The sequence below is a fragment of the Sphingomonas sp. NIBR02145 genome, assembly GCF_027359115.1.
GTDB classification, from domain to species: Bacteria; Pseudomonadota; Alphaproteobacteria; order Sphingomonadales; family Sphingomonadaceae; genus Sphingomonas; species Sphingomonas kyeonggiensis_A.
Genome location: NZ_CP114791.1, coordinates 1 through 922,746, shown reverse-complemented (window position 1 = coordinate 922,746; position 922,746 = coordinate 1). Strand labels below are relative to the sequence as shown.

The window sequence follows — 922,746 nt, the reverse complement described above, 5'->3', positions numbered from 1 at the left end:
CGGTGAAGCCCTCGCGCAGTGCCTGGGCGGCGATCAGCAGCCGGTCAGGCGAGCGCACGGCGAGCGCCGCCTCGATCTCGACGCGCGGCGCACCGGCCAGCTTGTCGACATTGTTGAAGCCGCTGAGGCCGGTCTCGAGGCCGCGCAGCGCCTTCTGCATCGATTCGTGGATGTTGCGGCCGATCGCCATGACCTCGCCGACCGACTTCATCGCGGTGCCGAGGGTCGCCTCGGCGCCCTTGAACTTCTCGAAGGCGAAGCGCGGAATCTTGGTGACGATATAATCGATCGTCGGCTCGAACGACGCCGGGGTGGCCCCGGTGATGTCGTTGTCGATCTCGTCGAGCGTGTAGCCCACCGCCAGCTTGGCCGCGACCTTGGCGATCGGGAAGCCGGTGGCCTTGGAAGCCAGCGCCGAGGAACGCGACACGCGCGGGTTCATCTCGATGACGATCAGGCGGCCGTCCTTCGGATTCACTGCGAACTGCACGTTCGAACCGCCGGTTTCCACGCCGATTTCCCGGAGAACCGCGATCGATGCATTGCGCATGATCTGGTATTCCTTGTCGGTCAGCGTCAGCGCCGGGGCGACGGTGATCGAGTCACCGGTGTGCGTGCCCATCGCATCGACATTCTCGATGCTGCACACGATGATGGCGTTGTCCTTGCGATCGCGGACAACCTCCATCTCATATTCCTTCCAACCGAGCAGCGATTCCTCGATCAGCACCTCGGTCGTCGGCGACAGGTCGAGGCCCGTCCGCACGATGTTGATGAATTCCTCGCGATTGTACGCGATGCCGCCACCCGAACCGCCCATGGTGAAGCTGGGGCGGATGATCGCCGGCAGGCCGACATGCTCAAGCCCGGCCAGCGCCTCGGCCTCGGTGTGCGCGATATGGCTGCGGGCGCTTTCGAGCCCGATCTTGGTCATCGCGTCCTTGAACTTCAGCCGGTCCTCGGCCTTGTCGATCGCCTCGGCATCGGCGCCGATCATGATGCAGCCGAACTTCTCCAGCGTGCCGTCATTGGCGAGGGCGAGCGCGGTGTTGAGCGCGGTCTGGCCGCCCATCGTGGGGAGCACCGCATCGGGGCGCTCCTTCTCGATGATCTTGGCGACGATCGCCGGGGTGATCGGCTCGACATAGGTGGCATCGGCCAGCTCGGGATCGGTCATGATCGTCGCCGGGTTCGAATTGACCAGGACGATGCGATAGCCCTCTTCCTTGAGCGCCTTGATCGCCTGCGTGCCCGAATAATCGAACTCGCAAGCCTGGCCGATCACGATCGGGCCTGCGCCGATGACGAGGATGGAGGAGATGTCGGTGCGTTTTGGCATGTCAGGCCTTCAAGAACGATCGGATCGGATGCGCAGCGATGCTGCCCTGCGGACACCACGGCGCCGAAGCGTCGTGATGGTGGAAGTGGAGAGCCCTGTCCAAGCTCATCCCCAGAAAAACATCATCAGGCTGTAGAGCAGCGCGACCACGAACACGCCGCCGGCCAGCCAGCCCGAGGTGCCGTCTATGGTCGGCATGTGCCAGCGCCGGACGACCGACTGGTGCATGCGGTCGGCCTGGTTGCGCGCCTTGGCATAGCCGGCCTCGGAAAAGGCGAAGAACAGGCGCCCGGCGCCGGTCTCGCGCTCATGCCGGCCATAGCCCGCCGCTTCCCATGCCCTGGCGCTCGCCTCGGCCTCGCCAAAGCCTTCTTCCCTGGCGAGCGTGGTGAGATCCACGCGCTGTCCGGCAGCGTCGGGGACGCTGTCGACTGCCTCCATGAAGAACCGATCGGCCGAGGTGAGGGCTTTCCCCACCATCACGCCGCCCGGATCATCCCGATGAACCGCTCGAACAGATACAGGCTGTCCTGCGGACCCGGGCTCGCCTCGGGGTGATACTGCACGCTGAACGCAGGGCGATCGGTCAGCTCGATGCCGGCGTTGGAGCCGTCGAACAGCGACACATGCGTCTCGCGGGCGTTCTCGGGAAGCGTCTCGCGCTCGACCGCGAAGCCGTGGTTCATGCTGGTGATCTCCACCGCGCCGTCTTCCAGCCGCTTGACCGGATGGTTGGCGCCGCGATGGCCCTGGAACATCTTGGTAGTCTCGGCGCCGACGGCAAGGCCGAGCAGCTGGTGGCCGAGGCAGATGCCGAACAGCGGCTTGCCCGTCTCGAGCAGCTGGCGGATCACCGGCACGGCATATTCGCCGGTCGCGGCGGGATCGCCCGGGCCGTTCGACAGGAAGAAGCCGTCCGGGTTGAACGCCATGATCTGCTCATAGGTCGCCTGTGCCGGCAGCACGGTCACCTTGGCGCCGGCCTGAACCAGATTGCGGAAGATGTTGCGCTTCGAGCCATAGTCGAGCGCGACGACATGCGGACGCGTGTCCTCCTGGCCGCCTTCATCATAGCCGAAGCCGAGGCGCCAGACGCCGCCTTCCCAGCCATAATGGGTCTCGGCGGTCACCGTGATCGCCAGGTCCATGCCCTCAAGGCCCGGCCAGGCGCGCGCCATCTCGAGCAGCAGCGGAATGTCGAACTTGCCCTCGGCCGAATGCGCGATCACGCCGTTGGGCGCGCCGGCAAGGCGGATGCGGCGAGTCAGCGCGCGGGTGTCGATGCCCGACAGGCCGATGCGGGCATGCTTCTTCATCCAGGCATCGAGATGCTCGGTCGAACGGAAGTTGCTCGGCTCGGTCACGTCCTCGCGGACGATCATGCCCAGCGCATGGGGATCGTCGGCCTCGATATCGTCGGGGTTCGCGCCGACATTGCCGATGTGCGGGAAGGTGAAGTTGATGATCTGGCCCGCGAACGACGGATCAGTCATGATTTCCTGATAGCCGGTCATCGCGGTGTGGAAGCACACTTCGCCGACGGCCTGGCCTTCGGCGCCAAAGCCACGGCCCCAGATCACGTCCCCCGACTCCAAAACCAGAACACCGGTAGCTCCGGCAGGCATGGGCGTAGGCGTGGCGTCGGCCATTGAGGGGTGGCTCTCCATTTGAGGTGCAGCAATGTCGCTAAGTGCCGCCCGCTAGACCCCTACCCCCCTCGCGTCAACCGGTTCGCGGGTCTATTGCGGGTTCAAATTCCGATTCACGAGAGATGAAATGATCCGAGACGATATCAAGGCCGCCCAGATCACCGCAATGAAGGCCGGCGACAAGGAGACCCGCGGTGCCATCAGCCTGATCCAGAGCGCGATCAAGAACCGGGACATCGAGGAGCGTACCAAGTCGGTCCAGATGGACGACGACGCGCTGGTGATCGAGGTGCTGCAGAAGATGGTCAAGCAGCGCCGCGAATCGATCGAGATGTTCGAGAAGGGCGGCCGTCAGGAGCTGGCCGACAACGAGAAGGCCGAGGTCGCGGTGATCGAGCGCTTCCTGCCCGCCCAGATGAGCGATGCGGAGACGACGGCGGCGATCGAGGCGATCAAGGCCGGGCTGGGTGCTGCCGGCATGAAGGACATGGGCCGGGTGATGGCCGAGCTCAAGGCGCGCCACGCGACGACGCTCGACATGAGCAAGGCGAGCGGGCTGGTGAAGGCGGCGCTGAGCTGAGGGCGAGGTAGCCCACATTATCCACACCCCGCCCGGCTTGCGGGTTGGGGCGGCGGGGCGCATTGGGATGGAGTGTCCCTTACCCCCGCCTTTCTCGACGAACTCCGCGCCCGCACCCTGCTGTCCGGGCTGATCGCCAAGACGACCAAGCTCCAGAAGGCGGGACGCGAGTTCCGCGCCTGCTGCCCGTTCCACAACGAGAAGACGCCGAGCTTCTACGTCAACGACGACAAGGGCTTCTACCACTGCTTCGGCTGCGGCGCGCATGGCGACGCGATCCGCTGGATGACCGACCAGCGCGGCCTGCCCTTCATCGATGCGGTGAAGGAACTGGTCCAGGCCGCCGGCATGGAGATGCCCGAGCAGGACCGCCGCAGCGCCGAGAAGGCCGAGCGCGCCAAGGGCCTGCACGAGGCGATGGAGGACGCGGCCAGGTTCTTCGTCGAGAAGCTGGGCAGCATCGAGGGCGCCGAGGCGCGCGCGGTGCTCAAGAAGCGCGGGATCAGCGAGGAGACCGCCCGGACCTTCGGCATCGGCTATTCCCCCGATTCGCGCGGCAAGCTCAAGGAAGCGCTGAAGACCTACGGCGATGCGATGCTGGTCGAGGCCGGCATGCTGATCCAGGTCGAGAAGAAGGATCCGTACGACCGCTTCCGCGGCCGCCTGATGATCCCGATCCGCGACGTGCGCGGCCGCACGATCGCCTTTGGCGGCCGCATCATCGGCGAGGGCGAGCCCAAATATCTCAACTCGCCGGAGACCCCGCTCTTCGACAAGGGCCGCACGCTCTACAATCTCGACCGCGCTCAGGCAGCCGCGCGCAAGTCCGGGCGGATCATCGCGGTCGAGGGCTATATGGACGTGATCGCGCTCGCCCAGGCCGGGTTCGGCGAGGCGGTGGCGCCGCTCGGCACCGCGATGACCGAGCACCAGCTCGAACGGCTCTGGCGAATCGCCGACGTGCCCCTGCTCTGCTTCGACGGCGACTCGGCGGGCCAGAAGGCTGCCCTGCGCGCCGCGCACCGCGCCATGCCGATGCTCGAGCCGGGCCGCAGCCTCGCCTTCGTCACCCTGCCCGACGGGCTCGACCCGGACGACCTCGTCCGCGCCCAGGGCCCGCAGGCGTTCGAGGCGCTGCTCGGCAAGGCCCGGCCGCTGGTCGATCTTCTCTGGGAAAGCGAACTCGCCGCCGAGCCGCTCGACACGCCGGAGCAGCGCGCAGGGCTCAAGCGGCGTCTGGGCGAACTCGCCGGCGGGATCGGCGATCCCAATGTGAAGCACGAATATCTCGCCGAGTTCCGCGAGCGCGCCGACAGGCATTTCGGCCGCGGCCCGCGCAATTTCGAGAGCGGACCCCGGCGCGGCGGCGGTTCGGGCCCTGCCCCGGCCCGCGGCAAGCGGGACAAGCGCGGCAACTGGCTCCCGCCCGAACCGCCGCTCACCCAGCAGACCCGCGCGGTCCAGGCCGGCGGGCTTGACCCGATCCTCTCCAAGGCGGTTCTCGCCGGGTTGATCCGTCATCCGGCCGAAATCGCCCGCCACATGGAAGTCCTCGGCAGTCTTCGCGGCGCATCGGGCGCGCTCGGCAAATTGTTCGAGGCGGTCGTCGATGTCGCGCTCGAAGACCGGCAGCTTGATCAGGGCAAAGTACTCACCATATTGGCGAAGTCCGGTTTCGATCAGATGGCGAGCGAGCTGCTCCGGGCCGATACCCTGCCCTTTTCCTTCACCCGGCCCCAGGCCGAGGAAAGAAAGGCGCGCGAAGACCTGAACGAGGCGATCGCAGTGATGGTGGCACGGCCCGCGGTGGACGCGGCGCTGGCGGAGGCAACGGCAGCGATGCTGGAGCGTTTCGACGATGAGTCGTTCGCGCGGCAGACGGCGTTGCTGCGGGAGCGGCAGGAGCTGGAAACGCGTCTCGCGAATCTGATGCTTGCGGACGAAGAAGATTTCGAGGATTAGGGCGGCGTATAATTGCCGCCATCCAAGTTTCGAGGATTTGAATGGCCAAGGCGAACATGGCGGACGTCACCGACACCGGCGAAGCGGGTGATGCGCCGCTGATCGATCTCAACGAAGGGTCGATCAAGAAGCTCGTCGCGCGAGCCAAAAAGCGCGGTTACATCACCGTAGATCAGCTCAACGAGATGCTTCCGCAGGACCAGATGTCCTCGGAGCAGATCGAGGACGTGATGGCGGCGCTCAACGATATGGGCGTCAACGTCGTCGAGAACGAGGAAGCCGGCGAGGACGCCGAGCCCGAGGACGACAGCCAGGACGAGGCTGATTCGAACGACAGCGGCGACGATTCGGCCCCTGCCTTCGAGACCAAGAAGAAGGAAACCGTAGACCGGACCGACGATCCGGTGCGCATGTACCTGCGCGAGATGGGTGCCGTCGAGCTGCTCAGCCGCGAAGGCGAAATCGCGATCGCGAAGCGCATCGAGGCCGGCCGCGACACGATGATCCTGGGCCTGTGCGAGTCGCCGATCACGTTCAACGCGATCATCGGCTGGTCGAACGCGCTCAACGAAGGCACGATGCAGCTGCGCGAGATCCTCGATCTCGACGCCATGCTCTCCAAGGGTCCGTCGGCCGAGCAGGTCGAAGGCGCCGAGGATGATGATTCGGGCGAGATCAGCGAGAAGACCGCCGGCGCTTCCTTCAAGGAAGAAGAGGAAGTCGAGGAAGTCCAGGACGAGGACGATGAGGACTCGATGACCGAGCGCCGCACGCCGCGGCAGTCGGACGACGAGGAAGAGGACAACACCCTCAGCCTCGCGCAGATGGAAGAGACGCTCAAGCCGCAGGCGCTTGAGAAGTTCGCCAACATCACCTCGATCTACAAGAAATTCTCCAAGATGCAGCTTTCGCGTCTCGACGCGATGGCAGCCGGCGGCGAGCTCGCCGCGTCGGAGGAGAAGAAGTACCAGAAGCTGCGCGAGGAGCTGACCGCCGAAGTCGAGTCGGTCCAGTTCCACCAGCAGAAGATCGAATATCTCGTCGACCAGCTCTACAGCTTCAACCGGCGCCTCACCGCGCTGGGCGGCCAGATGCTGCGCCTTGCCGAGCGCCACAAGGTCAGCCGCAAGGACTTTCTCGATCGCTATGTCGATCACGAGCTGGACGAGCAGTGGCTGCAGTCGGTTCAAGGCATCGACAAGAAGTGGGCGGCGTTCGCGGCCAATGAGGCCGGTTCGGTCGATCGCATCCGCGTCGAGGTCTCGGAGATCTCGCAGTCGACGGGCATGGCGCTCGCCGAGTTCCGCCGCATCGTGAACATGGTGCAGAAGGGCGAGCGCGAGGCACGCATCGCGAAGAAGGAGATGGTCGAGGCCAATCTCCGCCTCGTGATCTCGATCGCCAAGAAGTACACGAACCGCGGCCTGCAGTTCCTGGATCTCATCCAGGAGGGCAATATCGGCCTGATGAAGGCGGTCGATAAGTTCGAATATCGCCGCGGCTACAAGTTCAGCACCTACGCCACCTGGTGGATCCGCCAGGCGATCACCCGCTCGATCGCCGATCAGGCGCGCACGATCCGTATCCCGGTCCACATGATCGAGACGATCAACAAGCTGGTCCGCACCAGCCGCCAGTTCCTGCACGAGCAGGGCCGCGAGCCCACGCCGGAGGAAATGGCCGAGCGCCTGAGCATGCCGCTCGAGAAGGTGCGCAAGGTGATGAAGATCGCCAAGGAGCCGATCTCGCTCGAGACGCCGATCGGCGACGAGGAAGACAGCCACCTGGGTGACTTCATCGAGGACAAGAACGCCGTGATCCCGGTGGATGCCGCGATCCAGGCGAACCTCAAGGAAACGGTCACCCGCGTCCTTGCCTCGCTCACCCCGCGTGAGGAGCGCGTGCTGCGCATGCGCTTCGGCATCGGCATGAACACCGATCACACGCTCGAGGAAGTCGGCCAGCAGTTCTCGGTTACCCGCGAACGCATCCGTCAGATCGAGGCGAAGGCGCTGCGCAAGCTCAAGCACCCGAGCCGCAGCCGCAAGATGCGGTCGTTCCTCGACCAGTAACTACCCGTATCTTCACGGATACTTTCGAAACGCCTCGGAACTTGCTTCCGGGGCGTTTTCGCATTTCAGCCGGAACGGCGCCGGAACATTCGCCTTATCCACAGTAAATTCGCGATTTACCTTGTCTTTACGTGCTTCGGTATATCCCCGGGTTGCAAAACACTGCCCGTCGGCACGGGGCCGGCTGGAGGATGTGGGGGCTTATGCCGTTTGATTCCGTACAAGTTGCGCGATTGGGCGGTGCCTGGGGCTCGATGGGGGCACTCATCGCCTCCGATGGCAGCGCCAATCATCCCTATCTCCAGCGCCTCGCCCGCAACGAGGAGCCGCTGCGCGACCTTTCGGACGCGGCGCATCACATCTGCCTGCTCCACGGCCGCCATCCCGGCGTGATCGATCACGCGCTGGGCCATGCCCGGCTCGGCATCGAGCGCGACTGGCTGGAAGCCGCCGCCGACGCCTTCGTGATCGAGCGCGCCTATCTCGTCCGCATCGTCGCCGCCGCCGGCCCGCTGCCCAGCACCCCGGGCCATGCCGAGACCGAAGCCGCCACCGCGGCGCAGCGCCACGCCGTGGACATGCTCGCCCAGTCGGATCGTGCGGGCTGCGCCGCCGGCGCGTCGATCGCGATGGCGATGGACTGGGCGGTGATCCGCGAGACGCTGGATACCGCCGCCGAGCGCCTGGGCATAGCGCCCCCGCCCTCGCAGCTGCCGCTGGCCGAGGAAACCGTGACCGTGGTCGATACGCTCGTCCGCGAAGGCTCGCTCGAACGCGCCATGCTGTTCGGCGCCCAGCAGCTCTTTGCCCAGCATCGCGGCCTGTGGGATCTGCTTGAGGCCCGCGCCTCGGCCCGCGACAAGCAGTAACTGCCCTCACGCTTCCCGAGAATTCGTCACCCTGAACTTGTTTCAGGGTCCAACTCTCCACGCGCTATATCGCCAGCGGCACCTTGGATGCTGAAATAAGTTCAGCATGACGAGAAGGCTTGCTTCCCGGCCCCGCGGCCCTTTACGAATACGTCATGCGCTTCGAAGGCACCCAGAGCTATGTCGCGACCGAGGACCTGAAGGTCGCGGTCAATGCCGCCGTCACGTTGCGGCGTCCCCTCCTCGTCAAGGGCGAGCCCGGGACCGGCAAGACCGTGCTGGCCTATGAGATCGCCAAGGCCGTTGGCGCCCCGCTGATCGAGTGGAACGTCAAGTCGACGACCAAGGCGCAGCAGGGCCTCTACGAATATGATGCGGTGGCGCGGCTGCGCGACGGCCAGCTCGGCGATCCGCGCGTCCACGAGATCTCCAACTATATCCGCAAGGGCAAGCTGTGGGAGGCGTTCACCGCGCCCCAGCTCCCGGTGCTGCTGATCGACGAGATCGACAAGGCCGACATCGAGTTCCCCAACGACCTCCTCCAGGAGCTCGATCGGATGGAATTCCACGTCTACGAGACGCATGAGACCGTCCGCGCCGCCGAGCGCCCGATCGTGGTCATCACTTCGAACAACGAGAAGGAGCTGCCCGACGCGTTCCTGCGCCGCTGCTTCTTCCATTACATCAAGTTCCCGGACCGCGAGACGATGCAGGCGATCGTCGATGTCCATTTCCCCGGCATCCAGAAGCTGCTGGTCGGCAAGGCGATGGATATCTTCTACGAGATCCGCGAAGTGCCGGGCCTCAAGAAGAAGCCCAGCACCAGCGAGCTGCTCGACTGGCTCAAGCTGCTCCTCCACGAGGAGATGCCGCTCGAAGTGCTGCAGAACAAGGATCCGACCAAGGCGATCCCGCCGCTCCACGGCGCGCTGCTCAAGAACGAGCAGGACGTGATGCTGTTCGAACGGCTCGCCTTCATGGCCCGCCGCCAGCAGGGCAAGGCCTGATGCCGTACACCGGCAGCTGTGCCTGCGGGGCCGTCACCGCGACGATCGCCGGCGAGCCGGTCGCGGTGCGCCAGTGCTGGTGCCGCCAGTGCCAGCGCGTCGCAGCAGGCTCGCCCACGACCAACGCGATCTTCGCGACCGACGATGTCGAGCTGAGCGGCACGCTGACCACCACCAGCTATGTCGCGGAGAGCGGCAACACGCTGACCCAGAGCTTTTGCGGCCTGTGCGGCACGCCGGTGCTGGCGCAGAGCTCGGCGCGCCCGCAGTTCCGCACGATGCGCATCGGCTTCCTCGACCAGCCGCACGGCCTGGCACCCCAGGTCGCGATCTGGACCGACGACGCGCCTGCCTGGGCGCATATCGACCCCGCGCTGGAGAGCTTCGCGCGCCAGCCCCCGGCGCCCGTGGCGCGCCAATAACTCCTTCTCCCCCTGTGGGAGAAGGAAGGGGCCCGCTCGCGCAGCGAATGGGAAGGATGAGGGGGCATCGAGTCTCATTCCCCCTCACCCTTCCGCCGACTTCGTCGGCTCCCTCCCTCTCCCACAAGGGTAGAGGGATCGCAGTTAACCCCTCTTAAACCACCCATGGCTACGGTTCGCTTGGGGGGGACCTTGTATGGGTCCCATGTATGCGTTTGCGTTTTGCGTTCCCTGCCCTTCTCGCCACCGCGCTCTGCGTCGCGGCGCCTGCCGGCGCGCAATCCCTTCTCGAATATGTCGGCGAGTGCGTGCCCTTCGCGCGCCAGGCTTCGGGCATCCAGATCTATGGCGATGCCTGGACCTGGTGGGATCAGGCCAGGGGCCGCTACCAGCGCGGCCAGGTGCCGAAGGTCGGCGCCGTCCTCGCCTTCTCCAAAAGCCCCCAGCTTCGCCTCGGCCATGTCGCCGTGGTCAGCCGCATCGTCGAGAAGCGCGTGCTGATGATCACCCATGCCAACTGGTCGCGCCAGAATGGCGAACGCGGCCATGCCGAGCAGGACGTCACCCTGTTCGACGTCTCCGAGCGCGGCGACTGGAGCCTGGTCAAGGTCTGGTATCGCGACAGGAACGGCCTGGGCAGCTCGATCTACCCGGCGCATGGCTTCATCTACGGCACGCCCGACCGCGATGCGCCCGCCGGCGTGCGCAAGGCCCGCCCCTCCGCCGAGCTGACCTCCCGCCAGCCCGATTATGTCGGCTCGCTGATCGACGCCTACGCCGCGCGCTGAGGGCTCTGGACGCTGGGCGGCGTCCGGTCCTAGAACAGCGTCATGTTCCTCTCCTTCCTCGACGAGCTGCGCGCCGCGGGCATCCCCGCCAGCCTGAAGGAGCATCTGATCCTGCTCGAAGCGCTCGACCGTGACGTGATCGAGCAGACGCCCGAGGCCTTCTACTATCTCGCCCGCGCCACCTTCGTGAAGGACGAGGGGCTGCTCGACCGGTTCGACCAGGTCTTCGCCAAGGTCTTCAAGGGCATCGCCACCAGCTACGGCGTGGCACCCGCCGAGATCCCCGAGGAATGGCTGCGCGCGATCGCCGAGAAATATCTCAGCCCCGAGGAGATGGCCAAGATCCAGTCGCTCGGCTCCTGGGAAGAGATCATGGAGACGCTCAGGAAGCGGCTCGAGGAGCAGCAGGAGCGTCACCAGGGCGGCAGCAAGTGGATCGGCACCGGCGGCACTTCGCCTTACGGCAACGGCGGCTATAATCCCGAGGGCGTCCGCATCGGCGGCGAGGGCAAGCACAAGCGCGCGATCAAGGTGTGGGACCAGCGCGAGTTCCGCAACCTCGACAGCACCCGCGAGCTCGGCACCCGCAACATCAAGGTCGCGCTGCGCCGCCTGCGCCGCTTCGCCCGCGAAGGCGCCGCCGACGAGCTCGACATCGACGCGACGATCGAAGGCACCGCCAAGCAGGGCTGGCTCGATGTCCGCATGCGCCCGGAGCGGCACAATGCGGTGAAGCTGCTGCTGTTCCTCGATGTCGGCGGCTCGATGGATCCCTTCATCAAGCTCTGCGAGGAGCTGTTCTCCGCTGCGACGAGCGAGTTCAAGAACCTCGAGTTCTTCTATTTCCACAACTGCCTGTACGAAGGCGTGTGGAAGGACAATCGCCGCCGCTTCCAGGAGCGCACGCCCACCTGGGACATCCTCCACAAATATGGCCACGACTATAAGCTGATCTTCGTCGGCGATGCCTCGATGAGCGCGTACGAGATCACCCATCCCGGCGGCTCGGTCGAGCATTTCAACGAGGAAGCGGGTGCGGCCTGGATGCAGCGCGCGCTCAACACCTATCCCGCCGCGGTGTGGATCAACCCGATCCCGCGCGAGCAATGGGGCTATACCCAGTCGGTGAAGATCATCCGCGAGCTGATGAGCGAGCGCATGTACCCGCTCACCCTGGGCGGCCTGGACGAGGCGATGCGCGAGCTCAGCCGCAAGCGCTAGGGCTTCTTCTCCTCGCCCGCGTCCTTCGAGTTCTTGACGATCCGCCGCGCGATCTCGCCGGACTGCTTGATCGAATTGACGTCCGCGCGGCTCTTGTAGAGCCCCTGGAGGAAGCCCTGGTCGAGCGCGGTCAGTTCGGGATCGCTGAACGTAGAGCCCTGGTCGAACAGCGTGATGATCGAGTCGACGGCGCTGCCGTCCCGCGGCGGCCGCGCGCCGGCCAGCGTGCGCATCGCCAGATAGTCCGCGATCTGCACCACCGACTTGCCGATCACTGCCTTGTCGTCGATCACCACGATCGACTTCACCGTCACCTGCTGGGTGCCCATAGTGATGGCCGAGGCGCTGAACCGCTCGACATATTTGATGCCGTCGTCATTGCCGCCGACCTGGTTGCCCAGCTCGTCGCGCACCTCGATCGTGCTCCACGCGTGCACCGGGCCGTCGCGCAGCGCCTTGCGCAGATCGACCATCTTGAGGTTGCCGAAGAAGCCCGGGAAGCGCTTGTGCAACGCCTTCACGAAATCATCCGCGTCATGGGCGACCATCAGCGCGATATTGGGCCGGCAGCCGGCCTCGCCCACCGTGGCGCCGGCATCGAGCGCCACAGCCCGCAACCGCGCTTCGATCGCCTTGGCGGCATCGGGGCCGAGCCCGGCCACGATCGGGCAGACCGGTTCGGCGAAGCGGGCAAGCTGGCCTTCCACGCTCGAGCTGATCTGGCGGACGAAGCGCTTGGCCGCCTTGGGCGGCACGCCCTTGGCGCCGACCACGACGATATCGCTGTCGTCCTTCGGCTTTTGCTGCGCCGGCTTGTCCTGGGCAAGCGCCGGACCGGCAAGCAGGGCAAGCGCCAGAAGGGCAATCCGCATCAATGCTGCTTCCCACCAACCATGGTCCTGGAGATACGATAGGCCTGATCCGATCCCTGCTCATAGGGATTTCGCATCCGGTAGAGGCCGGCGAGCAGCCCAATGTCCATGTCGGTGATCTCGGCGGGCGGCGGCGCGACATTGGGATCGAACAGCGACAGGATCGATGCCGAGGCGATCGACCCCTTGGCGGGTGGCCGCGCGCCGACCAGCGTCCGCATCACGACATAGTCGCCCAACTGACGCACCGATTTGCCCAGCGCGACATGGCGGTCCATCACCACCACCGCATTGATCGTCACCGCCTGGGTCTCGCCCTCCATCACCGGCGGATAATCGGGATCGTCATTGCCGGTGGAGAGATGGCCGACCTCGTCACGGGTCACCACCAGGCGCCAGGCATGGATCGGCCCCGCCGCGAAGGCATCGCGCAGGGCATTGTCGTCCAGGTTGGTGAAGGCCGCATTGCCCTGCTTGCGCATCGTCTCGAGCAGCGAATCGGCATTGTCGGCGAACACGATCATCAGGTTCGGCTCGCACTTGTCCTTGCCCATGCGGACCGATGCCGCCGCGCCGACGATCCGCACGCGGTCCTCGATCGCGCCCTTGAACCGCGCCGGCAGGCCCAGCACCAGCGGGCAGACGGGATCGACGAAGCGCGCCAGCTGCCCGTCCTCGGTGTCGAGCACCTGGCGGATATAGCGCTGTGCCTTCTTGATCGGCGGCTGCGCCTTGCCGGTGACGACGATGCCCCCGTCCTGGGCGGGTGGCCTGGGGCTGGTGGCGCCATCCTGCGCGTGCGCAACCGGCACGGCGGCGAAGGCGGAAAGCAGGACAAGCGAATTCAGGCAGCAGCGCATGCGCATAACGATCGATCCCCTCACATTCTTCGGGACCCCGCATGCGCCGTCTTCTTGGAGTCGGTCGACTGCCCGATGGAAACCAAGGCGTATCGCGCCCTGTCGCCGCTGTCCATCGAGCGCGACCGCGATACCGCTAGTTGGGCTTCTTCTCCGCCGCGGCCTTGTCGCGGTCCCGCAGGATCTGGTCCGCGATAGTGCCGATCTGGCTCCCGCTCCTGCCATTGGCCTGCATCTCGTAGACGCCCTTCAGGAAGCTGCGATCGACCTCGGTCAGGCCTTCCGGGGCGTCCCCCTCGGCATCGAAGAGCGAAAGGATCGTGTCGAGCCTGGTGCTCGCCTTTGGCGGCCGCGCACCGGCCAGGGTGCGCATCGCGACATAATCGGCGATCTGCCCCACCGACTTGTTGTCGACCGCATTGGCGTCGAGCACCACCACCGCGCCAAAGGTCGCCTGCTGCGTCGAAAGCGAAATGCGCGAAGGCTGGGCAACGCCGTTGAAGCTGCGCGGCCCATTGCTCTCGAGCGCGCGGCGACCGTCCTGGTCGAGCTCCTCGGCTACCCGCCAGGCGCGCACGGGTCCTTCGTCGAGCGCCGTGCGCTTGTCGTCATAGGCGAGGTCGTCGAAGAAGCCGTGATATTTCTGGCGCAGCTCGGCGATGAACTTGCTGGCATCCGCCGCAACGATCACGAAGATGTTCGGATTGCATTTCTCGTCGCGATCGACCCGCGCGCCTGCTTCGGTGGAAACCTCCATAAACCGCTTGGCGACGGCCTTGGCATAGGCCGGCGGGAGCCCGAGCACGACCGGGCACACCGGATCCTCGAAGCGCGAGAGCTGTTCCTTGGTCGTGGTCATAACCTGACGGACAAAGGTCCGCGTTTCCTTGCGGGGGCCCTGCTTGCGGCCCTCGACGACGATGCCGGAACTATGGCCGCCGGCGGGCGCGTCCTGCGCCTGGGCAGGCATCGCCGCCAGCCCCGCCAGCACGAAAGTCAGGCCCGTAACCATCTTGTGCATCGGTCGCTTCCCCATATTCCGCCGGACCTTCGCCGGGGCGCCGGCGAAAGTCCACGGGGCAACGAAGCCGATTTTACGGGGATCAGAGGCGATCGACCGCCCGGTGCAGGCGCCGAAGGATCGCGCCGTCATTCGCCTGGCCATTGGCCGCTTCACTGGCCAGCGCCATCAGGCGGATCGCGCCGAAGCTCGCCGAAAGGCCCTTGAGCCGCAGTGCCGCCGCGGCCCAGCCATCCGGATTGTCAGCGGATTTCATCGCTTCGAGGCACCGCTGCACCCCGTCGAGAAACGCTTCGCGCAGTTCTGCGATCAGCGCGGGCTCGTCACCCACTGCCGCCGCGAGAGTCGCATCGATTGCACCCGGATCATACGCCATGGTTCAGGGCCATAGCCGAACGAGCGTTAACGCCCCGTTTCCTTGTCGCTGTTGGACCGGCGCCGAAATGTGGTAAATGCGCGTCATGATTGGGGGAAAACCTGCCGAACCGCTGCCCGCGCATAATGACGCGGAAGAGCTGGTCCTGTCCGAAACCGCCGCAGCAGTGGCTGCGCCGGCGGAGCCCGAAGCCTGGTACGAGGCTGCGGAAGAAGAGGACACGCCCCGGCGCGCCGGCTGGGTGCTGCCCGTGCTCGCGATCGTCGCTGTCCTGGGCTGGCTCGGCGCGATGGGCTGGCTGCTCCGCGGCGCCTTTGCCGCCCCCATGGCGCCTGCCGCGCTGGTCCAGCTGATCGCCGCGCTCTGCGTCCCCCCTGCCCTGATCGGCATCCTCTACCTCCTCGCCCTGCGCACGAGCCGGGCCGAGGCCCATCGCTTCGGCGCCACGGCGCGGGCGATGCGCGCCGAGGCGGCAAGCCTGGAGCGCGTGGTCGCCACCCTCTCGCGCAAGATCGAGGAGAACCGCGCCGCGCTTGCCGAGCAGACCAACATCCTGATCGCCATGGGCGAGCGTGCCTCGGAGAAGCTCGAAAGCGCCGCGGGCAGCGCCGCCCAGCATGCCCGCTCGATCGACGCCAGCACCCGCCATTTCGGCGAGGCCACCGCCGATGCCGAGCATCGCGTAGCCGTGGTGCTCTCCTCGCTGCCCAAGGCGCATGAGGAAATGCGTGGCCTGTCCGATCGGGTCGATGCCGCCGGGCTGCTCGCCAGCGAGCGTGCCGCCGCGCTCGATACCCAGCTCTCCGCGCTCGCCGAGCGCGGCCGCGAGGCCGACCAGATCGCCGGGGGCGCCGCCGATCGCCTCGCAGCGCACATCGCCCGCATGGAAGCGACCAGTGAGACCGCCAGTGCCCGGCTCGAACAGGTCACCGGCGAGATGTCGACCCAGGTCGATGCCGTGCTCGATCGCGCCGCCAATGCCGTGGACGAGGCACGCAAGGGCATCGCTACCCAGGGCGAGGCGATCCTCGCCATGCTCTCCGCCAACCAGGCCGCGCTCGACCGCGCGGGCCGCGACAGTGCCGAGGCGATGGGCGCCCGCATGGCGTCGATCGAGGAAGCGATCGGCCGCATCGGCAATCGCCTTTCGGAGGAACAGGGCCGCGGCGACAAGCTGTTCGAGGGGCTGGCGAGCGGCGTCGATCGGCTCGACCGCGCGATGGACGACCTGCATGTCGCGGGCACCGAGCGCACGCGTAACCTTGCCGCCTCGATGAGCGCGCTCCACGGCTCGGTCGAGGCGATGACGATCGCGCTGACCGTCGGCGACGAGACCGCCCAGAAGGTGATCGGCACCTCCGAGGAGCTGCTCACCGCGCTCGATGCCTCCGCCCGTGAGATCGACGAGACCTTGCCCGAGGCACTGGCGCGTCTCGATGCCCGGATCCTGGCGAGCCGCCAGGTCGTTGCCGCCTCCAAGCCCGAGCTGCTCGCGCTGGTCACCGCCGCGGAGAGCACGCACGACGCGATCGAGGCCATCGCCGACGTGGTCGGCCAGCAGCGCGATACGCTCGCCAAGACCCAGGCCTCGCTGCTTGAAACGCTGGCGACCGGCGGCGAGCAGGCCGAGCAGCTCAGCGCGATCGTCGATGAGACCATCGCCACCACCCGCCGCTTCGCCGAAAGCGCCGCGCCGCAGCTGGTCGATGCGCTGCTCAGTGTCCGCGAGACCTCGAGTGCCGCTGCCGGCCATGCCCGCGAGGCGCTGTCGGCCATCGTGCCGCATGCCGAGCGCGCGATCGAGGAAGCCGCGGGCGATGCGCTGCGCCGGGCGGTCGATGCTTCGATCCGCCGCCAGCTCACCGACCTTGCCGAGACGACCGAGGCGGCCGTGGTCGCCGCCACCCGCGCGTCGGAGCGCCTGACCCAGCAGATGGTGGCGCTGGCGGACACCACCGCCCAGGTCGAGGCGCGCATCGCCGAGGGCCGCAAGGAGCGCGAAGAGTCGGACAGCGACAATTTCGCGCGCCGCGTCTCGCTGCTGATCGAGGCGCTCAACTCGGCGTCGATCGACATCACCAAGGCATTTTCGGCCGATGTCACCGACAGCGCCTGGGCCGCCTATCTCAAGGGCGATCGCGGCGTCTTCACGCGCCGTGCGGTGCGCCTGCTCGATCCCTCGGATACCCGCGAAATCCACCGGATCTACGAGGATGACGAGGGTTTCCGCGACAACGTCAACCGCTACATCCACGATTTCGAATCCATGCTCCGCCAGATCCTGGCCCTGCGCGACGGCTCGTCGATGAGCGTGACCCTGCTCTCCTCCGACATGGGCAAGCTGTACGTCGCGCTGGCCCAGGCGATCGAGCGCCTGCGGACCTAGTCACGCCGTTCATGCCACTCCTGTTCCCCGGCGAAGGCCGGGGCCCAGTCTCGACGAACCTGGCGGCGGCGGTCGAACCTCTCGACCTACATGGCAACCGGGCCCCGGCCTTCGCCGGGGAACGGGCTTGGCTGGAGCCCGTCGCTTGTCTTGCAATGTAGGATTTCGCCTGCTTGGCTCTCGCGGTCCGGCGCTTGCTTGCCGCTCTTTGGCCTGTAGGGAAAATAGGATCACGCCCACGCAATATCCTTGCGAGATGCGCTGCGTTCCCGTTGATAAGGTCAAAATTCCGTCGGCGAGAACCCGCTCTTGGCCTGTACTTCGTGTACTTTCGCGAGACGCCAACCGCCGGCTGTAGGAAGCGCTACGAGGCCTTTTCGGGGTGCATATGCGCCCACCAGTCGAGCATCTCGGTGGTCACCCAGCCATTGACGTAATTGAGGTAGAACAGCCCGAACAGGATCGTCGCGACGATCGTGGTGCGCAAGGCAATGCGCCTCACGTTGAACTCATGCGGCGCGCTCGGCGCTTGGCCGGGAACCAGTTCCACGCCTGCCTCCTCGCTCGTCTTCACGCCGAACGGCAGGACGAGGAACACCGAGAAGGCCCAGAACAGGAAATAGATGGCGAGCGCGGACTTCCAGGGCATGGGATGGTGATAGGGCGGCCAATCTGGAAGCGGAAGCCTTCATCGTCATCCCGGCTTTCGCCGGGATGACGGCCAATACCGCTATTGCTCGATGATCAGCACGTCCACCACGGGCTTCTTGCCGGTGAAGCGCACCGCCGCGCGGCGCACCGCGAGCCGCACCGACTCGCGCAGCTTCTCGACATCACCCTTGCCGTCCTTCTTCACGGCTTCGCGCGCAGCGTCGGACGCCTCGGCGATGAAATCCTCGCGGTCTTCCTCCACCGGAATGCCCTGGAGGCGGATCTGCGGCTCGCCGGCGAGCTTGCCGTTGCGGATCGCCACCGCGGCGCTGATCTGGCCGTAGAGCGCCACCCGTCGGCGTTCGTTGATCGTGGTGCCGTCCGCCGGCAGGATGATGTCGCCGTCCAGCACCAGGCGCCCGACCGGCGCCTCGCCGATCTTGGACGGCCCGTCCGGCGCGAGGCGGATGATGTCGCCGTTCACCTGGCGGATCGACTTGGGCACGCCCTGCTCCAGCGCGAAGCGGGCCTGCTCGTACATGTGACGCACCTCGCCATGCACCGGCACGACGATCTCGGGGCGGATCCACTTGTACATCGCCGCCAGCTCGGGGCGACCCGGATGGCCGGATACGTGGATGAAGGCCTGGCGGTCGGTGATCAGCTCGACGCCCTTGGCGGCCAGCGTGTTCATGATCCGCCCGATCGCGATCTCGTTGCCCGGGATCTGGCGCGAGGAGAAGACGACGGTGTCGCCCTCGGTCACCTTGAGGACATGGCTGCCCTCGGCGATGCGGTTGAGTGCGGCGCGGGGCTCGCCCTGCCCGCCCGTGGCGACGATCAGCACCTTGTGCGGCGGCAGGTCCATCGCCGCTTCGAAGTCGATCGTGTCGGGGAAGTCGCGCAGATAGCCGGTCGACTTCGCGACACGCAGGATGCGGTCGAGCGAGCGCCCGGCGACGCAGAGCTCGCGCCCGGTATCGCGGGCCACTTCACCCAGCGTCTGCAGGCGTGCGGCGTTCGAAGCGAAGGTAGTGACCAGCACCCGGCCCTTGGCCGCGCCGATCACCTGATCGAGGCCCTCGCGCACTGCGCCTTCGGAACCCGAGGCCTCGGGGTTGAACACATTGGTGCTGTCGCAGACCAGCGCGAGCACGCCCTTGTCGCCGATCGCGGTCAGTTCCGCCGCAGTCGATGCACCGCCCAGCGCCGGGCTGTCGTCGAGCTTCCAGTCGCCCGTGTGGAAGACGCTGCCGTACGGCGTCTCGATCAGCACGGCATTGCCCTCCGGGATCGAATGGGCGAGCGGGGTGTAGGTGATGCGGAACGGGCCGAGGTTGAACGGACCTTCCTCGTTTACGACGTTGAGCTCGACCTTCTCCTCGATACCTTCTTCCTCGAGCTTGCCGTGGATCAGGCCCGCGGTGAACGGGGTGGCATAGAGCGGCACGCCCAACTCGCCGGCGAGATAGGGCAGCGCGCCGATATGGTCTTCATGGCCATGGGTGAGCACGATGCCCAGCAGATCATCGAGCCGCTCCTCGATGAACTGCAGGTCGGGCAGGATCACGTCGATGCCCGGATAGTTGGCATCGCCAAAGGTGATGCCGCAATCGACCATCAGCCACTTGCCCTGGCAGCCATAGAGATTGACGTTCATGCCGATCTCGCCCGAGCCGCCGAGCGCGAGGAAGAGGAGTTCTTTTTCAGGGGTCACTTGATTTCCTCGGTCAACGGCTGCGTTCCCACAGCATCGCCAACCCTTGAATGGTCAGATCGGGTTCGATCACATCGAATATGGGGGTGTGCTTCTCGAAAAGCACGGCCAGGCCGCCGGTTGCGATAACTTTGACCGGGCGGCCTATCTCGGCCTTCATCCGCGCGACCAGTCCCTCGATCATCGCGACATAGCCCCAATAGATGCCGATATGCATCTGGTCGACGGTGTTGCGGCCGATGACACTGGTTGTGGCCGGCGCGGTGATCGCGATGCGCGGCAGCTTGGCGGCTGCGGTCACCAGCGCGTCGAGCGACAGGTTGATGCCTGGGGCGATGATCCCGCCCTTGTACGCGCCGCGATAGTCGACCACCTCGAAGGTGGTGGCGGTGCCGAAGTCGATGATGATGAGGTCGCCGGGATGGCGGGCATGGCCCGCGATCATGTTGAGCGCGCGGTCCGCACCCAGGCCCTGCGGCTCCTCGACATCGAGCGGGAAGCCCCATTCGGCCTTGCCCTGCCCGGCGATCACCGCGTCGGTCTTGAAGTATTTGCTGCTCAGCACCTGGAGGTTGTGCAGCGCCCGCGGCACCACCGTGCCGATGATCACGCTGGTCACGTCGGCGCGGTCATAGCCCTCAAGGTTGAGGAGCTGGCTGAGCCACACCGCATATTCGTCCGCCGTGCGGCGCGGGTCGGTAGCGATGCGCCAGCGCGCGCGCACTTCCTGGCCCTCCAGCAGGGCGAAGACGACATTGGTGTTGCCGGCGTCGATGGCTAGCAGCATTTCCGGGCCTCTCAGAGCAGGAACACGTCTGCGGCGTGAATGACATGGCTGGTGCCATCGGCCAAGCGCAGGATGAGCGCACCCTCGCCATCAAGGCCACCGAACAGCCCGTCGATGCTCGATCCGTCGGCAAGCCGGGCGGTCAGCGCCGTGTCGATGGGGTGCGCCCGGCCAAGCCAGCGTTCGCGCACGGGGGCGATACCCTCACGCCAGCGGGAAACCCAGCGAGCGAAGCTTTCGGCGAGGGTTTCGGCGAAGATCTGGGGATCAGGCGCCGGGCCAAGCGCGGCAAAACTGGTGGTGGCGCGGTCCAGCCCCTCGGGATGATGCGCCAGATTGACCCCGAAGCCCAGGATCACCGCATCCCCCACCCGCTCGAGCAGGATGCCGGAGAGCTTGGCGCCGTTCACCAGCAGGTCGTTCGGCCATTTGAGCATCGGCTCGACGCCGAACACCCGCGCCGTCTCGTCGAGCGCAACGGCAGCCACCAGCGCCAGCGTCGCAGGGCTGGGCTCCCCCGCCCGCGTCCGCACCAGCGTGGAGACATAGAGATTGCCGAGCGGCGACTGCCAGGCACGGCCTTGTCGGCCCTTGCCCGCGGTCTGCCGCTCGGCTCTCAGCCACAGGCCCTCGCTCGCCCCGCTGCGGGCGAGCTCGGCCATGTCGGCATTGGTGGATCCCGTCTCGGCGACGGTCCGTACGGTGGCGATCAGAACAGCGCCTTCGCAGCGGCGCCGGTCCACACCTCGAGATAGCCGAGCAGCGGCCAGCCCAGCGGCGAGATCACCACCGCCGAGAGCACGAGCAGCGCCCCCTCGATCGGATCGGTGCGGCCCGGGAAGGCCGGCGCCGGCTCGTCGAAGTACATCACCTTGACGACGCGGAGATAGTAATAGGCACCGATCGTCGAGGCCGCGGCAGCAACCGCAGCGAAGACGTACAGGCCCGCATGCACCGCAGCCAGGAACACCTGCAGCTTCGAGAAGAAGCCGAGCAGCGGCGGGATGCCGGCGAGGCTGAACATGAAGATCGCCATCGCCACCGCGAGGCCCGGGCGGGTCCGCGACATGCCGGCCAGGCTGTCGATGGTCTCGACCGGACGGCCCTCCGCATCGCGCATCTGCAGCACGATCAGGAAGCTGCCGACTGTCATCACGACGTAGATCGCCATGTAGTAGAGCACGCTCGACACGCCTGCTTCGCCACCGGCGGCGAGGCCGACCAGCGCGAAGCCGACATTGGCGATCGACGAATAGGCAAGCAGGCGCTTGATGTTGCTCTGGCGGATCGCCGCGACCGAGCCGAAGACGATCGAGGCCAGCGAGGCGAAGATCACGATCTGGCGCCAGTCGGCGATCGCCGGGCCCATCGCATCGATGGCGACGCGGGTGGCAAGCGCTACCGCGGCAACCTTCGGCGCCGAAGCGAAGAAGGCCGTGACCGGGGTCGGCGCGCCTTCGTACACGTCCGGCGTCCACATGTGGAACGGCACCGCCGACATCTTGAAGGCGAGACCGGCGAAGACGAACACCAGGCCGAACAGCAGACCGGTCTTCTGATCACCCGAGGCATAGGCGTCGGCGATGCCCGAGAACAAGGTGGTGCCCGAGAAGCCGTACACCAGGCTGATGCCGTAGAGCAGGATGCCCGAAGCGAGCGCGCCCAGCACGAAATACTTCAGGCCTGCTTCCGCCGAACGCGCGTCGCGGCGCATGAAGCTGGCGAGGATGTACGAAGCAAGGCTCATCAGCTCGAGGCCGACATAGAGCGACATCAGGTCGCCCGCCGAAACCATCATGCCCATGCCGGCGGCCGAGAGCAGGATCAGCACCGGATATTCCGGACGCAGATCGTCACCCGAGGTCTGCTGGAAGAAGCGCGGCGCGATCAGGATCGAGACGCCGGCGGCCAGGAAGATCAGCGCCTTGGAGAAGGCAGCGAACATGTCCGCGCGATAGAGACCGCCAAAGGCTTCGCCCCCGGCCGAAGCCGGGCCGGCCAGCGCGATGCCGGCGCCGATCAGCACGGCGATCGAGGCCCAGCTGACCAGTTTGGTCGACTGGTGGCCGCCCCAGGCCGCCACCAGCATCAGGGCGATGGCCCCCAGGCTGAGCACGAGCTCAGGAAGGGCCATCATCAGTTGCATCGAATAGTTCATCAGTGCGCCTCCCCGTGCGCAGCAGGGGCAGCGGCGTGTTCGCCATGTTCAGCAGCGGCAGGCGCGGGCTTGCCGGCAGTCGGAGCCGAGTCACCGGCAGGAGCGGCACGCTCGAGGCGCGCAACCAGCTTCTCCACGTCGCCGCGCATCGGCTTCATGAAGCTCTCCGGATAGACACCCATCCAGAGGGTCACCGCAGCCAGCGCGCCAAGCATCGCGAACTCGCGCAGGTCGAGGTCCGGCATCGCCTTCACATCGTCCTTGGTCAGGTCGCCAAAGGCGACGCGACGATAGAGGTACAGCATGTACGCGGCGCCCAGGATGATACCGGTGGTGCCGAGCAGCGCGTAGAGCGTCGAGACCTGGTACAGGCCGGCAAGGCTCAGGAACTCGCCGATGAAGTTGCTGGTGCCCGGCAGGCCAACAGAGGCCATGGTGAACAGCAGGAACAGCACGGCGTAGCGCGGCATGTTGATCGCGAGGCCGCCGTAGCGGTCGATCTCGCGGGTGTGCAGGCGATCGTAGATCACGCCGACGCAGAGGAAGAGCGCACCCGAGACCACACCGTGGCCGAGCATCACCATCATCGCGCCCTCGATACCCTGCGCGTTGAGCGCGAACAGGCCGAAGGTCACGATCGCCATGTGGGCGACCGACGAATAGGCGATCAGCTTCTTCATGTCGCTCTGCACGAGCGCGACCAGCGAGGTGTAGACCACTGCCACGGCCGAGAGCGCGAACACCAGCCAGATGAACTGGGCGGACGCTTCCGGGAACATCGGCAGCGAGAAGCGCAGGAAGCCGTATCCGCCGAGCTTCAGCAGCACGCCCGCCAGGATGACCGAACCTGCGGTCGGCGCCTGGACGTGCGCGTCGGGAAGCCAGGTGTGTACTGGCCACATCGGCATCTTCACCGCGAACGAGGCGAAGAAGGCCAGCCATAGCCATGTCTGCACATGCGCCGGGAAGTCATGCTGCATCAGCGCCGGGATCGACGTCGTGCCGGTGGCCAGGATCATGTAGATGATCGCGATCAGCATCAGCAGCGAGCCGAGCAGCGTGTACAGGAAGAACTTGTACGACGCGTAGATGCGGTTGGCGCCGCCCCAGATGCCGATGATCAGGAACATCGGGATCAGGCCGCCTTCGAAGAAGACGTAGAACAGCATCAGGTCCTGCGCCGCGAAGGTGCCGATCATCAGCACCTCGGTGGCGAGGAACGCCGCCATATATTCCGGCACGCGCTTGGTGACCGAGAGCCAGCTCGCCCCGATGCAGATCGGCATCAGGAACACCGAGAGTGCGATCAGCAGCAGCGCGAAGCCATCGATGCCCAGCGCCCAGGCGAACTCGGCCTGGCCGATGCCGAACAGGCGGACATGCTCGACGAACTGCCACTGGGCAGCGCCCTCGCCGGTCTGGAAGTTGGCCCAGAGCAGGATGCCGAGCGCCAGGTCCACGAAGGTGGCGGCGAGCGCCAGCCAGCGTGCGCCCTGCGCGTTGAGGAACAGGCAGGCGACCGCGGCAATCGCGGGCACCGCCAGCATGACGGTTAGGATCGGGAAGCCGCTCATCGCGCGATCACCCAGGTCAGTGCGGCAGTGAGGCCGATCAGCATGATGAAGGCATAGGCGTAGACATATCCGGATTGCAGCTTGGAAGCGCCGACGCTGCCGAGCTGGACGACCGCAGCGGCGCCATTCGGGCCGAACCGGTCGATCGTGGCTTCGTCACCCTTCTTCCAGAACTGGCGACCGATCCGGAAGGCCGGGCGCACGAACAGGAAGTTGTAGAGCTCGTCGAAATACCACTTGTTGAGCGAGAAGAGGTACAGCGGGCGGAACGCCTCGGCGAACTTCGCGGGGAAGCCCGGCGACACGATATACGCGCCATACGCAATGGCCAGGCCGCTCAGCATCGCGATCGTCGCGCTGAGCTTCACCCACACCGGCACCTCGTGCATCGCGTGCATCAGATGCTCGTTGAAGGCGATGGCGCCGTGCCAGTAGGTCTCACCCGCCGTCGGCTCGATGAACGCGCCGTGGAAGATGAAGCCCGCGGCGATCGCGCCGATGGTGAGCACCAGCAGCGGGATCAGCATGACGATCGGGCTCTCATGCGGGTGATAGCCCGCCGTGCCGTCGCCGTGCACGTGATCATGATGATGATCGTCGTGGCCATGCGCATCGTGAGCGTGCGCGTCATGGGCGTCGTGCGCATGATCGTCATGACCATGGCCGTGCGCGTCATGCACTGCGTGCTGGATATGCTCCGAACCGGCCCAGCGCGGCTTGCCATGGAAGGTCAGGAACACCAGGCGCCAGCTATAGAAGCTGGTGAGCAGCGCCACGAACACGCCCACCCAGAACACGCTGGTGTGGCCGGCGGCATAGCTCGCCTCGATGATCGCGTCCTTCGAGTGGAAGCCGGCGAAGCCGAATGCCACCGGGTTGCCGAACAGCGCCGGGATGCCCACGCCGGTGATCGCGAGCGTGCCCGCCATCATCGTCCAGTAGGTGACCGGGATCTTCTTCCACAGGCCGCCATAGAAGCGCATGTCCTGCTCGTGGTGCATCGCATGGATGACCGAGCCGGCGCCGAGGAACAGCAGCGCCTTGAAGAAGGCGTGCGTGAACAGGTGGAACATCGCCGCGCCATAGGCACCGACGCCGGCAGCGAAGAACATGTAACCCAGCTGCGAACAGGTCGAATAGGCGATCACGCGCTTGATGTCGGTCTGCGTCGTGCCGACGGTCGCGGCGAAGAAGCAGGTCGCGGCGCCGACGACGGTGACCACGGTCATCGCAACCGCGCTCTGCTCGAACAGCGGCGACATGCGGCAGACCATGAACACGCCCGCGGTCACCATGGTCGCGGCGTGGATCAGCGCCGACACCGGGGTCGGGCCTTCCATCGCGTCCGGAAGCCAGGTGTGCAGGCCGAGCTGCGCCGACTTGCCCATCGCGCCGACGAACAGCAGCAGGCAGAGCACCGTCACGGTGTCGAAGCGAGCGCCGAGGAAGCCGATGGTCGAGCCGTGCATGTTCGGCGCAGCGGCGAGGATCGTCGGGATGTCGATCGTGCCGAACACCAGGAAGATGCCGAAGATGCCGAGCATGAAGCCCAGGTCGCCGACGCGGTTCACCACGAACGCCTTGATGGCGGCGGCATTCGCGCTCGGCTTGCGGAACCAGAAGCCGATCAGCAGGTAGGACGCGAGACCCACGCCTTCCCAGCCGAAGAACATCTGGACCAGGTTGTTGGCCGTCACGAGCATCAGCATCGCGAAGGTGAAGAGCGAGAGGTACGCGAAGAAGCGCGGCTGATCCGGCTCCTCCGACATATAGCCCCAGCTATAGAGGTGGACGAGCGCCGAGACGCTGGTCACCACCACGAGCATCACCGCGGTCAGGCTGTCGACGCGCAACGCCCAGTCGACCTGCATCGAGCCGCTGAGCATCCAGGTGAAGACCGGGGACACGCTCGGCTCGGCATTGCCGCCGAGATAGCTGATGAAGATCGGCCACGACAGGGCGCACGCCACGAAGAGCGAGCCCGTGGTGACGACCTTGGGGAAGGTCTTGCCGAAGGCCTTGTTCGAAAGCCCGGCAACGGCTGCCGCGAGCAGCGGCAGGAATACGATGAAATAGATCGCCGACATCAGCCCTTCATCCGATTGACGTCTTCGACCGAGATCGTGCCGCGGCCGCGGAAGTAGATAACGAGAATGGCGAGACCGATCGCGGCCTCACCGGCGGCGACGGTCAGCACGAACATCGCGAAGACCTGACCGACCAGGTCGCCGAGCGCGTTCGAGAACGCGACGAGGTTCAGGTTCACGGACAGCAGGATCAGCTCGATCGCCATCAGGATGACGATGAGGTTCTTGCGGTTCATGAAGATGCCGAGCACGCCGAGCGTGAACAGGATCGCGCTGACGACGAGATAGTGCGTAAGGGTGATCACAGCTCGACCCCCTGCCCCACGGGTTGGTTCACGTTGCGGGTCGCGTCCTTGGCGCGGCGTTGGACCTGACGGCTGATCTTCTGCGGCTTGACGTCGGTGCGCGGACGCAGCGTCAGCACGATCGCGCCGATCATCGCGACGAGCAGCACCAGGCCGGCGCCTTCGAACACGAACAGGTAACGGGAATAGAGGAGCTGGCCGATCGCCTCGATGTTGGGCACCTTGGCATCGATCGGCGCGATGCGGCGGCCGAGCTGCAGCGTGCCGGCGCTATAAGCGCCCACCGCGATCAGGATCTCGGCGACCAGCGCGATGGCAAGCGCGAAGCCGATGGCCGCGTACTTCATCACGCCCGCGCGCAGCTCCGCGAAGTCGATGTTGAGCATCATGACCACGAACAGGAACAGCACGGCGACGGCGCCGACATAGACGATGACGAGCAGCATCGCGATGAACTCGGCATTGGCGAGCACCATCAGACCCGCAGCGTTGAAGAACGCCAGGATGAGCCACAGGACGGAATGGACCGGGTTGCGGGACAGGATGGTGAGAGCGCCGGAGACGCACACCACTGCCGCAAACAGGTAAAAGGCTAGAAGCTGGATCACGGAATCTGATGGCCCCTGTAGATTGGCGTGCGCTTAACGATACGGTGCATCGGCGGCAAGGTTCGCGGCGATCGCGCGCTCCCAGCGGTCACCGTTCGCGAGCAGCTTTTCCTTCTGATAGATCAGCTCCTCACGGGTTTCGGTGGCGAACTCGAAGTTCGGCCCTTCGACGATCGCGTCGACCGGGCATGCTTCCTGGCACAGGCCGCAATAGATGCACTTGGTCATGTCGATGTCGTAACGCGTGGTACGGCGGCTGCCGTCCTCGCGCGGCTCGGCCTCGATCGTGATCGCCAGCGCCGGGCAGACCGCTTCGCACAGCTTGCACGCGATGCAGCGCTCTTCGCCATTGGGATAGCGACGCAGCGCATGCTCGCCGCGGAAGCGGGGCGAGAGCGGGTTCTTCTCATAGGGATAGTTGATGGTCGCCTTGGGCTTGAAGAAATACTTCAAGGTCAGGGCGTGCGCCTTCACGAACTCCCAGAGAGTCCAGGTCTTGATGAAATGGGCGACGGTGCTCATGCGGGCACTCCAACCCGGGTCAGCATGAGGTACCCGGAAACGAGGAAGACGAAGAGAAGCGACAGCGGCAGGAAGATCTTCCAGCCCAGGCGCATCAGCTGATCATAACGGTACCTGGGCACCGTGGCCTTGACCCAGCTGAACAGGAAGAAGCCGAAGCTGATCTTGAGCAGCAGCCAGATGATGCCCGGGATCCAGTAGAGGATCGGGAGATCCAGCGGCGGCAGATAACCACCCCAGAACAGCGTCGCGTTCAGCGCGCTCATCAGCAGCACGTTGCCGTACTCGCCCAGCCAGAACAGCGCGAAGGCCATCGACGAATATTCGGTCTGATAGCCCGCGACGAGCTCGCTCTCGGCCTCGGTAAGGTCGAACGGTGCGCGCTGGGTTTCGGCGAGCGACGAGATGAAGAACACCACGGCCATCGGGAACAGCAGCGGGTTCAGCGCATAGAAGTTGAAGATGCCGAGGACATGGCCCTTCTGATGCTCGACGATGTCGGTCATGTTGAAGGAACCGGTCCACAGCACGATCGAGATCAACACGAAGCCGATCGAGACTTCGTAGCTCACCATCTGCGCAGCCGCGCGGATCGCCGAGTAGAACGGGTATTTCGAGTTCGAAGCCCAGCCGGCGAGGATGATGCCGTAGACGCCGAGCGACGAGGCCGCGAGCACGTAGAGCAGGCCGACATTGATGTTGGCCAGCACCACGCCGAACTGGAACGGCACCACCGCCCACACGATCAGCGCGACCGTGAAGGTGATGATCGGGCCGAGCAGGAAGAGCGTCTTGTTGGCGCCCGACGGAATAATCGTTTCCTGCAGGAAGACCTTGAGGCCGTCCGCGAACGACTGGAGCAGGCCGAGCGGGCCGACCACGTTCGGGCCGCGGCGCAGTGCCATGGCCGCCCAGATCTTGCGGTCGACATAGATGACCATCGCCACGGCCAGCATCAGCGGCAGCGCGATGACCAGGATGTCGATCAGCGTGGCGACGAACCACGCCAGGCCGAACGGGAGGCCGAGATAGGTAAACCAGGACGTCATTCTGCGGCCTCTGCGAAGTCTTCGCCGTGGATCAGTTCGGCCGAGCAGCGCTGCATGGTCGGCGAGGCACGGCAGATGGCGTTGGTGAGATAGAAATCGGCGACGGCATAGCCGACCGGGCCCGATGCCTTGGCGGCGAGCTTCGGCGGCGAGAACGCGTAGCCGGCAAGGCCTTCCTGGCCCAGCGCCGGAACTTCGCTCGCCATCTGGGCGCGCAGCTGCTCGAACGTATCGAACGGGAGCGTGTGGCCCAGGCGATCCGAAAGCGCGCGCAGGATCGTCCAGTCCTCACGAGCATCGCCCGGCGCGAACACGGCACGGTCGGCACGCTGCACGCGACCTTCCAGGTTCACATAGGTGCCCGGCTTCTCGGCATAGGTCGCACTCGGCAGGATGACGTCCGCATGATGCGCGCCATTGTCGCCGTGGTGGCCGACATAGACCTTGAAGCTGTCCTTGAAGCCTTCGAAGTTCACTTCGTCGGCGCCGAGGAAGAAGGCGAGCTTCGGCGCGGCGGCAACGATGTCCGCGATACCGCCCTTCTGGGCATAGCCGAGCATCAGCCCGCCCATGCGCGCAGCGGCGGTGTGGACGACGTTGAAGCCGTTCCAGCCATCACGCTGGAAAGCCGAAGCCATGGCGAGCGTGGCGCCCTGCCCTTCCTTGAGCGCGGCCGGGCCGACGATCAGGACAGGCTTCTTCGCTGCGTCGATCGCCTCGGCGGCCGAAGCCGGCAGCTTGGCGAGAAGGCCCAGGTCATTGCCCAGCCATTCGACCTTGTAGGTCAGGTCGGTCTCTTCGCCGATCGCGAAGACCTTCGCACCCTTCTTGATCGCCTTGCGGATGCGCGTGTTGATCAGCGGGGCTTCGAAACGCAGGTTCGAGCCGACCAGCAGGATGGCGTCCGCTTCCTCGATGCCGGCGATGGTCGTGTTGAACGCCACCGAGCCGAGGTTCGACACGTCATAGGACAGGCCGGTCTGGCGCCCTTCGAGCAGGTCCGAACCCAGCGCCTTCACCAGCGACTTGGCGGCGAACATCGTCTCGCAATCGACCAGGTCGCCGGCGATCGCGGCAACACTCGAGCCGGCGCCCTTGGCAGCAGCAGCGATCGCGTCGAACGCTTCGTCCCAGCTCGCTTCAACCAGCTTGCCGTCCTTGCGGACATAGGGCTTGTCGAGGCGGCGGCGAACCAGCGCGTCGACATGATAGCGGGTCTTGTCGTGCGCCCACTCCTCGTTGACGTCCTCGTTGATCCGCGGAAGCACGCGCATCACCTGACGACCACGGCTGTCGAGGCGGATGTTGGTGCCGACCGCGTCCATCACGTCGATCGAGAGGTTCTTCTTCAGCTCCCACGAGCGATACTCGAAGGCGACCGGCTTGTGGGTCAGCGCACCGACCGGGCAGAGGTCGGCGACGTTGCCCGAGAGCTCGCTCTTGAACGCCTTCTCGAGATAGGTCGTGATCTGCATGTTCTCGCCGCGATAGATCGCGCCGATATCCTCCACGCCAGCCACTTCCTCGCCGAAGCGAACGCAGCGGGTGCACTGGATGCAGCGGGTCATGATCGTCTTGATGATCGGACCCATGTACTTCTCGGTCACAGCGCGCTTGTTCTCGGTGTAGCGCGAGTGGCCGCGACCATAGGCGACCGACTGGTCCTGCAGGTCGCACTCGCCGCCCTGATCGCAGATCGGGCAGTCGAGCGGGTGATTGATCAGCAGGAACTCCATCACGCCTTCGCGTGCGGCCTTCACCATCGGCGAGTCCGTGCGGATTTCCTGGTTGTCGGCGGCGGGCAGCGCGCACGAAGCCTGGGGCTTGGGCGGCCCGGGCTTCACCTCGACGAGGCACATGCGGCAATTGCCGGCGATCGACAGGCGCTCATGATAGCAGAAGCGCGGAATTTCCTTGCCCGCGGCCTCGCAGGCCTGGAGCACGGTGGCGCCCGCGGGCACCTCCACTTCAATTCCGTCGACGGTTAGCTTTGGCATCTCAGCTATTTCCCTCGGACGCGGACAAGCCGCCGCGCGCCCTGAACAATGCTTCCGCGATCAGCCCGTGCAGGGTGACGCGATCGAAATTGACCTGGCGGCCATTCGCACAGGTCTGGAGCGTGGGCAGCAGCGCATCCGCGGCCGCGACTTCCTCGGGCGAATGCCACTGAGTGCGGAGCAGGCGATCGGCCGCAACCGGATCCTTCTCAGCGGCGCACTGGACGACCGCATAGGCAGCGTGCGTCGGCTGCTTCAGCCAGTCCGGCTGCGCGGCACCCGAAGCGGGGCCGGCATCGCGGAAGGTGCGCACATACAGCGCCTCGGCAAGCATGCCGCGCAGGTTCACACCCTGCGTGTTCACCTTCTTGCCGCGCGGCACGCACATGCGGGCACTGTCGAACAGGCCCATGAATGCCTTGCCCTCGGCCTCGGAACCGGGCTCGAGCCCGATCACCGCGGCGGCCTGGCGCTTCTCGCTGCGCGCAAGGCAGCCCATCAGCTCGATGGCATTCCGTTCGGCGTCGCGGTTCTTCCGCGCCTCGGCACCACCGTCGCTCTGCGCATGCGCAGGCGCGACCGCGCCGAGGGCACAGCCCGCTGCAAGGATAAAGGCCAGTGCGGCCTTCACTCCGCGGCCTCCTGCATGCCGTTGCCGGCCTGGCGCTCGTTGATGCGGCGCTCGAGCTCGGGGCGGAAGTGCCGGATCAGACCCTGGATCGGCCACGCCGCTGCGTCGCCGAGCGCGCAGATCGTGTGGCCTTCCACCTGCTTGGTCACCTGCTGCAGCGTGTCGATCTCGCTGATATCGGCGTCGCCGGTGCGCAGGCGCTCCATCACGCGCCACATCCAGCCGGTGCCTTCGCGGCACGGCGTGCACTGGCCGCAGCTCTCGTGCTTGTAGAAGTACGACAGGCGGCTGATCGCGCGGACGACGTCGGTCGACTTGTCCATGACGATGATCGCCGCGGTGCCGAGGCCGGAACCGAGGGCGCGCAGGCCGTCGAAGTCCATCGGGCAGTCCATGATCTGCGCTGCCGGAACCAGCGGCACAGAGGAACCACCCGGGATCACCGCGAGCAGATTGTCCCAACCGCCACGGATACCGCCGCAATGCTTCTCGATCAGCTCGCGGAACGGGATCGACATGGCCTCTTCGACCACGCACGGCTTCTCGACATGACCCGAGATCTGGAAGAGCTTGGTGCCGCGGTTGTTCTCGTTGCCGAAGCTGGAGAACCACTCGGGGCCACGGCGAAGGATCGTCGGGACAACCGCAATCGACTCGACGTTGTTCACCGTGGTCGGGCAGCCATAGAGGCCCGCGCCCGCCGGGAACGGCGGCTTCAGGCGAGGCTGGCCCTTCTTGCCTTCGAGGCTCTCGAGCATCGCGGTCTCTTCGCCGCAGATGTACGCGCCGGCACCGCGGTGCACGAACACGTCGAAGTCATAGCCCGACTTGCACGCATTCTTGCCGAGCAGGCCGGCGTCATACGCTTCCTTCACGGCTGCGAAGAGCGTCTCGGCCTCGCGGATATACTCGCCGCGGATGTAGATATAGGCGGCACGGGCACGCATCGCGAAGCCGGCGATCAGCGCGCCTTCGATCAGCTTGTGCGGATCGTGGCGGATGATCTCGCGGTCCTTGCACGAGCCCGGCTCGGACTCGTCGGCGTTGATCACCAGGAAGTTCGGCCGATCCGGGCGCGGTTCCTTGGGCATGAAGCTCCACTTCATGCCGGTCGGGAAGCCCGCGCCGCCGCGGCCACGCAGGCCCGACGCCTTGATCTTGTCGATGATGGCGTCCTGGCCGATCGACATCAGATCCTTGGTCTTGTCCCAATCGCCGCGCTTCTGGGCAGCCGGCAGGTTCCACGGCTGGAAACCGTAGACATTGGTGAAGATGCGGTCCTTATCCGCGAGCATCTATCGACCCTTCCCCACCATGTTCTGAATGAAAATATATGCGAGCACGGCCAGGCCGAGCACGATCGCGATGCCGACCAGCTTGAACGCCAGCTTGAGCGCCCAGCCGAGCACAACGATGCCGCCGATGATCGCGAGGATGACGAAGACGAGGTTCTTGGTCTCCTGCTTCATCACCACTCACCCCGATAATCGTGGTTCGCGGTTTCCATCGCGGCCAGGTTGGTCGGCGCGCCGAGCGGCTCGACCGTGTGGCGGCCGGGCTCCTGCGTACCGGGCTTGGGGCTCTCGCCCCTGGCCAACGCGTCGAGGATCGTCAGCGTGCGATCATAGGTGAGGTCTTCGAAGTTATCGTCGTTGATCTGCACCATCGGCGCCGAGGAGCAATTGCCCATGCACTCGACTTCAGTCAGCGTGAACAGGCCGTCCTCGGTGGTGTGACCCTTCTTGAGGCCACGCGCCTTGCACGCCGCCATCACGTCGTCCGAACCGCGCAGCATGCACGGCGTGGTGCCGCAGACCTGCACGTGGAAGCGGCCGACCGGCACCAGGTTGAACATGGTGTAGAAGGTCGCGACTTCGAACACGCGAATATACGGCATGTCGAGCTGCTTCGCGATGAACTCGATCACCGGGATCGGCAGCCAGCCCTGGGTATTGGTCTCGGCGCCAACCTGGCGCTGGGCGAGATCCAGATACGGGATGGTGCACGACATCTGCCGGCCCGCCGGATAGCGGCCCATGATCTCGCGTGCCTTCTCGGCATTCTCCGGCGTCCACTGGAAATTGCCCCAGCGCGCGCGGACCTCCGCTTCATCGGGGAGTTGGGGTGCGTCAGCCATTAACGAATGAACTCCACGCGATCGACCTTGCCGTCGGCAAAGGAATAGATCGACATAACTTCGAACGGATCGCTCTCGGGCGACCGCGCGACCTTCTCGTGCAGGACGACGGTGTCGCCCAGCGCATAGCTGGTCAGGATCTCGGCGCGGTTCTGCGGGAACTCGGCGAACATCGCCTTCAGTCCCGAGCGCACGCCTTCCTTGCCCTCGCGCAGCACCGCGCCGCGATAGCCCGCCTCGCAGGCACCGTCGGTCATCAGCTCGACATAGGCGTCGGCGTCCTGCGCATTGTAGTGCGCGATCATCTGATGGGTGATCGCAATGCGGTCGGCGCTCACCGGTCGCACTCCCCGAACACGATGTCGAGCGCACCCAGGATGGCGGTAATGTCGGCGAGCATGTGGCCCTTCGACATGAAGTCCATCGCCTGGAGGTGGCTGAATGCGGTCGGGCGGATCTTGCAGCGATACGGCTTGTTGGTGCCGTCCGAGACCAGATACACGCCGAACTCGCCCTTCGGGCTCTCGGTCGCGACATATACTTCGCCGGCAGGCACGTGATAGCCTTCGGTGAAGAGCTTGAAGTGGTGGATCAGCGCTTCCATCGACTGCTTCATCTCACCGCGACGGGGCGGCGCGACCTTGCGATCGAGGGTGAGCACAGGGCCTTCCGGCATCTGCTGGAGGCACTGCTTCATGATGCGCGCGGACTGGTAGACTTCCTCGACGCGGACCATGAACCGATCATAGCAGTCGCCGCGGGTACCGACCGGCACTTCGAAGTCCATGCGGTCGTACACGTCATAGGGCTGCGACTTGCGCAGGTCCCACGGAATGCCCGCGCCGCGGATCATCGGGCCCGAGAAGCCCCAGGCCACCGCGTCCTCGCGGCTCACCACCGCGATGTCGACGTTGCGCTGCAGGAAGATGCGGTTCTCCGCGACCAGGCTGATCGCGTCACCGAACAGGCGCGGCAGGCGCGTGTCGAGCCATTCCGCGATGTCGGTCAGCAGCTTGAGCGGCACGTCCTGACGGACGCCGCCCACGCGGAAATAGTTCGAGTGCATGCGCGCGCCCGAAGCACGCTCGAAGAAGTTCAGGCAGTCCTCGCGGATCTCGAACATCCACAGGTTCGGCGTCATCGCGCCGACGTCCATCACGTGCGAACCGAGGTTCAGCATGTGATTGCAGATGCGGGTCAGCTCGGCGAAGAACACGCGGAGGTACTGGCCGCGCAGCGGAACCTCGAGGTCGAGCAGCTTCTCGACCGCCAGCACATAGCTGTATTCCATGCCCAGCGGCGAGCAGTAATCGAGGCGATCGAAATACGGCAGCGCCTGGGTGTAGGTCTTGTACTCGATCAGCTTCTCGGTGCCGCGGTGAAGCAGACCGACGTGCGGATCGACGCGCTCAATGATCTCGCCGTCCAGCTCGGTCACCAGGCGCAGCACGCCGTGGGCCGCCGGGTGCTGCGGGCCAAAGTTGATCGTGTAGTTCGCGATCTCCGTGTCGCCCTTCTCCGGCTTGCCGCCGTCGATGACGCCTTCGATCTCGTCGAGATAATCAGCCATTACGCTTCACCCTCCGGCGCCTTCTTGACGCGCGGCTTGCGGGGTTTCTTTTCGGCGGGCTCCGGGCCGGCCTCGGGACCCGACTTACCCGCGCCGGTGTCGGCGGTGCTGTCGCTGGTCTTGGGCTTGGTCACCTTTGCCTTGGTCGGCTTGGCCGCCGGAGCCGGCTTGCGGATCTCGTCGGCGGTCAGCGGCGTCGGCGCGCCCTTGGCCTCGGGCTGCGGCGCAGCGGCCGGAGCAGGTGCCGGCGCGGGCTTGGCAGCCGGTGCAGGCGGCGGGGCCGGCGGCGTCGGCGCGACATATTTCTCGTCGCCGGGCAGGATGTACTCGGCGCCTTCCCACGGGCTCATGAAGTCGAAGGTACGGAAGTCCTGGGCCAGCGTGACGGGCTCATAGACCACGCGCTTCGCTTCTTCCGAATAGCGCAGCTCGACGAAGCCGGTCAGCGGGAAGTCCTTGCGCTGCGGATGGCCGACGAAACCATAGTCGGTCAGGATGCGGCGCAGGTCGGTGTTGCCCGAGAAGAGCACGCCGTACATGTCGTACACTTCGCGCTCGAGCCAGCCGGCGACCGGCCAGATGCCCGTGACGGACGGAACCGGCTTATCCTCGTCGGTGATCGCCTTCACCTTGATGCGGTGGTTCCGCGTCAGGCTGAGCAGGCAATAGACCACTTCGAAACGCTCGGCGCGCTCCGGATAGTCGACACCGGCGATTTCCATGAGCTGCTGGAACTCGAGGCCGGGCGTGTCACGCAGCAGCGTCATGCCATCGACCACGCGGGCGCGGTCGAGCGTCAGGTTCACTTCGCCGACCTTGTCCTCGGCGTGCACCAGGATGTCACCGAGCGCGGCCTTGGCCGCGTCGATCACGCCTTCGTTCGACGCATAGCGCGGCGCCACGGTCTTCACGGCGCTCATCGTTCGATCGTCCCGACGCGGCGGATCTTACGCTGCAGCTGCATGATGCCATACAGCAGCGCTTCGGCGGTCGGCGGGCAGCCCGGGACATAGATGTCCACCGGCACGATCCGGTCGCAGCCGCGCACGACGCTGTAGCTGTAGTGGTAATAGCCGCCGCCATTGGCGCAGCTGCCCATCGAGATGACGTACTTCGGCTCCGACATCTGGTCATAGACCTTGCGGAGGGCCGGAGCCATCTTGTTGCACAGCGTGCCGGCGACGATCATCACGTCCGACTGGCGCGGCGATGCGCGCGGTGCAGCACCGAAGCGCTCCATGTCGTAGCGCGGCATGTTGACGTGGATCATCTCGACCGCGCAGCAGGCGAGGCCGAAAGTCATCCACCACAGCGAACCGGTGCGGGCCCACTGGAACAGCTCCTCGGTCGACGTGACCAGGAAGCCCTTGTCGCCGATCTCGGCATTGATGTCGTTCAGGAAGCCGACGTCCGGGAGGGTTCCCGGCGGGGGCGGCGTCGTGGTGAGCTCTACTCCCATTCGAGCGCTCCCTTCTTCCAGGCGTAGACGAGGCCGAGCGTGAGCTCGGCGATGAAGATCATCATCGAGATCCAGGCGGTCCAGCCCAGCGAGAAGACCGAGACGGCCCACGGGTACAGGAACGCAGCTTCGAGATCGAAGATGATGAACAGGATGGCGACGAGGTAGAAGCGCACGTCGAACTGGCTGCGCGAATCCTCGAATGCGGGGAAGCCGCACTCATATTCGCTGAGCTTTGCTTCCGTCGGCTTGTGCGAGCCCGTCAGCCGGCTGACCAGCATGGGCAGGAACACGAAGGCGCTGGAAAGCGCGAGGGCGACCCCGAGGAACAACAGGATCGGCAGATATTGTGACAGGTCGACCAATGGCCTTCTCTTCTCGCGACTGCGGAATCTGACGGGGGCTTTAGGACGATGAGCCGAGTGCGGCAAGGGTTCTAACCCCTGAGAATCACTCGCAATAAGTCCACATGGGGCCCAAACGGAAAAACCCGGCAACGCGGCCGGGTAAATCCTTTGAAATGCGTTATTTTATAGGAGCGCTGCTCAGCGCAGCGCGCTGGCCACCAGCTTGTGCAGCTTCGAATGCAGGACGTCATTGGCGGCGAGATACTGGTTACGCTCGCGCGCCAGGTCCTGGCCACGGTAATCGGTTACGAACCCACCGGCTTCCTTCACCAGCAGCATGCCGGCAGCGACGTCCCAGGGCTTGAGGTCCGATTCCCAGAAGCCGTCGAAACGACCGGCAGCGACCCAGGCGAGATCGAGCGCGGCCGCGCCGAGCCGGCGAATCCCCGCCACTTCCGGCGCGACCGCACCGAAGATGCGGCTCCATTCGGCGAAATTGCCATGGCCCAGGAACGGAATACCCGTCGCGATCAGCGCTTCGTCGAGGTGACGGCGAGCCGAAACGCGAAGGCGCTGGTCCTGCAGCCAGGCGCCGCGGCCCTTTTCCGACCAGAAGCTCTCGTCGGTCAGTGGTTGGTAGATATAGGCGTGCGTCACCTCGGGCTTGCCCTGGGCGCCCCGCGGATCCTCGACCGCGATCGAGATGCAGAAATGCGGGATGCCGTGGAGGAAATTGCTGGTGCCGTCGAGCGGATCGATGATCCAGCGCGGCTTGCCCGGATCGCCGGCGATCTCGCCGCGCTCCTCGACCAGGAAGCCCCAGTCCGGACGCGCCTTCTGCAGCTCCTCGATCAGCGTGTCCTCGGCGCGCTTGTCGGCAATGCTGACGAAGTCGGCAGGGCCCTTGCGGCTGACCTGGAGGTGCTGGACCTCGTTAAAGTCGCGACGCAGGCGCGGGCCGGCCTTGCGGCAGGCGCGCTCCATGACGGTGATGAGGCCGGAATGGGCTACCAAGTCGAATTCCCTACAACAAACTTCCAAACGGCCCGGCGCAGGCGAAGCCTGTGCCGTCGGTCGAGCTCTGCTCGCCGGCCCGGGCCGGCGGATCGGACGGATAGCGTGGCTACCCGCCTCGTCCGCTCGTCCTTAGTCCGCGCGGCGGACGTACGCCTGCTCGTACACATCGACGACGATGCGCGTGCCCGAGGCGATATGCGGCGGGACCATGATGCGCACGCCATTGTCGAGCACGGCCGGCTTGTACGACGACGAGGCCGTCTGACCCTTCACCACCGCATCGGCCTCGACGATCGTCGCTTCGATCGTGTCGGGCAGCTGCACGCTGATGGCTTCCTCGTCATAGAGCTCCATCACCACGTCCATGCCATCCTGCAGGAAGGCGGCCGCGTCGCCGAGCAGGTCGCGCGGCAGCGTGGTCTGGTCGTAGGTTTCCTTGTCCATGAAGACGAGCGTGTCGCCCTCCGGATACAGGAACTGGAAGTCCTTGGTATCGAGGCGCACGCGCTCGACCGTTTCCGCCGAGCGGAAGCGGACGTTGTTCTTGCGGCCGTCGCGAAGGTTCTTGAGCTCGACCTGCATGTACGCACCACCCTTGCCGGGCTGCGTGTGCTGGATCTTCACGGCACGCCAGATGCCGTTTTCATATTCGATGATGTTGCCGGGACGGATGTCCACGCCGCTGATCTTCATGGTCGAGACCTAAGGAACTGAGAAAGAGCTGAGCGCGCGCCTTTAGCCGCGTGCGGCGTCTTCGGCAAGCCATCCCGCGCGGGTGAAAGCCGGGGCCTCGTGCCGCACGCTGTCCCTTTGCGGCGCGAGATACCGGCTTCCTGCCTGTTGACGGACTATCGATCGGCATCCCGCAGCAGCGGATAGGGATTTATGTTCTGGCCCTGCCACCAGCCCTCGCCCGGCTGCATCAGCTTGATCTCGAAATGGAGATGCGGCGCCCCGCCCTGCGCGCTGCCGGTATTACCCACCGTGGCGATCCGGTCGCCCTGGCGTACCGCCTGCCTCTCGGCGACGAGATAGCTGTCGAGATGCGCGTAGTAATGGATCGTCGTTCGGTCTCGCGTGCGGACATAGATCGTGTGCCCGCCATTCACGCTCTCGAAGATCTTCTCGACCGTGCCCGAGGCGGCGGCGAGCACCGGTGTGCCCTGGGGTGCCATGATGTCGATCGCGTGATGCTCGCGGGCACCCCCACCCCGGCTCTGCCCCCAGGTGTCACTGAGCTGGCGCGCCGCGACGCCTTCCACCGGGATGATCAGCGCTACCGGGTCGCCATTGGCTGCAACGGGCTGTGCCGTCGGCTCCACTGCAGCCGATTGCGACACGGGCGCCGATGCTGGCTGGACGGTGATCCGGACCAGCGAGAGGAAAGCCAGCGCAAGCAGCACCAGCAGCGCACCCATCCCCCAGCCGATCCGTTTCGCCCAGACCAGCATCGCCTCTATTCCTGGAATACGGCTTTGGTGCCCGGCTTGACCATCAGCGCGAGCCGGGCCGCATCCCAATTGGTCAGGCGGATGCAGCCATGGCTTTCGGTGCGGCCGATCAGCTGCGGCTCGGGTGTGCCATGGATGCCATAATGCTCCTTCGACAGGTCCAGCCACACCACCCCCACCGGGCCATTGGGTCCCGGCGGCAACATCGCCGGGTCACTGCCCTTCCTCGCGTCCCAGAACAGCTTGGGATTGTAGTGGAACTTGGGGTTGGTGTCCGCCCCATAGATCTTCCACGTGCCGATGGGCAGCGGATCATGTTCGCTGCCCATGGTCGCGTTGAACTGCGCGACCAGGCGATCCTGCTTGTCGAACACCTTGAGCACCTTCTCGCTCTTGTCGACGACGAGATGGTCCGCCTCCGGCACCTTGGCCTCGACGTTGAGCATGGTGAGCGTCGCGCGCCACTCCGGCTTGATGTCCGCCGGATAATCGCGCGATGCGGGCAGCGCATTGGGGAAGACGAACTCCGCCCCGGGTCCGATCGCCCTGCCGCCCGGGTTCAGCTCCACCAGCACCTCCGGCGTGGTGTGGAACATCTCGGCCAGCTTCTCGAGCGGACGGGTGTAACCGAGCGACGGCAGCTTTGCCTGCTTCTCCGGATCCTTCGGGATCGGATTGACGTACGGTCCCTTCAGGGTCTCCGCATCGAGCGTCAGCTTCCGCACGGGCCGCAGCGAGGCATAGGGCGCCAGCGCCTTGAGCGTCGACGTATCCAGCTTGCCGCTGGGCGTCATCCCGCGCGAAGTCTGGAATCCCTTGAGCGCCGCAGTGAGCGATTGCCCATCCCGCCCATCGAGGATGCCCGGCGAAAAGCCGAGATGATCGAGGATCACCTGGGCATGGAGGATGGTATAGTCGATCGGCGGTTTGCCCGAAGTTCCCGCCTGCGCGAGGGCGTTGGGACCGAGCGAGGCACAGGCGAGATAAGCCGACAGCCCAAGGAATTTCCGCACCAAATCAAGCTCCTGCAGACGACGTTCCGCAAGAACAACGGCTGGAACTCCAGGTTGGTTTCGAAAGCACCGTCATCCCGGCTTTCGCCGGGATGACGGAATAGGTCAGCCGGCCAGCACCGCCGCGAACGCCTTCACCGCCGCTTCCTCGTCCCCGCCCCATACGGCGTTGGAAACCGCCAGGAAGTCCGCGCCTGCCTTTACCAGCGGCGCGGCGTTGTCCGGCGTGATCCCGCCGATCGCGACACAGGGCAGCTCGAACAGCGCCGACCACCAGCTCAGGATCACCGGCTCGGGCCGGTGATTGGTTTCCTTGGTCGTGGTCGGATAGAAGGCGCCGAACGCGACATAGTCGGCGCCGGCCTCACCCGCTTCCATCGCCAGGTGGCGGCTGTCATGGCAGGTCACCCCGATCTGCACCTGCGGGCCCAGCACCGCGCGCGCCTCGCGCGGATCGCCGTCGCCCTGCCCCAGATGCACGCCGTCGGCATCCAGTCGCTTCGCCAGGCTGACATCGTCATTGACGATGAACGCCACGTCCGCATCCGCGCAGATCCTGCGCAGCGGCTCGCCGAGACGCGCCGCCTCGTGCTGGTCGACGCCCTTCACCCGCAACTGGAAGGCCGCCACCGGCCCTGCGCCGAGCGCGCGCTTGAGCCGCTCCGGGAATGCCCCCGCCACATCGAGCGGCGAGATCAAATAGAGCTGGCACTTCGGGCGGCGCACGTCGCGCACGAACTGGTCGGCGAAATTCGGGTCGAGCGGCGGCAGGCCATCTTCATCAAGGTCGGTCATTCCGGCTGCCTTAGCGAAACCCGCCTGGCTGCACCACTGTCGATCGAAAGGGCGTGACAGCCCGTCCCGCGCCAAGGCAGGATCACTCCGATCAGCAGGCGAAAAGGGGGATTCGCATGTTCAGCATGTTCAAATGGCCGATCGGGCGCTGCGGCCGCGGCGCGATGTTCCTGTGGCTGGTACTCGGCAGCCTCGGCTTCTCGGCGATCAAGTTCTTCGCCTTCCAGCAGATCGACATCGGCGCGATCCAGTTCGGCTTCCGCTTCGGCGCGCTCACGCATCCGGCGGCCTTCCCGCTCTGGTATGTCGCGCTGGAGGCAGCTTTCGACCTGGCGCTGATCGTCGTCGCCATCGCCCGGCTCCACGACATCGGCAAGCCGGGCTGGTGGCTCCTCGGCTTCGTCGGGCTGGCAGGGCTCGCCGCCTTGCCGGGGTTGAGCATCCTCGTCGTCGTTGCGCTTGTCCTGTGGCTCGCGCTGCTGTTCTGGCCTGGCACCTTCGGTCCCAACGCCTATGGCCCGCACCCGCTCGGCTGGGAATCGCGCGAACACTATGGGCGGCAGATGCGCGAGCTCCGCGAGCATGTCCCGCCGGGCAAGGCCTAGCCGCCGCGCACCATCGCCATCAGGAAGCCGTCCCAGCCCTTGTCGCCCACCGTCTGGATGGCGGTGGCGTCGAGGCGGGGCTCGGCGGAGACCGCATCGAACAGCGCCCGCGTGCCGATCACCCGCGGGTCGGCATTGTCGGGATCGAGGATGTTTCCCTCGCGGATCACATTGTCGACCAGGATCATGCTGCCCGGCCGGGTGAGCGCCAGCGCTGCTTCCAGATAGGCGACATTGCTCGGCTTGTCGGCATCGATGAAGACCAGGTCGAACGGCCCCTCGCCCGCCGCGACCATCGTCGCCAGCGTATCCACCGCGGGCCCGACCCGAACCTCGCAGCGGTCCCCGATCCCGGCCCGTGCAAGATTGACCCGAGCCACCTCGGCATGATGCGGCTCCAGCTCCAGCGTTACCAGTTGCCCGTCCGCAGGTAGTGCCCGCGCGAGCCAGATCGTGGAATAGCCGCCCAGCGTGCCCACTTCGAGGATGCGCCGCGCGCCGGACATCCGCGCGAACAGCTCGAGCATCCTGCCCTGCGCGGCCGACACGTCGATTGGCGGCAGTCCGCCCGCCGCATTGGCCGCGAGCGCGCCCTCCAGCACCGGATCGTTACCCAGCAACTTCCCGGCGATATAGCCGTCCACTGCGGCCCAATCCTGCGTCATCCCCGCTTCCTTCATGCCGATTGCCGTTCCATCCTCGATGGCCCAAAGTCACGCCAATGGGGAGAGGGATGCGCGGATTCTGTCGAAGGGGCGTTCTAGCGAGCTCTTTCGCGCTGGCCGCCTGTGGAACGCCGGCGCCCGTGCCGAAGAAGTACCCGGCCCCAGTCCCCGCGGCGGAGCTGGCCCGCTTGCTCCCCGGGCACCTCATCCGTCTCTCACCCACGGCCCCTTGCGATTCGGGGCCGCTCAGCTTCCCTGCTCCGGGCAAGTTCCTCTGGTACAACGGCTTCGGAAACGCCTCCGGGACCTATCGCATCCTTGATGGCGCAATAGAGCTCGACGGCAAATGGGGCAGAAGACGCGATCAGGTCCGGATCCGCTTCGCCAGGGACACGAAGGGGACGCTTCTCCACGCCTTCCCTCAAAACGAACTGCGCCCGGCCCAGCTCGATCCGATCAACGCCAGCACCCTGGCGACTGGCTGTTACTAGCGCCTAACCCCTTATGCCGGCGCCCGTCACCGGCCGCGTCTCGACATGCGTCTCGAACCCCGCGATCAGCGGCCGTCCCTTGGCGATCGCGTCGCGCACTGCCGGCAGCTTGAGCGAGTCGGCGTGGAACTGCTTCGTCTTCCAAACTTCGGTGATCCAGATGCCGTCGGCATCGCCTAGATCCTCGGCGATCAGATAGGCGATGCAACCCGGCATGTCGGCGGTGCCGCCGCTCAGCAGCGCGACCAGTTCGGCGCGCTTGCCCGGCTGCGCCTTGATCTTGCCGACCATCCCGTAAAGCTCTTCTTCCATCCGGAACTCCCTGGCCAGGGCAGGCGCGCCCAGCATCGCGAGCGCGAAGCCGGCCAAAACGGGTCTGCGGGCAATGGTCATGCGGCCACCCTAGCCGCTTCCAGCGCCGCGATGAAGGCCGCCGGATCGTCGAAGCGGTGCGCCACCGCCCGGATCGCCCTGCGCCGCCGTATGACCGGTTCGTCCAGCTCGACCAGCACATTCGGGTAGGCGATCAGACCGAGATTGAGCGCGTCGCGCCGCTTGATCTCGGCGCCCTCCCAGCTGGTGCGTATCGCGGAGACATGCGCCACCGGAACCTCGACCCCGGCGATATGGCCCGCCCGCAGGACCAGCCGCTCGCCATCCACCAGCACGGGCAAGCGCCGGAACGAGTGGATCGCGCGCACCAGCCACACCACGCCTGCCAGGCTGGCGAGCGTGACGGCCAGCGCAACCCGCCAGTCCCACAGAGCCAGCAGGAAATGGACAACCGCCAGCTCCAGCCCGGCAAGCGCGGCGAACACCCACATCATCGGCGCGAGGCTGCGATGATAGGGGTGTTCGCTCGCGGCCAAGCTTATTGCTCGCCCTTGTAGATGCCGACCAGCTTGTCGAGCATCGCCAGCGCTTCCGCGCGCGGGCGCTGGAAGGTATTGCGCCCGATGATCGAGCCGTTGCCGCCACCGTCACGGATGTCGATCGCGTCCTGGTAGACGGCGTCGGCGCCCTTGGCCGCGCCGCCCGAGAAGACCACGATGCGGCGACCGTTGAAGCAGCTCTTCACGACATGCTTCACCCGGTCGGCCTGGCTCGACCAGTCGGTGCCTTCATACACCTTCTGCGCGTCCTTCTGCTCGATATGCGCGCTCGGCAGCTTCACCTTGATGATGTGCGCGCCGAGCAGCGCCGCGATGTGCGCGGCATAGGCGCCGACGTCGAGCGCCAGCTCGCCGTCCTTGCTCAGCTTGCCGCCGCGCGGGTACGACCAGATCACCGTGGCGATGCCGACCGAAGCCGCTTCGGCGCGCAGTTCCTTGATCTCCTCGATCATCTCGAACACGTCTTCCGAGCCAGGATAGATGGTGAAGCCGATCGCGGCGCAGCCCAGCCGCAGCGCGTCGTCGACGCCGCCGGTCACCGCCTGGTTGTTGCTGGTCGCCCAGCTGTTCGAGCTGTTGACCTTCAGGATCGTCGGGATCTGGCCGGCAAAGGTGTCGGCGCCCGCCTCGATCATGCCCAGCGGCGCGGCATAGGCGGAAAGGCCCGCGTCGATCGCCAGCTGGTAGTGGTAGTGGGGATCATAGGCATCCGGGTTCACCGCGAAGCTGCGCGCAGGGCCATGCTCGAAGCCCTGGTCGACCGGCAGGATGATCAGCTTGCCCGTGCCGCCCAGCTTGCCCTGCATCAGGATGCGGGCGAGGTTCGCCTTCACGCCGGGATTGTCGGATTCATAGTTCGCTAGAATGGCTTTTACGGCCGGCGTGATCGACATCTGTATCCCCTTGCATATCTGGTGTTGGGGAGCCCCTATCGCCCGGATTTGCAGGCGAAAAGCCTGACAACGCTGCCACCGTGCAAGCTTTTCTGCAAGCGGCGATGAGCGGTTCCGATCCCGCGCTTGACGGCGCCGTGGGCCGGAGACAGCATGGCCTCGGCTAGAGGGGGAAAAGCCATGGGGATTTCTGCACTTTGCGCGCGGCTGGCGCTTGCCGCGCTGCCATTCTCGCTGCTCGGGGCCGCACCGGCGCCGGCGCCCATGGTCGCAGCCGTCAAGGTCGGCCAGCCCGCCCCGCCCTTCACGCTCCGGCTGATCCGCGGCGGCAACAAGGTCTCGCTCGACGAGCTCCGCGGCAACGTCATCGTCCTGAACTTCTGGGCAACCTGGTGCGCGCCCTGCCGCAAGGAGCTGCCGACGCTCGATCGCTATTATGAGCTGCGCAAGGATGCCGGGCTGCGCGTCTACGCCGTCGCCACGGAAGATTCGTTGCCGGTCTATCAGCTCAAGAAGCTGTTCGACGTGATGCACATCGATCCGGTGCGCTCGATCAAGGGGCCGTATGACGTGGTGGGGAACGCCGTGCCGACCAACATCATCATCGATCGCAACGGCGTCGTCCGCTACGCCAAGGCCGCGGCGCTAGACCTCGACCGGCTGAACGAACTGCTCGTGCCGCTGCTCAACGAGAAAGTGAAATAGCCCGGGCGGGGACGCCGCAGGGCGCCCCCAGGGCCGGTTTCAGCCTGCCAGCGCGGCGACGCCGGGCAGCTCCTTGCCTTCCATCCATTCGAGGAAGGCGCCGCCCGCGGTCGAGACGAAGGTGAAATCCCCCGAGACGCCGGCCTGGTTGAGCGCCGCCACGGTGTCACCGCCACCGGCGACCGAGACGAGCTGGCCTTCCTTGGTCAGCGCCGCGGCGGTCTTCGCCAGCGACACCGTCGCGGTGTCGAAAGGCGGGGTCTCGAACGCACCGAGCGGGCCGTTCCACACCAGGGTGCGGCAGGTCTTGAGTACGTCGGCAAGCGCTTCCGTAGCCGCCGGGCCGATGTCGAGGATCATCTCATCGGCCGCGACTTCGTGGACGTTGACCGTGCGCAGGCTCGGCGGGTTCGCCGCGAACTCCTTCGCCACCACCACGTCATATGGCAGGTGCACGGTGCAGTTGGCGCGGTCGGCCGCGTCGAGGATTTCCTCGGCGGTGCCGGTCAGGTCGTGCTCGCAGAGCGACTTGCCGACATCGACGCCGCGCGCCGCGAGGAAGGTGTTGGCCATGCCGCCGCCGATGATCAGGTGATCGACCTTCTCGACCAGGTGGCGCAGCACGTCGAGCTTCGACGAGACCTTGGCGCCGCCGACCACCGCCGCGACCGGATGCTCGGGATTGCCGAGCGCCTTGTCGAGCGCGTCGAGCTCGGCTTCCATCTGGCGACCGGCAAAGGCAGGCAGCTTGTGGGCCAGGCCCTCGGTCGAGGCATGGGCGCGGTGCGCAGCCGAGAAGGCGTCGTTGACGTACAGATCGCCCAGCGACGCAAGCGCCGCGATCGTCTCCGGCGCGTTCTTCTCCTCGCCGGCGTCGAAGCGGGTGTTCTCGAGCAGAGCGATATCGCCCTCGCCCATCGCCGCGACTGCTTCGGCCGCGCCATCGGTGTCGATGAAGCGGACTTCGCGGCCGAGCACATGGCTGAACGGCTGGGTGACGAGCGACAGGCTCATCTCCGGATTGCGCTGTCCCTTGGGCCGGCCGAAATGCGCGAGGACGATAACCTTGGCGTCCTTGTCCGCCAGCTCGGCGACGGTCTGCACCGCGGCGCGCAGCCGGGTGTCGTCGGTCACCTGGCCATCGGCCATCGGCACGTTCAGGTCCTCGCGGACCAGCACGCGCTTGCCGGCGATATCGCCCATGTCGTCGAGCGTCTTGAAGGGGCGGGTCATGTTCTTCCTCGCGGTTGGTCGTTGATGCGGGGGGCAAACATGGCCTCCCCTCCCACCGTCACCCTGAACTTGTTTCAGGGTCCAACTCTCCACGAACGATACCGTTTGAGGCGTGTTGGATGCTGAAACAAGTTCAGCATGACGGCAGGTGTTGAGGGCAGTCCTTAGCCCAGCTTCGCCATCGCGGTGGCCGTGTCGACCATGCGGTTCGAGAAGCCCCACTCATTGTCGTACCAGCTGACGACGCGCACCAGCTTGCCGTCGATCACCGCGGTCTCCAGGCTGTCGACGGTCGACGAAGCCGGGGTGTGGACGATGTCGATCGAGACCAGCGGCTCGTCGGAGAAGAGCAGGATGCCCTTGAGCGGGCCTTCTTCCGACGCCGCCTTCAGGATCGCGTTCACTTCCTCGACGCTGGTATCGCGCTTCGGCGTGAAGGTCAGGTCGACAAGGCTGCCGTCCGGAACCGGAACGCGGATCGCCGAGCCGTCCAGCTTGCCCTTCAGCTCCGGCAGCACCTCGCCCACGGCGCGCGCGGCGCCGGTGGTGGTCGGGATGATGCTCATCGCGGCGGCACGGGCGCGGCGCAGGTCCGGGTGGATCTGGTCGAGGATCTTCTGGTCGTTGGTATAGGCGTGGACCGTGGTCATCAGGCCGCGCTCGATGCCGACGGTGTCGTTCAGCACCTTCGCGACCGGCGCCAGGCAGTTGGTGGTGCACGACGCGTTGGAGACGATCGTGTGGCCGGCCTCCAGCTTGTCATGGTTCACGCCGTAGACGACGGTCAGGTCGACATTCTTGCCCGGAGCCGAGATCAGCACCTTCTTGGCGCCGGCGTCGATGTGCTTCTGGGCCGAAGCGCGGTCGGTGAAGAAGCCCGTGCACTCCAGCACCAGCTCCACGCCGTTCTCGGCGTGCGGCAGGTTGGCGGGATCACGCTCCTTGGTCACCTTGATGCGGGTGCCGTCGATGATCAGGTCGTCGCCCTCGGCAGTGACGGTGCCCGGATACTTGCCGTGCACGCTGTCGCGCGAGAAGAGCCACGCATTCGACTTGGCATCGGCCAGGTCGTTGATCGTGACGAGCTCGAGCCCGCTATCCGGACGCTCCAGGATCGCGCGCGCGACCAGTCGACCGATGCGCCCGAACCCGTTGATCGCAACCTTCGTCATGCCTGTTCTCCGTTCAACTTTTCGACGATCTGCGGAACGATGGCTCCCGCAGTGAGCCCGAAATGCTCGTAGAGCTTCAGATAGGGGCCCGAGGCGCCAAATCCATCCACCCCAAAGTTCAATCCATCAATGCCGGTATAGCGCTCCCAGCCCAGCGTCGTGCCGGCCTCGATCGAGACCTTGAGCGCATGCGCCGGCAGCAGGTCGCGCTTGTACTGTGCGTCCTGCGCATCGAAGCGCTCCCAGCACGGCATCGAGACGACGTCGGCGCCGATGCCCTGGGCTTCCAGCTCATCACGCACGGCGACGGCGATCTCGACTTCCGAGCCGCTGGCGATCAGCACCACCTGGCGCGGCGCCTCGGCCTCGCGGATCGCATAGGCACCACGTGCCGAGCGGTTTTCGCCGGCCTCGAGGCGCAGCTGCGGCAGGTTCTGGCGGCTGAGCGCGAGCAGGCCTGGGCCGTCCGCGCGCTGGAGCGCCAGTTCCCAGCACTCGGCGGTCTCGATCACGTCGCACGGGCGATAGACGTCGAGGTTGGGGATCAGGCGCAGGCTGGTCAGGTGCTCCACCGGCTGGTGGGTAGGGCCGTCCTCGCCCAGGCCGATCGAGTCGTGCGTCATCACATAGATCACGCGCGCCTGCTGCAGCGCCGACAGGCGGATCGCCGCGCGGGCATAGTCCGCGAACACCAGGAAGGTGCCGCCATAGGGGATCACGCCGCCATGCAGCGCCATGCCGTTCATCGCCGCCGACATGCCGAACTCGCGGATGCCGTAATAGACATAGCGGCTGGCGTAGTTGTCGGCGTTGAACGCGCCCAGGCCCTTGGTCAGCGTGTTGTTCGAGCCGGTCAGGTCGGCCGAGCCGCCGACCGTGTCGGGGATCTGCGCGTTGATCGCCTCGAGCGCCATTTCGCTCGCCTTGCGCGTCGCAACCTTCTGCGGCGCGTCGATCAGGCCCTGGATATGGTCGGCCATCGTGAACCAGGCCGGCAGCTCGCCGCGCATCCGGCGCTCGAACTCGGCGCGATCCTCATGCGCCGCGAGGCGCTGCTTCCACTCCGCATGCGGCGTTGCACCGCGCTTGCCGGCTTCCAGCCAGGTCTCGCGGATATCGCCCGGGATCTCGAAAGCCGGGTGGTTCCAGCCCAGCGTCACGCGAGCAGCGGCGACTTCGTCGGCGCCCAGCGGCGAGCCGTGCACCTTGGACGAGCCTTGCTTGTTCGGCGCACCGAAGCCGATGATCGTGCGGCACTTGACCAGCGACGGCAGCTCGCTGGCGATCGCCTCGTCGAAGGCGCGGGCGATGTCGGCGGCGTCATGGCCGTCGCACTCGACGACCTGCCAGCCCGATGCGCGGTAGCGCGCCGGGATGTCCTCGCTCGACGAGAGCGACACCGCGCCGTCGATCGTGATCTTGTTATCGTCCCACAGCACGATCAGCTTGCCGAGCTTCAGATGCCCGGCGAGGCCGACCGCCTCATGGTTGATGCCTTCCATCAGGCAGCCGTCGCCGGCGATCACCCAGGTGCGGTGATCGACCAGGTCGTCGCCATAGACGGCGTTGAGGTGGCGCTCGGCGGCGGCGAAGCCCACGGCCATCGCAAGGCCCTGGCCGAGCGGACCGGTGGTGCACTCTACGCCTTCCAGCTCGAAATTCTCCGGGTGGCCGGCGCAGGGGCTGCCGATCTGGCGGAAGTCGCGGATGTCCTGCAGCGTCGGGCGGGCATAGCCGGTCAGGTGCAGCAGCGAATATTGCAGCATCGAGCCATGGCCGGCCGAGAGCACGAAGCGATCACGGTCCGCCCATTTCGGATCGGCCGGGTCGTACTTCAGGTAATTCTGGAACAGCACGGTGGCGACGTCGGCCATGCCCATCGGCATGCCCGGATGCCCCGAATTGGCCGCCTCCACGGCGTCCATCGACAATGCCCGGATGGCATTGGCGCAGTCGGTGAAGCTTGCGGTCACTTGGAGTCCCCTGATGCTGGCGCGGACGCCTTTGGTGCCCTTGCGGGCCCACGTCAACCGCCTCGGCACTGCGAAACCGTGCAGGACTCGAACCGGCGCTGCTTCGCTTCAGCTCGGCGAACCCGTCATGGAACCGGTGCCATTCAGGGGTTGCGAGGTTCGGATGGGGTGCGTAACGCTTGGATATGGCAAGTACGCCCGCCGATCGTATCGAACAGGCCCTCGTCCGCATCGAGAAAGCCGCTGCAGCGCGGGCCTATGCCTGCGAACGCATCACCCAGCGCCACGCCAAGCTGCGGTCCCGCATCGAGGATGCGGTGTCGTCGCTCGACGCGCTGATCGCGCGTGAAACTCAGGCAGACCAGGACTGATGGCCGATATCGATATTTCCGTCGCCGGCCGCAGCTATTCGGTCGCGACCCGCGAAGGCGACGAAGCCCATATCCGCCACCTTGAGTCGATCCTGCAGCGCCACGCCGACACGGCACTACGGGCGTCGGGCGGGCTCAATGCTGAGCGCACTTTGGTCTATCTGTCACTGATCCTCGCCGACCTGCTCGACGAGACCGAGCGCAACCCGCCGGAAGGCGTATCTCCGGTGCTGCTCGAGCGCATCGCCGACCGGCTCGAGGCCGTGGCTGCCGCGCTCGAGGAAGACGCCAGCGAGGCGTAACCCTTCAACCCGCACGGTTCCACGGCGAAAGCCGGGGAAAGAAGTACCTCGTAACCCGTTGCGGACACCCGCCCCGCCCCCTATATCCATAGGCGGCGGGCACTGCCCGGTACGAGCCTTGCAATTATCCCTGAGGCTATTCATCTTCCATGGGGGCTGTCCCTGTGCGGATCCTGGTCCGCGGCACATGGTCCCCACCTGACGTAACGGGCGTCGGAGGATATTCTGGCAAACGGCCATGGCGGTCCCGCCACCGCTCCCCTACACTGTCGGCATGATCGACAAGCTAGCCCTTCGGGCGCAGCTCCGTGCGGAGCGTGACGCCTTCGCCATTGAAGCGAGCGAGGCGATCCTCGCCCCCGAGCATTTCATCGAGCATCTCCAGCCGGGCATGACGGTCGCCACCTATGTCGCGATCGGCAGCGAGGCGGATCCCACCCAGCTCGCCGCCGCGGCCGCCCAGGCTGGCTGCACGCTTGCCCTGCCCTTCGTCGTCGGCCGCGCCGAGCCGCTGCGCTTCCTCGCCTGGCGGATGGGCGAGCCTCTGGTCGATGGTCCCTTCGGCCTGCGCCAGCCCCAGGCAGACAGCCCGGAAGTCGCCCCGGACGTGATCCTCACCCCGCTGGTCGGCTTCGATGCGCGGCTCAATCGACTCGGCCAGGGCGCCGCCCATTATGACCGCGCCTTCGCCCGCTATCCCGATGCCTGGCGCGTCGGCGTGGCCTGGTCGGTCCAGGAAGTGCCTGCCATCCCCAGCGACATCTGGGACGTGCCGCTGAATGCGGTGATTACCGAGAAAGGCATGACGTGGCACGCGGAAGCATAGAGCCGAGCTGGCGCAAGCCCGCCGGCGCGCTGGGCATCGTCGCCTGGGTCTTCGCCTGGGTGATCCTGGTCGCCAGCTTCTCGGGCTGGATCGGCCGGCTGCACATCCTCGCCCAGCTGCCGATCTACGTCGTCACCGGAATCATCTGGATCCTGCCGCTCGGCGGCGTACTCCGCTGGATGGAAACCGGTCGCTGGCGGCGCGCCTGAGCGTCCATCATGCGTTCTATATCAAACGGGAAGAGGTGAGTCGCCGCCATCGGTGGCGGGAGGGGCCATGCGATGCATGGCGCGAGTGACGGGGCTCGAACCCGCGACCTCCGGCGTGACAGGCCGGCGCTCTAACCAACTGAGCTACACCCGCATCTGCGTGTGAGAGAAGACCGCTCCCCGTATCCAATCGTCCGGTCGAAGCACGCACGGGGCGCACCCTGACAGTCAGACCATGGGGAATGGCGCGAGTGACGGGGCTCGAACCCGCGACCTCCGGCGTGACAGGCCGGCGCTCTAACCAACTGAGCTACACCCGCTCTCTCGAAGCGAGGAGGCGGGCACTAGACGCGACTTTTGGGGGTGTCAACCGGATTGGTCGCGACTTTTTCGCTGCAGCGGTCGATTATCCACAGGATCGTTCACCAAGGTGCCGTGCTCGAACAGGAAACCGGCGATATCCGGCTTGCCCGCGGCGTTGACCACGGTCTGGATGATGATGAGCAGCGGCACCGCGAGCAGTGCGCCGGTGGTGCCCCACACCCAGCCCCAGAAGCTCAGCGAGATCAGGATCATGATCGGGCTGATCGTCAGGCGGTGACCGACCACGAGCGGGGTCACGACATTCGCCTCGATCAGGTGGCAGGCGATCATCACGATCGGCGGCACGAACGCCCAGCCCAGGTCCGGGAAGGTCATCAGCCCGCCCATGGCCAGCAGCAGCGCGGCGAATACCGGGCCGAAATAGGGGATATAGTTGAGCAGCGCGACGATGCCGCCCCACATCAGCGGGGTCGGCATGCCGATCGCCCAGAGCACGCCGGCGACGATCAGGCCCAGCGTCATGTTGATCACCGTGATCGTGCCGAGATAGGCCGAGGTATCGTCGACCACGTCCTGGATCACCCGCGCGGTCGCCATCGCGCCGCCAAAGCTCGCCCGGCTGGTGATCGCGTTGCGGCGCAGGCGGGTCCAGCCGGAGAGGAAGAAGTAGATGACGAGGATGGCGAAGAACATCTCGACCAGCGCCGACGGGGCCGAGGTGGCGAACAGGTCGATCAGCGAACGCGGCGGCGTGGCCGCCATCACCTCGGGCTGCTTCATCGGCGCCGAGGCGAAGTTCATCACCGTCTTGTTCACGAACGAATCGAGATTCGCATAGAATTCGATCAGCGGCTTCAGGTTTTCCTGGATTTGCGGGATCTTGGCGGGCAGGTCACGGATCCACTGCCATGCCGGAACGACGATCGATGCCAGCGCGACATTCGCCGCGATCAGGAACAGCAGCACGCAGATGAACGCCGCGATCGGCGCCGGCAGCCGGTGCCGTTCCAGCCATTCGAGCAGCGGCACGAGCGCGATCGCGATCACCAGCGCGGTGGTGAGCGGCAGGAAGAACACCGCGCCCGCCTGCAGTGCGAACGGCAGCGCGAGCACCAGCCCGAGCCCGGCGATCAGCGTCAGCGCGGCCATAAGCCGATCGCGCTTCTGCCCGTCGCCCATGCTCTCCTGGGTGGACGGCCCGAGCAGCGGCGCCCGTGCCGGCCCCGAGGGAAGTCCCTCGTCCATGGGTTCGCCGCCAATGCTGCCCGAACGATCGTCCACTTCTGCCCTTCCCTTTCGCTCCGGTAACCCTAGCGCTTCGCTCGTCTTTCGTCATCCCATGCACGGCATTGTTCCCCGGCGAAAGCCGGAGCCCAGGGTTTCTCTGCTGCTTCCCCGGTGCCCCCGGGGCCCGACTTCCGCGGCGGAATAGCATGCTTCCAACCGTCGAGACCCTCCGCTAGCCTCGCGCGATGGGCGAGAACATCCTGGTCCTCGACGAGGGCACCACTTCCACCCGCGCAATGCTGTTCGCGCCGTCGGGCAAGTGCCTGGGCAGCCACAGCGCCGAGCTCACCCAGCATTATCCGGGGCCCGGCCTGGTCGAGCATGATGCCAATGAGATCTGGAGGCGCACCCTCGAATGCGCCCATGCCATGGTCCGCGAGGCCGGCGGCGCGGACCGGATCGCGGCGATCGGCATCACCAACCAGCGCGAGACGATCGTCTTCTGGGACAAGACGACGGGAGAGCCCCTCGCCCCTGCCATCGTCTGGCAGGACCGCCGCAGCGCCGCGATGTGCCGTGCCTGGCGCGATGCCGGCGAGGAGCCGGGCGTGCAGGCCCGCACCGGCCTGCTGCTCGATCCCTATTTCTCCGGCACCAAGATCGCCTGGGCGATGCACCACTGGCCCCAGCTCAAGGGCGTGGGCAACCGCCTCGCCATTGGCACGATCGAGAGCTGGCTGGTCTGGAAGCTCACCGGCGGCCTCCATATCACCGACGCCACCAATGCCTCGCGCACCCTGCTGATGGGCCTCGGCTCGGGCGGCTGGAGCGACAGCTCGCTGGAGATGTTCTCCACTCCGCGCGATGCGCTGCCCGAGATCGTCGATTGCGCAGGCCGGTTCGGCTCCACGCGCCTCTTCGGCGGCGAGATCCCGATCTGCGGCCTTGCCGGCGACCAGCAGGCCGCGACGATCGGCCAGGCCTGCCTCGAGCGCGGCGACACCAAGGCGACCTATGGCACCGGCGCCTTCGTTCTCACCAATGCCGGCACCGCCCCGCCCTCCTCCAGGAACCGCCTCCTCGCCACCGTGCTGTGGCAGCTCGGCGGGCGGCGCACCTATGCGATCGAAGGCTCGGTGTTCGTCGCCGGCAGCCTGGTCCAGTGGCTGCGCGATTCGGTGCAACTGATCGAAAACGCGCAGGATACCGAGCCGCTGGCACGCTCGGTGAAGGACAATGGCGGCGTCTATCTCGTCCCCGCTTTGTCCGGCCTTGGCGCGCCCTGGTGGGAGCCGGAGGCGCGCGCATCGATCTCCGGCCTCAGCTTCGCCGCTACCCGCGCCCATATCGTCCGGGCCGCGCTGGAAGCGATGGCGCACCAGAGCCACGACCTGAAGACCGCCTTCGCCGCGGACGGTGCCGACTGGTCGCGACTGCGCATCGACGGCGGCATGGTCACCAACGACTGGATCGCCCAGGACCTGGCGGACATCCTCGCCATCCCGGTCGACCGTCCCGACTTTGCCGAGACCACCGCTCTGGGCGCCGCGATGCTGGCGGGCATCGGCTGTGGCATGTTCAGTCGCCTGGAGGACGCCACGAAGATGCGCGGCGCGGGGCTGACATTCGAGCCGAAGCTGGATGCTGAAAGCCGCAAAGCCCGCCTCATGGGGTGGCGCCAGGCCGTCCTCTCCGTCGTCACCCCCGCAAGAGTGGAGTGAGGACGGGGGCACCTACCCCAGGAACAGCTTCACATAGTCTTCCACCGGGCGGCGCAGCAGCGTCTCGTTGACGAAGAACGGGATCGATCCCTTGTCCCACCGCCCAATCCGCACGCCAGCGGCGCGACCGCGCTCGAACGCAGCCTCTGCCGCCGCCTGCGGCATTTCGAGCCGATAGATGTTGGACGCGTCGGGGTTCGCCACGCGCTTGACCTTGCCGCTGTGCTCAAGCGCGGTGAACAGCGTCTCTGCAACGCCGTGCGCCTTGGCGATGCGCTCGGGGAAATGCTGCAGTCCGTCAAGCGCGAGCAAGGCTGGTGCCCAGCCCTGGTAGATCAGCCCGCCATAGAGGTGCCGCCACTCGCGCGCGCTGGCGATCGTCGCCGCCGGTCCCGCCAGCACCGCTCCGAACGGTGCGCCCAGATATTTGTAGAGCGAGACATAGACCGTCTCGAACGGCGCGACATAGGCGGCTCGGTCGATCGAGGGCGGCGCAAGCAGCAATCGCGCGGCATCCAGGTGCATCCGCGTGCCATGCGCCGCCGCGAGCGCCGCGATCTCGGCGATCCGCTTCGACGGGATCAGTCCGCCCTCGAGCCGGCGCACCGGGCTCTCGAGCGAGATCGCCCCCACCTTGAGCGCGTACGGCCCCTTCTCCGCGGCATCGAACGCCGCGACCAGTTCCTCCTGCGTCGGCGTCACCTTCCCCGCGTCCAGCGGCACCAGGTTGATGCCGGCCATGCGCTGCGCCATGTTGCTTTCGTCGCGATAGAGATGGCTGTCCTGCTGGCAGAGCGCATGCGGCGCATCGCCGCACAGCACCCGCAGCGCGACATTGTTGGCCAGCGTGCCGGTGGGGAAGAAGGCACAGGCCTCCTTGCCCAGATGGGCAGCGAACGCCTTTTCCAGCGCCTCGACCACGCCGCCGTTCAGATAGCCGTCGCGCACCGATCCGCTGCCCGCCAGCTCCGCCAGCCGCGCCGACATCGCAACCGGATCGGGCGGCGCGGAATCGCCGACCAGCCAGACGCTGTGCGCATCGACTGGCGGAAAGGCCGGCGCGGACTGCCACCAGCCCGCCGCTCGGGCGAGCTGCGGCATGGTCAGCGCTGCGGCAGTGGCACCGAAAAACGCCCTGCGGTCGATGTGCATCCGTCGGTCTCCCTTTCGGATGCCGAGCTTAGCGCGCGCCGCCCTTTCGGCCAGCGCTATTGCGCCTCAGGCCGCGGCCTCGCCCACGAACAGCTCGCGCAGGTCCTTCTTCAGGATCTTGCCATTGGCGTTGCGCGGCAGGGTGTCCGCCACGAAGCGCACCTGCACCGGCACCTTGAACCCTGCCAGCCGGGCGCGGACGAAGTCCTGCAGCTCCGCCTCGCTCGCATTGGTGCCCGGCGCCAGATGGACTACCGCCACCGGCTCCTCGCCCAGCGTCTTGTGCGGCACGCCGATCAGCGCGGCGTCCATCACGCCGGGGAAGGCGTAGAGCACGTCCTCGACTTCGCTCGAATAGATGTTCTCGCCGCCGCGGATGATGATGTCCTTCGCCCGGTCGACGATATAGAGGAACCCCTCCTCGTCGAGCCGCGCCAGGTCGCCGGTGCGCACCCAGCCGTCGACAAAGGTCTCCGCCGTCGCCTCGGGCTTGTTCCAATAGCCCTTCACGATCATCGGCCCCTTGGCCCAGAGTTCGCCGACTTCGCCAATGGGAAGTTCGCGATCGCCCTCGACGGTCATGATCTTGAGGTCCGCCGTCGCGACCGGCTGGCCGGCGCTGGTCGGGCGGGTCAGGTAATCCTCGCCGCTATGCTGGGTCACCGTCGCCATCGTCTCGGTCATCCCCCAGCCATTGCCGGGGAGCGCGCCGAACTCCTCATAGATGCGCTTGACGAGCTCGGGCGCCGAGGGCGCGCCGCCATAGGAGATCGCCTCCAGGCTGGAGAGGTCGTATTTCTCGCGCGCCGGATGCTCGAGCAGCTGCCAGGCGATCGTCGGCACGCCGCCGGTGAAGGTCACCTTCTCGCGCTCGATGATCGCCATCGCCTTCTCGGCGTCCCAGCGGCGCATGAACACCACTGTCTGCCCCGTGGCGATGCCGCCCATCAGCGCCGCGCTGCACGCGGTGACGTGGAACAGCGGAATGACCAGCAGCCCCACCTTGTGCGGGATCATCGCCGGCGGCATCTCGCCCCGGCGCAGCATCGCCCTGGCCGCGCTGTACCCGCTCGACAGGATGTTGGTGCAGATGTTGCGGTGCGTGCCCAGCGCGCCCTTGGGGTTCCCCGTCGTGCCGCTGGTATAGAAGATCGTCGCGTCGTCCTCGGGCGTCACCGCCACCTGCGGGAAGGGAATATCGGGCAGGCTCGCCCAGTCATGCCGCGTGCCGATCAGTACCTCGAGCCGGCTGGCATTGCCGTCCAGCTCTTCGTCGCAGCGGCTCACCACCACCCGCTCCAGGTCGGGCAGCCGCGCGTAGCAGTCCTTCAGCCGGGCATGCCGCTCGGCATCGACGAACAGCACCTTGGATCCCGAATCCTTCATGCCGTATTCGAGCTCGCCACCCGTCCACCAGGCGTTGAGCGGCACGATGATCGCCCCCAGGCTGGTCGCAGCGAAGAAGATCGTCGGCCATTCGGGCAGGTTGCGCATGGCGAGCGCGACACGGTCGCCCTTCCCCACGCCCATCTCGCTCAGCTTCTGCGCCAGATGGCACACCGCCCGGTAGTTCGCGTCATAGGTGACACGCTCGTCCTCATAGACGGTGAACACCCGGTCGCCATAGAGCCGCGCCAGCTGCGCCAGCACGCCCAGGGTGGGCGGCGCGCCCTTCCACACCCGCGTCGGCACGCCGCGGATTTCCACCTCGTCCATCTCGAAGCGCTGGCCCGGAGCGGTCAGTGCCCCCTTCACCTGCTCCAGCGACATGGCAGGCCAGTTGGGGTCGAGCGGCACGATCGGTTCGGGGGCCAAGGCGATTCTCTCCAAATCTATGTGCGTTATGTTTCTAGAATGTTGGGTTTGGCATCGGATGCCGTACCGTAAACAACGTTAGTGTTGATTCATCGCGCGCTCAAGGCAATAGGGGAAGCGTGTCCTTGAGAAGACGCGAGTCATCGCTTTCGAATGAGAGGTATGCCAGCCGCATGAAGATTGCCAAGCCCGAAAACCACGGTTTCGATGCGGTCCGGCTGGCGCGGATCGATGCCTATGTGAAAGCGCGCTACCTCGACTCGGGCAAGCTGCCCCATGCCCAGATCCTGATCGCCCGGGGCGGCGAGATCGTCCATTTCTCGCATCAGGGTGCCGCCCGCGAAGGCGGCGCGGCCGTCGACCAGACCACGATCTTCCGTATCGCCTCGATGACCAAGCCGGTCACCAGCCTCGCCTTCATGATGCTGGTCGAAGAGGGCAAGGTCGCGCTCGACACGCCCGTCCACCACGTCCTGCCCGAGTTCAAGAATCTCGGCGTGTTCAAGGCGGGTGGCGGCGGCGTGCCCTTCCAGACGATCCCCACCGGCGAGCCGATGCGGATGGTCGACCTGCTCCGCCACACTTCGGGCCTGACCTACAGCTTCCAGAACCGCACCAACATCGATGCCGCCTATCGCGAGGGCAAGATCGAGAACTGGCACGGCAATCTGACGCTCGACGAGTTCGTCGCGGCGCTGGGGCGGATACCGCTCGAATTCTCGCCCGCCACCGAGTGGAACTACTCGGTCTCCACCGACGTGCTCGGCGCCGTGGTCGAGCGTGTCTCCGGCATGGGCCTTGCCGACTTTTTCGAGCAGCGCATCTTCGCGCCGCTTGGCATGCACGACACGGGCTTCACCGTGCCGGCGGAGAAGACCGATCGCCTCGCCGATTGCTGGACGATGGTCCAGGGCAAGGGCCGGGTGATGTACGATCGCGGCGCCGAAAGCGCCTGGTCGAAGCCCCCGCGCCTCGTCTCGGGCGGCGGCGGCCTCGTCTCCACAGCGCTCGACTATCACCGCTTCTGCACCTTCTTCCTGAACAAGGGCGAGCTGAACGGCACAAGGCTGGTCAGCCGCAAGACGGTCGACCTGATGACGGTCAACCAACTGCCCGGCAGCGGCGATCTCGCCAGCCTGTCCAAGTCGCTGTTCAGCGAGACGACCAACGCCGGCACCGGCTTCGGCCTGGGCTTCGCCGTCACCACCGATGTCGCGAAGACGCTGATGCCCGGCTCGGCCGGCGAGTTCTACTGGGGCGGCATGTTCTCGACCGCCTTCTTCATCGATCCCGTCGAGCGCATCTCGATGGTCTTCATGACGCAGCTTTCCCCGTCCATGCTCTACCCGATCCGGCGCGAGCTGAAGACGATGATCTATTCCGCTTTGAACGACTGAACTTATCCGTTGGAGACTAGAATGACCTCCCCCATCACCACCACCCGCCAGGGCGACGTCCTGGTCATCACCTCGGACAATCCGCCGGTGAACGCGCTCGGCGCGGCGGTCCGCCAGGGCATCCAGGCGGGCATCCAGGAAGCGAAGAACGACGACAGCATCAAGGCCGTCGTCATCACCTGCGCGGGCAAGACCTTCTTCGCCGGCGCCGACATCACCGAGTTCGGCAAGCCGATGCAGGAGCCGTCGCTCCCCGTGCTGGTCGATGAGATCGAAGCGCTCGACAAGCCGGTGATCTCGGCCGTGCACGGCACCGCGCTCGGCGGCGGCTGCGAAGTCGCCCTCGCCTCGCACTATCGCATCGCCGTCCCCTCGGCGAAGTTCGGCCTGCCCGAAGTCAAGCTCGGCATCCTGCCCGGTGCCGGCGGCACCCAGCGCATGCCGCGCGTCGCGGGCGTCGAAGTCGCGCTCGAAATGGCGACCAAGGGCGATCCGATCTCGGCCGAGCAGGCCAAGGCCGCCGGTCTGGTCGACCGCCTCGCGACCGAGGGCAATCTCGTCGCCGATGCCCTCGCCTTCGCACAGGAAGTGATCGGCAAGCCGGTCTCGCGCTCCTCCGAGCGCCCGGTCACCGTTGACGCCGCCGTGTTCGAGGCGTTCCGCGCCAAGAACGCCAAGCGCTTCCGCGGCATGGACGCGCCGAACACGATCCTCGACCTGATCGAGCAGACCGCCGGCAAGCCCTATGCCGAGGGCGTCCAGGCCGAGCGCATGGGCTTCATGAAGCTGATCATGGGCACTCAGTCCGCCGCGCTGCGCCACATCTTCTTTGCCGAGCGCAAGGCCGCGAAGATCGACGGTATCGCCGAGGACATTGCTCTCCGCGACATCAAGCGCGTCGGCGTAATCGGCGCCGGCACGATGGGCGGCGGCATCTCGATGAACTTCCTCTCGGCCGGCGTGCCGGTGACCATCGTCGAGATGGCGCAGGAAGCGCTCGATCGCGGCACCGGGGTCATCCGCAAGAATTACGAGGCGACCGCCGCCAAGGGCCGCATGACCGCCGAACAGGTCGAAGGCGCGATGGGCCTGCTCAACCCGACGCTCGATTTCGACGCGCTCGGCGAGTGCGACCTGATCATCGAGGCCGTCTATGAGAATATGGACGTCAAGAAGGACATCTTCGGCAAGCTGGACAAGATCGCCAAGCCGGGTGCCATCCTCGCCTCGAACACCAGCTACCTCAACATCGACGAGATCGCTGCGGCCACCTCGCGTCCGCAGGACGTTCTCGGCCTGCACTTCTTCTCGCCGGCGAACGTGATGAAGCTGCTCGAGATCGTCCGCGGCGCCAAGACCGCCGACGACGTGCTCGCCACTGCCATGGCCGTGTCGAAGAAGATCAAGAAGGTCGCTGTCATCGCCGGCGTCTGCTACGGCTTCATCGGCAACCGCATGCTGATGCCGCGCCAGGTCGAGGCCAACAAGATGCTGCTCGAAGGCGCCACGCCCGAGCAGATCGACAAGGTCCATGTCGCTTTCGGCATGCCGATGGGTCCGTTCCAGATGGCGGATCTCGCTGGCGTCGATATCGGCTGGCACCGCGACCCGAACCGGATCGAGAACATCCGCGACGCGCTCGCTGCCGAGGGTCGCTGGGGCCAGAAGAAGAGCGCCGGCTTCTATGACTATGACGAGAAGCGCACCCCCTCGAACTCGCCGCGCGTCGCCGAGCTGATCGCCGAGTGGCGCGAGAAGCTGGGCGTGCCGCAGCACGAGATCACCGAGGAGGAGATCGTCGTCCGCACGCTCTATACCATGGTCAACGAAGGCGCGCTGATCCTCGCCGAGAAGATGGCCCAGCGCGCGTCGGACATCGATGTCGTCTGGGTGTACGGCTATGGCTGGCCCCCGTACCGCGGCGGCCCGATGTTCTGGGCCGACACCGAGGGTCTCAAGAAGATCGTCGAGGGCCTCGAGAAGTACGGCTTCGAAGTCGCTCCCCTGCTCCGCGAAAAGGCGGAAAAGGGCGAGAAGTTCAACAAGTGAAATGACTTAAATCCTCCCCCGGAGGGGGAGGTGGCAGCCGAAGGCAGACGGAGGGGTAGCGAGCCACAAGTGGCAAAGCCCGCGGAGACTACCCCTCCACCGCTTCGCGGTCCCCCTCCGGGGGAGGATTTGGAGAGGATGAATGGCAGAGGATCTGGAAACCTTCCGCGCCGAAACCCGCGCCTGGCTGGAGGAAAACTGCCCGGCCGAGATGCGCACCCCGCCCAAATCGGAAAAGGAAACCACCTGGGGCGGCCGCAATCCGGAATATGCGCATCCCGACCAGAAGGTCTGGCTTGATCGCATGGCCGCGCGCGGCTGGACCGTGCCCGATTGGCCCAGCGCCTATGGCGGCGGCGGGCTCTCGCCGGCCGAGACCAAGGTCCTCCGCGAGGAGCTGAAGCGCATCAAGGCGCGCAACCCGCTCAACAGCTTCGGCATCTCGATGCTCGGCCCGGCGCTGCTGAAGTACGGCACCGAGGAACAGAAGCTCGAACATCTCCCGAAGATTGCACGCGGCGAAATCCGCTGGTGCCAGGGCTATAGCGAGCCCAATGCCGGCTCCGATCTGGCGGGCCTGCAAACTTCCGCGGATGATGCGGGCGATCATTTCGTCGTCAACGGCCAGAAGGTCTGGACCAGCTATGCCGACAAGGCCGACTGGATCTTCTGCCTCGTCCGCACCGACAAGACCGTCAAGCAGGCGGGCATCAGCTTCCTGCTGTTCGACATGGCCTCGCCCGGCGTCTCGACCAAGCCGATCCTGCTGATCAGCGGCAATTCGCCCTTCTGCGAGACCTTCTTCGACAATGTCGAAGTGCCCAAGGCCAATTTGCTCGGCACCCTCAACAAGGGCTGGGACGTCGCCAAATATCTGCTCGGCCATGAGCGCGAGATGATCTCGGGCTTCGGCCTGGGCGGTGCCGGCAAGGACCCGCTGGTGGAAAGCGCGCGCAAGGGCGTCGATCCGATCCTGCGCGCCCAGATCGCGCTGTTTGAGGTCCGCTCCAAGGCGTTCGCGGCGATGTCCGAGAAGTTCATCGACGAGCTCAAGGCCGGCCAGGCGCACCCTGCCCAGCCCTCGATGATGAAGTACTATGGCACCGAGCTGAACAAGACCCGCCACGAGCTCCAGATGGCCGCCGGCGGCAGCGACGCGCTCGAATGGGAGAGCGCGGACTCGCACCAGGGCGCCGCAGCCCGGTCATGGCTACGCACCAAGGCCAATTCGATCGAGGGCGGCACTAGCGAGATCCAGCTCAACATCATCGCCAAGCGGATTTTGGATTTGCCGAGCTGACCAAATTCCCTCTCCCATTGGGAGAGGGAGGGAGCCGACGCAGTCGGCGGAAGGGTGAGGGTCGCCACAAACGGAAACGCATGTGGAGACCACCCTCACCCAACCCTCTCCCAAAGGGAGAGGGCTTAAGGAAGAGAAGAAATGCCCCTCTACCTCAACGAAGACCAGACCATGCTCCGCGACACCGCGAAGGACTTCGTCGCCGCGGAAGCCCCGGTCAGCCACATGCGCGCGCTGCGCGACGCGAACGACCCCACCGGTTTCAGCCGCGCGCTCTGGAAACAGTTCGCCGAAATGGGCTTCACCGGCATCCTGATCCCGGAAGCGGACGGCGGCCTCGGCCTTGGCCATGTCGAGGCGGGCGTGGTGCTCGAGGAGATCGGCCGCAACCTCTCGCCCTCCCCGTTCCTGGCGACGGCGGTGGCGGCGGTCGAGGCGCTGAAGGGCACCGGCCATGCCGCGCGCTGGTATCCCGGCATCCTCGCTGGCGACACGGTCGCGGCGCTTGCGATCGATGAGACGCCGAAGTTCACAGGTCAGGTTTCGCTCGCCGCCGAGCGCGCGGGCAACGGTTTTCGGCTGTCGGGCGCCAAGCGTTTCGTCGCCCACGCCCATGTCGCCGACCTGATGATCGTCGCCGCGCGAACTTCCGCGGCTGGAGCGTCCAGTTCGGGCGTAACGCTCTTCGTAATCGACCCGAAAACCCCCGGAATCGATGTCCGTACCGAGCGCCTGGCCGACTCCAGCCTAGCTTCCCATGTCACCTTTGCCGATGTCAGTGTCGATTCCGATACAGTCCTGGGCGAAGTCGACCAGGGTGACGGCCCCCTCGGCCGCCTGCTGTCGGCAGGCCGCACCGGCGCCTCGGCCGAGCTGGTCGGCGTCGGCGGCGGGGCGATGGACATGACTGTCAATTACCTCAAGGATCGCAAGCAGTTCGGCGTCGCGATCGGCAGCTTCCAGGCCCTGCAGCACCGGGCCGCCCATCTCTACAGCGAGATGGAAGTCGCCCGCGCCGCCGTGCTCAAGGCCCAGCAGCTGCTCGACGCCGGCCAGGACGCGGCCGAGGCGGTGGCGGTCGCCAAGGCGATGACCGGCCTTGCCACTACGCTGGCCGTGCAGGAAGGTGTCCAGATGCACGGGGGCATCGGCATGACCGACGAGTTCGACATCGGCTTCTTCATGAAGCGCGCCCGCGTGCTGGCCGAGATGTTCGGCGACACCAACTACCACGCCAACGCCCTGGCCGAGGCGTCCGGCTACTGATGGACACCACCCCACCCGAACGCGCCGAAGACCCCCGGGGCCTGGTCGACCAGCTCACTGCCCTGCTCGATGTCGAGCGCATCGATACCGATCTCTACCGCGGCCCCCGCCAGCCCGGCGGGGTCGGCCGCGTCTTCGGCGGCCAGGTCGTGGCGCAGGCGCTCCAGGCCGCGCAGCGCTCGATAGAGGATGACAAGCTCGCCCACTCTCTCCACGCCTATTTCATGCGGCCCGGGGACGAGAACCACCCGATCATCTACCGGGTGGTCCGCGATTTCGAGGGGCGCAGCTTCGCCAATCGCCGGGTCATCGCGATGCAGGGCGGCCAGCCGATCCTCAACATGACCGCGAGCTTCCAGCTTCCAGCCGAGGGCCTGCACCATCAGTTCGACATGCCCGACGTACCCGATCCGGACAGTCTCGTCTCGGAACGCGACCTGCGCGAGGCGATCCGCGACGAGGTGCCGGAGAAATTCCGCCGCTTCTTCCTGCGCGCGCGGCCCATCGAGATCCGCCCGGTCAATCCGCGCAACTGGTTCAAGCCCGTGGCGCAGGAGCCGGTCCAGCACAGCTGGTTCCGCGTCGTCGCCCTCCTGCCCGACGATCCCGCGCTCCACCGCGCGATGCTCACCTACGCCACCGACATGACCCTGCTCGGCACCTGCCTGCTCCCGCACGGGGTAAGCTGGATGACCGGCGGCGTGCAGACCGCCAGCCTCGATCACGCCGTCTGGCTGCACGAGCCGTTCCGCTTCGACGAGTGGCTGCTCTACACCACCGACAGCCCCTGGGCTGGCCATTCGCGCGGCTTCAATCGCGGCCGCATCTACAGCCGCGACGGCCGCCTCGTCGCCAGCGTCACCCAGGAAGGACTGATCCGCGTAAAGGACTAGGAACGCACGGGCTTTCCCCCGCGTTGGCAGGGCAGGACATATCGCGGGGAGCTCGCAGCCATGATGATCGCCACGGTGCTGGCACTGTTTTCACAGGATCTGGCGACGGTCACCGCCGACGCCGCCGATCCGGTCGAGATCGCCAGCAAGCTGGACGTCACCAGCTTTCCGAACTCCACCGGCCCACGCCGCAAGGAAGGGCTGCGCACCCTGGCGGATTACGGGTTCACCAACCCGATCCGCGACGGCAATTCGGCGGTGTTCGAGCTGGCCGACAAGAGCTGGACCTTCCGCGTCAGTCTGCTCGACCGGAGCGACAAGGCGCTGAAGCTCTGCATCCTCGATCGTGCGCTTGGCGGCGGCAGCTATTTCAGCGTCAAGCCGATCGAAGTCGCACCCGGCAAGGACGGCCTCTACCGCGCCACCGGCAATCCGGTCGCCGATCCCAATTGCGCCTGAGCCGCCAGCCGCTAGACCGGCGCAATGGAAACCGCACCGCGCCGCTTCGCCTATGTCACGCTCGACGTGTTCACCGAGACCCGCTTCGGCGGCAATCCGCTCGCGGTGTTCCCCGATGCCGGCGGGCTGAGCGACGCCGAGATGCAGGCGCTGTCGGCGGAGATGAACTATAGCGAGACGACCTTTGTCCTGCCTGCAGCCGATCCGGCACACACCGCCCGGGTCCGCATCTTCAACCGCACCGCCGAGATGCCCTTTGCCGGCCATCCCAATGTCGGCACCGGCTATGTCCTTGCCGGTCTGCGCCCGGAGGCGGGCGACACGCTCCGCTTCGAGGAAATCGCCGGCCTGGTCGAGGTGCGCATCGAACGCGACGCAAGCGGCAGTCCCCTTGGTGCGGAGATCGACGCACCCCAGCCGCTTCAGTTGCTTGGCACGCTGCCCGTCCAAGGCATTGCCGCCTGCCTGAACCTGGATGTCGCTGACCTGGTAACAGCCTCCCACCTGCCAACCCGCGCCACCACCGGCGTCGACTTCGTCTTCGTCGAGGTCACCGAGGAAGCGCTGAGCCTCGCTCAACCGGATATCGCAGCCTATCGCCGCCTCGCCGATACGGAGCGCGACAATGCCGAGCGCCTGTCGATCTTCCTCTATGCCCGCGAGGAACAGCGCATCCGCGCCCGCATGTTCTCCCCGCTCAGCGGCACCTGGGAAGACGCCGCCACCGGCAGCGCCAACGCCACGCTCGGCGCGCTGCTGCTCTCGCTCGGCGAGGCGGAAACCGCGCGCTTCCAGGTGCGACAGGGCGTCGAGATGGGCCGCCCCAGCAACCTGACCGTCATCGCCCGCCGCACCTCCGACGGCATCCGCAGCAGTGTCGCCGGCCGCTGCGTGCCGGTGTTTCGCGGCGAGGTGACGCTTTAGAACGCCGGCTTGCCGAACTCCTGGCGTGTCACCGGATGGCTGGACGAAAGTCCGCCATCCACCACCCAAGCCTGGCCGTTGACATAGCTCGCCTGGTCGGAAGCGAGGAACAGCGCCACCCGCGCGATCTCTTCGGGCTGGCCCGCCCGGCGCAGCGGGTTCAATCGGCCGAGCTTGTCCTCCTTGCCGGTCTCGCGGGCATAGGTGAAGGCACGCTCGGTCATGCCGGTCTCGATCAGCCCCGGGCAGATCGCATTCACGCGCACGCCCGATCCCGCGAACTGCTGCGCCGCGGTCTGGACCAGGTTGATGACACCCGCCTTGCTGGCCGAATAGGCCGGGCCACCGGCACCCGAACGCAGCCCGGCGACGCTGGCGGTGCAAAGGATGGCACCACCGCCGCGCTCGACAATCCGCGGGCCCGCATGCTTGATCGCCAGCGCCGGCCCGATCAGGTTTACGCGAAGCACCTCGGCCCAAAGCTCGGTCGGCGTGTCGAAGATGCCCGTCGCGCCGCCCGAAATGCCGGCATTGGCGTAGAAGATGTCGAGCCCGCCAAAGCTATCGACCGCGGTGGCAACCACCCGCTCGACATCGGCCTCGTCACCGGCATCCATGTGCACCGCGATCATGCCCTCGCGCCCGGCGATCGTCTCCCCGACTGCCTCGCTCAGGTCGGCGGCGACCACCTTGGCGCCTGCATCGGCAAATGCCCGCGCCGTCGCGCGTCCGATCCCCGAGCCAGCCCCGGTAACGATCACAACCTTGCCCGCGAACTGCATCAGATCGTCACTCCTCCGTCGATGACCATCGCCTGGCCCGTCATGAACGCACTCGCCCGGCTGGCGAGATAACCACGGCCCCGGCAATCTCCTCAGGCTCGCCGATCCGCCGCAGCGGCGTGGTCGCGTTGGTTGCCCTCGCCCGCTCGGGATCCTCCCACAGCGCGCGGGCGAAATCGGTCTTGATCAGCCCCGGCGCGATGCAGTTGACCCGCACATTGTCCGGCCCGAACTCCACAGCATAGTTGCGCGCGAGCTGCAGGTCCGCCGCCTTGGAGACATTGTACGCGCCGATCACCGGCGATCCGCGCAAGCCCCCGATCGACGAGATGATCACGATCGATCCCTCGCGCCGCGCGCGCATCTCCGGGGCCACCATCTGGATCAGCCAGTGGTTGGAGAGGATATTGTTGTCGAGGATCTTGCGGAACTGGTCGTCCGCGATGCCCTCGAGCGGCCCGTAATAGGGGTTGGAAGCCGCATTGCAGACCAGCACGTCCACCCGCCCGAACACCCGCCGCGTCTCTTCAACGAGATGCTTGAGCGCTTCCTTGTCCGAAATGCTCGCCGCCACCGCCAGCGCAGTGCCTTCGCCGTGCTTCGCGTTGATCTCGGCCGCGACCGCGTCGCAGGCATCCTGCTTGCGGCTCGAGATCACCACCTTCGCGCCCGCATCCGCCAGCGCCTCGGCCGAAGCCTTGCCGATCCCCCGCGAGGAGCCGGTAACGATCGCTACCTTGCCGGCCAGGTCGAACAATCCGCTCATGCCCCTGCCTCCTGCGCGAAGTGCCAGGCCTGTGCGACCAGTCCAGGCAGCCGCTCCACCGTCGCGGCCGCATTGGCGGAGGAGGCGTTGCCGTCGATCATCCGCTTCTTGATCCCCTGGACGATCCCCGCCAGCCGGAACAGGTTATAGGCGAAATACCAGTTCAGATCGGGCACGCCGTCGCGCCCGGTCGCCGCGCAATAGCGCGCCACCACATCCTCGATCGTCGGGATGCCGGTCTCCGGTCCGGTGAGTCCCTTCACGCCCGATCGCCCCTCGGGCTCGGTCGCCCAGCTCATCAGGAAATAGGAGAAGTCCGCCAGCGGATCGCCAAGCGTCGACAGCTCCCAGTCGAGCACCGCCACGATACGCGGCGCGACGGGCGCGAAGATCATGTTGTCGATACGGAAGTCGCCATGAACGATGCTCGTCCGCGTCTGCTCGGGCACGGTGCGCGGCAGGAACGCGATCAGCTGTTCCATCTCGGGCAGCGCATCGGTCTCGCTTGCCCGATACTGCTTCGTCCAGCGCTCGACCTGGCGGGCGAAATAATTGCCCGGCTTGCCGTAGCTGCCCAGCCCCACCGCCGCATAGTCCACCGAATGCAGCGCCGCGAGCGTATCGATGATCGCATGATAATGCGCCGTCCGCTCCGCCGGCGTCATGCCCGGCAAGCCGCCGTCCCAGAGCGTTCGCCCCTCCACCATCTCCATGATGTAGAAGGGTGCCCCCAGCACCTCGGGATCCTCGCACAGCCCATAGGGCCGCGCGACCGGGAAGCCGGTCGGGTGCAGCGCCGCGATCAGCGCATATTCGCGCTCCACCGCATGGGCCGAGGGCAGGATCGGCCCGAACGGCTTGCGCCTGAGCACATAGGAAGCTCTCTCCGCATCGATCCGATAGGTCGGGTTGCTCTGCCCGCCGGGGAACTTGGTAACCGCGATCGGCCCACCAAAGCCGGCAACGTTCGCCGCCAGCCAGTCCGCCAGCTTCGCTTCGTCGAGGTCGCTCATGCGAACTCGATTACCGATCGCACGCTGTCGCCCTTGCGCAGCTTGTCGAGTGCATCGTTCACATCCTCCAGCCTGATCCGCTCGGCGACCATCGTGTCGAGGTCGAGAAGCCCGTCGAGATACATCTGCACCAGGCGCGGCATGTCGATCGGGAAGCGCGTGCTGCCCAGCAGCGAGCCCTGGATCTTCTTGCCCGTCAGGAAGGTCGGCCCGGGCAGGCTGACATTGCCGCCCGGCGCGATCATCCCGAGGATCGTCGCGGTGCCGCCGCGGCGCAGGATGTTCCAGGCCAGCTCGGCGGTATTCGGCCGCCCGACCGCCTCGATCGCATAATGGACGCCGCCGCCGGTCAGCTTGAGCACGTCCTTGGCCAGCCCCTCGGCCATCGCATCGAGTGCATGGGTTGCGCCCAGCTTGAGCGCCAGCTCGCGCTTCTCGGGCACCGGGTCGATCGCCAGGATCGTCCCCGCCCCGGCGATCTTGGCGGCGTTGATCGCAGCAAGCCCGATCCCGCCCGCGCCGATGATCGCCACGCTCTCGCCGGGCCGCACCCGGCTGTCGTTGAAGATCGCCCCGGCCCCGGTGATCACCGCACAACCGAGCAGCGCCGCGCGGTCCAGAGGCATTTCCCTCGAAATCGCCACACAGGCGTTTTCATGTACCAGCATCTGCTCGGCAAAGGCCGAGAGGTTAAGGAACGGCGCCAGCCCGGTACCATCCTGGAGCGACAGCCGCGGTTCCGCATCGGCCGGGCGCCGGGTCGAGGGATCGATGCACAGCGAGGGCCGCCCGGTAACGCACATCTCGCAGCTGCCGCAGAATACGGTGAAGAAGGTGATGACATGATCGCCGACCTTCAGATGCGCGACATCACTGCCTACCGCCTCGATCACGCCCGCCGCCTCATGCCCCGGCACGGTCGGTACCGGATGCGGGAAGGCGCCATCGACAAAGTGCAGGTCGGACCGGCACACGCCCACCGCCTTGGTGCGGATCAGCACCTCGCGCGGCCCGGGCTTCGATACGCGAACCTCGGTGATCTCGAGCGGCTTGCCCGCTTCGTAGAGAACGGCTGCTTTCATCACTCTCCCATCCCAATTTCCGTCATCCCGGCGAAAGCCGGGATCTCGTGCGGCGCTTTTCCCGCGCCCTCGCCTGAGACCCCGGCTTTCGCCGGGGTGACGATTAACGCGAAACCCCCACATCTCCCGACGAAGCCCGGTCCGCCTTGAAGTCCGCATACTTCCCGAACTCGTTCCGCGCGATCGCCCGGGCGTGAACCTCGTCCGGACCGTCCGCGAGCCGCAGCGTGCGGATGCCGGCCCAGTCATGCGCAAGGTGGAAGTCGCCCGACACACCCGCGCCGCCATGCGCCTGGATCGCGTCGTCGATGATCTGCAGCGCCATCTGCGGCGCCTGCACCTTGATCATCGCGATCTCGAGCTGGGCGGCCTTGTTGCCCGCCTTGTCCATCATGTCCGCCGCCTTCAGGCAGAGCAGCCGCGTCATCTCGATATCGATGCGCGCGCGCGCGATCCGCTGCTCCCACACCGAGTGGTCCGAGAGGCGCTTGCCAAACGCCACGCGGCTGACCAGACGCTTGGCCATCGCCTCGATCGCTTCCTCGGCAACCCCGATGGTGCGCATGCAATGATGGATGCGCCCCGGCCCAAGCCGGCCCTGCGCGATCTCGAACCCGCGTCCTTCGCCCAGCAGCATGTTCTCGATCGGCACGCGAACATTCTCGAGAACCACTTCGCCATGCCCGTGCGGCGCATGATCATACCCGAAAACCGAAAGCATCCGTTCGATCTTCACGCCGGGGGCGTCCATCGGCACCAGGATCATGCTCTGCTGGGCATGCTTGGCGGCACCGGTGTCGGTCTTGCCCATCACGATGGAAACCGCGCAACGCGGGTCTCCCACGCCCGAGCTCCACCACTTGCGCCCATTGATCACATAATGATCGCCGTCGCGCACCATGCTGGTCTGGATGTTGGTCGCATCCGAGCTCGCCACCGCCGGCTCGGTCATCAGAAAGGCGGACCGGATCTCGCCCTGCATCAGCGGCTTGAGCCACTGGTCCTTCTGAGCCCGGGTGCCGTAGCGATGGAGCACCTCCATGTTGCCCGTGTCGGGCGCGGAGCAGTTGAAGCACTCCGACGCCCAGCCCAGCCGCCCCATCTCCTCGGCGCACAGCGCATATTCGAGGTTGGTCAGCTGCGTGCCCTGGAACTCGAAACTGTCGTCGACATGGGACTGGCCCGAATGCGGCGGCATGAAGAAATTCCACAGTCCCGCGGCCTGGGCCTCGGCCTTCACTTCCTCGATCACCGGCAGCACCTTCCAGCGATCGCCCTCCTTCTGCTGGGCGTGATAGTCGCCGTCGCGGGGCCGGATCCTGGTGTCGATAAAGGCCTTCACGCGGTCGCGGAAATAGGTCTCGCGCTCGCTCAGCGTGAAATCCATGGCGCATCCTCTCCGTTTTCTGCTTCACGGATCGGCGTAGAGCATACCGGATATTCGGTAAAGTCGGGCCGGCGCGAAAATCGGCACAACCTCGATTCAAAAAACCGCTTTGGCTAGCCGTCAAATCCGCTAGACTGGTTGCAATGAATGCACCGGGGAAACTAGAAACCGCAAGCGCGACGAAACGCTTCCAGGCCAAGCGGGATGCGATCCTCGCCGCGGCCGCGGACGCCATCAACGAGCAGAGCGCCAAGGGGATGACCTTTGCCGACGTGGCCCGCCGCGTCGGGCTCAACACGACGTCGGTCACCTATTATTTCAAGCGCAAGGAAGACCTTGCCGCCGCCGCCTTCGAACAGACACTCGACCGGCTGGAGGCGATGCTCGACGATGCCGGCAAGGAGCCGACGCCCGAGGCGCGCGTCGCCCGCTATCTCAACATCAACATGGAACGGCTCGCCCGCATCCGCCGAGGCGAGGAACGCGATTTCGCGATCCTCTCGGATCTCCGCGCCATGGAAGATCCGATCAAGCGCGAGCTGCTCGATCGCTGGCGGGGCGTTTTCCGCAAGACCCGCACGCTCTGGGGCCCCGCGACCACGCGCGCGGAGACCGATCTCCACGGTGCCCGCGCGCACGTGTTGCTCGAGAACACCTTCTGGCTGACCGCCTGGTTACCGCGCTACGAGGTGGACGAATATACCCGCGTCGAGGCGCGGCTGATGGACGTGTTCCGCACGGGCATCGCTGGCCCAGGGGAAGCCTGGACCCCGCATATGCTCGACCTTGAGCATGACGAGCCCGAGCCCGGCCGGGAAGCCTTTCTGCTCGCCGCCACGCGCCTGATCAACGAGCTCGGCTATCGCGGCGCCTCGGTCCAGAAGATCGCCAGCGAACTCAACGTCACCAAGGGCAGCTTCTACCACCATCTCGATGCCAAGGACGATCTGGTGATCGCCTGCTACAAGCGCAGCTTCGACATCATCACCGATGCGCAACGCCTGGCCGAGAATGCCGGCGGCACCCATTGGGAGCAGCTCGAAAGCACGATCGCGACTTTGCTCGACTATCAATTCAGCGAACGCGGCCCGTTGCTGCGCACCACCGCGCTCTCCGGCCTGCCGCCCCAGGTCCGCTCGACGATGATCGACCGTTCGAACCGTATCGCCCGCCGCTTCGCCGGCATGCTGTCCGACGGCATCGCCCAGGGCTCGATCCGCGCGATCGACCCGCTGGTCGCCTCGCAGACGCTGATGGCGCTGCAGAACGCCGCCTTCGACATGCGCAAATGGGCCAGCACCATGCCGCGCGAGAAGGCGGTGGCGTATTACGCCTCGACGATCGCCTTCGGCCTGTTCGACGATCGCGTTCTGGCGGGATAGTCGGCTTTCGTCGCATCGCGCTGTCTCCGCGTATCCAGGTCTCTAATCCATCCGAAATGGCTGGAATGGAGAATAAGATGCGGCAGATTCACTTTGTGTTGCTGCTAGCCAGTGCGCTGACGCCTCCCCTTGCTGCCGTTGCGCAGACCACGCAGGCCACGATCGATCCCGCCGCGATCGAAAGAGACAAGCTGCTCGCCCGCGACCTGGCGGCGGCAGTGAACGCGGATGCCCGCGCACGCGCCGAATGGGCCGCGAAATATCATTCGCAAAGGGAGGGAGCCTATAGCCAGAGCGACCTCGCGAAGATGCTCGAGGACATCGCGCGGGTCAGCCGCGGAGTCACGGTGACGGGGAACGATCGCAAGAATGGCTGGCTTCGCATCGATCTGCGCGCCGCGAACGGCAAGAGCGGCAAGCTGCTGCTCGATACCGACGGATCACCGTCGAATGGCGTAACCCGGTTCAACGCCTACGCACGCCCGTCCGCCTACCCCACGCAGCTCATCGCGCAACCGGTTTCCCGCGCAGCGCTGCGCAAGGCGATCGACGACCGGCTGCGCTTCGCTGCGGCGCGCGACGAATTCTCGGGCTCGGTGCTGGTCATGAAGAACGGCGAGTTGATCTACAGCGGCGCCTTCGGCCAGGCGAACAAGAACTTCAACGTTCCCAATACGATGGACACCCGATTCCACACCGGTTCGATGGACAAGATGTTCACCGCCGTACTGATCGGTCAGTTGATCGAGCAGGGCCGGCTGACGCTCGATACGCGTGTCGTCGATGTGCTGCCGGATTATCCCAACGCCGACGCTGCCAAGGCCATTACCATCCGGCATCTGCTAAGCCACCAGTCCGGCGTCGCCTCCTCGTTCGGAGACCCCGAAATCGACCGCTTCCGCCCCTTCGAGCGAGTCAGCGAATTGCTGCCGCGCTTCGCCGCCAAGCCGCTCGATTTCACGCCGGGAACGCAGGCCGGTTATAGTAACGAGGGTTTCATTCTGCTGGGCGCGATCGTCGAGAAATTGACCGGACAGAGCTATTATGATGCGGTACAGAGCCGCGTATTCGATCGCGCCGGCATGAAGAACACGATCTATTATAGGGTCGATGAAATCTCGCCCCTCAGGGCAGAGGGGTATCGCTTCCCGGACTCCGACTTTCTCGGTTTCGGAACGAGAATCGGCAATTCGACTTTCCAGGGTCGCGGCTATCGGGGCAACTCCTGCGGCGGCGCCTATAGCACGGCTGGAGACATGACGCGGTTCCTGCAGGCCCTGCGCGCAGGCAAGCTGCTGTCGCCTGCCATGGCCGAGGAGATGACCGGCCTGCAGAAGGGCTATAACCAATATGGCTATGGCTTCCTGCACCGAAAGATCGGCGACAAGACGGTGCGCGGGCACAACGGTGGCGGTGCCTTTTCCGGCATCAACTCGATGAGCCGGATCGTCTGGGAGACCGGATATACTGTCGTGGCGATGGGCAACTACGATGCGCCGCTGATCGAATGGGTCGGCGACGACATCGTGCATATGGTCGCGGCGCAGTCTTAGGCCTTCCGCACCGCCTTCTTCGGCTTGGGTCGCTTGAACCAGAAGCTCCACACCGCCAGGCTGCCGAGCAGCAGCATCGCCAGCCCCGAGCAGGTCATCACCAGCCGGTAGAGCGGCCCGCCCACCTTGGCGGCGTGCAGCGGATAGGCGCCGTTGAACACCTGCGCGCCCTTGGGCAGCGCCAGCGCATCGATCGAGCCGAGCATGTGTCCGTCCGCGGCGTCGAACCAGATGTTGGAGCGGCCATTTGGCAACCACTCCCCGGCCCGCTTCATCCGCACCAGGATCGGGTCACCCGCCTTACGCGGCAGCGAGAGGATGCGAATCTGTGCATCCGGAAAGCGCGTATAGGACGCGGCGATGATCGCGCGCCAGTCCGGATGCGCGGCCAGCGGCCCGCTCTTCACCTTGGGCGGCTTCATCGCCGCGGCATCGGCCGAGGGCGAAGAGAAGGGCGTGGTGATCAACTGCGCGAACGGCTTGAAGATCATCATCGTGCCGGTCACTGCCGAGAGCAGCAGCAAGGGCGCCATCACGACGCCCAGGTCGCGGTGCTGCATCACGATCATCGGCCGGCTCAGCCGCTTGGGCCAGAGCCGGAACTTGAAGGTCTTGCGCGTCCGCCACCACAGGATCGATCCGGTGATCACGAACAGGATGCCCGCCAGCCCGGCGATCCCGATGATCGTCTCGCCGAAATCGCCAGTGAACAAATGATGGTGCAGGTCGAACAGCCAATGCTCGGGCCGGCTCCACTGGCTATCCCACCGCGTCACGACATTGCCCGCCTGGTCGGCATAGGCGCCGGCGCCCCTGGCCATCCGCACCTGGTGCAGCCCGAGCCCGTCGCTGGCATATGTGATGCCCTGCGCCTTGGGTTCGGCCGCCATCAGCTTCGCGGTGGTCGCCGCGATCACGTTCGGATCGGCCACGCGCACGTCCGCGGCATGCGGCAACGTCCAGCCCAGCCAGCTATCCTCATGGACGAGGATCGCGCCGGTCAGCCCCAATATCGCCAGCACCAGCCCGAGCACGCCGCCTGTCCAGCGGTGGATCAGGTCCACCCATCCCATCACGCCGCGCTGCATCAGAAGCGATAGTCCCAGCTCAGGGTGAAGGTGCGCCCGCGACCCGCATAGAAGACGGTGTTGTCGTTCGGCAGGCGAGTGTCAGAGGCGTAGTCGATGTACATCTTGTCGAACAGGTTGGCGACGCTGAGGCTCAGCCCGCCCAGCTTCGTCTGGTAGCGGACATATGCGTCGGTCAGCACATAGCCGCCAAAGTCGTTCATGTAGAGCTTCTGCGGATGCAGCGGGTTGGCATCGTCGATCGCCCGCGCCTTGCCGTTGAAGTGGCGCGAGAGGTAGAACTGGGCCTGCACACGGGCGCTGAACGGACCCTTCTGATAGTCCGCCGCCAGGTTGACGCGGTCCGGCGAGATGTTGGTGCCGTCGAGATCGGTATCGACCTTGCCGTCCGGCACCGTGTCGGCGTCATAACGGCCGCTCAGATGCGCATAGCCGACGCTCGCCTTGAGCCCCGGCACCGGCAGCTTCACGCCCAGATTGACCTCGAGCCCCTGGATCTCCACCCGTTGGCGCTGCACGTCGAAGATGCCGGCGGCGCGCGCGATCAGCAACTGGCCCTTGTCGCTCGATGACCAGAAATAGGTGACGGAGCCATCGAGCGGCCCGCGCTTCACTTCCACGCCGATCTCGCGGTTGTTCGAGACGATCGGCGAGATGTCGAGATAATTGTCGAGGTCGACGCCGGTCACCCGGATCGCCCGGGTGATGCGGCCGGTGTCGGGCACGGTGAAGCCCTCGGCATAGCTCGCGTAGGCGCGGATGCCGGTAACCGGCTCGACGATCACGCCTCCGTTGAACAGCAGGTCCTCGAACTTCGGCTTGCCGCCGGAGACCGCAACGCCGCCATAGGTCGCCTTGTTCGGCGCGACATAGGTGGTCGAGGCGAGCGTGTGGTAATCGTCGATCTTGATTTCGACGTTCTCGTAGCGCGCGCCGCCTGCCAGGCGCAGCTTGCCACCGAACAGCTTCAGATTGCCCTGCACGAACGGCGCGAGGCTGCGGAAATCGCTGGGCGGCACCCAGACGCGATTGGTCGCGATCAGCCGCTGCTCGGTCTTGTCGACCAGCGCGTCGAAGCCGATGGTCGCGGTCAGCGCCTCGAAGCCCGGCACCGCGCGCTCATAGCTCAGCTTGGCGCCCAGCTTGCGCGAACGGTTCTCGGACTGGTCGAACAGCTTTTCGGTCGGGTCGAGCGTCGGATCCTGGAACGTCGCGATCGGCAGGATCTCTCCGCCGAACGTGTCGTGCGTGCGGTTGAAGAAGATCTGGCCGACGAAATTGCCGCCGCCCAGCGACGTGTCGGTATAGGTCAGGGCTACGCTCTCGGTGCGGCTCGCCGCGGCCTTGCCCGGCGCATCGCCGCGCGTCGCGCTGGTCGGCAGGCCGGTGGCACGGTTGCCCACCACCGCGATATAATCGCCATCACCCTTCAGCTCGAAACGGCTGGCGATCAGGTCGATCCGCCCGGTTTCGCCCACCTGATAGCCAAGTCGCGAAAACAGCGAGACCGTCTTGGAATCCTGCGTTTCGCCCTGGGTCAGGTTCAGGCCGACGCGGCGCCCGTCCCCATCATAGAACACGCCGCGCTTCTCATATGCCGCACCGAAGGTCGCATCGAACCGGCCCGACTTCCACTGCACCAGCCCGGCCGCCTTGCCGCCCAGCCCGTCCTTGCTAAAGTCGTTGTCCGCCGTGCCCTGCAGCAGCACGCGCCCGCTGATCCCTTCGGTCTTCGGCGCACCCACCGTCACCTGGTTGACGATACCGCCGGTGCCGCCAATCCCCTGCAGCGCGTTCGAGCCGTAGATCAGCTCGACCCGATCGACGAAGAAGCCATCGATCGTGAAGCCGTCGCGGCTGCCATCGCGCATCGGGGTCGATTGCGGAATGCCGTTGATCGCATAGAGCGGCGAGCGCCCGCGCAGCGTCTCGCCCGCGCCCGACAGCTTCTGGCGGGTCGGCGAGAAGGACGGGGTCAGGTTCGCCACCGCATCGGTCACCGAGCCCGAGATCGCGATCTGCTGATCGAGCCGCTGCTTGTCGATCACATCGATCGTAAGCGGCAGCGCATTCGGCGGCAGCACCGTGCGTGCGGCGGTGACCACGATCTCTTCGCTATCCTCGGCGTCCTTCTGCGGTTCGGCCTGCTGGGCGAACGCGACGTGCGGCATCGCGACGGTGAGCGCCAGCAACGGCAGGGAAAGCAGCGAGAGGCGCGAACGCACGGACATGATTTTGGGAACCCCCGAATTTGGTGCCGCTCTCAGGCGGAGCAGCTTGATCGGGGGTGCGGCTAGCAGCGCAGAGGTGCTATTGCAAGCTAGTCGCAATATCGTGTGGCTTACCGGCCTTCGTCTCGTGCATATCCGGTCCGACCGCGCCATGCTTGGCTTTGCATCGATGCCGGGGGACCATACGCAATGGCGAGACTCACCCTGATCCTGGGCCCGAAGAACTATTCCTCCTGGTCGATGCGGGCCTGGCTGCTTCTGCGCTGGCTGCAGCTTCCGTTCGACGAGGTCACCATCCCCCTTTACGGCGAGCATAGTCGGGAGTGGTTGCTCCGCTATTCGCCCACCGCCAAGGTCCCGGTGCTCATCGATGACGGTGTGACGATCTGGGACACGCTGGCGATCATCATGCACCTCGCCGATGCCCATCCCCATATCTGGCCCGCGGACCCCGCAAAACGCGCTTATGCCCGCGGCATCTGCGCGGAGATGCATGCCGGCTTCCAGCATCTGCGTAATAGCATGTCGTACAACGCACGCGGGCGCGATCGTCAGGTCGAGATGACCCCCGATCTTGTCGCCGACATCGCTCGCATTCGGGAGATCTGGACAGAGGGCCGCCGCCGCTTTGGCGCAGGCGGGGCCTGGCTGCTCGGCGAATTCGGTGTAGCGGACATCATGTTCGCACCGCCTGCGATCCGCTTCGTCACCTATGGGGTCGCGCTGGACGGGGTCGCGGAGTCCTATTCGCGCCGATTGCTCGGCCACCCGCTGGTGCGCGAATGGCTCACCCTCGGCCAGGCGGACGCGGTAATCCCCGCCTGTGAGCTGGGCGGCACAGGCATCGCCTGAGCCGGCTCGGCCGATTTCAGGCCTGCGCCGCGCGTGTGGTCCGCCGGGCAGTGAACGGCACCAGCAGCAACAACACCGCCAGTATCCAGAACGCGGCTCTGAGCCCGACCGCCTCCGCCACCACGCCGATCCCGGCAGGCCCGGCGAGAATGCCGGCATAGCCAAGCGTCGTGATGGCCCCGATCGCCAGCGCGGGCGGCATTTGCGTCTGCGCCCCGGCGATGCGGAACAGCACGGGCACGATGTTCGATGCGCCCAGCCCGATCAGCAGGAAGCCGCCCAGCGCAATCGGCGCGACTGGCACGCTCAGCAGCACCGCGAAGCCCGCAACCGCAACCAGTCCGCCGCCCAGCAAGGTGCGGTAATCCCCCAGCCGCGCGGTCAGCGCATCTCCGAGCAGCCGCCCGGTGGTCATCGCGATCGCGAACAGGATATAGCCCAGCCCGCCATGGGTCGCGCCCACCAGCCCCATCTGGGTGATGAGCAGGGCGCTCCAGTCGAGCATTGCCCCTTCGGCCAGGAAGGTCGCCATGGCGAGCACGGCCAGCAGCACCACCACGCCATGCGGCCGCACGAACAGTGGCCCCTCTTCGCCCCGCACCGCCGGCAGCAGCCGTGGCCAGGCAATGAGCATCGCTCCCAGCATGATCGCCGCGCACACCAGGCTGCCGGCGAGCGCGCTCACCTTGAGCGACAGGAAAATCGTCATCAGCGCCGCGCCGGCAAAGCCGCCGATGCTGAACAGCGCATGGAATCCGGACATCAGCGGCACGGGCGCCGCCCGCTCCACTTCCACCGCGTGCACGTTCATCGCCACGTCCAGCGAACCCAGCGCCGCGCCGAACAGCAGCAGCGCACCGCCCAGGGTAACCGGGGTCGCCGCGATGGTCAGCAGCGGCAGGATCAGCGCCAGGGCGATGCCGCTCGTCACGATCACCGGCTTGCCGCCATAGCGGGCGCTGATCGGCCCGGTCGCCAGCATCGCCAGGATCGATCCGATGCCGATGCAGAGCAGCAGCAGCCCCAGCATAGCGCTATCGATCTGGAGCCTCTCCTTGGCAAAGGGCACCAGCGGCGCCCAGCAGGAGATTCCGAACCCGGCGACCAGGAACGAAAGGCGCGTGGCCAGCCGCGTGGCCGGGCTATCGGCGGAAGTCGTCATGCCTCGCCCCCTGCTCAGGCCGGATCGGCGATCAGGATGGTACGGCAGCCTGCTGCATCGAGTGCGCCGCGCTGCATGTCGGTCGCGCTTGCCTCCACCACCAGCATGTCGATCTGGCCCAGCCCCGCAACCCGGTACGGCGCTTCACGCTCCAGCTTGTCGTCGGTAACCAGCACTACCGTCCGCTTCGCCCCGGCGATCACCGCGCGCTTGAAGGTGGCGTCGTCCAGCTGGAAAGCCCCCACCCCTTCGTCGGAGGCCGAACAGGCACCGATGAACGCCCGATCGAAGCGCATCTGCATCAGCGCCTGCATCGCCACCGCATCCACGCAGCCGCCGATGATCGGATCGACCTGCCCGCCGAGCACGATCAGTCGCAGGTCCTGCCGCCGCAGCATCGCCGCGGCGATATCCACCGAGTTGGTGGCAATGGTCAGGTCGGCATCCTCCGGCAGGAACTCGACCAGCGCGAGATTGGTGCTGCCGCTGTCGAGGAACAGGAACTCGCCCGGCCGGATCGTCGTCACCGCCGCGCGGGCCAGCGCTCGCTTCCGCCCCTGATCGCCCTCGATCCGCGCGGCCATCGGCACGGCGACCGGCGAGACCGGCAGCGCCCCGCCATAGACGCGCCGGCACTTACCCTCGGCCGCCAGCGCACGCAGGTCGCGCCGAATTGCATCCTCGGAAACTTCGAACTCGGCGGCGAGGGTACCGGCCGACACCGGCTGTCCATTGGCCAGCCGGGCCGCAATCACGTCACGCCGCGCATTGGGGGGATCAACAGTCATGAATCCGCATTATCGTGTATAATCATGCGAGTCAATTCGCACGATCGTGCACGATTCAATGAGCTCGTGGTGCCTCGAACCGCAAACCGCCCCGCGCCTCGACCACGATCGGCCCACGCGGCCTGGCCGGCAGCACTGCCTTCACCCGCCCGAAGATCCGCCGCGCGTCCCCGGCCTTGCGGGTTTGCACGCAGAGATTGGTCTCCCCTTCCCGCCCCCAGCGCCGCGCGTCGATACTCCGCACGCCACGATCGCGCTTGAGCAACGCCTGCACCCGGTCGAAGGCGGGCCGGTCGATTCCCATCGCATAGCTGGCGAACTGCACGCTGACCGCGCATTGCGGCGCGGGGTTGCCCTGTGCATGGGCCGCAGCCGGCAGCGCCAGGATCGTCAGGGCAAGGGCGGGAACCAGCGAACGCATCGAGCATACCTCCAAGGTCGATGCCCCGTCCTCGCGCCCTTCGCCTGAACGCGGTCTGAAAGCCTCAGGGCCTCGCCGCCTCCGCCGCGCAAAGTCCTTTGGGCTGCCAGGCCTGGGTCAGCGTCGTCGGCGGTTTGGCCATATCGTGCAGGATCAGTGCGAAGCCCTTTCGCGGTTCCTTGCCGATCGCCATCAGCAGCATTGGCGGGCCGCCCTGAATGACCAGATTGTTGCCCGGCCCCTTACCGGTCCGCGCGCCCTCCGGCGTCTCCAGGCAGGTGTCGCCGCTGACCGCGAAGAACGCTTCCGGCCCGGAATGGACATGCAGCGGCGCCGTCATCCCCGGCGTGAACACCGAGCGCAGATATTCGGCGGCAAAGCTCGGCGCCGGCTCGACTGGCAGCGGCCCGATATCGGCGACATGCGTGCCGCCCTTTGGCCGCCAGCCTTCGCCTTCGATCGTGAACAGCCACACCGCACCGAATGCCTCGACGACCGTGCCATTGGCCGTCGCCGCCTTGCTCGCCGCCTCGCGGGTCGGGAAGGTGTCGAGATGCCAATAGACCGGTTTCGCCGGCAGGGCCGGCAGCATCTGGTGCACCAGCAGGCAGGCAGGCCCCACGCTTTCCTCGGCACCACAGGTCCGCGCCGTCGCCTGGGCAAAGGCGGGCGTGGCGAACAGGCTCAGGCACAATGGCGTCAGGACGCGCAGCAAACGGATCACGAACACCTCCACATCCGCGAAGGCACGAGGATGTCCATTTTCACCCGCCCCGGCAAGCCACGCCCAAACGGAAACGGGCCCGCAGGTTGCCCCGCGAGCCCGTTCCACACCCCTGCCTTGCAGGATCAGAAGCGCGAGCGCAGCGTGATGCCGTAGGTCCGCGGCTCGGCCAGGAAGGCCGAGAAGATCTGCGAACCACCCGGGAAGCCCGGGGTCGGCGTCGTGCTCACCGCCTGGAACGGCGAGTTGAAGCCAACCTGCATGTAATTGGCCTTGGTCGCGTTCTGCACCCACAGCTCGAGCGCCCATTTCTGGTCCTCGCTGCCGATGCCGATGCGGCCGTTCACCACCACGAAGCTGTCCTGCGTCTTCTGCGGGAACAGGTCCGAGCCGGTGTTGTAGTTGTCGGCCAGGCGGCTATCGACATAGAGCAGGCCGCGCAGCCCACCGCCCAGCGACGGCGTCCAGGCCGCCGAACCGGTCGCCACCAGTTCCGGCGCGTTCGAGAGCAGCTGTCCCGGCAGCAGGCGCAGCGCCGGATCGAGCGGCGCACCCGTCTTCGAGCCCACCAGGTTGTTGGCGTACTTGGTCTTCGCGTAGGTCAGACCGAAGTTGAAGTTGAGCGCACGCACCGGCGACAGGCCCATTTCGATTTCGAAGCCGGTCGAGACCACGCCTGGCTTGGTCTGGCCCGCCGGACAGGCGCCCGTCGTCGCGCTCAGGTCGCGATCGCCGCCGCCCAGGCTCGTCTTGCAGCCATTGATGTTCTGGACGAGATAGACCGTGCCATTGAAGGTGTTCAGCTGGAAGTTGCTGAATTCCTGGCGGAAACCGGCAACGTTCAGGTTGAAGCCCTTCGTCGAGTACTTCATGCCCGCCTCATAGGCGTTCACCGTTTCCTCGTCGAACTGGAGCACATCGGCGTAGTAGCCGGCATTGGCGGTGCTGATCGGGAAGATCGGCAGCGGCTGGGTCGCGCTCGGGTTCTTGAAGGCCGAGCGATCCAGGTTGAAGCCACCCGCCTTGTAGCCGCGCGAGTAGCTCGCATAGATCATCACGTCGTCGCTCGGCTTGTACGACAGGATCGCCGTGCCGGTGAACTTGTCTTCCTTGCGCGTGTCGTTGAGCGTCAGCGCGTTCAGCGCCGAAGACGATCCGCCCTGGCAGCTCAGCGTGATGATGCCACCCGCCAGCGGCGCCAGCGCCGCGACGCCCATATAGGGCAGCAGCGCCGCCTGCTGCGCCGGGCACACCGTGTTGTTGTTGTTGAAGTTGGCATTCAGCTTCTTGGTTTCGTTGGTGTAGCGCGCGCCCAGGGTCAGGTCGAAGCCCTTGGCGATGTGCACGATATTGTGCGTGAAGAAGGCGAAGTTCGAGCTGGTCTGGTCGAAGTTCGCGGTGTCGTCGCCGACATTGCGCACCGTGTCGAGCCGCTGCAGGCCCTGCACCATCGCCGAGCCCGCCGCGCCGAGCGGCCCAAGCGTGTTGCTCAGCACCGCAACGCCGGTCGGCGTCAGGCAGCCGACATTGTTGGGGTTATAGAAGGCGCTGAACGAACCATAGACCACGCGGCAGGCGGCGAAGCGGCCATAGTCGTTGCCGAACTTGAGCTCGCTCTTGGTGTCGAGGTCCTCATGCGCGTAATAGCCGCCGACCAGCCAGTCGAGCTTGCCGCCGAACGCATCGCCGTGGAAGCGCAGTTCCTGGGTGAAGGTCTTGAAGTGGCGGCCGCTCTTCGGGCCGAAATAGAGGATGTCGGCCAGGCCGTAATCGGCATCCGACGCCTGGGTGTTGTCATAGTCGCGATAGGCGGTGATCGAGGTCAGTTCGACGTCGCCCAGGTTCCAGTTCACTTCGCCCGAGAAGCCCCAATCCTTGGTCTTGCCGGTATAGGAACGGTTGGCACTGGTCGCGATGCGGCGCGAATAGGCGTTGTTGTAGCCGGGGAAATACTGCGCGAAGGTCGTTCCAGTGATCCCGGTCAGCACCGTCGCCACCGGCGTGCCCGGCGCGATCAGCCCGGCATTGGTGGAGGAGACATCGGCCGTCGCATAGACGGCGGCGCAGCAATCCTCCTTGCGGTGGCTATAGTCGGCGATCAGGCGGACCGAGATGTCCGAGCTCGGCTGGAACAACAGCTGGCCGCGCACCAGATAGCGGTCGCGATTGTTGATGTCGCGGCCGGTATTGACGTCGTGATAGAAGCCGTCGCGCTTCGAATAGAGACCATCCAGCCGGAACGCGACCTGCTCGGAAAGCGGGCCGGTCACCGCGCCCTGCAGGCGCCACGCATCGTAATTCCCATAGGTCGCCTCGGCCATGCCGCCAAAGGTGAACTCGGGCTGCTTGGTGGTGACGCTCAGCATGCCGGCCGAGGCGTTGCGCCCGCCCAGCGTACCCTGCGGGCCGCGCAGCACTTCGATCCGCTCGATCTCGCCCAGGTCGTTGAGGCCGAGGCCGGTGCGCGAGCGATAGACGCCGTCGATGAAGGTCGCGACCGAGCTTTCGAGGCCCGGATTGTCGCCCACCGTGCCGACGCCGCGGATGCGGGCCGAGGTGTTGGCATCGCTGCCGGTCGAGGAGACGAGCAGCGATGGCGCGACCTGGTTGAGCGCGCGGATGTCGTTGGCGCCGGTGCGCTCGAGCTGCGTGGACGTCACCGCCGAGACGGCGAGCGGAACATCGGCCAGCACCTGGGCGCGGCCCTGGGCAGTGACGACGATCTCATTGGGGTCGGAGACGCCCTGATCCTGGGTAGTTGCGTCCGCCGGCGTTGTCTGGGTGTTCTGGGCAAAGGCCGGGGCAGCAAGCGCAATCGAAAGCGCCGGAACAGCAACGCACGACAAAAGGCGTAACCGCATCATCATCATCTCTCCCACCACGGGCCAGAGCACTTTACGGCTCCATACCCTATCCTCGAATACTGACACTTCCCCGAGGGACGTCAAGCAGAACAAAGGTTGCAAAAGGGGACTGAACTAGCAGTGTTGCGCAAATGTCATATGTTGCAGGGGCGTTTCCGATACCCTTGGCCGAATCGATCTTCGAAAAGTGAATTCGCAGCCCTTATAATTCGTCATCCCCGCCGCTGTTTCCTCAGTACCCGTTCAACCGCGCAAACCGCTCGCGATGCCAGGCCGCGTTCCCCCACTGCGCTTCCAGCACCCGCGCGCGCTTCAGATAGAAGCCCGCATCATGCTCGTCGGTCATGCCGATGCCGCCGTGCAGCTGGATCATCTCGCGGCTCACCAGATGCAGCGTCTCATTCGCCACTGCCTTGGCCAGGCTGACTTCCTGCGCGACATTGGCCCGCCCGCTGTCGATCGCCTCCAGCGCGCCTTCCACGGCGGAGCGGCACAGTTCGAGCTCGGTGAACATCTTCGCCATGCGGTGCTGCAGCGCCTGGAAACTCGCCAGCACCTGGCCGAACTGGACGCGCGTCTTCAGATAGTCATTGGTCTGGGCAAAGGCGCTCTCGGCCATGCCGAGCATCTCCGCCGAAGCCGCCGCCGCCGCGCGGTCCGCGACATGGCCGATCAGTTCGGCACCGCCGCCGAGCACCTCGGCCGGGGCATTGTCGAACGTCACCTGCGCATGGCTGCGGCTATCGGTCAGGTGGCGCGGCGAACGCGTCACCCCGGCATCGCCAGCGACGAGATGGAGCCCGTCGGTCGCCGCCACGACGAACAGCTGCGCGCTGTCGCCGTCGGGCACGAACGCCTTCACGCCGCTCAGCGTGCCGCCGCTCACCGTCGTGGCGATCTTCGAAGGATCGAAGCGCGGCCCTTCGTCGATCGCCAGCGTCGCGACCACTTCGCCCGCCGCGATCCTGGGCAGCCATTCGGCCTTCTGCGCGTCGGATCCGCCCATCAGGATCGCGCTGGTCGCCGCCGCCGTGCTGGCCAGCGGCGTCGCGACCAGGTTGCGGCCCAGTTGCTCGAGCACCAGCCCCAGCGAGACATAGCCCATGCCCGCCCCGCCCTGCGCCTCGGGCACCAGGATGCCGGCCCAGCCCATCTCGGCCTGCGCCCGCCACATGCCCGCGTCATAGCCGGCAGCCGGCGCGGCATTGCGCATCTTGCGGAACGCGCTGACCGGCGCCTCATTGTCCGCCCACTCCCGCGCCATGTCGCGCAGCATCGTCTGTTCTTCGGTCAGGATAGCCATTTTCACCTCGTCATCCCGGCGAAGGCCAGGATCTCGTGCCGCGAGCGCACGCTGATTGGAGAGAGACCCCGGCTTCCGCGGGGGTGACGGCACTATTGATGGTCCAGCATCCCCAGGATGCGCTTGGCGATCACGTTGTTCTGGATCTCGGTCGAGCCGCCATAGATCGACACCGCCTTGCCGAAGAGCCAGCTGCGCACATCCTTCAGCGCATCCTCCTCGAATCCCTCGCCCTCCCAACCAAGGCCGGCCAGCCCGCGGATCTCGATCAGCAGTTCGGAGCGTTCCTGCATGATCCGTGCGCCGACATTCTTCATGATCGAGGTGGCGGCGCTCGGCCCCTGGTTCGACTTCGCCTCCAGCGCGGTGCGGCGCAGCGTCAGCATGAAGCTGCGCAGGTCCATCTCGTGCCGCGCGATCCGCGAGCGCAGGTCCGCATCGGCGATCCGCCCCTCGGCATCGACGCCGACATATTTCTTGGCGATCTGGCCGAGCGACGCGCCCGAGAACATCCGCCCCGCGGTCGATCCGCCGCCCGACAGGCTTGAGCGCTCATGCTGGAGAAGCCGCTTGCCGATCGTCCAGCCCTCGCCTTCCTGCCCAACCCGGTTGCTTTTGGGCACCTTCACGTCGGTGAAGAAGGTCTCGCAGAAGGGCGAGCTACCCGAGATCAGCTGGATCGGCCGCACTTCCACGCCCGGCGCATCCATGTCGCACAGCACGAAGGTGATGCCCTCGTGCTTCTTGGTCTTGTCGGTGCGGACCAGCATGAAGCATTTGTCCGCCCATTGGCCGCCGCTGGTCCAGGTCTTCTGGCCGTTGACGACATAATGATCGCCATGATCCTCGGCGAAGGTCTGCAGCGAGGCGAGGTCCGATCCCGCGCCCGGTTCCGAATAGCCCTGGCACCAGCGCACCAGCCCCTTGGCGATCGCCGGGATATGCTCGCGCTTCTGCTCCTCGGTGCCATATTCGAGCAGGGTCGGGCCGAACATCATCACGCCCATCCCGCCGATCGGGTTCCACGCGCCCGCGCGCTGCATCTCCTCCTGCAGCACCCGCGCCTCGGCCCGGCTAAGCCCGCCGCCGCCATATTCCTTGGGCCAGGTCGGCACGCCCCAGCCCTTCTCGCCCATCGCCGTCTGCCAGGCATCCTCCTCGGGCGAGTTGGTATGCGGCCCCTCGACCGCGGACATCGCATTGTCCTTGCCCTTCAGGCTCGGCGGGAAGTTCGCGGCGATCCACGCGCGCGCCTGGTTGCGGAACGCATCCAGCGGATTCGCCGGCGCATCGATATCGGGGGCCGTGGCCATCACTCTCTCCCGGGATAGTCTTCTTGCTTGTTTCGAATTTGCGGTATGGCTCAGCAACCGTCAAGCCACAACTGTCACCACTCCATTCCGTCATCCCCGCGAAGGCGGGGATCCATTGCCGCCAAACAAAGTGAGACCCACGAAAACCAGCGAAAATGGATTCCCGCCTTCGCGGGAATGACGACGAAAAATGCCGCGCGCCGGCACCAACCTCTGCTAAGCATCCAGCCAAGAGGGGATACCAATGAAGTTCGAACATCGCGCGGTGCCGATCGTGCTCGTCGCCGTGCTTATCGACGTGATCGGCTTCGGCATCGTCATGCCGGTCCTGCCGGCGCTGGTCACCGAGCTCGGCCATGTCGGGCTGGACGACGCCACCCGCATCGCAGGCTGGATGCTCGCCGCCTTCGCCATTGCCGGCTTCTTCGCCGGCCCGGTGCTCGGCAATCTCGGTGACCGGTTCGGCCGCCGCCCGGTCCTCATCCTCTCGATGATCGCCTTCGCGATCGACTATGCGCTGATGGCCGCCGCGCCCAGCCTGGTGTGGCTGTTCGTCGGCCGCGTAATCGCCGGTATTGCGGGCGCCACCTTCGGCCCGGCGAGCGCGGTGATCGCCGACGTCACGCCGCCCGAGAAGCGCAGCGCCGTGTTCGGCCTCGTCGGCGCGGCGTTCGGCGTCGGCTTCATCCTGGGTCCCGCGCTCGGCGGCATCAGCGCGGGCCTCGGGCTGCGCGCGCCCTTCCTGATCGCCGCGATCTGCGCCGCCTTGAATGCGGTCGTCATGTTCTTCTTCCTGCCCGAGACGCTCGCCCAGGAAAACCGCCGCCCGTTCCGCTGGTCCGATGCGCACATCATCGGCGCCTTCCGCCCGCTCTTCCATGCCGGCAATGCCGGCCCGCTGCTGCTCGCCTGGTTCTTCTGGCAGCTCGCCGGCACCGTCTACCCGTCGACCTGGTCCTTCTGGGCGGCGATCCGCTTCGGCTGGGACGCCACCGCGATCGGCTGGTCGCTTGCCTATGTCGGCTTCCTGACGGTGCTGGTCCAGGCGCTGCTCACCGGCCGCGTCATCAAGCGCGTCGGCGAGCGCAACGCCGCGCTGATCGCGCTCGGCTGCGCTTCCTTCACCCTGTTCTCCTACGCCTTCATCCAGCAAGGCTGGCAGGTCTATGCCTTCTTCCTGATCGGCGCGTTTGGCGCCTTCGCCTATCCGGCTCTCAACGGGACGCTGTCGAACATGGTCGGCCCGTCGCACCAGGGCGCACTGCAGGGCGGGGTGTCTAGCATGAACAATGTCGCCGCGATCCTCGGCCCGCTGATCGCCACCCAGGCGCTGGCCGCCGGATCGCATCACGGCTTCGACGGTGCCGCCTTCCTCGTCGCCGGCGCGCTGATGGCGATCGCCGCCCTCATCATCGCGCTGTTCGTCCATATCCGCGCGCCCGAGCCCGAACCCGCGACCGAGTGATTTTTCGAAAATTGCGTATGGCGTTCGCGCGGGTGCTCTTCTAGTCCTGCCGGTAACCGGGAGGATGCATGCGTACCGAGGAAATGCTGGCGGGCGAATTCGCCACGGTCTCCGATCTGATCCGCGGCCATGCCGCCGAGCGGCCGGACAAGCCGGCGATGATCTTTGAAGACAAGTCGATCTCCTATGCGGAACTCGACGCCCTGCTCGATCGCCTCGCCGCCGCGCTCCAGCGCGAAGGCGTCGGCAAGGGCGATGCGGTCGCCATCCTCGCCGCCTCCTCGATCGAATATGGCGCCGCCTTCTTCGCCACCCTGCGCGCCGGCGGCGTCCCCGCGCCGCTCCAGCCCTCGGCCACGCCCGCCCAGCTCGCCGCAATGGTCGCCGACAGTGGCGCCAGGATCCTCTTCCTCGACGAGACCGGCATCAAGGCACTCGGCGATGCACAGGTCACGGCGAAGCCCGTGCGCCTCGAGGCGCTGGACGATTTCCTTGCCCCCGAAGGATCGAAGCCCGCGCCGGTGACCATCGGCCCCGACGACCCCTTCAACATCATCTACAGCTCCGGCACCACCGGCACGCCCAAGGGCATCGTCCAGCCCCAGTCGATGCGCTGGATCCACATCGCCCGCGCGCCCGGCGGCTTCGGCAGCGCGGTGACGATGATCGCCACGCCGCTCTATTCGAACACCACCCTGGTCAGCTTCATCCCGACGATCGCCTGGGGTGGCACCACGGTACTGCTCGGCAAGTTCGACGCGCGTACCTTCGTGACCCAGGCGGCAAAGCACCGCGCGACCCACGCAATGCTCGTCCCCGTCCAGTATCAGCGGATCATGGCGCTCCCCGATTTCGACAGCTTCGACCTGTCGAGCTTCCAGCTCAAGACCTGCACCAGCGCCCCATTCTCCGCCGTGCTCAAGGCCGACATCCTCGCCCGCTGGCCCGGCCTGCTGGTCGAATATTACGGCATGACGGAAGGCGGCGGCACCACGGTTCTGGTCTGCAACGCCAACCCGACCAAGCTCCACACGGTGGGCGTGCCGCTTCCCGGCCAGGATCTCCGCCTGATCGACGAGGACGGCAAGGAAGTCCCCCGTGGGGAGATGGGCGAAGTCGTCGGCCGCTCGGGCGCGATGATGACCGGCTATCACGGCCGCGCCGACGCCACTGCCGATGCCACCTGGCATGACGGCGATGGCAATCGCTACATCCGCCACGGCGATGTCGGCCGCTTCGACGAGGACGGCTTCCTGATCCTGATGGACCGCAAGAAGGACCTCATCATCTCGGGCGGCTTCAACATCTACCCCTCCGACCTCGAGGCGATCCTCATCACCCACCCCCAGGTCACCGACTGCGCGGTGATCGGCGTGCCGTCCGAGCAATGGGGCGAAACCCCGGTCGGCTTCTTCACCGGCCCCGGCGACCCCGCCGAAGTGCTGGCCTGGTTCAACGCGCAGGTCGGCAAGACCCAGCGCCTCGCCGATATCCACAAGCTCGACGAACTGCCCCGCAGCGCGATCGGCAAGGTACTCAAGCGCGAGCTGCGCGACCGGATCGCCGCGTGACCCCGCTCGCCACGATCCTCGCCGAGGCCGTACGCACCGAAACGGGCTTCACTAGCACGGTCCACACCGACTGGATGCAGGGGCGTACGGCATACGGGGGCTTATCCGCCGCGCTCGCGCTCCAGGCGGCGCTCGAGGTCGAGCCCGACCTGCCGCCGCTCCGCTCGGCCCAGGTCGCGTTCATCGGCCCGCTCGCTGGCCCGATCACCGTCACCGCCACGAAGCTGCGCCGCGGCCGCAACGCCGCCTTCCTCCAGTCGGACGTGACGTCGGAAGCCGGCCTCGGCCTGCGCGCCACCTTCGTGTTCATGGCCCCGCTCGCCTCGACCATCGCGCATGACGCGGCGAAGCGTGCGCCGGTAACGCCCCCGCCGGCCGAGGCCGAGCTCTATACCGGCCCCGACGACTTCTTCACCGGCAACTTCAACTTCTTCGACGAGAAGGACGGCACCGGCCCGGCCGAATGGCTCCGCTGGGCCCGGCTGCGCGACCATGCCGGCCTCCACCCCTTTGTCGAGCTGATGGCGATCGGCGACGCCCTTCCCCCCGCCGCCTTCAAGCTGCTCGAGGAGAAACGTACCCCGCTCAGCTCGCTCAACTGGCAGATCAACTTCCAGACCGCCGCGCCCGCCACCACCGACGGCTGGTGGCTGCTCCACGCCAATGCCGACACAGCACGCGACGGCTATTCCACCCAGCGCATGTCGATCTGGAACGCCGCAGGCGAGCCCATCGCCGAGGCCATGCAGGGCGTCGCCATCTTCGGCTGATACAAGTTGCGACAGTTTCCCGCGCGGGTGACAAACCCGTGCGACAGCGTGCCACGAAAAGCGAACCCTGTCGGGGGCTTGGGACCTCCGAGACCAAGGAGTTCGCACCCGATGAAGAAGTTCCTCCTCGTCGCCTTCGCCGCATCGGCCATCACCGCCCCGGCCTTCGCGCAGGATACCCCGCAGCGCGGCGGCGGCATGCTCAGCCGGCTCGACACCAATGGCGACGGCATCGTCACCAAGGAAGAATATAACGCCGGCATCGCCGCGCGCTTCGCCGCGCTCGATACCAACAAGGACGGCAAGGTCAGCGAGGCCGAGCGCGAAGCCGCCGGGCGCGGCGGCGGCATGGGCATGCGCGGCATGACCGGCGACGTCACGCTCGATCAGATGCAGGCCCAGGCCGCCCAGCGCTTCGACCGCATCGACGCCAATCACGACGGCAAGATCGACAAGGCAGAGATGGACGCGATGATGGCCCGCATGCGCGATCGCCAGGGTCCCCCGCCGGGCAGCTCGGGTAACAACTGAGCCAGCCCGGAAACTCGCCCGGGCAGGCACCTTGCCTCCTCGCCTGCCCGGGCACCCCCTCTTGTCTTGCGGCCCGCCCATGACCTACGAACCCGATATGTCGGAAACGCCGCACCTGCTGCTCGTCGAGGATGAGCGCTCGATCCGCGAACCGCTCGCGCAATATCTCACCAAGCAGGGCTTCCGGATCACCCAGTCCGGCGATGCCGAGGGCGCCCGCGCCCGCATGGCCGCCTATGCGATCGACCTGGTGGTGCTCGACATCATGATGCCCGGCGAGGACGGCCTGTCGCTCTGCCGCCATATCCGCGAGACCAGCGACACGCCGGTGATCCTGCTCACCGCCCGCGGCGAGGAGACCGACCGGATCGTCGGCCTCGAGATGGGCGCCGACGATTATGTCGTGAAGCCCTTCTCGCCGCGCGAGCTCGCCGCCCGGATCAAGGTGGTGCTGCGCCGCCTCCAGGCCGGCGGCACCCGCCAGCACGCCCCCGACGCGGGCAGCTTCGCCTTTGCCGGCTGGGTGCTCAAGACCGGCGAGCGCGCGCTCGTGGACCGCGAAGGCGTCTCGGTTCCGCTGTCGACCGGCGAGTACAATCTGCTCCACGCCCTGGTCACCCGCCCCCGCGCGGTGCTCACCCGCGACCAGCTGCTCGATCTCACCCAGGGCCGCGAAGCCGCCGCCTTCGATCGCGCGATCGACAACCAGGTCAGCCGGCTGCGCAAGAAGATCGAGCCCGATCCCCGCAACCCCGCGATCATCAAGACCGTCTGGGGCGGCGGCTACACCCTGGCAGCCGAAGTGACGCGGCTTTGAGGGCTCCCTCTTCTGCTTCCCCGGCGAAAGCCGGGGCCCAGGGTTTCTCTGCCGTGTCGCTCCGTTACCCTGGGCCCCGGCTTTCGCCGGGGAACAAGTAAGGGCATGACAACAGCCGCATGACCCGCCTCTTCCCTCGCTCGCTGACCGGCCAGATCGCCCTCCTCGTCGCGGTCGCGCTGTTCCTTGCCCAGGCGATCAACTTCGGCCTGCTCGTCCGCGAGCGCCAGAATGCCCGTTTCGCCCAGGTCATCGTCCCCACCGTCACCCGGCTGATCGATGCTGCCGAGCGCCTCGGCACCCCGGTGAACCCGCGTCCCGCTCCTCCGCTGCCGCCAGGCCCCGCCGGCCGCCAGGACGGACACGATCGCGACGGTCGGGAACGCCGCCAGACGCGCGGCGGCCGGGTCGATTTCGTCCCCGCCAATCCGATCCCCGCCGAGCTCGGCCGCCGCGCCGATATCGAGCGCGACCTGCGCCGCGGCCTCACCGATGGCGGCGTGCAGGTCGGCCAGGTCATCGCGGTGGTCCGCCCGATCGACGACAGCCGCCCGCTGCTCAAGCGCATGGACCCGGCCCGTGCCGAGCGCCTGCGCCGCCTCGGTGCCGAGCTGATGATCGCGGTCGAGCTGCCCGGCAAGGGCTGGCTGTCGCTCAGCTCGGCCTGGCCCCGTTCCGAGCGCGCGCTGATCTGGCAGCTGCTCGCCCAGACCTTGATCCTCTACATCGTCGTGCTGGTGCCCGTGCTCTGGGCCGGCCACCGTATCGCCCGGCCGCTGCGCAAGCTCGCCGCAGCCGCCAGCGCCTTCCATCCTGGTGAAGACGCCGATCCGGTCGAGGAAAGCGGCCCCAGCGACGTCCGCGCGGTGATCGCCGCGTACAATGCGCTCAGCACCCGCGTGACCGCGATGCTCGACGAAAAGGACCGCATGCTCGGCGCGATCGGGCACGACCTGCGCACGCCACTTGCTGCGCTTCGCGTACGAATCGAGTCGGTAGAGGATGAAGAGGATCGCGCCCGCATGGCGGACACGATCGACGAGATGAACCATACGCTCGACGACATCCTCAGCCTCGCCCGGCTCGGACGTCCGAGCGAACCAGCCACCGATGTTGACTTGTCCGCCCTGATCGACGCCGTCGTCGAGGATTTCCGCGATCTCGATCAGGACGTCACCTTCGAGGAAGCGCCGCGCCTGCGCATGCATCTCCGCCCCACGCTGATGCGCCGCGCGGTGCGCAACCTGATCGAGAATGCGGTGAAATATGGCGGCGGTGCCACAGAGGTCCGCCTGCGCTCGGACGAGCGCCATGTCCGCATCGAAGTCTGCGATCGCGGCCCCGGTATCCCCCCGGAAAAGCTTGAGAAAGTCTTCGATCCCTTCACGCGCCTGGAGGAATCCCGCAATCGCGAGACCGGCGGCGCCGGCCTGGGCCTCGCCCTGGCTCGTGCAATCGTCCGCGACGCAAGCGGCGAGATCGGCCTGGCCAACCGTGAAGGCGGCGGCCTGGTGGCAACGATCACGCTCCCGCGGAGCTAGCCGCAAAAACCTTCGTCACTCTGAACTTGTTTCAGCATCCAACGCTCCACAAAGGATATCCTTGGCGGCTCCTTGGATGCTGAAACAAGTTCAGCATGACGGCGTACTGTATCCACCATCCCCCAAAGCTGACACACGCCCCCAAACACGAAAAAGGCCGGTGCTTTCGCCCCGGCCCTTCGCATCCAAAACGGTGCAAGAAAGTCAGCGTTTAGCCGACGATCTCTTCCGGCTTGAAGAAGAACGCGATCTCGATCGCGGCGTTCTCGTCCGAGTCCGAACCGTGCACCGAGTTCGCCTCGATCGATTCGGCCAGCTCCTTGCGGATGGTGCCGGCATCGGCGTTCGCCGGGTTGGTGGCGCCCATGATGTCGCGGTTGCGCTGCACGGCGTTCTCGCCCTCGAGCACCTGCACCACGACCGGACCCGAGATCATGAACTCGACCAGGTCGTTGAAGAAGGGGCGCTCCTTGTGGACGCCGTAGAAGCCCTCGGCCTGCTCGCGGGTCATCTGGATGCGCTTCGAAGCGACGACGCGCAGGCCGGCCTCCTCCAGCATCTTGGTGACGGCGCCGGTGATGTTGCGGCGGGTGGCATCGGGCTTGATGATCGAAAAGGTCCGGTTCGCGGCCATGGCCGTGCGGCTCCTGCTTTATGGTTGTGGAAAAGTCGCGGCTCCCTAGTCCCGCGTTGCGCCGGATGCAAGCGCGGCGTGCTGTCCTACAGGCGCGCGTTCCGCTATTGTTCTTGCCGACGCTCTTTGAACCGTGAAGAAGATGCGATGTCCTGCGGCTGCGGGATCGCGGGCGCGTACCCATTTTCCGTCACCCCGGCCTTGAGCCGGGGTCCCTCTAGTCTCGATCGCGGAAGGAGCGGGATCCCGGCTCAAGGCCGGGATGACGATGAAATAGAGAGCCGTGCAAGCTTCCGCGTCCAAACCGTCCGCAAGTGCAACACCCCACATGGAGGGAAACAGCCGCAGAACTTTATCAAACCGACCGGCCTCAAGCCGCCGTTACGCACAACCTAAGCAAATATCGGCGTACAGAAGCGTACACTCAGGCCGCTTTCTCCCAGCGCCCCTGCTCGTTCTGCTTCCAGTAGTTGCGCTCCACCCCCTCGCGTCCGGCCAGTCCCTTCCAGGCGGCCCGCGCCTCGGCGATGCGGTCCTCGTCGAAGAAATGGAAGGCCCGGTCGAAGCCCAGCGCCTCCTCGCGCCACACCCCGTCGGCCAGCGCGATGTTGCGCGCGCCATTGGCCGGCGTTTCCGGCTCGCCGGCGATCAGGATCGGCTGGCGGTCATCGTCCGGCCCGCCCGCCTGGCCGTGCGGCAGGAAGCTTTCGGGGGTATAGGTCCATAGCAGCTGGTCCAGCCTGGCCCGCTGGCTCGCCTCGCCGGCGACGATCAACAGCCGCCCGCCGGTCTCGACCACGCGTTCGGCGATCCGGGGCAGCGCACGTTCCAGGGGGAGCTGCGTCAGATGGTAGAAATCGACCTGCATTGGCTCCTGTTAGCGCCTCCGTGCGTTCGGGCCAACGCACGTGACGTTGCGGAGCCGCAACCGCTGCGATAGGGCAAATAATTGCCGCGTGCACGGGAGTGAGAAACAAAGGTGGGAATCGAAGTGACGCGCAAGGCCTTGCTGCTGTCGGCCGCTGTCGGCCTGTGCCTGTCGGCAGAGGCGCGCGCGCAGCAGACGACCGCGCCGGCCCAGACCGCGCCGCAGCCCGCGACTCCGGCGCCGTCACCCGCGCCCACGCCCGCCGCTGGCCCTGACCTGCAGACCCCCGCGGTCGAGCCGCCGCCGCCTTCGCCGAGTGCGCTGCCCGAGGGCGACGACCAGATCCAGTTCACGTCCGACCAGCTCGAATATGACGAGAATCAGGACGTGGTCACCGCTACCGGCGATGTCCGCCTCTATCGCCGCAGCGAGCGGTTGCGCGCCGACAAGGTGACCTGGAACCGCAAGAGCGGGCAGGTCTTCGCCGAGGGCAATGTCGTCGTCGTCAATCCGCAGGGCGATTCGGCCTATGGCGACAAGGTCGAGCTGACCGACACGCTGAAGGAAGGCGTCGTCCAGAACATGCTGGTCGTGCTCGACGCCGGCGGCCGCATCGCCGCGGCGCAGGGCCAGATGCACGAGGATGGCAGCTTCACGGTCGAGAACGCCGCCTACACCCCCTGCTCGGTCACCAATTCGGACGGCTGCCCCAAGGAGCCGAGCTGGAAGATCACCGCCAATCGCGTGGTCTATGAGCCTGCCAAGAAGCGGCTGCGCTACACCGGCGCGCGCATCTCGGTGTTCGGCTTCGCGACGATCCCGCTGCCGGTCTTCTCGCACCCAGTCGGCGGCCAGAGCGCCAGCGGCTTCCTCGCGCCCGATCTTCGCTACAACCGCGCGAACGGCGTGCAGTTCGCGCTGCCCTATTATTTCAGCTTCGCGCCCAATCGCGACCTGACCGTCACTCCGCGCGTCTATTCCAGCGTGCTGCCGATGCTGCAGGCGGATTATCGCGAACTCAACTCGCTCGGCGCCTTCCGGGTCAGCGCCTATGGCACCTATAGCCGCCGCGCCGACGATCTCACCGTGCCGGTCACGCCTACCACCTCGAAGAACGATTTCCGCGGCTATCTCGATGCGGTCGGCAATTTCCAGCTCGATCCGAACTGGAGCGCCAGCGCCTCGATGCGCCTGACCACGGACCGGACCTTCCTGCGCCGGTACGACATCTCGCGCGACGATCGACTGCGTAATAACTTCCGCGTCGAACGCATTGATGCAGATAGCTATTTCTCGATCAACGCCTGGGTCGTGCAGACGCTCCGCGTCGGCGAGCGCCAGGGCCTCCAGCCCTATGCCCTGCCCGAGATCGACTATCGCCGGCGCATGGATGACGGCATCATCGGCGGCCGCTTCGAGTTCCAGGTCAACACGCTGGCGATCGGCCGGTCCGACGGTCAGGATTCGCAGCGCGCCTTCGCCAGTGCCCGCTGGGACCTGCGCCGCCTGACCAACTGGGGCCAGGAAGTCACCCTCACCGCCTATGCCCGCGGCGACGTCTACAATGCTTCGGACACGATGCTGACGACGATCGCCAGCTATCGCGGCGAGGAAGGCTTCCATGGCCGCGGCATCGGTGCGCTGGCGGTGGACGTGAAATGGCCGCTGGTCGGCAGCCTGTTCGGCGGTACGCAGCGCATTACCCCACGTTTCCAGATGGTTGCCTCGCCCAAGATCGCCAATCTCGAGGTGCCGAACGAAGATGCGCGCGCGGTGGACCTGGAGGATTCCAACCTCTTCGCGCTCAATCGCTTCCCCGGCTATGACCGGTTCGAGGATTCGACCCGCTTCACCTGGGGCCTCGACTATGCGCTCTACCTGCCGGGCTTCTCGATCGACGCCAATGTCGGCCAGAGCTATCGCATTTCCTCGCGCCCGACGCTGTTCCCGGATGGGACAGGTCTGAACGCCCGGGTGTCGGACATTGTCGGCCGCACCGTCGTGCGCTTCCGCGATTTTGTCAGCTTCACCCACCGCTACCGGCTCGACAAGGACAGCCTGGCCTTCCGCCGCAACGAAGTCGACATGACGCTCGGTTCGCGCTCCACCTATGCCCAGATCGGCTATCTGCGCCTCAACCGTAACATCAACGCGTCGCTCGAGGACCTGCAGGACCGCGAGGAGCTTCGCCTCGGCGCCCGCATCCAGATCGCGCGTTTCTGGTCGCTTTCGGGCTCGACGCTGGTCGATCTGACCGATCGCAAGGAAGATCCCACCTCGCTCGCCGACGGATTCGAGCCGGTGCGCCACCGCCTGGGCATCACCTATGAGGACGATTGCCTGCGGCTGGGCCTGACCTGGAAGCGCGATTATGCCACCACCGGCGACGCCGCGCGCGGCAACTCCTATCTGTTGACGCTGGCGTTCAAGAATCTGGGGCGCTAGGCTGCGCCGCTAGAGGGGAACCGCCGGTAAGCCTAAGTTCAGGCACAATTGAACATTATGCGCCACTCTCCGGCAGATTTGAGGGTACGGAATCACGTGAACATTGGTGTTAGCAAGGCGATCCGCGCAGGCCGCTTGTCCGTTCTCGCGCTCGTCGTCTCCAGCGTAGCGCCGGGGGTTGTGGCGCAGACGGCACAGACCGCTCCCGCGCCGAAGCCGGCCGCTCCGGCCCCGCAGCAGTCGGCCCCGGCCCCGACCCAGCAGGCAACGCCCGCGCAGCAGGAAGATGCTGCCGCCGCGCTTGCTGCCCAGCTCGATCTTCCGCCCGATCTCAAGCTGTTCGGCAAGGCCGATCCCAACATCCGCAAGCCCACCGCGATCGTGAACAACACGGTGCTCACCGGCACCGATGTGGACCAGCGGCTCAACCTGATCATCGCGCTCAACAAGCTCAACCTGAAGCCGGAAGAGCGCGATCAGTATCGCATGATGATCCTGCGCCAGCTGATCGACGAGACGCTGCAGATCCAGGAGGCCAAGGCCAACGAGATCAATGTCGATCCCAAGGAGATCGACCAGAGCTTCGGCGGCGTCGCCCGCCGCCTGAAGATGACTCCGGAGCAGTTCCGGGTCTTCCTGCGCCAGTCCGGCGCTTCGGAGCGCACGATCCGCAAGCAGATCGAGGGCGAAGTCGCCTGGGGCCGCGTGCTGCGCCGCAAGGTCGACATCAACGTGAGCGACGAGGAGGCCGATGCCATCATCGCCCGCCTCAAGGCCGCGCAGGGCAGCGAAGAATATCACGTCTACGAAATCTACATGAACGCCACGGACGACCGTAAGCAGGAAGTCTATGCGGGCATGCAGCGCATCATCCAGCAGATGAAGGAGGGCGCGCCCTTCGATTATCTCGCCAAGACCTATTCGGAGAGCTCGACCAAGGGTCAGGGCGGCGACCTCGGCTGGGTCCGCCTGGCGCCGGGCATCCTGCCCGACGAGATGGCCAAGGCCGTGGAAGAGATGTCGGCCGGCCAGGTCGCGGGCCCGATCCCGCTGTCGACCGGTTTCTCGATCGTGTACCTGGCGGACAAGCGCAAGATCGGCATGGCCGATCCGCGCGGCGCCAAGCTCTCGCTCCGCCAGATCACCATCACCTTCCCCAAGGGCACGAACGAGGCGCAGGCCCAGGCGCGCGCCGGCCAGTTCGCCCAGGCAACCCAGGCGATCAAGGGCTGCGGTGACGCGGCCAATGTCGCCGCCGCGCAGAATGCGGAAGTGGTGGAGAAGGACGGCGTCGTGATCGGCGACCTGCCGCCCGCGCTGCAGCAGATCATCCTGCCGCTCCAGGTCGGCCAGGTGACCCAGCCCTTCGGCACGATCGAGGACGGCGTCCGCGTGCTCGTGGTCTGCGGTCGCGACGATCCGCCGCCCCCCGGCCTGCCGACCCGCGACCAGATCCAGGACCAGGTTGCCGAGCAGCGCACGAACCTGCGCGCCCAGCGCATGCTTCGCGACATCCGCCGCGACGCGCTGATCGAATATCGCTGAGGTGATCCGGCCGCTCGCCATATCGATGGGCGATTCGGCCGGAGTCGGCCCGGAAATCACCGCCAAGGCATGGAAGGCGCGCGAGCTGCATTCGCTCGCGCCCTTCTTCGCCATTGGGTGTCCCGACGCCGTCGAGAAGGTTTGGGACGGGCCGATCGCCCGGATCACCAATCCCGACCAGGCCGCGGCCGCCTTTGCCGAGGCGCTACCGGTATTGCCTGTCGGCGACACCTGCGCGGTGACGCCCGGGAGCCCCGACGAGGCCAGTGCCAAGGCCGCGCTCCAGTCGCTCGAGCTGGCCGTCGGCCTGTCCAACGCCGGCGCGGCGGGGGGCGTGGTCACCGGTCCGGTCTCCAAGGTCCAGCTCTACAAGATCGGCTTCCGGCATCCCGGCCAGACCGAGTTCGTCGCCGAGCGCTGCGGCATCTCGCCGGAGAATGCGGTGATGATGCTTGCCGGCCCGACGCTGCGCGTGGTGCCGATCACCGTACACGTCGCGATCGCCAGCGTGCCGGGCCTGCTCACCATCGAGCTGGTACTGGCCAAGGCCCGCGCCACGGCGCGCGGTCTGCTGCGCAACTTCGGCATCGAGCGGCCCCGCCTCGCCTTTGCCGGCCTGAACCCGCATGCCGGCGAGAGCGGCGAGATCGGACGGGAGGAGATCGACGTCCTCCGGCCCGCCATCGCCCAGCTGCGCGAGGAAGGCATCGACGCGATCGGCCCCTTCGCCGCCGATGCGATGTTCCATCCCCGCGCCCGCGCCGGCTATGACGCCGCGCTCTGCCCCACGCATGACCAGGCGCTGATCCCGATCAAGACGCTCCATTTCGACGAAGGCGTGAACATCACCCTCGGCCTGCCCATCGTCCGTACTTCGCCAGACCACGGCACCGCGTTCGGCATCGCCGGCAAGGACGAGGCCAATCCCGGCGCGATGATCGCCGCGATCAAGATGGCCGCCAGCGCCGCCCAGCGCAGGGCAGACGCGGCGGCGTGACCGAGCTTCCGCCTCTCCGGGACGTCATCAGCAAATATGGTCTCAGCGCGAGCAAGGCGCTGGGCCAGAATTTCCTGTTCGACCACCAGCTGCTCGCTCGCATCGCCAAGGTGCCGGGCAAGCTCGACGGCGCCGAAGTGTTCGAGGTCGGCCCCGGCCCTGGCGGCCTGACCCGCGCGCTGCTCCAGGGCGGCGCCAGCGTCACCGCGGTGGAGCGCGACCGTCGCTGCATTCCGGCGCTGGAGGAGCTCGGCAGCTTCTTCCCCGGCAAGCTCCGCGTCATCGAGGGCGACGCTCTTGAGGTCGATGCCCCGGCGCTGTTCGAAGGCAAGCCGCACGTCGTCGCCAACCTGCCCTATAATGTCGGCACCGCGCTGCTCGTCGGCTGGCTCTCGGCCGAGTGGGAGCCGTGGTGGGCCAGCCTCACGCTGATGTTCCAGAAGGAAGTGGCCGAGCGCATCGTCGCTGCGGCCGGTACCGACCATTATGGCCGGCTCGCCGTGCTCTCCCAATGGCGCTCCACGCCCAGGATCGCGATGAACGTCCATCGTTCGGCCTTCACGCCGCCGCCCAAGGTGATGTCGGCCGTCGTCCATATCGTCCCCGCCGAAGCGCCCGAGGGCGTGCGGCTCAAGACGCTGGAGAACCTGACCGCCGCCGCCTTCGGCCAGCGCCGCAAGATGCTGCGCCAGAGCCTGAAAGGCGTGCCCGGCGCATTGGAGGCGATGGAAAGCCTGGGCATCGACTCCGCCCGGCGTGCCGAGACGGTGACCGTCGCCGAGTTCGTCGCACTTGCCCGAACGCTGGGCTGAGCGGCCCAAAGTACACGAAGTACACGCCAAGAAGCCGTTTTCGGCGCTGTCCTGATTGTCAAAGAGCGGCCCGGCATCCGCCGGACCGCCCTTTCCAATCAGACGAAATCCTACATTACAAGCCGATCAGGGCTTGGCCGTCGGCGACGCCGCAGGGGCCGGGGCCGGTTCGGCCTGGGCGGTGACCACCGGCGGGCCCTTGGCGATCGCGGCGGAGAGCTGGGCGGCGTCGGCGCAGCCCTTGGCGCAGAGCTTCTCGATCTTGGCGAGGTTCTCCTTGGCCCGCTCCATCGCGCCCTTGGCAACCATCGCCTCGCCCTGCCCACGCAGCGCGGCGGTGTCGTTGGGCTCGAGGCTCAGCGCTTCACGATAGAGGCGGATCGCCTTGCCGGGCAGGTTCACCTTGCGGGCGATATCGGCGAGGACGAGATACGCGTCGCGATTGCGCGGATCGACCGCCAGCGCGCTTTCGAGCACATCGCCGGCACCCTGGACATTGCCGCCGGCGAGCATCGCGCGGCCCTGCTTGACCATTTCCACCGAGCGCGGATCGAGCTGGTCGTCGGCACGCTGCGCCATCAACGACGTGGAAACCGAGAGCAGAAGCAACGCACCGGCCGCCCCAATCGCAGTGAAACGCATCACATTCTCCGAAATCTTGCCGGTCGCTATCATGGCCGCCGCATCCTCGCGACAAAAAAGCCGTCGGTCGAGTCCCTTAGCGGGGTGAAGCGCACGCCCGGGCCACGCGGTGTGCCGGCGCCGAGCGCGAGCGGCTCAACGGTCCAGCCGGGATTGCGCTCCAGGAACGCCTGGGCCTGCCCCGCCCCTTCGGCATCGAGCAGCGAGCAGACGACATGCACCAGCACCCCGCCGGGGCGGACGAGATCGGCGGCGATGTCGAGCAGCGCGCGCTGTGTCGCGACATAACGGTCGAGCCGCTGCGGATTGAGCCGCCAGCGCGCCTCCGGGTTGCGGCGCCAGGTGCCGGTACCCGAACAGGGCGCATCGACCAGCACGACATCGGCGCGGCCGGCCTGGTCGGCCAGCATCGCGCGTTCCTGGTTGGGGTTGAGCAGGCGGGTCTCGACGATGCCCACCCCTGCCCGCTCGGCACGCGGCATCAGCCGGGAGAGCCGGGGGCGATCGATATCGCAGGCCAGGATGCTGCCCTGATTGGCCATCGCCGCCGCCAGCGCCAGCGTCTTGCCGCCGCCGCCGGCGCACAGGTCGATGACATGCTGGCCGCGCTCGACGCCTGCCGCGAGGCTGACGAACTGGCTGCCGGCATCCTGCACCTCGAGCTTGCCGTCCTTGTACGACGGCAATTGCTCGATCGGCGCATCCGAAGGCGCGCGCAGCCCGGCGGGCAGGCACGGCAGCGGCACCGAGCCGGGGATTTCGGCCTGGATGACCGCGGGATCGGCCTTGAGCGTGTTGACCCGGATGTCGAGCGGGGCGCGCTCCAGCAGCGCTTCCTGCTCGTCGCTGTCGAGGCCCGAGGCGGCGAAGGCCTCGGCCAGCCAACGCGGCAGCACGCCGGCTTCGGCGATTGGCTCACCCGGCGCGATCGGCGCGGGGCCATAGGGCGAGCCGTCGAACCATTCGACCATTTCCGGCCGACGCCCGACCAGCGCCAGCATCGCGGCGCGGCCGGTTTCCGGGCGCTCGCCGAGCATGCGGATCGCGTCATAGACCAGCTCGCGGATCGCCCGGCGGTCCTTGGAACCGGCATAGCGACGCTCGGCGAACCACTTGGCGATGATCGTGTCGGCCGATCCACCCTGGTCTCGGGCGGCGGCAGTGATCTTGTCGAGCAGGTCGATGGCGGCCTGGATGCGGGCGGCGGGGTTCATGACGTTAAACCGCCCGGTTGAGCAAAATGTTGAATCTCTTGAGTCTCCACGCGGGTGCGCGGGAGGGCAAGAGTCAGGGAATTCGCGCTCGGCATAGCCGGAGCAGAAGCAGAACATTGCCTACATTGGTAGTGGAAATTGCGGGGGCGGGGCTCAAGCATCTTCACTCATCGTCACCCTGAACTCGTTTCAGGGTCCAACTCTCCACGAGCGATAAAGCCGGGGGCGCCCTGGATGCTGAAACAAGTTCAGCATGACGGAATATGGTGAGGGGAATGGACAAGCGGGCGCCATCCCGCCACAGCCGCGCCAACCCCATCAGGAAGGCAAGCACATGGCGTTCACGGCGAAGATCCTGCTCCTCGGCTCGGGCGAACTCGGCCGCGAGTTCGTGATCTCCGCCAAGCGGCTGGGCGCGCATGTGATCGCCTGCGACGCCTATGAAGGCGCCCCGGCGATGCAGGTCGCCGATGGCTTCGAGGTGTTCTCGATGCTCGACGGCGAGTTGCTGCGCGCCGCGGTGGAGAAGCACCAGCCGGACTATGTCGTCCCCGAGGTCGAGGCGATCCGCACCGAGGTGTTGGCCGAGCTGGAGGCCGAGGGCTTCACCATCGTCCCGTCGGCGCGCGCCACCCAGATGACGATGAACCGCGACGGCATCCGCGAAGTCGCGGCCGTCGAGCTGGGCCTGCGCACGTCGCGCTATCGCTATGCCGAGAGCCTTGAGGAAGTGCTGGCGGGCGCCGGGCACACCGGCCTGCCCTGCGTGATCAAGCCGGTGATGTCGTCCTCGGGCAAGGGCCAGAGCACGGTGCGCGAGGCCGGCGCGCTGGAGGCCGCCTGGGACTATGCGGTCGCCAACATGCGCGGCGACCGCAAGCGGGTGATCGTCGAGGAGTTCGTTGCCTTCGATTACGAGATCACCCTGCTGACGATCCGTACCCGCGACGGCGTGCTGTTCTGCCCGCCGATCGGCCACCGCCAGGAGCGCGGCGACTATCAGGAAAGCTGGCAGCCCGCCGCGATGTCGGCGCAGGCGATTACCGACGCGCAGAAGATGGCGCGCAAGGTGGTCGACGATCTGGGCGGCTATGGCATCTTCGGGGTGGAGTTCTTCGTGAAGGGCGAGGAGGTGATCTTCTCCGAGCTCTCGCCGCGCCCGCACGACACCGGCATGGTGACGCTGATCTCGCAGAACCTCAGCGAGTTCGACCTGCACGCGCGTGCGGTGATGGGCCTGCCGATCCCGGCGATCACGCTGCGCGGGCCCTCGGCTAGCGCGGTGATCCTGGCGGACCGGGCTTCGGAAACCTTATCCTATGCAGGGCTTGCCGAGGCGCTGGCAACCGAGGGCGGCGAAGTGGATGTGCGGATATTCGGCAAGCCGAATTCGCGGCCCTATCGCCGGATGGGGGTGGCGCTGGCGCTTGCCGGGGATACCGATGCGGCGCGGCGGGTGGCGGCGGAGGCGGCGGGCAAGATCCGGATCGGGTATGGCGACTAAGGCCAACCCCTAGACCAAAGCGGCGGGCGCCCGCGCAAACCGGCCGGGCGAGCAACCAAGGCGCTTGCGGAATGCCGTGCTGAAGGCGCTCGCCGATTCATAGCCGATCTCGTCGGCGATGCGATCGAGCGACTTCACCCCCCGGCTAAGCGCATCCTTGGCAATCGCCATGCGCCAGCGGGCGAGATATTCGATCGGTGCGCAGCCCAGTCGTTCACCGAACCGCGCCGAAAAGGCGGACCGCGACATGCCGGCGATCCCGGCGAGCTCCGCGACCGTCCAGCCCGCCCGGACATCGGCGTGGATCGTCTGGAGCACGCGAGCCAGCGCCGGATCGCGCATGCCGTTGAGCAGCCCCGCAGGCATCGCCTGACTGCCGATGCCGCGCCAGCGCAGCGCTTCGACCAGCAGCACCTCGAGCATGCGCTGGACGATCAGCTCCTTGCCGGGTTGATCGCCCCCACATTCCTCGGCAAGCAGCTCGATTAGCCGGCCGAACCGGGTCGCCCTGCCCTCCGTCGCCGGAATATGGATGCGGCCCGGCAGCAGCGCGAGCAGCAAGGGTGCATTGACGCGCTCGAACGCGAAGCTTCCACCAAGCGATACAAAGTCGGGCTCACCCTCCTGCTCGCCGTGCCGGACGGGCTCGGCACTCGGCTCGACTGGGACGCAGGCGATATCGGGCGCACTGCCCAGCGTGAAGGCCGGGGTCGTTGGCAACAGCAGGAAATCGCCCCGTGCCAGCCGGATCGGTTCGCTGCCCTCGAACCTGACCCAGGCCTCACCGGCGAGAACGAGGGTGAAGCCGGGCGCGTCATGCGCGGCATAGCGAACGCCCCATTGCCCGCGCGCCGAGATCGGCTTGGAGACGGCGGCACGCGGCCGGAGCAGGGCAATGATCTCGCTGAGCGGATCCATATTGGACGATCCATAATCAAATAAGGATCATCAATTATATATCGTATCATCCGGCGCGTCTATCTCCTGGTCATCAACATCAAGGGAGACAGGCAATGACCAAGACGATCCTCATCACCGGCACCTCGTCAGGCTATGGAAAGGCGACAGTGGAGCTTTTCCTTTCGCGCGGCTGGAACGTGATAGCGACGATGCGCCGGCCCGAAGCTGCCCGGTTCGCGACGCCAACCGAACGGCTGCGGGTGCTGCCGCTGGACGTCACCGACGAACGGAGCATCGCGACGCTGATCGAGACGGCGGGGCCAGTCGATGTGCTGGTCAACAATGCCGGCGTGGGCGGCGTGGGCGCTTTCGAGGCGATGCCGATGTCGCTGATCCGCCAGCTGATCGAGACCAACACGATCGGCGTGATGGCCATGTGCCATGCGATCATCCCGCAAATGCGCGCACGCCGATCGGGCATGATCGTCAACGTCACCTCGACCGTGACGCTCGGCGCTTTTCCGCTGGCCGCGGCCTATACCGGGTCCAAGCAGGCGATCGAGGGGTTCACCGGCTCGCTCGCCCATGAGCTCGGCCATTTCGGCGTGCAGGTGAAACTGGTCGAGCCGGGCTATGCCCCCACGACGCGGTTCGGCGCGAACGCCATTGTGCCAGTCGAGGATCTGCTCCCTGGCGAATACGCCGATTTCGCGCGACCGATCCTCGAAGCCTTGGCAACGCCGGCGATGACAACCCGGGAAAGCGACGTCGCCGAAGCTGTCTGGGACGCGGCGCACGATATCGCGGGCGCGCTGCACTTCCCCGCCGGAGCGGATGCGGTTGCCCTCGCCAAGGCGCGCTGAGATGCGGGTTCCCGTGCCGGCGCCCCCGCCGGTACGGGAAACGGATCGGCGCGTCCGGTCGCTGCTTTCAGGCCGCCACCGCGCTGCGCCCGAACCGCCCCACAAGCCTCCCCGCCAGCACCAGCGCCACCAGCGCCACGGCTGCCCCGATGATCATGTCCGACAGGTAATGCGTCCCCTCCACCGGCGTCGCCAGCAGCATCGCCAGGGTGAGGAAGGTCAGCGGCCAGCGCAGGTTGCCGCAACGCCAGGCGGTGGCGATGTAGACGACGCCGGACGCGGTGTGGAAGCTCGGGGCCGAGACCAGGCCGCGCAGCTCGTTGAGATTGACCTGTCCGATCTGGTGGGCGCGGAGCGCCGGGATGAGCTGTTCCTGCCAGATCGCGCTGGTCGGCATATAGGGGATCGGGCCCTTCCACAGATAGGTCAGCGGGCCGACGGCGGGCATGAACAGGTACAGGGTCAGGGTTAGGATCGCGGCCAGCCAGAAGCTGGCGAGGAAGCGGTGCGCCTCGCGGCGCTGGCCGCGGATCGCAAAGGCGATGAGCAGCGCGGCCGGGGTCACATAGATGCACTGATAGGCGGCCACGCCGAGCTTCTGCAGGCTGGGATGCGCGACGACCGTCTCGTACCAGGCGAGCCAGTGGAAATGCAGCGCCTCGTCGATCCGCTGGAGCGGGGCATCGGCATAGCCATGCGACAGCGCCGCCAGCGGATAGGTGGCCACCGCGCCGGTGAGCGCCATCGCCATGAACAGCCCGACATTCTCGGTGAGATCGGCCAGGCCCGGTGCCCAGCGCCGGCTGGTGCGGGACAGAGCGGGCCGGACGGCGAAGAGCAGCAGCAGCGCCGCGACATAGGCCAGGTTGGACGGCAGCAGCGGATCGATGCGCAGCCCGGCCTTCCACATCAGCGCCGCGCAGATCGCCATGCTCAGGCCGATCGCACCCCATAGCTGGGCGGGCCGGAAGCCGGCGGCGGATCCCGCGGGTCGGTTGGGCGCTACATCGGGAAGCGGCGGGAAAATGGCGGTGCCTGGCATGAGCCGGGCGCGAACGAAACTTGGCACCGGGCGCAGCGTAGCGAATTACCAAGGCGGCGCAATCGGATAGAAGACAGCCCACCGTCCCGCCCCGGGGCTGGGGCAAAGCGACGCTCTCAGGCGGCCTGACCGCTGCTCCAGCCCTTGCGCAGCTCGCAGACGTGCAGGATGTGGTCGTTGACCCGCTTCATCATGAGATTGGCGCTCAGGCGGTATTCCGGCCAGTTCTCGAGGACGTGGCGCCGCGCCCAGCGCAGGCCGAAATCGTCATAGTCGCGCTGGAGCTGGATGCAGTCGATCTTCAGCGCCCGCGCGTCGCGACGCGCTTCCGCCGAGCCGATACCCTGCTGGGCGGGCTCGTAAATCTCTTCATGGACAAAGCGCTGATAGGCAGCCAGCGCCTCGACCATCTCACGGCGGAGATGGCGCAGCGCATCCAGATCGGCACCCTTCACGGAGTCGGTGATCTGGGTGCGGGCGGTGGCCATGATCTCGATCAGTCGATCATGATGCCGGGTGAGAATATCGAGACGCCGTGACATTGCTTCATAATGGAGCAAATATCTTGCCAGAGCTTTACCGCCCGGCGGGCCGCGCCGCCCGAAGGAGCGACGCAGCCGGCGGTATCACGGCCTATCGCGTCGGGTAGTTCGGCGCCTCGCGGGTGATCGTCACGTCGTGGACGTGGCTCTCGCGCAGGCCGGCATTGGTGATGCGGACGAAACGGGCCTTCTTCTGGAACTCGTCGATGGTCGCGGCACCGACATAGCCCATCGACGCCTTCACGCCGCCGACCAGCTGGTGGATCACGTCCTTGGCCGGGCCCTTGAACGCCACCTGGCCCTCGATGCCTTCCGGCACGAGCTTGAGCTGGTCCTTGACGTCCTGCTGGAAATAGCGGTCGGCCGAGCCGCGCGCCATCGCGCCGACCGAGCCCATGCCGCGGTACGACTTGTAGGCGCGGCCCTGGTAGAGGAAGGTCTCGCCCGGGGCTTCCTCGGTGCCTGCCAGCAGCGAGCCGATCATCGCGGTCGAGGCACCGGCGGCGATCGCCTTGGCGACGTCGCCCGAGGTGCGGATGCCGCCATCGGCGACCACCGGCACGTCATGCTTCGACGCTTCGTTGGCGGCTTCCATCACCGCGGTGAGCTGCGGCACGCCGACGCCGGCGACGACGCGGGTGGTGCAGATCGAGCCCGGGCCGATGCCGACCTTGATGCCGTCCGCGCCCGCGCCGATCAGCGCCTTGGCGGCTTCGGCGGTGGCGATGTTGCCGGCGATGACCTGGACGCGGTTGGAGAGCTTCTTCACGCGCTCGACGGCGCGGCTGACCTCGACATTGTGGCCGTGCGCGGTGTCGATCACGATCAGGTCGACCTCGGCATCGACCAGCGCCTCGGTGCGGGCAAAGCCCTTGTCGCCCACGGTGGTGGCGGCGGCGACGCAGAGGCGGCCGGCAGCGTCCTTGGTGGCGGACGGATAGTTCACCGCCTTCTCGATGTCCTTCACCGTGATCAGGCCGACGCAGCGATAGGCATCGTCGACGACCAGCAGCTTCTCGATGCGGCGCGAATGGAGCAGGCGGCGCGCCTCTTCCGAGCTGACGCCGACGCGGACGGTGGCAAGGTTATCGTGCGTCATCAGCTCGGCAACCGGCTGATCGAGCCGCTCGGCGAAGCGGACGTCACGGTTGGTGAGGATGCCGGCGAGCTTGCCCGACGCCTCGACGATCGGAATGCCGCTGATCCGGTGCTGGGCCATCAGCGCACGGGCCTCGGCCAGGGTGCCGGTGGGTGCCATGGTGATCGGGTTGACGACCATGCCGCTCTCGAAGCGCTTGACCGCGCGGACCGCCTCGACCTGCTCCTCGATGTCGAGATTGCGGTGGAGGACGCCGATGCCGCCGAGCTGCGCCATGACGATCGCCATGTCGGCTTCGGTGACGGTGTCCATCGCCGAGGAGAGGATCGGGATGTTGAGCGAGAGGCCGCGGGTTACCCGCGTACGGGTGTCGGCCATGCTCGGCAGGACTTCGGATTCCCCGGGATAGAGGAGAACGTCATCGAAGGTGAGGCCGAGGGGGATGTCCATGGGGTGCGCCAATGTCCTGATTCGGAAGTTGGCGGCCCATGTAACCGCGAGGGTCGGAAAGCGCTAGGGGGTCGGCGTCATCTTGTCGGTCGCAAAGCAACGCCTGCTCGACCATGACCTGCTGGCGGATGCTGCGCGAAAGCTCGACCGAGGCACGGCAATAGCCCGGCCAGTCGGCAGCGACCTCGCGCAGGCCCCAATTGCCGACATGCACGGTATACTCGATGCGCTTCTCGATGTTCGACTGGCGCAGCGCGGCGATCTGCTGGGCATGGACGCCGGTCGCCTCGCGCTCCAGCGCCTCGCAGAGCCGGTCGACCGTGGTGCGGCGCTCGCCATTCACCTTGGAGATGTAGAGCCGGACGCGCGACAGGCGCAGCTGGTCCAGCGTGGGCTGCGCGAGGAGATGTTCGAGCTCGTCGAGCGCGGCGAGCAGATCGCTGTGAAGCTTGGGCAGTCCGGGCATGTAGCTATAATAGACGCTGCCCGGCCTAGGTGGTCCTACCTAGGCAAGGAAATCATCCGATCCGGCATAATCCATCGCGCGATCGAGCAGCGCGCGGGCCTGATCGACGTGCATCGCCTCGATCATCCGGCCGTCATAGCGCTCGGCCCCGCCCGTAGCGGCGGCAACGAGGGCGCGGGCTTCCGCCAGTTCGGCCTCGCTGGGGCCGAATGCCTGGCCGGCGATGGCGATCTGGTTCGGGTGGATGAGCGACTTGCCGTCATAGCCGAGCGCCCTGCCCTCGCGGCATTCGGCGGCGAGACCCTGGGGATCGTCGAGCTTGTTGAACACGCCGTCGAGCGCCCAGACGCCGGCGGCGCGGGCGGCGAGGACGACGCTTTGCAGGGATACGCCCATCTGCGCACGCCCGCTGGAGGGCGGGAGGCGGAGCGAGGCGGCCAGGTCGTTGGTGCCGATGATGAGCCCGGCCAGGCCCGGTACCGCGGCGATCTCGGCGGCACCCAGCACGCCGCGCGGGGTTTCGATCATCACCAGCAACGGCTTGCCGAGCGCCCTGGCGACCTGCGCGACCTCTTCGGCACTTTCCGCCTTGGGCAGCACCGCGAAGTTGGCGCTGGAGCCCGCAATCGCCGCGACATCCTCGCCATGCTCGGCGGTGTCGATCGCGTTGATCCGGATCGCCGAGAGGCTGGCGGCAAAGCCCTGCCCCACCGCTTCGACCGCCGCGACGCGGGCGCTCACCTTGTCGGCCTGCTTCACCGCATCCTCGAGGTCGAGGATCACCAGATCGGCGCCGAGCCCCCGCGCCTTCTCGATCGCGCGCGGGTTCGAGGCCGGCAGGAACAGGGCGGTGCGCGGTGCGAGACGGGCTGTGGTCATGCCCCCTCTCTATGCTAGCAAGAGGCAAATCGTGAAGGGGGAGTCGGATGCTCGTACTCAATGTTTTCCTGGGCGCGGTCGCCGTGGTCGTCGTGCTCTACCTCTTCTCCAGCGTGACCATCGTCCGCCAGGGCTATCAGTACACGATCGAGCATTTCGGCCGCTTCACCAGCGTCGCCGGGCCGGGCTTCAACTTCTTCCCCGCCTTCTTCTACCGGGTCGGCCGCCGGGTGAACATGATGGAGCAGGTGATCGACATCCCCGGGCAGGAGATCATCACCAAGGACAATGCGATGATCTCCACCGACGGCGTGGTGTTCTTCCAGGTCCTCGACGCGGCCAAGGCGGCCTATGAGGTGAGCGACCTCTACATCGCGCTGCTCAACCTGGTGACGACCAACCTGCGCACCGTGATGGGCGCGATGGACCTGGACGAGACCTTGTCGAAGCGCGACGAGATCAATGCGCGACTGCTCTCGGTAGTCGATCACGCGACGACGCCCTGGGGCGTGAAGATCACCCGCGTCGAGATCAAGGACATCCGCCCGCCGGCCGACATCGTCAACGCCATGGCCCGCCAGATGAAGGCCGAGCGCGAGAAGCGCGCCAACATCCTCGAGGCCGAGGGCAGCCGCGCCGGCGCGATCCTGCGCGCCGAGGGCGAGAAGCAGTCGAAGATCCTCGAGGCCGAGGGCCGGCGCGAAGCCGCCTTCCGCGACGCCGAGGCACGCGAGCGCTCGGCCGAGGCGGAAGCCAAGGCGACCCAGCTGGTGTCCGACGCGATCGAGGCGGGATCGAGCCAGTCGCTCAACTATTTCATCGCGCAGAAATATGTCGAGGCGGTCGGCAAGTTCGCGACCAGCCCCAATGCCAAGACGATCCTGTTCCCGGTCGAGGCGACCCAGTTGATCGGCACGCTGGGCGGGATCGGGGAACTGGCCAAGGATGCGCTGGCTGGTGGCGGTGGCGGCAATGGCGGCGCCCCGCGCCCGCCGGCACCGCCCGCCCCGCCGCGCCCGCGTCCGTTCGAGCCCAAGGAGGGTTGAGATGAACCTGCAGGAGCTGCTCACCGTGAACACCGGCCTCGCCTGGCTGATCCTGGCGGCGCTGCTGGCCATCGCCGAGCTGCTGGCGCCGGGCATCTTCCTGGTGTTCATCGCCGCCGGCGCCGCGATCACCGGCATCGTCACATTGCTGGTGCCGGGCTTCGACCTGGTGTTCGAAGTGTTCCTGTTCGCCGCGGCATCGGCGGCGGCGGTGGCGCTCGGGCGCGGCTGGTATCGCAGCAACCCGGTGCCGAGCGCCGACCCGCTGCTCAACGACCGCGTCGCCCGGCTGGTCGGCCAGGTCGTCACCGTGGTCGAGCCGATCACCGCCGGCCAGGGCCGGGTGAAGGTGGGCGACGGCGAATGGCCGGCCAATGGCCCGGACACCCCCGCCGGCGCGCATGTCCGCATCACCGGCGCCCGCGACGGCTCGCTCGACGTCGAGCCGGCCTGAAGACTTTCGTTTCGAGGAAAATTGCATGGATACCACTCGTCGCCAGTTGCTGCTCGGCGCAGGCTCGACTCTCGCGCTCGCCGGCATGCCCGCCACGGCCCGCGCATTCGCCGCCGGGAATGACGCCCCTGCCCAGGCGCTGCTCGACCGGGTCGCCGAGCAGATGCTGCGCGACTATCCCGAGACGGCGACCACGCTCGGCGTAGACAAGGACAAGCGCGCCAACCTCAAGCACCAGCTGATGGACCGATCGGTGAAGGGTCAGGCGAAGATCGCCGCGAACCTGAAAAAGGCGCTGGCCGACATCGCCAGGCTCGACCTGAACGCGCTGAGCCCGGCGATGCGCACCAATATCGACGTTATCCAGGCGAGCTTCTCCAACGCGCTCAAGGGTTTCGGCTTCGGCTATGGCGATGTCGCGACCGGCAGCTGGCGCAACTCGCCCTATGTGGTGGTGCAGAATGTCGGCGCCTTCCTCGATACCCCGCGCATGCTCGACAGCGACCACCAGATCGCCGTGCCCGAGGATGCCGAGGGCTATCTCGACCGGCTGGAGAGCTATGCCGAGCAGCTGGACGGCGAGACCGAGCGGCTCAAGATCGCCGCCAGCAAGGGCGTGATCGCACCCGACTTCCTGCTCGACAAATGCCTGAAGCAGATCAGGCAGGCGCGCAGCGGCGATCCGGCCGGCTGGGGCGTGGTCACCTCGCTGGCGAACCGCACCGCGGGGATGGACGGTGATTTCGGCGAGCGCGCCTGGCTGCTCGCCAAGGACAAGCTCACCCCGGCCCTGGATCGCCAGATCGCGGAGCTGGAGAAGCATCGCAAGCGCGCGACCAGCGATGCCGGCGTGTGGAAGTTCAGGGACGGCGACGCCTATTACGCCTGGGCGCTGAGCGCCGGCACCACCACGACGATGACGCCCGACGAAGTCCACCAGATGGGCCTCGACCAGCTGGCCAGGATCCAGTCCGAGATGGACGCGATCCTGAAGAAAGAAGGCTATTCTCAGGGCTCGGTCGGCGCGCGGATGGAAGCTTTGGGCAAGGATTCGCGCTTCACCTTCCCCGACAATGACGCCGGCCGTGCCGAGATCATCAAGTTCATGCAGGAGCGCGTGAACGACATTCGCGGGCGGATGCCGCAGGCGTTCCACACGCTGGTGAAGGGCAATCTCGAGGTCCGCCGCCTGCCGCTGGAAGAGGAGCCCGGCGCACCCGGCGCCTATGGCGGCGCGGGCTCGATCGACGGCACCGTGCCGGGCAAGATCTGGCTCAACCTGCGCACTACCGCGCTGCACACGAAGTTCAGCCTGCCCGACCTTGCCTATCATGAGGGCATTCCGGGACATGTCTGGCAGGGCGAATATGCCAACCGGATGCCGCTGATCCGCAGCATCCTGGCGTTCAACGCCTATTCGGAAGGCTGGGCGCTCTACGCCGAGCAGCTGGCCGACGAGCTGGGCGTCTATGCCGAGAACCCGGCGGAGAAGCTCGGCTATCTCCAGTCGCTGGGCTTCCGCGCCTGCCGCCTGGTCGTCGACACCGGGCTGCATGCCAAGCGCTGGAGCCGGCAGAAGGCGATCGAGTGGTTCGTCACCGCCAATGGCTCCTCGGTCGAGGAAGTCTCGGGCGAAGTCGACCGCTATTGCTCGTGGCCGGGCCAGGCCTGCGGCTACAAGGTGGGGCATAGCGAGATCAATCGCCTGCGCGACAAGGCCAAGGGCGCGCTGGGCGACCGCTACGACTTCCGCGCCTTCAACGATGCCGTGGTGCTCGGCGGGAACGTGCCGATGACCGTGCTCGGCCATGTGATCGACCGGCATATCGCGGAGCGTAAGGCCTGACGCTGGGCCTGACCTGGCGCTGGGGCTATGCGCTCGCCGCGCTCCTGCTGTTCGCGGTGGAGGTGGCAATCGCGCTGTTCGTGCGCGATCGCTTCGTGCGGCCCTATCTGGGCGACGTGCTGGCGGTGATCCTGGTCTATTGCGGGCTGCGGGCGGTGCTGCCGCTCCGGTCCCTGCCCGCCGCCCTGAGCGCCTTCGCGATCGGCGCGGCGATCGAGATCGGGCAGGCGGCGCATGTGCTCGACCTGCTCGGGGTGCAGAACCGGGTGATCCGCGTGGTGCTGGGCGGCAGCTTCGAATGGCTCGACTTCCTGGCCTATGCCGCCGGCGCCGGGATCGCACTGGTGGTTGATCGGCGCGTGTTATCCAGATAACACAGCAAGAAACCGGATCGGGGATCGGCAACAGTGGCTTTGCGTCGGGCGCGGCATGAATTCTGGGGCGATGGCCCTGCCTATCGCGCGATCGGCGGCTTCACCTATCACCGCCTCGCCGCCACCGCGCCCGAGCATGAAGTCGAGACGCACACGCATGACGAGGCGCATTTCGTGCTCGTCCTGTCGGGCGGCTACAAATCCTCTGCCAGGGACGCACCGGCGGTGTCGCGCACGCCGCTCCTGGTGTTCAATCCACCCGGCACCACGCACCGCGACCGTTTCCATGAGGGCCAGGGCAGCTTCCTCGCCATCTCGGGTGGTTATGAGCGCGGCGAAGGGACGGCGGTGCGCGTGCTCGATCCCTATGCGATCTGGACCGCGCATGCCGTGGCGGCGCAGTTTGACCGGTCGGCACCCTCCCCGCTCGCCTTTGACGGGCGGGCGCACCAGCTGGTCGCCACGATGCAGCCGCTCTCCTCGGACGAAGCCCGCAACGCCAGCAAGCCGCCGAGCTGGCTGAAGCGCGTGTTCGAGATGACCTTCACCGCCGACGATCCCGAGCTGAGCGTCGCCGACCTCGCCGCCGAGGCGGGCGTGCATCCGGTGCATCTGGCGCGGGTCTTCCGCCGCTATCTCCACTGCACCCCGGGCGAGCATCTGCGCGGGCGGCGGCTCGAGCGCGCGGCGGCGATGCTGGGGAACGGCACCGCCTCGCTGGCGGAAGTCGCCTATGCGACCGGGTTCGTCGACCAGGCGCATCTCAGCCATGCCTTTCGCGACGCCTTTCGCGCCACGCCCTCACGCTGGCGGCGGGAGGTTGCGCGGATACAAGACGGCGGCGCATCGGCATCGCAGAGCGGCTGACGCAACAGATGAAAGCGTTTCGATGCGTAAAGCCCTTTTCTCCGCCCTTATCGCCTGCGCGATGACCCTTCCCACCTCCCTTGCCGCGCAGGACGCGAAGCCGGAGCTTGTCGGCCTGTGGGCGGCGAAGAAGCGCTTCGGCCCCGATGTGCGCGGCACGCTCACCCTGGTGCGTGACGGCGCAAAATGGCGGGCCGAGATCGCCGGGCGCGAGGCGGTGGTCGAGCAGGCGAGCGACACGCTGCGCTTCACCCTGCCCGGTGAGCGCGGCAGCTTTCGCGGGCGGATCGAGGGCACCCGCATCCGCGGCCATTGGGTCCAGCCGCGCATGGCGACCAGCGGCATGCGCTTCTCGACGCCGGTGGTGCTGGAGGCGGCCGGCCCGTCGCAATGGCGCGGCGAGGTGCGGCCGCTCGACGACAGCTTCACGCTCTATCTGAAGGTGGATCGCGAGGCCGACGGGCGGCTCGGCGTGTTCATGCGCAATCCGGACCGCAATGTCGGGCGCAATGTCGACCTCAAGCATATCGAGCTGAAGGACGGGCGCGTCCGGCTGCTCGGCACACCCGGCGGGATGGCCGAGGAAGTCGAGATCGCCACCGGCAGCTTCGATGCGGAGAACAGGCTGCTCTCGATCGTCATCCCCGGGCGCGGCAACACCTATGACTTCGAGCCCGCCGACGCGCTGAGCGACTTCTATCCCCGCCCCGGCCTCACCGCGCCTTATGCCTGGCGCGCGCCGCTGGCGAAGGGCGATGGCTGGCCGGTCTCGACGCTGGCGGCGGAGAAGATCGACCGGGCGGCGATCGAGCGCTTCGTCCAGATGCTGATCGACGAGCCGATCACCTCGGTCCATTCGCAGGAGATCCATGCGGTGCTGGTCGCCCGGCACGGCAGACTGGTGCTCGAGGAATATCTCCACGGCACCGATGGCGATGCGCTGCACGACACGCGCTCGGCGGCGAAGAGCCTGACCTCGGTGCTGGTCGGCGCGGCGATGCAGGACGGTGCGCGGATCGGGCCGGAGACGCCGGTCTATGCGACGCTGGAGAAGGCGCTTCCCGCCGATCTCGATCCGCGCAAGCGGGCGATGACGCTGAGCGACCTGCTCAGCATGGCCTCGGGCTTCCACTGCGACGACCGCGATCCCAAGGCGCCGGGCAATGAGGATGTGATGCAGAGCCAGGACGCGCAGCCGGACTGGTATCGCTATGCGCTCGACCTGCCGATGGTCGCCCAGCCGGGCGGCGAGCGGGTCTATTGCAGCACCAACCCCAATCTCGCCGGCGGCGTGCTCGCCAAGGTGACCGGCGAGCCGATCGAGGACAGTTTCGACCGGCTGATCGCGCGGCCGATGCAATTCGGCCCCTATGCGCTCAACCTGCAGCCGACGGGCGAGGTCTATATGGGCGGCGGCGCGCAGTTCCGGCCACGCGATTTCATGAAGCTCGGCCAGCTGATGCTGAACGGCGGCACCTGGCAGGGCAAGCGCATCCTGAGTGCCGATTGGGTGCAGCGCGCCACCGCGCCGCGCGGTCAGCTGCGCGGGCTGCATTACGGCTATCTCTGGTGGGGGATCGACCTGCCCTGGCAGGGCCAGACGCTGCCGGCCTATTATGCGGCGGGCAATGGTGGCCAGGTGGTGATCGTGGTGCCGAAGCTGGACCTGGTCGTCGCGATCTTCGGCGGCAACTACGGGGACAAGGTGATGTACGTGCCCCAGGAGAAATACACGCCGGAGCATATCCTGCCGGCGGTGCGCTGAGCGCAGGGGCTCGCCGGCGCACGGCGAGCCCCTGCTACGGATCAGCTCTTGCCGCCGAGGAAGCCCGAAGCGAGCCCGCCGAGCTGGCCGAGCACGCCTTCGCCGTCGCCTTTCAGCAGGTTGGCGAAATGGCCGAGCGAGCCTTCGCCGCCGATATGGCCGATGATCTCCTGGAGCTTCTCGACCGGCAGCCCGGTGGCGCCGGCGGCGCCTTCGGCGGTGTCGGTGTCCATCGGATGGAACTTGGCGAGCGCCTGCACCGCCTGCTCGACATGCTCGGGCGAGAGCCCGACCTTTGCCGCGAGATTGGCGATGTCCACATTCTGCGTGACCTGGCCGAGGATGCCGTCGAGGATGCTCATACTATTACCTCCCAATGGGTGATTGGAACGGCATCGTATCTAGCACGCCGACTCGTCCGCGCCCAACGGCAATGGTGCCCGGTCCGGCGGAACGAAGCCGCGGCGCGCCGGGACGGAGAAAAGCAGCTCGCGGCTGTAGAAGCCGAGCGGCCAGTCCCGCCGCCCGACCCGCGAGCGCAGCAGCCCGTTGACCCGCTCGACCAGCCCGGTCTCGCCGGTCTGCGCCAGGAACAGGCGCACCCCGGCGACATAAGCCCGGGTGATCGTGTCGTGATAGCCGCCCTTGTCGTCATTCACCCCGCCCACGCTTTCGTTGAAGCGCGAGATCAGCCCGGCGATCTCGGCATCCACGTCCACATCTGGGCGCTCGGCGATCAGGTAGAGGCAGGCGGCGAGATGCGCCTCATGGGTCCACTCCTCCTTCGCGAGCGAACAGGCGAGCAGTCCTTCGCCGAGATGGATGATCTCGGCGTCGGTGGCGAACAGTCTTGGCGAGAACTCGGTCATCGATCGGGCTCCTATCGCCCGATCGATGACCGGGCCAGTTATGCTGTGGTTACCTGCGGTGCCGCTTCGCGCACCCCTTGATCGACATGATCCGCGAACTGGGCGAAGTTCTCGACGAACTGGTCGACGAGCCGGCCGGCCGTGGCGTCATAGTCGGCCTTGTTCGACCAGGTCGCGCGTGGATCGAGGATCGCGCTGTCCACCCCGTTGACCGCCACCGGCACCATGAACCCGAAATTCGGGTCCTTGCGGAATTCGGCCTGGGCCAGGCTGCCGTCGAGCGCGGCGTTGAGCAGCGCACGCGTCACCTTGATCGGCATGCGCTTGATCCCCGGATCGGTGGCGCGGCCGCCGCTCCAGCCGGTGTTGACCAGCCAGCAATCGACCCCGCCCTTGGCGATCCGCTCCTTGAGCAGATTGCCGTACACTGCCGGATGGCGCGGCATGAAGGCAGCGCCGAAGCAGGTCGAGAAGGTCGCCTCGGGCTCGGTCACGCCGATCTCGGTGCCGGCCACCTTGGCGGTATAGCCCGAGAGGAAGTGGTACATCGCCTGGTCGGGCGTCAGCTTCGCGATCGGCGGCATCACCCCGAAGGCGTCCGCGGTCAGGAAGATGATGTTGCGCGGCACCGGCCCGAGATTGTGCTCGGAGGTGTTGGGGATGAAGTCGATCGGATAGGCGCCGCGGCTGTTCTCGGCCAGGCTGTTATCCGCCAGGTCGAGCGTGCGGCTCGCCTCGTCCATCACGACATTCTCGAGCACCGTGCCGAAGCGCCTGGTGGTCGCGAAGATCTCCGGCTCGGCCTCGGCCGAGAGATTGATCATCTTGGCGTAGCAGCCGCCCTCGAAATTGAAGACGGCGGTGTCGGACCAGCCATGCTCGTCATCGCCGATGAGCGTGCGCGACGCATCGGCCGAGAGTGTGGTCTTGCCGGTGCCCGACAGGCCGAAGAACACCGCGGTGTCGCCTTCAGGTCCGATATTGGCCGAGCAGTGCATCGGCATGATGCCATCGACCGGCAGCAGATAGTTGAGCAGCCCGAAGACGCTCTTCTTCATCTCGCCGGCATAGGCGGTGCCGCCGATCAGGATCAGCTTCTCGGTGAAGTTGACCGCGATCACCGTCTCGCTGCGGGTGCCGTGACGATCGGGATCGGCGCGGAAGCTCGGCAGGTCGATGATCGTGTATTCGGGCACGAACCCGGCCAGCTCGGCGCCCTCGGGACGGACCAGCATCGTGCGGATGAACAAATTGTGCCAGGCCAACTCGTTGATCACGCGGACGTTGACCCGGTGCTCGGGCTGCGAGCCGCCATAGAGGTCCTGGACGAACAGCGTATCGCGATTGGCGACTTCGGCGAGGAAGTCGGCCTTGAGCGCCGCGAAATGGGCCGGGCTCATGTCCTTGTTGACCTTGCCCCACCAAACGCTGTCCTCGGTGGTGGCGTCACGGACGATGAACTTGTCCTTGGCGCTGCGCCCGGTGTGCTTGCCGGTGGTGACGACCAGCGGACCGTCCTTGGCCAGCTTGCCTTCGGCGCGGGACACGGCCTGCTCGACCAGCTGGGCGGTTTCGAGATTCCAGAAAATATCGGCCCCGGTCCCGATGCCCATAGCATCGAGACCGTGGCGCGGCGTGCGCTCAGTCAAATTTGCCTCCGTCTCCAAACACCCTGTGGGTGATCTGCCCAGGCTGTTGCCGCCCGGTGCAATATTATTGCGTGGCCATAAGCCCCTGCCGAAACTAGGGTCAACCCGAGTAAACGTTGTCAGCCGATTGAGCGGCGAAGAAGTTTCGGTTACGCCGTCAAATCAATGGTTCCGAGTGTCGCAAACGCATGACCGCTACGATCGCGCTGGTCGATGATGACCGCAATATCCTCACTTCCGTCTCGATCGCCCTGCAGACCGAGGGCTTCCTGACGCGCGTCTATTCCGACGGTGAGAGCGCGCTGAAGGCGCTGATCGACAATCCGCCCGACCTGGCGGTGCTCGACATCAAGATGCCGAAGATGGACGGGCTCGAGCTGCTGCGGAAGCTGCGCGAGAAGAGCACGATTCCGGTTATCTTCCTGACCAGCAAGGACGACGAGCTCGACGAGGCACTCGGCCTGGCGATGGGCGCGGACGATTACATCGCCAAGCCGTTCAGCCAGCGCCTGCTGATCGCCCGCATCCGCGCGATCCTGCGCCGCACCGAAGCCGCGCAGCCGAGCGCGGAGGGTGGCGAGGAAGTCACCGCCGAGGCGCTGGAGCGCGGCCGGCTGACGATGGACCCGGCGCGCCACCGCGTAACCTGGAACGGCACCAACGTGACGCTGACCGTCACCGAGTTCCTGATCCTCGAGACGCTGGCGCAGCGCCCGGGCATCGTGAAGACCCGCAACCAGCTGATGGATGCCGCCTATCAGGACGACATCTATGTCGACGACCGAACGATCGACAGCCACATCAAGCGCGTCCGCCGCAAATTCCGGCAAGTCGATTCGGAATTCGATGCTATCGAGACGCTCTATGGCGCGGGCTACCGGTTCTCGGACGAATAGGGACGAGCGCGACCTCGCGCTCAAATGGTCCAATCGCGTCAGCCTGACGCCGCGCATCCTCGCGGTGAACATCTTCGCGCTCGCGCTTCTGGGCGGCGGCTTCTCCTACCTCGATTCGTACCGCAGCCGCATCGTCGACAGCCGGGTTGAGCAGGCCGGGCGCGAGGTGCGGCTGATCGCCCAGGCGCTCGCCTCCGCCAAGGACGAGAAGCGCCGCGACCTGCTGGTGCTCAGCCTCGCCCGCGATACCGGCACCCGCATCCGGCTGTTCGACGAGAAGGGCAAGCTGCTTGCCGACAGCAAGGCGCTGGGCCTGCGCAACGTGGTGCTGCGCGATCCGGACAAGGATCCCTGGGGGCTGGAGGCGGCGCGCATCCTCGACGCGGTGATCGACACGGTGGCGGGTGCGGACCGCGCCCCGCTCTATCGCGAGCGCCCGGTCGACCAGGGCCTCGAATGGCCGGACGTGCGCACCGCCATGTCCGCCCATGGCACGCCGGCGACCGTATGGCGCGCGCCCGATCGCACCCCGGTGATCACCGCCGCCGCGCCGATCACCGAGCTCGGCGTGGTGATGACCACGGTGAACGCCCGCGACATCACCCAGACCGTCCGCGCCGAACGCTTCCGGCTCGGCATGGTGCTGCTGTTCGTCTCGGTATTCTCGATCCTGCTCTCGCTGTTCCTGGCGCGGACGATCGTGCGGCCGCTGCGCCTGCTCGCCCGTGCCGCGATCCGTGTGCGGCTGGGGCGCGCGCGCGAAGTGGTGGTCCCGCGCCTGCCCGACCGCAGCGACGAGATCGGCCTGCTCGCCCGCGCGCTTTCCGACATGACCGGCGCGCTGCGCGCCCGGATCGACGCGACCGAAGCCTTTGCGGCGGACGTGACGCACGAGCTGAAGAACCCCCTGGCCTCGCTCCGCTCCGCCGTCGACAGCCTGGCGGCGGTGAAGAAGCAGGAACATCGCGACCAGCTGCTCGAGATCGTCCGCGACGACGTGCTGCGGCTCGACCGGCTGATCACCGATATCTCCGAGGCCTCGCGCCTCGACGCGCAGCTCAGCCGCGCGACCTTCGAGCCGGTGGACATCGGGGCGATGATCCGCGCGCTGCTCGACCAGCGCGAGGCACGCGGCATCCCGAACGGCATCCGCATCGCCTTTGATTGCGCGGCGGGGACCGAGCTTACCATCTTGGGCGAAGGCGCCCGGCTGGAGCGCGTGTTCGAGAATCTGATCGAGAATGCGATCTCCTTCTCGCCGACTGGAGGCCTGATCGCGATCTCCGCCTCGAGCGACGAGGAAGACCTGACTATCCGGGTGGAGGACGAAGGACCCGGCGTGCCCCAGGAAGCGCGTGAGAATATCTTCCGCCGCTTCCACTCGGTGCGCCCCCAGCAGGAGGCCTTTGGCCAGCATTCCGGACTGGGGCTTGCCATCGCCCGTACGATCGTCGAGGGCCACCAGGGGAGCATTTCAGTCGAATCGCGGGAGGATCGATTGAGCGGGGCGCGTTTCGTGGTGCGACTGCCTTTGGCGGGACGCAATTAATGGCAGAGCTGTCTTCTGAATCGATCCTCGCGGCCTGCGTGGCGATCGACGGGCGCGGCGTGCTGATCGAGGCGCGCGAGGATGCGCAGCGCGTCGACCTGCTGCTCCGGCTGCTCGATCGCGGTGCCACGCTGGTGGTCGATCCACGCACGGTCTGTGTGCGCCGGGGCAAGGCGCTCTACGCCACCGTGCCGGTGGGCCTGGGCGGCAAGGTCGAGATTCGCGGCATCGGCCCGGTGGCGATGCCGAACCTCGAGGAAGCGCCTGTCGCGCTGGTCGCGGTGGTGCTGGATGCCTCCCCGCGCCTGCCCGAGGATCGCCGCACCCGACGCATCGCCGGGGTGGACGTGCCGGTGATCGCGCTGGGCCCCAATGAGCCGTCCGCGCCGATCAAGGTGGAATATGCGCTCAAGGCGCTCGCCAAATGAGCAAGGCGCGGCCGAAACAGATATTGCTCGTCACCGGCATGTCCGGCGCCGGCAAGTCGACGGTGCTGCGCACGCTCGAGGACCTGGGCTGGGAGACCGTCGACAATCTCCCGCTGCTGCTGCTCAACCGCCTGCTCGATACCGCACCTGCCGAGGCGGATGACGACCGCCCGCTGGCGATCGGCATCGGCAGCACGACGCGCGGCTTCGATCCCGAAAGCATCGTCCGCCGCATCAAGAAGCTGCGCGAGGAGCATGGCCATGATGTCGGCACGCTCTTCCTCGAATGCGCGGGCGCCGAGCTCGAGCGCCGCTATTCGGAGACGCGCCGCCGCCATCCGCTGGCGCAGGACCGCCCGGCGCAGGACGGCATCGCCCATGAGCGCGAGCTGCTCACGCCGCTGCGCCGCTGGGCGAACCGGCTGATCGACACCACCGATCTCAGCGCGAACGAACTGGCCCAGCAGATTCGCAGGACCTTCTCGGGCGAGGGCCTGGGCGAGACGGTGATCTCCGTCCTATCCTTCGGCTTCGCCCGCGGCCTGCCGCGCGACGCGGACCTGGTGTTCGACATGCGCTTCCTCAGAAACCCGCACTGGGTGCCGGAACTGCGCCCGGGCACCGGCAAGGATGCCGATGTGTCGGCCTATATCGCCGCGGATCCCGCCTATCCGGCATCGATGGAGCAGATCGAGTCGCTGCTGCTTTTGTTGCTCCCGCGTTACCAGGCCGAGGGAAAGGCGTACGTTACGATAGCGTTCGGATGCACGGGGGGCCGTCACCGCTCGGTGCATGTCGCCGAACGGATGGCCGCCCGGTTGCGCGACGCGGGTTTTTCGCCCACGGTGACGCATCGTGATACCAAGACCGCGCCGCAGGACTCGCTGGAGGGGCTACCGGTGACCGTGGCAGGGGGCGGAGTTTGAGATGATCGGTTTGGTGCTCGTGACGCACGGACGACTCGCGGAGGAGTTCGTAGTCGCGATGGAGCATGTAGTCGGGAAGCAGGAGCAGATCGCTTCGATCTGCATCGGCCCCGAGGATGACATGGAAGGTCGCCGCGCGGACATCGCCGCGGCGATCAAGGGCGTCGATTCGGGCCGCGGCGTGATCGTGCTGAGCGATCTGTTCGGTGGCACGCCTTCGAATCTCGCCATCTCGCTGATGGAAGCAGGCAAGGTGGAGGTGATCGCCGGCATCAACCTGCCGATGCTGATTCGCCTGGGCAGCGCGCGCAAGACGATGAAGGTCACCGAAGCGGTGGCCGCGGCGCGCGATGCGGGCCGCAAGTACATCACCGTCGCATCCGAAGTCCTGGGAGAGGCTGCCGCTTGAGTCGCACGATCCGAACCGTCACGATTGAGAACAAGCGCGGCTTGCACGCGCGCGCCAGCATGGCCTTCGTGACGCTTGCCACCGCCCAATCCGTGGAACTCACCGTCGAGAAGGACGGCAACACCGCCTCGGGCACGTCGATCCTCGACCTGATGATGCTCGGCGCCGCCAAGGGCGACACGATCTCGATCAGCGCCGAGGGCGATGGCGCGGACGGCGCGGTGCAGGCGCTGGTCGAGCTCGTCGAAGCGCGGTTCAACGAGGAATAGCCCTGCCCCGCTCAGGGACGGATGCCGGCATCCTCGAAATCCAGCACCACGCTTGACCGCGCGGCGATCGCCGCCCTGGTATCCGCCGCGCCACCCGCATCGCCCAGCTTCAGGCGCGCGATACCGCGGCCATAGGCTGCGTCGACCAGCATCTTGTGCTGCATGTCGCGCATTTCCCGGTTGCCGAGCGCTTCGTTGAAATCCGCCAGCGCTTCCTTGTAGAGGCCCAGCGCCAGTTCGACACGGCCGCGATTGACCAGGGTCCAGCCTTGCCGGCCGGTGCCGTCCACCGCCGCGTTGCAATAGGGCATGGCGTTCTCGACATCGAAACCATAGCGGCCGCGGGCGAAGCACGACATGTTTGCCAGGCTCTTGTCCTCGGGGTGATCGCGGACATTGGCGTCCGCGATCGACAGCATCGCCTCGGGATGCCCGGCGGCGGCGGCAACATAGGCCTTCTGCGTAGCGGCGGAACCGCTTCTCTCCGGATGTTCGCTCGCAAGCGCGTCATAGGCCGCGTCGATCTGCTGGCGGCCCGCTGGCTCGGCGACCACGCGCTTCAACGCCCGCCAGGGCAGGCCGCACAAGCCCTTCTCCCGCTTGATATTGGCGGTCATTTCCTTCGCGCTGGTCTTGTCGCCATTGGGGAATGAACAATCCGGCGCGGCCGCGGCCGCGGCCGAGTACATGAGTAGCATCGCACCGATCATGACTGCCCTTCCCCCTATCTCTCCCCCCAGCATAGGAACGGCCGACGCGGTCGGGCAAGTCATTCGGGTCGTGACTTCGCATCGTTCCTGGCGCAGGGATGCCGCATGCCTCGCGAGATCACTGCCTTTTCCAATCCGCTCATCAAGCGCGTCCGCAACCTTCGCGACAAGAAGCATCGCCGCGAGGAAGGGCTGTTCCTCGCCGAGGGGCTCCGCATCCTCACCGAGGCGCATGAGGCGGGTCGCGTGCCCGAATATCTGTTCTTCTCGAAGGACATGGCCGGCCATGCGCTGGTCCGCACCCTGGTCGCCGCCACCGAGGCCGCGGGCGGCTGGGCGGTCGAGACCAACAACGACATCCTCTCCAAGCTTTCGGGCAAGGACAATCCCGGTGCGGTGGTTGGCGTCTATCCCGATTTCGCCGTCACCCTGGCAGATCTCGATCGCAGCAGGTCGGGCATCTGGCTGGTCGCGGAGCGGCTGCGCGATCCGGGCAACATGGGTACGATCCTGCGCACCGCCGATGCGGTGGGCGCCGGCGGCCTGATCCTGATCGACGATTGCGTCGATCCGTTCTCCGTCGAGGCGGTGCGCGCCAGCATGGGGGCGCTGTTCACCGTGCCGGTGGCGCGGTCGAGCTGGGGCGATTTCCTCGTCTGGCTGCGCAAGGGACCCGGCCAGCTGGTCGGGCTCAGCCTCGATACCGAGCATGACTATCGCGCCCCGGTGTACCAGGCACCGACCTTCCTGCTCACCGGCAACGAGGCGCAGGGCATGCCCGGCTTCATGGCCGAGGCCTGCGACCTGCTGGTGAAGATCCCGATGCTGGGCAAGGCGGACAGCCTGAACGCCGCGATCGCCACCGCCGTCATGGCCTATGAGGTGCTCGGCCAGCAGCGAAGCTGAACGGTCGATAATCGTTACGGCCATGGAGCGTTCAGCCCGGGCCGCGCATTGTGCCTCTCAGAGAGGGAGTGAACCATGCGACTTTCGACCATCGCCGCCGCCAGCCTGATCGCGCTGACCGCCCTGCCCGCCACCGCGCAGGCCCAGGCACAGCCCGACTATCGCGCCAGCGGCACCGAGCCATTCTGGAGCCTGACGATCGGCGCGCGGACGATGCGCTTCGAGGCGCCGGGCCGCCAGCCGGTCAGCGTGGCGACGCCCAGGGTGATCCACGGCTTTGCCGGCGAGATCTGGCAGACCCGCCGGATCAACGTGAACACCAACCATATCAAGTGCTCCGACGGGATGAGCGACCGCTCCTATCCTGATACGGTGACCGTCACGGTTGACGGCCGCACCTACAAGGGCTGCGGCGGCGAGCCGACGGCCTCCGCCGGCACCAGCCTGATCGATGGCAGCTGGCGGATCGAGGCGCTGAACGGCCGCCCGGTGGCGCGTGGCACCAGCCCGACCATCGCATTCGACAATGGCCGCGTCTCGGGCAATGCCAGCTGCAACCGCTTCAACGGCAGCTTCACCTTCGCGCGCGGCCGGCTGACCACCGATCGCGTCGCCAGCACGCGGATGGCCTGTGTCGATCGTGCGCGGAACCAGCAGGAACAGGCCATCCTCGGCCTGCTCGGCGACCGGCTGGTCGTGTCGACCGGCAATCGTGGCGGCAACCGGCTCGTGCTGACCGGCGCCCGTGGCCGGACGATGACGCTGGTTCGCGGCCGACCCTGAACCTTCGCCGCCGATCGCCCGACCCGGCGGTCGGCGGCCTTAGCTCGCCTTCTTCTTCGCCCGCTGCTCGCTGATGTACTGCAGCTCGTCCTTCACCTTCTGGTCGTCGGGCGTAAGCTCCAGGCATTTGCGGAACAACACTTCCGCCTCGTCGAGCCGGCCCAGCTCGATCTGGTCATAGGCCATGCCGAACCAGGCGCGGCGCAACGACTTCTTCTGCCGCTCGCCACTCTCGCGCTTCGCCGCATCGGCGGCACGCGCATAGAGGTCGTAGGAGCGCTGCCATTGCTTCTGCGCCTGATAGGCATAGCCGAGCTCGGAGAGATAATGCGGGTGGAGCGGCGCCATTGTCACCGCACGCTCGAGGAACAGGATCGCGCCGTCCAGCTGGTTGAGGTCGATCATCGCGAACCCCTTGCCCCACAGCGCGATGCACCAGCCGCCATCGACCAGCATCGCGTCCTTGCCGCCCGGCAGGCCGGCATAGGCAGCGGTCTCATAATCCTCGACCTGGCAGAGCTTCTGCTTCTCGCCGCGATACAGGCCCTGATACTCGACGATCAGCGGATTGAGCAGGTCGATCGCCTGTTGCGGCTGGCCGCCCTGGATCAGGCGAACCGCCTGGCCGAGCTTGTCATTGCGTGCCGTCTCGGCCGCATCCTGTGCCAGGGCCGGGCCGACCGGTGCGGCGGCGAGCATGAGTGCGAATGCCAGCTTCATCGAATTCCCCTCCGTTTCGATTCCGCACCAGCCTAGCGGCAATTTCCGGCGCCGCCATAGCCCAGCTTATTCGGCGGCCTCCGCCTCCGGTTCGCCGGCATGGCTGGCGAGCAGCTCGACCGCCGGCACCGCCTCGATCTCGCGCGCGCCGGTTTCCACGTTCAGCTCCTTGAGCTTGCGCGCCGAGACCAGCGCCCGGGTCTCCAGGCTGGTGGCGAAGGTGTTGAAGTTCTTCACCGCGGTATTGAGCCCCGAGCCGACCACGCGCAGGTCGCCCAGCGCCTTGGCGAGGCGATCGTACAGCTCCTTGCCGAGCTCACCGATCTGCCGCGCTTCCTTGGCCAGCTTCTCCTGGCGCCACACCGCCGCGACCGTCCGCGCGATCGCGATCAAATTGGTCGGAGTGGCGAGCAGCACGCGCTTCTCGAAGGCGAAGTCCCACAGCCCGGGATCATATTCTAGCGCGGCGGACAGGAAATGCTCGCCCGGCACGAACATGATGACATAGTCCGGCGCTTCCTCGAACTGGGTCCAGTACGCCTTGTTGCCCAGCCCGTTGATATGCGCCTTCATCGCGGCGGCATGCGCGGCAAGGCCGATGCGGCGCTCTTCCTCGTCCACCGCGCCGAACGCATCCTGATAGGCGTTGAGCGAGACCTTGGCGTCGATCACCAGCGCGCGGCCGCCGGGCACCCGGACGATCGCGTCCGGACGCAGCCGCCCGCCTTCCTCTCCGGCGACGCTCACCTCGGTCTGGAAATCGGTATGCTCGGAGAGGCCACAGGTCTCGAGCACGTTGCGCAGCTGCTGCTCGCCCCAGCGGCCGCGCGACTTGGGGGCGTTGCGCAGCGAATTGACCAGCTTGGCCGCCTCCGCGCTCACCCGCTCCTGCCCGATCCGCATCTGCTCGATCTGGCCCTTGAGGTCGCCGAATGCGTCGCGCCGCTCCGCCTCGACCTTGGCGACGCCCTCCTCATAGCGCTGGAGCCGCTCGTTCACCGGCTGGAGCAGCGCCTTGAGGTTCTGGCCCGAAGTCTGCTCGGACTCCTTGAACCGCTCCTCGGCGCGCTTGAGGAACGCTTCCTGCGTCTCGGTGAGCATCGTGCCCGCCAGCTCGCGGAACTGGCCCGCCATCGCCTCGCGCGCGCCCTTGAACTCGGCGAGCCGCTCCTCGAACGCTTCCGCCTTGGTACGCAGCTCGGTCAGCTGGAGCCGGGCATCGTCGCGCTCGTCGCGCAGCATCTCGGCCTGGGTACGCAGCGCCTCGACATGGCTGGCCCGCTCCTCGGCCGCGGCAAGCTCGGTGATCGCCGCCTTGAACTGCGCCTCGCGCGCGTCGCGTTCGCTGCGCATCTGCGCCGCAGGGCGCCCGCCCAGGAACATGCCGAGCCCGAGCCCGATGACGAGCGCGGCAACCGCGATCACAACCGCCACCAAATCCAAACCCAACCTCCAATATCCAGAAAAGCGTGCCAACACCCGCGGGCACACGGAACATAACTCGAACGATCGCGGGAGGACAGCGCGAATTTGCCTCGCGCAAACAAAAGCCGCGGGCGTTGCCACCCGCGGCTCGATTGCGTTCCTGGTCCTCGGGATCAGGCGGCGGCCTTGCGCGCCTTGTTGAGCTTCTTGAGGATGATGTCGCGCTTCAGGCGCGAGAGGTGATCGATGAAGACGATCCCCTGCAGATGGTCCATCTCGTGCTGGATGCAGGTGGCGAGCAGGCCCTCGAACACCTCGTCATGCGCGGCGCCCTTCTCGTCGAGCCACTTCACGCGGCAGCGCGCGGGGCGCTCGACATCGGCGAACTGCTCGGGGATCGACAGGCAGCCTTCGGTATAGACCGACTGCTCCTCGGCCGGGTCGAGGATCTCGGGGTTGATGAAGACGCGCGGTTCGCGGATCGGCTTGCCTTCCTCGTCCTCGCGCTCCTGGAGGTCCATCACGATCAGGCGCTTGGGCACGCCGACCTGGATCGCCGCAAGGCCGATGCCCGGCGCGTCATACATGGTGTCGAACATGTCCGCGATCAGGTCGCGCAGCTCGTCCGTCACCTCCGCAACGGGTTCGGAAATGAGGCGCAGGCGCGGATCGGGTATCTCGACGATGGGTAGAATTGCCATGCGGGTAATTTAGGCCCGTACGGCTTTTCGGGCAAGAGAGGGGAAAAGCCCTAGGTGCGACTTACCGCCTTTCTGTTCCCCGGCGAAGGCCGGGGCCCAGTATCGACGAACTGCCGATAGCGCGGGAGACTCACGAACTGCGTTGCAACTAGGCCCCGGCCTTCGCCGGGGAACAGCGAAAGCAATGCACCTTCCGCTCTATGCCACCGGCCGCCGCGCCCGCAGCGCCTGGGCCAGCGTGCCCTCATCGAGATAGTCGAGCTCGCCGCCCACCGGCAGGCCATGGGCAAGCTGGGTGACGCGGACCGGATAGGTCTCGATCCGCTCGGCGATATAGTGCGCGGTGGTCTGTCCCTCGAGCGTGGCGTTCATCGCCAGCACGACCTCGTCGATCCCGCCCGCGGCGATGCGCGCGACGAGCCTGTCGATCCCCAGGTCCTCGGGCCGCACCCCCTCCAGCGCCGAGAGGCGGCCGCCCAGCACATGGAAGCGCCCCGGGAACAGCCGCGAGCGATCGAGCGCCCACAGGTCCGCCACTTCCTCGACCACGCAGAGCGAGCGCACGTCGCGGCGCGGATCGGCGCAGATCTGGCAGGGATCGCAGGTATCGACATTGCCGCAGGTGCCGCAGGTGGCGAGATTGCGGCTCACCGCTCCCAGCGCGGAGAGCAGGGGATCGAGCGCCGTCTCGCGCTTCTTGAGCAGATGGAGCACCGCGCGCCGGGCAGAGCGGGGCCCGAGGCCGGGCAGTCGCGACAGGGCCTGGGTGAGCGCTTCGATCTCGGGAGATGCCATGTGGGGGATGTAGCTATCCGGGAACGAAAAGGAAACTGGCCGTCATCCCGGCGAAAGCCGGGATCTCGTGCGGCTCCTTTCCCGCACCTCCGCCTGAGATCCCGGCTTTCGCCGGGATGACGGTTGGGGCTAAGGGCTCCGCATGCGAGTGATTTTCATGGGAACGCCCGAATTTGCCGTGCCGGTGCTCGATGCGCTGGTGGAAGCCGGGCACGACGTCGTGGCGGCTTACAGCCAGCCTCCGCGCGCCGGCGGGCGCCGGGGCAAGGCGCTCACGCCGTCGCCGGTACACGCACGGGCCGAGGAACTGGGGATCGAGGTCCGCACCCCACTGTCGTTCCGCAAGGATCCCGAGGCGCTGCCAGCCCTGCGGGCGCTGGACGCCGATGTCGCGGTGGTCGCCGCCTATGGCCTGATCCTGCCCCAGGCGGTGCTCGACGCGCCGAAGCATGGCTGCCTGAACGTCCATGGCTCGCTGCTGCCAAGATGGCGTGGCGCCGCGCCGATCCAGCGGGCGATCCTTGCCGGCGATGCCGAGACAGGCGTCGGCATCATGCAGATGGAAGCCGGTCTCGATACCGGCCCGGTGCGGCTGGAGGAGCGCACCCCGATCGACGGCAAGACCGCGGGCGAACTCACTGCCGAGCTGAGCGCGATGGGCGCGCGGCTGATGGTCGAAGTGCTGGCCGACCTGGGCGGGCATCCGGCTGTCGCGCAGCCCGAGCAAGGCGTCACCTATGCCTCGAAGATCGACAAGGCCGAGGCACGGCTCGATTTCACCCGGCCGGCGGTAGAGGTCGAGCGACAGGTGCGCGCCTTCAATCCGGCGCCTGGGGCGTTCTTCGAGTTCGCCGACGAGCGCTTCCGGGTCCATGCGGCAGAGATCGTCGAGGATGCGGGCGCACCGGGCGTGCTGCTTGACGAAGCGCTCACCATCGCCTGTGGCGAAGGCGCGATCCGTCCCACCCTCGTCCAGCGGGCCGGACGTGGCGTCATGACGTCACGCGAGCTGCTCAATGGCCTGAAGATCCCCAAGGGCACCCGGCTTTGACGCGGTTCGCGCTGACCGTGGAATTCGACGGCCGGCCCTTCATGGGCTGGCAGCGGCAGGACCACGGACCGAGTGTTCAGCAGGCGATCGAGGATGCCGCCTTCGCGGTCACTGGCGAGCGCGCCTCGGTCCACGCCGCCGGGCGCACCGATGCCGGCGTCCACGGCCTGGGCATGCGCGCGCATATCGATATCGAGAAGCCGATCACCGCCTTCCGGCTGATGGAAGCGCTCAATGCGCGGGTGCGGCCCAACCCGGTGGCGATCCTCGATTGCGTCGAGGTGCCGGCCGACTGGCACGCCCGTTTCTCGTGCGTTGCACGCCATTATGAATACAGAATCTCAACAAGACGGGCGCCGCTCACCTGGGAAAAGGGGCTCGCCTGGCGGGTGATCCCGCCGCTCGATGCCGGGCTGATGGCCGAAGGCGCGGCGCGGTTGATCGGCCGCCACGACTTCACCACCTTCCGTTCCGCCCATTGCCAGGCCGACAGCCCGCTGCGCACGCTCGACCGGCTCGAGGTGGTGGCGGACGGCGAGCGCATCAGCGTCTTCGCCTCAGCGCGCTCGTTCCTGCATCACCAGGTCCGCTCGATGGTCGGCTGCATCGTGCTGGTCGGCCAGGGCCGCTGGACGCCCGACGACATGACCACGGCGCTCGAAGCGCGCGACCGCGCCGCGCTGGGGCTCAACGCACCGTCGGACGGGCTGTTCTTCCTGCGGGCGGATTATCCCTAGCGGCTGAACTTCGCCGCCAGCTCGACATGCGTCGACCAGCGGAACTGGCCAACCGGCTGGATCCAGTCGAGCCGATAGCCACCTTCGCACAACATCTCCGCATCCCGTGCGAACGTATTGGGATTACAGGAAACATAGGCAATTACCGGCGCCCTGGCCTTGGCCATCTCGCCCGCCTGCTCCCGCGCGCCGGCGCGCGGCGGATCGATCACCAGCGCCTCGAACTTGTCCAGATCGGCGGCGGTCACCGGGCGGCGGAACAGGTCGCGGTGGTCGGCGAAGACCATGCGGCGCGCGCTGCCGGCCGCGGCCTTGAGCGACAGGATCGAGTCTCGCGCCGCCTCGGCCGCATAGACTTTCGCCTTGGGGAAGGCGAAGGTGAAGGTGCCAAGCCCTGCGAACAGATCGGCGACCGTGCCGGCATCCCCGGCGATTTCGCGCACCGCCGCGACCAGCGCCGCTTCGCCCTCGGGCGTCGCCTGGAGGAAATTGCCCTGGGGGAACGGCACCGGCACCCCGCCCAGCGTGATGGTGACGGGATCGGGCTCCCAGCGCGCAGTCGGGCCCAGGCCCTCGTCCATCGAAAAGCGCGCGAGCTGGTGGCGATGGGCGAAGGCGGTGATCGCCTCGGCCGCCGCCAGTCCCTCCGCCTCGAGGCCATCGAGCAGCACGTCCACGCCCTGGTCGGCCTTGGCGAGATGGACGTTGATCCGCCGCGAGGTCGGCAGCAGCGCGGCGAGCAGCCCCCGCAGCGGCGCGAGCAGCGCGAACAGCTCGGGATCGAGGACATGGCATTCCGCCAGGTCGATAAGGGTATGGCTGCCCTGCCCGGTGAAGCCGAGCAGCACCTGGCGACCGCGACGCTCGGCATGGAGCGTGGCGCGGCGGCGGGTCCGGGGCGGCGAGAGCGCGGGCGGGCGGATCTCGGTCACCAGCTTGTGCTGCGCGAGCGCACCGGCGATTCGATCGACGATGAACCCGCTCCAGGCGATGTCGTCGAGATGCTGGAGCTGGCAGCCGCCGCATTCCGGGAAGTGCCGGCAGGGCGGCTCCTGGTGGTGCGGCCCGCGGGTGACCGCGCCGTGCGCGTCGACCATGTCGCCTGGGGCGGTGAAAGGCACGAAGCGGCCATCGGCGGTAACGCCCTCGCCGCGCCCCGCGACGCGGAGGACTTCGCTTACAGACATTCGGAGATCGCTTGGGGAAGATGCATCGGCAGCGCATCGGCGATGAAGGCCGGTCCTGCAAGTGCCGCCGCGCGCGCATGGAGCCAGACGGCAGCTTCGGCGGCCTGTTTGTTACCGCCCGCCACCTGCGCCGCGAGCGTGCCGGCGAGCACGTCGCCGGTGCCGGCGGTGGAGAGCCAGGACGAAGCGCGCGACAGCACCCGCACTTCGCCGCGCGGAGTGGCGATCACCGTGTCGGCGCCCTTGTGGATCATGGTCACGCGCGCTTCGGCAGCGGCCATCAGCGTGCGGGTGATCTTGTCGCCCTCGCCTCCCTCGAACATCCGGTCGAACTCGCCCGAATGCGGGGTGAGCCAGGTCGCAGCGGTGCGGCGCTGGAGCCAGGCCGCGGCGGACTTGCCGAGCAGGGTAAGCGCGTCGCCGTCGAGGATCAGCGGGAGATTGGCGTTCAGCGCTGCCTTGAGCAGTCCCTCGGCCCGGCGGTCGCGCCCAAGGCCCGGGCCGACCACCACCGCGCCGATGCGGGTCTCGGTCAGGAAATCGGCGAGATCGTCACCGCTCGCGATGCGCTGGCGGACGAGCGCGTCCGGTCCGCCGCTGGTCTCGCCGGCGCTGGCCAGCACGGTATAGCCCGCCCCGCCTGCCATCGCGGCGTGGGCAGCCAGCCGCGCGGCACCGGGCATGTCGCCCTCGACCACCACGACCAGCCCGCGGCTGTACTTGTGCGCCCGCGCGCCCGGCGCCGCCAGTTGCGGCCGCGATACGCTGCGCCACGGGCTCTCCACCGGAATGCCGATATCGGCAAGCAGCACATGCCCGCAGCGCTCCAGCCCCTTGTCGAGCAGATGCGCCGGCTTGAGCGCGCCCAGCGCCAGCGTCGCGCTGATCCCCCTCGGCACGCCGAGATCGGCACCGGTATCGGTAGCAAGGCCCGAGGGCAGGTCGATCGCAAGGCTGAACCGGGCGGCGGCAACCAGTTCGGCCAGCACCGGCGCGATACCGCGTTCGAGCGGGCGGCTGAGCCCGGTGCCGAACAGCCCGTCGACCAGCACCTGCCGCGGCCGCGCCTGGTAGAGCGAGCCCACCTCCCCGTCCCAGCGGCCATGCATCGCCCGCGCGGCGCCCGTGCCCGGCTCGCCCGAGGCGGCAATGGCGACGTCATGGCCGGCTGCCTTCAACAGGCGCGCGGCGACATAGGCGTCCCCGCCATTATTGCCCGGCCCGGCCAGCACCAGGATCGGCGCCCCCTGCGCGAAGCGGGCGACTTCGCGCGCAACGGCGGCACCCGCGCGCTCCATCACGTCTTCCTGGGGCTCGCGCCGGAACACCGCCTCCTCGGCGGCGCGCATCTGTGCGGCGGTTACGATCGGTGCGCCGGGCGGGATCATTTGCCCGGTTTGGCCCCGCGCACCGTCGCAGGCAAGCGGTAGCGCGCACCGCCGATCGCGACTTCGATCTGGTCGGGCGCGAGGATCGTCACCTCGGCCTTCTCGGCGCCGTCCGCGGCGATCACCCCGCGGCCGTCGGTGGTGACCAGCAGCCGCCGGAACCCGCCGTCCGGGTGGCGCAGCGTGAGGAACAGCCCGTCCTGCGACTGGGTGCGGTCGATCGTGCAGGCATAGGAGAAGCTCTCGGCCCCCGGCGGCGCGCACTCCACGCGGCCCTCGGCCCTTTCCATCTTCTCGGCATGGATCTCGTTGCGGGCCTCGGCGGCCTTGTCGCGGACCTGGGTATTGCAGGCAGTCAGGGAAAGAAGGGCCGCGAGCATGGATGCCCGTCGTGCCCTTCCCCTCTCCCCAGCCCTCTCTCCACCGAGAGGGCGAACTTGATCAGATATCGGCAAAGACATGGGTTTCGGCGCTGGCTCCGGGATGCGTGACCGCCCCCTTATAGGCCGGGCCGACATTTTGCGAGAAGCGCCACAGCGCGCCCGCCTGATAGTCGTTCATCCGCGGCTGCCACTTCGCCCGGCGCGCGGCCAGCACGTCCTCGGGGACGTTCAGATCGACCGTGCCGGCCTCGGCATCGATGCTGATCTCGTCGCCGTCCTCGACCAGCGCGATAGGACCGCCCTCGGCCGCCTCGGGGCCGACATGGCCGATGCAGAAGCCGCGCGTGCCGCCCGAGAAGCGGCCGTCGGTGATCAACGCCACCTTCTCGCCCAGGCCCTGGCCATAGAGCGCCGCGGTGGTCGACAGCATCTCGCGCATGCCGGGACCGCCCTTGGGCCCTTCATAGCGGATGACGACCACGGTGCCTTCCTTGATCGCGTTCGCTTCCACGGCCGCGAAAGCATCTTCCTCACGCTCGAACACCTTGGCGGTGCCAGTGAACTGGAGGCGGTGCATGCCCGCCACCTTCACGATCGCGCCTTCCGGTGCCAGCGAGCCGCGCAGGCCGACCACGCCGCCCGTGGGGGTGATCGGCGTCTTGGCGTCATAGATGACCTTCTGGTCGGGGTTCCAGGTCACTTCCTCGATATTCTCGCCCAGCGACTTGCCGGTCACCGTCAGGCAATCGAGGTGGAGGAAGCCTTCCGCCGCCAGCGTCTTCATCAGCATGTAGATGCCGCCCGCCTCGTGCATGTCGCGCGCGACATAGCGGCCGCCGGGCTTGAGATCGGCGATGTACGGCGTGGTCTTGAAGATCTCGGCGACGTCGAACAGGTCGAAATCGATGCCGCACTCGTTCGCCATCGCCGGCAGGTGCAGCGCGCCGTTGGTCGAGCCGCCGGTCGCCGCGACGATGCGCGCGGCATTCTCGAAGGCTTCGCGGGTGCAGATGTCGCGCGGGCGGATCTGCTTCTCGATCAGTGTCATCACCTGACGGCCCGCCGCAATCGCGATCTCTTCACGCGACTTGTAAGGAGCAGGTGCCATATTGCTGTTTGGCAAGGACAAACCGATAGCCTCGGCCACACAGGCCATGGTGTTCGCCGTGTACTGGCCACCGCACGCGCCATGGCCCGGGCACGCCGCCTTCTCGATCGCGGTGACTTCGGAGAGCGGGCATTTGCCGGCGGCATAGCGGCCGACCACCTCGAACACGTCGATGACGGTGAGGTCGCGCTCCTGATAGCGGCCCGGCAGGATCGAGCCGCCATAGACGAAGATCGACGGCACGTTGAGGCGCAGCATCGCCATCATCATGCCCGGCAGCGACTTGTCGCAGCCCGCGAAGGTGACGAGCGCGTCATAGCAATGCCCGCGCACCGAGAGCTCGACCGAGTCGGCGATGACCTCGCGGCTGACCAGCGAGGACTTCATCCCCTGGTGCCCCATGGCGATGCCGTCGGTCACGGTGATCGTGTTGAAGCGCCGCGGCATGCCGCCCGCCTCGTTCACGCCGATGCGGCACCAGTCGGCCTGCTGGTCGAGCGTGGTGTTGCACGGCGCGCTGTCATTGCCCGCCGAGGCGATGCCGACGAACGGCCGGGCGATCTCCTCCTCGGTGAGGCCCATGGCGTAATAATAGCTGCGGTGCGGGGCGCTCTCGACGCCGACGGAAACGTAGCGGCTGGGGAGCTTGGACTTGTCGAATCGCTTGGTCATGATGCGCAAGCCTATGTCGCCAGAAGGCACTTTTACGCAAGACTATTGCGCAAAGAAATTATCGGGACGCGCAAAGCCTCTTTCGCTCCCCTCCCTGGAAGGGAGAGGAATTAAAGAAGCTGCCCCACCAGTTCCGCCAGCACCCCCGCCCACTCCTCCGCCCCCGCATCCTCCCGGATCAGGTCGTTGCGGATCTCGATCGCGAGCGAGGGAATGCCCTGCCCCTCGCCATGCCGGTTGAGCGTCGCGTTGAGCAGCCGGCCCGAATAGGGCTCGTTGTCGCCGGTGACGAAGCCGCGCGCCCGAAAGAAGTCCACCGCCGGCAATGCGGCACGGGTATCGCGATTGTAGAGCACCCCCACCTGCCACGGCCGATCGGTGCCGCCATGCTCCAGGCAGGGGGTGAAGCTGTGCACCGACAGGATCAGCCGGGGCCGCTGCGCCCGGATCCGGTCGCGGATCAGCCGGTGATAGGGCGCATGGAAACGCGCGATGCGCTCGAAGCGATCGACGGTGTCGTTGCCGGGGATCAGGTGCCCGTCGCTCCGGTGCGGGATCAGGCCGACATGATCGGGCTCGCGGTTGAGGTCGATCACCAGCCGCGAGACATTGGCCAGGATCGCCGGCGCGCCCAGCCTCGCGGCAAGGCTCCGGGCCACCGCGGCGCTGCCGATGTCCACCGCGATATGCTTGTCCATCAGCGCGGGATCCACGCCGAGGTCGATATCCGCCGGCACGGCATTGGAGGCATGATCGCCGAGCAGCAGCACCGGGCCGCTGCCCGGGATGATCTCGGCCACGCTCACCAGACCGGATTCCGCCGCTCGCGGAACGAGGCCAGCCCCTCGGCGAATTCTGCCCCGCCGAACGCGTCCTCGAAGCCCTGGTCGGTCTGCTCCCCGCGCAGCGTCCGCTTGAGCAGCCGGATCGCCTCGGGAGCATTGCCGGCGATCGCGCCCGCCATCGCCGTGGCGATCTCGATCGCCTTGCCGGTCTTCAGCTCGACCAGCCCGATCTTGTGCACTTCGTCCGGGCGCAGCTTGTCGCCGGTGAACAGCAGCAGCGACGCCATGCCCTTGCCCACCTGCGCCTCCAGCCGCGCGACATCCGCGCGCGGATAGCCAAGGCCCAGCCGCGCCGGGGTGATCGCGAATTCGGAGAGCTTGCCGGCGATCCGGATATCGGCGGCGAGGATCAGTGCCACCGCCGCGCCGAAGCAGCCGCCATCGATCGCGGCGATCACCGGCATCGGCAGCGCGGCGATCGCCTCGATCCCCTCGCGCATCGCTTCACGGAACCTGGTGCGCAGCGCCGGATCGCCCTGGAGCTGCTCGAACTCGCGGACATCGGCGCCGGCGGAGAAGATGCCCGCGACATCGGACTTGAGGATCACCGCCCGCGCATCGCCCACGTCGCGCGCGGCGGCGGCCAGCGCCTGCCAGGCGGCGGTGGGCAGCGCGTTCCTGGCCTCGGGACGATTGAGCGCGATCGTGGCGACGGGGCCGTTGCGGGTGAGCTGGATCATGGCCCGGCTGTGCCCGATTGAAGCGGCGCTGTTAAGGGGGCGGAAGTTGGGAGGGATGGGGCGGGCTTGCGCCCGCGCCACCGACAGACGTTCTGCTCCCGGCAGTCGATCCGCTGGGGACTATCTACCGCCCAAACTGCGAAGGACCGGTTCGCGAGGGTGGTTAATCTGTTTCCACCAACTCCGCCCAGAACCAGAACTGATCCACGGCGAAGGCCGGGGCCCGGTCTCGGCGGATTATCGATGGCGCGGGAGCCTCACGAAGTTCGTGGCAACTGGGCCCCGGCCTTCGCCGGGGAACGGCTCTAGGGACCCGCTTTGGGTAATCAGGTGAGGCTGGAAGCCAGCATCCACCAGCCGCGACCCGCCAACGCCGCGCAGGCAGCATCCCGGCTGCCATCGCTGTCGAACAGCGCGAAGCACGTCGCCCCCGACCCCGACATCCGCACCAGCCCCGCCCCCGGCGACGCAGCCAAAGCCTCCAGCACTTCATCGATCACCGGCGCGATTGCCCGCGCCGGCGGCTCCAGGTCATTGCGCCCCTCGCGCGGATCAACCGGTAGCGGCCCGCGGTCGACGCCGTCCCAGCGCCGGAACACCTCGGCAGTGGACACCCCCACCCCCGGATTGACCAGCAGCACCGGCATCCCCGGCAATCCGGCGACCGGCTCGAGCTGCTCGCCCCTGCCCCGCCCGATCGCGCTGCGACCGAACAGGCAGGCAGGCACGTCCGAGCCGAGCCGGTCGGCAATGTCGAACATCTCGTCCACCGCGACCCCGTGCAGCACGCCCAGCGCCCGCAGGGTCGCCGCCGCATCGGCCGAACCGCCGCCGATCCCCGAGGCGACCGGAAGCCGCTTGTCGAGCGCGATCGCATGCGCGCCGCCGCCGAAGCGCTCCCGGAATGCCGAAGCCGCCCGGGTGACGAGGTTGTCGCCCTCCCCGCTCAGCAGCGCGCCGAACGGCCCGGTGATCGTGAAGCGGTCGCTCTCGGCGGGCTCGACCTGCACCACGTCCCCGTCCGCGACGAACGCGAACAACGTCTCCAGCTCGTGATAGCCATCGGGGCGCCGCGCGCGGACGTGCAGCGCCAGGTTGAGCTTGGCCTTGGCGATTTCGGTGACCATCAGTTCAGCCCGTTCGCCAGCTTGCCCTTGATCCGCTCGGCGTCCTCGGCCTCGGCGGCGACTTCCGCCGCCCGCCACGCATAGCGCGCTTCCATCCGGCGGCCGAGCTTCCAGTAAAGGTCGCCCAGATGCTCGTTGGGCGTGGTCCCGCCGGGATCGAGCTGCACCGCCTTCTCCAGCAGCGGCAGCGCCTTTTGCAGGTCGCCATCGGCATAATAGGCGCGGCCGAGCGAATCGATGACTTCGGGATCCTCGGGCTTGAGCTTGCGGGCCCGCTCGAGCAGCGCCTGTGCGCCGGGCAGGTCCACGCCGCGCTCGGCCTGGGCATTGCCGAGCCAGGTCAATGCCTCGGGCTCGTCGGGGGCAAGCTGCACCGCGCGCTGGAGCGCGGGCAATGCCGCGTCCCATTTGCCGGCCCGGTCCAGCGCGGCGCCGTGCAGGTAATTGAGTTCCCAGCCGCCATCGCCGTCGGACTTGCCCAGCGCGCGGCCAAAGGCCTCGGCGGCATCGCCATAGCGCTCCGCCTTGAACAGCAGCTCGCCATAGACGGTGATCTCCTGGGCACTGGCATTGCCCGCCGCCGCCAGCGCCTTGGCCTCGGCCAGCGCCTCGGGCAGGCGGTCGGCCCGGCTCAGCGCCGAGATCCGGCCCGCCGCGGCACCCCGGGCGAAAGGACCGTCGGCGCGGATGCCGGCAAGCGTCTGCAGCGCCAGGTCGGTCGCCCCGCTCTTCGACAGGGCCTCGGCAAGCAGCAGCCGGGCCCGCTCTTCCTGCGGATCGAGCAGCAGCGCGGCGCGGGTGAGCAGGATCGACAGCGGCGCCATCTCCTCGCCGCCCAGATCGCCGGCAAGGTTCAGAAAGGCATGGGCGGCGCCGAACGCGGCATCGGGCTTGCCGGCCTTGGCCTCGCGCTTGCGCCACGCCTTGGTGGCGCCGGCAAAGTCGCCGAACACGCGGTCGGCCTCGCGCTTGCGGCCGGTGCGGAGCAGCGCGATCCCGGCATCGATCCGGACATCTGGGGCATCTTCGGTGCCTCGCGCCGCGGCAAGCGCGAACAGGCCCTGGTCGGGCTTGCCGGTGGCGATCAGCAGCAGCGCGCGGTGGCGATTGGTGAAGCGGGCCGCCAGCGGGTTGCCGCGCGCGGTGTCGAGCAGCGGCAGCGGGTCCTCGCCCCGGTCGATCGCCAGCCATGCCGCGAGCACCGGCACCAGGAAATCGAGCTGCGCCTTCGACATCCGCTCCAGCGCCTTCTCCGCGCCCAGCCGGTCGCGGCCGTGCAATGCCGTGGCGAAGGCGAGGATATCGGTATCGGGGGGCGCTGCCTTGGCGCTTACCAGCGCGGCGGCGGCGCGGTTGGCAAGGGCATAGTCCCCGGCCGCCAGCCCCTGGCGATAGGCGCGCATCGCCAGCACCTTGTCGTCGGGGACTGCCGACAGCGCCCGGGCATAGCCGGGTGCGGCCAGCACCGGCTGCCCCGCCGCATCGGCGGCGCGGGCGCGGGCATAGTCACGCAGGTCGATCTCCGGCACCGCCTGCTGCTGCGCCGCCGCCGGCAGGGCCAGCAGCAGCGCGAGCGCAAAACTACATGTTCGGGTAATTGGGTCCGCCGCCACCTTCGGGCACCACCCAGTTGATGTTCTGGGTAGGATCCTTGATGTCGCACGTCTTGCAGTGGACGCAATTCTGCGCGTTGATCTGGAAGCGCAGATCGTCGCCTTCGCCGACAACTTCATAGACACCCGCCGGACAGTAGCGCTGGGCAGGCTCGGCGTACACCGGAAGATTGTAGCCGATCGGAATTTCCGGGTCTTTCAGCGTAAGATGGACCGGCTGGTCCTCCTCGTGATTGGTGTTCGACAGGAACACCGAGGAGAGCCGGTCGAAGGTCAGCACGCCGTCGGGCTTGGGATAGTCGATCTTGGGCGCCACCGAAGCGTGCCACATGCCCTCGTTATCGGGCTTGTGCTTCATCGTGAACGGCCAGCGGATGCCGAGCAGCTCGCTCCACATCGCCACACCGGCGAGCATCGTGCCCCAGGTGTCGCCGAACTTCTTGACCAAGGGCGCGACGTTGCGGACGCCGCGCAGCTCCTTGTAGACCCAGCTCTTCTCGTACGCCTCGGGGTACGCCGCCAGCTCGTCCGCCTCGCGGCCGGCACCGACCGCGGCGAACGCCGCCTCGGCCGCCATCATGCCGCTCTTCATCGAAGTGTGGGTGCCCTTGATCCGCGGCACGTTGAGGAAGCCCGCCGCGTCGCCGATCAGCGCCGCGCCCGGCGCGACCAGCTTGGGCACCGCCTGCAACCCGCCGTCCGAGATCGCGCGGGCACCATAGGAGACGCGCTTGCCCCCCTTGAGGATCGCCGCGATCTCCGGGTGGGTCTTCCAGCGCTGCATCTCCTGGAAGGGCGAGAGATAGGGGTTCTTGTAGTTGAGCCAGGTGACGAAGCCGAGCGCCACCTGCCCGTCGGCCTGGTGATAGAGGAAGCCGCCGCCGTTGGCGCCGTCGGTCAGCGGCCAGCCCTGGGTGTGGATCACCCGCCCCGGCACATGATTGGCCGGATCGATATCCCACAGCTCCTTGATGCCGATGCCGTAGATCTGCGGCTGGCTGTCCTTGTCGAGCTCGAAATTGCGGATCAGCTGCTTGGTCAGGTGCCCGCGGCAGCCCTCTGCGAAGAAGGTGTACTTGGCATGCAGCTCGAGCCCGGGCTGATAGTCGCCCTTGTGCTCGCCGTCGCGCGCCACGCCCATGTCGCCGGTGGCGACGCCCTTAACCGAGCCATTGTCGTGGTAGAGGATCTCCGCCGCCGCGAAGCCCGGGAAGATCTCGACACCCAGCTCCTCGGCCCTGCCCGCCAGCCAGCGGCACAGATTGCCGAGAGAGCCGGTATAGGTGCCCTTGTTGTGCAGGAACGGCGGGGTGATGAACTCGGGATAGCCCGACTTGCCCTTCTCGCTCAGCACCCAGTGGTGGTTCTCGGTCACCGGCGTGCTGGCCAGCGGGCAGCCATCCTCGCGCCAGCTCGGCAGCAGCTCGTCGAGCGCCTTGGGATCGATCACCGCGCCCGAGAGGATATGGGCGCCCACTTCGGAGCCCTTCTCCAGGATGCACACCGAAAGCTCGCTGCCCGCTTCCGTGGCCAGCTGCTTCAGCCGGATCGCCGCAGAAAGGCCCGCAGGGCCCGCCCCGACGATCACGACGTCATAGGGCATCGACTCCCGTTCGCTCATCATCGCATCCTTCTAATCTTGGTCTGGCACACGCCGCACGCCTGTCTCGTCGCAAGCTGGCAACGTCCTGTCCCTTGGTCGATGAAGGCAGATTGACCCGCCCGTCAAGCCGTGACTCTTAGGAGCGGTGGGAGGCGAATACACAGCAGATTGGGGGCGTACCCTCGCGAGCGCACTCGAATGGTGGCGCGATGCGGGCGTCGAAACCCTTCAGGAGGACGAGGCTCGTGACTGGCTCGCGCGGCCCGCGCCCGTGCAGGCGGCGCAGGCTGCCGTAACGTCGCCCCAGCCCGAGGTCCTGCCCGATACGCTTGCCGCCTTCACCGCCTGGCGCACCGGCGAGACGGTGCCCGAGGCCGGCTGGCTCACCCCGAAAATCGCGCCCGCAGGCCCCGTCAACGCCCCGCTCGTCGTGCTCACCGACATGCCGGAAAGCGACGACCAGGGCGCGCTTCTGGGCGACAGCCCGGCCGGAAAGCTGTTCTCGCGCATGCTCACCGCCGCCGGAGTCGCGCGCGATTCGGTCTATTTCGTCTCACTCGCCGTCGCCCGCCCGCTGGCCGGTCGCATCCCGCCTGACCAGGAGGCGCGGCTGATCGAGATCACCCGCCACCATTTGAAGCTGCTCCAGCCCGCTAAGCTCTTGATTCTGGGTCAAACGGCGAGCCGTGCAGTAGCCGAGACGAATGACGGCCCACCGGCAAATGGTTTAGTGGATGTTAACCATTTTGGCGGACATACACAGGCTGTTGCGAGCCTGCATCCACGCTTCCTGCTGGATCGACCGGCCGCCAAAAGCGAAGCCTGGAAGCATTTGTTGCTGTTGACCCGGGGGAGCCTGTGACCATGCGTATCCTGCTTGCCGCCGCGCTGCTCGCGTCGCCGGCGCTAGCCCACGCCGCCGATGTTTCGGGCGGCGACACTGCAAGCCCCGCCGATGTTTCGGGCGGCGACACTGCGAACCCCGCCGATCTCCCGGCCGGCAGCACCACCTCCAGTTCCACGCCCGCCGAGGACGGCGCCGGCGCCCCTGCCCTGCGCGAAGGCGACGGCATCCCCTCGCAGCTCGACAGCGACCAGAAGGACGGATACCGCAAGGTGTTCGCCGCGATCCGCGCCCAGCGCTGGCAGGACGCGCAGATCCAGCTCGATTCGATGAAGCCGGGCCCGCTCCACGCGATCGCCCGCGCCGAGCTCTACACCGCCAAGAACTCGCCCAAGGTCGAGCTCGCCCCGCTGCTCCAGCTGATCAGCGACGCGCCCGAGCTGCCCCAGGCCGACCAGCTCAGCCGCATGGCGAAGACCCGCGGCGCCCTCTCCACCCCCGCCATTCCCGCCGCCGCCCGCCTCGTCTGGTATGACGGCGCCCCGGTCCGCCAGCGCGCCCGCTCGATCAAGAGCGACACCGCCGCCACCGAGATCGCGCTCGCCATCCAGCCCTATGTGAAGGCCGACCAGGGCCTTGAGGCCGAAGGCGTGGTCAGCCGCTTCGAAGCCGATCTCACGCCCGAGGCCCGGACCGAGTGGCAGCAGAAGGTCGCCTGGATCTATTATGTCGCGGGCGACGACAACAATGCCCGCCGCGTCGCCGCCAAGGCGCAGGACGGCGCGGGCGACTGGGCCCCGCAGGCCGACTGGGTCGCCGGCCTCGCCGCCTGGCGCGAGCAGGACTGCGCCGGCGCCACCGCCGCCTTCGAGCGCGTCGCCACCCGCGCCGCCGATACCGAGCTGCGCTCCGCCGGCCTCTATTGGGGCTCGCGCGCCGAGATGGCGTGCGGCCATCCCGACAAGGTCGAGGTCAAGCTGCGCGCCGCCACCCAATATGGCGAGACTTTCTACGGCCTGCTCGCCAAGTCGGCGCTCGGCATCGAGGATAGACCCGCCAAGGCCGAGAAGTTCGTCGCCGAGGACTGGCGCGCGCTGGAGCGCCGCCCGAACGTCCGCGTCGCCGCCGCCCTGGTCGAGATCGACGAGGATGGCCTGGCCGACGAGGTGCTGCGCTACCAGGCCAAGATCGGCTCGCCGTCCGAGCATGTCGCGCTCACCCGCCTCGCCGGCCGGCTGAGCCTGCCGAGCACCCAGCTCTGGCTCACCCATAACTGCCCCCAGGGCACCCAGCCGCTCACCGCCGCCCGCTATCCGGCGCCGAACTGGACCCCGGCCGGCGGCTGGCGCGTCGACAAGGCTTTGGTCTTCGCCCACACGCTCCAGGAATCGCGCTTCAACTCGGAGATCCGCAGCGCCGCCGGCGCGATGGGCCTGATGCAGGTGAAGACGGGCGCCGCGATCGACATCGGCCGCCGCCACGGCGTCAACTATGCCGCCAGCGACCTGACCAAGCCGTCGGTCAACATGGAGATCGGCCAGTCCTATCTCGAGCAGCTGCGCGACCAGCCCTTCACCGGCGGCCTGCTGCCCAAGGTGATCGCGTCCTACAATGCCGGCCCCACCCCGGTCGCCAACTGGAACGCGCTGATCAAGGACGGCGGCGATCCGCTGCTCTATATCGAGAGCATCCCCTATTGGGAGACGCGCGGCTACGTCATGGTCGTGCTCCGCAACTACTGGATGTACGAGAACCAGGAGGGTCGCAAGTCGAGCAGCCGCGAGGCGCTGGCTCAGGGCATGTGGCCGAAATTCCCCGGCATGCAGGGTCCCGCGGCGGTGAAGCTCAGCGCGCGCAAGCTCGCCTTCCATCAGGACGGCAATGCCAATCGATAACGCGATCGCCTTCCGCCCGGTGCGGATCGCGGTGCTCACGGTTTCCGACACGCGGACCCTGGCCGACGACCGCTCGGGCGACCGCCTGGTCGAGCGCCTCTCCGCCGCCGGCCACATCCTCGCCGCGCGCGAGATCATCACCGACGATGCCGACCGGATCGCCGCCCGGCTCACCGGCTGGATCGACGATCCCCAGGTCGAAGTGATCCTCACTACCGGCGGCACCGGCGTCACCGGCCGCGACGTCACGCCCGAGGCGCTGGCCCGCGTGCAGGAAAAGGAGATCCCGGGCTTCGGCGAGCTGTTCCGCTGGCTCAGCTACCAGTCGATCGGCACCTCGACGATCCAGTCCCGCGCCACCGCCGGCGTCGCCCGCGGCACCTATATCTTCGCCCTGCCCGGCTCGACCGGCGCGGTAACCGACGCCTGGGACGGCATCCTCGCCACCCAGCTCGACATCCGCCACAAGCCCTGCAACTTCGTCGAGCTGCTGCCTCGGCTGGAGGAGCGCTGAGGGGAGAGTCCTCCCCCCACCCACCCCCATCGTCACCCTGAACTTGTTTCAGGGTCCAAGGTGCCTCAGGCGATATCGCTGGAGGAAAATTGGACCCTGAAACAAGTTCAGCATGACAGGAATGGGCATCGGACCACCGCCACGTCCTCCCGGCGAACCTCCGGCGAATACCCTCCCGCTTCCCCGGCGAAAGCCGGGGCCCCAGGGTTTCTCTGCTGTCTCGCTTGCGGCCCTGGGCCCCGGCTTTCGCCGGGGAACCGCAATGCAAGCCGCTCGCGTCACCCGCCACTTCGCCCCTCGCCCCGCTCCCCTCATCCCCCCGCAGGCGAGGATCCAGGGTAGTTCGGGACTCGCATGGAAATCAGCCGCACAGCCACCGGAAAGGTCAGCCCGAGCCCCGCCCGGGGATGACGATGGAATCAGCGCATCCCCGCAGTTCCCCGGCGAAGGCCGGGGCCCAGTCTCGGCGCACTATCGATGGCGCAGGAGCCTCTCGAACTTCGTTGCAACTGGGCCCCGACCTTCGCCGGGGAACGGGAAACCAGGACTGATCCTTCCCCAACCCCTCCGTGCAAGCGACGCGAGCAGGAAGGCCGCGCCGGAGAATTTCGCGCAGCTCTATTTCTTGGGCGCCGCCGGTGGATTCAGCTCCGCCTTGAAGAAGTCCCTCACTTCCTCCAGCTGGTTCGTCCACCACGCCAGGACATCGCTGAAATTGCGCTGGTTGAGCCCGCCGACCATTGCCACGTCATAGGCGAAGCCCAGTTGGCCATCGGCATGGACCGACGCCTGGAGGAAGCGCTTGCCGGCATTCCACTTGTTGGCAAAGGCCGGCGTGTTCTCCGGCGCCTTCGCGAACAGCGCCTCGAAGCGCAGCGAATCGCAATTCACGTGCTGCTTGTCGCAGCCATAGAAGAAGACGTTGAAGCGAAAGACGCCCTGACCCTCGATCATCGGATCGCCGTCCCTGTCGGCGGACATCTTGGGCTTGAAACCCGCCTTCTCCATCGCCGCGAGCACGGTCTGTGGCGCGTTGGCGCAGACCAGGTCCTTGGCGCAAGGGGGCTGGCCTGCCGTCTGCGCCGCGACCGGCATCGTCCAGCCACCGGCCAGCACCGCCGCCGCGATCATCAAATTGCGCATCGATCCCCCCTCGCTGCTCCCATTCCGATCGTTCCGGTCCGGGCCCGCCGCCGCGCACTCGCTGACAGCATGCCCGCGGCAGGACCGCCGCGCGTCGTCACGCGCGGGCAGTCCTTCACTTCTTCTGCGCGAACGCCCCTTCCTCGTCGTCCATGAAGGTGAACAGGTCGCCCGTCATCGACGACCACCAGTCGATCACATCGGCGAAATTGGCATAGGTCGTCTTGCCGATGCTGGTGACGTCCATCCAGGTCGACAGGTCGCCGTCCTTGTCGATCACGATGCGCAGGAAGCGCTTCTTGGCGTTCCAGCGATTGGCCATCTCGACTGAGTACCAGGGCTTCTTCTTGTACCAGGAGAAGAACTGCATCGAAGTGCAGCCCTTGGCCGATTTGCAATCGTAGAACTCGATCGTGAAGGACGAGCCGTTGGCGGCGCTCTGGATGAAGGGGTCGCCGCTGTCGGCATGCGTCTTCAGCTCGGCCTTGTAGCCTTCGCTCTGGAGCAGCTTGGCCACTTCCTCGGGCCGCGAGATGTCGACCAGCCGGTCCGGATCGCCCTTCTGCGCCATCGCCGGCGCCGCCCACAGGCCGGCCGCCAGTGCGGCCGCGATCAACATCCCACGCATACAATCCCCCCTGCGTTGGCGAAGAATGGGGTGCTTCGCCCTGACTTTATCGAGCTACCCTAACACGGCGCAGGCGTTCGGCAATCATTCCGCGTCCGGCTCGTTCACGAACACGCCCAGCCCGTTCCCTGCGGGATCGCGGAAGTGGAAGCGGCGGCCGCCGGGGAAGCTGAAGATCGGCACGACGATCTCGCCGCCCGCCGCCGTCACCGCCTCGAGCGCGGCCTCCAGGTCCTGCACCTCGATGATCGGCAGCAGCTGCTCAATCACATGGTCGGTGCTGCCGTTGATGCCCAGGTCGGTGTCGCCGGTGGTGGTCGCGGCATAGTCCGGGCCGAAGTCGGTGAACTGCCAGTCGAACGCCTTGGCGTAGAAATCGCGGGTGCCGGCGACGTCCTTCGCGGGCAGTTCGAGATAGCTGATCCGTGCCATGAAATCCTCCAATGTTCTTGCTATGTTCTGCTGCCGCGCCTACCTTCTGTCAATGGCAAAGAGTCGGCCGGTGCGCGGCGCCACCCTCAACGAGGCGAGCAGCCGCTTCAACCTCCCCGGGCGCGAGGCGGACGGGGACTGGCTCGACGCGCGCGCGGATCTGGACGACGCCCCGCCCCCGCTGCGCACCACGGTAACGGTCGAGCGGGCGAGGACGATCATCACCCGCAACCAGTCGCCCGACATTTCCTTCGATCGCTCGATCAACCCCTATCGCGGCTGCGAGCATGGCTGCATCTATTGCTTCGCCCGGCCGACCCACGCCTATCTCGACCTGTCGCCGGGGCTGGATTTCGAGAGCCGGCTGTTCGCCAAGCCCGATGCACCCGCGCTGCTGCGCGCCGAGCTCGGCAAGCGCGGCTATGTCTGCCGGCCGATCGCCTTCGGGACCAACACCGATCCCTATCAGCCGATCGAGGCGGAGTGGCGGATCACGCGCGGCTGCATCGAGGTCCTGGCCGAGCATGACCATCCGCTGACGATCACCACCAAGTCCAACCGGGTGACGCGCGACCTCGACATCCTGGCGCCGATGGCGGCGAAGGGGCTGGCGGCGGTGATGGTCTCGGTCACCTCGCTCGATCCCAGGATCGCGATGACCGTCGAGCCGCGCGCGCCGCATCCGGAGAAGCGCCTGCAGGCGGTGCGGCAGCTCGCCGATGCCGGGGTGCCGGTGTTCGTCTCGCTGTCGCCGGTGATCCCGCACGTCACCGACCACGAGCTCGAGCATATCCTGGAGCGGGCGGCGGCGGCGGGGGCGCGGACGGCCTTCTTCCTGCCGGTGCGGCTGCCGCACGAGGTCTCGCCGCTGTTCCGCGCCTGGCTTGATGCGCATTTCCCCGATCGTGCGGGCAAGGTGATGGCGACGATCCAGTCGATCCGCGGCGGCAAGGACAACGACCCCAATTTCCACACCCGCTTCCGCGGCCACGGCCCCTGGGCCGAGCTGCTGCGCACGCGGTTCCGGATGGCGGCGAGGCGCTACGGGCTCGACCAGCAGGTGCTGCGGCTGCGGACCGACCTGTTCAGGCCGCCGAGCGGTCCGCAGGGGGAGCTGTTCTGAGCGCTATTTGCACATCGTATCGAGCGGAAGCAGTTGCGGCGCCTTGGGCAGTTCGAATCCCTTGCCTGTCGCGACCTGCTCAAAATTCTGGGGTTGCGGCGGCAGTGCCGGGTTCATCTCCGCGGCATAATAGGGGTCGCGCTGGGCTTCCTCGATCGACACGAAGCGATAGCCCTTCTCGCGGTACAGGGCGATCAGCCTGGGCATCATGTGCGCATCGAACGCACCCAGGTGCATCAGCAGCACATAGGGCACGTCGCGGCCATACAGTTTCCGGGCCAGCTCGCGCGAGCGATCGGCCTGGACCGATGCGGCGCCGAGCCAGGCATGCTCCATGGCGAGGATCGCATCGCTGTCGCCCTTGGCGATGCAGCGGGGATAGGCGTTGTTATAGGCCCAGTCCGAGAAATCCATTGTCACCGCGGCGACCTTGTAGCCCTTGCCGGCCAGCAGCTTGCGGATGCGGGCGCGGCGTTCCGGATCGGCACTGGCTTCGGACAGGAAGGGATAGCGGAACCAGTGCCAGTCGCTGGTGCCGGCCCTGGCCTTCAGGATCGGCTCGTTCTTCTCGAGCTCGGCGAGGAATTGCTGGTCGGTCAGGTCGTTCAGATTGGCATGGCTCCAGCCATGGTTCCCCAGCGCCAGCCCGGCAGCCCGCCACTTGTCGAGCACCGGCGCGGAGGCGGGCTCGTTGGTGAGCTGGATGCCGTTGAGGAACCCGATGGCCGGCGCCCCACCGGCCTTGAGCGCGGCGATGATCTGCTCGGCAATGCCGATGCGGGTATATCCCTGGGGCAGCGGCGCATGCGCGGTGAGGTCGTCGAAGGTGAAGGCGATCATCGGCGCCGGGGTGGAAGGCGCGGCAGGCACCCTCCCCTTGTCGGTCACCTTGGCCGACAGCAGTGACAGGGGCACCGCATCCGCCATCGCCTGGTATCCGGCGACGGAAGGGTGGAGCCCATCATTGTCATAGGCCTTGAGGAGCTTCGTCGGTGCAGCAGGGTCGCGCATCGCCGCGTCGAAATCGATCACCCCGTCGAAGTTGCCGGGGGTACGGATCCAGGCATTGACCGCGGCACGATCGGCCTCGTTCTGGGCATCGGGGTGATAATAGCCCGAACCGCCATAGGGCGTGATCGTCGCTCCGATCACCTTGATCCCGTGCGCACGGGCCCGCGCGACCATCTGGCGATAGGCGCCGATCATCCCCTCGACCAGCGCGGCATGCGCCTCGGGCGTCGCCGGGGCATCGCGGGTCAGCGTGCCGAGATCGTTGACGCCCTCGAAGATCACGAGATGGGTGACGCCCGGATAGCTGAGCACCTCCCGATCGAACCGCGCCATCGCATTGGGGCCGAGCCCGTCATTGAGCAGCCGGTTGCCGCCGATCCCGGCATTGAGCACCGCCATGTCCGCCAGCGCCGGGTTGGCGCGCAGGCGGAGCTGCAGCGCGTCGGTCCAGCGGGCGTTGCTGTTGGTCGGTACGCCGTACCCGTCGGTAATCGAGTCGCCGAGGATCACCACCGCCGACGCCTTGGGCGAAGCCACCTCGATCGCGCCGATCTGGAACCAGCGATCGACCTTCTTCGCGTCCGCCAGATCGGCGTCACGGCTATGATCGCCGTGCAGATAATAGCTCGTCGCGCGCGCGCCAGGATGCCCTGTCTGCTGCATCGGCGCCTCAGGTAGATAGAGCGTGATCGCAAGATCCGCCCCAGCCTTCACAGGCAAGTCGAAGGGATCGGACCAATAGTCCGCCCCCGCGGGGATGGTGACACTCTTAGCCCCGCCAAAGGTAAGCGAGGCCAGGCTGGCGGCGTCGATCCGCGCCGAGGCGAGGTCAGCGCTCCGCGCTATCGTGGCCGCACCGATCCGCAGCGGCTGGGTGCCATAGGCATTGGTCAGGCGGACACGGAGCTTCTGTCCGGCAATCTGGACGCGGACGATCTGGCGAAGCGTCGCGTCCTTCATATCCTCGGCAGGGAGTGCATTGTTGCCCGGGATCATCTGGGACGTCGCCCATGCCGTTACCCAGCACTCGCCCGGCGGTGCCGCGGCGCCCAGCAACAGGACCAGCGCCGCAAGGCGCGCGATCAGCCCCATATCCCTCTCCCTAATCCATCATTATGATAGCGCTACCATAGCTACCCCATACCAAGGCGCAATGGCGATCTTCTCGGGAACGAGCGGATAAAAAAATGGCCACCGCAATGGGTGGCCTGAGAAGGATAAGACCGGACGGCGGAAAGAGGGATCCAACGCCGCCCGGAGATCCGAAGATCTGAAGGGACAATATCCCTGTTTCGCACACTGACACATTACGGAAACATACAGTAGCCGAAACTACCTAACACGCCGATTGCGCTGCTTCGGCCGCAGGCCTAGGCCATCGCCAGACCACAAGGATACTCCATGCGCGCGCTTGCCTTTGCTTTCGCTCTCACGCTTCCCGCCATCGCCTATGCCCAGGACGCCCAGCCTACCGGCAAGCTGCCGGACACGGTAACGCCCGTCGCCTATCGGCTCGACCTCACCATCATTCCGGAAAAGCCGCGCTTCAGCGGCCATACCGAGATCGATGTGAAGCTGAATAAGGCAGCGCAGACAGTCTGGATGCACGGGCGCAACCTGAACGTCACCAAGGCGGTGGCGCTGGTCGGCGGCCGGGAAGTGCCGTTCACCTTCACTCAGAAGAGCCCCTATGGCCTTGCCCAGATCGATTTCGGCAAGACCGTGCAGCCGGGCAAGATCACGCTGAAGTTCGATTATGACGCGGCGTTCGGCGGTGGCGCCTCGGGGCCCTATCGCATCAACGTGGCAGGCGAGTGGTACAGCTGGACCCAGTTCGAGTCGATCGATGCCCGCGCGGCCTTCCCGGGCTTTGACGAGCCGGGGTTCAAGACACCCTTCACCGTATCGCTCACCACCAAGCCGGGCTTCGTCGCGCTGACCAATGCACCGGAGACGGGCAAGGCAACCAAGGTGGGCGAGCTGGTCAAGCATCGCTTCATCGCCACCAAGCCGCTGCCGACCTATCTGGTCGCCTTCGTCGTCGGCCCGTTCGAGACCGTGGGCACCAAGGTCGCGCCGACGCCCCAGCGCAAGACCCCGCTGCCGCTGCGCATCGTCGGCACCAAGCCCTACAAGGACGAGATGCAGTTCGCGCTCGACAATTCGGGCCCGATCGTCGCGCTGCTGGAGAAGTATTTCGGCCAGCCCTTCCCCTTCCCCAAGCTCGACCAGATCGGCTCGCCGGTGATGCCGGGCGCGATGGAGAATGCGGGCGCCGACATCTATGGCGACGGCATCCTGTTCGTCGACGAGAGCGACGCCACTTCGCGCAAGCAGACCTTCGGCATGGTCGTGGCGCACGAGCTGTCGCACCAGTGGTTCGGCGATCTCGTCACGCCGGCCTGGTGGGACGATATCTGGCTGAACGAGAGCTTCGCCAACTGGATGGGCTACCGGATCGGCAATGAATGGCGCCCGGACCTCGACATCGGCGTCGATGCCATTTCCGAGGGCTTCGACGCGATGGACCTCGATGCGCTCGTCGCCGGCCGGCCGATCCACCAGAAGATCACCAATGACGCCGATATCGACGCGGCGTTCGACCAGATAACCTATGGCAAGGGCGGCCAGGTCGTCGGCATGATCGCCGCCTATATGGGCGACGACAAGTTCAAGGCCGGCGTCCGCCTCCACATGTCGCGCTATAAGTACGGCAATGCCAGCACCGAGCAGTTCTTCGGCTCGCTCGCCGATGCCGCGCATGACCCGCGCGTGCTCGCGTCGCTCAAGAGCTTCGTCGACCAGCAGGGCGTGCCGGTGGTCACCTTCCACCGCCAGAACGGCATCCTCACCGCCAGCCAGCAGCGCTTCGCCTATTTCGGCACCAATGCGCCCGCCGAGCAGTGGATCGTGCCGGTCTGCGTCCGCCAGGGCGAGACCAAGAACTGTACCCTGCTCGACAAGCCGAGCGCGCCGATCGTCGCCAATGGCACCGGCACGCTGGTGCCCAATGCCGGCGGCTGGGGCTATTATCGCTTCGATCTGGACCCGGCGGACTGGGATTCCCTGATCACCGCTGCACCGACGCTGCCGACCGGCGAGGCGCTGGCGCTCGACGACAGCCTTTGGGCCAGCTTCTATGCCGGCAAGGCGAAGACCGCGCAGCTGGTCTCCCTCGCCCGCTCGATGGCCGCCCATCCCAAGACCAAGATGCAGCTCGACAACGGCACCCGCCTCGCCGGCCTGCGCGAGCGCGGGCTGATCGGTGCGGCCGCCCAGCCCGCCTATCGCAAGCTGTTCGTCGACATCTACGGCCCAATGCTCGCCAGGATCGGCTTCGACCCCAAGGCCGGCGCGCATGAGGGCGACAATGCCGACACCGCCGAACTGCGCGAGCAGCTGGTCGGTTTCGTCGCCGACAACGGCCATGACGCAGCGCTGCGCGCGAAGCTGAGCGCTGCCGCCGATGCCTGGCTGGCGGGCGACGCCAAGGCGCTCGACGGCGATTACGCGCCGCTCGCGCTGGCGGTGACGGTGCAGGATCGCGGCGTGCCCTTCGCCAGGACGCTTGCGGAGACGGCACTGGCCGGCAAGACGCCGGGCCTGCGCCAGGCCGCGTTCCGCGCGATCGCCTCCTCGGGCAACGCCGATGTCGCGAAATGGTATTTCACCGAGTTCAACGACGCGCGCTACACCCCGCGCGAGCGGCTGTTCGCGGCGGCGACCTTCATGAACGATGCCGACACCCGCGATGCCGCGCTCGACTATATGCTCGCCCATTTCGACGAGTTCGCGAAGCTCACCGGCGGCGGCGGCATCTTCTCGGGCCGCTCGGCACAGATGTTCAAGTCGCAGTGCAGCCTTGCCGCGGCCGACACGGTCGATGCCAAGCTGCGGGCGGAGGGCGGCAGCACCTTGTCGCTCGATCGCGCGGTCGAAGGCATCCGCAACTGCGCCCGCTTCAAGGACGCGAAGGCGGGTGAAGTCACCGCCGCCTTTGCCGGGATGTAACGATCCAGCCTCCTCCCCGCCCCCCCCGGGGAGGAGGTCAGGACAAGATCAGCCGCCCGTCCTTGCGGGTGAAGGCGACACCCGTCGCTTCGAACAGCCCGGCCAGGAAGGCGGCAGGATCGTCCACGCCCTTGTCGAGATACTCGCGGACCTTTGCGGTCAACGCCGGATCGCTCGCCGCCGCGAAGGCCGCCAGCCAGTCGGCTTGATCGACCTTCCCATCCGCCCGATTGGCATCGATCAGCCCGCGGATCCAGGTGAAGGCATCGGCATTGGGATCGCGCTTCCGCGCCGCCGCTTCCGCCGCGAGCAGCAGCGTCGCTCCGCAGGCATAGTTGGTGCGCATGTCGCCCCGTGCCGAAGCGCCCGACAGCGGCAGTCCGGGGCCATTGTTCTTGATGCAATCGTCGACTTCGCGCTGCAGTTCCCCGCGCGCATCATAGCCGGGCACCAGCTGCTGGAGCGCGCGGATTGCCAGCACATCGGCCGTGCCTTCGGTGATCCAGGCATCGGCGCGGCGCTCATAGCTGACCGTCTGCCCCATCCAGAAATGCGCGCTTTCATGCCCGATGAACCAGCGCAGCCTGGACAGGCCGGCGGGCGAGGAATCCGCCGTCTTCGTCCCGCTGATCCGCATCACCACGGTACCTTCAAGTACGCTGCCGCCATAGGACTGGCCGGGCATGTCCGCGCCGCCCCAGGCAACCAGCGCCATCGGTCGGCCGGAAGCATTGGGGCCGAGACGGTCGCGATACAGCGCGAACAGGCGCGGGGTGAAATCGTTGAGCTCTGTGCGGATCCATGCCGGCAGGCCGGGATCGAGGATGCCGGCGAACGCCGCCGTCTCGATCGGCCGGGCCGGGCCCGAATAGGCATAGGCGCCCGCCCCTTCGAAATCGCCTCGTGCCTGGTCCGGGGTCGTCATGCCCTTGTAGAGCAAAGTCCCTCCCGGATTGGCGATAGCCAGCGTCCCACGCGGGTTCTCGATCTTCAGGTCGTTGAGGTCCGAGGGCAGCACCGCGGCATCGGCCGCCGCCTTGAGCGGCACCAGTCCGTAGTGCGCGTCATAAACCGCGACGCCACCATCCGAGAACAGCAGATAGGGTGTGTAGTCGGCCTTGAGCGACTGGCCGTAGGGCTTGATCCGGATGCGAACGCGCTGCAGCATCCCCTTGCTGGCGGCGAGCACATCGTAATTGCCTTGCCGCTCCAGCTTCACGCCCGGCGTCTCCACCGTCCAGCTGTCGAGCCGCCACGAGGCTCCGTCGAGCTTGGGGAAGGAGCGCAGGAAGAACCAGGCAGATGCCTTGCGACGGAAGCGATAGTCGAGAACCCAGCTGCCATCCTTCTGGCGCGTGAGCGTGGCGTCGAAATCCGCCCTGGCCGCGACGACCGGATGGGAAGCCGGTTTCGCAACCGCAGGGGCCACGAGCGACATCAGGGCGCCCGCCATGCCCAGCAGGATCCTACGCTTCACAAGTCCCTCCACCCTGGTGTGTTATTATTACACCACACCAGATGGAAGGAGTCACCCGAAATCAGGCGGCCGCCAGCTTGAAGTCCTTGTACTGGGCCCGGATCGCGGTCTTGAGCAGCTTTCCGGTGGCGGTGTGCGGCAGGCCCTCGACGAAATGGACCTCGTCGGGCAGCCACCATTTGGCCACCTGGCTCGCGAGATGCGCCTGCACCTGCTCGGCGGTCACGTCGCTGCCCGGCTTGCGGACGACCAGCAGGATCGGCCGCTCCTCCCATTTCGGGTGATAGACCCCGATCGCCGCCGCCTCCGCCACACCCGCGCAGCCGACCGCCGCATTCTCCAGGTCGACAGAGCTGATCCACTCGCCGCCGGACTTGATGACGTCCTTGGCGCGATCGGTGATCTGCATGGTGCCGTCCGGATGCAGCACAGAGACGTCGCCGGTGTCGAACCAGTTATCGGGATCGACCGCGGATTCATCCGCCTTGAAATAGCGCTCGACGATCCACGGACCGCGCACCTGGAGCCGGCCCGAGCTCTTGCCGTCGCGCGGCTGCACATTGCCCTCGTCATCGACCACGCGCAGCTCGACGCCGTACGGCACCTTGCCCTGCTTGCAGACCTGGTCGACCTGCTCCTCGAAGCTGAGATCGTCCCAGTTCCACGAAGGCGCACCCATCGTGCCGATAGGCGAGGTCTCGGTCATGCCCCAGGCGTGATTGACGCGGATGCCCATCTTCATCAGCCGCTCGATCATCGCGCGCGGCGCGGCCGATCCGCCGATGGTCACGATCTTGAGGTGCTTCGGCTCCTCGCCGGTCGCGTCCATATGCTGGAACATCGCGAACCAGACGGTGGGCACGCCGGCGGTGTGGGTCACCTTCTCGCGGTTCATCAGGTCGCACAGCACCAGCGGGTCGTTGACCGCCGAGAAGACGAACTTGATCCCGGCAGCCGCGCCGGCCCAGGGCAGGCCCCAGCCGACCGCGTGGAACATCGGCACGATCGGCATCGCCACGGCCCGCGCCGACAGGTCGAACACGTCGGGCTGCATCTCGGCGATCGCATGGATCACGCTGGAGCGGTGGGTATAGACCACGCCCTTGGGATTGCCGGTTGTGCCACTGGTATAGCAGATCATGCAGGGCTCGCGCTCGTCGCCCTTCACCCAGTCGTAATTGCCGTCCTCGGCCGCGAGCAGCGCCTCGAAGCCGTCCGGCCCGTCGCTGTCGAAGCAGTAATAATGCTCGATCGTCGTCCATTGCGGCTTCAGCTTCTCGACCAAAGGCGCGAAGGCGCGGTCGTAGAACAACACCTTGTCCTCGGCATGGTTGGCGATGAAGGCGAGCTGGTCCTCGAACAGGCGCGGATTGATCGTATGGATCAGCCCGCCCATGCCGGCGGTGCCATACCAGGCGACGAGGTGGCGGCCATGGTTCATCGCCAGCGTGGCGACGCGGTCGCCCCTCTTCACCCCGAGCCGTTCCAGTGCCTGGGCGAGCTTGCGGCTGTCACGGGCGATGCCGGCCCAGGTGGTCCGCGTCTCGCTGCCGTCGGCCCAGCGGGTGACAATCTCCCGCCCCCAATGCTCGCGCGCGGCGTGATCGAGCAGCGTGGTAACGCGCAGCTCGAAATCCTGCATTCCACCCAGCATTCTGGCTCTCCATACCGATTTTTCGATAGCGTAACCTGCGGATGGCGCGGGTGTCGAGAGCGGGGCGTGTAAGGAAGGGTTTCGGGCAATACCCAAAAGCCCTCTCCCTTTGGGAGAGGGTTGGGTGAGGGCAGCCCGTCCGCGAGCGCATCGCTTGAAAGGAGCGCCTGCCCTCATCCTTCCCACCGCCTTTGGCGGCGGGCCCCTCCCTTCTCCCAAAGGGAGAAGGGGTAATGTGCCTAAGCCGCCTCGGCCAGCTTCGCCGCCGCGCTCTTCAGCGTTGCCCAGCGGATGCCAGGGACATTCTCGATCTTCTGGCGCAGTTCGCCATCAAGCCGGAAGTCGCGGCCCAGCACGATATCCGCCGTGCCGCCCGGAATGCCGACATGCACGACGACTTCGCCGCGCCCGCCACGCTGATCGCTGATGATGCCCGCGAGGATCGCAACCGCATGAACATCGTCGATGGTCACGTCGAGCACCAGCCTTGCCGTGTTGGCAAGGCTCTCGATGCTCTGGACGCGCTTGATCGAAACGCGCGGCGTATCTTCGCCGGCGCGCTTGTCGAGCTCCACCGTCAGCACCGCGCAACCGCCTTCGCGGGCGCAGCGCTCGAGATCGGGGACGGCGCTGTCCTCGAAGCAGCTGGCGATGGTCTGGGCCGACTTGTCCGAGATCGACGCCATCACGTAGCGATTGCCGCGCGCCGAGGTGCGGGGACGGCAATCCTCGACCAGCACCGCAAGCGTGGCGCCCACGCGCGTGCCGGGCGGCACGTCCACCTCGTTCAGCGACACGATATCGATCGCGCCGAAAGTCCTGGCGAGGTGCTGGAAACGATCGAGCGGATGCGCCTGGAAATAGAAGCCAAAGGCTTCCCGCTCATACCCGGTCCGGTCGGAGGTCGACCAATAGACATCATCGGCAACGCGGATCTCGTCGCCGGCAGGCTTGGTGAGCATATCGAAGGACGCCTGGAAGCTGTTCCGCTCCCCATGCGAGCGCTGGCAGACCGCCATGATGAGCTCAGCCGCGCCATAGACGCCGGCCCGATTGTCGTTGATCGAATCGAAAGCGCCCGAGGCAGCCAGGGTTTCGAGCTGCCGCTTGTTGATCAGCTGCGGATTGGTGCGCAGCGCGAAGTCGTCGAGCGACTTGTAGACCCCGCGCTCCTCGCGATCGCGCACCAGCTCTTCCATCGCGCCTTCGCCCACGCCCTTGAGCGCGCCCAGCGCATAGCGGACCGCCAGCCCCTCCTCGGTCTTCTCGACGAAGAAATCGGCCTGGCTGCGATTGATGTCGGGTGACAGATAGCTGATCCCGAGCCGCTTCATGTCATCGACGAAGATCGCCAGCTTGTCGGTCTGGTGGATATCGTACGCCATCGACGCGGCGAAGAACTCGTGCGGATGATGCGCCTTGAGCCACGCCGTCTGGTACGCGAGTAGCGCATAGGCAGCTGCGTGCGACTTGTTGAAGCCGTAGCCGGCGAACTTGTCGATCAAGTCGAACAGCTCGTTGGCCTTGGCCGGCTTGATGCCGTTATGCTCGGCGCAGCCCTTCACGAAGGTCTCGCGCTGGGCGTCCATCTCCGCCTTGATCTTCTTGCCCATCGCGCGACGCAGCATGTCTGCGCCACCGAGCGAATAGCCGGCCAGGATCTGGGCGGCCTGCATCACCTGCTCCTGATAGACGAAGATCCCGTAGGTCTCGTTCAGGATCGGCTCGAGCAGGTCGTGCGGATAGATGATCTCCTCGCGCCCGGCCTTGCGGTGGCCGAAGCTCGGGATGTTGTCCATCGGGCCCGGGCGGTAGAGCGACACGAGCGCGATGATGTCGCCGAAGTTCGTCGGACGCACCGCGGTCAGCGTGCGCCGCATGCCTTCCGATTCCAGCTGGAACACGCCCACCGTGTCGCCGCGCTGGAGCAGGTCATAGACTTCGGTATCGTCCCAGGGCAGCGCATCGAGATCCACGTCGAGCCCGCGATCGGCGAGCAGCTCGACCGCCTTCTTGAGCACCGACAGCGTCTTGAGGCCGAGAAAGTCGAACTTCACCAGGCCCGCGCCTTCGACATATTTCATGTCGAACTGAGTCACCGGCATGTCCGAGCGCGGATCGCGGTAGAGCGGGACCAGCTGCGACAGCGGGCGATCGCCGATCACCACGCCGGCGGCGTGCGTCGACGAGTGGCTCGGCAGACCCTCCAGCCGCATCGAGAGATCGACGAGGTACTTGATCTCTTTGTGGTTGTTATACTCGGCCAGGAACTCGCCGACGCCGTTCAGCGTGCGCTCGAGCGTCCAGGGATCCGTCGGGTGGTTCGGGATCTGCTTGGCCAGCCGGTCGATCTGGCCATAGCTCATCTGCAGCACGCGGCCGACGTTCTTGACCACCGCGCGCGCCTTCATCGTACCGAAGGTGATGATCTGCGCGACGTGATCGGCGCCGTATTTCTGCTGGACGTAGCGGATCACTTCGCCACGCCTTGTTTCGCAGAAGTCGATGTCGAAGTCGGGCATCGAGACGCGTTCCGGGTTCAGGAAGCGCTCGAAGAGCAGGCCGAGCTTGAGCGGGTCGAGATCGGTGATGGTCAGCGCCCAGGCGACCGCCGAGCCTGCGCCCGAACCACGGCCCGGCCCCACCGGAATGTCGTGCGCCTTCGCCCATTGGATGAAGTCGGCAACGATCAGGAAATAGCCCGGGAAGCCCATCTGGATGATGATGTCGAGCTCGAACTGGAGCCGTTCGTTATACGCTTTGCGTTCTTCCGGATCGGTGATCCCGGCCTTCTCAAAGCGCTTTTCCAACCCCTGCCAGCTGAGATCGCGCAATGCCTGGGCCTCGCCCTCACGGTCGCCCGCAAGGCTGGGCAGGATCGGCTTGCGCTTGGGCGCGGTACAGGCGCAGCGCTGGGCGATGACGAGCGTATTCGCGATGGCCTCGGGCAGGTCCGAGAACAGGCTCTTCATCTCGTTCGCCGGCTTGATCCAGGCGTCGGGCGAGGAACGCGGGCGATCGTCGGTCGCGATGTATGAGCTGTTGGCGATGCACAGCATCGCATCATGCGCTTCGTGGAAGGTCGGCTCGGCGAAGCAGCTTGGGTTGGTGGCGACCAGCGGCAGGTTCCGGTCATAGGCCAGATCGAGCAGCCTGGGCTCCGCCCTGCCCTCGATCTCGTCCAGGCGCCGGACGATCTCGATATAGAGCCGGTCGCCGAACAGCGACTCGAGTCGGCTGGCATAATAGGCAGCCGCGCTGTCCTGCTGCTCGGCATAGAGCCGCGCCAGCGCACCCTCGCGCCCCGCGGTCAGGCAGATCAGGCCGTCGGTTCGCCCTTCGAGCGCGTCGAAGGGGATATGCGCCTCTTCCTCGAGCGGGCGATCGAGATGCGCCATCGAGACGAGGTCGCACAGGTTGAGATAGCCGGCATCGTCCTGCGCATAGAGCGCCAGCCAGTCGATCGGCGCCGCGACTCCGTCGGGCATGTTCGGGCGTTTGACCGCGAGCAGCGTGCCGATGATCGGCTGGATGCCCGACTTCATCGCCGCATCGCCGAAGCTCATCGAGGCATAGAGGCCGTTGCGATCGGCCACCGCGATCGCCGGAAAACCGAGTTCCTTCGCCCGCTTGGGGATCGCCTTGGGTTCGATCGCGCCCTCCAGCATGGTGAAGGACGAGAAGACCCGAAGCGGAACGAAGCCGGAATGCATCGCCCGATATTAGGGGGCCGCCCTCCGTGGCGCTACCCGTGGGGAGCGTTTTCCACAATTTTCAAGCGTTTGGGCTCAGGATTCTTCCCTACGCGCGGACTCGGACGGGTGCTCTCCTGAATGGAAGCCCGCGCCGGGCTGGTTCAGAACATAGTTAATGGCAGTAAACATTTCGTCGATGGAACAGAACGGTTCATCGGCGGATCAGAATTGGGCGTTATTATGGCAACTATAAGGCAAGCAAAGAAACCCGATGAGGTTTCAGTGACTTACCAGCATGAAAACCCTGTTTTCTGACGAGTCGAAACCCATGAACGCTCTTTACCATGGTAGCGAACTTTGCGAGGTCGATGCGGACGGAAACGTCGCCATCCCGGCCTTTCTCGAAGCCGCCCTCACCCCCGAAACCAGCCCCGAGATCATCGTCGCCAAGCATCAGGGCGACAGCTGCCTGGTCGGCTATGGCCGCGAGCATCTCGCCACCCTTGCCGAGCGCGCCGAGCGCCGCCGGCTGGCGGAGGAAGCCCGGGGCGAGGAAGCCCGCAGCCACTATCACCGCATGCGCGGCACTTTCGGCCTTTCCGAGCGGATGAAGCGCGAAGGCAAGGGCCTTCGCATCCCCGCGGCGATGCGCCATCTCGGCCGCATCGACGATCTGGCGTTGTTCGTCGGCGCCGGAGACAGCTTCGAAATCTGGAACCCCGCGCTCGCGCTCGAAAGTGACGACGAGCATTTCCGCGCCCTGGCCGAGTTCCGGCTGCGGACGCGCGGCACCAAGTCCAAGGGAGTGCATTGAGATGAGTATCCGCTGCAACATGATGGGCCACACCGCCGGCACGACCCATCACCACAACCAGGGCCTCGATTTCGCAACCTGCCACCATTGCGGCTGCGACCTGATCCGCCCGGACGGTGGCGAGTGGAGCGAAGTACCCGAGGGCTTCCAGGTGGTGTGGCGCGAATTCGGCCGGACCGGCGACGCCGCCTCGGTCGCCGAGCGGATGGCCCGCATGGCGCCCCCACCCCGCCGCCGCGAAGCGCGCAACGCTCGCCCCAAGCCGCGCCGTGATGCGCGCGGTCGCCCTTTCTCGGCAGGTTTCGGCATGGTCGGCGCGCTCGCCAATCTCGGCAAGCTGGTCGGCAGCGATGTCGAGGACGACACCACCGGCATCGAGGCCAGCGGCCAGTATGTCATCCGCCTGCCGCACACCGGCACAACCCATTAAGGACCGCGCTTCCGCGTAGCGTACCGGTAGTACGCGCGGTCCCGGACCCGGTGGCGGGGTGCACCTCCTCCCGCCCCGCCACCGGCCTCTCTCATGCGACGTTGGTGCGCAACACCTCCCGTCCCATACCGCGCCTGGCCTTGCGCGCTACCGGATCGGCGGCACCCAGAACTCCGGACAGGCCGGCAAGGCACAGCAGGTAGCCGACAATGGCACTGCCGCCATAGCCGACGAGCGGCGTCGGATAATTGCCCATGGCCGCCGCCAGGATGATTGCCAGCCATACTCCGCCAAATGCCGCTAAGCCGGGATCACGCCGCCACCCCGCGAGCGCCGGCACCAGCAGAAGCGCCGATCCCGCGAGCACCATCATGCCGGCAAGCGGATGGAGGTAGAATGCCGTGAAAAGGATCTGATCGACATAGGGCATCGCCGGCTGGACGTCGGGCTGCAGCATCGCGGCGACAAAGCCGATCATGACCACGGACAATGCCACAAGGACATTTCGCTCGGGCCGGACCAACGCCAGCGCGGCCAGTCCGGCCGCCAGCGCCCCGGCCATGGCACGGTCGGGCTGCAGGGCCAGCGCGAGTGTCGCGGCCACTACGCCGAGGCCGGACAGTCGATCCCGTACGCGCGCAAAGCCGATCACCAGCACCGGGACGAGAATCAGGCTCGGCTGGATGCCCAGCCCTCCGATCGATACCCAGCGTGTCGCCCCGTCATGGGAAACGCCGACCAGAGTGGTCGCAAGGAGCACCAGCCCGAGCGCGAGCACCACGGGGCCGGTGCCCAGCCAGCGAGTCTGCGGCAGATGGGTGACGATCCCGACCGCCAGGAAACCGATCGCCAGCGCCGTCAGATTGCGGAGCGGATACCCAAGCGGCGCCCCGCCGATCATCATATAGCCGATGCCAAGTCCGGTCGCGCCAATCGCGCAGAGCCCTATCAATCGCCTCGCCGTCATCCGCCCCTCTCCCATGTGAACTCGCAACGCTTCGCCAGCAGCGCCCCAGAGGCAACCAAGGGCAAAGCGCAACGCTTCGCCCGACTGCTCAATCTCCGCCGTTTCCCGGCGCATCGCCTCGCCCCAGTGGCTCAGCCGCGCCGGGAGCAGCGCCGCGGCGAGATCGGCCAATGCGGTCGCCAGCGGCCGGATCATGCCCGGTTCTCCGCCAGACCGGGCGCGCCATCGCGCAGCAGTTCGATAGCGAAGGCCCGCCCTTCCGCAGTCAAGCGATAGGCATGACGCGCCGGGCGCCCGGGCTCGCTCGGCGGCTGCCATTGCGCCTCCAGATGTCCTTTCTCCTCCAGCCGGATCAGCAGCGGATAGAGCGTGCCCGATTTGATCCCGGCGGCCCGCCCCAGCGAATAGCCATGCGACCAGTCCGCCCCGGCATCGAGCAGGATGGCGAGGACGTTGCGGGCAGCGGGTGAAAGCGCTCGATTTCGGACCATACGCAATAAATCTACCTAGGTAGATTTAGAGTCAATCCCCCGCCCAATGAAGTTATCCACCGGTTTCTCACGCGTACGCGCACGCGCGCGGGCGGGGTTGGCAGGATGCATCGGCACCGCTAGAGCCGTAGGTCACACTCAAGAACCCGAAAGCGGTGAACACTTTGACCGACGAGACCATCCTCGCCGAAGACCCCTCCGACATCACGCCGATCTCGATCGTCGATGAAATGAAGACGAGCTACCTCGATTACGCGATGAGCGTGATCGTGGCGCGCGCGCTCCCCGACGTTCGCGATGGCCTGAAGCCCGTCCACCGCCGCATCCTCTACGCCGCGCAGGAAGGCGGCTATGTCGCCGGCCGCGCCTATCGCAAGTCGGCCCGCCTGGTCGGTGACGTGATGGGTAAGTACCACCCGCACGGCGACAGCTCGATCTATGACGCAATGGCGCGCATGGCCCAGGACTGGGCGATGCGGGTGCCGCTGATCGACGGCCAGGGCAATTTCGGCTCGATGGATCCCGATCCGCCCGCCGCGATGCGTTACACGGAGGCGCGCCTTGCCAAGGTCGCCTCGGCGCTGCTCGACGATATCGAGAAGGACACGGTCGACTTCGTCCCGAACTATGACGGGTCGGAGAGCGAGCCGGCGGTCCTCCCCGCGCGCTTCCCCAATCTGCTGGTCAACGGTGCCGGCGGCATCGCGGTCGGCATGGCGACCAATATCCCGCCACACAATCTCGGCGAAGTGATCGACGCCTGCCTCGAGCACATCAAGGCGATGCTCGGCCAGCGCGAGGTGCTGACGCTCGAGGAGCTGATGGAAATCGTCCCCGGTCCGGACTTCCCGACCGGCGCGCTGATCCTCGGCCGCACGGGCTGCCGCAACGCCTATTCGACCGGCCGCGGCTCGATCATGGTCCGTTCGCGCCACGAGTTCGAGCAGCGCGGCGATCGCCGCTCGATCGTGCTCACCGAGATCCCGTACCAGCAGGGCAAGAACGCACTGGTCGAGAAGATCGCCGAGGCCGCCAAGGACAAGCGCATCGAAGGCGTGAGCGACATCCGCGACGAATCGTCGCGCGAAGGCGTCCGCATCGTCATCGACCTCAAGCGCGATGCGACCCCCGAGGTCGTCCTCAACCAAGTCTGGCGGAACACCCCTGCCCAGTCGAGCTTCCCGGCCAATATGCTCGCGATCCGCGGCGGCCGCCCGGAACTGCTCAACCTGCAGGACATCATCGAGGCCTTCGTCAAGTTCCGCGAGGAGGTCATCACCCGCCGCTCGAAGTTCGAGCTGGCCAAGGCCCGCGAGCGCGCGCACATCTTGCTCGGCCTGGTGATCGCGGTCACCAACCTCGATGAGGTGGTTAAGATCATCCGCGGTTCGTCGAGCCCGGCGGACGCACGCGACAAGCTGCTCGCACGCGAATGGCCGATCGCGGAGATCGCCCAGTACATCAAGCTGGTCGAGGCAGTCGAAACCGAAGTCACCGGCGACATCTATCGCCTGTCGGACGCTCAGGTCCGCGCGATCCTCGATCTGCGCCTGCATCGCCTGACCGCGCTCGGCCGTGACGAGATCGGCGACGAGCTAAAGGAACTGGCCGACTCGATCGCCGAGCTGCTCGAGATCCTCGGCAACCGCGCCAAGCTCTATGAAGTGATGGTCGAGGAGCTGACCACGGTCCGCGCCCTTTATGCCACCCCGCGCCGCACCGAGATCGCCCCCGCCGCCGACGGCATCGAGGACGAGGACCTGATCGAGCGCGAGGACATGGTCGTCACCGTGACCGTGCAGGGCTATATCAAGCGCACCAGCCTCGACAGCTTCCGTGCGCAGAACCGTGGCGGCAAGGGTCGCGCCGGCATGGCGACCAAGGACGAGGATGCCGTCACCGAGCTGTTCGTCACTTCGACGCACACCCCGGTGCTGTTCTTCTCGACCCTCGGCAAGGTCTATCGCATGAAGGTCTGGAAGCTGCCCGAGGGCGGCCCGGCCACCCGCGGACGGCCGATGATCAACATCCTGCCGCTGGCGGCGGGCGAGACCATCTCCACCGTGCTCCCGCTTCCCGAGGACGAGAGCGAGTGGGCGAACCTCCATGTGATGTTCGCCACCGCCAAGGGCTCGGCACGCCGCAATGCGATGGACGCGTTCAACAACGTGCCCTCGAACGGCAAGATCGCGATGAAGTTCGAAGGCGAGGACGCTGACGATCGCCTGATCGGCGTGGCGCTGCTGGAGGAAGGCGACGACGTGCTGCTCGCCACCCGCCAGGGCCGGGCGATCCGCTTCGCCGCCGATGACGTCCGCGAATTCCAGAGCCGCAACTCCACCGGCGTGCGCGGCATGAAGCTGGCCGAGGGCGACGAGGTCATTTCGCTGTCGATCCTCCACCGCGTCGGCACCACCAGCGAGGAGCGCGAGACCTATCTCCGCTTCGCGCCGTGGAAAGCCGAGAAGGAAGGCCAGCCCGATCTGGCGCCCGAGCGCTTCGACGAGCTCAAGGACCGCGAGCAGTTCATCCTCACCGTCTGCGCCAATGGCTATGGCAAGCTGAGCTCGGCCTATGAGTATCGGCGTACCGGCCGTGGCGGCCAGGGCATCACCAACATCGACAATATCGGCCGTAACGGCCCGGTGGTGGCGAGCTTCCCGGCGAGCAAGGGGCACCAGCTGATGCTGGTCACCGACCAGGCCAAGATGATCCGCATGTCGCTGGGCGACCTGCGCGTGATCGGCCGCGGATCGGCGGGCGTGCGCCTGTTCAACGTGGCGGACAACGAGCATGTCGTTTCCGCCGCGCGGATCGAAGAAAGCGAAGGCGATGCCGAGGCGGAGCTGGGTGACGGCCCGACCATCGGCGAAGCCACGCCGGACGGCACCACGAGCGAGGATCTCGCCCGTGGTCCGGAGGATGGGCAGTAAGACAGCTGGTCCCCGGCGAAAGCCGGGGACGCAGGGACAAGCAGGATATCGCAAAGCAACCCTGGGCCCCGTCTTTCGCCGGGGAGCCGGAAGCACCAGGAGACGCGCCATGCCCGACAACACCGCCTATAAGATCCTCACCGCCGAGCAGATGCACGTCCTGGAGCAGGAGGGTGTGTTCGAGGGTGCGCCGATCGACTTGGCTGACGGCTATATCCACCTCTCCACCGCCGCGCAGGTCGAGGAGACGCTGGACAAGCATTTCGCCGGCCAGACCGGCCTGTGGCTCGCCGCGGTCGATCTCGAAGCTATGGGCGACGCGGTGCAGTGGGAGCCGTCGCGCGGCGGCCAGTTGTTCCCGCACCTCTACGCGCCGCTGCCGCTTGATGTCGTGACGGCCTATAGCCAGGTCGCGTACGAGCCGGACGGCACGCTGCGCCTGCCTGTCACCGGCTAGTCCGCCGGCAGCACCGAGGCGCTCGGCGGCAATAGCGGATACCAAGGAAATACCTCCCTCCGCCTGCTACTCGCAGCCGGTGCCCGGCCGGGCCTGCCACCGAAAAGCCAAGGCGAAATATTATTCCGCTTTGGTGCTTGACGGCTTAGCCACCTACCCGTAATTGCCCGCTTCCGCAGCGCTAACGGCCCCTTCGTCTAGCGGTCAGGACGTCGCCCTCTCACGGCGAAAACACGAGTTCGATTCTCGTAGGGGTCACCAGCGTTTTCAGGCACTTAGCTGCCCTATGGCTGCACGGTCGTGCAACTTACTGCATATTTACTGCAAAACCGTAGCTGGAAATCGGCGGATTTTCACGGATTGTTCCGCACACGCGGCATTGCCTCCTGTCGGTGGAGCGCTAGCGAAAGTCTGATTCGCACCCCAATCTCGGTCACTCAGCGCGGATACGGCGCTTCCCGAAAGCGGACATAGCCTAGACACCTGTGCCGATAGTCGAGGCGAAGGCACGTTCGGCACCGAAGTCGGGCCGGTTCGAGAACAGGAAGCGCGATGCCATGAACACCTGGCCGCTATTTTCACTCTCGACCATCTCGTCGTCGAGCGTCACCGGCGACAGGCAATCGGCGAACTTGCCGAGCTTGCGGGCCGCACCCACGCGCGGATAGCAATAAAGCATCACGCGAGGCGAGATCGCGAAAACTAGGTAGGCGCTCGGCGGCAGCACGATCGAGCGCATCCATTGCCGGTTGTCGGAGCTGCGAAATGATACGGGATTGTCGGAGGTCACGAATGGCGTCGCGCTGTCGTTGCGCGCGAAGATCCAGATCGAGCCCCTGAATCGCTTCGCGAACCGCTCTACGACATCCATGTCCCAGATCAGCTCGGTGTGCAGTTCGCGCGCCTCTCCGGCATCGACCGGTACGCCTCTCTCGATTTCGGCGATCGCCGACAGAAACTCACGCGTGTCGAGCGTGCGCAGCAGTTGGACGGCAAGATAGCGGGCGACGATCCAACGATTGATGCGGGGAATCAGCACTTTCTCGGGCGGCTCCATCTGGGACAGCCATTCGAGCCATTGGCCGGTGATGAGAGAGACCTCGCCCTCCATCTCCGATAGCTGCCTTTCCATGGTGAGCGGGTCGTGGCCGTCCGCTTCGTACTGGGTCAGCCGGTAGAATTGCTTTTCGGCGGCGATCCCGCCCGGCAAGGTCCGGAAGATGCGGTCGCTCTGCTTGTCCCAAACCCAAAGTCGCCCCTGCTCATCGGCGAACCGGCGCAGGTGGAATTGCGGAACATAGTGGTGGAGCTTTGGATCGCTCACCAACGATCTCGGTGATCGCCGAGATCGTGGCGGGGCGCGATTGAAGTGAAGTCTATCGGCACAGGCGCCTCAGACCGGCGAGATGATGACTATCGACCTCCTCCATCATCTCGAGGAGAGCGCTGGCCGCGGCGCGGGTCTCCTCGAGTGTCATAGAAGAGAAGGTGAGGAGGTCGTCCAAGTTGTCGGAATGGGACTCCACCTGCGCGAGTCGCTCTAGGGCGACAAGCTTCACCTGATCCAACGCCGGATAGTCCGCGCATAGCTTCTTCACCTGTTCGGACAGGCCCATGCCCGGGCATTTGAAAGCGAGGAATACATCGAGCACGCGCCGGAGGACATTCGGCATCATATAGCCATGGTCGTAGTAGCCATTCGGGTCAGCGGTGAATTTCAGCACGTGGCTGAAGAGAAAGTGATATTCGGAATCATATTCTCGCAGAAGCCGGGACATCTCTACGATGGTCGAAGAGCGACGCGCCTGGCCCTCCGGTATCGCAACGTCGATGAACAGGAAAGTTGCGGTCGGCTCCTTGTCACCGGGAGGCCGGGCTCGCGCCTTCCAACTCTTCCGGAATTCGTTCAACGCTTGCAAATTGTGGGTAAGGATAAAAAGCTGGCTCACACCTTCCAGCCGGCTTCGCACAAGCGTGCATGCGTAGTTCAAGGCTTTGGTATCGAGACTGGAGACCGGATCGTCGACAACGACAATCATGTCCTTGAGCTGGCGTCCTTCCGCCTCGATCGATGAGAGGAAATAAGCGATGGCGATAGCCGTCTTCTCGCCTTCGCTTGGAATCCCACAAATGGGCTTGCCGTGGCGCAGCAAGACATAACCCTCTTCCGCCGGTTCGATCGTGATCTCGCCATGGCCGAGATAGGAAGCGATCAGCTTATTGATGACGCCTGCCGCAGGCCCATGTTTACGGATTTGCTGACGGAGACCTCTTGCCTCATCCGATAGGCGCTCGAGTTCGGCCGTTGCGTTGACGAGCGTGGTCGCAGCCGTCTCGACTTCACCGGCCAAGGTGGTGAACTCGACGCCACATTCCGCGACGAAGTGCTTCCGAATGGCGACCTCTGCGGCCTCCTTGCGCTTGGCGAAATTATCCGCCGTATCGTTGTGCCTGGCGAAGATTTCGTTTGTCGCGGCAATCGCTTCGGCCAGCAGCATCGCTGCTGATGCGACCTCGGCCTGGGTCGCCAGTTGCGACAGGTCTGCGGGTGCAGCGGGACGCTCTTGTTTGAATGAGAGGACGACCTCCAAGGTGTGAAGATGGCCCCGCACCATTCGTACCGCCGCGACGATCGCCTCTCGCTTCGCTTTGAATTCCACACGAAGATCGGAAGCGAGATCGTCAGATGTCGGCAGCTCGCTGGCGGCTCTCTCTACCGCGCCAATCATGGCCTGGAGACGTTCAACGGTTCGCGCGATGCGCGACACAAACTGATCGACTTGATCGTCGAAAGCCGAGGCCAAAGTGGCGCGCCTTTCCGCTGACAGGGCGTTGCCGCAGAACAGGCAGGATTCCAGAGAATGGGCCGCGTGGAACTCTTGGCCATGTTTCAACCAAAGGAGCATCTCCGGAAAGCGCTTCGCCTCCTCAAGCGCGACCGTGGTAAGCGATTGCCCGCAAATCTCGACGATGAACTGATAGGCTTTGTCGATGGTGGCAGCGTCAAAATCGATCTTCGCTATGCGTGGCTGCGGTTCGTCCAGGCGCCTGATATCTTCCGCCGCCTTGAGTTCCTCCTCCGAGAGCGCGCTGGCGCCTTCATTGTGCCAGGCCTCATAGTCCTTCGAGAAGGCCGGGGCTTCGTACTTTCGACTTCCCAGGTGGAGACGGGAGGCCGTCAGCTTGGCCCGTTCGCGCTTGAAGGTGGCGAAGGCCTTCTCGGCTGCTCGCTCGACGGTCTCGGCCAAAGTCTTCGCCGCGACCTGCTTCGCGGCGTCCTTCTCGACAGCCTCCAAACGCGTCGCCGCCTCAGCCTGGTCCGCGCCAATATAGAAGACCGCGCGTGCGCGTCCGGTGGCCCATTGAAGATTGCGTTCGATATAGTCGCAATTGAACACGAGAATGCGCCGCTCAAGCCCGGACGGTTTAGCAGGGCAGCCGAAGTAGGCACCGTCGTCGAGCGTGACCTCGAACGAGCAGCCTTCTCGTAGCTCGGGTGCCACAGCGCCTGCTTCGAGACTGGTGAAGATACGGGAAAGTGTGCTTTTTCCTGAGCCGTTGAACCCGTAGATCAGATTGTATCGACGAAACTGTAGCGGCGCTGATCGCGCATTGCGGTCAGCGAATATGCCCATTCCCTGCATCGACCGCATGTTTGTAATAATAGCCGACATCGTCCCCCATGCGGCGCATCCTCAGCGCGCCGCGACGATGTTCTTAGCGCGGTCCATTGCTGGATAGCTAGGGTGCTGCGCATATGGAGATCTACAAGAAAGCCCGAAGTGGCTAATTCTGCCACTGGTACGCCTTACGAATATCTGCCTTCATCTCCGGTGGGAGGGGACCATCATGACCGAAACCCGGCTATTCGACCTCAATATCGAGAAGATTTTGGAAGCTTGGGAGAGCGCTCATGCGGTCCGCGAGCTGATTGCCAATGCGATCGATGAGCAGCAGCTGACCGGCACTCGGGACATCGAGGTATTCAAGGACGATGCGGGCGCCTGGATCATCGGCGACTATGGACGCGGTCTCAGATACGAGCATTTCACTCAGAACGAAAATGAGGAGAAGCTACGCAACGCGGGAAAGGTGATCGGGAAGTTCGGGGTTGGCTTGAAGGACGCAATGGCAACGTTGCATCGTAACGGCGTCGAGGTCGAGATTGAGTCCGCTCACGGCGTGATCTCATTGGCCCAGGTCGCGAAGCATGGGTTCGCGGACGTCGTAACGCTTCACGCTGCGGTTCAAACTCCTTCGGATCCCTCTATGCTGGGTACGCTGGTCAGGCTTCGCCGCTTGGACGATGATCAGATGGCAAAGGCGAAAGGCTTCTTTCTGCGCTTCTCCGAGGAGGAGATGCTTGAGGAGACTCGCGTTGGCCAGATTTTGCGCCGCAAGCCGGGGCAGTCGGCACGGATATATGTCGCGGGTCTTCTGGTGGCGGAAGAGGAAGCATTTGCTTTCTCCTACAACATCACTGCGCTTACGGAGCCGATGCGTAAGGCACTAAACCGCGAGCGCACCAATGTCGGTCGTACAGCGTACACCGAGCGTGTGAAGCAGATGCTTCTCAACGCCAGCGGTGGTGAGATCGCGGTGGAGCTGGCCGATCAGTTGGTGGCACTCCAGTCCGGCGCCGGCAGCGATGAGGTCCGTTGGAAGGAGGTCGCCGTCCACGCCGTGCGCATTCTGAGTGGTCGCGGCGACTATCTATTCGTCAGCGCGGAGCAGTTGATCCACAACGCCTCCGCGATCGATCATGCCCGTGCTGACGGCCTGCGGATCATCACCATCCCTGACATCATTCAGTATGAGGTCTCGGGCATGACAGACTTGTCCGGCGCGCCAATCCGCGACTTGGGGCATTATCAGGCGGAATGGAATGACAGCTTCCAGTTCGACTTTGTGGCGGAAGCTGACCTCTCCGTGGCGGAACGCAACGTGTTCTCACGGGCACCCGAAATCGCCGCGCTCTGGGGCGGGATGCCTGAACGGGTGAAGGCAGTTCGGGTCAGCAATCGGATGCGCGTCGATTTCACCACCGGTAGCGATGCGCTCGGTCTATGGGACGGTAGCACCAGCTCGATCGTAATTCGAAGAGACCAGCTCGGATCGATGTCCGACTTTGCCGGAACGCTTTTGCATGAGATCGTGCATGCACGAACCGGCTTCGATGACGTCACGCGCGAGTTTGAATCGGCACTAACCGACGTAATCGGCGAAGCAGCAGCGGCAGCGGTTCTAGGCAATGCCGCGAACACCGACGCATCTGATGGCAATCGCCCAAGGTCGTTTCTGGATGGGTTGCTTGGTAGAAAGTGACGGGCTCCGGCGCAGATCATAATAACGCACACTGCGGCACCTCAGCGGGCTCCCTGGGTGCGGCCTTGATTAGCCGCGCGGGCACACTTGGCTCGGGCCCGAGGGCTGGCGGAGGAAGCCGTTGAGCTCCGAGCGCAGCGGTATCGCTGGGAAAAGCCCGACCTTAAGGAAGCCTCCTACTTCAGCCATCGTGCGATCGATTGATAATCGGGCGCTGGATATCGCCAATCCCAACCTGCCCGAGCCAAGCTGTACGCTAGGTTTGACACAAGCTGCCGCTTGCTCCCGGACGGGGTGGTGAATGTGTCGAATGACCGTCTAGGCGAGCCGTTCGGACCAGAACTTGTCGTAATTATATCGGAGCGCAGGCCAGAACTCGTGCAACTGCCCACCGGCCTTTGGATCGAGATAGTGAGCTGTCCAGGCCGCGCGAGAGAGTGTGGACGCGTCCGCATTCGCCTTTTGCAACATCGCCGCCCGTCGGGCCACGAGCAGCGGCGCATTCAAGTTCAGCCTATTTATGGTCTGGTCCACAGAATCATACCGACCGCGAAGCGACTTGCTTGGAAAGACTTTGCCGGCCAGCGTGTAGCGAAACAGGCCCTCGACATTGGCTTCGAGCGGGCTAACGGTGACTCCATCCTCGAACCAGTTGTCCTTAGCTGCACCACAATGCTGCTGGGTCTCGATGACATCCGTCGCGCGGGGCGGTCTTCCAGATGCTTGGCACGACGCAAGTAGATTGGCCCAGCGATAGGTCTGGCGCGGATATGTTTCCCGTGGACGGAAATGCTCAATGTGGAAATTCCCTCGCGCAACCGTGCCTGCACAGTAGCAGCAGATCTGCCCTTGGTCGGCGGCCAGCCGCGTGCGCACTGTCAACCTCGGCGGGTCGGGAAAGTCATCCCAGGGAGGAATTGACCCGCGCGGTCGCAGCGCCTCGCGCCAGCTGCGAAGCGGGCCGGGTTCCACAGACTTGCGGATTCGCCGCATGCGTATCGCTTACAATGCGCTCAGGACCGAACGGGCGACCACGAGACCCGGGTCTTCCGCGCCGAGCCGCTGCTCCAGATCCTCGAATTTCCCGCGCGCGGCCCGATAGTCCTCCTCATCGATAAGTTCGTAGAGTTCGTCGAGCTTCTCCTCCGCCCATTCAGGGCGCGCGGTCGCGCCCATGAGGCTTTGCAGGATGAGATTGCTGTCCAGACCGTACGACCGATTGGGCTGAACGGCGCGACCGTCCTTGAGTAGAAATGTGGCTTCCGGCTCCACCTCGCTCAGCACTTGGGCCGAGTGTGTGGTCACGATGAACTGGCAATTCGGGAAAGTCTTACGCAACTGCACTACGGCGTTACGCTGCCAGGCCGGATGGAGATGCAGTTCGAGTTCGTCGATAAGGACGATCGCTTCGCCCAGAAGGGCGTTTCGCTTCCCTGGATTGGCTAAAGCGAGGCGGCGTGCGAGGTCACCGACCATAGCGAGCAGACATTTCTCACCATCCGACAATTCGTCAACCCGCAGATCCTGCCCGTTCTTAGTCACAAGCATCCGGAGGGGTTGACGACGCACCCGAAGGTTTTCGAATCCCGGCATCATGCCATGAATTGCCTTGCGCACTGCGGTCAACTGCGGATCGCGTCTGGTTGACCCCTCGGAGCGTGTCTCGTTCTCGACGTCCTCGCGGTCGCGGAACCAGCTGAAAAAGGTTCTGAAGCTTCGCGATCCCTGCAACAGCGCATCTTCAAGGGCCGCATACTGGCTGTGCGGCACCTTCGAGCGAATACGCAGCGGAACGTCGAGCACCGCGCGGTTGACCGAGTAGAGGACGACGAGCGGCAGTGAAGCCTTGTCAGGATTTTCCTCAATCTCCTCGCCAATCTCTGCGGCGAATTCGATCAACGCGCTGGAATTGGTCAAGGGTTTTACCTTGCGCCCTGGTCGCGAGACGCCGAGAGACCAGGTGACGCCGTCAACAGGTCGTCGTCCATCAGGTACGATGGTCGCGACGCAGCGGGCGCTGCGCATACCTTTCCGGATTCGCTCACGATCGAAGGTCCCCGCCGGTCTGCCGGTCCGCACCGCAGCGCTGTACCGCCCGAGCATCGTCGCTATCGCTCCGAGCAAAGTCGATTTGCCGGCACCGTTGATGCCCGCGAACACATTGAAATGGCGGTCGAGCCGAAGCTCGACTTCGCGGATTGCGCCAAGATTCTCGAGGTCGAATTCGCTAAGATACATGCGCGAACTGTAGAGCGCCTCCCCCACCGCGCAAGCTCCCATACCAAGCTAGCCGATCTTCTCGATGGAAAGATAACCTGCCCCCTTGGTAACAAGGATCGCTCAGTGCGATTTTGTGATGGACCTCCCCTCCTGGGCCGCCAGCAGATTGGCAGCTTCAGGTCCGAGGCGTTGAAAAGCGGCCGCAAAAGCACAGCCTTTCAATCGATCCTGAGCGTGATGGGAGCGAGGTTGTCGACTTGCGGTCGCGGATCATGACGCATCGCATATTCCTTCTTTACCCGCTCCCCATTTCTGGGGATTGACCTGAGCAACCTCCGCCCCACCCGCATCGCGCGCGAGCATCCGCCCCACCATTTGGACGAACTCGTCGTAGCGCAGGCGGCCTAGGCGATTGGTCTCGGCATCGAAGGCTGGCTGGTGGGCGGTCAGGGTGAGCTGGATCCGGACGAAGAGCCCGAGCGCTTCGGTCAAATAATCGAGCTTCTGCTCAAGGCGATCGGCGGTCCGGCTCTGCCGATCGAGCCGCGCCCCGAAGCGCTGGTCCAGCTCATGTCCGGCCCGGCGGTCGAACCAGGCATTCAGCGCATCGGTGAGGATGGCCGTCTTCGACGAGCCGGGTTGCTCCGCCACCGCGTCGAGCTTCGCCGAGAGCGCCTCCGGCAGATAGAACTGATGGCGGATCTTGCTGGTCTGCATGGCGAGAGAATGCGCCTTCTCGGCCGTCACGCCGACTGCCCGGATCTACGCGCCGCTACGATATCGCCGCAAAGCTACTCGACCGATGGCCCCGCTCGGCTCCGCCCAAAGGTCCAACTGATCGAGCCGCCGCGATCGATACCGGATACCAGCCGCCCGACCTGTTTCTCCAGAGCCGGGCGCCAGGGCACGAGCGTGAACTCCTTCGACTTCTCGATCACGGCATATCTGGCCGCCCCGACCTGCACAGCCCGGCTGTAGACGCCCTCAACGCGCCCACCTTTATGCTCAACGAACTCGAGCCCAAGCTCACGCGAGAGCTGGCCCGCGACCTGTCGCAACTCCCGTTGACGCAGTTCGCTCAGCAAGCCTGGCTGGAAGTGCACCGCGTCTCCTTCCCGCCATGCGAGCCCTTGTTCGATGAGCCATTGCCGACGGGCGGCCAGCGCATTCCGAACCTCGGCCCCGAACCCCCGCTCAAGCTTCTCGGGTTCCTGGGCAATGTTCTGCTCATCGAGCCACGTCATCCCATGATGGTGCGCGAGCACGTCAAGCGACCGATCGGCCAAAGCTTCGAGCTCGACGGGCCGAGCAGCCGCCGCGTTGCGCGCATAGAGCAGCACACGGTCAAGATGGTCAGGTGTGATCTTCCAACTGCCGTCGGGATGACGTTCGACGCCACCACCGCCGCGCCGGATCGCCTCGAGCCGGCGAACATGCGTTTCGGCGAAGGCAGACGTCGCACCGGGATCGTGCTGGAGATGCGCGTCCACGCTGTAGATGCCACCATTGGCAGCGGCGACCTCGGCAACGGTTCGATCGGCCTCGCGCACCGCCGGCACGACTGGCTTCACCCGCACGATCTCGGGATGATCGACCATCTCCGCGAATGACTGCCTGCCGAGATCGACATAGTGGCTGCGCCCATCGGTCGCAGCGACGATCATGTAGCGGCGATCCTCATGCTCGTCGGACAGGCCGACCTTGATCACCCGCCCGACCAGAGCCTTGCCTTCGCCCGGGTCGTAGATTGCATAGTCCTGCGGCGGCACCTCGGGTGCATGTTGAACCATCGTGCCGTGCATGGTGGCGATGATGTCGCCGCGCTTGCCCATGGCGCGCAGCGTGTCCTCAAGCCCTTCCTCCAGGCGGTAGCGGCCTTTGCCTTCTTCCTTTGCCAGGCCCATGCGGGCGAGCGTGCCGAGACGCGCAGCGCGGAGGCTCTGCTCGACGCCTTCGTGGTGCCAGGCCGAGACCAGACCATCGCCGTCACGCGCCAGCAGCAGCCGGCGGTCGATGCCGGTGAACCGCTCCTGCGTGATCTCGCGCTCACGAGCGACGCGTATCTCGCGATCGGTGCGCGGCCCAAGGTCGAGATTGACCAGCTCAGCCGCGCGCTCGGCGAGACCGCGGGTGATGTATTCGCGGGCAATGATCAGGTCCTTGCCGCGATCATCCTTGCCCCGCACCAGCACATGGCTATGCGGATGCCCGGTGTTGAAGTGATCGACCGCGACCCAGTCGAGGCCGGTCCCCAGATCCTCCTCGATCTGCGCCATCCATCGACGGATCAGCGGCTTGAGGTCGTCATATTGCGCACCGTCCTCAGGTGCGACGATGAACCGGAACTGGTGACGATCCCCCTGCCCTCGCTCCAGGAACGCCTTGCCATCGGCAACATCGCTCTCCGGCCCGTAGAGCGTTCCGCGCTCGCCTTCACGCGTGGTGCCGTCGCGTTGCAGGTAGCGCAGGTGTGCGACGGCCGCCTTCGCGCCCTTGCCCGCAAGCTTCACATATCGTGCCTTCACAATCACCCGGCGCGAGTGACCGCTTGGGAAACGGTCGGACATCCCCAGCACGCGGCCAACGCCGGCGCCGCGCGCGCGGCTGCCGAGGAACCGCGGCTTCCCGCTGCCATTCGCACGAGCTGTTCCGCCGGCCAGGTTGACCGCTTTGCGCACCCGATGCGCGAAGGGTCGCTCCTTGCCGATATGGCCAAGCCAGAGCATGAAATCGTCCTCAGCCATGCCGCATCCTCATCGTGAAAGCGCATGATGAGGGAGCGCGCAGGGGAGCCTTCAAGGGCCTCCAAATGCGATCTCCGGAAAGCCGCAGAAATGCTGGCTCTCCGGCCCTTCCGCCAAGCAAGTGGAGGCATCGCTCAAGCTATGCCTCCACCGAAAACGACGTGCAGACGCCACTTGCGGGGCCTCATGGAGGCATCCGTTTTACCTTGCCTTACCTCTCAGGGCTTCGATCGCGCATGTTCACCGGCAGCTCGCCTGGGCTTGCCTGCAAAAAGGGAGCCTGCATCATGGGCGGATGAGCACCGTCATCCTAGTCGAGCAAGCCCAGCTTTCAGCCATAAAGAACATTAAAACCGCTGGACTGTACCTTTTGCAGAGCCAAGCCGATCTCAGCCTTTATCGGCTCGGCGAGACAAAAAATCTGTCATCCAGAGCCGGTAGCCACGGCAGTTCGGCGCCCAGGTCGGCTTGGAAAAAGGCACCGAATTGGACAGAAATCTACCGACCCTGGAGGTTACTTTGGGCAGCTTCGATACCCGAGGCGACCCACCTCTCGCTCAAAATGTGTGAGCATCATCTGCATGCGGTATTCGCGAGGCGATATGAGTTCGTAGATGACAGCGGCTTTGAGGCGCATCCCGAAGATGGCCCAGATCTAGTCAAAATTGCCAATTCCGAGTTCGTTGCCTTGGAAGAAATTGCGCTTCGGCAGCGTAGGCAGAAGTTTGATAAGGAAGCGCACTACCGGGCTCAGTGGCTACCCAAGGCGTGAGGCGGTCGGTACCAAGGCACGCCGCCGACTATCTGATGCTTCCGCGCTTAACCGCCCGTTTCACTTTCTTTCACTAGCTTTTGCGCATGCCCGCGAAGCTCCAAGACTATCCCGGCATACTCGCGACACCGGCGCAGTTTCATGAGTTAGCCGACGCGTATCGTGATGCCGCGCTCCTGCTCCTCGCAGCAGGGCAACGACGTAAGCCACTCACGCGTGCCCCGTTTCGACTGTCAGCGATTCAGGCCATTGAGTTGTACTTCAATGCCCACCTGCTGGCTCATGGGCACGATCCTGCCCAGATACGAAAGCGCCAGCACGACCTTGGCGCGCGTACCGAACTGGCCGCAGCGGCGGGCCTGAAGCTTCGCCAGAAGACCACCGAGCATCTGAAATCCCTGCACCGAAACCGGGAATATCTTGTGACGAGATACGGGCCTGAACTTGCGTCGCAGACGTCGCAGATCAACCGCCTGACGGCCACTCTGGATGAGGTTTCCAGGAAGGTCGGAGCCTCGTTCCAGAAAGCCGCAGCGGGATCGAATATCGCGAAGAAGTGCGGAGATTGACGTCAGAAGGGCCGCTCGGGCGGCCGCGCTCTACTCGCTGGCTTGAGCCTTCAGCTCAGTCAGGCGCTCTTCGCAGAGCATCGTAACGATGCTGCGAAGCTGCGTGATGGCAGCGGCCAGAGCCTGCAAATCCTCGGCGGTGATCGCGTAGCTGGCGGAATAGCGCGCCTCGACATAAGCGCGCTTGAGGCGCTCGAAGCGCGAACGATCAGCCCTCGTTTCACGGGGCCAAGCCTCGATCAGACGCGGCTCCTTGTCCTCTGCCAGCGAGCGCAGGAATTTGATATTGTGCGAGCGCGGGAAGTAGAGCGTCCGCACCAGCAGGAAGCAGATGTAGAGCCGCTCGGTCGTCTGATGGAGCAGGAAAGCCGCTAGCTTGCTCTTACCGCGCTCGATTGCATCGCTGGCGCTCTGTTCGAAATCGGCAGCGCTTTCATTCCACTCGTCGAAATATTCCCGCGCCATCCGGTACGCATCGGCTGAACTGAGCGGCATCGGCGTACCGAGCGGATGGCATGGAAGCTCGTAGATCGCGACGCCATCGCGAGCGATGTCGGTCCAGAAATACTCACCCCGCTTGAGTGCGGTGTTCACCTCGTTCAGCGAATGCACGATGATATTGACCGGCCGCGCGATGGCCGGATCGCGGGCGATCCGGTCCTCGGCGACGTACCAGTAGTCGGCGATATCGGTGAGGTCTTCGTGGCTGACCACGATCAGCAGATCGAAGTCGGACTGGTATCCGTTCTCCGGCTCATCGACCCAATCGTCGCGCGCATAGCTGCCGAACAGGATGATCTTCAGGACCTTGCCGTTCTTCTTCCAGGGCTGCGATGCGTTGGCGATCGCCTTGCTGAACTCCTCGAGCAGGATCTCGCGCACGCGCATCAGCTCGTGCTGCTGTTGCTCCGGCAGATGATCGATTTCGGTCTTCATGGAAGACACTCCTAACCGGCGTTTCGGTGCGCGCAAACCCAAGCGACATGCACAAACGGCGGGCTCAAGGCCCGCCGTCCGCCATGACGCAGTGATCGATATGGATCAGCGCAAGGCTCAGATTGCGCTCGACTTCGGCGATGGAAATGCCAAGCTCGGCGGCGATCTGAGGGTATTCGAGGTCGCGGTAGCGGGCGGCATCGAACACCGCGCGGGGCAGCGGGGCCATCGTGTCGAGCGCGCTCTGGATGCGCCGAAGCAATTCGGCGACGGGAAGCTCCTGTTCCATAGGTTCGGATCCTACTCAGGGAGCCAGCGCCGCCGAACAGCAGCGCTGGCATGGACAGGAAGGTCACGCGGCCTTGCGGACCGGCTCGACTTCCGGGGTCACGATCTCCGGCTCCGGAGCAATCAGAGATGCAGCCGAAGCCGAGCGATCAGCGGCCCCGACACCACCGCGCGGGGTGCATGCGGACGCCGGGAACCTCAGCCAGCGCGGTACCCAGCCCTCGACCTTGGCCCGCCCGTTCTCGCCGCAGAGACAGTCGCGGATGATGGCTTTGAGCACCTTGCCGGGCTCCTTCGCGTGCGCCTCGGCCACCTGCTCGCCCGCCAGTTCTCCAACCATCGCAAGCAGCACGTCGCGGTCCCGGATCAGATCGAGCAAGGCATCGTCAGCCCGCCAGACCGAGGCCATATCCACCGCCAGATGCACACCCAGCAGGTCCACGATCCCGCTGCGTGCCCACAGCGTCTCGCCCATGACGATGGCGAGGATGGACAGAACCTGCGCGTCATCGAAGGCAAGCAGCCGGACGAACAACGAGGCCAGTTCCCCCTCCCCGCCGGTGATAGTGGGCGTGTCGGCATCGAAGCCGAGCAGCGCCAGCATCTCGCGCCGCCTGGCATCGAACGCCGTCTCGGACACGGAAAGCTCGACGCTCTCGATTACCGCGTTCGCCGAACGCTGCTGCTCAACCTTCACCGACCAGAGCGGCGAGCCCGCGATCATGTGCGCGACCGCCACCCGCAGCGCGACGCCGGGCGCCTCCGCCAGCTTCGCACGCACCGCCGCATGCCGGTGCAGATCGACATAGTCATTGCCCGCAGCGGTAATCTCTGGCCGGTTCGTCTTCTCGGCGACATCATCCGTGGCCGCGCCTTTGGCGAGCTTCCGGGCATCCTTGAGGCTGATATAGCCCTCATGAAAGGCGACATCGCCGCGCGAGCCGATGGCGATATAGACCTTGCCGCCCTTCCGCTTGGCGCGCTTCTCATGCTCGTAGCCACGGAAGAACTGGCCCGGCTCAAGCCTCACGACCTCGCTCCAGCCCGCCGACCGATAGGCCTCGGCGCGCTCCTCGATGGCGGCGTTCTGGGCGGCCCAGAACTGCTCGGCACTGCCGAAATAGCTGTCCTCGCCGAACAGGTCGGCGACGATTTCACCCTCGAACCCGGCCACATCGAACAGCGCGACCTTGGTCGAGATCGACGCCCCGCCGAACAGCCACGCCTTGAGCGCCTGCCCGACGGGCGCCCGCGCTTCCGGATCGTCCACCAGTGCCAGCCATTCGCGCTGCCGCGCCTTGGACGCGAGAGTCAGATGCCGCACCGTGACGGCATCGATCTTCTCGTCGCGGTAGAGCGAGCGGATGCGCGGAAGCAGATTGCCCAGAGCGAGCGAGCGCTTCACCTGCACCTCGGTCAGCCCGAAGGTGATGGCGATATCCTCGGGGCTCCGCCCTTCGCGGACCAGCCGGGTGAAGGTCTCCCAGCGCGTCACCTCGTCCGGGTCCAGCCGGGAGATATTCTCGATAAGAGAGGCTTCCAGCGCCGCCGCGTCGTCCCCGGCTTCCATGATCGCGCAGGGCAGTTCGTCGATGCCCCCGCCCTCCCCGGCCACTGCCAGCGCCGCATGATAGCGCCGCTTGCCCGCCACGATCTCGTAGCTGTCGGGGCTGCCATTGGCCCGCACGATCAGCGGCACCAGCACGCCCCGCGCGCGCACGGACGGGAGGATATTGGTGAGATCCGGAGTCTTCTTCACGCCGCGCATGTTCACGGGCGAGATGCTGAGTTTGGCGATATCGATATGCTTGAGTTCCATCTTTCTGCTCCTCTTCGATCACCGCACCGGCCCCGGAAAAGGGGGGTGGGCGGCAGGAGCGAACCGGCAGTCCCGCTTGAGCGGCGGGCAGCATCCGAAGGACCGGAACGAAGAGGAGGACCTGGGCGAAGCCCAGGTTGCAGCCCGCTGCGGCGGGACTAGAGGGCAGCGACGCCCACCCCCCTTGGCCGCGGCCGGCAGGCAACGCCGGCGCATTCGCGCCGTCCGCAGATCCTCAGCGAAGCGTCCGGCGCCAGAGGCGCCAGCAAACACGCACTCTCGAATCCGGACGGCCGGCGCGGCGGCGTGCGCGCGCAACCGTGGGCCAGCCGCCGCCGTGCCCTCCGGCCGGATCGAGTGTGCCACGCGGAAAAGCAAAGACGCTGCGAACCCTGGTGGCTCCGCAGGAGTCCGCCAGTGCGCGCTCTGCTGAACCGCGTTCAGCTTGCCGGCCCTCGCCGGCTCGCGTTAGTCGATCGTCACCGCGTCAGCGGCCGAGACCCGCAGGGGCTCGGTGGAGCGCAGCGGAATAGAGCGCGGTCGAACCGCAGGCGCGAAACGCTTTCCAAAGCAGATTGCGCCCATGAAGCCAATTTCCGTGAAGCCCAACCAAGTCCCCGCGCAATCGGGAAGTTCGACAGCTATTGTAGGAGCGGCTACATCTTGGCGACGTCATAGGTCCAGCTCTCTCAACGCAATTCGGCTAAGTCGCACAACCCGAGCCATCCACAGATAATTGAGAGCAATTATTCCTTCAACGTGCTTTACCGTGCCATGCCTGCGGCGGCGCAAACGCAAGCGGAGACTCAACTTGGTCGGAATGGATCGCTTTACTGGCAAGCCCCTAGAGCGGGACAAGCATATCCCGCAGTCGATTGATGACATCCTCTCCACGCCTAAGGGGACGCGGATAATGCGTCGGGACTATGGTGCCACCTATTTGAACCAGGACGGGAGCGCTCGAACCGGCCTGCAGGGCGATGACGTCGCAGAAGAAGCAACCGCCTTGTTGGCAGAATATGAGCCTCGAATTCGCGTCTACGGCGTCAGCGCGACCATGATCGGGGGCACGCCCTCCTCGATCACTGTAGAATATGCGGACAACGAAGACACCACTGGTCGGACGCTACGTCATGTGACGGCGTTCTAGCTAGCGCCCCCCGGGAGACAGTCATGAAACCTGCAGCACGTCGCCGGGTCGAACGCGAAATCCGCCAGATTATGCAAAAGGATGGTGAGCGCTGTTCAATGTGCAAAGCGCCACTCGAGCACAATTCGCGCACCTTCGGTGGCACGACCAAGACGGGGGCAAGCGTGCTCACCGGCGAATGCTGCAAGGCTAAAATCGCCACCGTCATTCTTAGCGGGCTGTATATGGATGCACGCATGGATGATTTGGTACGGCACTTCCCAACGGGCGACGGGCGCTCGGGATCGGCGCCGACTGATGTAGAAAAGGCGGTCGCAGCAATTCACAACATCTTTGCTGACCGTCAGGCCGAAGGAGCGGAAGTTGCACGCAGGGCCGGCTTTCCTGCGGGTAAGGCCAAGCTCTTCACGCAAACTACGGCTTGGAAATCAGACGATGCGGCCTGGTTTGAGAACCACCCGACCCGGTCGCATCGACTTCGCCCGCTGATCGGCGACGAGGCTGAAGTGTCTGGTTTCACCCACAGCACTTTGATGCCGCTCCGACACGAAATGCAAATCCTCGTTCGGCAGGTCGAGCCAGGCAAGCGCATGCGATTAAGTTTTGGTCGGAATCTGGACGTTCCAATTCCCGACGATGAGGAAGTCCTACACGCTCTCTTCGATCTGGTGAGCGAAGGCGGAGAGGGCTCTGTAATCTCGGCCGAGGCGATGCGGGCGGCACTCGCCCGCTTCGGCAGCGGCGACCCCGGTCTCCCGTCCTAGTCGCACCCTGAAGAAATCCTGGAGAAGACAGCAACGCGGGAAGATCAAGATCATGGCGTTTCACTCAGCTCGATGCGGGCGAAACCCGCAATAGTTGCTGACAGCCGGACCTTGCGCCCGGCTTTATCTTCGCGCAGATTTTTCAACTGGCACCTTGGGGACGTGCACGAGATTGGCGACGAAACTCAATAATAATGCCGAACCCCAGATCGCAGCTGTAATCCTGCAGCTCGAGCGGGCGTTGTTTCATCTTGCTTCGGCCCAGCAAGAAGACGCCGTCGCTGTCGAGCGCGTCGATGATGTGTCGGTACATCGTGGCGATGCCCCCGAGATCCAGGAGCAGGATAAGCATAGCGTGCAGAAGGGCGGTACCGTCCTCGGCGACCGCAGCAAGGGCCTTTGGCGAACGCTGCAAATCTGGCTTACGCAGATCGAAGAACGTGGAGCTCTCTGCACCAAATATCTTATCGCTACTAACGTAGTCGCCGAGGGGAAGATTGCGTCAGCGCTGCGAGATATGGCGCTTCAGCAGGTCTCTATCGAATCCTTGCTCCAGATCGTGCGAACCGCCGGCAAGGGACGCAGAGGTACGCAAATCCAGGGTTTGATCGATGACGTACTGAGGCGCAGCGACGAGCAGTTGGCCGCATTGTTTTCGCGCATCGAACTCGTCGAACGCGTGGACTGGATGGAGGCGCGCCCGATCGTCGCCAACGGACTCGGAGTGGATCCGGGCGTCGATCAGAATTTCGTCGTGCGAGCCTTGCTCGGTTGGGTCGCCGAGACGCTTGCTGCCTCCTGGAGGAGCGGGCAGCCGGGAGAGATTTCCCGTAAGGCTTGCTTGCTACAGGTGCATGCCATCATACGGCAGTTGGTTCGGCAGCGGCTTTTGCCGCGCCCAGCCAGCGATGTGCCCATCTCCGATGCCGAACGCGCGCACGCTCAGACCCGGGACTTTGTCGCGCGCTTGACCGACGTTCGCGCCGATGACGAGACGGTTTTCGAGGCGATTGAGCATTTTCTGCAGTTTGGCGCCGAACGTCATCGCCTCGCGGCGGAGGGAGATATTCCCCTCCGCGAATGGGGCGACCGAGGTAATAGGCTGAGGCAAAGGTGGCGTGGCGTGGCCCGGCAGACGGCAATCGAGGAAGCGCACCGCCCAGCTCAAGAGCTTGGACTTCTGATATTGGCTCGCACGGCATTTACTCATCTAGAGCCGATCGGGCAGGAACCCTGTCACGAACTCTATATGACATCGGGCCATTATCACCGGTTGGCCGACGACAATCAGATCTGGTGGCTGCCCTCAAGCGAAGGGCCTAACCATGCGGGCTGATCATGAAGAGTTTATCCTCCGCAACGCGGCGTTGACGGCAAGTGCCTGCTGGTCGCTTAGCCGGTCATTCACTGATCGAGGTGATGGCACGCCTCCTCTTCTCATCCACTTCGTTATCGCGGGCGGGCTGCTCTTCCACCGCATGACTGCTTCGAAATTGAGCCGGATGAAATTCGACAGTGGCTTGCTCAAAGCCGTGACCGATCAACCAGAAATAATCGCAGACATGCAGTCCCGCATGGAGAATAATGTTGAGAATATCCTATCCGGCTTGCAGCTAGGCAGCGCCAGCGGCCTACTCGCTCGTGAGGCGACCGCCTATGGGCCTTCATTCCGAGCTCTTGGCACTCTCCTCCCAAAGGACGTTCGGGAAATCGAGGGTCCCGGCGGCGAAGTCTTGGCCGCCGCGAAGCGCCTGGGCTGCTGGTTCGCCGAAGATCCTCTGGCCACTGTCGCCACTCGCCTTCGCGTGGAGTTCTGAATGAAGCTGGAAATTCGCGAACTGATCATCTGGCCGGACAATCCCGCGCTCACCCCGCGCACGCTTGCGTTCGCTACCGATGGTATCAGCGTAATCACTGGCTGGTCTTCAACCGGGAAGTCCGCGATTACCGCCATCATCGACTACGTACTCGGTGCCGGAAAATGCGCGATACCGGTGGGTGTGATCCGCGAGAAAGCGGCATGGTACGGGCTGACGCTCGAGACAGCGATAGGCCCGATCCGCCTTGCGCGGCGGCGACCCGACGGGCGTCAGGTCTCGGATCAATATTGGCTGCAGCAAGGAAGCGACGTTGAGTTGGGCATCGGCGCCCCTCACGCGAACGCGAACACCGACCGGGTGAAGCTCTTGTTCGACGATCTCTCTGGCCTGTCGAACCTGACACTCGATCCAGAGAAGAAATCTTTCGGAGGCCGCGCGAGCTTTCGCGACATGGCGGCGTTCAATTTTTTGCCACAACACATCGTCGCCAATCCGCATACGCTATTTTTCAAAACGGACTCTTCCGAGCATCGCGAGAAACTCAGAAGCGTACTTCCTCTCGCGTTGGGCATCATCACCAACGATGATCTGGTGCGTCGCCACACGCTTCACATGTTGAGGCAAGAGCACCGCCGCCTAGAAGCGGAGCTTCGTATTCGGCGCAATGGCCTCGAAACCTGGCGCGCCAATGCGACGGGGGCATTCTTTCGCGCGCAGGAATTGGGCTTACTTGCCGCGGGGGATCCTCCTGCGAACCTGAGGTCGTTGCTCGAACGGTTGCAGGACATGGTCGACAACACTGAGGCTGTGGGAGGCGCGACCGGGCGTACTGCTGAAGCTACACGTCGCCTCGAAACGCTGAGGGCGCAGGAACAAGCCGCGAGCAGAGCCGTCTCGGACACGAGGCGTCGGCTAAAGCGGCTTCGCAGCCTGCACAGCTCGGCGAGCGCCTATGGAGCAGCGTTACGGGATCAGGCAGGGCGCGTTCAGGGCGCCGGCTGGTTCCGAAAGGCAATCGATAACGAAAGTTGCGTACTTTGCGGGTCGGATTCCGATCCTGCACGCCAAAATCTGGAGGAACTCGGAGAGGCTATTTCGGAACTAGAGACGCTCTCAGTCGGAACGCGGCAAACCTTGCCGATTGTTGATCGCGAGATTGTCGCGCTCGAGAAGAGCGTTATCGAGCAAGAACGTAACCTTATTACCGTTCGGCGTACCCGCCAGGCAGCGGAGGCAGCAGCCGAGGCCGAGCAAGGGCGAGGTCAGACGCTCGAAGCCGTGTACCGGTTCATTGGCAGCACCGAGCAGGCGCTGGCGATGCTTGGCGATGTTGAAGGCGAAACCGGCCTTTCAGCTCAAATCGCCGATCTAGCTGGCCGCATCCGTAGACTCGAAGAGGACCTGAATGAAGGTCAACGCGTCGTTCGCCAGGAGGAAGTGTCCAACAAGATATCGAGCTATGTCGGGCGCTTTGTCGACAGTTTGGCCGTAGGCGGCGCCGAGGGACAGCCGGCCCTGGATTTTAGGGAATTAAATCTTCGATTTGACCGCGAGGGAGCCAATAAGCCGGACTATCTCTGGGAGATTGGCAGCGGCGAGAATTGGATGGCCTATCACCTCGCTACCCTGCTGGCGCTGCACGGTGTGTTTCTGCAGCGTGAGCCATTGAGCCCAGTTCCCACTTTTCTGGTGATCGATCAGCCGACCCAAGTATATTTTCCGAGCGATAGCTTTGACGATGCGATCGCGGCCGGCGTAGAAGCTGACCTGCCCGAGCAGGCAGACGCGGTCGTTGACGATCTCGCGCGTACTAAGCGAATTTTTGCAGCTCTCGCTCGGGCACATAGCAGTTTCGAGGGCAAGTTGCAGATCATAGTGGTGGACCATGCCGACCAGCATGCATGGCAGGAGCACTCGAACATCAAGGAAGTCGCGAATTGGCGAGGAGATAAGGACTACCTCATCCCAAGGGCGTGGCTTACCGACGATTAAGCGCCCCAGCCTTCCCCTCGAAGTTGTGATAGGCGACGGCTCCTTTGTCACCGACGCGGTCCACGTCAGAACCCCGGTCTGCTCTGTTGCTCACAACGTCTGATCGAACGACGAAAATGAAAGGGCGACAGGTTCGCACCTGTCGCCCCGCGTTCACTTCTTTTCTTTCCCGCCCTGCTTAAGGGCGGTGATAACAGCCGCGAGACCAAACAGGATCTCGGCGAAATTATGCCATTCCATCGCATCATCTTTCAGCGATGGGGACGCGCCCCCGGATTGAAGGGGTTTACGTTGCAACGTGCTCATTCGGTGTTTTGAGAGGCCGAACCTCTATTTTCTCTCGGGTTTCGCTGTTCGCTGGCTATCGGGTTTCGCTGTCGGTTTTCGGTTTCGCTGCTGTTCGTGTTCGCGGGTTTCGATTTCGGATTTTCGGGTTCAGATTTTCGCTGGTTCGATTTCGCATTTTCACAAAGGGTGTGGCCACACCCTTACTGGCGTAGTTTGGTTATCACGATCGCGATTTCAAGATCGCCACGATAGAAAACGCGCTTCGGCGTCAGCGCCTTCTGGCAAACATATGTGGCAACCTGGCTATGTTGCCGATATCTTCCGTCCTAAGGACGGAAGATATCGGCAACAGTGTTCCCTGTCAAGCGGGCGCGAGAAAATCCGCAAACACCACGCCGATTGACATTAATGCTAGTGCCCTATACCATATGTCCTTAGGACATATGGTATAGGGCACTGCGTAGACATGGCCGAAAAGCTGCGACCTTTCCAACAGCGCAAACGGATGACGCAGCTCGCCGAGACGCTAGCCCGTACCCTCGCCAGCCAGCCCAAACCCGTGCTATCGAACTACGACCTCTTCCGCGAGCTATGGGTAATTTACCAGTCCGGCACGGCAAAATATCTCCGGGGCGAGACACCGAGCCGCGATGTCTTCCGGCGAACCCGTACGCTGCTGCGCAATGAGGGAATCATTCGCCAGGATCATGATTACAGTTCGCACTGGCGGCTGATGGATAAATCCGATGCACCCGCAGAAGACATAATCTGCTCCGTCGATCCCTTTTGCCACATCGCGCATTTGTCAGCGCTCCAGCGCTGGGGTCTAACTAACCGCCGACCCGACCATTTATTGCTGGTGGAGCCGACGCCGGTGTTGCGGCGAGAAATGGTGCGGGAGTTGATGGAGCGCGATTATGGCGACGCCCTTGAAGACAGCGATCTCGATATCGAAACCGCCAAAGCAGTGAAGCATCCTGACACCGTGCGCGGCCGGCCGATATCGATCGACACTACGAAATTCGCGGGCGATCAAGTCCCGATAAAGGGAAGCCTGTCGCGGATTTCAACGATCGGACAGACTTTCCTCGATACGCTGGACAGCCCAGATTTGAGCGGAGGAATGTCACACGTTCTCGATATCTGGTCCGCTTACGCTTCCACCTATCTCGAAGAGATCATCGAGCGTGTCACACGGGCCGAGAAGCCCATCTGGAAGGTCCGGGCCGGCTATATCCTTGAGGAGCATGTCGGGATTCGGGACCCCCGCATCTCGGCTTGGGCACGCTTCGCGCAACGCGGGTCCAGTCGTGTTCTCGACGCAGGTAGGCCCTTCGCGCCGCAATTCTCGGAAAAGTGGATGCTGTCGCTCAATGCCTGAGGATGTAGAGATCGGGGCTCAGATCGCCGTCGATATCAGCGAATGGATCGAAAAGGCCAAGGCCGATCCCCAAGCCTATCTCGAACGACAGGTCACCGAAATATTTCTCGCCGCGCTGGCGATGACCAAGCCGTTCGCCAATGAGATATTTCTCAAGGGCGGTGTCTTGATGGGCGTGGTCTATGAAAGTCCGCGTCAGACCGGCGACGTCGACTTCACCGCGATCAGCGAACCGAGCAAGGACATGGCCGAGACGCTCAAGGCGGAGCTTAACGCGGCCTTCCCGCGCGCCGCGGCGAAGCTCGGCTATCCCGATCTCATGTGCAACGTCCAGTCGTCGCGCTACGAACCCAGCGCCAAGATGTTCGCCAAGGCGACTGGGCCGCTTCTCGCCTTACGGGTGGGCTATGCCAGAAGAGGGTCCGCCCAGGCGCGTCTCTTCCTGGCCGGGACCGCGTCCGACGTGCTGGACGTGGATATCGCCTTCCGCGAACCGGTGAACGCCATCCAGATCGTCAAACTGGGCACCGAAGGCGTGACCATCCGCGCCTATTCCCTTCTCGACTTGATTGCAGAGAAATTGCGTGCGTTGCTACAGCAGCCTAAGCGCAAGCGTAATCGTCGCCAGGACGTCTATGACGTCGCCTGCCTGCTGCACAAATTCACGCTGGATACTGCGGAAAGAGCGAGCCTTCTCGCGCTGCTCAAGGAAAAATGTCGCGCACGCGATATAGAGCCCGACCGCGAGGCGCTCGGCCAAGACGAAGTGAAAGACAGGGCCAAAAAGGATTGGAATACGCTCGGCCTAGAACTCGAGGAACTGCCGGATTTCGACGCTTGCTTCGAAGTCGTCGACAATTTCTATCGGTCACTGCCATGGGAATGACAGCAGAGGAGCCGGCGTACCTGACCTTCGACTTCTGGCTCACTTTCCCTATGGCCGGCCGCACGCCACCTCGCTCATGGTACTCAGAAACGCCCGGAAAGGTAGAACCGAGACAAGAATGCTGGGGCTTTGGTCGCTATCCCTGATGTAGCGGAACCCGCCCATTTTCAGCCCGCCGTTGACTCCCACAATTAGCTAGGCGGTTTTCTCGGCATCTGCCGGATCGGGACTGGTCGGGTCGATTTGCATGACCTCTACCTGACGAGACGAAGCCCCGCCTGCTTCCTAACAATCCCATAGTCTCCTAAGCCCGCCCGGACAGCATCGCGGACGTAGGACGGGCACAAATGCGCATAGTGCTTGCGCGTAATCCGCTCGTCGGCATGCCCCAGCGCCTCGGCGATCACCGCCATCGGCACGCCTGCCATCGCGAGCCGAGACCCGTAGGTATGCCGAAGAATATGGAACCCCGCAGGCTCCACGCCGGCGGCCTCGCATGTCTCACGCATCGGCCTGATCTGGTGCGACGTGCCGAGTTCCCGATCATGCTGGTTCAGGAAGACGAGCTCGTCAGTCCTCCGCCCCATGCATAACCCACGGAAGAGCTGAATACCCTCATCGCTCAGGTGCACGAAGCGGGGCCGCCCGCTCTTGGTGTCCGGGAACGTCAGCACGCCGCTCATCAGATCGACGTCCCGCACCCGCACGCGGTGGATCTCGGACCAGCGCGCGCCCGTCAGCAGCGCGGCCTGGATCAGCGGCCGGAACCAGTCGGGCGCATGCTCGATCAGCCGGTGGATCTCGGGCCCTGTGAAGTACCGGATCCTGGGAGCGCTGACCTTGGCGTAGGGCTTCACCCGGCGCCAAGCGCTGTCGTCCGCGACCTTGCCCAGCGCGAACGCGCGGTTGAGCGCGGCGCGAAGCGGCGTGAACGCCCGATTGGCGTTCGCCTGCTGGACGCGCACCGCATCGTCGCGAACCGGCCGCTCCTTGCGCACGCCCTTCTTGTTCGCTCGGTAGACCGATCGCCTCGAGGCGATCTTCTCGAGGAACTCGCGCAACCGCTCGGTGGTGAGATCGCTGACCTGCACGTTCTTGAACTCGGGCCGCACGAGCCGGTCGATCACATAGCGAGTCTTGTCGAGCGACTTGCCCGAGAAGTTGGCGATATAGTCGTCGAGCGCGTCCTCGACCGTATAGCGCGGACGCCGCCTGCCGGCGTCGCGATCGAGCGCCTCGAACCAGTCGCGCGCCTTGGCCTGCGCAGCGGCAAAGGTCAGCACGTCGGAGGTCTCGCCATCGAAGGCATCGTCGGCGGCACCGAGCAACAGTTGCTCGCGCTTGCCATCGGCGGTGCGGTACTTCGCAAGCCAGATGCCGCCCTTGGCACCCTTGCGATAGCCGAGCGCCCTGCCCCGCGTCAGCGGGTGCCAATAGGGCGCGTGGCGCCTGGCGAGCAGCGCCCGGGCGCTCCTGCTGTCGAGCCGTTGGTTGCGGACGATACGCGCCATGCCCAGCCTCACCGACTTACTGCAAATTTACTGCAAAACCGTAGCAGAATTGGCCTGGACGCGCTAGGATCGAAATCTCCATAACAGATTGAATTATAACGAATACATACGCATCCGCATGGACGTAGACACCCCCCGTTGCGTGTACTCTCACGGCGAAAACACGAGTTCGATTCTCGTAGGGGTCACCAGCGTTTTCAAGCGCTTAGCTTGAGAAATTCGGTTGCAAAATGCAACACGCCTAATTCTCGTCTATACGCGGACAGAAACTGTCGGGTTACGCCGGATTTGGCCGCGCGATTCGCCTTCTTCGCTGGTCAGGCTACCGGTTCAGGCACCGATGCAGAGGGATCGTTTGCCAAAGCTCTAGCCAGGCGACGAAAGACGACATCTACCTGACCGTCAGCACTCATGTTGCTGATTTCCCTCCGCCAATCAATCGAACCTGCCTCGCGGACTGTTGACAGTGCCCTCGATTGGGGCCCTCGGCGCTAGCTTCCGCAACAGAACGCGACAATGGCGGAATTGCCCTCAGATCAGTTTCATCGGGCGTAGCAACCGCCTTCACCGATGATTGCTTAACGAAAATCACTTCCGCCCGTTTCGCATTCGCGCCGGCCGCGCGTTATTGATCTTGGAGGACGTGCAGCCATTGACCCGACGGGCGCGACAGGAATTGACGGATGACGACCGGCGACTGCGCCGCGCCCTGATCGCTTTCTTCGCGCGTCGGGTCGCGACGCCGGCTGAAGCGGAGGACCTGTCCCAGGAAGTCTTCATCCGCATCGCGCGCGCGCCGCGTGGCGTCGCGCCGATGCCCGATGCCTATATCTTCCGGATCGCCGCCAACCTGCTGCGCGACAAGGGGCGCCGCGACAAGGTGCGCGCCGGCTATCGAGAGGCGCGTGCGCTCGACGATTTTCTCGGGATCGATCCCCTCGATCCGCACCGCGTCGCCGAAGGAAGGGAAGACCTTGCCCGCGTCGCCCGCGCGATCGCGGAATTGCCCGACAAGACCCGAAGGATCTTCACGCTGTACCGCATCGAGTCCATCGACAAGCACAGCATTGCCGAGAGCTTCGGCTTGTCGGTGCGCATGGTCGAGATCCATGTCCAGCGCGCGCTGGTGGTGCTGAGCGCCTCGATCGAGGAACGGCGATGAGCGGACAGGAGGCAAGGAATGCGCGCGAGCGGGCCGCAGCATGGCTGATGCGGCTGCAGGACGGGCCGATGACTCTGGAGGAGGAGCTCGAGCTGGAGCTTTGGCTCGAGGCGGCTCCGCACAACCGCGCGGCGCTGACCGCGCTTGCTCGCGCATGGCGGCTGGCGGGGGAAGCGGCGGACCTGCCCATGCTGGTCTCCGCGCGTGCCGACGCATTGACCGCGCTCAGCAAGGCCAGCCCGCATGCGCCGTCGCCGCATCGCCGCCGCGCCTATTACGCCGTGGCGGCGATCGCCGCCTGCCTGTTGCTGGTCGTCATGGTGGCCATCCATCTCCAGGGCCGCGGCGAGACCTACCGGACTGCGATCGGCGAGCGGCGCATCATCGCGCTAGCCGACGGCTCACGGCTCTCGCTCGATGCCGCGAGCGCGGTCGAGGTTCGTTATGATGGCGAGCGCCGGGCGCTTCGCCTGCTTTCCGGGCGTGCACGGTTCGAAGTCGCCAAGGATCCGCGGCGTCCCTTCACCGTCAGCGCCGGGGACCGCATGGTCGTCGCCACCGGCACGGCGTTCAGCGTCGAGTTGTTGCGCGCGGAGACGCGCGTGGTCCTCTACGAAGGATCAGTCGCGGTGCTGGAGGACGGGCCGGCGAACCAGGCGCCCCGGCATGTGATGCTGCAAGGAAAGGCGTCCGCCCCGGCGGAACGGGCGCTTGTCCCGAACACCGCGCTGGTCATCCCGGCATCGCCCAAGGCGCTTGCCCGGCTCGAAGGGGTGGATGGCGTGCGAAGCGCGTCGTGGGAACAGGGGCAGCTGGTTTTCTCGGACGAACCGCTGGGCGTCGCCATCGAACGGATCAATCGCTATTCCGCGACCAAGCTATCGACCGACGGCCCCGCGACCGCCGCTCTGCCGGTCAGTGGCACTTTCAATGCGGGCGACACCGATGCGTTCGTGGATGGTGTCGCCACGCTCTACGGGCTGCGCCGGCGTCAGGACGGCGACGCGATCCTTCTGGGCCCGGCCAGGCGCTAGCCATTTCGCGATCCGGGGGCTCGTGCGTTTTTCCTCGCAAGGCTCCCGATCATGCGGAGGAGCGGCACAGGGGGAATTTCGATGAAGAACGTGACTGCGCTGCTGGGCGCCGCAACCGCCGTGATCGTGCTGTCCGCGCCGGTGGCCCCAGTCTGGGCACAGGCCCGGACCAGCTATCGGCTCGACATCCCCGCCCAGGACATGGAGTCAGCCCTCAAGGCTCTCGCGGCTGCAACCCGCGAGCAGATCATCTTCCGCAGCGACGTGGTGCGGGGGAAGCGAAGCAATGCCCTGAGCGGGGCCTATACGGCGGAAGGCGCAGTTGCGGCGTTGATCCGCGGTGCGGGGTTGAGCGTCTCGCGAAGCCCGCGCGGCGTGTTCGTGGTGGTGGCCGCGTCGTCCAGCGCGCAGCAGGCAACGTCCGATCCCGAAGAGGCCGCGCCCTCCGGGGAAATCGTCGTCACGGGAACCCATATCGCCGGCGCGCAGGTCGCCTCGCCGCTTGTGCGGATCGAGCAGCGCCAGATGCGCGAGACCGGCCAGCGCGACCTGGGCGACGTGATCCGCAGCCTCCCCAGCAACTATAATGGCGGGCAGAATCCCGGCGCGCGCTTCCAGGCCGGCACGAGCAGCAACACCAATGCCTCCGGATCCTCGGCGCTCAACCTGCGCGGCCTGGGGCCCGACGCCAGCCTGACGCTGCTGAACGGCCGCCGGCTTCCCTATGACGGCACCGCGCAGGGCGTCGATCTGTCGGCCATTCCGCTCGATGCCGTGGCGGAGCTGCAGGTCATGCCCGACGGCGCATCGGCCCTCTACGGCTCGGACGCGGTCGGCGGCGTCGCCAACATCATTCTCAAGCGCGATTTCTCGGGCGCTACGGCCTCGGCCCGGCTGGGCAGCTCGACCGATGGCGGCGGGTTCGAGCAGGAATATGGCGTGGTCGGCGGCGGCCGCTGGGGGAGCGGCGGCGTGCTGGTCGCGCTGCAATATGACCATCAGGACGCGGTGCGATCGGACCAGCGCGACTATACGCGCTATGTCGTCGGCCCGAACACGCTGCTCGATGCGCACAAGCATTTCAGCGGGCTGCTCACCGCGCACCAGGACATCACCGACAGCCTGACCTTCGACATCGACGGGCTCTACAGCTGGCGGCGCAGCGAGGGCGCCGAATATTCCACTGCGGACTTCGCCGCGACGACGCGCTTCAGCAACGAGAACTACTCGATCTCGCCCCGGCTGACCTTGCGCCTGCCGAGCGACTGGTCGGCCTCACTGAGCGCTTCCTATGGAGCCAACAAGACGACGCGCTTCGACGATTATATCGACAAGGTCAGCGGCGAGAATGACGGCGGCAGCAGCATCTACGACAATTACGCCTATGGCGGCGAGCTGGAGGCTGAAGGGCGACTGTTCACCCTGCCCGGCGGCGACGTCCGCCTGGCGGTGGGTGGCGGCTATCGCTTCAACCATCTGCGCGTCTATGCGGCGACCAACGCAGTGCCGACCGGCGACGGGCGCGGCAACTATTATGGCTATGGCGAGCTCTCGGTGCCCCTGGTTTCGCCGCCGAATGCCGTACCGCTGATCAATCGGCTGAGCTTCACCGCAGCGCTTCGCCATGAGGAATATGACCGGTTCGGCGGCGTCACCACGCCGAAGCTCGGCCTGGTCTATGCGCCGGTGCCCGATTTCGATCTCAAGCTCTCCTGGGGGCGCTCGTTCAAGGCACCGACGCTGCGCAACGAGTTTCAGCTGTTCAGCGTCGTGCTACAGCCCTCCTCCTATTATGGCGGCAATTACCCCAGCGGCTCGACCATCCTGTTCACCTCGGGCGGCAATCGCGACCTGAAGCCCGAGCGCGCCCGCACCCTGTCGTCCACGCTCGACCTGCATCCCCGCGCCCTGCCCGGATTGAAGCTCTCCGCGACCTATTTCGACATCGATTATACCGACCGGGTCGTCCAGCCGGTCAGCAACGCCACGCTGAAAGTACTCGACAATCCGGCACTGCAGGAATTCATCGACTATGCGCCGACTCAGGCGCAGCAGGCCGCGGTGATCGCCCGCGATTACAACGGCCTCGGCAACTATACCGGCACGCCCTATAATCCGGCCAAAGTGGTGGCGATCGTTCGCAACCAGCTGGTCAATGCAGCGCGCCAACGCATCCGCGGCGTCGATCTGAACGGCAGCTACCGGATCCCGATCGGCGCGGACGACCTGACGCTCTCCGGCCAGGCGAGCTGGCTGCGCAGCAACCAGCGCAATACCGCCGGCGCGCCGCTCACCCAGCTTGCCGGCACCAACTTCAACCCGCCGCGCTTCCGCGCGCGCGGCGGCGCCACCGGCCATTTCGGGCCGCTCACCGCAGCGCTGTTCGGCAACTATACCGGCCCGATCACCGACCTGAACGTCGCTCCGCCCGTGCAGCGCGGTGACATGACGACGTTCGACCTGTCGCTGATGTGGAAGGCACCGGCCGCCCAGGGCCTGCTCAAGGGTTTCGAGATCGGGCTGTACGTCAACAACCTGACCAATGCGCGGCCGCCCTATCTCGAGCCGTTCGACGACACCACGATCAACTATGACTCGACCAACTATTCGCCGCTCGGCCGCTTCGTCAGCGTCTCGCTGCGCAAGGCGTGGTGAGCGGGATGAAGAACCGCTCGCTCCGCCCCACCCTTCTCGCCAGCCTGGCGCTGACGCTCGCCCCGGCCGCTGCACGCAGCCAGGCAGTCGATCTCGAGATGACCGATCGCATTGTCGACGAAGGCCAGCGGCGCAGCGAAGTGATGAATATCGCCCGTTATCTAAGCGACGAGATCGGAAGCCGCCTCACCAATTCGCCGGGTGCCCGCAAAGCCGAGGCCTGGACCCAGGAACAGTTCCGCGCCTGGCATCTCTCCAATGTCCACAAGGAGGGATTTCTCTTCGGGCGCGGCTGGTGGGCGGAGCGCGTCAGCGTTCGCATGACCGCGCCGCGGCCGCTCGCGCTCACTGCCATTCCGATCAGCTGGACGCCCTCGACCAATGGCGTGATCACCGCGCCGATCGTCTTCGCGCCGATGGCGACCAAAGCCGATTTCGCGCAGTGGCGCGGCAAGCTGGCCGGCAAGGTCGTCCTGATCTCGGGGACCGACGACATTCAGACGCCGCCGGCTGCATCGCGCATTTCGGCGGACGAATTCGCCAGGCTCGCCGTCTACGAACCGCCGAAATTCTCGTCAGATGCCGCCGCCCGGCTGGAAAAATCCTACTTCTTCCCGCGCCAGATGGAGGAATTCCTGAAGGTCGAGGGCGCGCTCGCCTATGCCCGGATCACCAAGCGCGACGGCAAGCTGGTGATGGGCGACGGCTATCGCTTCGCGGCGGGAGATGAGTCCCCGCTCCCCGGCGTCGAGATCGCGGTGGAGGATTATCGCCGGCTCGTGCGGCTCGCGGATGCCGGGCGAGCACCTTCGCTCTCGATCGAGACCGTAGTCCATTACGACGACAGCGATCCCCAAGCCTACAACATTCTCGCCGACATTCCCGGCAGCGACCCCAAGGCCGCCTATGTGATGGCCGGCGCACATCTCGACAGCCCTGCGGCGGCCGACGGCGCGGCGGACAATGGCGCCGGAGTCGCGATGGTGATGGAAGCCGCGCGCATCCTCTCCCGGATGCCGCGTCCGCGCCGGACGATCCGCTTCGCGCTATGGGGTGCCGAGGAACAGGGGATGATCGGCAGCTCGGCCTATGTCGAACAGCATTTCGCGCGGCGTGTGCCGCCCGCCGAGCCCAAGGTCGGGGCCAATGGTACCTTCTGGCTGCATGCGTCGAGCTGGCCAATCGAGAAGCGGCCGGGCTGGGACGAGATGTCAGTCTATTTCAATCTCGACAATGGCTCGGGCAAGATCCGCGGCGTTTACGCCTATCGTAATCTCGCCGCGGTGCCGATCTTCCGCGCGTGGCTCGCGCCGTTCGAAGCGATGGGCGCCAACACGGTCGCCGCCTCGGACAATACCGGGCCCGACAATGAATATATGCAGCTGCTCGGCATTCCCGGTTTCCAGTTCATCCAGGACTGGAACGACTATGGCCGGCAGCACCATACCTCGATGGACACGTTCGATCATCTCGATGCGGAAGACATGCGACAGGCCTCGGTCATCCTGGCCAGCTTCCTCTGGAATGCCGCAAACGCCGACAAGCCTTTCCCGCGCCGTCCGCTTCCCACCGAACCAAAGCACTAGTCCTACGGAATAGATGCAAGCGTTGGGGGCCGCCTCTAGCAGGGCGGCCCTCTCAGTGCCTTCTCTACGTTCGTGCGCAAGCGCTCTCGGACACGTGCCGATGGGAAGCAGCGAAAACGCCTGACGAGTCGGGTATTTCGGACCGGGGGGAATGTTACGACTACCTCACGAATATCCGGCGGAAAGCTCCGTTTCGGTATCGAAATCGATTGCCGAGGGTATTTGGGTAGTTCCTCTATCCGCCCAGCACTCCTCATCTCCGCGCTGGAATTCGCCCGATGACTGCGACGACATCCATCCCGCTTGCCGCCACCCTCTGGGTCTCGCTGGACGGCGACGATGCCGCGCCGGGGAGCCGTTACGCACCGTTACGCACGCTTGCCGCCGCGCATGCCGAGATCCTCCGCTTCGCCGCGCTGGCGCCGCCGGAAAGCAGGGTCACCGTCGTGCTGATGGATGGCACGCACCAGATCGACACGCCCCTCCTGTTCGGCCCAGAGCTATTTGGCCCCGACGGCCTGGCAGTCCGCTTCGTCGCCGGAGGAGATGCCGTACCGGTGATATCGGGCGGCCGCCGCATCGAGGGCTGGACCCTGCATGACAGCGAAAGGGGCATCTACACGGCCAGCGCCCAGGGCCTGCATTCGCGCCAATTCTATGTGAACGGACGCCGCGCCATCCGAGCCCGCACGACCATGGCCGATGGCGGCATCCCCGCCGGCTTCCGGCCCAATCCGATCCTGCCCGCCGAGACGCCGCCCGCCGGCACGCCCTATGTCATCGGCGGCGGGATCGATTTCCTTCCAACCGATCTCAACCCCGCGGGCTGGCGTGATCCCGCGCAATGGCACGACATCGGCCAGATCGAAGCAGTGATCGACACGCAGTGGAAGTCGATGCGCATCCCTCTACGATCACTCACACCACCCGACGGCAGCACTCCCGGCAGGCTCCATATTGCCCAGCCCGGCTGGACCAACGCCAATCTGTTCTTCACCCCGACAACTGCCAATCCCACCGGCGTGCCGGGAATCTGGAGCTTCTGGCAGGTTACCCGGTTCGAGAATGGCTATGCGTTTCTCGACGAGCCCGGCGAGTGGGTGCTGGATACCGAACAGGACCGGATCTTCTACATACCGCTTCCCGGAGAGGACATGGCCGTTGCGGAAGCGATCCTGCCCGCGCTGGAGGTGCTGGTGGATGCCTGCGGCACCGCCGAGCGGCCGGTGACCGGGCTTTCGTTCGAAGGCATCGGCTTTGCCAACGCGACCTGGCTCGAGCCGAGTGGCGATGATGGCTATGTCGCCGACCAGAGCGGCTTCCACCTGCGCGGCAACGGACACCTGCCCAACCTTACCGGGCACGACCCGCATGTCGTCCGCACACCAGGCAATCTGCGCTTCACCCATGCCCATGGCATCCGGTTCGATCGCTGCCGGTTCGAGCACCTGGGTGCCGTAGCGGTAGACTTTGGCACCGGCAGCCAGCGCAACAGCATCACCCGCTGCAGCTTCGACGATATCGCATCGGCGGCGATCCAGGTCGGCGGCATCGACCGCCGCGACTTCGAGCCGAGCCCGGCGGATCACACGCGCGAGAATGTCATAACCGACAACTCCATCCGCCGTACGGGCCGCGACTATGCCGACGCCGCGGCGATCTATCTCGGCTTCACCACCAACAGCAGGATCGCGCACAACAGCATAAGCGAGACGCCCTGGGCTGGCATTGCGCTCGGCTGGGGTTGGGGGCTGCTCGATCCCGGCAGTTTCCCCGGTATCTCCAACGCCGTCTCGGGCATGTGGGGCCTGCCCGCGCCGCGCACGGTCAATTGCGGCAATGTCGTCGCCAACAACCATATCTCGCATTTCCTCGAGAGGCTGTGGGACGGCGGCGCGATTTATTGCTGTGGCTGGCAGGGCAATTCGTTCGAGGATGCGCTGCGGATCGAGGGCAATGTCGCCTGTGACAAGCGGCCCGAAGGCGGCGGCAATGTCGTCTACACCGATGGCGGCAGCCGCTATGTCAAAGTCATCGGCAACGCGCTGTTCGACAACCAGATCGGCCAGGTCGATCTCGGCCCGCCGCCGAGGCCCGGCGATCCGCTTCCCTATATCGCCGGCCCGAGCAAGCTCAACGGCATCCCCTACGGCGGCGATATTGGCGGTTGCCGTACCTATGGCGATATCCATTATTCGGGCAATTACTGGGCGGCCGGCCTGATCCCGATCGAGGAAGCGCTGATCGATGCAGCCGAGCTAGTGATCAGCAAGATCGCAACCGGCAAGGCTGTGGACACCTATTCGCCCCAGGGCTTTTTCGATGTCTGCCCCTATTCGCAGGGCGGCATCTCCTACCCCACCGGTTTAACCTTCGAGGACAATCACAAGCTTCCGCTCGGCCGTGCCTCGGTTCCCGATGCGATCCTGGAGGGGTCGGACATGCGCGGGCACGCGGGTGATTATGTCGCAACCGGCCCCGCGCCGCGTGGCGGCGGCGCCGCTTTTCCCCCGCTCTATCCGGGTCCGAGCTGGAACGTGCCCCGCGTCTCGCTGCCCGGCCTGTTCGGGATGCAGAAGGCATTCGCCCAGGAATGGTGGTATTATGTCGGCATTGCCGAGGATGATGCCGGCCGGCGCTTCGGCCTCCAACTCGAGATTGGCCGCTTCGCCATGGGCAGTATCCAGCTCTGCATGGGGCTGACCGGCATCGGCTGGCGCGACGATGCGGGCGATGACCACTATCTGAGCGGCGAGGGTATCGGCTTCGGCGCAGCGACCGGACGACCAACCCTGGCTTCCGCGGTGATTCCGGCGGTCAGCGACACGGCCTATAGTGCGCATTTCCGGCCGCTGATCGAGGTCCTCGGCCGTTCCGGTGATCTTTCGCGCGACGTGCGCTGGAACCTGCCTTTGATCGGCCCGAGCAAAGGCTGGAAATTCGACTATCTGCAGGGTGCCTCGCAAGGTGCCCCGGTGGGGACGCCGGGATCACGCTATGCGCTCGCGGCGCAGGGCCGCGGTTATGTAGCCGGGGCGGACAAAGCCGTCACCAGACCGGCGAACTATTCGGTCGATCTCACGCTCACCGATCGCCGCGGCACGGTGATGGAGGGGCTATCGGGTTATGTCGGCCCGTCGATGTTCCAGAATGACGATATCGGCCTGAGTTCCTATGAATGCGCGCAGCCGGTGCTCGACATCGCGCGGGGCGGCATCACGCTCGACGATCGCGTCCACAGGATCACCGGGGGTACCCTGTGGCTCGATCGGCAGATGATCGCGAAAACCACAAGCGACGCCGCGCCGGCCGGGGGCGTATCGGCGGCTTTGCGGGGCCAAGCGCCTTCGTCACACGAACTCTATCTCGGGGATTGGATCGCGATAACGCTCGATGACGGGCTGTCGCTGGCGCTTGCGCTGTTCTGGCAGCCATCGAACCCGCAATGGATCACTGGCACACAAGTGGGGCGGCCACCCAAACAGGGCTTCGGAAACCTCTATTTTCCGGTCCATGGCACTGCACCGCACGGCAATGGAGGCCTGGCGCTCACGCCCCGCACCGCGATCGCGGGCGACGATTGGGATTTCGACGTCAATATCCTCGATGCCGATGATCGTGCGAGATCGCCACATTGGAAGTCGCCAGCCTCGGGCAAGACCTACACCACGGCCTGGCGCATCGACTTTGCGCGCCGCGCGCAGCGCCAGGGTCTGCCGCCGGTCCTGTATCTCCACACTGTCAGCGACAATTGCGAGATCATTCCCGCCACCGCGTCGGGAGCCTTTTTCGAAGGCGCCGCATTGGTGTACGGCGACCCCGAACGCCGGCGGCAGATCGGCCAGGCCTTTGTCGAGCAAATGGGATTCAATTGACCGCTCTGCCGGCGGTTCAAGCAGTGAACCCTTATGGCAGGCCAAGAACGCGCGTCATCGTTCGTGCGCCGCCAGTGCGGCATCGCCGCGCGCCATCTTCGGGGACGCGCTCCATCCGGTGTGAACAAGGCATAGTGCCTAAGTTCCCTAGCGCTGGCACTTCTCTCTGACCGATGCCGGCACGACACTCCCGGCTCGCGCCTCGCCAGGCTGCCCACCCGGGTCCGAAGCCTCCCGCCCCTTGAGCCGTTCGAGACGTTTTCGCCGCTTCTCGAAGAACAGATTCCGCCGCGCGGCATAGGGATCTTCGCTCGCTTTCACCCTGGCGAGCTCGTCCTCCTGCTCTGCCCGCCGATCGAGCACGCGATAGACATTGGTACCGATCAGATAGGGTTTGGAGCGAAAAGGCCCACCCAGCGCGATTGGCGAGACCAGCCGGTCGATCGCGCCGCCTACCAGATCCCGCACGGTGGTTGGCCCGATCAAGGGCATGAAAATGAAAGGGCCGTTGCCGACACCATAGACGCCGAGCGTGTCTGAGAAACCATTGGGCCGCCATGGCAGGTTGAACGGGCATCGTTTCGCGATATCGATCACCCCACCCAGCCCTATCGTCGAGTTGAGCGCAAAGCGCCCAAAGGTCTCGGCGGCCTTGCCGGGCTTCAGCTGGAGCAGATAGTTCGCGAAGACCACGGGCTCGCGCAGATTGTTGAGAAAATTGCGGAACCCGCTGCGGACCGGCTTCGGGACGACATGCTTGTAGGCACGCGACGCGGGCGCGGTGATGGCATCATCGACCTTCTGGGTAAGGGCAAAGGAGAGCGCATTGATCTGTTCCAGGGGATCGCCGGGAGTATGCCGATAGCTCCCGCTGACGACGATCTCATTAGCCGCCTCGTCCTGCGATGCCGGAGCGCCCGAGGATGTAGGGGAGGCCAGGATCGCCGGCACCTCCTTAGACGGCACGTCCTGCGGCGGGGCGGCCTGGATGGGCGTGCCGCTGGCGAGAAGCAGTGCTCCGATCGCAGTCGGGACGCTCATGTCTGATTCTCCGCCGCTTCCCGCAAATCCCGCATCGACCGGTCTCCTTGCTGTGTCATGTCGCTGTGACGCCGCAGAAAGGCGCGTCCGCAGTGGGAAGCGCCACGGCGCGGACTAATTTCGGAAAAGGGCCGACAGACGCGCCATGCGGGCGGCAAGCCAGGCGTCGACATAGCCTGCACCGTGGTTGACGCTACCTAGCGCAAGGAGCGCGGCGACGCCGATCCAGAGCAATGCGTGGAGCGTTGCGCCCAGGATCGGAAATTCCGCTGCTGCCTCGACCGCGGCAGCGCTCTTGATATGCAGGACGATCAGCAGAAGCCCCAGAAACAGGCCGGCGGCGCCCGCGCGCCTCTTGGGCGGCGCGGCCAGCGCCATCGCGAATATCGGCAGCAACAGGCAGAAAAAGGCGCTCTCGATCCGACCGGCCATCGCGGCGGAGACGGGCCGTTCCCTCCCCGTCTCCCCACCCATTGCGGCGAGCAGCGCGGCAGACCCGAGCCGGTCCATGCGCTCGACCGCGCCTTTCGGCGGCAGACCGGCCATCCCCGGCACCCGGACATGATAGCGATCGAACAGGATTCTCTGCTCGCGGCCCTCGGGATTGCGCCGGAGCCAATGGCCATCGGCTAAAGTAAGCTCGAAATCCCCGTTCGGGGCGATCGCGACGACTGCCTGGGCCGCGGTGAATATGTCGCTCGCACGCTGGAGCAGGACATTCTCGAGCACACCCGGGCCCGCATCCTCCGCGCGCTCCGCCACCAATGTGATATCGCCGCCCAGCTGGATCGCCTCGCCGGGCAGGAAATGCACACCGTGAAAGCCGCGGGCAATCTCGAGCGAGATCCGGTCGAGCGCGCTTTCCCCCGCCGGCTGAATCTCGAGCCGCACGCCGAGCTGGACCAGCGCGGACAGGAGTGCGAGCGCCATCGGCACCACCATGTAGCGGTGCGGCGGCAGCCCCAGCGTCTCCAGCATCTGCCATTCGCTGCGCTGACTCAGGGTGCGGATCGCCAGCGCGACCGACAGGAAGGTCGCGATCGGGATGGCGATGCCGAGATATTCGGGAACCAGCGTCGCCATGAGCCGTCCAAGCAGCAGCCCCGGGGCATCCGTCCCGGTCACCGCATTCGCCAGGCGAATGGAATTCTCGAGCGAGAGGACCGTGATGATGACCAGGATGATCAGCAGATAGTTCCGCGCGATCGCGTGCGCGACATAGCGATCGAGGATGCGCAGCATCGCTCAGGCGGCGCGGATCGCTGCGGGCCGCAGGCCGGTATAGGCACCGAACAGCTCCAGGAAGTGCTGATCCATGGTCCGCGGCGCCTCGTCCAGCACGCCCGGTACAAGCGCGGCACGGTCTTCGGCAAAGCCCAGGACCGCATCACGCAGCGCCTGGGCGTCGCCGGCGCGGTAGCACCTGCTGGGCGCACGGTCGGCATGATCGGCCGCGCCGCCTCGGTCGGGCACGATCACCGGCAGACCACTCGCCCGCGCCTCGGCGGCGACCATGCAGAAGGTCTCGGCCTCACAGCCATGGACCAGGGCATCGCCGCTCGCCATCAGGCGCGCGAGCGACGCCCGGTCGCCCAAAGCGCCCGGTATCCGGATGTGAGGTGAGCCGCCGGCGCGGGCGCGCAGCCGGCCGCGCAGGCGCCCCTCCCCGATCAGCAGCAGCCCGATCGGACTGCGCGTACCCGCGGACAGCGCCGCGTCGATGACCATGCCCCAGCGCTTCTCGGGCGCGTGGCGACCGATACCCAGCAGCAGCGTGGCGGACGGGCCAAGACCGCATTCGGCGAGCAGCGCCGCGCGATAGGCAGGGTCACGGTGTTGGGCTGAGAAGATGCCAGGCTCAACCCCCATCGGCACGGTGATCACGCCGGGCATCCCGCCATCGCGCAGCCGCGCCGTCAGCCCGGCGCTTGCACCGACGACCAGGTCATAGGCCTGACCCAGCCTGCGCAAATGGCGCCAGAAAAAGTCGAACCCGCGATCGATCGCCTCGATGCTCGCGATCGGGCCGAACCAGCGATAGGGATAGGCGGAGAGCGGGTCGGAATGCATGACGAGGGCGCGCGGCGCCGGACCGTCCCAGCGCGCCACCATCGACGCACTGCTCCAGGGCGAGGACGCCTCGACGAAGTCGGGGTTCCAGCGGGTTAGCGCGCGGTGCAGCGCACGCTCGTCGTCGAAATAGCGATAGCGCTGGTCGAGCGGAAACGGCGGCGAGGCCAGCGTCTCCAATATCGCACCGGGGCCACGCGGGACCACGGCATCGGTCTTGCCCGGCGCGAGCACGATGATCTCATGGCCCAGCGCGGCCGCGGCCGCCAGCTTCCGATCGACATAGGCACGCACCCCGCCGCCCTTCGGGGCGTAGAAGGCGCTGACATCGACGATCCTCATCCGGCGCAGGTCCTGGCGTCGGTGCGACCCGAGGTTGGCTGCCGCAGGACAGGGGTGATTTCGGTTCGGTTCTGCATCGCTGCAGCAAGGACGCCGCCACCGCGCGCGACCGCAGTCCGAGGGCAAGATTTTTGTTTGCAGCCGTAGAAACGCCGGCTTGCCGGATACCGGGACATGGGGCAGACGGCGCCTCCGAAGGAGCCGAGCGATCTCCACACCTGCTTCCGGACTGGCCCAGCTTTACCAGGAACTGCGCGGCGAATTGCTGCGCTTCCTCGTCGCGCGCACGGGCAATCCGGCGGAGGCCGAGGATCTTCTCCAGGAGCTCTGGCTGCGCGTGCGCGACGCGGCCCCCGGCCCCGTCGCCAATGGCCGCGCCTATCTCTACCGGGCCGCCCAGAACCTGGTGCTCGAGCGGCTGCGCGGCGCGCGGCGGCGCGAAGCGCGCGACAAGGACTGGAGCGATACCCAGGCCGATACGGTCGCCGGGGATCGCGTCGATCCGCAGCCCCAGGCATTGGACAGGCTGATCGCGCGCGAGGATCTCGACGCGCTCCGCGCGGCGATTGCCCAGCTGCCCGAAGGTGCGGGACGCGCCTTCCGGTTGCACAAGCTGGAAGGCCTGCCGCATTCCGACGTCGCGGCGCGCCTCGGCATCAGCAGGAGCGGAGTGGAGAAGCATATCGCCGTCGCGATGGCACATCTGCGCCGTACGCTGGGCAACTCGGGTGGGGACAACTGAGGTGATGGCGGTGCCGCGGCATCTCATGCAACAACAGGGATGGCACCGGCACCCGCCGATGCCGGGAATTGGGCGATGAGCGAGGATATCCACGAAGCTGCCGCGCGCTGGCATGGCGCGCAGCAGCATGACGACATGGACTGGGAAGGCTTCACCGCCTGGCTGGAAGCGGACCCGCGCCACCGCCTCGCCTATGACGAGATCGCCCTGCTCGACCTGCAGATCGACGCGGCCCGCGAAACCTTGCAGCCCGCCACGCCTGCCCTCGCCCCCATCTCCCCCCCGCGCCGACTGCCGCGCTGGGCGATCGGGTCCGGAGTCGCCGTCGCTGCCGCCCTGGCGCTGACGGTCGGCATCGGCTTCCGGCAATCGGAACCCGACAAGCCGGCGGTCCGCGAGTTCGCCAGCGCCGCCGGCACCTCGCGCACCGTCCGGCTGGCGGAAGGCGTGACGGCGACGCTCGGCGCCGGCTCGCGGCTCGCGGCAGCCGGGACGGACGGGCACATGCAGCTGACAGGCAGCGCATTCTTCAGCATCCACCACGATCCGAAGCGCAGCGTCATCGTCGATGTGGGCGGCGCCCGGATCCGTGACGTGGGCACTCGGTTCGCGGTCAATTCGGCCGATGGCGTGCTCAGCGTCTCCGTCGAGGAAGGCCGCATCGCACTCCAGCTTCCCGGCCAGACCGTGGAAACGGAGGTCGACGCAGGGCAGGAAGCGCTGGCCCAAGGCGGCAAGGTCGTGCTCCGGCCGGTTCGCATCGCGAGCATCGCCGCCTGGCGGAGCGGGCGCTTCGTCTATGACCAGGCCCCACTTGCACTGGTCGCTGCCGATATCGCCCGCTACACGGGGCAGCCGGTCGCGGTCGCCGGATCGGCAGCGCAGCGCCCCTTCTCCGGCGTGCTCGCACCGGGTGACCGCGCGGCAATGGTTTCCACTCTCACCCAATTGACGGGGCTGCATGCGGAAAGCGATGGTCAGACGATCCGGCTGGTCGATCGTACTGGCGGCTAGCGCCCTGCTGCCGGCGCCCGCCCAGGCGCGGGACGAGAGCTTCGCGATCTCCCTGCCCGCCGGCAACCTGGCCGACACCCTCGAGGCACTCGCGGCGCAGACGGGCATCTCGCTCGTCTATGAGGCGCGCCTGCCGAGCGGGCGCACCCATGCGGCACGCGGGCGGATGCCGGCCCGCGAAGCGCTCGACCGGATATTGCAGGGCACCTCCGTCCGCGCCGTGCGCATCGGCCCGCGCGCCTTCCGGATCGTGGCACGGCCACGCGCGGTGCCGCACGCAGCAATCCGTGCCGAACCCGAGCCTGCCATGCGGCCGGGTGAGGAGATTGTCGTCACAGCTCGCAAGCTGCCCGAGGTACTGTCCTCGATCGCCGGCTCCGTCGCCGTCTACAGCCCGCGCGACCCCGCACGAGGCGACCGCGCCGCAAGCGCGAGCGATGTCGCGCGCACCCTCGAAGGCCTGAGCATCACCGGCGGCGGCCCCGGCCGCGAACGGCCCTTCATCCGCGGCCTGGCCGACAGCCCGTTCAACGGCTTCAGCCAGTCCACGGTCAGCGTGCAGGTAGACGAGGGCCGCGTAACCTATGACGCGGCGGAGCCCGGCCTCTATCTGGCCGATATCGCACAGGTCGAAGTCCTGAAGGGCCCCCAGGGCCCACTCTACGGCACCGGCGCGTTGGGCGGCGTCTACCGGATCGTCACCAACCGGCCGGTAATCGGCTCGACCTCCGGATGGGCCGGCATCGGCGCCCAGGCGGTCGGCTCCGGCGGGCTCGGTGCGAACGCCGAAGCCATGCTCAACCTGCCGCTGGTCGGCGACCTGGCCGCGCTGCGCCTCGTCGGCTACGCGCGCAGCGACGCCGGCTGGATCGACGATGCGGCCGGCCCCGCGAACATCAACCGCACGCGCATCGCCGGCGGGCGCGCGGCGCTGCGCGTTGCCCCCGCGACCGGCTGGACCGTCGACCTGATCGGCGCCTATCAATCGACGCGGACGGCCGACAGCCAATATGTCGACCGCGACTATGAGGACCTGACCCGCGGCATCACCCAGCGCGAGCCGCGCCGCGGCACCTTCGGCCTCGGCCAGGCGATCGTCTCAGGCCCGATCGGTGCCCTCCGCCTCACCGCTGTAACCAGCCATGCCTGGCAGGACCAGCACGACAGTTTCGACGCGAGCGATGCGGCGTCCCAGCTCGGCGTACCGGGGGCGCTACGCTATCATGACGGCCGCGCCTACCGGGTCTTCGACCAGGAAATACGGCTCGGCTCTGCGCCGGGCAGCGCCTTTACCTGGACGGCTGGCGTCTCCTATGTCTCCGCAGCCACGCGCGCGAGCGGGGTGATCGACACGGCGACTGGGATCGTTCCCGACTTTTTCAATCTGCACCGCCGTGTGACCGAGACCGCGCTGTTTGCCGATGGCGTTTATCCGCTCACGCCCCGCCTGAAGCTGGCCATCGGCGCCCGGCTGTTCCGGGCGACGACCGAGGACGAGCGCCAGGAGGAACTCGATGCGCAGACCGTCAGCCATGCAGCCATCGGCCTCACCCCCAGTGCCTCGCTCTCCTATCGCTTCACCGACGACCGGCTGCTCTATGTCCGTGTGGGCACCGCCTTCCGGCCCGGCGGCATCGACCCCAGCAACAGCCGGACGGGCCGCTATGACGGAGACTCGGTCCGCAGTATCGAACTCGGCGGCCGCGCCGCGTTCGCCCGGGGCCGGCTCGATATCGCGCTCGCAGGCTTCCAGACGGCGTGGCGAAGCGTCCAGTCCGACTATCTCGAGGACAATGGCCTGATTGCCACCCGCAATGCCGGAGATGCCGCCATCCTCGGGCTGGAAGGCAGCGTTACCTGGCGCCCCGGCGGCGGATGGCGGCTGCGCGCCGGCTTCACAGCGCAACGCCCCAGGCTTGTGAATGCCGCGGACGGCGTAGACCTGCCCGAGGATCGCCGCCTGCCCGTCGTTCCCGACCTTGCCGGCAATCTCGCGGTCGAACGCCCCGTGCGGCTGCTCGGGCATGCAGTCACCCCCTATGCCGCGTTCAACTATGTGGGTCCGTCGCGGCTCAGCTTCGACGACGGGCTGGATCGCCGCATGGGCGGCTATGGGCTGGCCCGGATCGGGGCGACGGTGACGGCGGGACCGTTCGTCGTGGCGCTCGATCTCGACAATCTGCTCGATACGCGGGCGGACAGCTTCGCCTATGGCAACCCTTTCTCGCTACGCAGCGAGCGGCAGTACACGCCGCTTCGGCCCCGTACCCTCAGCCTCTCCATCCTGCGCGCCTTCTGAAGAAAAATCCGGTCGCCGGACTGCGGTGCCGGCTGTCGGCGGCATCCTGGCAGCGTGACCAGATCCCGACAGACGCCCCGCCGCCTCCTCGCCTCGATCCATGACGTGTCGCCACGCCACGAGGCCGCGGTCGACCGGCTCCTCGAGGAGCTTGCCCTGGCGGGCGTCACGCGCCTTGCCATGCTCGTCGTGCCGGATTTCTGGCGGGAGGCGGAAATTCGTCCCAGTTCCCCCTTTGCGGCGCGCCTTCGCCGCTGGAGCGAGGGCGGGATCGAGATGTTCCTCCATGGCTATAGCCACCGGGACGAGACCGAGCACGCCTCCTGGCAGGACCGGGTCAAGGCCAGCCAGATGACCGCCGGCGAGGGCGAGTTTCTCGGCCTGGATGCGGACGAGGCTGAACTCCGAATCCGGGCCGGCCGGAGGCTCCTCGAGGACATCACCGGACAGCCGATTGCCGGCTTCATCGCGCCCGCCTGGCTCTACGGCGCCGGGACGCACAGCGCGATGAAGACGCTCGGCATCCCACTCGCCGAGGATCATATGCGTGTCTGGGATCCGGCGGGCGGGCGAGTGCTGGTCAACACGCCGGTCCTCACCTGGGCGACCCGCACCCGCGCCCGCATGCTCTCCTCTCTTGCGGTCGCGAGTGTTGCGCGCGTCATCCCCTTGCCGAAGATCGTGCGTATCGGCGTCCATCCCGGCGACGTCACGGTGCCCGCAACCCTTTCGAGCATTCGCCGGACCGTCGGCAAGATCGCCCGGACGCACGTCCCCAGCCACTATCGCGACATGGTCGGAGACCTGGCATGCGCGTCCTGACCTTCCTGCACAGCTTCGAGCTGGGCGGCGTCGAGCGCGTCGCGCTGCGGCTCGTCCGGTATTGGCGCGGACTGGGCGTCGATGCACCGCTCTTTGTCGGGCGCGAGGACGGGCCGCTTCGCACGGAACTGGCGGACGACCTGGCCTATACCGTCGCTCCCCAGCCTCTGATCGGCACCGCCTGGTGGGAGACCTTCTGGATGATCGGCCGGCTGCCCGCCGAGATCCGCCGCACCCGGCCCGATATACTCTTCGTCTCCGGCAGCACCTATACCATCGTCGCCGCCGCCATGGCGCTGCGCTTCGGCAGGCGCTGCCCAGCGATCGTGGTGAAGATCAGCAACGACCTCCCACGCAACGATCTGCCGCCGGTCGCGCGCTTCTTCTGGCGCTTCTGGCTCGGCGTGCAGGCGCGCTTCGGCTGGACCTGGGTCGTCATGGACGAGGCGATCGCCGCGGACCTCCCGCCCGGCATGCGTCCCAGGTTCCGCGTGATCCACGACCCCGCGATCGAGGCGGCTCGGATTTGCTACCCGGCGCCGCGGCAGGCGGGTGGTGCCAGGCGCTTCGTCGCGATCGGACGCCTTACCTCCCAGAAGGACTATGCATTGATGCTGCGCGCTTTCGCGCGCGGCGCACACCCTGACCAGACGCTGACCATCTATGGCGAGGGCCCGGAGCGCGAAACGCTCGAGGCCCTTGCCGCCGCGCTCGGTATCTCGGATCGGGTCGCCTTTCTCGGCCATGTTGCCGATGCCGCCTCCCATCTCGACGGCTTCGACACCTTGTTGCTGTCCTCCCGCTACGAAGGGGTGCCGGCGGTGCTGGTCGAGGCGCTTGCGGCCGGACTTTCGATCATCTCCACCGACAGCGGCTCCGGGGTACGCAGCCTTCTTGGAGACGGGCGCTACGGAAAGATCGTGCCGCGCAACGAAGACGCGCTCGCCACCGCGATTTCCCGGGCCGATGCGGCACCGACGCCCGATGCGACCCGCCTGGCCCATGTGCACCGCTTCACGCTTGAGCATTCCGGCCAGATCTATCTCGACACCTTTGCCGAAGCGGCGCGGCCCTCCGCGCTGGTCGACGCCACCGCCGACCAAGCCGGTGGGCTCGCATGGCCGGTGCCGCCCGCCCGATGAACACGCTCGCTATTCAGACGCCGCCCCTGCCACCCGTCTCCGCCTCCGCTCGGGAGTGGCTGATGACCTTGGCAGGCCTTGGCCTTTCCGCCGCGATCCTGCTCGCGGTCTTCGCTCAGTTGGGCGGGATCGACCCTTCGCACTTCAAGGCAGCACCGGCGAACCCCTGGTTCTGGCTATGCTTTGCCCTGGTCTATGCCGTTGGGCCCATGATGGAATGGCTGATCCTGCGCCGGCTGTGGCAGCTGCGTGCGGACGCCTTGCCGGCACTGTTTCGCAAGCAGGTCGCGAACGAGATCGTCTTTGGCTATTCGGGCGACGCGCAATTCTACCTTTGGGCACGACGGCACCAGCCCCTCCAGGGCTCGGTGTTCGGGACGCTGCGCGATGTCGCGGTGCTCTCGGCGCTGGCCGGCAATCTCGCGACGCTGGTGATGATGGTGCTCAACGCCCCACTGCTCTATCGGGTCGCCGGCGGCACGCTCCTCAACAGCTTCGCCGCCTCGGTCGCGGTCATCATCCTGTCCTCGCTCGTGATCCTCGTCCTGCGGCGTGCAGCGGCACTCCTGACGCTGTCGCGCCGCGATCTCCTAATTACCTTCGGGCTCCACGGCCTGCGGATCCTCCTCAGTCTGGTGCTGACGGCCCTGCTCTGGAAACTGCTGCTGCCAGGCCTGCCGGCGATGATCCTCGTTGCGGTTGCCACGCTGCGCATGATGGTCCATCGCCTCCCCCTAGTGCCGGCCCGCGACGCGCTGCTCGCCCCGCTCGTGCTCTCCTTGCTCGGCTCTGGCTCGGGGCTTGCTGCCGCAACCATGCTCGTCGCGGCGCTGACCCTGGTGACGCATGTCGTGGTCGGTGGGCTCACGGCGGCGGCCTCCTTCCTCCCGGCTCGGCGCGCAGCGCGATGACCCTTGTTCGAGGATGGAGGCCAGGTCTTGCCTGCATCGCCACCATGTTGCTGGCGACCGCGGCGTTCGCCCAGGATCAGGATTTCGCGGCGGCGCGCAGCGCGATGGTGGGACGCATCCGGACGGCGGTCCGGAACGCCGCGCCGAGCGCGGATAACGCGGCGCTGGCGCGCGCACTTACCGCCATTGGCTCGGTCCCGAGGGAAGCCTTTGTGCCCGCAAATCTGAGGGCCGATGCCTATCGGGAGACTCCGCTCCCGATCGGCTATGAGCAGACGATCTCGGACGCCTATATCGTCGCGCTCATGACCGCCGCCGTCGATCCGAAACGGGGCGCCAACGTCCTCGATGTCGGGACGGGGTCGGGCTATCAGGCAGCCGTGCTCGCAAAGATGGCCGATCGGGTAGCCTCGATCGAAATCGTACCGCAGCTCGCCGATACGGCGCGTACGCGGCTGCATGCGCTCGGTTACGCCAATGTCGAGGTTCGCGCGGGCGACGGCTATGCGGGTTGGCCGGAACGGGCGCCCTTCGATGCGATCATCGTCGCGGCCGGCGCCGCGCGCGTGCCCCAGCCCCTCCTGGACCAGCTTAGGGTCGGCGGAAGGCTGGCGATGCCGGTCGGTCTTAGCTGGGCGACCGAGCAGATCCTGATCGTGACGCGCACGGGGCCCGCCAAATATGAGCGATGCTCGCTCGGCTGGTCCATGTTCGTGCCGCTGACCGGACAAGGCAGGCGGCAGGAAAATTCGACAGGGCCGTTCGATAAGATACCATTCTGCTTCGAGGACGAAGTGGCCCATCCGGACTTCCAGGCTACCTCGCCCAAATAGCAGCAGGCAGGCTCGCACGCCGAGATGGACGAATTGTATAGTCAGCGGGACCTGCACCCAACGGCGCTTCGCTAACCCCGCCCGGTCAACAGTCCGGGTCTGCCATGCAACGCGCCTTCCTTCCCTTTCCGTTCATCGCCGCTTCCGCGCTCGCCGCATGCGGTGCCGAATCCCCGGGCGCTTCGCCGGCCAAGGCCGTTCATTCCGAACCGGTCGCGCATGAGGCCGAGCTTCTCAAGCTGACCCTGGCGCCGCAGGCGGAGGCCCGGCTCGGCATCGCGACAGCGCAGGTCGGCGCCGGAAGCGCCCAGTCAAGACGGGAGACCGCGGGAGAAATCGTCGCGCCCGCATCAGGCGGTGGCATGCCGGCCGGGTCCGGGACCAATCTCGGCCAGCTCGGCGCGCAGCAGGTCGCCGCGGACGGCGAGGTCCTGCGAGCCGCGGCACAGACCCGCCTTGCGCAGATCGCCCTCGCGCGTGCCGAGGCACTCGTCCGGGAAGAGGCGGGCAGCGCCCGTGGCCGTGACGAAGCCGCTGCCGCGCTTGCGACCGCCCGCGCCGCCGAGGTGACGGCGCGGCGCCAACGCGCCATGCTCGGGCCGGCCATCGCATCGCTCGACGCCCAGCCGCGCCTCTGGGTACGGGTGATCGTGCCGGCCTCCGACCTGAGCGGCCTCGGCCGCCGTGCGGCGGTGCAGGTCCGACCGCTTGGCGGCCAAGGTTCGCCGCGCATGGCGGTGCCCGTCGATGCGCCGCCTTCGGCCAACGCATTGGGTGCGACCGTCGATCTCTATTACGCGCTCGATAATCGGGACCACGCCTGGCGCGTCGGCCAGCGCGTTGCGGTCTCGCTGCCGATGGCAGCGGGCCCGGTACAGGGACTCTCCATTCCGACGGCAGCGATCCTGCGCGACATCTATGGCGGCGAATGGGTCTATCTGCGGACCGCGCCCCATAGCTATGTCCGCCGACGGGTCGAGATCGCCTCGAGCGACGGCGGCTTCGCTCTTGTGACGCGCGGACTGGCGCATGGCGACCATGTAGTCACCGACGGGGCCGCCGAATTGTTCGGCACCGAATTCGGCGTGGCCCACTGACATGCTCGGCTGGATCGTCCGCAATGCGCTCACCCAGCGGGTACTGGTTCTCGCGCTCTCCGTACTCCTCGTCCTCCTCGGGCTGCGCGCCTCGAGCGATGTGCCGCTCGACGTGTTTCCCGAATTCGCGCCACCAATCGTCGAGATCCAGACCGAAGCACCCGGACTCTCGACGGAGGAGGTCGAGAGCCTGATCACCGTTCCCCTGGAAGTCGCCGTCAATGGCGTGCCGGGACGCACCACGCTGCGCTCCAAATCGGTGCTCGGCCTGTCCTCGGTCGTCATATTGTTCGCGCCTGGGACCGATGTGATCCGCGCGCGCCAGTTGGTCCAGGAACGCGTCGCCCAGGTCCAGGCCCGTCTACCGGCGGCCGCGCGTGCGCCAGTGCTGCTGCCGCCGCTCTCCTCGACCAGCCGGGCGATGAAGATCGGGATCAGTTCGAAGACGCTCGATCAGATGCAGCTGTCGGAGCTCGTCCGCTGGACGATCCGCCCGCGCCTGATGGCCGTGTCCGGCGTGGCCAATGTCGCTTCCTGGGGCCAGCGCGACCGCCAGCTCCAGATCCTGGTCGACCCCGACCGTCTGCGCACCGCCGGCGTAACCCTCGCCGAGTTGCGCGCCGCGGCAGGCGACGCCGTGCCGGTGGGCGGTGGCGGTTTCGTGGATACCCCTACCCAGCGCTTTGCGGTCCAGCAGGTCGGAGCGATCCAGAGCGCCGAGGATCTGTCGCGCACGCTCATCAAGCTTTCGGGCGGTGCGCCCATCCGGATCGGCGATGTGGCACGCGTCACCGAGGATCACGCCGCCCCGATCGGCAATGCGATCATCAACGACGGTCCAGGCATCATGCTGATCGTCGAGAAGCAGCCCACCGCCAACACGCTCGATCTCACAAAGGGTGTCGAAGCCGCGCTCGCCGAGATCAAGCCGGGGTTGAAGGGAGTCGAGGTCGATACCTCGATCTTCCGTCCCGCCACCTTCATCGAGCGCTCGATCGACAACCTCACCCGAGCGCTCGCGATCGGTTGCATCCTCGTGGCCGCAGTGCTGATCCTGTTTACCCGGGACTGGCGCCAGGCAGTGATCAGCCTGGTCGCGATCCCGCTGTCGCTGGTCGGCGCCGGACTGGTGCTGCTTTGGAGCGGCGCCACCATCAACACCATGGTGATCGCCGGGCTGGTGATCGCGCTTGGCGAGGTCGTCGATGATGCGATCATCGATGTCGAGAATATCGCCCGCCGGCTGCGCCTGAACCGCGAGGCCGAGCATCCCCGCCCGGCGCTCGAAGTGGTGTTCGACGCCTCGATCGAAGTGCGCAGCGCAGTGGTGTTCGCCTCGCTGATCGTGATGCTCGTGTTCCTGCCGATCTTCTTCCTCGGCGGCCTCGCCGGCACCTTCTTCCAGCCACTCGCGATCGCCTATATCCTCGCCATCGCCGCCTCACTGCTCGTCGCGCTCACCGTGACCCCCGCGCTCAGCCTGATGCTACTGCCCAAGGCCCCGCTCGGTGAGCATCGCGACACCCGCTTCGTCCGGATTCTGAAGCGCGGCTATGCCGGGCTGCTGCCCCGGCTGACCGATCGCCCGCGCCTCGCGATGAGCGTGGTTGCTGCCGGGCTTGCGATCTCCGCGATCGGCTATGCGAGCTTCAAGGACGAATTCCTTCCGCATTTCCGCGAGACCGATTTCCTGATGCATTGGGTCGAGAAGCCCGGCACGTCGATCGAAGCGATGGACCGCATCACGATCCGCGTCTCGAAGGAGCTGCGCGCGATCCCCGGGGTACGCAATTTCGGCGCGCATATCGGCCGTGCGGAGGCGGCCGACGAAGTGGTCGGACCCAATTTCACCGAGTTGTGGATCAGTCTCGACGAGACGGCGGACTATGACGCCAGCGTCGGCAGGATCCAGGAGGTGATCGATGGCTATCCGGGCCTGTTCCGCGACGTGCTCACCTATCTGCGCGAGCGGATCAAGGAAGTGCTGACCGGCGCCGGTGCCTCGGTGGTCGTGCGGATCTTCGGCCCCGACCAGACCGAGCTGCGTGCCGCCGCCGAGCGGGTGCGCACCAGCGTTGCCGGCATCGACGGCGTCGCCGACCTCAAGGTCGAGCAGCAGGTTCTCGTCCCACAGATCCAGATACGCCCGCTGCCCGTGGAGATGGCTCGGCTAGGCCTGACCGCCGGGGAGGTCCGGCGGCAGGCAGCCACCCTGGTCGCTGCCGAGAAGGTCGGCGAGATCTACCGCGACCAGAAGTCCTTCGAGGTCGCTCTCTGGGGCGAGCCGGCGGTCCGCGACGACCTCCACGCGCTCGCCGGCCTCGCGCTTCAGGCGCCCGATGGTAGCCAGGTTCGGCTCGGCGATGTCGCGGAGATCCGCATCGCTCCAGCGCCCAACGAAGTGAAGCGCGAGAATGGCGAGCGCCGCATCGATGTCACGCTGAACGTGAAGGGGGCCGACCTGGGCTCGGTAGCGCGCGCCGTCGAGCAGAAGGTGGCGGGCCTGCCGTTCGCGCAGGGCTATCATGCCAAGGTGCTCGGCGAATATGCCGCGCTAAAGGAATCCCGCCAGCGGCTCTGGACCACCGGACTGCTCTGCCTGATCGGCGTGCTGCTGCTCGTCTGGCTGGAATTCCGCTCGCTCAGGATCACCGCGCTGGTGGCGGCAAGCCTTCCGTTCGCCCTGGTCGGCGGCATCGTCGCGGTGGCATTGACTGGCGGTACGATGTCGCTCGGCTCCCTGGTGGGCTTCGTGACCGTGCTCGGCATCTCGGCGCGCAACGGGATCATGCTGCTCTCGCATTATGCGCATCTCCGTAGTGTCGAGGGCGAAGCCTTTGGTCCTGCCCTCATCCGCCGCGGCGCCGAGGAGCGGCTCGTCCCGATCCTGATGACCGCCGCCTGTGCGGGCCTCGCGCTGGTACCGCTGATCGTGGCCGGGAACGCGCCGGGGCATGAGATCGAGCACCCGATGGCGATCGTCATCCTTGGCGGGCTGGTCTCCTCGACGCTGCTCAACCTGTTCCTGATGCCCAGCCTCTACGCCCGCTTCGGCGAGCCCCGTGCAGCCAGCCCCTCACCCTCCCCGCAAGGAGCGCTCGCATGATGCGCCGCTTCACCTCTCTCCTGGCGCTGACGGCGGCCGCCTGTGCAGCACCGGGCGCCCAGCCACCCCGCACCATCCCACCCGCGGGCACCGAAGCCCCCTTTGCCGCGCTGCCCTCGGCATCGATCGCGGCGGTGCCCGCCCATTGGTGGCGGCTGTTCGACGATCCCGAGCTGGACCGGCTCGTGACGGCGAGTCTCGCCGCCAACGCCGATCTGCGCCTTGCCTATACCAATCTGGACGCGGCGCGTGCGGCGCTCCGTCAGGCCCGCGCCCAACGCCTGCCCCAGGCGACACTCGAGAGCAGCCTCGGCATCGACAGTCCGGCAGACCAGCCCAGCGCGGCGACGGTTTCCTCCTCCGACTATGACATCGCCGCAACGATCAACTGGGATGCCGATCTGTTCGGTCGGCTGCGCAGCGGTGCGCTTGCCGCCCGGGCGGATGCGGCCGCAGCCGATGCGGCCGCCGACGGCGTCCGGGTCGCGGTCGTGGCCGACACGGTCCTCGCCTATGTCGATCTGTGCGGGGCGAGGCGCGGCGAAGCAGTGGCACGCGAAATCACGGCCGCGCAGGCACGCGCCGTCGAGACCCTGCGCGATCAGCTGCGCGCCGGCGAAGTCTCGCCGCTCGAAGTCACGCAGGCCGAGACCCTGCTTGCCGTCGCCGAGGCGGATGTCCCCGGTTTCGCCGCGCAGCGCGACAACGCACTCTATCGCCTGGCCACCCTCCAGGGGCTCGCTCCCGCAGCGGCGCGTGGCTGGACGCTGACCTGCACCGCCGTGCCCCGCCTGCCTGGCGCGGTACCAATCGGCGACGGCACGGCGCTATTGCTTCGGCGTCCCGATATCCGCGAGGCCGAGCGCAGGCTGGCTGCCGCTGCCGCGCGGGTCGGCGTTGCCCATGCGGAGCTGTATCCCCGGATCAATCTCGGCGGTGCGGCCGGGCTGTTGCGGGGTGACTTCTCGGCCGCGCTCTCGCCGCTGGTCAGCTGGGTGCTTCCCAATGTCCCAGGGCGCGCCAAGCTCGCGCAGGCGCGCGCCACCGAAGCCGGCACGCTGGCGAGTTGGGACATCGCGGTGCTGCGGGCACTGCGCGAAGTCGAGACGGCGCTGGCCGAAATGGACGCCGAGGTTGCACGCAACCGCCGCCTTGCCGATGCCGAAGCGGCAGGCGCGCTCTATGCGCGGCGCAGCGCCGCACGCGTCAGGCTCGGCGACGCCGCCCCGTTGCTCCGCATTGACGCAGAACGCAGTCTCGCCACCGCGCGGCTCGCACGTGCGCGATCGGATCTTCTGGTCGCGCACAACCAGGTGCTTCTGTTCCGGGCGCTGGGTGGCGGTTGGCAAGTCGCCGGCGGGGAGGCACGCTGATGCGTATCCTGATCGTCGAGGATGACCAGGAAACCAGGGACTTCATCGCCCGCGGCCTGAGCGAGGCTGGCCATTCCGTGGCGATTGCCATCGATGGGCGCGACGGGCTGTTCCAGGCGACCGAAGGCAGTTTCGACGTCCTGGTGATCGACCGTATGCTGCCGGTCATCGACGGGCTGTCGGCGATCCGGATGCTGCGTGCCGGCGGCTGTACCATTCCCATTCTCATCCTGACCGCGATGGGCAGCATCGAGGATCGGGTCGAGGGGCTGGAAAGCGGCGCGGACGACTATCTGGTCAAGCCGTTCGCCTTTTCCGAGTTGAGCGCCAGGTTGCTGGCGCTGGGCCGGCGCCTTCCCGCGAGCCTCGCCGAGCCCAATCGCCTCGCCGTCGGGGATATCGAGCTGGATTTCGAGCGCCGTACCGTCCGTCGCGCCGGCCGGCGGATCACCTTGCAGCCGCGCGAGTTCCTCCTGCTCGCCGAGCTCATGCGAAATCCTCACCGGGTCGTCACCCGAACCATGCTGCTCGAGCGGGTCTGGGATCTCGATTTCGAGCCCAAGACGAATATCGTCGAAACCCATCTCAGCCGGCTCCGGGCAAAGCTCAACGCCGGCTTCGAAGAGGACGCGATCGAGACGGTGCGGGGCGCCGGCTATATGATCCGGGGCGGCTGATGCGGCGGACAGGAAATTCCACTTTCGGTCTCGCCTTGCTGGTCAGCCTGGCGCTGACGCTGGGTGCGGTCGCGATCGGTGCAGTCTCCTACGAGGTCACGCACGAGGCGCTGGAGCAGCAACTCGACCATCGGACTGCAACCGAGACCCGCGCCCTGCTCGCCGAGCCCGGCGCGCACCGAACCACGGCAATAGCCACGGGTATCCAGCGGCGCGAAGCGGTCCCCGGTCCGGAGCATCTCGACTATCTGCTGGTCGACGCGCGCGGCCGACATATCGCGGGAAAATTGGCCGCAACTCCGCCCGCCCAGCCAGGCTACTCCGAATTCCTCCGGTACCGGGATGGACGCGTAGGTCAGGCATTGGCCACGCGGCTATCCGATGGTGCGATGCTGATCGTCTCCGCCGATCGGGCAGTACTCGACGAGACGGATCGCCACCTCCTCACGCTCTTCACCTGCGCATTCGGGGCCATGCTGTTACTCGGCTTGGGGGGCGCCTGGACGCTGGGGGCGATCACCCGGGCCCGGTTGCGGAGGATGGACCGCGCAGCCTTGGCGATCATCGGCGGCGATCTGTCCATGCGCATGCCGGTCGACGCATCGGGCAGCGAGTTCGACCGCTTGTCGGCAACGCTGAACCGCATGCTCGACCGGATCGCCGCGCTCATGGCGAATCTTCGCCAGGTTTCCGGCGACGTTGCCCATGACCTGCGCACGCCGCTTACCAGACTGCGCAACCGGCTCGACGAAGCGCTGAACGGCGCGGAAGCGCAGCGCGACGCCGCGATCGAGGCGGCCATCGTCCAGGCCGACGAACTGCTCGAGATATTCGCCGCGCTCCTGCGCATCTCCGAAGTGGAAGGGCTCGGCGTCCGCAAGCAATTCCGCCCGGTGGCGCTGGGCGCGGCCCTTGTGGAATTCGCCGAGACCTATCGCCCCGATGCGGAGGCGAGCGGGCATCTCCTCGACACCGAGATCGACCCGGCAATTAAAGTGCTTGGCGATCGCCGCCTGCTCATCCAGCTCGCCACCAATCTGTTCGACAATGCACTGCGCCACACACCGCCCGGCACCCGTGTTCGGGTGGTGCTGGCCAGCGAGAGCGGTCTCGCCTGGTTGCGGGTGACGGACGACGGCCCGGGAGTCGCGGAGACCGCACGCGACCGGCTCTTCGAGCGGTTCAGTCAGGCCGAGCAGAGTCGATCCTCGGGCGGGCACGGCTTGGGCCTGGCGCTCGTCGCGGCGATCGCCGCGGCCCATCGAGGTGAGGCCAGGCTACTCCCCGGCCCCGGCTTCGGGATCGCGGTGTCGCTCGGACCTATCCTCGATTAGGCTCCTAGTTCTTCGCGCGAAAGCGTCAGGCGAAGCAGTGCCGGCATCGCGATCAGCACGAGCGGATATTGCAGCATCAGCCCCGCGATGATTGCCACTGCCAGGGGCTGTTGGATTCCCGATCCCTGTCCGATCGCGAGCGCGAGCGGCAGCAGCGTGAGGATCGCCGCGAGCGTCGTCATGGTGATCGGCCGCAGCCGGTTGCGGCTCGCCTCGCGTACCGCGGCCAGCGGCGGCATGCGATGGCGCAGTTCCTCGAACTCGGAGACGTAGAATATCGCCATCTCGGTACCGATGCCGATGATCATCGTCATCCCCATCAGCGCCGTGATGTTGAGGTCGAGCCCGGCCAGCCACAGGGCGGTGAACACGGCTGTGGTCGAGAGCAGCGAACAGCCGATTATGATCAGCGGTATCGCGAAGCGGCGATACAGCACCAGAAGCAGGATGAACTCGGCAATGAGCGCCGCGACGAACACCTTGGCGAGGCCGCCAAACGCAATCTGCTGTTGCTGATAGAGACCGCCCATCTCATAGCGCACGCCGGGGGCGAGCACACCGGGCTGGTCGATCGCCCTGGTCACGTCACCCACTGCGGCACCGATACCGCGCCCGGTGATGCGGCCGGTCACCGCTACCATGGGCTCAAGATTCTCGCGGCTGATCTGGGGCTGGCCGCTGACCGGCGCCAGCGTCGCGACGCGCGAGAGCGGAAAGACATGGCCGTCGGATGCGCGGATCGGCACCTGGGCGAGTTGGTCCTGTGTGAGCGTGGTGACGCCCGGTAGCCGTACGCGCACATCCACCGCTTTCGATGGCTGCGGAATGGAGGTCGCCACGACCCCAGTCAGCGCGGAATCGAGGGCCGTCTGGACATCTGCCGGGGTGACGCCCTCATAGCCCGCCCGGATCGGATCGATTTTCACGTCGATCGCGTCTCCCGCCAGTTGCAGACCGCTTTTCACCTCGACCACGCCGGGAATCTTGCCGATCAAAGCGGCGATCTTCTCGGCCTGCGGGCCGAGCGCGGCGGCATCCGAGGAATAGAGCTTCACCTCAATCGGTTGCGGCACCGCCGTGAGGTCGCCGATCAGGTCCTCCATCAGCTGGGCGACCTCGACTTCCACTCCGGGAACCTTGCGCGCGACCTCTTCGGCGACCGCGTTCATCTTCTCCTCGGCGGTCATCGAATGGTTGGGCTTCAGCCGGACGAAATAGTCGCCGTGGTAGCTTTGCCCGAGATCCCCTCCCAGGCCAGTGCCCAGACGCCGCGAGAAGGTCGCAACATCCTTGTCCGCGCGGAGCAGGGCATCGACCTGCGCCATCCTCCGGCTCGACTCGTCGAGGGAGGTCCCCGGCGGCGTGAAATAGTCCATCACGAAGCCGCCCTCGTCGACCTTTGGCATGAACCCGGTCGGCACGTTGGAATAGGCGACATAGCCGAGGATCAAGAGCGGCACCGCGACGACGGCGAGCAGCCAGGGCCGCCGCATCACGCCGTCGAGCGCCTGGTCGTGGTGGCGAGTCATCCAGCCTTCGTGACTGCCATGCGCCGTATCCTTGCCGTCGAACCGGAGCAGGCGCCGGGCGAGCACCGGCACCACGAAAGCGGTCATCGCCCAGGAGATCGCGAGCGCAGCCGCCATGGTGAGCGACAGCGCCTTGGAGAAGGCGCCGGTCACCCCGGTGAGAAAGGACAGCGGCAGGAATACCATCAGCGTTGCGAGGCTAGATCCGGTGAGCGGCGCGAGGAATTCGCGTGCAGCGGGGAGGATCGCGGCCTGACCGGTCTCCGCCCCGGAGGGAGAGCCATCGCCTTGCGCACGGCGGACGATGTGCTCGATCATCACGATTACGTCGTCGATCAGCAGGCCCACTGCTGCGGCGATGCCGCCCAGTGTCATGATGTTAAAGCTCATGCCCGCGATCGACAGCACCAGCACGGTCGCCATGAGCGTCGCGGGAACGACGATCAACGCGACCAGCGTCACCCGCCAGCTGCGCAGGAAGACGAGCAGCACGATGGCGGCCAGCACCAGCCCGATCAGCACCGCGTCGCGCACGCTGCCGAAGGATTGGGTGACGAGCTCGCTCTGGTCGTACCAGTTGAGCAGCTTGACCCCGGGCGGCAGCTTGAACCCGGCAAGCCTGGCCTGGACTTCCTTCGCGATCTGCACGGAATTGCCGTCGGGCTGCTCATAGATGTTGAACAGCACGGCCGGCTTGCCGTCCTCCGACACCCGCAGCCATTGTGGAACGATGCCGTCCTGCACCGTGGCGACGTCACGGACCCGCACCACCCCGCCGGGGCTCGACTTGACCACCACGTCGCCGATCCGCTCGGGCGAGGCGATCGTGTGATCGGCGATCACCAGCGACAGGCGGCCACGATCCTGCACCTGGCCAACCGCGCTCAGCACATTGCCGTTGGAAATCGCGGTCGAGAGATCGCTCATCGCGAGGCCGAAGCTCGCCAGCCGTGCGGGATCGCCGAGCACCTGCACCTCCTGAGTCTCGCCTCCTTGCACATCAACGCGGGCGAGACCCGAGATGCCCGAAAGCAGGGGCGTGATCTGGTAGCGGCCAAGATCCTGGAGCTGGGTCGGGGAATGCTTGTCCGAGATCAGCGCGTACGAGATTATCGGAAAGACCGTGGGGTCCATTCGGCGGACATTGTAGCTCGTGCCCGGAGGCAAGGCCGAGACCGCGCGGGCCATGGCCGCGTCGACTTCCAGCGTGCTTGCCACCATGTCGCGGCCCCAGCCGAAGTCGATCGAGATCTGCGCTGCGCCGCGCGATGTCTCGGAACGCACATTCTGGACGCCGGGGACCGAGCGGAGAACCTGCTCCACAGGGCGGGTGACGATCAGCGCGGTCTGGTCGGCCGGGCGGCTCCCCGCATCGATGTCCACGACGACGCGGGGGAAGGAGACTTGCGGAAACAGCCCGATGGGCAGCGACAGCGCGGCGACGAGCCCGGCAAGCGCCAGCGCGACCGCGATGACGACGAAAGCCCGTGACTGGCTGGCCAGCAGCTTTGAGAAATTCACTTGGCGTCACCCATGCGGACGGCATCGCCGTCTGACAGCTGATAGGCACCATCGACGACCAGGGGCATGCCGCTCGTCATTTGCCCGCTGACCACGTCGCTGTCGGGCGTGGAAACAAGGACTTTCACCGGTACGGCGCGTGCCTTTCCGCCCGTCACCTGAAAGACCATGGCCTTGCCTTCGGCATCCATCGTCACAGCCTTGTGCGGCACGACCCAACCTTGCGCCTGACCTGTCACGATCGCGACACGCACGGCTTCGCCGGTCAGGAAGCTGCCGGCCGGATAGGCTACATCGACATCCACCTGGCGCGTGGTCGCATTCAACATCGCGTCGATGCGCACGACATGGCCGGTCACTGCCGCGCCGCCATCCAGCCGGGAGAGCCGCACCTCCGCCCCGACGCGCACCTGATTGCGTAACGCCGGATCGACGCCGGTGGTGATCACCAGCGACCCGTTTCGCGCGACACTGGCCAGCGCCGCCCCCGGCTGAGTGCGATCGCCCTCGGCCACAGGGACCGCCGCAACCACGCCTGCAAATGGCGCGCGGAAGGTAATGGTACCGGAGCCGGCACCCTCGGCCCGGAGCGCGGCAAGCTGGACGCGCGCATCGGCCAGCGCCTTTTCCGCCTGGGCGAGCTGGTCGCGCGTTGCGAGCTGCTGGGACAGTAATTGGGCGGTGGAATCGCGCTGCGATTGCGCCGCCTTCACCGCATCGGCCGCCTGGGTGTAGGCACCACGCGCGGTCGGCGCGACGGCGAAGATCAGCACGGGCTGGCCGGCCTGTACGGCGACACCCTGGGTGACCAGCAGTTTCACCACCTGGCCCGGCTGCGGCGTGCTGATCGTCTGCTGTCCATTGCCCGAGGGGGCGGCCGATCCATAGGCTTCGATCAGCATCGGCAAGCTGCCCTGACGGGCCTGGGTTACGGTAACCTGCGTCACTGGCGCTGCCTGGTTGCCCGGCTCGCTGGCGCCGCAGCCAGCAAGCGCGACAGCGAGCGCCAGACCCGTAGCGATACGCGCGGCGTTCACTGTGCCGCTCCGTTCGCCCCGGGATCAGGGAAACCGAGGGTATCGACTGCGGGCAGTCCCGCGCCGATCAATGTCTGGATCGCGACCTGGCGGTCGAACAGTGCGAGCTCGAGCGTCATCACTTCCTGTTCCTTGGAAAAACGGCTGCTGAGGAGGTCGACGAACGATCGCTCGTCGAGCGTGCTGGCTGCGAAAGCCTTGCCCGCGCGATCCGCGGCGGCCCGCGCCTCGTCCAGATCGTGGCGGGCCGCGGCGAGCTGAAGCGCGATCTGGTCGCGCTCGCTGAGGAGCGCTCCGACCTCGCCGGTCACAGCGGCGAGCCGAGCGGCATATTCGCGATTGAGCTGCTCGCGGGTCGCCCGGGCGACCGCGATATTGCCCTGGTTACGGTCGAACACGGGCAGGCCGATCTGCACATTGGGCCCGCCGCTGATCACCTTGCTGTTGTCGCTGGAAACCGAAGCGCCGAACACCAAGTCCGGAAATTGCGACAGGATCGCCACGCGCAGTTGTTCGTCCTGCGCGGCATAGCCGGCACGCAGCGCGAGCAGGTCGGGACGGCGCTGGGGCAGCGTCCCCAGCATTGCCCGAACCTCGATCGGATCAAAGGCAGGCAGATCGATTGCGTCGGCAAGCGGCAAGGTCACATCCGGCGCAATGCCGAGCAGCGCGTTGAGCTTGTGCCGGCTGGCAAGCTGGGCCTGACCCTGCTGAAGCATCGCAGCCCGCGCCGCCTGCAGCGCACCGGCGCTGGGCGCCAGGGTCGACAGCGTGGCGTTCCCCGCCTCGAGCGCCTTGCGGTTCGCGCCATAGCGCTTTGCCATCAGTTCGTAGGCCCGCTCGAGCATGGGGCACAGGCGCTCGCCGAGCACGATGTCGCCGGCAAGCTGGCGGGCCTGGCCGGCGACCTGCCATTCCTGCCAGAGCAGATCGGCATGGACCTGGTCGAGGCTGTCCCGGGCGGAACGCCGCTTGGGCTTGAGCACGATCAGCGCCTTGATGTCCTGCGACAGGCCGAGATTCCAGCCCGGCACCGATCCTGCTCCCGAAAGAAGCGGCAGGATCGCCCCGCTGAGGCTCGGATTGGGTAGCACGCCCGCCTGGACGAGCTGGGCCTCGGCGACGCCGGCCTTGGCGCGTGCCGCCAGCAGATCGGGGTTCCGCGTCACCGCCAGGGCGGCCACCGCGCTGACCGTGAGCGGGCGCTTCGGCATATCGGGTATGGCGGCAAGGCTCGGCGCAAGCGGTGCTTCGGTCTGCAGCGGCAGCGGCGCGTAATGCTGACAACCCGCGAGCGGCACGGATAGCGCTAGCAGCAGCGCGGTTCTGGATCGAAGAATTGGGGGCACGAGGCACCTCGGCTGAAGTGGGGGACGCCGCCGCCAAGAGGGCCGGGCGGCGGCGTCCGGACCGAAAGCTGGGATCAGCTTCGGTCAGTCCGGGTTCGGGCCTTCGACGATGTTCTCGAGCACCTTGCCCGTCACCGCATCAACCCCGACCTCATAGGTCTTGCCACCCGCCTTGATGTCGAACGAATAGCGCAGTCCGCTGCCACCCTTCTCCGCCTCGAGTTCGTGATCGGTGACCTTGCCTGCCCGCGCCTTCAGCGCGATCACCTGCGCCTGGGCGAGCGTCAGCTTCGGCTTGGGTGCTTTCTGCGTCGGACTCGCGACGGCCACGAAAGGAAGGCTGGCGGCCAGGCTGGCCAGAAGTGTGAGACGCCCAATCTTGTGCATGATCTTGCTCCAATGCTCCCCCGGCCCTGCCCTTCTACAAGGCGCGCATTGGCTGCGCGTGAGGTGAACATTGGGAATCCCCAACTTGCCCGGGCCGCGCTTCAGGAGTTTAATCGCGTGGCCTCGCCTCGGGCTCTGATAGCTTGGGACCCTGATGGCCTGAGACCCTGATGGATCGTGCCGGTGAAACTTCTGCTGCTTGAAGACGATGCTGAGACGCGAACGCACATCGCACGGCTGCTCCAGGCGGAAGGGCATGTCGTCGATACTGCGAGGACCGGTCCGGACGCGATCTTCCTCGGCACCACCGGCAGCTATGCCGTGCTGATCCTCGACCGGATGGTGCCCGGGGTGGACGGGCTCGGGGTCGTCCGTTCGCTGCGGGCCGCCGGCATCCAGACCCCCGCGCTGTTCCTCACCGCACTGGGGGAAGTCGATGACCGGGTTGCCGGGCTGCAGGCGGGTGCCGACGATTATCTGGTCAAGCCCTTCGCTGCTTCCGAACTCCTTGCCCGGGTCGAGGCACTGGCGCGTCGCGCCCCGGTTGCGGAGGTGGCGACGGTCCTGCGCGCGGCAGATCTCGAGATCGATCTGCTCCGGCGCCAGGTGACGCGCGCCGGCCGGCGCATCGAACTGCAACAGCAGGAATACAAGCTGCTGGAGTATCTCCTGCGCCACGAAGGCAAGATCGTCACGCGCAGCATGCTGCTCGAGAATGTCTGGTCCTTCCATTTCGACCCGGGCTCGAACCTGATCGAGAGCCATATGAGCCGGCTTCGCGCCAAGGTGGACAAGGGCTTCGACCGGGAACTGATCCACACCATTCGCGGCGCTGGCTATCGGCTCGATGCAGACGCCTAGGCTGCTGGTCAGCGGTGCGTTCCGCTTCGCGATCGCCCTTGCCCTGGTCTTCGCGCTCGGAGCCGTGGCCTTGCTTGCCATCGTCGAGCATTCGGTTTCCGCATATGCGGTGGAAGCAGCCGGCGACGGCATCCTCGCCGAGCATGACGTGCTGGTGAGCGAGTTCGAGACCAGCGGCCGCGCCGCACTGGTCTTGGCGATCAACCGACATGCCCGTGCCGTGCGAGAGGACCAGTTCCACTATCTCCTGTTTGATTCCGCCGGCGCGCGCCTTGCCGGCTCGCTTCCCGCAGCGGCGGCCCGCACCGGATGGCACGAATTCCAGGTACTCGATCCGGACCAGGGCGGCTCCGGCAGATCCGTGCCGGTAAGGGCGTTCGGATCGCGCCTTACGGACGGCACACTCCTGGTTGTGGCGAATGACGTCTCCGACCTGCAGGACCTGCGCACCGGCCTGCGGGCATCGACCGTCGCCTTCGGAGTGCTTATATCACTGCTGGCCTTGGCAGGGGGCTGGTGGTCGGCACCCTGTTCCTGCGCAGGCTCGATCAGGTGAACGGCGCGATCGCGCGGATCAATGACGGTCGGCTCAACGAGCGACTGCCGCGTATCGGAATGGGCCCGGAGTTCGATCAGCTATCAGGCAATCTGAACCGGATGCTCGATCGGATCGAAGTGCTGATGGATGGACTCCGCCAGGTATCGAACGACATCGCCCATGATCTGCGCACGCCGCTTACCCGCCTGCGCCAGCGGCTCGAGCGCATGCAGATCGGCACCGATCCGGCACCGATGCCGGAACAGATCGAGGGAGCGATCGCCCAGATCGACGAGATTCTCGGCATTTTCAGCGCCCTGCTCCGGATCGGCGCGATGGAGGCGCGAGGCATCCAGGCAAGCCTGGCCCGCGCGGACCTGAGCGAGATGCTCGAGCGGCTTGCCCAGATCTACGCGCCGGTGATCGAGGATGCGGACCATGTGCTGGAGGACGCCATCGCGCCCGGCATCCATGTACGCGGCGACCTCGAGTTGCTGACCCAGGCCGTGACCAACCTGATCGAGAACGCGATCCATCATACTCCCGCAGGCACGCGCATACGGCTCGAACTGACGCGCGCTGGAAATGACGTCCGGCTGGCGGTTTCCGATACGGGGCCCGGCATCGCCGCCGAGGAGCGCGCGCGCGTGCTCGGCCGCTTCTACCGCATCGACACCAGCCGCAGCACCCCCGGCGCGGGGCTCGGTCTGGCCCTGGTGGATTCGATTGCCAAGCTGCACGGCGCCACGCTCACCCTTTCCGACAATGGCCCAGGCCTGCGGGTAGAGCTGCTATTCGCCCGCGGCTGAGGCGAAGGATTGTTTTTCCCCAATGTTCGGCAAATCCTGAGCGAACCTCAGAGGCGCTATCCTCCGATCCTCGACCGACGGAGAATCCCATGCGCCCGCTGTTCCTCGTACTCGCTTCGCTGCTTTCTACCACCGCCGCCGATGCGCCGAACTATGCCGTGACCGGCAGCATTGCGGGCCCCGATGGCGGTTGGGACTATGCCCGCGTCGATCCGGCTGCCCGCCGCCTTTATGTCGCGCGGGGCGACGGCGTGACTGCGATCGACCTGTCGACCGGCAAGCTCGTCGGCACGATCGGGAGCGCCAGCCGTGGCCATGCCGCGGTTCCGCTGGACGGCGGGCGGTTGCTCGTCACCAGCGGCAATGACGCGACGGTGCGTTTCTTCGACGTGAAGTCAGGCACCACGCTGGCTAGCATCACCGTCGGCAAGAAGCCCGACGCAGCCATCCTGAGCGCCGATGGCCGCACCGCCTTCGTCATGAATGCGGATAGCGGATCGGTGTCAGAGATCGACACCGTCGCGATGAAGGTCACGCGCACCATTCTGGTGAAGCCAGCGCTCGAATATGGCGCGCTGGTCGGCACGACCCTGTATATCAACGACGAGGACGCGAACGAGATCGAGGCGGTCGATACCGTCCGAGGCACCGTCAGCGACCCGATCGCGATGCCGGGCTGCGAGGGGCCGACGGGCCTTGCCTATGACGCCCCCCATGGCCGGCTGATCAGCGCCTGCGCCAATGGCAAGGCGGCGATCGTCGATGTGCATGCCGGGCGCATGACCGCGCTGGTCGATATCGGCGAAGGCGCGGACGCGGTACTGCTCGATCCGGCGCGCCAGCTCGCCTTTATTCCCTGCGGCAAATCGGGCGTGCTCGACATCCTGTCGCTTTCGGATAGTGTGGTGACCCGGACCGGCCGGGTCATTACCGAGCCCGGCGCCCGAACCGGCGCCCTCGATCCGGCCACCGGCACAATCTACCTGCCGACCGCCCGCTTCTCGCCGGCGCCTGCGGGTGAACGCCCATCGGCGATCCCGGGCTCCTTCCACATCCTCGTGGTGAAGCCGCAGCGAGGCTAGCCGCTGCCATCCGGCCACAAGCCGCGCGGTATGGCAAAGTCGGCCGCAACGCCCTTCAGGCGTCGGCCCAGCGGCGTAGGAGATTGTGGTAGACGCCGGTGAGCTCGATCACCGAGCGATCGTCATTGCCCAGCGTCGCCACCAGCCGCTGCACCGCCTGGTCCATCTCGAACAGGATGCGCCGCGCGCCATCGTCACGCACCATCGACTGGATCCAGAAGAAGCTCGCCACCCGCCGCCCGCGCGTGACCGGTTCCACCCGGTGGAGGCTCGATGAGGGATAGAGGATCGCATGCCCCGCAGGCAGCTTGACCGATTGCGCGCCGAACTGCCCCTCGATCAGCAGCTCGCCGCCGTCATAGGCAGCGGGGTCCTCGAGGAACACGGTCATCGACAGGTCGCTGCGGATGCGGAAGTCGGTGCCGCGCTGGATGCGCACCGCATTGTCGACATGCGTGCCGAACTGCTGCCCGCCACCATAGCGGTTGAACAAGGGCGGGAAGACCTTGAGGGGCAGCGCCGCCGCGATGAACAGCGGCGAGCTACCCAAAGCGTCGAGAACCATCGCGCCGGCGCGGCGATGCGCGTCGCTGCCCTCGGGAAGCTGTTCATTGTCCTTCGCAAGTGCAGACTGCGCGCCCGAAGTGGCGTTGCCGTCCACCCATTCCGCAGCGTCGATGATTGCACGCAGCTTGGCCACCTGCGCGGGCGGGAACAGCTCGTGAATGGCGATCAGCATCGGAGCGCCTCCGCAAGCTCGGGCCAGGCCGAACCAAGGAGCCATCCCCGCATCTTTGCGGTGAAGGCGGGGGTCGCCGTCGTCCGGGCTTCGACGATCCAACGCCGCGCTTCGGCAGGCTGCCCCTGGCCGAGCAGCATCCGGGCATGGTTGAACATGCCCCGGAAATCGCCGCCTGCGGCTGCCTGCGCATAGAAGCCGGCGGCCTTGGCCATGTCGCGTTCGACTACCCAGCCATCTTCATGGAAGCTGCCGACATAGTTGATCGCCTTGGCATTGCCCTGCCCCGCCGCCTTCTCGAACCAGGCGAGCGCGGCAGGCCGATCCTCGGCCAAACCTTCACCGAGCGTCAGCGCGGTCGCATAGTTGTACATACCCCAGTCGAGGCCCCGTTCGGCTGCGACACGGAAGCATTCGGCGGCGCGTGTTTTGTCGACGGGAGTACCCCAGCCCAGATCGTAGCAGCGCCCGACCATGTTGAGCGCCATCAGATGGCCCTGCGCCGCCGCCTTGTTGAACCAGGCAAAGCCCTCGCGTGCCTCCCCGGTATCGAGCAGCATCTGCCCCAAGACCGCCTGCGCCTCGGCAACGCCCTGCTCGGCACCCGCCCGAATGAGCGCTGCCCGCTCCTCCGGCGAACCAGAGAGGCGGGCAGCGACCTCGTGGGAGGTAAGGCTGTTGACGTCCTCGCTCAGAACTTCACCCCGAGCGTGGCGAAAGCCGAGCGACCCGGCGCGATCGAGGCATAATGCGCCGTATAGGCCTGCGGGAAATAGACCTTGTCGGTCAGGTTCTGCACGTTGACGCTCACATCGAAATGCTCGTTGATCGTGTAGCCGATACGGGCGTCGAAGCGCCAATATTCGGGCACGGTACGGATCAGCACCTTGGTGGCGGGGTTCACGGTAACGACGCCAGCCGCGTTCTGGGTCGCGGTGCGATTGTCCGCATAGCCGCCGAACACGCGGCTCATGTAGAAGGCACCGCCGCCGATGCTCAGGCCTTTGGTGGGCGTGACGTTCGCCCAGAGGGTGAAGCTGTCCTTGGCGGTCTGGGTCGCCTGGCGGCCATTGTTCACCGACGGGACCAGCACGACCTTGGCCGCCTGTGCGCCGACCGCTGCTGCCGTCAGTGCGGTGAAGCCGCCATCGACGATCTTCGGATCGAGATGGGTGTAGCCGCCGAACACGTTCAGCCATTTGGTGACGTTGCCGTTGAAGCTGAACTCGATGCCGCGGATGCGGCGCTTGCCGATGAACTGCACCGTATTGTCCTCGCCGGTGGCGCGGGCGTTGTCGGTGTCGGTCTGGAACGCGGCGAGCGTCAGCGAGAGCTGATTGTCGAATAGCCCGGCCTTGGCACCAATCTCATAGCTCTTGGTCTTCTCGACCTTGAGGCTGTCGAGCAGCGCGAGGTTCGCCGTCGTGTTCGTCGTCGGCAGCGCATTCGCTTCCTGGCCTTCGCCGAGCAGGCTATTCGGCGGCGTGGCTGCCGTCGCGTAGCTCGCATAGAGGCTGGTGTTGCGGGTCGGCTTGAACACCAGGCCAGCCTGCCAGTTGAAGATATTGTCGGTGCGCTCAAGGCTGAAGCCCTGGCTGCCCGCCGGGATGGCCGGAGTCAGCTTCGAGGTGAAGCGATCGAAGCGTCCGCCCAGGTTCAGGATCAGCGACGGCGCCAGCGTGATCGAGTCGAAGGCATAGGCCGAGAGCGTGTGCGCGTCGTTCTGGATCTCGGTGGTCTGGCCACCCTTTACCACCGGCACCACCGTCGTCCCGGTGTCGCTGTTATAGTTGACCCACGGATCGTTCGGGTTCGGGTTGAACAGGCTGGTGCAGTAGAAGCGTGCGAGCGCCGCCGGCGTGCAACGCGGGCTGATGCCCGACCCACTGGCGGTTACATAGGTGCCGCGCCGCGCCTTCTCCCAGCTGATCTCGAAGCCGGTCGCGAAGCTGTGCTTGATCGAACCAGTCTCAAAGCTGCCGAACAGATCGGTCTGGTTGGTCAACGCCTCGGCATAGCCGTAGCGCGTATTGTTGCGGCGCCAGACCAGGCCGCCCGCCGTGGCCGTGGCTGCGGCGTTGGTGCCATAGACATTGCCCTGCTGGTCGTCGGGCTGGGTGTAGATATAGTTCTGCTCGTTATAGCTGTAGCGGCTGCTGTTGCGCAGCGTGACGCCGCCAAAGTCATGCTCGACGCGCAGGGTCGCCTGATGGGTATAGGCGTCGCGGAAGTCGCGGCTCTTCAGGCCGTAGAAGCTGCTGCGGTCGACATGGCCGGTCACACCCGCGATCGTCTTCACATCGCCCATTGCCGGCTCGGAGTAGATCTCGCCCGTGCCTGGCGCGTTGCCGATCGTGTAGAGATAGGGGATGCCGCTGTCCGGCAGCTCATGCGTCTCGAGATAGTAATAGGACGCGGTCAGTCGGGTGTCGGTGCCAAGTCCGATCGTCACCGAAGGCGCCACGCCCCAGCGACGCTGCCAGATCGCATCGCGACCGGCGAAATCCTGATCATGCCACATCGCCGCGACGCGCACGCCGACGGTGCCGCCCAGATACTGGTTCACGTCGAGCGAGGCGTGCTTGTAGTCGGCCGTGCCGACACTTGCGCTGGCGCGGACGAAGTTGGTCGCCTGCGGGGTCTTGGTGATGATGTTGATCGAGCCGCCGGCGCTGCCGCGGCCGCCCAGCGTCGAATCCGAGCCGCGCACGACCTGGACCTGCTCGATCGCGAAGGTGTCGCGCGCCTGCGCGGCAGTATCGCGGACACCGTCGACAAAGGTCGAGCCTTGGCTGTCGAAGCCACGGATGAAGGGGCGGTCGCCGACCGGGTTGCCGCCCTCGGCAGCACCGAAAGTGATGCCCGGCACCGTGCGCAGCGCGTCCGCGAGCGTGGTCGAGCCGGTCTGGTCGATCACGTCCTTGGGCAGGACGATCACCGAGCGCGGGGTATTCTCCAGTGTCGCAGTCGCCTTGGGGCCCTGCAGCTCGGTGCGGGCGCCGGTGACGATGATCTGCTCGCGATCCTGCGCGCTGCGGTCCTGGCCATCCTTGCTGTCTTTCGCGGGCGCCGGATCGTTCTCGGCTGCATAGGCAGTCGCCGAGGTGGCGATGAACCCCACACAGGCAAGCGCGAGGAAGGACACGCCGGAGCGCGTGGCGGAAACGGTCATAGAAGAAACCCCTTTGCTCAATATCTCGACAGCGGCCTTATGATCTGGCTGTCACTCATGATTCTAAGTCGCATTAGCGATAGAGGCGAAGATTTCGCCGATATTCCAATGGCTTCTAGGAAAGAACGTGATCGAAGCGCGGTGCCAGCCGCGACCGGCCATGCGCGACACGCTCCAGGATGCCGCGCTGCCGCAGCTGGCTCGCATAGGCCGCCGAGATGCCGGCCTCCCGCAACTCGGCGGCGGAAACCGTACCGCGCCCACGAAGGCGCTTGATCACCTCGCCAGCGCATAGCGCTTCGCGCGAAGAGGCTGCCGGCACGCCCACAGCGGCCCGAATTCGCCGGGCGGCAGCGCCGCGCATGGCAATTTCGGTGAGCACTATGGCTTGCGGCATCTGGGTTTCCTGCGACAGCTAATGCGACTTGATCGCAACTAAGTGTCGCCTTTACGCTTCGCGGCCAGCCTGCCAATCGGCAAAGCGCAACATTGGGATATTGTATGGGAATGCCAATGTTATCCCAATGTTGTGGCTCGACGCCCTTCCTGGTGAGGCCGGCAACCCGCCCGGCATCGAGGCTGAAGCGGCACATCCAGCCGGGGAGTATTCGGTCGAACGCAACACCGGCGGTTGGCATCGGGTGCCGGTCCGGCGATAGAGTTCGGAAATGCGTATTCTGATCGTGGAGGATGATCCCGAGACCCGCGCCTTCATTGCGCGTGGACTCACCGAGAGCGGCCATGTCGTCGTGGCGGCGAACGACGGCCGTGACGGGCTTTTCCATGCCACCGACGGCAGCTTCGATGTGCTGATCATCGATCGTATGGTACCGGCACTCGATGGGCTTTCGCTGGTCAGGATGCTGCGCACCGGCAATTGCGCTACGCCCGTCCTGATGCTGACTGCGATGGGCAGCATCGACGACCGTGTCGAGGGACTGGAAGCCGGGGCCGACGACTATCTGGTCAAGCCTTTCGCCTTTTCCGAACTGGCGGCGCGGGTCCAGGCGCTCGCCCGGCGCCCTGTCCTCCAGGCCGATCCGGCGCGGATGACGGTAGGCGACATCGATCTGGACTTCGCGCGTCGCCAGGTGCGCCGCGGTGGACGGAAGGTAACGTTGCAGCCGCGCGAATTCCTGCTGCTGGCCGAGTTGATGCGCCATCCGGGCCGCATCGTGACTCGCACCATGTTGCTGGAGCGGGTCTGGGATCTCGACTTCGAGCCTCGAACCAACATCGTCGAGACCCATCTCAGCCGCCTGCGCACCAAACTCAACGCCGGGTTCGACGAGGACGCCATCGAGACCGTCCGCGGTGCGGGCTATCGGATGCGCGCGGATTGATGCGCTTCGGTCGCTCCACCTTCGGACTTGCGGCGCTGATCAGCATCGTGCTGACGCTCGGCACCCTTGCGATCGGCCGCGCTGCCTATTGGATCACCCATGAGGCGATCGAGCGGGAGCTCGACCATCGGGTCGATACCGAGACGCGCGCGCTTCTTGTCGAGCCGGGCGCAGACCGCGGCGTGGCGATCGGGGCCGCCATCGCGCGGAGACTGGCGGCACCAATCGCCAATGACCTGGACTATCTGCTGGTCGATCGCGCGGGAAAGCGGCTGGCGGGCAATCTGGATCCGAAGACGAAGCTCGTTCCAGGCTATGAGGAATTCTTCCGCGCGCGCGACGGTACCGTCGGTCAGGCAATGACCACCCGCCTGCCCGACGGGACGCTGCTGATCGTCCGGGCAGACCGGGCAGGCCTGCGCGCGATCGATGGCCGCCTGCGCGAGCTGTTCAACTGGTCGATCGGTGCGATGCTGCTTCTCGGCCTGGGTGGCGCCTGGACCCTGGGCGCGCTGACCCGGGCGAGGCTGCGCAGGATGGATCGTACCGCGCTTGCGATCATTGACGGGGATCTGGGCCAGCGCATGCCGGTCAGCGGATCGGGTAACGAGTTCGACCGGCTCGCCACGACGCTGAACCAGATGCTCGACCGTATCGCCGCCCTGATGCTCAACTTGCGCCAGGTCTCGAGCGATATCGCGCATGACCTGCGAACGCCCCTTACCCGGCTGCGCCATCGGCTAGAGGAAGCCGCAGAGGGTGGCGATTCCGATCGGTCGGCCGCCATCCAATCCGCGATCCTCCAGGCCGACGAGATGCTCGACATTTTCTCCGCGCTGCTGCGCATTTCGGAGGTCGAGGGGCTCGGCATACGCAAGCATTTCCGCAGCATCGACCTGAGTGCGACACTCACCGACTTCGCCGAAACCTTTCGTCCGGATGCCGAGCAGCGCGGCCATCTATTCGAGATCGACGTGCAACCAGGCATCACCGTGCGAGGAGACCGGCGCCTGCTGATCCAACTGATATCGAACCTGCTCGACAACGCGCTGCAGCACACTCCGGCCGGCACCCGGATCCGGCTCTCGGCCAGCAGGAACGAGCGGGAGATAAGGCTCGCCGTCAGCGACGACGGTCCTGGCGTGCCCGCGCAGGCTCAGGCGCGCCTGTTCGAACGGTTCAGCCGAGCGGATACCAGCCGTTCCTCGACCGGGCACGGGCTGGGCCTCGCGCTTGTGGCGGCAATCGCGACCGCCCATCATGGGACGGCAAGCCTCGCAACAGGCCCCGACTTCGGCATCGACGTCATCCTTCCGCTGCCCTGACCCGAAGCTGCAACCGCAGGCTGGTTGCTGCCGAAGCGGGTCCGGCCAGCCTTGGTCCACCGACATCGAAGCAACGCTTCCGTGCCGTGAGCAGCAGAATTCGTCGCGTTCATTCGATCCGATACACCGTGTGGACCATGCTCCGGACGAAGCATGGAACCTCGGCATTGAAAGCAGGATCGAGCGCGAAATCGTCTTGTCGGCCCGTCCAAACGCCGTTTGATCCGGCGGCGCGACACCGGGCCCGTCGCGCTGTTCGTCATCCTCGTCGCAGCCACATTGCCGGTAAGGCGCCCTGACGGCATCGATTGTCCGTCCGGGCCTTCAGCAAAGGCTGCTGCAACCCTGCGGACGGGCAAATGACCCCGCCTTGCCCGCAGGAGCCATTGTTCCCAGCCCGGCAAAGGGCGGCGCCGCGTGTGGTTCCGCGGCGCCGCCCTTCCCTTATTCGAACTCGAGAATCGCTGCGTCGACCGCCAGGCTGTCGCCGGGCCCGAAATTGGCGGCCTTCACCACCGCGGCCTTCTCGGCGCGCAGGATGTTCTCCATCTTCATGGCTTCCACCACCGCAAGCGGCTGGCCGGCCTCGACCCTGTCGCCGGGCGACACATGGAGCTGGGTAAGCAGGCCCGGCATCGGCGCGAGCAGGAACTTGCTCATGTCCGGCGGCACCTTCTCGATCATGTGATGCCGAAACTGCGCGATGTGCGGCGGGTAGACTTCGACCAGGTGCGAGGCGCCGTGCGCAGTAAGCTTCCAGGCGGCCCCCTTGCGCACCACCCCGACGCTGAGCGGCGCCCCGTCGACCGTCGCGGAAAGGATCAGATTGTCCGCCTGCCATTCGCCGTCGATCTCGATCGGCTGGCCATCGACGGTGACGTCCTCGTCCACCACGACCGCGAACCGCTCGCCTCCGATCAGTACCACGCGTTCCTCGCCGACATCGACCGGGCCGTTGAGCTGCCCCGAGGTCGCCGCGGCGCGCTCGGCGCGTTCGAGGTCGATCACTGCCGCCAGTGCCGCCAGCTTGCGCTTCAGAGCGTCCGATGCCGGCGCACCGTGGAAGCCCTCCGGATATTCCTCGGCGATGAACCCGGTAGTGATCGCGCCCGAGCGGAAACGCGGATGCTGCATCAGCGCGGAGAGGAAATCTATATTATGGCCGATGCCATCGATCCGGAACCGGTCGAGCGCCGTGACCTGCAAATCGGCAGCCTCATCGCGCGTCTCGCCCCAGGTCACCAGTTTGGCGATCATCGGATCGTAGAACATCGAGATCTCGCTGCCCTCGGTCACGCCGTCGTCAACGCGGACATAGCCGTGGTCGCCGCGCGTGCCAGGCACGCCATAGGGCGTCTCCTCGCTCGCGGGCGGGCGATAGCGCACCAGCCGGCCGGTGCTCGGCAGGAAGCCCCGATAGGGATCTTCGGCATAGACGCGGTTCTCGATCGCCCAGCCGGTCAGCTTGATGTCGTCCTGGGTGAAGGCCAGCTTCTCGCCATAGGCGACGCGGATCATCTGCTCGACCAGATCGAGCCCGGTCACCGCCTCGGTCACCGGATGCTCGACCTGCAGCCGGGTGTTCATTTCGAGGAAGTAGAAGCCCTGCCCGGTCTTGTCGGCACCCGAGACGATCAGCTCGACCGTGCCGGCGCTGAAATAGCCCACCGCGCGCGACAGCGCGACGGCCTGCTCGCCCATCGCCTTGCGCATTTCGGGCGACACGAACGGCGATGGCGCTTCCTCGACCACCTTCTGGTGGCGCCGCTGGATCGAGCATTCGCGCTCGCCGAGATAGACGACGTTGCCATGCTGGTCGCCCAGCACCTGGATCTCGATATGGCGCGGGCTCTCGATGAACTTTTCGATGAACACGCGGTCGTCGCCGAAGCTCGCCAGGCCCTCACGCTTGGTCGCCTCGAAGCCTTCGCGGACATCGGTTTCGCTCCAGGCAAGCCGCATGCCCTTGCCGCCGCCGCCGGCCGAGGCCTTCATCATCACCGGATAGCCGATCTCGTTCGAGATGCGGACGGCATGCTCGGTATCCTCGATCACCCCGACAAAGCCGGGGACGACGTTGACGCCCGCCGCCTTGGCGAGCTTCTTGGACTCGATCTTGTCGCCCATCGCCGCGATGGCCTTGGGCGGCGGCCCGACAAAGGCGATCCCGGCCTCGGCGCAAGCCCTGGCGAAGCTCTCGCGCTCGGAGAGGAAGCCATAGCCGGGATGGATGCAATCGGCCCCGGTCTCCTTGGCGGCCAGCAGGATCAGCTCGGCCTTGAGATAGGACTCCGCCGCCGGCGCCGGCCCGAGCCGCACCGCTTCATCCGCCATCAGCACATGCGGGGCACGGGCATCAGCGTCCGAATAGACCGCCACGGTGGCGATCCCCATCTTCTTGGCGGTGCGCATGACGCGGCATGCGATCTCGCCCCGATTGGCGACCAGGATCTTCTTGAACATCAGTTATTTGGCTCCACGTATTCACGCAGCTGCTTGGTTCGTTCCTGAGTAAGTTCGGTCAGGCAACCGTTGCGCATAAGCGGCCACATCGATCCGCCGATTTCGCGCGGCCCCGTTGTCGCCGCACAATGCGCATCGCGGAACGTGAGCCAGGCACGCTGCGCGACCAAGAGCCTGCCATGCTCCTTCGGATCGCCCAGAACCTCGGTTCCTCCGCGCTTCGCAAACCCCGCTGCCCTGCTCCAGGCCTGGTTCATCGCGATATCCGCGCGCAGGAAGTCCCGGTAGGAACAGATATTCATTTCGGACTGGGTCCTCTGCGTCTCGCAATCGACCCGCCGCACCTTTAGCGATTCCGCAAGCCGGCACTGATCCTGCGCAATGATGCCGACAGCCTTGCCGCAATCCGGCCCTGACGCCACCGCTTGCGCGAGGAAGAGGGCGGCCAGGATCACTCCGCCGCCTCCAGCTCCACCTTCACCTCGGCCTGCATCGGCACCACGCCCAGCCGGGCGAACAGCGCCGAATCCTTGTCGTCGCCGGCATTGCCTGCGGTCAGCAGCTTGTCGCCAGTGAAAATCGAGTTGGCGCCGGCCAGGAAGCACAAAGCCTGGGTCGCGTCGCTCATGCTCTCGCGGCCGGCCGACAGGCGGACCATGCTCTCCGGCATCGTGATCCGCGCCACCGCGATCGTGCGGACGAACTCGATATCGTCGATCTGCGCCAGCGGCGTGTCGGCGAGCATGTTGCCCAGCACCGTGCCCTTGATCGGCACCAGCGCGTTCACCGGCACGCTGCCCGGATGCACCGGCAGCGTCGCCAGCGCATGGATGAAGCCGACCCGGTCCGGCCGGGTCTCGCCCATGCCGACGATGCCGCCGCAGCAGACGTTGATCCCCGCCTCGCGGACATGCTCGAGCGTGTCGAGCCGCTCCTCGAACGTCCGGGTGGTGATCACTTCGGCATAACGCTCGGGCGAGGTGTCGATGTTATGGTTGTAGTAATCGAGCCCGGCATCGGCGAGCATCTGCGCCTGCTTCTCGCTGAGCATGCCCAGCGTCATGCAGGTTTCCATGCCCATCGCGCGGACGCCCTGCACCATCTCGACGATGGCGGGCATGTCGCGATCCTTGGGATTGCGCCAGGCGGCGCCCATGCAGAAGCGCGACGAGCCGTGATCCTTGGCCTGGGCCGCAGCCTGCAGCACCTGGCGCACGTCCATCAGCTTGGTTGCCTTCAGGCCCGTCTCGGCCGAGACCGACTGGCTGCAATAGCCGCAATCCTCCGGGCAGCCGCCGGTCTTGATCGAGAGCAGCGTCGAGAGCTGCACCTCGTTCGGCGCGTGGTTGGCGCGGTGGACCTCGGCTGCGCGGAAGACGAGTTCGGTGAACGGCAGGTCGAACAGCGCGGCGATCTCGTCGCGGGTCCAGTCATTACGGGTCATGGTTGCAGGGTCCGGGTAAAAAGATAAACGAACATGCCGACCCCGACGGAAAGCAGCACGGGTGCGGCGATCCGGCAGAGGTTCAGGCTCTTGTGCACAGGCCTGCGCTGGAAGCGCGCGCGGACGATCTCGCCTGCGCCCGAAAAGGACAGCAGCCCCGCCAGCGCAAGCACCAGCAGCACCGCGATGACCGCATTGGGCGGCAGGTTCTTGCCACCGGATACCAGCGCCAGCACGCCGCCCAGCGAGACGATGCACAGCGAGGTCAGGTGCTTGAAATAGTCGTAGAGCAGGGTCTCGCCGTCGCCGCCTTCCACCAACTCCTCCTCGATTTCGCTCATTCGGCGGCTTCCTCCACAGGGGGCATATTGTGCCCGAGGAGCCTGAGCACTTCTTCGGCGGCTTTGACAAGGTTGGTACCCGGCCCGAAGATCGCCTGCACGCCCGCCTCGCGCAGGAACTCATAGTCCTGCGCCGGGATCACCCCGCCGGCGATCACCTTGATGTCCGCCCTGCCCGCGTCCTGCAATTCGCGGATCAGCTCGGGGATCAAAGTCTTGTGGCCCGCGGCGAGGCTGGAGGCACCGACGACATCGACATCGCTCTCGATCGCCAGCGCCGCGGCTTCCTGCGGGGTCTGGAACAACGGGCCCGGCACCACTTCGAAGCCGAGGTCGCCGAACGCCGAGGAGACGAGGTTCGCGCCCCGGTCATGCCCATCCTGGCCCATCTTGGCGACGAGCATGCGCGGCTTGCGGCCGAGGCGGCGTTCGGTGGCATTCACGCCGTCCTTGAGGCGCTCCCAGGTCACGTCGTCCTGATAGGCACCGCCATAGATGCCCTGCACCGGCGTCGGCTTGGTGGCATAGCGCCCGAAGCCCGCCTCCATCGCCGCGCTGATCTCGCCGAGCGTGGCACGCGCACGCGCTGCCTCGACTGCCAGCGCGAGAAGATTGTCGCCGCCCCGCGCGCCCTCCTGCAGCGCGAACAGCGCCGCCTGGCAGGCGGCTTCGTCACGCGATGCCTTCACCCGCTTGATCCGGGCGATCTGCGCCTCGCGCACGGCGTGGTTGTCGACATCGAGAATGTCGATCGGCTCTTCCTCGGCCTTGCGATACTTGTTGACGCCGACGATCACCTGCTCGCCGCGATCGATCCGCGCCGCGGTCGCCGCCGCCGCCTCCTCGATCATCGCCTTGGGCCAGCCGGCCGCCACGGCCTTGGCCATGCCACCCTCGGCTTCGACGCGCTCGATGATCTCCCAGGCCTTGTCGACCAGCTCCTGGGTCAGGCTCTCGATATAGTAGGAGCCACCCAGCGGATCGACGACATTGCACATGCCGGTCTCCTCCTGGATGACCAGCTGGGTGTTGCGCGCGATGCGGGCCGAGAAGTCGGTCGGCAGCGCGATCGCTTCGTCGAGTGCGTTGGTGTGCAGGCTCTGCGTGCCGCCCAGCATCGCCGCCATCGCTTCGATCGTGGTGCGGATGACGTTGTTGTAGGGGTCCTGCTCGGTCAGCGAGACGCCGCTGGTCTGGCAGTGCGTGCGCAGCATCTTGCTCCGCTCGTCCTGCGCCCCCAGCTTCGTCATCACCCGGTGCCAGAGCACACGAGCTGCCCGCAATTTCGATACTTCCATGAAGAAGTTCATACCGATTGCGAAGAAGAAGCTCAGACGCCCTGCAAACTTGTCGATATCCAGCCCGCTGGCGACACCATACTTCACATATTCCATGCCGTCGGCGATGGTGAAGGCGAGCTCCTGCACCTGCGTCGCCCCGGCTTCCTGCATATGATAGCCGGAGATCGAAATGCTGTTGAATTTCGGCATGTTCGCGCTGGTATATGCGAAAATGTCCGAAATGATCCGCATGCTCGGTTCGGGGGGATAGATATAGGTATTGCGGACCATGAACTCCTTGAGGATGTCGTTCTGGATGGTCCCGTCGAGCAGGCTCCGGTCGACGCCCTGCTCCTCGCCCGCGACGATGAAGAAGGCGAGGATCGGGATCACCGCGCCGTTCATCGTCATGGAAACCGACATCTGATCGAGCGGGATCCCGTCGAACAGGATCTTCATGTCCTCGACACTGTCGATCGCCACGCCCGCCTTGCCGACATCGCCGGTGACGCGCGGATGGTCGCTGTCATAGCCACGGTGGGTGGCGAGATCGAAGGCGACGCTCAGCCCCTTCTGCCCGGCCGCCAGGTTGCGGCGGTAAAAGGCGTTGGATTCCTCCGCGGTCGAGAAGCCGGCGTATTGGCGGATCGTCCAGGGCCGCCCGGCATACATCGACGCGCGCACGCCGCGCGTGAACGGCGCGAAGCCCGGCAGGCCGGGATCGATCCCGGCCACGTCCTCGGCCGTATAGAGCGGCTTGACCTCGATGCCCTCGGGCGTGTGCCAGGTCAGGTCGCGGCCCTTCACTTCCTTCGAAGCGGCGGCAGACCATTGGCCGAGTGTCGGCTTGTCGGTCAAACTCATTCTCCCCTTGTGGGAGAAGGAAGGGGCCCGCTGATGCAATCAGCGGGAAGGATGAGGGGGACGTAGGGAGACACAGCCGCCTCACCCTTCCGCGACTGCGTCGCTCCCTCCCTCTCCCACAAGGGGAGAGGGAATACAGGATCAATGATCACGCGGCGTCTCCATGATCTCGGTCAGCACCCCGCCCATGTCCTTGGGGTGGACGAAGAAGATCGGCGTGCCATGCGCGCCGATGCGCGGCTCGCCGAGCACCTTGGCGCCCTTCGCCTCGAACCAGGCCTTGGCTTCGTGGATGTCGGGCACCTCGTAGCAGAGGTGATGCTGCCCACCCGCCGGGTTCTTCGCCAGAAAGCCGTGGATCGGCGAGCTTTCGCCCAGCGGCTCGATCAGCTCGATCTGGCTGTTCGGCGTATCGACGAAGCACACCTTCACGCCCTGCGCCGGCAGGTCGAACGGTTCGCGGACCACCTCCGCGCCCATCACGTCGCGGTAGAAGGCGATCGACGCTTCGATCGAAGGCGTCGCAACGCCGACATGGTTGAGGCGGCCGAGTTTCATAGTCCGTTTCTCGCAATCAGGCTCAAAGTCGCGAATGAAAACACGCCCATCCCAGCGAAGATCGCGACCAGGATCGCAAACCATAGCCAAAACGACTTGGGCGATCTGGTGCGTTCAATGAAACCGGCCTGAAATCGCACGCGTCCTTCCGCGATTCCTCGCCTGATCTCCCAGCCCGAAACCAGCATGCCACCCAAGGTCAAGGCGAGCAGGAAGCCCATTACAGCGGAATATTGTCATGCTTCTTCCAAGGGTTCTCGAGCTGCTTGTTGCGCAGCTTCCGAAGCCCCAGGGCGATCCGCCGGCGCGTCGAATGCGGCATGATCACTTCGTCCACGAAACCCTTCGATGCCGCAACGAACGGATTGGCGAAGCGTGCCTCATATTCGGCGGTCCGCTCGGCGATCTCCTCCGGCGTACGCCCACGGAAGATGATCTCCACGGCACCCTTGGCGCCCATCACCGCGATCTCGGCAGTCGGCCAGGCATAGTTGAGGTCGCCGCGCAGATGCTTCGAGGCCATCACGTCATAGGCGCCGCCATAGGCCTTGCGCGTGATGACGGTGATCTTGGGCACTGTCGCCTCGGCATAGGCGTAAAGCAGCTTGGCACCGTGCTTGATGATGCCGCTATGCTCCTGGCCGACACCCGGCAGGAAGCCCGGCACATCGACAAAGGTCACGATCGGGATCCCGAACGCGTCGCAGAAGCGCACGAACCGCGCCGCCTTCTTCGAGCTGTTGATGTCGAGGCACCCGGCCAGCACCATCGGCTGGTTGGCGACCACGCCCACCGTGCGCCCCTCGATCCGGCCGAAGCCGATCAGGATGTTGCCGGCATGGCTCGGCTGCAGCTCGAAGAACTCGCCCTCGTCGAGCGTCTTCTTGATGAGCTCGTGCATGTCGTACGGCTGGTTCGCGCTCGGCGGGATCAGACTGTCGAGGCTGGGCTCGAGGCGATCCCAGGGATCGTCGCTCGGCCGCTCGGGCACCTCTTCGCGGTTCGAGGCGGGAAGGAAGTCCACGAAGTCGCGGGCCGCGAGTAGCGCCTCGATATCATTATCGAAGGCCACGTCGGCGACCCCCGACTTCGTGGTATGCGTCACCGCACCACCCAGTTCCTCCTGCGTGACGATCTCGTTTGTAACGGTCTTCACTACATCTGGGCCGGTGACGAACATGTACGATGAATCCTTCACCATGAAGATGAAGTCGGTCATCGCGGGGGAGTAGACCGCGCCGCCGGCGCACGGGCCCATGATCAGGCTCAGCTGCGGCACCACGCCCGATGCCAGCACGTTGCGCTGGAACACCTCGGCGTAGCCACCGAGCGACGCGACACCCTCCTGGATGCGTGCGCCGCCGCTGTCGTTGAGCCCGATCACGGGCGCGCCGACCTTCATCGCCATATCCATGATCTTGCAGATCTTCTGCGCGTGACGTTCGCTGAGCGAACCGCCGAACACGGTGAAGTCCTGGCTGAACACGAAGACGAGGCGGCCGTTGATCGTGCCCGATCCGGTAACGACGCCGTCACCAGGGACGATCTGGTCCTGCATGCCGAAGTCGACGCAGTTGTGCTCGACATACATGTCGAATTCTTCGAACGATCCCTGGTCGAGCAGCACTTCGATCCGCTCACGCGCGGTGAGCTTGCCCTTGGCGTGCTGCGCGTCGATCCGCTTCTGCCCACCGCCCAGGCGGGCGGCAGCGCGGCGGCGTTCCAGTTCCTCGATCGTCGACGACATGCGGTTCCCCTTGGAATTGGCTGCCTCTGCATCGGGACATGCGTCCTTCGCAAATGCAATGTTGCAAAGTTGTATCGTGCGGGTTTGCAGATATACTGCGGACATGCGCAGATCGCTCCGCCTCGCCCTTCTTGCCCCCCTCCCTGCAAGGGAGGGGCTGGGGGTGGGTACTTGCCCGCGATACGGAGGGACCAAGTTCATCGGTGGAAGTATCGCCAGGCCCACACCCACCCCTAACCCCTCCCTTCCAGGGAGGGGGATTTGACGACCTCCCCCCGCCGCCGGGTCTTCGAAGGTTTTCGCCTGCGCGAGCTGCGCAAGCGCGCGGGGATCAGCCAGGCAGCCATGGCCGCGCGGCTCGGCATCTCGGTTTCCTATCTCTCGCAGATCGAGAACAACGACCGGCCGATCACCGATATCGTGCTGGTAGCGCTGTCCCGCGAATTCCCGCTCGAGCCGTTCGGTGACGCCGAGTCCAGCATCTCCCTGCTCCGCACGATCGATGCCGCCACCGATGCCAGCGTCCCCGCCGAGCGGATGGAGGAGAGCGATGTCCGTCGTGGGATCGAGCAACAGCCCCTGCTCGCCCGCCGCATGGTCGCGCTCCACGAAGCCTGGCGCCGCAGCCAGGAACAGCTTCGCGTGCTCGACGACCGCTACGACAGCGGCTCGAGTGATGCAGCCCCGCTCCCCTGGGAGGAGGTACGCGACTGGTTCCAGGCCGAGGGCAACTATATCGACGCCGTCGATCGCTCGGCCGAGACGCTCGCCGGCGACCTCGATCCCGATCGCCCCACCCGGGGACTGGAGGATCGCCTGCGCTGGCACGGCGTGCGCGTGGTCGGCGAGGATGGCGACGGCAGCCAGCTCAGCCGTTTCGATCCGCGGGACCGCACCCTCGCGGTCAACAGCGCGCTTCCGCCAGAGAGCCGTGCCTTCCTGCTTGCGCACCGGCTGGTCCGCTATGAGTTCGAGAACGAGATGCGCCAGGTGGTCGACGACGCGGGCCTGGCCTCGCCCGCTGCTCGAGAACTGCTCAACATCGGCCTGGCCAATTATGCCGCCGGTGCGCTGCTGATGCCCTATGGCGCGTTCAGGGATACCGCGCGCGACGTCCGCCACGACATCGATCGCCTGCGCCAGCGCTTCGGGGTGAGCTTCGAGCAGGCCTGCCACCGGCTCTCGACACTCCAGCGCCCGGGCGCCGCCGGCCTGCCCTTCTTCTTCTGCCGGGTCGACATGGCCGGCAACATCACCAAGCGGCATTCGGCGACGCGCCTGCAATTCGCGGCGCTGGGCGGCGCCTGCCCCCTCTGGGTGGTACATGAGGCAGTGGCGATCCCCGACCGAATCCTGGTCCAGCACGCCGAGATGCCCGACGGCACCCGCTACGTCTCGATGGCGAAGGGTCTGGTGAAGCCTTCGGGCAGCTACGCCCGCCCCTCGCGCCGCTATGCGGTGGCGCTGGGTTGCGAGGAGCTGCACGCGGCCGACTTCGTCTATGCCGACGACCTCAAGCCCGGCGGCGCGGCCACACCGATCGGCGCCAGCTGCCGCATCTGCCCGCGCACCGATTGCGACCAGCGCGCCTTCCCGCCCGCCGCCTCCGCCATCGCCATCGATCCGGACCGGCGCAGCGTGGTGCCTTACGCCTTCCGCTAGGCCTCCCGACGTGGCATACCCGATCCACGAAAAAGCCTTGGGAGAGGTAACATGGCCACCGCGCTGGCAAGCAAAGTAATGACCGAAGCCGAGTGGGAGGCGCGCCAGCAGCTCGCGGCCTGCTACCGGGTGTTCGACATGCTCGGCTGGTCCGAGATGATCTACAACCACATCACGCTGAAGGTGCCGGACGAGGAAGGCGCGTTCCTCATCAATCCGTTCGGGCTGCACTTCTCCGAGGTGAAGGCCTCCAACCTCGTCAAGATCGACATCGACGGCAACAAGCTCGACGACTCACCCTATCCGGTGAACCGCGCCGGCTTCGTCCAGCATTCGCTGTTCCACCGCCACCTGCCCGACGCGCATTGCATCGCGCATACCCACACCACGGCGGGCATGGCGGTCGCCAGCGTCGAGGGCGGCCTGCGTCCGACCAATTTCTACGCCTGCAACTTCTCCGGCCAGATCGCCTATCACGACTTCGAGGGCGTGACCGTGCGTGACGAGGAAGGCGAACGCTTGCTCGCGCATCTCGGCGACAAGCGGGTGATGCTGCTCAAGAACCACGGCATCCTGGTGATGGGCCGCACCGTGCCCGAGGCGTTCATCAAGCACTGGTCGCTCCAGCGCGCCTGCGAGATCCAGATCGCCACCGCCTCGATGGGCGAGCCGCTAGTGGTGCCGGACGAAGTCGTGGCAGTGCACCAGCGCGACCTCCATATGGCGCAGGTTCCCGGCGGCCCGGGCGCGGCGGACTTCGCGGCAATGGTGCGGCTGGTGGACCGGACGGACAAGAGCTGGCGGGAGTAGCGCCTTGGGTGTCGGAGCTAGCCGAAGCGGTAGCCCGACACCGTCCATCCCATCACATGGTCTCGGTAATCGCACACCGCCGGCCCCTCGCCGCCCGCGCCGAGCGCGACCATCAGCGGAAGGAGATGCTCCTCACGCGGATGCGCGAAATGGGCGTGGGGCAGCTTGTCCCAGGCAGCGACACGCTCGGCCCGGCGCGCCGGATCGGCATCGGTCACCGCCGCGGTAAGCGCGTCATCCCATTCGTCGGCGACCGGCGTTACCTGCGGCCCGCGGGCGCGCAGGTTGTGGAAGCTCATGCCCGAGCCGACGATCAGCACGCCTTCATCGCGCAGCGGTGCCAGCGCCTTGCCCAGCGCGATATGGTCGGCGGGATCGAGGTCCTTGCGCAGCGAGAGCTGGACGAGCGGGATGTCCGCCCCCGGCACTGCGACCATCATCGGGATGAACACGCCGTGATCCCAGCCGCGCTCCCGCTCCTCGCCCACCGGGAAACCGGCGCCCTCGAGCAGTTCCTTCACCCGCACCGCGACTTGCGGCGAGCCGGGCGCATCCCAGCGCAGGCGATAGGTGTGCTCCGGGAAGCCATAATAGTCGAACAGCAGGGGCTGGCCGTTGCCGGCATGCACCGTGACCTGCTCCTCCTCCCAATGGCCGGAGATCAGCAGGATCGCCCTGGGCTTCTCCGGGAGCGAGTCGATCAGCCCGGCCAGATAGGCCTGCATCGGCTGCCACATCGGATCCGGAGGACCACCATTGGGGTCCATGAAGAAACAGGGGCCGCCGCCATGGGGCACGAAGAGCGTGGGAAGTGTCATGCACTGGATGTCGCGTGCGCCACGGCCCGGCGCAATGCCGGTTTCGGAAACGGCTGGTTTCCCGCTACACCCCTCCCATGACTCGCTTTACCGTCAACAACCAGCCGGTTGCCTACAAGATGGACCCGCGCACGCCCCTGCTCTGGGCATTGCGCGACGCGTCGAACCTCACCGGCACCAAATATGGCTGCGGCACCGGCGATTGCGGCGCATGCACCGTCGATGTCGATGGCACCGCGCGGCTCGCCTGCGAAGTGACGATCGGCGCGCTTGAAGGCACGTTCGTCACCACGATCGAGGGCCTGTCCAAGGATCGCAGCCATCCGGTGCAACAGGCGCTGATCGCCGCCAACGTGCCCCAATGCGGCTATTGCATCCCGGGCGTGGTGATGGCCGCATCCACCCTGATCCGCGCAAACCGCAATCCCAGCGAGTCGGACATCAAGGAAGCGATCCCCAATATCTGCCGCTGCGGCATTTACCCGCGACTGATGGAAGCGATCCAGAATGCCGCCCGCATCGCCCGTGGCGACGCGCCCGAGCCTGCATCGCCACCCGCCGCTCAGGAGGACCAGCCGGCGGAACCCTGAACTATTTCAGATGCTTTCAATAAGCTGACAGATGAATTCAGAGTCATGTCAGCCACTGGGCTTTAGAGAGTGTTTACCCTCGAAGCCCGGCGTGTGTGCCGGTCCAGCGGAGACACTAGATGAAGAAGACCTTGCTCGCGGCGATCATCGCCGCAACTGCTCTGGTCCCGCCGGCACTGGCGCAGGACCGTGGCCGCCACTGGGGTGGCGGCGACCGCAACGGCGGCAATTCGGGCGCCTCGCAGCCCTCTCAGGATCGTGGCGATCGCGGGAACCGCGGTGATCGTGGTGATCGCGGCGGCAACCGTGGTGGCTGGGGCCAGTCCTCGGCTCCGCAGCAGCAGGCGCAACCCCAACCCCAGCAGCAGCCGCGTCGCGACTGGAATGGCGGCGGCAATGTCGGCAACGGCTGGGGACGTGGGGGCTGGAACCGTGGTGGCGGCCAGCCCGGCGGCCAGCAGGTTTCCCCGCCCCAGGCCCAGCCGCAGCAGCGCTGGGACGGCAATCGCGGCGGCAATGACCGGCGCGACTGGAACCGCGACAATAATCGCGGCGGCCAGTGGGATCGCGGCAACCCGAACTGGAACGATCGCAACCGCGACCGCAACTGGAACAATGATCGCCGCGGCAACGACTGGAACCGCAACAACGATCGCGGCTGGAACGACCGCAACCGCGGCTGGGACAACAATCGCGGCTGGGGCGGCAATCGCGGGAGCTGGAGCAACAGCTGGCGCAACGATCGCCGCTATGACTGGCGCGGCTACCGCACCTCGAACCGCAGCCTCTACCGTCTGCCGCGCTATTATGCGCCGTCGGGCTGGGGCTATGGCTATCGTCGCTTCGGGATCGGCTTCACGCTGAACTCGATCCTGTTCTCGTCGCAATACTGGATCAATGATCCCTATTATTACCGCCTGCCGGACGCGTACGGCCCCTATCGCTGGGTCCGCTACTACAACGACGCCCTTCTGGTCGATGTGGACACCGGCGAAGTGGTCGACGTGATCTACGACATCTTCTGGTAAGCCAGCCCGCATCTTGCCAGACAGAGGAGGCCCGGCCCGCAAGGACCGGGCCTCTTGCTTTTGCAGCCCGCAGGCGCGAATTGGCCGGTGTGAGCAAGCAAGTCGGCAAAGTGTCGGGAACCCCGTCCCCCAATCGCGCGCGCATCGGCCGCGAAGTGGTGGCGAAGCTGGAAGCCAATCCCGCGGTCAAGCGCGCGAAGGTGGAGACCGCGCAGATCTTCACCTATCCCGATTTCCTCAGCGACGCGGACTGCGACATCCTGGTCGGCATGATCGATGAGTCCGCCCGGCCCTCCACGCTGCTCGCGGCGCATGAGGATCCCGAATTCCGCACCAGCAGCTCCACCGATCTCGATCGCTGGGCTGCCGATGTCTGGCGCATCGACGACCACATCGCCAATGTGCTGGGCCTTCCGCCAGCCAATGCCGAAACGCTGCAGGGCCAGCGCTACGCCCCCGGCCAGCAGTTCCGCGCGCATTGCGACTATTTCCACGAAGGCGCGGAATATTGGGAGAAGATGCTCGAATTCGGCGGGCAGCGCACCTGGACCGCGATGATCTACCTCAACGATGTCGAGGAGGGCGGCGCCACCTGGTTTCCGCGCGCCGGCGTCCGCTTCCGCCCGAAAAAGGGGCTGATGCTGATGTGGAACAACATGATGGAAGACGGCACGCCGAACTATGACACGCTGCACGAAGGCATGCGCGTGCTTGAGGGCACCAAATATATCGTGACCAAGTGGTTCCGCGAGAACGCCTGGATCCGCGGCCATGTGCCGACCTACTACGCAGGCGGCGAACAGCGGACTTAAGGTCTAAACTCCCCTCCCTGGAAGGGAGGGGAATAAGAGCTAGACCAGGCCCGCAAACTCCAGCGCGGCGTCCACGGCCTTGCGGCTCGCTTCCCCCGCCGGCGTCATCGGAAGGCGCAGTTCCTCCGGGAAGCCTTGGCGCACGCGGGTCATTGCGTATTTCACCGGGCCGGGCGACGCATCGGTGAACATCGCGATATGCAGCGGATAGAGCCGGTCGTGCAGTTCCAGCGCCAGCGCGTGGTTGCCCGCCGCCCAGGCGGCCTGGAACTCGGCGCAGAGCTTTGGCGCGACATTGGCGGTCACCGAGATGCAGCCCGTGCCGCCCATCGCATTGAACGCCAGCGCCGTCTCGTCATTGCCCGAAAGCTGGATGAAGTCGTGGCCACAGCCTGCACGCTGCTCGGAAACGCGGGCGAGCGCGCCTGTCGCATCCTTCACGCCGATGAACTTGCCCGGAAACGCCTTGACGATCCGCGCCATCGTCGCGGGCTGGATGTCGGTCACGGTGCGGCCCGGCACATTGTAGAGCACGATCGGCAGCTCAGCCTTCTCGGCGATCGCCGCGAAATGCTGGAAGATGCCTTCCTGGCTCGGCCGGTTGTAATAGGGCGGGACCATCAGCACCGCATCGGCGCCGGCATCCTGCGATGCCTTCACATTCTCGATCGCGACCAGCGTGTCGTTCGAACCGGCACCGGCGAGCACCGGCACACGGCCTTTCGCCTGGTCGGCACAGACGCGGACGACTTCGAAATGCTCGTCTTTCGGCATCGTCGCGGCCTCGCCGGTGGTGCCGCACGGCACCAGCCCGGCAGAGCCCTCAGCAATCTGCCATTCAACGAACGCACGATAATCTTCATCCGCGAAGATGCCGCTACGGAACGGCGTCACAAGCGCGGGAATGGAGCCGGAAAACATGGTCTCAAAATCTTCCCTAATTCCCCAATTCGGGGCTGGCAGATAGGAGCGACACGCGTATCATGTCCAGTATGCTTGCTCCGCTGCTCAAAAGTGCGTTGCTGTTCGCGGGCGTTTCCGGGCTCGCCGTCTCGTCGCAGCTCACGCAGGAACAGATCCAGTGGTACAAGGTGGCGCTCGAAGCCGGCGTTCCCCGCGTGCCCCCGCCCTATATCCAGGCCGATCAGCTCGGCGACGCGCTGATCGAATGGAAGCGCTTGCAGCAGTCGGATAACTATCCCTTTTCCGACTATGCCAATTTTCTGCTCATGCATCCCGGCTGGCCCGGTGAGAAAAGTCGCCGCGCCGCTGCCGAGACCGTGCTGGAAAGCGGCACCTGGGCCCCTGGTCTGGTCATCCGCTTCTTCGAGCGCTTCCCGCCGCTGACCGCGGCCGGCCGCATCCGCTATGCCGAAGCGCTCGCGGCCTCCGGCAAGCGCGCCGAGGCCGAGCAGCAGGCACGCCAGGCCTGGCGTCACGGCGTGCTGCGCCCGCGCGACGAAACCGCGCTGCTCGCCGGCTTCTCGGCCGCGCTCACCCCGCCGGATCATGATGCGCGTATGGACCGGCTGCTCTGGGCGGGCTCGCTCAGCGCGGCGCAGCGCCAGCTCGCCTATGTCTCGCCGGCGATGCGTCCGGTCTTCGATGCCCGCATCGCCTTCCGCACCAAGGCGGCGGATGCCGATGTGAAGGGCTCGAACGCGCTTGCGCTCGGCCGCACCAATCCCGGCTTCATCGCCGATCGCGCGATGTGGTTGCGCGATACCGGCCAGAGCCCGGCGATGCGCGCCTATCTCGCCCAGCCGCGCCAGCTCGCTTCCACGCCCGGCGACGCCGAGGAGTGGATGGAAGTGCTGCTTACCGCGGCGCGCGGCGCCCAGTCGGATGGGCAGTTCAGCCTCGCCTATCAGATCGCCAGCCAGGTCGATGACGCGTTCCCGGCGGGCACCGATATCAGCGCCCAGCCGCTCGGCGAGCGCGACGACTATACCAGCCTCACCTGGCTGGCGGGCACCGTGGCGTTCAACAATCTCGGCCGCAGCCGCGACGCGGTCGGCATGTTCGATCGCTATGGCCATGGCTCGAAGACGCCGACAACCCAGTCCAAGGGGTTCTACTGGGCCGGCCGCGCCGCCGAAGCCTCTGGCGACCAGACCGGGGCGACCAGGTTCTACACCCAGGCCGCCGGCTTCCCCGACGTCTTCTATGGCCAGCTCGCCACCGAGCGGCTCGGCAATCCGCTCAAGCGCCCGCCCGATTTCAACGCACGGGTCGGCGATCCGGCGGTGCGCGATGCCTTCTTCAAGAAGGAGACGGTGCGCGCCGCACAGCTGCTCGGCACGATGGGCAATCGCCAGGACCAGGGCCTGTTCATCCGCCAGATCGCCAATGATGCGACTTCGGACAGCGACCATATCCTCGCCGCCGAGCTGAGCCGCGCGATCGGTCGCCCGGACCTGGGCGTGCTGGTCGGCAAGAGCGCGCTGCAGAACGGCCTGTCGGACTATACCGCGGCGGGCTACCCGACCGTGGCGGTGCCGGCATCGCAGCAGGATTACTGGACGATCGTCCACGCCATCGCACGCCAGGAAAGCCAGTTCGATCGCGACGCGGTCAGCCATGCCGGCGCGCGCGGGCTGATGCAGCTGATGCCGGGCACGGCCCGCGAGGTCTCGACCAAGCTGGGCATGAGCTACAGCCCCGGCACGCTCAATTCCGATACCGACTACAACATCCAGCTCGGCTCGACCTATTTCCAGCGGATGTACAATCTCTACGGCAGCTATCCGCTGGCGATCGCGGCCTACAACGCCGGCCCGGGCAATGTGAACAAGTGGATCCGCGCCAATGGCGACCCCCGCCTGCCCGGCGGTGACATTGTCCAGTGGATCGAGCAGATCCCGATCTTCGAGACGAAGAACTACGTCCAGCGCGTGATCGAGAACGCCGTGGTCTACGACCTGCTCAACCCCGAGCGCTCGCGCTCGCGCGGGCCGGCGAACACCAGCTGGTATCTGGGCAAGAACAAGCCGGGCTGATAGTCCGGGCGGACGATGGACCGCCCCAACTACATCACCCCCGCCGGCTATGCGACGCTGCGGGCCGAGTATGAGCAGCTCTTCGCCACCGAGCGCCCCGCCCTGGTCGAGACCATCTCCTGGGCCGCCGGCAACGGCGACCGCTCGGAGAATGGCGACTATATCTACGGCCGCAAGCGCCTGCGCGAGATCGACCGGCGGCTCGGCTGGCTGTCGAAGCGGATGAAGGCGGCCAAGGTCGTCGATCCGGCGCAGCAGGAAGACAAGAGCCGCGCCTATTTCGGCGCCACCGTCACGATCGCCGACGAGGACGACAACCACCGCACCCTCACCCTGGTCGGCGATGACGAGGCCGATGCCGCCAGGGGGCTGGTCGGCTGGAACGCTCCGCTCGCCCGTGCCCTGCGCGGCGCCGGGATCGGCGACCTCCGCCGGGTCAGCCTGCCCGCCGGCGAGCGCGAATATGAAGTGATTGCGATCACTTACCCCTAAGGCGCGACGAGTCGCCGCGCCCAAGGATTCCCTCGAATCTGCAAGTTGATACAAGTGCAGCCAGGCCGAAGGGTTGCGGCCGGGTAAAATAATGAGCTGGGGATATATGACGGCACAGCGTATCTATGTGTCGGGCCGCGTGCAGCGCGTGGGCTATCGCGACTGGGCGGTGCGTACCGCCAAGCTGCTCGGCGTGAAGGGCTGGGTCCGCAATCTCAAGGACGGGCGGGTCGAGTTACTCGCCGAGGGCGATGACGAGGCGCTGACCTCGCTTACCGAAGCCTGTCGCGAAGGGCCGCCCCTGGCGGTCGTCGATCATGTCGAGGCCTTCCAGGCGGCGGAGGACAAGCACGCCAAGGGCTTCACCAAGCGCTTCACGGCCTGAGCCACTTCGGAAACGGATGGTTTCCCGGGCGTCGGTTGACCGTTCGGACATGAAGTGAAACATTTCAGCCTCGAAACGGCTCGCAAGGACGCGCGCCGGTCGAGGAGAAAACCTCATGCCCATTCCCGCAAGCTGGTCCGACAAGCTGCTGAGCGTCCTGCGCATCGTCGCCGGTCTCGGCTTCCTGCAGCATGGCCTTTCCAAGTTCTTCGGCGTGCCCCCCTTCCCCTATCCGCTCAACGGCCTGCTCACCGCAGCCGGCGTGATCGAGCTGGTCGGCGGCGCGCTGCTGCTGATCGGCCTGTTCACCCGTCCGGTGGCGTTCATCGCTTCCGGCATGTGCGCGGTCGGCTATTTCCTCGTCCACGCGCCGCAGGGCTTCTTCCCGGCGGTGAACGGCGGCGAGGCGATCATGCTCTACTGCTTCATCTTCCTGTTCTTCGCGGCCGCCGGCGGCGGTTCGTGGAGCGTGGACGCGCTGACCGCCAAGAAGGGCTGATCCGTCCAGGGCCGGCCGTGCAGGACGATTCCACGGCCGGTGTCCACTTCTCTCCCGGAAGGCGCTATGGACCTCCCATGCGCCTTCCGATGAGTCTCGCCGCTGCCCTGCTCGCCGCCACTGCCGCCCATGCGCAGGACCTGCGCCCGCTCTGCCCGGACCGGCCCGGCCTCGACACGCCCGCCTGCACCGTCGACCAGGGGCATCTGATCGTCGAGAGCGGCCTGGCCGACTGGTCGCTCGACCGCGACGCGAGCCAGCGCACCGACAGTTTCACCTTCGGCGACCTGCTGCTCCGCTACGGCGTCACCTCGAACACCGAAGTCCAGCTCGGCTGGACCGCGCTCGGCACCGTGCGCACCCATGATCGCATCGCCGGCACCGTCACCCACGGTAGCGGCGTGGGCGACACCACCCTCGCCGTCCGCCACAATCTCTCGCATCCCGACGGTTCGGGCTTCGCCGCCGCCATCATGCCCTATGCCAGCCTGCCGACGGGCGGCGCGACGATCGGCGCGGGCGACTGGGGGGCCGGCCTGGTGGTGCCGCTCAGCTACAGCCTGAACGACACGCTGAGCCTCTCGCTTACCCCCGAAGTCGATGCCGCGGTCGACAGCGACCGGCATGGCCGCCATCTCGCCTATGGCAGCGCGGCCGGCATCAGCGCCACGCTGGCAAAGTCGCTGACCAGCGCGCTCGAATTCCAGGCGATCCGCGACGAGGACGCCGCCGGCCACGCCACCCAGGCGCTCGCCAGCCTGTCCTTCGCCTGGCAGCCCCGCTCGAACCTGCAGTTCGACATCGGCGCCGTCGCCGGGCTCAACCATGCCAGCCCGGATGCCGAGCTCTATATGGGGATCGCCCGCCGCTTCTAGGCGGCGAACGATCCCCCGGGTGGATCCTCAGGCAGCCACGCTGTGGAGCTGGACCACCTTGCCGCGCGGCGCGGAAGCCGAAGCACCGTCCCCGGTGCGGAAGCGACCGGCCTGTTCGGCCAGGTTGCCGACTTCCTCGGCCAGGTTGCGCGAGGCAGCCGAAGTCTCTTCGACCATCGCCGCATTCTGCTGGGTCGACTGGTCCATCTCGTTCACCGCGGTGACGATCTGGGTGATCGCGGTCGACTGGGCCTGGTTGTCCGCCGCCATGGCGTCGAGCAGCTTGTGGACCGCGCCCACGCCGCCCGAAATCGCCTCCAGCGCCGTGTCCATGCGCTGCACCGCATCGACCGCCGTGCTGACCTCGTCCTGGGTCAGGGTCAGCTGTTCGCGGGCGCGCTTGGCTTCTTCTTCCGCCCGCATCGCCAGCGCCGAGACCAGGTCGGCGACCACCGCGAAGCCACGACCGGCCTCGCCGGCGCGCCCGGCTTCCACCGCGGCGTTCATCGCGAGCACCCGCGTCTGGAACGCGATCTTGTCGAGGCCCTCGATCACGTCGTCGATGCCGCGGGCGCTTTCGCTGACCCGGCCCATCGCCGTGACTGCCTGCTCGGCGAGCGAGCGGCCATCACCGACCACGCGGATCGCCTCATCGGCGCTGCGCACCGTCTCGTTCGCCGCCCGGGCGGTGCCGCGCAGCCGCTCGTCCATCTGGCTGAGCGCAGCCGAGGTTTCCTCGAGGCTGGCGGCATTGCCTTCGGTCCGTCGCGCCAGGTCTTCCGAAGCCTGGGCGATCTCGTGCGAGCCGGTCTGAATCGCCGCCGCGCCTTCGTTGACCGTGGCGATCAGCGTGCGCAGCGCGGTCAGCGCGCTGTTGAAGTTGGTCTTGAGCGTCGCATAGCTCTCCGGGAAGGCCACGCGGATTTCCTCGGTCAGGTCGCCTTCGGCCAGCGCCGACAGCCCCTGGCTCAGCGCCGTGGTGACGATGCGCTGCGTCTCGGCGGCGGCGGCCGCCGCGTCGCGCTCCTTGGCGATCACCGATTCGAGATAGGCATCGACCGCACGGGCGATATCGCCGATCTCGTCAGCCTGGTCGGTATGCGGCACCTGGGTCGTCCCGCTGGAGCGCGCCATGCCATGGATCACCTCGGCCAGGCCCTTGATCGGCGCCACCACCTTGCGGGTGACCATGTAGAAGGCGCCGCCCAGCACCGCGAGCGCAATCAGGCCCAGCGCGACCACGATGCCGGTGGCGACATTGGCCCAGCCCAGCGCATCGGTGGTCACGTCGCTGGCGATGCTGATCTGCATGGTAACCAGCTTGCCGACGGTATCCGAAACCGGATCGACATCGGTATAGAGTTCGGTGGCGACGAACTTGTCGATCCCTTCGCGATCGCCGGCACGCAGCATCGCTTCCAGCCGGCCGATGCCGTCATTCGCCTTTGCCATGGCGTCTTCGGCCTGCTTGGCCAGCGCTTCCTCGTCGGGCGTCGCATCGGTCGCGGCATAGCGCTTCCAGGCCGCATCGAGATCGGTCTTGCCCTTCTGGATATTCTCCAGTGCCTGCGCGTAGCTGATATTGCCGTTGCGCGCCTTGTGCGCCGCATCGACGATGTGCACCGCATAGCTGTCCGCGACGAGCTTGAGGTCCTTCAGCGGGATCACGCGATCGGCGAGCACGGTGTGCAGCGCCTGGCGGCTGGTCGCCGCGGACCAGGAAAAGCCTGCGATGACGGCGCCGAGCACGACCCCCAACATCACCAGGGCGGAAAGCAGCTTCTGCTTCAGCGTCATGGTTGAACTCCGGAAAATAAGATGTTTCCCGGAATTTATAGGAATTCTTGCGGCCCTGGCTCTGTTGCGAAACATTTCTGAAACGAGAAATCCGGGCCTTCGCCGGTCGTGCAACCTCCAGAAAACCCGTATTTTACGTATTAACGCAACGGCTTGCGCTGGATCACTACCGGCATGCCGTTCGTGTCGTTTTCGAAGCCGGCAATCTGGAATCCGTGACGCAGATTGAGCAGGATCATCGGATTGTTCGCCGCCCGGGTACGGGTCTCGGCGAAGCGATAGCCGAGCATGGCGGCATCCGCATGCTGCCGTCGCATCAGCTCGGAAGCCACGCCCCGCCCCCGCAATTCGGGCACCACGCCGCCCAGCCAGCTGTAGAGCAGCGCATCGCCGCGCCGATAGCTGAGCTTGAACCCCTTCCAGCTGCCATTCTCGATCGCCAGCCAGAGCAGCGGGTCCTCCAGCCGCGCCAGCCGGTCGAGCAGATACCCATCCGTGAAATCGGGGAAGACCGCATGGCACAGATGCAGCAAGGGCGCGGCGGCATCTGCCACCGCGCCCTCGAAGCGTTCATAAGTGATCGGCACGCCGATCAGCGCGTCAGCTTCTTGTAGGCCAGTGCGGTCGGACGATCGGCGGCATCGCCCAGGCGACGGCGCTTGTCTTCCTCATAGGCTTCGAAATTGCCCTCGAACCATTCGACATGGCTGTTGCCTTCGAAGGCGAGGATGTGCGTGGCGAGACGATCGAGGAAGAAGCGATCGTGGCTGATGACCACGGCGCAGCCCGCGAAATTCTCGATAGCCTCTTCCAGCGCGCCCAGCGTTTCGACGTCGAGGTCGTTGGTCGGTTCGTCGAGCAGCAGCACGTTGCCGCCCTTCTTGAGCATCTTGGCGATGTTGACGCGGTTGCGCTCACCGCCCGACAGCTTGCCGACATTCTTCTGCTGGTCGGCGCCCTTGAAGTTGAAGGCACCCACATAGGCACGGGTCGAGGCGTCGTGGCCGTTGACCTTCATGTAATCCAGGCCGTCCGAGATCTCTTCCCAGACATTCTTGGTCGGGTCGAGGTGATCGCGGCTCTGGTCGACATAGCCCAGGCGCACGGTCGAGCCCATCTCGATGGTGCCGGTGTCCGGGGTCTCCTGGCCGGTGATCATCTTGAACAGCGTCGACTTGCCGGCGCCGTTCGGGCCGATCACGCCGACGATGCCGCCGGCGGGCAGCGTGAACGAGAGGTTCTCGAACAGCAGCTTGTCGCCGTACGCCTTGGAGATGTTCTCCACTTCGATCACCTTGCCGCCCAGGCGCTCGGGCACCTGGATGACGATCTGGGCCTTGCCGGGCGCGCGGTTCTGCTGCGCTTCGACCAGCTGGTCGAACTTGGCGATACGCGCCTTCGACTTGGTCTGGCGACCCTTCGGGCCCTGGCGAATCCACTCGAGCTCGTCCTTGATCGCCTTCTGGCGACCGGACTCCTCGCGGTCCTCCTGCTCGAGGCGCTTGGCCTTCTTCTCGAGATAGGTCGAGTAGTTGCCCTCGTACGGGAAGTACTTGCCGCGGTCGATTTCCAGGATCCAGCCGACGACATTGTCCAGGAAGTAGCGGTCGTGGGTGATCATCAGCACCGCGCCGGCATATTCCTTGAGGTGGTTTTCCAGCCACTCGACGCTCTCGGCGTCGAGATGGTTGGTCGGTTCGTCGAGCAGCAGGATCGACGGCTTCTGGATCAGCAGGCGGGTAAGCGCGATGCGGCGCTTTTCACCGCCCGAAAGGTTGGCGACTTCCCAGTCCGACGGCGGGCAGCGCAGCGCTTCCATCGCGATCTCGAGCTGGTTGTCGAGCGTCCAGCCGTCGACCGCGTCGATCTTCTCCTGGAGCGTGCCCATCTCTTCCATCAGGGCGTCGAAATCGGTGTCATCCTTGGGATCGCCCATCTCGGCCGAGATCGCGTTGAAGCGATCGACCATGTCGGCGACTTCGCGGGCGCCGTCCTTGACGTTCTCGAGCACGTTCTTCGTCGGATCGAGCTCGGGCTCCTGCGGCAGGTAGCCGACGGTGATGTTCTCACCCGGCCAGGCCTCGCCCGAGAAGTCCTTGTCGATGCCTGCCATGATCTTCATCAGGGTCGACTTGCCGGCGCCGTTCGGGCCGACGATGCCGATCTTGGCACCCTGGTAGAATTGCAGGTTGATGTTGTTGAGCACCGGCTTGGGAGCGCCGGGGAAGGTCTTGGTCATGTCCTTCATGACGAAGGCGTATTGGGCGGCCACGTGGCGGTCTCCGTTCGCAGGTCTGGATATGCAGGAAGTTTGGCGGCGATGTAGCGAGCGGACGGTCAATTGGCAACGCGGGCGCGTCGGAACGCCCCGCTTGCAATGTAGGATATCCTCTGCTGCCCTCCGGCGGGCAGCGGCGGCACTGATTCAACCGATCCGGTTGCGTGCCGGCCACACGTGTAAACGATTCAAGGGATTCAACGAATTGGTCAACCAGCTGGTTGAATATCGGCCCGTGACGGCATCGGAAATGCCGTGGAAACCGTCGGCGCATTGCCGAATGTTTCGGGGGCGGTTAGCGTCGCCGGCCATGACCAAGCGCACCCTGCTCGCGGCCGTCGCCGCCCTCGCCCTGCCCTTCCCCGCTCTGGCCCAGAGCGCCGCGCACGATCCCGTGGCGCTGCGCGACGCCGCCTTGAGCGACAATCTCGCCTGGGAGATCACCGAGGGGCTTACCACCGAAGTCGGCCAGCGCCTCGCCGCGACCGAGGCCGAGGCGCGGGCGCGTGCCTGGGCGGTGAAGAAGCTCACGGCGCTCGGCTTCAAGAACGTCCATATCGAGACGTACAAGATGCCGCTGTGGGAGCGCGGGATCGAGACCGCCGAAGTGCTGGGCGGCGCCGCGCAGAAGCTCGCCATCGCGGCGCTCGGCAATTCGGGCTCGACGGGTCCGAAGCCGATCGAGGCCGAAGTCGTCGCCTTTGCCACGCTCGCCGATCTCCAGGCGGCGCCTGCCGCGGCGGTGAAGGGCAAGATCGTCTATGTCGGCAATTCGATGACGCCGACGCAGGATGGCTCGCAATACGGCTATTTCGGCGGCGCCCGCCGCGCGGGGCCGAGCATTGCGGCGAGCAAGGGCGCCGCGGCGATCCTGATCCGCTCGATTGGCACCGATTATCATCGGAATCCGCACACCGGCGTGACAAGCTGGGCCGCAGGTGTGAATCCCATCGGCGCCGCCGCCCTCAGCCTCCCGGATTCCGATCAACTCGAGCGGCTGCTCAAGCGCGGGCCGGTGAAACTGCGCGTGCAGATCACCGCGGGCATGAAGGGTGAGGCCGAATCGGGCAACGTCATCGCCGATGTTCCGGGCAGCGATCCTTCGGCCGGGATCATCCTGATCGGCGGCCATCTCGACAGCTGGGATCTCGGCACCGGCGCCATTGACGATGCCTCGGGCGTGGCGATCACCACTGCCGCCGCCAAGCGGATCATGGACGCCGGCCAGCCGAAGCGTACGATCCGGGTCGTCTGGTTCGGCGCGGAGGAACCGGGTGGCTTTGGCGGCGCGGCCTATGCCAAGGCGCATGCGAACGAGCGCCATGTCCTGGCGCAGGAATCGGATTTCGGCGCCGACCGCGTCTGGAAATTCGAGGTAAACCTGCCCGCGGGCGCCAAGCCGATCGCCGATCGCCTCGCCACCGTGCTTGCGCCGCTCGGCATCTCCCGCGGACGCGGCACCGCGCATGGCGGCACCGATGTCGGGCCGGTGATCAATACCGGTGTCGGCGTGGTCGATCTTTCCCAGTCGGGCCTGCGCTATTTCGATTATCACCACACGCCCGACGACACGCTCGACAAGATCGATCCGGTGCAGCTGCGCCAGAATGTGGCAGCCTGGACCGCGATGCTCGCGGTGACCGCCAACGCTCCCGAGGATATCGGCCCGATCCCCAAGGGTGAGGGCGAGTGAGGGAACCGAATGGCGGGCCCACTCATTGATGGCCGCTAACTGGCAAGATTTAGGCAAAAAAATGTCCTAAATTTTGCCAGTGGGTGAATTTGCGATTGACGCAAACGCAACGACCGCTATGCCAACGGTTCGCGACGGCTAATCGGGCCGGATGCGAAACGTTTGAGTTCCTTTAGGAGCACCACATGAAGAAGATCCTCATTGTTGCTGCGACCGCCGGCCTGATGTCGCTCGCGGCTTGCGGTGGCGCCACCACCAACACCACCGCCGAGAACGTCGCTGCGGACGCTGCTGCGAACGCCGCTGCCTATGAGGCCGCTGCCGACAACACCACCAACGCCGCTGCCGAGGCCGTTCTCGAGAACGCCGCGAACGTGGAAGAGAACAAGGCCGACGCCGCCGAGGCGAACGCCCACTGATCTCTGTTCGGCACCCGGCCTCTGGTCGGACCGAGAGATAGAAGGACGCTCCCGCAAGGGGGCGTCCTTTTCCGTTTGGGCCCATCGCGCGCTCCGCTATGCCGGTGCGGATGTGGGGGGAGGATTGAGAATGGGCGCAGTCACGACCAGCTTTGCCGAACAGCCAGCCAGGCCGCAGCGCTGGTGGCAAATGCTCTATGTCCAGGTACTGATCGCCATCGCGGCGGGCGTGCTGGTCGGCGCAATCTGGCCCGCATTCGGCGCATCGCTGGAGTGGCTGGGCATCGCCTTCGTCAACCTGGTCAAGATGATCATCGCGCCGGTCATCTTCCTTACCCTGGTCACCGGCATCGCCGGCGCCCGCGAGCTGGGCTCGCTCGGCCGGGTGGTGATCAAGGCCCTCGCCTATTTCCTGTTCTTCTCCACGCTGGCCCTGATCCTCGGCCTGATCGTCGCCCATCTCGTCCAGCCCGGGGCGAGCATGCATATCGATCCCCACAGCCTGAGCGAGGCCAAGGTGGTTGGCTTCGAGAAGCAAGCGCACGAGACGACGGTCCAGGGCTTCCTGCTCGCAATCATCCCCACCACCCTCGCCTCCGCGCTGACGAGCGGCTCGATCCTGCAGGTATTGTTCGTGGCCATCCTGTTCGGCGTGGCGCTGGCGGGGCTCGGCGAACGCGTCCGCCCGCTGCTCGACCTGCTGGAGCAGCTCGGCACCGTCGTGTTCCGCCTTGTCGCGATCCTGATGCGCGCGGCGCCCGTCGGCGCGTTCGGCGCCATGGCCTTCACCATCGGCAAGCACGGCCTGGGCGCGCTGTGGAACCTCGGCGGCCTGGTCGCGACCTTCTATGCCACCTCGGCGCTGTTCGTGCTCGTCGTCCTGGGCCTTGTCGGCTGGCTGGCGGGCTTCTCGATCCTCAAGCTGCTGCGCTACCTCAAGGCCGAGCTCCTCCTCGTCCTCGGCGCCTCCTCCTCCGAAGCCGCCCTGCCCGCGCTGATCGACAAGCTCGAGCGCGCCGGCTGCGACAAGGAAGTGGTCGGCGTGGTCGTGCCCGCCGGCTATTCGTTCAACCTCGACGGCACCAACATCTACATGACGCTGGCCGCGCTGTTCATCGCCCAGGCCACGGGCGTGCACCTGTCGCTGGGCGAACAGCTGATCCTGCTCGGCACCGCGATGCTCACTTCCAAGGGTGCAGCCGGCGTCACCGGCGCCGGCTTCGCGACGCTGGCGGCGACGCTGATGGTCGTGCCCTCGATCCCCGTGGCAGGCATGGCGCTGATCCTCGGCGTCGACCGCTTCATGAGCGAATGCCGCAGCCTGACCAACTTCATCGGCAACGCCGTGGCGACGATCGTGGTGGCGCGCTGGGAAGGCCGGCTCGACCGCGACGCGCTGCAGCGCGCGCTCGACGGCAAGGCAGACAGCGGTCCGGCGCGGGTCGCAGCCGAAACGGATCCGGACTGAAATCCGGGAAAATGGTCGGGGAGACAGGATTCGAACCTGCGACATCCTGCTCCCAAAGCAGGCGCGCTACCAGACTGCGCCACTCCCCGACGCGGATCGCGGCCCTAGGGCCTTGGGGCCGGGCACGCAAGCAGTTGCTGGTGGGCCCGGCAGGACTTGAACCCGCAACCTAGCCGTTATGAGCGGCCAGCTCTAACCAATTGAGCTACAGGCCCCCAGCAAGACGGCCCTAGCGGAACCTCAGGCCGGCCTGCAAGCCGCCGCGACAATCTCGTCCACAGATGCCGAGCGCACCCCCAGCCTGTCGAGCAGCGCCAGCACTTCGTCCCACCACCGCAGGAACGCCGCCAGATCGGCTTCGGTCCGGACATAAGGCGTATGACCGGGCTCTACCGAGGGAGAATGGAAGGCGAAGTTCAGCAGCCGCAGCCCCTCACCCACCGCGACCCGTATCGCTTCCTTGGCCTCGCCGAGCGGCATGTCCTCGGGCGTCAGCGCGACACGCGAGAGAAGCCCAAGCCGGGACGCTACGCCGATGCCATGCGGCAACCGCCCCAGCCCGCGGTGCAGCGCCGCCCCGCCCCGCCGCATTCGGCCGGTGAACACCGTGGTGAACGGCAGCTCGATCAGCGAACCGATCCGGAAGGCATCATTCGGCACCGCCGAGAAATCAGGACCGCCCTCGTCCGAATAATCATAGGCCGAGCGCATCGAGCTATCGATCCGATAGCCAAGCTCGGCCAGAAGCGCCGGCGTATCCGGCCCGATCCCATAGCGCCCCGCACGATAGACAAGCGGCCGGCGCCCGGCTGCACGTTCCACGGCTTCGGTGAGCGCCACCAGCTTGGCCCGCTGCAGCTCGAGCGGGAGATTGCCGGTGAAGCTGTTGAACCCGTTCACGTCCTCGACATGCGGAGGATTGACCCAGGGATGAAGCTGCGTGCCGATCGCGGAACGCCCGTCACGGATCACTTCGCGCAACACCTCGATCGCGAGCGGCGAGGTCGCGATCGGATAGTCGATCAGATAGGTTAGCGCAGCGCCCGCCGCCGCGAACCGGGCATGCACCGGCGGCAGGGCGGCCATATGGCGCGTGCCATCCGCATCGGCGCTGAGCGGCGCCCCCCAGTCAAACTCTTCCTCGGTGTCGACGAAGATGGTGAAGCGGGTGCCGAAATCGTCCGGCCACTGCACGCGCGCATCCGGAACGGGCGCAGGCACGCGATAGCCGCTGCCCTGCTGGTCCCCGTTCCCCATTTCAGCTCAGATGCGCTTGGCCCACCTGCTCGTTTACGGCGGCCGGAAGCCGCAAAGTCAAGCTTTCCCGGCCGATGACGAGGGCGCCTCCCAGTTCGCGGGAGAGATTGCGGGCGAGCCGCAACGCGAAGCCGGTGCCGAGCAGCGTGATATCCTCGCGCTCGTCATCGATATCGAGCACCGAATCGCCGGGATAATCGGCAAGCGCCTGCGGGCGATCGATCGTGATCGCCACCATGTCCTTGCCCTCGGGCGCAACATGCACGCCGATCCGCTCGCCTTGCCCGCTCGCCGAGACGAGCGTGGCAAGCAGGCGGGCGAGCAACCGCTCCACCGCACGGCGATCCCCCATGACCGAGAGATCCGCGATCGGCAGCGCGACCACCGAGCCGCGCAATTCGGCAAGGGGTGCAAGGTCGTCGACGATCATTGCCAGCACCGGGCGAAGCGCGATCTGGCCCGGCACGAGCGACAGCGCGGCGCTGTCGATACGGGCGGCAAGATCGAGATCGTCGATCGCGCCAAGCAGCTCGCGGGCCTGCGAACGGATCACCTGGGCACGATCGCGATAGGCGTCGCCGACCGGCCCGAGCATCTGGGCCTCGATCATCTCGGCGAAACCGGCGATCGCGTTGGTCGGCGTACGCAGCTCATGGACCAGCTGGCGAAGGGAATCGGCGGGCATTGCCGGGCCGGCAAGCGGACGCAGCGGCTCGGCACGCTCATCGACACGCGGACGGCGCGCCGTGCCGCGATAGCCGGTGAAACGACCGTTGGAGGGATCGAACACCGGGATCGCCGAGATCAGCCAATCCCCCGCGGCATCCGAATCGCCCTCGACCGAGAGGCGGGCATTGGAGAAGCCGGCACGGCGGCGGAAGGCACCGCCGGCAACGCCATCGACACGCGAGCTTTCCGGGCCACCCGGCACGGACTGACTGTCGAGCGACACGCCCACAAGCGGCGCTCGGCTGACACCATCGACCCAACGGATCATGCCCTTGGCGTCGGTCTCGAAACGGAATTCATCGGCAGGACGAAGCGCCGGCAATTCCTGCGGTCCGGCTTCCTCGCGATGGCGCCAGAACGCATCGATCCTCGCGACGACATCGGCGATCTCGAAGGTGCCGTCATCCTCGCCCGCGGCTTCTGCCGCCATCTGCCGCACTTCGGCGACCAGGACATCGCTATGTTCCATCGCCGAACCCTGCGCCCGGCCTTCCAGTGGCGCAATCGCTTCGACGGGAAGCGGTGACTCGTCTGTCCCGGATTGGACCGCACGGACCGGAATCGAGGGCGCTTCTACCGCTTGCGCAGCATCGGCACTCATCGACGGCGCAAGACCGGCAAGCGCAATGAAGGAGAAATCCTCATCCTCGCCGCCCGCGACGACAGGCTCGGGCTCGACCAGCGGTTCAGGCACCTGCTCGGCGACGGGCTCCGGCGCTTCGGCCAGTTCCGCATCGAGGATTTCGACGGCGGCGGGTACTGATTCGGCCGCCTGCGTCGCCTCGGGCAGGCGCGCCAGCAAGGCGGCAAGGGTCGCCTCCTGCGCCGGAAGGCGCTGCGGGGCAGTGGCGCTCCAATAGACAAGGGCCGTGTCTTCGGCCTCGTCCTCGGACGCCTGCTCGGGCTCGGCCACCTGCTCTACAGCGTCCGCAAGAGGCTCGTCGTCGATTTCAGCCGAAGCCGCTTCGGCCGGCGGCCCGTCGACGACCTCGGACCAGTCGATCGCGATCGCGCTGACCGCTTCCTCGACAAGCACAGGCTCCGGATCCGCCGCCACTTCCGGCTCAGGCTCCGGCAACTCGACCGGCACTTCCTTCACCGTCTCGTCCGGCAGCACGAAATCGATCGGCCCGAAACTCTCGAGCGCGCGGCGCACTACCGGGCTCAGGTCACGCCGATTGCGGAGGACCGCGCGCGATGCCGGCGCGAGCTCGGGAAGAAGCTGGATCCATTCGCTGGAATTCATCCGGGCGCTGCGCAGCACCGGCAGCGCGACCTGCAGCTCGTCGAGCGCGAACAGGCGGACGAGCGGCGGCGGGGGATCGGCGAATTCGAGTGCACGCGCACTGGCAGCGCGTACCGGCAAAGGTACCGAGTCGCGGATCGAGCGCAGCACGCTCATCGCGCGATGCCCGGCCACGGCGCGACGGCGACCGATCAGGTCGACGAGCTGTCGCCATGCGGACTGGACGCCATATGGCGTGCTCAGGTCCGAGGCGAGCACCGTCTCCAATGTATCGTCGAAGCGCAACGCGTGCTCACCCTTTACCCGGCACCGCGACGCGGGCCGTAACGATTCCTTAATGCGCCGGCTGCCCGTTCGAAACCGTCCATTTCGGCACGTCGCATTGTGGGACAATTGCGTTGCGGCGTAATAATATTATGTCTAAACGCAACACACGGAAACGAATCAAAAGACAGAAGGAACATAAATGCGATTCGACGATATCGACGTACGGATTCTAGGCCTGCTTCAGGATAATGGCCGGATGACCAATGTCGAGCTTGCCGAACGCGTTGGGCTGACGGCGCCGCCGTGCCTGCGCCGCGTGCGTGCGCTTGAACAACAGGGGGCCATCACCGGCTATCATGCCGCCCTCGATCCGGCTGCACTTGGCTATAATCTCACCGTCTTCGCGATGGTCAGCCTGAAGAGCCAGGCGGAATCGGATCTGCGTGCCTTCGAGCAGATGGTGGCGGACATTCCCGAGGTTCGCGAATGCCATATGCTCAACGGCGAGATCGACTTCATCCTCAAGATCGTCGCGCCCGACCTGCAGAGCTTCCAGCATATCCTGACGACGCGGCTCACCCCGGCGCCGAACGTGGAGCATGTAAAGACTTCGCTGACGATCCGCACCTCCAAGGCCCTGCCCGGCGTGCCGGTCGCCTGATCCGCTGCATCCAGGCGGAGAAAGAAAAAGGGGCGGCCCGAAAGCCGCCCCTTTCCTGTTTCGGGCCCGATGGCCGCGCTCAGCTGAGCGGCGGCGTATCGAGCGAGACCTGCCAGAGCAGCGCGACATTGACGAACGGGCCGGTCTTCACCGCCTGGAACGCCGCCTTCGCCTCTTCCTTGCGGCCGAGGCGCTGGAGCGCGATGCCGCGGTGCAGGTTGATCTCGTTGGTGTCCGCACCGCCCTTGGCGAGCGCCGCGTCATAGAGCTGGAGCGCGCGGGCGTTGTCGCCGGCGGCCAGCAGCGCATCGCCATTGCCCGCGCCGCCCTGCTTGGCGAGCGCGTCGAGCGCCGGGCTGCTCTTCACGCCGGCCTGGGCCGCCGTGTAGGTGCGGTTGCCGTCGGCATCGGTCGCCGGCAGCTTGCCGTTCTTGCGGCCTTCCTCGATCACCGAGATCGCTTCCCAGGGCAGACCCGAGGACTGGGCGGCATAGGCATAGTCGGCATAGTCACCGCGATCGGCGAGCGAGTTGGTGATGCGGCGCAGGCGATACAGATCGATACGCTCGGTCTTGGCGGCGCGGTCGACGCCCTTGGCACCCTGGCCGAGCACTTCGATCGCCCAGCGCCAGTTCTTCACCGTCGGATAGTCCTTCAGGTAATAAGCCAGCCAGTCATAGGTCGCCTCGCGGTTGCCGGTGGCGGTCACCTTCGGGATGGCGAACTGGTACCATGCTTCCGGCGCCTTCTGGCCGGTCGACTTGGCATATTCGATCGCATTGCGCGCTTCCGCGGCGGCTTCGGCGTTCTTGCCGGTGGCCGCGTAGGCGTTGGCCATCATCAGCGGGATATCGACGTTCTTCTCGCCGCCTTCGCGCGCCTTGGTCATGTAGCTGATGACGTCGGCATGCTTCTTCTGCGACGCGGCTGCCTTGCCCATCAGGAAGTTGAGGCGCGCGGCATAGGCGGCCTTGGCTTCCGGGCTGGTGCGCGGGCTGACGCTCAGCGTCTGCAGTGCCGGGATCTGCGCAGCTTCATTGCCGCGGCTCAGCTCGAGCTGAAGGCGCAGCCACGACGAATAATATTTCTCGTCGTCATTCTTCGCGGCGGCTTCGGCGGCGGCGATCTGCGGCTCGGCCGTGGCCCAATCCTTGGCCTTCACCGCAGCCTCGGCGAGGCCGGCGGGCTTGCGGAACTCGTCGCTCACCTTGAGCGCGTTGGGGTCGGCCTTTTTATCATCCTTCTTCTGCGCGGCAGCCGGGGCCACGGTGAGCGCAGTGGTGCCCAGCGACAGCACGGCGGCCAGCGCGAGCTTGGAAGCGAAGTTCATGCGAAACTCTCCTAAACGGGGAAAGAGCGGGGGCTTTCGGGGCACCTCTAGTTGCCCCTCTCGCGCCGTTCAAGCCGATCACCGCAGCCGATGCCGCGTTTGCGATGAACGCGCGTTTAACAGGCTGGCTCCTTCCCGGCACGTAATGAAGTGTTTCGACATGGCCTGCGGGCGTTAACCATCATGTCCGGATATTTTGGTTGATGTGAATTAACCCTGTGGATAAGTTCGCGATCAGTTGGGGTAACCTGTTGCGTTAGAGGGGTAAAACATGGGGTCGCTGTTTCGCGGATGCGCACTTTGCGAGGTCGATGCAGAGGGAAATCTGCTCCTGACCGAAAGCACCGCCCAGGCCCTTGGCCTGCCCGCGACCGACGAGCCCCTGGTCCTTTCCGCGCATGAACGCGATCAATGCCTGGTCGGCTATGCACGCGCCGACCTGCAGGAAATCCGCACCCGTTCGGGCATGGATGCGCGGGTTGGCGACGCGAGCATGCGCCGCATCCTCGGCATCGTCGATGTGGCGCCGCGCAGCGCGCAGGGCCTCACCCTTCCCGCCGCGATGCGCCATCATGGCCGAATCGAGAGCGTCGCGCTGGTCGTCGGCGCCGGCGACCGGTTTGAGATCTGGAATCCCCAGCTTGCGGCCGCCCAGAACGGCTTCAGCGCCGGCGCGTACGCGTTTCCGCCGGTCTCCTTGCGCCACCCGCCGCGCGGCGGCTCGCGTCGGCCCCGCCCGGCACGCTATTGATGCGCTCGCTACGCTGCCGGCTGCTCGAACACGCCGCGATGCCCGGGCGGCTTCGCGACGGAGAGCATGAATTCGCCATGTGCGTCCGTTGCGGCGCGGATCTGCAGCGCCTGCTCGGCGGCGAGGAATGGGCGGAGGTGCCGGCCGGCGAGGCGATCGACTGGCGGCGGCGCGATGTCGGCTCCAGCGCCTCGGCGGTGGCGGCGCGCATGCAGCTACCCCCTGCCCCGCGCCGGCACGCGCCACGCAACGCTATCTCCGCGGAAGGACGCGGTCAGCGCCGCATGCGCCCGCGCCGCAGCGCTTTGCTCGAACTTACCGGCCAATTCGTACTCGACACCATCGTAGATCGAATCCGTCGCCCCGCACCAGCCGCTAGAGAAGCTTCTCGATCTCTGGCCCGATCGCGTCGGGGCTAGTCGTCGGCGCGAAGCGCTCGACCTTCCGGCCTGATCGATCGACCAGGAACTTGGTGAAGTTCCACTTGATCCCCTTGGAGCCTAAAAGGCCCGGGGCGGCTTGCTTTAGGGATTCGAAGAGCGGTGCGGCGTTTTCGCCATTTACGTCTATTTTGGCGTAGACCGGGAAGGTCACGTCGTAAGTGAGCGCGCAGAAGCTCGCTATCTCCGCCGCATCGCCCGGTTCCTGCGCGCGGAACTGGTTGCACGGGAAGGCCAGCACCGAGAAGCCGCGATCCCGGTACTTGCGATACAGCGCCTCGAGCCCCGCATATTGCGGCGTGAAGCCGCATTTGGAGGCCGTGTTGACGATCAGCAATACCTCGCCGGCGTGATCGGCAAGCGTGACCTGCTCCCCATCCGCCCTGGTCACGGGGATATCGGTGATCACGGTCATGCGGGCGCTCCCTCGTAACGGGCCATCAGCAGCTCGATATTGCGGCGAACCCCCGGCCACTCATGCGCGAGGATAGAATAGACCACGCTGTCGCGGTGATGGCCGTTCAGGATCAGATGCCCGCGCAGCACCCCGTCCAGCCGCGCGCCCAGCCGCTCGATCGCGCGGCGCGAGGCGACATTGAGGAAATCGGTGCGGATCTGCACGCAATTGACCTCCAGCACCTCGAAGGCGTGGCGGAGCAGCATGAACTTGGCTTCGGTATTGAGCCCGGTGCGCTGGACCCGCGGCGCATAGAGCGTGCCGCCGATCTCGACCCGGCGATGCCCCTTGCTCATGCGCAGGAAGCGCGTCGCGCCGGCAATCCGCCCCTCACTATCGAGCACCGTGAACGGCAGGCCGCGCCCGGCCGCGACGTCATTGTCGATCCGGTCCATCCACGCATCGATACTCGCATCACTCGGCACCGTGGTGTGGAACAGATGCCGAAGCCCCGCAAAGGCATCGAGCAGCCCCGCGCGATCCTCGCGCACCATCGGCCGCAGCGTGACGTGACGCCCCGCCAGGGTCGGCACTTCCCGCCACGGGTTCATTCGAGATGCCCTTCGTGCAGCCGCACCACCCGGTCCATCCGGGCAGCGAGCCGCTCGTTATGCGTGGCGATCAGCGCGGCCGATCCCTGGGTGCGAACCAGGCTGAGGAACTCGGCGAGCACCTTGTCCGAGGTCAGCTCGTCGAGATTGCCCGTCGGCTCGTCCGCCAGCACCAGCGCCGGCTTGTTGGCGAGCGCGCGGGCAACAGCAACGCGCTGCTGCTCGCCGCCCGAAAGCTGGTTCGGCCGATGGGTAAGCCGATGCCCGAGACCCAATGCGGTGAGCAGCTCCTCCGCCCGCTTGTCGGCATCGGCGCGCAGCGACCCGTGGATCATCTGCGGCAGCACGACATTCTCGAGCGCGTTGAAGTCCGGCAGCAGGTGGTGGAACTGGTAGACGAAGCCGAGGTGATCGCGGCGCACCGCGGTGCGGCCCGGGCTGTCGAGCTGTGCCGCTTCCTTGCCGGCGATGCGGATCGATCCGTCGAACCCGCCTTCGAGCAGGCCGACGGCCTGGAGCAGGGTCGACTTGCCCGAACCCGAAGGGCCGAGCAGCGCGACGATCTCGCCCGGCTGCACGTCGAGATCGACGCCGCGCAGCACTTCGATCGTCTCGCCGCCCTGGCTGAAGCTGCGCTTGAGGCCGCGCGTCTGGAGAACCGGCCCAGCGCCGTTCACGGCGCCCCCTTCAAAGCTACTCATAGCGAAGCACCTGGACAGGATCGGTATTGGCGGCCTTCCAGGCCGGATAGAGCGTGGCGAGGAAACAGAAGACCAGCGCCATCACGCAGATGCCGATCGTCTGGAACGGATCGGTCTTCGCCGGCAGCTCGGTGAGGAAGCGCATCGACGGGTCCCAGATGTTCTGGCCGCTCACCAGCCCGATGAACTTCACCACGGATTCGCGGAAGGTGATGAAGAGGAAGCCGAGCACGCCGCCGGCGGCCACGCCCAGCGCGCCGATCGTCGTGCCGACGGTGACGAAGATCCGCATCAGCCCGCCGCGTGTCGCGCCCATCGTCCGCAGCACCGCGATATCCCGCGTCTTGGCGCGCACCAGCATGATCAGCGAGGAGACGATGTTGAACGCCGCCACCACCAGGATGATCGAGAGAATGGTGAAGGAGACAGTGCGGTCCACCGCCAGCGCCTCGAACAGCTCCGAATTCATCGTCCGCCAGTCGGTGATCTGGCCGACCTGGCTGACCTTGTCGACGAGCGGCTGGAGGATCTCGCCGACCTTGTCCGGGTTGCTGGTCTCCAGCTCGATCATCGAGACGCCATCGCCGAGCAGCAACAGCGTCTGCGCATCCTCGATCGGCATGATCGCGAAGACCTTGTCGTAATCATAGACGCCGACCTCGAAGATCACCGCCACCTTGTACTTCACGATGCGCGGCATCGTGCCGAAGGGCGTAGCGGCGCCGGCGGGATTGAGGATCGATATCTCGCTGCCCACCGTGGCACCCAGCGATTCCGCCAGGCGCGAGCCGATCGCGACCTGCTGGCCGCCCGGCTTCAGGCTCTTGAGCGAGCCGATCACTTCCTTGCCCTTGAGCGTCGGGTTGCTGAGGATCTCCTCCATGCGCATGCCGCGCAGCTGGAGGGCCTCGGCCCGGCCATTATAGGTGGCGAAAAGCGGCTGCTCGATCAGCGGGGTGGCACTGGTGATGCCCGGCGTCTTGCGCGCCTCCTCCAGCACCTCGCGCCAGTTGCGCAGCTGGCCGCCATAGCCCTGAATCACGGCATGGCCGTTCAGCCCGGTGATCTTGTTGAAAAGCTCGGCGCGGAAGCCGTTCATGACGCTCATCACCACGATCAGCGCGGCAACGCCGAGCATGACGGCGACAAGGCTGAACCCGGCGACGACGGCGATGAACGCCTCGCTCCGCCCCGGCAGCAGGTAACGGCGGGCGATCATCCGCTCGTAGCGTGAAATCAATAGCATGGGGGTCTGGTAACTCGCCCGTAAAACAGCTCTGACGCCGATCTAGGGTAGATGGCGGCGAATTCCTACTGCCAACCGACATGTTGCCGATTCAACACAGGGTGACACCAAACTGCGGCTACCCCTTGTAATGCAAGTGACAAAGCCGGTCCGGGAGCCTAGCAAAACTCTTGTCGAAACGCAGGCGAAAGGCCGTGGTTCGGGGAGGCTCCAAGCCCCGCTCGTAGGCAAGTACGAGTGTGTGGGCTGGGCCTGACAAAGGGGGCTGACGAGCATTCGTCACGCAGGCGCCCGGATCGGAAACGGTCCGGGCGTTTGCCGTTTCCGAGCCCCTGGAACCGCACCGGATTCATCGCAACGCCGAAAGCGGACGCCATTCCGCCTGCTGCTCCGGCGTGGGCAGGTTAATGATGTGGTTGACCACGCCCGGGTGCAGCTGCTCGAGGAACTGCAGCCCGGCCGCATCGCGATTGCTCCAGACAACCCGAGCGGCGAGCGGCTTGAAGCCGGGAAGACGGACCACCGTCTCCATCCCCGGCGCAAGCAGAAAGCCTGTCTCGATCCGGCAGCCCAGTCGCGAGATTTCCACCAGTCGCACATCCTGGAAGCAGAAGCGCGATTCCTTCACCGCAATCAGGACGGAAACCGGCCAGCGCATCGCCTCGCGCCGGTCCACACCCTGGGTAATCTTCAATCCTCTACGATCGCCACGCATCATCACGCCCCACGCTCACTCCCCTCACCCAACCAATATCGGCTTGCCGCACCGCACGCCGTTCACCCGCACATCCGCCTGCCCGACATTCACGCCGAGCAGGCCGGTAAGATCGTTCAGAAGCGAATCCAGCGGCGCCGCCGCCCCCTGCAGCACCGTTCCCACCGTCGAGGTCACCAACGAGAGGTTGATGCCGAACCCCGGCGAGCCGACCTGCACATCCAGATCGCGGACCAGCGAGGCGGCGACTCCGCCCGCCAGATCGTTCGTCGATACGGTGCGGGTCTTGCCCGCGGCGATCTCCTGGGCGGTGAAGCTCACCTGTTGCGGGCTGGCCCCGCCCAACTTGATATTCGATTCGCCCGTGACCTCACCCAGCCCGAGCAGCTTGACCAGCGTGGCCCGCCGCGGCGCGACCGGGGTGTTGAAATTGCCAAGCACGGCGGCATCGACGTCGCCGATGGCGACCTGGCCCACCGCCGTGGTGACATTCAGGCTCACCGTGGCGGTGGACGGCGTGGGACAGGAGACGCTGCGAAGCGACGCCTCCGCCGTGGCGAGCTCGACGAACAGCGGCAGGTGCACCTGGGTCGCGGAAAGCAATCCCGATCCGCCCACCTTGGCATCGACATACAGCCGCGACTGCGCGGTATGCAGCTTGACGCTCTGGTCCTTCGCAACGGTGAGCCAGGGCGATTGCGCCGCCCGCTCGCCGATCGCGAGCGTCACCTTCGTCGAGGCAACGCCCGGGAGCCCCGCCGCGAGATCCAGCTCGACCTGGCGCTTGCCGGTCGCGATCTCGAGCATTTCGCGAACCAGCGCATAGCCATCCGCCTTGATCGGACGGGTGGGATCACTCTGCGTCTCGCCGGACAGCGGGCCAAGATTGATGATCTTCGAGAGCTGTACCGTGACCGGCGGAACGCGCGCCGCGATGGCGCGGAGTGCCGTTTGCGCTGCTGAATTGCCGGTTGCGGCGGCCATCGCGGCCAGTGCCTTGGGCAGCGGCACCTGCGTGGCCAGCGTCTCCCCGAAGGTCAGCCCCTGCAGATTGGCCTGGGTGCGCAGCGCATCGGCATAAGCGAGGATATCGATGTCGGCGTTGACCAGCCCCTGCGAGTCCATCGCGGTGAGATTGAGCTCGGTCCCGGCCAGCCCCGACAGGAGTTGCCCCGGCAGCCCGCCGCCGACCGAAGCCAGGCGCGAGCCGATCGAGAAGGAGGCCAGGTCGACACGCGCGGCCAAGGCCGTCACCGATACCCGGGCGGTCGGCCTGCCCGTCAGGAACTTGCCGAAGAACAGCGGCACATCGCGCCCGACGGTGAGGCGCACCGCGTTCCCCCCGCTTCCGGAAGCGACGAAGCGCGCGGCCGGCGCGATGCTGCTGTCGGGCGAATAGGCGCCCTGCTCCAGTTTCTCGATGCTGGCGTCGCCGGCCTGGTTGGCCGCCATTGCCGAGCGCGCGGCGGCGTCCGCGCCCTGGCTGTTCGCCGCGCTCAATGCCGCGGCGTCGGCCACGCCCTGGAGCCGCCGCTTCTCGAGATAGAGCGATCCGGTATCCACGGCGAACGCCGCGGACCCGGCGAGCATCACGAAGCCGCCGGCGAACAACATGGTGATGTTGCCGCGACGATCCGCCGCAAGGGCACGAAGGAACAAGGGCGCGCGCACCGCCAGCCTCACGGCGCCGACAGCGTGACCGTCGCGCTGCGCTCGATCACCTTGCTCGGCGGCGGCACGAGCTTGATCGAAAGCAGCGGGTCATTCGACGCATCGTAGGAAAGGCGCACCGTCACCGTCCTGCCGTCATCGTCGACAAGCGCGTTCATCTGGTCCGGCTTGAGCGCCCCGGTCTTGCGGATATTGGCGTCGAGCGCGGTGCGGACCAGCGCCGCCCGCTCCGTGGGATCCAGGCCGCCAACGGCGGCACGCGCCGCCTCGTTGGCCGCCTGCTGCACGCTATGGGCGCAAAGGAACCAGCCGCCATAGGTGACGATGCCGCTGACCAGCAGAAGCAATATCGGCAGCGAGAAGGCCATCTCGATCGCCGCCGCGCCGCGCCTGTCCGCCCACAACCGCCGGCCGGAACAGGCCGCCCTCGAAGTGGAAAGGAACCAACGCGAGCACATGCGCATCTTTTCGCATGTCGTAGCTTCCAAATTGCTCCCAGGCAGCGAAGCGCGATATTCGGATTTTCAGTAAAGATCGGACATAGCCAAGGAGCGCCAAAAGCACCTGGATTCGAACGATACTCTTGATTTTTCGCTCCATTTTCGACACAGCACGGCTTGATTTACGTTAACGGTGCTTTATTGTCCTCGTAGAAAACACATTGGTCAAAATACGTAATTGCTCGAACTTGTCGCGACCGAGCCGTAACAACTGCCGACGCCCGAAAACATTCGAGAGTTTTCAGTTATGCAACGACCATCGGCCCAGACCGTTTCCTCCGCTGAACTTACCCGCAATTTCGCGTATTGGCAGGACAGGGCCATGCATGGCCCGGTGACCATCACTTATCATGGTCGCCCCCGCTATGTTCTGCTCGCCGCGGAAAGCTGGGATGCCGAACAGGCAGTCGTCGAACGGGACACGACACAGCGTGATCTCGAATACCAGTTCCTCGTGGAGCATATGGACGGCGGCCTGCTCGTGATCGATCCCGAGCTGAAGATCACCGACGCGTCCAGCGCCGCCGCGATGATCCTGGGGCGGGCTCCCGCGGCGCTGGTGGGCATGCCCGTCGCCGATGCGCTGCCCGCGACGACGCATTCCACGTTGCTCTCCAGCCTGCGCCACGTCCTTCGCAGCGGCGAGCAGGCGCAGTTCGAGCTGACGCTCGACGAGGAGAATGGCACGCGGCTGCGCGTGCGCGCCGTGCCCTGGGTGGAAGGCCTCGCCCTGCTCGTCCGGGTCAGCTACGAGGGCGACGAGGAAGCACGGCTCGCCGAGCAGACCGCCCTGGAGAAGGCGCGGGTTGCGCATGGGCGGATCGAAGTGATCCGGCTCACCGTGCGCGGGACGGTGACGATGGTGGAGCCGGAATTCGCCCGGCTGGTCGGCTTGCCGCGGGACCGGATCCTGGGGCTGCGCTTCGTCGATCTGCTGGCGGTACGGGACCGGGCGCTCGCACGCGACGCGATCGAACGGGTGCTCAGCGGCCGCTCCGAGGCCGAGGCCTTCGACACCAGGCTGTTGTGCGGGGGCGCCGAGGAGATCGGCGCGCGCATCTCGATCGCGCCGCTCGCCAGCGGCTATGCGGTGGGCGGCGCCGTGGTGATCGTCACGCTCGACCCGGGGACCGAGGCGGCCTAGGCCTAGTAGCAGGACGGGCGCTTGAGCGCGGCGGTACGCGACACGGCGCGCCTGAACGTATCCACCACCTGATTGGTGAGCTCGTCCGGCCGGCGCGTCATCCCGGTCAGGCGGCCGCAGGACAGGGTGACTCCCGCCCAGGTCACTGCCCAGCCGATGCGCGGGCGCTCGATGCTGTGCCCCTCCAGCGTGACATTGCCGTGGATCTCCGCGGGCGCGCCGTCGTCGATGCGGGTCAGGGCGGCCTGGTTGAGGCGGGTGGCCCAGCCGCCGTCCCCACCCTCGCCCGGCCGCAGATCGATACGCGCCGCACCGGGTCCTCGGCGCAGGCGCGGGTCGGCGGCCTGGTCCTCGGGCTGGACGACGCCCTTCGGGCGGGCGCCCATCGCGGCGGACACCATGTCGCCCACCTGCTTCACGCCCGACACGTCGCTGCGCACCGCCACGCCGAGCAGCACGGCGATCATCCCGAGGATCAGCGCGATGCGGACCAGGTTCGGGATGGTGAGCCGCGACAGCACCAGCACCGAGATGCAGAGCGAGGCGATCAGCGCGATATTGGCATAGCCGCCCGGCGTGAAGGCCGGCGAGTTCACCCAGACCAGCGCGCCGGCGATCTGGCATGCCGCCACCAGCGCGGCCAGAAGGCCTGCGCCACTGAAGCTCGGCATGGTATTCGGCGAAACGCGCATGATCTTCTCAATGTAGAAGATCCTACCATTCGATTCCGGTTAAGACGCGGCAAATCCTCCGGAATGAACAGATAACAAGAAGGGAGGCGGTGCGGGCGCCGCCTCCCTTCCCCAACCTCCCCCGGCCATGGCAGGAGGTCAGTATCGCGAAGATCAGAAGCTCTTGCTGATCGTCAGGCCATAAGTCCTCGGGTCGCCCGGCTGGCCCACGATCAGGCCGGTGCTGCCCGACTGGACCGAGAGCAGCTCGAAATACTGCTTATCGAACACGTTGCGGACCCAGCCATAGATGTTGAGATCCGCGCGCCGCCAGCCGAGGCGGACGTTCGACAGCGAATAGGCGTCGATCCAGGTATAGGCCGAGGGCGACGGGTTGGACGAGAATTTCGAGCGCCAGTTGCCGTCATAGCCGAGATAGACCGTGCCATCCCCGGCCGGCTGGCGGATCTCGCCACCCCAGCTGAGCGACCATTTCGAGATACCCGGCAGCACCTGGCCCGAAATGTCGCAATAGGCGGGGCTGCGGCCGCCCGGCGTACCCGCCGGATCGGTGACGCCGCCCGGCGCGGTCGCGGTACCGCCGGAAAGCTCCGGCGGGCACGGCGCGTTTTTGAAATCGGCGTATTTCGCGTCGGTATAGGCGCCGTTGAAGTAGAAATTGACGTTCTGGGTCGGACGGGCCGAGAGATCCCATTCAAAGCCCTTCACCCGCACCTTGCCGGCATTGGCCAGATAGCCGCGGATCACGTTGATCGCGTTGTTGTTCACCGTCGCCTGATAGTCGCGGATCTCGGTCCAGAAGGCAGCCGTGTTGAAAGTCACCTTGCGATCGAGGAACTGGGTCTTCAGGCCGATCTCGAAGTGATCGACCTTCTCCGGCTTCACCGTCTGGGTCGAGAGATCGACACCCGTGCTGGTCGAATTGAGCGGCAGCCCCGAGAGGTTGATGCCGCCCGACTTGAAGCTGCGCGCATAGGTCGCATAGCCGTGGACGTCCGGCGAGAAGTCGTACGACAGGGTGATGTCGCCCGAGACGTTCCAGTCGCTGAACTTCGGGCTGTAGCGCTGCGGGGCCAGGGTGTTCAGCTGGTCCGCGGTAGCGGTGCCATTTGCGAGCAGCGCGGCGACATTGGCCGCCGTCGCGACGAAATTGTAGCGCGCATTGCTGATGCTGACGACCGACTCGTAGAAGCCGGACTTCTTGTCATAGTTCAGGCGCAGGCCCGGCTGGATGTGGAAGCCGTCCACGGGCTCCCAGTTGAGCTTGCCGAACAGCGCGAAACTGGTGTTGTCGAAATTGATCGTGTTGGTCGAGGTCAGCCCGTTCAGCACCAACGGGTTGCAGGCGGCTGCCGTAGCCGTGGCGCAGCCGGTCGCACCGATCGGAACATTGCCCGGATTGAGCAGCCAGCGGCTTGCCGCCGCCCCCTGGACCTGCGAGCCCTGGGTATCGATCGTCTGGTGGAAGAAGAAGGCGCCGATCGTGTAATCGAGCCGGCCGTCGCCATTGGAGCTGAGGCGCAGTTCCTGGCTGAACTGCTTCTGCTGCGACGGGTTCTGCGAGACGGTAGTGATCGGCAAGCCGATGAAATCGCGATCGTTCTTCGGCTGCCAATCCCAATAGCGCCACGCCGAGACCGAGGTCAGCGTCGCCGGGCCGAGATTCCAGTTGGCGACCAGCGAAGCGCCGCCGATTTCCTGGCGCGAGTTGATCTGGGCATCGAGATCGACCTTGCGATCGAACGGATCGGTACTGGCCGGCGCATAGCCGAACGCGGCTGCCAGCGCCGTATACTGGCGGGAGATCGGCCGCTGGGTAGCGCCGACCCGCGCATAATATTGCACGCAGCACAGCGGGTTCTGGAGGTTCCAGTCGCCCGCCAGGGTGAAATCGAGATCGTCATTCACCTTCCACAGCAGCTGGCCGCGGAAGCTGCTGGTGCGCTGCTTGTGAAGATCCTCGCCGGTGCGGACATTCTCGATCGTCCCCTCGCGGCTGGTGAGCGCGCTAGAGATGCGGATCGCGAGCTTGTCGCTGAGCGGACCCGAGACCGATGCCTTGGCCGAGATCAGGTCGTAATTGCCGACGCTCAGCTCGACCTTGGTCTCCGGCGTGAAGCTGGGCGCGCGAGTGGTGATGTTGATCGCGCCAGCCGTGGTGTTCTTGCCGTAGAGCGTGCCCTGGGGCCCGCGCAGCACTTCCACCCGCTCGACATCGACGAAATCGAAGGTCGAGGCGCCGATACGGCCGATATAGACCTGGTCGAGATAGAAGCCGACGCCCTGCTCGATGCCGTCATTGGTGAGACCGAACGGTGCGCCCAGGCCGCGGATGTTGATCGCGGAATTGCGCGGGTTGCTCGAATAGAACTGCACTGCTGGCAGCGAGGTCTGCAGACGGTTGAGGTTGGTCGCGCCGGTGTTCTCGATGGTCGCGCCGCCGATCACCGAAATCGCGATCGGCACGTCCTGGGCCTTTTCCTCACGCCGGCGGGCCGTGACGACGATCTCGCCGCCATCCTGAGGCTTCGCCTTTTCCTGCTCATCCGCATTGGCGTTGGCGCTGGCGTTGGCAGCGGCGGGCGCCGGATCGTCACGCAGAACTCCGGCAGGTGCCGGAGCCGTACTGGCTAGGAGTAGCAGTGAAAGCGAAGCAAGGCTCATGATTATCCCCTCTGGCCGTGTTGCGCTTAATCTCCACTCAATTGGGGGATATTAGCGAGCAAGGAGATGTTTAGCGATACCTAGCCTGAGTTGGCCGGCGCTTGCGGGGCCCGTTTCGCCGCATCTTGAAAGGCGGAATCTCCGACACAATCTGTATCAAGCGGCGCCGTAACGGGCCGCGAAAACCACGGCGTCGCGGGCATCCGGGCGCCGGCAAGTTCATCAATTCGCTCAAGAATAGAGGTCTTGATATGCGCCAGTTCGATTTCACCCCGTTCCGCCGCTCGACCATCGGGTTCGACCGGCTGTTCGACCTGCTCGAGGCCAGTGCCCGCGCGCAGGCATCCGAGAATTATCCCCCGTTCAACCTCGAGCGCGTTGCCGAGGACCGCTACCGGATCACGATCGCCGTCGCCGGCTTCAAGGCTGACGAGATCGACATCACCGCGCAGCAGAACCTGCTGCTGGTGGCCGGCAAGAAGCGCGAGGAGAACGAGAACAACCAGGGCGCGTACCTGCACCTGGGAATCGCCACCCGCAGCTTCGAGCGGCGCTTCGAGCTGGCCGATTTCGTCCGCGTAGAGAGCGCCGACCTTGCCGACGGCCTGCTGGTGATTGAGCTGGTCCGCGAAGTGCCCGAGGCGATGAAGCCCAAGAAGATCGCGGTGAACGGCGGCTCCGCACCGAGCCCGATCGAGCATCGCGAGGCCGATGCCGCATAACTGACCGACCACGGCTAGCGACGTCTTCCTCCCTTTGGACGTCGCAGCGGGGGGCGCTCGGGCGATGGTCCGGGCGCCCTTTGTGTTTGCGCGGACCTGCCCTCCAGCGGCCTTGAAATGCGAAAGGAGGGAAGGACTTGCGTCCTCCCCTCCCCATATGCTCGCAGTTTCATTATAGGAAAGCCTGCGTGCAAATCGCGTATTTCACGAAAAATATGATTTAAAACGTCGCCCAATCGTCCGACGGGGTGAGCGCGGCGACGGCGGCCGCCGGAAGCGGCTTCACCGGCGAGACATAGCCCGGCGCACCCTTGGCGCGGATGCTGCTCGCCGCCGGCTTGGCGGGGCGGCGCGGCGGGGCCTGGCTGGCACCGATATTGAACGCCGAAGCCTGTTCCGAGAGCAGCTGGACTTCCGAGCTCAGGTTACGCGAGGCGGCCGACGTTTCCTCGACCATCGCGGCATTCTGCTGCGTGGCCTGGTCCATCGTACCGATCGCCACGGCGATCTGCGTGACGGCCGCCGACTGCGCTTCGTTGTCGCTGGCGATATTGGCGAGCAGGTCATGGACCTGGCCGACATCGCCCGAGATATTGGCAAGCGCGCCATCGACCTTTTGCACCATCTCCACCGCGGCGACGATATCGCCCTGGGTTGCGGTGAGCTGGTCGCGGGCACGGCCTGCCTCTTCCTCGGCGCGCATGGCGAGCGCGCTGACGAGATCGGCGACGACCGCGAAACCGCGACCCGCCTCGCCCGCACGCCCCGCCTCCACGGCGGCGTTCATTGCAAGCACGCGCGTCTGGAACGCGATCTTGTCGAGGCCTTCGATGACCGAGTCGATGCCCTTGGCGCTATCAGCGACGCGAGTCATCGCCTGGACAGCGTCATCGGCGATCGAACGGCCATCGCTGACGGTGGAGATCGCCTGATCGGCGCGGGTCAGCGTATTGCCGGCGGCCCTGGCCGTCGCCTTGAGGCGATCGTCCATCTGGCTGATCGCGGCCGACGTCTCCTCCAGCGAAGCGGCGTTGCTCTCGGTACGGCGGGCAAGATCCTCCGACGCCTGGGCGATCTCGCCCGAGCCGGTGCGGATGGTGGCCGCACCTTCGACGACCGAGCCGATCAGCGTGCGCAGTGCAGTGAGCGCCGAGTTGAAGTTGGTCTTCAGGGCAACATAGTCGGAAGCGAACTCGCTGTTGATCTCGGTGGTGAGATCACCCTTCGCCAGGCTTTCCAGCCCGTCGGTGAGCGCGGAGACGACATGCTTCTGCTCGGCGTCGGCGACCAGCTTCGCGGCATCCGCCTTTTCCTTGGCGACCGCGGCATCGCGGAACACCAGCACGGCGCGCGCCATGCCGCCGACTTCGTCCTGGCGATCGGTGCCGGGCACGTCGATCGTGTTCTCGCCGCCGGCGAGCCGGCCCATCAACCCGGTCATCCGCTTGATCGGATGCGCGATCATCGTGGTGAGCAGCCAGCCGAACAGCGCGGCCATGGCGATGCCGAAGGCGCCACCCAGCGTGAGCGCGGTGATCGCAGCTGCACGCGCAGAGGCCTCAACCTTCTGGGTCGCGGCGACGCGCTCGTCCTGCACATCGTTGATCTCGCCAATGATCTTGCGGATCTTGCCGAGCTGCTTGACGCCCGCGAGCTGCTGCGCCTCGCCCTGGGTGGCGGGATTCTTCGCAAGCGCGATCATGTTATCGAGCTTGCCGCGAAGCTCCGCGATCGCGGCGACCAGATTGTCCATACGCGTCTTCTGCTCGGGAACCGCGGTTCCTGCGCGGAACGCGTTGGCCAGTTCCTCGATCTTCTTCCCCGCCTCATCATAGGTCGTGAGGAAGTCGGCGTTGCGCAGGATGACATAGGCGCGGACAGCGCTCTGCTGCTCCAGGATCTGGCCCATGATGTCGCTGACATGCTCCGACATCTCGGACGCACGCTGCTTGTCCTCGGAGGCTGCGCCGACGGTCTGCAGGCTCGAGAAGAGCAGCCAGCCTACGCCGGCGAAGATGCAGACGAGCAGGACGAAGGCCGCCGCGAGCTTGCGCGGTATCGACATATTCTGAATTATCATATTCCCTCCCGACCGGCCCCCGAGAGGACCGGCATCCGAAAAACATTCGGGCAAGACGCGAGAAGCCTGCGAGCGGAGGGCCGGTTCGATCTAATCCCATTTCCGTCATAGGAACCGGGCGGCCGATCGATCCGAAACGGCGTGAAATATTTTTCCGGAACGTGTCCGGCTTGCGACCAAGTCTTTCCGCCGTAGGGGAAATTCGGTTACTTCGGCGTGCCGATCAGCCAAGGCTTCACATAGCCGGTGGGCCTGGCGACGCCGTCCAGGCGGACGGCGCGGAGGATCTGGACGGGCTTGAGGATCATCTGGTCCTTCATCGCATCGCGGCCGCCGCCGGTGGGCATGGCGAGCATGCGCTTGACCACGTCCATGCCGGTGACGACCTTCCCGAACGCCGCAAAGCCGCGATAGCCGGCCTTGGCATCGAGCCCGGGATTGGGCCCGACCATGATCGAGAAGTTGCAGTTCGCTCCGTCCGGGTTGGGGCCATGCGCCATCGAGATCGTCGCGTCGAGATGGCGGATGCCGGTCTGCAGCGTCGATTCCAGCGGCGGCGACGGCAGCATGCGCCGGGCATCGGTGCCGATCCCGCCCTGGACGAAGCCGTGCGCCGGATCCCCCTTGCGCCGGGCGGAGCGGTAGAACTGGGTACCGTCGAGCCGGCCGTCATCGACATAGGCCATGAAATTGGCGACCGTCTTCGGCGCGCGCCTGGCATCGAGCGCGAGGACGATGTTGCCCGCCGAGGTGACCAGGCGGACACGCACCGTGGCGGGCTCCTGCGGGCCGGACGCGGCGGTGAGGAACAAGGCGAGGACGGCAATCAGGATACGCATGCGGCTTCGCTAGTCGATGCCGGCCGCCGAAGGAAAGGTCCTTGTTGCGGCTGCGAAGGCATTTGCGACCGTGCGAGCTTCCGCGAACGAAGCGCTCTAGAGGAGATAGACCACGACATAACGGGCCACGAGGGCGGCCATCACCACTCTCGCCCAGCGATTGTTGGGCACGAACATCGCGGCGAGCATCAGCGCGGCGAGGATGACGGTGAGCGTGAGCGCGAGCGGGCGGAACAGATGCGGCGCGATCTTGGGCAGGCCGGCGTAGAAGCCGAGCTGGCAGATCAGTAGCGCGAGCATCACCCCGATGACGATGCGGCGGACGCGGAAGAAATGCGCGTCGAAGTCCGCCTCCTCCTGCACTTCGCGCGGGAAGACGAGGTGGGCGGCGAGATAATAGGCGCTCGCGAATACGGTGATCGCCATCAGCGCCTTGCCCGAGACGAGGACGAGCTCGCGCACCGTCCAGGCCGCCTGCCAGAAGGAGAGCAGGTCGAGGATCACAAAGGCGCCGAGCAGCGGGGTGAGCCAGCCGATCCGGATCGTCGAGCCGGGACGCAGACGGGCTTCGATCGCCCGGGCGAGGCCGCCGAGCACCTCGGCAAGCGAAAGCCCGAGCAACAGTCCGTAAAGTGCGAAGATGAACTCGAAATCCGACATGCGGCTGTCCCCCTGCCCGGCTGTTAGCGCGAGGGACCGGCAAAAGAAAAGGCCGGGCGTTGCGGCCCGGCCTTCCTGTTCCTGCGGGACTGGGCCTAGACCAGCCGCGACTGCCGCACCGCCGCCTCGATGAAGCTGGCGAACAGCGGATGCGGCTCGAAAGGCTTGGACTTGAGCTCCGGGTGGAACTGCACGCCGACGAACCAGGGATGGTCGGGCCGCTCGACGATCTCGGGCAGCGAGCCGTCGGGCGACATGCCGGAGAAGACCAGGCCGCCCTGCTCCAGCACCGGCTTGTACGCGGTGTTGACCTCGTAGCGGTGACGATGGCGCTCGCTGATCTCGTCCGAGCCGTAGATCGACGAGACGACCGAATTGCCGCCGAGCTTCGCGGTATAGGCACCAAGGCGCATCGTGCCGCCGAGATCGCCGCCCTCTTCCCGCTTCTGCAGGCCCTCAGCGGTCATCCACTCGGTGATCATGCCGACCACCGGCTCCTCGGTCGGGCCGAATTCGGTGGTCGAGGCATTGGCAATGCCGCCGGCGCGGACGCCTTCGATGCAGGCCATCTGCATGCCGAGGCAGATGCCGAAGAAGGGCACGTTGCGCTCGCGGGCGAACTTCACGCCGGCGATCTTGCCCTCGCTGCCGCGCTCGCCGAAGCCACCGGGGACAAGGATGCCGTGCAGCGGCTCGAGCTGCGCGGTGATCTCTTCCTCATTGTCATGCTCGAACAGCTCGGCGTCGAGCCAGCGGATGTTGACCTTCACCCGGTTGGCGATGCCGCCATGGGTGAGCGCCTCGGTGAGCGACTTATAGGCGTCCGGCACGCCCATATACTTGCCGACCACGCCGATCGTGACTTCGCCCTCGGGATTGAGGACGCGGTCCTCGATCTCTTCCCAGCGGGCGAGATCGGGCGAGCCGGCGACGTCGATGCCGAAGGCCTTGAGCACTTCGACGTCGAGACCCTCGGCATGATATTGCAGCGGCACGCCGTAGATGGTCGGCGCGTCGAGCGCGGGAATGACCGACGAGGCGGGCACGTTGCAGAACAGCGCGATCTTGGCGCGGTCGCTCGCCGGCAGCGGCTTTTCGCTGCGGCAGACGATGACGTCGGCATGGACGCCGAGCGAAGCGAGCTCGCGGACGCTGTGCTGGGTCGGCTTGGTCTTCAGCTCACCGGCGGCCGCGATGTACGGCACCAGCGTCAGATGGACGCTGACCGACTGGTTGCGGCCGAGATCGTTGCGAAGTTGGCGGATCGCCTCGACGAAGGGGAGGGATTCGATATCGCCTACGGTGCCGCCGATTTCGCAGAGGACAAAATCGAGATCCTCGGTGTCCGCCTGGGCGAACGCCTTGATCGCGTCGGTCACGTGCGGGATCACCTGGACGGTGGCGCCGAGATAGTCGCCGCGGCGCTCGCGCTCGATGATCGTCTTGTAGATCCGGCCCGACGTGATGTTGTCCGACTGCCGCGAGGCGACACCCGTGAAGCGTTCATAATGCCCGAGATCGAGATCGGTTTCCGCCCCGTCGTCGGTCACATAGACCTCACCATGCTGGTGCGGCGACATCGTGCCGGGATCGACGTTGAGATAGGGATCGAACTTGCGGATGCGGACCCGATAGCCACGCGCCTGGAGCAGAGCCGCGAGGCTCGCTGCCATGAGACCCTTGCCTAGCGAGGAGACCACGCCGCCGGTGATGAAGATATACCGCGCCATGGGAGAAAACGCCTAACGTGAATGGACGCGCGCCGGAAGCGTGCGAATCACGCAACCGGGCACAAATTTATGTGGACAGACCCGGACCAGGCCGGGACCGGCGGATTTACTGGGCCAGCGGAACCGAGCTGTTGCCCTGCGCGGCCGGAGCCGGCGCCGTACCAGTCGGGGCCGAGCTGTTGCCCGGCGCGAAGGGAACCGCACCGCCCGCGGGCGCGCTGGTCGGCAGCGCCTGGGGCGCCGCAGCCGGAGCCGCACGCTGGAGCGAGGCGTCGATCGTCGCGCCGTGGCGATTCGCCGCCAGGAAGGCGAGCAGGATCGACATGGCGATGAACGCGGTCGCGAGAATCGCGGTGGTGCGCGTCAGGAAATCGGCCGCGCTGCGCGCCGACATCAGGCCCGACGGGCTGCCGCTCGAAGTGAGGCCGCCGCCCTCCGACTTCTGCACGAGGATCACGCCGACGAGACCAGCGGCGATGAATGCCTGAACGATGAGCAGGAAGGTGAACATGAAATGTGCGGACCTCTTGGAGAAAGGCGGCACATAGGGGAGCAACCCGCTCCGATCAACCTTCGAGAGGCGTCCACTCATCTCGGTTAATCAACAAAGCTGTAACATTTCGCATCCGGACTGAAACCGGATCGGTTCAGGCGCGTTATGACGTGTGGCCCTGGCGTATCGGGGGCGTAACAACAGAGTAGATGCCGTGAACGCAATGACCGACAGCTCGCTTTCTTCGTGGAAGAACACGCTGATCGACTATGTGCGATCGGGAGAACCGGACCTGACCAACCGGCAGATGGCCCTGCTTATGCTCGTCTATCTGGAACCTGGACCCCATACCGTGCGCGGTTTGGCCCGGGCTTTGAACGTATCCAAGCCCGTTGTAACGCGTGCCTTGAATAGACTGGGCACGCTCGGCTATCTGCGCCGCCAGCGCGACGACACCGACAAGCGGAACATCTTCGTCGCCAAGACCGCGGAAGGGGCAGAGTTTCTTGCAGAATTCGGGCATTTCCTCGCTGGGGGGCACATCGCCGAACCAGTCGCCCGCAGGGCCAGCGCGTAAGCGTTTCGCGCTGAAGGGCCGTTCGGTTCCCATCGATCCCAGGGTCGATGCGGTTCGTCGTGATCTGGCAGACGTGCGTCTGGCGGATCGCGTTTTCGCACCCCATTATGCGGCGCCTATGCCTCGCATGATCGCCTCTGCCGTGCCCCTGCGCGCCGGCCCCAAGCTCGATTCGGATACGCTGGTGGAACTGGCCGCCGGCGAATCGTTCGAAGTGCTGGAATTCGCCGGCGATCACGCCTGGGGCGTGGCACCCGGGCACAATCTGGTCGGCTATGTGCCGGCCACGGTCCTGGAGCGCCCGGCGGCATGACGATTCGCGTGTTCATCGACGGCGCCGTGGGCACCACGGGCCTGGAGATTCGCGAGCGGCTGGATGGCCGCGCGGGGATCGAGCAGATCATCCTGGACGACAAGGACCGCAAGGACGCCGCCAAGCGCGAGGACGCGCTCAATTCGGCGGACTTCGTGATCCTGTGCCTGCCCGACGACGCCGCCCGCGAAGCGGTGGAGATGATCAAGGCCAGCAAGGTCCGCGTGATCGACGCATCGAGCGCGCACCGCGTCGCCGATGGCTGGACCTATGGCTTTCCCGAGCTGGAGCCCGGACAGAGCGCGCAGATCGCCGAGTCGGCGCGCGTCTCCAATCCCGGCTGCTATCCGACCGGCTTCCTCGCACTCGTCCGCCCGCTGATTCGCGCCGGCCTGGTGCCGCACGACCATCCGCTGAGCGTCAACGCGGTCTCGGGCTATTCGGGCGGCGGCAAGAACATGATCGCCGAGTTCGAGGACGCCAAGGGTGCGACCTATACCGAGACGGCGTTCCGCAACTACGGGCTCAACCTTGGCCACAAGCATGTGCCCGAGATGACCAAGCATGCGCGCATCGTGCATCCGCCGATCTTCCAGCCGGCGGTGGTGCGGACCTATCGCGGCATGCTGGTCGAGATCCCCCTGCCCCTCCACGCCTTTACCCGCCGGCCTTCGCTCGACGCGATCGAGAATGCGCTGCGCGAGGCGTACAAGGATTCGCCGATCGTCCGCGTGCTGCCGGGCGACGTCGCGGCGGTGACGATCGAGGAGGACGCAGGCACCGACCGGCTTTCGCTGCGCGTGTTCGGCAATGCCGAGACGGGCCAGGCACGGCTGGTGGCGACGCTCGACAATCTCGGCAAGGGCGCCGCGGGTGCCGCGGTGCAGAACCTCAACATCATGGCCGGGTTCGAACAGACCGAGGGGCTGGTGCTCTGAGGGGCCTGTCCGGTTCTGGATTTTGAAGAGGCCGGGCCCTTGGGTCCGGCCTTTTTCGTTTTCGGCGGCTGGTGCATCTGTTCCCGGCGAAGGCCGGGGCCCAGGGTCATAAGCGACACGGCAGAGAAACCCTGGGCCCCGGCTTTCGCCGGGGAACATGAAGGGTTGGCGGCCCGACAAGTTCGTCATCCCGGCGAAAGCCGGGATCTCATGCCGTAGCGCGGGGAAGGAGCCGCACGAGATCCCGGCTTTCGCCGGGATGACGGTTTTCCGATGCGCGGCGGCGAGCGCACCGCCCGTCCGCGCGCACGATTTCTTTCCTCCCCACCTCGCCGCGAGCAATCTTCCGCCACTCCGCTTGCCGCTGCCACCGGTTACCCTATCTAGAGCGCTCCACCCGGCCTTGATCTTTGCGCGCCATTGGTGTCTCGCGGGCCCGAAACGACGATTAAGAGGCGATCCATGCGACAGCCCGCGGGCAAACTGCTTTTGTTCGGCGCCACCGGCGACCTTTCCCAGCGGATGCTGCTCCCCTCGCTCTACGGCCTGCATGCCGATGGGCTGCTGCCCGACGGCCTGACGATCACCTGCACCGCGCGCTCCGAATATGACGATGCCGGCTTCCGCGGCTTCGCCCGGGAATCGCTCGAGAAATTCCTGCCGGCCGACCGCAAGGATGACAGCGCTGTCGCCAGCTTCCTGGAGCGGGTCTTCTACCAGCGGCTCGATGCCTCGAAGACCGAGGGCTTCGCCGCGCTGGCCGAGAAGCTGGGCGACATCTCGGACGGGCTCGCCATCTTCCTGTCGACCGCGCCTTCGCTGTTCGGCCCGACGATCAAGGGGCTGCAATCGGCCGGGCTGACCGGCGACAATGTCCGCATCGGGCTGGAAAAGCCGCTGGGCGTCGACCTCGCCTCCAGCCGGATCGTCAACGATATCGTTGCCGAAGCCTTCCCCGAGGACCGCACCTTCCGGATCGACCACTATCTCGGCAAGGAGACGGTGCAGAACATCCTGGCGCTGCGCTTCGGCAATTCGCTGTTCGAGCCGGTGTGGAACGCCCAGGGCATCGAGAACGTCCAGATCACCGTTTCCGAGACCGTCGGCCTCGAAGGCCGTGCGGGCTATTATGACGATGTCGGCGCGCTGCGCGACATGGTGCAGAACCACATGCTCCAGCTGCTCGCGCTGATCGCGATGGAGCCCCCTGCCCGCTTCGACGGCACTTCGGTGCGCGACGAGAAGGTGAAGGTGCTGCGCTCGCTCCGCCCGATCGCCGGGGCCGATGTGCCGAACCTGACCGTGACCGGCCAATATGGCGGCGGCGCGGTGAAGGGCGAGATCGTGCGCTCCTACGACACCGACCTGGAGAAGAGCTCGGACACCGAGACCTTCGTCGCGATCAAGGCGCATGTCGACAATTGGCGCTGGCACGGCGTGCCCTTCTACCTGCGCACCGGCAAGCGGCTGGCCGAGCGCCGCAGCGAGATCGTCATCACCTTCAAGCCGGTGCCGCACTCGATCTTCGAGGATCGCGGCGGCGCGCTGAAGCCCAATGTGCTGGTGATCCGCCTGCAGCCCGAGGAATATATCCAGCTGCTGGTGATGGCGAAGGAGCCGGGCCTCGACCGCGACGGCATCCACCTGAAGGAAGTGCCGCTGAACCTCAGCCTCGAGCATGAGTTCGCGGGCAGCCGCCGCCGCATCGCCTATGAGCGGCTGTTCCTCGACCTGATCGAGGGCGACCCCACGCTGTTCGTCCGCCGCGACGAGGTGGAGGCGCAATGGGCGTGGATCGATGCGATCCGCGAAGGCTGGAAGACCGGCAATGTGAAGCCCAAGCCCTATGCCTCGGGCAGCTGGGGCCCGAGCGCCGCGATCGCGCTGACCGAGCGCGACGGGGTGACGTGGAACGAGTAGGATTTTAGGGGACCGTCACCCTGAACTCGTTTCAGGGTCCAACGCGCCACCGGCGACGGTTTCCCGAGTGGAGCCTTGGGTGCTGAAACAAGTTCAGCATGACAGTGATTTTTGGGCCAGGAATACCCACCTGAAACGCAAGGAACGAACATGACGACCGAAATCGAATGGTGGGACTATGAGAGCGCCGACGAGATGGCCGATGCCGTCGCCGGCGATATCGGCTTCATCATCGAGAGCGCGATCGATGCGCGCGGCGCGGCGGTGATCGCGCTGGCCGGGGGCAAGACCCCGCTGCCGATCTACGAGAAGCTCGCCAAGGCCAAGATCGACTGGAAGCGCGTGACGATCATCCCGGGCGACGATCGCATCGTGCCGCTGGGCGATCCGCTGTCGAACGTCACCGCGATCGGCAAGATCTTCATCCCCAAGGGCGCCCGCGTGCTCCCGCTCGTCTCGGACAAGGCACCCGACTACAAGGCGGCGGGCCGCTCGGCCGACGCGCTGCTCCAGGACGTGCACTGGCCGCTCGACCTGTGCCTGCTCGGCGTGGGCGGCGACGGGCACTGCGCCTCGATCTTCCCGGGCCCCGATTACGACGAAGCGCTGAACGGCCCCAAGGAGCGCCGCGCGCTGGGCGTGATGCCCGATCCGCTGCCGCCCGAGGCGCCGGTTGCCCGCGTGACGCTGAGCCGCGCCGCGATCGTCTCGGCCCGCGCGCTGATGATCGCGTTCACCGGCGAGGCGAAGAAGGACGTGCTCGAGGCCGCGATCGAACAGGGGGCCTCGTCGAGCTACCCGGTCGGCCGCGTGCTCGCCGATGTCGAGCTGCCGGTGGATATCCACTGGGCGAACTGAGGCTTGCCTGATCCCCGGTGAATGCCGGGGGCCAGGGTCACAAGCGACGCAGCCGAGAAACCCTGGGCCCCGGCTTCCGCCGGGGAACGGTAGTGTAAATGGAATGAGTATATGACCCTGCACCCCGAAATCGCCGCCGTCACCGACCGGGTGATCGAGCGCTCCAAGGCCAGGCGCCGCGCCTATCTCGCGCTGCTCGATGCCGAGCGCGAATCGGGGAATGACCGGCCCAAGCTGGGCTGCGCCAACCTCGCCCATGCCTATGCCGGCACCGACGAGCAGCGCGAGCAGATGAAGGCCGGGCGCTCGATGAACATCGGCATCGTCAGCGCCTATAACGACCTGCTCTCGGCGCATGCGGTCTATTATCGCTATCCCGAGCAGATGAAGATCTGGGCGCATGAGGCCGGTGCCACCGCGCAGGTGGCGGGCGGCGTGCCGGCGATGTGCGACGGCGTGACGCAGGGCTATCAGGGCATGGAGCTGTCGCTGTTCAGCCGCGACACGATCGCGCTCAGCACCGCGGTCGCCCTCTCGCACCGCACCTTCGAGGGCGCGGCGCTGCTCGGCATCTGCGACAAGATCGTCCCGGGGCTGCTGATGGGCGCGCTGCGCTTCGGCCACCTGCCGATGGTGCTGATCCCGGGCGGGCCGATGAAGTCGGGCCTGGCCAACAAGGAAAAGGCCAAGATCCGCGAGCTCTATGCCGAGGGCAAGGTGAGCCGCGACGAGCTGCTCGACGCCGAGATCGCGGCATACCATTCCAAGGGCACCTGCACCTTCTACGGCACCGCCAATTCGAACCAGATGATGATGGAGGCGATGGGCCTGCACATGCCGGGCGCCGCTTTCGCCAATCCGGGCACCAAGCTGCGCCAGGAGCTGACCCGCGCCGCGGTGCACCGCCTGACCGAGATCGGCTGGAACGGCGACGACTATCGCCCGATCGGGCATGTGGTGGATGAAAAGGCGATCGTGAACGCGGCGATCGTGCTGCTGGCGACCGGCGGCTCGACCAACCACCTGATCCATGTGCCGGCGTTCGCGCGGGCGGCGGGGATCACGATCGACTGGGACGATTTCGACCGGCTCTCGCGGATCGTGCCGCTGCTGACGCGGGTCTATCCGAACGGCTCGGCCGATGTGAACGGCTTCGAGGATGCCGGCGGGCCGAGCTTCGTGATCCGCGAGCTGCTCGGCGCCGGGCTGATGCATGGCGACACGCTGACCGTCGGCAAGGGCGGCATGGCGGACTATGGCCGCAAGCCCGAGATGGCCGGCGACACGCTGGTGTGGACCGAGCATGGCGAGAAGAGCGGCGACGACACCATCGTGCGCACTGCGTCCGATCCCTTCTCGAGCGAGGGCGGCTTCCGCATCCTCAAGGGCAATCTGGGCCGGGCGTGCATCAAGGTCTCGGCGGTCGAGCGCGAGCGCTGGACGATCGAGGCGCCGTGCCGGGTCTTCGCCGACCAGCTCGAGGTGCAGGAAGCGTTCAAGGCCGGCGAGCTGGAGCGCGACGTGATCGTGGTGGTTCGCTTCCAGGGCCCCAAGGCGAACGGCATGCCCGAGCTGCACAAGCTGACGCCGCCGCTGGGCGTGCTGCAGAACCGCGGCTTCAAGGTCGCGCTGGTCACCGACGGGCGGATGTCGGGCGCGAGCGGCAAGGTGCCGTGCGCGATCCATCTCAGCCCCGAAGCGCTGGGCGGCGGCCCGATCGCCAAGCTGCGCGACGGCGATGTGGTGCGGCTCTGCGCCGAGAGCGGCGAGCTGAGCGCGCTGGTCGACGCGGCGGAATGGGAAGCGCGCGAGCATGTCGCCGCGCCGCCGCCGGCGATCGGCACCGGCCGCGAGCTGTTCGCGATGCTGCGCCACCACTGCGACGAAGCCGAAAAGGGCGCGTCGGCGATGCTGGCGGAAGCGGGACTGTAAGACCCGGACCGCACCCCGGCCACGGCCGGGGTGACGGTTATCCTTTACTTCTGCGTCGCACGCGGGAAGAAGGGCCCGGCCGGGTATGGCAACGTTGACAGACCCAGGCGGATGAGAGGATCAGGAGCCCGAATGGAAGTCGTCGCGGTCGATATCGGGGGCACGCATGCCCGCTTTGCCGTTGCCGAAGTAGCGGAGGGCCGCGTCGTCTCGATCAGCGAGCCGGTCACGCAGAAGGTCGCCGAGCACCCCAGCCTGCAGCTCGCCTGGCAGGCCTATGGCGAGGAACTCGGCCGGCCGCTGCCCAAGGCGGCGGCGCTGGCAGTGGCCTCCCCGGTGGGCGGCGAGATCATCAAGCTCACCAACAATCCCTGGATCATCCGCCCCGCGCTGATCCCCGACCGGCTGGGCGCCGACACCTGGACGGTGGTCAACGACTTCGAGGCGATCGGCCACGCCGTCGCGCAGATGGGCGACGAGCATTTCCTGCACCTGTGCGGGCCCGACCAGTCGCTGCCCGACAAGGGCTCGATCACCGTGTGCGGCCCGGGCACCGGCCTGGGCGTCGCGCAGGTGTTCCGTCACCGCGCCGGCTATGACGTGATCGCCACCGAGGGCGGGCATAGCGACTTCGCGCCGCTCGACCCGATCGAGGACGCGCTCGTGAAGCGGCTGCGCAAGATCTACAACCGCGTCTCCAAGGAGCGCGTGGTAGCCGGCCCGGCGATCGTCTCGCTCTACGAGACGCTGGCCGAGCTGGAAGGCAAGCCGGTAAACCGGCTCGACGACAAGGCGATCTGGGGCCTCGCGCTCGAAGGCAAGGACGAGCTGGCGGTGGCCGCGCTCGACCGCTTCTGCCTGAGCCTGGGCGCCGTCGCGGGCGACCTGGCGCTGAGCCACGGCCCCAAGGGCGTGGTGATTGCCGGCGGTCTGGGGTTGCGACTCAAGGACCATCTGTTGCAGTCGGGCTTCGGCCAGCGGTTCATCGCCAAGGGCCGGTTCCAGGGGCTGATGTCTTCCATTCCGGTGAAGCTCATCACGCACCCGCAGCCGGGCCTCTACGGCGCCGCCGCGGCATTCGCGCAGGAGCATGCCCTTTGAATATCGAAGCCATCATGAAGACCGCGCCGGTGATCCCGGTGCTCGTGATCGAAGACGCCGCCACGGCAAGGCCGCTGGCGGAAGCGCTGGTGAAGGGCGGCCTGCGCGTGCTCGAGGTGACCTTGCGCACCGAAGCGGCACTGGAAGCCATCGCCGAGATGAAGAAGGTCGAAGGCGCGATCGTCGGCGCCGGCACGGTGGTCAACACCGACCAGTTCGAGCAGGTGATGAAAGCCGATGCCGAGTTCATCGTCTCGCCGGGCCTGACCGATCGCCTGGGCGACGCGATCACCCGCAGCGGCGTGCCGTACCTGCCTGGCGTCGCCAATGCAGGTGACATCATGCGCGGGCTCGACCTCGGCCTCACCCATTTCAAGTTCTTCCCGGCCGAGACCTCGGGTGGCCTGAAGGCCCTGAAGGCGCTCGCCGCGCCCTTCTACCAGTGCAAGTTCTGCCCGACCGGCGGCATCACGGCGGCGACCGCGCCGGAATGGCTGGGCTTCGACCCGATCCTGTGCGTCGGCGGCTCCTGGGTCACGCCCAAGGGCGCGAGCTACGAGCAGGTCGAGACGCTGGCACGCGAAGCGGCTTCGCTGGGGCGGTAAACAACCGTCATCCCGGCGAAAGCCGGGATCTCAAGCGGCTCTATTCCCGAATGTCGTCGAACAGATCGCGCCATTCGGGATTGGAGCGCTCGATCAAATCGATCTTCCATTCGCGCTTCCATTCCTTGAGCATCTTCTCGCGGCGGATCGCGTCGTCGATTGTGTCGTGGTGCTCTGCGAGGACGAGTAGCGTCAGGTTGTATCTGGCACAGAATTTGGAACCTCTACCTTCGCGGTGTTGCTGGATGCGTTGCGCAAGCGACGCCGCGACTCCGATGTAGAGAACCCCGCGCGACTTGTTGGCCATGATATAGGTCCAGCCGGCCACCGCTCCCCTCCATCGCCTGAGATCCCGGCTTTCGCCGGGATGACGATATCGTAGCTCTGACTGCGTGTCTGGGACGGAATGTCCCATTTCCGTTTTGCGTCGGCATCCCCAGATAGCCGCCATGGAAAAGACCGGCACGCCCTCCCCCCATGCCATCCAAATGCGAGACGAGAAGCGGCGCGCGGCGGCGGAGATGGGGATCGACGATGCGTTCGTCTCCGAGCTGGTCGAGCGCTTCTATGCACGCATCCAGGCCGATCCGGTGTTGGGGCCGGTCTTTGGCGAGCGGATCACGGACTGGGCGCCGCATCTCGCCCAGATGAAGCGTTTCTGGCGCTCGATCCTGTTCAGCAGCGGCGAGTATCTGGGGCGGCCGATGCCGCTGCACCTGGCCATCCCCGGGCTCGACAAGCCGATGTTCGCGCGCTGGCTCGACCTGTTCGGCGCGACGCTGGCCGAGATCGGCGGCGGGGATGCCGCCGAGCATGTCCATGAGCGCGCGCGGATGATCGCGAACAGCTTCCTCAACGGCATCGCCATCCACCATCACGGCAAGATGGGCCTGGGACCTGGCGAAGGGTTCGCCTGAGCCCCGGATCAGGCTCCAGCGTCAGTTCTTGCCCGCCTTCGCCTCCGGACGCGCGGGCGGGCTGCTCGAGGCGGCAGCGCGCAGGGCATCGTCATACCAGGTCGAGAGATCGCGGTGCATCTGCGGCAGCGTTTCCGGGTTCAGATACACCATGTGCCCAGCATCATAATAAGTGAACCGAATGTTCTTCTGGAGCTGCTGGTCGAGCAGCATGTGGCTGACATCGAATTCGGCGCCGTAAAAGGGCGTGGCGAAATCATAATAGCCGTTGATAAACAGCACCTTGAGGTACGGATTGGTGCGCATCGTATAGGCGAGATCAACGGCGCTGTCCGGTGCGAGATGGGTGCCGTCCCCCGGCGCGCGGTGCTTCCAGTCCCATTCGAATCCGGGGCCCCGCGCGCTCATGCGATAGGGCATGTCGGTCTTGTAGCCGAGCACGCGGGCCGCATAGTCCTGGAAGGTCGCGACAAAGGCGCCCGAGACCGCAGTCGACGAGGGATCATCCTCGGGACTGTCGGCATTGGCGTCGGTTACGTTCAGCAGATAGCGCGAATCGAGCCGGCCCACGGCGACACGGCGATCGCGCAGCAGCTCGGTCTGGAAGCGCGGCAGCGTGAGGCGCAGGTCGGCGCGCAGGATATAGGCCTCGCTGATGCCGGTATAAGCGGCCATCTTCGCTGCGACGGCGGCCTTTTCCTCGGGCGAGATCGTCGATCCCTTGGCCAGCGCGGCGGCATAGGCGCCGCTGGTGAAGGCACGGACCTCGTCGAGGAAGGCACGCAGATCGGCCGGGCGGTTCTGCAGACGGTTATGATACCAGGCCGTCGCCGCCATCGTCGGGAACAGCGTCAGGAAATTCTGGTCATAGCCCGGCTGGCGCACGCCATAGTTCATGATCGTCGAGAACTGGACGATGCCGTTGAGGCTGAGGCCCGCCGACTCCAGCTTCGCCGCGACCACCGGGTTGCGCAGCGTGCCATAGCTTTCGCCGAACAGGAATTTGGGCGAGGCCCAGCGGTTGAACTTGCTGGTGTAGCGCAGGATCGCGCGGGCAAAGCCGTCGGCATCCTGATCGACGCCCCAGAAGTCCTTGCCTGTCTTGTCGCCGAGCGGCCGCGACCAGCCTGCGCCGATCGCATCGATGAACACCATGTCGGTCTTGTCGATCAGCGAATCGGGATTGGGGCCGAAGCCATAGGGTGCGGGGCGGATATATTCGGGATTGGCGGTGGTGACGCGCACCGGCGCGAAACTGCCCATGTGCAGCCAGATCGTCGGCGAGCCGGGGCCACCATTGTAGAAATAGGTGACCGGGTGCGCACCCTTGGCGCCGTCACGGGTATAGGCGGTGTAGAAATAGGAAGCGGTCGGCTTGCCCTCGTCATCGCGGATGGTGAGCGTGCCGGCGGTGGCGGTATAGGCGATGTTCTGGCCACCCACAGTCACAGCGCCATGGCTGACCGCGCTGGCTTCCTCGACCGGCGGACGCGCCCATGCCGCCTCGGCCTCGGCCTTCATCTGCTCGCGATAGCCCTGCCCCTTTGCCGCCGGCTGCTCGGCCTTGTCCTGCGCCCAGACGGGAGCGGCAGTGGCGAGCAAAAGGCTAGTCAGGACAAGGCGGCGCATGCGGTGATTTCCCCGGTTTCGTGGCGATTGCGAAACAAGGTTCGCATGGGGTTGCGGGGGAGGCAAGCAGGGTTCCCCAACCCTCTCCCGCCTGCGGGAGAGGGAAAGGCGATCACATCTCCCCGCGCGCGCGGCGGATAGCGTACCACTTCTGGACGTTGGCATTGTGCTGCTCGAGCGTGTCGGCGAACACATGGCCGCCGGTCCCGTCCGCGACGAAGTACAGCGCCGAGGAGGTCGCCGGATCGAGCACCGCGTCGATGCTGGCGCGGCCCGGATTGGTGATCGGACCGATCGGCAGGCCGGTCTTCTCATAAGTGTTGTAGTCGTTCTTCGCGTGCACTTCGGAGAGCAAAGGACGACGGCCGAGCGGCTTGCCCCGGGTGATCGGGTAGATGAAGGTCGGGTCCGCCTGGAGCATCATGTTCTGACGCAGGCGGTTCGAATAGACCGCGGCAACCGTCTTACGCTCCTCGGGCTTGCCGGTTTCCTTCTCGACGATCGCGGCCAGGTTGATCGCCTCTTCGGGGGTGTTGACCGCGATGCCCGGCTTGCGGGCCTCCCAAGCCCTGGCGAGATAGGTCGCCATCGCCTTCTGCATACGATCGAGCACCGACTGGCGGGTGTCGCCGCGATTATAGGCATAGCTGTCCGGCAGCACCGAGCCTTCGGCCGGCACCTGGATCTCACCGCTGAGCTGCGGCGCCTTCATCAGCGCCTCATAGACCAGGATCGAGGGCGTGCCCTCGGGGATCGTCACGAAGCGCTGGAGCGTCTTGCCGCCCTGCATCATCTTGAGGATGTCGGACTGGCTGAGATGCGCCGGCACGCGATATTCGCCCGCCTTGATCGGATCGCTGCTGCCCAGCACCTTGGCAAGGATCAGGAACTGGCGGGCCGAGCCGATCGCCCCGGCCTTTTCCAGCTCGGTCGCCGCGCGCGACAGGCTGGAGCCTTCGGGAATCAGGACCGAGACATTCTGCTTCGAAGGCCCCGCCCCGCCCCAGAGCTGGAGCACGGCCATGCCGAGCGCGACCAGCACCAGGATCGCGACCAGCAGCGCGCAGCCGCCCAGACGCCGCTTGCGAGGCTTTCGGACGGGCTGTGCGGCAGCTGCCGGCGCAGGCGTGTCTTCAGACAGCCTTCATCACCAGGCTGGCATTGGTGCCGCCAAAGCCGAACGAGTTGTTCAGCACGGCCTTCACCTTGCGTTCCTTGGCGACGTGCGGGACGAGATCGACGCCCGCGCAATTCTCGCTCGGATTGTCGAGGTTGAGCGTCGGCGGCACGATCTGGTCGCGCAGCGCCAGGATGCAGAAGATGCTCTCCACCGCGCCGGCACCGCCGAGCAGGTGGCCGATCGCCGACTTGGTCGAGCTCATCGACAGGCCGCCGATCGCGTCACCGAACAGGCGGCGGACCGCACCGAGCTCGAGCTCGTCGCCGAGCGGCGTCGAGGTGCCATGGGCGTTGATGTAATCGATGTCCGACAGCGCCAGGCCCGACTTCTTCACCGCCATCTGCATCGAGCGGAACGCGCCCGAGCCTTCCGGATGCGGCGCGGTGACGTGATAGGCATCGCCCGACAGGCCATAGCCGACCACTTCGCAATAGATCTTCGCGCCGCGCGCCTTGGCGTGCTCATATTCCTCGAGCACGACCACGCCGGCGCCTTCGCCCATGACGAAGCCGTCGCGGCCCTGGTCCCAGGGGCGGCTGGCCTTGGTGGGGTCGTCACGGAAGCCCGTGGAAAGCGCGCGGGCCTGGCCGAAGCCGGCGATGCCGATCGGGCAGACCGTGCTCTCGGCGCCGCCGGCGAGCATGATGTCGGCATCGTCCATCGCGATCATGCGCGCGGCGTCGCCGATCGAGTGGGCGCCGGTCGAGCAGGCGGTGACCACGGCGTGGTTCGGGCCCATCAGGCCGTACTTGATGCTGACCTGACCCGAGATCAGGTTGATCAGGCGGCCATGGACGAAGTGCGGCGAGACGCGCTTCGGGCCCTTTTCGGCGAGCACGAGCGATTCGCTCTCGATGCCCGGCAGGCCGCCGATGCCCGAGCCGATCGAGCAGCCGGCGCGGAATCGGGTCGCCTCGTCCATGTCGAGCAGACCGGCATCCTCGATCGCCTGGCCGGCGGCATCGATGCCGTAGATGATGAAGGGATCGACCTGACGCTGGATCTTGTGATCGACGCGCTTGCCGGGATCGAAGCCATATTCATGGTCCGGACCCTTCACTTCGCAGGCATAGTTGCTCTGGAAATCGGTCGCGTCGAAGCGCGTGATCGTGCCCGCGCCGGACTTGGCGGCGATGATATTCTTCCAGGCAGTCTCGACGTCCGCGCCCAGCGGGGTGACGAGGCCAAGGCCGGTGACGACTACACGGCGCATCCGATTTCTCCGTCAAACTTCATAATATCGCGCATGAAAGCGGCTTAAACGCCTGTTTTCACCGCCAAAACAAAACGGCTCCCCGCCCAACTCTTTTCGAGCCCGGGACGGGGAGCCGCTGGATTCTCAAGCTCGGCCCATAAGGGCACGATCGCCTGGAGGGCGATCAGCCCGCCTGATGCTCGGAGATGTAGGAGACCGCGTCGCCGACGGTGCTGATCTTCTCAGCCGCGTCGTCGGGGATCTCGACACCGAATTCCTCTTCGAACGCCATCACCAGCTCGACGATGTCGAGGCTGTCGGCGCCCAGGTCATCAATGAAGCTCGCCGTCGGCGAAACGTCGCCTGCGTCGACACCGAGGTGATCGACGACGAGCGCAGTCACGCGGGTGGTGATCTCTTCCTGAGTGGCCATGGTCCCTGTTTTCCTTTGTAGCTAGGGGCTCAATATCGTTGGAACGCACCTAGATCGCACATGGTGCCGTTGCAAGAGGGTGCGCGCACCGGCTTCGACGTCAGGCTTCGGAAAACTGCCAGACCGAGTAGCGCACGGTGCTGAGAAACAGGAAATATTTGTTGAGAAGCGCGGCGTTGGCACGCGTCTGCTTCGCTTCGTCGGTGACCGAGGCGATCACCAGCTGCTGCATTTCCTGGTTGGTAAGCGGGCGGTTGCGGGCGTCTTCGGGCAGCGCGTCGAACTGCGATTCCAGCTCGCCGACGTTGAAACCCTGCGCCGAAACGAAGGTTTCCGCGATCGGCAGGCCGAGCTTGGCGAGCGTATAGACCCGGGCGGCTTCCAGCGCCGCATCGGACCATTTGTTCGCGTCCGCGCATTCCTTCGCGGCGATAGAAATGCCGCTGCCCACCGCTGCATCATAGGTAGGGCGCACGGCGACGCCCTCCCCCATGTTGCGCGTGACATCGCCGGAGATCTGCGCCTGGAGCGCGGGCTTCAGCTTGCCGATCACGCAATCGATGGTGGCGAGGTCGGCGGCATGTGCCGGGGCCGCGAAGGCTATGGCCGCAAGGGCCGCGAATCCGAAAATACGCATAGAATTCAAACTCCAGCCCCGGACACGGTTTACAGCATCGCCATGCCGCCGTTCACATGCAAGGTCTGACCGGTGACATAGCCGGCTTCCTTGCTTGCGAGATAGACGACGGCAGCGCCGATATCCTCGCCGGTACCGAGATCGCCCGCCGGAATGCGGGTGAGCAGCGCGGTCTTCTGCGCTTCGGGCAGCACGTCGGTCATCGCCGAGCGGATGAAGCCCGGGGCGACGCAATTCACCGTGATGTTGCGGCTGGCGAGCTCCTGGGCGACCGCCTTGGACATGCCGACCAGGCCGGCCTTGGAGGCAGCATAGTTGGCCTGGCCCGGGTTGCCGGTCGCGCCAACGACGGAGGTGATCGAGATCACCCGGCCGAATCGGGCCTTCATCATCGGCTTGGCGGCAGCGCGGATCAGGCGGAAGGCCGCTTCGAGGTTGACCGAGATCACCTGATCCCACTCCTCGTCCTTCATCCGCATGGTGAGGTTGTCGCGGGTGACGCCGGCATTGTTGACAAGGATATCGAGCTTGCCGAGCGCTTCCACCGCCTGGGGCACCAGCGCATCGACCTGCGCCGCGTCGGACAGGTTGCAGGGCAGCGCGACATGGTCGCCGCCGAGCTCGGCGCGGAACGCCTCGAGCTTCTCGACATTGCTGCCGGACACGGCGAGCCGCGCACCCTGCGCGGCCAGCGCCTTGGCGATCGCCGAGCCGATACCGCCCGAAGCGCCAGTGACGAGTGCGGTCATGCCAGTGAGGTCGAACATTTGATTCTCCTATTCCGCCATCCCGTCGAAAGCCGGGATGACGGCCAAAATTACAGGCTCTTCGCCAGCGCCTCGATGTCGTCCATCGTCACCACGCTGACCGGGGCCGCGTCCGGGGTGATGCGCTTGACCATGCCGCCCAGCACCTTGCCGCCGAACTCGACATAGTCGGTCACGCCCGCCGCGAACATCGCCAGCACCGATTCGCGCCAACGGACCATGCCGGTGACCTGCTCGACGAGCAGCGCGCGGATCGTGTCGGGGTCGGCGACCGGGGCAGCGGTTACATTGGCATAGACCGGCACCAGCGGCGCCTGGAGCGTCACGGCGGCGAGCGCTTCGGCCATCGCATCGGCAGCGGGCTGCATCAGCGGGCAGTGGAAGGGCGCGGAGACCGGCAGGAGCAGCGCGCGCTTGGCGCCCATTTCCTTGGCGATCGGCAGCGCGCGCTCGATCGCCTCGCGGTGGCCCGAGATCACCACCTGCGACGGATCATTGTCGTTGGCGACGGTGCAGACCTGGCTCTCGGCCGCGGCGTCGGCGATCGCCTGGGCCTTCTCGCGGTCTGCGCCGAGAATCGCGGCCATCGCGCCGACACCAACGGGCACCGCCGCCTGCATCGCGTCGCCGCGGATGCGCAGCAGCTTCGCCGTGGTGGCGAGATCGAAGGCACCGGCGGCGCAGAGCGCGGTATATTCGCCGAGGCTGTGGCCGGCGACGAAATCGGCCTTGTCGGCCAGACGAATGCCGCCTTCCTTCTCGAGCACGCGCAGCACCGCGATGGCATTGGCCATGATCGCCGGCTGGGCATTGGCGGTGAGAGTCAGTTCGTCCTCGGGGCCTTCGCTCATCAACTTGAAGAGATTCTGGCCCAGCGCGTCATCGACTTCCTGGAAGACTTCGCGGGCGGTGGCGCTTGCTTCGGCAAGGGCCTTGCCCATGCCGACGGCCTGGCTGCCCTGGCCGGGGAAGATGAAGGCGCGCATGTGTCTCTCCTGTCAGCGGCTGCGTGCGATTGGGGCCGCGCGTTAGGCCTGCACCATCCGCGAGGCAAGCGCCAAGCTGAACGGACCGGACAGGATTGCGAAACATTGCGACCATTTCGCAATGCCGGAGACAAACGTCTGCGACACGCCATCCCCAGATTGCCCTCAACGCCGAAACAACCCGGCGCCAGAAGAACTAAAGAGGAGCGCAATCATGAAGAAGTTCATTCTCGCCGCCGTCGCCATGTCGATGGTCGCCACGCCGGTGCTCGCCGCTGCCCCGCAGCAGCATGGCCGCCCGCCGGCGCACCAGGTGGTCACCAAGAAGAAGGTGGTCGTCACCAAGCAGGCCTATCGCAGCAACTGGCGCAAGGGCGAGCGCTTCGACAGCCGTCAGGCGCGCAACTACCGCCAGATCGACTATCGCAAGTATCGCGGCCTGAAGGCCCCGCCGCGCGGCTATCGCTATGTCCAGTCGGGCAACGACGCGGTGCTGGTCGGAATCACCTCGGGCATCATCGCCGCGGTGATCGCGGGCGCGATCCGCTAAGCAAAACGCCGAAAGCGTTCATGAAACGGCAGGGCCATGCCTGCCGTTTTACATCTGCAACACGAATCCGACTCCTCGTTTCGCTAGCGTTAGTGTTATGGTTAACGCGTTCGACTGGGAGGAGTGCAGGATGTTCCGGGCAACCCTTACGGCCCTTTCCGTGGCCATGCTCATGCCGTTCGCCGCACAGGCCCAGCCGACGCCACGGGACCGCGACGATCCCGCCCTCGCTCCGGATTTCGAAGGCCAGGTCGCCTATTTCGGCAACTATACCGGCAAGACCTCGGTCACCGCAGATCTGCGCCGGCGCGAGCAGACCCCCTGCCCCTATCCCGACCAGCGCTGCTACCAGCAGGTCGTCGGCGGTGGCGTGAAGGTGGTGCTCAGCTTCGATGGCGAGCATATCACCGGCTTCTACTATTCGGTCGGCGGGTTCGAAGGCCCCAATGGACTGCGCGAAGGCACGCTGATCGGCCGGCGCACCCCGGTGGGCTGCGAGCTCTACGAGGCGGACGGCACGATGTGGCAGGCGACGACCTGCGGCAGCAAGGGATTCCAGGGCCAGATCGTCTCGGTGCGCGGCATCCCCAAACAGTCGGAGGTGACCTTTTCCACCGTCGGCATGTTCGTGCGCGACACCGGCTGGATCACCCGGCTGGGCGAGGAAGAGGCCCGCCGCGACCGGCGGATCAACTGGCTGACCCAGAAGCTGGACGGCCCGGGCGGCGCGGAAGGCCGTTTTCGCGCCGCGATCGAACTCGACAGCTATTCGCGCCACTTTCGCGGCATCGACATGGGACGGGTTTCGGAGCCCGTGCAGTCAGGCAAGCGCAAGAAGAACCGCGAATGGTATCTCGACAGCAGCTATAGCCGGCCTGACGGCAGCACCGGGAATATCCGCGGCGTGATCTACAATGAGCGGCTGCGCTGCCTCCAATGGGACGATGATCCCTGCGGCCCGATCCACCCGCCGGCGGATTTTCCCAAGCCGAGGCTCGACGATGACGGCGGCTGGCTTTCGCGAAGCCCGGCCCCGATCGTGCCCAGCGACACGCGCCCCGCGCCGCGGCCACGTGGGAATGGGGATCGCTACTAGGCTTGCCAGCAGCCCCGCCCTGAGCTAAGGGCCCGCCTTCGTTCGAGTGGGGACGCGATTCCCGCTCGCGCGACCATTGAATTGAGACGACAGCCGGAGGGGCGTCACACGGGGTGGCGTCAGCGATCGGCCAACAGTGAGAAAGACGCATGGCTCTTTACGAGCACGTGTTCCTTGCGCGCCAGGATCTGGCACAGGCGCAGGTGGACGCTCTGGCGGAAGCCGCCACCAAGATCATCGAGGACAACAACGGCAAGGTCGTGAAGACCGAGACCTGGGGTCTTCGTTCGCTTGCCTATCGTATCGCGAAGAACCGCAAGGCGCACTACGTGATGCTCGAAATCGACGCCCCGGCGGGTGTCGTCGCCGAGCTCGAGCGCCAGACGCAGATCAACGAAGACGTGATCCGCTACATGACCGTCAAGGTCGATGAGCTGGAGCAGGGTCCGAGCGTGATGATGCGCAAGGGTGACCGCGAGCGTGGCCGTGGCCGTCGCGATCGCGACGAAGCCGGCGGCAACACCGGTTTCGGCGGCGAATAAGGAGATATAGACCATGGCACGCCCGTTTTTCCGCCGCCGCAAGAGCTGCCCCTTCTCCGCGAAGGACGCTCCCCGGATCGATTACAAGGACGTCCGTCTGCTGCAGGGCTTTGTCTCTGAGCGCGGCAAGATCGTCCCGTCGCGCATCACCTCGGTGAGCGCCAAGAAGCAGCGCGAGCTGGCCCAGGCCATCAAGCGCGCCCGTCACCTGGGCCTGCTGCCCTACATCGTTAAGTAAGGGAGGCTCGACCCATGGAAGTCATTCTGCTTGAGCGCGTCGAGAAGCTCGGCGCCATCGGCGACGTGGTGAAGGTCAAGGACGGGTTCGCCCGCAACTACCTGCTCCCGAACAAGAAGGCGCTCCGCTCGAACGCCGCCAACCGCAAGGTCTTCGAGGCCAACCGCGCGCGCATCGAGGCCGACAACGCCGCTCGCCGCACCGACGCCGAGAAGGAAGCCGGCACGTTCAACGACGTGTCCGTCACCCTGATCCGTCAGGCTTCGAACACCGGCCAGCTTTATGGTTCGGTTGCTGTGCGTGACCTGGTCGAAGCGCTTGTCGCCGACGGCCACAAGATCACCAAGTCGCAGGTCGTCCTCGACAAGCCGATCAAGGCGATCGGTGTGTACGAAGTGCGCGTGCAGCTGCACCCGGAAGTGTCTGTGACCGTCAAGGTCAACGTTGCACGTTCGCCGGAAGAGGCCGACATGCAGGCGCAGGGCGTCGACGTGATGGCTCAGATGTTCGAGGAAGGCCGTGACACCACGGGCTTCGTCGAGGATTATGATCCCAACGCCGAGCCGGGCGCGACCGCCGAGGTCCGCGAGGACGCTCCGGCCGCCGACGAAGGCGAGACCGCCGAGGGCTGAGCCCTTCGCAACGGTTAAGTGAAAGGGCCGCTCCGGTATGCCGGGACGGCCCTTTTCTTGTGCGACCCTCCGGGGGAATTGGGGGAGGGATTCGAAACTTCAGGCTATTCGCGGCCGAAACCAAGTAAATCGCGGCTCCCCGCCAGCATCGGGGAGGAAAACCGGCCCGGTCAGGGGCAGGATACACAGGCGCCGATCACCGCCGCGAGCGGGATGAGGGCCAATACCACTGGCAGAACCTTGTTCATCGCAACCCGAACCTTTGTTGTCGCTCGGGGTATGAAACGAGCCCAGTCGAGCAAGGTTGCAGCGCGCGTTAATCTTTTGTTCGGAGACCATTCATCCCGCCCTGCTCTATAGGAGGGCGATGCTGCCGTTCCTGCCCCTCGCTCTGACGCTCGCTACGCCCGCGCCCGCCCCGCTCCAGGCCGGACTGGAGGCTGCGGTGCTCGCCGAGATCAACTTCGCGCGCACCCGCCCCCGCGACTATGCCGAGCGGCTCCGCGAATATCGGAAGTACTTCAAGGGCAAGATCGTCTGGTATCCCGGCAACCCCGACGGGCTGCGCACCGAGGAAGGCGTACGCGCCGTGGACGAGGCGATCCGCTTCCTCGAGCGCCAGGCGCCGCTGGAGCCGATCGCACATGCCCCGCTGCTCGCCCGCGCCGCGCGCGACCATGTCCGCGAACAGGGCCCGCGCGGCGGCACCGGCCATTATTCCGCCGACGGCGCCGATCCGCGCGACCGGGTGCAGAAACGCGGCGGCGGCCCCTATGTGGCGGAAGTCATCACCTATGGCCCGCCCAGTGCCCGCGAGGTGGTCCGCCAGCTGATCGTCGACGACGCCGTGCCGGGGCGCGGGCACCGCAAGACGCTCTACGCCGCCGAGATGCGCTATGCCGGCGTCGCCTGCGGCCCGCATAATGGCTACCGGATGATGTGCGTCGCCGACCTGGGCCGCAAGCCGGACGGCCAGCCCTGACTTCCCCTTTGAAGGATGAGAACGATCTCCCCACCAGCGATGCCATCTGAGGCGCGCTCACCCTCATCCCTCCCACCGCCTTCGGCGGCGGGCCCCTCCCTTCTCCCATCAGGGGAGAAGGGGATCTGCTCCCTAAGGTTAACTCCCGAATATCCGCTTGCCTTCTCAGCCGGTTAAGCGGAATGCGCTACCGGTGACACAACGGACGGGCGCGGGGCCCGGACCGGCTCCGGGGGGAGCTCTACGTGACTGCCAAGGGCCGACTGACCGCCGCGCTGGGCGCGTGCGCCATGTTCTTCGCCGGCGCCACCGCCCAGGCGGGCGAGCGCGCCACCACCGTCTCGCGGCTCGAGCGCGACGTGCTCACCGAGATCAACTATGCCCGCCAGCATCCGCAGGACTATGCCGAGACGCTGCGCGACTATCGCCGCTATTTCGACGGACGCGTGCTGTTCCTGCCCGGCGATCCCAATGGCGTGATCACCAATGAAGGGCTCGACGCGGTGGACGAGGCGATCGACTTCCTCGAGCGCCAGGAGCCCCTGCCCCCGCTCAGCCGCGGCGACCTGCTGGTGCTCGCCGCGCAGGACCATGCCGACGACCAGGGGATGAGCGGCGCGAGCGGCCATGCCTCGCGCAACGGGATGAGCCCGGGCGACCGAGTGAAGCGGCGCGGCGGCGACATCTATGTCGGCGAAGGCATCTGGTACGGCAACGGTGACGCCGGCGCGGTGGTGCGCAGCCTGATCGTCGACGACGGGGTGCGCTCGCGCGGGCACCGGGCGCTGCTGTTCCAGGCGGACTTCCGCTTCGCCGGCGTCGGCTGCGGCACGCATCGCCGCTTCGGCAATATCTGCGTGGTCGATTTCAGCGGCACCGCCGACGGCTCGCCGGTGGTGCCGGGCTGGGCCAAGGCGCGCGGCGGGCAGGTGTTCCGGATGCGGGATACCACCAAGCGCTGAGGGCGCAGCTGCCGACATCCGTGACGCTCCCCGGCGAAAGCCGGGGCCCAGGGTCACGAGCGGAACGGCAGAGAAACCCTGGGCCCCGGCCTTCGCCGGGGAACAAGGTAGATTGCCAGATGCGCCCTTATCGGTGAGGATCGCCGCCGATGGGGTATCTCGTGCTTTTCCTCGCCGGCGCCTTGCTCTGCAACGCGATCCCGCACCTTGCCTCCGGCCTGCGCGGGGAGCCCTTCCCCACTCCCTTTGCCCGTCCGCGCGGCGTGGGGCACTCCTCGCCGCTGATGAACTTCTATTGGGGCACCGCGAACCTGCTGATCGGGATCTCGGCGCTGCTCAGCTACTCGCTGCACGACTATGGCGTATGGCCGGTGATCGCCGGCTGGCTGGTGCTGGGGAGTTACTGCGCGTGGCATTTCGGGAAGGTGCGGCGGTAGGGCGCAATCAATCCGGAGCCGCCCAATTCTGCGGCTCGAAGGGAATTGCACCAGTCGCGGTGAGCGAGGCATGCACGCGATCGGCATAGCGATGGGCGAATGCCTCGCGCTCGCCCCGCGGACGAGCGAAATAGCGATCCCGCAGCATCGAGAAATCCTCGCCCTGTGCCGCCGGCGTCTCCACCTTTTCCAGCCAGTCGAACCAATGCCCGACCTCGTGCGGCACCGTGCGATAGAGCTGGGTGGCTCTTGCCGACTCCGGCGTGACGCGAATGATGTAGCGATTGCCCGACCGTTCGACGCCATGGCCGTCCGCCTCGAGGCGAGCCAGCTCGGCCTGGTCATCCAGCGCCAGCCCGGTTCGCCAAGTGAAGTGACGGCCCTGCTCGATGGCGTCGAGCAGGAGCATGGGGCCGTCCGCGACCACCCTGCCGCGGGCCGTGACGATCTCTCCGAAGTAGAAGAGCCGGCCCCAGCTCGGATTCAGAAGGCTCTGCTTCCGGCTAGGCTGGCGGAAGACGATCGTCCTGATACCCGCCCAATCGGACTGCGGGATACGCTCAAGCAGGCGGATCACATCGCCGATCGTACAAGGATGCAGCCAGTTCGCCCGCAACTCCTCGACAACGAAGCGGATTTCCCCCGATCCGACGCGCCAATGGGTCGCGACATGCGCACCGATCCGCTCGATCGGTGAGATCAGGCGCCCCGGATTGGGCACGACCATGCGGTTGTCCTGCCCATGGCCCTGGCTGGCCGTGCCGATGTTGCGATTCCGGCGCGCTGGGTTGAAGCCCGGCCGCATCACTTCCGCCCGAACAGCTTCTCGATATCGCCATGCGCCAGCTTCACCCAGGTCGGGCGGCCGTGGTTGCACTGGCCGGAATGCGGGGTGACTTCCATCTCGCGGAGCAGCGCGTTCATCTCGGCTACCGAGAGCACCCTGCCCGCGCGCACCGAGCCGTGGCAGGCCATGGTCGCGGCGACATGGTCGAGCTTTTCCTTGAGGCTGAGCGCTTCGTCGAAGCTCGCCAGCTCGTCGGCGAGATCGGTGACCAAGGCGTGGACATCGCCCTTGCCGAGCGCGGCAGGGACGGCGCGCACCAACACGGCGTGCGGGCCGAAGCGCTCGATGTCGAGGCCGAAGTCGGAGAGCTCGCCGGCGCGCGCCTCGAGCCGGTCGCAGCCGGGTTCGTCGAGCTCGACCACTTCGGGGACGAGCAGGCCCTGGCTGGCGACACCGCCTTCGGACATCGCCCGGCGCATCCGCTCGAGGACGAGGCGCTCATGCGCGGCGTGCTGGTCGACCAGGACCAGGCCGTCCTCGGCTTCGGCGACGATATAGGTCTTGGCGACTTGGCCACGCGCGACGCCGAGCGGATGCTGGACGCTTTGCGGCACCGGCGCGATGGCCGGCTCGGCGCGAGCGAGCGGCGGCGGAGCGGCGAAGCTGGGGCGACGATCGGAGACGTAATTCGCTCCTCCATTCGTCACCCCGGCGAAAGCCGGGGTCCCGCTGCCCTGGGGCCAGCTGTCGAAGAAGGAAGTGGTAGAAGAAGCGGGATCCCGGCTTTCGCCGGGATGACCGGGTTGGATGGGTTCCGAAGTCCACATCCCCAGCGCCGCTTCGCTCGGGCGCTGGACGCTGCGGTGGCCCGCCTCGTCGAGCGCGCGGCGCAGGCCCGAGACGATCATGCCGCGCACCAAAGCCGGGTCGCGGAAGCGGACTTCGGTCTTGGCGGGGTGGACGTTGACATCGACCTGGTCGGGCGGGACGTCGAGGAACAGCGCGACCACCGGATGCCGGTCGCGCGCCAGCATCTCGGCATAGGCGCCGCGCAGGGCGCCGATCAGCAGGCGATCCTTCACCGGGCGGCCGTTGACGAAGAGATACTGGTGATCGGCGACGCCGCGATTGAAGGTCGGCAGGCCGGCGACGCCGCCCAGCACCAGCCCTTCGCGCTCGAAATCGATCGCAACGCTGTTCTCCGCCAGCGCCCGGTCGGTCAGGCCGGCGACGCGCTCGGGGCCGCTCTCATTGCCCTGGACATGGAACGCCTTGCGCCCGTCATGCTCGACCGAGAAGGCGATATCGGGCCGCGCCATCGCCAGCCGCTTCATCACATCGAGGCTGGCGGCATATTCGGCGCGCGGCGAGCGCAGGAACTTGCGGCGGGCGGGCACGCGGGCGAACAGGCTCTCGACTCGGATCCGGGTGCCCGGCGGCAGTGCGGCGGGGCCTTCGGAGACGACTTCGCCATTATCGACGATCCGGTGCCACCCCTCGGCGCCGCGCACCCGGCTTTCGAGCGACATGCGCGCGACGCTGGCGATCGAGGGCAACGCCTCGCCCCGGAAACCCAACGTTGTGACCTGATCGATCTCGTCATCGGGCAGCTTGGAGGTGGCGTGCCGCTCCAGCGCGAGCGCCATTTCGGGCGGCGACATGCCGCATCCGTCGTCGGTGACTTCGATCAGATCGGTGCCGCCACCGGATAGCTTGACGGCGATCCGGGTCGCCCCGGCGTCGATGGCGTTTTCGACCAGTTCTTTCAGCGCGCTGGCGGGGCGTTCGACCACTTCGCCTGCAGCAATCCGGTTGACAAGATGTTCGGGTAGACGGCGTATTGACATGGTCGTTGCTCTAGCCCAAGCGACGGCATCCCGCGACCCCAACCGCACCGCACCAGGCCGGATTCTTCAGTCCGTCCCGGAAGGGGCCGGACTAGATTTTTTTGAAGAGCTGCGCGGCGGGCGCCCGCGCCGCAGGACGGAACCATAGATGGCATTTCCCCGCTTGTTCAATTTCATGTCCCACGACATGGCGATCGACCTCGGCACCGCGAACACCGTCGTGTATCTGCGCGGCCGCGGCGTCGTCCTCAACGAGCCGTCGGTGGTGGCGGTCGAGACGCTGAACGGCGTCAAGCGCGTGAAGGCAGTCGGTGACGACGCCAAGCTGATGATGGGCAAGACCCCGGGCAGCATCGAGGCGATCCGCCCGCTGCGCGACGGCGTGATCGCCGACATCGACATCGCCGAGGAAATGATCAAGCACTTCATCCGCAAGGTGCATGGCCAGCGGCGCTTCATGCGCTGGCCGCAGATCGTGATCTGCGTGCCGTCCGGTTCTACTTCTGTTGAAAGGCGCGCGATCCGTGACGCCGCGTCGAACGCCGGCGCCTCGCAGGTGTGGCTGATCGAGGAGCCGATGGCGGCCGCGATCGGCGCCGACATGCCGGTGACCGAGCCGATCGGCTCGATGGTCGTCGACATCGGCGGCGGCACCACCGAAGTCGCGGTGCTCTCGCTGCGCGGCCTCGCCTACTCCACCTCGGTCCGCGTCGGCGGCGACAAGATGGACGAAGCGATCGTCTCGTACGTGCGCCGCAACCATAACCTGCTGATCGGCGAAGCCACGGCCGAGCGCATCAAGCAGGAAGTCGGCATCGCCAAGCCGCCGGCGGACGGCATCGGCCAGACGATCCACATCAAGGGTCGCGACCTGGTCAACGGCGTGCCCAAGGAAATCCAGATCAACCAGGGCCAGATCGCCGAAGCACTGTCCGAGCCCGTCGGCACGATCGTCGAAGGCGTGCGCATCGCGCTCGAGAACACCGCGCCGGAGCTGGCCGCCGACATCGTCGACCAGGGCATCGTGCTCACCGGCGGCGGCGCGCTGCTGCAGGGCATCGACGAAGTGCTGCGCGACGAGACCGGCCTGCCCGTGACGATCGCCGAAGACCCGCTGACCTGCGTCGCGCTGGGCACGGGCCGCGCGCTCGAGGATCCGGTGTTCCGCGGCGTGCTCATCCAAGTCTAAGCGAGGATAAGGGGAGATGGCGCCGCCACGCAACCGGCGCCCGGGTTTTTCGCGGCGGGCGCAATACGGGCTCTTCCTCGGCTATGTGGGCGCGGTCGGCGGCATGCTGATCGGCGTGGCCTTGCTGCTGCTCTCGACGTTCAACCCGCCGGCCTTCGCGGCGGTGCGCGGCTTCTTCTCGGAGATCACCACGCCCGTCGCCAGTGGCCTCACCTGGGTGCGCACCAGCGTGGCCGGGGTGCCCGGCGGCGTCTCCAGCTACTGGAACGTGCGCGGCGAGAACGCGCGGCTGAAGAAGCAGATGGCGGATGACGCGCTGCTGGTCGATCGCGCGCGCACGCTCAACCAGGAGAATCGCCACCTGCGCGAGATGCTCAAGCTGCGCGACGTCTCCACCGATGCGGTGGCGGTGGCGCGGCTGGTGGCGAGCTCGATCGGCAGCACCCGCCGCTATGCCACGCTCAACGCGGGCGGCTGGCAGGGCGTGAAGTCGGGCCAGCCCGTGCGCCAGCCCGACGGGCTGATCGGCCAGGTGGTGGAAACCAGCCCGAACACCGCGCGCGTGCTGCTCATCGTCGATTCGGAGAGCATCGTGCCGGTGCGCCGCACCCGCGACGGCCTGCCCGGCATCGCCACGGGCCGCGGCGACGGACTGCTCGACATTCGCTCGGCCAGCGTGGCGACCATGATCTTCCAGCCGGGGGATACCTTCGTGACATCGGGCACCGGCGGAATCTTCCCGCCGAACATCCCGGTGGCGCGGGTGATCCGCACCGCGCGCGACATTGCGGTGGCAGCACCCTCGGCCAATCCGGACGCGCTTGATTTCGCGCTGGTCCAGCAGACCTTCCTGCCCGAGCCGACGCCTACGCCGAGCGCCTCGCCCAGCGCGAAGCCGGCGGCGCAGAAGAAATAGCGGTGACCGACTATATTCCTCTCGGCCGCAGCGAGAAGATCCCGCGCAGCGTCTGGCTGGCGCCGCTCTCGGTGGTGCTGGGATCGATGACGGTACTGCTGCCGATCATCGCGACCGTGCCCTTCCTGCCGCCGTTCGGGCTGATGATGCTGCTCGGCTGGCGGCTGGTGCGCGGCGATGCGATGAAGGTGTGGATGCCGGTGCCTCTGGGCTTTGTCGACGACATGCTGAGCGGCCAGCCGCTGGGCAGCGCGATGGTGCTGTGGACGCTGGCGATCCTGATGGTCGATGTGCTCGACACGCGGTTGGTGTGGCGCGATTTCTGGCAGGACTGGCTGATCGCATCGGCGGGGATCGGGCTGGTGCTGATCGGCGGGCGGCTGCTGGCGACGCCGTTCAGCGCGCATGTCGATACCGCGCTATTGCTCCAGATTGTCGTCTCGGCGGCACTTTTTCCAGTGATTGCCCGGTTCTGCGCATGGCTCGATCGGGATAAGAAGCGACAATAATGGCCCGGATCACCGAAGCAGCGCAGGCTTACAGTTTCTCCCGCCGCGCGCTGGTGCTCGGCGGGCTTCAGGGCACTGCCGCGCTGGTGCTGGCCGGGCGGATGACCTGGCTCGCCGTGTTCGAGAACGAGCGCTACCGGCTGACCGCCGAGAGCAACCGCGTTCGGCTGACGCTCACCCCGCCGCGCCGCGGGTGGATCGTCGATCGCAACGGCATCCCGATCGCCAACAACCGCACCGCGTTCCGCGTCGACATGATCCCCGACCGGATGGAGGACAAGGAAAAGACGCTGGGCATGCTCCAGCAGATCCTGAGCCTGGGCGAGGAGGAGATGGCGCGGATACGCACCGACCTGAAGCGCGCGTCGGGCTTCCAGCCGGTGCAGGTCTCCGACAAGCTCGACTGGGAGCATTTCGCCGCGGTCAGCGTGCGCGTTCCCGAGATGCCGGGCGTGCAGCCCACCCGCGGCTTCTCGCGCAACTATCCGCTGGCGGCGGGCGTCGCGCATCTGGTCGGCTATGTCGGCACCGCCTCGGCCGAGCAGTACAAGAAGGAAAAGGACCCGCTGCTCGTCGCCCCCGGCTTCAAGCTGGGCAAGGACGGGCTGGAAAAGGTGCTGGAGGACCGCCTGCGCGGCACGCCCGGCGCCAAGCGCGTCGAAGTCACCGCGCATGGCCGGCTGGTCAAGGAACTCGCCACTCGGCCCGACCAGCCCGGCGAGACGGTGAAGCTTACCATCGACGCGCTGCTCCAGGAATATGTCGCGCGGCGGCTGGGCACCAATTCGGGCTCGGCGGTGGTGATCGATGTGAGCAATGGCGACATCCTCGCCATGGTCTCGATGCCGGCATACGACCCCAACAGCTTCTCCGATGGCATCAGCCGCAACGAATGGAAGATGCTGAGCGAGGACGACCACGTCCCCTTGATGAACAAGGTGCTGCAGGGTCTCTATCCGCCGGGCTCCACGGTGAAGCCGATGAACGGCCTGGCGCTGATGCATGCCGGCGTCGATCCCAATGCCCGCGTCGTCTGCTCGGGCGCGATGCGCGTCGGCAATGGCGTGTTCCACTGCCACAAGCGCGGTGGCCATGGCCCGCTCGACCTCAAGCATGCGATCATGCAGAGCTGCGACATCTATTTCTACGAAATGGTGCGCCGCGTGGGCTATGACGCGGTGGCGCCGATGGCTCGCGCCATGGGGCTGGGCCAGAAGTTCGACCTGCCCTTCTCCACCCAGCGCTTCGGCACGGTGCCGGACAGCGCCTGGAAGCTGAAGCGCTACAAGCAGCAATGGACCGTCGCCGATTCGCTCAACGCGTCGATTGGCCAGGGCTATGTGCTGGCCAATCCGCTGCAGCTGGCGGTGATGGCGAGCCGGCTAGCCTCGGGCCGCGAGCTGATCCCGAGGCTGATCGCCGATGCCCCGCGCATCGAGGCCCCTCCCCTTGCCGCCACGCCGGAGCAGCTCGCGATCATCCGCGACGCGATGTTCGGCGTGATCAACGGAGGCGGCACCGGCGGCGCGGCGCGCATGCTGGTCCCCGGCATCTCGCTGGCGGGCAAGACCGGTACCGCCCAGGTGCGCCGCATCACCATGGCCGAGCGCCGCTCGGGCGTGCTCAAGAACGCCTCGCTGCCATTCAAGCTGCGCGACCACGCGCTGCTCGTCTGCTTCGCGCCGGCCGACAATCCCAAATATGCCGCCGGCATCGTGCTCGAGCATAACGGCCACACGATCCGCAATCTCGACACGCCGCAGATCGGCCGCGACATCATGACCTTCCTGTTCGACCGGAAGCGCGCGATGGACTCGCTGCACGCCGAGGAGCCGACCTGGGGTGGCGACTATCGCACCCGGATGGCGGCCCAGTCCGCGGCGTTCAGGGCCGCGCAGAGCGCCCCGCCCCCCGAGGCACCCGAGGACGCGGCGGAGGCAGCGAGCACCGTCGCCTCCGAAGCGGCCAACGCCACGACCAGCAACACCATCGACAGCAGCGCGGCCGAACGCGGCAGCGTGGAGGCAGACTGATGTCCACGCTCCAATCCTCGGGCCTTGGCCCCTCGGGCATCGTCCCCGGCCCGCTTGCCCAGCTCCCCTGGCGGATCATCGGGCTGGTGGTGGCGATCGGCATGTTCGGGCTGGTCGTGCTCTATTCGGCGGCGAGCGGCAGCGTGACGCCCTGGGCGTTCAACCAGGGGCTACGCTTCTTCGTGTTCCTGGCCATGGCGATCGGCATGTCGCGCGTGCCGGAGACCTTCTGGGCGCTGGGCGCCTTCCCCATGTACATCGTCGTCGTGCTGATGCTGGTGGGCGTGGAGCTGCTCGGCGCGGTCGCCGGCGGCAGCCAGCGATGGCTCGACCTGGGCTTCATCCGATTGCAGCCTTCCGAGCTGATGAAACCGGTGATCATCATGGCGATGGCCCGCTTCTACGAGATCCTGCCCGCCGGCGAGATCCGCAAGTTCGGCGCGCTATGGCCCGGCTGCGTGCTGATCGGCATCCCGGCGGCGCTGGTGATGCTGCAGCCCGATCTCGGCACCGCGCTGGCGATCAGCTTCGGCGGCGTCGCGGTGATGTTCCTGGCCGGCCTGCCACTGCGCCTGTTCATCGGCGGCGCGCTGGCGCTGGCGCTGGCGATCCCTTTCGCGGTGAACTTCGTCCTGCACGACTATCAGCGCAACCGCGTGCTGATCTTCCTCAACCCCGAGAGCGACCCGCTGGGCACCGGCTATCATATCAGCCAGTCCAAGGTGGCGATCGGTTCGGGCGGCGTGTTCGGCAAGGGCTTCCTGCAGGGCACGCAGAGCCATCTCGACTATCTGCCCGAGGGGCATACCGACTTCGCGCTGGCGACGATGATGGAGGAATGGGGCCTGATGGGCGGCTTCTTCCTGATCATCGGCTTCAGCATCCTGATCCGCTGGGCGATCGGCGTGAGCATGCGCGCGCAGAGCCGCTTCGCCCGGCTGACCGCCTCCGGCCTTGCCGCGACGATCTTCTTCTACTGCGCGATCAACATGGCGATGGTGATGGGCCTGGCGCCGGTGGTGGGCGTGCCGCTGCCGCTGATCAGCTTCGGTGGCACCGCCGTGATGACCTTCATGATCTGCTTCGGAATCCTGCTTTCGATCGACCGGAACAGCCGCCGCACGCAGCGTTGGTGATTTTTTCAAAATAGGGGGTTTACAAGCCGCGAACCTCGCAGCTAAAGGCCCACCTCCACTGCGGAGGCGCACTCACCAAGGGCGCCGAAACAACCCGGAATGGACGCATAGCTCAGTTGGTAGAGCAGCTGACTCTTAATCAGCGGGTCCTAGGTTCGAGCCCTAGTGCGTCCACCACCTCCTCCTTACCAAATAACGATTTGATGCGGTTGTGAGGTGAGATTTGAATGCAGCCGGGGGCTATGCGTTCCGCGCCTCTAAGCTTCAAATTTGAACGGGTTGTCGCCAGCGAAATGCGGGTTTGCGACACCGCCTAGACGGAAATCCATTTCGATCATGCCGTTCCGGCCAGCCGGGATGGTCAGCTTAGTATCGGCCAACGAGATCGACATGATCGCGGCAAGCGAGGTTCGCTGCCGGCCCACTCGCACGAGAGCGTTATGCGAGAACCTAGCCATGTCGTTAGCGAGGTTCTTCCTGAAACCTGTGGCAAAGAGGACAAGGCCACCGACCCTGTTCCGATTGATTTGCGCCTTTGATCGATCGACGATCTGCTTCACGGCAGATTCGACCATGCCCGGCGGGTCCGCCTCCCCAATAGTTTGAAGCGCTTGCGGAGCTTTCACCTCCAAATAGGTTCGACTGCCCTGAACACCTCGAACGTACAGATCAGGGTTCGGCTCGCCATACCTGTCCTCTAACGCCAAACCGACAATCGAGGCGTTCTGATACATGATAAATGCGGTCGTGAATAACCCGGCTGTGTGCAAGAACGACTTCGGCTTAGCGAAACCTCGCGCGATGAGATTGAAGCGCGGATGGCGCTTCCATCTGCCGTAGATACTGCCGAAGGTGCTTATGTAAATTAGCGCAGAGCAGGTGTCGGCGTCGCGCACATCGAGCACATTCGCCGCCAAGCGATCTCTCAATATCCCAATCGCCCAGGCAAAAGTTAGATCGTGCCGGAACTTTGCGGGTGACCGTTCAACGATCTTTCGTTGGGCCGCGAAATCCCCACCCGTCGTTTCGGCATAAATCTCGACGAGCCGGTCGAGCCCCTTAAAATTAAGCTCGAATGGAATTCCCGCTTCGGCTGGAGTGGTCATTTCGATATTCGCGTTGAACGCCGCACTGCTCGCGATCATCAACCCGGCCCGCTTCGTCACGGTACCGCCGATCAGATACCCACCTTGGTCCGGGAACGTCATTGTTCGGGCCGAAAAGATCTCTCCCAGCTCAATATCAGGCGTGAAGCTGACGTGCTTGCATTGGAAGCACTGGATGCCGACCGCAATGTAATCCTCTGCAAGATAGTGGTCTATCAAAACGTGTCCGCATTGCTCGCATAGAAATGTAAGTCCGCTCTCGGGTTCGCCGCGAAAGACAGGAGCCGCGCTCCCTTGCACAAAACGGACGGTGCTCGACTGCTGATTCGACTCCATTGATCGAATCTAAGGTTTTGACCTGCAGCGAGCGAATCATTCCCTTCACGTTGCGCTACATCGTTGGATGCAAGTCCTTATAGCTTGTAAATGTCCCTCTATCGCAGGCGCTATCCCACGGGCGCGCCAGTGGCACCAAAAGGTTGCAGCAGGCCGGGAGGCCGCCGCGACGCGACAGCCCCCTCCTCTCGATCACAGGTGCAATGGCTTGCTGGCCCTACGAGATTCCGTGCGGCTGAGCCCCCAGCATCAGCCGCACGCCTTCAAAGCCTCAGGCTGAAGCTGGCGCGCACCGACTGGTCGGAAGCGTTCGAACCGAACTGGCCGCCATAGGCGATGCCGAGCGCTGCCCGCGAGGTAAGCGCGACATCGATCCCGGCATCGAGCGCGGCGGCATTGCGCGCGATCGGGGTGCCGGCGACCCGGAAGCTGTCGCCACCGCTCGCGTACTGCATCGCCGATAGCGGCGTCACATCGCCGAACGCATGGCGCCAGCCAAGTGCACCGCGGGCCGTGAACTTCGCGCTGCCCAGCGAGAAGGACGGCGCGGCGCGCAGACCGAGCGTGGTGAAGCTGGTGCCGCTTTCCGCCGAGGCGATCCGGAGCGCCGCCGCCCCGCCCTTCTCCGTGGCACCGTCGGTGCTCAGCCAGACATGGGCGAAATCGGCGAAGGGCTCGAGGCGCGTGGCGCCCAGCTCGATACGATAGGCGAGCTCGCCGAAGGCCTGGGTGGTGCGGGCATCCTGCTCGCCCTTGAGGCCATCCGTGAAGCCTGGGAAGGCGACCAGGCGCGTCGTGTCGAGCTTGTGCCAGCCATGAGACAAGCCGATCCGCACGGCTGCCCCACCCAGGTCCGCGCCGCCATAGATGCCGATCTCATAGCTGTCGCGCGTGCCGGACGAACCATGTGCCCGCGTGTCGAAGCTGGCACGGTCATAGCTGCCGACCAGGCCAAGCCGCGCCTTGCCGAGGACCGTGGCGTCGGCGCCGAGCACGAAGCCGTTGACCGAACGATTGAGGCGGGCGGCGTTGCCGTCGCTTCCCCAATGCCCCCAGGATCCGAAGCCATTGCCCCAGATGGCGAAGCCGGCGTCCGCCGCGCGCAGGCGATCGGCGACCGCGTCGCGCAGGAAGCGGCTGTCTTCGATCAGCGCGGTGCGTGCCGAGGCGTGGACTTCGCCGGAAAGCTGGTCGAACGCGGCGCGGGCCTGCTCGGCCGAGAGATTGGCCACCGCCGCGAAGACCGGACTGTTCCAGCCCAGGCCCTGGGTCGCGGTGCCGGTCGCGACCTGGTTCGGCGTGGCACCGACGCTGGCGAAACTGATGTCGTTGCGCCGCAGCCGCAGATAGACGTTGTTGCCATCATAGCTGAGCGAGGGATCGAGGAAGGCGAGGTTCGAGGTGACGCCGCCGAACCGGCCGGTGCCCGCGATGCCGCCATCAGCGTGGAGGATCAGATAGCTGGTCTCCGGCCGGTAGTTGCCGGCACCGGCAAGCACCGAGACGGTGCCGCCGTTGAGCGTGGCGGTGCCCGTGGCGACGATGCGGTCGGCCAGGCCCGCGGCGTCGGCCTCGACCTCATAGGTCGAGCCGGTGTTGAAGACGATGTTCCCGGCGACGTTCAGCGTACCGATCGAATTGCCCGGCGCGATGGTGCCGGAGACGATGGTGTTGCCCATGGTGCCGGTGCCCTGCAGACGTCCGGCGGCCAGCACGGTTACCGTGCCGCCGAGCTTGCCGTTCACCGCCAGCGTGCCGTTCGCGACGCTGGTCGTCCCGGTATAGCCGCTCGAATCGCCGGTCAGCTCGGTCTTGCCCGAACCCGCCTGTCGGATGCTGCCGGCACCGCTGAGCACGCCGGCGAAGACAAGATTGTTCGAGCGGTTGAAGGCCAGCGTGCCGCCATTGGCGACATTGCCGGTGATCCCGCCGGTCGTGCCGCCATCGCCGAGCTGCAAGGTGGCGCCTGCAGCGATGCTGGTGCCGCCGGTATAGCCGCTGTCCGCGGTGAAGGTGACGCTGCCGCTCAGGATGCGCACCGCTCCGGAGCCCGAGATCATGCCGGCAAAGTTGTTGGAGCTGGAACGGGCAAAGGTCAGCGTGCCGCTGTTGGCGACATTGCCGGTGATCGAGCCGGTGGTGCCGCCATTGCCCAGCTGCAAGGTCGCGCCGGTGGCGATGCTGGTGCCGCCGGTATAGCTGTTGCCGGCGGTGAGAGTGAGGCTGCCGCTCAGGACCTCCACCGCGCCCGAGCCCGTGATCCTCCCCCCCAGAGTGCCGGCATCGGAACGGGCAAAGGCGAGCGTGCCGTCATTGGCCACGGTACCGACGATCGAGCCGGTCGTACCACCATTGCCGATCTGCAGGATCGCACCGGTGGCGATGCTGGTGCCGCCAGTATAGCCGTTGTCGGCGGTGAGTGCGACGCCGCCGCTGAGGATGCGCACCGCGCCGGTGCCGGAGATGATGCCGCCGAAGCCGATCTCGTCCGAACGTCCGAAGGCGAGCGTGCCGTCATTTGCGACATTGCCGGTGATCGAGCCCGTCGTGCTGCCGCTGCCCAGCTGCAGGGTCGCGCCGTTGGCGATGCTGGTGCCGCCGGTATAGCTGTTGTTGGCGGTGAGCCTTATGCTGCCGCTCAGGACCTCCACCGCGCCCGCGCCGGAGATGGTGCCGCCGAAGCTGCTGGCATCGGAGCGCGTGAAGGCGAGCGTGCCGTCATTGGCGACGTTGCCGCCGATCGAGCCGCGGGTGCCGCTGCCGACCCGCAGCGTCGCACCCGCGGCGATGCCGGTGCCGCCGGAATAGCTGCTGTCGGCGGTGAGGGTGACGTCGCCGCTCAGCACGCGCACGGCCCCGGTGCCGGAGATGATGCCGTCAAAGCTGGTCTCATCGGAGCGCGCAAAGGCGAGCGTGCCGTTGTTGACGACATTGTTCGTGATCGAGCCGGTCGTCCCGCCGTTGCCGATCTGCAGCGTGCCGGCCTGGATGGTGGTGCCGCCCGAATAGCTGTTGGTGCCCGTGAGGATCAGCGTCCCCGCCTCGGTCTTGATGAGGGCGCCGGTGCCGGTGATCTCGTTGGCGATCTCGGCGCTGTCGGCGAGCACGCGGATCTCGCTGCCGGCCGGATCGGTGACCAGCTGGCCGCTGCCCTGCAGGACATAGCCCTTGTCGACGAACTGGAGGCCGAGGAACGACTGCGCGCCCGCAACGGTGATCGTGCCGCCGACATAGCCGTCGTCATCCTTGAACACGGCGTAATTGCCCGCCCAGCTCGCCGGGGCGGTGCCGCCCTGGTTGAGCCACTGGGTGTTCGCGGCGTTCCAGGTGCCGTCGCCGCCCTGCCAGTGCTGCAGCGTATCGTCTCCGGGGATCAGCGACGGGCTGATGAACAAATCTACACTGCCGCCGCCGACCTGCAGCTCGTAATTGACGTTGCTGAGCCCGGGCGTGGTGCCGATCACCACGGTGTTGCTGGTGATCTGGTGGGTATAGGTGATCAACCGGTAATAGCCGATCCCCGCCGCACCATCGGCCGGGTTGCCGCTCTGGCTCAGGTTGATCGTGCCGTCGAGCGCGAGGTCGCCGCCCGAGACGACGATCCGGTCGCTGATTCCGAACAAGGCCAGGCCGCCGGGTTGGCCCAGCTCGAAATCGAGATTGGCGCCCGCCGCGACCGTGAGGCCGCCGACGACGTTCAGCGTGCCGATCGAGTTGCCCGGCGCGAGATGGCCACCGCTCTGTACGGTCGTGCGGCCGATGGTGCCGGAGCCGCCGACTGTGGCGCCGGAGGCCACGGTGACGCTCGAGCCGAGCCGACCGTTCACTGTCAGCGTGCCTTCCTCGACAAAAGTCGTACCGGTCAGCCAGGATGAATCCCCGGTCAGCGTGAACCGCCCGCTGCCGGTCTTGTGCAGGTCGCCGGCGTCGAGGAGCGTGCCGGCATAGCTGGCGTTGCCGGTCTGGTTGAAGGTCAGCGAGGCACCGGCCAGGATCTTGGCGTTGCCGGTGAAGTGGTTCGCATCGGCGATCACACCGCCCTGGTTGATCGCCCAGTCGACCGAAGAACTGCCGGTCAGCGTGACCGTGCCGCTGCCCGTTTTGAGCATGGTGCCGGTGCCGGAGATCATGCCGGCATAGCTGCCGTCGAAATTCTGGTTGAACGCCACGACGCTGGTGAGCGGGGCGGAGGTGAAGGTCAGGTTTCCGCCCAGGCTGTTGGTGTCGCCGACCAGGTTGCCGCCGGTGATCCGCCAGTCCTGATTGCCGGTGCCGGTGAGCGTCCAGGTGCTCGACCCCGATTTCTCGTAGGTGTCGAAGCCCAGATAATAGTTGAAGCTGGCAGTGGAGCCGATCTCGGTGACGTCGAAGCCCGAATCGGTGCTGCCACCCAGTGCCAGGACATTGTTGACGCCGCCGGCCTGGACCACGACGCCGCCATCCATATAGGAGCCCGCCCGCAGCTCGAGCCGGTTGTTGTCGCCGAACAGGCCGATCGCAAGGTTGCGCTGCGACGATGCGTTCACGCCGCCACGGATGATGCCCGAATTGATGATCGTGGAGCCGCCACCCGCGGCGCCCACCACGCCCATACCACCCGCACCGACCGCGGTGCCGAACGCATAGCGCGGGCCACCCGCGCCGCCATTGATCTCTCCGGCGTTGATCAGTGTCGCGGCCTGGCCATCCATCAGGCGTACGGCCGCACCGCCGGCGCCGGTATAATGACTGGGGTTGCCGCTATTGTTGTAGCCGCCCCGGCCGCCGGTGATGGTTCCGGTCGCGCTGTTCTGGATCGTGCCGCCCCAGGCCTGCACGCCGTCCCCGGCGCGTCCGCCACGGGAATAGCCATAACCGCCTTCGCCGCCGGCGATCGCCCCTTCGTTGACCACCGTGCCGAGATTGCTGAGCACCGCGGCGCCACCGGTGCCACCGTCGGTAGTGAAGGTGCCGCCCTCGCCGCCAGTCACCTTGTTGCCGTTCCGGATCGTCAGCGTGCCGCCGTCATAGAGGAATATGCCAGCACCCGAGCCGCCATATTCCTGCCCGATGCCGCCGGTGATCGTGCTGAATGCACCGCCCGTGCCGCCATCGACCGTGACGCTGCCGCCATTGAGCAACACCAGCGCTGCGCCGCCGCCGCCGCCGCTGCCCTGGCCCGAACCGCGGCCGCCATTGCCGCCGGTCACGTCATAACCCTGTGTCGTGACCTGGACATTGGCGCCAGTCAGCACGAGCCCCGCGCCACCGCCGCCAGCCGAAGCGCCGGAGCCGGCGCCGGAGCCGCCGTCACCGCCCACATAGTCGATCGAGAAGGCGAAATTGCCGGTGGCCGTGACCAGATTGCCGGCGCCGCCATCGCCGCCCGTCGCCCCGGCGCTACTGCCGCCCGTGCCCCCGCCGCCAGCCGCGATATCGTTGGGTGTGCCGGGCTGGCCACCCGCGGCCCCGCCCGAACTGATGCCGCCAGCCGACGCCGTGCCATCCGGGGTCTGCGCCGCCGAACCGCCGGCGCCCCTGCTGGCGCCGCCGCCGCCGCCGGCGATGCCGCCCTGTCCAATGGTTCGGCCGGTGATCCAGGCGCCGTTGCCGCCGCCCTGGGTGATCCGCTGGGCCTGCGCCATCGACGGCGCCAGGCTGATCGCGAGGGCGAGCGCGCCAAGCGAAGCCGAACCGCGAACCAGACGCGCCGACCGCGCCTTGAGAAACTGATGCTGCATGGCTCACCCCGATGGCGGCCCGTCTCGCCGGGCCGGAATTGCATATTGAAAGTCGGGACCCATGCGCCGCGGTTCCCCGGACCGGCGGCGATGGCCCGTCCGGCGCTTGCCACGGGGGTGCGGCGGCTCACTATGCGATTCCGGCATGAATGCCCGAGGGGCGGGAGATAGGCATTCAGCCCTTCAAGTTCCCCGGCGAAGGCCGGGGCCCAGTCTCGACGCAGTTGGTTGGGCGCGTGAACTTCTCGACCGACATTGCAGCTGGGCCCCGGCCTTCGCCGGGGAACTGAAAGAGCCGAATGCCGGTACGTGCTAGTGCGCGTTCCTGCGCAGCGTATCGGAGGGGCGCTCGCCGAAGCGCAGGCGATAGGCCTGGGCGAAGCGGCCGAGCTCCCAGAAGCCGTAATGCATCGCGACGCTGGTGATCAGCGTGCTCGACGGGTCCGACGCCATCAGAGTCTCGCGCACCCGGTCGAGCCGGCGGTTGCGGGCATAGTGCATCGCGCTCTCGCCCAGGAACTCCTGGCAGGCGAGGTTGAGCGTGCGCTGCGGCACGCCCACAGCCGCGCAGATCGCGCCGAGCGAGAGCATCTCCTCCGGCCGCTCCTCCACCACGCGCTCGAACCGCGTGACGATGTCGCGGTGGCGGCCAAGCGCGGCGCGGTCGGCCCTTACCCGGCCATGGGCAAGGCAGGCGAGCAGGCTGTCGAGGATGGTGCCGGACAGCGCCTTTGCCGGCTGGGGCGCATCGACGATCCACGGCGTGTCGCGGATCACTTCCGCCATGTCTCGCATCAGGTCGGTGAGCCGAGTCAGCGCGGCCTCCGGGGCGTGGAACATCCGGTCGTCGTCGAGCGGCACACCGTGATCGGTGCCGATCAGGTCGGGCGCATGGCCGGCGAGCCGGTCGAACGGCATGGCGACAATGCCGAAGGCCCAGGGCATGCCGTCGGGCGAGCCGGTGACGGTCCGCTCGTCCGGGCGGAAATGGAAGATGCGCCGGCCGAACAGCTTCCGGCCCGAAACCTGGCGGACGATGCCCGGCTCGGTGGCGAACATGAAGGTGTGGACATTCGGGATGGCCGCGGTCTGCGGGATGCCGCGCGCGAACTTGCCGATGCCGATGTTGAGCCCGTCGAAAACCGCGCGGGCCAGCATCGCGTGGAAGTTCGGCCCGGAGCCGCCCAGCGGATTGGGACTGCTCCCCGAGTTGATCCCGCCGATTGCCGATGCCATCGCGTCAGGATCGGAGAAGGTACCGAAATAGCTTCGGGAAGCAGTTTCGGTTCGAGGGGCGAGCGACATCGTTACGGGGGTAGCCCTGTCCGGCGGTCTTGCCAACCGGATGTGGTTTTATCCTTTCGACTGGCCAAGCCAGCTTCTGACCTGGTTGAGGGTTCGCCGTTCCTGATCCGCCTCCATCACAAAAGGCGTCTCGATCCGGGCAGCTGGCGCATGGCTCGCAAGTACCGACGCAGCGTTGCCGATGCCGTAGCCGCCATGGGTGATGAACGGCCGGATTGCGCGCCCACGCAGATCATGCATCTTCAGGAACGATCGGATCGGTGGGGGCACGGTTTCACCCCAGATGGGAAAGCCGAGATACAACTCCCGGCAATCCGCCAGATTTTCGATCTTCGCCGCCAGCACGGGCTCGAAGCCGCTATCCCGCTCCCTTGTCGCCTGCGCGACGTGCTGCTCATAATCCTGGGGATACGGGCGGGCCGGTCGGATCTCGAACAGTCCGCAGCCAAGCTCCCGGTGAAGCGTCTCGGCAATGACGCGCGTGTTGCCCGAGCGTGTGAGATAGGCGACGAGCATCTTGGAACCGGTCATCGCCGCGCCCCCGTCCTTCGCACAGGCGCCCGTGCTGGTAAACGCGAGGACCGCCGGCGCGGCAAGCATCGCGCGACGGGAGAAGGCATCGCCCTTCCCCGTCACGGTCGCATCGGGGCTTCCACCCCAGAAAACGCCTGCACCGCCAGTGGCAGGCGATCGCCCTTGACCGTGATCGCCGTCACCGCCCCGGAAGCGTCCGGGGCGCCGGCGATCTGCGCCGACGCAATAGTCCCCGGCGCAATCAGCGGGGCCATAGCCAGCGCGCCTCCGGCCAGCAAGGCGCGGCGGCCGATCTTCGGTTGCCCGGTCATTCCGCCACCTCCTGCCTTGCAGGTGCCTCGCGGCCGGCCATTGCCATTTGCGCAGGTGCATAGCGCTCGCCGGCGGGCTCGATCCGGGATGCTGCCTCACTGATGTCGCGCAGTTCATCGTCGCCCAACACCACTTCGGCCGCAATATTCTCCTCCAGCCGATGGAGCTTCGTCGTGCCCGGGATCGGGACGACGTACGGGCGCTGCGCCAGCAACCAGGCGAGGGCAATCTGGGCAGGCGTAGCGCTCTTCTCGCAGGCGACGCGCCGCAGCAGATCCACGAATGCCTCGTTCTTCGCCAGCGCGTCCGGCTGGAAGCGCGGCGTCGTTGCGCGGAAATCGCCCTGCGGCAGCGTCTGGTTCGACATGGCGCCGGTCAGGAATCCCTTGCCGAGCGGGCTGTACGGCACGAAACCGATGCCGAGCTCGTCGCAGGCCGCGAGAATGCCGTTGGTCTCCGGCGCACGCCACCACAACGAATATTCGTTCTGGACTGCCGTCACCGGCTGCACCGCATGGGCGCGGCGCAGCGTCTGCGCGCCGGGCTCGGAAAGCCCGAAGTGCTTGACCTTGCCCTCGGCGATCAGATCGCGAACGACGCCCGCGACATCCTCGATCGGCACATTGGGATCGACGCGGTGCTGATAGAGCAGATCGATGGTCTCGATCCCGAGCCGCTGTAGCGAACGGTCCACGATGCCACGGATGGCTTCGGGACGGCTGGAGACGCCGCGGTTCTCGGCTGTTTCCGGATCGATGTCGAAGCCGAACTTGGTGGCGATCACCACCTGATCCCGCACCGGCCGAAGGGCCTCGCCGACCATCACCTCATTGGTGAAGGGACCATAGACTTCTGCCGTGTCGAAGAAGGTGACGCCGCGATCCACGGCCTGGCGGATCAGGGTGACGCCCTCATCCTTGCTCACCCGGGTGGCGTAGCCGAAGTCCAGGCCCATGCAGCCAAATCCGAGTGCCGAGACCTGAAGGCCCTGACCAAGCGTACGTGTCTTCATCGAAATTCTCCGGTTTGTCGGTTTGAAATCAGTTGCGGGCCGTGCACGGCAGCAGCCAGGTGCAAAGCAGGCAGGCCGCCCCGGTGAGCGCCATCACCAGGCCCAGCGGACCCGGCGTTCCATCCGCCAGCAGGCTCACCAGCGCCGAACCCAAGATGCCACCGCCATATTGGAACGCGCCGATAAGCGCGGAGGCGGCTCCGGCCCGCTCGGGAAAGGCATCCAGCGCGCCTGCGATGGAATTGGCCACGATCAGTCCGTTCATGCCGCTGAACAGGATCAGCGGGACGGCCAGGCCGGCGAGCCCACCGAAGCCGGTATAGCCCGCTACCGCCGACGCCAGCCCGGCAATTGCCGCGATCATTGCCCCGGAACGGATGAGACGGTTCATGCCGAGGCGTGGCACCAGCCTGGCATTGAGCATGTTCATCAGCATGATCGCCAGGATCGCCAGGCCGAACAGAAAGCCATAAAGCTGTGGCGAGACGTGGTGGACGCGGATGTATGCGTCGGGCGAACCGGCGATATAGGCGAAGGCACCGGCATAGAAGAAACCGCCCACGCCTGCCGCCGCGAGGATCCGCCGGTCGCCCAGCAGAGCGACATAGCGCGAAAGGGCGTGGCGGACGGCACTGGCGTCCCGCCGTTCGGATGCGAGCGTTTCGGGAACGGTGAACAGCGCCGCCATCGTGATCGCCCCAATGCCGACGAGCAGCCAGAAAATCAGATGCCAGGATCCGATCGACAGCAGCTGGCCACCGATCAACGGCCCGACCAGCGGCGCCACCGCCATGATCGTGATCAGGGTGGAGAGCATCTGCGCCGCCCGGTTGCCGGCGAACAAGTCGCGCACCATCGCGCGGGAAAGAACGACGCCGGCGGAAGCGCCGGTTGCCTGCACCAGCCGCCATGCGATCACTTCCGGCACGCTGGCGGAAAGTGCGCAGCCGGCCGAACCGATCATGAAGAGCGCGATGCCGATCGCGACGGGTATCCGGCGTCCGATCTGGTCGCTAACCGCGCCCCAGAAGAGCTGGCCAAGGCTGAAGCCGACCAGATAGGCGGACACCGTCAGCTCCAGCGCGCCCGGGCCGCTGTGCAGGTCGATCGCCATCGCGGGCATTGCAGGCAGATACAGGTCCGTGGAAATCGAACCGAACGCCATCAGCGTCGCCAGCACCGCCAGTATCCGCAGAGGGTTGCGAGCTGCACTTGCCGCCTCCGACGGGAGACTGATCGACGGGGAGGTGACTTGCATCGTCATGTCGCGGTCCTTCACGAGCAGGACGGTGGGCCACTGCCGCAGCGTTCCTGATCACCGCCCATTTACGCCTTTGGACCCTTGCCGATTAGACAGGCAATGCAACTTGAGCCTATGAATGTCAGTCATGAAACTTTGAGGAACCGGCATGAAACGCGAGGACATGGCGGACCTCACGATGTTCCTGGCAGTCGCCGAGGAAGCGAGCTTCACGGCCGCCGCGAAGAAGCTGGGCATCTCGCAATCCGCGCTCAGCCATACCGTCCGCCGACTTGAAACCCGGCTTGGCCTCAGGCTGCTGACCCGGACCACCCGCAGCGTTGCCCCCACCGAAGCGGGCGAACGCCTCCTCGACACGCTCCGACCGGCCCTGGAGGAAATCGACCAGCGGCTGGCCTCGCTGACCCGGCTGCGTGAACGGCCGGCCGGCACGGTCCGCATCACGACGTCCGAACATGCCGCCGAAACGATCCTCTGGCCCGCGATCGACCGGTTTGCCCTCGCGTATCCGGACATCAACATCGAGCTGAACGTGGAGTCCGGCCTGACCGACATCGTCGCCGGCCGCTTCGATGCCGGCGTCCGCCTCGGCGAAGCGCTCGCCAAGGACATGATCGCGGTCCGCATTGGTCCACAGGTCAGGATGATCGCAGTCGGTGCGCCCGGCTATTTCACCGAGCATGGCATGCCGGCAACACCCCAGGATCTCGCCCAGCATCGCTGCATCAATCTGCGCATGACCAGTGCGGGTGGCATCTATGCCTGGGAGTTCGAGAAGGATGGACGCGAACTGCGCATGAAGGTGGACGGCCAGCTGGTGCTCAACCGGGTTTCGCTGATCCTCAAGGCTGCGGCGGCGGGGCACGGTATCGCGTTCGTCATGGAAGACCGGGCGAATGAAGAACTGCGCTCAGGATCGCTCGTGCGAATACTTGAAGATTGGTGCCCGCCTTTCGACGGCTATTACCTTTACTATCCAAGCCGCCGGCTGGTGTCGCCGGCATTCAGGCTGTTCATCGAAGCTCTTCGCTACCGGCAGCCCTGAGCCCCGCTAGCAAACCCGGCGCCTTCGACCGTGAAGCAGAGGCCGTCGGCAAGCACGAGACAAGAGGGCTCGGCACCCGCTAGCGGTCTCGGCGAACCACCGTCCAATCATGAACCCGCTCAGGATGCTGGACGGGCGTGCAGATCCTCACGACCCGACGCATATCGCAAATAGCGAGAAACCCGAAGATAATTTACAGACAATATTTCGGTTATTACGCAATTTCTACATCAAATTACGTAATTTCTACGTCAACATACTTACTCGCAAGATCACGGCTAGGGATTAACCACGGTATACACTTACAGTTTAAATTAATTCGTCGAGCGCAATTTACCCCTGCGATTTCAGGGGGAAAATTGCTTGCAGGTTACTCGTGTCAGACATGAAAGGGAGCGCAGGGCAGTATTACTGTCTGCGGCAGCCCTTTCTTGTATCTGTACGACGCCCGCCTTCGCGCAGACGCGCGCGGGAACCTGGATCACCAATACCGCGCGCCTTGACTATTCCATGGACGGCGCGCCCGAGCAGGTCAGCTCCAACCTCTCGACGCTGCAAGTCGCAGAATTCATCGGCAGCCGGATCGTCGCGCGCCCGCTGCGCATGGCGGTGGTGCCAGGCCAACTCACACCCCTTCCCTTTACCCTGACCAATATTGGCAACAGCCGCCAGGCCTTCTGCCTCAGCGCCGACTATCCCGACGGCACGGTCGAGGGCTTCGCGATCGATGGCGACAGCGACGGGCTCTACGATCCCGCGCATGACAGGATGCTGCCTGACGGCTGCACCGAAGAACTCGAGCCCGGCCAATCGGTCGACTTCCTCGCGTTCTTCCGCAGCAGGCTGGGCACGGTCCATACGCTGACCCTGATCGCCCATCCCAAGGGCAGCAGCGGCGGGACCATCGGCACAGGCCCCGCCTCCACCGTCGTAACCATCGAGCCGGTGGTGGACGGCGGCGATCCGACGCTCACCAAGAGCCAGTCGGTGCTCGATCCCTGGGGGGGGACCATTCCCGCGCATGGCGCGGTGGTGACCTATACGCTTGTCGCCACTTTCCCCGGCCTCACCGCCAATGCCGCGGTCATCGATCCGATCCCGGCCGGGACGCGCTACCTCCCCGGCACCCTCATGCTCGACGGCACCGCGCTCAGCGACGCCAGCGACGGCGATGCCGGCGGCTTCGACGGCACCGGGATCCGGGTCGCGCTCGGCGATGTGCCAGCGGCCACCACACACAGCATCCAGTTCAAGGTCACCATCCAATGACGAGGAGTTTCACCATGCGCCATGCCTTGTTGCTCGGCAGTCTGTTGCTGACGACTGCCGCCGTCGCCGCGCCCACCGGGCCGGTGAACATCACCACGACCGTACTCGCCGAAACGCGTGCCGATGCCGCCAACGGCATCACCCAGGTCAAGCTGGTGCCGGCCAGGCGCGTCGTGCCCGGCGACCATGTCGTCTACCAGATCAAGGTCACCAACAGCGGCGCAAAGCCCGCCAGCGGCGTGGTGATCGCCAATCCGGTGCCGGCCGGCATGCAATATGCCGGGCCCGCCGCCAATTCCCCCGCGCCCGAAGTGTCGGTCGATGGGAAGAGCTTCGGCCAGCTCGCTTCGCTTCGCATCGCCACCGCCGATGGCCGGGCTCGCCCCGCCACCGCGGCCGATGTGCGCGTGGTGCGCTGGCGGTTGGCCCAGCCGGTGCCCGCCGGCGGTGCGCAGCAAGTCGCATTCCGCGCACTTCTTAAGTGATATTAGTATTTTATCGTCAGTAATTGGGGTATTTTCTCATGAGCATCCATCCTTTGCGGGGGGCATTGTTGGGGGGCAGCGCACTCGCGGCAACGACCCTGGCAGCGCCTGCCTTCGCCCAGTCGCAGACCGCGTCTGGCACCACCGTCAACAACCAGGCCAGCGTCAGCTATGACGTCGGCGGATCGACCCAGTCGGTCTCGTCGAACGTCGCCAGCTTCGTGGTCGACAAGAAAGTGAATCTGGCGGTCGCCGAAGTCGGCGGCGCAGTGACGCAAACGGCGATCGGCGCCACCGCCCAGGTCACGACCTTCACCGTCACCAACCTGACCAACGCGACCCAGGACTTCCGCCTGGATCCGGACCAGCAGAGCGTATCGATCCCGCTGCTCGGCAGCGACAATTTCAATGTCACCAACATGCACGCCTATGTCGATAGCAACGGCAACGGCACCTACGACGCCGGTATCGACACCGCGACCTATATCGACGAGCTCGCGCCGGATGCCTCGGTCACTGTGTTCATCGTCGCCGACATACCGAACACCCCGGGGATCGATACCGCAATCGTCTCGCTCAACGTCGTGGCAGCGACCGGCGGCACGGGCGGCGCGCTCGGCGCTGACCTGATCGCCAGCTCGACGCTCTTGCCGGATTCCGCCGGCACCGTCGAAATCGTCTTCGCCGACGGCTCGGGCGCGCTCGACCTCGCCCGCAACGGCCAGGCCCGCGCGTTCGACGCCTATCACATCTCCACCGCGGTGGTGACGCTGGGCAAGACCTCGCGCGTGATCAGCGATCCGATCAACTTCCTGGTCAACCCGCATGCCATCCCCGGCGCGACGATCGAATATTGCATGACGATCAACAATGCGGGCCCGGGCACGGCGACCAATCTCACTGTGACCGACAATGTGCCGGCGAACACCACCTTCGTGCCGGGCTCGATCCAGGTCGGCACCTCGGCCGGCGGTGGCGGCTGCATCCTGATCGGCACCACCGAGGACGACAACAATACCGGCGCCGACGAGACCGACCTCTATGGCGGTTCGTTCGACGGCACCACGGTGCGGGGCACGATCCCGTCGGTAGCGCCGCTCGGCGCTTACGCCGTCGCGTTCCGAGTCACGATCAACTGATCCGCATAAGTGATTGAAAACCCATGCCGGTGTGCAGCTTTGCGCTGCGCACCGGATCGGGAAGATCAATGAACCCACCGTCTCGTCTCTCGCGCCTGTTCACCGGCGCCCTCGCGCTCGCAGCGCTTGGCTCCGCATTCCTGGGGAATGCGGAGGCGCAGACGATTCGCAATACCGCCACGCTTCAATTTGCCGACGGCTCCGGCACGCGCGCGATCGCATCGAATGAAGTGACGCTGGATCGCCTCAAGAAGCCGACCGTGCTGGGCTTCCGCCAGCTCCCTGCCGGCTATCAGTTCGTCGGCATGAAGTGCGAGACGAGCCCCAGCCTTCAGTTCACGCCCGCCGAAGTGACCGTCGCGCAGCTTGCCGCCGCGCCGCAGCTCCAATCGCATGACGTGCAAAACGCGATGATCGTGACGCTCGAGGCCGAGGCCGAGAATCGCGACCCCGAGACGCGCGAAATCGCCTGGATCACGGCCACGATCGGCACCGCCTCGGTGCGCCTGCCGCTGATGGAAACCGGCGTGGATACCGGCATCTTCGCCGGCGCGGTGCCTGCATCCGGCACTCGTCCCGACCTGGCCGCCTGCAACATCCGCCTGACCGGCATCGGTAAGCTATATGTCAATTTCGACGGCGACGACCTCAGCTTTCCCTCCGACGCCTCGCTGCTGATCGATCCCGAAGGCTATGTGTTCGATTCGCAGACCGGCGCGGTGATCGACGGCGCGACGGTCACGCTGATCGACAACGCCACCGGCAAGCCGGCCGCGATGGTCTATGGCGATGACGGCATCAGTGCCTATCCGAACACCGTGGTCACCGGCACGACCGTCACCGACGCGGGTGGCGGCGTCTACGCCTTCACGCCGGGCAATTTCCGCTTCCCACTGGCGCCCGCGGGCAGCTACCGGCTGCAGGTCACCCCGCCCGCCGGCTACACCGCGCCTTCGGCCCGCACGCCGGCCGAGCTGGCCGATTTCACCGGCCCGCCGGGCAAGTACCGGATCACCGACGCCTCCTATGGCGGCGATTTCCTGCTGGCGGACCCGGAACCCGTGCACATCGACGTGCCGCTCGATCCGCCCGCCCGGGCCGCCGCGACCGCAAAGCTGGTACTGACCAAGACCGCTTCGGTGAACGACGCCAGCGCAGGGGACTTCGTCGCCTATGCGCTCGAGCTCAAGAATGTCGGCGGCGCCACTGCGCAGGCGCCGGTGGTGACGGACGTGCTCCCGCGTGGCCTGCGCTATCGCCCGGGCACGGTCAAGGGCGCCCCTGAACCACAAATATCCAGTGATGGCAGCACGTTGCGATTTACTCTCGCAAGCATTTCTTCAAATAGTGCCCGAACTATATCCTATCTCACCTCAGTTGGGCCCGATACGCCGCAGGGCGTGGCGGTGAACCGCGCCTCGGCAACCGACGGTGCGGCCGCCAGTCCGGAGGCCAGTGCCGCCGTCCGCATCCACGCAGCCCTGTTCACCGACGCCATGACGCTGATCGGACGTATCACCGAGGGAGATTGCCGGAACCCCGACCGGAACCGCAAGGGCGTGGCCGGCGTGCGCGTGCTGCTGGAGGATGGAACCCTCACACTCAGTGATAAGAATGGCCTTTATCACTTTGAAAGTGTCCGCCCGGGCACGCATGTCGTCCAGCTCGACACCGGTGCGCTGCCGTCTGGCTATGCTCCGGTCACCTGCGACCGCGACACGCGCAGTGCCGGCAGCCACGGCACCTCGCGCTTCGTCGAGGGCATGGGCGGCAGCCTGCAGCGCGCCGACTTCCAACTGCGCCGGATCGCCCTGCCCGCCGATGCCGGCCAGGCCGCACAGCCCGCCGTGCTGGATGACGCCACCGCTGCCGGCAGCGGCATCGACTGGCTTGCCGCCGCGCAACCGGGCGCACCTGCCTGGCTGTTCCCCGACGCGAGCCACAATCCGCGCTCGCCGGCACTGCGTATCGTGATCCAGCATGCGCCGGGCCAGGCAGTTGCGCTGACGCTCAATGGCCAGCGGACCGATCCGCTGGCCATTGACGGCAGTGATGAAGATGTCGCGCGCGGCGTCGCCGTCTCGCGCTGGACCGGCCTGCCCCTGATCGAAGGCGACAATCATCTTCAGGCGCGCGTGCTCGATGCCCAGGGCAATCTGGTCGCAACGCTCGAGCGCACCGTCCACTATGCCAACACGCCGGCGCAGCTGACCTATGTCGCCGAACGTTCGCAACTCGCCGCGGATGGCCTTCGCCAGCCCCAGATCGCCGTTCGGGTCACCGATCGCGACGGCAAGCCCGTGCGCGCCGGGGCGATCGTCGCTTTCCGCATCGATCAGCCCTATGCCGCCGCCCAGGCCGATGCCGCCGAACAGACCCGCCAGCTGGCCGGGCTCGACCGGGCCGAGGCGACCGCCCGCGTCACCGGCGACGAAGGCATCGCCCTGCTCGCACTTGCTCCCACTACCCAGGCCGGCACCGCACGCATCGCGGTCACGCTGCAGGGCGCGGACGGCGAGAAGCACGTCACCGAGATCCGCCCCTGGCTCTCCGCGCCGGCACGCGACTGGATGATCGTCGGCTTCGGCAAGGGCACGATCGGCTATCAGACGCTGAGCAAACACAGCAATCCGACGGTCCGCACCCATGACGTCGTCACCGATGGCCAGCTCGCGCTCTATGCCAAGGGCCGGATCAAGGGCAGCTGGCTGCTCACCCTCGCCTATGACAGCGATCGCCGTTTCGATCGCGATCGCGGGCTGCTCGGCAAGATCGATCCGGATCGCTACTACACGGTCTATGGCGACGGCACCGCCCAGGGCTATGACGCCGCCACGCGCGGCAAGCTCTATCTCCGCCTCGAGCACAAGGCGTTCTACGCGCTGTTCGGCGATTTCGAGACCGGCTTCACCGACACCCGCCTCGCCCGCTACAGCCGCACGCTGAACGGCGCCAAGGCCGAGTACGCCAGGGACGGCGCGCACGTCGCCGTGTTCGCCGCCAATATCGACGAGCGCTACGCCCGGGACGAGATCCAGGGCAATGGCCTGTCGGGCCCGTATCGCCTGTCGCAGCAGGATATCGTGCCCAACAGCGACAAGCTGCGGCTCGAGACGCGCAACCGCTATCGCCCCGACCAGGTGCTGGAGAGCATCACGCTGACCCGCCATATCGATTATGACATCGACCCCATCGCCGGCACGATCCGCTTCCGCGAGCCGGTGCTGAGCCGAGACGGCGCGCTCAACCCCGTGTTCATCGTGGTCGATTACGAAACCTATGGCCCGGGCAAGAAGCGCGTCGGCGGAGCGCGCGCATCGGTCACCGCCGCCAACGGCAAGGCCGAGTTCGGCGCCACCATCCTGCATGACGAGACGATCGGCAGCGCCACGGTTGCCGCAATCGATCTCAAGGTCCGCCCGCTCCAGGGCACCGAGATCCGCGCCGAGGCGGCGACCGGCGGCAAGGGCGGGCTCAAGGCCGGCCAGGCCTTCTCGGCGGAGATCGAGCATCACGGCAAGAGCGTCGATCTCCTCGCCTATATGCATCAGCAGGATGCCGGCTTCGGCCTCGGCCAGCAGAATTTCGGCGAAGCCGGCACCCGCAAGATCGGCACCGACGGCCGGCTGCGCATCGGCGAGCGGCTCAGCGCATCGCTCTCCGCCTGGGTGCAGGACGACCTGGTGACTGGTGCCGGCCGTGTCGCCGCCGATGGCCGTATCGAATATCGCCGCGACAATGGCACCGTCTTCGTCGGCGGCCAGTTCGCTTCGGATGTCGGCACGGACGGCAAGCGGCGCGTCTCGCAGCTGTTCACCGTGGGCGCGACCCAGAAACTGTTCGGCGGTGATGTCGAGCTTCAGGGCCAGGGCCAGGTCGCGCTGGGCGGCAAGGATGAGAGCACCGACTTCCCGGCCCGCCAGCAGATCGGCGCCACCTGGAAGATCACCAGGGATATCCGCCTTCTCGGTCTCTACGAGATCGCCAGGGGCGACACCTATACCGCGCACGCCGCACGGCTGGGCTTCGACGTGGCGCCCTGGGCTGGCGCCCGGCTGATGTCGAGCATCAACCAGCAGGCGATGGGCGAGAACGGCACGCGCACCTATGCCCAATATGGCCTCAGCCAGTCACTGCCGGTGAGCAAGCGCTGGACGATCGATGCCACGTTGGATGCCAGCGGCACGCTTTCGGGGCATGTCGATCCTGCTGCGACGATCAGCCCGTTCCAGCCACGCGCCACCGGCGGGGTGCTTGGCCAGGACAGTCGGGATGGCGATTTCGTCGCGGTGACGCTTGGTGCCACCTATCGCGGCAACCGCTGGTCGTGGACCGGCCGCGCCGAATATCGCAATTCGGACCTGAGCCGCCGCGTGGGGATCACCAGCAGCCTGCTGCGCACGCTCGGCGAAGGCAGCACGCTCGCTTCGAGCATCAACGCCTATCGCGTCACCGACAAGAACGGCGCCACCGTCTCCTACGCCACCGCCGACCTTGCCCTCGCCATCCGTCCGGCCGACAGCCGCTGGGCCGTGCTCGAGCGCTTCCAGCTGCGCCACGAACAGGCCGATGCCGGCGTCTCCTCGCGCAACGTGCTGGCGGTACCGACCTTCGCGATCGGCGACCAATCGACGCTCCGCACGGTCAACAACGTCGCGCTCAGCTACCGCACCGGACCTGAGGGTGCATCGCATGGTTTCGAAGCAAGTCTCTATTACGGTGCGAAACTCGTTCGCGGCCGCTATGCCGACGAGACGATCGACGGGTTCATCGACGTGGTCGGCATCGAGGTCCGCAAGGATCTGCGCCGCAATCTCGACATCGGCGTTTCCGCCAGCGTCCAGCACAGCTGGTCGAGCGGCAACGCCACCTTCTCCTATGGCCCGTCGCTCGGCTTCTCGCCGGGCGGCAACACCTGGATCAGCGCGGGCTACAATGCCTCGGGCTATCGCGACCGCGATTTCGAGGATTCGCGCTACACCCGCCAGGGCCCCTATCTCACCATGCGCGTCCGGCTCGACAAGTCCCTGTTCGAGCAGGCCGGCCAGTTATTCGGAGGCAAGTGATGCGGCGCCTTCTCTCCCTGCCCCTCATGCTCCTGATGCTCGTCGCCGCGGTGCCGCTGACGATCACCAAGACGTCGAGCGTGGTCTCGGACCCGACGGGGCAGCTCTTTCCCAAGTCGATCCCCGGCGCGCTGGTCGACTACACGATCACGATCACCAATCCGGCGGCCAATTCGCTGACGACGGTGAAGACGATCGACTTCAAGGACGCGGTGCCCGCCAAGACCAAGCTCTATGTGGCGGACCTGAACGGCAACAACAGTGGCCCGATGGTGTTCACGGGCAGCCTGGTCCCAGGCACCGGGCTCACCTATTCCTTTCTCGGACGCGGGAACATGTCCGACAGCCTGTCCTTCTCGTCGGACAATGGCGCGACCTGGACCTATATCCCCTCGCTCGACGCCGATGGCTGCGACGCGGCGGTCACCAATATCCGCGTCCAGCCGACCGGCAACCAGACGGCGGGCAGCAATTTCACCCTGCGTTTCCGCGTGATGATCAAGTGACCCGCCGCCCCGGTCAGAATGCCAGGCGAAGCCCGCCAACGCCCTTGAGGCTGTAGCTCTTGGCGAAGTCGTGGATCGCGGTGTTGGCGGAGAGCTCGCTGAACAAGGTGACGCGGCCCACCGCCACGCTGCCGCCCAGGCCGAGTTCGCTCCACAGCCGGTCGTTGCTGCGCGCGATCGGCGTGCCCGAGACCTCGGTCACGGTGCCGTCGAGCCACTCGTAGCTGAGGTTGACCACGCCATAGATGTGGCTGCGGTCGTCCTGGCGATCGAGCGAGATTCCCCAGCGCGTCTTCAGGCTGTCGCCGAGGCGCGACGAGATCGTTGCGCCGTTCGGATCGGTGAAGCGATCGAACCCGACGGTCGAATAGGCCATCTGGATCTGCGGCGTCACCGACAGGCTGCCCGACAGCGGCGAGCGCTTGCCGACTTCGACGCTGTAAGCCTGGCCGGTGCCGTTGTTGCTGTCGGCCAGCTTGCCGAGAATGGTCGATTTAAGCTTGCTATCGAACCAGGTGAACTGCGCCCGGCCATCAACATAGAATCCCTGCGGCCCGAACCAGCTAAGCGTCGCACCGACGCTGTAGCCCTGCGTCTTGATGCTGCCGTTGCCGAAAGGCGAAGCGATGTTCGCCCGCGCTTCGCCATAGCCACCGAGCAGGCCGACCACGAGGGTTGCGCCGTCGCTGCGGGTGCTGACGACCTGGTCCGCGCCAAACTCGACCGTCCAGCTGTCGACATTCACGTCGGAAAGGCTGGTCGACTGCACGGCATTGGGGCGCGAGCGGGCGCTTTCCATCCGGCCCCAGATACCCGAAATGCCATCGCTGCCTGCGCTCCAGCGGCGATTACCGACGCGCTCCTGCATCGTACCGATAGTGTTGAGCGTCGCCAGCGTCTGGCCATAGGCTTCGTAGACGGGAACGCCCGGCTGGTAGAGCGGCGTTGCCGGCGGGGCCACCGGGCTCAGCAGGCTCGAGCGAAGATACCAGTCACCATCGGTCGGCGTGGATACACCGTTCTTGTAGAGCCGGTAGCCATAGGCACCGGCGATCAGCGCCGGGGCACCCTCGAAGACATAGTCGCCGTCGAGCGTGAACACGCCGTTCGAGGCTCCCGCGACATCGACGATCTTGATGCCCTCAATAGTAGGTGCGCCCGTACCGCCCACATTGGTAACCTTGACCAATGTGGTGCCCGCAGTAGCGCCACCGACGACGAGCCGGTCAGCCCGCGCGCCGTCGCCGCCAAGCTCGGCTTCGATCTCAAGCGTACCATTGGCGCCGGTGTAGTTGCCGGTAAGGGTAAGCGTACCGACCCCGGAAAGGCCCGGCGCGATCGTACCCGCATTGGTGACCACGCCCACGGTGCCGGTGCCCTCAAGACGCCCGGCCGCATCGATATTGACGGTGCCGCCAAGGACGCCCGTCACCGCCAGCGTGCCCCCCGCTACCCGGGTGGTGCCTGCATAACCGGTGCTGGTGCCGCCCAGAACCAGCGTGCCAGCGCCGGCCTTGGTGAGATTGCCAGTGCCCGAGAGCAGGCCGCTCAGGGTGAAGCTCGTTCCGGTGGCTGTCGAAACGGTGCCAGCGCCCTGGAGGACGAGGTTGCGGGCGCTGGCGAGCGACGCGGTGGTGGCAAGGGTGCCGCCATCGAGAGTGACGCCACCCGCAGCCGCGCCCAGATTGGCATCGCTTGCGATCTGCACGGTTCCGCCGGTGACCAGCGTGCCACCGGTGTAGCTGTTGGTGCCGCCCAGGACGAGCGTGCCCGCATCGGTCTTGACCAACTGGCTCGCGCCGGTGAGCGCGGCATTGATCGTCGCGGTATAGCCCGCGCCCGCGGTGCTGCCGTCGCCGACGCGGATCACCGCCTGGGCACCGGTGAGCAGGATCGCACCGCCGGTAACGGTGTAGCCGCCCACCGTGAACTGCATGCCCGAAGCAGCGGCCTGACCAAGACCGTTGTCGACTGTGACGGTGCCGGCGGTACCGCCGAACACTGCGAAAGCGCCGTTGCTATAGGGTGCGTTGACCGCGCCCGAGGCATCGGCCCAGTTGTCGTTGCCGGTGCTGCCCTGCCAGGTGCCGGTGCCGCCATTGATCGCGCCATTGTTCTTGGGGCCGGCGGCGCCGTCCCAGAAGTTCAGCGTGAGGCCGGCGAAGTTGACCAGATTGACCTGGCCGGCGATCGAAGTCTGCACCGCAACGTTGCTGCCGGCCGGCAGCGCGCCGAGAGTCAGACCATTATCGGTGAGCGCGCCGCCATAGTTGAAGACGCGGTAGACCCCGGCGCTGAACAGGCCGCCGGTAGTCTGGCTTACGTTGATCGTGCCGTCGAGCACCAGGTTGCCGCCGACATTGACCAGATCGTTGAGGGCGCCGCCTGCGACGTTCGCCGAGCCGAACTCATAGCCAAGTGTCGCGCCCTGGGCGATCGACAGGTTGCCGCCGATCGTCAGAGTGCCCGCACCGCCGGCCCCGGGCGCCAGCGTGCCGTTCAAGGTCACGTTGCCGCCGAGCGTGCCGGTACCGCCGAGCGTTGCACCCGCGGCGATGCTGGTAGTGCCGTTCGCCGCGGCATAGTTGCCGTTCACCAGCAACGTACCCTGCACGACCTGAGCGCCACCGGTGAAGCTGCCGGTGCCGCCAAGCACCAGCGTACCCGCACCGGTCTTGCCGAGGCTGCCCGTGCCGCTGATCGCGCCGGTCAAGGCCAGCGTCGTACCCGTATCGGTGGAGAACACGCCCTGCCCGGCAAGGGCAACGGCGCGTGCGGAGCTGATATTGGCGGTGGTGTTGAGCGTGCCGCCATTGAAGCTGAGGCCGCCCGAAGCCGCGCCCAGATTGGCGTCGCTCGCGATCTGCAGCACGCCACCGTTGATCGCGGTGCCGCCGGTATAGGTATTGGTGCCGCCCAGGATGAGCCGGCCGATATCGGCCTTCACCAGCTGGGTGTTGCCGACGATCACCGACTGGATGTCGGCAATGAAACCATTGCCCGCTGCGCTGCCATCGCCGACACGGATCACCGATTGCGGGCCGGTGAGGGTCAGCGCGCCACCCTGGATGACATAGGTTCCGGTGGCCGCGAACTGCAGGCCCGCGGCAGTCACCGCGCCCTGGCTGTTGTCGACAGTCACCGTGCCGGCCGTGCCGGCGAAGATCGCGACCGCACCGTTGTCGAACGCCGAGTTCACCGCGCCACTGACATCGGTCCAGTTGTCGGTGCCAGTCGCCTGCCACACGCCGCTGCCGCCGGCGATCGCGCCATCGAACTTCGGGCCGGCAGCACCGTCCCAGAAGTCGAGCACCGCCGAGCCGGTGTTGACCAGGTTGACCTGGCCCGCGATCGCGGTCTGCACGCTGAGCTCGGCGCCCGCCGGCATCGTCCCGATGGCGAGGCCGTTATCAGTCAGCGTGCCACCATAGTTGGCGATCCGATAGAGACCGATGTCGAACGCGCCGCCCGCGCTCACCGCGACGTTGATCGTGCCATCAAGCACCAGGTTGCCGCCGACATTGACCAGGTCGTTGAGCGGGCTGCCAACCGCATTGGCCGCACCGAACTCATAGGCCAGGGCCGAACCAGCCGACAGGGTCAGCCCGCCATTGATGGTGAGCGTGCCCGGGCTGTTGCCCGGTGCGAGGGTGCCGCCGTCCGCGATCAGAACGTCGCCGCCGAGGATGCCCGAACCGCCCAACGTCGCGCCGCTGCCGATGCTGGTCAGGCCGGTTGCCGCCGACTGGTTGCCATTGACCAGCAGCGTACCGCCGGTGACGCTGGTGGTACCGGTATAGCTGTTCGCGCCCGACAAGGTGACGGTGCCTGTGCCGGATTTCACCAGGCCGCCGCTACCCGAGATCGTGCCGGCGAAGCTGGTGCTATTGGCGGTGCCGAAGCTCAGCACGTTGCCACCGAGCGCAATCGCGCCCGCACCCGACAGGTCGCCGACTACAGTGCCCGGGCCAGTGACGCCGCTGATGTCGAACGCCGCGCCGGTGCTCACCGCCACCGCGCCGCCCGCATAGAGCGCACCATTGCCGATCAGCGCAAGCGTGCCGCCATTGACTGTGGTGCCGCCGGAGTAGCTCTGCGCCGTATAGAAGCGCACCGCGCCGCTCGGCGCCTGGATCACCACGCTGCCGCCCGTGCCGCCGGCGATGCCGCCATCGGCGATGCTGCCGGACCAGTCGCTGAACGAGAGGGTGGCACCGAGCGTCAGTACCTTGGAGCCGAGCGCGATTGTCCCCGCCGCCCCGCTGTTCAGCTGGATAACCCGCGCGCCCGTATTCACCTGGGAGATGTCGAACACGGTGCCCGCGCCGACGATCAGGTTGCCCGCGCCGATCGTACCCGCGCCCGCCAAGGCCAGCGTGCCGGCCGCGATCAGGGTCCGGTTCGAATAGCTGTTCACGCCGGTGAGAGTCAGCGTGCCGGTGCCCAGCTTGTCGAGGAAGTTCCCCGTCATGTTGCCGGCGCCGTTGCCGATCACGCCGCCCAGCGTGACATCGAAGCCTTGGACGTCGATCCGGTTGGAAGTGCCGCTGCCGAGCGTAATCGCACGGTTCGAGGTGAAGGAGGCGCCGGCACGGAGCGTGCCGCCCTGTAGCGCCAGCAGGCCGGTCGTTGCGCCGAGATTCGCGTCGCTCGAGATCTGCAGGATGCTCGAACCCGTGATCGTGGTGCCGCCCGAATAGCTGTTCACACCGTTCAGGATCAGCGTGCCGCCGCCCGACTGAGTGAGCGTGCCGCTGCCCGAGATCGCGCCGTCCAGCGCCAGCGTGCCGGTGCGGTTCACCGCCAGCGCGGCGTTGTTCACGACGTCGCCGGTGATGCTGCCGCCATTGCCGATCTGGAGCGTGCCGCCCTCGATCCGGGTACCGCCCGCATAGCTGTTGGCACCCGTCAGCACGAGCGTACCCAGATCGGTCTTCACGAGCTGGCTTGTGCCAGTCAGAGCACTCGCGATCGTCGCGGTATAGCCCGCGCCCGCGGCAGTGCCGTCCCCAACGCGGATCACCGCCTGCGTCCCGGTGAGCGTCACTGCGTCGCCGGTGATCGCATAGCCGTTGGTGGCGAACTGCATGCCCGAGGCGGTCACCGCACCCTGGCTGTTGTCGACCGTTACCGTTCCCGCATTTGCGGTGAAGATGGCGATCGCGCCGTCCGAGAAACCGGCGTTGAGCGCGCCGCTCAGCTCCGTCCAGTTGTCGTTGCCAGCATGCGCCTGCCAGACGCCGTTACCACCGGCGATCGCGCCGTCGAACTTCGGACCGGCGGCGCCGTCCCAGAAGTTCAGCGTCAGCCCGCCGATATTGACCAGGTTCACCTGGCCCGCGACCGAAGTCTGGGCGAAGGTGTCCGCTCCCGCTGGCTGGGCGCCGATGACGAGCCCGTTGTTGGTGAGTGAGCCCGCATAGTTGAGGATGCGGTAGATACCGACGTCGAAGCTTCCGCCCGTCGAGGTCGCCACGTCGACCGTGCCATCGAGCACCAAATTGCCGCCGACATTGACCAGATCGTTGAGCGGTCCGCCCACGGCATAGGCCTGGCCCAGCTCGAAGGCGAGGTGCGCGCTCGAAGCCAGGTTGAGGTCGCCGCCGATCGTCAGCGTGCCGACGCCGTTCGAACCAGCCGCCAGCGTGCCGGCCAGGTCGACGCCGCCGCCAATGATGCCCGTGCCGCCCAGCCTGCCCGCCGCCGCCACAGTGGTGAGCCCGGTCGCCGCCGACTGGTCGCCGTTGATCAGCAACGTGCCGCCAGTGACGTTAGTGACGCCGCCATAGCTGTTGGCGCCGCTCAGGATCGTCGTACCGGCGGTCTGGTTGAGACTTCCGGTGCCGCTCAGCAGTGCGGCGAAGGTATAAGCCGGATCGGAGTGGTTGAAATTGATCCGCGAAGTCGTGCTGCCCAGGTTGAGCGACCCCGGACCAAACAGGCCCGCCGCGGCCGCCGCCGCACCCTCGGCGCCGCCGATGTTGAGCACGCCGGTGGCCCCGGCATTGTCGGCCAGGGTGAAGGCGCCGCCCACCGCGATGTTGCCGCCTTCGGCAAGGGTGAGCACGCCAGTGCCTGCACCTGTACCGACCGTAAGATCGCCGCTCGTCGTGAAGACGGAGGCCGGGCCCGAGACCAGCAGCGCGGCCGGTCGCGTGGTGGCCGATCCGATCACGGCAGAGGTGAAGCTCGCCGCGCCGCCGTCGAGCAACGAGAAGTCGCCATTGGTCATCGCCAGCGTGCCGGTGCTGGTCCAGTTTGAACCGGTGCCGGTGATCGTGAGCGTGGGAACGGTGACGTTGCCCACCGCCGCGCCTACCAGGTTGGCACCGGCGGAACGCAGCGCGCCGCCGCCACTGATCGTGACGTTCCCGATCGACGTCCCTGCGCTGCTGGCGACGGTCAGCGGGCCGAGCAGGTCGGCCAGCGAGCCGGCGCCGGTGATGTTGAGGTTCGCTGCGGCAGCGGGCGCCGGCGGCCCCGACCGGAGGGCAAGGCCGCCCAGCGTGGTCCGCAGTACGCCGCCATTTTCCACATTGATGGTCGATACGCCGTTGCCGCTGCCCGATACGTTGATGAACCCGGTCGTGAAAGTCGATCCGGTACCGGAGACGGTGAGCGTACCGCCATTGGTGACCCCCGTCTGGTTTGCAGCGGTCACGCTGTTGCCGTTGGCGATGCGAAGCTCACCCTGCTGGATCAGCGCGGAGCCGATCCAGGTGCTGTTGCTGGAGAGATTCAGTTGTCCGGCGCCAAGCTTGCTGAAATTGCCCGAACCGGTGATCGAACCGGCAAAAGTGGAGGCATCCGCGCGATTGAACTGGATATTGGCGTTGTTGACGATGCTACCCGCGATCGTGCCGCTGGTGCCGCCATTGCCGATGAGCAGTGAGCCGGTACCGGTGATCGTGGTGCCGCCGGTGTGCGCGACGTCCCCGGTCAGCGTCACGGTATTGTCGGTGCTGATCGTGAGCGCGCCGCCGCCGCCGACACTGCCGGTCAGCACCCAGTCCGATCCCGCGGTGGTGGTGACCGCCCCCGCCCCCGCCAGCACCACGCCGCGGTTCGACGTCATGTCGCCGGCGACCCGCAGCGTGCCGTTGCTGAAGCTCAGCCCGCCCGCCGCGTCGCCCAGACTGGCGTCGCTCGCCACCTGCAGCACGCCGCCATTGATCGCGGTGCCGCCCGTGTAGCTATTGACGCCGGTCAGCACGAGCGTGCCGAGATCCGTCTTCACCAGCTGGCCCGATCCGCCCAGCGCGCTGGCGATCGTCGCGGTGTAGCCCGCCCCCGCCGCGGTGCCGTCGCCCACCCGGACGATCGATTGCGGCGCGACCAGCCCGATCCCGTCGCCGGTGACCAGATAGCCGCTGCTGGCGAACTGCATGCCCGACGCGTTCACCGCGCCCAGGCCGGCATCGACCGTCACCGTGCCCGGCGCGGCCATGAAGATCGCAAAATTGCCGTCGGTATAGGCGCTGTTGGCCGCGCCGGTATCGAGCGTCCAGTTGTCGTTGCCGCCACCGGCCTGCCACACGCCGTTGCCGCCGGTGATCACGCTGTCGCCGCGCGCGCCGTTGCCGTCCCAGAAATTGAGCGCGGCACCGGCATAATTGACCAGGTTCACCTGCCCGGCGACCGAGGTCTGGGCGACGACGATGCCGCCTGCCGGCACCGTGCCGATATTCAGGCCATTGTCGGTGAGCGATCCGCCATAGCTGAGCACGCGGTAGACACCGACACCGAACTCGCCGCCCGGCGTGACGGTGACGTCGATCGTGCCGTCGAGCGTCAGGTTCCCGCCGACTTGCGTGAGATCGTTGAGCGGGCCGCCGACCACGTCGGAATGGCCGAACTCGTAATCGAGCAGCGAATTGTTCCCGAGGCTGAGATCCCCCGCAATGGTGAGCGTACCCGGGCTGTTGCCGGGGGCCAGGATGCCGTCGGTGACGACGACGTTGCCGCCGATCGTGCCGGCGCCGCCCAGCCGGCCGCCGTTCGACACATTAACCAGGCTGGCCGCATTGCCCAGCGTGCCATTGACGCGAAGCGTGCTGCCGTTGCCAGTGCTGTTCGAGACGTTCACGGTGCCGGCAAAACCGTTGCTGTTGCCGGTCAGGTTGGTGACGCCCTGAACCTGGTTGATCACCCCCGCGCCCGAGATCGCGGCGCTGAACAGATAATCGCTGTCGGTGTGATTGAAGCTGAGGCGCGAGGTGGCGCTGCCCAGGGTGACCGCCGGCGCGGTGAACGCACCCGCCGCGACACCGTTCTCGCCCTCGGCAGCGCCGATGCTGAGGATGCCGGTCGCGGTGCCGGCATCGGCCAGAACCAGCGATCCGGCGAGAGTCACCGAGGCGCCATTGCTGAGGACGAGCTCGCCGGTGCCCGCGCCGCTGCCGATCACCAGATCGCCGCTGGTGGTGGTGAAGCTGGAATTGGCGTCCGAGATGGTGAGCTTCGCCGGCAGCGTCGCCGTTCCGAAGGTGGCAGCGGAGAAGCTCGCCGCGCCGCCCTGGCTCAGCGTGAAGTCGCCATTGCTCATCACCAGCGAACTGGTGCTGATCCAGTTCGATCCGGCGCCCGTGATCGTGGCCGTCGGCACCCCGCGGGTGTTGCCCGTCGCGAAACCGATGGTGCTGGCGCCCGCGGTGCGGAGCGAGCCGCCCGCGCCAATCGTGAGCTTGCCGTTGGTGACGCTCGAGCCGGCGAGCACCAGCCCGCCCGCCACATCGGCCCGCGAGCCCGCCCCATCGACGAGGAGCTCGGCCGTGTTGGTCGAGGCGGCCGAGACCGTGGAGGCCCGCAGCGAGATGTCGCCGGTCGTGGTCGTGAGATGGCCACCATTGGTGACGCTGACCGTCATCGTCCGGTTTAGGTTCGCCGCGCCGGTGATCGCGGTGGTGCTGAAGGCCGAGCCCGCCCCGTCGACGCCGAGAATGGCCGGGACGACCGTGTTGACATTGATCGAGGTGGCGCCGCCGGAGGTGGTCGTTCCGCCCCCAGCGATGAGGAGCTGGCCTCCGGAAATGGTCGTCCCGCTGCCGTAATTGTTCTGGCCGGTGAGCGTGAGCGCCCCGGTGTTCGGCTTGGACAGGCCACCGGTGCCGGTGATCGAACCGGCATAGGTGAAGGCATCCGTCCGGTTGAACGCCAAGGTGCCATTGTCGATGATATCGCCCAGGACCGAACCGGTAGTGCCGCCATTGCCGATGTTCAGCGTGCCGGAAGCGATCGTCGTGACCCCGGTGTAGCTGTTGTCGCCCACCAGGGTGAGTACGCCCACACCCGATTTGACCAGCGCGCCGCCGCCCACCAACTGGCCTATGGTCAGATTGCTGCCGGCAGTAGTGACCTCGAAGCCGCCGCCGCTCGCGCCCCAGTTGAGCGTGCGCGCTATGCTGCCGCTTGCCCCGGTCCACTGGAGCGTACCGCCATCGATCGTTAGCGCGCCGGATACATCCCCGAGCGCGCCGTTCGAGCTTATCGACAGCTTGCCGCCGGTGATCGTCGTGCCGCCGCTATAGGTGTTGGTGTTTGCTACCAGCGTCGTCGTGCCCGATCCGCTCTGGACGATCGATCCGATACCGCTGATGAAGCTGCTCACCGTGTTGGCGGCGCTGCTGTTAAAGACGAGGATGCCGTTGTCGACCAGCTGGCGGAATGCCACGCTCGCGGCGCCTCCGTCGCCGACCTGCAGCGTGCCCTGGTTGATGGTCCAGTCCATCAGCATCGCGTTGGTGCCGGTCAGCGTCCAGGTGCTGGCGCCGTTCTTCTCGAATTTGTCGGAAGTGTCGAAGTTGCGATACTTGCCGGTGGGCGAGACCTGGGAGATGTCGAAGCTCGCATCGGTGGCGCCGCCGAAGCCCAGGACTTCGGTGCCGCTCACGCTGGCGGTCACGTTGCCCTCGATGTTCGAGGTTGCCCATAGCTCGAGGTAGAGGCGGGTGCCGCCATTGGTATCCATGCGGATGGCATCGGTACTGCCGGCGCCCGCCCGGATCGTGCCCGTGTTGATGATCTTGACCGACCAGGCCTGGTTGAAGCTCTGGATCGCAGCGGCGCCGTTGCCACCTTCGATCGTGCCGGCATTGGTGAGCGTCAGCAGCGAGGAGCCGATGCCGCGGATCGCCGCGCCGCCGGTGAAGGCGGGATCGCTGTTCGATCCGCCGCGGATCGTCCCGTTGTTGATGATGAAGGAGGTCTGGCCGATGTTGCGCGAATAGATGGCGAACCCATCGCTGCCGCTCTGCCCGTTCGAACCCTGGATCAGGCTGTTGTTGATCAGCGTGCCGCCAGTGTTGATCGATACGGCCACGCCCGAATTGTCGCCCGTCAGGCTGTGCGCATAGGAGATCGAGTCGCCGGCCGCGATCGTGCCGTTGTTCACGAAGGTCCCGGTGCCGTTCAGGCTGAGGGCGATGCCCGGATCCTGGCCCGCATTGCTGACCGAGTTGCCGCGGATCGTGGCGCTGCTGGTGACGATGCCCGTGCCGGTCAGCGACAAGGCGCCCGAGGTCGCGCCGGCATTGCCGGAGAAATTGCCTGCCAGGACCAGGGTATTGGAGCCCGAGGGCCCAGCGATGAGCATGCCCGGACCGGTATTGGGGCCGGTCAGCACGAAGCCCTGGGTGTCGATCGTGACCAGCTTGTTCGGCAGGGTGAAGGTGGCGGTCGATACGCTGAAGCTGGCACCCAGCACGATCCGGGGATTGGGGTCCGCATTGCCGGCGATGACGGTCAGCGCCGCCTGCAGCTCGGCTTCGCTGGTCACGACATAATCGTCTGCCCAGGCCGCCGAGGGCAGGAACAGCGCCAGGGCAAGCGCCGCGCCGCCCGCACCCGCCAGCAATTTCCGGCGGCGAAACGGAGAAACATTCGTGGCCTTGCGGATCGATCCAGCGGTCGTGAACATCGTTACTCTCCTGACGCTACGCAGACGTGCAAACGCGCCCTCCACGGCAAGCCGGGAAGACTGGGACGATCGTGGGATCGCCCATCACGCAATTCGTTCGAGTGGCACTCGTGACATAGGTGAAACGTTCGATGTCCCGGTGCGGCACAAGGTGTTAACGCAATCTAAATCGACCGCGTTGAGACGCATTTACCCTACGTTTTTCAGGAAAAATCGCTCGATCGGGTGCCTGAGGACCGGCACGATCCGTGCGGTTCGCAGGCCCGGGCACCGGACTGCCCTCTTCTCCCAAGGGCCGTCCCGAAAACGCGGATCGCGTCAATCCGCGACGATTCTGGGCCCGGCAATGCTCCGAATCGAGACGATGCGCGGCAAGCGAAAGTTCGGGCGAAAATAAAGCGAATGATATCAGATCATTGATCTGTGTATTATCGATGTAATACGCAATTACCGACATGTGGAAGACCACAAGTTCTACCTAACGGTTTGTTCACCATCCTTCTGAGCAAGGCGCGATGCCGAGAGTGTCGCGAACCAGAAGGGTGAGGACATGCGCACAAGGACGCATCTGGCATTCGCGGTCTGCATGGGGTGGGTCTCCGCCGCCTCTGCCCAAACAACCGCATATTCCCCCGATTCGGGCCGCACGCCCAATCAGATCGTCCTGTCGATCCCGGTCACGGCCTCAGTCGGCGGCCGATGCGGCTTCGGCACGGGCGGCACGCCGAGCGGCTCCTACAACCAGAATGATTTCGACGTGAACGGGCTGCAGCACGACTTCGCCTTCGTGCTCGATTGCACCGGCCCTTCGCGCGTCGCGGTAGTGTCGCAAAATGGCGGCCTGCTCACCACGGGAACCGCGCCGACCGGCTATACCGTTCGCGCGCCCTATGATGTGAGCCTGCATCTCGTCGCCAATGGCGGCGGGACGACGGCGGACGCCACCTGCGCCGCATCGACGCTGCCCACCGGCTCCACCTGCAGCTTCCTCGGCCCGGCAAGCACCGCGCAGGGGCTGCGCCTTTCCGCCGCATCGACGCTGCAGGCAGGCTCGTACCTGCGCGTATCCGCCCCACCCTATGCCGGCGCATCGGCGCTGGTGAACGGTACCTATTCCGACGTCCTGACGGTGACGCTCAGCGCATCGCCCTGACGGCGACCTGCCGGTTCGGCCCGGCGGCCGGCGCCAGATACCCCGGGCTTCTACCCCAAGTGAAAAATGGCAGCCGCGCCGCTCCGGCCTGACCTGCCCGACTTCAAATAGGAGAGCATTATGAAGAAGCTTCTGTTCACCGCCCTTCTCGCCGGTTCGGCGCTGGCGGCGGTCCCGGCAGCCGCGCAGAGCGTGTCGGGCAATGTCACGGTGACCGGCACGGTCGCCGCCAAGTGCACTTCCGCGGGCGGCCTGAACGGCAGCATCAACCTGGGCGAACTCGCCGTTGCCGACGGCAAGGTCAATCCGACCTTCTCGGCGAATGTGGGTGGCCTGAGCCGGTCGTTCACGGTCACCTGCACGAGTGCCAATCCGCAGATCTCGGTGGATGCCTCGGCACTGGTCAACTCCGCGATCGTGACCCCGACCGCCGGCTATACCAACACGGTGCACTACACCGCGACGATGGTCGCCTCGAAAGCGGCCGGCGGCACGACCTCGGCGATCGACACCTCGAACGTCGCCGGCGCGACCACCGCGCTTGTCGGCGATCACCTGGCCAATGCGCCGAACAACATCGTCCTCACGGTCTCGAACGGCAACACCACCACCGCGACCGACATGCTGGAGGCCGGAAATTACTCGGGTGTGATCGCGCTCACCGTGAGCCCGTCCGCCTGACCCGTGCTGGGCGAGGGAGGCCGCCCCCTCTCCTCCCTCGTCCAGACCTTTCTGCTGGAGAACGACCATGCGCATCTCTTTCCTGCTCGCCGTTCCGGCCGCGCTGGTCGCGACCCCGGCGCTGGCGCAGTCGACTGGCACGGTGAACGTGAACGGATCCGTCGCCGATCGCTGCCTCTTCACCGTCCCCTCCGCGGTCATCGCGCTCGGGGAGATCTCGCAGAGCGGCACCGGCGCGGCTGCCGGCAGGCTCGACACCGCCCGCGTCGACAACCAGTTCCGCGATCTGGTCGGCTGGTGCAACGGCACTGCGGCGACCATGACGGTCGAGGCGCAGCCGCTGCTCAACCTCGACTATGGCGGCCCCGCCATCTCCGGGTTCGACACCCGGGTCGACTATCTCGCCACGGCGGCGGCCAACAGCACCTCGACGACCGACAGTTCGCTGGCAGCGAGCCCGGGTCCGGGCGGCGCCGTCAATGTCGGGCTCTTCTCGGGCAACATCCGGGTGACGCTGTCCCAGTCCTCGACGCCGGGGAGCGGCCTGCTCGTCGCCGGCAATTATGGCGGCCAGGTGATCGTCACCCTCACGCCCAACTTCAGTGGCGGCGGAGACTGATCCCGCCAGGCACCTCACCCGACCGAATTGGGAGGCTAGCATGAACAAGCATATGGTTTTCCGCGCTGCCCTGACCGCCTCGATGGTCATCTGCGCGCCGGCATGGGCCCAGACCACGGGCACCACCTCCAGCGGTACGGTTACGGTGACCGGCACGGTACCCTCGCTCTGCTTCGGCGGGACGCTGACGGGCGGCAGCAACATCGATCTCGGCGTGCTCATCGACACGTCGACCGGATTGCTGCGCACCGACCTGCCGGCGCCGACCCGGACCCTGACCGGGGCGTTCTGCAGCACCCGCAGCGTGATCTCGGTCGAGGCGACGCCGCTATTGTCGCAGAACGCGACGGGCACGCCGCCGGCCGGCTTCTCGCGGACGGTGAACTACCGCGCCGCCGCCAGCGGCTGGACCCCGACATCCGCGGTCTTCACCACGGGCGCCGCCAGCAACCCGGCCGCCTCGCAGAACCGCGCCACCGCGTTCCAGAGCGACATCACCATCACGCTCGACAACTTCCTGACCGGCGGAGGCACCGGGCTGCGGCTCGTCTCCGATCCGCTGTATCGCGGCGCGGTCACGGTGACGCTGTCGGTGGCCGATTGAGGGAGTGCACGACATGCGCAGCCACCCCTTGTTCGCGATCGCGGTCCTGCTCCCGCTCCCCGCCGTCGCGCAGACGATCAGCGAGGTCCGGGCAATGGACGTGACCGGCCAGGTGCCAGGCACCTGCACGCTCGGCGCTCCGCGGCTGGGTGGCGCCCAGGCCAATTTCCGCGGGATCAACGGCAACAGCCTGCCGATCGATCAGCTGGTCGACGGGACGACATTGTCGACCCGCCCGGCATCGGCCGAGATCAGCTTCGACGCGGTCTGCGCGTTCCCGCACCTGCTGCGGGTGGAGAGCCAGAACAACGGGCTCTGGCGCACCAGCGAGCGGGTGGGCAACGCCCCGGAAGGGTTCGGCGACGCGGTTCCCTACCGCGCCACGCTCTACTGGGCATCGCAAACCCTCGCGTTGTTCGCCGATGCCCGGCTGCGCCGCATGGCCGAGACCAGCCTCTTCGTCAGCGAAACCGCGACCGGAACGCTGCAGCTCCGCCTCGAGATCGATGCCGGTGCCACCAATCACCGCGCAAACGCGCCGCTTGTCGCCGGCACCTATGGCGACACGCTGCGCATTACCCTGGAGCCGCAGCAATGAAGAGGATCCTGATCCCCGTCGCGCTGGCAATGCTTCCGGCAGCCGCCCTGGCCCAGAACCAGCCGCAGCCGGTCACCGGCCACCTCGACATCATCGGTGAAGCGCCGGCCGCCTGCCTGATGAAATCCCCCGCAGGCACCAGCGGCACCAATGCCAGCTTCGATCCCGTGTCGTCCGGCACCGGCCGCATCCGGATCGACCAGCTGGCGAGCCTGAACGATGCGACGCCCCTGGCGGCGACGATCCGGGTCGAGCTGCCGGTCATCTGCAACGCGCCCCACCGCATCGTGCTGCGCAGCGGCAATGGCGGGCTGCGGCGGGACGGCGCGGCGGTGGCGAGCGTCGCCCCCTTCCGCCAGCTGCTGCCCTATCGGCTGGGTGTCCGCTGGGGCGCCGACCAGGCCGAGCGCGGCACCGATGACGGCACGCCGATCACCATCGACGCAAGTGGCGCCCGCTCGGGCGACCTTGCGGTCCTTTTCACCCTCGCCAGCGGCGGCGCCCCCCTCGTGGCGGGCAACTACACCGACGAGATCGTCCTGGAGATCCAGGTCGCCGACTGACGCACCCCACGCATTCCGGGAGGAAAACAGATGAAGAAATGGGTCCGTGGTCTCGCTCTTGGTCCGGCACTGGCCGCCGCCATGCTCGCGAGCACTCCGCTGGTACAGGCGGAGACGGTGCAGCCGGTCGTCGTCGATCTGACGCCCACTGGCAGCGGAATGAGCCAGACGATCACGGTGGAGAACACCTTCACCCAGCCGCTTCCGGTGGAGCTGCGCGTCGAGGAACTCACCTTCGACCAGGCCGGACTGCACGGCACGGGCAAGGACTCCGGCGACTTGCTGATCTTCCCGCCCCAGGCGATCATCCAGCCCGGCCAGACCCAGTCCTTCCGCGTGCAATATATCGGCGACCCCGCCCTTGCCCGCAGCAAGCACTATTACGTCACCGTCGCCCAGCTGCCGGTGCAGCTGCCGCAGGGCCAGTCCGCCATCCAGATCCTGTACAACTTCCAGGTGCTGGTCAGCGTGCGGCCCGCCGGCGCGAGGCCCGAGCTCAAGATCGCGAAGAGCGAAGTGGCGCTCGACGAGAAGGGTCAGGCGATCGCCGCGATCACCCTGACCAACGACAGCCCCGCCCATGGCTATCTGTCCAAGGGCCGGCTGCGGATCGTCGAGCGCGATCGCAGCGGCAAGGAAGTGTTCCGTCGCACGCTCGCCGGGCCCGAAATCCAGCAGACCGTAGGCTTCGGCCTGGTCGGCGCAGGACAGACCCGCCGGCTGCTCATCCCCATCCAGCTCCCCACCAGTGAAGGCACGATCGATGCCCAATTCACGCCCGAGGGCTAGGCGCCCCCTGCGCTGGTTCGCCATCGTCCTGATGGCGGGCTGCGCGCCCTTCGCCATCTCGCCGGCCGCTCGCGCCAGCGAGGATGGTCCCAAACAGACGACCCAGGAGCAGGAGCGCCACATCGTCCTGCCCAAGCCCAGCGCCGGCGGTGACGCGCAGGCCAGGATCAACACCACCGGCAAGCCGGTGACGCTGACGGTGGCCGCGAAGGATGGCCCGGTCTATCTCGGTGACATCGTCGTCACCATCCAGCCCGACGACTCGATCGAGTTCTCGTCGCGGCGGCTGATGGACCTGCTCTCCAACGTCCTCGACCCGGACGTGCTGCGCAACCTGCAGGCGAGCTTCGCCGGCAAGGCGGCACTGGGCCCGGAAGCGTTCCAGGCATCCGGCATCCAGCTCCACTATGATCCGCAGCAGCTGGCGATCGTGCTCGACATCGCGAGCGAGCGCCGCGCGACCCGCACGGTGATGGTCAGCCCGCTCGAGCGGGACAAGATCGGTACCTATGTCAAACCCGCCGATTTCAGTGCCTATCTGAACATCCGCGGCAATGTAGATTACCTCTGGAGCGGCGCGGACAAGGGTGTGCAATCGCCGGTGCTGTTCCTCGACGGCGCCATCCGCACCATGGGCGTCGTGCTGGAGAGCCAGGCGGTCTGGCAGCCCGGCAGCAACGCCACCGACTTCCAGAGACTGGGCTCGCGCTTCGTCTATGACGATCCGAAGCGGCTGGTCCGCTGGACCCTGGGCGACCTCCAGCCGGTCACGCGCGGCTTCCAGTCGGTGCCCGATATCGCGGGCGTTTCCGTCTTCCGGTCGTACAGCGTGTTGCAGCCGCAGGAAATCGTGCGGCCGCGCGGCGACCGCAGCTTCCAGCTCACCCGTTCATCGACCGTCGAGGTCTATGTCAATGGCGAGCTCGTGCGACGCCTCCAGCTGGCGCCGGGCACCTACAACCTGCGCGACTTCCCGTTCACCCAGGGCGCGAACGACGTTCGCCTGAACATCCTCGACGATACCGGCCGCAGCGAGGTCCTGCGCTTCAACGTCTTCCTCGACCAGTCGCAGCTTTCGGCCGGGCTGAGTGAATTCGGCCTCTATGCGGGCGTGATGGCGCCGCTCGAGGCGCACGGCCCGCATTATACCAACAAGCCGGCGGTCTCCGCCTTCTTCCGGCACGGCATGAGCGACGCGCTCACCCTGGGTGCCAATATCCAGGCCGATAACCGGGTGGTGATGGGCGGCGTGGAAGCCGTATGGGGCACGTCGCTCGGCACCTTCGCGGGCAGCTTCTCGCTCTCGCATATCGACGGTATCGGCATGGGCCGCGCCGCGCTGGCAACCTTCCAGCGGCTGATCCAGCGCCCCAATGGCCGCTCGGACTCGATCACAATGTTCTTCGAGAGCCGCAGCCGCGACTTCGGGCCGATCGGCACGGTGATTCCGCGCAACCCCTTCGCCTGGGAGGCCGGTGGCGGCTATTCGCACACCTTCACCGACTATATCTATGGCGGCATCGACGGGCGCTACTCGCGCGGACGCGACGGCCAGCGCGACCTCTACACGGCGCGCGCCACCATGGGCTGGCGGATCAACGACCGCCTGACCATGACCGGCGACCTGCGCTACGAGCGCGACAATGTCCGCAAGGGGCTGGGTGGACTGCTCAGCCTGACCCTGCGCCTCGGCCGCTACTCCAACTTCCGCGCCGACTATGACACGCGGACCGAGCGGGCACGCCTGTCGTACAACATGATGCACGGCCAGGGCGTCGGCTCGTACAACATCGCCGCCGATATCGAGCGCGACAAGAATGGCGCGGGCGTCAGCGTAGCCGGCAATTATGTGGGCAACCGCGCCGACCTCGGCTTCAGCCATTTCGGCACGTTCGACGACGATTTCGGCCGCTCCACCGGGCAGCGGACTTCGTTCCGCTTCGGCACCGCGATCGCGCTCGCCGACGGCGCGCTTACGATCGGCCGGCCGATCTATGACAGCTTCGCGGTGGTCAAAGGGCATGAGAGCCTGAAGGGCGCCAATATCCGCGTCGATCCGACCGAGTTCGGCTACACGGCCTCGACCGGTGCGCTGGGCACAGCGCTGCAGCCGAGCCTCAGCTCCTATGCGGAGCGCACGGTCAAGATCGACGCGCCGAACGCGCCCGCTGGATACGACCTTGGCCAGGGTGCCTATCGCCTCTTCCCGCCCTATCGCAGCGGATATCGGCTGGAGGTCGGCTCGGGCTACAATCTGACGGCGATGGGCCGGATGACCGACCGCAACGGCGATCCTGTTTCGCTGGTCACCGGCAAGGCGACCGAGCTGGCGCATCCGGAGCGTGAACCGGTTGTGGTGTTCACCAACCGTGAGGGCCGCTTCGCCGCCACCGGCCTCGCCGCCGGTCGCTGGCGGATCGACATGCTCGATACCGAGAAGAGCAGCTACGTCATTGATATCGCGGAGAAGGCCGAAGGCGTGGTGCGCCTTGGCGAGCTCACGCCTGCAGCGAAGGACGGAACCAAGCCATGAGCAAGATGATACCGCTGCTCGCAGCTGTCTGCGGCGTCCTCGGCATCGCCGGGGCCGCGCCAGCCTGGGCGCAGGGCAAGGGGACCTGCGGTGTATCCGGCCAGGCACTGGCCTCGCCGACGATCACCTACGATCCCTTCTCGCCCACCGGTTTGACGCAAGTGACGATCCCGTTGATCCTGACCCGCTTCGGCACCGGTGCGGCCAAGACCCAGACGGTCAACTTCGTGCTGACCAAGCCGGTGGGTACGCCCAACTACCAGATCCTCTACAATGGCACGAGCATCCTCTACACAGAGGGCAACACCATGGGGCACCCGACGATCAACTCGCAGTCGGCGGGGGAGATCAACTACAATTTCGGTGGCGCCTCGCAGCCCGACCAGTCGACGCCGTTCAACCTGGTCGTCACGGTGCCGGCGAATGTCGATCTCTCGGCGGGCAACCCGATCGACTTCGACATCCTCTATGTCTGCAACGGCACCGGCGGCATGGCCGATGTCACCACGCCGACCAAGCTGTCGAGCGCGATCCACATCAACGTCAATGTGCTGAGCGCGCTGCAGGCCAGCTATGCCGGCCCGGCGCTGGATTTCGGAGAAGTCGGCGACAAGACCGATACCGACGTGACGAACACGCCGATCATCCGCACCGGCTATGTCCGCGTCGCCAGCTCGGGTCCCTATTCCATCAGCGTCACGTCGCAGAATGGCTACAAGCTGACCTTCCCGGGCGGCAACCCGGCGAATGCGACCCAGTCGATGAGCTATTCGGCGACCTTTGTCGGGCAGACGCGCAGCCCGTCCAACACGACGCCGATCAACCAGACCTGCACCCGCGCCGGCCTGGCCGGGTCACCACCGAACCAGGGCATATTACTGCCGGTGAACGTGCGCCTGCTGCAAGGGGGGCAGACGCGAACGCCCGCCCCCAACTATCAGGACATATTGACCGTCACCATCTCCCCGCTGGCCGCGGGTACGCCGGGAACGATCTGCTCGTGATCCAGCCTGGGCTGGATCAGAGCGCCGTGACGCGGATCGACAGCGTGCCGTTGGCCTGGCCGTTCTCGGTGACCAGCGACACCTTGTGCGCTGCGATGCCCGGCTGCGCGGCACCCGAGATGACCGTCGAACCGGCGTCGGAGAGGCGCACGGCAGTGCCGTCGATCATCAGGGTGGCGCCGGCCAGCTCGGGCGAGTGATCGACCGTCACCTGATAGCCATTCGCGCTGTTGCAGAATTCGTGCAGCGTGCCGAGATCGACCTGGTTGCCGTTCGACGCGGCAACCGAATTGTCGAGGTTCGCGCGGCAGACAACCGGCACATAGCCGCTGACCGTCAGCCGGTAGCTGTCCTGCGACGGATCGGCAAAGGCCGCCGGCGTCGCCGCGATCAGCGCGCCGAAAGCGGCCGCTGCGCCAACCCGGCGCACGAAGGAAGAAACGCTGTTGTTGTACTGCATGATGAAGAACTCCCGCCAGAACGGTTCTTTCTCCACCCAAAGCGGTTGATGTCCGGTTAAACCGGGCATCAGTAACCCGACGCATCGGGTGCGTAACGGCGTGGTTCTGCGGGTTTCGGGAGCGGTGTGGCCGGGTTGCTACGCTCTGGGAGCTGCGGCGAGCACGGGCCGCCCCTGGCCCATTCCGGCCGCGAAGGCGATCCGAAGCGCTTCCGACAGGCTGCGCGCATGCAGCTTGGCCATGATGTTGGCGCGATGCACCTCGACGGTGCGGCAGCTTATGCCGAGGTCGAACGCGATCGTCTTGTTGGGCAGCCCCTGCGCCAGCCGCTCGAGCACCTCGCGCTCGCGGCAGCTCAGGATACCGAGCACCACGCCGGCCTCGGCGACCCGGGCACTGATGTCCTTGCCTGCCGTGATCCGGTCGAAAGCCCGGCCGATCGCGTCCAGAAGCGCATCGGTGTCGAAGGGCTTTTCGAGGAAATCGACGGCGCCCGCCTTCATCGCCTTCACCGCCACCGACACGTCGCCATGGCCGGTCAGCACGATGACAGGCATCGTCACGCCGCGCGCGCCGAGCTGCTGCTGCACCTCGATGCCGTCCATTTCAGGCATGCGGATATCAAGCAGGATGCAGCCGGGCTCGACATGGCGAACCTCTTTCAGGAAGGCGATGCCGGACGCCCATACGCGAACCGCATAGCCGGAGGCGCTCAGGAAGAACTTGGCGCCCCGGCGCACGCTTTCTTCGTCATCGATGACATGGACCAACGGTTTGTCGCTCATTCCAGGGACTCCGCATCAGCACGAACAAGGGTGAAATGAAAACGGGCGCCGTCGCCGCTGTCCGGCTCCAGCCAGATGCGTCCGCCATTGGCTTCGACGATCGTCCGGCAGATCGACAGCCCCAGCCCCATTCCACTGCTCTTGGTGCTGTGGAAGGCGCGGAACAGATTCTCGGCGATCCCCGGCGGAACCCCGGGCCCGGTATCGGCGACGGTAACGCGGACGAAGCCGGGATCGTCAGGCGCGGTCGATATGGTGAGCGAGCGCCGGGGCGCCCCGATCATCGCCTCGATGGCATTGCGCATGAGATTGATCAGCACCTGTTGGATCTGGATGCGGTCGACGAGGACGCTGTCCACCGACAGGTCCAGCCGGAAGCTCGCCTCCACGCCCCTTTCCCGCGCGCCGATCAGCGCGAGTTCGGAAGCGTCTTCGACCAGTGCGGAAAGCGCCTCGATCGACTTCTCGACCTCGCCGCGCGCAACGAACTCGCGCAGCCGACGTACGATGCTGCCAGCCCGAAGCGCTTCCTCGAACGCTTCGTCCAGCCCTTCCTCTATCGTCTCCCGGTCCTCGGCATTGCCGTCGCGCAGCATGTTCCGGGCGCCGCGCACGAAGGTGACCACGGCGGTTATCGGCTGGTTCAATTCATGGGCCAGCGTGGATGCCATGGTGCCCATCGCGCTCACGCGTGCGGCATGGACCAGCTCGGAACGCAGCGCCTCGATCCGCTCCTCGTCCGCAACCTTCTCCGTAAGGTCGCGGATGAAACCGATGAAGACCCGGCCGCCCTCGGACGTGGCCTCGCCGACCGACAGGTCCATCGGGAAGGTCGTCCCGTCGTGGCGCTGCCCCAGCACGATCCCGCCGACCCCGATCATCCGGGCCTCGCCCGTCTCGAGATATCGCCGAAGATAGTCGTCGTGCCGATCGCGGTCCGGAGCCGGCATCAGCCGGCTGACATTGGAACCCACGACATCGGCCTCGCACACGCCGAACAGTTTCTCCGCCGCGGCGCTGAACGACAGGATCTTGCCCGTCTCGTTGATCACCACCATCGCATCGGGCACCGCCGCCAGGATGGAACGAAACTGCGCCGCGCTCGCCTGGAGATGCCGTTCCGCCGCGCGTTGCTCGGTCACGTCGCGAACGACCTTCGCAAAGCCCCGCAGCGCACCTTGCTCGTCATAGAGCGGCGTAAGCATGGTGTGGGCGAGGAATTCCGAGCCGTTCTTGCGAACGCACCAGTCCTCCTCCTCCAGGCAACCCTCGGCGCGGGCGCGATCGAGGTCATGCTGCGGCTTGTCGAGCGCCAGGGCCGTGTCGGGGTAGAAGATCGAACAGTGCCTGCCGACGACTTCGCGCTCGCTCCAACCCTTCAGCCGTTCCGCCGCCTTGTTCCAGATCGTTATCCGCCCATCCGGATCGAGCATGTAGATGCCATATCCCTCGGCACCGTCGATCAGCAGGTTCAGCGTCTCCGCCAGGTCATGCGCGCGGTTTGCCCGGCGTTCCGCGACTTGCTCGCTGGCGCGCAACCGCCATTGCAGGCGCATGATATAGGATACGACGAGGATGATGACCGAGCAGGCGAACAGGAAGACGACTCGCTCGAGAATGGCGGCCTCGCCGCTTGCCCAGCCCATCAGGGCAACCGCCGCCACCGATGCGAGGGCGGCTGCCAGCGCGGGCCCCGAGCCGGCAAAGGCACCGGTGACGAGCACCGCGACCGCATAGAGCAGATAATGTCCGTGACCGTTCAGCCAGGGCTCGAGGGCCCAGCGCAGAAGCGTGGCGACTACGACCGAGCCTACCGCCAGACCATAGGCGGCAGCGAGGTCGCGCGCCGATGTGCTTGGGGCACCGGCCACCGCAATCTCCGCCGCTGAAGCGCCCGAGCCACACCCGATAGTGGGTTCCCTCGTTCAGCGGGTCGGATGTCGATAGCACGAAAGAAATTGTTCGGAAATGGTTTGGAAACTATACGGACACATCAAATCCCGCGCCCGATGCCGCGAAATGGGACGCAGTTAGACTATCGGCTCGACGACTCGGGCTAGTTCCTCGAGCAGTACGTCATCGCGAAACGGCTTGGGCAGCACTTCGACGAAACCGGCGGAGATCGCTTCGCTTCGCAGGCTTTCGGAAAAATGCGCGGTGATCAGCACCGCAACGCCGTCCCAACCCCTCTCCTGGAGCGTGCGGAGGGATTCGATACCGTCACAGTAGGGCATCGAATAATCGACCACGAGATGCGTTGCCTCGACCGATACGGGATCGGCGAGCGCGGCGGCGGCGCTGGCGAAGGCGATGACCTGATATCCGGCGCCCTGGAGCATGAGCTGCAGCCCCCGGCGCACCGAGGCATCATCCTCGATCAGGAGCAGCGGCGGCATGTTCTTCTTCCGCGACGACGTCATTACAACCTGCGCCTAGCTAGCGGGTTCGACACTGCAACGGGCTTCGCGCGATTCCCGCGCCCGGTTACCATATCAGCCTTCGGGGAGGTGGCGAACAGGGCAATGCACCAAACCGGTCCCGATACGCCACACGAGCCTAAGGCGAGCACCGAACATATGGCGATTGGTAGTCTTACTTACACGTGCCCCTCCGCCTCGATCCGTCCCGCCCAACCCTCGCGCCGCCGCTTGACAGCGCCAGCCCGCTGGGCTCTTTTCGAGCCATGGGGAACGCGATCTCCCCACGAGGCGTCAGCCGAAGCATCGCGTCCTGTTCCGCAATGAAGGACGCCCCATGCCCACGCCCAACAGCATAGCCGCTGACAAGCTGTCACGCCTGATCGGCACCGCCGCCGCCCCAATGCTCCTCGACCTGCGCGAGGATCGCGGCACCACGCTGATACCCGCCTCCCTTCCCGTCCCCGCCGGCGCGATCGGAGAATGGACCGCCCGCCTGACCGGCCGCGCCGCAATCATCATCGACGAGGACGGCACGCGCACCGCGCCCGGCCTGGCCGCCTGGCTGCGCAGCGACGGGATCGATGCCGAGATTCTGGAAGGCGGTTTCGCCGCCTGGCAGGCCGCCGCCCTGCCCCTGCTCGCGACCGAGCGGCTCCCGGGGCGCGACGCCCAAGGCCGGACACTCTGGGTCACCCGCGCGCGGCCCAAGGTCGACCGCATCGCCTGCCCCTGGCTGATCCGGCGCTTCGTCGACCCCGCCGCACGCTTCCTGTTCGTCGCCCCCGGCGACGTGATCGAGACCGCCCGGCGCTTCGACGCCGCCGCCTTCGACGTGGCGCATGACGAGGTGTTCTGGAGCCATCGCGGCGAGCGCTGCACCTTCGACCTGATGGTCGAGACCTTCGGCCTCACGGCCTTCCCCGCACTCGAACATCTGGCGACGATCGTGCGCGGCGCCGACACCGCCCGGCCCGACATCGTGCCCGAGGCAGCCGGCCTGCTCGCCCTCTCGCTCGGCCTCTCCCGCGTCCATGCCGACGACCTGGAGCAGCTCGAGGCCGGCATGCCGATCTACGACGCGCTCTACCGCTGGTGCCGCGACGCGCGATCGGAAACGCACGACTGGACCTCGCACAAGCCGCGCGCGGTGCAGGCATGAGCGCGGCGGCTCTCGACGGGGCCGCAGCCCCGGCCCGACCTGCTCCCGTCACGCTTGGCCAGGCCTTCTGGGTGTGGCTGCGGATCGCAGCGCTCTCCTTTGGCGGACCGGCCGGGCAGATCGCGGTGATGCACCGCATCCTGGTCGAGGAGAAACGCTGGATCGGCGAGCAGCGATTCCTGCACGCGCTCAACTATTGCATGCTGCTGCCCGGCCCCGAGGCGCAGCAGCTCGCCACCTATATCGGCTGGCTGCTCCACAAGACGAAGGGCGGCGTGATCGCCGGCACGCTTTTCGTGCTGCCGGGCATGGTCTCGATCATGGCGCTGAGCTGGATCTATGTCCTGTACGGCAAGCTCGGCTTCGTCGCGGCGCTGTTCTTCGGATTGAAGGCCGCAGTGCTGGCGGTGGTGCTCCAGGCGGTCGTCCGGATCGGCGGACGGGCGCTGCGCAGCGGCGCGTCACGGGCGCTGGCGGCCGCCGCCTTCGTCCTGATCTTCTTCCTGGGCGTGCCCTTCCCGCTCATCATCCTCGCCGCCGGCCTGATCGGCTGGTGGACCGGGCGCAGCGGTTCGAATGCGTTCAAGGGCGGCGGGCATGGCGGGCCGAAAGGAGGTGCCGTGGTCGCGGATGCCGATACCCTGCTGGGCGAGGAACTGCCGGCGCACGCCCATGCCTCGTGGCGCGAGACGTCGCGGACGGTGGTGACCTGCCTGCTGCTATGGCTGGTGCCGGTCGCCGCGCTGGTGCTGCTGCTCGGGCCGACCAACACCTTCTCCAGCATCGCGATCTTCTTCTCGAAGATGGCGGTGGCGACGTTCGGCGGCGCCTATGCGGTGCTCGCCTATGTCGCGCAGCAGGCAGTGGAGGAATATCACTGGCTCACCCCGGGCGAAATGCTCGACGGGCTCGGTATGGCCGAGACCACGCCGGGGCCGCTGATCATGGTGCTGCAGTTCGTCGGCTTCCTCGGCGCCTATCGCACACCGGGCGTGCTCTCTCCGCTGCTCGCCGGCACGCTGGGCGGGCTGCTCGCGACCTGGGTGACCTTCCTGCCCTGCTTCCTGTGGATCTTCCTGGGGGCGCCCTATATCGAGCGGCTGCGCGGCAACGCGGCCGTATCGGGCGCGCTTTCGGCGATCACGGCGGCGGTGGTGGGCGTGGTGCTCAACCTTGCCATCTGGTTCGCGATCCACACGCTGTTCCGCCAGACGCTGCCGGTCGAGCTTGGGCCGATCCGCTTCGCCGCACCCGTGGCCGCGAGCATCGATCTGTGGGCGCTGGTGCTGGCCGGTGCGGCGATCGTGGGGGTGTTCGTCCTGCGGGCCGGCGTCATCGTGACGCTGGCGGCGACATCGGCGGCGGGCATCGCGCTGCACCTGCTCGGGCTGCTCTGACTTCTGCCCGGAAAATCAAGGACGTCGCGAAAACCCGCACCGCAAACGTGACGCCAAGCCGTCCAAGATGTGCGCGTGGTTCCAATAACTTGAGCGCCGTGCCGGCCATGGGTGCGGCACGGCGCCCTCGACTCACCCCCATATGGCGTATTGACTCCTGTTCGCCGTGGGTAATGGCTCCCTGAAAGGGGGAATTTTCATGGCCAGCAGCATCGAGTCGTCCGGGATCCTGAGCATCGCGGGGCGGAAATCGCGCAAGGGCGTCCGTCCGGGACGCTATCGCAGCGCGACGGCGCTGGCCGGCGGCCTGGCCGCGACCATCCTCCTCGCGGTGCCCGCGATGGCGCAGGATACGCGCGGCGGCGGTGGCGGCCAGGGCAACAGCGCGCCTGGACCAATCGGTGGCACCAGCAGCAGCACCGGCGCGGGCGGTGCCGGCGCGGGCACCAGCGAAAGCTATGAGGGCGCCGCCGGCGGCGGTGCCGGCGTGACCGGCGGAAATGGCGGCAACGCTTCGGATGGCGGCCTGGGTGGCGCAGGCGGCGCCACCGCCGGCGCAGCGGGCGGCGACGGCGTGGGTGGCGGCATCGGCAGCCGCGCGAGCGGCGGCGGCGGCGGCGCGCATGGCGCCTATCTTTCCGGCGCACCAGGCTCGGCCGTGAGCGGCGGCAAGGGCGGCGCGGGCGGCACCTCGAGCGATGGCGACGGCGGCGGCGGCGGTGCGGGCGGCTATGGCGCGGTGGCGACCGGTACCGGCACGATATTCTTCAACTATGCGATCACCGGCGGCAATGGCGGCGATGGCGGCGGCGGCTATTTCTATGGCGGCAGCGGCGGTGATGGCGGCTATGGCCTGGTGTTCACCGGCACCGGCGCCACCGCCTCGATCAGCGGCGCGATCACTGGCGGCAATGGCGGCGTGCGCGGTGGCTTCTCGGCCGCCGGCTGCTGCGCGGTCGGCCAGAACGGTGCGGGCGGAATCGGCCTGGTCGGCAGCGATGTGGCCATTGTCCTTCATGCCACGATCAGTGGCGGCCTCAATGGCAACGGCGTTACGCGCGCGCTTGCGATGCGACTGGGCGGGGTCAACCAGATCGCGCTCGCCAGCGGCTGGGGCCTGGTCGGCGGCATCGAGATCGCCGGGACCAGCCTGGAATTCGTGCAGGGCAACAACCAGACGCTGTCGAACGACATTTCCGGTGTCGGCAAGCTGATCAAGAGCAGCATCGGCAACCTGACGCTGAGCGGCAACAACAGCTATGCCGGCGGCACCGAAATCCGCGGCGGCACGCTGACGATGGGCAATGGCGGCACCACCGGCGTGCTCGGCAGCGGGCTGGTCAGCATTTCCAGCGGCGCCGAGCTGGCCTTCAACCGCTCCGACAACATCACCGTCGCCCACCAGATCACCGGCGACGGCCAGTTGCGCAAGCTCGGCACGAACACGCTGACGCTCGGCAACAGCGGGAACATTTATACGGGCGGGACGATCGTCGACGCCGGCACGCTGGCGCTCAACAACGCCACGGCGGCCGGCACGGGCACGATCTGGCTCCGCGACGGCACCACGCTTCGCAATCTGGTGACGAGCGGCACGCCCTATTACGCCAATGCGATCCGGATCGACGCCGGCGAGAGCGCGACCATCAACGGCAACACAAGCGCCGGCGCCGCTTTCAACGGCGCGGTCACCGGCGGCGGCGACCTGACGATCTCCGGCCTGGTCGCGCTGCTCAACACCAACAGCTACGGCGCCACCACGATCGACAGCAACTCGCAGCTGCGGGTGGGGGTCACGACTTCGGGAACGCTGGGCAGCGGCAACGTCACCAATAACGGCCTGCTGGTATTCGGACGGTCTGACACGGTGACCGTCTCGAACGAAATCAGCGGTTCCGGAGACGTGCGGAAGACCAATGGCGGCACGGCGATCCTGACCGGCGACAACAGCTATCTGGGCACCACCACCATCACCAGTGGCACCCTCCAGGTCGGCGATGGCGGCACCACCGGCTCGCTTGGATCCGGCAATGTCTCCAATTCCGGCAACCTGGTCTTCAACCGGGCCGATGACATCACCGTCGCCAACGCTATCGGCGGCACCGGCACCCTGACCAAGCTGGGCGCCGGCATGCTGACCCTGAGCGGCAACAGCAACTATCTCGGCAACACCACGATCAGCGCGGGCACGCTGCTGCTTGGCAGCGCCAATGCCTTTGGCAACGGCAGCATCCTGCTCGACGGCGGCACGCTCGATGTCGGCGATATCGCCTTCAACCTCGCCCGCCTGGGCAGCGGCAACGGCACAATCGCCGCTTCCGGCACCGGCAGCCTGAATGTCGGTGCCGGCCAGACGGTAACGTTCGGCAGCACGGGCAATTCGATCGACTCCGATGTCATGCTGACGATCGACCCGAGCGGCACGCTGACGCTGCTCGGCAACAACGCACTGACCGGCGGCATCACCCTGGCCGGCCGGCTGGTGATCGGCGAAAGCGGCGCGGCCGGCGGCACCAGCAATACGATCTTCACCGCCGGATCGGTGATCAGCTATGCCGACGGCGTCGACAATGGCACGGCGATCGGGCTCGGCTCCGACACCACCCAGTTCGAAGTACTCGGCGCCGATGTCGCCACCCAGAGCGGCGCGATCTACGAGGACCTGCAGAGCCGCGGCTTCGAGAAGATCGGCGCGGGCACGCTGATCCTGACCGCAGCCAACAGCTATACCGGCACGACCCTGGTCTCCGCCGGCACGCTGGGCCTGGGCGACGACTTCGCGGCGGGCACCGGCTCGATCGAGCTGGCCAGCGGGACCACCCTGCTCAACGCCGGCAGCTGTGGCTGCGGGCTGGCCCTGGCCAATGCCATAAACGTCATCACCACGGCGACGATCGACAGCGGCGGCGGCCAGACCTATCTCGACGGCCCGCTGACCGGCGGCGGTATCCGCTTCGCCGACAGCAACGGCGGCGGCACCATCACCCTGACCGCGGACAACAGCTATGGCGACACCGTGGTGGGCACGCTGGCGACGCTGGTCGTCGGCGAAGGCGGCACCACCGGCACGCTCGGCACCGGCAGCATCACGGTCGAGGACCTGGCTATGCTGGCGTTCGACCGATCGGACACGGTCACGCTGGCGGCGGAGGTTTCGGGCGACGGCCTGATCGGCCAGTTCGGCAGCGGCACGCTGATCCTGACCGGCAACAACAGCAATGCCGGCGGCACGGTGATCCTCAATCCCGACGGCATCCTGCAGGTGGGCGATGGCGGCACCAGCGGCGCGCTGGGCGCCGGCACGGTCTTCAACATGGGCCAGCTGGTGTTCAACCGCTCCGACGACATCACCGTCGCGCAGGAGATCGCCGGCGACGGGCGGATCACCAAGCTGGGCGCGAACACGCTGACGCTGAGCGGCGACAATCTCAACGGCAGCTACGGGCCGTTCGCGGGCACCGTCTCGGTCCAGGGCGGCACGCTGGCGATCACCCAGTTCGCGCTGGGCGCCAGCGAGCTGCTCGAGATCGACAATGGCGCGCAGGTGAAGCTGCTCGAGGACAGCTATGCCGGCAGCATGGCGATCCTCTCGGGCGGCGGCACGATCGATACCGGCGCCTATACGCTCGAGGCGTTCGGCGGCGTCGATTTCCAGGGCGAGCTGACCAAGACCGGCTCGGGCACGCTGCTGCTCGTCGACTTCCCGGAGGAAGGCACCGGCAGCGGCGGGATCAACGTCATCGCCGGCACGCTCGGACTGGGCAGCGACTTCGCGGCGGGCACCGGCACGATCAAGCTGGCCGACGGCACGACGCTGCTGAGCTGCGGCTGCGGACTGCTGACGGTGGGCAATGCGATCCAGGTCGCGCTTGGCGGCACCGCGACGATCAGCGGCGACGGCGGCGACATCGACCTGACCGGCGCGATCAGCGGCGGCGATGTCAGCTTCAGCGCGGGCAGCAGCCCGGGCGCCGCGAGCACCTTCACGCTGACCAACGCGAACAGCTATGGCGCCACCCGGATCGGCGCCAATGTCGAGCTGGTGCTGGCGGGCGGCACGCTGGGCACCGGCGACCTCCTCTTCGACGCGGCGCCTTCGGATCCGGGCTCGCCGGCTAGGGTCCGCTTCGAGAACAGCAGCGACTATGGCTTCGGCGGCAGGATCGTCGGCAGCGGGATCGTCGACATCGATCCGGACGCGGCGGCGAAGGTGACGCTGACCGGCTCGAACAGCGCGGCGGAGAACTTCACCGGGACGCTGAACCTGCTCCAGGGCACGCTGGTGCTGAACGGCGCTATCGGCGACATGGTCGGCAACAGCGCCACGCTCAGCATCGCCGGCGGCACGCTGGGGGGCAGCGGCAGCTTCCATGGCAGCGTGGACATCGACAATGCCGCGCTCAACCCCGGCAACAGCCCGGGCACGCTGGCGATCGCCGGCAATCTGACGCTGGGCGCGGGCACGATCCTCAACTTCGAGCTCGGCGCGCCGGGCACGGTGGGCGGAGCGAGCAACGACCTCGTCACCGTCGGCGGCAATCTGCGGCTCGACGGCACGCTCAACGTCGCCGCCTGGGGCGCGGGCTATGGGCCGGGCTATTACCGGCTGTTCAACTATGGCGGCAGCCTGGACGACCAGGGGCTGGACATCGGCACGATCGCCGGCGGGCTCGCCCCGCAGATCCTGACCAATATCGGCGGTCAGGTGAACATCCGCCTGGGCGGGTCGCAGGCCATCCAGTACTGGGACGGCGCCGACATGGGCTCGACCACCGGCGTGGCGGGCGGCACGGGCAACTGGAAGGGCGCGAACACCAACTGGACCGGCCCGACCGGCTTCGCGATCAACGACGCCTGGCAGGGCCAGGTCGGCATGTTCGGCGGCGCCGCGGGCGGCACGGTCACCGTCTTCGGCAACGCGGATTTCGAGGAACTGCGCTTCGTCACCGACGGCTATGTGCTGCGCCCCTCCGACGCCAGCGCAAGGCTGGGCGTGACCGGCGGCTTCTCGATCATCGACGTCGCGAGCGGGATCACCGCCGATATCGGCGTGGTGATCCAGGGCAATGCGGGCCTCGACAAGACCGGCACCGGCACGCTGACCCTCTCGGCGGCCAACAGCTATGAAGGCGCGACCGATGTCGCGGCGGGCACGCTGCGGCTGGGCGCCAACAACGCGATCGCCCAGAAATCCGCGCTCAACGTCCAGTCGGGCGCGACGCTCGACCTGGCCGGCTTCGACACCAAGTCCGGATCGATCGCCGGCGCGGGCGCGATCCTGCTCGGCGGCGGCCAGCTCGAGACGGGCTACGACAACAGCTCGACCATCTTCAGCGGCACGATGACGGGCGCCGACGGCAGCGAATCCACCCTCATCAAGAATGGCATCGGCACGCTGACCGTAAGCGGCACCGTGGCGCTGGGCAACGGCGGAGGCGCCCTGAAGTCCTTCACCCAGATCAATGCCGGCACACTCCAGATCACCGGCACCGGCAATTTCGGCGTTGACCAGGTCCAGAACCTCGCGACGGTCGAGAACAGCGGCATGATCAATGCCCATGCTACCCTGCAGAACTTCGGCACGGTGACCAATGGCGCCGTCGGAACGATCAACGGTACCACCCAGAATTTCGGCACTGTCGACAATTACGGCACGATGGGTCCGCTGATCTCGCTGGGCGGCACGGCCACCAACTACGCCACCGGCACCATCAACGGCGCGGTGCAGAACTTCGCCAGCTTCACCAGCGCCGGCATCATCAACGGCGACCTCAGCAACTTCGGGACGATGCAGCTCGAAGGCCAGCTGAACGGAGCGCTGCTCAATCTGGGCACCGGCGCCAGCGCAACGCTGACCGCGGCGGTTACCGGCATCACCCGTTACGAGGGCGGGACCAGCGCCACCTTCGACCTCGCCGGCATCGATACCCAGGTCGGCGGCCTTGCCGGCAACGGCGAGATCGACCTCGGCAGCGGCCGCCTGACGGTGGACGGCGGCAACGGCAACTGGAGCTTCGAAGGCGCGATCAACGGCAGCGGCGGTCTGACCAAGACCGGCACCGGCACGCTGACGCTGGGCGGCGCAAGCAACTATGGCGGCACGACGTCGATCAGCGGCGGCACGCTCTCGCTGTCGGGCACGATCGGCAGCGGCGCGATTTCGAACAATGCCACGCTGGACCTCAGCGGGGCGACCGACCGCGTCTTCGCCAACAGCATCACCGGCACCGGCAAGCTGACCAAGAACGACAGCGGCATGGTGACGCTGACGGGCGCCAGCGCCTATGGCGGCGGTACCCAGGTTCTCGGCGGCACGATCGGCTTCAACAACGGCCAGTCGCTCGGCGGCGGCGGCGTCGAACTGTCCGACGGCACCGCGCTGCGCAACGTCCAGGCGGGCGCCGTGACGCTGGCGAATAGCATCGCCATCGTCTCCGGGACCGCGACGCTTGAGGGTGTGGGCGGATCGAGCACGGTACTGGGCGGGCCGATCACCGGCGGCAATGTCAGCTTCGGGGTATCGGGCGCGGGCAGCGCCAGCTTCACGCTGACCGGTACCAACAGCCATGCCGGCACCCAGATCGGCGCAGGCGCCACGGTGAACCTGGCCAGCGGGACGCTCGGCACCGGCAACCTCGTCCTAGCCGACAGCAGCGCGACGATCAACTTCACCAACGGCGCGAACTACAGCTATGCTGGCGTGATCTCGGGCAACGGGCATATCGGCGTTAACACCGCCGGCGGCGCCTCGGTAACTCTCTCCGGCTCGAACGCGGCGGGCAGCGACTTCACCGGCACGGTCTCCGTGGATGCCGGCAAACTGGTGCTCAACGGCGATTTCGGCGACGTGACGGGCAACACCGCCAGCCTGACGCTGAACGGCGGCACGCTGGGCGGCGGCGGCACCTTCCATGGCGACATGACCCTGGGGGCCGCCTCGCTGAATCCCGGTAACAGCCCGGGCACGCTCAGCATCGCCGGCAACCTGACCCTCGGCGCCGGCACCATCCTCAACTTCGAGCTGGGCGAAGCCGGCACCGTGGGCGGCGCCAATAACGACCTGGTCAATGTCGGCGGCAACCTGACGCTCGACGGCACGCTCAACGTCGCGGCGCTGACCGGGTTCGGCGAAGGCTATTACCGACTGTTCAACTATGGCGGCACGCTGACCGACAACGGCCTGCTCTTCGGCGCGCTGCCGGGCGGCTATAGCAGCACGCTGCTCACCAATATCGGCGGCCAGGTAAACATCCTGTTCGCCAGCAGCCCGCAGGCGATCCAATATTGGGATGGCAGCGACCTGACCGGCAGCTCCACCGCGAGCGGAGGCAATGGCGGCGCGGGCGTGTGGAGCAGCACCAACACCAACTGGACCGCGCCGACCGGCTATGGCGTCAACGACAGCTGGCACGGCCAGGTCGCGGTATTCGGCGGCACGGCCGGCGGCGCCGTCACTGTCCAGGGCAGCCAGATCTTCCAGGAACTGCGCTTCACCACCGGCGGCTATACGATCAGCGGCGCGACGGCAGCCGCAGGGCTGGCGACGACCGGTGGCTTCTCGGTGATCGACGTCGCAACCGGGATCGGCGCCACGATCAACGCCACCATCTCCGGTACGGGCGGCCTGACCAAGACAGGCACCGGCACACTCAGCCTGGGCGGCGCAAACAGCTATGCCGGCGTCACCACCGTCTCCGCCGGCACCCTTATGCTGACCGCGGGCGGTTCGCTGGCCGGGGCGGTCCAGAACAATGCGACGTTCAACAACGCCGGCACCGTTGCGGGGGCCGTCACCAATACGGGCACACTGACCAACACCGGCACGCTATCGGGCGCGGTCCAGAACAACACGACGTTCAGCAATAGCGGCACGGTCGCCGGGCTCGTCACCAACGCCGGCACCCTGACCAGCACCGGCACACTCGCCGGTGGGCTGCTCAACAACGGCACCGCGACGCTGACGGGCACGATCGGCACCGGCATCGTCAACAACGGCACGATCAGCCTGAGCGGCGCGACCTCGATCGCGGCGCTGCAGCAGGCCGCCGCGGGCAGCTTCAACCTGGCCGGCTTTGGCACATCGGTCGGCACGCTGACCGGTTCGGGCGCGATCACCCTGGGCAGCAGCACGCTCAGCATCGGCGCGGGCAACGGCAACTCGTCCTTCGCCGGCACGATCGCGGGCGCGGGCAGCCTGGCCAAGACCGGCACCGGCACGCTCGTCCTCACCGGCGCCGCGACGCAGACGGGCGGCACGACGATCTCGGGCGGCACGCTGCAGATCGGCAATGGCGGCACCACCGGCTCGCTTGCCGGCGCGATTACCAACAACGGCGTGCTCGCGATCAGCCGCAGCGACGCGGTGACGCTGGCCAATGTGATGTCGGGCACCGGCGGCTTCGTCCAGGCGGGCAGCGGCACCACCACCCTTACCGGGGCCAACAGCTATAGCGGCGGCACGCTCGTCTCGGCCGGCCGGCTGCGCGGCGATGTCGCCTCGCTCCAGGGCGCGATCCGGATCGACGGCGCGCTCGAGTTCGCCCAGACCGGTGCCGGCACCTATGCCGGCAGCCTGTCCGGCGCGGGGCTGTTCGAGAAGACCGGCACCGGCACGCTGACGCTTACCGGCAACAGCGCGACCTTTAGCGGCGCGAGCAATGTGCTGGCCGGCACGCTGGCGGTGAACGGACTGCTCACCCGCTCGCTCGTCACCGTCTCCAGCGGCGCCACGCTGGTTGGCACCGGCACGGTCGGCGGCATCACGGTGCAGAGCGGCGGCACGCTGGCGCCGGGCAACGGGGTCGGCACGCTCAACGTCGCGGGCAATGTGCTGTTCCAGGCCGGCTCGCTCTTCGCGGCCGAAGTCCAGGCGAGCGGTGCCGACAAGGTGCAGGCGACGGGCACCGCCCAGCTCGGCGGCACGCTGCAGGTGCTCAACCTGGGCGGCAGCTATGCGATCAACAGCACCTATGTGCTGCTCCATGCCGATGCCGGCGTCAGCGGCACCTTCGCGGTGACCAACCTCGCCAGCTTCGGCCTCGCCTATCGGCCGAGGATTATCTACACCGCCAATGAGGTGCAGCTGTTCCTCGCCGCGAACCAGCTTTCCGCAGTGCTCGGCACCGGCGTTCCGCTGACCTATAACCAGGCAAGCGCGATCAGCCGGCTCGATGCCGCGGTCGTCACGGGCGGCTATGATCCGACGGCGCTCAGCGCGCTGTACAGCCTCTCCCCCGCGGCGATCCCCGCCGTGCTCGACCAGCTTTCCGGCGAGATCTACGCCGATGCGACGCGCGCCGCGCTCGAGGACGAGCGGGTAGTGCGTGAGGCGGTGCTGGGACGGCTCGGCGAAGCCGCCGATACCGGGCTCACCGGCACCGGCAGCTGGGGCCAGGTGATCGGCAGCTGGGGTGGCGTCGACAGCGACGGCAATGCCGCCGGCTATGACGTCGATCGCACCGGCATGATGATGGGCATCGACAATGGCGCGGAGACCGACACCGGATCGTGGCGCGCCGGCGTGATGGGCCATTATACCCGCATCACCCTGCCCGCGAATGCGCGCGGCAGCCGGGCGACGATCGATCGCACCGGCGGCGGCGTCTATGCCGGTGTTGCGGTGAACAACTGGCGTATCCGCGCCGGCGCCTCGCTGTCGCTGCTCGACATGAAGGCGCGGCGCGCGATCGCGGTGCCCGGCCTGACCACCAGCGAGCGCGGCAAGGCCCGCGGCGTGATGCTGCAGAGCTTCGCCGAGATCAGCTACCGCATCGATGCGGGCGGGAATGCGTTCGTCGAGCCCTATCTGGCGGGCAGCGCGACGCGGGTGACCTTCGGCCAGTTCGCCGAGAGCAGCGGCCCGGTGGCGCTGCTGGTCCATGACCAGAAGAGCGTGCTTGGCATCGGTGAACTGGGTCTGCGCGGCGAGACGGCGCTGGCGGGCGGCGGCAAGGGCAGCGTCCGGCTGGGCGGCAATATCGGCCTGCGCACCGCCTTCGGGGACCGTGCGCCCGATCCGGCGATCGCGCTGGCGGCTACGCCCAACCTGGCGTTCAACATCCGCTCGGCGGAGATCGATCGCTTCTCGGCGGTGGCGAACCTGAACCTGATCGTCGATGTCAGCGACAAGCTCAGCCTGCGGCTCGGCTATAGCGGCGTGCAGGGAGCGGGCGTGCACGAGCATGGCGGCCGCGCCACGCTGAGCCTCAGCTTCTGAGGCTTGCCGGTTGGCGCCGGCGCGGGACGGTCCCGCGCCGGCGCCAACCGGGTCAGGCGAAGATCGCCTCGAGATCGGAAGGCGCGATGCCTTCCTTGAGCTGGCGCAGCTCGACATAGATGCTGGCCTGCACCGCCACCATCAACATGCTGTAGAGCGCATTCACCGCACCCCCGACCAGGGCGACCAGGAAGAGGTTGCCCGTCGCGGTCATCGCGGCGTTGAGGAAGCTCACCGGGATGCTGAGCACCCAGATCAGGACGAGGACGATCAGCATCGTCAGGAAGATCCGCCAGCGCGAACCGCTGGTCAGCGCGGCGCTGCGGCTGAATGCCTCGAAGACGCCGATCTTCTCCTGGACATAGGCCGGGGTGACGACGCTCCAGACCAGCCAGAGGATGATGCCGGGCACGATCAGCAGCGCGAAGCCGACGATCAGGCCGATGCCCATGAGAATGCCGATGCCGATCATCGGCAGGATCAGGCTGATACCGACCGCCAGGCACGGGCCGAACTGCGGGGTTTCCCCCGACAGGCTCATCACCGTAGCGCGGGTGAGCGAGGCCTGGAGAATCGCATTGGCCACGACGCCGACCAGCATGGCGACCAGGATCGGCGTCCAATAGGCGGACGTGAAGAAATAGGAGCCGTCGACCAGATTGGCGTTCAGGCCGATATTGGTCGCCTGCCAGAAGCCCAGCAGGAATTGCGGAATGCCGGCCAGCACGAGCGCGAGCCCGCAGAACAGCACGATATTCGATCCGATCGTCTCGAACGCGCGCGATATGACCGCGCCGATCTCGAAACGCGCTTCACCAAATTCAGAGTCAGCCATGTTCCCCTCTTTCATCGAAGTGCTTCGACGCCGGAGAAAAGCTGACCAAAAACGGTTCTAAAGTCCAGTGTCGGCGGGCTTTCCTGCGACACAGGCTTCCGGTAGCACTACGAGCGTGGGGGATTCGGCGTGAGCGTACAGGGACCGGCTGCACAGTCCGTCGCCAGGGCGCATGAGGCGCTGCGGGCCCGATCCGATATCCAGTTCGAGATGGCGACTGCCAAGCCGCCCGAGATTCCGCCCTGGATGCGCTGGCTGGGGCGGCAGCTGGCCGAGGTTTCGCCCTATCTGGGCTGGATCCTGCTGGGCGTGCTGCTGCTCCTCCTCGCGATCTTCCTGTTCATGCTGTTCACCACCTTCGTGCGCGGCCGCGCCTCGCGCGATGCCCACGCCGAGACAGCGCATGACGCCGCGAGCTGGCGCCCGACCGAGACGGCGGCCCGCGCGCTGCTGGCAGAGGCCGAGGCACTGGCCGGGCGCGGCAACTATGCGGAAGCGGTCCATCTGCTGCTTCAGCGCAGCCTGGAGGATATCCAGCGGCACCGCCCGCGGCTGCTGCGCCCCGCCCTCACCAGCCGCGAGATCGCCGGATCGGACTGGATGCCCGAGATCGTTCGCCGGGCCTTTGCCGCGATGGCGGCGCCGGTCGAGCGCAGCCTGTTCGGCGGCCGCAGCCTGATACGCAGCGACTGGGAAGAGGCGCGCGCCGCCTATGGCGAGTTCGCGCTGCCAAAGGCCTGGAAATGAGCGCCGACACCACCGCCTCGCCCTTCACGATGCGCACCGTGCTGGTGCTGGTCGCGCTGGGCGTGGTCGGCTTCCTGTCGTTCCTGCTGATGACCGCCTATGGCGAGGACCTGCAGCCGAGCCAGCGCCCGGGCAACCACGCGCTCGCCACTTCGGCGATCGGCTTCTTCGGCGCGGCGGAGCTGGTGCGGCAGGTGCACGGATCGGCGCGCATGGTGCGGCGCGACGGCGATCTCGATACCTCCGACACGCTGGTGATCACGCTGGAGCCGACCACCGATCCGGAAACGGTCGAGAAGCTGATCAAGCGCCGCGCGAGCCAGCCGACGATCCTGGTCCTGCCGAAATGGCTGACCATGCCGCGGCGCGACAAGCCCGCCTGGGTGACGTCCTTCGGCACGATCCCGACCGGGACGGTCTCGCAACAGATCGCGAAGGTCACGAGCGCCAGCATCTCGGAAACCCCGAACGGCCTGCGCACCCTGAGCGGCGCAGGGCTGGAACCGGTGCTCGAGGACAGCGGCGGCAAGGCACTGGTCGTCACCATGAAGGATCAGCCGACGCTGATCGTCGCGGATCCCGACCTGCTCGACAATCAGGGTCTGAAGACCCTGGCCGGGGCGGCACGCGCGATGGAAGTGCTCGACTGGTTCGATGACGGCCAGCGCGGCATCGCCTTCGACCTCACCCTGCACGGCTTCTCCAGCAATCCGAACCTGCTCAAGCTCGCCTTCGAGGCGCCGTTCCTGCCGCTGACCCTGTGCCTGCTGGTCGCCGCGCTGCTCGCCGGCTGGCAAGCGCTGCTGCGCTTCGGCCCCGCCTTGCCCGAACTGCGCGGCGTCGCCTTCGGCAAGCGGGCGATCGCCGAGAACGGCGCGGCGCTGCTCCGCCTCGCGGGCCGCCGCCACCGCACCGGCGACCGCTATGCCGCGCTGATCCGTGACAGCGCCGCCGGCGCCACCGGCGCGCCGCCCAACCTGCCGCCCGAAGCGCTCGACCGCTATCTCGACCGGCTCGACAAGGACGGCGAGCCCTTCACCGCCATGGCCGAACGGGCGAGCCATGCCCAGGACACGCGCGCGCTGCTCGATGCCGCCCGCGCCCTCTATCAATGGAAAAGGACCGTCACGCGTGAACATTGAGGAAGTGAAGGCGCTGGGCGATGCGATCCGCGCCGAAGTGGGCAAGGCCGTGGTCGGGCTCGACGAGGCGGTGGAGCTGATGCTCGTCGCGCTGTTCGCCTCGGGCCATATCCTGCTCGAAGGCCCGCCGGGCACCGCCAAGACCTTCCTCGCCCAGTGCTTCGCCCGCGCGGCGGGGCTCGACTATGGCCGCATCCAGTTCACGCCGGACCTGCTGCCTGGCGACATCCTGGGCTCGAACCTGTTCAACTTCCAGACCAGCCAGTTCACGCTGACCCGCGGCCCGATCTTCACCGAGCTGCTGCTCGCCGACGAGATCAACCGCACCCCGCCCAAGACGCAGGCGGCGCTGCTCGAGGCGATGCAGGAGCGCACCGTCACGATCGACGGGATCGACCACAAGCTCTCCGACCGGTTCATGGTGGTCGCGACGCAAAACCCGATCGAGAGCCAGGGCGTCTATCCGCTGCCCGAGGCACAGCTCGATCGCTTCCTGTTCAAGTTCGAGGTCGGCTATCCCGACCTGGAGCAGGAGCGCAGGATCGTCGCCCAGCAAGGTGCACGTTTCGGCATGCCCAAGCCCGACGAATGGGGCGTGAGCCGGGTCGCCGATCACGCCACGATCAGCGCCGCAGCGGATGCGGTGGCCGGCGCGCGGCTTGCCGATGAAGTGGTCGACTATGTCGTCCGCCTCGTCCGCGCGACCCGCGCGACCGGCGACCTGCAGATCGGCGCCAGCCCACGCGCCGCCGCCACCCTGGCAGCCGCCGCCCGCGCCCATGCCGCGCTCGACGGGCGCGATTTCGTGCTGCCCGACGATGTGAAGAAGCTCGCCCCGGCGGCGCTGCGCCACCGCGTGATCCTCTCCCCCGCCGCCGAGATCGACGGGCGCACCGCCGATGCGATCATCGCCGGCCTGATCGAGCAGGTCGAGGCACCGCGTTGATCCGACCCAGCATCCGCTGCGTGCTGCTGATGGCCGCGGGGGCGCCGCTGGCGCTGCTCGTCGGCGTGTTCGCGCCGCAGTTCTGGTTTGCCGGGCTGGCCTGGGTGCCGATAATCCTCGCCTTCGCCGCGATCGACGCGGCGCTGGCACCGCGCGCACCGTTGCTGAGGACGAGCTGCCCGGGGTCGATCGAGATCGGCGCGCCGCTGATCGTCGAAATCACCGTGGCGGACCGGCCGATCGACGGGCTGGAGCTCGCCGTGGCGACCGGCCCGAAGCTCGCACCGCGCGCCGAAGGTCGCATCCGCCTGGGCAAGCGCGAGAACCACGCCGCGATCGCCTTCCTCCCCGTGCGCCGCGGCACCGACAAGGTCGAGGCGCTGTGGAGCCGCTGGACCGGCCCGTTCGGCATGATCTGGCGCCAGCGCGTCGAGAAGCTCGACCGGACGGTGGTGATAACGCCCGATATCCGCCCGGTGCGCAACTCGGCGCACCTGCTGCTCCGCGATGCCCAGATGGGCGAGATGGCCCGCGTCGATCGCGGCGAAGGCAGCGAGTTCGAGGCGCTGGCCGAGTGGAAATCCGGCATGGAGCGCCGGACGATCGACTGGAACCACAGCGCCCGCCACCTCAAGCTGCTGGCGCGCGAGAACCGGATCGAGCGCAACAACCAGGTCGTCTTCGCGATCGATACCGGCCGAGTGATGTGCGAGCCGATCGACGGCCTGCCCCGCGTCGACCGCGCGATCACCGCCGCGTTGCTCGGCGCCTATGCCGCGCTCAAGCTCGGCGACCGGGTGGCGCTGTTCGGCTTCGACTCCCAACCCCGCGTCGCCTCGGGCGCAGTCTCAGGCACCCGCGCCTTCCCGCTGATGCAGCGCCTCGCCGGGCAGCTCGACTACAGCAGTGTCGAGACCAACTACACGCTCGCCCTTGCCACCCTGGCGGGCGACCTTACCCGGCGTTCGCTGGTGGTGATCTTCACCGAATTCACCGATCCCACCGGCGCCGAGCTGATGATCCGCGCCGCCACCAACCTGCTGCGCGGCCATCTCGTGCTGTTCGTGATCCTCGCCGATGACGAGTTGGAAGACCTGGCCGGTACCGAGCCGGTGGCGATCGACGATGTCTCGCGCGCGGTGATCGCCGCCTCGATGCTGCGCGAACGCCGGATCGTCGCCGCGCGGCTGCGCCATGCCGGCATACATGTGCTGGAGGCGAAGCACGACCAGGTCGGCGCCGCGCTGGTCCGCCAGTATCTCGATTTCAAGCGGAGGAACCTGCTGTGAGCAGCGCCGCATCGAGGCAGTTCGCCAGCGCGCGCTTCCGCGAGGAGCGCACGGTCGACTGGCTGGAGCTGGAGCAGCGCATCCTGGAGATCGAGCGCGGCCGCGCCCGTACCTTGTCGGACGAGGACCTGCTCGAGCTGCCGGTGCTGTATCGCGCCGCCCTCTCCTCGCTTTCGGTCGCGCGCGAGACTTCGCTCGACGCCGATCTGGTCGCCTATCTGGAGGCGCTGTGCGCCCGCGCCTATTTCGTCCTCTACGGCGTCCAGCCACCACTCCGCCGGCGCATCGCCGCCTTCTTCCTCTCGGGCTGGCCGCTGGCGATGCGGTCGATCGCGCGCGAAACGCTGATCGCGGTGCTGATGATGGCCCTGGGCGCGGTCGCCGCCTATTGCCTCGTCGCCAGCGATCCGAGCTGGTACCATTCGATCGTGCCCGAGGGGCTTGCCGGCGGCCGCGGCCCGCAATCGAGCGCGGCCGAGCTGCGCCAGGGCCTGTATGACGGCGGCGGCTCCGGCCTGCTCGGCGCCTTCGCCACCTATCTCTTCACGCACAACGCCCAGATCTCGCTGATGTGCTTCGCGCTCGGCTTCGCGTTCGGCGTGCCGACATTGCTGCTGCTCGTCTATAACGGCTGCATTCTCGGGGCATTCATGGCGGTGTTCGCGTCAAAGGGCCTTGCCCTGCCCCTCTCCGCCTGGCTGGCGATCCATGGCACCACCGAACTGTTCGCCATCGCCATCGCCGGTGCCGCCGGCATCCGCATCGGCATGGCCCTCGCCTTTCCCGGCAAGCTTTCGCGCACCGCCGCCACTGCCAAGGCCGGCCGTACCGCCGCCTTCGCCATGATCGGCGTGGTGCTGATGCTCGCCGTCGCCGGCGTGCTCGAAGGAGTCGGGCGCCAGGTCATCACTTCGGACGTGATCCGCGTCGCGATCGGCGGCACGGCATTGCTCGGCTGGCTCGCCTATTTCTACCTGATCCCCGTGCGCGGCGAGGCGCTGGATGGCTGAGGTTCGCACGGCGTCCGGCAAGGGGCACGACCAGGACAGGAACCGCCGCACCTTCGTCACGCCCGAAGGGGTGGACCTGAAGCTCGACATCGCCACGGTGGGCGAGCGCATCGGCGCGTTCATGATGGATCTGGTGCTGATCGTGCTGACGCTGGTGCTGTTCACCATCGCGCTGCTGTTCATCCTTGCCGGCACCGGCGCCGTGCTCGCCCAGGCGCTGATCATGGTCTGGCTGCTCGGCTTCTTCGCGCTCCGGAACGGCTATTTCGCCGCGTTCGAGCTCGGCCCGCGCGCCGCTACCCCGGGCAAGCGGCTGATGAAGATGCGGGTGGTGTCGCGCGACGGCGCGCGGCTGCGCGGGCATCAGATCGTCGCCCGCAACGCGATGCGCGAGCTGGAGCTGTTCCTGCCGCTCTCCTTCCTCGGCTATCAGAGCGCGCAGGGCATGGCGAGCTTCGCCACCGGCCTGTTCGGGCTGCTCTGGACCGGCATCTTCGCCTTCTTCCCCTTCTTCAACCGCGACCGGCTGCGCGTGGGCGACCTGATCGCCGGCACCTGGGTGGTCCGCATGCCACGCCGGACGCTGAGCAACAGCGTCGCCGCGCGCGTCGTGTCCGAGGAGGCGCGCTACAGCTTCAGCGACGCCCAGCTCAGCGTCTATGGCGAGTTCGAGCTGCAGAAGCTGGAGGAAGTGCTGCGGCGGAACGACGAATATTCGATGATCGTCGTCGCCCGCACGATCCGCGAGCGGCTGGGCATGGAAGATGATGGCGGCGGCGACCACGCCTTCCTCGAGGCCTATTACACCGCGCTGTGCCAGCGGCTGGAACGCGGCATGCTGTTCGGCAAGCGCAAGAAGGACAAGTATCAGCGGTAGGTGGGGAGCTCCCTTACCTCCGTCATGCTGAACTTGTTTCAGCATCCAAACCTCCCCAACCGAAGCCGTCGCCAGTGGAGGGTTGGACCCTGAAACAAGTTCAGGGTGACGAGCATTTGGGTGACTACATCAAACCGCGAACAGCTGCCCCAGATCCCGGAACGCCTTGAACTCCAGCGCATTGCCGGCGGGATCGAAGAAGAACATTGTCGCCTGCTCGCCCGGCTTGCCGACGAAGCGGACATGCGGCTCGATCACGAACTCGGTCCCCGCCGCGCGCAGCCGCTCTGCCAGCGCCTCCCATTCCGCCCAGCCGAGCACCAGCCCGAAATGCGGCACCGGCACGGCATCGCCGTCCACCGCGTTCCGCGCCCTCACCCCGGCTCCTTCAGCCTTGTGGACGACGAGCTGGTGGCCGCGGAAATCGAAGTCGATCCAGTGGCCCGGATCCTCGCGCCCCTGCGGGCAGCCGAGCGTGCCGCCATAGAAGGCGCGCGCCGCCTCGATATCGTCGACGGGAATGGCAAGGTGGAAGAGCGGTGCGGTCATGTGCGCCAGCCTAGGCCGATGCGCGCGCCCGCGCTATGCTCGTCTCCGGGCTATTGGGGGACGGAAAATGGCGGAAAGCCGGATCGAGCGCCACTTCGCGCTGGCCGAGCGCGGCACCACGGTGCGCACCGAAGTGCTGGCGGGCGGCACAACCTTCCTGACCATGGCCTATATCATCGTGGTCAACCCCGCGATCCTCGGCGCGGCGGGCATGCCGGTGGCCGCGGTCGCCGCCGCGACCTGCCTTGCCGCCGGGCTTGCCAGCATCCTCATGGGCCTCACCGCCAATGTGCCGCTCGCACTGGCGCCCGGCATGGGGCTCAACGCCTATTTCGCCTTCACCGTGGTGCAGGGCATGGGCGTGCCCTGGCCGGTCGCGCTGGGTTGCGTGTTCCTGTCCGGCATTGCCTTTCTGCTGCTCACCTTTGCCGGCATCCGCCAACTCATCATCGCCGCGATCCCGCCCCAGCTGTTCGCGGCGGTCGCGGGCGGCATCGGCCTGTTCATCGGCCTGATCGGCCTGAAGAACGCCGGGATCATCGTCACCAGCCCGGCGACTTCGGTGACGCTGGGCGACCTCCATGCCCCCGGCGCGGCGCTCGCATTGTTCGGGCTGGTCCTCACCGCCGGGCTGGCGGCGTGGAAGATACGCGGCGCGATCCTGATCGGCATCGCCGCCACCACGCTGGCCGGATGGGCAACCGGCCAGGTTTCCTTTAAGCCCGAACCCTATGACCTAACCGCGATCGGCCAGGTCGCCTTCCATCTCGACCTTGCCGGCGTGTTCGGCCTGTCGGGCAGCCATGGCCTGGGGCTGTTCGAGATCCTGTTCGTCTTCCTCTTCGTCGATCTTTTCGACAATGTCGGCACGCTGGTCGGCGTCACCCGCCGTGCCGGGCTGATCGACGCGCAGGGCCGCATTCCGCGGCTCAACCGCATATTGTTCACCGATGCCGTGGCGAGTATCGCCGGCAGCCTCGCCGGCACCAGCACCGTCACTTCCTATGTCGAGAGCGCTGCCGGCGTGCAGGCGGGCGGACGCACGGGCCTCACCGCCGTGGTCACGGGCATCCTCTTCCTGCTCGCGATGTTCGTCGCCCCCTGGGCGCAGCTGGTGCCGCTGGCGGCGACCGCGCCTGCGCTGGTGCTGGTCGGCGGGCTGATGATGGCCCCGCTCGCGGACGTGGACTGGGACGATGCCGAAATCGCAATACCGGCCTTCCTCACCGTCGCGATGATCCCCTTCACCTTCTCGATCGCCAACGGGCTGGCCTTCGGGATCACAGCTTATGCGCTCATCCGCCTGATTAGAGGCAAGATTACTGCCGGAGACTGGCTGCTGCTGGTGCTTGCCGGGCTGTTCGTGATCCGCTTCGCCTGGCTGGCGGCCGGCTGACGCTACGTAGTGGAAACCGGTTTCCATGCAGCCGGCGCGGACCTATATCGGCGCACATGACGCTCGCCCTGTTCCGTATCGCCCCCAATGACAGCACCGCCACCGCGCTGCGCGACCTCGAAGCCGGCGAGCAGGCGCTGGGGGTGACGCTCGCCGCCCCGGTGGCCAAGGGTCACAAGGTCGCGGTCAAGCCGATCGCGGCGGGCGAACCCGTGCTCAAGTTCGGCTTCCCGATCGGCGTCGCCACCCGCGACATCGCGCCGGGCGAGCATGTCCACACGCATAATGTCTCGACCGCGCTCAAGGGCAGCGGCGACTATGCCTTCGCGCCCTCCACGCACGACGATTCCGGCTTCGAAGGCCCGGGCTTCCTGGGCTATCGCCGCGCCAATGGCCGGGTCGGCACGCGCAACGAGATCTGGGTGATCCCCACGGTCGGCTGTGTCGGACGGACCGCGCAGAAGATCGCGGAGCGCGCGGCGGTGCTGCACGCCGGCAAGATCGACGGCGTCCACGCGTTCCCGCATCCGTTCGGCTGCTCGCAGCTGGGCGACGACCTGCAGGGCACCCGCGCGATCCTGTCGGCGCTTGCCAACCATCCCAATGCCGGCGGCGTGCTGATCGTCGGGCTCGGCTGCGAGAACAACCAGATCAAGGGGATGCTGGAAGGCATCGACCACCCGAACCTGCGCACCCTCGGCGCTCAGATGGCAAGCGACGAGATCGAGGAAGGCCTGGCGCTGGTCGAGGAACTCGTCGCCGGTGCCCAGGCCGAGCGCACCCCCGCCCCGCTTTCCGAGCTGGTGCTCGGCGTGAAGTGCGGCGGCTCGGACGGTTTCTCGGGCCTCACCGCCAATCCGCTGGTCGGGCGCATGGCCGATGCGGTCACCGGCGCCGGCGGCACCGCGATCCTCACCGAGATCCCCGAGATCTTCGGCGCCGAGCAGCTGCTGATGGCCCGCGCCAGCGACGAAGCGGTATTCGACGGCATCGTCCACCTGGTCAACGACTTCAAAGACTATTTCGTCCGCAACGGCGAGCCGGTCTCCGAGAATCCCTCGCCGGGCAACATCGCCGGCGGCATCACCACGCTCGAGGAGAAGTCGCTGGGCGCGGTGCAGAAGGCGGGGCACGCCATTGTCACCGACGTGATCCCCTATGGCGGGCAGGTCCGCCGCAAGGGGCTAACTCTGCTCGAGGCACCGGGCAACGATGCAGTTTCCTCGACCGCGCTGGCCGCCGCGGGCGCGACCGCGATCCTGTTCACCACCGGCCGCGGCACGCCGCTGGGCTTCCCGGTGCCGACGATCAAGATCGCGTCGAACCATGATCTCGCCACCCGCAAGCCGGGCTGGATCGACTTCGACGCCGGCCAGGTGCTCGAAGACGGCATGGACAGCGCCGCCGACGCGCTGCTCGACACGATCGCCGCGATCGCATCGGGCAAGGAAACCGCCGCCGAGCGCAATGGCGAGCGCGAAATCGCAATCTGGAAGCGCGGCGTAACCCTCTGACCCCACAAGAAATGCCAACGAATTAGCCTCGGACCTTTCGGAACGGGTGAGTCATGACTGTGCGGCCCGCGCATTTCTGTTAACCATATCCTCCGCGACTCAGGGGGGATGACGTGGCGACTATTCTGGCTTCGATCGGCAACCTGGCGACGAGCGCGACCAAGGCCGCCGCCGCCCAGCCGATCAGCGCCGATGCGATCTACTGGCCGGCCTGGATCCTGGTCGGCGGCGTGTTGCTCGCGCTGCTGGCGGTGATCGGCATCCTCACCTCGCTCAAGTCCGCCTTGCTCGCCAAGCCGAAGAAGCGCGACGAGGAATTCACCCGGATGCTGGCCCGGCAGGTGTGGAAGCACACCGCGACGGTCACCGACATCTTCGCCCAGCGCCTGCGCCACCCCCAGCGCGACGTGGTGACGCTGCGCGTGCTGCTCCGCCTGTTGCGCGAGGACATTGCCGGCCCGGTCAATTTCGTCGAGCAGATGCGCCCGCACGCCCCGGCGAGCTGGCCCGATTACGAGCTGTTCGCCGCCTTCAACAACTGGAGCGGCCAGATCGCGGCGATGGAATCGCAGCTCGCCGACATGCAGCAGATGCTGAGCTATCCGGCTGTCCGCGAGCCGGTCGACGCGCACCGCGACGCGATGCTCGTCCATTTCTACGCCACCGAGCAGGTCGCGATGGGCCAGACCGTCTCGACGCTCGGCAACCACGCCATCGCCGTGTGCGAGGCGGCAAAGAAAGTGCTGAAGAAAGAGCCCGGCGGTTTCAAGTTCGGCGGCGCCGGCCACGATCCTGACGAGGAGCACGACCATGGCTGCCCGGCCTGTGGCGGTGGCCCGCACAGCGCCTATGCCGGCGCCAATGCGCGCGATCTGCTGCCGCTGCCCGATCCGCCCGAGAAGCCGAAGAAGAAGGAAGAGCCCAAGCCGGCCGCCGCGCAGCTCAGCTACTGCGTGACGCCGCAGCCCTGCCATGTCTGCACGCCGGTGCCCTGCGCCTGCACGTGCAGCTGCAAATCGGCCCCCGCGACGGCGCATCACTAGGTCGTTTCGGCGGCGGCGAAACCTTGCTGCACTGCGATAAACCGGAGGTGCCCGGCATTGAAGCGTTAACCCTCGTCCCCTAGAGTCCCCCGGGGATTTTGGGGTGGGTTGATGACCGAGTTTCTCGTCTTCGCATATGCAATGCTGGCCATGTTCGTGATCCAGTCGATGGCGCGCAACCATCGCGAGCAGCGTGCCAATTCGCAGGTGGTGACGATGGTCGGCTGGGGCCTGTTCTCGCTCTCCTCGACGCTGGCGGTGCTGCTCGGTGCGGTTGCGCTGGCACTGGCGATGGGCGCCAACATTCCGCTTCCCCAGGGCTTCGAAGCGCCGCTATTCTGAGCGGCATGCCGCTATACGAATTTGCCGGGCGACGCCCGCTTGTCGCCGAGGATGCCTGGGTCGCGCCGAGCGCGGACCTGATCGGCGACGTCCATCTCGCCACGCTCGCCTCGGTCTGGTTCGGCGCCGTGATCCGCGCCGACAACACTCCGATCCTGGTCGGCGCCCGTTCGAACATCCAGGACGGCGCGATGCTCCATTCCGATCCCGGCGCGCCCTGCACCGTGGGGGAGGATGTCACCGTCGGCCATCACGCGATCCTGCACGGCTGCACGATCGGCAGCCGCACGCTGATCGGCATGGGCGCCACCATCCTCAACCGCGCGGTGATCGGCGAGGACTGCCTGGTCGGCGCCGGCGCGCTGGTCACCGAGGGCAAGGAGTTCCCCGCAGGCCACCTGATCGTCGGCAGCCCCGCCAAGGCGATCCGCCCGCTCGACGACATGCAGAAGGCGATGCTCAAGGCCAGCGCCGCGCTCTACGCCGCCAAGCAGCGCGAATATGCCGCCGGATTGAAGCGGATCGACTGAGCCGCTTACCGACAACCGTCACATTGCCGGTCTAGCCCAAGCCCTGGATTCGGTTTCGGGAGGTGCGCGATGGGCTTGTTCGACTGGTTGAAGCGCTTCGCCAAGGCACCCGCCACCGCCGCGGCGGAACTCACCCCGCCCGCACCCGCGCCGGAGCCCGAGAGCGGCTGGCACACCGGCTGCGAGGGCGACACGCTCTGGGTGCTCGATCCCGACGGCAAGCGCCACACGCTGCCGCTGTCGCATCTCCACGCGGTTGCGATCGAGACCAGCGACACCGGCCCGCTGGGCGACGATTTCTGGTGGCTGTTCTACGGCCCGGACGAGGACGTCGCCTTCACCCTGCCCGGCGGCGCGAGCGGCGAAGGCGCGATGGCGGAGAAGATCGCCGCCCTGCCCGACTTCCATCACGACATGTATGCCGCCGCGATCCGCTCGACCGATGTCGATACCTTCGTCGTTTGGCAGCGGCCGTTCGACTAGTTGTCGAGCCGCTTGGTCACCTCATAGCCCGCCTTGTGCAGCGCCATCACCGCGGCCAGCGCCTGGTAATGGCTCTCCTGCCCCGGTTCGTAGAGCTGGCCGCTCTGCTGGCCGGCGGCTTTGATCGCGTCGCGGACGATGACGTAGATTTCGTTGGTGACCATGGCGCTCCCCGGAACATTGCGTGCCGTGGAAATGGGGAGGCTTCGGGCAGGCTTCAATGCGATTCGGTCCGAGTCGGCCCTATCGCTGCACTGCAGCATGCGCGCGCACCCCGCGCTTACGTAGCGTCGCCTGCACCGGGCTGGACGGCCATTCCGGTTTCGCTACAAAACTGATCCATGGCATTGCCTCCGCTCTTCGATCGCCTTCGGCTCCCGGTCATCGGCTCGCCGCTGTTCATCATCTCGGTACCCGAGTTGGTCATCGCCCAGTGCAAGGCGGGGATCGTCGGATCCTTCCCGGCGCTGAACGCCCGGCCGGACACCCGGCTCGACGAGTGGCTGCACCAGATCACCGAGGAACTCGCCGCCTGGGACCGCGACAATCCGGACACGCCGGCCGCGCCCTTCGCGGTCAACCAGATCGTCCACCGCTCCAACCCGCGGCTCGAGCATGACGTCGCCGCCTGCGCCAAGTGGAAGGTGCCGATCGTCATCACCTCGCTCGGCGCCCGGCCCGAACTGAACGACGCGGTGCACAGCTGGGGCGGCATCACCCTGCACGACGTGATCGACGATCGCTTCGCCCACAAGGCCGTGGAAAAGGGCGCGGACGGCCTGATCCTCGTCGCCACCGGCGCCGGCGGCCATGCCGGGCGCCTCAGCCCCTTCGCGCTGGTCCAGGAAGTGCGCGAGTGGTTCGACGGGCCGGTGATCCTGTCCGGCGCGATCGCCAATGGCCGCTCGGTGCTGGCCGCCCAGGCGATGGGCGCCGACCTCGCCTATATCGGCTCGCCCTTCATCGCCACCGACGAGGCCAATGCCCAGCCCGACTACAAGCAGGGCATCGTCGACGGCACCGCCGACGACATCGTCTATTCGAACCTCTTCACCGGCGTGCACGGCAACTACCTCAAGGCGTCGATCGTCAATGCCGGGCTCGATCCCGACAATCTGCCCGAGAGCGATCCGAGCGCGATGAACTTCGGCGGCGCCAAGGCCTGGAAGGACATCTGGGGCTCGGGCCAGGGCATCGGCGCGGTCCATGCGGTCGAGCCGGCGGCGGTGAAGATCGAGCGGATGAAGGCGGAATACGCCGCAGCCAAGGCGGCGCTCTGCGGCTAACCACGTTTTAGTGGCAGTTCCCGGCCTGGACGGTGAAACCCAGCTGTTCCCCGGCGAAGGCCGGGGCCCAGTTGCAATGTCTTCCGAGAGGCTCCAGCGCCATCGATAGTGCGCCGAGACTGGGCCCCGGCCTTCGCCGGGGAACCGAGAAGAAACCAACGCCGCGGTTGCCCCTCCCGCAAGAGGGAGGCGGATTTAGAAAGCCGCCGCCAGCCGGTTCATCATGCTGCGCGCCGGGCTCTCGATCACGACATTCTCGTCGAGCGTCTCGTCGAGTCGGGCGACGCGGCGATACAGGTCGATGCTGGTGGTGATGATCCCCACTGCGTTGGGCGGCATCGCGTCGAGCAGCGCCGCCTCGGTCTCCGGCGCATCGCCCAGCCGGCGCGACGGCATCAGCGCGTCCCCGGGCTGGATCTCGCCGGCGTCGACCGCGCGTTGGGTGAGCAGCCAGGCGATGATGTGCATCAGCCGCGTGGTCACCTTGAGCGATTCGCAGGAGAAGGCGACGCGGTTGAGCGCTTCCAGCGACTCGCGCTCGTCCCGGCCCAGCTCATCGAAATAGCCGCGCGCCTCGTCGGCCAGCAGCATCGCCTCGACATAAAGCGAGTCGATCAGCTTTCGGTGGATCTGCGCGGTGCCCTGTTTCCCCATATGGCAACGCTGCCACAGCCTCGATGGTAACGAAATGCTTAATTTCGCAGTGATTTCGTCCCGATCCGGATCATGGCCGGATCGGGGCCGAATCAGGCGATGATATCGGGGATAAGCTGGTCCTCGAGCTGCACGATTTCATCGCGCAGCATCAGCTTGCGCTTCTTGAGCCGGGCAACCTGAAGCTGGTCGGACGTGCCGGTGGCGAGCAGTGCATCGATTGCCGCATCCAGATCGCGATGCTCGGTCCGCACCGCTTCGAGCCGCCGCACAATCTCTTTCTCGTCCATCGCGAACGCCCCCGTACTCGGATCTCCCTGCACCACGCCGGAAAGCTCCGCAACGGATCATCGCGCTAATTTTGCATATCGTCGATTAGGCAAGATTCACCCGCGACAAAGCTGTGGAAAAGTGATCTATTCACAGGTTCCGGCCACCGATGAAGGAGACTGCTTCCATGCAGAACGCGCATTTCTCGGCACTCTCGGCCAAGCACTCCGTGCTCGACCAGCGAATCGCCGCCGAATCGCAAAGGCCCCAGCCGGACCATCTGGTCCTGGCATCCCTGAAGAAGCAGAAGCTTCGCATCAAGGAAGAGATGGCGCGCCCCTAGGCTGCGCCGCGCAAACAGGGGTGTGGCCAGGCCGCACCCCGACGGCGCGAAAGTCACCAAACAGCAAGACCAGGGCGGAGGCCCGCGCTTTTCGCGCCTTCCGCTCCTCCGTCATTTACGTCCCCTCTCCCGTCATTCCCGCGAAGGCGGGAATCCAGGGTGGCTTGGGATGTCCGATGCATTGAGCGTCCGGTTCGCCGGATATGCCGAAGCGAGCAGCAAGCGTGTTGCTCGGGACTCTGGACCCGCCTTCGCGGGGATGACGACCTGAATGGGAAATCGCGAACAGCGAACGCCGCGGGCGCGACTCAGCGCCGAGTGAAGATCGGCTTCACAAAGGCCGGCGTATGCGTGCCGCCGCCTACCGGCTTGCGCGCCAGCATCGGGTCGATCGGCGTATCAAAGGCAACGCCCACCCGGCCGTCGGTCGCCCAGGCGATGCGGCCGCTCACCCAGCCAACGCCGCGCACCTCGACTTCGACGGTAGCGCCACGCTCGATCGGAAGGGCGTATTCGGCCATCAGCCCGCCCTGGGAAAGGTTGCGGACCCGCACCTGCTCGACCGGCCGCCCCGCCACGCGGAACTGGGCCGCCAGCATCAGGCTGTCACGCGAGCCGCTGCGCTGGCTGGAGAAATCGTCCGCCGACAGCGCCGTCAGGGGATCAAAGGAAAACTGGTCCATCGTGTCGCTCGAAACGCAAGGGGGTTACGCGCGGAGAATACACCCGCAAACCTTGTCGAAAGCGTAAACAAAAGACGAAAATGTGCCCCCACGGCTGTCCCGCGGAGGCACAAAAAAGGAGGCCATAAGCCCCCTGCTATTCTTCCCGCGATACCTTCTCGTTGCGCTCGTGCCGCTCCTGCGCCTCAAGCGTCATCGTCGCGATCGGCCGGGCTTCAAGGCGACCGAGGCTGATCGGCTCGCCGGTCACCTCGCAATAGCCATATTCGCCGTCCTCGATCCGCCGCAGCGCCGCGTCGATCTTGGAGATCAGCTTGCGCTGGCGATCGCGGGTGCGCAGCTCGATCGACCAGTCGGTCTCGCTCGAAGCGCGATCGGTGAGATCGGCCTCGCGCAGGGAATCCGTCTGGAGCTGATTGAGCGTGCCCGCGGCTTCGCGGAAGATATCGTCCTTCCACGCGTTCAGCTTGTCACGGAAATATTCCAGCTGACGCGGGTTCATGAAGGGTTCGTCGTTGCTCGGCCGATAGCCGTTATCGCCGTCATTTGCGGCGGGAGGAACGCGTTTACCCGGTTCGTCGAAGCGATCCAAAACAGTAGCCATCCCCACTCTCCACTCCGGTCCCATTCGGCCCGAGCCGTACGGAGACCGTTTGCCCTGCGCGGCCCTATACTTTCGCGCGAGGACGTTAACAAGCGTGTGGTTGTTTTAATCCACAGGTCTAATACCCCGTAAATGGAAGGAAATTACCGGGGGCTGAACCGGGCGGGAAACGGGCCCGGATTCACCACGAATGTTCACACTTCGCCGCACAGGAAACCTCTCGATCGTACCGAAGTAGAACATTAACCATCACAGAAGAAATCCACCGCCCCAAAATCGACCGCAAATATGGTTAAGCATCACTTACCGCGTTGCACTTAACAGTTTGTTTTGCACTTTTCCGGCATTGAGAGGCGTGAAGCTGCTGACGATCCTGTGGGGAGCGGCACGCCAGCAACAGGAAGAGTGGGGACAATGTCGGTTCGGATGGCCTTGGCTAAACTGTGCGCCTGCACTTGCGGGGGCGCGGTGATTGGCGGCGGTGGCGTCTATGTCACCGAACGCATCCACCAGCCGCGTGTCGTCAAGCAGGTCACCGTCGCGAAGAAGCGAGTCGTCAAGCGCACGGTGGCACGCCCCGTGAAGCGAGTCGTCAAGCGCACGGTCACCACCACCACCCAGGGCCAGCCCCAGGTCGTCGTCGTCACGGCACAGGGCGCTCCGATCCCGACGCCCCCGCCCTATTTCGGCGGCGAGATGCCGGTCGTGTCGTCGAGCAGCAGCGGTTCGTCCTCCGGCGCCGTGATCGGCGGTTCGGGCGGCGGCGGCTTCATGGGCGGCTTCTTCGCCGGTGGATTCTTCGGCGGTTCTTCCTCGTCGGGCAGCTCCGGCGGCTCGAGCGGCATCAATATCGAGATCTCGTCGTCCAACTCGTCCTCGTCGGGCGGCTCGACTTCCACCTCCACCGGTGGCTCGTCGACCTCGACGGGCGGTTCCTCGACCTCGACTTCGACCGGTGGCTCCTCGACCTCCACGTCGAGCGGCCAGGTGAGCTCCACCTCGTCCTCGGGCGAGATCAGCTCGACTTCGTCCAGCTCGACCTCGAGCGGCCAGGTCAGCTCGACCTCCTCGTCGAGCGGCGACGTGTCTTCATCGACCTCGTCGTCGTCCAGCGGCGACGTCTCGTCCTCGACCAGCTCGTCCACCAGCTCTTCGTCGAGCGGTGACGTGTCGAGCTCGTCGTCCAATTCCTCGTCGACCAGCTCGTCCAACTCGTCGTCGACTTCGTCCTCGTCGAACGGTTCCAGCAGCCACTGGAGCAATTCGAGCGGCTGGGGCTCGAGCGGCCATCACGGCTCGAGCAGCTGGGGCGGCAGCAGCAGCTGCGGTCGCGGCTGCGGCGGCAGCAGCTCGGGCGGCCCGGCCCCTGTGCCGGCACCGCCGATGATCCTGCTGTTCGGCGGCGCCGCCGCGGCGCTGGTCGCCCGCAAGCGCTTCGCCAGGAAGAAGCCGGACGACTCGACCGACGCCTGACACGAGAAAACCGTCATCCCCTCGAAAGTCGGGATGACGGAACAGGTTATTCCGCCCGGAGCAGCGCCTGCTCGATCTCCGGGATCGGATGATCGGTCAGGTCCTTGGCAAGCTCGCCGGCCAGCCGGTCGCTCACTTCCTTGTGATAGTGTTTGCGCAGCTCGCCCAGCGTCTTGGGTGGCGCGATGATGATCAGCGACTCGAAGTCCTGGCGAAGCGCCCGCTCCTTGAGCAGCGCGGCGGTGTCGGCGGCGAAGCGGTCTTCTTCCAGCTGGTGGAAATCGACTTCGTCCATGTTGCCGCCGCCCCATTGCGCGCCCGAGGTCCGCGTGCCCATCGCGCCGCCGGCAAGGTCGGTCGCCTGATCGTGATGCGCGGGGTTGTGCTTGTCGACGACCTTCTTCTCGACCTGCAGGTTCGGATATTGCGCGTCGCCCTCGTTCCTCAGGAACAGCATCTTGCGCCCATCCGCCACCACCACGACTGCGTCATGCGGAACCTGCATCTCGATTCTCCTATGGTTTGATATCTCCGTAAACGCCCCCATGCGCGCCAGGGTTGCGCCGCGGCGGGCGCGAAGTCATACGCCCGACATGCACGATATCCGCGCCATCCGAGAGAACCCCGAATCCTTCGACGCCGGCCTCGCCCGCCGCGGGCTGGAACCGCAGTCCGCCGCGCTGCTGGCGCTGGACGAGAAGCGCCGCGCGCTGATCACCGAGGCGCAGGCCGCGCAGACCCGCCGCAACGAGGCATCCAAGGCGATCGGCGCCGCCAAGGCGCGCCGCGACGACCCCATCGACCTGATGGCCGAAGTCGCCGCGCTCAAGGAGCGGATGCCGCAGATCGACGCCGAGGAGAAGGCCGTCGGCGCGGAGCTGACCACCCTGCTCGCTGCGCTCCCCAACCTGCCCTATGCCGATGTGCCCCAGGGCGCCGACGAGGAAGCCAACCAGCTTGTCGCCACCGTCGGCGAACCAACCGCCCTAGCCTTCGAAGCCAAGGAGCATGACGCATTCGGCCCGGCGCTCGGCCTGGACTTCGAGACCGGTGCCAGGCTCTCCGGCACGCGCTTCACCCTGGTCCGTGGTGCAGCCGCCAAGCTCCACCGCGCGCTCGGCCAGTTCATGCTCGATACGCTCGAAGCGCATGGCTATGAGCAGGCGATCCCGCCGCTGCTGGTGCGCGAGGAGACCATGTTCGGTACCGGCCAGCTTCCCAAGTTCGCCGAGGACAGCTTCCAGACCACCGATGGCCGCTGGCTGATCCCCACGGCCGAAGTGAGCCTGACCAACATCGTCCGCGAGCAAATCCTGTCCGAGGAAGAGCTGCCGCTGCGCTTCGCCGCGCTCACCGCCTGCTTCCGCTCGGAAGCCGGCTCGGCGGGCCGCGACACGCGCGGTTTCATCCGCCAGCACCAGTTCGAGAAGTGCGAGATGGTCTCGATCACCACGCCCGAGCAGAGCGAGGCGGAGCATGAGCGCATGACCCAGTGCGCCGAGGGTATCCTCACCGCGCTCGGCCTGCCCTTCCGCCGGATGAAGCTGTGCAGCGGCGACATGGGCTTCACCGCGGCGCGCACCTATGACCTCGAAGTGTGGCTGCCCGGCCAGGCCCGCTACCGCGAGATTTCGTCCTGCTCGACCTGCGGCGATTTCCAGGCGCGCCGGATGAACGCACGCTTCCGTCCGGCCGGCGAGAAGGGCACCCGCTTCGTCCACACGCTCAACGGCTCGGGCCTCGCGGTCGGCCGCACCCTCGTTGCGGTGCTGGAGAACTATCAGCAGGAAGACGGCTCGGTGCGCGTTCCCGACGTGCTCAAGCCCTATCTGGGTGGCCTGGAAGTGTTCGCACCGGCAAACTGAGACACCTCCGCATTCAGACGTACCTGACGCGCGCGGAAATGCGCGCTATGGAGCGTCGGAGTATAGTTAATGCGGGGGTCGTTTCGATGGCGGTAAAGCGGATGGCGCCGGTGGCGCTGCTGTTGCTCGCTGCCTGTATTCCACAGCGCGGCACGGCCTATGAAGAGCCCGGCTACCGCCCCGCCCCGCAGTCGCGCCAGGATCGCTATCCTCAGCCGCAGCAGGAGCGATGGGAGCGTCCCGCGCTCGGCAACGAGCAGGACGTCCGCCGCCTCCCCGCACCGCCGCCCGCCTGGCAGGCGCGCAAGGTCCAGGCGGATTCGCGCGTCATTTCGGGCCGTACCTACACCGTCCAGCCCGGCGACTCGCTCCGCTCGATCTCGGGCAAGACCGGCGCCGGATCGGAAGCGATCGCGCGGGCCAACAACATCCCCTCTCCCTTCGTCATTCGCGTCGGGCAGAAGCTGGTCATCCCGGGGGGCCGCTACCATCTGGTCCGCGACGGCGAGACCGGCATCGCCATTGCAGTGGCGTACGGCGTCGCGTGGTCGCGGATCATCGCGGTCAACGACCTCGAGGAGCCGTATATCCTGCGCACCGGCCAGCGCCTGCTGATCCCGGACGATACGCTGCCTCCGCCGCCCTCGGGCCGCCCCGAGACGATCGAGCAGCGCGCCGCGCGCTTCCACCTCGATCTCGGCGTCGACGACATCGTCACCGGCGGCCAGCCCGCCATTGCCGAGAAGGCCCGCCCCGCCGCGCCGACCGCCTCCTCTGCGCGCGTCCTGTCGCCGACCACCCCGGTCGCCGCCCCGGCGCGCCTCGCCGGCGGCTTCCAATGGCCGCTCCGGGGCAATGTCGTGAAGCGCTTCGGCCCCGGCGCGAGCGGAGAACGCAACGACGGCATCAAGATCGCCACGCCGCTCGACACCCCCGTGCTCGCCTCGGCCGACGGCGTCGTCGCCTATGTCGGCTCGGACATCCCGGCGCTCGGCGGCCTCGTCATCCTGCGCCACGGCGACGGCTGGACGACCGTCTATGGTCATGCCGGCCAGCTGCTCGTCCAGCGCGGGCAGGCGGTGAAGAAGGGCCAGATGATCGCGCTGTCCGGCAATTCGGGCTTCGCCGACCGTCCGGAGCTCCATTTCGAGATCCGCCAGGGCCGCACCCCGGTCGATCCGCTACCGCGCCTCCCGGCCCGCTAAGCTCTCGCCAGCGCTGCGAATCACGCCGGCGGACACCCCGCCCGGCTCCATTCGTCGCGCCCCAGGCCCGAACCAACCTCTCCGGCACGGTGCTTGCGGCATGTGTTCATCTGCGGGACAGCTTCCCCCGAACAGGCATGAGGCAAGCCGGCGGGGGCAGTCAGTTTAGAGGAGGTTGCCTCAATGCGTGTTGTTTCCAAAAAAACCGGGGTTCGCTTCCTGGTCGCCATGCTGGCCATCTCGGCCGCGCCCAGTGCATTCGCGCAGCAGGAACAGAATACCGGCCGTGACGACATCGTCGTCAACGGCGCGGCCCAGGGTCCGATGACCGAGGGTCCCGAGATCAAGGGCGTCATTGCCGCCCGCAGCGGCGATCGCGTCAAGATCGCCACCGCCGATGGCGCCACCACCACCGTCGCGATTACCGAAGCCACCCGGATCAAGACCGGCGGCGGCCTGTTCGGCGGCGGCAACAAGCTCGCGGCCAACCAGCTGCTCAACGGTCTGCCGATCACGGTCAAGACGATGCAGTCGCCCGAGGGCGGCGATCTCGTCGCCAGCCAGATCAGCCTCAAGAAGAACGACCTGCGCACCGCCACGATGATCCAGACCGGCACCTCGCAGCGCTTCGACGAGCAGGCCGCGGCGACCGAGGCCCTGCGCGGCCGCATGGGCGATATCGACAAGTACAACATCAAGAGCACCACCAACGTGCACTTCGATGTGGGCCGTGCCGACATCTCGCCGCAGGACAAGGCGCAGCTCTGCAGCACCGCCAACCAGGCCAACCAGACCGAGAACGCGCTGATGCTGGTGGTCGGCTATACCGACTCGACCGGCGGCGAGGACCTCAACCAGACGCTCAGCGAGAAGCGGGCGGCCAAGGTCATCAACTATCTGCAGCAGGCCTGCGGCTGGAAGCCGTACCGCATGCTGACGCCGACCGGCATGGCCACGGCCGATCCGCTGGCCAGCAACGACACGCCGGAGGGCAAGGCCCAGAACCGTCGCGTCGCGGTGAACATCCTGGTCAGCAAGAGCGTCGACGGCCTCTGAGCCACATTTCGGGGGCGGGCCCGGCTCGCCCCCTTCGGCCGGGAAGTGGTACGCCATTCCCGGCCATATTCGCCATGGCCACGGTCCGATGACCGTGTATGGTCCCGCTGACTGGCCGCTCCCGGCCAGCCAGTGAGAAGGGCCGGATGATCGCGCTTTACGGCACTGCCGCCGATCCGCTGCCGGGTCCGTCCGCCCGCTGATGGCGCTCAAGCCCCCCGCCACGCTCAAGCGCAAGTCGAGCATGCCCGTCTGGGCTTCGATCGGCTGGCGCGTGCTCGCCGTGGTCGGGCTGCTCGCGCTTGCCGTTGGCGTCCATTGGATCGAGCGCGACGGGCTCAAGGACACGGCCGACGGCCATGTCAGCTTCCTCGACATCCTCTATTTCACTTCGATCTCGGTGACGACCACCGGCTATGGCGACATCGTGCCGGTCAGCAATTCGGCGCGGATGTTCGATGCGTTCGTCGTCACCCCTATCCGCGTCTTCGTGGTGCTGCTCTTCCTCGGCACCGCCTATAATTTCGTGCTCAAGCGCACCTGGGACAAATGGCATATGGCAGTGATCCAGCGGAACCTTGCGCGCCACATCATCGTGGCCGGCTATGGCACCACCGGCTCGGAGACGGTCGACGAGCTGATCGCCCGCGGCCGCGATCCCGGCAGCATCGTCGTGATCGACCAGAATGAGGGCAATATCGCCCGCGCGAAGGAATGTGGCTGCATCGTCCTCCAGGCCGACGCCACCCGCGACCAGGTGCTGAACGACGTCCGCATCGCCACTGCCGAGTCGATGATCGTCTGCGCCGGACGCGACGACACCTCGATCCTGATCACCCTCACCGCCCGCCATCTGGCGCCCGCGCTGCCGATCAGCGTGATCGTCCGCAACGAGGACAATGAGCTGCCGGCCCGCGCCGCCGGCGCCACCACCGTGGTCAATCCGGTGAGCTTCGCCGGCCTGTTGCTCGCCAGCTCCTGCCAGGGCCCGCACCTCTCCGACTATCTTATGGATCTCGCCTCGATCCACGGCCAGGTCGAGCTGTCCGAGCGCAAGGTCCGCCCCGAGGAGGTCGGCCACCCGCTCTCCGCGATCGCCACCGGCCTGGGCGTGCAGATCTACCGCGACGACCTGCCCCACAGCCACAAGGCCCCGGAAGCGCAGGCGCTGCTCGCGGGCGACACGATCCTGGAGATCGTGACGCGGTAGGATTGCCGCCCAAATATGCATCCCTCAGTTCCCCGGCGAAGGCCGGGGCCCAGTTTCGGCGAATATGGTGAGGCGCCCGCACCTCTCGAACGACATTGCAACTGGGCCCCGGCCTTCGCCGGGGAACAATTGAAGCAACCAGCCTCAAAGACTCTCCCGAGCTTCGTCGCACTCCTCGCACCCCTCCTCGGCGCCGTGCAGGAATATCAGCGGATCGGCCCTCACCTTCGCCGCCGCGATCCGTACGAGGTCCTCCGCCTCCATCAGCCGCGCCTCGGCATGCCCTACCCGCCCGGCGCGCAACGCCCCCTCCGCGCGCAGCCAGCCGTCCGCCAGCTCGAACTTCTCGCAGCAGCTGTCATTCTCGCCATAATGGACCTCGCGGCCCGCATCATCGATGTAGTGGAAGTCGCTGCGATAGGGCGCCCCGCCGACCAGCTCCGCCAGATGCAGCATCGTGTTGGCATGATGCCCCACCCCAAGCAGCAGCACTTGCCCGCCCGCCTGCCGGACGCGGTCGATCGCGCTTTCCGGCGCCGCCGGCGGCAGCACGAACGGCCCGCCGGTGATCCATTCCGCCTTGGGCCCGCGCGCGGAGACCGCATCGAAATGCGGGCTGCGCACCACCCCCGGCATCCGCCAGAACAGGTCAGCGACGATCCCCAGATCGTCGCGATTGCCGGTGGTCGCCGGGTCGAAGACGGTTTCGTCGTCGCCTGTCGCCGAAGGCATGGCCAGCGTCCCTTCCGGCCCCAGTGCCTCGCACAGCGCCGCGATCAGTCCTTCGGGCCCGCCCTCGACCGGCCGGACCTCGCGGAAGCTCATATGGACAAGCAGCACCCCGCCCTCGCGCACGCCGAGGTCCCGCAGCTGGTCGACCAGCGCCTCTTTCGAAATCGTCTCCATCTTGACCTTGATGCCATCCCGGACAAGGTCGCGCCATGTCGGAAATGCTCTTCGCCCGCCTTCTGCCGATCCTGCTGCTGATCGGCTCCAACGTCTTCATGACGATCGCCTGGTACGGGCATCTCAAGTTCAAGAGCGCGCCGCTGCTGCTCGTGATCCTGGCGAGCTGGAGCATCGCGCTGGTCGAATATTGCCTGGCGGTGCCGGCCAATCGCTGGGGCAGCGCGGTCTATTCGGCGGCGCAGCTCAAGGCGATGCAGGAAGTCATCACCCTCACCGTATTCGTCGGCTTCTCGATCGTCTATCTCGGCCAGAAGATCACGCTGAACCACCTGATCGGCTTCGCGCTGATCGCGGCCGGCGCCTGGTTCATCTTCAAGGCGCCGGCCTGAATCTTCAGCGCGCCGCGTAGAGCAGCGCGAAGGCGGCGGTTGCCGCCACCGCCAGGATCGTCAGCAGAACAATCCTGCGATGGCCACCGTACCGTTCCGACACCGGCATGCCGAACAGCGCGCCAATGCCCTCGATGATCGCTCGCATGTAACTCCCCGTTCGTTCCGTGCTCAGGTCAGCAGCCCGAAAATCGCGCCCATTACCAGGTACATCACGATCCAGTAGCCCGCGTCGATCAGGAACAGCGAGCGCGGCAGGCGCGAGAACAGATAGTTCACCCCCACCGAGGTGGCGATGAAGCCCACCCCGATGATCCCGGCGATCACCAGCGAATGGTGCAACCCAACGTGTGTGTCATAGGTGTTGTAGAGGTGATCGAGCGCGAAGGCGGCGATCAGGTTCAGCACGAAGGTCGTGCCGAAGATCTTGCCCATGTTGGCGCCGGACTTGAGCTCCTCTTCGCTCAGCCCGCGCGCCTTCATCCAGGCCTTGCCGAACAGCGGGCCATACCAGAGCCCGCCGACCACAAAGCCCGCCACCGCCGCGGCGAGGATCGCCAGCCAGTGAATCTGCATCTTGCCTCTCCCCTGTTCAGTTGCAGGGGTGTGAAGCTACGCCTTGATGGGCCCGCTGGCTAGAACCGCCGCTCCAGCAGGACGAGGGTGGAATCGCCCTCCACCGGCCGCGCCTCGAAGCCCATCTCGCGCTCCAGCGAGATCGCCTGGTGGTTCTCGCGGCTCTCGATCGACATCACCGATTTCACGCCGCGGCGCTCGGCCTCATCGGTCAGATAGTCGAGCAGCGACCAGCCGATCCCCTGCGCCTTGCGGTCCGATCGGATCGAGATCGCCACTTCGGCGCTGGTCATCGGCTTGTTGCAGGCCAGCACCGCGCTCGCCACCAGCTCGCCATCGGCAAAGGCCAGGAAGCTGTCGGTCTGCCAGTGATCGACCTGGGTCATCGCCGCGATCTGGGCGTTGGAAAGCTGGTCGCAGGCGGTGAGGAAACGGAAGCGGCGATCGTCGCTGGAAACCGTCTCGAACAGGTCGCGCAGCGCGCCTTCATCCGCCGGGGTGGCGGGGCGAACGTCGAGCGTCACGCCCGAACGCGTGGTGAGTGTCGTCTCTTCCGCAAGCTCGGCAGCCATGGAAACCTCCTCGCAAATACCGGTGCCGCGGATATGGGATGCGGCACGCGATCTTCCATGCCCGCAAGCGGCCGCGCACACCTTGTCGGCGGTCAAACCTGCCCCCGGAAAAGCCCCGGCCTAGCTTTTTCGCCGAAAAAGCCTATGTCGCCCGCCAATCATGGCAACTAAACTTCCCGAGGCGCCCCGCGTGGGCATGGTGTCGCTCGGCTGTCCCAAGAACCTGGTCGACAGCGAACGGATCCTCACCAAGCTGCGCAGCGACGGTTATGCGATGTCCCCCGACTATGCCGGGGCCGACGTCGTGCTGGTCAACACCTGCGGCTTTCTCGACTCGGCGAAGGAAGAATCGCTCGAGGCGATCGGCGAGGCGATCGCGGAGAATGGCCGCGTCATCGTCACCGGCTGCATGGGCAAGGAAGCCGAGGTCATCCGCGCCCGCTTCCCCAACGTGCTGGCCGTCACCGGCGCGCATCAATATGAGGAAGTCGTCGGCGCGGTGCACGACGCGGCGCCGATGCCGCCCTCGCCCTTCGTCAATTTGGTGCCCGATGCTGGCCTGAAGCTCACGCCGCGCCACTACAGCTATCTGAAGATCTCGGAGGGCTGCAACCACCGCTGCTCCTTCTGCATCATTCCGGCGCTGCGCGGCGACCTGGTCAGCCGCCGCCCCGACGCGATCCTGCGCGAGGCGGAGAAGCTGGTCGAGGCGGGGACCAAGGAACTGCTGGTCATCAGCCAGGACACCTCGGCCTATGGTGTCGACATCCGCAAGGAGCCGCGCCCGTGGAAGGGCGGCGAGGTCGTGCCGCACATGACCGATCTGGCGCGCGAGCTCGGCAAGATCGCGCCCTGGGTGCGGCTCCACTATGTCTATCCCTATCCGCATGTCGATCAGGTCATCCCGCTGATGGCCGAGGGGCTGGTGCTCCCCTATCTCGACATCCCGTTCCAGCATGCCTCGCCTTCGGTGCTGCGCGCGATGAAGCGCCCGGCCAACGAAGCCAAGGTGCTCGAGCGGCTGCGCAAGTGGCGCGAGATTGCCCCCGATCTGACCATCCGATCGACCTTCGTGGTCGGTTTTCCCGGCGAGACCGAGGCGGACTTCCAGTATCTGCTGGATTGGCTCGACGAAGCCCAGCTCGATCGTGTCGGCGCATTCCGCTTCGAGCCCGTGGAAGGTGCAGCCGCCAATGATCTGCCCGGCGCGGTGCCGGAAGAGGTCAAGGAAGAGCGCTATGCCCGGATCATGGAGAAGACCGCGGCGATCAGCGCGGCCAAGCTCCAGGCCAAGATCGGCCGCACGCTCGAAGTGATCATCGACGAAGTCGGCGAGGAAGGCGGCGCGACGGGCCGCAGCCAGGCCGACGCGCCGGAGATCGACGGCGAGGTGTTCCTGCGCGACGCCGGCCATCTCAGCCAGGGCGACATCGTCATGGTCGAGATCGAGGATGCCGACGAGCACGATCTCTACGGGGTGCCGCTGGCCTGATCAGCGTCGGGTCGCCCCGCGGGCGGCCCGGCTTCCAACATCGCAGACCAACCGACTCGCGAAAGTACACAAAGTACAGGCCAAGAGCGGTTTTGCCGTGCCCGTTTTCCCGAAAATGCGATGCATCTCGCAAGATTCTTGCCTCCGCGTGATCCTATTTCTCCAACAGCATCAAAGAGCGGCCGGTTTGGACGCCGGCTGCGCAAGCCGAACAGACGAAATCCTACATTGCAAGCAGGGCATGGCGCATGCGCCAAAGCGAAACGTCCGGCGGGGATGACGCCCGCGAAACCCTGGCCTAAGCTCGCGCCATTCCATTCCGGAGGCCCGATGTTCCGTTCCGCCCTCGCCGCCGCCCTTCTGATCGCTACGCCTGCCGCCGCGCAGCAGCTCTCCGCCGATGAAACGGCGAAGGTCGACACCATCGTCGCCGACGCACTGAAATCCTCCGGTGCGCCCTCCGCTTCGGTCGCGATCGTGCGGGACGGCAAGATCGTGTTCGCCAGGGCCTATGGCGACCAGGGGCCGGGCATGAAGGCGACCAGCCCGGCGGCGAAATACCAGATCGCATCGATCTCCAAGCAATTCACCGCCGCCGCGATCCTGCTGCTCGAGGATGCCGGCAAGCTCAGCCTCGACGACAAGGTGTCGAAATGGGTGCCGGACATCACCGACGCCGACCAGATCACCATCCGCCAGCTGCTCAGCCATACCGCCGGCATCCAGGACTATTGGCCGCAGGACTATGACTTTGCCGCCATGTCGAAGCCGGTGACGCCGCAGCAGATCCTCGATCGCTGGGCGAAGAAGCCGCTCGACTTCCGCCCCGGCACGGCCTGGCAATATTCGAACACCGGCTATGTCGTCGCCGGCATGATCATCGAGAAGGCTTCGGGCATGAAGCTGCTCGATTACCTGAAGGCGAAGATATTCAAGCCGCTCGGCATCGATGCGATCGACCAGGACATCGCGGTGGGCAAGGGCTTCCCGCAGGGCAATCACCGTTTCGCGCTCGGCCCGGTCCGCGCCGCCAGGCCTGCTGCGCCGGGCTGGCTCTGGGCGGCTGGCGAGCTTGCCATGTCGGCCAGCGACCTCGCCAAGTGGGACATCGCGCGGATCGACCGCAAGATCCTGAGCCCCGAAGACTGGCAGACCCAGGAGACGCCGGTGCTGCTCGCGGACGGCAGCAATACCCGCTACGGTCTGGGCGTCTCGCTCGGCGGCCGTGACGGCGTTCGCACCGTCGAGCATGGCGGCGAGGCGGTGGGCTTTCTTTCCGATAATTTCGTGATCCCCAAGAAGCGCTTCGCCGTTGTCGCGCTGGTCAATGCCGATTTCGGCGGTGCGCAGGACGCGATCACCGGCGGCATCACCGACCTGCTCCTGCCGGCGGCCCCGCCCCCAAGCCGGCCGATGACGCTCGACGAATATCGCGATTCACTGGCGAGCCTGGTCTTTGGCCAGCTTCGCGCCGGCACGCTCGATCGCGAGAAGCTGACCGAGGATGCCAACTATTATTTCACGCCCCAGGCGACCGAGGACTATCACACGAGCCTGGCCCCGCTCGGTGATCCGGTAAGCTTCACGGCACTCGGCAAGCCGCGGCTACGTGGCGGCTTCGTCAATCGCAACTACAGCATCGCCTTTGCCAATGGGCAGAAGCTGATCGCGATCACCTATGCGGAGCCCGGGATGAACGGGAAGTTCGAACAGTTCCTGATCCAGCCGAGGGACTGATGCGTCTGATCGCCCTCGCCGCCGCCGCGCTGTTCACCGCCACGCCCGCCCCCGACGCGGTGACGGTGCGCCCGGTCGATCCGCTCACCGTGCAGGACGATGACTTCGCCCGGCACCGCGATCCGGCGGAGTGGAAGGGCCTCCACGTCTCCGAACTGACCTTCCGCGAAGAGCGCGCGCCCTGGCGGTTGTGGCGGATCGCCAATGTGAAGCATCCCAGGGGACCGCTGTTCTTCGTCCCCCATGACAATGAGAATGCCGGGTTCGAGGCGGGTCTGGTGGCGCTGCGCAAATATGGCGGCGTGCTGATCGCGGTCGATTCGGGCGTTTCCCCCGGCAATGACGGAGTCCGCTACAACCGGGCAGTGGACTATGGCCGGCCGATCGATCCCAACCGCAACTTCGATACCGCCCTTCCCGGCTATGCCCATAATATCCTGGCCGACCTGGCAAAGGGCGCATGGCCGATCATCGCGCTGCATACCAATGCCAAGGGCTTCGAGACCGGCTCGTCGCGCTGCAACAAGGGCGACCCCGAGGGCAGCGGCGTGATCTCGATCCGCTTCTGCGACGACACGCTCAACCCCAGCCCCTCGGTGTCGAAGACCTATCCGTTCGATGACGACGACACCGTCGCCTTCGCCACCTATCTCGCCCGCAACCAGCCGAGCGACGCATTCTGCCGCGATGCGATGGTAGGCGCGGATTTCAACGTGGTGCAGGAACGCGTGGTGACCAGCGACGGATCGCTGTCCAACTACGCGGTCCTGCACGGCCTATCCTATCTCAACTTCGAGACGCTCGACCGGGGGTTGGACCCGGCCGAGCTCGCGCTTGCCCGCGATCGGCTGAGCTTCATGATCGACCATGCGATCGCGATGTGCGCGCCGAAGGTGAAGGCGGTCGGACGCTAGCCGGCGATCCCGTCGAGCACCTGCACGGCCTCCGCCGGCAGCACCAGATCCCGCACCGCCAGATTCTCGCGCAAATGGCCGAGCGAGGAGGTGCCCGGGATCAGCAGCAGGTTCGGCGAACGCTGGAGCAGCCAGGCGAGCGCGACCTGCATCGGCGTGGCGCCCAGCCCCTTCGCCACCTCGTCGAGCGTGCCCGACTGGATCGGCGAGAAGCCGCCGAGCGGGAAGAAGGGCACATAGGCGATGCCCGCCTCGACCAGCGTCGCCAGCAGCGCCTCGTCCTCGCGGTGGGCGAGGTTGTACTGGTTCTGCACGCAGACCACCGGCGCGATGCCGCGTGCTTCCTCGACCTGCTTAGCCGTCGCGTTGCTCAGGCCCAGGTGGCGGATCAAGCCCTGCTCGCGCAGCCGTGCCAGCCGCTCGAACTGCGGGGCGATCGGGCCTTCGCTCGGGGCGTGGATGTCGCCCATGATGCGCAGGTTGACCACATCGATCGCCTCGAGCCCGAGATTGGCGAGGTTGTCGTGGATCGCTGCCTCGATCTCGTCGGGCGTCCAGGCCGGCAGCCAGGACGCATCGTCGCCGCGCCGCGCGCCGACCTTGGTGACGATCACCAGATCGTCCGGATAGGGGTGCAGCGCCTCGCGGATCACCCGATTGGTGACGTGCGGGCCGTAGAAATCGCTGGTGTCGATATGGTTGACCCCCGAGGCCACTACTTCGCGCAGCACCGCGATCGCCTGGTCATGGTCCCTGGGCGGGCCGAACACGCCGGGGCCGGCAAGCTGCATCGCGCCATAGCCGACACGGTTCACCACGCGGTCGCCAAGCTGATAGGTCATCGGGAAGTCGGTCATCGCTGTTCTCCGTCTGGATGCACAACGTCCATCTAGGCCTTGCGGCATCGCGCGATAATCGGGCACAATCCGCACGGGCTGTGCGGAATTTCGAACAATGGATCTCGACCTCGGCGAATTGAACGCCTTTCTATCCGTCGCCCGGGCCGGCGGCTTCCGCGATGCCGCCCGCGCCACCGGCGCCAGCGCCTCGGGACTCAGCGAGGCGGTGCGGCGGCTCGAGGCGCGGCTGGGCGTGCGCCTGCTCAACCGCACCACCCGCAGCGTCGCGCCAACCGAAGCCGGCGCGCGACTGATCGAACGGCTCGGCCCGGCACTGGGCGAAGTCGCGGCGGCGCTTGACGTGGTCAACATCTTCCGCGACCGGCCGGCCGGCACGCTCAAGCTCAACGTGCCGATCGGTGCGGCGCGGATCGTGCTGCCGGGGATCCTGCCCGGCTTCCTCGCCGCCTATCCCGAGATCCAGGTCGAGATCGTCGCGCAGGACAATTTCGTCGACCTGCTCGCGGCGGGCTGCGACGCCGGCATCCGCTATGACGAGCGGCTGGAGCAGGACATGATCGCGGTGCCGATCGGCCCGCGCGTCCAGCGCTTCGCGGCGGCCGCCTCCCCCGCCTATCTCGCCGCGCACGGCACGCCCGTGCATCCGCGTGACCTGCTGGAGCACCGCTGCCTGCGTGGCCGCTTCGAGAGCGGGCGGCTGATTCCCTGGGAGTTCGAGCGCGACGGCGAGATCCTGGTGGTCGAGCCGCCACCCGCGCTGATCGTCACCGTCGGCAGCGCGATCGACCTGCTGCTCGACGTGGCTGCGTCAGATGGCGGGATCGTCACGCTGTTCGAGGATTGGCTCAAGCCAAGCTTCGCCAGCGGCGCGCTGGTCCCGGTGCTGGAGCCCTGGTGGGAGAGCTTCCCCGGGCCGTTCCTATACTATCCGGGACGGCGGCTAGTGCCGGCGCCGCTGCGGGCGTTCATCGATTATGTGAAGGGGCAGGCCGCCTGACCGTGGCCTAAGTTGCGACGCTCCCAACCCCGCCCACTTCCGCCGTCACCCTGAACTTGTTTCAGGGTCCAACCCTCCACGGGCCGTCTCGCTGGTGGAGGGTTGGACCCTGAAACAAGTTCAGCATGACGAAGCTATTCACGGCAATGCATACGCCACCACCTCGTCCCCCACCGGCGTCTCCATGAAGTGATGCCCGCCGGCGTAGATCACCAGATACTGTTTCCCGTTCGCCTCATAGGTGATCGGGGTCGCCTGGCCGCCGGCGGGGAGCACTGCCTTCCACAAAGTCTTGCCGGTCTTGAGGTCGATCGCGCGGATCAGATTGTCGGTCGCCGCCGCAACGAAGATCAGGCCGCCCGCGGTGACCACCGAGCCGCCATTGTTGGGCGTGCCGATGGTGATCGGCAAATGCGAGGGGATGCCGAACGGCCCGTTGGTCCGCGCTTCGCCGAGCGGGCGGTCCCAGATCGTCTTGCCCGTCGCCATGTCGATCGCGCGGATCCCGCCATAGGGCGGCTGCTTGCAGAGCATGCCGGTGCCCTCCGACTTGGGCCCGTCGAACGGCCAGAACTTGTTGCGCCAGCCGGCATTGACGTCGATCGCATAGGGGGTGTGCGCTTGCGGATCGCCCGCGCCTTCGTTGCCGCCGATCTGGCCGCGCGCCTGGTCACGCGGCGCCCAGCCCTTCTTGTCCGCCTCGGCACGCGGCACGAGCCGCACATAGTTCGGCATGTCGTTATAGTTGGCGACGATCACCCCACGCTGCGGATCGACCGCGACGCCACCCCAATCGGTACCGCCATTGTAGCCGGGATACTCAATCGAACGGCGATCGGCCTCGGGCGGGGTAAAGAAGCCCTTGTAGCTCGCCCGGCGGAACTGGATGCGGCAGATCAGCTGGTCGATCGGCGACATGCCCCACATGTCGCGCTCGGTCAGGTCGGGCTTGCGCAGCGTATGCCAGAGCGAGACGCGCTGGGTGGCGGCGCGCTGCTGGGGCTCGACGCCGCCGCCCGGCACCTTCATCTCGCCCACCGGCGTGAGCGGCTGGCCGGTGCGGCGGTCGAGGATGTAGATGTCGCCCTGCTTGGACGGCAGCACCAGCGCCGGCGCGCCCTTGTAATCGACGAGGGTCGCCTGCGCGCCGAAATCATAGTCCCACACATCGTTGCGGACCGCCTGGAAGCGCCATTTCGGCTTGCCGGTGGTCACGTCGAGGGCGACCAGCGAGGTTGCGTAGAAATTCTCCTCGGGCCGGCGCAGCGATGAGTAATAATCGGCCGCGGCATTGCCCATCGGCAGATAGACCAGCCCGAGTTGCTCGTCGCCGCTCGCCAGCGTCCACATGTTCGGCGTGCCGCGCGCCCATTCCTGGCCGGCCGGCGGGGCGCCGTTCCAGCTCGGGTGCATCATGTCCCAGGCCCAGCGCAGCTTGCCGGTGACCGCGTCGAAGCCCTGGATCACGCCCGAGGGCGCCCACCGGTCCTGCCCGTCGAGCACCTGATGCCCGGTGACCAGCACGCCGCGCACCAGGGTGGGCGGCGAGTTGATCGAGACGAAGCCGTCGGGAACCTTGCCCATGCCCTGCTTGGCATCGACCTGGCCGCCCGTGCCGAAATCAGCGCAGGGCCGCCCATTCTTCGCGTCCACCGCGACGAGGCGGGCGTCGAGCGTGCCCTCGATGATGCGGGTGGCGCAGGCCTGGTTCGTCGGTGCGTTCGGCACCGCATAATAGACCACGCCACGGCAGGCCGCGGTGTAGGGGATCGCCGAATCCGGCACCTTGGGATCGTAGCGCCATTTCTCCATGCCCGTGGCCGCATCGAGCGCCAGCAGGATGTTCTTCGGCGTGCAGATATAGAGGCTGTCGCCCACCTTGAGCGGGGTGTTCTCCGCGCCATAGGTCTTCAGGATCATCTCGGACTTGGGCAGGTCACCCGTATGCGTCAGCCACACCTGCCTGAGCTTCGAGACATTGGCCGGGGTGATCTGGACGAGCGGCGAGTAGCGGCGCGCGCTGGCGGTGCCGCCATAGACGGGCCAGTCGGCGCCGGTCTGCTGGCCCGAGGGATCGAGCATTCCCGCGGTGCCCGGCGCGGGCAGCGCGGCGAGCACCGGGTTGGGCTGGCCGGCGATCGCCACCCAGAAGTTGATGCCGGTCAGCACCAGCGCGACGACCACCCCGCCCAGCGCCAGCCGCCAGCGGCCGGCCGAGCGGGTCAGCGTCGGCAGGATCAGGATCACGGGAATGGCGAGCACAACCGGCGCGATGACGCGCGGCACCTGCGCCCAGGGATTGGCGCCGACTTCCCACCACGCCCACAGGATCGTCGCGACAACGAGCGCGAGATAGATCCAGCCGCCACTCATCCGCCCGCGGATCAGCAACACGCCCGACCAGGTCATCAGCGCGCCGGCGATCAGGTAGTAGAGGGAGCCGCCCAGCGTCATCAGGTACGCGCCGCCTGCAGCGATCGGCAGGCCGATCAGGACGAGCAGCGCACCGACGATGATGGCGGCGATGCTCCAGCGCGGTCGGGGCGCCTCCTCCACCGGCTCGAGATAGGGGATGCGTTCCCCTTCATAGCGGGTGTCGGTCATCGGTCTCTCCCCCGGAGGTGCTTGCGGACCTTCGGGAAACCGGTTGCGAAACGAGACGGTTCCTTCATGAACGAAAATTCATGTGCCGCGAAGGGGCTAGCCCTCGCCGCCCCCATTACCTAGATCAATGCACATGCCTGATCCCAACACGCTCGTTCAGCCCGACAAGGGCCAGTCCGCCCGCACCATCCATGTGATCGACGCCAAGGGTTTCGATGCCTGGCTCAACGCCCAGCCGCCGCGCCACCGCACTGCGGCCGCCGCGCAGAAGCTGGCACCCAGCGCCTATTCGAGCGCGATCCTGCCGGGCGACGGGCCCGAGGACTGGTCGGTGGTGACGGTCGTCGCAAATGCCGAGAAGCTGTCGCCCTGGTGCCTCGCCAAGCTCGCCGAGACGCTGCCCGAGGGCGCGTACCGCGTCGAGGGCGTCGAGCCCGGCAGGGCGATCCATGGCTGGCTCGTCGCCCAGTACAAGTTCGACACCTACAAGAAGGACGAGAAGGCGCCGACCGGCGCGCGCGTGCTGCTGACCACCGATGTCGCGCGGATCGAGGAAGCGGTTCGCATCGCCAATGCCACCTACAAGCTGCGCGACCGGATCAACACCGGCGCCAACGACATGGGCCCGGCCGATCTCGAGGCCGCGGCCGCTGATCTGGTCAAGGCCTATGGCGGCCAGCTCAGCGTCGTGAAGGGCGACGAAGTCGAGAAGGGCTATGGCCTGCTCTGGGCAGTCGGCAAGGCCGCCGGCAAGGGCCGCGAGCCGCGCCTGATCGAGATCGAATGGGGCAATCCCGAGCATCCCAAGGTCGCGATCATCGGCAAGGGCGTCTGCTTCGATTCGGGCGGCCTCGACATCAAGCCGGCCTCGGGCATGCGCCTGATGAAGAAGGACATGGGTGGCGCCGCGCACGCGCTGGCCACCGCCGAGCTCATCATGTCGTCGCGTCTGCCGGTGCGGCTGCACATGCTCGTCCCCGCGGTCGAGAACTCGATCAACGGCGAAGCCACCCGCCCGGGCGACATCATGCGCTCGCGCAAGGGCATCACGGTCGAGAACAGCAACACCGACGCCGAGGGTCGCCTGATCCTGGCGGACGCGCTGACCAAGGCCGAGGAGAAGACCCCCGAGCTGGTGATCGACTATGCCACGCTCACCGGCGCCGCCCGTGTCGCGCTGGGTGCCGACCTCCAGGCGCTGTTCGCCAATGACGACACGCTGGCGAGCGAGTTGATGGCCGCGGCCGAGACCGAAGCGGATCCGATGTGGCGCCTGCCGCTCTACGATCCGTACAAGGAGATGCTGAAGTCCGACGTGGCCGACATGGTCAACGCGGCCGAGGCCCCGTTCGGCGGCGCGCTGACCGCGGCGCTGTTCCTCAAGGAATTCGTGCCCGAGAAGGCGCAGTGGGCGCATCTCGACATCTTCTGCTGGAACGGCAGCCACAAGCCCGGCCGCCCCAAGGGCGCCGAGGCGGTGAGCCTGCGCGCCGTGTGGAAGGTGCTGAAGGACCGCTACGCGAAGTAAGTCTTGGCTTCCCCTCCCTGGAAGGGAGGGGCGCTGCAGGTCGGCCATGCCCCCGGCATGGCCTGAACCGCGTGGGACGCGGTTCACCTGCTGCGGGGTGGGTAGAGGCCTGGCGATACGAATGCCGTGTCGCCGGGCCTCTTCGTATCGCGCGCATCCACCCACCCCCGGCCCGTCCCTTCCAGGGAGGGGAGTAACGTTAGAACACCAGCGTCCGCGCAAAGAACGGCAGCATCTCCGAATAGATGCGCCCGTCTTCGCCCCAGTGGCGCTCGCCCCAGCCGCCGCGATATTCCTCCGCCTCATAGGGCACGCCGAAACTGTCCAGCGTCCGGGTGAAGGCCAGGAGCGAAACGATATGGTCGGGGTTGGAGTCGCCCCGCGCCCAGTCGAACATGAAGCCGCGCAGGCGCTTGAGATTGCCCGCATGCGCCGCGACCTGGCGATCGAGGAAGAAGCTGGCGTTGAGCTTCTCGGTAAGCGCCGGATCGACCGCCAGCCGCCCCTCGGCCAGCCGCGCCGGCGGATCGAAAAACAGCGGCGCGCGCGTGGCGTTGGGCAGATGCGCCTGGAAGATCGAAGTGAAGATCAGCGAGAAGCCGTCGCTGCGCAGGTCCTCGATCCGCCTGGCATCCTGCAACAGTTGCCAATTGGGCCGCGAGAACATCGTCTGCACGCCCGGTCCCATGCCGATCGGGTGCAGCGCATAGACCGCGCCGAAAACTTCCGGATGCCGCATCGCCAGCCGGATCGCGCCGTGCCCGCCCATCCGGTCGCCCGCAATGCCGCGTGAATCCCGCGAGGCCAGCGTCCGGTACCGCCCATCGACCCAGGCGACGAGTTCGCGGCTGACAAGGTCCTCCCAATTCCCGGTCACCGGCGAGTTGACGTACCAGGATCCTCCGACGGGGGTGGTGCAGTCGATCGTCACCACGATAGCCGGCCCGACCACCTTCCTGTCTATCGCCCGGTCGAGCAGCGCCTGCGCACCATTGTTCGCCCAGGGCGCACGGTCGTCCTCGAAGAAACTCGTCAGGTAATAGAGCACCGGGAAACGCCGTGTCGGGTCGGCGGCGTAGCTGTCGGGCAGATAGACGGTGACGCCCCGCGCGCTCGGTAAACCGGCGGCATTGCCGCGAAGGCTGGCGGCGTCGATCGTGCCGCGCTCCAGCGTACTGGCGGCAACCGGCGTGGCGATCAGAGCGAGCAGGCAGGCAAACCAGGCGAGAAGCGGCATCGAACCCTCCCGTGAGCCCGGCGATGCTACGCCAACCCCTTCAGAAAATGGAAGGTGATACGTGCACAACTCTCGGAGAAAAGCCCGAGATGCCTTCCAGTATTCCCGTCACCCTGAACTTGTTTCAGGGCCCAACTCTCCACGAGCGATATCCCGCGCGGCTGCCTGGATGCTGAAACAAGCTCAGCACGAAGAATTGCGCTTTCACGCAAAGCCTCAGGCCGCGACTCCGCCGCCGACCGCCGCGATCCCTTCCACCGGCATCGGATGGCCGAAATGGAAGCCCTGCCCCATCGCGCAGCCGAGCCGGGCCAGCGCCTCGGCGGTTGCCGCATTCTCGATGCCCTCCGCCACCACCGGCAGTTCCAGCGTGTTGGCCAGAGTGACGATCGCCAGCACCAGCCGCATCGCCTGGGGATCGCGGCCCATCGCGGCGACGAAGGAACGGTCGATCTTGAGCCGGTCGAAGGGCAGCATCTGGAGGTGCTGGAGCGAGGAATAGCCGGTGCCGAAATCGTCGAGCGCCAGCTGGATGCCCTGGTTGCGCAGCGAGGCGATCGCGTCCTGCGCACTCCCGGCATCGACGATCAGCGCATTCTCGGTGATCTCCACCGTCAGGCGCCGCGCCGGGAAACGTTCGCGGATCAGCACGCCGAGCAGCTTCTGGCTGAACCACGGATCCTTGAGCTGGGTCGGCGAGACGTTGATCGAGATCGGCACCTGCCAGTCACGCGTCTCGCGGCAGGCACGGCGGAGCAGGCGCAGCATCAGCGTGTCGATCAGCCCGCATTCCTCGGCGATGGGGATGAACTGCTCGGGGCCAATCTCCTCGCCCTCCGCACGCCGCCAGCGCGCGAGCAGCTCATAGCCGACCACTTCGTGGCTCTTGAGGCAGACGATCGCCTGGTAATAGGGCACGAACGCATCGGTCTTCATCGCCTCGCGCATCTCGCGCTCGATCTCGGCACGGCGGCGGATCTCGGCGTCGAGCATCGGCTCGAACGCGCAATGCTGGCTCCGCCCGCTATGCTTGGCCTTGTAGAGCGCGATGTCCGCCTTGCGCATCAGCGTGTCGAGGTCGAGCGCGTCCTGCGGATAGAGCGAGATGCCCACGCTGGCGCCGATATGATGGACCAGCTCCGATCCGGTGAAGGGCTTCATCACCGCGTTGACGATGGCATGGGCAATGCGCCGCGCGCCTTCGCCGTCACCGTCGAGGATCACGGCGAACTCGTCGCCCCCCAGGCGATAGCTCACGCCCTCCTCGCCCACCACGGCGCTGACGCGGGCGGCGACGTCGCGCAGCAGCTGGTCGCCGGCGGGATGGCCGTGCACGTCGTTGATCGACTTGAACCGGTCGAGATCGATGATCAGCAGGCCCAGCGATGCGCCGCTGCCGTCGGGCGCCATCCGCCGCTCGAGCGCCTCGGCGAGCGCACGGCGATTGGGCAGGCCGGTCAGCGGGTCGTGATAGGCGAGCTGGTGCGCCCGCTGCTCGGCACCCTGGGCACGTGCCTGTTCGGCGGCCATGTGCGAGCGCGAGGCGAGCATCTCGACGAAACCCGCATGGCTGGTGCGCATCATCCGCACCGCCACGAAGCTGGCCACCAGGATGTTGAAGCCCAGCCCGCGCAGCGACCAGTCGGGCGACAGAATCAGGCAGAACGTCACCGGCGCGGCACCGCACAGCAGCACCGCCTGGCCGGCGCGCGGCACCGACTGCAGGCAGTAACAACAACTTATCGCACCGATGAAGATGTAGAGCGCGATGCACGCACGGCGCATCAGGTCGCCCTCCGCGTAGAGCAGCAGCCCCCAGCCGCCAAAGGCAAAGCTCAGCGTCGCCGCGACAAGGATCGTGCCGCGCAGATAATTGGGGATCAGCTCCGGCCGCGGAATATCGCCGCGGCGCTTGAGCCAGAACGCGGCGCGCACTGCCGAGAGCACGGCCAGCAGCGCCGGCATGCCCAGGCTCCACCAGGGGCTCACCGTGTCATAGGCCGTGAAGGCGAGGAACGCGGAGTCCGCGAACATCATCAGGTACATCAGCGGCACCTGCCGCCGCAGCGCACGGAACTGCTCGACCAGAATCATCTGATTCCGATCGGCATCGACAGGCCAGGCGGGAAGCGAGAGCCTCGGCATATCCATATATAGCAAGCCAATCCCTGCGGGCGGCAGAAGATTTGCGTAATTTCAGTATATTACCTTAGCCCCGGGGTGGATGCATCCTCTCCGTTCGGCCACCCTCCCGGACTGCGGCCGGCTCTGCTAGAGCGGTGTCATGCAGGCCCGGCACCCGAACCTTACCCTCACCGCCTGCATCCTGGCGTCGAGCCTCGCGTTCATCGACGGATCGGTGACCAATGTCGCGCTGCCCGCGATCGGCGCGGACCTGCATGCCACCCCGGCCGAGCTGCAATGGACGATCAACGCGTACATGCTGCCGCTCTCGGCGCTGCTGCTGATCGGCGGCGCGGCGGGCGATCATTTCGGACGACGCAAGCTGCTGGTGCTCGGCATCGCGCTGTTCACCATCGCCTCGCTCGCCTGCGCCGTCGCCGCCGACCTGACGCTGCTGCTCGCCGCCCGCGCGTTGCAGGGCATCGGCGCGGCGATCCTGCTGCCCAACAGCCTCGCCACGCTGGGCCATGCCTTTACCGGCGAGGCGCGCGGCAAGGCGATCGGCACCTGGGCGGGCGTCGGCGCGATCGCGGGCGCGGTGGGGCCACCGCTCGGCGGCTGGCTGGTCGACATGATCGGCTGGCGCGCGATCTTCTACGTCAACGTGCCGGTGGCACTCGCGGCGATCGGCATCGCGCTCTTCTATGTCGAGGAAAGCGCGGAAGGCGACTTGCCGCTCGACCTGCCCGGCGCCTTCACCGCAACGCTCGCGCTCGGCGCGCTGACCTGGGCGCTGACCCTCTGGTCGAGCCACCACGCGATCGACACCACCGTCGCGATCGGGCTGGCCGCCGGGCTGGCAGCGATCGGCCTGTTCCTCTGGGTCGAGCATCATCGCGGCGACCGTGCGATGATGCCCGTGGCAATGTTCGGCTCGCGCGCCTTTGCCGGACTCACCCTGCTCACCTTCCTGCTCTACGGCGCGCTGGGCGGGGTGCTGCTGCTCCTGCCCTATGTGCTGATCGAGGCGGGCGGCTATTCGGCGCTGCACGCCGGCTTCGCGTTGCTGCCGATGCCGCTCGGCATGGGAATCGCCAGCCGCATCATGGGACGGATCACCGCCCGGGTAGGCCCGCGCTGGCCGCTCACCATCGGGCCGATGATCGTCGCGATCGGCTTCGCGCTGCTCCTGCTGGTCGACGAGGATGCGCCCTATTGGACCTCGGTCTTCCCCGGTGCGCTGGCGATCGCGATCGGCATGGCCAGCGTCGCCGCGCCGCTGACCACCGCGGTGCTCGCCTCGGTCGACGACACGCACACCGGCACCGCCTCGGGCTTCAACAGCGCGATCGCCCGCACCGGCGGCCTGATCGCCACCGCCATCGCCGGCGCGGTGATCGCATCGGCCGGCACGGGACTGGTCAGCGCCTTCCACATGGGCGCGTTGGTCGGGGCCGCCGCCGCCGCGCTGTCGGGCGTCACGGCGTTTCTGACGCTCGGCCGCCAAGCGTCCTGATACCTCTCCCGTTCCCCGGCTTTCACCGGGGAAGCAGGGAGCAAACAGTCACGAAACCGAAGCTGCAGCCTCGATGATCGGCACGAACTTCTCGGCGGTCAGGCTGGCCCCGCCGACCAGCGCGCCATCGACATTGTCGAGCGCCAGGATCTGCGCGGCATTCGCGCCGGTCACCGACCCGCCATAGAGAATCTGGATGCCGTCGGCCTTGGCGTCGCCGATCATCATGCGCAGCTTAGCACGGATGATCGCATGCATCGATGCGATCTCGTCGGCTGTCGGCGTCTTGCCGGTGCCGATCGCCCAGCGCGGCTCATAGGCGACGGTCAGCCAGCTCGGATCGGCATCGTCGGGCAGCGACTTCTCGATCTGCGACTGGACGATTCGCTCGGCGCGGCCGGCGGCACGCTCGGCCTCGAGCTCGCCGCAGCACAGGATCACCTTGAGCCCGTGCCGGTGCGCGGCGGCAGCCTTCATATAGGCGTCGTGGCTGGTCTCGTGCTGGTCGCCGCGACGCTCGCTATGGCCGACGATGGTCAGGGTCGCCCCCTCCTCCACCAGCATCGGTGCCGAGATGCAGCCGGTATGCGCGCCCTTGTCGGCCTCGTGCAGGTCCTGCGCGCCGATCGGCAGACTGCCCGCCACCTGGGCGGCGGGATGGATCAGCGTAAAGGGCAGGCAGAGCGCGGCATCGACCGACGGATTCGCCGCAGCAGCAGAAGCAATCGCCTCGACCTCCGGCAGCTGCGCCCGCAGCCCGTGCATTTTCCAGTTACCCGCCACCAGCTTGCGCCGCATCACCCCAACCTCCAATTTTGTTTATTTCGTTCGCGGATAGCAGGCGGCGGCGTTCGCACAAGCTTGTCGGCTGCGCCGGGCCGCCCTAAAGCACCCGCAAACCATTCCAACGATCGGCACTTCATGCTCAGCTTCTTCCGCAATTTCACCAAGTCGCGCTACGGCCTGATTGCGGTGTTCCTGTTCCTCGGCCTGATCGCCATCGCCTTCGCGGCGGGCGACATCACCGGCATCCGCAACGGTGGTGGCGCAACGAGCAGCACGCTGGCCACGGTGGGCGGCGAGAAGATTTCCGACACCGAAGTGAAGGACCGGATCGAGCGCTTCATCCGCAACCTGCAGCAGCAGGGCCAGACGGTGACGATGGAGCAGTTCCTCGCCCAGGGCGGTCTCGACATCGCGATCGACGAGATGATCAACCAGGCCGCGCTGGTCGAATTCGGCCGCAAGTCGGGCATGTCGGTGTCGAAGAAGCTGATCGACACCGAGATCGCCAGCAACCCGGCCTTCGCCGGCATCGACGGCAAGTTCAGCCAGCAGACCTTCGAGAAGCTGCTCGCCGACAATCGCCTGGCCCCGGCGCTGTTCCGCGACAGCATGATCCGCGAGCGCTACGGCAACTGGCTGGTCAACCGCGCCACCATCGGCACCGACGTGCCGAACGGCGTCGTCGCGCCCTATGCCTCGCTGCTGCTGGAGCGCCGCGCCGGCGTGGTCGGCATGATCAACACCGCCCAGATGGATCCGGGCGCCGATCCGGACGACAAGGCGCTGAACGCCTATTATGTCAGCCACCGCGCCCGCTACCTCGTGCCGCAGCGCCGCGTCGTGCGCTACGCCGTGGTGATGCCGGACCAGATCCGCGCCCAGCAGACCGCGACCGAAGCCGAGATCGCCGATGCCTACAAGAAGGCCGGCGCCCGCTATGCCGCCGCCGAGAAGCGCGGCGTGCGCCAGCTCGTCGTGCTCGACAAGGCGACTGCCGACAAGGTCGCCGCCGAAGTGAAGGGCGGCAAGCCGCTGGCCGACGCCGCGAAGGCCGCCGGCCTCGACGCGACCAATTTCGAAGGCATCGAGGAGCCCGAGCTCGCGCGCCAGACCACTGCCGAGATCGCCAACACCGCCTTTGCCGCTGCGCAGGGCGCGCTGGTCGGCCCGGTCAAGTCGCAGCTCGGCTGGCACATCCTGGTCGTCGAGAAGATCGAGACGATCGCCGCCAAGTCGCTCGCCCAGGCGCATGACGAGCTCGCCTCGGAAGTCACCCAGCGCAAGACCGCGCAGGCGCTGGCCGATCTCCGCCAGAAGATCGAGGACGGCGTCGGCGACGGCAAGAACTTCGCCGAGCTGCTCGGCGATGCCAAGCTGACCGCGCAGGTCACGCCGGCGCTCGCCGCCGGCGGCACCGATCCGGAGAATGAAGCCTATAAGCCCGATCCCGCGATGGTGGCGATCATGCGCAGCGGCTTCACCTTCGAGAACCCGGACGACGACATCCAGATCGCCCAGGTCTCGCCGGAAGGCGGCTTCGCGATCGTCAAGCTCGACCGTATCGTGCCGGCCGCGCCGCGCCCGCTCGCCAGCATTCGCGACAAGGTGAAGACCGACTATCTGGTCGACAAGGCTCTGGAGAAGGCCAAGGTCGCCGCCAATGCCGTGGTCGCCGCGCTCAACAAGGGCGTGCCGATGGACAAGGCGCTTGCGGACGCCGGCGCCAAGGGTCCGCCGCCCAAGCCGTTCGACTTCCAGCGCAAGGACATCGCGGACAAGGAACAGTTCATCAAGATGGCCTTCAGCATGCAGCCGAAAAAGGCGCGCCTGCTCGAAGCGCCCGATCGCAAGGGCTTCTACGTCGTGCTCCTCGACAAGGTGGAGCCGCATGATGCCTCGGGCGATCCGATGGCGATGGCGAACATGCGCAGCGGTCTGCAGCAGCAGATCCCGGCGGAATATGCCCGCGAGTTCATCCGTGCGATCCGCAATGACCTGAAGATCACCCGCAACGAAGCGGCGATCGCCCGCCTCCGCGCGGACCTGACCCGCCAGGGCGTCCGTTAAGGGCGTGCCGCAGGGCATCGAGGGGATCGAAGCCGCCCGCGCGGCGCTGGCCGCAGGACGGCCGGCGCTGCTCTGGCGGCGCCAGATCGCGGATACCGAGACTCCGGTTGCCGCCGCGCTCAAGCTGATCGAGCCGGGCCGCGGCGATTTCCTGCTGGAATCGGTCGAGGGCGGCTCGGTCCGCGGGCGCCACAGCCTGATCGGGCTCGCACCCGACCTGGTCTTCCGCGCCACCGGCAACGAAGCGGCGATCAATCCGGAATGGCTGACCAACCGGGACGCCTTCAAGCCCTGCGCCGAGCCCGCGCTCGACGCGCTGCGCGCGCTCGCCGCGCGCTGCCGCACCGAAGTGCCGCCCGAGCTGCCCAAGGCGCTCGCCTGCCTGGTCGGCTATTTCAGCTATGAGACGGTCGGGCTGGTCGAGAAGCTGCCCCGCCCGCCCGAAAACCCGATCGGCGTGCCGGACATGATGTTCGTTCGCCCGACGGTGGTGCTGGTGTTCGATCGCCTCGCCGATGCGCTCTTCCTCGTCGCGCCGGTCTGGCCGGACGGCGATGTCGACCTGTCGGCCGAGCGGATCGAGACCGTTGCCGCGCAGCTCGCCAGCGCGCCCCTGCCCGCCCCGGTCCGCGCCGAGCCGGAGGAAGTCCAGCTCACCCCGGTGCTGCGCCCGGGCCGCTATGGCGAGATGGTCGCCGCCGCAAAGGAATACATCTCCGCCGGCGACATCTTCCAGGTGGTGCTCGCACAGCGCTTCACCACGCCGTTCGCGCTGCCGCCGTTCGAGCTTTACCGCGCGCTGCGGCGAATCAACCCCTCGCCCTTCCTCTACCATCTCGACCTGCCGGGCTTCGCGCTGACCGGCTCGAGCCCCGAGATCCTGGTGCGGGTGCGCGACAATGAAGTGACCATCCGACCGATCGCCGGCACTCGTCCGCGCGGCAAGACCGCCGCCGAGGACGAGGAGAACCGCGCCAGCCTGCTCGCCGATCCCAAGGAATGCGCGGAGCACCTCATGCTGCTGGATCTCGGCCGCAACGATGTCGGCCGGGTCGCGGACGCGGGCACGGTCAAGGTGACCGACAGCTACACGGTCGAGTTCTACAGCCACGTCATGCACATCGTATCGAACGTGGTCGGCAGGCTGGCACCGGGCAAGGACGCGCTCGACGCGCTGTTCGCCGGCTTCCCGGCGGGCACGGTCAGCGGCGCGCCCAAGGTCCGCGCCTGCGAGATCATCGCCGAGCTCGAGCAGGAGACCCGCGGACCCTACGCGGGCGGCGTCGGCTATTTCTCGCCGGACGGCTCGATGGACAGCTGCATCGTATTGCGCACGGCGCTGGTGAAGGACGGCATGATGCACGTCCAGGCCGGCGCCGGCATCGTCGCCGATTCGGACCCGACTTATGAACAGCGCGAATGCGAGGCCAAGGCCGGCGCGCTGTTCGCGGCGGCACGCGAAGCGGTAAAGCAGGCCGGCGAAGCGGGCTTCGGGCAGTAACCACCTAATTCCTCCCCCCAGCTCGCTGGGGGAGGGGGACCGCCGAAGGCGCTGGAGGGGCGGCGGACGCAGTCCGCCGGTTTCACCGGCGGCCCCTCCACCATCGCTGCGCGATGGTCCCCCTCCCCGAGACAAGCTCGGGGAGGATTTGATTGGCTCAAGGAATCGCGGCGTTCTTGGCCTTCTGCTCCAGCCGTTCCTGGTACCACTGACGGATCGCGGCGCGGGTGCAGCCGGTCTGGCCACCGGTGCCCACCGGCGAGCAGCTGTTCGGCAGCCCGGCGCGGTTCACGTCCTCGACCATCTCGACCCGGTTGGTCCAGGCCTGCGACGCCGCGTCGTTCTTCGGCTGGTTCCGGAATTCCTTGGGGATGCGATAGGGCGATTCGCCGCCATTCGCGCAGACCACGATCTCTTCCTCGCTCTGCGGCTTGGGGCACTGCTCCTGCCCATAGAGCAGCACGCTGCGGACCCGCTTGGGCGGCCCCTGATTGTCCTGCGACGACTGCTTGGCATCCTGCGCGATGGCAGGCGTCGCGAGCAGCGCGGCGGCGGCGAGCAAACGAACGATCATGAACACTCCTTCTGGCGTAACAACGCCCCTCGCCGCTGGACGTGCCGCCGCACTGTGGCAAGCCCAAGGCACGCGCATGGCTTGCCTGAACGCGATTTCATCCTAAGTGGCACGCATGATCCGGCCGATCGCCGTTGCCGGCGCCTTCCTGACGCTGACTGCCTGCGCTTCCAGCGGACGCGTTGATGATGCCTGCCGCAAGATCAGCTTCGAGGGCACCAGCTTCACCGTCTGCCGCGCCGATCCGCAGAAGCATGACGTGCTGCTGGTCGACAAGAGTGCCGACGGCCGCCCGATGCGCGACTTCACCGGCCTCCAGCCGCGCCTCGGCGATCGCTATCCGCGCATCGCCTTCGCAATGAACGCCGGCATGTTCGACGCCGCCGGCCTGCCGATTGGCTATTATGTCGAGGACGGCGCCGAGCAGAAGCCGCTCAACCGTCGCCCCGGCCCGGGCAATTTCCACATGCAGCCCAACGGCGTGTTCTGGGGCGATGCCAAGGGCTGGCACGTCGCCACCACCGATGATTTCGCCGCGAACAAGCCCGATCACGTCCGCTTCGCCACCCAGTCGGGGCCGATGCTGCTGATCAACGGCCAGCTCCATCCGAAGCTGGCGGAGAACGGCACCTCGCTGACCATCCGCAACGCCGTCGGTGTGGGGCTGAACGGCAGCGCCTGGTTCGCGATCAGCAACGAGCCGGTGTCGTTCGGCCGCTTCGCCCGGCTGTTCCGCGACAAGCTCGCCGCGCCCGACGCCCTCTATCTCGACGGCGCCGTCTCGCGGCTCTGGGATCCCGTATCGGATCGCCTCGACGGCGGCGTGCCCATCGGGCCGATTGTCGTGGCGCTCCAGAAGCAGTAGCGCAGGCATCATGATCCTCGTCATCGACAATTACGACAGCTTCACCTGGAACCTCGTCCACTATCTGATGGAGCTGGGCACCGACGTGCAGGTGGTGCGCAACGACGCGCTCACCGCGCGCGACGCCGTTGCCAGCAATGCGCAGGCGTTCCTCATCTCGCCCGGCCCCTGCACTCCCAATGAAGCGGGGATCAGCCTCGACCTCGTCGCTGCCTGCGCCGATCTCGGCAAACCGCTTCTGGGCGTTTGCCTCGGCCACCAGGCGATCGGCCAGCATTTCGGTGGCTCGGTGGTCCGCGGAGGCCTGATGCACGGCAAGACCAGCCCGGTTACGCATGACGGCACCGGCCTGTTCGAATCCCTCCCCTCCCCCTTCACCGCGACCCGCTACCACTCGCTGATCGTCACCGACATTCCGGAGGAGCTGGTGGTCAACGCGACGTCCGACGACGGGCATGTCATGGGCTTCCGGCACAGGGAGCTGCCGATCCACAGCGTGCAGTTCCATCCCGAGAGCATCGCCACCGAGCATGGCCATGCGATGCTGGCCAACTTCCTCAAGCTCGCCGGGATCGAGGCGCACGCGCTCGCCTGAACCTGCAAATATTTGCGACAATTTCGGGCGCGCGGTGACATAGCCACGCGACGTGGCGCCGCCACTGTCTCCACCATGGCCCGATCCCGGGCCCGATGGAGAGTGCAAATGAACCACAAGCTGCAGCTGGTCGCCGCGACGCTGGCCGGCGTGCTCGTCACGGTAGCCGCGGGCGGCATCGCGATGGCGAGCATGGGCCGCGGCCCGATGGGCCCCTTCGCCCGCGCCGATGCCAATGGCGACGGCGTCGTCACCCGCGCCGAATGGGTCGCGGCGGCGAATGCCCGCTTCGACACCTTCGATACCAACCATGACGGCAAGCTGGTCATCGGCGAGATTCCGCCCGCCCCGCGCGGCCATGGCCGCCATCACGGACCGCACGGGTTCGACGGCCCGGAGGATGGGCCGGACGATGCCGCCCCCGCCGCCACACCGGCGCAGGCGCAGCCGGGCAACGCGAACTGAGCCACCGGCTTCCGTCACCCCGAACCTGGTCCGGGGTGGCGGAAGGCCGCTCATCCATCAGTAGGATTTGACGCGGGAGCGCAACGAGCTAGCCTCTCTCCCGTGACCTTCTTCGAGAGCCTCGTCGCGCTGCTCGCGCTGGCGGTCCTGCTGCTGCAGGTCTCGCGACGGACTCCGATTCCCTATCCGACGATGCTCGCCGCCGCCGGCGTGATCGTCGCGACCATTCCGGGCTCGCCCAATATCGCGCTCGACGGGCACACCGCGATGGCATTGTTCATCGCGCCCGTCCTGCTCGACGCCGCCTTCGACTTTCCCCTGGCGGCGATCCGCCGGCTGTGGCGCCCGCTCGTCTCGCTCGCCGTGGTCGCGGTGCTGCTTTCCACCGCCGTGGTCGCCTGGATCGGCTGGGCCTTCGCCGGACTGCCGATCGCCGCCGCGATCGCACTCGGCGCCATCGTCGCCCCGCCCGACGCCGCCGCGGCCACCACCGTCCTCCAGTCCGCCGCGCTGCCCCGCCGCACCGTCCAGGTGCTCACCGGCGAGAGCCTGCTCAACGACGCGACCGCCCTGCTGCTCTTCGGCGCCGCGCTCGCGGTGCAGAGCCATGGCGGGATCGACGCCATGGTCGCCACCCGGCTGAGCCTCGCGGTGCCCGGCGGCATCGCGCTCGGCCTGTTCTGCGGCTGGGCGATGGGCAGGCTGATGCCCTTCGTCCGCGGCTCGTTCGGCGGCAATCTGTTCGAGTTCGTCAACACCTGGATCGCCTGGATCCTCGCCGAGCGGCTCGGCCTCTCCGCCGTGCTCTGCGTCGTCACCTGCGCGATGTACGTCGCCAATTCGCCCAACGTGACGATCAGCGCGCGCAACCGCGTCCAGTCCTTCGCGGTATGGGGCGTCGGCGTCTTCGTCCTCAACGTCGTCGCCTTCCTGCTGATGGGCATGCAGGCGCGCCAGATCGTCGCCGAGATGGAGCCCGATCGCCTGCGCGAGGCCGCGATCTTCGCGGGGCTGGTGGTACTCGGCGTGATCGTCACCCGCATGGCCTGGTCGCTGGCCTATAACGGCATCGTCCGCGCCTTCCCGATGATCCGCGGCAACCTGCCCCCGCCCAGCTTCGCGCAGAGCGTGGTGGTCGGCTGGTGCGGGATGCGCGGGCTGGTGACGCTCGCCACCGCCTTCGCGCTGCCGCACGACTTCCCCCAGCGCGACCTGATCGTGCTCTCCGCCTTCGCCGTGGTGCTGGCGACGCTGGTGCTGCAGGGCCTCACCCTCGCCCCGCTGATCAAGCTGCTCGGCCTGGCCGGCAAGGGCGACGGCGAGGAACTGCTCAACAAGGCGCGCCGCAAGCTCGCCGAAGCCGCGATCGCCGCGCTGGAAGTCGAGCAGGGGAAGGTCGCCGACGAGACCCGCCGCCAGTTCGAGATCGACCGCAACGGCGCCGACAATGTCTGCCCCGAGTTCGACGCGCGCCAGCGCCTCCAGCTCTGCGCCGTCGCCGCCCAGCGCGACAAGCTCGACGAACTGCGCGATACCGATGTGATCGGCCAGGACCTGTACGAGCAGCTCCAGGAAGAGCTCGACTGGCGCGATCTGGCGATCAGCCCCGAGGGGCGGCATTTGATCGAGCAGGGGTGACCCCCTCAACATCAGCCAATCCAGTTCCCAGGCGAAGGCCGGGGACCAGTCTCGGCGCAGTTGGTTGGGTGGTCAAACCTATCGAACGGTATTGCAACTGGGCCCCGGCCTTCGCCGGGGAACATTCAGGAAGGCAAGGTAAAGCAGAATTTGCTCGATTTCCCCGTCTGGGAAAATCATAGAGCCCAAGTGACCAATTTCACCCTCCTCCCCGATCCCGCGTCCCCGCTCGCGCGCGAGTCCGCCGCCCAGGCCTTTGCCGACATCCTCGACGGCAAGGTGGCCGAGCCCGAGATCGAGCGTTTCCTGATCGACCTGTCGGTGCGCGGCGAGACCAGCATCGAGATCGCCGAGGCCGCCCGGGCGATGCGGGCCCGCCTCATCCCGATCTCGGCGCCCGAAGGCGCGATCGACGTCTGCGGCACCGGCGGCGACGGGCATCACACGCTCAACGTATCGACCGCGGTCAGCCTGGTCGTAGCCGCAGCCGGCGTGCCGGTCGCCAAGCATGGCAACCGCGCCGCCTCGTCCAAGTCGGGCGCGGCGGATACGCTCGAGGCGCTGGGGCTCGATCTTGACCGCGCCGGCGCCCGTGCCGAGGAATCGCTCAACGAGCTCGGCATCGCTTTCCTGTTCGCCCAGGCGCACCACCCTTCGCTCGCCCGGATCGGCCCGCTGCGCCGTCGCATCGGCCGCCGGACGATCTTCAACCTGATGGGCCCGCTGGCGAACCCCGCCCATGTCCGCCGCCAGCTGATCGGCATCGCCCGCCCGGATTACGCGCCGATCTATGCCGAGGCGCTCGAGCAGCTCGGCGTCGACAGCGCCGCGATCGTCTCGGGCGAGGAAGGGCTGGACGAGCTCTCCACCGAGCATGCCAGCGTCGTCGTCAGCATCGGCAGCTCGGGCCTGCCCAAGCGCATCACCCCGGAGGATGCCGGCCTCCCCCGCCACCCGCTGGTCGCGATCCGTGGCGGCGGTCCGGAGTATAATGCCCTCGCCCTGCACCGCCTGCTCGAAGGCGAGCATGGCCCCTATCGCGACGCCGTGCTGCTCAACGCCGCTGCCGCGCTCGTCATCGCCGGCGAAGCCAGCGACCTGCGCGCCGGCGCCGAGGAAGCCGCCGAGACGATCGACAAGGGCCTTGCCAAGGCGCTGCTCGCCTGCTGGATCGCCTTCTGATGTCCACGATCCTCGATACCATCATCGCCACCAAGCACGGCGAAGTCGCCACGCGGCGCAAGGCGACCTCGCTGGCCGATCTCCAGGCCCTGGCGCTCACCCGCGCGCCCCCGCGCGGCTTCAAGGCCGCGCTGGACGCAAAGGCAGCCGCCGGCGGCTATGGCCTGATCGCCGAGATCAAGAAGGCCAGCCCGTCCAAGGGGCTGATCCGCGCCGATTTCGATCCTCCGGCCCATGCCCGCGCCTATCAGGCAGGCGGCGCCGCCTGTCTCTCGGTGCTGACCGACCTGGAGTATTTCCAGGGGCATGAGGATTATCTGATCGCCGCCCGCGCAGCCTGCGATCTGCCGGTGATCCGCAAGGACTTCATGGTCGATCCCTGGCAGGCGCTCGAATCGCGCGCGATCGGCGCCGATGCGATCCTGATTATCGTCGCGGCGCTCGAGGACGGCCAGATGGCCGAGATCGAGGACGCGGCCCTCGGCCTCGGCATGGACGTGCTGGTCGAGGTGCACGACGCCGACGAGCTCGAGCGCGCGCTGAAGCTGCGCTCGCGCCTGATTGGGGTGAACAACCGCAACCTCAAGACCTTCGAGGTCGACGTCCAGAAGACCTATGACCTGGTCGGCCAGGCACCCAGGGACTGCACCTTCGTCGCCGAAAGCGGGCTGAACAGCCGCGCCGACCTCGACGCGATGGCCGCGCACGACATCCGCTGCTTCCTCGTCGGCGAGTCCCTGATGCGCCAGGACGATGTCGAGGCGGCGACCCGGGCGCTGGTCGGGTGAGCGACCTCACCCATCTCGACGAGACCGGCGCCGCGCGCATGGTCGATGTCGCGGGCAAGGCCGTCACCGCGCGTGAGGCGGTTGCCAGCGGCCGGATCGAGATGTCGCGCGAAGCCGCCGCCGCGATCCGCGCCGGTGCGGTGAAGAAGGGCGACGTCCTCGCCACCGCGCGCATCGCCGGGATCATGGCCGCCAAGCGCACCGCCGAGCTGATCCCGCTCTGCCATCCGCTGCCGCTGACCAGGGTCGCGGTAGACCTCGCCCCCGACGAAACCGGCGTCACCGTGACGGCCACCGCCGCTACCGAGGCCCAGACCGGGGTCGAGATGGAAGCGCTCACCGCCGTCTCCACTGCGCTGCTCACTCTCTACGACATGGCCAAGGCGCTCGATAAGGGCATGACCATCGGCGAGATCCGCCTGCTCTCCAAGAAGGGCGGCAAGTCGGGCGACTGGGTGGCCTGAGGGGCTTCAAATTCCCCTCCCTGCAAGGGAGGGGTAGGGGTGGGTTAGAAAAGGCCGGGCTCGTTGCCCGGCCTTTTCTTTGTCACCACCGGCTCGCTGGGCTCGCTACGCTCGCAACCCACCCCCGGCCCCTCCCTTGCAGGGAGGGGAGAAAGAAGGGCCGCAGCGAAAAATTCGCGTGACAGCACCCCCACGCCAAGATACTTAGCTTAATACCTAACTATAAGAGGATGCCATGCCGCTCCAGCTCTTCGGCCACCCCTTCTCATCCTACACCTGGAAGGCGCTGATCGCCTTCTACGAGAACGACATCCCCCTCACCTTCCGCAACCTCGAGGAACCGGGCGCCGCGCAGGAGCTCGAGGCCCGCTGGCCGCTCAAGCTCTTCCCCGTCCTCGCCGAGGGCGATCGTACCGTGGTCGAGGCGACCGCGGTGATCGAATATCTCCACGTCCACCATCCGGGCCCGGTCGCGCTGATCCCCGCCGACCCTGATCTCGCCGTGCAGGCGAGGATGCTCGACCGGATCTTCGACAACTACGTCATGGGCATGATGCAGAAGCCCGTGATCGACGCGATGCTGCCCGCGGAACGCCGCGACCCCATCGCACTCGACGAGGCGATGGCCCGGCTCGATACGATCTATGCCTGGCTCGACGCCCATCTCGCCGGCCGGGAATGGGCCGTCGGCGACAGCTTCACCCTTGCCGACTGCGCCGCCGCGCCCTCGCTCTTCTATGCCGACTGGGTCCGCCCGATCCCCGCGGCGCTGGCCAGCCTCCGCGCCTATCGCGCCCGGCTGCTCGCCCGTCCCTCGGTCGTCCGCTGCGTCGAGGATGCCCGCCCCTATCGCCATTATTTCCCGCTCGGCGCGCCCGATCGCGACTGATCGTTTCGGGGGTATATTAGGGATTTCGCAACCCTGCGGCTTAACCCCGCCTTCAGACCCGGCCCCGCACTATCACCGTCGAGCGGGGTCGGGAAAAAACATTTATGCGACAGGGACTTGCGTCCTCCACCATCTTCAGCCTCTCGGGCGAAGCCCCAGGGGCGCAGATGCTTGCGGAGCCGGGCGACCACGCCGCCTTCGATTCCGCCGTGCTGGTCGGCGAGACCACCCGCCTGCCCTGCTCGCTGCGCAAGCTGAGCGCTGCCGGTGCGATGCTCCATCTCGACGATGAGATCGTCGAGTCCGAAGGCCTCCACCTCGCGCTCGCCAACGGCCAGTCGCTGCCGGGCCGCATCGCCTGGACCGAGCAGGGCGCCGCCGGCTTCCTGTTCGAGACGCCGATCGACGTGGTCAGCACGCTCGCCCGCAACCTCGCCTGCCTCCCCGCCGAGCGCCGCAGCGTGCCGCGCGTCGAGCTGCACCAGACGATCTGCGTGCGCCGCGGCAACCAGGTCGAGTTCACCCGCAGCCGCAACCTCTCCCAGGGCGGCTGCGGCTTCGAGACCGACATCGCGCTGCAGGAAGGCGATCCGGTCCAGATCAATTTCGACGGCCTGCGCCCGCTCGACGGCGTGGTGAAATGGTCGCAGGGCAGCTTTGCCGGCGTCGCCTTCGGCGAGGACCTGCCCTGGCAGGTGCTGATGCCCTGGCTGCGCCAGGCCCAGCAGACCCCGTCGCACCACACTCGCATGGCCGTGATCCAGGAGCCGACCGGCCTGATCCCGGACAAGCAGGCGATCCGCCTCGACGTTCCGGCCCGTGTCCGCGAGGGCGTGCGCTGGTGGAACGTCAAGCTGCGCGGGATCACCCCCCAGCTCGTCGAGTTCGAAAGCCGCGCGCCCTTCGCCAATGGCGCCCAGCTGTGGATCTCGCTGCCCAATATCGGCGGCGGCCCGGCCTCGGTGATCGAAACCGACGACCGCCACCGCTTCCTCTGCGAATTCCGCCTGCCGCTCAAGGCCGGGGACCTGCAACGCATCGGGGCCTAGAGGCCCTTTCCCGAAAGCCGGCATTGTCATCCTGCGCGCTGCTTGCGCCAGTGGGATGCCGCGCGCGCCATCGGCGCTGTCCCTGGCGCGCGAGACGCACGCACTCCTCGTGCTAAATAACCAGCTAGGGATTTTATCGAAAGCTTCTGCCGCAAGCAGTTAGGCGGATTTCGCCCGCACTTTGCACCAAAAGGCACAGTGTAACTGCATATCGGTTCCAAAAACTGTTTTGTCTTCTTCCCAATAATGCATGCTTGGCCAACGAGTCGCAGCAAATGATCTGGGCAGGACCGCCAGTATCTGGCGCCTGGCGCAACAAGAACCGGCGGTGATCCTTGGTCGCCAGCCGCCCGGTATTTTGAAATTCACTGACGGATCCTGTCCGACGGATCCCGGGGGGAGAGCGACATGTCGACCAAGATCAGCCGCGCGGATTTTCTGCGATCGCATCCCGATGCCAGCGCATGGGCCGAACTGGACGACGCGACCAACGAGCAGCTGCGGATCACCCCGGGGCCGGTTCGGCTGGACGAAGGCAGCTTCAAGGGCAAGCGCGCGCTGATCCTCGGCGCCGGCGTCGGCGGGCTGACCACCGCCTATGAGCTGCTGGTCCACAAGACCGGCATGGAGGTCACCGTTCTCGAAGCGCAGAACCGCACGGGCGGGCGATGCATGTCGCTGCGCACCGGCGACACGCTGACCGAGGACAAGGACGATGCGCTGTTCGGGTCCGAGCCGGGCGAGACGCAGGTCGTCCGCTTCGAATGGCCGGTCGGCGACGCCGAGCCCTATCTCAACGCCGGCCCCGGCCGCATTCCTTCGGCGCACAAACGGCTGCTCAGCTATCTTCGCGAATTCGGCGTCGCGGTCGAAGTCTATGTGATGAACTCGATGTCGAACCTCGTCCAGATGGACAAGGGCGCGCTACGGGGAAAGCCCCGCGTCTATCGGCAGATCGATCACAATCTGCGCGGCTGGATCGCGCAGCTGGTGCATGAGAACGCGGCCCAGCTTCTCGAGGCGACCAGCCTCGATATCCCCACGAACGAGCGCCGGGGGCTGGCGGCGAAGCTCAAGTCGCTGATGATCAGCTTCGGCGAGCTCGACGAGAACGGCAATTATGCGCCCACCTCGGGCAATCCGGGCTTCGAGAACGCGATCTCGCGCGCCGGCTTCGACGTGCTTCCCGGCGTCGCGGCGGGCGAGATCTCCAAGGCGATCAAGCTCGAGGACCTGCTCAAGTCCGAATATTGGGCGCAGACCCGCTTCTACCAGCCGGTCGATTTCCTGTGGCAGCAGACGATCTTCCAGCCGGTGGGCGGCATGGATCAGGTCCAGCGCGCCTTCGCCCGCCAGGTGGCCACCCTGGGCGGGACGATCCACCTGAACAGCCCGGTGACCTCGATCGCCTGGGACGCGAAGACGAAGGAATTCGTCGTCCAGGTCGCCAGGATCGGCAGCAAGGAGACGATCGAATACCGCGCCGACTATTGCTTCTCGAACATCGCGATCCCGTTCCTCGAGAAGCTGCTGTCGAAGGAATTGCAGGGCGGCGGCGACAAGAGCGGCTTCGACCTGCCGTTCAAGCAGGGGCTCAAGGCGGTCTACGCAGCGCAGGCCCGCCCCCGCATCAACGACAAGGGCGAGTATCAGGACAAGTTCCTCGCCGCGACCACCAAGGTCGGCTGGCAGGGCGATCGCACGCTGTGGCAGGGCAAGCTGATCACCGCCCGGCACACCGGCGACCTCAAGCTCACCACGCTGGTCGCGCCCGATGCCGAGGAAGGCGTCGTGCCGATCTTCGGCGGGATCAGCTGGACCTCGCATGAAATCGTCCAGATCTGGTATCCCTCCACCGCCTATCACGACCGCAAGGGCGTGCTGACCGGCGCCTATAATTTCGGCCAGGTCGCCCATGAATGGGGCCAGATGACGGTCAAGGACCGGCTCGACCTGGCGCGGGAGGGCGCGCGGAAATTCGGCGTGAAGTTCGGCAACGGCCTGCACGACGGCCTCGCGATCGCGTGGCAGAACATGCCCTATATCAAGGGCGGCTGGGCCTATTGGCAGTCGGTCGGCCCCGCGAAGGAAGCCGCCGATCATTTCAACAATCTGAGCCAGGGCACCGGCATCCACGATGCCAGGGGCAAGCTCTCCGATCCGGTGTTCTTCGTCGTCGGCGACCAGCTGTCGTCGCTGCCCGGCTGGCAGGAAGGCGCGATCGCCGCGGCGCTCAACGCGCTCACCCGCATGGCGCGGCCCGACCTCGAGATCCCGCGCCTCGAGAAGCTGCCCGACACCAGGCTGCTGGTCGAAGGCATCTAGCCGCAACCAATCCGATCATCCGGGAAAAGGGGAACAGCGATGGCATTCAGCAAGAAGACGCTCATGGCCCTCAAGGGCGGCGGCCGCGTCATCCGGGCCGCACAGGAGGGCGAAGCCCTTCTCGGCCCGCTCGGCCTGCTGCCGGGCGTGTGGAAGAACGAAGGCGGGCTGGAGGGCCATGGCTGGAACATGATCGCCCTGCCGTTCGAATCCGAACCCGGCTCGATCCTCGATTATCGCCTGCTGATGAACCAGTATAACGAGACGCTCGTCTTCGACCTTGTCGACAAGGGCGTCCCCAATCGCGGGCTGAACGCCCTAGGGAAGCAGGCCGACCAGTCGCTGATGGCGCTCGACTATGAGCAGGTCACCGACCAGATCGCGACGGCGGACTTTCCGCACAGCAATGTCCTCGGGCCGACCAGCCCGCCCGGCAACACCATCCACCACGAGCCCGGCCTGTGGCTCAACATGCTCGACCAGTTCACCGACGGCTTCGACATCGCCCGGCTGTCGACCGTGCCGCACGGCGATGCGGTCCTGGCGCTCGGGCGGAGCGTTCCGCCGATCGATGGCCCGCCGGTCATTCCCGATGTCAGCGGACTGCCGCTCAAGGTGAAGCAGGACCTCGATAGCCGCTATCTCGCACCCTACAGGCACTTCCACGACAACCCGTTCATGGGCCTGTTCGATCCGGTCCACCCCGCCGCGCTGCTCCAGGCCGCCAATCAGGGCGTCGACATCGTCCGCACCACTGTCCTCGACGTCGATACCGAGGCGGAGACCGGCGGGATCCACAACATCCCCTTCGTGGTCAAGCATGCCAACGCATCGTCGATGCGCTCGACCTTCTGGATTCAGGAACTCGCCGAGAAGGATGCCCGGGGCAAGCCGAAGCTGCGCCTGCAATATCTCCAGATCGTGATGATCGATTTCGATCCGCGGACGGCGGGCCTGCCCGGCCGCATCGTGTGGCCGCATATCTCGATCAACACGATGCAGAAGGTCGAGGACACGCCCGAGGAGAAGGTGGAACTGCTGACGGCGTGAGAAGGCGACAGCCAAGGCGCCACAGGGAGCCTCGGCTCATTCTGAACGAGAATGACATGAGCACTGAGCCGTCTAATCCATGTTTAGCTTCAGATCCAACGCCACAGCTGTGCAGATTTTGCAAGGAACCAATCAATACCGGCGCTATATACTGCAAGATTTGTGAGAATTTTCAAACAACCAGCGCCCGCTGGAAAAATGACATTAGCTTCTCTGCATTGATAAGTTCACTTCCATTGTTTGCGCTTATTTATAGCTTTGTTCACGATCGAACCTCTTCAGCCTACTCGAAAGTTAAGGCCCTGCCGATACAATGCAGGATCGATCAGGTAGCGATCGGGTTGACCAACTTGGGCAACCGTCCGGCTGTAGTCGCTGACGGAACCCTACGTCGCACGAGCGCTACTGGGACGAGTGACTGGGCCCTTACCAACCCGGCAAAGGAGGGCGCACAGATAATCGCCCCCTCCAAGCCGCAAATCACATCGTTCGGGATAGGCAGTTCCGCACTAGGGCAACCACCCACGGCGAGTCCCGGGGAAGCCTGCCGCTACACTGTCACATTGGATGTACTGGAGTTCGGCGAAGTGCAACAGCGCAAGGAGAAGCTGACATGCCCCTGTCCCGTTGGCTGACTCTGATCCCGGCACTTGCAGCAATCGCACCTGCGAGGAGTCAAGTTCTACCCACACGACTCAACATCGATTTAGTATACGCACAAAGTACTGACCGGAATCTGGAAGAGCATGTCCGCCAGTGGGTGTTTGCCTTACAGGAAAAGGTTCAGAATATTTTGGCGTGGGATGCCAGCTTGAGATTGGCAGCCGGCGATCGCATTCAGGTAGCCGCAGCACCGCAGGCGAGCTTGCCTTCGGCGAACCTAATTAAGCAACGCTGGGAGCAACGCAACGCCATCCAGATCGTGGTAGGCCATGGCAGCCGCTCGACCAATTTCTCAACCTTCCAAGGAAATATCTTCTTGGGGCGGCTGAACGGGCGTCTACCGATCGCAATCCCGATCAACCAGCATATTGAGGGCGGTTCATACGAAAGGTCGAGCAACTTTGTAATCGTAGTCGCGCTCTACGCACTATCGGTGGATTCGGCGGGCACCCCTTCCACGAGTTGCCGCCTGCTTCAACAGGCTGGACTATTGGCCAACGCCTTACCTCCCACGCTTACGTCTGTAGACGTTGTCAAAGCGGGTATTCAGGCGGACCTGCGGAGCCGCTGCCGAGGGCGGGCATGAAGCGGCTTCGTATCTGTGCCGGGGCGCTGCTGTTAACGCTATTCGGCGGAGCTGCGCCAGCAACGCAACAATTACCGGATGTCACAATCTACCTTCCTCGCTTCGAAGCCGAGGGAACGATTGGCGCGAACGTAACAGCGACGCTCAATCTCGCAGTGTGGCGCACACTTCGCAAAAAACCTTGGCCAAACCCCGTCAACCGCGACTTTGGAAGCGGGCTGGTCATTTGGTCAGACGATGTGCTGCCGGGCAATGCGGCGCGCACCGCGGCATCGACGCTTCGTGAAAATCGCGACCTTGACATGATCCTGTGGGGCAGCGCCCGAGCGGTGGGACCGGACGTTGTCGTTCAGGCTTATCTGCTAACTCGGCAGCTTGAGGACGAGGCAGCGCCACCTCAGGCCCTGTGGAGGGTGTCGCGCGACGGACGAACTCTGTCACTTGGCGCCCCTCGCCAGCTATACGTCATGGGGGCAGTGCCTCTAAGACACGACGTAGTAGCACTATTTAGTACACCAAGCGCCCTCAAGCTCTGCCCAACAAAAACACGCGTTTGCACGGGACCAGAGGTAGGACCAACCATGCGCGCACTGGAACACGATGGACCTTGGACGTCTCTGGTGACACCTGACCGTCGCCGAGGATGGGTTTATCTTTACGATATCGGCACGCAGTCGAATGAGATCGCATCTTTTTCCGGTGCAATGATCTCATATTATCGCGGTGATTATGATCAGGCCGCACGGTTGTTCGCTACAGTGGGGCGCACGACATCGGCAAATGCGGTCGTGCAGCAGGATGCAGCAGCACTACGCGCAGCCTCGCTTTCGCGCAGCGGTCTCCCCGCAGCGCCAGCAATCGATGCTGTGCGGCAGGCCGATCCCTATGCCGTTTATCCGCTGCAAGTAGCGATCATGGATGTGTTGAGCTCCTCCTACCCGAGCCATCGAGCCCGGGCGTTGGCTACTGAATTGCAATCCAAGATCGGGCTATTCGATGTCGACGATCCTTGGCCACGCCGCGCTCTGGCCCTGCTGGAAGCAGCTAAATGAAGGAGGCTAAAACATGATCAGCGTTCCTATGCGAATATTTGCCCTCGCCATGTCGGCTGCCGCGCCCTTGGCACTCGGCACCGCAAAGGCGGAAACCTGTTGGGACAGAGCATCGCTGGCAGACTACGATCCAGTTCTTATCAAGGCGATCCAGCAGCGATTGCGCGACCAAAACCTCTACGCCGGGTCAATCGACGGGAAGGCAGGACCCACAACGCGTGCTGCATTGGCGCGGCTGACCGGCCTTTCGCCGCAATCGGAGTTTCGGTTGGGGTCTGACTTGGTCCACAAAGTCTTCGGTCCTAATTTCACGGGAATCTATCACGACGAAGACCAAGATGCGTTGATTGAACAGCTGGGCCTTAAGCCTGACCCGTCCTATCGCAATCCGTGCAAGGTCCACGTAGTCGAGGAATAACGGAGTTCGGGTCGCCCCATAACAGCGTACAAGGCGCTCCACTGTGACCGAGATGAAGACTGCCTTCGGCCTCACCATCTACTGGCGCACCCCCGCCCGCTTGCCCTAGTCACCAACCATGGCCGCCGCCCTCGTCCCCGTCGCCGAAGCCCAGCAGCGCCTGTTCGTGCGCGCCGCCCCGCTTGCCGAGGAGGAGGTGCCGATCACTTTGGCCGCCGGGCGCTGGGTCGCGCGAGACATTCTCGCCCTCCGCACCCAGCCCGCCTCCGCCCTGTCGGCGATGGACGGCTATGCGATCCGCTTCGCCGACCTGCCCGGCCCGTGGGAGGTGATCGGCGAGAGCGCTGCCGGGCGTGGCTTTGCCGGCGAGGTCTCCCCGGGCCAGGCCGTCCGCATCTTCACCGGTGCGCCGCTGCCGTCCGGTGCCGACACCATACTCGTCCAGGAGGAAGCCGCGCGGGAGGGCGACCGCCTCACCCTTGCCGGCGAAGGCCCGCTGCGCCTTGGCGGCAATGTCCGTGCGCGCGGGCTCGATTTCAGCGAGGGCGATGTATTGCTCCGCGCCGGATCCCGGATCACCTCCGCCGCCCTCGCGCTTGCCGCCCTGGCCGGCCACGCGACCCTGCCCGTCCGCCGCAAGGTCCGGGTTGCGCTGCTCTCCACCGGCGACGAGCTGGTTCCGCCAGGCGCGCCGCTCGGGCCCGACCAGATCCCCGAGACCAACCGGCTGCTGCTCACCGCGATGCTGGCCGATCTTCCGGTCGAGCTGATCGACCTCGGCATCCTGCCCGATCGCCTGGGCGTGCTCGAGGCCGCGTTCCGCGCGCTCGACTGCGATCTGCTCGTCACCACCGGCGGGGCCTCGGTCGGCGATCATGACCTGGTTCGCCCGGCGCTGCTCGCGGCGGGAGCGGAGATCGATTTCTGGAAGATCGCGCTGCGCCCGGGCAAGCCGATGATGGCCGGGCGGCTCGGCGAGGCGATGCTGCTCGGCCTGCCCGGCAATCCGGTGTCGGTGTTCGCCACCGCGACTTTGTTCGTGCGGCCGCTGGTCGCGCATCTGGCGGGGGCCGCCGATCCCTTGCCGCGCAGCCGGTCGGTGCCGCTCGGCGAACCGCTGCCCGCCACGGGCGCGCGCGCTGACTATCTCCGCGCCGAGTTGGTCGAGGGCCGCGCCTTTGCCGCGACGATCCAGGACAGCTCGATGCTGCGCACGCTGGCACGGGCGACGTGCCTGATCGTGCGTCCGGCCGGGGCGCCGGAGGCGAAAACGGGCGACTCGGCGGAAATCCTCGACATCGCTTGACAAGCGCGCGGAACATTGCATAAACGTTCGCAGTCTGTTCCACGCCAGGAGAAACCGGATGCTCACGCGCAAGCAGCACGAGCTCATCTGCTTCATTGCCGATCGGCTTGCCGAGACCGGCGTCTCGCCTTCGTTCGAGGAAATGAAGGAAGCGCTCGATCTCAAGTCGAAGTCGGGGGTGCATCGGTTGATCTCTGCGCTGGAGGAGCGCGAGTTCATTCGCCGCCTGCCGAACCGCGCCCGCGCGCTCGAAGTGCTCCGCATGCCCGAGCGCGGCGATGCGAAGCCGGCCGCTGCGGCCAGGTCCGCCGCCCCCGCGGTGGCCGTTTCGAATCCCTCCCCTGCGGCCCAGATACCAGTTCCCGCGAACGATGTGATCGAGATCCCGCTCCACGGCCGCATCGCCGCGGGTACGCCGATCGAGGCGCTGGAAGGCTCGTCGATGCTCCCGGTTCCGGCGGCCTTGCTCGGCTCGGGCGAGCATTATGCGCTTGAGGTGGCCGGCGATTCGATGGTCGAGGCCGGCATTCTCGACGGCGACTATGCGCTGATCCGCCGTACCGAGACGGCGCGCGACGGCGAGATCGTCGTGGCGCTGATCGACGATGCCGAGGCGACCTTGAAGTATTTCCGCAAGGAAGGCGCGATGATCCGGCTCGATCCGGCCAATCGCGACTATAACGCCCAGCGCTACCGTCCCGATCAGGTCCGCGTGCAGGGCCGGCTGGCCGGCCTGCTGCGCAAGTACTGAGGCTCAGGCCAGGAACTCGTTCCAGGCGACCTTGCCGTCGCCATTGCGGTCGAGTTCCTGGAACGGCGCCACATCGGGCTGCCGGCCGAGGAATCGGAACAGGTTCCAAGCGGCGGCATATTCGGCGGGCGAAAGCGTGCCGTCATGATCGGCATCGAGCAGGTTGAAGCCGGCGCGGAACATCCTGAGCCGGTGCGCCGCGAATTCGGCGAAGCTGACCCTGCCGTCCCGATTGGCATCGGCCTTGGCCAGGGTGAAGTCGGACGCGGAAATGGCAAAGGGCCGCAACCCGCGAATATCGGGCATCGAGGCCCGGCGCAGCGGCAGCGCCATCACCCGATGCTCTCCGCACCGGATTCGCGGCTCGGCGCGCTTCGGACCGAATTCGTCGGGGGTGAGCACTCCGTCATGATTGCGATCGAACGCGGCATAGCTCGGCCGGAAATCCGGTGCGGCAGTCACCGCGACAGGCATGGCCAGCCCGATCGCCCCGATCATCCCTGCGGCGGCCAAGGGGCGACACCAGCGGCGCAACCGGCTTGGCGCAGGCGCGTCGCCGGCGAGATGCGCATCGACATAGCCGCGCACCACATCGCTCGCCGTCCGCCCTTCGGCCCGGCATTGCTCCATGAAGGCGCGCTTCACCGCATGGGGCAGCCGCACTTCGATCGTGTCGCTTTTCTTCGGGTTCCGGATCATGCTCCGAGGAGAACCCGAAGCCCCTGTCAGCGCCAGCGATTTCGTGTCCGGACAGGTGCAAGTCCCTGCTCCGGCACATAGACCGGCTGCACTTTCGGCGGGTCGCGCCAGGGATGCCGCCCTCCGCCACGCACCATCGCCACCCGACCGCTGGCAAAGGCAATCGCCAGCCCGCCGGTCCTGGCCAGCTGCGGCCGATCGAGCTTGAGCCAGCGCGGCGCGCAGCCCGCCGGCAGGCGCCGGTCGCTGATCACCACATCGACCTTGCGACATAGCGTAGTGAATTCGGCCCAGGGCAAGGCATAGCCGCTCCGCGTCGCCGCAACCCGCCACACCCGCGCCCCGGCACGATGCTCGATCAGGCACAAATCGAGGCTGCAAGCAGCCCCCGGCTGGTCGGACAAGGCAACCGGTTCGACATCGCTGCCGCCGGTTTCCGCGAGCATGTCGCGGGTATAGTCACCCGCCCGATCGCGCAGCAGCGCCATGCTGCCATCCGCCATGCGGATCGCGAGGTGCCGTCCGTCGCCGGTCACGATCAGATCCGGCGCCGGCGTGGCGAGCATCCAGCCCAACCCCATGACAAGCGGCACCGCCCCCGCCCAGCGCACGCCCGTCCGCCAAAGGGCCAGCCACAGCCCGCCCGCGACCATCAGCGCAAAGGCGCCGCCCGGCATGGTGGGGAACGCCGCGACCGCGCCCGGCGCGGCAGCCGTGGTCCGTGCTATCCAGAGCAGCAGCTGCAGCGCCTGATCGGTAAGCCACCAGGCCGGCCAGCCCAGCCCCGCCACATCGAGCAGCAGCGCCAGCGCTTCCAGGGGCATGATCACAAAGGTGGTGAGCGGGATCGCGACGATATTGGCGAGCGCGCCGTAAATCCCGGCCTGGTGGAAATGAAACAGCCCGATCGGCATCAGCGCGAGCTCCACCGCCACGCCGGTCAGCAGCAGCGAACCGATACCGCGCAGCAACGCCGCGCCCCGCCCCTCCTCGCGCTTGCCGAACCAGCGGTGCATGAATGGACTCTCGTGCAATGCGACGATCGCCGTCACCGCCGCAAAGCTCAGCTGGAAGCTCGCGCCCGCGAGCGCCTCGGGCCAAAGCAGCAGCACGATCACCGCACCCGCCGCAACCAGCCGCAGCGTGATCGCCTCACGCCCCAGGCTCAGCGCCAGCAGCACCAGCAGGGCGGCGACGCAGGAGCGGATCGTCGGCACTTCCGCGCCCGTGAGCAGCGTATAGCCGATCGCCGCCAGCGCACCTGCCCCCGCCGCAACCAGGGGCAGCCGCCAACGCAGCGCCAGGGTCGGGCTCAGGGCGAGCAACTTGAGCACCAGCAGCATTGCCGCCGCGGTCACCGCGGTCACGTGCAGCCCACTCACCGAAAGCAGGTGCGCAAGCCCCGAGCGTTGCATTGCCTCGACATCGCCCTCCGCGATCGCCCCCTGGTCACCCGTGGCGAGCGCACTGGCGATACCGCCCGCGCTGCCCTCGACTCGCGACTGGATATGCGCCGAAAGCGACGCCCGCAGATCGGCGCCCGCCGCCCGCGCCGGCGTCACAACCTCGACGGGATCGAAGCCCTTTCCGGTAGCGCCAAGTCCAGCGAACCACGCCGTACGCGCAAAATCATAGCCACCTGGTACCGAGGCCTCGGCTGGAGGCATCAGCCGGGCACGCAGCTTCACCACAGCATCCGGCGCCAGGCCGGCAGGCACGTCCCGCGTCTCGAGGTTCACCCGCACCCGCGGCGGCAGGTCTGTGCGGCCCGGCAGCAACGTCACCCGCACCACTTCGCGTGCGGGCATCCGCTCCACCCGCACCACGCGTCCGGTAATCTCCACCACCGCGGGACGCGCCAGCACCGGCGCCGCCACCCGCTCGGCCCGCCACCAGATCAGCGTGCAGCCGGCTGCCATCGCAAGTCCGCCGAGCAGCAATGCGCGCCCCAAACGACCGGGCAGCGCCAATCCCAGCACCGCCACGGCGCAGGAAGCCAGCAGGAAACCGATCCAGCGCGACGTGTCCGGCAGCAGGAACCAGGCGGTGATCCCACCGCCCAGCGCCACCGGCAGCCAGAGCGGCAATTGCGCGCGCTCGGCTTCCAGCCAATGCTCGATTGCAGCTCCAATCTGGCGAAACACTGCCCCTCCCCCCATTTGAAGGGAGGTGAACCCCGTGCTAGGGGCGCCCTCGGTGGCTGAATGGGCCATCGGAAACACAGTTTGGGAGCAAGCTCGGTTGGGCGCAACATCTGATACGGGTGCGAAACAGGTTGTCACGCGGTTCGCGCCGTCGCCTACGGGTTTCCTTCACATCGGCGGTGCGCGCACTGCGCTGTTCAACCTGCTGTTCGCCCGCCACCATGGCGGCAAGTTCCTGCTGCGCATCGAGGATACCGATCGCGCGCGCTCGACCGATCAGGCGATCTCGGCGATCCTGGACGGGATGCGCTGGCTGAATCTCGATTGGGACGGCGAGGAAGTCTATCAGTTCTCTCGCGCCGCGCGGCACGCCGAAGTGGCGCGCGAAATGCTCGCCAATGGCCACGCCTATAAGTGCTTCGCCACCGCCGAGGAACTCGAGGCGATGCGGGCCGAGCAGAAGGCGAACAAGCAGCCGCTGCGCTACGACGGCCGCTGGCGCGACCGTAACGAGAGCGAAGCCCCCGCAGGCGCGCCCTATGTCATCCGCCTCAAGGCGCCACGCGAAGGCGCGGTGACGATCGAGGATCATGTCCAGGGCCCGGTGACCGTCAACAATGCCGAGCTCGACGATCTCGTCCTGCTCCGTTCGGACGGCACGCCGACCTATATGCTCGCGGTGGTGGTCGACGATCACGACATGGGCGTGACCCATGTGATCCGCGGCGACGATCACCTGAACAATGCCTTCCGCCAGCTGCCGATCTATCGCGCGATGGGCTGGGAAGAGCCCGAATACGCGCACATCCCGCTGATCTTCAATCCGGACGGCACCAAGATGTCGAAGCGGAAGAACGCGGTGGCGGTCGACGAGTATCGCGACGCGCTCGGCATCCTGCCCGAGGCGCTGTCCAACTATCTGCTCCGCCTCGGCTGGGGACATGGCGATGACGAGATCATCAGCCGCGAACAGGCGATCGAGTGGTTCGAGCTGTCCGGCGTTGGCCGCAGCCCCTCGCGCTTCGACCTCAAGAAGCTCGAGAGCCTGAACGGCCATTATATCCGCGCGTCTGACGATGCGCGACTGGCCAGCCTGGTTGCCGCGCGACTCGGTTTCGAACTTTCGGAATCGCAGGCCGACCTTCTGCGCCGCAGCATGGCGGCCCTGAAGCCGCGCGCTGCGAATCTCCTCGAACTCTCCGAGGGAGCCGGTTTCCTTTTTCGCACTCGCCCACTGGAATTGGACGAGGGCGCAAAGGCTCTGCTAGAGGGCGACGCGCGGGCTCTTCTGGCTCAGTTGCACACCGCGCTTGACGGCGTGGAAAGCTGGGATACGGAGGCGCTCGAAGCAGCGGTACGCACCGTTGCGGAAGATGCGGGTGTCAAGCTTGGTGCGGCTGCGCAGCCTCTGCGCGCGGCGCTCACCGGGCGACGGACATCTCCGGGCATCTTTGACGTCCTAGCGCTGCTTGGACGCGAAGAGAGCCTGGCTCGCATCGCAGACCAGATGACCGTGCCGGCCTGATCCCAGGCCCGGCCCAAACATAGGACGACGTTTATGAGCGACACCGCGAAGCTGCAGGTTCCGGGGAAGGATGTTGAATATCCGATCCTTTCGGGCAGCGTCGGACCGGACGTCATCGACATCCGCAAGCTCTATGGGCAGACCGGCAAGTTCACCTATGACCCCGGCTTCACTTCGACCGCGTCGTGCGAATCGGGCCTGACCTATATCGATGGCGACGAGGGCATCCTGCTCCATCGCGGCTATCCGATCGGCCAGCTCGCCGAGCATTCGAGCTTCATGGAAGTCAGCTATCTGCTGCTGAACGGCGAACTGCCGAACCAGGAAGAGCTGACCGCGTTCGAGAACACGATCACCCGCCACACCATGCTGCACGAGCAGCTCGCGACCTTCTATCGCGGCTTCCGCCGTGACGCGCACCCGATGGCGGTGATGTGCGGCGTCGCCGGCGCGCTCTCCGCCTTCTACCATGACTCGACCGACATCACCGATCCGAAGCAGCGCATGATCGCGTCGCATCGCCTGATCGCGAAGATGCCGACGATCGCGGCGATGGCCTACAAGTACAGCGTCGGCCAGCCGTTCCTCTATCCGGACAACAAGCTCAGCTACACCGGCAACTTCCTGCGCATGACCTTCGGCGTGCCGGCGGAAGAATATGAGGTGAACCCGGTCATCGAAAAGGCGATGGACCGCATCTTCATCCTCCATGCCGATCACGAGCAGAACGCCTCGACCTCGACCGTGCGCCTCGCCGGTTCCTCGGGTGCCAATCCGTTCGCCTGCATCGCGGCCGGCATCGCCTGCCTGTGGGGCCCGGCGCATGGCGGCGCCAACGAAGCGGCGCTCAACATGCTGCGTGAGATCGGCCGTCCGGAGCGCATCCCCGAGTACATCGCCCGCGCCAAGGACAAGAACGATCCGTTCCGCCTGATGGGCTTCGGTCACCGCGTCTACAAGAACTACGATCCGCGCGCGACTGTGATGCAGAAGACCGTGCGCGAAGTGTTCGATGCGCTCAAGGTCAACGATCCCGTCTTCGAGGTTGCACTGCAGCTCGAGGAAATGGCGCTCAACGATCCGTACTTCATCGAGAAGAAGCTGTTCCCGAACGTCGACTTCTATTCGGGCGTCATCCTCTCGGCGATCGGCTTCCCGACCACGATGTTCACCGCGCTCTTCGCCCTTGCCCGCACCGTGGGCTGGGTCGCGCAGTGGAACGAGATGATCTCGGATCCCGAGCAGAAGATCGGCCGCCCGCGTCAGCTCTACACGGGCCCGACGCAGCGCGACTACGTGCCGGTCGGCCAGCGCTAAGGCAAACCCTTCCCGTCATTCCCGCCAGACAGGCGGGGATGACGGGATACAGGCCCAAAGCCTGTCATGCTGAACTTGTTTCAGCATCCAACTTTCCTCCAGCGATATCGCCCGAGACACCTTGGACCCTGAAACGAGTTCAGGGTGACGATGTGATTTGGCCGGGCGTTTCCCGCCTTCGCCAGCCCCGGAAATTGGGTTAACCATTCCACGCCTCGTTGGAGTCGCCCGAATGCGCCAGAACATCCTGCTCCTGATCGGCATCCTCGGCTTCATTGCCGGCGTGGTGTTCATGCTCCAGGGCCTGGGCGTGCTGCGTGCGCCGAGCTCCAGTCCGATGATCGGCAGCCAGACCTGGGTCGTACGCGGCGGGATCATCGCATTGCTCAGCGCGATCCTGGTGGGCGGCGTCCGCCTCGTCCCCACCCGCGCCGAGCGCAGGGCCGCGCGCCGGGCGGAGCGCGATCTACCTTAACCTCCGCCTACCAACGGGTTCAGCAACGCGACTCGATCGCGACTCTAACGTTCTCTCTTGCGGGAATAGAGAGGAATGGAGAGTTGCAATGAACCTTGCCAAGCTGATCGCCGCGGCCGCGCTTGCCACTGTCGGCATCGCCAGTGCCGCCACGCCGGCCGCCGCCGCGCCGGCACCGACCACCAGCGTGATCGCGCTCGCCGCAGCGGCGCCCGCCGCGCAGGACTGGCGCTACCGCGAGCGCTATCGGGATCGTCACTATGATCGCCGCCATTGGGATCGCGGCCGTCACCGCGGTTGGGATCGTGGTCGCGGCTATGGCTATGACCGCCGCTATTATCACAGCCGCCGCGTCTGCTGGAACGAGTGGCGCCGTGGCCATCGCGTGACGGTCTGCCGTCGCTAACCCGGAATAGTGATGGGGCGTCCGCCGGACCGGCGGGCGCCCTATTGCCGGATCGGCAGGCTGAACACGAAGCGGGCACCCTGCCCCGGCGCGCTGTCGACCATCAGGTCGCCGCCCATCGCCCGGGCAAGCCTGCGGGCAATGTAGAGGCCAAGGCCCGAACCGCCCGGCTCGGTCGGATCGACCCGGCCGAACTTCTCGAAGATCTTCTCCTGGTCCGCCTCGGCGATGCCCTTGCCCTGATCGGCGACGATCACATGGCCGTGGCTGTCGTCGCGCTCGAGCCGGATCCACACCATCGCTCCCGTCGGCGAATAGCGCACCGCATTGCCGATCAGGTTGACCAGCACCTGCAGGGCCCGGCGAAACTCGCCGTGCACGGGCACATGCTCGTCCATCGCCGGCCGGTCGATCCGCACCTCGGCCTGGGCCGCGCGCACCGCGAGCAACCCGGCGGCGCGACGCGCGACATCGGCCAGGTCGATCTCCTCGTCCGCCGTGTCGAAATCGTCGCGCTCGATCGCCTGCAGGTCGACCAGGTCATCGACCAGCCCGAGCAGGTGCCGCCCGGCATTGGCGATGTCGCTGGCATATTCCGCATAGTCGGGCTTGAGCGGCCCCTCGGTCTGCGCGCTGATCGAATCGGCGTTGGCGATGATCTTGCCGAGCGGCCCGCGCAGCGCACGATCGAGCCGCTGGCTGAAGGAATCGGGGAAGCCGCCGAACGGCACCGCGGCGGCCGGTACCGGCGCATCCATCTTGGGCGCGGCGGGACCCACCTGGTCGAGCATATGCGCCGCGCCGACGAACCCGGCAAAGCGCCCGCCCGGATCGGTGCGCGGCGTCGCGGCGAGGCGAACCATCCGCCCCGTCCCGCGCAGTTCGGCCTTCTGCCCGTCGAACCGGCCCTGCGCCGCCACCGCGGTCAGGATCGGCAGTTCGCCGGCCTCGTCCTGCTCCAGCCGGAACAACCGGGTGAGCGGCTGGCCCAGCATGGTCGAGCTGTCGAACCCATAGCGGGCGCCGGCCTCGATCGAGAGGAAGGTGATGCGCAGCGACGCGTCGGTCTCCCACAGCCAGTCGGCCGCCGAACGGAAGAAATCGCCGTCGCGCTCGGGCTCGCTCGCCGGCGCGCGCCAGCCCGGCCGCAGCCGCCAGCCGCTCACTTCGAGCCGCACCCCGCCCTGTTCGGGCTCGGCCCGCACCCAAAGCTCCAGATCGTCCTCGCCATCGGCGGCAATCACATTGCGCGAGATCGCGATGCCCAGCCGCTGCGCGAGACGCGCCAGCGTCGCGATCTGCGGCACCGCCAGCGGGGTACCGATATTGCCGCCGGCGCGCATGTTCAGCTCGAACAGCCGCGCTTCGGCATCGATCAGCCGCCCTTCGGCATCGAGCCGGGCGATCGACAGCGGCAGCGAGGGATCGATGATGTTCACTTCGCCCCTCCCCGCTGGAGAGCGATCAACGCAGCGCGATAATCCGGATCGAGCTTGAGCGGCGCCAGCGCGGCGCGCGCCTCGGCCGGAGCGATCGCGGCGATCGTATCGAGCGTGTCGGCGAATTTCTCGAGGTCGCGGCGCGGATCGGCTTCGCTCAGCGCATAGCCGACCTGGGCCACGCCCTCGCGACCGATATCCAGCGCCCGCAGCGCAAGCCATAGCCGGTCCGCCGCCGGATCCAGCACCAGGTCACGCGCCAGCTCATAGGGCACGCCCATGCCGTGCCCGAGCAGCGCGATGAACAGCACGATCCGCCGGTCCCCCAGCGATTCGACGAGCATGGCCGGGAGCTCGTCCGGCTGGGCATCAATTGCGGCGGCGAAGCGCATCGCGGCGGCTTCGAGCCGATCGCCCTCATCATAGGCGGCAAGGCTGCGCTGCGCCGCGTCGCACAAGACGCGATCGAGCGATTCACTGGCATCGACCACGCGCTCCCGAAGCGCCGCCGCCGTCCACCACACCAGCCGGTGGTGCAGCTCGGCGGGCAGCTCGGTCTGGAATTGTCCCACTTCGGGACTGCCCCGGCGCCGGCTTTCGGCGATCAGCACCGCCATCGCGCTGGCGGCGACGACCCTGTCCGGATGCTGGACGAATCGGTTGATCAGGCTCGGCCGCTCGGGATCGTCCGGCGCGCTCATCGGCAGCGCCGCGCCCAGCATCTCCTGGCGCACCCGCGCGATCAGCTCGCCCATCAGCTCGCCATCACGGAGCAGCCCGGAATTCCACAGTCGTGCGAGCACCGAATTGCCCGGCTCGATCAGCTTGGCGACCAGCAGGGTCTCGCTGCGCCCGGTCAACAACCGTACGGCATGCTCGCGAATCTCGCCTTCCACCGTCTCCACGAGCCCGCGCAACAGCGCGGCCAGGCCTGCGCGGCTATGCTCGTCGAGCCGGGCCTCTTCGGGCAGGAAGAAATCATCAACGGCGACCATCAGACCCTTATAGGCGCGCAACTCCGCAGCCGCCGCACGTGCGAGCAGCTCCCGGGCGCTGACAGCCAGGCCATCGCGCATGTCGATGGGATTCTCCGACATCGACCCCAAGCTAACGGAAATGTCCTTAAGACGAGACTAAGCTTTTTCGCGCGTACCCTCAACTGCCGCAGCGAGCGTGGCGAAGGAATATATCGCAACTGCAGCAAGCCCGATTGTCGCGAATCCGGACAATGCGAAGGGCGAAAAAACCAGCAGGTGCCCCGAGGGGCTCGACCACCAGCGCTTCGGCCGGCTTGGCACGCGTTCGACCAGCCATTGCGCAGCTGCGGCAACCAGCGCGAGCACCGGCGGCGTCGTGCTGCCGCTGGCCGCGAATTCCACCCAGCCACTGAGCAGCACGATCAGGGCGAACAGCGCGAAGATCGCCCATTCGAGCAACCCGGCGCGCTTGTCCTCACCGCGCAGCACCGCCATCGCCGCGCCCGTGGCGAGCGTCGCGGTACCAAGCAGCGCGACGACGCTGCCCGCACCGACCCAGCCCATCGCGGTGCAGACCAGCGAAATCGCCGAAACCACGCCGCCACCGACGCTCACCGCCCAGCCCGGCACGTTCCGCCCCACCAGTTCCGGCAGGACGATACGCGCGGCGCGGGTGAACACCCAGCGATCCGCCCAGTCGGTGCGGCGCTCGGTAAGTGCTGCGAGCACACCGGTGTTGCGCGCAGCCAGCCCCTCGATGCTGCGCTCGACGGCATGGCCGCCCTTCAGCCAGCCCGCGGTCAACCCTACATGCTCGGCGCCCGATTGCGCGGCGACCCGCAGTAGCGCCGACTGGAAATCATAATCCTCGGGCATCTGGGCGATCTGGGTGAGTTGCTCCAGCGAGATGCGCGCGATCCCCGCCCAGCTGTCCCGCATGTCGAGTCGCTCGATCGCGGCGGGCGATGTCGGATCATCGGTGACAAGCAGCGCCTCGCCGCCCGCCTTGGCCATCCGGTCCATCACCGGATCGGTGGTGACCAGCCCGTCAGCCATCACCAGCACCTGCGCGCCGGGCGCGATCTTCTCGGCGGCTTCCTCGGCCGATCGGACGATCTCGATGCGGGGATGGCGCTTGGCGGCGCGATTCACCGCCGCGAGCAACGCCGGGGTCATCTTGCCGACCGCGACCAGCACCTGCTCGGTGCCGGCGCCGAACAGCAGCCGCGCCTGATATTCGAGCAACGTCATGCCGCCGAACGGCAGCGTCGCCATCAAAGTCCCCGGGCGGCCCTCAGCCTCCTCGACCGCAAATATCAGCCCCGCCAACATGATGCGGTGGTTAGGCGGATTGCCGTTGCGAGGCAAATGCCGAGACGGATGCGGTAACACGCCGCGTTTCGGCGGAGCATATGGCACCCCAAGATTACGTCAAATTCATTTTATAATATAACAAAATCATTATCGCATCGTAATTTACAATATTAAGTCACGCATATATTTCATCGCCATTTGCGACGCAAATTCACTTGAACATTCTTAAATCAAATCGCAGCCTATTCACGGATTTGCTTTATCAGAACTTTCGAGTCGCGGCGCACAATCGCCACGCTGGGGCATTTTGCGTCCGAAATGAAGCAAGTCGCCGCATATCAGCGCAAAGTACGGCTTTGTTTTTCGAAAATGGAGATTTGCGATGACCATATCGATCCTTCTCGCCGTCTACGCGTCCAATTCCATGGGGGAAGACGTCACCTCGCAAGTGGCGGCCATGGTTGCCGGCGGCAATGACGACGTTGCCGTGAACAATGGCAGTTTCGGCGATCCCGATTCCGGGGCGACCAAATATTTCCTGGCCTGGTACACCGCCACCGGCCTCAACAGCGGCAACCCCATCGGTCTCGCCGCGGTCGAGAACACAACGGTCGATCTGATCCCCTCGCCCGGCTATCCGGCCTATTATTTCAACACCGCGCCGCAGCCGAGCGTGGCGCAGTCCGCGAACACGCCGTTCCAGGTGAAGCGCGCTATCTATGGCTCGTCCAATAACGGCTTCGACGTGACGGCGATCTGCCAGGCGATCCTGAACCAGGGCGGCCTGATCGTCGATCAGGGCACAACCAACTTCCAGCTCGCGCTCAACAACGAGACCTTTGGCGGCGATCCCGATTACGGGAACTCCAAGTATTTCGCGATGCAATATGAGGTCAACGGCGTCACCGCCTATATCGGCGGCGCGGAAGGCCAGACCCTGTCGCTGGGCCTGATCCCGGCGATCGCAAAGGCGGAACTGGCGGACGCCTGACGGAATTCCGGCGGGTGGTGTTCTCCCTCCCGCCCGCCGGAACCCGTTCGTTCAATAGAGCAGGTGCGGCCGTCGTGCCTCGATCCAGGCAGCCTCGTCGGGCAGCGTCCGCGCGTCGAGATCGCCGGGCTCCGCCGCTGAGTCGTCCACCCATTCGCGCAGGTCAGTGCCGCCGTTGATGACGTCGATCGCCAACTTGTCGAACACATATTCGTACGGGAAATCGCGCCACAGCGGATAATCCCCATAGAGCTTGCGGATCGCCTTGAAGCCCAGCGCCTGCAGCCGCCACGGTCGGAACGCCTGATGGTCATAGGCCGCGCCTTCGGCATGGATGAACACGCCCGAACAAAGCTGCCCCACATGCTTATGGAAAGTCGGTTGGAACCAGAAATCACGCAGCGTGCAGCCCGCCAGCCATTGCGGCGCCAGCGTGTACATGGCGACGATCAGCTTCTTCGCGTCGATATCGGGCGCACCGAACAACTCGAGCGGGCGCGTGGTGCCCCGGCCTTCGGAGAGCAATGTGCCTTCCAGCATCACCGTGCCGGCATAGGCACGCGCCATGTTGACGTTGGCAGCATTGGGGCTGGGATTGATCCAGGGGCGTTCGATCGGCCAGCCGAAGCCGGGCGCGGCGTCGGGCTGCCAGCCTTCCATCTCGATCACCCGATAGTCGACATCGAGGTTGAACTGCCGGATGAACCAATGGCCCATCTCGCCCAGCGTCATGCCGTGGCGCATAGGCATCGGCCCGGCGCCGACGAAGCTCTCCCAGCCTGGAAGCAGCGTCGTGCCCTCCACCGGGCGGCCGGCGGGATTGGGGCGATCGAGCACCCACACGCCCTTGCCATGCTCCGCCGCGGCTTCGAGCACATAGAGCAGCGTGGTGACGAAGGTGTAGATACGGCAACCCACGTCCTGCAGGTCGATCAGGATCGTGTCGAACGTGCCCATCGACTGACCGGTCGGGCGGCGGACCTCGCCATAGAGGCTGAACACCGGCATCCCGTACGTCGGGTCGGTATAGTCCGGCGACTCCATCATATTGTCCTGCAGGTCGCCGCGCACCCCGTGCTGCGGACCGAACACCGCCGAGACATTGAGCCCGGTCGCGACCAGCGCATCGAGCGAGTGCGTCAGATCCTCCGTCACCGAGGCGGGATGGGCGAGCAGCGCGATGCGCTTGCCTTCGAGGGGGCGACGAAGCTCAGGGTCGGCGAGCAGCCGGTCGATGCCGAATTTCATGCGCTGCTGGATGCGGGGAGTTCGAGCATGACGCAAGCCGGATCGTCGCCCGCTCTCATCGGTTTAGCTTGCTATCCTATAGGGAGAGCGCAACTGGCCCTGCCGCCTGCGCTCCGTCAGAAGGCGCTCGCCTGCGCCTGTGCCGGCAATTCCACCACAAATCCCGCCTCGGCATGGAAGTCCGGCTTTCCAGGGCCATGCTCGGAGGACCAATAGGATTTGGTTCCGTCGCATTCCTCGATCACCGCGGTGATCGCCAGCTGCCACGGGCCTTCGAGCGGCAATTCCACCTCCGCCGCCATCACGCCGCCGGACATCCAGGTGCCTCGCGGGCTGCTAACCGGAGCATCGGCCATGCCTTCGCGGTAGCCGGTGAAGCTGTATGCCGCCCAATCGCCCGAGGGCGCGAAATTGAGCTCGAGATACCCCTCGCCCTCCCCGCGCACGAACGCTTCAAAGCAGGTCGACTTCCACAGTTCGTCGCGCCGCGCCGGCGCCTCCGCGGCCGGCGGAAGCACCAGCTGGTCCAGCGGGCCGAAGACGAAATAGCGCAGGCCCAGCAGCTGCGGGGCAAAACGCGTCACCTTCACTTCGATGCGATCGACCGCACTCGGGAAATCGGGATGCGGGTAAAGTGGAACGCGAAGGTGCATGGTGACCTGGTGGCGGTTTGTACGCGCGCGAAGATGCGTTACGGGCCGCGCATGTCCAGTCCTTTCTACCAGTCCCGCACCGGTGTCTTCCTGCTCGCCACGCTTTGCTGCGTGCTCTGGGGCAGCGCCTATCCCGCGATCAAGAACGGCTATGCACTGTTCGGCATCGCCAGGGCGGATACCGCCGCGCAGCTGCTGTTCGCCGGCTATCGCTTCGTCCTGGCGGGTACGATCCTGCTCGCTTTCGCTGCGGCAACCGGCAAGCGGGTTTTTGCCCTGAGCGCCGGCCAGTGGCGCCAGGTAGCGCTGCTCGGCCTCACCCAGACCGGCATCCAGTACGTGTTCTTCTATGTCGGCCTCGCCAACGCGTCGGGCGTGAAGTCGTCGATCATGAACGCCACCGGGGTGTTCTTCAGCGTGGTGATCGCCCATTTCCTCTATGCCGACGACCGGCTGAGCAGCCGCAAGGCGCTGGGCTGCCTGGTCGGATTCCTCGGCGTGGTAGTGGTCAACCTGGGCGGCAACGGCCGTCTCGACTTCGATTTCAGCCTGCTGGGCGAGGGCTTCGTCATCATCGCAGCCTTCGTCCTCGCCGCCGCCTCGATCTATGGCAAGCGCATCTCGCGCGACATGGATCCGCTGGTGATGACCGGCTGGCAGCTCGGCATCGGCGGTCTGATCCTCACTTCGGTCGGCCTTGGCGGTAACGGCCATATCGCCACACCCAGCCTGCCTGCGGCCGCGCTGCTGCTGTATCTGGCGCTGTTGTCCTCGGTCGCCTTCGCGCTGTGGAGCCTGCTGCTCAAGCACAATCCCGTCGGCCTGATCGCCGCGTTCAACTTCCTGATCCCGGTGTTCGGCGTCGCGCTGTCCGCGGTCTTCCTCGGTGAATCGCTGCTCCACTGGAGCTATCTCGCCGCGCTGCTGCTGGTCTGCGCCGGCATCTGGATGGTGACGCGACCACCTGTGCCGAAGCCGGTTGCGGGATGAGGCCGGGTCGCCCCATCCCGCCCCAAGCTCAGCGCAGGCCGCCGCTGGCGGTCAGCTTCTCGCCGGTCAGCCAGCGCGCATCGTCCGAAGCCAGGAACACGGCGATCGCGGCGATGTCGTCCGGATAGCCGACGCGGCCGAGCGGGGTCTGGCCGATGATCGCGTCGAAGAATTCCGAACCGACAAAGCCCGCGGCATGGGTGCCCTCGGTCTCGACCACGCCCGGGTTGATCGCGTTGACGCGGATCTTGCGCGGACCGAGCTCATTGGCGAGCACGCCGGTGATCGCGTCCACCGCGCCCTTGGTGCCCGTGTAGACTGCGGACTCCGCCGGGAAGAGGCTGGTGACCGCTGACGAGATGTTGATCACGCTTGCGCCCTCGCCGAGATGCTTCGCCGCCGCCTGGGTGGTGAGCAGCACGCCGAGCACGTTCACGTCGAAGGTGCGGCGATAGAGTTCCTCGGTCGTCGCATCGAGCGAGGCGAATTCATAGACGCCCGAATTGTTGACCAGCACGTCGAGCCGGCCGAATTCCCTGATCGCGGCATCGACCAGCGCCTGTGCCTGGTCGGCCCTGGCGACATCGGCCTGCACGGCGATCGCCTTGCCACCGGCATCGGTGATGTCCTTCACCACCGCATCCGCGCCGGCCTTGCTCGACGCATAGTTGACCACCACCGCGGCGCCTTCCGCCGCCAGCGACTTGGCGATGCCGGCACCGATGCCCTTGGATGCCCCGGTAACGATCGCGACCTTGTCTGCGAGCTTCGACATGACTGAAATTCTCCATGGGCCGGTCGCCGATATGGCCCCATACTCCCATAGTTCAGAATTTCGGAACTGTTGAACCAAGCTTCAAGAGCCCCTAGATAAAATTCATGCGACCCCTGTTTCACCCTTCGATCGAAGACGTGTCGGTGGAGGCGATCCTCCACGCGCTGTCCGATCCCACGCGCGCGGCGATCTTCGCCCAGGTCGCCGGCCAGGGGTGCGTCCAGGGCTGCTCGACCTTCGCCAGGGTCGGCGATCGCGACATCCCCAAGTCCTCGCTGTCCCAGCATTTCAAGGTGCTGCGCGACGCCGGGCTGATCCATTCGGAGCGCCAGGGCGTCGAGATGCGCAACACGACGCGCTGCGGCGAAGTCGATGCCCGCTTCCCCGGCCTGCTCGCCGCAATTCTCAGCGCGTATGCCGGCAACAAGGACTGCGATACGTCCAAGGCATGACAGGGCCGCTCGGCTCGGCTATGCGGCCCGCATTATGACCGAATTCAAGTCCGATCTGCTCCGCCTGCTCTCCGAACGTGGCTATATCCACCAGGTCACCGACCCGGAGGCGCTCGACGCCCTTGCGACGAAGCAGATCGTCCCCGGCTATATCGGCTTCGACCCGACCGCGCCGTCGCTGCACGTCGGCAGCCTCGTCCAGATCATGCTGCTGCGCCGCCTCCAGCAGGCCGGCCACAAGCCGATCGTGCTGATGGGCGGCGGCACCGGCAAGATCGGCGATCCCTCGTTCAAGGACGAGGCGCGCAAGCTGATGACCGACGAGGTGATCCAGCAGAACGTCGCCTCGATCAAGACCGTGTTCGAGAAATTCCTCACCTTCGGCGACGGCCCCACCGACGCAGTGATGGTCGACAATGCCGAATGGCTCGACAAGCTCGAATACATCCCGTTCCTGCGCGATATCGGCCGGCATTTCTCGGTCAACCGCATGCTCAGCTTCGACTCGGTCAAGCTGCGCCTCGACCGCGAGCAGTCGCTGTCGTTCCTCGAGTTCAACTACATGATCCTCCAGGGCTATGACTTCCTGGAACTGTCGCGCCGCGCCGCGTGCCGCCTGCAGATGGGCGGGTCGGACCAGTGGGGCAACATCGTCAACGGCATCGAGCTCGCCCGCCGCGTCGACGGCACCGAGGTCTACGGCGTCACCACCCCGCTGATCACCACGGCGGACGGCGGCAAGATGGGCAAGACCATGTCGGGCGCCGTCTGGCTCAACGACGACCAGCTCTCGGCCTTCGATTACTGGCAGTTCTGGCGCAACACCGACGACCGCGACGTCGGCCGCTTCCTGCGCCTGTTCACCGACCTGCCGCTCGAAGAGATCGCCCGCCTCGAGGCACTTGAGGGCGCCGGCATCAACGAAGCCAAGAAGGTCCTCGCCAACGAAGCCACCGCCATGTGCCGCGGCCGCGCCGCAGCCGATGAAGCCGCCGAGACCGCCCGCAAGGTGTTCGAGGAAGGCTCGGCCGGCGGTTCGCTCCCGACCTTCGCGGTCGAGGGTACCGGCATCAACGTGGTCGACGCCCTGATCGCGCTCGAGCTCTGCGCCTCCAAGGGCGAGGCCCGCCGCAAGATCGCCGAGGGCGCGATCCGCGTCGACGACCAGGTGGTAAGCGACCCGGCCTATGACATCCCGGTGACGAGCCAGGTCAAGCTCAGCTTCGGCAAGAAGAAGCACGGCCTGCTCGTACCTGCGTAACCTTCCGGATGCTCCGATAAGTCGGTGTTAAGCAGCTTCGTTGCAATGAGATTCACGCGGTAACAGTATCACCGCAACCGTACCTCAAGCGTTTTGTGAGGCGTGGCGTGAGTTTTGGATCGAACCTGGCTTATTCGGAGCCCCGGCGGGAAGGACGCGAAGACGTCTACTACCGCGCGCGCGCGTTCGGTCCCGACGCGAAGCAGCTGAATTTCATCATCGTCAACATCTCGCCGCACGGCCTGATGGCGCGCTGCGAAGACGAGTTCCAGACCGGCGACCGCATCCGCGTGGTCCTGCCGCATGCCGGCACGGTGGTGGCGGAAGTCCGCTGGGCGCTGGGCGGCCGCATTGGCTGCCAGTTCGAGCGCGCGATCGACCTCGCCAGCTATTACGAGCTGATCTCGGTGATGGTGAAAGCGAAGTAGGTTCCCATTCCCCTTCCTTCCAGGGAGGGGAGAATTTACCCCGCCCGCAACAGGCTCACCGCTGCATCCCGCTCGAACAGGTACAGCGCCACCCTCGCCGCCTCCCCGCGCGGCGATCGTAGCGCCCGGTCCTGGTCCTCCAGCAGCCGCGCATCGCCATTCGCCGCCGCGATCAAGGTCGCCAGGCTCTCCGGCGTCGCCAGCCGAAAGGTCTGCTCGCCCGACTGGCGCGTGCCGAGGATCTCGCCCGCGCCGCGCAGCTCGAGGTCGCGCTCGGCGATCAGGAAGCCGTCGGTGGTGTCGCGCATCAGCGCCAATCTCGCCCGCGACGTCTCGCTGAGCTTGTCGCCGCGCAGCAGGATGCAGTGCGACTGCCCCCCGCCCCGCCCGACCCGCCCGCGCAGCTGGTGGAGCTGGGCGAGGCCGAACCGGTCCGCCGCCTCGATCACGATCAGTGTCGCATTGGGGACGTCCACGCCGACCTCGATCACCGTCGTCGCGACCAGCACGCCCAGCTCGCCGCTGGCGAAGCGCGCCATCACCGCGTCCTTCTCCGGTCCCTTCATCCGGCCGTGGACCAGCCCGACCTTGGCGCCGAACTTGGCGGTGAGCGTCGCCGCGCGATGCTCGGCCGCGGCGAGATCGGTCTTCTCGCTTTCCTCGACCAGCGGGCACACCCAATAGGCCTGCTTGCCCGCCTCCAGGTGCCGCCCCAGCCCGGCAACGACCGCGTCCAATTTGTCCTCGGCGATCACCGTGGTCTGGATCGGCTGGCGGCCCGGCGGCATCTCGTCGAGCCGGCTCACATCCATCTCGCCATGCGAAGCGAGCTGCAGCGTGCGCGGGATCGGCGTCGCGGTCATCACCAGCAGATGGGGCGGCACCTGCGCCTTGGCCTGGAGCATCAGCCGCTCGGCCACACCGAAGCGGTGCTGCTCGTCCACCACCACCAGCCCCAGGTCGCGATACGTCACGCCCTGCTGGAAGATCGCATGGGTGCCGACCAGGATGTCGATCTCGCCCGCGGCGAGCCCCATCAGCGTCGCCTCGCGCACCTTGCCCTTGTCGCGCCCGGTCAGGATCGCGATCCGCACATCGAGCCCGGCGAGCATCCGCGACAGATTCTCGTAATGCTGCCGCGCCAGGATCTCGGTCGGCGCCAGCATCGCGCCCTGCGCCCCCGCCTCGGCGGCGATCAGCAGCGCCATCGTCGCGACCAGCGTCTTGCCCGCGCCGACATCGCCCTGGAGCAGGCGAAGCATCGGCTGGCTCTGCGCCATGTCGCCCTCGATCTCGCGGATCGTCCGCGATTGGGCGCCGGTCGGCGTGTACGGCAGCTGGAGCCTGTCGCGCAGCCGCCCGTCCCCCTGCAGCGAGCGCCCGCGCTTGGCTCGTGCCTCGCCGCGCACCAGCATCAATGCGAGCTGGTTGGCGAACACCTCGTCATAGGCGAGCCGCTCGCGCGCCTTGGCGTCGGCCGGATCGGCATGGATGCGGGTCAGCGCTTCCTTCCAGCCCGGCCATTGGTGCCGCTCCTTCAGGCTCGGCTCGATCCATTCGGTCAGGTCGGGCGCGCGCTCGATCGCCTGGGCGGCCATCGCCGCGATACGCTTCGAGGTGATGCCTTCCGAACAGGGATAGACCGCCTCGCGCCCGCCGCCCTCGGCCTCTTCGGGCACGACGACCTCGGGGTGCACGATCTGCAATTCCTGGCCATATTGGTCGAGCCGGCCGGACACCCAGCGCTTCTCGTTGAGCGGCAGCAGCTTCTTCGCCCAGCCCGAATTGCCGCCGAAAAAGACCAGGCTGACGAAATTGCCATGCGTGTCGACCGCCTGCACCCGGGCGGGCGAGCGCGGGCTGCTGCCGAAGCGATAATTGGCTGCGGTCAGCTCGATCGCGATGATCCGGCCGACATCGGACGCCATCAGCTCGTCGCGCGGGATACGGTCGATGAAACCGGTCGGCAGATGGAAGGCGACATCGACCACCCGCGCCAGCCCGAGCCGCTCCAGCGGCTTGGCGAGCGCGGCGCCAATGCCCTTCAGCGCCGTGACTTCGGCGAAAAGCGGATTGAGAATGTCGGGCCGCATTGGCCCCGACCTAATCGCTGCAACGGCGCGCCGCTAGGGGGCGATATGAGCCAGCCGGACATTCGGGATGCAAAGCCCGAACTTGGGTCGGGACCGCATGTTCTTATCGTCATCCCCGCGAAGGCGGGAATCCATTCTGGCGGCCCGAAGTGAGTCCCATTGCCCGCAGCGGCAATGGATCCCCGCCTTCGCGGGGATGACGGGAGCAATTCCGAAGACTCGTGCAGGCTCTATAGCCAGCCTTAAATCCAGAGCTGGTCCCCGGCCTTCGCCGGGCAACCGAAATGGAAAATCTAGCGCCTCAGGCCGCGTTGCGCGCAGGCGCGATCGCCTGGCCGGCCGCCTCGATCGCGGCATGGACTTCGTTGACGGTCGATCCGACCACCACTTCATGCGCGCCGTCGAACGAGAGCACGCCCACATCGTCGCCCGCCATGTTGATCGTCGCTACGGTACGAACCTCGGCGATGTTCACGAGGATCGGATCGCCATTGATCGACTTCAGCATCACGAAACGCATTTGGAACTACCCCTACCCAATGTATCCCCCATCATAGGAAGATCGCCGGCCAATCGGGCTGCAATCGCCCGATAATGGCGCGATTAAGTTGTGGACTGGCGTTTCGCCCCCCACCGACCTATCTGCACATCCCTATTCCCCTCGCCGACTGCGCCGTTTCGCGCTGCCGGCCATTTGCCGTTGAGGACCCGCATGGACCGCGAAATCCGTCTCAAGCGCCTGCACTTCCGCGCATGGCACCGCGGCGTGAAGGAAGCCGACCTGCTGATCGGCGGCTTTTTCGACAAGCATGGCGCCAGCTGGAGCGATGCCGAGATGGACCTGTTCGAGGAACTGCTCGAGGAGCAGGACGTCGACATCATGGCCTGGGCGATGGGCGTCGAGCCAGCGCCCGAACGCTTTGCCGGCACGTTGATGACCGCGCTCAAGGAACTGAACTACGTGCCGATCAGCGAGTAGCCGTCATCCCGGCGAAAGCCGGGATCTCGTGCGGCTCCTTCCCCGCGCCTTCGCCTGAGATCCCGGCTTTCGCCGGGATGACGAACCAAGAGCCAAGATGCCCGACCTCAAGACCATCCTCTCCGCGCAAAAGCCCCTCACTCTCTCGGGCGCTCCCGCCGGCTTCCTTCCCTGGATGCTGGCCGATCTGGCGCGCACCGGGCGGATGGCCGTGTTCGTTGCGCCCGACGAATCCGCGATGCGCGCCGTGGCCGGCACCGCGCCCTATTTCGCGCCCGAGCTTGAGGTCCTGAGCTTCCCCGCCTGGGATTGTCTTCCCTATGACCGCGCCAGCCCAACGCTGCGCGTCATGGCCGAACGCCTCGCCACGCTTCACGCGCTCCAGGGCAAGAGCGACAAGCCCCGCCTGCTCGTCACTACGGTCAACGCCGCCACCCAGCGCACGCTCACGCCCTTCCGCATCCGCCAGCTCGTCGCCCGCCTCGCCCCCGGCGAGCGCATCGGCCTCGACAAGCTTGCAGTACTGCTCCAGGCGAACGGCTATGTCCGCGTCGACACGGTAAACGATTCCGGCGAGTTCGCGGTGCGCGGCGGCCTGGTCGATCTCTTCCCCTCGGGCGCCGAACAGGCCCTGCGCCTCGATTTCTTCGGTGACGAGATCGAATCCGTCCGCACCTTCGACCCCTCGGACCAGCGCACCACCGGGCGGGTCGATGGCTTCACCCTGCTGCCCGCATCCGAAGCCCTGCTCGACGAGGAATCGGTCAAGCGCTTCCGCACCCGGTACCGCGAAAAGTTCGGCGCCACCGCCACCGGCGATCCGCTCTACCAGGCGATCAGCGACGGCCGCCGCCTCGCCGGCATGGAGCATTGGCTGCCGCTGTTCGAGGATCGCCTCGAGACCCTGTTCGAGCATCTCCCCGACGATGCGATCCTGATCCGCGACGCGGGCGATGCCGGCGCCGCCGAAGCCCGGTTCGAAGCAATCGCCGACTATCAGTCGAACCGCGTCCGCGCCCAGTCGGCCGACCCGGGCAGCTATCGCCCGCTCGCAGCCGATGCGCTCTACCTGGTCGCCAGCGAATGGGAGAAGCGCCTTGCCGACTGGCCGGCGCACACCGCCACGCCCTTCCACGAGCCCGAAAGCGCTACCGTCCTCGACTTCAACGTCGATGGCCCGCGCGATTTCGCGCCCGAACGCGCCGCCGGCACCAATGTCTATGAGGCGGTGGTCGAGCACATCGCCAAGCTGCGCAAGGCGGGCAGGAAGCCGATCCTCGCCAGCTATTCGGGCGGCGCCCGCGAGCGCCTGACCGGGCTGCTCGCCGATCACGGGCTCAAGACCGCGCGCAAGGCGGACAGCTGGCATGAGGCGATGGGCATCGCCGACAGCGCCGTCGCAATGATCGTGCTGCCGCTCGATCACGGCTTCGCAGCGCCCGACATGTCGGTACTGACCGAGCAGGATATGCTCGGCGACCGTCTCGTCCGCCGCTCGAAGCGCCGCAAGTCGACCGACGCGTTCCTCAACGAGCTGGCGACGCTCTCGCCGGGCGACCTGGTCGTGCACGTCGATCACGGCATTGGCCGCTATGAGGGGCTCACCCAGATCCCGGTGCAGAAGGCGCCGCACGACTGCGTCGCGCTCACCTATGCCGGCGGCGACAAGCTTTACGTCCCGGTCGAGAATCTCGAGGTCCTGAGCCGCTACGGCGCGGGCGAAGAGGGCGCGACGCTCGACAAGCTGGGCGGCGAGGCGTGGCAACGGCGCAAGAGCCGGATGAAGGAGCGGATCCGCGAGATCGCGGGCGAGCTCATCGCCACCGCGGCCAAGCGCGCCACCCGCCCCGCCGAAGTCGCCGAGCCCGATGCCGGCGGCTACCCCGCATTCGTCGATCGCTTCCCGTACGAGGAGACCGACGACCAGGACCGCGCGATCGGCGACGTGCTCGAGGATCTCGCGGCCGGTCGCCCGATGGACCGCCTGATCGTCGGCGATGTCGGCTTCGGCAAGACCGAGGTCGCGCTGCGCGCCGCCTTTGTTGCGGCAATGGCCGGGATGCAGGTCGCGGTGGTCTGCCCGACCACGTTGCTCGCCCGCCAGCACTTCAACAACTTCACCCAGCGTTTCGAGGGCTTCCCGATCAAGGTCGGCCGCCTCTCGCGCCTGGTCGGCGCCAACGAGATGAAGGCGACCAAGGACGGCGCGGCCGACGGCACGATCGACATCGTCGTCGGCACCCACGCAGTGCTCGCCAAGAATGTCGAGTTCAAGCGCCTCGGCCTGGTCATCGTCGACGAGGAGCAGCGCTTCGGCGTCACCCACAAGGAGCGGCTGAAGGCGATGAAGGCGGACGTCCATGTCCTCACCCTCACCGCCACCCCGATCCCGCGCACCCTGCAGATGGCGATGTCCGGCCTGCGCGAGCTGTCGGTGATCCAGACCCCGCCGGTCGACCGCCTCGCGGTGCGCACCTATGTCATGCCCTGGGACCCGGTCGTCCTGCGCGAGGCGCTGCTCCGCGAGCATTATCGCGGCGGCCAGGCCTATTTCGTCACGCCGCGCATCTCGGACCTGCCCGAGATCGAGGAGTTCCTGCGCAACGACGTCCCCGAGATCTCCTATGTCGTCGCCCACGGCCAGATGACGCCGACCGAGGTCGAGGAGCGCATGTCCGCCTTCTACGACCGCAAATACGACCTGCTCGTCTCGACCACGATCATCGAGTCCGGCATCGACATCCCCTCGGCCAACACCCTCATCATCAACCGCGCCGACAAGTTCGGCCTCGCCCAGCTCTACCAGCTGCGCGGCCGCGTCGGGCGCTCCAAGACCCGCGCCTATGCGTACATGACCACCCCCGCCCAGCGGCTGATGACCGAGGCGGCGGAGAAGCGGCTCAAGGTCCTCTCCGACCTGGAGAGCCTGGGCGCCGGTTTCCAGCTCGCGTCGCACGACCTCGACATCCGCGGTGCCGGCAATCTGCTCGGCGACGAGCAGTCCGGCCATATCAAGGAAGTCGGCTACGAGCTCTACCAGTCGATGCTCGAGGAAGCGATCATGGACGCCAAGGCCGGCGGCCTGCGCGACGAGCGCCCGCGCGACCTGTCGCCCCAGATCACCGTCGACGCGCCGATCATGATCCCGGAGGACTATGTCCCCGACCTCGACCTGCGCATGGGCCTCTATCGCCGCCTCAACGACGTCGAGGACCGCGCCGGCATCGAGGCCTTCGCCGCCGAGCTGATCGACCGCTTCGGCAAGCTGCCCGAGGCGACCGAGAACCTGATCACCCTGATCGAGACCAAGCTCAACGCCAAGAAGGCCTGCATCGCCAAGATCGATGTCGGCCCCAGGGGCGCGCTGGTCAGCTTCCACGACGACAAGTTCCCGAACGTCGAGGGCCTGCTCGCCTATGTCGACAAGCTGGAAGGCACCGCGAAGCTGCGCCCGGACATGAAGCTGGTCATCAACCGCGCCTGGGCCACGCCCCAGGCCCGGCTCAACGGCGCGCTCCAGCTCTCGCGCGGACTCGCCAAGGCCGCCGGCTGAATTTTTGATCCGGATCAATATCCTGCGCGCGGCGGCACCGCCCTTGGGTTCGCTCTCCTAGAATAGGGGGGCATCCCAAGGAGAATCCTCGAAGTGACCGATCATCTCTCGTCCCGTCTCGCGTACATGGAGATGGGACCCGCGCAGCGTGCCACGCTTTCCGCCAACAGCACGCTGATCCGCTCGGTAATCGGCAAGGCCCTTGATCGTTTCTACGCCCGTGTCCGCGCCACCCCGGAGACCGCGCGCTTCTTCTCGAACGCCGATCACATGCGCGGCGCCCAGTCGGCCCAGGAAAAGCACTGGGGCCGCATCATGGACGGCAATTTCGACGAGCAATATTATCAGAGCGTCCGCCGCATCGGCGCCACCCATTCGCGCATCGGGCTCGAGCCGCGCTGGTATGTCGGCGGCTATGCGCTGGTGCTGGAGCACCTGATCGAAGCCACGATGGCGCGCACCCCGCTGTGGCGCCGCCTCGTCAATGCCTTCCGCCCCCGCGCCGCCGCCGCCCTGCCCGCCGCACTTAGCAAGGCCGCGCTGCTCGACATGGAGCTCTCCATCTCGATCTATCTCGAGGAAGAGCAGGTCGCCCGCGAAAAGGCCGTGCAGGCGCTTGACGAGGCGCTGGCCGCGCTTGCCGATGGCGACCTCACCCGCCAGCTCGCCAACATGCCGGCCACCTATGCCTCGCTCGAGCGCAGCTACAACCACACGCTCGCCAAGATGCAGGACATGATCCGCGCGGTCACCGCCGGCTCGCAGCGGATCAACGGCACGATCCACGAGATCGCCCAGGCGTCGGACGACCTCGCCCGCCGCACCCAGGCCAATGCCGCCAGCCTCGAAGAGACCAACGCCGCCGTCTCGCAGATGGACAGCCGCTCGAGCAACACCGCCCGCGCCGCCCAGTCCACCGTCGCCCGCGCCGACCAGGCGATCGCCACCGTCGATGACGGCCGCAGCGTCGCCCATCAGGCGGTCGAGGCGATGAACCGCGTGTCGGAAAGCGCCAAGGGCATCGACACGGTGATCGAGGGTCTCGACAAGATCGCCTTCCAGACCCGCGTCCTCGCGATGAACGCCGCCGTCGAAGCCGGCCGCGCCGGCGAGGCGGGCCGCGGCTTCGCCGTGGTCGCCGACCTGGTCAGCGCGCTCGCGATGCGCGCCGAGGAAGAAGCCGGCCGCGCCCGCGACCAGCTCACCACGACCCAGGCCGAAGTGGTTACCGCGGTGGATGCGGTGATGAAGGTCGATGGCGCGCTCGCCAACATCTCCAGCGATGTCGGCGAAGTCCACGCCCTGCTCGGCACCATGGCGCAGGACAACAAGGCGCAGGCGGTCGCGATCGGCGAAGTCAGCACCGCGATCGGCGCGATGGACCGGGGCACGCAGCAGAACGCCGCGATGGTCGAGGAAACCTCCGCCGCCACCCGCACGCTCGAGCAGGAAGCCGAAACCCTGGCCGAGCTCACCAGCGCCTTCCGCACGGATGCCGCAGCCGCTCCCGCACGCGCGAACGGTCGCCACCCGATCGTCAGCGGCGTGGTGCGCAACCTGCCGGCAGCGGCGGTCTCCGCCCTGCGCGCCCCGAACTGAGACAGGGCAAATCGACCTGTATTTTTGCGTAATTGCGCATGCTGCAACTGCGTTCAGGATGCAGGATGAGATTCTGTCGCTCGGCGTCAGGGCCGAACCTCGGGGGAGGTTTGGCCCCGGTGCGGCTTCTTTGTTTTGAAGCCGACCCGTTTCGGCAGATCTCGTGTTGAACCGATAATCATAAGGCTGCGTATCTGGCCGTGACGGATGTGATTGAATCAGGCGCGCCCCTGAACGGGGCCGCTCGCGAGGAGCTTGGCTTGAGGGAGCCGGACGGTTTCGAGCAACGTCGACTGCTGACCGAAGCGATGGCCCGGCTGTCGCATGCAAGCTCCATTGACGAGCTGGTCACTGTGCTGCGGGATTGCGCGCGCACCATTGCGCGATGCGACGGGGTCACCGTGATCCGTCGCACGGGCAATCGCGTGGCCTATATCGCCGAAGACGCGATGTCCCCGCTCTGGGCAGGCTCGGATTTCCCGATCGAGAATTGCATCTCGGGCCTCGCCATCCTCGAGGCGCGCCCGATCCACATTCCCGACATCTACGAGGATGATCGGGTGCCGGTGGACGCCTATCGCCCCACCTTCGTGCGCAGCATGTCGATGTATCCGATCGGGCTGATGGGCCCGAGCATGGCGATGGGCGCCTATTGGAAGGACGCAGGCGCCGCCGATCCGGCGACCAACGCCCTGCTCGCCAGCCTGGCGCGCTACGCCGGCGTCACCCTCAACCGCGTAACCGAAGGCCGCGGCGCGGACCCGGAGGGATAAATCGCGCCGCCGATCCCGATGGACCGGCCTCCCCTTTCCGCCATCTCCCAAGCCGTTCCCCTCACGCCCCGCTCGTCATTTCCTGTCTTCCGCCATCCCGTCTTCCGGCAGCGCCCCCTCCGCCATTCCCCTTCTTCCGTCATCCCCGCGCAGGCGGGGATCCATTGCCGCTGAAGGCAATGAGTCCCACCCCGGCCAGCCAGAATGGATCCCCGCCTGCGCGGGGATGACGACAAGAATTCGCAAGGATGGGCAATGGACGGCAGAGCCCCCTACCGGATCTCCAGCACTTCCTCTTCCTCGGCCTCCAGCTCCTCCACCGAGAATTTCTCCCGCTCCATGCTGAATCCGCCGGTGGTGCCTTCGTCGAGCCGCCAGCGCCCATTCGCCTCGGTGCCCTGATCGTCGATCTGGCCCTCGTAGAACACCGCATGGTGCCACCGGCCGCGATATTGCTTCACGAACTGGATCAGCCCGCTGCTCCGCCGCCCGGCAACCGATGCGTTGCGGATGCCGCCCTGCCCGTCCGGCTCGCTGATCGATCCGGAGAACACTCCGCCCGCTTCCTCGAGCACGGCGATGAAGCCATTGTCCTGGTCGCCTCCGGTGCTGGCATAGCGGCCATACCAGACGCCGCTCATCTCGCGCGGATCGCTCATGCCCGGCTCACCAGCTGGGCCAGCGCCGGCACGTCCACCGGACCGGCGCACAGATAGCCCTGGAAATACTGGCAGCCTTCCTTGGCGAGCAGGTCGAGCTGCTCGGCCGTCTCCACGCCCTCGGCGACCACCGACAGCCCCAGCGAGCGCGCCATGTCGATCACCCCGCGCACGACCACCCGGTCACGCGCCGATCCCGTGATGTCCTGGCTCAGCTTGCGGTCGATCTTCAGATAGTCGAGCGGCAGCGCCTTGAGATAGGCCAGGCTCGAATAGCCCGTGCCGAAATCGTCGATCGCCACCCGGCATCCCGCCGCGCGCAGCATGGTGAGCAGCCGCGCCGCCTCCCCCAGGTCGGACATGATTCCGCTCTCGGTGATCTCCACCGTCAGCCGGTTGCGCGGGAAGTTGCTCGCATCGATCCGCCCGAGCAGCGCATCGAGGAACCCCGATCGCGCGACATCCCCGGCAGTGACGTTGATCGACAGCCGCAGCTTGCTCAGCGACATCGGCCAGTTGGCCGCCGCCGCCAGCGCCCGGCGCTGGACATGGTCGGACAGGGTCGCGTCGAGCCCGGCACGCTCCGCGGTCGCGAACAGGGTCTCCGCGCCAAGCTCGCCGAATTCCGGGTGGTTCCAGCGCGCCAGCGCCTCCACGCCGATGATCTGCCCGGTCGCGATCGCCACCTGGGGCTGGAACAGCACGCCGATCTCGCTGCGCTCCAGCGCCCGATGCAGGCTGTCGACCAGCACGTCGACCGGCGGTGCCCCCTTTTCCAGCGGCACGTCGCCGAGCAGTGCCTCGCTCGCCCGGCGCAGCATCGCGGCGGCGGTGTCTCCCGCCTGGCTCGCCCCGGTCACCAGCCGCGCCCCCAGCGGGGCGATGTCGCCGCCCGCGACGAAGGGCCGGGCCAGCGCATCCTCCAGCCGCGCCGCCGCGGTGCCGATCCGCGCGGCATCCGCATCGTCGCTGGCGACCAGGAATTCCGAACCGCCGATCCGCGCGACGATCGCGCCCTTGCCCAGCGCCTCGCGCGCCACTTCGCCCACCCGGCGCGAGACGCTGCGCAGCAGCTCGTCGCCCACGGTGCGGCCATAGGCGGTGTTGACCGTCTCGAACCGCGTCAGCCCGATCAGCACGATGCCCACCTTGCCGCCCTCGGCCAGCCGGCGGTCGATCCAGCGGCGGGCGCTGGGCCCGTCGCGCGCGCCGGTCAGCGCGTCGCGCACCGCCGCATTGGCATCGGGCGCCACGCCCAGCGCCTCGACCAGCGCGTGCAGCCGGTTGGTCTGCGCATCATATTGCAGGTGCTGCACCACCCGCCCGACGCCGGCTAGGTCGTGCGCGAACGCGGTGGACGGGGTCTCGGCATTGAGGCGGCGCAGCGCGCTGCGTGCCAGCACCCGGTCGGCAAGATCGAGCTTGGCGAAGAAGCTGCGGGTGCCCGGTGCCTCGGGCAGGCCGAGCAGGCTCGCCAGCGCCGGCGTCACCTGGAGCGAGCGCATGCCCGGATCGAAGCGCCAGCCGAGCGGCTCGGCCGGCCCCTTTTCCTGGCCATGCCAGCCCGAGAGTCGCTCGACATGGCGCTGGGCGAAGCGGATCGCATGCGCCATCGCCGCCGAGGACATTGGGCTCGACAGGAAATGCGTCGCGCCGGCGTCGAAGAAATAGCGCATGTGCACCGTGTCGCTCTGCGACACGAGGATCAGCATCGCCGCGCCATGCGCCTCGATCGTCGGGCCCAGGACCTTCGCGGCGTCGAGCCCCTCGGAAAGCGCGCCGCGCGCGTCGATCACCGCGACGGCGGCGCCGCTGCCCAGGAAGCGGCGCTCCAGCGCGTCCGATCGCCGGGCCGCCACGACCCGCCAGCCGCCTCCCGCCGCTGCCGCCGCGACTTCGTCGCGCTGGCGGAAGCTGAGGACGAACACCGGTGCAGCGTCTGCATTGGCGCCTTCGATGACTGTGAAATCTTCAGACATTCCGCCCTCGATAACGCGAACGCTTGCCCACCGCTATCTTCATGCTTACCTGCCTTTACATGGCAGCCGCGTCCGCCTTGATCGATGCCCATGGCCGCGCGATCCAGTATTTGCGGATTTCGGTGACGGATCGCTGCGATCTGCGTTGCCGCTACTGCATGTCGGAGGACATGCGCTTCCTGCCCCGCAGTGAATTGCTGAGCCTCGATGAGCTGGCGCTGATCGCCGATCGCTTCATTGCCCGCGGCGTGCGCAAGATCCGGCTGACCGGCGGCGAGCCGCTGGTGCGCAGCGACACGATCGAGCTGGTCCGCCGCGTCGGGCGGCATCTCGGCCAGGGGCTGGACGAAGTCACGCTGACGACGAACGGCACGCGGCTGGCGGAGCATGCTGCGGCGCTGCGCGATGCCGGCGTGCGCCGGGTCAATGTGAGTCTCGACAGCCGCGATCCCGAGGTTTTCCGCCATGTCACCCGGCATGGGGACGTGGTGAAGGTATTGGCGGGCATTGCCGCGGCGCAGGATGCCGGGCTTGCGGTCAAGCTCAACATGGTCGCGCTCAAGGGGCTGAACGAGGGCGAGGTCGCGCCGATGCTCGCCTGGGCGGTCGAGCGCGGCATGGACCTCACCCTGATCGAGACGATGCCGCTCGGCCAGATCGACGAGGATCGGGTGGATCGCTTCCTGCCGCTGGGCGGAGTGCTCGCCGATCTGCGCGATCGCTTCGATCTCGTGCCCGATACGCATCGCACCGGCGGCCCCGCCCGCTATTGGCGGGTCGCGGGCTCGGATACGCGACTGGGCCTGATTACCCCGCTCACCGCCAATTTCTGCGACGGCTGCAACCGCGTCCGCCTCGCCACCGACGGAAAGCTCTATATGTGCCTGGGCCACGATGAAGGCGTGGATTTGAAAGCCGCCCTCCGCAGTTCCGAATCCCTCGCCCTGGACGCGGCGATAGATGATTCGCTTCGCCGAAAGCCTGCCCGGCATGATTTCCGCATCGCCGCCGGGGCTGCTCCGGCCACGCGTCGCCACATGAGTGTCACCGGCGGATGAGCCAGTTGCGCGCGCTTTTCGCTTCCCCCACCGAACCCGCCCAGCTCGCCGCGGACGAGTTGCGCGAGGCCTATGAATGGGTGCCGCTGGACCAGGCCGAATCGATCGTCGCCCTGGGTGGCGACGGCTTCATGCTCCAGACCCTCCACACCCTGCTCGAAGGCCGCCGCAACCTGCCGGTGTTCGGCATGAACCTCGGCACGGTCGGCTTCCTGATGAACGACTGGCGCCGTGAAGGGCTGGACGAGCGGCTGGCCCGCGCCAAGCCGTTCAAGGTCAGCCCGCTCAAGATGCACGCGGTCAACACCACAGGTGAGCGATTCGAGCTGCCGGCGATCAACGAAGTCTCGTTCCTGCGCGAGACGCGCCAGACGGCGAAGCTCGAGGTCACGGTCAACGATCGCGTGGTGCTGCCCGAGCTGGTGTGCGACGGCATGCTGATCGCCACGCCTGCGGGCTCGACCGCGTACAACCTCTCGGTCCAGGGACCGATCCTGCCGCTGGGCTCGGGCATGCTGGCGATGACGCCGATCAGCCCCTTCCGTCCCCGGCGCTGGCGCGGGGCCATCCTGCCCGACAAGGCGCGAATCACGATTCGCGTGCTGGAGGCCGACAAGCGCCCGGTCAGCGCGGTCGCGGACCAGCGCGAAGTGCGCGATGTGGCCCGCGTCGATATCGAAATCGACCACCACCGCGACCTCACCTTGCTCTTCGATCCCGAGCATGCGCTCGATGATCGCATTACGATGGAACAATTCGTCGCCTGACCCCTTGCAATCCTCGAAAACCCGCTGCATAGGGCCGCCTCCGCCGCGGTTCACCGCGCGGAAAGATGGTGATCCCTGATAGCTCAGCGGTAGAGCTCTCGACTGTTAATCGAGCGGCCGTAGGTTCGAATCCTACTCAGGGAGCCACCACAAACCCTTCAGAAACAAAGACATTCAGCACCGCAGCGCAATCGCGCATGCGGCTCTTCGCGTTTCCACGCGCCCGAGATCGTTTCCCGACTCCAACGAAAAAGCCCCGCCCGTGAGGGGACGGGCGGGGCTTCAGAGGCCCGGTGGGGGGATGGGCCTCTCGGGGGGTAACTCAGATGAACTCGGGTCCACGCGGCAGGGCGAGAACGAACACGGCGCCCTCCCCCGGCTCGGCAGGTTCGATGGTCAGCGTGCCGTCATGGGCGTCGACGATCGTCTGCGAGATGGCGAGGCCGAGGCCGGTGCCGTCCACCTTGGTGCTGACCATCGGCTCGAACAGATGCTCCTGCACGCCGACGGGAATACCAGGCCCCGTGTCCGCCACGCGGATGCGGACGCGCTCGCCTTCGGTCCAGCTCGAGATCTCGATCTTGCGGACCGGGCTGTTCCACATCGCCTGCGCGGCGTTGAGCAACAGGTTGGAGAGCACCATCTCGATCTGGATGCGATCGGCAAGCACGCAGGTCGATCCCGGATCGAAGCTGCGAACCACCTCGACATCTTCAAGGCACGAAAGCCGGGCGCTGACGGCGTCGAGCATCTCGACCAGGCATTCCGGGCGCACATCGACGCGACCCGTCTTCACGAAGGCGCGCATCCGCAGCACGATGTCCGACGCCCGCGCGGTCTGGGCCGCGGCGTCCTCGATGAAGCCGAGCAGTTCCTCCAGCCCGTGGATGCGCTGGCGGATGACCGAGGCGCAGCCCAGCATATAGTTGCTGGCCGCGGTGAGCGGCTGGGCAAGTTCATGCGCCATTGCCGCTGCCATCGCGCTCATCGCGGTAAGGCGTGCACGTGCGGAAGGATCGCTTGGCGAGCATGGCTCGGGGGGCGAATCATTTGCAGGAAAGCGAACCGAATCGGGCGCTTCAGGCAGCCCATTACCTTCGGCGCCAGCGTTACGCCTGGCGGCCGAAACCCCATCGAACCCCATTTTTTTCTCCGTGCCCCTGGTTTCCTGCCCATGGAAACCGGTGTCCCCGATATTAATACGACAAGCTGCGCCTGACTGCTTTGCATTTCGCGCCAGCTACTTGGCAGTTCACGCCACCAGGCATAGGATTCGCAATGTTCCGGATGCACTCCGGGCATGGGGAGGGTCCTGCATGGCGTCTGCACGTGCGGCCATACTGAGGAACTATGTTTCGGTCGCCCTGGACGTTGGCCTCGATCCTTATCGCATACTTGCCGACACCGGCGTCAGCCCATCACAACTTCGCAATCCTGAGGAAAGACTACCCAGGGGCGCGATCGCCTCGATCCTCGAACGCTCGGCCATCGAGGGGAATTGCCCGCATTTCGCGATGCTTCTCGCCGAACGCCAGGATCTGTCCTCCTTCGGCCCCATAAGCCTGGTGCTGCAGCAGCAGGAAACGCTGGAAGACGCCATCCGCATGCTGGTCCGCTACCAGCACCTGCTCGGCGACCTGCTGACCTTCAATTTCGAGCTCGCCGGCGACAGCGCGCTGGTGCGGACCCAGATCATCAGCAACATCGACTTCGTGCCGCGCCAGGCGCATGAAGCGGTAGGCTCGATCCTGTCGCGCGCCTTCACCGAGATCGGCGGCGAACGGTGGAAGCCGGACTGCCTGCACTTCATGCATGCCGCCCCCCGCTCGCTGGAATTCCATCACCGCATACTGGGCTGTCCGGTGGTCTTCGGGAGCGATGTGAACGGGATCGTCTATAGCCGCGAGGCGCTGCGGGCGCGCAATCCGAGCTACCGCGCCAACCTTGCCGCATACGCCAACAGCTATTTCGAGGCGCAATTCCCTTCGGCCCCGCCACAGAGCCAGACGGACCGCGCCCGCCAGGCGCTCTACCTCCTGCTCGCCTCGGGCAACGCCTCGATCGAGAGCGTGGCGCGCCATCTCAGCGTTTCCCCGCGCACCCTCCAGCGCCGCCTCGAAGCCGAAGGCACCGGGTTCAGCGCGGTGCTGAACGCGGTCCGCAAGGAGCTGGTGGTCCGCCACCTGCTCAACAATGTCCACGCGCTCGCCACCGTCGGCGAGATGCTGGGCTACACGTCGCCGGCCGCGTTCACTCGGTGGTTCAGCTCGGAATTCGGCATGTCGCCCAGCGCGTGGCGACGTTCGAGCAATGACGATCACAAGGATGCCGACCCACCCGAGGAAGACGAGTCCGGGCGGGCCGGCCAACAGGGACTGCCCGCACCCCATCCCCTCTGAGGGCAACCGGCGCGCCCTCCCCTTGCGACTCTCTCGCGCGCCTGCGATGTTCCCGCGATGCGAGACCTCGACACTTTCATCGCCGGCCTGCCCAAGGCGGAACTGCACCTTCACATCGAAGGCAGCCTCGAGCCCGAGCAGATGTTCGCCTTTGCCCAGCGCAACAACGTTGCCATCCCCTTCGCCTCGGTGGAGGAAGTGCGCGCGGCCTACGAATTCTCGAACCTGCAGGACTTCCTCGACATCTATTATGCCGGCGCCGACGTGCTGCGCACCGAGGAGGATTTCCGCGACCTGGCCCTCGCCTATTTCGAGCGCGTCGCGAAGGACGGCGTGGTCCATGCCGAGATCTTCTTCGATCCACAGACCCACACGCACCGCGGCATCCCCTTCGGGGTAGTCGCCAACGGCCTGCTCGCCGGCATGGACGAGGCCGAGAGCCGGCTCGGCATCACCTCGAAGCTGATCCTCTGCTTCCTGCGCCACCTCGACGAGGAAGACGCCTTCAAGACCCTGACCCAGGCCCAGCCCTGGATCGACCGGATCGCCGGCGTGGGCCTCGACTCCTCGGAAGTCGGCCATCCGCCCTCCAAGTTCGAGCGCGTCTTCGCCGCCGCCGCCGCGATGGGCCTCAAGCGCGTCGCCCATGCCGGCGAGGAAGGCCCGCCCGCCTATGTGGAGGAAGCGCTCGACCTTCTCGCGGTTGACCGGCTCGACCATGGCAATCGCAGTCTCGAGGATCCCGCGCTGGTCGCGCGCCTCGCCCGATCGTCGATGACGCTGACGGTATGCCCGCTGTCCAACGTCAAGTTGTGCAACGTCGCTTCGGTCGATGTGCATCCGATCGACCGGATGCTCGAGCTCGGCCTGCGCGCCACGGTCAATTCGGACGACCCGGCCTATTTCGGCGGCTATGTCGCCGACAATTACCGCGCGATCGCGCAGGGCCGCGATCTCAGTCGCCGCGACCTGGTGACGCTGGCGCGCAACTCTTTCCTGGGCTCGTTCCTTTCGGACGACGAAGTCGCCACCCATCTCGCCCGGGTAGACGCCTATGCGGAGGAACACGCTTGAGCATCGTCTTCACCCATTTCACGCACGAGGAGATGGTCGCGGGCATCCACGCCATCGCCGGCGAGGCCGAGGCCTGGAACCCCACCCTTCTGGTCGGCATCGGCCGCGGCGGGCTGACGCCGGCGGTATTCCTGTCGCACCGCATGGGCCTGCCGCTGGTCTCGATCGACTATTCGACCAAGATCGCCCAGTTCGGCGAGGAACTGGTATCGGTGCTCGCCCGGCGGACGCGCGACGGCGACCGGCTGCTGTTCGTCGAGGACATCAACGACAGCGGCAAGACGATCGGCGAGCTTCGCGCCGCACTGGCTGCCGAGGGCGCGATCGCCAGCCGCATCCGCTTCGCCGTGCTGCTCGACAATATCCGCTCGTCGCAGCAGGTCGATTATCGCTCGCGCCGGATCGACCGTTCGGTCGACAAGGACTGGTTCGTCTTCCCCTGGGAGGCGATGGCCCCGCGCGACACGCTGGCGGAAGACGCCATGGAAGTTCCCGAACGACTCGCGTGAGTTGCCCGTGACCGTTCAGGCGCTGTCAATCGTACTTATGGCACGCTCCGTCGCGGACACATCCCTGTCGGCACGCGTTCGTTCCGTCATAGCAGTGACCAGACCTAACCCTCGGAGAGAAGCATGTTGAGAACTCCCAAGCGCCCCCGGATCGCAGCGCTGGCTCTCATCCTCGCCGGCAGCATCTCGCTGTCCGCCTGTATGACCGCGACCCCCTATCAGCCGGCAACGGGCAACGGCACTGCCGCGCGCAACGGCTATTCGGACACCCAGATCGAAAGCAATCGCTTCCGCGTCAGCTTCGCGGGCAACAGCCTGACGGCGCGCGAGACGGTCGAGCGCTACCTGCTCTATCGGGCGGCCGAGCTCACCCTGCAGCAGGGCTTCGACTATTTCGTGCTCGCGGATCGCGACACCGAGAAGAAGACCGACGTCGTCCGTACGCCGGGCGCATGGGGCGGCCCCGGCTGGGGCGGCGGTCCCTGGGGTTATTGGAGCCCGTCGTGGCGCTTCTATCGCGGCCCGCGCTGGGGCTGGCGCAGCTGGGATCCCTTCTATGACGATCCCTTCTGGCGCGATCGCGACTGGGACTATCGCACCGTCACCCAATATGAGGCCATGGCCGAAGTGGTGATGGGCAAGGGCCCGAAGCCGGCCGACAATGTCCGCGCCTTCGACGCGCACGAAGTGGTCAATCGCCTTGGCCCGTCGATCCAGATGCCGACCGCAAAGTAAGCGGGCACGAAAAAACCTCCCGCCTGCGCGGGAGGGACTTTCGAGAGGGAGGGCCGATCAGCCCTCCCTTTTCTTTTGCCTGAAACCGCGCCCGTTCCAACACCGGCAGCAAGGACGACTCGCGAAAATACACGAAGTACACGCCAAGAGCCGGTTTCCGCGGCACCGAAGCTGACATACGTCCCGGAGTCGCCGCGCATCACGCAACTTTCCTGCGCGCGCGTGATCCTATTTTTCCAACGGAATCAAAGAGCCGCCGGCCATGAGACCGGCTGCCCGAGCCGAGCCGACGAACTCCTACATTGCAAGGATCGAACCGGCTCCCTGTCCCGCACTTCGTACCCTGCTTCCCCGGCGAAGGCCGGGGAACGGGGACATCTGAAAGGCCGCTCGTCCCCAGGAATCGTTATCCCCGCGCAGGCGGGGATCCAGGGTTACAGGCGATGCACCCTTGGCTCTGGATCCCGCCTTCGCGGGGATGACGGGATTTTGGAGGGCGGACTCAAGGTCCGCCCCAACCGGATCAGGCCACCTGGCCGTGGCAATGCTTGTACTTGCGGCCCGAGCCGCACGGACACGGCGCGTTGCGGCTGACCAGCCCTTCCCACTGCGCCGGATCCGTACCGAGATCCTCGGGCGACGGCTGGGGAATCCCCAGCTGCGGCAGGCGAGTGGTGACCAGGCCGGCGGCACCGCCGTCATAGTCATAGGTATCGTCGTCGCCGGTCAGCGGATCGATATGCGTGGTCAGGAAGTCGGGCAGCTGCGGCAGCTCGGGAGCCGGCTCCATGCGGAACTGGGCGAAGGCGAGCGTGCGGGTCACGTCCTCGCGGATCTGGCCGAGCATACGCTCGAACATCGCGAACGCTTCGTGCTTGTACTCGTTGATCGGCGTCTTCTGGGCATAGGCACGCAGATGGACGACCTGGCGGAGCGCATCGAGCATCGCGAGATGCTCCTTCCAGTGGTGGTCGAGATTCTGCAGCAGGATCGACTTCTCGATCTGGCTCCAGGTCTCGGGCTCGAGGTCGGCCGCCTTGGCTTCGACCAGCTGGTCGGCCGCGGTGCGGATGCGCTCCTCGACCATTTCCGGCTCGATCTGCGCTTCGTCGCGGATCCACTGATCGACCGGCGCCTCGACATTGAGGGTGCCGACCAGCTTCTCCTTGAGCTCCTCGACCTTCCACTGCTCGGGGTAGGAGCCGTGCGGGCAATATTCGCCGACAATGGCGTTGACCGTTTCCGCGCGCATGTCCGCGACGACGTCACCCACCGTCTCGGCATCCATGATGTCCGCGCGCTGCTCGTAGATCACCTTGCGCTGGTCGTTCATCACGTCATCATATTCGACGACCTGCTTGCGGATGTCGTAGTTGCGCGCCTCGACCTTGCGCTGCGCGGTCTCGATCGCCTTGGACAACCACTTCGAGCCGATCGCCTCGCCATCCTCGATATTGTTGCGCATCATCTTGGCGAACAGCGTGTTCGAACCGAAGATGCGCAGCAGATCGTCGTCAAGGCTGAGGTAGAAGCGCGACAGGCCCGGATCGCCCTGGCGACCCGAGCGGCCACGCAGCTGGTTATCGATGCGGCGGCTCTCATGGCGCTCGGTACCGAGCACGAACAGGCCGCCGGCTTCCTTCACCTTCTGCTTCTCGGCATCGATCTCGGCCTTGATCTGCTGGATCGCCGCTTCCTTGGCGGGGCCTTCCTCCATTTCGGAAAGCTCGTCATGGACGCGGAATTCGAGGTTGCCGCCCAGCTGGATGTCGGTACCGCGGCCGGCCATGTTGGTGGCGATGGTCACCGCACCCAGGCGACCCGCCTGCGCGACGATATGCGCTTCATGCTCGTGCTGGCGGGCGTTGAGCACGCTATGCTCCACGCCTTCCTTCTCCAGGAACTCGGAGAGCATCTCGCTCTTCTCGATCGAGACGGTGCCGACCAGCACCGGCTGGCCCTTGGCGGAGTGCAGCTTGATCTTCTTGGCAATCGCCGCGAACTTCTCGTCGAGCGTCTTGTAGAACTCGTCCTCCTCGTCGACGCGCTGCACCGGCAGGTTGGTCGGGATGGTGACGACGTTCATCTTGTAGATGTCGAAGAACTCCGGCGCCTCGGTCGCCGCGGTGCCGGTCATGCCGCCCAGCTTCGGGTACATGCGGAAATAGTTCTGGAAGGTGATCGAGGCGAGCGTCTGGTTCTCGGGCTCGATGTTGACGCCTTCCTTGGCTTCCACCGCCTGGTGCAGGCCGTCCGACCAGCGGCGGCCATCCATCATGCGGCCGGTGAACTCGTCGATGATGACGACCTTGTCGTCCTTCACGATATAGTCGATGTCGCGCTTGAACATCACGTTCGCGCGCAGCGCCTGGTTCAGGTGGTGGACGACCTGGGTGTTCTCGAAGTCATAGAGATTGGCGCCCTGGAGCAGACCGGCGGCCTCGAGCATGCGCTCGACCTTCTCGGTGCCATCCTCGGTCAGCACGATGGTGCGCTGCTTCTCGTCCTTCTCGTAATCCTCGGGCACGAGCTGCTTCACGACCACGTCCACGCCCATATAGAGCTCGGACTTGTCGTCGGTCGGGCCCGAGATGATCAGCGGCGTGCGCGCCTCGTCGATCAGGATCGAGTCGACTTCATCGACGATCGCGAAGTTGAAAGGGCGCTGCGTCATCGACGCGCGATCATATTTCATGTTGTCGCGGAGGTAGTCGAAGCCGAATTCGTTGTTCGTGCCGTAGGTGATGTCCGCGGCATAGGCCTCGCGGCGCTCATGATCCGACAGGTTCGGAATGATCACGCCGGTGGTGAGCCCGAGGAAACGATAGACGCGCCCCATCCAGTCCGCGTCACGCGAAGCGAGATAGTCGTTGACGGTGACGACGTGCACGCCGTCGCCCGGCAGCGCGTTGAGATAGGTCGCGAGCGTGGCGACCAGGGTCTTGCCCTCGCCGGTGCGCATCTCGGCGATCTCGCCGCGGTGGAGCACGATGCCGCCGACCATCTGCACGTCATAGTGGCGCTGGCCGAGCACGCGCTTGGCCGCCTCGCGCACCGTGGCGAAAGCTTCGGGGAGCAGCGCGTCGAGCTTCTCGCCATTGGCGAGGCGCTCGCGGAACTTCACGGTCTGGTTCGCGAGTTCCTCGTCGCTCATCGCCTGCAGCGCGGGCTCGAAGCCGGCGATCTTCTTGACGATACCGTCGAGCGACTTGACGTAGCGATCGTTCGAGGAACCGAACAGGGTCTTGGCAAAACCGCCGAGCATGGATTTTCCAGTCTATGTCTTAAGGTGGTCGGACGGGCGCGCAGGCAATGCGCCAGCGCCCGTTTGGATGCGGAAACGGAAAAGTGCAGCTCCGCGTTTCAGCGGGCCGCAAAAAAGCTCATTCGAGCCGGCGCTCGAAAGGCAGGTGCGACGCGACAAGCGCGGTCTGCACGGCCGCAAGCGGCCTGGCCTTTTCGGGGCGAAGGAGCGGCACCGCGGGCGCCGGCGCAGCGCGGCGGGCCGGAAGCACCGCAGCCTGAGCCGACTGGGCCGCCTGGACCACCGCGATGCCCTGGACCTGCCGGATTCCACCGCGATCGGCCTGACCGATGCCGGTCAGGCTCGCGAGGAAGGCAGTCAGGAGAAGCAGCAGTTCCAAAGCAATCTCTGTGACGTGACTAGCGCCCGCCAGCCAGGCGGGCGCAACACAGACATAGTGACTGCTATGGCATTCGTCTAACTAAAAGCTCGGCCGGACGTGTCGCCACGCCGCTGCCGGGTCACTCGCCCCATACCGCCCAGGCACAATAGGGCTGATGCGGGAAGCGACGCAGGCGCAGATTGCCGATCCCGACGATCTCATCGAGTGCTCGCGTTTCCCCCGGGAAATGCGGGCAATTGAGCTCGTCGAACACGAGCAGGGAACCACGCGTGAGGCGTGGCAGCACCAGCTCGAGCGCGTCGCGGGTCGGCTTGAACACGTCCATGTCGAATATCGCCATGGAGACGACCGCCTGGGGGTTCTTCTCCAGCCAGTCCGGCAGCGTGGCACTCACATCGCCCTTCACCAGCTCATATTTCTGGATCTGCGGGATCGGCGAGAAGCTCTCATGCAGCGAGAGCAACTCGGCGAGCTGCGCCTCATATCCCTGCGACGTCGAATAATCGCCCGCATTGGAGAAGCCGCCATCCTTGGCGTCGACGCCAACAAAGCCGCTGAACGTGTCGAAGCCGACGATGCGGCGGCTGTGATTGAACGGCTCATACATGCCGCGCAGATTGACGAGCAACGACATGGTCGCGCCCCAGTGCACCCCAAATTCGCAGATCACCCCGGGCACATCGAGGATCTGACGGTAGAGCATGTCCTGATAGAGAATCCGCGAGATTACCTGCCGCTTGAGGAACACCATCGAATGATAGTTCCATTGCGGCCCGAATCCGCCCTCGGCAAAGCGTGCCCTGGCCAGGGCATGGAGCTTCGCGTCGTTATCGGATTCGGTCGCGGCACGCTGCGTGAATTCACCTTCGATTTTCTGAAGCTCGGTATGCATAAATTCTCCCTGCCGCTGCCCCCCAATTGGACTTCCGCACGGAACTGACTTCACGCTACTTCGCCGGAGCTCCCGTGACGAACTCGACCGCGGCCGAGCGCGATTCCGGTGCCTTGCCCTTCTCGACCGGCAAGGTCAGGCTCTGCACCTGCTGGCAGGCAACCTTGTCGATGCCCGGGCTGCCGCTGGACTGCTCGAGCGTGCACGTCAAAACTGTGCCCTTGCTGGTAAAATCGAGATGAACGATCGGCGCCTTGGTATAGGTGGCCGGAAGTTTCTGCACCGTAATCGTCATGATCGGAGCCGGCGCAGCAGTCTGGCCGGCAAGCGCCAGCAGGGTAGCGAAGATCATTTTTCCCTCTCGATTCTCTTAGGTACCGGTCCCTAGGTACCGGCGCATTGGTAACGGGTACTGGACCTTTGTCTACGCGCTCCTTCGTACCTTCGACACACTTAACCGCGATTGGTCAGGGTGCCTTGGGCACATCGACGGAAACCAGCACCATGCGGGTATCCGGCCGCAGTCCGTCCGGACGGGGATCGGGGCGCACAGCCTGCGCCATCGCCTGGTCGCACGCGACCTTGTCGAGCGGGACGCTGCCGCTGCTGACCTCCGCGCGGCATGAATCCGGCTTGCCTTCGGTGGTGAAATGCACGCGCAGCAAGGCGGGGCGCTCATAACCCGTCGGGATCTTCTTGAGGTTCAGCTCAATGCCGAGCGGCTCGGGCTGCATTTCCTTTATGCGCTTGTCGCTGTCGCCGGGGAACTTCCAGGTGAAGCTGCCCTTGTAGATACTGACGATGGCCACGCCGCTTGCATCGCGGGCCGGCTGAAACTTGCTGCGTGCCAGCAGGACCCCGCAGGTGGTCTGATCCAGCTCTATGAAACCCGATGTCGCGGCGACGCGGCAGTCCGTCACCTTGCCGGTGGCATCCACGCGGAGCAGGAAGCCCGTCGTCCCATTGGCGTGCTGGGCAAATGCCTTTGTGGGATAATCGTCATCGCTCAGCCACCGCAGCGGCGTGATCGGCGTCGGTTTCGGCTCGGCGCTCGCCCCCGCGTCCTGCGCGGCGAGCGCCGTCGCCAGGATCACCGACACACTTGCCCCCAAAACCATTGATCTTTCCCCCCGCTTGCCCGAAGCGGTCGGCAACTTAGCAACAGGTTAGCCCATGTCCATCGAACGTTCCCCGCTCGCGCTGCCCTTCCCCGCCCTGCCGGTGATCCCCGGCGTGACCACGCGCGTGGCGCGGGCGCGCTACAAGAACTGGGACCGCTGCGACCTGACCTTTGTCGAGCTGGCGCCGGGCACGGCGGTGGCAGGCGTGCTGACCAGCAGCAAATGCCCGTCGCCGGAGGTGGAATGGTGCCGCAAGGCGCTTCCGCTCGGCACCGCACGGGCGCTTGTGGTCAATGCCGGCAACTCCAACGCCTTCACCGGCAATCGCGGCCGCGCCGCCGTGGAGGCGATCGCCGCCCGCGCCGCCGCGCATCTCGGCTGCCAGCCCTCCGACGTGTTCGTCGCCTCCACCGGCGTGATCGGCGTGCCGCTGCCGATCGACAAGGCCGAGGCCGGGCTCGACAACGCCTTCACCGCCGAGCCGTGCGGCTGGGAGGACGCCGCCGCGACGATCATGACCACCGACACCTTCGCCAAGGGCGCAGTGACCCGCGCGGTGGTGGGCGGCAAGACCGTGCAGCTGGCGGGGATCATCAAGGGATCGGGCATGATCGCGCCGGACATGGCGACGATGCTCGGCTTCATCTTCACCGATGCGGCGGTCGACCCCGCCTTCCTGCAGACCGCACTGAGCGACGCCAATGGCAAGAGCTTCTCGTGCATCACCGTGGACGGCGACACCTCGACCAGCGACACCGTGCTGGCCTTCGCCACCGGCAGCGCGGGCAACGCGGTGCTGGCGAGCGACGAGGATGCGGGCGCCGACGCCTTCCGGGCCGCGCTCAAGGACCTTTGCCACCAGCTGGCGCTGCTCGTCGTGCGCGACGGTGAAGGCGCGCAGAAGCTGATCGAGATCACGGTGGAAGGCGCCGAGAGCGACGCGAGCGCCCACCGCATCGCGATGTCGATCGCCAATTCGCCGCTGGTGAAGACCGCGATCGCCGGCGAGGACGCCAATTGGGGTCGCGTGGTGATGGCCGTGGGCAAGGCGGGCGAGCCTGCCGAGCGCGACAAGCTGGCGATCCGCTTCGGGGCCACCCAGGTGGCCCGCGACGGGCTGGCGGTGGAAGGCTATGACGAGGCGCCGGTTGCCGAGCACCTCAAGGGCCGCGAGATCGAAGTCGGGGTCGAGCTCGGGCTGGGCGAAGGCCGCGCCACCGTGTGGACCTGCGACCTGACGCACGGATACATCTCGATCAACGCGGATTACCGCAGCTGATCGGCGGGCTCCCGGTCCAGCACCTGCCGGACCGGGATGCAATCAGCTCAGAGCTTGCTCTGCACCCACTGCTTGATCGCGCTCTTCGGCATTGCGCCGACCTGGGTCGCGGCCGGCTGGCCGTCCTTGAACAGGATCATCGTGGGGATGCCGCGCACGCCATACTTGGTCGGGGCATCGGGATTCTCGTCGATGTCGATCTTGATGATCTGCACCTGATCGGCCAGCTCCTCGCCGAGTTCCTCGAGCGCGGGGGCGATCATCTTGCAGGGGCCGCACCACTCCGCCCAGAAATCGACGAGCACGGGCTTGCCGGACTCGAGAACGTCGGTTGCGAATGTGGCGTCGGTGGTAGCCTTGGTGGCCATGGAAGAACTCCTGATACGATGTCGGGGTCTAATCTATGATCGACCCGCGCAGGGTCAAGCGCGCAGGGCCAAGCTTTGCTCCGTGGGCACGAAGCCGGGCTTGTGCGCCGCCAGCACCTCCTCGGGCAGCAGATGGAGGACCGGGCCCGCCGCGTAGAGCAACCCGGCCTCGACCCTGCGCCCGGGAAAAATCACCCTGAGCGCAGCGACATAGGCGCCCATCTGGCGGAGGTGATAGGGCGGAATCTCGGCCAGTGTCGCGGGGGCGCGGCGGCCGGTCTTGAAGTCGATCACCCGGACATTCTCCGGCGTGACCACGAGCCGATCGACCGTGCCGGAGACGACCACGCCCTCTCCCACCACGGCCGCGATCGGGGCCTCGCCGAGGGAATCAGGTCCGAAAAGCGCGGCGAGATCGGGGTTCTCGGTGACGCCCAGGGCTGCCGTGACCAGTTCCGCCCTGAGGGCGGCATCGGCCACGCCCCCCGCCCCGGCCAGCCAGCGCTCGGCTGCGGCATGGCGATCCGAAGGGCTAACCGACGGCAATCGCTCGAAAAGCGCATGGAGGAGACGGCCGCGCTCCGCCGCCGCCCTGAGGGCCGGCGTAGGGGGCGGATCGGCGACCGCATCGTCACCCAGCGACGACGGCGCGAGGGGACGCGGCGGGCGGGCTTCCTCGGGGGCCGGGCGGCGGGCCCAGTCGGGGAGCCGCGCCACCTCGGCCGCGACCTCGGCCGGGCGCGGCCTCACCGCCACCGGCGGCTGGGGCTTCAAGCCGCTGAATTCGCGTACTTCTCCCTCGGGCACGCCGAGCGCGTCGAGCGCGGCGGCGCTGGCGGCGTACCAACTCTTTGCCGGGGGCACGCCCTTGGCCATCGGGCCCAAAGCCCCGGCAACGACCAGCTTTTCCTCGGCGCGGGTGGCTGCGACATAGAATAGACGCCAATGTTCACTAAGTTCACGCGCATCGGCGTTTTCGATGACTTCGGCCAGCACGCCGCGCTCAGCGGCGCGGGGCCGGAAGATGGGCAGCTTTCCGGACGCACCAGACGGTTCCCATCCCAGAAAGTCACGCGGGGAGCGCGTGGGATCGACGGTGGCGTCCGCAAGGATGACCAAAGGCGCCTGCAGGCCCTTGGCGCCGTGGGCGGTCATCACCCGTACCGCCGCCTGGGGCTGGGCCGCATCGCGGACGATCTCGACATCGCCGCGATCGAACCAGTCGAGGAATCGCTGCAAGGACGGGGTCGCAACCTTTTCGAAGTTGAGCGTCGCATTGAGCAGTTCTTCGATCGGATCGCGGGCTTCCTCGCCCAACCGGCGCAACAGCTTGCGGCGACCATCCAGCGGACCGGAAAGTAGTTCTTCCAGAAAGCGATAGGGGGTGGCGATGTCAGCGCGTGCGAGGAGTGCATAGAGCGGCGCGAGGCGCTCCTCGGGCTGGGTTCGACGCAGGTGACGCCAGAGTCCGCCACTGGTGCGGACAGAAGCGTCCATTAGCTCCTCCTGAGTCCAGCCGATCAAGGGGGACACGAGCAGGGAGGCGAGCGACAGATCGTCCTCTGGCTGGAGTGCGAAGCGGATCGCGGCGAGCAGGTCCTGCACCGCCAAAGGCGCATTCAGCCGCAGGCGATCGACGCCGGCCACCGGCACGCCCTCGGCATAGAGCCGCGCGACGATCAGCGAGGCCAGCTCGCCGCGGCGCTTGACCAGGATCATCACATCCTCGGGCTGGAGCGGACGACCCTTGCTCTCCAGCATCATGCCGCCCTGCCACCATTCGCGGACCTGCCGCGCGATGCGCCCGGCCAGTTCGCGCGTGGCGTCGCTGACCCATTCCTCCTCGTCCGCCTCGCTGCCGCCCTCGGTGACCGGCGGCCAGAGCGTGACGGTGCCGGGGCCGGGCACTTCGCTGGCATGTTCCTGGCTGTCCGACAGCTCACCCATGCCGGGCGCGGGCAGCGCGCCGAGCGCGGCATCGACGAATTCGAGCACCGGCCGGGTCGAGCGGAAGCTGTGGGTGAGCGACAGCTCCTCGACTTCTCGGGGCTCGGGCTTGTCCTCGTCGAATTCGTAGTCGGGATCGGCCTCGACCCGCGACAGCGCGAGGAAACGCTCGAAGGCGGCGCGGAAGAAAATCGGATCGGTGCCCTGGAAGCCGAAGATCGCCTGCTTGTAGTCGCCGACGGTGAACAGCGTGCGCATCGTCGTGGCGCGGACGCCCTCGCCGACAAAGAACTCGTCGGCGATCGCGCTGACGATTGCCCATTGCTGGGGATTGGTGTCCTGCGCCTCGTCGATCAGGACATGCTCGGTCGCGGTATCGAGCTTGAAGCGCACCCACTCGCCCATGCCCGGCTCGGCGAGCAGCGCGACCGTGCGGTGGATAAGGTCGTTGAAGTCGACCGCGCCGAGGCGGCGCTTCGCCTGGCCATAGGTCTCGGCATAGACGCGGCCGGCCTCCAGCCCGCGGGCGAGCAGGTCCGCGTACGCCGCCTGGGTCTTCATGCCGAGCAGCTGGCTGCAGCTGTCGAACAGCCGCATGGCGTAGTCGGCGTAAGACGGGTCCTGCGGGGCCTGGCCCTTGCCGAACGAGCGCGGCTCGCCCTTGGCGGTGGCCCAGATCGAATGGAGATCGGCGAGGCTGGCGGCGCGGGCCTCCGGGCTCCTGCCGAGCCAGGCTGCGGCGATGTCGGCGCGTTCGAGCCCCCTGCCCGTGCCCCAATCGGCGTTCATCACCGTAATCGCGCGCAGGCTGGCGAGGTCGAAACTGTCATCGGCGCAGCGGCGGGCGATCTCCGCATCCACGTCTCCCAGCGGCAGGCCAAGGGCTTCGCGCAGGAATGGCTGGATCAGGATCGGCAAAGCGGCGAGCGCTTCGCCTTCGCGGGCGCAGGCCTTGAGGAAATCCTCGGCCTTGCCCTCGCCCAGCCGCAGCGACAGCGCGCCGACCGCATCGACGATCCAGCCGCGGCCGTCGCGCTCGGCATCGACCAGCATCTCGGCCAGCGCCTCGCGGGAGAGCACGGCTTCCTCGCGCTGATCGAGCGGACGGAAGCCTGGGACGAGGCCGGCTTCCATCGGGAAGGCGGCGAGCAGCGACTGGCAGAAGCTGTGGATCGTCTGGATACGGATGCCGCCGCCCGGCGCGTCGAGCACCTTGGCGAAGAGCTGGCGGGCCTTTTCGCGGCCCGCAGGCGAGATGTTCTCGCCCAGCGCTTCGAGGTCGGCAGCGAGTTCGGTATCGGAGGCGCGCACCCAGCGGGCGAGCCGGCTGGTGATCCGCTCGGACATCTCCGCCGCGCCCGCCTTGGTGAAGGTGAGGCAGAGGATCGCGCCGGGATTGGTGCCGCCGAGCAGCAGCCGCCAGACGCGCGCGGCGAGCACCTGGGTCTTGCCGGTGCCGGCCGAGGCGGAGAGCCAGATATGTCGGCCGGGATCGCTGGCGGCCTTCTGGTTGCCCTTGAGTTTGTGGAGGGGGCGGACTTCAGACATTTTGCGCCTTCGTCATCGCCACCCCTGCCTCCGCCATCCTTACCCCTAACTCCGTCATCCCCGCGCAGGCGGGGATCCATTCTGGCTGGCTAAGCGGATGGAGCCGAAACGGCAGCGCCAATGGATCCCCGCCTTCGCGGGGATGACGGAATAACGTGCGGGAGTAAGTATGCGCGATCACGCCGCCCTCACTCACGGCCATACCATTCGTCGAGCCGCATCAGCTGGTCATACTCGGCATAGGGCGCATATTCGGGGTGGAGCTTGGCGGTGAAGGGCTCGTCGCCCGTCAGCCACATCCGCACCGCGTCGGCGAAATGGTGCGCGGCGAGGTCGACGAATTCCTCGGCCGGGATCGGCTCCTTCTTCTTCGGATCGACGGGGCTGTCGACATAGCCGAAGCCGCCGGTGCGCGGGGAGCGGGCGAGCGACCAGTACTCAAAGGCACGCGCGATGCCCTCGATGTCGGCAAACCCGCCACGCTCGGCGATCAGGCCGAGCAGACCCAATTGCAGGCTGAACCCGGCGCGGACGGCGCGAGTGCTGGGAGGCTGGCCGGTCTTGTAGTCGATGATCGCGAGGCTGCCATCGGCCAGGCGATCGATGCGATCGAACTTGCCGCGCAGCTTCACCCCTTCGAACTCGATATCGCCGTCGAGCTCGACCGCGAGCACCTTGCGGTCCGGGCTCTCGGCGATCTGGCGGGCGATCCAGTCGATCGCTTCCATCAGGCGCGGCTGCCAGAGCGCGCGCATCATCGGATGGGTGCGCTCATCGACCAGCATCGCCTCGGCGCGGGCACGGAGCCTGGCCGGATCGCAATTATCGAGCTCGAACCATTTCTGAAGAACGTCATGTACTGCCGTGCCCCTCCACGCGGCGCTGGGATCGGCATCGACCGGATCGAGCGGCGCGAGCTTGAGCATGCGGCGGGCGTAAAAGGCATAGGGATCGGCCTTCAACCGATCGACTTCGGTGACCGAGATCGCCTTGGGGCGGGCTTCCACCGCCGGTTGCGGCGCCGGGCGGTCGGCGGGTTCATGGGCGCCGGGATTGTCGATCGCGTGGAGCCAGGCGGCGAGATCGGGCGCGCGATCGAGGCCTCCGGACAGTGCTTCGAGGCGCAGCCAGAAGCGCGAGGCAATCGTCGGCGCGGTGGCGTCGCGACGGGCGCGGGTGAGCAGCACTTCGGGGGCGCCAAGCGCACCGGCAAGATCGTGCGCGGCGAGGCCGATGCGGCGTTCCAGGCCGGGCAGGTCAAGCTCGGCGCGGATGCGCGGGGCGAGCCAGGGGTCGGGCGCGGGCAGACTTGGCCAGACGCCTTCGTTGAGGCCCGACAGGATCATCAGGTCGGCGGTCTGCAGGCGCGCTTCGAGCTGGCCGAGAATGGCGAGGCGCGGATGGCCGCCCTGGGGCGGGCGCACCGCGATGCCGTCCATCAGCGTGCGCAGCATCGGGGCGAGCGTTTCGGGGTCGGCGCGCTGGGGGCCGTCCACCGCTTCGCGTTCGAGATCGTCGAGCAGGGTCGCGGCAGCGCGGCCCTCGGCGCGGCTCCATAGCGCATCGCCGCCCAGCGCCTGGGCGGTTTCGCGCAGCGCCGCGAGCAGCGCGGGGATCGGCTGCGTGCCGGCGCCGAACGCGGCTTCGAGCGGGGCGAGCAACGCCCTGGCGGTGGGCCACCAGGCCTGGGCGGCCTTGCGGATCGGACCGTCCCTGCCCTCCTGCTCCGCCAGATGGCGATCGATGCCGGCGAGGTCCGGCGCGGGGCGCGGGCCGCGCAGGGCACGATCGAGCAGGCGGGCGCCTTCCAGCCATTCCGGCCGGGTCTCGGGCATTACCAGCGGGTGCTTGAGCAGGGTGAGCAGCGGCAGCGGGGCGAAGCGCTGGGCGGCGGCGTCGGCGAGCGCGAGCAGCAAGGTGCCCGGCGGCAGGATCGACAGTGGCTGGCCGGCGGAATCGTCGACGGTGATGCCCCAGCGGGCGCAGTGCGCGGCGACGCGGCGAGCGAGCGCGCGGTCGGGCGTGACCAGCGCGGCGGTGCGCTCGGGGGTCTCCAGCACCTGGCGGAGCGCGAGGGCGATCGCCTGGGCTTCCTCGGCGGGCGTGGCGACTTCGAGGACGCGGACGCCGTCGAGCCGGCGCTCATGCTCGGGGAGCGTGGTCCAGCCATGGGTGAGTTCGGGCGGCTGCATCGCCGAGGCGATCGCCTTGCTGCGCGAGGGCGCGGCGTCATGCTCGCTGGCGAACATCCACGGATCGAACTCGCTGCGGTGGACCGACATCCGCTCCAGCAAGAGTTTCAGGTGGAATTGCGGATGGGTCTCGAGGTTGCGCTTGCGGCGACCGGTGACGGGATCGGGCGCGTGCGGGCCGAGCATGTCCCACTCGGCCTCCGAGATGGCGATGGCGAGATCGGGGAGGACGACCATGCCCTGGGGCAGCCCGGCGACGACGCGCTGGAGCCGGGCGATGGCGGGCGCGCTGGCGGTGATGCCGGCGGCGCAGACAAAGCCCTGCGGCGGATTGGCGGTCCAGCGCTTCGCCACCCTGTCGATCAGCTGGCGGCGGCGATCGGCGAGATCGATGCGGCCGAGCCGGGCGAGTTCGCCGGGCCAGCGCTCGAGGACGATGCGGAACAGGTTGAGCGACTTGTCCCAATGGCTCTGCAGTTCGCCTTCGAACTTGAGGTCGGTAAGGCGGGTGAGCGGGACTTCCTCGATCAGCAGCTGGTCGAGCGTCTCGGCAAGCTCGCCGGCGAGGCGGACGGCTTCGGCGGCGTCGTGGCGGGGTTCGGCCTGCTGGATGAGGCGCGCGAGGATGAGCTGGCGCTGGAGCGGGGTGACCGCGGGAGGCACGGGATCGGGATCGGCGGCGGCATCGAACACCGCTTCGTCGAGCTCGGGATCGCCGACCGCGACGAGGCGGGGCAGCAGCAGGCCGCCGCCGCTGGCGCGGACGAACGCGTCCTGGATCGCCTTCTTGGCGCGGTTGTTGGGGAGCAGGACGAGGCCGCGGGCGAGGCCCATCGGGTCGCTGCCGAAGCGCTGAATCAGCCCGTTCGCCAGCGCATCCGCGAAGGCGCGGTGCGGGGGGATGGTGTAGAGGTGGAGGGCGTCGGGCATGGGTTCGGGAAAGCCTAGAGCATCGCCCTTCTATCGTCATCCCCGCGCAGGCGGGGATCCATTGTCGCTGAAGGCAATGGGACTCATTTCGGTCAGCCAGAATGGATCCCCGCCTGCGCGGGGATGACGGAATGCGTTGAGGGGTCGGGATACGGCCTGAGAGCCCGGCGTTCGCCGGGATGACGGGTTTAGACCGTCGCCAGTATCTCTTCGGCTTCCTTGACCGCGCCGGGGGTGCCGACGTCGAACCACAGGCCCTGGTGGACCGTGCCCCACAACCGCCCCTGCTCCATCGCGCGGTTCCAGAACAAATTGGTCGAGAACGGGCCCTCGGGCCAGTCGCGGATCACGCGGGGGTGGATGATCTGGGCGCCGGCATAGACGAAGGGCGCGAGGCGGCCGGGCTTGCGGCGCTCGGTGATGCGGCCGAGCGGATCGAGGCGGAAATCGCCCATGCCCTTGTGGCTGTATGCGCGCGCCAGGGGCACGAGCAGCAGCAGCGCGTCCATCTTCTCATCATCCCAGGCGGCGGCGAGCGCGTTGAGGGAGCCGATCGGGCCGTCGACCCAGAGCGTGTCGCTGTTCACCGTGAAGAAGGGCTGGTCGCCGAGCATCTCACGGGCCTGGACGATGCCGCCGCCGGTCTCCATCAGCTGGGCGCGCTCGTCCGAGATCTGGACGTCGATGCCGCCGGCGCGGGCCTTGAGGTGCGCCTCGACCTGGTCGGCGAGGTAGTGGACGTTGACCACGGCGCGCTTGATCCCGGCCTCGCGCAGGTGATCCATCGTATGGTCGAGCAGCGGCTTGCCGGCGACTTCGACCAGCGGCTTTGGGCGCGTGACGGTGAGCGGGCGCATGCGCTTGCCGAGGCCGGCGGCCATCACCATTGCGGTCTCGGGCATGGCGACGTCCGGGTTCGGGCGCAGCGAATAGGTGGCGGAGGGTTTCATTGCCCCGGTCTTATGCCTTGGTCAGTGCGAGGGGATCGCCGCGCATGTCGACGGGGATATTGGCTGCGAACCAGTCGGCGACCGGCTTGAGCGCGGGGTGCCGGAGGTCGCGGTTGAGATAGGTCCAGACGCGCGGGCACAGGCCCGGATAGCGCGGCTTGCCGTCGCGCTGCCAAAGGCGAGTGAAGATGCCGACGATCTTGGCGTTCCGCTGCGCGCCGAGCACGTGATAGGCGACATCGAACGCGTAGCCGGCGCCGGTGATGCGCTTGTAGCGATCGAGCATCGCGGTCTCGAGGCTTTCGGGCACGTCACGGCGGGCGTCCTGCAGCAGCGAGACGAGGTCATAGGCGGGATGGCCCGCCAGGGCGTCCTGGAAGTCGAGCAGGCCCAAGGTTTCCGCGCTACCGTCGATCAGCATGAGATTCTCGACATGGTAGTCGCGCAGCACCGTGACAGGCGTGTGACCCGCGAGCACCGGCGCCAGCGCTTCGTCCCAGGCCTTGCGGTATCCGTCGATGTCGACCTCCAGGCCGACCGCGGGGCAATACCATTCGGGGAGCAGGTCCGCCTCGCGGTGATACTCGGCCAGGCTGTAGGGCTTGAGGATGTCCGCGGCCGGATATTCGGCGAGGCGGATGAGCAGGTCGATCGCCTCCTCGTAGAGGCGCAGCTCGCTCTCGGGCGCGGCGTCGACGGTCTCGCGCATCCGGGCGTCGCCGAAATCCTGGATCAGGACCAGGCCCTCGGTCAGGTCCTCGTGGAGGATCTCCGGCGCGGCGAAGCCGTGGCTGGTCAGCCAGCGGGCGATGTTGATGAAGGGGCGCGGATCCTCGTGCGGGGGCGGCGCGTCCATCAGGATCGCGGTGCGGTCATGCTCCACCACCCGGAAATAGCGGCGGAACGAGGCGTCGCCGGCAAGCGGGCGGATCTCGGCTCCGCCCCAACCAGCGGCAACAAGGAAGTCGGGCGCCGCGGCGGGCGGATTCATGTCAGAAACCATCGGTCCTTCCATGCCGCCGGCACCTTCGCTGTCAAGACGCGCGCGCCGTCCGGTGCCACATCGAGGGACAACCACAGCGCATCGTGCCATGCTGCCTCGCCCAGCCGCTCGGGCCATTCGACGATCAGCAGCGAATCATAGCGGGCATCGTCGAGGCCCAGTTCCTCGGCCTCGGATGGATCGTCGAGCCGGTAGAGATCGACATGGAGCACCGGGAAACGGACCTCGGGCGGCTCATAGGGCTGGACGATCGCGAAGCTGGGCGACGGCGCCTCGCCTTCCAGTCCCAGCGCGGCGAGCAGGCCGCGGGCGATGCTGGTCTTGCCGGCGCCGAGCTGGCCGGAAAGCGCGATGACGTCGCCGGGGCGGGCGAGCCCGGCGAGACGGCGGCCGAGTTCGAGCGACTGATCGAGGCTGGAGAGGATCATCGCCGCGGCAGTTCCACGGTTACCAGCGTCCCCTCACCCGGTTCGGAGATCAGCTCGATCCGCCCGCGATGCGCCTCGACGAACTGCTTCGCCAGCGGCAGGCCCAGGCCCAGCGAGCGCTGGCTGCCGCGGGCATTGCCGAACTGGGCGAAGCGATCAAAGGCGGTAGCGACCTGCTCGGGCGTCATGCCCGGACCGTTATCCGATACGATCACGCGGGCGACGCGGCTGTTGCCGTCGAGATGGAGCAGCACCCTGCCCTGCTCCGGCGTCTGCGAGACGGCGTGGCGCAGCAGATGCTCGATCACCTGGCGGACGCGGCGCGCATCGCCGGTGATCGCACCGGCGGTGCCGGCATTCTCGACCACCAGCTCGATATGCTTGGCCTTGGCCAGCGGCGCGATCGCTTCGGCGGCATTCTGCGCGGCGTGCTCGATATCGACCGGCGCCTTCTCAAGTGGCGAACCTTCGCTCTGGGTGAGATCGAGCACTTCGTCGATCATCGTGCCGAGCCGGTCGACCGAGATCAGGATCGCGTCCGAATATTCCTGCCCGCTCTCCGAAAGCGGGCCGGCGAACCCGCCGTTGAGCATCTCGGCAAAGCCCTTGATCGAGGTCAGCGGGGTACGCAGCTCATAGCTCATGTTAGCGAGGAACGAGGTCTTGACCCGGTCCGCCGCTTCCAGCGCTTCGTTGCGGGCGCTGAGCGCGCGCTCGGCGCGGTGATGATCGGTGGTATCGAGCATCGTCACCAGCGCATTGCCGTCGGGCAGCGGCACCGCGGTCACGTCGAAATGGCGGCCATCGGCAAAGGCGATGCTGGAGCCGCGTGACTGGCGCTCCTGCGCGGCGATGCGGATCAGGTCGCCGATGATGTCAGCGCGAGACGCCTTGACCAGCTTCGGCCCAAAGGCGCGGACCAGCTGCGGCACCTGCGGATGGCTGTCGAGGAAGCTGTCCTCAAAGCCCCAGACCTGGCGGAACTTGCGGTTCCACAGCTGGAGCCGCCCCTTGCCGAACACGGCGACCGCTTCGGCAAGGCTCTCCAGCGTGGCGGTGCGCACCTGCTGCATCTCGCCATGCTCGCGCTGCAGCTCGAACTGCTGGGTCTGGTCCTCGAACAGCAGCAGCAGCCCGCCTTCGGGCAGCGGCTGGGCGACGACGCGCATATGGGTGGCACCGAGGCTCCAGGTCTCCTCGACCGCGTCGGGCGACACGAACCAGTGCGCCCGCTCCGCCCGCCAGGCCGGATAGTCGCGCACTTCCGGCAGGCGATTGGCCTCGCGCATGCGATCGAGCACGCGATCGAATTCGGGGCGATCGGCCAGCCACTCGTTGCGGATCGCGAACATCCGGCGGAACGGCTGGTTGGAGAAGATCAGGCTGCGATCGGCACCGAACTGGGCGACGCCGGCCGAGATCCGATCGAGCATCGCACGCTGGGCAGCGGCGAAGCGCTTGAGACCGCCGCGCGCCTGCTCCAGCTCCTCGATATCGACCGCGAAGCCAGCGACGCCACCGGTGGGCAAGGGCATGTCGTGGAGGCGCAGCATCCGGCGCTTGCCGCCGATCGTGGCGGGCATCGCCGCGGTCTGCGGTTCACCGGTGTCGCGGGCGATCGCGGCATTGGCGAGTGGTCCTCCCAGGCCGACGCCCTCGATCAGCTCGAGCCCGCGCTCGACGACATCCTCGGAATCCTTGCCCTCCACGGCCTCGACATAGGCCGAGTTGACCATGAGCAGGCGAAGGTCGCCGCCGCGATACCACATCGGCATCGGTGCAGCCTCGATCAGCGCGGTGAGCGCGTCGAAGGCGGCGCGCAGCCGGGTAGCCTCGCGCTGGAGGCGGTTGATCTCGTCCTGGCTCTCGGTCGCGTCGAGGAACCAGAGCACGACGCCGCCAGGAGCGTTGACGGTCTGCGGCGCGCGCTCACCGATCACCAGCAGCGCACGTTCCGAGCCGAGCGCACGGACGGAAAGGCTGAACGGCTTGCCGGCCTTTTGCGCGGCCGCGACATGCGCGCCGAGGGCATCGGCATCCTCGGGCAGCAGTCCCGTCCCTGCTCCGGTCAGTTCGTCCAGCTCGCGCGGCAGATCCTGGAAGCCAAGCCAGTCCCCCAGCCGCCGCGACAGCTCGAGCCGGCCATCGGCACGCACCAGCATCGCCTGGGCCGGCGAACCGCTGACCAGCGCGGCGAGCCGGGCATTGGCCTCGGCGATCGAGGTCGCGTCGGCACGGGCACGCAGGCCGGCGAACAGCGCCCAGACGCCGCCGATCACCAGCAACGCCAGCGCCGCGCCCGCGAGCACCGCGGCCGATTGCGTGATGTGGATCAAAGCGCGCCGTTCCGGGGGATCATCTCCGTCCCTTAGGACAGTTTGTCGCCAAACGAAAAGGGCCCGGCATGCCGCCGGGCCCTTCCTTTTTTCGCTTCAGGGCGAAGTTGCCGATCAGAACAGGTTCGGCAGCTTCACCTTGGCGCCGACATAGCCGAAGCGGCCGACGGCGTTGACCGGATAGATGCGCGTGCCGAGCTCGGGCATCTGGCCGAACAGGTTGCGCACGCCGCCATAGATCTGGAAGCGCTGGTCGATATCGTAGCTCAGGTAGATATCGTGCTGCCAACGCTGCTTGAGGTACTTGTATTCCTCCGCGACGATGGTCGGATCGCCGGCCATCTGCTGGTTGGTGTAGCGCGAGGTCTTGTCGAACCACAGGATGCCGTAGTTCGCGGTGAACCCGCCCAGCTGCCAGGTGAGATCGGCGTTGACCGTGTACTTCGGGGCATAGGTCTCGCCGCGCGAGTTGGTCACATCGGCGCCCGGGGTGCCGATGAACTCGAGGCGATCGAGATAGTTGCCGACCACGCTCAGGCTGAAGGTGCCGGCATTGTCGGTCTTCAGGCGGTAGTTGAAGTTCACGTCGAGGCCCGCGGTGCGGAACTGCGCCACGTTCTGCGGCACGACGTTGAAGCTGACGATGTTGCCCGCCGCGGCGTTGCCGGTCGCGCCGTTCTGACGGGTGATGCCCGCGCAGAACGGGTTGCTGAGCGTCGGCTGGTCGACGCAGAGCTCGGCGAGCTGCTGCGAGGTGACCTGGTTGATCGCGTTCTTCAGCTTGATGTCATACCAGTCGGCACGCAGCGACAGGCCCGGGATGAAGCTCGGCTGGAGCACCACGCCGGCGGTCCAGGTCGTCGCCTCTTCCTGCTTCAGGTTCGGGTTGCCGCCGGCGAAGCCCGGCAGGTTGGTCGAGCGCGCGTCGGTATAGGTCGCCGGGTTGGCACCCAGCGAGCTCAGCAGCGCCTGGCAGTTCGCCGCGCGATACTGGGTACCGAACTGGATCTCGGCCGGGAGGCACGGATCGGTGATGAACTCGAAGGTCTGCGAATTGCCCGCATAGAGCTCGCCGATGTTCGGCGCGCGCACCGCCTTCGAATAGGTGCCGTTGAAGGTGATGTCGCGCACCGGCGCGAACTTGCCATCAAGCTTCCAGGTGGTGGTGTGGCCGATCGACGAATAGTCGGAGAAGCGCACCGCGCCGCCCACTTCGAGGCGGTGGACGATGGTGTCGGTGAGCAGCGGCACGTTGAGCTCGCCGAACACTTCCTTCACGTCATATTCGCCGCCGTCATTGCTGAGCGAGTTGGCGAAAGTCAGGCCCTGCGCCGCCAGCGGATCGGCGGTGAAGCTGCTCTTTTCCTTGCGATATTCCGCGCCGACCGAGAAGCCGACCTGGCCGCCGCCCGGCATGGTGAACAGACCACCAAGGTCGCCCGACAGATAGGCGGTGGCGACGTGCTGCTGGATGCGGGCGCGATCGAGCGTGTCGGCCTTGATCCAGTTATAGGCCGCCTGGCTGCCGGCGCCCTCGCCGAACAGGTTGAGCGGCACGCACTCGCCCGGACGGAAGGTGGTCGGCGAGAAGACGTCGCGGCTCGCATAGGGCTGGTCGGGCGTCCAGGCCGGGTTGACGTTCACCCGGCAGGTCGGGCCGTTCGCGCCCTGCACCACGTCGATCGCGGCATAGAAGCGGTCGTCGAGGATGTCGTTCAGGTAGCGGCTCGACACGTCGGTGCGGCCATAGGTGTACGACACTTCGTAGTTGAGGTGGCTGCTCAGGTCGCCCCGCACGCCGAACACGCCGCGATAGGTCTCGCGGGTGATGTCCTCACCGCGCTGGCCGAAATCGAAATTGTCGCGGTTCATCAGCACGCCGCCATTGCCGGTGGCGGCGATCAGCGGCCGCAGCGCGGCCGGGATATAGGGGTTATCCTCCGGGATCAGGAGGTAATAGTCGAAGGTCGGCTGGGCGAGCGAATAGCTGTGCGTGCGCGCGTACTTCGCCTCGGCGAAGACCGAGAATGCGGGGCTGACGTCGAAATGCGCGATCGCGTTGACGACATGGCGGCTCACTTCCGGCAGCAGGTCGTTGCCATAGTCGGAGACCAGCGTGCCGCTGCCGCCCTGCTGGAAGGCGGTGCGCACGAACTTGCCCGGATCATAGGGGGTCAGGCCGTTGGCGCCGACGAAATAGTCGGGCAGGCCGTCGAAATCGAGATCGATGCCGCCCTGACGCGCGGTGTCGAAATAGCGGATGTCGTTGAGCGGCACATAGGTGGGCGTGGTGCCGTTCGGGTTGCGATAGAAGCCGACCTGGTTGGTGCCGCTGTAGCGCTGGCGATCGTGCGAATCGAGGCGATCCTCCTCGCCATATTCATAGGCGATGGCGATGTTGCCGCGGCCGTCGGCGAAGTTCTTGCCGGCGGTGATCGAGAACATGCGCTGGCCGGCATCGCCATATTCGGAGATGCCCGCCTGGGCGCGGGCGCTGATGCCCTGGAAGTTCTTCTTCATGATGAAGTTGACGACGCCGCTGACGCCGTCGGCACCGTAGATGGCCGAGGCGCCGCCGGTGAGCACTTCGATGCGCTCGACCAGGTCGTTGGGGATGGTGTTGATATCGACCGACGCGGTGCCCGGCACGCCCGAGACGTGGCGGCGGCCATCGACCAGCACCAGCGTGCGCTGGGTGCCGAGATTGCGCAGGTCGAGCAGGTTGAGGCCGGTATAGCCGATGCCGGCGCGGTCACCCGAGTTGTTGCCCGAAGTCGCCGAGCCCTGCAGCGCCGGATAGCCGGTGAGGAAGTCGGTGAGGTTGGTGGTGCCCGATTCCTGGAGCGTCTGGGCGCCCAGGGTCACGACCGGGTTCGGCGTCTCGAAATCCTGGCGGCGGATACGCGAACCGGTGACGACGATGGCGCCTTCCTGCGGCGCGGCCTGATCGGCCTGTTCCGGAACCGCAGCCTGCGCCTCGGCGGGCGCCGGCGTCTGGTCCGCGGTCTGCGCGGCTGCCGGCGTGGCGATCTGGGCTAGAGCAAGAACGGCGACCGACGCGGTAAAGGACAGGCCGCGCCGGGTGAGCGCACAAGAGCTACGCATGATACATCCCCTTTAATAAACTGACCGTGCGACCTCGGAGCCGATTGTTGCCGGCTTTTGTCCCTGACTTTGCCATGACGCGGAAATGCGGGTTTTGGTTGCCTTGCGACAACAGTTTGTTGCGGCGTGTTGCGAGATTACAACAGTACGGCAGTCGGCCCGCGCCAACGAAAAAGGCCGCGCCTCCCGGGGGGAAGCGCGGCCCTTTCATTCGCCTGACGGCGAAGGATCAGTAGCGATAGTGATCCGGCTTGAACGGACCCTCGACGGTGACGCCGATATAGTCCGCCTGCTTCTGGGTCAGCTTGGTCAGCTTCACGCCGAGCTTGTCGAGATGCAGCGCCGCGACCTTCTCGTCGAGGTGCTTCGGCAGGACGTACACGTCGTTCTTGTACTCGTCCGACTTGGTCCACAGCTCGATCTGGGCGAGGACCTGGTTGGTGAAGGACGACGACATCACGAACGACGGGTGGCCGGTCGCGTTGCCGAGGTTCACCAGACGGCCCTTCGACAGCACGATGATCTTCTTGCCATCCGGGAACTCGACTTCGTCGACCTGCGGCTTGATCTCGGTCCACTTGAAGTTCGCCAGGCCGGCGATCTCGATCTCGCTGTCGAAGTGGCCGATGTTCGAGACGATCGCCATGTTCTTCATCGCGCGCATGTGGTCGACGGTGAGCACGGCTTCGTTGCCGGTGGCGGTGACGAAGATGTCGGCGCGGGTGGCGGCCTCTTCCATCGTCACGACTTCATAGCCCTCCATCGCCGCCTGCAGCGCGCAGATCGGGTCGATCTCGGTGACCAGAACGCGGGCACCGCCGTTGCGGAGCGACGCGGCCGAACCCTTGCCGACGTCACCGAAGCCGGCGACGCAGGCGACCTTGCCGGCGAGCATCACGTCGGTGGCGCGACGGATCGCGTCGACCAGCGATTCCTTGCAGCCATAGAGGTTGTCGAACTTCGACTTGGTGACGCTGTCGTTGACGTTGATCGCCGGGAACGGGAGCTTGCCCTTCTTCGACAGCTCGTACAGGCGGTGCACGCCGGTGGTGGTCTCTTCCGACACGCCCTTGATCGTGGCGACGGTCTTGGTCAGGTAGCCCGGACGCTCGGCAAGGAAGCGCTTCAGCGTGGCGACGAAGATCTCTTCCTCTTCGTTCGACGGGGTGAACAGTTCCTCACCCGCCTCGACGCGCGCGCCCCACAGCGCGAACATGGTGGCGTCGCCACCGTCGTCGAGGATCATGTTGCAGGTCTGGTCCTGGCCCCAGTCGAAGATGCGGATGACGTAATCCCAATATTCTTCGAGCGTCTCGCCCTTGACGGCGAAGACGGGGATGCCGGCCTCGGCGATGGCGGCCGCGGCATGGTCCTGGGTCGAGTAGATGTTGCAGGTCGCCCAGCGCAGCTCGGCGCCGAGTTCCTTGAGGGTCTCGATCAGCACGGCGGTCTGAATCGTCATATGCAGCGAGCCGGTGATGCGCGCGCCCTTGAGCGGCTTCGAAGCACCGAACTCGGCGCGGAGCGCCATCAGGCCCGGCATTTCGGTCTCGGCGATCTCGATTTCCTTGCGGCCAAAGGCGGCAAGCGAGAGGTCCTTGATGACATAGTCCTTGTCGAGCACGGTAGCCACGAGCTGTCTCCAGATGTGAATCGGTTACGCGCCGGGAATCACCGGCGGCGGATGCGGGCGCCCTACAGGCTTCGCCCTGGCCGCGCAATCCCGATATAAAGATATCTTTATATGTCACGGCGAGCCGGTCTTTGTGCGAGGCACAGCGCCATGATAGCCTCGCCTCATGCACTGGCTGTTCCTTCCGCTCGTGACGCTCGCGGCACCCTCCGAACCGGCTCAGCAGCGCTACCCCCTCCCCTGCTTCTACGCCCCGCGCGGCGGCGAGCTCGACACCTTCCCGGACTGCGCGGCGCAGGACGCCGACGGCACGATCCGGCTGGCGCCGGCGCATCGGATGAAGCTCGACCATGACCGGGACGGACTGGCTACCGTCCATGTCGGCAAGAGCTTCCATTATGTCGCCCGCGACGGTCGCAGCGCGCCGGTGATGGCGATGGACAATGGCGCCGATCCCTTCGTCGACGGGCGTGCACGTTCCGAATGGAACGGCAAGATCGGCTATATCGACCGCGCGCTGCACCTGGTGATCGCGCGGCGATACGACGGGGCGATGCCGTTCGAGAAGGGTGTCGCCGAAGTTTGCATCGGATGCACGCTGACCGGGGACGGCGAGCATCACTGGTACACCGGCGGGCGGTGGCTGCGGGTGGACCGGCTTGGGCGGGAACTGGCTGGGAAGCGGTGATTTCCGCTTCCAATCCTCCGTCACCCTGAACTTGTTTCAGGGTCCAACGCGCCTCGAGCGGTATCGCTGGGGTAGAGTTGGATGCTGAAACAAGTTCAGCATGACGGAATAGAGGCTCTCCCGAAACCATCATATAAAGAATTCTTTATATCACCCTTGACGAACCATCCCGACAGGCGGATGCTTAAGCGGTCGAGGTTCTTCCGCCGGGCCAAATCCGGGCGGAAGCTAAGACGGGAAGCCGGTGCGATTCCGGCGCTGCCCCCGCAACTGTAAGCGGCGAGCGGCGGTCCAGCATGTCACTGGGGGCAACCCTGGGAAGACGGATCGTCCGCGCTGACCCGTGAGCCAGGAGACCTGCCTTTGACGCGATAACGTCCACCGGCGGGGTGCCCGGTCTGGCCGCCTGCTTGCCGCGGCCGGGCCTTCCGTCCGTTCGCGGCGCGTGTGCGTGTCCGTGCCGGTCTCCCCCGCCCTTCATCGGGGTATGAAGACCATGACCGTCACTGTTGCCACGCTCGGCTTTCCGCGGATCGGTCCGCGGCGCGAGCTGAAATTCGCTCTGGAGAAATTCTGGAGCGGCAAGTCCACCGAAGCCGAACTGCTAGATTCCGCCGCAGGGCTGCGCGCCGCCGCCTGGGCCCGCCAGGCCGCGATCGGAGTCGACTGGCTGCCGTCGAACGACTTCTCCTTCTACGATCATGTGCTCGACACCAGCCTGATGCTGGGCGCGATCCCGGAGCGCTACGGCGTCGCCGCCGGCACCGCCGACCTCGGCACCTATTTCGCGATGGCGCGCGGCACGACCGGGGAGACTGGCGGCTGCACGCATGGCCATGGCCACACTGCGCAGGAAATGACCAAATGGTTCGACACCAATTATCATTACATGGTGCCCGAGCTGGTCGCCGGGCAGAAGCTCGCCCTCTCCTCCGCCAAAATCGTCGACGAATATCGCGAGGCCAGGGCGCTCGGCTACGAGACGCGGCCGGTGCTGCTCGGGCCGGTCACCTGGCTGAGCCTGGCCAAGGGCCGCGACGTCGATCCTTTCGACTATCTCGACGAAGTGCTCGGCCTTTATTCGGCGGTGCTGACCCAGCTTCAGCATGCCGGTGCCGAATGGGTGCAGATCGACGAGCCGATCCTTGCCACCGACCTCAACGAGCGGCAGCGCGCCGCGATCACCCGCGCTTATGCCAAGCTGCCGCGTCTGGGCCTGAAGATCATGCTCGCCACCTATTTCGGCGCGCTGGAGGATAATCTGACGCTGGCGGTGAACCTGCCGGTGGCCGGGCTGCACCTGGATCTCGTCCGCGCGCCGGACCAGCTCGACAAGATACTGGTCGCCGCGCCCAAGGGGCTGCTGCTCTCGCTCGGCGTGATCGACGGGCGCAACATCTGGCGCGCCGACCTGGAAAGGCTGCTCGACCGGCTGGAGCCGATCGCGGCGACGCGCGACCTGGTGATCGCGCCGTCCTGCTCGCTGCTTCATGTGCCGGTGGACCTGGCGCTGGAGCCGAAGCTCGATGACGAAGTGAAGCAGTGGCTCGCCTTTGCCGTGCAGAAGATCGACGAGCTGGCGACGCTCAAGGATGCGCTCAATGGCGGGCGCGACTGGGTGGCCGCGAAGCTCACCGCATCGGGTGCGGCGGCTGCGGCGCGCAAGGTCTCGCCGCGCATCCACGATCCGAAGGTCGCGGCGCGGATGGCGGCGGTGAGCGCGGCGATGCGCGAGCGGACCTCGCCCTATGCCGCGCGCGCCGTGGTGCAGGCGGAAGTGCTCGACCTGCCGCCCTTCCCGACCACCACGATCGGCTCCTTCCCGCAGACCGCCGAAGTGCGCCACGCCCGCGCCGAGCACAACCGCGGCAATCTCGACAGCGCGGCGTATGAGCGGTTCCTGCGCGAGGAGACCGAGCGGACGATCCGCTGGCAGGAGGAAGCCGGGCTCGACATGCTGGTCCACGGCGAGTTCGAGCGGAACGACATGGTCCAGTATTTCGGCGAGCAGCTCGCCGGCTTCGCCTTCACGGTAAATGGCTGGGTCCAGTCCTATGGCTCGCGCTGCGTGCGGCCGCCGATCCTCTATGGCGATGTCTCGCGGCCCCAGCCGATGACGGTGGAATGGTGGCGCTATGCGCAGTCGCTGACGGACAAGCCGGTGAAGGGCATGCTCACCGGTCCGGTGACGATCCTCAACTGGAGCTTCGTGCGCGACGACCAGCCGCGTTCGGCATCGTGCCAGCAGATCGCGCTGGCGATCCGCGACGAAGTGCTCGACCTGGAAGCGGCTGGCTGCAAGGCGATCCAGATCGACGAAGCGGCGCTGCGCGAGGGCATGCCGCTGCGCCGGCGCGACTGGGATGCCTATCTCGACTGGGCGGTCGATGCCTTCCGCCTGACCGCGGCGGGCGTGGCTGACGCGACGCAGATCCACACCCACATGTGCTATTCGGAGTTCAACGACATCCTGCCGGCGATCGGCGCGATGGATACCGATGTGATCTCGATCGAGACCGCGCGCTCGCAGATGGAGCTGCTCGAGGGCTTCGCCGCCTATCGCTACCCGAGCGCGATCGGGCCGGGCGTGTACGACATCCACGCGCCGCGCGTGCCGACACAGGACGAGATGGTCGAACTGATGAAGCTCGCCCAGGCGCACCTCGCGCCCGAGCAATTGTGGGTGAACCCCGATTGCGGGCTCAAGACCCGCAAATGGGAGGAAGTGAAGCCGGCGATCGACGCGATGGTCGCCGCGGCACGGGCGCTGCGCGTCCGCGTGGCCGAGCCGGCCTGACAATTGGTACCGCCCGGCCGTGGTACGGTCGGGCGGTAACTTCGCCGGAAATGGTGGTACCCCAATTTTTTGGCGGTGACGAAAGCCGCGGGACCGGGCAAATCGTGGCTCGCGTCACAATCCACATTGCGAGTTCACCCATGCTCAGGTTCCTTGCGTCTGCGTTGCTCCTTTCGCTCGCCCCCAGCCTGCCTGCCCTTGCGCAGGACAGCGCCGGCATCATCCGCGATGTCGGCGACCCCGGCGGCGACGCGCGGGCCTGGGCAGCGATGATGCGCAACTATCCCGAGCAGGTGAAGGTCAACTGCTGGAAGCTCGGCTGCATGGTCATCATCAACGAGACCGCGAATTACGACGTGGTCGGCTTCTATGTCGATTCCGCCAGCCCGGGCCGCTCGCCGCGCTGGAGCGACAACCAGATGGGCAATGCGCTGGAGCCGCTGAAGGCGACGCTGCGCTTCAAGAATGGCGGGCCGAAGACCTGCGCGCTGCCGGTACGCTTCGTGCTGCGCCAGCGCGACACGCACGAGAAGATGGACGTCAACACCACCGGCAGCTTCTGCTCGACCCCGCACCAGGACACGGTGGTGCGGATCAAGGTGCTGGAAGGCAAGGTCTATGTCCGCGGCGACGACGAGACGCCGGCGGACCCGACGCACTAGGGCGTCAGGCGGTCCCCGCGCTGTTCGAGAGCAGGCGGGGATCGATGCCGGCGCCGGCAAAGGCGACTGCCCAGCGGTCCTCGGCGTCGATGTCATAGATCAGGTCGGGCGTGCCGGCGGTGTTGAACCAGCCATGGCGCGCCATCTCGCTGTCGAGCTGCCCCTCGCTCCAGCCGGCATAACCGAGCGCGACCAGATATTTGGCGGGGCCGGTGCCCTCGGCGATCGCCCGCAGCACGTCGATCGTGCCCGACAGCGCCCAGCGGCCGTCGACATCGATCGTGTCCTGTCCGCCCCAGTCGGGCGAATGGAGGACGAAGCCGCGACGCGGCTCGACCGGGCCGCCGAAATGCACCGGCGTGTCGGGCGCGTCGCCCGGCTCGATCTCGAACTGCTTGAGCAGGTCATGGAGGGTCAGCCCCTCGATCGTGTCGCCGATGCCGATGCCGAGCGCCCCCTCATCGTCGTGCGCGCACATCGCGATCACCGCGCGTTCGAAGCGCGGATCGCCGATGCCCGGCATGGCGAGGAGGAACTGGCCGGTAAGGAAAGGTGTCGAGTCCATGCCCGATCAACGTAGCCGCACCACTTCGGCTCCGCACGCTTGAAAATCACCCGCCACAAGCCGATGGAGCGGCACGACTCATTTCCAGGAGAGAAGAATGACCATCCAGGTTGGCGACCGCATTCCCAGCGTAACCTTCGTCAAGGTGACCGAGGCTGGCCCCGACCAGATTTCCTCGGACGACTATTTCGCCGGCCGCAAGGTGGCGATCTTCTCTGTACCGGGTGCCTTCACCCCCACCTGCTCGGCCAAGCACCTGCCGGGCTTTGTCGAAAAGGCCGAAGAGATCAAGGCGAAGGGCGTGGACGAGATCGCCTGCACCGCGGTCAACGACGCCTTCGTGATGGGCGCCTGGGGCAAGGCCAGCGGCGTCGAGGGCAAGGTGACGATGCTCGCCGACGGCAATGGCGATTTCCCCAAGGCGCTGGGCCTGACCATGGACGGCTCGAAGTTCGGCATGGGCACGCGCGGACAGCGTTTCTCGATGCTGGTCAATGACGGCGTGGTCGAGCAGCTCAACGTCGAGGCGCCGGGCCAGTTCGAAGTGAGCTCGGCCGAGTATCTTCTCGGCAAGCTGTGAGCCGAGTATCTTCTCGGCAAGCTGTGAGCTGAACACGGCAGCGTAACGGAACCTTGGAAGGCTCGCCGGAGTTGATCTGGCGAGCTTTTCAGAAAGGGACCGACATGGCCGATACCGAAACCGCCAACGCACTTCCCGAGACTGTCGCCGAAGCCAGGGACGAGGCGAAGAGCTTCCTCGCCCAGGCGCAGGAAGCGATCGGCGACGCAGTCGATGCGACCGTCAATGCGGTGAAGGAGCATCCGATCGCCGCGGCCGGCATCGCCGCCGGAGTCGCTGCCGCAGTGGGCGGTGCCGCCTATGCCGCCACCCAGCTGGGCGGCGACAAGGAACCCGCGGCCAAGCCGGCCAAGAAATAAGCCGGAAAAAATTCCTCCCCTATGGGGAGGGCCAGCCTGGGCCGGGGCTTGCCTCGGCCCATGGTCTTGCCAGAGTCATTTTTGGCGCTTAGCCCTGCAAGATGACTCAAGCATCCGACATCGTCGCCGATCTCGAGCGCCTCTACAACGCCTCGGTCGATCGCCTCAAAGCCGCCCTGAACCGCTATATCAGCGAAGGCACGCCGCCGAGCCCGGAAGACCGGACCGACGGCAGCTTCGCCTATCCCGAGCTGCGCGTCACCTATCGCGGCGGCACCGACCGCAACCGCCCCACCCCGCGCCGCTCGTTCGGCCGGCTGGTCGAGGAAGGCGAGTATCGCATCTCGGTCACCCGCCCGGCGATGTTCAGCCGCTACCTGATCGAGCAGCTGACCTTCCTGATCGAGGACTATGACGTCGAGGTCCATGCCGTCACCGGGCGGCAGGAAATCCCCTTCCCCTATGTGCTCGATCCCGGCCACATCGCGGCGATGGACCAGATCTCGGTCACCGAGCTGGGCCGTCACTTCCCGGCGACCGAGCTGGCGCATATCGGCGACGAGATCGCCGACGGGCTGTGGATGTCCTCGGACTCGACTCGGCCGCTCGCGCTGTTCGACGGGCTGCGCACCGATTTCTCGCTCGCCCGCCTGCGCCACTATACCGGCACCCCGGTCGAGCATTTCCAGCAATACATCCTGTTCACCAACTATCACCGCTATGTCGACGAGTTCGTCCGCTGGGCGGTCGACCAGCTCGGTGAGGGCTCGCGCTTCACCGGGGTCTCGGGCGCGGGCGGCCTCCTGGTCGAGGCCGGGGACGATACCGACCGGCTGCTCAACGACACCTCGGCGTGGCGTCGCCACCAGATGCCCGCCTATCACCTGATGGCGAAGGACGGCTCGGGCATCACGCTGGTCAACATCGGCGTCGGCCCGTCCAACGCCAAGACGATCACCGATCATCTCGCGGTGCTGCGCCCCGAGGCCTGGCTGATGATCGGGCATTGCGGCGGCCTGCGCCCGAGCCAGCGGATCGGCGACTATGTCCTCGCCCACGCCTATCTGCGCGACGACCACATCATGGACGACGTGCTGCCGCCGGAGATCCCGATCCCGGCCATCGCCGAAGTCCAGCTCGCCCTCGCCCGCGCCGCCGGTACCATCTCCGGCCAGTCGGGCGACGAGCTCAAGCAGCGGCTGCGCACCGGCACGATCGTCACCACCGACGACCGCAACTGGGAGCTGCGCTACTCGCAATCGGCGCTGCGCTTCTCGCTCAGCCGCGCGGTCGGCATCGACATGGAGAGCGCCACGCTCGCCGCCCAGGGCTATCGCTTCCGCGTGCCCTATGGCACGCTGCTCTGCGTCTCGGACAAGCCGCTCCACGGCGAGCTCAAGCTGCCGGGACAGGCGAACCTGTTCTACGAGCGCGCGATCGCCGAGCACCTCAAGATCGGCATCGAGACCTGCGAGGAGCTGCGCCGCGAAGGCGCCAAGCTCCACTCCCGCAAGCTGCGCGCGTTCAACGAGCCGCCGTTCCGGTAAGGCTGTCCGCCGTCATCCTTCCTTCGGGTAGGATGACGGGACCGGGCGGACAGCTTATCTCGGCGGTGCGTTCAGCCCTGTTGAGGAGAGTCACCATGATCGACCCCGAGGAACAGCCCGAAGCCGAGGCGCCGCACGCGCACCAGTCCGACGGCACCGACAGCTCAGCCGAATGGGACGCGCAGATCGCCGACGAGGGCATGATCCCCGACAGCGACCCGCCGGCCTGAGCCGCCGCCGCGTCACCGGCAAGGGCCGGGGCGCCACCGCGCCGCGATCCGCAGCTAGGGCGTGAGCGCGAACTCCGCCATGACGCTCGCCTCAACCCGCACGAAGCCGGGCTTGGCGGGTTCCGCCCGCAGGCGATAGGGCGGCGCGCTGGCTTCGAGCATGCGCGCGAGCGCCGGCGGCGTCAGCTGCCCCGCCTCATCGATGAGGACGAGGCGAACCGCCTTCAGGCCGAGCGACGCGGCATAGGCATCCGCGTCTGCCCGTGCGGCGGTGACCGCCCGCGTCTTGGCCTGGCGGCGCGCGGCCGCTTCATCGGCAAGCTTGTATTGCTCTGTACCCAGGCTGATCGTCGAAGCGGCGAGCAACCGGCGCAGCTCCGCAAGCTGGTCGGCATTGGCGAGCGTGACGGTATAGCCGCCCGTGGCATTGGGCCGCCGCACGGGTGGCGGCGGCATGGTGATGCGCGGCGTGGTCACGATCGGCGGCGCCAGGCGCGCGCCGGATGAGGATGCCGGCGGCGGCGGTGGCGGCGGGGCCTTTACGGTCGGCACGGTGAGAATGCTCGTCGTCGGCAGGAGAGCCGTCGGCCTCGGCTCCCGGACGAGCGCGCTCGCCGGCAGACCGAGCTTCGCGACCGCACGGGCAAGCGCGTCGTAATTGGCCGCCAGGGCAGCATCCGCCTCGGCCTGGCTCTCGCCGTCCTTCCAGAAGGTGCCGGTGACCACGATCGAGCTGGCCGGCGCTTCATATTGCCCGGTGCCGACGATCCGCACCCGCACTTCCTGCGATGCCGCGGGCTGCACCGCCGCGACGAAAGGCAGCGCCATCAGCGCTGCGAAAACCAGGCGAATCGACATGAACCCCTCCCTGCGATGCGCATAGCCTAGCGCATCGCAGGGGTAGTGGAATGGCCGTATTTCCAGGCTTACCAGCCCTGCGGCTGGCCCTTGTTCTGCTCGTCGAGCCACTTCTTCAGCGGGGCGAAATATTCCGCCATCGCCTTGCCCGACATCTCGCGCGAGCCGGTGAATTCCTGCAGCGCGTCCGGCCAGGGCTTGGACGCGCCCATCGCCAGCATCTTGTCGAGCTTCGCGCCCACTTCCTTGTTGCCGTAGAAGGAACAGCGATGGAGCGGACCCTTCCAGCCGGCCTGGTCGCACGCCGCCTTGTAGAACTGGAACTGGAGCACCCGCGCCAGGAAGTAGCGCGTATAGGGCGTGGTCGCCGGGATGTGGAACTTGGCGCCCGGATCGAAGCGGGTCTCGTCGCGCGCCACCGGCGGCACGATGCCCTGATATTGCAGGCGCAGCTTGTCCCAGCCGGCCTGGTAGCCGTTCGTCGGGATCTGGCCCGAGAACACGCCCCAGCGCCACTTGTCGACCAGCAGGCCGAACGGCAGGAACGCCACCTTGTCCATCGCCTGGCGGAGCAACAGGCCGATGTCCTTGTCCGCGCTCGGCACCTGCGACTTGTCGAGCAGGCCGATCTGGACGAGGTAGTCCGGCGTGATCGACAGTGCGATGAAGTCGCCGATCGCCTCGTGGAAGCCGTCATTCGCGCCGTCGAGGTACAGGGTCGACTGCTTGTTGTAGGCGCGCTGATAATAGTTGTGGCCGAGCTCGTGGTGGATGGTCACGAAGTCGTCGGCATTGACCTTGATGCACATCTTGATGCGCAGGTCGTCGACATTGTCGATGTCCCAGGCCGAGGCATGGCAGACGACTTCGCGGTCCGCCGGCTTCACGAACTGCGAGCGCTCCCAGAAGGTGCCCGGCAGCGGCGCGAAGCCGAGCGACGAGTAGAAGCCCTCGCCGGCCTTCACCATCTTGAGATGGTCATAGCCCTTGGCCTTGAGCAGCTCGCCGACGTCATAGCCGACGCTGCCGGCGCCGGCGGGCGCCACGATGTCATAGATATTGCCCCATTCCTGCGCCCACATGTTGCCGAGCAGGTCGGCGCGGATCGGGCCCTTGGCGGGCTGGACTGCGCTGCCATATTTCTCGTTGAGCTTGCGGCGCACATAGGTGTGCAGCGCGATGTAGAGCGGCTTGAGGTCGTTCCAGATCTTGTCAGTGGTCGCGGCGAAGGCGGCCGGATCCATGTCGTATCCCGAACGCCACATCGCGCCGACATCGTCATAGCCGAGGCCCGTCGCGCCCTTGTTGGCGATGCCGACCAGCTTGGCATAGTCGGGGCGCATCGGGGCGCCGACATTGTCGTTCCAGCTGACCCACATCTCCTTGAGCTTGGCGGGATCGCGCTCCTCGCCCATCGCCGCCTCGATGTCCGATCCGTTGATCGGCTTGCCGTTCAGCGTGCCCTTGCCCGCGCCGTAGATGCCGGTGATCTTGGCCGAGAGGCCGGCCAGCTCCTCCGCCGCGCCCGGAGTGGTCGGCGCCGGCAGCACGATCTTGTTGCGGAGCATCGCGAGCTTGCGGCTGGTATCATAGTCGAGGCCCGGCACATTGGCATACTTGGCCGCGCCCAGCGCGAGATCGACCTGCAGCGAGGTGAGCTTGGCGCCTTCGCGCGCCGTCATCGCCTCGGTGTCCTGGTTGATATAGGTGCTGTAAACCCAGTCGGCGCGCGCGGCGACGACGCCCTGGGCGCCGAGCTTCGCCTCGGCATCGGCGACGAACGCCTTGGCCTCTGCAGCGGTCGGCGTCTTGTCCTGCGCACCTGCTGGCGCGACGACGAGGGCGGCCGCAAGCGCGAGCGCCGAAATACCGGTACGGATCATGGGAAGGCCCCTCTTATATCTGGATGGGGCCGACGATGGAGATGCGTTCCCGGGCGGTCAAGCCGCGAAGAAATCGGCGATCGCGCGCCCCAGCTCCGGCCGGGTGACGGCGCTCATGTGGTTGCCTGGAATCTCGACGAAGGTGGCGTTGGGCAGCAGGTCCGCAAGTTCATGCGCCGAGCCGTTATGATCGTCCTCCACGCCGGCGACGACCAAGGTCTCCTCGGTCAGCCGGGCGAGATGCGCTTCCTGGGTATCGACAAAGGTGTCGAGCACCGGCAGCAGCGCCAGCGGATCGGCCTTGGAGGTCTTGAGGAAAGCTTCGGTCAGCCATTCGCTCGAGCCGCGCTCGAAGGTCCCGAGATTGGTGAGCACGCGGCGGAAATAAGTGCCGGTGCGCGAGGCGGCGGTGAGGCCCGAAAGCCCCATGCCGGCGAGCATCACCTTGCGCGGCGTGGCGCCGCCGTCGACGATCATCCGCACCGTGGTGCGCGCGCCGAGCGAATAGCCGCCCAGGTCATAGTCGGTGAGGCCCAGATGCTCGACCAGCGCCAGGCCGTCACGCGCGGTCACATCCGGCGGATAGCTGGCGGCATCGTGCGGCGCAGCGCTCATCCCGTGCCCGCGCAGATCGGGCATGATCACCCGGAAGCCCTTCTCCGCGAGCCTGGCGGCATGGCCGTACTTGATCCAGTTGATCTCCGCGGTGGAGGCATAGCCGTGGATCAGCACCGCATCGCGCCCCTCGCCCATCACATGCCAGGCAAGCTCGGCGCCGTCGAAGCTGGTGAAGCGATGCGTTTCAATCGGGAAGTCGGCCAACTTTATCCATCCAGCGTTTGACGAGGCTCGGGTTCTCGTCGGTCCGTGATGCCGGCAGGTGGCTCGTGTCAAGCCACGCCCGGTGCCAGCTTTCGCATCCCGAATGCTCGGTGGGGACGAAACCGTCCGGATCGTCGAAGCTGCCGACAGTCAGGTCGAGCCGGTCATGGCCGTGCGCTTCATAGGTCAGCGGCGTGCCGCACTGGTAGCAGAAGCCGCGCCGGGCGATCGGGGAAGACGGGTAGCGCTCGGGCTCGCGCTCCCAGCGGACATCGGCTTTGGCGACATTCTTGAACGCGATCGAGACGCCGCCGGTGGCGCGCTGGCACATGCGGCAATGGCAGAGATAGGCCTCGTCGTCACGCACCGTCACCGAATAGCGCACCCGGCCGCACTGGCAGCCGCCGGTCATTTCCGTCTCCATGGTCCCTCTCCGTTCGTCGTCTCTGTGTCTCTTCGTCCCCACACGACGTCATCCCCGCGCAGGCGGGGATGACGGAAGGATGATTGCAGCCAACGCAATTGCCGCATCGCACAATGCACTCTGGTTGCAGATTGCAATCTATAAGTGTGCTTATTATGTGCGCGCTATGACCGAGAGTCTTGGATTCCTCTTGAGCGATACCGCTCGCCTGTTGCGCCGCCGTTTCGACGAGCGCGCGCGTAGCAGCGGCGCGAGCGTGGCGCAGTGGCGCGCGCTCAAGATCCTCTCGCGCCAGCCCGGCCTCAACCAGGGCCAGTTGGCCGAGCAGCTCGAAGTCGAGCCGATCACCGCGTGCCGGATGGTCGACCGGCTGGAGGAGGCCGGTTTCGTCGAGCGCCGCCGCGATCCCGCCGATCGCCGCGCCTGGCGGATCCACCTCACCGACAAGGCCGATCCGGTGCTCGACGAGCTCCAGGAGCTGGCCGGGGTGATGATCGAAGACGCGCTTCAGGGGTTGAGCTCCGTGCAGCGTGAAGAACTGGTCGGATCGCTCCAGGCGATCCGCGCGAACCTGAGCAACGTTCAAGAGGGCAAAGAGGCCGCAAATGGCTGACGCAGATCCCAAGATCGAGAAGTCCGAAGAGACCAGGATCACCATCCCGACCGAGGGTACGACCGTGCCCGAGGCGCCGGAGGCACCGGCCAAGCCGAAGCGCGGGCTGCTGCGTCCGCTGCTGATGTTCGGCGTGCCGGCGATCCTGCTCGCTATCGTGGGCTATTTCTACTTCACCGGCGGCCACAGCGTGTCGACCGACAATGCCTATGTGCAGCAGGACAAGAGCTCGGTCTCGACCGACGTCGCCGGGCGCATCGTCTATGTCGGGGTGAAGGAGAACCAGGCGGTCAAGGCGGGCGACGTGCTGTTCCGCATCGATCCCGAGCCCTACAAGATCGCGGTGGCCCAGGCCCAGGCCGCGATCGCCGCGGCGCAGGTGCAGCTCAATACCGACCAGGTGAGCTTCCAGGGCAAGGGCGCCGACATCCAGGCGGCGCAGGACGCGATCCAGAACGCCCAGGAGAATTACGACCGGCAGAACGCGCTGATGAAGCAGGGCTTCACGACACGGGCGAACTTCCAGTCGGCCCAGCATGCGCTCGAGCAGGCACGTGCCCAGCTGCAGAATGCCCAGGCCAGTGCCAATGAGGCGCGGGCCAAGATAGCCACTGGCGCCGCGGTGCCGGGCGAGAACCCGCAAATCGCGGCGGCGCGGGTGCAGCTGAGCAAGGCGCTGCTCGACCTGCAGCGCACCACCGTGGTCGCGCCGGTCAGCGGCGTGGTCAGCCAGACCAAGAGCCTCCAGGTGGGCCAGCAGATGATCACCGGCCTCGCGGCGGTGACGATCGTCTCGGACAAGCCGGCATGGGTCGATGCGAACTTCAAGGAGACCGATCTCAACAAGATGCGGGTCGGCCAGTGCGCGATTGTCGGCTTCGATGCCTATCCGGGCCTCGAGCTGCGAGGGCATGTCGAATCCCTCGGCGCAGGCACCGGCAGCGAATTTTCCGTCCTCCCGGCCCAGAATGCCAACGGCAATTGGGTGAAGGTGACGCAGCGCGTGCCGGTACGCATCGCGATCGACGAGAAGAGCCCGCGCGCGCTGATCGCCGGCATCTCGGCCGACGTGAAGGTCGTGTTCAACGGCCCCTGCAAGTAACATGGCGTCGGCAGCCCCCGGCCGCGCCACCAGGGCGGGTGAGGCGTCTCCCTCTACGCCTCCCCGCCCGCAAGCCGCCCCCCCATCGGGGGGCGGCGCAGCACTGCCCGTAAAGTACAAGGGCTTGCTGACCCTCGGCGTCATGATGGCGACGATCATGCAGATCCTCGACACGACAATCGCCAACGTCGCCATCCCGCACATGCAGGCGTCGCTCGGCGCCACGCGCGACACGATCAACTGGGTGCTGACCAGCTATATCGTCGCCTCGGCCATCGCGATCCCGATCACCGGCTGGCTCTCCGACCGGATCGGCTCGCGCAACCTCTTCCTGATCTCCACCGTCGGCTTCGTCATCGCCTCCGCGATGTGCGGCGCGGCGCAGACGCTGGAGGAGATGGTCGCCTTCCGCATCCTGCAGGGCATCACCGCGGCGTTCCTCAACCCGCTGAGCCAGACGGTGATGCTCGACATCAACAAGCCCGAGGACCAGCCCAAGGCGATGTCGATCTGGGGCATGGGCATCATGGTCGGCCCGATCATGGGCCCGCTGATCGGCGGCTATCTTACCGACAATTTCGACTGGCGCTGGGTGTTCTACGTCAACCTGCCGGTGGGCGTGGTGTGCTTCGCGATCCTCTGGTGGCTCCTCCCCTCGCGACCGATCCGCAAGCGCCAGTTCGACGCGTTCGGCTTCTCGCTGCTCGCCATCGCCATCGCCTCGCTCCAGCTGATGCTCGATCGCGGGCAGGACCAGGACTGGTTCTCCTCCACCGAGATCTGGGTCGAGATGCTGGTGTCGATCATCGCCTTCTGGATGTTCTTCGTCCACCTGTTCACCGGCAAGAACCCGATGTTCGAGCGCGAGCTGTGGAAGCATCGCAACCTCGTCACCGGCATCTTCTTCATGATGGTGATCGGCCTGGTGATGATGGCGACGATGGCGCTGCTGCCGCCGATGCTGCAGAGCCTTTACGGCTATTCGGTGTTCGACACCGGCCTGTTGCTGATGCCGCGCGGCGTGGGCGTGGTGATCACGATGTTCGCCGGCGCGCAGCTGATCCAGCGCGGCTGGCTCGATCCGCGCTGGTCCGTTGGCATCGGCCTGGCGATCGCGGCGGTCTCGCTGTGGGAGATGTCGGGCTGGACGATCGAGATGGGCAGCACGCCCTTCATCGTCTCGGGCTTCGTCCAGGGCCTGGGCCTTGGCCTGGTGTTCATGCCGCTGAACGGCCTGGCCTTTGCCGGCCTGCCCCCGCATTTCCGCACCGAGGGATCGAGCCTGCTCAACCTGACCCGCAATATCGGTGCGTCGGTGGGCATCTCGGCGGTGAGCGCGATCCTGGCGCAGAATATCCAGCGCAGCCACCAGTATCTGGGCGAGCACGTCACCGCGACGACCATGAACGGCATGGGCTCGCTGATCCAGGGCATGGGCCAGCAGGGCGCGATGATCACCGGCATGATGGACGCCGAAGTGAACCGCCAGGCGGCGATGATCGCCTATCTCAACGACTTCTGGCTGATGGCGATCGTGACCGCGATCAGCGTGCCGCTGGTGGTGCTGCTGCAGAAGCCGGGCGGGAAAGTGGACAATGATCCGGCTGCGGCGGGGCACTGAGCTCCGCCCGCCGGAAAGGCTGCGGCTTCACATAGGCCAGGCTGCGCCACGCCCATTCGAGCGGGCCGCTGACGAAGTGGCGCATCCATAGATTGGCGAAGGCGACCAGTGCGACGATCCCGATCGTCGAGATCGCCGCCATCTCGGCCCAGCCGAACCGGCCCCACAGGTTGAAACCCCAGGGCGCGAACAGGATGTACATCCCGACGATCTGCTGGAGGAAGTAGAGCGAGAAGGCCATGCGGCCGGGCGCCTTGAACAAGCCCAGCACCGCTGCGCCGCTCCGGCTCTTCACCACCAGATTGACCAGCGCGAGATGGCCGAGGCCGATCGCCATCCGGGCGAACTCGCCGGTGATCCACAAGCTGCGCGGACCGGGCGAGAAGCTGAGCGTCTCGGCCAGCCCGATCCAGCGCGCGGTGAGCCCGAACCCGTAGCCAGCGACCATCAGCCACAGGTAGAAACGCGCGCTCCTGAGGCCCTGGATCACGCCCCATTTCCACAGCGCGACGCCGATCAGCATCGTGCAGAACGCCTCGAGCACATCCCAGACCAGCCATTCGCTGGCGAGATAGCTCCAGTAGCGCCACGCATTCCTGGCATAGGGGAGCCAACCGCCCTGATGCGCCGCATGCTCGCGGGCGACTGCCTGGATATCGGGCGCATGGGTTTCGAGCTTGCGCCATTCGGTCAGCGCCGCTGCGTCGCCCGCCTCGACCTTCTGCACCAGCTCGGTTCGCGCGACATATTCGCGCGCGCCATATTCGGGGATGCCGAGCCCGGTAAACACCGCCCAGCCGAGCCCCAACACAACCAGCGTCTTTGGACCCAACGTGCGGAACGGGAACAGGAACAGCGCGGCGAGCGCGTAGATGTGGAGGATATCGCCCGGCCAGAGCAGCACGAACACGTCGAACAGCCCGAACGCCAGCAGCCACAGGTTCCGGCGATAATAGAGGTCGGCGATCGCGACCGGCCCGTCGGGCTCCATCGCCTTGCGCGCCAACACCATCATGCCCGCGCCGAACAGGAATTCGAGCAGGCACCGCTGGGTGCCGGCGAAGAACAGGTTCACCGCCCACCAGGCATCGCGGTCCGCCGCGCTCCAGCCGATCAGCCGGACATCGGCCGAGAAGGTCCAGACGCTGGCGGCCATGTACGGCACATTGATGTAGAATATGCCGAGGATCGCCAGCCCGCGCAGCATGTCGAGCACATCGATGCGGGCCTTGCCCCGCACCGGCGCCAATCCGGCATTGCCCGTTTCCACCACGCGTTGCGACCCACCCCAGAGAAGGGACCGGTCTAACCTGGATCAGTCAATTCCACGTAAATATCGGGCTTCGTCGTGCGCGGGTCGGCGCCGGTCGAAGCAGCTCGCGAATGCCACCGATCGGCGCTATCATCGCACCCTTATGGAGGGGATGCTTATGTTGGGACGCGGACTTGCCCTGGCTTCGGCCGCACTGCTGCTGGGTGCGGCCGGCGCACCTCGCCCTGCCCCCATCGAGCAGCTCGACGTCGCGCTGCACGAACTCACCCCCAATGGCGGCGACTTCACCCTGGCCACCATCCCGGCCGACGAGCGCGGTGTCTTCGCCCGCGCACGGGTGGACCGCATCGAAGTGGATCCCGACGCACTCGCGCTGGTCGAGGACAAGCAGAGTGCCCGTGCGCTCGCCGCGCTGCTGCTCAGCTATTATGCGATGCCCGATCCTGCCCGCGTGACCACCAGCCCGTCGCGCGTCGGCACCATGGCTGCGGCGGCGGGCGCGATCCTGCTTGGCACCAAGGTGATCGATCCGGTCGACAAGAAGGCCTATCGCGACGACGAGCGCGCCCTTCCCGCCCTGCAGCTCGGCTGGTTCCTGCCGGCGCGCGAAGGCCCGGAGGACGGCGCGATCCGCGCATCGCGGATGGTCGCGATGCTCAACAAGGCCGGCGGCTGCTCGGGCCCGCTCGCCGATGTGCTGGACAGTGCCGAGAAGCTCGGCAACCACGAGGCGACCGACCTCGCCCGGCGCGTGCGCAAGGACCTGGGCCGTTCGATCTACCCGCCCGACTATAGCTGCGGCGGCTGATTTCCGCCGCGACGGCACGCGCAACAAATTATTACACTTGCGTAACTTCGCACCCGCAACATGTAACCGTGTAACCGCCCTATAATGATGGAAATTCCGCTTTTTCCTGCGCCATCCTGGCGTGGCCAAACGAGATTTCCATGCGCGACCGAATTGCCAACCTTCCCCTCGCCACCAAGACCACGATCATCACGATCTCCAGCCTGCTGGTGCTCGCGCTCGCCACTTTCGTACTGAGCGACCGGGTGCTCACCGCCGACGCCGAGCGCGTCGCGGCCGAGCGCCAGGAGACCAACATGCGCGTCGCCTGGAAGGTGCTGAACGACGAAGGCGCCTTCCGCGCCGACGGCACCGATCTCTATGTCGGAGAGCACAAGCTCAACGGCTGGACCCAGCCGGTGGACGAGATCAAGCGGCTGGTCGGCGGCACCGCGACCGTGTTCGCGGGCGACACCCGCATCACCACCAATGTGCTCAAGCCCGATGGCAGCCGCGCGGTCGGCACGCCGCTGGCGGCGGGGCCGGCGAAGGATTCGGTTCTCGGTCAGGGCAAGCCCTATCGCGGCACCGCGGAGATCCTCGGCAAGCAGTTCTTCACCGCTTATGATCCGATCAAGGACGCCAGCGGCAAGGTAGTCGGCGTACTTTATGTCGGCATTCCGCGCAGCGACGTGCTCTCGGCGATCCAGTCGGTCCGCTCGTCGATGGCGATCACCGCGACGCTGATCACGCTGCTGGTCACCGCGATCGGCTTCCTGATCGGCCGCGCGATGTTCCGCCCGCTCGCCCAGATGACCGAGGCGATGGGGCATCTCTCGGCCGGCGACACCGCCGTCACGATCCCGGACCGCCGCAGCGAGGACGAGATCGGCAAGATGGCGCGCGCGCTCGAGCGCTTCCGCGTCGCCGCCAACGACAAGGCCGCGGCCGAGGCCAAGCACCGGCTGGGCGAAATCGAGCGCGAAAAGGCGATGGCGATGCTGGGCGGCGCGCTGGAGCGCGTGGCCGGGGGCGACCTGACCGCGGATGTCGGCAAGGACTTCCCGAGCGACTATGCCGAGCTGGGCGGCAACTATAACGGCGCGCTCTCCAGCCTGCGCGCGCTGATCGGCACGGTGATGGAAAGCACCGGCGCGATCCAGACCGGCTCGATGGAAATCGCCGCCGCGTCGGAGGATCTCGCGCGCCGCACCGAAGGCAATGCCGCGAGCCTGGAAGAGACCTCGGCCGCCGTCACCCAGATGAACCAGCGCCTGCGCGCCACCGCGGATGCCGCGAGCCAGACGGTCACCCGCGCCGATGCGGCGATCGCAGTGGTCGGCTCGGGCCGCGAGACCGCCGATGAGGCAGTGCAGGCGATGAGCCGGGTGAGCGAGAGCGCCAAGGGCATCGACTCGGTTATCGAGGGGCTCGACAAGATCGCGTTCCAGACCCGGGTTCTGGCGATGAACGCGGCCGTCGAGGCGGGCCGTGCCGGCGAGGCGGGCCGCGGTTTCGCGGTGGTTGCCGACCTCGTTTCCGCGCTCGCCATGCGCGCCGAGGAGGAAGCCAAGCGTGCGCGCGACCAGCTGACCGTCACCCAGGCCGAGGTCGAGACTGCCAAGGGCGCCGTAGAGCGCGTCGATGGCGCGCTTTCGGAGATCGTCGACACGGTGGGCGAAGTGCACCAGCTGCTCGGCACGATCGCTTCGGACAACCAGGCCCAGTCGACCGCGATCGGCGAGATCAGCACCGCGATCGGCACGATGGACCAGGCGACCCAGCAGAATGCGGCGATGGTCGAGGAAACCTCGGCGGCGGCGCGGGCGCTGACCGACCAGGTGAGCCGCCTCGATGCGCAGGCCAGCACCTTCCGTATCGAAGATGGCGGGCGCCGCCCGGCCGCGGCTTCGGCTCCGCGCGGGTTCAAGCCGCTGGCGAGCACTCGTCCGGCGCCGGCCAAGCCGATCGGCGATGCCGAGGCCTGGGCGAGCTTCTGATCTCCGGTTCCCCGGCGAAAGCCGGGGGCCAAGAACGGCACGGCAGAGAAACCCTGAGCCCCGGCTTTCGCCGGGGATCCGCTACTCCGCCGCTTCCCGGGGAAACAGCAGCGCCGCGAATTCCGCCATCGGCGCGCTTTCCGGCCATTGCGGGACGTCGTCGGCGATGACGATCCAGGGCTGCTTGCGGCTGGTCCAGATATGCAGGCGCGGGCTGGGCTCGTCGCTGCGGTCGAGCGTGCCTGCACGTACGATCGCCAGGCCCGGCCGGCCGCTGTTCACATTGTAGAGACGCGTGTGGCAGATGCCGCAGGCGAAGTGGCGCGAGATGGCGCCGTTCGAGGTGGGCAGCGTGAAATCCACCACCTCGCCTTCCACGATCGCCAGCGCGGCCTCGCGCACCGGCGCCTGCTCGGCAAAGGCGCTGCCCGAACCCGTCTGGCAGTCGCGGCAATGGCAGCAATAGACGGCCGGCAGGTCGTCCATTGCCAGGGTGTAGCGGACGGCGCCGCAGCGGCAGCCGCCCGCTATCATCCGGTCAGGCCTTCTTGAGGTGACGGCGGCCCAGCAGCTCGGCGATCTGCACCGCGTTGAGCGCGGCGCCCTTGCGGAGATTGTCCGAAACGCACCAGATCGACAGGCCGTTCTCCACCGTCGAATCCTCGCGGACTCGGCTGATGAAGGTGGCATATTCGCCGACGCATTCGATCGGCGTGACGTATCCGCCGTCCTCATGCTTGTCGACGAGCATGATGCCCGGCGCCTCGCGCAGGATGTTCTTGGCCTGCTCGGCCGAGATCTCGTCCTCGAACTCGATGTTGATCGCTTCCGAATGGCCGACGAACACCGGCACGCGCACGCAGGTGGCGGTGACCTTGATCTTCGGATCGAGGATCTTCTTGGTCTCGACGACCATCTTCCACTCTTCCTTGGTCGAGCCGTCGTCCAGGAAGCTGTCGATGTGCGGGATCACGTTGAAGGCGATCTGCTTGGTGAACTTCTTCGGCTCGGCGCTGTCGCCGACGAAGATGTTGCGCGACTGCTCGAACAGCTCGTCCATGCCCGCCTTGCCCGCGCCGGAGACCGACTGGTAGGTCGCGACGACGACGCGCTTGATCTTGGCGGCATCGTGGAGCGGCTTCAACGCCACGACCATCTGCGCGGTCGAGCAGTTCGGGTTGGCGATGATGTTGCGCGCCTTGTAGCCGTCGATCGCTTCCGGATTCACTTCCGGCACGATCAGCGGCACGTCCGGGTCCATGCGGTAGAGCGACGCATTGTCGATCACCGTGCAGCCGGCGGCAGCGAACTTCGGGGCATAGAGCTTCGAGCCCTCCGAGCCAATCGCGAACAGCGCGATATCCCAGCCGGTCGGATCGAAATGCTCGATGTTCTGGACTTTGTAGGTTTTCCCGGTCTCGCCGAAGTCGATAATATCGCCGGTCGAGCGCGACGAGGCCAGCACGGCCAGGTCGTCGATCGGGAATTCCCGCTCGGCCAGGATGTTCAACATTTCGCGCCCGACATTGCCGGTGGCGCCTGCGACGACGACACGGTAGCCCATCACTTACTCCAGGGTGGAAACTGGGGCCGCGCTACGCGCATCCCAGCATATGCGCAAGCAAGCGCTGCTTGTTTCACGCGATGGCTGGGCTTTTTGTCGATTTCACGCAAGACGCGTTTCACGCAACTTTGTTACCGACCCGAAAAGAGTGGAGGGGATGATGCGGCGGATCCTGCTGATCGTGCTGATGGGGCTGAGCCTGGGCAGCTGCGCCTTCAAGGGCGCGCTCAAGCTCGATTGCGCCAATTTCGCCAGCTTCATCCATCCGATCGAGCTGACCCCGCTGGAGCGCCAGATCCGCGCGCTCGACCTGGAGGCGCTGCCGCCGGCGGAGCGCGAGCTGGCCAACCGGCTCGCTTCCGCCGAGCTGGCGCGGCTCGCCGCCGATCCTGCTGCCCCCCCTGCCCCCGAACGGCCGGTGCTGCTGCTCTCCGGCGGCGGGCAATGGGGCGCGTTCGGCGTGGGGCTGATGAACCAGCTGGTCGAGAACCGGCAGTTCCCCGATTTCGGGGTGGTGACCGGGGTGAGTACCGGCGCATTGCAATCGCTGTTCGTCGGCGCCGGGCTGGATCGGCAGGATGACGAGGGTGTGGCGATCCGCGCTGCGCTGACCGCGGCCTATTCGCCGGCGAAGGAAAGCGACATCGTCGATCGCGAGGGGCTGCAGGCGATGGCGGCGATCAACGGCGCGCTGGCCAATCTCAAGCCGCTGCGCCGCCGCTTCGAGCAGCGCATCTGCCCGGCGATCTACGATCCCAAATCGCCCCAGGGGCGCGCCGGGGTGTGCATCGTCAGGACGCTGCGCGACAGCAAGACGCGCAAGGTATTGCTCGGGCTGATCGAAGCCAATTCGGGCGAGTTCGGCTATGTCGATGTGCAGGAGCTGCTCGCGCCCTATGGCAACAGCGATGCGGACCTGGCCAGGGCGACCCAGTGCCTGGCGGGCGCGGCGCTGGCATCGGCGGCAGTGCCGGTCTTCTACCAGCAGGTGCGGGTGGACGGGAAAACCTATTATGACGGCGGCGTGCGCCAGTCGGTGTTCCTCGCCTCGGTGGCGGATGCGCAGCGGGTCGCGAGCGAGATCGTCCGCCGGGAGCGCGCGCGCTTGACCGGACGCCAGCCTGAAGCCGCGCCCGCCAAGCCGGGCGAGATCTATGTCATCCGCAACGGCTCCACCTGGCTGCCGCCCGATCAGGATGTGATGCCGGGCTATCCCGCCGAGATCGACAAGAAGGCCGACGCACTGCGCGCCGCCCAGCGCGGGCAGGCGATCATGGTCAACCAGCTCGAGGTCGGCTCGATCGCCGCGCTGCGGCTCAGCCGGCCGGGCGGCGCGATCTGGTTCGTCAGCGCGGACGGTTATCGCAACTACCGGCCGACCTATGACGGCAGCATCACCTGCGGCCCGCTCAAGGAAGCCAAGCGTGGGGCGATGTTCATCCCCGAATTCATGCGCTGCATGATGGACTATGGCCGCAACCGCGCCACCGGCGGCGAGCCCTGGATCGACCTGTGCCACTATGACGGCACCGAGACGCGGGCGGTGTGCCGGCGTCCGGACGGGACGATGCCGGGCGCGGTGGGGCGGCGCTAGGCTTCCACCGGACTCGCGCGCCGGAGGAAGGGCTGCCAGCGCAGATAGGCCAGACTGCGCCACAGCCATTCGAGCGGGCCGGCGCTGAAGAAACGCAGCCAGAGATTGGCGAGCAGCAGCTGGCCGCCGATCACCAGCAGCACCGTGCCCGCCAGGTCCGACCAGCTCTGCCGCCCCCACAACCCAAGGCCCCAGGGGGCGTAGAGGATGTAGATCCCAATGATCTGCTGCAGGAAATAGAGCGAGAAGGCGGTTCGCCCCGCTGCCTTGAACGGCCCGAAGATCACCCGCCCTACCCCGCTCTTCACCGCCAGGTTGACCAGCGCGACATGTCCGATCGACACCGCCATCCGGGCGAATTCCTGCGTCATCCACAACAGCTTGGGGCCGGGCACATTGGACAGGAATTCGTGGCCCGCAACCACCCGCATGGCCATGCCGGGGATGTAGCAGGCGAGCATCAGCAGCAGGTAGAAGCGCGCGCTGCGCTCGCCCTGGATCACGCCCCATTTCCATAGCGCGATGCCGATCAGCATCATGCAGAACGCCTCGGCCACGCTCTTCAATATCTCGGGCCAGAGGAACATCTGGTAGAAGCCGATCTGCATCCCGGCATAGGCCAGGAAGCTGCCGCCGTGCCCCTTGGCCTCCATCTCGGCGATGCCCTTGATCTCGTCGCCACCGGTGCGCAGCCGCTCGACCTTCTTGCGCCACTCCTCGAGCGCCTTCTTCTCCGCGGGCGTCACCGGCTGATGCGCGGCAAGCTTCCGCTCGGCGACCTGCACCCGCTCGACCAGCGCCGCACGCTCGACATAGCGCAGCGCGCCGGTGCCTGCCGTGTAGAGCGCAAAGCCCAGGCCGAGCACCACCAGCCATTTCGCGCTCAGCCGGCGGAACGGGAAGAGCAGCAGCGCGGCCAGCGCATAGATGTGGAGGATGTCTCCCGCCCAGAGCAGGATGAACAGATCGAAGATGCCGAAGCCGAGCAGCCAGAGGTTGCGCCGCAGATAGAGGTCGGCGACCGCGACTGGTCCATCGGGCGTCATCGCCACCCGGGCGAAGACCATCAGCCCGGCGCCGAACAGCATTTCGAGCAGGCCGCGCTGCGTACCCTCCAGCACCACCTGGATTCCCCACCAGCTCGCCTGGTCTAGCGGGTCCCAGCCGATCAGGCGCGGATCGCGAAACAGCCTGGAAAGCTGCGCCCCCATGAAGGGGATGTTCATGAAGAAGATGCCGAGGATCGCCAGTCCGCGCAGCATGTCGAGCACGTCGATCCGTGCCTTGCCGCTCACCGGCGCGAACGCCGCCCCTGTCGCATCCGTCATCACTCTTCCCCCCGCCGAAGCGAGGGGAAGGATAGGTCAGCAAGATATCTGCGTCGAGTCGCAGATATTGAGCCAAATCGATATTCGGCCCTCCGTCCCATGCCGTCATGCTGAACTTGTTTCAGCACCCAACGTGCCCGAGGCGATACCGCTCGCGGAAAGTTGGACCCTGAAACAAGTTCAGGGTGACGGAGGAGTTGGCTGGACCGGATCCAACTCCTTACCGACGGCCGTTCACCAGAGGCTTACTTCGCCCCGGTCTTGCGATCGAGGAAGTCGAGGATCGTGTTCCAGAGATGGACGCTGATGCCCGGGCCGCCGACGCGGTGGGTGTGGCCGGGGTAGAACATCATCTCGAACGGCACTTCGGCCTTTTGCAGCGTCGCGGCCATCGCGGTGCTGTTCTCGAACACGACATTGTCGTCGGCCATGCCGTGGATCAGCAGCATCGGATCGGCGATCTTCGCCGCCTCGCCGATATTGTCCGACGCCTTGTACGCCTCGGGCACCTTGTTCGGGTCGCCCATATAGCGCTCGGTATAATGGGTGTCGTACAGCTCCCACTTGGTCACCGGCGCGCCGGCGACCCCCGCGGCGAACACGCCCGGCGCCTTTTCCAGCATCTTGAGCGTCATGTAGCCGCCATAGGACCAGCCATAGGTGACCACCTTGCTCGCATCCACATAGGGAAGCGTCTTCAGGTACTTCGCGCCGGCGACCTGGTCCTCGACCTCGACGGTGCCCATCGCGTGCCAGATCTGGCTCTCGAAATCGACGCCGCGATTGGCCGAGCCGCGATTGTCGAGCTGGAACCAGATATAGCCGCGCGACACGAGATACTGCTGGAGCGCGCCGCCCCAGGCCTTGCTCACCGTCTGCGAATGCGGGCCGCCATAGTGCTGGAAGAACACCGGGTATTTCTTGCCCGGCTCGAGCTTGGGCGTGATCATCTCCCAGTTGAGCGTCGAGCCGTCGGCCGCCTTGATCGTGCCGAAGGTCCGCTCGCGATGCTGGGCGAGATAGGCACTATAGGGGTGATCGGCGGCGGTTACCGCGTTCTCGTTGACCCAGGCGATGCGCTTGCCGGTGGCGTCGGCCAGATAGGTCTGGGCGGGCTGTCCGGTGTTCGAGCGCTTGACGATCGCGCGGGTGCCCGAGGGATCCATCGTCGCCTCGTTCCACCAGCCGGCTTCGGTCAGGCGGGTGATCGCCCCGCCCTTCTTGTAGTCGACCGAATAGAGGTGCCGTTCGAGCACGCCGTCCTTGTTGCCGAGGAAGAAGACGCGGCTTTTGGCCTCGTCCACGCCGACGACATCGGGGGTGACTTCCCAATCACCCTTGGTGATCTGGGCGAACTTGCCCTTGGCGAAGCGGTAGAGATGGCCATGACCGTCGCGCTCCGACCACCAGAGCAGGCTGCCGTCGTCGAGCGGGGTCAGCGCGGTGGACAGGTTCACCCAGCTCTTCGCACGCGCCTTCTCGCTGAACAGCACGGTCGATTTGCCGGTGGCGGGATCGACCTGGAGCAGGTCGAGCACGGTCTGCTCGCGATTCTCGCGCTGGACGTAGAGCGTCTTGCCGTCCTTCGACCAGTCGACGCGGGCAAGGTAGATGTCCTTGTCGGTCCCCAGATCGACGCCGACCTTGTGGTCGCCGTTCGGATCCATGACGTAAAGTTCGACATTGGCGTTGGGCGTGCCGGCCTTGGGATAGCGCTGCTGGAAGAGCTGCGTGCCCTCGGCGCCAATCGCGGCGCGGGTAACCACGCCCACCGGCGCCTCGTCGAAACGCTCGACGGCGACATAGCGATCGTTCGGTGCCCACCAATAGCCCTTGAACCGAGCCATTTCTTCCTGCGCGACGAACTCGGCCTCGCCCCAATGGACGGTACCGGCGCCATCCTCGGTGATCGGCTTGGGATTGCCGTTCGCCAGGCCCATCACCACCAGGTTCTGGTCCTGCACGTACGAGACATAACCGCCCGCGGGGCTGATCTCGGCATTGAGCTTGGGACCTGCCTTGGCAGGCAGCTTGGCGACGCTGCCATCGAGTCCGGCGCGGTAAAGTTCGCCGTCCAGCGGCACGAGCACCGACTTCCCGTCGGGCGCCCAGTCATAAGTGACGATACCCTTGGTGCCGGCGATGCGGGCGCGCTCGCGCTGCATCTTCTCGGCCTCGGACATCTCGGCGCCACTGCCGAACTTCTTCGAATCGACCAGCATCCGCCATTCGCCGGTGCGGGTGTCCATCGCCCACAGGTCGAAGCGTTCCTTCTCGTCGGCGCGGTTGCGCAGCAGCGTGAGGAACTTGCCGTCGGGCGAGAGCTTGGCGGCGCGCGGCTGCGGACCGTTCAGATCGGGGCTGGCGAACACGCGTTCGAGCGTGAGGTCCTTGTTCTGCGCCAGCGCTTCATTCGCCATCAGCGGCGCTCCCATCATTGCAAGCCCAACCAAGTATTTCCGCATAAACCCCGATCTCCTTGGGGCCGCGTTATTGCGGGGTACGGGCGCGGGGTAAAGCCGCAGCCCGAAGGAATCTTGCGCTGCCCCGCAACAAAATCACGCGCTCAATCCAGGCCGAGCGCTACCTTGCGCGAGACCAGGATGAAGCGCGGGCCTGCGCCGTTGCGCGCGGCGCGGTCGTCGGGATTGTAGAGCGCACATTTCTTCAGGCTCAGGCAGCCGCAACCGATGCAGCCGTCGAGATCGTCGAGCGTACGCTGGAGCTGGGCGATCTGCACTTCGATCCGCTTGCGAATGCCGCGGCTGATCCGCGCCCAATCCGCACTGGTGGGCGTGCGCCCCTCGGGCAGCTTGCCCAGCTCCTCGGCGATCTGCGGCAAGGTGAGGCCGAGCTGCTGGGCGATCAGCGCGAAGGAGATGCGGCGGATGTCCGATCGCAGGAACCGCCGCTGGTTGCCGCTGGTGCGGATCGGGTGGACGATCCCCTTCCCCTCGTAGAAGCGCACCGCCGACACCGCGATTCCGGTCCGTGCCGCCAGTTCACCGATCGTCAGCAGTTCGTTCCCGCGCACCGAAATTTCCCGCTTGACCTCAACTTAGGTTGAGGTTGTAGCTGCTCGCGGCATGGCATCCAATGAGGAAAGGAAATCCATGTCCCAGCCCTATATCGAGCATGTGAATGTCACCGTGCGCAGTCCCGAGCGCGCCGCGAAATTGCTTGGCGACCTGTTCGACTGGCATGTCCGCTGGGAAGGCCCGGCACGCGACGGCGGGCGCACCATCCATGTCGGCGACGAGCGCACCTATCTCGCGGTCTACACCCCGCCCGAGACGCCCGACCAGGCGATCTTCGAGAAGGGCCGGCCACTCAACCATGTCGGCATCCTGGTCGATGATCTCGACGAAATCGAACGGCGGGTGGTGAAGGCCGGGCTGATCCCGTTCGCCCATGCCGACTATGATCCTGGGCGGCGCTTCTACTTCCTCGACCATGACGGCACCGAATTCGAGATCGTCAGCTACGCGTAAATGTCTGGCTAACCTTCATTTTCGGCAACCCGCGGGCGGTGCGCGGGGTTCTCTTCGCTACCAGTTTACAAGGAGAGCCCGCGTGACCACCAACCATGACGTGTCCAAGCTCGACGACCTGATCGTCACCACCATCGACAGTGTGCGCGGCTATGAACATTCGGCCAAGCACGCCGATGCCGGCCGCTTCGTCCAGTTCTTCGAGGACATGGCCGACGAGCGCCGCCGCGTGATCGACGCGCTGTCCGCCAAAAGCCGCGAACTGGGCGGCACGCCGGCCGAATATGGCTCGACGGCGGCGACGATCCACCGGCGGGTGGAGGATTTCCGCCGCGTGCTCGGAGGCGGAGATGCTGCGATCCTGAGCGAGATCGAGCGTGGCGAGGATTATCTGAAGGAAGAATTCGACCGGGTACTCAAGGACGAGCGCATGTCGCCGGGCGCGATGGGCGTGGTCCGCGAATGCTACACCTCGGTGCTGCGCGGCCACGACACGACGAAGAAGCTTCGCGACCTGCTGCAGGCGGTGGACTAAGCCTCCCCGCCCTGCTTCCGCCGCCGGAACTCGGCGACCTTGGCCTTGTTGCCGCAGCGCTTCATCGAGCACCAGCGGCGCTCGCCGCCGCGCGAAGTATCGAGGAACAGCATCGCGCATCCGTCCGCCTCGCAGCGACGGATGCGCGAGGCCTGATCGCCGCCGAGCAGCAGGGCAGCCTCCCCCGCCAGCGTGGCGAGCAGCGCGGATGCGCCGCCCTGCAACCGCACGCGGCCGTCCTCTCCGATCTGCGGAATAGCGGGCACCCCGGCGGCCGCGACATTGACCTGGGCGATGTCGGCCGGAGTGCCCTCTCCACCAGCCAGCCGCGCGTCGACGATTGCGTGGATCGCCTCGCGAAGTGCTCGCGCCCGCTCCAGATCCCCGGGCGTTGCAGCGAGCGGCGATCCGGCGAAACCCGCCGCGACCAGCCAGCGTGCCAGATCATCGGTCTCGGCGAGCAGCTCGCGCTGCGCCGGCTTCAGACGCCCCGTTACCGTCGCCACCAGATCGAGTGCGGGATGCCCGCCCCGGAAGTGAAAACCGTCGCGCAACTCGCCGTCATGGAATTCCTGCATGCCCATGAAACCCTATTGACAGGTTACGAGCGTCGTCGCAACACACCCTTGTAACCGACTCGACAGGTTACATGGAGGAACGAGAGATGGTGAAACAACTCATCCTCGCCGCCGGCATGGTCGCCGCGGCGGGCAGCGGAGACGCGCGCGTGACAGACGAGGCGCCGAGCCTGGCCGGCACCTGGGTGATGGATTCTGCCTATGAAATCCTCGCCGACGGGCGGCGGGTGACCAATTATGGCGAGCATCCGCTGGGGCTGCTGATCGTCGACTCCGCAGGACGCTACAGCCTGCAGATCTTCCGGCGCGACCGCCCGGCCTTCGCCACCGGCGACAAGGCGCGCGGGACACCCGAGGAGTTCCGCGCCGCAGCGCTGGGATCGAGCACCCATTTCGGCCGCGTCCGCATCGATGCCGCCGCGAAGCAGCTCGTCTTCGATGTCGAGGGCGCTTCCTTCCCGAACTGGGAGGGCCGGCGCCAGGTGCGCGACTATGCGCTGCAGGACAGGCTGCTGCGCTATGCCGTGCCGGCCAGCGCTTCGGGCAACGGGACGACCGCCTATTCCATCTGGCGGCGCGTCCGGGAAGGCGGCGGCGATGGATGATTTCTACGGCCGCGAATGGGTGGAGCATCGACGCGCGCTGTTCGACGCGATCGGCGCGCTTGTCCGCTGGCTATCACGACGCCGGAAATGAAAAAGGGCGCGGTAGCCATCGCCACCGCGCCCTTTTCGTATCCGTGGAAGCCGAAGCTTACTCGGCGGCTGCGACCTCGGTCGGACGCGGATCGCGACGCTCGGCGATACGCGCCGACTTGCCGGTGCGGCCACGCAGGTAATAGAGCTTCGCGCGACGCACGACACCGCGGCGAACCACCTCGATGCTGTCGATGTTCGGCGAATAGAGCGGGAAGACGCGCTCGACGCCCTCACCGAACGAAATCTTGCGGACGGTGAAGCTCGAACCCATGCCCTTGTTGGCACGGGCGATGCACACGCCCTCATAGTTCTGCACGCGGGTGCGCTCGCCTTCGACGACCTTCACGCCGACCTTGAGGGTGTCGCCCGGGCGGAACTCCGGAATCTTCTTCGCCTCGTTGAACTTGGCGATCTGCTCGGCTTCGAGCTTCTGGATCAGGTTCATTTCTTGTCGTCCTGTTTTCGTCGCCGCGCGCCAGAGGGAGGTTGGACCCGAGCGCCCTCGTGGCGCTCCCAAAGGTCCGGCCTCCGTAGCCGTGTGTCGGTCTCGGCACGGCTTCTACGCCAGGCCTCGATCTTCGCATGATCCCCCGATCGCAGCACTTCGGGGATCGTGCGCCCTTCCCATTCAACAGGTCGGGTATATTGCGGATATTCGAGCAGCCCCGTTTCGAAGCTCTCGTCCATGCCGCTGGAAGGCGCGCCCATTACTCCGGGAATGAGGCGAATGCAAGCGTCAAGCATGGTGAGCGCTGCCATCTCGCCGCCGGACAGGATATAGTCGCCGATCGAGACCTGCTCGATCTCGCGCGCTTCGAACAGCCGCTCGTCCATCCCTTCGAACCGGCCGCAGATTACCACTGCGCCAGGGCCCTCTGCGATCTGGCGAACCCGGTCCTGAGTGAGTGGCTTGCCGCGCGGCGTCATGGCGAGGATCGGCCGACCAGGCGCCACGCTGTCGAGCGCGGCGGCGAGCACGTCCACCCGCATCACCATCCCGGCTCCGCCCCCGGCCGGCGTGTCGTCGACCGAGCGATGCTTGTCGGTCGCGAAGTCGCGGATCTGGACGGCTTCCATGCTCCACAGCCCTTCGCGCAGGCCGCGCCCGGCGAGCGATATGCCGAGCGGCCCGGGAAACATCTCGGGGTAAAGCGTTAGAACGGTTGCATTGAAGGTCACAGGGTCCAGTTCTCGATTCTCAACTCGGGAATATCCGCAAAATCACGTTCATTGTTGGTGATCAACGTAAGCCCCCTCGCGATCGCATGTGCAGCGATCAGTCGATCAAAGCTGGCTCGCTTGAATGGCAAGAACGGATAGGTGCCTTTGGCTGCGGCCAGATCGAAGTCAAGGACGGGAACTTGCCTCAGAAATGCATCAAGTACGAAAGGGTGCGGAATTTTTCCATTGGCGCTGCCAAAAGCAAGTTCAGCGCAGGTTATCGCAGAGATAGCCAACTCGCCTTCATCACAGAGGCGCACCCGCTCCTTCAGTCTCGGGTGATCCACACCGAAAAGCAGAATGCAGATGTTCGTATCGAGTAGATATCTCACTTCTGCGACGGCCCTTCCCAGTCAGGATCATCCCAGGGCCTAGGGCTAGCCTCAAATTCTCGTTCCTCACGAGTAAGCGGTTTCAAGCCGGGCAGCATCCCCATCCAGCCCTCGCCCGTAATTTTCCTCTTGGCGTCGGCAGGCTCGACCACGAAGCGGCCGGATTCCGCTCGCACCTTCATTTCCGCGCCCTCTTTCAGGCCAAGCGCTTTGGGCAAACGCAGGGCGAGCGAATTGCCCGATTTGAACACTTTTGCGCGATATTCTTCGCCCATCACGACCTCCTGTATATACAAAGTATATACATACGATTGAGGCGTCAAGGAACTAGCGGTGGGGCCGAGCGCTTGGCCCGACAGCATGGACGATTGCATCATCATCGGCGGTGGCCCTGCCGGCCTCACCGCGGCGATCTATCTGGCGCGGTTCCATCTCGACATCCGGCTGTTCGATTGCGGATCGAGCCGGGCGGCGCAGATCCCCTGCACGCGCAACCATGCCGGGTATCCCGAAGGCATCTCGGGCAAGGAGTTGCTCGCCCGCATGCTGGCGCAGGCGGAGAAATATGGCGCAGTGCGCGAACTTGCCGAAGTCGAAGGACTAAGGCTGATCGAGGGCGGATTCGGCGTGCGCGTCGGCGAGCGGGAGCATGCCGCGCGCACCGTGCTGCTCGCGACCGGCGTGGTGAACAACCGGCCGGACATGCCGAACGAGCTGCACGACACGGCGCTGGCCGGCGGACTGCTGCGCTATTGCCCGATCTGCGACGGCTATGAAGTGACCGACAAGCGGGTCGGCGTGATCGGCACCGGCAGCCACGGCATGGCCGAAGCGCTGTTCCTGCGCGGCTACAGCGCGGACGTGACGCTGATCGCTCCGGAAGCACATGCGCTGTCGGACGAGGAAGTGACGCTGCTCGACGAGGCGGGGATCGCCCGGATCGAGGGGCCATGCGGCGGCTATGCGATCGAAGGCGAGCGGATCGCGCTCGATACGGCCGAGGGACGCAAGGACTTCGACACGATCTACCCCGCGCTGGGATCGGTGATCCGCTCAGGCCTTGCGATCCAGGTCGGCGCGCGGGCGGATGAGAATGGCTGCCTGGAGGTGGACGATCATCAACGCACCAGCGTCCCCGGACTGTTCGCGGCCGGGGACGTGGCACGGGGACTCGACCAGATCAGCCATGCGATGGGTGAGGCCGGCGTCGCCGCCACCACCATCCGCAACCTGCTGGCAGAGCAGAAGCCGATCCGGCGCTAGCTGCCGCACCCGCCGCAGCCGCCACCGCCGCAGCCGCTGCTGCCACCGCCGTCGCCGCCACTGCTGCCACTCCCGCCATCGCCGCCCGAGCTTGCCGCCCGAGCCTGGTGGAAGCCGCCCCAGTCCGAGCCGACCAGCACCACCGTGCCGAACAGCGCCACGCCCAGGTCGGCCTCCCCGCCGGCCGGCGCCCGGCGGAGACGTTCATGGCGTTCGCGCGCCTCGGCCAGGACTTCCTGCCCGGCGCGGGTGCGCCGGTCGAGCGCGGCGAAGCGGATGAAAGCCAGGATCGCCGTGAGGACCAGGAAGAGCGTGAGATAGCCGACCGGCCTGCCCCGCGCCTCGCCGATCAGCAGCTTGGTGTAGCCGAAGCCGAGCAGCAGTAAGTAGGGCAAGGTCTGGAAGAAGCGCAACTGGAGCGCCTCGCCGGTGCCGATCAGCAGCTGGTCGGAAATCAGCCGCTGGCGAATGGCGTCGGCATGCTTGCCGATCGCTCCGGCGACCCGGCCCCAGCTCGAACTGTCGGGCAGCGCCAGCACGCTGCGCTCCACCGGCGTCGAGCCACCGAGATGGCCTGGCGTGTAGTGATCCTTGCCGTCCATCACGAGCTGACGGCTGGCGAGCAGCCGGGCGGCGACGGTCTCGGCAAGGCGGGTGCTGCCGCCGGCCAGAAAGGCGAGATGGTCGGCATCGATGTTGCGCGGGGTGCGGCCCTCGGGCCGGAGCCAGCGCGCTATGGTGAAACCGGCGATGATGGTGACTACCAGCAGGGCGCCATAGAGGATGAGAAACGGCCCGCCGGTAAGGTCGAAGGGTCCGAGCGACATAAAGTCCTAGCTCCTCAGAAAGGCCCATAGGACCAGCAGGAAGAGCGCCGCAAACGCTACCGGCAGCGCGATCCGGAATGGCCTCCGGGGCACGATAAATGCGTCGCGCGGATGCACGCGGCGCGCTTTGTGGTCCTGCAACAGGCGCCGCCCCGCGTCGGGCCACAGATCCGCGGGCGGCGTGCCGAAGACGTGCTCGTAGCTGCGCAGCGTCTCGGCATATTGGGTGAAGTAGCGATGCCCCTCCTCGCGTCCGCCGGCCGTAGGGCCGTGATGGAGTGGGCGGCCGAGCACCTGGGGGCAGAAGCGCTCCCAGTAATCCCGGGTATAGGTGAGGTGCAGGTGCCAGGCCTGGTCGACCTGGTCCGACGGGGTGACCGGATGCTCCGCCGTCACCGCGAGGAAGCAGAAGCGCTTATACTCCTCGATCACCCGTTCCGCCTCGGCAGGGCTCCAGCCATTCTCGCGCGCCAGCCGCTCGGCGAAGCTGAGCGCCGCGTCCTCGGGGCCGATGCTGTAATGGGAAAGCGCCGTCCAGACCGGGTGGTCGGTAGGGGTTCGAGACAGACCGGGGGCCTTGCTCATCTAAATTCCTACTAATATGGTAGGTTTAATTTGTCAAGGCTTCGGCACGGGTGTGAGCTTCAGCGACTGGATCGTGCTCGGCGTGGTCGGCGCGAGCAGGATCGTGCCGTCGAGGATGCCCTTGTCGCACTGCCAGCGGAACGCGCCGGAGAGCCGGCCGGTGGGATGTGGCGGCTCGCCCTTGCCGGTGCAGGCACCGAGCTGCGTACGAAGTGCGGCGAGGTCACTCCGCCAGTCGGCCGCGGAGCGGTCCATCAGGAAGTTCATCGCCAGCGATGATCGGGCAACCGCCACGTCTCCGGCGGCATAGATCGCGCGTGCGGTATCGAGCGCAGCAGCGAGGTCGGGGCTAAGCGGGGTCTCGGAGAAGGCCAGAGCACCGACCTTGTCGAGCCCGAACATCGCGTCCCAGGCGATGCCCGCCGCGCCGGTATAGGTGCGGTTGGTGAAGACGAAGATCCCCACGCCCGCCTCCGGCACCAGCAGCATGTGCGATCCATAGCCGGGATAGCCGCCGCCATGGTGCAGCATCATGCCGAGCTCGCAATCCTGCGAGACCCGCAGGCCCTTGCCATAGGCGGTGCCCTGCATGCAGCCGGTCTTGGCGGTGGCGCCGTAGCGCGGCGTCATCCGCACGAAGTTCAGCCCCTGCGCCAGTTCGCGCACCGTCGCACGCTTTACCGGTCCTGCGTCCGGCCCGTCGCGCGGCGGCCAGGCGGAGAGCAGGAAGGCGATCCACTTGGCATAGTCGTTCGCACTAACCTGCAGCCCACCCATCGGACCGAAGGCGCCGTTGCGCATGGTCGGCTCTTCCGTCCACGCCCCCTTCTCGAAGCGATAGCCGATCGCACGCCGCTCGATCGGCCATTCGCTCACTTCGAAGCCACTGGAAGTCATGCCGAGCGGCTTGAGGATCATGCGCTCGACATAGCTGCGATAGGGCATGCCCGAGACGTTCGCGACGATGTGGCCGAGCAACGCATAGCCGAAGTTCGAATATTCATGTGCCGTATCGGGCACCCGGCTGAAAGGCACACCGGTCTGGAGGAGTCTGGTGAACTCCGCTTCGGGCATCGGCGTCTGGCGATCGCCCCAGGGATCGTCGGTGACGAAGCCGGCGACGTGCGAGAGCAGGTCACGGATCCGGATGCGCGGGCTGTCGCTGGTCGGGTATTTCCAGCCACGCATCTCGGGCACATATTTCTCGGCATAGTCGTCGAGCGAAAGCTTGCCTGCATCGCGCAGCGCCAGGATCGAGAGCGCGGTGAAGGCTTTGGTCATCGACGCGATGCGGAACAGCGTATCGGGCGTGACCGGGCGCCTGGTGACGACGTCCTGCACGCCGAAGCCGCGGACATGGACGAGCTTGCCCTCGGCAACGATGCCATAGACCAGGCCGGGCGTCGGCGTGTCGCGCTGGAAGTTCTCGAACTGGCGGTCGATCGCTTCGAACTGCGGCTGCAACGCAGTGGCTTTCGTCTGCGCCGCCGCGGGTGCCGCCAAGCTACAGAATGCGGCTGCGGTGAGTGCGGTGCCGAACCAGTTCATGTGCTTCCCCCGATATTTGCCGGGACGATAGCTGGCCAACCGGGACGCGTCACTCGTGCGCTTGAGCTACATGTTTCCCTGGCGAAAGCCGGGGAGCTGCCAGGGATTCAGCACATCCGTCCCGTCGCCAGTGCAATCGCCCAGTCTGAGCGCCCTTCCACCTCCGCCTTTCGCGCAGCGGCAAGGTGGTCATAGGCGACCGTGTGAAGGCTGATCGCCTCGCCATCGATCACCGCATAACGCGCCAGCGGATCGCCATTCTCGACGCGGTAGGGCCGCGGATGATCGTCGTCATAGGCCTGCAGCCCGACGCTGCCGGGGTTCAGCACGCGGCGCCCATCGGAAAGCGCGAGCAGGCGCGGGACATGGGTATGGCCGCACAGGGTGAGCAAGGCCCCCTGCCCGCCCAGCCGCGCGGTGAGTTCGGCCTCGCTGGCGACACGCAGCGTCTCACCTTCAAGCGTATCGGTGAGCGGAGACACGTCGCTCGTCGGCGTGCCGTGGCAGAGGAACATGCCATCCAGCGCCAAAGTCTCGGGCAGGTTCGCCATCCAGGCCAGCGCCTCGGGACCCAGCGCCGCCCTGGTAAAGGCATCGGACGCGTTCATTCGCTCGGGCGGATCGGTGAGGACCTGGCGCTCGTGATTGCCGGCGATGGTCGGCCAGTCGCGCGCCATCAGCCAGGCAGCGGTCTCCGCCGGCCAGAGCGGGCCTGACAATATGTCACCCAGGTTGAGGAAGCGTGTGCAGCCGCGGGCCTCGGCATCGGTGACGGTCGCGATCAGGGCCGGCAAGTTGCCGTGAATGTCGGAAAGGACGGCGATCTTCGTCATTCGACGAAGGCGGCGCTCACCACCAGCCGCTCGGCATCCCATTCGGGCACCGCCGCAACGTTCATCGGCACCATGAAGCGCTTGGCCTTGCCATTCTCATCGGCTGGCCGCTCGATCTCGATCACGTCGCCCGCGCCGAAATCGTCGATCGCAACGACCTTGCCCAGCACTTCTCCTGCATCGGAGACGGCAGGGAGGCCCAGTAGGTCGACATGATAATATTCGCCCTCGCCCAGCGGGGGCAGCGCCGAGCGCGGCACGCGCAGCTCGGTGCCACGCAGGGCCTCGGCCGCATTGCGGTCGGCAACCTCTGCGAAGCGCGCGATCGTGCCGTTGGGCCCGCCGCGTACCGATTTGAGCGTCAGCGCACCGCCATTGAACTGGCGGTGCGTAGACAGGTCCTCGGCGAAGACCTTCAGGCGGACCTCGCCCGTCACGCCGTGCGCACCAATGACGACGGCAAGCGTGACGGGCTGATCGCTCGACAAGGCTTATGCCTCTGCCGGCGGGGTCTCTTCGGCGGTCGCCTCGGCGACCTGCTCGGCTTCCGCGGTCGGCTCCTCGGTGGCAGCCTCGACCTCGGCCGCGATCACGGCTTCGGCCTCAGCCTGCGTGTCCTCGGCCGGAGCAGCGGCGGCAGCGGCCTCGGCAGCCTTCGCCTCGGCAGCGGCTTCCTCAGCGGCCTTGATCTTCTCGGCACGCTCCTCAGCGCGCTCGACGGCCTTCTCGCCCGGCTTGCCCTTGTTCGGGTTGCTGCGCGCAGCGCGCTCCTTCAGGCCGGCGGCGTCGAGGAAGCGAGCGACACGATCGGTCGGCTGCGCGCCGACGCCCAGCCAGTACTTGGCGCGCTCACCGTCGAGCACGACGCGCTTGGCATCGTCCTTGGCGAGGAGCGGGTTGTAGGTGCCGATCTTCTCGATGAACTTGCCGTCGCGGGGCGAACGGGCGTCCGCAACGACGATGCGGTAGTACGGACGCTTCTTCGAGCCGCCGCGCGACAGACGCAGGGAAATAGCCATTACAATCTTCCTTCTTCGTATTCGTCAGCCCGGCCACGACCGGATCTGCTTTGGTTGCTGCCCCGCCGCCTGACGGCTGGGCGGGGTAATCACTTCTTCTTGAGCAAATTCTCGAAACCGGGCGGGAGCTGCGGTGCGCCGGGGCCACCAAGGCCCGGAAGCCCGCCGCCGGGGCCATCCAGCTTGCCCATCATGTCGCCCAGCCCGGCGCCACCCAGCGCGTTGCCGATGCCGCCCATGCCGCCGCCGGGGCCACCCTTGCCGAGCATGCCCAGCATGCCCTTCAGGCCGCCCATCTTCTTCAGCCGCTTCATCGCGGTCTGCATTTCCATATGCATCTTCAGGAGTTTGTTGACGTCCTGCACGGTCGTCCCCGAACCCTTGGCGATGCGGATCTTGCGCTTGGCGTTGATCAGGTCCGGCTTGGCGCGCTCCTTCGGCGTCATCGAGGTGATCATCGCGTCCATGCGGATCAGCACCTTGTCGCCGCCGACCTGGTCGACCGCTGCCTGCGCCTTCTTCATGCCCGGCATCATGCCGGCGAGCGCACCCAGGCCGCCCATGCGGCGCATCTGGGCAAGCTGGTTGCGCAGGTCGTTCATGTCGAACTGGCCCTTGGCCAGCCGCGCCGCCATCTTCTCGGCGTCTTCCTCCTGGATCGCAGCCGCCGCCTTCTCGACGAGGCTGACGACGTCGCCCATGCCGAGGATGCGGCCGGCAACGCGCTTGGGATGGAAGGGCTCGAGCGCGTCGAGCTTCTCGCCCATGCCGGCGAACTTGATCGGCTTGCCGGTGACCGCGCGCATCGACAGCGCCGCGCCGCCACGGGCATCGCCGTCCATGCGGGTTAGGATCACGCCGGTGAGCGGCACCTGCTCGGAGAAGCTCGATGCGACGTTCACGGCGTCCTGACCGGTGAGCGAGTCGACGACGAGCAGGATCTCGTTCGGCGTGGCGATGTCCGCCACCGCCTTCATCTCGTCCATCAGCGCCTGGTCGACGTGCAGTCGGCCGGCGGTATCGAGCATCAGGACGTCATAGCCCTGGAGCTTGGCGGCATTGAGCGCACGCCTGGCGATCTCGACCGGCTGCTGGCCGGCGACGATCGGCAGCGTCGATACCTCGGTCTGGGTACCCAGCACCGCGAGCTGCTCCTGCGCGGCCGGACGGTTCACGTCCAGCGACGCCATCATCACCTTCTTGCCCTGGCTCTTGAGCAGCCTGGACAGCTTGGCGGTGGTGGTCGTCTTGCCCGAGCCCTGGAGACCCACGAGCATGATGACGGCGGGCGGAGTGACGGCGATGTTGAGCTCGGCCGTGTCCGGACCGAGCATGTCCACGAGCGTGTCGTGGACGATCTTGACCACCTGCTGGCCCGGCGTGACCGAGCGGAGCACTTCGTGGCCGATCGCCTGTTCGGTCGCCTTCTCGACGAAGTCGCGCGCCACCGGAAGCGCGACATCGGCCTCCAGCAGGGCGATCCGCACTTCGCGCATGGCGGTGCGGACATCGGCTTCGGTCAGCGCGCCACGACCACGCAGGCGATCGAATACGCCACCCAGCCGTTCGCTCAGACTTTCGAACATGAACCCAGACACTCCAATTCCCGACCGCGAATCACCAAACGCAAAACACGCCGGCGGACGAAACCTCGTCGGCCGGCGTCACCCCTTGGGGTGGCAAATGTCTCGCGTTCAAAGAGAACGGTCGCGGCGGCCCCTACCCGATCCGCCCGCGCGAGGCAAGCCCGGGGCACGGGCGCAAAATATTGCACGAAGGTGTCACGGGCTTAACCCGTTCTATACCCTGGCCATGAGAAAACGCCCCGATCACAGTTGGGGATCGTCGCCGGCATGCCGCTGGACTTCGAAGAACAAGCCGTATCGCAAAGCGCCCAGCGCCCGAACCTGCTTTCGGGCGCGATCAGCGTTGCCGCGATCCTTTTGTTCGTCGGCATCGGCAGCGCGGTGCTGTCCAAGACGCTGCAATTCTATTTCGAGGGCGGCGAGCCGGCGGACCGCACGCTGGTCATCGCGCTGCTGCTCAACGTCGCGCTGATCCTGTTCGGCTGGCGTCGCCACAACGAGCTCAGCCAGGAAGTGCTGATCCGCACCGCCGCCGAGGAACGCGCCCAGCAGCTCGCCAATCGCGACCCGCTGACCGGCTTCCTCAACCGCCGCAGCCTCGCCGAGGAAGGCGCGGCGATGTTCGTCCGGGCCCAGCGCCGCCGCAAGGCGATGGCGATGCTGATGCTCGACCTCGATCACTTCAAGACGATCAACGACATGCACGGCCATGCCGTGGGCGACGCGCTGCTCCGCGCCGTCGCCGCCGAAATCGCGCACGTCATGCCGCCGATCGCGCTCACCGCGCGGCTGGGCGGCGACGAGTTCGCCTGCGGCTTCCTGTTCGATCCCACCGAGCCCACCGTCGTCGAGCGCATTGCCGAGCGGCTGGTCAGCCGCATGGCCCAGCCCTTCGAAGCCGAGGGACTGCGCCTGCACATCTCCTGCTCGCTCGGCATCGCCCGCTCCGACTTCGACTGCGCGAGCATCGACGCGCTGATGCGCTCGGCCGACATCGCGATGTATGCGGCCAAGAAATCGGGCCGAAGCCGCTATGCCTGGTTCGATCATTCGATGGAACGCGAGCTCCAGATCCGCAACGAGCTGGAAAATGGCCTGCGCACCGCGATCCCGCGCGGCGAGATCGTCCCCTATTTCGAGCAGCAGATCGACCTCAGCACCAACCGCCTGCACGGCTTCGAGGTGCTGGCGCGCTGGGAGCATCCGCAGCGCGGGCTGATCAGCCCCGAGCTTTTCATCCCGATCGCGGAGGAGACCGGCATGATCGCCGACCTCTCGCTGTCGATCATGCGCCAGGCCTTCCTCGCCGCGCGCGACTGGGATCCCTCGCTCACCCTGTCGATCAACATCTCACCCTGGCAGCTGCGCGACGCCTGGCTGGCGCAGAAGATCATCAAGGTGCTGGCCGAGACCGGCTTCCCGGCGAGCCGGCTGGAAGTGGAGATCACCGAGAGCGCGCTGTTCGACAATCTCGCACTGGCGCAGTCGATCGTCGGCAGCCTCAAGAACCAGGGCGCCCGGCTGGCGCTCGACGATTTCGGCACCGGCTATTCGTCGCTGGCCCACCTGCGCGCGCTGCCCTTCGACCGGATCAAGATCGACAAGAGCTTCATCATCTCGCTCAACTCGAGCGCGGATTCGGCAGCGATCGTCAACGCGATCATCAGCCTGGGCGAGAGCCTGAACCTGCCAATCACCGCCGAGGGCGTGGAAGACGCCGCGATCGAGGAGCGGCTGCGGGCCGCCGGCTGCGCCAAGGCGCAGGGCTGGTATTATGGCAAGCCGCTCTCGGTGAGCGGCGTGCGGCGATTGCTCGCCGAGCGCCGCCTGATCCACCCGGGCAGCGGCTCGGGCACGCCGGAAGCGCCGGATTCGGGGCAGAGGCTGGCGGGCTGAGCCCGGTTAGTCATGCTGAACTTGTTTCAGCATCTAGGGAGCCGCATGGGATAGTGACCGTGGAGCGCTGGACCCTGAAGCACGTTCAGGGTGACGGTTGATATTTTGCGGCGCCCTACCAGCCCGAACCCTCCTCGCTGAGAAACGCCCGCTCTTCCGCGGTCGATTCCCGCCCCAGCACGGCATTCCGGCTGGGAAAGCGCCCGAACCTGGCGATCACCTCCGCATGCTTCTGCGCGAAATCGAGAATGTACGCGTCGCCCAGCGAGCCGAACTTCTCGACGCTCAGCGCCTGCATCGCCGGGTCCTCGGCATGCTCGAGCGGCAGGTAAAGAAACTGGCGCTCCTCCGCCGTCATCGCCACCTCCCAGCCTCGGTTGATCGCCTCCAGCGCCAGCTGCAGGGCCAGCGGATCGGCGGCATAGGCCTCGGCGCTGTCGCGGTGGAGGTTGCGGCTGAACTGGTCGAGCAGGATGATCGCCGCGAGCACGGTTTCGGGATCGTCGCGCCAGCCCGCCGCACCCGATCCCAGCACGAGATCGCGCAACGGGCCGAAGCGCGCCTTGATCTCCGCATCGAGCTTTTCCGAGCGGGCGAAATGCTGCTCGGGCGTTAGCGCGAACCAGAAGCCCGTCACTTCGCGGGCCTTCGCGTGGACATCCAGGGTCGCTGCGCCTAGATCACCGGTCAAATGTCATCCCCTCACGTCATCAGCCTGGGCTGCCGACTCAACCTCGCCGAGAGCGAAACGATCCGCGCGCTGCTGACGGATCGTGACACTGTCGTGATCAACAGTTGCGCGGTGACCAACGAGGCCGTCAAGCAGACGCGCCAGGCGATCCGGCGCGCGCGCCGCGAGCGGCCGGGCGCCGAGCTGGTGGTGACGGGCTGCGCGGCGCAGATCGATCCCCAGGCCTTTGCCGCGATGCCCGAGGTCGACCGGGTGATCGGCAATGCCGAGAAGCTGGATGGCAAAGCCTGGGCCGCCCCCGAGCCGGTGCTGGTGCAGGACATCATGGCGGTGCGGGAGACCGCGCCGCATCTCGCCGCGAGCTTCTCCACCCATGCCCGCGCGTTCGTCGAGGTGCAGAATGGCTGCGACCATCGCTGCACCTTCTGCGCGATCCCCTATGGCCGGGGAAACAGCCGCTCGGTGCCCGCCGGCGCCGTGATCGACCGCGTCGCCCAGCTTGCCGAAAGCCATGCCGAGGTCGTGCTGACCGGCGTGGACCTGACCAGCTACGGCCCCGACCTGCCCGGCACCCCGAGCCTGGGCCAGCTCGTCGAGCGCGTCCTGACGCACGTTCCCGGGCTACAGCGCCTGCGGCTTTCCTCGCTCGACGGGATCGAAGTCGACGACCGGTTGTTTGCCCTGCTCACCGGGGAGCCACGCCTGATGCCGCACGTCCATCTCTCGCTGCAGGCGGGCGACGACATGATCCTGAAGCGCATGAAGCGCCGCCACAGCCGCGCCCAGTCGGTCGCGCTGGCCGAGCGGCTGCGCGCTGCCCGATCGGACATCGCGATCGGCGCCGACCTGATCGCCGGCTTCCCGACCGAAACCGAGGAAATGTTCGAGAACACCCTGGCGCTGGTCGCGGAGTGCAACATCGTCCACGCGCACATCTTCCCCTATTCGCCCCGCGCCGGCACCCCGGCGGCCAGGATGCCGCTTGTCGAGCCCGAAGTGGTGAAGGCCCGCGCCGCCCGCCTGCGCGCCGAAGCCGCACGCGTCAGGGACAATTGGCTGCAAAGCCTGGTAGGCAGCACCCAACAAGTGCTGGTAGAGCGCCCCGGAGAGCGGGGCCATGCCGGCAATTTCGCCGAGGTTCGCCTCGCCCCCCATGAAGTCGGAGAGATTGTGAGCGTCAAGATCGTGGATGTCCGGGACGGGAAGCTGATCGCATGAGCGGCCCCAGCTGGCACGAGCGCCTTCTCGGCGGCTTCCGCAAGACTTCCGACCGGCTGATCGGCAACCTCGCCGGCCTCGGTCTGGCCCGGCTCGACGATGCGACGCTGGACGAGATCGAGGAAGCGCTGATCGCATCGGACCTCGGCCCCGCCACTGCCGCGCGCGTGCGTCAGCGGCTCGCCGACGGCCAGTTCGAGCGCAACATGGAGGAGCTGGGCATCCGCCTCATCGTGGCCGACGAAGTCGCCAAGGCATTGGAGCCGGTCGCGAAGAAGCTGGAGATCGAGGCTTTCCCGCGTCCGCAGGTGATCCTGGTCATCGGCGTCAACGGATCGGGCAAGACCACGACGATCGCCAAGCTTGCCAACCTGCTGATGGAGCAGGATTATTCGGTGATGCTCGCCGCAGGTGACACGTTCCGCGCCGCTGCGATCGGCCAGCTTCGCACCTGGGCGGAGCGGATCGGCGTGCCGATCGTCTCGGGCGCCGAGGGCGGCGATGCCGCCGGCATCGTGTTCGAGGCAGTGAAGAAGGCGACCGAGATCGGCACCGACGTGCTGATCGTCGATACCGCCGGCCGCCTGCAGAACAAGACCGAGCTGATGGACGAGCTGGCCAAAATCCGCCGCGTGCTCGGCCGCCTCAATCCGGCGGCGCCGCACGACGTGGTACTGGTGCTCGATGCCACCACCGGCCAGAACGCGCTCAACCAGATCGAAGTGTTCAAGGAAGTCGCCGGGGTCACCGGGCTGGTGATGACCAAGCTCGACGGCACCGCACGCGGCGGCGTGCTGGTCGCGGCAGCGGAGAAATACGGCCTGCCGATCCATGCGATCGGCGTAGGCGAGAAGGTGGACGATCTGCGTCCGTTCAATGCGCAGGAAGTGGCGCGCATCATCGCGGGCGTGGAGGAGCTTACCAATGGCTGAGAAACAGGCCGCCTCGCCCGGCGTTCGGATGCTGATCGATTACGGCCCGCTCGCGGTGTTCTTCGGCGTCAATGCGATCGCCCAGGGCCCGGTGCTCGCCCGCGTGTTCGCGGCGACCGTAGCATTTATGATCGCGATGGCGGCGGCGATCGCGCTGAGCTGGTGGAAGACCCGTCACGTCTCGCCGATGCTGTGGATCACCGCCGCGTTCGTACTGCTGTTCGGCGGGCTCACCCTCTATTTCCATGACCAGACCTTCATCCAGATCAAGCCAACGATCATCTATGCGATGTTCGCCGTGGTGCTCGGCTACGGCGTGATCGCCGACAAGCCGCTGCTCCAGATGCTGCTCGAACAGGCCTATCCCGGGCTCTCGGCGCGTGGCTGGCGGCTGCTGACGATCAACTGGGCGCTGTTCTTCCTCGCCGCCGCAGTGGTCAACGAAGTCGTTCGCCACTTCGTCAGCTGGGACCAGTGGGTATTCTTCAAGACCTGGATCATGATTCCGGTCACGCTCGTATTCGCGATGCTCAACATCCCGCTGCTGCTCAAGCACGGCCTGCAGCTCGAGAAGCCCGAGGAGGCGCCGATCCCGCCACAGGAGTAAGCGGCGGTGTCGAGCAACCTCTATCGCGCAGTGCGCGCCACCAACTGGCTGCGGCGCCAGGTGCGCACCAATTCGCTGTGGTTCCTTGCGCTCTCGATGCTCGTCGGGATTGGTGCGGGCGCCAGCGCGATCGCGCTCGGCCAGCTCGCCCGCGGCACCCAGCGGCTGTTGTTCGGCCTGGCACAGGGTGAGCATCTGAGCGCCGCCAGTCAGATCGAGCCTTGGCGCCTGGTCTCCCTGCCCGTCGGCGGCGCACTGCTCGGGCTGGTCCTGTGGTTCCTGCGCCGACGCAAGGCGGTCGACATCGTCGAAGCCAATGCGCTGCACGGCGGCCGCATCCCGGCGCGCGACACCGCCACCGTGGTCGGCACGACCCTGCTCTCCAACAGCTTCGGCGCCTCGGTGGGGCTTGAGGCCGCCTATGCCCAGGCAGGCGGTGGCCTCGCCTCGCTGCTCGGCCAGAAGGTGAAGCTGCGCCGTGGCGACCTGCGCACGTTGATGGCCGCCGGCGCGGGCGCGGCGGTGAGCGCGGCATTCGGCGCACCGCTAACCGGCGCCTTCTACGCTTTCGAAGTCGTGCTCGGCGCCTATAGCCCGGCCACGGTTGCCCCGGTGATGCTCGCCGCACTGTCCGCCGCAGTGCTGGCACGAGGGCTTGGCATGACGCCCTATGTGATCGCGGCGGGCGGCATGCATCCGATCGGGACCGCCGACTATATCCTCTACGGCGTGCTGGGCGTACTCTGCGCCGGGCTCGGCATCGTCCTGATGCGACTGGTCTCGCTGGTCGAGCACGCGGTGCATCGCTCGAAGCTGCCGATGCACTGGGCGCCGCTGGTCGGCGGGCTGCTGCTGGTGCCGCTGGCGATGATCTCGCCCCAGGCGCTGTCCGGCGGTCACGGCGCACTCAACCTCAACCTGATGGCCGAAGTGACGATCGCCGGCCTCGCCCTGACGATCCTGCTCAAGATGCTCGCCTCGGCGATATCGCTCGGTTTCGGCTTTCGCGGCGGCCTGTTCTTCGCCTCGCTGTTCCTCGGCTCACTGGTCGGGCGGCTCTACCAGGTGATGCTCGCACAGGTGCCCGGCCTGCACGTGCTGGCGCCCGACGATGCCACCGTGGTCGGCATGGCGGCGCTTGCCGTCGCGGTGGTCGGTGGGCCGATGACCATGTCGCTGCTGGTCCTCGAAGTGACCCATGATTTCAGCATCACCGGCGTCGCGCTCGCCGCCACGCTGATTGCCTCGACCGTGGCGCGCTCGACCTTCGGCTATAATTTCTCCACCTGGCGCCTCCACCTGCGCGGCGAGACGCTGCGCAGCGGCCGCGACGTGGGCTGGATGCGCGCGCTCACCGCCGTCCAGATGATGCGCCGCGACGTGCCGCAGATACCCGCCTATTCGAGCGTCTCCGCCTTTCGCGAGCGCTTCCCGCTCGGCTCGACAACGCGGGTCGTGCTGCTCGACGTGAAGGGCCGCTATGCCGGCATCGTCGAGACCGCCGCCGCCTGGTCGCCCGAAGTCGAACCGGTCGCCGAAATCGGCACCCTCGCCCGCCTGCCCCAGGCGAAGCTGTCACCGGAAATGGGGATCGGTGAGGTACTGGAGATGTTCGACCGCGTCGCGGCGGACGATCTCGCCGTGGTCGATCGCGAAGGCAATGTCATCGGCCTGATCACCGAGCGCCACGCCCGCCGCCGCTATGCCGAGGAACTGGAGCGCTCCCAGCGGGAATTGTACGGCGAGGCCTAGTGCTTGCGCTGCCCGCTGCGCTTGGCGGCAATGTCATTGCGCAGAGCCTCACGCCGCACGAACAGCTCGGCTTCCTCGGAAGGGCTTAGCCCGCCTTCGGCATAGCGCGCCTCCAGCACATCGACCTGCCGAACCTCGCGCTTAAGCTGCCGCGCCTCGCGCCGGGTCAGCTGGTTGCCCTGACGCCCCTTTTGGATGTTGCTGATCATCTGGGCGGTCTCGCCGGTGCGGAAATCGCGGGCCATCGCACCGCCCGATGGGCCCTTCAAGGTCGGCCCGGGCCAGATCTGCGCCGAAGCCGGCGCCGCGACGATCAGCAAGGGGGCAAGGATCAGATAGCGACGCATGAGGCTTCTCCCGTTCCCGACACGATCGACGGCGCAAGTTGAATGCCGGGTGAATGCCCGGGAAACCGTGATAAACCATGTCCTTATCCGTTGCGTTGCCGATACGGCATAGCTCTCGCCAGTAAAGTTCTATGCATATCCATGCATATATCCCTATGCGCGCCGCCATCTTCCACGGATCGGGAACTGAACACCATGCGGTTACTCGCCCTTGGCGTGCTGCTGGCGATGTCGACGCCGGCCGCCGCCCATGCCCAGGACAATTCGCAGCAGATGCGCGACATGGTCGCCCAGATGCGCGCCACCGCGGCACAGATGAAAGGGCAGCTTCCGCCCGAGGACATCGCCGAGATGCTGCGCTCGGCCGACGAGATCGAGAAGGGCATCAAGGACGGCGCCTATGCCGCCCCCGCCCCGGCCGCTCCCGATCTCACCGCCCGTATCGCCGCCGCGCACCAGGGCAAGCTCGACTGGCTGATGGGAGAGCCCGCCTGCGTTGGTTATATGTGGGAGAACTGGCGGACCTTCCGTCTCCAGTCCGGTGATCGCGACGCCCAGCGCGACACGCTCTGCCGCAAGGCCTTCTCGAGCTATGAGGACTATTTCCTCACCACCCGCAACGGCGGCGATCGCGCCCATGCGATGCGGGCGCTGGCCGCGTACGAGAAGGCAGCGCAGGAAGCGGTCGACTTCTTCGAGCGCAAATAGGCCCGCAAACGAAAAGGGGCGCCCGATCGCTCGGACGCCCCTTTCTGAACGCTTGTCGCGAAAGATCAGCTGTCCTGGTCAGCCCGGCCCACGCCGGCGCCGTCGAGGTTCTGCGACACGAAGTCCCAGTTGATGATGTTCGCGGTGATCGTCTCGAGATACTTCGGACGCAGGTTGCGATAGTCGATGTAATAGGCGTGCTCCCACACGTCGATCGTGAGCAGCGGCTTCATGCCCTCATAGACCACCGGCGTATCGGCGTCGTGCAGCGAGGTGACCTTGAGCTGGTCGCCGTCGAGCACCAGCCAGCCCCAGCCGTTCGAGAAGTGCGCGGTCGATTCAGCGACCAGCTTCTTCACGAGCTCGTCGGTCGAACCGTACTGCGAAGCGATCAGCTCGGCGAGCTTGCCGCTCGGCGCGGTCTTCTCGCCGGTCAGGCCCTGCCAGAAGAAGCTGTGGTTCCAGATCTGGGCCGAGTTGTTGAACAGGCCCTTGTCGCCGGTTTCCTTGGCGTGCGCGATCACTTCGCTGAGCTTGCGGCCCTCGAGGCCCTTCTCGGCGATGAAGCCGTTGGTCTTGTCGACATAGGCCTTGTGATGCTTGCCGTGGTGAAACTCGAGCGTCTCGGCCGACATATGCGGCGCCAGCGCGTCCTTGTCGAAGGGAAGCGGGGGAAGTTCGAAGGCCATTTGGTCTCTCCAGGTTCACCAGGGGGTTCACCCGGGCAACGAACCGCCGGGCGATGCGGTCCCTCCCCTAACCCGCAAAATTCATCGCTGTCGCGGAAAAATCGTTGCGTCGCGCAAATGAAAATTTCGATCGGGCGCGATTGGCAGAATTACTATTGCAAACGCTAATCAATAGCTTGATTTTCGTACGTAATATTTATTCCGTCATCCCCGCGAAAGCGGGATCCAGCGTCACACAGGACGTCGCTTTGTTATCCTGAATCCCCGCCTTCGCGGGGATGACGAAGCGGAAATTACCCGCCCACCTGCAGCAGTTCATGCCGCTTCAGCGCGTGGCGCAGCTGGTCATAGGTAAGCCCCAGCGCCTCCGCCGTCGCCCGCTGGTTGAAGCGGTGATCGGCGAGCGCGCGCTGGAGCAGCTCCTTCTCGAACCGCGCCACCCGACCCTTGAAATCGGTTGCGCCCGAAAGTGCCGCGGGCTGCTCCTCGAGCACCACCGGTGCCGCCGCCGCGACAGGCGTTGCAGCACTCGAAGCGCTCCCCTGCATCGTGCGCAGGCGATAGGGCGACTGGAAGGGATCGATCTCGATCGCATCGATCGGGCCGTCCTGCTCCCAGCGATAGACGGCGCGCTCGACGACGTTGCGCAGCTCGCGGACATTGCCGGGCCAGTCGTAATTGGTGAGGATGTCGAGCGCGTGCGGGCCCCAGCCCGGCCAGTCGACCCAGCCGATCTCGCTCGCCATGCGCCGGCCGTAGAAATCCGCCAGCACCTCCACGTCCCCGCCCCGGTGCCGAAGCGGCGGCAGGGTGACCACCTCGAAGCTCAGCCGGTCGAGCAGATCGGCGCGGAAACTACCCTTGTTGACCCGCTCGGGCAGATGCTCGTTGGTCGCCGCCACGATGCGGACATCGACCGTCACCGGCCGCGACGATCCGATCCGGGTGATTTCGCCATATTCAACCGCGCGCAGCAGCCGCTCCTGCGCGCCCATCGACAGCGTGCCCAATTCGTCCAGGAACAAGGTACCGCGATGCGCTTCCTCGAAGCGGCCGATCCGCGCCTTGGTCGCACCGGTAAAGGCACCGGCCTCATGGCCGAACAGCTCGGCCTCGATCAGCGTCTCGGGCAGCGCCGCGCAGTTCATCGTCACCAACGGCTGGTCCCAGCGCGGGGACAGGCGGTGGAGACGCTCGGCGACCAGTTCCTTGCCGGTGCCGCGCTCGCCGATCACCAGCACCGGGCGATCGAGCGCGGCGGCGCGACTGGCACGCTCCAGCGCATCAAGGAATGCCGAGGATTGGCCGATGACCTGGGTTATGCGCTCCATGCCAAATCCTTGGTGTATTTTCCCAACACTTGGCAAGTTAAATCCGCCACCTGAATGCCTTATGAACGGCAAAAACGGCAGATTTCTGCGGTTTTCGGAAATTGGCACGCCCCCTGCAAAGCATATGGCAAGCCCGCTGACGGGCCTGGATAAACACCAAGGTTCAGGGAAACAGGAACATGAACGCCAACGCCGCCTACTACCGCAACGCCTTCTTCTCGGTGGCACTTTCGGTAGCCGCCAGCCTGATCATCATGGTCGGCACGGCCGGCCTGGTGACGGCCTAAGAACAGGGTCTCCCGCTCGCTTCCCCTCGCGAGCGGAAACCTGACGGGAGGGGTCACCCCCTAGACCCCTCCCGCCGGGAAACAGAACACGAAGGAGTAACGACGAAATGGGTATCTTCTCTCGAACCCGCGACATCATTGCCGCCAACGTCACCGACCTGCTCGACAAGGCGGAAGATCCCGCGAAGATGATCCGCATGATCATCCTCGAGATGGAGGAAACGCTGGTCGAGGTCCGCGCTTCCGCGGCCCGCACCATCGCGGACCAGAAGGAAATGCGCCGCCACATCGCCAAGCTCGAAAAGCTCCAGGAGAGCTGGACCGAGAAGGCGGAGCTGGCGCTCTCCAAGGGCCGCGAGGACCTGGCCAAGGCCGCGCTCGTCGAAAAGCAGAAGGCCGCCGACATGTGCGACCAGCTGAACGAGGAGATTGCAGTGCTCGACGAAGCGCTCAAGGCTTCGGAAGAGGACATCAACAAGCTCCAGACCAAGCTGCGCGAGGCCCGCGCCCGCCAGAACTCGATCGTCACGCGGCTGGAAAGCGCCAGCAACCGGGTGCGCCTGCGCGAGATCACCAACGGCTCGCGGGTGCAGGATGCCTTCTCGCGCTTCGATGTCCTCGAGCGCCGGGTAGACTTCGCCGAAGGCCGCGCGGAAGCAGCCGGCCTGGGCGCCGCGCCCAAGACGCTCGACGAGGAAATCGCCGAACTCCGCTCGTCGGAGAAGGTGGATGCCGAGCTCGAGGCCCTGAAGGCCCGCCTCAACAAGGGAGCCTAAGCGATGGAGGAAGTCTTCCTTCCGATCGTCATCGTCGGAATGCTCTTCATCGGGCTCCCCTGGGTGATCATGCACTATATCACCAAGTGGAAGCAGTCCGGGACGATCACCAACGAGGACGAGAAGCTGCTCGACGAGCTGCACTACACTGCACGCCTGCTTGAGGAGCGCCTGCTCACTGTCGAGCGGATCATCGCCGCCGACAACCCCGATTTCCGCCCTGTCCGCGACGCCCGTCCGGAACAGAGCCCCTACGACATCTCGCGGAGGAACTGATCATGTCGAGCCGCACGAAATTCTACCTCGACAAGGCAAATGGCAAGTGGCTGGGCGTCTGCTCGGGGCTGGCCGACTACACCGGGATCGACGTCATCTGGCTTCGCCTCGGCATGGTGCTGGTCACCTTCAGCACCTTCCCGATGGGCCTGATCGCCTACATGCTGATCGCCTGGCTGGCCCCGGCAAAGCCCTACGGGCTCTACCAGGGCCCTGAGGAAGCCAAGTTCTGGCAGGGTGTCCGCTCGAACCCGACGCGCTCGACCGCCGAGGTCCGCTCGAAGTTCCGCGACATCGATCGCCGCCTGGCCGATATCGAGATGTACTATACGAGCCGCAACACCCGGCTCGCCGATGAGATCGACAGCCTGCGCTGAGCCAATCGCCAGGTAAGTCCACAGGGAGGAAGACATGAGGGAGTTGAGTTGGCTGGTACCGGTGCTGATCGTCGCTGCGGTGATGGCATCGGGAGCCTTCAAGACCTGGGTCCGTGCCAAGCATGGCTACCCGCTCGAGGACGAGGAAGGCCGCCGCGGCCGCCGGAGCTTCCGGGGCCAGAGCCGCGAGGACCTGGAGGCCGATCGCAAGATCGCACTCCTCTCGACCGAGAATGAGCGTCTGACCGGCCAGATCAGCCGCCTCGAAGAGCGGATCGCAGTGCTCGAGCGGATCGCTACCGATCCCGCCGAGCGGGTCGCCCGCGAGATCGACAGCCTGCGCTGAGGAGTGACGAGATGAGCTTTCCCTTCGCAGCCTTCGCCCCGGTAGCCCTGATCGTCGGTGCTCTGGTGGTCGCAGGATGGGTGTTCACCACCTGGCTCCGCATCAAGCATGGCTATCCGCTCGACGGGGCCTGGGGCCAGGCGGTCTATCCGAAGAATGACGACGCGGCGATGGAGCGGATCAAGCTCCTGAGCCAGGAGAACGCCCAGCTCCGTGCCGAACTGGGCTCGATCAAGGACCGGCTCGCCAATGTCGAGCGGATCGTGACCGACAGCTCGCACATGCTCGATCGCGAGATCGAGAGCCTGCGCGGGCCGAGCAACTGAGGAGATAGACGATGGAAATCAGCCCCATTCTCATCCCCATCCTGGGTATCCTGTGCGGCATGGTCGCCATCTTCGGCGGCGTCTTCCTCAAGCCCTGGTTCGCGCTGCAGCAGCGCAAGATGGAGCTCGAGGCGCAGATGGTCGCCGAGAAGGCAGCCCAGTACGCCGCCCAGACCGAGAGGCTCGAGCAGCGGGTCCGGGTGCTGGAACGCATCGTCACCGACAAGGGCGTCGATCTCGCCAACGAGATCGAGCAGCTGCGGGATGCCCCCCCGCTGAATTGAAAGTTCCCACGCGGCGCCGACAAGGGCCGCCAGTAAGAGGAAAGTCCGAAATGATTGCCATCGTGATGCTCGCAGTGCTGACGGCACTGTGCGGGGGCGGTATTGTCCTCGCCGAAATGCGGGACCGCCCTGTTCGCCGCGCCGCGCGGCTGGCCAAGGCCAACCAGCAGAACTGATCGATCAAAGCGCGTTTGAAGGAGTAGTGGAATGAACCCGTTCGAGATGGTTGTCGCGATTATCGTGATCGTCACGATCGGCAGCGTGCTCAAGGCGCGCTACGGCATCCACAAGGACAAGGACGGCAACGAGGTCTATCGCGGCAACAATGCCGACGCAGCCTCGGTCGCCGAGAATGCCCGGCTCCGCGACGAGGTCCGTGCGCTCAAGGAGCGCGTCCAGGTCCTCGAGCGCGTGGTTACCGACACCGAAGGCAGCGTCCGTCTCGACCGCGAGATCGAATCGCTGCGCGACAAGAACTGACGTCAGACCAAGGGAGGCATGACGTGACCCAGGATCCGACTCTCTACCTTACCCTCGCCGTCTCCGGTCTCGCCGGGATCGCCATGATCACCACCGCCGGGCTCTCGGGCTGGCGCGGCTGGCTGGCCCTGAAGCGCCAGGAGCTCGATGCCCATCACGGCCCCGAAGTGGCGACGGCAATGCCGACCGCGGCCTCGCGGATCGAGATCGCCGATCTCAAGGAGCGCATCCGCAAGCTCGAAGCGATCGCGGCGGGCGTGGATTTGTGAGCTGCCCCAACGAAGTCCCGTCATGCTGAACTTGTTTCAGCATCCAACTCTCCCCCCGCACATCGCCCATGGAGAGTCGGACCCTGAAACAAGTTCAGGGTGACGGTGGAATAAAGGCGAGGCCACGCTATAGCGCCCTGCATGACCAGCCTCGCCGACCTGCAGGACGAATATGCGTTCCTCGAAGCCGATGACCGCTACCGCCTGTTGATCGATCTGGGCCGCGGACTCGAGGAGATGCCCGAAGCGCTCAAGACCGATGCGACCCTGGTCCGCGGTTGTTCGGCCTCCGTCTGGGTCTATCCCACAAGGCGCGACGACGGCACGCTCCACTTCCTCGCCGATTCCAACGCGGCGATCACCAAGGGCATCATCGCACTGGTGCTGCTTACGGTGCAGGACAAGGCCCCGGCCGAGATCCTGGCAACCGATATCGAAAGCGCCCTCGCCCCGTTCGACCTGAAGAACCAGCTCAGCTCGAATCGCACCCAGGGCATCCCCAACATGATCGCCCTGGTGCGCGAAACCGCGCGGCGCTACGCGGCAGGCTGAGCAATCTTATTCTTCCCCGGCGAAGGCCGGGGCCGTCCTGGACCCCGGCCTTCGCCGGGAAAAGACGAGCCGGACACCAACCCTGCCCCACCTCACCCTTGCAATGTAGGATTTCGCCTGCTGGGCTGGCGCAGCCGGCCCCATGGCCAGCCGCTCTTTGACCCTGTCGGAAGAATAGGATCACGCACGCGCAACAAGGTTGCGAGATGCGCGGCATTCCCGAGAAATTAGGGAGAATAAGCCCGGCTGGAACCCGTTCTTGGCCTGTACTTCGTGTACTTTGGCGAGTAGTCGCCCCTTCGATGTTGGAAGGCTCAGCCGCGCTTGAGGCCCAGTTCCCCGGCCACGCCGTCGAGATCGGCACCCTTTGGCACCAGCAGCCATTCGCCCGGCCCGCCGGCGTCGATCACCGTCACCGCGCCGCGCGGGCAGACGCCCATGCACTTCACCTCGACGATCCCCGCCTCGGCCTTGCGACCCTTCTTCAGGCCGAGATGCTTGCGCAATGCCTTGGCGAGCGATTGCCTGCCTTTCGGCCCGAAGCCGCCGTCCAGCTTCTTCGAGCATTTGGCGCAGACCAGGACGGTATGTTCCCAGTTGGAATGGACGCGAAGCTTGCTCAATCGCCCTTCCAGGTGCGCCGCTCCTCGGCGGCCTTGAGCACGTCGTACGCCGCCTGGATCGCCTGGAAACGCTTGGCGGCCTCGGCATCCCCGGGCTTCACATCGGGATGATTGACCTTGGCGAGCCGGCGCCATGCGAGGCGCACCGCCTCGAAATCGCTATCGACTTCGAGCTCGAGCACTTCCAGGGCGCGGATTTCGTCGCGCGAACGGCTGCCGTCGCCGGGTCCGGCCCAGCCATTGTACTTCGCCTCGGCAAAGCCCGAGGCATCGCGGCGCTCATCGGCTTCGCGCTTGGCGGCTTCCTCGGCGGTCAGGCCCGCGAAATAGTCCCAGTTGCGGTTGTACTCGGCGGCGTGCGTCTCGCAGAAATACCAGCGCTCGCGGCTGTTCGGCGATTTGGGCGCGGGCCGGTCGCCCGGCTGGTCGCAGCCATGGCGATCGCACATCCGCACCTGCACGGCCTCACGCTCGGCGCCATAGGCGCGCCAGCGCGGAAAGCCCCAGTCGGAAGAACGTGTCGATCGTGCCATCCCGCCCAGATAGACACTCGGCCCGCAGGCGCAAGCGGGTGCGCGCCTGGCGCCGTCCCGTAAAATGATGCCAGAGGATCTATAAGCCGGGTTCTGTCCTCGCCTTTCGGCGATGTGCGACCATTCCTCTAGGCGACGGATTGCTCCGCCGCTCCAGCAACCAACCCGGGCGACGGGCCGGAACCAGGCCCATATGCCGCCCCTATTCGGTCTTGCTCCCGGTGGGGTTTACCATGCCGCTTCCGTTACCGGTCGCGCGGTGCGCTCTTGCCGCACCCTTTCACCCTTGCTGGCCCCGAAGGACTTAGCGGTCTGCTCTCTGTGGCACTTTCCCTGGGGTCGCCCCCGCCGGGCATTACCCGGCACCGTGTTTCCGTGGAGCCCGGACTTTCCTCGCGTGCTTGCGCACCCGCGGCCGCCCGATCCTCTGGCGGTGCCCCGTCTAGCGCCGCCGCACGCAACTGCAAGTGTTCAGGCGCCTTCTTCCGGGTCGACGGTGCGCATCGCGGTGCCCCAGGCCATCACTTCCACCTTCCAGGTGACGTTCAGCCCGGACGCCAGTGCGATCTTGCGATAGTCCGATCCCATGCCCACCACATCGTCGGCACCGCGCACCTCCGCGATCCGCCGGACCGCGTCGGTCGCCTCGCTGACGGTCGGAATGTTCACGGACGAGGGCACTTCGCCCTTGGCATCGGCGCGTGCCACGCCGGAAAGATAGGCCTGGACCGGGCCCAGGGATGTCGAACCGATATTGCTCAAGGCGAAAACCTCCGCCTTCCTATAGATCATCCTATACTTGCGGAGTTCCGCATGAATTTAGTGCACGGCTGCGTAACCAAATCCGGCTCAGTCATCGCCCTGCGGCTTGGGCAGGAGCAAGGCGAGCAGGAGACAGCGGCACTCCATGTCGATCTCGCCATCGACCAGCTCGGGACGGAAGCGGCGCTGGAAGGCGGTGACCGCTGCGGTCTCGTCGCTCACGTCATAGCCGAAGCGCTCGAGCGCCATGATGAAGCCGGCATCGGGCCAGCCCGGATCGAGCAGGTTCCTGGTCGGCCGCGGCAGCGCCAGGCGCAGCCGGGCCAGCGCGTGCCAGTTGAACAGCTCGCCCGGATCCTGCTTGCGCGCCGGCGCGACGTCGGAATGGCCGACGACGTTGCCGCGGGTGATCGCGTAGCGTTCCTTGATCTCGGCGACGAGCGGGATCACCGAGCCCATCTGCTCGGCCGAAAAGGGGCGATAGCCATGTTCATGGCCGGGATTGACGATCTCGATGCCGACCGAGGCCGAATTGACGTCGGTGATCCCGCGCCAGTGCGAGCGGCCAGCATGCCAGGCGCGCTTGTCCTCGGGAACCAGCCGGATGATGCTGCCGTCCTCGTCGACCATGTAGTGGGCCGAAACCTTGGCGGCAGGGTCGCGCATCCGCTCCAGTGCGGCCTCGGCGCTTTCCATGCCGGTATAATGCAGCACGATCATCGTGACCGGGAGCGCACGCTCGTCGAAATTCGGCGAAGGCGCATCGAGGAAGACCAGGCCGGTATGCATCGTCGCCGACGCTACCCCTGCTTGGCCATGGCGATCAAGCCGTTGCGAGCAACGTCCCAGGTGCCTCAACCCGCCGATAGAAGCCGCGATACTTCTCGCACGGGGTGAAATGGTCGGTCTGGCCGATCACCGTCTCGCCCGCACCAAGCGCGAGCAGGCCGCCCGGACGGATCGCCGAAGCCAGTGTGTCGAACACCTTGCGCCGCACCGCGACCGAGAAATAGAGCATCACGTTGCGGCACAGGATGATGTCGAAGCATCCCGCCGGCGCCGCATCGAGCGTAAGATTGTGCTGGCGGAACTGCAGCTTGCGGACCAGCTCGGGCTTGGCGACCCAATCGGCGTTCACCGAATCGAACCAGGTCATCATCCGGCGCACCGGCAGGCCGCGCTGGATCTCGAACTGCGAGAAGCGGCCGCTGCGGGCACGCGCCAGCGCCGCCGGCGAAACGTCGGTCGCCACGATCTCCGGATCGGGCATTTCCCGCTCGGAAAAGAGCATGGCGAGGCTCAGCGGCTCCTGCCCGGTCGAGCAGCCGGCGGACCAGATGCGCAGCCGGCGGTGACCGGCCTCGGCCTGCATCGCCTGCGCGGCATCGGCGATCATGTCGAGCACCGCCACGTCGCGGAAGAAGCTGGTTTCCTGGTTGAGCAGCGCATCGACCACCTGGTCGGCCAGCTCCCCGGTCCGCGCCGCGATGAGCTGGGCGACGAGCTCGTCGAGGCTGCCCAGACCGCGTTCCCGCAGGATCGGCTTGAGCGCGGTCTCGATCCGCCAGGTGCGGTTCGCTGCGATCTGCTGGCCGGCGCGCTGCTCGAGCAGCGCCGCGATCATGTTCATCGCGCCTGCCGAGGCGATCGGCGTGCTGCCCGGGATCATGCGCCGCCTCCGCCGCGCGCGATCAGCCGGCCGATCTCGTCCGGCGGCAGGATCGCGCTGACCCGGCCGGCATTGGCGACGGCGCCGGGCATGCCCCACACCACCGAGCTCGCCCTGTCCTGCGCCAGCACCTTGGCACCGGCGTCGATCAGGTCCTTGGCGCCTTCGCAGCCATCGCGGCCCATGCCGCTCAGCACCACGCCGAGCGCGCGGGCGCCGAACACTTCCGCGACGCTCTCGAACATCGGGTCGACCGAGGGCATGCAGCCGCTCGAGGCCTTTTCATGGGTCAGGCGGATCGCCGCGCCATCGGACATGCGGACCACGCGCATATGGGCATCGCCCGGCGCCACGATGATCCGGCCGGGCCGGATGCGCATGCGATCGGTCGCGACCTCACAGGGGCGGCCGCCGAGCACGGCGAGCTGCGTCGCGAAATAGCTCATGAACGAGACGGGCAGATGCTGGGTCACCAGGATCGGCACGCGGAAACTGGCCGGGATCGCGCGGAGCAGCTGGCTGAGCGCGTGGATGCCGCCGGTGGAGGCGCCGATCGCGACCAGGTCGAAATTCTCCGGGGCCTGGACCGGAAACTGGTAATGCGGGTGATGCGCCACTGCGGCCGGCTCGGCATGGCTGTGGTGCGCGGTGCCGGCAAGCGGAAGATGGGCCGGTTCGGGAAGCGACTGCACATGCGCCTCGAGCAGGCGCGAAAGCCGCTCCTCCAGCACTTCGGCGAAGCGGCCGCCGAATGCGCCGATTCCGGGCTTCACCAGCGTGTCCGCCGCGCCCAGCGCCAGCGCCTGCACGGTCACCGCCGCGCCCTGCTCGGCCGCCGAGGAAACGATCAGCACCTTGGCGCCCTTGCCCGCCGCGATCACGTCGGGCAGCGCGGTGATGCCGTCGATGCCCGGCATCTCGATGTCGAGCAGGATGATGTCGACGCTGTTGGTCTTCAGATAGTCGAGCGCGGCCCGCACATCGCTATAGGCGGCGGCAACGCGAAAGCGGCGCGTGCCTTCCACCATGCGCCCCAGCACCGAGCGTGCGACGACCGAGTCATCGACGATCAGCACCTGCGCCGGCCCGGCGGTGGTGCCGCTGAACCCGGTTTCCGCAAGAGTTGCGTGCGCCACCTTGGGCTCCTTGGCTGCGCCGCTTACGCGACGCCGACGATCTGCAGCTTGCTTTCCAGCGTCTCGCGGTCGAACGGCTTCATGACATATTCGTCGGCGCCGGCCTCGATGGCGGCGCGGATATAGGCCATGCCGTTCTCGGTAGTGCAGAACACCACCTTGGGGCGCTGCGGAAGCCCGGAATCCTTGAGCGCGCGCAGGAAGTCCATGCCGCTCATCACGGGCATGTTCCAGTCGAGCAGGATCACGTCCGGCGGGGTCTGGAGGCAGGAGTCCAGCGCCTCGCGGCCATCACCAGCCTCGCGCACTTCGAAGTCGAGCGTTTCCAGGATGTGCCGGGCGACCTTCCGGATCACCTTGGAGTCATCGACTACCAGACAAGTCTTCATTTTCCCCTGTTCCCCGCTTTCAGGTGTCTAGGTTGGGAGTGGACAGTGCACGAAAGATGTGAGTGCGACGTTAATCTTGCGAACTAATTGATCCCGGCATGACCGGGGACGAGGCTGGCGAGATCGATCGCGAGGATCGGTTCGCCGTCGCGCTCGACGATCCCCCGCCCCGCCCCGCGCCAGGCGGGATCGAGCGTGACGCCATGCGCAAGCGGCAGCAGGTCGAACGGCGCGACATCGTCGAGCGCATCGACCAGCATCGCGTAATGATGCCCCTCGACATGGGTGATCACCGCACGGCGCGCCGGGCTGCCGCCCGCCATGCCGAGCGCCGACTGGGTATCGACCACCGTCACCACGCGGCTGCGCAGCGCGGCAAGCCCGCGGACATGCTGCGAGGCACGCGGCACCGCCGTCACCTCGCCGATATCCACCACCGACTCGACCTGTTCGGAGTCGATCGCCACGGCACGCCCGGCAATCTGGGCGATGAGATAGAGATGCGACATCAGCGACCTGCCTTGCCGGAAACCCGGGCTTCGAGCGCGGAAAGCAGTCCCGCCCTGTCATATCTATAGACGCTATCGTCGCCCAGGCCGCCCGAAGCGCGCTTCTTTCTCAGCCGGACAACCGGCGCGGGGCTGCCCATGGCGCCCTGGTTCTCCTCGGTGGAGAGCACCACGGCCGGCGTCTCGCCCGGCGCCAGGCGCAGCGCGACGCGGTATCCCGAGGCTTCCAGCAGCGGCTTCACGAACGATGCCATCCAGCCGTCATTGTCGCCCGAGATCAGGCAAAGCGGCGGCGCATCCTCGACTTCGCGCTCGGCATGCTCGTCGAAGATCCACAGCATGTCGACCAGTTCGATCTGCTCGCCATCGACCAGCACGACGCCGGCGATCGGCCCCGGTTCGCGGGCCGGCGCGATCTCTTCGGGCAGCAGCACGATGTCGGCGGCTTCCTCGATCGCATAGCTGACTTCGTTGGTGCCGTCCTTGAGGCGCAGCACATTGATCCGCCCGAGCCCGTCCAGGTCGCCATGCGCGGCGAGCGGCAGGATGCGCTCGTCGATGGTCACCCGGAATCGGCCGGCGGCGAAGCGGACATTGGCGGCATCGACCTGCTCGACGCGGTCGACCGCCGCGAGCGGCACCGCCCGGCGCACGCCGTCGAGATCGCGGAACAGCAGCGCCGGCAGGCCCTGCGCGACTTCCACTTCTTCCTCTTCCTCGAACAGCTGCTGACTGTCGCGGCTGAAGTCCAGGCTCGCCGCCTTGGCCATGCCGGCGCAATCGAGCAGCAGCATCGGCAGGCCCGAGTCGGGCAAAGTCTGGCCGGCATAGAGGCCGGTGGACATGACGGCGGGCGAGGCCGGCTTGATGACCAGTTCCTCATTGTCGAGCACCGTATCGACGGCGAGCGCATAGCTCCCCTCGCTCACGCTGACGATCGCGAGCATCTGCCCGCCCTCGTCGCGCGCGGTGGTTGCCGGCAGGCCGAGCATGTCGGCGAGATGGATCAGCGGCATGCGGCGCTCGCGCACCGTGGCGACCGGCGATCCGCCGATCGTGTCGACCCGGATCGCATCGCCGCGCTCGGTGACGATCTCCTCGATCGACTGGCGCGGGATCGCGAAGCGCTGGCCATCGACGCCGACTACGATCGTCGAGATGATCGACAGGGTCAGCGGCACATGGATGGCGAGGCGCAGGCCCTTGCCCGGATTGCTGTCGAGCTCGACGCGACCGCCGATCTGCTCGATCGCCGCGCGCACCACGTCCATGCCGACGCCGCGTCCGGAGACTTCGCTCACCACGTCCTTGGACGACAAGCCCGGCTCGAACACCAGGTCGAGCTTCGCCCGGTTCGACAGGCTGCGCAGCTTGGCTTCGTCGCGCCCCTGCGCGACCAGCTTCTGGATCAGCCGCTCGGTATCGATGCCGCGGCCATCGTCCGCGATCTCGATGATGATCTGGTTGCCCGACTGGCGCGCCGAGACCGACAGGCGACCATTCTCGCGCTTGCCGCCGGCGCGGCGCTCGGCCGGCGCCTCGATGCCATGGTCGATCGAATTGCGGATGATGTGGACCAGCGGGTCGCGCATCACTTCGATCATCTCGCGGTCGAGCTCGACGTCCGAGCCCTCGACCTGGAGCATCACCGACTTGCCCAGCCCCGCCGCCGTGTCGCGCACCATGCGCGGCAGCGCGGAGAACAGCGCGTCGATCTTCTGCATGCGCGTGCGGGTCACCGTGTCGCGCATCTCGCCGACGGTGAGCGACAGGCGCTCGAGCGCCGCCTCGATCGCGGGATCGACTTCGCCCTGGCGCAGCCGCCGGGCCAGCTCGTTGCGAGCGAGCACCATATCCGACATGCCGGACATCATCCGGTCGAGCAGGTCGACGTTCAGGCGCACGCTGCGTGCCGGAGCACGGCTGACGATCGGGCCGGCATGGGCGATTTCCTCGGCGCCCTCGGCAAGCGCGGCGATCAGCAGTTCGTCGCCGCTGTCATCCAGCCCGGTGCCCGATTCGATGGCTTCGACCAGCTCGCCGATCCGGTCGACCACCGCGAGCACGGCATTGACCAGCGCGCGATCCGGCGCGCGCTTGCCGTCGCGGACCTGTGCCAGCACGTCCTCGGCGGCATGGCTGAGGCGACCGAGACGCGGCAGGTCGAGGAAGCCGCAGCTCCCCTTCACGGTGTGCACGAAGCGGAAAATGGCGTCGAGGCGTGCGCGATCGGCGGGATGCGCTTCCCACGCGACGATCTCGCCCGAAAGCGCTTCGAGCGTTTCTCGCGTCTCGGCGATGAATTCCTGCAGCAGGTCGTCCATGGGGCCCCGGAAAGCAAATTTGCGGGGGTCTTGTGCGGGATGGGTGGTTAAAAGGGCGTTAGCTGCTCCGACGAAAGACGCCGGCTTGCGCACCGCGATCGTCCATGGAACCCTGTCCTGCATGGACGGTACGCGCGCCTTCAGGAAATCAGCCGGAACATTCGCCAATTGCGAGAAAGCACCCGACTATGCCGAGCTGACTCCGCTGCGGATACCCGCAGGCTGGAGCATCGGCTGGAACCAGCTCCACCGCGACAAGCGCGTGGAGGACGGCGATTTTGGCGGCTCCAGTGTGTTCTACGCCACGAACCCCGGCAGGCGCTTCGTGATCGACGTGGAATTCCGGCCTGAGCATAACCCCGACGGCCATTTCGAGCTAACGGTGCAATATCAACCCTGGCCACGCGATGCACGCGGCAGGCGCCAGAACGATGCCCCTTTCGCGTTCGACGCCAATGCAAAGCTGATGCACAGCATCGAAACGCGCTCCTATGCCGAGTTGATCGAACAGCTCGAAACCTGGCTGGCGCGCTGCACGATCTGGTCGGTCGAGGGCAACTGACTTCGACGAGGCCTAACGGGCTTCGCCACCCGCATAGCTGGCATCGAGCAGCGCCGTGCCGAGGTCGCCGAGCTTCTGATAGTCATAGCTCGCGTTGGTGAGGACGATTACCGTGTGCCCGTCGGCAAGCACGCGGCGCGCGAGCATCCGGAAGCCGCCGTTCGAGCCATCCTCCCACGCCGCCTCGCGGTCCCTCCCCCCGATCTTCTCGATCCGCACCCGGCCACCCAGCGCATAATGCTGGTCGGGCATCAGCGTGGTCGTCAGCGCCTTGCGCGAGGCCGGGCTGAGAAATCTGCCGTCCAGCACCGCGTTCATCAGCACCAGCAGATCGGGCGCGCTGGTATAGAAACCGCCAGCCATCGCCATGAAATCAGGCACCGGGTTGGGCTTGCGCACCGGCTCGGGGACAAGCGCCGCATAGCCCTGCGCCATGCCCCGCACCGCGCCGGAATCGCCGCGATAGACGCCACTGTCCTTCAGCCCCAGCGGCCGGACCAGCAGCTGCTCGACCAGGGCGGCATAGGGCTTGCCGCTGATGCGCTCGGCAACGGCCTTTGCGATCAGCCAGTTGGAGTGCGAATAGTCCCATTCGGTGCCGGGCGCGAAAGCCAGGTCGCCGCTTGCGTAGCGCCGTACGGCCGCCATCTGCTCCATCTCGATGCCGCGCGTGGCGGGATCCTTGCGCGCCGCCTGGATATCGTTGGGCACGCCGCTCGAATGGCTCATCAGCCGCCGGAGCGTCAGCCGGGCACCGGTATCGGCGCGATAGTCGGGCAGGTAGCGGGTTATCGGTGCATCGAGGTCGAGCCTGCCCTGATCGACCAGCTTGAGGATCACGATCGAAGCGACCCATTTGGAAACCGATCCGGTCTCGAACCGCGTATTCGCCAGCATCGGCACACCATTCGCGGCATCCGCCCGGCCGATCCCTTCGACGAAGCGGACCTGCTTGCCGGTGCCGACCAGCGCGACGCCGTTGAAGCCATCACTGGCATCGACCAGGTCATGATAGGATTGCGCGGTACAGGGCGTCGCCAAGCCAAGCGCCAGCACCGTCCCCGCGATCTTCAAGCCCCGCATACGCCACTCCCATGCCCGCGAACCTCGCAAGCATGTCATGGCGATGCGGATCGTTCAACTACAACTGTAGTCGAACATCTCAGGCGACGCGGAAGCTCGCCCCGAACAGCAGCACCTCTGCATCCGGCGGGCTGACCTGGAGCACGCCGCCGCCCTGGGTCACCAGCGCATGGACAAGATAGGCCGCCGCCGCGCGCGGGGTGATCGGCACATCGTCCTTGCCGCCGGCCAGCGCGCTGCGCAGCTCGGGATCGAGCACGATGCGCGGGCCGTCGGCGCGCACCACGATCTCGATATTCCCGTCGACGATCTCGGCGCCGATATCGAGCTGACCGCCGCGGATCAGTGCGTCGCCGCCGATCAGCGACAGGTTCATCAGCACCTTGATCGCCTGCTTGGGGAGGACAGGATCCTCGACCATCCAGCCGACATTGACGCGGTGGTTCTCGCCGAACAGCCCTTCGATCGCCGCCTGCGCCTCGCGCGTATCCACCGTCTCGCCGAAACCACCGGCCGCGCCGAAGGCCAGGCGGAAGAACTTCAGCTTGTTGGCACTCGCCTTGGCGCTCTCGTTGAGTAGTTCCAGGCAGCGCGCGCGCATCTCGGGATCATGCTCGTCGGCGAGCAGCTCCAGCCCATTGTTGAGCGCCCCCACCGGGCTCAGCAAATCGTGGCAGAGCCGCGAGCAGAGCAGGCTGGCGAAGTCGGTCGGGCTGATGTTCAAGATGAAGGCTCCCCGCAAGGTCGAACCTCTTTGGCGCAGGGCGCGCCATGCTGCAAGCGCGTGCCTGACACGCGACCTAGGTCGTAGCTGTACGCACCGCCCGGGTAACGCTACCACCGACGGAAAATAGAATGTGGGAGAGCATATGCGACAGGTCCTGCCCATCCTCGCCGCGCTGCTGGTCGTGCAGCCCCTGCCCGCCCTGGCGCAGGAGAAACCGGCCGCCACGGCGACGTTCCGGATCGACAAGGCGCGCATCGATCGCGCGCTCGCCGATATGGTGGCCAGCGGCCGCGCCACCGGCGTCGAGGCGCTGGTCTGGAAGGATGGGCGCGAAGTCTATTTCGGCGCCACCGGCCTGGCCGATCGCGAGGCGAACCGGCCGTTCAGCCGCGACACGCTGGTGCAGATTTATTCGATGACCAAGCCGGTCACCGGCATCGCTCTGATGCAGCTCTGGGAACAGGGCAGGTTCGGGCTCGACGATCCCCTTTCCCGCTATCTCCCCGAATTCGCGACGATGCTCGTGCAGGACGGCACCGATGCGCAGGGCCAGCCGGTCTGGCGCCCCTCGAAGCGTCCGGTAACCGTCCGCGACGTGCTTCGCCATACGGCTGGCTTCGCCTATGGCGATGGCCCGAGCAACGCGGAGAAGGCCTTTGCCGCCGCCGATCCGCTTGGCCTCGATCATGATCTGGCCGAGTTCGGGCACCGCCTCGCGCACACGCCGCTGATCTTCGAACCCGGCAGCGAATGGCGATATAGTTCGGCAGTCGACGTGCAGGCGCTGCTCGTCGAGAAGCTCTCCGGCCAGAAGTTCGAGGACTATGTCCGCGAGCACATCCTCCAGCCGCTCGGCATCAAGGAAGCGGCCTGGACTCAGCCGATGGAACGGCTCGATCGCTTTGCCGCGACCTATATCCTCGGCGCCGACAAGAAGCTGACGCGCGAAGCGGACTCCATCACCCGCCAGCGCAATTTCCCCAAGCCGGCGATGACCATGGGCGGTGCCGGCATCGTCGCGCCGATCGACGATTACATGCGCTTCGCCCGCATGTTGCTCGGCCAGGGCAGCCTTGACGGCGTGCGCATCCTCAAACCCGCCACCGTGCGGCTGATGGCCACCAACCAGCTCGATCCCCGGATCAAGGAGCGGAGCTGGCTACCCGGAAAGGGCAATGTCGGCTTCGGCTTCGATTTCGCGGTGCGCGTAGGCCAGCCGCTGACGCCTGACGAACAGCGCGGTGCGGTCGGCGAGTTCTTCTGGGACGGCGCGGCCTCCACCCTGTTCTGGGTCGATCCCGCCAACAAGCTGGCGGCCGTGTTCTTCGTCCAGACCAAGCCCTTCCAGGTCTCGCTCCACCGCGACTTCCGCAAGGCAGTCTACGGTGAAGCGTATCTGGGACCGCCCGGAGACTAGCCTAGACGACCCTGCGGCCCGTGAAGAGCTGGATCAGGCCGACCACGATGGCGATCACCAGCAGCAGATGGATGATCCCACCGGCGACGTGGAAGGTGAAGCCCAGCAGCCACAAGACCAGCAGGATGACAACGACGGTCCAAAGCATCGGCACGCTCTCCATTTAGAGTTTTCCCATCAACGGGTTGCGCGAGCGAAACGTTCCAGCGACCTGCGGTTTTTCCGGATTACGCCAGTTTGGCTGCTTCCTGCTATGACGGGCCCGGACGGGCATGGGCCCGGCATCCGGAAGGATCATGGTAGGCAGGGCCGCACAAAGACAGGCTGAGACGTTATCCGGGGGCCGCTGGGCGGCTCTCGGCGCGTCACGCCTGCCCGCCTGGCTCGCCGGGATCAGCTGCCTGATCCTGTCGCTGCCCACGATCGGCTGGCTGCTCGGCATTCCGGTGCTGCGCGGGTTCGGCGATCCGAACTATGCGGTCGCGCCGCTCGTTGCGTTCATCGGCTGCAGCGTGACGCTTGCCACCTTCCTGGTGGTGATCGGCCAGCCCAGGCTGGCGCGGATCGCCCTGATCCCCGCCGGTCTGCTGCTCGGCCTTGCGGTGGTGCAGTATCTGACCGGCGCGTTCGCCCTGGAGCGGCTGTTCTTCTACGACACCGTCTTGCGGATGGGCGTGCGCAACCACGGCGTTCTTCCCGGTGGAACCGCCGCGATGCAGACCGCTGGTGCGCTGGCTGCGCTGGGCGTCACTTCGAACCGGCGCATTCACCAGATCATCGGCGTCATCCTCGCCAGTGCGACGATCGCGCTTACCCTGCTGGCGACCGCCGCATTGCTCGCCGCGGGCGGCGCCACGCCCGGGTTTCTCGGGCGCTCGGCGATCTCGACCATGCTGGCGCTCGCCCCCGCCACCGCGCTGATCCTCTACGCGATGCGCCGCCAGCCCGGCGAGCGAAGCTGGTCGCTGCTGTCGCAGCTGGCGCCCGCGATCATCATCCTCCCGGTCATCCCGTCCCTGCTCGGCTTCGTCACCGTCCAGTCCGGGCTGCTCGGCTTCAATGCGGCGCAGTTCCTGGTTCTCACTCTCGACGTGGTGATCCTCGCCTGGGTGCTGGCCCGCGCGGTCCGCCATTCCGAGGCGCAGAGCCGCGCGCTCGCCATCCGCGAGGCGAAGCTTAGCGCGGTGCTGGCGATGGTGCCCGACGCGGTGGTGCTGATCAACGAAAGCGGCACGATCCTCGATTTCAGCAAGGCAGCCGAGAAGCTGTGGGGCTATTCGGCGGACGAAGTGGTCGGCCAGCCGGTCACCATGCTCGCCCCCGCCGCCAACAGCGTTCGCTACGAAGGCGAGCTCGCCGGCCTGCGCGGACGCGAGCTGCGCCCGGCCGATGCCGAGCCGCTCAGCGCGGTCGGGCTGCGCCGCGACGGATCGACCTTTCCGGTCGAAGTCCGCGCCGGCCGCGTCGAGACCGGGGACGAAGAGTGCCTGACGGTCTTCATCCGCGACATGTCCACCCAGTTCGGCATCGACGACCAGGTCGCCCAGCTCAACGCCGAGCTCGCCCATCTCGCCCGCCAGAGCGCCATGGGCGAGGCCGCCGCCGATCTCGCGCACGAGCTCAACCAGCCGCTCACCGCCGCCGCCAACTATCTCTCCGCCGCCGCGATGGTCGCCAAGGTCAGCGGTACCGAGGGGCCGGGCACCGAACTGGTCGGCAACGCCCGCGAGCAGGTGATGCAGGCCGGCGAGATCATCCGCCGCTTGCGCAGCTTCACCGAGCGCAACGATACCGAGCGCAGCGTCGAGCCGATGCGCCCGCTGATCGAGGACGCGGTGCGACTGGTGCTGGTCGGCTCCGGCCGCCTCGCCGCCCAGATCGACTATCAGGTCGACCCGGACAATCTCAGCGCATTTGTCGATCGCGTCCAGGTCCAGCAGGTCCTGGTCAACCTGCTGCGCAATGCGCTGGAGGCGTTGCGCAAGGCGGGCACCGAGGATCCGCAGATCCGGATCACCGCCCATGCCGCGGACGACCAGATGATCGAGATCGAGTGCCGCGACAATGGCCCCGGGCTGCCGCCGGAGACACTGAACCAGCTCTTCCAGCGCTTCTCGGCCAACAGCACGAGCGAGGGCATGGGCATCGGCCTGTCGATCTCGAAGCGCATCGTCGAGCTGCATGGCGGCGTGTTCGCCGCCGCCAATGATCCGGCGGGCGGCGCGGTGTTCACCTTCACCCTGCCGACGCTCGAGGGCGGCGACACGCCCGAAGGCTAGGCGAAGTCGCGTGCCGACAGGCGGACTTCCCGCCCGGGCACGATCCGCACCGTCCGCGCCTTGCCGCCCAGATGGACCTCGCGCGTTCCGGCAATGGCGCCGCGCAGCCGCGCCTGCTCCAGCTTCCCATTCCGCCAGGAAAGGTCGATCGTGCAGCCACCCCGCGTACGCAGGCCGTTCACCCTGCCCTCGCGCCATGCCCCCGGCAGCGCCGGCAGCAGGTCGATCCGCGCACCGCGGTTCTGCACCAGCATCTCGACGATCCCTGCCGCGCCGCCGAAATTGCCGTCGATCTGGAAGGGCGGATGCGCGTCGAACATGTTGGGATAGGTGCGCTCGGGCCCGAGCAGGAACTTCAGGATCCCGTGCGCATGGTCGCCGTCGCGCAGCCTCGCCCACAGGTTGATCCGCCACGCCGTCGCCCATCCGGTCGCCTTGTCGCCGCGGATCTCGAGGCTGCGTTTCGCCGCCGCCGCGAGTTCGGGCGTGCGCTCCGGATCGATCTGGTAGCTCGGATAGAGCCCGTAGAGGTGCGAGACATGCCGGTGGTGGACATCCTCGGCATCGCCGTCCCAGTCGAACGGCCATTCCTGCAGCTGGCCCTGCCTGCCCACCCGCATCGGCGGCAGCTTGGCCCGGGCCGCCTCGATCTCGCGCACCAGCGCCGCATCGCGCCCGAGCACGCCGGCAGCCGCAACCGTCTGGTCGAACAGGTCCCGCAATATCTGGCTGTCCATCGTCGGCGCGAAGATCAGCGACGAGCCATGGCCATGCCCGTTCTCGGGCGAGAGCGAGGGGTTGGTGACCAGGTGCCCGGTCTCGGCATCGACCTGCAGCGTATCGAGGAAGAACCGGCAGGCCCCCGCCAGGATCGGCCAGATCGACTCCAGATACGCGCGGTCCGGCGCGTACTCGTACCGCTCCCATAGGTGCGTGCAGAGCCACGCCCCGCCCATCGGCCACAGCCCGTATTTTGCCCCGTCGATCGGCGCGGTCGCCCGCCATAGATCGGTATTGTGATGGCATACCCAGCCCCGCGCGCCGTACATGTCGCGTGCCGTCTTCGCCCCCGTCTCGGCGATCTCGCGGACCAGCTGGACCAGCGGCTCCGCGCACTCGGCCAGGTTGGTGGTGTGCGCCGGCCAGTAGTTCATCTCGGTATTGATGTTGATCGTGTACTTGCTGCCCCAGGGCGGGCTCGGCTTGTCGTTCCAGATGCCCTGGAGGTTCGCCGCCTGCGTTCCCGGCCGTGACGAGCAGATCAGCAAATAGCGCGCGTACTGAAAGTAGAGCGCCGCCAGCGCCGGATCGTCGCTGCTCTCGGACTCGCGGATGCGCCGGTCGGTTGGCAGCGCCGCTGCCGGGGTACTGCCCAGGTCGAGCGTCACCCGCTGGAACAGCCGGCGATGCTCGGCCGCCGTCGCCGCGGCGAGCGCGGCAAAGCCCTTGCCCCGCGCCGCCGCGATCTGGCGCGTGGTGATCGCGGTCGGATCGCCGCTGACATCGTCATAGCGCTTGTAGCTGGTCGCCATCGCGATCCGCAGCGTCACGCCATCGGCACCCTCGACCACCAGCGCATCGCCCTCGGCACGCACCCGCCCGCCTCTGGCTTCGACTTCCACCCGCGCCTCGAAGCGCAGCGCGCCCGCGATCGCGCCATGCGGATCATTCTGCCCGCTCAATACCAGCGCGTTCCCGTCGGCCCGCATCGTCCATTTCTTCTCGGGCGAGGTGAAGGAGAGCCGGCAGGAAACCGCGCCCGGCCGGCTGGCACCCAGTTCCACCGCGATCACCTGGTCGACCGGCGAGGCGATCACCCGGCGGCGATAGGTCACGCCGTCGATCGCGAACACCGTCTCGGCCAGCGCCGCGTCGAGGTCGAGGCTGCGCCGATACCCGGTCGCCCGTACCGCATCGAGCCCGGGCATCGCGATCCCCAGGCTGCCGATCGCCTGGTACGCCGCCTGCCGAAGCGGCGTCGCCATCAGCTTCTCGTTCGCAAGCTTCTCCGCCTCGGCGAACCTGCCCTCGAAGATCAGCCGTCGCACCTCGGGCAGCGCCGCCTTCGCCGCCGGATTGACCGGATCATAGGGGCCGCCAGCCCAGAGCGTATCCTCGTTGAGCTGCAGCCGTTCCTCGCCGATCCCGCCGAACACCATTGCGCCGATCCGGCCATTGCCGATCGGCAGCGCCTCGGTCCATTCCCTGGCCGGCTGTTCGTACCAGAGCAGGTTCGCAGCAGCGGCCGCACGCTTCGCCCGGGCCCTCGGAGCGGCCAGCGCGGCCCCCGCGACCGCGAACAGCCCCATCGCCCCGCGCCTGTCGAACGCCCAGTCCCGCATTGCCCTCTCCTGCTCGATTTTGCGGCGATGATACCGCTATCATCGCTATTGGCAACGCAGCGCCGCGCCCGACAAGTTGCGACAATTTCGCCCCCGTTCCGAGAAACCCGCGCGACAGCCTGGGCCTAATCCTTCCTCATCCAGACATCACTGGAGCGGAGAAAAGGCATGATGAAACTGAAATTCGCCGCGCTGCTCGCAGCCAGCGCCCTCACCTTCGGCACCGGCGCCGCGATAGCGGCTCCGCAGGACCGCACCCCGCCCAAGGCGGAACGGCGCGCGCCGCGCCAAAACCCGATGGACCTCAACAAGGACGGCTTCGTCAGCAAGGACGAGTGGATGAAGGCCGCCGCCGCCCGCTTCGAGAAGTTCGACGTCAGCAAGGACGGCAAGCTCTCCCGCGAGGAGATCCGCTTCGGCCGCTTCGAGCAGCATCGCAAGCACGGCCGCGGCCATGGCTTCCACCGCGGCGGTCGCGGCGGCCCTGAGCGCGGCCCGCATGGCGGCCCCGGTTTCGGTCCCGGCCGTGAAGGCCCCGGCGGCCCCGGCCACCACCGCATGGGTCCGCCGCCGCCGCCGCCCGCCGATGCACCCGCTCCGGCAGCGCCTGCACCGGGCAACTGAGCTTGCCTATCCGCCGGCTCGACAGACCTGCTTCCCCGGCGAAAGCCGGGGCCCAGGGTCACAAGCGAGCCGGCAGAGAAACCCTGGGCCCCGGCTTTCGCCGGGGAACGGGATAGCGCGATGGCGGGCTCCCTAAACCAGCTCCACCACCATCATATCGAAGCGTCCGTGGAGCCCACCCCGCTCCACGGCACGCCAGGCGGTGATCGCGTTGAACCCGTCGATGAGCCACAGCTTGCCGTCGGGCGCCGCCATCTCGGCATCGACAAGCGACGGCGTGGGATCGCAGCTCGGATGCGAATGCCAGTACCCAACCAGCCTGGGCCCGCCCGCCCGCTCGGCACGCAGCGCGGCGAACAGGGCTGCGGGGTCTATCTCGAAATGCCGATCCGGCGCTTCGTGAACATTTTCAACAGCTTGAAAGCTATCGATCCGATCTTCGGAACCGAACAGCAGCCCGCACGCTTCGTTCGGCGCCGCATCTGCGGAAATCTGCCGAATACCGATCAGTACATATCTTGAAATCTCGATCCTCATGCCCATCTACGATAAAACATGAATCCGGGGGTTTCCATCATCGAAGCACGCATCGCGGACACAGCCGATGGCTGGCGTCTGGATCGTGCGCTCGCCGACGCCGTGCCGACAATGTCGCGCGAACGGCTGAAGGTGCTGATCTCGTCCGGCGCGGTCACCGGCCCCCAGGGCCTTGTCCGCGATCCGGCGAAGAAGGCGGCCGGCGGGGCGCTGTTCAGCGTCGCGGTGCCTGCCCCCACCCCCGCGCACAACGAGGCGCAGGAGATCCCGCTCAACATCGTCTATGAAGACGAGCACCTGATCGTGATCGACAAGCAGGCCGGGCTGGTCGTTCATCCCGCCGCCGGCAACCTCGACGGGACTTTGGTCAACGCGCTGCTGCATCACTGCCAAGGCTCGCTTTCGGGCATCGGTGGCGAAGCACGCCCCGGGATCGTCCACCGGATCGACAAGGACACGTCGGGCCTGATGGTCGCCGCCAAGCATGACCGGGCGCATGAAGGGCTGGCCCGCCAGTTCAAGGCGCACTCGATCGATCGGCGCTACAAGGCTATCGTGTCGGGGCAGGTCCGTCTGCTGGAAGGCACGGTCGATGCGCCGCTCGCCCGCTCGCCGCACAATCGCAAGAAGGTTGCGATCGTGAAGAACGGCAAGCGCGCGGTCACCCATTGGCGCAAGGTCAGGGACCTGCACGAGGCCGCGCTGGTCGAATGCAGGCTGGAGACGGGCCGTACCCATCAGGTGCGGGTTCACATGGCCTCTTTGGGTCATCCGCTGGTCGGCGATCCGGTGTATGGCAGTGTCCGCAAGGCGCACCGTGAACTTTTGGAAACCCTGAATTTCCGGCGCCAGGCCTTGCACGCGGCTCACCTGGGGTTCATCCACCCCATCAATAGTACCGCTTTGGCGTTCGAAAGCGAAATCCCTGCCGACATGCAGGAACTGTTCGATAACCTCATCGTATGATTTCCGGCGGCACTGGCTTCGGCTATGTGCGCCTTAGTGAAAGGGAGAAATGATCATGGCAAGCGGAAGCAACGTCCCGGCGACGATCCCCGCGCTTGGTGGTGAGCAGAGCCTCAACCGCTATCTGGCCGAGATCAAGAAGTTTCCGATCCTGAGCCCCGAGCAGGAATATATGCTCGCCAAGCGCTTTCAGGAGCATGGCGACACCGATGCCGCGGCCCAGCTGGTCACCTCGCACCTGCGTCTCGTGGCGAAGATCGCCATGGGCTATCGCGGCTATGGCCTGCCCGTCTCCGAGCTGATCTCGGAAGGCAATATCGGCCTGATGCAGGGCGTGAAGAAGTTCGAGCCCGAAAGGGGTTTCCGCCTGGCGACCTATGCCATGTGGTGGATCCGCGCCTCGATCCAGGAATTCATCCTGCGTTCGTGGAGCCTCGTGAAGATGGGCACCACCGCCGCGCAGAAGAAGCTGTTCTTCAACCTGCGCCGGATGAAGGCCAAGCTCGACGCGTTCGAGGACGGCGATCTCAGCCCCGAGCACCTCACCAAGATCGCCACCGATCTCGGCGTCACCGAGGAGGAAGTCACCTCGATGAACCGTCGCATGGCGATGGGCGGCGATACGTCGCTCAACGTGCCGATGCGCGAGGATGGCGAGGGCCAGTGGCAGGATTGGCTCGCTGACGACAGCGCGCTCCAGGACGAGCAGGTTGCCGAGGCACAGGAAGCCGATGTCCGCCACGAGATGCTCGTGTCGGCGATGGAAGACCTCAACGAGCGTGAGCGTCACATCCTTACCGAGCGCCGCCTGACCGACGATCCCAAGACCCTCGAGGAACTCTCGCAGGTCTATGACGTCAGCCGCGAGCGCGTGCGCCAGATCGAGGTGCGCGCGTTCGAGAAGCTGCAGAAGGCGATGATGCGCATCGCCGGCGAGAAGCGCCTGCTCACTGCCTGACGGACGACGTGGGGGATCAGGATCGCGATACCGGCGCGGAGGCTCCGCGCCAGCCTGAGGCGTCGGCGGACATCCCGCCGGCGCCTTCCGCGTCTGCGCCGCGCCCGCGCGACTGGACGCCGCGCGCGACCACGGCCGGGCAGCCGGAGGAACTTGGCGTCTCGCCGATGCCAGACCTGCGCCCGCTCGGCGAAGAACCCGATCCCTTTGCGTCTCGCCGCGAAGAAGCGCCTCGCCCCATTCCGGCGCAGGAAGAAATCAAGCCGCAGCGCCCGCGCAAGCCGCTGCTCCGCCGCATCCTGTTCTGGATCCTCAAGGCGATCCTGCTCTTCATCGCCGTCTCGGTCGGCATGGTGGTGATCTACAAGTTCGTGCCCCCGCCGATCACCTGGACGCAGATCGGCGACATCTTCTCGGGCCACGGGGTCACCAAGCGCTGGATGTCGATCGACCGGATCGATCCGAACATGCCGCGCGCCGCGATCGCCGCCGAGGATGCGCGCTTCTGCTCGCATCACGGGTTCGATTTCACGGCGATCGAGCAGGCCTATGCCCGCAATGCCACCGGCAAGAAGAAGATCCGCGGCGGCTCGACGATCAGCCAGCAAACCGCGAAGAACGTCTTCCTGTTCCAGGGCGGCGGCTATGCCCGCAAGGCGCTCGAGGCGTATTTCACGGTGCTGATCGAGAATATCTGGGGCAAGCGCCGGATCATGGAAGTCTATCTCAACGTCGCGGAGACGGGGATCGGCACCTATGGCGTCAATGCCGGCGCTTTACGCTACTTCAAGCACGACGCTTCGAATCTCTCCCCACGCGAGGCGGCACAAGTCGCTGCGGTGCTGCCATTGCCCAAGAAGCGGGCCGGCATCGATCCGCGCGGCTTCACCCGGCGCTATGGCAATGCGATCACCGCGCGCATCGGCACGGTGCGCGGCGACGGCCTGGACAGCTGCATCCGCTGATGGCGCCGATCCGCATCGCCGCCGCGCTGATCGACGATGGCGCGGGGAATATGCTGCTGGTCCGCAAGGCAGGTACCTCGGCCTATATGCAAGCCGGCGGCAAGATCGAACCGGGCGAAACCCCGCTCGAAGCACTCCGCCGCGAATTGGCCGAGGAGATCGGCCTGGCGATCAGCGAGGCGCGCCCGCTCGGCTGCTTCCAGTCTCCCGCAGCCAACGAGCCCGGCCGCGTGGTCGAGGCGGAGCTGTTCCACCTCACCGCCCCGCACGAGCCGAGCGCCGCGGCGGAAATAGCGGAAGCGCGATGGGTGCCGATCGCCGAGGCCGCGGCCTTGCCCCTCGCCCCGATGACCCGCACCCATGTCCTGCCGATCGCGCTCGGCCTGATCGAACCTTACTGAATCTTGTTGGCGGCGTCCTTGGCGGCGTCGCCCACGTCCTTTGCCGCGCCGCCGACATCCTTGGCCGCCTGGGAGACGGCATCGGTCTTGGCGTTCTCGCGGTTGTTCTGGTTGAACAGATAGACCGCGCCGATCACCACCGCGATCAGCAGCACGAACCCGATCAACAGGCCCGCGCCACTGCCGCGGCGCTCGACGACAACGGTGCTGCCGCCACCCGTCTCGGTAACACGCTCGGCCGTCACGCCATCGGTACGCTCGGTAACTCGTTCCACCATTGCATCCTCCTCGATTATGCCGTCAGCAACCGAGAAAGCCTTGCAATGGTTCCGGAAATCAGAAGGGCAGCTTGAAGCCCGGCGGCAGCGGCAGGCCGGCGGTCATCTTCGACATCGCTTCCTGCGACGCCGCATCTGCCTTGGCACGGGCATCGTTGAAGGCGGCTGCGAGCAAATCCTCGAGCATGCCCTTCTCGGCCGGGTTGAGCAGCGAATCGTCGATGTTCAGGCCGATGATCCGGCCCTTGGCCGATGCCTGAACCTTGACCAGCCCGCCGCCCGAGACACCCTCGACCTCGATATTGTCGAGATCGGCCTGCGCCTTGGTGAGTTCGGCCTGGACGTTCTGCGCCATGGCCATCATCTTTTCGAGATCCATTATACTTCCTAGCTTCCAGTCTTGGCCCAGCCGATCAGCTCGGCATCGGGAAAGGCTTCCATTGCGGCGGCAACCAGCGGCGAGGCGAGTACCGCATCACGCTCGGCCTGCTCGCTCGCCGCCTGCTCCTCGCGGAGCGTCATCGCCTGCGCCGGCACGTCGACACAGGCAAGCTTCCAGTTGGTGCCGGTCAACTCCTTGAGCGCGGCGCCCAGCTCCTTCATGAAATCGAACGGCAGCGGCTTCGCAGCAGCGAACTCGACTTCCATGCCCTCGAAACGCACCGGCCGCAGATAGTCGCGCACCTGGGTGGCAAGCTGGTAGCGCTTCTTCTCCTCCAGATAATCGGCGAGCTGGCCGAGCGAGGTCGGCATGGCCGAGCCGTTTGTACCGGAAGGAGCGGGAGCAGCGCCGCCCGAAATGGTCACGCTGCCGCTGGCGATCTGGCGGGCAAGCTCGCCCGGATCGGGCAGCTGCGAGGCGTGGATGACGCGCAGCAGCGCCATTTCCGCGGCCTCGATCGGCAGCACCGCCCTGGCGACTTCGTCATGCCCGCGCAGCACCAGCTGCCACAGCCGGTGCAGCGCCGGGAAGCTCAGTCCCGCCGCCCAGCGCTCAAGTGACTTCAGCTCCTCGGCCGACTGGCCCGAATTGGCATCGGTGCCGAGCTTGGCGAGCGTCACCGCATGCACGGTCTCCAGCAGCGTGCGCAGCACGGCCTGCGGATCGACACCCAAGTCATACTGGCCGCGCAGCGAAGCCAGTGCGCCCTGCGCGTCGCCCTCCAGCAGCAGTCCGAACAAGGTGCGGATCGCGCCACGATCGGACAGGCCGAGCATCTGGCGCACCGCCTCCGCCTTCACGCCTTCGCCTTCCAGGCCCGCATGGGCGATGGCCTGGTCGAGGATCGACAAGCCGTCGCGCGCCGAACCTTCGGCAGCCCGGGAGATCAGCGCCAGCGCTTCCGGCTCCGCCTCGAAACCTTCGGCCTGAGTCACCTTGGCGAAATGCTCGGCGAGCAGCTCGGCCGGGATGCGGCGCAAGTCGAAGCGCTGGCAGCGCGACAACACCGTCACCGGCACCTTGTTCACCTCGGTGGTGGCGAACAGGAACTTCACATGCGCCGGCGGCTCCTCGAGCGTCTTGAGCAGCGCGTTGAACGCGCTCTTCGACAGCATGTGGACTTCGTCGATGATGTAGATCTTGTAGCGCGCCGAGACCGCCGAATAACGCGACGCCTCGATGATCTCGCGGACGTCGTCGACGCCGGTATGGCTGGCGGCATCCATCTCGATCACGTCGATATGGCGGCCCTCGGCAATCGCGCGGCACGGCTCGCAGACGCCGCACGGGTCGATCGTCGGCCCGCCCTGCCCGTCCGGACCGATGCAGTTGAGCGCCTTGGCGATCAGGCGCGCGGTCGAGGTCTTGCCGACCCCGCGGACCCCAGTGAGCAGGAAGGCGTGCGCCAGCCGGTCGCGCTTGATCGCGTTGCCCAGCGTGGTGACCATCGCATCCTGCCCGATCAGCTCGGAAAAGGTCTGCGGACGGTATTTGCGCGCGAGCACCCGATAGGCGTTGTCACGCGGCTGCGCGGGTTCGTCGAGGCCAAGGAAGGAATCGGACATGCCATCCGTTCCTAGCGTGTTCCAACCGCCACGTCCAAGCCGATGCTCGCCGCAAAGGCGGTTAAAAGAGGCTGTCGATGTGCGGAAAGGTGGGAGCCGGAACGACCCGCAGCGAAATCGTTGTGGCTGCTTCGTTCCCGATCTGACCAGGTTGGCGACGACTACGTCCGCCCGACTCCCGCGGCGCATATGGGCAAGTTCAAGCGGTTAGGCAAGGGCGGGAACGCGGCGCACGTTCCCGCCCCCGTTCAATCAGCGATAATAGCGCACCCGGCGGCACACCCGCTGGCGGTGACCATGGCGCCACACGGTCTTGCAGACGCTGCGATAATAGGAGCGCTTGCGCACGTGATGCGGCCGGTGATGCTGGAAGTCCGGCTGCGCCGCGACCGCGGGAGCGGCCGGCGCGGCGGCGGCACTGGCGGCCGGAATGGCGAGCGTCGCGGCGGCGGCGGCCGCAAGGATCGGAAGAAGCTTCATAGTTTCTCTCTCCTGCTGGCGGGAGAAAACCCGCATGGGCGGAAACCGGAACGATCGTTTCGGTTCCATGTGCGATCCTGAAACAGGACGGATTGCGCCGGGCTGAATGTCTGGCGCATTGCTGGAGTGTGTAAAATCTGGCGACAGGGCCCTGCATGGTCGCTTCCCCGGCCCCGAGATGCTAGCCGGCGCGAATGGACAAGGTGAAAATCCGGCGTTTCGAACCCGCCGACCAGGACGGCGTGGCCACGCTGATCGTATCGATCCAGAATGAGGAGTTCGGGATCGCGATCACCGCCGAGGACCAGCCCGATCTCCAGGAGATCCCCGAATTCTACCAGCGCGACTCAGGCGATTTCTGGGTCGCCGAGACCGCGGACGGCGAAGTGGTCGGCACGATCGCGCTCAGGGACATCGGCGACGGCGCGGGCGCCCTGCGCAAGATGTTCATCCATCCCGAACATCGCGGCGCGCGGGGCCTGGCAAGGGCACTGCTCGATACGCTGCTGGCGCATGCCCGCGCGCTGCAGCTGTCCCGCATCTATCTGGGCACCACCGATCGCTTCCTCGCCGCGCATCGCTTCTACGCCCGAAACGGCTTCGCGCTGATCGACCACACACTGCTGCCGCCCACCTTCCCCCGGATGATGGTGGACACGCGCTTCTACGCGCTGACGCTCTAGCGCCCCTGCATGTCGCGGTGCCCGGTGGGCATCCGCACCACCAGCCCGTCCATCTCCGGCGTGAGCAGGATCTGGCAGGCGAGCCGGCTGGTGCGCACCGCGCCCACTGCGAGATCGAGCATATCCTCTTCCTCTTCGGCGGCACGGGGCAGCCGGGCGAAGTGTTCGGGATCGACGATCACATGGCAGGTCGAGCAGGCCATCTGCCCCTCGCAGGTGCCCTCCAGCGGCTGCCCGTCATTCTGCGCGACCTCGAGCAGGCGGAACCCTTCTTCGGCCTGGACCTCATGGCGGTCGATGCCATCGGCGCTGACAAAGGTGACGCGGATCATGCCGCGCGGCTCTGCGCGCGGGCGGCAGAAACGATCCGGTCGATCGCGCCCATCAACTCGTCCTCGCTGGTGTAGCGGCCATAGCCGATGCGGATGCTCGAGCGCGCCTGTGCATCGCTCAGCCCGATCGCCTGCAGCACATGGCTGGGTCGTCCGGAACCGCTGGCGCAGGCCGAGCCGGCGGAGAAGGCAATATCGCGCAGGTCCGAGATCAGCCGCGCGACGTCGAGACCGTCATGGCGCAGGTTGAGATTGCCCGGATAGCGGTCCTCCTGCGCGCCGTTCAGGATCCAGTCGCCCGCGATCCGGTTGAGCGCCGCGCGATAGAGCTGCTCGGCATGCGCGTGATCGGCGCCGAAACGCTGCTTGGCCACCCGGACCGCCGCGCCGAACCCCGCGCACAGCGCCGGCGACAGCGTCCCCGAGCGGCCCGCGGGCTCCTGCCCACCGCCATGCAGCAGCGGCTCCAGCGTCACACCGTCGCGAATCCACAGCGCACCCACACCCTTGGGGCCGTGGATCTTGTGCGCCGATACCGCGATCAGGTCGCAGCCATCGGGGATCAGTACCCGGCCATAGCCCTGCACCGCGTCGCACAAGAACAGCGCGCCTGCCTGGCGGGCGAGATGCGCCAGTTCCTCGATCGGCTGGATCACGCCGATCTCGTTGTTGACCAGCATCGCGGCGACCAGCCCGACACCCGGCTTGATCGCCGCGCGCGCCGCGGCGAGGTCGACCAGCCCTTCGGGGCCCACGGGCAGCACGGTCGCGTCCCTGCCCTTGCGCGCCTCGGCCGCCACCGTGTCGAGCACCGCGGCATGTTCGGTGGCGATCGTCACGATCCCGCCAGTCGTGCCCTTGATCGCCCAGTTGAGCGCTTCGGTCGCGCCGCTGGTGAAGCTCACCGCCCCGCCCGGCGGCAGCAGCCCGGCGACATCGTCGCGTGCCACTTCCACCGCCGCCTTCGCCGCGCGGCCCGGCGCATGTGCGGAATGCGGATTGGCGAAATTGCCCTCCAGCAGCGGCAGCATCGCGGCCAGTGCCTCGGGGGCGAGCGGCGTGGTCGCCTGATAATCGAGATAGGTCATGCCGCTCTGGTTCTGGCCTCGATCGCGATCTGACGCCAGAGCGTCGTGAAGGCATCGACCTCCGCTTCGGTGGTTCCGCGCCCGAAGCTGACCCGCACCACCTCGCGCAACGCCGGCTCCTCCCAGCCCATCGCGGAGAGCACATGGCTGGGCCGCATGCTGCCCGAGGAACAGGCGCTGCCGGCGGATACCGAGATGCCGGCCATGTCGAAGCGGATCAGCTGCGCGGCGGAGGAGACGCCCGGCATCCGGTACGCGCCGATCAACGGGCTACGCGAAGTGGCGGCACCGACGACTTCGCCGCCCTCCGCCAAGATCGCCGCCTCAAGCCGGGCGCGAAGCGCGGCCATCCGCTCAAGGTCCTCGGGCACCGACACCGCGGCTGCATAGCCGAGTGCGCCGGGAAGGTTCTCGGTCCCGGCGCGATAGCCCTTTTCCTGCCCGCCCATCGGCAGCAGCGTGCCGAAGTCACGGACCAGCAAGGCGCCGATGCCGGGCGGCCCGCCGCGCTTGTGGGCGGAGACCGCGACCAGGTCGGCATGGCGCAGCACCGCCGCCGATGCCCGTACCGGCATCTGCGCCGCGTCGACCAGCAATATCCCGCCCGCAGCGTGCACGATCCCCGCGATCGCCTCGATCGGCTGGATGACGCCGGTCTCGCTGTTGGTCCGCTGCACGCCGACCAGTGCGCGCGGACCTTGGGCCAGCGCCGCCTCCAGCGCATCGAGCCTCAGCACGCCGTTGCCATCCACCGGCAGCACCTGCGCGCCTTCCGAATGGCGCAGCACCGAATCATGCTCGACCGCGCTGATCAGCCGCCGCTCGGCCATCGACCGCGTAAGCGCCATGTGCAGCGATTCGCTCGCGCCGCCGGTGAACACCAGCTCATGCGCCCAGCCATAGGCGGCCGCGACCTCGGCCCGCGCCTTTTCCAGCGCGGCACGGGCAGCCCTGCCTTCGGCATGGGGGGAGCTGGGATTGGCCCAATGGCGCATTCCCGCCTCAACCGCCGCCATTGCCTCGGCCAGCATCGGGGTAGTCGCGGCATGATCCAGATAGATTCGCTCGGCCAAGTTGCTCTCGTAATAATTGCGTAAAGCAGCGCGGTGCCTATATAGCGCCCAACTCACCGCGCTCCACTGCGCGCCTCAAATTCTACAGGGACACGCCTTGCCCGAAGTCATTTTCCCCGGCCCCGAAGGGCGCCTCGAAGGCCGTTTCGCACCCGCGCCCAAGCCGCGCGCGCCGGTCGCCATGATCCTCCACCCGCATCCCAATGCGGGCGGCACGATGAACAACCGCATCGTCCAGGAACTCTACAAGACCTTCCAGCGCCGCGGCTTCGCGACGCTCCGCTTCAATTTCCGCGGGGTCGGCAAGAGCCAGGGCACGTTCGACAACGGCATCGGCGAACTGTCCGACGCCGCCTCGGCGCTCGACTGGGTGCAGAGCTTCCACCCGGAAGCCAGCTCGACCTGGGTCGCCGGCTTCGGCTTCGGCGCCTGGATCGGCATGCAGCTGCTGATGCGCCGCCCGGAGATCCGCGGCTTCATCTCGGTCGCGCCGCCGGCGAACATGTTCGACTTCACCTTCCTCGCTCCCTGCCCGTCCTCGGGCATCATCATCCAGGGCGAGAATGACGAGGTGGTCACGCCGGGCGCGGTCCAGAAGCTGGTCGACAAGCTGCGCACCCAGAAGCACATCACCATCCATCACGACACCATCCCGGGCGCGAACCACTTCTTCGAGCACGAGATGGACGATCTGATGAAGAGCGTGGACAAGTATCTGGACATGCGGCTCGACCCCAATTCGCCGATCCGCTGAGCATTTCACGGGCGCGGGGCTGAGCTCCGCGCCCGGCACCGCGTCAGCGACAGCGCGAAGACCAGTCCGGCCGCCACCGCTCCCACCGCGTACCAGGGAAGCACCGCCGGATCGAAACGGGCGCCGGTAAGCCCGATTCCGAAACCACGCGAATATGCCGCCGGGACCAGCCCCAGCGTGAGCAGCATCGCCGCAAGCGCGCCCAGCGCCGCCCGCAAGCTCAGCTGCCCGATCCGGATACGCGTCGCCAGCCAGAAGCAGAGGATCAGCAGCGCGCCGAGCAGCAGCTTGGCCACCGGCCCGATATCGTCACCCATCTGCCACGTCTTTGCCGGCAGCCGATCCAGCCCATGTCGCTCGAAGGCGATCAACAGTCCCGGCAGGAACACCGCCGTTGCCCAGCCGAACAGCCACGCCGGCCCGCTGCACTTGAGATCGCTCAGCCGCATCTTTGCCCCCTATTTCGCGGGAGGCTAACCTGAAATGCGGCGGCCGTCAGTCCTTCTTGAGGTTCTTCGCTCCGCCCGCGAGGATCGCCGCCGTCGCCTCATGCGCGCCGCGATAGGCTTCCTGGAACTCGGCGCTCCAATATTTGAGCCGATCGAGCGGGATCGGTTCGCCGCTGACGGCGCAGACGACATGGGTGCCCGGACGGATCACGTCGAAATCGGACGCGTCGTAATGGAGTTCGGCGATAGGAGACATGCAGCCCATCTAGGGGCTGATGGCCTGTACGCCAATGCTCAGCGCGCCAGTACCGCGTCGATCCAGCGATCCACCACCGCCGTGGCAGGATAGTTCGGGTCACCAAGCTGCCGATTGATCTGCATATGGCCGCGCAACCCGCGCCCCTCAAAACCCTGCACCGTCACCCGTGCCCCCGCCGCCTTGAGCACACGTCCCAGCGCTTCGGACTGGCGGGTGCCGTCCTCGCGCTGCACATGGAGGATCAGGAAGTCCCGTGCATTGGGTGCCGCGGCCTGCAGCGTCGGCGACAGCGCCCGCTGGCGCGCCGGATCGCTGCCGAACGCCGCCTGATAGGTCTTGCCCATCACCCGCGGCCCCTCGTCCATCTGGCGCCGCACGTCATAGGCGGCGCCGTCGAGCAGCACGACGCCGGCGATCCGGTCGAGCCCCCAGCCCGCCTTTTGCAGGTAACGCGGATCGGTGGCGACCAGCGCCGCGAGATGCGCACCGGCGCTATGTCCCATCACCACCACCCTGCCGGGATCAAAGCCGAGTTCACGGGTATGCTGCACCAGATATGCCAGCCCATCGGCGACATCCTGCGCCTGCTGCTCCACGGTCGCACCGGGCACCAGCCGATAGTTGATGCTGGCGAAGGCGAAGCCGCGCCCGGTGAAATGCGCCACCTTCTCCGCGCCCGTGGCGTTGCCCTTGTCACCGCGCTTCCAGCCGCCGCCATGGATGAACACCACCAGCGGCGCATCTGCCTTCGCACCCTTGTAGAAATCGAGCTTCTGCAGCTCCGCCGCGCCATAGGCGATCTCGCGCGCCGGCACCGATTGCGAAAGCGCGGGCGCAGCGGCGAGCAGTAACAGGGGAAACAGGAAAAGGGACTTTCGCATCGGCCACCTCGGATCGAACCAAATCGACCTGTCTAACGGTGCGCCCCGCGAAACCCTTCGGTCCCGCACGAGATTTCAGGCGCGCAGGATCAGCAGGTTGCCCAGGATCACCAGCGCGCAGACCCACATCAGGATCGCCTTGGTCCGGTCGGCACGGAACTGCCTCCACCCGCCCCATACGAGCAGGCCCATCGCGATCACCGCGATACTCAGCCAGAGTGGTTCGAGCGCCGGGTTCAGCATCAGCGGACGAGCAGCCAGATCACCAGCGCTATCGCCCCGATCACACCGCTGAAAAGCGCGATCATCTTCAGGTCGCCGCGATAGATGATCCGCAGCAGGCCCCAGAGGAAATAGCCGAGCCCGCGCGCGCCGACGCTCATCACATTGGCGATCACGGCGCCGAAGCGGTTGGACACGGGGTCAGTCTTTCCCGGCAAGGACTTGGGCATAGGCATCGGGATCGGCATTGCCGCCGGAAAGGATCACGAGCAAGCCCGGCTTCACATCGACCTTGCCCGCCAGCAATGCCGCCAGTGCCACCGCGCCGCCCGGCTCCACCACCACGCGCAGCTTCGCCGCCGCCCAGCGCTGCGCTGTCCGGATCTCGGCCTCACTAACGGCAAGACCGGTGGCGCCGCGCCGCGACAGCACGTCGAAGGTCAACGGCGAGACGCGCGTGGTCTGCAGCGCGTCACAAGCGGTCGGCGGAGGATTTTCGCCCACCGGTTCGATCCAGCCCGCCTCAAGGCTGCGGGTCATGTCGTCCCAGCCCTCGGGCTCGACCACGATGATCTCGGAATCGGGCAGCGCCAGCGCCAGGCCGGCCGCCAGCCCGCCACCGCCGCACGGCACGATGACATTGGCGGGATCGGGCAGCCGTGCCTCGACAATCTGGGTCATCGCCTCGATGCCGGCACTCCCCTGCCCCTCGATGATCCAGGGATCGTCGAAGCTCGGCACCAGGGTGGCACCCCGCGCATGGGCAAGATGCGCGGCGATCTTCTCGCGGCTCTCGGTCATCCGGTCATAGGAGACCACTTCGGCCCCCATCGCCAGCGTCGCGTCCCGCTTCACCTTCGGCGCGTCGGCCGGCATCACGATCACCGCCGGGATACCCAGCTTCTTCGCCGCCCAGGCGACGCCCTGGGCATGGTTTCCGGAGGAAAAGGCGACCACGCCCTTCTCGCGCGCATCATCATCCAATGCACTCAGTCGATGCCATGCGCCGCGGATCTTGAACGCGCCGATCGGCTGCAGGCACTCAGCCTTGAAGCACACCGGCACGCCCCGAATTTCCTGAACGAACAAAGGGGTTTGCGGCAGGATCCCAGCAACCTTGGCAGCGGCATCCCGGACCCCGGCCCGCGTTGGCTGTCGCACAATCGTCACACTTCACCCCCGCCGTAAAAATCCGGACGCGCGAATCGCTTTACACACCGGACCAACGTCCTTATGTGCCGCTCTCCCGCTGCCCCATGGGACTTCCAACCGCAAGGCAGCAAATGTCAACGATCGCCGTAAGGCACTTGGAGGTCCCTTGAGTTGCACCAGCATCATCGCGCGCTGGGGTTAGCACCCCTTTCGACCGCCGGCATCAACGTCACCGGCATCGACATCGCTAAGCAGGGTCCGGTTCAGCCGGTCACGCTCGTCCGTCCGCATGCTGCGGCACGGGCCGCACGGTTCTTCGTCGAGAAGTTCCCGGGCAAGGCCATGTATGCGGTAAAGGCGAACCCTTCGCCCGAACTGCTGCAGATCCTGTGGGAAAACGGCATCACCACCTATGATGTGGCGTCGATCGGCGAAGTTCGCCTGGTCGCCCGCACGCTGCCCGAAGCCACGCTCTGCTTCATGCATCCGGTCAAGGCCGAGGAAGCGATCGAAGAGGCGTACTTCACCCATGGCGTCCGCACCTTCTCGCTCGACAGCCTTGAGGAGCTGGAGAAGATCGTCCGCGCCACCAGCCGCGACGGCGTGACCGCGAGCGACCTGACGCTCTGCGTGCGCCTGCGCGTCTCGTCGGACCATTCGAAGCTGAGCCTCGCGTCGAAGTTCGGCGCCGGCCCGGGTGAAGCCGCCAAGCTGCTGTTCGAGACCCGCCAGGTCGCCGACGCGCTGGGCATCTGCTTCCATGTCGGGTCGCAGGCGATGTCGCCGGAAGCCTATTCGAACGCGATGGAGCGCGTGCGCCAGGCGATCATCGAGTCGGCGGTCACCGTGGACGTGATCGACGTCGGCGGCGGCTTCCCCTCGGTCTATCCGGGCATGACCCCGCCGCCGCTCGAAGCCTATTTCGAGACGATCCACCGCGCGTTCGAGAGCCTGCCGATCTCCTATTCGGCCGAGCTCTGGGCCGAGCCGGGCCGTGCGCTGTGCGCCGAGTACAGCTCGATCGTGGTGCGCGTGGAGCGTCGCCGCGGGGCGGAGCTGTACATCAACGACGGCGCCTATGGCGCGCTGTTCGACGCCGCGCATATCGACTGGAAGTTCCCGGTCGAGCTGCTGCGCGAACCGGAATCGAACGCCAAGGACGTCGAGTTCAGCTTCTACGGCCCGACCTGCGACGATCTCGATTACATGAAGGGTCCGTTCCTTCTGCCGGCGGATACCCGCGCGGGCGACTATTTCGAGATCGGCATGCTCGGCGCCTATGGCTCGGCGATGCGCACCGCGTTCAACGGCTTCGGCACCGACGCGACCGTTGTCGTGGCGGACGAACCGATGGCCTCGATGTATGTCGAGCTCGCGGAACGCCAGCCGGCGTGGAACGTCGTCAAGCTGTAACGCAACACACGCTACTACCACGTCGCCCCGGCCTTGAGCCGGGGTCCCGCTGCCTTTACAGGCGTCGATAAGCGGGACCCCGGCTCAGGGCCGGGGTGACGAATGCTTTGGGTTTCCGCGTCCCCTTTTCGAAATGACGGCGGCCAAGAAAGATGGGAGCAACCCCATGACGGACACCAACACGCTCAACAAGCAGGCGAGCGCCAACGCCCCGATCAACGACACCCGCAAGGCGGAGCTGCTGTCGAAGCAGGTCAAGCACATCGACATCACGTCGTTCGATGCGCGCCCGATCGTCGATGCGATGGCCGATATGAGCTTCACCAGCCGCGACCTCGGCCGCGCCACCAAGATCTACAACGAGATGCTGGCCGACAAGGACTGCACCGTCGTCCTGGTGATCGCCGGTTCGACCTCGGCCGGCGGCTGCATGGACCTCTATGCGGAGCTGGTGCGCAACAACATGGTCGACGTGATCGTCGCCACCGGCGCCACCATCGTCGACATGGATTTCTTCGAGGGCCTCGGCCACAAGCACTATCAGGCGCTCGAGATCCCCGACGACGACACGCTGCGCTCGCTTTACATCGACCGCATCTACGACACGTACATCGACGAGGAAGCGCTCCAGAACGTCGACCACACGATCTTCGAGATCGCCGAGACGCTCGAGCCCAAGGCCTATTCGAGCCGCGCGTTCATCCGCGAGATGGGCAAGTATCTCGTCGAGAACGGCAAGAAGGACAACAGCCTGGTCAAGCTCGCCTATGAGCATGACGTGCCGATCTTCTGCCCGGCGTTCGTCGACTCGTCGGCCGGCTTCGGCCTGGTCAAGCACCAGGTGGACCGCGCCAAGGAAGGCAAGCCCTACCTGCTGCTCGACGCGATCGCCGACTTCCGCGAGCTGACCGAGATCAAGATCCAGGCGGGCACCACCGGCTTGCTGATGATCGGCGGCGGCGTGCCGAAGAACTTCATCCAGGACACCGTCGTCTGCGCCGAGATTCTCGGCCATGACGATGTCGAGGTGCACAAGTACGCCGTGCAGATCACCGTCGCCGACGTGCGTGACGGCGCCTGCTCGTCCTCGACCCTTCAGGAAGCCGCCTCGTGGGGCAAGGTCAACACCGGCATCGAGCAGATGGTGTTCGCAGAAGCGGGCTCGGTCATGCCGCTGCTGGCGTCGGACGCCTATCACCGCGGCCACTGGCGCGAGCGCGTGAAGCGCGGCTGGGCGAAGCTGTTCGCCTGATCCTTTCCGCGGATCGCAACAAAACAGGGCGGCCGGGACATCCCCGGCCGCCCTTTTTCTTTTGCCGGCGAGCGAAGGGTCGGAAGGCTCAAGCCGCGATCAACCTGTCCCACGCCGGGAATAGTGGAGCCCGTGCCTTGCCAACCAACCGCGCGCTGCAACATGGGGGCATCAATCGGGTTGCAGTCTCATGGTTGACGTATCAGTGAGAGTTGAATGCCCCGTCTGACCGAAGCGACCGCAGCCAAGCGGCGCATGCACATCCTCCAGGCCGCCGCGCACTGCCTTTTCGAACGCGGCCTGCTCGCCACTTCGGTGGATGATGTCTGCGCGCAGGCCGGGATCAGCAAGGGTGCCTTCTACAGCCACTTCCCGAGCCGCGAGGCGCTGATCCACGCAGTGACCGACATGCTCTCCGCCGAGCTTGGCCCGGTGGACGACAGCAGCATAGCCGCGCTCGCCGATTCCGTGTTCGAGCGCCAGATCGCCCCTGCCCTGCCCCCCGCCAACGCCCGTTTCGGCATCGAGATCACGGCCGCCAGCGCCAGTGACCTGGGGCTGCGCGAACGCAACACCGCCAATCTCGAGCGCCTGCGCATGGCGATCGAAACCGCGGTGCACAGCCTGGTCGCCGCCGGCAAGGCGCGCGCCGATGCCGATGCGGAAGCAGTGGGCTGGCTCACCCAGGCGCATGTGATGGGCGTGCTCTGCCGCAACGCCGTCTGGCCCGCGCAGGACGAGGCGGCGCTCCGCCGCGCGACGCACCTGCTGTTCGAAAGCCTGCTCGCTCCGGTTTAGTTGCGTTCCCGGAAGGTTTCCGGCAGCCTCCCCGCACAACGCAGTGGAGGGGACTGCAATGCACAGCGAAATTCTCGTGCCAGTGGTGGCGCTTGTCGCCTGGACCCTGGTGATGCTGGCCTGGATGCTGGTCCTGCGCATCCCCGCGATGAGCAAGGCTGGCGTCGATCTCGGCAAGCTGATCGGCTCCAAGGGCTCGGACGCGGACAAGATCCTGCCCGCCGAAGCGCAGTGGAAGGCCCACAACTACAACCATCTCCACGAGCAGCCGACCCTGTTCTACGCCATCGCGCTCACGCTCGCGCTGCTCGATCGGGGCGAGGGCATCAACCTGTGGCTTGCCTGGGCCTATGTGATCCTTCGCATCGCCCACAGCCTGGTGCAGGCGACCTTCAACAAGGTTTCGACGCGCTTCGCGCTGTTCCTGCTCTCCACCCTGGCGCTGGCGGCGCTGACCCTGCACGCCGGCATCGCGATCGTGATGGATCACTCTGCCCCTACCCCGATCGAGACAACGGCGATGGTGGTGGATCGCTAGGCTTGGCCAGCACCGTCACCCTGAACTTGTTTAAGGGGCAACCTTCCCCGGGCGACACCGTCGCTGGTCGCACCTTGGATGCTGAAACAAGTTCAGCATGACGGGAACAACTAGGCGAATAGCCTACTCAGGCTGCGCTCAAGCATCAGCAACTGCCACAGCGTCCGGCCATGCTCGGCACGGCCTGCCTTATGGTCCGCCGCCAGCCGCTCGATCGCATGCAGGTCGAACCAGCCTGTGCTCTGGAGCAGCTTCGAGCGCCCCAGCGCCGCAGCTTCATCCGCCAGCGCCTTGCGGAACCAGGCGCTGATCGGGGTCACAAAGCCCATCTTGGGCCGGTAGAGCACGTCCTTGGGCAGATAGGGCTCCAGCGCCTTCTTCATCAGCCACTTGCCTTGCCCTGCCCGGATCCGCAGCGATGGCGGCAGCGTCGCCATGAACTGGACCAGCCGATAATCGAGCAAGGGCTCGCGCGCTTCCAGGCTCACCGCCATGCTGGCGCGATCGACCTTGGTCAGGATGTCGCCCGGCAGCCAGTGCTGGATATCGGCATATTGCGCCCGGTCGAGCCCATCGCGCGCCGGCGCCTGGCGCATCGTGTCGGTATACCGCTGTTCGGCGGTATGCCCGGCCAGCGCCTTCTTCATTGCGTCGCTGTAGAGCGCGGCCCGCAGTGCCGGCCCGGTAACACCCACTGCCTTGGGATAGGCCTGCTCGCCATTCTCGGCGAGCGCCAGGAAGGTGGTCTTGGCGCGAAACGGCCGCGGCGCCCAGTCGGCCTTGGGATAGAGCCGCCCCAACGTGCCGAACAGGCTGGTGCGCAGCTCCTGCGGCAGCAGCCCCCGCATCCGCTCCTCAGCCGCGAAGAACTTGTAGCGGCGATACCCCGCCAGCGCCTCGTCCGCTCCATCGCCCGACAGCGCCACGGTCACGCTCTCGCGCGCCAGCTCGCACACCCGGTAGGTCGGCAGCGCCGAGGCATCGGCAAAGGGCTCGTCGAACGCATGGACCAGCGTGTCGATCAGTGCGAAATCGTCCGACGCGACCTTGCGCGCCTGGTGCGCGGTGGCGAAGCGCTCCGCGACCATCTGCGCATAGGCGGTCTCGTCATGGTCGGCCTCGTCGAAGCCGATCGTGCAGGTCTTCACCGCCGTCTTGCTCGCCTCGGCCATCAGCGCGACGACCGCCGAGCTGTCGACGCCGCCCGAGAGGAACGCCCCCAGGGGCACGTCGGCAATCATCCGCGAGCGCACCGCGCTGCGCATCATGTCGAGCAGTTCGGCCTCGAGATCACGGACCTTGCCGGTTGCGCGCTTCGAGAAGTCGATATCCCACCAGCGCTGCGGCGCCAGCACCGGCTTGCCGCGTTCGAGCAGCAGGAAATGCCCGGCGGGCAACTTCTTCACGCCGCTCAGGATCGAGGCGTCGTCGGGCACGTAGCCGAGTCCCAGATAATCCTCGACCGCCTTGAAATCGGGCGTGCGGCGGAACAGCGGATGCGCCAGTAGCCCCTTCAGCTCCGAGGCAAAGGCCACCGCCCCGTCCGACAGCTCTGCGTAGTGGAGCGGCTTCACGCCGAACCGGTCGCGCGCCAGGAACAGGCTCTGCGTCCGGGCGTCGTAGAGCGCGAAGGCAAACATGCCGTTCAGTCGCTCCAGCATCCGCGGCCCCCAGGCGCGCCAGCCGTGCAGCAGCACCTCGGTATCGCTGTCGGTGGCGAAGCGCGCGCCCTTGGCTTCCAGCTCGGCGCGGACCTCCTGGAAATTGTAGATCTCGCCATTGTAGGTGACGACCACGCCCTGGTCCGGCGTCGCCATCGGCTGCACGCCGCCTTCCAGATCGATGATTGCCAGGCGCCGATGCCCCAGCCCCACGCCGGCAGTGACCCACACGCCCGATCCGTCCGGCCCGCGATGCACCAGCGCATCGGTCATCTGCACGATGCGCGCGGGGTCCACAGGCTTGGCCAGCGCGGGATAGTAAAGGCCGGCGATGCCGCACATTCAGCGAAGATTCCTCATTTCACTCCCCTCCCTGGAAGGGAGGGGTCGGGGGTGGGTCCCTGCACACGATACGGTGACGCCATCACGCGGCCGCCGTATCGCCAAGACGCCACCCACCCCTAGCCCCTCCCTTGCAGGGAGGGGAATAGCACGGGTGGAAGCCAAGGAAATCAGCGCGTGCCCGTCATGCGATCGGCCAGCCCCTCCACCGGCCCCATAGCACCCAGGAAATCCTGGATAGCAGCGTGTGCGCCATTCTCACTGCCCTGCTCGGCCGAGAGCAGTACCGCCACGCCGGACTGGTTGCCGCCGAGCAGCTTGGTCTTGAGCGTCTCCAGCTTCACCCGCTTCTCGCTGCCGGTCAGCACGCCGCCGATCCGATACCAGGTGACGACCTCGCGCTCGACGCGCCCCGGCCCGGTCATCCGCAGCGCGGCGCCGCGGCGTACCGGCCCGAGGTCCTCGATCTTCACCCAGCGGTCATTCTCACGGATCGCACCGATGCCAAAACCGACCAGCTCGCGCCCCTCATGCTGGGTCGCATAGACGGCCACCGCCAGATCGACGCTGCGGCCATTGTCGTCGGCATAGCGCCCGATCAGCATGTGATCGGCGCCCGGGAAATTGGGCGACCAGGCCGCGCGTGTCGCCGGCGGCACGCGGTGCCAGCCCGGCACGTCGGGCAAGGCGATCTGCGCGGGCAGCTTCGAGGCGCGCGCGTCGTTGAGGCTCGACCAGCCGAGGAACAGGCTCGCCACCAGCAGTACCAGCACAGCCGCGATCGGCGCATCCACCCGGCGGCTCGGCACCGTCTGCAACTTGGCCGGATCGAACCAGCGCGCATCGGGATCGCGATCGAACCATTTCCAGCCGATCGCCAGGACCGCCGCCATCACCAGCGCGAAGAATACCCAGCCATAGACGATATGGTCGAAGCCGGTCGCCGCCGCCACGGAGGTCCACCATGCCGCATAGATCGTCCCGAAGGCGCGCAGCCCATTGGCAAGGATCGGCACGACGACCGCCGCGACCATGAATGCCGCGCGCTTTCGCCACGAGACGTAGCAGACATTCGCCACCAGCACGCCGAACGCGATCATCGCGATCACGAACTTGGCGCCCGAGCACGCCTCGGCCACTTCGAAATAGCCGTTGGACGTGGTGATCAGCACCCCGTCCACACTCGCCGGGACCCCGAATGCGTGGAGCATCGGCATGATCATCGTGATCGTGATGTCCTGCAACGGCCCTTCCATGAAGTCACCGAACGGCACCAGGAACGCCATGTAGCAAAGCGGGAAAAGCACGGCGCGAGACACGTTCGGCCCCAGCACGCTCACCACCGCCCCCTGCAGCATCAGCACGAGCCCCGCATGACGGAACAGCGCGACGCCCGCGGCATCGCCGACCATCCAGCCGAGCCCGCCGCACGCGACGATTGCCAGCCCGGGCCACCAGCCCTGCGGCACGACTTCGCTTAGCTCCAGCCGGCGCTGCCATACCAGCCAGGCGATCACCGGGGTGATGAACAGGCAATGCCCGAAGGTCGTGTTGGTCCAGTAGATCGTTGCCAGATCGGCGGTGTCGCGGTGGAAGATCGCCAGCAGCGCGACCCATACGGCGCCGAGGATCGCGGCATGCCGCTTCCAGCGCGCGTCGAAGCTGGCTGTGGCGGGCATGGGAGCCTGCGCAGGGATCGCTACATCAGCCATCAGAACCAAACCTCGGCATCGCGACCCCAATCCCGTCATCCCCGCGAAGGCGGGGATCCAGGGTTACTTCGCGCATCGCTTTGGGCTCTGGATCCCCGCCTTCGCGGGGATGACGGAAGAAGGAAATCACGCCGCCCGCCGCGGCTTCTTGGGCACGTCGGTCACGCGGGCCACGCGTTCTTCCTTGGCCGGGCGCAACGGCTGGCCGAGCACTTCGTCGAGCGGGCTCAGCCGCGCTTCCCAGCTGTATCGATCGATCACCCGCTGGCGCGCCGCCTCGCCCAGTTCGGTCGCCTTGCGCCGGTTGGAGAGCAGCCGCGTCACATGTTCGGCCATCTCGCCCACGGTGGCGCCGACCAGGATGGTGCCGCCATGGTCGATGCCGGTCGCGGCGGCCTCGCTGGCCACCACCGGCCGTGCCATCGCCATGCCTTCCAGCACCTTGTTCTGGATGCCCCGCGCCAGCTTGAGCGGCGCCACGACTACCGCCGCCTGCGCCAGCCAGCCGCGCACGTCCGGCACTTCGCCGATCACCGCGACACCCGGATGCTTGCCCAGCGCCTTCACCGCGTCGGTCGGGTTGCGGCCGACGATGATGAAGCGGGCATCGGGATGGACCAGGCGGATATGCGGCAGGATCGTCTCGACGAACCAGGTCACGCCCTCGATGTTCGGGCGATAGTCCATCTGCCCGGTGAAGACGATCGTCGATCCCATCACATCGACGCGCTTGAAGGTCGATGCGGGGTCGAAATACTCGGTGTCGATGCCGTTCTCGAGCACATGGACGCGATCGGCGCCAGTGCGCTGGCGGAACAGCTCCGCCTCCGCCTCGCTGACGAACAGGTTCGCGTCGGCGCGCTGCGCGATCGCCTTCTCATGCGCGAGCAGCATCCGCGCCTCGCGGCCGAGCATCCAGCGCATCGGCCCCTTGGAGCTCTTCGCATAAGCCGCGAACTTCGCCGAATCCATGTCGACGAAATCCATGATCACGCGCTGGCGCGGCCGCGGCGGCAGATACTGCGCCATCTGGCTGGAGAAGACGTAGATCGTGTCAATCCGGTGCCGCTGAAGGATATTCTCCACCGACTGGCGCAGCGCATCATTGTCGAACGCCGTGAGCGACACCGGGCGGTGCTGCATCAGCGCCTGGAAGCCCGCGACCATCTGCGACTTGGCACGCCACACGATCGAGCGGTTGCCCGTATATTTGGTCAGCCCGCCCTTCTGCTTCAGATCGGCAGGATCGTCGGCAAAGGCGATCAGATGCACCCGCTGCTTCGTCGACAGGTATTTGAGGACGTGGAAGCCGCGGATCTTGTCACCACGGTCGGGGGGATAAGGCACGCGGTGTGCCAGGAACAGGATATCGCCCATCAGCCAAGGCCCTTCGCGATCAGCGGACCCGCGCGATTGGCGATCCACAGGGGCAGCTTGCTCCAGACGCGCACCTGCAGCGAATATTTCGGGTTCACCGGGCTCGCGTCGCGCGGCTTGGCGCCCTCGGCGATGCGGTCGTAATAGGTCAGCGGCTTCGGCTCGAAGCCCCAGTTCTTCTTGAACGCCGCCGGGCCGGTCCCGGTCTTCGAACGGCCGAAGTCGAAACGCTGGCAGCCGCGTTCGCGGGCATGGCGCATCAGCTCGAAATACATGCGGTCATTGGCGCGCAGGCCGCGCGCCGCGCGCGTGCCGCCGCCCCAATAGGGGTAGACCGTCCCCTTCCAGTAAAGGTTCAAAACGCTCGACACTGCCACCCCGCCATGGCGGACTATAAGCACGTCCGCCGAATTGCCAAATTCCCGCAAAACCTCGGAAAAAAGACTCCGGGGAAATACGGGCGTGCCGAGGTTGCGGACCGATTCGGCATAGACGGCATAATGAGCGGCGATGTCGTCGGGATTACAGCCGATCGATATCTCCAGATCGTTCTCCAGCGCCTTGCGCACTTCGGCGCGCTGCTTGCGCGGGATGGCGAGCAGCTCGGCATCATCGTCCGCGGCCAGGTCGCGCACGAAACCCAGGTAGCGCGTGTCGTCCACGCTCCATTCCGGCCCGGGCAGCGGCCCGCCGCGCACTTCCATCACCGGGCATTTCCGCTTCTGCGCCAGCATCCAGGCCGCGTCCGCCATCTGCGAGACCAGCCGCGCGTCATGCGTCAGGATGCCTCCGCCCACGCCGAACCCGGCCGAGGCGAGCACCTTGCCGAAGATCGGCGAATAGATTTCGGTCAGCGGCATCACGCCGGCCAGGTCGCCCTTGGCGTTCTCGGCGATCAGATAGTGGCTCTTCTGCCCGCAGCCCCGTGCCACCCCGATGCTCCAGGCAGGCAGATGGAAGGGTGTACCCTCGGGATGATCGTGGACGAACGCACCGATCCGTGCGCGCTCGATCTCGTCGCCCAGGTCGGCGATGCGCAGAGGCACCGGCTTGGCGAGCAAGGGCGCGTTCACTTGGCGCACTCCGCCTTCAGCTTCTCCGCCTCGCGTGCGGCGACTGCGTCCATCCGGCCCCATTCATGCCCCGCGATCAGCGTTTCGAGCTTGCCCGCCATTGCGCCCAACCGGCTGTAGTGGCGCAGCTTCGACTTGAACGGCGCATCCTGCACGCGCGGCTGGCCCGGGTCGATCTCCCAGGGATGAAAGTAGAAGATCGCGGGACGAGCCGCGTCATTGGCGGCGCGCACCGCGCGATAGGTCACTTCGCCGGGCAGCAGCCGGAAGAAGCCGCCGCCGGTGGTCACCTCGCGACCGAAGAAGCTCGCCAGCGTGATCGGCACCTCGATCAGTTCGGCGCCCGGCACCGGCCAGAAGGCGCCGCGCGGCGCATCGTGCCAGCCATAATGGTCATGCTTCACCGGCGCGACGCTCGAAGAATAGGCATAGCCTTCCTCGGCCAGCACCTCGTGGGCCCAGGGCGTGCGGCGATCGATCGAGAAGCTCGGCGCGCGGTATCCGGTCACGCTCGAGCCGCTCGCATCCTCGAGCGCCTTGCGCGCCCGGCCGATATCGGCGCGGAACTGCTCGGGATCGAGGGTGAAGACGCGGGCATGATCCCAGCCATGGCTGGCGACCTCGTGCCCCGCTTCGGCGATGCGGCGGATCAGCGCCGGATAGCGTTCCGCCACCCAGCCCAGCGTGAAGAAAGTCGCCTTGACCCCGCCCGCATCGAACAGCGCCAGCACCTTGTCGGTGTTCGCTTCCACCCGGTGCTCGAGCGAATCCCAGTCGTCGCGCGCGATCGTGTTCTCGAAGGCGCCGACCTGGAACCAGTCCTCGACATCGACCGAGAGCGCGTTGACCACCATCGCGATCAGGCCACGTTCCCGCGCACGGCCGACAGGTCAGGGCGGCGGCCCTGCGCATCGCCCTGCTCGACCCAGTCGACCAGCAGACCCAGCACGCGGCGCAGCGCCTCGTCCTGGTCGCGCAGCTGCACCTCCAGGTCGGTGATCCGGCGCTGGAGCGTGTCGTCGGCAACCGGCGCCACCGGAGCCGGTGCCGTGAAGACCGGGCGCAGCGGCACCGGGTCGGTGGGATGCGGCGGCGGCACCGGCGCACCCATCCCCATCGGCGCGACATCGGTCAGCTCATAGGGTTCCGGCTCAGTCACCGGCGCAACCGGCGGCGGCGCGAACGCCTCGACCGGCGGCGGCGCGAAGGCAGCCGGCGTCGCGATCGGCGCCGGGCGATAGGTGGAGAGCGGCGTATCCTGGTTGAGGTCGGCGATCACCGCCGCCAGCTCGTTCGCGCCGAACGTCTCCATCTCCTCGACCGCACCGAACAGCAGCACGCGGCTGGCGAGCTGGTTGATCCGGCGCGGCGAGCCGCCCGACCAGCGATGGATCGCCGCCACCGCGTCATTGGTGAAGCGCGGCTTGCCGCGCCAGCCGACACAGGACAGGCGGTGGATCAGGTAGGGCTCGACTTCGTCGGCCTGCATCGGATCGAGATGATGCATCGCGATCACGCGCTGGCGCAGCTGCTCGAGCCGCGGATCGCTGAGGGTCACGCGGAACTCCGGCTGGCCGAGCAGGAAGATCTGCAGCAGCGGATAGCCGCCGGCCTGGAAGTTGGAGAGCATGCGCAGCTCCTCCAGGCTCTCGATCGGCAGCGACTGCGCCTCGTCGACCACGACGAGCGTTCGCCGCCCGGTACGCGCCACCGCATGCAGCCCGCGCTCGATCTCGCCCAGCATCTCGGCCTTGTTCAGCCCCGAGCTGTCGATCCCCAGCCCCTGGCAGACGAAGCGCAGCAGGTCCTCGGGGCGCAGCTGGGTCGAGACGATCTTGATGACATTCAGCCGCTCGCGGTCGATCTCACCGAGCAGGTGACCCATCAGCGTGGTCTTGCCCACGCCGGGATCGCCGGTGATCACGACAAAGCCTTCGCCCTGACTCAGCCCATAGCCGAGATAGGCCATCGCCTTGCGGTGCGTCGCCGTGTCGAACCAGAATTTCGGATCGGGGGTCAGCTGGAAGGGCCGGCCGGTCAATCCATAGTGATCGTCGTACATGTTCCCGTCCCGACCCTTAGAAGCCGTAGCGCAGGCCCAGCAGCGCCTGTGCGCTGGCCGAGCTTTCGCCATCCCGCTCGAACCCGAAGATGCCCGTCGAAAGCGTGGCACCGAGTCGTCCGAAGCGATGGGTATAGGCGGCATTCGCTCCCCAACCGTAAATGCCGTCGTTCCCCGGGATGTCGCTGTTGTAATAGCTGCCCAGCACGCTGCCCTGGAGCGAGCCGTTCGCGCCGACATCGGTCGAGGCGAAGAGCTGGCCATAGATGGTCGTGTCGCTGGTGCCGTTGGTGGTGAAGCCGGTGCCGCCGGTCGGCGCGATGAAGTCGCGCTTGGCATAGCCGCCGCCGATGCCGAAGCGGGTGCCGCCACGGCCCATCACCGCCACGCCGGTCACGCCGCGTGCGCGATAGGCGGAGGTGGTGGCGGAAGCGAGCACAGCGTTCATGCAGCCACCTGTCGCCGCGCTGGTCGTCCCGTAGATGCAGCCCTGGAACTGGTTACCGAACGGATCGGTACTGCTCGCGATGCTGGTCGGCAGGTTGGAGAGCCCGCCGTTCAGCTGCTGGCCGAAGGTCTGCACCGTGTCATAGACGCCGATCTGGATGCCGCTGCCCGGGGTCGGCTGGTAGCTGAGCGAGCCGGTATAGCTCATCGAGCCGTAACGCCGGCCCACGCGCGCCTCGAAGAAGGTGCGGCGGCTCGGCTTCCAGATCACGCCGGCATCCCAGAACACGCCGTCCAGGTCATAGGCGATGCGGCGCGGTGAGTTGGGATCGGTGCGGAAGCGCCCTGCCCCGTCGAGCACCGGCTGGCCGGCGCCGTTGAGCAGCGCGTCGCGCTGGCTGATCTTGATCTGCTCGTAGCCGACGCCGCCCGCGAGCGCGAGGCCGCGCATGATCGGCAGCACCACGTCGCCGCGGCCCCACTTCCCTTCGAAGCGCTGGTCGAGCTGGCCGGCGTCCTCGCGCGTGTACGAGCCGCTTACCGTGATGCCGACGGGCAGCACCGTGCCCGACTTCACGCCGACGCTGGCGGTCGCCACATGCACCTTTGAATCGTCATAGTAATCGAGCCGCGGCTGGCCGGCGGCCAATCCGGTCGAACCCGGCGCTTCCACCTTCGTATAGCCGAAGCGGTAGGCACCGTTGACGAACATCGGCCCCAGATGCGTTGCGAGGTTCGGGCCGACATAGGCCGAGAAGACCTGTGCCGAGTTGCTGAAATTGCCGACATTGCTGGTCTGCACGTCACCGCGGACGTCCGAACGGGTGCGCGTGGCGATGCCGCCCGCCTCGATCGACAGGCCCGGCGCCACCGCCGCCTTCACGGTCGCGAGGCCGCTATGCGTGTGATCGTTGTTGAGCTTGTTCTGATAGTCGAACCGGTGCTCGTAGCGATAGCTCACCTGCACCTCGACGCGGCGGGACTGCACCTGCGCATCGATGCCGGCGCCAAGCGTCGAGTAGGTCAGCACGTCGCCGCCGTTCAGATCGGCCGCGACCACCTGGCTCGCTTCGACATAGGGCGTGATCCGGGCGCGCTGGGCGCTCGCCGGCGTGATGGCGGTGGCGGCCAGCAGCGCCGCACCGGTAACGACAAGCCGCTTCACCGGCTTTCCTCCCCATATTCGTAATAGCTGCCAAACCGGCGGCCGCCGGGCTGGAACGAGACGGAATTGAGCACGAGCTGGATATGCTCGCAGGCATCCAGCGTGTTGACAGCCTGGCGCAGGTCGCCCTCGCTGGTCTTGTCCGCGCGCACGACGAGCATCACCTGCCCGACATGCAGCGCCAGCACCGAAGCGGGCGACGCCGCGAGCGCGGGCGGCGAATCGAAGATCACAATGCGGCGCGGATTGGCCTCGGCCAGCCCGTCGATCACCGCACGCGCGCGATCGCTGGCCAGCAGCTCGGTATCGCTGATCGAGCGGGCACCGGCCGGCAGCACCGAAAGCTGCGGCACATCGGTGTCGATGATGCAGTCCTCGACATTGGCCACCGAACCGGCGAGCACATCGAGCAGACCCGGACCGTTCGGCAGGCCAAGCCGCGGCAGCACGTCAGGCTTCGGGAAATCGGCATCGACCAGCAGCACCTCGACGTCACGCTCGGTCGCCATCGAGAGCGCAAGGTTGATCGCGCAGAAGGTCTTGCCCTCGTTCGGCTGGGCCGAGCAGACCAGGATCATCCGGGCGCGGTCGGCGGCCTTGACGGTATCCTTGGCGGCAACGGCGCGCGCGGTGAGCAGCAACTGGCGCTTCACCATGCGGAATTCTTCCGCCAGCGGCGTGATCGGCCCACCGGGGATCAGCATCCCGCCCTGTTCGAGAACGCCCCGATCGATCGGGGCGACGCGATCGCGCGTACGGGCGGTCGAAATCTGCGGCTCGGAGACCGCGCTCTCGGCGATCTCTGCTCCCCGGCGAAGGCCGGGGCCCAGGATCACGGGCGACTCGCTGCTGGGCTCGGGACCCCGGCTTTCGCCGGGGACCGGCTGTGCCTGGGGCACTGGCTCGGGAGCAACAACAACGGGCGCAGCAACCGGCGCAGGCGCAGGCGCCACGACCGGAGCCGGCACAAGAACAGGAGCCTCAACTCGCGGCTGCGGCGCAGGCGCGGGCGATGGAGCCTCTGCACGCGGCGCCTCAACCCGCGGCTTCGGCGCAGCCTTGGAAACCGGTGCGGGTGGCACGTCCTCGATCGGCGCGGGCGCATAATGGAAGCCCTGCGCGGCGCGCTCGAGCAACGATCCCTTCAGGCGGCGGGGCGTATGGTCATTCATCTCAGGCTCCCATGCCCCGCTGAAGGAACTCGACCCCGATCAGCCCGACATAGGCAACGCCGAGCGCCGCGACGCCGCCTGCGAACAGGGTCAGCTTCTTGCGGCGCATCGCGGTCTGCGCCGCGGTCACCACTTCGCCGATCGATCCGATCACCGGCATGCCGCTCGCCTTTTCCAGCTTGGCGGCGGTCGGGAAGGTCGCGGTCAGCTTGCCCAGCGCAAATGCGAAGGCCACGCCCGCGCCCAGCCCGGCGATCAGCACGCCGGTCAGCAACAGCGGACGATTGGGCGAGGTCGGCGCGCGCGGCTGGGTCGGCGGATCGACGACGTTGAACTTGTCGGCATCGGCGACATTCTGCGCCTGGCTCGAAATCTTCATCTGCTCGCGCTGGGCGAGCAGCTGGTCATATTGGGTCTTGAGCACCTGATACTGGCGCTCGATCTCGCCCTGCTCGGCCGCGACGCCCGGCGCTTCCGCCATCTTGGCGCTCAGCGCGTTCAGGTCGCCTTCGATCTGCGCCTTGCGCTGGACGAGCGCGGCAACCGTCGCCTGCTTGTCCGCCCGCATCGACTGCAGGCCGATATAGACCGGATTGGAAGCCCCCGCCGACGCACCACTCACCACCGGCTCGCGCGAAGCGGCGGACTGCGCCGCCGCCAGCTGGTTCTTGAGCGCGATCATGTCCGGATGGCTATCGGTATAGCCCTTGGCCCGCGCATCGGCGATCTGGCCCTGGATCGCCTGCAGCCGCGCCCGCGCCGGCCCCGCGACCGCGCCGCCGCCCGAACCCGCGATGTTCGCCGGCGTGCCCGCCATCTGGGCATTGACCACGTTCAGGCCCGATTGCGCCGCCGCCAGGTCGCCCTGGATCTGCGCCAGCTGCGTCCGCGCGGCCGAGACGCGATCCTCGATCGATCCCGTGCCCGGCAGCGAGCCGAGGAACTTCGCCTGGAAGTCGGCACGCTTGCTGTCCGCGTCCTGCAGCTGCTTCTGCCGCTCGGCGAGCTGCTGGTCCATGAAGTCGAGCGACTGGCTCGACTGGTCGCGATTGTCGGAAAGGTTGGTCTCGACGAAGATGTCGATCAGCTTCTGGGCGATCTGCTTGGCGAGCTTGCCGCTCTGCGTCGTCACCGTGATCTCGAACAGATTGTCCTGCTGCGCGGTCAGCTTGATCGCCGCCTGCAGCCCGGCCACGCGGTCCGCCACGTCGCGGTCGGTCGCCACCGTCCGCGCCAGGTCGGTGCCACGCACCACCTTCTCCAGGTTCACTGCGCTGGTCAGCGTCTGGCGGATCCGGTCAAGGTCCTTCTGCTGGTTGAGCGCGGTCGTCCCGTCGGTCGGGATGATCTGGCGCAGCTGCACGAAGATGCGCGCGCGCGATTCATATTTGTTCGGCATCTGCGACACGACCAGCCAGCCGGCCAGGCAGATGCACCACGCCACCGCCAGCGCAATCCAGCGCCGTTGCCAGACCGCGTGCAGTGCGCCGCGCAGTTCTTCGTAGAGGTTCCCCACCCGCGCTACCTCAGAACATGCTCTTGGGAATGATGATCACGTCGCCCGGTTCGAGCTTGACGTTGGCCTTGATGTCGCCGCCCAGCAGGGCACCAAGGCGCAGCTTGTATTCGGTCTGCTTGCCGGTCTGCCGGTCGTAGCGCACCAGCCGGGCGCGATTGCCCGATGCGAACTCGCTGAGCCCGCCCACCGCGATCATCGCGTCGAGCGCGGTCATGTTGGCGCGATACGGGATCGAGGCCGGCTTCTCGGTCGCACCGACGACGCGGATCTGCTGGCTGTAGGTGCCGTTGAAATTCTCGACGATCACCGAGACGATCGGATCCTTGATATACTCGCTGAGCGCGTATTTCAGGTCGTCGGCGAGCATCGCGGGGGTCTTGCCCACCGCCGGCATGTCGCTGATCAGCGGCACGGTGATCCGGCCGTCGGGGCGCACCTGCACCTTCGAGGACAGCTCGGGGTTGCGCCACACGAATACCTGGAGCTGGTCCATCGGGCCGATGACATATTCCTCGCTCGGCACCTCGCGCTCCGCCACCGCGGCCGCGGGCGGCAGTTCCGGACGGCCCCCGCCGCCGCCGCACGCGGCAAGCGCAGCCGCCATGCCGAGAGCCAGAACAGTCCTGCCGAAACCGATGAAACGCATACCGAGCTCCTTTTCCTGCCGGGCCGAAAGCCGCCGACGTCTCGACAGCAACCCGCGCAGGATCAGGGTCAGCTATGCGCTTGAGAGGTAAATATCGGGTTAGGGGTCGGGCGTGCGCAATCGATTCATCCCGATTGCGCACGCGTTCCGGGGCGGGACAGCGATGCCGGTCGCAGCCAGGTCATCGCCAGTCGCCCCGTGCTGGCGGCTCGCGAGCCTGCCCGGCACCGCCGAATTATCGGGAGGAACCACATGAAGATTCGGCAATCGCTTTTCCACGCATCGCTGGCGATCACCATCGCCGCCTTTGCGGGGCAACCGGCGCATGCCCAGACCGCCACGCCCGGCTTCGGCACCGACAAGCGCGCGCCAAAGGGAACCCCCTTCACGCTGCCGGCCGGCATCGAGCTCGCTGGCCCGCTGTTCCCCGCCGATGACGACGGCAATTGCCCCAGGGCGCGGACGGCAACCGTCGGCAGCGGCCTCATGGTCCGGCGCTGCGTGCCGGTCCGCAACCGCACCGGCGCCCCCGTCACCGTGATTTTCCCCGCCGGCCTGGTCATCGTCAGCGCATCGGAAGGCTTTCAGAACGGCCTGCTGGTCGAGCAGCAGGTACTGAGGATCCCGCCGACCACCAATGGCGGTCCCGGCCGCCTGCTCGACGAGAAGGGTAAGCCGACCGACATCGTCAATATCCCGCTGCACGTCTATTGCCTCAACAAGGACCGCGAAATTCCCGAGGGCGGCGGCCAATATGCGATCGGGCCGGTCAGCCAGCATGCCGGTCTTGCCGAGCTCTACGCCTTCATGGCGGACAAGGATTTCAAAGGCGACGGCCAGCGCGTCGAGGTGCTGCAGGAAGTGGTCTGGGAGGTCATCAGCACCGGACGCTTCACCGCCAAGGATCGCGCCGACCTCCTGCGCGGCTATATCGCCGACGCATAAGAGCCGCGCCGCGGTGTCGCGGAACCAATCGCGCCGGCCGGCGTTGTCGGACCAAGTGTGTTGCTATCACGCAACACCGCGAAAACCCGCTTTTGCCTTCGCCAAGCTTTCCTTTGTACCAATTCCCATCGGATTGGTGTGAATTCTGCTCACCATAAGAAAAGGTGGGCCATCACATGCGTTTCCGTACATCCTCGCTCCTCGCCATCGCCACCACGCTGGCGGTCGCCGCCCCTCCCGCCTTCGCGCAGGACACCACGCCCACCGCGGAACCGCAGGCCGAACCGGCAGCGCCGGCCGAAGACACCCAGATCGTCGTCACCGGCACCCGCGCTCAGGGCCGTTCGCGGCTCGACACCGCCTCGCCGGTCGATGTGCTGAGCGGCACCGCGCTGCGCAACCAGGGTACGACCGAGCTTGGCGCGGCGCTGTCCACCGTCGCGCCCTCGATCGACTTCCCGCGCCCCTCGGCGGTCGACGGCACCGACGCGATCCGCCCCGCCACGCTGCGCGGCCTCTCGCCGGACCAGACGCTCGTCCTGATCAACGGCGTGCGCGCCAATGCCTCGGCACTGCTCAACATCAACGGCTCGGTTGGCCGCGGCTCGGCCGCCGTCGATCTCAACACCATTCCCGCCACCGCGCTCGAGCGGATCGAAGTGCTGCGTGACGGCGCCTCGGCCCAGTACGGCTCGGACGCAATCGCCGGCGTGATCAACGTGCGCCTGCGCGAGGCCCGCTCGGGCGGCGGCGTCACCGCCACCTATGGCTTCTACGCCACCGACATCGACACTGCTCGCGGCAGCCGCTCGGTCACCGGCGAGCCGACCTTCACCGCTTCGGCCTGGCAGGGCCTCGGCTTCGGCAATGACGGCTATGTCACCCTCTCGGGCGAATATACCAAGCGCGAGCCGACCAACCGCGCCGACTTCGATCCGCGCGTCACCCCCACCCGCGTCACCGGCCGCTTCGGCGACCCCGAGGTCGAGCAGTATACCGGCTATATCAACGCCGGCACCGGCATCGGCGACAACTGGAAGCTCTATGGCTGGTTCGGCTATCAGGACCGCGACAGCCGCAGCGCCGCCTTCCCCCGCCTCGCCAGCGCCGCCACCGCGGTCTCGGGCATCTACCCGAACGGCTTCCTGCCGATCATCAACACCAAGTCGACCAACGCCAACGGCGCGCTCGGCCTCAAGGGCGACCTGGCCGGCTGGAACGTCGACCTCAACGTCGCGTACGGCCGCAACAAGATCGCCTATTACACCCGCAACTCCGCGAACTACGCGTACGGCAACGCCTCGCCGACCAACTTCTACGACGGCGCGCTGATCTATGACCAGTGGGTCGCCGGGCTCGACGTGTCGCGCAGCTTCGACGTGTTCCAGTCGCTCAACGTCGCCTTCGGCGTCGAAGGCCGCCGCGAGGGCTTCAAGATCACCCCGGGCGAGCAGGCCTCCTATGGCTACCCGACGGGCGTCACCACCGGCACCCCGGGCGCGCAGGGCTTTGGCGGCTTCTCGCCGGCCAATGCGATCGAGCGCGGCCGCAAGAACGTGTCGGGCTATATCGACCTCGAGGCCCAGGTCACCGACAAGTTCCTGGTCGGCCTCGCCGGCCGCGCCGAGCACTATACCGATTTCGGCGACACCGGCACCGGCAAGGTCTCGCTGCGCTATGACGTCACCCCCTGGTTCGCCCTGCGCGGCACCGCCTCCACCGGCTTCCGCGCGCCGAGCCTTCAGCAGCAATATTTCACCTCGGTCGCCTCGGTGATCCAGAACGGCAACCCGATCCTCACCGGCACCTTCCCGTCGGTCAGCCCGGTCGCCACCGCGCTCGGCGGCCTGCCGCTCGAGCCCGAGCGCTCGACCAACCTGTCGTTCGGCACGGTAATCCGCTCGGGTGGATTCGACCTCACCGTCGATGCCTATCAGATCCGCCTGCGCAACCAGCTCGCGCTGTCGGAGAACATCGCGTCGAGCTTCAGCCCGCAGGTCGCGACTTTGCTCCTGCCCTACAACGTCTCGGCCGCGCGCTTCTTCATCAACGGGCTGCGCTCACGCGTCCGCGGCGTCGATGTCGTCGCGCACTACAAGCTGCGCGCCGACGACGCCGGCACCTTCGACTTCACGATTGCTGGCAACCTCAACCAGACCAAGGTCGATCGCAGCTCGATCCCGACCTCGACCGGCACGGTCAACCCGGCGCCTGTCCTGTTCGCCCGCAGCCGCATCTATTCGATCGAGCAGGGCACGCCGGGCGAGAAGCTCACCGCCACGATCGACTGGTCGCTGGACAAGCTCGCGATCACCGCGCGCGCCAGCCATTATGGCAACGTCATCCAGCCGGGCACCACACCGGCGGCGGACATCTACACCGGCAAGCACACGATCGCCGATCTCGAGCTGCGCTACCAGGCGCTCAAGGGCGCCCAGATCGCGCTCGGCGTGAACAATTTGTTCGACGAATATCCCGACTACACGATCGCCGCGAACAACAGCACCGGCGTGGTCGGCTTCCCCTATTACTCGCCCTTCGGCTTCGGCGGGCGGTACGTTTACGCCCGCATCGGCCTGAGCTGGTAATCGACTGTTTCCCTGCGCTCGGGAGCGGTGGAAACGCCGCTTCCTTTTTTACGGGACCGATTAGTAGCTAGTAATCTAAATACGCTGATGCTGTTTGTCGGCAGGGCGGAATTGAGGAGCCCGGACGCTGCTATGGGGTGTGGTAGCCGACCGAAAAATCATCACTGGTGGCCAATAGGGCTTCAGACCTATTGGGCAGATGCCGAAGGTGATGTTGCGTGGGTTGGCCCCGACGGGGCGTCCGGTCAGAAAAAATTCTACAACAAAAAAATCGGCTACAAAAAGCACGGCCATACGCTGTTTCGCGGGGGCGAATGGGGTGAAACAAATTTCGAGTGCGAATTCGACATTGATAATGAAGTTCATAGAATCATTGAAAAACTTAACAATCTGAGACCTTCAAAGTCAGCGCCATCAGCAGTTCAAAGCCTTCTAAACTCCATCTCAAAAAGAGATCGGACACTGGCTGAGACGTGCGCAATCCACCATATGGAAGAACACGCCAGCAGGGACCTTCTATTGCTGGTCTACTCGCTTCTTATTCGGAGCCCGTCGAACCGCTGGAAGTGGGAAAATTTTCCTGCTCAATTTGGATTGCCGGTGAGCGAGAGCGTTGGGAAAGCAAATATGCGGCAGAGCTATCTGCTCGCAAAAAGGCTTTGTCAAAAAGGAGGCATAACCAATCGCTTCTTTGTAGTTCTCCATTCCGACCACAAACGCTTCGTATGCGGCGATGGTTACCTCGATTGGCTATCCGGTAGCCTACAGATCAATCGTGTTAGCGGGAGAGCGCTTATACCACTCACACCAAATCTATGCGTTTATGTTTGCACTCCAATATCGATGCGAACCAACCGAAACTGCGCCGCCCTTCGGGCTCCACCATGGATGGTCAACAAGGTGAATGAGATCACGCAGATTTATTCGCGAGACCAGCTGTTCTTTTTAGGGAACAAGCCGCGACTAACTGAACATTTCCTCAAGCGCGAATTCTTAGAACATAGCAATTACCGCGTAGACTTGCTGGATCAATTGGATGAGATAGCCCAGCCCAAATCTCGTTGGATGATCTAACCCCCCTACAAATACCGCATCCACCAAGCCCCACTCGCCCGCTTCACTCCGCCGAACCACCGGCACGCGAACCAGCACGGCACCGCAACGACCAACGCCAGCGACCAAAGGCTCGCGACATTGGGCAGCGTCGCCAGCCCATCCACGCCCGTCGCCAGCGCCGCGATCCGGTTGACCGCGTGCAGCAGATACAGATGCAGGATGTAGAAGAACAACGGCGCCGACCCGAACACCGCCAGCATCGCCATCGACCGCACCGGCAGCTTCTCCAGCGCTGCGAGCAGCAGCGCGCCCACGCCCAATGTCAGCAGCAGGAAGTCCGCCGAGGGCGGATATTTGGTCAGGTTGAGGAAACTCATGACCGTGCGCAGCCCGTCGCTGCCCGTCTGCCACGGCGTCGGATCGCCATAGACATTCACCGCCCGCAGCACGACGAAGCCGAGCAGCGCCAGCACCCCGCTCACCACCAGCGCCCGCAGCCGCCAGCCCTGCTCCACGCCCCGCGCGACCCACGGCCCGATGCCATAGCCGAGCGCGATCACCCCGATCCACGGCAGCAGCGGATAGGAGGTCCGCACATCGCCGCCCCAGGGCAGCGGCAGCAGCGTGCGCTCGTGCAGCACCGCCCACAGCACATGCCCGATACCGCCCGGCGCGACATGCACCCCGTCGAGCAGATTATGCCCAAGCACCAGCACTAGCCCCACCGCGATCAGCGCCCAGCGCGGCAGATGCGCCAGCGCCGCCAGCGCCAGCATCGACAGCCCGATCACCCAGATCACCTGCAGGAAGAACCGGTCCGGCAGCAGCTCGAAGCTCCAGGCGAAGCTCACCACCGTCAGTTCGAGCACGACCAGGAACAGCCCGCGCTTCCACAGAAAGTCCGATGCGGCCCGCGCCCCGCCGCGCGGCGCCGCATAGAGCCACGCCCCCACCCCGGTGAGCAGCACGAAGATCGGCGCGCAGAGGTGCGCCGACAGCCGGGTGAAGAACAGCGCCGGCGTGGTCGCCTCCACGTCCATCGGGTCGCTCACCGGCACGTAGCGGAAGAAGAACTCGCGAGTGTGATCGACCAGCATCAGCAGGATCACCAGCCCGCGCAGCGCATCGATCGACACGATCCGCGCGGGCTTCCCGGCTGCATGAGGAAATGTTTCGGCACCAGGCTTCAGGGTTGACAGCATCGGCTTCCTTTCGCCACATGCGATGTTACATCATCACCTGAAAGGCAAGCCCCTTGTTCCGACATCTTCCGGCGGCCGCGCTGCTTTCGCCGCTGCTCTTCTGCACCTTCCCCGCCTTTGCCGAGCCGGAAAAGGAGGAGCCCGCCGTCGAGGGCCAGGAGATTGTCGTGCTCGGCACCCGCCGCACCGGCGCCGATCCCACCCTCTCCTCGGGCCCGGTGACCGAGCGCATGTCGCAGTCGAGCCGCTCGATCGAGCGCGACCTGCTCGTCGCGGCGGGCACCTATCGCCTGTCCGATGCGCTCGAGCTGGTCAGCGGCGTCAGCAACCAGAATAATCGCGGCGGCATGCTCGATAATTTCGCGATCCGCGGCTTTCTCGGCACGCCCGATGGCGGCGCCGAATATTATGTCGACGGCTTCCTCGCCAATCGCGGCATGGGCCCGCCCCGCGATCCGTCCACGGTCGAGCGGATCGAGCTGCTCAAGGGTCCCGCAGGCGCGCTGTTCGGCGACGTGGATCCGGGCGGCCGCGTCAACATCGTCAGCAAGACTCCCGGCTTCACCCCCTCGGCCAGCGCGGTGCTCAGCTATGGCTCGTTCAACACCCGCCGGGTCGAGCTCGACGCCAACCTGCCGATCTCGCGCACCTTTGCCGGCCGCATCGTCGTCGCGGGCGAGGATAGCGATGGCTGGCGCGATCATGTGACGCTGAGCCGCCGCACCGTCGCGCCCTCGCTCACCTGGCGCCCGAGCGACGCGTTCCGCCTCACCTATGTCGGCGAGATCACCCGCTTCGACGCACCCTTCGATCGCGGCGTCCCCGCGCTGAACGGCGATGCCAACGCCCTGCCGCGCAACCGTTTCTACGGCGAGCCGAATGACGGCGTCACCCGCTTCCGCAACGAGCGCCACCAGCTCACCGCGCTCGCCAATCTCGGCGACAGCTGGAGCCTCAACGCCGGCATCGCCTGGCGCACCGGCTCGCTGAAGGGCTTCTCCTCCGATCAGTCGCGCCTGGTCGGCGGCACCACCCTCTGGCGCCAGCGCCGCTCACGCGATTTCGTGGTGGACGATCTCTCCGCCCGCATCGAGCTGTCGGGCCAGGCCGGCGCGCATCGCCTCAGCTTCGGCGCCAAGGGCTATGTCCTCGACTATGCCGAGCGCTGGATGCGTCGTAACCCGACCGCGGCCGCGCCCTATGCGATCGACATCTTCAACCCCGTCTATGGCGGCACTCCGCCGGTGCTGCTCCCCTTCACCAACAATCACGAGAAGCGCTGGTCCGGCACGCTCTATGCGCAGGATATGTGGGATGTGAGCGACAGGCTCACGCTGACCGGCGGCGTCCGCCTCGACGCCTATCGCCAGCGCATCCACAACAACAACACCGGCGCCACCGGCCGCGCGGTCGACCAGCCGGTCAATTTCCGCGCGGGCGCCCGCTACAAGCTCGACGAGCGTTTCGCGCTGCACGCGAACTGGGGCGAAAGCTTCCTGCTGAATTCCGGCACCGATCGCTTCGGCCAGGGCTTCGCGCCCGAGCGCGGCAAGGGCTATGAGCTCGGTGTCACCGGCGCCTGGGCCGGGATCGACGTTGCGGTCACCTGGTTCGATATCCGCAAGCAGGGCATCCTCACCAACGATCCCACCGATCCGAACTTCCTCGCCCCCGTCGGCAACCTGCGCAGCCGCGGGATCGAGGCGGATGCGTCGATCAGGCTCGCCCCGCACTGGCAGATCGTCGCCAACTATGCCTGGACGCATGCCCGCACCGACGACGCCAGCTTCGCCACCGATCGCGTGCTCGACGTGCCCGAGCATGCCGGCACGCTCTTCGTTCTCGGCCGCTTTCAGGATGCCGAGGGCCGCGGCCTCTCGCTCAGCGCCGGCGCCAGCTACATGGGCGACCGCGCCGGCGCGATCGACGGCAGCGGCCTGGTCCTGCCCGACTATGTGAAGGCCAAGGCGGCAGTCGAATATGCCTTCTCGCCGGCGCTCGGCCTGCGCCTGGAGGCCGACAACCTGTTCGACGCCCGCTACGCGCAAAGCTCGTACAGCCCGGTCTGGATCTTCCCCGGCGCGCCGCGCACCGTCCGCGCCTCGTTGCGGATCGCGCTCTGAACACCCTTGCCCCGGGGTGCGCCAGGCACCCCGGGATATGCAGAGCACCGCGCAAATATCTATGCCCGCACGAATTCCCCCACGGCGTCGGATAATGGTATTTCTGAAATTAATCCGAATACAATCCGAAATGGATTTATAATCATCATCAATGACAAAGCACATCAATTCAACTAAACTTGGAGTCACTTCCAAACAACTTGCGAATCCGGTACGTTTTCCTTGCGACTCGACGTCGCTTTATACGGGAGACGGCTTATGGCAATTCCCAAGATACAGCGCGAAGCGCTGACTCTCGAACGACTCCACCTTCTGCTTGATCCGGGCCGGGTCTATTACCGTCCGGTCGTCTTCGACATTCTCGAAAGAGCCAATGCCGCGGAACTCAAGGCGCTGATCACCGGCGCCAAGGAGCTGAAGGCGGAGTACAAGGATCTCGACGGCATCATCCATGCCGCCGAAGGTGTGCTGCGAAAGGCTACCGCCAAGTGACCGGGGCGCGGACAAGCGAAACCCTGCCTGTCCGCTATTCCGGTCTCGACGACATAATGGGCCGCATCCCGGTCAGCGTGGTCTGGGAGATCACGCTGGCTTGTGATCTCGCCTGCCAGCATTGCGGCTCGCGCGCCGGCCGCCGCCGCCGCGACGAGCTCTCCACCGCCGAGGCGCTCGACCTGGTCGAGCAGATCGCCGAACTCGGCGCGCGCAGCGTCGGGCTGATCGGCGGCGAGGCCTATCTCCGCAAGGACTGGCTCCAGATCATCGCCGCGATCCGCGCCGCCGGCATGGAATGCGACCTGCAGACCGGCGGGCGCAACCTCAGCGAGGATCGCGTCGCCCAGGCCGCCGCCGCCGGGCTCAACGCGGTCGGCATCTCGATCGACGGCATCGGCGCCACCCATGATCGCCTGCGCGGCGTGATCGGCTCGTTCGAGATGGCGCTGGCGGCGATGCGCCATGTCCGCGCGCACGGGCTGGAAGTCGGGGTGAACACCCAGATCAACGCCCTCACCCTCGCCCAGTTGCCCGAGCTGATGGACATCATCATCGAAGCCGGCTGCCGCAACTGGCAGCTGGCCATCACCACCGCGATGGGCAATGCCGCCGATCATCCCGACATGCTGCTCCAGCCCTGGCAGATGCTCGAAGTGATGCCCCTGCTCGCGGATCTCGCCGCCAAGGGGCGCGAGCGCGGCCTCTTCCTCCAGCCCGCCAGCAATATCGGCTATTTCGGCCCGCACGAAAGCGCGCTGCGCAACGTCATGAACGAGGAGATCCACTTCCACGGCTGCAACGCCGGCGACACGGTGATGGGGATCGAGGCCGACGGCACGATCAAGTCCTGCCCCGGCCTGCCCAGCCCCTATGCCGGCGGCAATGTCCGCGAGCGCCGCCTGCGCGACATCTGGGAGAATGCCGAGCCGATGGCGTTCAACCGCCGCCGCACGCTCGACGATCTCTGGGGCTATTGCCGGGGCTGCTATTATGCCGAGACCTGCATGGCCGGCTGCACCTGGACCGCGCACGCGCTGATGGGCCGCGCCGGCAACAACCCGATGTGCCACCACCGCGCGCTCGACTTCCAGTCGCGCGGCCTGCGCGAGCGACTGGTCAAGGTGAAGGACGCCGAGGGCCGCTCCTTCGATCATGGCGAGTTCGAGATCGTGGTCGAGGCCCTTGCCGAAGTTCCGGTCCATGCCTGAACCCGGCCGCATCCCGGTGCCGCTGCGCCTCTGCCGCGGCTGCCAGCATTTCGTCCGCATCGAGAACGCCGCCTGCGACTTCTGCGGCGGCGACCTCGCCGCGCTGGAGGCCGCGCACCAGCTGCGCAGCGCCGAGGTGCAGGACATGATCGCCAGGCTGCAGGCGGCCCTCAGCGGCACCGCGTCCGCGCATTGACCTGCCGCCCGGCCGGCCTATCTTCCCCGCCATGCTGCACGATCTCCCCGTGGGCAGGGCCCTGCGCCGCTTCCGCATCCTCAACGGGATCAAGCAGGGTCATGTCGCCGAGCACCTGGCGGTGACCCAGGCCAGCGTGTCGCGCTGGGAAAGCGGCATGCACGAGCCCGAGCCGGCGATGCGCGAACGCATCCTCGCGATGATCGCCGCCAATGCCGGCAATGACGCCGACGCCGCGCTCAAGCGCCTGATCGAGACCTCGCGCGCGCCCGTCCACCTCGTCTGCGACGCCACCCACCGCCTGCTGGCCGCCTCGCCCGCCCGGACCCAGGGCTGGGGAAGCAGCGCCGATGCGTTCCTCAACCGCTCGCTCTGGTCCTTCGCGAGTCCCGAGATCATCGCCGCCGAGGAAAGCCTTGCCGATCGCGGCTGGTATGATCGCCCGTTCCAGCGGCTCGAGTTCCACACCGGCCATAACGACAGCGCGGTGATCGCGGTGCTGCCCAGCCTGATGCGCTGGGAGACGGTGCCGCTCGCCGACGGCCGGATCGGCCGCATCACCACCACGATCGCTTCCGACCCCGTATAATCTATTCGTGGCCATCGCCGGCGCCCGTCCCTAGCAGGGCGGCATGCGTACCCCCTGGCCCCGAATCCTGATCCTCTGGCTGGTCGGCATCCTCGCCGCCGCGCAGCTCGCCAAGATTTCCGCGATCGCGCCGATCCTGCGCGAGGGCTTCCACCTCTCGCTCCCCCAGATCGCCCTGCTGATCTCGCTGCTCGAAGTCGGTGGCGGGCTGTTCGGCTTCGTCGCCGGCCTCGGCCTCGCCCGCTTCGGCATGCGCGCCTTCCTGCTCGCCGGCGGTGCCACCCTCGCCGCCGCCAGCCTTGTCGAGGCGATCGCCCCCGGCCCCGCCCTCCTGTTCGCCGCCCGCGCGGTGGAAGGCGTCGGCTATCTGCTGATGGTCATCGTCTGCCCCACCGCGATCGCCGCCATCGCCACTGACGAGAGCCGCGGCCGCGCGCTCGCCTTGTGGAGCACTTTCGTCCCCGTCGGCCTCGCGCTCGGCAGCGCGGTTACTGCCTCGCTGGTCACGCTGGCGGGCCCGCGCGGGGTGATGCTCGCCTGGGCGGTGGCGCTTGCCGGCATCACCGTGCTGCTCACCCGCTTCCCCCTCCCCGGCGCCAGCGGCAGGCGGATCACCCTGCCCGCCCCCGCCGCCTGGGTCTCCACCTTTGCCTTCGGCCTCTACACACTGTTCGTCTGCGCGCTGCTGATGCTGCTGCCGAGCTTCCTGGTCGAGCGCAGCGGCGCCCCGATCGAGCAGGTCGGGCTGGTCACCGCGCTCGCCTCGCTCGCCGCGCTGCCGGGCTCCGCCGCCGCGATGTGGCTGATGCGCGGCGGGCAGCTCGGCCGCCGGCGGATGATGCTGGTCTCCACCCTCGCCCTGCTCGCCACCCTGCCTTTGGTCTTCTGGCTCTACCAGGCCGGCGGCGCGAGCCTGACCACGAGCGCCATCCTCGCCATCGCCGCCACGCTGGTCAGCGGCCTCGTCCCGCCGCTGATGTTCGCCCGCCTGCCCGCCCAGTCCGGCGCGACCACGCCCGACGATCCCCGCATCGCCGCCGCCAACGGCCTCATCACCCAGTTCGGCGCCGGCGGCGCGCTGCTCGGGCCGCCGCTGGCCGGCATGGTCGTCGCCGTCTGGGGCTGGCCCGCGCTCGGGATCGCGCTGATCGGGCTGGTGCTGGCGATGCTCGCCTGCCTGCTGCTCGCCGAAAGCCTCTGACCCGGTTTGACAAGCCGCACCCCGGCGGCCATCCTCGCAGCATGACCGCTCGCGCACCCATGCTGCGATACCGCGTCCATGCGGGACAGCTCCTGGCAGGCATCTAGCCCCGGGTTCTCCTCAGGCATGTCCCGGGAGGCCCGGGGCCAAGCAGCGCGCCGTCGTTAGGCGCCCCGGCGGCAAGGCCGCCTTTGCCTGGGAGTTCCAGAACATGAGCAAGACCCGCAAGGCGGCCAGCCGGCCGCCGATCGACATGATCGATTCCGAAGCCGAGCGCCTCGCCGGCCTGGCGCTCAGCGTCGCCCGCCGCTTCCCGGCGGTCAGTGCGCTGCTGCTGCGCGAAACCGAGCGCGCCCGCCTGCACAGCGCCGCCGCCATCTCGCCCGACACGGTGACGATGGGCGCCACGGTGGAGTTCGTCGACGACAGCAACGGCAAGCCCCGCACCGTCACCCTGGTCTATCCGCCGGATGCGGACATCGCCCAGGGCCGGATCTCGATCCTCACCCCTGTCGGTGCCGCCCTGATCGGCCTGCGCACCGGCCAGTCGATCCTCTGGCCCGACCGCTATCTCACGGTGCTGGGGGTGCAACAGGCCTGAAAATCCTGCCCTTCCCCCTGGTGGCAGGGGATAGACGAATATCGGGACACCCAAAGGCCGGCCCATTCACCCATCGGTTCCCCGGCGAAAGCCGGGGCCCAGGGTTTCTCTGCCGTGTCGCTTGTGACCCGGGGCCCCGGCTTTCGCCGGGGAACTGCAATTCCGGCCGCAGGCCGGATTGCCTCAGACCAGCATCTCCCCCGCCGCCGGATGGCCCAGGAACGCGCTCGGGCTCGCCGTTGCGCCATAGGCCCCTGACGCGAACACCGCGATCATGTCCCCCACTTCGGCGCGCGGCAGCGCCACGCGGTCCGCCAGCCGGTCGAGCGGGGTGCAGAGCGGCCCCACCACCGTCACCACTTCCTCCGCCGGGTCCTGCATCCGTTGCGCCACCGCGATCGGGTAGTTGCGCCTTACCACCGTGCCGAAATTGCCGGTCGCGGCGAGATGGTGGTTGAGCCCGCCCTCGACGACCAGGAACGTCTCGCCCTGGCTCTCCTTCCGGTCGACCACACGGGCAAGGTACACGCCCGCCTCGCCGACCAGCCACCGACCGAGCTCGATCGCATATTCGCTGTCGAGCCGACCGACCGCGCCCGCCAGCGCCGCGCCGATCGCGCCGACGTCCACCGGCGTATCGCCTGGGAAATAGGGGATGCCGAAACCGCCGCCGAGATTGACCAGGGGCGGCACCGCGCCGATCTCGTCGGCCAGCCGCGCGGCGAGGTCGATCGTCGCCGCCTGGGTCGCGATGATCGCTTCGGTATCGAGTGACTGCGATCCGGCGAAGATGTGCAGCCCGCGCCACTCGGCGCCCTCTCCGCGCAGCTGCCGCACCAGTTCGGGCACGTGCGCGCTTTCGATTCCAAAGGGGGATGCCCGCCCGCCCATCTTCATGCCCGAGCCGCGCAGCTCGAAATCGGGGTTCACCCGCACCGCCAGTCGCGGCGTCACGCCCAGCGCCTTGCCGATCCCCAGGGCACGCTGCCCCTCGGCGATCGACTCCAGGTTGACCGTCACCCCGGCGCGGATCGCCGCTTCCAGCTCCGCATCGCGCTTGCCCGGCCCGGCGAAGCTGATGTGGTTCGCCGCCATGACGTCGAGCGCCCGCCCCATCTCGCCCGCAGAGGCCACGTCCATCCCGTCGACCAGCGGCGCGATCCGCTCGAGCAGCGCCGGGAACGGGTTGGCCTTGATCGCATAATGCACGCCCACCTTCGCGGGCAGCGCCGCCCGCAACAGCGCGATCCGGGCCTCGATTACCGCGAAGTCATAGACATAGGCAGGAGTGGACACATCCAGCCACGGAAGCTGGCGCAGCTCCGCGAATTCGGGCGGGATCGGGCCGAAAGGTTTGGCTGTGATGGTCATACCCTTCCCCTACACGCCTTCGTCATCCCCGCGAAGGCGGGGATCCATTCTGGCTACCCGAATGAGTCTCATTACACTCAGCGGCAATAGATCCCCGCCTCCGCGGGGATGACGGCTGAAGCGTGTAAGGAATGGAGCGCTACCCCAAACTCGCCCGCAGCGCCGTCCGGTCCAGCTTGCCGTTGGCGTTTCTGGGCAGTTCCATACGCCAATCGAAGCGCGCGGGCTGCATGAAGCTCGGCAGGTCGCGCCGAAGCCGGTTGCGCAGCGCCTCTTCCGCGCTGCCGTCGCCGCGTGCGATCACCACGATCGCCTGGCCCAGCCGTTCGTCCGCCACGCCGAACGCCGCCGCCTCCCCGGTCTCCCCGCCGGAGAGCACGGCTTCCTCGATCTCGGTCGGGCTGATCCGGTTGCCGGCGGACTTGATCATCTCGTCATCGCGCCCGACGAAGCGCAGCAGTCCGTCGGCGCCCAGGCGCACCGTGTCGCCGGACCAAACGGCCATGCCGCCACTTTCGGCGTATGAAGGGGCTGGTCTGAAGCGCTGGGCGGTGCGTTCCGGGTCCTGCCAATAGCCCTGGGCGACCAGCGGGCCGGCATGAACCAGCTCGCCCTGCTCGGCCGGCGCCCCGTCCGGTCCCACCACCAGCACTTCGGCGAACGGGATCGCCTTGCCGATCGCGTCCGGATGGCTGTCCACCAGCGCGGGATCGAGATAGGTCGATCGGAACGCCTCGGTCAGCCCGTACATCGGATAGAGGTCGGCCTGAGGGAAACGCGTCCGCAGGTCGCGGATCATCCTGGGGGTAAGCGCACCACCCGAATTGGTTAGGCGCTTGAGTTTAGACGCAGTCTCAACCGGCCACTCGGCTTCGAGCAACTGCACCCAGAGCGGCGGCACGCCGGCGAGCGTGGTGATGTCGAACCGCTCGACCGCCTTGATGACGTCGCGTGCGGTCAGGTAGTCGAGCGGTACGATGCGGGCGCCCGCCGCCCAGGTCGACAGCAACTGGTTCTGTCCGTAATCGAAACTTAGCGGCAGCACGCCGAGAACCCGGTCGTCGGGCGCGATCTCAAGATAATGCGCTACGCTGATGGCACCCAACCATAAATTGGCGTGGCTCAGCATCACGCCCTTGGGCTTTCCGGTCGATCCCGAGGTGTAGAGGATCGCGGCAAGGGCGTCCGTGTCCACATCCGAGGCTGGAAGCGTCCGGTTCGAGGTGAGCGAAGTGTCTTCGACAACCCGGCACTGGTCGCCAACATCGCCCACTTCGAGTGCCTGGAGGCGTATGGTCTGGCTGACCAGCGCCCGCGCCCCCGAATCGGCCAGGATATGCGCCACCTGGGCGCGCTTGAGCACCGGGTTGACCGGCACGTGCACCAGCCCCGCCCTCACCGCCGCCAGCGGCATCAGGCAGGCGGCCCGCGTCTTGGGCAGCCAGGTCGCCACCCGGTCGCCGGGCTCCAGCCCCAAATCGCGCAGGGCCGCGGCCATCTGCCCGACGGCCGCCTCCAGCTCGGCGTAAGTCATTGTCCCGGCTTTGTCTTCCAGGGCAATTGCATCGGGTTTGCCCCGCGATGGCAGGGTGTCGAGCGGCCGGGGAAGCGAGTCGAGGGCGATCACCTATCCACCCTTATACTTGGCAGCGCCCGCGCCAAGCCTTACGGGGGCGAAAAACCGGTCAGGGGAAGATCATTGCAGCCCGATGGGTCGCTCCAAGTCGAAGACACCGTCCGCGCAGTCCTGCGCGACGTACTGGGCCTAAGTGCCGACAGGGTCGCGGAATTCCGTGCGGACACGCCGTTGTTCGGCGCGCTGCCCGAACTCGACTCGCTCGCGGTGGCGGGCGTGCTCACCGAGCTGGAGGACCGGCTCGGCATCCTGATCGAGGATGACGAGGTCGATGGCGAGATGCTCGAGAGCTTCGGCGCCCTAACCCGCTTCGCCTCGGCCAAGGCGCTCGGATGATCGATCGCTACGACTGGGCCGGGGGACAGGAGGCGATGCTTCGCTTCGGTCCGTCGAGCGGCCCGGTCGTGGTCGCGGCGCTGCCGCTGTTCGAGGAAGCCAACCGTACCCGCACCTTCACGGTCACGCTCCTCCGCCTGCTCGCCGAGCGCGGGGTGGCGGGCGCGCTGCCGGACATGCCGGGCCAGGGCGAGAGCCTGATGGCACTGGAAACGCTTGGTTTTCTGCGGATCCAGGAAGCCTTTGGCGGCGTGGTCGATCATATCCTGGACGAGGGCCGCGCGGCCTATGCGCTCGGCGTCCGCAGCGGCGCGCTGCTCGATGCCCATGCCCTTGCCTCGGGTCGCTGGCACCTGGCGCCGCAGGACGGCAGCGACCTCCTGCGCGAGCTCAAGCGCGTCCATGGCAGCCCTTTGCCCGCGTCCGCCGCCCGGGTCGAGATCGCCGGTAATCTGATCTCCGCCGACCTGCTGGCGGAGCTCGAGGGCAAGCAGCCCTTCGCCGAATCGGTCACGCCGCGCCGCGTGGTACGGCTCGAGAGCGATCCCCGGCCCGCCGACCACAAGGTGCCCGGCGCACCGCTCTGGCGCCGCAGCGAGCCGGACAACGACCCCGCACTCGCCGCGCTGCTTGCCGACGATATCGCCGCCTGGGTGCGCGCATGCGAAGGCTGATCTCCTTCCCCTGCGCCGGCGAAACCCTCGCCGCCACGCTCGACGAGGCCCCGGGCAAAACCGGGCTGCTGATCGTCTCGGGCGGCAACGAAATCCGGATCGGCGCGCATCGCGGCATGGCGCTGCTCGCTGCCCGTGTCGCCCAGGCAGGCCATCCGGTGCTCCGCTTCGATCGCCGCGGCATCGGCGATTCGACCGGCGAGAATGGCGGCTATGAAAGCAGCGCGGAGGACATCGCCACCGCCGCCCACGCCCTGCGCACGGCAGGCGCCGAGCGCATCCTGGCGTTCGGCAATTGCGACGCCGCCACCGCCCTCGCCTTCTTCCATGCGGGTGCAGGCATCGACGCGCTGCTGCTCGCCAATCCCTGGGCGATCGAGCCGACCGACGCGCTGCCGCCCGCCGCCGCAATCCGCTCGCACTATGCCGCCAAGCTGCGCGATCCGAGGGAATGGCTGCGCCTGCTGCGCGGTGGTGTGAACATTGCCAAGCTGCTCAAGGGCTTGCGCAAGGCCTCGCAGAAGCCATCCGAAGCGCCGGCCGGGCTGACCGCGCGCCTCGCCGCGACGCTGGGCACGGCCCAGGTGCCGGTGACGATCCTGCTCGCAAAGGGCGACAACACCGCCATCGCCTTTGCCGACGCCTTCAAGGGCGCCGCTTACGAGGCCGCCCGCGCGCGGACAAAGGTGGAGACGCTCGACAGCGACAGCCACAGTTTCGCCAGCGCCGCCGACAAGGCCTGGCTGCTCCAGCGCGTGCTGGAGCGCCTCGCCTAACTTACTCCGCCGCGTGCTGGACGACGGTCTCGAAGTCCGCCTCGGCCAGGAAGCGCTCGGCGTCGAGCGCAGCCATGCAACCCGTGCCGGCAGCGGTGACCGCCTGGCGGTAATGCTTGTCCATCACGTCGCCGCAGGCGAACACGCCGGGCACGCTGGTCTTGGTCGTGCCGGTCTCGACCTTGATGTACCCGTCGTCGTCGAGCTCGATATGACCACGGAACAGCTCGGTCGCCGGGTGGTGGCCGATCGCGACGAAGCCGCCATCGACGTCGATCGTCGACAGCTCGCCGGTCTCCATGTCCTTCAGCTCGATCGCGACCAGTCCCTCGGGCTCGCCGCCGCCGATGAAGCGCTCGACCTTCTTGTTCCAAAGCACGTTGATCCGCTCATTGGCGAACAGGCGCTGCTGCAGGATCTTCTCGGCGCGGAACGAATCGCGGCGGTGGATCACGGTCACGTCATGGCTGTGGTTGGTGAGGTAAAGCGCCTCTTCCACCGCGGTGTTGCCGCCGCCGATCACCGCGACCTTCTTGCCGCGGAAGAAGAAGCCGTCGCAGGTCGCGCAGGCGCTCACGCCCTTGCCCTGGAGCAGCCGCTCCGAATCGAGGCCCAGCCACTTTGCCTGGGCGCCGGTGGCGATCACGAGGACGTCGCCCAGATAGATGGTGCCGCTGTCGCCGACCATGCGGAACGGGCGCTGCGTCACATCGACCTCGACGATCGTGTCCCACATCATCTGCGCGCCGACATGCTCGGCCTGGGCCTGCATCTCCTGCATCAGCCACGGGCCCTGGATCACGTCGCGGAATCCGGGATAATTCTCGACATCGGTGGTGGTCATCAGCTGGCCGCCGGGCTGGATGCCCTGGACCACGATCGGCGCCATGCCCGCACGCGCGCCATAGATGGCGGCGGTGAGGCCGGCGGGGCCGGAACCGAGGATCAGCATGCGAGTCGAATGGGTGGCGGTCATCATGGCTTCCGAAATGGCTGAGCCCCGCATCTAGGGGCTGGGAAAGGCTTGAGGCAACATGGGTGGTGTCACACGGCCAGCAATGGCTGTGGACAACAGCTTTTGCTCGGGTAGCCCAAGCGTTGCTAGCCCGCCACCTCTATCGATCCGATCGCGATGGTCTCGCCCACGGCGGCTCCGGCAACCTCCACCCGACGAAAAACGACGCCGAGATCGGCCAGGTCCAGCCCCTGCGCCTCACGACGGATCACCTCGCCCACCGGCAGCTCGATCCGCGCCATGCCGTCCTCGCTGTGATGCCGCGCCGCCGAGATCTGGAAAGGCCCGATCGAGCCGAGCAGGCATTCGGGCAACGTGCGTCCCTCTCCGTCGAGATCGAGGTACAGGTCGTAATAATAGCCGCCGAGCTGCCCGGCGCCACTGAGCGAGACCTGGTCGAGCACGATCGTCACTTCGTCAGGGACATAGGCAGCGTCGCGCGTCCGGCGCAGCGGTTCGCGCTGGTAGAGGGCACTACCCAGCCAGATGCCGCGATAGGGCACCGGCGCAGGCGCGGCGGCGGCCGGCGGGGGCGCCATCGCCATGGGCGCAGCGTCGGCGGGAGGCGGCGGCACGGCGACCGGCGGCGGGGCCTCCACCGGCACCGCGGTTGGCGCCCCTCGCGCCGGCACCGGCGGACGCGGCACCCGCACCTCGCCCGATCGGATCGCCCCGCCGGCCGCGCCTTCGCGCACCGGCAGCCTGAGATCGGGATAGCGATAGCCGAGCCCGGCTCCGTCGATCGCCACCGCCCGGTCGAGCCCCATCCCATCGGCATAGTCGAAGCGGCCACCCCAATAGGCATCGCCCGCAGCGGGCATGGTCCGCCCCTCCCCGGCCGCCGACCAGCCGCTCCACAGCCGGTCGACATTGGCGTGGTGCACCCAGAAGATCATGTCCGAAGGCGAGAGCATGCTCGCCATCCGCCCGCCGACCAGGTTGTGGACCTTGTTGTGGAACGCCTCGACCTGCGCCTCGAAGCAATCGGCACCGGCGGTACGCTGGAAGCCGATCAGTTCGGGCGCGAAGGCCGCAAAGCCCAGCGCCTGCCCCACTTCGCCGCCGATACGCGGCTCGAACAACGGGTTGGTCGCCGAATTGCCGCTGGTGAACTCCGCGGGCAGGCGCGGGTCGCTGAAATAGTCCCAATAGGGCACCCGCAAGGTCTGCGAGCCGGAGACCTCGCGCAGCGTCGCCTCGAACAGGTGGAGATAGCCACGATGCCAGGCGAGGAAATAGGGCTTGCCGTGCGGGCAGTGGTGCATGTGGACCAGCGGCCAGAAGCTCCAGCTCGCCGGATCGCTCTCGTCGCGATTGGCCTTCATCCGCCGCACGGCCTCCACCAGCCGCGGATAGTCGGGACCACGGCGGAATGCCGCCCAGGGCAGGCGCGGCTGCGTGGGTGCGTCCAGGGCAAAGGCAGGCGCGGCGATGCCCGCCGCAAGCAGCCCGATGATCTCCCGCCGGCTCAGCATCCCCCGATCCCCCGATTCGCAGAGCCGCCATCATGCCCGCCGGCGCGCCAAAGGCGAGTCGGCGCAAGCCTCCCCGAAAGGGTGAGCCCACCGGCGCCCGTGCGGGGGTCGCGAAACCTGCGCGAATCAGCAAGAACATGGTGCCCGGACATCCCCCCGGCCGGGCTCACCCGCAGCGCCCTGCCCCTCCGCGCTGCGACGGGCGGGTGCGCCGGGTCCTCAGCACGACGCGCCCGCCCACGCGGCGCATCGCGACGGCGGACGCAGACAGCTCCACCTGGCGGGAATTCAACGGTGATCCGGGGTAATGATGGTAGCGGAGGAGGGACTTGAACCCCCGACACGCGGATTATGATTCCGCTGCTCTAACCAACTGAGCTACTCCGCCCCAAACAGGGTGTCGCCGAAGCGAGGGGGCCCAATAGGTCCGGCTTCGCCCGAGGTCAAGCGAACATATGCCGGGAATGTGCTTCCCAGGGCCCGCCACGATAATGCCAGCTCGCCAGGCCGGAGATTTCCACCTCGCGCGGCACGAAATCCCGCGCCAATGCGGCCATCACGGCCTTGGCCAGCACCGGCCGGACCTTGTTCTGGATCGTCACATGCGGGCGCCAGCGCCCGGCATCCTGCGGGGTCAGCAGCCCGGCAAAGGCATCGACCAGCCCCTCGCGAATCGCCACCAGCTCCGGCGCCTCGATCCGATAGGCCACGCCCCCGCCCAGCGACATCAACCCGGTCACGCGCGCCCGCGGCGCGCGAACCCCGCGCGTCTCGACCGACAGCCGGTGCTTGAGCTCGTCCGCCACCGAGGGCGGCAGCTGGTGGAACAGCGTCAGGTGCGCGTCGAGCACGTTCCGCTCGGGCGGATAATGCTCGCGGCGCAAGGCGTTGAACCAAGCCTGGTCCTGCCGCCCGAACAGCGCCGTGACGATCAGCGGCGCCGCGCGTTCGGTCAAATCTCGACCTGGCTGCCCAGTTCGACCACGCGATTGGTCGGCAGGCGGAAGAACTCCATCGCGCTTTCGGCGTTGCGCAGCATCCAGGCGAACAGCTTCTCGCGCCAGATCATCATCCCCGGCCGGGCCGAGGGCAACAGCGTCTGGCGGGCGAGGAAGAAGCTGGTCTCCATCATCTTGAACTCGGCGCCACAGGCGTTGACCGACTTGAGCGCCGCCGGAACATCCGCCTCCTGCATGAAGCCATAGGCCAGGATCATGCGGTGGAAGCCCTGCCCCAGGTCCTCGAGCATCATGCGATTCTCGTCGGGGACATAGGGCACGTCCTTGATCTTCACCGTCAGCAGGATGACGCGGTCGTGCAGCACCTTGTTGTGCTTGAGGTTGTGCAGCAGCGCGTGCGGCACGCCCTCGGGCGTCGAGGTCATGAACACCGCGGTGCCCGGCACGCGGGTGGCGGTGGTTGCGGCTGACGTGATGAAGATCTTGATCGGCATCGCGCTCTCGCGCAGCCGGCTGATCATCAGCTGGCGGCCCTTCGACCAGGTGGTCAGCAGGGTGAACACCACGAAGCCGATGAACAGCGGGAACCAGCCGCCATCGGGAACCTTGGTCAGGTTCGCCGCGAAATAGGCCAGGTCGACGGTGAAGAACACCGCGAGCAGCGGGATCGCATAGCGCTTCTTCCACTTCCACAGGCCGAACAGCACCACCGCCAGCAGGCAGTTGTCGATCAGCATCGCGCCGGTAACCGCGATGCCATAGGCCGCCGTGAGGTTCGACGAGGTCTGGAAGGTCAGGACGAGCAGGATCACCATGATCATCAGCGCCCAGTTGATGAGCGGGATGTAGATCTGCCCGGCGGTCGAGGCGCTGGTATGCTCGATGCGCAGGCGCGGCACGAAGCCGAGCTGGATTGCCTGCTGGGTCACCGAGAAGGCACCCGAGATCACCGCCTGCGAGGCGATGACGGCAGCCATCGTCGCCAGGATGACGAGCGGGAATTGCAGCACTTCCGGTGCCAGCTCATAGAACGGGCTGTGCAGCGCCGATGGGTCGCGCATCAGCAGCGCGCCCTGCCCCATGTAATTGAGGATCAGCGCCGGCAGCACGAACCACAGCCAGGAGATGCGGATCGGCTTGCGCCCGAAATGGCCCATGTCCGCATAGAGCGCCTCGGCACCGGTAACCGCCAGCACGACCGAGCCGAGCGCGAGAAAGGCGCGGAACGGATCGGCGGCGAAGAACATCATCGCGTGATGCGGCAGCAGCGCGTTGAGGATCGTCGGCGTCTGCACCAGGCTCAGCGTGCCCAGCGTCGCGATCGTCAGGAAATAGAACAGCATGATCGGGCCGAAAAAGGCGCCGACCCGCGACGTGCCCGTCCGCTGGATCGAGAAGAGCAGCACCAGGATGACCACCGCGATCGGCAGCACAAGCTTGGCGAAGGCGGGCGCGGCGACCGACAGGCCCTCGACGGCGGAGAGCACCGACACCGCCGGCGTGATCATCGAGTCGCCATAGAAGAGCGCGGTGGCGAACACGCCGAGCAGCACGATGCCCTGGGTCCAGCGCTTGGCATTGCCGCTGCTGCGCGAGATCAGCGCGAGCAGCGCCAGGCTGCCGCCCTCACCCTTGTTGTCCGCCCGCATGATGATCGTGACGTATTTCAGCGTCACCACGACCATCATCGACCAGAACATTAGGCTGATGACGCCCATGATGTGCAGCGTGTCGAGGTCGAGCTTGTGGTGCCCCGCGAAGGTCTCGCGGAAGGCGTAGAGCGGGCTGGTGCCGATATCGCCGAAGACGATACCGATCGCGCCGATCGCCAGCTTCCACGTGCCGTCGAGGCTGTGGCCATGCGCAGCATGCGCGTCGAAATGAGCCGGAGCCGACTCGTCGGCTCCTTCTTTCGGGATGTTCACGGGCGCGGGTGTCGCGTCGGAAAGGAAACGGACCTGGTCATGCGACCTGCGTTCTCGATCTTCTAATTGCGGGCGGGCCGTTAGCACGCGCAGCAAAGGCAATCAACGAATGTCGTTACGCAGGGCTCGACGCGCAAGGGGGCCGGCTGGTTCCCGTGCGAAAAGATAGGCCGGTCACCTGGGCGCCGGGGACGCACCCGCGAGTCGCACCAGCGCCTGGAGATCCTGTCCGCCCGGCAGCTTTCCCGATGCGGAGAGCCGCCCTTCCCGGTCGTTCCAGCGCAGCTCGGTCCGGGTCCCCGCGCCCTTGCGATAGGCGTTGGTCACGCCATCATCGTCGAAGAGAGTGAAGGCCCCGTCGCGTCCCGGATAGACGCGGATGCTCTCGAGTGGCTGGCGCGCCGCGGTGTTCGGCACCTGCGCGCCCAGCGGCACGATCGATCCGGCGCGGACGAACAGCGGGATCCGATCGATCGGCGCCGCTGCGGTCACCCACTGGCCGCCGGCATGCTTCTCGTCGGTCCAATAGTCATACCAGTCGGTGCCGGCCGGCAGGTACACGCGGCGCGAGGTCACCCCCTGCTCGGTCACCGGCGCGACTAGGAAGGCCGGGCCGAACATATATTCGTCACCCAGGTTCGCGACATTGGGATCGTCCGGGAAGTCCATGAACAGCCCGCGCATGAACGGCGCGCCGGTCTCATGCGTCCGATATCCGAGCGAATAGAGATAGGGGATCAGCGCGTATCGCAGGCGCAGGAACTTCGCGAGCACCGGCTCGGCCGCCGCGCCATATTCCCAGATCGCCGTTGCCGGGCGCTGGCCGTGGATGCGCAGCGTCGGGGTGAAGACATTATATGCGAACCAGCGGGTGAACAGCTCGGGATAGTCCTTGTAGTCCGCCCCCATCGCCGTGGCGCCGGCGGGATCGAGCAGCACCGGGCGCTCGGCGGCCGGGCCGTTCGGCCACTGCCAGCCGCCGGTATCGCTGCTCCAATAGGCATGGCCGCTCGCCGTGAAGTTCAGCCCCGCCGGCACCTGGCGGCGCAGCGCTTCCCAGGTCGCCTGCACGTCCGACGACCAGAAGATCGCCCCGCTATGCTGAGTGCCGAGATAGGCGGCCCGGGCGAGGATCAGGTTGCGGAAATCCGGCCGGTCGCGCGCCGACCCTTCCGCCACGCTCGATGTGTGCACCAGCGGATAGAGGTTGTGATAGCGGTCACCCGATCCGATCGAATAGAAATTGCCGTCGGGCACCAGGTCGGGTTCGGTCTCGTCGAGCCAGAACCAGTCGAAGCCCTGGCTCGCGATATTGTCACGGATCTTCTCCCAGAACCACGTACGCGCCTCCGGATTGGTGCTGTCGAGCAGCGCCCCCGCCCGGTCCGCGCGCACCGGCAATCCGTCGACCGTGTTGCCGTCCTTGTCCTTCAGCAGCCAGCCCCTGGCGCTCAGCATGTTGAAATAGCGCGATTCCCGCTCGAAGCGCGGCCACACGCTGATGATGCTGTGCATGCCCGCATCATGAAGCTGCTTGTTCATCGCCACGGGGTCCGGGAAGAAGCTCCGATCGATGTCGATCTGCCCCATCCGCGTCCAGTAGAACCAGTCGAGCACCATCACGTCGAGCGGATAGCCGCGGCTGCGATAGCCCTCGGCCACGCCCAGCAGCTCCTTCTGGCTCTCATAGCGCGCCTTGCTCTGGATCAGCCCGAACGCCGCCTTGGGCGGCAGCGGCGTGTCGCCGGTCAGCCGGGCATAGCCGGCATAGATCTCGTCGGTGGTCGCGCCGATGATGACGAAGAAGGAAACCCGCTCGCCCACTTCGGACTGCCAGTGGGTGCTGCCATGCAGCCCGGGCGAGACGATGGTGGCGGAAGGATTGTCCCACACCACCGCATAGCCCTTGTTGGTCACCAGGAACGGGATGCACACCGTCTCGCCCGCGGGCGCGTCGTAATAGTGCCGGCAGTCGATCGTCCGCCCGCGCAGGTCGAGCGGGCCTATGCTCTCCTGGTTCTGGCCGAGCCCGTAATAATGCTCGTCCTGCGGCGCGGCGAAGCTCGCCCCCGCCTTGAACGTCTTCTCGCCGTTGACCGTATGCGGCGCCAGCTCCCAACCGTTCATCTTGGTGAGCAGCCGCCCGTCCGCCGCGCGCACCGACAGCGAGACCCGGGGCAGCGACGGCACGAAATAGCGCTCCATCTGGCTCGGCGCCTTGGGCCAGGGTTGCGGATCGACGGTGAGCGTCAGCGCAGGCGAGGCGAACACATCGCCAGAGCCGTCCGTTTTGTGGGTCCAGCCCTTCGCATCGACCTTGCCCGAGATGCCATGTCCGGGAGCCGCGTCGCTCAGCCCCCGGTCGAGCGAGATCGTCACCCGCACGATGTTCGGCGCATAGGGTTCGACGGCAACGAAGGCGCCGTTGCGCTCGACCGTCGCCAGCGACTGGGCGGCAACGGGAAACGGCGCCAGCACGGTCGCCAAAAGGCCAAGCACACGGACAATTCGCATCGTTCGACTCTCCCTGCCGAGGGCGTTGCGCGAAACGTCCGCCGCCGCAAGCACGGCTAAGGTCGTAGCCCTTGCCGTCACCCCGGGCTTGACCCGGGGGCCCGCTTCTTATGTCTTGGCGCAAACAAAGCGGCTTGAGGAGAGACGCGGTGAAGACCCTTGGCATGACACTCGCACTCACCCTCGCATGTTCGCCTGGCATCGCCGCCGCCCAGACGACCACCGACCCCACCGCCTTCGCCGGCGGCGCGGACGTGCAGGCCCAGACCCGCGCGATGCTCGCCGAGATGAAGCCCGATCAGGGCTTCATGTGGCGCCCGCTGGTCCGCGACGGCGCGCGCGTGGCCGCGATCGAGATCTGGAAGAAGCCGGGCCGCCCCGCCGTCCATCCGGCCGAGGCGGAATATGCGATCGTGCTCGAAGGCGCCGGCACCCTGGTCTCGGGCGGCACCCTCGCCGATCCGACGACCCGCAACCCCGGCCTGGTCGACGGCAGCCGGATCGAAGGCGGCACCACCCGCACGCTCGGCCCGGGCGACGTCATCCTCGTCCCCGCCGGCGTGCCGCACTGGTTCGGGATCACCGGCGAGCGGCTGGTGCTGCTCGGGATCAAGCTGCCCGGCGCGAAATAGCCGCCCCCCCCTGGTTAAGGCATCGCGCGTTGGCGCGAGCCCGCTTTGCGGCCATACAGCCCTCGCCAGCTTACCATGGCGGGAAAACAAAGAGGGAAAACAATGCGCTTGTCCTGTTTCTTCGCACCGATTGCGCTGCTTGCTCCAGCTCTTGCCCATGCCGGCACCTGTGAGGAATCCTTCACCAAGGGTGGCAGCTTCATCAGCGGCCAGAAGTTCGCCGCGTCGGTGACGCTGCCGGGCCTGACGCCCGCCAGCGCGATCGGCCAGATGCGCGGAATCGTCGTCGCCAAGGGCTATGACGTGCTGGCGGTCGAGCCCGAGGACGGCAGCATGCTGATCGAGCAGGCGCAGACCGGCAAGGCCCGCGCCTTCCCAATCACCATCACCGCGACGCCCGACGGCAATGTCCGGATGGAGGCGAAGCTGCGCGCCGGCATGTCGGCCCCGAGCGAGCCCGCCAAGGCCGAGATGTGCGGCATGCTCAACCAGCTCAAGACCGGCAAGGCCGGCACCGCGGCCGCCGGCGCGGGCATGACTGCAGCCGGCAACAAGGCGCCGCTCGAAATGGACGCGCTGTCCATCTCGCACCAGATCTCGAAGGATACCCAGCGCAACGCCGCTGCGATCCCGCTGCGCTACAAGGACAAGACCTTCATCGTCAGCGGCACGGTGAAGTCGATCGACAAGCTGGATGACGCCTATGTCGTCACCTACGACATCCCCGAGCCCTATAACGAAGCGATCCGCCTGCCCGGCACCGCGCCATTCAAGACCGACATCTTCTGCCGGTTGGCAAAGGGCCAGTCCGTGTTCGCGCTGCAGCAAAAGCCCGGCAAGAAGGTCAAGCTCTCGGGCGTCTACGCCAATTTCAACCCCAATTCCCACGCCTTGCTGCTGGAGAATTGCCGCCCGGTGAAGTGATTGCGTACAGGTCCTGGCGAAGGCGACGGTCTTCGCCAGGGCTCAGCCAATGTCTGTCGCGCCGGATTCCACGCATTCGCGCGCGATTCGTTCAGAACCGGAAATATCCGGCTCGCCACCCGAAGACATCCGGCGCCCGAATACGCTCTTCAACGCGCGCCCGGCCTTTCGCAGCAGAGCGTGTACATCCTGGCTGAAGCGCTGGTGATGTTCACCCCAGGCGCGATCATACATCTCATCGATCATGGCTGCCCTCCGGACTTGAAGCTGGCCCGGAAGAGATGCGGATCTTCGGCTGCCGCGTCCAACAAAGGGATCGACACGCCTTATCAACAGGCTTTATCAAGCACCATGCGACGGCTCCCCCCGCTTCCCGCAGTTCGCGCATTCGAAGCGGTCGCGCGAAGGGGTACCTTCACGGCGGCCGCCTCCGAATTGGGGATGACCCAGGCCGCGATCAGCTATCAGATCAAGATACTGGAGGAGCGGGTCGGCGAGCCGCTCTTCGTCCGGCGGGGAAGACGCGCCGAACTGACTGCGGGCGGGGCCCGCGTCGCCGCACGGCTGGCGACCGCTTTCGACGAGATCGAGATGGCGTTCGATGAACTCACCGGCGAGAGCGAGACGGTCTTGCGCATCGCCACGACGGCGAGTTTCGCGAACAACTGGCTGGCGGGGAACATCGGCACCTTCCAGGCCGCGCATCCGGATATCGAGATCGAGCTCGAAGTCAGCGGTACGGTGATCGACCTCGCGGAAGCCCGCATCGACGTCGCCATAAGATCCGGCCGCGGCGACTGGCCGGGGCTGAAATCCGAGCATCTGGCGAAGGTCGACTTCACCCCGATGTGCAGTCCGGCACTGCTCGAGGGGCGCGATCTGCCGCTGGACGCAGGCAAAGCCCTGGAAATGCGGCGGATCAGTCCGCAGGATCGGTGGTGGCCGATATGGTTCCGAAGTGCCGGCGTGGAGATCGGGGACGAGCCCGGGCGCGGCGGCATTCGCATGGACTCCCAGGCGACCGAGGGGCAGGCGGCGCTTGCGGGGCATGGAATCGCGCTGATGACTCCGATGCTATGGCGTCCGGAACTCGCGAGCGGGCGCCTCGTATGTCCTTTCGCCGACATAGCCGATGAAGGCACCGCCTACTGGTTCGTCTATGCCGAAAACCGCAGGCATACGCGCAAGATCGCCAGGTTCCGCGACTGGCTCGTCCCGGCGTTTCGCGCGATGGCCGCCGCCCAGGAAATGCGCGCGATCGAAGGGGCATAGCTGTCTCTCCGCCGAACCGCTTCTTCGGGCGATCACCCGCCTTTATCGCCCGCCGAACAGCGCCTCCGCCTCGCTCCGCGTCGGGATCGCCCGCAGCACGAAGCTCGAGTTGATCGTCACCACCCCGGGCAGCCGTCCGAGATGCTCGCGGTGGAGCCGCTCATAATCGTCCAGGTCACGCGCCAGGATCTTGAGCCGATAATCCTGCCCGCCCGAGACCAGCGCGCACTCCACCACACCGTCGATCTGCGCCACCGCCGCCTCGAACCGCGCCAGGTCTTCCTCCACCTGCGTCCCCAGCGTGATGTCGACCAGCGCGGTGATGCGGAAGCCCAGCCGCCGGTGCCCGAGTCGCGCGCCATAGCCTTGGACGTGCCCTGAGGCCTCCAGCGCCTGGATACGGCGGGTGCAGGCCGACTGTGAAAGTCCCACCTGCACCGCGATAGCGCTCACCGGCGCCCGCGCATCGGCGGCGAGCGACTTGAGGATAGCTGCGTCAATCCTGTCCATCCTGCATGGATAGACGGTTTTCTCGCATGATACAGGGAATTCATGCGCCAACCCTCATCGACTGTCACATCTTTGCAGGGATTTGCCGCGATCCATGCTATATCGTGCGCGCCAACCCAATTCACGGAGAGGCTTCCATGCGCATCGGCGTTCCCAAGGAAATCAAGAATCACGAATATCGTGTCGGCCTGACCCCGGCTTCGGTCGCCGAGCTGGTCCATGCCGGCCACGAAGTGCTGGTCGAGACCAAGGCCGGCATGGGCATCGATTTCGACGACGAGGCCTATACCAAGGTCGGCGCGAAGATCGCCCCGGATGCCGCCGCCGTCTTCGCCGGCTCGGACATGATCGTGAAGGTCAAGGAGCCGCAGGCGCAGGAGATCGCGCTGCTCGAGCCGCGCCATGTGCTGTTCACCTATCTCCACCTCGCCGCCGACAAGCCGCAGGCCGAGGGCCTGATGAAGTCGGGCGCGACCTGCATCGCGTACGAGACCGTCACCTCGAACTCGGGCGCCCTGCCCCTGCTCAAGCCGATGTCGGAAGTCGCCGGCCGCATGTCGGTCCAGGTCGCCTCGCACTATCTCGAGAAAGAACAGGGCGGTCGCGGCGAGCTGCTCGGCGGCGTGCCGGGCGTGGCGCCGTGCAAGGTCGCGATCCTCGGCGGCGGCGTCTCGGGCATCAACGCCGCGCAGATGGCCACCGGCCAGCGCGCCGACGTCACCATCTACGACATCAACAACGAGCGCCTGGCCGAGCTCGACATGCATTTCGGCAGCCAGATCAAGACCGCCTATGCCAGCAAGGCCGCGATCGCCGAAGCGGTGAAGACCTCGCAGGTCGTGATCGGCGCGGTGCTGGTGCCGGGTGCGGCTGCGCCCAAGCTCGTCACCCGCGACATGCTCAAGACGATGATGCGCGGCTCGGTGCTGGTAGACATCGCGATCGACCAGGGCGGCTGCTTCGAGACCAGCCATGCCACCACGCATGACAACCCGGTCTATGAAGTCGATGGCGTGATCCACTATTGCGTCGCCAACATGCCGGGCGCGGTCGCCCGCACTTCGGCTTTCGCGCTCAACAACGCGACGCTGCCGTTCGTGCTCAAGCTGGCGAACCTCGGCGCCGAGGGCGCGATGAAGGCCGACAAGCACCTCGCCAACGGTCTCAATGTCTACAAGGGCAAGATCGCATTCAAGGCCGTCGCCGACGATCTCGACCTCCCCTACGAAGCATGGGCGGGCTGATCAGCCTGCTTGCAACGTAGGATTCCGCATGGTTCGCTGGAGCGGTCGGGACCCGGGTCCCGGCCGCTCTTTGCCTTGTAGGAAAGATAGGATCAGCCGCGCGCAACAATCGTTCGGGATGGATCGCGTTCCCGTAAGGAAGGTCAAATTTGCCGGCCCGAAAACCCGCTCTTGGGCTGTACTTCGTGTACTTTGGCGCGTCGCCCTTCGCAGCAGCGTAGGAAATCAGGGCCTGGCCGGTTGCGGCCCCTGCCGCTGCGCAGCATCCTGCAGGAACATGTCGAGCATCAGCAGCCGCGTCGCGATCTGCTGGCGGTAGCTCGCCTTTTCCGGAGTCAGCGCCAGCGCCTTCTCCCACCAGGGCTTGGCCTCGGCAAAGCGGTTCGCCCGGACCAGCGCCAGGCCGTAGAAGAAAGGCGGTCCGGGATGCTGCGGTGCCAGTTCCAGCGCCTTGTCGAAGGCGAACTGCGCCGCCGGCGACATCTGGTTGCCGTCATATTCCGACAGCGCGCCGCCAAAGCCTGTCCACAGCGCGGCGTCGTTCGGCACCTGACGCACCGCCCCCTGCCACACCATCACCGAGCGCGGCCGGTCGCCCTGGCGCAGCATGCCGTCGGCCAGGTTGGCGTAGCTCCAGGCATAGGTGCCGTATTTGCCGAACATCGCATCGCGCATGTCGATCAGTTCCTGGTCGACCTTGATCGGCTTGGCATCGGCCTCGATCGGATGGCCGGGGAGACCGGGGCTCCCCTGCCAGGCATAGCCCGCGGCCCCGAGCATGATCGCGGTCGCCGGCACGCTCCACAGCTTGCGCGGGTAGCGCAGCAGCACCAGCGCGAGGCCCGCCAGGAGTGCGACCGCGGCAAGCATCAGCCAGCCCATCACGCACCTCCCTTGCGGAACAGCCGCCGCGCGAGCAGCAGCCCGATCACCAGCAGCACCAGCGGCGTGATCCACAGCGGCGCGGTCACCCAGCTGAACGGCGGGTCATAAGTGACATAGTCGCCATAGCGCTGGATCAGATAGCTCCGGATCGCGGCCGGCTGCTCGCCCCTTGCGATCCGCTCGCGGACCAGCGCACGCATGTCCCCGGCCATCTCGGCGTCGCTGTCGGCGATCGACTGGCCCTGGCAGACGAGGCAGCGCAGCGTCTCCATCAGCGCCTTGGCCTGCGCCTCCTGCGCTGCATTGGGCAGCTGGGTATAGGCAAGCCGGGCCGGCGGCAGATTGGAATCCGCCACGGCAGGTCCAGCCGCAAGCAGCAGGAGCGCAAGCGCGGCCCGCCTCACTTCGCCGCCTCCAGCTTGGCGAGGATCGCCGGGATGTCGTCGGCGCGGATGTCGCCGATATGCTGGTCGATGATCCTGCCCTGCGCGTCGATCAGGAAGGTCTCGGGCACCCCCGATGAGCCAAGCGCGATCTGCGCCTTGCCGGTGGGATCATCCCCGATCCGGGCATAGGGATCGCCGTTGCGCGCCAGGAAAGCCTGCACCGCTTCGGGCGTGTCGCGGATGGCGATGGCATCGATCTCCACCCCGGCCTGCCTGAGCTTGAGCAACTGCGGCGCCTCGGCGATGCAGGGAATGCACCAGCTGGCGAAGACGTTGAGCAGCCGCGGCTTGCCCCGCAGCTCGGCGCTGGCAACGCCGGGCCGGTCGGCCAGCAAGGGCTTGAGCGCCAGTTCAGGCACCGCCTTGCCGACCATCGCCGAATGGATGGTGCGGTCGCCCGGCTTGAGCAGGCCACTGGCGACCAGCGCGAAGACCAGCGCGAACAGCGCCAGCGGCGCCCAGATCAGCAGCCGCCTCATGCGTCATTCTCCGCATCGCGCCGCTCGCGACGGACGCGGCCGATCAGCGAGAGCAGCCCGCCCAGGGCGATCAGGAAACCGCCGCCCCAGATCAGCGTGACGAAGGGCTTCCACCACAGCCGCACCTGCCAGCGGCCCTGCCCGTCGCCCGGGCCGATCACGGTGTAGAGCTGGCCGTCGAGCTCGGTGGCGATCGCGGCTTCGTTGGTGGTCGTGGTCGGGTTGGCGAAGAAGCGCTGCTGCGGGAACAGGTCGAACGGTACTGCGCCGGTGCGGGTCGCCTTGAGGTGCGCTTCCAGCGCCGACCAGTTGGGGCCGACTGCCGGCTGCACCTTGACCAGCTCGATCCGGTACGGTCCGACGGTCACGTTCTGGCCGATCGCGATTGCCGCGAGCCTTTCAGTCTTGAAGGCGCCGTCCGCGGCCATGCCGGCAATGCTGACCGCGATGCCGAAATGCGCGACGACCATGCCGTAGATGTGGAGCGGCGTGCGGCGCAGGTTGCGGCGGATCAGCGGGATGACGCTGGCGACGGCGAGCATCGCGGCCAGCCCCAGCGCAAGCGAAGGAAGCCAATGCGCCCCGCCCAGGGCAAAGACGAGTGCGAAGGCCAGCCCGCCGACGCCTACCGGCACCAGCAGCTTGCCGAACAGCGTATTCCACTGGTCCCGCCGCCACTTGAGCAGCGGCCCGGCAGCGGTCGCAGCGACGAGCGCCAGGCCAACCGGCGCCGCTGCCTTTTCAAAGAAAGGCGCCCCGATCGAGAGCTGCACCCCGGCAGCCTGCGCCACCAGCGGATAGAGCGTACCGATGAAGACGACGCCGAGGATCACCGAGAGCAGCAAATTGTTGAGCACCAGCGCGCCCTCGCGGCTGACCAGTTCGAAGGTCGCGCCCTGCTTCACCGTGCCGATCCGCGCCCCGAACAGCGCCAGCGCGCCACCGATGTAGATGCCGAGCAGCGCAAGGATGAAGCCGCCCCGGGTCGGGTCGACGGCAAAGGCGTGGACGCTGATCAGAATTCCGGAACGCACCAGGAAGGTGCCGATCATCGACATGGAAAAGGCCACGACCGCCAGCATCACCGTCCAGGCGCGCAGCCCGTCGCGGGTGGCGAGTACGGTCACCGAATGGAGCAGCGCGGTCGCCGCCAGCCAGGGCATCAGCGAGGCGTTCTCGACCGGATCCCAGAACCACCAGCCGCCCCAGCCGAGCTCGTAATAGGCCCAATAGCTGCCGGCGGTGATGCCGATGGTCAGGAAGATCCAGGCGCCGAGTACCCAGGGCCGCATCGCCCGGGCAAAGGCCGGGCCGACGTCGCGCATCAGCAACGCGCCGACTGCGAAGCTGAAGGCGACCGAGAGGCCGACATAGCCGAGATAGAGGGTCGGCGGATGGAAGGCGAGACCGGGGTCCTGCAGCAGCGGGTTCAGCCCCTGCCCGTCCAGCGGCGCCGGGTCCACGCGGACGAACGGGTTGGAGGCGAAGGCCAGGAAGGCGTAGAAACCGATCGCGATCGCCGCCTGCGCGCCCAGGGTCGCGGCCAGCGTGCCCTGGGGCAGGCGCTTCTCGAACAGCGCCACCCCTGCCCCGGACACCGCGAGCACGGTGACCCAGAGCAGCATCGAGCCTTCATGATTCCCCCAGGCTCCGGCGATCTTGTAGAGCAGCGGCTTCATCGAGTGGCTGTTCTCGATGACCAGCGCGACCGACATGTCCGACACCACGAACAGCGCGATCAGCATGCCGAACGCCACCAGCGCCAGCAGACCCTGGACTACCGCCACACGGCGCAGCGCAGTCATCACCTTGATGCCGGTACCCTGCGCGGCCCCTCGTGCCGCGCCCCAGGCGAGCATCACCTGCATCAGGGCAAAGCCCGTCGCGAGCCACAGGGCGGCAAGACCGGCTTCGGCGATCACTGCTCGAGCGACTTCGTCTCGTGCATGTTGCCCGCCGCCTGGGGCGGCATGTAGCGCTCGTCATGCTTCGCCAGGATGTTGTCGGCGATGAAGCTGCCATCGGGCTGGAACCTGCCTTCGGCGACCACGCCCGACCCTTCCTTGAACAGGTCCGGCGTAACCCCGCGGAACGCCACCGGCACCTTGGCCTGCCCGTCGGTCACCACGAAGCGGATCGAGACCCCATCCGCCTGGCGCTGGATCGACCCCTTCTCGACCATGCCGCCAAGGCGCACATGCTTGTCGAGCGGCAGCGGTTTCCCCTTCACATCAGCGGGCGCATAGAAGAAGGCCGCCTGGTCCTTGAGCGCCGACATCGCCAGCGCGGAGGCGCCGAGGATGGCACCCAGCGCGAGCAGCGCAAGGACGAGCCGCTGGTGCTTGGCCTTCATTCGCGATTGCCCTTGAGCGAATTGGCCGCAGCCTCTGCCCGGCGCATCGCGGCATAGCTGAGCGCGGCCAGCCCCACCGTGCCGAGCAGCACGACGAGATAGGCCGCGGTGATGAACGGCCAATGGTTCATGCCGCCGCCATCCGCCGCAACCGCGCCTCGACCTTCTGGTTCGCCAGGATCGCCCGCATCCGCATCAGCACGACGCCGGCGAAGAACAGGGTGAAGCCCCCCAGCGTGAAGAAAAGCGGCCAGAGCATCGACGGCGCGATCTTGCCCGTTACCACGCTCTCGCCCTGGTGGAGCGTGTTCCACCAGATCACCGAATAATGGACGATCGGCAGCAGCGCGCTGCCTGCCACGCCGAATAGCGCCGGCACCCGTCCGTCACCGGACCGGTCGGCATCCGCCCGGTCGAGCGCGATCCAGGCGATATAGACGAAGAACAGCAGCAGCATCGACGTCAACCGCCCGTCCCACTCCCACCAGGTGCCCCAGGTCGGGCGGCCCCAGATCGACCCGGTGAGCAGGCAGAGCGCCGCAAAGGTCGCTCCCGCCGGTGCGATTGCCCGGGCGGCCACGCTGGCCAGCGGATGGCGCCAGATCAGATAGCTGAGGCAGGCGATCGCCAGCCCGCTCCACCCGCCCATCCCCAACCAGGCGCTGGGGACATGGATATAGAGGATGCGCACGCTTTCCTTCTGCAGCGCATCGGGCGGCGTCAGCATCAGCCCGGCCCAGCAACCGAACGCCACCAGCACCACGCCGAGCCAGAACAGGATCGGCGTGAGCGGGCGCGCGATTCGAAGGAAACGCGCAGGATTGGCGAGGGCATGAAGCGCAGGCACGCGTAACGACTAGCGAGGATCCGGGCGTCGGTCCATCGTGAGAGTTGTCAGGTTCTGTTAGTCCCTGATCCGGCGTCCCGCACGATCAGTATGATGTGGGGCAGCGGCGCAGGGCCATGGTCGGGAATCGCGCCATGCCGGGCTCGACCGGCAGCAGCTTGTCCGGCGCGCCCTGGCCGACCAGGCGCAGGCTGTCTCCCTCGATCCGGAACGCCATCGCCACGTCGGAAGCGGCGTTCGGCGCGTCGGACCGGGCGGCGAGCGCGCTGTCGACTTCGATCACGAACATCACCGTGGACGGATCCGAGGCCTGGCTGACGATACGCCGCACCGGCAGCGAGTTCACCGACTGACCGTTCTGCACGAAATCGATCATGTCCTTCGAGAAACGGAAATAGGTATCCCCGCAATCGGCGGCGGCGCGCGCCCAGCGATGGCCGATAATCCCGTCGGCCGCCTTGCCATTGGTCTGGTTGCAGGAGGAGAGTGCCGATACGGCGAGGAGCAGAAGCACGGATCGCATGGGCGGAACCTTGGATTAACCGACGTTGCCAGCCTCATAACGGCGAGAGTTAATGCACTGCAGCAAGGTGCCCCAGCTTGTCCGGATTGCGGGTGACGTAGATGCCCGTGATCCTGCCGTCCTCGATCGCCAGGGCGGTCGTCTGGAGCACCCCGCCCGGCTCGATCGAGACGAAGCCCGGCAGGCCGTTTATCATGCCGTAACGCACGATCCGCGACATCTCCTTGGCGAAGAAGCGCGCGAGCGAGGTGTAGAGCTTCATATTGTCGTCGAGACCGTGGATCGGGCGCAGGCCGGCATGGACCTTGCCGCCGCCATCCGACCAGGTTGCGACATCGCCGGCGAGCAGCCCACGCAGCGCCCCCATGTCGCCGCTGCGCGAGGCAGCGAAGAAGGCGGCCGCGATCTCCAGCCCCTTCTCCCTGGGCATCTCGTAGCGCGGGCGGGCGGCGCGGACATGGCTGCGGGCACGGCTGGCGAGCTGGCGGGCGGCGGCGGGATCGCGGCCGATCGTCTCGCCGACTTCGTCGAAGCTCACCCCGAACACGTCGTGGAGCAGGAAGGCGGCGCGTTCGAGCGGCGACAGGCGTTCGAGCGCCATCATCAGCGGAAGCGTGACGTCCTCCACCTCGTCCTCCTCCTCGACCACCGGCTCGGGCAGCCAGGGGCCGACATAGGTCTCGCGCCGGACGCGCGCCGATTTGAGCTGGTCGAGGCAGAGCCGCGTCACCACCCGGCGCAGGAACGCCTCGGGCTCGCGGACCTGGTCGCGGTCGGTATCGAGCCAGCGCAGGAACGCGTCCTGCACCACGTCCTCCGCGTCCGCGACCGAGCCGAGCATGCGATAGGCGATGCGCGCCAGCCGCGGACGCAGCGGATCGAAGCTCGCCGCTGCGTCCGCGCCGGTCATGCCGCGGCCACCGCCGGCTTGGCGTCGTAGAACAGGTCGAAGCCGACCGCGAAGCGGTTCCAGCCGTTGATCACGTTGATCATGAGCGTGAGCTGCACCTGTTCCTCCGGCGTGAACTCGAAGGCGAGTTCCTCATAGAGCGCCTGGGGCGCCCGTGCGGTGGATACCAGAGTCATCGCGTCCGTCCATGCCAGCGCAGCGCGCTCGCGCGGGGTGTAGCAGGGCGCTTCGTGCCAGGCGCTGAGCAGATAGATGCGCTGCTCGGTCTCGCCGGCCTTGCGGGCATCGGCGGTGTGCATGTTGAGGCAATTGGCGCAGCCGTTGATCTGCGAGGCGCGGATCTTCACCAGTTCGAGCAGGCTGTGCTCCAGCTTCGGCGCGATCTTGAGCGACATTTCGTACCACGCCTTCATCTCGGCGGGGGCGGCGGTGAAGAGGTCGAGGCGGCCAGTCATCTTGCATCTCCTTGGTTGGATGCAGGCAAGACGAGATGGCCGCGCCGGATGTGACATGGGGGGTGCGATTTTTTCGCGATAACCGAAAATAATCATCGTCATCCCGGCCCTGAGCCGGGATCCCGCTTCTTCTTCACCTGGATTGGGCAGCGGGACCCCGGCTTACGGCCGGGGTGACGAGTGCGGGAGCAAAGCCCTACTTCTCCTTCGGCGCCGCGAACGGATCGGTCACCGCCGGTTGGGTCGGGATCGGCAGGCGGGGCAGCGGCTTGTCCGCGTTCGCCGCGTCGAGCAGGAACGCCGCCAGGATGATCGCTGCCTGGCGCATGTCCGCCGCCTTCAGGTGATCGAAGGTGTCGAGCTGGGTGTGATGCACCCGGCTCTCATAATCGAGCGGGTCCTGGATGAACTGGAACGCCGGGATGCCGACCGCCTGCATGAACTGGTGATCGGTGCCCTCGGTCTTCTGGATCGCCACCGTCGATGCGCCCATCGAAGCGAAGGGCGCCAGCCATTCCCGGAAGATCGGCACTGCCGCCATGTTGTTCTCGGCATAGATGCCGCGAATCTTCCCCGAGCCATTGTCGAGGTTGAAATAGGCGGCCAGTTCCTTGTGACCCGGCAGCGGCGTGATCGGGAAGCGCGTCGCCCAGCTATAATAGAATTCATCCGCGCTCGGCACATGATCCCAGGCCGGGCGCTTGGCGAGGTGCTGCTCGATATAGGCGATCGAGCCGTAGAGGCTCTGCTCTTCGCCCGCCCAGAGCGCGAAGCGGATCGTGCGCTTCGGCTTGATACCGCTGGCGGCGATGATCCGCGCCGCCTCCATCACAACCGCGCTGCCCGCGCCATTGTCCGCGGCACCATCGCCCGCCACCCAGCTGTCGAGATGCGCGCCTGCCATCACATAGCCGGCCTTGGCATCACGGCCCTTGATGTCGGCGATGATGTTGTACGCCTTGGTGTCGCTGTCGTCGAAATGGACATTGCTGTCGATCTCGAGCGTCGGCGCCTTGCCGGTCCAGGCGAGGCGGACAAGGCGACGATAATCCTCGGCGGCCATCTCGATGCCGGGCACCTTGGGCGTCTCGCCGACATGGTGGAGATAGCCTTCGCCATGGATCAGCTTGCCGTCGCTGCGCGAGCGGGTGACGTAAGCGACCGCGCCCTCATCTGCGAGGAACTTGGCGAGCTGGCCCTCGAACTTGGCGCGGGACAGCGACTGATCGAGCTTGCCGGGATCCCAGGTCGGCTCCTCATAGACGTCGAGTTTGGCGAGGTCCTCGTCGCTCAGCCGCTGGAAGGCCGCTTCCTTGGGCTCGGAGCCGGTGCCCGGCGCCGAAGTCAGCACGATCTTGCCGGCCAGCTTGCCCTTCCACTGGGCGAAATCGCCCGGGCTACGCAGCGGGGCGACGATCACCGGTGCGGTGACCGGGCCGTTGGTCGCCGGCGTCCAGGCGATCGGAATGGCGGTGAGCTGGACCGGGCGCGGCGCGACCATGCGGACGCTCGACTTCTCGATCCACCAGCCGCGACCGAAGTCGAAGCCTTCCTTGTGGACATCGGTGAGCCCCCAGCCGGTGAACTTCTCCTGCGTCCATTTCTCCGCCTCGCGCATCGCCGGTGAGTTGGTCATGCGCGGGCCGATCACGTCGGCGAGATATTCGGCGGTGGTCATCACCTCCGAATGGCTGGTGCCCTGGTCGACGAGGACGGCGACGGTCGAGGGATCGATCGACTGGGCGGTGGCCGGCACCGCGATCAGCAGAGCGGCGGTGGCGAGGAGGAAAGTGCGCATGGGGCTCCGCAGAAATGCGAGGGGGATGCGCGACGCTATTGGCCGCGCATCCCCCATGCAAGACTGTGGTGCAATCAGCCCCGGCCGATCAGCCGCTGCGCGATACGATCGGCGACTTCGCTCTCGGGATCGCCGGTGCGGGCGCTCTCGTCCCACACTTCGATCAGGCGATCGGGGATCTTGTCCACGCGAGCCTGCACCTCGGCCATGTTGCCCTGGCCCAGATACTCCAGGCCGACATTGATGATGCCGCCGGCATTGATGACATAATCGGGCGCGTAGAGGATGCCGCGATCGTGGAGACGGTGGCCGTCCTGACGCGTCGCCAGCTGGTTGTTCGCGCCGCCGGCGACCACGGTGGTCCTGAGCGCCGCGATCGACTGTTCGGTGAAGATCGCGCCGAGTGCATTCGGGCTGAGGATGTCGGTTTCGATGCCGAGGATCTCGGAAGCATCGACTGCCTCACCGCCCAGCTCCGCCGCCAGCGCCTTGGCGCGCTCGGCATTGACGTCGGCCAGCACCAGCCTGGCGCCGTCCTTGGCGAGCAGGCGGGCAACGCCGCCGCCTACCGAGCCGACACCCTGGATCGCAACACGCACACCGGCCATCGAATCGGCACCGAGGCCGCGCTTCGCCGCAGCCTTGACGCCCAGATACACGCCGCGCGCCGTTACCGGGCCGGGATCGCCGCCAGCGCCGCCTTCGGCCACCGGCAGGCCCGAGACGTGGCGGGTCTGGGTCGCAACGACCTTCATCCGCTCCTCGGACATGCCGACATCCTCGGCAGTTACATATTTGCCGCCCAGCGATTCGACCGCGCGGCCGAATGCCTGGAGCTGCTCGGTGGTGACGGTTGCGCCCGGCTGGCTCGCCAGGATCACGCCCTTGCCGCCGCCAAGCGGCAGGTTGGCCATCGCGTTCTTGTAGCTCATGCCGCGCGACAGGCGCAGCGCATCGGTGATCGCGGCGCGGTGATCGGCATAATGCCAGAAGCGCACGCCGCCGGCCGCCGGGCCGAGCTTGGACGAATGGACTGCGATGATGGCGCTCAGGCCCGATTCGCGGTCGCTGAACAGATGGACGCCTTCATGGTCGTCGAAATCAGGGAAACCCCAGTCGGTGATCACGCGCTACATTCCTGCGGAGAGTGCCACACGTCTGTGGGCCGCGTGCGGTCACAAGGGGAAGAAATGGGGCGGATGACGGGACTTGAACCCGCGACCCTCGGTACCACAAACCGATGCTCTAACCAACTGAGCTACAACCGCCGTGAAGAAGGCGCGCTTAGCGGGGGTCGATGCGAAGGGCAAGATAATTACGCCAGAAATATTGGCGCTATCCGCGGGAAATTCGCACAGCCTCCTCCGGCGTGGTAATCCCCTCTCGCGCAAGCGCCCGTGCGGCCGATCCGAGATTGGGTGCGCGCAGGAAAGCATGGCGCGCCAGGATCGCTTCGTCGCCGCCATCGTTGATCAGCCGGCGAATCGCGCCATCGGCAACTATCGCCTCGAACACGCCAGTCTGGCCGACAAAGCCGATGCCTTCGCAACTCTCGCAGCCGACCGGGGCGAAGACGATCGCGCCCGAATCGAAGCCGAGCAGTGCCGAAACGGAACCCTGCGCCTGCACCGGGCGGCGGCAATCGGGACAAAGCCGCCGGACCAGCCGCTGGGCAAGCACCGCGGCAACGTTGGACGCCAGACGGAATGGCTCTACCCGCCAGTCGCGCATCCGCCGGATCGCCGAAACCGCGTCCGGCGCGTCGATCGTGGCCAGGACCAGATGCCCGCGCTCGGCCGCCTCGGCCGCGGCGGCTGCAGCCTCCCGCCCCTCCAGGCCATCCAGCGCGATGATGTCGGGATCCTGCTCGATCGCGGCCTGGATCGCGGCGGCACCGGTGCAGCCCTCGATACGGGTAGCCCCTTCCACCGGAAACGTGCCGATCGTCGCGATGTGACGAGGCGAGCCGGAGAAATGCCGGAGCAGTGTCGCAAGGGTCGTGCTGCGGCCCGATCCCGCGAGCCCCGCGACCAGCACCAGCCCGCCCCGCCGCAACGCCGGAAGCAACGCATCGACCAGCACGCGGCTCATGCCGATCGCCTCAAGGGAGCGCTCACGCCGTTCGCCGCCGTCGAGGCGCAGGACGATGCGCTCGCCCTCCCCCTGCTCCAACACCGACGCGCCGTCCATCGCCCGGAAGTCGCGAGCAAGCGAAGGGTCGGCATGATAATGGCGCGCTTCGGTGAGCTGGCCGGCGATGCGCATGCGCACCACGATGGCAGTCGCACCGATTTCGAGGTGGATGTGCGAGGCGCGGCGCCGGCGCCCTTCGGCAATAAGCGCCTCGGCCGCCGAATCGGGATGGGAACCGGAAAAGAGCAACGGCTGCGGCGACGTTCCGGCAACCGGCGCCAGCGCTTCGGCTTCCATGTCCATCGGATTCCTCGTTGCGGTGTGTCATCCGCTAGGCAGATCATGTGACACCTCGCTTGCGATTTTGTGACGGTTTCGGGTCACTCTGGCGCCAGCCCATGGCTTTTGGCAGAACGCCGCCATGCAAAGTGCCGCTTCCCCTCTTCCTGCTCTTGGCTCCGGCTTCCCTCTCGAGCCGATCATCGACCAGATCCTGCGCTGGCCGGGCGTGCAGCGCGTGCCGCACCCCAAGATCCAGATGTTCATCGCCAAGAACTTCCTGGAGCCCGAGCTCTGCCGACAGCTGATGGCGAAGATCGATGCGGAGCGCCGCCCCTCGACCATCGCCGACGCGAATGACGACTATGCCTTCCGCACCAGCGAGACCTGCGACTTCAATTCGGACGATCCGGTGGTGGCCGAGCTGAAGCGGCGGATGACGCTCCTGACCGGACTGGACCCGACGCATGGCGAGCCGATGCAGGGCCAGCGCTACGAGATCGGCCAGGAGTTCAAGGCGCATACCGACTATTTCGAGCCGCAAGGCCGCGACTATCAGAAATATTGCGGCATCGCCGGGCAGCGCACCTGGACGGTGATGCTCTATCTCAACGAAGTCGAGGCCGGCGGCGCGACCCGCTTCAAGGCTGTCGACAAGATCATCCAGCCCGAAACCGGCAAGGTGGTCGCCTGGAGCAATCTCCGCCCCGACGGGACGACCAACCCCTCGACCATCCACCACGCGATGAAGGTCCGAGCGGGCCTGAAATATGTGGTCACGCAATGGTACCGCGAATACCCCTGGGGCTGGTGAACCCAGCCTCGTAGCGGGAACAAGAAAGGGAGCGGCACCGCCAGGCGGGCCGCTCCCTTTTCAGTTGCGCATGCTCGCGATCAGAAGGTGGTCGAGAGCGAGAAGGTGAACGTCGGACCCACCGAATAGTTGTTGTAGATCACGGTGTTCTTGCCCAGCGTCTGGGTTTCCTTGTGCTTCCGGTTCGTGATGTTGCGGGCTTCCAGCTTCAGGTCGAGCTGGCGGCCGGCAATCTTCACGCCCTGGCGCATCACGAAGTCCAGGTTCAGGCCCGGATATTCGTAGATGTCCGGCTGGCCGCTATTGGCCAGACCGCGGCTGGTCACGCGCTTGCTGGCATAGGAAAGAATGAAGGTCTGCTGCGAGAGCGAGGCCTTGTCTTCCATGCCGAACTGGAAGTTGACCAGATGGTCCGACTGTCCGGTAAGCGGCGAGCCGTCCTGGAAATAGTCGGTCGCCAGCGTCGACGACGCCGCGAACATCCGGGTCTGGTCGCCTGCCTTCACCTTCAGCTCCGACTGGGTGTAGGTGTAGTTGGCGATCGCGATCAGGTAGCGCTCGGCGAAGAAGTTCGAGCCCGACCAGTCGGCCAGCGCGAACTTCTTCACGGCTTCGACCTCGGCACCGTACAGGTCAGCGCGCGGTGCGTTGGCGAAGCTGGTGACGAAGTCGCTGCCGGTGATGAAGGTCTCGATCGGATTCTTGATCCGCTTGTAGAAACCCGCGACCGTAAGGCGCTGCTCCGGTGCGAAATACCATTCGTAGCGCGCTTCGGAGTTCACCAGCGTGCTGTCCTGGAGCAGCGGGTTGCCGCGATACTGGCGGTTGCTGTCCGGGTCGAAATAGAATTGGTAGATCAGCTCGCGGAACTGCGGACGGGCAATCGTCTTCGACGAGCTGAGGCGCACCTGCATGTCCGGGCGGAACTGCCAGGTCAGCGTGGCGGCCGGCAGCCAATAGTCGTTGTCGAGATTGGTCGCCGCGGTGCTGCCTGTGGGCGTGTTGAACACCTGGACCGGAACCACCGTTTCCTTCGCCGTCTCGTAGCGGACACCGAAGTCGAGCGAGAGCTCGGGCGAGACCTGCCAGTTTACCTTGCCGTAGCCGGCATGGTTCTTCAGCTCGGCGCGGAAGGCGGGAGCGCCTTCGTTCGTGTCGATCAGCGCGATGTTGTAATAGTCGATGATCGCCGAACCGAGCAGCAGGTCCGGGCGCAGCATGCCGACCGCGGTCGGGAAGCTGCTCGGCGCCGTGAACTGGAAGTCACGCCGCGAACTGGTGCGCTCGGTCTTGAGATAGGCATAGCCGGCGGTCAGCGCGAGATCGGTGACCGGCTTGAACGTGAGGTCGGCACCGGCCGAGTAGAGATTCTCGTTCAGGTCCGAATAGCTGATATGCGCGTCGCCGTTGTTGCCGTTGTTGAGGCGATTGACGAAGTACGCGCCATACAGGTCCGAGGCCACGTTGGTGCGGACATATTCCAGCGTCAGCTCGTTCGGGGCCTTGCGCTTCGAATTGGCATAGCTGCCGCGAAGATCGAGGCTCCACTCGGGGCTGAACTTGAACTCGCCGACCAGCTGGGTGTTGATCAGCTGGCGCTCATACCAGGCGGTATCCTGCTGCATGACGTCGGTGACGGCATTGTTGTTGGTCTTGCCGAGGCCGAGACGCGCACGCTTCAGCGTGTCGTGGATGTAGAGGTTGGTCCAGCGGATCTTGTTGTCGCCATACTCGAGGCCGAGGCCGAGCAGTCCGTTGACCACGATCCGGTTGTCGGTCGAGACGCGACGGAAGTCGTTCTCGAGCGTCGAGAGGTCGCTGTTGAGCGAGGTCTGCTGGATCGCGTCGCGCGTCGTCCACTTGTTGCTGTAGCCACCGGTGGCGATCACGCCGAGCGTCATGTCGTCGCCGATCGGGAAGGACGTGCCGCCCGAGAGCGTCGCCGACCAGTTCGGGCCGATGCGCGACTGGCGCTGGACCAGCGCGTTGTTGGCGTTGATCAGCTGGCCCGCGATCGCCTGGGTGTCGACATTGCCCGAGCTGATCTTCTCGCCGCTGGCGAAGAAGGCCGCGAGCGCCGGAGGCAGATCGCGCGAGCCGTCGTCATAGCCGGTCCAGTCATGGCCGCCACCGGCATGGACATAGCCGACATGGCCGGTGGTCACGAGGTTTGCGCCCACGCCGCCGCTGACGGTGAGGAAGCTTTCCTTCGGCACCGAGTTGGTCGTCAGGTTGATGACGCCGCCGCCGAACTCGCCGGGGAAGTTGGTCGAATAGCTCTTCTGCACCAGCGAGGACGAGACCACGTTGGTCGGGAAGATGTCGAGCGGCACGACGCGCTTGAGCGGCTCGGGGCTGGGCAGCGGCGAACCGTTGAGCAGCGCGAGCGAATAGCGGTCGCCAAGACCGCGGACATAGACATAGCCGTTGCCGACCACGCTCAGGCCGGTGACGCGGCTCAGGGCGCCGGCGATATCGCCTTCGCCGGTGCGGGCGATATCGGCGCTCGACAGCACCGAGACCACCTGCGGGGTATCACGCGCGACGTTGACGCGGCGACCGGTCACGACGATGGCGTCGCCGCCCGGAACCGAGACGTCCGGAGCCTGCTCTTCCTGCGGTGCAGCCTGGTCCTGGGGCACGGCTGCAGCGTCGGACGGGGTGCCGGTGGTGTCCGGCGTCGAAGGCGCTGTCTGCGCATAGACAAGGGAAGGCGCAACAAGCGCAGAAGTGAAAAGGAACAGGCTGGCAAGCCGGAGCGGCTTCGTCATGGTAACCCCCAATCAAATCCTGAAAGGGCGGAGCGTCGCCGATTGGCCACGCCCCGCCCCAGTCTCAGGTCAGGCTAGCCTCAGTTGGTCGGCAGCGAAGTGCAGCGACGGTTGGCGTTCGTCGCATCGTCGAACGCGGCGTAGCCGGAGTTGCAGGTCCACTGCTTGTACCAGTTGTCGTTCGCGTCCTTGACCGCGCCGACATAGGTCGTCGTGTCGAAGAAGCCGGTGGCGTCCACCGTCTTCGGGTCGACCGCGGTGAGCGCCGTCTCGGTCGCACCGTTGATGAACAGGCTGGTCAGCGACGGCGTGAAGGCGTCGTTGTTGCCGTTGGCGCCGGTGCCGAAGAAGGTCGCGACCTGCGTGGCGGTGTAGCTGCCGGTGCCGAGATACTTGGTGGCGTTGCACTGCATCGCGACCGCACGGGCCAGCAGGGTGGCCGCATTGGCGCCGCCCGAACCGTTCATGCGCAGGCACTCGTTCACCGGGCTGATCACCAGGCCGTTGACGAGCTTCAGGTCCGCATTGCCGCGCAGCAGGATCGAAGCCTGGTCATTGGCTTCGTTGTTCGCGCTGGTCTGGCTCTGGATCGCGGTGAAGTTGGCAACCGCGGTCACCTGACGCGGCGTGTCGGCTTCGTTGTTGTTGCTGTCGACTTCCATCAGGGCGTCGCCCTGGCCAGGACGCTGCAGCAGCAGGACGTACTGGAAGAAGCCCTGCAGGCCCGTGTCGATGTCGAGGCTGTCGTCATCGGCGCCGGTGGCGATGTAGTGCTTGAACTTGACGGTGCCGCCGAAGAACTCCGCGCCGTCGTCCGAGCTGTTGTGGCTCTGGACCGAGTCGAGCGTGGTGCCGCTGCCGGTGCCCTCGGTGGTCAGGCCCTGGAGCTCGACGTTCGCACCGAGCACATAACCCGAGTAGCGGATCTGCGTGTACTTGATGCTGCCGGCGTTATAGGTGTCGTCGGTGCCGCCGAAGGTGGCCGGACCGGTGCCCGAGGCGCCTTCCGTCTCACGCTCGCAGGTGCCGGCGCCGGTGGTGCCGGTGTTGCAATCGGTGATCTTGGCGCGGCCCATCAGCACCACACCGCCCCACTGGCCGATCGAGGTGTCGTCGGCGAGGCCGAGCAGGTTGTCGCGGCTGGTGAAGATGATCGGCGCGGTCGCGGTGCCGTTGGCGGCGATCTTGTTGCCGCGGTTGACGGCGAGCCACGAAGTGCCGGTGCCGCCGAACAGGATCACGCCCGGCGCAATCGTCAGCGTCACGTTGGTGTCGGCGGTCAGCTGACCCGAGCCGTTCAGCGTGAAGCCGTTGGCGGTGGTGCAACCGACGGTGGTGCTGGCGCGCGGCGCAGCACTGGTCGGCGCGGTGAAGCCGCCGTCGCAGCCGACGTTCACGCGGTCCTTGAGCTGATAGACCAGGCCAGCGATCTTCGGCAGCGTGACGCTGGCCGACAGGATCGACGGCAGCGTGCAGACGCGCCATTCGCCGGTCGGGCCCTTGATGGTGCCGTCGTTGGTCAGGCCCTTCGGGTCGCCGATGGTCGGGCAGCCGGTGGCCGGGCTCACGAGCGCCGTGGTCGGCGTCGGGGTCGGCGACGGCGTCGGAGCCGGCGGGTTGTTGATGATGACGTTGCCGCCGGTGCCCGGCGAGGCGATGTCGTTCGCGCCGTCGCACGCCGCAAGGGCGGTGCATGCAGCGGCAGTCATCATGATAAGGCTGACGCGTTTGAAGCTGGCCATAGGATCTCCGTTCCGGCGGACGCCGGGTTGCATCGAATTACGGTGCGGGATCGACTCGGCTGTCCCCCGTCGGCCGCAAGGGGGCGCTAGGCGGGGTCTGTTACGCGTTGGCGCGACTTCGAAGAAGGTTTCGAGACACTTGCGTGACTCGATTGTGACAATGTCAGCGTATGGGACGGAAACGGTTCACGGATTGGTGACGATGTTGCCCGATTGCATCACGAGCCGGACATTTTCGAGCGCCGACAAATCCTTGAGCGGATCGCCGGCAACCGCGACCAGATCGGCGATTCGGCCGGGCGCGATGCTGCCGATGCGGTCGGACATCCCCAATATAGCGGCATTGCCGGCGGTAGCGGTCCAGAGCGCGTCATTCCTTGCCATGCCCCAGCCGGCCATCAGTTCGATCTCGCGGGCATTGGCACCGTGCGCGAACACGCCGGTATCGCCGCCCACGCACATCGTCACGCCGGCCTGGAGCGCGGCGGCATAGCTCGCCCGCTTGGCGCGTATCGCCTCCGGTTCGGGGGCCGCGCCGTTCCAGCCGCCATAGCGGGTGATCGCATCGGTGGCGGCGAGCGTCGGGCAGAAGGCGACCTTGTTCGCCTTCATCAGCGCGAAGACCGCGTCCGTCGCGTCATTGCCGTGCTCGATCGTGTCGGCCCCGGCCAGCACGGCGCGCCGCATCCCCTCGGGCGTGCTCGCATGCACCGCGACCTTGCGCCCGGCGTCATGCGCGGCGGCGACCCCGGCCTTGAGCTCTTCGAGGCTGAAGGTGGCGCGGCTCGGCTCGCCCGGCCCCCAGCGATAATCGGCGTAGAACTTCACCCAGTCCGCCCCATGCGCGATCTGGCGACGGACGGCGGCGACGATCCCCTCGCCGCTCACTTCCTCGGCGCCCTGCGGCACGTCGAACGCATAGCCCTTGGGGCCATAGGCGCCGGTGGCGACCAGCGCGCGGCTGGCGATCAGCAGGCGCGGCCCCGGCACGATGCCCTGCTGGATCGCCATCTTGAGCCCGGCATCGGCGTCCCCCGCCCCTTCGGTGCCGAGGTCGCGCACGGTAGTGAAGCCCGCCATCAGCGTCGCGCGCGCATGCGCGACCGCGCGGGCGGTGCGGAGCGCCAGCGGCTCCTTCATCACCTGGTCGTTCCAGCTCGTCTCATTATAGGGATGCAGGAACAGGTGGACGTGAAGGTCGATCAGGCCAGGCAGCAGCGTGGTGCCCGGCAACGCCCGGGTTTCGGCCCCGGCCGGGGCGGTGACGTCGGGACCGACCGCGACGATCCGGCCATCGGCAACCAGCACCTTCCAGCCCTCGTGCACCACCCGGTCGGTCGCGGTGAACACGCGGTCGGGCACCAGCAGCACCGGCACCTTTTGCGCGAGGGCGGTGCCGGGCAGGAGAAGCGCGGCGATGGCGAGCAGGCGGCGAAGCTTGGTCATCGCCGGAGTTTGACAAAGGCGCCTGCCTTAGACCAGCCCGGTTCCATCTCTGCTTTCCGGCGAGAGCCGGGGAACAGGTATCGCTCCGTCTCAATACATCGCCGTCATCGCCACGCCCGCGGCAATCACCACCACGCCGGCGATCTGGCGCAGGCTCAGCTTCTCGCGGAACAGCCGGTGGCCCGCAGCGGCGGCGATCGGCATCTCGATCACCCCCAGCGCCCGTACCGCCGCCGCGGGTGCCAGGTTCAGCGCCAGGAACCAGCCAGACGAGGCCAGCGCGCCGAACAGCCCCGCCCCAAGCGACTGGCGCCAGCCCTTCGCCACCGCGACCAGCGCGGCACGGTCGCGAATGGCGAGGTAGAGGCCCAGCCCGCCCGCCTGCACCGCCTGGACGATCGCGACGCATGCCATCGCCGAGAACCAGGGATGATGCGGCTCGAGCCGGAGCCCGGCATGGCGGAAGGCGTTGAGCGCGAAGCCGAACAACAGGCCCGAGATCACGCCATAGGTGATGCCCAGCACCGGGTGATGGGCGCCTTCGATCTTCTTCGGCCAGACCAGCAGGGCCAGACCCAGCGTCGTCACGGCAACGCCCACCCAGCCGAGCGTGGAGAGGTTGTCGCCGAACACGATCAGCCCGACCGTGGCCGCCAGCGGGACCGAGCTCTGCTGGAGCGCGGTGCCCACTGCGAAGCCGGCATGATGCATGGCGAGCAGCAGCGCGGCGGTGGCGATCACCTGTGCCGCCGCGCCGGTGAGCGCCGGCCACCAGAATTCCCAGCCGAATTGCGGATCGAGATGCGGGCTGAGTGCGAACGCGATCGCGGTGAAGACCAGCGAGAAAGGCAGGCCGAACAGGAAGCGCACCAGCGTCGCACCCCAGGGGCCGGTGTTCGACACCATGCCCCGCTGGAGCGCATTGCGGCCCACCTGAAATCCCGCCGCCGCCACCGTCGCCACTGCCCAGAGCACGCATTTACTCCCGATCGATACCCGAGCCGCGCTTAGGCAGACCCGCGCGAGCCATCAATCCCGCTAATGGCTCCTCCCAGAAATGGTGGTTTGTGCGGTTCCCGGCTCATGGATCATTTCATGCGGCGCAAACCAAGGAGCCCCGGATGAAGTCGATCCACCTCGCCGCCCTCGCCCTGCTCACCACTGCCGCCACCCAGCAGCAGGACGACCCGCTCACCCGCCCGATCGCGCCCGAGGCCGCCGCCAAGTGGATCGGACCGCAGGCGCCGATCCGCGTCCATGGCAAAACCTATCTGGTCGGGTTCGCGGGGATGAACGTCGCGCTGATCGACACCGGCAAGGGGCTGATCCTGATCGACGGCGCGGTGCCGCAGTCGGTCCGCTCGGTCGAGGCGAACCTCAGGAAGCTCGGCTTCCGGATCGAGGACGTGAAGCTGATACTCAGCACCGAGCCGCATTTCGACCATGCCGGCGGCCTCGCCGCGCTGGCCCGCGACAGCGGCGCGACCGTGCTGGCGGGAGCCTGGGCGGTAACCGCGCTCAAGCAGGGCATGAGCACGCCGGACGATCCCCAGGCCGCCTGGCTCGTCCCCTTCCCCGCCGTCTCGCGCGTGCGCGCGGTCAAGGATGGCGAGGTGGTCCGGCTGGGCAATGTCGCCGTCACCGCCCGCGCCACGCCGGGGCATACCCCGGGCAGCATGAGCTGGACCTGGCGCAGCTGCGAAGGCGGTGCATGCAGGACGATAGTGTTCGCCTCGAGCATCAATCCGGTCGCGGCGAACGGCTATCGGTTCACGAAGCACCCCGAGGTCGTCGCCAGCTTCCGCGCCTCCCACGCGAAATTCCGAGCCATGCCCTGCGACATCATGTTCAGCGCCCATCCCGACAATTCGGGCGGGGTCGAGAAGTACGCGCGCTTTGCCAGGAGCGTGCGCCCCAACCCCTATCTCGATCCCGGCGCCTGCCGCACCTATGCCGCCCGCTCCGCAAAGGCATTGGCGGAGCGCCTCGCCGACGAGAAGGCGGGCAAGGCCAAATGATCCGCCACGCGCTCGCGCTCTGGCTGCTCGGCGCGAGCGCACCCGGGTCACTGCTGCACGGGATCGGTGCCGAAGGCAGTGGACCTGCGCTTCTGCGACAGCGGGCACCAACCGGCTTTTGGAGGAAACATGTGTAGAGGCTGTGCAGGCGCTACCCGAAGCTGGCCTGGAACGCCGTCGGCATGAGGGACACATGCGCCTCCAGCGGCGGCCTGAGTTCGAACGCACGCGGCTCGCGAGCGAAGTTCCAGAGGCGAACGAGGCACCATGCATCGCGCCGATCCTGTGAGACCGCCAGCTCGTTGCGCGATATGTGAAAGGGCGTTCGATCCCAGCCGTTGGTCGTCTTCACCTCAATCAGGCGCTCTCGCCCGTCAGGCTCGAAGCTGGCGATATCATAGCCTGCCCCGTCCCCGTCGAGATCGGAGACCCAGCGTATTTGCCGCGCCAGGTCGGTGCGTCCGATTGACGTGAGTGCAGAGCGCTCATGCTCCAGAACCCGCTCTTCGCCTGCCCTGCCCAGTGCCCGATTGCGCGCGTCACGCTCCGCCACGTCGAAGCGGTGCGCAACCGCCTGCATCTTCTCCCACTCGTCCGGAGGTGGCGCGTTGCTAAGCGTGGGAGGTGGACCGATCCAGAGCGCGGGCGCCTCCCGAATAGCGCTGGACGCACCCGATCCAATCCTGGTCGCCGACGCCAGCCAATCGGGATGTCGCGCCAGCCACCGTGCCACGGCGTCGACCAGCGATGTCTGAAAATTGAAGGCGGGCTTGTAGCCGGGGATCCAAGCCTCACCCAAGCCTTTCAGTACCGCGCTAATGTTCTGATGCTTGTATTCGATCGCGCCACGCGGCCGATCGATACGCTGCTGCAACCGGCGATTATGTTCGGCCTTGTTGTACGGGCGGCCAGCCTCATTGTCCGCCAGCATCGCGAAATAGTCCGCGACGATCGCGTCATTCTGCGCGTCGGTCCAATCGCCAGGCCCCATCCAGCCTGGCTAGAATAAACCCCACGCTCTGTCACGCGAGCAGGTGGGGCTCCGCTATCGAAGCCCCACCCTTCTCACCTCACCAGATGCGCACCCGGTCCGCGGGCGCGACATACTGCTTCTGGTCGGGCGTGATCTTCCACGCTTCGTACCAGGCATCGACGTTGCGCAGCGGGTTCACCGCGCGGACCTGGCCCGGCGAGTGCGGGTCGCCGACCAGTTGCTGGCGCAGCGCTTCGGTGCGGAACAACGTGCGCCACACCTGGCCCCAGCCGAGGAAGAAGCGCTGGTCGCCGGTGAAGCCGTCGATCACCTTGGCCTTCTTGCCTCCCAGCGACTGGTGGTAGGCGTCGAGCGCGATCAGAACACCGCCGAGATCGCCGATATTCTCGCCCATCGAGGCGCGGCCGTTGATGTGCACGCCCGGCAGCCCCTCGAAGCTATAGGCCTCATATTGCGCGCCGAAGCGCACTGCCTGGGCTTCGAACTTGGCGGCGTCTTCCGGCGCCCACCAGTCGCGCAGCACGCCGTTGCCGTCGGACTTGCGGCCCTGGTCGTCGAAGCCGTGGCTGATCTCGTGCCCGATCACGCCGCCGATGCCGCCATAGTTGATCGCATCGTCCGCCTGCGGATCGAAGAACGGTGCCTGCAGGATCGCCGCGGGGAAGACGATCTCGTTCTTCACCGAGTTGTAATAGGCGTTCACGGTCTGCGGGGTCATGCCCCATTCGGCCTTGTCGACCGGCCCGCCCAGGCGCTTGCGGCGATAGTCCCATTCGAAGCGGCCGGAACGCTCGGCATTGCCGACCAGGTCGCCTGCTTTCACCTCGAACGCCGAATAATCACGCCATTTGTCGGGATAGCCGATCTTGACCGTGAATCCCTTCAGCTTCGCCTGCGCCTGCTCCTTGGTCGCCGGGCTCATCCAGGCGAGGTTGTTGATGCGACCGGCGAGCGCGACGCGCAGGTTCGCGACCAGCGTGTCCATCTTCGCCTTGGAAGCCGGCGGGAAATAGAGCGCGACATAGTCGCGGCCCACGCCCTCGCCGATTCCGCGCTCGGTGAACGCCACCGCGCGCTTCCAGCGCTCGCGCTGCTGGGGCTGACCGTTCATGAACTTGGAGCGGAACTCGAACTGCGCATCGACGAAGCGCTTCGAGAGCAGCGGCGAGATATCGTCGGTGGTGCGGAAAGCCTGCCAGGCCTTGAGCGTCTCCAGGTCGGTATCCGCGAACACCTTGGCGATCGCCGGGATCGCGGTGTTCTGCGCGACGATCACGCGATCGGCGCTGGACAGGCCCGCGCCGACCCAGAAGGCATCCCAGTCGAATCCCGGCGCCTGCACCTTCAACTCTGCCGGAGTCACCGGATTATAGGTCTTGTCGCGGTCGCGGCTCTGCACGCGCGTCCAGTGCGCCTTGGCGATGCTGGTCTCCAGCGCGACCACCTTGTCGGCCGCCGCCTCTGCATCGGCCCATCCTGCCATGCCGAGCATCTGCGCGACATATTGCTTGTAGCGCGCAACCTGCGGCGCGAACTTGGCGTCGAGATAGAGGTCGCGGTCGCCCAGGCCCAGGCCCGACTGGCGCAGGTAGAGCGCATAGACGTCCGGGTTCTTGGCATCGTCGCTCACGCCCGCGCCGAAGAAGCTGGCCCCGAAGCCGCCGAGCGTGCGGCCCATCAGCCCGCTCATCTCGCCCTTGGACGCAACCGCGCGGATCGCGCCCAGGCGCTCGGTGAGCGGCTGCGCGTCGAGCTTCTCGGCCAGCGCTTCGTCCATGAAGCCGCTATAGAGGATCGCTGCCTTCATCCGGTCCGGATGCGCGCTGTCGGTGGCGCTGTAGCCCGAGATCAGGCTGCGCAGGCGCACTTCGGACAGGTCGCGCAGCACCGCGAAGGCGCCGAAGGACGAACGGTCGGCCGGGATCTGGGTGCGGTCGTTCCAGGCACCGTTGACGAACCGATACCAGTCGTCGCCCGGCTTCACGTTCTTGTCCATGCCGGTCAGGTCGAAGCCCCAGGCGCCATAGCGCGTGGCCCCGCCGTCAGCGGCGGCACCCGCAGCAACGGGCGCGGCGGATTGCTGGCTGAAACCGATCGCAGGCACGGCAAGCGCGGCCATGGCCGATGCGAGCAGCAGATATTTCTTCAATGGAGGTCCCCCGAATTGAGACGTTTAGGCGCGTCTGGGGGCAAGTTGTCACGGCGTGAGGGGCTGCGCAATATCCTTACGCGAAGCCGCAACACTCCGAAACACGGACAAACCAAAAAGCCCGCCGGTCACAGGGACCAACGGGCTTATAATGGTGGGCGCGGTAGGGATTGAACCTACGACCCCACCCGTGTGAAGGGTGTGCTCTACCACTGAGCTACGCGCCCATTGGCCAGGTCCGAAAACCCTTGCGGCCGAAATGGGAAGCGGGCCTTTAGGCGGCACAGCCCCAGCTGTCCAGCCCCCAAACCCGCTTTTGTGCAGTCTTAGTTGACTGCGTCCTTGAGGCCCTTGCCCGCCTTGAACTTGGGCTGGTTCGACGCCTTGATGGTCATCGGCTCGCGCGTACGCGGGTTGCGGCCCGTCGACGCCTTGCGCTTGCTGACCGAGAAGGTGCCAAAGCCGACCAGGCGAACCTCATCGCCCTTCTTGAGCGCGGCCTGGATGGCATCGAACACGGCCTCTACAGCCTTGCTCGCATCGCCCTTACCAAGGCCCGAGGTATCGGCGACCTGTCCGATCAGCTCTTGCTTGTTCATTTCGTGACTTTCCCCCTCATGAAATTCGCACAAATACGTGAGTCGCGGCGGCAGGCCGAGCTATCACGTCAGCACGCCGCCGCCCGGACTGTCAAAACGTTTCGGCCCGCTTTTCCCTCGAAGTGACGAAAAGGTTACGGTCAGCGAACGGCTGGGGTTGCCCTGCATCAATGATGCAGGGGGTCCCCCATTCCGGTGGGAGCAGCCGGTGGCTGGGTGGCCAGTTCATCGGCTTCGGTCCAGTCGATCGGCGTAAGCGGCTCGGTGAGCGCCAGGCGCAGCACCTCGTCGACATGCTTGACCGGCACGATCTCCAGCCCGTCACGGATGTTCTGCGGAATCTCGGCGAGGTCCTTCTGGTTCTCGTCAGGGATCAGCACCGTCTTGATGCCCCCCCGCAGCGCCGCGAGCAGCTTTTCCTTGAGACCGCCGATCGGCAGTACGCGACCGCGCAGCGTGACCTCGCCCGTCATCGCGATGTCCTTGCGCACCGACACGCCGGTGAGCGTCGAGACAATCGCGGTGACCAGGCCGATGCCGGCGGACGGACCGTCCTTCGGCACCGCGCCTTCCGGCAGGTGGACATGGATGTCCTTGCGCTGGAGCAGGCTCGGCTTGATCCCATAGACCGGGCTGCGCGCCTTGACGAAGCTGAATGCGGCCTCGACCGATTCCTTCATCACGTCGCCCAGCTTGCCGGTCGTCTTGATCGCACCCTTGCCGGGCACGGTGACACTCTCGATGGTCAGCAGTTCGCCGCCCACCTCGGTCCAGGCCAGGCCGGTAACCGCACCGATCTGGTTCTCTTCCTCGCCCATATCGTGACGATACTTCTGCACCCCGGCGAACTCGTGGAGGTTCTCCGGCGTGATCGTCACGCTCTCGGCCTTGCCTTCCAGGATCTTGCGCAGGGCCTTGCGGGCGAGCTTGGCGATCTCCCGCTCCAGCGTACGCACGCCCGCCTCGCGGGTGTACTGCTGGATCAGCTTGCGCAGGCCTTCAGGCGTGAGGGTGAACTCACCTTCCTTTAGCCCATGCGCCTCGATCTGCTTCTCGATGAGGTGCCGCTCGGCAATCTCGACCTTCTCGTCCTCGGTATAACCTTCAAGGCGGATGATCTCCATGCGGTCGAGCAGCGGCTGCGGCAGGTTCAGCGAGTTCGCGGTGCACACGAACATCACGTCCGAAAGATCGATGTCGATCTCCAGATAGTGATCGTTGAACTTGTTGTTCTGCTCCGGATCGAGGACCTCGAGCAGCGCCGAGGCGGGATCGCCGCGGAAATCCTGGCCAAGCTTGTCGATCTCGTCGAGCAGGAACAGCGGGTTCGACGTACCGGCCTTCTTCAGGTTGGTGACGATCTTGCCCGGCAGCGAGCCGATATAAGTGCGGCGGTGGCCACGGATCTCGGCCTCGTCGCGCACGCCGCCCAGCGACTGACGGATGAACTCGCGCCCGGTCGCCTTGGCGATGCTCTTGCCCAGCGAGGTCTTGCCGACGCCCGGCGGGCCGACGAGGCACAGGATCGGCCCCTTCAGCTTGTTGGTGCGCGCCTGGACCGCGAGATACTCGACGATCCGGTCCTTGACCTTCTCGAGCGCATAATGGTCCTCGTCAAGCACGCCCTGCGCCTCGGCGATGTCCTTCTTGAGCTTCGACTTCTTGCCCCAGGGCAGGCCCAGCAGCACGTCGAGATAGTTGCGCACCACCGTCGCCTCGGCACTCATCGGCGCCATGGTCTTGAGCTTCTTGAGCTCCGACTGGGCCTTGGTGCGCGCTTCCTTCGACAGCTTGAGAGTTGCGATCTTCTGCGTCAGCTCGGCGACTTCGTCGCCATCGCCTTCCTCGCCCTCATTGCCCAACTCGCGCTGGATCGCCTTGAGCTGTTCGTTGAGGTAATATTCGCGCTGCGTCTTCTCCATCTGGCGCTTCACGCGGCTGCGGATCTTCTTCTCGACCTGCAGCACGCCGAGCTCGCCTTCCATGAAGGCGAACACCATCTCGAGGCGCTTCATCGGATTGGTCTCGACCAGCAGCGACTGCTTGTCGGAAACCTTGACGGCAATGTTGGCGGCAACCGCGTCGGCCAGGCGCGAGGCGTCCTCCAGCTCACCGAGCTGCACGGCGGTCTCGGCCGGCAGCTTGCGGTTGAGCTTGGCGTAGTTCTCGAACTGGTCGACGACCGAACGCATCAGTGCCTGGATCTCGCTACCTTCGACGGCATCGTCGTCGATCGGCGCGACCTCGGCGGTCAGGAAGGCGCCGCCTTCCTGCATGGTAACGAGCGAGCCGCGCTCCTTGCCGGCGACGAGCACGCGCACGGTGCCGTCGGGCAGCTTGAGCAGCTGGAGGACTTCGGCGGAGACGCCGGTATCGTACAGGTCTTCGCGGCCGGGATCATCCTCTGCCGGATCGAGCTGGGCGACGAGGAAGATCTCCTTGTCGTCGGCCATCGCTGCCTCGAGCGCGGCGACCGACTTGTCGCGGCCCACGAACAGCGGCACGATCATGTGCGGGAAGACGACAATGTCCCGAAGGGGAAGAACGGGGTAGGACTGCTTCATGAATACTCCTGAGCCCGTACAGGGCTCCTATCCTCCATTATATGGTGGCCGCGGAGCCCGCATCAATCGGCGAACGCTCTTAGGATGCGGAGTGTTGCTTCCCATTGCGGCACGGGCAAGCATTTTTCCTGCCCCCGACCTGGCCGAACAGGCGATCGAAGCACTGGGCGGACGAAAATTATTGAGCCGCGTCAGGGTGTTAAAGTGGGATGGCCGAGCAACCATCTACACTGGCATGCGGGACAATCCTGTGGAAATCGCGGTCGAGACGAGAGTTACTCCCTTTGGCCAGGCGATTTCCCGTAGCTGGTTGCCCCTGCACGGCTCCTGGACTGCCAGGACGATGACGGTCGAACCGAGCGGCGGGTTCGTGGAACAGGCCGGAAAGCGGACTCCCCTGCCCGCTCCCCAGGCGCTGCACGAGCTGCAGCAATTCGGCATCTACGGCTATCTGCTTCTCGTCGGCGCACGATTGAGCGCCGAAGGTAACGATGTGATCGCACAGAGAGAGGGATTCCCCGATATCCGCTTCACGCTGGGCGCCGACGGCCGCCCTGCTACAGGCACCTATCAGGTCGAGTCTCCCGACGGAGGCCCGACGATCGAAGAGAAGCTGATCTTCGAGGGTCGCGTGCGCTCTCCAAGCAGGATCGCGTGGCCTGCCCGCATCCAGGTGCTGCAAAAAGCATTTGATTTTGATCTCCGGATCGACGCCTTTGACGTCGAACTCGCCTGAAGGAGGCTCTCATCCGTACGTCCCTGTTCCTCGCCGCCTCCACCCTGGCGCTTGTCACCACTTCCGCGGGCGCGCAGACGATCAAGCCCGGCGAGCCGCCGATCACCCCGACCACGCAGGAATCGGGCGGCCCGATAAGCCCGGAACGCGCCGCGCTGCACCTCGACCATGCCGATCTCGCAATCGAGGTGTTTCCCGACAAGCAGCGCATCGAAGGTACCGGCACGCTGACCATCACCAGCGCGATTGCCCAGAAGGCGCTGCAGATCGATCTCGACAAGAACCTGCCGGTCAGCGCGGTGAGCGTGGACGGCAAGGCGCTGACCGCCGCGGACTGGCGCAATCCGGAAGGGCGGCTCACCGTCACCCTGCCCCACTCGCTCAAGGCCGGCGGCAAGGCGGTGGTGAAGATCACCTATGGCGGCACGCCGCACGTCGCCGTGCGCGCGCCCTGGGATGACGGCATGGTCTGGGCGAAGACGCCGGGGGCGGACCGCCAGCCCTGGATCGCAAGCACCGCCGAAGGCTATGGCTGCGACCTGTTCTGGCCCTGCCTCGATTTCCCGCGCGGCGAGCCGGACACGGTCGACCTGCACATCACGGTGCCCAAGGGGCTGAAGGCCGCCGGCAACGGCAAGCTGGTGAAGGTGGACGAGCTTGCCGATGGCCGCTCGACCTGGAACTGGTCCGCGCGCAGCCCCAATCCCTATTCGGTGACACTGCAGATCGCGCCCTACAAGCTGCTCCAGGCGGACTATAAGAGCCGCTTCGGCAATACGATCCCGATGCAATATTGGTATCTTCCGGGCCGCGACGAGAAGGCCAAGAAGCTGTTCGACGAGTTCGCGCCGTCGCTCGACTTCTATGAGAGCGTGATCGGCCCCTATCCCTGGGGTGACGAGAAAGTGGGCGTCGCCGAGACCCCGCATCTCGGCATGGAGCACCAGACGATCAACGCCTACGGCAACAACTACAAGCAATACCCGTCGGGCTTTGACGAGATCTTCCAGCACGAGCTCGGCCATGAATGGTTCGGCAACCAGATGTCGGCCGGCAATTGGGACGATTACTGGCTGCACGAGGGCTTCGCCCAGTACATGCAGCCGCTCTATGGCCGCTGGCGCGAGGGCGAGGCGCGCTATGCGATCATGATGGAGGATTTCCGCCTCTCGATCACCAACCACGCGCCGATCGTCTCGGGCCAGATCCGCACCGAGGAGCAGGTCTATGAAGAGGAGAATGGCGGACCGGGCCAGGACATCTACGTCAAGGGCGCCTGGATCCTCCACACGCTGCGCAACCTGATCGGCGACGACAAGTTCCTCGATGCCACGCGCCTGCTCGTCTATGGCCGGACCGATCCCAAGCCCGGCAATTTCAAGCCGCGCTTCGCGACTACACCCGAGTTCATCGGCTATGTGAAACAGGTGACCGGCCAGGACCTGCAATGGTTCTTCGACGTCTATCTCTACCAGGCCCAACTGCCGAAGCTGGTCGAGCAGCGCCAGGGCGATAGCTTGACGCTCAAGTGGGAAGTGCAGAACAACAAGCCCTTCCCGCTGCCGGTGGAAGTGTCGATCGACGGCAAGGTGAAGAAGGTCGAGATGCCGGGCGGCACCGCGACGCTGACCGTGCCCGCCGGGGCGCATGTCATCGTCGATCCGGATTCGCGCATCCTCAAATATTCGGCCGCGGTCGATGCGTTTCAGCGCTACGCCTATCGGAGGTGATCGATGATCGGACTGGTCCATCCCGAGCCCACCAGTGTCTATGCGGTCGCCATCCTGTCCGGCAGCCTGCTCGTCTGGATCGTGATGCTGCTGATTGCGAAGGCCAGGCGCGGTCCAGCGGGCAGCGAGGTCACCAGCGAACGCGATTCGGGCTCGATGCTGGGCGTAGCGGTACAGGGGCTCGCCTTTTTCGCGGTGGGATTTGGTCCGCTCAAGCTGATCCTCGGGGCGCCGGACGGCCCCGCGATCGCCGAAGTGATCGCGGTATTGCTGCTTGCCGGCGCCGTGCTGGCGCTGTTCTTCGCCTCCTCGCGGGCGATGGGCCGCAACTGGGCGATCGTCGCGCGCACCCGCGACGATCACCAACTCGTGACCTGGGGGCCCTTCGCGGTGATCCGCAACCCGATCTACGTCGCGCTGTTCGCCTGGATCCTCGTCATGGCGCTGGCGCTCGGCCATTGGCGCGGCCTGCTGATCGCGATGCCGCTCTACTGGATCGGGACCTGGATGCGCGTGCGGCGCGAAGAAGCGCTTCTCCGCGCACAGTTCGGCGCCGACTATGACGCCTATGCCGCGCGCGTGAAGCGCTTCGTACCCGGGCTCCTCTGAGCCCGGGGAAGGTTACTCCTCGATCAGCCCGCCATCGGGCCGCAGCACCTTGGCCAGTACGAAGCCGAAGGCGATTTGCCAGGGCACATAGATCTTGAGCAATTGGAGCCAGTCGCCGGGGAAGCCTTGGTTTGCCGTAACGGTCGTCATGTAGAGATAGACGACCAGCGCGCCGAGGCCAGCAAGCAACGCAGTGCCGAACACCGCGAAGATTGCCGTGGCGATCCCCGGCCGGCCAAGTCCGCTGCCCAGCACGAACAGCAGCGCCAACCCGGAGCCGACACCGCCGCCGATCAGGCCGAACCGCATCGGATCGGTCGACAGGCTGACCTGGTTCGCCAATTGGGCGGCCGCCCAATGTGCGAAGGTGAGCCCGACGATCAGCACGGCGATCTTCATCACCAGCTTGTGGCCTCGCCCGGCCCAGACGAGGGGCAAGGTAAGCAACGGCGTGATCCACACCGCTCCGTTGGCGACATTCGCCAAGGTGAGCACGCACAACGCCGCTATGAAGAACAGATGGCCAAGGACGAGCCATTTGAAAGCCGTGCCCGCAGCGGAATCGAGCGCAAGATTGAACGACGAATGATACTCGCGGGGGTCTTCGTCCGCGAGGATTGCAGCATCAGACATAGGACAACTCCTTTATCCGGCTAATACAGCGAGGGTGCGCCTCATCTTGAGTCGCGTCAACAAAAGTCGATCTTGCAGCGCAGCGAAGATCGGGCGACATTCCAGCGCGTTGGAGCCGGCATTTCGGGGGGAAGCGTGGCGGACGAGAAGCTCTGGAATAGCGACCTTGCGCCCACCGGGCCGGAACAGCGCAACTGGGCCTGGTATCACTATGCCGCGCTGTGGATCGGGATGATCGTCGCGGTGCCGGCATGGATGCTCGCAGCCGGGCTCGTCGAGCAAGGCATGTCCGCAGTCCAGGCCGCGCTGACGGTATTGCTCGGCAATGTTGTCGTCCTCATTCCGATGCTGCTGATCGGCCATGCCGGCGCCCGCTACGGCATTCCCTATGCGGTGCTGGTCCGCGCATCGTTCGGCACCGCCGGCGCGCGGCTTCCTGCCCTTGCCCGCGCTCTGGTCGCCTGCGGTTGGTACGGCATCCAGACCTGGATCGGTGGCGAAGCACTGCTCACCCTGCTCGGCGTGGCACTCGGCAGCGACCTTCGCGGCGCTCAGCTACCGCTGCTCGGCATCGGAATCGGCCAGCTGATCGCCTTCCTTGCCTTCTGGTCATTCCAGCTTTTCTTCGTGCGCAAGGGTCTGCTGACCATCCGTCGGCTCGAGACCTGGACGGCACCGGTGAAGATCCTGGTCTGCATCGCTCTGGTCTGGTGGGCCGTGGACGCCGCAGGCGGGCTAGGCCCGATCTTCAACGCACCGTCGGCCTTTGCTCCCGGCGGTGCGAGGCAGGGCCAGTTCTGGACGGTGTTCTGGCCTGCACTCACCGCAATGGTCGGCTATTGGGCAACGCTGGCGCTCAACATTCCGGACTTCACCCGTTTCGCCCGCTCCCAGCGCGACCAGTTGATCGGCCAGTCGATCGGCCTGCCGCCGATGATGGGCCTGATCGCGCTCGCCAGCGTCATCACCACCAGCGCGACCGTGACCATCTATGGCGAAGCGATCTGGGATCCGGTCGCGCTCGCCGGCCGATTCGAGGGGCCCTTGGTGCTGCTCGGCCTCCTGGTGATCAGCATCGACACGATCTCGTGCAACATCGCCGCGAACCTTGTCTCCGCTTCCTACGACTTCTCATCGGTCTGGCCGTCGAAGGTGAACTACCGCGCTGGCGGCATGATCACCGCGACCATTGCGATCCTGATGATGCCCTGGAAGCTCCTTGCCTCCAGCGGCGGCTACATCTTCGTCTGGCTCACCGGCTATTCGGCGCTGCTCGGCCCGATCGCCGGCATCCTCATCGCCGACTATTGGCTGATCCGGCGCACCGAGCTGTTGGTCCCGGATCTCTACCGCACCGACGGCGCCTATCGCTATCGCGGCGGCTGGAACCCGGCGGCATTGATCGCCTTTGCGGCCGGCCTGCTGCCCAACCTGCCCGGTTTCCTGGCCACCGCCGTGCCTTCGATCTTCTCGGCAGGGGCGCTGTGGATGGCGATCTATACCTGGGCCTGGTTCATCGGCCTGGCGATCGCCTTGGTGGTCTACACCCTGTTGATGCGGAAGCAGAGATGAACAGCTGGAGAAAGGGTCGCGGCGCATTGGGCGCACTCGCGCCGCTGATCGGCAGCTGGACCGCACGGCCGGGCGGCCCCGAACCCGCGAGTCAGGCCAATTGCAGCCGCCGCTTCGAGCGAATCTGGAATGGCGCCTTTATCCGGCTCGACGCGCAGTGGAGCGGCATGGGCTGTGAGGAGATGGCGCTGTTCGGCAAGGACAGTGACGGCACCCTTGCCTTCTGGTCGTTCACTTCGGACGGCAAGCGATCACAGGGCAAGCTCGCCGACGCCAGCGATATCCATCCGGAAGCCATCGCCTTCGAAGCGGAGATGCCGGCCGGGCTGGCGCGCTTTGCATATTGGCCCGGCTTGGGGGAGGGATTCGACTTTGCGGTGGAGAGCCGCACGAAACGCGGGTGGAATCGCTTCCTTCTCCACCATTATCACGCCAACTAGGCCCGCCGCCCGAGCCGCATCAGCCAGGCGAGGAAAAACGCCAGACAGGCCTGCCAGGGCAGATGCACGCACTCGAACCAGAAGACGAAGCGCGAGGACTTGAGTTCATATTCGAGCGCATTGGTCAGCTGCAGCCCCTCGGCCATGCCCAATGCCCCCAAGACCGTCAGCGCCGAGATCCCGAACAGGATGATCGCCCGGCTGGCGGCGGTGAACGGCGCCAGGCGCAGCGGCACCAGCAGCACCAGCGCCAGCACGCCGCCGGCAAGGCCACCCACCGCCCCGGTGCCCAGGTCGCGCACCCAGGTCTGGGTGCCCGGCTCGAACGAGTAACTCAGCATCGCATGCCGCCACGCGAGATAGTTGGCCGCGACATGCGCGCAAGTCAGCACCACGGAAAAATAGACCACCCTTCGCACCCAGCCGCGCTGCCGGGCGCTGGCGAACAGATAGGGCATGCCGAACAACGGCGTGAGATACAGGCTGGGCCCGATCACCGGCGCCAGCACGTCCTTGGGATCGGGATAGAGCAGCACCGCGACCGCCAGCGCCACCGCATAGGCCACCGCACCGACCAGCAGCCAGACAAAGGCATGCCAGAAACGAACATTGCGGCGCCGGGCATGCGCGTCCGTGCTGGTCAAAGCGTGCCCCCGATCGCCATCGGGCCGCATGATGGCGCATCGCACAAAGAGTACAAGTTCCCCGGCGAAAGCCGGGGCCCAGGGTTTCTCCGCCGGCTCGCTTGTGACCCTGGGCCCCGGCTTTCGCCGGGGAACGGGAGGGGCAAATAGCAGAAGGCCCTCCCCGCTCTCGCGGAAAGGGCCTTCCAAATTCCAGCCGGAGCTAGCGTGCTACGCTCAGCCCGCCTTTTCCTTCTTGGCATAGACGCGGACCGGCTCCTTGGTGCCGGCGACCACGTCCTTGTCGACCACGACTTCGTCCACCCCGTCCATCGACGGCAGGTCGAACATCGTGTCGAGCAGAATGCCCTCCAGGATCGAGCGGAGGCCGCGTGCGCCGGTCTTGCGCTCGATCGCCTTCTTCGAGACGGCGGTAAGCGCGTCGTCGTTGAAGCCGAGCTTCACGCCCTCCATGTCGAACAGCTTCTGGTACTGCTTGACCAGCGCGTTCTTCGGCTCGGTGAGGATCTTGATCAGCGCCTCGACATCGAGGTCCTCGAGCGTCGCGATGACCGGCAGACGGCCGACGAACTCGGGGATCAGGCCGAACTTGAGGAGATCCTCCGGCTCGACCTGCTTGAGCATCTCGCCCGTGCGGCGCTCATCCGGCGAGGCGACATGCGCGCCGAAGCCGATCGACTTGCCCTGCAGGCGATCGCCGATGATCTTCTCGAGACCCGAAAAGGCACCGCCGCAGATGAACAGGATGTTGGTCGTGTCCACCTGCAGGAATTCCTGCTGCGGGTGCTTGCGGCCGCCCTGCGGCGGAACCGAAGCCGTGGTGCCTTCCATCAGCTTGAGCAGTGCCTGCTGCACGCCCTCGCCCGACACGTCGCGCGTGATCGAGGGGTTCTCGGCCTTGCGGCTGATCTTGTCGATCTCGTCGATGTAGACGATGCCGCGCTGCGCCCGCTCGACATTATAGTCGGAAGCCTGGAGCAGCTTGAGGATGATGTTCTCCACGTCCTCGCCGACATAGCCGGCTTCGGTGAGCGTGGTGGCATCCGCCATGGTGAAGGGCACGTCGAGGATGCGCGCCAGCGTCTGGGCCAGCAGCGTCTTGCCGCAGCCCGTCGGGCCGACGAGCAGGATGTTCGACTTGGAAAGCTCGACGTCCGCGCCCTTGGCGCCGTGGTTCAGCCGCTTGTAGTGGTTGTGCACCGCCACCGACAGCACGCGCTTGGCGCGCTTCTGGCCGATCACATAGTCATCGAGGACGTCGCAGATCTCCTGCGGCGTCGGAACCCCGCCGTCCTTCTTGCTGACGAGCGCGGACTTGGTCTCTTCCCGAATGATATCGTTACAGAGCTCCACGCACTCGTCGCAGATGAACACGGTGGGTCCTGCGATGAGCTTGCGCACTTCGTGCTGCGACTTGCCGCAGAACGAGCAATAGAGCGTGCTCTTCGAGTCTCCGCCGCTAAGCTTGGTCATTCAATTCCATCCTTCGTGCGTCGCGCGCACGTTACGCCACCCGCTATCCTACACGCGGGAGATTATCCGGCAAACTGGAATCTGGCTATTACGCCAGACTCCTTAAGTACCTACTGACGGATCAGGCTGCCGGAGCCTCACCATCCGTCGGCATCGGACGCTTCTCGTAAACCTCGTCGACCAGGCCGAAAGCCTTGGCCTCGTCGGCCTCGAGGAAGGTGTCACGGTCCATCGCACGCTCGATCTCATCGAGCGACTTGCCCGTGTACTTCACGTACAGGTCATTCATCCGGCGCTTGATGCGCAGGATTTCCTTGGCCTGGATCTCGATGTCCGACGCCATGCCCTGCGCACCGCCCGAGGGCTGGTGGATCATGATGCGGGCATTGGTCAGCGCCACGCGCAGGCCCGGCTCACCGGCTGCGAGCAGGAACGAGCCCATCGACGCTGCCTGGCCGATGCAGACCGTGCCGACGCGCGGACGGATATACTGCATGGTGTCGTGGATCGCCATGCCGGCGGTCACCACGCCACCCGGCGAGTTGATGTACATCCAGATGTCCTTCTTCGGGTTCTCGGACTCGAGGAAGAGCAGCTGGGCAGTGATGAGCGAGGCCATATGGTCCTCGACCGGGCCGGTCACGAAAACGATTCGCTCGCGCAGCAGGCGCGAATAGATGTCGAAGCTGCGCTCGCCGCGGCTCGACTGCTCGATGACGATGGGAACGAGACCGCCGGTAACGGGGTCGATGGTCATCTGACCGGAAAGCGGATGCATGGGTGAATGTCTCATTATGTCTGTTTGCCCGCTGCAACATCGGCGCTTGACGAGCGGAGTTCAAGCCTTGGTTATGGTTAGTCTGTGACAAGCGGGTCCGGCACCGGCCAGGGGAGACACGGCATCAGCGGAGACGAAGCAGGAAGCGCGCGCATGACGACGCGTGACGTGGCGACCTGGCTGGTGATGGCGGGGTTGGCGATCCGCCTCGCCTGGCTGGTGCTGGTGCGCGGCCTGCTCGCGCCGTTCGACCTGGGCGAGGCAAGCAGCGCGGTCACCGCCCTTGCGCGCACCGGCACGCTCGCCGACGCCTTCGGACCGGGCACCGGCCCGACCGCGCATCTGATGCCCACGACAATCGTCGGCGCCGCCGCGGTGGAGCATGTGTTCGGCGATTCGGCGGCGGCCAGCCTGATCCTCAGCCTGTGGACGCTCGCCCTGCTCGGCGCGACCTGGCTGCTTGCCCGGAAGCTGTTCGAACGGGCCGGCTGGCAGCCTGCCGCGCTGATCGGCGGGCTTGCGCTGCTCTGCCTGGTGCCCGGCCATATCGTGCAGGAAGCGGCGGACTTCCGTGTCTGGGAAGGCGGGCTCGCCACCCTGCTCGCGCTCGCCAATCTCTGGCTGATCGTCACACTGGACCCGCGCGAGACGATCGCGGGCCAGCCGCTGCTGGTTGGCGCCGCGCTGTCAGCCGCGACCTTCTTCGTCAGCCCCACCACCGGGCTCGCCGTCGATGCCTGCTGGGCGTGGCTCGCGCTGCGCCGCCTGCCCTTCCCACGCGCCCTCGCGTTCGCCGCCACCGCCGCAGCGGCACTGGCGCTGGTCCTCGCGCCCTGGGTGCTGCGCAACGCGCAGGTGATGGGTAGCCCGATCCTGCTGCGCGACAATGTCGGGCTGGAAATGGCGCTCGCCAATTATCCCGGCGCGCTCGATCCCGCCGATCCGCTCGCCGAATCGCAGGCGCGGATGCAGGCGATCCACCCCAACGACAATGAAGCGACCCAGGCGCGGCTGCGCGCCGCCGGCGGGGAAGTCGCCTATTCGCGCGCGCTTGCCCGGGAAACCGGCGCCTGGATTCGCGCCAACCCGCTCGACTTCGCCCGACTGGCGCTGCGGCACTATCGCCAATTCTACTTCCCCGATCGCTGGCAGGGCGCGCTGACCAACTGGGAGGCATTTCCCACGCTGCGGATCGACATGATCCGACTGGTCGCCGCGCTGGGCCTGGCCGGCCTGCTCGGCGGCCTGATCCGGCGCCGGCGCTTCCACGGGCTGTTCGCGCTCTACATCGCGCTCGCCGGCCTGCCCTATGCGCTGGTCCAGCCCGTGCCCCGATACGCCTATGCCGTCTGGCCGCTGCTCGCCTTTCTTGCCGCCGGTCTGCTCGTCGGAATCTTCGCCCGCTTGCAGGCGCGCGGGCGCATACCCATGATGGCGCAATGACGACGCACACGATCCTGGTCACCGGCGGCTCCGGCTTTGTGGGCAGCCATGTCATCCTCCAGCTGCTGGCGGCGGGGCACAATGTCCGCACCACCGTCCGCAACCTCGCCCGCGAGCCGCAGGTCCGCGCCACGCTCGAAAAGGCAGGCGCCGATACCAGCCGCCTCAGCTTCTTCGCCGCCGATCTGGAGAAGGACGAAGGCTGGGCCGAGGCCGTGGCCGGCTGCGACTATGTCCAGCACGTCGCCTCGCCCTTTCCGCAGAGCCAGCCCGAAGACGAGCAGGAGCTGATCCGCCCGGCGGTGGATGGCACCCTCCATGTCCTGCGCGCAGCCCATGCGGCGGGCGTGAAGCGCGTCGTCGTCACCTCCAGCTTCGCCGCGATCGGCTATGGCCATGGCAACCGCTCCGGTGACTATAGCGAAGCGGACTGGACCGATGTGAACGGCCCCGCCGTCCAGCCCTATATGAAATCCAAGACGCTCGCCGAGCGCGCCGCCTGGGACTTCGTCGCGGCCGAGGGCAAGGGGCTGGAGCTGGCGGTGGTCAATCCGGTCGGCATCTTCGGCCCGGCGCTGAACGACGATCTCTCGACCTCGATCTGGCTGGTGAAGTCGATGATCGAGGGCAAGATGCCCGGCCTGCCCGACCTGTGGTTCGGCGTCGTCGATGTCCGCGACGTCGCGAGCCTGCAGATCGAGGCGATGACCCATGCCGATGCTTCGGGCGAGCGCTTCCTCGCAGTCGCCGGACCGGCGATGTCGATTCCGCAGATGGCGGATGTGCTGCGCGCCAACCTAGGCCCTGCCGGTGCCCGCATCACCCGCCGCCGCGTGCCGAGCTGGCTGGTGCGGATCATGGCGATCTTCAACCCGATGGCCCGCGAGGCGGCACCCCGCCTCGGCATCCAGTCCAACGCCAGCAACGCCAAGGCGCGCAAGCTGCTCGGCTGGCAGCCTCGGAGCAACGAGGAGGCGATCCTCGCATCCGCGAAGAGCCTGATCGAGCTGGGGTTGATCCAGTAACCGTCATCCCGGCGAAAGCCGGGATGACGGATCTTATTTCAGCGGCCCGGGCTGCGCCAGATATGCCAGCCGCCGCATCTCGCGCCGCCCCCGCACCACCGTATCGAGAATCAGCCCGGTAAACAGGTTGAGGAACGCCAGGATCATCAGCCCCGTCGCGAGGATCGCAGTCGGGAAACGCGGTACCAGCCCGGTCTCGAACCAGGTGAAAGCGAGCGGAATGCTCATCCCGATCGCCAGCAGCGCGAACAGCGCGGCGATCCAGCCGAAGAACAGCATCGGCCGCTCGATCCGGTAGAGCACCGCGATCGTCTTCAGGATGCGCCAGCCGTCGCGATAGGTGTTGAGCTTCGATTCGGAACCTTCGAGCCGGGCGAAATAGCGGGTCTCGACCTCACCGACGGGCATCTTCAGCTCGAGCGCATGCACGCTGATCTCGGTCTCGATCTCGAAGCCGGCGGAGAGCACCGGGAAGCTCTTCACGAAGCGGCGCGAGAAGACGCGGTAGCCCGAGAAGATATCGGTAAAGCTGCGACCGAACAGGCTGGCGAGGATGCCGGTCATCATCCGGTTGCCCAGCACGTGCCCGCGGCGATACGCCTCCGCCGCCTCGTGGACGCGGGTGCCGACGATCATGTCGAGCCCCTCTTCCGCCACGCGCGCGACCATCGCTGCAGCCGAGGCCGGGTCATAGGTCGCATCGCCATCGGCCATCACATAGATGTCGGCATCGACATCGGCGAACATCCGGCGGACGACATTGCCCTTGCCCTGCATCCGCTCGCTGCGCACCACCGCGCCCGCCGCCCGCGCGACGTCGATCGTCCGGTCGCGGCTGTTGTTGTCATAGACGTAGATGGTCGCCTCCGGCAGCGCCTTGCGGAACCCCTCGATCGTCTGGGCGATCGCGGCTTCTTCATTGTAGCAGGGCAGGAGAACGGCGACTTTGGGCATGGTCATGCGCCAGCCATAAGGCGGAAATGGCTGCGTTTCGACAGCAATTTACGGCGCAAGGAAAAGGCCCCCGCTCCGCGAGGAGCGAGGGCCTGAACTTGTACAAAGCGGAAAGCCTTAGTCGGCCTTCTTCTTCGCCGGAGCCTTCTTGGCGGGCTTGGCTTCAGCCTCGCCCTCGGCCGCTTCGGCCTTCTTGGCCGGTGCCTTCTTGGCGGCCGGCTTCTTGGCCGGCTCGGCCTCGGCTTCCGCAGCCGGCTCGGCGTCGGCTTTCTTGGCCTTGGCCGGCTTCTTCTCGGCCTTCTCGCCTTCGTCGGCCTTCTTCGACTTGCGCGGCTTGTGGTTGTCGTGGTCGTGGGTGTGCGTGCCGGTGTCGAAGCCGTCATCGCTCTCGATCGCGGCTTCCAGCTCCTCGCGGGTCACTTCGCGATCCGAGATCTCGGCCTTGTCAAACAGGAAGTCGACCACCTTGTCCTCGAACAGCGGCGCGCGCAGCTGGGCGGCGGCCATCGGCTCGTTGCGGACATACTGGTAGAAGCGCTCGCGATCGTTCGGGCTGTACTGGGCGGCAGCCTGGGCGATCAGCTGGTTCATCTCGTTCGAGGTGACCTCGACGCCGTTGGCGGTGCCGATCTCCGACAGGAGAAGACCCAGGCGCACGCGGCGCTCGGCGATCTTCACATAGTCCTCGCGCTCGGCGTCCAGCTCGGCCTTGGCAGCGGCCGGATCGGCCTCATGCTCGGCTTCGTGCTGGAGCTGGTGCCAGATCTGGTCGAACTCGGCCTCGACCATCGAGGGCGGAACCTCGAAGTCATGGCCGGCGGCCAGCTGGTCGAGCAGCTTGCGCTTCATATAGGTGCGGGTCAGGCCGCCCAGCTGCTGCTCAAGCTGGCCCTTCAGCAGGCCGGTGAGCTGCTCGAGGCTCTGCAGGCCGAGCGTCTTGGCGAAGTCGTCGTTGATCTCGGTCTCGCCGGCGGTCTTCACCGCGGTGATCTTGAGCGCGAACTGCGCCGGCTTGTCGGCCAGGTCGGCCACGCCATAATCGGCCGGGAAAGTGACGTCGATCGTCTTCTCGTCGCCGGTCTTCACGCCGACGAGCTGGTCCTCGAAGCCCGGGATCAGGCGGCCGGTGCCGATCTCGACCGACATGCCCTCGCCGGTGCCGCCGTCAAAGGCGACGCCGTCGACGGTGCCGACGAAGTCCATGGTCACCTGGTCGCCGGTGGCGGCCTTGTGCTTGGCCGGAGCGTCGGTCCACGCCTTCTGCTGGCCGGCGAGCTGCTTGAGCTGCTCGTTCACTTCCTCGTCGCTGACCGGAACGGTCAGGCGCTCGAGCTTCAGGCCGTCGATCGAAGGAGTCGGGACGTCCGGCAGGACTTCCAGCTCGACCTTGATCTCGGCGTCGCCACCCGGCGCATACTCGCCTTCCAGGCTCACCGACGGCGACACGGCCGGGCGCAGCTTGTTGTCGGCGATCAGCTTCTGCACGCCTTCCTGGATCGAGCTGTTGAGCGCGTCCTGGGCAATCGCCTCGCCATGCATCTTGCGGATCAGGTTGGTCGGCACCTTGCCCGGGCGGAAGCCCGGCATGCGCACCTGCGGAGCAACCCGCTTGACCTCGGCATCGACCTTCTTGTCGATGTCCTTGGCAGTGATCTTGAGCGTGTAGGCGCGCTTCAGGCCCTCGTTCAACGTCTCGACAGTCTGCATTTTTCTCAGGCTTCCAAACTTCAAGAAAAGGAGTCGCGGCGTCCGGTGACGCGGGAAACGAGCGGCGATGCTGGTGCGGGCGAAGGGACTCGAACCCCCACACCTTTCGATACCAGAACCTAAATCTGGCGCGTCTACCAGTTCCGCCACGCCCGCACAGGGCACCGCCGGTCGGCGGGCTCTATAGCAGTCAGGGGCTTCATCGCAAGGGCGCAAGAAACTTCATCGCGACACGAAGCGTTGGTCAGGCGAAACAAGGAGACCGAACGTGCCCGTTGAGCCCCCTGTCCAGCCGACCGTGCCGCCCCCCGAGCAGCCGTCCGCGCCGCAACCGGGCCAGCCGATCAGCCCGCCGCCGGAACTCGATCCCCCGGCGCCGGACATCGACGTGCCCTCGCCCCAGCCGTCCACCCCGACGGTCCCGGCGCCGGGCCAGCCCATCGCATAGAACAAGGAGAGAGAGGATGAACGACAGCAATCGTGACGACCCGCGCTCCGATCTCCAGCAGATCGTCGAGGCGCGCGCCGATGCCGTGAAGCGCGGCGAAGGCGGCAACGGCCATTCGCCGCTGGCGGATGCCGGAGCCTCGGACGGAGTCGGCGGCACCGCCGGAGACGTCAAGAACCAAGACGCGGACGCGCAGTAACGCCCGGGCGCCCATGATAGACAAGCACATGAAAAAGCTCCGGCTGCGCTGCGAAATCGGCGAGCCGGAGGAAGAAGCCCTGCGCGCTGCTCTGATCGGTCCGATCGACTTCGCCGCCGAACAGGTGATCGTGCGCCGTGGCGAGCGGCTCAACAGCTCGATTCTGCTGCTCGACGGCCTGCTCGCGCGGTACAAGGACCTGAGCGACGGCCAGCGCCAGATCACCCACATCCACGTGCCCGGCGATTTCGCCGACCTGCACGGCTACACGCTCGGCTATCTCGATCACAATGTGATGACGCTGACGCCGTGCCGGATCGCGCGCGCGCCCCATGTCCGCGTGCTCGAGCTGACCAATCGCTTCCCCAGCCTCACCCGCGCCTTCTGGTTCTCGACCAACCTCGATGCGAGCATCCACCGCGAATGGGAAGTGTCGCTGGGCCGGCGAAATGCGATCGAGCGCGCGGCGCACCTGCTGTGCGAGCTCCAGTCGCGCCTGCTCGTGGTCGGCGCGGCGGAGGGCAACAGCTTCCGACTGCCGATCACCCAGAACCAGTTCGCCGAATGCCTGGGCCTGACCGGTGTGCATGTGAATCGCGTGCTGCGCGAGCTCCGCGAAGCCGGCCTGGCCGATTTCCGCGGCGGCAAGGTGACCGTCCATGATCGGGGTGCGCTGGAGGGACTCGCCGAGTTCGACGCGCTGTACCTCTATCTCGACAAGCCGGCGAACTAGGCCGGCGAACTAGGGCGCCACCCGCCGTGCAGTGAGGATCTTCACCGGCGCGGCGGGAATCTCGCCCTTGAAATAGCCGCCGGCCAGTGTCGCGGTGGGCGAGTTGGGCGCATCGAAGATCTTGAGGACCACATCCTTGCCATCGACGACATGGGCAAAGGCCGCGAAGCCCAGATTGTCGCCGGGCTTGCTCGGATCGGCATCGAACGAGGGCTGGTCGCCAAGCAGGATGGTGAAGTCGCCCCGCGCGGTCCCCGGCGCGCGGCGCGGGGTCGAAAGCGTGAAATCGGTATGCTTGATGCCGGTAACCGTGGTCGGCTCATGCTTGATCGGCGGCAGCACCTTGCCCGGCGCGCCGTTCACGCCGAACTGCACGAAGCCGAAATGGTCCTGCACCTTCACCACCCGGTAGAAGGGCACGCCATCGAGCCTTTTCTGGTCGACATAGCGCAGGAAATTCCCACCGCTGATCGGCGCGCGGACATTGTCTACCTCGACCGTGATTACCCCGGCACTGGTGGTCAGCGCCACGCGCGGCAGCGGCTTGGCGGGGGTCGCCGACGGCACCGGAACGGGCGCCGGGGCCGGTGCGGTCTGCGCCATGGCCGGAAGCGCCGACAGGGTCAGCAGGCAGGCGGTCAGCGTCCGGATCATGATCCCTCCTGTTTCGTCGCGGCGGCCCGCGGGCAGGCATAGGCCTGTTTGTAGGTCTGCCCCCAGCAGCGGCGCAGGGAGTCGAGCACGCCCAGGTTGAGCGGCCACTGGATGCGCCACGGGCTGCCGTCCGGCATCAGGATCGGCTTGCCCTTGTCGTCGCGCGCCACTTCGTCGAAGTCGGCAGGCCTGGGCGTGGCGGCGAGCTTCGCGCGTGCCGCCTCCAGCCCGTCCTTGTCCCCGCGCAGGAACGCGATGCTGCCATCGACATAGAGCGCCCAGGCACCCCCCTGGTCCCCGCCGGTGCGCTTACGCGCCCGTTGGAACAGCCCGATCGCTGCATCGGTCTCGCCGGCATTGGCGCGCATCTGCCCCTCATGCCAGAAGAGCGTCGAGAGCTCCGCCTTGTGCGCCTCGCGCCAGTCGCGAATCGCCTCGGCCGCCGCATGCTCGCAGCCCCGATTCGCCAGCGCCCGCCAGCCACCGCCCAGGTCCTGGTCGAACCGATCCTCGTCGAGCGCGATCAGTGCCGCGCGGTCATAGCTGCAGTCCGCCGCCTGCGCGGGAGAAAGGAAAAGCAATGCCGAAAGGATCGTGATCATCGCTTTCCCCTTCGCAACCTCAGCCCGCGAGCGCCTTCTTGAGCAACTCGTTGACCACCGCCGGGTTGGCCTTGCCCGCCATCGCCTTCATCGTCTGGCCGACGAAGAAACCGAACAGCGCTTCCTTGCCGCCGCGATACTGCTCGAGCTGGCCGGGGTTCTTGGCGAGGATCTCCGCGATCACCGCCTCGATCGCGCCGGTGTCGCTGGTCTGCTTGAGCCCGCGCTCCTCGACGATCTTCCCCGCCGCATCGCCGGTCTCGAGCATGATCTCGAACACCTGCTTGGCAAGCGGGCCCGACAGCGTGCCGTCGGCGGCCAGCGCCAGCAGCTCGGCGCCCTGCTCCGGGCTCACCGGCGAGGTGTCGAGGTCCTTGTTCAGGCGGTTGAGCGCGCCATACAGGTCCGACAGCAGCCAGTTGGCCGAAGCACGGGCAACTTCCTGCTCGCCCTTCTTCTGGATGCGCGCGCCCTCGGCGAGCAGCGCTTCGAACCAGCGGGCGGTGTCCGCATCGGCGGTCAGCGTTGCGGCGTTATAGGCAGAGAGCCCCAGCGCCTGCTCGTAGCGACGGCGCTTGGCATCGGGCAGCTCGGGCAGGCTGGCGCGGCATTCCTCGAGGAACGCATCGTCCAGCTCAAGCGGCAGCAGGTCAGGATCGGGGAAGTAGCGATAGTCGTGCGCGTCTTCCTTCGAGCGCATCGACCGGGTCTCGCCCTTGTCCGGATCGAACAGGCGGGTTTCCTGGACAATCTTGCCGCCGGCCTCGAGCACCTCGACCTGGCGCCGCGCTTCGATCTCCACCGTCTGCATGACGAAGCGGACCGAGTTGACGTTCTTGGTCTCGGTGCGGGTGCCGAACTCGGCGCCCGGCTTGCGGACCGAGACATTCACGTCGGCGCGCATCGAGCCCTGGTCCATGTTGCCGTCGCACGAACCGACATAGCGCAGGATCGCGCGCAGCTTGCTCAGATAGGCACCGGCCTCCTGCGGCGAGCGCATGTCCGGCTTCGACACGATCTCCATCAGCGCCACGCCGGCGCGGTTGAGATCGACGTACGAGCGCGTCGGATGCTGGTCGTGCATCAGCTTGCCGGCGTCCTGCTCGACATGGATGCGCTCGATGCCGATCGTCTTGACGTTGGCCTCGGGATCCTTGTCGTCCAGGCTGATCTCGATCTGCCCCTCGCCCACCAGCGGGTGGAAGAGCTGGCTGATCTGATAGCCCTGCGGCAGATCGGCGTAGAAATAGTTCTTGCGGTCGAAGCGCGACCATTTGTTGATCACCGCGCCGATCGCCATGCCGGTGCGCACCGCCTGGCGGATGCACTCCTGGTTCGGCGTGGGCAGCATGCCCGGCATCGCCGCGTCGATCAGGCTCACCTGGCTGTTCGGCTCTGCGCCGAACGCAGTGGCCGCGCCCGAGAAGAGCTTGGCGTTGGACGTGACCTGGGCGTGGACTTCGAGGCCAATCACGACCTCCCATTCGCCGGTTTCGCCCTGGATGCGGTACGTGGATTCGCTCATTTACCGACCTTCTCCGCCCGCCGTGGCGAGCGCTTCATTCGCTTGTGCCGGGACCTGAAATCCGGGTCCGGCGCCATATCCCGCCGCTTCCTGCCGAGATCGCCGAACCAGCTGGCGATCTCCTGGATCAGGATGTCGGCGAACCAACTCATCTTACCACCATTGCTCCGGCCGCGCCGTGAACCCGGCGCGCTGCTCGATCGCAAGGCCGGCACCCAGCACGCCCTGCTCGTCGAGCGGCTTGCCGATGATCTGCAGGCCGAGCGGCAGCCCGGCGCTGTCGAGCCCGGCGGGCACGCTCATCGCCGGCAGGCCGGCAAGGCTGGCAGGCACGGTGAACACGTCGTTGAGGTACATCGCCAGCGGATCGGCCGACTTCTCGCCCAGCGCAAACGCCGAGGACGGCGCCGTCGGGGTCAGCAGCAGGTCGCAGACCGTGAACGCATTCTCGAAATCCTGCGCGATCAGCGTGCGCACCTTCGATGCCTGGGTGAAATAGGCGTCGTAGAAGCCCGCCGACAGCACATAGGTGCCAATCAGGATGCGGCGCTGCACTTCGGGGCCGAAGCCCGCCGCGCGGGTCGCCGCGTACATTTCCTGCAGGTTCTGGCCGTCAGCCAGCTCGCGCAGGCCATAGCGCACGCCGTCATAGCGGGCGAGGTTCGACGAAGCCTCGGCCGGCGCGATGATGTAATAGGTCGGCAGCGCGTATTTGGTGTGCGGAAGGCTGACCTCCACCACTTCGGCGCCGGCGTCCTTCACCCAGGCGATGCCCTGGTCCCAGAGCTTCAGGATCTCTTCCGGCGTGCCGTCGAGGCGATATTCCTTGGGAATACCGATCTTCTTGCCCTTGAGGTCGCCCGAAAGCAGCTCTTCCCACTTCGGCACCGGCAGGTTCAGCGAGGTAGAGTCCTTGGGATCGAAACCCACCATGTTCTCGAGCAGGATCGCGCAGTCCTTGACGTCGCGTGCCATCGGCCCGGCCTGGTCCAGCGACGAGGCGAAGGCGACCACGCCCCAGCGCGAGCAGCGGCCATAGGTCGGCTTGATGCCGCTGATGCCGGTGAACGCCGCGGGCTGGCGGATCGAGCCGCCGGTGTCGGTGCCGGTGGCACCCGGCACCAGCCGCGCCGAGATCGCCGCCGAGCTGCCGCCCGACGAGCCGCCGGGCGCCAGCGGGGCATTGTCGCCGCCGCCACGCCGCCAGGGCGAGATCACATTGCCGAAATACGACGTCTCGTTCGACGAGCCCATCGCGAACTGGTCGAGGTTGAGCTTGCCGAGCATGCCGGCGCCCGCGTCCCACAGCTTCTGCGAGACGGTCGATTCATAGACCGGTTTGAAGCCTTCCAGCATGTGGCTGGCGGCGGTGGTCTGCACGCCCTTGGTGGCGAACAGGTCCTTCATGCCGATCGGCACACCGGCGAGCGGCTTGAGCGCCTCGCCCCTGGCCAGCGCCTCATCGGCGGCAGCGGCAGCGGCGAGCGCATGCTCGGGGGTTTCGACGATGAACGCGTTGAGCGCCTTGGCCTTGCTCACCTTGACGATGAAGGCATCGGCCACTTCGCGGGCCGAGAAGGTGCCGGCGCGCACGCCGTCGCGCAGGGCGGCTACGCCCAGATCGGTGATCTCGGTCATTATTCGACCACCTTCGGCACGGTGAAGAACCCGTGCTCGCCCTGCGGCGCGTTCTGCAGCACGGCGTCGCGCTGGTTGCCCTCGGTCACTACGTCCTCGCGGAGGCGCAGCTTGTTGGGGATCACGGCGGTCATCGGCTCGACCGACGAGGTATCGACCTCGCCAAGCTGCTCGATCCAGCCCAGGATGTTGTTGAGTTCGGGCGCGAGGCGCTCGGCATCGGCATCGCTGATCGCGATGCGAGCGAGGCTCGCCACCTTCTTCACGGTTGCGGTATCGACGGACATGGGAGGCGCCTAACAGCCGCGCCCCGCGCCTTCAAGCGCTGGCTTGCGTGGCCCTCGTCCGTGCGGGGTGGTAAAGTGAATTTCCGGTGCTTTATGGTGGCGCCTGCAAGCGCAGTTGCGCCGGGCGAAATCGCGCCCGCCGGGAATGCGATTGCAACAAAACGGCTTTATGCTGCATTGCACAATGGAGAGTGGGGCTTGGCCCGTAAATTCCTCTACGTCATCGTAGGACTTATCGTGCTCGCACTGGCCGCCACCTTCGCCTATCGATTCTGGGGCATCGAACTGCTCCGCCAGGCCATGGTGCCCAGCGCGAACATCGTGCAGCTCTCCGCCCCCGGCGATTACACCAGGCCCGATCTCTGGCTCGCCCGGCCGGACAAGCCCGGCAATCCCGCGCTGTGGACGCCCGAAGGCTTCAAGCCCGCCGAGAACCCGCCCGCCGCGGTGTTCTTCGTCCACCCTACGTCATTCCTCGATCGCTCTGCCTGGAACGCGCCGCTCAACGACATGGCGGCCAATGCCCGCGCCGAGCTGTTCCTGCGCGGCCAGGCGAGCGCCTTCAACGGCGCCGGGCTGGTCTGGGCGCCGCGTTATCGCCAAGCGACCTTCGGCGCCTTCCTCACCAGCAAGGAACAGGCGCATCAGGCGCTCGACTTCGCCTATCGCGACGTGCTGGCGGCGTTCGACCAGTTCCTCAGGGAAGCCGGCAACCGTCCGATCATCCTGGCCGGCCACTCGCAGGGCGCGCTCCACCTCACCCGTCTGCTGGTCGATCGCGTGGCAGGCAAGCCGCTCGCGAAGCGCATCGTCGCGGCCTATGTCGTCGGCTGGCCGGTCTCGATGACCGCGGACCTGCCGAAGCTCGGCCTCCCCGCCTGCTCCGGCCCTGACGAGACCGGCTGCATCCTGTCCTGGCAGAGCTTCTCCGACCCCGCCGACCCTTCGCTGATTCTCGACACCTTCGACCAGAGCAGCGGCTTCACCGGCCAGCCGCGCAAGGGCACGCCGATGCTCTGCATCAACCCGCTCACCGGAAAACCGAACGACAGCGTCGGCGCGGAGGCCAATCTCGGCGGCCTGCTGCCCAGCAAGGACCTGACCAGCGCCGCCCTCCGCAAGAACCTCGTCCCTGCCCGCTGCGAGGGACGCGGCATCCTGATGATCGGCAACACCCCGCCGGACCTCGGCCCCTATGTGCTGCCGGGCAACAACTACCATGTGTTCGACTACAGCCTGTTCTGGGCCAATGTCCGCGCCGATGCCGAGCGGCGGCTCAAGGCCAAGCGCAAGTTCTGGCCGTTCTGATCGGCGCGACGTAGAAGGCCGCGATGATCACCACCGCCTCCGCCGAATTCCGCGCCGCCCTGCCCGCCGGCGGCCGCCTGATCGGCCTCGACGTCGGCACCAAGACGATCGGCACCGCCCTGTGCGACGCCGGCTGGAGCTTCGCGAGCCCCGCCGAGCTCGTCCGCCGCACCAAATTCTCCAAGGACAAGGCCGCCCTCCAGGCGCTGATGAACGCGCAGCAGGTGAAGGGGATGGTGATCGGCCTCCCCCTCAACCTCGACGGCACCGATAGCCCGCGCACCCAGTCCACCCGCGCCTTTGCCCGCAACATGGACGATATCGGCCTGCCGATCCTGCTCTGGGACGAGCGCTGGTCCACCGTCGCGGTCGAGCGCACGCTGATCGAGCAAGATTTCAGCCGCGCCCGCCGCGCCGAGATGATCGACAACATGGCCGCCGCGCACATCCTCCAGGCGGCGATCGACGCGCTGGTGAACGTCTAATCGCCGCTGCCTACGTACTTGCCATCCGGCGTCATCAAATACTGACTGCCTCCGACATAAGTTCCGTCCGGCGCCATCGTGTAGCGGCTACCACCAACATAGGTTCCGTCCGGCGCCATCACGTAGCGATTTCCGCCAACGTAAGTTCCATCAGGCGCCATGGTGTACGACGAGCCACCAACATACCCTCCAAGAGGGGTCATGGTATATTGATTGCCGAAGACGTACCCACCGAGAGGCGTCATTATATATTGCATGGATTCTTCTCCTGCTTGTTTTCGGAGAGTTCCCGAACGCACTTTCCTTGACAAGCCTAGAGCTTGTGAAAACTGTGAACTAACTTACGCGACCTAGCGTCGATCGAACCGGGCGATCAGCGCGTCGAGCGTGCGGCTCCCGCGCTCGCCCTGTGCCCGGGTCTTGTAGGTCACGTCCCCCGCATCGACCGGCTGGAGCTTCCCGCAGAAGCGCCGCACGTCCGCGCCCAGCATCGCGACATCGGCGTCGATCCGCTCCAGCTCCGCCCGCGCCGCCTTGCGCGCCCGGCGCCCCAGCACCTTTTCCAGGCCGAGACGATGCCCGGCAGCCGTCTCGGCAAAGCCCGCCGCCAGTGCTTCCATCTCGCCGACATAGGAAAGCGACACCAGCTGCGCCGGCGCATAGCCCAGCGCATCGTCGCCATGCACCGCATTGGCCCCCACCCGCACCGTCGCCTGGCCCAGATAGAGGCGCGTGAGCCCCGCAAGCGTCCGTCCGGCCAGCTCCGCCAGCGCCGCGGTGTCGGCGAGCAGGGCCGCGTGCCGGGCATCCACCGCCGGCGCATAGACCGCCATTACCCGCCCGAACCGCGCCCCGTCCGCCGCCTGCCGCTCGATCGCCGCCCGTGCGCGGACCAGCCGGTCGAGCGGGGCGGCGCCATTCTCGCGGAAGAATTCGCGCGACAGCGCCAGCACATTCTCCCCGCAATCGCGGTGCGCCTGCAGCGCCGCCAGCGCCAGCATCTGCCGCATCGGCCGCCAGCGCGCCCGCTCGACGCGTGCCAGCCACCAGGGCAGCAGTGCGAGGACGAGCACCAGTCCCAATGCGAAGAAGAAGGCCCCGGCCTGGAACGCCGCCCACCACGCGGGATCGCGCGTCATCCAGCCGAGAAACGAAACCCACCAGCCCTGCACGAACGCTCCCCCCGAAACGATACGCGGGCGCATTCCTATCTGCGATTTGCGGCAGATGCGAGACTCCTTGCGCCACCGCGTCCGGGGGTCTAGGCGACGGCTTTAATGCAAGCCTCAGATCATCGCCCCGCGGCCCAGATACAGGGCCGCGCCGTCTTCCCGCACCGGCACCTCACCGGCATTGCGGGTCTCCAGCCCCATGAGATCATGTTCCTGCTCGACGAAGCGGAACAGTGGATCGAAGCGAACCGCTCGCGCGCCCGCAGCGACCGCCGGCTCGAGGGGCTCACCCAGATCAACGCCTTTTTCGAGAATAGCACCCGCACGCTCCTGTCCTTCGAGATCGCGGGCAAGCGGCTGGGCGCCGATGTGGTCAACATGCACGCGGCGCAGAGTTCGGTGAAGAAGGGCGAGACGCTGATCGACACCGCCGTTACGCTCAACGCGATGCGCGCCGACGTAATCGTGATCCGCCACATGGCCTCGGGCGCGGTGCAACTGATCGCCGACAAGGTCGATTGCCCGGTGCTGAACGCCGGCGACGGCTGGCACGAGCATCCGACCCAGGCGCTGCTCGACGCACTCACCATCCGCCGCCGCCGCGGCTCGGTGGCCGGCCAGCGCGTGGTGATCTGCGGCGACCTGCTCCACAGCCGTGTCGCCCGCTCGAACATGCTGGCGCTGACGTCGCTCGGCGCCGAGGTCCGCGTCGTCGCGCCCTCCACGCTGATGCCCCCGGCGATCGAGGGGCTCTACGTCACGCCGTTCACGGATTTCGACGCCGCGCTGGAAGGCGCCGATGTCGTGATGATGCTGCGCGTCCAGAACGAGCGCATGGCCGGCGGCTTCATCCCGTCGACCCGCGAGTTCCACGCCCGCTACGGCCTCACCCCCGAGCGGCTGGCGCGCGCCAAGCCCGATGCGCTGGTCATGCATCCGGGCCCGATGAACCGCGGCGTCGAGATCGACAGCTCGGTCGCCGACGATCCGGATCGCAGCGCGATCACCGAACAGGTCGAGATGGGCGTGGCGGTCCGCATGGCCTGCCTCGACGTCCTCACCCGGGCCGAACGCGGCGTGGAGGGCTGGGCATGATCTATCCTCAGTTCCATCACAGTTCCCCGGCGAAAGCCGGGCCCCAGGGTTACAAGCGACAGGGCAGAGAAACCCTGGGCCCCGGCTTTCGCCGGGGAACTGAAGGAGTAGTCGCGTGAGCACCGTCTTCAGCAATGTCCGCGTGCTCGGCGGCACCACCAGCTTCGCGTTCTCCGGCGAAACCATCACCACCGATACGACCGGCGCCGAGACCATCGACGGCAAGGGCCTCACCCTCGCCCCGGGCATCATCGATCTCGGCGTGTTCGCGGTCGACCGTGCCGCCTGCCGCGCCGGCGGCATCACCCGGGTCGGGCTGATGCCCGATCAATCGCCGATCCTCGACGATCCCGGCATCATCCGCCGTGCCGCGCTGATGGGGAAGCCGGATCTGTGGGTCCACCCCCTTGCCGCCGCCACGCGGGGGCTCCAGGGCACCGACCTTGCCGAGATGGCGATCAACGCCAGCGCCGGCGCCAAGGCTGTTGCCACCGGCCGCCGCTCGGTCGCGAATGCGGGCGTGATGCGCAAGGTCCTCGCCTATGCCAGGGATTGCGGCCTCACCGTGATCACCCATGCCGAGGACAGCGGCCTCGCGGGCGACGCCGTCGCCACCGAAGGCCTCACCGCCACGCTCCTGGGCCTGGCGGCAGCCCCCGCCATCGCCGAGGCGCTCGCGATCGCCCGCGACACGATGCTCGCCGAGGATACCGGCGCCCGCGTCCATTTCCGCCAGGTCACCACGGCCGCAGGGCTCGACCTGGTCCGCCAGGCCAAGCGCCGCGGCGTCAAGGTCACCTGCGGCGTCACTCCGGCGCACTGGCTGCTGTCGGACATCGCGGTCAGCGACTATCGCACCTATGCCCGCGTCTCGCCGCCGCTGCGCGCCGAAAGCGATCGCCAGGCGGTACTCGCCGCGCTCGCCGACGGCACGATCGACGTGATCGCCTCGGGCCATGACCCACGCGGCCCGGAAGGCAAGCGACTGCCCTTCATCGACGCAGATGAAGGCATGTCCGGCGCCGAGACCCTGCTCGCCCTCTCGCTCGGTCTGGTCCGCGACGGCACGCTGACGATGGAGCGGCTGTTCGAGCTGCTCGCCGCCAATCCGGCGCGCGTCCTGGGTCTCGACGCCGGCACGCTCGAGCCCGGCAAGCCCGCAGACTTCATCCTCTTCGCCCCGGACGCCCCCTGGCTGGTCGATGGCACGAAGATGAAGGCCCGCGCCGGCAACACCCCGTTCGACGGGCTGCCGGTCCAGGGCAAGGTCCACCGCGTGTTCAAGGGCGGGCGGGAGATCGAGTGACGCAATAGCCGTAGACCCCGGCCCTCCCCGTCATCCCGGCGAAAGCCGGGATCTCAGGCGAAGGCGCGGGGCAAGAGCCGCACGAGATCCCGGCGTTCGCCGGGATGACGGTTACGCAGCAACCCTCTCGCCCGCCCCGACAAACGGCGCGATCACCCCCATCGCTCGCTCGACATACAATTCCTTCTCCCCCACCGGCGCGACGTAATGGATCGCCGCCTCGGCATCGGCGAGCGAAGAACCCCGCGCGATCATCCAGCTCGCCAGATATTGCGAGGCCAGGCAGCCGCCAGCAGTCGCGACATTGCCATGCGCCACGAACGGCGCGTCGATCACCTCGACGCCCGCCTCGATCACCCAGGGCTTGGTGGTAAGGTCGGTGCAGGCCGGCAGCGAACCGATCAGCCCGAGCTTCGCGAGCAGCAGCGTGCCCGAGCATTGCGCCCCGATCAGCTGGCGCGCCGGATCAAGCCGGATCCGCGCAAGCATCTCCGCATCCGCCGCGATCTCGCGCGTGCGAAAGCCGCTGCCGATCAGCACCGCATCTGCCTCGGCGGCGAACTCCAACGGCTTCTGCGCGGTGACCGTAACGCCGTTCATCGAGGTGACCTGCCCAGTCGGGCAGGTGATGTGGGCCATCCAGCCCTTGGCCTTCATCCGGTTAAGGATCGCCGCCGCGACGAAGCTGTCGAGCTCGTTGAACCCGTCGAATGTCAGCACTGCGATCTGCACCTGAAGACTCCCGTAAACCTGTCCTCCTGTCCTATCAGGCGGCATACGGTGCAACCATGCATTAATCGCCTCGGCCTAGGCAGCCTGTTATGGCTATTCCTATAAAAACCGCCGCACTGCTCACGGGATCGCTTTTCGCTGCCGGCTGCGCCTCCGGGCAAGCCGACGGCCTCAACCCGAAGAACAAGCTCCACTGCGCGGTCGTGCTGGGCGTCGCCGGCCAGAATGCCGAGCGCACCAATGCCCCCGCAGAGGCGCGGCGCGCGTTCTTCGTCGGCAATTCCTGGTACACGCAGCGCCTGCCCGAGCGCACGCTGGAAACTTCCGAGGCGAAACAGGCACTGGCACTGGCCCGCCAGGATCTCGCCGCCCTCGAGCCGATCGCCAAAGCCTGTATCGACCGCGCCACGCGCGAAGCGGGCTTCAAGGGCTTCCGCCGCCGGATCGGCGCGATGTACGACGAGGCCGACGCCGCGCGGCGGTGATGGGGCTAGGCCAAATACCCTTCGCCCCAGCATTTCTTCTCCGTGAACCCCGCCCTTGTTCGTCATCCCCGCGAAGGCGGGGATCCATTCTGGCTGCCTGAAGAGAGTCTCATTACCCTCGGCGGCAACGGATCCCCGCCTTCGCGGGGATGACGGACGAAACCTACTTCTTCCGCCGCGCCGGCTTCGCCAGATTCGCCGCCACCGCCTCGCGGATCAGCGCCGTCAGCGCCGCTTCGTCGATCGTTTCGCCTTCATGGATGTCGATCGCACGGCGCACATTCCCGTCCAGGCTCGAATTGAACAGACCCGTAGGGTCTTCCAGCGAAGCGCCCTTGGCGAAGGTGAGCTTCACCGCCGCCTTGTAGGTCTCGCCGGTGCAGATAATCCCGGCATGCTCCCACACCGGCACGCCGCGCCATTTCCAGGTCTCCTCCACCTCCGGATCGGCCGCGTGGATGATCGCGCGCACCTTCGCCAGCGTCGCGCCGCGCCAGTCGTCCAGCGCCGCGATGCGGGCGTCGATCTGCTCGACGGCGGTCTTGTCCTCGCTCATGCGTTCCTCGCGAAATAGGGCTTGGCGAACATGTAGAGCCCCGTCGGCAACAGCACCAGCAGCGGCAGCACCGCGAGCAGCCCCAGCCACTGCGCGTTGGCCTGCAGGATCACCGCGATGATGTTCACGACCGCGGCGATGCTGAAAATGAACCCGCTCCAGCGGTGGACCTGGCGTAGCATGGCATATCCTCCCTCGAATACATAACCTTCCGGCTATGCATTTCTCATAACCATCGAGTTATGCATTCGTCAAGCCCAACGAAAAAGGCCGGAGCGTCGCCGCCCCGGCCTTTCCTGTTTCCCGATGGGAGTGGGAAAATTCGTTAGCGTGCGGCGAGGCGCGTGCCCGGCTTCACCCAGGCGGCAGTCGCATCGCCCGCGCCCGCGCGGACGAAGCAGGTCTGGCCGCTCGACTTGATCTGCTGGCACAGCGCGTTGGCACCGCTGCGGTCATAGCCGCCCACCGACAGGCGATAGAAATTGCCCGCCTTGGTCGAGACCTTGGCGCCATAGGGCGTCTGGCCGGCAAGGCCCGGGACGCGATCGTCCATGCGGTTCCACGCATCGCGCGCCACCGCCGGGCTCACATAGGCGCCGAGCTGGACATAGAAATTGCCGCGCGCCGGCTTGGCGGTCGCCGCGCTCTTCTCGATCAGGCGCGGCGCCTTGGCGGCAACGGCGACGCTGGGCGCCGAGGCGCGCACCGCGGCGACGGGAACCGACTGCACCACTTCCGCGCGCGGGCCGAACACGACGCCGGCATTGGTGCCGGCCACCGGATTGGCCTCGGTCACCGCCACGGCCGGGGCCGCTGCTGCAACCGCGGTCGAGACGCCGGCCTCGGCGGCAACCGCCTCGGCATTGGCGGGCACGCCCGGCATATAGGTATCGACCGCTTCAGGCACCGGCGCGGTCTGCACCGGCTGCACCGTCGCGGCGGCGAGCATCACATTCTGCTGCGCCAGCGCCAGGCGCACCGGCTGGCCGAGGTCCTGCACCGGCGTGACGTTGAGCAGCGCGGCGACCTGGTCATAGGCGTTGGTCGGGCGGGCGAAGTTCACCCACTGCATCATCCGCGCGTTGAGCTGGTCCGGCGCGACGTCGACCGACGCGACCTGCTTGGCCTCGGCCCAGCGGCCCGAAAGCGCGAGGGCGAGCGCCAGGTTCTGGCGGGTCTTGGCGGTGGCATCCTCGGCGCGAGCGGCCGGGCCCAGGATCTCGACGGCCTTCACCGGATCGCCGGCCAGCGCATAGGCCAGGCCGCGATCGGCGGCGGGGATCGTGTCCTCATGGCTGTCGAGCATCGCGCGCGCGCCCGGCCAGTCGCCACCGGCGATCTTGGCGAGCACCAGGTTGAGCGCGGCGCGGCCGTCGCCCGGGTTGAGCGTCAGCGTGTCGGCCAGCGCCTGGTTCGCCGAGGCGAAGCGGCCGGCGAGCAGATAGGCCTGGCCGAGCAGCGCGCGATATTCGGCGTTCTGCGGGTCGTTGGCCACCGCGGCCTCGGCATGGGCGACGGCGTCGCCCGCCTTGCGTTTCGCGATAGCCTTGCGCGCGGCCCCGGCTTCCTGCGCGGCCTTCTTGGCGTTGGGCGCGTCGGTCGCGAAGGCCGAGAGCGCGAAGCCCTGGGTCGTAATGCCGGCTGCCAGCGTACCGCCGGCGGCCAGCGCCGAAAGGCCGATCACGAGCTTGCTACGGATCTTCATCATCCAGTCCTTACCGGTTCCCGGCCGGGCCGACCTGACGCGCGAGCGTCTCGACCTCGGTCAGCGATTCGAGAAAGGCGTCGAGCGCCTCGGTCACGATCTGCTGCGCCGAACGGTTGGTTACGGCCGATGCGAGGCGCAGTCGCAAATGCCGGTCATTGTCGAGGCGGAGCGTGAACGCCGCCTTTGATTTCCTGGCCACTTCGCGGGCGAGCCGCTCGGCAGCAGCCGGAGCAAGCGCCGGGGCCTGCGGAGCGGGAGCCGAAGCCACGACCGGAGCCGGCTCGGCAACCTCCTCCACCACCGGCGGCAGTGCGGGCACGCGCGGCCGGGTCACCGGTACCGGTGCGGGCACCGGGGCCGGCTGGCTGAACCGCTCGTCGAGCTGCTCGATCTGGCGCAGCACCTGCGGCTTGGGCGCAGGCATCGGCGCCGGCTCGGGCGCGAACTGCTGCGGCTGGGCGCTCTCGTCGCCCATGTCGTTCCAGCCGAGATCGTCCTGGGCGGTGGCCGGGTTCATCCCGACAAAGCCCTGCGGGCGCATCGCCGGCCGCGCCTGGCCCTTGCGGGCGAGCAGGCTCGAGGAGAGCGAAGCGGTGGGTTTGGGCGTGCCGAACATCAGCTCACCACCCGGCGGCCAAAGCCGCCACCCGGGCGCGACGCGCCGAACTGGTTCACCGCGGCCGGAGTCGCGAACACGGTGCGGCGGAAGTTCTTCTCCAGCCGGTCGTTGATATAGGTCCACAGCGCCTCGACCTCGCCGGCCGAGCGCCCGTTCGGGTCGACTTCCATCACGGTGCGGCCGTCGATCATCGAGGCCGCGAAATCGGTGCGGTGGTGCAGCGTGATCGGCGCGACCGTGCCGTGCTGCGACAGCGCGACGGCGGCCTCGCTGGTGATCCGCGCCTTGGGCGTCGCGGCGTTGACCACGAAGATCAGCGGCTTGCCCGCGCGGTCGCACAGGTCGACCGTGGCGCCCACGGCGCGCAGGTCATGCGGCGACGGGCGGGTCGGAATGACGATGAGCTCGGCCACCGCGATCACGCTCTGGATCGCCATGGTGATCGCCGGCGGGGTATCGATCACCGCCAGCTTGAAACCCTGCTGGCGCAGGATCTCGAGGTCCGAGGCGAGCCGCGCGACCGTGGTCTGCGCGAAAGCCGGAAGATCCGTCTCGCGCTCGTTCCACCAGTCGGCCAGCGAGCCCTGGGGATCGATGTCGATCAGCACGACCGGGCCGCAGCCCGCCCGTTCCGCCTGCACGGCGAGATGGCCCGACAAGGTCGTCTTGCCGGATCCGCCTTTCTGCGATGCCAACGCGAGAACGCGCATGAACCCCCTCGAAATACCAGTTACCCGAGCGTGGGGATGCCATGCGGTCGTCTAAGAATGCGTTAACAGCGTTCCGCCCCGGGATTCTCCGGAGAAGACGGGCTAAGGATTTCTTTCACAAATGATGGTTAACTGCCATTTAGCCATTCATCCGGGGTGGGAGTCGAAGGTCGCATGAAGCTGCTTGGGTTGATCGCTGTTGCCGGGCTGGCACTGGCCGCCCCGCTTGCGCTCGCGCAGGACAATCCGGTGAAGGCGGGCGTGGAGGCCTGGGAGCGCGGCGACTACAAGACCGCCGTCGATCGCTGGCGCGGCCCGGCGATGAAGGGCGATGCCGACGCGCAGTTCAACCTCGGCCAGGCCTATAAGCTCGGTCGCGGGGTCAAGGCCGATCTCAACCAGGCCGAGACCTGGTATGGCAAGGCCGCTGCCCAGGGCCATGAGCAGGCCCAGGCCAGCTATGCCCTCGCCCTGTTCGCCAATGGCAAGCGCGATGCCGCCGCGTCGTGGCTCCAGCGCGCCGCCGGCCGCGGCGATCCCCGCGCCCAGTATGTTCTCGGCACCATGTATTTCAACGGCGACATCGTCCAGAAGGACTGGATCCGCGCCTATGCGCTGGTGACCCGCTCCTCGCAGTCGGGCCTGGCCGAGGCCTCGGGCGCGATCGCGCAGATGGACAAGTACATGACCGTGCAGGACCGCCAGGCCGGCCTCGCCCTCGCACGCAAATATGAGGAAGAGGCCAATCGCGCGCCGCTGCCCGGCGGCAACCCGCCGCCCGTCGAAGTCGCCAGTGCCGCGCCGCCGCGCACCGTCCCGATCCGCACGCCCCCGCGCGCCACGCCCACGCCGGTGCCGGCCCCGGTCCGCACCCAGCCCGTCCCTGCAGCCGCTGCGATCCGCGACGGCGGCTGGCGCCTCCAGCTCGGCGCGTTCGGCGATCCCGGCAATGCCCGCAAGCTGTGGAGCCAGGTCGGCGGCCGCTTCCCCGGCCGCTCGGTCAGCTATGTGAAGGCGGGCAGTCTCACCAAGGTGCTGGTCGGCCCGTTCGCCAGCCGCGCCGAGGCGGCAGGTGCCTGTCGCGGCCTCACCCCCTGCGTGCCGGTCAGCAACTAGCGCCTTCCCATTCTCGTCATCCCGGCCTTGAGCCGGGATCCCGCGAATATTCCCCGTCATCCCCGCGCAGGCGGGGATCCATTCTGGCTGGCTTGGGTGAGACCCACAGTACTCAGTGACAATGGATCCCCGCCTGCGCGGGGATGACGTTGGAGACTTGGGAAACGGCAAACCCGAACTCGCATTGCCGCAAACCCGAACCGCTTCGGTCATATCGCAGTTGCAACAAAAGCCGGATCGTGGCGTTAGGGCGCAATGATCCGCTTCCTCGCGCTCGCGCCTTTGCTCGCCCTCGCCCTTCCCGCCCATGCGCAGGAAGGAGAGAGCAAGCCGCCCAAGCGCTACCGCGTCTCGCTCGGCCCGCAGCTCTCGCCCAATTATCCGGGTTCGGACAAGGTCCAGCTCAGCCCGCTGGTCGATGTCGCGATCGCCCGCGGCGACGATCCCTTCCCCTTCGAGGCAGCGGATGACAGCTTCGGCTTCGCGGCGTTCAAGTCGGGCGGGTTCGAGATCGGCCCCGCCGCCAATTTCCAGGGCTCGCGCCACCGCAAGGAAGCCGGTGCTCAGATCGACGAGGTCGGCACCACGGTCGAGCTGGGCGGCTATGCCCAATATTGGCTGGCCAGATCGCTGCGCCTCCACACCGAGCTGCGCCAGGGCGTCAACGGCCACAAGGGCCTGATCGGCAGCGCCGGCCTCGACTATGTCATGCGTGACGGCGACAAATGGCTGGTCGCGATCGGCCCGCGCGTCACCCTGTCCGACGCGAAATACCGCCGCGCCTATTTCGACGTCACCCCCGCGGTCGCGGCCCGCACCGGCCTGCCGGTCTACCGGGCAGACGGCAGCGCAGTCCATGCGCTCGGCGTGAGCAGCACCGCCACCCGCCAGTTCAGCCGCCACTGGGGCGTCTACGGCTATGCCCGCTACGACCGTCTGACCGGCGACGGCGCGGATTCACCGCTGACGACGAAGCCCTATGGCAGCCGCGACCAGTTCTCCGGTGGCCTGGGCCTGAGCTTCACCTTCGGCAAGGGCGTGCGCTGAGGCGACGCGCGACTTTCCTCTTCGCCCTCTCCCGCTTTCGCCGGGCACAACCTGGCTCCCCTCCCTGAAAGGAGGGGAACTGGGGAGTGTGGAGCCTCAAGCCTCCACCCAGTCCTTCGCCCCAATCCCCTGCGCATACAGCAGCGCGGTCAGGTCGCCATGATCGACCCGCACCCCCGCCGCCGCCGCGACGATCGGCTTGGCGTGGTACGCAACCCCCAGCCCCGCCTCGCGGATCATCGCGAGGTCGTTGGCGCCGTCGCCCACCGCGAGCGTGTCCGGAGCACCAAGTCCCAGCTCGCCGCGCACCGCCAGCAGCGTATCGAGCTTCGTCGCGCTATCGACGATCGGCTTCTCGACCTCGCCCGTCAGCACGCCATCCGCAATCACCAGCCGGTTGGCGATCATCCGGTGAAAACCGATCTCGCTGCCCACCGGCTCGGCGAACCGCGTGAACCCGCCCGACACCAGCACGCAGGTCGCGCCCCGCGCGCGCATCGTCCGAACCAGCGCCTTGGCCCCCGGCATCAACCGCACCCGCTCGGCCAGGCACTGCTCGATCGCGCTTTCCGAAAGCCCCTTCAAAAGGGCCACCCGCGCATCCAGCGCCGCGCCGAAATCGAGTTCGCCGCGCATCGCCCGCTCGGTAACCTCGGCGACCTGCGCCTTGATGCCCGCGAAATCGGCCAGCTCGTCGATGCACTCGACGGTGATCATCGTGGAGTCCATGTCGGCGATCAGCAGCTTCTTCGCGCGCCCCTCGGCCGGCTGCACCGCCACATCGGTGAAGGGGAACGCACCTTCCAAAGCCGCCCGCGCCGCATCAGGATGCACCCTGAATTCCAGGTCCGCTGCGCGGCCCTCATCGATCCAGCGCACGCTTCCGGGTCCGCAATGCACCGAAGCCAGTCGGTCAGTGGCTTCCGAAAGCTGCCCTGCGGCCAGACCATCTGCTATAAGCGTCGCGATGAACATCGGATCCCCTGAACTGCCAATGGTGGCGCTCATCGCAGGGCCGACCGCGAGCGGCAAGTCCGCGCTCGCGCTCGCCCTCGCCGAAAAACACAATGGCGTCGTCATCAACGCGGATTCGATGCAGGTCTATGCCGATCTGCGCGTGCTCACCGCCCGCCCCAGTGTCGAGGAAGAGAAGCGCGCGCCGCACCTGCTGTTCGGCCATGTCGACGGCGCCGAAGCCTATTCGGCCGGGCGCTGGGCGGCGGAGGCGCGGGCCGCGATCCACGAAGCGCATGCAGCCCGCCGCCTCCCCATCCTGGTCGGCGGCACCGGCATGTACATGCGCACCTTGCTCGACGGCATCGCCCCGGTGCCCGAAATCGATTCGCTGATCCGCAGCGAGGTCCGCGCCCTTACCGTCGAACAGGCCCGCGCCGAGCTCATGCGGCTCGATCCCGACGCTGCCACCCGCCTCGGCCCGATCGACACGCTGCGCATCTCGCGCGCGCTCGAAGTCGTGCGCTCCACCGGCAAGCGGCTCGCCGAGTGGCAGGCCGAGCGGCACGGCGGGATCGGCCACGAGATCCGCGTCGCCGCGACCATCCTGCTGCCCGACAAGACCTGGCTCGCCGACCGGATCGATCGCCGCTTCCGCCACATGGTCAATGTCGCCCAGGCGGAGGTCGAGGCGCTGCTCGCCCGCACCGACGTGCCCGACGACGCCCCGGTGCTGCGCGCGATCGGCGTGCGCGAGATCGGCCTGGCGCTCGCCGGCGAGAGTAACCTCGACGAGGCGCATTTCGCTGGCTCCCTCGCCACCCGCCGGTACGCCAAGCGCCAATACACCTGGTTCCGCCGCCAGCCTCCGCCGGAATGGGAGCGCACGGATGAGACACAAACAAACAGACTCGTCGGGCAATTCGAAAGAAAATTGCTATAATTCGGCTTGACGTGTAGTTTTCGTGCGGGTAGCAGCGCCCTTCGGCGGTGTTTCCCGCACCGCAACAAACGGAGGCCGATGTGACGACCGAGAAGAGTGGAGCAGACATCCTGATCGAGACGCTGAGCGATCTCGGTGTGGAAGTCATGTTCGGCTATCCCGGCGGTGCCGTGCTTCCGATCTATGATGCGATCTTCAAGCAGGACCGCATCAAACATATTCTTGTCCGCCATGAGCAGGCGGCGACGCACGCGGCGGAGGGCTATGCCCGCGCCACCGGCAAGCCGGGCGTCGTCCTCGTCACCTCGGGCCCGGGCGCGACCAATGCCGTCACCGGGATCACCGATGCGCTGATGGATTCGATCCCGATGGTCGTCATCACCGGCCAGGTGCCGACGGCGCTGATCGGCACCGATGCCTTCCAGGAAGCGGACACGGTCGGCATCACCCGCCACTGCTCGAAGCATAATTACCTGGTGAAGGATCCCGCCCGGCTCGAGCCGACGATCCGCGAGGCCTTCTATATCGCAACTTCCGGCCGCCCCGGCCCGGTCGTGATCGACATCCCCAAGGACGTCCAGGTCGCCACCGCACGGCGCGGCGAGAATGCGCCGATCTCGCACAAGACCTATCGTCCGCAGACCGAGCCGGACATGGTCTCGATCGAGCGCGCGGTCGATATGCTCGCCGCCGCCGAGCGCCCGATCTTCTACACCGGCGGCGGAATCATCAATTCCGGACCCGAAGCTTCGCGCCTGCTGCGCCAGCTCGCCGATGTAACGGGCGCGCCTGTTACATCGACGCTGATGGGCCTCGGCGCCTTCCCCGCTTCGGACGACAAGTGGCTGGGAATGCTGGGGATGCACGGCACGTACGAGGCCAATCTGGCGATGAACCAGGCCGACCTCATCATCGCCCTGGGCGCCCGTTTCGATGACCGCGTCACCGGCCGTCTGGACGCCTTTTCGCCGAACAGTGCAAAGATCCACGTCGATATTGACCGTTCGAGTATCAACAAGAACGTTCGCGTCGACCTGCCCATCGTGGCGGACGTCGGTTCGGCGATGCGGGCGATGCTCGATACGTGGCACCTTCGCCACCATCCGAAGCCGGACCTGTCCGAATGGTGGAGCCGTATCCATGGCTGGCGCCAGGTCGGCTGCCTCGAGTTCCAGGAGAGCGATCCCCAGACCATCATGCCCCAGCGCGCCATCCGCGCGCTGTGGGAGGCGACCAGGGACCAGTCCCCGATCATCACCACCGAAGTCGGCCAGCACCAGATGTGGGCGGCCCAGCATTTCCACTTCGATGATCCCAACAAGTGGCTGACTTCGGGTGGTTTGGGCACGATGGGCTATGGCCTGCCGGCCGCGATCGGCGCCCAGCTCGGCAACCCCGACCGGCTGGTCATCGACATCGCCGGCGAAGCCTCGATCCAGATGAACATCCAGGAGCTGGCCACCGCGACCCAGTACCGGCTGCCGGTCAAGATCTTCATCCTGAACAACGAATATATGGGCATGGTCCGCCAGTGGCAGGAGCTGACCTACCAGTCGCGCTATTCGGAGAGCTACTCGGACGCCCTCCCGGATTTCGTAAAGCTGGCAGAGGCTTATGGCTGGAAGGGCATCCGCATCGAGACGCGCGACCAGCTCGACGCCGGCATCGCCGAGATGCTCGCCTATGACGGGCCGGTGGTGGTCGATTGCCGCGTGGCCAAGCTCGCCAACTGCTTCCCGATGATCCCGTCGGGTGCCGCCCATACCGAAATGCTGCTCCAGTCGGCCGAAGTCTCGGGCGAGATGGACGATGAAGCCAAGGCACTGGTCTGAACCCATGCATATCAAGGAAGAAGCAGTCGAGCGGCACACGCTCGCGGTCATCGTCGACAACGAGCCGGGCATCCTCGCCCGGATCGCCGGCCTGTTCACCGCGCGGGGCTACAACATCTCCTCGCTCACCGTGTCCGAGATCACCGACGACGACCTGATCAGCCGGATCACCATCGTCACCCACGCCTCGGCGCCGGTGATGGAGCAGATCATCGCCCAGCTCGAGCGGCTGGTGCCGGTGCACAAGGTCACCGACCTCACCGCCTTCGGCCAGCATGTCGAGCGCGAGCTGGCGCTGGTGAAGGTGGCGGGCACCGGCGAGCACCGGATCGAGGCGCTGCGCCTCGCCGAGGTCTATCGGGCCCGGGTGGTCGACGCGACCACCTCCAGCTTCGTCTTCGAAGTGACCGGCGGCACCGAGAAGATCGACAAGTTCGTCGAGCTGATGCGCGACCTCGGCCTAGTCGAGATCGCCCGCACCGGCATCGTCGCGATTGCGAGAGGGGCCGAAGCGGCCTGATCGCGTATAACCATTAACCGTCACCCCGGGCTTGACCCGGGGTCCCGCTTTCTCTCGCAGCGGGCAAACAGAAGCGGGACCCCGGCTCAGCGCCGGGGCGACGAAAAGGAAGAACCAATCATGCGCGTTTACTACGATCGCGACGCCGATCTGAACCTGATCTCGAACAAGAAGATCGCCATCCTCGGCTATGGCTCGCAGGGCCATGCCCATGCGCAGAACCTGCGCGACAGCGGCGTCAAGGAAGTCGCGATCGCGCTGCGCCCGGGTTCGCCCTCGGCCGCCAAGGCGGAAGGCGCCGGCTTCAAGGTGCTGCCGAACAAGGAAGCCGCCGCCTGGGCCGACATCCTGATGATCCTCGCACCCGACGAGCACCAGGCCGCGATCTACGAGAACGACATCAAGGGCAATCTCCGCCCCGGTGCCGCCCTCGCCTTCGCGCACGGCCTGAACATCCACTTCGGCCTGATCGAGGCCCCGTCGGACGTGGACGTGATCATGATCGCGCCCAAGGGTCCCGGCCACACCGTGCGCAGCGAATATGCCCGTGGCGGCGGCGTGCCTTGCCTGATCGCGATCCATCAGGACGCATCGGGCAACGCGCATGACATCGCCCTCGCCTATGCCTCGGGCGTCGGCGGCGGCCGTTCGGGCATCATCGAGACCAATTTCCGCGAGGAATGCGAGACCGACCTGTTCGGTGAGCAGGCCGTGCTCTGCGGCGGCGCCACCGCGCTGGTCCAGGCCGGCTTCGAGACGCTGGTCGAGGCCGGCTACGCGCCCGAAATGGCCTATTTCGAGTGCCTCCACGAGCTCAAGCTGATCGTCGACCTGATGTATGAGGGCGGCATCGCCAACATGCGCTACTCGATCTCGAACACCGCCGAGTACGGCGACATCAAGACCGGCCCGCGCATCATCACCGAAGAGACCAAGAAGGAAATGAAGCGCGTCCTCGCCGACATCCAGTCGGGCCGCTTCGTGAAGGATTTCGTGCTCGACAACCGCGCCGGCCAGCCCGAGCTCAAGGCCAGCCGCATCGCCGCCAAGCGTCACCAGATCGAGCAGGTCGGCAGCGAGCTGCGCGCGATGATGCCGTGGATCGGCGCCAACAAGCTGGTCGATCAGACCAAGAACTAATCGCTTTGCCGAGGTCGGCGGTGCGCGCCGGCCTCGGCCCTTTTCTCCGGTGCCGCAATGCGTGCGGCAATCGCTGCCAGGCAGGCCTGCGTGCTGTCATGGCGGGGCTGGGGCAAGTGGAAGAAATATCCCATGGCGCATCTCCCGAAAGCGTCGGGACAGCGTCTCACCGGCATGGCACCGGCGCCAGTGCGGAACTCCCCGGTTGGGAGGCTTCCGGAACCCGCTTTTAGCTCTCTGTTCACCCTGTTCCCGCGCGCCCCCGCTCCGTTTCGGAAACCATGCGTTGCCGCCTTCGGGATTTTCCCGCCGGGCCGGCATCACCACAAAGCGCGCTCCTTCCCCACAGAGGAGTTTCCATGCGCGTTCTCATTGCCGTTGCTCTGCTTGCCGCCACCCCGATCGCTGCCTTCGCCGCCCAGCAGGCGGTCCAGCTCCCTGGCCAGCCCGACACCGCCCGCATCGCGGCCGGCACCTATGCCGTTGACGGCGGCCACACCCAGGTCAGCTACACCGTAGACCATTTCGGCTTCAGCAAGTTCACCGGCCAGGCCGGCGGCGCCACCGGCACGCTCGCCATCGACCCGAAGAAGCCCGCCGACGCCAAGCTCGACGTGACCATTCCGGCCTCGGGCATCGTCACCACCGTCAAGGCGCTCGACGAGCATCTCGGCACCGCCGACTTCTTCGACACCGCGAAGTATCCGGACATCCGCTTCGTCTCGACCAGCGTGGCCGTTCAGGGCACCAGCGCCAGGATCACCGGCAACCTCACCCTGCACGGCGTCACCCGCCCGGTGGTGCTCGACACGAAGTTCGTCGGCGCCGGCGACAACCCGATGACCAAGAAGCTCAACTTCGGCTTCTCGGCGACCGCGAAGATCAAGCGCAGCGATTTCGGCATGGACAAGTATGTCCCCTTCGTCTCGGACGAAGTCGCGCTCGAGATCAACGCGGCATTCACCGCGCAGTAAGACCTCTTCCGATCCAATCGACTGCTTCCGTGGCGCATGATATACGCGCCACGGGAGCATCTCGATGATCGATGACTATCGAACTGCCATGGCGGCGGCCGCGCAACTGGAGGCCGCGGCCGAGGAATTGCAAGTGCTCACCGTCCGCCTGGACAAGCTGGTGCGCAAGCAGGAGCAGTCCGGCAGCTGGTTCGAGGACGACTGGCCGGACGAGTATCGCATTCGCGGGCACGAAGTGGATGGCCCGCTCGAAGCCGGTGCCAAGCTGTTCAAAAAATATCTGCTCATCTACCCCGCCCAGGAGGACAGCTGGCGCGACGGCGGCAGCTATTGGGGAGAGAATGAGAAGACCAATCGGCCGCTTCTCGAGCAATGCGCGGACAAGGCGAGGATCCTGCGGCTCTGCGCGGCGGCGGTGCGTGGCTGGGCAGGCGCCCTGCCCTCCTCACCTTCGGAATAGTTGAGCCGGCACGCATTCGGCGGCATCATGCTCTCCATTATCGGCGGAGGGGCAATGAGCGAGACGGAAGAAGGTCGGGGCGGCGTCAATCGGGTTGAGGCGTTTTCCGACGGCGTGATCGCCATCATCATCACGATCATGGTGCTCGAGATGAAGGCACCGGAGGAACATGGCCTGGCGCACCTCTGGTCGCTCTGGCCGGTCTTCACGGCCTATGTGCTCAGCTATGCCTATGTCGCGATCTACTGGGTGAACCACCACCGGCTGTTCGCCCATGCTGCCCGCATCACCAACGCGCTGCTCTGGTCGAACATCGCACTGTTGTTCACCCTGTCGCTGGTGCCCTTCGCCACCGCCTATCTCGGCGAGCAGCATTTCAGCCATGATGCGACCCTGGTCTATATGTGCGTGATGATGCTGCCGAGCTTCGCCTATGTGTGGCTCCAGTCAGTGATCCGCCGCACCGGCCGGCAGGACGCGGCGGCACAGGACTATCACCAGCATTCGCTGCGCAAGGGGCTGGTCGCCTCGGCGATCTACGCCAGCGGCATCGCCCTCACCTTCGCCAGCCCCTGGGCAGGCCTCGCCTGCGCCGCGCTGGTCGCGGTGCTGTGGTTCCTCCCCAAGGGCCCGATCGACGCGCTGTTCGGGGGGTAGCACAAGGCGAACCCCAGCCCTTCCCCAGCCTTCGCCGGGGAAAGAATAAGCACCCGACGAAAAGAAAAGGCGCCCCGGTTTCCCGGAGCGCCCCATCCCTGCCCGCAGGCGTCTCGATCAGAAGCCGAAGCGCAGCCGCGCGCCATAGAAGCGCGGATAGCCCGGATAGCCGTTATAGTTGCCGGTCTGCTCCGGCACGGCGAAGCCCGAGATGAAGTAGAAGGTGTTGGTGATGTTCTCGACGAAGATCTCGCCGCGGATCTTGCCGTCATTGGTCTGCAGGCCAATCGCGCCGTTGAGCAGGCCATAGCCCTCGTTGCGGATCGCGGTGCGGCCGCTGGCGGGGTCCGGATTGCTCGACGGAATGTTGACTTCGCTGTTGTAGCGGAAGTCGAGGTGGATCAGGCCCTTCAGGTTGTCCGCAACCCGCGGCTCCCAGGTCACCGCGCCGGTCACCGTGTGCTTCGGCTGGTTCTGGAACTGGCGGCCTTCCTGGCCCTGCAGCGGCGTGCCGGTGAAGTTGTTCGACTTGGCGTACTGCGCATCGATATAGCTGTAGCCGAGCTGGAAGGTCAGGTTGTTCGCCGGACGGATCGACGATTCGACTTCGACGCCCTTCGAGATGCTCTTGTCGACATTCTGGACGACGAAGTTGTTGCCCGAGAAGACCAGCGACTGCAGCCCGTAGAAGTTCATGTAGAACGCCGCGACGTTCAGCGAGAACGCACGGCTCGGGCTCGCCTTGAAGCCGACTTCGAACGCATCGTTGGTCTCCGCGCCGAAGCGCAGGTCACGGCCCTGGGCGCCGTTGCCGCCGAGCAGCACGGAGTCGAAGGTCGCCTGGTCGAGATTGTAGCCGCCCGACTTGTAGCCGTGATCGTAGCTGCCATAGACCATCAGCTTCGGCGAGAACTTGTAGGCCAGCTTGACGGTGCCGGTGATCTCGTCGTCGGTGAAGCTGTCGGTATAGTTGCCGTTGAACTCGCTGTTCACGGCCGGGTTGCAGCTCAGCAGGTACAGGTTGTTGAAGATGCCGAGCTGGCGCAGCAGGTTCGCATAAGCGGTCGCCGCCGGCTGGCCCGCACGCACATTGTTGAAGAAGGTGCAGCTGCCGGTGTTGCTGTTGATCGACGCCGTCATCGTCTTGCGCTCATGATTCCAGCGCGCGCCGAGGGTCAGCGACAGATTGTCGGTTACGTTGACGATGTTGTGCGTGAACAGCGCGATCGCGTCGGTCTTCACGCCGAACACGTCGTTGTTGTTGCCCTGGCCGGGGGTGGCGCCCGGCAGCGGCGAGGCGGCGAGCGCCGCCAGGCCGGGGATCGGCGTGGACGGGAAGCCCGGGATCACGCAGAGCCCGGCCGGTGCTGTGCCCGCCTGGGCGCGGAAGCAGCCGACCAGCGGGGCCAGCGTCGCGCCATAGACGGAGGTCAGCGCCGCCAGCGAGTTCGGCACCGCCGGGTTCAGGAACACCGCGCCCGGCGTCGGCACCGTCGGGCCGAGCGAACCGTAGAACTGTACCTTGCCGCCGAAGGACGGGCCGGCCAGCGCGTTGAACACCGAGTCGACATAGAGGTTGGCGTCGTTGCCGAAGCGCACCGTGTCGGTCAGGTCGTTCTTCTCGTTCAGGTAGAAGCCGCCGACCAGCCAGTCGAGCGCGCCGTTGAAGGCCGAGCCCTGCAGGCGGATTTCCTGGGTGAAGTCCTTGAGCTCGGTGCGGTAATTGTCGCGATAGGCGCGATCGATGCCCGAGAAGTCGATGTCCTGGCTGCGCAGCGCGCGCCAGTCGCGATAGGCGGTGATCGAGGTCAGCTTGACGTCGCCCAGATCCCAGTTGAGCTCGCCCGAGAAGCCCCAGTCCTTCACCTTCTCGCCATAGTTGCGGTTAGGCGATGCGGCCTGGATGCGGTCGCTGGGCGGGCCGGTATAGATGCCGGTGCGGCCCTGCGAGGCGGCGATGCCGTTGATGACCTGCGCCATCGGCCCGCGGACCACCGACACGGTGGCGCAGCAGACTTCGTCGGTCTGGTAATAGTCGGCGATCAGGCGGAAGGTGATGTCGCCCTTGTCGAGCAGCGCCTGGCCGCGCAGCGCCCAGCGATCGACGTCGTTGAAACGGCGGTTGCTGTTGGCGTCCTTGATATAGCCGTCACGCTTCCGGTAGCTGCCATCGAGGCGCAGCGCGAGGGACTCGCTCACCGGTCCGGTGATTGCGCCCTTGACGCCATAGGCGTTGTAGTTGCCGTACGAGCCCTCGACATAGCCGTGCGTCTCGAACTGCGGCAGCGCGGTGTAGATGCTCAGCGCGCCGGCAGAGGTGTTACGGCCGAACAGCGTGCCCTGCGGGCCGCGCAGTACTTCGACGCGCTCCAGCTCGGGCAGTTCGGAGATGGCGACACCGGCACGGGCACGGAACACGCCGTCGATGAACACGCCGACCGCCGGCTCGAAGCCGGGATTGTCGCCGCCGGTGGTGATGCCGCGCAGGTAGATGGTGGTGCCGGTCGCCGAAGACTGGCCGGTCGAGCTCTGGATCGACGGGGCGAGCTGCTCGAGGTCGCGGACATTGTCGACGCCCGAATTCTGCAGTTCCTGCGCGCCGATGGCGGTGATCGCGATCGGCACGTCCTGCACCGTCTCGTTACGGCGGGTCGCCGTCACGATGATCTCGTTCGAGGACTGATATTCCTGGCTGTCGTCCGACGGCGCGGGCGCCGGCGTGGTCTGCTGCTGGGCAAAGGCGGGCGTCGCGAAAAACAGCGTAAGCGCAGTCGCCGCGAGCAAGTCGAGCTTCTTCATCGGGTGCAATCCCCCTCCTCTGGGTGCCGGCCGGCTTGTACCGGTCGCGACGTTGCTTTTATCGGGGACGAAACTAACGCTGCATTTTTGAGCCCGTCAACGGGGATAAGCGTCGGAACTCTGCGGTTTTCGGCCCTTTTTCCCGGGGAGATACAGTTGAGCCACACCCGGTTTCTGCAAGAAGCGCAGATGCCGTAGCGTAAAGGCCGAACGCGGTCAGGAAGAGACGAAAATGGTGCATGATCACGAGGACCCCGAAGACGGCGATATTGTCGCATCGCCGCCCAAGATTCCGGTCCCCGACGAAGTTGCGGACGCGATCCGCACGCTGATCCGCTGGGCCGGCGACGATCCCAGCCGCGAAGGACTGCTCGACACGCCCCAGCGCGTCGCCCGTGCGTGGAAGGAATATTGCGCCGGCTATGACGAGGACCCCGCCCACCATCTGAACAGGGTGTTCGAGGAAGTCGGCGGCTATGACGACATCGTCCTGCTGAACGGCATTCCCTTCCAGTCGCACTGCGAGCACCACATGGCGCCGATTACTGGCAAGGCCTCGATCGCCTATCTGCCCAAGGACCGCGTCGTCGGCATCTCCAAGCTCGCCCGCGTGCTTCACGGCTTCGCCCGCCGGCTGCAGGTCCAGGAGCGGCTCACCGCGCAGGTGGCCGACTGCATCTGGGAGCGGCTCCAGCCCCAGGGCGTCGCGGTGGTGATCGAGGCGACGCATGGCTGCATGACCGCGCGCGGCGTGCGCACCCCCGGCGTCGGCATGGTCACCAGCCGCATGATGGGCGTGTTCCGCGACGATGAGCGCAGCCGCCAGGAAGTGCTCAAGCTGATGGGCTATTGATGCGGATACTGGTTACCGGCGGCGCGAAGCGGATTGGCGCGGGCATAGCCCGCCGGCTCGCCTTGCGCGGCCACCAGGTGGCGATCCACCACCACCACGCTCCTGAGGAAGCCGAAGCCCTGCGCGCCCAGATCGCCGCGGAGGGCGGCTCCGCCTGCGTGGTGACCGGCGAGCTTGCCGAAGCCGCCACCGCCCCCGCCCTGATCGCCGCCGCCCGCGAAGGGCTCGGCGGCCCGGTCGAGGGCCTGGTCAACAACGCCTCGCAATTCGCCTGGGACGCGCTGCCGCTCACCGATTTCGCCCTGCTCGACCAGCATATGCGGGTGAACTGCGGCGCCCCCGTCGCCCTCGCCTCGGCCCTGGCGGCACAGGACGACCTCGACCAGGGCGCGGTGGTAAACCTGCTCGACCAGAAGCTGGCCAACCTCAATCCGGACTTCCTCACCTACACGCTGAGCAAGGCGGCGCTCGCCACCGCGACCGAGCTGCTCGCCCGCGGCCTCGCCCCGCGCATCCGGGTCAACGCGGTGTCGCCCGGTCTTACCCTGCCCAGCCTCGACCAGACCGCACAGGAATTCGCCGAGCATGCCCGGCAGAACCTGCTCCAGCGCCCAGTCGCGCTGGCCGACATCGCCGCCACGGTCGAGATGCTGCTCACGACGCAGAGCATCACCGGGCAGAACATCTTCGTCGATTGCGGCCAGCGCTTCCTGCAGCGCGACGGCGACGTGATGTTCGAAGGCCGGGAGCGCCCCATTGGCTGAGTACACGATCCTGCTCGACGGCCTCGAAGTCGCGATGGGCCTCGGCATCCATCCCGAGGAGCGCGCCGCGCCCCAGCGGGTGACCCTGCACGTCGCAATGACCTGCCGCTACGCCACCCCGCCCGAGGACCGGATCGACGCCGTTGTCGATTACGACTTCCTGCGAGCCGGCATCCGCAAGCTGGTGGAATCGCGCCATTTCGAGCTGCAGGAGACGCTGTGCGACCAGGTCGCCGCGCTGGCGTTCGAGGACCCGCGCGTCGCGAAGGTCAGCGTCCGCTCGATGAAGCTCGACATCTATCCCGACGCCCGCATCGGCTGCGAGATCGTCCGGGAGCGCTGATCAGGCAGCCACCGCCCGGGGCGGCTGCCACACCACCGGCACCAGGCCGAAGGCATGGAACAGCGCGACGCGGTTCCGCCCCTCGCCCTTGGCGCGGTAAAGCGCGACATCGGCACGGATCAGCGCCTCGCCCGGCACTTCGCCCGGCCCGTAATCGGCCACTCCGAAGCTCGCGCTCAGCCTATGATCCGGTGCCATGGCTTCATGCGTGCTGGCATGGAAATGCATCCGCAGCACCTCGGCCAGGCCGGCCGCGTCGTTCGCGCTGTTGCCCGGCAGAAAGATCGCGAACTCCTCGCCGCCCAGCCGTCCGACCTTGAAGCCGGTCGCAGCCAGCACATCGGCGAACAGCCTGATCACCTCATCGCCGACATGATGGCCGTAGCGATCGTTGACCCGCTTGAAATGGTCGATGTCGCAATAGATCACCGCCCCGCCGCGCAGCGGTTCGCGCCGCACCGCCTGCTCGAAGGTCTGGCGATTGAGCACCCCGGTCAAATGGTCACGCTCCGAGCGCAGGCGATATTCGGTGATGATCCCCGCGATGATCTTGGCGAGCAGCAGGAACACCGAAGGCGGGGTCAGCAGCGCCGAGACGAGCAGCAGCCCGCGCTCGAATGCGGTCGGCATGATCTCGGCATAGTGCACGCCGAGCCCGAACAGCGCCGGATAGAGCGGCATGCGCACCAGGAAGAGCGTCGCGATCACCACCATGCAGCCGAGCAGCGCGCGATCGACCCAGCCCTGCGGCCGCCGCGAGAGGTGGACGATCCCGTCGCCCAGCGACAGCGCGCAGGCCAGCTGGAAGGGCATGGTCATCACCACGAAGGGCGCCCGCACCGCGAGCAGCGCCAGCGAGCAGATCACCAGCGCGATGCTCGTGCCGATCACCCGCCAGTGCTGCTTGCCGCCCGTCGAGATGCGCACCGCCTGGCTGAAGCAGAGATAGGCCGGCGGCACGAGCAGGGTCGCGGCGAGCAGCTCGCTCTCGCCATGTTGCGCCAACGAGAGCACCAGCATCTCGGTGGTGCCGCACAGCAGCGCCGCCACCATCCAGGACAGCGCGGACTCGCTCCGCATCCCGATCCGGATCGCGCCGACGAGCAATGCCAGCGTCGCAAAGACGCACGCATGCACCAGTGATAGGCTGACGAACAATCCCGATACCCCCGAGCCCCGAACATGGCCGGAAAGGGGTTAACGAGCCCCTTATCGCCCTCCGTATTTTCCCGCAGCGCCGGCTTTGCGCGCGGCCGGGAAGATCGATATCTGGGGCCCGATACGGATCGGACGCGATCGACCACAGGAGAGTGCAATGACGGCCCCGCTGACCAGCCTCGAACTTCGCTCCACGGTATCGAGCGACGGCAAGCTCACGCTCTCGCTCGAGCCCGTGACGCTGGAAGCTCCCGGCCCCGACGAAGTCATCGTCAAGGTCGAGGCCGCGCCGATCAACCCGTCCGATCTCGGGCTGCTGCTCGGCCCGGCCGACATGGCGACGCTCGCCGCCGGCGGCACGCCGGACCGCCCCACCCTCACCGCCGAGATCCTCGCCGGCCGGATGGGCGCGATGAAGCCGCGGCTCGATCAGTCGATGGCGGTGGGCAATGAAGGCGCCGGCACCGTGGTCGAGGCCGGCACGAACGTCGCCAACCTGCTCGGCAAGAAGGTCGGCATGCTCGGCGGCGCGATGTACGCCCAGTATCGCAAGATCGCCGCGCGCGACTGCATCCCGCTCCCCGAAGGCGCCACCGCCGCCGACGGCGCTTCGATGTTCGTCAATCCGCTCACCGCCCTGTCGATGGTCGAGACGCTGCGGATGGAAGGCCACAAGGCGCTGGTCCACACCGCCGCCGCCTCCAACCTCGGCCAGATGCTCAACCGCGTCTGCATCGCGGACGGCGTGCCGCTGGTGAACATCGTGCGCAGCGAAGCGCAGGCGCAAATCCTGCGCGACATCGGCGCGAAGTATATCGTCGACAGCAGCGCCCCCGATTTCCGCGAGGCGCTCACCGACGCGATCGCCGAGACCGGCGCCACCCTCGCCTTCGACGCGATCGGCGGCGGCAAGATCGTCAATTCGATCCTCCACGCGATGGAAGCGGCCGCCAACCGCACCGCCACCGCCTATAGCCGCTATGGCTCCTCGACCTGGAAGCAGGTCTATATCTACGGCATGCTCGACACCACGCCGACCGAGCTCGATCGCGGCTATGGCCTCGCCTGGGGGATCAGCGGCTTCCTGGTCACGCCGTTCCTGATGAAGCTCGGCCTCGAAGGCACGCTGCGCCTGCGCGCCCGCGTCGCCGCCGAGCTGACCACCACTTTCGCCAGCACCTACACCCAGACGATCTCGCTCGCCGAAGCGCTCGATCCGGCAGTGGTGCAGGCCTATGCGAAGAAGGCCACCGGCGAGAAGTATCTGATCGATCCGAGCCGGTAGGGCGTATCTACGTTCAGGATTGAAGGACTGTCATCGACCTCATTCGACCGTCACCCCGGCCTTGTGCCGGGGTCCACCGGGCGGCGAGGGCAGGATTTAGGGTTCAGGTCCAGTGCGTGTCGCGCCGTGGCCCCCGGCACAAGGCCGGGGTGACGAGGTTTGTGCTCAGGACATCGCTTCTGAACTCGAATGCCGATACAGGTTAAGCAGGGCGCAGCGCCGCGCGGATCCGGCGCTCGATGTCGCGGAAGGTGGCGTTGCGATAGGGGCAGTCTGCACGATTTGCCTTGCGCATCCGCAGCAGTTCGGCGCGCATCCCGCGCCGGTCGCCCTGCACCGCAAGCACCGACGCCTTGGCGGCATGCTGGATCGCCATCACCTGCCGGTCGGGCTCGCCCGACCATAGCCGCCGTGCAGCGCCCTCGGCATCCCCTTCTCCGATCGCCGCGAGATAAGCGTCGCATGAAGCGAGCCACGCGCTGGCGCCATAGTGTACCAGATGGGAGTCGATCAGCGCGCGGGCCCGAGAATAGTCAGGCACTTCCGCATCCAATGCCAGGCCGATCTCAAGACCCGCCAGATATTGCTCGCGCTCCTTCTCGGGAAAGGGAAGGTCGCGCTGCGCGGCGAGAAGCCAGCCGGGCAGGTCGCGGAGCCGCAGGTTGAAGTCGAGCATCGTCCTTGCCCAGACATAGGGCCAGATCGCGTCTTTCTCGGGGTCGCGCCGTGCCATGGCGATGATATGAGCGCCATCGCTCCCGCCCTGCGGAATGAGCGAGATCGCTGCGAACACGCAGGACTGGATGGCGATCGCCAAGCCGAAATTGCTCGCGATCAAGCCGGGCGTATCGACCCCGCGCAGCCACGTCTCCCGAATGATCAGTGCTGTCGCGGCGAGGGCAAGGCTGGCCCCCGGACCGCACGCCAGGATCGTCATCCAGCGCGTGGCACTGCCAGTGGCCAGACTGCGTGGCACGATAACGACATAACCGCCCGCCTCCTTGCCGACGCTACGCGGCAGAAGCGTAAGCGTGCAGCTCGGTCCGTGCCAGCCGACGGGATAGACTTGAAAAGCCAGAATCTGCCAGCCGCATGCAATCGCTGCGACGGCATGGCCGATCTCGTGGATCAAGATACCGAAAAGCCATCCGGCGGCCGTGCACAATATCGGCACCCAGACGGTCGGATGGGTCACAAATGCCTGGCCGTAAAACACGAAGGTGAGAAACGTCCCCGCGATCAGGATCACATTCGAAACCGTGGACCAGCGCAGGATACCGGAGAGCATCCCGCGCCGGTTCCCGATCAGACCCGGTTCGCCGCGCTGAGCACCGCGCGCACCGAAGCGGTGGCGATGTCCGCGTCGATCCCCACGCCGAACACCGTGCGCCCATCGGCGGTGCGGCATTCGACATAGGCGGCGGCCTGCGCATCGGCGCCGTGGCCGATCGCGTGCTCGCTATAGTCGACCACGTCGAGCGCCGGGCCGGTGGTGCCGGCAAGCGCGTCGATCACGCCCGAGATCAGGCCGTTGCCGCGCCCGGAAATCGAACGCGTCTCGCCGTCCACCGCGATGCGGCCGACGAACACGCGCTGCCCGGCGGCGCCGGTCTCCTCATAATCCTCGAGCACGAAGCGGTCCTTCTCGCCCGGCAGATAGGTCTGCTCGAACCGGCCCCAGATGTCCGCGGCGTTGAGCTCGCGGCTGGTCTCGTCGGCAAGCGCCTGCACATGGCGCGAGAAATCGGCCTGCATGCGCTTGGGCAGCTTGAGGCCCTTGTCCTGCTCGAGCACCCAGGCGACGCCGCCCTTGCCCGACTGCGAGTTCACCCGGATCACCGCCTCATAGTCGCGGCCCAGGTCCTTGGGATCGATCGGCAGGTACGGCACGTCCCAGAATTCGTCGTTGCGCGCTTCCTGCGCCGCGAAGCCCTTCTTGATCGCGTCCTGGTGGCTGCCCGAGAAGGCGGTGAACACCAGGTCGCCGGCATAGGGATGGCGCGGGTGGACGGGGATCTGGTTGCAATATTCGACCGTCTGGATCACCTCGTCGATGTTCGAGAAATCCAGGCCCGGATCAACGCCTTGCGTGTACATGTTGAGGGCCAGCGTCACCAGGTCGACATTTCCGGTGCGCTCGCCGTTTCCGAACAGGCAGCCCTCGACACGGTCCGCGCCCGCGAGCAGGCCCAGCTCCGACGCGGCAACACCGGTGCCGCGGTCGTTATGCGTGTGCAGGCTGATGACGACGGTGTCGCGGCTGCGGATGTTGCGGCAGAACCACTCGATCTGGTCGGCATAGATGTTCGGCGTCGCCGCCTCGACCGTCGCCGGCAGGTTGAGGATCAGCGGCTTGTCGGTGGTCGGCCGCAGGATGTCCATCACCGCCTCGCAGACCTCGACCGAGAAATCGAGCTCGGCGGTCGAGAAGGTCTCGGGGCTGTATTCGAAATGCCAGTCGGTGTCGGGCTGCTTGGCGGCCTCGTCGCGCAGCACCTTGGCGCCGGCGATGGCGATCTGCTTGATTTCCTCGCGGCTCATGCCGAACACGATGCGGCGCCAGGCCGGCGAGACGGCGTTGTAGAGGTGGACGATCGCCTTCTTGGCGCCCTTGAGCGACTGGAAGCTGGTCTCGATCAGGTCCTGGCGCGACTGGGTCAGCACCTGGACGATCACGTCGTCGGGGATCTTGTCCTGCTGGACGAGGCCCGAGATGAAGTCGAACTCGGTTGCGCCGGCGCTGGGGAAGCCGACTTCGATCTCCTTCACGCCCACCTTGCAGAGCAGCTCGAAGAAGCGGGTCTTCTTCTCCGCGTCCATCGGGTCGATCAGCGCCTGGTTGCCGTCGCGCATGTCGGTCGACAGCCAGCGGGGCGCCTTGGTGATGGTACGGCTCGGCCATTGGCGGCCGGGCAGGTTTACCTGGGGGAAGGGACGGTACTTGATGGACGGATCGCGCAACATGACAGCTCTCTCTCGGCTGGAGACTTCGATTTCAATTGTGAAGTGCCCTTAGGGGCGTGCACATGTGCGTCCGGCCCCTAAGGGCGGATAAGTCGCAGGCCGAGAAGTGCGCGGGTCATCATGTTGGGCATGCCTTTAGACAAGCCCGCGCCGCCTTGTCCACTCACATTACGTTTGTGACTGCCGTAGCGTCGCTATTGGTGACCGCCTCATCGGCCTCGACCGTGGCCTCCGCCGCATTGACCGCCGCGGCATCGGCCTCGGGCGTCTCGCTGGCCTTGGGGCTCGGCGTGGCGACGATCTCGGCCATGGGTGGCGGATCGGAATAGTTGGTGCCGGTGGTGCCGCTGCCGCCACAGCCTGCCAGAATCAGCAATCCGCCAACCACCAGAACGCGCATCCCGCTCTCCCCTTTTGCCGTGAAAACGCTCCTTAGCATGGCGTTTTGCCCTCTCCTACCGGCGGTTTAACCCGACTTATCCCCAAAATGTCGCTCTCAGGGGGCGTCTCGGCGCATCTGCTCTCTAGACAGACGCGATTTGGCACGATCAAAGGGTTGTCAGGTGAGGAGTAACGCCCTCACCACGGAACATCGTAGGCGCAAAAGGCGGCGGAACGGTTCGCACAAGCCGCTGGCGCAGACGAAGGCATGGCCCGTCAAGGGCAGGAACAGGAGAAGACTTTATGGCCGAGACCAAAGCACGCGGCGGCATCGCCAAGCCGGTGACCCCTTCGCCCGAGCTGGCCAAGATCGTTGGTACTGCGGACCTCCCGCGCAGCGAGATCGTGAGCAAGCTGTGGGAGTACATCAAGAAGAACAACCTGCAGAACCCGGCGAACAAGCGCGAGATCCTCGCTGACGACGTGCTGCGTCCGATCTTCGGCGCCGACAAGGTGACGATGTTCGAGATGAACAAGCACATCGCGAAGCACGTCAAGTAAGCCGGGCCGGGGCGCATGCCCCGCCGCTGAAAGCGCTTGGGGCGGGTTCCGGACGGAGCCCGCCCCTTTGCTTAGGAAGGACTAGAATGGCCGAACGTTTCGAGCGTCACCGCCAGCCCTGGCGCGCCGACGAGATCCAGAAGCTCCACACCCTCGCCAAGAAGGGCATGGCCCTCAAGGCGATCGCGAAGGCGCTCACCCGCAGCGAGGAATCGGTGAAGGAGCGCGCCAAGCTCGACGGGCTGAGCATCGCCAAGCTCCACTAGGGTGCGGGCTGGGGCCGAATCTCGATCCGCAGGATCCGCCCGACATGGGCCCGCTCGCTGCCGCTTTCCTCGAGCTTGAACACCAGCCCGCCGCCGGTGACCACGCTGCGCGCCAGCCCCGGCCAGGGCTCGCCCGCATTGACCGTCGCCCCCGGCAGGCACGTGGCGATCCGCTTCGCCATCGTCTCGTGGGTGATCTCGGGCGGCAGCATGGTCTGGCTGCAGAAATAGCCGTCGCTGCGGAAGCAGCCCCGCAGCAGCTTCGGCGCGAAGTCCGAGCGGTACAGCGCCTGATAGGCCTCCGCGTCCCCCACCGCGGCGGACAGCCGCCGCAGGTCCGCGCAGATCGGATCGTCCTGGACGAAGGGCGCCGCCACCAGCGCCATGCCAAGCAGAAGATGCATCCCCAATCTCCTTTCGTACCCGCAACGTCCCGCACCGCCGCTTGCCGCAGCCTGAACACCTGCTAGGCGCAGCGCATGTATGACGCGATCATCCTGGGAGCCGGCGCCGCGGGGCTGATGTGCGCGCTCACCGCCGGCCAGCGGGGCAAGCGCGTGCTGCTCGTCGATCATGCCGATGCGCCCGGCAAGAAGATCCTCATCTCCGGCGGCGGCCGCTGCAACTTCACCAATATCGGCACCGCGCCCGACCGCTACCTCTCGCAGAACCCGCACTTCATGAAGTCCGCGCTCGGCCGCTACACCGCGCAGGATTTCCTCGACCTGGTCGAGGCGCACCGCATCGCCTGGCACGAAAAGACCCTCGGCCAGCTCTTCTGCGACGGCTCGGCCCGCCAGATCGTCGATATGCTCCTCGACGAGTGCGAGCGCGGCGGCGTCGAGCTCTGGCTCGGCCACGCCCCCCAGGTCGAGCATGCCGACGCCCGCTTCCGCATCACCTGCGGCAAGCGCACCGCCGAGGCGCCCGCGCTGGTGATCGCCACCGGCGGCCCCTCGATCCCCAAGCTCGGCGCCACCAGCTTCGCCTATGACCTCGCCCGCCGCTTCGGCCTCAAGGTGGTCGAGCCCCGCCCCGCCCTCGTGCCCCTCACCCTCAGCGGCGAGGAAGCGCTGTTCCGCGAGCTCTCCGGCGTCTCCACCGAGGTGATCGCCCGCGCCGGCAAGGCGGCCTTCCGCGAAGCCGCGCTGTTCACCCATCGCGGCCTCTCGGGCCCGGCGATCCTCCAGGTCTCCAGCTACTGGCGCCACGGCGAGAGCATCGGCATCGACTTCCTGCCGCAAGCCGAGCCCGGCTGGCTGCTCGCCGCCAAGCGTGCGCGCCCGCGCGTCACCCTGCGCAAGCTGCTCGGCGAAGCCCTGCCCGATCGCCTGGCCGAAGCGCTGGCCGAGAAGCTCGCCCTCGCCACCGAGCTCGCCAACACCCCCGATCGCAAGCTCGACGACGCCGCCCGCCGCCTCGCCGACTGGCGCTTCAGCCCGAACGGCACCGAAGGCTATGCCAAGGCCGAAGTCACCGTCGGCGGGATCAGCACCGCCGAACTCAGTTCGCAGACGATGGAGGCCCGCAAGCTGCCCGGCCTCTACGCGATCGGCGAAGCCGTGGACGTTACGGGGTGGCTGGGCGGCTACAACTTCCAATGGGCCTGGGCGAGCGGCCGCGCGGCCGGTCTGGCACTCGCCCCAACCGCCTGATTTATCACATATTGCGGGTAATTTTGCGCAGTTTCCGTAGCGGAAACCGCCAGTTCGCACCATCGTGGCGGTTTTATTACGGTATTTTCACGTATTGAAATATTCGCCAATGACGAATGTTGCGCCATTGTGTCCTCTACAAAGGGATCATTGCCCGATCGTGCAGACTTTGCACCACGCGGGGACATGGTTCCCGGCTTCGAGCCTTCTGGAACCTTCAGGAGGTCTTTCGATGCATTGGTTTGAAGCCACGGCACCTATTCGTCTCAAGCTCTACGTAGCATTCAGTTCGCTGATCGGCGTGATGACGCTGGTCGCCCTCGTCGCGTTCCTCGCGCCGCTGATGGTCGCGCTGCCGCTGGTCGCGCTGCTGATTGGCGGCGCCGCCATCCAGTGCGTCCGCTACCGCGCCGCGATCGCCAATCCCTATGTCGCCACCGTGGTCCGCATGGAAGCGCTTGCCGCCGGCGACCTCAACAGCCCGATCGAGTTCACCAACTATCAGGATTGCGTCGGCCGCATGACCAAGGCGATGCACACCTTCCGCGACAACGCGGTCGAGCAGCAGCGCCAGGCGGAGGAGCAGTCGATCGCCGTTTCGCATCTCGGCGCCAGCCTCGAGCAGCTGAGCCGCGGCGACCTTACCGCGAACATCGGTGACAGCTTCCCGGCCGGCTATGCCGAGCTCAAGGACCATTTCAACGCCGCGCTGGGCGCGCTGCGCGACCTGATCGGCTCGGTGATGCAGAGCGCCGAGACGATCCAGACCGGCTCGGCCGAGATCGCCTCGGCCTCTGAAGATCTTGCCCGCCGTACCGAGGCGAACGCCTCCAGCCTCGAGCAGACCACTGCCGCGGTCAGCCAGATGGACGGCCGCCTCAAGGCAACCGCCGCCGCCGCGGGCCGCACCGTCGAGCGCGCCGATGGCGCCATCGCCACCGTCTCGGGCGGCCGCGAGATCGCCGAGGAAGCCGTGCAGGCGATGACCCGGGTCAGCGAAAGCGCCAAGGGCATCGACAGCGTCATCGAGGGTCTCGACAAGATCGCCTTCCAGACGCGCGTTCTCGCGATGAACGCTGCGGTCGAAGCCGGCCGCGCCGGCGAGGCGGGCCGCGGCTTCGCGGTCGTCGCCGACCTGGTCAGCGCGCTCGCGATGCGCGCCGAAGAGGAAGCCGGCCGCGCCCGCGATCAGCTTACCGCCACTCAGACCGACATCGTCGCTGCGGTGGAGATGGTCCAGAAGGTCGACGGCGCCTTCGCCAACATCTCGAGCGATGTCGCCGAGGTCCACACCCTGCTCGGCGAGATGGCCAGCGATAACCAGGCGCAGGCCAACGCGATCACCGAGATCAGCCTGGCGATCAACACGATGGACCAGTCGACCCAGCAGAATGCCGCGATGGTCGAGGAATCCTCGGCGGCTGCCCGCAACCTGAGCAGCGAAGTCGATGCGCTCAGCGAGCAGGCCGGCAAGTTCGACGTCGGCGCCCCCACCGTCCGCGCCCGCACCCCGGCCAAGGTCCCGTCGCGCCCGCAAAAGCAGCGCGGCTATGTCTCCCCGGTCAAGCCGCTCGCCGCGGCCCGCCCGGCGGCACCGGCCTCCAGCGACGACTGGGCCAGCTTCTGATTGCGTGGAGATACCACCTTCAGATTCCCCTCCCTGCAAGGGAGGGGTTAGGGGTGGGTTAGGAAAGGCCGGGCTCGATGCCCGGCCTTTTCTTTTATCCCCACCGGTCAGCTGGGCTCGCTACGCTCGCAACCCACCCCCAGCCCCTCCCTTGCAGGGAGGGGAGTGAAAGAAGCCCCCCCCCCTACTCCGCCGCCACCTTCGCCGCCTGCGCGTCGCAGATGTCCGGCAGCCGCACTTCGATCCAGTCGGCCAGCGCGCGGATATGCCCCGCTGCCTCGCGCCCGATCGGCGTCAGGCTGTATTCCACATGCGGCGGCACCACCGGATAGGCGATCCGCTCGACCAGCCCGTCGCCTTCCAGCCATTGCAGCGTTTGCGCCAGCATCCGCTCGCTCACCCCGTCCACCTTGCGGCGCAGCTCGCTGAAGCGGTGCGTGCCGCCTTCCAGCACGATCAGGATCAGCACGCCCCATTGGCTGGAGATGTGCTTCAGCACCTCGCGCGACGGGCAGTTGCGCTCGAGCAATGCGCCACGGCGCACGCGGGTCGAGAAGGGCTCCGGGCTTTTTTCCATACTTACCTGAATGTATGTACTTACGAATAGTAAGCAAGGCCAATATCTGGATGTCCGTCACCCGCCAAGAAGGAACGGACACATGATCATCGCCATCACCGGAGCCACCGGCCAGCTCGGCCGCCTCACTGTCGAGAAGCTCAAGGCAAAGCTGCCCGCCGACCAGATCGTCGCGCTGGTCCGCAGCCCCGAAAAGGCCGCTGATCTCGGCGTCCCCGCCCGCGCCTTCGACTATAACCAGCCCGAGACCCTCGCCGCCGCCCTTGCCGGCATCGACACGCTGCTGCTGATCTCGTCGAGCGAGGTCGGCAAGCGCGAGGCCCAGCACGCCGCCGTGATCGAAGCCGCGAAGCAGGCCGGCGTCGGCCGCATCGTCTACACCAGCCTGCTGCGTGCCGACACGAGCAGGCTCAGCCTGGCGGGCGAGCATCTCTTCACCGAAAAGGCGATCGCTGCCTCGGGCATCCCCTACACCTTCCTGCGCAACGGCTGGTACACCGAGAATTATGCCGCCGGCGTGCAGGGCGCGGTCGCGCACGGCGCGCTGATCGGCGCCGCCGGCCAGGGCCGCATCGCCGCGGCCGCCCGCGCGGACTATGCCGATGCCGCGGTCGCCGTGCTCACCGGCACCGGCCACGAGAACACGATCTACGAGCTGGCCGGCGACACCGCCTTCACCCTGGCCGACCTCGCCGCCGAGATCTCGCGCCAGACCGGCCGCGACATCCCCTTCCACAACCTCGCCCCGGCCGAGTACGCGGCTGCCCTAACCGGCGCCGGCGTCCCCGCCCCCTTCGCCGAGATGCTCGCAGGCTGGGATGTCGAGATCGCCCAGGGCGCGCTGTTCGACGACGGCCGGGTGCTGTCGAAGCTGACCGGCCACCCCACGACCAGCCTGGCGGATGCGGTGAAGGCGCTGATCTAAACCAGATCCTCCCAATCATTCCCCTCCCTGCAAGGGAGGGGCTAGGGGTGGGTTTGAAAATGCCGGGCTCGATGCCCGGCCTTTTCTTCTTTCCATACCGTCGCGCCGAGCTCGCTACGCTCGCCACCCACCCCCAACCCCTCCCTTGCAGGGAGGGGAGCAAGAAAACCCGACGCCACCCCCACTTTTCCCCGCGAAGGCGGGGATCCATTCCGGCTGGCCGGAGCGAGTCTCAACCAGCTCAGCGCCAACGGATCGCCGCCTTCGCGGGGATGACGAAATGATAGCGCAACCAAAAACCCCGCAATCCCGCCATTAAGTTGCGCACCCCCGTCACGCGACGACACAAAGCCACGTCGAGACAAATCAACCCTCTTTTCCCTTGCGATACGGCCTTTGCGAGCCCATGTGCGGGGTCTCATGTCATTTGCCGATCTCCCTGCGCTTCTCGCCGAAGCGCTCGCAGCGCGTGGTTATGCCGCGCCCACCGCCGTCCAGGCCGCCGTCATCGAACCGGAAGCCGCCGGCCGCGACCTCATCGTCTCCGCCCAGACGGGCTCGGGCAAGACCGTGGCCTTCGGCCTCGCCATGCACCCCGAGCTGCTCGGCGAGGATGGCCGCATCATCCCGACGCGGGAGCCGCACGCGCTGATCATCGCCCCCACCCGTGAGCTGGCGCTCCAGGTGAGCCGCGAGCTGATCTGGCTCTATGGCCCCACCGGTGCGCGCATCGCCACCTGCGTCGGCGGCATGGACGCCGCCAAGGAACGCCGCCAGCTCAGCTACGGCGCGCACATCGTCGTCGGCACCCCGGGGCGCCTGCGCGACCATCTCGAGCGCGGCGCGCTCGACCTCACCGCGCTGCGCGCCGTCGTCCTCGACGAGGCCGACGAGATGCTCGACATGGGCTTCCGCGACGATCTCGAGGCGATCCTCGATGGCGCGCCCGACACCCGCCGCACCCTGCTCTTCTCGGCGACCATGCCCAAGCCGATCGTGGCGCTGGCCAAGCGCTACCAGAACGACGCGCTGCGCATCTCGACCGTCGGCGAGGATCGTGGCCACGGCGACATCAGCTATCAGGCGGTCACCGTCAGCCCGTCGGACATCGAGCATGCGGTGATCAACCTGCTGCGCTTCCACGAAGCGGAGACGGCGATCCTGTTCTGCGCGACGCGCGACAATGTCCGCCACCTGCACGCCACGCTGGTCGAGCGCGGCTTCTCCGCCGTGGCGCTGTCGGGCGAGCATAGCCAGAACGAGCGCAACCATGCGCTCCAGGCGCTGCGCGATCAGCGTGCCCGGGTCTGCGTCGCCACCGACGTCGCCGCGCGCGGCATCGACCTGCCGACGCTAACGCTGGTGATCCACGTCGAGCTGCCGCGCGATGCCGAGACGCTCCAGCACCGCTCGGGCCGCACCGGCCGTGCCGGCAAGAAGGGCACTGCGGTGCTCATCGTCCCCTATCAGCGCCGCCGCCGCGTCGAATCGATGCTCAAGGGCGCCCGCATCCCGGTCGAGTGGACCGAGGTGCCGAGCCCCGAGGCGATCCGCGCCCAGGATCGCGAGCGCCTGATCGCCGCGCTGCTCGCTCCCGTCGAGATCGACGAGGAGGATGCCGCCATCGCCGAGCGCCTCCTCGCCGAGCGCACGCCCGCCGAGATCGCCGCCGCGCTCGTCCGCGCGCACCGTGCCGCGATGCCGGCGCCCGAGGAGCTCAGCAGCCAGGGCGATCGCCGCGAGGAGCGCCAGGCCGGGCAGCATCGTCCGGGCTTTGACGACGTCGCCTGGTTCCGCATGGATATCGGTCGCCGCCAGAATGCCGATCCGCGCTGGGTGCTGCCGCTGATCTGCCGTCGCGGGCACATCACCAAGAACGAAGTCGGCGCGATCCGCATCGGGCCGAACGAGACCGCGTTCCAGATCCCGCGCGCGCTGGCGAGCAAGTTCATGGCCGCCGTGGCGCGCACCGCCGAGGGTGACGAGGACGTCCGCATCGAGGCGTCGGATGCGCCGCCGGCACAGGGTGCCCGTCCGCAGCGTAACGGTCCGAACCGTCCTGCCGGCGGTCCGGGTGGCACGGGCGCGCCGCGGCATCAGCCCCGGCCCTATCGCAAGGCGCCGCCGGCCCGGGGCCCCTCGCACCGGTGAGGATCTTCGTCGACGCCGACGCCTGCCCGGTGAAGGACGAGGTCTACAAGGTCGCCTGGCGCCACGAGGTGCCGGTGGTGATCGTGAGCAATTCGTGGCTGCGCGTGCCCCAGCATCCGCTGGTCAGCCGCCAGGTGGTCAGCGACGGCTTCGACGCCGCCGATGACTGGATCGCGGAAGCCGCGGATGCGCGGTCGGTGGTCATCACCTCCGATATCCTGCTGGCGGATCGCGCCTTGAAGGCAGGCGCGAAGGTGCTGGCGCCCAACGGCCGGCCCTTCACGGCGAACTCGATCGGCGCGGCGATAGCCACCCGCGCGATCATGGCGGACCTGCGTGCGGGCGGCGATCAGGTCGGGGGTTCGAATCCCTTCTCTAGCGCGGACCGCTCGAATTTCTTGCAGGCGCTGGACCGTGAGCTGGTCGCGTTGAAGCGACTTACCTAATCTTAGGAGACGTGCAGGCATAGTTCCGCATCGGGGATGAGGGACCTATGCTGAAACTACCGCTGATCGCTCCACAGCCGCCACGGCTGAGTGAAATGGCCGAAGAGCTGCGCGCGCTTGAGGCAAGCGGCTATTTCAGCAACGGCGGCCCCATCGTCCGCGATTTCGAGCGCCGGGCCGTGGCCCAGCTCTTCGGCGGCGAGGGACTGGCCCTGGCAGTCTCGAATGCGACGCTGGGCCTGTTGCTGGCGATCCGCGAGGCCAAAGCCGGCAGATCCGGCCGTTACGCCCTGGTCCCGGCCTTCACCTTCGCCGCCACGGCGCATGCAGCAATCTGGGCGGGGCTCACCCCGATCCTGGTCGACAGCGACCCGAAGGACTGGGCCGCATCAGCAACCGCCATCGAAGCCGAGCTCGCCCGGCACGGCGAGGAAGTGGCGGTAGTCATACCCTACGACACCTTCGGCACCGGCATCGACCTGGGCTATTACGAGGCCCTGTCCGAACACCACAATGTCGGCGTGGTGGTCGATGCCGCCGCCTCGCTCGGCAGCCTCGACGCCATGGGCCGCGGCTTCGGGACCGGCAGCCGTCTCACCTGCGTCTTCTCGATGCACGCCACCAAGACCTTCGCCACGGCGGAAGGCGGGCTGATCTACAGCGCCGATCCGGACCGCATCCAGATCCTGCGCCGCATGCAGAATTTCGGCTTCGGCGCACCGCGAACCGCGACGCAGGAAGGCATCAACGCCAAGCTTCCCGAGCTGCTCGGCCTGATGGCCCGCGCCAAGCTGGGCGAGATCGATGCCGTGGCCGAGCACCGCGCCGCGCTCGACCGCGCCTATCGGGAGCAACTCGGCGACACCGTCACCTTCCAGCGCAGCCATGCCCGCAGGCAGGTCGCGCAGTTCATGCCGATGCTGCTCCCGGCGGGCACAGACCGCGCCGCAGTCATGGCCAGCCTGGCCGAACAGGGTATCGGCTCCGGCCATTATTTCAGCCCGCACATCGGCCAGCAGCCCTATTTCCGCGAAGCCTGCATCACCGGACCGACTCCGGTCGCCGACGATCTCTCCGCTCGCATGCTCTCGCTCCCGGTCACCGACCGGATGAGCGGAAGCGACGTCGCCACCATCTGCGACGCATTGCATGCCGCGCTGCGCAAGCCACGCATCGTCGTGCCGTCCGCGCCCGAGCCCATCCTCAACACCGTGCTGATCGGTGGTGGTCCCGCAGGCGTGGCCTTCCTCATTTCGGCCAGCAAGAAGGGCAAGCTTCGCGAGCTTGGCGCCGGCCTCGCCCTGGTCGAGCGCGGCGATTGCCTCGGCGCCGGCGAGCTGCCCGGCTATGCCATCACGTCGGACAGCACTGCCGAGACCTTCCTCAGTGCGGTAAAGGACAATCCCGAGCCGAGCATCGCCGCGCTGATGGACCACCCCGCCGCCCGCGAGATCGCCGCCTATATCGGCAAGCTCGGCGTGCCGCTGCACCGCACCGGCCCGTTCCTCGAAGCGATGGGCCAGCGCGTCGGCGCTGTTGTGACGGAAGCCGGCGGCCAGGTGCTGACCGGCCATGAGGTCATCGACAGCCGCCGCTGCGCCATCGGCCTGTGGCGCACCCGCATTCGCAATCGCGCCACCGGCGCCGAACGCGAACTGCTGTCCGAGAACATCGTCATCGCCACTGGCGGCTACCAGTCGGCCAGCGACATCGCCGCCGCACCCGTCGCCGGCACGCCGCTCGGCGAACTGGTCGGCGAGCGGCTGATGCTGTGCGACGACATGCTGCGCACCGGCGGCATGGACCGGCTGCGCACCCGCATCGCCGGCAAGCGCGCGCCCAGGATCGCGATCATCGGCGCCTCCACCTCGGCCATCGCCTCCGCCGTCCTGCTGCTCAAGTCCGACATCCCGTTCGGCGCAGAGAGCCTGAGCCTGCTCCACCGCGAGGAGCTCCGCCCCTGGTACCCCTCGGCCGAGACCGCCCGGGAAGACGGCTTCACCGATTTCGGCCCGGACGACATCTGTTCGCTTTCCGGCTTCGTCTATCGCCTAGCCGGCTTCCGGCTCGAGGCGCGCGAGCTGGTCCTGCGCATGCTCCGCATCGGCGGGCGCACGCCCGATCCGCGCGTCCGGCTGCAGCAGATCGCCCGTCCCGACCCGGAGACCAGCCGCATCCTCGCCGAGGCGGACGTTGTCGTCGCCGCGCTCGGCTATCGCCCGCACGCACTGCCGCTGCTCGATGCCGAGGGCCAGCGCATCGCACTCAGCGCCCACGCCCCGGGCCGCCCGCGCCTCGCCGACCAGCTTTGCCGAGTCACCGATGCCGAGGGCCAGCCGATCCCCGGCGCCTATGGCATCGGCCTCGCCGCCGGCTTCGTCCCCGAAGGGCGCCTCGGCGGCGAGAAGAGCTTCAAGGGCAAGGCCAATGGCCTGTGGCAGTGGCAGAACGATGTCGGCCAACTCATCGTCGACCAGCTGCTCGGGCAGAGCGTGAGCCTCGCCGCGTGAACGGACTGCCTGCTCCCACTGTCTCGGTCGTCATGCCCGCCTATAACGGCGCGGCCTGGATCGGCGCGACGATCGACTCCGTCCTCGCCCAGGACTTCAGCGACTGGGAGCTGGTGATCGTCGACGATTGCTCGACCGACGACACGCGCGCCCTGCTCGCCACGCTGACCGACCCGCGCATCACCGTGCTCCATGCCGAGACCAATGGTGGCCCGGTCGTCGCCCGCAATATCGGCTTCGCCGCGGCGCGCGGACGCTACATCGCGGGGCTCGACCAGGACGATCTCTGCAAGCCCGGCCGCTTCGCTACCCAGGTCGGCTATCTCGACGCCAATCCCGGTACCGTGCTGGTCGGCACCGCCGCCGAGTTCCTCGAGAACGGCATTGTCAGCCCCTGGCCCGGCGACCGCCCGCTTACCCCGGCGATGATCGACTGGTTGCTGCTCACCCAGAACCCGCTGGTCTGGTCCACCGTCATGTTCCGCGCCGAGGCCGCGCGGCTGCTCGATCCCTTCGAGCGCCCCCAGGTCCGCTATGCCGAGGACTTCGACCTCTATCACCGGCTCGGCCGCTTCGGGCAGATCGCCCGGCTCGACGAGGCCCAGCTCCTCTATCGCTGCCACCCCGGCGGCGCTTCCAAGCGCTTTGCCGAGATGATGGCGGCCAGCGCCGGCCGGGTGCTGACGGAGCGCTATCTGCCGGTGTTCGGCGACGAGGCAGCTGCGAACGCCGCGCTCGTCGTGCGCTATTTCATGCAGCGCGACCCGGCCCCCGACCTGGAGACGCTGGGCCGGCTGTCGCGCATCCTGGCGGCGCTCCACGCCGACCATGTCGCCCGCACCCCGCTCACCCCGCAGGAGCGGATCGAAGTGGACGGCGAGCATGCCCGGCTCTGGTGGCTGATCGCCCGACCCGCGCTGCGCCAGGGCGCGGTGACGATGCGCCAGGCGATGGGCGTGTTGCCGGAGAGCGTCCACTTGCCCGCCAGCGACCCGGACCGCCTGATCTCGCCGCTGATCGGCCGCGTCCGGGCGATCGGACGCGGGTTCGGCGTGGCGCTCTGAGATCGAAAGTACACGAAGTACAGGCTCAGAACGGCTATCGACGGGAGCTTGCGGGCCGCCACCAAAGGCCGCCCCGGCCCACTCAGCTGGCAGCGGCTGCCTTCGCAAGCGCGAGGTCGGCGACGGCGATGGCGCCAAGCGGCCCCGCCTTGTCGCCCAGCGCAGGCGCCACGATGTACGGCCCGTCGTCCGGCAGCGTCATATAGCCGTTGAGGCTGGCACGGAGCGCCGCTTCGATCCGGCCGAGCAAATGCGACTGGCCGGTCACCACGCCGCCGCCGATCGCGATGCGATACGGCGCGGTGGAAGAGACGATCGCATGGCACATCATGGCCAGCGTGTGGGCGATCGGCGCCCAGACGGGATCATCCTCCGCCACTTCGCCGACCGATCGGCCGCCCAGGCGCAGCTTCAGCGCCGAGCCCGAGGCCAGGCCCTCCACGCAATCATCGTGGAAGCTGCAGAAGCTCGGCAGGTCGTCGCCGGGCAGCCGCGGCACGCGGATATGGCCAAGCTCGCTATGCGCGAAGCCGCGCGTCGGCAGGCCGTGCACGACGAGGCCGACCCCCACGCCGGTGCCCACGGTCACATAGGCGAAGTCGTCCATCCCCCGCGCGCAGCCCCAGGCCATCTCGGCGAGCGCCGCACCGTTCACGTCGGTATCGAACCCGACGGGCACATCGAAGGGCGCCGACAGGATGCCGAGCACGTCGGTGCCCGGCCATGCCGCCTTGGTCGTCGCCAGGATCTGGCCATGGGTGGCGGATTGCGGGTTGATATCGATCGGGCCAAAGGAAGCGATACCGAGCGCGGCAAAGCCGTGCGCCGCATCCCATTCGCGCAGGATCGCGAGGATCGCCGGCAGCGTCTCATCCGGCCGGGTGGTCGGCACGGTGCGCTGGTCGCGAATGTCGTCCGGACCGCTCGCCAGCGTGCAGACGCACTTGGTTCCGCCTAGCTCGATTCCGGCCCGAAGCGTCGACTTTCCATCGGGAATCGTCACGCCGAGAGCGTCCACGCTGCTGCGCACGGACCAGATAGCGACTGCATTCCCCTCTCCCATCAATAACTTGGCACGTATCTATACGAGTCTCTTGTCACGCGCTTCCGCTGCATTAATATTTCAAATTAGATAATTCAATGATCCGGAGAGGGGTCTGCGATGGATAAGGGAGCGAGCACGCTCAATCGATCGGCCGTGGGCGCCGCCAGCCTGGGCGGCCTGTTGTTCGGTTTCGACACGGCGGTGATCGCCGGCGTTACCGACGCCTTGCGGCACAGTTTCCATTTGAGCCCGGCCCAACTGGGCGCGGCCGTGTCCGCCGCACTGGTCGGCACCCTGGTGGGGGCACTGGGCGCGGGACCACCGGGCGACCGCTTCGGCAGCCGCACGATGCTCTACTGGATCGCCGGCGCCTATATCCTCTCGGCGATCGGGTCGGCGGCGGCGGGCGGCCTGGCGATGCTCGTCGCCTTCCGGTTCATCGGCGGGCTCGCGATCGGCGGCTCTTCGGTGCTGGCGCCGGTCTATATCGCCGAGGTCAGCCCGGCCGAGCGGCGCGGGGCACTGGTCGGCCTGTTCCAGCTCAGCATCGTGATCGGCATCCTCGCCGCCTATGTGAGCAACTTCCTGATCGCCCGCGCGATCGACGGTGAGCTCGCCTGGCGCGTGAAGCTGGCCGTGGCGGCGGCCCCGGCCCTGCTCTTCCTGCTGCTGCTCCTGCGCATCCCGCACAGCCCGCGCTGGCTGGCGCAGCGCGGCCGCCTCACCGAGGCGGGCAACGCGATCCGCACGCTGCGGATGGGCGATCCCGAAACGCTCCTCCCCCAGTTCACCGCGGCGGCCATACCGGGCAGCGCCGCCCGGCTCAGCTGGGCGCTCCACCGCCGCCCGATCCTGCTCGCGTTCGCGCTGGCGCTGTTCAACCAGCTGTCGGGCATCAACGCGATCCTCTATTATCTGGGCGATATCTTCGCCGCCGCCGGGTTCAGCGCGGTGTCGGCGGACCTGCAGGCGGTGGCGATCGGCGTCGCCAACCTGCTTGCCACCCTGCTCGGACTGGCGGTGATCGACCGGGTCGGCCGCAAGCTTCTCCTGCTGATCGGCGCGATCGGCACGGCGCTGGCGCTCGCCGCCGTCGCGACGATCTACACGCTGGGCCAGGGACAGATGTTCCTGCTGCCGGCACTGATCGCCTTCATCCTGTTCTTCGCGGTCTCGCAGGGCGCGGTGATCTGGGTCTATCTGTCGGAGATCTTCCCCACCGCGGTGCGCGCCCGCGGCCAGGCGATCGGCAGCGCGACCCATTGGGGAATGAACGCGCTTCTCGCTTTCGGCTTCCCGATCGTCGCGCAATATACGCAGGCCTTGCCTTTCTGGCTGTTCGCCGGTGCAATGCTGGTGCAGTTTGTCATAGTATGGCGATACTTCCCTGAAACGCGCGGCATTTCGCTCGAGCGGCTGGAAGGAACGCTCGAAGGGAAATGAGGGCACGTGATGGAGATGAGCTTGGCATGACAAGCAGTGCCCGCCGCGCCAGGCCGCGCCTTTCCGGTACCAATCTCGAACGTGCCGCCGATCACAACCAGCGCGTGACCCTGCACGCGATCCGCGTGCTCGGGCCGCTGACCCGCGTCGAGCTGGCGCGGATCACCGGGCTCACCGGCCCGGCGATCGCCAACATCACCAAGCGCCTGCTCCAGGACGGGCTGATCGAGGAAGCCGGCCAGCGCCGCGGCGGCCGCGGGCAGCCGCCGACCGCTTTGGTGGTGAAGCGCGACGCCTGCTACTCGATCGGCGTCAACATCGACCGCGATCATATCACCATCGTGCTGGTCGACTTCTCCGGCGAGACGCTGACCCGCACCACCGAGGAGGTCGATTTCGCCCTGCCCGGCCAGGTCCGCGCGCTCTATCGCCGTTCGATCAAGAACATGCTGCGCCGGGCGGATGTCGACGTGGCCAAGGTGGTCGGGCTGGGCGTGGCGATGCCTGACGATCTCGGGCTGGTCGACCTGCCGGGGCGTCCGGCCAACTATGCCGATTGGGAACAGACGGACATCGCCGCGCTGTTCGACGAGCCGTTCAACCTGCCGGTGTTCGTCGAGAACGACGCCGCCGCCGCCGCGATGGGCGAGATGCAGCTCGGCCACGGCCAGAGCAACAACAGCTTCTTCTACATCCTGCTGTCCTCGGGCCTGGGCGGCGGCCTGGTGATCGACGGCACCTATATCCGCGGCGCGGACGGGCGCAGCGGCGAGCTGGGCTTCATGCGCGCGCAGGGCGAGACCGGCGAGCAGATCCAGAGCCTGGTGTCGCTCTCCGGCCTGACCCGCAGCCTCGAGGCGGCGGGGCACAGCCTGGCCGACGCCCGCGGCCGGACGCCCGAGGCATCGGTGCAGCATTGCATCGCCGACTGGACCGAGCGCGCGGCGCATCAGCTGACGGTGCCGCTCGATGCGGTGAACTGCCTGATCAACCCCGCGGTCGTGCTGCTCGGCGGCCGGCTGCCCACCGCGCAGCTCGATGCGCTGGCGGCCCGCACCGACGCGCTGATGCGCGAGCGGGCGCCGCAACTGCCGGCGGTAGCGCCGGTCGCCCGCGCCGCTTTGTCGGAAGACGCGCCCGCCGTGGGTGCCGCGATCCTGCCGTTCAGCCACTTCCTGCTGCCCAAGCCGGGCGCCCTGTGGAAGGCGCAGGGCAGCGCCGATGCGGAGATGGACGGAATCGACGCCTAGGCTGGCCGACGTCCAGATGCGGCGGTTGGTTTAGCTGCTCGCCGGAAGAGTGAGTGGCGATACGCCCTAACCGGTACGCCCGAACGAGGGCGGGCGATCGGCCCTGGCGGTGCCGAAGCTGGACGGCTTGTCGCCCATCTCGAACACAAGCTCACCGCCCTTCGCCAGATCGGTATGGGCGATCCAGTTCTTCGTCCAGGGCTTGCCGTTCCAGCGCACCGACTGAATGTACGGGCGGTCGGCGCCGTTGCCGTTGGCGAGCACGCGTAGCGTCCTGCCGCCGCCCAGATCGACCTCGACGCGGTCGAACAGCGGCGAGCCGAACACATAGAGCGCGCTGACCGGATCGACCGGATAGAAGCCCAGCGCCGAGAAGACGAACCACGCGCTCATCTGGCCGCAATCGTCATTGCCGATCTCGCCGTCGGGATCGTTCCTGTACATCTCGAGGCACAGGCGGCGCACCATCGCCTGGGTCTTCGCCGGGGCACCGGCATAGGCGTAGAGATAGGCGACATGGTGGTTGGGCTCGTTGCCGTGCGCATACTGGCCGACCAGACCCGAGATGTCGGGCGGCGCATTCTCCGGCAGCGTCGAGGGCGCGTTGAACAGCGCGTCGAGCTTCTCGACGAACGCGGCATCGCCGCCGAAATGCGCGATCAGGCCGTGCACGTCATGCTGGTTGAGGAAGGTCGCCTGCCAGCCATTCGCCTCGGTATAGTCGCGGTGCAGCTTGGGATCATGGCCGATCTGGATCGGATCATAGGCCGCCCACCACTTCCCGTCCGAGAATTTCGGCCGGGCAAAGCGCGTCGAGGCATCGAGTACGTTGCGATAGTTGAGGCTGCGCTTGCGCAGCGCCGCGGCATCGTCCTTCGCGCCCGCGGCGTCGGCGAGCACCGCCATCGCCCAGTCGTCATAGGCATATTCCTGGGTCCGGCTGACCGACTCCCAGATCTTGTCAGCGGGGATATAGCCCAGGTCGTAATAATAGCCGCGGCCCAGCGAGCCGTCGCTGTCCTTGAAGGTGCGATCGAAGGCGCGCCGGCGGATGTTGGGCCAGGCGGCGGCGTAATCGGCCTTGATGCCCTTGGCATGCGCCTCGGCCAGTACCGAGACCGAATGCCAGCCGATCATGCAGCCGGTCTCGATCCCCTGGAGCTGCCACACCGGCGGGCCATAGGGGCTCTGCTGCGTCTGGCGGATCAGGTCGCGGGTGAAGGTGGCGGCGCGATCGGGCTGCACCAAAGTGAGCAGCGGATGCAGCGCGCGATAGGTGTCCCACAGCGAATAGGTGCTGAACGAGGCCTCGCCCGCCGGCACCTTATGCACCTGCTGGTCCATCCCGACATAGCGGCCGTCGCGATCGGTGAAGAGCGTCGGCGCGAGAAAGCAGTGATAGAGCGCGCTCGCCAGGATCGTGCGCTGGTCCGCACTGCCGCCCGCCACGCGGACGCGGTCGAGCTCCTTCGCCCAGAGCCGCCGCGCCTTGCTCGCCGCGCCGTCAAAGTCCCAGCCCGGCGCCTCGCCCGCCAGCGCCGCCTTCGCGCCGGCGACATCGACCGCGGAGATGCCCGTCTTGATCTGGATCGGCTCGCCGCCCGCCTCGTCGAAGAAGAACGCGACTTTCAATCGATTGCCCTTGATCGACTGCGCGCCCTTGGGCGCAGGCTTGTTGTCATCGCCGAAGAACTCGACGCGGTCCGGCTTGCGCGACAGCTGCATCGCGAAGTGGATCATCCGCCCCTTGGCCCAGCGGTGCACGCGGCGGCTGCCGGTGAGCATGAAGTTCGCGTCAAGCTGGAGCGAGGCATTGTCGAGCGTGACGCCCTTGTCCCACACGTCGCGGATCATGTGCGCGAAGTCGACCAGGATGTGCCCGGCGCCTGAAGGGAAATGATAGCGGTGCAGGCCGGTGCGTTCGGTCACCGTCAGCTCGGCGAGCACCCCGCTCTCCAGCTTCACCCGGTAATAGCCGGGCTCGGCCGCTTCCTCCGAGAAGCGCTGGCGATAGCCGAGGTCCGGGTTCTCGAGCGTGCCGGGATCGAGCTGCAGCGGCCCGCGCGTCGGCACCGCCAGCACGTCAAGCATGTCGCCGATGCCGGTGCCCGATAGATGGGTGTGCGAGAAGCCCATGATCGAGGTGTCGCTGCGGTGATAGCCCGAACAGGCATCCCAGCGGGCATTGTCGGTATCCGGGCTCAACTGCGCCATGCCGAAGGGCAGCGAGGCACCCGGGAAGGTGTGGCCATGCCCACCGGTGCCGACGAACAGATTGGGTTTGCCGGGCGCGGCGCCCTGGGCGACGGCGGCACGCGGAAGCGCGGAGCCAAGCGCGATGGTGCCGGCCCCGGCGAGCAGCTGGCGGCGATTTGCGGTGAACATGCGGTTCCTGCCCTTCCCTAGAGCTTCTGTGCGAGCAGCGCCGGCTTGCGCCGGGCGATGTCGAGGATGAGGTCGCCGAACAGGCCATTGGCCCAGGCGAACCAGCTCCGCGTGAAGTTGGCGGGATCATCCTTGTGGAAGCTCTCGTGCATGAAGCCGGTGCCGCCGTGCGAGGCCTTGAGCCATTTGAGGCACTGGGCCACCGTCGCGTCATCTTCGTGGATCAGCGCGCGGGTGATCAGCGACATCGGCCAGATCATGTCCATGCCGATATGCGGCCCGCCGATCCCTTCGCCGAACTTGCCCTTGAAGAAATAGGGATTGCGTTCGCTCCAGGCGAGCGCAGCGGTACGGACGTAGAGCGGGTCGCGCTTGTCGGCGGCGCCGAGCAGCGGCAGGCCCGACAGGCTGGGGACGTTGGCGTCGTCCATGAAGATGGCATTGCCATAGCCATCGACTTCGAAGGCCCAGACCTGGCCGCCCTTCCCGTCCGGCATCTTGCCATGCCCGTCGAGTGCCGCCTGGACTTCCGCGGCGAGCGCCAGCGCGTCCTGCGCCGCCGCGGTGTCGCCGCGCGCCTCGTTGTGCACCTGGGCGAGCATCCTGAGCGCGGAGACCGCGAACAGGTTCGACGGGATCAGGAAAGGGAAGACACAGGCATCATCCGAGGGGCGGAAGCCCGAATGGATCAGCCCGACCTTGCGGGTCGGCGCGCCGAAGCCGCCGAACATCAGCGTTTCGGTCGGCGAGGGATCGACGCGCTGGAAATGGTACGGGCCGGGTCCATCCTTGCGCTGCTGCTCGCGGAAGGTCGCCACCGCCCGCGCCGCGCCCTGCGCCCAGAGCGCGTCGAACGGCGTCTTGTCGCGCGTCGCGGTCCAGTAGCTGTGGGCGAGGCGCATCGTATAGGCGAGCGAGTCGATCTCCCATTTCCGCTCGGCGACGCCCGGCTTCATGTCGGTCCTGTCGTTCACCGCCGACAGGTTCGACTTGGCGGTCGGGTCCGGGGTGAAGGCGTTGGCGTAGGAATCGATCAGGATGCAGCGCGCCTGGCGCTGGATCGCGCCCTGGAAGACACGGCGCAGATCGGCGTCCCTGGGCGTCAGATGGACATAGGTCTGGAGCTGGGCCGAGCTGTCGCGCAGCCACATCGCGTCGATGTCGCCGGTGATGACGAAGGTATCGGGCTTGCCGTCCACCGTGCCGAGCCGCACCGTGGTGTCCAGCGTGTTCGGGTAGCAATTCTCGAACAGCCAGGCGAGTTCGGGATCGGCGATCTTCGCCTTCACCGCCTTGATCTCGGCCTCCACCGCTTTGCTGACGAACCCGCGCTGGGCGACCGGCGGCCGCTTCGATACGAATCCCTCCGCCTGCCCGGCCGCCAGCGCCCGCACGGGCAGGGCCGCCGACATCGCCAGCGCGCCTGCCCCCATCATCACCTCACGACGCTTCATCACCCTCTCCCGTTCTTGTTGTTCAGCGCGCCGCCGGTGCGCTCATCGAGAAGGGCGCATTCGACTTGGCCGTGCCCCATTTGGTGTTCGGGTTCGGCCCCATCACGAAGCGCAGCGTGCCGCCGCCCTGCAACTCCTCGCGGGAGAACCAGGGCTTGTCGTGCGCCTTGCCGTTCAGGGTGACCGACTGGATGTAGACGTTCCTGTCGCTGTTGTTGGCGGACTCGATGTTGAGCAGCTTGCCGCCCGGCATGGTCAGGCGGACATTGCGGAACAGCGGGCTGCCGATCGCATATTGCCCCACCGTCGGCGTCACCGGATAGAAGCCGAGCGCCGAGAAGACGTACCAGGCCGAGGTCTGGCCATTGTCCTCGTCGCCCGGATAGCCATCGGGCGCTGCCGAATAGAGCTTCTTCATCACGTCGCGGACATGCGCCTGCGCCTTCCACGGCTGGCCGGCCCAATCGTACAGGTAGATCATGTGCTGGATCGGCTGGTTGCCATGGGCGTACTGGCCCATGTTGACGATCTGCATCTCGCGGATCTCGTGGATCACCTGGCCATAATAGCTGTCGTCGAAGATCGGGCGGGTCGAGAAGATCGAGTCCAGTCGGTCGGTGAACTTCCGGTCGCCGCCCATCAGGTCGATCAGGCCCTGCACGTCCTGCATCACCGACCAGCTGTAATGGAGCGAATTGCCCTCGGTGAAGGCATCGCCCCATTTGTAGGGATTGAACGGCTTGGACCAGCTGCCGTCCTGGTTGCGACCGCGCATCCAGCCGCTCTCCTGGTCGAACAGCTTGCGATAGTTCTGCGCCTGCGCCGTGTATTTCTTCGCGTCCTCGGTCTTGCCCAGTGCGGCGGCGAGCCGGGAGAGCGAGAAGTCGGCGGTGGCATATTCGAGCGTGCGCGCGGCATTCTCGTTGATGCCCACGTCATAGGGGACGTAGCCGAGCTTGTTGTAATATTCGACGCCCTCGCGGCCGACCGCGCCGACGACGTTGCCGCGCTTGTCGCGGGGACGCCCTTCCGAGGTGGTCGCGTTCTTGACCATCGCCTCGTACAGCGTCTCGACGTCGAAGCCGCGCACGCCGTTGAGATAGGCATCGGCGATCAGATTGGCCGAGTTGGAGCCGATCATCACGTCGCGGTGCCCCGGGCTCGCCCATTCGGGCAGCCAGCCGGATTCTTTGTAGGTGTTGACCAGCCCCTGCATGATCTCGCTGTCGCGCTCCGGGTTCATCAGCGCGAACCAGGGGAAGACCGCGCGCCACGTGTCCCAGAAGCCATTGTCGGTGTAGAGGAAGCCGTCGTGCACCTTGCCGTCATAGGGGCTGTAGTGGACGGTCTTTCCGGCGGCATTCACCTCGTGGAACATGCGCGGAAACTGCAGCATGCGGTACATCGCCGAGTAGAAGGTGCGGCGATTGTCGAGGTTCGGATCGCTCACCTGGACCTTGGAGAGTTCCTTCTCCCATTCCGCCCGCGCCTTGGCCTGGGTCTGGTCGAAGCTGTCCTTGCCCAGCTCGCGATCGAGGTTGAGCGCGGCCTGTTCGGGGCTGATGAAGGACGAGGCGACCTTGACGTTGACCTGCTCGCCGGCACGCGTCTTGAAGCTCACCACCGCGCCGACATGATCGCCTTCGCTGGCATTGGCGCCCGAGACCTGGCCGTTGTCGTCCCAGGTGCGGGTGACTTCGAAATCCTTGTCGAACTGGGCGACGAAGTAATTGTGGAAGTTGCTCGGCACGCCGCCGTGATTGTTGCGGACATAGCCGATGATGCGGCGGTTGGCGGCGTCAATCTTCACCATCGAGCCGCCGGCATAGCCGTCGATCAGGATGTGCGCGTCATCCGCCTTGGGGAAGGTGAAGCGGAAACTGGCGGCGCGATTGGTTGGCGTGACCTCCGCGGTCACGTCATAGTCGGCGAGATAGACCTTGTAGCCATAGGCCCGCGCTTCCTCGGCCTTGTGGCTGTACCAGGAAGCGCGCTCGTCTTCCTTGACCTTGAGCGGGCCGGTCTCGGCGAAGAGGCCGAACGCGGCATAGTCGTTCATCCAGGGGCTGGGCTGGTGGGTCTGCTTGATCGCGTTGATCTTGTGCGCGCTGTAGGTGTAGCCCCAGCCGTTGCCCATCTTGCCGGTGACCGGCGTCCAGAAGTTCATGCCCCAGGGCACGGCCACCGCCGGATAGGTGTTGCCATAGGACAGCTCATAGCTGCTGTCGGTGCCCATCAGCGGGTTGATCAGGTCGACCAGCGCAGGCTCCGCCGTCTGCGCCATTGCCGGCGCCATGGTCGTGCCGAGCGCACTGGTGAGCAGCATTGCCGAGATGCAGCACGCGCCGATGAACTTCCTCACAATCCCAATACTCCCCTGCTCGATTTCGTACGTGCTCGTGTCCGTTACCGCGCCTTGAACGGCCGCGGCTTCACGCCTTCATTGGTCATCACCACCGGCTTGATCGAGCCGTCCGCGGTGAATTCCATCCGGTCGATCGCCATCTCGCGATGCTCGCCCTTGTCGTCGCCCAGCGGGCGGCGGTGATAGACGATGTACCAGTCGTCGGTGCCGGGCACGTTGACCACCGAGTGATGGCCCGCGCCGCGCGCGATCTTGAAGTCCTGTTCGAGGATCTTGCCCCTGGGGGTGAACGGCCCGAGCGCGGTCGGCCCAGTGGCATAGGCGACGCTATAGTCGGGGCCGGTCCAGCCGCCCTCCGACCACATCAGGTAATAGACGCCCTTGCGCTTGATCAGGAACGAACCCTCGACATAGCCGGGCGGCGTGATTTCCTTGTAGCTACTGCCGTCCGCGAAAGGGACGACCGAGCGAAGGTCGTCGCTCAGCTGCACCACGTTGCAGTGCTTCCAGCCGCCGTAGAAGAGGTACACCTTCCCGTCGTCGTCGCGGTAGACGAACGGGTCGATCGGCTGCGCGCCATTGTGGAACTTGCCGATCAGCGGCTTGCCCAGCGCGTCCTTGAACGGCCCGCCCGGCTTGTCCGAAACCGCCAGGCCGATGCCGCCGACCTCCGCATCGCTCTGGATGTCGTTGGCGCTGAAGAACATGTAGTAGCGCCCCTTGTGCTCGAGCACGGAGGGCGCCCAGATCGCATAGCCCGCCCAGGCGATGTTCTCGACGTCGAGGACATGGCTGTGCTTGGTCCAGTGGACCAGGTCGGGCGACGAGAAGGCGTTGAAGAAGGTCTGCTGCACATAGGACGGACGCACCGTCTTCTGCTTGCGCAGCTCCGTCTGGTGCGGCGTGAAGCGCCTGGTCACGTCCGGCGCGCCATAGTCGTCGGAATAGGTCGGGTAGATCCAGTATTTGCCGCCGAACACACGGATCTCGGGATCGGCGTACCAGCCCTTCACGATCGGATTCGCCGCCCAGGCGATCCCCGCGGTCATCATGGTGGCAGCGGCGGCGATGATGCCTGCCCGGATCTTGTTCATGCGACCGTCCCCTTATTCCCCCACCCCGAAGTCATGGGCCGCCGGGCCTCAGGGGACCCGACGGCTGCATGATTGTCGTCCTCTCCCCTGCCCCGCCGGAACGGGGGTGGAGGTGGCCCGGGGGGAAAGGGCCACCTCCTGAGTCAGGGGGCTGACTCATTCGATGATCAGAACTTGTATGCCATGCCCAGATAGAAGCGACGGCCCGAATAGACGTTCGAAATGAACCGGTCCTTCGTGTCGTTGCCGAGGTGCTGGCGCTGCTCCGACTTGGTCAGGTTGATGACCGAGCCGGTGATCTGGAAGTTCTTGAAGACGTCGACCGCGGCGTTGAGGTCGACCTGCTCATAGGGATCGTCATAGACGTTCAGGCCGGACGACAGCCCGCGCACCACCTCGCCGCGGCGATTGTACGAAGCGCGCACCAGGATCGGACCGTGCTCGTAGAAGATCGACGCATTGAGCTGGGTCTTGGCGCTGCCCACCAGGGGCGATTCACCAAGCTTCTTCCCGTTCAGCGCGACGTCCGCCATCGAGGTGTCGTTGTAGGTGAAGTTCACCTGCGCGCCGAGGCCGAAGTCCAGCGTGTGCTGGGCATAGACTTCGACACCCTGCGACACGGCGCTCGAGCCATTGGCCTGGGTCGCATATTGCTGGACCGTGACCGTCTGACCGGCAACTTCCTGCGGCAGGTCGATCACGACCGGCACGATGAAGTCCTTCACGTCCTTGCGGAACAGGGTCGCGCCCAGCACCGAGCCACGGTGGAAATACCATTCCACGCCGAAGTCATACTGCCAGGCGTTGAACGGCTTCAGGTCGAAATTGCCGCCATCGCCGAACCAGCCCGGTCGCGCGCCGAACTGGGCACGGTCGAACACGAATGCATCCGAGTTGAAGGTCAGGCCGCGCGAGCCCGCCAGGTCGCCATAGCCCGGCCGTGCGATCACCTTCGACGCCGCCGCACGCAGCAGCAGGTTCGGCGTCACGTCCCACGAGATGTTGAAGCTCGGCAGGAAGTCCGTGTAGGTCTTGCTCTCCGAGTTCGGGCTGAACACGCGGAGCTGGCGCTGCGATTCCGGGATCACCGAGCAGTTGCCGTCCGCGCCCACGGGCTTGTTCGGGTCGAACGCGCCACCCGGTCCGTTGACGCAATACTCGTTCTCGTAGGTGATGCGGTCGGTCGAGGTGCCGTCCTGCTTGGTATTCACCACGCGCAGGCCGATATTGCCGCGAACCGTGCTCGTCTTGAAGTTCAGCTGGCCATAGCCGGCCCAGATGCGCTCGCCGATGTTGTAGACGTTCTGCGGCTCGGGAACGCGGACCGGGCCGCTATAGGTCTTGTTCAGATAGTCGATATAGTTGCGGATGTTGATCGCCGGGAAGGCGCTCGTCTGGAACCCGCCGGCGATGTTGCCGAGCGAGCTCGGGTAGAAGATCTCCGGCAGCGCCAGCGCGCCACCCGGCGTATCCTGGAAGCGCAGGGTGTTGGCGGCGTCCGAATACCATTCGAAGCGACCGGTCTCGCGGTGGATGGCGGCATCGCGCCACTTCGCGCCGACCTGGATCGAGTCGAAGAAGGGCGAGTCGAACTTCCGGGTCAGGTCGACCTGGGCATAACGCTGGGAGAGCGAGCTGTTGGTGAAGCCCGAACCCGTCGAACCCAGGTCGATCTGCGCCACGCCGTTCAGCATGTTCTGGATCACGTTGGGCGAGAAGTTCATCGCGATCGACTGATCGGTGAAGTTCCAGGCGCTGAGCGAGTTGCCGTTGACCGAGCCGTTGCGCGGCTTGGCCTGGGCATAGAACTGGAACGACGGGCCACCGGTCGCCTTGGTCTTGCCGAAGACGAAGTCGACGTTCAGGTGGCCGAGTTCCCAGTTGCCGCGCACTTCATAGGTGTTGGAGACGCTCTTCTCACGGACATAGGTGTCCTGCGGTGCCGGGGTTTCCATCGTGCACATGTTGCCGGGAACGCGGCAGCCGGTGCCTTCGGGCGGAACCTCGAAGGTCGCGCCGGTCAGGACCGTGCCGCTCTTGTCGAACGTCGCGCCGGTGAAGAAATTGCCATAGCCCCATTCGGGGATCTTGATGCTGCTGCGGGTGTAGTCACCGTTCAGCTGGAAGCGAAAATAGTTCGCCGTGATCTCGAGATTGTCGAACGGCTTCATCTGCGCCGTCGCCTGGATGCCCAGGCGCTTGCGCTTCTGCTCCATAATCGTTTCGCTGACCGACTGGGGCGCCCAATAGCCGCTGTAATGCTTGCCGTCGCGCGTGGTGGTGCCGGCGTTGTTGCCGCTGTTCCAATAGTCGATGGCAGAATCATTGGCGAAGGTCTTGCCGTTGACGTCGGTCGCCGGATCGGTGGCCTTATCGTCGGTCCACCAGTGCCAGCTGTCGCCCGAGGCGCTGAGCGAGCGGTTCGTGCGCACCTGGTAGGTGGCGCCGACCAGGAAGCCCAGCGTCTTGTCCTCATTGTGCCAGGAGAGCAGGCCGGAGACGTTCGGCTCGACCTTCTTGGTCACGTCCGAATAGGTGCCTTCGGCGGAGACGGTGCCCGACCAGGGCTTCAGGTCGAACGGCTTGCGCGTGCGGTTGATGATGACGCCGCCAACACCGCCTTCATCGAGGCGCGCTTCAGGCGACTTGTACACTTCCACGCTGCCGATCAGCGTCGAGGGCAGCAGCAGATAGTTGAACGAGCGCGAGGGGTCCCCGCTGTCGGCCGACGCGATGAAGTTGCCGTTGAGCTCGGTCAGCGTCAGGTCGGAACTGAGGCCGCGGATGCTGACCCGGCTGCCTTCGCCGCCGTCACGATCGATGATGACGCCCGGCACGCGCTGCAGCGAGTCTGCCACGTTCTTGTCCGGGAACTTGCCGATGTCCTCGGCCGTGATCACGTCGACAAAGGCGTTGGCCTCGCGCTTCTGGTTGAGGCTCTTCTCGATCGAGCCGCGATAGCCGGTGACGATGATGTCGCCACCCTGGGCACCCGCATCCTGCTGTGCCTGCCCTGCGTCCTGTGCGGACTGGGCGGCATCCTGGGCATGGGCCACACCGCTCATCGTGATCGCGATGCTGGCCGATGCAAGCAGTTGGCATATCAGCCGGTTGCGACCGGCCAATGGCGTGCGTGCACGAAAAGTCATCCCCTATTCCCTCTCCAAGTTCAGGCCAGGCGCTGGCCCGATGTTATGCGCCCTGGGTATTCCCTTGAGGCGCTTCAAAATCAGAATACTAAAATCAATTTGTCAATTGTATCCGGTTGCGGTCGTGGCGTTATCCCGACCAGCTGTTGCGCGTTTGCGCCCTTATGAGCCGCGCTTGCGCTTCCTGGGCGGCGGCACATCCTTCGCCGCCGGCTCCGGCTTGTCCCACAGCGGCGCTGACATCCGGGCGAACGCCTCCGCCGGAGCCTTGGCCACCGCGCGATCATAGGTGAGCAAGCCGTTGATCTCGCCCTCCACATCGGTCGTCTGGGTGTAGACCGACGCACTCAGGCCATTCTCCTTCGCCTGCCGCACCACCTCGTCGAACTTGCGGCGATAGCGGGCGAGATAGTCGTTGGAATCGGTAGTGACCTGGTAGCTCCAACGCTTGTCGTCGCGCCACAGATGCCCCTCGATCGGCCAGCCCACCCCGCCATATTCGCCGAGCACGATGGCGCGGTCGCTTTGGCGTGCCGGCGTGTGCGGCACGTCCTCATAGGTGTGGATGTCGAACACGTCGGAATCGCGGCCCGCCACGTCCAGCCAGCCGCTGTCCGAATTGACCAGCCGGCTCGGGTCCATCCCGCGCACGAACCTGGTGAGCGTGGCGGAGTCATATTGCCCCCACCCCTCGTTGTTGACGACCCACAGGACGATCGAGGGGAAGGCACGCAGGTCGCCGATCATGTGCGACAGCTCGAACTGCTGCTGCGCCATCACCTCGGACGACAATACCGCCTGGCTCTGGCTGGTGCCGGCGAGGAACTGGTCCTCGCCGCCGCCCGAGGGCATGTCCTGCCAGATCAGCATGCCCATGCGATCGGCGTCGTAGTAATAGCGGTCCGGCTCGACCTTGATGTGCTTGCGGACCATGTTGAAGCCCGCCTTCTTCAGAAACTCCAGGTCGTAGCGCATCGCGGTTTCGGAAGGCGGGGTCAGCAGCCCGTCCGGCCACCAGCCCTGGTCGAGCACGCCATTGTGGAAATAGGGCCTGTTGTTGAGCAGCAGCGCCGGCTGGCCATGTACCTTGCCCGGCCCGACCGAGACCTTGCGCATCGCGAAATAGGCCTTGGCGATGTCGCGCGCGGCGCCTTCCACCTGCGCGGCGGCATAGGCCTGCCCCTCGCCCACGGTGAAGCGCGAGTCATAGGCGGCGCGGTCGCGCTCCTTCCGGTCGGCATAGGGATCGCGCACCGTCACCAGCTCGGCAACCAGGTCGTAGAGGAACGGGTCCTCGGGCGACCACAGATGCGCGTCGGGGATGGCGATGCTGGCATGGCGATTGGCGCGGATGATCGTCGAGCCGATCGTCTTGCCCTGCGAGCGCACGCTCAGGCGCACCGCGTCGGTGTCGCTCGCCCAGGCCGAAAGCGCGACATCGACTTCCACCGTGCCGCGATCGATGTCCGGCGTCGCGCGCACATCGGCGATGTGCAGCGCGGGCACCGGCTCGAGCCATACGGTCTGCCATATGCCGCTGACCGGCGTGTACCAGATGCCGTCCGGGTTCAGCAGCTGCTTGCCACGCGGCTGGCTGCCGGCGCTGGTCGGGTCGGCGACCTGCACGACCAGCTCGTTCGCCCCGGGCTTCAGATACGGAGTGATGTCGAAGCCGAAGCGGCTCGACCCGCCCTTGTGCGCACCGACGACCGCGCCGTTCACCCAGACATGCGCCTCGAAATCGACCGCGCCGAAATTGAGCATCACATTCTGCCCGGCCCAGTCGGCGGGCACGGTGAAGCTGCGGCGATACCAGACCCGGTCCTCGGGCTGCACCTTGCGCGCCACGCCCGACAGGCGGGATTCGACGGCGAAGGGCACCAGGATCTTGCCGTCCATCTGGGTCGGCGGCGGCATCGGCGCCGCCGCCCTGGTGATGGCATAGTCCCACTGGCCATTGAGGTTCAGCCACTTCTCGCGCTCAAGCTGCGGGCGCGGATAGCTGCGCCAGGCATTCTCCGGCGTCACATCGCGGCCCCAGCGGGTAATCATCGCACCGCCGGTATAGGTCGCATCCGCGCGGGCAGCCGGCGCCTGCTGGGCCAGTGCCTCGGTCGCGGCACCCGACAGCAACAGGGCGAGCATCATGGTACGCATCGTCAAACTCCTCAGTGCCGACTCAGCGAGGGCGGCGCATCGGCCGGGCTGCTGCCCCAAGCCGGATTGGGCTTCGCGCCCATGGTCAGTTCCAGCACGGCGCCGTTCGCGATGTCGGCGTGGCGGAACCACGGCTTGGTCCAGCTTTTGCCGTTCAGCGTGGCGGACTGGATGTAGAGGTTGGTCGCCGAATTGTTCTTCGCGACGATTTCGAGCGTCTTGCCATTGCCCATCCTGAGCGCGGCGCGATCGAAGATCGGGCTGCCGAGCACATAGACGTCGCTTGCCGGATCGACCGTGTAGAAGCCCAGCGCGCTCAGCACGTACCAGGACGATGTCGCACCCTGGTCGTCCATCCCCGGATAGCCATAGCCGGCGGCGTCGCTGCCATAGAGGTCGCGCAGGATGCGGCGCGACAGCGCCTGGGTCTTCCAGGGCTGGCCGCTCCAGGCATAGAGATAGGGGGCCTGCTGGTCCGGCTGGTTGCCCTGCACATATTGGCCGATCACGCCGGTGCAGTCGCGGCAGATGCCCGTGGGGTTGTAGGGCCTGGTGAAGAATTCATCGAGCTTGGCGTTGAACGCGGCCCGGCCACCCAGCGCGGTGATCAACCCCTGCACGTCCTGCGGCACCAGCCACAGGGTCGACCAGCCCGACGCCTCCTTCATCATGTGGTTGTAATAGGGCTCGGCCGGATCGAAGGGTGTGAACCACTTGCCGTCCTCGGTCCGCCCGCGGACAAAGCCGATCGAGCGGTCGAACACGTTGCGCCAGTTGCCCGCGCGCTTGCGGAACAGCGTGGCATCCTGCGGCTTGCCCAGTCGCTCGGCCATATCGGCGAGCGCGGCGTCGTCCCAGGCATATTCGAGCGTCTTGGCAGCACCCGCCTTGCCGTCCGCATGGGGCGGACTCGGGTTGCGGTCCGGCACCACGTCCGAGATCCAGCCGCGCGCCATATATTCGTCGAGGAAGTGGCGCGGCCCCTTGGGATCCAGCGCATTCTTGCGGAGATACTCGTACGCTGCCGCATAGTCGAACGCGATGCCACGCCGCATCGCGCCGAGATAGAGGAACACCGCATTGTCGCCGTGGAACGAGGTGTTCATGAACCCGCGCTCGCGGGCCATGTCGAGCTCGGACTGCATCACGTCGCGGGTCAGTTCGGGCTCGAGCAGCTCGAGCAGCACGATCTGGTTGCGGCCGGTATCCCAGAAGGGCACCGGGCCGTAGCGGTCATAGCTGGCGACCTGAGTCTTGCCGTTCGTATCGGTGAAATGCTCGCCCTTTCGCGCCACCAGCCGCGGGCTGGCGAAGGACTGGAACAGCGTCGAATAGAACAGCATCCGCTGCTTCTCGGTGCCGCCGCTCACCCGGACGCGGTCGAGGAGCTTCGCCCATTCGGCGCGCGCGGCACCACGGATGCGGTCGAAATTCCAGTCCGGGCTTTCCTGCCGCAGCCGCCGCGTCGCCGCCTCGTAGCTCGGGCCGTACGCGATGCGGACCAGCACCCGCTCGCCGTCGCGCGTGGTGAAATCGGCATAACTGCCGGCGAACGCCCCCTCGATCTGCCGGGCATCGGGCTGCACGTCCTTGTCGCCGATGCCATAGCCGCGGGCATTGCCCGGAGCCTTGCGAAAAGTGCCGAAACGCTTGAAGGGCTTGGAGAATTCCGCGACGAAATAGCGTCCATCGCGCGCATCGTTGTCGTTGCGGTCGCCAATGATGCCGCGCACCGTACGGTCGCCGACCACTTCGACCTGGCCGCCCCGCCCCTGCAGGTTCAGGATCACATGCGCCCGCTCGGTCGCCGGGAAGGTGAACCGCATCAGCGAGGTCGCCTGCGTCGCGGTCAGCTCGACCTTCGTCTTGAAGCTGTCGAGGAACACCGAATAATAGCCCGGCGCCGCGACTTCATGCGCCTTGTCGTACCAGGCCTCGGTATAGACCGGCGGCACCGTCCAGTCGCCGACGATCGGCATCAGCATCGGCGTGGCGCGCGCACCATAGGTAGGGCCGCCGCCACCGGTGAAACCGATCATCGTGGGATTGGTGTAATAGTATGGGGTCGCTACGCCCCAGGGATAGCTCAGCTCGACATTCGAATTGACCGGTGCGGCCTCGACTGCACTGTGCGGCAGGCGCGCACCGGGTGAAGTCAGGCCGGAATAGAGTGGTTCGCCTGCGGGCGGCGCGTTGCCGATGAACTCGGGATTGTCCAGCGGCGCCGTACCCACCAGCGGGTTGGCGATGTCCACGGGGGCCTGCCCCGCATCCGCACGTCCGGAATCCTGCGCCATCCCCGATGACCCGATGGCCAGCAGCGATGCCGCTCCGGCCAATGCGGCGAAACGCGTTACACGGCGATGTACGAGATTGCCGATCGCGCGGCGACGTGCGCGATCCCCGGCCCGCAGAACGGAAGGCCCCATCTATCCTCTCCAAGAGAACGGCATCTCCACCGTTCATTGCGTTCCGCCTTTGCGGCGGTAACGAGTCGGAACTTCGATTAAATAAATCATTTTGTCAAATGAACTCGCGCACTCGAGGCGCAGGCCGACGCGCCCAGTTGTCCGCCTGCGCCAATTCTCCTGATAAATCAGATCGATGCCCCGCGGTGCCTCGACGGACATTTTGCCGCTGGTTTTCGGGTCGGCGAAAATCGGATTTCGACCGCTTCTTGCAGGATCGAATGGCGCGAAGCACTCGTCGCGGAAGGACACGCGCGAGATTCGGCGCGGCCGGCCTGGCCGCAAGCCAAAACGCTCCGTGCCGGCACGCTCCATGGAAGCGCACCGGCACGGATCAACTAGATTGGCAGACCTCTCCCGGCCCTCAATGCGAGCCGGAAGGAAGCAGCCTCACCCGCTCGCGAGTTGCTTGACGGCGTGATCCGCCGCCCGCGCCGTGAGCGCCATGAAGGTCAGCGAGGGGTTCACGCAGGATACGGATGCCATCTGAGCGCCGTCGGTGACGTAGAGATTCTCGGCGTCGTGCGCCTGGCTCCACTTGTTCAGGACCGAGGAACGCGGATCGGCGCCCATACGCGCGCCACCCATCTCGTGGATGGCGTCGCCGGGGACGTGCTCGTCCTCATAGCTCTTGACGTTGGTCAGCCCCGCGGCCTTGAGCATCGCCTCGCCCTGTGTCCGCGCGTCCGCCATCATCCGCAGCTCATTCTCGCGGAAGCGCACGTCGAAGCGCATCAGCGGCACCCCGAAGCGATCGACCTTGTCGGGATGCAGCGAGACGTGATTGTCCTCATAGGGCAGGCATTCGCCGAACGCGCCCATGCCGAACTTCCACCCGCCATATTTGCGCATCCCGTGCTTCATCGACGCGCCGAAGCCCACCGGCGGCGACGGCTCGCGCCGCGCGCTGCCCTGATAGCCATAGCCGCGCTTGAAGCCGACGCCCTCGTCCCCGCCATTGTTGCGGAAGCGGGGAATATAGACCCCGCCGGGCCGCCGGCCATATTCGATGAACTCTTCCATCCCCGGGATGTCGCCATCGATCGACACCCGGAAGATGTGGTCCATCACATATTTGCCGAGCGTCCCGCTGCTGTCGAAATGGCTACGCCCGCTGCCCGCTGGCCGCGAGTTGAGCAGGATCTGGTTCGATGCCATCGCCGAGGCGCAGAGGAAGACCAGCCCGGCATTGACCACTTCCGCCTGCCCGGTCTTCGCGTCGATGAACCGGACCCCGGTGACGCGCTTCTTCGCGGCGTCATATTCGAGGTTGGTCACCACCGCATCGGCACGCAGCGTCAGCCGCCCGGTCGCCCGCGCCGCCGGCAGCGTCACCGCCTGGGTCGAGAAATAGGCGCCGAACGAGCAGCCATTGCCGCATTGGTTGCGGAACTGGCACTTGGTCCGGTTCTGATCGGGCTTGTCCTCGGTCATGTTGGACAGGCGCGTGTTGATCAGCTTGCGCCCCGGAAACTCGCTCTCCAGCCGCTGCTTGAGCCATTTCTCCGCGATGTTCATCGGCATCGGCGGCTGGAATTCGCTGTCCGGCAGATAGGGCAGGTTCTCGCGCGATCCGGACACGCCGATATATTTCTCGACATAGCTGTACCAGGGCGCGAGGTCGTCATAGCGGATCGGCCAGTCGCCATCGATCCCGTCACGCTTGTTCGCCTCGAAATCGGCCGGACTCCAGCGGAAGCTCCACCGCCCCCAGATCAGCGATTTGCCGCCGACCGCACCGGGCCGGATCCAGTAGAATTTGCTGCCTTCGTCAAAGGCATAGGGGTTCAGCCGGTCGTCATTGTAGAAGGCCCGGTTGCTCGGCTGCACATAGCCGTGCTTGGCGATGAAATAGTCGCTGTCGCGCAGGCCCGGCGGCATCATGTTGCGCGCCGGCACCTCGAACGCCGGCTTGCCGTCATAGGTATAGCCTTCCCCGTGCTCCACCATCACGCCCCGGTCGAGCATGAGGACGCGCAGTCCCTTTTCGGTAAGCTCCTTGGCAGCGAACCCGCCGCTTACGCCGGAGCCGATGACGATCGCATCGAACCTGTTGGTCGAAGCCATGTTCTTCCCTCCCGAACCCTGATCAGAAACGCAGCGCGCGCAGCGTCTGGAAGCTGGTGGTGATGTCGGGCAGATAGGGCGCCGGCGCCTGATCATTCTCGACATAGAAATGCTGGACGCCGGCGCTGCCCTTCCGCTTGAAGAGCGCGGCGAAATCGATCGTCCCCTGCCCCACTGCGGTCATGCTGCGATCGGCACGCATGTCCTTCACATGATAGGCATAGAGCCGCTTCGACAGGCGATCGATCAGCGCGCCGGGATCCTCGCCGGCATGCGCCGCCCAGTAGAGATCGAGCTCGACCTTCACGAGCGCCGGATCAGTCTCCTTGAGGAACCGCTCGTACAGGCTGATGCCGCCCGGCTTCGTGGTGAACTCGAAATCATGGTTGTGATAGGCGAAGCCGAGCCCGGCTTTCTTCAGGCCCTTGGCGAAGCGATTGAAGTTCGGCAGCGCCGCACTCCAGCCCTGCTCGGTGCGGTGCTCGTCGGTCATGTAGGGCAGCACCACCGTGCCGGCGCCGAGCGTCTTCGCCATCGCCACCGACTTGTCGAACTGCCCGAGCAGCGCGTCATAGCCGATGTGCAGCGACGGCGACTTTAGGCCGAGCCGGTCCATCGTCCTGCGCAGCAGCGCATGATCCATGGTGTCATAGCCGCCACCGCCGAACTCGACCTCGCGATAGCCGATCCGCGCGACCTGCTCGAGCGTGCCGACCGGGTCCTTCTGGAAGATCTCGCGGACCGTATAGAGCTGGAGGCCGATCGCCTTCAATTGCGCGGCGGATGCCGGTGCGATCGCGAAGTCGGCAAGCGAAAGTGCTGCGACGCCGCCCGCGCCGGCGAGCAGATTCCTGCGGCTGATCATCATGCGGAATACACCTTGTTGACCTGAGAATAGGGAAACGCGCCGTTATACTCGCCCGGCACCGGCAGATATTCGCGCTCCTGCGTGATGCCGATCTCGGACGTGTAGTAGCCGGCCAGAACGAGCTGCCGGAACGCTTCGAAGAACACGCCGCCCGAGGGCAGCTGGCCGTTCATCGCGAGGGTGAGCAGCGCGTCCTGCTGCTCCGCCGTCGCCTGCGCGCCGGACACCTTGTAATCCTGCTGGCTGCGCGCCTCGATCGCGTCGAGCCCGGCGAGGATCGGCACCCGGTCGGTCGGCCGCGCCCAGTCGGCCAGCATCTTCTCGATGAACGCCGGAACGCCTGCCGCGATCGCGCCCGGCGTATCCGTGGTCGGCAGGATGCGCTCGCTGAGCGCGGTCATCAGCGCGCGCTGCGCGGGCGTGAACACCGCCACGCTCGGCGGCCCCTCGCTGATCACCGGGATGTTCGAAGCCTTGCCCGCACCGGCGGCGCGGGCGAGCGGCGCGAAGGTCGCCGCGCCGAACATGGCGACGACCCCGGCAAGCGCGGTTCTCCGGTCGATCACTTCGCGCCTCCCGGCAGGTCCTGCGCGATCGCCGCCTCGGGCAGCGGGCGCACCCAGATGTTGCGGTACGAGACCGGCGAACCGTGATCCTGCAGCTGCAGCGGCGCCGCATCACCATGCGCCTGGTAGCTGGCGACCTTGCGCCAGATCGTCGTGCCGAGCAGCGCCTGGTGGTTCTGCACCACCACGCCGTTCAGGAGCGCAGTGACATAGGCCGGGCGCACCAGCTTGCCGTCCGCCGCGAAGCGCGGCCGCTCGAAGATGATGTCGTAGCTCTGCCACTCGCCGGCCTTGCGCGCGGCATTCACCAGCGGTGGCTTCCAGCCATAGACCGCGCCGACCGTGCCATCGGCATAGGTCGGGTTCTGATAGCCATCGAGGATCTGCACCTCGTAGCGCTGCATGAACCAGACGCCACTGTTGCCGCGATCCTGCGAATTGCCCTTGGGCGGATTGGGCGAGCGAAACTCGAGATGGAGCTGGACGTCGCCGAAGCTCTGCTTCGAGACGAGGTTGCTCTCCTTCGCACCCTCCGCGCGCGCCGGCACCGTCATCACGCCGCCCGCGACCTGCCAGGGCGCCGTCTCGGCCTGCCAGGCATCAGGTGCCAGCACGATCGCGTCGGAAGGCGCGCCGCCCGGTGCCGCCGCCGGCGTGGTCACCGTCGGCGCGGGCCGGTCGGCATCATGGACGAGCCATTTGCCGTCCGGCAGCTGCGGCGTGTCCTTGAAGCCGGGCTTCTCCTGCGCGAAGGCGAATGCGCCCGTGATCGCGATCAAGCCGGCGGCAACGCATCCCGCCATGCGCATGCGCGTCATAGTCCCTCTCCCTGTGTATCGATCTTGCGATAGGCCGCGATCAGCCGGTCCTCGCCGGCCCGGCCCTTCACCGAATTGCCATGCTCCATGCCGATCACGCCGTCATAGCGCCGCGCGCGGAGCCAACGGACGATCGAGGCATAGTTGATCTCGCCCGAGCCCGGCTCGTTGCGGCCCGGATTGTCGCCGAACTGCAGATAACCGATCTCGCTCCAGCACATCTCCAGCGCCGGGATCAGGTTCCCCGACTGGATCTGCTCGTGATAGAGGTCCGCGAGGATCTTCACCGCCGGACTGTTCACCCCGCGCGCGACGGCGAAGCCCTGCGCGATCGTCTGCATGTAGACGCCCGGATGGTTGGTCCGCGTATTCAGCGGCTCCATCACCATCGCGATCCCGTGCGGCGCGACGATGTCGCCGGCCTTGCGCATCACGTCGATGACCCGCGCGGTCTGGATGTCGAGCGGCACCTTCTGATCGAGGAAGCCGGTGACCACCGTCATGCGCGTGGCGTTGAGCCGCTTGGCGACGTCGATCGAGGTGCGGATATCGGCAAGGAACGCCTCGCGCTCGGCATCGTCACTGCCGCCGAGCAGCGGCCGCGACTGCGCCCATTTCGGCATGCTGGCGACGAAGACGCCCATCTTCATGCCGCGCTGGGCGAAGACCTTGGCCATCTTCTCCTGCTCGGCCACCGGGCGACTGCGCGCCTCATTGTCCTCCCAGGCCCTGAAGCCCTGGTCGGCGGCATAGGCGATCTGCTCGAACAGACCGCCGCGGCTGGCGAAGCTGCCCTCGTGCGGCGCATAGCCGAGCGAGAAATAGGCGGCGTTCGAGCCTTGCCCGCCCGTACTTCCGCCCATCGCCATCGCCGAGGATGCAGCACCCACGGCCCCGGCCGCGAGCACCGTCCGGCGGGTGACCGCGCCGGTCACTTGCCGCTCCCGGCCTTCAGGAAGGCGATGATCGCGGCACGCTTGGCCGGATCGGGCATGCCGATCGGCATCCGCGAGCCGGGGACCTTCTTGCCCGGCCCGGCGAGATACTCATCGAGCGTCTTCTCGTCCCAGCGCAGCTTCGAGTTCTTCATCGCCGGCGAATAGTTGAAGCCCGGCGTCGCACCCGCCGTCCGCCCGACCACGCCGTAGAGATTGGGCCCGACGCCGTTCCTGCCGCCCTTTTCCACCGTATGGCAGGCGCGGCAGGCATTGAATGCTGGCGGCGGCGCGGTGGGGGCCGCGGTCTGCGCGACAGTGGGTACGCTGACGAAGAACTGGGCCGCCCCAGCGGCACTCAACGCTCCCAGGCACACGAGAAGCTTCATTCTTTCTCTCCCGGATCAACCATTGTCCATTTCGCGTCCGACGCCGCATTGGCGACGACCGCCTCGATGAAACGCATTGTTCGAAGTCCATCGGCGACGCCGGGAAACCAGCGGTCGCCATCGCCTCGGATCGCAGCGGCAAAGGCACGATAGAGGTTGGCAAAGGCCTCGACATAACCCTCGGGATGACCCGAGGGCGTGCGCAGCAGCGCTGCCGTGCTGTCCTGCAGGCCCGGCCCGCCGGCGCGCACGATCTCCGCCGGCCGGTCGAGCCAGCGCAGGGTCAGCGTGTTCGGCTCCATCTGCGCCCATTCCAGCCCGCCCTGCTCGCCATGGATGCGCAGCTTGAGCCCATTCTCCTCGCCGGCCGCGACCTGGCTCGCCTTGAGCGTGCCGCGCGCACCGCCCGTGAAGCGCAGCAGCGCGCTGACATCGTCGTCGAGCCGGCGGCCCGGCACATGGGTAGTCAGCTCGGCGGACACGGAATCCACCCGCAGCCCCGAGACATGCTCGGCGAGCTGGAAGGCATGCGTGCCGATATCGCCCAGGCAGCCGCCGAGCCCGGCGCGCGCCGGATCGGTGCGCCACTCCGCCTGCTTGTTGCCCTGCTCGTCGATCGGCCGGCTGAGCCAGCCCTGGAGATACTCGACCTGGACCAGCCGGATCGCGCCAAGATCGCCCCGCGCGATCCGCGCCCGCGCCTCCTCGACCAGCGGATAGCCGCTATAGGTGAAGGCGAGCGCGAAATGGCGTCCACTGGCCTTGGCCGCCGCGCCGATCGCCTCGGCCTCCGCGACGCTCATCGCCATCGGCTTCTCGCAGAAGACGTGGAAGCCCGCCTCCAGCGCCGCGATCGCCATCGGGCCATGGAGATGGTTGGGCGTCACGACGGCAACCGCGTCGATCCGCTCGCCCTTGGGCAGCGCCCGTTCGCCCGCCAGCATCGCATCGAACGAGGCATAGACGCGCTGCGGCGCCAGGCCGAGCGCGTCGCCGGTCCGCTGGTTGCGCCCCGCATCGGTGCTGAACGCACCCGCGACGAGCTGCCAGTCGCCGTCGAGCGCCGCCGCCATGCGATGGACCGCGCCGATAAAGGCACCCTCCCCGCCGCCAACCATGCCGAGCCGAAGCGCGTGTCGAACCATGGAACGCCTATTCCCTCAACCGACGAGTTCGAGTTCAGTCCTGCTGCGGCGAAAGCCCCAGCAGCGCACGGATCGCCGCCCGATCGACTCCGCTCGCGGCGAAGTCGTCAAAGGGCCGGTCGGTCACGTGGATGATGTGGTCGCGGATGAACGGGGCGCCCTCGCGCGCGCCGTCCTCGGATCGCTTGAGCGCGCACTCCCATTCGAGCACCGCCCAGCCGCGATAGCCATATTGCGCCAGCTTGCTGAAGATGCCGACGAAATCGACCTGCCCGTCGCCCAGTGAGCGGAAGCGGCCGGCGCGGTTCACCCAGCTCTCATAGCCGCCATAGACGCCGGTGCGCCCGGTCGGGTTGAACTCGGCATCCTTGACGTGGAAGCACGAGATCCGGTCGTGATAGCGGTCGATGAAGTCGAGATAGTCGAGCTGCTGCAGCACATAGTGCGACGGATCGAACAGGATCCGCGCGCGCGGATGATTGTCCACCGCCTCCAGGAACCGCTCCCAGGTCGCGCCGTCATGGATGTCTTCGCCGGGATGGATCTCATAGGCGCAGTCGACGCCCGCTTCCTCGAACACGTCGAGGATCGGGGTCCAGCGCCGGGCGAGCTCGGCAAACGCTTCCTCGACCAGCCCCGCGGGCCGCTGCGGCCAGGGATAGACATAGGGCCAGGCGAGCGCGCCCGAGAAGGTCGCATGCGCATTCAGCCCGAGATTGGCGCTCGCCTTGGCCGCGAGCTTGACCTGCTCGACCGCCCAGGCCTGGCGCTCGGCCGGCTTGCCGTGCAGCTCGGCCGGCGCGAAGCCGTCGAACAGCTGGTCATAGGCCGGATGCACCGCGACGAGCTGGCCCTGCAGGTGCGTCGAAAGCTCGGTCGGCTCGACGCCGAACCTGGCGAGCCTGCCGCGCAGGTCGTCACAATAGGCCTTGCTTTCGGCAGCCAGCTTCAGGTCGATCAGCCGCGGATCGCAGGGGATCTGGACGCCGACATAGCCGAGCCCGCCGGCCCATTCCGCGAGACCATCGAGCGTGTCGAACGGTGCGCTGTCCCCCAGAAACTGGGCGAGGAAGATCGCGGGGCCCTTCATCGCGTTCATGCCGAGGTCTCCGTCCGGCTGTCGTCGCGGAAGAAGAGCTGGAACAGCACCGCGATGACCGCGGCGGCGATTGCCGGATACCACCACATCTGGTGCCAGTCGGCGATGGTCGAAGCCTCGGGCAGCTGCGCGTAGAGCAGCCCGCCGATCTGCGAGCCGAGCAGCATGCCGACGCCGTAGGTGAACAGGGTCAGCATGCCCTGCGCCTGCGCGTTGACGCCCTTGGGCGAGGCGATGGTGCCGGTATAGATCGCACCGGCGACGAAGAAGAAGTCGTAGCACACGCCGTGCAGCGCCACGCCGAGATAGATCGCCCAGAGCGAGCTGCCGCCGTCACCGATCGCGAACAGCGCATAGCGCAGCGCCCAGGCGATCATGCCGACCAGCAGCAGCGGCTTCACGCCGAAGCGGCGATACAGCCAGGGCATGGAGAACATGAACACCAGCTCGGACATCTGCCCGATCGCCATGGTGCCGCCGACATTCTCGATCCCCGCCACGCCGAGATAGGCCGAGGCATAGGCATAGTACATCGCGAGCGGGACCGAGATCAGCGTCGCCGCCAGGATGAAGATCAGATAGGAGCGCTGCCGCATCAGGCCGAACGCCTCGACGCACAGCACCTGGCGAACCAGGCTCTCGTCACGCGGCGCATCGGGCGCGACATTGGGAAGCGTCAGGCTGTACAGGCCGAGCGCGATCGAGACGACCGCGGCGACACGGAAGATCTCGGGGCTGGCCGACAGGCCGACCCAGCCGATGATCAGGCCCGCGACGATCCAGCCGAGCGTGCCGAAGGCGCGAACGAAGGGGAAGCGGTCTGCGCGCTCGCCGAAGCTCTTCAGCGCGATCGTGTTCGCAAGGCCGACGGTCGGCATGTAGAGGATCATGTAGCCGAGCATCACCCAGACGAAGGTGGTGCCATTCTCCGGCGTCACCAGCGCGGGCATCACCAGCAGGATCGCGCCGCCGACCAGATGCAGGATCACCATCAGCGCCCTGGGGCTCAGATAGCGCGTCGCCGCCATGCCGAGCAGGAAGGAACCGGCGATCGAGGCGATCGGACCTACCGAGAAGGCGTTGGCGATGAGGCTGCCGATGCCGACGGTCTGCATGACCAGGCCGAGCGTGACGTTCCACGCCCCCCAGACGAAAAACTGCATGAACATGAGCGCGCTAAGACGCCCCATGAGCAGCCCCGATACCGGGCGCTGCGATGCCGCAAGCGCGTCATTGCCCAAAGTGGCCACGAAGCCCCTCTCCCATTTTTTGCTGCAGTTTTCCTGCTTGTCGGGACTCAGGCTACGCAGGTCAAAAGCCGATGTAAAGGATTACATTACTCGACATGTCGCTGTAACGAGTTACATCAATGTCAATGCCGACCATCATCCAGGTCGCCGCGATGGCGGGCGTCTCCACGGCCACCGTGTCGCGCGTCCTGAGCCACCCGGACCGCGTCGCCGAGCTGACCCGCCTGCGCGTGCTCGAGGTGGTCGAGTCGCTCGGCTACAAGCCGAACGTCGCCGCCCGGACGCTGCGCACGCTCCGCGCCGCCAAGATCCTCGTCACCGTCCCCGACATTTCCAACCCCTTCTTCGCCAGCGTGATCCGCGGCGCGGAGGAAGCGGCGCGCGATGCCGGCTATGCGGTCGTCGTCGGCGACACGCGGCACGATCCTTCGATCGAGGATCAATATGCCGCCATGCTCTCCAGCCGCGAGGTCGACGGCCTGATCTTCCTCGGACACCGCCTGCCGGACAATCTGCGCCCGCTGATGTCGAAGCAGGGCGCCCGCGCACCCGTGGTCAATGGCTGCGAGTACAGCCCCGATATCGGCGTGCCGAGCGTGCATATCGACAATGCCGCCGCCGGCTGCGACGCGCTCGAGCATCTCATCGCGCTCGGGCATCGCGACATCGGCGTCATTACCGGCCCGCATGTCAGCCCGATCAGCCGCGATCGCCTCGCCGGCGCGATGCAGGCGGCGAAGCGCCATGGCCTTGCCGACCGGCTGTGGGTCCGTGTCGGCGACTATTCCGCCCAGTCCGCCGCCGACCATGTGCCGGACCTGATCGCACAGGGCGTGACCGGGCTGTTCTGCTTCAGCGACGAAATGGCGATGGGTGCGATCAGCGCGATCCGCCAGGCCGGCCGCATCTGCCCCGACGACATCTCGGTCGTCGGCTTCGACGATCTGCCGCTCGCCCGCTTCTTCCAGCCCGGCCTCACCACCATCGCCCAGCCGAAGGGGGATATCGGGCAGCAGGCGGTCGAGCTGCTCGTCGACATATTGCGCGGCGACGACAGTCCGGTGAGCCAGATCACCCTGCCCCACGAACTCATCATCCGATCCAGCACCAAGCGGCTCGGCTAGCGGCGCGGGCTATGGGCTTGCGGTCGCCTGCCGGCTGCGCCGCCCCGCCATCGCCGGGATCAGGATCCCCGCCAGGATGATAGCCATCCCGGCAAGGTGATATCCGTGCAGCGCCTCGCCCAGCAGCGGCACCGCCAGCAGCGCGCCGAACAGCGGCTGCAGGCTGATCACCTGCCCCGCCGCGCCCGCACCAAGCTCGCCCACCGCCTTGTTGTACAGGAAATAGGCCACCACCGAGGGCAGCAACGCTACATAGGCATAGGCCCCCAGCACGCGCGGCGTGAAGTGCAGCGGGAAGCTCCGCAGTTCCGCGATCGCGAACGGCAGCATCGCCAGCACGCCGATCGCGAAGGTCAGCGCGAGGAAGCTCAGCGGATCGATCGGAGGCCGCAGGCGCAACAGGGCGGTGTAGAGCGACCAGGCGAGGACGGCGCACAGCACCAGGACGTCGCCGATGTTGAAGCTGAGCGACAGCAGCGCGGCGGGATCGGCCTTGAGGATGATCGTCAGCACCCCGATCGCGGCGATCGAGACGCCGGCGATCTGCGCGGCGCGCGGCCGTGCCTTGAACAACAGCCCGTCGAAACAGAGCACCAGCGCCGGTATCGCCGCCTGGATCAGCAGTCCGTTGGTGGCGGTCGTGTAGCGCAGGCCCGAATAGAGCAGCGCGTTGAATCCGCCGATGCCGATCAGCCCGAGCAGGAGAATCTTCCCCCAGTGCTGCCGCACCACCGGCCAGTCGGCGATCACGCGCCGCCAGGCGAAGGGCGCGACCACCAGCAGGGCACCGGCCCAGCGCCCGAGCGCCAGGGCAAAGGGCGGGATCTCGGCATGGACGGCACGGGCGACCATCGAATTGCCCGCCCAGAGGAGCATCACGAGCGTCAGCATCGCATACAGGGCGCGGACTCGAGCGGGGCTCGGGCGATCCGGAGCGGTACTGGACGGGCGCATGGCCCATCCTCCTATTTCCAGATCCCCGCCCAGGCCACCGCCTTCTCACGCACGCTCCGTGCCCGGCGGCTCACATCCCGTGGTTGCGGGCAAAGCGCTCGAACAATGCCGGCCAGGGATGGTCCCTGCCCGCTTCCTTGAGCGGCAGGCCGTGGCCACCCTTCTCGAAGATGTGCAGTTCGGACGGGATCCTGGCGGCTTGCAGCGCCGCGAACATCGCCAGGCTGTTGCCCGGGCTGACCACCGGATCGTCTGCGGCATGCGCGACCAGGGTCGGCGGCATGTCCGCCGGCAGGCCGTTCTCCGCCGAGAAGCGTGCGATCCGCGCCGGGCTGGCGTCGCTCCCCAGCAGCTCGCGCTTCGAGGCGGCATGCGCCACGGGGTCGGCCATGGTGATCACCGGGAAGAACAGCCCGGCGACGATGGGGCGCGCCGATTGCGCATCGGCATCGTCGACCGGGTCATAGGTCCTGAGCGCCGCGCGGCTGGCGAGCCGGGCAGTGAGATGGCCGCCCGCCGAGAAACCCATCGCCGCGACCCGGGCCGGGTCGATCCGCCACTTGCCCGCCCGCGCCCGGATCAGCCGCATCGCGCGCTGCGCGTCCTGCAGCGACACGTCCGGCCCCGCCGCCCAGCCGTCGCGCGGCAGGCGGTAGAGCAGCTCGAACACGGTGAAGCCCCGCGCGGCGAAGGCACGGGCGATCCCCGATCCCTCGCGTCCCACCGCCACCCGGGCATAGCCACCGCCGGGGACATAGAGGATCGCGCCGCCATTGGGCTGGGCCGCGGGCACGACATTGAGCATCGGCGTCGCGACATGCGGCCAGGCGATGTCGTCGGCCGGCCCATTGACCGAGCGCCGGACCGTCTCGTCGCGCACCGTGAGCCCCTCCCCGCCCGGCGGCGATCCCGGCCAGATCGGAAAGCGCTCGATCGGTGCCGCCGCCACCGCGCCAAGCGGCAATGTCGCGACCAGCGCCGATCCGGCGATCAGGGTTCGGCGAGTGAGATCCACGTCCATTACTTCTGCAGCGCCTTGAAATCGTCGATCCACGCATAGTTGAACGCCGCGCTGCCGTCCGGATTGCGCTTGGCGGAGCGCCGGACGACGACGCTGTTCAGCTGCCAGGCAGCCGCGCCTGGGCTGAGCTTGTCCGCCGGCGCGGCGCCCTGCGTGAACGCGATGGTGGCAACCGCGAGCCGCCCGGTGTCGCGGAAGACCTGCATCTGGTTCGCCACGAAATGCTTGCGGCTCTCCAGCCAGGGGCTCTGCGACAGGAACTCGTCCCACTGCGCCTTGGAGAAGGGCGTCTCCAGCGACGCCTTGACGATCTGCCAGTTCTGCGCGGTCCGCGGCGCGCCATATTTCTCGGCGAACGCCTTGGGGATCGCGCCCTGCATGTTCTCCGTCCAGGTCTTCACCAGCGAGAAGTCGGTGACGACGAACTTCTGCTCGGGGCGCATGCGCGGCAGGATGTATTTCAGATAGGCCTTCGTATCCTCGACTTCGGCGACATGCGTCTGGATCGCCACCCCCTCGATCTCCGGGGTCGCCTTTACGAAGCTCATCCAGCGCTCGACCACCTTGCTCCGCTCGGCCGGCATCTCCAGCCGGCCCAGCGCGCCCATGTAGAGGCGCGTCCGGCAGTTCGCGGCGCAGGTCTTCGCACGGTGTGCGATCACCTGCCGCGCGACCGCCTCGTAATAGGCGTTGAAGCTCTCGTCCCGGTTCTTCTCGGGAACCTCGAGGAAGGGATCGTTGCCGATCACCAGTACATCGACCTTGCCCGTCACCAGCCCCAGCACCGCATCCAGCCGCGCCACGTCCTTCAGATACGCATCGCTCCCCACCTGCGGCGGGATGGTGCCGACATAGCCGAACTTGAGCGACAGCACGGTGCTGTATCCCCGCTCCGAAGCCTCGAGGATCTTGTTGAGCACGCCATTGCTGCCGACGCCGCGGTCGAGCTGCGGCAAGGGCAGCGACATCCGCACCCATTTCGCGCCGGACTTCTCCAGGTCGCGATAGTCGAGCTCGCCGAACTGGTCGTTGTAGCTGGCGCCGAGCGCGCCCTGGGCATGCGCCGCATCGGCGGTGGCGGCGCCCAGCAGCGCGGCGCCGATCATCAGGACCTTCAACATGTTGCCTCCCCCTTTTGCGATGATGTCGATAAGCCGCGCGATCCGCGGTCGGTTATTGCAGCGCCCTGAAATCCTCGATCCAGGCATAGTTGAACGCGGCGCTGCCATCCGGATTGGGCCGGACGGTGCGCGCGGCGAAGACGCTGTTGAGCAGCCAGGGCGTGGTGGCCGGGCCGAAATTGCGGCTCATCGAGCTGCCCTGCCTGAACCCGTAATTGGCGACCGCCAGCCGGCCGGAATTGCGGAAGATCGCCATCTGGTTGCGCAGATAATGCTTCCGACTCTCGAACCACGGGCTCTGTGCCAGGAACGCATCCCATTCCGCCTTGGGGAACGGACTCTCAAGCGCCGCCTTGATCACCTGCCAGTTCTTCGTCTCGCGTGGCAGGTGCCGGGCATCGGCGAAGCCCTGCGGGATCGCCGCCTGCATGTTCTGCTCCCACCAGCGGACGATCGAGAATTCCGTGGCGAGGAACTTCTGGTCGGGGCGCATCCGCGCGACGACATAGTCGACAAAGACCTGCGAGCCCTCGATCGCCGGCAGATGCGGATGGATGTCGACCCCGTCGATCTCCGGCGTCGCCTTGACGAACGCCATCCAGCGCTCGGTCGAGGGCGTCCGGTTGATCTCCAGGTCGAGCCGGTTGAGCGCCCCCATGTACAGCCGCGTCCTGCACGCCCTGGCGCAATGCGCCTTCCGGTACGCGATCGCCCGGTTCGCCATCGCCTCGTAATAGGCGTTGAGGTCGAGGTCGCGGTCCTCGCGACGGCTCTCGATATAGGGCTCGTTGCCGATCACCAGGATATCGACCTTGCCCATCACCAGCGGCAGCACCTGGTCGAGCCACGCCATTTCCCGCGCCATCCCGGCGCTGCCCGGCTTCGGGAAGTCCTGCCGGTTGCGCGGGAACTTCAGCGAGAGGATCGTGCCATAGCCGTGCCTGGCCACGTCGAGGATCGTCCGGACCGCGCCATGCTCTGCGGCCGGGCTCCGCTCCAACTCGGGCATGGTGAGGAACAGCCGGACCCAGTGCGCGCCGGCCTTGTCGAGGTCGCGATAGTCCACGTCCTCGAAATGCTCGTTGTAGTTCGCGCCCAGCGCGCCCTGTGCCTGCGCCGCACCGGTGCTGAGCAGCACCGCGCCGAGCGCAAGCAGCCCCTTGGTCCGGCGGCTCATTTCGCAATGGTCTCCGGCGGCGCGAGATAGGCGGTGGCAAGGCCGCCCAGGTCGAGGATCAGCGAATCGAGCACCACGCCCGGATCGAGCGCATAGATGCGCAGGCGATGCTCGCCCGCCCCCAGCGCCGGCCAGCTGGTGACCGACGTGATCGCATTGCGCTCCACCCCGTCACTCCAGTCGCGCTTGGCATCGGCATCGACCAGCTGGATCGGGCCGCCATCGATCGACACCGCGTAGCGCAGCTTGTTCTCGGCATTGAGCGCGAAGCTCGGCATCAGCGTGGCGCGCAGCTTCGCGTCGCCGGCATGCGTCACCCGGAAGCGATATTCGGCATAGGGCGCCCCGGCCGGATCCGCCGCGCTGGCCAGCGCGACGCTGCTCTGCAGCGCCTGTCCCGATCGCCCAAGCCCCGGCACCGCCTGCCAGCCGAGTCCGCCGACCGGCTGGAGCTTCGCATAACGCCGCGCCGAGAAGGCGATGATGCCATTGTCCTCGACCAGCATGCCCCTGGGCGCCGCGACATTGCGGGCCGAGACCGCGATGCTGCGGCTGGCGCCGGCGGCGGAAATTGTCACGCTGCCGCTAGCGGTCTCGCCGGCCTTGAGCTTGCGCCAGTCGATCGACACCCACAGCCGCTGGTCGCCGCCCGGCTGGTCCTCGCGCTCGATCCGGATCCACGGCGCCGAGGCCGTGGCGGACACGTCGAGCGTACCGGTGCCGGTGTTGAACGCATCGATGAAGTGGCGCGCATCGGTCGCCCGCTCGAACACCGGGAGCCGGTCGGCAGGAGCCGAGGCGGTGCGCCAGCGCTGCACGCGCAGGCTGGCATCCGCGGCATCGGCGGCCCTGGCGGGATGCTCCGCCCAGGCATCGATCGATCCCTCGACCGCGACGCCCAGCCCCGGCGTAGCGGACGGCGTCACCCGGCCGAGCGGCGGCATGTTGAACACCGCCTGCATGCGCGGTTCGTCGCTCATGAAGTGCGACCATTGACCGCCACCCACGGCGTTGTACGCCTCGGTCGCCTGCTTGATCCGCTTATAGGCATCGACCGCGGCATCGGCGTGGAGATTGGCGCTGGCCCGGCCCTGATGCGCGTAGAGGAAGCTGCGATCGGCGTTCAGCATCTTCACGTTCATCATCGCGCTGCCGCGCACCGGATAGAGGACGAGATGGTAGAAGCCGTCGCGCTTCTCCGCCGGCAGCTTCGCGGCGATCGCCTCGGCGCGCTTGTCGAGATCGCGGAACTCGGCGGTGCGCCTGCCCGCCTCGTCGCCATAGGCGACCGGCGAGAACTCGGTCGGCCGCGGCGCGGTCTCGGCGTCGTTCCAGCCCATATGCTCGGGCTTGCGGTCATAGTTGAGCCGGTAGAAATCGCCGAGCAGCGCGGCGATCGCATCGGCCTGTTCGGGCCCGAAATTCCCGGTCGCCCAGCGCTTCAGCCAGCCCTGCTGGCCCAGCTTCGCGGTGCCGTCATAGTCATAGGCCAGGTCGAGGAAATAGTTCAGGCCCTTCTCGCCCGGCTTGATGTCGCCGACATTGAGCACCCAGAGGCGGCGGGAATTGGTGGCATAGGCCTTACCCATCTCCTCGCCGATCAGCGCGGGCGGCGTGGTGTCGAGCCACAGATAGTCGTTGGGCACCCCCCAATAGGAGATGTGGTAATAGACGCCGCCGCCGCCGGGGCGCTGCTGCTCCGCCCTGGTCGAGAGCTGGCGGATATAGCCGTAATTGTCGTCCACCCAGGCGAGGGTGACGTCGTCGGGCACCTTCATGCCCTTGCGGTAGATGTCGAGCACTTCCTTGTAGGGCACGAAGATCTGGGGGACCTTTGTGGGGTCCTGCCCCACTTCGCTGAGCAGGCCGCGCTGGTCGCTCACCACCTTCTCGAGCAGCCGGACGCCGTCGAAGCCCTTGTTCATCTCCGCCGGGCTGTCGTGGATGCCGCGCATGCCGACGGTGTAGACATTCTCATACTGGTGGTTGGCCTTCACCCGGTCACGCCAGTAGTCGAGGATGTTCCTTCCGTTCTTGGCGTAGTTGAATTCGCCGCGCTGCTCGAAATTCCACTCGGCGACATTGTCGCGCAGCATCGGCTCGGCATGGCTGGCGCCCATCACGATCGCATAGCGGTCCGCCATCTCGGCATTGCCCGCGACCTGGTTGAACGCCGAACTGACCTTGTGCATCGCCGGCCACAGGAAATTGGCGCGCAACCGCAACAGCAGTTCGAATACATGCGCATAGGTCGTCGGCCCCATGTCGCCCGTCGGGTCGATCCGGGTCGCCCAGGGGCGGATCGACCAGTCCTCGTCATTGATGAACAGGCCGCGATAGCGGACCGAGGGCGAGCCCTGGACGACCGTGCCGGCATTCAGTCGCACGCTGCTGCGCCGGGCCGGGGTCACATTGGCCCACCACACCCAGGGCGAGACGCCGATCTGCTCGGACAGGCGGAAGATGCCATAGGCGGTGCCGCGCCGGTCCGCCCCGATCACGACCAGCGCGCGATCGACCCCGGGCACCGGCTTGTCGACCAGCGCGATCGTATAGGCCTCGCTCTGGCCCGCCACCTTGTCGACCGCGATGCGCTTGTCGGCGATCAGCCTTTCGATCACCGGCGAGCCGCCGATCGTCCCCGCCAGGATCGCCAGGCGCCCGCTCGGCGCCGCTTCGGAAACCTGCGGCTTCACGCCCGACACACGCTCGACATCGCCGGCAAAGGCACGCGCCGCGATCCCGACCACCGGGGCGTCGCCAGCGCTCACGAAGATCGTCGGCGCCGCGCCCTCCGCGACCAGGTCGAACGATGCGGATGCGGCGGGCGCCTGCTGCGCCAGCGCCTCGGCCGGGGCCAGGCCGGGGACCGTGGCGGCAAGGCTCAGCGCGGCCAGGATGCGGACAAGGGCCAATTCTACTCTCCTGTTCTTATAGTTGTGCGCGGCGTGGCCGGGGTTACTTCAGATACGGACCCTTGGCGTTCCAGCCGATCTCGGTGGCGGCCAGCGTCCAGCTCTTCCCGCGATCGTTGTTGCCCTGGAAGAACAGGAAGGTGCGGTTGCCGAACTGGAAGATGCCGGGATGGCCCGATTCCGAAGCGTTCCAGCTGCCCTTCGGGCCGTTGGCGAGGAACGGCTTGTCGGAAAGCCGCTTCCACTTCACGCCGTCGGTGCTCACCGCGACGCCGATCTGCTGGGGCTCGTTGTTGTAGCCGCCGGCGTAGAACATGTAGAGCTTGCCGCCGCGGCGGATGACGCTCGGCGCCTCGATGCAGTTGCGCTCCCAGGCGAGCTCGGGCTCCAGGATCGACTTGTCGTTGTTGAGGTTGGTGAAGTCGCCCCTTGTGAACTTCGAGCCGATCGGCGCGCTCGCCACCCCGACCTTCTGCACTTTGAATTCGGGATCGCGCGTGGCGTAATAGAGCATCAGCCTGTTGCCCTGGACGAATGCCTCGGCATCGATCGCCCGGCCGACGCTCCACTTGGCGGTGGCGGGATCGGGATGGAAGACCGGGTTGCCGGGATCGCGCTCGAACACGATGCCGTCCGACGACCAGGCATGGTTGATCGCGTCCTTCTCGCGATTGCCATAGGTCTGGTAGAACAGGTGGACCTTCCCGCCGATCACCACAGCGCCCGGCGCCGCGATGCCGTTCGCCTCGACCTGCTGCTTCGGCAGGATCTCGCCCACCTTGGTCCAGGTCTTGAGGTCGCGGCTCTCGGCGATGCCGATCGCCAGCCCCTTGGGGAAGTCCTTCACCCCCACCGGATTCTCGCGCGGCGCGGGCACCGTATAATACATCAGGAAGCGCCCGCCGAAGCGGATGACCGAGGGGTCCTTGGCCCAGGGCGTGCCCAGCCTGCTGGTGTCCGAATAGGTCGCGACGAGCTTCGCCTCCCGAACCGCCGGATCCTGCTTCGGCGCCTGCTGTGAAAGCGCGGCAAATGGCGCCGCCAGCATCGCCGCGAACCCCGCGCCCGCCAGGAAAACATGCACTCGGCGCTTTTCGGTACCCATTCGGTCCCCTCCTTGTTTTGGTCAGGCCAATATAGTAACATTTATCTGACCAATCTACCGAAATCGTGCACCGATCGGATGTCGGGAAAAAGGGGGAGTGCTGGATGCCGCGAAATTTCACCCGGGCGACCAGGCCGTGAACGCCCGCGCGAGCTTCGCGGTCGCCCCGCCGGGCCCTGGCTTCGCGGGGCTGCCAAGGGGCGGCGCGCCCGATCGCCCGCAGCTGGGACACAGCCTCACTTTCGGGCTGCTCCACGCGATCGGCGGGGCGATCGCCGCCGGCGATTATGACGACAAGCCCTTCCCGCCCGAGGCTGAGCTGGCCAGGCATTACGGCACCAGCCTCTCGGTGACGCGCGAAGCGGTGAAGATGCTCACCGCCAAGGGCCTGCTGGCGAGTCGCCCGCGCCTGGGCACGAACGTGCAGCCCCTCTCCTGCTGGAGCCTGCTCGACACCGACGTGCTGCGCTGGCTCCTCCAGCGGCGCCATGCGGCGGACGCGCTGGGCCAGTTCAACCAGCTGCGCGTGGCGATCGAGCCGGCGGCGGCGGAGTTCGCGGCGCGCTTTGCCTGGCCGCGCGGCGTGCAGCGCATCTCCGACGCGCTCGAGCACATGCTGCTCTGCGAACGGCGCGACGAGGATCCGATCGACGCCCGGATCGCCTTTCACGGCGCGGTCCTCCAGGCCGCGCGCAATCCCTTCTACGCCCAGTTCCAGGACGCCGTGGAAGCCGCGCTGCGCATCGCGAACCGGATGCGGCGCAGGGCCGGCGATCCGGCCGACGAACTGGCCGCCTATGCGGCGGTCCGCGGCGCCATCGCCAGCGGCGACTGGGAGCGGGCGCGCGCGGCGATGCACGGCATCGTCACGGGCATTTCCGCCCCCGGCGACATGATCGGCCAATTCGAGTCGACGGGCCCCGCGGCGGGGAGATTCTGAATCTACGCCCGACATGAAGGACTTGCGCCAATTCAGGTCAGGCCTCCGGCTGGATATTGTCAGGCCAATTCTTATATGATAATTCGGATAGATAAGCCCCGAGTAAGAAACTCGGACGATATGGGAGGGGAAAGAATGAATCGTCGCAATAATCGGTTGCTGATCGGCGCGTCCGCGCTCGCGCTTACCGCGCTGCCGGGCATCGCCGTCGCGCAGACCGCGGAGCAGCCCGCGGCCAGCGTCCCGGAAACCGGGCAGGATACCGAGATCGATCCCAACGAGATCATCGTGAGCGGCTTCCGCCGCAGCCTCGAGACCGCGCAGGCGATCAAGAAGGACTCGGACGACATCGTCGATTCGCTCGTCGCCGAGGACATCGGCAAGCTGCCCGATTCCACCGGCGCGGAATCGCTCGCGCGCATCACCGGCGTGCAGGTCGACCGGCTGAACGGCGAGGCCGGCGGCGTCCGCCTTCGCGGCCTGCCCGACATCACCACCACCTATAACGGCCGCGAGATCTTCACCGCCGAGGGCCGCAACGTCGCGCTGCAGGACTTCCCGGCCGCCTCGGTCTCGCGCTTCGACGTGTTCAAGACCGCGGGCGCCAACCTGGTCGAGGCGGGCATCGCCGGCGAGATCGACGTCAAGTCGAACAAGCCGTTCAACTTCAAGGGCAGCCGCATCGTCGGCGGCATCACCGGACTGCACTGGCGCCAGTCGCAGGAGTTCGGCATCGACGCCAACCTGCTGATCAGCAACCGCTGGGAGACCGGCATCGGCGAGATCGGCCTGCTGGTCGAGGGCAGCTACACCGACAACAAGTTCGTCGATTCCTATCGCGACAACAACACCCAGATCCTGCGCCACGCGGCGAACGTCGTGGTCGGCGGCGTCGCGAACTATCCCAATGTCCGTTACCCGACCCGCGTCTCCTTCCAGTATCCGAGCTCGAACCGCTTCCGCCCCTCGGCCTCGGCGGCGCTCCAGTGGCGCCCGAGCCAGAGCCTGGAATTCTACGCCGACTTCCTGTTCCAGGGCTTCCGCGCCGCCGGCGAGTCGAGCGCGCTGCACTTCGACACGGGCAGCAACGCGCCGCTCTACGACGTGACCATGTGCGAGGGCAGCACCGACCTGGTCTGCCAGATGACCATGCGCGGCGCCGGCAACGGCATCACCGGCTACCAGGTCGCCCAGTGGAACAAGACCGACACCTATCAGGGCGGCACCGGCTTCATCTGGAAGGTGCCCGGCGGCGGCCGCATCACCGGCGACGTCGCGCTCACCGATTCGCGAAACTGGAACCGCAACATGCAGTTCAACATCTTCACGAATTCGCTGGGCACCCGCGTCTTCAACTTCGACGACCAGTCGGGCGGCGGCGGCGCCTCGGCCTATGTGACCGACATCAACCTGGCCGATCCCGCCTCGTGGCGCATGCTGAACTTCGCGGAGAACGGCGCGGACAACCATGGCCGCAGCTTCCAGGGGCGGCTCGACGCCGACCTGCCGATCGACTTCGCGATCTTCGACCGGCTCCAGGCCGGCGTCCGCTACAGCAACCGCGACGCCGATTCCTACAATGACCCGGCCGAGAACCGCACGCCGACCCTGGGCGCGACCGATCCGCGCATCCAGTATGTCAACCTGCCGCTCGACTTCGAGATGTCGATGATCGGCTTCCGCGGCGATCCGACCACCCATCCCCGCACCTGGATCACGCCGACCCGGCAGAGCATCATCCACAATGCGGACTATCTCCGCATGCTGGTCGGCCAGCCGGCCGGCTATCCGAAGCTGGACTGGGTCTACAGCGCCAACGAGAAGGCCTATGCCGCCTATCTCCAGACGCACTACAAGTTCCCGATCGGATCGATGGAGCTAGACGGCCAGCTCGGCCTGCGCGTCGTCCGCACCACCAACGACATCAGCGGCACGCTCAAGATCGGCTCCGGCGCCGGCACGCCCTATGCGAAGACCAACGAGTATCTCGACTATCTGCCCAATGTCAGCGCCCGGCTGAAGCTGTCGCGCACGCTGCAGGCGCGCATGTCCTTCACCAAGACGCGCACCCGCCCCGGCTTCGGCTCGCTGAACCCGACGCTGACCGTCAACGCCACCCTGGCCTGCGACAACAGCGTCACCCCGCCGGTGTGCAACTATCGCACCGCGAGCGGCGGCAACCCCGACCTGCAACCGGTCGAATCCACCAATTACGACGCCTCGCTCGAATATTATTTCTCGCGCTCGGGCTCGGCTACCGTCCAGGTGTTCCGCCGCGACATCATCGGCTTCATCAACAACGCCACCGTCTTCCTCAACGACCCCGAGCTCGGCCCGCTGCGCGTCGACCGGCCGGAGAACGGGCAGAAGGGCTATATCCAGGGCATCGAGGCGGGCTTCCGCACCTTCTTCAAGATCCCGTCGCTGCCGCAATGGATGCAGAATTTCGGCGTGCTGGCGAACTACACCTATCTCGACCACGGCTCGGAACTGTCGCCCAGCGCCGCCGCCACGCTTCCCGGCATCCAGCCGCTCAGCGGCGTGTCGTCGCACCTCGCCAACGCGCAGTTCTTCTATGACAGCAAGCCGCTGTCGCTGCGCCTCTCGTACAATTACCGTTCGAGCTTCCAGACCTATGGCGTGGTGACCGATCCGGCGGTGACCACCCAGCTCACCCTGCCCACGGTCGAGAAGGGCCGCGGCACGCTCGACTTCTCGGGCTCGCTCAACCCGACGGACAATGTCTCGCTGAACTTCTCCATCGCGAACCTGCTCGGCTCGCAGCAGCGTACCTACCGTGCGTTCAACGCGAAGGGCGACACCTACGCCGCGCAGGTCCGCTATCTCGAGACCGTCTATCGCATGGGGGTCCGCTTCCGCTTCTGAGAACCGACTCCCCGTCGGTAACTTTGGCGCCGCATGGGGCCTCCTCCATGCGGCGTCCTTTCCAGAAACCCGAACCCCGCCGGAGCCCTGCGCTTCCGGCGCAGCGGACCCGCGCGCCCGGCACGAGAATGAGGTGACCAGACCCAGGTGATTTCAAGGACAGGCGCCAGGCCCCCCGCTCCTGCCGCCCCGATGTGAACAGCGGGAAACAGGAGAGCGATATGATTAGGCGATCACAGAATCAGCACATCCATAAGCGCATGCTCGGCCGCACCACGCGGCTCCTCGCCGGCCTGGCCCTGGTCGGCATGACCACCGTCGTCGCCCAGGCCCAGACCCTGCTCGCCGCGAACTCGCGCTATCCCCGCATCCGCCTGCTCCCCAGCGGAGAGCTCGTCGCGTCGGTCCTCTCGTTCACCGGCGACGATCACATCAAGATCTTCTCGAGCACCGACAGCGGCGCCAGCTTCACCCAGGTCGGCACGATCAACGATCCGGAATTCCAGACGCTGAAGGCAAGCAGCCCCAGCCTGTTCCGCGTGCCGCAGACGATCGGCTCGCTCACTGCCGGCACGCTGATCCTCGGCGTCGTGGTCGATACCCAGAAGACCGCGACCAGCCTCGCCAAGATCAACATCTACAAGAGCACCGACAACGGCCGGAACTGGAGCTTCGTGTCGATCGCCGTCCAGTCGGCCAACAGCCAGGGCCTGTGGGAACCCGATTTCTCGATGGCCACCGACGGTGCGATCGTGATGCACTATGCCGACGAGAGCAGCCCCTGCTGCAGCCAGAAGATCGCCCGCCGCCGCACCTATGACGGCGTCCACTGGATCGACCAGACCAACGACGTCCAGCTTTCCAACAGCAATGCCGACGCCACCTGGCCGCTGCGCCCCGGCATGCCGGTCGTGTCGAACCTGGCCGACGGCACGCGGCTGATGACCTATGAGATCTGCGGCCAGGCCGCGCCGCTCAACTGCGCGAGCTATTACCGCACCTCCACCGATGGCTGGAACTATGGCCCGGTCAACGTGATGGGCACGCGGATGAAGGACTCGCTCGACCGGTTCTTCTCGAACACCCCGGTCAACAAGGTGCTGCCCGACGGCTCGATCCTGTGGATCGGCCAGTATATGCGCGTCGCCGACGGCTCGCCCTCGGGCCTGAACGGCACCGTGATGTTCAAGAGCGCGAGCGGCAATCCGAACGGCCCCTGGACCACGCTGGCCGCACCGGTCACGCTGCCGGCGCCGGTCACCAATGGCTGCGAGGGCTTCTCGCCCGGCCTGCAATGGGTGGGCACCGGCGCGACCTTTGTCGAGCTGCAGACCCGCAACGTGAACGGCGTGTGCAACGTCTATTTCGCGAGCGGCCCGAGCAACTGAGGCTCGCAAATCGGGACCGGCCACCGCCCGCCGGCGGCCGGTCCCCTGTCGCATCCCGATCCATCGCAGGAGGAGCAATCATGCCTGGCCTGACGAACGAGACGCGCGGCCGCCGCTGGATAGGGGGTGCGGCACTTGCACTCCCTGTCGGGGTCGCGCTTGCCTGGATGGCGTGGCCGTCCGCCCCCCCATCCCGCGAAGCCGGGGTGGTGACGATCGCGGCCGGCGCCGCGCAGCCGGCGGCCGCGCCCCTTCCGGCGCCACCCGCCACGAAACGCCCGCCGCTCACCCCGCAGCGCAATTCGGAGCTGGCCGACGCGAACCAGTATCTGGTCACCCGCGAGACCCGGGATCGTGCCTGGGCGAGCCGCAGCGAGACCCGGCTGCTCGCGTTCATGCGCGGCCTCGCCCATGTCGACACCCGCTCGCTCACTGCCCGGTGCACGACCAGCCTGTGCGAAGTCTCGGGCCTGGCGGAGGAGGATTCCGGCGGGTCGATGAACCCGGCCTGGGAAACGCTGGAGCGCGACACCGCCAGCGCCAGCCTCGAGGCCGAGGGGCTGGCGCGCGACGCCACGACCTTCGGCACCGGGCGCGTGCGCGAAGCCTTTGTGGTCTATTTCCGCCGCGTGGTCTCCCCAACATGATTGCGGCCGCCGGCACGGGGATGTCCCGGTGCCGGCGGCCGCGTGCCTCCCCTTGCGGGAACGCGAAGCCTATTTGAACAGCTTGAGCGGGATCGCCTCGCCCATCTTCGTCTCGCCCGCACCATTCGGGTGGAGATTGTCCCCGCCCTGCAGCGCCGCGGCGAGCCGCTTCGGATTGGCCGGGTCGGCGACGACCTTCTCCATGTCGACCACCGCGTCGAACGTTCCCGAGGTGCGGATCCAGTCATTGACCTCGCTCCGCAGCGCCTCGCCCGCCGGGGTCTGGTAGCCCGCGCCCTCGAACGGCAGGATCGTCATGCCGATCACCTTGATGCCATGCGCATGCGCGCGCTGGACGAGCTGGCGGAAGCCAGACTTCAGGTCGTCGGCGCTGACCACCGGGCCATTGTTGCGGCCCGATCCGCCGATGTCGTTGATTCCCTCGAGCACCACGACATGCGTCACGCCCGGCAGCGCCAGCACGTCGCGGTCGAAGCGCGCGAGTGCATTGGGGCCGGCACCGCTCGACAGGATGCGGTTGCCCGAGATCGCCTGGGTCACCACGACATGCGGCATCCCTGCCGCGGCGATCCGCCGGCCGAGCACATCGCCCCAGCGGCACGCCGGCACCGCGTCGTTCGCGCAGCCGGTATTGTCGGTGATCGAGTCGCCATAGGCGACGATCACCGGGCGCTGCTTCGCGCCCAGCACATCGACCTCGGCCAGCAGCGGGCGCGGGCCCGACTGGAGGAGCGGCGTGAAGTCCTTGTCGGTGAAGTCGCCCGACGGCGAGATCGCGGTCTTCGCCCCGCCCGCGCCGTGCACCGTGTCGATATCGACCTTGTCGGGCATGTAGAGCGACACTTCGATCAGGTCGAACGCCTTGACCGGCAATGCCACCGGATCGCTCACCAGCGGCGCGCCGTTGCGCAGCTGGCCCTGGCCCTGCCCGTCAAAGGTGACGCGCACCGGCTTGCCGCCGGCGATCCGCACGCTCGCCGCGCCGATCCGCATCGCCGGGCCATAGTCGTTCGCCAGCCGGATGCGGACCTTGCTGCCCGCCGCGCCGACGCGCACCTGCATGCGCAGCGTGGCATTCTCCACCGAAACGCGCTGGGCGGGCTGGTTCGCCTGCCACATGCTGGCCGTCCAGGCCGGCGTCCAGCCGTCCGGCCCCGGCTGCGCCCCTGCGGGGGCCGCGATCAGGAAAGCGGCAATCAAGGCTCCACGTGACATCCAGTGCATAGGTCCCCTCCAGGCTATTGACGGTTATCATATCCTAATCAGCGCGTTCCCGACGGCACCTTTTGTGGCGCGCCCTCGGGCACAGGCAGGCCGAAATCGGGCCGGCCGTCCGCCGTCCAGCCGAACTTCTGGATGTGCGGTGCACGCTTCAGCGTACACTTCATCCCCGCCGCGGCATTGGCGTGGTAGATGATCCAGTTCTCCTTGCCGTCGGGCGACTTGAAGAAGCCGTTATGGCCGGTTGCGAACACACCATTCCCCTTGTGCAGCACCGGCGTCGGCGACTTGCTCCAGGCCTTGGGATCGAGCGGGTTGGCGCCGGGCGCCGCGCGCAGCAGGCCGAGCGCATAATCGTCGGACCAGCAGGGGCTCGCCGAATAGGTCAGGAACAGGTCGCCCTTGGGCCCCAGCAGGAACTCCGGCCCTTCCAGGATCTGGCGCCCGTCGAGCCGCTCCCAGGGCTGGTCGGGCATGGCGATCACCTGCTCCTTGCCCTTGAGCGTCCAGGGGTTCGCCATCTCGGCGATCGCCAGGCCGCTGTCCGGGCCCAGATAGGGCGAATAGACGAAGTAGCGCTTGCCGCGATATTCGAAGCTGGTGCCGTCGATCCCGGCATGGGCGGTGTTGATCCGCCCTCGGTCGATCCAGGTGCCGCTGAGCGGATCGGACGCTTTGTTCTCCAATGCGAACACGGCCCGGTGGGCGTCGTCGCCGAAGCCGCTCGCGGTGGCGGTATAGTAGAGGAACCAGCTCTTGCCGATACGGTGCAGCTCGGGCGCCCAGATCAGATGGGCGTTCGGCCCCTCCTTGGGCGGCGTCCAGACCTGCTTCTGCTCCGCATGGGCCAGGTCCGCGATGTTCCGCGTCCGGTACAGCGTGATGCCCGTCCGCTGGGTGTGCATGTAATAATAGGTGCCGTCGACCTGGGTGATCCAGGGATCGGGACCCGAAGGGAGCAGCGGATTGGTATAGGTGCCAGCTTCCGCGGCCGGAGCCGTCTGCGCGGATACACTTCCGGAGCCGAGGCACAGGGCAGCGGCGATCACTGCCCCGCTCCAGAGGTCACGCTTCTTCAAGGCTTCTCTCCCATTTATATGAGATGACTTATCATATAATTTAGGGTGCAAAACAAGCCTCGGCGCGCAACCTTTGCCACGGTCCGCGTCTGGTTCAGTCCGCGAGCGCGGCGATGAAGGCGCGGGCGTTGGCGCCCACCTGCTCGGCGGTCATGCCGGGCTTGTACAGCGCCGAGCCGAGCCCGAAGCCCGGGGCTCCGGCGGCCCGCCACGGGGCCATGGTGTCGGGCGCGATGCCGCCCACCGGCAGCACCCGCGCGTCCTTGGGCAGCACCGCCCGCATCGCCTTGAGAACATTGGGGCTCGCTGCCTCGGCGGGGAACAGCTTGAGCGCCGTGGCGCCGGTCTCCAGCGCGGCAAAGGCCTCGCTCATCGTGAAGATGCCGGGCAGCGATACCAGCCCCCGGGCGGCGCTGGCGGCGATGACCTTGAGGTTGGCGTTGGGCGAGATGATCATCGTGCCCCCCGCCGCCTCGACCGCGGCCACCTGCGCCTCGGTCAGCACCGTGCCGGCGCCGATCTGGGCCCGGCCCGCGAAGCGCTTGGCCAGCCGCGCGATGCTGTCGAGCGGCTCGGGCGAGTTCATCGGCACTTCGATCAGGGTAAATCCAGCCGAAACAAGCGCTTCGCCGATCTCCTCGACCTCGTCGGGCTTCACGCCGCGCAGGATGGCGACCAGCGGGCAACGGCTGAAGGCGGCGTCGAAGGCGGCGATATGGCTCACATGATACTCCCGATTGCGATGATGCCGGCCACGAAGGCGGCGTGACTGTCGACCCGCACGGCGCGGCGCCCATGCACCTCGATCGCGGCGGCATAGAGCCCTCCCAGCACGGGGTCGGCGAGGATGTGGACCGTGTCATGCCCCACCCGCTCCAGCCTTGCCGCGACGTCGCTGCCGATCAGCAGCCCGCTGGCGAAGCTCGCCGCGTCGGTGTCCTCGCGCTCGCCCAGCAGCTTGGCCGCGCGGATGCCGAACAGCGAGGCGGCAAGGTCGCGCTTGCGCCCCTCCTCCACCCCGTCGAGGAACGCCTGGCCCAGCGTCACTTCCTCGGTAAGTTGCGAGGAAAGCAGGCCATATTTGCGCAGCATGGCGAACAGCTCGCCGGTCATCGCGGTGGTGAATCCGGCGATCCGCCCGCCTTCCATCAGCGCCCATTTGCAGTGCGTACCCGGCTGGGCGAGCAGCGCGTCGTGCGGCACCAGCCCGGCCGCGACGGCGCCCAGCAGCTGGACTTCCTCGCCCCGCATCACGTCCGCCGGACCCGTCACCGAGACGCCGGGGACGATCGCCGTACGGGCGTCGATCCGCAGCAGGTTTGCCGCCAGATCCTCGACCCCGGCCGGCGCCGGCACATAGGGCGCCGCCTGCCAGCCGATGTTCGACCCGACCATGCCGGCCATAAGCATCGGCAGGTCGCCGAACCGCTCCCGGATGCCCGCCGCCTCGGCCGCGAAGTCGCTGACCGAGGTGACGCCGCGGTCGTCGCGCTCGGTGCGCACGACCTGGCCGCCCTCGACCAGGAAGACGCGCCGGTTGGTCGTCCCCCAGTCGATGGCGAGGAAGGTGCCGGAGAAGCTCACCACCAGACCGAGTACAGCGCGATGAGGATCAGGATCACGCCGATGCCGGCGATGTTGAACACGTTCGGCGTCTTGAAGCTCACGCCCTCCATGGTCACGCGATTGGCGTTGCCGCTACCCTTGAACACCAGGCTGACGACCACTGCCAGCCCCAGGCTGACGAAGAAGACCACCATCATCCGGTTCATGAACGGCATGCCCGTCAGCCCCAGGACATCCTGGAAAGCCGCGACACTGGTACCCACCACGTTCACCGAGATTTGCATGCCAAGGAAGTCATGCGGCGCGGCCCAGTTGACCCACATGAACCAGGACATGAACACCGACATGATCGCCGCGGTAATCGCGCCATTCTCGGTCGCCGGCTTCCAGAACAGGCCGAGCAGGAAGATCACGGTGATGCCGGGCGTGAAGAAGCCGGAGAATTCCTGGATGAACTGGAAGGCCTGGTCCGACTGGCCGATCAGCGGCCGGGCGGCGAGGATCGCGATCACCACAGCGGCGGCCGCGACGATACGGCCGACGAGAACGAGATGCTTCTCCTGCCCGGTCTTGCCCTCGCCATTCTCGCCGCGCGTGTTGATCCCGCGCGCCTTGGCGTAAAGATCCAGCGTGAAGATGGTGCCGATCGAATTGATCTTGGAGGCGGTCGACGCGATGATCGCCGCGACCAGCGCCGCGAAGACCAGGCCGAGCAGGCCCGGCGGCAGCAGCTTGAGCATCGTCGGATAGGCCTCGTCACCCACCGCGAGGTTCGGCGCCAGCATCACCGCGGCGATGCCCGGCAGCACGATGATCACCGGCATCAGCAGCTTGAGGTACGCGGCGAGCGTGATGCCCTTCTGTGCCTCACCCAGGTTCTTCGCGGCCAGCGCGCGCTGGATGATGTACTGGTTGAAGCCCCAATAGCTCAGGTTCGCGATCCACATGCCGCCGACGAGCACGGCGATGCCGGGCAGGTCCTTGTAATAGGGGTTGTCGGGCGAGAGGATCATGTCGAACTTCTCGGGATGCGCGTTCATCAGCGTGCTGAAGCCGGCGACAATGCCCTGCCCGCCACCGATCTGGTCGAGCGTCAGGTACGAGACGATCAGGCCGCCCATCACCAGCAGCGTCACCTGGACGATGTCGGTCAGCGCCACCGCCTTGAGGCCGCCGTAGAGCTGGTAGAGCAGCGCGAACAGGCCCAGCGCGATCAGCGCCGCGTTCTGGTCGATCCCCGCCACCTTGTGCACCGCGATCGAGCCCAGCCAGATGATCGAGGTCAGGTTCACGAACACATAGAGCGCGAGCCAGAACACCGCCATCAGCACCGGCAGCACCTTGCCGTAGCGCTGCTCGAGGAACTGCGGCATCGTGTAGATCTGGTTCTTGAGGAAGATCGGCAGGAAATACTTGCCGACGATCAGCAGCGTGAGCGCCGCCATCCACTCATAGGAAGCGATCGCCAGGCCGATCTTGTAGCCCGAGCCCGCCATGCCGACGATCTGCTCGGCCGAGATGTTCGCCGCGATCAGCGACGCGCCGATCGCCCACCAGGGCAGCGATTTGGAGGCGAGGAAATAGTCGGACGTGTCCTTGGCGTGGCCCGCCTTTTCACGGCTGACCCACTGCGCCAGGCCGAATATGCCGATGGCGTATATGATGACCACGATCAGGTCGATCTGCGACAGGCTCGTCACGCTATCCCTCCCTTAGGTACCGCGCGCTCAAACGGGGCGGTCGAATGGTTCATTTATCTTATTAATTGGGCTTGTCTAGCCACGCGTTTGGGATACAGCTAGAAATCAGAGGGCAAGCGACGACCGTCGCCTCGACAGAAAAGGAATACCCGCGCGTGGCAACGTCTCTATCCAAGTCGTCAGACGAACTCCGTCCGCAGCTTGGCCGCAACCTCACCTATGGCCTGCTCGACCGGCTGGGCCGCGCGATTGTTACCGGCCATTATGAGAACAAGCCCTTCCCGACCGAGGCCGAGCTGACCACCCAGCACGGTGTCAGCCGTTCGGTGACGCGCGAAGCGGTCAAGATGCTCACGGCCAAGGGCCTGCTGAGCGCCCGTCCGCGCCAGGGCACGGTGGTCGAGCCGACCTCGTCCTGGAACCTGTTCGACACCGACGTGCTGCGCTGGCTGCTCGAGCGGCAATTCTCGGTCGAGCTGCTCAAGCAGTTCAACCAGCTGCGCGTCGCGATCGAGCCCGAAGCCGCCGCGCTCGCCGCGCGTTTCGCCAGCAATGCCGATATCGAGGCGATCGGCGAAGGCCTTGCCCGCATGGAAGCCGCCGAGAAGGGCATGGACGACACGCTGGAGGCCGACATCGCCTTCCACGTCTCGATCCTGCGCGCCTCGGGCAACCCCTTCTACGTCCAGTTCCGCGACGTGGTGGGCACGGCGCTGCGCACCTCGATCCGCTTCACCAACCGCGTGAAGGGGCGCACCGCCAATGTCGCGGATCACGGCCGCGTGCTCGAGGCGATCCAGGCACGCGACCCCAATTCCGCGCGCACCGCGATGCGCGCGCTGATTTCCGACGTGCTCGAGCTGATCGACGCCCACGAGAACACGCCGGCCTGATCCTCAGTCCATCCGGATCGGCAGGATCGATCCGTCCTTGCCGAACGTCACCGACGTGATCGCCACCCGGCGCGAGCCGGTATAGGGGCCGTCATGCGGCTGCCCTTCCCAGCGGTGATAGGCGATATACCAGCGCCCGTCTTTGGGATCGCGCAGGAAGGCGTGGTGGCCCGGCCCCTTGTACCTGGCGTCGCTCGCCAGGATCGCCCCGCGATATTTCCACGGCCCCACCGGCGACCTCGCCGTGGCGTAATGGACCGAATAGGTCGTGTCGCGGAAATTGCCCGACGAGTAGGACAGGTAATAGGTGCCCTTGCGCTCGAACATGAACGCGCCTTCGGTGAAGTGCTCTGGCGTCTTCACCTTCACCTCATGGTCGATCGTGACCATGTCGGGCTTGAGCTCCCACACGCGCAGCGTCGCGCCGGCGCTGCCGCCGGCATAGAGGTAGCTCCGGCCCGTCCGCGGATCGGTGAACACCGCCGGATCGATCGCCTCGAAGCCGTGCCCGCCATCGTTCACCAGCGGCTTGCCGCTGTCCTTGCAGGGACCCGCCGGACCTTCGCAGGTCGCCACGCCGATGCGGCTCGGCGTCGGGTTCTGCGGGCCGATCGAGTAGTAGAGATAATAGCGGCCGTTCGCGCGGACCATGTCCGGCGCCCACAGGCGATGCTCGGGCGCCTTGTCGTCGTTGATCCACGGGATCATCGAATGATCGAGAAGGACGGGCCCCTTCTCCCATTTCCGCATGTCGAGCGAATGCCAGGCCACCAGCGTCTTCCCGCCAAAGGTCGGGTAGAGCCAATATTGCCCCTCCGCGACTTCGAAGTCCGGATCGGCGCCGTCGAAGAAGGACGGCGCGTCCTGGGCATGCGCGGGCAGCGCGGCGAGGACGAGCCCCGCCAGCGCCCCGGCAATCCCCCGCCGCATCACTTGGCGATCGGCGTGGCCGGAACCACGCCCTTCGGTGCCGTCGCCATGCGCTTGATCAGATCGACCTCGGCCTGGCGATAGGGCCTGCCGTCGAGATAGAGGATGTCGTGGAACCAGATGGTCGGCTCCTCATAGGTATAGGGCTTCTTCCAGCTGTCCCAGGGCAGCCGCGTCTGCATCTTCCCGTCGACGAAACCCCAATTGTACATCGCGATGTTGAGCCGCTTGGCGATCGGCAGCGAGCCTTCGAAGGTCGAGCCGTTGCCGCGCGCCATATATTCGGTGCACCAGACCGGGCGGCCATAGCTGAGCATCTGCCTCGCCCGCTCCTCGAACTTCTCCGGCCAGCTATAGTCGTGGAAGCTCAGCACGTCGGATTCGGCGATCTGGATCTTCTCGACCGCATCGAGCTTGCTCTGGTCGTCCCAGTGGTTGCCGATCCACACGCCCGAGGTGAGCGGCTGGATCGGATCGGCCGAGCGCGCCGCCGCGAACATCCGCGGCAGCAAGGTCGCGACATATTTCTTCTTGTCGACCGTCGGCTTGTAGTTGCCGCCGCCGCCATTGTTCGGCTCGTTCCAGATGTCCCAGCCGATCACCCGCTCGTCCCTGGCGAAGGTCGTCACCAGGTCCTTCACATAGGCTTCGAGCTTGCCGTACTGCGACACGTCCTTCAGCCGCGCCTCGCCCGGCGACTGGACCGAGCCCGAATTGTGCACGCCCGGGATCGGCGGATGCTGCGGCCCGGCGACCGGGTTCGGATCCCAGCAGCTGTCGAAGAAGATCCACAGGGTCTTGATCTTGTGCTTCGCCGCGATCGTCATGAATTCGTCCATCCGGCGCTTCAGCCCGGCGGCATCGGTTTCCCACAGCAGGTGGTGCAGGTTCACCCGCATCACGTTCATCCCCATCGCCTCGGCCCAGCCGAGCTCCAGGTCGATGCGCTTGGGATCCCAGGTCTCGGCCTGGAACATCTCGAGCTGGTTGATCGCAGTCGCCGGCGTGTAGTTGGCGCCGACCTGCCAGGGCTGCCTGGCGTGCCAGGCATTCGCCTGCGCCGCGGTCCACTGATCGCGGGCAAGCGCCGGCGTCGCCGCCAGCATCGTGCTGGCGACCAGGAAAAGGATAGGCTTCATTGCAGCTCCCCTTGGTTCTGTAGTTTCTTCCGGATTACTTCGTCATCCCCGCGCAGGCGGGGATCCATTGCCGCTGAAGGCAGTGAGACTCACATTGGCGAGCCCGAATGGATCCCCGCCTACGCGGGGATGACGATGAAAATTCAGCGCTTCGCCGCCTGCCCGGTGGTCAGGCGATAGGTCATCACGTTGTGATAGGTCTGGCCCGGCTCCAGCCGGGCACTGGTGAAGCCCTTCTGGTTGGGCGAGTCCGGGAAGAGCTGCGGCTCCATCACGAAGCCGTCACCCTCGCGGTACACCTTCTTGGCCTTGCCGTGCGAAGTGCCGTCCAGGAAGTTGCCCGAATAGAATTGCAGGCCCGGCTGGTTCGACCAGAGCTCGAAGCCGCGGCCCGATGCCGGATCCTGGACCCTGGCCATCAGATGCTGGTCCTTGGTCACTTCGCGGCCGATCACCCAGTTATGGTCGTAGCCGCGCGCCCAGATGATCTGCTGGTCGCTGGCGTCGCGCACCCGGTCGCCGATCGCGCGCGGAGTGCGGAAGTCGAACACCGTGCCGGCCACCGAGCGGAACTCGCCGGTCGGGATCGCGCCGTCGTCCGTCGGCAGATAGGTCTGCGCCGGGATCGTCACGACATGCCCCATCGCGCCGTTCGACGAGCCTTCGCCCGACAGGTTCCAGCAGCCATGGTTGGTCAGGTTGACGATCGTCGTCTTGTCGGTGGTCGCCCGATAGTCGATCGTCAGCTGGTTCTGCTCGTCGAGCGAATAGGTCGCGTCGACGGTCAGCGTGCCGGGATAGCCCATGTCGCCGTCCGGGCTGACATAGCGCAGCGTGACCGAGGCGGTCGGGCCGTCCTTCACCGAAGTGATGGTCCACAACACCTTGTCGAAGCCGGTGGTGCCGCCGTGCAGCGCGTTCTTCCCGTTGTTGATCGGGGTCTGGTAGGTCTGGCCGTCGAGCGTGAACTTGCCCGCCGCCAGGCGGTTGCCGAAGCGGCCGACGATCGGGCCGAAATATTGCGGCTTGGCCAGATACTGTTCGAGATTGTCATAGCCGAGCGCGATATCGGCCTTCTTGCCGTTGCGATCGGGCATGATGAGCGACTGGATCGTCGCGCCCCAGCCGATGATGTTCGCCGAAACGCCCTTGCCGTTGGTCAGCGTCACCGATTCAACCGTGCGCCCGTCGGGCAGCTTGCCGAAGGTGCCGCGCTTGGCGGTCGCCGCCTCGGCATTCGAAACCAACGCACAGGCAAAGGCAGCGCCCAGCAGCAACGCGCTCTTGTTCAGCGTCATCCCTCTTCTCCTCAACCGCGATAGAGTTGGGTCGCCAGGCCGCGGCAGCCGGGATCGACCTCGAACAATGCGCCGCCATGGGGCTCGTCCACCCCATCGCCCGCTGATGTAACGAACATGCGGTCGAGCGCCTCGCCCGCAAAGGTGCAACTGGTGATCTGGCTCGCCGGCAGCGCGATGCTGCGCATCCGCTCGCCTTCGGGCGAGAAGCGCGTGACGCAGCCTGCGCCCCAGCAGCCGACCCACAAACAGCCCTCGGCATCGAAGGTCATGCCGTCGGGATTGCCCCATTCGGGCTGGAACGCGATGAACGGCGTGCGCGGCCCCAGCGACCCGTCGTCGTTGATGTCGAAGCGGAAGATCGTCGCCAGCGCGGTGTCGGTGTGCAGCAGGAAGCTGCCATCGGCGGCGATCGCCGGGCCGTTGGCGATCGTATAGGGCCCGTCAACGCGCGTCACTGTGCCGTCGGTATCGAGCCGGTAGAAGCTTCCGGTCGGATCGCTGCAGTTGATCGACATGGTGCCGGCCCAGATGCGGCCCTGCGCATCGGCCTTGGCATCGTTGATCCGGTTCTCGACCCGGTCCGGCTCGGGATTGGCGAGCAGGCGTGTGGCGCCGGTTTCGGGATTGAAGCGAAGCACGCGGCGCCCCAGCCCGATGACGAACCCGCCCCGCTCGCGCTCGATTGCCCAGCCGAGATAGTCGTCGAACACCCAGGCACTGATCGCACCGGTTCCAAGCGACAGCCGGTTGAGCCGGCGAGAAAGGATGTCCGTCCAGTAGAGCGCATTCTCGCGCGCCGACCAGAGCGGCCCCTCGCCCAGCACATCGCGGCGGTCACGCTCGACGATGCGGACCAGGCTCATCAGTGGCTGTCCCGCGGCACGCCGTATTTCTGGGCGATGCGCTGATACTTCACCGCATTCTCGAACACCGCGCCGCCATCGAACTGGCCGACCAGGCTGCGATGGATTTCCTGCCACGGGGTCTGCGCTTCGGGCACATAATCGATGGCGAGCGCAGCGCGGCGCGCGGCGAGTTCGGCCTCGTCCACCAGCATGTCGGCAGTGCGGTTCTTCAGGTCGATACGGATACGGTCGCCGGTCTTCACCAGTGCCAGGCCACCGCCGACGGCCGCTTCCGGCGCGGCGTTGAGGATCGAAGGCGAGCCGCTGGTGCCCGACTGGCGGCCATCGCCCAGGCAGGGCAGCGCATGCACCCCGGCGCGGATCAGCGCGACCGGCGGGCGCATGTTCACCACTTCGGCGCCGCCCGGATAGCCGACCGGCCCTGCCCCGCGCATGATCAGGATCGAATGGTCATCGGCACCCAGCGCCGGATCGTCGATCCGCCTGTGGTAGTCCTCGGGCCCATCGAACACGATCGCCGTGCCTTCGAACGCATCGGGATTTTCGGGATCGGATAGATAGCGGTTGCGGAACTCCTCGGAGAGCACCGAGAGTTTCATCACCGCATTGTCGAACAGATTGCCCGAAAGCACGGTCAGGCCCGCGGCCTGCTTCAGCGGCGCATCGAGCGGGAAGATCACATCGGCATCTTCCACCGTCGCGGCCCCGACATTCTCCCCGATCGTCTTGCCGTTGACGGTCAGCGCGCTGCCGTCGATCAGCCCGGCGCGGAGCAGCTGCCCCATCACCGCGGGCACGCCACCGGCGCGGTAGAAGTCCTCGCCCAGATACTTGCCCGCCGGCTGCAGGTTCACCAGCAGCGGGATATCGGCGCCATGCTCTTCCCAATCGGCCAGGCTCAGCTCGACGCCGATATGGCGGGCAATCGCGTTGAGGTGGATCGGCGCGTTGGTCGAGCCGCCGATCGCCGAGTTCACCCGGATCGCGTTGAGGAAGGCCTGGCGGGTCAGCACGTCCGAAGGCTTGCGATCGGCATGCACCATTTCGACGATCTGCACGCCGGTATGATAGGCGCATTCGGCGCGGTCGCGGTATGGCGCCGGGATCGCCGCCGAGCCGGGCAGCGACATGCCCAGCGCCTCGGTCAGCGAGTTCATCGTCGTCGCGGTGCCCATGGTGTTGCACCAGCCGGTCGACGGCGCCGAGCTGGCGACCAGCTCGATGAAGCCCTTATAATCGATCTCTCCGGCCGCGAGCATCTCGCGCGCCTTCCACACGATCGTGCCCGAGCCGGTGCGCTCGCCCTTGAACCAGCCGTTGAGCATCGGGCCGACCGACAGCGCGATTGCCGGGATGTTCACCGTGGCGGCGGCCATCAGGCAGGCCGGGGTGGTCTTGTCGCAGCCGATCGTCATGACGACGCCGTCCATCGGATAGCCGAAGATCGCCTCGACCAGGCTGAGATACTGGAGATTGCGGTCGAGCCCCGCGGTCGGGCGCTTGCCGGTTTCCTGGATCGGGTGGGTCGGGAATTCGAGCGCGATGCCGCCGGCGTCGCGGATGCCCTCGCGCACGCGCTTGGCGAGCTCGAGATGGTGGCGGTTGCACGGGGTCAGGTCGCTGCCGGTCTGGGCGATGCCGATGATCGGCCGGCCCGATTGCAGCTCCTCCAGGCTGATGCCGAAGTTCAGGTAACGCTCGACATAGAGCGCGGTCATGTCGGGGTTGGAGGGATCGTCGAACCAGGCGCGCGACCGCAGATTCGGGCGCTCACCCTCGACTTTACCACCGCCGGACATACAAAACCCTCTTCCTGAAAACCGCAGCCGTTCACTGGCGCGTTCGCACGCAACGGCGCACTTGATAGAGCGGATCACGGCGGATAGGAAGCATATATATCGTATAAAAGGGAGTTAGGGGTGGATCGCTTTAGGCTCGGCCTGGTTGGCATTGGGAAAATCGCGCGGGATCAGCATCTTCCGGCCGTCGCCAGGAACGACCGCTTTACACTGGCGGCAATCGCCAGCCGTCATGGCCAGGTCGATGGCGTGCCGAATTATCCCGATACCGCGGCGATGATCGCGGGGACCGAACTCGATGCGGTCTCCTTCTGCACCCCGCCCGAGGGGCGCTACGAGCTGGCGCGGATCGCGATCGAGGCCGGCAAGCATGTGATGCTCGAGAAGCCGCCGGCAGCAACGCTTTCGGAGATCGAGGCGCTGGCCGATTTCGCCCGCTCGCGGAACGTGACGCTGTTCACCAGCTGGCATTCGCGTGAAGCCGCCGGCGTCGGCCCCGCCCGCAACTGGCTGTCGCGCCGCGAGATCAAGGCCGTGCGTATCCACTGGCGCGAGGATATCCGCCGCTGGCACCCGGGCCAGGAATGGATCCTTGCCGCCGGCGGCTTCGGCGTGTTCGATCCGGGCATCAACGCCCTGTCGATCGCCACGGCGATCCTCCCCGCCCCGCTGTTCGTCGAGGCTGCGACGATGGACGTGCCCGCCGGCCGCGCCGGGCCGCTCGCCGCCGAGCTGCAGCTGCGCTGCGGCGGTGCGAAGGGCTATGCCTCGTTCGACTTCCTCCAGACCGGTCCGCAGACCTGGGATATCGAAGTCGATACCGATGCCGGCACGCTCCGCCTGTCGCTGGGCGGCAGCGTGCTCCAGCTGCCGGGCGAGGCCGAGTGCACCGAGCCGGACCAGGAATATCCGCGCCTCTATGCCCGTTTTGCCGAGCTGCTCGCGACCGGCGGCAGCGATGTCGACTTGCGCCCGATGCGCCTCGTGGCGGACGCCTTCCTGCTGGCCGAGCGTCGCGAGACCGAGGCGTTCGCGTTCTAGGCCCTTATCGTCATCCCGGCGAAAGCCGGGATCTCATGCGGCGCTTTCCCCGCACCGCGCCTCCGCTTGCAATGTAGGAATCCCCACCTCAGAAAAGATCAGCGCTCGATCGGGGGCACGCGGATGCTGTCCTCGCCGATCAGGATCGGCACCAGTCCGAAATGGCGGCGCCAGGGCGCGGTCGTGTCGTTGCCGAACATGGTGTACCAGAAATGGCCCCCGGCATCGCGGAAGGCGGTGCCGTGGCCGCCATGCGGTACGGCGAGGCGGCGCTTGGTGTACGGGCCGAACAGCGACTTGGAGGTGCCGTACATCATGTCATAGGTGCCGTCGGTGCGCAGCGGTCCGTTCCATTCGGCGCCGGTCAGGAAATAGGTATCGCCGACTTTTATGAGCCCGTTGCCCTCGTAACCGACATTTTCGCCGTCGGTATCGACCAGCCGCCTCACCGGCCCTTCGAATCCCTCCCGTGTCGCGCCGAGCTTGCCGATTTTGCCACCACCCCAAAGCAGGTAGAAGCCACTCTCGTCCTCGAACGGAAAGGCATCGATACCCTCGACGAAGTAGCTCGAGCGGGTGTTGACGTAAGGACCGATGGCCTTGCCGCTGGTCGATTTGAACAGCCAGGACTTGCCCCCTACCCCGCGCTCCATCACCGAGAAGGCGAGGTAATAGGTCTTGTCCCGGGCCGACCAGTGGATCTCCGGCGCCCAGAGCTCGGCGACATCCTTGAACGTGTAGCCCAGCCCCTTCCAGTCGAAGATCATCTTGGAAGGAGACCAACTCTTCAGGTCGGTGGAGCGATACAGGGTAACCCCACCTTCGGGATACTGGAAGCCGAAGCCCTTCTGCGTCCCGACCAGATAATAGGCCCCATCCCCACCCATCATCACGGAAGGGTCCCGCATCATCTCGGTTGTCACCAACGGCCGCCGATCCGCCACGGCACTATTCTCGGTCAGCACCGAAGCAGCCTGACGGATGCGGCCATCCTCGGCGCGCTCCAGGGGAACAAGGCCGACCTGCTCGCAGAACATCGCGAAATCATCCTCGCAGCGCGGATTGTAGCTGGCGACGAGCCTGCCGTCCCTGGTGCGCACGACATTGCCCTGCCCCGCATGCGGTACGGCGAGCATGCGCTTGCTGAACGGGCCATAGGGCGACGGACCGGTCGCCATGTAGAGATCGTCGGTGGCGGTGCGCATCCGGCCCGTCACTTCGCTGGCGGTGATCACATATTGGTCACCGTCCTTGAACATCGAGGCGCCGGCCTTGCCGACCCGCAACCGCACCGGCCAGTCCTTGCCCGCCGGCGGATCGACCTTGAACAGCGCGGGATCGGGCTTGAGGAAGCGCGGCGCGTCGGCGAGCTTCGAGACGTCGGCGGCCACCTTGGCGATCATGCCGCCGTTCCACAGCAGGTAGCTGGTGCCGTCGGTGTCGATGAAGGACGACACGTCGGCCACGTCACTCACCAGGCACGGGCTCTCGGTGAACCCACCCTTGAGATTGGCGAGAGAACCGCGGGCGATATGCGCGCAGCCATTGTCGTCGGCGAAGGCAAGCTGGACCAGGTCACCGCGGATCTGGATGTCCGGCGCGACATAGCGATGCCCGGCACCGTGGACGACCCCGAGCGCGGTCCAGTTCTTGCCATCATCGGCCGAGGACCAGAGCTGGATACCATCGCGGCGACCGTCGCGGATCACCGTGCCGGTGACGAACCAGCGCCCGTCCGCGGCCTGGGCCACCGAGGCATCGGTGATCGCATGCGCGGCGAAGAAGGACTTCACCGGCATCGCGTCCGCCGCCGGCATCACCGTGGCGTTCCGGTCCTGCGAGGGGTGGTCGATGAAGATGTCGTCCGCCGGTGGACGGTTGGCCGGTACCGCCTGCTGGGCAAGCACCTGTACCGGGATCAGCGAAGTCGCGGCGAGCGCAGCGGCCAGGAAATGCTTCACGATGTCATCCTCGTGTCCGTCAAAACAAAGGGCGGCGGCGCTCGGGAAAATCCTTCCGTCGCGACGCCGCCCATTAGGTCAGGCTTACGGCGCCCCGGCGATCAGAACCGGAAGCGGATGCCCGCACGATAGACGCTCTCCAGGAAGCGCGTCTGCCATGCATAGGCCTGGCCCGCCGCATTGAACGTGCGGTAGTTGCGGTAGGCGCCGCCGGCCAGGTTGTTGACGTTGAAGCTCAAGGTGATGTTGTCGGTCGGCTGGAGCGTCGCGGCAAAGTCCATCGTGCCGCGGGCATCGACCGTGATCGGCAGCGTCGGGCCCAGCGGTGCCGGGTTGCCCAGCGCCGGATCGGCAACCTGGCCATAGCTGTCGATGAAGTCGCTGCGCCAATTGTACGACAGGCGGAGCGAGAGGACCTTGTTCTCGTACCAGGCCGAGGTGTTGATGGTGTGCTTCGAGGTACCGGCGATGCGCTGCAGGCCAGGCAGCGTCGCCGCAAGGCTTGGCGCCAGCACCGACTTCGCGTCGAGATAGGTGTAGTTCACCATCCCGCCGAAGTTGCTCATCCAGTCCGGCAGCCACGGCGCGCGCAGGAAGCTGCGGACGCCCGCCTCGATGCCCTTGATCCGGCCCGCCCCGCCATTCTGCGGCTGGCTCATGCGCAGACGACCGAACTCGGCATCCGCCACGTCGGTGGTGAACGTGTTGATGAACCCGTTCACGTCCTTGTAGAATCCGCCGACCGTAAGCGCGCCACTGCGGCTGAAGTAATATTCGACCGACGCGTCATAGTTCTTCGAGGTGGTCGGCTTCAGGTCGGGATTGCCCGAGCTGGCCGAGCGGATGCAGTCGGCCCCGTTCGGATCGGCGCAGGTGTTGCCGGTCGGCAGCGCACCGATCGTGATCGTCGGGTTGAGCTGGCCGAAGCCGGGGCGCGTCCGCGTCTCGGTGTACGCGATGCGCATCTGCAGCTTCGGGTCGAGCTTGATCCGCATGCTGACGTTCGGAAGGAAGTCGCTGTTGCTCGACGAAGTCGAGATCGGCGTAACCGTGGTCACCGCCGTGGCACCGGTACCGGTGGTCGAGCGGCGCAGGCCGTTGATCGCGACATCCGCCTGGGTGGCGCGCACGCCGATCAGGCCGTCGAACGGCACGCCCGCAATCTCGAACGCATACCGCGCCTGGACATAGCCGGTGTAGAGCTTCTCGTTGCTCGTGTAGACCGGCGAACCCCAGGTCGGATCCCCCTTGGCCAGCGTGGTGGTCACGCCGTTGACGGTGAGCGTAGTCATCGAACGCAGCGTATCGAGATTGGCAATCAGGCTCTCCCGCGTCGGCGAGAGCCAGGTACGGATCGACGCCGCGCTGTCGTTGCGGAAGCCGCCCGCCGCCGGCTGGATGTTCAGCATCGACGCCAGCACCGAATAGGTCTGGCCCGCGGGCGCCGCATAGGTCGACTGGGCATAGCTGTACGAATCCGCGTCGCGGTTCGAGAAGCGCAGGCCCGCCTGCAGGTTGGTCAGGATGAAGTTGTCGAGCTTGTAGTCGAGGTCCAGGCGCCCCTGCCAGCTCTGGCCATGGCCGCGGTTGCCGCTCTGAGTCAGGCCGGTCCAGCGATAATTGCCGAGATTGTAGAGGTCGTAGTTGATCAGGTTGACGGTGCCGCCGCCCACGCCCTCGGACGTGTCGAACTCGAAGTGGCGCGCCGGCGACGAGGTCAGCGTGTAGTTGAACGCGACGTTGCGGTTGATGAACGTCGACTCGGTATAAGCAACGTCACCGGTCAGCTTGAGCCGGCCATTTTTCCAGATGAAGCCGCCGCCGGCCTGATAGGTGTCGGTCGACTGGTCGTTGATCTGCTGCGCGCCGGTCGGCGCCGCACCGGTGCCCACCGCTGCGTCGAAGCTCGCGGCCTGGTTGGTGCCCGGGATCAACGTGATGTTGGTCAGCGTGGCGAGATCCCCCGACACGACCTGGAGGTTGTGGCCGTCGCCGCGTCCGCGATAGCCCTGGTACAGGCCGTCGAGATAGATTTCGAGCGTGCTGCTCGGCCGCCACTGGAACGCCGCATCGACATTCGGGCGCCAGCGCGTCGCCGAGGCATAGTCGGTGTTGACGAAGTTCGGGTAGCGCAGCTGCGGATAGCCGGTGATGTTCGTGCGGTTGCGGATGTCCTGCGCGACCGCGCGCGAGGAATCGATGTATTTGGTGTCGGCGTAGGACCCCTCGATCAGGAAGCCCATCTCGCCAATGCCGGTCTTCCAGCGCGTGCTGGCCAGCCCATTGGCCTCGATGCCCAGGCGCTGCGACTGATACCAGTGCACGCCACCGAGATAACCGGTGACGCGGGTACCCTTGAAATCGAACGGCTTGCGCGACTTCACGTCGACCAGGCCGGCCAACCCCGCCTCGAGCAGATCGGCGCTGGCCGACTTGTAGACGTCGATGCGGGCAATGCTGTTCGACGGGAAGTCCTGCAGCTGGACGAAGCGGCCTTCCGCGGTGAACACTTCGCGACCGTTATAGGTGGTGGCGAGATCCGGCAGGCCGCGGATGCGCACGCCCTGCGCCACGCCGGCATCGCGGGTCACGGTGACGCCGGGGATGCGCGCCAGCGATTCCGAGGCCGTGACGTCAGGCAGCTTGCCGATATCCTCGGCGACGACCGAATCGATGATCTGGTCGGAGTCCTGCTTCACGGACTGGGCGGACTCGAGGCTGCGGCGGATACCGCTGACGACGATCTGGTTCGTGGCCGGATCTTCCTGCTCTTGCACGCCGATCTCGGCGGTGTCCGGCGTGCTGTCCTGCGCCATCGCGGTGACCGGCATCGCCGCCAGGGCCACGGCGGAGCTGGTTGCGAACAGGAAATAACGATTTAGATTAATCACTTATGCCTCCCCATTATCATTCTTTTTCAAACTTATCTATCTGAATTATCATACCAGAATCTATATGACAAGCCGACCCATTTCGGACCGAAACTTCCGCGTGATATCAGCTGGTTGCATTGGCTGGCCGCGTCGCCCTGGCTAAGACGACTCCCCAAGGCTATCGGGTTCGTACGCCGAAAGACACGCAAACACCGGCCCGCGCGATTGACGCGCGCCCTTGGCTCGGTGCCCGCGAGCACGAGTTCGCGCTTCGCTTATGCCAGCGTGGAGAGACCAATCTGCCGGCCCCGCTCCGCTCGCCCAAGCAAGCTTTCCTTCCGATGCGACAATTTGCTTGTGATCTGATAAATCCTATCCATAGATAGGCGACAGAACGAATATTGGGAGGATAGAAGATGAAGGCAGCAATGACGCGTCGCGGCATGTTGCTGGCCGGTGCAGCGGCACTGGCCATGCCGGGGGCCGCCCTCGCAGGCCCGAGCCGGCCGAACATCATCATCCTCTATGCCGACGACCTCGGCTATGACGACCTGAGCTGCTACGGATCGAAGACGATCCACACACCGAACATCGATAGGCTGGCTGCGGGGGGCACGCGCTTTCTCAACGGCCATTCGCCCTCCGCCACCTGCACGCCGTCGCGCTACGCGCTGCTGACCGGTGACTATGCGTGGCGCGCCTCGGGCGTGCAGATCCTGCCGGGCGACGCGCCGGCGCTGATCCGGCCGGGCAAGTTCACCTTGCCGACGATGTTGCGGAACGCCGGCTACACCACCGGGCTGGTCGGCAAGTGGCACCTCGGCCTGGGCGACGGCAAGGTCGACTGGAACGGCGCCATCGCCCCCAGCCCGCTCGACATCGGCTTCGACTATGGCTTCTACATGCCGGCAACGCTTGATCGGGTGCCGACCGTGCTGATCGAGAACCGGCACGTGGTGAACCTCGACCCCGCCGACCCGATCGAAGTGAATTATCACGACAAGATCGGCGACGAGCCCACCGGCTTCGACCATCCCGAGATGCTCAAGTTCGGCGCCGATCCCGAGCATTCGAACACCATCGTCAACGGCATCAGCCGCATCGGCTACATGACCGGCGGCAAGAAGGCGCGCTGGAAGGACGAGGAGCTGAGCGACGTGCTGCTCGGCAAGGCCGTGGAGTTCATGCGCGCGCGGAAGGACAAGCCCTTCTTCCTCTATTACGCCGTCAACGAACCGCATGTGCCGCGCGCGCCGCATCCGCGCTTCGTCGGCAAGTCGGGCATGGGCCCGCGCGGGGACTCGATCCTCCAGCTCGACTGGACCGTGGGCGAGCTGATGCGCCAGCTCGAGACGCTCGGCATCGCCGACAACACGCTGGTGGTGTTCAGCAGCGACAATGGCCCGATCCTGTTCGACGGCTATCAGGACAAGGCCGTCGAACTGGCAGGCAAGCACCGGCCGGCCGGCCCGTTCACCAGCGGCAAGTACAGCATCTACGAAGGCGGCACCCGCGTACCGATGATCTGCTGGTGGCCGGGACATGTCCGCGCCGGCAAGGTCTCGGCCGCAATCGTCGATCATGTCGACCTGCTCGCCTCGCTGGCCAGGCTCGTCGGCGGCGCCTTCCCCCGGGATGCCGCGGTGGACAGCTTCGACATGCTAGCTCCCCTGCTCGGCCAGACCGATCGCGGGCGCGATCATGTGGTCGAGGACACCAAGCTGATGGTCACCACCGGTACCAAGGTGGCGGGCAGCGGCGCGCGCATCTTCGCGATCCGCGCCGGCGACTGGAAGCTGATCCGCGCCAGCGTGGAACCGCACGAGTTCCACGGCAACCCGATCGGCACCCTGCCCGTCCACCAGCTCTACAACGTCGCCAACGACCCCGCCGAAAAGGTCAATCTCGCCGGGAAGGAGCCGCAGCGCACCGCGCGCATGGCCGCCTGGCTCGACAAGATCGAACGCGACGGCCGCAGCCGCCCCTGAGCGGACGACAATTACCAGCCAACTGCCCCATGCGAGGGCGAAGACAGGGAAGAGGGAAATCATGCGTAAGCTTCTGGCAATCGGCGCCGCAGCGCTGCTCGGCCTGCCCGGCGCGGCACTGGCCCAAGGCGCGCTCGGCGCGAACTACAATGAGCATTTCGAGGACGTCGATTATCGCGACCTCCAGAAGAGCGACACGCAGTGGGTCCGCATCTTCCTGCCGATGTTCCAGCTCGATCGCGGGCCCGCCGCCGATCACGGCGCGGTCAAGACGATCCTCGACGTCTCCAGTCACGGCTACAAGACCGTGCTGACGCTCAAATTCCCCTATAACCGCGTCGCCTTCCCCAAGGCCGACAGCGAGACCTTCAAGAAGGACCTTGACCGACTGGAGGCGGTGCTGCCGCTGGTGATGGGCAAGGTCGACATCCTGGTGATCGGCAACGAGCCCTTCATCGAGAGCCGCCAGCAGGACTGGAACCCCAATTTCAACGCCTATTACGAGGCGCTGGCCAAGGCCGCGATCCAGTATCGGACGGAACATTGCGGCGGCAGCGCCTGCAAGACCCATCTCTACATGGGCGCGCTCAACCAGACCCAGAACCCGGTGTGGCGCAACAAGACCACCGATCGCTGGCTCGAGTTCATCAAGCAGACGCCCGAGCTCGAAGGGCTCGACATCCATCCGCACATCACGATGATCGAGGAGTCCAAGGCGTTCCTCGACTATATCCTGCCGCGGATGCGCTCCGACCAGAAGTTCCTGGTGCTGGAATTCTCGCTGGTCTGGTGGTGGAAGCAGCACCTCAAGGACCCCGTCCCCGCAGCTTTCGCCGCGAAATATGGCGCCCCCGCCAATGCCCAGACCTGGCAGGTCATCAAGGCCGCGCTGGAGACGCCCTTCTCCAAGCCGCAATGGGACGAGTTCCTGTCGCAGAGCCCCTGGTTCGAAAGCCGGAAGCATTATCTCCGGAACCAGATGAAGCTCTTCCGCGACACCGGCCGTCTCGCGGTCGCCACCTATGGCTTCAAGCAAGGCAGCTCGATGGTGAACAATTTCGGGCCGGATTCGACACCCTGGCTGCTCAACAGCGTGTTCGCCGGCCGCACCGTGAAGCCCAATGCGGATGGCAGCTCGGCGTTCAACTATGCCTGGATCGACGACTACAAGGCGCTCCAGAAGAAGTAGCCGCCGACACGAAGGGCGCCGGGACGGATGTCCGGGCGCCCTGGATCTTCGCCATGCGCGGCGGGCGATAACTGCCCGGACTAGTCCAAAAAATTGTCCGCCTTATCTGGGGCACCGCCACCGGCACTACCCTCTGCACGCAGCTTCAGACCCACCGACATCGCCCAGTCGCGCCACGCTTTCGCAAGGCGACCGACGATCTCGGGATGCCGGGCGGCCAAATCCTTGGTCTCGGTACGGTCGCTGGCGAGATCGTACAGCGCCCATTGGCGATAGCTTTGATCTGCGCCATGCGGCGCCGGCGAGACGATCTTCCACTGTCCGTCGATCACCGCGCGCGCGCCGTAATGCTCGAAGAAGAAAGGTCTCGGCTTCGGCAGCGCCTTCCCGGTCAGCGCGCCGGCGAAGGACTTGCCGTCCATCGGCGCGCCCTTTTGCGACGGTGCGATGCCCGCCAGTTCGAGCAGGGTCGGCGTGACGTCGATGATATGGGTGCCCTGCGCAACCACCCTGCTCTCGCGCCGCTTCATCCCGGCAGGCCAGCTGATGAAGAAGGGCGTATGGATGCCGCCCTGATAGCTTTCGGCTTTCCACCAGTGGAACGGCGTGTTGGCGGCGCTCGCCCAATGCGCGCCGATTCCGGTCTGGTTGAGCTCGGTGCCGATGCCGCCGGGATATTCGCCATAGCCGACCTTGCGGCCGTCGCGCGTTTCGCTGGGGCGGTCATAGCCCGGACGCACCATGATCTCGGGCGAGGCACCATTGTCCACCAGGAACATGATGACGGTATTCTCATAGGCGCCGCTGTCCTTGAGCGCCTGGACCACCCGGCCGATGCCCTGGTCCATGACGTCGATCATCGCGGCATGGGTCGCCATCTTGCGGACCTGCTCGGCGCGATGCTCGGGCGTGAGCGCCTCCCACGCGGTCTTTGCGTTCTCGGCATAGTCGTTGTCTAGCGGCGGCAAGGGATCGATCCTGGGATCGACCAGACCCAGCTTCACCTGGCGCGCATAGCGGCGCCTGCGCATCGCATCCCAGCCATCCTCGAAGCGCGGCAGGTATTTCTGGATGACATGCTCGGGCGCCATCAGCGGCCAGTGCGCGGCGGTATAGGCCAGGTACATCATGAAGGGCTTGTCGCCCTTGCCGAGCTTGGTCACCTGCTCGACCGCGTGATCGCTGATCGCATCGGTCAGGTAGAAGTCCTTGGGCACCTCGCGAACCGGCGTGTAGTTCTCGACCAGCGAAAACGGGTCGTAATAATCGCAGACGCCCCAGATGATGCCCCAGTGATAGTCGAATCCCCGCGATACCGGATAGGTGCGCCTGTCCCCGAAATCGCGGTCGAAATGGCCCTGGTGGTTGAGCCATTTGAGATGCTCGGCGGGCGGGGTGAGCGGCTCGGCGGCGGTCAGATGCCATTTGCCGATCATGGTCGTCGCATAGCCCCCGGCGCGCAGTTGCTCCGCCACCGTCGGCGTGTCCAGCGACAGGCTCGTGCCGTTACCCGTCATGTTCACGCGGTGCGGATAGCGCCCGGTGAGCAGGCTCGCCCGCGACGGGCAGCAGCGCGACATGTTGTAGAAATTGTCGAACCGCACCGCTCTGCCGGCCAGCGCGTCGAGGTGCGGGGTGTCGGTGTCACCGCCATAGGCGCCAAGGTCCGAATAGCCGATATCGTCGCCCATGATGACGATCATGTTGGGCCGGGTATCGCGGCGCTTCGACCAGGCGAGCCCCTTGCCCGCGCCAAACGCCGCGGCCGCCATCGCGCCGAGCGACAAGCCGCCCTTCAACGCCTGGCGGCGGTTCATCCCTTTCGCTTCGTCAGCCACCGGCCACTCTCCCCAAGACACCTAATCTTATTAAATCACTTATATAATATAATTTAACCCGGTCAACGCGCCCACAGCCGGGACATTGACCACGCGGCACCCTCTGCTAAGCGCGCCGCCCTTCTTTCCAAGAGACGAGGAATGTTGAAATGAACCACTCCGACCTGATCGACGCGGTTGCGACCGCAACCGGCCTTACCAAGGCCGAGGCAAAGCAGGCCGTCGACGCGACCGTCAGCGCGATCATCGAAGCGGCCGCCAAGGGCGAAGAGATCTCGCTGAACGGCCTGGGCAAGTTCAAGGTCAAGGACAGCCCCGCACGCGAGGGCCGCAACCCCGCGACCGGCGCGACCATCCAGATCGCCGCGTCGAAGAAGCTGGGCTTCTCGGCCGCCAAGGCGGTGAAGGACAAGCTCAACGGCTAAAATCGACAGGGCCGCCGGCAGCCCCCCCTGCCGGCGGCCCCGCACTCACGGTCGAGCGGCCCCGGCCTCAGTCGTTGCCGCCATGCGCGGCGTCCTCCGCGATCAGCTGCCGGCCACGCAGGATCAGGTCGACCCAATCGGCAAACGCGTCCGACAGGCTCGTCACGAGATCCTTGAGCGGCCCGTCCTTCAGCCGGCCGTCTGCATCGAAGCTGTCCGGCTTCACCTGGCCGAGATAGGCCTCGGGCTGTTGCATCATCGGCATGTTGAGGAACACGCAATATTGGCGCAGATGATGGTTCGCGCCGAACCCGCCGATCGCTCCGGGCGACACGGTGATCACCGCCGCCGGCTTCTTGTCCCAGACGCTCTTGCCATAGGGCCGCGAGCCCACATCGATGGCGTTCTTGAGCAGCCCCGGCACGCCCCGATTATATTCGGGTGTCACGAACAGAATCCCGTCCACGCGCCCCGCGCGCTCGCGGAACGCAGTCACCGCCGCTGACGGGTTCGCCTCGTCGTCCTCATTGTAGAGCGGCAGGTCGCCAATCTCGATGAACTCGCATTCAAGCGCGTCGGCGGAGAATGCCGCGATCGACCGGGCCACCTTCCGGTTGATGCTGTCCTTGCGCAAGCTTCCGACGATGATCCCAATTCTGTGCCTGCTCGCCATGCTGCGGTCCTTTCCACCAAGGGCCGGCAGGTTGCTGGGCAGACGCCCCGCCGACAATCGATGCGTGAACGCCAACGATCGGGATTCGGTCCGCAGAATCGCGAAACCCGCGGAAGTCCGCGGGTTTCGGTGGTGCCCCCGGCGAGATTCGAACTCACGACCTGCGGTTTAGGAAACCGTCGCTCTATCCTGCTGAGCTACGGAGGCACGGGCGCGGTTGGTATCGGGGCCGCGCCCGAGGGTCAACCGGCTAGGCCTCCCGCCGCATCAGGCCGATGATCTCCCCGACACTGCGTCGCCCGCCGCTGAGTAGGCTGGCGCGGAACACGCGGCCGAGCAACCAGATCTCCAGCGCGATGAACAGCGCCAGGGTGACGCCCGACCCGATCATCTCCCAGAAAGGGATGCCGCTGCCCAGCCGCGCCATCACAGTGAACGGAGTATAGAGCGGCACCCAGGTGAGCACCTGAACGCCGATCCCACCCGCACCGTTCACCACCGCCTGCACCAGCAGGGTGAAGGGCATCATGATCAGCAGGATCACTGGCGTCAGATAGCCTTGGGCATCGCGCATCGAATCACTCATCGCGCCGATCACCAGGAACAGCATCGACACCATGAGATAGCCGGCAACGAAGAAATAGAGGATCGCCGCGACGCTGCCGACCGTGGAGACCGGTTCCAGCGCCGGACGGATGATGTCCGCGATCGCGCCATGCGTGGCATAGGCGGCGAAGATGCCGCAGGCCGCCCAGGTGAGGATCATCGACAGACCGATCGCCACAGTCCCGACCAGCTTGCCGTACATCAGCTCGTTGGGCGAAACGCAGGCGAGCACGGTCTCGAGAAGCTTGTTGCCGCGCTCCTCCACCGTGCCCTGCAGCATCCAGCTGCCCGACAGCATCAGCGACATCATCAGGATATAGGCGCAGGCGAGCGGCAGGATCGAACGCACCAGAACGCGCTCGCGGCCGCTGCCCTCGGGCGGGGTGGTCACCTGAATCGCCGGAGCGATCGCACCCACGGTCGCGGCGGCGGCCGGCGCGACGCCATTGGCCTGGAGATAGCGGGTGCGCAGGTCCTGGGTCAGCACCGTCTGCAACGTCCCCACGAAGGAAGCGCGCGGACGGCCGTTGGCCCAGAGCCGCACGGCCGGCGATGCACCGAATTCGCGCGGGATCAGCACGACATAATCGATCGGCTTGGCGCTGGATTTGTCGTCCGGATGGAGGAGCGGCTGGAGCGCCTTGTCGATCTGGCCCGGCGCGGCAGTGGCGATATTGGCCGGGGTCTCGACGATCCGGTAATTGGCCTCGGGTGCCTTGAAGCCCGCGGCGTCTTCCTTCGACACCATGGCGATCTGCTTGCGCGCGCCATCCACGCCGCCCTCGGCGAGGAAGCGGGCGACATCGGCGTCACTGTACCAGCGACCCTGCTGCGCCCAGAGCGCGTTGGGGTTCGCCTTTTGCAGCTCATGCCGGCGGACATAGCGGGCAAGCGCATCGAGAGACGCCCGCTGCTCGTCGAGCATCAGCCGCTGGCGGATCGCCGCCGAGGGCGCGCCGCCGGCCTGGTCGACCAGCATCACCGTCTCGGTGTCGGACTTGTCGATGAAGCGCGATGCGAGCGGCCCCAGCGCAAAGGCGAGCGGCAGGATCAACAGCGTGATCCAGAAGCTCTTGGTCATCGCAATCTGGCGATATTCGCGACCGGCGACGAGGAGGATGTGCTGGAGCATTAGCGTGCCTCCCCGCCGACGATGTGAAGGAAGACCTCGTGCAGGCTCGCCCGGCGCTGCTCGAAGCGGCGCAGCGCGAAGCCGTGCACGGTGCAATGCTCGAGCAGGTCACCCGGATCACCGCCCGGCGCGAGCCGTACCGACCAGTCGCGCCATGCGCCCGCCTCGCCCAGCACCTGCGCATCGATCACGCCCGGCAGCCCCTCGGGCGACAGCTTCGCGGAAAGACGCAGCTCGACAGGAAGCGTGGCACGCGCCTCGTCCTGCGTGCCCTCGAAAAGCTTCCTGCCGCGCGCGAGCAGCAGCAGCCGATCGCAGAGCCGCTCGGCATGCTGCATGACATGAGTGGAGAAGACCACCGCCGCCCCGCCCTTCGCCGCGCGGACGATCTCGTCCTCTAGCAGGCCCTGGTTGACCGGATCGAGGCCCGAGAAGGGCTCGTCGAGGATCAGCAATTGCGGGCGGTTGACCACCGCGGTCGCCAGCTGGACCTTCTGCGCCATGCCCTTGGAGAGCTTGTCGACCGTGGTCTTGGCGAAATCCTGCAGGCCGAAGCGCTCGAGCAGCGCCTTGCCCTCGCCCCGCGCATCCGAGGGCGTCATTCCCTTCAGCCGGCCGAAATAGACGATCGTGTCGAGCGCGGTCATCGAGCGATAAAGGCCGCGCTCCTCGGGCAGGAAGCCCAGCATCGCGCTGTTCGCGCGGCCCGGCGCGCGGCCGAGCACCGAGATGTTCCCCGCGTCGGGGCGCAGGATGTCCAGCACCATGCGCAGCGAGGTCGTCTTGCCCGCGCCATTGCCGCCGAGAAAGCCGAACACCTCCCCGGGCGCCACTGCAAAACTCAGATTGTCGACTGCCGTGAAGTCGCCGAAGCGCTTGATCACGCCGTCCAGGCGCAAAGCATCCATTGCAACATTCCCCCGATTCCGGGGGAGCTTAGCCAGTGTACCACTGGGCTACAACGGTGAAGGCGGAAACAGACCGAAGTCCCTCCCCCGTCATCCCCGCGCAGGCGGGAATCCAGAGTCATGAAGGACGTCGCTCTGCCACCCTGGATCCCCGCCTGCGCGGGGATGACGATGCAGCGGATCAGTTGCACGCCTCGGGCGGCACCACCGGCAGTGGCAGCGGCGCGACCGGCACGCCTTCCTCGATCAGCGCCTGCGCCTCGGCAAGGCTGGTCTGGCCGTGGATCGGCGCGTGCGGCGTCTCGCCCAGATGCATGGCGCGCGCCTTGTCGGCGAAGGCCGAGCCGACCCATTTCGAGCCCTCCAGCACCTTGGCCTGCATATCGGCGAGCACCGCCATCGCTGCCTTCACTGCCTCGGCCGGAATCCCCGCTTCGCCCGCAGGCACAGGCAGCGACGGCACCGCGACCTGGTTGCCCTTGGCGCCGACATTGGGCGCCATGACGGCCTTCCCAACCTCCGCGCTGCCGCACATCGGGCAGGCGACCAGCCCGGCGGCGCGCTGCTCCTCCCAGGCGCCGCTCGATCCGAACCACGCCTCGAAGACATGGCCGACTTCGCATTTGAGGTCGAAGACGATCATCGCCCGAAGGCTCAGGCGGCGAGCAGCGGATCGAGCCCGCCGCGCGCATCGAGCGCCGCGAGATCGTCGGACCCGCCGATATGCTTGCCGTCGATGAACACCTGGGGGACGGTCATCCGGCCGTTCGAGCGTTCGATCATCTCGTTGCGGCGCGGGCCGCCCATCGAGATGTCGATCTCCTCATATTCGGCCTGCTTGCTGTCGAGCAGGGCCTTGGCCCGGGTGCAATAAGGGCAGAACGCCTTGGTGAAGATTTCGATCTTAGCCATTTCACGTCACACCTGTGATCGCGCCCGGCGCTTGTCAATCCGGGCCTTCTCCTGCCTCCAGAACGCGGGCCCAGCACAAAAGGATCACGCGCGCCGCGCCGCCGCGCTTGAGCACTCGTGCACAGGCGTCAGCGGTGGCGCCGCTGGTGTGCACGTCGTCGATCAGCACCACCGTCCTGCCCACCAGCCTTTCCCGCGCGCCCGGTGCCAATGAAAAGGCACCCGCGACCGCCCTGGCCCGCGCCCTCGCCCCTAGCCCGCGCAGCACCGGCGTCGCCTTCACCCGACGCAGCAGGTCGGGCGCAAGCGGCACGCCGTGCGCGCGCGAGAGCGACGCGGCGATCAGCCCGGCCTGGTTGTAGCCGCGCGACCAGAGGCGCCAGCGGTGCAGTGGCACCGGCACCAGCAGCGCCGCCTCCTCGGGCATCAGCCGGGCCATCGCCCGCGCCATGGTCGCGGCGCAGGCGAGCCGCCCCGAATATTTGAGCTTGAGCGCGATGGCCCGCGCCACCTCGCCATAGGCGACCGCGGCGCGCACCCCGTCATGCGGCGGCGGATCGGCGAGGCACGGGCCGCACAGCGCGCCCTCCCCCCGATCATGCTCGAACGGCAGGTGACAGGCCGCGCACCAGGGCGGCCCGAGGAAGCGCAGGCTCCCCCAGCAGGCGGCGCAGAAGCGGTGATCCGCCGGGGTGATCGCGCCACAGCCCGGGCAGCGCGGCGGCAGCGCGAGATCGGCTATCCGGGCGAGGGGGCGCAGGAGGATCGCGGGGCCGGCCACACCCGTCTTGTCCCCGGCGACGCACCGGCGCACAAGCGCGCCATGCCCCAGAATGGACCGACTGATTCCGCCGAGATCTTCGACCGCGCCCTGCGCCGCAAGCGCCGTGACCGCGCCGCCCGCCGCTACGAAGGCTTTATCCGCGAGCATATGCTGGAGGGCATCGGCGAGCGCCTGGCCGGGGTGACCCGCGAATTCCACGACGTGCTCGACATGGGCAGCTTTGCCGGCGGCTTCGAGCTGCCCGGTGCCCACATCACCCGGATCGACGCCGGCGCCGCCTTCGCCGTCCAGGCCGGCGGCGTCCAGGCCGATGAGGACCGCACCCCCTTCCCCGAGAACAGCTTCGACCTGGTGGTGAGCATCGGCGTGCTCGACCAGATCAACGACGTGCCGGGCGCGCTCTCGATCGCGCGCCGCGCGCTGCGCCCCGACGGGCTGTTCCTCGGCGCCTTCCTCGGCGCGGGCACGCTGGCGACGCTGCGATCGGTGTTCCTCCATGCCGAGGGCGAGCGCCCGGTCGCGCGCTTCCACCCCCAGATCGACGTGCGCGCCGCCGGCGACCTGCTCACCCGCGCCGGCTTCGCGCTGCCGGTGGCCGACGTCGAGACGCTGACCGTGCGCTATTCGAGCATCTTCTCGCTGCTCGGCGACCTGCGCGCCATGGCGGCGACCAACCTGCTGCCGGGCACCCCGCCCCTCACCCGCGGCACCCTCGCCCGCGCCGCCCAGGCCTTTGCCGAGCGCGCCGACCCGGACGGCAAGACCGCCGAGCGCTTCGAGATCGTCTACCTGACCGGCTGGGCCCCGGACGAATCCCAGCCCAAGCCGGCCCGGCGCGGCAGCGCGGTGGCGTCGCTGGCGGAGGCGTTGAAGGGGAGGAATTGAGGCTGCGTTTCAGCAGAACCGCTTCGGCCGGATTGGTCCGGTTCGGAGGGAGTTACGCTTGTATTGTTGGAATATGTTCTTGAAATGTTCTCACCGCAATTGGGAAAGGCGGTGGCATGGGCATTTCAGGAAAGAGGCAGCCGACAGCGTTCTCGACATGGATGCGGACGGGACGATGGTCTCAGCCTGAGGCAGCGCGCGACGTCGAGGTAAAGTTCAATCCGTGGCATGATCCACGGAATGGGCGGTTCACGTTCGGGCCGGGTGGGCCGCGGTCAACGGCGCTGGATGGAACACAGCCAAGCTGGACCGTAAACGCCAACCAACCGGGCGGCGGCTCCCGAGGCGGCGGCGGACGCGGAAGCAATATCCGCGCATTCCACGATCCCATGACGCTTGAGCAGACATTCCCCGGACTGCGAAATTCACCCCTAGGAACACCGGTAGCCGTTGCCGACAACATCCTGGGATTCAGATCTGCGGCACGCCAAATGACCACTGAAATGGCGGATCGCTGGGTAAAAACCTATCTACAGCAGATAAAATCCATCGATCCCACGTATCAATACGCCTCCCTGGGACCACCGTCCACTTTCGAGGGGCAGATGAGGCAATTGAATGATTTGAGATTCCGACGCGCTGAAGCCCATATGCGCGTAAAGGGCGACCTGCGTCCTCTACAGGTTGAGACATTGCGCTTCCTTCAAGATGCGACGAATCGAGCATACGAAAACGGCCTAAAGCTGCAACGCGCTGGCCGCCTGGAACCTCGCCTGTCGCCCAACGAAGCGCTCGGCAATTACATCGATCGAGCTGTTCGAAGTGAGTTGCGAGAGCGCTATGGCGCACTAGGCATCGCTTCATCCGGCAATGGGCTTGTCCGGGTTAACAGACGGGAGAATAACACCTCCGAGCGCACCTATCGTATTCCTGACGCGAGAGTTGGAAGTGTAGCTTTTGACGTGACATTGACCAACAAAACCATCTTAACCGCGCAAATAAGAGGATTCTTCAACACGGATTTTCGTCCGGAGATGGTCGTCATCATCCGACCAACCCAGCTCGGGGGTATATATACCTACGCCATACGCCGACCGGAGAACGTAAAATGAACGATCCAACCCCACCCTACATCCCTCCTCGCCCCTATATTCCTGCTTCGTTGAGCGAGATCTATGACCTTCTCGGATCGATGGTGCTAGATGCCCCCACCTTCATCGATCAGTCGGGTTCCTTCCCGGATCGAAACGTAGAAAGCCGCTTCCATCAATTGGCTGGAGGCTTTGAGCTCGTAAAAGCCAAGCTCGGCGAAACGCGTTACGCATCACTCGTCGAACTTGCAGCGCAAGCAAAGGCGTTGTTCGCCGACGATCCCGAAGACACCAACGGAAAAACGGATCAGGGACGTGCCCTGCTGTTCGAAATCGAGGACATAATCCAGGCAACCCGGGCCGAGCGGACCAAAGAGCGGCTACCGGACGAAGAAGGAAACGTGACCGGAGATTGAACAGACGACCCCAACCGCAAGATGAGGATGCCCAAGTCATGATGATACATCAGATCGCGCGAGCCTTGGCCAATCTCAACATCGCGTTGGAATTTTCCGGAGAGTCCATAGACGAGGACGATGTCATCCAAATCTTGGAGCGACTTGGATACGATCTACAAAATCTCGACACCGAATCCCGTAAAATATTGAGCGATGCCTTCCGTCATATCGCGCCGGAATATAAGGGCGAGCTTCGCGATTTCGTGGCAACCCTGCCCGACACGATCGGCATCGAGGACGAAGAGACATAGAATTCGGCCCGAACCATGTCGCAGCTGATCACCCCACCCCCACCAACGCCTCCACCAGCGGCACATCCGCCGGCGGCATCGGCATCCCGCGCATCTCAGCCGGGGTCACCCAGCGCAGCTCGGTGGCATGATGGGCCACTGGTTCGCCCTGCCAGGTCCGCGCGACGTAGAGCAGCAACAGCAGGTGCCGCCCGGCCAGGGGCTCGCTGGCGAAGGCAATCGGCCTCAGGTCTTTCACGCTAAGGGTTAGTCCCAGTTCCTCGTGCAGCTCGCGGGCGAGCGCCGATTCGGGGCTTTCGCCGGGCTCGATCTTGCCGCCGGGGAACTCCCACAGCCCCGCCATCGGCTTGCCCGGCGGCCGCTGCTGGAGCAGCACGCGGCCGCAATCGTCGATCAGTGCCGCCGCCACGACGAGCAACATATCAGAAGCATCCATCAGCTTTTCGTTAAGCCTCTTTGGCTAGATTTGCCCCACCTTTGGAGAAGAAGTGCCCCCGATGCGAGCCCTTGTACGCGCGATCCGCCTGGTGATTGATGACCGCCGCGCGGCAACCGCCGTGGAATATGGCTTCATCCTCGCGCTCATCGTCCTCGCGATGATGGCCAGCCTGACGAGCGTGGCCAACCAGACCAAGAACATGTGGGGCAACGTCACCAACAAGGTCCAGACGGCCACCCAGTCCTGAACCGCCCACGGCAAACTGGTTACGCCTTCGTAACGCTCGACCTTAGGCGTTTCTTTACTTCCGGATTGTAGCTTGATCGTGCCGAACCGGAGCCTTCCGGGGAGGCCGGGTGAATGAAGCTATTTTGAACTCTGGAGACCGGTTATGATGAAGATCCGCAACTTCCTGAAGAATTCCAAGGGCGCGACCGCCATTGAGTACGGCCTGATCGCCGCTCTGATCGCCGTCGCCGCGATTGCCGCCATGCAGGGCCTGGGCAACTCGCTGAAGTCGACCTTCACCAACGTTTCGTCGAACATGAAGGCTTCGTAAGCCTCGATCCGACAAACGGAACGAAATCGGGCGGCGGGACTTACAGTTCCGCCGCCCTTTTCATTGCTTTAGAGGGGTTTATGATTAACAGTTTGATGACTTTCCTGCGCGAGACGCGCGCCGCCACCGCGATCGAATATGGCCTTATCGCCGCGCTGATCGCGGTCGCCGCCATCGCCGCGATGCAGGGACTCGGCAATTCGCTCAAGAAGACGTTCACCAACGTCTCCTCGAACATGAAGGCCTCGTAGTTTTCCTGAACCCGGACGAACCGCGCGCTTCACCCGGTGTACATGCCGACTCTCCTATAAGGAGAGGATGAAGCAGATTATCCCCCACAAGGCCGTACGGCCGATGGAGCTGGCGCTGGTCGCGTTCCTCGCGATCTGCGCCATTCTTGCGGTCGTTCAGGGCCTGGGCATGCTCGGCGCGAGCATGGCCGCCTCGGAGCACAGCGCGCCGGTTCGCTAACCGACGCGCTTCGCCTTTCTCAGATCCGCCCCATCGCCAAGAACTTGGCGCGGCGGGCCTGGCGCAGGCTCTCGGGCGACATGCCGTCGAGCTTGGCCAGCGATTCCTCGATCGCATCGCCCAGTGCGTGGATCGCGGCACCCTGATCCCGGTGCGCGCCGCCCAGCGGCTCGCTGACGATCCGGTCGATCACCTTCAGTTCCTTGAGATGCTGTGCGGTGACCTTCATCGCCTCCGCCGCGTCGGCCGCCTTGTCGGCGGTGCGCCACAGGATCGAGGCGCAGCCCTCGGGCGAGATCACCGAATAGACCGCGTGCTCCATCATCAGCACGGTATTGCCCGCGGCGAGCGCGATCGCGCCGCCCGAGCCACCCTCGCCCAGGATCGAGGCGACCAGCGGCACGCCCAGGTTGAGGCACGCCTCGGTCGAGCGCGCGATCGCCTCGGCCTGGCCGCGCTCCTCGGCTTGCACGCCCGGGAACGCGCCCGAGGTGTCGACCAGGGTGATCACCGGCAGGTTGAACTTGTTGGCCAGCGCCATCAGGCGGATCGCCTTGCGATAGCCCTCCGGTTTGCCCATGCCGAAATTATGCTTGAGCCGGCTGGCGGTGTCGTCGCCCTTCTCATGGCCGATCACCATCACCCGGCGTCCGCGGAACCGGCCCAGGCCGCCCTGGATCGCATTGTCGTCGGCAAAGGCGCGGTCGCCGCCCAGCGGCATGAACTCTTCGATCAGCCCGGCGACATAATGTTTGAAGTGCGGCCGCTCCGGATGGCGCGCGACCTGGGTCTTCTGCCAGGGCGTGAGCTTGGCATAGGTGTCCTTGAGGAGCTTTTCGGCCTTGGCCTGAAGCGGGCCGATCTCCGCGTCGATATCGACGGCGCCGCCCTGGGCGGTCTGGCGCAGCTCGTCGATGCGGGTCTGAAGCTCGGCGATCGGCTTCTCGAAGTCGAGGAAAGTGGTCATCGAGCGGGGGCTAACCTTGGCGTGAAGCTACGTCAACGCGCACCTGTGTCCCGGAGGTGCGCAGGCCCTTCATGAAAGCGGCTCCCCGGCGAAAGCCGGGGCCCCGGATTTCTCTGCCGACTCGCTTGCGACTCTGGGCCCGGGCTTTCGCCGGGGAACTAGCTTTTGTTCAGCGCTTCCCCCAGCGGATGCCGCTGGTTGACCAGCTCGACCAGTCGACGGCTGTCGACATGGGTATAGATCTCGGTCGTCGCGATATCGGCATGGCCGAGCATCGCCTGCAAGGCGCGCAGATCCGCGCCGCCCTCCAGTAGATGCGTCGCAAAGGCATGCCGCAGCACGTGCGGGCTCACCCGGTCGGGCGGGATTCCCGCCTCCCCCGCCAGCGCGCGCACGAGCTGGTAGAGCCGCACCCGAGACAGGTGCCCCTTGCCCGAAGGGAAGAGGAACGGCCGGTCCGAGGTCACGTGTTCGCGCCACGCCGCCACCGCGGCGCGGGCGCGATCCGAGATCGGCACCAGCCGCTCGCGGCCGCCCTTGCCCTTGAGGATCAAATAGGGCCGGTCGGGCGACACGGCGTTGCGAGGAAGCGAGACCAACTCGGTGGCGCGCAGGCCGGAGCCGTAGAGCAGCTCGATCAACGCCTGGAGCCGCAGGTCGTTGGGATCAGGCGGCACGCGGGCGATGCGATCGGCGATCGCCGCGAACATCCTGTCCACATCCTCGACGCTCAGCACCTTGGGCAGCGCGCGGGCAGTGCCGGGGCGGGGCAAGGCGGCGGAGGGATCGTCGCCCCGCAGCCCCTCATCGGCGAGGAAGGCGTAGAAACGGCGCAGCGCCGCCGATTTGCGGGCAACGGTGGCGCGGGACAGCGCCTGCCACTCGCCACCGAGCTTCTCCAGCTCCGGCCGCCCCGCGCCGCCCAGCCCGCCGCCGAGGAACTCGGAGGCAAGGCGCAGGTCGGTCTGGTAGGCGGCGATGGTATTGGCGGCGGCACCCGCCTCCGCCCGCATCATCTCGAGGAAGCGCTCGATCAGCGCGCGGTCTTCGGCGCCTGACGATTCCGGCGAAGCGCCGGGGGTGCTCAAGCCGTCCGCGTGACCGCCTCCACGGCGATCATCCGCGCATAGCTGGTCATCCCCGCCGCGCGCATCGCCGCGACGATATGGAACAGCGCCTCGGGCGTCACATTGTCCCAGACGCGCGACTGCATGCCGACCGCCGCGAGCAGCGCGACCATGCCCGAATCGCCGCGCCGGCCGGCCGCGTCGATCGCGCGGGTCCAGTCGTTCTGCGCGCCGATCGCCACGTTGAGCGCCTGGGCGCCGCGCTGGGCGTCGCTGGTCTCGAACCGGCCGAGCCCGGCAAGCCCGGCAAAGGCGAGCTGGGCGCGGCGCTGGCCCGCAGCATCCTTGAACGCATCGAAATCGCCATAGGCAACCGGCCCTTGCGCGCCGGGATCGCCGAGCGCGAGGAGGCCCCAGGCGATGCTGCCGCGCGGCACAACCGTGCGCCATTCCATCGCCTTGGTCTCGTAGCCGGCCGAAAGCATCGAGGCGATCAGCTTCTCGGGCTCCTCCACCTTGGCATCCGCCGGGATCCACGACGCCGCGCGCGCGGTGAGGATCAGCCGCGCATATTGGGTGCGCGGCGTGCTCGCCTCGGCCCAGAGCGTGCGGATCGCCTTGACCCGCTCTGCGACATTGCCGTCGGTATAGGCGGTGCGCAGGTCGCGCGCGACTGCTCCCTCGGTGCTGTTCGCATCGTCGCCCTCGGCGATCTCGCTGTACAGATCGACCAGCCCGGCATTGGAGAAGACGCCGGCGGTAGCGGCCAGCTCGGCCGCGGCGGCGCGGGCGCGCGGGCTCAGCTGCGGTGCGAGCGCCTGCCAGTAACGCACCTGCGGGCCGGCGGTGTTGTAGAGCGAAAGCGGCACTTCCTCGCCGGTCGCGGTGGCAAGGCCCCAGCGCCAGGCGTTGAGCCGGGTGATCCCGCCCCATTCGAGCGTGACCGCGCGGCGGCCCTGCGCGCCGGTGCCCAGAACCTTTTCCGCGAGGAGGTTGTCGATGTCGCTGGCCGGCGTGCCGCCGCGCGCCTGATCGAGCAGCTGCCCCGCCTCGTTCGGCTTGCCGGCAAGCCCGGCGCACATCGCCTTGGCGAGCGCCCAGCCGCGCTGGTGGATATATTGGTTGCCGCGATCGGCGATGCCGCACAGCCCGCCCGGATCGGCAGTGGCGAGCGAGACCTGCATCGCCACCTGCAGCATGCGGGTGGTGTAATTGTCGGTGTCGACGTCGTTGATCACCGCGCGGGCGGCATTGGCCTCGCCCATGCGCAGCAGCAGCCAGGCGCGCTCGGCGGCGAAATCGGCGCCGTTGATGTGCCTGGGCGTGTTGAGTGGCGACATCAGCGCGCGGCGCAACGCGATCGATGCCCAGCGCGAGGCGACCGGGGCGCTCAACCGCTGCATCAGCACGGCAAGCGTGCGGCCATCGGTGGCGCCGAACGCCTTGGCCGGAAACGGCGTGTTGCCGGCGGCGAGCGCGCCGGTACGGTTCAGCGAGTGCTTGGCGTAATCGGGCAATTCGTAGCGCGAGAGATCGACCGGGCCGGTCGGCACCTCCGCGACATCGGTGGTGTTCGACAGCGCGGCGCTGTCGTTACCCAGCGTCGGCACGCTGGAAATCGGCGCAGCGGAGGGCGCGGTCGAAGCAGGAGCACTCGCGGTCGGCGCAGGCGCCGGGCGCGGCGCGGGAGCCGGTGCCGGATCGTCGAATCCCGGCGGCAGCAGCGATTCGGGCTTGTCCTGCTGCCCCAGCGCGGGCACCGCCGCGCCAGCCAGCAACAGCGCCCCAAGCGCGAGTTGGCGGCCCTTAATTCGCGAGATTTTCAAGCGGGACCACCTTCTCCATGCGCACCGGCTCCTTCTTCGTCTCGCGGCCCGCGAGGAAGAAGAGGCCGCCAACCAGGACGACGAGAATGACGATCAACGCAACAATCAAGCGGGACATGAAGGGGTCCGGTACAATGAGACTTTCGCGGGCCTTTTGCCCGACGACCGCCCTCGCTGTATAGCCCTTCCGAACATGTTACAAACACAGGCAGTGAATACCGGGTGGACGGGCAAGGCGATCGTGCTGATCGGCCTGATGGGTGCGGGCAAGACCACGGTCGGCCGGCGCCTGGCGCAGCGCATGCGCCTGCCCTTTGTCGACGCCGACCATGAGATCGAAGCGGCGGCGGGGATGACCGTTGCCGATATCTTCGAGCGTTTCGGCGAGGCGCATTTCCGCGACGGGGAACGGCGGGTGATCGCCCGGCTGGTCGATGGCGCGCCCAAGATCATCGCGACCGGTGGCGGCGCCTTCATGAACGAGCATACCCGCGCGCTGATCCTCGATCAGGCGATCGCGGTATGGCTCGATGCCGAACCGGCGGTGCTGGCCGACCGGGTGCGCCGCCGCGACACCCGCCCGCTGCTGCGCGGCCGCGATCCCGAAGTGGTGCTCACCGAGCTCGCCGCGCTGCGCAATCCCTATTACGCGCTTGCGCCGATCCGGGTGCCCAGCATAGCAGCGCCGCACGACACCACCGTCGACGCGATCCTGAAGGCCCTGAATCCGTGACAATCGTTCCCGTCGCGCTTGGCGACCGCAGCTATGACGTCCGCATCGAGGCGGGGCTCCTCGCCCGCGCCGGCGAAGCACTCGCGCCCTTCTACAAGGGTCGGCGCTGGGTGATCGTCACCGACGAGAATGTCCGCCCGCACCTGGCCACATTGCAGGCGAGCCTGGGCCCGAGCGAAGCGATCATCCTGCCCCCGGGCGAAAGCACCAAGAGCTGGGGCCAGCTCGAAGCGCTGCTCGACCGGTTGCTCGAGCTCGGCATCGAGCGCAGCGACCATGTGATCGCGCTCGGCGGCGGCGTGATCGGCGACCTGGTCGGCTTCGCGACTTCGGTGCTCAAGCGCGGCTGCAACTTCGTCCAGATCCCCACCACTTTGCTCGCCCAGGTCGACAGCTCGGTCGGCGGCAAGACCGCGATCAACACGCGTGCCGGCAAGAACCTGGTCGGCGCCTTCCACCAGCCGAGCGTGGTACTGATCGATCCGCAGGTGCTCGACACGCTTCCGGCACGCGACCTTCGCGCCGGCTATGCCGAAGTGGTGAAGTACGGCCTGATCGACGATTTCGCCTTTTTCGAATGGTGCGAGGCCAATGCCACCGCGCTGATGGCCGGTGATCCGGCCGCACGCGAATATGCCATCGCCCATTCGGTCGGCGCCAAGGCCCGCATCGTCGCGGCCGACGAGCGCGAGACCACCGGCACCCGCGCGCTGCTCAACCTCGGCCACACCTTTGGCCACGCGCTCGAGGCCGAGACCGGCTTCTCCGACAAGCTGCTCCACGGCGAGGGCGTCGCCGCCGGCATGGCGCTGGCCTTCGGCTTCTCGGCCGCGCAGGGCATCTGCCCCGGCCAGGACGCCGAGAGAGTTGCCGCGCACCTGGCCGCGGTGGGCCTGCCGGGTGGGCTGAAGGCGGCGGGGATCACCGCCTCCGGTGCGCGGCTCGTGGAGCACATGCTCCACGACAAGAAGATGAGCGCGGGCACTCTGCCCTTCCTGCTCGCCCGGGGCATCGGCCAGACGTACCTCGACAAGAATGTGGATCTCGCCGAGGTCGCGGCATTCCTCGACGCGCAGCCGAGGTAAGCCCCAACTCCAGCTTCCCTGGCTTTCGCCGGGGAGCAGTAGGCCCCAGCGCTAAATCTCCCCCGTAAGCGTCAACGTCAGCGTCCGCGGGACGATCGGCGTGATCAGCCCCGAGTTGGTCGGGTTCCAGGCGAACTTGTCGGTGAGGTTGGTCACCCGCGCGCGCAGTGTCACCGGATAGCCGTCGAGCTCGAACGCCTGGCGCAGGCCCAGGTTGAAGGTCGCATAGCCCGGCAGCTCGACCCGATTCTCGCGATCGGCATAGCGCGCGCCGCGTACATTCAACCCGCCATCCACCGTCAGTCCCTCCATGCCCGGCACCCGCCAGGTCAGGTTGGCCAGCGCAGTCACCTCGGGTCGCCCGATCGGTCGGGTGCCGATCACGCCCCGATCGACCAGCTCACCTTCGATCTTCGCATCGAGATAGGTCGCCCCCAGTACGGCGCTCAGCCGCGCGGTGAGCGGCCCGGCCAGTGACAGCTCGACGCCGCGGTGTCGCACCTTCCCGACAAAGTCGAATGCGCCCGCCGCATCGATGCCGGGGGTCGGCTTGGACAGGTCGAACAACCCAGCGATCAGCGTCGGGCCGCCCGCGAACCCGTACTTCACTCCCAGTTCGGCCTGGCGCGAGATGGCGGCGGCCAGCACCGCACCGCGATTGCTGGCATTGGCCGGCGCGACGCCCGCTTCCTCCAGCCCGCGCGCGTAGCTGGCGAAGCCGGTTAGCCGATCGCTGATCGCCACCGACAGCGATCCGCCATAGAGCCAGGGCCGCGTCACCTGTTCCGTCACCCGGCCATCGACGGCGCGCACGCGCTTGGTATAGTCGACCCGCTGCGCATCAAACCGCAATTCGGCGAACGACCCGATCGACAGCCGATAGCCAAGCCCGCCGGTCCATTGCCCGACATCGTCCCGCATCCGCGCCGCGCCGCGCGAAACCGCCGGTGCCGCAACCTCGGGAATATCGTTCACATCGGCATAGGTGCCGGCGGAATAGGCCACGCCCGGATCGGAAATCACGGTGGAATCGCGCCGGCGGGCCATGGCGATGATGCGATGCGTAAGCGCGCCAGTGGTGAACTGCTTCGCCGCGGTCACTTCGCTCGACACCGCCCAGCGATTCTCCGGGCCGAACAACAAGCCACTCTGCGCTACCTCGCCGCCATTGCCGGTGAAGCGCAGCAGGTTGAAGCTGCTGTAATCATAGGGCAGCGCATTGCGGAAGACCGAGGCGCCGAAGCGCCAGCCGCTCCCTGCATCGACATCGGCAAAGGCGCCGATCAGGTCGGAACCATTCTTATTCCCCATCCAGCGCTGCGTGCGCTCGGTCCAGCGCTTCACCTCGCGCGGCGCCGCAGCCGGATTGGCGAAGAAGGTATCACCCTCACGCGGGAACCAGTTGTGGCTCCACAGGCCGGTGATCTGCACGCCCGGCGCCGGCGACCAGCGCGGTACAAGCCCCGCTGCCGTGAAGTCCCCGGCGGTGCCGTCGGTATATTGCTGGCCTAGACTGAGCTGCAGGCCGCCCGCCACCGACAGCTCGCCTTCCGCCGTCCCCGCCGCTCCGCGCAGCATTGCCACCGGCCCCGAACCGCCCCACCACCCGGCCTCGAGCGAGGCCCGGGCGCCCGCGCCGCCCGCCGGCAGCGTATATTGCACCACGCCCGAAGGGGCGGCGAAATCGGTGCGCAGGCCATTGGCGCCGACCCGGATCGCGGTGCCGCCGTTCAACGGCTGGAGCATGCCGGCGACGCGAACATAATAATGGTCCTCGATCCGGTAGTTCCCCGCCGCCTGCAGGTCGAAGCCGCGCACCTCGCCTTCCGAATAGAGCCCGACTTCCTCGATCCCCACGCGCCTGCCGAACGCATCGTCGGCGGCGCGCACAACATCGCCATTGGCCGGCGACTGCGGCGCCCGCGCGGTCTGGGCATGGGCTGTTATGGCGAGTACCGACAGGCAGAACAACGAATGACGCATGACTTACCCTCTTCCCTGACACCCCCTGTCGGCGCCGATCTGCCGCCGATCGAAGGGCCGGCAGAGCGTGCTGGGACGAATGCATTGCCGGTGTGACGAACGGCAGTTCGCGCGCGCGCGTTCGCGGGTTATCCTGCGTGTATGGAGAGGGCGGCCGGCGAGTCGATCTGGGACATTCGGGTCCCGCTCAGTGTAGCGGCGGCGCTGGCGCTGTTCGCCTTCCTGCTGGGCTTCGGCATGGGCGGACTGGAAACGGGTGCCGATCGCTTCTCCACCGAGCATCCCGATGAGGCGCGGCTGGCGCGAATCCTTGTCTGGGGTGCGATGCTCAGCATCGCCTGGGCCTGCCGCAAGCCGGTGCAGGAGCTGCTCCAATCGCCCCGCCATTCGCCGTTGCTGCTCGGCGCACTGGCCTTTGTCCCGGTCACCCTGGCCGAGCTTGCCGCCTCGCGCTTCGCCTTCGCCATCTCGCCCTATCAGCTGTGCGGCCCCGGCGGCCCGGCCCTGCCCGCGCCGCTGGTCACGTGCCTGCCGCGCTCGGCGATCCTCGGCTCGACCGCGCTGCTCACGCTGATGGCCTGGGGTCGCCACCTCGCCAATCGCCGCATGCTCGACAATGAGGACGAGCAGCCGATCGAACCGATCCTGCTAGCGCCACCCAGCGCGGAGGACTGGCTCGACCTGCCCGAGGCGCCGTTCCTGCGCGTGCGTGCCTGCGATGTCGCCCAGATCCGTTCGGCCGGCAATTACAGCGAGATCATCGCGCATGGGCGCGTCCATCTCGTTCGCGCGCCGCTCTCCGAACTCGCCGAGCGCTTCGCGGCGCTCGGCTTTGTCCGCGTACATCGCCAGGTCGTCGTCAACCGTGGCCATGTCTCGCAAGTCTATCGCGAGGCCGGTGGCCGTCCGGCGGTGCAGCTGCGCTGCGGCGAGATCGTGCCGCTTGGCCGCAGCTACCGCACCGCGCTTTCCACGCTCTGCCACTGATCCCCAGCTTTCCCGGGACCTGATCGCCCTCTGCCGCGTTGAGTTGGCAAGCGGGCAGATTTCGCCTGCGCAACGAGACCAACCCTCGGGACGCGGATGGCCAGGGCGATCTTCCAGACGAACAGTTTCGAAAAGCTCGGGGAGCTGGGCCCACTGACTGCCGCCATCGGCACCGAATCGCCGCTCGGCCCGGTCTCCACCTGGTCGAACGCGCTTACTTCCGCCGTACGCATGATGCTGCCCGCCCGTGCCGAGATCGTCATGTTCTGGGGTCCGGATTTCTGCGCGCTGTACAATGATGCCTATGCCCCGACGATCGGCGACAAGCACCCCCATGCGCTGGGCCAGTCGGCGCGGATCTGGTGGGGTGAGCTGTGGGACGATCTCGGCCCCCTGCTCCAGGGCGTTCGCGATACCGGCGAGACTTTCTGGGCGAAGGACCGCCCCTTCTACATCGAGCGCGACCAGGGGCGCGGCGAGACCGTCTATTTCGACGTCAGCTATTCCCCGGTGTTCGACGATGACGGATCGGTCGGCGGCGTGCTCTGCATCGTCAGCGAGACGACCGGCCGGGTACTTTCCGAGCGCGAAGCGCTGGCCGATCGCGCACGGCTCTGGACGCTCGCCCGTGACCCGTTCCTGATCGCGGACAGCCAGGGTATCTGGCGCAACGCCAGCCCGGCCTGGACCGAGATACTGGGCTGGAGCGAGGCGGAACTGACCGGCCGCACCTCCGAATGGATCGAGCACCCCGACGATCTGGAGCGCACCCGCGCCGAGCTTGCCAAACTCCAGCAGGGCGAGCCGACCTGGCGCTTCGAGAACCGCCTGCGCGGCAAGGACGGCGAGTATCGCTGGTTCAGCTGGACGAGCGCGCCCGAAGGCAACCTGCTCTACTGCGTCGCGCGCGACATCACCGCCGAACGCGAAGCGGCAGAAGCGCTCGAGACTGCGGAGGCGGCGTTGCGCCAGGCCCAGAAGATGGAGACGGTCGGGCAGCTAACGGGCGGCGTGGCGCATGATTTCAACAACCTGCTCCAGGTCGTCACGGGCAATCTCGATATCCTCCAGCGCAACCTGTCGCCCGAGCAGCCCCGCCTCGCGCGCGCGGCGGACGCGGCGATGCAGGGCGCGCAGCGCGCGGCCATGCTGACCCAGCGCCTGCTCGCCTTCTCCCGCCGCCAGCCGCTCGCGCCCGAGCGCGTCGATCCCAACCGGCTGATCTCCGGCATGTCCGACATGCTCCATCGCAGCCTGGGCGAGACGATCGAGGTGGCATTCGCGCCCGATGTCCGGGCCTGGCCGGTCGAGATCGACGCCAACCAGCTCGAGAACGCGCTGCTCAACCTGGCGATCAACGCGCGCGACGCGATGCCCGAGGGCGGCAAGCTCACCATCGAGACCGCCAACACCCATCTCGACGCCCATTATGCCGCCCGCGACAGCGAAGTGGCGCCCGGCCAATATGTCGTGATCTGCGTGTCCGACACCGGCACCGGCATGGATGCGGACACGCTCGCCCACGCCTTCGAGCCCTTCTTCACCACCAAGGAAGTCGGCCGCGGCACCGGGCTGGGCCTGTCGATGGTCTATGGCTTCATCCGCCAGTCCGGCGGCCATGTCCGCATCTATTCGGAGCCAGGCCACGGCACCACGGTGAAGATCTATCTGCCCCGCTATCACGGCCAGGCCCATGCGCCCGAAGCCCCCGCCGCAGAGATCGCGCCCCAGGGCAAGGTCCATGAGACGATCCTCGTGTGCGAGGACAATGACGATGTCCGCGCCTACACGGTCGAGGTGCTGCGCGAGCTGGGGTACCGGGTAATCGAAGCCGGTGACGGCCCTGCCACGCTTGCCGCGCTCGATGCGGAGCAGGGCCCGATCGACCTGCTCTTCACCGATGTCGTCCTGCCGCGCGGGATGACCGGCGCGATGCTGGCCGCCGAAGCGCAGGAAAAGCGCCCCGCGCTCAAGGTCCTCTTCACCACCGGCTATGCCCGCAACACGATCGTCCATCACGGACGGCTCGATCCGGGCGTGCAGCTCCTCCCCAAGCCCTTCACCTATACCGACCTCGCCGCCAAGGTGCGGGAGATGCTCGATCAGTGACCTTGGCGAAGGTCGCCTTCGTCTATGGCCGGGCCGGCATCGTCTCCACTCAGTTGCCGTTCAGCCGCGATCCGCTTAGCACGCGGCCATGCGCATCCTTGCTCCCGTTGCCGCCGCGATGCTGATCGCCGCCCCCGCCGCCGCCCAGACCGGCAAGCCCGCCCCGATCCTGACCACGCCCGAGGCGAAGGACGTATGGACCCACGCCCAGCCCGAAGTGGCGCGCGTCACCCATGTCGACCTCAACCTCGACATCGACTTCGCCAGCAAGACATTGTCGGGCGTCGCGACGCTCAACGTGCTGGCGGCCAAGGGCGCGAAGGAGATCGTGCTCGACGTCGACGACCTGATGATCGAGAGCGTCACCTGCCCCAAGGGCAAGGTTCTGCCCTTCACCATCGGCCCGCGCGAAACCGAGACGGGCCTCGGCTCGGCGCTCACCGTACAGCTTGAGGGCAACAAGCAGATCCTGATCCGCTACAGGACCAAGCCCGGCGCCAGCGCGCTCGGCTGGCTCCCGCCCGAGCTGACCGCAGGCAAGAAGGTGCCGTACCTGTTCAGCCAGGGCCAGCCGATCAACAATCGCAGCTGGATTCCCACCCAGGACAGCCCCGGCATCCGCCAGACCTGGTCCGCCACGCTCACCGTGCCCGACGGCTTCGTCGCGGTGATGAGCGGCGATCGGCTCGACGGCGCCACCGGCACGCTGGTCCCGCACCAGAAGCGCCAGTTCCGCTTCAAGATGGACCGGCCGGTGCCACCCTATCTGATCGCCTTCGCCGTGGGCGACCTCGCCTTCAAGGCGACGGGTCCGCGCTCCGGTGTCTGGGCCGAGCCGAGTCAGCTTGATGCCGCCGCGCACGAAGTCGCCGATGTCGAGAAGATGATCGATGCCGCCCAGGCACTCTACGGCCCCTATCGCTGGGGTCGCTACGACATGCTCGTGCTGCCGCCGAGCTTCCCGTACGGCGGCATGGAGAACCCCACCCTAACCTTCCTGACGCCGACGATCATCACCGGCGATCGCTCGAACACCGACGTCGTCGCGCATGAGCTGGCGCATAGCTGGTCGGGCAATCTCGTCACCAACGCGACCTGGTCGGACTCCTGGCTCAACGAGGGCTTCACGACCTATTTCGAGAACCGGATCATGGAGGCGGTCTACGGCAAGGAGCGCGCCGCCATGTACTCGGACCTCGACTGGGACGGGCTGGTGCGCGACATCAAGAACGCCGGCGGCCAGGATGCACCGACCACCCGCCTGCACGGCGAGCCCGGCGCGACCTTCGGCCAGCTCGATTATTTCAAGGGCTCGACCTTCCTGCGCACGATCGAGGCGGCGGTGGGCCGGGCGAAGTGGGACGCCTATCTGCGCTCCTATTTCGATCGTCACGCCTTCCAGCCGCAGACCACCGCCGGCTTCCTGGCGGACCTGCGCGCCAACCTGATCAAGGGCGACAAGGCGCTTGAGGCGAAGCTCGAGCTCGATCGCTGGGCCTATCAGGCCGGCCTGCCCGACAATGCCGTGCACGTCACGTCGGCGACGCTGGCGGCGGTCGACGCCAAGCTCGCCGCGTTCAACGCCGGCGGCCCGGCGAGCGCGGTCCAGCCGACCGGCTGGGCGACCCAGCAATGGCTGCGCTTCCTCAACGGCCTGCCCCGTCAGCAGACGCCCGCGCGCCTCAAGGAACTGGACGAGACGCTCGGCCTGTCGGCATCGAACAACGCCTATGTCCGCTCGGCCTGGGCCGAACTGGCGATCGCCAACCGCTACGAACCGGCGCTGCCCAGCATCGAGGCATTCGTGAAGCGCGTCGGCCGCGGCCTGCTGATCTACCCAATCTACAAGGACCTGATGGCGCAGGGCGACTGGGGCAAGCCGATCGCGCTGCGCTTCTACGAGGGCGCGAAGGCCGGGTATCACCCGAACGCAGCCGCCGGCGTGGCGAAGATCGTGGGGGCCAACGACTGACGCCAGCGGCCTACCCAAACCAAACTGTCACCCTGAACTTGTTTCAGGGTCCAACGCGCCTCAAGCGGTATCGCCGGTGGAGAGTTGGATGCTGAAACAAGTTCAGCATGACGGTTTGGCTCAATCGAACGCAAAAACCTCGCTGGCCCGCATAACCCCGCTATCCGTCTCGGCGAACGCATACTCCGCCAGCACCCGCAACCGTTCCACCGGCAACGGTGCCCGCCGCGGATCGCCGACCAGCACCTCGACTCCCGCCGCCCGGCACCGCGCCAGGAACGGCATGACCCGAGCGGCGGGCGCGGGATCGTAGAACACATCCCCTGCCAGGATCAGGTCAACATCGGGCACCGGCCCATCGGTAAGGTCGCCCAGCGCCACCTCGACCACCACGCCGTTCGCAGCCGCATTCACCTGCGTCGCAGCTACCGCATAGCGATCCACATCCACCGCCCGCACCGAAGCCGCGCCAACCTTCGCCGCCGCGATCGCGACCAGCCCCGATCCGCAGCCCAGGTCCAGCACCCGCCGCCCGGCCACGGTCTCCGGCCGGTCCAGCACGAACCGCGCCAGCGCCAGCCCGCCGAGCCAGTAATAGGCCCAATAGGGCGATCCGAACGCGTCGTCCCGCGCAGCCAGCCGCCCCAGCCCGCTGGCCGGGACCGCCTTGTGCAGCATTATCTCGGGGATGCCGGGCACGGGCAGCAGCGGCAGCCGCTCCCGGATGAAATCGGCGACGCTCAGGCCGCCCGCTTCCACGCGCCTAGCGCCAGGCACAGCCAGCCGGCGATCAGCGCCACCCCGCCGATCGGCGTGATCGCGCCGAACCAGCGCGGCGCGCCGAATGCCATCGCATAGAGCGTCCCGGCGAACAGCGCCCCGCCGCCCACGAACAGCCAGGGCGAGATCCGCTCGCCCATCCGCAGCGCGACCAGCGCCGCGACGGCGTGGATCAGCTGGTAATGCGCACCGGTCTTGAGCCATTCCGCCGCCTGCCCGCTCGCGCCATGCGCGGCGAACGCGCCTGCCGCCACCGCAACAGCGCCCGAAAGCGCCGCCAGCACCGCCACGATCCGCATGTTCGTCACCCCGAGCTCTCCAGGTCCACTTCGATCGCCGCCGCCCGGCTGGCATGGGTGATCATCCCGTCGATCCCGGCACGCAGGTCGCCGGTCTCGCGCTGCACGTCGAGCCGGGCATTGTCGCGCTTGCGATACTCCGCCTCGGTCTTGTCGATCTCACGCTGGTCGACACCCACCGCCTGCATCGCCTGGCGCGCCATCATCACCGCGCTCTCCAGCACTTCGCGGACCACGCCGCCCACCGGCGCGCCCTTCATCTTGATGACGCTGCGCCGGTCATAGGCACGGACGAACACTGTCGCCTTGGGGAAGGCATAGTGCACGGCTTCCAGGAACTCGGTGTCGATCTTGTCGCCGTCGTTGCAGAACATCACCAGCTCGGCCTCGGCGGCGCCCGCCTGGCGCAACATGTCGATGCGCAGGCCGTCGCCATAATAGACCTTCATGCCGAAGTCGTTGGCGGTCTGGATCATCTCGACATCGGTATCGATGATGGTGACGGGGATGTCCTGCGACAGCAACATCTGCGCCACCGTCTGCCCGAACCGGCCATAGCCGACCACCACCGCGTTCGATCCCTCGTGCCGCGGCAGGTCGAGCCCCGCCGCGCTCGGCGCCGGCTCGGTGCGCAGCCGCTTGGTCGCCATCATCAGGAATGGCGTGGTCGCCATCGACAGGGTGACGATCGCGCCGAAGATGCTCGCCGCCTGCCCCTCGATCAGCATCGCCGACTGCGCCTGGGCGAACAGCACGAAGCCGAATTCGCCGCCCTGGCTGAGCAGCACGCCCAAGGCAAAGGCCTGGCGCCGCGGCATGCCGAACAGCATCCCCAGCCCCATGATGATCGCGGCCTTGGCGGCGATCAGTGCCAGCGCCATGCCGATCACGAAGAAGGGCCGCTCGGCGATCGCGTGCAGGTTGAGCGTCATGCCCACGGCGAGGAAGAACAGGCCGAGCAGGATCGATCGGAACGGCTCGACATCGGCCTCCAGCTCGTGCCGATAGGGCGAGTCAGCCAGCATCACGCCGGCGATGAACGCGCCCAGCGCCGGCGACAGTCCCAGCCGCTGCATGATCGCGGCCACCGCGATCACCGTGAACAGCCCGGCGAAGATGAACATCTCGCGCTCGCCGAGATTGCCGATCAGCCGGAACAGCGGACGCAGCAGATAGCGGCCGGCCAGGACGAGCCCGACGATCGCCGCCACCGTGAACAGGCCGAGCATCCAGCCCGGCGCGCCATGCTGGTCCGCCGGATTGCGCGAGAGCGCGGCGATGATCGTGATCAGCGGCACGATCGAAAGGTCCTGGAACAGCAGGATCGCAAAGGCGCGCTCGCCCAGCGGCGTGCGCAGTCGCCCCGCCGATTGCAGCAGCGGCAGCACCTGCGCGGTCGAGGACAGCGCCAGCGGCAGGCCGAGCGCCAATGCGGCGCCGATCGAGCTGCCGGTCGCGAACCACACCATGGCGGCTACAATCAATCCGCAGATCGTCACCTGAAGCAGGCCGAGCCCGAAAATGTCGCGCCGCATCCGCCACAGCCGCCCCGGGCTCAGCTCCAGACCGACCAGGAACAGCAGGAACGCGATACCGAGCTCCGCGATGCCCAGCTTGCCCTCGGCATCGCCGACCAGCCCCAGCACCTGCGGGCCGACGATCGCGCCGGCAACGAGATAGCCCAAAGTCGCACCCAGCCCGAGCCGGCGGAACACCAGCACGAACAGCAGCGCAAAGCCGAGCAGCGGAACATATTCGCCCAGCAGCGAGGTCTCGGCGTGATCCATCAGCCCCGCGCCTTCCGCGTGGCTTCGGCTACCGCCTCGAAGGCGAGCCGGATCGCGGCATGGCGGCCGCGATGCTCGAGCGCGGGCGTGAACAGGTCGAGCCCGGGCCAGTCGGGCGGGGTCGCCCGTTCGCCGGCCAGCCAGGCGGTGAGGTCGTCACGGGCCGCATCCAGCTCGTCCAGCGATCGGCCCACCGCATGCGCCTCCATCAGCGCCGCCGATGCCTGGCCGAGCGCGCAGGCACGCACCACCATGCCGAGCGCGGCCACCCGGCCCGCCTCGTCGAGGTTCACGTCAACGGTGATGCGGCTCCCGCAAACCGGGGATCGCTTCTCGGAAGAGGCCATCGCCCCTTCCAGCCGCGTCTCGAACGGCACGGAAGCCGCCAGGCGCAGGATTTCGGTGTTGTAGAGCGGCGCGTTCATTCCGCTCCCGACTTAGGGGACCGGGCCGCGATGCGCGACCCCCTATCGGGTAGAATTTGTCTCGGCGCGATTGGCGATGCTGCCATTGCCTTCGTCGTCGCCGAACACCGGCTCGCCCTTGCGGCGGCGATCGACGAAATCGGCGATGCTCGCGCTGGTCGCGTTGAGCAGCGGATAGGTGGTCGACTTGGTGATCCATTGCGGTCGGTTGGCCGGGCCGCCGCTCACCGTGTCGAACAGCAGCACGATCAGCAGGAAACCGATGCTCACCAGGATAAGCCCCTTCAAGGCGCCGAAGCCGAGGCCGAGCGCGCGGTCGATCGGGCCAAGGAAGCTTTCCCGCGTACGCGATCCGATCGCCCGGGCGAGCAGCCGCCCGCCGAAATAGGTCACGCCGGTCAGGAGCACGAAGGCGAGCACCGCGCCACCCTGGTCGGTCCCCACCACGCCCGCCAGCGCGGCGGCGAGCGGCGTGTGGAACAGCTTGAGCGCCAGCACGATCAGCAGCCAGGCGACCAGCGCCAGCACCTCGGTGACGAACCCGCGCAGGAAACCCAGCACGGCGGCACCGCCGATGGCGAGCAGCACGATGATGTCGAGCCCGGTCAAAGTCATTGGAACACGTCCCTCCCGGGCGCTCCTATGCCTCAAGCCGTGGGGGAGCGGAAGGCGCTAAGGTTGGCGCCAGCGATTGAACCACGACCGTCATCCCCGCGAAGGCGGGGATCCATTGGCGCTAGTGACAATGAGACTCACTACAGCCAGCCAGAATAGATCCCCGCCTTCGCGGGGATGACGATGAAGAAATGAGGCAACCTGCCGGTGCCCTCACCCCTGCCGCGTGATCCTGAGCGCCCAGCGGTCATAGCCCAGCGCCTCGACCCGCTTCATCACCGTCTGCGCCAGCGCCGCCGAGGGCACTGCGTCACGGCACAGCACCCACAAATACCGCCCGCTCGGCTCCCCGACGATCGACCAGGTGTAGTCGTCGTCATGATCGAGCACCCAGTAGTCGCCGGTGTAGAGCGGCCCGAAGAACGAGACCTTGAGCTTCGCCCCGGTCTCCTCGTCCGCGACGATCGCCTTGCCTTCCGAAACGCTGCGGTCGCCGTCCGGCCAGTTGTGCGTGCCGCTGTTGGTCACGCTGACCTTGCCGTCGTCGAGCAGCGCATATTCCGCCGTCACCGCGTCGAGCCCCTTCTCGAAGCGGTTCTCGTGCCGGGCGAGCTCGTACCATTTGCCGAGATAGCGTGTCAGATCGACCGGCTTGGCCGGCTCCGGCACCTTCTTGTTGATCACCGGCGGGCGCGTGGCGCGCGAATAGAGGAAGATGCCGCCGATCGCCGCAACCGCGACGCCCGAGGCAATGGAAATGGCAGTGCTTCGCTTCATCTCTTCACTCTGCTGCCTAAGGGACGGAAAGCAAAGCCCTCAATGCCAGGGCGTGCAGCTTCGTTCCGGGCTGGACAGCGGCAGGAACCGCACCCGGCGCTTGCCGTAATAGCTCAGGTCCATCGACACGCGCACCGGCGCACCTGGATGGGTATAGATATCCTGGTCGCCCCAGCGCCCATTGCCGGTCTCGCAATGCCGCCAGCCCTGCCGCTGCAACGCCTCGACCAGCTTGTACACGGCTTCCTGATGCCCGTTCTTCCACAGGGTGAGATAGGCGAAGCCGCCCTGCCCCTTGCTCCCGATCAGGTCGACCGCCGCTTCATAGGGGCCCTCGCCGAACAGCATCACCGGTTCGCGCCGGCAGCGCAGGCGGAACGCATCGATGCGCACGCAGCGGGTGAAGCCCGCCCTTCGCGCACCTTCCGCGTTTCCGCTCACCGGCAGCCCGGCAAAGGCGAGTGGCGGCGGCGGCGTCCGCGCGGGCTCCCGGCCGGCCACCAGGATGCCCGCCATCAGCGCCAATGCGCACAAGGTCGGCACCAGCATCCCCGGCCGCGTCCAATCGGCCGCCAATTCCCGCAGCATCGGTTGCTCCGACCACCTCTCCTTCGATATGTTATTCCATGACAATGGAAGCAATTACAAGCCCATGGCGGTGAATGGAGATCATTGCCCTTCGCCGGGAAGCAACCAGGGCAACCATGTATCCCGCCTGCTCCTATCGCCCCAGCAGATGATCCACGAACTGCGCGAGCGACTTGAACCCCGCGAGCGACAGCCCGCCCTTGTCGTTCACCTGCGCCATCGGCGCCATCGCCCGCTCGAAGCCCAGCTTCGAAGCTTCCCGGCAGCGCAGCGCGCCATGCGCCACCGGCCGCACTTCGCCCGATAGCGCGATCTCGCCGAACACCACGGCATCCGCCGGGATCGGCCGCTCGCTGAGCGCCGAGACCAGGGCCGCCGCCACCGCCAGGTCCGCCGCGGGATCCTGCACCCGGTAGCCGCCGGCGATGTTGAGATAGACTTCGCAGGTCGAGAAGCTCAGCCCGCAGCGCGCTTCCAGCACCGCAAGGATCATCGACAGCCGCGCCGAATCCCAGCCGACCACCGCGCGCCGCGGCGTCGCGCCGCTCGCCAGCCGCACGGTCAGCGCCTGCACTTCGATCAACACCGGCCGGGTGCCCTCCAGCGCCGGGAACACCACCGTGCCGGTCACGCTCTCGTCACGCTGCGTAAGGAACAGCGCGGAAGGATTGGTCACTTCCTCCAGCCCCTCGGACTGCATCGCGAACACGCCGATCTCGTCGGTGCCGCCGAAGCGGTTCTTGACGGCGCGGAGGATGCGATACTGGTGGCTGCGCTCGCCCTCGAACGCCAGCACGGTATCGACCATATGCTCGAGAACGCGCGGCCCGGCGATGCTGCCGTCCTTGGTGACATGGCCGACCAGCACTACCGCCGTTCCCCGCTCCTTGGCGAAGCGGATCAGCTCGCCGGACGAGGCACGCACCTGGCTCACCGTGCCCGGCGCACCTTCGATCAGGTCCGAATGCATGGTCTGGATGGAGTCGATGATGAGCAGTGCGGGCGGCTCGCTCTCGCCCATCGTCGTCAGGATGTCGCGCACCGATGTCGCCGCGGCGAGCATCACCGGCGCCTTGCCCAGACCCAGCCGCCGCGCGCGCAGCCGCACCTGGTCCGCCGCTTCCTCGCCCGAGACATAGGCGACCTTGAGACCCCGCGAGGCGATGCTGGCTGCCGCCTGCAGAAGGAGCGTCGACTTGCCGATGCCGGGATCGCCGCCGATCAGCGTCGCCGAGCCCTCGACGAAGCCACCACCCAGCGCGCGATCGAACTCGGCAATCCCGGTCGAGGTCCGCTCGGGCAGCGCGATATCGGTGTTGAGCCCGGTGAGCATGATCGCCCGCCCACCGGACTGAAGGTTATGCTTCGCCTGGAACGGCGTCACGTTCGCGCCGGAATCCTCGACGAGCTGGTTCCACTCCCCGCAATCGGCACACTGCCCCGCCCATTGCGAGGAGACCGAGCCGCAGGCCTGGCAGACATAACGCTTCTTGAGTTTCGCCATGGCGCATGCGTAGAACAATCAGGGAACAACTGTAAACCCCGCGCATCCGCGCCCGAGCCGGGACAATTCGCCACACCGCCGCAATCTTGCTCCCCGAGCGCGCGGATTGTATGCGCCCGCCATGAAGCCCACCGAGCTCCGCGTCGCATTGTTCAGCGGCAACTATAATTATGTCCGCGACGGCGCGAACCAGGCGTTGAACCTGCTCGTCGGCTATCTGCTCGACAAGGGCGTCAAGGTCCGCGTCTATTCGCCGACCACCGAGACCCCTGCGTTCCCGCCCACCGGCGACCTGGTCAGCGTGCCTTCGCTCCCCGTTCCGGGCGGTCGCGACGAGTACAGGTTCGCCAAGGGCATCAAGGAAGTGCTGCCCGATCTGGAGGCCTTCGCGCCCAATATCGTCCACATCTCGGCGCCCGAGATCCTGTGCCACCGCGCAGTGACCTGGGCGCGCGAGAACAACGTCGCCGCCGTCGCCTCGGTCCATACCCGCTTCGAGACCTATCCGGGCTATTACAGGATCGGCTTCGTCACCCCGCTGCTGGTCCGGATGCTGACGCGGCTCTACAACCGGGTCGACATGCTGCTCCCGCCCGGGCGCGGCATGGTCGAGCTGCTGCAGAGTTGGGGCGTCACCAAGCCGATGCGCATCTGGTCGCGCGGCGTGAACCATGACCGGTTCAATCCCGGCCGCCGCAGCCTGGAATGGCGCCGCGGCCTCGGCATCCAGGACGACGAAGTCGCCGTCGCGTTCCTCGGCCGGCTGGTGCTCGAAAAGGGCCTCGACATCTTCGCTGAGGTGGTCGCCGAACTGCAGCGCCGCGGCGTGAAGCACCGGGTGCTGGTGATCGGCAAGGGCCCGGCGCAGGACTGGTTCGCCGAGCGCGTGCCCGATGCGGTGTTCGCCGGCTTCCAGGCGGGCGACGATCTCGGCCGCGCGGTCGCCTCGATGGACGTGTTCTTCAACCCCTCGCTCACCGAGAGTTTCGGCAACGTCACGCTGGAGGCGATGGCCGCCGGCGTGCCGGTAGTCGCCGCGCACGCGGTAGGCCCCGTGGGCATGGTCGAGGAGAATGTCAGCGGCGTGCTGGTCCAGCCCGGCGCGGGCGCGGTGGGCCGCTATGCCGATGCGATCCAGCATTATTGCGAGGACCACGAAGCGCGCCTGGCCGCCGGCAAGGCCGGCCACGAAATCGCCAGCGCCTATGTCTGGGACGCGATCAACCAGAAGGTTCTGGACGCGTATCTTGAGACGATCGAGCGGCGGGGATAACTCCCCAATCCCTCTCCCGCCTGCGGGAGAGGGAAAGAAGCATTCACTTCCAGCTATACTTCAGCCCATCCTCGCGAAACGCGAAGCGATCGAGGTGCCGCTCCACCGCGCCCTTCAGCCCGTCGAGCTGCTCGGGCGAGCTTGCGTCGATGCGGATGTCGAGCCCGGTCTCGGCGACGTTGAAGGTCACCACCGCGTCGCCCGGATGATTGGCGCCGCGCGCGTCCTTCGGGAAGATCACCGTGCCGTTCTCCGGCGTGAACTCGACCTGGAGGTTGTGCTGCCAGTGCTTGCACAGCTGCTGCAGGTAGCGGCTGGCATGCTCGGTCGGGGTCAGCGTCTCGGCCGAGAAGGTGGTGAGGGTCATGTGTCCGTTCTCCATGGGCGGCGGCACGATCCCGAGCCGCCGCCGCAATAGTTCGAGCCGAGGCATGGCTCAGAGCCGTTCGATCTTCCGCGCCGCCTCGTCGAGGATCTCGGCGACGTTGTGCAGCATGTCGGGATCGACGCTTTCGCCCGCAAGGCGCTCCTGCAGCACGGTGCGCAGATTGCCCATCGCCCGGCGGATCGGCCCGCCATCGGCGCGCGCCCGCATGCCGGCGAGCTGGGTGAGCCGCTCGAACAGCGCCTCCACTTCCTCCGCCCGCTCGGCGAGATGTGCGGTGCCCGCATCGGTGATCGCGAACTGCTTCTTGGCGCCTTCGCTCTTGCTCTCTTCGATCAGGCCCATGTCGTCGAGCATGGTCAGGGTCGGATAGACCACGCCCGGGCTCGGGGCATAGGCGCCGCCGGTGCGCTCCTCGATCTCCCGGATCAGGTCATAGCCGTGGCGCGGCTGCTCCTCGATCAGCTTGAGCAGGATGAGGCGAAGCTCGGTGCCGTCGAACATGCGGCGGCGGCCGCCGCGCTCGCCATGCCCGAACCCGCCGCGCCCGCCAAAGCCGAACGCCATGGCGAAGTCCGCCCCGCCAAAGCCGCCGCGGCGGCCGAAATGCATGCCGCGATGGCCGCAATGATGATGTCGCATAATAACTCCTGTACGACTCTTGATGCGCACAAGATATATCTTAAACGGATTTTGACAAGGGCGGTGCTTGGAGAATTTCACCCTTTTTCCTCCCCTCCCTGCAAGGGAGGGGTTGGGGGTGGGTTGCGCCCCCGGTCTTCCGGGGGCGCCCGGCGAGACGGCCTGCGGAAACAGAAAAGGCCGGGCATCGAGCCCGACCTTTTCTAACCCACCCCTAACCCCTCCCTTGCAGGGAGGGGAATTTCTAAAGCCCTGCCCTACCGCGCCATCAGCATGTTCCGAACCCCCGTCCGGAAGATCGGCAGCCGTGCCCCCAGCCGCAGCCCGGTATGCCGCATCACCCGGGCGAGCGGGCGCTCATCGGTATAGAGCGTCACCAGCAAATTGGTGCCGAGCCACAGCGGCCGCGCCGCCGCGCGGTGCCCCTCCTCGTACGACCGGATCACCTGCTCCCCCGCAATGTCCCGCCCGTGGCGCAGCGCCTCGCGGATCTCCGCCGCCAGCAGATCCTGCCCGCTCAGCCCCAGGTTGAAGCCATGCGCGGTCACCGGGTGCATCCCCACCGCCGCATCGCCGATCAGTGCCGCCCGCCGCGCCCCGAAATGCTTCGCCCAGGTGGTGACCAGCGGATAGACATGGCGCGTCCCCGCCATCTCCATCGGCCCCAATATCCCCGACGATCGCTTGGTCAGCTCCTTGGCCAGCGCCGCATCGGGCAAGGTCGCCAGCCGCGCGATCGCCCGCTCGGGCAGGGTCAGCACCACCGAGGTCATGCCGTTGTTGAGCGGCAGCAACGCGATCGTCTGGCCATGGCCGAACCATTCGGTCGCGACCTGTTCATGCCATTTCGTATGCGAAACGCGGCACACCAGCATCGATCGGCCCAGCCGGTTGATCTCCGCCGCGATGCCCAGCTGCTCGCGCACCGGCGACATCCGCGAGTCCGCCGCGACGAGCAACCTTCCGCGTATGGTGAGTCCAGTCGATAGCGTGACTTCGGCAAAGTCCCGCGTCGTCCGCGCGGTGCTGAGACCGATCCCGCAGGCAAGCCGCAGCCCCGGCTGGTCCTGCACCGTCTCGAACAGCGCCTGGCGGATCAGATGGTTGGAGACCAGCCAGCCCAGCGGCTGCCCGTCATGCCCGGGATCGAAGTCGAGCGCGAAGGCCGATCGCCCGTTGCGCACCCGCGCGGCCTGGAGCGGCGCCGCCTCGGGGATCCGCTCCCACACCCCCATCCGCTCAAGGATCGCCCGCGATCCGTGCGTCAGCGCGATCTCGCGCCCGTCATAGCCCGGCTCGGCCAGCGCGGCGCGCGGCTGGCGCTCGACCAGCAGCACCTCCAGCCCGGTGTCCCGCAGCGACCGGGCAAAGGCCAGCCCGGCCGGGCCACCGCCCACGATAATGACGTCGCAATCCATGGCGCTACTCCTTCGCCATGCTCATGCACCTGCGCGCGCCCGTGCCAATTGCGTTTGATCAAAGCCAAGGATGCACAATTCGTCGTCTGCGCTTATCTAGCGTCCATGGCAGACCTTTTCGCCGCCCAGGAACCGAGCTTCGCCCCCGAGACCACGCCGCCCGATGGCCCGCTGGCCGATCGCCTGCGCCCGCAGGATCTCGCCGACGTCGTGGGACAGGAGCACCTGACCGGGCCCGAAGGCGCGATCGGCCGCATGGTCGCGGCGGGCAAGCTCGGCTCGATCATCCTCTGGGGCCCGCCCGGCACCGGCAAGACCACGATCGCCCGCCTCCTCGCCAATGCCGTCGGCCTGCGCTTCGTCGCGATTAGCGCGGTGTTCTCGGGCGTCGCCGACCTCAAGAAGGTGTTCGCCGAGGCAAAGGAATATGCGCGGCTCGGCCGCAGGACGCTGCTGTTCGTGGACGAGATCCACCGCTTCAACCGCTCGCAGCAGGACGGCTTCCTGCCCTATGTCGAGGACGGCACCGTAACCCTGGTCGGCGCCACCACCGAGAATCCCAGCTTCGAGCTCAACGCCGCCGTGCTCAGCCGCGCCCAGGTGCTGATCCTGCGCCGGCTCGATCATGAAGCGCTCACCCGCCTGCTCGACCGCGCCGAGGCGGCGGAGGAACGCCCCCTCCCCCTCACGCCCGAGGCGCGCGACGCGCTGGTGGCGAGCGCCGACGGTGATGGCCGCTTCCTGCTCAACCAGGCCGAGACCCTGTTCTCGGTCCAGTTCGAGAAGCCGCTTGATCCCGCGGCACTCGGCGATTTCCTCCAGCGCCGCGTCGCGGTCTACGACAAGGATCGCGAGGGTCATTACAACCTGATCTCCGCGCTCCACAAATCGGTGCGCGGCAGCGATCCCCAGGCCGCGCTCTATTATCTCGCGCGCATGCTCACCGCCGGCGAGGAACCGCTCTACGTGCTGCGCCGGCTGGTCCGCATGGCCGTGGAGGACATCGGCCTCGCCGACCCCAATGCGCTGGTCCAGTGTCTCGCGGCCAAGGACACCTATGAATTCCTCGGCAGCCCCGAAGGCGAGCTGGCGATCGCTCAGGCCTGCCTCTATGTCGCCACCGCGCCCAAATCGAATGCGGCGTACATGGCGCAGAAGGCGGCATGGCGCAGCGCCAAGGAAACCGGCTCGCTGATGCCGCCGCAGAACATCCTCAACGCCCCCACCAAGCTGATGAAGCAGATCGGCTATGGCGCGGGCTACACCTATGACCATGATGCCGAGGGCGGCTTCTCGGGCGACAATTACTGGCCCGAGGAAATGGCCCCCCAGACCTTCTACACCCCCACCGACCGCGGCCACGAAAAGCGCATCGCCGAGCGGCTGGCCTGGTGGAACGAGATGCGCGAGCGGAAGCGGGATGGGTAACCTCCCGCCAAACACACCCAACTTCGTCATCCCCGCGCCCTCCTTCGTCATCCCCGCGCAGGCGGGGATCCAGGGTGGCAGAGCGATGACCTTCGTGACTCTGGATCCCCGCCTGCGCGGGGATGACGGAATGGAAAAGCAAGGGTGTAGCGACGAATGAACGAGGTGTTCCTGCTCTGGCACTCCTATCAGCTCAATGAGGGTGAGGAGGAATCCAAGCTGATCGGCATCTATGCCAGCCACGCGGACGCCGAGGCCGCACGCGCGCGCAGCGTTGCGCTGCCCGGCTTTCGCGACCACCCGGACGATTTCCTCATCGAAAGCTACACGCTGGGCCAGGACAAATGGACGGAAGGCTTCGTCACCTGGCGAAACGGAGGGTTCGAATGAACAACTGGGACGAAGCCACCGCCTATGCCCGCACTCTCCCCGATGTGGTGATGGAAAGCTGGTGGGGCACGCTTTGTCCCAAGATCAACGGCAAGGGCCTGATGTCCCCGGGCCGTGAAAAGGGCAGCTTCGGCCTGGTCTGCACCATGCCCGAGAAGGAGATCCTTCTCGAAACCGATCCGGACAGTTTCTGGCAGACCGCGCACTATGCCAACTATCCGATGATCCTGGTCCGCTTCGGCACCGAGAGCCGCGAGCGGATCGAGCTCTACATCCAGCGCGCCTGGTGGGACCGCGCGAAGAAGCCCCAGCGCATCGCCGCCGGCATGCCGGAGCGGCCGTGAGCCCCGATCCCCGGAGACGCGCCCCATTTCGTCATGCTGAACTTGTTTCAGCATCCAAGGAGCCGAGAGGGATATCCTTTGGGGAGCGTTGGATGCTGAAACAAGTTCAGCATGACGGGTGGTGCTAGGCCCGCGAATCCAATGCCCTCCTTCACAACCTTCATCGCAATCGACTGGTCCGGCCAGGCGGTCGAGCGCCCCAAGGGCCTTGCCGTCGCCTGCGCACAGGCCGGCACCGCCGCTCCGGAGCTGGTCGATCGCAACTGGTCCCGCCAGGACATCGCCGACTGGCTCGCCGACCTCGCGGACAGCGGCACCCGCGCGCTGGTCGGCCTCGACCTGTCCCCCGCCTTCCCGCTGGTCGATGAAGGCGCGTACTTCCCCGGCTGGGACCGCTCCCCGGCAGACGGCCCGGCGCTCTGGCAACTCGTCGAGCAACTCTCGAGCGAAGACCCGCATCTCGCCGCCACCAGCTTTGTCGGCCACACCGACGCCCGCCGCCATTTCCGCCAGCTGCGCGATTGCGGCGACCTGTTCCCGCCCGGCCGCGGCCGCTTCCGGGTCTGCGAGCATGGCCAGGCGGCAATGCAGCTGTCGCCGTACAGCTGCTTCAACCTGGTCGGTGCCAGCCAGGTCGGCAAGTCGAGCCTCACCGGCATGCGCGTGCTGCACCGCCTCCGCGGCAAGGTGCCGATCTGGCCCTTCGATCCGCTGCCGGAAACAGGCCCGGTCCTGGTCGAGATCTACACCGCGCTCGCCGCCCGCACCGCCGGCATGCGCAAGGGCATCTCCAAGATCCGCGACGGCGAAACGCTCGACACGATGCTGGCCGCGCTGGGCTCCGGCCCCCATGCGCAGCTGCCCCGCTATGACGACCACGCCACCGACGCGATCCTCACTGCCGCCTGGCTGCGCGCCGTGGCCGACGATCCCGGCCTATGGGCACCCGAAGGCCTGACGCCCGAACTGGCCAGAACCGAAGGCTGGACCTTCGGGGTGCGCTGACCGCACGCTAGCTTCAATCGTCACCCCGGCCTCGAGCCGGGGTCCCGCTGCCTCGCCCCACCGAAGAAGAAGCGGGACCCCGGCTCGAGGCCGGGATGACGTTGTAAATCAGCCGCTTACCCCAGCTGCCCGGCGATATCGCGTAGCGCCTGCTCGAACGCCTCTGGCGGCTGGCCGCCGGAGATCAGCCATTTGTCCTCGATCACGATCGCCGGCACCGAGTTGATCCCCCGGCTCTGCCAGAGCTGCTCGGCCGCGCGCACCTCCTGCGCATACCGCCCCGACGCCAGCACCTCGCGCGCCGCTGCGCCGTCCAGCCCGGCCTTCTCCGCGGCCGCGACCAGCACCTCGGGGTCCGAGGGGTTCTGCTGCTCGGTGAAATAGGCAGTGAACAGCGCATGCTTGAGCGCCGTCTGCTTGTCCGCCCCTTCGGTCTCGGCCCAATGCAGCAGCCGGTGCGCGTCGAACGTGTTGTAGATCCGGCTGTCGGCACCCATCCGCATCTCGAAGCCGAGCGCGCCGGCGCGGTCGCGGATCATCTGGCGGTTGGCGGCGGACTGCTCGGGGGTCGAGCCATACTTCCGAGCGATGTGTTCGCCGATATTCTCACCCTCCGGCACCATCTGGGGGTTCAGCTCGAACGGCTGGAAATGCAGCGTCACATCAACCACATCCCGGGTGCGCTCGATCGCCTCCTCAAGCCCGCGTAGCCCGATGATGCACCAGGGGCAGACAACATCGGAGACAAAATCGATCTTGAGGGGAATGGACATGGATGTTCCTTCTGACATTCCCCTCCCAGATGGGTTGGGAGCGGCCCGATGCAAAGTGCCCTTGCGTGCAACCTTTGCCCACTTCCCCGTCTAATACGTTCGGCCAGCCCTCACACGACCTCATAGCGACTAACGGGCGGCGCCCCGCGGGTGCACCTATCTCGGCCAGGTTCGTCACCCGCCAGAAAGGACCGAGTCATGTCGAAGCCCCTGTCCCTGCAATCCGATCGCCGCAGCTTCGTCCACGGCGCCGCCACCCTCGCCGCCCTGATCAGCGGCAGCACCGTCGCCAGCGTCGCCACCGCCACGCCCAGGGCCGGCGCCTCGCCTGCCGCCACGCCCTTCGGCCCGGTCAAGCAGATCGACGCCGGCACGCTCAGCATCGGCTATGTCGAGATGGGTCCGGCGGATGGCCAGCCCGTGCTGCTCTTCCATGGCTGGCCCTATGATATCAATGCCTTCGCCGAAGTCGCACCCCTGCTCGCCGCCCGCGGCCACCGGGTGATCGTGCCCTATCTGCGTGGCTATGGCTCGACGGTATTCCTCTCGGCCGACACCCCGCGCAACGCCCAGCAGGCCGCGCTCGCCGCCGATGGCCTCGCGCTGATGGACGCGCTCGGCATCAAGCAGGCGATCGTCGCCGGTTTCGACTGGGGCGCCCGCACCGCCGACATCATGGCGCTGCTCTGGCCCGAGCGCTGCAAGGGCCTCGTCTCGGTCAGCGGCTATCTGATCGGCAGCCAGGCCGCCAACGCCGCCCCGCTTCCGCCCGCAGCCGAGCTGCAATGGTGGTACCAATTCTACTTCGCCACCGAGCGGGGCAAGCTCGGCTATGCGAAGAACACGAATGATTTCAACAAGCTGATATGGCAGCTCGCCTCGCCCAAATGGAAGTTCGACGACGCCACCTTCGCCCGCACCGCGGCCTCGTTCGTCAACCCGGACCATGTCGCGCTGGTGATCCACAATTATCGCTGGCGGCTCGGCCTGGCCGAGGGCGAGGCCAAGTATGACGCGATCGAGGCCAGGCTGGCGACAACGCCGGTAATCACCGTGCCGACGATCACGATGGAGGGCGACGCCAATGGCGCCCCTCATCCGGCGCCCGAGCAGTATCGCGCCAAGTTCACCGGCCCGTACGAGTTCCGGCTGGTCAGCGGCGGCATCGGCCACAACCTGCCCCAGGAAGCGCCGGCCGCCTTCGCCAAGGCCGTACTCGACGTCGCCAGGATGGCGGGCTGAGCCGGTGCGGCGTCTCTCCACGCTCGCACTCGCGGCCGCGACCCTGGTCTTCGGGGTCTCGGCCGTGGCCGCCGCCAATCGCCCGAAACAGGATGCGGCACCGGTCTATGGCGTGACCCTGCCCGAGGGTTATCGCGACTGGAAACTGATCAGCGTCGCGCATGAAGCCGGCAAGAACAACGACATACGCGCGATCCTGGGCAATGACATCGCGGTGAAGGCTTACCGCGAGAACATCCGCCCCTTCCCGGACGGCGCGGTGATCGTGCGGCTCGCCTGGCAATACCAGTCCTCACCGCGCAATGACTCTGTGTTCCCCGCCCCCCAGTCCTTCGTGGCGGGGCCGCCGACCAATGTGCAGGTCAGCGTCAAGGATTCGAAGCGCTACGCCGCCAGCAATGGCTGGGGCTATGGCCAGTTCGAGAATGGCGTGGCGGACCAGAATGTGACGCTCACCCAGTCCTGCCATGCCTGCCATGTGAAGCTCGACGCGATCGACAAGAAGGCCGACCTGGTCTTCACCAGCTACTCGCAATAACGCCGCGCGCCGGCGCCGGGGTCTGCGGATCCGGGCGCCGGATGCTGCCGGATGCTGCCGGATGCTATTGATAGCGCAGCGTCTTCTCGAACCCTTCGTTCGCCTTCGTCATCTTGGCAATCTTGCGCAGGTGGCCGCGCACATGCCGCTCGAACTTGGCATCGTCATAGATGCCGGTCTGCGGATAGTCCTCCTGCGCGATCAGTTCCTTGATCCGCTTGGCAAAAGCCGCCTGATCGTCGGCGCAGTCTCCAGCGCTTAGCGTGCGGCACGCCCATTCCTCGGCGGCCGCCTTGTCGTAGTCGTCCTGCGCTTCATAGCCGCGCCGATCCGCCGCCGCCTGGTCGAGCCGCGACGCCGCCAACCGGCGATCGAGCCATTTGCGGACCAGCGCGCCGTCCCAGGCCTTCGGTGCAGTCATCGGCATCCCTTTTTCCAGATCGAGACCGCCATGCCCGAATAGGGACCCGTCCGATACGCAGTTGATGCACAAAAAATGCGCGCGATGCGCCGGCATGAACAACGATATCCGCGCCATCCTGGGCATCAGGCAGGCCGACCTGGTGTTCACCAGCTACTCCGAGTGCCCCTCGGATGCCGGCATCCGGATTCACGGATCAGGGCACCGAAACCGGTCGCGCCAAATAATTCCCTAAATATAGCACCATATTGAAATGAAATTCGTGTAATTATTTGCAGCGATTTCCGCCAACACTACACTCAACGCGCCGAATCTTCGGCGAATTAATATTGTATCGAATCATTTAAATCGGAGGATTTTCATGATCACGAAGAGTTTTGCGGTCGCACTTGCCTATGTTTCCATGTTCGGAATTCACGCCGCGAAGGCGGACGATGGTTCAAGCCAATCCGCCGCCTGCTATCAGGGCGGGGCAAATTGCGCGGCAAATTATGCGGCGTATGGCTTTTCGACCGGGGTGGAATGCTTCGACGCCTGGTATGCGCCTTTCTGCCCCATTCCGGTCGACGCCGGGATCACCACCCCCTTCGAAGCCTATCAATACTATGCCAATCCCGGAAGTGATCGGTCGGGTGGTGACGGCGTGCACTATTGCAACGGCCGGCTAGGCTGCATGGACAGGCCCGAGGATCCCGACAAGCACGACTGAGCGAAATCAAGAACGCCCACGGCCGGCGACGCTGGATGCCGGCCGTGGGCGTGGGCGCCGGCGCAGGGGGCGCTGGGGATCGCCGGCGCCTCAGCTCACTGCGCGGTCGCGGCCTTCTCGATCAGGCTGGCCACCGCGGCGGCGTGCGACACCATCACGACGTGCGAGGCGCCCTTCACGACCACGGTGCCGCGCGAGCCTGCGCGCTCGGCCATGAACTGCATCGCCACCGGCGGGATGTTCTTGTCCTTGTCGCCATAGATGAACCACGAGGGCACATGCTTCCACGCCGGCGCGGTGGTCGCCTCGCCCAGCGCGGTATCGGCGATCGGGCGCTGGCCGGCCGCCATCAGCTTGGCCTCGGCCGCCGGCACGTCCGCCGCGAACTGGTCGTGGAAGCGCGCCTGGAGGATGTAGAGGTCGTTGCCGCCGCCCGCGAGCTTCACCGGCGGGGCAAGTGCCGGCGCCAGCGTGCTGCCCGGAAACTTGCCGGTAAGGCCGAGCGCGGTCTCGCCCTCCTCCGGCGCGAAGGCCGAGACATAGACCAGCGCCTTGACGTTGGGCGCGCCCTCGCCCGCTTCGCTGATCACCGAGCCGCCATAGCTGTGCCCGACCAGCACGACGGGTCCGTCGATGCTCTTCACCAGGTCGCGCACCTCATCGGCATCTGTGCGCACGCTGCGCAGCGCGTTTGGCGCGGCGATCACGGTATAGCCGTCGCGCTGGAGGATCGGGATCACCCCGTTCCAGCTCGAAGAGTCCGCGAAAGCGCCGTGGACGAGGACGATGGTCGGCTTGGCAGTCTGCGCCTGGGCCACCAGCGGCAGGGCGGAAGCGGCGAGCAGCAGCCCGCCTGCAATGAGCTTCTTCATCTCAGGTCTCCTTTCAGACGAGTGCGACGACGGCGTCGATATTGCCCTTGATCGCCTTGGAGTACGGGCAGGTGCGGTGTGCCGCCTCGATCAGCTGGCGGGCGATCTCCGGCTCGATACCGGGCACGCTGACGTTGAGCCGCGCGGCGAGCGAATAGCCCTCGTCGCCGTGGCGCAGGTCGACCTCGGCATCGATCGCGAGATCGGCGGGCAAGGTGATGCCCTTGCTCTTCGCCGCGATCGCCATCGCGCCTTCGAAACAGGCGGACCAGCCGGCGGCGAACAGCTGCTCGGGGTTGGTCCCGGCGCCGGCGCTGCCGGGCACGGCGAGCTGGACGTCGAGCCGCCCGTCGCTGCTGCGCGCGGCGCCTTCGCGCCCGCCGGTGACATGGACCTTGGCGGTGTAGAGGGTCTTGGTATCGGACATCGATATTCTCCTGTGGATCGGATGGCTCAGCGCAGCGGGCGGAAGGCGGCGCGCACTTCCTCGGCGAAGATTTGCGGCTGTTCCCAGGCCGCGAAATGGCCGCCATTGCTGGCTTCGTGGAAGTAGGTGAGGTTGGTGTAGCAGCGCTCCGCCCAGCTCTTCGGCGCGCGGAAGATCTCGCCGGGGAACACGCTCACCGCCACCGGCAGGTCGATGATGCCGCGCGCGTTGAAGTTGTTGCTGTGATCCTCCCAATAGATCCGCGCGGCCGAGGCGCCGGTGCCGGTCAGCCAGTAGAGCGACAGGTCGTCGAGGATCGCATCGCGACCGAGCACCTTCTGCGGATCGCCGGCCGGATAGGCCCATTGGTCTATCTTCTCGTACATCCAGGCCGCCATGCCGACCGGCGAGTCCACCAGCGAATAGCCGATCGTCTGCGGCCGCGTGTTCATCATCGCCGCATAGGCCGAATTGTCGCGGTAGAAGGCCACGAGCTGGTCGAAGGCGAAGCGTTCCTTCTGCGACAGGCTCGCCGGGGCGGGATCGCCGGCGGCAAGGATATGCGCGATCTCGGCCGGCACCACCGCCGGCATGTTGAGATGGATGCCGATCAGCCCCGGCACATGCTGGAGCGCCATGCGCTGCGAGATCACCGATCCGCAATCGCCGCCCTGGCTGACGAAGCGCTCATAGCCGAGCCGCCGCATCAGCACGCTCCACGCCCGGCCGATATGGTCCGAGCCCCAGCCCGGCACCGTCGGCTTGGCGGAGAAGCCGAAGCCGGGGATCGAGGGGATCACGACATGGAAGGCGTCCTCCGCCTTGCCGCCATGCGCGGTGGGGTTCACCAGCGGATCGATCGCGCCAAGGAACTCGAGGATCGAGCCCGGCCAGCCATGCGTCAGGATCATCGGCATCGCATTCTCATGCCGCGAGCGGACATGGATGAAGTGGATGTCGAGCCCGTCGATCTCGGTCAGGAACATCGGCAGCGCGTTGAGCCGCGCCTCGACCTTGCGCCAGTCATAGCCGCGCGCCCAGTAGCGCATCAGCGGCTCGAGCGTCTGGCGGCGCACGCCCTGGCTGTCGTCGGCGACCGGCTGGGCATCGGCCCAGCGGGTCTCGGCGATCCGGCGCTGCATCGCGGCGATCTGGGCGGCGGGGATGTTGATCCTGAACGGACGGATGTCGCTGTTCCCGGCCGCCTGGGCCAGCAGCCGCGAAGGCAAGGCGCTCGCGGCGCCTGCCAGCGCGGCACCGGCCACGAACTGGCGGCGCGAAGGTTGATCTGCGGACATGGGCTTTTGCTCCCTTTCTGGTTGAACCCAGATTTAGGGGAATGGCGGCGCGGCGCCCGTTAACTGGAGTGATGCGCTGTTAGGCGCTGCTTGCAGCAACTAACGCGCGGCGGGCGAACCCTAACGGGCATTCCCGCGCCAGGCGCCTAGATCGGTGGTGACCCGCAAGATGAGGCAGGCACCCAATGACCTATAAACGCTCCCTAGGCTTCGCCGTCGCCGCGATCGTCGCGGCCGGCGCCACCACCGCGATCTGCTTCGGCGACGCGCTCGGGCTGGTGCATGCGCCGGCCCAGGGCGCCGAGCTGATCGTCTCCGCGCCCTTCGGCGCAACCTCACAGCCCGTCGGCGTGCTGCAGGGCGCTAAACCTTGGCTCACCCCGGTACCCGGCGGTCCCACGGCGCTGCGCGGCAAGGTCGTGCTGGTCAATTTCTGGACCTATTCCTGCATCAACTCGCTGCGCGCCCTCCCCTATCTGCGTGCCTGGCAGCAGCGCTATGGCGGCAAGGGACTGGAAGTGATCGGCGTCCACGCGCCCGAATTCGGCTTCGAAAAGGACCCCGCCAAGGTGCGCCTCGCCGCCGAGCAGCTCCGCGTCGCCTGGCCCAACCTCCAGGACAATGATTATGCGGTGTGGCGCGACTACGCCAACCAGGGCTGGCCCGGCATCTATTTCATCGACGCCAGGGGCAAGATCCGCGGCTACCGGCTGGGCGAAGGCGGCTATGGCGAAGGCGAGCGGCTGATCCGCAAGCTGCTGACCGAAGCCGGGCAGAATGTCGCGGACGTGCCGGTGGCCCCGGTCCCGGCCAGCGGCGTCGAAGCCCAGGCCGACTGGGCCGATCTCGCCTCGCCCGAAGCCTATATCGGCTATGAGAAGGCCCAGAACTTCGCCTCCCCCGGCGGCCTGCGCAACGACCGGCCGTACGGCTATGCCTCCGCCGCGTCGCTGTCGCTCAACCAGTGGGACCTGGCCGGAAGCTGGAATGTCGGCGGCGAATATGCCGCGTTGGAGAACGGCCCCGGCACGATCCGCTTCCGCTTCCACGCCCGCGACGCGCATCTGGTGTTCGGCGGCGCGCAGGACGGCCAGCCGGTCCGCTTCCGGGTGACGCTAGACGGCAAGGCGCCAGGCGCGAGCCACGGCGTCGATGTCGATGCGAACGGCTGGGGCGAGGTGAGGGAGGACCGGCTCTATCAGCTGATCCGCCAGTCCGGCACGATCACCGATCGCACCGTCACGATCGAGTTCGCCCGCCCCGGCGCGCGCGCCTATGTCTTCACCTTCGGCTGAGGAGTATCTACCCATGCCACGCACCTGGCTGGTGACCGGCAGCTCGCGGGGCTTCGGCCGCGCGCTGTGCGAAGCCATTCTCGACAGCGGCGACAATCTGCTCGCTACCGCCCGCGACCCCGAACAGCTCGCCGGGCTGGGAGACGGTCGCCCCGGCGGCCTCGCCACCGCCCCGCTCGACGTGACCTGCGAGGAAGATGCCAGCGCCGCGGTGGCCGAGGCGATCGCCCAGTTCGGTGCGCTCGACGTGCTGGTCAACAATGCCGGCTATGGCGATATCGGCTCGGTCGAGGATACCTCGCTCCACAGCTTTCGCCGCCAGATCGCGACCAACCTGTTCGGCACGATCATCATGACCAAGGCGGTGATCCCGCACATGCGCACCCGGCGCAGCGGCCATATCGTGCAATTCTCCTCGGTCGGAGGCCGGCTCGGCGCGCCGGGCCGCGCGGCCTATTCGGCGGCGAAATGGGGCGTCGAGGGCTTCTCCGAAGTGCTCGCCCAGGAAATGAAGCTGGTCGGCGTGCGCGTGACGATCGTCGAGCCGGGCGGCTTCCGCACCGATTTCGCCGGGTCCTCGACCACGCTGGAAGCCGGCCGCGCCGACTATGACGCGGTAGTCGGCAATGCCGCCCGCATGCAGGCGGCCTATAACGGCAAGCAGCCGGGCGACCCGCATCGCGGCGCCCGCGCGATCCTGGAAGTGGTCCGCTCGGATGCACCGCCGCTCCGCCTCCCGCTCGGCAGCGACGCGGTCGACGCGATCGAGCGCGGCGACCGGGCGCGGCTGGAAGAGCTGGAGCGCTGGCGCACGCTCAGCCTCTCCACCGATTTCCCGAAGGATTAGAAGTTCATGGGGCACGCCCTGCGCAAAACCCTCGTCACCCCGGCCTTGTGCCGGGGTCCACGGTGCCGCACGCGCTGAACTGGAACCTTGAGGCCCGCCCTCGCCGCCCGGTGGACCCCGGCACAAGGCCGGGGTGACGGCAGAAGGAAGGGGATAGCGCGCAGATGGAAATCGCCAAGGAAGCCCCTCGAACCGCCTGAACGCAAAGAATAACACCTAGGTAGGATTGAGGCGCATCCCCCCAAGCGGCATGGAACACTCGACCATAGAGGGGTAATGGCAGAACGTGGCGGACGTGGATCAACAGCTTGGCGAACGCATCTGCTTCGGCCCCTTCGCGCTTTCTCCGGGCGCGCGGCTGCTGACGCGCGACGGCGCGCCGGTGGAGATCGGCGGGCGTTCCTTCGATCTGCTGGTGGTGCTCACCGAACAGCCGGGCCGCGTCCTCTCCAAGCGCGAGCTGCTCAAGCGGGTCTGGTCCGATGTCGTGGTCGAGGACGGCAGCCTGCGCTTCCACATGGCCGGCCTGCGCAAGCTGCTCGGCGACGGCATTGACGGCGCGCGCTACATCGCCACCCAGGTCGGCGTCGGCTATGCCTTTGTCGCGCCGGTGGAGCGCCAGGGCATCGCCGGCACCCAGGCGCCGGCACCCGCTGTCGAAGCGCCCCGCCCCGGCACGGTGCTCAACCTGCCCGCCCGCCTGCCCCATCTGATCGGCCGCGAGCGCGATCTTGCCTTTCTGGAAACGCGCGCAGTCGACACGCCGGTCTTCAGCATCGTCGGCCCGGCGGGCGTCGGCAAGACGTCGCTCGCGATCGAGATCGGCCACCAGCTGGCGCCTGCCTTCGATGAGCGCGTGGCCTTCGTCGACTTCAGCATGCTGGAGAACCCCACCGTCGTTGCCTCGATGATCTCGGGCGCGATGGGCCTTTCGGCGCAGAGCGGCGATCCGCTGGCGGTGATCCTCGCCCATATCCGCGACCGCCCCTTCCTGCTGCTGCTCGACAATTGCGAGCACGTCATCATCCAGATCGCCGAGATCGTGGAGCGGATCGTCGAGGAAGCGCCCGGCGCACGGGTGCTGGCGACCTCGCGCGAGCCGCTGCGCGTGCGCGGCGAGCATGTGCTGCGCCTCGACGCGCTCGCCTATCCCGAGGAGATCAGCGGGCTCAGCCGCGCCGAACTCCTCGCCTTCCCCGCGGTCGAGCTGTTCTGCGAGCGCGCCGGCGCGGCCGACAGCACGCTCGTCATCGATGACGAAGCCGCCCGGCTGATCGCCGAGCTCTGCCAGCGCCTCGACGGCATGGCCCTGCCGATCGAGCTGGCCGCCGTCCGCGTCGCCACCCACGGCCTTGCCGCCACCGCGCGCCAGCTCGGCGAGCGGTTCAGCCTGGGCTGGTCCGGCCGTCGCACCGCCCAGCCGCGCCAGCAGACGCTGCAGGCTACGCTCGACTGGAGCTACGACCTGCTCTCCGAAGCCGAGCGCGTCGTGCTCGAACGGCTCTCGGTATTCGTCGGCCCCTTCTCGATCGATGCCGCGCTGGCGGTCGCCGCCGATGCGGAGATCGGGTCGGATGCCGTCGCCGTCGCGCTCGACGAGCTGGTCTCCAAGTCGCTGGTCGCGCCCGATCGCTCGCGCCGTACCGATACCTATCGCCTGCTCGAGATGACTCGTGCCCATGCCCGGGAAAAGCTGCGTGCCCGCGGACTGCCGCTTTATGCCGCGGCGGCGCGGCGACACGCCGCCTTCTTCCTTGCGGAACTCGAGGCGGTGGCGGAGCAGGACGAGGATGTCCTGCAGGACACCCGCCCGCTGCGCATGCAGCTCGGCAATATCCGCAGCGCGCTCGACTGGGCCTTCGGCCAGGAGGGCGATGCCCGGATCGCCTTCCGCCTCGCCGCCGCCAGCGCGCCCGTCTTCCTCAACCTGTCGCACATGATCGAATGCCGCACCTGGACTGCCCGGGCGCTCGCGGAGATCGACGACAGCCAGCGCGGCACCGCGACCGAACTCGAGCTCCAGGCCGCGCTCGGCATCACGCTGATGTTCACCCGCGGCAACAGCGAAGCGGCAGGCCATGCGCTTGTCCGTGCGCTGGAGATCGCCACCGCGCTCGACGATCGCTGGAACCAGCTGCGCCTGCTTGGCCGGCTCCACATCTTCCATGAGCGGATCGGCGAATATGACATCGCCATGCGCCAGGCCGAGCGCGCCGTGGAAGTCGCCGAAGCGATCGGCGCGCCCGAGGCGATCGGCGTCGCCTATTCGCTCGCCGGCATCTCGCACCACCTGCACGGCGACCAGAAGCGCGCACGGCCGGCGCTCGAATTGTCGATTCGGCAGAGCCCGCCCTCGATCCGCAGCCGGACGATCCATTACGGCTTCGATCACCGCAACCGCTCGATCATCGCGCTGGCGCGCACCCTGTGGCTCGTCGGCGATACCGAGGGCGCGAACCGCCTCGCCCGCCAGGCGGTGGACGAAGCCACCCGGCTCAACCACGCGGTCACCCATTGCATCGCGCTGATCTGGTCGCTCTCGGTGCATCTCTGGATGGCGGACCTCGCGGCAGCGGAAGCCGATCTGGCCGCGTTCAATGAGTGCGCCGAGAACAATGCACTCGGCCCCTATGTCGCCGCGGCAGCCGGTTTCCGGGGCGAGCTTGCGATCCGGCGAGGCCAGACCGGCGAGGCGCTGGACATATTGCGCGACAGCCTCTCCCGCCTGCGCGCCGCCCGCTACGATCTGCTGACCACCACTTTCTCGATCGCGCTGGCACGCGGGCTGGTCCTCGAGGCGCGTTATCCCGAGGCGCTTGAGCTGATCGACGCGACGATCGTGCGCTGCACCGCCAATGGCGAGCGTGTCTCGCTGCCCGAATTGCTGCGCCTCAAGGCCGGCATTGCGGCGCGTTGCACGTCCGGCACCGATGCCGGTCGGGCATTGCTGGAGGACGCGCTGGCCCTTGCCCGCACGCAGGGCGCGCTGGCCTGGGAACACGCGATTTCGGCCGATCTCGCGGCCTTGTCCGTTCCGTCAGGGGGCACCGGCTAGCTCCGGATTCAGATGGCGCTTGCATGCGCTACAATTGTAGCCTAGAACTACAAATGTAGCGTAGAGAGATTCGTCATGCTGAACAACCTGCCGCCCCGCGAACGCCAGATCGTCGACCTGCTCTACGAGCGTGGCGCGATGGCCGTGTCCGATGTCTGCGACGCCCTGCCCGACAAGCTGTCGGCCTCGGCGGTCCGCGCGATGCTGACCCGGCTCGAGCAGAAGGGCGCGGTCCAGCGCGAGCATAGCGACCGCGGCTTCCTGTTCTCGCCGACCATCGCGGAGAACAAGGCGAGCGTGAACGCGCTCGGCCATGTCGTGCGCACGTTCTTCAACGGCTCGACCACCCATGCCGCCAGCGCGCTGCTCGGCATGAGCGAGAAGCTCGACGACAACGACCTGGACGAGCTGGAAGCGATGATCGCCGCCGCCCGCGCCAAGAAGGGAGCCTGATCGATGACCGCCCTGCTCGGCCTTGTGCTCAAGTCGCTGGTGATCGCCGGCATCACCCTGCTCCTGCTCCGCCTCACCCGCAGCCGCTCCGCCGCCGAGCGCTCGCTGATCGCCCATCTCGGCCTGGCCGGGCTGGTGATCCTGCCAGTCGCGACCTTCATGCTGCCTTCGCTCAGCCTGCCGCTGCCCCAGGTGCTGCAGAGCCGGTTCGAGGCCCCCGCCACGAACATCGTGCCCCAGCCGGTCACCCCGCGCGAGACGGTCACTACAACCGCTACGCCGCAGGTCAGCGCATCGGCCGAGCAGCCGGGCTTCACCCTGCCCCAGGGCTGGGAGCGCTTCGCCTATGCGCTGCCGGTTATCGCGCTGCTAATGCTAACCATTATCGCGCTTCTCCGCCTCGTGCGCCTGCGCGCCGGTGCCGAAGTGCTGGTCGATCCGGTGTGGCTGAGCGCGCTCGCCCATGCCCAGCGCCGCATGGGGATGAAGAGCGGCACCGCGCTGCTGGTCAGCGACGCTTTGCCCTCGCCGATCTCCTGGGGCCTTGCCCGCCCGACCATCCTGCTCAGCGCCGATGCGCTGGCGGCGACCGACGAGGCCGAGGCGATCATCGCGCATGAGCTGGCGCACGTCTCCGCGCTCGACTGGGCCAAGCTGATGCTCGCCCGCATCGCCACTGCGATCCACTGGTTCAACCCCCTCGCCTGGCGCCTCGCCCGCGAAGCGCACCAGCTGCGCGAGGAAGCCGCCGACGACGCGGTGCTCGCCGCCAATATCGATGCGCCCGACTATGCCCAGCTGCTCGTCCGCGTCGCCCGGCACGAAGCCCGCGGCCTGCTGATCGGCGCGCACGGCGTCGCCCCCGGCAAGGGCAGCCTCAAGCGCCGCGTCGGCCGCGTGCTCGACGCCACCCTGCCGCGCGGCCGCGCCCAGGGCTCGTGGATCGCAGGCTTCGGCGCCGGCATGCTGGTGATGGCCGCCCCGCTCGCCGCGCTCACCGTCGGCGCCACCGAGCGCCGGGACGACACCATCGCCGCTGCCACGCCCCCCGCCACCCCGGCGGCCCCCAGCGTCGCCGCCCGCCCGGAAACCGTCGAACCGGCCTCGCCCGCCGCCCCGCACGCCGCCGCCACCCCGGCCGCGCCGCAGGACCACCGCGACGACCGCAAGCACAACGAGCTCGACACGATCATCGGCGCCAAGGCGCTGGGCGTGACCGGCGACTATATCGCCGAGCTCCGCCAGGCCGCGCCCCAGCTCGGCCCGCTCAGCCTCGACGACGCCAACGGCATGCGCGCCCTCGGCGTCACCCCGGAGTATATCCGCGCACTGCTCTCCACCGGCCTGCGCATCCGCTCGTACGACGATGTGATGGGTGCCCGCGCCGTCGGCGTGAACCCCGCCTATGTCCGCAGCATCATCGCGGCCGGCTATCACGGCGACATCGACGACTACATCGCCCTGGCCGGCATGGGCGTCACCGCCGACGATGTCCGCCGCCTGCACGCCGCCGGCATGAACGTCGACATGGACTCGCTCGCGCTGAGCAAGACGCTCAAGCGCGGCCCGAAGCCCCATCCGGATCCCCGGCCGGCCCCGGATCCCGACAACTAAGACGACCACCCCCAACCCGCCGAAGCGCTGACACCCCGTCCCGGGGTGAACGCCCCCGGCTTGCCTTCTTCACCCAGGAGAAATGTCATGCGCCGCACGATCATTGCCTTCGCTTCGCTTGCCCTGCTCGCCACCACCGCCATCGCCGGCGATCGCGCCCGCGATCCGGTCACCGCCTCCACCCCGATCGGCTTCAAGCTCCAGCTCGAGGCGGGCCGCGGCCATTTCCAGCTCAGCCTGACCATGGGCGAACGCCACAACATGAACACCAGCGTCTCGGGCAGCCAGATCGGCCTCGATACCCAGGCGCTGGAGGGAAACGGCCCGATCCGCTTCGCCATCGCCCGTGAACCCGGTCGCCTCGACTGCACCGGCGCTACCGAGCGCAAGGTCGCCATCGGCAGCTGCAGCTTCACGCCCGATGCCGAATTCGCCGGCTACCTCGCCAATCGCGGCATCGGCCAGCCAAGCTTCCAGGAATCGCTCGACCTCACCTTGGTCGGCGCCAACAAGGAGCTGGTCGAGGCGCTGGCCAGGGCCAACTATCCCAAGCCGACGATCGACGAGCTGACCGCGCTCTCCGCGCTGCAGGTCACCCCCGCCTATATCGCCGATCTCGCCCGCCAGGGCTTCCGCCCGGACAATCTCGACGACCTCACTGCCTTCGCCGCGCTCCGCATCGACGCCGACTATGCCGGCCGCATGCTCCGCGCCGGGCTCGGCAAGCTCAAGGCCGATGAGCTGATCCAGCTCAAGGCGCTCGACGTCTCGCCCGAATATCTCGCCGAGATGGCCGGGGCGGGCCTGCGCAACCTCTCCGCCGACGACGTCACCCAGCTCAAGGCGCTGAACGTCACCCCCGCCTTCGTCCGCGAGATGGCCGCGATGGGCTATCCGGACCTGCCGGCCGAGCGCCTCGTCGAGCTCAAGGCCGTCGGCGTCACCGCCGAGGATGTCCGCCACGCGCGCAAGATCGGCATCACCGATCCCACGCCCGAGCAGCTCGTCCAGATCCGCGTGCTCAAGCACTGATCGCCAGGAAAGCGCCCCAGTGATGCGTTTCGCAGCCCTTCTCCTTGCCGGCACCGCGCTCCTTCCCTCGAGCGCGGTCCGTGCCCAGACCGCCGTGCCGCCTGCAACCGGCACGGCGGCCGCCAAGCAATCCTTCACGCCGGAGGACTTCGCCCGCTTCGCCCCGCGCACTGCCTATGACATGCTGGTCCAGCTTCCCGGCTTCACCATCCGCAGCGCGGACCAGGAGCGTGGCCTCGGCCAGGCGTCGGAGAATGTGCTGATCAACGGCACCCGCATCGCCAACAAGACCGGCGGCGCGATCGCCGAGCTCCAGCGCGTCGCCGCCGGCAATGTCGAGCGGATCGAGATCGTCGATGCCTCCACTCTCGGCATCGCCGGCCTCTCGGGCCAGGTCGCCAACATCATCCTCAAGAACGCGCGCAAGGCCGGCGGCCAGTTCGAATGGAAGCCCGACTTCCGCGCCCATTATTCGCGGCCCAACCTGTTCCGCGGCAATATCAGCTACACCGGCAAGACCGGCGCGGTCGATTACACCCTGTCGCTCGAGGACCAGGCCGGCCGCGGCGCGATCGGCGGGCCCGAGCTGTTCTACGCCGCCGACGGGTCGCTGATCGAGCGGCGCGAGGAAGTCTTCCACCAGGAATCGGACACGGTCACCGCCAAGCTCCGCCTGGCGATCGACGGCCCCGGCACGTCCAAGGGCAATCTCGTCCTCGGCTATTCGCCCTATTGGAACCCGGTCTATGACTTCGAGCAGCGCTTCCGCGCCGACGGAAACGACGGCACCCGCCTGCGCCGCCAGCGGCTCAACGGCTGGTTCTACGACGTCAACGCCGATTATGAGTTCGCGCTCGGGCCGGGCCGCTTCAAGATCATCGGCCTGCGCCATTTCGATCACGAGCCGGTGATCTCCACCCAGATCGACAGCTTCGCCAGCGGCGCGCCCGACCAGGGCACCCGCTTCACCCGCAACTCGCACATCACCGAGACGATCGCCCGCGCCGAATATGGCTGGAAGATGGGTAAGGCCGATTGGCAGGTCTCGCTCGAGCGCGCGGTCAACGGGCTCGACCAGCGCGGCGCGCTCGCCACGCTCAACCCGCAGGGCGATTTCGTCCCCGTCCCCTTCCCCGGCGGCAGCGGCATCGTCCGCGAGGTCCGGCATGAGGGGATGGTCACCTATAGCCGGGCGCTAGGCGCCAAGCTCAGCCTGCAGATCGCCGGCGGCGGCGAGACCAGCGTGCTGGAACGCGTCGATGGCGATCTGCCCGCGCGGCGCTTCTTCCGCCCCAAGGGCAGCGTCACGCTCGGCTGGAAGCCCGATGCCGCCTGGGACCTCAGCCTCAAGGTCCGCCGCCGCGTCGGCCAGATCAGCTTCTATGATTTCCTCGCCCAGCCCAATCTCAAGTCCGAGCGCCAGAATGCCGGCAATCCCGATCTCGTCCCGCCGCAGAGCTGGGAAGCCGAGATGGAAGTCGGCCGCACGCTGGGCGCGGCGGGCAAGACGCGGCTGCGCGCCTATTATCACCGGATCGACGACATCATCGATATCGTCCCGATCGGCACCGACGACGAAGGCATCGGCAATCTGCCGCACGCCACGCGGATGGGTCTGGTCAGTACCAGCACGATCCAGTTCGCGCCGCTCGGCCTGCCCGGCGCCAAGCTCGACGCGACCGTCGGCATCGAGCGTGCCCGCGTCCGCGATCCGCTCACCGGCCAGATGCGCACGATCAGCGGCACCCAGGATCGCTGGGCGGAACTCAACTTCCGCCACGACATCCCGAAGAGCGCGCTGGCCTGGGGCGTCGACGCCAGCTTCTATCACTATTCGCCGTACTATTACCTGACCGAAGTGAACCAGGAGAATGAGGGGCCGTGGTTCGTCAACGTCTTCGCCGAGCACAAGAATGTGCTCGGCCTGACGGTCCGCGCCACGGTCGGCAACATCTTCAGCGCCCGCCATTATTACGACCGCGAAGTCTATGCCGGCCGCCGCACCACCAATCCGCTGGTCTTCCGCCAGTCGAACAACCAGCTGATCGGCCCGATCTTCACCTTCAAGATCAGCGGGAGTTTCTGAAACCTACTTTCCCCTCCCTGCAAGGGAGGGGAGCAAGAAGGGTTCCAGCCCTCACCCAAACCACCGCGAAACCAGCCACAGATTCGCCCCGGCGATCAGCCCGAACAGCCCCCAGGCAATCACCTTCACCACCACCCCGTTGGCGAACTCGCCCATCACGCCGCGATCGCTGGTGAAGCGGATCAGCGGCCAGATCGCGAAGGGCAGCTGGAGCGAGAGCACCACTTGGGTCAGCACCAGCAGCTTGCCCACGCCGCCCTCGCCCATCCAGATCACACCGATCAGCGCCGGGATCAGCGCCAGCCCGCGCGTGATGATCCGCCGCAGCCAGCACGGGATGCTCAGATTCAGGAAGCCCTCCAGGATCACCTGCCCGGCGATCGTTCCGGTAAAGGTCGCGCTCTGCCCCGATGCGAATAGCGCGATGCCGAACAGCAGGGCGGCAGCCGCAGCACCCGTCAGCGGCTCGAGCAGCCGATAGGCATCGTCGATCTCCGCCACGCCGGTATAGCCATTGGCATGGAAGGTCGCGGCCGACAGCGCCAGGATCGCGCCGTTCACCAAGGTCGCCAGGAACAGCGCCACCACGATGTCGATCGTCGCGAAGCGGATCGCCTCGCGCGTCGCCGGCACGCTGGCCCCGGTCACCCGCGTCTGCACCACCGAGCTGTGCAGATAGAGGTTATGCGGCATCACCGTCGCGCCGAGGATGCCGACCGCGAGGTAGAGCGCATGCGGATCGGCGAAGATCGCGGCCTTGGGCACGGCGCCGTGCAGCAGCCCCGCGAAGCTGGGCCCCACGATCGCGAGCTGCACCGCCAAGCAGATCGCGATCGTCGAGATCAGCCCCAGCACGATCGCCTCGAGCTGGCGGAAGCCCTGCCCCTTGAGGCCCAGCACGATCACCGTGTCGAGCCCGGTCAGCAGCACGCCCAGCCACAACGGCACGCCGAGCAGCAGGTTGAAGGCCAGCGCCGAACCCAGCACCTCGGCAACGTCGGTGGCGATGATCGCCAGCTCGGCGAGCAGCCACAGCGTCCGCGTCGTCGCCAGGCTGTAGCGTTCACGCGCCATCTGGGCGAGGTCGCGCCGGGCGACCAGCCCCAGCCGCATCGCCAGCCATTGCAGCAGCATCGCCGCGACACCGCACAGCAGCACGACGAACAGCAGATCATATCCGTAGCGCGAACCCGCCTCGATATCGGTCGCCCAGTTGCCCGGGTCCATATAGCCGACCGCGACGAGCAGCCCCGGCCCGGCCGAGCGCAGCAGCTTGCGCCAGCCCGGCAGCCCGGCAGGCACCGCGACGCTCCCCTGCACTTCGGCGGGGCAGAAGGGTGCGGTGGCGACGCGGGGAAGCGAGATGCGCATCGCCGTTTCCTAGCGCGCGGGCATGGGCTCGCCCACCGCCAAAGCGCTGCCGCTACCCCCAACTAAGGTAGTATGGCGGCCACCCGTGCGGGGGTGCATATCGGCCAGGCAGGTCATCGCCGAAACGCCCCCCACCGGCGCTGGCCTACAACAAAGCTTCCGCCCCCTTTTGGAAGCCGCGGGAGCGCCCATCCCCCCTCCGGGCGCTCCCGCACTTTCCCAGCCTCAGTCGAGCCCGGTCTTGCCCGGCGCCCAATAGGCCTTGGTCGCGATCCGCGCCGCCGGCACGCCCAGTCGCTTGAGCGCCTGGCGCAGCCGCTGGATCGTCCCCGCCTTGCCGGTCAGCACGAAGCTGGCGCCGCTCGCCGCCAGCGCTTCAAGCCGCGCTTCCATCTCAGCGAGATGGGCGTCGTCCGCCGAGCGTTCGAACAGCGAGACGCGCTCCAGCCCCAGCTGCTCGGCCACCCGGCAGCTCGCCTCGACATCGCCGACCTCGAAATAGCTCGCCACCGTCCGCGCGCGATCCTGCCAGGCGAGCGCATAGCCCAGGCCGATCGACGTCTCGTCGCCGAACAGCGCCAGCGGACCCGTCAGCCGACCGGTGTCGAGCGAGGCGCGCGGCCCGAAGATGTCGCAGTGGTCGCCCGGTGCGGCGTCGCGCACCCAGGCGCTGCCAGGTCCCTCGCCGTGCGTGCATCCTAGGATGCATACGCGTCCCGTTTCGGTGTTCCATTCGATGGGCGTATAGGTGCGCGCGGTGAAGGCCGATCCCATCGCGATCTGGATCTTCTGCCCCGCGGTCCAGGCCACGCCCTTGAGCGCCGGCCCCTCGAGGGTGATCAGCGCGAAGCCCTCGCCCAGACGCTCGCTGGCGGTGATGGTTGCACGCTTCATCAGCAGGCGGATCAGCGCCTGGCTGATCCGGCCGGGGGCCTTGGTGCCGGGGCGTTCGGGGGATTCCATCGGCAGCATCACGACGTCCTCATCTCTTGCACGGAGCGTTCCGTCCCCCGTTGCTTGCGCAGGACGCGGGATCACGAATTTCATAGCCATGGCAGCGGGTTACAGCGCCGAACCGGGGTCACCGCCGGGCAGTTCCGGCGCCGCGTGCAAACATCGGCGTCCGGAGCGTCCAGTCCGTCAACTTTCCCGCCGCGACCGGCTGGTTCGCTTGGAATAATCGGTTGGACTTATGGCGTCACTGCGAAGTATGGACAGAATATTATCCGATTCAGCCAATCTGGCCGGAGCCCCGCATGCCCATATTGCGCAACCTTGGTGCTAAACAGGATATGGAGGATCCAGACGCGGTGCCGCGTCCGGTGGTCACCTATGGCTTCATCACCGACGACTTCGGCAGCTTCGAGCTGGACCTCCACCGGCACGAGAAGGGCCAGATCATCCTGGCCCAGCGCGGGGCTCTGAGCTGCGAGGTCGAGGGCGGGCTGTGGATCGTCCCGCCCCGCAGCGCCATCTGGATCCCGGGCGGCGCCCTCCATTCGATCAAGGCCTCGGGCGCGCTGGAGGGTTATAACGCCTTTGTCTCGCCGGAGGTCGATGCCGGCCTCCCCCAGGGCTGCTGCGCCCTCGCCGCCACGCCCCTGCTCCGCGAGCTGATGGCCCGCGCCGCCACCCTGCCCGAGCTCTATGAGGAGACCGGCGCCAATACCCGGCTGATCGCGGTGCTGGTCGACGAGATCGCCTCTGCCCGGGTCGAGGACCTGCACCTGCCGATGCCCGCCGATGCCCGCCTGCGCCGGGTCGCGGATCTGATGATCGCGGCGCCGGCCGAGCGCGGCACCATCGATGCCTGGGCCCGCCGTGCCGGCCTGAGCGAGCGCACCCTCGCCCGGCTGATCCTGCGCGAGACGGGCATGAGCTTCAGCCGCTGGCGCCAGCAGCTGGGCGTCATGCTCGCGGTCAAGTGGCTCGCCGCCGGCGCCTCGATTCAACAGGTTGCGGGCGATCTTGGCTATGAGAGCGTGCCCAGCTTCGTCACCATGTTCCGCAAGGCGCTGGGCACTTCGCCCGGCCGCTACATGGCCGAGCGCCATGCCGCGCACCATTGATCCCCATCGGGCCCGCTGGCACAAACCCCGCCGGTACCAGGGAGAAATCATGACCGCCGCCGCGCCCGCCCGGGTCGTTCGCCATCCCGCCTGAGCCACGCCTCGCCAGCCGCGCGGTGCGCCTGTTCTGGGTCGCGCTGGGCTGTTTCTTCGTCGCGCTCGGGGTGATCGGCGCGCTGCTGCCGGTGATGCCGACCACGATCTTCCTGATCCTCGCCGCCGGCTGCTTCGCCCGCGGATCCGAGCGGCTGGAGGCCTGGCTGCTCGACCATCCCAGGGTCGGCCCGCCGATCCGCCAGTGGCGCGAACAGGGCGCGATCCCGCGCAAGGGCAAGATCGCCGCCTGCGCCGGCATCGCCTTCGGCTACGGCGTCTTCTGGCTCACTGCCCGCCCCCATTTGCCCCTCGCGCTGGGCGTGGCGCTGGGCATGGCGGTCTGCGCGCTGTGGATCGTCACCCGCCCGGCACCGGTCGGCCCGGCCTAGTTCGGCCTTGACCGGCCGCCCGAAGCCGATCAAGGGCAGGCCCGTCGCCGGGTTAGCTCAGCTGGTAGAGCAGCGGTTTTGTAAACCGAAGGTCACGGGTTCGATCCCTGTACTCGGCACCACCGCCCTTTGATCGCTCAGGGCAGTATTGTCTTCAATCGCGCTGCAGGTTGCCTTGCACCCGGCTGATGGCCGGCTCCCGCCATGGCGCGCCCATTGGAAACGACGCCCCCGATACAAACCGCAAATCATCCATTTTGGATTGATTGTAAAATCATAACCCACTGTGAATTCTACCCAATAAATACTCCCGCCACCCTTGACGAATCTGCACAACTTCGAAGACAATTAATGCAACAGCCAGTGCATTCGGGGGGATGCCGTGCGAGCAATAATTGCAGTTTCACTGATTTCTTGTGCGTTACCTATCGCAGCCGCGGCCCAGCAGAATGGAAATACCGAAGCGATTCAGAAAGTAGTCGAAGGTCACCCGACCTTTGCCCGCTATGTTAATCCACTTTGCAACAAGCGCGCGAAACCCGTGCTTACAACTGCCGCGGAGCAGAGCTTTGCGCGCCTCGGCGAACTGAATAGCGCAAGCACTTCGTTCATCGCCGAAATACGGCAATGCCTCAAAAAGGCGCCCATCCAGCTCCAGGCCGCGGGGATATTTGACAGAGTCGATGTCGAAGGCGCCATTACGACTGCCGGCAGGATCGGCGGCGGCATATTCTATTATGCCAAGGCACCGGATGAGGACGCCACGTCCCGCGTATCCACATTTGGCATTCGCTTGTCCGGCTATGCCGGATGGGAAGATTTCGACATTCCGTCAGTGACTTCGGGCGGCCCCGTGCAACATCGTCGCGGCAAGCGCGCGGCCAAGATCGCGGAGACGAGCCTGATCTACACGATCCAGGATCTGACCGGCGACAGCAAGTTCCCGCTCTTTCCTCTCGGGGCAGCCACGATCCACGTGACCGGCAGCTACATCGACAAGCGCACACCGATGGCCAATGTGCCGGCCTATCTCAACGAAGGCTTTTTCGACCTGAATGCCGGCGTGTCGCTCGATCAGTTCCTCGACCACGATCCCTTTGGCAGCAAGCTGAATTACTTCGTCGGCTACGAGCATATCTTCAACCGCAACTATGCGGTGCGCGATATCGGCGCGGTCAGGGTGCAATGGCGGCCGCAGAAGAACCCCGCCTTCGACAATCCCGATGTGCTCGCGGTTCACGTACAATACCGCTTCGGAAAGGACTATCGCGGCATTAGCGCCGGCCTCTCCAAGAGCTTCTGAGGATGAGCGAGCTCTTCTCCGCCGAACAGGCCCGCAAATGTCCGGTAGCAGGGTTCGCATACGCCTCGATCGCGTTGCTCGCGGGCGCGGCTGGCATCTACATGAACAACCCGAAGGAGGAGCAACCGCTCCTGGGAGCAGCCATCGTGCTCTTCATCCTCTTCACGCTCTGGTTTCTTAGCTGGGACAGCCGCGCAAGGCGGGCAGCAGGCACACCTTCCATCGACGCGAGCGGGCATCTGGTGGCCCGCAATCCGGTTCAGATCTTCCTCATCTGCCTCCTCCTGTCGGGCTGCACGATCACGATCAATCTGTACGGCACCAAATATATGGGCTCCAAAACCGGAACCCCGCCGGGTCAGCCCCCCGCGCCCACCGAAACGCCGCCTCCCACGCCCATGCCAAGCGCATCGGGCATGGCGGTCGAAGACAAGGCGGAACCCCGCCCCGCCGGCCCGGCGCCAAAGATGAGCGCCCCCAGCATCGCGCGCGCTTCGCAACCGCCCGCCGGGGAGCTCAGCCTGACGCAGAAATTCTTCCCTGGTGTCGGCCGGATACTCGGCACCGACCAACCGGCGCCCGTGGAGCCAAAACCGACCCCGGAGCCGAGCCAACCGGCGGCAGCGGGCACGATCTGGGTTCTCGTCGGCGACAAGATGCGCGCATCCCACTATGACAGCGACATGCGCGCCCTGGCCGCATTCGACAGCCTCGCCGAAGTCCAGCGCGCGAAAGAAGGGCGCCAGGCTTTCTCGACCACAGGCCTGACCGCCCGCAGCTGCGCCCCACAGCAATCCATCGAGGCGTGCACGCCGCGATCGCCGCTCCCGGGGAAGCACCAGGCCACCGATTTCAAGGTCGCCGCCAATGGCGGCGTATGGGTTCAGATCGACTAGCAGGAGACATTGTGATGAGGTTGGCCCTGGTCCCGTTTGCGCTCGCGCTCTGCGCTCCCGCCCCGGTGGCGGCGGAGCAGGATTACCCAAAGCATGTCTGCCTCTCGACCAGGGCCTATGGCCAGGTGCAGGGCTTCGGCAACTTCATCTTTTCCGGCCGCGTATCCGGCAGCGGCACGGCGGGAAGCTACGGCTATTGGGTTGTTGCGATCGACGCCGGGGAAGCTGCCTGGGCGCAGAGTGGCGGCGGCGTGCGCGGTCAGACGGGTGACGTTCGCTTCGGGGTCTATAATGGCTCGGCCTATCCGCTCAGCTTCGTCGTGATCGAGGTCCCGAACGAAGGCCAATATAGCGATCTGCGCCTGCGCGCGCGTACGGGTGATCCATTGACGGTAAGCGACGGAAGGGTCGGCCCCTACCGGATAATGTCCCGCCTCAACGACTGCACCTTCGATCTGTCGTCCTCGGACCTGGCCACGGCCGTGCCGACGGTGACGTCCAATCGGTGCACTTGTCCGTGACACCGGGATGACGGGTACGCGGAATGCTCGAGCAATATCCGAACACCCACAACAGCTCCCTTAAAAATGAAACAAACTAATAATATATCCTCAAATCCTCACATGACTAACACGGCGATCCGAAAATAAATCATCCATTGCAAATTGAATAACCACAGAATCGGATCAATTATTACACGCAGATCGACTCGACCGAAACTATACACTCGATTACCATGGCGGGAGGACGAGGATCGCGTGACGCCGGGGAGACGTCAGCCCATCGCCTCGTTCTCCGAAAGGGGGGACCATCATGGCCGGGATCCACATATCGAACCGGCGTGCGCTGAAGAAGCTCGAGCGCGCGCATGGCGGCGAAACGCACAAGGCCAATATCATGCTGGCCAAGGTGGGCTTCGACTATTTCGAGAAGCTGGAAGCCGTGCGGAGAGCGACAAACCTGCCACTCGAAAATGGCTTTGGCCCTTCACCGCATAATCCTGCCGGCGTGCTCGGCACGACCTATCGCAAGGACGTGAACACGCTTCCACTCTATTTCGTGGAGGTGGCCCAGGCACTGAGTGCCACGAGCCAATACAGCTTCGATCCCAATGCCATTCCGGTCGCCGCGGCGATCAAGGAGACCTTGTCGGCCTTCCAGGTTCGCATCTTCAAGCTGGCCAAGCCGTGAGGCGCGCCCGGCTTTCGGCATCGGCCGCCGCTTCGCTCGCACTCGCAAGCCAGGCCTATGCGGCGAATCCGCTGCACAAGGATGTCTGCATCCTGGATCCGGTCACGCAGCGCCAGGTGCTGGACCGCGAGAAGCTCGCGCTCTTCGTCCTCAAGGACAAGGGTATCGGCTGGCAATTCGGGCAATGGGCGCAGGCCCAGGCCACCGCGGAAGAAGCCGCCCTCGCGGCAGCTCTGCCGCCGGGAACCACGGCCCCGCCTTCGGCCCGCCCCTCGCTCGCCGTCCGCATACTCCTGTGCAACGCGATCACCGACTGCAACTTCGACGGCAGCGACAAGCTGATCGCGGCGCAGTTCCAGATTTCGGATATCCTGGGCGACAAGAGCGGCAGCTTCTCCAATCCGCGACATGCCAAGATCGGGGAATTCTACAGCGACCCTTCAATCGTCGTGGAATGCGTGGAGCGTTCGCCGGGAAGGCCGGTCGAGATCGCCGGCAGCGCACCGCCGCCGCCGGAGTTCAATCTTCCGTTGAAGCTGCGCGGCAACACCGATTCCCTGATGTTCCTGCGCGGGCAGCCCGACTTCAAGGCTGCCGAGAAGGTGAATGTGAGTTTCACCGATGACGGGATCGCCAGCAAGAAATCCGTCAAGCTGGTCGGCGTGCTGGGATGGGCCTTTCCCTTGATCGAAGGCGCGCCGGTGGCACCCGCCGACGATCCGCGCCCCCATCCGCCTGCCTATGCCAATCTCGAGTTGATCCCCTATGCCGGGATCAACCACGACTTGTCGCGCGTGACTGGCCAGGCCCGGAAAGTCACCTCCAAGGACTGGCGCCTGGGAGCCGTCCTGATCGGACGCCAGAGTTCCAGTTTCGGCTCCGGCGACAAAGCCGGCTGGTCCCTGATGCACGTCATGGAGATGCGCCCGGAGCTGCTCTTCGACGACGTCAACCATGCCCAGATCGCCAGCGTCAATCTTCGCTATATGCCGGTTGCGAGCGAGATCTTCGGACTCCCGGTCGGTCTCAATGCCTATCGGCGTATCGTCCCCAGCCGGGAATATTTCTTCTCCTATCGCCCGATCTTCGACATTCGCTTCAACAACGGCACCTTCACGAAGCAGGGGGATCGGCCCGATCTTCAGGCGCAGGATTTCAGCCGTATCGGCACCCAGTTCGGTTTCGCGATCAGCCACGACAATTTCCGCTTCCCGATCGATCTGACCGTCACCGAAACCTATATGCACGCATTGTCGGGCTATCCCCGGGACCTGTCGCAATTCCGGTCCGTGCTCTCCCTGAGCTTCGACACGAACAATTATTTCGGCCTCGACCTCAGCTATGTGAAAGGCAAGCGGGAAGACCTGCTTGCCCGCGAGGAGAAATGGAGTGTGGCCTTCACTGCCCGCTACTAGGACAGCTTTCGTCGCCAGCACGCCATAGTAACGCCTGCTCCGGGAATGCCCTGAGAACAGACGCATGGAATTGGCCCCATTCCAGAACAACCTGCTGCACGGCTATTGCATGACATCCCGCGGGCGAACATCATGCACTTCAAGCTTGAACGAGCGGGGGCCACATGGATGTAGTTGTGCTGGCGGGAGCCGCGGTTGCGGTGATATTGCCCTTCCTTGGGCAGGTGACAGGCGGCGTCGCGGGAAAACTGGGCGAGAAGGCAGTGGAGACTGGCGGGCAATTGGTCGCCTGGATCCGCACGAAAGCCAGTGGCGATACCGTGGCAGCGCTCGAGCATCTGGAAGCAGCTCCCGACGATCCCGCCCTTCGCAAGAATCTGGAAACCGCCCTCACCCGCCAGCTTGAGGCCGCGCCTGTCGACGCCGCGGAGCTGGAGGCGCTTCTCAGAGTCTACCAGGTCACGATCGACAATCGCGGTGCGGTAAGCAATTCGGGCACCATGACCGGCGTGGTCACCAACTCCAGCAACGTATCCGTTCAGATCGGAAACTGAAGCCGCGACATCGGCTGCGTGCCGGGGGTGATCCATGAAGAATTCCGATGCCCCCGCCGGAATGTCGGCGAGTGCGGCGAAACATGGCGGCGGCGGCGAACCGGACAATGTCGCGCAGCTCATCGACGCCATCCAGCCCTTCCTGTCAGGTGCAGAGAGGCAGGGCGCGCTCCCGCAGGGCGCGTCGATCATCATCAATTTCCACAATCAGGGTGGCATCTACAATACGGGTACCGCGCAGGGGATCGTCCTGGGCTCATCGGACGTAGACCTGACCCTCGGCCAGCGATCGGATCGAAAGGACGCCCCGGCCGCCGCGCAGGAAGCGGATCTCGACACCTGGTTCGACACCGATCTCGAGCCGCGGGAGCGCTGTCTCACCATTGCCGTCGCCTTCCTGCCGGGAGCGTCCTTTACGGCGATACTCGATGCCTGCGACCGGCTCGCGACGGCCCTTCTTCCCGATGCGCAACGCGCCGGCGCGGGAGGATTCGGCAAATCGCGCTCGGCCCAGCTGCGCCGGATCCAGGCCATCGTCGAGGACGGAGACGCCGGGGAACAGGTCCGTTTCGCCGAGGCCGAGCGCTACGATCTGATCCGGCGATATATCTGGGAGGAACGGACCGACATACGCGGCCGCCTGGTGCAATGGATGGCTGAACTGGCACGCGAGGGAGACACCCGAACCGCCCTGGCCTTGGGCGTGGGCGTGGGCGCCTGCGCAAGCTTCGCGTTCGCGAGCATGTTCGATTCGATCCTGATGCCCTGGGTTCGGAAGCCCATGGAGCAGTCGCTGCTCGCCACCGGCGAAGCGCTTGGCGTGGCCGTGCAGACCTCACCGCGATCGAAGGAGCAGATCGTTCGCCGGTTGCAGGAATGGGCAGGCGCCGGAGCGACGGACGAGGAACGGATCCGGGCAATCCGGCTTTGCGCTTCGTCATGGGGCGCGATCGAGCTCGACGAGGCGCTCGCCCTTCTGCACCGCGCGGAGAGCCTGGCCCCGCACCGTCTCTTCGAACCTGTCCAGCGCGCGATCGACTTCTACTGGGCATGGGCCTCGCTGGTCCCGGATACCGCCGCACGGATCGCCGAACAGTTGGCAAAGGGGCTGGAACGCTGGGATAACGGCGATCGCCAGTCGGTGGTCTGCATCCTTCCGATGGTCCACCTCGCCCACGCGATCCACGCGGAGACGGGCTATCTCAAGGACGAGCAGGCCAGCACGGCCCCGCTATTGCTGCGACGCTCCTTTCGGGATTCAGGTGGCCTGGAGGCGGTTGCCCCCTGGCTCGAGCGCGGCGTTCGGAACCGCCACACCAGAGGCTTTGTCCGGTCGGTTCTCGAAAGCCTGCTGGAGCGCGCGCGCGAACTCGGTCTGCGGGAGGACTTCGCCATGGTCGCCACCGCGATGCTTAACGCCGCGACGGATGAGGATGGTCGCGCGCGCATCCGCTATTTTGCCGAAAGCTGGAAGATCACGCTTGGCCAACAGGATCGGGGGACATGAATATGAGTTCCGAAGACTCGCTGCTCGTCGATCGCGGCCAGAAGCTGCCGGAAGCCAGGGTGGGCTGGGCGCTGATCGCCATCGGCAAGGGAACGCCCAAACGGATCACGGACTATCGCCTCTCGATCAGCGAGAAGCTGCTAGCTCGATACAGCTTTGTCGAGGTCGACACTTCAGACAAGATCTTCGAAGAGAAAATGAAGCTGCCGACCTGGACGCCGGGGCTTCATTATATCGCGGAGCTGACGGTTGAGTATCGGGTCGAAGACCCCGTCGTCGCGGCACAACGGGGCACAAGGCTGATCTGGCCGAGAATCCGCTCGACCGTGCTGGCCAAGCTGTCCGAGGCGAGCCAGCTGGCGCCCGAACGGCCGGCGACCGCCCCGGACGCCAAGCCGCCGGCCCGCAGGAAAGGCCGGGCCGTGGCCGTGAACAACTCGGAAAAGGCAGCCCCCGCAAGCGAGAGCCATGCCACGCTTCAGCTCGGCGATCTGAGCATCGCGCAGCAAAAGGTCAACGCGGCGTGTGCACACCTGCTGTCCACCGATCCCCTGCTGGACCGCGGGATCACGTTGCTCGCCCTGAGCGCGACGCTGAGCCTGGAAGGCGAGGCGGCAAAGCACGCCGGTACGATTGGCATGACCGGATTGCGGATCGCAGCGCAGGATGCCGAGCATGCGGTGGAGGAGGAACTCCGGAAGAAGAAGGAAGTCCTGCTGTCCAAGGGCGTCCGCGGGATCTTCGCCGAAGCGTTGCGCACCACACCGAACATGCTCAGCAACCTGCTGGAGCAGCTGTCGAGCCTGGAGCGCGAACGGTATGGAAACGAGCTCTCGATCATGCGCGAGCTATTTGCCCAAGGGCATCTGGAGGGCCACCACCTCCCACCGGACGTCCGCGACGAATTCCTGAAGAGCGTGCTCAACAAGGCATCCCTGGGCGAAATTCTCATGCTCGGCGAGGCGGCGAAAGGCACCGCCGCCTCGATCGAAGACAAATCCGCAAGCTGATCGGTAGGCCCGTTGTTCAACTGGATCGCAGACCTTGCGCTGGCCCTGGACTTCCCCTTGGGGTTCCTCCTTCTGTGCGCGGCCTTGGGCGGTGCGCTATGGCTGGGCATTGGGCTGGCCAGGCGAGGCTATCTCCACGCCAGCTATTATGTGATCACCTGGCAGCGTGAGCGCGGCATGGCGCCTGTCCAGCTCCAATATGATCTCGAACAATTGGTGGATGGCGCGCCCAGGGTCGTCAGAGCGGTTCTGCGCATCCTCGCGATCCTGCTCGTCTTCGGGCTGATACTCCATCTGCTGCGCGAATATCTGCCATTCGCGTTCCTGCAACGCCTGGAACTTGTGCTGTCAGGCAGCGCAGAAACCGTCTTCCGTCAACTGACCGGAACGCCGACCACCGGCTGACGGCGGGTGCCGATGTGCCTCGCCGATCTGGTCCTCGCACGCAGCACCGCTCACGCCATCAGGCGATAGCCCACCCCAGGCTCGTTGCGGATCGCCGAAGGCACCGCCGGATCCTCCTCCAGCTTGCGGCGCACGCCCCGCGCGGCAACCCGCAGATACTCCACGTCATTCTCGTGCCCCGGCCCCCAGACGGTGCGGAGAAGCTGGCTGTGCGTCACCACCCGGCCGGGATGCTTGGCCAGTTCGGCGAGGAAGCCGAATTCCTTCGGCGTAAGGTGCACCTCCTCCCCGGCCTTGCGGACCAGCCGGGCGCCGAGATCGACCTCGACCGTGCCGAAGCGGACCACCGGCATCTCGGCCTCGGCGGAGAGGCGGTGGCGCAGCGCGGTGCGGATGCGGGCCAGCACTTCCTCGGTATCGAAGGGCTTGGTGACATAGTCATCCGCGCCGAGATCGAGCGCGGTGACCTTCTGCTCGGTCGCATCGCGCGCCGAGACAACCAGTACCGACGCGCCCGCCGCCTTGAGCAACGGCACCAGCTCCAGCCCGTCGCGATCGGGCAAGCCGAGGTCGAGCAGCACCGCCTCGGGCTTGTCGATCTGCACCGCGGTCAGCGCATCGCGCGCGCTGCCGGCCTCGACCACGCGGTAACCGACGCGGGTGAGCCCGGCGCTCAGCAGGCGGCGGATGGCGGGCTCGTCGTCCACCACGAGGATCTTGGGCTGCTGGCTCATTCGCCGGCGCTTCCTTTGCGCAACAGGGTTTCGGGAAAGCGGATCGTGAACACCGCGCCGTCGCGATCGGTGCGGTTGGCCGCATAGACGGACAGGCCCATCGCCTCGGCAAAGCCCTTGACGATGGCAAGGCCCAGGCCCGTGCCACCCTTGCGGTCCGAGCCCTCGATCCGGGTGAAGGTCTCGAAGATCCGCGCCTCGTCGCCCGGCGGCAGGCCGGGACCTTCATCGGTGACGCTCAGGGTCATGCTGCCCGGCTGGCGGCGCGCGGCGATCAGGATCGGCGAGCCGGGGTCGCCATATTTGCCGGCATTCTCGATCAGGTTGATCAGACAGTGGTGGAACAGCTGCGGATCGACCGAGACGAACGGCAGCTCTGGGGGCACGTCGAGCCGGATCGGATGATCCTCCAGCACGCGGCGCAGGTCATGCACCGCCGCCGCCGCCGCCTCGGCGAGGTCGACCGGCTCGATCGACTGGTGGAGCGCACCCGCCTCGATCCGGACCATGTCGAGCAGATTGGCGACGAAGCGGTTGAGCCGCTCCGCCTCGGACCGGGCAGCGGAGAGCTGCTCGCCCTGCAGGTCGCTCGCCGGCTGCATCTCGCCGAGCATGCCGAGGATCGTGGTGAGCGGGGTGCGCAGGTCGTGGCTTACCGAGGAGAGCAAGGCGGCGCGCAGCCGGTCGCGTTCCTTGAGCTGGGTGATCGTCGCCATCTCGGTCTCCAGCGAGACGCGCTCCAGCGCCAGCGCGGCCTGGTCGATCAGGCTGAGCAGCAGCGGCAGCTGGTCCGAGCGGAGCGGTGCCGTCGCATCGGGATTGGCGAGACCGAACACGCCGAGGACACGGTCGCCGGTGGCCAGCGGGTTGAACAGCCATTCGGAGGCCGTGAGCGTGTCCGAGCCGCGGCCCGCGGGCTGATTCTGGTCATAGGCCCATTGCGCTGCAGCCAGTTCGAGCGTTTCCAGCCCCGGATCGGCAGGGTGCGCGGCGGCGAGGTCGAGCCGGCCGCTCTCCGGCAGGAGCAGCACCGTATGGGCGCCGAACAGGCGGGCGACCTCAGCGCAGAGCACCGCGCCCAGCTCTTCACGGGTGCTCAAGCCCGTAAGCATCCGGGCAAAGCCGGCGAGCGAGCTGTTCTGCGTGGCGCTGCGTCGCGCCAGGTCCGCCTGCACGCGAACACGCGCGGCGAGCTGGCTGGAGACGATCGCGACGCCGAGCAGCACCAGCACGGTCAGGATGTTGCGCGGGTCCTGGATGGTGAAGGTGTGGGTCGGCGGGATGAAGAAGAAATTATAGGCGAGCGACGAGACCAGCCCCGTAATCACGCCCGGCCACACTCCATAGCGCGTCGCGGCGACCATCACCGGCAGCAGGTAGAGCAGGCCGATATTGGTGATCGCGCCCTCGGGGAACAGTGCGCCGACCAGCGTCACCAGCGCGGTGAGGCCAAGCGATACGACATAGCCCTCGCGCGATCCCAGATCGATCGCGGGCCGCATGGTCGCGGCACGCGCCTCCACGGCCATTGGAAGCACGTGCACCGCCATCCCCGGCGTCTCGCGCACCAGCTTGTCGACCACCGAACCGTGGCGCAGCTCGAACCAGCGCGAACGCACCGACTTGCCGACGATCAGCTGGGTGGCGCGGGCTTCGGTGGTGAAGCGCTTGAGCCCCTCGATCACCGATTCTGCCGGCACTGTCGCCACCTGCCCGCCCAGCTGGCTGGCGAGATGGAGCGAGGCGGCAACCTGGGCATTCTCGGCATCGCTCAGCCGGGCGGTGCGCGGCGTCTCGATATGCACGGCGGTCCAGGGCGCGCGCAGGCCGTCGGCGATGCGCTTGGCGGCGCGGACCAGCTCGGCCGAGCCCGGCAACTCGCTCACCGCCACCACCAGCCGCTCGCTCGCCGCCCAGGTGCCCGCCAGCGCATGGGTCCGCAGATAATCGAGCATCTGCGCATCGACCGCCTGGGCAGCCCGGCGCAGCGCCAGCTCGCGCAGCGCGGTGAGGTTCGACTTGGAAAAGAAATGGCCGAGCGCCCGCGTCGCTTCCTCAGGCACATAGACCTTGCCCTCGCGCAGCCGCTCGATCAGCTCGTCGGGCGGCAGATCGACGATCTCGATGTCCGCCGCTTCAAGCACGCGGTCCGGCACCGTCTCGCGCACCCGCACCTTGGTGAAGCTGGCGACGACGTCATTCAGGCTTTCGAGGTGCTGGATGTTGACCGTCGAGAAAACGTCGATCCCCGCCGCGAGCAGCTCTTCAACATCCTGATAGCGCTTGTCGTGCCGGCTGCCGGGGGCGTTGGTGTGGGCGAGCTCATCGACCAGCACCAACGCGGGCGCGCGGGCGAGAATCGCGTCGATATCCATCTCGGCGATGCTGCGGCCATGATACTCCACCGGCCGGCGCGGCACGATCTCGAGACCATGGACCAAAGCCTCGGTCTCGGCTCGGCCATGCGTCTCGACCACCCCGATGACGACGTCCACGCCCGCCTTGCGCCGCGCCGCGGCCTCGGTGAGCATTTCATAGGTCTTGCCGACCCCTGGCGCCGCGCCGAGGAACACCTTCAGTCGGCCAACGCCCTCCTGCGCGGCGGCGCGCAGAAGGGCATCAGGATCGGGTCGATTGTCTTCTGCGCTCACTCGGCCGCTTTTGCGCCCGAGGCCACCCGCTTGTCGAGGTCGCGATTGAGCGCGAGCACATTGACGCGCTGCTCACCCAGGAAGCCGAGCAGCGGCTGCTCGACATGGGCGTTCACGATCGCGCGCACCTTCTCCACGCTCAAACCGCGCGCCTTGGCTACGCGATCGACCTGGTAAAAGGCCGCCTCGGGGCTGATTTCAGGGTCGAGCCCCGAGGCGGAGGTGGTCACCAGATCGGCGGGAACCGAGTTTCCTGGTGTGGTGCGGGTCGCGGCGATGTCCTTCGCCACGCGATCGGAAAGGGCCTGGGACGCCGGGCCGAGGTTCGAGCCGGCAGAAGCGGTCGGGTCGTTGCCATTGGCGCCGGCGGCGGAGAGGCGGCCGTGGAAATAGCCGGGGCTGGCGAAGTTCTGGCCGAGCAGCTCGGAGCCGCGGATCTGGCCATTCTCCTCGATCAGGCTGCCATTGGCCTGATGCGGGAAGGCGACCTGGCCGATGCCAGTGAGCGCCGCCGGATAGGCGATGCCGAGCAGGGCGGCGAAGAGCAGCGTCAGGACAAGTGCCGGACGGAGGGCGGTGGTGAAATCCTTGAGCATTGGTTTCTTCCTTCAAAGCCCCTCCCCTTAAGGGGAGGGGTTTGGGGTGGGGCCTGTCCGCGAGGTCAGGTCTCGGTGAGACACCTGCCCCACCCCCATCCCCTCCCCTGAAGGGGAGGGGCGATTTTGGTCACGCCAGTCCCATTCCGGCGACGACCAGATCGATCAGCTTGATCCCCACGAACGGCGCGAGCACGCCGCCCAGGCCGTAGATCGCCAGGTTGCGGGCAAGCAGCGGGCCAGCGCCGATCGGCCGATACTTCACGCCCTTCAGCGCCAGCGGAACGAGGCACGGGATGATCAGCGCGTTGAAGATGATCGCCGAGAGGATCGCGCTTTGCGGGCTCGCGAGCTGCATCACGTTGAGCACGCCGAGCGACGGATAGAGCGCGATGAACATCGCCGGGATGATCGCGAAATACTTCGCGATATCGTTCGCCACCGAGAAGGTGGTCAGCGCGCCACGCGTCATCAGCAGCTGCTTGCCGAGGCCGACGATCTCGATGAGCTTGGTCGGATCGCTGTCGAGATCGACCATGTTGCCCGCCTCGCGCGCGGCCTGGGTGCCGGTGTTCATCGCCACGCCGACGTCCGACTGGGCGAGCGCCGGGGCGTCGTTGGTGCCGTCGCCGCACATCGCGACCAGGCGCCCGCCCTGCTGCTCCTTGCGGATCAGCGCGAGCTTGTCCTCCGGGGTGGCTTCCGCGAGGAAGTCGTCCACCCCGGCTTCGGCCGCGATCGCCGCAGCGGTCAGCGGGTTGTCGCCGGTGATCATCACCGTGCGGATGCCCATCCGGCGCAGCTCGCCGAACCGCTCGCGCACGCCGGCCTTCACCACGTCCTTGAGCGCGATCACGCCGAGCAGCCGGCCATCCTCGGCCACCGCGAGCGGGGTCTGCCCCTGGCGGGCAATCTCTTCCGAAACGCGGCGCATGTCGCCGGCCACTGCGGTGTCGCCCAGCCCCGGATGGGCGCGCAGGATCGCATCGACCGCGCCCTTCTGGATCAAATTCTCGCCCATGCGAACACCCGAGATGCGGGTCTGCGCGGTGAACGGAATGATCTCCGCGCCTTCGGGTAGTGCCTGGGTCGCGACCGCGTACTTGCCCTGGGCGAGCGTGACGACCGAACGACCTTCGGGCGTCTCGTCGGCAAGGCTGGCGAGCAAGGCAGCCCGTGCCAGCTCGTCGGTCGAGATGCCGCCCAGCGGGCGGAACTCGCTGGCCGCACGGTCACCGATGGTGATCGTGCCGGTCTTGTCGAGCAGCAGCACGTCGATGTCGCCGGCCGCTTCCACCGCGCGGCCCGACTTGGCGAGCACGTTGAAGCGGACGAGACGGTCCATGCCGGCGATGCCGATCGCCGAGAGCAGGGCCGCGATCGTGGTCGGGATCAGCGTGATCAGCAGCGCCGCCAGGATCGCCACCGGCACCTGGCCACCAGCGTAGGACGCGAAGCCCGGGATGGTCGAGACGGCGATCAGGAAGATGATCGTCAGGCCAACGAGCAGGATCGTCAGCGCGATCTCGTTCGGGGTCTTCTGGCGCTCGGCGCCTTCGACCAGCGCGATCATGCGATCGAGGAAGCCCTGGCCCGGCTCCTGGGTGACGCGGACCTTGATCTGGTCCGAGATCACCCGGGTACCGGCGGTCACGGCCGAGCGATCGCCGCCCGCCTCGCGGATCACCGGCGCGCTTTCGCCGGTGATCGCGCTTTCGTTGACCGAGGCGACGCCTTCGATCACCTCGCCGTCCGCCGGGATCAGGTCACCGGTATGGACGAGGACGATGTCGCCCTTCTTGAGCTGCGAGGCGGGAACGGTCTTGCCGTTCGGGAGCTTCGCGGTGAGCTCGGACTTGGTGGCGCGCAGCGAGGCGGCCTGGGCACGCCCCCTGCCCTCCGCCAGCGCCTCGGCAAAGGTGCCGAACAACACGGTGAGCCAGAGCCAGACGATCAGCTGGATCTGGAAGCCCAGCGTCAGGCTGGTGCCGCCGATGAACAGCAGCATGGTGAGCAGCAGCGCCACCACGGCGGTGGTGAAGAGCACGGGGTTCTTCACCAGCTGGCGTGGATCAAGCTTCTTGAACGCGTCGCCGATGGCAGGGCCGATCAGGGACGGCGTGAACATGGTTGCGGTCGTCATGGAATTGGACCTCAGAAGAGCTGGCCATGGATCATCGCGAGATGATCGGCGATGGGACCGAGCGCGAGGCTGGGGAGGAACGTCAGGCCGCCCAGCACCAGGATGATGCCGACGAGCAGGCCGATCCAGAGCAGGCCGGTTGTCGGGAACGAACCGGCGCTTTCGGGGTGCACCTTCTTCGCGGCCAGGCTGCCGGCGATGGCGAGCACGGGCACGATGATGAAGAAGCGGCCCACCCACATCGCGACGCCCAGCAGCCCGTTGTAGAAGGGCGTGCCCGAAGTGATGCCGGCGAATGCCGAGCCGTTATTGGCGGCAGCGGAGGTGAAGGCGTAGAGGATCTCGCTGAAGCCGTGCGGCCCCTTGTTGAGCGGCCCCGCCAGGCCCGCGGGCAGGACCGAGGCAAGCGCGGTTCCGCCCAGGATCATCAGCGGCAGCACCGCGATGGCGAGGACGGCGAACTTCACTTCGCGGCTCTCGATCTTCTTGCCGACATATTCCGGCGTGCGCCCGACCATCAGGCCCGCGACGAACACCGCGAGGATGGCGAAGAGCAGGAAGCCGTAGATGCCCGCGCCGACGCCACCGACCACGACTTCGCCGAGCTGCATGTTGAACAGCGGCACCAGCCCGCCGATCGCGGTGAAGCTGTCGTGCATCGCATTGACCGCGCCGCACGAGGCCGCGGTGGTCACGGTGGCGAAGAGCGCGCTCGCGGCGATGCCGAAGCGGGTTTCCTTGCCTTCCATGTTGCCGCCCGGCAGGCCCAGGTGATGCAGCACGGGGTTACCGGCGGCTTCCTGCCAATAGGTCACGCCCGCGCCGATCAGGAACAGGGTGAGCATCGCGGCGAGGATCGCCCAGCCCTGGCGGGTGTTACCCACCGCCTTGCCGAAGGTGTAGGTGAGGCCGACGCCGAGGACGAAGATCGACAGCATCTGGATGAAGTTGGTCAGCGCGCTCGGGTTCTCGAACGGATGCGCCGAGTTGGCGTTGAAGAAGCCGCCGCCATTGGTGCCGAGCATCTTGATCGCTTCCTGCGAAGCGACCGGCCCGAGCACGATCGACTGCTTGGCGCCCTCGAGCGTGGTCGCATCGACGATCGTGCCGAAGGTCTGCGGCACGCCGCTGGCGATCAGGTAGATCGCATAGGCCACGCAGATCGGCAGCAGGACGTAGAGCGTCACGCGGGTCATGTCGGCCCAGAAATTGCCGATGCCCGAGGCCTGCTTGCGGGCGAAGCCGCGGAACAGCGCGAAGGCGATGGCGATACCGGTGGCCGCCGACAGGAAGTTGTGGATGGTCAGCCCCAGCATCTGGCTGAGGTTCGAGAGCGCACCCTCGCCTGCATACCATTGCCAGTTGGTGTTGGTGGTGAAGCTGATCGCCACGTTCATCGCGCCGTCGGGCGAGAGGCCGGCGAGCCCGCGCGGGTTCATCGGCAGCACGTCCTGGAAGCGCAGCACGAGATAGGTGAAGAGCAAAGTCACCAGCTGGAAGGCCAGCATGTGCAGCGCATAGCGACGCCAGTTCTGCTCGGCGTTGGGATCGACGCCGGCAAGCTTGTAGAAGCCGCGCTCGACCGGGCCGAGCACGGTGTGGAGCGGCGTGCGCCGCCCTTCATAAATGGCGAACAGCCACAGCCCCACCGGCTTTGCGAGCGCGACGAGGATGAGCGTGAAGACGAGGATCAGCATCCAGCCCTGGACGGTCATGGAAGGCTCCGATCAGAAACGCTCGGGCCGGACGAGCACGGCCACGAGATAAAGGAGCAGGCCCAGCGCAGTGAGCCCGGCGAGAAGTAGCGGTAGCGGCATGGTGGTTCTCCTCAGGCCTGGTCGCAGAGGCGGACACAGGCGAGGGTGAGCAGGAACAGCCCTGCCAACACCCCCAGCCAGATCAGGTCGGTCATGGTTTTCTTCCCTATTGGCGGCGATCGAAGCGGGTCTTGTCGAAGCGAATGTGGCGGGGCGGCACCGGTATCAGCCGGAACAGGCCGGGCCCCTCGATCAACAGCGCCCAACCGAGCGTCCAGGCGACGACGCCCGAAAGGGCTTCGCCAAATTCAGCCGGAGTGGCGTTGTGCTGCGGTGGACGATTCATCGAAACGACGAGCGTCCAAACCGCAAGCGCGCAGGCGCCGAGCAGCAATACGCCGCCGAAGCGCAGCCAAAGCTGCGCAGGCCAGCCGCCCTCGCCTTGTTCCATCCGACGCAACAACACCCACACGGTGAGACTCCCACATTGGTCGGCTCGCGATGTGGTCTCGGGGGGAGTTAAGGTTCCACGGGGAAGTTGGAACCCACCATAAAGATTCCATAAAATCGTTGGCTGAGGCCGGAACCTCTGGATACTAGGCGGGTTCGACGGCGCCGAGGGCGGTGCCGGCAAACGAAAGATTCGCCTTGGAAGCGACACAAGCGGCCGATCAGCACGGCCATCAGGATCGGCTCGGCACGCTCGCAGTGGGTGCGATCGGGGTCGTGTTCGGCGATATCGGCACCTCGCCGCTCTATTCGCTCAAGGAAAGCTTCATCGGCCACCATCCGCTGGCGGTGGATCGCGCGCATATCTTCGGGGTGCTGTCGCTGGTCTTCTGGACGATGATGCTGGTGGTCACCGTCAAGTACGTCTTCATCATCCTGCGCGCCGACAACAAGGGCGAAGGCGGCAGCCTGGCGCTGCTGGCCCTCATCCAGCGCAAGCTGGGCGAAACCCGCTGGACGCCCTGGATCGTCGCGCTCGGCGTGATCGCCACCGCGCTCTTCTATGGCGATGCGATCATCACACCTGCGGTCTCGGTGCTCTCCGCGGTCGAGGGCCTCGCCACGGTCCAGGGTTCGCTGTCCCAGCTCGTGCTGCCGATCAGCATCGTCATCCTGATCGGCCTGTTCGCCATCCAGTCGCACGGCACCGCGCGGGTGGGCCGGTTGTTCGGCCCGGTGATGATCTTCTACTTCATCGTGATCGCGGTGCTCGGCGTGGTCGGCATCGCCAAGAGCCCCGACATCCTCTGGGCGCTCAATCCCTGGTACGCGCTCCATTTCTTCACGCTCGATCCGCTGCTCGCCTTCCTGGCGCTGGGATCGGTGGTGCTGGCGGTGACCGGCGCCGAAGCGCTCTATGCAGACATGGGCCATTTCGGGCGCAAGGCGATCATGGTCTCCTGGCTCTACATCGCCTTCCCCTGCCTGATGCTCAACTATCTCGGCCAGTCGGCGCTGCTGCTGAGCAGCCCGGCCTCGGTAGAGAACCCGTTCTTCCTGCTGGCGCCCGAATGGGCCCGCCTCCCCCTCGTCATCCTCGCGACCGCGGCAACGGTGATCGCCAGCCAGGCGGTGATCTCGGGCGCCTTCTCGGTCACCCAGCAGGCGGTCCAGCTCGGCTTCCTGCCCCGCCTGCGCATCCTCCACACCAGCGCGAAGGCGGCGGGGCAGATCTATGTGCCGCTCGCCAACTGGCTGCTGCTGATCATGGTGATCCTGCTCGTCCTCGGCTTCCGCAGCTCGAGCAACCTCGCCGCCGCCTATGGCATCGCGGTGACGGGCACGATGTTCATCACCGCCTGCATGCTCGGCGTGCTGACCTTCGCCGTGTGGAAATGGCCGCCGGTGCTGGCCGGCCTGGTCACCGGTGGCTTCCTGCTGATCGACGGGCTCTACTTCGCCTCTAACGTCACCAAGATCCCCGATGGCGGCTGGTTCCCGCTGCTCGTCGCCGCGATCGTCTTCATCCTGCTCACCACCTGGGCGACCGGCCGCAAGCTGGTCCGCGCGCGGCTGCACGAAGGTGCGATGCCGATCGAGATCTTCATCCAGTCCGCCGGCCATTCGGTCCAGCGCGTGGGCGGCACCGCGGTGTTCCTCGCCAGCACCGACGACATCCCGCCGGCGCTGCTCCACAACCTCAAGCATAACAAGGTGCTGCACGAGCGCGTGATCATCCTCACCGTCGCGATCGAGCAGGTGCCGCATGTCGCGCCCGAACAGCGCGCGGAAGTGAAGCCACTGGGCCAGGGCTTCTACCGTACGATCCTCCACTATGGCTTCATGGACGAGATCGACATTCCCCTGGCGCTGCACGCGCTCGGCGATGCCGCGGGCGCGAAGTTCAAGGCGATGGAGACCAGCTATTTCCTCGCCCGCCAGACGCTGATCGCCTCGTCGCGGCCCGGCATGGCGATCTGGCGCGAGAAGCTGTTCGCCTGGATGGTCCGCAACGCCGAAAGTGCGATGGAGTTCTTCAAGCTGCCGACCAACCGCGTCGTCGAGCTGGGCAGCCAGGTGGAGATCTGAAAGGCCCCGGGCCAATATTCAACAGTTCGTCCTGCTGAACTCGTTTCAGCATCCAACCTTCTTCCAGAGGATATCGCCGATGGAGAGTTGGACCCTGAAACAAGTTCAGGGTGACGGTCCAGATGGTCGGGCCAAAGCTTCCCCACCGGACACAAAACAGCCGGCGCACGGAGGCGTGGCGCCGGCCAGGAAGTCAGGGAAACATGCCGGGGAAGACTGGAGCGACGCCTGGGCGCCGCTCCACTCCCTCCCCCCGAAGATCAGAAGATCATGCGCAGGCCCGCCGTGATGATCCGGCCGGTGCTGGCATAGGTCTGGGTCACCGGGCTCGCGGCGTACATGGTGCGGTACTGCGGCTCGTTGGTCATGTTGCGGCCCTCGAGCGACAGCTTGGCGAACTTCGTGACCGCGTAGGAGACCGCGAAGTCGATGTTCAGCTGGTCCTCGTTATAGCCGAAGTCCGCGAACACCGGCGAGTTGCAGGGGCCGCCGCCGACGGTGGTGGTGCCCACCGAGCAGGTGCCGGTCGCCAGAGGGAAACGGTTCACATAGCGGGTGCGATAGGCGCCCGAGACGCGCGCCGAGAACTTGCTGTCCTCATAGTAGAGCGTCGCGTTGAACGAGTCCGGCGAGGTGTTGAGGAACGGCCCTTCGGCATAGCTGTTCACCGCGGTGCCCGACACCGTCTGGCTGGTGTTGAGCACGGTGCCGGTCAGGTAGCTGAGGCTGGATTCGATGTGCGTGTAGTTCGCGGTCACGCCGAAATGCTTCAGGAAGCCCGGCAGGAAGAAGAAGTCGGTCTGCAGATTGACTTCGATGCCCTTGATGTCGCCGCCCGGCGCGTCCTGGTATTGGCGCACCGCCCAGGTACCGCCGCTGGTGGTGTAGTTCAGCAGCGCCGGGTTGGTGATGAAGGTCAGCACCTGCTGGTAGACATCGGGCTCGAACACCGCCGATAGCGGGGCCTCGAGCGCGATCTGCTGCGGGAAGGTATCGATCTTCTTCTTGAACAGGTTGACCGCGAGCAGCCCGTTGTGCGCGAAATACTTTTCGAAGCTCAGGTCGAGGTTCGTCGCGCGGAACGGGTTGAGATAGGGGTTGCCCACCGTCAGCGACGGCGCCGTGCCGTTCGCGTTCAGGCTGGTGGTGAAGGCCGTGGTGCCCGGCGTCAGGCTCGCGAGCTGCGGGCGCGACATCACCTTGGAAGCGGCGAAGCGGATCAGGAAGTTGTCGGCAACTTCCCAGTTCGCGTTCATCGAGGGCAGCCAGTCCCAATATTCGTTCTTGGCGGTCACCGCGAGGCCGGCGACGCCATCGGCGCCGCCGACATTGCCCGAGCCCGAGACCCGGGTATTGGCAACGCGCAGGCCGACATTGCCGCGCAGCGGACGGCCGAGCAGGTTCACGTTATAATCGACCTGGAAGAAGCCCGAGACGTCGGTCTCGGTCACGCCCGAGCGCTGACGCCCGTCGACCACCGCGCGGAAATCGCCCCACTTGTTCACGCAGTTGCAGTTGATGCCGAACTGATTGATGAACTTGTTGATATCCGGCGCATAATAGCTGGTCGGCGTGCCCTGCGACACGGTCAGCCCCTTGCCGAAGCCGATGGTCTGGCCAAGATCGGTGATGCTGAGCTTGGATTCCGCCAGCGTCGGGTTGATCGCCTCGATCGACTGGTTGCGGCGGCCCTGGTCGCCGACATAGGCGAACTCCTTGGCCGTGCCGCCGAAGCGGATCGACATCTCGGGCAGCGCTTCATAGGTGAAGTTGACCCGCGCCACCTTGAACTCGTTGTCCACGCTGTTGGTGAAGTAGCGGATCGTCGAAAGACCCTTCACCAGCGTCCAGTTGTTCGGGTTCGCAACGTCGAAGCCCGGGTTGAACACCGGCATCTTGCCGTCGCCGCGCGCGTCGAAGGTATAGCCGTCCTTGTCGATCGCGTTGAACTCGGCGAGCAGGCCATATGCGCGGAATTCGGACTTGGACCAGCCGCCGGTCGCATCGGCATAGAAGCCCGGCGCGAACTCCTGGTGGACGTTCAGCGTCACCTGCTTGAAGTCGGTGCGGCCATACTGGGTGTCGGCGAAGCTGCGCCAGTCGACATCGTCGAGCACCATATAGTCGGCCTGGCCGGCGCCATTGACATGCGCTTCGCGGATCTTGGTGTTCGGGCGGCCGAGCAGCTCGTTGTAATAGCCGGTCTGGTTCGCGGTCGCGACATAGCCGGGCGAGGCCGGATTGTTGTAATAGTCGAACGGGTTGAGGTTGTTCGGGTTGAGGCTGTTGAAATAGCCCGTCAGCGGCGTCTGGCCGACGCCGTTGCCCGCCTGGTCGCCGTTGCAGTCGATGATCGCGCTCGGCACGCAGTTCGCATAGAGCGCGACGCGGTCGGCATAGCCATTGGCGGTGCCGACGGCGCGCAGGCCGGCGGTGCCGGTGCCGACGACGCGGGCATTGGTGCCGTTGCGGTTCAGGCCGATCGGCGTGATGCCGGTGTTGTTGCTGTTCTGGTCGTAGCGCGAGAAGACGCCGTCGAGCGTGATCTCGGTGCCCGGGCCCGGCTTCCACTGCATCGTCGCGGTGGCGCCGATGCGCTCATAGTCGAGATACTGGCGGCCGACCGAGGGCAGGCCCGGGATGATCGTCGTCGGGGTGACCGCGGCAGAGGCGGTCGGGTCCGAGCCGAAGGTCGCGCCGGTGCCCTGGTTGCTCGGGCGGGCGAAGCCGAAGACGTTCGGCGTGATGCCGGCGATCTGCGAGTTGCGGTAGGTGTATTCGAACACGCCGATATTGCGGCGATAGGCGTCGATCTGCTGGTCCTGCTTCTGGTACGCGCCCGAGACCAGGATGCCGAAATTGTCGGTCACGCGCACCGAGGCGAGGCCGGTGAAGCGCGGGTTCCAGCTCTTGCCGTTCTCGCGATACTCGGCCTCGGCGCCCACGGCGAAGCGGTTCTTCTTGTACGAGAGCGGCCGGCCGGTGGTCAGGTCGATGATCGCGCCCAGCGAGCCTTCGTCATTCTCCGCCGCGGTCGACTTGGTCACCTTGATGCCGCCGAACAGTTCCGAGGCGAAGGTGTTGAAGTCGAAGCCGCGCGAGCGGTTCGCGCCGGCGTCGGACTGGTTGCCGCCCGCGATGTTCTGGGCATCGGCGCCGTTCAGGCGCACCGCCTGGAAGTCGCCGCCCAGGCCGCGCACGGTGATCGTGCGGCCTTCGCCATTGTCGCGGTCGATCGAGACGCCCGGCAGGCGCTGGATCGATTCCGCCAGGTTCGCGTCGGGGAAGTCGGCGATGTCCTCGGCGGTGATCGCGTCGACGATCTGGTTCGAGTTGCGCTTGATGTTGACCGAATTGGCCAGCGAGGCGCGGAAACCGGTGACAACGATCGCATCGCCGCTCTCGGTCTGGTCCTGCGGCCGCGCCTGCGGATCGTCCTGCGTGGTCGCGGCCACCGCCGTGGTGGCTTCGGTGGTCTGTGCCCAGGCCGGCGCCGCCATCAGCAGCGCAAGGCCGAGCGCGCCGAGCGCAGTCGTGCCGCGCAGCGCCGAACGGCGTGCAACCAGGGTGTCAGCGGTAGAAAGCATAATTCCTCCCCCAAAGGTCTTTTCATCGACAAGCACTGGTCGATGCGCCCATTGGGAAGCATGGAATCAGGGTGCGACGCAGCATCGCGGAAAACGACATGAGTCGCCCCGCAAGTTCCAGCCATGTCGCGACTTGCCCCCTCCCACGCCCCGCATGCAGATCTTCGTGTCCACTTGGGCGCAAGCGTATCAGTCACGCTTGTTCACGCTATCAATCTCGCGCCCGGCCACCGATGTCAACCGGTGTCATTGAACTAAATGTCACAATTCCGGGATTGCGGCATTTCAGCAACATCGGGGAAATGCTGCTGTGCAGCGCAGGCTCAGCCCTCGCGCGGCGGCGCCACCGAAGCGCGGTGGATCAGCGTCGAGGGGAAGAGCGAAGGCTCCTCGACGGCATTGTCGTCCCCGCCGAAAAAGTCCGCGAGCAGCTTGAGCGCAGCCGAGCGCGCCATCGAGATGATCGGCCAGTGCACCGTCGTCATCGGCGGCCAGATATGCGAGGCGATCGCGGTATCGTCGAAGCCGATGATCGACAGGTCCTCGGGCACGCTCATCCCCCGCCGGCGCGCGGCATGCAGCGTCGCGGCCGCCATCTCGTCGTTCGAGGCGAAGATCGCGGTCGGTCGCGGCGACAGGTCGAGCAGCCGGTCGGCCGCCGCCAGCCCGGTCTCGAACGTATAGTTGCCGTCCGCGATCAGGCTGCGCGGCAGCTTGATCCCGGCCACCTCGAGCGCGTTCTCGAAGCCCTTGCGCCGTTCCCGGGCGGAGCGGAAGCCGTGCGGCCCGGCGATCAGGCCAATGCGGCGATGGCCGAGCGCGATCAGGTGGTTCACTGCCTCGGTCACCACGTCGCAGTCGTTCGAGGCGACCATATGCTCGGAGGAATCCAGCGTCGCCGAGCCCATGCGGACATAGCGGATGCCCAGCTCGCGGCAGAGCTCGGCCACCATCTCGTTCTCCGAGACCGGCGGCAGGAACATCACGCCGTAGAGCCGCTGGCGCTCGAGGAAGTTGCGCACATCCTCGAGCATCGTCGAGCTGCCGCGATCGATCGGGCGGACGATCAGCTCGAACTCGGTATCGCGCATCGCCTCGAGCATGCCGGCCTGCACGTTCATCACCATCTGGGCGTTGGGATTGTCGTGGATCAGCCCGATCAGGAAGTTGCGCCGCAAGGCCAGCGCGCGCGCCTGGACATTGGGGACATAACCCAGCTCGCTGATCACCTGCTCGACCCGGGCACGGGTGTCGCCGTTGAGCAACGGCGAGCGGTTGATCACCCGGCTGACGGTCTTCTTCGAGACGCCCGCAATACGCGCGACGTCGTTGATGGTGGGCTTTCCGGTTCTCTCCATCGGCCGAGCATAATGGCTCGCGGGACAAAGCGATACTTCATTATCGGCGCAGCAATATGGAAACCGGTGTCAAACGCTCTTACCGTCATCCCCGCGCAGGCGGGGATCCAGAGTCACGGGCGAGCCGGCAGAGAAACCCTGGATCCCCGCCTGCGCGGGGATGACGGAGAAAAGAACGCTGGGATGACGATCGCAGTGTCAGCTCCCCGGCTGGATATACGGCACCCTGCCCCACAGCTCGCGCTCCCATTTGCGCGGATCATGGACCAGCCGGCTGGGCGCATCGAACACCATCGTCGCGCGGCCGGGCAGCGTATAGGGCGCCCATGCGGGCAGCCCCTTCGCCACCGGCCGGCCGGTGCGCGCCAGTGCGGCAAAGGCGCCCATCACCTGCGCGCTCAGCTTCTGCGCGGCGGCACCGGTGCCCGTGAACGATCCCGGTGCGTCGAGCGTGCCGAAGGCGAGCGCGATGTCCATCGTGTGCGGGGCGCCGCGCTCCGGCTTTGTCGGTGACTGGAAATCGACCTGATAGACCCAGGTGGACTTGGCGCCCGCCGCCGCCCGCGCATCCGCCTCGAGCCACTGGCCCGGCCAGCTGCGCCCCGCGGTGGTTGCCCGGTAGAAGAGCTGCTCCGGCGTATCCTGCGGGAAATGCGCGCGATACTGGGCGACCGCCCATTCGGGCAGCAGGTCCATCCGCAGCTCCGGGGCCATCCGCTCGGCGATATTGTCCCAGGTCAGCCCCTTCACCTTGGCCGAATTGGGATCGATGAAGGCGCGTGTCTCGTCATGCGTATTGCCCAGGATCATCGGGATCGACAGGCTCTGCGGATTGGCATCCGGCCAGAACGGGTGGCGGGTGAGCCACTTCATGTCGAGCACCGGCCCGAAATAGAGGCCACCGCCCAGGATCGGATCGGTCGCGTCGAGCGCATCGACCAGCTTCTCCACCGGCATGTCGAGCAGCGGCTGGAGATTGTCCTCCTTCACCCCCAGCTTCGCCAGATAGGCCTGGGCGCGCCTGGTGGCGTTCATCGGACCCGAGGCGGTCACCTGCTGCCCGCTCATCGTCGCGGCAGAGTGGAACAGGCCCTTCGCCGCCGGCATGCCCATCAGCGTCGCGATCTTGGCACCGCCGCCCGACTGGCCGAAGGCAAACACCCGCTTGGGATCGCCCCCGAACGCCGCGATATTCTCCCGCACCCATTGCAGCGCGAGGATCAGATCGAGCTGGCCGAGATTGCCGCTGTCCGCGAAACGCGGATCGAAGCGAGCGAGATAGAGATAACCGAGAGCGTTGAGCCGGTGATTGACCGTCACCACCACCACATCCTCGGTCGCGGCGAGCTTCGCGCCGTCGTTGAGCGGCACGGTGACGGTGCCGTTCGAATAGGCGCCGCCGTGGATGTAGAGCATCACGGGCTTCGTCGCCCGCGGGTCGGCGCCCTCGGGCATCCAGATGTTGAGGAACAGACAGTCCTCGGACGCCGGCTGATCGCCCTTCCCCTGCGGGCAGATCGGCCCGAACTTGTCGGCGCGATAACCCGTCACCCGCGGTGCCGGCCTGGGCGCGCGGAAGCGCTCGGCGACACCGTAGCGAATGCCCTTGAACGACCAGACCTTCCGCGCCTCGTCATAGCCGCCGGCGGAGAAGTCTCCGGCAGGGCATCGCACAAACGCGGCACGGGCATCCGCACCATAGCTGTCCTGCGCCAACACCGCGCGCGGCGCCATTGTGAGCGCGGCCCCACCCGCCAGAACAGAACGCCTCGATACGCCACTCATTGACCCGCTCCCGTGATGATATGTCCCGTCGCTTCCTCGATCCGGCCGAGTGCCTCGCGGGTAAGCGCCGCCTGGCGCCCCGCCTCCTCGGCCTCGCCGGCAAGCCGCCCCACCTCCAGGCTGATCGTCGCGATCAGCGCCGCGATCTCGCGCGAGGAGACCGCCGTCTCGTCGATCGAGGCAAGGATGCCCGCCACGGTCGCCATCTGCGCTTCCATCTCGCCGGATACCGCCCGCACCCGCGCCAGCAGCTCGGTCACCACGCCCAGGATCGCGCGATTGGTCTCCGCCATCGCCCCGCTCGCGGCCTGCGCCTCGCGGACGGTCGCGGTGATGTCGCCGCTCGCATTGGCCGCCTGGTCGGCGAGGCTGCGCACTTCCTGCGCCACCACCGCGAAACCGCGCCCGCTATCGCCTGCCCGCGCCGCCTCGATGCTGGCGTTCAAGGCAAGCAGCTTGGTCTGATGGGCGATGCGCGAGATCAGCGTGACCACGTCCTCGATCCGGGCATTGTGCGCGGCAAGGCTCTCGGCGCTCTCCTTGCCCTTGAGCGCGATCGCATCGGCATTGCCCGCCACTTCGGCGGCGGCGGACGCATCCTCGCGGGCGCGTTCATAGGCGGTGATCAGCCCGGCGGCGCTGCGCGCGGATTCCCCCATCGCCACCGCGGCCTGGTCGGCAGCGGAGGCCACTTCCGAAGCGGGTGCCCGCAGGCTGAGCAAATCGGCGGCGCTGCGTTCGGTGAACTGGGCGATCTCGCGGCTTGCCCGCGCGGTGCTGGCGATCGATTCGGTGAGCTCGGCCCGCACTTCCGCCAGCTCCTGCCGGCGCACGGCCTGCGCACGCAGCCGGGCGATCTGGCGAAGGCGGCTGGCGATGATCTCGAACTCGATCACTGCAAGCTTCTGGGTTGCCCGCGTCAGCCGCTCGAGCTGGTCGGGATCGCGGCTCAGCTCGAAGAACAGCGCATGGATATGCATCTGCGCGACCAGCATCGAGGCCGCGACGGTGGAGAATTCCAGCCCGTCCTCGGCGATGCGATCGGCCTCGGCGACGATCCGGTCCAGCCAGGCCTGGTCGATCGACCGCGACAGCTTGGCGCGGGCATAGTCCACCCGGCTCTGGACCAGCGCATCGGGCACGGCCGTGCCCGCGCGCCGTTCCAGCAGCTCGCGCGCCACGCCCGCGATATGCGGCTCGATGAAGCGCCAGGCCTCGGCCAGTTCGGCCTCGAACCTCGCGTCGATCGCATAGGCAGTGCGCAGCTGCGCGGCGTCACGGTCTTCGGACGCCGCCTCAGCGGCGAGTAAGAAATGCTCTCCCATCGGCTATCCCCACCCTCTCCGGGGCGATATTTCGCCTCCGGCAGATCATCGGCGGACGTCGAACCCGCCTTCGCTGAATGCGGCCAGATCGGCACGCGTGAACAGGCTCGCATCGCCCGGCAGCGAATGCTTGAGCGCGGTGAGCGCCAGCCCCGCTTCGGCCGCGGCCTTCGCGTCGCCGCCGCTCTCGATCAGGCCGTGCAGCACACCAGCAGCAAAGGCATCGCCCGCGCCGATACGATCCACGATGCCGGCGATCAGAACTTCGTCGGTCTGGTAGCCGCCGGCGCGCGTATCGACCCGTGCCGAGACCCGGTGGCTGTCGGCATCGTCGACATGGCGCGCGGTGTTGGCGATCGTCTGGAGCTTCGGGAAAGCTGCGAACGCAGCCTCCGCCGCCTCGCGCCGGCGATCGGCGCCGTCGCCCGAGAATTCGCGCCCGAGCAGCAGCGAGATGTCGCGGTGGTTGCCGAACAGCAGGTCGGCATGGCCGATCAGCTGGGTCAGCACCGCCTTGGGATTGCTGTCCCAGCTTTCCCACAGCTTCGCGCGGTAATTGCCGTCGAACGACACCGGGATGCCCCGGGCGGCGGCAGCTTCCGCCGCGGCGATCGCGGCGCTGGCGGCATTGTGGCCAAGCGCGGGCGTGATGCCCGACAGATGCAGCCGGGTGGCGCCTTCGAGCAGCACGTCCCAGTCCCAGACATCGGCCGGGCGCTCGGCGAACACCGAATGCGCACGATCATAGACGATATCGGAAGCGCGCAGCCCCGCGCCCTGGGTCAGGAAATACAGGCCGAGCCGGCCGGGTGCCGAGACGATCGTCGAGGTATCGACACCGCGCCGGCGCAGCTCGCCGATCGCCGCCGCGCCCAGCGCATTGTCCGCCACCACGCTGATCATCCGGACCTTGTGGCCAAGACAGGCCAGGCCGGTGGCGACATTCGCCTCGGCCCCGGCGACGTTCACGTCGAGCTTCGGCGTCTGCAGCAGCAACTCGCGCCCGGGCGCCGAGAGCCGCAGCATCAGCTCACCGAAAAAGACGATGCTCATCGCGCCAGCCACCCGCCGTCGACGGCAAGGATATGGCCCTGGATATAGTCGGCCGCCGAGGAAGCGAGGAAAACTGCCGCGCCGCCCATGTCTTCCGGCGAGCCCCAGCGTCCGGCGGGAATGCGTTCCATGATCTGGCGGTTGCGCGTCTCGTCCGCCTGCAGCGCCGCCGTGTTGTTGGTGGCGATGTAGCCCGGGGCGATCGCGTTCACGTTGATGCCCTTGGTCGCCCATTCATTGGCGAGCAGCTTGGTGAGGCCGCCGATGCCCGATTTGGACGCGGTGTAGCTCGGCACGCGGATGCCGCCCTGGAAGGTGAGCATCGACGCGATATTGATGATCTTGCCGCCGCCATTGGCGACCATGTGCCGGCCGGCGGCCTGGCAGAGGAAGAACACCGACTTGAGGTTGGTGTCGACCACCGCGTCCCAATCCTCCTCGGTGAAGTCGAGGCTGTCGTTGCGGCGGATGATGCCGGCATTGTTGACCAGGATGTTGAGCCCGCCCAACTTATCCACAGCTTCATCCACAACCCTGCCCACAGGCTCGATGCTCGAGAGATCGGCCGAGATGATCTCCGCCTTGCGGCCGAGCGCGCGGACCTTCTCGACGGTTTCCTGCGCCGGGGTGCGGCCCACGGCGGCGATATCCGCGCCAGCGGCGGCGAGCGCCAGGGCGATGCCCTGGCCGATGCCGGTATTGGCACCGGTCACCACGGCAACCTTGCCGGAAAGATCGAAGGGATTGGTCATTGCTTCTCTCGCTCGCCTCCCGTGCGGGAGGTGTCGGGTGGGTATTTGGAAGGGTAGCGGGCGCCGATCGGCGCCGCCCGCTCCGGGGTCTCGGCTCAAGCCAGCTGGCAGATGTCCATGACGTTCATGTCGGTATAGTCCTGGTTCTCGCCGGCCATCGCCCAGATGAAGGTATAGGCGCGCGTGCCCGAGCCCATATGGACCGACCAGGGCGGCGAGATCACCGCTTCCTGGTTCGCGATCACGATATGGCGAAGCGCGTCCGGCTCCCCCATATAGTGGAAGACGCGGTCGTTCTCGCCCAGGTCGGTGTAGAGGTAGATTTCCGAGCGCCGCTCATGGACGTGGCACGGCATGGTGTTCCACACCGAGCCCGGCTTGAGGGTGGTCAGGCCCATCACCAGCTGTGCGCTGTCGCACACGCCGGGGATGACGAGCTGGTAGATCGAGCGCTCGTTCGACTCTTCCAGGCTGCCGCGGTCGAGCCGGTTGGCGTCGGCGATGCCCAGCTTGCGGGTGGTGAATGCCTTGTGGGCGGGGCAGGATACCAGATAATAGCGCGCGCCGGCGCCCGCGAACCGCACATCCGCCGCGCCCATGGTCACATACAGGCAATCCTTGTTGCCCAGTTCGAATCCCTCCCCATCAACGGTGACCGTCCCGGATTCGCCAATATTGACCACCGCCAGCTCGCGGCGCTCCAGGAACGGATGCCCCGCCGCAGATGCCGGCTCGACCTGGTCGGGCAGCTTGATGCTGCCCGAACCCGGCGTCGCCCCGCCGATCACCATGCGATCCGCATGGGTGTAGTTCAGCACGACCTCACCGTCCCGGAACAGGTCCGTGATCAGATAGCGGTCGCGCAGTTCCTCGTTCGATACGCACTCCATCATGTCGGGGTGCGTGGCGTAATAAGTCCGTTCGAACATGGCGGGGCTCCGTTGGGTCAACCGGTAACGAGAAGGTTCAGGCGGGTTCGGCTTCGCGTGCGGTCACGCTCTTCAGATACGCGCTGATCTCGGCGTCCTGCGAATTGGCGTAGAAATACTCGGCGAACTTCTCGCCTGCGATCGCGGCGCGCAGCAGGTCCTGGTCGACCTTCTTGAGCACGGTCAGCATGTCGTTGCAGGTCACCGCCTTGAGGTCCTTCAGGATGCCGCGGTTCTTGCGCATGATCTCGGCGCGCTCCTTCGGGTAGCCGAGGCCGCGCTCGCCGTCGAACAGCTTGGCGTAGACGTCCTTGAGGTTCAGCTCGGCGGCCCAACCGAAACCCTTGGCATAGGGCATCGAGATGGCGTTGCCGTCGTTGATCTGGCCGAACAGGAAGGCGTCGGTCGGGTCGATGACCAGGCCGCAGAACACGCCGGGCATCGCGTTGCAGGCAAGCATCGCGCCCATGCCGGTGCCGCAGCCGGTGACGACGAAGTCCGCCGCGCCCGAATTGAGCAGGATGCCGGCGAGCAGGCCGTTCATCACATAGGTCAGCGAGGCATCGTCCTCGGCCGAATACATGCCGTAGTTGAAGACCTGATGGCCCAGCGGCTCGGCAACGCTGGTCAGCGCATCATGGATGATGCTGTTCTTGGCGGCCTGGCTGTTCTCGTTGATCAGCGCGATCTTCATGGTGCGGTTCCTCTAGTAACTGTCCGGCGGGGCGACCGGCTTGGGAGTGCCCCTGTGAATGGGTCAGGCGGCTTCCGCGCGGCGCGGCGCCTCGTCGAGCTTGTACGCCTTGCGCACCAGCCCGTTGGTGAGTTCGTGCGCCAGTTCGGCGGCCTCCCAGTCGAGCAGCCGTCCTTCGGCGACCAGTCGCGCGAGGAAGGCGCAATCGACGCGGCGGGCGACATCATGCCGCGCCGGGATCGACAGGAAGGCGCGGGTATCGTCGTTGAAGCCGACGGTGTTGTAGAAGCCGGCGGTCTCGGTCACCTGCTCGCGGAAGCGGCGCATGCCCTCGGGCGAGTCATGGAACCACCAACTCGGGCCCAGCTTGAGGCACGGATAATGGCCGGCCAGCGGTGCCAGCTCGCGGGCATAGACAGTCTCGTCGAGCGTGAAGAGGATGATCGAGAGATCGGTCGAAGTGCCGAACCGGTCGAGCAGCGGCTTGAGCGCATGCACATAGTCGGTGCGCATCGGGATGTCCGCGCCCTTGTCGCGGCCATGGCTCTCGAACAGCCCGCCATTATGGTTGCGGAAAGAGCCCGGATGGATCTGCATCACCATCCCGTCCTCGGCGCTCATCGCCGCCATCTCGGTCAGCATCTGGGCGCGGAACAGCTCGGCATCCTGCGGGGTCCAGCTGTCGGACAGGATCGTGCGGAACAGCCGCTCGGCCTCGTCCTTGCTCAGGTTCGCGGTGGCCGCCGTCGGGTGGCCATGGTCGGTCGCGGTGGCGCCGGCGGCCCGGAAGTCCGCACGACGCTTACGATGCGCGGCGAGATAGCCGTCCCAGCTGTATACGTCCTCGCCGGTCTTCTCGGCGAAGATCCGCATCGCGCCGGCGAACTGCTCATGCTCGACATCGATCACCGCGTCCGGGCGATAGGTGGTGACCACTCGTCCGTTCCAGCCGCTGTCATGGATCGCATGGTGTGGCGACAGATCGTCCTGCGGCCCCTCGGTGGTGGCGAGGAAACCGATGTTGAAGCGATCGAACAGGGCGCGAGGCTTGAACGCGTCGGTCGCCAGCTTGGCGTTGATCGTGTCGTAATAGAGATCGGCGGTAGTGGCATCGAGCGCCACGTCGAAGCCGAACACCTCGCCGAACACATGGCTCAGCCACATCGACGACGGGGTGCCGCGGAACAGATAGGTGTGCTGGGCAAAGGTCCGCCATGCCTCGCGCGGGTCGGTGGCTGGCATGCCCGCCTTGCTCGGCACACACAGCGCATCGAGCGACACGCCCTGAGAATAGAGCATGCGGTAGATATAGTGATCCGGCGAGAGCAGCAGCTCGGTGGCGTTCGACCAGTTGGTGTTGGTCGAGAACCAGGTCGGATCGGTGTGCCCGTGCGGGCTGATGATCGGCAGCCCGGCCACTTCGGCATAGAGCGCACGCGCGATACTCCGCGAACGATCCTCCGCCGGGAACAGCCGGTCAGGGTCTAGCTTCAGGGGCCGGGCCATCTCTCAATCCTCTCTGTTACGCGACGTCCGCGCGCTCGAGGCGCGGCGAAAGCAGGTGGATCGAAAGCAGCGCCAGGAAATACGCCGCACCCGCGACGATGAAGAGCGGCGCGTAGCTGCCGATCACGTCGAGCACATAGCCCGCGTATTTCGAGAAGACCATGCCGCCTACGGCACCGACCGTGCCACCAATCCCAATGACCGAACCCACCGCGAAGCGCGGCACCGTGTCCGAAGGAATGGTGTAGAGCGTCGCCGAGAAGCTCTGGTGCGCAGCGGCGGCGACCCCAACGAAGAACACGCTGATCCAGAGATTGCCGTAGAAGGTGGTGAACACCACCGGCAGCACGAAGCAGGCCGAGATCAGCATGGTCAGCTTGCGCGCCTTGTTTACGCTCATGCCGGTGCTCATCAGCTTGCCCGAGAGCCAGCCGCCCGCGACCGAGCCGACGTCCGAGATCAGGTAGATCGCGCCCAGCGCAATCGCCGCCGTCGGCGAATCCCAGCTCGTCAGGTTCAGGCCATATTCCTTGCCCAGCCAGCTCGGCAGCCAGAACAGGTAGAACCACCAGATCGGGTCGATGAAGAACTTGCCGAGCGCGAAGGCCCAGGTCTCGCGCTTGACCAGCAGCTTGCCCCACAGGTTCTTCACCTCGACCACGGGGTCGGCGGGATCCTGGGTGATGTAGGCAAGCTCAGCCTCACCCACCTTGGGATGATCGGCCGGCTTGTCGCGGAAAATGGCAAGCCAGGCGATCAGCCAGATCACGCCGAAAATACCGGTGATTACGAAAGTCATGCGCCAGCCGACCGCCGGCACCATCGCCCAGATCAGCAGCGGGGTGAGGATCGCGCCGACGTTCGAGCCCGCGTTGAACAGGCCGACCGCGAAGGCGCGCTCCTTGGCCGGGAACCAGTCCGCGACGGTCTTCACGCCCGCCGGGAAGTTGCCCGATTCACCGATGCCCAGGCCGAAGCGTGCCAGGGTGAACTGCATCACCGAGTGCACGCCGCCATGCGCCACGTGCGCGATCGTCCAGATCACGACGGCGATGGCATAGCCGAAGCGCGCGCCGATCGCGTCGACGATCTTGCCGAAGGCGAGATAGCCGATCGCGTAAGCGGCCTGGAAGTAGAAGACGATGTTGGCGTAGTCGGTCTCGGACCAGCCGAGTTCCTTGGAGAGATCGGGCTTGAGCACCGCGATCATCTGCCGGTCGACATAGTTGATGGCGGTGGCGGCAAAGAGCAGCCCCACGATCACCCAGCGGTAGCGACCGACGCGCGAAACCGCGCCGGAGACTGCCGCCTCTCCCTTACTCGCCATCATTCTCTCCCTATTATTTTATGCCGCGCGACCGCCGAATCAGGCGTCGTGGATGCCGACAATACGGCACTTGACGCTGTAGTCCTGCGCGAACCGAGCATCGACCAGCTCACCGACCCGAACCGGATGCACGCCGGTGACGGCGCCGGTGGAGATCCACTGCCCCTGGGCAAGCGGCAACTGCCGGCTGGCGGCAAGCTCGAACAGGAAACGGACAGCACCGAAGGGACCGTCGAGCATCGTGCTCGCGGTCGCCTCGCCGGCCACTTCGTCCTCGATGACCAGCGAAACCGGCCAGTCGAGGAAATCCGCGTCGAGCGGGATCGCCGCGCCGATCACCAGGCCGTTATTGTTGCCGAAATCCGAGACGGTCACGGCCGGGCCGTGCGCGTTGATCCCCGGGAAGGGCGAGCTGGCCACTTCGATGCCGACATGGATCGCATCGACATATTCCGCGACCTCTTCATTGGTCCAGGCACGGTCGAAGCTCTCGGGCAGCGGGCCCAGGCGCAGCAGATATTCCGCCTCGCCGGCGGCAAAGCCCTGCTCGAACACCGGCATGTCGGGCACTTCGCCCTCGCCGGCGGTCACCACCGAATCGGCGAAGATCGGGCCAGCAAGGCGGTTCGCACCATAGGTGGCGTCGAGCGGCTCCGGAATCTTGCCAACCTTCCAGCCGACGACCTTGTCGCCGAACAGCTCGATCGCGCGCTCCTGGATGCCATAGGCTTCGTCGAGCGTACCGGGCAGATCGCCCGGATAGTCGTTCAGCGCATTGCCCGCCTGACGAGCTGAAACAAATGCCTGGGCGATGGCGTCAGCCGGTTCCCGTCCTTCGATCAACTTGATATTCCCCATTGTTCCGGTCGCGTGAGGGCCGCTCGCCACGCGCGGCTGGCACAAATGCAGCCGCCGCCCGACATCGCCGCTCCACCCGCTTCGCCTGCCCCGATCACCGCTCGCCTCCAACGGTTTCTCAGGATCCGGGAAAGACAGGCCGGAGCCGGTGCCGGACCATGTCGAGTAACTTGCGCGCGATCTCCTCTCCGAGTGGCCGCGCCCCGGCTTTGCTCGGGTCCGCGGAATGTCGCCTAATGCTACCGGTGTCACGCTGGCCCGTCAACGCACCTAAAGTCGGATCGTCGAAATAGGCCGGAAACGAGAAAGGGATTGCCACCGGTGTCAGCCGTCGCCATGCTTGACAACAAAGGCGGCCGAGACCGTCCTGCTATGGTTCAGAGAGGCATGTCATGATCCGCACGTCCACCAGCATCGCCCTGGCATGGGCTCTCGCGCTCTCCGCCGGCCCCGCCTTTGCCCAGACCGCGGACGACGGCCTGCTCTTCCGTGCCTCCGGCGACAAGAACGGCACCGCGGAGAAGGCGCGTGGCGACGCGGTCCCCAATTTCCAGACCAAGGTCACCAACGTGCCGGACGGCGCGATCGGCGGCGCGTTCCGCTGGGCCGATGACGGCTATATCGCCTGGAACGCGGCCGGGAATATCCAGGCGCAGCGCGGCACCCTCTCCTTCTTCTGGCGCAGCCGCGAGCCGGTAGGTGAAGCACCCTTCGTGATCTTCCGCGTCGGCTATGCGGATCATAGCAGCTGGGACATGGCGTTCCTGCGCATCGACTGGAACGGCCACGGCTTCGATGCCTTTGTGACCGACGCCAATCTCTCGCGCGTCCGCGTCTCGTTCAAGCTGCCCGAAAAGCCGGCACCTGACGCCTGGCAGCATATCGCCTTCGCCTGGGATGAGAGCGTCGGGGTCAGGCTCTTCGTCGATGGCAAGGAAGTCGCCCGCAAGGACCAGAAGGCCGATCTCGATACCGGGCTCGACCAGTTCGGCATGGCGGGCCGCGTGATGGCGCCGCATCAGGTGCAGAGCCGCTATAATTTCATGCGTGGCAGCGATCTCGACGAGATCCGCGTCTATGACCGCATGCTCGACACCGCCGGCATCGCCGCGCTCGCCGCCAAGGCTGAGCCCGCCCCCTCGCCCGCCATCGCCGATGCCGGCAAACGCGCCGCCTGGCTCCACCGCTTCGGCTGGGACGCAGCCTCGCCGCCGGTGCTTGCCGACAAGGTCACCAGCGTCCGCAAGGTCGAGTTCGCCGACGCGAAGGACCTGAAGGAGTGGATGTGGAAGGGCGTGGACGGCATCGCCGAGACCACCTGGCCCGGCGTCTACAACCGCTCGAAGCTCCCCGGCCGCGACGATTATTTCGAGCTGCCCGACTGGAACGTCTATGTCGAGGGCGGCAAGACCTACACGCTCACGGTCCCCAAGGACGAGAAATTCAATCGGCTCGAAATCCGCGGCGCCGCCTATGGCGCGCTCGATTATGCCGCCGACGGCAGCAGCTTTCGCAGCCTGGCCCGGCGTCCGCAGGGCTTAGTCCGCAGCGTCACCTCGCTTGGCGAGGCACAGGGCGGCACGCTGCGCTTCACCAATGTGATGCAGGAACAGCCGATCCAGGAAATCTGGGCCTATGACGTCGGCACCGGCAAGGAGCCGGAGGGCGCGTTCAAGCTCAACTACACGGTGGACGCGAAGGTCTCGGCCGATCTCGCCGCGCTCGCGCCGCTCAACAAGTTCATTCGCGGCCGCTATCCGGCTGACGAGCGCAACACCGTGCTCGCCTTGCCGCCCGGCGCCAGCTCGGCCGCCGCGGGTGCGGGCAGCGCCGCCTCGACCGGTGCCGCCGCGCATGTCGAGGGCGCGATGCCGATCGTCCATGTGCTGATCCCGTCGGGCTTCGGCGATGCCTTTGCCGGCCGGGCGCTGGCGCGCGCCTGGAACTATGGCTGGGAGAATAGCCGCGACGGGCTGGACGGCATCGCGCTCGACATCCCCGCGCTCAAGGCGACGCCCGGCAAGGACGGGCTGATCCCGCTCAACATCAAGGTGAAGGACCCGATCTGGCCGGGCCGCGACATGATCGACCTGTCGATCTCGGTCCGCCCCGGCGAAGCGCGCACGCTCTGGCTCGACCTGCGCGACCGTATCCTCACCAATGACAGCCTCTATCTCTCCGTCGCCTCCGCCGCGCCGGACTTCGGTCCGGCACCGCTCGACGGCATGAACATCCGCCTGGTGTTCAAGGACCGCAAGGAAGCGCTGCGCGAGCACGTCGCCGACCGCTTCAACCAGGTGAAGGACAATTGGGGCTTCCTGGTCGAGGAGCACACCGCCTCGAAGCGCGCCGCCATGTATGCCCGCGTCTTCGCCGACGTGCGGGACCTGCTCCGGGTCGACCCCGACAATGTCGAGGGGCGGCGCTACTGGGCGGATATCAGCTACGGCCCGCAGAACCTGCCCGACTTCAAGCAGCCCGAAGCGCCGGCCGGCGTGCCGCTCTGGGCCTTCCGCCAGCTTGAGGATCTGAAGATCACCCGCCAGTTCGTGAACTGGTGGATCGACAACCGCCAGGTGCCCTATGGCGATTTCGGCGGCGGCATCTCGGACGACACCGATCTGCTCCAGCAATGGCCGGGGCTGGCGCTGATGGGCGTCGATCCGGACAAGATCAACACGTCGCTGCGCGCCCTGTCCGAGGCGGTCTACAAGAACGGCATGATGGTGAACGGCCTCGGCTATATCACCACCGACGAGCTCCATGCCTATGAGGAAGGGATGAACTCGGACGCCGAGCGCCTCTATCTGAACTGGGGCGAGCCGCGTGCGGTCGAACGGCTGATGGCGACGGTGAAGGCGTTGAAGGGCGTGATCCTGCCCAATGCCGCCGGCCACATGCACTTCGCCAGCAACTGGTATGGCGCGCGCAAGATGTACCGCGAGGGGCCGTTCGAGTGGCAGAAGCCCTATAGCTGGGTCGTCCTCCACGCCCCCACGCTGGTCGGTCTCTACAACGGCAATCCCGATGCCCAGGGCCTGATCACCGGCGTCACCGACGGGCTGCTGGCGCATGGCAAGCAGGATGCCAAGGGCAACTGGTCCTGGCCGAACGAGATCAACTGGCGCACCGATGCCGAGCGCGCCGGCGATGGCGGCGGGGCCTCCACCCCGATCCAGGCGGCCTGGTCGGCCTGGCGCTTTACCGGCGACGCGAAATATCTGAGCCCGATCCTCGCCCGCGTCGGCAAGAGCGGCCCCGCCTCGGTGCAGGACATCAACGAGAACGTCATCAAGCTGCTCGGCGGCGACAAGGACTGGTCGAAGACGCTCACCGACAAGGCGAAGAAAGGCGGCGCTTTCGAGCAATGGGCCGCCTGGGACGCGACCGGCGATACCAAATATCTGGAATCGCTGCATGCCGCGGCGATCGAGGACAAGTCGCAGCGCCAGTACATGTACACCGAGGGCCATTGGTGGTCCGACCGCGTAGACCAGCCCAACGAGATCCTCCAGCGCGAGCGGCTCGGCGGCATTGCGCTTCGCCGCAACCAGACCTGGCCGGGCAACGCGGTCAGCTGGCGCTTCGACGATCCCGAGGGCGCGCTGAAGACCGCGATCCTCGTTCCCGGCGCCACGCCGACGCATTTCAAGGTGATCGCCTATAACACCGGCGACACCCCTCAGAGCGCCGACATGTCGACCTGGAACGTGGCCGCCGGCGAATGGGAAATGGTGACGAACGGCGCAACCACTGCGCTCCATCTCGAGCGCAGCGCCTCGACGCGGGTCACCTTCGCGCCGCACGCCACCACCGAGATCGAGTTCACACTCAAGACGCCGGGCGAGGACGTCGCCACGCGGCCGGATCTCGGCATCGGCAGCGATGACGTGGTGGTGAAGGGTGGCAAGCTCGCCGTCACGGTCCATAGCCTGGGCGCGAAGGGAGCGGCCGGCGGTACGCTGACGGTCGAGGATGCATCGGGCAAGGCACTGGCTACCGCCGCCATTCCCGCCCTCGCCGCCCCGCTCGACCTTACCCCGAAGACTGCAACGATCCGCCTGAGCCTGCCCAGGGGCGCCGCGCGTGTGCGTGTAGCGCTGCCGGGCAATGCGGCGGAAGTGACGCAGCTGAACAATGTGGTGACGCTGACCAACTGAACCGGAGGATCGCGATGCAACGCCGCCAGTTCCTCGCCGCCGCCGGAGTCGCCGCGCTCCCTCGTCTTGCCCTGGCCGCGCCGGGACAGGACGAAGCTTTGCGCGCGGCACTGGACGGGCTGGCGAGGCTCGACACGCCCGAGGCGAAGCTGGCGCAGCTGAAAGGCTTCGCGCCGGCGTCGCTTTCTCCCTCCGCCCGGATCGACCTGGAAACGGTCCGCGCGGGACTCGTGGTGGATGCGCAGCTCCTGCGTCGCTTCCCGATCGGCCGGCTCGGCCGCTCGCCCTATACGATTGCGCCCAATGCCGGCGCCTGGCGCGACACCGTGCCGGATGCTCGCAAGGTCAACGCGGAGAGCGAGGCAATACGGACCGACGCCGCCCGCGGCGCAATCCTCCCTCTCCCGCTGCTCGAAAAGACCCGCGCCGGAATCGCCGCAGCAGCGGAAAAGGCATCCGGCCCCCAAGCCGAGGCCTTGCGCCGCCAGGCGGCCCTGCTCGCGGAGCTCGCCCCCAAGGCACCCGCCGAGCCCGGCACCGGCCGCTTCCCCCACGGCACCGACTATTTCGCGCTGCTGCTGGAACGCCATTACGGCGCGCGCATCGCGCCTGCCGAGGCGCACCGCATCCTGCTCGCCAAGGCGCAGGAGCTTACCGCGCGCACCGACACCGTCCTCAAGCGCCTGGGCTATACAAAAGGCAGCGTCGACGCCCGGATCAGCGCCGCGTTCACGGATAACCGCTTTCTCTACAGCGACGATGATGCCGGTCGCGATCGGCTAGTTGCCGATATGAACGCCACCCTCGCCCACGTTCCTGCCCGCCTGTCCGCCCTGTTCGGCCCGCTGCCGCCCGAGTGCCTGAACGTCGCCACCGTGCGGATGACGCGCGCCGAGGAAGCCGAGGGCAAGCAGGGTTATCGCACCGTGCCCACCCCGACCTCACCCGGCGCCTATTATCCGGACCTCAAGCGCATCCGCGACCGCCCGTCCTGGACCCTGCCCGCCGTGGTCCATCATGAACTGCTGCCCGGGCACATGATCCAGATGCCGATCGAGGCAGCCGCCAATCCGCACCCGCTGCGACTCGAATATGCGCCGGCCTTTGCCGAAGGCTGGGCGATCTACACCGAGCAGCTGATGGCAACCGACGGCGCCTTTGCGGGCGATGACCGTGCGCTTCTGGGGCATTTGCACTGGCTGCTCTTCCGCATCGGCCGCGGATTGGTTGACACCGGTGTCCATATCGGACAAGAGACACTGGCACAGACGAGCAGCAAGCTCGCGAAACTGCAGGGAGAGGCGGCCTATTTCGCGCCAATGGCGCAGGATATCGAGCGAATCTGCATAGACCCCGCCATGCGCGCCGCTGAGGCGCTCACCTGGTTGGGCTTGGCTCGCATTGGCGCCACCGAGCGCCGCAAAGGCACAGAATCGCTCAGGAAATTTCACCGCAGGCTGCTCGCCAACGGGCGCAAGCGCTTCGCGATGATTGCCTGAGGCAGGCGAGAGCCCGCCCGGGATCGAACAGAGAGCCGGTGTGAACCGGCCGATAGCCAGGCGCCGCCCGCGGCCGGCCTGGAAACACTGAACATGGGAGAATTGGGATGCGTAAAGGGTTTTTGAAGCGGAATATCTGGTCGGCCGGCGCCTCGCTGGCTGTGATTGCCGGTGCGAGCATCGCGACTCCGGCGCTGGCGCAGGACGCGGCCCAGACGCCGCCTGCCGACAGCAGCCAGGGAGCCACCGTGCAGGAGCAGGACCAGGGCACCGATGGCGCCATCGTTGTCACCGGTTTCCGCCAGTCGCTCCAGAAGGCGCTGAACCTCAAGAAGGAGTCGGTTTCCTCGGTCGACGCGATCGTCGCAGAAGACATCGCCAAGTTCCCGGACCAGAATCTCGCGGAATCGCTGCAGCGTATCCCGGGCATCTCGATCCAGCGTGACGCCGGCGAAGGCCGTGCGATCACCGTGCGCGGCCTCGGCGCGCAGTTCACCCGCGTCCGCCTCAACGGCCTGGAGACCGTTGCCACCTCAACCGACGGTGCCTCGGCCAACCGCGACCGCGCCTTCGATTTCAACGTGTTCGCTTCGGAACTGTTCAACTCGCTCGTCGTCCACAAGACGGCAGAGGCTTCACTCGACGAAGGCTCGCTCGGCGCAGTCGTCGACCTGAACACCGGCAACCCGCTGGGCGGCAAGGAAGGCTTCACCTTCGTCGGCTCGGCCCAGGCCAGCTATAACGACCTCTCCAAGAACTGGGGCCCGCGCTTCGCCGGCCTGCTTTCGTGGAAGTCGCCGAGCGGCGCGTTCGGTGCGTCGCTGTCGGCAGCCTATTCTAAGACCGACAATGTCGAGCTCGGCAACAACTCGGTGCGCTGGGCCCAGGCGACCTTCGACCAGGTCAGCGGCACCAATTGCTGGACCACCGCCAATTCGGGCGGCACCTATGTCCCGAGCGCAGTCTGCTCGCAGGCCGCCCTCTCCTTCCACCCGCGCATTCCGCGCTACGGCATCGTCGGGCATGACCGCGAGCGCCTGGGCATCACCGGCAGCGTCCAGTGGGCGCCGAGCGACGCGACCAAGATCTCGATCGACGGCCTCTATTCGCGCTTCAAGGAAACCCGTGAGGAGAAGTGGCTCGAGGTGCTGCTGCGTTCGAACGAGCGCTCGATCAACGTCGTGAACCCGGTCTACGACAGCAACAACAACATGATCTCGGCCACCCTCAACGACGCGTGGGTGCGCACCGAGCATTATCTCCGCAAGTCGGACACCGAATTCTACCAGATCGGCGGCACGTGGGATCAGGAGCTGGGCGACAGCTTCCGCTTCACCCTGCTCGGCGGCATCTCCAAGTCGAATGCCGACATCCCTGTCGAGACGACGCTCATCCTCGATGACCGTGACGCGCAGAACTACAAGTACGACTATTCCAATATGCGTCAGCCAGTGCTGACCTTCGGCACCAGCGTGACCGATCCGGCAAACTTCCAGCTCGCCGAGATCCGCGATCGCCCGTCGAACGTCACCAACAAGTTCCGCACCGCGCAGCTGCGCACCGAATGGGACGTGGCCGAGGGCTTCCAGATCAAGTCGGGCGCGATGTATCGCCGCTTCGACTATCAGGTGAAGGCCTATCAGCGTGACACCGCCGTGTGCGGCAATGGCGGCCTCGATCTGGTGCTCAAGACGATCACCTGCTCGACCACCTCGACCTTCGGCCCGACGGCCGTCTACGGCTTCCAGGCCACCCCGCAGCTGACCGAGCTGGTCAACCTCGGCAATGCCGGCCAGCCGGCGGGCACCACCACCAGCTGGGTGGTCGCCAATATCGACGCGGCCGCGGCCTATACCGGCCTCTACAACCGTCCGCTGGCGCTCGACGTGGGCAACAACCGCAACGTCACCGAAGAGGTGAAGGGCGGCTATCTCCAGTTCGACGCCAAGGGCGATCTGTTCGGCCTGCGCTATGCGCTCAACGCCGGCATCCGCTATGCCTCGACCGACCAGAGCTCGACCGGCATCAACGGCACCCTGCCCGTCACCGTGAAGCGGACCTATGACGACTGGCTGCCTTCGGTGAACGTCGCGCTGTTCCCGGCCGAGAACGTCGTCCTGCGCGCCGCCGCCGCCGAAGTGATGACGCGCCCGACGCTGGGCAGCCTGACGCCGGGCGGCTCGGCCGACGGCTTCAACTACCGCGTGTCGTTCGGCAATCCGAACCTCGATCCGTATCGCGCCACGGCCTATGATCTCGCGGCGGAGTGGTATTTCGCGCCGCAGTCGATCTTCTCGGTCGCGGTGTTCAAGAAGAATGTGAAGAGCTTCCCGGTCAGCGCCACGCTCACCGGCCAGACCTTCCTGTCGACCGGCCTGCCCGCCACCGTGCTCGCCGCCTCGTCGCCGGCCTTCCTGAACCCGGCCCAGCTCGCCCAGCCGATCTGGACGGTGGTGACCACGGTCAACGGCACCGGCGCATCGCTCAAGGGCGTCGAGATCGCGGTGCAGGCGCCGTTCCGCTTCCTGCCGGGCTTCCTGAAGAACTTCGGCGGCATCGCGAACGCGACCTTCATCGACTCGAGTGCGACCTACAGCCAGTCGGCACCCGCCACCGCGGTGAACGCCAACGGCTCGCTGACGCTGCCGAACCGGGCCTTCAACTCGACGCTCTACGGCGTGTCGAAGAAGGCGTTCAACGCGACGCTCTACTATGAAGACAAGAAGTTCAGCGCACGCGCCTCGGTCAGCTATCGCGGGCCCTATGTCGATGCCGGCTCGGGCACGGGCAATGTGTTCGAAGGCTATAACGCGATCACCAATGTCGACGCATCGGTCCGCTACAAGCTCACCGATTGGATCGAGCTGTCGGTGGAAGGCACCAACCTGACCGACGCCTATCGCGACCGCTACACCGACACCGCCGCGAACCGGAACTACGAGTTCAATCATTTCGGCCGCACCCTCCTGGTCGGTGCGCGCCTGAAGCTCTGATCGCCTCCGCGATCCACTATGGGGCCGTCGCGTCACCCGACGCGGCGGCCCTTTCTTTGTGAGCCGGCGGCAAAACAAAAAGACCGCGGTGCCGATGGCGCCGCGGTCTTTTTGTTTGTTGGTGCCCCTGGCCGGACTCGAACCAGCATGCCTTGCGGCAACCGATTTTGAGTCGGTCGCGTCTACCAATTTCGCCACAGGGGCAGCGAAGCCCGGGTGGCTAGACGATGGAAAGCCCCGGGGCAAGCACTTGCGCGATCCGCGCGAACGCGGATCGCGGCGTGTGCGTCTGTCTTAGAAGTTCAGGCCGAAAAACTCTTCGAGCTTCTCGCCGACATAGTCGAAATGCTCGGCCCCCAGCGCCGGGAACAGGCCGATCCAGAAGGTGTTGTTCATCACCTGGTCGGTGCGGGTCAGGTCGCCGACCACGCGATAGTTCACATGCTCGAAATAGGGCTGGCGGGTCAGGTTGCCGGCGAAGAGCAGGCGGGTACCGATCTTGTTCTGGTCGAGATAGCGGGTCACGTCGACGCGCTTGGCATCCACTCCATCCCGGATAGTGATGGGGTAGCCGAACCAGGAGGGATTCGAATTGGGGGTGGCTTCCGGCAGAATGAACACTTCCTCGAGGCTTTTCAGCCGTTCGGTGAGCAATTCGAAGTTCCGCCGCCGCGCTTCGACGAAACCCTGTGCCCTTTCGAGCTGGGCCAGGCCGCACGCCGCCTGCATGTCGGTGATCTTCAGGTTATAGCCAAGGTGCGAGTAGACATATTTGTGGTCGTAGCCGAACGGCAGCGTGCCGTGCTGCTGGCCGAAGCGCGAGCCGCAGGTATTGTCGCAACCCGGCGCGCAATAGCAGTCGCGGCCCCAGTCGCGGATCGACTCGATGATCGGCTTCAGCTCCATCGAGCTGGTGAACACCGCGCCGCCCTCGCCCATCGTGATGTGGTGCGCCGGATAGAAGCTCACCGTGGCGACATCGCCCCAGGTGCCGACCAGCTTGTCCGCATAGGTGGCGCCGAGCGCATCGCAGCAATCCTCGACCAGCCACAGGTCGTACTTGTCGCAGATCCGCCGGACCTCGGCGAGGTTGAACGGGTTGCCGAGCGTGTGGGCGATCATGATCGCGCCGGTCTTCTCGGTGATCGCCGCCTCGATCAGGCTGGCGTCGATATTGTAGGTCGGCACGTCGACATCGACGAACACCGGCACCAGCCCGTGCTGGATCGACGGGTTCACCGTGGTCGGGAAGCCCGCCGCGACGGTGATGACCTCGTCCCCCGGCTTCAGGCGGCGATCGCCCAGCTTGTGGCTGGTCAGGCACGACAGCGCGAGCAGGTTGGCCGAGGAGCCCGAGGTGGTGGTGAGCACGAACGGCGCACCGACCAGCTTGGCCAGGCCCGCCTCGAACTCGGTGTTGAAGCGGCCGGTGGTCAGCCAGCCGTCCAGCGCGGCTTCGACCATCAACTCGATTTCGGGGGCGCCGATCACCTTGCCGGCGGGCGGGATCACGCTCTCGCCCGGCACGAACGGCTTCGGCGCGAACTGCGCCTCGGCATAGCGGCCCACCAGGGTGCGGATTTCCTTGCGAAGATCGTCAGCAGTCATGAAACGGATTATCCTTGGTCGTGTGCGGTGCCGGCCGCGACGAAGCGGGCCAGCTCGGAAAGGCAATAGGCGTGCATGTCGTCGCCGGCGGTCCAGGCGCGCTGCCAGTCGACGATGCTCTCAAGCGCCCGGGCGAGATTCCAGCGCGGCTCCCAGCGGAGACCGGCGCGCGCCTTGGAGATGTCGAGCTTGAGGAAATTGGCCTCGTGCGGCTGGACGCTCGGGTCCCGCACCCACGACGCGCCCTCGCCCCACAGCGCGCACATCTTCTCGACGATCCACTGGACCGGCCGCGCATCCTCGTCGCGCGGGCCGAAGTTCCAGCCCTCGGCAGCGGCCGCGGGATCGTTCCACAGCGCCTGGCAGAGCACGAGATAGCCCGAGAGCGGCTCGAGCACATGCTGCCACGGCCGGGTCGCCAGCGGATTGCGGATCAGCACCGGCTCGCCGGCGCTCACCGCGCGCAGGATATCGGGCACCAGACGATCGGCAGCCCAGTCGCCGCCGCCGATCACATTGCCGGCGCGGCCCGATCCGATCGCGGCCTTGCCTTCGCCGGTGAAGAACGAACGACGATAGGCCGAAGTGACCAGCTCCGCGCAGCCCTTGGAATTGCTGTACGGATCATGGCCGCCCATCGCTTCGTCCTCGCGATAGCCCCACACCCATTCGCGGTTCTCATAGCATTTGTCGGTAGTGACCACGCAGACCGCGCGCACCCCCGCTGCCTTGCGCACCGCCTCGAGCAGATGGACGGTGCCCATCACATTGGTGGCATAGGTGCCGACCGGATCGTCATAGGACGCCCGGACCAGCGGCTGCGCGGCCATGTGGATCACGATCTCGGGATCCGCGGCGACCAGCGCCGAGGTCAGCGCTTCCGCATCGCGAATGTCGCCGATGATCGAGTTCATGCCCGTCGCGACATCCGCGACCTGGAACAGCGCCGGATCGGTCGGCGGCGCGAGCGCGAAGCCGGTCAGCTCCGCGCCCATCTGCTGCAGCCACAGCGACAGCCAGCTGCCCTTGAACCCGGTATGCCCGGTCAGGAAGACACGCTTGCCCGCCCAGAATCCAGGATCGACGCCGGCTTTCACCAGATGCACCAGGGCGCCTTGCCGCTTTCCCACAGGCTCTGGAGCATCTGCTTCTCGCGCAGCGTGTCCATCGGCTGCCAGAAGCCGTGATGCTCATAGGCCATCAGCTCGCCGTCCGACGCCAGGTTGCGCAGCGGCTCCTGCTCCCACAGCGTCGCGTCGCCCTCGATATAGTCGAGCACCTTGGGCGAGAGCACGAAGAAGCCGCCATTGATCATGCCGCCATCGCCCTGCGGCTTTTCGAGGAACTGCTCGACCTGGCCGTTCTCGATCTGCAGCGCGCCGAATCGGCCCGGCGGATAGGTGGCGGTGAGCGTCGCGGCCTTGCCGTGTGCGCGGTGGAATTCGAGCGTCTTCGCGATGTCGATGTCGCCCACGCCGTCGCCATAGGTGAAGAAGAAGAACTCCTCGTCCTTCACCAGGTCGCCGACGCGCTTCAGGCGGCCGCCGGTCTGCGACTCGTCGCCGGTATCGACCAGCGTGACCTTCCACGGCTCGGCGCGCTTCTCGTGCACGATCATCTTGTTCTCGACCATGTCGAACGTCACGTCCGACATGTGGAGGAAGTAGTTCGCGAAATATTCCTTGATGATGTAGCCCTTGTAGCCACAGCAGATGATGAATTCCGTCACGCCGTGCGCGGCGTAGATCTTCATGATGTGCCACAGGATCGGGCGACCGCCGATCTCGATCATCGGCTTCGGACGCAGGCTGGTCTCTTCAGCGAAACGCGTGCCGAGCCCCCCAGCCAGAATGACTGCCTTCATCGGTTCTTACCCTCAATTCGAGCTTACGAAAGCATCTGAAAAGAAGCGCTTGGCCGGCAGGCCGAGCGCAAGCAGCGCGGTGCGGGCCGACGCGATCATCGCGTTGGATCCGCACGCATAGACAACAGTATCTTCCGGATCGATCCCGTCCCGGACAGCTGCATCCTGAACATAGCCGCGCGCCCCTCCCCAGGCGGCTTCCCTATCCGAAAGCAGATGATGCACTGCGATGTCCAGCCCCAAGGCAACCGGATCCCAGCAGAAGCTCTCCGCCTCCCGGTTGCCCCAGAACACGCGGAGACGGTGCCGGGCGGCACGTTCCGCATCCGCGGCGAATTCCTCAAGCAGCGCCTTCACCGGCGCGATGCCGGTGCCGGTGGCGAGGAAGACGATGTCGCGCGGCCCTTCGTCGCGCAGGAAGAAGGTGCCGAACGGCCCCTCGATCCGGATCAGGTCGTTGGGCTTGGCACGCTCGAACCAATATTCGCTCAGCCGCCCGCCGGGGTAGCGCTTGATGATGAGCTCGAGCAGGCCGTCCGCGCGCGGCGCGTTGGCCAGCGAATAGCTGCGCCGCACGCCTTCGGCGAGCACATCGACATATTGGCCGGGCAGGAAGCGCATCGGCGAGGCAGGCGGCGTGCGCAGGACCACCTTCACGATATCCGGCGCGAGGCGCTCGATCGAGGCGACGCGGCTCGGCATCGTCTTGATCTCCAGCCCCTGGAGCCGGTCGAGCGGCTCGATGTCGAGCGCGACGTCGTCGGTTGCCGCGCGGCAGCAGGTCAGGATCAGGCCGGCGGCCGCTTCCTCGGCCGTCAGCCCCTCGGCTTCGGACTTGAGGATCGCGGTCTCGCCCGAGAGCAAGGGCGCCTTGCAGATGCCGCAGCGCCCGGTCCGGCAACTATATTCGAGCGTCACGCCCTGGGCGCGGGCTGCGTCCAGGATCGTGACCGCGGGATCGGCGGAAAAGGTGCGCCCGGTGTTGAGCGTGACGTTAGGCATAGACGGCGCGCTGATAGTTGTTTCTCGTTTCTAGTCCAACATCCAAAAACTTAGCTGCAACGGATTCGGGCTGAATGTTGACGGAAAAACCATTGACACCGCTTCGGTTGTGCCTGCAAAATTCGCACGCACTCGGAATATTCGGCCATTTCGGGGTAAAAAATGGTAGCCGATCGAGGGAGAAATCGTTGAGATAGAGGCGCTTGTTGCAGAGCGCGTCATCCGCCTGCCGTCCTTTCTGCGCCTTGCGCCAACCGCTTCCCAGAGCCATTGGCGTTGCAGTTACGGACTTTGCAACCTGGATCCGTCTCGGACGACAGGCGCTATCCTGACTTAAAAGTTTCATACCTTTGAAGCAGCCGAAGGAATGGCCAGCTTCGATTATTTGAGTTTGGTGCGGGGAGATTTGCACGTGAATGAGTACGAAAAGCGGATGCTTGCGCTCTTGGAGGAGGGCAAGGCCAAGCATCAGATCGTTGCCATCAAGGCCGAATTCGAGGCCGAAGGCACGCGCGTCGACGAGCTGCTGCGCCTCCTGGAGATCACCCGTCGTGCGGGCCTCAAGGTCGCGATCAAGATCGGCGGCTGCGAAGCGATCCGCGATCTGATCGAGTGCCGGCTCTACGGTGTGGACTACATCATCGCACCGATGGTCGAGACCCCCTATGCGCTTTCCAAGTTCATCGCGGCGAAGGACAAGTTCTATCCGCGCGACGAGCAGGACGATGTGAGCTTCCTGTTCAATCTCGAAACCCACAGCACGTTCGAGAAGCTGGACGAGATGGCCGAGATCGCCCGCAAGGGCCGCGTCGGCATGGTCTTCGGCCGCGTCGATTTCGCCGGCTCGATGGGCCACACGCGCGATTTCGTGAACAGCGACGACATGCGCGCCTTCGTCGTGAAGAGCGGCCAGGTCGCTCGCGAGAACGGCCTTGAGCTCGTCGTCGGCGGTGGCGTCAGCCCGGATTCGATCCCGCTGCTCAGCGCCGTGCGCGAACAGCGCCTGGACCGTTTCGAGACCCGCAAGGTCATCTTCGACGGTGGCGTGCTCGCCAACCCGGCCTCCGCGACCGCGGGCATGGAGCTGGCGATCCAGTTCGAGCTGCTCTGGCTCAAGAACAAGCGCGACTATTACAAGACCATCGCCGCCGAGGACGAAGTCCGCATCGCGATGATGGAAAAGCGCCAGAAGGGCGCCATCAAGGCCGCTGCCTAACCGTCATGACCAAAATGCGCGTTGCCGATTTGATCGCCCGCCTGCTCGTCGAGCACGGCGTAACCGACATGTTCATGCTCACCGGCGGGGGTGCGATGCACCTCAACGATGCGTTCGGACGTGCCGAAGGCCTGCACAAGGTCTTCGTCCACCACGAACAGGCCGCCTCGATCGCGGCGGAGAGCTATTGCCGCCTGTCTAACCGTCCGGCGGCGGTGAACGTGACCACCGGCCCCGGTGGCGTCAACGCGCTCAACGGCGTCTACGGCGCCTATGTCGATTCGATCGCCATGGTCGTCGTGTCGGGTCAGGTGAAGCGCGAGACCTGCGCGTTCAACTACCCCCTGCCCCTGCGCCAGCTCGGCGACCAGGAAGTGGACATCGTCGAGATGGTCCGCGGCATCACCAAATATGCCGTGGTGCTCGACGATCCGCTCCAGGCGCGCAAGGTGGTCGAGAAGGCGCTCTATCTCTGCACCCGCGGCCGCCCCGGCCCGGTGTGGATCGACGTGCCGATCGACGTGCAGGCCGCGCCGGTCGATTTCGACGCGCTCGAGCGCTTCGATCCGGCCGAGCTCGATCATGAGGGCGAAGCCGCCAATACCAGCGCCGAACTCGGCGCGCTGACCGGCGATGCGCTGGACAGCGAAGTCGCGGCGCTGATGGCGGAACTGCATGCCGCCGAGCGACCGGTCGTCCTGGCCGGCGCCGGCGTGCGCCTCTCGGGCCAGCATGCCGAGTTCCTCCGTTTCGTCGAGCGCCTCGGCGTGCCCGTCGTCACCGGCTGGAACGCGCATGACGCGATCCCGAACAGCCATCCGCTCTATGTCGGGCGCCCGGGCACGGTCGGCGATCGCGGCGGCAATTTCGCGGTGCAGACCGCGGATTATGTGCTGGTGCTCGGATCGCGCCTGAACATCCGCCAGATCAGCTACAACTGGAAGAGCTTCGCGCGGAATGCCCGCGTCGCGATGGTCGATATCGACAAGGCGGAGCTCTCCAAGCCCACTTTGTCGCTGCACCGCCCGGTCCATGCCGACCTGGCCGATTTCTTCGCCGCGGCGGAGACGGTCGCGGCGCCGGCCGACGACGCGGTCGCCGCGCGCAGGGCGTTCCTCGACCGCAGCCGCGCGCTCGCCGCCCGCTATCCGGTGGTGCTGCCCGAGTATCGCGACACCGAATCGCCGATCAATCCCTATGTCTTCGCCGAAGCGCTGTTCGACGAGCTCGAGGAAGGCGACATCATCGTCTCGGGCGACGGCACTGCCTGCGTCACCATCTTCCAGGCCGCGAACCTCAAGCCCGGCCAGCGGCTGTTCACCAATTCCGGCTGCGCCTCGATGGGCTATGACCTGCCCGCCGCGATCGGCGCCTATTATGCCGGGGGCGGTCGCCGCATCATCTGCCTGGCGGGCGACGGCAGCATCATGATGAACCTGCAGGAGCTGCAGACCATCGTCGGCCAGAAGCTGCCGGTGAAGATCTTCGTGCTCAACAATGACGGCTATCACTCGATCCGCCAGTCGCAGCAGAACCACTTCCCCGACAACATCGTCGGTTGCGGTCCGGACAGCGGCCTGAGCTTCCCCGATTTCGCGCGGCTGGCCCAGGGCTTCGGATTCCCGGCGGCGCGGGTGGACAGCCATGGCGGGCTGCCCGAGACGATCCGCGCGACGCTGGCCGGCGACGGTCCGCAGCTGTGCGAAGTGATGATCGACAAGCGCCAGGAATTCGCGCCCAAGCTCAGCTCGCGCCGGCTCGAGGACGGCACGATGGTCTCGCCGACGCTGGAAGACCTCTCGCCCTTCCTCCCGCGCGAGGAGCTGGCGGAGGCGATGGCGGCGAGCGAAGTGGCGGCGTGATCCGCCACGTCATCTTCGATCTCGACGGAACCCTGGTCGATAGCTGCGCGACCTGTGTCGAGATCCTGTCGGGCATGCTGGCGGAACGCGGGGATGCCGCGGCGATCGATCCGGTCGCCGCGCGCAGCTATATGAGCCGCGGCGGGCTGGATATGGTCCGCGGGCTGCTGGGCGATGCCTGTGTCGACGGCGAGGCGGATCTCGCCGACTTCCGCGCGCGCTATCATGCGCACGAAACGTCGGTGGAAACGCTGTTCCCCGGCGTGGCCGAGGGGCTGGCGCGGCTGCGCGCGGCCGGGCTGACGCTGTCGATCTGCTCGAACAAGCCGCAGGGCCTGTGCGAGAAGGTCCTCGCCGATACCGGGCTGGCCGAGCATTTCGCGTTCGTGGTGGGCGGGCAGCCGGGCATGCGCCCGAAGCCTGCGCCCGACCTGCTCGATGCCCTGCTCGCCCGCATCGACGGCGACGCGACGGCCTGCGCCTTCGTCGGCGACAGCGAACTCGACCACCGGATCGCGGCGGATGCGGCGATCCCCTTCCATTTCCTGACGCATGGCTATGCCGAGCCCGGCTGGGAAGCACGGGATTGCGCGAGCCACGACGCCTTCACGCCCCTGATCGACGCGCTTCTGGCGCGAGCGGCAGCGCATGCTTGAGCCGGCCATAGCGCATGCGCTGGCCGATACCGATCGCCCCATCGTCATCACGGGGGCGAGCGGATGGCTGGGACTGGCCACGCTCGACCTGCTGGAACGCGCATTGGGAGAGGCCTTTGCCGATCGGGTACAGTGCTTCGGATCGGCCCCGCGCGATCTCGACCTGGGCGACGGGCGCGTCGTGCGCCAGCATGCCCTGGCCGACCTCGCGGCGGTGGCGCGGCCGGGTGCCTGGGTGCTCCATTTCGCGTTCCTGACCAAGGACCGCGCCGAGGCGATGGACGATGCCGCCTATCGCGCCGCCAACCAGCAGATCAGCGATACGGTGCTGGCCGGGCTCGACGCTGTCGATGCCGCCGCGGTGTTCGTCGCGTCGTCAGGCGCTGCCTACAAGGCCGAGGATCCCGCCGCCTCGCCCGCGATGCGCCTCTACGGCGCGATGAAGCGCGAGGACGAGGATCGCTTCGCCGACTGGGCCACCGCCCGGGGCAAGCGGGCGGTGATCGGCCGGATCTTCAACATCACCGGCCCCTTCATCAACAAGCACCAGGCCTATGCGATGGCCAGCTTCATCCTCGACGCGCTCGCGATGCGCCCGATCGAGGTCCGGGCGCCGCGCGAGGTGATCCGGGGCTATGTGGCGATCCGCGAGCTGGTCTCCCTGATCTTCGCGCTGCTGGGCGATGCCCCTTCGGGCGTGACGCGCTTCGACACCGGCGGCGAGGCACTCGAACTGGGTGCCGTCGCCGCGGTCGTCGCCGAAGCGCTGCGGGGGCCTGGCGTCAACCGCGCCCCGGTTACCGATCCGGTGGCGGACCGGTATGCGGGCGACGGCGAAGCCTATGCCGCACTGCTCGCCCGGCACGGCATCACGCCCGTCCCGCTCGGGCAGCAGGTGCTTGAAACCGCCGACTATCTGCAGGCTGCCGGACACCATGTTCGGCGGTGACTTGACGACCCTCAACAACTATACGGCGGCGCAATTCTCGCCCTCCGCCGAACCCAAAGGCAATCGGATCCCAGTATGACCCATTTCCCGACCGGCACGCAGCGCCAGTTCGCACCCTCCCAACGGATCCGCACCGCCCTGACCGCGACTTCGGCGGCGCTGGCGCTGTTTGCCTATTCGGCACCGGCCTGGGCGCAGACGATCGATCAGAACACGCCCTCGGGTTCGCCGCTGAGCCCCGGGACGAACACGACCCAGGGGCAGAGCTCGTCGAGCCAGAGCCAGAACCAGAACACCACTTCGACGCCGACGCCCTCGACGGTGTACGAGCCGATCTCCGTGGATCGCTCGGGCAACAGCCGCGACACCGTCGGCACCACGCAGAACAGCGGCGTCCGCACGAATGACGGGCTGCTGGACACCGAGGCGATGCGCCTTCGCCAGCCCGTGAAGCCCGGCGAGTTCGAAAGCTGGGCGCGCGACGTCACCGGCCGCAACCTCAAGCGCTTCGGCAGCGACCTGCTGCTTCCCGGCTCGCGCGACTTCGCGACGCCGGCAACCTCGACCATCCCGCCCGATTATGCGCTCAACGTGGGCGACACCGTCTCGATCGCGCTGACCGGCTCGATGGAAGGCAGCGTCGATGCCGAGATCGATCGCGACGGCAAGATCTTCCTGCCCAACGTCGGCAGCGTCAGCCTGGTCGGCGTGCGCTACCGCGACCTGCGCGATCGCATCGCGGCGGCGATCGGGCGCAAGTATCGCGGCTATGACGTCTCGGTCTCGCTCACCAAGCTGCGCGGCGTCCGCGTCTACGTCACCGGCTTCGCCGCGCATCCGGGCGCCTATTCGGTTAACAGCCTGTCGACGCTGGTGAACGCCATACTCCAGGCCGGCGGCCCGGCCGCGGGCGGCAGCTTCCGTTCGGCCAAGCTCTATCGCAACGGCCAGGAAGTGGCCGATTTCGACCTCTACCAGCTCCTGCGCGACGGCGACCGCTCGCACGATCCGCTGCTGCAGAACGAGGACGTGATCTTCATTCCCGCCGTCGGCCGTCAGGTCGCGGTGATCGGCAGCGTCAACGAAGAGGCGATCTACGAAGTGCGACAGGGCGAGAGCCTTGCCGACACGCTGCGCATCGCCGGCGGGCCGACCAACCTGGCCGATGACTCGCGCCTCATCCTCTATCGCCTGTCCGATCAGGATTCGGTGGGCAGCCGCCAGATCGAGCGCACCGCGGCATCGAACTTCGCCACCGAAGCCGGCGACATCATCCAGATCCTGCCGCAGGGCAGCCTTGCCCGTCCGCTCGAGCGCCAGCAGGCGATCGTCCGGATCGAAGGCGAAGTGAACAAGCCGGGCAACTATTATGTGGCGCCGAATACGCCGCTGGCCGAGGTCGTCGCGATGGCCGGCGGCCTGACCCCGCGCGCCTATGTCTATGGCACCCGCTTCTCGCGCGAGACCGTGCGCGCCCAGCAGCGCCGTGGTTTCCTGGATGCCGTGGACCAGATGGAGATGGCCCTCGCCGCCGCGCCGCTGACCGGCAACGGTCTGGGCGACCAGACGCAGCGCCAGGCCCAGGTCGCCTCGGCCAAGGCCTTCCTCGACCAGCTGCGCAAGAAGGAGCCGGACGGCCGCCTGGTGCTCGACGTGACGCCGGTCGATGCCGCGCTCCCGAACAATCTCCTCGTCGAGAACAACGATCGCATCGTGATCCCGCCGCGCGTGGAGACGGTCGGCGTGTTCGGCGCGGTGTACCGCCCGGCCTCGTTCATCGTCGGTAACGGCAAGGCCATCCGCGTCCGCGACTATGTCGAGCAGGCCGGCGGCGTCATCCGCGGCGCCGATCGCGGCAACATCTTCGTGGTGCGCGCCAATGGCTCGGTGCTGACCCGCAAGCGTGGCGCGATGAGCGCGCAGGTGCTGCCGGGCGACACCATCTTCGTGCCGATCCGCACCGAGAACTACTCGCTGCTCGCCAAGATCCGCGATATCTCGCAAGTCGTCGCGCAGTTCGGCATTGCGGCCCTCGCGATCGCGGCGATCAACTGATGACGCCCTATCGCTCCCTCACCGGCACGCTCACCCGGCTTCCGGTGCTCCGCAATCCATGGCTGCGGCGCGGCCTGTTCGTGGTGCTGCTCGCCATCTGCGCGGCGCTCACCCTGTTCCCGCAGAAATATCGCGCCGCCGTCAGCCTGACGCCGACCGATCCGGGCACCCTCGGCCTCAGCGGCACGCTGGGCCAGCTCGGCGCCGTGAACAGCGTGTTCGGCAACCAGGCCGCGATCGAAGTGAGCCAGAAGGTCGCGAACAGCGAATATGTCCGCACGATCGTCGCCAAGCAGACCAACCTCGAGCAGCACCTCAAGCTCACGCCGATCGAAGTGCATCGCTGGCTCGATCGCCATATCGACATCACGGTACTGCGCGGCGGCATCATGCAGATCGAGCTCAAGCAGCGCGATGCCGAGTTCGCCCGCCGGGTCGTCTCGGCTTATGGCGAAGCGGTCCGCAGCCAGCTCGCGCTGATCGCCCGCCGTCAGACCGAGCAGAAGCGCGCGATCCTGCAGCAGCTGTTCGAGCGAGCGGGCGAGCGCCTGTCCAAGGCGCGCACCGCCTATGACACCTTCCGCCTTTCGACGCGCTACAGCAGCCCGCAGGCCGCCTTCTATGCGGCAGGCGACCGGATTCCGGCGCTCGAGGCCGATATCCGTGCGAAGGAAGTCGATCTCAACGCGATGCGGCAGTTCGCGACGGACGACAATATCCGCGTCCGCCAGATGATCGCGGCGATCGACGCGCTGCGCCAGCAGCTGGCAGTGGCGAAGTCCACCTCGCCGCAGCAGGACAGCTCGGTCGGCCAGGTCGTCCGACAGACGACGGAAGCAGAGCGTCTCTCCCGCGAGCTCGACATCGCCCAGGGCCTGTACGAGAACTACAAGCGCTTCCTGCAGGGCACGTCCGTCGAGGACCTGACCTCGGGCGTCACGATCCGTATCCTCGAGCCGGCCTATATCGACAGCGAGCGCCAGCTTAACTTCGGGCCTCTGGCGCTGGGCGTGCTGATCCTGCTGCTTGCGCTCGCGCTCGAATTCTATCCGCTGCGCCCGCCGCTTTCCGAGACCAGGCTCGCCGAGAAAGAGGCATGATCGACACGAGGCAGCCCGATCTATCGGTCGTCATTCCCTGCTACAACGAGGCGGAGAATGCCGAGGCGATCTGCGCGGCGGTGATCGCCCAGCTGGAGCCGCTGGAGCTCCTCTTCGAGGTGATCTTCATCGACAATGACTCGACCGATCGCACGGTCGAGATCGTCAAGTCGATCTGCGCGCGCGATCCGCGGGTCCGCCTGATCGTCAACACGCGCAACTTCGGCCAGATGCGTTCGCCGACCTATGGCATCTACCAGGCACGCGGCCGTGCCGTCGTGGGCATGTGCGCGGATTTCCAGGACCCGCCCGAGCTGCTCCCGCGCTTCGTGGAGCGCTGGCGCGCCGGTGTCGACATCATCCTCGGCATCCGCGCGGGCGAGGAGCGCAACAGCCCGATGCTGCGCGCTACCCGTGGCCTGTCCTATTGGCTCGCGCGCAATTTCGGCGACTATCCGATCCTGCCCGGCGCCACCGGCTTCGGCCTGTACGATGCCCGCGTGGTCCGCTCGATCCGCCAGCTGGCGGAGCCGGAGCCCTTCTTCCGCGGCATGCTGGTCGAGACCGGCTACCGGCTCGAGACCATCGCCTATCCGCGCCCGCCGCGTGCCGGCGGCCGCTCGAAGAACAACTTCTTCGCCCTGCTCGATTTCGCGATGTCGGCGCTTGCCGGTTCGTCGAAGCGGCTGCTGCGCATTCCGATCTATATCGGCGCGTTCGGCGCGCTGATGACGCTGGTGATGCTGCTCGGCGGCACCCTCGCCTTCTTCCTCGATCGCCCGATCGCGGGCTGGTTCATCGCCGCCGTCGTGCAGGCGCAGCTGGCCATGCTGTTCGGGTTCCTGGGATTGCTGGGCGACAATGTCCGGATCATCTCGGAGCGCACGCGCGGCACCCCGCTCGTGCTCGAGCGCGAACGCATCAACTTCCCGCCGGAATGAGCGCATGGCGATCTCTCTCTCCCGCGAGCGCCTGATCGAGCTGTGGCGCTATTACCAGGCCGGGGTGGTCAACACCGCCTTCGGCCTGGGTGCCTATGCGCTCCTCGTCTGGCTTGGCCTCAACATGTTCGTCGCGCAGCTGGTCGCCCATGTCGCCGGAGTCGCGTTCAACTACATCACCTATAGCCGGCACGTGTTTCGCGATGCCGGGCCGGCCAAGCTGCGCTTCACCATGTCCTATGTGGTCAACTACCTGATCGGCCTGGCCACACTCGCCTGCGTCGCGCTGGTAATCAAGTCGCCCTATCTCGCCGGCCTGATCACCGCGGTGCTGGTGTCGATCCTCAACTATTTCATCCTCAAGCACTTCATCTTCGTGAGGAAGACCGCGTGACGGAGACGCCACGTCCGGTGCGCCAGTCCGTCTGGATGGAATATGCGCTGATCCTGCCGATCATCGCCGCGATCGGCTACACGACATGGTTCTTCTTCTATTATCACTATCTGCCCCAACCCTTCTTCTACGAGCCGAGCGGCACGTGGATGGACTGGTATTCGCTGACTCGATGGTCGCAGAAGCCCGGGGCCTATGAAATCGAGCGGACCATCTATCCGCCGCTTTCCTTCGTGCTCATGCGGATGTTCTCGATCCCGCATTGCTATGCGCTGACCTATTCCGAGGAAGCCCGCGCCTGCGACTGGCTTGGCGGCGTGGCGCTCACCGCGATGTGGCTGGGCACGGTCGTGCTCACCTTCCTGAGCTATCGCAAGGTCGATCGGCGCACCGCCCTGCCCCGCGCCTTCGCGATGACCTTCGGCTTCCCGATGATCTACGCCTTCGAGCGCGGGAACCTGCTGATCTTCTGCTATGCCTGCATCCTGCTCGGCTTCGGCCCCTTGCTGAAATCCGCCTGGCTGCGCTGGTTCTTCGCCGGCCTGGCGGTGAACTTCAAAGTCTATCTGGTCGGCGCGATCGTCGCCCCCCTCCTGCGCCGCCGCTGGGTGGCGTTCGAAGGCATGCTGCTGTTCACGGTGCTGATCTATCTGGCGAGCTGGTACATCCTCGGCGAGGGCAGCCCCTCGCAGATCTACCGGAACATCACGAGCTACTCGACCGGCTTCGGCGCGCAGGCCGCGCTCGATCTCTGGTTCCCCGCCACCTATCTGCCGCTCAAAACGCTGATGACTGGGACCTTCCCGATCTACACGGTCGTGAGCTCGACCATGGCCGACGGCCTGGTGATCGGCGTGACGATCTTCACCCGCGTCATCCAGGCATCGATCCTGATCGCGGCGGCGGCGGCCTGGCTCCGGCCGGAAGCGGTCCCGCCCCGGCGCGTCGTCTTCCTGGCGATCGCCTTCGCGCTCAGCGCTTCGGAAGCTGGCGGCTATACCGAGATGCTGACGCTGGTGTTCGTCTTCATGGAGAAGCGTCGCGGCTTCGAGCGGACGACGGCGCTGTACATCGCCTATTTCCTGTCGATCCCGTTCGACTTCACGCTGGGTCTGCTGCCGCCGCTGGTGCGCTACTCCTATCTCGCCAATGTCGAGGTGATCGCCCAATATGGCGTTGGCGTGATGTCGCTGCTGCGCCCCGGCCTCAGCATGATCATCGCCGGCTTGCTGTCGATCCAGACCGTCCGCGAGGTGGTGGCCGACATCCGCAACCAGGGCTGGCAGAATCGCTGGCGCTACCGCTTCGACTGGCCGGTCCTGCCCGGCGTGCTGCGCCCCAGCCGGCCGCGGCAGGCGGGCGAAGAAGGCCCGCGATGACGGGCCCCGCCTGCGGGACGATCTGATGGCCGCCAGAGACCTGCGCCATCGCTGGATGCTGCTGGCGATCCTCCTTGTCGCCTTCTATCTGCGCGCCTCGAGCATCGCCTTCGGCCTTCCCGGGCTGAACGATCCCGACGAGATGATGTTCGAGCTCGGCGCAATCCGCATGCTGCGCGGACCGACGCTCGATCCGGGCTGGTTCGGTCACCCGGCCACCACCACCATGTATGTGCTGGCGCTCGTCAATATCGGCGTGCTGGCCTTTGCCTTGCTGACCGGCGTGGCGAGTTCGGCCGGCAAGTTCGTCGAGCTGATCTACGCGGATCCCAGCTGGATGATCCTTCCCGGCCGCGTCGCCATGATGCTCTTCGCGCTGGGCACGATCTGGATGAGCTGGCGGCTCGCTTCGCGTTTCTTCGGCCCTGCCGCCGGCCTTGTGGCTGCGCTGCTGATCGCGTTCGATCCCGTGCACATCGCCTGGTCGCAGGTGATCCGGTCGGACATCATGGCCTGCTTCTTCATGCTGCTCTGCCTGCAGGCCTGTTGCGACATCGCCGAGAACGGGCGCTGGCACGGCTATCTGCGCGCGGCCTTCTGGCTCGGCGTCGCCATCGCGACCAAATGGCCCTTCGCGCTGACCGGCATCGCGATAGCCGGCGCCAGCCTTGTCGCGGTGCGCACCAACGTCCTGCCCGTGCGCACCGCGATCGTCCGGCTCGCCGCCAGCGGGGCGGCGGCGATCGGCTTCCTGCTGCTGGTCTCCCCCTATCTGCTGATCAACTACCGCACGGTGGTGCGCAATCTCCAGGGCGAGAGCCAGCCGCACCATCTGGGCGCGACCGGCGGCGACTTCCTCCACAATCTCTGGTGGTATCTCTCCGGCCCGGTCGCGACCGGCCTCGGCATTGTCGGGCTTGTTTTATTCCTGCTCGGCGTCGCGCGATTGCCGCGACACCGCCTGCCGCTCTTCCTGCTGGCGCCGCTGGCCCTCGCCTTCCTGCTGCTGTTCTGCGCGCAACAGCTGGTCTGGGAGCGCTGGGCCCTGCCGCTGCTGCTGATCGGCGCGATCATTGCCGGGGGAGGATGGGTCGTTCTTCAGGCGCTCCTGCGTCGAACGCTCGCGGTGCCGGTGGCGCGGACCGCGATAACCATCGCCGTGGCGTTCGCTGCCGTGCTGCCGCTCGGGCTGCGCGCCTGGTCCGATGGCGTCGAGCGCATGCACGACACCCGCCAGCAGGCCTCTGCCTGGGCACGCCAGCATATTCCGCCGGACGCTACCATCCTCATCGAGCACTTCGCCTATGACCTGATGAGCGCGCCGCAGCATTTCCTGTTCCCGCTGGCCGACGCCGGTTGCGTGGACCCGCGCGGACTGGTCCGCGGGACGATCCCCTATTCCGTGATCGACCGGGCCCGCGGCAGCCGCTCCAACCTCGACTATGGCACGCTCCCGCCCGAAAAGGCCGCCCTCTGCATCCCCGACTTTGCGATCCTCACGCAATATGACCGGTACCGCGCCGAGCGCACCACCTTCCCGAACGAATATGCCGCCTATCAGCGGCTGATCGCGCGCGGACGCATCGTCGCGACCTTCGCCCCGAGCCCGGGCCGGCATGGCGGCCCCATCGTGCGGATCGTCGATCTGCGCAAACCCTAGCTGCGTGGCGCCTGGCGGCGATAACTGAGCGCCTCGGCGACATGGATCCGCCCCACGCCCTCAGCCCCGGCAAGGTCAGCGATCGTGCGCGCCACGCGCAGCACCCGCGTATAGCCGCGCGCCGATAGCCGCATCGCCTCGGCCGCCTGCGCCAGCAACTTGCGGCCCGGCTCATCGGGCGTGGCATGGCTGGTGAGCAGGTCGCCTTCCGCCTCGGCATTGGTCCGCGCCGGCACGTCCCTATAGCGCGCCACCTGCACCGCCCGCGCCTCGGCGACGCGCACCGCCACTTCGGCCGAGCTTTCCGCCCGCCGATCGAGCACCAGGTCCGCCGCGGTCACCGGCTGGACCTCGACATGCAGATCGATCCGGTCAAGCAGCGGGCCCGACACCTTGGCCTGGTAGTCCGCCGCGCAGCGCGGCGCTCGGGCACAGGCCAGCGCCGGGTCGCCCAGATGCCCGCACCGGCACGGGTTCATCGCCGCGACCAGCTGGACGCGCGCCGGGAAGGTGACATGCGCATTGGCGCGCGCCACGCTCACCACCCCCGCCTCGATCGGCTGCCGGAGCGAATCCAGCACCGCGCGCTGGAATTCGGGCAGCTCGTCGAGGAACAGTACGCCGAGATGCGCCAGGCTCACTTCGCCCGGCTTCACCCGCAGCCCGCCGCCGGTGAGCGCCGCCATCGAGGCGGAGTGATGGGGTGAGCGGAAGGGCCGCGTCCGGGTCAGCCGACCGCCCTGCAGCGTCCCCGCGACCGAGGCGACCATCGACACTTCCAGCGCCTCGCTTGCATCCAGCGGCGGCAATATGCCCGGCAGGCACGATGCCAGCAGCGACTTGCCCGCCCCCGGCGGCCCGCACATCAGCAGGTTATGTCCACCCGCCGCCGCGATCTCGAGCGCGCGCCGCGCCGTCTCCTGCCCCTTCACCTGGGCAAGATCAGGCCCGACCACCGGCGGATCGACGGTACCCGCCTCGGCCGCGGGCAGCAGCTGGTGCCCCTTGAAGTGGTTGAGCAGCGCAATCAGGTCCGGCGCGGCGATCACTTCCACCTGGCCCGCCCAGCTTGCCTCGGGGCCCTGCGCCGCGGGACAGACCAGCCCCTTGCCCGTCTCGGCAGCATGCAGCGCTGCGAGCAGCACGCCGGGGCTCGGCGCGATCCGCCCGTCCAGCGCCAGCTCGCCGACCACGACATAGCCCGACAGCGTCTCGGCATCGACCACGCCCATCGCCCCCAGCAACGCCAGCGCTACCGCAAGGTCGAAATGCGAGCCTTCCTTGGGCAGGTCGGCCGGCGAGAGGTTGAGGATGATGTGCTTGGGCGGCAGCGCCAGCCCGATCGCGGCCATCGCGGCGCGAACCCGCTCGCGGCTCTCCGCCACGGCCTTGTCGGGCAGGCCGACGACCACGAACTTGGGAAGCCCGGCAACGAGGTTGCACTGCACCTCCACCGCACGGGCCTCCAGCCCCAGATAGGCAACCGTCGAAACGCTCGCGACCAAGCCCGCCTCCCCCCGACCGGACGGCACGATAGCGGGGGTTGGCCGGGTTGCGCGCCGGGATGCGGCCGGAACGGATCAATCAGGGCGCGTTGGTGCGGAAGTTGCGCTTCACCGCGCTCAGCAGCGGATTGGTGCCGTCGGGCATATGATCATAGTTGATCGCCCAGATGATCGCCCCGCCCAGGCCCGTCTGGCGCACATATAGCCCCTTCGCCGCGATCGACAGCTCGTCCTCATAGCTCAGGAAGCCAGCCTGGCTGAGCCCGGAGCCCGCGGGCGAGAACCCGCCGGGATAGCTGCGATAGCCGACCTGCGAGGTCTCGTCCCAGCTATAGGTGCCCCGGTTCAGATAGCCCCAGCGCACCAGCTCGGAATAGCGCAGCGGCGTATCCTGGATCTCGAAGATGTTGTTGTGCTCGGTGTCCTGGCGCGGCCCGGTGATCGTCGGGCCGTAATAGATGCCGTAGAAGCCGATGCCGATGCCGATCTTGCTGCGCGGAACCCCGGTCTTCACATAGGCCCGCACGCTGGTCTCCAGGTCGCGCGGCGTGGTGCCGGTGGCGCCATAGATCGGGCTGGAGAACCAGGAGAACCACCCCGCCTGGTTCCAGGCGCTGCCGACGCCGTAGCTCATCACATTATACTGATCGACGAGGTTGGCGATGTCCGCCTGCCACTGTTCGACCATGCCTTCGCGGGGGCCGTCCCTGGGCAGGTCGTTGATCGAGACGAGATAACCCGGGAAGGTGATCAGGAAGCGCCGGCCATTCTGGTAGCGCGGCCGTGCGTTCGCCTCGGCGCGCAGATCGGTGATCAGTGCGATCGCCCGCCGCCGGGCTTCCTCGCCCGTGACCTTCAGCGCCGCGCTGCCCTCGAGCCGATCCTCCCAGTCGACGTCGATCCCGTCATAGTCATGCGCCACGAGGTAATCGACAAGGTTGCGCACGAAGGTCCCGCGCACCGCATCGGTGCTTGAGCGCAGGAAGCCGTCGCCATCGCCCTCGCCGCCCAGCATGAGCAGCGCCTTCTTGCCGGCATCGTGGGCCCGCTTGACCAGATAGTCCTCGACGCTGCGGACGCCGTCCGGCGAGAGACCGGCGTCGTGCGCGGTGCCGGCGCCCTTGACGACCTGCCCCGCCTGCCCGCCCAGCGTCCCGCTGCCCGGCGCGACGCGGGCGAACATCAGGTGGGTAAGCGCCGTCACGTCCACCTTGTCGGGCGGATAGCTCCAGTCCCAGTAATAGCCGAGATAATAGCCGGTGACCCAGGGCCTGTCGTTGACCGGCGTGGTCACGGTGATCGTCGCGGTCGCCGTCGCATTCGGATCCGCCGCGCTTCTCGCGACGAGGTGATAGACGCCCGGCACCGCCGGCGCGGCATAGATCCCCGCCGCCGAAACCGTGCCGCCATTCGCTTCCTGCACGGTCCAGGTGCAGTTCTGGTCGCTCGATCCGGTCACCTGGCAACCATAGTGACGGGTCGCATCGGTCGGCAGCGAGAAGCTGCTCGGCGCAACCCGAACGCTCAGCGCCGACGTGGGCGACGGCGTGGGAGACGGCGATGGAGATGTGGATGCGGTGGGTGTCGGGGTCGGCGCCGGCGATACGACACCGCCCCCTCCGCCGCCGCTGCAGGCGGAAAGGAGGAGCATCGGGGCGAGCATGCGGTTCGTGCGGAACATGGCGGCGACATGCCCACCGCGGGCCCGACCAAACGACGACGCCGCGATGAAGGCCGGTCATGCGGCGACGAAACAAGGCTAATCCAGGATCAACCGTTCCAACGTGTCTTGCAGGCACAACACACACTCCCCACCTCCTCCTCATGGCAGGCGCACGAAGCCCTTTCCTCCGCACCGCCCTGTTCGTCACGGGGCTATTGGTGATCGCCGTATCGCCGGTGGTCGGCATCCTGCCCGGCCCGGGCGGGCTCTTCGTCTTCGCCGCCGGCCTGGTGCTTGTCCTCCAGAACTCGGCTCGCGCGCAGAAGGTCTTCTGCCGGGCAAAGAAGCGCTGGCCGCGATTCGGGCATTATGCCGACATGGCGCTGCGCCGGCGCAGTGCCCGCCGTCGTCGCTTGCGCGAAAAGGAGGCCGAAATCGCCCGCGCGGAAGCGGAACTGCTCGGTTTGCGGAACACAACGCGTTGACTCACGCAAATCGCCCCACTATGGGCACCCGACACGCGGCCGCCCCTGTGGTGGCCCTTTTACGTTCTAGATACTTGAGGATGAGCGATGAAGCGGACCTTTCAGCCGAGCAACCTGGTGCGTGCGCGCCGGCACGGCTTCCGCAGCCGCATGGCGACCCCGGGCGGCCGCAACGTGATCCGTGCCCGCCGCGCCCGCGGCCGCAACAAGCTGTCGGCGTAATCGCCGACGGTGCGGGGGTGGGTCTTACCCGGCTCACCCAGCGCAAGGATTATCTCGCAGCGAATGCAGGCAAGCGGGCTCCCATGCCCGGCTTTGTCCTGATCGTTCGCGCGCGTGACGATGCCGATCCGGTCATGCGGGTCGGCATTACCGTATCCAAGAAAGTCGGCAACGCGGTGATCCGCAACCGGATGAAGCGCCGGTTCCGCGCGCTCGTCCGCGAAGTGCTGCCCGAAGCCGGCCTGCCCGGCGCCGATCATGTGCTGATCGGCAGACATAGCGGCATCGAGCGCCCGTTCGACGATCTCAAGGCCGAGCTGGTCAAGGCGCTGGGCAAGGTCAAGCGGTGAATACCCCTTCCTTCGTCATGTTGAACTTGTTTCAGCATCCAACGCGCGGCACGGGAATCGCCAGAACCTCCTGCCTTTCGTTCGCGGCACGTTGGACCCTGAAACAAGTTCAGGGTGACGGGTGTGGGAACCGCGACGCATGATGGCGAAACTCCTGATCCTGCTCGCGCGCGCCTGGCAGATCGGCCCTTCCGCGGTGCTTCCGCCAACCTGCCGTTACCAGCCGAGCTGTTCGGCCTATGCAATCGAGGCACTTCGCCGCTATGGGGCAATGAAAGGCAGCTGGCTCGCCATCCGGCGGATCGCTCGCTGCCATCCCTGGGGCGGGCACGGCTACGATCCGGTGCCATAGAGTTTTTCCGAGGAAATCGTTCGTGAAGGATGACCAGAAGAATTTCCTGCTGTTCGCGGTAATCGCGGCACTCCTGCTGTTCGCGTGGCCCGCGATCATGCACTGGTTCTTCCCGCAGCAGCAGGCGGCCTCCACCCAGATGGTGAACGGCAAGCAGGTTGCGAAGCCGGGCGCCACGCCGGGCATCGATTCGCCCGCCGCGCTGCGCGACCGCGCGATCGTGCTGGCCGACGGCCCGCGCGTCGCGATCGAGACGCCGTCGCTCAAGGGCTCGATCAATCTCAAGGGCGCCCGGATCGACGACCTGGTCCTCCTCGGTTACGCCGAGACCACGGCCAAGAACTCCCCGCCGATCCGCCTGCTCTCGCCGAGCGGCGCGCAGGGTGCCTATTTCGCCCAGTTCGGGTGGCAGGGTGCCGGCGTCCAGGCGCCGGACCAGAACACTGTGTGGCAGGCCAGCGGGACCAAGCTGACCCCCACCACCCCGGTGACGCTGACCAGCAAGACCGCCACTGGCCAGGTCTTCCGCATCGATCTCTCGGTCGACCAGGACTATATGTTCACGATCCGCCAGACGGTCGCGAATGTCGGCCAGGCGCCGGTCTCGGTCACCCCGTTCGCGCTCGTCTCGCGCGCCGAGCGCTCCAAGGACGTCGACCAGTGGGCCGCCCATGTCGGCCCGATCGCCGTCGCGCAGGGCGCCGCCAAGTACATCAACTGGGGCGATATCGAGAGCACGCCCACCCAGCTCTCCACCACCGGCGGCTGGGTCGGCTATAGCGACCATTACTGGCTGACCGCGCTCGTCCCCGATCAGCGCGTGCCCGTCTCGCTCCAGCAGCGCGGCACCGCCAAGCAGACCTACCAGGCCGATTACAGCCTCGCCGAGCCGCTCAACCTCGCGCCCGGCAAGCAGGTCAGCTACTCGAGCCGTTTCTTCGCCGGCGCGAAGGAAGTGAAGCAGCTCGAAGCCTATCAGTCCAAGCTCGGCATCGTGCAGTTCGACCGCGCGATCGACTGGGGCTGGTTCGGCATGATCGAGCAGCCGATCTTCTACTATCTCGACTGGCTGTTCCGCCTGGTCGGCAATTTCGGCGTGGCGATCATCCTGCTGACGATCACCATCCGCGGCCTGCTCTTCCCGATCGCGCACAAGCAGTTCGAATCGATGGCGCGCATGCGCGTCATCCAGCCGAAGATGAAGGCGCTGCAGGAACGCTACAAGGACGACAAGCAGCGCCAGCAGCAGGAGATCATGAAGCTCTACAAGGAAGAGAAGGTGAACCCGCTGGCGGGCTGCCTCCCGATCCTGCTCCAGATCCCGATCATGTTCGCGCTGTACAAGGTGCTGCTGCTGACGATCGAAATGCGCCACCAGCCCTTCGTCTTCTGGATCAGGGACCTTTCGGCCCCGGATCCCGCGACGATCCTCAACCTGTTCGGCTATCTGCACTTCACCCCGCCGTCCTTCCTGGCGATCGGCGTGATCCCGGTGCTGCTGGGCGTGTCGATGTACTTCCAGATGAAGTTCAACCCGGCGCCGATGGACGAGGTGCAGAAGCAGGTCTTCGCGATCATGCCGTGGATGCTGATGTTCCTGATGGCGCCGTTCGCGGTCGGCCTGCAGGTCTACTGGATCACCTCCAACGTGATCACCATCCTGCAGCAGCAGTGGCTCTACTCGCGCCACCCGGTGCTGAAGCAGTCGATGAAGAAGGAAGCACCCGCCAAGTGAGCGCGTTCGACGACGACATGATCGAGGCTGCGCGGAAGACCTTCGCCGGCCCGATCACGTTCCTCAAATCGGCACCGAAGCTCGAGCACCTCCCCAATCCGGTGGTGCCCGAGGTCGCGTTCGCCGGCCGTTCGAACGTGGGCAAGTCGTCGCTGATCAACGCGCTCACCAACCGCAACAGCCTTGCGCGCACCTCGAACACCCCGGGGCGCACGCAGGAGCTGAACTTCTTCGACGTGGGCGAGCCGCTGAAGTTCCGCCTGGTCGACATGCCCGGCTATGGCTTCGCCAAGGCGCCCAAGGACATGGTCCGCCAGTGGCGCTACCTGGTGAACGACTTCCTGCGCGGGCGCGATGTGCTCAAGCGCGCGCTGGTGCTGATCGACGCACGCCACGGCATCAAGGAGGTCGATAACGACATCCTCGACATGCTCGACACGGCGGCGGTGAGCTACCGCATCGTCCTGACCAAGGCGGACAAGATCAAGGCGACCGAGCTCGCCGACGTCTTCGCCCGCACCGAGGCGGAGGCCCGCAAGCGCCCCGCGGCGCATCCGGACATCATCGCGACCTCGTCCGAAAAGGGCATGGGCATCCCCGAGCTGCGCGCCGCCGTGCTGGAAGCGATCGGTTGAGCCGGGGCGCCAGATGACCGACGGCGCCCTGCTCTTCTCCTACGGCACGCTCCAGCTGGAGAGCGTGCAGCTGAGCCAGTTCGGTCGCCTGCTCGAGGGCAGCGATGACGTGCTCCATGGCTACAGGCAGATCGAGATCACGATCCGCGATCCCGACGTGCTGGAAGCCAGCGGCATCGAGGTCCATCTCGCCCTCGTTCCCGATGCCGATGCGCCGCCGATCCCCGGCAAGGTCTTCCGCCTGACGTCGGACGAGCTGGCGGCAGCGGATGTCTATGAGAGCGAGAACTATGTCCGCGTCGAGGCGCCCCTCGCAAGCGGCGCCACTGCCTGGGTCTATGTGAAGGCCTGACCGGCCCTGCTTGCAATGTAGGATCGGGCCTGATTGTTCGAGCGACCGGAAGCTCCGCGCCACTCTTTCACCTTGTTGGAAAAATAGGATCGCGGCCGCGCAATCTTGTTGCGAGATGCGTCGCGTTTCCGCCGAGGAGGTCAAAATTCGGACCGCGCAAACCCGCTCCTGGCCTGTACTTTGTGTACTTTGGCGAGTCGCGCCCGCCCCTTGTGTAGGACGCCCCTTTTGACCTCGCCCGCCAAGCGCGCCACAGTCTTCGCAACCGGAGGGGATCGCCAATGAACGACGCGCGCAGCGCACCCGCACGGCTCGGCGGGCTCGACCTGTTCCGCGGGCTGACCGTGGCCTGCATGGTCATCGTCAACACGCCGGGCAGCTGGGACCATGTCTGGTGGCCGCTCGATCATGCCGAGTGGCATGGCTTCACCCCGACCGACCTTGTCTTCCCCGCCTTTCTCTGCGCGATGGGCGTGGCGCTCGGGCTTTCCTTCCCCCGCAAGGTCGATGGCAAGCTATGGGGCCGCGTCGCGCGGCGAACGCTGCTGCTAATCCTGATAGGCTGGGCCTGGCAGATGCTGGCGCGGCCGGGCCTGGCGGATTTCCGGGTGTTCGGCGTCCTCCCCCGGCTCGGCCTTTGCTACGGCCTAGCCGCCACGCTGGCGATCCTCACCGCCCGCAAGCACGCCGACGGCCGCGCCCATCTTGGCGCTGCGGCCATCGGCATCGCCAGCCTTGTCCTGCTCATCGGCTATTGGGCGTTGCTGGCCTTCGTCCCCGCCCCCGGCTATGCCGCCGGCGACCTCAGCCCCGCCGGCAATCTGGCCGGCTATATCGATCGGATCACGGTCACCACCCACCACATGTATCGCTTCGGCACCGACGCGGCGGGCAACATCGTCTATGATCCGGAAGGGCTGCTCTCCACCCTGCCCGCCCTGGTCAACGTCCTGCTCGGCATGCTCGCGGCCCTGCTCTGGAAGGCCGCGCCGGAACGCGCGACGCTGCGCATCCTGATCGCCGGCATCGCGCTTGCCGCGCTGGGCTATGCCCTGTCCTTCGCCTTCCCGCTCAACAAGAAGCTGTGGACCAGCAGCTTCGCGCTGCTCACCTCGGGCCTGTCGGGCATCACCTTCGCCGCCTGCATCGTCGCCGCGCGCAGCGCTGCGGTCCGCACGATGCTCTGGCCGCTCGACGTGCTGGGGATGAACGCGATCCTCGGCTATCTCCTGTCGCTGCTGCTCTCGCTCGCCGCGATGCGCTCGGGCTTCCAGGCCTGGGCATGGGAGGGATTGGCGGCGCTGCTGCCCGGCAACCTGCTCCTCGCCTCCTTCCTGTTCGCATTGGGGATGCTGCTGGTGGTGCTCGCCCTGCTCATCCCGCTTCACCGTCGCGGCATCCATCTGCGACTGTAAACGCGATGGTAACCATGTCCGGCTATTTGCTGGCCGGATGGGAGAGCTGGACGGAAACGCGCTCAAAGGCGCGGTCTGGGACAAATGGGCGGTGCTGCCGCCCACGCTGATGCGCGCCCACAGCATCGCCATCCAGCGCGGCTACCCCGTTTCCTTCATCGCCAGCGTCTTTGTCAGCATCACCCTGGCAGTGATGATCCACGCCAATGGCTTCATGGCCTGGCACATTGCGGCACTGGCGCTCCATCTCGCGATCAATGTCGCCGTGCTGGTCCGCTGGCGCGATGGCAAGCGCAGCGACTGGCGGGTAGACGATCCCGCCGCCACGCTCCGCGCCACGGTGATCGAGGCGGCCGCGGTCTCGCTCGGCTGGTTCCTGTTCCTCGCCACGATCGGCCTGGGCGCGACCAGCCAGGAGCTGATCGTCACCACCACCGCGCTTGCCGGCGTCGTCGCGATCGGCGCGCTGCGCTATGCCCCGCTCCCGCCCGCCAGCCTCGCCTGGCTGGGCATCGCGGTGGTGATCTGCGCGCTCTACGCCATCTTCGCCAATATCCCGGCCGGCGTGTTCGTCTTCCTGGCGGTGTTCGTCGCCCTGCTCGCCCGCACCGTGATCGGCCAGGCGGCTCTTGTCAGCGAGCAGTTCGCCCAGGGCGAGGCACTGGCCCGCGCCGCCAGCGAGCGCGACCTGCTCCGCGCCACGGCGCAGCAGGAGGAACTGCAGCAAGTCGCCGCCGCCGCCGAGACCCGCCACCGCGCCCAGGTCGATGCCGAACGCGAGCGCCGCGCCGAGATCGCCCGCATCGCGGATCGCTTCGAAAGCCAGTTCATCGCCGCGATCAGCGAGCTCGCCGCTGCCGCCGAACAGACCCGTGTCTCGGCCGAAGGGCTCGCCGGCACCACCATGACGACCCGCGACGAGATCCGCGGCGTCGCCGGCCGCGCCGTCCGCGCCGATACCGGCGCCGCCACGCTGTTCGAGGAATCGGCCAATCTCAGCCGTACCTTGGCTACGGTCGAGGCGAGTATCGCCGCGCAGAGCGAGACGACGGCGCATCTCCACGCCCTATCCCGCTCCGCCGACGCGCGCTTCGGCACGCTCGCCGAGCATAGTGCCAGCGTCGGCAGCATTGCCGACATGATCGCCGAGATCGCGGCACGCACCAACCTGCTCGCCCTGAATGCCAGTATCGAGGCAGCCCGCGCCGGCGAAGCGGGTCGCGGCTTCGCGATCGTCGCCCAGGAGGTGAAGAGCCTCGCCGCCCAGACCGCCACCGCCACCGGCGACATCCGCGCCCAGCTCGAGCGCATGATCGGCGCGGTCCATGCGACCACCTCGATCGTCGGCGAGATGCGCGAAAGCTTCGATCGGATCGGCGAGGTCGGCGATGCCGTCGGCCAGGCGATCGCCAACCAGGGCGACGTGATCCGTTCGATCCAGAGCTATGCCGGCACCGCCGCCGCGCTCACCGCCGATCTCCAGACCGGCGCCGCCAACGCCGAAGCCGCAACCGACGCCGCCGCCCGCACGACGGCGGAGATGGATGCCGCAACCGACGAGCTGGTCGGCCAGGCCCGCCGCCTGCTCGGCGAGATGCGCAGCTTCCTCGAGACGCTGCGAGCCGCCTAAGCCAGCGCTAGTCCCGGCTGCGGCTTCTCCGCCCGCGCCGCGAGGATCGCCACCGCCGCCACCAGCCCGAAAGCGCCAGCCACCAGGAAGGCCGGCGTATAGGTCCCGGTCCAGGCCCGCACCGCGCCCGCGCCGAACGCAGCGGTCGCCGCACCGATCTGGTGGCCGACCATCACCCAGCCGAACACGATCGGGGCATCGCGCTCGCCGAAATGGACATTGGCCAGCTTCACCGTCGGCGGCACCGTCGCGATCCAGTCGAGCCCGTAGAAGATCGCGAAGAGCAGCAGGCTTGATGCGCTGAAATCAAGGAAGGGCAGCGCCAGTAGCGAGAGGCCGCGCAGCCCGTAATAGACGAACAGCAGCTTGCGCGGATCATAGCGGTCGGTCATCCAGCCCGAGGCGGTGGTGCCGAACAGATCGAATAGACCCATCAGGCTGAGCAGCCCGGCGGCCTGCACCGGCGCGATGCCATGGTCACCGCAAAATGCGATCAGATGGGTGCCGACCAGCCCGTTGGTGGTCAGCCCGCAGACGAAGAAGGTACCGAAGAGCAGCCAGAAGGTCATGCTCTTCGAAGCACGGAACAGCGCGGTGAAGGCGAGGCCCGGCGTCGCGGCCTGCTTCATCGGCGGCGGCGGCGCGCTGGCATCGGTCTCACCGAAGCGCCGCACGCCGACATCCTGCGGATGCTCGGGCATGAACAGCAGGACGAACGGGATCACCGCAGCCGCCGCGATCGACACGGCGAGCGCTACCGGCCGCCACGCTCCGCCCTCGGCCAGCCAGGCAAGCAGCGGCAGGAAGACCAGCGCGCCGGTGGCGGTGCTCGCGGTCAGCATGCCCATCACCAGACCCTGGCGCGTCGCGAACCAGCGATTGACCACCGCAGCGCCCAGCACCGAGGCGACGGCACCGCTGCCCACGCCCGAAACCACGCCCCAGCTCAGCACATATTGCCAGGGTTCGGACATCCAGAGGCTGGCAAAGGTCGCCACGGACATCAGCGCGAGACCGCCCAGCATGGTCCGCTTGATCCCGAAGCTGAGCATCAGCGCCGCGGCGAAGGGGCCGACCAGTCCGTAGAGGAAGATGCCGATAGCAGCGGCGGCGGAAATCGTCGCGCGGTCCCAGCCGAAATGCTGCTCCAGCGGCAACATCATCACCCCAGGCGCCGATCGCAGCCCGGCGGATACAAGCAGCGCGACAAAGGTGATCGCCGCGACAATGCCGGCGTAGCCGCGCGTGCCGAAGGGCATGCGGGCAAGCAGCGCGATCATGCCCGCCCCCCTGCACGCTCGACGCTCTGGGTGAAGCTTTCGAGCCCGGCCCGCAGCACCTTCCAGAGTGCTGCACCGGCCTCATCCTCCACGCGGTGCTGGATCGCGCTCCAGTCGGGCTCGGCAGCATGCATTGCCGCTTTGCCCTCGGAGGTGAGCGAGGCGCATTTGCTGCGCCCCTCCCCGGCCGCCGTCCGAACCCAGCCCCGCTTCTCCAGCGGGGTCAGCGCCCGGTAGAGCGAGCTGCGATCCATCTCGAGCTGCTCGGCCAGCCGACTGAGCGCCAGGGGTTCGCCCCGCGAGATATGCCGCAGGATGGCGAACTGGCCGATGGACATGCCATGACTGGCCAGCGCCTCGTCATAGACACGGCCGATGACGCGGGAGGCCTTGCGCAGCAGCGTGCAGGCACAGGCCGAGGGCAGCGAATCTTGATGCATACACATCGTGTATATGCATCAATCAACTTTCACAACGCTGCATATGCATCATGCGTACACATCATGCATATGCAGCAATCTCAGATCGGGTTGTATTTCGCCAGGAACGCCTCGAGCGCCTTCAGGAACTGCAAGCGGTCCGCTTCACGGGTGAAGTGGTGATCGCCCTCCGGCTGTTCGATATAGGTTACATTCTTCCCGGCTTCTTTCAAGCGCTTGGCCATCAGCCGCGATTGCGAGACGGGTACTCTTTTATCCTCCTTGCCATGCACGATCAGGATCGGCGTGGAGAATTGCTCGGGGAAGTTGAGCGGTGAAACGCCCTTGAGATCCCCCACCTGCTGCCGCAGCCAGTCCTGCCGGGCCCCCGAGCCCAGAAAATTGCCGTTGAAGCGCAACATGCGGTTCAGGTCCGAGACGCCGGCATAGGATACCGCACACCGATAGCGCGAACCGTCCCGCTGCGCCGCACGCATCGCCGCATAGCCGCCATAGGAAGCGCCGACCATGCAGACCCGCTTGGGATCCGCGATGCCCTGCGCCGCGAGCGCGGTCACCGCGTCGTCCAGATCGTCCTGCATCGCCAGGCCCCATTGCCCCTGGCCCTTGCGCGTGAACTTGGTGCCATAGCCCGAGGATCCACGATAATTGGGCTGGATCACCACATAGCCGCGATCGGCCATGAACTGGGCCCACCAGTCCCATTCCTCGGTATCGCGGGCATAGGGGCCACCGTGCGGCATGACGATCAGCGGCGCGTTGTGCGGATCGCCCACCGGCAGCGTCAGCACCGCCGGGATCTCCAGCCCGTCCCGCGCCTTGTAGCGGATCGTCTTCACGCGATGGAGCAACCGCATGCCAATCGTGTTGTTGACGCTCCCGATCGACGTCATCGAGCCGTCCGCCGCGCGATACAGGAAATAGCCGCCCGGCGCCGAGGCCGAGCCGGCCCGGACGACCACGACGCTCCGATCGCGATTCATCGAGACGATCTCAGGCGAGCCGCCCTTGATCATCCCGTCGAGCTTCGCCTGCAGCGCGACCATCGAGGGATCGGTCCACACCATGCCCGGCTTGTCGCGCGTCACGTCGATGCCGAGATAGCCGAAGCCGGTGCCATCGATCCGGATGCCGTCGATGTCATAGCCCTTCGAGGCAAACAGCTGCTTGCCACGCTCCAGCTTGGTCAGGTCATATTCGTAAAGCGACGAGAACCCATCCGCATCGTCGCCGATGATCAGCGCCTTTGTCGGATCGCTGAGGAACAACGTCGGCATCTCGATCGAGTCATGGATCGAGGTGGCCTTGTCGATCACCTTGAAATTCTCGCCGCGCTGCTGGCGATAATAGAGGCGGCGCTTGCGGCCGTCGTCGGAAAGGCCATAGCCCATGCGGACCACGCCATTGCCGTCGGCATACCAGTCCCATACCCCCGCCATGCCGGGCTGGACGCGCCGGGCCCGGCCGTTGGTGACGTCGATCTCGTCCACGCGCGGCCAGAAGTCCGGCTGGCTGCCATAGATCGAGTTCTGCGAGCCGAGCAGGATGCGCGGCGTGCCGTCGCGCGCTACCCAGATCAGGTCCGACGCGTTCTGGCCGGCCGTTTCCTTGTTGAGCTTCACCAGCTTGGTGCCGTCGGCGCGCACGCCATAGGCGCGCGTGAGGTACCATTCCTCGTCCTCGACCGGCACGGTCTGGCCGATGCCGACGACGAGCCACTCGTCGTTCACCCATTTCCACCAGTTGAGATCGGTATCCCCCAGCGCAATGATCGCCGGCTTGCCGCCTTCGACCGAGAAGACGCCGAAATACTGGACACCGTTCACCGCGATGCGGGCCGCCACCTTGTCGCCCTTGGGCGAAAGCACGGGCGCCTCGACTGCAGGCAGCTCGGCGAAAACCTCGGTATCGTAGCGAACAACGCGGGGCAGTGAAGCCGTGGCCGGTACCGGTGCGGCGGCGGACGCCGTCTGCGCGGAAGCACCTTCGGAAACGCCCATACCGAGAACGAACGCCGCCAACGCGGACGACACGAGCAGACAGCTACGCATGAATCCCCCCTAATCCCCGCAAATCATTCGAAGGATTTCGTTACGTTGGCAAGACAGCGATGACACCGTTTCGACTGGTCCGTGCCCGACGATTGCCCCCGGCGCACCTGCCCGCTATCCCGGCCGCATGAAGCTCTATATCGGCAACAAGGCCTATTCCTCCTGGTCGCTGCGCGGCTGGCTCGCCTGCAAGCAAGCGGGCCTCCCCTTCGAGGAGGTGGTGGTGCCGCTGTACGATGATGCCTGGGAGAAGCGCCGCGAGGGCGACGAGTTCGCCCCGTCCTCGGGCAAGGTGCCGATCCTGTGGGACGGCGATGCCGTGGTGTGGGACAGCCTGGCGATCGTCGAGTATCTCAACGACAAGACCGGCAACACGAAGTTCTGGCCGACCGAGCCCGCGGCGCGCGCCATGGCCCGCTCGATGGCAGCCGAGATGCATTCCAGCTTCGCGGCGCTGCGCCGCAAGCACAGCATGAACATCCGCCAGGTCTATCCGCCCAAGACTCCCGACGCCGACGTGATCCAGGATATCGGCCGGATCATGGAGCTCTGGGCCCAGGCCCGCGCCCGCTTCGGCGGTGACGGCCAGTTCCTGTTCGGCGAGTTCGGCGCGGCGGACATCATGTTCGCGCCCGTCGTGACCCGGCTGGTCACCTATTCGCTCCCGGTCGCCCGCTTCGCCCCCGCCTATATGAACGCGGTGCTCCAGCATCCCTTCATGCAGGACTGGATCGCCGGCGCGCAGGAGGAAGAGTGGGTGATCCAGCAATTCGAAGCCGATCCGGTCTGATCCTCTCTTGCGCAGCGCCCTCGCTGCGCGCAGGCTCCCCCAACAAGTTTCCACCGGGTCGCAGGGATCAACCGGGGGGAATAATCCATGTTCGATGTAAAGAAGCTGCAGGAGCGGCTGGGCGTGACCGCCGATGGCGCGCTGGGACGCGGCACGCTTGCGGCACTGTTCGCCAAGGCCGGCGCACCGGCGAAGATCGCGCCCGAGCTGGGGCTCGCCGCGAATGTCCATTTCCGCACCTATGGCCTGGTTGAGAACGGCCTGCGCCTGGCCCATTTCATGGCGCAGTGCGCACATGAGAGCGGCGGTTTCCTGTACAATCGCGAGATCTGGGGGCCGACTGCCGCGCAGAAGAAGTACGAGATGAACGCCGCGCTGGGCAACGACCAACCGGGTGACGGCCTGCGCTATCTCGGCCGCGGCCCCGGCCAGCTCACCGGCCGCGCCAACTACCGCCTCTATGGCCGCAAGCTGGGTATCGACCTGGAAAGCAATCCCGAGCTGTTAGAAGTCTGGTCACTCGGCCTGCTCGCCTTCTGCGCCTATTGGGACAATTGCAGCCTCAACGAATGGGCCGACGAGGATAATCTCAAGGCCGTCTCCAACGGCATCAACCGCGGAAACCCGACCTCCACCAAGGATCCCAATGGCTGGGAAGACCGCAAGAACCGCTATGCCAAGATGAAGGCGCTGATCCTCTGAACCACTTCGGACCGGGTTCCGGATTGATCAAGACCCCGGTCCGATGCCTGATGCAGGCTTCCAGTAACGAGGAGTCTGCGCATGAAGAATCTTCTGAAAATCGCTGGCCTGTTTGCAGTTCTTACCGCCAGCACCACGCTCCCGGCACAGGCGATGCACGGTCAGCAGGAATATGTCGTCGTATTTTATGACGACGAGAACCACACCAACATCGTTGGGCATAACGTGGTCTATTGCGACGGTCATTTCGTCCATGTCGGCGCGCGCACTCTCTACACCGACGAGATCTATTACGGCTGCAACTGACCCACTGCATCTGGGAGCGCGGGGATCAGAACGCGCTCCCGCCCTTGCGCCGGAAGCCCTGTCCGGCCGGCAGGTGCATGTCGATGTCCGGATAATGGCAGTCGCTGGCGGACGGCCTGCCCACCGCGACATAGACGCAGGGCGCATCACTGCGGTTCTGAAGGACATGGCCGTTGCCGTCGCCCTTGGCAAAGGCGGCAATGTCGCCCGGCAGCATCAGCACCTCGCCGCCGTCATCGACCAGTACCGCCTCGCCGGCGAGCATCACGACGAACTCGTCCTCACCTTCGTGCCAGTGCCGCTGCGCGGACCAGGCGCCGGGCTCCAGCGTCACATGGCTGAACCCGAAATCGCTGATCCCGCTTGCAGGCGCCAGCCGGCGATACCAGCGCCCCTGCACCGGCCCGGCAAATTCGGCCGGATAGCCGGTCGCATTGGTCTGCGGGATTGTATCGAGATCGAGCTTGGGCAATGTCGCCTCCACCAATGCCGGAGACCATCTTGCCCGACGCAATCGAACTGACCAAGGCCCTGATCGCAGCCGAGAGCGTTACCCCCGCGCGGGGCAGCGTGTTCGATGTGCTGGAGGCAGCCCTCCTCCCCCTCGGCTTCAAGGTCGAGCGCTTCATCGAAGGCGAGGCGCCGGACGGGCCGGTGGAGAACCTGCTCGCGGTGCGCGGCACCAGCGGTCGCCACTTCGCCTTTGCCGGCCATCTCGACGTGGTGCCGCCGGGCCAGGGCTGGACCAGCGGCGCCTTCGCACCCGAAATCCGTGGCGACCTGCTCTACGGCCGTGGTGCCGTCGACATGAAGGGTGCGATCGCCGCCTTCGTCGCCGCGGCGGCGCAAGTCGAAGGCGGCGTGACCACGCTGATCATCACCGGCGACGAGGAAGGCCCCGCTACCTTCGGCACGCCGCGCCTGATCGAACGGATGGCCGAGCGCGGCCTGCTGCCCGACCTCTGCCTGGTCGGCGAGCCGACCTCGCAGCACCGCCTCGGCGACATGATCAAGATCGGCCGCCGCGGCTCGACGGTGATCGATATCGTCGTGCCGGGCAGGCAGGGACATGTCGCCTACCCGCACCTAGCCGACAACCCGGTCCCGCGCCTCGTCCGCGCGCTGGCCGAGATCGATGCGATCGTGCTGGACGAGGGCAATGCCTGGTTCCAGCCCTCGAACATCGAGATCATCGACCTTACCGTGGGCAATCCCGCTACCAACGTCATTCCAGGCGAGGCGAAGGCGCGGGTCAGCATCCGCTTCAACGACCAGCAATATGGCCCCGACCTGATCGCGCGGATCGAGGAGATCATGCAGCGCCACGCGCCCTTGGGCATCGTCAAGGGGCGCGTCTATGGCGAGGCCTTCCTCACCGAGCCGGGCGAGCTCTCCACGCTGGTCGCCGGCGCGATCGAGGCTAAGCTGGGAGTGATCCCGGAGCTTTCGACTACCGGCGGCACCTCCGACGCGCGCTTCCTGTCGAAGCTCTGCCCGGTGGTCGAGTTCGGCCTGCTCAACGCGACGATGCACAAGCTCGACGAAGCCGTGGCGCTTGCCGACCTGGAGGCGCTGACGGATGTGTACGAGGAGATTTTAAGGCGCGCGGTGGCCTGAGAACCAACCGCCCCCCTGAACTCTTTTCAGGGTCCAACTATCGGCAGACGAAAGACAAGCGGCTCTTGCGCTGTAACTCGATGCCCGTTGGATGCTGAACCAGGTTCAGCACGACGAAGTGGGGAACCTCAGCCCGCGATGCGCTGCGGCTCTACGCCGCGTGCCCATTCGAGGAAGGCTTCCTCCTCCATCGGCGTCGCCACCGCATAGCCCTGGAGCACGTCACAGCCGATGACACGCAGCACGGTCGCCTGGTCCTCGGTCTCGATGCCCTCGGCCACCGCTTCGCAGTTCAGGCCGTGGATCAGGCCGATCACCGCCTGGGCGATGGTCCGGGCCTCGGCGCTGTCGGCGACATGCTCGATCAGGCTGCGATCGAGCTTGATCCGGTCGATCGGCAGCCTGCGCAGGCGCGCGATGTTCGAATAGCCGGTGCCGAAATCGTCGATGGCGATGGTCGCGCCGTCGTGGCGCAGCAGCGCGATCGCCTCGAGCACTTCGCTGGAGCAGTGCATCGCCAGCGTCTCGGTGATTTCGAGCTCGAGCAGGTTGGCCGGCGCATTGGCCGCCAGCATAGCCTCGCGCAGCATCCGGAAGAAGCTGGCATGATCGAGCTGGCGCGGGCTGATGTTCACCGCCATGCGCTGCTGGATGCCGAGGCGGCCCCAACGCGAAATGGTCTCGGCAACGCTCTCCACCACCCACTCGCCGATCTCGACGATCAGGCCGGTTTCCTCGGCGCGCTGGATGAAGGCACCGGGCATCTTGAGCCCGTCCGGATGGCGCCAGCGCAGCAGCGCCTCGGCGGCAACGATGCGGCCATCCGTGGCGGAGACCTGGGGCTGGTAGACGAGCGTGAACTGGTCCTTGTCGACCGCTTCGCGCAGGTCGCTTTCCAGCCGGGCGCGTTCGGCGATCTCGGCGGCGAGAATCTCGGTGAAATGCTCGGCGCGGCCACGGCCCATCGCCTTGGCGTGGTACATGGCGGCATCGGCGGCGCGCATCAGGTCGTGCAGCGTCGTACCGTGCTCCGGGCGCAGCGCGATGCCGATCGAGGCACCAATCGACACTTCCTGGTCGGCCAGATCGAACGGTTCGGACAGTGCGTAAAGGATGCCGCGGCCGATCCGCTCGGCTTCCCGCACATTGCGCAGCGCCGGGAAGAACATGGTGAACTCGTCGCCGGCCAGTCGGCCGATCAGCGGCGGACGTGCATCGGCTTCGGCGGCGAAGCGATCAGCGACCGCGCGCAGGCGATTGGCGACCATGCCGAGCAGCGCGTCGCCGGTGGCATGGCCCAGCGTGTCGTTGACATGCTTGAAGCGATCGAGATCGATGAAGAAGAGCACCGCGACCGCGCCCGGCGGCAGGTCCGACAGCATGCGCTCGGCGGTACGCCGGAAATTGGTGCGGTTGGGCAGCGAGGTCACCGGATCGAACATCGCGAGCCGCTGGACGCTTTCCAGATTGGCGTGGAGCTGGCGGAACAGCCCGTCCATGGCGCGCGCCAGGGTCGGCACCGATTCATGCACCTGGGGCGGGATGCCGCTCTGGAGATCGCCATTGGCGGCACCCTGGAGGCGCTCGATCGCGGCGTCGATGGCTTCGGCGGTGGAGGCGATGCTGCGCTCGGCCGAGGCCCAGCACATCACGCCGCAGACAATCGCGGCGATCAGCGCGCGACCGGCGGTCTCGACGGTGATCATGCCAGGGGTGGAGGCAGCAGCCAGCGCAAGGATGAACGCCACCGCACCGGCGCACATCGCGAAGGCTATCGCACGGCTCTTGAGCGAAAATCCTTCCACTGCGCTCGCTCTTCCCCCCAGGAATCCCTCGGAGACCGGCGAATCCCGGCCTCGACCCCCGGAAACATGGCAGACAGAAGTTAAGAATTTTCCCGGGGGCGGCGCAGCACGATGTAGAGCGCACCGGCTCCGCCGTGGCGCGGATGCGCGGTTCTTACGGCAGCGATACGATCGGAATGGCGCGACGAAGCGAGCCAGTCGCCCACCGCCGCGCGGATCGCGCCGCGTGCATGCGGCCGTTCGGATTCCGGACGCGGCGGCTTGCCGGTGACGAGCAGCAGCACGCGATCGCCACGCCCGATCGCGACCTCCAGCCCGAAATCGAGCCGGTCATAGGCCGAGGATAGCGTGTGGCCGTGCAGGTCGACCGTCGATTCGGGCGAGACCAGACCGCGCGACAGGCGGCGATCCCAGGACGCGTCGAGGGTATTGGCCGCCACCCTGCGCGCCGGCGGTGGCGTCGGCGCGGGCGCGCGCAGTGGCGGCACCCGCCCCTTCACCTTGGGCGCGCCCGGTATCGGCAGCGGTGCCGGCGTTGTCGGCTTATCGAGCGCCTCGACCGACTTGACCGGACGTGCCGCAAGCGGGGTGACGCTGGCGATCACCCGTTTCCACAGCGCCGCTTCCTCGGGCGCGAGGCGCCTCACCGCTGGCGGGTCGGCGTCGGCGCCCCGGCGATCGGCGCACCGCCCAGGCGGCTGAGCGTGCCCAGCGGCAGCAGCAGCCAGGCCGTGCCACGCGAGTTCATGCCGCCCGCGATCGCGCGCGCATCATCGCCCGCGCCCCAGAAGGTATCGACGCGGTTGGGCCCCTTGATCGCCCCGCCGGTATCCTGGGCAATCCAAAGGCCATTGGCCTCAGCCCGGTCCATCGAGAGGAACACCGGCGCGCCCAGCGGAATGAACTTGGGATCGACCGCGGCGCTCACCTGCCCGGTGACCGGCAGGCCCAGCGAACCATTGGGCCCGGCCCCCTTCAGCTCCTGGAAGAACACATAGCTCTTGTTCTCCCACATGATCTGGCGCCCTTCCTCGGGATGTGTGCGCAGATATTCCATGATGCCCTGCATCGAGGCCTTGCCCGGCTGAAGCAGGCCGCGGTCGCGCATCAGCGCGCCGATGCCGACATATTCGCGACCGTTCTGACCCGCAAAGCCGATCCGCATCACCTGCCCGTCCGGCCCGCGCAGCCGGCCGGAACCCTGGATCTGGAGGAAGAACAGCTCGATCGGATCCGCCGCCCAGGCGATCTCCAGCCCGCGCCCTTCCAGCGCGCCCTGATCGATCTCCTTGCGGTCATAATAGGGGATGAAGGTCTTGCCCGCGACACGGCCGCGGATCTTCTTGCCCTTCATGTCAGCCGAGAACTGGCCGAGATCGACTTCGATGATGTCGTCCGGCTTGGCATAGACCGGCACGCCATAGCCCGAGCGATGATGCTTCGTGCCGGCGATCTCGGGCTCGTAATAGCCGGTCGCCTGGGCCCTCCCGTCGGCTATTTGGACGGATTCGAACCACCGAGAGAAGAAGGCGCGGGAATCGCGTTCGGGCCAGGTTTTCGCGGCGTCGCAGGCGGGTTGCCAGTCACGGCCCTGGGTAAGGCCGCTGACATCGGTGCGACGCACCAGCGACGGGCAGCTCAGCCGGAACGCGACCAGAGCGCGCGCCGCCGCATCGTCGCTCAGCGGCAGCGAATCGAAGGCCGGCCCCGGGATCAGCCCGGCCGAGGCCGCGGTCAGCGTGCCCGCGGGCGCGGCCGGCGCCGGATAGGCGGCGAGCGGCACGGCCGGGATCGGCTGGCGGACGGCGGGATTGCCATGCGGCTCGGCCACCCGGCCGCTGTCACGCGGACGCTCACGCGGGGCCTCCCGAGACGGCGGCGGCGCATAGCCCGGCTCGACCGAACGCGGCACCACACCACCCGAGCAGGCGCCCAACAACGCCGCGAGCGCGACTCCCCCCCAGATACGCATGTGCTGCCCCCTCAGGCTTCGTCGGTTTCGACGAGCTTCCAATTGGGATCGTTGCTGCGGAGACTCCGGGCGAACGTCCAGATGTCGTGCGTCTCGACCGCATCGCTCAGCGAGCCGGCGATGACATTGCCGTCCGCGTCGCGTGTGACCGCGGCGATATCGGCATCGAAGCGCACGGTGATGCGGGCGCTCTTGCCCTCGACCACCGCGTCCGAGATGATCGCACGCTCGATCGCAACCAGGCGATTCTCCAGCACATGGCCGGCGGCCTTGCGATCGGCGATCGCCTGCGAGAAGCCGGCGCGGACATCGTCCTCGACCAGCCAGGCCAAAGTATCCTCGTCCCCCTTCCAGAAGGCTTCGAGGATCATCTTGTACGCACTCTTGGCGCCATCGATGAACTGGGCGACGTCGAAGCTGGAATCGGCGGCGATCACGGCCTTGAGCCCGCTCTCGGCACCCGTCTCGATCACGCGCGGATTGATGTCGCGTGCTTCGGGCGCCTGATCGATGGTGCGCTGCGCCGGCGGCACCGCCACGCGCTCTTCGCTGGGCTTGGGCAGCGCCTGCTCATGACCGGTGCGCTTGCCGAGCACGGCATAGAGTCGGAGTGCCAGGAACCCGGCCACCATTGCGAACAAGATTATCGTGTACACTACGCCTCCAAACGCTTCGCCGGTTAACATAGGCCTAAGCGGCGCGCGTTTCAAATCCGGGCAATCCGTGGGAATTGAAACACGTGCGCCCGCCTGCTAGGCGCGCAACCGATCCAACGCTTCAACAGCGTGAAACTTTCCGGATAAAGAGGTAGTTGAAATGGCCGAGAACGACACGATCGCCGAATTCGGCGAGCCCGCAGCCAACGGTGTGGACACCACCCCGGCCGCCGGCCTGCTGTCGCAGTATGTGAAGGACTTCTCGTTCGAGAACCCGAATGCGCCGGCCATCTTCCAGAGCCAGACGGCTCCGGCGATCGACGTGCAGTTCAACATCGGCTCGGGCAAGGTTGCCGACGAAGTGTTCGAAGTCGTGCTCAAGATCGAAGTGCGCGCCACCGCCGAGAGCCAGACCGCGTTCATCGTCGACCTGGCCTATGCCGGCCTGTTCGGCATCCGCAACGTGCCCGAGGGCGAAGCGCTCGACGCGTTCCTGCTCGGCGAGGCTCCCCGCCTGCTCTTCCCGTTCGCCCGCCGCGTGCTGGCCGACGCGGTGCGCGACGGCGGCTTCCCGCCGCTGATGCTAGAGCCGATCGATTTCGGCGGCATCTACCTGCAGCAGCGCGCCGTGAACGAAGGCGGCCTGACCGGCGAAGTGGCAGGCGAAGCCTGAGGAGTATCCGGGGGTGACGGTTCTCAAATCCTCCCCGAGCTTGTCTCGGGGAGGGGGACCATTCGCAAAGCGAATGGTGGAGGGGCCGACGGCGAAGCCGGCGGTGTTCCACCGCCGCCCCTCCACCACGACGCTGCGCGTCGCGGTCCCCCTCCCCCAGCAAGCCGGGGGAGGATTTAAGAAGTGAAGCTCGCACGCACACTGGGCTCGGTCGGCGGGCTTACCCTGGCCAGCCGCGTGCTCGCGCTGGTGCGCGATTCGCTGCAGGCGCGCTATGTCGGCGCCAATTTCGCGTCGGACGCGTTCCTGGTCGCCTTCCGGCTGCCCAACATGTTCCGCGCCTTCTTCGCGGAAGGCGCCTTCTCCTCGGCCTTCATCCCGATGTTCAACCGCAAGCTCGCCGAGCATGACGGCGAGCGCGGGCCGGCCTTCGAGTTCGCCGAGCGCACCCTGGCGGTGCTGTTCGCCATCCTGGCGCTGATGACGGTGGTGATGCTCGCCGCCGCCTGGCCGCTCACCGCCCTGCTCTCGGGCGGCTTCCACAAACAGGCGCCGACGCACGACCAGTTCGCCTTCGCGGTCGAGCTGAGCCGGATCACCATCCCCTATCTGATGCTGATCTGCCTGGCCTCGCTGCTGGGCGGCATCCTCAATTCGCTCGACAAATTCTGGGTCAACGCCGCCGCGCCGATCCTGCTCAACATCGCGATGGTGACGGCGCTGTTCGTCTTCCACGGCACGCCCGAGGAGACGGCGCGGGCCCAGGCGATCGCGGTGCCGCTGGGCGGCGTGGTGCAATTGCTGTGGCTGTGGTTCGCCTGCCGCGCCGCCGGCGTGTCGCTGCGCCCCCGCCTGCCCCGGCTCGATCCCGAAGTGAAAAGGCTGATGAAGCTGATCCTGCCCGCCGCGCTCGGCGCCGGGGCGGTGCAGCTCAACCTGGTCATCTCGACCGCGCTTTCGGGCTATCTGCTCGGCGAAGGCTCGATCTCGTTCATCTATTATGCCGACCGGCTCAACCAGCTGCCGCTCGGCATGATCGGCATCGGGCTGGGCACCATCCTGCTCCCCACCGTCTCGCGGCTGCTCGGCGCCGGCAAGGACGCCGAGGCGATGGAGACGCAGAATCGCGGCATGGAGCTGGCGCTGTTCCTGACCCTGCCGGCAATGGTCGCGCTGATCGTCGCCGCCGAACCGATCGTGCGCGGGCTGTTCCAGTACGGACACTTCACCGCCGACGACACGGTGAAATGCGCCTGGGCGCTGGCCGGCTTCTCGATCGGCCTGCCGAGCTATGTGCTGGTCAAGGTGCTGACCCCGGGCTTCTATGCCCGGCAGGATACGAAGACGCCGGTGCGCTTCGCCACCATCTCGGTGGCGGTGAACATCGTGGCCAATCTCGCGCTGATCCCGCTGATCGGCCATATCGGCCCGCCGCTGGCGACCGCCCTCTCCTCCACCGTCAATGTCTGGATGCTCTATGCCGAGCTGAAGAAGCGCGGGCATTTCGTGGCGGACGCGCAACTGCGGCGCCGGCTGCCGCGGCTGGCGCTGGCCGCAGTGCTGATGGGCGCGGCGATCTTCGGCTTCGAGGGGCTGCTCGATCCCTGGCTGAGCGGGCTGCTGTGGCAGCGCTACGCGGCGCTGGTGGTGCTGGTGGGCACGGGCGTGGCGATCTATTTCGTGGCGTGCTTCGTGACGCGGGCCTTCCGGGTTTCGGATCTGAAGGCGCTGGTGCGGCGGCGGCGGGCCTGATCCCTCTTATTTTCGTCATTCCCGCGAAGGCGGGAATCCATCGGCATTGCCGTGACGGCTCCTTTCGAGAAGCCAGCCAGAATGGATCCCCGCCTTCGCGGGGATGACGGAGAAGAGAGTGCACTCGCCCTTCCAGTTCCCCGGCGAAGGCCGGGGAACTGAAGGGGGCGATCAGGCGCTCCAGCCCACTCGTCACGAAATGCCTACCCCTCGCCCACCCCACCCGCTACAGCGCCCCCGTCCCTGACATCATCGTGCGGCTGCGTCCCCGCCGTCTCGGACCCGCGGCCCGTCCAAAGGCCGAACGGTCAGCCCGGGCGTGGAAGGAATATCTATGCGCGTCGTTTCCGGCATTCAGACCACCGGCAATCTGCACCTCGGCAACTATCTGGGGGCGATCAAGAACTGGGTGGCGATGCAGGACCAGGGAGAATGTCTGTTCTTCCTCGCCGATCTCCATGCGCTGACGGGGAATATCTCGCCGCAGGAGCTTGCCAATTCGACGATCGAGATGGCCGCGACGCTGATGGCGTCGGGCATCGACGATCGTGCGATCCTGTTCAACCAGGCGCGCGTGCCCGCGCATGCCGAGCTGTGCTGGATCCTCAACGGCACCGCGCGCATGGGCTGGCTGAACCGCATGACCCAGTGGAAGGACAAGGCGGGCAAGAATCGCGAAGGCGCGAGCGTGGGCCTGTTCACCTATCCGGTGCTCCAGGCAGCCGACGTGCTGGTCTACAAGGCGACGCACGTCCCGGTGGGCGAGGACCAGAAGCAGCATCTCGAGCTGGCGCGCGACATCGCGACCAAGTTCAACACCGACTATGAAGTCGAGCTGTTCCCGCTGCCCGAGCCGTTCATTTCCAAGGCCGCGCCGCGGATCATGAGCCTGCGCGACGGCAGCGCGAAGATGAGCAAGTCCGATCCCTCGGACCTGTCGCGGATCAACCTGTCCGACGATGATGACACGATCGCGCAGAAGTTCAGGAAGGCGAAGACCGATCCGGAGCCGCTGCCCGATTCGTTCGAGGCGCTCGCCGAGCGCCCCGAGGCGAAGAACCTGGTGACGATCTTCGCCGCCTTGTCGGACCGCGATCCGCAATCGGTGGTGGCGGAATTCGCCGGCCAGGGTTTCGGCGCGTTCAAGCCGGCGCTGGCGGACCTCGCCATCTCGGTGCTCTCGCCGGTGCGCGAACGGCTCAACCAGCTGCTCGGCGACCGCGCGGCGGTGGGCGCGCAGCTCGCCAGGGGCGCGGCGCGGGCAAGCGAGCTGGCGGCACCGACGCTGCTGGCGGCGCAGAAGGCGGTCGGGCTGCAGGTTTAATCTTATTCCTCCCCCGGGGGGAGGGGAACCGCCGCCGAAGGCGGTGGTGGAGGGGTAGCGCGCCACAAGCGACATCGCTCGCGGAGAATACCCCTCCACCAGCCTGCGGCTGGTCCCCTCCCCCTCCGGGGGAGGATTCTTTAGGGTTGTCCATTACCCTCCCCCGGACATCACCGGACTTCGGGGAGGGAACAGTTATGGGTACCACCGGGTTTCTGTGCGCGGAGAGTGCCTGATGCGTAGACTGATTCCCGTGCTGCTCCTCGGGAGCGCGATCGCCGGCTGCAGCGGTGGTGGGGGCTCTGGCGGCGGCACCGTCGTGACGCCGACGCCCACGCCGAGCCCGACCAGCACGCCCACCCCTACCCCGACGGCCACGCCGACGCCGACCGGCAGCGAGCCGGCGACGGGCTCGGATTTCCTGACTTCGGTCGCGCAGCTCTACAGCAGCCCGCCCAATATCGGCGCCTGCCAGGCCGGGACGCTCAAGCCCGAGGTCGGCCAGCGGGTGCTGGCGGCGCTCAACTATATCCGCGGGCTCCACAACCTGCCGGCGGTCACCTACAGCGCCGCCGACGAGCCGGCCGTGCAGCAATCGGCGCTGATGATGGCGGCGAACGGCCAGCTCAGCCACAATCCGCCGACCAGCTGGAACTGCTACACCGCCGCCGGCGCCACCGCCGCCGGGCAGAGCAACATCTATCTGGGCACCGGCGGGCTGCGCTATTCGCAGGATGCCGATCTGCTGGCCGGCTGGCTAATCGACACCAACAATGTAGTGGCGAACAATATCGGCCATCGCCGCTGGCTGCTCTATCCGTTCCTGTCGACGATCGCCTATGGCCGCACCGCCGGCGTGTGGCAGACCAACAACCGGGCGGACGGCGCTTCGATCAAGGTGATCAACACCACCCAGAACACCGCCGGGCCGCTGCCCGACTTCGTCGCCTATCCCTTCCAGGATTATCCGGCGCGCTATTTCGAGACCGGGGCGCTGCTCTCCTTCGGGGTGATCGCCAACAAGAGTTCGAACTTCGGCGCGAATCAGTCGGTGAGCTATGCCGGCGCGACGATCAGCGTGCGGGTGCGCGGCGGCGCGGCGCTGACCGTGTCGAACATATCGTGGGACAATGACGGATACGGCCTGCCCAACAGCCTGCAATGGAGCGTCGCCGGGCTCGCCGCCAACACCACCTATGACGTGACGATCAGCAACGTCACGGTGAGCGGCGCGGCGCGCAACTACAGCTATTATTTCCGGATCGTGCCCTGAGCGGCGCGAAACCGCCATATCCGTTGCAGATGGGCTAGGTCGCCCCGGCGCCGCGACCTAGCCTGTGCCTTCCACGACAGGGAGGCACTCATGCGCAACAAGATCGGTTTCTCGCTTTCGCTTGCCGCCGCCGCCGGTTTCCAGGCCGTCCTCGCCCAGCCGCTCCAGGCGCGCCCGAACCTCGAATGCGCCAACCCGCCTTCGGTCACCTGCACCAGCTATCAGGCGCGCGGCTTCGCCAGCTATGGCGAGTGCGTGACCTATTACAGCGAATATTGCCCGCTGCTGGAGAGCGGCGAAGGCGGCTGCGTCTATGATCCGCGAATCGGGCAGACGATCTGCTGGTGAGTGGGTCGCTTCATTATGTCTAGACAAAAAGGCCGGAGCCCCTGCGGGCCCCGGCCTTTCCGTTTTGAAGGGTGGAGGCGTGACCGATCTGCGTTGCCCCGCTCTCAGCTCCTCCACCCCGCCCGCCCCTGAAAGAGGCGGGAAGTTATCCCTTTAGCCCTCCAGCGTGCGCATCAGCGTGCGCACGGCGGTGTCGATCTCCACGTCCTTGGCGCGCAGATCCTCGATTCGCTTGACCGCGTGGATCACCGTCGAGTGATCGCGGTTGCCGAACTTGCGGCCGATCTCCGGCAGCGAGCGCGTGGTCAGGCGCTTGGCGAGGTACATCGCGATCTGGCGCGGCCGGGCGATCGCGACGGCACGGCGCTCGGAGATCAGGTCGATCTGCTTGACCTCGAAATGCGCCGAGACCGCGCGCTGGATCTCGTCGATGGTGATCCGGCGCTGGGCCGAACGCAGCACTTCGCCGAGCACGTTGGTCGCGAAGTCGATCGTGATGACTTCGTTGTTGAGCTGGGCATAGGCGACGAGGCGGTTCAGCGCGCCTTCGAGCTCGCGGATGTTGGTGGTGATCCGCGCGGCGAGCAGGTCCATTACCTCATGCGGCATCGAGACGGCGGGCATCTCGAGCAGCTTGCGGCCGACGATCGCGCGGCGCAGCTCGAGCTCGGCCGGCTTGATGTCGGCGACCAGACCCGAGCCGAGACGGCCGGCGAGGCGCGGCTCGAAGCCCTCGAGCGCCTGGGGCGCACGGTCGGCGGCGATCACCAGGCGCTTGCCCGACGACATGAACTCATTGACGGTGTGGAAGAATTCCTGCTGCGTCGCGTCCTTGCCGCCGATGAACTGCAGGTCGTCGATCATCAGCAGATCGACCGAGCGCAGCCGCGCCTTGAACGCGTGCGTGTCCTTGTTGCGCAGCGCCTGGACGAACTCGAACATGAAGCGCTCGGCGGTCACGTAGATCGCGGTCGCATCCGGATTCGCGGCGAGGAAGGCATGGCCGATCGCGTGCATCAGGTGCGTCTTGCCCTGGCCCGTGCCGGCATGAAGGTAGAGCGGGCTGAACTGCGGCGAGCCCGGCTGCGCCATCGCCTTGGCGGCGTTGCAGGCGACGCGATTCGTCGCGTCGATCACGAATCGCTCGAACGTGAAGCGCTGGTCGAACTGCGGGCGCTCGATCGCGGCAGCCGCCACGGGGGCCGAATCGGCGACCGGAGCCACCGGCGCCGCGCTGAGCACGCGCTTCGGCTCCTCGGCCAGCGTCTCGATCGACACGCTGCGCACGGCCGGAATCTGGCCGCGGAACTCGAGCAGCAGACGCTCGGCATAGTGATTCTTGACCCACTGGGTCATGAACGCCGACGGCAGCCCAAGGCGCACGATCTCGGCATCGCTGCCCTCGATCAGGACAACCGGCTTCAGCCATTGGTCGAACAGACGCTGGCCCGCCGAGCGACGCAGATTCGCGCGCACATGCGACCAAGCCTTGGCAACCGCTGCTTCCATTCCGTCCCGTTCCAAGGCCTGAAC

The 922,746-nt window shown here is 66.6% G+C and carries 838 protein-coding genes, 14 tRNA genes, 2 other RNA genes, 1 pseudogene and 1 riboswitch (1 of these 856 only partly in view); of the genes and pseudogenes, 407 read left to right on the top strand and 448 right to left on the bottom strand.

What is annotated here, in order from left to right:
• The 3 genes from carB to carA form a co-directional block, all read right to left on the bottom strand.
• Positions 1-1,339, bottom strand: partial view of a carbamoyl-phosphate synthase large subunit gene (carB, locus tag O3305_RS04280; protein ID WP_269575281.1) — the beginning only. Its footprint begins 1,991 nt before the window's first position; only the first 1,339 of its 3,330 coding nucleotides appear in the window; the start codon lies at positions 1,337-1,339; its stop codon lies off the left edge, out of view.
• Between the two features lie 105 nt (positions 1,340-1,444).
• Positions 1,445-1,819, bottom strand: a complete 375-nt coding sequence (locus O3305_RS04275) for a hypothetical protein (protein WP_269575280.1) — start codon at positions 1,817-1,819, stop codon at positions 1,445-1,447.
• Positions 1,819-2,988, bottom strand: a complete 1,170-nt coding sequence (carA, locus tag O3305_RS04270) for a glutamine-hydrolyzing carbamoyl-phosphate synthase small subunit (protein ID WP_269575279.1) — start codon at positions 2,986-2,988, stop codon at positions 1,819-1,821. Before carA ends, O3305_RS04275 begins: the two co-directional genes overlap by 1 nt.
• Positions 2,989-3,115: 127 nt before the next feature.
• On the opposite strand from carA, the gene O3305_RS04265 reads away from it, so the two are divergent.
• From O3305_RS04265 to O3305_RS04230, 8 genes are all read left to right on the top strand, one after another.
• Positions 3,116-3,568: a GatB/YqeY domain-containing protein gene (locus O3305_RS04265; protein WP_269575278.1), complete on the top strand. Its 453-nt coding sequence runs from the start codon at positions 3,116-3,118 to the stop codon at positions 3,566-3,568.
• A 72-nt stretch (positions 3,569-3,640) separates the two neighbouring features.
• Positions 3,641-5,530, top strand: coding sequence for a DNA primase (dnaG, locus tag O3305_RS04260; protein WP_269575277.1), 1,890 nt, complete (start codon positions 3,641-3,643; stop codon positions 5,528-5,530).
• A 41-nt stretch (positions 5,531-5,571) separates the two neighbouring features.
• A complete protein-coding gene (gene rpoD / locus O3305_RS04255) occupies positions 5,572-7,602 on the top strand; it encodes an RNA polymerase sigma factor RpoD (RefSeq protein WP_269575276.1) in 2,031 nt (676 codons plus the stop codon).
• A gap of 254 nt (positions 7,603-7,856) precedes the next feature.
• Positions 7,857-8,471, top strand: a complete 615-nt coding sequence (locus O3305_RS04250; RefSeq protein WP_269575275.1) for a DUF6975 family protein — start codon at positions 7,857-7,859, stop codon at positions 8,469-8,471.
• Positions 8,472-8,626: 155 nt separating this feature from the next.
• Positions 8,627-9,478 carry an AAA family ATPase gene (locus tag O3305_RS04245; RefSeq protein ID WP_269575274.1) on the top strand — a complete coding sequence of 284 codons (852 nt, stop codon included), beginning with the start codon at positions 8,627-8,629 and terminating at the stop codon, positions 9,476-9,478.
• Positions 9,478-9,900, top strand: coding sequence for a GFA family protein (locus O3305_RS04240; RefSeq protein ID WP_269575273.1), 423 nt, complete (start codon positions 9,478-9,480; stop codon positions 9,898-9,900). Before O3305_RS04245 ends, O3305_RS04240 begins: the two co-directional genes overlap by 1 nt.
• Positions 9,901-10,109: 209 nt before the next feature.
• Complete coding sequence (locus O3305_RS04235) at positions 10,110-10,688, top strand: CHAP domain-containing protein (RefSeq protein WP_269575272.1); 579 nt, start codon at positions 10,110-10,112, stop codon at positions 10,686-10,688.
• A 42-nt stretch (positions 10,689-10,730) separates the two neighbouring features.
• A complete protein-coding gene (locus tag O3305_RS04230; protein ID WP_269575271.1) occupies positions 10,731-11,909 on the top strand; it encodes a vWA domain-containing protein in 1,179 nt (392 codons plus the stop codon).
• Here O3305_RS04230 and O3305_RS04225 read toward each other — a convergent pair.
• The 4 genes from O3305_RS04225 to O3305_RS04210 all read right to left on the bottom strand — a co-directional run bounded on the left by O3305_RS04225 (position 11,906) and on the right by O3305_RS04210 (position 15,038).
• The gene (locus O3305_RS04225) at positions 11,906-12,781 is read right to left on the bottom strand and encodes a hypothetical protein (RefSeq protein WP_184166359.1); all 876 of its coding nucleotides are present in this window, start codon (positions 12,779-12,781) and stop codon (positions 11,906-11,908) included. The genes O3305_RS04230 and O3305_RS04225 overlap by 4 nt on opposite strands.
• On the bottom strand, positions 12,781-13,641 hold the full coding sequence (locus O3305_RS04220) for a hypothetical protein (protein WP_269575270.1): 861 nt from the start codon (positions 13,639-13,641) through the stop codon (positions 12,781-12,783). Before O3305_RS04220 ends, O3305_RS04225 begins: the two co-directional genes overlap by 1 nt.
• A 136-nt stretch (positions 13,642-13,777) precedes the next feature.
• Positions 13,778-14,662 (bottom strand): hypothetical protein, encoded by an 885-nt coding sequence (locus O3305_RS04215; RefSeq protein ID WP_184166365.1) that lies wholly within the window; start codon positions 14,660-14,662, stop codon positions 13,778-13,780.
• 82 nt (positions 14,663-14,744) lie between these two features.
• Positions 14,745-15,038: an Hpt domain-containing protein gene (locus O3305_RS04210; RefSeq protein WP_184166368.1), complete on the bottom strand. Its 294-nt coding sequence runs from the start codon at positions 15,036-15,038 to the stop codon at positions 14,745-14,747.
• An 85-nt stretch (positions 15,039-15,123) separates the two neighbouring features.
• Here O3305_RS04210 and O3305_RS04205 point away from each other — a divergent pair, with 85 nt between their 5' ends.
• Positions 15,124-17,424, top strand: a complete 2,301-nt coding sequence (locus O3305_RS04205; protein ID WP_269575269.1) for a coiled-coil domain-containing protein — start codon at positions 15,124-15,126, stop codon at positions 17,422-17,424.
• Positions 17,425-17,788: 364 nt separating this feature from the next.
• On the opposite strand, the gene O3305_RS04200 is transcribed toward O3305_RS04205, so the two are convergent.
• The 26 genes from O3305_RS04200 to thiE form a co-directional block, all read right to left on the bottom strand.
• A complete protein-coding gene (locus tag O3305_RS04200; RefSeq protein ID WP_269575268.1) occupies positions 17,789-18,073 on the bottom strand; it encodes a DUF1467 family protein in 285 nt (94 codons plus the stop codon).
• 81 nt (positions 18,074-18,154) lie between these two features.
• Positions 18,155-19,792 carry a ribonuclease J gene (locus tag O3305_RS04195; protein ID WP_269575267.1) on the bottom strand — a complete coding sequence of 546 codons (1,638 nt, stop codon included), beginning with the start codon at positions 19,790-19,792 and terminating at the stop codon, positions 18,155-18,157.
• Between the two features lie 13 nt (positions 19,793-19,805).
• Positions 19,806-20,579: a type III pantothenate kinase gene (locus O3305_RS04190; protein ID WP_269575266.1), complete on the bottom strand. Its 774-nt coding sequence runs from the start codon at positions 20,577-20,579 to the stop codon at positions 19,806-19,808.
• An 11-nt stretch (positions 20,580-20,590) separates the two neighbouring features.
• Positions 20,591-21,241, bottom strand: coding sequence for a biotin--[acetyl-CoA-carboxylase] ligase (locus O3305_RS04185; protein ID WP_269576454.1), 651 nt, complete (start codon positions 21,239-21,241; stop codon positions 20,591-20,593).
• 47 nt (positions 21,242-21,288) lie between these two features.
• Entirely contained in the window at positions 21,289-22,737 is a 1,449-nt protein-coding gene (nuoN, locus tag O3305_RS04180) for an NADH-quinone oxidoreductase subunit NuoN (protein ID WP_269575265.1), read from the bottom strand.
• Entirely contained in the window at positions 22,737-24,311 is a 1,575-nt protein-coding gene (locus tag O3305_RS04175) for an NADH-quinone oxidoreductase subunit M (RefSeq protein ID WP_269575264.1), read from the bottom strand. Before O3305_RS04175 ends, nuoN begins: the two co-directional genes overlap by 1 nt.
• On the bottom strand, positions 24,308-26,398 hold the full coding sequence (nuoL, locus tag O3305_RS04170) for an NADH-quinone oxidoreductase subunit L (RefSeq protein WP_269575263.1): 2,091 nt from the start codon (positions 26,396-26,398) through the stop codon (positions 24,308-24,310). The genes O3305_RS04175 and nuoL overlap by 4 nt, the downstream gene beginning before the upstream one ends.
• Complete coding sequence (gene nuoK / locus O3305_RS04165; RefSeq protein WP_086129652.1) at positions 26,398-26,703, bottom strand: NADH-quinone oxidoreductase subunit NuoK; 306 nt, start codon at positions 26,701-26,703, stop codon at positions 26,398-26,400. Before nuoK ends, nuoL begins: the two co-directional genes overlap by 1 nt.
• Positions 26,700-27,311 (bottom strand): NADH-quinone oxidoreductase subunit J, encoded by a 612-nt coding sequence (locus O3305_RS04160; RefSeq protein ID WP_269575262.1) that lies wholly within the window; start codon positions 27,309-27,311, stop codon positions 26,700-26,702. Before O3305_RS04160 ends, nuoK begins: the two co-directional genes overlap by 4 nt.
• 33 nt (positions 27,312-27,344) lie before the next feature.
• The gene (gene nuoI, locus O3305_RS04155) at positions 27,345-27,833 is read right to left on the bottom strand and encodes an NADH-quinone oxidoreductase subunit NuoI (protein ID WP_184166397.1); all 489 of its coding nucleotides are present in this window, start codon (positions 27,831-27,833) and stop codon (positions 27,345-27,347) included.
• Complete coding sequence (gene nuoH / locus O3305_RS04150; protein WP_269575261.1) at positions 27,830-28,882, bottom strand: NADH-quinone oxidoreductase subunit NuoH; 1,053 nt, start codon at positions 28,880-28,882, stop codon at positions 27,830-27,832. The genes nuoI and nuoH overlap by 4 nt, the downstream gene beginning before the upstream one ends.
• Positions 28,879-30,879 (bottom strand): NADH-quinone oxidoreductase subunit NuoG, encoded by a 2,001-nt coding sequence (nuoG, locus tag O3305_RS04145; protein ID WP_269575260.1) that lies wholly within the window; start codon positions 30,877-30,879, stop codon positions 28,879-28,881. Before nuoG ends, nuoH begins: the two co-directional genes overlap by 4 nt.
• Before the next feature lies 1 nt (position 30,880).
• Positions 30,881-31,510 (bottom strand): hypothetical protein, encoded by a 630-nt coding sequence (locus O3305_RS04140; RefSeq protein ID WP_269575259.1) that lies wholly within the window; start codon positions 31,508-31,510, stop codon positions 30,881-30,883.
• Positions 31,507-32,805 (bottom strand): NADH-quinone oxidoreductase subunit NuoF, encoded by a 1,299-nt coding sequence (nuoF, locus tag O3305_RS04135; RefSeq protein WP_184166408.1) that lies wholly within the window; start codon positions 32,803-32,805, stop codon positions 31,507-31,509. The genes O3305_RS04140 and nuoF overlap by 4 nt, the downstream gene beginning before the upstream one ends.
• A complete protein-coding gene (locus O3305_RS04130) occupies positions 32,806-32,979 on the bottom strand; it encodes a hypothetical protein (protein WP_184166411.1) in 174 nt (57 codons plus the stop codon).
• Positions 32,979-33,647, bottom strand: coding sequence for a complex I 24 kDa subunit family protein (locus O3305_RS04125; RefSeq protein WP_269575258.1), 669 nt, complete (start codon positions 33,645-33,647; stop codon positions 32,979-32,981). The genes O3305_RS04130 and O3305_RS04125 overlap by 1 nt, the downstream gene beginning before the upstream one ends.
• Positions 33,647-33,985: a nuclear transport factor 2 family protein gene (locus O3305_RS04120; protein ID WP_269575257.1), complete on the bottom strand. Its 339-nt coding sequence runs from the start codon at positions 33,983-33,985 to the stop codon at positions 33,647-33,649. The genes O3305_RS04125 and O3305_RS04120 overlap by 1 nt, the downstream gene beginning before the upstream one ends.
• On the bottom strand, positions 33,982-35,217 hold the full coding sequence (locus tag O3305_RS04115; protein WP_184166419.1) for an NADH-quinone oxidoreductase subunit D: 1,236 nt from the start codon (positions 35,215-35,217) through the stop codon (positions 33,982-33,984). Before O3305_RS04115 ends, O3305_RS04120 begins: the two co-directional genes overlap by 4 nt.
• Positions 35,217-36,128 (bottom strand): NADH-quinone oxidoreductase subunit C, encoded by a 912-nt coding sequence (locus O3305_RS04110; RefSeq protein WP_269576453.1) that lies wholly within the window; start codon positions 36,126-36,128, stop codon positions 35,217-35,219. Before O3305_RS04110 ends, O3305_RS04115 begins: the two co-directional genes overlap by 1 nt.
• A gap of 5 nt (positions 36,129-36,133) precedes the next feature.
• A complete protein-coding gene (locus O3305_RS04105) occupies positions 36,134-36,676 on the bottom strand; it encodes a NuoB/complex I 20 kDa subunit family protein (protein ID WP_184166422.1) in 543 nt (180 codons plus the stop codon).
• Positions 36,667-37,041: an NADH-quinone oxidoreductase subunit A gene (locus O3305_RS04100; protein WP_086129639.1), complete on the bottom strand. Its 375-nt coding sequence runs from the start codon at positions 37,039-37,041 to the stop codon at positions 36,667-36,669. The genes O3305_RS04105 and O3305_RS04100 overlap by 10 nt, the downstream gene beginning before the upstream one ends.
• 180 nt (positions 37,042-37,221) lie before the next feature.
• The gene (locus O3305_RS04095; protein ID WP_269575256.1) at positions 37,222-38,037 is read right to left on the bottom strand and encodes an inositol monophosphatase family protein; all 816 of its coding nucleotides are present in this window, start codon (positions 38,035-38,037) and stop codon (positions 37,222-37,224) included.
• A gap of 132 nt (positions 38,038-38,169) precedes the next feature.
• Entirely contained in the window at positions 38,170-38,733 is a 564-nt protein-coding gene (efp, locus tag O3305_RS04090) for an elongation factor P (RefSeq protein WP_184166428.1), read from the bottom strand.
• 155 nt (positions 38,734-38,888) lie between these two features.
• Entirely contained in the window at positions 38,889-39,491 is a 603-nt protein-coding gene (locus tag O3305_RS04085) for a M23 family metallopeptidase (protein ID WP_269575255.1), read from the bottom strand.
• A gap of 5 nt (positions 39,492-39,496) precedes the next feature.
• On the bottom strand, positions 39,497-40,504 hold the full coding sequence (locus O3305_RS04080; RefSeq protein ID WP_269575254.1) for a L,D-transpeptidase family protein: 1,008 nt from the start codon (positions 40,502-40,504) through the stop codon (positions 39,497-39,499).
• A 105-nt stretch (positions 40,505-40,609) separates the two neighbouring features.
• Positions 40,610-41,299, bottom strand: coding sequence for a thiamine phosphate synthase (gene thiE / locus O3305_RS04075; RefSeq protein ID WP_269575253.1), 690 nt, complete (start codon positions 41,297-41,299; stop codon positions 40,610-40,612).
• A 116-nt stretch (positions 41,300-41,415) separates the two neighbouring features.
• Between thiE and O3305_RS04070 the strand changes: the two genes are divergently transcribed.
• Positions 41,416-41,904, top strand: a complete 489-nt coding sequence (locus O3305_RS04070) for a DUF805 domain-containing protein (RefSeq protein WP_269575252.1) — start codon at positions 41,416-41,418, stop codon at positions 41,902-41,904.
• On the opposite strand, the gene O3305_RS04065 is transcribed toward O3305_RS04070, so the two are convergent.
• The 4 genes from O3305_RS04065 to O3305_RS04050 all read right to left on the bottom strand — a co-directional run bounded on the left by O3305_RS04065 (position 41,901) and on the right by O3305_RS04050 (position 44,846).
• Positions 41,901-42,569: an O-methyltransferase gene (locus tag O3305_RS04065; protein ID WP_269575251.1), complete on the bottom strand. Its 669-nt coding sequence runs from the start codon at positions 42,567-42,569 to the stop codon at positions 41,901-41,903. The genes O3305_RS04070 and O3305_RS04065 overlap by 4 nt on opposite strands.
• Positions 42,570-43,063: 494 nt before the next feature.
• Positions 43,064-43,453 carry a putative quinol monooxygenase gene (locus O3305_RS04060; protein ID WP_269575250.1) on the bottom strand — a complete coding sequence of 130 codons (390 nt, stop codon included), beginning with the start codon at positions 43,451-43,453 and terminating at the stop codon, positions 43,064-43,066.
• Positions 43,450-43,929, bottom strand: a complete 480-nt coding sequence (locus O3305_RS04055) for a hypothetical protein (RefSeq protein ID WP_269575249.1) — start codon at positions 43,927-43,929, stop codon at positions 43,450-43,452. Before O3305_RS04055 ends, O3305_RS04060 begins: the two co-directional genes overlap by 4 nt.
• Before the next feature lie 2 nt (positions 43,930-43,931).
• Positions 43,932-44,846, bottom strand: coding sequence for a class I fructose-bisphosphate aldolase (locus O3305_RS04050; RefSeq protein WP_269575248.1), 915 nt, complete (start codon positions 44,844-44,846; stop codon positions 43,932-43,934).
• Between the two features lie 180 nt (positions 44,847-45,026).
• Here O3305_RS04050 and O3305_RS04045 point away from each other — a divergent pair, with 180 nt between their 5' ends.
• Positions 45,027-45,551 (top strand): TlpA family protein disulfide reductase, encoded by a 525-nt coding sequence (locus tag O3305_RS04045; protein ID WP_446745981.1) that lies wholly within the window; start codon positions 45,027-45,029, stop codon positions 45,549-45,551.
• A 39-nt stretch (positions 45,552-45,590) separates the two neighbouring features.
• Here O3305_RS04045 and O3305_RS04040 read toward each other — a convergent pair whose 3' ends face one another.
• From O3305_RS04040 to tkt, 3 genes are all read right to left on the bottom strand, one after another.
• Positions 45,591-46,784: a phosphoglycerate kinase gene (locus tag O3305_RS04040; protein WP_269575247.1), complete on the bottom strand. Its 1,194-nt coding sequence runs from the start codon at positions 46,782-46,784 to the stop codon at positions 45,591-45,593.
• A 164-nt stretch (positions 46,785-46,948) separates the two neighbouring features.
• A complete protein-coding gene (gap, locus tag O3305_RS04035) occupies positions 46,949-47,956 on the bottom strand; it encodes a type I glyceraldehyde-3-phosphate dehydrogenase (RefSeq protein WP_184166449.1) in 1,008 nt (335 codons plus the stop codon).
• Positions 47,953-49,929: a transketolase gene (tkt, locus tag O3305_RS04030; protein WP_502958184.1), complete on the bottom strand. Its 1,977-nt coding sequence runs from the start codon at positions 49,927-49,929 to the stop codon at positions 47,953-47,955. Before tkt ends, gap begins: the two co-directional genes overlap by 4 nt.
• A 185-nt stretch (positions 49,930-50,114) precedes the next feature.
• Between tkt and O3305_RS04025 the strand changes: the two genes are divergently transcribed.
• From O3305_RS04025 to O3305_RS04010, 4 genes are all read left to right on the top strand, one after another.
• Positions 50,115-50,300 carry a hypothetical protein gene (locus O3305_RS04025; protein ID WP_184166455.1) on the top strand — a complete coding sequence of 62 codons (186 nt, stop codon included), beginning with the start codon at positions 50,115-50,117 and terminating at the stop codon, positions 50,298-50,300.
• On the top strand, positions 50,300-50,602 hold the full coding sequence (locus O3305_RS04020; RefSeq protein ID WP_184166458.1) for a cell division protein ZapA: 303 nt from the start codon (positions 50,300-50,302) through the stop codon (positions 50,600-50,602). The genes O3305_RS04025 and O3305_RS04020 overlap by 1 nt, the downstream gene beginning before the upstream one ends.
• A gap of 274 nt (positions 50,603-50,876) precedes the next feature.
• Complete coding sequence (locus tag O3305_RS04015) at positions 50,877-51,428, top strand: 5-formyltetrahydrofolate cyclo-ligase (RefSeq protein ID WP_269575246.1); 552 nt, start codon at positions 50,877-50,879, stop codon at positions 51,426-51,428.
• Positions 51,410-51,637 (top strand): DUF2842 domain-containing protein, encoded by a 228-nt coding sequence (locus O3305_RS04010; protein ID WP_269575245.1) that lies wholly within the window; start codon positions 51,410-51,412, stop codon positions 51,635-51,637. The genes O3305_RS04015 and O3305_RS04010 overlap by 19 nt, the downstream gene beginning before the upstream one ends.
• Before the next feature lie 77 nt (positions 51,638-51,714).
• On the opposite strand, the gene O3305_RS04005 is transcribed toward O3305_RS04010, so the two are convergent.
• The 3 genes from O3305_RS04005 to O3305_RS03995 all read right to left on the bottom strand — a co-directional run bounded on the left by O3305_RS04005 (position 51,715) and on the right by O3305_RS03995 (position 53,206).
• Positions 51,715-51,791, bottom strand: a tRNA-Asp gene (locus O3305_RS04005).
• A gap of 89 nt (positions 51,792-51,880) precedes the next feature.
• A tRNA-Asp gene (locus O3305_RS04000) sits at positions 51,881-51,957 on the bottom strand.
• Positions 51,958-52,003: 46 nt separating this feature from the next.
• A complete protein-coding gene (locus O3305_RS03995) occupies positions 52,004-53,206 on the bottom strand; it encodes an AI-2E family transporter (RefSeq protein WP_502958196.1) in 1,203 nt (400 codons plus the stop codon).
• A gap of 227 nt (positions 53,207-53,433) precedes the next feature.
• Here O3305_RS03995 and O3305_RS03990 point away from each other — a divergent pair, with 227 nt between their 5' ends.
• Positions 53,434-54,909, top strand: a complete 1,476-nt coding sequence (locus O3305_RS03990) for a glycerol kinase (RefSeq protein ID WP_269575244.1) — start codon at positions 53,434-53,436, stop codon at positions 54,907-54,909.
• Between the two features lie 12 nt (positions 54,910-54,921).
• On the opposite strand, the gene O3305_RS03985 is transcribed toward O3305_RS03990, so the two are convergent.
• Positions 54,922-56,061: a threonine aldolase family protein gene (locus tag O3305_RS03985; RefSeq protein ID WP_269575243.1), complete on the bottom strand. Its 1,140-nt coding sequence runs from the start codon at positions 56,059-56,061 to the stop codon at positions 54,922-54,924.
• Between the two features lie 66 nt (positions 56,062-56,127).
• The gene (locus tag O3305_RS03980) at positions 56,128-57,831 is read right to left on the bottom strand and encodes a class I adenylate-forming enzyme family protein (RefSeq protein WP_269576450.1); all 1,704 of its coding nucleotides are present in this window, start codon (positions 57,829-57,831) and stop codon (positions 56,128-56,130) included.
• Positions 57,832-58,049: 218 nt separating this feature from the next.
• Here O3305_RS03980 and O3305_RS03975 point away from each other — a divergent pair, with 218 nt between their 5' ends.
• The 7 genes from O3305_RS03975 (at position 58,050) to O3305_RS03945 (ending at position 66,164) form a co-directional block, all read left to right on the top strand.
• The gene (locus O3305_RS03975; RefSeq protein ID WP_269575242.1) at positions 58,050-59,273 is read left to right on the top strand and encodes a serine hydrolase domain-containing protein; all 1,224 of its coding nucleotides are present in this window, start codon (positions 58,050-58,052) and stop codon (positions 59,271-59,273) included.
• 21 nt (positions 59,274-59,294) lie between these two features.
• Positions 59,295-61,322: a 3-hydroxyacyl-CoA dehydrogenase NAD-binding domain-containing protein gene (locus O3305_RS03970; RefSeq protein ID WP_269575241.1), complete on the top strand. Its 2,028-nt coding sequence runs from the start codon at positions 59,295-59,297 to the stop codon at positions 61,320-61,322.
• A 142-nt stretch (positions 61,323-61,464) separates the two neighbouring features.
• Positions 61,465-62,622 carry an acyl-CoA dehydrogenase family protein gene (locus O3305_RS03965; protein ID WP_269575240.1) on the top strand — a complete coding sequence of 386 codons (1,158 nt, stop codon included), beginning with the start codon at positions 61,465-61,467 and terminating at the stop codon, positions 62,620-62,622.
• 141 nt (positions 62,623-62,763) lie between these two features.
• Positions 62,764-63,888, top strand: coding sequence for an acyl-CoA dehydrogenase family protein (locus tag O3305_RS03960; protein WP_269575239.1), 1,125 nt, complete (start codon positions 62,764-62,766; stop codon positions 63,886-63,888).
• A complete protein-coding gene (locus O3305_RS03955) occupies positions 63,888-64,781 on the top strand; it encodes an acyl-CoA thioesterase (protein ID WP_269575238.1) in 894 nt (297 codons plus the stop codon). Before O3305_RS03960 ends, O3305_RS03955 begins: the two co-directional genes overlap by 1 nt.
• A gap of 60 nt (positions 64,782-64,841) precedes the next feature.
• Positions 64,842-65,240, top strand: coding sequence for a hypothetical protein (locus O3305_RS03950; protein ID WP_269575237.1), 399 nt, complete (start codon positions 64,842-64,844; stop codon positions 65,238-65,240).
• Positions 65,241-65,264: 24 nt separating this feature from the next.
• Entirely contained in the window at positions 65,265-66,164 is a 900-nt protein-coding gene (locus O3305_RS03945) for a PhzF family phenazine biosynthesis protein (protein ID WP_269575236.1), read from the top strand.
• On the opposite strand, the gene O3305_RS03940 is transcribed toward O3305_RS03945, so the two are convergent.
• From O3305_RS03940 to O3305_RS03920, 5 genes and pseudogenes are all read right to left on the bottom strand, one after another.
• Complete coding sequence (locus O3305_RS03940; protein ID WP_269575235.1) at positions 66,161-66,946, bottom strand: SDR family NAD(P)-dependent oxidoreductase; 786 nt, start codon at positions 66,944-66,946, stop codon at positions 66,161-66,163. The genes O3305_RS03945 and O3305_RS03940 overlap by 4 nt on opposite strands.
• Positions 66,946-67,712: pseudogene (locus O3305_RS03935) on the bottom strand (SDR family oxidoreductase). Before O3305_RS03935 ends, O3305_RS03940 begins: the two are co-directional and overlap by 1 nt.
• Positions 67,709-68,725, bottom strand: a complete 1,017-nt coding sequence (locus O3305_RS03930; RefSeq protein WP_269575234.1) for a phosphotransferase family protein — start codon at positions 68,723-68,725, stop codon at positions 67,709-67,711. Before O3305_RS03930 ends, O3305_RS03935 begins: the two are co-directional and overlap by 4 nt.
• Entirely contained in the window at positions 68,722-69,807 is a 1,086-nt protein-coding gene (locus tag O3305_RS03925) for a Zn-dependent alcohol dehydrogenase (protein WP_269575233.1), read from the bottom strand. The genes O3305_RS03930 and O3305_RS03925 overlap by 4 nt, the downstream gene beginning before the upstream one ends.
• A 103-nt stretch (positions 69,808-69,910) precedes the next feature.
• Complete coding sequence (locus O3305_RS03920) at positions 69,911-71,194, bottom strand: acyl-CoA dehydrogenase family protein (RefSeq protein ID WP_269575232.1); 1,284 nt, start codon at positions 71,192-71,194, stop codon at positions 69,911-69,913.
• Positions 71,195-71,337: 143 nt separating this feature from the next.
• On the opposite strand from O3305_RS03920, the gene O3305_RS03915 reads away from it, so the two are divergent.
• Both O3305_RS03915 and O3305_RS03910 read left to right on the top strand, forming a co-directional pair.
• Positions 71,338-72,576 carry a TetR/AcrR family transcriptional regulator gene (locus O3305_RS03915; protein ID WP_269575231.1) on the top strand — a complete coding sequence of 413 codons (1,239 nt, stop codon included), beginning with the start codon at positions 71,338-71,340 and terminating at the stop codon, positions 72,574-72,576.
• Positions 72,483-74,129, top strand: coding sequence for a serine hydrolase domain-containing protein (locus O3305_RS03910; RefSeq protein WP_269575230.1), 1,647 nt, complete (start codon positions 72,483-72,485; stop codon positions 74,127-74,129). Before O3305_RS03915 ends, O3305_RS03910 begins: the two co-directional genes overlap by 94 nt.
• Here the strand turns inward: O3305_RS03910 and O3305_RS03905 are convergent.
• On the bottom strand, positions 74,126-75,217 hold the full coding sequence (locus O3305_RS03905; RefSeq protein WP_353739219.1) for a PepSY-associated TM helix domain-containing protein: 1,092 nt from the start codon (positions 75,215-75,217) through the stop codon (positions 74,126-74,128). The genes O3305_RS03910 and O3305_RS03905 overlap by 4 nt on opposite strands.
• Positions 75,217-77,448, bottom strand: coding sequence for a TonB-dependent receptor (locus tag O3305_RS03900; protein ID WP_269575229.1), 2,232 nt, complete (start codon positions 77,446-77,448; stop codon positions 75,217-75,219). The genes O3305_RS03905 and O3305_RS03900 overlap by 1 nt, the downstream gene beginning before the upstream one ends.
• A gap of 189 nt (positions 77,449-77,637) precedes the next feature.
• Between O3305_RS03900 and O3305_RS03895 the strand changes: the two genes are divergently transcribed.
• Positions 77,638-78,300, top strand: a complete 663-nt coding sequence (locus O3305_RS03895) for a glutathione S-transferase family protein (protein WP_269575228.1) — start codon at positions 77,638-77,640, stop codon at positions 78,298-78,300.
• Between the two features lie 16 nt (positions 78,301-78,316).
• Here the strand turns inward: O3305_RS03895 and O3305_RS03890 are convergent, their stop codons facing one another.
• From O3305_RS03890 to O3305_RS03860, 7 genes are all read right to left on the bottom strand, one after another.
• A complete protein-coding gene (locus O3305_RS03890; protein ID WP_269575227.1) occupies positions 78,317-79,462 on the bottom strand; it encodes an MFS transporter in 1,146 nt (381 codons plus the stop codon).
• 14 nt (positions 79,463-79,476) lie between these two features.
• The gene (locus O3305_RS03885) at positions 79,477-80,250 is read right to left on the bottom strand and encodes a DeoR/GlpR family DNA-binding transcription regulator (RefSeq protein WP_269575226.1); all 774 of its coding nucleotides are present in this window, start codon (positions 80,248-80,250) and stop codon (positions 79,477-79,479) included.
• A 55-nt stretch (positions 80,251-80,305) separates the two neighbouring features.
• Positions 80,306-80,671, bottom strand: a complete 366-nt coding sequence (locus tag O3305_RS03880; RefSeq protein ID WP_269575225.1) for a hypothetical protein — start codon at positions 80,669-80,671, stop codon at positions 80,306-80,308.
• A 64-nt stretch (positions 80,672-80,735) separates the two neighbouring features.
• The gene (locus O3305_RS03875) at positions 80,736-81,395 is read right to left on the bottom strand and encodes a hypothetical protein (protein ID WP_269575224.1); all 660 of its coding nucleotides are present in this window, start codon (positions 81,393-81,395) and stop codon (positions 80,736-80,738) included.
• Positions 81,396-81,520: 125 nt separating this feature from the next.
• Complete coding sequence (locus O3305_RS03870) at positions 81,521-84,256, bottom strand: TonB-dependent receptor (protein WP_269576448.1); 2,736 nt, start codon at positions 84,254-84,256, stop codon at positions 81,521-81,523.
• A 235-nt stretch (positions 84,257-84,491) separates the two neighbouring features.
• Positions 84,492-85,562 (bottom strand): acyl-CoA dehydrogenase family protein, encoded by a 1,071-nt coding sequence (locus O3305_RS03865; RefSeq protein WP_269575223.1) that lies wholly within the window; start codon positions 85,560-85,562, stop codon positions 84,492-84,494.
• A 92-nt stretch (positions 85,563-85,654) separates the two neighbouring features.
• Complete coding sequence (locus O3305_RS03860; RefSeq protein WP_269575222.1) at positions 85,655-86,875, bottom strand: acyl-CoA dehydrogenase family protein; 1,221 nt, start codon at positions 86,873-86,875, stop codon at positions 85,655-85,657.
• 244 nt (positions 86,876-87,119) lie between these two features.
• On the opposite strand from O3305_RS03860, the gene O3305_RS03855 reads away from it, so the two are divergent.
• The 6 genes from O3305_RS03855 (at position 87,120) to O3305_RS03830 (ending at position 93,570) form a co-directional block, all read left to right on the top strand.
• Positions 87,120-88,340 (top strand): TCR/Tet family MFS transporter, encoded by a 1,221-nt coding sequence (locus O3305_RS03855; RefSeq protein WP_269575221.1) that lies wholly within the window; start codon positions 87,120-87,122, stop codon positions 88,338-88,340.
• Positions 88,341-88,408: 68 nt separating this feature from the next.
• Entirely contained in the window at positions 88,409-89,911 is a 1,503-nt protein-coding gene (locus tag O3305_RS03850; protein ID WP_269575220.1) for a class I adenylate-forming enzyme family protein, read from the top strand.
• A complete protein-coding gene (locus O3305_RS03845; RefSeq protein ID WP_269575219.1) occupies positions 89,908-90,681 on the top strand; it encodes a thioesterase family protein in 774 nt (257 codons plus the stop codon). Before O3305_RS03850 ends, O3305_RS03845 begins: the two co-directional genes overlap by 4 nt.
• A gap of 111 nt (positions 90,682-90,792) precedes the next feature.
• Entirely contained in the window at positions 90,793-91,212 is a 420-nt protein-coding gene (locus O3305_RS03840; RefSeq protein WP_269575218.1) for an EF-hand domain-containing protein, read from the top strand.
• Between the two features lie 97 nt (positions 91,213-91,309).
• Entirely contained in the window at positions 91,310-92,029 is a 720-nt protein-coding gene (locus tag O3305_RS03835; RefSeq protein WP_269576447.1) for a response regulator, read from the top strand.
• 119 nt (positions 92,030-92,148) lie between these two features.
• A complete protein-coding gene (locus O3305_RS03830; protein WP_269575217.1) occupies positions 92,149-93,570 on the top strand; it encodes a sensor histidine kinase in 1,422 nt (473 codons plus the stop codon).
• A gap of 211 nt (positions 93,571-93,781) precedes the next feature.
• Here O3305_RS03830 and ndk read toward each other — a convergent pair whose 3' ends face one another.
• Entirely contained in the window at positions 93,782-94,204 is a 423-nt protein-coding gene (ndk, locus tag O3305_RS03825; protein ID WP_184166551.1) for a nucleoside-diphosphate kinase, read from the bottom strand.
• Positions 94,205-94,628: 424 nt separating this feature from the next.
• Positions 94,629-95,072 carry a DNA polymerase III subunit chi gene (locus O3305_RS03820; RefSeq protein ID WP_269575216.1) on the bottom strand — a complete coding sequence of 148 codons (444 nt, stop codon included), beginning with the start codon at positions 95,070-95,072 and terminating at the stop codon, positions 94,629-94,631.
• A gap of 123 nt (positions 95,073-95,195) precedes the next feature.
• Here O3305_RS03820 and O3305_RS03815 point away from each other — a divergent pair, with 123 nt between their 5' ends.
• From O3305_RS03815 to rsmA, 4 genes are all read left to right on the top strand, one after another.
• Positions 95,196-97,517: an LPS-assembly protein LptD gene (locus tag O3305_RS03815; protein ID WP_446746008.1), complete on the top strand. Its 2,322-nt coding sequence runs from the start codon at positions 95,196-95,198 to the stop codon at positions 97,515-97,517.
• Positions 97,518-97,613: 96 nt separating this feature from the next.
• Positions 97,614-99,062 carry a peptidylprolyl isomerase gene (locus O3305_RS03810; protein WP_269575215.1) on the top strand — a complete coding sequence of 483 codons (1,449 nt, stop codon included), beginning with the start codon at positions 97,614-97,616 and terminating at the stop codon, positions 99,060-99,062.
• Positions 99,063-99,087: 25 nt separating this feature from the next.
• Entirely contained in the window at positions 99,088-100,059 is a 972-nt protein-coding gene (gene pdxA, locus O3305_RS03805) for a 4-hydroxythreonine-4-phosphate dehydrogenase PdxA (protein WP_269576445.1), read from the top strand.
• Complete coding sequence (rsmA, locus tag O3305_RS03800) at positions 100,056-100,871, top strand: 16S rRNA (adenine(1518)-N(6)/adenine(1519)-N(6))-dimethyltransferase RsmA (protein WP_269575214.1); 816 nt, start codon at positions 100,056-100,058, stop codon at positions 100,869-100,871. The genes pdxA and rsmA overlap by 4 nt, the downstream gene beginning before the upstream one ends.
• 126 nt (positions 100,872-100,997) lie before the next feature.
• Here the strand turns inward: rsmA and O3305_RS03795 are convergent, their stop codons facing one another.
• Entirely contained in the window at positions 100,998-101,513 is a 516-nt protein-coding gene (locus tag O3305_RS03795; protein ID WP_269575213.1) for a tetratricopeptide repeat protein, read from the bottom strand.
• 29 nt (positions 101,514-101,542) lie between these two features.
• The gene (locus O3305_RS03790) at positions 101,543-102,727 is read right to left on the bottom strand and encodes an RsmB/NOP family class I SAM-dependent RNA methyltransferase (protein WP_269575212.1); all 1,185 of its coding nucleotides are present in this window, start codon (positions 102,725-102,727) and stop codon (positions 101,543-101,545) included.
• Between the two features lie 334 nt (positions 102,728-103,061).
• Between O3305_RS03790 and purT the strand changes: the two genes are divergently transcribed.
• A complete protein-coding gene (gene purT, locus O3305_RS03785) occupies positions 103,062-104,231 on the top strand; it encodes a formate-dependent phosphoribosylglycinamide formyltransferase (protein ID WP_269575211.1) in 1,170 nt (389 codons plus the stop codon).
• A gap of 9 nt (positions 104,232-104,240) precedes the next feature.
• On the opposite strand, the gene O3305_RS03780 is transcribed toward purT, so the two are convergent.
• Positions 104,241-105,149 carry an AraC family transcriptional regulator gene (locus O3305_RS03780; protein ID WP_269575210.1) on the bottom strand — a complete coding sequence of 303 codons (909 nt, stop codon included), beginning with the start codon at positions 105,147-105,149 and terminating at the stop codon, positions 104,241-104,243.
• Positions 105,150-105,244: 95 nt separating this feature from the next.
• Between O3305_RS03780 and O3305_RS03775 the strand changes: the two genes are divergently transcribed.
• A complete protein-coding gene (locus tag O3305_RS03775; RefSeq protein WP_269575209.1) occupies positions 105,245-105,994 on the top strand; it encodes an SDR family oxidoreductase in 750 nt (249 codons plus the stop codon).
• A 67-nt stretch (positions 105,995-106,061) separates the two neighbouring features.
• Here the strand turns inward: O3305_RS03775 and O3305_RS03770 are convergent, their stop codons facing one another.
• The 5 genes from O3305_RS03770 to O3305_RS03750 all read right to left on the bottom strand — a co-directional run bounded on the left by O3305_RS03770 (position 106,062) and on the right by O3305_RS03750 (position 110,472).
• Positions 106,062-106,925: a phosphatase PAP2 family protein gene (locus tag O3305_RS03770; RefSeq protein WP_269575208.1), complete on the bottom strand. Its 864-nt coding sequence runs from the start codon at positions 106,923-106,925 to the stop codon at positions 106,062-106,064.
• Between the two features lie 227 nt (positions 106,926-107,152).
• Positions 107,153-107,578 (bottom strand): hypothetical protein, encoded by a 426-nt coding sequence (locus O3305_RS03765; protein ID WP_269575207.1) that lies wholly within the window; start codon positions 107,576-107,578, stop codon positions 107,153-107,155.
• Positions 107,579-107,669: 91 nt separating this feature from the next.
• Positions 107,670-109,127 (bottom strand): IMP dehydrogenase, encoded by a 1,458-nt coding sequence (guaB, locus tag O3305_RS03760; protein WP_269575206.1) that lies wholly within the window; start codon positions 109,125-109,127, stop codon positions 107,670-107,672.
• Positions 109,096-109,593 carry a hypothetical protein gene (locus tag O3305_RS03755; protein ID WP_269575205.1) on the bottom strand — a complete coding sequence of 166 codons (498 nt, stop codon included), beginning with the start codon at positions 109,591-109,593 and terminating at the stop codon, positions 109,096-109,098. The genes guaB and O3305_RS03755 overlap by 32 nt, the downstream gene beginning before the upstream one ends.
• Positions 109,594-109,632: 39 nt before the next feature.
• Positions 109,633-110,472 carry an HpcH/HpaI aldolase/citrate lyase family protein gene (locus tag O3305_RS03750; RefSeq protein ID WP_184166589.1) on the bottom strand — a complete coding sequence of 280 codons (840 nt, stop codon included), beginning with the start codon at positions 110,470-110,472 and terminating at the stop codon, positions 109,633-109,635.
• Between the two features lie 47 nt (positions 110,473-110,519).
• On the opposite strand from O3305_RS03750, the gene O3305_RS03745 reads away from it, so the two are divergent.
• The 6 genes from O3305_RS03745 to O3305_RS03720 all read left to right on the top strand — a co-directional run bounded on the left by O3305_RS03745 (position 110,520) and on the right by O3305_RS03720 (position 116,824).
• The gene (locus tag O3305_RS03745) at positions 110,520-111,518 is read left to right on the top strand and encodes an SPFH domain-containing protein (protein WP_184166592.1); all 999 of its coding nucleotides are present in this window, start codon (positions 110,520-110,522) and stop codon (positions 111,516-111,518) included.
• Between the two features lies 1 nt (position 111,519).
• The gene (locus tag O3305_RS03740; protein WP_184166595.1) at positions 111,520-111,972 is read left to right on the top strand and encodes an NfeD family protein; all 453 of its coding nucleotides are present in this window, start codon (positions 111,520-111,522) and stop codon (positions 111,970-111,972) included.
• Between the two features lie 25 nt (positions 111,973-111,997).
• Positions 111,998-113,818 (top strand): DUF885 domain-containing protein, encoded by a 1,821-nt coding sequence (locus tag O3305_RS03735; RefSeq protein WP_269575204.1) that lies wholly within the window; start codon positions 111,998-112,000, stop codon positions 113,816-113,818.
• A 56-nt stretch (positions 113,819-113,874) separates the two neighbouring features.
• Complete coding sequence (locus tag O3305_RS03730; protein ID WP_269575203.1) at positions 113,875-114,192, top strand: ribosomal maturation YjgA family protein; 318 nt, start codon at positions 113,875-113,877, stop codon at positions 114,190-114,192.
• A gap of 33 nt (positions 114,193-114,225) precedes the next feature.
• The gene (locus O3305_RS03725; protein WP_269575202.1) at positions 114,226-115,059 is read left to right on the top strand and encodes a helix-turn-helix transcriptional regulator; all 834 of its coding nucleotides are present in this window, start codon (positions 114,226-114,228) and stop codon (positions 115,057-115,059) included.
• Between the two features lie 61 nt (positions 115,060-115,120).
• A complete protein-coding gene (locus O3305_RS03720; protein WP_269575201.1) occupies positions 115,121-116,824 on the top strand; it encodes a serine hydrolase domain-containing protein in 1,704 nt (567 codons plus the stop codon).
• Between the two features lie 41 nt (positions 116,825-116,865).
• On the opposite strand, the gene O3305_RS03715 is transcribed toward O3305_RS03720, so the two are convergent.
• Genes O3305_RS03715 through O3305_RS03705 form a run of 3 tightly spaced genes read right to left on the bottom strand, consistent with a single transcriptional unit; the run spans position 116,866 to position 119,306 of the window.
• Positions 116,866-117,186: a hypothetical protein gene (locus O3305_RS03715; RefSeq protein ID WP_184166609.1), complete on the bottom strand. Its 321-nt coding sequence runs from the start codon at positions 117,184-117,186 to the stop codon at positions 116,866-116,868.
• Between the two features lie 39 nt (positions 117,187-117,225).
• Positions 117,226-117,693, bottom strand: coding sequence for a hypothetical protein (locus O3305_RS03710; RefSeq protein ID WP_269575200.1), 468 nt, complete (start codon positions 117,691-117,693; stop codon positions 117,226-117,228).
• Between the two features lie 38 nt (positions 117,694-117,731).
• Positions 117,732-119,306 carry a phosphoenolpyruvate carboxykinase gene (locus tag O3305_RS03705; RefSeq protein ID WP_269576444.1) on the bottom strand — a complete coding sequence of 525 codons (1,575 nt, stop codon included), beginning with the start codon at positions 119,304-119,306 and terminating at the stop codon, positions 117,732-117,734.
• A gap of 224 nt (positions 119,307-119,530) precedes the next feature.
• On the opposite strand from O3305_RS03705, the gene O3305_RS03700 reads away from it, so the two are divergent.
• Genes O3305_RS03700 through O3305_RS03675 form a run of 6 tightly spaced genes read left to right on the top strand, consistent with a single transcriptional unit; the run spans position 119,531 to position 123,819 of the window.
• Positions 119,531-120,238: a response regulator transcription factor gene (locus tag O3305_RS03700; protein WP_184166614.1), complete on the top strand. Its 708-nt coding sequence runs from the start codon at positions 119,531-119,533 to the stop codon at positions 120,236-120,238.
• A complete protein-coding gene (locus tag O3305_RS03695) occupies positions 120,207-121,787 on the top strand; it encodes a sensor histidine kinase (RefSeq protein WP_269575199.1) in 1,581 nt (526 codons plus the stop codon). Before O3305_RS03700 ends, O3305_RS03695 begins: the two co-directional genes overlap by 32 nt.
• Positions 121,787-122,215, top strand: a complete 429-nt coding sequence (locus O3305_RS03690) for a phosphoenolpyruvate carboxykinase (ATP) (protein WP_269575198.1) — start codon at positions 121,787-121,789, stop codon at positions 122,213-122,215. Before O3305_RS03695 ends, O3305_RS03690 begins: the two co-directional genes overlap by 1 nt.
• Positions 122,212-123,141, top strand: a complete 930-nt coding sequence (gene rapZ, locus O3305_RS03685; protein WP_269575197.1) for an RNase adapter RapZ — start codon at positions 122,212-122,214, stop codon at positions 123,139-123,141. The genes O3305_RS03690 and rapZ overlap by 4 nt, the downstream gene beginning before the upstream one ends.
• Before the next feature lies 1 nt (position 123,142).
• Positions 123,143-123,550, top strand: coding sequence for a PTS sugar transporter subunit IIA (locus O3305_RS03680; RefSeq protein WP_184166625.1), 408 nt, complete (start codon positions 123,143-123,145; stop codon positions 123,548-123,550).
• The gene (locus O3305_RS03675; protein WP_184166628.1) at positions 123,547-123,819 is read left to right on the top strand and encodes an HPr family phosphocarrier protein; all 273 of its coding nucleotides are present in this window, start codon (positions 123,547-123,549) and stop codon (positions 123,817-123,819) included. Before O3305_RS03680 ends, O3305_RS03675 begins: the two co-directional genes overlap by 4 nt.
• Before the next feature lie 11 nt (positions 123,820-123,830).
• On the opposite strand, the gene O3305_RS03670 is transcribed toward O3305_RS03675, so the two are convergent.
• Positions 123,831-124,529, bottom strand: coding sequence for a hypothetical protein (locus tag O3305_RS03670; protein WP_269575196.1), 699 nt, complete (start codon positions 124,527-124,529; stop codon positions 123,831-123,833).
• Positions 124,530-124,634: 105 nt separating this feature from the next.
• Here O3305_RS03670 and O3305_RS03665 point away from each other — a divergent pair, with 105 nt between their 5' ends.
• Both O3305_RS03665 and O3305_RS03660 read left to right on the top strand, forming a co-directional pair.
• Complete coding sequence (locus O3305_RS03665) at positions 124,635-125,435, top strand: TrmH family RNA methyltransferase (RefSeq protein ID WP_269575195.1); 801 nt, start codon at positions 124,635-124,637, stop codon at positions 125,433-125,435.
• Positions 125,436-125,510: 75 nt separating this feature from the next.
• Entirely contained in the window at positions 125,511-126,218 is a 708-nt protein-coding gene (locus O3305_RS03660) for an META domain-containing protein (protein WP_269575194.1), read from the top strand.
• 39 nt (positions 126,219-126,257) lie between these two features.
• On the opposite strand, the gene O3305_RS03655 is transcribed toward O3305_RS03660, so the two are convergent.
• From O3305_RS03655 to recR, 4 genes are all read right to left on the bottom strand, one after another.
• Positions 126,258-126,938, bottom strand: coding sequence for a tetratricopeptide repeat protein (locus tag O3305_RS03655; RefSeq protein ID WP_269575193.1), 681 nt, complete (start codon positions 126,936-126,938; stop codon positions 126,258-126,260).
• A gap of 66 nt (positions 126,939-127,004) precedes the next feature.
• Entirely contained in the window at positions 127,005-128,321 is a 1,317-nt protein-coding gene (locus O3305_RS03650) for a DNA recombination protein RmuC (RefSeq protein ID WP_269576443.1), read from the bottom strand.
• 215 nt (positions 128,322-128,536) lie between these two features.
• Positions 128,537-129,064 carry a peptide deformylase gene (gene def / locus O3305_RS03645; RefSeq protein WP_184166642.1) on the bottom strand — a complete coding sequence of 176 codons (528 nt, stop codon included), beginning with the start codon at positions 129,062-129,064 and terminating at the stop codon, positions 128,537-128,539.
• A 198-nt stretch (positions 129,065-129,262) separates the two neighbouring features.
• Complete coding sequence (recR, locus tag O3305_RS03640) at positions 129,263-129,859, bottom strand: recombination mediator RecR (RefSeq protein WP_184166645.1); 597 nt, start codon at positions 129,857-129,859, stop codon at positions 129,263-129,265.
• 142 nt (positions 129,860-130,001) lie between these two features.
• Between recR and fmt the strand changes: the two genes are divergently transcribed.
• Both fmt and truA read left to right on the top strand, forming a co-directional pair.
• The gene (fmt, locus tag O3305_RS03635; protein WP_269575192.1) at positions 130,002-130,910 is read left to right on the top strand and encodes a methionyl-tRNA formyltransferase; all 909 of its coding nucleotides are present in this window, start codon (positions 130,002-130,004) and stop codon (positions 130,908-130,910) included.
• A complete protein-coding gene (gene truA / locus O3305_RS03630) occupies positions 130,907-131,647 on the top strand; it encodes a tRNA pseudouridine(38-40) synthase TruA (RefSeq protein ID WP_269575191.1) in 741 nt (246 codons plus the stop codon). The genes fmt and truA overlap by 4 nt, the downstream gene beginning before the upstream one ends.
• Here truA and O3305_RS03625 read toward each other — a convergent pair.
• The 9 genes from O3305_RS03625 to O3305_RS03585 form a co-directional block, all read right to left on the bottom strand.
• Entirely contained in the window at positions 131,644-132,834 is a 1,191-nt protein-coding gene (locus O3305_RS03625; protein WP_269575190.1) for a class I SAM-dependent RNA methyltransferase, read from the bottom strand. The genes truA and O3305_RS03625 overlap by 4 nt on opposite strands.
• Entirely contained in the window at positions 132,825-134,222 is a 1,398-nt protein-coding gene (locus O3305_RS03620; RefSeq protein WP_269575189.1) for an NAD(P)H-hydrate dehydratase, read from the bottom strand. Before O3305_RS03620 ends, O3305_RS03625 begins: the two co-directional genes overlap by 10 nt.
• Positions 134,219-134,602 (bottom strand): hypothetical protein, encoded by a 384-nt coding sequence (locus O3305_RS03615; RefSeq protein WP_269575188.1) that lies wholly within the window; start codon positions 134,600-134,602, stop codon positions 134,219-134,221. Before O3305_RS03615 ends, O3305_RS03620 begins: the two co-directional genes overlap by 4 nt.
• A 61-nt stretch (positions 134,603-134,663) precedes the next feature.
• On the bottom strand, positions 134,664-136,385 hold the full coding sequence (gene ilvD / locus O3305_RS03610; protein WP_269575187.1) for a dihydroxy-acid dehydratase: 1,722 nt from the start codon (positions 136,383-136,385) through the stop codon (positions 134,664-134,666).
• 110 nt (positions 136,386-136,495) lie between these two features.
• Positions 136,496-137,191, bottom strand: a complete 696-nt coding sequence (locus O3305_RS03605; RefSeq protein WP_269575186.1) for an N-formylglutamate amidohydrolase — start codon at positions 137,189-137,191, stop codon at positions 136,496-136,498.
• Positions 137,188-137,910: an enoyl-CoA hydratase/isomerase family protein gene (locus tag O3305_RS03600; protein WP_269575185.1), complete on the bottom strand. Its 723-nt coding sequence runs from the start codon at positions 137,908-137,910 to the stop codon at positions 137,188-137,190. Before O3305_RS03600 ends, O3305_RS03605 begins: the two co-directional genes overlap by 4 nt.
• A gap of 326 nt (positions 137,911-138,236) precedes the next feature.
• Positions 138,237-139,037 (bottom strand): 4-(cytidine 5'-diphospho)-2-C-methyl-D-erythritol kinase, encoded by an 801-nt coding sequence (locus O3305_RS03595; RefSeq protein WP_269575184.1) that lies wholly within the window; start codon positions 139,035-139,037, stop codon positions 138,237-138,239.
• Entirely contained in the window at positions 139,037-140,650 is a 1,614-nt protein-coding gene (locus O3305_RS03590) for a tetratricopeptide repeat protein (RefSeq protein ID WP_269575183.1), read from the bottom strand. The genes O3305_RS03595 and O3305_RS03590 overlap by 1 nt, the downstream gene beginning before the upstream one ends.
• Positions 140,619-142,271, bottom strand: coding sequence for an electron transfer flavoprotein-ubiquinone oxidoreductase (locus O3305_RS03585; RefSeq protein WP_269575182.1), 1,653 nt, complete (start codon positions 142,269-142,271; stop codon positions 140,619-140,621). The genes O3305_RS03590 and O3305_RS03585 overlap by 32 nt, the downstream gene beginning before the upstream one ends.
• A gap of 127 nt (positions 142,272-142,398) precedes the next feature.
• Here O3305_RS03585 and O3305_RS03580 point away from each other — a divergent pair, with 127 nt between their 5' ends.
• Genes O3305_RS03580 through moaB form a run of 3 tightly spaced genes read left to right on the top strand, consistent with a single transcriptional unit; the run spans position 142,399 to position 145,506 of the window.
• Positions 142,399-143,115: a uracil-DNA glycosylase family protein gene (locus tag O3305_RS03580; RefSeq protein WP_269575181.1), complete on the top strand. Its 717-nt coding sequence runs from the start codon at positions 142,399-142,401 to the stop codon at positions 143,113-143,115.
• A 2-nt stretch (positions 143,116-143,117) separates the two neighbouring features.
• The gene (locus O3305_RS03575) at positions 143,118-144,992 is read left to right on the top strand and encodes a lytic transglycosylase domain-containing protein (RefSeq protein WP_269575180.1); all 1,875 of its coding nucleotides are present in this window, start codon (positions 143,118-143,120) and stop codon (positions 144,990-144,992) included.
• Positions 144,979-145,506 carry a molybdenum cofactor biosynthesis protein B gene (gene moaB / locus O3305_RS03570; protein WP_184166683.1) on the top strand — a complete coding sequence of 176 codons (528 nt, stop codon included), beginning with the start codon at positions 144,979-144,981 and terminating at the stop codon, positions 145,504-145,506. The genes O3305_RS03575 and moaB overlap by 14 nt, the downstream gene beginning before the upstream one ends.
• A 618-nt stretch (positions 145,507-146,124) precedes the next feature.
• Here moaB and O3305_RS03565 read toward each other — a convergent pair.
• From O3305_RS03565 to O3305_RS03555, 3 genes are all read right to left on the bottom strand, one after another.
• Positions 146,125-146,649 (bottom strand): YbjN domain-containing protein, encoded by a 525-nt coding sequence (locus tag O3305_RS03565; protein ID WP_269575179.1) that lies wholly within the window; start codon positions 146,647-146,649, stop codon positions 146,125-146,127.
• Between the two features lie 115 nt (positions 146,650-146,764).
• A complete protein-coding gene (locus O3305_RS03560) occupies positions 146,765-147,277 on the bottom strand; it encodes a YbjN domain-containing protein (RefSeq protein ID WP_269575178.1) in 513 nt (170 codons plus the stop codon).
• Positions 147,278-147,361: 84 nt separating this feature from the next.
• Positions 147,362-147,709: a VOC family protein gene (locus tag O3305_RS03555; protein WP_269575177.1), complete on the bottom strand. Its 348-nt coding sequence runs from the start codon at positions 147,707-147,709 to the stop codon at positions 147,362-147,364.
• Positions 147,710-147,761: 52 nt separating this feature from the next.
• On the opposite strand from O3305_RS03555, the gene O3305_RS03550 reads away from it, so the two are divergent.
• A complete protein-coding gene (locus O3305_RS03550; protein WP_184166692.1) occupies positions 147,762-148,832 on the top strand; it encodes a PA0069 family radical SAM protein in 1,071 nt (356 codons plus the stop codon).
• A gap of 3 nt (positions 148,833-148,835) precedes the next feature.
• On the opposite strand, the gene O3305_RS23115 is transcribed toward O3305_RS03550, so the two are convergent.
• A complete protein-coding gene (locus tag O3305_RS23115; RefSeq protein WP_353739218.1) occupies positions 148,836-150,935 on the bottom strand; it encodes a GDSL-type esterase/lipase family protein in 2,100 nt (699 codons plus the stop codon).
• Between the two features lie 309 nt (positions 150,936-151,244).
• On the opposite strand from O3305_RS23115, the gene O3305_RS03535 reads away from it, so the two are divergent.
• Positions 151,245-153,854 carry a M1 family metallopeptidase gene (locus O3305_RS03535; protein WP_269575176.1) on the top strand — a complete coding sequence of 870 codons (2,610 nt, stop codon included), beginning with the start codon at positions 151,245-151,247 and terminating at the stop codon, positions 153,852-153,854.
• 37 nt (positions 153,855-153,891) lie between these two features.
• On the opposite strand, the gene O3305_RS03530 is transcribed toward O3305_RS03535, so the two are convergent.
• The 3 genes from O3305_RS03530 to dnaE all read right to left on the bottom strand — a co-directional run bounded on the left by O3305_RS03530 (position 153,892) and on the right by dnaE (position 160,698).
• Complete coding sequence (locus O3305_RS03530; RefSeq protein WP_269575175.1) at positions 153,892-155,331, bottom strand: hypothetical protein; 1,440 nt, start codon at positions 155,329-155,331, stop codon at positions 153,892-153,894.
• 61 nt (positions 155,332-155,392) lie between these two features.
• Entirely contained in the window at positions 155,393-156,985 is a 1,593-nt protein-coding gene (locus O3305_RS03525; RefSeq protein WP_269575174.1) for a long-chain fatty acid--CoA ligase, read from the bottom strand.
• Between the two features lie 239 nt (positions 156,986-157,224).
• Positions 157,225-160,698 (bottom strand): DNA polymerase III subunit alpha, encoded by a 3,474-nt coding sequence (dnaE, locus tag O3305_RS03520; protein WP_269575173.1) that lies wholly within the window; start codon positions 160,696-160,698, stop codon positions 157,225-157,227.
• A gap of 310 nt (positions 160,699-161,008) precedes the next feature.
• Here dnaE and O3305_RS03515 point away from each other — a divergent pair, with 310 nt between their 5' ends.
• Both O3305_RS03515 and O3305_RS03510 read left to right on the top strand, forming a co-directional pair.
• Entirely contained in the window at positions 161,009-161,494 is a 486-nt protein-coding gene (locus O3305_RS03515; protein ID WP_269575172.1) for a hypothetical protein, read from the top strand.
• Between the two features lies 1 nt (position 161,495).
• Positions 161,496-161,924, top strand: coding sequence for a hypothetical protein (locus O3305_RS03510; RefSeq protein ID WP_269575171.1), 429 nt, complete (start codon positions 161,496-161,498; stop codon positions 161,922-161,924).
• 91 nt (positions 161,925-162,015) lie between these two features.
• Here O3305_RS03510 and O3305_RS03505 read toward each other — a convergent pair whose 3' ends face one another.
• Both O3305_RS03505 and O3305_RS03500 read right to left on the bottom strand, forming a co-directional pair.
• On the bottom strand, positions 162,016-163,086 hold the full coding sequence (locus O3305_RS03505) for an FtsW/RodA/SpoVE family cell cycle protein (protein WP_269575170.1): 1,071 nt from the start codon (positions 163,084-163,086) through the stop codon (positions 162,016-162,018).
• Complete coding sequence (locus O3305_RS03500) at positions 163,083-163,382, bottom strand: PadR family transcriptional regulator (RefSeq protein WP_269575169.1); 300 nt, start codon at positions 163,380-163,382, stop codon at positions 163,083-163,085. The genes O3305_RS03505 and O3305_RS03500 overlap by 4 nt, the downstream gene beginning before the upstream one ends.
• Positions 163,383-163,546: 164 nt before the next feature.
• Here O3305_RS03500 and gyrA point away from each other — a divergent pair, with 164 nt between their 5' ends.
• The 3 genes from gyrA (at position 163,547) to O3305_RS03485 (ending at position 167,033) form a co-directional block, all read left to right on the top strand.
• Positions 163,547-166,315: a DNA gyrase subunit A gene (gene gyrA, locus O3305_RS03495; protein WP_269576441.1), complete on the top strand. Its 2,769-nt coding sequence runs from the start codon at positions 163,547-163,549 to the stop codon at positions 166,313-166,315.
• A 109-nt stretch (positions 166,316-166,424) separates the two neighbouring features.
• The gene (locus tag O3305_RS03490) at positions 166,425-166,772 is read left to right on the top strand and encodes a DUF952 domain-containing protein (RefSeq protein ID WP_269575168.1); all 348 of its coding nucleotides are present in this window, start codon (positions 166,425-166,427) and stop codon (positions 166,770-166,772) included.
• Between the two features lie 186 nt (positions 166,773-166,958).
• A tRNA-Glu gene (locus O3305_RS03485) sits at positions 166,959-167,033 on the top strand.
• Positions 167,034-167,247: 214 nt separating this feature from the next.
• Here O3305_RS03485 and O3305_RS03480 read toward each other — a convergent pair.
• The gene (locus tag O3305_RS03480; protein WP_269575167.1) at positions 167,248-168,096 is read right to left on the bottom strand and encodes a DUF4238 domain-containing protein; all 849 of its coding nucleotides are present in this window, start codon (positions 168,094-168,096) and stop codon (positions 167,248-167,250) included.
• Positions 168,097-168,148: 52 nt separating this feature from the next.
• Positions 168,149-170,425 carry an AAA family ATPase gene (locus O3305_RS03475; RefSeq protein ID WP_269575166.1) on the bottom strand — a complete coding sequence of 759 codons (2,277 nt, stop codon included), beginning with the start codon at positions 170,423-170,425 and terminating at the stop codon, positions 168,149-168,151.
• A 196-nt stretch (positions 170,426-170,621) separates the two neighbouring features.
• On the opposite strand from O3305_RS03475, the gene O3305_RS03470 reads away from it, so the two are divergent.
• Positions 170,622-172,097: an ATP-binding protein gene (locus O3305_RS03470; RefSeq protein WP_269575165.1), complete on the top strand. Its 1,476-nt coding sequence runs from the start codon at positions 170,622-170,624 to the stop codon at positions 172,095-172,097.
• A 318-nt stretch (positions 172,098-172,415) separates the two neighbouring features.
• On the opposite strand, the gene O3305_RS03465 is transcribed toward O3305_RS03470, so the two are convergent.
• The 4 genes from O3305_RS03465 to rlxS all read right to left on the bottom strand — a co-directional run bounded on the left by O3305_RS03465 (position 172,416) and on the right by rlxS (position 177,061).
• Positions 172,416-173,090: a retron system putative HNH endonuclease gene (locus O3305_RS03465; RefSeq protein WP_269575164.1), complete on the bottom strand. Its 675-nt coding sequence runs from the start codon at positions 173,088-173,090 to the stop codon at positions 172,416-172,418.
• 9 nt (positions 173,091-173,099) lie between these two features.
• Entirely contained in the window at positions 173,100-174,362 is a 1,263-nt protein-coding gene (locus O3305_RS03460) for an AAA family ATPase (RefSeq protein ID WP_269575163.1), read from the bottom strand.
• Positions 174,363-174,587: 225 nt separating this feature from the next.
• A complete protein-coding gene (locus tag O3305_RS03455; protein WP_269575162.1) occupies positions 174,588-175,034 on the bottom strand; it encodes a CopG family transcriptional regulator in 447 nt (148 codons plus the stop codon).
• 74 nt (positions 175,035-175,108) lie between these two features.
• Complete coding sequence (gene rlxS / locus O3305_RS03450; RefSeq protein WP_269575161.1) at positions 175,109-177,061, bottom strand: relaxase/mobilization nuclease RlxS; 1,953 nt, start codon at positions 177,059-177,061, stop codon at positions 175,109-175,111.
• 295 nt (positions 177,062-177,356) lie between these two features.
• On the opposite strand from rlxS, the gene O3305_RS03445 reads away from it, so the two are divergent.
• Both O3305_RS03445 and O3305_RS03440 read left to right on the top strand, forming a co-directional pair.
• Positions 177,357-177,833, top strand: coding sequence for a hypothetical protein (locus O3305_RS03445; protein ID WP_269575160.1), 477 nt, complete (start codon positions 177,357-177,359; stop codon positions 177,831-177,833).
• A gap of 86 nt (positions 177,834-177,919) precedes the next feature.
• Complete coding sequence (locus tag O3305_RS03440; RefSeq protein ID WP_269575159.1) at positions 177,920-178,402, top strand: HEPN domain-containing protein; 483 nt, start codon at positions 177,920-177,922, stop codon at positions 178,400-178,402.
• A 30-nt stretch (positions 178,403-178,432) separates the two neighbouring features.
• On the opposite strand, the gene O3305_RS03435 is transcribed toward O3305_RS03440, so the two are convergent.
• From O3305_RS03435 to O3305_RS03425, 3 genes are all read right to left on the bottom strand, one after another.
• Positions 178,433-179,338 carry a HEPN domain-containing protein gene (locus O3305_RS03435; protein WP_269575158.1) on the bottom strand — a complete coding sequence of 302 codons (906 nt, stop codon included), beginning with the start codon at positions 179,336-179,338 and terminating at the stop codon, positions 178,433-178,435.
• A gap of 64 nt (positions 179,339-179,402) precedes the next feature.
• Positions 179,403-179,627, bottom strand: coding sequence for a sigma factor-like helix-turn-helix DNA-binding protein (locus O3305_RS03430; RefSeq protein WP_269575157.1), 225 nt, complete (start codon positions 179,625-179,627; stop codon positions 179,403-179,405).
• Between the two features lie 63 nt (positions 179,628-179,690).
• Entirely contained in the window at positions 179,691-181,445 is a 1,755-nt protein-coding gene (locus O3305_RS03425; RefSeq protein WP_269575156.1) for a ParB/RepB/Spo0J family partition protein, read from the bottom strand.
• 820 nt (positions 181,446-182,265) lie between these two features.
• Here O3305_RS03425 and O3305_RS03420 point away from each other — a divergent pair.
• The 5 genes from O3305_RS03420 (at position 182,266) to O3305_RS03400 (ending at position 187,171) form a co-directional block, all read left to right on the top strand.
• On the top strand, positions 182,266-182,595 hold the full coding sequence (locus tag O3305_RS03420) for a GPW/gp25 family protein (RefSeq protein WP_269575155.1): 330 nt from the start codon (positions 182,266-182,268) through the stop codon (positions 182,593-182,595).
• A gap of 23 nt (positions 182,596-182,618) precedes the next feature.
• A complete protein-coding gene (locus O3305_RS03415; RefSeq protein WP_269575154.1) occupies positions 182,619-183,359 on the top strand; it encodes a hypothetical protein in 741 nt (246 codons plus the stop codon).
• 172 nt (positions 183,360-183,531) lie between these two features.
• Complete coding sequence (locus tag O3305_RS03410; RefSeq protein WP_269575153.1) at positions 183,532-184,695, top strand: ABC-three component system protein; 1,164 nt, start codon at positions 183,532-183,534, stop codon at positions 184,693-184,695.
• Positions 184,685-185,176, top strand: a complete 492-nt coding sequence (locus O3305_RS03405; RefSeq protein WP_269575152.1) for a three component ABC system middle component — start codon at positions 184,685-184,687, stop codon at positions 185,174-185,176. The genes O3305_RS03410 and O3305_RS03405 overlap by 11 nt, the downstream gene beginning before the upstream one ends.
• Positions 185,177-187,171: a DUF3732 domain-containing protein gene (locus O3305_RS03400; protein ID WP_269575151.1), complete on the top strand. Its 1,995-nt coding sequence runs from the start codon at positions 185,177-185,179 to the stop codon at positions 187,169-187,171.
• A 153-nt stretch (positions 187,172-187,324) separates the two neighbouring features.
• Here O3305_RS03400 and O3305_RS03395 read toward each other — a convergent pair whose 3' ends face one another.
• Positions 187,325-187,477 (bottom strand): hypothetical protein, encoded by a 153-nt coding sequence (locus O3305_RS03395; protein ID WP_269575150.1) that lies wholly within the window; start codon positions 187,475-187,477, stop codon positions 187,325-187,327.
• Between the two features lie 448 nt (positions 187,478-187,925).
• Between O3305_RS03395 and O3305_RS03390 the strand changes: the two genes are divergently transcribed.
• A complete protein-coding gene (locus O3305_RS03390; protein WP_269575149.1) occupies positions 187,926-188,840 on the top strand; it encodes a hypothetical protein in 915 nt (304 codons plus the stop codon).
• Positions 188,833-189,726 carry a nucleotidyl transferase AbiEii/AbiGii toxin family protein gene (locus O3305_RS03385; protein ID WP_269575148.1) on the top strand — a complete coding sequence of 298 codons (894 nt, stop codon included), beginning with the start codon at positions 188,833-188,835 and terminating at the stop codon, positions 189,724-189,726. Before O3305_RS03390 ends, O3305_RS03385 begins: the two co-directional genes overlap by 8 nt.
• A 254-nt stretch (positions 189,727-189,980) precedes the next feature.
• Here O3305_RS03385 and O3305_RS03380 read toward each other — a convergent pair whose 3' ends face one another.
• Positions 189,981-191,237, bottom strand: a complete 1,257-nt coding sequence (locus tag O3305_RS03380) for a tyrosine-type recombinase/integrase (RefSeq protein WP_269575147.1) — start codon at positions 191,235-191,237, stop codon at positions 189,981-189,983.
• Between the two features lie 574 nt (positions 191,238-191,811).
• Between O3305_RS03380 and O3305_RS03375 the strand changes: the two genes are divergently transcribed.
• From O3305_RS03375 to O3305_RS03355, 5 genes are all read left to right on the top strand, one after another.
• On the top strand, positions 191,812-192,399 hold the full coding sequence (locus tag O3305_RS03375) for an RNA polymerase sigma factor (protein ID WP_269575146.1): 588 nt from the start codon (positions 191,812-191,814) through the stop codon (positions 192,397-192,399).
• Positions 192,396-193,433 (top strand): FecR family protein, encoded by a 1,038-nt coding sequence (locus O3305_RS03370; protein ID WP_269575145.1) that lies wholly within the window; start codon positions 192,396-192,398, stop codon positions 193,431-193,433. The genes O3305_RS03375 and O3305_RS03370 overlap by 4 nt, the downstream gene beginning before the upstream one ends.
• Before the next feature lie 81 nt (positions 193,434-193,514).
• Positions 193,515-196,088: a TonB-dependent receptor gene (locus O3305_RS03365; RefSeq protein ID WP_269575144.1), complete on the top strand. Its 2,574-nt coding sequence runs from the start codon at positions 193,515-193,517 to the stop codon at positions 196,086-196,088.
• A 5-nt stretch (positions 196,089-196,093) separates the two neighbouring features.
• The gene (locus O3305_RS03360; RefSeq protein ID WP_269575143.1) at positions 196,094-197,674 is read left to right on the top strand and encodes a M20/M25/M40 family metallo-hydrolase; all 1,581 of its coding nucleotides are present in this window, start codon (positions 196,094-196,096) and stop codon (positions 197,672-197,674) included.
• Positions 197,675-197,952: 278 nt separating this feature from the next.
• On the top strand, positions 197,953-201,549 hold the full coding sequence (locus O3305_RS03355; protein WP_269575142.1) for a lipocalin-like domain-containing protein: 3,597 nt from the start codon (positions 197,953-197,955) through the stop codon (positions 201,547-201,549).
• Positions 201,550-201,696: 147 nt separating this feature from the next.
• Here the strand turns inward: O3305_RS03355 and O3305_RS03350 are convergent, their stop codons facing one another.
• The 3 genes from O3305_RS03350 to O3305_RS03340 form a co-directional block, all read right to left on the bottom strand.
• On the bottom strand, positions 201,697-202,590 hold the full coding sequence (locus O3305_RS03350; RefSeq protein WP_269575141.1) for an MlaA family lipoprotein: 894 nt from the start codon (positions 202,588-202,590) through the stop codon (positions 201,697-201,699).
• Between the two features lie 114 nt (positions 202,591-202,704).
• Positions 202,705-203,832, bottom strand: coding sequence for an LptF/LptG family permease (locus tag O3305_RS03345; RefSeq protein ID WP_269575140.1), 1,128 nt, complete (start codon positions 203,830-203,832; stop codon positions 202,705-202,707).
• A 3-nt stretch (positions 203,833-203,835) separates the two neighbouring features.
• Entirely contained in the window at positions 203,836-205,002 is a 1,167-nt protein-coding gene (locus O3305_RS03340) for a glycosyltransferase (RefSeq protein WP_269575139.1), read from the bottom strand.
• 262 nt (positions 205,003-205,264) lie between these two features.
• On the opposite strand from O3305_RS03340, the gene O3305_RS03335 reads away from it, so the two are divergent.
• The 12 genes from O3305_RS03335 to O3305_RS03280 all read left to right on the top strand — a co-directional run bounded on the left by O3305_RS03335 (position 205,265) and on the right by O3305_RS03280 (position 220,352).
• Positions 205,265-205,744: an RNA polymerase sigma factor gene (locus O3305_RS03335; protein ID WP_269575138.1), complete on the top strand. Its 480-nt coding sequence runs from the start codon at positions 205,265-205,267 to the stop codon at positions 205,742-205,744.
• A gap of 75 nt (positions 205,745-205,819) precedes the next feature.
• Complete coding sequence (locus tag O3305_RS03330; protein ID WP_269575137.1) at positions 205,820-206,758, top strand: FecR family protein; 939 nt, start codon at positions 205,820-205,822, stop codon at positions 206,756-206,758.
• Entirely contained in the window at positions 206,718-209,057 is a 2,340-nt protein-coding gene (locus tag O3305_RS03325; RefSeq protein WP_269575136.1) for a TonB-dependent receptor, read from the top strand. Before O3305_RS03330 ends, O3305_RS03325 begins: the two co-directional genes overlap by 41 nt.
• 54 nt (positions 209,058-209,111) lie before the next feature.
• Positions 209,112-209,879: a DUF2334 domain-containing protein gene (locus O3305_RS03320; protein ID WP_269575135.1), complete on the top strand. Its 768-nt coding sequence runs from the start codon at positions 209,112-209,114 to the stop codon at positions 209,877-209,879.
• Positions 209,867-211,021, top strand: coding sequence for a glycosyltransferase (locus O3305_RS03315; RefSeq protein ID WP_269575134.1), 1,155 nt, complete (start codon positions 209,867-209,869; stop codon positions 211,019-211,021). The genes O3305_RS03320 and O3305_RS03315 overlap by 13 nt, the downstream gene beginning before the upstream one ends.
• Positions 211,022-211,083: 62 nt before the next feature.
• Positions 211,084-211,932, top strand: coding sequence for a hypothetical protein (locus O3305_RS03310; protein ID WP_269575133.1), 849 nt, complete (start codon positions 211,084-211,086; stop codon positions 211,930-211,932).
• 44 nt (positions 211,933-211,976) lie between these two features.
• On the top strand, positions 211,977-212,765 hold the full coding sequence (locus tag O3305_RS03305; protein WP_269575132.1) for a protein-L-isoaspartate(D-aspartate) O-methyltransferase: 789 nt from the start codon (positions 211,977-211,979) through the stop codon (positions 212,763-212,765).
• Positions 212,766-212,869: 104 nt separating this feature from the next.
• Entirely contained in the window at positions 212,870-213,862 is a 993-nt protein-coding gene (locus tag O3305_RS03300) for an efflux RND transporter periplasmic adaptor subunit (RefSeq protein ID WP_269575131.1), read from the top strand.
• A 1-nt stretch (position 213,863) separates the two neighbouring features.
• The gene (locus tag O3305_RS03295; RefSeq protein WP_269575130.1) at positions 213,864-216,968 is read left to right on the top strand and encodes an efflux RND transporter permease subunit; all 3,105 of its coding nucleotides are present in this window, start codon (positions 213,864-213,866) and stop codon (positions 216,966-216,968) included.
• Positions 216,965-218,341, top strand: coding sequence for an efflux transporter outer membrane subunit (locus O3305_RS03290; protein WP_269575129.1), 1,377 nt, complete (start codon positions 216,965-216,967; stop codon positions 218,339-218,341). The genes O3305_RS03295 and O3305_RS03290 overlap by 4 nt, the downstream gene beginning before the upstream one ends.
• Positions 218,341-219,018 carry a response regulator transcription factor gene (locus tag O3305_RS03285; protein WP_269575128.1) on the top strand — a complete coding sequence of 226 codons (678 nt, stop codon included), beginning with the start codon at positions 218,341-218,343 and terminating at the stop codon, positions 219,016-219,018. Before O3305_RS03290 ends, O3305_RS03285 begins: the two co-directional genes overlap by 1 nt.
• Before the next feature lie 35 nt (positions 219,019-219,053).
• On the top strand, positions 219,054-220,352 hold the full coding sequence (locus O3305_RS03280) for a sensor histidine kinase (protein ID WP_269575127.1): 1,299 nt from the start codon (positions 219,054-219,056) through the stop codon (positions 220,350-220,352).
• On the opposite strand, the gene O3305_RS03275 is transcribed toward O3305_RS03280, so the two are convergent.
• The 4 genes from O3305_RS03275 to O3305_RS03260 all read right to left on the bottom strand — a co-directional run bounded on the left by O3305_RS03275 (position 220,349) and on the right by O3305_RS03260 (position 226,118).
• Positions 220,349-223,402 (bottom strand): efflux RND transporter permease subunit, encoded by a 3,054-nt coding sequence (locus O3305_RS03275; RefSeq protein ID WP_269575126.1) that lies wholly within the window; start codon positions 223,400-223,402, stop codon positions 220,349-220,351. The genes O3305_RS03280 and O3305_RS03275 overlap by 4 nt on opposite strands.
• Positions 223,399-224,439, bottom strand: coding sequence for an efflux RND transporter periplasmic adaptor subunit (locus O3305_RS03270; RefSeq protein WP_269575125.1), 1,041 nt, complete (start codon positions 224,437-224,439; stop codon positions 223,399-223,401). Before O3305_RS03270 ends, O3305_RS03275 begins: the two co-directional genes overlap by 4 nt.
• On the bottom strand, positions 224,436-225,740 hold the full coding sequence (locus O3305_RS03265; protein ID WP_269575124.1) for a TolC family protein: 1,305 nt from the start codon (positions 225,738-225,740) through the stop codon (positions 224,436-224,438). Before O3305_RS03265 ends, O3305_RS03270 begins: the two co-directional genes overlap by 4 nt.
• A 132-nt stretch (positions 225,741-225,872) precedes the next feature.
• Positions 225,873-226,118, bottom strand: a complete 246-nt coding sequence (locus O3305_RS03260; protein ID WP_269575123.1) for a PepSY domain-containing protein — start codon at positions 226,116-226,118, stop codon at positions 225,873-225,875.
• A 240-nt stretch (positions 226,119-226,358) separates the two neighbouring features.
• On the opposite strand from O3305_RS03260, the gene O3305_RS03255 reads away from it, so the two are divergent.
• From O3305_RS03255 to O3305_RS03240, 4 genes are all read left to right on the top strand, one after another.
• Entirely contained in the window at positions 226,359-227,036 is a 678-nt protein-coding gene (locus tag O3305_RS03255) for a winged helix-turn-helix domain-containing protein (protein WP_269575122.1), read from the top strand.
• A complete protein-coding gene (locus O3305_RS03250) occupies positions 227,023-227,592 on the top strand; it encodes a hypothetical protein (protein WP_269575121.1) in 570 nt (189 codons plus the stop codon). Before O3305_RS03255 ends, O3305_RS03250 begins: the two co-directional genes overlap by 14 nt.
• Positions 227,553-228,383 (top strand): sensor histidine kinase, encoded by an 831-nt coding sequence (locus O3305_RS03245; RefSeq protein ID WP_269575120.1) that lies wholly within the window; start codon positions 227,553-227,555, stop codon positions 228,381-228,383. Before O3305_RS03250 ends, O3305_RS03245 begins: the two co-directional genes overlap by 40 nt.
• A gap of 89 nt (positions 228,384-228,472) precedes the next feature.
• Complete coding sequence (locus tag O3305_RS03240; protein ID WP_269575119.1) at positions 228,473-229,465, top strand: YncE family protein; 993 nt, start codon at positions 228,473-228,475, stop codon at positions 229,463-229,465.
• A 55-nt stretch (positions 229,466-229,520) separates the two neighbouring features.
• On the opposite strand, the gene O3305_RS03235 is transcribed toward O3305_RS03240, so the two are convergent.
• From O3305_RS03235 to O3305_RS03220, 4 genes are all read right to left on the bottom strand, one after another.
• A complete protein-coding gene (locus O3305_RS03235; RefSeq protein ID WP_269575118.1) occupies positions 229,521-230,204 on the bottom strand; it encodes a Fe2+-dependent dioxygenase in 684 nt (227 codons plus the stop codon).
• The gene (locus O3305_RS03230; protein ID WP_269575117.1) at positions 230,198-230,773 is read right to left on the bottom strand and encodes a tetratricopeptide repeat protein; all 576 of its coding nucleotides are present in this window, start codon (positions 230,771-230,773) and stop codon (positions 230,198-230,200) included. The genes O3305_RS03235 and O3305_RS03230 overlap by 7 nt, the downstream gene beginning before the upstream one ends.
• Before the next feature lie 122 nt (positions 230,774-230,895).
• The gene (locus O3305_RS03225) at positions 230,896-233,376 is read right to left on the bottom strand and encodes a TonB-dependent receptor (RefSeq protein WP_269575116.1); all 2,481 of its coding nucleotides are present in this window, start codon (positions 233,374-233,376) and stop codon (positions 230,896-230,898) included.
• 115 nt (positions 233,377-233,491) lie between these two features.
• The gene (locus tag O3305_RS03220; protein ID WP_269575115.1) at positions 233,492-233,773 is read right to left on the bottom strand and encodes a type IV toxin-antitoxin system AbiEi family antitoxin domain-containing protein; all 282 of its coding nucleotides are present in this window, start codon (positions 233,771-233,773) and stop codon (positions 233,492-233,494) included.
• A 271-nt stretch (positions 233,774-234,044) separates the two neighbouring features.
• Between O3305_RS03220 and O3305_RS03215 the strand changes: the two genes are divergently transcribed.
• Together O3305_RS03215 and O3305_RS03210 are read left to right on the top strand one after the other, a co-directional pair.
• Complete coding sequence (locus tag O3305_RS03215) at positions 234,045-234,719, top strand: response regulator transcription factor (protein ID WP_269575114.1); 675 nt, start codon at positions 234,045-234,047, stop codon at positions 234,717-234,719.
• Positions 234,719-236,044, top strand: coding sequence for a sensor histidine kinase (locus O3305_RS03210; protein WP_269576440.1), 1,326 nt, complete (start codon positions 234,719-234,721; stop codon positions 236,042-236,044). Before O3305_RS03215 ends, O3305_RS03210 begins: the two co-directional genes overlap by 1 nt.
• 444 nt (positions 236,045-236,488) lie before the next feature.
• Here O3305_RS03210 and O3305_RS03205 read toward each other — a convergent pair whose 3' ends face one another.
• The 8 genes from O3305_RS03205 to O3305_RS03170 form a co-directional block, all read right to left on the bottom strand.
• Positions 236,489-238,507, bottom strand: coding sequence for an acetyl-CoA carboxylase biotin carboxylase subunit (locus tag O3305_RS03205; protein WP_269575113.1), 2,019 nt, complete (start codon positions 238,505-238,507; stop codon positions 236,489-236,491).
• Positions 238,507-238,962, bottom strand: a complete 456-nt coding sequence (locus O3305_RS03200) for a lysozyme inhibitor LprI family protein (protein ID WP_269575112.1) — start codon at positions 238,960-238,962, stop codon at positions 238,507-238,509. Before O3305_RS03200 ends, O3305_RS03205 begins: the two co-directional genes overlap by 1 nt.
• Entirely contained in the window at positions 238,959-239,951 is a 993-nt protein-coding gene (bioB, locus tag O3305_RS03195; RefSeq protein WP_269575111.1) for a biotin synthase BioB, read from the bottom strand. The genes O3305_RS03200 and bioB overlap by 4 nt, the downstream gene beginning before the upstream one ends.
• Positions 239,948-240,292, bottom strand: coding sequence for a hypothetical protein (locus tag O3305_RS03190; protein WP_269575110.1), 345 nt, complete (start codon positions 240,290-240,292; stop codon positions 239,948-239,950). Before O3305_RS03190 ends, bioB begins: the two co-directional genes overlap by 4 nt.
• Positions 240,289-242,436: a methylmalonyl-CoA mutase gene (gene scpA / locus O3305_RS03185; protein WP_269575109.1), complete on the bottom strand. Its 2,148-nt coding sequence runs from the start codon at positions 242,434-242,436 to the stop codon at positions 240,289-240,291. The genes O3305_RS03190 and scpA overlap by 4 nt, the downstream gene beginning before the upstream one ends.
• Positions 242,437-242,577: 141 nt before the next feature.
• Positions 242,578-242,994, bottom strand: coding sequence for a methylmalonyl-CoA epimerase (mce, locus tag O3305_RS03180; RefSeq protein ID WP_269575108.1), 417 nt, complete (start codon positions 242,992-242,994; stop codon positions 242,578-242,580).
• The gene (locus O3305_RS03175; RefSeq protein ID WP_269575107.1) at positions 242,991-243,215 is read right to left on the bottom strand and encodes a hypothetical protein; all 225 of its coding nucleotides are present in this window, start codon (positions 243,213-243,215) and stop codon (positions 242,991-242,993) included. Before O3305_RS03175 ends, mce begins: the two co-directional genes overlap by 4 nt.
• Positions 243,215-244,741 (bottom strand): acyl-CoA carboxylase subunit beta, encoded by a 1,527-nt coding sequence (locus O3305_RS03170; protein WP_269575106.1) that lies wholly within the window; start codon positions 244,739-244,741, stop codon positions 243,215-243,217. The genes O3305_RS03175 and O3305_RS03170 overlap by 1 nt, the downstream gene beginning before the upstream one ends.
• 261 nt (positions 244,742-245,002) lie before the next feature.
• Between O3305_RS03170 and O3305_RS03165 the strand changes: the two genes are divergently transcribed.
• Positions 245,003-246,403 carry a helix-turn-helix domain-containing protein gene (locus tag O3305_RS03165; protein ID WP_269575105.1) on the top strand — a complete coding sequence of 467 codons (1,401 nt, stop codon included), beginning with the start codon at positions 245,003-245,005 and terminating at the stop codon, positions 246,401-246,403.
• 51 nt (positions 246,404-246,454) lie between these two features.
• Positions 246,455-247,213 (top strand): class II aldolase/adducin family protein, encoded by a 759-nt coding sequence (locus tag O3305_RS03160; RefSeq protein WP_269575104.1) that lies wholly within the window; start codon positions 246,455-246,457, stop codon positions 247,211-247,213.
• A 17-nt stretch (positions 247,214-247,230) separates the two neighbouring features.
• Here the strand turns inward: O3305_RS03160 and O3305_RS03155 are convergent, their stop codons facing one another.
• A complete protein-coding gene (locus tag O3305_RS03155) occupies positions 247,231-248,031 on the bottom strand; it encodes a DODA-type extradiol aromatic ring-opening family dioxygenase (RefSeq protein ID WP_269575103.1) in 801 nt (266 codons plus the stop codon).
• 77 nt (positions 248,032-248,108) lie between these two features.
• Between O3305_RS03155 and O3305_RS03150 the strand changes: the two genes are divergently transcribed.
• From O3305_RS03150 to O3305_RS03140, 3 genes are all read left to right on the top strand, one after another.
• Complete coding sequence (locus tag O3305_RS03150) at positions 248,109-248,621, top strand: (2Fe-2S)-binding protein (protein ID WP_269575102.1); 513 nt, start codon at positions 248,109-248,111, stop codon at positions 248,619-248,621.
• Between the two features lie 119 nt (positions 248,622-248,740).
• Positions 248,741-249,649, top strand: coding sequence for an RcnB family protein (locus O3305_RS03145; RefSeq protein WP_269575101.1), 909 nt, complete (start codon positions 248,741-248,743; stop codon positions 249,647-249,649).
• A 110-nt stretch (positions 249,650-249,759) separates the two neighbouring features.
• Entirely contained in the window at positions 249,760-250,461 is a 702-nt protein-coding gene (locus O3305_RS03140) for a prolyl hydroxylase family protein (protein ID WP_269575100.1), read from the top strand.
• A gap of 39 nt (positions 250,462-250,500) precedes the next feature.
• Here O3305_RS03140 and dapA read toward each other — a convergent pair whose 3' ends face one another.
• Positions 250,501-251,382, bottom strand: a complete 882-nt coding sequence (dapA, locus tag O3305_RS03135; protein ID WP_269575099.1) for a 4-hydroxy-tetrahydrodipicolinate synthase — start codon at positions 251,380-251,382, stop codon at positions 250,501-250,503.
• Positions 251,383-251,453: 71 nt separating this feature from the next.
• Between dapA and O3305_RS03130 the strand changes: the two genes are divergently transcribed.
• The 5 genes from O3305_RS03130 (at position 251,454) to O3305_RS03110 (ending at position 255,711) form a co-directional block, all read left to right on the top strand.
• On the top strand, positions 251,454-253,460 hold the full coding sequence (locus O3305_RS03130; RefSeq protein ID WP_269576439.1) for a transglycosylase SLT domain-containing protein: 2,007 nt from the start codon (positions 251,454-251,456) through the stop codon (positions 253,458-253,460).
• 15 nt (positions 253,461-253,475) lie between these two features.
• Positions 253,476-253,952, top strand: coding sequence for a transcription elongation factor GreB (gene greB, locus O3305_RS03125; protein ID WP_269575098.1), 477 nt, complete (start codon positions 253,476-253,478; stop codon positions 253,950-253,952).
• A gap of 91 nt (positions 253,953-254,043) precedes the next feature.
• Positions 254,044-254,337, top strand: a complete 294-nt coding sequence (locus O3305_RS03120) for an acylphosphatase (RefSeq protein ID WP_269575097.1) — start codon at positions 254,044-254,046, stop codon at positions 254,335-254,337.
• A gap of 115 nt (positions 254,338-254,452) precedes the next feature.
• A complete protein-coding gene (locus O3305_RS03115; protein WP_269575096.1) occupies positions 254,453-254,836 on the top strand; it encodes a DoxX family protein in 384 nt (127 codons plus the stop codon).
• 77 nt (positions 254,837-254,913) lie between these two features.
• The gene (locus tag O3305_RS03110) at positions 254,914-255,711 is read left to right on the top strand and encodes a transporter (RefSeq protein ID WP_269575095.1); all 798 of its coding nucleotides are present in this window, start codon (positions 254,914-254,916) and stop codon (positions 255,709-255,711) included.
• Between the two features lie 27 nt (positions 255,712-255,738).
• On the opposite strand, the gene O3305_RS03105 is transcribed toward O3305_RS03110, so the two are convergent.
• From O3305_RS03105 to ettA, 3 genes are all read right to left on the bottom strand, one after another.
• Positions 255,739-257,508 (bottom strand): methyl-accepting chemotaxis protein, encoded by a 1,770-nt coding sequence (locus O3305_RS03105; protein ID WP_269575094.1) that lies wholly within the window; start codon positions 257,506-257,508, stop codon positions 255,739-255,741.
• Positions 257,509-257,648: 140 nt separating this feature from the next.
• Positions 257,649-258,095: a GNAT family N-acetyltransferase gene (locus tag O3305_RS03100; protein WP_269575093.1), complete on the bottom strand. Its 447-nt coding sequence runs from the start codon at positions 258,093-258,095 to the stop codon at positions 257,649-257,651.
• Between the two features lie 5 nt (positions 258,096-258,100).
• Positions 258,101-259,780 carry an energy-dependent translational throttle protein EttA gene (gene ettA, locus O3305_RS03095; protein WP_184166778.1) on the bottom strand — a complete coding sequence of 560 codons (1,680 nt, stop codon included), beginning with the start codon at positions 259,778-259,780 and terminating at the stop codon, positions 258,101-258,103.
• 316 nt (positions 259,781-260,096) lie between these two features.
• Here ettA and O3305_RS03090 point away from each other — a divergent pair, with 316 nt between their 5' ends.
• The 3 genes from O3305_RS03090 to dctA all read left to right on the top strand — a co-directional run bounded on the left by O3305_RS03090 (position 260,097) and on the right by dctA (position 263,366).
• The gene (locus O3305_RS03090) at positions 260,097-261,479 is read left to right on the top strand and encodes a M20/M25/M40 family metallo-hydrolase (RefSeq protein ID WP_269575092.1); all 1,383 of its coding nucleotides are present in this window, start codon (positions 260,097-260,099) and stop codon (positions 261,477-261,479) included.
• 185 nt (positions 261,480-261,664) lie between these two features.
• A complete protein-coding gene (locus tag O3305_RS03085; protein WP_269575091.1) occupies positions 261,665-261,898 on the top strand; it encodes a hypothetical protein in 234 nt (77 codons plus the stop codon).
• Positions 261,899-262,028: 130 nt separating this feature from the next.
• Positions 262,029-263,366, top strand: a complete 1,338-nt coding sequence (gene dctA, locus O3305_RS03080) for a C4-dicarboxylate transporter DctA (RefSeq protein ID WP_269575090.1) — start codon at positions 262,029-262,031, stop codon at positions 263,364-263,366.
• Positions 263,367-263,378: 12 nt separating this feature from the next.
• On the opposite strand, the gene O3305_RS03075 is transcribed toward dctA, so the two are convergent.
• The 4 genes from O3305_RS03075 to O3305_RS03060 all read right to left on the bottom strand — a co-directional run bounded on the left by O3305_RS03075 (position 263,379) and on the right by O3305_RS03060 (position 266,883).
• A tRNA-Pro gene (locus O3305_RS03075) sits at positions 263,379-263,455 on the bottom strand.
• A gap of 49 nt (positions 263,456-263,504) precedes the next feature.
• Positions 263,505-263,581, bottom strand: a tRNA-Ile gene (locus O3305_RS03070).
• A 25-nt stretch (positions 263,582-263,606) separates the two neighbouring features.
• The gene (locus O3305_RS03065) at positions 263,607-264,623 is read right to left on the bottom strand and encodes a polysaccharide deacetylase family protein (protein ID WP_269575089.1); all 1,017 of its coding nucleotides are present in this window, start codon (positions 264,621-264,623) and stop codon (positions 263,607-263,609) included.
• Between the two features lies 1 nt (position 264,624).
• Positions 264,625-266,883, bottom strand: a complete 2,259-nt coding sequence (locus O3305_RS03060) for a histidine kinase dimerization/phospho-acceptor domain-containing protein (RefSeq protein WP_269575088.1) — start codon at positions 266,881-266,883, stop codon at positions 264,625-264,627.
• A gap of 181 nt (positions 266,884-267,064) precedes the next feature.
• Between O3305_RS03060 and O3305_RS03055 the strand changes: the two genes are divergently transcribed.
• Positions 267,065-267,526 carry an Lrp/AsnC family transcriptional regulator gene (locus O3305_RS03055; protein ID WP_183995261.1) on the top strand — a complete coding sequence of 154 codons (462 nt, stop codon included), beginning with the start codon at positions 267,065-267,067 and terminating at the stop codon, positions 267,524-267,526.
• Between the two features lie 79 nt (positions 267,527-267,605).
• On the opposite strand, the gene O3305_RS03050 is transcribed toward O3305_RS03055, so the two are convergent.
• A complete protein-coding gene (locus O3305_RS03050) occupies positions 267,606-268,856 on the bottom strand; it encodes a tetratricopeptide repeat protein (protein ID WP_269575087.1) in 1,251 nt (416 codons plus the stop codon).
• Positions 268,857-269,127: 271 nt separating this feature from the next.
• On the opposite strand from O3305_RS03050, the gene O3305_RS03045 reads away from it, so the two are divergent.
• Positions 269,128-269,607, top strand: coding sequence for a hypothetical protein (locus tag O3305_RS03045; protein WP_269575086.1), 480 nt, complete (start codon positions 269,128-269,130; stop codon positions 269,605-269,607).
• 375 nt (positions 269,608-269,982) lie between these two features.
• Here O3305_RS03045 and O3305_RS03040 read toward each other — a convergent pair whose 3' ends face one another.
• The 7 genes from O3305_RS03040 to O3305_RS03010 form a co-directional block, all read right to left on the bottom strand.
• Positions 269,983-270,462 carry a glutathione peroxidase gene (locus tag O3305_RS03040; RefSeq protein WP_269575085.1) on the bottom strand — a complete coding sequence of 160 codons (480 nt, stop codon included), beginning with the start codon at positions 270,460-270,462 and terminating at the stop codon, positions 269,983-269,985.
• A complete protein-coding gene (locus O3305_RS03035) occupies positions 270,459-271,055 on the bottom strand; it encodes a GNAT family N-acetyltransferase (RefSeq protein ID WP_269575084.1) in 597 nt (198 codons plus the stop codon). The genes O3305_RS03040 and O3305_RS03035 overlap by 4 nt, the downstream gene beginning before the upstream one ends.
• Positions 271,052-271,756 carry an ABC transporter ATP-binding protein gene (locus tag O3305_RS03030; protein ID WP_184166801.1) on the bottom strand — a complete coding sequence of 235 codons (705 nt, stop codon included), beginning with the start codon at positions 271,754-271,756 and terminating at the stop codon, positions 271,052-271,054. Before O3305_RS03030 ends, O3305_RS03035 begins: the two co-directional genes overlap by 4 nt.
• Positions 271,749-272,975 (bottom strand): lipoprotein-releasing ABC transporter permease subunit, encoded by a 1,227-nt coding sequence (locus tag O3305_RS03025; protein WP_184168298.1) that lies wholly within the window; start codon positions 272,973-272,975, stop codon positions 271,749-271,751. The genes O3305_RS03030 and O3305_RS03025 overlap by 8 nt, the downstream gene beginning before the upstream one ends.
• Positions 272,976-273,351: 376 nt before the next feature.
• A complete protein-coding gene (locus O3305_RS03020) occupies positions 273,352-273,696 on the bottom strand; it encodes a PilZ domain-containing protein (RefSeq protein ID WP_269575082.1) in 345 nt (114 codons plus the stop codon).
• 45 nt (positions 273,697-273,741) lie between these two features.
• Positions 273,742-275,388, bottom strand: a complete 1,647-nt coding sequence (locus tag O3305_RS03015; protein ID WP_269575081.1) for a pilus assembly protein TadG-related protein — start codon at positions 275,386-275,388, stop codon at positions 273,742-273,744.
• 8 nt (positions 275,389-275,396) lie between these two features.
• Positions 275,397-275,792: a TadE/TadG family type IV pilus assembly protein gene (locus O3305_RS03010; RefSeq protein WP_184166810.1), complete on the bottom strand. Its 396-nt coding sequence runs from the start codon at positions 275,790-275,792 to the stop codon at positions 275,397-275,399.
• Positions 275,793-276,222: 430 nt separating this feature from the next.
• On the opposite strand from O3305_RS03010, the gene O3305_RS03005 reads away from it, so the two are divergent.
• Entirely contained in the window at positions 276,223-277,032 is an 810-nt protein-coding gene (locus O3305_RS03005) for a PAS domain-containing protein (RefSeq protein WP_269575080.1), read from the top strand.
• A 2-nt stretch (positions 277,033-277,034) separates the two neighbouring features.
• Here the strand turns inward: O3305_RS03005 and O3305_RS03000 are convergent, their stop codons facing one another.
• Both O3305_RS03000 and O3305_RS02995 read right to left on the bottom strand, forming a co-directional pair.
• Entirely contained in the window at positions 277,035-277,703 is a 669-nt protein-coding gene (locus O3305_RS03000; protein WP_269575079.1) for a hypothetical protein, read from the bottom strand.
• A 174-nt stretch (positions 277,704-277,877) separates the two neighbouring features.
• Positions 277,878-280,388 (bottom strand): TonB-dependent receptor, encoded by a 2,511-nt coding sequence (locus tag O3305_RS02995; RefSeq protein WP_269575078.1) that lies wholly within the window; start codon positions 280,386-280,388, stop codon positions 277,878-277,880.
• Positions 280,389-280,639: 251 nt separating this feature from the next.
• Here O3305_RS02995 and O3305_RS02990 point away from each other — a divergent pair, with 251 nt between their 5' ends.
• Entirely contained in the window at positions 280,640-281,110 is a 471-nt protein-coding gene (locus O3305_RS02990) for an Hsp20 family protein (RefSeq protein ID WP_269575077.1), read from the top strand.
• 220 nt (positions 281,111-281,330) lie between these two features.
• Here O3305_RS02990 and O3305_RS02985 read toward each other — a convergent pair whose 3' ends face one another.
• The 5 genes from O3305_RS02985 to secG all read right to left on the bottom strand — a co-directional run bounded on the left by O3305_RS02985 (position 281,331) and on the right by secG (position 286,930).
• On the bottom strand, positions 281,331-283,175 hold the full coding sequence (locus O3305_RS02985) for a methyl-accepting chemotaxis protein (protein WP_269575076.1): 1,845 nt from the start codon (positions 283,173-283,175) through the stop codon (positions 281,331-281,333).
• Positions 283,176-283,396: 221 nt separating this feature from the next.
• Entirely contained in the window at positions 283,397-284,029 is a 633-nt protein-coding gene (locus tag O3305_RS02980) for a peptidylprolyl isomerase (protein WP_269575075.1), read from the bottom strand.
• Positions 284,030-284,125: 96 nt separating this feature from the next.
• Positions 284,126-284,689 (bottom strand): hypothetical protein, encoded by a 564-nt coding sequence (locus tag O3305_RS02975; RefSeq protein WP_269575074.1) that lies wholly within the window; start codon positions 284,687-284,689, stop codon positions 284,126-284,128.
• 95 nt (positions 284,690-284,784) lie between these two features.
• Entirely contained in the window at positions 284,785-286,419 is a 1,635-nt protein-coding gene (pyrG, locus tag O3305_RS02970) for a CTP synthase (protein WP_269575073.1), read from the bottom strand.
• Between the two features lie 106 nt (positions 286,420-286,525).
• Positions 286,526-286,930, bottom strand: coding sequence for a preprotein translocase subunit SecG (gene secG, locus O3305_RS02965; protein ID WP_269575072.1), 405 nt, complete (start codon positions 286,928-286,930; stop codon positions 286,526-286,528).
• 205 nt (positions 286,931-287,135) lie between these two features.
• Between secG and O3305_RS02960 the strand changes: the two genes are divergently transcribed.
• From O3305_RS02960 to eda, 8 genes are all read left to right on the top strand, one after another.
• Positions 287,136-287,489 (top strand): MarR family transcriptional regulator, encoded by a 354-nt coding sequence (locus tag O3305_RS02960; protein ID WP_183996777.1) that lies wholly within the window; start codon positions 287,136-287,138, stop codon positions 287,487-287,489.
• A 127-nt stretch (positions 287,490-287,616) separates the two neighbouring features.
• Positions 287,617-287,802, top strand: coding sequence for an SH3 domain-containing protein (locus O3305_RS02955; protein ID WP_342250374.1), 186 nt, complete (start codon positions 287,617-287,619; stop codon positions 287,800-287,802).
• Positions 287,799-288,740 (top strand): N-acetyl-gamma-glutamyl-phosphate reductase, encoded by a 942-nt coding sequence (gene argC / locus O3305_RS02950; RefSeq protein WP_269575071.1) that lies wholly within the window; start codon positions 287,799-287,801, stop codon positions 288,738-288,740. Before O3305_RS02955 ends, argC begins: the two co-directional genes overlap by 4 nt.
• Before the next feature lie 462 nt (positions 288,741-289,202).
• Positions 289,203-290,660, top strand: coding sequence for a glucose-6-phosphate dehydrogenase (gene zwf / locus O3305_RS02945; protein WP_184166846.1), 1,458 nt, complete (start codon positions 289,203-289,205; stop codon positions 290,658-290,660).
• A 150-nt stretch (positions 290,661-290,810) separates the two neighbouring features.
• Positions 290,811-291,518 carry a 6-phosphogluconolactonase gene (gene pgl / locus O3305_RS02940; RefSeq protein WP_184166849.1) on the top strand — a complete coding sequence of 236 codons (708 nt, stop codon included), beginning with the start codon at positions 290,811-290,813 and terminating at the stop codon, positions 291,516-291,518.
• A gap of 111 nt (positions 291,519-291,629) precedes the next feature.
• A complete protein-coding gene (gene edd / locus O3305_RS02935; protein WP_184166852.1) occupies positions 291,630-293,450 on the top strand; it encodes a phosphogluconate dehydratase in 1,821 nt (606 codons plus the stop codon).
• Positions 293,451-293,582: 132 nt separating this feature from the next.
• Entirely contained in the window at positions 293,583-294,551 is a 969-nt protein-coding gene (gene glk, locus O3305_RS02930) for a glucokinase (RefSeq protein WP_269575070.1), read from the top strand.
• A gap of 14 nt (positions 294,552-294,565) precedes the next feature.
• Positions 294,566-295,156 carry a bifunctional 4-hydroxy-2-oxoglutarate aldolase/2-dehydro-3-deoxy-phosphogluconate aldolase gene (gene eda, locus O3305_RS02925; RefSeq protein WP_269576437.1) on the top strand — a complete coding sequence of 197 codons (591 nt, stop codon included), beginning with the start codon at positions 294,566-294,568 and terminating at the stop codon, positions 295,154-295,156.
• A 40-nt stretch (positions 295,157-295,196) separates the two neighbouring features.
• On the opposite strand, the gene O3305_RS02920 is transcribed toward eda, so the two are convergent.
• A complete protein-coding gene (locus tag O3305_RS02920; protein ID WP_493111764.1) occupies positions 295,197-295,484 on the bottom strand; it encodes a GIY-YIG nuclease family protein in 288 nt (95 codons plus the stop codon).
• A gap of 160 nt (positions 295,485-295,644) precedes the next feature.
• On the opposite strand from O3305_RS02920, the gene O3305_RS02915 reads away from it, so the two are divergent.
• Positions 295,645-296,073 carry a group III truncated hemoglobin gene (locus O3305_RS02915; RefSeq protein WP_269575069.1) on the top strand — a complete coding sequence of 143 codons (429 nt, stop codon included), beginning with the start codon at positions 295,645-295,647 and terminating at the stop codon, positions 296,071-296,073.
• A gap of 21 nt (positions 296,074-296,094) precedes the next feature.
• Here the strand turns inward: O3305_RS02915 and O3305_RS02910 are convergent, their stop codons facing one another.
• The 7 genes from O3305_RS02910 to fabD form a co-directional block, all read right to left on the bottom strand.
• Complete coding sequence (locus tag O3305_RS02910; RefSeq protein WP_269575068.1) at positions 296,095-297,702, bottom strand: S10 family peptidase; 1,608 nt, start codon at positions 297,700-297,702, stop codon at positions 296,095-296,097.
• Between the two features lie 112 nt (positions 297,703-297,814).
• Positions 297,815-298,726: an endolytic transglycosylase MltG gene (gene mltG, locus O3305_RS02905; protein ID WP_269576435.1), complete on the bottom strand. Its 912-nt coding sequence runs from the start codon at positions 298,724-298,726 to the stop codon at positions 297,815-297,817.
• Between the two features lie 109 nt (positions 298,727-298,835).
• The gene (fabF, locus tag O3305_RS02900; RefSeq protein ID WP_184166864.1) at positions 298,836-300,095 is read right to left on the bottom strand and encodes a beta-ketoacyl-ACP synthase II; all 1,260 of its coding nucleotides are present in this window, start codon (positions 300,093-300,095) and stop codon (positions 298,836-298,838) included.
• A gap of 166 nt (positions 300,096-300,261) precedes the next feature.
• Entirely contained in the window at positions 300,262-300,510 is a 249-nt protein-coding gene (locus O3305_RS02895) for an acyl carrier protein (RefSeq protein ID WP_086129474.1), read from the bottom strand.
• Between the two features lie 100 nt (positions 300,511-300,610).
• Positions 300,611-301,147, bottom strand: coding sequence for a hypothetical protein (locus O3305_RS02890; protein WP_269575067.1), 537 nt, complete (start codon positions 301,145-301,147; stop codon positions 300,611-300,613).
• Between the two features lie 29 nt (positions 301,148-301,176).
• Positions 301,177-301,914 (bottom strand): 3-oxoacyl-[acyl-carrier-protein] reductase, encoded by a 738-nt coding sequence (fabG, locus tag O3305_RS02885; protein WP_269575066.1) that lies wholly within the window; start codon positions 301,912-301,914, stop codon positions 301,177-301,179.
• Positions 301,915-301,964: 50 nt separating this feature from the next.
• A complete protein-coding gene (fabD, locus tag O3305_RS02880; protein WP_269575065.1) occupies positions 301,965-302,900 on the bottom strand; it encodes an ACP S-malonyltransferase in 936 nt (311 codons plus the stop codon).
• Positions 302,901-303,111: 211 nt separating this feature from the next.
• Between fabD and O3305_RS02875 the strand changes: the two genes are divergently transcribed.
• From O3305_RS02875 to O3305_RS02840, 8 genes are all read left to right on the top strand, one after another.
• Positions 303,112-303,450: an RcnB family protein gene (locus tag O3305_RS02875; protein WP_184168302.1), complete on the top strand. Its 339-nt coding sequence runs from the start codon at positions 303,112-303,114 to the stop codon at positions 303,448-303,450.
• A 130-nt stretch (positions 303,451-303,580) separates the two neighbouring features.
• Positions 303,581-304,546: a hypothetical protein gene (locus O3305_RS02870; protein WP_269575064.1), complete on the top strand. Its 966-nt coding sequence runs from the start codon at positions 303,581-303,583 to the stop codon at positions 304,544-304,546.
• A gap of 149 nt (positions 304,547-304,695) precedes the next feature.
• Positions 304,696-305,088: a 30S ribosomal protein S6 gene (rpsF, locus tag O3305_RS02865; RefSeq protein ID WP_184166878.1), complete on the top strand. Its 393-nt coding sequence runs from the start codon at positions 304,696-304,698 to the stop codon at positions 305,086-305,088.
• 13 nt (positions 305,089-305,101) lie between these two features.
• Positions 305,102-305,326, top strand: coding sequence for a 30S ribosomal protein S18 (gene rpsR, locus O3305_RS02860; protein WP_010543816.1), 225 nt, complete (start codon positions 305,102-305,104; stop codon positions 305,324-305,326).
• A 14-nt stretch (positions 305,327-305,340) separates the two neighbouring features.
• Positions 305,341-305,958: a 50S ribosomal protein L9 gene (gene rplI, locus O3305_RS02855; RefSeq protein WP_269575063.1), complete on the top strand. Its 618-nt coding sequence runs from the start codon at positions 305,341-305,343 to the stop codon at positions 305,956-305,958.
• Between the two features lie 367 nt (positions 305,959-306,325).
• Entirely contained in the window at positions 306,326-306,940 is a 615-nt protein-coding gene (locus O3305_RS02850) for a CAP domain-containing protein (protein WP_269575062.1), read from the top strand.
• A gap of 245 nt (positions 306,941-307,185) precedes the next feature.
• Positions 307,186-307,902, top strand: a complete 717-nt coding sequence (locus O3305_RS02845) for a CAP domain-containing protein (RefSeq protein WP_269575061.1) — start codon at positions 307,186-307,188, stop codon at positions 307,900-307,902.
• 149 nt (positions 307,903-308,051) lie between these two features.
• Complete coding sequence (locus O3305_RS02840) at positions 308,052-308,339, top strand: hypothetical protein (protein ID WP_269575060.1); 288 nt, start codon at positions 308,052-308,054, stop codon at positions 308,337-308,339.
• Positions 308,340-308,346: 7 nt separating this feature from the next.
• Here O3305_RS02840 and O3305_RS02835 read toward each other — a convergent pair whose 3' ends face one another.
• Both O3305_RS02835 and mutL read right to left on the bottom strand, forming a co-directional pair.
• On the bottom strand, positions 308,347-309,144 hold the full coding sequence (locus tag O3305_RS02835; RefSeq protein WP_269575059.1) for a hypothetical protein: 798 nt from the start codon (positions 309,142-309,144) through the stop codon (positions 308,347-308,349).
• Positions 309,144-310,973: a DNA mismatch repair endonuclease MutL gene (gene mutL / locus O3305_RS02830; protein ID WP_269575058.1), complete on the bottom strand. Its 1,830-nt coding sequence runs from the start codon at positions 310,971-310,973 to the stop codon at positions 309,144-309,146. The genes O3305_RS02835 and mutL overlap by 1 nt, the downstream gene beginning before the upstream one ends.
• Positions 310,974-311,121: 148 nt before the next feature.
• On the opposite strand from mutL, the gene O3305_RS02825 reads away from it, so the two are divergent.
• From O3305_RS02825 to O3305_RS02800, 6 genes are all read left to right on the top strand, one after another.
• Positions 311,122-312,162, top strand: coding sequence for a rod shape-determining protein (locus O3305_RS02825; RefSeq protein WP_116840784.1), 1,041 nt, complete (start codon positions 311,122-311,124; stop codon positions 312,160-312,162).
• Between the two features lie 16 nt (positions 312,163-312,178).
• A complete protein-coding gene (locus O3305_RS02820; RefSeq protein WP_269575057.1) occupies positions 312,179-313,078 on the top strand; it encodes a rod shape-determining protein MreC in 900 nt (299 codons plus the stop codon).
• 2 nt (positions 313,079-313,080) lie between these two features.
• Complete coding sequence (gene mreD / locus O3305_RS02815; protein ID WP_269575056.1) at positions 313,081-313,587, top strand: rod shape-determining protein MreD; 507 nt, start codon at positions 313,081-313,083, stop codon at positions 313,585-313,587.
• Positions 313,587-315,620 (top strand): penicillin-binding protein 2, encoded by a 2,034-nt coding sequence (gene mrdA, locus O3305_RS02810; protein WP_269575055.1) that lies wholly within the window; start codon positions 313,587-313,589, stop codon positions 315,618-315,620. Before mreD ends, mrdA begins: the two co-directional genes overlap by 1 nt.
• A complete protein-coding gene (gene rodA / locus O3305_RS02805; protein WP_269575054.1) occupies positions 315,620-316,756 on the top strand; it encodes a rod shape-determining protein RodA in 1,137 nt (378 codons plus the stop codon). The genes mrdA and rodA overlap by 1 nt, the downstream gene beginning before the upstream one ends.
• Positions 316,757-316,857: 101 nt before the next feature.
• Positions 316,858-316,933 (top strand) — tRNA-Lys (locus tag O3305_RS02800).
• 80 nt (positions 316,934-317,013) lie between these two features.
• On the opposite strand, the gene O3305_RS02795 is transcribed toward O3305_RS02800, so the two are convergent.
• The 7 genes from O3305_RS02795 to O3305_RS02765 all read right to left on the bottom strand — a co-directional run bounded on the left by O3305_RS02795 (position 317,014) and on the right by O3305_RS02765 (position 328,345).
• Positions 317,014-318,198, bottom strand: a complete 1,185-nt coding sequence (locus O3305_RS02795; protein ID WP_269575053.1) for a hypothetical protein — start codon at positions 318,196-318,198, stop codon at positions 317,014-317,016.
• A gap of 263 nt (positions 318,199-318,461) precedes the next feature.
• A complete protein-coding gene (locus tag O3305_RS02790) occupies positions 318,462-323,918 on the bottom strand; it encodes an autotransporter domain-containing protein (protein WP_269575052.1) in 5,457 nt (1,818 codons plus the stop codon).
• A 312-nt stretch (positions 323,919-324,230) separates the two neighbouring features.
• Complete coding sequence (locus O3305_RS02785; RefSeq protein ID WP_269575051.1) at positions 324,231-325,154, bottom strand: AraC family transcriptional regulator; 924 nt, start codon at positions 325,152-325,154, stop codon at positions 324,231-324,233.
• A 117-nt stretch (positions 325,155-325,271) separates the two neighbouring features.
• A complete protein-coding gene (locus O3305_RS02780) occupies positions 325,272-325,859 on the bottom strand; it encodes a flavodoxin (protein ID WP_269575050.1) in 588 nt (195 codons plus the stop codon).
• On the bottom strand, positions 325,856-326,068 hold the full coding sequence (locus O3305_RS02775; RefSeq protein WP_269575049.1) for a hypothetical protein: 213 nt from the start codon (positions 326,066-326,068) through the stop codon (positions 325,856-325,858). The genes O3305_RS02780 and O3305_RS02775 overlap by 4 nt, the downstream gene beginning before the upstream one ends.
• Positions 326,065-327,081: an aldo/keto reductase gene (locus O3305_RS02770; protein WP_269575048.1), complete on the bottom strand. Its 1,017-nt coding sequence runs from the start codon at positions 327,079-327,081 to the stop codon at positions 326,065-326,067. Before O3305_RS02770 ends, O3305_RS02775 begins: the two co-directional genes overlap by 4 nt.
• Positions 327,082-327,109: 28 nt before the next feature.
• Positions 327,110-328,345, bottom strand: coding sequence for a multidrug effflux MFS transporter (locus O3305_RS02765; protein ID WP_269575047.1), 1,236 nt, complete (start codon positions 328,343-328,345; stop codon positions 327,110-327,112).
• Between the two features lie 145 nt (positions 328,346-328,490).
• Here O3305_RS02765 and O3305_RS02760 point away from each other — a divergent pair, with 145 nt between their 5' ends.
• The 6 genes from O3305_RS02760 to O3305_RS02735 all read left to right on the top strand — a co-directional run bounded on the left by O3305_RS02760 (position 328,491) and on the right by O3305_RS02735 (position 337,852).
• Positions 328,491-329,387, top strand: a complete 897-nt coding sequence (locus tag O3305_RS02760) for a LysR family transcriptional regulator (RefSeq protein WP_269575046.1) — start codon at positions 328,491-328,493, stop codon at positions 329,385-329,387.
• A gap of 510 nt (positions 329,388-329,897) precedes the next feature.
• Positions 329,898-330,656: a hypothetical protein gene (locus O3305_RS02755; RefSeq protein WP_269575045.1), complete on the top strand. Its 759-nt coding sequence runs from the start codon at positions 329,898-329,900 to the stop codon at positions 330,654-330,656.
• A 14-nt stretch (positions 330,657-330,670) separates the two neighbouring features.
• Entirely contained in the window at positions 330,671-331,141 is a 471-nt protein-coding gene (locus O3305_RS02750) for a hypothetical protein (protein ID WP_269575044.1), read from the top strand.
• A gap of 68 nt (positions 331,142-331,209) precedes the next feature.
• The gene (locus O3305_RS02745; RefSeq protein WP_269575043.1) at positions 331,210-332,280 is read left to right on the top strand and encodes a DUF11 domain-containing protein; all 1,071 of its coding nucleotides are present in this window, start codon (positions 331,210-331,212) and stop codon (positions 332,278-332,280) included.
• A gap of 68 nt (positions 332,281-332,348) precedes the next feature.
• Positions 332,349-337,346, top strand: a complete 4,998-nt coding sequence (locus tag O3305_RS02740; protein ID WP_269575042.1) for a hypothetical protein — start codon at positions 332,349-332,351, stop codon at positions 337,344-337,346.
• Positions 337,346-337,852: a hypothetical protein gene (locus O3305_RS02735; RefSeq protein ID WP_269575041.1), complete on the top strand. Its 507-nt coding sequence runs from the start codon at positions 337,346-337,348 to the stop codon at positions 337,850-337,852. The genes O3305_RS02740 and O3305_RS02735 overlap by 1 nt, the downstream gene beginning before the upstream one ends.
• Before the next feature lie 13 nt (positions 337,853-337,865).
• On the opposite strand, the gene O3305_RS02730 is transcribed toward O3305_RS02735, so the two are convergent.
• Complete coding sequence (locus O3305_RS02730; protein ID WP_269575040.1) at positions 337,866-348,767, bottom strand: autotransporter outer membrane beta-barrel domain-containing protein; 10,902 nt, start codon at positions 348,765-348,767, stop codon at positions 337,866-337,868.
• Between the two features lie 550 nt (positions 348,768-349,317).
• Between O3305_RS02730 and O3305_RS02725 the strand changes: the two genes are divergently transcribed.
• The 9 genes from O3305_RS02725 to O3305_RS02685 all read left to right on the top strand — a co-directional run bounded on the left by O3305_RS02725 (position 349,318) and on the right by O3305_RS02685 (position 357,311).
• The gene (locus O3305_RS02725) at positions 349,318-349,920 is read left to right on the top strand and encodes a hypothetical protein (RefSeq protein ID WP_184166963.1); all 603 of its coding nucleotides are present in this window, start codon (positions 349,318-349,320) and stop codon (positions 349,918-349,920) included.
• 120 nt (positions 349,921-350,040) lie between these two features.
• Positions 350,041-350,601 (top strand): hypothetical protein, encoded by a 561-nt coding sequence (locus O3305_RS02720; protein WP_184166966.1) that lies wholly within the window; start codon positions 350,041-350,043, stop codon positions 350,599-350,601.
• A 67-nt stretch (positions 350,602-350,668) separates the two neighbouring features.
• The gene (locus tag O3305_RS02715) at positions 350,669-351,220 is read left to right on the top strand and encodes a hypothetical protein (protein ID WP_184166969.1); all 552 of its coding nucleotides are present in this window, start codon (positions 350,669-350,671) and stop codon (positions 351,218-351,220) included.
• Positions 351,221-351,260: 40 nt separating this feature from the next.
• Entirely contained in the window at positions 351,261-351,824 is a 564-nt protein-coding gene (locus O3305_RS02710; RefSeq protein WP_184166972.1) for a hypothetical protein, read from the top strand.
• Between the two features lie 13 nt (positions 351,825-351,837).
• Positions 351,838-352,422 (top strand): hypothetical protein, encoded by a 585-nt coding sequence (locus O3305_RS02705; RefSeq protein WP_269575039.1) that lies wholly within the window; start codon positions 351,838-351,840, stop codon positions 352,420-352,422.
• On the top strand, positions 352,419-352,985 hold the full coding sequence (locus O3305_RS02700; RefSeq protein WP_269575038.1) for a hypothetical protein: 567 nt from the start codon (positions 352,419-352,421) through the stop codon (positions 352,983-352,985). The genes O3305_RS02705 and O3305_RS02700 overlap by 4 nt, the downstream gene beginning before the upstream one ends.
• Positions 352,986-353,015: 30 nt before the next feature.
• A complete protein-coding gene (locus tag O3305_RS02695; protein WP_269575037.1) occupies positions 353,016-353,774 on the top strand; it encodes a fimbrial biogenesis chaperone in 759 nt (252 codons plus the stop codon).
• Between the two features lie 31 nt (positions 353,775-353,805).
• The gene (locus O3305_RS02690; RefSeq protein ID WP_269575036.1) at positions 353,806-356,307 is read left to right on the top strand and encodes a fimbria/pilus outer membrane usher protein; all 2,502 of its coding nucleotides are present in this window, start codon (positions 353,806-353,808) and stop codon (positions 356,305-356,307) included.
• On the top strand, positions 356,304-357,311 hold the full coding sequence (locus O3305_RS02685) for a hypothetical protein (protein ID WP_269575035.1): 1,008 nt from the start codon (positions 356,304-356,306) through the stop codon (positions 357,309-357,311). The genes O3305_RS02690 and O3305_RS02685 overlap by 4 nt, the downstream gene beginning before the upstream one ends.
• 16 nt (positions 357,312-357,327) lie before the next feature.
• Here O3305_RS02685 and O3305_RS02680 read toward each other — a convergent pair whose 3' ends face one another.
• The 4 genes from O3305_RS02680 to O3305_RS02665 form a co-directional block, all read right to left on the bottom strand.
• Positions 357,328-357,807: a hypothetical protein gene (locus O3305_RS02680; RefSeq protein WP_269575034.1), complete on the bottom strand. Its 480-nt coding sequence runs from the start codon at positions 357,805-357,807 to the stop codon at positions 357,328-357,330.
• Positions 357,808-357,909: 102 nt separating this feature from the next.
• Complete coding sequence (locus O3305_RS02675) at positions 357,910-358,557, bottom strand: response regulator transcription factor (protein WP_269575033.1); 648 nt, start codon at positions 358,555-358,557, stop codon at positions 357,910-357,912.
• Positions 358,554-360,428, bottom strand: a complete 1,875-nt coding sequence (locus tag O3305_RS02670) for a PAS domain S-box protein (protein ID WP_269575032.1) — start codon at positions 360,426-360,428, stop codon at positions 358,554-358,556. Before O3305_RS02670 ends, O3305_RS02675 begins: the two co-directional genes overlap by 4 nt.
• Positions 360,429-360,587: 159 nt before the next feature.
• A complete protein-coding gene (locus tag O3305_RS02665; protein ID WP_269575031.1) occupies positions 360,588-360,977 on the bottom strand; it encodes a response regulator in 390 nt (129 codons plus the stop codon).
• A gap of 334 nt (positions 360,978-361,311) precedes the next feature.
• Here O3305_RS02665 and O3305_RS02660 point away from each other — a divergent pair, with 334 nt between their 5' ends.
• From O3305_RS02660 to O3305_RS02650, 3 genes are all read left to right on the top strand, one after another.
• The gene (locus tag O3305_RS02660) at positions 361,312-362,136 is read left to right on the top strand and encodes a chromate resistance protein ChrB domain-containing protein (protein ID WP_269575030.1); all 825 of its coding nucleotides are present in this window, start codon (positions 361,312-361,314) and stop codon (positions 362,134-362,136) included.
• Entirely contained in the window at positions 362,133-363,533 is a 1,401-nt protein-coding gene (gene chrA / locus O3305_RS02655) for a chromate efflux transporter (RefSeq protein WP_269575029.1), read from the top strand. The genes O3305_RS02660 and chrA overlap by 4 nt, the downstream gene beginning before the upstream one ends.
• A gap of 199 nt (positions 363,534-363,732) precedes the next feature.
• Positions 363,733-373,749: an autotransporter-associated beta strand repeat-containing protein gene (locus tag O3305_RS02650; RefSeq protein WP_269575028.1), complete on the top strand. Its 10,017-nt coding sequence runs from the start codon at positions 363,733-363,735 to the stop codon at positions 373,747-373,749.
• 52 nt (positions 373,750-373,801) lie between these two features.
• On the opposite strand, the gene O3305_RS02645 is transcribed toward O3305_RS02650, so the two are convergent.
• On the bottom strand, positions 373,802-374,584 hold the full coding sequence (locus O3305_RS02645) for a DUF7847 domain-containing protein (protein WP_269575027.1): 783 nt from the start codon (positions 374,582-374,584) through the stop codon (positions 373,802-373,804).
• 129 nt (positions 374,585-374,713) lie between these two features.
• On the opposite strand from O3305_RS02645, the gene O3305_RS02640 reads away from it, so the two are divergent.
• The 6 genes from O3305_RS02640 to O3305_RS02615 are packed head-to-tail and all read left to right on the top strand — an operon-like array spanning position 374,714 to position 380,595.
• A complete protein-coding gene (locus tag O3305_RS02640) occupies positions 374,714-375,331 on the top strand; it encodes a hypothetical protein (RefSeq protein ID WP_269575026.1) in 618 nt (205 codons plus the stop codon).
• On the top strand, positions 375,328-376,473 hold the full coding sequence (locus O3305_RS02635; RefSeq protein ID WP_269575025.1) for a hypothetical protein: 1,146 nt from the start codon (positions 375,328-375,330) through the stop codon (positions 376,471-376,473). The genes O3305_RS02640 and O3305_RS02635 overlap by 4 nt, the downstream gene beginning before the upstream one ends.
• Positions 376,463-377,419, top strand: a complete 957-nt coding sequence (locus O3305_RS02630; RefSeq protein WP_269575024.1) for an AAA family ATPase — start codon at positions 376,463-376,465, stop codon at positions 377,417-377,419. The genes O3305_RS02635 and O3305_RS02630 overlap by 11 nt, the downstream gene beginning before the upstream one ends.
• Positions 377,416-378,708 (top strand): DUF58 domain-containing protein, encoded by a 1,293-nt coding sequence (locus tag O3305_RS02625; RefSeq protein WP_269575023.1) that lies wholly within the window; start codon positions 377,416-377,418, stop codon positions 378,706-378,708. Before O3305_RS02630 ends, O3305_RS02625 begins: the two co-directional genes overlap by 4 nt.
• Entirely contained in the window at positions 378,705-379,718 is a 1,014-nt protein-coding gene (locus tag O3305_RS02620) for a stage II sporulation protein M (protein WP_184167022.1), read from the top strand. Before O3305_RS02625 ends, O3305_RS02620 begins: the two co-directional genes overlap by 4 nt.
• Positions 379,711-380,595 carry an RDD family protein gene (locus O3305_RS02615; RefSeq protein ID WP_184167025.1) on the top strand — a complete coding sequence of 295 codons (885 nt, stop codon included), beginning with the start codon at positions 379,711-379,713 and terminating at the stop codon, positions 380,593-380,595. The genes O3305_RS02620 and O3305_RS02615 overlap by 8 nt, the downstream gene beginning before the upstream one ends.
• A gap of 129 nt (positions 380,596-380,724) precedes the next feature.
• Here O3305_RS02615 and O3305_RS02610 read toward each other — a convergent pair whose 3' ends face one another.
• On the bottom strand, positions 380,725-381,144 hold the full coding sequence (locus O3305_RS02610) for a VOC family protein (protein WP_269575022.1): 420 nt from the start codon (positions 381,142-381,144) through the stop codon (positions 380,725-380,727).
• A gap of 67 nt (positions 381,145-381,211) precedes the next feature.
• Here O3305_RS02610 and O3305_RS02605 point away from each other — a divergent pair, with 67 nt between their 5' ends.
• From O3305_RS02605 to O3305_RS02580, 6 genes are all read left to right on the top strand, one after another.
• Entirely contained in the window at positions 381,212-382,540 is a 1,329-nt protein-coding gene (locus O3305_RS02605) for an NCS2 family permease (RefSeq protein ID WP_269575021.1), read from the top strand.
• A 56-nt stretch (positions 382,541-382,596) separates the two neighbouring features.
• Complete coding sequence (locus O3305_RS02600) at positions 382,597-384,054, top strand: UxaA family hydrolase (RefSeq protein ID WP_269575020.1); 1,458 nt, start codon at positions 382,597-382,599, stop codon at positions 384,052-384,054.
• Positions 384,055-384,167: 113 nt separating this feature from the next.
• Positions 384,168-385,097, top strand: a complete 930-nt coding sequence (locus O3305_RS02595; protein WP_269575019.1) for a hypothetical protein — start codon at positions 384,168-384,170, stop codon at positions 385,095-385,097.
• A gap of 111 nt (positions 385,098-385,208) precedes the next feature.
• Entirely contained in the window at positions 385,209-385,439 is a 231-nt protein-coding gene (locus O3305_RS02590) for a hypothetical protein (RefSeq protein ID WP_184167040.1), read from the top strand.
• Positions 385,440-385,444: 5 nt separating this feature from the next.
• Positions 385,445-385,969, top strand: a complete 525-nt coding sequence (locus O3305_RS02585; protein ID WP_269575018.1) for a gamma carbonic anhydrase family protein — start codon at positions 385,445-385,447, stop codon at positions 385,967-385,969.
• A 69-nt stretch (positions 385,970-386,038) separates the two neighbouring features.
• Complete coding sequence (locus O3305_RS02580; RefSeq protein ID WP_269575017.1) at positions 386,039-386,452, top strand: hypothetical protein; 414 nt, start codon at positions 386,039-386,041, stop codon at positions 386,450-386,452.
• Here O3305_RS02580 and O3305_RS02575 read toward each other — a convergent pair.
• Positions 386,449-386,616 (bottom strand): hypothetical protein, encoded by a 168-nt coding sequence (locus tag O3305_RS02575; protein WP_269575016.1) that lies wholly within the window; start codon positions 386,614-386,616, stop codon positions 386,449-386,451. The two genes, O3305_RS02580 and O3305_RS02575, sit on opposite strands and share 4 nt — an antisense overlap.
• Positions 386,617-386,793: 177 nt before the next feature.
• On the opposite strand from O3305_RS02575, the gene O3305_RS02570 reads away from it, so the two are divergent.
• Positions 386,794-387,738, top strand: a complete 945-nt coding sequence (locus tag O3305_RS02570; RefSeq protein WP_269575015.1) for an NAD(P)H-dependent flavin oxidoreductase — start codon at positions 386,794-386,796, stop codon at positions 387,736-387,738.
• 195 nt (positions 387,739-387,933) lie between these two features.
• Here the strand turns inward: O3305_RS02570 and O3305_RS02565 are convergent, their stop codons facing one another.
• On the bottom strand, positions 387,934-388,392 hold the full coding sequence (locus O3305_RS02565) for a DUF1465 family protein (RefSeq protein ID WP_269575014.1): 459 nt from the start codon (positions 388,390-388,392) through the stop codon (positions 387,934-387,936).
• Positions 388,393-388,484: 92 nt separating this feature from the next.
• Entirely contained in the window at positions 388,485-388,682 is a 198-nt protein-coding gene (locus O3305_RS02560; protein ID WP_184167058.1) for a YdcH family protein, read from the bottom strand.
• Between the two features lie 167 nt (positions 388,683-388,849).
• Between O3305_RS02560 and O3305_RS02555 the strand changes: the two genes are divergently transcribed.
• On the top strand, positions 388,850-389,005 hold the full coding sequence (locus tag O3305_RS02555) for a YdcH family protein (RefSeq protein WP_269575013.1): 156 nt from the start codon (positions 388,850-388,852) through the stop codon (positions 389,003-389,005).
• A gap of 308 nt (positions 389,006-389,313) precedes the next feature.
• Here the strand turns inward: O3305_RS02555 and O3305_RS02550 are convergent, their stop codons facing one another.
• Together O3305_RS02550 and dksA are read right to left on the bottom strand one after the other, a co-directional pair.
• Complete coding sequence (locus O3305_RS02550; RefSeq protein WP_184167064.1) at positions 389,314-389,688, bottom strand: PilZ domain-containing protein; 375 nt, start codon at positions 389,686-389,688, stop codon at positions 389,314-389,316.
• Between the two features lie 136 nt (positions 389,689-389,824).
• On the bottom strand, positions 389,825-390,292 hold the full coding sequence (gene dksA / locus O3305_RS02545) for an RNA polymerase-binding protein DksA (protein ID WP_184167067.1): 468 nt from the start codon (positions 390,290-390,292) through the stop codon (positions 389,825-389,827).
• 468 nt (positions 390,293-390,760) lie between these two features.
• On the opposite strand from dksA, the gene O3305_RS02540 reads away from it, so the two are divergent.
• Complete coding sequence (locus tag O3305_RS02540) at positions 390,761-391,765, top strand: PEP-CTERM sorting domain-containing protein (RefSeq protein WP_269575012.1); 1,005 nt, start codon at positions 390,761-390,763, stop codon at positions 391,763-391,765.
• 46 nt (positions 391,766-391,811) lie between these two features.
• On the opposite strand, the gene O3305_RS02535 is transcribed toward O3305_RS02540, so the two are convergent.
• Complete coding sequence (locus O3305_RS02535) at positions 391,812-392,270, bottom strand: host attachment family protein (protein WP_269575011.1); 459 nt, start codon at positions 392,268-392,270, stop codon at positions 391,812-391,814.
• An 88-nt stretch (positions 392,271-392,358) separates the two neighbouring features.
• Between O3305_RS02535 and serS the strand changes: the two genes are divergently transcribed.
• The 4 genes from serS (at position 392,359) to O3305_RS02515 (ending at position 397,101) form a co-directional block, all read left to right on the top strand.
• Complete coding sequence (gene serS, locus O3305_RS02530; protein WP_269575010.1) at positions 392,359-393,630, top strand: serine--tRNA ligase; 1,272 nt, start codon at positions 392,359-392,361, stop codon at positions 393,628-393,630.
• 86 nt (positions 393,631-393,716) lie between these two features.
• Positions 393,717-394,835, top strand: a complete 1,119-nt coding sequence (locus O3305_RS02525) for a M23 family metallopeptidase (protein ID WP_269575009.1) — start codon at positions 393,717-393,719, stop codon at positions 394,833-394,835.
• A 183-nt stretch (positions 394,836-395,018) separates the two neighbouring features.
• Positions 395,019-395,891 carry an OmpA family protein gene (locus tag O3305_RS02520; RefSeq protein WP_269575008.1) on the top strand — a complete coding sequence of 291 codons (873 nt, stop codon included), beginning with the start codon at positions 395,019-395,021 and terminating at the stop codon, positions 395,889-395,891.
• A 202-nt stretch (positions 395,892-396,093) separates the two neighbouring features.
• Positions 396,094-397,101, top strand: a complete 1,008-nt coding sequence (locus O3305_RS02515) for a potassium channel family protein (protein WP_269575007.1) — start codon at positions 396,094-396,096, stop codon at positions 397,099-397,101.
• Positions 397,102-397,245: 144 nt separating this feature from the next.
• Here O3305_RS02515 and O3305_RS02510 read toward each other — a convergent pair whose 3' ends face one another.
• Complete coding sequence (locus tag O3305_RS02510; protein WP_269575006.1) at positions 397,246-398,007, bottom strand: AAC(3) family N-acetyltransferase; 762 nt, start codon at positions 398,005-398,007, stop codon at positions 397,246-397,248.
• A gap of 44 nt (positions 398,008-398,051) precedes the next feature.
• Between O3305_RS02510 and O3305_RS02505 the strand changes: the two genes are divergently transcribed.
• On the top strand, positions 398,052-398,399 hold the full coding sequence (locus O3305_RS02505) for a DMT family protein (protein ID WP_269576434.1): 348 nt from the start codon (positions 398,052-398,054) through the stop codon (positions 398,397-398,399).
• Between the two features lie 4 nt (positions 398,400-398,403).
• Here the strand turns inward: O3305_RS02505 and O3305_RS02500 are convergent, their stop codons facing one another.
• The 3 genes from O3305_RS02500 to O3305_RS02490 are packed head-to-tail and all read right to left on the bottom strand — an operon-like array spanning position 398,404 to position 399,547.
• Positions 398,404-398,547: a hypothetical protein gene (locus O3305_RS02500; RefSeq protein ID WP_269575005.1), complete on the bottom strand. Its 144-nt coding sequence runs from the start codon at positions 398,545-398,547 to the stop codon at positions 398,404-398,406.
• Positions 398,548-398,570: 23 nt separating this feature from the next.
• A complete protein-coding gene (locus O3305_RS02495; RefSeq protein ID WP_269575004.1) occupies positions 398,571-398,975 on the bottom strand; it encodes a DUF1761 domain-containing protein in 405 nt (134 codons plus the stop codon).
• A 59-nt stretch (positions 398,976-399,034) separates the two neighbouring features.
• Positions 399,035-399,547: a GNAT family N-acetyltransferase gene (locus O3305_RS02490; RefSeq protein ID WP_269575003.1), complete on the bottom strand. Its 513-nt coding sequence runs from the start codon at positions 399,545-399,547 to the stop codon at positions 399,035-399,037.
• A gap of 160 nt (positions 399,548-399,707) precedes the next feature.
• On the opposite strand from O3305_RS02490, the gene rimO reads away from it, so the two are divergent.
• The 3 genes from rimO (at position 399,708) to O3305_RS02475 (ending at position 403,690) form a co-directional block, all read left to right on the top strand.
• Positions 399,708-401,039, top strand: a complete 1,332-nt coding sequence (gene rimO, locus O3305_RS02485) for a 30S ribosomal protein S12 methylthiotransferase RimO (protein ID WP_269575002.1) — start codon at positions 399,708-399,710, stop codon at positions 401,037-401,039.
• Between the two features lie 330 nt (positions 401,040-401,369).
• On the top strand, positions 401,370-402,776 hold the full coding sequence (locus O3305_RS02480; RefSeq protein WP_269575001.1) for a serine hydrolase domain-containing protein: 1,407 nt from the start codon (positions 401,370-401,372) through the stop codon (positions 402,774-402,776).
• On the top strand, positions 402,776-403,690 hold the full coding sequence (locus O3305_RS02475; RefSeq protein ID WP_269575000.1) for a hypothetical protein: 915 nt from the start codon (positions 402,776-402,778) through the stop codon (positions 403,688-403,690). Before O3305_RS02480 ends, O3305_RS02475 begins: the two co-directional genes overlap by 1 nt.
• On the opposite strand, the gene O3305_RS02470 is transcribed toward O3305_RS02475, so the two are convergent.
• Positions 403,687-404,547: an aldo/keto reductase family oxidoreductase gene (locus tag O3305_RS02470; RefSeq protein WP_269574999.1), complete on the bottom strand. Its 861-nt coding sequence runs from the start codon at positions 404,545-404,547 to the stop codon at positions 403,687-403,689. The two genes, O3305_RS02475 and O3305_RS02470, sit on opposite strands and share 4 nt — an antisense overlap.
• A gap of 97 nt (positions 404,548-404,644) precedes the next feature.
• Here O3305_RS02470 and O3305_RS02465 point away from each other — a divergent pair, with 97 nt between their 5' ends.
• Complete coding sequence (locus tag O3305_RS02465) at positions 404,645-405,547, top strand: LysR family transcriptional regulator (protein WP_269574998.1); 903 nt, start codon at positions 404,645-404,647, stop codon at positions 405,545-405,547.
• Positions 405,548-405,685: 138 nt separating this feature from the next.
• Here the strand turns inward: O3305_RS02465 and O3305_RS02460 are convergent, their stop codons facing one another.
• Positions 405,686-408,103 (bottom strand): membrane-bound PQQ-dependent dehydrogenase, glucose/quinate/shikimate family, encoded by a 2,418-nt coding sequence (locus O3305_RS02460; RefSeq protein WP_269576433.1) that lies wholly within the window; start codon positions 408,101-408,103, stop codon positions 405,686-405,688.
• A gap of 181 nt (positions 408,104-408,284) precedes the next feature.
• Between O3305_RS02460 and O3305_RS02455 the strand changes: the two genes are divergently transcribed.
• Positions 408,285-409,679, top strand: coding sequence for a leucyl aminopeptidase family protein (locus O3305_RS02455; RefSeq protein ID WP_269574997.1), 1,395 nt, complete (start codon positions 408,285-408,287; stop codon positions 409,677-409,679).
• Between the two features lie 199 nt (positions 409,680-409,878).
• On the opposite strand, the gene O3305_RS02450 is transcribed toward O3305_RS02455, so the two are convergent.
• Positions 409,879-410,916 carry an alpha/beta hydrolase gene (locus tag O3305_RS02450; RefSeq protein WP_269574996.1) on the bottom strand — a complete coding sequence of 346 codons (1,038 nt, stop codon included), beginning with the start codon at positions 410,914-410,916 and terminating at the stop codon, positions 409,879-409,881.
• A 216-nt stretch (positions 410,917-411,132) separates the two neighbouring features.
• Positions 411,133-413,010 carry a putative bifunctional diguanylate cyclase/phosphodiesterase gene (locus O3305_RS02445; RefSeq protein WP_269574995.1) on the bottom strand — a complete coding sequence of 626 codons (1,878 nt, stop codon included), beginning with the start codon at positions 413,008-413,010 and terminating at the stop codon, positions 411,133-411,135.
• 190 nt (positions 413,011-413,200) lie between these two features.
• Between O3305_RS02445 and O3305_RS02440 the strand changes: the two genes are divergently transcribed.
• Positions 413,201-414,556: an MFS transporter gene (locus O3305_RS02440; RefSeq protein ID WP_269574994.1), complete on the top strand. Its 1,356-nt coding sequence runs from the start codon at positions 413,201-413,203 to the stop codon at positions 414,554-414,556.
• Positions 414,557-414,604: 48 nt separating this feature from the next.
• On the opposite strand, the gene tpiA is transcribed toward O3305_RS02440, so the two are convergent.
• A complete protein-coding gene (gene tpiA / locus O3305_RS02435) occupies positions 414,605-415,357 on the bottom strand; it encodes a triose-phosphate isomerase (RefSeq protein WP_269574993.1) in 753 nt (250 codons plus the stop codon).
• A 120-nt stretch (positions 415,358-415,477) separates the two neighbouring features.
• On the opposite strand from tpiA, the gene O3305_RS02430 reads away from it, so the two are divergent.
• Both O3305_RS02430 and trpE read left to right on the top strand, forming a co-directional pair.
• Complete coding sequence (locus O3305_RS02430) at positions 415,478-417,409, top strand: peptidylprolyl isomerase (RefSeq protein WP_269574992.1); 1,932 nt, start codon at positions 415,478-415,480, stop codon at positions 417,407-417,409.
• 16 nt (positions 417,410-417,425) lie between these two features.
• Positions 417,426-418,910 (top strand): anthranilate synthase component I, encoded by a 1,485-nt coding sequence (gene trpE / locus O3305_RS02425; protein ID WP_269576432.1) that lies wholly within the window; start codon positions 417,426-417,428, stop codon positions 418,908-418,910.
• 157 nt (positions 418,911-419,067) lie between these two features.
• Here the strand turns inward: trpE and O3305_RS02420 are convergent, their stop codons facing one another.
• Entirely contained in the window at positions 419,068-419,484 is a 417-nt protein-coding gene (locus O3305_RS02420; RefSeq protein ID WP_269574991.1) for a hypothetical protein, read from the bottom strand.
• 115 nt (positions 419,485-419,599) lie between these two features.
• Here O3305_RS02420 and O3305_RS02415 point away from each other — a divergent pair, with 115 nt between their 5' ends.
• From O3305_RS02415 to lexA, 16 genes are all read left to right on the top strand, one after another.
• A complete protein-coding gene (locus tag O3305_RS02415; protein WP_269574990.1) occupies positions 419,600-420,349 on the top strand; it encodes a phosphodiester glycosidase family protein in 750 nt (249 codons plus the stop codon).
• Between the two features lie 10 nt (positions 420,350-420,359).
• Positions 420,360-420,944, top strand: a complete 585-nt coding sequence (locus O3305_RS02410) for an anthranilate synthase component II (RefSeq protein WP_269574989.1) — start codon at positions 420,360-420,362, stop codon at positions 420,942-420,944.
• 108 nt (positions 420,945-421,052) lie between these two features.
• Positions 421,053-421,409: a hypothetical protein gene (locus O3305_RS02405; protein ID WP_269574988.1), complete on the top strand. Its 357-nt coding sequence runs from the start codon at positions 421,053-421,055 to the stop codon at positions 421,407-421,409.
• A gap of 102 nt (positions 421,410-421,511) precedes the next feature.
• Positions 421,512-423,047, top strand: a complete 1,536-nt coding sequence (locus O3305_RS02400) for a cation:proton antiporter (protein WP_269574987.1) — start codon at positions 421,512-421,514, stop codon at positions 423,045-423,047.
• 189 nt (positions 423,048-423,236) lie between these two features.
• Positions 423,237-424,229, top strand: coding sequence for an anthranilate phosphoribosyltransferase (trpD, locus tag O3305_RS02395; protein WP_269574986.1), 993 nt, complete (start codon positions 423,237-423,239; stop codon positions 424,227-424,229).
• Complete coding sequence (gene trpC / locus O3305_RS02390; protein WP_269574985.1) at positions 424,229-425,017, top strand: indole-3-glycerol phosphate synthase TrpC; 789 nt, start codon at positions 424,229-424,231, stop codon at positions 425,015-425,017. The genes trpD and trpC overlap by 1 nt, the downstream gene beginning before the upstream one ends.
• Positions 425,014-425,481, top strand: coding sequence for a cyclic pyranopterin monophosphate synthase MoaC (gene moaC, locus O3305_RS02385; RefSeq protein WP_184167144.1), 468 nt, complete (start codon positions 425,014-425,016; stop codon positions 425,479-425,481). The genes trpC and moaC overlap by 4 nt, the downstream gene beginning before the upstream one ends.
• Positions 425,482-425,716: 235 nt before the next feature.
• Positions 425,717-426,370 (top strand): glutathione S-transferase family protein, encoded by a 654-nt coding sequence (locus O3305_RS02380; protein WP_269574984.1) that lies wholly within the window; start codon positions 425,717-425,719, stop codon positions 426,368-426,370.
• A 104-nt stretch (positions 426,371-426,474) separates the two neighbouring features.
• Positions 426,475-427,419 (top strand): PilZ domain-containing protein, encoded by a 945-nt coding sequence (locus tag O3305_RS02375; protein WP_184167148.1) that lies wholly within the window; start codon positions 426,475-426,477, stop codon positions 427,417-427,419.
• A gap of 408 nt (positions 427,420-427,827) precedes the next feature.
• Positions 427,828-429,744: a flavin monoamine oxidase family protein gene (locus O3305_RS02370; protein ID WP_269574983.1), complete on the top strand. Its 1,917-nt coding sequence runs from the start codon at positions 427,828-427,830 to the stop codon at positions 429,742-429,744.
• A 39-nt stretch (positions 429,745-429,783) separates the two neighbouring features.
• A complete protein-coding gene (locus tag O3305_RS02365; protein WP_269574982.1) occupies positions 429,784-430,794 on the top strand; it encodes a heme-binding protein in 1,011 nt (336 codons plus the stop codon).
• A gap of 613 nt (positions 430,795-431,407) precedes the next feature.
• Positions 431,408-432,043 (top strand): hypothetical protein, encoded by a 636-nt coding sequence (locus O3305_RS02360; RefSeq protein WP_269574981.1) that lies wholly within the window; start codon positions 431,408-431,410, stop codon positions 432,041-432,043.
• Entirely contained in the window at positions 432,040-433,095 is a 1,056-nt protein-coding gene (locus tag O3305_RS02355) for a hypothetical protein (protein ID WP_269574980.1), read from the top strand. The genes O3305_RS02360 and O3305_RS02355 overlap by 4 nt, the downstream gene beginning before the upstream one ends.
• A 13-nt stretch (positions 433,096-433,108) precedes the next feature.
• Positions 433,109-433,513 carry a peptidoglycan-binding domain-containing protein gene (locus tag O3305_RS02350; RefSeq protein WP_269574979.1) on the top strand — a complete coding sequence of 135 codons (405 nt, stop codon included), beginning with the start codon at positions 433,109-433,111 and terminating at the stop codon, positions 433,511-433,513.
• Between the two features lie 118 nt (positions 433,514-433,631).
• Entirely contained in the window at positions 433,632-434,819 is a 1,188-nt protein-coding gene (locus tag O3305_RS02345) for a molybdopterin molybdotransferase MoeA (protein ID WP_269574978.1), read from the top strand.
• Between the two features lie 58 nt (positions 434,820-434,877).
• Positions 434,878-435,570 (top strand): transcriptional repressor LexA, encoded by a 693-nt coding sequence (lexA, locus tag O3305_RS02340; RefSeq protein WP_269574977.1) that lies wholly within the window; start codon positions 434,878-434,880, stop codon positions 435,568-435,570.
• Between the two features lie 3 nt (positions 435,571-435,573).
• On the opposite strand, the gene O3305_RS02335 is transcribed toward lexA, so the two are convergent.
• Positions 435,574-436,269: an EF-hand domain-containing protein gene (locus O3305_RS02335; RefSeq protein WP_269574976.1), complete on the bottom strand. Its 696-nt coding sequence runs from the start codon at positions 436,267-436,269 to the stop codon at positions 435,574-435,576.
• A gap of 26 nt (positions 436,270-436,295) precedes the next feature.
• Positions 436,296-438,428, bottom strand: a complete 2,133-nt coding sequence (locus tag O3305_RS02330; RefSeq protein ID WP_269574975.1) for a ComEC/Rec2 family competence protein — start codon at positions 438,426-438,428, stop codon at positions 436,296-436,298.
• Positions 438,429-438,510: 82 nt separating this feature from the next.
• Here O3305_RS02330 and gltX point away from each other — a divergent pair, with 82 nt between their 5' ends.
• From gltX to O3305_RS02310, 4 genes are all read left to right on the top strand, one after another.
• On the top strand, positions 438,511-439,938 hold the full coding sequence (gene gltX, locus O3305_RS02325; RefSeq protein WP_269574974.1) for a glutamate--tRNA ligase: 1,428 nt from the start codon (positions 438,511-438,513) through the stop codon (positions 439,936-439,938).
• A 33-nt stretch (positions 439,939-439,971) separates the two neighbouring features.
• Positions 439,972-441,255, top strand: coding sequence for a citrate synthase (locus O3305_RS02320; RefSeq protein ID WP_269574973.1), 1,284 nt, complete (start codon positions 439,972-439,974; stop codon positions 441,253-441,255).
• Positions 441,256-441,487: 232 nt separating this feature from the next.
• Entirely contained in the window at positions 441,488-441,730 is a 243-nt protein-coding gene (locus O3305_RS02315; RefSeq protein WP_269574972.1) for a hypothetical protein, read from the top strand.
• Between the two features lie 88 nt (positions 441,731-441,818).
• Positions 441,819-442,136, top strand: coding sequence for a hypothetical protein (locus O3305_RS02310; protein ID WP_184167169.1), 318 nt, complete (start codon positions 441,819-441,821; stop codon positions 442,134-442,136).
• Between the two features lie 41 nt (positions 442,137-442,177).
• Here the strand turns inward: O3305_RS02310 and O3305_RS02305 are convergent, their stop codons facing one another.
• The 3 genes from O3305_RS02305 to O3305_RS02295 are packed head-to-tail and all read right to left on the bottom strand — an operon-like array spanning position 442,178 to position 445,827.
• The gene (locus O3305_RS02305; RefSeq protein ID WP_269574971.1) at positions 442,178-443,575 is read right to left on the bottom strand and encodes a sensor histidine kinase; all 1,398 of its coding nucleotides are present in this window, start codon (positions 443,573-443,575) and stop codon (positions 442,178-442,180) included.
• Positions 443,572-444,672, bottom strand: a complete 1,101-nt coding sequence (locus O3305_RS02300; protein WP_269574970.1) for a DUF2336 domain-containing protein — start codon at positions 444,670-444,672, stop codon at positions 443,572-443,574. Before O3305_RS02300 ends, O3305_RS02305 begins: the two co-directional genes overlap by 4 nt.
• Positions 444,673-444,708: 36 nt before the next feature.
• Complete coding sequence (locus O3305_RS02295; protein WP_269574969.1) at positions 444,709-445,827, bottom strand: hypothetical protein; 1,119 nt, start codon at positions 445,825-445,827, stop codon at positions 444,709-444,711.
• A gap of 421 nt (positions 445,828-446,248) precedes the next feature.
• On the opposite strand from O3305_RS02295, the gene O3305_RS02290 reads away from it, so the two are divergent.
• Positions 446,249-446,857, top strand: a complete 609-nt coding sequence (locus tag O3305_RS02290) for a hypothetical protein (protein ID WP_269574968.1) — start codon at positions 446,249-446,251, stop codon at positions 446,855-446,857.
• A 51-nt stretch (positions 446,858-446,908) separates the two neighbouring features.
• Here O3305_RS02290 and O3305_RS02285 read toward each other — a convergent pair whose 3' ends face one another.
• Both O3305_RS02285 and O3305_RS02280 read right to left on the bottom strand, forming a co-directional pair.
• Positions 446,909-448,105, bottom strand: a complete 1,197-nt coding sequence (locus tag O3305_RS02285) for an exo-beta-N-acetylmuramidase NamZ family protein (RefSeq protein ID WP_269574967.1) — start codon at positions 448,103-448,105, stop codon at positions 446,909-446,911.
• A gap of 116 nt (positions 448,106-448,221) precedes the next feature.
• Positions 448,222-448,758, bottom strand: a complete 537-nt coding sequence (locus O3305_RS02280) for a DOMON-like domain-containing protein (RefSeq protein WP_269574966.1) — start codon at positions 448,756-448,758, stop codon at positions 448,222-448,224.
• A 51-nt stretch (positions 448,759-448,809) separates the two neighbouring features.
• On the opposite strand from O3305_RS02280, the gene O3305_RS02275 reads away from it, so the two are divergent.
• Complete coding sequence (locus O3305_RS02275) at positions 448,810-449,748, top strand: DMT family transporter (RefSeq protein ID WP_269574965.1); 939 nt, start codon at positions 448,810-448,812, stop codon at positions 449,746-449,748.
• Between the two features lie 28 nt (positions 449,749-449,776).
• On the opposite strand, the gene O3305_RS02270 is transcribed toward O3305_RS02275, so the two are convergent.
• Positions 449,777-450,523, bottom strand: coding sequence for a glucose 1-dehydrogenase (locus tag O3305_RS02270; RefSeq protein WP_269574964.1), 747 nt, complete (start codon positions 450,521-450,523; stop codon positions 449,777-449,779).
• Positions 450,524-450,627: 104 nt separating this feature from the next.
• Here O3305_RS02270 and O3305_RS02265 point away from each other — a divergent pair, with 104 nt between their 5' ends.
• The 3 genes from O3305_RS02265 to O3305_RS02255 all read left to right on the top strand — a co-directional run bounded on the left by O3305_RS02265 (position 450,628) and on the right by O3305_RS02255 (position 452,664).
• Complete coding sequence (locus O3305_RS02265) at positions 450,628-450,975, top strand: ArsR/SmtB family transcription factor (RefSeq protein ID WP_269574963.1); 348 nt, start codon at positions 450,628-450,630, stop codon at positions 450,973-450,975.
• Positions 450,976-451,009: 34 nt separating this feature from the next.
• The gene (gene tyrS, locus O3305_RS02260; protein ID WP_269574962.1) at positions 451,010-452,236 is read left to right on the top strand and encodes a tyrosine--tRNA ligase; all 1,227 of its coding nucleotides are present in this window, start codon (positions 451,010-451,012) and stop codon (positions 452,234-452,236) included.
• 107 nt (positions 452,237-452,343) lie between these two features.
• Positions 452,344-452,664 (top strand): PilZ domain-containing protein, encoded by a 321-nt coding sequence (locus O3305_RS02255; RefSeq protein WP_184167193.1) that lies wholly within the window; start codon positions 452,344-452,346, stop codon positions 452,662-452,664.
• 35 nt (positions 452,665-452,699) lie between these two features.
• Here O3305_RS02255 and recG read toward each other — a convergent pair whose 3' ends face one another.
• Together recG and O3305_RS02245 are read right to left on the bottom strand one after the other, a co-directional pair.
• The gene (gene recG, locus O3305_RS02250; protein ID WP_269574961.1) at positions 452,700-454,757 is read right to left on the bottom strand and encodes an ATP-dependent DNA helicase RecG; all 2,058 of its coding nucleotides are present in this window, start codon (positions 454,755-454,757) and stop codon (positions 452,700-452,702) included.
• A 301-nt stretch (positions 454,758-455,058) separates the two neighbouring features.
• Positions 455,059-455,277, bottom strand: a complete 219-nt coding sequence (locus tag O3305_RS02245; protein WP_184167199.1) for a hypothetical protein — start codon at positions 455,275-455,277, stop codon at positions 455,059-455,061.
• Positions 455,278-455,469: 192 nt separating this feature from the next.
• Between O3305_RS02245 and O3305_RS02240 the strand changes: the two genes are divergently transcribed.
• The 4 genes from O3305_RS02240 to O3305_RS02225 all read left to right on the top strand — a co-directional run bounded on the left by O3305_RS02240 (position 455,470) and on the right by O3305_RS02225 (position 461,661).
• A complete protein-coding gene (locus O3305_RS02240) occupies positions 455,470-455,736 on the top strand; it encodes an FAD assembly factor SdhE (protein ID WP_184167202.1) in 267 nt (88 codons plus the stop codon).
• A gap of 97 nt (positions 455,737-455,833) precedes the next feature.
• Positions 455,834-459,289, top strand: a complete 3,456-nt coding sequence (gene mfd / locus O3305_RS02235) for a transcription-repair coupling factor (protein WP_269574960.1) — start codon at positions 455,834-455,836, stop codon at positions 459,287-459,289.
• A 93-nt stretch (positions 459,290-459,382) separates the two neighbouring features.
• The gene (locus O3305_RS02230; RefSeq protein ID WP_493111891.1) at positions 459,383-460,888 is read left to right on the top strand and encodes a protoglobin domain-containing protein; all 1,506 of its coding nucleotides are present in this window, start codon (positions 459,383-459,385) and stop codon (positions 460,886-460,888) included.
• A gap of 401 nt (positions 460,889-461,289) precedes the next feature.
• Positions 461,290-461,661, top strand: coding sequence for a hypothetical protein (locus tag O3305_RS02225; RefSeq protein ID WP_269574959.1), 372 nt, complete (start codon positions 461,290-461,292; stop codon positions 461,659-461,661).
• Positions 461,662-461,933: 272 nt separating this feature from the next.
• Here O3305_RS02225 and O3305_RS02220 read toward each other — a convergent pair whose 3' ends face one another.
• Both O3305_RS02220 and O3305_RS02215 read right to left on the bottom strand, forming a co-directional pair.
• The gene (locus O3305_RS02220; RefSeq protein ID WP_269574958.1) at positions 461,934-462,320 is read right to left on the bottom strand and encodes a hypothetical protein; all 387 of its coding nucleotides are present in this window, start codon (positions 462,318-462,320) and stop codon (positions 461,934-461,936) included.
• Positions 462,317-464,299 (bottom strand): putative bifunctional diguanylate cyclase/phosphodiesterase, encoded by a 1,983-nt coding sequence (locus O3305_RS02215; RefSeq protein WP_184167214.1) that lies wholly within the window; start codon positions 464,297-464,299, stop codon positions 462,317-462,319. Before O3305_RS02215 ends, O3305_RS02220 begins: the two co-directional genes overlap by 4 nt.
• Positions 464,300-464,358: 59 nt before the next feature.
• On the opposite strand from O3305_RS02215, the gene moaA reads away from it, so the two are divergent.
• The 3 genes from moaA (at position 464,359) to O3305_RS02200 (ending at position 466,271) form a co-directional block, all read left to right on the top strand.
• Positions 464,359-465,357, top strand: coding sequence for a GTP 3',8-cyclase MoaA (gene moaA / locus O3305_RS02210; protein WP_269574957.1), 999 nt, complete (start codon positions 464,359-464,361; stop codon positions 465,355-465,357).
• Positions 465,354-466,124 carry an NAD kinase gene (locus O3305_RS02205; protein ID WP_184167221.1) on the top strand — a complete coding sequence of 257 codons (771 nt, stop codon included), beginning with the start codon at positions 465,354-465,356 and terminating at the stop codon, positions 466,122-466,124. The genes moaA and O3305_RS02205 overlap by 4 nt, the downstream gene beginning before the upstream one ends.
• A 72-nt stretch (positions 466,125-466,196) precedes the next feature.
• A tRNA-Asn gene (locus O3305_RS02200) sits at positions 466,197-466,271 on the top strand.
• Between the two features lie 175 nt (positions 466,272-466,446).
• Here the strand turns inward: O3305_RS02200 and O3305_RS02195 are convergent.
• Positions 466,447-467,091 carry a sensor histidine kinase gene (locus O3305_RS02195; RefSeq protein WP_269574956.1) on the bottom strand — a complete coding sequence of 215 codons (645 nt, stop codon included), beginning with the start codon at positions 467,089-467,091 and terminating at the stop codon, positions 466,447-466,449.
• A 349-nt stretch (positions 467,092-467,440) separates the two neighbouring features.
• Between O3305_RS02195 and O3305_RS02190 the strand changes: the two genes are divergently transcribed.
• From O3305_RS02190 to O3305_RS02175, 4 genes are all read left to right on the top strand, one after another.
• Positions 467,441-468,523: an AraC family transcriptional regulator ligand-binding domain-containing protein gene (locus O3305_RS02190; protein ID WP_269574955.1), complete on the top strand. Its 1,083-nt coding sequence runs from the start codon at positions 467,441-467,443 to the stop codon at positions 468,521-468,523.
• A gap of 57 nt (positions 468,524-468,580) precedes the next feature.
• Positions 468,581-469,597, top strand: coding sequence for an adenosine deaminase (locus O3305_RS02185; protein ID WP_184167230.1), 1,017 nt, complete (start codon positions 468,581-468,583; stop codon positions 469,595-469,597).
• Positions 469,594-470,106: a phosphoribosyltransferase gene (locus O3305_RS02180; RefSeq protein WP_342251423.1), complete on the top strand. Its 513-nt coding sequence runs from the start codon at positions 469,594-469,596 to the stop codon at positions 470,104-470,106. Before O3305_RS02185 ends, O3305_RS02180 begins: the two co-directional genes overlap by 4 nt.
• Positions 470,107-470,229: 123 nt before the next feature.
• Positions 470,230-470,841: a CC0125/CC1285 family lipoprotein gene (locus tag O3305_RS02175; RefSeq protein WP_184167233.1), complete on the top strand. Its 612-nt coding sequence runs from the start codon at positions 470,230-470,232 to the stop codon at positions 470,839-470,841.
• A gap of 523 nt (positions 470,842-471,364) precedes the next feature.
• Here O3305_RS02175 and secA read toward each other — a convergent pair.
• The 5 genes from secA to O3305_RS02150 form a co-directional block, all read right to left on the bottom strand.
• Positions 471,365-474,106, bottom strand: a complete 2,742-nt coding sequence (gene secA, locus O3305_RS02170) for a preprotein translocase subunit SecA (protein ID WP_269574954.1) — start codon at positions 474,104-474,106, stop codon at positions 471,365-471,367.
• A 118-nt stretch (positions 474,107-474,224) separates the two neighbouring features.
• On the bottom strand, positions 474,225-474,485 hold the full coding sequence (locus O3305_RS02165; protein ID WP_269574953.1) for a hypothetical protein: 261 nt from the start codon (positions 474,483-474,485) through the stop codon (positions 474,225-474,227).
• Positions 474,486-474,606: 121 nt separating this feature from the next.
• Positions 474,607-475,380, bottom strand: coding sequence for a TylF/MycF/NovP-related O-methyltransferase (locus O3305_RS02160; protein ID WP_269574952.1), 774 nt, complete (start codon positions 475,378-475,380; stop codon positions 474,607-474,609).
• 55 nt (positions 475,381-475,435) lie between these two features.
• Positions 475,436-475,732 (bottom strand): hypothetical protein, encoded by a 297-nt coding sequence (locus tag O3305_RS02155; protein ID WP_269574951.1) that lies wholly within the window; start codon positions 475,730-475,732, stop codon positions 475,436-475,438.
• Between the two features lie 115 nt (positions 475,733-475,847).
• Positions 475,848-476,480 (bottom strand): energy transducer TonB, encoded by a 633-nt coding sequence (locus tag O3305_RS02150; RefSeq protein WP_269574950.1) that lies wholly within the window; start codon positions 476,478-476,480, stop codon positions 475,848-475,850.
• Positions 476,481-476,553: 73 nt separating this feature from the next.
• Here O3305_RS02150 and argJ point away from each other — a divergent pair, with 73 nt between their 5' ends.
• Positions 476,554-477,780, top strand: a complete 1,227-nt coding sequence (argJ, locus tag O3305_RS02145; protein ID WP_269574949.1) for a bifunctional glutamate N-acetyltransferase/amino-acid acetyltransferase ArgJ — start codon at positions 476,554-476,556, stop codon at positions 477,778-477,780.
• A 47-nt stretch (positions 477,781-477,827) separates the two neighbouring features.
• Here argJ and trxA read toward each other — a convergent pair whose 3' ends face one another.
• From trxA to ahcY, 9 genes are all read right to left on the bottom strand, one after another.
• Complete coding sequence (trxA, locus tag O3305_RS02140) at positions 477,828-478,148, bottom strand: thioredoxin (protein WP_184167254.1); 321 nt, start codon at positions 478,146-478,148, stop codon at positions 477,828-477,830.
• 54 nt (positions 478,149-478,202) lie between these two features.
• Complete coding sequence (gene addA / locus O3305_RS02135) at positions 478,203-481,643, bottom strand: double-strand break repair helicase AddA (RefSeq protein ID WP_269574948.1); 3,441 nt, start codon at positions 481,641-481,643, stop codon at positions 478,203-478,205.
• Between the two features lie 188 nt (positions 481,644-481,831).
• The gene (addB, locus tag O3305_RS02130) at positions 481,832-484,765 is read right to left on the bottom strand and encodes a double-strand break repair protein AddB (RefSeq protein WP_269574947.1); all 2,934 of its coding nucleotides are present in this window, start codon (positions 484,763-484,765) and stop codon (positions 481,832-481,834) included.
• A gap of 188 nt (positions 484,766-484,953) precedes the next feature.
• Positions 484,954-485,715, bottom strand: a complete 762-nt coding sequence (locus O3305_RS02125; RefSeq protein ID WP_269574946.1) for a nucleotidyltransferase family protein — start codon at positions 485,713-485,715, stop codon at positions 484,954-484,956.
• A gap of 10 nt (positions 485,716-485,725) precedes the next feature.
• Positions 485,726-486,706 carry an aminoglycoside phosphotransferase family protein gene (locus O3305_RS02120; protein WP_269576429.1) on the bottom strand — a complete coding sequence of 327 codons (981 nt, stop codon included), beginning with the start codon at positions 486,704-486,706 and terminating at the stop codon, positions 485,726-485,728.
• On the bottom strand, positions 486,703-487,146 hold the full coding sequence (tsaE, locus tag O3305_RS02115) for a tRNA (adenosine(37)-N6)-threonylcarbamoyltransferase complex ATPase subunit type 1 TsaE (RefSeq protein WP_269574945.1): 444 nt from the start codon (positions 487,144-487,146) through the stop codon (positions 486,703-486,705). The genes O3305_RS02120 and tsaE overlap by 4 nt, the downstream gene beginning before the upstream one ends.
• Complete coding sequence (locus O3305_RS02110; protein ID WP_269574944.1) at positions 487,143-489,482, bottom strand: PAS domain-containing sensor histidine kinase; 2,340 nt, start codon at positions 489,480-489,482, stop codon at positions 487,143-487,145. The genes tsaE and O3305_RS02110 overlap by 4 nt, the downstream gene beginning before the upstream one ends.
• Before the next feature lie 114 nt (positions 489,483-489,596).
• A complete protein-coding gene (locus O3305_RS02105; RefSeq protein WP_269574943.1) occupies positions 489,597-492,587 on the bottom strand; it encodes a TonB-dependent receptor plug domain-containing protein in 2,991 nt (996 codons plus the stop codon).
• Positions 492,588-492,816: 229 nt separating this feature from the next.
• A complete protein-coding gene (gene ahcY / locus O3305_RS02100; RefSeq protein ID WP_184167277.1) occupies positions 492,817-494,220 on the bottom strand; it encodes an adenosylhomocysteinase in 1,404 nt (467 codons plus the stop codon).
• A 166-nt stretch (positions 494,221-494,386) separates the two neighbouring features.
• On the opposite strand from ahcY, the gene O3305_RS02095 reads away from it, so the two are divergent.
• The 3 genes from O3305_RS02095 to O3305_RS02085 all read left to right on the top strand — a co-directional run bounded on the left by O3305_RS02095 (position 494,387) and on the right by O3305_RS02085 (position 498,367).
• The gene (locus tag O3305_RS02095) at positions 494,387-494,908 is read left to right on the top strand and encodes a WG repeat-containing protein (RefSeq protein ID WP_269574942.1); all 522 of its coding nucleotides are present in this window, start codon (positions 494,387-494,389) and stop codon (positions 494,906-494,908) included.
• Positions 494,909-495,086: 178 nt separating this feature from the next.
• Positions 495,087-495,287: riboswitch (cobalamin riboswitch) on the top strand.
• A gap of 117 nt (positions 495,288-495,404) precedes the next feature.
• A complete protein-coding gene (gene metE / locus O3305_RS02090; RefSeq protein ID WP_269576428.1) occupies positions 495,405-497,705 on the top strand; it encodes a 5-methyltetrahydropteroyltriglutamate--homocysteine S-methyltransferase in 2,301 nt (766 codons plus the stop codon).
• A gap of 140 nt (positions 497,706-497,845) precedes the next feature.
• The gene (locus tag O3305_RS02085; RefSeq protein WP_269574941.1) at positions 497,846-498,367 is read left to right on the top strand and encodes a hypothetical protein; all 522 of its coding nucleotides are present in this window, start codon (positions 497,846-497,848) and stop codon (positions 498,365-498,367) included.
• Positions 498,368-498,371: 4 nt separating this feature from the next.
• Here O3305_RS02085 and O3305_RS02080 read toward each other — a convergent pair whose 3' ends face one another.
• Positions 498,372-498,932, bottom strand: coding sequence for a YqgE/AlgH family protein (locus O3305_RS02080; RefSeq protein WP_269574940.1), 561 nt, complete (start codon positions 498,930-498,932; stop codon positions 498,372-498,374).
• 97 nt (positions 498,933-499,029) lie between these two features.
• Between O3305_RS02080 and O3305_RS02075 the strand changes: the two genes are divergently transcribed.
• The 4 genes from O3305_RS02075 (at position 499,030) to O3305_RS02060 (ending at position 501,648) form a co-directional block, all read left to right on the top strand.
• Positions 499,030-499,512, top strand: a complete 483-nt coding sequence (locus O3305_RS02075) for a peroxiredoxin (RefSeq protein ID WP_184167286.1) — start codon at positions 499,030-499,032, stop codon at positions 499,510-499,512.
• Between the two features lie 104 nt (positions 499,513-499,616).
• Positions 499,617-499,871 carry a hypothetical protein gene (locus O3305_RS02070; protein ID WP_269574939.1) on the top strand — a complete coding sequence of 85 codons (255 nt, stop codon included), beginning with the start codon at positions 499,617-499,619 and terminating at the stop codon, positions 499,869-499,871.
• Between the two features lie 101 nt (positions 499,872-499,972).
• Positions 499,973-501,418: an AMP nucleosidase gene (locus O3305_RS02065; protein ID WP_269574938.1), complete on the top strand. Its 1,446-nt coding sequence runs from the start codon at positions 499,973-499,975 to the stop codon at positions 501,416-501,418.
• Between the two features lie 95 nt (positions 501,419-501,513).
• Complete coding sequence (locus O3305_RS02060; protein WP_260396061.1) at positions 501,514-501,648, top strand: hypothetical protein; 135 nt, start codon at positions 501,514-501,516, stop codon at positions 501,646-501,648.
• Between the two features lie 54 nt (positions 501,649-501,702).
• Here O3305_RS02060 and O3305_RS02055 read toward each other — a convergent pair whose 3' ends face one another.
• From O3305_RS02055 to O3305_RS02040, 4 genes are all read right to left on the bottom strand, one after another.
• A complete protein-coding gene (locus O3305_RS02055) occupies positions 501,703-502,506 on the bottom strand; it encodes an SIMPL domain-containing protein (protein WP_269574937.1) in 804 nt (267 codons plus the stop codon).
• Between the two features lie 68 nt (positions 502,507-502,574).
• Entirely contained in the window at positions 502,575-504,389 is a 1,815-nt protein-coding gene (locus O3305_RS02050; protein ID WP_269574936.1) for a M2 family metallopeptidase, read from the bottom strand.
• Positions 504,390-504,446: 57 nt separating this feature from the next.
• Positions 504,447-505,211: an alpha/beta fold hydrolase gene (locus O3305_RS02045; RefSeq protein WP_269574935.1), complete on the bottom strand. Its 765-nt coding sequence runs from the start codon at positions 505,209-505,211 to the stop codon at positions 504,447-504,449.
• A complete protein-coding gene (locus O3305_RS02040; protein WP_269574934.1) occupies positions 505,192-505,635 on the bottom strand; it encodes a GFA family protein in 444 nt (147 codons plus the stop codon). The genes O3305_RS02045 and O3305_RS02040 overlap by 20 nt, the downstream gene beginning before the upstream one ends.
• Before the next feature lie 190 nt (positions 505,636-505,825).
• Here O3305_RS02040 and O3305_RS02035 point away from each other — a divergent pair, with 190 nt between their 5' ends.
• From O3305_RS02035 to O3305_RS02025, 3 genes are all read left to right on the top strand, one after another.
• The gene (locus O3305_RS02035) at positions 505,826-506,248 is read left to right on the top strand and encodes a MarR family winged helix-turn-helix transcriptional regulator (RefSeq protein WP_269574933.1); all 423 of its coding nucleotides are present in this window, start codon (positions 505,826-505,828) and stop codon (positions 506,246-506,248) included.
• Positions 506,241-507,350 (top strand): HlyD family secretion protein, encoded by a 1,110-nt coding sequence (locus O3305_RS02030; protein WP_269574932.1) that lies wholly within the window; start codon positions 506,241-506,243, stop codon positions 507,348-507,350. Before O3305_RS02035 ends, O3305_RS02030 begins: the two co-directional genes overlap by 8 nt.
• Positions 507,351-507,474: 124 nt before the next feature.
• On the top strand, positions 507,475-508,971 hold the full coding sequence (locus O3305_RS02025; RefSeq protein ID WP_353739217.1) for a DHA2 family efflux MFS transporter permease subunit: 1,497 nt from the start codon (positions 507,475-507,477) through the stop codon (positions 508,969-508,971).
• On the opposite strand, the gene O3305_RS02020 is transcribed toward O3305_RS02025, so the two are convergent.
• A complete protein-coding gene (locus tag O3305_RS02020) occupies positions 508,895-510,244 on the bottom strand; it encodes a DUF418 domain-containing protein (RefSeq protein WP_269574930.1) in 1,350 nt (449 codons plus the stop codon). The two genes, O3305_RS02025 and O3305_RS02020, sit on opposite strands and share 77 nt — an antisense overlap.
• Positions 510,245-510,401: 157 nt before the next feature.
• Between O3305_RS02020 and O3305_RS02015 the strand changes: the two genes are divergently transcribed.
• Entirely contained in the window at positions 510,402-511,052 is a 651-nt protein-coding gene (locus O3305_RS02015) for a hypothetical protein (protein WP_269574929.1), read from the top strand.
• Positions 511,053-511,192: 140 nt separating this feature from the next.
• Positions 511,193-513,031 (top strand): cache domain-containing protein, encoded by a 1,839-nt coding sequence (locus tag O3305_RS02010; RefSeq protein WP_269574928.1) that lies wholly within the window; start codon positions 511,193-511,195, stop codon positions 513,029-513,031.
• Between the two features lie 81 nt (positions 513,032-513,112).
• On the opposite strand, the gene O3305_RS02005 is transcribed toward O3305_RS02010, so the two are convergent.
• Together O3305_RS02005 and O3305_RS02000 are read right to left on the bottom strand one after the other, a co-directional pair.
• Positions 513,113-513,517 carry a GFA family protein gene (locus tag O3305_RS02005; RefSeq protein ID WP_269574927.1) on the bottom strand — a complete coding sequence of 135 codons (405 nt, stop codon included), beginning with the start codon at positions 513,515-513,517 and terminating at the stop codon, positions 513,113-513,115.
• A gap of 52 nt (positions 513,518-513,569) precedes the next feature.
• Positions 513,570-514,595: an aspartate-semialdehyde dehydrogenase gene (locus tag O3305_RS02000; protein WP_269574926.1), complete on the bottom strand. Its 1,026-nt coding sequence runs from the start codon at positions 514,593-514,595 to the stop codon at positions 513,570-513,572.
• 157 nt (positions 514,596-514,752) lie between these two features.
• Between O3305_RS02000 and O3305_RS01995 the strand changes: the two genes are divergently transcribed.
• On the top strand, positions 514,753-516,189 hold the full coding sequence (locus tag O3305_RS01995) for a patatin-like phospholipase family protein (RefSeq protein ID WP_269574925.1): 1,437 nt from the start codon (positions 514,753-514,755) through the stop codon (positions 516,187-516,189).
• On the opposite strand, the gene O3305_RS01990 is transcribed toward O3305_RS01995, so the two are convergent.
• The 3 genes from O3305_RS01990 to soxR all read right to left on the bottom strand — a co-directional run bounded on the left by O3305_RS01990 (position 516,186) and on the right by soxR (position 520,551).
• On the bottom strand, positions 516,186-517,517 hold the full coding sequence (locus O3305_RS01990; RefSeq protein ID WP_269574924.1) for a DUF418 domain-containing protein: 1,332 nt from the start codon (positions 517,515-517,517) through the stop codon (positions 516,186-516,188). The two genes, O3305_RS01995 and O3305_RS01990, sit on opposite strands and share 4 nt — an antisense overlap.
• 245 nt (positions 517,518-517,762) lie before the next feature.
• The gene (locus O3305_RS01985; RefSeq protein ID WP_502958183.1) at positions 517,763-519,982 is read right to left on the bottom strand and encodes a S9 family peptidase; all 2,220 of its coding nucleotides are present in this window, start codon (positions 519,980-519,982) and stop codon (positions 517,763-517,765) included.
• Positions 519,983-520,083: 101 nt separating this feature from the next.
• Positions 520,084-520,551, bottom strand: coding sequence for a redox-sensitive transcriptional activator SoxR (soxR, locus tag O3305_RS01980; RefSeq protein ID WP_184167326.1), 468 nt, complete (start codon positions 520,549-520,551; stop codon positions 520,084-520,086).
• A gap of 79 nt (positions 520,552-520,630) precedes the next feature.
• On the opposite strand from soxR, the gene O3305_RS01975 reads away from it, so the two are divergent.
• Both O3305_RS01975 and O3305_RS01970 read left to right on the top strand, forming a co-directional pair.
• Complete coding sequence (locus O3305_RS01975) at positions 520,631-521,008, top strand: VOC family protein (RefSeq protein ID WP_269574922.1); 378 nt, start codon at positions 520,631-520,633, stop codon at positions 521,006-521,008.
• Positions 521,009-521,090: 82 nt separating this feature from the next.
• Positions 521,091-521,543 (top strand): ferritin-like domain-containing protein, encoded by a 453-nt coding sequence (locus O3305_RS01970; protein WP_269574921.1) that lies wholly within the window; start codon positions 521,091-521,093, stop codon positions 521,541-521,543.
• Here O3305_RS01970 and O3305_RS01965 read toward each other — a convergent pair.
• Positions 521,540-522,127, bottom strand: a complete 588-nt coding sequence (locus O3305_RS01965) for a CGNR zinc finger domain-containing protein (protein ID WP_269574920.1) — start codon at positions 522,125-522,127, stop codon at positions 521,540-521,542. The genes O3305_RS01970 and O3305_RS01965 overlap by 4 nt on opposite strands.
• 80 nt (positions 522,128-522,207) lie before the next feature.
• On the opposite strand from O3305_RS01965, the gene O3305_RS01960 reads away from it, so the two are divergent.
• Positions 522,208-522,726, top strand: a complete 519-nt coding sequence (locus O3305_RS01960) for a lipocalin-like domain-containing protein (protein ID WP_269574919.1) — start codon at positions 522,208-522,210, stop codon at positions 522,724-522,726.
• A 148-nt stretch (positions 522,727-522,874) separates the two neighbouring features.
• On the opposite strand, the gene rplS is transcribed toward O3305_RS01960, so the two are convergent.
• From rplS to O3305_RS01940, 4 genes are read right to left on the bottom strand one after another with little or no spacing between them, the layout of a single operon-like run.
• Positions 522,875-523,264: a 50S ribosomal protein L19 gene (gene rplS / locus O3305_RS01955; protein WP_184167341.1), complete on the bottom strand. Its 390-nt coding sequence runs from the start codon at positions 523,262-523,264 to the stop codon at positions 522,875-522,877.
• A complete protein-coding gene (gene trmD, locus O3305_RS01950) occupies positions 523,261-523,998 on the bottom strand; it encodes a tRNA (guanosine(37)-N1)-methyltransferase TrmD (RefSeq protein WP_269574918.1) in 738 nt (245 codons plus the stop codon). Before trmD ends, rplS begins: the two co-directional genes overlap by 4 nt.
• Positions 523,995-524,372 carry a type II toxin-antitoxin system VapC family toxin gene (locus tag O3305_RS01945; RefSeq protein WP_269574917.1) on the bottom strand — a complete coding sequence of 126 codons (378 nt, stop codon included), beginning with the start codon at positions 524,370-524,372 and terminating at the stop codon, positions 523,995-523,997. The genes trmD and O3305_RS01945 overlap by 4 nt, the downstream gene beginning before the upstream one ends.
• Positions 524,369-524,647 (bottom strand): AbrB/MazE/SpoVT family DNA-binding domain-containing protein, encoded by a 279-nt coding sequence (locus tag O3305_RS01940; RefSeq protein WP_269574916.1) that lies wholly within the window; start codon positions 524,645-524,647, stop codon positions 524,369-524,371. Before O3305_RS01940 ends, O3305_RS01945 begins: the two co-directional genes overlap by 4 nt.
• Positions 524,648-524,732: 85 nt before the next feature.
• Here O3305_RS01940 and O3305_RS01935 point away from each other — a divergent pair, with 85 nt between their 5' ends.
• Entirely contained in the window at positions 524,733-525,635 is a 903-nt protein-coding gene (locus tag O3305_RS01935) for an NAD(P)/FAD-dependent oxidoreductase (RefSeq protein WP_269576427.1), read from the top strand.
• Here the strand turns inward: O3305_RS01935 and O3305_RS01930 are convergent.
• The 7 genes from O3305_RS01930 to ffh all read right to left on the bottom strand — a co-directional run bounded on the left by O3305_RS01930 (position 525,632) and on the right by ffh (position 532,033).
• Positions 525,632-526,462 (bottom strand): TIGR04222 domain-containing membrane protein, encoded by an 831-nt coding sequence (locus tag O3305_RS01930; protein ID WP_269574915.1) that lies wholly within the window; start codon positions 526,460-526,462, stop codon positions 525,632-525,634. The two genes, O3305_RS01935 and O3305_RS01930, sit on opposite strands and share 4 nt — an antisense overlap.
• 6 nt (positions 526,463-526,468) lie before the next feature.
• The gene (locus O3305_RS01925) at positions 526,469-527,047 is read right to left on the bottom strand and encodes a glycine-rich domain-containing protein (protein ID WP_269574914.1); all 579 of its coding nucleotides are present in this window, start codon (positions 527,045-527,047) and stop codon (positions 526,469-526,471) included.
• 33 nt (positions 527,048-527,080) lie between these two features.
• Positions 527,081-528,550 carry a serine hydrolase domain-containing protein gene (locus O3305_RS01920; RefSeq protein WP_269574913.1) on the bottom strand — a complete coding sequence of 490 codons (1,470 nt, stop codon included), beginning with the start codon at positions 528,548-528,550 and terminating at the stop codon, positions 527,081-527,083.
• 152 nt (positions 528,551-528,702) lie between these two features.
• On the bottom strand, positions 528,703-529,428 hold the full coding sequence (locus tag O3305_RS01915; RefSeq protein WP_269574912.1) for a metallophosphoesterase family protein: 726 nt from the start codon (positions 529,426-529,428) through the stop codon (positions 528,703-528,705).
• Positions 529,425-529,916 carry a ribosome maturation factor RimM gene (rimM, locus tag O3305_RS01910; RefSeq protein WP_269574911.1) on the bottom strand — a complete coding sequence of 164 codons (492 nt, stop codon included), beginning with the start codon at positions 529,914-529,916 and terminating at the stop codon, positions 529,425-529,427. The genes O3305_RS01915 and rimM overlap by 4 nt, the downstream gene beginning before the upstream one ends.
• Before the next feature lie 3 nt (positions 529,917-529,919).
• Complete coding sequence (gene rpsP, locus O3305_RS01905; protein ID WP_269574910.1) at positions 529,920-530,447, bottom strand: 30S ribosomal protein S16; 528 nt, start codon at positions 530,445-530,447, stop codon at positions 529,920-529,922.
• 89 nt (positions 530,448-530,536) lie between these two features.
• Complete coding sequence (gene ffh / locus O3305_RS01900) at positions 530,537-532,033, bottom strand: signal recognition particle protein (RefSeq protein ID WP_184167370.1); 1,497 nt, start codon at positions 532,031-532,033, stop codon at positions 530,537-530,539.
• A 267-nt stretch (positions 532,034-532,300) separates the two neighbouring features.
• On the opposite strand from ffh, the gene O3305_RS01895 reads away from it, so the two are divergent.
• On the top strand, positions 532,301-533,929 hold the full coding sequence (locus tag O3305_RS01895; protein WP_269574909.1) for a putative bifunctional diguanylate cyclase/phosphodiesterase: 1,629 nt from the start codon (positions 532,301-532,303) through the stop codon (positions 533,927-533,929).
• Between the two features lie 115 nt (positions 533,930-534,044).
• Here the strand turns inward: O3305_RS01895 and O3305_RS01890 are convergent, their stop codons facing one another.
• On the bottom strand, positions 534,045-534,620 hold the full coding sequence (locus O3305_RS01890) for a DUF924 family protein (protein ID WP_269574908.1): 576 nt from the start codon (positions 534,618-534,620) through the stop codon (positions 534,045-534,047).
• Between O3305_RS01890 and mtaB the strand changes: the two genes are divergently transcribed.
• Genes mtaB through O3305_RS01870 form a run of 4 tightly spaced genes read left to right on the top strand, consistent with a single transcriptional unit; the run spans position 534,621 to position 539,129 of the window.
• Positions 534,621-535,838, top strand: a complete 1,218-nt coding sequence (gene mtaB, locus O3305_RS01885; RefSeq protein WP_269574907.1) for a tRNA (N(6)-L-threonylcarbamoyladenosine(37)-C(2))-methylthiotransferase MtaB — start codon at positions 534,621-534,623, stop codon at positions 535,836-535,838.
• Positions 535,835-536,770, top strand: coding sequence for a signal recognition particle-docking protein FtsY (gene ftsY, locus O3305_RS01880; protein ID WP_184167379.1), 936 nt, complete (start codon positions 535,835-535,837; stop codon positions 536,768-536,770). Before mtaB ends, ftsY begins: the two co-directional genes overlap by 4 nt.
• Entirely contained in the window at positions 536,763-537,377 is a 615-nt protein-coding gene (ispZ, locus tag O3305_RS01875; RefSeq protein WP_269574906.1) for a septation protein IspZ, read from the top strand. The genes ftsY and ispZ overlap by 8 nt, the downstream gene beginning before the upstream one ends.
• A 6-nt stretch (positions 537,378-537,383) precedes the next feature.
• A complete protein-coding gene (locus tag O3305_RS01870; protein WP_269574905.1) occupies positions 537,384-539,129 on the top strand; it encodes a chloride channel protein in 1,746 nt (581 codons plus the stop codon).
• On the opposite strand, the gene O3305_RS01865 is transcribed toward O3305_RS01870, so the two are convergent.
• The gene (locus O3305_RS01865; protein WP_269574904.1) at positions 539,126-539,476 is read right to left on the bottom strand and encodes a hypothetical protein; all 351 of its coding nucleotides are present in this window, start codon (positions 539,474-539,476) and stop codon (positions 539,126-539,128) included. The genes O3305_RS01870 and O3305_RS01865 overlap by 4 nt on opposite strands.
• 195 nt (positions 539,477-539,671) lie before the next feature.
• Between O3305_RS01865 and O3305_RS01860 the strand changes: the two genes are divergently transcribed.
• The gene (locus O3305_RS01860) at positions 539,672-540,184 is read left to right on the top strand and encodes a hypothetical protein (protein WP_269574903.1); all 513 of its coding nucleotides are present in this window, start codon (positions 539,672-539,674) and stop codon (positions 540,182-540,184) included.
• A 65-nt stretch (positions 540,185-540,249) separates the two neighbouring features.
• Here O3305_RS01860 and O3305_RS01855 read toward each other — a convergent pair whose 3' ends face one another.
• On the bottom strand, positions 540,250-540,873 hold the full coding sequence (locus tag O3305_RS01855; protein ID WP_184167385.1) for a superoxide dismutase: 624 nt from the start codon (positions 540,871-540,873) through the stop codon (positions 540,250-540,252).
• Positions 540,874-541,166: 293 nt separating this feature from the next.
• Entirely contained in the window at positions 541,167-542,204 is a 1,038-nt protein-coding gene (gene pspF / locus O3305_RS01850; protein ID WP_269574902.1) for a phage shock protein operon transcriptional activator, read from the bottom strand.
• 394 nt (positions 542,205-542,598) lie between these two features.
• Between pspF and pspA the strand changes: the two genes are divergently transcribed.
• From pspA to O3305_RS01800, 10 genes are all read left to right on the top strand, one after another.
• Positions 542,599-543,267, top strand: coding sequence for a phage shock protein PspA (gene pspA, locus O3305_RS01845; protein ID WP_184167390.1), 669 nt, complete (start codon positions 542,599-542,601; stop codon positions 543,265-543,267).
• Between the two features lie 3 nt (positions 543,268-543,270).
• Complete coding sequence (gene pspB, locus O3305_RS01840) at positions 543,271-543,543, top strand: envelope stress response membrane protein PspB (protein ID WP_183994719.1); 273 nt, start codon at positions 543,271-543,273, stop codon at positions 543,541-543,543.
• Positions 543,543-543,920, top strand: a complete 378-nt coding sequence (gene pspC / locus O3305_RS01835) for an envelope stress response membrane protein PspC (RefSeq protein WP_184168326.1) — start codon at positions 543,543-543,545, stop codon at positions 543,918-543,920. The genes pspB and pspC overlap by 1 nt, the downstream gene beginning before the upstream one ends.
• Before the next feature lie 34 nt (positions 543,921-543,954).
• Entirely contained in the window at positions 543,955-544,266 is a 312-nt protein-coding gene (locus O3305_RS01830; RefSeq protein WP_446745996.1) for a hypothetical protein, read from the top strand.
• Positions 544,267-544,277: 11 nt separating this feature from the next.
• The gene (locus tag O3305_RS01825; protein WP_269574901.1) at positions 544,278-544,592 is read left to right on the top strand and encodes a hypothetical protein; all 315 of its coding nucleotides are present in this window, start codon (positions 544,278-544,280) and stop codon (positions 544,590-544,592) included.
• 11 nt (positions 544,593-544,603) lie between these two features.
• Positions 544,604-544,876: a hypothetical protein gene (locus tag O3305_RS01820; RefSeq protein WP_269574900.1), complete on the top strand. Its 273-nt coding sequence runs from the start codon at positions 544,604-544,606 to the stop codon at positions 544,874-544,876.
• Between the two features lie 50 nt (positions 544,877-544,926).
• A complete protein-coding gene (locus O3305_RS01815; protein ID WP_260396066.1) occupies positions 544,927-545,052 on the top strand; it encodes a hypothetical protein in 126 nt (41 codons plus the stop codon).
• 31 nt (positions 545,053-545,083) lie between these two features.
• Entirely contained in the window at positions 545,084-545,356 is a 273-nt protein-coding gene (locus tag O3305_RS01810; protein WP_269574899.1) for a hypothetical protein, read from the top strand.
• A gap of 23 nt (positions 545,357-545,379) precedes the next feature.
• Positions 545,380-545,625, top strand: coding sequence for a hypothetical protein (locus O3305_RS01805; protein ID WP_269574898.1), 246 nt, complete (start codon positions 545,380-545,382; stop codon positions 545,623-545,625).
• A gap of 141 nt (positions 545,626-545,766) precedes the next feature.
• On the top strand, positions 545,767-546,177 hold the full coding sequence (locus O3305_RS01800) for a SufE family protein (protein ID WP_269574897.1): 411 nt from the start codon (positions 545,767-545,769) through the stop codon (positions 546,175-546,177).
• A 314-nt stretch (positions 546,178-546,491) separates the two neighbouring features.
• Here the strand turns inward: O3305_RS01800 and O3305_RS01795 are convergent, their stop codons facing one another.
• From O3305_RS01795 to O3305_RS01750, 10 genes are all read right to left on the bottom strand, one after another.
• Entirely contained in the window at positions 546,492-546,800 is a 309-nt protein-coding gene (locus O3305_RS01795; RefSeq protein WP_269574896.1) for a (2Fe-2S) ferredoxin domain-containing protein, read from the bottom strand.
• Entirely contained in the window at positions 546,797-547,333 is a 537-nt protein-coding gene (locus O3305_RS01790; RefSeq protein WP_184167410.1) for a J domain-containing protein, read from the bottom strand. The genes O3305_RS01795 and O3305_RS01790 overlap by 4 nt, the downstream gene beginning before the upstream one ends.
• A gap of 66 nt (positions 547,334-547,399) precedes the next feature.
• Positions 547,400-547,764: RNase P RNA component class A (gene rnpB / locus O3305_RS01785), an RNA gene on the bottom strand.
• A 40-nt stretch (positions 547,765-547,804) separates the two neighbouring features.
• Entirely contained in the window at positions 547,805-548,095 is a 291-nt protein-coding gene (locus O3305_RS01780; RefSeq protein ID WP_269574895.1) for a hypothetical protein, read from the bottom strand.
• Between the two features lie 87 nt (positions 548,096-548,182).
• Complete coding sequence (locus O3305_RS01775) at positions 548,183-548,884, bottom strand: N-acetylmuramoyl-L-alanine amidase (RefSeq protein ID WP_269574894.1); 702 nt, start codon at positions 548,882-548,884, stop codon at positions 548,183-548,185.
• Between the two features lie 34 nt (positions 548,885-548,918).
• Positions 548,919-549,764 carry a CheR family methyltransferase gene (locus O3305_RS01770; protein ID WP_184167418.1) on the bottom strand — a complete coding sequence of 282 codons (846 nt, stop codon included), beginning with the start codon at positions 549,762-549,764 and terminating at the stop codon, positions 548,919-548,921.
• The gene (gene cheB / locus O3305_RS01765; RefSeq protein WP_269576425.1) at positions 549,761-550,792 is read right to left on the bottom strand and encodes a chemotaxis-specific protein-glutamate methyltransferase CheB; all 1,032 of its coding nucleotides are present in this window, start codon (positions 550,790-550,792) and stop codon (positions 549,761-549,763) included. The genes O3305_RS01770 and cheB overlap by 4 nt, the downstream gene beginning before the upstream one ends.
• Positions 550,793-550,923: 131 nt before the next feature.
• Positions 550,924-551,289, bottom strand: coding sequence for a response regulator (locus O3305_RS01760; RefSeq protein WP_086129096.1), 366 nt, complete (start codon positions 551,287-551,289; stop codon positions 550,924-550,926).
• An 83-nt stretch (positions 551,290-551,372) separates the two neighbouring features.
• Complete coding sequence (locus tag O3305_RS01755; RefSeq protein WP_184167421.1) at positions 551,373-551,798, bottom strand: chemotaxis protein CheW; 426 nt, start codon at positions 551,796-551,798, stop codon at positions 551,373-551,375.
• Positions 551,798-554,122 (bottom strand): chemotaxis protein CheA, encoded by a 2,325-nt coding sequence (locus tag O3305_RS01750; RefSeq protein WP_269574893.1) that lies wholly within the window; start codon positions 554,120-554,122, stop codon positions 551,798-551,800. Before O3305_RS01750 ends, O3305_RS01755 begins: the two co-directional genes overlap by 1 nt.
• An 85-nt stretch (positions 554,123-554,207) precedes the next feature.
• Between O3305_RS01750 and O3305_RS01745 the strand changes: the two genes are divergently transcribed.
• Positions 554,208-554,684: a hypothetical protein gene (locus O3305_RS01745; protein WP_269574892.1), complete on the top strand. Its 477-nt coding sequence runs from the start codon at positions 554,208-554,210 to the stop codon at positions 554,682-554,684.
• Between the two features lie 12 nt (positions 554,685-554,696).
• On the opposite strand, the gene O3305_RS01740 is transcribed toward O3305_RS01745, so the two are convergent.
• Complete coding sequence (locus O3305_RS01740) at positions 554,697-555,767, bottom strand: serine hydrolase domain-containing protein (RefSeq protein WP_269574891.1); 1,071 nt, start codon at positions 555,765-555,767, stop codon at positions 554,697-554,699.
• A gap of 79 nt (positions 555,768-555,846) precedes the next feature.
• Positions 555,847-556,491 (bottom strand): histidine phosphotransferase family protein, encoded by a 645-nt coding sequence (locus O3305_RS01735; RefSeq protein WP_184167433.1) that lies wholly within the window; start codon positions 556,489-556,491, stop codon positions 555,847-555,849.
• A gap of 145 nt (positions 556,492-556,636) precedes the next feature.
• Between O3305_RS01735 and O3305_RS01730 the strand changes: the two genes are divergently transcribed.
• The gene (locus tag O3305_RS01730) at positions 556,637-557,911 is read left to right on the top strand and encodes a serine hydrolase domain-containing protein (RefSeq protein ID WP_269574890.1); all 1,275 of its coding nucleotides are present in this window, start codon (positions 556,637-556,639) and stop codon (positions 557,909-557,911) included.
• 1 nt (position 557,912) lies between these two features.
• Here the strand turns inward: O3305_RS01730 and O3305_RS01725 are convergent, their stop codons facing one another.
• Positions 557,913-558,059 (bottom strand): lmo0937 family membrane protein, encoded by a 147-nt coding sequence (locus O3305_RS01725; protein ID WP_269574889.1) that lies wholly within the window; start codon positions 558,057-558,059, stop codon positions 557,913-557,915.
• 148 nt (positions 558,060-558,207) lie between these two features.
• Between O3305_RS01725 and O3305_RS01720 the strand changes: the two genes are divergently transcribed.
• Positions 558,208-560,190 carry a PAS domain-containing sensor histidine kinase gene (locus O3305_RS01720; RefSeq protein ID WP_269574888.1) on the top strand — a complete coding sequence of 661 codons (1,983 nt, stop codon included), beginning with the start codon at positions 558,208-558,210 and terminating at the stop codon, positions 560,188-560,190.
• On the opposite strand, the gene O3305_RS01715 is transcribed toward O3305_RS01720, so the two are convergent.
• Positions 560,187-562,532 carry a glycoside hydrolase family 95 protein gene (locus tag O3305_RS01715; protein ID WP_269574887.1) on the bottom strand — a complete coding sequence of 782 codons (2,346 nt, stop codon included), beginning with the start codon at positions 562,530-562,532 and terminating at the stop codon, positions 560,187-560,189. The two genes, O3305_RS01720 and O3305_RS01715, sit on opposite strands and share 4 nt — an antisense overlap.
• 168 nt (positions 562,533-562,700) lie before the next feature.
• Between O3305_RS01715 and O3305_RS01710 the strand changes: the two genes are divergently transcribed.
• Positions 562,701-563,156 carry a hypothetical protein gene (locus O3305_RS01710; protein WP_269574886.1) on the top strand — a complete coding sequence of 152 codons (456 nt, stop codon included), beginning with the start codon at positions 562,701-562,703 and terminating at the stop codon, positions 563,154-563,156.
• Positions 563,157-563,288: 132 nt separating this feature from the next.
• Here O3305_RS01710 and O3305_RS01705 read toward each other — a convergent pair whose 3' ends face one another.
• The gene (locus O3305_RS01705; RefSeq protein ID WP_269574885.1) at positions 563,289-563,693 is read right to left on the bottom strand and encodes a M67 family metallopeptidase; all 405 of its coding nucleotides are present in this window, start codon (positions 563,691-563,693) and stop codon (positions 563,289-563,291) included.
• A gap of 18 nt (positions 563,694-563,711) precedes the next feature.
• Between O3305_RS01705 and O3305_RS01700 the strand changes: the two genes are divergently transcribed.
• The 4 genes from O3305_RS01700 to O3305_RS01685 all read left to right on the top strand — a co-directional run bounded on the left by O3305_RS01700 (position 563,712) and on the right by O3305_RS01685 (position 566,983).
• Positions 563,712-564,659 (top strand): RluA family pseudouridine synthase, encoded by a 948-nt coding sequence (locus tag O3305_RS01700; protein WP_269574884.1) that lies wholly within the window; start codon positions 563,712-563,714, stop codon positions 564,657-564,659.
• Between the two features lie 55 nt (positions 564,660-564,714).
• Positions 564,715-565,617, top strand: coding sequence for an RNA polymerase sigma factor RpoH (gene rpoH, locus O3305_RS01695; protein WP_184167455.1), 903 nt, complete (start codon positions 564,715-564,717; stop codon positions 565,615-565,617).
• A gap of 167 nt (positions 565,618-565,784) precedes the next feature.
• Positions 565,785-566,582 (top strand): monofunctional biosynthetic peptidoglycan transglycosylase, encoded by a 798-nt coding sequence (gene mtgA, locus O3305_RS01690; protein WP_184168330.1) that lies wholly within the window; start codon positions 565,785-565,787, stop codon positions 566,580-566,582.
• Positions 566,582-566,983 (top strand): NUDIX hydrolase, encoded by a 402-nt coding sequence (locus O3305_RS01685; RefSeq protein WP_269574883.1) that lies wholly within the window; start codon positions 566,582-566,584, stop codon positions 566,981-566,983. Before mtgA ends, O3305_RS01685 begins: the two co-directional genes overlap by 1 nt.
• On the opposite strand, the gene O3305_RS01680 is transcribed toward O3305_RS01685, so the two are convergent.
• From O3305_RS01680 to O3305_RS01660, 5 genes are all read right to left on the bottom strand, one after another.
• Positions 566,977-567,261, bottom strand: a complete 285-nt coding sequence (locus O3305_RS01680) for a hypothetical protein (RefSeq protein WP_269574882.1) — start codon at positions 567,259-567,261, stop codon at positions 566,977-566,979. The two genes, O3305_RS01685 and O3305_RS01680, sit on opposite strands and share 7 nt — an antisense overlap.
• A gap of 58 nt (positions 567,262-567,319) precedes the next feature.
• A complete protein-coding gene (locus tag O3305_RS01675) occupies positions 567,320-567,640 on the bottom strand; it encodes a YbaB/EbfC family nucleoid-associated protein (RefSeq protein ID WP_221416264.1) in 321 nt (106 codons plus the stop codon).
• 8 nt (positions 567,641-567,648) lie between these two features.
• Positions 567,649-569,268, bottom strand: a complete 1,620-nt coding sequence (locus O3305_RS01670; protein ID WP_269574881.1) for a DNA polymerase III subunit gamma/tau — start codon at positions 569,266-569,268, stop codon at positions 567,649-567,651.
• A gap of 85 nt (positions 569,269-569,353) precedes the next feature.
• Positions 569,354-569,451: signal recognition particle sRNA small type (gene ffs / locus O3305_RS01665), an RNA gene on the bottom strand.
• A 69-nt stretch (positions 569,452-569,520) separates the two neighbouring features.
• A complete protein-coding gene (locus tag O3305_RS01660; RefSeq protein ID WP_269574880.1) occupies positions 569,521-569,748 on the bottom strand; it encodes a hypothetical protein in 228 nt (75 codons plus the stop codon).
• Positions 569,749-569,942: 194 nt separating this feature from the next.
• On the opposite strand from O3305_RS01660, the gene O3305_RS01655 reads away from it, so the two are divergent.
• Complete coding sequence (locus O3305_RS01655; protein ID WP_269574879.1) at positions 569,943-570,431, top strand: GNAT family N-acetyltransferase; 489 nt, start codon at positions 569,943-569,945, stop codon at positions 570,429-570,431.
• Here O3305_RS01655 and O3305_RS01650 read toward each other — a convergent pair.
• The 3 genes from O3305_RS01650 to O3305_RS01640 are packed head-to-tail and all read right to left on the bottom strand — an operon-like array spanning position 570,428 to position 572,924.
• The gene (locus O3305_RS01650) at positions 570,428-570,763 is read right to left on the bottom strand and encodes a 2Fe-2S iron-sulfur cluster-binding protein (protein ID WP_269574878.1); all 336 of its coding nucleotides are present in this window, start codon (positions 570,761-570,763) and stop codon (positions 570,428-570,430) included. The two genes, O3305_RS01655 and O3305_RS01650, sit on opposite strands and share 4 nt — an antisense overlap.
• Positions 570,760-571,851, bottom strand: coding sequence for a cysteine desulfurase family protein (locus O3305_RS01645; RefSeq protein WP_269574877.1), 1,092 nt, complete (start codon positions 571,849-571,851; stop codon positions 570,760-570,762). The genes O3305_RS01650 and O3305_RS01645 overlap by 4 nt, the downstream gene beginning before the upstream one ends.
• Positions 571,848-572,924, bottom strand: coding sequence for a cysteine desulfurase family protein (locus tag O3305_RS01640; RefSeq protein WP_269574876.1), 1,077 nt, complete (start codon positions 572,922-572,924; stop codon positions 571,848-571,850). Before O3305_RS01640 ends, O3305_RS01645 begins: the two co-directional genes overlap by 4 nt.
• Before the next feature lie 97 nt (positions 572,925-573,021).
• Here O3305_RS01640 and O3305_RS01635 point away from each other — a divergent pair, with 97 nt between their 5' ends.
• The gene (locus O3305_RS01635) at positions 573,022-573,678 is read left to right on the top strand and encodes an alpha/beta hydrolase (protein WP_184167482.1); all 657 of its coding nucleotides are present in this window, start codon (positions 573,022-573,024) and stop codon (positions 573,676-573,678) included.
• A 5-nt stretch (positions 573,679-573,683) separates the two neighbouring features.
• On the opposite strand, the gene O3305_RS01630 is transcribed toward O3305_RS01635, so the two are convergent.
• The 6 genes from O3305_RS01630 to O3305_RS01605 form a co-directional block, all read right to left on the bottom strand.
• Positions 573,684-574,127, bottom strand: coding sequence for a hypothetical protein (locus tag O3305_RS01630; protein WP_269574875.1), 444 nt, complete (start codon positions 574,125-574,127; stop codon positions 573,684-573,686).
• A gap of 46 nt (positions 574,128-574,173) precedes the next feature.
• Positions 574,174-574,383, bottom strand: coding sequence for a DUF2093 domain-containing protein (locus tag O3305_RS01625; protein WP_260396068.1), 210 nt, complete (start codon positions 574,381-574,383; stop codon positions 574,174-574,176).
• A gap of 38 nt (positions 574,384-574,421) precedes the next feature.
• Positions 574,422-575,267: an alpha/beta hydrolase gene (locus O3305_RS01620; RefSeq protein ID WP_269574874.1), complete on the bottom strand. Its 846-nt coding sequence runs from the start codon at positions 575,265-575,267 to the stop codon at positions 574,422-574,424.
• Positions 575,268-575,342: 75 nt separating this feature from the next.
• Entirely contained in the window at positions 575,343-575,510 is a 168-nt protein-coding gene (locus tag O3305_RS01615; RefSeq protein ID WP_269574873.1) for a hypothetical protein, read from the bottom strand.
• Complete coding sequence (locus O3305_RS01610; protein WP_269574872.1) at positions 575,510-575,686, bottom strand: hypothetical protein; 177 nt, start codon at positions 575,684-575,686, stop codon at positions 575,510-575,512. The genes O3305_RS01615 and O3305_RS01610 overlap by 1 nt, the downstream gene beginning before the upstream one ends.
• Positions 575,687-575,690: 4 nt before the next feature.
• Positions 575,691-576,659: a threonine ammonia-lyase gene (locus O3305_RS01605; RefSeq protein WP_269574871.1), complete on the bottom strand. Its 969-nt coding sequence runs from the start codon at positions 576,657-576,659 to the stop codon at positions 575,691-575,693.
• Positions 576,660-576,812: 153 nt separating this feature from the next.
• On the opposite strand from O3305_RS01605, the gene O3305_RS01600 reads away from it, so the two are divergent.
• The 4 genes from O3305_RS01600 to O3305_RS01585 all read left to right on the top strand — a co-directional run bounded on the left by O3305_RS01600 (position 576,813) and on the right by O3305_RS01585 (position 580,642).
• Positions 576,813-578,054: a type III PLP-dependent enzyme gene (locus O3305_RS01600; protein WP_269574870.1), complete on the top strand. Its 1,242-nt coding sequence runs from the start codon at positions 576,813-576,815 to the stop codon at positions 578,052-578,054.
• A gap of 166 nt (positions 578,055-578,220) precedes the next feature.
• Complete coding sequence (locus O3305_RS01595; protein ID WP_269574869.1) at positions 578,221-579,306, top strand: 1,9-bis(guanidino)-5-aza-nonane synthase; 1,086 nt, start codon at positions 578,221-578,223, stop codon at positions 579,304-579,306.
• A gap of 216 nt (positions 579,307-579,522) precedes the next feature.
• A complete protein-coding gene (locus O3305_RS01590; RefSeq protein ID WP_269574868.1) occupies positions 579,523-580,104 on the top strand; it encodes a TetR/AcrR family transcriptional regulator in 582 nt (193 codons plus the stop codon).
• Positions 580,105-580,162: 58 nt separating this feature from the next.
• On the top strand, positions 580,163-580,642 hold the full coding sequence (locus O3305_RS01585; RefSeq protein ID WP_269574867.1) for an MAPEG family protein: 480 nt from the start codon (positions 580,163-580,165) through the stop codon (positions 580,640-580,642).
• 110 nt (positions 580,643-580,752) lie between these two features.
• Here O3305_RS01585 and O3305_RS01580 read toward each other — a convergent pair whose 3' ends face one another.
• The 10 genes from O3305_RS01580 to O3305_RS01535 form a co-directional block, all read right to left on the bottom strand.
• Positions 580,753-582,645, bottom strand: a complete 1,893-nt coding sequence (locus O3305_RS01580) for an XrtA/PEP-CTERM system amidotransferase (RefSeq protein ID WP_269574866.1) — start codon at positions 582,643-582,645, stop codon at positions 580,753-580,755.
• A gap of 170 nt (positions 582,646-582,815) precedes the next feature.
• Positions 582,816-584,324 carry an exosortase A gene (gene xrtA / locus O3305_RS01575; protein WP_269574865.1) on the bottom strand — a complete coding sequence of 503 codons (1,509 nt, stop codon included), beginning with the start codon at positions 584,322-584,324 and terminating at the stop codon, positions 582,816-582,818.
• Positions 584,325-584,483: 159 nt separating this feature from the next.
• Entirely contained in the window at positions 584,484-585,734 is a 1,251-nt protein-coding gene (locus O3305_RS01570; protein ID WP_184167521.1) for a TIGR03087 family PEP-CTERM/XrtA system glycosyltransferase, read from the bottom strand.
• Entirely contained in the window at positions 585,734-586,807 is a 1,074-nt protein-coding gene (locus O3305_RS01565; protein WP_269574864.1) for a FemAB family XrtA/PEP-CTERM system-associated protein, read from the bottom strand. The genes O3305_RS01570 and O3305_RS01565 overlap by 1 nt, the downstream gene beginning before the upstream one ends.
• Positions 586,804-587,658, bottom strand: a complete 855-nt coding sequence (locus O3305_RS01560) for an XrtA system polysaccharide deacetylase (protein WP_269576600.1) — start codon at positions 587,656-587,658, stop codon at positions 586,804-586,806. The genes O3305_RS01565 and O3305_RS01560 overlap by 4 nt, the downstream gene beginning before the upstream one ends.
• Before the next feature lie 8 nt (positions 587,659-587,666).
• Complete coding sequence (locus O3305_RS01555; RefSeq protein ID WP_269574863.1) at positions 587,667-588,869, bottom strand: XrtA/PEP-CTERM system-associated ATPase; 1,203 nt, start codon at positions 588,867-588,869, stop codon at positions 587,667-587,669.
• A gap of 16 nt (positions 588,870-588,885) precedes the next feature.
• Complete coding sequence (locus O3305_RS01550) at positions 588,886-590,481, bottom strand: hypothetical protein (protein WP_269574862.1); 1,596 nt, start codon at positions 590,479-590,481, stop codon at positions 588,886-588,888.
• Positions 590,478-591,317, bottom strand: coding sequence for an AAA family ATPase (locus tag O3305_RS01545; RefSeq protein ID WP_353739216.1), 840 nt, complete (start codon positions 591,315-591,317; stop codon positions 590,478-590,480). The genes O3305_RS01550 and O3305_RS01545 overlap by 4 nt, the downstream gene beginning before the upstream one ends.
• A gap of 337 nt (positions 591,318-591,654) precedes the next feature.
• Positions 591,655-593,169 carry an XrtA system polysaccharide chain length determinant gene (locus tag O3305_RS01540; RefSeq protein ID WP_269574861.1) on the bottom strand — a complete coding sequence of 505 codons (1,515 nt, stop codon included), beginning with the start codon at positions 593,167-593,169 and terminating at the stop codon, positions 591,655-591,657.
• A 10-nt stretch (positions 593,170-593,179) separates the two neighbouring features.
• Positions 593,180-593,776, bottom strand: coding sequence for an XrtA/PEP-CTERM system exopolysaccharide export protein (locus O3305_RS01535; RefSeq protein WP_409372633.1), 597 nt, complete (start codon positions 593,774-593,776; stop codon positions 593,180-593,182).
• A 294-nt stretch (positions 593,777-594,070) separates the two neighbouring features.
• Between O3305_RS01535 and O3305_RS01530 the strand changes: the two genes are divergently transcribed.
• The 3 genes from O3305_RS01530 to O3305_RS01520 all read left to right on the top strand — a co-directional run bounded on the left by O3305_RS01530 (position 594,071) and on the right by O3305_RS01520 (position 598,425).
• Positions 594,071-594,763 carry a hypothetical protein gene (locus tag O3305_RS01530; RefSeq protein ID WP_269574859.1) on the top strand — a complete coding sequence of 231 codons (693 nt, stop codon included), beginning with the start codon at positions 594,071-594,073 and terminating at the stop codon, positions 594,761-594,763.
• A 176-nt stretch (positions 594,764-594,939) separates the two neighbouring features.
• Positions 594,940-597,351 (top strand): TonB-dependent receptor plug domain-containing protein, encoded by a 2,412-nt coding sequence (locus tag O3305_RS01525; RefSeq protein WP_269574858.1) that lies wholly within the window; start codon positions 594,940-594,942, stop codon positions 597,349-597,351.
• Between the two features lie 87 nt (positions 597,352-597,438).
• Complete coding sequence (locus O3305_RS01520) at positions 597,439-598,425, top strand: hypothetical protein (protein ID WP_269574857.1); 987 nt, start codon at positions 597,439-597,441, stop codon at positions 598,423-598,425.
• 5 nt (positions 598,426-598,430) lie between these two features.
• On the opposite strand, the gene O3305_RS01515 is transcribed toward O3305_RS01520, so the two are convergent.
• Positions 598,431-599,543: an acetyltransferase domain-containing protein gene (locus tag O3305_RS01515; RefSeq protein ID WP_269574856.1), complete on the bottom strand. Its 1,113-nt coding sequence runs from the start codon at positions 599,541-599,543 to the stop codon at positions 598,431-598,433.
• Positions 599,544-599,662: 119 nt separating this feature from the next.
• On the opposite strand from O3305_RS01515, the gene O3305_RS01510 reads away from it, so the two are divergent.
• The 7 genes from O3305_RS01510 (at position 599,663) to rnk (ending at position 606,022) form a co-directional block, all read left to right on the top strand.
• Positions 599,663-601,732, top strand: a complete 2,070-nt coding sequence (locus O3305_RS01510; protein ID WP_269574855.1) for a TonB-dependent siderophore receptor — start codon at positions 599,663-599,665, stop codon at positions 601,730-601,732.
• A 258-nt stretch (positions 601,733-601,990) separates the two neighbouring features.
• The gene (locus O3305_RS01505) at positions 601,991-602,224 is read left to right on the top strand and encodes a hypothetical protein (protein WP_184167549.1); all 234 of its coding nucleotides are present in this window, start codon (positions 601,991-601,993) and stop codon (positions 602,222-602,224) included.
• Complete coding sequence (locus O3305_RS01500) at positions 602,221-603,435, top strand: radical SAM/SPASM domain-containing protein (RefSeq protein ID WP_269574854.1); 1,215 nt, start codon at positions 602,221-602,223, stop codon at positions 603,433-603,435. The genes O3305_RS01505 and O3305_RS01500 overlap by 4 nt, the downstream gene beginning before the upstream one ends.
• Complete coding sequence (locus O3305_RS01495; RefSeq protein WP_269574853.1) at positions 603,428-603,631, top strand: hypothetical protein; 204 nt, start codon at positions 603,428-603,430, stop codon at positions 603,629-603,631. The genes O3305_RS01500 and O3305_RS01495 overlap by 8 nt, the downstream gene beginning before the upstream one ends.
• Before the next feature lie 31 nt (positions 603,632-603,662).
• On the top strand, positions 603,663-604,220 hold the full coding sequence (locus O3305_RS01490) for a helix-turn-helix domain-containing protein (protein WP_269574852.1): 558 nt from the start codon (positions 603,663-603,665) through the stop codon (positions 604,218-604,220).
• A gap of 43 nt (positions 604,221-604,263) precedes the next feature.
• Entirely contained in the window at positions 604,264-605,421 is a 1,158-nt protein-coding gene (locus O3305_RS01485) for an MFS transporter (protein WP_269574851.1), read from the top strand.
• A gap of 211 nt (positions 605,422-605,632) precedes the next feature.
• Positions 605,633-606,022 (top strand): nucleoside diphosphate kinase regulator, encoded by a 390-nt coding sequence (gene rnk / locus O3305_RS01480; RefSeq protein WP_269574850.1) that lies wholly within the window; start codon positions 605,633-605,635, stop codon positions 606,020-606,022.
• 183 nt (positions 606,023-606,205) lie between these two features.
• On the opposite strand, the gene O3305_RS01475 is transcribed toward rnk, so the two are convergent.
• Together O3305_RS01475 and O3305_RS01470 are read right to left on the bottom strand one after the other, a co-directional pair.
• Positions 606,206-607,393: a pyridoxal-dependent decarboxylase, exosortase A system-associated gene (locus O3305_RS01475; protein ID WP_502958182.1), complete on the bottom strand. Its 1,188-nt coding sequence runs from the start codon at positions 607,391-607,393 to the stop codon at positions 606,206-606,208.
• A gap of 139 nt (positions 607,394-607,532) precedes the next feature.
• Entirely contained in the window at positions 607,533-609,020 is a 1,488-nt protein-coding gene (locus O3305_RS01470) for an acyl-CoA ligase (AMP-forming), exosortase A system-associated (RefSeq protein WP_269574849.1), read from the bottom strand.
• A 72-nt stretch (positions 609,021-609,092) separates the two neighbouring features.
• Between O3305_RS01470 and O3305_RS01465 the strand changes: the two genes are divergently transcribed.
• Genes O3305_RS01465 through O3305_RS01455 form a run of 3 tightly spaced genes read left to right on the top strand, consistent with a single transcriptional unit; the run spans position 609,093 to position 610,815 of the window.
• Entirely contained in the window at positions 609,093-609,365 is a 273-nt protein-coding gene (locus tag O3305_RS01465) for an acyl carrier protein (RefSeq protein WP_269574848.1), read from the top strand.
• Positions 609,362-610,039, top strand: coding sequence for a hypothetical protein (locus tag O3305_RS01460; protein ID WP_269574847.1), 678 nt, complete (start codon positions 609,362-609,364; stop codon positions 610,037-610,039). The genes O3305_RS01465 and O3305_RS01460 overlap by 4 nt, the downstream gene beginning before the upstream one ends.
• Positions 610,027-610,815: a hydrolase 1, exosortase A system-associated gene (locus O3305_RS01455; RefSeq protein WP_269574846.1), complete on the top strand. Its 789-nt coding sequence runs from the start codon at positions 610,027-610,029 to the stop codon at positions 610,813-610,815. The genes O3305_RS01460 and O3305_RS01455 overlap by 13 nt, the downstream gene beginning before the upstream one ends.
• A 1-nt stretch (position 610,816) precedes the next feature.
• Here O3305_RS01455 and trxB read toward each other — a convergent pair whose 3' ends face one another.
• From trxB to O3305_RS01425, 6 genes are all read right to left on the bottom strand, one after another.
• The gene (gene trxB / locus O3305_RS01450) at positions 610,817-611,791 is read right to left on the bottom strand and encodes a thioredoxin-disulfide reductase (protein WP_269576597.1); all 975 of its coding nucleotides are present in this window, start codon (positions 611,789-611,791) and stop codon (positions 610,817-610,819) included.
• Between the two features lie 125 nt (positions 611,792-611,916).
• Positions 611,917-613,305, bottom strand: a complete 1,389-nt coding sequence (locus O3305_RS01445; RefSeq protein ID WP_269574845.1) for a tyrosinase family protein — start codon at positions 613,303-613,305, stop codon at positions 611,917-611,919.
• Between the two features lie 311 nt (positions 613,306-613,616).
• A tRNA-Met gene (locus O3305_RS01440) sits at positions 613,617-613,693 on the bottom strand.
• A 55-nt stretch (positions 613,694-613,748) separates the two neighbouring features.
• Complete coding sequence (locus O3305_RS01435) at positions 613,749-614,261, bottom strand: 2'-5' RNA ligase family protein (protein WP_269574844.1); 513 nt, start codon at positions 614,259-614,261, stop codon at positions 613,749-613,751.
• The gene (locus tag O3305_RS01430) at positions 614,258-616,183 is read right to left on the bottom strand and encodes a potassium transporter Kup (RefSeq protein WP_269576596.1); all 1,926 of its coding nucleotides are present in this window, start codon (positions 616,181-616,183) and stop codon (positions 614,258-614,260) included. Before O3305_RS01430 ends, O3305_RS01435 begins: the two co-directional genes overlap by 4 nt.
• 180 nt (positions 616,184-616,363) lie before the next feature.
• Positions 616,364-618,703, bottom strand: a complete 2,340-nt coding sequence (locus O3305_RS01425) for a glycoside hydrolase family 31 protein (protein WP_269574843.1) — start codon at positions 618,701-618,703, stop codon at positions 616,364-616,366.
• A 149-nt stretch (positions 618,704-618,852) separates the two neighbouring features.
• Between O3305_RS01425 and O3305_RS01420 the strand changes: the two genes are divergently transcribed.
• On the top strand, positions 618,853-619,335 hold the full coding sequence (locus O3305_RS01420; RefSeq protein ID WP_269574842.1) for a cupin domain-containing protein: 483 nt from the start codon (positions 618,853-618,855) through the stop codon (positions 619,333-619,335).
• Between the two features lie 102 nt (positions 619,336-619,437).
• Positions 619,438-620,259 carry a hypothetical protein gene (locus O3305_RS01415; RefSeq protein WP_269574841.1) on the top strand — a complete coding sequence of 274 codons (822 nt, stop codon included), beginning with the start codon at positions 619,438-619,440 and terminating at the stop codon, positions 620,257-620,259.
• A gap of 42 nt (positions 620,260-620,301) precedes the next feature.
• Here O3305_RS01415 and O3305_RS01410 read toward each other — a convergent pair whose 3' ends face one another.
• Positions 620,302-620,505, bottom strand: a complete 204-nt coding sequence (locus O3305_RS01410; RefSeq protein WP_269574840.1) for a hypothetical protein — start codon at positions 620,503-620,505, stop codon at positions 620,302-620,304.
• A gap of 105 nt (positions 620,506-620,610) precedes the next feature.
• Between O3305_RS01410 and O3305_RS01405 the strand changes: the two genes are divergently transcribed.
• Positions 620,611-621,531, top strand: coding sequence for a LysR substrate-binding domain-containing protein (locus O3305_RS01405; protein WP_269576595.1), 921 nt, complete (start codon positions 620,611-620,613; stop codon positions 621,529-621,531).
• 42 nt (positions 621,532-621,573) lie between these two features.
• Here the strand turns inward: O3305_RS01405 and O3305_RS01400 are convergent, their stop codons facing one another.
• Complete coding sequence (locus O3305_RS01400) at positions 621,574-622,041, bottom strand: Lrp/AsnC family transcriptional regulator (RefSeq protein WP_269574839.1); 468 nt, start codon at positions 622,039-622,041, stop codon at positions 621,574-621,576.
• 137 nt (positions 622,042-622,178) lie between these two features.
• Between O3305_RS01400 and ald the strand changes: the two genes are divergently transcribed.
• Entirely contained in the window at positions 622,179-623,285 is a 1,107-nt protein-coding gene (ald, locus tag O3305_RS01395) for an alanine dehydrogenase (RefSeq protein WP_269574838.1), read from the top strand.
• Between the two features lie 225 nt (positions 623,286-623,510).
• Here ald and O3305_RS01390 read toward each other — a convergent pair whose 3' ends face one another.
• The 14 genes from O3305_RS01390 to O3305_RS01325 all read right to left on the bottom strand — a co-directional run bounded on the left by O3305_RS01390 (position 623,511) and on the right by O3305_RS01325 (position 634,417).
• A complete protein-coding gene (locus tag O3305_RS01390; RefSeq protein WP_269574837.1) occupies positions 623,511-624,167 on the bottom strand; it encodes a tetratricopeptide repeat protein in 657 nt (218 codons plus the stop codon).
• Positions 624,167-624,574 carry a cytochrome c-type biogenesis protein gene (locus O3305_RS01385; protein ID WP_269574836.1) on the bottom strand — a complete coding sequence of 136 codons (408 nt, stop codon included), beginning with the start codon at positions 624,572-624,574 and terminating at the stop codon, positions 624,167-624,169. The genes O3305_RS01390 and O3305_RS01385 overlap by 1 nt, the downstream gene beginning before the upstream one ends.
• On the bottom strand, positions 624,571-625,095 hold the full coding sequence (locus O3305_RS01380; RefSeq protein WP_269574835.1) for a DsbE family thiol:disulfide interchange protein: 525 nt from the start codon (positions 625,093-625,095) through the stop codon (positions 624,571-624,573). The genes O3305_RS01385 and O3305_RS01380 overlap by 4 nt, the downstream gene beginning before the upstream one ends.
• Entirely contained in the window at positions 625,092-627,017 is a 1,926-nt protein-coding gene (locus O3305_RS01375) for a heme lyase CcmF/NrfE family subunit (protein WP_269574834.1), read from the bottom strand. The genes O3305_RS01380 and O3305_RS01375 overlap by 4 nt, the downstream gene beginning before the upstream one ends.
• Positions 627,014-627,448, bottom strand: a complete 435-nt coding sequence (ccmE, locus tag O3305_RS01370) for a cytochrome c maturation protein CcmE (RefSeq protein ID WP_269574833.1) — start codon at positions 627,446-627,448, stop codon at positions 627,014-627,016. Before ccmE ends, O3305_RS01375 begins: the two co-directional genes overlap by 4 nt.
• On the bottom strand, positions 627,445-627,579 hold the full coding sequence (locus O3305_RS01365) for a hypothetical protein (RefSeq protein WP_260396071.1): 135 nt from the start codon (positions 627,577-627,579) through the stop codon (positions 627,445-627,447). Before O3305_RS01365 ends, ccmE begins: the two co-directional genes overlap by 4 nt.
• A complete protein-coding gene (gene ccmC / locus O3305_RS01360; protein WP_184167609.1) occupies positions 627,576-628,295 on the bottom strand; it encodes a heme ABC transporter permease CcmC in 720 nt (239 codons plus the stop codon). Before ccmC ends, O3305_RS01365 begins: the two co-directional genes overlap by 4 nt.
• 85 nt (positions 628,296-628,380) lie before the next feature.
• A complete protein-coding gene (locus O3305_RS01355) occupies positions 628,381-628,818 on the bottom strand; it encodes a hypothetical protein (protein ID WP_269574832.1) in 438 nt (145 codons plus the stop codon).
• A 49-nt stretch (positions 628,819-628,867) separates the two neighbouring features.
• Entirely contained in the window at positions 628,868-629,728 is an 861-nt protein-coding gene (locus O3305_RS01350) for a sigma-70 family RNA polymerase sigma factor (protein ID WP_269574831.1), read from the bottom strand.
• The gene (locus O3305_RS01345) at positions 629,725-630,183 is read right to left on the bottom strand and encodes a carboxymuconolactone decarboxylase family protein (protein WP_184167616.1); all 459 of its coding nucleotides are present in this window, start codon (positions 630,181-630,183) and stop codon (positions 629,725-629,727) included. The genes O3305_RS01350 and O3305_RS01345 overlap by 4 nt, the downstream gene beginning before the upstream one ends.
• Before the next feature lie 196 nt (positions 630,184-630,379).
• Entirely contained in the window at positions 630,380-631,981 is a 1,602-nt protein-coding gene (locus O3305_RS01340) for a M20/M25/M40 family metallo-hydrolase (RefSeq protein ID WP_269574830.1), read from the bottom strand.
• 74 nt (positions 631,982-632,055) lie between these two features.
• The gene (locus O3305_RS01335; RefSeq protein WP_269574829.1) at positions 632,056-633,108 is read right to left on the bottom strand and encodes a Leu/Phe/Val dehydrogenase; all 1,053 of its coding nucleotides are present in this window, start codon (positions 633,106-633,108) and stop codon (positions 632,056-632,058) included.
• A 64-nt stretch (positions 633,109-633,172) separates the two neighbouring features.
• Positions 633,173-633,249, bottom strand: a tRNA-His gene (locus tag O3305_RS01330).
• Between the two features lie 67 nt (positions 633,250-633,316).
• The gene (locus O3305_RS01325; protein ID WP_269574828.1) at positions 633,317-634,417 is read right to left on the bottom strand and encodes a GspE/PulE family protein; all 1,101 of its coding nucleotides are present in this window, start codon (positions 634,415-634,417) and stop codon (positions 633,317-633,319) included.
• Positions 634,418-634,535: 118 nt separating this feature from the next.
• Between O3305_RS01325 and O3305_RS01320 the strand changes: the two genes are divergently transcribed.
• Entirely contained in the window at positions 634,536-635,207 is a 672-nt protein-coding gene (locus O3305_RS01320) for a prolyl hydroxylase family protein (protein WP_269574827.1), read from the top strand.
• A gap of 80 nt (positions 635,208-635,287) precedes the next feature.
• Here the strand turns inward: O3305_RS01320 and O3305_RS01315 are convergent, their stop codons facing one another.
• From O3305_RS01315 to O3305_RS01300, 4 genes are all read right to left on the bottom strand, one after another.
• Positions 635,288-637,978, bottom strand: coding sequence for a TonB-dependent receptor domain-containing protein (locus tag O3305_RS01315; protein WP_269574826.1), 2,691 nt, complete (start codon positions 637,976-637,978; stop codon positions 635,288-635,290).
• 80 nt (positions 637,979-638,058) lie between these two features.
• Positions 638,059-639,720 carry a beta-helix domain-containing protein gene (locus O3305_RS01310; protein ID WP_269574825.1) on the bottom strand — a complete coding sequence of 554 codons (1,662 nt, stop codon included), beginning with the start codon at positions 639,718-639,720 and terminating at the stop codon, positions 638,059-638,061.
• Positions 639,721-639,906: 186 nt separating this feature from the next.
• A complete protein-coding gene (locus O3305_RS01305; protein WP_269574824.1) occupies positions 639,907-641,166 on the bottom strand; it encodes a metal-dependent hydrolase family protein in 1,260 nt (419 codons plus the stop codon).
• A gap of 90 nt (positions 641,167-641,256) precedes the next feature.
• Positions 641,257-642,141 carry an EamA family transporter gene (locus O3305_RS01300; RefSeq protein ID WP_269574823.1) on the bottom strand — a complete coding sequence of 295 codons (885 nt, stop codon included), beginning with the start codon at positions 642,139-642,141 and terminating at the stop codon, positions 641,257-641,259.
• 146 nt (positions 642,142-642,287) lie between these two features.
• Here O3305_RS01300 and bla point away from each other — a divergent pair, with 146 nt between their 5' ends.
• Positions 642,288-643,184 (top strand): subclass B3 metallo-beta-lactamase, encoded by an 897-nt coding sequence (bla, locus tag O3305_RS01295; RefSeq protein ID WP_269574822.1) that lies wholly within the window; start codon positions 642,288-642,290, stop codon positions 643,182-643,184.
• 151 nt (positions 643,185-643,335) lie between these two features.
• Here the strand turns inward: bla and O3305_RS01290 are convergent, their stop codons facing one another.
• From O3305_RS01290 to lon, 5 genes are all read right to left on the bottom strand, one after another.
• Positions 643,336-644,175, bottom strand: coding sequence for a protein NO VEIN domain-containing protein (locus tag O3305_RS01290; protein ID WP_269574821.1), 840 nt, complete (start codon positions 644,173-644,175; stop codon positions 643,336-643,338).
• A gap of 79 nt (positions 644,176-644,254) precedes the next feature.
• A complete protein-coding gene (locus O3305_RS01285) occupies positions 644,255-646,327 on the bottom strand; it encodes a M13 family metallopeptidase (protein ID WP_269574820.1) in 2,073 nt (690 codons plus the stop codon).
• Positions 646,328-646,479: 152 nt separating this feature from the next.
• Positions 646,480-646,554, bottom strand: a tRNA-Val gene (locus O3305_RS01280).
• 99 nt (positions 646,555-646,653) lie between these two features.
• Complete coding sequence (locus tag O3305_RS01275; protein ID WP_086129015.1) at positions 646,654-646,926, bottom strand: HU family DNA-binding protein; 273 nt, start codon at positions 646,924-646,926, stop codon at positions 646,654-646,656.
• A 167-nt stretch (positions 646,927-647,093) separates the two neighbouring features.
• Positions 647,094-649,490, bottom strand: coding sequence for an endopeptidase La (gene lon / locus O3305_RS01270; RefSeq protein WP_269574819.1), 2,397 nt, complete (start codon positions 649,488-649,490; stop codon positions 647,094-647,096).
• Between the two features lie 91 nt (positions 649,491-649,581).
• Between lon and O3305_RS01265 the strand changes: the two genes are divergently transcribed.
• Genes O3305_RS01265 through O3305_RS01255 form a run of 3 tightly spaced genes read left to right on the top strand, consistent with a single transcriptional unit; the run spans position 649,582 to position 652,565 of the window.
• Positions 649,582-650,226, top strand: a complete 645-nt coding sequence (locus O3305_RS01265; protein ID WP_269574818.1) for a hypothetical protein — start codon at positions 649,582-649,584, stop codon at positions 650,224-650,226.
• An 11-nt stretch (positions 650,227-650,237) separates the two neighbouring features.
• A complete protein-coding gene (locus O3305_RS01260; protein WP_502958213.1) occupies positions 650,238-651,956 on the top strand; it encodes a M1 family metallopeptidase in 1,719 nt (572 codons plus the stop codon).
• A gap of 3 nt (positions 651,957-651,959) precedes the next feature.
• Positions 651,960-652,565, top strand: coding sequence for a methyltransferase family protein (locus O3305_RS01255; protein WP_269574817.1), 606 nt, complete (start codon positions 651,960-651,962; stop codon positions 652,563-652,565).
• A gap of 12 nt (positions 652,566-652,577) precedes the next feature.
• Here the strand turns inward: O3305_RS01255 and O3305_RS01250 are convergent, their stop codons facing one another.
• Positions 652,578-653,198 (bottom strand): hypothetical protein, encoded by a 621-nt coding sequence (locus O3305_RS01250; RefSeq protein WP_269574816.1) that lies wholly within the window; start codon positions 653,196-653,198, stop codon positions 652,578-652,580.
• Between the two features lie 135 nt (positions 653,199-653,333).
• On the opposite strand from O3305_RS01250, the gene O3305_RS01245 reads away from it, so the two are divergent.
• Both O3305_RS01245 and O3305_RS01240 read left to right on the top strand, forming a co-directional pair.
• Positions 653,334-654,770, top strand: coding sequence for an NCS1 family nucleobase:cation symporter-1 (locus O3305_RS01245; protein WP_269574815.1), 1,437 nt, complete (start codon positions 653,334-653,336; stop codon positions 654,768-654,770).
• A complete protein-coding gene (locus O3305_RS01240) occupies positions 654,767-655,210 on the top strand; it encodes a hypothetical protein (protein ID WP_269574814.1) in 444 nt (147 codons plus the stop codon). Before O3305_RS01245 ends, O3305_RS01240 begins: the two co-directional genes overlap by 4 nt.
• On the opposite strand, the gene O3305_RS01235 is transcribed toward O3305_RS01240, so the two are convergent.
• The 3 genes from O3305_RS01235 to O3305_RS01225 form a co-directional block, all read right to left on the bottom strand.
• Complete coding sequence (locus tag O3305_RS01235; RefSeq protein WP_269574813.1) at positions 655,207-655,854, bottom strand: hypothetical protein; 648 nt, start codon at positions 655,852-655,854, stop codon at positions 655,207-655,209. The genes O3305_RS01240 and O3305_RS01235 overlap by 4 nt on opposite strands.
• 216 nt (positions 655,855-656,070) lie before the next feature.
• A complete protein-coding gene (clpX, locus tag O3305_RS01230) occupies positions 656,071-657,327 on the bottom strand; it encodes an ATP-dependent Clp protease ATP-binding subunit ClpX (protein ID WP_184167662.1) in 1,257 nt (418 codons plus the stop codon).
• 121 nt (positions 657,328-657,448) lie between these two features.
• Positions 657,449-658,084 carry an ATP-dependent Clp protease proteolytic subunit gene (locus O3305_RS01225; RefSeq protein ID WP_184167666.1) on the bottom strand — a complete coding sequence of 212 codons (636 nt, stop codon included), beginning with the start codon at positions 658,082-658,084 and terminating at the stop codon, positions 657,449-657,451.
• A gap of 174 nt (positions 658,085-658,258) precedes the next feature.
• Between O3305_RS01225 and O3305_RS01220 the strand changes: the two genes are divergently transcribed.
• The gene (locus O3305_RS01220; RefSeq protein WP_269574812.1) at positions 658,259-659,548 is read left to right on the top strand and encodes a hypothetical protein; all 1,290 of its coding nucleotides are present in this window, start codon (positions 658,259-658,261) and stop codon (positions 659,546-659,548) included.
• Positions 659,545-660,573, top strand: a complete 1,029-nt coding sequence (locus O3305_RS01215) for an SDR family oxidoreductase (RefSeq protein ID WP_269574811.1) — start codon at positions 659,545-659,547, stop codon at positions 660,571-660,573. The genes O3305_RS01220 and O3305_RS01215 overlap by 4 nt, the downstream gene beginning before the upstream one ends.
• Positions 660,574-660,606: 33 nt before the next feature.
• On the opposite strand, the gene O3305_RS01210 is transcribed toward O3305_RS01215, so the two are convergent.
• The 3 genes from O3305_RS01210 to O3305_RS01200 form a co-directional block, all read right to left on the bottom strand.
• Positions 660,607-661,533 carry a glycosyltransferase family 2 protein gene (locus O3305_RS01210; protein ID WP_269574810.1) on the bottom strand — a complete coding sequence of 309 codons (927 nt, stop codon included), beginning with the start codon at positions 661,531-661,533 and terminating at the stop codon, positions 660,607-660,609.
• Positions 661,534-661,644: 111 nt separating this feature from the next.
• Positions 661,645-663,234, bottom strand: a complete 1,590-nt coding sequence (gene tig, locus O3305_RS01205; RefSeq protein ID WP_269574809.1) for a trigger factor — start codon at positions 663,232-663,234, stop codon at positions 661,645-661,647.
• Between the two features lie 71 nt (positions 663,235-663,305).
• Positions 663,306-663,390, bottom strand: a tRNA-Leu gene (locus tag O3305_RS01200).
• A 112-nt stretch (positions 663,391-663,502) separates the two neighbouring features.
• On the opposite strand from O3305_RS01200, the gene O3305_RS01195 reads away from it, so the two are divergent.
• The 3 genes from O3305_RS01195 to O3305_RS01185 are packed head-to-tail and all read left to right on the top strand — an operon-like array spanning position 663,503 to position 664,614.
• Complete coding sequence (locus O3305_RS01195) at positions 663,503-663,682, top strand: hypothetical protein (protein WP_269574808.1); 180 nt, start codon at positions 663,503-663,505, stop codon at positions 663,680-663,682.
• Positions 663,683-663,698: 16 nt separating this feature from the next.
• A complete protein-coding gene (locus tag O3305_RS01190) occupies positions 663,699-663,881 on the top strand; it encodes a hypothetical protein (RefSeq protein ID WP_269574807.1) in 183 nt (60 codons plus the stop codon).
• Between the two features lie 28 nt (positions 663,882-663,909).
• Positions 663,910-664,614: a Crp/Fnr family transcriptional regulator gene (locus tag O3305_RS01185; RefSeq protein ID WP_269574806.1), complete on the top strand. Its 705-nt coding sequence runs from the start codon at positions 663,910-663,912 to the stop codon at positions 664,612-664,614.
• 9 nt (positions 664,615-664,623) lie between these two features.
• Here O3305_RS01185 and O3305_RS01180 read toward each other — a convergent pair whose 3' ends face one another.
• From O3305_RS01180 to gatC, 6 genes are read right to left on the bottom strand one after another with little or no spacing between them, the layout of a single operon-like run.
• Complete coding sequence (locus O3305_RS01180; protein ID WP_269574805.1) at positions 664,624-665,268, bottom strand: peptidylprolyl isomerase; 645 nt, start codon at positions 665,266-665,268, stop codon at positions 664,624-664,626.
• Complete coding sequence (locus O3305_RS01175; protein WP_269574804.1) at positions 665,265-665,870, bottom strand: hypothetical protein; 606 nt, start codon at positions 665,868-665,870, stop codon at positions 665,265-665,267. The genes O3305_RS01180 and O3305_RS01175 overlap by 4 nt, the downstream gene beginning before the upstream one ends.
• A gap of 19 nt (positions 665,871-665,889) precedes the next feature.
• Complete coding sequence (gatB, locus tag O3305_RS01170; protein WP_184167704.1) at positions 665,890-667,395, bottom strand: Asp-tRNA(Asn)/Glu-tRNA(Gln) amidotransferase subunit GatB; 1,506 nt, start codon at positions 667,393-667,395, stop codon at positions 665,890-665,892.
• Complete coding sequence (locus O3305_RS01165) at positions 667,392-667,547, bottom strand: hypothetical protein (protein WP_184167707.1); 156 nt, start codon at positions 667,545-667,547, stop codon at positions 667,392-667,394. The genes gatB and O3305_RS01165 overlap by 4 nt, the downstream gene beginning before the upstream one ends.
• A gap of 1 nt (position 667,548) precedes the next feature.
• Positions 667,549-669,033: an Asp-tRNA(Asn)/Glu-tRNA(Gln) amidotransferase subunit GatA gene (gene gatA, locus O3305_RS01160; protein WP_269574803.1), complete on the bottom strand. Its 1,485-nt coding sequence runs from the start codon at positions 669,031-669,033 to the stop codon at positions 667,549-667,551.
• Positions 669,033-669,320 (bottom strand): Asp-tRNA(Asn)/Glu-tRNA(Gln) amidotransferase subunit GatC, encoded by a 288-nt coding sequence (gene gatC / locus O3305_RS01155; RefSeq protein ID WP_183994508.1) that lies wholly within the window; start codon positions 669,318-669,320, stop codon positions 669,033-669,035. Before gatC ends, gatA begins: the two co-directional genes overlap by 1 nt.
• A gap of 198 nt (positions 669,321-669,518) precedes the next feature.
• Here gatC and O3305_RS01150 point away from each other — a divergent pair, with 198 nt between their 5' ends.
• On the top strand, positions 669,519-670,628 hold the full coding sequence (locus O3305_RS01150) for a DUF3089 domain-containing protein (protein ID WP_269574802.1): 1,110 nt from the start codon (positions 669,519-669,521) through the stop codon (positions 670,626-670,628).
• 23 nt (positions 670,629-670,651) lie between these two features.
• Positions 670,652-671,113 (top strand): Holliday junction resolvase RuvX, encoded by a 462-nt coding sequence (gene ruvX / locus O3305_RS01145; protein WP_269574801.1) that lies wholly within the window; start codon positions 670,652-670,654, stop codon positions 671,111-671,113.
• On the opposite strand, the gene O3305_RS01140 is transcribed toward ruvX, so the two are convergent.
• Both O3305_RS01140 and O3305_RS01135 read right to left on the bottom strand, forming a co-directional pair.
• A complete protein-coding gene (locus O3305_RS01140) occupies positions 671,110-671,370 on the bottom strand; it encodes a hypothetical protein (RefSeq protein WP_269574800.1) in 261 nt (86 codons plus the stop codon). The two genes, ruvX and O3305_RS01140, sit on opposite strands and share 4 nt — an antisense overlap.
• A gap of 93 nt (positions 671,371-671,463) precedes the next feature.
• The gene (locus O3305_RS01135; protein ID WP_269574799.1) at positions 671,464-672,252 is read right to left on the bottom strand and encodes a hypothetical protein; all 789 of its coding nucleotides are present in this window, start codon (positions 672,250-672,252) and stop codon (positions 671,464-671,466) included.
• A gap of 138 nt (positions 672,253-672,390) precedes the next feature.
• On the opposite strand from O3305_RS01135, the gene O3305_RS01130 reads away from it, so the two are divergent.
• Together O3305_RS01130 and O3305_RS01125 are read left to right on the top strand one after the other, a co-directional pair.
• The gene (locus tag O3305_RS01130) at positions 672,391-673,380 is read left to right on the top strand and encodes an aspartate carbamoyltransferase catalytic subunit (protein WP_269574798.1); all 990 of its coding nucleotides are present in this window, start codon (positions 672,391-672,393) and stop codon (positions 673,378-673,380) included.
• A 115-nt stretch (positions 673,381-673,495) separates the two neighbouring features.
• Positions 673,496-674,686: an amidohydrolase family protein gene (locus O3305_RS01125; RefSeq protein ID WP_269574797.1), complete on the top strand. Its 1,191-nt coding sequence runs from the start codon at positions 673,496-673,498 to the stop codon at positions 674,684-674,686.
• 111 nt (positions 674,687-674,797) lie between these two features.
• On the opposite strand, the gene O3305_RS01120 is transcribed toward O3305_RS01125, so the two are convergent.
• Entirely contained in the window at positions 674,798-675,418 is a 621-nt protein-coding gene (locus O3305_RS01120) for a DJ-1/PfpI family protein (RefSeq protein WP_269574796.1), read from the bottom strand.
• 89 nt (positions 675,419-675,507) lie between these two features.
• Between O3305_RS01120 and O3305_RS01115 the strand changes: the two genes are divergently transcribed.
• Positions 675,508-675,903: a hypothetical protein gene (locus tag O3305_RS01115; RefSeq protein ID WP_269574795.1), complete on the top strand. Its 396-nt coding sequence runs from the start codon at positions 675,508-675,510 to the stop codon at positions 675,901-675,903.
• Between the two features lie 163 nt (positions 675,904-676,066).
• Here O3305_RS01115 and O3305_RS01110 read toward each other — a convergent pair whose 3' ends face one another.
• The 5 genes from O3305_RS01110 to O3305_RS01090 form a co-directional block, all read right to left on the bottom strand.
• Positions 676,067-676,459, bottom strand: coding sequence for a DUF1801 domain-containing protein (locus tag O3305_RS01110; protein WP_269574794.1), 393 nt, complete (start codon positions 676,457-676,459; stop codon positions 676,067-676,069).
• Positions 676,456-676,641 carry a hypothetical protein gene (locus tag O3305_RS01105; RefSeq protein WP_184167734.1) on the bottom strand — a complete coding sequence of 62 codons (186 nt, stop codon included), beginning with the start codon at positions 676,639-676,641 and terminating at the stop codon, positions 676,456-676,458. The genes O3305_RS01110 and O3305_RS01105 overlap by 4 nt, the downstream gene beginning before the upstream one ends.
• 143 nt (positions 676,642-676,784) lie before the next feature.
• On the bottom strand, positions 676,785-678,164 hold the full coding sequence (locus O3305_RS01100; RefSeq protein WP_269574793.1) for an SPOR domain-containing protein: 1,380 nt from the start codon (positions 678,162-678,164) through the stop codon (positions 676,785-676,787).
• A gap of 10 nt (positions 678,165-678,174) precedes the next feature.
• Positions 678,175-678,783, bottom strand: a complete 609-nt coding sequence (locus O3305_RS01095; protein ID WP_269574792.1) for a hypothetical protein — start codon at positions 678,781-678,783, stop codon at positions 678,175-678,177.
• Positions 678,783-679,496 carry an AAA family ATPase gene (locus O3305_RS01090; protein WP_269574791.1) on the bottom strand — a complete coding sequence of 238 codons (714 nt, stop codon included), beginning with the start codon at positions 679,494-679,496 and terminating at the stop codon, positions 678,783-678,785. Before O3305_RS01090 ends, O3305_RS01095 begins: the two co-directional genes overlap by 1 nt.
• A gap of 174 nt (positions 679,497-679,670) precedes the next feature.
• Between O3305_RS01090 and O3305_RS01085 the strand changes: the two genes are divergently transcribed.
• Together O3305_RS01085 and O3305_RS01080 are read left to right on the top strand one after the other, a co-directional pair.
• Positions 679,671-680,612, top strand: coding sequence for an SPOR domain-containing protein (locus O3305_RS01085; protein ID WP_269574790.1), 942 nt, complete (start codon positions 679,671-679,673; stop codon positions 680,610-680,612).
• A gap of 255 nt (positions 680,613-680,867) precedes the next feature.
• Positions 680,868-681,659 (top strand): MipA/OmpV family protein, encoded by a 792-nt coding sequence (locus O3305_RS01080; protein WP_269574789.1) that lies wholly within the window; start codon positions 680,868-680,870, stop codon positions 681,657-681,659.
• Positions 681,660-681,755: 96 nt separating this feature from the next.
• Here the strand turns inward: O3305_RS01080 and serB are convergent, their stop codons facing one another.
• On the bottom strand, positions 681,756-682,634 hold the full coding sequence (serB, locus tag O3305_RS01075) for a phosphoserine phosphatase SerB (protein ID WP_269574788.1): 879 nt from the start codon (positions 682,632-682,634) through the stop codon (positions 681,756-681,758).
• Between serB and miaA the strand changes: the two genes are divergently transcribed.
• The 7 genes from miaA (at position 682,627) to O3305_RS01040 (ending at position 689,139) form a co-directional block, all read left to right on the top strand.
• Entirely contained in the window at positions 682,627-683,556 is a 930-nt protein-coding gene (gene miaA / locus O3305_RS01070; protein WP_269574787.1) for a tRNA (adenosine(37)-N6)-dimethylallyltransferase MiaA, read from the top strand. The two genes, serB and miaA, sit on opposite strands and share 8 nt — an antisense overlap.
• A gap of 80 nt (positions 683,557-683,636) precedes the next feature.
• A complete protein-coding gene (ilvB, locus tag O3305_RS01065; RefSeq protein ID WP_269574786.1) occupies positions 683,637-685,388 on the top strand; it encodes a biosynthetic-type acetolactate synthase large subunit in 1,752 nt (583 codons plus the stop codon).
• Between the two features lie 4 nt (positions 685,389-685,392).
• Positions 685,393-685,908 (top strand): acetolactate synthase small subunit, encoded by a 516-nt coding sequence (gene ilvN, locus O3305_RS01060; protein ID WP_184167756.1) that lies wholly within the window; start codon positions 685,393-685,395, stop codon positions 685,906-685,908.
• 120 nt (positions 685,909-686,028) lie between these two features.
• A complete protein-coding gene (gene ilvC, locus O3305_RS01055) occupies positions 686,029-687,048 on the top strand; it encodes a ketol-acid reductoisomerase (protein ID WP_184167759.1) in 1,020 nt (339 codons plus the stop codon).
• Positions 687,049-687,407: 359 nt separating this feature from the next.
• Positions 687,408-688,022, top strand: a complete 615-nt coding sequence (locus O3305_RS01050; RefSeq protein WP_269574785.1) for a YceI family protein — start codon at positions 687,408-687,410, stop codon at positions 688,020-688,022.
• Between the two features lie 64 nt (positions 688,023-688,086).
• Complete coding sequence (locus O3305_RS01045) at positions 688,087-688,482, top strand: hypothetical protein (RefSeq protein ID WP_269574784.1); 396 nt, start codon at positions 688,087-688,089, stop codon at positions 688,480-688,482.
• Between the two features lie 54 nt (positions 688,483-688,536).
• A complete protein-coding gene (locus O3305_RS01040; RefSeq protein ID WP_269574783.1) occupies positions 688,537-689,139 on the top strand; it encodes a TMEM175 family protein in 603 nt (200 codons plus the stop codon).
• Between the two features lie 117 nt (positions 689,140-689,256).
• Here the strand turns inward: O3305_RS01040 and O3305_RS01035 are convergent, their stop codons facing one another.
• Positions 689,257-691,938, bottom strand: coding sequence for a TonB-dependent receptor domain-containing protein (locus tag O3305_RS01035; RefSeq protein WP_269574782.1), 2,682 nt, complete (start codon positions 691,936-691,938; stop codon positions 689,257-689,259).
• 232 nt (positions 691,939-692,170) lie between these two features.
• On the opposite strand from O3305_RS01035, the gene folE reads away from it, so the two are divergent.
• Genes folE through O3305_RS01020 form a run of 3 tightly spaced genes read left to right on the top strand, consistent with a single transcriptional unit; the run spans position 692,171 to position 693,898 of the window.
• Positions 692,171-692,791 carry a GTP cyclohydrolase I FolE gene (gene folE / locus O3305_RS01030; RefSeq protein WP_269574781.1) on the top strand — a complete coding sequence of 207 codons (621 nt, stop codon included), beginning with the start codon at positions 692,171-692,173 and terminating at the stop codon, positions 692,789-692,791.
• Positions 692,791-693,555 (top strand): SDR family oxidoreductase, encoded by a 765-nt coding sequence (locus O3305_RS01025; protein ID WP_269574780.1) that lies wholly within the window; start codon positions 692,791-692,793, stop codon positions 693,553-693,555. Before folE ends, O3305_RS01025 begins: the two co-directional genes overlap by 1 nt.
• 34 nt (positions 693,556-693,589) lie before the next feature.
• Positions 693,590-693,898 (top strand): dihydroneopterin aldolase, encoded by a 309-nt coding sequence (locus tag O3305_RS01020; RefSeq protein WP_502958212.1) that lies wholly within the window; start codon positions 693,590-693,592, stop codon positions 693,896-693,898.
• On the opposite strand, the gene O3305_RS01015 is transcribed toward O3305_RS01020, so the two are convergent.
• The gene (locus O3305_RS01015; protein WP_269574778.1) at positions 693,899-695,035 is read right to left on the bottom strand and encodes a GGDEF domain-containing protein; all 1,137 of its coding nucleotides are present in this window, start codon (positions 695,033-695,035) and stop codon (positions 693,899-693,901) included.
• A gap of 178 nt (positions 695,036-695,213) precedes the next feature.
• On the opposite strand from O3305_RS01015, the gene O3305_RS01010 reads away from it, so the two are divergent.
• Complete coding sequence (locus tag O3305_RS01010; RefSeq protein WP_269574777.1) at positions 695,214-696,341, top strand: zinc-binding dehydrogenase; 1,128 nt, start codon at positions 695,214-695,216, stop codon at positions 696,339-696,341.
• A gap of 202 nt (positions 696,342-696,543) precedes the next feature.
• On the opposite strand, the gene O3305_RS01005 is transcribed toward O3305_RS01010, so the two are convergent.
• From O3305_RS01005 to O3305_RS00995, 3 genes are all read right to left on the bottom strand, one after another.
• On the bottom strand, positions 696,544-697,629 hold the full coding sequence (locus O3305_RS01005) for a M50 family metallopeptidase (RefSeq protein ID WP_269574776.1): 1,086 nt from the start codon (positions 697,627-697,629) through the stop codon (positions 696,544-696,546).
• Between the two features lie 17 nt (positions 697,630-697,646).
• Positions 697,647-699,305 carry a 2-isopropylmalate synthase gene (leuA, locus tag O3305_RS01000; RefSeq protein ID WP_269574775.1) on the bottom strand — a complete coding sequence of 553 codons (1,659 nt, stop codon included), beginning with the start codon at positions 699,303-699,305 and terminating at the stop codon, positions 697,647-697,649.
• A gap of 163 nt (positions 699,306-699,468) precedes the next feature.
• Positions 699,469-699,705 (bottom strand): hypothetical protein, encoded by a 237-nt coding sequence (locus O3305_RS00995; protein ID WP_269574774.1) that lies wholly within the window; start codon positions 699,703-699,705, stop codon positions 699,469-699,471.
• A gap of 284 nt (positions 699,706-699,989) precedes the next feature.
• Between O3305_RS00995 and O3305_RS00990 the strand changes: the two genes are divergently transcribed.
• On the top strand, positions 699,990-700,247 hold the full coding sequence (locus tag O3305_RS00990) for an SWIB/MDM2 domain-containing protein (protein WP_184167796.1): 258 nt from the start codon (positions 699,990-699,992) through the stop codon (positions 700,245-700,247).
• A gap of 86 nt (positions 700,248-700,333) precedes the next feature.
• Entirely contained in the window at positions 700,334-700,513 is a 180-nt protein-coding gene (locus O3305_RS00985) for a hypothetical protein (RefSeq protein WP_184167798.1), read from the top strand.
• Here O3305_RS00985 and O3305_RS00980 read toward each other — a convergent pair.
• A complete protein-coding gene (locus O3305_RS00980) occupies positions 700,510-700,917 on the bottom strand; it encodes a hypothetical protein (RefSeq protein WP_269574773.1) in 408 nt (135 codons plus the stop codon). The genes O3305_RS00985 and O3305_RS00980 overlap by 4 nt on opposite strands.
• Before the next feature lie 75 nt (positions 700,918-700,992).
• Between O3305_RS00980 and O3305_RS00975 the strand changes: the two genes are divergently transcribed.
• Both O3305_RS00975 and O3305_RS00970 read left to right on the top strand, forming a co-directional pair.
• Positions 700,993-702,168 (top strand): BaiN/RdsA family NAD(P)/FAD-dependent oxidoreductase, encoded by a 1,176-nt coding sequence (locus O3305_RS00975; RefSeq protein ID WP_269574772.1) that lies wholly within the window; start codon positions 700,993-700,995, stop codon positions 702,166-702,168.
• Between the two features lie 232 nt (positions 702,169-702,400).
• The gene (locus tag O3305_RS00970; RefSeq protein ID WP_269574771.1) at positions 702,401-703,795 is read left to right on the top strand and encodes a methyl-accepting chemotaxis protein; all 1,395 of its coding nucleotides are present in this window, start codon (positions 702,401-702,403) and stop codon (positions 703,793-703,795) included.
• A 184-nt stretch (positions 703,796-703,979) separates the two neighbouring features.
• Here O3305_RS00970 and O3305_RS00965 read toward each other — a convergent pair whose 3' ends face one another.
• Positions 703,980-704,372, bottom strand: a complete 393-nt coding sequence (locus tag O3305_RS00965; RefSeq protein ID WP_269574770.1) for a winged helix-turn-helix transcriptional regulator — start codon at positions 704,370-704,372, stop codon at positions 703,980-703,982.
• Positions 704,373-704,454: 82 nt separating this feature from the next.
• On the opposite strand from O3305_RS00965, the gene O3305_RS00960 reads away from it, so the two are divergent.
• The 5 genes from O3305_RS00960 (at position 704,455) to O3305_RS00940 (ending at position 711,468) form a co-directional block, all read left to right on the top strand.
• Entirely contained in the window at positions 704,455-705,297 is an 843-nt protein-coding gene (locus O3305_RS00960) for an SDR family oxidoreductase (protein WP_353739215.1), read from the top strand.
• A 420-nt stretch (positions 705,298-705,717) separates the two neighbouring features.
• Complete coding sequence (locus O3305_RS00955) at positions 705,718-707,448, top strand: DEAD/DEAH box helicase (RefSeq protein ID WP_269574769.1); 1,731 nt, start codon at positions 705,718-705,720, stop codon at positions 707,446-707,448.
• Positions 707,445-707,894, top strand: coding sequence for a YaiI/YqxD family protein (locus O3305_RS00950; protein ID WP_269574768.1), 450 nt, complete (start codon positions 707,445-707,447; stop codon positions 707,892-707,894). Before O3305_RS00955 ends, O3305_RS00950 begins: the two co-directional genes overlap by 4 nt.
• A gap of 47 nt (positions 707,895-707,941) precedes the next feature.
• Positions 707,942-710,404: an aminotransferase class I/II-fold pyridoxal phosphate-dependent enzyme gene (locus O3305_RS00945; RefSeq protein WP_269574767.1), complete on the top strand. Its 2,463-nt coding sequence runs from the start codon at positions 707,942-707,944 to the stop codon at positions 710,402-710,404.
• Entirely contained in the window at positions 710,401-711,468 is a 1,068-nt protein-coding gene (locus O3305_RS00940) for a glycosyltransferase family 2 protein (RefSeq protein WP_269574766.1), read from the top strand. Before O3305_RS00945 ends, O3305_RS00940 begins: the two co-directional genes overlap by 4 nt.
• Before the next feature lie 82 nt (positions 711,469-711,550).
• Here the strand turns inward: O3305_RS00940 and O3305_RS00935 are convergent, their stop codons facing one another.
• Complete coding sequence (locus O3305_RS00935) at positions 711,551-712,498, bottom strand: ROK family protein (protein WP_269574765.1); 948 nt, start codon at positions 712,496-712,498, stop codon at positions 711,551-711,553.
• A gap of 132 nt (positions 712,499-712,630) precedes the next feature.
• Between O3305_RS00935 and O3305_RS00930 the strand changes: the two genes are divergently transcribed.
• Positions 712,631-713,956, top strand: coding sequence for a sugar porter family MFS transporter (locus tag O3305_RS00930; RefSeq protein ID WP_269574764.1), 1,326 nt, complete (start codon positions 712,631-712,633; stop codon positions 713,954-713,956).
• Between the two features lie 26 nt (positions 713,957-713,982).
• Positions 713,983-715,206, top strand: a complete 1,224-nt coding sequence (locus O3305_RS00925) for an ROK family transcriptional regulator (RefSeq protein WP_269574763.1) — start codon at positions 713,983-713,985, stop codon at positions 715,204-715,206.
• Positions 715,207-715,272: 66 nt separating this feature from the next.
• On the opposite strand, the gene O3305_RS00920 is transcribed toward O3305_RS00925, so the two are convergent.
• The 17 genes from O3305_RS00920 to O3305_RS00840 all read right to left on the bottom strand — a co-directional run bounded on the left by O3305_RS00920 (position 715,273) and on the right by O3305_RS00840 (position 739,415).
• Entirely contained in the window at positions 715,273-717,591 is a 2,319-nt protein-coding gene (locus O3305_RS00920) for a GH92 family glycosyl hydrolase (RefSeq protein ID WP_269574762.1), read from the bottom strand.
• 17 nt (positions 717,592-717,608) lie between these two features.
• Positions 717,609-719,045 (bottom strand): glycoside hydrolase family 125 protein, encoded by a 1,437-nt coding sequence (locus O3305_RS00915; RefSeq protein ID WP_269574761.1) that lies wholly within the window; start codon positions 719,043-719,045, stop codon positions 717,609-717,611.
• Positions 719,046-719,067: 22 nt separating this feature from the next.
• Positions 719,068-721,371, bottom strand: a complete 2,304-nt coding sequence (locus O3305_RS00910) for a GH92 family glycosyl hydrolase (RefSeq protein WP_269576592.1) — start codon at positions 721,369-721,371, stop codon at positions 719,068-719,070.
• Between the two features lie 80 nt (positions 721,372-721,451).
• Positions 721,452-722,504: a glycoside hydrolase family 43 protein gene (locus O3305_RS00905; protein WP_269574760.1), complete on the bottom strand. Its 1,053-nt coding sequence runs from the start codon at positions 722,502-722,504 to the stop codon at positions 721,452-721,454.
• 167 nt (positions 722,505-722,671) lie between these two features.
• Positions 722,672-725,653: a TonB-dependent receptor gene (locus O3305_RS00900; protein ID WP_269574759.1), complete on the bottom strand. Its 2,982-nt coding sequence runs from the start codon at positions 725,651-725,653 to the stop codon at positions 722,672-722,674.
• 162 nt (positions 725,654-725,815) lie between these two features.
• A complete protein-coding gene (locus tag O3305_RS00895) occupies positions 725,816-727,810 on the bottom strand; it encodes a glycoside hydrolase family 2 protein (RefSeq protein WP_269574758.1) in 1,995 nt (664 codons plus the stop codon).
• Between the two features lie 11 nt (positions 727,811-727,821).
• Positions 727,822-730,107: a GH92 family glycosyl hydrolase gene (locus O3305_RS00890; RefSeq protein ID WP_269574757.1), complete on the bottom strand. Its 2,286-nt coding sequence runs from the start codon at positions 730,105-730,107 to the stop codon at positions 727,822-727,824.
• Between the two features lie 165 nt (positions 730,108-730,272).
• Positions 730,273-730,593, bottom strand: coding sequence for a hypothetical protein (locus O3305_RS00885; RefSeq protein ID WP_269574756.1), 321 nt, complete (start codon positions 730,591-730,593; stop codon positions 730,273-730,275).
• Positions 730,594-730,668: 75 nt separating this feature from the next.
• The gene (locus O3305_RS00880; RefSeq protein ID WP_269574755.1) at positions 730,669-732,345 is read right to left on the bottom strand and encodes a GMC family oxidoreductase; all 1,677 of its coding nucleotides are present in this window, start codon (positions 732,343-732,345) and stop codon (positions 730,669-730,671) included.
• Between the two features lie 22 nt (positions 732,346-732,367).
• Positions 732,368-733,213, bottom strand: coding sequence for a TIM barrel protein (locus tag O3305_RS00875; protein WP_269574754.1), 846 nt, complete (start codon positions 733,211-733,213; stop codon positions 732,368-732,370).
• Positions 733,210-733,779, bottom strand: a complete 570-nt coding sequence (locus O3305_RS00870) for a gluconate 2-dehydrogenase subunit 3 family protein (RefSeq protein ID WP_269574753.1) — start codon at positions 733,777-733,779, stop codon at positions 733,210-733,212. The genes O3305_RS00875 and O3305_RS00870 overlap by 4 nt, the downstream gene beginning before the upstream one ends.
• A complete protein-coding gene (locus tag O3305_RS00865) occupies positions 733,776-734,597 on the bottom strand; it encodes a 3-keto-disaccharide hydrolase (RefSeq protein ID WP_269574752.1) in 822 nt (273 codons plus the stop codon). Before O3305_RS00865 ends, O3305_RS00870 begins: the two co-directional genes overlap by 4 nt.
• The gene (locus O3305_RS00860; RefSeq protein WP_269574751.1) at positions 734,594-735,532 is read right to left on the bottom strand and encodes a hydroxypyruvate isomerase family protein; all 939 of its coding nucleotides are present in this window, start codon (positions 735,530-735,532) and stop codon (positions 734,594-734,596) included. Before O3305_RS00860 ends, O3305_RS00865 begins: the two co-directional genes overlap by 4 nt.
• The gene (locus O3305_RS00855) at positions 735,529-735,921 is read right to left on the bottom strand and encodes a c-type cytochrome (protein WP_269574750.1); all 393 of its coding nucleotides are present in this window, start codon (positions 735,919-735,921) and stop codon (positions 735,529-735,531) included. Before O3305_RS00855 ends, O3305_RS00860 begins: the two co-directional genes overlap by 4 nt.
• The gene (locus O3305_RS00850) at positions 735,918-737,066 is read right to left on the bottom strand and encodes a Gfo/Idh/MocA family protein (RefSeq protein ID WP_269574749.1); all 1,149 of its coding nucleotides are present in this window, start codon (positions 737,064-737,066) and stop codon (positions 735,918-735,920) included. Before O3305_RS00850 ends, O3305_RS00855 begins: the two co-directional genes overlap by 4 nt.
• A 34-nt stretch (positions 737,067-737,100) precedes the next feature.
• Positions 737,101-738,165 carry a sugar phosphate isomerase/epimerase family protein gene (locus O3305_RS00845; protein WP_269574748.1) on the bottom strand — a complete coding sequence of 355 codons (1,065 nt, stop codon included), beginning with the start codon at positions 738,163-738,165 and terminating at the stop codon, positions 737,101-737,103.
• Positions 738,162-739,415, bottom strand: a complete 1,254-nt coding sequence (locus tag O3305_RS00840) for an MFS transporter (protein WP_269574747.1) — start codon at positions 739,413-739,415, stop codon at positions 738,162-738,164. The genes O3305_RS00845 and O3305_RS00840 overlap by 4 nt, the downstream gene beginning before the upstream one ends.
• Before the next feature lie 125 nt (positions 739,416-739,540).
• Between O3305_RS00840 and O3305_RS00835 the strand changes: the two genes are divergently transcribed.
• Entirely contained in the window at positions 739,541-740,539 is a 999-nt protein-coding gene (locus O3305_RS00835) for a LacI family DNA-binding transcriptional regulator (RefSeq protein WP_269574746.1), read from the top strand.
• 9 nt (positions 740,540-740,548) lie between these two features.
• Here O3305_RS00835 and O3305_RS00830 read toward each other — a convergent pair whose 3' ends face one another.
• From O3305_RS00830 to O3305_RS00805, 6 genes are all read right to left on the bottom strand, one after another.
• Positions 740,549-741,493 carry a DMT family transporter gene (locus O3305_RS00830; RefSeq protein WP_269574745.1) on the bottom strand — a complete coding sequence of 315 codons (945 nt, stop codon included), beginning with the start codon at positions 741,491-741,493 and terminating at the stop codon, positions 740,549-740,551.
• A 70-nt stretch (positions 741,494-741,563) separates the two neighbouring features.
• Positions 741,564-742,514: an alpha/beta hydrolase gene (locus tag O3305_RS00825; protein WP_269574744.1), complete on the bottom strand. Its 951-nt coding sequence runs from the start codon at positions 742,512-742,514 to the stop codon at positions 741,564-741,566.
• Positions 742,514-743,635, bottom strand: a complete 1,122-nt coding sequence (locus O3305_RS00820; protein ID WP_269574743.1) for a hypothetical protein — start codon at positions 743,633-743,635, stop codon at positions 742,514-742,516. The genes O3305_RS00825 and O3305_RS00820 overlap by 1 nt, the downstream gene beginning before the upstream one ends.
• A gap of 52 nt (positions 743,636-743,687) precedes the next feature.
• Positions 743,688-744,812, bottom strand: coding sequence for a hypothetical protein (locus tag O3305_RS00815; protein WP_269574742.1), 1,125 nt, complete (start codon positions 744,810-744,812; stop codon positions 743,688-743,690).
• On the bottom strand, positions 744,809-747,727 hold the full coding sequence (locus O3305_RS00810; RefSeq protein ID WP_269574741.1) for a glycosyl hydrolase 115 family protein: 2,919 nt from the start codon (positions 747,725-747,727) through the stop codon (positions 744,809-744,811). The genes O3305_RS00815 and O3305_RS00810 overlap by 4 nt, the downstream gene beginning before the upstream one ends.
• Positions 747,728-747,770: 43 nt before the next feature.
• A complete protein-coding gene (locus O3305_RS00805) occupies positions 747,771-748,832 on the bottom strand; it encodes a family 43 glycosylhydrolase (protein WP_269574740.1) in 1,062 nt (353 codons plus the stop codon).
• Positions 748,833-748,929: 97 nt separating this feature from the next.
• Here O3305_RS00805 and O3305_RS00800 point away from each other — a divergent pair, with 97 nt between their 5' ends.
• The 4 genes from O3305_RS00800 (at position 748,930) to O3305_RS00785 (ending at position 754,693) form a co-directional block, all read left to right on the top strand.
• The gene (locus tag O3305_RS00800) at positions 748,930-749,772 is read left to right on the top strand and encodes a FadR/GntR family transcriptional regulator (protein WP_269574739.1); all 843 of its coding nucleotides are present in this window, start codon (positions 748,930-748,932) and stop codon (positions 749,770-749,772) included.
• Positions 749,773-749,907: 135 nt separating this feature from the next.
• Entirely contained in the window at positions 749,908-752,658 is a 2,751-nt protein-coding gene (locus O3305_RS00795; RefSeq protein ID WP_269574738.1) for a TonB-dependent receptor, read from the top strand.
• A 260-nt stretch (positions 752,659-752,918) separates the two neighbouring features.
• Positions 752,919-754,046, top strand: a complete 1,128-nt coding sequence (locus O3305_RS00790; protein WP_269574737.1) for a sialidase family protein — start codon at positions 752,919-752,921, stop codon at positions 754,044-754,046.
• Positions 754,047-754,126: 80 nt separating this feature from the next.
• On the top strand, positions 754,127-754,693 hold the full coding sequence (locus O3305_RS00785; protein ID WP_269574736.1) for a hypothetical protein: 567 nt from the start codon (positions 754,127-754,129) through the stop codon (positions 754,691-754,693).
• Positions 754,694-754,762: 69 nt separating this feature from the next.
• Here the strand turns inward: O3305_RS00785 and O3305_RS00780 are convergent, their stop codons facing one another.
• The 5 genes from O3305_RS00780 to O3305_RS00760 form a co-directional block, all read right to left on the bottom strand.
• A complete protein-coding gene (locus O3305_RS00780; RefSeq protein ID WP_269574735.1) occupies positions 754,763-755,929 on the bottom strand; it encodes an SGNH/GDSL hydrolase family protein in 1,167 nt (388 codons plus the stop codon).
• 47 nt (positions 755,930-755,976) lie between these two features.
• On the bottom strand, positions 755,977-757,014 hold the full coding sequence (locus O3305_RS00775; protein ID WP_260396083.1) for a glycoside hydrolase family 43 protein: 1,038 nt from the start codon (positions 757,012-757,014) through the stop codon (positions 755,977-755,979).
• A 94-nt stretch (positions 757,015-757,108) separates the two neighbouring features.
• Positions 757,109-757,738, bottom strand: coding sequence for a 2-dehydro-3-deoxy-6-phosphogalactonate aldolase (locus O3305_RS00770; protein ID WP_269574734.1), 630 nt, complete (start codon positions 757,736-757,738; stop codon positions 757,109-757,111).
• Positions 757,735-758,604, bottom strand: coding sequence for a 2-dehydro-3-deoxygalactonokinase (locus O3305_RS00765; protein ID WP_269576591.1), 870 nt, complete (start codon positions 758,602-758,604; stop codon positions 757,735-757,737). Before O3305_RS00765 ends, O3305_RS00770 begins: the two co-directional genes overlap by 4 nt.
• Positions 758,595-760,280 (bottom strand): sodium/sugar symporter, encoded by a 1,686-nt coding sequence (locus tag O3305_RS00760; protein WP_269574733.1) that lies wholly within the window; start codon positions 760,278-760,280, stop codon positions 758,595-758,597. Before O3305_RS00760 ends, O3305_RS00765 begins: the two co-directional genes overlap by 10 nt.
• Before the next feature lie 155 nt (positions 760,281-760,435).
• On the opposite strand from O3305_RS00760, the gene O3305_RS00755 reads away from it, so the two are divergent.
• Positions 760,436-761,173, top strand: a complete 738-nt coding sequence (locus O3305_RS00755; protein ID WP_269574732.1) for a FadR/GntR family transcriptional regulator — start codon at positions 760,436-760,438, stop codon at positions 761,171-761,173.
• A 3-nt stretch (positions 761,174-761,176) separates the two neighbouring features.
• Here O3305_RS00755 and O3305_RS00750 read toward each other — a convergent pair whose 3' ends face one another.
• The 5 genes from O3305_RS00750 to O3305_RS00730 all read right to left on the bottom strand — a co-directional run bounded on the left by O3305_RS00750 (position 761,177) and on the right by O3305_RS00730 (position 767,208).
• Positions 761,177-762,103, bottom strand: a complete 927-nt coding sequence (locus tag O3305_RS00750; RefSeq protein ID WP_269574731.1) for a family 43 glycosylhydrolase — start codon at positions 762,101-762,103, stop codon at positions 761,177-761,179.
• The gene (locus tag O3305_RS00745) at positions 762,103-763,242 is read right to left on the bottom strand and encodes a cellulase family glycosylhydrolase (protein ID WP_269574730.1); all 1,140 of its coding nucleotides are present in this window, start codon (positions 763,240-763,242) and stop codon (positions 762,103-762,105) included. Before O3305_RS00745 ends, O3305_RS00750 begins: the two co-directional genes overlap by 1 nt.
• A 143-nt stretch (positions 763,243-763,385) precedes the next feature.
• Entirely contained in the window at positions 763,386-764,540 is a 1,155-nt protein-coding gene (locus tag O3305_RS00740; protein WP_269574729.1) for an aldose epimerase family protein, read from the bottom strand.
• An 11-nt stretch (positions 764,541-764,551) separates the two neighbouring features.
• Positions 764,552-765,406, bottom strand: coding sequence for an SMP-30/gluconolactonase/LRE family protein (locus O3305_RS00735; protein WP_269574728.1), 855 nt, complete (start codon positions 765,404-765,406; stop codon positions 764,552-764,554).
• Complete coding sequence (locus tag O3305_RS00730; RefSeq protein ID WP_269574727.1) at positions 765,406-767,208, bottom strand: IlvD/Edd family dehydratase; 1,803 nt, start codon at positions 767,206-767,208, stop codon at positions 765,406-765,408. The genes O3305_RS00735 and O3305_RS00730 overlap by 1 nt, the downstream gene beginning before the upstream one ends.
• 120 nt (positions 767,209-767,328) lie before the next feature.
• Here O3305_RS00730 and O3305_RS00725 point away from each other — a divergent pair, with 120 nt between their 5' ends.
• Entirely contained in the window at positions 767,329-768,249 is a 921-nt protein-coding gene (locus O3305_RS00725; RefSeq protein WP_269574726.1) for a Gfo/Idh/MocA family protein, read from the top strand.
• A gap of 98 nt (positions 768,250-768,347) precedes the next feature.
• On the opposite strand, the gene O3305_RS00720 is transcribed toward O3305_RS00725, so the two are convergent.
• Complete coding sequence (locus O3305_RS00720; protein WP_269574725.1) at positions 768,348-770,210, bottom strand: family 43 glycosylhydrolase; 1,863 nt, start codon at positions 770,208-770,210, stop codon at positions 768,348-768,350.
• 101 nt (positions 770,211-770,311) lie between these two features.
• The gene (locus O3305_RS00715) at positions 770,312-773,101 is read right to left on the bottom strand and encodes a TonB-dependent receptor (RefSeq protein WP_269574724.1); all 2,790 of its coding nucleotides are present in this window, start codon (positions 773,099-773,101) and stop codon (positions 770,312-770,314) included.
• 398 nt (positions 773,102-773,499) lie between these two features.
• Here O3305_RS00715 and O3305_RS00710 point away from each other — a divergent pair, with 398 nt between their 5' ends.
• Positions 773,500-775,071 carry a sulfatase family protein gene (locus tag O3305_RS00710; RefSeq protein ID WP_269574723.1) on the top strand — a complete coding sequence of 524 codons (1,572 nt, stop codon included), beginning with the start codon at positions 773,500-773,502 and terminating at the stop codon, positions 775,069-775,071.
• Between the two features lie 61 nt (positions 775,072-775,132).
• Positions 775,133-776,260, top strand: a complete 1,128-nt coding sequence (locus O3305_RS00705) for a hypothetical protein (protein ID WP_269574722.1) — start codon at positions 775,133-775,135, stop codon at positions 776,258-776,260.
• A gap of 80 nt (positions 776,261-776,340) precedes the next feature.
• Here O3305_RS00705 and O3305_RS00700 read toward each other — a convergent pair whose 3' ends face one another.
• Positions 776,341-778,098, bottom strand: a complete 1,758-nt coding sequence (locus O3305_RS00700; RefSeq protein WP_269574721.1) for an arylsulfatase — start codon at positions 778,096-778,098, stop codon at positions 776,341-776,343.
• A gap of 149 nt (positions 778,099-778,247) precedes the next feature.
• On the opposite strand from O3305_RS00700, the gene O3305_RS00695 reads away from it, so the two are divergent.
• Positions 778,248-778,523: an HU family DNA-binding protein gene (locus O3305_RS00695; RefSeq protein ID WP_269574720.1), complete on the top strand. Its 276-nt coding sequence runs from the start codon at positions 778,248-778,250 to the stop codon at positions 778,521-778,523.
• A 67-nt stretch (positions 778,524-778,590) separates the two neighbouring features.
• Here the strand turns inward: O3305_RS00695 and O3305_RS00690 are convergent, their stop codons facing one another.
• The 7 genes from O3305_RS00690 to O3305_RS00660 form a co-directional block, all read right to left on the bottom strand.
• Complete coding sequence (locus O3305_RS00690) at positions 778,591-779,130, bottom strand: NADPH-dependent FMN reductase (RefSeq protein ID WP_269574719.1); 540 nt, start codon at positions 779,128-779,130, stop codon at positions 778,591-778,593.
• Between the two features lie 196 nt (positions 779,131-779,326).
• Positions 779,327-779,403, bottom strand: a tRNA-Arg gene (locus O3305_RS00685).
• 43 nt (positions 779,404-779,446) lie between these two features.
• The gene (locus tag O3305_RS00680; RefSeq protein WP_269574718.1) at positions 779,447-780,934 is read right to left on the bottom strand and encodes an ABC transporter permease; all 1,488 of its coding nucleotides are present in this window, start codon (positions 780,932-780,934) and stop codon (positions 779,447-779,449) included.
• Positions 780,934-781,842 (bottom strand): ABC transporter ATP-binding protein, encoded by a 909-nt coding sequence (locus O3305_RS00675; protein ID WP_269574717.1) that lies wholly within the window; start codon positions 781,840-781,842, stop codon positions 780,934-780,936. The genes O3305_RS00680 and O3305_RS00675 overlap by 1 nt, the downstream gene beginning before the upstream one ends.
• A gap of 181 nt (positions 781,843-782,023) precedes the next feature.
• Entirely contained in the window at positions 782,024-782,485 is a 462-nt protein-coding gene (locus O3305_RS00670) for a DUF1178 family protein (protein WP_269574716.1), read from the bottom strand.
• Between the two features lie 11 nt (positions 782,486-782,496).
• The gene (gene grxC, locus O3305_RS00665) at positions 782,497-782,754 is read right to left on the bottom strand and encodes a glutaredoxin 3 (protein ID WP_269574715.1); all 258 of its coding nucleotides are present in this window, start codon (positions 782,752-782,754) and stop codon (positions 782,497-782,499) included.
• Between the two features lie 34 nt (positions 782,755-782,788).
• Positions 782,789-783,568 carry a ComF family protein gene (locus O3305_RS00660; protein WP_493112213.1) on the bottom strand — a complete coding sequence of 260 codons (780 nt, stop codon included), beginning with the start codon at positions 783,566-783,568 and terminating at the stop codon, positions 782,789-782,791.
• A 9-nt stretch (positions 783,569-783,577) separates the two neighbouring features.
• Between O3305_RS00660 and O3305_RS00655 the strand changes: the two genes are divergently transcribed.
• From O3305_RS00655 to O3305_RS00640, 4 genes are all read left to right on the top strand, one after another.
• A complete protein-coding gene (locus O3305_RS00655) occupies positions 783,578-784,423 on the top strand; it encodes a class I SAM-dependent methyltransferase (protein WP_269574714.1) in 846 nt (281 codons plus the stop codon).
• A gap of 389 nt (positions 784,424-784,812) precedes the next feature.
• Positions 784,813-785,535, top strand: coding sequence for a hypothetical protein (locus O3305_RS00650; protein ID WP_184168350.1), 723 nt, complete (start codon positions 784,813-784,815; stop codon positions 785,533-785,535).
• Positions 785,536-785,585: 50 nt separating this feature from the next.
• Positions 785,586-785,930 carry a hypothetical protein gene (locus O3305_RS00645; RefSeq protein WP_269574713.1) on the top strand — a complete coding sequence of 115 codons (345 nt, stop codon included), beginning with the start codon at positions 785,586-785,588 and terminating at the stop codon, positions 785,928-785,930.
• Positions 785,931-785,968: 38 nt separating this feature from the next.
• A complete protein-coding gene (locus O3305_RS00640; protein WP_269574712.1) occupies positions 785,969-786,223 on the top strand; it encodes a hypothetical protein in 255 nt (84 codons plus the stop codon).
• 28 nt (positions 786,224-786,251) lie between these two features.
• On the opposite strand, the gene O3305_RS00635 is transcribed toward O3305_RS00640, so the two are convergent.
• On the bottom strand, positions 786,252-786,659 hold the full coding sequence (locus O3305_RS00635) for a (deoxy)nucleoside triphosphate pyrophosphohydrolase (protein ID WP_269574711.1): 408 nt from the start codon (positions 786,657-786,659) through the stop codon (positions 786,252-786,254).
• A gap of 61 nt (positions 786,660-786,720) precedes the next feature.
• On the opposite strand from O3305_RS00635, the gene O3305_RS00630 reads away from it, so the two are divergent.
• From O3305_RS00630 to O3305_RS00615, 4 genes are all read left to right on the top strand, one after another.
• Positions 786,721-786,909 carry a Flp family type IVb pilin gene (locus O3305_RS00630; RefSeq protein WP_269574710.1) on the top strand — a complete coding sequence of 63 codons (189 nt, stop codon included), beginning with the start codon at positions 786,721-786,723 and terminating at the stop codon, positions 786,907-786,909.
• Between the two features lie 144 nt (positions 786,910-787,053).
• Complete coding sequence (locus O3305_RS00625) at positions 787,054-787,221, top strand: Flp family type IVb pilin (protein ID WP_184167918.1); 168 nt, start codon at positions 787,054-787,056, stop codon at positions 787,219-787,221.
• A gap of 80 nt (positions 787,222-787,301) precedes the next feature.
• Positions 787,302-787,472 (top strand): Flp family type IVb pilin, encoded by a 171-nt coding sequence (locus O3305_RS00620; RefSeq protein ID WP_184167920.1) that lies wholly within the window; start codon positions 787,302-787,304, stop codon positions 787,470-787,472.
• A gap of 67 nt (positions 787,473-787,539) precedes the next feature.
• Positions 787,540-787,692 (top strand): hypothetical protein, encoded by a 153-nt coding sequence (locus O3305_RS00615; RefSeq protein ID WP_184167922.1) that lies wholly within the window; start codon positions 787,540-787,542, stop codon positions 787,690-787,692.
• Positions 787,693-787,711: 19 nt separating this feature from the next.
• Here O3305_RS00615 and O3305_RS00610 read toward each other — a convergent pair whose 3' ends face one another.
• From O3305_RS00610 to O3305_RS00595, 4 genes are all read right to left on the bottom strand, one after another.
• The gene (locus O3305_RS00610; RefSeq protein WP_184167924.1) at positions 787,712-788,659 is read right to left on the bottom strand and encodes an acetyl-CoA carboxylase carboxyltransferase subunit alpha; all 948 of its coding nucleotides are present in this window, start codon (positions 788,657-788,659) and stop codon (positions 787,712-787,714) included.
• Between the two features lie 158 nt (positions 788,660-788,817).
• Positions 788,818-789,675 carry a tyrosine-type recombinase/integrase gene (locus tag O3305_RS00605; RefSeq protein WP_269576589.1) on the bottom strand — a complete coding sequence of 286 codons (858 nt, stop codon included), beginning with the start codon at positions 789,673-789,675 and terminating at the stop codon, positions 788,818-788,820.
• A gap of 68 nt (positions 789,676-789,743) precedes the next feature.
• Entirely contained in the window at positions 789,744-791,504 is a 1,761-nt protein-coding gene (locus O3305_RS00600; RefSeq protein WP_269574709.1) for a hypothetical protein, read from the bottom strand.
• Between the two features lie 28 nt (positions 791,505-791,532).
• On the bottom strand, positions 791,533-791,670 hold the full coding sequence (locus tag O3305_RS00595; protein ID WP_165828499.1) for a hypothetical protein: 138 nt from the start codon (positions 791,668-791,670) through the stop codon (positions 791,533-791,535).
• Between the two features lie 75 nt (positions 791,671-791,745).
• Between O3305_RS00595 and O3305_RS00590 the strand changes: the two genes are divergently transcribed.
• Together O3305_RS00590 and aroB are read left to right on the top strand one after the other, a co-directional pair.
• Positions 791,746-792,285, top strand: coding sequence for a shikimate kinase (locus tag O3305_RS00590; protein ID WP_184167925.1), 540 nt, complete (start codon positions 791,746-791,748; stop codon positions 792,283-792,285).
• Complete coding sequence (gene aroB / locus O3305_RS00585; RefSeq protein WP_269574708.1) at positions 792,282-793,370, top strand: 3-dehydroquinate synthase; 1,089 nt, start codon at positions 792,282-792,284, stop codon at positions 793,368-793,370. The genes O3305_RS00590 and aroB overlap by 4 nt, the downstream gene beginning before the upstream one ends.
• A 51-nt stretch (positions 793,371-793,421) precedes the next feature.
• On the opposite strand, the gene O3305_RS00580 is transcribed toward aroB, so the two are convergent.
• On the bottom strand, positions 793,422-795,353 hold the full coding sequence (locus O3305_RS00580; protein WP_269574707.1) for a TonB-dependent receptor domain-containing protein: 1,932 nt from the start codon (positions 795,351-795,353) through the stop codon (positions 793,422-793,424).
• Between the two features lie 141 nt (positions 795,354-795,494).
• Between O3305_RS00580 and O3305_RS00575 the strand changes: the two genes are divergently transcribed.
• The 3 genes from O3305_RS00575 to O3305_RS00565 all read left to right on the top strand — a co-directional run bounded on the left by O3305_RS00575 (position 795,495) and on the right by O3305_RS00565 (position 800,421).
• Entirely contained in the window at positions 795,495-796,340 is an 846-nt protein-coding gene (locus O3305_RS00575) for a LytTR family DNA-binding domain-containing protein (protein ID WP_269574706.1), read from the top strand.
• A 96-nt stretch (positions 796,341-796,436) separates the two neighbouring features.
• The gene (locus tag O3305_RS00570) at positions 796,437-798,449 is read left to right on the top strand and encodes a hybrid sensor histidine kinase/response regulator (RefSeq protein ID WP_269574705.1); all 2,013 of its coding nucleotides are present in this window, start codon (positions 796,437-796,439) and stop codon (positions 798,447-798,449) included.
• An 88-nt stretch (positions 798,450-798,537) separates the two neighbouring features.
• Positions 798,538-800,421: a M1 family metallopeptidase gene (locus O3305_RS00565; RefSeq protein WP_269574704.1), complete on the top strand. Its 1,884-nt coding sequence runs from the start codon at positions 798,538-798,540 to the stop codon at positions 800,419-800,421.
• 120 nt (positions 800,422-800,541) lie between these two features.
• On the opposite strand, the gene O3305_RS00560 is transcribed toward O3305_RS00565, so the two are convergent.
• The 8 genes from O3305_RS00560 to radA form a co-directional block, all read right to left on the bottom strand.
• Entirely contained in the window at positions 800,542-801,180 is a 639-nt protein-coding gene (locus O3305_RS00560) for a class I SAM-dependent methyltransferase (RefSeq protein ID WP_269574703.1), read from the bottom strand.
• Positions 801,162-801,500, bottom strand: coding sequence for a DUF423 domain-containing protein (locus O3305_RS00555; protein WP_269576588.1), 339 nt, complete (start codon positions 801,498-801,500; stop codon positions 801,162-801,164). Before O3305_RS00555 ends, O3305_RS00560 begins: the two co-directional genes overlap by 19 nt.
• Before the next feature lie 5 nt (positions 801,501-801,505).
• The gene (locus tag O3305_RS00550; RefSeq protein WP_269574702.1) at positions 801,506-803,287 is read right to left on the bottom strand and encodes a cation:proton antiporter domain-containing protein; all 1,782 of its coding nucleotides are present in this window, start codon (positions 803,285-803,287) and stop codon (positions 801,506-801,508) included.
• A complete protein-coding gene (locus tag O3305_RS00545; RefSeq protein WP_269574701.1) occupies positions 803,287-803,712 on the bottom strand; it encodes an iron-sulfur cluster assembly scaffold protein in 426 nt (141 codons plus the stop codon). The genes O3305_RS00550 and O3305_RS00545 overlap by 1 nt, the downstream gene beginning before the upstream one ends.
• A gap of 42 nt (positions 803,713-803,754) precedes the next feature.
• On the bottom strand, positions 803,755-804,327 hold the full coding sequence (locus O3305_RS00540; protein ID WP_269574700.1) for a CvpA family protein: 573 nt from the start codon (positions 804,325-804,327) through the stop codon (positions 803,755-803,757).
• Positions 804,328-804,540: 213 nt separating this feature from the next.
• Positions 804,541-805,104, bottom strand: coding sequence for a lipocalin family protein (locus O3305_RS00535; protein ID WP_269574699.1), 564 nt, complete (start codon positions 805,102-805,104; stop codon positions 804,541-804,543).
• Positions 805,105-805,143: 39 nt separating this feature from the next.
• Positions 805,144-805,692: a hypothetical protein gene (locus O3305_RS00530; protein ID WP_269574698.1), complete on the bottom strand. Its 549-nt coding sequence runs from the start codon at positions 805,690-805,692 to the stop codon at positions 805,144-805,146.
• A gap of 133 nt (positions 805,693-805,825) precedes the next feature.
• Positions 805,826-807,196: a DNA repair protein RadA gene (gene radA, locus O3305_RS00525; protein ID WP_269574697.1), complete on the bottom strand. Its 1,371-nt coding sequence runs from the start codon at positions 807,194-807,196 to the stop codon at positions 805,826-805,828.
• 121 nt (positions 807,197-807,317) lie between these two features.
• Between radA and O3305_RS00520 the strand changes: the two genes are divergently transcribed.
• A complete protein-coding gene (locus tag O3305_RS00520) occupies positions 807,318-808,469 on the top strand; it encodes a glycosyltransferase family 4 protein (protein ID WP_269574696.1) in 1,152 nt (383 codons plus the stop codon).
• 43 nt (positions 808,470-808,512) lie between these two features.
• Here the strand turns inward: O3305_RS00520 and O3305_RS00515 are convergent, their stop codons facing one another.
• The 3 genes from O3305_RS00515 to ubiM all read right to left on the bottom strand — a co-directional run bounded on the left by O3305_RS00515 (position 808,513) and on the right by ubiM (position 810,914).
• Positions 808,513-808,836 (bottom strand): DUF2218 domain-containing protein, encoded by a 324-nt coding sequence (locus tag O3305_RS00515; protein ID WP_269574695.1) that lies wholly within the window; start codon positions 808,834-808,836, stop codon positions 808,513-808,515.
• Between the two features lie 69 nt (positions 808,837-808,905).
• Positions 808,906-809,496, bottom strand: a complete 591-nt coding sequence (locus O3305_RS00510; RefSeq protein ID WP_446745961.1) for a PadR family transcriptional regulator — start codon at positions 809,494-809,496, stop codon at positions 808,906-808,908.
• Positions 809,497-809,753: 257 nt separating this feature from the next.
• On the bottom strand, positions 809,754-810,914 hold the full coding sequence (gene ubiM, locus O3305_RS00505) for a 5-demethoxyubiquinol-8 5-hydroxylase UbiM (RefSeq protein WP_269574694.1): 1,161 nt from the start codon (positions 810,912-810,914) through the stop codon (positions 809,754-809,756).
• 105 nt (positions 810,915-811,019) lie between these two features.
• Here ubiM and O3305_RS00500 point away from each other — a divergent pair, with 105 nt between their 5' ends.
• The 4 genes from O3305_RS00500 (at position 811,020) to O3305_RS00485 (ending at position 814,081) form a co-directional block, all read left to right on the top strand.
• On the top strand, positions 811,020-812,342 hold the full coding sequence (locus O3305_RS00500) for a replication-associated recombination protein A (protein WP_269574693.1): 1,323 nt from the start codon (positions 811,020-811,022) through the stop codon (positions 812,340-812,342).
• 156 nt (positions 812,343-812,498) lie between these two features.
• On the top strand, positions 812,499-812,732 hold the full coding sequence (locus O3305_RS00495) for a DUF7336 domain-containing protein (RefSeq protein ID WP_269574692.1): 234 nt from the start codon (positions 812,499-812,501) through the stop codon (positions 812,730-812,732).
• Positions 812,729-813,076, top strand: coding sequence for a hypothetical protein (locus O3305_RS00490; protein ID WP_269574691.1), 348 nt, complete (start codon positions 812,729-812,731; stop codon positions 813,074-813,076). Before O3305_RS00495 ends, O3305_RS00490 begins: the two co-directional genes overlap by 4 nt.
• A gap of 141 nt (positions 813,077-813,217) precedes the next feature.
• Entirely contained in the window at positions 813,218-814,081 is an 864-nt protein-coding gene (locus O3305_RS00485; protein WP_269574690.1) for a hypothetical protein, read from the top strand.
• 116 nt (positions 814,082-814,197) lie between these two features.
• On the opposite strand, the gene O3305_RS00480 is transcribed toward O3305_RS00485, so the two are convergent.
• Positions 814,198-814,854 carry a DsbA family oxidoreductase gene (locus O3305_RS00480; protein WP_269574689.1) on the bottom strand — a complete coding sequence of 219 codons (657 nt, stop codon included), beginning with the start codon at positions 814,852-814,854 and terminating at the stop codon, positions 814,198-814,200.
• 198 nt (positions 814,855-815,052) lie between these two features.
• Between O3305_RS00480 and O3305_RS00475 the strand changes: the two genes are divergently transcribed.
• Positions 815,053-816,096 (top strand): alpha/beta fold hydrolase, encoded by a 1,044-nt coding sequence (locus O3305_RS00475; protein ID WP_269574688.1) that lies wholly within the window; start codon positions 815,053-815,055, stop codon positions 816,094-816,096.
• A gap of 4 nt (positions 816,097-816,100) precedes the next feature.
• Positions 816,101-816,634 (top strand): cytochrome P460 family protein, encoded by a 534-nt coding sequence (locus O3305_RS00470; RefSeq protein WP_269574687.1) that lies wholly within the window; start codon positions 816,101-816,103, stop codon positions 816,632-816,634.
• A 64-nt stretch (positions 816,635-816,698) separates the two neighbouring features.
• On the opposite strand, the gene O3305_RS00465 is transcribed toward O3305_RS00470, so the two are convergent.
• Positions 816,699-817,151, bottom strand: a complete 453-nt coding sequence (locus O3305_RS00465) for a hypothetical protein (RefSeq protein WP_502958181.1) — start codon at positions 817,149-817,151, stop codon at positions 816,699-816,701.
• A gap of 265 nt (positions 817,152-817,416) precedes the next feature.
• On the opposite strand from O3305_RS00465, the gene O3305_RS00460 reads away from it, so the two are divergent.
• Positions 817,417-817,764, top strand: a complete 348-nt coding sequence (locus tag O3305_RS00460) for a hypothetical protein (RefSeq protein WP_269574686.1) — start codon at positions 817,417-817,419, stop codon at positions 817,762-817,764.
• A gap of 95 nt (positions 817,765-817,859) precedes the next feature.
• Here the strand turns inward: O3305_RS00460 and O3305_RS00455 are convergent, their stop codons facing one another.
• Genes O3305_RS00455 through O3305_RS00445 form a run of 3 tightly spaced genes read right to left on the bottom strand, consistent with a single transcriptional unit; the run spans position 817,860 to position 820,361 of the window.
• Positions 817,860-818,636 (bottom strand): alpha/beta fold hydrolase, encoded by a 777-nt coding sequence (locus tag O3305_RS00455; protein WP_269574685.1) that lies wholly within the window; start codon positions 818,634-818,636, stop codon positions 817,860-817,862.
• A gap of 13 nt (positions 818,637-818,649) precedes the next feature.
• The gene (locus O3305_RS00450; RefSeq protein ID WP_269574684.1) at positions 818,650-819,063 is read right to left on the bottom strand and encodes an organic hydroperoxide resistance protein; all 414 of its coding nucleotides are present in this window, start codon (positions 819,061-819,063) and stop codon (positions 818,650-818,652) included.
• 26 nt (positions 819,064-819,089) lie between these two features.
• Positions 819,090-820,361, bottom strand: coding sequence for an epoxide hydrolase family protein (locus O3305_RS00445; RefSeq protein WP_269574683.1), 1,272 nt, complete (start codon positions 820,359-820,361; stop codon positions 819,090-819,092).
• A gap of 185 nt (positions 820,362-820,546) precedes the next feature.
• On the opposite strand from O3305_RS00445, the gene O3305_RS00440 reads away from it, so the two are divergent.
• The 7 genes from O3305_RS00440 to O3305_RS00410 all read left to right on the top strand — a co-directional run bounded on the left by O3305_RS00440 (position 820,547) and on the right by O3305_RS00410 (position 830,743).
• On the top strand, positions 820,547-821,656 hold the full coding sequence (locus tag O3305_RS00440; protein WP_269574682.1) for a redoxin domain-containing protein: 1,110 nt from the start codon (positions 820,547-820,549) through the stop codon (positions 821,654-821,656).
• 13 nt (positions 821,657-821,669) lie between these two features.
• A complete protein-coding gene (locus tag O3305_RS00435; protein WP_269574681.1) occupies positions 821,670-822,503 on the top strand; it encodes an oxidoreductase in 834 nt (277 codons plus the stop codon).
• A 286-nt stretch (positions 822,504-822,789) separates the two neighbouring features.
• Positions 822,790-825,558: an ATP-binding protein gene (locus tag O3305_RS00430; RefSeq protein ID WP_269574680.1), complete on the top strand. Its 2,769-nt coding sequence runs from the start codon at positions 822,790-822,792 to the stop codon at positions 825,556-825,558.
• A gap of 75 nt (positions 825,559-825,633) precedes the next feature.
• A complete protein-coding gene (locus O3305_RS00425; protein ID WP_184167986.1) occupies positions 825,634-826,011 on the top strand; it encodes a BlaI/MecI/CopY family transcriptional regulator in 378 nt (125 codons plus the stop codon).
• Positions 826,012-826,014: 3 nt separating this feature from the next.
• Positions 826,015-827,625 carry a M56 family metallopeptidase gene (locus O3305_RS00420; RefSeq protein WP_269574679.1) on the top strand — a complete coding sequence of 537 codons (1,611 nt, stop codon included), beginning with the start codon at positions 826,015-826,017 and terminating at the stop codon, positions 827,623-827,625.
• Between the two features lie 87 nt (positions 827,626-827,712).
• Positions 827,713-828,657 (top strand): hypothetical protein, encoded by a 945-nt coding sequence (locus tag O3305_RS00415; protein ID WP_269574678.1) that lies wholly within the window; start codon positions 827,713-827,715, stop codon positions 828,655-828,657.
• A 22-nt stretch (positions 828,658-828,679) separates the two neighbouring features.
• On the top strand, positions 828,680-830,743 hold the full coding sequence (locus O3305_RS00410) for a TonB-dependent receptor plug domain-containing protein (RefSeq protein ID WP_269574677.1): 2,064 nt from the start codon (positions 828,680-828,682) through the stop codon (positions 830,741-830,743).
• A gap of 51 nt (positions 830,744-830,794) precedes the next feature.
• Here O3305_RS00410 and O3305_RS00405 read toward each other — a convergent pair whose 3' ends face one another.
• Positions 830,795-832,114 carry an Nramp family divalent metal transporter gene (locus O3305_RS00405; protein ID WP_269574676.1) on the bottom strand — a complete coding sequence of 440 codons (1,320 nt, stop codon included), beginning with the start codon at positions 832,112-832,114 and terminating at the stop codon, positions 830,795-830,797.
• Between the two features lie 225 nt (positions 832,115-832,339).
• Entirely contained in the window at positions 832,340-833,086 is a 747-nt protein-coding gene (locus tag O3305_RS00400) for a siderophore-interacting protein (RefSeq protein ID WP_269574675.1), read from the bottom strand.
• Positions 833,087-833,406: 320 nt separating this feature from the next.
• On the opposite strand from O3305_RS00400, the gene O3305_RS00395 reads away from it, so the two are divergent.
• From O3305_RS00395 to O3305_RS00340, 12 genes are all read left to right on the top strand, one after another.
• Positions 833,407-834,183 (top strand): AraC family transcriptional regulator, encoded by a 777-nt coding sequence (locus O3305_RS00395; RefSeq protein WP_269574674.1) that lies wholly within the window; start codon positions 833,407-833,409, stop codon positions 834,181-834,183.
• Positions 834,184-834,299: 116 nt separating this feature from the next.
• Positions 834,300-834,668, top strand: coding sequence for a YbaN family protein (locus O3305_RS00390; RefSeq protein ID WP_269574673.1), 369 nt, complete (start codon positions 834,300-834,302; stop codon positions 834,666-834,668).
• Between the two features lie 46 nt (positions 834,669-834,714).
• A tRNA-Thr gene (locus tag O3305_RS00385) sits at positions 834,715-834,790 on the top strand.
• A 260-nt stretch (positions 834,791-835,050) separates the two neighbouring features.
• Complete coding sequence (locus tag O3305_RS00380; protein ID WP_269574672.1) at positions 835,051-835,971, top strand: hypothetical protein; 921 nt, start codon at positions 835,051-835,053, stop codon at positions 835,969-835,971.
• 2 nt (positions 835,972-835,973) lie between these two features.
• Entirely contained in the window at positions 835,974-836,867 is an 894-nt protein-coding gene (locus O3305_RS00375; protein ID WP_269574671.1) for a hypothetical protein, read from the top strand.
• Positions 836,868-836,881: 14 nt separating this feature from the next.
• A complete protein-coding gene (locus O3305_RS00370; RefSeq protein ID WP_269574670.1) occupies positions 836,882-837,388 on the top strand; it encodes a hypothetical protein in 507 nt (168 codons plus the stop codon).
• A gap of 292 nt (positions 837,389-837,680) precedes the next feature.
• Positions 837,681-838,058 carry a hypothetical protein gene (locus O3305_RS00365; protein WP_184168005.1) on the top strand — a complete coding sequence of 126 codons (378 nt, stop codon included), beginning with the start codon at positions 837,681-837,683 and terminating at the stop codon, positions 838,056-838,058.
• Complete coding sequence (locus O3305_RS00360) at positions 838,055-839,473, top strand: hypothetical protein (protein ID WP_269574669.1); 1,419 nt, start codon at positions 838,055-838,057, stop codon at positions 839,471-839,473. Before O3305_RS00365 ends, O3305_RS00360 begins: the two co-directional genes overlap by 4 nt.
• A gap of 164 nt (positions 839,474-839,637) precedes the next feature.
• A complete protein-coding gene (locus O3305_RS00355) occupies positions 839,638-840,027 on the top strand; it encodes a hypothetical protein (RefSeq protein ID WP_269574668.1) in 390 nt (129 codons plus the stop codon).
• Between the two features lie 34 nt (positions 840,028-840,061).
• Positions 840,062-841,534, top strand: coding sequence for a hypothetical protein (locus O3305_RS00350; protein WP_269574667.1), 1,473 nt, complete (start codon positions 840,062-840,064; stop codon positions 841,532-841,534).
• Positions 841,531-842,544 (top strand): hypothetical protein, encoded by a 1,014-nt coding sequence (locus O3305_RS00345; protein WP_269574666.1) that lies wholly within the window; start codon positions 841,531-841,533, stop codon positions 842,542-842,544. The genes O3305_RS00350 and O3305_RS00345 overlap by 4 nt, the downstream gene beginning before the upstream one ends.
• Positions 842,545-842,556: 12 nt before the next feature.
• On the top strand, positions 842,557-842,949 hold the full coding sequence (locus O3305_RS00340) for a hypothetical protein (protein WP_269574665.1): 393 nt from the start codon (positions 842,557-842,559) through the stop codon (positions 842,947-842,949).
• Positions 842,950-842,999: 50 nt separating this feature from the next.
• On the opposite strand, the gene O3305_RS00335 is transcribed toward O3305_RS00340, so the two are convergent.
• The 7 genes from O3305_RS00335 to O3305_RS00305 all read right to left on the bottom strand — a co-directional run bounded on the left by O3305_RS00335 (position 843,000) and on the right by O3305_RS00305 (position 851,302).
• Entirely contained in the window at positions 843,000-843,683 is a 684-nt protein-coding gene (locus tag O3305_RS00335; RefSeq protein WP_269574664.1) for a response regulator, read from the bottom strand.
• Entirely contained in the window at positions 843,680-846,334 is a 2,655-nt protein-coding gene (locus O3305_RS00330; RefSeq protein ID WP_269574663.1) for a DUF4118 domain-containing protein, read from the bottom strand. The genes O3305_RS00335 and O3305_RS00330 overlap by 4 nt, the downstream gene beginning before the upstream one ends.
• Positions 846,331-846,930 carry a potassium-transporting ATPase subunit KdpC gene (gene kdpC, locus O3305_RS00325; protein ID WP_269574662.1) on the bottom strand — a complete coding sequence of 200 codons (600 nt, stop codon included), beginning with the start codon at positions 846,928-846,930 and terminating at the stop codon, positions 846,331-846,333. Before kdpC ends, O3305_RS00330 begins: the two co-directional genes overlap by 4 nt.
• 130 nt (positions 846,931-847,060) lie before the next feature.
• Complete coding sequence (kdpB, locus tag O3305_RS00320; RefSeq protein ID WP_269574661.1) at positions 847,061-849,073, bottom strand: potassium-transporting ATPase subunit KdpB; 2,013 nt, start codon at positions 849,071-849,073, stop codon at positions 847,061-847,063.
• 11 nt (positions 849,074-849,084) lie between these two features.
• A complete protein-coding gene (gene kdpA, locus O3305_RS00315; RefSeq protein ID WP_269574660.1) occupies positions 849,085-850,788 on the bottom strand; it encodes a potassium-transporting ATPase subunit KdpA in 1,704 nt (567 codons plus the stop codon).
• Positions 850,789-850,800: 12 nt separating this feature from the next.
• The gene (locus O3305_RS00310) at positions 850,801-850,890 is read right to left on the bottom strand and encodes a potassium-transporting ATPase subunit F (protein ID WP_116840353.1); all 90 of its coding nucleotides are present in this window, start codon (positions 850,888-850,890) and stop codon (positions 850,801-850,803) included.
• Between the two features lie 106 nt (positions 850,891-850,996).
• Positions 850,997-851,302, bottom strand: coding sequence for a hypothetical protein (locus O3305_RS00305; protein WP_184168019.1), 306 nt, complete (start codon positions 851,300-851,302; stop codon positions 850,997-850,999).
• Positions 851,303-851,478: 176 nt separating this feature from the next.
• Between O3305_RS00305 and O3305_RS00300 the strand changes: the two genes are divergently transcribed.
• Positions 851,479-853,368: a potassium transporter Kup gene (locus O3305_RS00300; RefSeq protein ID WP_269574659.1), complete on the top strand. Its 1,890-nt coding sequence runs from the start codon at positions 851,479-851,481 to the stop codon at positions 853,366-853,368.
• A gap of 260 nt (positions 853,369-853,628) precedes the next feature.
• Here the strand turns inward: O3305_RS00300 and O3305_RS00295 are convergent, their stop codons facing one another.
• From O3305_RS00295 to O3305_RS00245, 11 genes are all read right to left on the bottom strand, one after another.
• Complete coding sequence (locus O3305_RS00295) at positions 853,629-856,955, bottom strand: TonB-dependent receptor domain-containing protein (protein WP_269574658.1); 3,327 nt, start codon at positions 856,953-856,955, stop codon at positions 853,629-853,631.
• Between the two features lie 323 nt (positions 856,956-857,278).
• A complete protein-coding gene (locus O3305_RS00290) occupies positions 857,279-858,313 on the bottom strand; it encodes a LacI family DNA-binding transcriptional regulator (RefSeq protein WP_184168023.1) in 1,035 nt (344 codons plus the stop codon).
• A gap of 198 nt (positions 858,314-858,511) precedes the next feature.
• Positions 858,512-860,098 (bottom strand): carboxylesterase/lipase family protein, encoded by a 1,587-nt coding sequence (locus O3305_RS00285; RefSeq protein WP_269574657.1) that lies wholly within the window; start codon positions 860,096-860,098, stop codon positions 858,512-858,514.
• Positions 860,095-861,423 carry a methyl-accepting chemotaxis protein gene (locus O3305_RS00280; RefSeq protein WP_269574656.1) on the bottom strand — a complete coding sequence of 443 codons (1,329 nt, stop codon included), beginning with the start codon at positions 861,421-861,423 and terminating at the stop codon, positions 860,095-860,097. Before O3305_RS00280 ends, O3305_RS00285 begins: the two co-directional genes overlap by 4 nt.
• 45 nt (positions 861,424-861,468) lie before the next feature.
• Positions 861,469-862,476: a sugar kinase gene (locus O3305_RS00275; protein WP_269574655.1), complete on the bottom strand. Its 1,008-nt coding sequence runs from the start codon at positions 862,474-862,476 to the stop codon at positions 861,469-861,471.
• Complete coding sequence (gene kduD, locus O3305_RS00270) at positions 862,473-863,228, bottom strand: 2-dehydro-3-deoxy-D-gluconate 5-dehydrogenase KduD (RefSeq protein ID WP_269574654.1); 756 nt, start codon at positions 863,226-863,228, stop codon at positions 862,473-862,475. The genes O3305_RS00275 and kduD overlap by 4 nt, the downstream gene beginning before the upstream one ends.
• Before the next feature lie 95 nt (positions 863,229-863,323).
• Positions 863,324-864,157 carry a 5-dehydro-4-deoxy-D-glucuronate isomerase gene (gene kduI, locus O3305_RS00265; protein ID WP_269574653.1) on the bottom strand — a complete coding sequence of 278 codons (834 nt, stop codon included), beginning with the start codon at positions 864,155-864,157 and terminating at the stop codon, positions 863,324-863,326.
• A gap of 37 nt (positions 864,158-864,194) precedes the next feature.
• Complete coding sequence (locus tag O3305_RS00260) at positions 864,195-864,851, bottom strand: RpiB/LacA/LacB family sugar-phosphate isomerase (protein ID WP_269574652.1); 657 nt, start codon at positions 864,849-864,851, stop codon at positions 864,195-864,197.
• A 63-nt stretch (positions 864,852-864,914) separates the two neighbouring features.
• A complete protein-coding gene (gene uxaC, locus O3305_RS00255; protein ID WP_269574651.1) occupies positions 864,915-866,357 on the bottom strand; it encodes a glucuronate isomerase in 1,443 nt (480 codons plus the stop codon).
• Positions 866,358-866,373: 16 nt separating this feature from the next.
• Positions 866,374-867,684 (bottom strand): MFS transporter, encoded by a 1,311-nt coding sequence (locus O3305_RS00250; RefSeq protein WP_269574650.1) that lies wholly within the window; start codon positions 867,682-867,684, stop codon positions 866,374-866,376.
• Between the two features lie 39 nt (positions 867,685-867,723).
• Positions 867,724-868,524, bottom strand: a complete 801-nt coding sequence (locus tag O3305_RS00245; protein ID WP_502958211.1) for a 2-keto-4-pentenoate hydratase — start codon at positions 868,522-868,524, stop codon at positions 867,724-867,726.
• A 410-nt stretch (positions 868,525-868,934) separates the two neighbouring features.
• Here O3305_RS00245 and O3305_RS00240 point away from each other — a divergent pair, with 410 nt between their 5' ends.
• The 3 genes from O3305_RS00240 to O3305_RS00230 all read left to right on the top strand — a co-directional run bounded on the left by O3305_RS00240 (position 868,935) and on the right by O3305_RS00230 (position 877,194).
• A complete protein-coding gene (locus O3305_RS00240; protein ID WP_269574648.1) occupies positions 868,935-872,702 on the top strand; it encodes a LamG-like jellyroll fold domain-containing protein in 3,768 nt (1,255 codons plus the stop codon).
• A 14-nt stretch (positions 872,703-872,716) separates the two neighbouring features.
• Positions 872,717-874,201, top strand: coding sequence for a DUF885 family protein (locus O3305_RS00235; protein WP_269574647.1), 1,485 nt, complete (start codon positions 872,717-872,719; stop codon positions 874,199-874,201).
• A gap of 107 nt (positions 874,202-874,308) precedes the next feature.
• Positions 874,309-877,194 (top strand): TonB-dependent receptor, encoded by a 2,886-nt coding sequence (locus tag O3305_RS00230; protein ID WP_269574646.1) that lies wholly within the window; start codon positions 874,309-874,311, stop codon positions 877,192-877,194.
• Positions 877,195-877,313: 119 nt separating this feature from the next.
• Here O3305_RS00230 and O3305_RS00225 read toward each other — a convergent pair.
• The 6 genes from O3305_RS00225 to O3305_RS00200 form a co-directional block, all read right to left on the bottom strand.
• Positions 877,314-877,398: transfer RNA gene (locus O3305_RS00225), tRNA-Leu, on the bottom strand.
• 90 nt (positions 877,399-877,488) lie between these two features.
• Entirely contained in the window at positions 877,489-878,802 is a 1,314-nt protein-coding gene (gene rfbH, locus O3305_RS00220; RefSeq protein WP_184168049.1) for a lipopolysaccharide biosynthesis protein RfbH, read from the bottom strand.
• A gap of 8 nt (positions 878,803-878,810) precedes the next feature.
• Positions 878,811-879,908, bottom strand: a complete 1,098-nt coding sequence (gene rfbG / locus O3305_RS00215) for a CDP-glucose 4,6-dehydratase (RefSeq protein WP_269574645.1) — start codon at positions 879,906-879,908, stop codon at positions 878,811-878,813.
• Positions 879,896-880,666: a glucose-1-phosphate cytidylyltransferase gene (gene rfbF, locus O3305_RS00210; protein ID WP_184168051.1), complete on the bottom strand. Its 771-nt coding sequence runs from the start codon at positions 880,664-880,666 to the stop codon at positions 879,896-879,898. Before rfbF ends, rfbG begins: the two co-directional genes overlap by 13 nt.
• Positions 880,667-880,678: 12 nt before the next feature.
• Positions 880,679-881,668, bottom strand: coding sequence for an FAD-binding oxidoreductase (locus tag O3305_RS00205; protein ID WP_269574644.1), 990 nt, complete (start codon positions 881,666-881,668; stop codon positions 880,679-880,681).
• On the bottom strand, positions 881,661-881,939 hold the full coding sequence (locus O3305_RS00200; RefSeq protein WP_269574643.1) for a hypothetical protein: 279 nt from the start codon (positions 881,937-881,939) through the stop codon (positions 881,661-881,663). The genes O3305_RS00205 and O3305_RS00200 overlap by 8 nt, the downstream gene beginning before the upstream one ends.
• 141 nt (positions 881,940-882,080) lie before the next feature.
• On the opposite strand from O3305_RS00200, the gene O3305_RS00195 reads away from it, so the two are divergent.
• The 10 genes from O3305_RS00195 to O3305_RS00150 all read left to right on the top strand — a co-directional run bounded on the left by O3305_RS00195 (position 882,081) and on the right by O3305_RS00150 (position 893,880).
• Positions 882,081-882,884: an aldolase/citrate lyase family protein gene (locus O3305_RS00195; protein ID WP_269574642.1), complete on the top strand. Its 804-nt coding sequence runs from the start codon at positions 882,081-882,083 to the stop codon at positions 882,882-882,884.
• A gap of 5 nt (positions 882,885-882,889) precedes the next feature.
• Positions 882,890-884,746, top strand: a complete 1,857-nt coding sequence (locus O3305_RS00190; RefSeq protein WP_269574641.1) for a thiamine pyrophosphate-binding protein — start codon at positions 882,890-882,892, stop codon at positions 884,744-884,746.
• Positions 884,743-885,402 carry an HAD family hydrolase gene (locus O3305_RS00185; RefSeq protein ID WP_269574640.1) on the top strand — a complete coding sequence of 220 codons (660 nt, stop codon included), beginning with the start codon at positions 884,743-884,745 and terminating at the stop codon, positions 885,400-885,402. Before O3305_RS00190 ends, O3305_RS00185 begins: the two co-directional genes overlap by 4 nt.
• Positions 885,395-886,351 carry an NAD-dependent epimerase/dehydratase family protein gene (locus tag O3305_RS00180; protein WP_269574639.1) on the top strand — a complete coding sequence of 319 codons (957 nt, stop codon included), beginning with the start codon at positions 885,395-885,397 and terminating at the stop codon, positions 886,349-886,351. The genes O3305_RS00185 and O3305_RS00180 overlap by 8 nt, the downstream gene beginning before the upstream one ends.
• Before the next feature lie 75 nt (positions 886,352-886,426).
• Positions 886,427-888,406: an SLBB domain-containing protein gene (locus O3305_RS00175; RefSeq protein WP_269574638.1), complete on the top strand. Its 1,980-nt coding sequence runs from the start codon at positions 886,427-886,429 to the stop codon at positions 888,404-888,406.
• Positions 888,406-889,506 (top strand): GumC domain-containing protein, encoded by a 1,101-nt coding sequence (locus tag O3305_RS00170; protein ID WP_269574637.1) that lies wholly within the window; start codon positions 888,406-888,408, stop codon positions 889,504-889,506. Before O3305_RS00175 ends, O3305_RS00170 begins: the two co-directional genes overlap by 1 nt.
• A complete protein-coding gene (locus O3305_RS00165) occupies positions 889,503-890,447 on the top strand; it encodes a glycosyltransferase family 2 protein (protein ID WP_269574636.1) in 945 nt (314 codons plus the stop codon). Before O3305_RS00170 ends, O3305_RS00165 begins: the two co-directional genes overlap by 4 nt.
• Positions 890,448-890,451: 4 nt before the next feature.
• A complete protein-coding gene (locus tag O3305_RS00160) occupies positions 890,452-890,841 on the top strand; it encodes a GtrA family protein (protein WP_269574635.1) in 390 nt (129 codons plus the stop codon).
• Positions 890,838-892,220 (top strand): glycosyltransferase family 87 protein, encoded by a 1,383-nt coding sequence (locus O3305_RS00155; RefSeq protein WP_269574634.1) that lies wholly within the window; start codon positions 890,838-890,840, stop codon positions 892,218-892,220. Before O3305_RS00160 ends, O3305_RS00155 begins: the two co-directional genes overlap by 4 nt.
• Positions 892,221-892,245: 25 nt before the next feature.
• Positions 892,246-893,880: an ArnT family glycosyltransferase gene (locus O3305_RS00150; RefSeq protein WP_269574633.1), complete on the top strand. Its 1,635-nt coding sequence runs from the start codon at positions 892,246-892,248 to the stop codon at positions 893,878-893,880.
• On the opposite strand, the gene O3305_RS00145 is transcribed toward O3305_RS00150, so the two are convergent.
• Positions 893,877-895,385 carry a YifB family Mg chelatase-like AAA ATPase gene (locus O3305_RS00145; RefSeq protein ID WP_269574632.1) on the bottom strand — a complete coding sequence of 503 codons (1,509 nt, stop codon included), beginning with the start codon at positions 895,383-895,385 and terminating at the stop codon, positions 893,877-893,879. The genes O3305_RS00150 and O3305_RS00145 overlap by 4 nt on opposite strands.
• A gap of 79 nt (positions 895,386-895,464) precedes the next feature.
• On the bottom strand, positions 895,465-897,066 hold the full coding sequence (locus O3305_RS00140) for a glycosyl hydrolase family 18 protein (protein ID WP_269574631.1): 1,602 nt from the start codon (positions 897,064-897,066) through the stop codon (positions 895,465-895,467).
• Positions 897,067-897,266: 200 nt separating this feature from the next.
• Here O3305_RS00140 and O3305_RS00135 point away from each other — a divergent pair, with 200 nt between their 5' ends.
• The 9 genes from O3305_RS00135 (at position 897,267) to O3305_RS00095 (ending at position 904,224) form a co-directional block, all read left to right on the top strand.
• Complete coding sequence (locus tag O3305_RS00135) at positions 897,267-897,533, top strand: hypothetical protein (RefSeq protein ID WP_269574630.1); 267 nt, start codon at positions 897,267-897,269, stop codon at positions 897,531-897,533.
• A gap of 87 nt (positions 897,534-897,620) precedes the next feature.
• On the top strand, positions 897,621-897,755 hold the full coding sequence (rpmH, locus tag O3305_RS00130; protein WP_086128886.1) for a 50S ribosomal protein L34: 135 nt from the start codon (positions 897,621-897,623) through the stop codon (positions 897,753-897,755).
• An 83-nt stretch (positions 897,756-897,838) separates the two neighbouring features.
• Positions 897,839-898,105 (top strand): ribonuclease P protein component, encoded by a 267-nt coding sequence (gene rnpA / locus O3305_RS00125; RefSeq protein ID WP_269574629.1) that lies wholly within the window; start codon positions 897,839-897,841, stop codon positions 898,103-898,105.
• A 139-nt stretch (positions 898,106-898,244) separates the two neighbouring features.
• Positions 898,245-898,457 (top strand): membrane protein insertion efficiency factor YidD, encoded by a 213-nt coding sequence (yidD, locus tag O3305_RS00120; protein WP_184168079.1) that lies wholly within the window; start codon positions 898,245-898,247, stop codon positions 898,455-898,457.
• Positions 898,458-898,479: 22 nt separating this feature from the next.
• The gene (gene yidC / locus O3305_RS00115; RefSeq protein WP_269574628.1) at positions 898,480-900,192 is read left to right on the top strand and encodes a membrane protein insertase YidC; all 1,713 of its coding nucleotides are present in this window, start codon (positions 898,480-898,482) and stop codon (positions 900,190-900,192) included.
• 17 nt (positions 900,193-900,209) lie between these two features.
• On the top strand, positions 900,210-900,827 hold the full coding sequence (gene yihA, locus O3305_RS00110; protein ID WP_221416431.1) for a ribosome biogenesis GTP-binding protein YihA/YsxC: 618 nt from the start codon (positions 900,210-900,212) through the stop codon (positions 900,825-900,827).
• 13 nt (positions 900,828-900,840) lie between these two features.
• Positions 900,841-901,179 carry a gamma-glutamylcyclotransferase family protein gene (locus O3305_RS00105; protein WP_184168085.1) on the top strand — a complete coding sequence of 113 codons (339 nt, stop codon included), beginning with the start codon at positions 900,841-900,843 and terminating at the stop codon, positions 901,177-901,179.
• Positions 901,180-901,460: 281 nt separating this feature from the next.
• Positions 901,461-902,594, top strand: coding sequence for an acyltransferase family protein (locus O3305_RS00100; RefSeq protein WP_269574627.1), 1,134 nt, complete (start codon positions 901,461-901,463; stop codon positions 902,592-902,594).
• A gap of 37 nt (positions 902,595-902,631) precedes the next feature.
• On the top strand, positions 902,632-904,224 hold the full coding sequence (locus tag O3305_RS00095; RefSeq protein ID WP_269574626.1) for a methyl-accepting chemotaxis protein: 1,593 nt from the start codon (positions 902,632-902,634) through the stop codon (positions 904,222-904,224).
• Here O3305_RS00095 and O3305_RS00090 read toward each other — a convergent pair.
• From O3305_RS00090 to O3305_RS00080, 3 genes are all read right to left on the bottom strand, one after another.
• Positions 904,221-905,504, bottom strand: coding sequence for an MFS transporter (locus O3305_RS00090; RefSeq protein ID WP_269574625.1), 1,284 nt, complete (start codon positions 905,502-905,504; stop codon positions 904,221-904,223). The two genes, O3305_RS00095 and O3305_RS00090, sit on opposite strands and share 4 nt — an antisense overlap.
• A complete protein-coding gene (locus tag O3305_RS00085) occupies positions 905,501-905,944 on the bottom strand; it encodes a MarR family winged helix-turn-helix transcriptional regulator (RefSeq protein ID WP_269574624.1) in 444 nt (147 codons plus the stop codon). The genes O3305_RS00090 and O3305_RS00085 overlap by 4 nt, the downstream gene beginning before the upstream one ends.
• Before the next feature lie 80 nt (positions 905,945-906,024).
• Positions 906,025-907,995, bottom strand: a complete 1,971-nt coding sequence (locus tag O3305_RS00080; RefSeq protein ID WP_269574623.1) for an alpha/beta hydrolase family protein — start codon at positions 907,993-907,995, stop codon at positions 906,025-906,027.
• Positions 907,996-908,122: 127 nt separating this feature from the next.
• Here O3305_RS00080 and O3305_RS00075 point away from each other — a divergent pair, with 127 nt between their 5' ends.
• The 3 genes from O3305_RS00075 (at position 908,123) to O3305_RS00065 (ending at position 909,793) form a co-directional block, all read left to right on the top strand.
• Positions 908,123-908,785, top strand: a complete 663-nt coding sequence (locus O3305_RS00075) for a glutathione S-transferase family protein (protein ID WP_269574622.1) — start codon at positions 908,123-908,125, stop codon at positions 908,783-908,785.
• Positions 908,786-908,872: 87 nt separating this feature from the next.
• On the top strand, positions 908,873-909,487 hold the full coding sequence (locus O3305_RS00070) for a glycoside hydrolase family 19 protein (RefSeq protein WP_269574621.1): 615 nt from the start codon (positions 908,873-908,875) through the stop codon (positions 909,485-909,487).
• A gap of 81 nt (positions 909,488-909,568) precedes the next feature.
• On the top strand, positions 909,569-909,793 hold the full coding sequence (locus O3305_RS00065; protein ID WP_269574620.1) for a DUF6289 family protein: 225 nt from the start codon (positions 909,569-909,571) through the stop codon (positions 909,791-909,793).
• Positions 909,794-909,818: 25 nt separating this feature from the next.
• On the opposite strand, the gene O3305_RS00060 is transcribed toward O3305_RS00065, so the two are convergent.
• A complete protein-coding gene (locus tag O3305_RS00060; RefSeq protein WP_269574619.1) occupies positions 909,819-910,265 on the bottom strand; it encodes a cupin domain-containing protein in 447 nt (148 codons plus the stop codon).
• A 14-nt stretch (positions 910,266-910,279) separates the two neighbouring features.
• Here O3305_RS00060 and dapE point away from each other — a divergent pair, with 14 nt between their 5' ends.
• On the top strand, positions 910,280-911,410 hold the full coding sequence (gene dapE, locus O3305_RS00055) for a succinyl-diaminopimelate desuccinylase (RefSeq protein ID WP_269574618.1): 1,131 nt from the start codon (positions 910,280-910,282) through the stop codon (positions 911,408-911,410).
• Positions 911,411-911,538: 128 nt separating this feature from the next.
• Here dapE and O3305_RS00050 read toward each other — a convergent pair whose 3' ends face one another.
• The 4 genes from O3305_RS00050 to O3305_RS00035 form a co-directional block, all read right to left on the bottom strand.
• On the bottom strand, positions 911,539-913,215 hold the full coding sequence (locus tag O3305_RS00050) for a putative bifunctional diguanylate cyclase/phosphodiesterase (protein WP_269574617.1): 1,677 nt from the start codon (positions 913,213-913,215) through the stop codon (positions 911,539-911,541).
• A gap of 80 nt (positions 913,216-913,295) precedes the next feature.
• A complete protein-coding gene (locus O3305_RS00045; protein WP_269574616.1) occupies positions 913,296-913,862 on the bottom strand; it encodes a Smr/MutS family protein in 567 nt (188 codons plus the stop codon).
• Positions 913,859-915,187: a murein transglycosylase A gene (gene mltA, locus O3305_RS00040; RefSeq protein ID WP_269574615.1), complete on the bottom strand. Its 1,329-nt coding sequence runs from the start codon at positions 915,185-915,187 to the stop codon at positions 913,859-913,861. The genes O3305_RS00045 and mltA overlap by 4 nt, the downstream gene beginning before the upstream one ends.
• Positions 915,188-915,198: 11 nt before the next feature.
• Positions 915,199-915,873, bottom strand: coding sequence for a Tim44/TimA family putative adaptor protein (locus O3305_RS00035; RefSeq protein ID WP_493112346.1), 675 nt, complete (start codon positions 915,871-915,873; stop codon positions 915,199-915,201).
• Positions 915,874-916,003: 130 nt separating this feature from the next.
• Between O3305_RS00035 and secB the strand changes: the two genes are divergently transcribed.
• From secB to O3305_RS00010, 5 genes are all read left to right on the top strand, one after another.
• On the top strand, positions 916,004-916,516 hold the full coding sequence (secB, locus tag O3305_RS00030) for a protein-export chaperone SecB (RefSeq protein WP_184168113.1): 513 nt from the start codon (positions 916,004-916,006) through the stop codon (positions 916,514-916,516).
• Between the two features lie 183 nt (positions 916,517-916,699).
• Positions 916,700-918,268, top strand: a complete 1,569-nt coding sequence (murJ, locus tag O3305_RS00025) for a murein biosynthesis integral membrane protein MurJ (RefSeq protein ID WP_269574613.1) — start codon at positions 916,700-916,702, stop codon at positions 918,266-918,268.
• Positions 918,269-918,602: 334 nt separating this feature from the next.
• On the top strand, positions 918,603-919,592 hold the full coding sequence (gene trpS, locus O3305_RS00020) for a tryptophan--tRNA ligase (protein ID WP_269574612.1): 990 nt from the start codon (positions 918,603-918,605) through the stop codon (positions 919,590-919,592).
• Positions 919,593-919,827: 235 nt separating this feature from the next.
• A complete protein-coding gene (locus O3305_RS00015; RefSeq protein ID WP_269574611.1) occupies positions 919,828-920,865 on the top strand; it encodes a CAP domain-containing protein in 1,038 nt (345 codons plus the stop codon).
• A 90-nt stretch (positions 920,866-920,955) separates the two neighbouring features.
• A complete protein-coding gene (locus tag O3305_RS00010) occupies positions 920,956-921,213 on the top strand; it encodes a hypothetical protein (protein WP_184168121.1) in 258 nt (85 codons plus the stop codon).
• A gap of 153 nt (positions 921,214-921,366) precedes the next feature.
• Here the strand turns inward: O3305_RS00010 and dnaA are convergent, their stop codons facing one another.
• Positions 921,367-922,722 carry a chromosomal replication initiator protein DnaA gene (dnaA, locus tag O3305_RS00005; RefSeq protein ID WP_269574610.1) on the bottom strand — a complete coding sequence of 452 codons (1,356 nt, stop codon included), beginning with the start codon at positions 922,720-922,722 and terminating at the stop codon, positions 921,367-921,369.
• Positions 922,723-922,746 lie beyond the last annotated feature (24 nt).

Bases quoted from the DNA above. Each gene is read 5' to 3' on its own strand.
- O3305_RS03445 (WP_269575160.1), top strand. From the start codon at position 177,357: ATGAGCACCGTCATCCTAGTCGAGCAAGCCCAGCTTTCAGCCATAAAG.
- O3305_RS03925 (WP_269575233.1), bottom strand. From the start codon at position 69,807: ATGAAAGCAGCCGTTCTCTACGAAGCGGGCAAGCCGCTCGAGATCACC.
- O3305_RS00085 (WP_269574624.1), bottom strand. From the start codon at position 905,944: ATGCATCAAGATTCGCTGCCCTCGGCCTGTGCCTGCACGCTGCTGCGC.
- O3305_RS03215 (WP_269575114.1), top strand. From the start codon at position 234,045: ATGCGTATTCTGATCGTGGAGGATGATCCCGAGACCCGCGCCTTCATT.
- mfd (WP_269574960.1), top strand. From the start codon at position 455,834: ATGCCCGACCTCAAGACCATCCTCTCCGCGCAAAAGCCCCTCACTCTC.
- O3305_RS01570 (WP_184167521.1), bottom strand. From the start codon at position 585,734: ATGGGCGATATCCTGTTCCTGGCACACCGCGTGCCTTATCCCCCCGAC.
- O3305_RS04175 (WP_269575264.1), bottom strand. From the start codon at position 24,311: ATGAGCGGCTTCCCGATCCTAACCGTCATGCTGGCGGTGCCCGCGATT.
- rnk (WP_269574850.1), top strand. From the start codon at position 605,633: ATGAGCAAGACCCGCAAGGCGGCCAGCCGGCCGCCGATCGACATGATC.
- kdpC (WP_269574662.1), bottom strand. From the start codon at position 846,930: ATGCTCAAGGATTTCACCACCGCCCTCCGTCCGGCACTTGTCCTGACG.
- O3305_RS00805 (WP_269574740.1), bottom strand. From the start codon at position 748,832: ATGGGTACCGAAAAGCGCCGAGTGCATGTTTTCCTGGCGGGCGCGGGG.
- O3305_RS03315 (WP_269575134.1), top strand. From the start codon at position 209,867: ATGCGCGTCCTGACCTTCCTGCACAGCTTCGAGCTGGGCGGCGTCGAG.
- O3305_RS02175 (WP_184167233.1), top strand. From the start codon at position 470,230: ATGTTGAGAACTCCCAAGCGCCCCCGGATCGCAGCGCTGGCTCTCATC.
- O3305_RS02350 (WP_269574979.1), top strand. From the start codon at position 433,109: ATGATCAGCGTTCCTATGCGAATATTTGCCCTCGCCATGTCGGCTGCC.
- rapZ (WP_269575197.1), top strand. From the start codon at position 122,212: ATGAGCAAGGCGCGGCCGAAACAGATATTGCTCGTCACCGGCATGTCC.
- O3305_RS00190 (WP_269574641.1), top strand. From the start codon at position 882,890: ATGACCAAAATGCGCGTTGCCGATTTGATCGCCCGCCTGCTCGTCGAG.
- O3305_RS02585 (WP_269575018.1), top strand. From the start codon at position 385,445: ATGCCGCTATACGAATTTGCCGGGCGACGCCCGCTTGTCGCCGAGGAT.
- gatB (WP_184167704.1), bottom strand. From the start codon at position 667,395: ATGAGCGAATCCACGTACCGCATCCAGGGCGAAACCGGCGAATGGGAG.
- O3305_RS01685 (WP_269574883.1), top strand. From the start codon at position 566,582: ATGGCGCCGATCCGCATCGCCGCCGCGCTGATCGACGATGGCGCGGGG.
- O3305_RS03210 (WP_269576440.1), top strand. From the start codon at position 234,719: ATGCGCTTCGGTCGCTCCACCTTCGGACTTGCGGCGCTGATCAGCATC.
- O3305_RS02075 (WP_184167286.1), top strand. From the start codon at position 499,030: ATGACCATCCAGGTTGGCGACCGCATTCCCAGCGTAACCTTCGTCAAG.
- O3305_RS02675 (WP_269575033.1), bottom strand. From the start codon at position 358,557: ATGAGCGACAAACCGTTGGTCCATGTCATCGATGACGAAGAAAGCGTG.
- O3305_RS01770 (WP_184167418.1), bottom strand. From the start codon at position 549,764: ATGATCCCGGGCAGCACGCCGATCGCCTCGGCAGGCGCGATGAACATG.
- O3305_RS00965 (WP_269574770.1), bottom strand. From the start codon at position 704,372: ATGGAAAAAAGCCCGGAGCCCTTCTCGACCCGCGTGCGCCGTGGCGCA.
- O3305_RS00410 (WP_269574677.1), top strand. From the start codon at position 828,680: ATGCGTTTCGCAGCCCTTCTCCTTGCCGGCACCGCGCTCCTTCCCTCG.
- O3305_RS00095 (WP_269574626.1), top strand. From the start codon at position 902,632: ATGGGAGAGCTGGACGGAAACGCGCTCAAAGGCGCGGTCTGGGACAAA.
- O3305_RS00395 (WP_269574674.1), top strand. From the start codon at position 833,407: ATGGAGGATCCAGACGCGGTGCCGCGTCCGGTGGTCACCTATGGCTTC.
- O3305_RS00835 (WP_269574746.1), top strand. From the start codon at position 739,541: ATGCCGACCATCATCCAGGTCGCCGCGATGGCGGGCGTCTCCACGGCC.
- O3305_RS02265 (WP_269574963.1), top strand. From the start codon at position 450,628: ATGCGACCCCTGTTTCACCCTTCGATCGAAGACGTGTCGGTGGAGGCG.
- O3305_RS00890 (WP_269574757.1), bottom strand. From the start codon at position 730,107: ATGGCGCAGGATTCCGGACGTGCGGATGCGGGGCAGGCCCCCGTGGAC.
- O3305_RS04125 (WP_269575258.1), bottom strand. From the start codon at position 33,647: ATGGCTGACGCACCCCAACTCCCCGATGAAGCGGAGGTCCGCGCGCGC.
- O3305_RS03550 (WP_184166692.1), top strand. From the start codon at position 147,762: ATGGCAAAGAGTCGGCCGGTGCGCGGCGCCACCCTCAACGAGGCGAGC.
- O3305_RS00400 (WP_269574675.1), bottom strand. From the start codon at position 833,086: ATGCTGCCGATGGAATCCCCCGAACGCCCCGGCACCAAGGCCCCCGGC.
- O3305_RS00670 (WP_269574716.1), bottom strand. From the start codon at position 782,485: ATGATCGTCTTCGACCTCAAATGCGAAGTCGGCCATGTCTTCGAGGCG.
- O3305_RS00415 (WP_269574678.1), top strand. From the start codon at position 827,713: ATGCGCCGCACGATCATTGCCTTCGCTTCGCTTGCCCTGCTCGCCACC.
- O3305_RS02590 (WP_184167040.1), top strand. From the start codon at position 385,209: ATGACCGAGTTTCTCGTCTTCGCATATGCAATGCTGGCCATGTTCGTG.
- O3305_RS01825 (WP_269574901.1), top strand. From the start codon at position 544,278: ATGAGCTTTCCCTTCGCAGCCTTCGCCCCGGTAGCCCTGATCGTCGGT.
- O3305_RS01035 (WP_269574782.1), bottom strand. From the start codon at position 691,938: ATGAAGAAGCTCGACTTGCTCGCGGCGACTGCGCTTACGCTGTTTTTC.
- O3305_RS00175 (WP_269574638.1), top strand. From the start codon at position 886,427: ATGACCCATTTCCCGACCGGCACGCAGCGCCAGTTCGCACCCTCCCAA.
- O3305_RS02610 (WP_269575022.1), bottom strand. From the start codon at position 381,144: ATGACCGCACCGCTCTTCCACCTTGCCATTCCCGTCGACGATATCGAG.
- O3305_RS03525 (WP_269575174.1), bottom strand. From the start codon at position 156,985: ATGCTGGGTGGAATGCAGGATTTCGAGCTGCGCGTTACCACGCTGCTC.
- O3305_RS03975 (WP_269575242.1), top strand. From the start codon at position 58,050: ATGAAGATTGCCAAGCCCGAAAACCACGGTTTCGATGCGGTCCGGCTG.
- O3305_RS01275 (WP_086129015.1), bottom strand. From the start codon at position 646,926: ATGAACAAGCAAGAGCTGATCGGACAGGTCGCCGATACCTCGGGCCTT.
- O3305_RS03290 (WP_269575129.1), top strand. From the start codon at position 216,965: ATGATGCGCCGCTTCACCTCTCTCCTGGCGCTGACGGCGGCCGCCTGT.
- metE (WP_269576428.1), top strand. From the start codon at position 495,405: ATGACCGTCACTGTTGCCACGCTCGGCTTTCCGCGGATCGGTCCGCGG.
- O3305_RS04220 (WP_269575270.1), bottom strand. From the start codon at position 13,641: ATGCGCTGCTGCCTGAATTCGCTTGTCCTGCTTTCCGCCTTCGCCGCC.
- O3305_RS03790 (WP_269575212.1), bottom strand. From the start codon at position 102,727: ATGAACCCCGCCGCCCGCATCCAGGCCGCCATCGACCTGCTCGACAAG.
- O3305_RS01460 (WP_269574847.1), top strand. From the start codon at position 609,362: ATGATCGATCGCTACGACTGGGCCGGGGGACAGGAGGCGATGCTTCGC.
- O3305_RS02410 (WP_269574989.1), top strand. From the start codon at position 420,360: ATGATCCTCGTCATCGACAATTACGACAGCTTCACCTGGAACCTCGTC.
- O3305_RS04205 (WP_269575269.1), top strand. From the start codon at position 15,124: ATGATTGGGGGAAAACCTGCCGAACCGCTGCCCGCGCATAATGACGCG.
- O3305_RS01380 (WP_269574835.1), bottom strand. From the start codon at position 625,095: ATGAGGCGGCTGCTGATCTGGGCGCCGCTGGCGCTGTTCGCGCTGGTC.
- O3305_RS01455 (WP_269574846.1), top strand. From the start codon at position 610,027: ATGCGAAGGCTGATCTCCTTCCCCTGCGCCGGCGAAACCCTCGCCGCC.
- dnaE (WP_269575173.1), bottom strand. From the start codon at position 160,698: ATGCATTCCGGCTTCGTTCCGCTTCGGGTCTTCTCGTCCTTCACCATG.
- mrdA (WP_269575055.1), top strand. From the start codon at position 313,587: ATGGCCCGGATCACCGAAGCAGCGCAGGCTTACAGTTTCTCCCGCCGC.
- O3305_RS01080 (WP_269574789.1), top strand. From the start codon at position 680,868: ATGATCCGCTTCCTCGCGCTCGCGCCTTTGCTCGCCCTCGCCCTTCCC.
- O3305_RS03650 (WP_269576443.1), bottom strand. From the start codon at position 128,321: ATGTTCCTGGGCGGGCGCCCTGCGGCGCAGATGCGCAGCGAACGCGAC.
- O3305_RS00445 (WP_269574683.1), bottom strand. From the start codon at position 820,361: ATGTCCGCAGATCAACCTTCGCGCCGCCAGTTCGTGGCCGGTGCCGCG.
- O3305_RS00790 (WP_269574737.1), top strand. From the start codon at position 752,919: ATGCTCGGCCGCACCACGCGGCTCCTCGCCGGCCTGGCCCTGGTCGGC.
- O3305_RS00620 (WP_184167920.1), top strand. From the start codon at position 787,302: ATGATTAACAGTTTGATGACTTTCCTGCGCGAGACGCGCGCCGCCACC.
- O3305_RS03120 (WP_269575097.1), top strand. From the start codon at position 254,044: ATGAGCTGGGGATATATGACGGCACAGCGTATCTATGTGTCGGGCCGC.
- pdxA (WP_269576445.1), top strand. From the start codon at position 99,088: ATGGGCGATTCGGCCGGAGTCGGCCCGGAAATCACCGCCAAGGCATGG.
- O3305_RS00710 (WP_269574723.1), top strand. From the start codon at position 773,500: ATGAAGGCAGCAATGACGCGTCGCGGCATGTTGCTGGCCGGTGCAGCG.
- O3305_RS01820 (WP_269574900.1), top strand. From the start codon at position 544,604: ATGGAAATCAGCCCCATTCTCATCCCCATCCTGGGTATCCTGTGCGGC.
- O3305_RS00070 (WP_269574621.1), top strand. From the start codon at position 908,873: ATGTTCGATGTAAAGAAGCTGCAGGAGCGGCTGGGCGTGACCGCCGAT.
- O3305_RS01730 (WP_269574890.1), top strand. From the start codon at position 556,637: ATGCGACAGGTCCTGCCCATCCTCGCCGCGCTGCTGGTCGTGCAGCCC.
- O3305_RS00625 (WP_184167918.1), top strand. From the start codon at position 787,054: ATGATGAAGATCCGCAACTTCCTGAAGAATTCCAAGGGCGCGACCGCC.
- pspF (WP_269574902.1), bottom strand. From the start codon at position 542,204: ATGGAGCGCATAACCCAGGTCATCGGCCAATCCTCGGCATTCCTTGAT.
- O3305_RS03765 (WP_269575207.1), bottom strand. From the start codon at position 107,578: ATGTCACGGCGTCTCGATATTCTCACCCGGCATCATGATCGACTGATC.
- O3305_RS00595 (WP_165828499.1), bottom strand. From the start codon at position 791,670: ATGTCCCGCTTGATTGTTGCGTTGATCGTCATTCTCGTCGTCCTGGTT.
- fabF (WP_184166864.1), bottom strand. From the start codon at position 300,095: ATGCGCCGTGTAGTCGTCACCGGCCTTGGCCTCGTCACCCCGCTGGGC.
- O3305_RS01005 (WP_269574776.1), bottom strand. From the start codon at position 697,629: ATGCTCTCCGGTATCCTGCGCTGGTCCACGGTTTCGAATGTGATCCTG.
- O3305_RS03430 (WP_269575157.1), bottom strand. From the start codon at position 179,627: ATGGAACAGGAGCTTCCCGTCGCCGAATTGCTTCGGCGCATCCAGAGC.
- O3305_RS01700 (WP_269574884.1), top strand. From the start codon at position 563,712: ATGAATCCGGGGGTTTCCATCATCGAAGCACGCATCGCGGACACAGCC.
- rpmH (WP_086128886.1), top strand. From the start codon at position 897,621: ATGAAGCGGACCTTTCAGCCGAGCAACCTGGTGCGTGCGCGCCGGCAC.
- ilvN (WP_184167756.1), top strand. From the start codon at position 685,393: ATGCATATCAAGGAAGAAGCAGTCGAGCGGCACACGCTCGCGGTCATC.
- ffh (WP_184167370.1), bottom strand. From the start codon at position 532,033: ATGTTCGAAAGTCTGAGCGAACGGCTGGGTGGCGTATTCGATCGCCTG.
- O3305_RS02740 (WP_269575042.1), top strand. From the start codon at position 332,349: ATGAACCCACCGTCTCGTCTCTCGCGCCTGTTCACCGGCGCCCTCGCG.
- O3305_RS03225 (WP_269575116.1), bottom strand. From the start codon at position 233,376: ATGACCGTTTCCGCCACGCGCTCCGGCGTGTCCTTCCTCGCGCTTGCC.
- O3305_RS03505 (WP_269575170.1), bottom strand. From the start codon at position 163,086: ATGATCCGGCCGCTGGCGACCGCATTGGCCGATCTCGCCGCGGCGCTG.
- O3305_RS00880 (WP_269574755.1), bottom strand. From the start codon at position 732,345: ATGGCTTCGACCAACAGGTTCGATGCGATCGTCATCGGCTCCGGCGTA.
- O3305_RS00635 (WP_269574711.1), bottom strand. From the start codon at position 786,659: ATGGATGCTTCTGATATGTTGCTCGTCGTGGCGGCGGCACTGATCGAC.
- O3305_RS02355 (WP_269574980.1), top strand. From the start codon at position 432,040: ATGAAGCGGCTTCGTATCTGTGCCGGGGCGCTGCTGTTAACGCTATTC.
- O3305_RS01960 (WP_269574919.1), top strand. From the start codon at position 522,208: ATGGTGAAACAACTCATCCTCGCCGCCGGCATGGTCGCCGCGGCGGGC.
- argC (WP_269575071.1), top strand. From the start codon at position 287,799: ATGACGATTCGCGTGTTCATCGACGGCGCCGTGGGCACCACGGGCCTG.
- O3305_RS02475 (WP_269575000.1), top strand. From the start codon at position 402,776: ATGCGTCTGATCGCCCTCGCCGCCGCCGCGCTGTTCACCGCCACGCCC.
- O3305_RS01315 (WP_269574826.1), bottom strand. From the start codon at position 637,978: ATGACGAAGCCGCTCCGGCTTGCCAGCCTGTTCCTTTTCACTTCTGCG.
- O3305_RS03780 (WP_269575210.1), bottom strand. From the start codon at position 105,149: ATGGATCCGCTCAGCGAGATCATTGCCCTGCTCCGGCCGCGTGCCGCC.
- O3305_RS02415 (WP_269574990.1), top strand. From the start codon at position 419,600: ATGATCCGGCCGATCGCCGTTGCCGGCGCCTTCCTGACGCTGACTGCC.
- O3305_RS02370 (WP_269574983.1), top strand. From the start codon at position 427,828: ATGTCGACCAAGATCAGCCGCGCGGATTTTCTGCGATCGCATCCCGAT.
- O3305_RS00540 (WP_269574700.1), bottom strand. From the start codon at position 804,327: ATGACTTTGACCGGGCTCGACATCATCGTGCTGCTCGCCATCGGCGGT.
- O3305_RS03855 (WP_269575221.1), top strand. From the start codon at position 87,120: ATGAAGTTCGAACATCGCGCGGTGCCGATCGTGCTCGTCGCCGTGCTT.
- O3305_RS00500 (WP_269574693.1), top strand. From the start codon at position 811,020: ATGGCAGACCTTTTCGCCGCCCAGGAACCGAGCTTCGCCCCCGAGACC.
- O3305_RS00930 (WP_269574764.1), top strand. From the start codon at position 712,631: ATGGATAAGGGAGCGAGCACGCTCAATCGATCGGCCGTGGGCGCCGCC.
- O3305_RS02500 (WP_269575005.1), bottom strand. From the start codon at position 398,547: ATGCGAGCGATCATCGAGGGCATTGGCGCGCTGTTCGGCATGCCGGTG.
- O3305_RS00780 (WP_269574735.1), bottom strand. From the start codon at position 755,929: ATGTCACGTGGAGCCTTGATTGCCGCTTTCCTGATCGCGGCCCCCGCA.
- O3305_RS02120 (WP_269576429.1), bottom strand. From the start codon at position 486,706: ATGAATCCGCCCGCCGCGGCGCCCGACTTCCTTGTTGCCGCTGGTTGG.
- O3305_RS02345 (WP_269574978.1), top strand. From the start codon at position 433,632: ATGGCCGCCGCCCTCGTCCCCGTCGCCGAAGCCCAGCAGCGCCTGTTC.
- O3305_RS01305 (WP_269574824.1), bottom strand. From the start codon at position 641,166: ATGACCAAGCTTCGCCGCCTGCTCGCCATCGCCGCGCTTCTCCTGCCC.
- O3305_RS01680 (WP_269574882.1), bottom strand. From the start codon at position 567,261: ATGGTGGAACGAGTTACCGAGCGTACCGATGGCGTGACGGCCGAGCGT.
- O3305_RS02295 (WP_269574969.1), bottom strand. From the start codon at position 445,827: ATGGCGACGCTGCCGTTCGGCGGCATGACGTTGCTCGAATATCAGGCG.
- O3305_RS01930 (WP_269574915.1), bottom strand. From the start codon at position 526,462: ATGTCGCTCGGACCCTTCGACCTTACCGGCGGGCCGTTTCTCATCCTC.
- O3305_RS01615 (WP_269574873.1), bottom strand. From the start codon at position 575,510: ATGCTGAACCCGGCGCTCGAACCACTCTGGCTGAGTATCGCGGTGATC.
- mltA (WP_269574615.1), bottom strand. From the start codon at position 915,187: ATGCGTATCTGGGGGGGAGTCGCGCTCGCGGCGTTGTTGGGCGCCTGC.
- O3305_RS02600 (WP_269575020.1), top strand. From the start codon at position 382,597: ATGACGCTCGCCCTGTTCCGTATCGCCCCCAATGACAGCACCGCCACC.
- serS (WP_269575010.1), top strand. From the start codon at position 392,359: ATGCACGATATCCGCGCCATCCGAGAGAACCCCGAATCCTTCGACGCC.
- O3305_RS02095 (WP_269574942.1), top strand. From the start codon at position 494,387: ATGCACTGGCTGTTCCTTCCGCTCGTGACGCTCGCGGCACCCTCCGAA.
- O3305_RS03930 (WP_269575234.1), bottom strand. From the start codon at position 68,725: ATGAGCGACCTCGACGAAGCGAAGCTGGCGGACTGGCTGGCGGCGAAC.
- O3305_RS02085 (WP_269574941.1), top strand. From the start codon at position 497,846: ATGCTCAGGTTCCTTGCGTCTGCGTTGCTCCTTTCGCTCGCCCCCAGC.
- O3305_RS04060 (WP_269575250.1), bottom strand. From the start codon at position 43,453: ATGACCATTGCCCGCAGACCCGTTTTGGCCGGCTTCGCGCTCGCGATG.
- O3305_RS04190 (WP_269575266.1), bottom strand. From the start codon at position 20,579: ATGCTGCTAGCCATCGACGCCGGCAACACCAATGTCGTCTTCGCCCTG.
- O3305_RS02835 (WP_269575059.1), bottom strand. From the start codon at position 309,144: ATGCGGCCGGGCTTCAACCCAGCGCGCCGGAATCGCAACATCGGCACG.
- O3305_RS00905 (WP_269574760.1), bottom strand. From the start codon at position 722,504: ATGAACAAGATCCGGGCAGGCATCATCGCCGCCGCTGCCACCATGATG.
- rnpA (WP_269574629.1), top strand. From the start codon at position 897,839: ATGCCCGGCTTTGTCCTGATCGTTCGCGCGCGTGACGATGCCGATCCG.
- O3305_RS02990 (WP_269575077.1), top strand. From the start codon at position 280,640: ATGCGCCAGTTCGATTTCACCCCGTTCCGCCGCTCGACCATCGGGTTC.
- O3305_RS02565 (WP_269575014.1), bottom strand. From the start codon at position 388,392: ATGGGGAAACAGGGCACCGCGCAGATCCACCGAAAGCTGATCGACTCG.
- O3305_RS01025 (WP_269574780.1), top strand. From the start codon at position 692,791: ATGCGGATACTGGTTACCGGCGGCGCGAAGCGGATTGGCGCGGGCATA.
- O3305_RS02985 (WP_269575076.1), bottom strand. From the start codon at position 283,175: ATGTCGATACCGCGCAAGCTCGCGGCGGCCTTCGTCCTGCTCGTCTGC.
- O3305_RS01350 (WP_269574831.1), bottom strand. From the start codon at position 629,728: ATGACCGGCGCGGACGCAGCGGCGAGCTTCGATCCGCTGCGTCCGCGG.
- O3305_RS03965 (WP_269575240.1), top strand. From the start codon at position 61,465: ATGGCAGAGGATCTGGAAACCTTCCGCGCCGAAACCCGCGCCTGGCTG.
- serB (WP_269574788.1), bottom strand. From the start codon at position 682,634: ATGTTCATCGCGACGCTTATAGCAGATGGTCTGGCCGCAGGGCAGCTT.
- O3305_RS03795 (WP_269575213.1), bottom strand. From the start codon at position 101,513: ATGCGTTTCACTGCGATTGGGGCGGCCGGTGCGTTGCTTCTGCTCTCG.
- kdpB (WP_269574661.1), bottom strand. From the start codon at position 849,073: ATGACGACCGCAACCATGTTCACGCCGTCCCTGATCGGCCCTGCCATC.
- O3305_RS00420 (WP_269574679.1), top strand. From the start codon at position 826,015: ATGACCGCCCTGCTCGGCCTTGTGCTCAAGTCGCTGGTGATCGCCGGC.
- O3305_RS03415 (WP_269575154.1), top strand. From the start codon at position 182,619: ATGAAACCTGCAGCACGTCGCCGGGTCGAACGCGAAATCCGCCAGATT.
- O3305_RS01710 (WP_269574886.1), top strand. From the start codon at position 562,701: ATGATGAAACTGAAATTCGCCGCGCTGCTCGCAGCCAGCGCCCTCACC.
- O3305_RS23115 (WP_353739218.1), bottom strand. From the start codon at position 150,935: ATGGGGCTGATCGCGCGCCTTGCGGCGCTGGTCCTGTTGCTGGGCGCC.
- O3305_RS02715 (WP_184166969.1), top strand. From the start codon at position 350,669: ATGCGCATCTCTTTCCTGCTCGCCGTTCCGGCCGCGCTGGTCGCGACC.
- O3305_RS03565 (WP_269575179.1), bottom strand. From the start codon at position 146,649: ATGCGCAATTTGATGATCGCGGCGGCGGTGCTGGCCGGTGGCTGGACG.
- O3305_RS00865 (WP_269574752.1), bottom strand. From the start codon at position 734,597: ATGACGCGCATGCGCATGGCGGGATGCGTTGCCGCCGGCTTGATCGCG.
- ftsY (WP_184167379.1), top strand. From the start codon at position 535,835: ATGAGCGGCCCCAGCTGGCACGAGCGCCTTCTCGGCGGCTTCCGCAAG.
- O3305_RS02275 (WP_269574965.1), top strand. From the start codon at position 448,810: ATGTCCAGTCCTTTCTACCAGTCCCGCACCGGTGTCTTCCTGCTCGCC.
- O3305_RS01830 (WP_446745996.1), top strand. From the start codon at position 543,955: ATGAGGGAGTTGAGTTGGCTGGTACCGGTGCTGATCGTCGCTGCGGTG.
- O3305_RS04185 (WP_269576454.1), bottom strand. From the start codon at position 21,241: ATGGCCGAGCTCGCCCGCAGCGGGGCGAGCGAGGGCCTGTGGCTGAGA.
- O3305_RS03985 (WP_269575243.1), bottom strand. From the start codon at position 56,061: ATGCACATCGACCGCAGGGCGTTTTTCGGTGCCACTGCCGCAGCGCTG.
- O3305_RS01485 (WP_269574851.1), top strand. From the start codon at position 604,264: ATGCGTACCCCCTGGCCCCGAATCCTGATCCTCTGGCTGGTCGGCATC.
- O3305_RS04025 (WP_184166455.1), top strand. From the start codon at position 50,115: ATGGCAAGTACGCCCGCCGATCGTATCGAACAGGCCCTCGTCCGCATC.
- scpA (WP_269575109.1), bottom strand. From the start codon at position 242,436: ATGAGTTTGACCGACAAGCCGACACTCGGCCAATGGTCTGCCGCCGCT.
- O3305_RS00550 (WP_269574702.1), bottom strand. From the start codon at position 803,287: ATGGATCACGCCGAGACCTCGCTGCTGGGCGAATATGTTCCGCTGCTC.
- trxA (WP_184167254.1), bottom strand. From the start codon at position 478,148: ATGGCCACCAAGGCTACCACCGACGCCACATTCGCAACCGACGTTCTC.
- O3305_RS03330 (WP_269575137.1), top strand. From the start codon at position 205,820: ATGAGCGAGGATATCCACGAAGCTGCCGCGCGCTGGCATGGCGCGCAG.
- kduI (WP_269574653.1), bottom strand. From the start codon at position 864,157: ATGTTCGAACGGACTTATTACGCCACGCACCCCGACATGATGGAGTGC.
- O3305_RS03695 (WP_269575199.1), top strand. From the start codon at position 120,207: ATGGCGCGGGCTACCGGTTCTCGGACGAATAGGGACGAGCGCGACCTC.
- O3305_RS00370 (WP_269574670.1), top strand. From the start codon at position 836,882: ATGAGGTTGGCCCTGGTCCCGTTTGCGCTCGCGCTCTGCGCTCCCGCC.
- O3305_RS03710 (WP_269575200.1), bottom strand. From the start codon at position 117,693: ATGACCGAGTTCTCGCCAAGACTGTTCGCCACCGACGCCGAGATCATC.
- gatC (WP_183994508.1), bottom strand. From the start codon at position 669,320: ATGTCCGTCGATACCGCAACCGTGAAGAAGGTGGCGAGCCTCGCTCGC.
- O3305_RS04210 (WP_184166368.1), bottom strand. From the start codon at position 15,038: ATGGCGTATGATCCGGGTGCAATCGATGCGACTCTCGCGGCGGCAGTG.
- O3305_RS03775 (WP_269575209.1), top strand. From the start codon at position 105,245: ATGACCAAGACGATCCTCATCACCGGCACCTCGTCAGGCTATGGAAAG.
- fabD (WP_269575065.1), bottom strand. From the start codon at position 302,900: ATGCGCGCCTTCATCTTCCCCGGCCAGGGCAGCCAGGCCGTCGGCATG.
- addB (WP_269574947.1), bottom strand. From the start codon at position 484,765: ATGCCCGACGCCCTCCACCTCTACACCATCCCCCCGCACCGCGCCTTC.
- O3305_RS00375 (WP_269574671.1), top strand. From the start codon at position 835,974: ATGAGCGAGCTCTTCTCCGCCGAACAGGCCCGCAAATGTCCGGTAGCA.
- O3305_RS02570 (WP_269575015.1), top strand. From the start codon at position 386,794: ATGGCATTGCCTCCGCTCTTCGATCGCCTTCGGCTCCCGGTCATCGGC.
- O3305_RS03085 (WP_269575091.1), top strand. From the start codon at position 261,665: ATGAAGAAGATCCTCATTGTTGCTGCGACCGCCGGCCTGATGTCGCTC.
- O3305_RS02770 (WP_269575048.1), bottom strand. From the start codon at position 327,081: ATGAAGACACGTACGCTTGGTCAGGGCCTTCAGGTCTCGGCACTCGGA.
- O3305_RS01705 (WP_269574885.1), bottom strand. From the start codon at position 563,693: ATGAGGATCGAGATTTCAAGATATGTACTGATCGGTATTCGGCAGATT.
- O3305_RS03435 (WP_269575158.1), bottom strand. From the start codon at position 179,338: ATGAAGACCGAAATCGATCATCTGCCGGAGCAACAGCAGCACGAGCTG.
- O3305_RS00875 (WP_269574754.1), bottom strand. From the start codon at position 733,213: ATGATGATCAGCCGCAGGAATCTGCTCGCCGGCGCGGGCGGCGTCGCA.
- nuoI (WP_184166397.1), bottom strand. From the start codon at position 27,833: ATGAGCACCGTCGCCCATTTCATCAAGACCTGGACTCTCTGGGAGTTC.
- O3305_RS03115 (WP_269575096.1), top strand. From the start codon at position 254,453: ATGCCCATTCCCGCAAGCTGGTCCGACAAGCTGCTGAGCGTCCTGCGC.
- O3305_RS02850 (WP_269575062.1), top strand. From the start codon at position 306,326: ATGCTGCCGTTCCTGCCCCTCGCTCTGACGCTCGCTACGCCCGCGCCC.
- O3305_RS03350 (WP_269575141.1), bottom strand. From the start codon at position 202,590: ATGAGCGTCCCGACTGCGATCGGAGCACTGCTTCTCGCCAGCGGCACG.
- O3305_RS02220 (WP_269574958.1), bottom strand. From the start codon at position 462,320: ATGAGCGATCCGCGCGAGATGAGCGGCGTCTGGTATGGCCGCTATGCC.
- O3305_RS00240 (WP_269574648.1), top strand. From the start codon at position 868,935: ATGATCCGCACGTCCACCAGCATCGCCCTGGCATGGGCTCTCGCGCTC.
- O3305_RS00310 (WP_116840353.1), bottom strand. From the start codon at position 850,890: ATGCCGCTACCGCTACTTCTCGCCGGGCTCACTGCGCTGGGCCTGCTC.
- O3305_RS02790 (WP_269575052.1), bottom strand. From the start codon at position 323,918: ATGCAGCATCAGTTTCTCAAGGCGCGGTCGGCGCGTCTGGTTCGCGGT.
- O3305_RS01810 (WP_269574899.1), top strand. From the start codon at position 545,084: ATGAACCCGTTCGAGATGGTTGTCGCGATTATCGTGATCGTCACGATC.
- kdpA (WP_269574660.1), bottom strand. From the start codon at position 850,788: ATGACCGTCCAGGGCTGGATGCTGATCCTCGTCTTCACGCTCATCCTC.
- lexA (WP_269574977.1), top strand. From the start codon at position 434,878: ATGCTCACGCGCAAGCAGCACGAGCTCATCTGCTTCATTGCCGATCGG.
- O3305_RS02300 (WP_269574970.1), bottom strand. From the start codon at position 444,672: ATGTCGGAGAATCCCATCGACATGCGCGATGGCCTGGCTGTCAGCGCC.
- O3305_RS01310 (WP_269574825.1), bottom strand. From the start codon at position 639,720: ATGGCCAGCTTCAAACGCGTCAGCCTTATCATGATGACTGCCGCTGCA.
- O3305_RS00170 (WP_269574637.1), top strand. From the start codon at position 888,406: ATGACGCCCTATCGCTCCCTCACCGGCACGCTCACCCGGCTTCCGGTG.
- O3305_RS00150 (WP_269574633.1), top strand. From the start codon at position 892,246: ATGGCCGCCAGAGACCTGCGCCATCGCTGGATGCTGCTGGCGATCCTC.
- O3305_RS00435 (WP_269574681.1), top strand. From the start codon at position 821,670: ATGCCACGCACCTGGCTGGTGACCGGCAGCTCGCGGGGCTTCGGCCGC.
- O3305_RS03035 (WP_269575084.1), bottom strand. From the start codon at position 271,055: ATGAACCCGTGGCGGGAAGTGCCGACCCTGGCGGGGCGTCACGTCACG.
- O3305_RS03440 (WP_269575159.1), top strand. From the start codon at position 177,920: ATGCCCGCGAAGCTCCAAGACTATCCCGGCATACTCGCGACACCGGCG.
- O3305_RS03110 (WP_269575095.1), top strand. From the start codon at position 254,914: ATGCGCCTTCCGATGAGTCTCGCCGCTGCCCTGCTCGCCGCCACTGCC.
- guaB (WP_269575206.1), bottom strand. From the start codon at position 109,127: ATGGACATCCCCCTCGGCCTCACCTTCGATGACGTTCTCCTCTATCCC.
- O3305_RS03885 (WP_269575226.1), bottom strand. From the start codon at position 80,250: ATGACTGTTGATCCCCCCAATGCGCGGCGTGACGTGATTGCGGCCCGG.
- O3305_RS02765 (WP_269575047.1), bottom strand. From the start codon at position 328,345: ATGACGATGCAAGTCACCTCCCCGTCGATCAGTCTCCCGTCGGAGGCG.
- rfbH (WP_184168049.1), bottom strand. From the start codon at position 878,802: ATGACTGCTGACGATCTTCGCAAGGAAATCCGCACCCTGGTGGGCCGC.
- O3305_RS03150 (WP_269575102.1), top strand. From the start codon at position 248,109: ATGACTCGCTTTACCGTCAACAACCAGCCGGTTGCCTACAAGATGGAC.
- O3305_RS03305 (WP_269575132.1), top strand. From the start codon at position 211,977: ATGTTGCTGGCGACCGCGGCGTTCGCCCAGGATCAGGATTTCGCGGCG.
- O3305_RS00745 (WP_269574730.1), bottom strand. From the start codon at position 763,242: ATGAAGCCTATCCTTTTCCTGGTCGCCAGCACGATGCTGGCGGCGACG.
- argJ (WP_269574949.1), top strand. From the start codon at position 476,554: ATGTCCATCGAACGTTCCCCGCTCGCGCTGCCCTTCCCCGCCCTGCCG.
- O3305_RS03735 (WP_269575204.1), top strand. From the start codon at position 111,998: ATGGATACCACTCGTCGCCAGTTGCTGCTCGGCGCAGGCTCGACTCTC.
- O3305_RS02055 (WP_269574937.1), bottom strand. From the start codon at position 502,506: ATGTCGATTCGCCTGGTTTTCGCAGCGCTGATGGCGCTGCCTTTCGTC.
- O3305_RS00015 (WP_269574611.1), top strand. From the start codon at position 919,828: ATGCGTAGACTGATTCCCGTGCTGCTCCTCGGGAGCGCGATCGCCGGC.
- O3305_RS01130 (WP_269574798.1), top strand. From the start codon at position 672,391: ATGCAAGCCTCAGATCATCGCCCCGCGGCCCAGATACAGGGCCGCGCC.
- O3305_RS01085 (WP_269574790.1), top strand. From the start codon at position 679,671: ATGAAGCTGCTTGGGTTGATCGCTGTTGCCGGGCTGGCACTGGCCGCC.
- O3305_RS00705 (WP_269574722.1), top strand. From the start codon at position 775,133: ATGCGTAAGCTTCTGGCAATCGGCGCCGCAGCGCTGCTCGGCCTGCCC.
- dksA (WP_184167067.1), bottom strand. From the start codon at position 390,292: ATGGCTACTGTTTTGGATCGCTTCGACGAACCGGGTAAACGCGTTCCT.
- O3305_RS03040 (WP_269575085.1), bottom strand. From the start codon at position 270,462: ATGACCGTGATCACCGATATCCCCGTGACCAGGGCGGATGGGGAGCAG.
- gatA (WP_269574803.1), bottom strand. From the start codon at position 669,033: ATGACCGAGATCACCGATCTGGGCGTAGCCGCCCTGCGCGACGGCGTG.
- O3305_RS02375 (WP_184167148.1), top strand. From the start codon at position 426,475: ATGCGACAGGGACTTGCGTCCTCCACCATCTTCAGCCTCTCGGGCGAA.
- O3305_RS02820 (WP_269575057.1), top strand. From the start codon at position 312,179: ATGGCGCCGCCACGCAACCGGCGCCCGGGTTTTTCGCGGCGGGCGCAA.
- ndk (WP_184166551.1), bottom strand. From the start codon at position 94,204: ATGGCCGCGAACCGGACCTTTTCGATCATCAAGCCCGATGCCACCCGC.
- uxaC (WP_269574651.1), bottom strand. From the start codon at position 866,357: ATGGCCCGGCCCCTGAAGCTAGACCCTGACCGGCTGTTCCCGGCGGAG.
- O3305_RS01815 (WP_260396066.1), top strand. From the start codon at position 544,927: ATGATTGCCATCGTGATGCTCGCAGTGCTGACGGCACTGTGCGGGGGC.
- O3305_RS01645 (WP_269574877.1), bottom strand. From the start codon at position 571,851: ATGACCTATCTCGATTATCAGGCGACCACGCCGCTCGCCCCCGAGGCA.
- rpsF (WP_184166878.1), top strand. From the start codon at position 304,696: ATGGCTCTTTACGAGCACGTGTTCCTTGCGCGCCAGGATCTGGCACAG.
- O3305_RS01105 (WP_184167734.1), bottom strand. From the start codon at position 676,641: ATGCTACGCCAGGTCCACCGCTGGAGCGGGTTCATTTTCAGCATCGCC.
- O3305_RS02995 (WP_269575078.1), bottom strand. From the start codon at position 280,388: ATGAGCCTTGCTTCGCTTTCACTGCTACTCCTAGCCAGTACGGCTCCG.
- miaA (WP_269574787.1), top strand. From the start codon at position 682,627: ATGAACATCGGATCCCCTGAACTGCCAATGGTGGCGCTCATCGCAGGG.
- O3305_RS01010 (WP_269574777.1), top strand. From the start codon at position 695,214: ATGACGGCCCCGCTGACCAGCCTCGAACTTCGCTCCACGGTATCGAGC.
- O3305_RS01090 (WP_269574791.1), bottom strand. From the start codon at position 679,496: ATGCGCGTTCTCGCGTTGGCATCGCAGAAAGGCGGATCCGGCAAGACG.
- bioB (WP_269575111.1), bottom strand. From the start codon at position 239,951: ATGACCCGTAATGACTGGACCCGCGACGAGATCGCCGCGCTGTTCGAC.
- O3305_RS02915 (WP_269575069.1), top strand. From the start codon at position 295,645: ATGCGAGACGAGAAGCGGCGCGCGGCGGCGGAGATGGGGATCGACGAT.
- O3305_RS00075 (WP_269574622.1), top strand. From the start codon at position 908,123: ATGAAGCTCTATATCGGCAACAAGGCCTATTCCTCCTGGTCGCTGCGC.
- O3305_RS01790 (WP_184167410.1), bottom strand. From the start codon at position 547,333: ATGGCACGATCGACACGTTCTTCCGACTGGGGCTTTCCGCGCTGGCGC.
- zwf (WP_184166846.1), top strand. From the start codon at position 289,203: ATGCGACAGCCCGCGGGCAAACTGCTTTTGTTCGGCGCCACCGGCGAC.
- ilvC (WP_184167759.1), top strand. From the start codon at position 686,029: ATGCGCGTTTACTACGATCGCGACGCCGATCTGAACCTGATCTCGAAC.
- O3305_RS02690 (WP_269575036.1), top strand. From the start codon at position 353,806: ATGGCGGGCTGCGCGCCCTTCGCCATCTCGCCGGCCGCTCGCGCCAGC.
- O3305_RS01190 (WP_269574807.1), top strand. From the start codon at position 663,699: ATGAACGACAGCAATCGTGACGACCCGCGCTCCGATCTCCAGCAGATC.
- O3305_RS03355 (WP_269575142.1), top strand. From the start codon at position 197,953: ATGACTGCGACGACATCCATCCCGCTTGCCGCCACCCTCTGGGTCTCG.
- O3305_RS01410 (WP_269574840.1), bottom strand. From the start codon at position 620,505: ATGATCGATGAGATGTATGATCGCGCCTGGGGTGAACATCACCAGCGC.
- O3305_RS03970 (WP_269575241.1), top strand. From the start codon at position 59,295: ATGACCTCCCCCATCACCACCACCCGCCAGGGCGACGTCCTGGTCATC.
- mtaB (WP_269574907.1), top strand. From the start codon at position 534,621: ATGTCATCCCCTCACGTCATCAGCCTGGGCTGCCGACTCAACCTCGCC.
- O3305_RS01215 (WP_269574811.1), top strand. From the start codon at position 659,545: ATGACGACGCACACGATCCTGGTCACCGGCGGCTCCGGCTTTGTGGGC.
- O3305_RS03380 (WP_269575147.1), bottom strand. From the start codon at position 191,237: ATGGCGCGTATCGTCCGCAACCAACGGCTCGACAGCAGGAGCGCCCGG.
- O3305_RS03750 (WP_184166589.1), bottom strand. From the start codon at position 110,472: ATGACCACAGCCCGTCTCGCACCGCGCACCGCCCTGTTCCTGCCGGCC.
- O3305_RS00080 (WP_269574623.1), bottom strand. From the start codon at position 907,995: ATGCGTAGCTGTCTGCTCGTGTCGTCCGCGTTGGCGGCGTTCGTTCTC.
- O3305_RS04115 (WP_184166419.1), bottom strand. From the start codon at position 35,217: ATGGCTGATTATCTCGACGAGATCGAAGGCGTCATCGACGGCGGCAAG.
- O3305_RS02910 (WP_269575068.1), bottom strand. From the start codon at position 297,702: ATGCGCCGCCTTGTCCTGACTAGCCTTTTGCTCGCCACTGCCGCTCCC.
- pspB (WP_183994719.1), top strand. From the start codon at position 543,271: ATGGAGGAAGTCTTCCTTCCGATCGTCATCGTCGGAATGCTCTTCATC.
- O3305_RS04050 (WP_269575248.1), bottom strand. From the start codon at position 44,846: ATGTCGATCACGCCGGCCGTAAAAGCCATTCTAGCGAACTATGAATCC.
- O3305_RS02245 (WP_184167199.1), bottom strand. From the start codon at position 455,277: ATGCGTTTCGTGATGCTGAAGTCGATCAATGGCGATCCGATCCTCGTG.
- O3305_RS00955 (WP_269574769.1), top strand. From the start codon at position 705,718: ATGTCATTTGCCGATCTCCCTGCGCTTCTCGCCGAAGCGCTCGCAGCG.
- O3305_RS02575 (WP_269575016.1), bottom strand. From the start codon at position 386,616: ATGGTCACCAACGAAATCTACGTCATCGTCCGCGACGCGATCAAAGCC.
- O3305_RS02660 (WP_269575030.1), top strand. From the start codon at position 361,312: ATGCCCACGCCCAACAGCATAGCCGCTGACAAGCTGTCACGCCTGATC.
- O3305_RS02050 (WP_269574936.1), bottom strand. From the start codon at position 504,389: ATGATCCGTACCGGTATTTCGGCGCTCGCGCTTGCGGCCGCCCTCGTC.
- O3305_RS02975 (WP_269575074.1), bottom strand. From the start codon at position 284,689: ATGTCGGATTTCGAGTTCATCTTCGCACTTTACGGACTGTTGCTCGGG.
- O3305_RS02730 (WP_269575040.1), bottom strand. From the start codon at position 348,767: ATGTTCACGACCGCTGGATCGATCCGCAAGGCCACGAATGTTTCTCCG.
- O3305_RS00425 (WP_184167986.1), top strand. From the start codon at position 825,634: ATGCTGAACAACCTGCCGCCCCGCGAACGCCAGATCGTCGACCTGCTC.
- O3305_RS03915 (WP_269575231.1), top strand. From the start codon at position 71,338: ATGAATGCACCGGGGAAACTAGAAACCGCAAGCGCGACGAAACGCTTC.
- O3305_RS03400 (WP_269575151.1), top strand. From the start codon at position 185,177: ATGAAGCTGGAAATTCGCGAACTGATCATCTGGCCGGACAATCCCGCG.
- bla (WP_269574822.1), top strand. From the start codon at position 642,288: ATGAAGTCGATCCACCTCGCCGCCCTCGCCCTGCTCACCACTGCCGCC.
- O3305_RS00475 (WP_269574688.1), top strand. From the start codon at position 815,053: ATGTCGAAGCCCCTGTCCCTGCAATCCGATCGCCGCAGCTTCGTCCAC.
- O3305_RS00035 (WP_493112346.1), bottom strand. From the start codon at position 915,873: ATGTTAACCGGCGAAGCGTTTGGAGGCGTAGTGTACACGATAATCTTG.
- ubiM (WP_269574694.1), bottom strand. From the start codon at position 810,914: ATGGATTGCGACGTCATTATCGTGGGCGGTGGCCCGGCCGGGCTGGCC.
- O3305_RS00580 (WP_269574707.1), bottom strand. From the start codon at position 795,353: ATGCGTCATTCGTTGTTCTGCCTGTCGGTACTCGCCATAACAGCCCAT.
- O3305_RS01760 (WP_086129096.1), bottom strand. From the start codon at position 551,289: ATGAAGACTTGTCTGGTAGTCGATGACTCCAAGGTGATCCGGAAGGTC.
- ald (WP_269574838.1), top strand. From the start codon at position 622,179: ATGCGCATCGGCGTTCCCAAGGAAATCAAGAATCACGAATATCGTGTC.
- pspA (WP_184167390.1), top strand. From the start codon at position 542,599: ATGGGTATCTTCTCTCGAACCCGCGACATCATTGCCGCCAACGTCACC.
- O3305_RS02040 (WP_269574934.1), bottom strand. From the start codon at position 505,635: ATGGAGACGGAAATGACCGGCGGCTGCCAGTGCGGCCGGGTGCGCTAT.
- O3305_RS02615 (WP_184167025.1), top strand. From the start codon at position 379,711: ATGGCTGAGGTTCGCACGGCGTCCGGCAAGGGGCACGACCAGGACAGG.
- O3305_RS00970 (WP_269574771.1), top strand. From the start codon at position 702,401: ATGCATTGGTTTGAAGCCACGGCACCTATTCGTCTCAAGCTCTACGTA.
- O3305_RS01675 (WP_221416264.1), bottom strand. From the start codon at position 567,640: ATGGATCTCGAAAAGATGATGGCCATGGCGCAGAACGTCCAGGCCGAA.
- O3305_RS01110 (WP_269574794.1), bottom strand. From the start codon at position 676,459: ATGAGCGAGGACAAGACCGCCGTCGAGCAGATCGACGCCCGCATCGCG.
- O3305_RS02450 (WP_269574996.1), bottom strand. From the start codon at position 410,916: ATGCCGCTTCTCGCCTGGTTTGCCTGCCTGCTCGCTCTGATCGCCACG.
- O3305_RS01625 (WP_260396068.1), bottom strand. From the start codon at position 574,383: ATGTCTCCTATCGCCGAACTCCATTACGACGCGTCCGATTTCGACGTG.
- O3305_RS02440 (WP_269574994.1), top strand. From the start codon at position 413,201: ATGCAGGCCCGGCACCCGAACCTTACCCTCACCGCCTGCATCCTGGCG.
- O3305_RS03295 (WP_269575130.1), top strand. From the start codon at position 213,864: ATGCTCGGCTGGATCGTCCGCAATGCGCTCACCCAGCGGGTACTGGTT.
- O3305_RS01555 (WP_269574863.1), bottom strand. From the start codon at position 588,869: ATGTACGACGATCACTATGGATTGACCGGCCGGCCCTTCCAGCTGACC.
- O3305_RS00735 (WP_269574728.1), bottom strand. From the start codon at position 765,406: ATGAGCCTGGTCCGCATCGTCGAGCGTGACCGCCGCGATGTGCTGGGC.
- moaA (WP_269574957.1), top strand. From the start codon at position 464,359: ATGGCAGCCGCGTCCGCCTTGATCGATGCCCATGGCCGCGCGATCCAG.
- O3305_RS00990 (WP_184167796.1), top strand. From the start codon at position 699,990: ATGGCCGAGACCAAAGCACGCGGCGGCATCGCCAAGCCGGTGACCCCT.
- O3305_RS03145 (WP_269575101.1), top strand. From the start codon at position 248,741: ATGAAGAAGACCTTGCTCGCGGCGATCATCGCCGCAACTGCTCTGGTC.
- O3305_RS02455 (WP_269574997.1), top strand. From the start codon at position 408,285: ATGCCTGATCCCAACACGCTCGTTCAGCCCGACAAGGGCCAGTCCGCC.
- recG (WP_269574961.1), bottom strand. From the start codon at position 454,757: ATGCGGCCCGACATTCTCAATCCGCTTTTCGCCGAAGTCACGGCGCTG.
- O3305_RS04040 (WP_269575247.1), bottom strand. From the start codon at position 46,784: ATGACCCGCCCCTTCAAGACGCTCGACGACATGGGCGATATCGCCGGC.
- O3305_RS03890 (WP_269575227.1), bottom strand. From the start codon at position 79,462: ATGACGACTTCCGCCGATAGCCCGGCCACGCGGCTGGCCACGCGCCTT.
- O3305_RS01520 (WP_269574857.1), top strand. From the start codon at position 597,439: ATGCTGTTTGTCGGCAGGGCGGAATTGAGGAGCCCGGACGCTGCTATG.
- O3305_RS02960 (WP_183996777.1), top strand. From the start codon at position 287,136: ATGACCGACAGCTCGCTTTCTTCGTGGAAGAACACGCTGATCGACTAT.
- O3305_RS00910 (WP_269576592.1), bottom strand. From the start codon at position 721,371: ATGCTGCTCACCAGTGCGCTCGGCACGACCATGGCGCCGGCAATGGCG.
- O3305_RS02010 (WP_269574928.1), top strand. From the start codon at position 511,193: ATGCGCGACCGAATTGCCAACCTTCCCCTCGCCACCAAGACCACGATC.
- O3305_RS00750 (WP_269574731.1), bottom strand. From the start codon at position 762,103: ATGCGGCGGGGGATTGCCGGGGCGCTGGCGGGGCTCGTCCTCGCCGCG.
- O3305_RS00545 (WP_269574701.1), bottom strand. From the start codon at position 803,712: ATGAACGCGCCGCTCTACAACACCGAAATCCTGCGCCTGGCGGCTTCC.
- O3305_RS02535 (WP_269575011.1), bottom strand. From the start codon at position 392,270: ATGCAGGTTCCGCATGACGCAGTCGTGGTGGTGGCGGATGGGCGCAAG.
- O3305_RS03220 (WP_269575115.1), bottom strand. From the start codon at position 233,773: ATGCCGCAAGCCATAGTGCTCACCGAAATTGCCATGCGCGGCGCTGCC.
- O3305_RS02155 (WP_269574951.1), bottom strand. From the start codon at position 475,732: ATGATCTTCGCTACCCTGCTGGCGCTTGCCGGCCAGACTGCTGCGCCG.
- O3305_RS03090 (WP_269575092.1), top strand. From the start codon at position 260,097: ATGACCAAGCGCACCCTGCTCGCGGCCGTCGCCGCCCTCGCCCTGCCC.
- rpsP (WP_269574910.1), bottom strand. From the start codon at position 530,447: ATGGCTATTTCCCTGCGTCTGTCGCGCGGCGGCTCGAAGAAGCGTCCG.
- O3305_RS00820 (WP_269574743.1), bottom strand. From the start codon at position 743,635: ATGTTGAAGGTCCTGATGATCGGCGCCGCGCTGCTGGGCGCCGCCACC.
- O3305_RS02420 (WP_269574991.1), bottom strand. From the start codon at position 419,484: ATGATCGTTCGTTTGCTCGCCGCCGCCGCGCTGCTCGCGACGCCTGCC.
- O3305_RS03620 (WP_269575189.1), bottom strand. From the start codon at position 134,222: ATGATCCCGCCCGGCGCACCGATCGTAACCGCCGCACAGATGCGCGCC.
- O3305_RS03365 (WP_269575144.1), top strand. From the start codon at position 193,515: ATGAAGAACGTGACTGCGCTGCTGGGCGCCGCAACCGCCGTGATCGTG.
- addA (WP_269574948.1), bottom strand. From the start codon at position 481,643: ATGTCTGAAGTCCGCCCCCTCCACAAACTCAAGGGCAACCAGAAGGCC.
- O3305_RS02470 (WP_269574999.1), bottom strand. From the start codon at position 404,547: ATGACCGACTTCCCGATGACCTATCAGCTTGGCGACCGCGTGGTGAAC.
- rplI (WP_269575063.1), top strand. From the start codon at position 305,341: ATGGAAGTCATTCTGCTTGAGCGCGTCGAGAAGCTCGGCGCCATCGGC.
- O3305_RS03950 (WP_269575237.1), top strand. From the start codon at position 64,842: ATGATGATCGCCACGGTGCTGGCACTGTTTTCACAGGATCTGGCGACG.
- O3305_RS00295 (WP_269574658.1), bottom strand. From the start codon at position 856,955: ATGCTTTCTACCGCTGACACCCTGGTTGCACGCCGTTCGGCGCTGCGC.
- O3305_RS02445 (WP_269574995.1), bottom strand. From the start codon at position 413,010: ATGATTCTGGTCGAGCAGTTCCGTGCGCTGCGGCGGCAGGTGCCGCTG.
- O3305_RS00555 (WP_269576588.1), bottom strand. From the start codon at position 801,500: ATGCGGATCGTGGCGGTGCTGGCGGCGCTTTCGGGCGCTGTTGCGGTG.
- lon (WP_269574819.1), bottom strand. From the start codon at position 649,490: ATGAAGCAGTCCTACCCCGTTCTTCCCCTTCGGGACATTGTCGTCTTC.
- O3305_RS02310 (WP_184167169.1), top strand. From the start codon at position 441,819: ATGAACCTTGCCAAGCTGATCGCCGCGGCCGCGCTTGCCACTGTCGGC.
- O3305_RS00485 (WP_269574690.1), top strand. From the start codon at position 813,218: ATGCCCTCCTTCACAACCTTCATCGCAATCGACTGGTCCGGCCAGGCG.
- O3305_RS02330 (WP_269574975.1), bottom strand. From the start codon at position 438,428: ATGGGGGGAGGGGCAGTGTTTCGCCAGATTGGAGCTGCAATCGAGCAT.
- carA (WP_269575279.1), bottom strand. From the start codon at position 2,988: ATGGCCGACGCCACGCCTACGCCCATGCCTGCCGGAGCTACCGGTGTT.
- O3305_RS03340 (WP_269575139.1), bottom strand. From the start codon at position 205,002: ATGAGGATCGTCGATGTCAGCGCCTTCTACGCCCCGAAGGGCGGCGGG.
- O3305_RS04235 (WP_269575272.1), top strand. From the start codon at position 10,110: ATGCGTTTGCGTTTTGCGTTCCCTGCCCTTCTCGCCACCGCGCTCTGC.
- O3305_RS00610 (WP_184167924.1), bottom strand. From the start codon at position 788,659: ATGACCACTTTCCTCGACTTCGAGAAGCCGATCGCCGAGCTTCAGACC.
- O3305_RS01585 (WP_269574867.1), top strand. From the start codon at position 580,163: ATGCACAGCGAAATTCTCGTGCCAGTGGTGGCGCTTGTCGCCTGGACC.
- O3305_RS02490 (WP_269575003.1), bottom strand. From the start codon at position 399,547: ATGGCTGCCGAGCTTGCGGAAGAGACGACACTCACCACGCGTTCGGGC.
- O3305_RS01855 (WP_184167385.1), bottom strand. From the start codon at position 540,873: ATGGCCTTCGAACTTCCCCCGCTTCCCTTCGACAAGGACGCGCTGGCG.
- O3305_RS00895 (WP_269574758.1), bottom strand. From the start codon at position 727,810: ATGCGTACCATGATGCTCGCCCTGTTGCTGTCGGGTGCCGCGACCGAG.
- xrtA (WP_269574865.1), bottom strand. From the start codon at position 584,324: ATGCCCGCCACAGCCAGCTTCGACGCGCGCTGGAAGCGGCATGCCGCG.
- O3305_RS00680 (WP_269574718.1), bottom strand. From the start codon at position 780,934: ATGCTCCAGCACATCCTCCTCGTCGCCGGTCGCGAATATCGCCAGATT.
- O3305_RS01590 (WP_269574868.1), top strand. From the start codon at position 579,523: ATGCCCCGTCTGACCGAAGCGACCGCAGCCAAGCGGCGCATGCACATC.
- O3305_RS01925 (WP_269574914.1), bottom strand. From the start codon at position 527,047: ATGAGCAAGGCCCCCGGTCTGTCTCGAACCCCTACCGACCACCCGGTC.
- O3305_RS00825 (WP_269574744.1), bottom strand. From the start codon at position 742,514: ATGGACGTGGATCTCACTCGCCGAACCCTGATCGCCGGATCGGCGCTG.
- O3305_RS03585 (WP_269575182.1), bottom strand. From the start codon at position 142,271: ATGAGCGAACGGGAGTCGATGCCCTATGACGTCGTGATCGTCGGGGCG.
- O3305_RS04250 (WP_269575275.1), top strand. From the start codon at position 7,857: ATGGGGGCACTCATCGCCTCCGATGGCAGCGCCAATCATCCCTATCTC.
- def (WP_184166642.1), bottom strand. From the start codon at position 129,064: ATGGCAATTCTACCCATCGTCGAGATACCCGATCCGCGCCTGCGCCTC.
- O3305_RS03500 (WP_269575169.1), bottom strand. From the start codon at position 163,382: ATGGTCCGAAATCGAGCGCTTTCACCCGCTGCCCGCAACGTCCTCGCC.
- O3305_RS03745 (WP_184166592.1), top strand. From the start codon at position 110,520: ATGCTCGTACTCAATGTTTTCCTGGGCGCGGTCGCCGTGGTCGTCGTG.
- O3305_RS01095 (WP_269574792.1), bottom strand. From the start codon at position 678,783: ATGTTCGGCACGCCCAAACCCACCGCTTCGCTCTCCTCGAGCCTGCTC.
- O3305_RS00100 (WP_269574627.1), top strand. From the start codon at position 901,461: ATGAACGACGCGCGCAGCGCACCCGCACGGCTCGGCGGGCTCGACCTG.
- O3305_RS02185 (WP_184167230.1), top strand. From the start codon at position 468,581: ATGCGAGACCTCGACACTTTCATCGCCGGCCTGCCCAAGGCGGAACTG.
- O3305_RS00855 (WP_269574750.1), bottom strand. From the start codon at position 735,921: ATGAAGCTTCTCGTGTGCCTGGGAGCGTTGAGTGCCGCTGGGGCGGCC.
- O3305_RS00850 (WP_269574749.1), bottom strand. From the start codon at position 737,066: ATGGTTCGACACGCGCTTCGGCTCGGCATGGTTGGCGGCGGGGAGGGT.
- O3305_RS00495 (WP_269574692.1), top strand. From the start codon at position 812,499: ATGAACGAGGTGTTCCTGCTCTGGCACTCCTATCAGCTCAATGAGGGT.
- O3305_RS02205 (WP_184167221.1), top strand. From the start codon at position 465,354: ATGAGCCAGTTGCGCGCGCTTTTCGCTTCCCCCACCGAACCCGCCCAG.
- O3305_RS00650 (WP_184168350.1), top strand. From the start codon at position 784,813: ATGACGCTTGAGCAGACATTCCCCGGACTGCGAAATTCACCCCTAGGA.
- O3305_RS01100 (WP_269574793.1), bottom strand. From the start codon at position 678,164: ATGAAGATCCGTAGCAAGCTCGTGATCGGCCTTTCGGCGCTGGCCGCC.
- O3305_RS03665 (WP_269575195.1), top strand. From the start codon at position 124,635: ATGCCTCGCGAGATCACTGCCTTTTCCAATCCGCTCATCAAGCGCGTC.
- O3305_RS02270 (WP_269574964.1), bottom strand. From the start codon at position 450,523: ATGTCGAAGCTCGCAGACAAGGTCGCGATCGTTACCGGGGCATCCAAG.
- O3305_RS00345 (WP_269574666.1), top strand. From the start codon at position 841,531: ATGAATATGAGTTCCGAAGACTCGCTGCTCGTCGATCGCGGCCAGAAG.
- O3305_RS01860 (WP_269574903.1), top strand. From the start codon at position 539,672: ATGCGGTTACTCGCCCTTGGCGTGCTGCTGGCGATGTCGACGCCGGCC.
- O3305_RS01965 (WP_269574920.1), bottom strand. From the start codon at position 522,127: ATGGGCATGCAGGAATTCCATGACGGCGAGTTGCGCGACGGTTTTCAC.
- O3305_RS02290 (WP_269574968.1), top strand. From the start codon at position 446,249: ATGACCATATCGATCCTTCTCGCCGTCTACGCGTCCAATTCCATGGGG.
- O3305_RS00920 (WP_269574762.1), bottom strand. From the start codon at position 717,591: ATGTTCACCGCAAATCGCCGCCAGCTGCTCGCCGGGGCCGGCACCATC.
- O3305_RS04230 (WP_269575271.1), top strand. From the start codon at position 10,731: ATGTTCCTCTCCTTCCTCGACGAGCTGCGCGCCGCGGGCATCCCCGCC.
- O3305_RS03310 (WP_269575133.1), top strand. From the start codon at position 211,084: ATGACCTTGGCAGGCCTTGGCCTTTCCGCCGCGATCCTGCTCGCGGTC.
- O3305_RS03360 (WP_269575143.1), top strand. From the start codon at position 196,094: ATGAAGAACCGCTCGCTCCGCCCCACCCTTCTCGCCAGCCTGGCGCTG.
- O3305_RS00925 (WP_269574763.1), top strand. From the start codon at position 713,983: ATGACAAGCAGTGCCCGCCGCGCCAGGCCGCGCCTTTCCGGTACCAAT.
- O3305_RS03680 (WP_184166625.1), top strand. From the start codon at position 123,143: ATGATCGGTTTGGTGCTCGTGACGCACGGACGACTCGCGGAGGAGTTC.
- O3305_RS00165 (WP_269574636.1), top strand. From the start codon at position 889,503: ATGATCGACACGAGGCAGCCCGATCTATCGGTCGTCATTCCCTGCTAC.
- O3305_RS01240 (WP_269574814.1), top strand. From the start codon at position 654,767: ATGAACAGCTGGAGAAAGGGTCGCGGCGCATTGGGCGCACTCGCGCCG.
- rpoD (WP_269575276.1), top strand. From the start codon at position 5,572: ATGGCCAAGGCGAACATGGCGGACGTCACCGACACCGGCGAAGCGGGT.
- O3305_RS03025 (WP_184168298.1), bottom strand. From the start codon at position 272,975: ATGATCGCCCGCCGTTACCTGCTGCCGGGGCGGAGCGAGGCGTTCATC.
- greB (WP_269575098.1), top strand. From the start codon at position 253,476: ATGGACCGCCCCAACTACATCACCCCCGCCGGCTATGCGACGCTGCGG.
- O3305_RS02480 (WP_269575001.1), top strand. From the start codon at position 401,370: ATGTTCCGTTCCGCCCTCGCCGCCGCCCTTCTGATCGCTACGCCTGCC.
- O3305_RS03600 (WP_269575185.1), bottom strand. From the start codon at position 137,910: ATGATCCAGCTCACCCGCAACGGCCCCGTCGCCACGATCGCGCTCAAT.
- O3305_RS04275 (WP_269575280.1), bottom strand. From the start codon at position 1,819: ATGGTGGGGAAAGCCCTCACCTCGGCCGATCGGTTCTTCATGGAGGCA.
- O3305_RS00250 (WP_269574650.1), bottom strand. From the start codon at position 867,684: ATGGCGAGTAAGGGAGAGGCGGCAGTCTCCGGCGCGGTTTCGCGCGTC.
- thiE (WP_269575253.1), bottom strand. From the start codon at position 41,299: ATGACCGACCTTGATGAAGATGGCCTGCCGCCGCTCGACCCGAATTTC.
- O3305_RS02285 (WP_269574967.1), bottom strand. From the start codon at position 448,105: ATGAAATTCGGCATCGACCGGCTGCTCGCCGACCCTGAGCTTCGTCGC.
- O3305_RS00980 (WP_269574773.1), bottom strand. From the start codon at position 700,917: ATGCATCTTCTGCTTGGCATGGCGCTGGTGGCGGCGCCCTTCGTCCAG.
- O3305_RS00510 (WP_446745961.1), bottom strand. From the start codon at position 809,496: ATGCGACATCATCATTGCGGCCATCGCGGCATGCATTTCGGCCGCCGC.
- O3305_RS03655 (WP_269575193.1), bottom strand. From the start codon at position 126,938: ATGAAGCTGGCATTCGCACTCATGCTCGCCGCCGCACCGGTCGGCCCG.
- O3305_RS01390 (WP_269574837.1), bottom strand. From the start codon at position 624,167: ATGGGCTGGCTGATGCTTGCCGCGGTCGCACTCCTGGCGGGCCTCGCG.
- O3305_RS01320 (WP_269574827.1), top strand. From the start codon at position 634,536: ATGCAAAGTGCCGCTTCCCCTCTTCCTGCTCTTGGCTCCGGCTTCCCT.
- O3305_RS03715 (WP_184166609.1), bottom strand. From the start codon at position 117,186: ATGAGCATCCTCGACGGCATCCTCGGCCAGGTCACGCAGAATGTGGAC.
- O3305_RS02870 (WP_269575064.1), top strand. From the start codon at position 303,581: ATGTTCCGGGCAACCCTTACGGCCCTTTCCGTGGCCATGCTCATGCCG.
- O3305_RS00200 (WP_269574643.1), bottom strand. From the start codon at position 881,939: ATGGCTCTGGGAAGCGGTTGGCGCAAGGCGCAGAAAGGACGGCAGGCG.
- O3305_RS02955 (WP_342250374.1), top strand. From the start codon at position 287,617: ATGATCGCCTCTGCCGTGCCCCTGCGCGCCGGCCCCAAGCTCGATTCG.
- O3305_RS03870 (WP_269576448.1), bottom strand. From the start codon at position 84,256: ATGCGGTTACGCCTTTTGTCGTGCGTTGCTGTTCCGGCGCTTTCGATT.
- O3305_RS01660 (WP_269574880.1), bottom strand. From the start codon at position 569,748: ATGAAGCTTCTTCCGATCCTTGCGGCCGCCGCCGCCGCGACGCTCGCC.
- dctA (WP_269575090.1), top strand. From the start codon at position 262,029: ATGGGCGCAGTCACGACCAGCTTTGCCGAACAGCCAGCCAGGCCGCAG.
- leuA (WP_269574775.1), bottom strand. From the start codon at position 699,305: ATGTTGCGCGATCCGTCCATCAAGTACCGTCCCTTCCCCCAGGTAAAC.
- yihA (WP_221416431.1), top strand. From the start codon at position 900,210: ATGATCGAGGCTGCGCGGAAGACCTTCGCCGGCCCGATCACGTTCCTC.
- O3305_RS00730 (WP_269574727.1), bottom strand. From the start codon at position 767,208: ATGTCCGGCGGTGGTAAAGTCGAGGGTGAGCGCCCGAATCTGCGGTCG.
- O3305_RS03300 (WP_269575131.1), top strand. From the start codon at position 212,870: ATGCAACGCGCCTTCCTTCCCTTTCCGTTCATCGCCGCTTCCGCGCTC.
- O3305_RS02695 (WP_269575037.1), top strand. From the start codon at position 353,016: ATGAAGAAATGGGTCCGTGGTCTCGCTCTTGGTCCGGCACTGGCCGCC.
- O3305_RS02895 (WP_086129474.1), bottom strand. From the start codon at position 300,510: ATGGCCACTCAGGAAGAGATCACCACCCGCGTGACTGCGCTCGTCGTC.
- ruvX (WP_269574801.1), top strand. From the start codon at position 670,652: ATGATCACCACCGCCTCCGCCGAATTCCGCGCCGCCCTGCCCGCCGGC.
- O3305_RS01045 (WP_269574784.1), top strand. From the start codon at position 688,087: ATGATCGATGACTATCGAACTGCCATGGCGGCGGCCGCGCAACTGGAG.
- O3305_RS00490 (WP_269574691.1), top strand. From the start codon at position 812,729: ATGAACAACTGGGACGAAGCCACCGCCTATGCCCGCACTCTCCCCGAT.
- O3305_RS01180 (WP_269574805.1), bottom strand. From the start codon at position 665,268: ATGATCCGGACGCTGACCGCCTGCCTGCTGACCCTGTCGGCGCTTCCG.
- O3305_RS02380 (WP_269574984.1), top strand. From the start codon at position 425,717: ATGCCGCTCCAGCTCTTCGGCCACCCCTTCTCATCCTACACCTGGAAG.
- O3305_RS01220 (WP_269574812.1), top strand. From the start codon at position 658,259: ATGACGACGCGTGACGTGGCGACCTGGCTGGTGATGGCGGGGTTGGCG.
- O3305_RS02465 (WP_269574998.1), top strand. From the start codon at position 404,645: ATGGATCTCGACCTCGGCGAATTGAACGCCTTTCTATCCGTCGCCCGG.
- O3305_RS01135 (WP_269574799.1), bottom strand. From the start codon at position 672,252: ATGACGCGCGATCCCGCGTGGTGGGCGGCGTTCCAGGCCGGGGCCTTC.
- O3305_RS00450 (WP_269574684.1), bottom strand. From the start codon at position 819,063: ATGTCCGATACCAAGACCCTCTACACCGCCAAGGTCCATGTCACCGGC.
- rpoH (WP_184167455.1), top strand. From the start codon at position 564,715: ATGGCAAGCGGAAGCAACGTCCCGGCGACGATCCCCGCGCTTGGTGGT.
- edd (WP_184166852.1), top strand. From the start codon at position 291,630: ATGACCCTGCACCCCGAAATCGCCGCCGTCACCGACCGGGTGATCGAG.
- O3305_RS01940 (WP_269574916.1), bottom strand. From the start codon at position 524,647: ATGGGCGAAGAATATCGCGCAAAAGTGTTCAAATCGGGCAATTCGCTC.
- O3305_RS02525 (WP_269575009.1), top strand. From the start codon at position 393,717: ATGGCGGTAAAGCGGATGGCGCCGGTGGCGCTGCTGTTGCTCGCTGCC.
- O3305_RS00915 (WP_269574761.1), bottom strand. From the start codon at position 719,045: ATGAAGCGTCGTGAGGTGATGATGGGGGCAGGCGCGCTGGCGATGTCG.
- mutL (WP_269575058.1), bottom strand. From the start codon at position 310,973: ATGTCAATACGCCGTCTACCCGAACATCTTGTCAACCGGATTGCTGCA.
- O3305_RS02650 (WP_269575028.1), top strand. From the start codon at position 363,733: ATGGCCAGCAGCATCGAGTCGTCCGGGATCCTGAGCATCGCGGGGCGG.
- O3305_RS00285 (WP_269574657.1), bottom strand. From the start codon at position 860,098: ATGAGTGGCGTATCGAGGCGTTCTGTTCTGGCGGGTGGGGCCGCGCTC.
- ispZ (WP_269574906.1), top strand. From the start codon at position 536,763: ATGGCTGAGAAACAGGCCGCCTCGCCCGGCGTTCGGATGCTGATCGAT.
- nuoG (WP_269575260.1), bottom strand. From the start codon at position 30,879: ATGCCAAAGCTAACCGTCGACGGAATTGAAGTGGAGGTGCCCGCGGGC.
- O3305_RS03420 (WP_269575155.1), top strand. From the start codon at position 182,266: ATGGATCGCTTTACTGGCAAGCCCCTAGAGCGGGACAAGCATATCCCG.
- O3305_RS00830 (WP_269574745.1), bottom strand. From the start codon at position 741,493: ATGCGCCCGTCCAGTACCGCTCCGGATCGCCCGAGCCCCGCTCGAGTC.
- O3305_RS00290 (WP_184168023.1), bottom strand. From the start codon at position 858,313: ATGGAGAGAACCGGAAAGCCCACCATCAACGACGTCGCGCGTATTGCG.
- O3305_RS03560 (WP_269575178.1), bottom strand. From the start codon at position 147,277: ATGCGTGGGATGTTGATCGCGGCCGCACTGGCGGCCGGCCTGTGGGCG.
- O3305_RS04200 (WP_269575268.1), bottom strand. From the start codon at position 18,073: ATGCCCTGGAAGTCCGCGCTCGCCATCTATTTCCTGTTCTGGGCCTTC.
- O3305_RS02760 (WP_269575046.1), top strand. From the start codon at position 328,491: ATGAAACGCGAGGACATGGCGGACCTCACGATGTTCCTGGCAGTCGCC.
- O3305_RS01630 (WP_269574875.1), bottom strand. From the start codon at position 574,127: ATGCGGCTGAGCGATCTCAAGTGCAGCGGGCCGGCGTGGCTGTTCGGC.
- O3305_RS03940 (WP_269575235.1), bottom strand. From the start codon at position 66,946: ATGCAGTTCGCGGGCAAGGTTGTGATCGTTACCGGGGCTGGCTCGGGG.
- O3305_RS02160 (WP_269574952.1), bottom strand. From the start codon at position 475,380: ATGCATACCGAGCTTCAGAAAATCGAAGGTGAATTCACGCAGCGTGCC.
- O3305_RS00900 (WP_269574759.1), bottom strand. From the start codon at position 725,653: ATGACTTTTCGTGCACGCACGCCATTGGCCGGTCGCAACCGGCTGATA.
- secA (WP_269574954.1), bottom strand. From the start codon at position 474,106: ATGCTCGGCGGTTTTGCCAAGACCCTGTTCGGTTCCTCGAACGATCGC.
- O3305_RS02795 (WP_269575053.1), bottom strand. From the start codon at position 318,198: ATGGAGTCGAATCAGCAGTCGAGCACCGTCCGTTTTGTGCAAGGGAGC.
- O3305_RS03395 (WP_269575150.1), bottom strand. From the start codon at position 187,477: ATGAGCACGTTGCAACGTAAACCCCTTCAATCCGGGGGCGCGTCCCCA.
- purT (WP_269575211.1), top strand. From the start codon at position 103,062: ATGGCGTTCACGGCGAAGATCCTGCTCCTCGGCTCGGGCGAACTCGGC.
- O3305_RS00480 (WP_269574689.1), bottom strand. From the start codon at position 814,854: ATGTCCATTCCCCTCAAGATCGATTTTGTCTCCGATGTTGTCTGCCCC.
- O3305_RS00065 (WP_269574620.1), top strand. From the start codon at position 909,569: ATGAAGAATCTTCTGAAAATCGCTGGCCTGTTTGCAGTTCTTACCGCC.
- O3305_RS03755 (WP_269575205.1), bottom strand. From the start codon at position 109,593: ATGCCCGGACTGCCCAAGCTTCACAGCGATCTGCTCGCCGCGCTCGAC.
- O3305_RS01020 (WP_502958212.1), top strand. From the start codon at position 693,590: ATGGGCCTCGGCATCCATCCCGAGGAGCGCGCCGCGCCCCAGCGGGTG.
- O3305_RS01715 (WP_269574887.1), bottom strand. From the start codon at position 562,532: ATGCGGGACTGGGCGTTCGACAGGCGCGGGGCGATGGGGCTGTTCGCG.
- O3305_RS00230 (WP_269574646.1), top strand. From the start codon at position 874,309: ATGCGTAAAGGGTTTTTGAAGCGGAATATCTGGTCGGCCGGCGCCTCG.
- O3305_RS02750 (WP_269575044.1), top strand. From the start codon at position 330,671: ATGCGCCATGCCTTGTTGCTCGGCAGTCTGTTGCTGACGACTGCCGCC.
- O3305_RS03385 (WP_269575148.1), top strand. From the start codon at position 188,833: ATGCCTGAGGATGTAGAGATCGGGGCTCAGATCGCCGTCGATATCAGC.
- O3305_RS02550 (WP_184167064.1), bottom strand. From the start codon at position 389,688: ATGGACCAGTTTTCCTTTGATCCCCTGACGGCGCTGTCGGCGGACGAT.
- O3305_RS01750 (WP_269574893.1), bottom strand. From the start codon at position 554,122: ATGGACGACCTGCTGCAGGAATTCATCGCCGAGACGCGAGAAACGCTC.
- O3305_RS03475 (WP_269575166.1), bottom strand. From the start codon at position 170,425: ATGCGGTCGATGCAGGGAATGGGCATATTCGCTGACCGCAATGCGCGA.
- O3305_RS02520 (WP_269575008.1), top strand. From the start codon at position 395,019: ATGCGTGTTGTTTCCAAAAAAACCGGGGTTCGCTTCCTGGTCGCCATG.
- O3305_RS00180 (WP_269574639.1), top strand. From the start codon at position 885,395: ATGCTTGAGCCGGCCATAGCGCATGCGCTGGCCGATACCGATCGCCCC.
- pyrG (WP_269575073.1), bottom strand. From the start codon at position 286,419: ATGGCGCGGTATATCTTCATCACCGGCGGCGTGGTCTCCTCGCTAGGC.
- O3305_RS03470 (WP_269575165.1), top strand. From the start codon at position 170,622: ATGACCGAAACCCGGCTATTCGACCTCAATATCGAGAAGATTTTGGAA.
- eda (WP_269576437.1), top strand. From the start codon at position 294,566: ATGAAGACCGCGCCGGTGATCCCGGTGCTCGTGATCGAAGACGCCGCC.
- O3305_RS04065 (WP_269575251.1), bottom strand. From the start codon at position 42,569: ATGACGCAGGATTGGGCCGCAGTGGACGGCTATATCGCCGGGAAGTTG.
- O3305_RS03050 (WP_269575087.1), bottom strand. From the start codon at position 268,856: ATGAACTTCGCTTCCAAGCTCGCGCTGGCCGCCGTGCTGTCGCTGGGC.
- O3305_RS02195 (WP_269574956.1), bottom strand. From the start codon at position 467,091: ATGGCGCATGAACTTGCCCAGCCGCTCACCGCGGCCAGCAACTATATG.
- O3305_RS00785 (WP_269574736.1), top strand. From the start codon at position 754,127: ATGCCTGGCCTGACGAACGAGACGCGCGGCCGCCGCTGGATAGGGGGT.
- trpC (WP_269574985.1), top strand. From the start codon at position 424,229: ATGTCCACGATCCTCGATACCATCATCGCCACCAAGCACGGCGAAGTC.
- O3305_RS02215 (WP_184167214.1), bottom strand. From the start codon at position 464,299: ATGTCTGAAGATTTCACAGTCATCGAAGGCGCCAATGCAGACGCTGCA.
- O3305_RS03830 (WP_269575217.1), top strand. From the start codon at position 92,149: ATGACCCGCCTCTTCCCTCGCTCGCTGACCGGCCAGATCGCCCTCCTC.
- folE (WP_269574781.1), top strand. From the start codon at position 692,171: ATGGTGCATGATCACGAGGACCCCGAAGACGGCGATATTGTCGCATCG.
- O3305_RS00105 (WP_184168085.1), top strand. From the start codon at position 900,841: ATGACCGACGGCGCCCTGCTCTTCTCCTACGGCACGCTCCAGCTGGAG.
- O3305_RS03425 (WP_269575156.1), bottom strand. From the start codon at position 181,445: ATGGAACTCAAGCATATCGATATCGCCAAACTCAGCATCTCGCCCGTG.
- O3305_RS01175 (WP_269574804.1), bottom strand. From the start codon at position 665,870: ATGATCACGATCCTTTCGGCATTGCTTTTCCTTTCTCCCGCGCAGGCG.
- O3305_RS03720 (WP_269575201.1), top strand. From the start codon at position 115,121: ATGACCCTTCCCACCTCCCTTGCCGCGCAGGACGCGAAGCCGGAGCTT.
- O3305_RS01755 (WP_184167421.1), bottom strand. From the start codon at position 551,798: ATGTCGCATCTCTATCTCATCGCCCAGATTGCCGGGCGTGCCGTGGCG.
- O3305_RS03670 (WP_269575196.1), bottom strand. From the start codon at position 124,529: ATGATCGGTGCGATGCTACTCATGTACTCGGCCGCGGCCGCGGCCGCG.
- O3305_RS01535 (WP_409372633.1), bottom strand. From the start codon at position 593,776: ATGGCGGCTGCGCTTGCCGCGTGCGGCGGCGGCGGGGGCCGTCCGGAA.
- secG (WP_269575072.1), bottom strand. From the start codon at position 286,930: ATGTTCACCTTCCTGCTCATCGTTCAGGCATTCATCGCCGCTGGTCTC.
- O3305_RS00630 (WP_269574710.1), top strand. From the start codon at position 786,721: ATGCGAGCCCTTGTACGCGCGATCCGCCTGGTGATTGATGACCGCCGC.
- O3305_RS04105 (WP_184166422.1), bottom strand. From the start codon at position 36,676: ATGGGAGTAGAGCTCACCACGACGCCGCCCCCGCCGGGAACCCTCCCG.
- O3305_RS00975 (WP_269574772.1), top strand. From the start codon at position 700,993: ATGTATGACGCGATCATCCTGGGAGCCGGCGCCGCGGGGCTGATGTGC.
- rpsR (WP_010543816.1), top strand. From the start codon at position 305,102: ATGGCACGCCCGTTTTTCCGCCGCCGCAAGAGCTGCCCCTTCTCCGCG.
- O3305_RS01915 (WP_269574912.1), bottom strand. From the start codon at position 529,428: ATGACGAAGATCGCCGTCCTTTCCGACATTCACGGCAACTTGCCGGCC.
- O3305_RS00575 (WP_269574706.1), top strand. From the start codon at position 795,495: ATGGAGAGGGCGGCCGGCGAGTCGATCTGGGACATTCGGGTCCCGCTC.
- O3305_RS01655 (WP_269574879.1), top strand. From the start codon at position 569,943: ATGGACAAGGTGAAAATCCGGCGTTTCGAACCCGCCGACCAGGACGGC.
- O3305_RS00235 (WP_269574647.1), top strand. From the start codon at position 872,717: ATGCAACGCCGCCAGTTCCTCGCCGCCGCCGGAGTCGCCGCGCTCCCT.
- O3305_RS04215 (WP_184166365.1), bottom strand. From the start codon at position 14,662: ATGCACAAGATGGTTACGGGCCTGACTTTCGTGCTGGCGGGGCTGGCG.
- O3305_RS03105 (WP_269575094.1), bottom strand. From the start codon at position 257,508: ATGACGCTGAAGCAGAAGCTGCTTTCCGCCCTGGTGATGTTGGGGGTC.
- O3305_RS00160 (WP_269574635.1), top strand. From the start codon at position 890,452: ATGGCGATCTCTCTCTCCCGCGAGCGCCTGATCGAGCTGTGGCGCTAT.
- O3305_RS01185 (WP_269574806.1), top strand. From the start codon at position 663,910: ATGAAAAAGCTCCGGCTGCGCTGCGAAATCGGCGAGCCGGAGGAAGAA.
- O3305_RS00945 (WP_269574767.1), top strand. From the start codon at position 707,942: ATGCTGAAACTACCGCTGATCGCTCCACAGCCGCCACGGCTGAGTGAA.
- O3305_RS00815 (WP_269574742.1), bottom strand. From the start codon at position 744,812: ATGAGCCGCCGGACCAAGGGGCTGCTTGCGCTCGGCGCGGTGCTGCTC.
- gap (WP_184166449.1), bottom strand. From the start codon at position 47,956: ATGACGAAGGTTGCGATCAACGGGTTCGGGCGCATCGGTCGACTGGTC.
- O3305_RS01650 (WP_269574878.1), bottom strand. From the start codon at position 570,763: ATGATCCGCGTCACCTTTGTCAGCGCCGATGGCATCGACCGCCATGAG.
- O3305_RS02825 (WP_116840784.1), top strand. From the start codon at position 311,122: ATGGCATTTCCCCGCTTGTTCAATTTCATGTCCCACGACATGGCGATC.
- O3305_RS02685 (WP_269575035.1), top strand. From the start codon at position 356,304: ATGAGCAAGATGATACCGCTGCTCGCAGCTGTCTGCGGCGTCCTCGGC.
- O3305_RS02785 (WP_269575051.1), bottom strand. From the start codon at position 325,154: ATGGCATCGGCAATCGGCGGGATCAACTCGGGGAGCAGTCCCAATCCG.
- tsaE (WP_269574945.1), bottom strand. From the start codon at position 487,146: ATGATCCTCTCCAGCCTCGATCAGTCGCTCGAACTCGGCCGCCGTCTC.
- O3305_RS03840 (WP_269575218.1), top strand. From the start codon at position 90,793: ATGAAGAAGTTCCTCCTCGTCGCCTTCGCCGCATCGGCCATCACCGCC.
- dapE (WP_269574618.1), top strand. From the start codon at position 910,280: ATGCCGGAGACCATCTTGCCCGACGCAATCGAACTGACCAAGGCCCTG.
- O3305_RS03000 (WP_269575079.1), bottom strand. From the start codon at position 277,703: ATGCCGAGCTTCAGTGGCGCAGGCCTTCTGGCCGCGCTGGTGGCGGCA.
- O3305_RS02360 (WP_269574981.1), top strand. From the start codon at position 431,408: ATGCCCCTGTCCCGTTGGCTGACTCTGATCCCGGCACTTGCAGCAATC.
- O3305_RS01225 (WP_184167666.1), bottom strand. From the start codon at position 658,084: ATGACCATCGACCCCGTTACCGGCGGTCTCGTTCCCATCGTCATCGAG.
- O3305_RS01525 (WP_269574858.1), top strand. From the start codon at position 594,940: ATGCGTTTCCGTACATCCTCGCTCCTCGCCATCGCCACCACGCTGGCG.
- O3305_RS03575 (WP_269575180.1), top strand. From the start codon at position 143,118: ATGCGTATCCTGCTTGCCGCCGCGCTGCTCGCGTCGCCGGCGCTAGCC.
- O3305_RS01720 (WP_269574888.1), top strand. From the start codon at position 558,208: ATGGTAGGCAGGGCCGCACAAAGACAGGCTGAGACGTTATCCGGGGGC.
- O3305_RS03705 (WP_269576444.1), bottom strand. From the start codon at position 119,306: ATGGGCATCGGGACCGGGGCCGATATTTTCTGGAATCTCGAAACCGCC.
- O3305_RS01210 (WP_269574810.1), bottom strand. From the start codon at position 661,533: ATGACCATGCCCAAAGTCGCCGTTCTCCTGCCCTGCTACAATGAAGAA.
- O3305_RS01425 (WP_269574843.1), bottom strand. From the start codon at position 618,703: ATGCGAATTGTCCGTGTGCTTGGCCTTTTGGCGACCGTGCTGGCGCCG.
- O3305_RS02000 (WP_269574926.1), bottom strand. From the start codon at position 514,595: ATGGGCTACCGTGTCGTCGTCGCAGGCGCCACCGGCAATGTCGGGCGC.
- O3305_RS02725 (WP_184166963.1), top strand. From the start codon at position 349,318: ATGCGCACAAGGACGCATCTGGCATTCGCGGTCTGCATGGGGTGGGTC.
- O3305_RS02105 (WP_269574943.1), bottom strand. From the start codon at position 492,587: ATGCGTAGCTCTTGTGCGCTCACCCGGCGCGGCCTGTCCTTTACCGCG.
- clpX (WP_184167662.1), bottom strand. From the start codon at position 657,327: ATGACCAAGCTTAGCGGCGGAGACTCGAAGAGCACGCTCTATTGCTCG.
- O3305_RS03945 (WP_269575236.1), top strand. From the start codon at position 65,265: ATGGAAACCGCACCGCGCCGCTTCGCCTATGTCACGCTCGACGTGTTC.
- O3305_RS03065 (WP_269575089.1), bottom strand. From the start codon at position 264,623: ATGGGGAACGGGGACCAGCAGGGCAGCGGCTATCGCGTGCCTGCGCCC.
- O3305_RS00515 (WP_269574695.1), bottom strand. From the start codon at position 808,836: ATGACCCTCACCACCTTCTCGGCCGAGACGCTGACCCCGACCGAGCAT.
- O3305_RS01495 (WP_269574853.1), top strand. From the start codon at position 603,428: ATGCCTGAACCCGGCCGCATCCCGGTGCCGCTGCGCCTCTGCCGCGGC.
- O3305_RS02735 (WP_269575041.1), top strand. From the start codon at position 337,346: ATGCGGCGCCTTCTCTCCCTGCCCCTCATGCTCCTGATGCTCGTCGCC.
- O3305_RS01995 (WP_269574925.1), top strand. From the start codon at position 514,753: ATGATGCGGCGGATCCTGCTGATCGTGCTGATGGGGCTGAGCCTGGGC.
- O3305_RS00405 (WP_269574676.1), bottom strand. From the start codon at position 832,114: ATGCGCATCTCGCTTCCCCGCGTCGCCACCGCACCCTTCTGCCCCGCC.
- O3305_RS03155 (WP_269575103.1), bottom strand. From the start codon at position 248,031: ATGACACTTCCCACGCTCTTCGTGCCCCATGGCGGCGGCCCCTGTTTC.
- O3305_RS03510 (WP_269575171.1), top strand. From the start codon at position 161,496: ATGAGTATCCGCTGCAACATGATGGGCCACACCGCCGGCACGACCCAT.
- nuoH (WP_269575261.1), bottom strand. From the start codon at position 28,882: ATGACGTCCTGGTTTACCTATCTCGGCCTCCCGTTCGGCCTGGCGTGG.
- O3305_RS00675 (WP_269574717.1), bottom strand. From the start codon at position 781,842: ATGGATGCTTTGCGCCTGGACGGCGTGATCAAGCGCTTCGGCGACTTC.
- O3305_RS02700 (WP_269575038.1), top strand. From the start codon at position 352,419: ATGAAGAGGATCCTGATCCCCGTCGCGCTGGCAATGCTTCCGGCAGCC.
- O3305_RS00565 (WP_269574704.1), top strand. From the start codon at position 798,538: ATGCGCATCCTTGCTCCCGTTGCCGCCGCGATGCTGATCGCCGCCCCC.
- O3305_RS03190 (WP_269575110.1), bottom strand. From the start codon at position 240,292: ATGAGCGAAATCGAGGAGGAGTTGGTGGAAGGCGGCGACGGCGAGACC.
- O3305_RS00090 (WP_269574625.1), bottom strand. From the start codon at position 905,504: ATGATCGCGCTGCTTGCCCGCATGCCCTTCGGCACGCGCGGCTACGCC.
- O3305_RS03515 (WP_269575172.1), top strand. From the start codon at position 161,009: ATGAACGCTCTTTACCATGGTAGCGAACTTTGCGAGGTCGATGCGGAC.
- O3305_RS01325 (WP_269574828.1), bottom strand. From the start codon at position 634,417: ATGGACATGGAAGCCGAAGCGCTGGCGCCGGTTGCCGGAACGTCGCCG.
- O3305_RS01865 (WP_269574904.1), bottom strand. From the start codon at position 539,476: ATGCGTCGCTATCTGATCCTTGCCCCCTTGCTGATCGTCGCGGCGCCG.
- O3305_RS02555 (WP_269575013.1), top strand. From the start codon at position 388,850: ATGCAGAACGCGCATTTCTCGGCACTCTCGGCCAAGCACTCCGTGCTC.
- O3305_RS01165 (WP_184167707.1), bottom strand. From the start codon at position 667,547: ATGAGTTGGTTCGCCGACATCCTGATCCAGGAGATCGCCAGCTGGTTC.
- O3305_RS00335 (WP_269574664.1), bottom strand. From the start codon at position 843,683: ATGAGCCAGCAGCCCAAGATCCTCGTGGTGGACGACGAGCCCGCCATC.
- O3305_RS01365 (WP_260396071.1), bottom strand. From the start codon at position 627,579: ATGAACCATTGGCCGTTCATCACCGCGGCCTATCTCGTCGTGCTGCTC.
- O3305_RS01975 (WP_269574922.1), top strand. From the start codon at position 520,631: ATGTCCCAGCCCTATATCGAGCATGTGAATGTCACCGTGCGCAGTCCC.
- O3305_RS00605 (WP_269576589.1), bottom strand. From the start codon at position 789,675: ATGATGCGGGCGGAGGCGGGTGCCGCCGCCAATACCATCGCCGCCTAC.
- O3305_RS01040 (WP_269574783.1), top strand. From the start codon at position 688,537: ATGAGCGAGACGGAAGAAGGTCGGGGCGGCGTCAATCGGGTTGAGGCG.
- O3305_RS00640 (WP_269574712.1), top strand. From the start codon at position 785,969: ATGATGATACATCAGATCGCGCGAGCCTTGGCCAATCTCAACATCGCG.
- trxB (WP_269576597.1), bottom strand. From the start codon at position 611,791: ATGACCGCCACCCATTCGACTCGCATGCTGATCCTCGGTTCCGGCCCC.
- chrA (WP_269575029.1), top strand. From the start codon at position 362,133: ATGAGCGCGGCGGCTCTCGACGGGGCCGCAGCCCCGGCCCGACCTGCT.
- O3305_RS04070 (WP_269575252.1), top strand. From the start codon at position 41,416: ATGTTCAGCATGTTCAAATGGCCGATCGGGCGCTGCGGCCGCGGCGCG.
- O3305_RS01255 (WP_269574817.1), top strand. From the start codon at position 651,960: ATGATCGGACTGGTCCATCCCGAGCCCACCAGTGTCTATGCGGTCGCC.
- O3305_RS03820 (WP_269575216.1), bottom strand. From the start codon at position 95,072: ATGCAGGTCGATTTCTACCATCTGACGCAGCTCCCCCTGGAACGTGCG.
- O3305_RS01725 (WP_269574889.1), bottom strand. From the start codon at position 558,059: ATGCTTTGGACCGTCGTTGTCATCCTGCTGGTCTTGTGGCTGCTGGGC.
- O3305_RS01670 (WP_269574881.1), bottom strand. From the start codon at position 569,268: ATGTCCGATTCCTTCCTTGGCCTCGACGAACCCGCGCAGCCGCGTGAC.
- O3305_RS03130 (WP_269576439.1), top strand. From the start codon at position 251,454: ATGCTTGCTCCGCTGCTCAAAAGTGCGTTGCTGTTCGCGGGCGTTTCC.
- O3305_RS01895 (WP_269574909.1), top strand. From the start codon at position 532,301: ATGCCGCTGGACTTCGAAGAACAAGCCGTATCGCAAAGCGCCCAGCGC.
- O3305_RS00280 (WP_269574656.1), bottom strand. From the start codon at position 861,423: ATGGGAGAGCATTTCTTACTCGCCGCTGAGGCGGCGTCCGAAGACCGT.
- efp (WP_184166428.1), bottom strand. From the start codon at position 38,733: ATGAAGATCAGCGGCGTGGACATCCGTCCCGGCAACATCATCGAATAT.
- O3305_RS03555 (WP_269575177.1), bottom strand. From the start codon at position 147,709: ATGGCACGGATCAGCTATCTCGAACTGCCCGCGAAGGACGTCGCCGGC.
- O3305_RS04265 (WP_269575278.1), top strand. From the start codon at position 3,116: ATGATCCGAGACGATATCAAGGCCGCCCAGATCACCGCAATGAAGGCC.
- ccmE (WP_269574833.1), bottom strand. From the start codon at position 627,448: ATGAAGGCCAAGCACCAGCGGCTCGTCCTTGCGCTGCTCGCGCTGGGT.
- O3305_RS00260 (WP_269574652.1), bottom strand. From the start codon at position 864,851: ATGAAGATCGCGCTGATCAACGAGAACAGCCAGGCCGCCAAGAACAGC.
- O3305_RS02240 (WP_184167202.1), top strand. From the start codon at position 455,470: ATGGACCGCGAAATCCGTCTCAAGCGCCTGCACTTCCGCGCATGGCAC.
- O3305_RS00795 (WP_269574738.1), top strand. From the start codon at position 749,908: ATGAATCGTCGCAATAATCGGTTGCTGATCGGCGCGTCCGCGCTCGCG.
- O3305_RS03835 (WP_269576447.1), top strand. From the start codon at position 91,310: ATGTCGGAAACGCCGCACCTGCTGCTCGTCGAGGATGAGCGCTCGATC.
- O3305_RS03740 (WP_184166595.1), top strand. From the start codon at position 111,520: ATGAACCTGCAGGAGCTGCTCACCGTGAACACCGGCCTCGCCTGGCTG.
- O3305_RS02430 (WP_269574992.1), top strand. From the start codon at position 415,478: ATGCTCAGCTTCTTCCGCAATTTCACCAAGTCGCGCTACGGCCTGATT.
- O3305_RS00465 (WP_502958181.1), bottom strand. From the start codon at position 817,151: ATGCCGGCGCATCGCGCGCATTTTTTGTGCATCAACTGCGTATCGGAC.
- O3305_RS02645 (WP_269575027.1), bottom strand. From the start codon at position 374,584: ATGGCTGACTCTGAATTTGGTGAAGCGCGTTTCGAGATCGGCGCGGTC.
- O3305_RS01990 (WP_269574924.1), bottom strand. From the start codon at position 517,517: ATGACGGATGCGACAGGGGCGGCGTTCGCGCCGGTGAGCGGCAAGGCA.
- rimO (WP_269575002.1), top strand. From the start codon at position 399,708: ATGGCAACTAAACTTCCCGAGGCGCCCCGCGTGGGCATGGTGTCGCTC.
- O3305_RS03250 (WP_269575121.1), top strand. From the start codon at position 227,023: ATGCAGACGCCTAGGCTGCTGGTCAGCGGTGCGTTCCGCTTCGCGATC.
- O3305_RS01740 (WP_269574891.1), bottom strand. From the start codon at position 555,767: ATGCGGGGCTTGAAGATCGCGGGGACGGTGCTGGCGCTTGGCTTGGCG.
- ilvD (WP_269575187.1), bottom strand. From the start codon at position 136,385: ATGACCAAGCGATTCGACAAGTCCAAGCTCCCCAGCCGCTACGTTTCC.
- dapA (WP_269575099.1), bottom strand. From the start codon at position 251,382: ATGTTTTCCGGCTCCATTCCCGCGCTTGTGACGCCGTTCCGTAGCGGC.
- rodA (WP_269575054.1), top strand. From the start codon at position 315,620: ATGTCCACGCTCCAATCCTCGGGCCTTGGCCCCTCGGGCATCGTCCCC.
- nuoN (WP_269575265.1), bottom strand. From the start codon at position 22,737: ATGAACTATTCGATGCAACTGATGATGGCCCTTCCTGAGCTCGTGCTC.
- O3305_RS01580 (WP_269574866.1), bottom strand. From the start codon at position 582,645: ATGTGCGGCATCGCCGGCCTTTACTATCCCGCGCTGGCCAAGCCTGTG.
- O3305_RS01530 (WP_269574859.1), top strand. From the start codon at position 594,071: ATGAAGATTCGGCAATCGCTTTTCCACGCATCGCTGGCGATCACCATC.
- O3305_RS03625 (WP_269575190.1), bottom strand. From the start codon at position 132,834: ATGTCTGTAAGCGAAGTCCTCCGCGTCGCGGGGCGCGGCGAGGGCGTT.
- O3305_RS03860 (WP_269575222.1), bottom strand. From the start codon at position 86,875: ATGGCCACGGCCCCCGATATCGATGCGCCGGCGAATCCGCTGGATGCG.
- O3305_RS02890 (WP_269575067.1), bottom strand. From the start codon at position 301,147: ATGCGTATTTTCGGATTCGCGGCCCTTGCGGCCATAGCCTTCGCGGCC.
- O3305_RS00365 (WP_184168005.1), top strand. From the start codon at position 837,681: ATGGCCGGGATCCACATATCGAACCGGCGTGCGCTGAAGAAGCTCGAG.
- O3305_RS01475 (WP_502958182.1), bottom strand. From the start codon at position 607,393: ATGACCATCACAGCCAAACCTTTCGGCCCGATCCCGCCCGAATTCGCG.
- O3305_RS01345 (WP_184167616.1), bottom strand. From the start codon at position 630,183: ATGACTGGCCGCCTCGACCTCTTCACCGCCGCCCCCGCCGAGATGAAG.
- O3305_RS02125 (WP_269574946.1), bottom strand. From the start codon at position 485,715: ATGAAACCCTCCGCCACCTATTCGCTGCGCCCGAACCCGGACGTCGCC.
- O3305_RS02665 (WP_269575031.1), bottom strand. From the start codon at position 360,977: ATGACGTCGTCGCGGAAGAAGAACATGCCGCCGCTGCTCCTGATCGAG.
- O3305_RS01415 (WP_269574841.1), top strand. From the start codon at position 619,438: ATGCGCTTGTCCTGTTTCTTCGCACCGATTGCGCTGCTTGCTCCAGCT.
- O3305_RS02840 (WP_269575060.1), top strand. From the start codon at position 308,052: ATGGGGTATCTCGTGCTTTTCCTCGCCGGCGCCTTGCTCTGCAACGCG.
- O3305_RS00695 (WP_269574720.1), top strand. From the start codon at position 778,248: ATGAACCACTCCGACCTGATCGACGCGGTTGCGACCGCAACCGGCCTT.
- O3305_RS00960 (WP_353739215.1), top strand. From the start codon at position 704,455: ATGATCATCGCCATCACCGGAGCCACCGGCCAGCTCGGCCGCCTCACT.
- O3305_RS00885 (WP_269574756.1), bottom strand. From the start codon at position 730,593: ATGGAGCGTGCCGGCACGGAGCGTTTTGGCTTGCGGCCAGGCCGGCCG.
- O3305_RS01595 (WP_269574869.1), top strand. From the start codon at position 578,221: ATGACGGACACCAACACGCTCAACAAGCAGGCGAGCGCCAACGCCCCG.
- O3305_RS02515 (WP_269575007.1), top strand. From the start codon at position 396,094: ATGGCGCTCAAGCCCCCCGCCACGCTCAAGCGCAAGTCGAGCATGCCC.
- O3305_RS03995 (WP_502958196.1), bottom strand. From the start codon at position 53,206: ATGGACGAGGGACTTCCCTCGGGGCCGGCACGGGCGCCGCTGCTCGGG.
- O3305_RS03900 (WP_269575229.1), bottom strand. From the start codon at position 77,448: ATGTCCGTGCGTTCGCGCCTCTCGCTGCTTTCCCTGCCGTTGCTGGCG.
- O3305_RS04245 (WP_269575274.1), top strand. From the start codon at position 8,627: ATGCGCTTCGAAGGCACCCAGAGCTATGTCGCGACCGAGGACCTGAAG.
- glk (WP_269575070.1), top strand. From the start codon at position 293,583: ATGGAAGTCGTCGCGGTCGATATCGGGGGCACGCATGCCCGCTTTGCC.
- fmt (WP_269575192.1), top strand. From the start codon at position 130,002: ATGCGAGTGATTTTCATGGGAACGCCCGAATTTGCCGTGCCGGTGCTC.
- O3305_RS02280 (WP_269574966.1), bottom strand. From the start codon at position 448,758: ATGCACCTTCGCGTTCCACTTTACCCGCATCCCGATTTCCCGAGTGCG.
- O3305_RS03880 (WP_269575225.1), bottom strand. From the start codon at position 80,671: ATGCGTTCGCTGGTTCCCGCCCTTGCCCTGACGATCCTGGCGCTGCCG.
- trpS (WP_269574612.1), top strand. From the start codon at position 918,603: ATGCGCGTCGTTTCCGGCATTCAGACCACCGGCAATCTGCACCTCGGC.
- O3305_RS02635 (WP_269575025.1), top strand. From the start codon at position 375,328: ATGAGCGCCGACACCACCGCCTCGCCCTTCACGATGCGCACCGTGCTG.
- O3305_RS02335 (WP_269574976.1), bottom strand. From the start codon at position 436,269: ATGATCCGGAACCCGAAGAAAAGCGACACGATCGAAGTGCGGCTGCCC.
- O3305_RS03455 (WP_269575162.1), bottom strand. From the start codon at position 175,034: ATGCAGACCAGCAAGATCCGCCATCAGTTCTATCTGCCGGAGGCGCTC.
- O3305_RS03405 (WP_269575152.1), top strand. From the start codon at position 184,685: ATGCGGGCTGATCATGAAGAGTTTATCCTCCGCAACGCGGCGTTGACG.
- O3305_RS03390 (WP_269575149.1), top strand. From the start codon at position 187,926: ATGGCCGAAAAGCTGCGACCTTTCCAACAGCGCAAACGGATGACGCAG.
- O3305_RS00845 (WP_269574748.1), bottom strand. From the start codon at position 738,165: ATGAACGCGATGAAGGGCCCCGCGATCTTCCTCGCCCAGTTTCTGGGG.
- yidD (WP_184168079.1), top strand. From the start codon at position 898,245: ATGATGGCGAAACTCCTGATCCTGCTCGCGCGCGCCTGGCAGATCGGC.
- O3305_RS02060 (WP_260396061.1), top strand. From the start codon at position 501,514: ATGATCGACCCCGAGGAACAGCCCGAAGCCGAGGCGCCGCACGCGCAC.
- rlxS (WP_269575161.1), bottom strand. From the start codon at position 177,061: ATGGCTGAGGACGATTTCATGCTCTGGCTTGGCCATATCGGCAAGGAG.
- O3305_RS01355 (WP_269574832.1), bottom strand. From the start codon at position 628,818: ATGCGATCCGTGCTTCTGCTCCTCGCCGTATCGGCACTCTCCTCCTGC.
- O3305_RS00275 (WP_269574655.1), bottom strand. From the start codon at position 862,476: ATGAGCATCGTCTTTTTCGGTGAGCTGATGCTGCGGCTCTCGGCGCCC.
- O3305_RS02065 (WP_269574938.1), top strand. From the start codon at position 499,973: ATGACTCAAGCATCCGACATCGTCGCCGATCTCGAGCGCCTCTACAAC.
- O3305_RS03920 (WP_269575232.1), bottom strand. From the start codon at position 71,194: ATGGATTTCACGCTGAGCGAGCGCGAGACCTATTTCCGCGACCGCGTG.
- nuoL (WP_269575263.1), bottom strand. From the start codon at position 26,398: ATGTCGGCGATCTATTTCATCGTATTCCTGCCGCTGCTCGCGGCAGCC.
- O3305_RS00535 (WP_269574699.1), bottom strand. From the start codon at position 805,104: ATGAAGCGAAGCACTGCCATTTCCATTGCCTCGGGCGTCGCGGTTGCG.
- O3305_RS04085 (WP_269575255.1), bottom strand. From the start codon at position 39,491: ATGCTGGTCTGGGCGAAACGGATCGGCTGGGGGATGGGTGCGCTGCTG.
- O3305_RS00995 (WP_269574774.1), bottom strand. From the start codon at position 699,705: ATGCGCGTTCTGGTGGTTGGCGGATTGCTGATTCTGGCAGGCTGTGGC.
- fabG (WP_269575066.1), bottom strand. From the start codon at position 301,914: ATGTTCGACCTCACTGGCATGACCGCACTCGTCACTGGCGCTTCGGGC.
- O3305_RS03205 (WP_269575113.1), bottom strand. From the start codon at position 238,507: ATGTTCAAGAAGATCCTGGTCGCCAATCGGGGCGAGATCGCATGCCGC.
- O3305_RS03615 (WP_269575188.1), bottom strand. From the start codon at position 134,602: ATGCTCGCGGCCCTTCTTTCCCTGACTGCCTGCAATACCCAGGTCCGC.
- O3305_RS01800 (WP_269574897.1), top strand. From the start codon at position 545,767: ATGACCAGCCTCGCCGACCTGCAGGACGAATATGCGTTCCTCGAAGCC.
- recR (WP_184166645.1), bottom strand. From the start codon at position 129,859: ATGGCATCTCCCGAGATCGAAGCGCTCACCCAGGCCCTGTCGCGACTG.
- O3305_RS01935 (WP_269576427.1), top strand. From the start codon at position 524,733: ATGGACGATTGCATCATCATCGGCGGTGGCCCTGCCGGCCTCACCGCG.
- O3305_RS03690 (WP_269575198.1), top strand. From the start codon at position 121,787: ATGGCAGAGCTGTCTTCTGAATCGATCCTCGCGGCCTGCGTGGCGATC.
- O3305_RS03905 (WP_353739219.1), bottom strand. From the start codon at position 75,217: ATGCAGCGCGGCGTGATGGGATGGGTGGACCTGATCCACCGCTGGACA.
- cheB (WP_269576425.1), bottom strand. From the start codon at position 550,792: ATGGTGGAAGGCACGCGCCGCTTTCGCGTTGCCGCCGCCTATAGCGAT.
- pgl (WP_184166849.1), top strand. From the start codon at position 290,811: ATGACGACCGAAATCGAATGGTGGGACTATGAGAGCGCCGACGAGATG.
- dnaA (WP_269574610.1), bottom strand. From the start codon at position 922,722: ATGGAAGCAGCGGTTGCCAAGGCTTGGTCGCATGTGCGCGCGAATCTG.
- O3305_RS01985 (WP_502958183.1), bottom strand. From the start codon at position 519,982: ATGCGGAAATACTTGGTTGGGCTTGCAATGATGGGAGCGCCGCTGATG.
- O3305_RS03235 (WP_269575118.1), bottom strand. From the start codon at position 230,204: ATGCTGATCGCCATTCACGAGCTGTTCCCGCCCGCGCAGGTGGCCAAG.
- O3305_RS00520 (WP_269574696.1), top strand. From the start codon at position 807,318: ATGAAGCCCACCGAGCTCCGCGTCGCATTGTTCAGCGGCAACTATAAT.
- O3305_RS04020 (WP_184166458.1), top strand. From the start codon at position 50,300: ATGGCCGATATCGATATTTCCGTCGCCGGCCGCAGCTATTCGGTCGCG.
- O3305_RS02365 (WP_269574982.1), top strand. From the start codon at position 429,784: ATGGCATTCAGCAAGAAGACGCTCATGGCCCTCAAGGGCGGCGGCCGC.
- O3305_RS03980 (WP_269576450.1), bottom strand. From the start codon at position 57,831: ATGTCGCTGGAGCAGGTGAAGGGGGCACTGACCGCTCCGGGCCAGCGC.
- O3305_RS03175 (WP_269575107.1), bottom strand. From the start codon at position 243,215: ATGGGCTTCCTGCTCGCCTTGACCTTGGGTGGCATGCTGGTTTCGGGC.
- O3305_RS03055 (WP_183995261.1), top strand. From the start codon at position 267,065: ATGCGATTCGACGATATCGACGTACGGATTCTAGGCCTGCTTCAGGAT.
- O3305_RS01050 (WP_269574785.1), top strand. From the start codon at position 687,408: ATGCGCGTTCTCATTGCCGTTGCTCTGCTTGCCGCCACCCCGATCGCT.
- O3305_RS00455 (WP_269574685.1), bottom strand. From the start codon at position 818,636: ATGAAGAAGCTCATTGCAGGCGGGCTGCTGCTCGCCGCTTCCGCCCTG.
- O3305_RS03490 (WP_269575168.1), top strand. From the start codon at position 166,425: ATGCCCGACAACACCGCCTATAAGATCCTCACCGCCGAGCAGATGCAC.
- O3305_RS03345 (WP_269575140.1), bottom strand. From the start codon at position 203,832: ATGCTGCGCATCCTCGATCGCTATGTCGCGCACGCGATCGCGCGGAAC.
- O3305_RS03465 (WP_269575164.1), bottom strand. From the start codon at position 173,090: ATGCGGCGAATCCGCAAGTCTGTGGAACCCGGCCCGCTTCGCAGCTGG.
- rplS (WP_184167341.1), bottom strand. From the start codon at position 523,264: ATGAACCTGATCCAGAAGCTCGAAGCCGAGCAGATCGCCAAGTTCAAC.
- O3305_RS01405 (WP_269576595.1), top strand. From the start codon at position 620,611: ATGCGACGGCTCCCCCCGCTTCCCGCAGTTCGCGCATTCGAAGCGGTC.
- O3305_RS02720 (WP_184166966.1), top strand. From the start codon at position 350,041: ATGAAGAAGCTTCTGTTCACCGCCCTTCTCGCCGGTTCGGCGCTGGCG.
- O3305_RS02710 (WP_184166972.1), top strand. From the start codon at position 351,261: ATGAACAAGCATATGGTTTTCCGCGCTGCCCTGACCGCCTCGATGGTC.
- O3305_RS03770 (WP_269575208.1), bottom strand. From the start codon at position 106,925: ATGGCGATCTGCGCGGCGCTGATGTGGAAGGCCGGGCTGCGCATCGAT.
- O3305_RS03850 (WP_269575220.1), top strand. From the start codon at position 88,409: ATGCGTACCGAGGAAATGCTGGCGGGCGAATTCGCCACGGTCTCCGAT.
- O3305_RS03240 (WP_269575119.1), top strand. From the start codon at position 228,473: ATGCGCCCGCTGTTCCTCGTACTCGCTTCGCTGCTTTCTACCACCGCC.
- mce (WP_269575108.1), bottom strand. From the start codon at position 242,994: ATGAAACTCGGCCGCCTCAACCATGTCGGCGTTGCGACGCCTTCGATC.
- O3305_RS03895 (WP_269575228.1), top strand. From the start codon at position 77,638: ATGGCGAGACTCACCCTGATCCTGGGCCCGAAGAACTATTCCTCCTGG.
- O3305_RS02190 (WP_269574955.1), top strand. From the start codon at position 467,441: ATGGCGTCTGCACGTGCGGCCATACTGAGGAACTATGTTTCGGTCGCC.
- O3305_RS00740 (WP_269574729.1), bottom strand. From the start codon at position 764,540: ATGACGCTGAACAAGAGCGCGTTGCTGCTGGGCGCTGCCTTTGCCTGT.
- O3305_RS00530 (WP_269574698.1), bottom strand. From the start codon at position 805,692: ATGCTGCGGGAATTGGCGGCCGATTGGACGCGGCCGGGGATGCTGGTG.
- O3305_RS01505 (WP_184167549.1), top strand. From the start codon at position 601,991: ATGGCAATTCCCAAGATACAGCGCGAAGCGCTGACTCTCGAACGACTC.
- nuoF (WP_184166408.1), bottom strand. From the start codon at position 32,805: ATGCTCGCGGATAAGGACCGCATCTTCACCAATGTCTACGGTTTCCAG.
- O3305_RS00985 (WP_184167798.1), top strand. From the start codon at position 700,334: ATGGCCGAACGTTTCGAGCGTCACCGCCAGCCCTGGCGCGCCGACGAG.
- O3305_RS03285 (WP_269575128.1), top strand. From the start codon at position 218,341: ATGCGTATCCTGATCGTCGAGGATGACCAGGAAACCAGGGACTTCATC.
- O3305_RS02980 (WP_269575075.1), bottom strand. From the start codon at position 284,029: ATGCGTATCCTGATTGCCGTCCTCGCCTTGTTCCTCACCGCCGCGTCC.
- O3305_RS01400 (WP_269574839.1), bottom strand. From the start codon at position 622,041: ATGGACAGGATTGACGCAGCTATCCTCAAGTCGCTCGCCGCCGATGCG.
- O3305_RS03700 (WP_184166614.1), top strand. From the start codon at position 119,531: ATGACCGCTACGATCGCGCTGGTCGATGATGACCGCAATATCCTCACT.
- O3305_RS04045 (WP_446745981.1), top strand. From the start codon at position 45,027: ATGGGGATTTCTGCACTTTGCGCGCGGCTGGCGCTTGCCGCGCTGCCA.
- O3305_RS01115 (WP_269574795.1), top strand. From the start codon at position 675,508: ATGGCTATTCCTATAAAAACCGCCGCACTGCTCACGGGATCGCTTTTC.
- O3305_RS03960 (WP_269575239.1), top strand. From the start codon at position 62,764: ATGCCCCTCTACCTCAACGAAGACCAGACCATGCTCCGCGACACCGCG.
- O3305_RS03910 (WP_269575230.1), top strand. From the start codon at position 72,483: ATGGGCCAGCACCATGCCGCGCGAGAAGGCGGTGGCGTATTACGCCTC.
- O3305_RS02755 (WP_269575045.1), top strand. From the start codon at position 329,898: ATGGACGGCGCGCCCGAGCAGGTCAGCTCCAACCTCTCGACGCTGCAA.
- O3305_RS00655 (WP_269574714.1), top strand. From the start codon at position 783,578: ATGCCCCAGAATGGACCGACTGATTCCGCCGAGATCTTCGACCGCGCC.
- O3305_RS01490 (WP_269574852.1), top strand. From the start codon at position 603,663: ATGCTGCACGATCTCCCCGTGGGCAGGGCCCTGCGCCGCTTCCGCATC.
- O3305_RS04130 (WP_184166411.1), bottom strand. From the start codon at position 32,979: ATGAAGCAGGAGACCAAGAACCTCGTCTTCGTCATCCTCGCGATCATC.
- O3305_RS01250 (WP_269574816.1), bottom strand. From the start codon at position 653,198: ATGTCTGATGCTGCAATCCTCGCGGACGAAGACCCCCGCGAGTATCAT.
- O3305_RS03865 (WP_269575223.1), bottom strand. From the start codon at position 85,562: ATGGCTATCCTGACCGAAGAACAGACGATGCTGCGCGACATGGCGCGG.
- mltG (WP_269576435.1), bottom strand. From the start codon at position 298,726: ATGGCCGTGCTCCAGCTCTGGGGCGGGGCGGGGCCTTCGAAGCAGAAT.
- mtgA (WP_184168330.1), top strand. From the start codon at position 565,785: ATGCCAGACCTGCGCCCGCTCGGCGAAGAACCCGATCCCTTTGCGTCT.
- O3305_RS02560 (WP_184167058.1), bottom strand. From the start codon at position 388,682: ATGGACGAGAAAGAGATTGTGCGGCGGCTCGAAGCGGTGCGGACCGAG.
- O3305_RS02320 (WP_269574973.1), top strand. From the start codon at position 439,972: ATGAGCGACACCGCGAAGCTGCAGGTTCCGGGGAAGGATGTTGAATAT.
- O3305_RS02775 (WP_269575049.1), bottom strand. From the start codon at position 326,068: ATGACCGGGCAACCGAAGATCGGCCGCCGCGCCTTGCTGGCCGGAGGC.
- tyrS (WP_269574962.1), top strand. From the start codon at position 451,010: ATGACCGAATTCAAGTCCGATCTGCTCCGCCTGCTCTCCGAACGTGGC.
- O3305_RS03595 (WP_269575184.1), bottom strand. From the start codon at position 139,037: ATGGTCACCGAAATCGCCAAGGCCAAGCTCAACCTGGCGCTGCACGTC.
- O3305_RS03535 (WP_269575176.1), top strand. From the start codon at position 151,245: ATGCGCGCGCTTGCCTTTGCTTTCGCTCTCACGCTTCCCGCCATCGCC.
- O3305_RS02505 (WP_269576434.1), top strand. From the start codon at position 398,052: ATGCTCTTCGCCCGCCTTCTGCCGATCCTGCTGCTGATCGGCTCCAAC.
- grxC (WP_269574715.1), bottom strand. From the start codon at position 782,754: ATGGCTAAGATCGAAATCTTCACCAAGGCGTTCTGCCCTTATTGCACC.
- O3305_RS03030 (WP_184166801.1), bottom strand. From the start codon at position 271,756: ATGAGTAGCTTTGAAGGGGGCGCCGTGAACGGCGCTGGGCCGGTTCTC.
- O3305_RS04015 (WP_269575246.1), top strand. From the start codon at position 50,877: ATGATCGACAAGCTAGCCCTTCGGGCGCAGCTCCGTGCGGAGCGTGAC.
- O3305_RS00140 (WP_269574631.1), bottom strand. From the start codon at position 897,066: ATGTTCCGCACGAACCGCATGCTCGCCCCGATGCTCCTCCTTTCCGCC.
- O3305_RS00590 (WP_184167925.1), top strand. From the start codon at position 791,746: ATGTTACAAACACAGGCAGTGAATACCGGGTGGACGGGCAAGGCGATC.
- O3305_RS00460 (WP_269574686.1), top strand. From the start codon at position 817,417: ATGATCACGAAGAGTTTTGCGGTCGCACTTGCCTATGTTTCCATGTTC.
- O3305_RS02315 (WP_269574972.1), top strand. From the start codon at position 441,488: ATGCGCCAGAACATCCTGCTCCTGATCGGCATCCTCGGCTTCATTGCC.
- O3305_RS02015 (WP_269574929.1), top strand. From the start codon at position 510,402: ATGTTGGGACGCGGACTTGCCCTGGCTTCGGCCGCACTGCTGCTGGGT.
- O3305_RS02495 (WP_269575004.1), bottom strand. From the start codon at position 398,975: ATGCAGATTCACTGGCTGGCGATCCTCGCCGCGGCGGTGGCGGGCTTT.
- moaB (WP_184166683.1), top strand. From the start codon at position 144,979: ATGCCAATCGATAACGCGATCGCCTTCCGCCCGGTGCGGATCGCGGTG.
- O3305_RS03170 (WP_269575106.1), bottom strand. From the start codon at position 244,741: ATGTCGTCGACGATCGAGGAACTGGAACGCCGCCGCGCTGCCGCCCGC.
- O3305_RS00010 (WP_184168121.1), top strand. From the start codon at position 920,956: ATGCGCAACAAGATCGGTTTCTCGCTTTCGCTTGCCGCCGCCGCCGGT.
- O3305_RS02080 (WP_269574940.1), bottom strand. From the start codon at position 498,932: ATGGACTCGACACCTTTCCTTACCGGCCAGTTCCTCCTCGCCATGCCG.
- rfbF (WP_184168051.1), bottom strand. From the start codon at position 880,666: ATGAAGGCAGTCATTCTGGCTGGGGGGCTCGGCACGCGTTTCGCTGAA.
- O3305_RS01445 (WP_269574845.1), bottom strand. From the start codon at position 613,305: ATGCTGAGCCGGCGGGAGATCATCGGGCTGCTTGCGGCGGGCATCGCC.
- O3305_RS01775 (WP_269574894.1), bottom strand. From the start codon at position 548,884: ATGCATACCGGCCTGGTCTTCCTCGATGCGCCTTCGCCGAATTTCGAC.
- O3305_RS01140 (WP_269574800.1), bottom strand. From the start codon at position 671,370: ATGCAATATATAATGACGCCTCTCGGTGGGTACGTCTTCGGCAATCAA.
- kduD (WP_269574654.1), bottom strand. From the start codon at position 863,228: ATGACCAATCCCTTCGATCTTTCCGGCAAGGTTGCCGTGGTGACCGGT.
- radA (WP_269574697.1), bottom strand. From the start codon at position 807,196: ATGGCGAAACTCAAGAAGCGTTATGTCTGCCAGGCCTGCGGCTCGGTC.
- O3305_RS02005 (WP_269574927.1), bottom strand. From the start codon at position 513,517: ATGGACGACCTGCCGGCCGTCTATTGCTGCCATTGCCGCGACTGCCAG.
- O3305_RS03045 (WP_269575086.1), top strand. From the start codon at position 269,128: ATGGGGTCGCTGTTTCGCGGATGCGCACTTTGCGAGGTCGATGCAGAG.
- O3305_RS04240 (WP_269575273.1), top strand. From the start codon at position 9,478: ATGCCGTACACCGGCAGCTGTGCCTGCGGGGCCGTCACCGCGACGATC.
- O3305_RS02705 (WP_269575039.1), top strand. From the start codon at position 351,838: ATGCGCAGCCACCCCTTGTTCGCGATCGCGGTCCTGCTCCCGCTCCCC.
- O3305_RS03660 (WP_269575194.1), top strand. From the start codon at position 125,511: ATGCGACTTTCGACCATCGCCGCCGCCAGCCTGATCGCGCTGACCGCC.
- O3305_RS01290 (WP_269574821.1), bottom strand. From the start codon at position 644,175: ATGGGGCCTGGCGATTGGACCGACGCGCAGAATGACGCGATCGTCGCG.
- O3305_RS03990 (WP_269575244.1), top strand. From the start codon at position 53,434: ATGGGCGAGAACATCCTGGTCCTCGACGAGGGCACCACTTCCACCCGC.
- O3305_RS03370 (WP_269575145.1), top strand. From the start codon at position 192,396: ATGAGCGGACAGGAGGCAAGGAATGCGCGCGAGCGGGCCGCAGCATGG.
- O3305_RS02070 (WP_269574939.1), top strand. From the start codon at position 499,617: ATGGCCGATACCGAAACCGCCAACGCACTTCCCGAGACTGTCGCCGAA.
- O3305_RS03160 (WP_269575104.1), top strand. From the start codon at position 246,455: ATGGCCACCGCGCTGGCAAGCAAAGTAATGACCGAAGCCGAGTGGGAG.
- O3305_RS03325 (WP_269575136.1), top strand. From the start codon at position 206,718: ATGGTCAGACGATCCGGCTGGTCGATCGTACTGGCGGCTAGCGCCCTG.
- O3305_RS00355 (WP_269574668.1), top strand. From the start codon at position 839,638: ATGGATGTAGTTGTGCTGGCGGGAGCCGCGGTTGCGGTGATATTGCCC.
- O3305_RS04225 (WP_184166359.1), bottom strand. From the start codon at position 12,781: ATGCGGATTGCCCTTCTGGCGCTTGCCCTGCTTGCCGGTCCGGCGCTT.
- O3305_RS02605 (WP_269575021.1), top strand. From the start codon at position 381,212: ATGGCGGAAAGCCGGATCGAGCGCCACTTCGCGCTGGCCGAGCGCGGC.
- O3305_RS02580 (WP_269575017.1), top strand. From the start codon at position 386,039: ATGGGCTTGTTCGACTGGTTGAAGCGCTTCGCCAAGGCACCCGCCACC.
- O3305_RS01620 (WP_269574874.1), bottom strand. From the start codon at position 575,267: ATGCGAAAGTCCCTTTTCCTGTTTCCCCTGTTACTGCTCGCCGCTGCG.
- O3305_RS01340 (WP_269574830.1), bottom strand. From the start codon at position 631,981: ATGCGCACTTTCCTCCTCGCCACCGCCGCTCTGCTGATCGCGGTGCCG.
- O3305_RS02030 (WP_269574932.1), top strand. From the start codon at position 506,241: ATGGCTGACGCAGATCCCAAGATCGAGAAGTCCGAAGAGACCAGGATC.
- O3305_RS00440 (WP_269574682.1), top strand. From the start codon at position 820,547: ATGACCTATAAACGCTCCCTAGGCTTCGCCGTCGCCGCGATCGTCGCG.
- O3305_RS02510 (WP_269575006.1), bottom strand. From the start codon at position 398,007: ATGGAGACGATTTCGAAAGAGGCGCTGGTCGACCAGCTGCGGGACCTC.
- O3305_RS03955 (WP_269575238.1), top strand. From the start codon at position 63,888: ATGGACACCACCCCACCCGAACGCGCCGAAGACCCCCGGGGCCTGGTC.
- O3305_RS00615 (WP_184167922.1), top strand. From the start codon at position 787,540: ATGAAGCAGATTATCCCCCACAAGGCCGTACGGCCGATGGAGCTGGCG.
- O3305_RS00350 (WP_269574667.1), top strand. From the start codon at position 840,062: ATGAAGAATTCCGATGCCCCCGCCGGAATGTCGGCGAGTGCGGCGAAA.
- secB (WP_184168113.1), top strand. From the start codon at position 916,004: ATGGCCGAGAACGACACGATCGCCGAATTCGGCGAGCCCGCAGCCAAC.
- O3305_RS02405 (WP_269574988.1), top strand. From the start codon at position 421,053: ATGAACCACAAGCTGCAGCTGGTCGCCGCGACGCTGGCCGGCGTGCTC.
- O3305_RS00205 (WP_269574644.1), bottom strand. From the start codon at position 881,668: ATGCCTAACGTCACGCTCAACACCGGGCGCACCTTTTCCGCCGATCCC.
- tig (WP_269574809.1), bottom strand. From the start codon at position 663,234: ATGCAGACTGTCGAGACGTTGAACGAGGGCCTGAAGCGCGCCTACACG.
- O3305_RS00570 (WP_269574705.1), top strand. From the start codon at position 796,437: ATGGCCAGGGCGATCTTCCAGACGAACAGTTTCGAAAAGCTCGGGGAG.